This window comes from Azospirillum sp. OGB3, assembly GCF_014192915.1.
Classification (GTDB): Bacteria; Pseudomonadota; Alphaproteobacteria; order Azospirillales; family Azospirillaceae; genus Azospirillum.
In genome coordinates, this window is sequence record NZ_JACHYN010000001.1 from 110954 (window position 1) to 809593 (window position 698640).

The window sequence follows — 698640 nt, forward strand, 5'->3', positions numbered from 1 at the left end:
CGTGGAACTGCCCGACGACAAGAGCTGGGCCGTCTTCCACCTGCGCCGGGAGGCGCGCTGGCACGACGGCGTGCCGGTGACCGCCGGCGACGTGGTTTTCGCCTGGGATTCCATCCAGGCGCACGGCAACCCCTTCCTGAAATCCTTCCTCGACCGCGTGGCGACGGTGGAGGCGGTGGATGAGCACAAGCTGAAGATCACCCTGAAGACCACCGGGGAGATGAAGCCAATCATCGACTTCGCCACCAGCATCGCCCCCCAGCCCGTGCACTGGTGGACCGCCAACGGGCGCGACATCGCCAAGACGACGCTGGAGCCGGTGCTGGGCAGCGGCCCCTACCGCATCAAGTCGGTCGATGCGGGCCGCTCCATCACCTACGAGCGGGTGGCCGACTGGTGGGGCCGCGACCTGCCCACGGCGCGCGGCTTCTACAACTTCGACAGCGTGAAGGTCGATTACTACCGCGACGACGACGTGATGTTCGAGGCCTTCAAGGCCGGCGCCTACGACTTCCGCACCGAGCATCGGGCGCAGCGCTGGACCACCGGCTACGACTTTCCCGCCGCCAAGGATGGTCGGGTGAACCGTGTGGAGGTGAAAAGCGATCTGCCGCTGGGCGCCCAGGGCTTCCGCCTGAACACCCGCCGCGCCAAGTTCGCCGACCCGCGGGTGCGCGAGGCGCTGGGCTATCTGTTCGACTTCGAATGGATTCAGAAGAACATCCTGTACGGCCAGTATCTCCGCACCACCTCCAACTTCCCCAACTCCGACTTCGGCGCCAAGGGGCCGCCGACGCCGGAGGAGCTGGCCCTGCTGGAGCCCTTCCGCGCCCAATTGCCGGAGCGCGTCTTCACCACCCCCTTCGAGCCGCCCAAGACCGACGGCAGCGGCAACACCCGCAACAACCTGCGCGAGGCCATGCGCCTGTTCCGCGAGGCCGGGTGGGAGCTGAAGAACGGCCGGATGACCAGCGTCAGGACCGGCGAGGTGCTGAGCATCGAGTTCCTCGACGGCACCGGCGCGCTGACCCGGGTGATCCAGCCCTATGTGGAGGCGCTGCGCAAGGCGGGCATCGACGCGGTGCTGCGGGTGGTCGACACCGCCCAGTTCCAGGCGCGCACCGACGAGTTCGACTTCGACGTGGTGGTGGCGAACTTCAACTTCTTCACCCCGCCGGGGACCGAGCTGCGCAGCTATTTCGGCTCCGCCGCCGCCGACGTCCGGGGATCGGCCAACTACGCCGGCATCAAGGAACCGGCGGCCGACGCCATGATCGAGAAGGCGCTGGCGGCGAAGGATCTGGCGTCCGTCCAGGCGGCGACCCGCGCGCTCGACCGCGTTCTGCTGTGGGGCTTCTACATGGTGCCGCACTGGTACAACCCGGACAACTGGATCGCCTACCGGACGACGCTCGGCTTCCCGGAGACGACGCCGAAATACGATCTGGGCTTCCGCAACAGCGGCTTCCCCGAGGCGTGGTGGGTGAAGCTGGGCAAGGAAGGCTGAGGGCCGCCGTCCCATGACCCCGGAGACACCCGCCCCCTTACCGGCGCCCGATCCCCAGGACCTGTTCGACCGGGAGATCCGGCCGCTGCTGGATCGGCTGGAACGCCAGCGGACCGGAACCCGCGCCGCCATCGTGCTGCTGGTCTTCGCCGTGATCGGCGGGACGGTGCTTGCCCTGGTGAAGCTGCCCTTCCTCCTGAAGACCATGAAGCACGGCGGGAAGCTCTATGGCTCCCTCACCTTCGCCGTCTTCTCCGTCCCCTTCTTTCTCTTCCGCCGCCGCCGCAAGCGCTTCTTCGTCGCGCTTGTGCTGGCGGCCTGCCGCCACGCCGACCTCACCTACGCGCCCGGCGGCTGCCTGGGCCGGCGCCGGTTGCGCCAGCTTTTCAGCGACCTGAAGCCGGGCACCGCCCATGCCGAGGATGGCATCACCGGCGTGCGCCGGGGCCTGACCTTCTGGTTCAACGAGGTCGAGCTTCACAAATTCGCCGGGCTTCTGAAGGGCCACGTCCGGATTTTCCGCGGCTGGCTTCTCTGCATCGACCTGCCGCAGCCGGGGGGTGCGCCGCTGTCCTGCACGCTCACTCTCGGCGCCCGCGGCACCGGGCCGGTGCTGACCCCGCTGAACGGCGCGGCGGCGGAGGCCGAGCAGCGGTTCCCGCCGGACGTGCGGGCCCTGGCCGCCCGGCTCGCCACCCTGGCGGGCGCCCGCGAGGCCCGGCTGTCCACCGACGGGCTGCGCTTCATCCTGGCGATCGACACCGGGCGCGACCTGTTCGAAGGAATCGCGGCCCTCGACGAGCGGCTGACCCCCGCCCTGTTCGCCCGCTTCCTGGAGGAGCTGGACACGCTGACGCGGGTCGTGGACGCGCTTTCCGCGGCGCTCCAGGCGCAAACCGCCCCACCGATTTCCCAGCCCGCCGCGAGCTTGGACGCCGCCATACCCGTCTCTGCCTTGAATGTGCCATAGACGGACCCCTACCTTACCGGAAACAAAAGGACCGAGAGGGGCATGAGGAAGACCGGTAAAGCGATCCTGGCCGCGGTCATGTGCCTGTATCTGGCGGAACCCTTCGCCACGGCCCGCGCGCAGACCAACCCGAGCGAAATCGCAGGGCACGCCGTCACGGCCCATGGAACGCCCAAATACGGGCCGGACTTCCAGCATTTCGACTACGTCAACCCCGACGCCCCCAAGGGCGGCGAGATCAAGCTGGCGACCTACGGCAGCTTCGACAGCCTGAACCCGTTCATCCTGCGCGGGTCGGTCTCCGCCGGGGCCAGCCTGCCCTTCGACACGCTGACGGTGGAGAGCGGGGACGAGGTGCTGACCCGCTACGGGCTGCTCGCCGAGACGATCACCGTCGCCGAGGACCGGAGCTGGGTCCGCTTCACGCTGCGCCCGCAGGCGCGCTTCCACGACGGCGCCCCGGTGACCGCCGACGACGTGGTGTGGAGCTTCGAGACGCTGCGCGACAAGGGCCACCCGCTCTACCGCACCTACTACGCCGACGTGGTGAAGGCCGAGAAGACGGGGGAACGCGCGGTCACCTTCACCTTCCGCGACGGCGGCAACCCCGAGCTGCCGGTCATCATGGGCCAGCTGCCGGTGCTGCCCAAGCATGTCTTTGAAGGAGGCCGCGACTTCGCCAGCACGACGCTGGACCCCATCGTCGGCAGCGGCCCCTACCGGATCGTCGAGGTGCAGCCCGGCCGCTCGCTCGTCTTCGAGCGGGTGCAGAACTGGTGGGCCAAGGACCTGCCGGTCAACCGCGGGCGCTACAACTTCGACCGCATCCGCTTCGACTATTACCGCGACCTCGACGTGGTGTTCGAAGCCTTCAAGGCCGGGGCCATCGATTTCCGGGTGGAGCATTCGTCGAAGAACTGGGTGACCGGCTACGACGTACCCGCCGTGCGCGACGGCCACATCGTCCGCGAGGAGATCAAGCACCAGGACCCGCAGGGCATGCAGGCCTTCGTGTTCAACAGCCGCCGCCCGGTCTTCGCCGACCGCAAGGTGCGCGAGGCGCTGAATTATCTGTTCGATTACGAATGGACGCGGGCGAACCTGTCCTACGGGCTGTTCCAGCGCACCAGGAGCTTCTTCTCCAACTCCGAACTGGCCTCCAGCGGCCTGCCCTCGCCGGAGGAGCTGGCGCTGCTGGAGCCGTTCCGGGGCAAGGTGCCGGAGGAGGTCTTCACCAAGCCCTTCGCGCCGCCGCAGACCGACGGGTCCGGCAACATCCGCCCGAACCTGCGCACGGCGCTGGCGTTGCTGAAGGAGGCCGGGTGGGAGCTGAAAGGCAACAAGCTGCTGAACGCGAAGACCGGCGAGCCGATGCGCTTCGAGATCTTGCTGGTGCAGCCGGACATGGACCGCATCGTCCAGCCCTTCGTCCGCAACCTGGAGCGCGCCGGGATCGAGGCGGCCATCCGCGTGGTGGACACCGCCCAGTACCAGAACCGGATCGACCGCTACGACTTCGACATGGTCATCCAGCGCATCCTGCAATCGACCTCGCCCGGCAACGAGCAGCGCGACTACTGGCAGTCCGCCCGCGCCGACCAGCCGGGCAGCCGCAATCTGGCCGGCATCAAGGACCCGGTGGTGGACGCGCTGATCGACCGGGTGAGCCAGGCCCCCGACCGCGAGAGCCTGATCACCGCGACCCGCGCGCTCGACCGCGTGCTGCTGTGGGGCTGGTACGTCATCCCGCAATGGCACGACGACGTGCGGCGCGTCGCCTATTGGAACCGTTTCTCCCATCCGGCGGTTGCGCCCAAATACGGCTTGGCCTTCACCGACACCTGGTGGGTCGATCCCGACAAGAACGCGAAGCTCGCCAACACGGCCCGCCGCGCGGCGCCCTGAGACGGCAAACAGAAAGGCGAACCCGCGCGATGCTGGCCTACATCATCCGCCGTCTGCTGCTGATCATCCCGACGCTGTTCGGGATCATGGTCATCAATTTCCTGATCGTGCAGATCGCCCCCGGCGGTCCCATCGAGCAGATGATCGCCCGCGTCCAGGGCACCGCGGTGGAGGCGACCGCCCGCATCGGCGGCACCGGCGGCGGCGAGACCGGCGGGCCGGCGGGGCAGCAGGCCCAGGGCGGCGACACCGGCAGCCGCTACCGCGGCGCCCAGGGGCTCGACCCGGAATTCATCAAGCAGCTTGAGAAGGAATTCGGCTTCGACAAGCCGCTGCACGAGCGCTTCATCCATATGATGTCGAACTACCTGATGTTCGACTTCGGCAAGAGCTACTTCCGCGACCGCAGCGTCGTCGATCTGGTGATCGAGAAGATGCCGGTGTCGATCTCGCTGGGCATCTGGACGACGCTGATCGTCTATCTGGTGTCGATCCCGCTGGGCATCGCCAAGGCGGTGCGCGACGGCCAGCCCTTCGACGTCTGGACCTCCGGCGTGGTCATCGTCGGCTACGCCATCCCCAGCTTCCTGTTCGCCGTGCTGCTGATCGTCGTCTTCGCCGGCGGGCGCTATTTCGACCTGTTCCCGCTGCGCGGGCTGGTGTCGGACAACTGGGCGAGCCTGCCCTGGTGGCGGCAGATCCTGGACTACATGTGGCACATGGTGCTGCCGGTGCTGTCCATGGTGATCGGCGGCTTCGCCGGGCTGACCATGCTGACCAAGAACTCCTTCCTGGAGGAGATCAACAAGCAGTATGTCGTGACCGCACGCGCCAAGGGGCTGGCGGAGCGGCGGGTGCTATACGGCCACATCTTCCGCAACGCCATGCTGATCGTCATCGCCGGCTTCCCCGGCGCCTTCATCGGCATCCTGTTCACCGGCGCCCTGCTGATCGAGGTGATCTTCTCGCTGGACGGGCTGGGGCTGCTGGGCTTCGAGGCGGCGATCAACCGCGACTATCCGGTGATGTTCGGCACGCTGTACTTCTTCACGCTGCTGGGGCTCATCATGAACCTCGTCGGCGACGTGACCTATGTGGCCGTCGATCCCCGCATCGACTTCGAAGCGCGGAGGGTGTGATGGCGAGCGCCGCGAACCAGCCCCGCTTCCTCGGCCTGCGCGTCACGCCGCTCACCCGGCGGCGGCTGGCGAATTTCCGGGCGAACCGGCGGGGCTTCTGGTCCTTCTGGATCTTCCTGGTGCTGTTCACCCTGTCGCTGGGCGCGGAGTTCATCGCGAACGACCGCCCGCTGCTCATCAAATACGACAACGCGCTCTACTGGCCCGTCTTCACCGCCTATCCGGAGACCACCTTCGGCGGCGAGTTCGAGACGGAGACCGACTACCGCGACCCCTATGTGCGCCAACTGATCGAGGAGAAGGGCTGGATCGTCTGGCCGCCGATCCCCTACGGCTACCGCACCATCAACTACAACCTGCCGGTCCCCGCCCCGGCCCCGCCGTCCGCCGACAACTGGCTGGGCACCGACGACCAGGGGCGCGACGTGGTGGCGCGGCTGATCTACGGCTTCCGCATCTCCGTGCTGTTCGGGCTGGTGCTGACCGCCTTCTCCTCGGTCGTCGGCATCATGGCCGGGGCGGTCCAGGGCTACTTCGGCGGCATCACCGACCTGCTGTTTCAGCGCTTCATCGAGATCTGGCAGGGCCTGCCCACGCTGTTCCTGCTCATCATCCTGTCCAGCGTGGTGACGCCGAACTTCTGGTGGCTGCTCGGGCTGCTGCTGCTGTTCTCCTGGACTTCGCTGGTCCATGTGGTGCGGGCGGAGTTCCTGCGGGCGCGCAACTTCGACTATGTGCGGGCGGCCCGCGCGCTGGGCGCCACCGACGCGACGATCATGGTGCGCCATGTGCTGCCCAACGCCATGGTGGCGACGCTGACCTTCCTGCCCTTCATCCTGAACGGGTCGATCACCACCCTGACGGCGCTGGACTTCCTGGGTTTCGGCCTGCCCCCCGGCTCCCCCTCGCTGGGCGAGCTGCTGGCCCAGGGCAAGGCCAATCTCCAGGCGCCCTGGCTGGGCCTGACCGCCTTCTTCGTGCTGGCGATCATGCTGAGCCTGCTGATCTTCATCGGCGAGGCGGTGCGCGACGCCTTCGACCCGCGCAAGACCATCGGCCAGCTCTCCACCGCCACCGGAACCGCCAACGAGGCGGGCGCGGTGGCGCAGAAGGCCGCGGAATGATGCCCCTGACGACCACCAGCCCAAGAAGGCGGAACCGCCCATGACCGACATGACGACCAATGGGACCGACGATCTCCTCCAGGTCCGCAACCTCCATGTCGAGTTCCGCTCGGGCGGCGGGGCGATGCACGCGGTGAAGGGCGTGTCCTTCGACATCGCCAAGGGGGAGACCCTGGCGCTGGTCGGCGAGTCCGGGTCGGGCAAGTCGGTCACCGCCCTGTCGATCCTGCAACTGCTGCCCTACCCCATGGCCCGCCACCCGCACGGCTCCATCCGCTTCCGCGGGACCGAGCTGGTGGGGGCGGAGGAGAAGGTGCTGCGCGACGTGCGCGGCGACCGCATCGCCATGATCTTCCAGGAGCCGATGACCTCGCTGAACCCGCTGCACAGCATCGAGCGGCAGATCAACGAGACGCTGTTCCTGCACAAGGGCCTGTCCCGCGCCGCCGCGCGCAAGCGCACGCTGGAGCTGCTGCGGCTGGTCGGGCTGCCCAACCCGGAAAAGCGGCTGAACGCCTACCCGCACGAGCTGTCGGGCGGCCAGCGCCAGCGCGTGATGATCGCCATGGCGCTCGCCAACGAACCCGACCTGCTGATCGCCGACGAGCCGACGACCGCGCTGGACGTCACCATCCAGGCGCAGATCCTGGAGCTGCTGAAGGACCTCCAGCGCCGCTTCGGCATGGCGCTGCTGCTCATCACCCACGATCTGGGCGTGGTGCGCAAGATGGCCGACCGGGTCTGCGTGATGAACCAGGGGGAGATCGTCGAGCAGGCCGACGTCGCCGACATCTTCGCCCGCCCGCAGCACCCCTACACCCGCAAGCTGCTGGCCGCCGAGCCGAAGGGCGACCCGCTGACCCCGCCCGCCGACGCGCCGGAGGTCATGGCCGCCGACAACCTCAAGGTCTGGTTCCCCATCAAGAAGGGGCTGCTGCGCCGCACCGTCGATCACGTCCGCGCCGTGGACGGCGTGTCGGTCAACGTGCGGCAGGGGCACACGGTCGGGGTGGTCGGCGAGTCCGGCTCCGGCAAGACGACGCTGGGGCTGGCCCTGCTGCGCCTGCACGCCAGCGAGGGGGCGATCCGCTTCGACGGCAAGGACATCCAGGGCTGGCAGGCGAAAAAGCTGCGCGGGCTGCGGCGGGAGATGCAGGTGGTCTTCCAGGACCCCTACGGCAGCCTGTCGCCCCGCCTGTCGGTCGGCCAGATCATCGGCGAGGGGCTGACCATCCACGGCATCGGCTCCGGCGCCGAGCGCGACGCCATGGTGGCGAAGGCGCTGGAGGAGGTGGGGCTCGACCCGTCCAGCCGCCACCGCTACCCGCACGAGTTCTCCGGCGGCCAGCGCCAGCGCATCGCCATCGCGCGCGCCCTGGTGCTGAAACCGAAATTCGTCGTCCTGGACGAACCGACCAGCGCGCTCGACATGTCGGTGCAGGCGCAGATCGTCGACCTGCTGCGCGACATCCAGGCGCGCAACAACCTCGCCTACCTCTTCATCAGCCACGACCTGCGGGTGGTGCGGGCGCTCAGCAGCCACGTCATCGTCATGAAGGACGGCAAGGTGGTGGAGCAGGGCCCCACCCGCCGCATCTTCGAGGAGCCGCGGGAGGAATACACCCGCGCCCTGCTCGCCGCCGCCCTGAACCTGGAAGCCGTCAAGTCCGACGCCGTGCGGATGTAGCGCAACCCCCTCACCGGCCCTGCGGGCAACCCTCTCCCCAGAGGGGAGAGGGTTATGAGGGTCAAGTGCGATTGCCTTGGCTCCGCAGGCGCTTCGCTTTGGTGCCGGGTGGCGCCTTGGTCCGGACCGGCGCCGCCTTCGAGGAGTTCCCCCCCGGCACCGTCATCTCGCGCCATTGGCCGGGCGCCAGACCGTCCAGCGTCCAGTCGCCGATGGACCAGCGGATCAGCCGCAGGGTCGGGAAGCCGACCGCGGCGGTCATGCGGCGGACCTGACGGTTCCGCCCCTCCCGCAGGGTCAGGGCGATCCAGCTCGTCGGGATGGCGGCGCGGAAGCGCACGGGCGGGTCGCGCGGCCACAGGCCGTCCGGCTCCGCCATCCGGCGGGCCTCGGCGGGCAGGGTCGGGCCGTCGTTGAGCGTCACCCCGTCGCGCAGGCGCTGCAACGCCTCCTCGGTCGGAACCCCCTCCACCTGGACCCAGTAGGTCTTGGGCAGCTTGTGCTTGGGCGAGGCGATGCGGGCGATCAGCGCGCCGTCGTCGCTCAGCGCCAGCAGCCCCTCGCTGTCGCGGTCCAGCCGCCCGGCGGCGTAGACCCCCTTCACCGGCACATGGTCGGCCAGCGTCGGGCGCCCCTGCTCATCGGTAAACTGGGGCAGCACGCCATAGGGCTTGTTCAGCAGGATCAGACGGGGCACGGTTGGCTCGAACGGGTTTGAGACGAACAACGACAACATTACAGGGGTTTGCGCCGTGACGCTGCTTTTCTGCTCCACCACCGACCGCTCCGACCGCTGGCTAAGCGAGCTGGACGCCCGCCTGCCGGGGCTGGAGGTGCGGGTGTGGCCCGAGATGGGGAACCCGGCGGACATCGAGATGGCGCTGGTGTGGAAGCCGCCGCACGGGCTGCTCGCCACCCTGCCGAACCTGAAGCTGATCGTGTCGCTGGGCGCCGGGGTGGAATCGCTGCTGCTCGACCCCACCCTGCCCGACGTGCCGCTGGTCCGCATGGTGTCGGAGGGGCTGACCGTGGACATGGCCGGCTATGTGGCGCTCCAGGTGCTGCGCTGGCACCGGCTCCTCGACGAGTACAAGGCGCTCCAGCAGGCCGGGCGGTGGGAGCCGCTGGACCCCTGCCCGGCGTCGGAGGTGAAGGTCGGCATCCTGGGCATGGGCGAACTGGGCATGGCCTCGGCCAAGACGCTGCTGAGCATGGACTACCGCGTGCTGGGCTGGAGCCGGACGCCGAAGTCGCTGCCGGGGGTGGAAAGCTTCTCCGGACCCGACGGGCTGGCGGCGATGCTCGGGCAATGCAACCTGCTGGTCTGCCTGCTGCCGCTGACGGCGGAGACGCGCGGCCTGCTGAACCGCAAGCTGTTCGCCGCCCTGCCCAAGGGGGCAGTGGTCGTCAACGCCGCGCGCGGCGGGCATCTGGTGGAGGACGACCTGCTGGCGGCGCTGGAGAGCGGGCACCTCGCCGGGGCCAGCCTGGACGTGTTCGCGGAGGAGCCGCTGCCCGCCGGCCATCCCTTCTGGACCCACCCGAAGGTCCATGTGACGCCGCATGTCGCCGCCGTCACCCACCCGTCGCGCTCCGCCGCCGTGGTGGCCGAGGCGATCACCGCCTTCCGCGAGGGCCGTCCGCTGCCGAACCTCGTGGACCGCAGCCAGGGCTACTGAGCGGCAAGGCTCAGGCGGGCACCGCCACAGAGCCGGGGGCGCCCAACTGCGCCTCCAGCCGCGCCTTGGCGGAGGCGGCCACCTCCTCCTCGGCGCGGATGACCGCCATGTCCTCCGGCGCCACGGCGCCCGCCGCGACGACCAGCTCGGCGAAGTCGGACAGGAAGACGCTGCCCTTCACGGTGCGCTGGACCAGCACGCTGCGCTTGTCCTCGGCGTCGCGCTTGCGCTTGATGAAGCCGAGCAGCGACAGCCGGTCGAGCGCGCGGGTCACCGCGGGCTTGGAGATGTTCAGCGCCGCCGCCAGCCCGCGCACGGTGTGCGGCGGGTCGGTCAGATAGACCTGGAGCATGATGGCCATCTGCCGCGCCGACAGGTCCGGCCCATCCTGCCGGACGCTGGCGATCAACGCCGTCCGCCACAGGCCGAGCGCTTTCAGGTTCCGTGCCATGTTTCCCCCCGCGTGCCGCGTCCTTTGCCCCGAAGGCCCCCGCATTCGGAACGCGCGGCGAAGGAGTGTCCCCCAACCCGGCCCGGACAGGCAAGCGTTTCGCAGCCGGATCGATCGGTCAGGGTGTCGCGGGAGGGTGGAAGTGTGCCCTTCGCGGACTTGCCCCCACCCCAACCCTCCCCCGCTGCGCAGGGGAGGGAACTCCGCTGGCTTTGAACATGGCCCTCCCCTGCGAAGCGGGGGAGGGAGGGGACCCATGCGCGAAGCATGGGGAGGGTGGGGGCTCCTCGTCGGGAGCCCGCTCAGTAGATCAGTTCGTTCTCGCCGCTGCCTTCGGAGATGACGATCTCGCCGCGGGCCGCCAGATCCTTGGCGAGCTGGACCATGTACATCTGGGATTCGTCCACCTCGCGGACGCGGACCGGACCCATGGCAGCCATGTCCTCGCGCAGGATCTTCGCCGCGCGTTCGGACATGTTGGAGAAGAACAGGTCCTTCAGCGTCTCCGACGCGCCCTTCAGGGCGGTGGCGAGCTTCTGCTTGTCGACGCTGCGCAGCAGGGCCTGGACGCCGGACGGATCGAGCTTGGACAGGTCCTCAAAGGTGAACATCAGCGACTTGATGCGCTCGGCGCTGTCGCGGTTGCGCTCCTCCAGGGCGGCCATGAAGCGGTGCTCGGTCGTGCGGTCCAGGCCGTTGAAGATTTCCGCCAGCATCTCGTGGCTGTCGCGGCGGCTGGTGCGGGCGAGGTTGGTCATGAACTCGGTGCGCAGCGTGCGCTCCACGTCGTCCAGAACCTCCTTCTGCACGGCCTCCATGCGCAGCATGCGCATGATGACCTCCATCGCGAAGCTTTCCGGCAGCTGGGTCAGCACCCGGCCGGCGTGTTCCGGGCGGATCTTCGACAGCACCACCGCCACGGTCTGCGGGTATTCGTTCTTCAGGTAGTTGGACAGGACCGACTCGTTGACGTTGGCCAGCTTGTCCCACATGGTGCGGCCGGCGGGACCGCGGATCTCCTCCATGATGGAGTCGACCTTGTCCTTGGGCAGCGTCTTCAACAGCAGGCGTTCGGTGGAGTCGAAGGAGCCGACCAGCGAGCCGGTGGCCGACATCTGCTCCGCGAATTCGACGAACAGGCGCTCGATCAGGTTGGCGGAGACGGTGCCCAGGTTCGCCATCACCTGCGACAGCTCCTTGATCTCCTCGTCGTCCATCATCGCGAACAGCTTGGACGAATGCTCCTCGCCCAGCGCCAGCATCAGGATGGCCGCCTTCTCCGGACCGGTGAGGGTGCGATAATCCTCACGAACCTTCAGCGCCATGTATCCGCCTCCAAAAACCCGGCCGGCACCCGAGTCCACCGGTCCTACCCAAAGGTTTTAGTCCTTTCCGAATCGGCACGCCACCCCCGCGACGCCCGCGGGGGTGACAATTTTAACCATATGCCGCTTGTTGAACCGCTCTGTCACCCGAACCGCTTGGCGATGACCGCATAGGCCGCGCGCAGGCCCAGCGCCTCGCCGCCCTCCGGGCGTCCGGGGCGGGCGCCGCTGTTCCAGGCGAAGGTGTCGAGATGCGCCCAGGGCGTGTCCTTCGACACGAACTCCTGAAGGAACAGACCGGCGGTGATCGCCCCGGCCATGCCGTTGCTGGTCACGTTGTTGAGGTCGGCGACCTTGCTGTCCAGCCCCTTGCGGTAGGGCGCCCACAGCGGCAGGCGCCACAGCGGGTCGCTCTGCTCCTCGCCGGCGGCCAGCAGGTCGTTGGCGAGGTCGTCGTCGTTGGCGAACAGCGCCGGCAGGTCCGGCCCCAGAGCGACGCGGGCGGCCCCGGTCAGGGTGGCGAAGTCGATCAGCAGGGCGGGCTTCTCCGAATCCGCCTCGGCCAACGCGTCGCACAGGATCAGCCGGCCCTCGGCGTCGGTGTTGCCGACCTCCACGCTCAGCCCCTTGCGCGTCTTCAGCACATCCATCGGCTTGAAGGCGTTGCCGGAGATCACGTTCTCCACCGCCGGCACCAGAACGCGCAGCCGCACCGGCAGCCCCGCCATCATCACCATGCGGGCCAGCGCCAGGGCGTGGGCGGCGCCACCCATGTCCTTCTTCATCAGCAGCATGCCCGACGACGGCTTGATGTCCAGGCCGCCGCTGTCGAAGCAGACGCCCTTGCCGACGATGGTCACCTTCGGGTGCGTCGGGTTGCCCCAGCGCAGGTCGATCAGCCGCGGCGCGCGCGGGCTGGCCCGGCCAACCGCGTGGATGGCCGGATAGTCGCGGTCGAGCAGCCCGTCGCCGACGATGACGTCCAGCCCCGCCTCGAACTCCGACGCCAGCGCGGCGGCGGCGGCGGCCAGCTCCGCCGGGCCGAGGTCGTTGGCCGGCGTGTTCACGAGGTCGCGCAGGAGATAGGTCGCGGTGGCGGTGCGCTGCACCTCGCCCTGGTCGGCATGCTTCGGCCAGACGAGGTTGGCGAAGACCTTGTCCGACGCCTTGTAGCGCCCGAAGCGGTAGCTGCCGAGCGCCCAGCCCAGCGCCAGACGGGTGGCGGCGCGGCGGTCGAGCGCGGCGTCCACCGCCTCGTCCAGCCGGTAGTTCCCCGGCGGCAGGCCGCTGGGAAGACCCGCGAGGCCCCACAGGTCGTCCAGCGCCGACACGCCGGCCAGCACGCGGGCGACCGCCCCGCCCTCCCCCGGAAGGAAAGCGGTGGAACCGGCCTCCGCCGTGAAGTTCACGGCCTTCACCCAGGCCGCGGTGGCGGGCGGCTGGCTTTCCAGCCACGTGGCGAGGCCGGCCTTGTTCAGCGGGGTGATGGTCACGGTGCCGGGGCCGGCCGTGGCGAGCAGGGTGGCGAGCAAGGCGGGCGTCCTTCGTCAGGAAACGGAAACGGTGAAGGAAAGCATGGCGCGCCGGGGCGTCCCTGAAAAGGGGGATTGCGGGCCGGCTTGCCGCAAGGCCGCGGGGCAGGCATGCTCCGCCTCCCCTCCCTTCGCGACCGAGGCGCACCCATGGACGACCTGACCCTGGTCATCGGCAACAAAGCCTTCTCCTCCTGGTCCCTGCGGCCCTGGCTGGCGCTGAAGCGGACCGGCCGGCCCTTCCGGGAGATCGTCATCCCGCTGCGCCAGCCCGACACCGCGGCCCGCATCGCGGAGCATTCGCCCTCCGGCCGGGTGCCCTGCCTGCGGCATGGCGACCGGGTGATCTGGGATTCGCTGGCGATCTGCGAGTATCTGGCGGAGACCTTTCCCGAGGCCGCCCTCTGGCCGGCGGAAACCCACGCCCGCGCGGTGGCGCGGTCGGTCTCGGCGGAGATGCATTCGGGCTTCGTCGCCCTGCGCACCCACATGTCCATGGACCTCAAGGCCTTCCGCCCCGGCGTGGGCCGCAACGCCGAGAGCGGGGCCGACATCGCCCGCGTCTTCACCCTGTGGCGCGACACGCGCGCCCGCTTCGGGGCGGGCGGCCCCTTCCTGTTCGGCGGCTTCTCGATCGCCGACGCCATGTACGCGCCGGTGGTGACTCGCCTCCTCACCTACGGAGTCGAGATGGACGGCACTTGCGGCGATTACGCGCGGGCGGTGATGGAACTGCCGGCCATGGTGGAGTGGGTGGCGGCCGCCAAGGCGGAGCCCTGGGACATCTACGCCGACGAACGGGACCCGCAATAGGACCCGGAACAGGACGACGTCAGGGCGTCGCCCCGCCCGTCGGCTCGTTGGCGGCGTTGCCGATCAGCCCGACCTCGCGGTAGTAGCGCTCGGCGCCCGGATGCAGGGGCACCGAGACGTTGGCGACCGCCTTGGTGGCGTCGAAGCTGCGCCCCTTGGGGTGGCCCTCGATCAGCAGGCGGCGGGTGTTCTCGTGCCACAGCGCCTTGGTGACGCCGTGGATCAGGGCGGGGTCGCGGTCGGCGCGGACCAGCAGCTCCGCCCCCACCCCCAGCGTGTGGACCTCCGGCACACCGGGATAGGTGTCGGCGGGGATGGTCTGGTCCATGTAGAAGCGCTGGCGGATGCGCAGCCGGTCGGCCATTTCGCCGTCGAGCGGGATCAGGCGGATCGGCTCGCGGTTCGCCACGTCGGTGACCGCCGCCACCGGGAAGCCGCCGACCATGAAGAAGGCGTCCAGCTCCTTCTTGGCCAGCCGGTCCGCCGCGGTGCCGGGCTTCAGGTAGGCCGGGGGCCGCAGTTCCCCCTCCTTCACGCCGAAGGCGTCGAGGATCGCCCGCGCCTCCACCAGCACGCCGGAGCCCTCCTCGCCCAGCGAGACGGCCTTGCCCTTCAGGTCGGCCACGCTGTGCAGGTCGCTGTCGGCGCGCACGACGAGCTGGATCGCCTCCGCGTAGAGCATGCCGATGGAGCGCAGCCCCTCAAAGGGCGCCTTGCCGTGGAAGATGCCGGAACCGGTGTAGGCCCAATAGGCGATGTCGGCCTGGGACATCCCGGCCTCCACCGCGCCGGAGCGCAGCAGCTCGATGTTCTCCACCGAGCCGAGCGTGGCCTGCGCCACCGCGATCAGCCCCGGCACGCCGCAGCTTCCCCCGCGGTCGCAGGGGCGGGAGCCGGGCGGGTTGGAGATGGCGTTGGCGATCAGCCCGCCGATCGGGAAATAGGTGCCCGACGTGGTCCCCGTGCCGATCCGGAAATAGCGGATGTCCTGCGCCGCGGCACCCCGCGGCAGCAGCCCCAGGAGAGAGCCACCGGCGATGCCGGCCAGCACATGGCGGCGGCTGGGAAGACCTTCGGCGGAAAGGCGGGGGTTGGCTCCTGCGCGCGGCACCGGCGGGTCCACCTTTCCTGCTGGCCAGCCGTCCCGGCGGCATGGGCCATCGGCGGCGTGTGTTGGACACGCCCTTACAAGAATACCCGCAGCCGGGCTTTTTCAAGGCGTCGGGGGCTTAAAAGACGCCCGCCAGATCAAGAACCCCGGCGAGTGCTACCGCGCCGCCACACATTTGCACGACCCGGCCCGACGCCGCCTGCCCCACCGCCACCGACAGGCCCAGCCCGGCGCCGATGACCAGCAGCACGCCGGACGACAGCCCGGCCCAGAACAGCGGCCCGCCCATGTGCACATAGCCGTGGAAAGCCCCCACCGCGGCGACCGTCAGCACCCCCAGCGCCAGCGGCACCTTCAGCCCGAAGGCGACCAGCCCGCCCATCAGGATCAGCGACGCCGACAGCCCTTCCGCGGCGTAGGGCAGCCGGATGCCGATCTGCGCGGCCAGTCCGGCGGCCAGCACGGCGGTCAGCGCCGCCACCGGAAGCTGCCAGACGGAGGGGCCGCCGTTCTGCCCGCTCCACAGCCCGATGGCGAGGAAGCCCAGCAGATGCTGCAACACCCAGACGGGTTCGGTCAGGCCGGTGCCGAACGGCCCGGTCACCGTCATCCGCGCCAACGCGGGCGCGGCACCGGTGCCGATCAATGCGAGCGCCAGAAGAACCGACCGGATCGCCACCATCCCCCACCCCTTTTCCCCAACGTCTTGCGCGGCACCGGGCCGGTATGGCGCGCGGCGCGGGGTGGGGTCAAGTGACCAGAGCCGGGGGCTTTTAGAAGCCGGGATCAGTACCCCAGCGGGCCGGGGCCGTACTGACGGAGGTCCTGCTGCTTGCGGAGCAGGTCGCGCTGCTGCAGCGGGTCGAGCCGGCCCATGGCGTCCTCGGTGCGCAGCCGGTCGACCTCCGGGCTCATCAGGTCGCGCTTGGCGCGGTCGGTCAGCCCCTGGGTGGAGCCCGGCGCCGGCAGGGCGGGCGTGGCCGGCTGGTCGATGAGCGGTGGCGGCGGGGACGAGCTGCCGCGACGGCGGACCGGCGGCTGGTTGGGCGGCTGGCCGGGCGCCTGCGAGGCGTCGGAGAGCTTTTGCGGCGGGGCGGGCGCCGGCTGCGGCTGTGATCGCGGCTGGGGCGCGGGGATCGGGCGGGCGTTCTCCTCCGCCTGGATCTGGCGCAGCGTCTTCAGCCCGCCGCTCTGCGCGGACGCCGGCGGGGCCGCCGATGGGGCCGCCTGGGCCCGCCCCGGCATCTCGTCGTGCACATCCGGCGCGCAGGCCCCCAGCGCGAGGGCGGCGAGCGCGGCGGCGACGGGCAGGAAAGCGGCGGTGGGGCGGAGCGGTGTCATACCAACCATGTCGTGTCCCACAAGGGCGTGACAAGGCCCTCCACCCATCTGCTCCTTTTTCCATCTCCCCCTTTTTGGCGAGGCCGCAAGGGGACTCCCACCCGCCGGATTTTGCCGCTAGAATGTTCTTGTTTTGTTCAATCAAGAACGATTGGCGCGACGAGCGGTGAAGGGAGGGTCGGGCATGGCGCAAGGGGGGGCAAAACGGACGGCGCGGCGCATCCTGTCCCTGTGGCTGCCACGGCTGCCCACCGACGCCCACAGCCGCCGCCATCCGGAGCGGCGCGACCATCCCCTGGCCGCCATCCTGGCGGAGCGCGGGCGGCTGGGCGTGGCCGCCGTCAACCGCGCGGCCGAGGAGGCCGGGGTGCATCCCGCCATGAGTCTGGCCGACGCCCGCGCCATCGAACCCGCCTTGGCCGTCTTCGACGCCGAACCCGAGTCGGACGCGCGCCTGCTGGAGCGGATCGCCGGCTGGTGCACGCGCTACACCCCCTGGACCGCCCCGGACGGCCCCGACGGCGTGGCGCTGGACATCACCGGTTGCGCCCACCTGTTCGGCGGCGAGGAGGCCATGGCCGCCGACCTGTCCGCCCGCCTGGGTGCGGCAGGCTTCGAGTCGCGGCTGGCGGTGGCGGACACCCCCGCGGCGGCCTGGGCGCTGGCGCGGTTCGGGAGGGAGGCCCCCACCCTAACCCTCCCCCGCTGGGCGGGGGAGGGAATCTTGCCCTCCCCCGCCCAGCGGGGGAGGGGGGGACCCGCGAAGCGGGAGGGTGGGGGCAACCGGGCAGACATCCTCCTCTCCCCCCTCCCCGTCGCCGCGCTGCGCCTGCCCGCCGCCACGGTGGAGGGGCTGGCCGCGGTGGGGCTGCGGCGGATCGGCGACCTGCACGCCATCCCCCGCGCCACGCTGGCCACCCGCTTCGGGCCGGAGCTGCTGCGACGGCTCGACCAGGCCCATGGACGGCTGGACGAGCCGCTGTCCCCCCGCCTGCCGGTGCCGCCGCACAGCGCCCGCCTCGCCCTGCCCGAGCCGATCACCACCGCCGAGGCCATCGCCGAGGCGCTGCGCCGCCTGCTGGCCTCCCTCTGCGCCGGGCTGGAGACGACCGGCGAGGGCGCCCGCCGGCTGCGGCTGGAGCTGCACCGGGTGGACCGCCGGCTGGAGGACGCGCCCCAGACGCTGGCCATCGGCACCGGCCACCTGGTGCGCCGCCCGGACGCGCTGATGCGCCTGTTCGCCCAGAAGCTCGACCGGGTGGAGCCCGGCCCCGGCCTGGAGCTGATGGTGCTGTCGGCCACCGAGGCCGGTCCGCTCGCCGCCGCGCAGGCCGCCCTGGATGGCGAGCTGGACGGGCAGCCGGAGCTGGGCGAGCTGATGGACCGGCTGGGCAACCGGCTGGGGGAACGGGCGGTGCTGCGGCTGGTCCCGCGGCAAAGCTGGCTGCCGGAGCGCAGCGTGGCCGCCGCCTCCGCCTTTGCCCCGGCCTTCGCGGCCACCCCCGGCGGCGCCCTGTGGCCCGCCGACCGCCCGCGCCCGGTGCGGCTGCTCGCCCCGCCGGAGCCCATCGAGGCCATGGCCCTGCTTCCCGACGACCCGCCGGCGATGTTCCTCTGGCGCGGCGCCCGGCACCGCATCCGCCGTGCCGACGGGCCGGAGCGGATCGAAGCCGAATGGTGGCGGCGCGACGGCGCGCCCCGCGACTATTACCGCGTCGAGGACGAGGCCGGCCGCCGCTTCTGGGTCTTCCGCCAGGGGCTGTACCGGCCCGGCGCAACAGCGCTGTGGTTCCTGCACGGCTTCTTCGGGTGACGGGGCCGCCATGACCCCCTACGCCGAACTCCAGGTCTCGACCAGCTTCACCTTCCTGGAAGGCGCGTCCCATCCGGACGAGCTGGCGCTGACCGCCGCCGCGCTCGGCCACGCCGCCGTCGCGGTAACCGACCGCAACTCGCTGGCCGGCGTGGTGCAGGCGCACGCCGCCGCCCGCAAGCACGGGCTGCGCCTGATCGTCGGCTGCCGGCTCGACCTGACCGACGCGGACAGCCTGCTCGCCTACCCCACCGACCGGGCGGCCTACGCGCGGCTGTCGCGGCTGCTGACGCTGGGCAAGCGGCGGGCGCCCAAGGGGGCCTGCTTCATCGGCCGCACCGACGTGCTGGACCATGCGGAGGGAATGCTGTTCCTGCTGGTGCCGCCCGACGACCGCGACCCCGCCTTCGTCCACGCGCTGCGCGGCTGGCGCAACGATCTGGGGGACCGCCTGCACCTCGCCGCCAGCCACCGTTACCGCGGCGACGACCAGCGGCGGCTGTCCTGGCTGTCCGGGCTGGCGGAGGCGGAGCGGGTGCCGCTGGTGGCGACCAACGACGTGCTCTACCACACGCCCGCCCGCCGCCCGCTGGCCGACGTGATGACCTGCATCCGCAGCGGCACGAGCATCGACGAGGCAGGCTGGCGCCTGTCCGCCAACGCCGAGCGGCATTTGAAGGCCGGGGTGGAGATGGCCCGCCTGTTCCACCGCCACCCCGACGCCGTCGCCCGAACGGTGGCGATCGCCGCCGCCTGCCGTTTTTCGCTGGAGGAGCTGCGCTACGAATACCCGGACGAGGTGGCGGAAGACGGGCGCAGCCCGCAGGAGACGCTGACCGATCTGACCTGGGCCGGGGCGGTCCAGCGCTACCCGGATGGCGTGCCGGAGACGGTGGCCCAGACCCTGCACCGCGAATTGGTGTTGATCGGACAACTGGGCTACGCGCCCTATTTCCTGACGGTGCACGACATCGTGCGCCACGCCCGCTCGCAGGACATCCTGTGCCAGGGGCGCGGCTCGGCGGCCAATTCTGCGGTCTGTTACTGCCTCGGCATCACCTCGGTCGATCCCGCCACCAACAGGTTGCTGTTCGAGCGCTTCATCTCCTCCGCCCGCAACGAGCCGCCGGACATCGACGTGGATTTCGAGCATGAGCGGCGCGAGGAGGTCATCCAGTACATCTATGCGAAATACGGGCGCGAGCGGGCCGGGTTGACCGCCACCGTCATCCGCTACCGCGCCCGCGGTGCCATCCGTGAGGTCGGCAAGGCCATGGGCCTGTCCGCCGATCTGGTGGCGCGGCTGTCCGGCTCCGTCTGGGGCTGGAGCCGCCACGGCGTGGACGAGGAGCGCGCCCGGCAATACGGCCTCGACCCCGACGACCCGCGGCTGCGCCAGACGCTGGAGCTGGCGCGGGAGCTGATCGGCTTCCCCCGCCACCTGTCGCAGCATGTCGGCGGCTTCGTCATCACCCGCGGCCCGTTGAGCGACCTGTGCCCCATCGCCAACGCCGCCATGGCGGGCCGCACGACCATCGAGTGGGACAAGGACGACATCGACGCGCTGGGCATCCTGAAGGTGGACGTGCTGGCGCTGGGCATGCTGACCTGCCTGCACCGCGGCTTCGACCTGCTGGAGCGGCATTATGACAGCGCCCTGACGCTGGCGACGGTGCCGCAGGGGGACCCGGCGACCTACGACATGCTGTGCCGAGCCGACAGCCTGGGTGTCTTCCAGGTGGAAAGCCGGGCGCAGATGTCCATGCTGCCCCGCCTGCGGCCCAAAGAGTTTTACGATCTGGTGATCCAGGTGGCCATCGTGCGGCCCGGCCCGATCCAGGGCGACATGGTCCATCCCTACCTGCGCCGCCGCAGCGGCGAAGAGGTCGTGACCTACCCCTCGAAGGATCTGGAGGCGGTGCTGAAAAGGACGCTGGGCGTGCCGCTGTTCCAGGAACAGGCGATGCAGATCGCCATCGTCGGCGCCGGCTTCAGCGCGGAGGACGCCGACCGGCTGCGCCGCGCCATGGCGACCTTCCGCAAGACCGGAGAGGTCCAGCTCTTCCGGGACCGGTTCATCGAGGGCATGGTCGGCAAAGGCTACGACCGCGCCTTCGCCGAGCGCTGCTTCCAGCAGATCGAGGGGTTCGGCGAGTACGGCTTCCCCGAGAGCCACGCGGCGAGCTTCGCCCTGCTGGCCTATGTGTCGGCCTGGATGAAGTGCCATCACCCGGACGTCTTCGCCGCGGCGCTGCTGAACAGCCAGCCCATGGGCTTCTACGCCCCCGCCCAGATCGTCCGCGACGCCCGCGAGCACGGGGTGACCGTGCTGCCCCCGGACGTGAACGCCTCTGATTGGGACTGCACGCTGGAACCCTTGTCACCCTCTCCCGCCCCGGGAGAGGGAGGGCCCCGCCAAAGGCGGGAGGGTGAGGGCAACACCGAGAATCAGCGCGCCAGTCCTTGGATGCACCCTCACCCGGCCGCTGCGCGGCCACCCTCTCCCGGGGCGGGAGAGGGGATAAGGCACGCCCTGCGCCTCGGCCTGCGGCTGGTCCGGGGGATGGACGAGGACGACGCCCGGCGGCTCGTGCTGTGCCGTGGGGCAGGCTACCGCGATCCCTACGACCTGTGGCGCCGCGCGCGGATGCCGGTCGCCGGGCTGGAGCGGCTGGCGAAGGCCGACGCCTTCCGCTCGGTCGGGCTGGACCGGCGGGCCGCGCTGTGGGCGGTGAAGGCGCTGGGGGCGCAGCCGCTGCCGCTGTTCAGCGGCCTCGCCGACTCCGCCCAGGACGAGCCGCAAGCGCTCCTGCCGGCCATGGCGCTCGGCGAGCATGTGGTGATGGACTACGGCAGCCTGTGCCTGTCGCTGAAGGCGCACCCGATGGCGCTGCTGCGCGACGGCTTCGCCGGGGTGGCCCCGACCGAGCGGCTGGGAAAGGTGAGGGCCGGCACACGGCTGACCGTGGCGGGGCTGGCGCTGGTCCGGCAGCGGCCGGGCAGCGCCGAGGGCGTGGTGTTCATCACGCTGGAGGACGAGACCGGCATCGCCAACCTCGTCATCATGCCGGACGTGTTCGAGACATTCCGCAAGACGATCCTTGGCGCCCGCCTGATCGCCGCCACCGGCCGGGTGGAGCGCAGCGGCAAACCCAACCTGGAAGGCGGCGAGGTCATCCACCTGCGCGTCGAGCGGCTGAGCGACCTGACGCACCGGCTGCGCGACCTGACCGACCCCGACGCGCTGCCCAACCGCTCCGCCGCCGCGGTCTTCCCGGAGGGGCGGAGCTTCCGTTGAGGAGCGGGTGGAGACGACCGATCAGTCGATCAGGTCCGCGACCTCGCGCACCCGGCCGTTGTCGATCATGAACTGGACCAGATCGGGACGCTCCCGGCCATAGCTGCGGTGGCGGGCACGGACGGCGGTGACCAGTTCGCCCTTGCGCCCCAAGATCTCGTCGGCGAATTCGATCATGCGCAGGTTGGGCCACGCCTTGTGGCGGATGCCGACCACGGCGGCCATCGCCTCGGCGGCGGGGCGGTCGGGGCTGGCCTGGGCCAGGATCATGGTCAGGGCGGCGGTCGAGCGCGAAATGCCGGCGTGGCAATGGACCAGCAACCCGCCCACCCCGGTCGGCTCGGTCATCAGGTCGCGCCCGAAGGCCAGGATGCGCTCGACGTCCGCGCGCTGCGGCAGGGACTGGCCCATATAGGGGTCGATGATGTCGTGGAAGCGCAGTTCCAGCCGCGTGTGCTCGCCGTAGGAGCCGAAGGCGGTCGGCTCCGGGTGGCCGGGGTCGAGGATCGAGAGGACGTGGGTCACGCCGGCCTCGCAGAAGCCGTTCAGCTCCTCGATTCCGCAGACGGTCAGTCCGAAGGGAACGAAATCGCGGGCCATGGTCCTCGTCTCTTGCCGTGCGCGCGGAGGGCGGCGCGGTTCGCATGTGGCGCCGCCGGTCCGTGCCGTCAAGCCGATCGGAGGCCCGATCAGAGGACGTTGAACAGATACAGCAGAAGAATGATCGGAATGGGAATCCCGACAAGCCACAGCAAAACGCCCTTCATGGATCGCTCCCTTGGTTGAGGCCCGCTTGCGTTGAGGCCCAAGCGGCCGATGCAATCCCCAACAGCAGAAACGCGCGTTGGTTGCCACGGCCGCCCTGGTCGAGGGGGGCTTACCCGGAAAGGGCGATCCCGGAAGAGGTGCGGATTATTCACCCTCGTCCTGATTGGGGACCGTCTCCGGAGCGGGCTCCGCCGTCCCCGCGCGGGGCGGCAGAACGGGGCGCGGGCGCGGCGCGCGCAGCTTTTTCAGCAGCAGCGCGAAGGGTTTCAGCGCGCGGTCGAGGACCGCCGGCTCGGCCTCCAGCCGCGACAGCAGGAAGGCGGCGGCCTCCAAGGTCGACACGCTGTCGCGCCGCGGCTCCTTGCGGGCCTGCCCGTAGAGGGAGCGGAACTGCGGGTTCAGCACGATGCGGCGGCACTTCAGGAGCCACGGGTTGCGCCACCACAGCGTCTTGGCCTGGCTCCAGGTGCCGTCCAGGACGATGACGCCCTCCAAGTCGCCCAGCACCAGCTCGCTGTCCTTCTGCGGGACGCCGCCCTTGTCCACCACGGACACCTCCGGCAGGGGGCCGGCGCCCTGCTTGACCGGGCCGAGATAGAGCACGCCCCAGCGCTTGTAATCGACCTCGCGCCCCAGGATGCGCTTCAGGTTCGACCAGCTCAGCCCGACCTTCAGCGCGGAGTTCTTGAACTGGAGATGGGCGATCTGCGCGGTGCCCAGCGTCTCGCGCTTTTCCTGCGGATGCTGGAGGATGAGCAGGAAGACGGCGTTGTCGATCGGCTCCACCGCCTCGCAGACGCACAAATGCATAGGTTTTAGGCAGGTGGGGCAGGATTCGGCGTGCATGGTCGGTCTCGGAGGATGGAACATCGGCGGAAAAGCGGAAGGCGGGGACTATGAGCTTCCCATCCGAAAAAAGAAACGGGGCCTGAAAAAGAAACCGGGCGCATTAAAGTTTGCATAACGCGTGATCTGCATCACTTAGAGGCCTGGACCTTGCATGATAGCGTCCAGACACACAGGACGGGTTGGGCCGAGGGCGGCCGACAGGACCGCTCCCCAGGCTCTCCCGACGCTCAGAAGGAGGCTTGCCATGCTGCCCGCTCATTTGGCCGCCCGCTTGCTGGAGCAACGCCGGGCCCAGGAATCGGCGGAATTCGCCCGGCAACTGCCGCTCTACGCGGACGACGCGCCCTTTCCGCCCGACGCCGATCCGGATGGCGAAACCGCGCATCCCCTGCCCGACTGGGCCACCAACTACTGACCGGAAGCTGACAGGGGGCTGTCGCGCAAGCGACATCACCGTCCTTCCGTCCGCATCACGCCACCTCGGCCCAGGAAGCTCCGTGTCCGCCCGCCGGAGCCGGGCGCCGAACCGGGGTGGACGTGGATGCCGGCGCGGGAATGGCTCGCTCCGGTGCTTGCGCCGGGACCAGGGCGCCGTCACGCCAGTCCAGAAGCCACGCCCCTGGGCGACCGCCCCGACAGCGCTCCAACTCGGCGCGCCAGCGCGGATCGCCGACGCCCGGCTCCGCCGTCCAACTGGGCGCCGGCGCGATCCGCCAGCGGGTGACCGCCGCGCTCGCCGCCGAGCGGCGCGCGGTGCTCTGCAACAGGAATCCCGTCACACCCGACGACTCGGCGGCCAATTGCAGCCGGCGGCTCGCCGTCAGGTCCAGCCCACCGACCTCCCCCAGCACGGCGGACAGCCGCTTGCAGCGCAGCGCCTCCTCCATCGCCCACAGGGCGTCGGTGTCGCGGGTCGCGCGCACGGCGATCAGCCGGTCCGGCGTCAGCCCATAGGCGGCCAGCCCGGCGGCGTGCAGGTCGCGCCCGCGCACGACCCACAGCGCGGGCGCCGCCGCGCTGGCGAGGCGGGCCAGCAGATGCGCGGCGAAGGCCGTCCCGGCCCCCGGCTCCTCCCCCGCCACCTCGTGCAGGCAGCCGAGCGGCAGCCCTCCCGCCGGAAAGGCCCCGTCGAGGTCCGGCAGGCCGAAGGGCAACACCCGCGCCCCTTCCCCGCCCAGCCCTTCCAGACCCCGGATGCGGGCGCGCAGATCGGCCAGAACGGCCGCCCGGTCCGGCGGGGACGCTTCGATGCAGGACTCAGGCACAGGAAGTTCGGGCATGACTTGCTTCCGCTGAGCAGGTATTTGTTCCTGACATGTTCTATCATGTCCCATCTGCCCAGGGGAGTCCGGAAATGCGAAAGGGGGCGCCCTTTCGGACGCCCCCCCGCAAGACCGGTTGAGGAGTGGAGAGTGGATCAGCCGGCCTGTTGGATCGCCGACAGGACCCAGCGCCCGCCGCGCGGACGGGTGAAGGTCCAGATTTCCGTGGCTTCGACCGGACGGTTCGGGTCGCCCTCGACCACGCGGTTGCTCGCGCGGTCCACCGTCACGTCGGTCAGAGAGAAGCGCATCGCCACGGTGGCGTATTCCGCGTTGCCCTCGCGCCACGCCTCGGCCAGGTCGCCCTGGAGCAGGCGGACGTCGGACAGACGGTTGACCACGCCGCGGTTGTGGTTGGCCGCCAGTTCCTCGGTGAAGTAGGAGGCCATCTCCGGCGTCACGGCGCCGCGCAGGGCCGTCAGGTCCTCGCTGCCGTAGGCGGTCTGGACCGCGACCAGAGTCTGCTCGAACGACTGATAGTCGGCCGGGCCGATGCCCACATCGTCACGGCGCACGCCCGGACGGCCGGAAGAGGCCGGCCCCGCCGCGGCGCTGCCGCGAGCGCCACCACCCAGCGGGTTCGAGCGCGCGTCCACCGCCTCGCGATTCATGGCGCCCGGATTCGGACCGGCATAGGCGGCGTTGGAAGCGCCCATGCCCGCCGGCCGCGCCGCGCCCGCCGAGCGGTTGCGGAAGAAGCGCATGGCCAACCGGACCAGGAAGACGACCAGCAGGATCTGGAGGATGAAGCCCAGGATGCCCGCGAAGCTGCCCAGCCCGTCGAGGAAGCCGCCGCCGAACAGCATGCCGGCGATGCCGGCGCCGATCAGGCCGCCCATCAGGGCCGGCATGAAGCCGCCGCGCGAGAAGAAGCCGCCGCGCTGCGCCGCCGCCGGGGACGCCATGCCCGGCTGCTGCATGCCCGGCTGCTGGGCGCCCGGGGTCTGGGCCGGGGCCGCCGAGCGCTCCATCGGCGCGGCGCGCGGCGCGGTGTTGGTCTGGGCCGGCGCCTCGTAGGTGCGCGAGCCGCGGCTGCCGACAGAGCTGCTCTTGCCCGCGCGGGCATCGGCGGTGCCGGCGGTCAGCGCCACGGCCAGCGCCAGAGCGACGGCGCCGAAGGCGCGGGCCGGAGTGCGGGTAACGGAGCGGGGGGATCGCGTTTTCTGGATCATGGCCGTGTTCGGAAAAGCCCTCGGTTCAGGGGGACGCTCACTCATGTAGCGTCCTCCTATATGGTATGGCAGCCCTGCTGTTTTAGAGGGGCCACAACCAAACCGGCCAAAAAATACGCAGACCGCGTGCAGCGCCCCATCAGGCGGAGGCGCGATCCCACACCGTTTCCACCCTATGGAAAGAGCCCGCACCGGCTGGAACCACCGGCGGCGGAACGGCGGCCGTCCGTTCCATCGCCCGCAGCGACGCCCAAACGCGGCGGCGGACCTCGATCTGGCGGCGGCAATCGCGCGAGCAATAGAGCGGCGCCGGCCCGCGCGGCGAACTGCGGCGGAACGGCTGTCCGCAGCAGGCGCAATAAAGCGTGGTCATGATGATCCTCCCTTTTTTCCGACCTGTTTTTTTCCGATGACTGGTGCCCCGCCCATCACCCTGTGGAGCGGGTGCCCGTTCGGTTCTTTTCGGTCTTAAGTCTCGACCTGCGCGCACCATTGTTGTGCTTAAGGACGCCCCAGACCAGATCTGCCTTCGGCATATGGCCGCTCGAAAACCCGGTGATTCCGGAATAATCGTCGGAACAACAATCGCTTGGCTTCCGCAAATTCGGACTGCGCGTCCATTCGCCGCATCCGGTCGTCAACCCCCCTCTCCGTTCGGACGATGCCCCTGCGTCCGCCCGATCATCCGTATGACGACGGCCCCGCCCAGGCCGTGAGCGCGTCCGTGGTGCCGGACACCCGATGGAGATAGGCCGGGAACCGCCGGGCACAGCCGCGGGTTGCTCAACCCGACACGCCCGACCGGCTCCGCCCACGGCTTCCTCCGCCGGCGGCTCCCCACGGCGGCTCTCCTGCTCCGGTGAAGCCCCATGAGCGACATCCGCACGCGTCCCGCGCCCGCCTCCACCCTCTCGGGCGTCGCCACGGCGCCGCCGGTCATCCACATCGATCTGGAACGGCTGGAGCGGCTGCGCCGACTGACCCGGCTGATGGACACGCGCTGGCGCGTTCCCGGCACACGCATCCCCTTCGGGCTGGACGGCATCGCCGCGCTGGTCCCGGTCGCCGGCAGCACGGCGACCACCGTGGTGGCCGCCTACATCGTCATGGAAGCCGCCCGCTTCGACCTACCAAAAAGCCTGATCGCCCGGATGATCGCCAACATGGCGGTGGATTGGGCCGGCGGCTCGGTCCCGGTGGTCGGCGCCCTCTTCGACATCGGCTTCAAGGCCAACCGCCGCAACCTGAACCTGCTGCTGGAGCATCTGGAGAACCGGCTGGCCGCAGCCGCCTGACGGGCGAAGCCGACGGGCGGGCGCTCGAACGCTTGACTTGTGTCAAAGCGGCGGACGGCGGTCTGCACGATCCTCCCCGCCATGAACGCGATCTCCCCCGTGGCCTGCGCCACCGCCGCCCCGACCGCCCCGCTGAACGCCGCGCTGCTGGCGAAGTACGACGGGTTGCGGGTGCCCCGCTACACCAGCTACCCGACGGCGCCGCACTTCACCGCCGCCGTGGGGGCGGAGCGCTACGCGGGCTGGCTGGCGGAACTGGACACGGCGGCCCACACAGGGTCGCTGTATCTGCATGTGCCCTTCTGCGCGAAGATGTGCTGGTACTGCGGCTGCCACACCAAGATCGTCGCCCGCTACGCCCCCATCGCCGAGTATCTCGGCCATCTGCGGCGCGAGATCGGCATGGTCGCCGACCGCATTTCCGGGCGGCTGCGGGTGCGGCACATCCATTTCGGCGGCGGCACCCCGACCATGATGGCGCCGGACGACTTCGAATCGCTGATCGCCCTGCTGCGCGAACGCTACGACGTGGCGCCGGACGCGGAGATCGCGGTGGAGATCGACCCGCGCACCCTGACCCGCGCGATGGCCGAGGCGCTGGGCCGCGCCGGGGTCAACCGCGCCTCGCTCGGCGTGCAGGACTTCGACGCCGCGGTGCAGGCCGCCATCAACCGCATCCAGCCGCGGGAGCAGACCGAGCAGGCGCTGGAGTGGCTGCGCGCCAACGGCATCCGCCACATCAACCTCGACCTGATGTACGGCCTGCCCAACCAGTCGGTGGACAGCGTCGCGCGGTCAGCCGAGATCGCCCTGACCATGGCGCCGGACCGGCTGTCGGTCTTCGGCTACGCCCATGTGCCGTGGATGAAGACGCACCAGAAGAAGATCGACGAGTCGGCGCTCGCCGGCACGCTGGGCCGCTGGGAGCAGTTCGCGTCCATCGCCGGGGTGCTGACCGACGCCGGCTTCCAGCCCATCGGCCTCGACCACTTCGCCCGGCCCGACGACGAGCTGGCCGTGCAGCAGGCCGAGGGGCGGCTCAGCCGCAACTTCCAGGGCTACACGACCGACGACGCGGAGGTGCTTCTGGGCTTCGGCGCCTCCTCCATCGGGGCGCTGCCGCAGGGCTATGTGCAGAACGCCGTTCCCTTCGACCAGTACGCCCAGGCCGTCGAGGCCGGACACTTCCCGACCGGCAAGGGGCTGACGCTGACCGCCGACGACCGGCTGCGCCGCGACCTGATCGTGCGGCTGATGTGCGACCTGTCGGTGGATGTCGGCGCGGTGGCCGAGGCCCACGGGCTGGCCGCCGGGACCTTCGACGCCGACCTGGAGGCCATGGCCGATCTGGTGGCCGACGGGGTCGCCGTGGTGGAGGGCCGCCGCGTCCATGTGCCGGAACCCGCCCGCCCGCTGATGCGCATCGTCGCCGCGCGCTTCGACACCTACCTGTCCACCGGAGCCGGCAAGCACAGCCGCGCGGTGTGAGCGCCGTGCCCATATGATCGGCAGGCAAAAAGGCGCTTTTTGCCTGCCTCTGGCCTTCCGCGCGCAAATCGGCGAAACTGGCGCCTGTTGAACATCTTTGCGGACGCGGCAAAGGAACAGGCTCCAGGGACGGGCACCGATGATCACGCTCTACACCTTCGCCTCGCCGAACGGGCAAAAGGCTTCGATCCTGCTGGAAGAGCTGGGTCTCACCTACAAGGTCCACAAGGTCGACCTCGTGGCCGGCGAAGGCCGTCAGCCCGACTATCTGGCGGTCAGCCCGATCGGCAAGATCCCCGCCACCGTCGAGGATCTGCCCGGCGGCAGGAAGCGCCGCCTGTTCGGGTCGGGGGCCATTCTGCTGCACTACGCGGAGCGCACCGGCCGCCTGCTGCCCGAGGACGAGGACGAGCGGGCGGAGGCGCTGAGCTGGCTGATGCTGGGCGTCAGCGACCTCGGCCCCTCGGGCTTGAGCAAGTTCCGCTTCGCCGTCATGGCGCCGGAGAAGATCCCCTACGCCATCGACTATTTCAAAGGCGAGCTGCAGCGCATCCACGCCGCGATGGAGGAGCGTCTGGGCGGATCGGCGTATCTGGCCGGCGGTGCCTACTCCATCGCCGACATCGCCTGCTTCCCCTTCGTGGCTGTGGCCGCCAAGGCGGAGGGCAACGTGCTCGACCGCTACCCCAACCTGAAGCGCTGGCACGACGCGGTCGCGGAGCGCCCGGCGGTCAAGCGCGGCATGGCGGTGCCGGAGTGAGCCGTCGCATGATCCGCCCCACCGCCGCGCTTCTCGCCCTCGCCGTGACGCTTCCCCTTCTCGGCGCCTGCCAGACCGCCCCGGACGGGGCCGAGCCGCAGGCCCTGCTTCCCGCCGACGCCGACCCCGGCACCTATTGGCAGGGCGACCGCAGCCAGGCCTACGAGCGCGCCTATGTGGTCGCCCGCAACCCGCAGGAATGGAACGACCTCTGGGCCCGCGTCGGCGAGGCCGCGCCGGGTCCCCTGCCCGGCGACCGCATGGCCGCGGCGGTCTTCCTCGGCCCGCGCGACACCGGCGGCTACGGCGTGTCCATCGTCAGCGCGCGGGCGGCGGGCGGCGATGTGGTCGTCGGCTACCGCGAGCGCGTCCCGGGTCCGGCCCAGGCGGTGGCGCAGATGCAGACCAGCCCTTACGCGGTGCGGCTGATCCCAATGGCGGCCGGGGCGGCGAAGTTTCAAAGGGAGAAGTGAGGAGGCGCTTGCCCCCACCCTTCCCACGGCTTCGCCGCGGGCCCCTTCCCTTCCCCGCTTCGCAGGAGAGGGAACTTAATCCCCTCCCCCGCCCAGCGGGGGAGGGTTAGGGAGGGGGCACCAACGACTACCTCTTCCCCACCACCCGCGGGTCCAGCGCGTCCTGCAACCCGTCGCCCAGCAGGTTGACGGCGATCACCGTCAAAAAGATCAACAGCCCCGGCCACACCGCCAGCAGCGGCGCCGTTCCCACCAGCTCCTGCGCGTTGGTCAGCATGTTGCCCCAGGAAGGCAGCGGCGGCTGGATGCCCAGCCCGAGGAAGCTCAGCACCGACTCCAGCAGGATGACGTTGCCGACCGTCAGGGTCGTCGCCACCACGGCGGGGGCGGCGACGTTCGGCAGGATGTGGGCCAGCATGATGCGGCGGCTGCCCGCCCCCATCGCCACCGCCGCCCGGACATAGTCGCGCCGCCGCGCCGACAGGGTGGCCCCGCGCACCAGCCGCGCCACCGTCGTCCAGCCGAACAGCGCCACCAGAACGACGATGCGCAGCAGGCTGGCGTCCTCCGATCCCGCCACCTCCGGCGGGATGCCCAGCCGGGTCAGGTCGACGGCGCCCAGCACGATCAGCAGCGGCAGCAGCGGCAAGGCGATCAGCCCGTCGGTGACCCGCATCAGCAGGTCGTCGAGCCGCCCGCCGAAATAGCCGGCCAGCAGCCCGATCCCCGTGCCGATGACGGCGGAGGCCAGCGCCGCCGCCACGCCGACGAACAGCGACACCCGCCCGCCGTAGAGCAGCCGCACCAGCACGTCGCGCCCCAGCTCGTCGGTCCCCAGCGGGTGCAGGGCCGAAGGCGGGCCGAAGCGGTCGAGCAGGCTGATGCCCGTGGACTCCACCCCCAGCCAGTGTTCCACCCAGGGTGCGGCGGCCGCGGCGACCGCCAGGACCAGCAGCAGCAAAGCGCTGGCCACCGCCAGCCGGTGGCGGGCGAAGCGCCGCAGAAAGCGCCCGGCCTTCAAGCGCCCGGCCCTCACGTCCCGTCCCCCTTGAAGGAGATGCGCGGGTCCAGCCCGGCGTAGGCGGCGTCGGCCAGCAGATTGCCGGCCAGCGTCGTCAGCGTGGCGAACAGCAGCGCCACCAGCGCCACGTTCAGGTCGTTGCCCATGATGCTGTCGTAGATCAGCTTGCCCATGCCCGGCCAGGCGAACATCGTCTCGGTCACCAGCGCGCCGGAGAAAAGGGCGCCGAACTCCAGCGCCACGATGGTCACGATGGGGATGGTCGCGTTGCGCAGCGCATGGCGCCAGACCACCCGCCCCTCCCCCAGCCCCTTGGCACGGGCGGTGCGGACGTAGTCCTGCCGAAGCTCCCCCATCATCGCGGCGCGGACGTAGCGCGTGTAGCCGCCGATGCTCGCCAGCGTCAGCGAGGCCACCGGCAGCACGAGGTAGGGCAGCCGCTCCCACCAGCCCTCCCCGCCGACCGGGCCGAGGCCGGAGGCGGGCAGCCATTGCAGCTCCACCGCGAAGAGCAGGATCAGCAGCAGCGCCAGCCAGAAGGCCGGGACGGAGATGCCGGCGAAACAGAGCAGGTTGATGGCGTTGTCCGCCCAGCCGTAGGGCCGCCGCGCCGCGTAGACGCCGAGCGGCAGCGCCACCGCCAGCGTCAGCGCCATCGCCGCGCCGAGCAGCAGCAGCGTGTTGCCCAGCCGCGGGAGGAGAATCGTCAGAACCGGCTGCGCGTAGAGCCGGGAGAAGCCGAAATCCCCCATCAGCGCCGCCTGGAGCCAGTGTCCGTAACGGTCCAGCAGGGGCTTGTCGAGCCCGTACAGCGCCTTCAGCCGCGCCGCGTCGGCGGGCGTGGCGCGCGGGTTGCCGGCCAGCATCATGTCCACCGGATCGCCCGGCATCAGCGTCATCAGGACGGTGATGACGAAGCTCATCAGCAGCAGGACGACCAGCGCCTGGAGCAGGCGGGAAGCGAGAAAGCGGGTCATGGGGGGATGGAGGCGTTGCCGAGCGGAGCCCCCCTCCCAACCTCCCCCCGCTGCGCAGGGGGAGGAGCCATTCCCTCCCCTGCGCAGCTCTCGCGCAAACCAAAGGTTTGCGCTGACGCGGCAGGCGGACCTTTGGTCCGCCGAGAGCGGGGGAGGGTTAGGGTGGGGGCAAGGGTCTGCATCACCACCCTCACTCCTTCGCCTTCCACGTCTCGATCCACAGCGTGCTGGAATCCAGATGCCCGGTCGGCACCACGCCCTCCAGCCAGGGCGGCAGGATGAACGGATCGGCGCGGAAGAACAGCGGCAGGTTCGGCAGGTCCTGGGCGTAGAGCGTCTGCAGCTTCGCCCACAGCGCGCGGTTGGCGTCGGGCTCGCAGACATGCTCCAGGTCCTCCAGGACCTTGTCCATCTCCGGGTTCTTGTAGCCGGTGTAGTTCTGGCCGGCCCAGTTGTTGGCCTCCGTCGGGATCATGCTGGAATGCAGGATGGTGCGCGGGATGTTCTCCGGCGCGCTGATCCAGGCGAACAGCGCCATCGACTTGAAGCGGCGCTTCTCCAGCGTGTCGCCGAACAGGACGCGGGCCGGCTCGTTGACGATGCGCACCTCGATCCCGGCCTGCCGCCACTGCGCCTGGAGCACCTGCTGCAGCACCTCGCGGGAGCGGTTGCCGGCGGTCGTCATGATCTCCAGCGACAGCCGTTCGCCCTTGGCGTTGTGGCGCACCCCGGCGCGCCGCTCGCTCCAGCCCGCCTCGTCCAGCAGCTTGGCCGCCAGCGCCGGGTCGAAGGCGTAGGTCGGGTAGCCCGGCGCGTGCACGCGGTCGAGCGGGCTGATCTCGTTGTGGGCGACCGGCTGGCGCCCGTCGTAGAGCTGCTTGGAGATCGCCTCGCGGTCGACGGCGTGGAGCAGCGCCCGGCGCACCCGCACATCGGCCAGCGCCGGGTTGTCGAGGTTCAGCTCGACATGCTCGAAGAAGAGGCCGGGCTTGTAGAAGACGTTGTAGCGGCTGCCGTGCCGCTTCTCGAAGGCGAGCACCTGGTCGAGCGGCAGGCCGGTCTCCCCCGGCACCATGTCGACCTGCCCGGCCAGCAGGTTGGCCTCCAGCGCGGCGGTGTTCTCGATGGACTTCACGATCACCCGCTTGAAGGCCGGCTTGGCGCCCCACCAGGTCGGGTTGAGCTCCAGCACCACATGGCTGCCCGGCTCGACCTGGGCGATGCGGTAGGGGCCGAACCACAGGCCGGGATTCGTCGTGTCGGTCTCGTACTTGGAGCGGTTGCGGTAGGTCGCCGGGTCCGCCTCGAACACCGCGCGCTCCAGATGGGCGGGCAGGATCTCGAAGTCGTTGATCTCGGCGTAGCTGCACACCGCCTTGTCGCGGTGGATGGTGAAGGTGCGCTCGTCCTTCGCGTCGATCGCCACGATGTCGCGGGCGAACAGGTCGAAGTTGCTGTAGCCGCTCTGCGGGTGCTTGCCGACCGTCCAGGTGAACAGCACGTCCTCGGTCGTCACCGGCGTGCCGTCGCCCCAGGTCGCCTTGGGGTTGATGGTGTAGGTGACCTTGATGCCCTTTTTGCCGTCGGCCCGCGTCTCGACCTCCGCGGTGCCCTTGTCCAGCGCCGGCAGCTCGGTGCAGAGCAGGCAGGTCAGCCGCCAGTCGGGGTCGTAGGCGGTGAAGGGCCGGCGCGCCATGGACAGGACGTAGCTCTTCGCCATCATCGCTTCCATGGAGGGATGCCAGTTGGACGGGAACTGGGTCATGCCGATCACCAGCTCGTCCTTCGCCGCCAGCGCGGGGGTGCCCATGAGGGCGGCGGCCAGGGTAAGGGCGGCTATTCCCGTTCGCATCGCGGCGTCGTCTCCGTCCGGTGAAGTCCCGGCTACGAACTATGGGGACCCGCGGCCCCTTGGTCCAGCGCCGATGCGGCTTTCGCGAAGCCCCAAGGGAAGCCCTTGACGGAACGGGGCCGCGGGTGTTTGTGGTCTGCCCCATACGCAACCGAATGGATGGGGAGCCCGACACGCCATGGCCGGCACCGTGACCCTGACGCGCGACGGCGTCGTCGCCACGCTGACGCTCAGCAACCCCGACAAGCTGAACGCCTTCGACAAACCGATGTGGCAGGCGCTGATCCCGCTGCTGCGCCGGCTCGGCGCCGACGACACGGTGCGAGCGGTGGTGCTGCGCGGCGCCGGCGGGCGGGCCTTCAGCCCCGGCGCCGACATCTCCGAATTCGAGACGGAGCGCAACAGCCCCGAACAGGGCGCCGACTACGGCGTGCTGATGGACGAGGGGCTGGCCCTGCTGCGCGAGTTGCCGCACCCGACGCTGGCGGCCATCCAGGGCGCCTGCTGCGGCATCGGTCTGGCCGTGGCGCTGGCCTGCGACCTGCGGGTCTGCACGGCGGGCAGCCGCTTCGGCGTTCCGGTCAGCCGGCTCGGCATTTCCATGGCGCTGCCGGAGCTGAAGCTGCTCCACGACATCGCCGGCGGCCCGGCGGCGCTGGAGATCCTGCTGGAGGGCCGCGTCTTCGGCGCGGAGGAGGCCAAGGACAAGCGGCTGGTCCACCGCGTCGTCGCCGACGAGGCGTTCGAAGGCGAGATCGCCGCGACCTGCGAGCGCATCGCCGGGGGCGCCCCGCTGGCCGCCCGTCTGCACAAGCAGTTCGTCCGCCGCCTGTCCGACCCGGCCCCGCTGTCCGAGGCGGAGATCGCCGAATGCTACCACTGCTTCGGCACGGAGGATTTCCGCGAGGGCTACCGGGCGTTCCTGGAGAAACGCAAGCCGGTGTTCAAGGGGCGCTGAGCGGCCGCGCATGCCAGGGTTCGCGCCATAGCGGTGGTTTCCGGACGGGGGAAGTCCAGATTGGGAAAATTGCCTCCCCCGTCCCACCGCCCCATCCCCGCCATGCCTCCCGCCATGCCCCGCGCCACACGCTATATTCCCTTCATCATCGCCTGCGCCCTGTTCATGGAGAATCTGGACGCGACGGTGATCGCCACGGCGCTGCCGGAGATCGCGCGGTCGATGGGCGAGGACCCGCTGCGCCTCAGCCTCGCCATGACCTCCTACATGCTGGCGCTGGCGGTGTTCCTGCCGGTCAGCGGCTGGATGGCCGACCGCTACGGGACGCGGACGGTCTTCGCGGCGGCCATCGGGGTGTTCACCGTCGGCTCGATCCTCTGCGGCCAGGCGGACGGGCTGTACGAGCTGGTGGGCGCGCGCATCGTCCAGGGGCTGGGCGGGGCGATGATGGTGCCGGTCGGGCGGCTGATCCTGTTGAAGACGGTGCCCAAGGAGAAGCTGGTCGCCGCCATGGCCCAGATGACCCTGCCGGCGCTGATCGGCCCGGCGCTGGGGCCGCTGGTCGGCGGCTTCATCGCCACCTACGCCTCCTGGCGCTGGATCTTCTACATCAACGTGCCGATCGGGCTGATCGGGATCGCGCTGGTGCTGGCCCTGATCCCCAACGTGCGGGAGACCGAGCGCGACCCCTTCGACGGCCGCGGCTTCATGCTGAGCGCGCTGGCCCTGGCCGCGCTGATGTTCGGGCTGGAGAATGTGGGGCGCGGGGTGCTGCCGCCCGCCGCGGTGGCCGGGGTGCTGGGGCTGGGCTTCGCCGCCGCGTGGCTCTACCTGCGCCACGCCCGCGGGATGGAGCGGCCGGTGCTCGACCCCTCGCTGCTGCGGCTGCCGACCTATTTCGCCTCCGTGATGGGCGGCACGCTGTTCCGCATCGGCATCGGCGCCGTGCCCTTCCTGATGCCGCTGATGCTCCAGGTCGGCTTCGGGCGCACGCCCTTCGAATCCGGGGCGCTGACCTTCGCCGGGGCCGCCGGGGCGCTGACCATGAAGGCGCTGGCCGGCCCCATCCTGCGCCGGCTGGGCTTCCGCCGGGTGCTGACCGCCAACGCGCTGCTCAGCGGCCTGATCCTGGCGAGCTACGCTGCCTTCCGGCCCGAGACGGCGCACTGGGTCATCCTGGGCGCGCTGCTGATGGGCGGCTTCTTCCGCTCGCTCCAGTTCACCGGGCTGAACAGCTTGGCCTACGCCGAAGTGCCCAAGGCGTGCCTGAGCCGCGCCAACACGCTGGCCAGCGTGATGCAGCAGGTCTCGCTCAGCCTGGGCGTGGCGGTCGGGGCGACGGTGCTGCACCTGACGCAGAGCGTCACCGGCGGCACCGGCGCGGCGCTGACGCCCACCGACTTCGTGCCGGCCTTCCTGACGGTCGGCGGGATGGCCTGCGTGTCGGCCCTGTTCTTCCTGCGGCTGCCGCCCGACGCCGGCGCCGAGATCAGCGGCCACCGCGCCCGCGCGCGGGCCAAGGAACCGCCGCGCGCGCTCGAAGCGGCCGACTGAGCCGCAGCCGGATCAAATGCAGTCGGGTCAGCGATCTTCCCAGTCCGGCTCGTCGGCCTTGAGAAGCTCCAGGAGGCGGGCGACCCGGCCGGAGGGAGGATGCCGCGTCGCCTCCCCCATGTAGTCGTCGGCGCCGGTCCAGCTGGTGGCTTCCATCAGTTCGGCGGGCGTCGCGCCCGTGCCGATGATGCTGGCGATGCGCATGTCGTCCAGGCGCCCGCAAATGTCGATCACCTGATCGCGGGTGAGCGCCGGCTGATGCTGATCGGGCATTCGGACCCCCTCCTTCCCAAATCCGCGTCACGTCCGATTAGCGGCCTGTCCGTCGGCCCGTGCAACGGCGCAAGGGGGGAAGCCCCGCCGCAACAAGGGGGATGTGCTTGCCCCGAGTCTCACGGTCTGGCACCGGCCCTCGATTGTCGTCCGAGCAAATCCAGCGCCACGAGGTCGTCCTTCGGTTGCGGGAACGGCAAAAATCCCGCAATGCGGGATAAATAAATGTGCGCTCTTCGCAGCACATCGGAAAATTCTTACCAAGCTTGGCTCTTTTTCGTGCCGTGAGCCTTTGGTTGGGGGTGCGTTCGCCGCGCGTTCCCGGTATAAATGAGCATGGCGGCTATGCGCCGTCTTCAAGAATGAACGGGAGGCTCCCCGCCAGGGCGCGGGCAGCAAGACAGGCATGATGGACTGGGACAAGCTTCGGGTCTTCCACGCCGTGGCCGAGGCTGGAAGTTTCACGCACGCCGGCGAGACGCTGAACCTCAGCCAGTCGGCGGTCAGCCGCCAGATCAGCGCGCTGGAGGAGAGCCTCGGCGTGCCGCTGTTTCACCGGCACGCGCGCGGCCTGATCCTGACCGAGCAGGGCGAGCTTCTGCACCGCACCGCCCGTGACGTCTTCGCCAAGCTGTCGATGACCGAGGCGATGCTGACCGAAAGCCGGGAGCATCCGAAGGGGCCTCTGCGCGTGACCACCACGGTCGCCTTCGGCTCGACCTGGCTGACCCCGCGCGTCAACGAGTTCCTGTCGATCTACCCGGACATCCAGCTCACCCTGCTGATCGACGACAACGAGTTGGATCTGGCGATGCGCGAGGCGGACATCGCCATCCGCATGAACACGCCGCGCCAGCCCGACCTGATCCAGCGCCACCTGATGTCGGTGCATTTCCACCTCTACGCCCACCAGGAGTATCTGAAGAAGCGCGGCGCTCCGAAGATTCCCGCCGACCTGGATGGGCACGACATCGTCGCCTACCCGCCGGACGTCCGCGCCCCGATCGCCAACGTCAACTGGATCAACGAGGTGGGCGACCCGGCGCCGGGCGTGCGCAAGCCGATCCTGCAGGTGAACAGCATCTACGCCATGTACCGCGCCGTGGAGAGCGGCCTGGGCATCGCCGCCCTGCCCGATTTCCTGGTGGACGGCAGCAAGGAGCTGACGCGCGTTCTGCCGGACGTGGACGGCCCGAAGGTCGACGCGTACTTCGTCTACGCCGAGGAACTGCGCCATTCCAAGCGCATCGCGGTGTTCCGCGACTTCCTGGTGAAGAAGGTGGCGGAGTCGGCCTTCTGATCCAGCACAGGCTTTGTGCAGGCCGCAGGTCTGCCAATTTTTTAAGCAGAGGCGCCTGGGGAAAACCGCTGGGCGCCTTTCTTTTTGTACGGATCGTACGCGAAACGCCCCACCATCTTTGCAATCCGGTTGCCGTCGGGTTGGGAAAGCCACCTGTACTTTGGCGCCACCACCGATGGATCAGAAAATCCGCGCGTGTTTTCAATGCCTTGCAAGCTATGCGGTTCTCGCATGGCCGAATTGGATATTTGGGGATGGAATCCCTTGGGCAGAATGGTCAAATCTTGGGCGTTGGATGTTGCGCCGCAGCATCCGGCGTTTCGTCCCGGAAGCCCGCTTCCGGGGTTGGGTCCTCGGACCCAGCGTCTCCCAGACGTGAAGCCTCCCTGTTCAACTCGCCGCTAGCCCAATGGGTTAGCGGCAGTTTTTTTATCCGTTGACCGCCAGGGCAGCACCAGGGGCAACAGGCAGGCTGGCTAAACTGTGGTTGAGCCTCTCGCGCCATGGCTCCGGGCAAGCCCGCCGGCCCATCCTGCCCACTCCGCTGGACTTTGCTCATCCATGCAGGAAAGCAGACGGCCTCGATGAGGCGGCTGAGCACTGCGCCGGGATGTTTTGCAACCTTCCCTCCCCCGCACTGACCGCGAGCACGTCGCCCCGCGGCATGTGGTCTGATGCCCAAGCTCCGGCAAGATCTCGTTGGTCCACAGCGTGACCAGGGCGAACAGCGCGGGCAGATCCGGGATGGTGCGGGGCGCGCCCGGTCAAACTATGGCTTCGTCACCGCGCGAAACGCCTTCTCCAGCCTCCTGACCGCGGCCTCGATTTCGAGAGGCGTGTAGGCCGCGAACCCCATCAGAAAGCCGGCCTTGCCGCCGCCGGCGGCATGGAGCGCCGACAGGCCGAGCAGTTCGATCCCCGCCCGCCGCGCGGCGTCGACGGCGGTGCGCTCCGCAAGGCCGCCGGCCAACAGGCAGGGCATCTGCAGCCCGCCGATGGGAACCTGTGGTTCTACGAAGTCCGACAGGTGTTTGCGGACGAAGCCCGCCAGCGCATCGAGGCGCTCGGCATAGACGCCGCGCATGGCGCGGACATGCGCCCCGAAATGCCCACCCTCCATGAAGCGGGCCAGCGTGAGCTGCGCCATCGGCGCCGTGTGGCCATCCAGCAAGCTGCGCGCGACGGTCATCGGCTTCACGAGCGGGGGCGGCAGCACGGCGTAGCCGATCCGCAGCCCGGGAAAGAGGGATTTGGTGAAGGTGCCGACGTAGATGGTGCGGCCATGCTGGTCGAGACCCTGCACGCAGGCGGTCGGCTTGCCCGCGTAGCGGAACTCGCTGTCATAGTCGTCCTCGATGATCCAGGCCTGGTGCCGGGCCGCCCACTCGATCAGGGCCAGGCGGCGGTCCAGCGCCAGCGTCGCGCCGGTCGGGAACTGGTGGGACGGCGTCAGGAACACCGCCTTCGCCCGCTGCGGCTCGGCCAGGATCTGATCGACGAGGATGCCCTGCCGGTCGACGCCGATCGGAACACAGTCCAGCCCCGCCGCCTCGAACGCCTTGCGCGCCCCGTAATAGGCCGGGTCCTCCAGGAAAATCCCGTCACCGGGGTCGAGCAGCATGCTCGCGCAGAGCGCCATGGCCTGTTGCGAGCTGGTCAGCACCAGGACGCGGTCGGCGGTGGCGCGCGCGCCGCGTTCGAGGTTCACATAGTCGGCGATGGCGCGGCGCAGCGGCTCGGTCCCCTGCGGATCGCCATGAAACAGGCTTTGCGCGCCGACCTCCTTGCGCACCTGCCGCTCCAGCCGCTCCCAGAGCGCGAGCGGAAAGGTCCGGGTTTCCGGAACGCCATGGGCGAAGGGCCGCGGCATCGCCATCTCGCGCACGCCGCCCCCCTCGAACACGGCGGCCCCGCGCCGGCTGAGGGCCGGCTCCTGATCGCCGGGGAGCGTGCCGCGCCGGGACCGGCGGCGGCCGGGGGTGAACTCGGTGATCTCCGCGACGAAGCTGCCGCTGCCCACGCGCCGGTCGATGAAGCCTTCGGCGTGAAGCTGGGCGTAGGCCGTCTCGATCGTGTCGCGCGACACCCCCAGCGAGACGGCGAGCGCGCGCGAGGCGGGCAGCGGCTTGCCCGGCCCGAGCGCGCCGTCGACGATGAGCTGCCGGACGGCCCGCTGTATCCGCGCGTGGAGCGGCATCGCCACGTGGGCGGGGTTGGCGATCCACGCCTTCACGGACTCCAGCTGGGAATGCCTGAACAAATGGTCTGCCCTTCTTCCGAAAAGCGGATGGGCACATCAGGCCATTGGTCCGCTAGTTGTCAAGGCCGCTCATCGCCCTTGCGGCTCGAACCGTCCGGAGGTCCCGCGCAACCATGCCACCCAAGCCAAACCCTATCCGCCTCAACGATCTCACCCACCCCGTCGTGGCGGGTCTGATCTCCGTCATCGTCAATTACGGCGGCACCTTCATCCTGGTCTTCCAGGCGGCGAAGGTCGCAGGCCTCAGCCCCGACCTCACCGCCTCCTGGGTCTGGTCGGTCTCCATCGGCGTCGGGTTGACCGGGCTGTTCCTGAGCTGGCGCCATCGCGAGCCGATCATCACCGCCTGGTCCACCCCGGCCGCGGCGTTCCTCGTCACCGCGCTGGCGACGACGCCCTACGCCGAGGCGGTCGGCGCCTACATGATCTCGGCGGCGGCCTTCGTCGCGCTCGGCCTGTCGGGCTGCTTCGAGAAGGTCATCCGGCTGATCCCGCCCGGCATCGCCTCCGGCCTTCTCGCCGGCATCCTGCTCCCCTTCGGCATCGGGGCGTTCGGCGGGGCCAGCGTCGATCCGCTGCTGGTCGGCCTGCTGATCGTCGCCTATGTCGCGCTGAAGCGGTTTTCCTCCCGCTACGCCGTGGTCGGCATCCTCCTCCTCGGGCTCGCCTTCCTGCTGACGCAGGGCCGGGTCGATCTGTCGGGGCTGTCGCTGGAGTTCGCCGCCCCGGTCTTCACCGCGCCGGAATTCTCGCTGAACGCGCTGCTGTCCGTCGCGTTGCCGCTGTTCCTGATCACGCTGTCCGGCCAGTACATGCCGGGAATGCTCGTCCTGCGGAACGACGGCTTCACGACCAGCGCCAACCCCATCGTGACCGTGACCGGCCTCGGTTCGCTGCTCATGGCTCCGTTCGGCTCCCACGCCTTCAACATCGCCGCCATCACCGCCGCCATCGCCACGGGCAAGGAGGCGCACGAGGACCCGGCCAAGCGCTGGATCGCCGGGATCGCGGCGGGCGTCTTCTACGTGCTCGTCGGCGTGTTCGGGGTGACACTGGCCGCCGTCTTCATGGCGTTTCCCGCGACCTTCATCACGGCGCTCGCCGGTTTGGCGCTGCTGGGCACCATCGGCGGCAGCCTGGCCGGGGCGATGGCCGACCCGGCGTCCCGCGAGGCGGCGCTGATCACCTTCCTGGCGTCCGCCGCGAACATCAAGCTGCTCGGCATCGGCGGGGCGTTCTGGGGCCTGCTGATCGGCCTTGTCGCCCACCTCGTTCTCAACGGTCGGCTTCGCCTGCCGCGCCGCGCGCGCGGTGGCCTGACGGTGAGCGAGGGAGAGCCGGCCGCGGTGGACTCGCGATGCTGATCGGTTGCCCTGAACGGGCGGCGGAGGCGCCCTGATGGCATGAACGGGGAGTGCCGGACGTCTTGGCGACCGTCAGCGCGGCGGGGGAAAGCGCCGCCATCCCCTTGCCCCCTCTTGCGTCGACACAATGCGATGGGTGTCCCTGGCCGGTCTTCTTCCAAGACATGAAGGCTCCCGGTTCGGCCCGCCGGCGCGTCATCGTGCGCCGGGAAGCCGGGCGCCTTCGCGCGCGTAGATCTGGCGCGGCGCGCAATGTTCGTCGAGTTGCACCACGACGGCTCCAGGCTGGCTGTTCAGGCCCACCCAGGCATCGTAGCCGACGATGTCCCCCGGTATGTTGCGGTACAGGCCGTAGGCGAGGTAGCGGACATCGGACACCGGTATCCGCACCCCGGCGAGGGACGAGGCGACGACCCCGTTGCACCGGTTCGGACTCAACCGATCCAGAGCGCTCACCGCGCCGGGCTCGGGAGCGGCCTGCGGCGGCGGGCTCACACCGGCGCAGGCCGCCACGAAAACCGCCGACAGCACGGTTCCGCCCCGCAGGACGGTTCGCAGACACGTGCCTTCCCTGGTCGCTCGAGCCGTCATTCCGTCATCCTCCCGCACGCCGTCCCCTCACCCCTTGGGGTCAACAGCCGGGAGGACGCCCTGTGCCAGGGGGCCGGTTCTCGGCCGGTCGGCTTCAATCCACCACTTTGATGCCCTTCGGGCGGCTCGTTTCGGTGGGCAGATGGTCGGCGGACAGGACACGCTGGTAGGTGCCGTTCGTCTGCACCATCACGCGCTGGCCGGGGCCGAAGACCGGCTCGTTGGCCGCCTGCTCCTGCACGATGGTGATCGTGCGGCCGGTGGCCAGCGTCACCACATACTCGATTCCCGTGCGGTCCGAAATCGCCTGCTCCGCCACGGCCCCGGCCACGGCGCCCACCAGCGCACCGCCCAGGATCGCCGCCACGTTGCCGGAGCCCTTGCCGACGTTGGACATCGCCAGACCGCCCGCGGCGGCGCCGACCATCCCGCCGGCCCCGGTGTTCTGGCCCTGGATGTCCACCGGACGGCTCGCCATCACGGTGCCGAACTCGACCGAGGTCGCGTGGCCGACATCCCGATAGCTGTAGCGGTTCTGGCTCTGGCTGGCGCAGGCACCGAGCGACAGCGCCGCCACGCCCAGCATCGCCGCGGCCAAGCTGCGCTTCGTCGTCCGCCGAACTTTCGTTTCTTGATTGGAAAAGAACATCGCATCCTCATGCACGCAAAGCGCGGCGCCTGAAGCCAAGCGCCACCGCGGCGAGCATGGCCGGGCGACAGGATGATGTCCATGCGAGAATGCATCGGCATGGCGCCGATGACGGGAAGCGCGTTCTTTTCTGACGGATCGGCGTCAACCGGACCGGACCATCACCAGCCCCGGCCCGCGGACCACCCGCCGTAGAACTGCACGCTCGGCCCCGGATAGGGACGCGGCCCCCAATCGTTGCGCCACGCGCGGTGATGATGATGGCGGGGCGGCGGCCCCCAGTAGGGGGGCGGGGCGACGATGATGGGCGGCGGCGGGCGGTAGCCCGGCACCACGATCACCCGGCTTCCCGGCGGCGGGACGATCACCGAAGGACCGCCGTAGGGAGAACCGCCGTACCAGGAACCGCGGTCGCGCGGGCCATGCGCGTCCGCCGCTGTCGGCAGAACGGCCAGCGCCAGCGCCCCGGCGACGCCCAGCACCGCCATCCGGACCACCGGACGAAAGGCCGCGGCGGCGCCCGGGGGGAGAATGCGGCGGGGGAAGGTGGGAATCAGCGCGCTCATGCCGGTCTTCCTTCGCAGGTCCGGCGGCGCCCCTCGGCCAAAGTCCGATGACCAAAGCCCGGCGCCGCCACACTGGGATGAACAGGCGGCACCGCCGGACTATTCCAGGACCACCGGACGACCGAATGGCCTCAATGGCTCATCAGGACGGGAACCGTCATGTGCTCCAGCATGTAGCGGGTCATGCCGCCCAGCACCTGCTCGCGCAGCCGCGAGCGGCCATAGGCGCCCATGACCAGCAGATCGCAGGACTCATCGGCGACCGTGTTCAGCAGCGTGTCGCCCGGGTCGATCTGGTCGGTCACGATGTGGGTGGCCTCCACACGGCAGCCGTGGCGCGACAGGTGCTTGGCGATGTCCGCACCCGGTTCGTCGCCGATGCCGGCGGGGCCGGCCTTGGGATTGACGGCCATCACCACCACGCGCTTGGCGGCGGTCAGGATGGGCATGGCGTCGCCCACCGCGCGGGCCGCCTCGCGGCTGCCGTTCCAGGCGACCAGCACCCGCTCCCCGATGTGCGGGAAGTTGCCGGCGTAGGGCACGACGAGCAGCGGACGCCCGCACTCGAACACCAGATCCTGCGGCAGCGCCACCGGACGGTCGCGGTCGCGGTGCGGATCGGCCTGCCCGACCACCACGACGTCGGCGTAGCGGCCGTGCAGCGCCGCGCTGTCCGTCGGATGCCCGTAGAGCACCCGCCATTCCGAACGGTCGGTCAGGCCGTTGCGGCGCACCGCGTCGGCGAACAGGGCTTCCGCCCTGGCGGTCTGGCTCTCGGTGTAGCCGCGCTGCATGGCCCGCACCTCGTCCGGCAGTTCGGCCTCGACATAACCGGGCAGGGTCAGCGGGACGACGGGGTAGAGGCCGGTGATGTGGCCGTCGGTGCGCGCGGCCAGTTGGGCGGCGGCATCGATTCGCGCCGCTGCGGCGTCGGTGTCGTCGACAACCACCAGCAGATCCTTGAGTGCCATGGCGATTCTCCCTCGCTCGCGCGGGTGGGCGATCGTGGCGCACCACCTCTTCTCGCGCATTGGTCGAAATTATAGCCCGGCACGGGCCGTTCTGACGACGGTCAGAATGGAGATCGCTGGCATGCCGCATCTGCGCGCCCGTCCGGTCCGGTTGACGGCCTACGATTCGACCGCCGACGGCCTGTGGCGGCACCAGCAACCTGCCGTGGTCCGGCGCGCATCGGCACGCGACCGGCCGGCCCAGAACCACGCCGATGCCACAAATTCAATCAACGCATGATAAAACATCAACCGTGATTTGCATGAATACCCGAGTATGATGGTTGGTGCCGTCGTTCAGCGATTATAGTCGGACGATGCTTTCCGCCATCTTCGGCGGCTTTGGTTTTGACGGGCGGGCATTCTTTCGCGTAAGTGTTGATCGTGGTTTTCCCAACGGTGTCTCGACCATTCCCGCCCATGAAGCCGGACCCTCATCTCGCCTCGCTTGCCGCAGCCCTGTCCGGCACCGCTTCCGGGGCTCCGGCGCTCGACACCCTGCGGCAACTTCTCGACGTCATGCCGGCGATGGTCGGGCTGCTCGACACGCAGCGGCGGCACCTCTACGCCAACCAGGCGTATCTGGACTATATGGGCCGCACACTGGACTCCCTCATCGGGACCACGGTGGGCGACATCCTTGGGCCGGATACCCTGCGCAACAACAGCGCCGCCGTTGAGCGGGCGCTGGACGGCGAGACGGTGCAGGTGGAGGGCTGGCTTCCGCGGTCCGGCGGCGGCAACGATTACGTGACGCGGGTGCACGCGCCCCACCGCGGCCCGGATGGCGCCATCGCCGGCTATTTCGTCATCATGCAGAACATGACGGAGCGGCGGCGCACCCAGGACGACCTCTTCCGGCTCGCCTATTACGACCCGGTGACCGGGCTGGCGAACCGGCTCCTGCTGGTCAAGCACATGGCCGATTTCCACGCGATGGGGGAACCCTTCACCGTGGTGATCGTGGATTTCGACCGCTTCGTCGACGTCCGCACCAGCCTGGGCCAGGGATTCGCCAACGAGATCCTGACCGACGTCGCCACGCGGCTGAGCGTGCGGGCCGGCTCGGTGGACCTGATCGCCCGCATCAGCGACCACGCCTTCGCGCTGCTGATCGGCGGCACGCAGGACCCGCTGGCGGTGGAGGAGAGGCTGTCCACCATCGCGTCGCTGGTGCGCTCCGCCAAGACGGCGTCGGGCGCCTCGGTCTTCCTGTCGGCCAGCATCGGCGTCGCCGCCTCCTGCGAGACCCACACCCGGCCGGAGGACGTGCTGCGCGACGCGGAGATCGCCACCGGCCGCGCCCGCGAGCAGGGCGGCGGGCGCCACGCCTGGTTCGACCCGGCCATGCACGCCCGCGTCGTCGAGCAGGTGCGGCTGGAGCACGACCTGCGCCGCGCGCTGGAGCGCGGCGAGGAGCTGTGGGTCGCCTACCAGCCGATCGTCGAGATGGTCACCGGCGGGCTGGCCGGGTTCGAGGCGCTGGTGCGCTGGAACCATCCGGAGCGCGGCAACATCCCGCCCGGCGTCTTCATCCCGATCGCCGAGAGCACCGGCCTGATCGTCACGCTGGGCGCCTGGGTGCTGCGCGAGGCGTGCCGGCAGATCGCCGAATGGCAGGACCAGCGCCTGCCCGGCTCCGCCAACCTGTTCATGAGCATCAACCTGTCCACCCGCCAGCTGAACGACCCCGACATGGTCGCGCTGGTGCGCGAGGTGCTGCGCGAAACCGGGGCGGAACCGTCCTGGATCAAGCTGGAGATCACCGAAAGCGCGGTCATGGAAAAGGCCGAGCAGTCGATCCGCCTGCTGCAGACCCTGCGCGGGCTGGGCATCAAGATGTCCATCGACGATTTCGGCACCGGCTATTCGTCGCTGTCCTACCTGCACAAGCTGCCCATCGACAGCCTGAAGGTGGACCGCTCCTTCGTCATGGCCATGCACCAGTCGGAGGAAAACCGCGCCATCGTCCGCATCATCATGGATCTGGCGCGGCTGCTCGGCTTCGACGTCATCGCCGAGGGCATCGAGACGAGCGCTGACGCCAACCTGCTGCGCGCGCTCGCCTGCGACTATGGGCAGGGCTACCATTTCGCCCGTCCGATGCCCGCCGCCGACGCCGACCGGCTGGTCGGCGCCGAGCATCTGCCCTGGCAGGTGCCGCGCTGAGCGGCTGATGCCACTCAGCCTTGAAAAACTGAGCAGCCCCCGTCGCACATTCAATAATAGGGGGCGTCGAGCCCTTCGGCCGCGAACGCCGCCTCGACCGCGGGGCGCTCCAACACGCGGGCGAGGTAGGGGCCGAGGTTCGGCAGGCTGCGCGCCGGCGTGCCCATGAAGCGGGTCCAGCGGGCCAGCATGAACAGGTAAGGGTCGACGGCGCTGCAGCGGTCGCCCAGGAACCATGCCTTGTCGCCCAGTTGACGGTCCAGCAGCGTGAAGCGCTCCAGCAGACGCGCCTCCGCCATCGCCTTGACCGAGGCCTGCGCCGCCGTCCCCTCGGCATGGCGCTCCGGGTAGAAATAGACCAGCATGTCGGCCTGGACGGTGTTGGTCAGGAAAACCAGCCATTGGTAGAAATGCGCGCGCTCCGCCGTGCCGGGCGCGGGGACCAGCCCGGCGGCCGGGTGCGAGTCGGCGAGGTGCAGGCAGATCGCCGCCGCCTCGTACAGCACCAGATCGCCGTCGACCAGCGTCGGCGCCCGCCCGTTGGGGTTCAGGCGCAGATAGTCCGGCGCCTTGTGCGCGGCGGTGGCGCGGTCCAGCAGGACCAGTTCGAAGGGCAGCCCGATCTCGCGCAGGAGGATGTGCGGCGCCATCGACGCGCTGCTCGGCATTCCATACAAGGTGATCATCTTTTCCCTTTTTCTTCCGAAATCCCGGATCTTGCGCAACGGGCCTGGGCGCCATGCAGGATGGGAATGCCCGCCCCACCCCCCGATTCTCCGGCTTTGTCAGGAGGGCCAACCATGCCTATGATCGGGGGCGCCGTTTAACATTTTCAACAGCGGCGAACCAAGCATCGGCAACGACCGACTCCGGCAGCGAACACAGGGATAGAGATCATGACCGAACAGGGCGCCGCGGCGACTGATAATTTTGGCGCCGGAAATTCCGCCGCCAGCCGCGACAAGGCGTATTTCCTCCACCCCTACACCAACCTGCACGCGCACGAAACCCAGGGTCCGCTGATTATCGAACGCGGCGAGGGCGTGCGCGTCTTCGACGACAGCGGCAAGGAATACATCGAGGGTCTGGCCAGCCTGTGGTGCGTGTCGCTGGGCTGGGGCGAGGAGCGCCTTGTCGAGGCCGCCACCCGCCAGATGCGCAAGCTGCCGACCTACCACGTCTTCGGCCACAAGAGCCACGAGCCGGGCATCGACCTGGCCGAGCGGCTGATCAAGCTGGCCCCGGTGCCGATGTCCAAGGTGTTCTTCGCCAACTCCGGGTCGGAGGCGAACGACACCGCCGTCAAGCTGGTCTGGTACTACAACAACGCGCTGGGCCGTCCGGAGAAGAAGAAGATCCTGTCGCGCGTGAAGGCCTATCACGGCGTCACCGTGGCGACGGCCAGCCTGACCGGCCTGGTGAACAACCACCGCGACTTCGACCTGCCGATCGCGCGCATCCAGCACACCGACTGCCCGCACCACTACCGCTTCGCCGAGCCGGGCGAAAGCGAGGAGGCTTTCGCGACCCGTCTGGCGGAAAGCCTGGAGGCGTTGATCCTGGCCGAGGGGCCGGAGACCATCGCCGCCATGTTCGCCGAGCCGGTGATGGGGGCCGGCGGCGTCATCGTCCCGCCCGCGACCTACTTCGCGAAGATCCAGCCGATCCTGAAGAAGTACGACATCCTCCTGGTCGCCGACGAGGTGATCTGCGGATTCGGGCGCACCGGCAATTTCTGGGGCAGCCAGACCATGGGCATGCAGCCGGACATCCTGACCTGCGCCAAGCAGCTCTCCTCCGGCTATCTGCCGATCTCCGCCGTGATGGTGTCGGACGCGGTCTACCGGGCCTGCGTCGAGGAGAGCAAGACGATCGGCACCTTCGGCCACGGCTACACCTACTCCGCCCATCCGGTGGCGGCGGCGGTCGCCGTCGAGACGCTGAAGATCTACGAGGAGCGGGACATGGTCGGCCATGTCCGCGCGGTGGCCCCGCTGTTCCAGCGTCGCCTGAAGGCCCTGGCCGACCATCCGCTGGTCGGCGAGGCGCGCGGCATCGGGCTGATCGGCGCCCTCGAACTGGTCGCCGACAAGGAAACCAAGACCCCGTTCGATCCGGTGGGCCGGGCCGGCGCCGTGGTGAACGGGCTGAGCCAGGAGAACGGCCTGATCATCCGCGCCATGGGCGACAGCGTGGCGGTCTGCCCGCCGCTGGTCATCGGCGAGGAGGACATCAACCTGATGTTCGACCGCCTGACCACGGCGCTGGACGCCGCGATCCCCGTCCTGCGCGGCTGACGGCTGGTTTCGCGACGACGAGGGGCCGCCCCGCCATCCGGCGCGGGCGGCCCTTTTCCTTATTCAGGCGATGGCAGGCATCAGGAACGGGCGGTGTTGATGACGTGCGACGAGACCGGGACGCCCGCCGCCGCCGCGTCACGGATCAGGGCATCGGCGGTCGGCCAGACCATCCGCCCGCCCAACTGCACGAGCGTGTCCTCGCGCACGGCCATGTAACCACCCACGCTCGCCATGTAGATCAGCCGCGCCAGACGCTCCGGCCGCGCCGCCGGTTCCGCCGCCGGGGCCTCTTCGGCGCGGCGCGCCCCGTCGACGCGGGACGAAGACGGCACGGCGGGGCGCCGCGGCAAGGATGGTTCCGGCGAAACCGCGGTCGAGGAAGCCGGGCGGAGGGGGATGACCTTGCTCCCGCCGTCGATGGCGCCACGGCCCGGCTCCGAACCAGACACTCGCCGGCCTCGCGCGCTGTCGAAGGGCAGAACGGCATTCATGGCGCAACGCTCCTCATCAATGTCTCGAGTGAATGCTCTCATCTTGCCTTGTTAGCGTCCATATCACCTTGTTCGTAAAAGAACTCAACAAAGGTATTCGGCGCAATTGGACAGCATATTCGGCGAACTTTGCGCTCCGTTATACCTTGGAACCATCCGCAATCACTTGGAATCATCAATGAGATGGGAGGACGAAAGGGTGTTTCCCAATGGCGGCAGCGGCGCGATGGGCGCCGGACACGAAACGCTTCGACCAATCGATCATCCATAGGTCGAATGGTCCCGCGGCGGCGGATCGGTGAGAATTGCCGTCTCGCGTGGCAGACCTTTTGACCTCGGTCAATGCCGGGTAGCAACACGGCAACGATCATGCCATCTTCCTAACGTGCTAGGCCCGGCGGCTTGATCCCTCGGACGGCACCCGCCCCTTCGGATGAATGCGAACGGAACGCGCGATGGATTACGAGAGCTTTTTCCGCACCCAGATCGCCAGCCTGAAACAGGATGGCCGCTACCGGGTCTTCGCCAACCTCGAACGGCACGCGGGGAACTTTCCGAAAGCCACCTTCCGCGACGCCTCCGGGACGGAGCGGGAGGTCACCGTGTGGTGCTCCAACGACTATCTGGGCATGGGCCAGAATCCGGTCGTCCTGAAGGCGATGCACGACGCCATCGACGGCGTGGGCGCCGGCGCCGGCGGAACGCGCAACATCTCCGGCACCAACATCTACCATGTGCTGCTGGAGCGCGAGCTGGCCGACCTTCACCAGAAGGAGGCGGCGCTGCTCTTCACCTCCGGCTACGTGTCCAACGACGCGACGCTGGGGACGCTGGGCAAGCTGCTGCCGAACTGCGTGATCCTGTCGGACGCGCTGAACCACAATTCGATGATCACCGGCATCCGCAACAGCGGCGCCGAGAAGCACATCTTCCGCCACAACGATCCCAAGCATCTGGACGAGCTGCTGTCGCAGATCGCCCCGGACCGCCCGAAGGTCGTGGCCTTCGAGAGCGTCTATTCCATGGACGGCGACGTCGCTCCGATCCATGACCTGTGCGACGTCGCCGACAAGCACGGCGCCATGACCTATCTGGACGAGGTGCACGCGGTCGGCATGTACGGCCCGCGCGGCGGCGGCGTGGCGGAGCGCGACGGCGCCATGGACCGGCTGACCATCATCGAGGGCACGCTCGGCAAGGCGTTCGGCGTCCAGGGCGGCTACATCACCGGTTCCACCGCGCTGGTCGACTGCATCCGCAGCTTCGCCGCCGGCTTCATCTTCTCCACCTCCCTGTCGCCGGTGCTCGCCGCCGGGGCGCTGGCCAGCATCCGCTATCTGAAGCAGAGCCAGACGGAGCGCGACCGGCACCAGGAGCGCGCGGCGACGCTCAAGCGGCTGATGGCCGAGGCCGGCCTGCCGGTGATGCCGTCGGCCAGCCACATCGTCCCGGTGATGGTCGGCGACGCCCACCGCTGCAAGCGCGCCTCGGACGAGCTGATGGAACGGCACGACATCTACGTCCAGCCGATCAACTACCCGACCGTGCCGCGCGGCGGCGAGCGCCTGCGCTTCACCCCCACCCCGCTGCACAGCGACGCCGAGATGGCGCGCCTCGTCGACGCCCTGCTCGACGTGTGGAGCCGCCTGGACCTGCGCTTGGCGGCGTAACCCCTCCCCCCTCCTCCACGGTCCTGCCGCACGGGGGAGGGGATTCGGTGATCTCCGTGCGATGATGGCATCGGCGCTCTGGACTTGTGGGCCGGAGCGCCTTACCTTTAGGCGTTGATGAGAACGTTTCGCAACGTTCGGTCCGCAACCGTCGACAGCCACCGCCCAGGAGTTCGCCATGTACCGTGACAACTCGCTGATGCCGAAGGAGGCCGTGCGCCTCGCCGTCCTGGGCACGCTGATCCAGAACGGGCCGCAGCGTTACGCCGAACTGGCCGGCGCGCTCCGCCATTTCCTCGACCGCATCGTCGGCCCGTCGCTCGACCTCATGGGCACGTCGTTGGAGATGCTGCGCTACGAGGGGCTGATCGAGGCGCTGGATGGCACCGGCATGGAGGACAACGCCCTGCTCGGCGCGACCGTGGCCGGACGGGCGGAGTTCGACACGCTGATGCGCGCCAACGTCCGCGCCCCTTCGGCGGACGGGCTGAACAAGCTGGTCATCGCGCTGAAGCTGCGCTTCCTGCACCTGCTGGACGTCGAGTCGCAGCGCGACCAGATCGACCACCTCGCCTCCCTGTGCGAGACGGAGCTGGCCCGGCTGGGCGATCTGAAGCGGGCGAGTGCGGGGACCGACGGCCATTTCGCTGATTGGCTGGAGCACGACATCGCCCAGGCCGAGGAGCGGCTGGCGTGGTTCAACAATCTCCTGTCGCGGTTGTGATCGGCGCGGCGTTTTCGCCGTCTTCCATGCGGACATTTGTTTCGCGTTAGGGTTCTGGTGTAGTTTTCGGGTTCATACTGCCTAACCCGAAAGCATAGTCAGGACCCCTGCCATGGCCTCCAACCTGTCGCCCGACGATCTTGAAGACCGCCTGCGCGTCGAATTCATGGACGACGCCCGCGACCGGCTGGAGGTGATGAACGCCGCCCTGGAAGGCGTGGCCAAGGGCACGCGGGAGGAAACCGCGGTCATCGGCGTTCTCCGGCTGGAAGCCCACAATTTCAAGGGCATGGGCACCAGCTTCGGCTACCCCACCGTCAGCCTCGTCGCGCACCGCCTGGAGGATTACCTGTCCGGCCTGAAGCGGTTGGAGGCGCGGGAACTGAACGACGCGCAGGTCTTCGTGGACCGGATCGCCGAGCTGGTGGACCGTGCCGAGCAGCCTCAGGTTGCGGAAACGAACCGGATCATCCGCGCGCTGCCGGTGCGCTACCAGTTCGAGATCACCGACATCCAGATCAGCAACGTCGAGATCATGCTGGTCACCCCGTCCAAGGTCGTCGCCAAGAAGGTTGGCGGGGAACTGGCGGCCTGCGGCTTCCGCACGGTGACGGTCAGCGATCCCATCGAGTCGATCAGCCTCGCCGTGCGCGTCCCGCCGGACATGCTGATCGCGTCGATGGTGATGGACGGCCTGTCCGGCCTGGACCTGATCCGCGGCCTGCGCGCCATGAGCGTCACCCACAACGTGCCGATGGCGCTGCTGACCTCGATGAGCCTGGACAACCCGGCCCTGAAGGAAATCCCGCACGGCGTCTCGGTCATCCGCGTCGGCGAGCATTTCGGCGACGACTTCGCGGCGGTGGTGGCGAAGCACAATCTCGGCTGAGGTTCAGGAGTCTTGCGGGCAAAAATGATTTCACGGATTTAGAGCACGGATGACACGGATTTTTCTTTGATCTTGCTCAGCAGAAGCGTCTCGAAAAGCCCTTGCTGAGAAAGCATCAAAAAATCCGTGTCATCCGTGAGAAGATCCGCGAAATCCGTGTGAGTCTTGTGCCCTTGTCCCCTCACCTCCAACGGGCAACCACCCACATCAATACAGGTGCTGCCCGCCGGTGATGAACATTTCCGTCCCGGTGACGTAGCCCGAGTCGGGACCGCACAAGTAGAAGATCACCGCCGCCACGTCCTCCGGCGTGCCCATGCGCTTCAACGGGATGCGCGGGATCAGCACGTCGTATTCGGGGCCGGTCATGGCGGTTTCGATCTCGCCCGGCGCCACGGCGTTGACGCGCACGCCGATCTCGGCGAACTCCACGGCCATCTCGCGGGTCAGGCCGGACAGCGCCGCCTTGGAGGTCGAATAGGCCGACCCCGCGAAGGGGTGCACCGAATGGCCGGCGATCGAGGTCACGTTGACGATCGCCCCCTTCGCCCGGGACAGCGGCGCCGCGAAACCGCGGGCCAGCACCAGCGGGGCGAAGAAGTTCAGCTCGAACACCCGGTGCCAGCCTTCGATGGCCCCGTTCAGGCAGCCGAGACGCTCCTTGATCGGCGTCTTGGGCGAGATGCCGGCGTTGTTGATCAACGCGTGCAGCGGCGCCCCGTCCAGCGCCCGGTTGGCCTCCTCCAGGAAGCGGGCGCGGCTGTCCGGATCGGACAGGTCCGTCGGAATGTGGTGGGTCCAGTTCGGATCGCGCCGGCAATGGTCCGGCACCTCCTCGCGGGAACAGGAAATGACCCGCCAGCCCTCGGCGCTGAAGCGCTGCACGGTGGCGTGGCCGATGCCCCGGCTCGCGCCGGTCAGAATGACGGTTTTACGGTGCGGCATGATGTCCGAGAATACCCCGCTTCGCCACACCGCGCCAGCGCGGCCGTTGCCGGTCAGACCCTCCACCGTTGACGGGCGCCCTCCACCGCCCAACCTTCAGCCTGCGTCCAACCGTTTCACAGTGTCCAGGAGGACCGCCGACGTGCTCCCCCGTTTGATGGCTGTCCTTCTGCTCTCCGGCGGCCTGCTGGCCGGTCTGGGCGACAAGGCTGCGGCGCAGGCCGCCCAGGCCAAGAATGCCTGCGTGCCGCCCGGCGGCTGGTCCGACGCCGCCGCCCGCCCGCTGAACGCCGCCGATTTGCTGCGCCGCGCCGCGGCGTCGCCCGCCGTGCTGCTGGGGGAGCGGCACGACAACGCCGACCACCACCGCTGGCAGCTTCACAGTCTGGCGGCGCTGCACGCGCTGAACCCCGATCTGGCGGTCGGCATGGAGATGTTCCCGCGCAGCGTCCAGCCGATCCTCGACCGCTGGAGCGCCGGGCAACTGACCGAGGCGGAGCTGCTGCGCGAGACCAACTGGCCGAAGGTCTGGGGCTACGACGCGCGCTTCTACCTGCCGATCCTGCATTTCGCCCGGATGAACCGGCTGCCGGTGGTCGCGCTGAACGTCGACCGCGGGCTGGTCAGCCGCACCGGGCGCGAGGGCTGGGCCGCCGTTCCCGCCGGCGAGCGGGAGGGCGTGGGCGACCCGGCCCCTCCCCCCGCCTCCTACACCGAGCGGCTGCGCCAAGTGATGGCCGCCCACGGCCCGACCGAGCGCCGCTCCGGCAGTTTCGAGCGCTTCGTCGAGGCGCAATCCGTCTGGGACCGCGCCATGGCCGAGCGGATCGCCGAGACCCACCGCCAGACCGGCCGCACCGTCGTTGCCATCCTGGGCCAGGGGCACATCGAAGGCCGCGACGGCGTCCCCCACCAGCTGGCCGACCTGGGCATCCGGAACAGCGTCGTCCTGCTGCCCTGGGACGAGGACCGCCCCTGCGCCGAGTTGGACGGGCGGATCGCCGACGCGGTCTACGGGCTGGGCGAAAGCGAGGCGCCGGCCGAGACGCCGCGCCCCCGGCTGGGCGTGATGCTGGAACCGGGACCGGAGGGTGTGCGCGTGCGCTCCGTCACCGAGGGCAGCGTCGCCGCCGCCGCCGGCCTGACGGCGGGCGACCTCGTCGTCGCGGCGGCGGGGTCGCCGGTGCGCGAGGCCTCCGACCTGACGGCGGTGGTGCAGCGCCAGGCCCCCGGCACATGGTTGCCGCTGACCGTGAGGCGCGAGCAGGGCACGGCGGAGCTGGTGGCGAAATTTCCCGCCGCACCGGTGGTGGAGTGATCAGGAGCTAGTGATCAGGAGCTAGAGCATCCGCTCCCACTGCGCCAGCACGTCCGGCGTGGGGTTCACCGCCGGGGCGAAGTCCTGGCGGCCCAGCCGCGACCGGTGCTCACGCAAGGCCCACTGGACGGTCGGGAAGGCCAGATCGTCCCAGGGGATCTCCTCCCAGCGGAACAGCCCGACCTCCTGGCTTTCCGGCCCGGCGGACACGTCCGGCGACAGCAGGCGGGCGCGGAAGATCATCTGCACTTGGCTGATGCGCGGGATGTCGTAGACGGCGAGCAGCGAGTCGATGGCGATCCTGGCCCGCGCCTCCTCCCACGCCTCACGGGCGGCTCCCTCCATGGTGCTCTCCCGCTCCTCCATGAAGCCGGCGGGCAGCGTCCAGTAACCCTTGCGCGGTTCGATGGCGCGGCGGCACAGCAGGATGCGGTCCTCCCACGTCGCCACCGACCCGACGACGATCAGCGGGTTCTGGTAGGCGATGTAGCCGCAGTCCGGACAGGTCAACCGCTCGCGGTCCTCGCCGGGCGGGATGGTGCGGACGCGGGGGCCCTTGAGGGGGCCGGCAGGGAGACCTGTGGGGGCGGACGGATCGTCGGGCATCCGTCGGATATGGCGCAGACGGGGACGGCGGGCAAGCCCGCATCGCCGACCCGAATCGCGAGCGGAACGGAACCACCAGTGGGTTCTTCTTTGTTCATTGCCCGTTCTCTTTCCTGATTCGTTCCTGTAATCTCGCCTGTGGTCTCGCCTGTGGTCTCGGCATTTGCAGCGTTCTTTGGGGAATTTCATGCAGTTCGCGTTCGACGCACAGTCGGTGCTTCTCGGCGGCCTTGCCGGTGCCCTTCTCGGGGGGATCCTCGCCGGCATGATCGTGCGCCTCTACGCCGCACGCGCCGAGGCGGAGGCCGCCGCCATCCACGCCGAACTGGTCACCCGGCTCGACGTCGCCGAGCGAATCGAGGGCGACCTGCGCGAGGAGGTGGAGGCCCGCGACCACCAGATCGCCCGGCTGACCGGCGAGCTGTCCGCCGCCCGCGAACGGCAGGCGGAGCTGTCCACCACGCTGGCCCGCGAGCGCGCGTCGTCGGCGGAGAAGCTGGCCCTTCTGGAGCGCGCGCAGGCCACCCTGTCCGACAGCTTCAAGGCCCTGTCGGCGGAGGCCCTGCGCTCCAACAACCAGAGCTTCCTCGACCTCGCCAAGGAGACGCTGACGACCTTCCAGGAGCAGGCGCGCGGCGACCTGGAGAAGCGGCAGACCGCCATCGCCGACATCGTCGCCCCGGTCCGCCAGTCTCTGGAGCGCATGGACGGCCAGATCCAGGAGATGGAGCGCAGCCGCGCCGGCGCCTATGAGGGGCTGAAGCAGCAGGTGCTGTCGCTGGTGGAGACGCAGGCCCAGCTCCGCGCCGAGACCGGCAACCTCGTCCGCGCCCTGCGCAGCCCGGTGGCGCGCGGGCGCTGGGGCGAGATCCAGCTCCGCCGGGTCTGCGAGATGGCCGGGATGCTCGACCATTGCGACTTCGCGGAGCAGATGAGCGTGGAGGCCGCCGGCGGGCGGCTGCGCCCCGACCTTGTGGTCAAGCTGCCCGGCGGCAAGACCATCGTGGTGGACGCCAAGACGCCGCTGGAAGGCTATCTCGACGGGGTGCAGGCCGCCGACGACGGCGCCCGCCGCGACGGGCTGTCGCGCCACGCCCGCCACGTGCGGGAGCATATGAAGCAGCTCGGCACCAAGGCCTATTGGGACCAGTTCACGGACTCGCCGGAATTCGTCGTGCTGTTCCTGCCCGGCGAGAACTTCTTCTCCGCGGCGCTGGAGCACGACCCGGCGCTGATCGAGGCGGGCATCGACCACCGGGTGATCCTGGCCACCCCGACGACGCTGATCGCGCTGCTGCGCGCCGTCGCCTACGGCTGGCGCCAGGAGCGGCTGACCGACAGCGCCCGCGAGATCAGCGCGCTCGGCGCCGAGCTTTACAAGCGCCTGCACGACCTGGGCGGCCATATGGAGCGGCTGGGCGGGCAGCTCGAAAAGGCCGTGGGCAGCTACAACGGGGCGGTCGGCAGCCTGGAGTCCCGCGTGCTGGTCACCGCCCGCCGCTTCCGCGACCTGCACGCCACCCCGGACAGCGCCGAGGAGATCCCCCTGCTGGAACCGCTGGACCACGCCCCGCGCCCGCTCCAGGCGCCGGAGTTGCGCACGGCCGAGCCTCGGGCCGCGGAATTGAGGGCGACAGAATTGAGGGCGGCGGAACTGCGAGCGGCGGCCAGGGCCTAGGGCCGAAGTCTGCAACCCAGATTTGCCCGTCTTGTTTCGCCTTGCAAAGGAGGGGAGCGGTCCCAATTTCCCTCCTGTCATTCTGCTTCGGACTGCCGGCCTGCTACGCCTTCGGGTGCCCAGATCGTCGCTATGCCTGGACACAGTCTGATGCGCCGCACCGGCCGATGCGGCGCCTTTCATACTAATCGGAGAGCAATCATGCCCGTCGGTACCGTCAAGTGGTTCAACAGCACCAAGGGTTATGGCTTCATTCAGCCGGACAACGGTGGCGCGGACGTCTTCGTCCATATCTCCGCGGTCGAGCGCGCGGGCCTGCGCAGCCTGAATGAAGGCCAGAAGGTGTCCTACGAGGAGCAGCGCGATCCGAAGCGCGGCAAGACCTCGGCGGAGAACCTGAAGGCCGTCTGAGCCACGTCTCACGGCACGGCATCGGAGGGGGCACCGGGAAACCGGTGCCCTTTTCCGTTGCGCGCTTTTCCTCTACAAGCACCCCCCTGACGTTCGGAGTTTCCCCCCATGGCCAAGACCAAGAAGAAGCAGCCGGTGGACAGCGCCTTCGTGCTGTTCGACGTGCTGTACGAAGACGGCGCCCGCACCTCCAACCGCAAGGTCCCCGGCACGCTGGTGGGCGGGCTGGACGGCGACGAGCCGGCTCGCGGCTTCATCGAGGAGCAGGACCGCAAGATCGCCGAGATGTCCGGCAATCCCCGCGGCCCCATCAAGTCGATCACCCGCTCGCCCCTCTGAGGAGCGGCCGTCATGACCGGATCGGCGGGTCGCCCTGGGTTGTGCCTTGCGCCTTCCTTGACCTTGTGGCCCGCCCCTCATATTTTGACGGATTGTCGCACCTCCACGCACCGTTGCTGAGTTCCCATGGCTGTTCTGGATATTCTCGTCGCCCCGCACCCCGTCCTGAAGCAGAAGGCGAAGCCCGTTGACAAGGTTGACGCCCGCATCGCCAAGCTGATGGACGACATGGTCGAGACCATGTACGCCGCGAAGGGCATCGGCCTCGCCGCGCCGCAGATCGGCATCCTGGAGCGGGTGATCGTCGTGGACGTGCACGACAAGGACGAGAAGCCGAACCCCATCCGCCTCGCCAACCCGGAAATCGTCTGGAAGTCGGACGAGACGTCGGTGTGCGAGGAGGGCTGCCTGTCGGTGCCCGACCAGTACGCCGAGGTCACCCGCCCGTCCTCCGTCCGCGTCCGCTATCTGGACGAGACCAACGAGACGCGCGAGATCGAGGCCGAGGGCATGCTGGCCACCTGCATCCAGCACGAGATCGACCATCTGAACGGCGTGCTGTTCGTCGACTACCTGTCGATGCTGAAGCGCAACATGATCCTGCGCAAAGTCCAGAAGATGCAGCGCGCCTAACCTTCCGACGTTGGACGATTCTTCATGACGCCGCTCCGCCTCGTTTTCATGGGCACGCCGGATTTCGCCGTGCCCAGCCTGCGCGCCCTGGCCGATGCCGGGCACGAGGTGGTCTGCGTCTACAGCCAGCCGCCCCGCCCCGCCGGGCGTGGGCAGCAGGTCCAGAAATCCCCGGTCCACCGCTTCGCCGAGGAACGCGGCATCCCCGTGCGCACGCCCAAATCGCTGCGCAACGCCGAAGCCCAGGCGGAGTTCGCCGCGTTGAAGGCCGACGCCGCGGTGGTCGCCGCCTACGGGCTGATCCTGCCGCAGCCGATCCTCGACGCGCCGCGGCTGGGCTGCCTGAACGTGCACGGCTCCCTGCTGCCGCGCTGGCGCGGGGCCGCCCCGATCCAGCGCGCGATCCTGGCCGGCGACGCCGAGACCGGCATCACCATCATGCAGATGGACATCGGGCTCGACACCGGCGCCATGCTGCTGAAGGACGCGGTGCCGATCACCGCCGAGACCACCGCCAGCAGCCTGCACGACGCGCTGGCCGACATGGGCGCCCGGCTGATCGTCGAGGCGATGGACGGCCTCGCCGCCGGCCGCCTGACCGCCGAGCCGCAGCCCGAGGCGGGCGTGACCTACGCCGCCAAGCTGACGCGCGAGGATGGCCGGCTCGACTGGACGCGCGACGCCGCCTTTGTCGAGCGGCAGGTCCGCGCCCTCACACCCTGGCCCGGCTGCTGGTTCGACGCTCCGACGCCGACCGGCGGGGTGGAGCGCATCAAGGTGCTGAAGGCCGAATTGGCGCCGGATGCCCGCAAGGCGGCGCCCGGCACGCTGCTCGACGACCGCCTGACCATGGCCTGCGCCGACGGCGCCGTGCGCCTCACCCTGGTGCAGCGGCCCGGCAAGGCCCCGGTGGACGGCGCCGCCCTGCTGCGCGGCTTCGCCCTGCCCGTCGGCACCCGTCTCGGCGACGCCGCATGCAGCGCTGGAAACTGACCCTCGAATATGACGGCCGGCCCTTCGTCGGCTGGCAGCGGCAGGACAACGGCCCCTCCGTCCAGCAGACGCTGGAGGAGGCGATCGAGCGCCTGTCCGGCGAGACCGTGCGCGTCCACACCTCCGGACGGACGGACGCCGGGGTGCACGCGCTGGGGCAGGTCTGCCATTTCGACCTGGAAAAGCCCTTCACCGGGCTGAAGCTGCGCGACGCGCTGAACTTCCACCTGAGGCCCGCCCCGGTCGCCGTCCTGCTGGCCGAGGCCGTGCCGGAGGACTTCCACGCCCGCATGACCTGTCTCGGGCGCAGCTACGTCTTCCGCATCGTCAACCGCCGAGCCCCGCTCGCCCTGGAGACGGGCCGCGCCTGGCACGTCATGCGCCCGCTGGATGCCGAGGCGATGCACGCCGCCGCCCAGGTCCTGGTCGGCCAGCACGACTTCACCAGCTTCCGCGCCGCGCTCTGCCAAGCCAACTCCCCGGTCAAGACGCTGGAGCGGCTGGCGGTCGAGCGGGTCGGCGACGAGGTCCGGGTGCACGCCGCCGCCCGTTCCTTCCTGCACCATCAGGTGCGCAACATGGTGGGGACGCTGGAGCTGGTCGGGGCCGGCAAATGGAGCGCCGACGACCTGCGCCGCGCGCTGGAGGCCCGCAACCGCTCCGCCGCCGGGCCGACCGCCCCGCCGGACGGTCTGTATTTCGTCAACGCCCGCTACTGACGCCCATAAGGCGGTGTCTGGCGCTCGTCGCCAATTGCCGATAGACTCTCAGGCGAAGCACAACCGGCCGGGTTTCCGTCGCCGTGCACCGCCGTCCGCCGCGCCTGTTCCCGCCCTTCCTCCTGCTGGTTGCCGCCCTGCTGCTGACCGGCTGCGGCGTGGACGGCGATCAGGCGGCGCTGTGCCGAAAACTGATTCCCGCCTTCGACTCCGGCCCCGTCACCATCCTGGACACGGCAGAGATGGCCGGCAAGGAACCGGCGCTGCGCCTGACCTACCGTGCGGACAGCGGAACCCACTGGATCGCCTGCCGCTTCGGCGGCCGTTTCTTCGATTCGCGCCGGCACGAGCTGGTGATGGTGGCGACCGACCGCATGGGGCGGCTGCGGCCCATGCAATTCACCATGCTGCGCGTCTGGGCCGGCCTGCCCGCCGCCCGCCTCGGCCTGCCGCCGGACGCGGCCGGGCCGGAACGCGGGCCGCGGACGGACTGGGCGCCGCTGCTCTTCTTCCTGCAACAGGTCATCAACGCGGCCACGGTGGCCTGCGTCTACGGGCTGCTGGCGCTCGGCTACACACTGGTCTACGGCATCCTCGGGCAGATCAACCTCGCCATGGGCGAGTTGACGATGATTGGCGCCATGCTGACCGCCATGGGGGCGGCGGCGCTGGGCATGGCCGGGCTGGGCGGGATGCCGCTGGCGGTGCTGGGTGTCTTCGCCACGGTAATGGCCTTCACCGCCGTCCAGGGCTGGACCATGGACCGGCTGGTGTTCCGCCGCCTGCGCCGCGCCCACAACCACACGCCGCTGATCGCCGCCGTCGGCCTGTCCATCGCCTATCAGGAAGGGATGCGGCTGCTGCACGGCGCCCGCGACTGGTGGCCCGCCCCCTTCCTGGCCGACCGGCACGAGCTGCTCAGCGACGGCGCCTTCACCGTCACCGCCCTGACCTCGCAGGCGGTCATCCTTCTGATGACCGGCGGGCTCTACGCCCTGCTGTGGGCGATCATGCAGCGCACCGCCTACGGCCGCGCCCACCGCGCCTGCGCCGACGACGTCGGGGCGGCGGAGCTGGTCGGGGTGGACGTCGACCGCACCGTCGCCACCACCTTCGCGGTGGGCGGCGCGCTGGCCGCCGCGGCGGGGGCGGTCATCGCGCTCTATTACGGCGGGGTCAATTTCTACACGGGCTATCTGATCGGCTTCAAGGCGCTGGCCGCCGCGGTGGTCGGCGGCATCGGGTCGGTCCCCGGCGCCATGCTGGGGGGCGCATTGCTCGGCCTCGTCGAGACCTTCTGGTCGGCCTATTTCGCCATCGCCTACAAGGACATCGTGGCCTTCGGCCTGCTCACCCTCTTCCTGATCTACCGCCCGGACGGGCTGATGGGCCGAAGCCGCGGGCGGGGGGATTGAGCCCCCCGGCGGCGGGGACCGGTCAGGGAAGGTCCGCCCCCATGGCCGCGGCGATGGTGTCCAGGTCGCGGTCGGTGACCGTGAACAGCCCGAAGCGCAACGGATAGCCCCAGTTCCGCACCCCGGCGGAGAAATCCAGCCGGTCGAGCAGGGGCAGGATCGGCGTTTCCCGCCCATCCAGCCACCGCACGTCGCGGCGGAAGGGAACGAAGCCCCCGCCCATGTCGAATTGGTAAGGGGTTCCGTCCCGCACGATGCCCACGGCGGTGAAGGATTGCAGGCGGTCCTTCCCCTGGAAGCGCTCGGTCGGCGAGTAGTAGGCGACGCGGTCCCCCGGACGGATGCGGCGCAGCGGCGCCGCCTTGCCGTGGCAGACCTGCATGAAGCCCTCCGCCCGCCCCCGCCGGACATGCTCGGCGGAGGCGACGGCGATCCAGCTGCGGCTGGCGGTGGTCGGGTCCATGGCGGACCTCACGCTTCCGTCGGGGCGAAGACGCGCAGGCGGTGCCCGTCCGGGTCCAGAGCAACGAAGGTGTGGCCGAAATCCATGGCGGTCGGCGGCTGGGCGATGGTCAGGCCGCGCCGCACCCAGTCGTCGTGAAGGGCCTGCACCGCCCCGGCGCCGGCCACGCGGAAGCCGATCTCGCCGCTGCCGCCGAGCGGTCCCGCGGAGGCCGCCGGCTCCACCGTGTGGCGCGACCACAGCCCCAGCATGACGCCCGAGTCCAGGGCGAACATGGCGAAGGTGGGCGACGCCTCGACCGGCGGCTTGCCGGTCAGGCCGGCGTAGAAGGCGGCGCTGGCGGTCGGGCTGTCCACATAGAGGAGGATGATGTTGGCGCTGAACATGGGCTGGTGTCCTCGCTGGTCTCCGGCACGGGCGATCCCGTCCGGTGAAGACCAAGCTAGGGCACCACACTGACAGTTTCTGTCAGCAGTCGTGCGCGGACGCGCTCACCGGACCGGGATGCCCTCGGCCTCGCGCCACTCCTTGAGCAGCGCCTGCCGCCGCCGCGGGTAGCGGGCCTCCAATGCCATTACGGAGACGATGCGATCGGCGCGGAAATGGCGGATCGCCCCGCGCAACTCGCACCACGCGACCATGACGCGCAGCCGGTCGAAGAAGCCGAGCGCGAAGGGCCAGACGACGCGCTCGCTGGCGGCCCCGTCGCGGTCGCGGTAGGCGATGGACAGCTTGCGCTCGCCGCGGATGGCCCGCCGGACCACGGCGAGGTCGACGCCGTCCCCGACGATCGGCTCCCCCGGCCCGACGAGCAGCGCGGAGGCGTCCATGCGGTCGCGGAGGTCCGGCGGCAGCACCGCGGCGATCTTGGCGAGCGCGTTCTGCGCCGCCGCCCCCAGCGCGCCGTCCGCCCGGTTGGCCACCCAGCGGATGCCGAGGGCGAGCGCCTCGATCTCCTCCTCCGCGAACATCAGCGGCGGCAGCAGGAAACCGGGCTGGAGGAGATAGCCGACGCCCGGCTCGCCGTCGATGCGGGCGCCCTGGGCCTGGAGGGTGGCGATGTCGCGGTAGATCGTGCGCAGGCTGACGCCGAGTTCGTCGGCGAGGACATGCCCGCTGACCGGCCGGCGGTGGCGCCGCAGGCACTGGATCAGGTCGATGAGGCGTTCGGCGCGCGACAGCGGAGGATGCCCCTAAAAACGACGAAGCGGGGACGGCTGGAAAGCCATCCCCGCTCCGGGTTTCACAGCGGACCGTGAGAGCTTACAGGCTGCGCACGTCGGTCAGGTGCCCGGTCACCGCCGCCGCCGCGGCCATGGCCGGGCTGAGCAAGTGGGTGCGCCCGCCGCGGCCCTGGCGGCCCTCGAAGTTGCGGTTGGAGGTCGAGGCGCTGCGCTCGCCCGGCGACAGGCGGTCGGCGTTCATGGCGAGGCACATGGAACAGCCCGGCTCACGCCACTCGAAACCGGCCTCGGTGAAGATCTTGTCCAGACCCTCTTCCTCCGCCTGCTCCTTGACGAGGCCCGAGCCCGGAACGACCAGGGCGCGCACGCCCTCGGCGACCTTGCGGCCCTGGGCGATCACCGCGGCGGCGCGCAGATCCTCGATGCGGCCGTTGGTGCAGGAGCCGATGAAGACGGTGTCCACCTTCACGTCGGTCAGCTTCTGGCCGGGCTCCAGGCCCATGTAGGCCAGCGAGCGCTCGACGGCGGCGCGCTTGCCGGCGTCGGCCACGTCGGCCGGGTTCGGCACGGTCGCGGTGATCGGCAGCACGTCCTCCGGGCTGGTGCCCCAGGTGACCTGCGGGATGATGTCGGCGGCGTTCAGGACGACGGTGGTGTCGTAGACCGCGCCCTCGTCCGACGGCAGCGTCTTCCAGTACTCCACCGCCTGCTCCCAGGCGCCGGCCTTCGGGGCCAGGGCGCGGCCCTTCACATACTCGAAGGTCTTCTCGTCCGGGGCGATCAGGCCGGCGCGGGCGCCGCCCTCGATGGCCATGTTGCAGACGGTCATGCGGCCTTCCATCGACAGGCCGCGGATGGCGTCGCCGGCGAACTCGATGACGTGGCCGGTGCCGCCGGCGGTGCCGATCCGGCCGATGATCGCCAGCACGATGTCCTTGGCGGTCACGCCGGCCGGCAGCTCGCCGTCGACGCGGACCAGCATGTTCTTGGCCGGCTTCTGCAGCAGGGTCTGGGTGGCCAGCACATGCTCCACCTCCGACGTGCCGATGCCGAAGGCGAGCGCGCCGAAGGCGCCGTGGGTGGCCGTGTGGCTGTCGCCGCAGACGATGGTGGCGCCGGGCAGCGTGAAGCCCTGCTCCGGACCGACGATGTGCACGATGCCCTGGCGGACGTCGTCCATCGGGAAGTAGCGGACGCCGAAGTCGCGCGCGTTCTTGTCCAGCGTCTCGACCTGGATGCGGCTTTCCTCCTCGACGATGCCCTTGGAGCGGTCGGTGGTCGGCACGTTGTGGTCGGGAACGGCGAGGGTCGCTTCCGGACGGCGCACCGGACGGCCGGCAAGCCGCAGCCCCTCGAACGCCTGCGGGCTGGTCACTTCATGGACCAGATGGCGGTCGATGTAGAGGATGCAGGTGCCGTCGTCCTGACGGTGGACGACGTGGCTGTCCCAAATCTTGTCGAACAGGGTGCGCGGCTTGGACATAGCAACTCTCTCTCGCGGCAATTCTCTCTCGCAAACCACAGACCGGACGAACGAAGCGTGCGGTAAGAGGGCCGCACAATAGCCGTCTCTTTCAACCAGGACAAGGCCGAGCCTGTGGAAAACACCCGGCATCCCGCACCGAAAAATCGCCGCTCCCCCGCCGCGCCCATCGGCTGGCGGGGAAGGCGCTCCTTATGGTAGCGTCCGCACACCGATCTCCATTGCCCCATTCGATGAAGGGTCATCCCGTGACGGACCCCACTGTCCGCTGTGAACGCTGCGAACGGCCTTATCCCGCCGAGCTTCCCGGCTGCCCGAACTGCCGGCGCATCCGCCAGACCAACATCGCCATCGCCACCACCATGATCCTTCTGGTGCTGTTCGCCATCGGCGGCTGGTTCGGCATCCAGGTCCTCACCGGCTTTTCCACCGGCGGCGCGCCGTAACGCCGGCCCCCTCGCGGGGCTGCCGCACCGGGAACGCAGACCTCCCACCCCCACCCGCGCCGTAGGATGCGGCAAAATTCAGGGTTGGGAGGACTCATGGCGGATCAGGCCATGCCACGCGCCGCGGCCGGCCAGGGACCCGTGGGCGGTCCGGGCACCGTGGTCTACGCGCAGCTTGCGGGAATCGTTCTGTTCTGGGGCGCCAACTGGCCCCTGATGAAGCTGGCCCTGTCCGACATCGGGCCGCTGACCTTCTGCTTTCTCCGGTTCGCCGGGGCGGCGGCGGTGCTGGCCCTGCTGTCGCGGGTGCTGCGCTTCCCCCTGTTGCCGCCGCCGGGGGAGCGCTGGCCGCTGGCCCTGGTCGGGCTGCTCCAGATCGCCGGCATGCTGGACCTCAGTTCCATCGCGCTGCGGGTCGTGCCGCCGGGGCGGGCCGCGGTGCTCGCCTACACCATGCAAATGTGGGCGCTGCCGCTGGGCGTGCTGCTGGCCGGGGAGCGCTTCACGCGCGGGCGGGTGATCGGGGCGCTGCTGACCTTCGCCGGCGTCCTCGTCTTCTTCAACCCGGCGCTGCTGGACTGGAGCGACCCGGCGGTGCTGCTCGGCAACGGGCTGCTGCTCACCTGCGCGCTGAGCTGGGCGCTCGGCGCCACCCTCTACCGCCGACGCCGCGGCGGCTGGCGCACGCCCTTCTGGACCCAAACCTTCTGGCAGATCGCCGTCAGCGCCATGGCGACCGCGCCGCTGGCCCTGGCGGCGGAGCACGCCCGGCCGATCCACTGGACGCCCGCGCTGGGCACCGTCCTGGCCTTCAACTGGGTGATCGCGACGGGGCTGTGCTTCTGGTGGTGGGCAAAGTCGCTGACCGCCATGCCGGCGGCCCAGGCCGGGCAGATCATCTGCCTCGTCCCCGTCACCGCCCTGCTGCTGAGCGCGGTCTTCATGGGCGAGCCGCTGACCGTCGGCGTGATGATCGCGGTGGCGCTGATCGGTGCGGGAATCCTGACGACGATGCGGGCGCGGTAGGGGGGAGCGGTTGCGCCGGGCCCCCACCCAACCCTCCCCCGCTCCGCAGGGGAGGGCTTTTCTCCTCCCCCTGCGAAAGCGGGGGAGGTCGGGAGGGGGGCACCACCGCAACGACTTCCCCAACGCCAAACACCCGCCCGGATCGCTCCGGGCGGGTGCTGGTTCAGGCGTACCGAACGAAAGGGCGCCGGATTACTCCGCGGCGGCCTTCGTGGTGTTCATGCCGCGGCCGGTCGTGCGCTCGGCGATACGGGCCGACTTGCCGCGACGGTCGCGCAGATAGTACAGCTTGGCGCGGCGGACGGCGCCCTTGCGGACCAGCTCGATCGACTCCAGGCGCGGGGAGTAGAGCGGGAACACGCGCTCCACACCCTCGCCGTAGCTGATCTTGCGGACGGTGAAGGACGAATTCACGCCGGCGTTCCGGCGGGCGATCACGACGCCCTCGTAAGCCTGGACACGCTCGCGCGTGCCCTCGACCACCTTCACGTTCACGCGGACGGTGTCGCCCGGCGAGAACACAGGAATGGTCTTGCCGCCGAGGGCCTTCTCGATCTGCTCCTGCTCGAGCTGCTGCAACAGGTTCATGACACTACCCCTTTCCATCGGTGCGCCTCGCGGCGGACCGTCACTCTGGTTTCGGGCCGCGCCGGCGACCCCGTTTTCCAATCTGACCCTCGGCCTTCCTGCCCGCCTCGTAGCGGTCCCACAGGTCCGGTCGCCGGGCCTGGGTGATCCGCTCCGCCTCGGCGAGCCGCCAGGCGCGAACCTTCTCGTGGTGGCCGGACAACAGGATGTCCGGAACCGACCGTTCCACACCCTGCCCGTCGGTCCAGACCGCGGGCCGGGTGTAGTGGGGGTATTCGAGCAACCCCCGTTCGAAACTTTCCTCGCCCGCCGTCTCCACATTGCCCATGACACCGGGGAGCAAGCGCACCACGGCGTCGATCAGGCACAGGGCGGCGGTCTCGCCGCCGGACAGCACGAAATCCCCGAGGCTGACCTCCTCAAGGCCGTGCGCGTCCAGCACCCGCTCATCCACCCCTTCGTACCGGCCGCAGAGCAGGGTGACCACCGGGGTGGCCGCCAACTCCTTGACCAGCTCCTGGTCGAGCACCCGTCCGCGAGGCGACAGGTAGATCGCCCGTCCGCGTCCAGGAGTGCCCGGAGGACCCGCCGTCGCGGTCAGAGCCGCGTCCAGCACGTCGGGCCGCATGACCATGCCGGCCCCTCCGCCGAAGGGGGTGTCGTCGACGGAGCGGTGTTTATCGCGCGCGAACGAGCGAATGTCCACTGATTCCAACGCCCAGACTCCATTTTCCAGCGCCTTTCCCGCGAGGCTGAGCCCCAGCGGACCCGGAAACATCTCCGGGAACAGCGTCAGAACCTTGGCCGTCCAGACAAGAGAACCGGAAGCGCCGTGATTCACGGGCGGGTTCCCTTGTTTTCAACGTCGTCTTCAGCGACATCCGCGCCCTCCGGCGCGCCCTCTCCGTACTTTTCCGCCTCGCCGTCGCGCGCTTCGATGACCGCGGGAAGATCGACCACGACGCGGCCTCCCTTCACATCGACCACCGGAACGCAGGCGCGGGTGAAGGGCAGCATCTCCAGCGGCCCCGATTCCGTGCGGATCTCCAGCACGTCACCGGCTCCGAAGTCATACAGCGCCTTCACCGTGCCCCAGACGGTGCCGTCGGCGAGTTCCGCACGCAGCCCGATCAGGTCGGCGTGGTAGAACTCGTCCTCGTCCTCCGTCTCGGGCAGGGCGGAACGGTCCACATAGAGCCGGACACCGGTCAGCTCCTGCGCCTGTTCGCGCGTGGCGATGCCATCGACGCGGACCAGGAACAGATCCTTCATGGTGCCCTGAAGCGTCAGCGCGAAGCGCCGGGCGCCCCGCTCGTCCGAGAGGGGGCCGTAGGACGCCACGGCTCCCGGGTCCTCCGTGAAGCTTTTGACCTTCACGAGACCGCGGACGCCGTGCGCCCCGGCGAACTGGCCGACGCAGACTTTTGTGGACATGGCTTGAGCGTGTGCGTTGCGGGGCGTTCTGCCCCCATCCCATCCTTCCCCCGCCGGGCGGGGGAAGGAGCTCTATCCCCTCCCCCGCTCAGCTTTCGTGCAAACCAAAGGTTTGCACGAAAGCTGAGCGGGGGAGGGTCAGGGTGGGGGCAAATCCGCCGATCCTTATCAGCCCTCGGCGGCGGCCTTGGCGGCGGCCTCGGCCTTCAGACGCTCCTGCGCCTTGGCCTTCGGGGCGGACTTCTTCGGGGTCTCGCGGATTTCCGGCTTGGCGATCAGGCCGGCGTTCGCCAGGAACAGGGCGACGCGGTCCGTCGGCTGGCCGCCGACCGACAGCCAATGCTTGGCGCGCTCGGCGTCCAGGACGATGCGCTGCTCGTGCTCGCGCGGCAGCATCGGGTTGTAGGTGCCGATCTTCTCGATGAAGCGGCCGTCACGCGGGCTGCGGGCGTCGGCGACGACGATCGAGTAGAACGGGCGCTTCTTGGCGCCGCCACGGGCCAGACGGATCTTCAGGGACATGGGACAGTCGCTTCCTTGGTGTAGTCGCTTGGTGTGCGGTTGACGATAATCGCGCTCGTCGCGCGGTTGCTTTCGCCGGGGATCAGTTCGGCCCCCGGAAATTCTTCGGCAGGAGGCTCTGCAGCCCGTGGCGCATCAGCCCCTTCTGCCCCAGCTTCTGCACCTGCTTCATCATGCCGCGCATGGTGTCGTACTGCTTGAGCAGCTTGTTCACCTCCTGCACGCTGGTGCCGGAGCCGGCGGCGATGCGCTTGCGGCGCGACGCCTTGATGAGCTCGGGGTGCTTGCGCTCCTTCTTCGTCATCGAGGAGATGATCGCCTCCTGGCGCTTGATCACCCCGTCGTCGATGTTCGCGTCCTTGAGCTGATTCTTGATCTTGCCGATGCCCGGCAGCATGCCCATCAGGCCGGACATGCCGCCCATCTTGCGCAGCTGCTTGAGCTGGGAGGCCATGTCGTCGAGGTCGAAGCCCTGGCCCTTCTCCATCTTGCGGGCGAGCTTCTCGGCCTCTTCCTTGTCGATGGTCTCGGCCGCCTTTTCCACCAGCGACACCACGTCGCCCATGCCGAGGATGCGGCCGGCGATGCGGTCGGGGTGGAAGGCCTCCAGGGCGTCGATCTTCTCGCCCATGCCCAGCAGCTTGATCGGCTTGCCGGTGATCTGGCGCATCGACAGGGCGGCACCGCCGCGGGCGTCGCCGTCCACGCGGGTCAGCAGGATGCCGGTGATGCCGACCTTGTCGTTGAAGTTGGTGGCGACCGTCACCGCGTCCTGGCCGGTCATGGCGTCGGCGACCAGCAGCGTCTCCGCCGGCCTGGTCGCGTCGCGCACGGCCGCGACCTCGGCCATCAACTCCTCGTCGATGGACAGGCGGCCGGCGGTGTCGAGCATGACCACGTCGTAGCCTTCGCGCCGGCCGGTCTCGATGGCGCGCCGCGCGATGGCGACGGGGTCCTGGCCGGGGACGATGGGCAGCGTGGCGACGCCGGTCTGCTCACCCAGGACCTTCAGCTGCTCCTGGGCCGCCGGGCGGCGCACGTCCAGCGAGGCCATCAGGACCTTCTTGCGGTCCCGGTTCTTCAGGCGCAGCGCGATCTTGGCGGTGCTGGTGGTCTTGCCCGAGCCCTGGAGGCCGACCATCAGGATCGGCACGGGGGCGGCGGCGTTGAGGTTGATCTCCTCGCCCTGCCCCAGCATCTCCACGAGGTTGTCGTGGACGATCTTGATGACCTGCTGGCCGGGGGTGATCGAGCGCAGGACCTCCTGGCCGATCGCGCGTTCCTTGACCTGGTTGACGAACTGCTTGACCACCGGCAGGGCGACGTCGGCCTCCAGCAGCGCCACGCGCACCTCGCGCAGCGCGGCGTTGACGTCCTCCTCGCTCAGCGCGCCGCGGCGGCGCAGCTTGTCGAAGATGTCGCCCAGGCGTCCGGTCAGGCCATCGAACATGGGTCAGCGGTCCTCAGTTTCGGTCTCCATCCGCTCGAACGCGATCGGCTCAAGCACAAACGAGCCAGTGCGCGAAACTCGCGGACTGGCGGAGGTCCCCGGCGCACAGGCCAATGGTACCCGGTCGATGGCTCGACGGATGCAGGTCGGCGGACCATACGCATCGCGAGGGGCGGAGTCAACAACCCAACGACCACGCCCCGCTGGACCCTCTTGCGCAACGCCCCGCGAAGGGCCACTATTTCCTTACACAACCAAGGGCTTTGCGGCCCGGGAACAGCGCCCGCGATAGAACGCATTCGAGGCGTACTTGAATAAAGCGTTACCGATTGTTAACTTTTTCTTCGCGGCTCCCCTTTAGACTGTGCCGCGACTCCAACCCGGGATTTCCCTGATGCCCCCCGCGCAAGGCTTCGGAACGAACACGCCGCGCACCAAGCTGACGCAGAGTCAGCTGAACACAATCCTGCTCCGCCATCAGGCTTTCCGGAAAAGCCAGCCCGGCGGTGTGCGCGCCAATCTGAAGATGCGCGACCTGTCGCATCTGGACCTGTCCGGCATCGACCTGTCCGACGCCGACCTGTCGGGGGCGAAGCTGTTCAGCGCACGGCTGACCCGGGCCAACCTGACCAACGCGAACCTCTACGCCGCCGACCTGCGGCTGGCCAACCTGGAGAAGGCCGACCTGCGCCGCGCCGACCTGCGCGGCGCCTGCCTGCGCGGCGCCGTGCTGTCGGAAGCCATGCTGGTGGAGGTGGACCTGCGCGACGGCACGCTGCTGCATTACACGCCGTCGGGCGAGATGATGGCGCACAATTTCGAGGATTCCGTCCTTACGTCGGAGCTGACAGCGGCGGTCATCCGCGGCGCCGACCTGTCGCGGGCCAAGGTGGCCAACGCCTTCGTCATGCAGACCGACCTGACCGACGCGATCCTGCGCGGCACCAAGTTCATGCGCGCGAACTTGACGAACTCCAACCTGACGGGCTGCGACCTGACCGACGCCGACCTGTCGGAGGCCAACCTGTCCGGCGCCCGGCTGTCCGGCGCGGTGATGACCAACTGCGCCATCGGGCGCGCCAACTTCACCAACGCCAACCTGATCGGCGCCATTCTGGACGCGGCCCAGCTCCGCTCGCCCAACCTGTCCGCCGCGGTGATGGCGAAGGTTCTGGAGAATCCGGACGATGACCTGCGCAACATCCTGACCCTGCACCTCTCCTGGATCGACAGCGGCGGCAAGGACGGCAAGCGCGCCGACCTCTCGTCGCTCGACCTGTCGGGGCGCAACCTCGACGGCATCAACCTGTCGGCCGGCATCCTGCAATGCATCACGCTGCGCGGGGCATCCATGATGGGCACTTCGCTGGCCATCGCCGACCTGTCGCTGTCGGACCTGCGCAAGGTGAACTTCACCAAGGCGGACCTGCGCGGCGTCAATTTCGAACGGGCGACCCTGACCGGCGCGAACCTGACCGAGGCGCAGCTCGGCCCCGTGCACATCCAGGGATCGAGCAGCCACGTCTGGCGGGCCAACCTGCAGCGCGCCCGCATGGGCATGGCCGTGCTGAAGGACGCCGACCTGCGCAAGGTGAACCTGTCCGGCGCCAACCTCGCCGGGGCGGACCTGCGCGGCGCCAACCTGAGCGAGGCCGACCTGACCGGCACCGACCTGACCGGCGCGGACCTCGACGGGACGGTTCTGGACGGCACCAGCCTGACCGACGCCATCGGGATCGAGGAGATGACCGGGACCTGATCCGTTCGCGGATTCAGGGCCGCCGTTGCGTCCAGGGGCCGGAGCGGTAGGCCGTGCGGACGTGGTTGATCAGCAGGTTGCGCGCGTCGATCAGCTGGGCCATGCGGTCGCGGCAGGCGACCACCCCGGTGTCCGGGTGATAGACCGGGGCCAGCTCGCGGAAGCGCTTCACCACCCGGTCCTCGTCGAAGCACCACTCGTTGACGAAGCCGAACATCTGGGCGGCGTCGCGCACCTGCGTCAGCTTGCCGTCCAGCGGGCGGAAGGACACCCGCTCCAGCGCGTGGGCCAGCGCCTTGTTGCGGTAGGTCAGGGTTTCCACCGCCCCTTCCAGCCGCCCGGCCTCCTCGGCGGGCATCAGCCGGCAGCCGGGGTCGGCCAGCGCCAGCGCCGCCGCCAGAGCCCGGCGGATCGCCGCGTCGCCATGGCCGGGCGGCAACCGCAGGTCCAGCACCGTCCGCTCCGCGTCATCGTCCGGGGCGCCGGGGTCGGGCGTCCGCTCGGGCACCAGCAGCAGCGCCGCGGCGGTGAGCGCGGACAGGTCGGTGCCGCGCCGGGCGGCCAGACGGACCGCCGCCGCTGCGAAAGCGGGGGCGCAGGGAACCCGGTAGGGGATGGCGGGCGGAGCGCCGATGCTCCGGACCGACGGGAAGAACCCGGCGTCCGCTTCGGTCAGCGCGGCGAAGGGATAGCCATCCGGAGCGGTCATGAGGGGCACCAACGCGTCGTGCGTGTGGCGCGACTCTAACGCAATCTCCGGATTCCGCGCAACGGCCCACCCCGTCGCAGGAGATGTAACACGAAGCCGGCGCTCCCCCGCCCGTCGGCGGTCATCCGGCCGCTCACCCGGCGGGTCAGCGGTGCATCATCGCGGGCTTGGCCGGCAGCTTCTGCAGCATGTCCTCGATGTAGGCCTCGTCGCTCTTGCCCGACATGGCGGCGAAGCCCTTCAGCATCTGGCTGCCGAAACTGAAGACACCGGTCAGGTCGATCTTCCAGGCCCCGCCCTCGCGCACGAAGTCGGCGGGCACCAGCGCCGGACGGTTGTCGACCATCAGGATCGCCGAGGCGCGGTCGCCGCGCACCCGCACCGGGCCGAGCCCGCTGCTGCCGATGACGTTGGGGCCGAGCCAGCCGTTCTTCATGCCGTGATCGGCCAGTTCGCCCAGCGACATGCGGCGCAGATCCGCCGGGGTGACGTAGCGGCGCAGCCCCATGGCGGCGAACTTCTCCGCCGGCTCCAGCTTGGCGAGACCGGCGTCGTTGCCGCTGCGGGCGACGCCGCGCACCTGCTCCAGCTTGTCGACCGACGCGCGGGACAGCAGCGGAACCACCGCCGCGCCGCGCTTCTGCGCCAGGGCGGAGCGGGCGCTTTCGAAGACCGCCGTGACCTCCCGCTCCTCCGGGGAAGCGGGCGGCGGGGCGGCAACAGCGGGAAGGGAAAGACCGAGGAACAACAGCAGCAGGGCCAGGGCGCGCATGAACGGGTCCGTGTGGTGGCGCGGCGTCAGGCTTTCTCCTCGACTCCGAAGAAGGCGAGCTGCCAACGCATCTCGTCGTCGGACATCGGGTAAAGGACGCCTTCCTTTGCCATAAGCGCGGTTTTTGGCGGAATCTGGGCGATGCGCAATTGCACCTGCCGGGCGAAGCGCATCGACAGGCCGCAGCGCCACACCAGGGAGGTGACGGCGCGCGGGGCGTGGGTGCCGATGATGCGGTCGATGATCGGCATCGGAAGCTGCGCCAGCTCGCCCAGCCCGGCCAGGACGAAGGCGCGGTCGCCCTCCGCCAGCGCGCCTTCCAGCAGCTTCTCCGTCAGCTTGCCTTCCTTGTTCAGCCGGGCCGCCTTGTCGGAGGGGCGTTCGGCCGCCTTGTCCTTGTCGCCCGGCAGATGGCCAAGCTCCTCCTCCCCGAAATCGACGAGGCCGCGGGCCGCACCGGCTCCACCGCCGCCGTTGCCACCCGCCCCGCGGTTGACGCGCGCCCGCACGCCCTCGGCCAGGGCGCGGGCGGCGGCGGGGTCGAGGTCGGTGCGCTCCCGCAGGACCTTCAGCAGGTTGTCGGCGACGAAGCTCGCCAGACGCGCCACGGCGCGGGCCGGCAGGCGCGGCCGGCGCACCAGCGGGGCGTGCCAGGGCTCGTGCTGCGGTGCCTGGTCGAGGATGCGGTCCAGCGTCTCCTCGCGGATCTGCGCCGAGGGGTTGGCGAGCAGGGCGGTCATCGCCGCCTCGTCGTCGGCCCGCGCGATGGCGTCGGCGACGGAGGCCGAGATCTGCTTGCGCCCGGCGATCGCCGACAGGGCGCCGGCCACCGGACCGCGCATGATGATGTCGGCCAGATCCTCGTCGGTCAGGATCGGCGAGAATTGCAGGACCGGGGCGCAGACCGACAGCTCCACGTCGCGGGCCAGCGTGTTGATGACGCCGTGCGGCGCGCCGGGCAATTCCTTCAGCGCCTCGGCCAGAATGCCGCGCACCTCCGTCGCCTGGTCGCGGGCCAGCGCCTCCAGGCACTCCAGCGTCAGCCGCTCGATCTGCGACGCCTGGTCGGCGGACAGGTCGGGCAGCAGCCGGGCGACCTTCTGGGCCAGGGCGCCGCGCACCGCGACCTCCCGGTCCTTGGCCAGCATCAGGTCGGCCTGCCGCGGCGTGCCGGCGTTGGTGGCGATCGCCTCCCGGACCTCCGCCGCGGTGTCGGCGGCCAGGAAATAGAGCAGCTCCGGCCGGGTCTCGGGCGACGCGGCGACGCGGCGACGCACCGCCGGGTCGGCGCTGCGCGCCATCTGCTTGGCCGCCTCGTAATCGGCGGGGTCGAGAAGCTGGGGGTCGGCGTGGTCGCCGCGGGTGGTCATAGGGACGTCTCCGCCGCCATGACGGCGTCCGTGGGCAGCGGGGCGACGGCGTAATGGCCCTTTCCGCGCTTCTTGGCGTCGTACATCGCCGAGTCGGCGCGGTCGGTCAGTTCCTGCAGGGTCTCGCGCCCCACCCGGTGGACGGCGATGCCGATGGACAGCCCCAGCGGCTTGTCCGGCCCGGCGGAGAGATGGCGCAGAGCCGCCATGCCGGCCAGCAGCCGCTCGGCCACCGCCACGGCCTGCGCCTCGTCGGTGCGGCCCAGCCACAGGACGAACTCGTCGCCGCCCAACCGCCCCGGCAGATCGCCGGGCCGGACGCCGTTGGTCAGCAACCCGCCGATGGCCATCAGCACGGCGTCGCCCTGCTGGTGGCCGTGCAGGTCGTTCACCGCCTTGAAGTTGTCGAGGTCCACATAGAGAAGCGCGGACGGCCCGGTGTCCGGGCGGCCGAGCACCTCCTCCAGCCGCTCGAAGAAGGTGCGGCGGTTGAACAGGCCGGTCAGCCCGTCGCGCTCCGACAGGCGGCGCAGCCGCTCCTGATAGGCCAGATGCGCGTGGGCGATGCCGATGTGGTCGGCCACGCCGGACAGCAGCATCCGGTCCTCCTCGTCCCAGGGATCGGAGTCGTCGCCGCGCCAGACCACCACCGCGCCGTTGACGGCCTGACGGTGTTCCGTCCGGGCGGCGAGCAGCCGGTTCGCCCCCAGGGTCAGCTCCCGCGCGTCCTCGCCGGCGGCGATTTCCTCCAGAACCGGCCGCGACAGGTCGGACAGCAGCTCCTCCGGGATCTCCGCGGCGAAATCGGCGGCCGGACGCAGGGCGCCGGTCTCCGTCGCGCGGTAGATGCGGCAGCCGTCGGCGCCCAGCGCGCGGGCGGTTTCCACCGCGGCGACGTGCAGCGCCTTCTGGGCATCGAGCTGGTCGCGCAGCGTGTGGACGATGTGGGCGAGCATCTTCTCGCGGTTGCGCACCCGCGCCAGTTCGGCCGAGCGCAGCACCTGCTCCGTCGTCTCGCGGCAGACGCCGCGCGCGCCCATCCACTCGCCCTGCGGGCCGAACAGCGGCACCGCCGACACGACGAAGCAGGCGGGCAGCTCATCAACCCGCTTCAGCCACAGCTCCGCCTGATCGACGGGGCGGCGGGTGTCGAACGGCAACGGCAGGTCGCCCCACTCGGTCACCGCCAGATCCTTGGGGTTGCGACCAATCAACGCATCGGGGGTGTAGCCCAGCGCTCCCTTGGGCGTGACGAAGACGAATCGCCCGTCGCTGCCCGTTTCCCAGGCAAAATCGCTCGAAACCTCGACGAGGTCCTTGTAGCGGCGGCGCGACTCGATCAGCGTCTGGCGGAGCTGCCGTTCCAGCGTGGCGTCGCGCCCCAGCAGAAGAATGTCCCCTCCGGGCAGCGGCGTGGCCGCCCATTCGACGATCATCACGCCGCGCGGCAGCTCCACCGGAAGGGAGCGAAGGCCCGGCGCGACGCTGCAGGTCGCCAGCCATCCCTGGATGTCCGCCAGCCAGCGCCCGCCGGCGGACAGCAGCTCGTCCGCGGCGGCGTTCGCCGCGGCAACCGCGTGAGCGGAATCCAGCCAGAGCGCCGGACCGGGGAAGGCGGCCAGGAGCGTGGGGGTCGGAAAGGCGCCGGGCGGGTTGACCGGCGGAACGTCGGATATGGGGTCTGCGGACACGGTGCGAACCTGAGACTGCGCGGCGCGGAGTATACCGGAAAAATGCGCATCCTTCCCGAATCTTTCTTCAGGCGGTCCAGATGGCTGCCATACGCAACCCATCATTGAACAGCCCCCCCGCCCCGGAGCGGAAACGGGCCATGCGGCGAAGCGGCTTGCGGGCGGACCGGCGAAGCCCCATTCTTCACCCCATGATGGCTTCCCTCCGCGACACCGGGGTCTGGATCTTCGACCTCGACAACACCCTCTATCCCGCCTCCTGCAACCTGTTCGCACAGGTGGACCGGCGCATCGGCGATTTCATCGCCGGGCATTTCGGCATCACCTACGAGGAGGCGCGCGTCATGCAGAAGCGCTTCTTCCGGGAACACGGGACGACGCTGCGCGGCCTGATGGTGGAGCATGACGTCGATCCGGTGCCCTTCCTGGACTACGTCCACGACATCGACGTCAGCCCGGTGGCGCCCTGCCCCAGCATGGCGGACGCGCTGAACCGGCTGCCGGGGCGCAAGATCATCTACACCAACGGCTCCGTCCGCCACGCCGAGAACGTGACGCGGCAGCTCGGCATCGACGGCTGCTTCGAGGCGACCTTCGGCATCGTCGAGGCCGGCTACGTGCCCAAGCCCGACCCGCGGCCCTACGACATCCTGGTGGACCATTACGGCATCGACCCCGCCCGCGCCTGCATGGTGGAGGACATCGCCCGCAACCTCGTCCCCGCCCACGCGCTCGGCATGACGACGGTGTGGGTGCGCAGCGAGGCCGACTGGTCGCGCCCCGACCAGGGCGGAGTCGGCACCGGCAGCCACATCGACCACACGGTGGACGACCTGCCGGCCTGGCTGGAGGAGGTCGCGGGCTGAGCGGCGGCCGCGAGCCCCCCAGACCCCCGCGAAGACCCCCGCGAGAACCCTTTAAGAACCCATTGAGAACAAGGCAACGTTGACAAGGCGGCGCGGCCCGGCCCATGTTCCGAACCCTCGAACAGACAGCCCAGCGAATGCCGCCATGAGCCACGCCAGCCTCGAATCCGCCGTCAACGCCGCGTGGGAAACCCGCGACACCCTGAACGTTTCGACCAAGGGCGCCGTCCGCGACGCCGTCGAGGAGGCCCTGTCCGGCCTCGACTCCGGCGACCTGCGCGTCGCGCAGAAGACGGACGCCGGCTGGGTCGTGAACCAGTGGCTGAAGAAGGCGGTCCTGCTGTCCTTCCGCCTGAACGCCAACGAGACGATCCCCGGCGCGCCGGGCGGCGCCTCCTGGTACGACAAGGTGCCGCCGAAGTTCGAAGGCTGGTCCGAGGCGCAGTTCCAGGCCGCCGGCTTCCGCGCCGTTCCGGGCGCGGTGGTCCGCCGCTCCGCCTACGTCGCGCCGAACGTCATCCTGATGCCCAGCTTCGTCAACGTCGGCGCCTATGTCGACAGCGGCACCATGGTGGACACCTGGGTCACCGTCGGCTCCTGCGCGCAGATCGGCCGGAACGTCCACCTGTCGGGCGGCGTCGGCATCGGCGGCGTGCTCGAGCCGCTCCAGGCCAACCCGGTCATCATCGAGGACGACTGCTTCGTCGGCGCCCGCTCCGAGGTGGTCGAGGGCGTGATCGTGGAGCGCGGCGCCGTGCTGTCCATGGGCGTCTTCATCAGCGCCTCCACCAAGATCATCGACCGCAACACCGGCGAGGTCTTCGTCGGCCGCGTCCCGGCCTATTCCGTCGTGGTGCCGGGCACCCTTCCGGGCAAGCCGCTGCCCGACGGCACGCCGGGTCCGGGCCTCTATTGCGCCGTGATCGTGAAGCGCGTGGACGAGCAGACCCGCGCCAAGACCTCCATCAACGACCTGCTGCGCGACTGACGCCGGGGAAGACGCCACGATGACCACCGCCGCCGCTCCCTCCTTCGACCCCTGCGATCCCGTCGCGGTGGCGCAGGCCCTGATCCGCTGCCCCAGCGTGACGCCCGAGGACGGCGGCGCTCTGGGCGTCCTGGAGGCGGCGCTGGCGCCGCTGGGCTTCGTCTGCCACCGCCTGCGGTTCGAGGAGGAGGGCACGGCGCCGGTGGACAACCTCTATGCCCGCCTGGGCACGGAGGGGCCGAACTTCTGCTTCGCCGGACACACCGACGTGGTGCCGCCCGGCGAGCTGAAGGGCTGGTCCATCGATCCCTTCGCCGCGGAGATCCACAACGGCCGCCTCTACGGCCGGGGTGCGGTGGACATGAAGGGGGCCATCGCCGCCTTCGTCGCCGCCGCGGCCCGCCACGTCAAGGCCGGCGGCGTTCCCAAGGGCTCGATCAGCCTGCTGATCACCGGGGACGAGGAAGGGGTCGCCATCAACGGCACCCGCAAGGTGCTGGACTGGCTACAGGCCAAAGGTGAAAAACTCGACGCCTGCGTGGTCGGGGAGCCGACCAACCCCAAGGCGCTGGGCGACATGATCAAGATCGGGCGGCGCGGCAGCATGACCGCCTTCCTGACCGTCCACGGCGCGCAGGGACACGTCGCCTACCCGCATCTGGCCGACAACCCGCTGCCCCGGCTGGCCCGCATGCTGGCCGCCATCACGGCGGAGCCGCTGGACGCCGGCACCCCGCATTTCCAGCCGTCGAACCTGGAGCTGACCACCATCGACGTGGGCAACCCGGCGCACAACGTCATCCCGGCGCAGGGCAAGGCGACGCTGAACATCCGCTTCAACGACCTGCACAGCGCCGACACGCTGCTGGCGTGGCTGCGCGAGCGGCTCGACGGGGTGGGCGGCTCCTACGAGCTGGACCATTTCGTGTCGGGCGACAGCTTCCTCACCCCGCCCGGCCCGCTGACCGAGCTGGTGGCGGACGCCGCGGAACGCGTCACCGGGCGCCGGCCCGAGTACTCGACGACCGGCGGCACGTCGGACGCCCGCTTCATCAAGAATTTCTGCCCGGTGGTCGAGTTCGGCCTCGTCGGGCAGACGATGCACAAGGTGGACGAGCACACCGCGCTGGACGACCTGACCCGCCTGACCGACATTTACGGCGAGGTTCTGCGGAACGTCTTCGACCGGATCGGTTGACGTAAGGCTTCCTCCGCCCGTTCCCACCACCCTCCGGTGACCGCAACATGCCGCTGACCGCCCGGGACGTCGCCTCCTCCGTCTTCGGCGCCTATCGTCTGGCCCGGTTCGACCCCACCGGATTGCAGCATCTGGACCGCACCCCCGAAGGGGCGTGGAAATCCTTCTACGCCGCGGTGATCGTCGCCCCGGCCTGGACGCTGCTGCTGGCGATCCGGCTGTGGGGCCAGGTGCCGGACACGCCGCTGTTCCAGCTCGTGGTGGTGGAGGCCATCGCCTACGTCATCAGCTGGACCGCCTTCCCCGTGGTCATGCACGGGGTGAGCGGGCTGCTGGACCGGCAGAACCGCTACGTCGATTTCCTGTGCGCCTACAACTGGTCGTCGGTCGTGCAGATGGGCATCTATCTGCCGGTGGTGATCCTGGCCGCCACGGGGATTCTGCCCGGCCCGATCTCCGAAGGGCTGGTGTTCGGCATCATGCTGGCGATGCTGACCTACCAGTGGTTCGTCATGCGCACGGCGCTGGACATCTCCGGCGTCGCGGCGGCGGTCCTGGTGCTGCTCGACCTGTTCCTGTCGGCGCTCATCACCGATTTCGCCGACGGGCTGCTGTAGGAACCTTTTGCCCCCACCCCGGCCCTCCCCCGCTTCGCGGGGGAGGGCCGGGGTGGGGGCAAGGCCCCCCTGCCCCTCACACCCCCCGGGTGCTGACGCCCGCGTCGGCGAAGGTCGCCATGCCGGCGTGGCAGGCGCAGGCCGACTTCACGATGTTGATCGCCAGCGCCGCGCCCGAGCCCTCGCCCAGGCGCATCCCCAGATCGAGCAGCGGCTCCTTGCCGATGGCGGCGAGCAGATGGTCGTGGCCCGGCTCGACCGAGCGGTGGGCGACCATGCAATGGTCGAGCGCCCGGCGGTCGGCCTTGAACAGCACCGCCGCCGCCGCCGTGCAGGCGTAGCCGTCGAGCAGCACCGGCACCCGCGCCATGCGGGCGGCCAGGATGGCGCCGGCGATGGCCGCCAGCTCATAGCCGCCGAAGCAGCGCAGCGCCTCGAACGGGTCGTCCTTGGCCTGCGGGTTGGCGGCCAAGCCGGCCTCGACGGCGGCGACCTTGCGGGCCAGCCCCTCGTCGTCCACGCCGGTGCCGCGGCCCGTCCAGTCCTTGGCCTCGCCGCCGAACAGGGCATGGCAGAGCGCCGCCGCCGCGGTGGAGTTGCCGATGCCCATCTCGCCGAGCGCCAGAAGCTGGACGCCCGTCTCCACGGCCATCATGCCGTAGGCCATGGCCTGGCAGCAGTCCTCCTCACCCATCGCCGGTCCTTCGGTGAAGTCGGCGGTGGGGGTGTCCAGGTCCAGCTCGTAGACGCGCAGGTCGGCGTCGGCCACCTCGCAGAGCTGGTTCACGGCGGCGCCGCCGTTCTGGAAGTTCTGGACCATCTGGGCGGTCACCGCCGCCGGGTAGGCCGAGACGCCGCGGGCGGCGACGCCGTGGTTGCCGGCGAAGACGGCGACGCGCGGGCGGCGCACTTCCGCCGGGTGCTGGCCCTGCCACGTCGCCATCCACTGGGCGATCTCCTCCAGCCGGCCGAGCGCGCCCGCCGGCTTGGTGAGCTGCCGTTCGCGCTGGAGGGCCGCCGTGCCGGCGTCGAGGTCCGGCCCCGGCAGGTTGCGCACCAGCGCACGGATTTCCTCGAAGGTGATGGCGGGCTGCGTGTTGCTCATGGCGAAGGGTCCTGGCGCTGACGGCAGAGGATGTGATCGGGAAGCGATGAAAAAAGCGGCGCGACCTTGGACCATTCCCGATCCGCTGTCAAAGCGCCTCTCGTCCGGTCTGTCATCCGTTGCTGGGCTGTTATCCGTTGCGGCGGGCCTGGCGTTGCCGTACTCCGAAGCGCCATGTCCGCAGATTCCCCCGCCCCGTCCCTCTCCCGCTGGACCGCCGATCTGGCGCTGGCCGTCGTCTTCCTGACGCGGTTGCCCCTGCGCCTGTCCGGCCCGCTGGCCGGGGACGCCCACGCCCGCGCCATGGGCTGGTTCCCCCTGGTCGGCGCCGGTGTCGGGCTGTGCGGCGGGGCGGTCTACGGGGTGGCAGCGCTGGCCCATCTGCCGCCGCTGCCGGCGGCGCTGCTGGCGCTGGGCGCCATGGTCTGGCTGACCGGCGCCCTGCACGAGGACGGGGCGGCGGACGTCGCCGACGGATTCGGCGGCGGGCGCGACAAGGCCCGCAAGCTGGAGATCATGCGGGACAGCCGGGTCGGCAGCTACGGCGTGCTCGCCATCACCTTTTCGGTCGCCGTCCGGGCCTCGGCGCTGGCGGCGCTGGCCGAGCCGAGCCTCGTCATCCCCGCCCTGCTCGCCTCGGGCGCCCTGTCGCGCGGCGGCATGGCGGTGATCGCCCGCGTCATGGACCCGGCCCGCGCCGACGGCCTCGCCGCCCGGCAGGGGCGCCCGTCGCCCGGCACGGTGGCCCTGTCGCTCGTGCTGGCGCTGGCCGTGGCCGTGGCGGCGCTGAAGGGCCTGGCCGTTGCCGCGATCCCGGCCGCGATTCTGGGGGGCGTGGCGGTGGCGTGGCAGGCGCGGCGCCAGATCGGCGGCCACACCGGCGACGTGTTCGGCGCCGCCCAGCAGGTGGCGGAGGCCGCGATTCTGCTCACCCTCGCCGCGACTGTTGCATGAAAAACACTCGCTGGTGGCTCATCCGCCACGCTCCCGTCCCGAATCCGGGCAAGGTGATCTACGGGCGGAGCGATCCCGCCGCCGACACCGGCGATTCCGACGCGCTGGCGGCGCTGGCGGCGCGGCTGCCCGCGCAGGCGGTCTGGGTGACCTCGCATCTGCGCCGCACCCGGCAGACGGCCGCGGCGCTGCGCCTGCCCGGCAGCGACATGGCGCTGGTCGAGCCGGCGCTGGCCGAGCAGGATTTCGGCCGCTGGGAAGGGCTGTCCCACGACGAGGTGGCGGCGCTGCATCCCGAGGAGACCCGCCGCTTCTGGAGCGATCCCGCGGCGGAGGCCCCGCCGGAGGGCGAGAGCTTCGCCGCGGTGATGGAGCGGGTGGCCGGCGCCGTCGCGCGGCTGACCGACCTCTACGCCGGGCGCGACATCGTGGCGGTGATCCATGGCGGGTCGATCCGCGCGGCGCTGGCGCTTGCCCTGGACCTGACGCCTCAGGCGGCGCTGCGGCTGGCGGTGGCGCCGCTCTCGCTGTCGCGGATCGACCATTACGGCAGCGACGAAGGCGGTTCGTGGTCGGTCGCGGCCCTGAACGCGCTCGGAACCTTTCCGGGCAGAGGGCGTTGACCGGACTCCGTTGGGCTACCAATAGAGGGTCAGACCATGGCAAGAAGCGCTGACGATCGCGAGGCCGCCGAGAAGCTCTGGGGCATGATCAAGGGCGTCCGCATCTGCATGATGACGACGCTGGACGAGAACGGCATTTTGCACTCCCGCCCGATGGCCACCCTGCCGCACGCGGGATTCGACGATGGAACCTTGTGGTTCTTTACGCGGGCCGACTCGCCGAAGGTCCATGAACTGAAGACGCATTGGCGCGTCAACCTCTCCTACGCCGATCCCGACAAGCAGGATTACGTGTCGGTGTCCGGCGTGGCGGAGACGGTGCGCGACCGCGACAAGATCCGCTTCCTGTGGCGGGACATCCTGTCCACTTGGTTCCCGCAGGGGGTGGACGACCCCGATCTCGCGCTGCTGAAGGTCAGCGTCGATCAGGCGGAATATTGGGACAGCCCGTCGAGCGCGATGGTCTACGCCTACGGCTATGTGAAGGCGAAGATCACCGGCGAGCCGCCGAAGCCGGGGGATCACGCGAAGATCGCGTTCCAGTAAGGGCATGAAAGGGGCAGTCTTTGCCCCCACCCTTCCCATGCTTCGCATGGGCCCCTTCCCTCCCCCGCTATCGCAGGAGAGGGAGCTTGATCCCCTCCCCTGCGAAGCGGGGGAGGGTCAGGGAGGGGGCAATCAGGCCCCCATCCCTCTCACTTCTCCTCGACCGCCGGCTTCCCGCCACCATCCAGCGCCCCGACCCGCTTCTTCAGGTCGGTCACGTCCGCGTGCATCCGCTTCAGCCGGGCCAGCCCCTTGTACTGGTCGAAGGCGCGGTCGCGCGGCACCGCCGGGTAGCCCATGTAGACGGCCTTCGCCGGGATGTCCGTCCCCACGCCGGAATTCGCGGCCACCACCGCGTCGTTGCCGATCTTCACATGGTCGGCCACGCCGACCTTGCCGGCCAGCACCACGCGGTCGCCGATGGTCGTGCTGCCGGCGATGCCGACATGGCCGCACAGCATGCAGTTGGTGCCGATCTGCACGTTGTGGCCGATCTGCACGAGGTTGTCGATCTTGGTGCCGGAGCCGATGCGGGTCGCCGTTATGGTGCCGCGGTCGATGGTTGCGTTCGCCCCGACCTCCACGTCGTCGCCGAGGATCACCGTGCCGATGGAGTTCACGCGGTGGATCAGCACGTTGGTGCCGACCACCTTGCCCGTCGCCTTGGCCGATTCGACGCTGCCCGGCTCCGGCGTCACGAAGCTGAAGCCGTCGTTGCCGACCGCGGCGTTGGGGTGGATGATGCAGCGCTCGCCCATCACCACCCGCTCGCCGATGCGGGCGCCGGGGTGCAGCAGGCAGTCCTTGCCGATCACCGCCTCCGCCCCGACCGTGGCGTGGGGCATGACGATCACGCCCTCGCCCAGCACCGCCCTCGGCCCGACATAGGCGAAGGGACCGACCGACACGCCCGTCCCCAGGATGGCCTCCGGCGCCACGAAGGCGGCGGGGTGGACCCCCGGCTCGGCGTGGACCGGCTTCTCGAAGACGGTGGTCAGGCCGGCCATGGCGAAGCGCGGGCGCTTCACGACGATCCAGCCCTTCAGATTGGCCGGCACCTCCGCCCCCTCCGCGATCACGGCGGCGACGGCCCGGCCGTTGGCCAGCAGCTCCGTCAGGCCCTTTTCCATGGCGAGCGCCAGATCCTCCGGCCCCTCGGCCTCCGACGGGTGGACGGCGCGGGCGATGCGCAGGGTGCCGTCGCCCTCCAGCGCCGCGCCCAGGGCGGCGGCGATCTCGGCGAGGGTGACCGGGGCGGCGGGGGAAACGGGGGTCATGGCGGCGCTCTGGCTGTCGGTCCGAAGAGGCCGGGACGCTACCACGGCGGGCCGGTGCTGGCGAGGGCCGGCGCTTTTTGTCATTCCCCGGTCTGCAGCAGCGCCCCGCGCACCCGCGCCTGGTGGAAGGAATAGAGGAAAGCGGCCGTGCACAGCCCCATGAACAGCGCGTTCAGCCCCACCGCCCAGGCCAGATGGTCCCAGCGCATCGTGCCGTCGAACAGGATGGCGCGCATCCCCTCGAAGACGTGGGCGGAGGGCAGCGACAGGGCGACCCATTGCAGCCAGCCCGGCAGGACGCTGACCGGGTAGTAGACGGCGCTGACCGGGGCCAGCATGAAGACCACGATCCAGGCCAGCCCTTCCGCCCCCATGCCGTAGCGCAGGATCAGCGCCACGATGACCAGCCCCAGCGACCAGCCGAAGACGATCAGGTTGGCGAAGAAGCCGGCCAGCGGCAGCCCGAGGTCGAACAGCGAATAGCCGAACAGCGGAATCGCCAGCAGCGCCGCCGGCACCACGCCGATGACGGTGCGGATCAGGCTCATCCCGAACAGCGCCGCCACCCATTCGCCGGGGCGCAGCGGGCTGACGAAGAGGTGGCCGAGGTTGCGCGACCACATCTCCTCCAGGAAGGACACCGACACGCCGAGCTGGCCGCGGAACAGCACGTCCCACAGCAGCACCGCGCTGACCAGCACCCCCGCCCCCTGCGCCACCCAGGCGCTGGAGGAGGCCATGAACTGGTTGATGTAGCCCCACAGGATCATCTGCATGGTCGGCCAGTAGGCCAGCTCCAGGAAGCGCGGCCAGGAGCCGCGCAACAGATACCAGTAGCGCAGCACCATCGCCCCGACCCGGCGCAGCGAGAAGGCCGGATTCGGGTGAACCATCGCAGCGGCGTCACTCGGCAGCATCGGCAGCCTCCCGCCGGTCGTCCCGACTGGCGTCTTCCCCATTGGCACGGTCGCGGGCAATGTCGAGGAACACGTCCTCCAGCGAGGTCCGGCCGTAGCGGGCCAGCAGCCCCGACGGCGACCCGCGGTCGACGATCCGCCCCTGGCGCATCATCAGCACGTCGTCGCACATCCGCTCGACCTCCAGCATGTTGTGGGAGGCGAGCAGGATGGTGGCCCCCGACTCCAGGCGGTAGCGCTCCAGATAGGTGCGGATCCAGTCCGCCGTGTCGGGGTCGAGCGAGGCGGTCGGCTCGTCCAGCAGCAGAAGCTCCGGCCGGTTGAGCAGCGCCTTGGCCAGCGCCACCCGCGTCTTCTGCCCGGCCGACAGCCCGCCCGAAGGACGCTCCAGGAAGCGGGTCAGCTCCAGATGCTCGGCCAGCTCCTCCACCCGCCGCTTCACCCCCTTCAGCCCGTAGAGATGGCCGTAGACGGTCAGGTTCTCCCGCACGGTCAGCCGGTGCGGCAGCTCCACATAGGGGGAGGAGAAATTCATGCGGGGCAGCGCCGCGTGGCGGTGGCGCACCATGTCCACCCCCAGCACCTCCACCGTGCCGGAGGTCGGCAGCAGCAGCCCGAGCAGCATGGAGATGGTCGTCGTCTTGCCGGCCCCGTTGCCGCCGAGAAGCCCGGTGACCGACCCCGCCGCGACGGTGAAGGAGATGCCGTCCACGGCGGTGACCTCGCCGGACCGGGCGGTGCCGTAGCGTTTGGTCAGGGTCTCGACCCGGATGGCGTGCTGTTTTGCGCATTGATCCATAGGCGGAGAATATGGCCGCTTGGCGCGCAAACGCCAGAGTGGCAAAACAGCACCCGAGCCATTCGATGTGACGCCGCGGGAAGAGCGGCCTTTCCGGAAAGTCCGTCCCCATGACCGTCGGTTCCGCAACCGCCGCCTCCTCCCTTCGCCACGCCATGACCCAGGCCGGCCGGCCGGGTCCGGCCCAGTGGACCAACCTGGACGGGCGCGTCACGCTGCGCACCCTGATCCTGATCCGCTGGATCGCCGTGATCGGGCAGCTCGCCACCGTGGCGACGGTGCAGCTCGTCATGGGCTTCCCGCTGCCGCTGGGGCCGGTGCTGGCGGCGATCGGGGCCTCGGTGCTGCTGAACCTCGTGGCGATGGCCCAGCGCGGCGGGCGGCTGCGGCTGGCCGACCGGGACGCGGCGCTCTATCTCGGCTACGACATGCTGCAGCTCACGCTGCTGCTCTATCTGACCGGCGGCCTCGCCAACCCCTTCGCCATCCTGCTGCTGGCCCCGATGACCGTGGCCGCGGCGATCCTGTCGCGCTACAGCGTGGTCCTGCTGACCGGCCTCAACCTCGTCTGCCTGACCGTGCTGGCGATGTGGCACTTCCCGCTGCCCTGGCCGGAGCCGATGCCCTCGGTCGCCCCGCTCTACGCCTTCGGCATCTGGCTGTCGCTGTCGGTGTCGGCCGGCTTCATCAGCGGCTACGTCTTCCGCGTGGCGGAGGAGGCGCGGCGCTTCGCCAACGCCCTGTCGGCCTCGCAGGTGGCCCTGGCGCGCGAGCAGCGGCTGTCCTCGCTGGGCGCGCTCGCCGCCGCCGCCGCGCACGAGTTGGGGTCGCCGCTCGGCACCATCGCGGTGGTGGCGAAGGAGCTGCTGCACGACATGCCGCCGGACAGCCCCTTCACCGAGGACGTGGCGCTTCTGCAAAGCCAGGTGATGCGCTGCCGCGAGATCCTGGCGGAGCTGGCCCGCAAGCCGGAGGCCGACGGCGGCGACCCGTTCGAGCGGCTGCCGCTGACCGCGCTGGTGGAGGCGGCGGGTGCGCCGCACCGGCTGGGCCACATCCAGTTCACGGTCGAGCGCAGCGACGGCTCCGTGGGGGAGGAACCGATCGTCCGCCGCAGCCCGGAGATCATCCATGGCCTGGGCAACTTCATCCAGAACGCCCACCAGTTCGCCGGCGGACGGGTGACGGTCGCCGCCTCCTGGGATGCCCGCTCCGCCACGGTGGTGGTGATGGACGACGGGCCGGGCTATCCCGCCCATCTGCTGAGCCGCATCGGCGAGCCCTATCTGTCGGCGCGAAGCGAGCGTTCTGGCCATATGGGGCTGGGAATCTTTATTGCACAAACGCTGCTAGAGAAAACGGGTGCCCTTGTAGCCTTTAGCAATAACCGTAGCGGCGGCGCGCGAGTTGTCGTACGTTGGGACCGTGGTGTCTTAGAACCAGAGGACTAGTGGTGGATAGCGCGATGACCACGGACGAGAGTCCAACGGGCGAAACCGCCAAGCTGACGTTCACGGGTGACGTTACCCGCAGCCTCCTCATCGTCGACGACGACGCGCCTTTCCGAACCCGCCTTGCGCGCGCCATGGAAAAGCGCGGTTTCAACGTGGTCGCCGTGGACAGCGTGCAGCTCGGCATCGACGTCGCCCAGGAATCGGCGCCGGCCTTCGCGGTGGTCGACCTGCGGCTGGCCGACGGCAGCGGCCTGGACGTGGTCAAGACCCTGCGCGACGCCCGCCCCGACGCCCGCATCGTCATGCTGACCGGCTACGGCAACATCGCCACGGCGGTGGCCGCGGTGAAGGCCGGCGCGGTGGATTACCTGCCGAAGCCGGCGGACGCCGACGCCGTGGAATCCGCCCTGCTGGCCGACGGCCGCCCGCTGCCCTCCCCGCCGGAAAACCCGATGTCCGCCGACCGCGTGCGGTGGGAGCACATCCAGCGCGTGTTCGAGCAGTGCGACCGCAACGTCTCCGAAACCGCCCGCCGGCTGAAGATGCACCGCCGCACCCTGCAGCGCATCCTGAACAAGCACGCTCCGCGCGGCTGATCCCTCTCCTTCCGACACGACAACGCCCCCTCACCACGCCGGTGAGGGGGCGTTGTCGTTTCAAGGCCCGGCCATCCTCAGACCGGCCTCATGCCGGGGCCGGCTGCCGCGCGGCCTCCGGGGACGGCGGCTTCGGACGGTGGGCCGCGACGCAGGACAGAACGCTGCCGGTCACGCAGACGAGGGCGGCCAACTCCATCCCCGTCGGCAGCCGTTGCTCCCACAGAAAGCCATAGAGCAGAGCGAACAGGGTTTCGAACAGGATCATCTGACCGACGAGCGTCAGCGGCAGCAGCCGGCTCATCCGGTTCCACAGGGCGTTGCCGACGATGGAGGCGAGGATGGCCACGCCGGTCACCACGGCGGCGAAGCGCAGCCAGTCCCCGGCGGCGTGGCCGCTCGTGGCGAACAGGAAGGCGGGAACCGCGAGCAGCAGCGCCTGCGCGCCGGTCACCACCCCGGTCAGCAAGCTCCAGTCATGCGCCGAGACATGGCCGAGCCGGGCGAGCCAGCGGCTGTTGCCCACGGCGTAGACCGTCCAGGAGACGAGCGCGCCGACCGCGCAGAGCAGTCCGGTCATCCCAGCCATCGGCATCCCCGTTTTGGCGTCGCCCAATGCGTCGCCCAGCGATTGCCAGCCGATGCACAGGATGCCGGCCGCGCCGAGCAGCAGCGACGGCACGAGCTTGCGGACGGGCACCGCGCCATGATCCCGGCTGCCGATGACGGTGACCGCGACCGGCAGGAAGCCGATCACCAGCGAGGTCATCGCCATCCCGCCCAACTGGACGGCGGTGGCCAGCAGGGCATAATAGAGGATGTTGCCGAGCAGGCTCAGCCACGCCAGCGCCCACCATTCCCGCAGGCCGAGCCCGGCGCGCAGGGTGCGCCATCGCGGCAGCACGAGCAGGACGGCGAACAGGCCATAGGCGAGGTAGCGCCCGGCGGCGAGCTGAAGCGGCGTAAAGGCCGATGCCAGTTCCGGGGCGAGGAAGACCAGCCCCCACAAGGCCCCCGCGACGATGCCGCAGGCGATCCCCAACCACGTCGTGCCCATCCTGGCTCCCAATCCTCACTGGTTTCCGGGGCGAGGATGGCATGGGATGCGGCTGTGGTCTTGTCCCGGGCTACGGACTTTTGTGCCGGGTCTCGCGGCTTTGGCGCCGGTAGGCCGCGGGAGTCAGACCGGTGGCCCGCCGCATCGCCCGTGTGAACGCGCTCTGGTCGGCGTAGCCGGTGCGGTAGGCGATCTCCGCGATGGACAGGTCCGACCGCGCGAGCCACTCGCACGCCCGCTTCAGCCGGACCTCCGCCAGCCACGCGCGCGGGGTGGTGTCCAGTTCGGCGCGGAACAGGGCGTGCAGCCGGCTGACGCTGACGCAGGCCCGCTCGGCCATCGTCTCGGCGGTCCACGGCTTGGCGAGGTCGGGCTCGACCGCGGCCAGCAGGGTTCCGAGGCGCGACCGGGGCCGCGCGGGTTCCTCGGCGAGCGCGTCGAGCAGCAAGGGCACCCAGAGACGGAGGGTATCGGCCGACACGCTGCCGCTGCCCAGCATCAACCCCATGTAGTCGATCAGCTTGCCGGCCACCGGGGTCAGCGCGACGAAGGGATGGCGGATCAGCCGATCGCCGACCGCCGGTTCCAGGAGAACGGGATCGAGGTCCAGGATGAGCGAGCGATTCGGACCCTCGCTTCCCTGGGTGTGCGGGGAGCCGGCTTCGACGAACGCCGCCCGGCACGGCCCGAGACGGCCGCCCTTTCCGGCGATGTCGATCTCCAGGGCGCCATTCAACGGCAGCACGAGCTGAGCGAAATCGTGCCGGTGGGCGCTGTGCGCCGCCCCGTAACTGCGGACATCGATGCTGAGGCGCGGCGATGTGGACATCGCCCTTCTATAACCGAAGTCCGGCGCGCCGGCCACCCGCCGAAAGGGGCGGCGGGGGCGCGGCGCTCCGCCCCCGCCCCTCACTTCTTGACGGGGCAGCTCCGCACGCCGAACAGGGTGTAGGCCGGGCAGAAGCCGACCACCGCGGTCAGCAGCGGGACGAGGCCGATCCAGCCCCACGGGGTCTGCGGACCGACGAAGACGAGGGCGATCAGGATAAGGCCGACGATGGCGCGCAGCGCGCGGTCGATGGTGCCGACGTTGACGGGCATGGATGCACCTTTGGATGTGGGTGGGCGGTTGGTGTGCCCATCCAAGCCCCTTTCCGCCCGCCGGTCTGTGACTCCGTCACACCCCGGCCGTGCGCTCCAGCGCCAGCAGCGCGTCGGGATCGCGCACCCCGACGCGGCCGCGCGACAGCTCCACGAAGCCGCGCCGCTCGAACTCCTTCAACTGGCGGCTGACCACCTCGCGCGCCGTGCCCAGCTCGACGGCCAGCGTCTGGTGGGTGGTGTCCAGCCCGCCGCGCGCGTCGCGGTGGTCGACCAGGAAGCGGGCCAGCCGCAGGTCGATGCGCCCGAAGGCCACCTCCTCCACCAGCATCATCATGCCGAGCAGGCGCGTGCCGAAGGAGGCGAAGACGAAGTCGCGGAACAGGGCGGACCGCGCCAGCAGCTCATGGAAGGTCCCGGCTCCGAGCGCGATGGCCTCCAGGTCGGTTTCCGCCACCCCCTCGGCGCTGTAGTCGGCGCGCGTCATCAGGCAGGCGGTGGTCAGGATGCAGGTCTCGCCCGCTCCGACGCGGTAGAGGACGATCTCCCGCCCGGTCTCGGCGGTCATCTGGACCCGCACCGTGCCGTCGAGCAGCATGAGAAAATTGTGGCACAGGGTGCCGATGCGGAACAGCACCGTGCCGCGCGGCACCGTCATCCGCGCCCCCTGCCCGCGCAAAAGGGCCTGCGCGTCGGGCTCCAGGGCGGACAGCGCCGGAAACGCGCCCGCCCAGGCGTTGTCAGCCTTTTCAACATGGTGCGGCAGCATGCCCGGCCCCCTTCGATCGACCATGACCATTATCCGCGAAGGGGCTTCTCCGGTCCACCCAAAGCACCGTCCCACCCGATGGCGACTCCGGGGAGGGGTACCCAATGAGCGTGTCTTCCCCACCATATGCCCTCCGGGCAGCATGAAACGGCCGGACGGTCGATGACGTTCTAGGCACCGTAACGCCCCGAACGGGGTGCCGTTCGGCATGCGAGGAGGACCCGCTTTGGCCACCCAGGACATTCAGGATCAACCCCAGCGGCGGCAGTCGGCACCGGTCCCGGGACCGGTTTCGTTCGACTTGTCGACCGCGGCGGCCAGCGCGGTGCGCCGCACCACCGGCATGCTGCTGCGCCACAAGCTGCTGATCGGGACGGTGATCGTGCTGGGGACGGGCATCGCGGGTCTCGTCGCCCTGCGCATGACGCCGCTCTACACCGCCCAGACCCTGATCATGGTGGAGCACCGCAAGAACCAGGTGATGAACTACCAGGAGGTCGTTTCCGGCCTGTCGACGGAGCTGGGCGCCCTGCAGAGCGAGGTGGCGATCCTCAAATCGCCCGCCTTCGCGGAGAAGGTGGTCGACAAGCTCGGCCTGATGAACGACCCGGAATTCAACGCGGCGCTGCGGCCGGAGCAGACCAACTGGTTCTACTACCTGAACCCGAAGAATCTGGTGCCGGACTCCTGGTGGAACAGCGCCCGCGGCGACCGCCCCGAGATCGCGCTGAGCCCGGAGGAGAAGACGGCCAACGAGCGGACCTCGGTCGTCAACAGCTTCATCGAAAATCTGGCGGTGCGACCGCAGGGCCGCTCCTACGTCATCGCCGTGGATTTCGACAGCGAGGACCCGCGCAAGGCCTCCCTGATCGCCAACACCATCGGCGAGATGTACCTCGTCGACCAGCTCGACGAGAAGTTCAAGGCGGCCAAGCGCGCCACCGCCTGGCTGGAGGAACGCATCACCGAGTTGCGCCGCGAGGCCAAGACGACCGGCGAGGCGGCGGAGAAGTACCGCGCCGAAAGCGGCCTGACCAACGCCAACGGCGAAACCACCCTGATCGCCCAGCAACTGGCCGAGCTGAACACCAGCTACGTCCTGGCCCGCACCAAGCGGCAGGAGGCGGAGGCCAAGCTGCGCGAAGTCTCCACCCTGGCGCAGAGCCCGCGCGGCGTCTCGGCCATCGGCGACGTGCTGGGCTCCCCCCTGATCCAGGCGCTGCGCCAGCAGGAGGTCGAGCTTCAGCGCAAGATCGCCGACGCCGCCAACAAGTACGGCGCCCGCCACCCGACGCTGACCGCGCTGCAGAGCGAGCTGCGCGACCTGCAGGGCCAGATCAAGGCCGACGTGGGCCGCATCGTCCAGAACCTGAGCAACGAGGTGGAGCTGGAGCGCGGGCGCGAGGCCGCCCTGAAGACCAACCTCGACCAGCTCCAGGCCCAGCGCAACCAGCAGCAGGAATCCAACGTGACGCTGCGCACGCTGGAGCGCGACGCCGAGACCTCGCAGACCATGTACGAGGCGATGCTGACCCGCTTCCAGGAGATCGCCGGCCAGACCGAGATCCAGCAGCCGGACGCCCGCATCGTGTCGGAGGCGGCGATCCCCCTGAACCCGTCGCAGCCCAACAAGAAGATGATCGTTCTGCTCGCTCTGGTCGCCTCGGCCACGCTGGGCGTTCTGCTGGCGATGCTGCGCGAGCAGTCGGAGCGCGGCTTCCGCAGCCCCCACCAGTTCGAAACGGCGACCGGCGTGCGCTCGCTGGGCATCGTCCCGGCGATCGGGCGCCGCCGGCGCGGCACCTCGCCCGCCGCCTACGCCATCGACAAGCCGATGTCGGCCTTCGCGGAGGCGATGCAGAACCTGCGGACCACGCTGCTGCTCGCCAACCCCGACGGCCACCAGCGGGTGATCCTGTTCAGCTCCTCCGTCCCCGGCGAGGGCAAGAGTTCGATCGCCGCGGCCTTCGCCCGCATCTGCGCCAACGCCGGCCAGAAGACGATCATCCTGGACTGCGACATGCGCCGCAAGGGGCTGCACCCGATGCTGGGGCTGGAGAACCGGCACGGCCTGTACGAGGTGCTGTCCGGCGAATGCGCGCCGAACGAGGTGATCCAGACCGACCCGCGCACCGGCCTGCATTTCATCGCATCGGGCCGCGGCTCCGCCCTGCCGCAGGACATGCTGGGCTCCAGCCGGATGCACCAGCTCATCTCGCGGCTGGCGCTGGAGTATGACCGGGTGATCCTGGACAGCCCGCCGGTGCTGGCGGTGTCGGAGGGCAAGCTGCTGGCAGCCCTGGCCGACCAGACGGTCTTCATCGTGCATTGGGGCAAGACCAAGCGGGAAACCGCCATGGCCGGGCTGAAGGAGATCGTCGAAGCGGGCGGCGAGGTCGTCGGCGTCCTGTTCTCCCAGGTCGATATCCGCCGCCACGCCCAATACGAGTTCCCGGACAGCGGGCGCTACCACGGCTACCGCCGCTACTACGCGAACTGACGACGACGCTTGAGAGAAGCGGGCGCTGGCCCCCCTCCCGACCTCCCCCCGCTTCGCAGGGGGAGGAGAGAAAGCCCTCCCCTGCGCAGCGGGGGAGGGTTGGGTGGGGGCTCGACGCCCGCACCTGCCCACACACTCAAAAAGACCAAATGACCGCCGGACGACGCATCTTCCTGAACATACGCGCGCTGGGGCTGGCCCGCGTCGCCACCCTGCTGAGCGGGCTGATCACCACGGCCTGGACCGCACGCGCGCTTGGGCCGGACGGGTTCGGCGTGCTCGGCTTCGGCACCTCCATGCTGGCCTACGCGGCGCTGTTCGTGAATCTCGGCCTGTCCACCTACGCGGTGCGCGAGATCGCCCGCGACCGGGAGAAGGCCACCGATCTCGCCGACCATGTGCTGACCTTGCGGATGCTGCTGGCTGTGCTGGTTGGCGGGCTCTACGCCCTGTTCGTGCTTCAGCTCGACAAATCGGCGCTGGTCAAGGCGGTGCTGCTGGTCCAGGCGGTGCAGTTGCTCGGCAACGCGCTGCTGCTCGACTTCGTCTACCAGGCGACGGAGCGGATGAGCGTCATCGCGGTGCGCGAGATCGGCACGTCGCTCGGCAACATGGTCGCGGTGCTGCTGCTGGTGCGCGGACCGGACGATCTGGCCGTCGCCGCCGGCATCACCGCCGTCTCCTTCGTCATCAACGCCGCCCTGATGCTGGCCCGCTTCAGCCGCGATTTCCGGATGCCGCGGCCGCGGGTGGACCTCGCCAAGTGGCGGGTCATCCTGAAGACCTCCGCCCCCATGGCGGTCAGCGTCTTCGCCTGGGCGCTGTTCTCCCACCTCGATCTGGTGATGCTGGGCTTCATGGCGCCGCAGACGGAGGTCGGCTGGTACGCCGCCGTGACCAAGCTGCTGGTGCTGTCGCTGACCGCCGGGAACATCATCCTCAGCGCCTTCATGCCGCAGCTCGCCGCCGCCTACGGCGACCGCGAGGCGATGCGGGCGCGGATGCGCGACTACGCCGCGACCATCCTGTCCATCGGGGCGCTGATCGCCGCCGGCGGCTTCACCCTGGCCCCGGCCATCCTGGGCACCGTCTTCGGCCCGGCCTACGCGCCGGCCGCCGACACGCTGCGCCTGCTGATGATCGCGGTCGCCATCGTCCACATCAACCTGACCATGGGCAACCCGCTGCTCGTCTGGCATCGGCAGACCGGCTACATGACGGCGATCCTGATCGGCGGACTGACCAACGCGGCGCTGAACCTGATCCTGATCCCGCGCTATGGGATCGAGGGCTCCGCCGCCGCCACCATCGTCGCCGAGCTGACCGCCATGGCCGGACTCGCCTGGCTGCACCGGCGGGCGGTCGGCCAGCTCTATCTCGGAATCGCCGCGCGGGCGGCGCTGTGCGGCGCGCTCGCCATGGCGGCGACCATGGGGCTGACCCACGCGCTGCCGGAGCTGATGGCCCCCGCGCACCCCCTGCCCGCGCTGCTGATCGGCGGCAGCGTGCTGGTCGCGGTCTACGCGCTGGCGGCGCTGCTGACCGGGCTGGTTCGCCCGTCGCGGCTGCGCCGGCTGATCGTGGCGGCGGTATGATGCGCCCGCCTCATCCCGAATCCCGCCGGACTCCGACCGGACGCACCCTTGCCGCCGGTCCGGGGTACCACGAACAAAACAATGCCCGATCAACGGCATAGCCATTTCACGCCACCCCGAACGGCCGGAACAATGCCGCGTTGCAAGACGTTCGGATTGCGCATGGCGCGGGTGGCGGATGGCGGCGCCTTTGGATGCATGCTCCAATCACTAAGCAGGATCGAAAGACTATGCTCCCAAAGTCCTTTCCCGACCGGAACGTCTGCGTGCTCGGCCTCGGCTATGTCGGGCTGACGCTGGGCGTGGCCATGGCGGACGCGGGGTTCCAGGTGCACGGCGTGGAAGTGCGGGACGAGGTGCTGGACAAGCTGGCCCACAGCGTCCCCCATTTCCATGAGCCGGGCCTCGCCGAGAAGCTGCGCCATGTGATGGAGCGCGGGCGCTTCACCTTCGGCCGCACGCCGGACAGCTCCCGGAATTGCACCGTCTTCATCATCACCGTCGGCACCCCGCTGGACCGCGACGGGCGCGTGCGCACCGACATGATCGAGGCGGCGACCCGCCAGGTGGCCGACTGCATCCACGACGGCGACCTCGTCATCCTGCGCTCCACCGTGAAGCTCGGGACGACCCGCGAGGTGGTGGCACCGATCCTGCGCCGCACCGGCAAGCGCTTCGACATTGCTTTCTGCCCCGAGCGTACGCTGGAGGGGCAGGCGCTGATCGAGCTGAACCAGCTTCCCCAGATCATCGGCGCGGAAAGCGTCGAGGTGGCGGCCCGCGCCTCGCAGATCTTCGGCATGCTGACCCCGACGACGGTCAAGGTCTCGACGCTGGAGACGGCGGAGATGATCAAGCTGGTGGACAACACCTACCGCGACGTCACCTTCGCCTTCGCCAACGAGATCGCCCGGCTGTGCAACGCCATGGAGGTGTCGGCGCTGGAGGTCTCGCGGGCGGGCAAGCTGGGCTACCCGCGCACGCAGCTTCCGCTGCCCGGCCCGGTCGGCGGCCCCTGCCTGGAGAAGGACCCGCACATCCTGATCGAATCCGCCCGCGGGTTCGGGGTGGAGATGGACATCACCGCCGCCGGGCGGCGCATCAACGAAAGCCAGCCCCACGAGGTGTCGCAGTTCCTGGAGCGGCTGACCGGCTCGATGCAGGGCTTCCCGCAGGAGCCGACCATCAGCCTGATGGGCCTCGCCTTCAAGGGCCGCCCGGCGACCGACGACCTGCGCGGCACCATGGCCAAGCCGCTGTTCGAGGAGCTGCGCACCCGCTTCCCCAAGGCGCGCTGGCGCGGCTTCGACGCGGTGGTGGCGGCGGACGACATCCGCGGCTTCGGCCTGGAACCGGCCAACAGCATGACCGAGGCGGTGGAGGGCGCCAACCTCGCCGTCATCCTGAACAACCACCCGGTCTTCACCTCCATGCCGCTGCCCGATCTGGCGCGCCGCATGGACCGGCCGGGGGTCATCTACGACTTCTGGAACAACTTCAACAGCCGCGAGGTGGACCTGCCTGAAGGCACGGCCTACGTGGCGCTGGGCAGCCACGGGGCCGCCCGCTTCGCCCATGTCGCTTGACGCCGCTGCCTGAGGGAAGAGACCAATGCCGAAACATTACCTCGTGACCGGGGGCAGCGGCTTCATCGGCGCCGCCCTGGTGCGCCGTCTGGTGCGCGACGGACACCGCGTGCGCGTTCTCGATGACAACTCCCGCGGCCACCCGCGCCGGCTGGGCGACGCCGTGGACGCGGTGGAATTCGTGTCGGGCGACATCCGCGACCCGGCGGCCGTGGACAAGGCGGTGCGCGGCGTCGACGGCGTGCTGCATCTGGCCGCCGTCAACGGCACCAAGCACTTCTACGAGAAGCCGGAGGTGGTGCTGGACGTCGGCGTGCGCGGCATGCTGAACGTTCTGGACGCCTGCCGGTCGAACGGGGTGGGCGACCTGGTGGTCGCCTCCTCGTCCGAGGCCTACCAGACACCGCCGATGGTGCCGACCCCGGAAGACATCCCGCTGGTCGTCCCGGACGTGCTGAACCCGCGCTACAGCTACGGCGGGTCGAAGCTGATCTCGGAGCTTCTGGCGGTCAACTGGGGCCGCACGGGCTTCGACCGCGTCGCCATCTTCCGCCCGCACAACGTCTACGGCCCCGACATGGGGTGGGAGCATGTGGTGCCGGAGTTCGTGCGCCGCGCCGTGGAGGCCATCGACCGCACGTCGGACGTCCTCGTGCCCTTCCCCATCCAGGGCGACGGCACCCAGACCCGCGCCTTCGTCCACATCGACGACGCGGTGGACGGCATCATGACGGTGATCGAGCGCGGCGAACACCTCGGCATCTACCACGTCGGCAACTCGGAGGAGATCTCCATCGCCGAAGTCGCCCGGCAGATCGTCGCCGTTCTGGGACGGGTGGCGGACATCCAGACCGGACCGGCCGCCCCCGGCGGCACCCAGCGGCGCAGCCCCGACATCACCCGCCTCTCCGCGCTCGGCTATGCGCCGCGCATCCCGCTGAAGGACGGTCTGCCCGGCGTGGTGGACTGGTACGCCGCCCGCAGCCGCGACGGCGACGCCCCGATCGCCAGCGCCGCCGAATAAGGGAACCGAAACCCATGGAGCGAAACAGCCGCATCTTCGTCGCGGGGCACCGCGGCCTCGTCGGCTCGGCCATCGTCCGCCGTCTGGTGGAGGGGGGCTACGACGACCTCGTGCTGCGCGGCCGCGACGAGCTGGACCTGACCGATCAGGCCGCCGTGCGCGCCTTCTTCGACCGGGAGAAGATCGACTACGTGATCCTGGCCGCGGCCAAGGTCGGCGGCATCCTGGCGAACGAGCGCTTCGGCGGCGACTTCATCCGCGACAACCTGCTGATCCAGACCAACGTCATCGACGCGGCTTGGCGGGCGGGAGTGAAGAAGCTGCTGTTCCTCGGCTCCTCCTGCCTCTACCCGAAGTTCGCGGAGCAGCCGCTGAAGGAGGAGGCGCTGCTGACCGGCCCGCCGGAGCCGACCAACAAGCCCTACGCCATCGCCAAGATCGCCGGCATCACCCAATGCCAAGCCTACCGCAAGCAGTACGGCTTCAACGCCATCTGCGCCATGCCGTCCAACCTCTATGGTCCCGGCGACCATTTCGACCCGGAGGGCTCCCACGCCATTCCCGGCATGATCCGGCGCTTCCACGACGCGAAGACGGAGCGGGCGCCGAGCGTCACCCTGTGGGGCACCGGCACGCCGCGGCGCGAGTTCCTCTATGTGGACGACATGGCCGACGCCTGCCTGCACCTGATGGAGCGCTACGACGGCGAGGACATCATCAACGTCGGCCCCGGCGAGGACATCGCCATCGGCGATCTGGCCCGGCTGATCCGCGGGGTGGTCGGCTACGAGGGGGCGCTGACCCAGGATCTGAGCAAGCCGGACGGCCACCCGCGCAAGCTGATGGACGTGTCGCGCCTGTTCGCCACCGGCTGGCGGCCCAAGGTCGGGTTGCAGGAGGGGCTACGCCGCACCTACGGCTGGTTCCTGGAGAACGCCGCCCCGCCGGCTTCCCGGCCCGCCGCCACCACGACCGGCGAAGCCGCGGAGTGACCGCCGATGCCCGATGACTCCACACCCCTGCGCGCACCGGTGACCGACGGGCCGGCGGCGTCGACCGCGCCCCCGCCTTCGATCCTGCCACCATCGGTCCTGCCGCCCTCAGTCCTGCTGGTGGCGATGAGCTATTGGCCGGAGCCCGCCGGCAGCGCGCCGATGATGACCGACCTCGCCACGGCCTTCGCCGCGGCGGGAACGGACATGACCGTGCTGACCGCGCGTCCCAACTATCCGGGCCAGGCCATCTACGACGGCTACGCCGACGGGGCCGAGGACCGCCGCACCGTGAACGGCGTGCGCATCGAGCGGCTGCTCACCATCCCGCCGAAGGGCGGCGGGATGAGGGCCCGGCTGATCCACGAGGGGGTGCTGCACGCCGGCTTCCTGGCGGCCCGCGCCCGCGGGCGCGTCGCGCGGCACAAGGCGGTGCTGTCGCTCTGCCCCTCGATCTTCAGCGTCGCCGTGGCCGACCGCTTCCGCGCGCCGGGCGGGCGGCACATCGCCATCGTCCACGACATCCAGTCGGGCCTCGCCGGCGCCCTGGGCATGGGCGGCGGGGCCGCGCTGAAGGCCATCCAGGCGATCGAGCGCACCGCGCTCAACCGCGCCGACGGCGTCGTCGTGCTGTCGGAGGCGATGGCCGACGTGTTGCGCGATCTCGGCGTGCGACGGCCGATCACGGTGATCCCGCCCCACGTCGACTCCGACGCCGTCCGCCCCTTGCCCCGGCCCGAGGGCCAGCCGCCGACCGTCCTCTACAGCGGCGCCTTCGCCCGCAAGCAGGGGTTGGACCAGGTGCTGGAGATGGCCCGCCACCTCCACGCGCTGCGCCCCGACGCCCGCGTGCTGCTGCGCGGCCAGGGCGGGCTGGAGGAGGAGTTGAAGGCCCAGGCCAAGGCGATGGCGCTGCCCAACGTGGAGTTCGCGCCGCTGATCGCCTCCGACCGGCTCGCCGAGGGCCTGGCGGAGGGCGACGTGCATCTGGTGCCGCAGCGTCCGGAGGGGGCGGCCTTCGCCATGCCGGGCAAGGCGGTCACCATTCTGGCCGCCGGCCGGCCCTTCGTCTGCACCTGCCTGCCGGGCTCCGCGCTCGACCGGCTGGGGACGGAGATCGACGCCTTCCGGCGCACCCCGCCCGACGCGCCGGAGGCCATGGCGCAGGCGGTGGCCGACCTGCTGAACGACCCCGCCCGGAGCGCCGCCATGGGCCGCCGGGGCCGCGCCTGGGTGGAGGGCAACGCCAGCCGCAGCGCCGTCCTGGCGCGCTACGCCACGCTGCTGCTTGGGAATGACGACGCATGACGAAACCCGCCCTGGTCTTCTCCTGGGAAATGTTCGGCCCCTACCACATGGACCGGCTTGAGGCGGTTGGGCGACGGCTCGGCCATCTCTACGACGTGGTCGGCCTGGAGGTCGGGTCGAAATCCCACACCTACGCCTGGGACTCCACCGGGGAGGGGCAGCACTTCCGCAAGGTCACGCTGTTCCCCGGACGCTCCAAGGCGGACATCCCGTCCTTCCAGGTCTACCGCGCGCTGCTGCGCGAGTGCCGCAAGGCGGGGGCCAGCCACGTCTTCCTGTGCCATTACGAGGAGCCGGACGTCTTCGCCCTGGCGGTGACGATGCGGCTGATGGGACGGCGCGTCGTCAACATGAACGCCTCCAAGTTCGACGACAAGCCGCGCGTCCTCTGGCGAGAGGCGCTGAAGTCCCTGCTCTACAAGCCCTATCAGGCGGCGATCGGGGGCAGCCACCGCACCGTCGACTATTACCGTTTCCTGGGTCTGCCCAAGGACCGGCTGTTCATCGGCTACGACACCCTGTCGCTGGAGCGGGTGCGCCGGCTGTCCGGCATGACTCCGGCGCCGGACGGCGTGCCCTTCGCCGAGCGGCACTTCACCATCATCGCCCGCTTCGTGCCGAAGAAGAACCTGTTCCGCGCGGTCGAGGCCTACGACCTCTACCGCCGGCTGGCGGGAGACGCGGCGCGGCCCCTGCACCTCTGCGGCTCAGGCCCGCTGGAGGCCGATCTGCGGGCCGAGGTCGCCCGGCGCGGGCTGGAGGGGCACATCCTCTTCCGCGGCTTCCTTCAGGAGAAGGCGATCGCGGAAACGCTGGGCTCCACCCTGTGCCTGCTGCTGCCCTCGCTGGAGGAGCAGTTCGGGCTGGTGGTGAACGAGGCGCTGGCGATGGGCGTGCCGACGATCCTGTCCGACCAGTGCGGCGCCCGCGACGTGCTGATCCGCAGCGGCCTGAACGGCCACATCGTCGAGCCCGACAACCCGGAGGGGCTGGCCCGCCACATGCTGTCCGTCGCGTCGGACGAGGCGGAATGGCGGCGCCTCAGCCTCAACGGACGGCCCTTCCAGGCGCTGGCCGACGCCGGCTATTTCGCGGAGGCCGTGGAGAAGGCCCTGCACAGCCTGGGCGCCCGCCCGGCAGCGTCTGTTCCGGAAACCGCCGCCCTGCAAACCGCCGCCCTGCAAACCGCCAACGAAAGCGCCCCCAAGGGCACCCGTGAAAGCGAAGCCTGATGACCGACCGCCGCAACACCCCCCACATCGTCGTCTCGGGCCGCCTTCCCCCGCCCACGGACGGGATGAGCCGGGTCACCGCCCTGGTGCTGGACCGCCTGCGCGATCGCGGCCCGGTCCAGGCCACGGTGGAGGTCGCGGACCTGTCGCCGGGCTGGAACGGCGGCGGCCTGCGCTACCACGCCGCCAAGGCGATGCGCGTGCTGCTGGCCGGCCTGCGTCTGGCGGCCGGGGCGACGATCCCCGGACGGCGTTTCTACATGCCCGTCGATTCGGGGCTGGGGATCTTCTACACGGCGGCGCTGGCCGGAGCGGCGCGGCTGTTCGGCTATGAACGGACGCTGCACCACCATTCCTTCGCCACCATCTCGAAGCCGACGTGGCGGATGAGCCTGCTGACCCGGCTGGCCGGCACGGACTGCATGCATGTGCTGCTCTGCCCCGCCATGCAGGCGCGCTTCCAGGCGCTCTACCCGGCGGCGAAGACGGCGATGAGCGTCTCCAACGCCATCTTCACCCCGCCGGTGCCGCGGCCGCGCCACGGCAAGTCCGGCCCGCTGCGCATCGGCCACCTGTCCAACCTGTGCGCCGAAAAGGGGCTGGACACGCTGTTCACCCTTCTGCGCGCCCTGCGGTCGGAGGGGGTGGACGTCAAGCTGGTGCTGGCCGGGCCGGGGCTGGGGCGCATGGACAACGCGCTGGTCGCGGCGGGGCTGGCGGCCTTCGACGGCGACGTGGAGTATCATGGCCCGGTGGACGACGAGGCCAAGGCGGCCTTCTACCGCGACATCGACGTCTTCGTCTTCCCCACCCGCTACCGCAACGAGGCGCAGCCGCTGGTGCTGTTCGAGGCGATGGCGGCGGGCGTGCCGGTGCTCGCCTACGACCGCGGCTGCATCGGCAGCGACATCCCCCGCCCCGGCCTCGTCCCCCAGGACCGGGACTTCATCCAGGCGGTGCTGCCGGCGCTGCGCCTGTGGGCCAAGGACCGCGACGCGCTGGCGCTCGCCTCCGAACAGGCCCACGCCCGTGCCCGCGCCGCCCACGAGGCCGGGCACAGCGGCATGGACGCGCTGCTCGACCGCATCGCCGGCCCGCTGCCCGAAGCCGCCGGGCCGGCCGTCCGCCCGAAGCGCGCCATGGGGTAGTCTCGCGTCGATGGAACTTCCTCGATATCAATCGCGTTTTCGGACGGGGCGGCTGGACCCGTGGGCCGGAATGCGCCATCATGAGCGCATACATCCGCAATCCGACCGACTCGATGACGCCCGCCGACAAAGCCCCATCCATCCGCTCGACCCGAGCCAGGGCCGTCCTGCCGGACGAACCCATCGACAGTGACACGAAAGCGGTTCACACTCCGACGCACGGACGCTCAACAGAGCCGGTTTCCGCGCAAGAACGGATGGCACGCATGGCTTACGTGACGCAGGACAAGTTCAACGAAGCCATCGATCATCTTGGCCATCACATCGACCGCCGGCTGACCGCGCTCGAAACCGAGGTGAAGTCTCTGCGCACCGACATGGTGCAGGGCTTCGAAAAGGTGGACCGGCGTTTCGAAGCCATCGACCAACGGTTCGAGGCCATCGATCAGCGGTTCGAGGCCATCGATCAGCGTTTCGAAGCCATCGACCAGCGGTTCGAAAACCTCGAAGGGTCGCTGGCCGCGTCGAACAAGGTCCACAACGACAATCATCTGGAACTGAAGCAGATGCTCGGCGTCCTGCTCCAGGAAATCCGCAGCAAGTAACCGTCACACCCAGCGCGCCGCCTTCACCCCGACGCGGGACAGGAACACCGCCACCCCCGCCAGCGCACGAGCGGTCCAGGGCGGCGCCGGGTCCAGGCGGGCGGCGTCGCGGGCGTGGAGCCGCTCGTCGAGGCGGCAGGCCTCCAGCAAATCCAGCAGCGCCGGATTGGGGGCGAGCCGCCGCGCCAGAGCGATCTGCCGGGCGTAATGCCCGTCCACCCAGGCCTCCACCCCGGCGACCACCGCGTAGAAGTAGGGCGGGCCGAGCCAGGCCGGCAACCCGCCCATCACCCGGCCCGACCAGCGCCAAAAGGCCAGCGGCGCGCTGCGCTTGTCCGGCGGCAGGACCGCCTCGAACAGCCGCAGGTGCCGCCGTTCGACCCGGCGGTGGGAGGCGGCGAAGCGCAGGACCTCCGGGTCGGTCGTGGCGCCGGCGACCCCGTCGTAGAGGGCCACCGCCACGGTCTCGCCGACATGGCTGGCGCGCAGCTCGCGCCGGATGCGCGCCGGCAGGGCGGACAGGTCGAGGCGCGGCGGCGCCAGCCCGATGGTGGCGGACGGCGGCGCCTCGGGAGACGGGCTGTGCGTGTCCATGGGTTCAGCGTGCCCCCTCCGGCCCGATGCGCGACCAGGGAAGATCCTGGAAACCGATCTTCAGGGCGGGGGAGTTCGGACGCAGGCGGTAGTCGTCCTTCGCCGGGTTCATGAAATAGGGGTCCGGCAGGTTGCCCCCCTGGACGGAGCGCGCCTGCGTGCGTTCCACGGGCGCCCCCGGCGCGCGCAGACCGCGGCCCGGCCGGTCGAAGATGTTGTTCTCCAGCCGGTACTCGCCGCCGGTCAGCGCCGTCACCAGCTGCTCCACCGGGACGCGGGCGTGGATGATGTTGCGGCTGGCCTCGTTGTCGCGCAGGAAGCCCGCCGTCCCCGCCTTCGGCACCCATTCGAAGCGCAGGAAGCGGTCACGCTCGTCGGTCAGCACGGCGATGTTGTTCTCCACCCGGTTGCCGTCGCCGCCATGGACGAAGACCGCCGCCCAGCCGGTGTCCTCCAGGAAGTTGCCCTCGACCCGCACGCCGTTGGTCAGGTCGTCCAGATAGATGCCGAAGCCCTTGTAGCGGGTCATCCAGCGCCCCGCCGCGTCGGTGGCGATCCCGCCGGTCCCCCGGATGTCGTTGAATCGGATGACCAGCCTGGTGTCGATGTCGCTGCGCCCCAGCGTTTCGATGGCGCCGAGGTCGGCGGTCTCCCGCCCGACGTCGCGGATGCGGTTGTACTCGATCACGTTGTCGGTGTTCTTCGTCTCCGGGTTCCAGTTCTTCATGGAGATGCCGTAGCGCGCGGCGTGCCGGATGTCGTTGTGGGCGATCTGCGTGCGGGTCACCCCGGCGCTCATGATGCCGCCGCCATAGAAATTCACCTCGCCGACATGGCGGATGGTGTTGGCGACGATCCGGTTGCCGGCGCTACCCGGTGTCAGCTCGATCCCGCTGCGCCCCAGATGCTCCAGCCGGTTGCCGCGCACCTCGCTGTCCGCGACGCCGACCAGCAGAACGCCCGTCCCGACGGCGGAGAAGCGGTTGTCGAGGACGCGGTGCCCGGTGCCGCCGGCCAGCCGCACCGCCGCCCCGTTGTAGGGCACGTCGGCGAAGGACAGCCCGTCGAGGGTGATGGAGTCCGCCTTCTCCGCCTGGATCAGCGGGGCGGTGCGGGCCACCACCGCCTCGCCGTCGCGGGCGAAGGCCGCCGGGTCGTGGGGGCGCAGCAGCAGGCGCCGGTCCTTGGCGCTCCAGGCGAACTGGCCGGGGAACTTCAGGAAGTCGGGATGGCCGAGCAAGCGGAAGGTGCTGCCGTCGCGGAACGGGTACCAGCCGTCGCGGTCGAGCACCAGCGTGCCGTTGCGGTCGATGCGCTCGATGCCGCGGATGTCGTCGGCCTGCCGTTCGCGGTCGAGCGCCTGGACGCGCACGCCGGGGACCGCCCAAGCCGCCTGGACGGTGCCGGGCGGAAAGCGGAACTGCCGCTTGTCGCCGCCGCCCTTGGTCTGCTGGGCGACGAACCAGCCGCTGCGGATCGGGTCCTGCGGGTCGAAGGCGCCGCTCTGCGCCGCGCGCAGCCGCGCCCCGCCGGCGCTGACGTCCAGGCCCGGCTCGCGCGCCAGCGGGGCGGAAACGACGCCGTCCCGCTCCGCCTTGAAGCCCGTCACCACCTCGCCGCCCGACAGGACCGGGGTCTCGCCGGGAAAGGCGGCGATGCGCAGCCCGGAATCCTCCGGCCCCAGAGTGACCGTGTCGGTCAGCCGGTGGGTGCCGCCGCGCAGCAGGATCAGGTGCAGGCCGCGCTTGCGCGCCTCCTCCACCGCGCGGGCCAGCGTGGCGACCGGGCCGTCCCGCCCGTCCGGGGTGGAGGCGGCGACCCGCCCGGACCAACGGTCGTCGCCCTGCGGGGAGACGTGGATCGCCGGCTCCGCCGCGACGGACGGGTGGGGGCCAGCCAGCAACAGGACCAGCCACAACAGCCCGCCCGCGAAGAGTCCAGGAATCCGGCGCGTCATATCACCTCCGTTCGGCACCCCAGCGAAACTGGCGGCGGGGGGCGGATGAAGCAAAAGCGCGGACGGGGTGCCTCGAAGGCGTGGCGCGGATAGCCCTGACCGGACGGACCTCGCCGTCTGCGCTCCCGGACGGGGGGACCCGACCGGGACCGGCGGTGTTGCTTCCGGATGTGCCGCCGTCGCTCCCGGGGGCCGGCACGACGACACCGCCCCACCGGCCGTCACACCACCGGCCGTGGCCGGCGGTGCCGCGCGTTCACGAGGTAAGGCGGAGTCCGGCATGATCGAAACGGCGTTGATCGCGCAGGTGCTGGTGGTGGCCCTGGTCGCCGTGGTGTTCCTCAGCACCGGCACCGCGTCGATGTTCCACCCGCTGACCTACTATCTGATCTTCCACACGCTGGTCTTCGTGATCCGCCCGCTGCTGGTCCACGGCTTCGGCATCGACAACGCCTGGCTGTTCATGGGCTACTGGCCGAGTGCGGCGGAGTTCGTGAAGTCGCTGACGGTCAGTTCGGTCGCGCTGGTCGCCTTCTCCGTCGCCTGCGGCTGGGCCGGGCGGGTCAAGCCGGACCTCAGCCGGGCGCCCACCTTCACCTTCGACCGGCTGGACATCACCGCCTTCGCCCTGACCGTGGCGGCGCTGGGGCCGCTGGCCATCTATTCGGCCATCCTGCGCCAGGACGGCGCCGACTTCACCGGCACCGGCGACGTGCAGATGGAGCGCGACCCGCTGACCGGCCAGCCGGTCTACGTCAACACCACCGGCTACATCGCCGAGGCCCATTCGATGGGCCTGCCGCTGACGCTGGGCATCATCTGGGTCAGCCGCTTCCACCCGCTGTCCTTCATCCCCTTCATCGCCTTCGTCAGCTACCGCGCCTATCTGGGCTGGGGGCGCTGGGCGATCATCATGGGCGTGCTGGGCATGGTGCTGCTGATCCTCTACCACACGCGCACCAAGTGGTTCCGCTGGTGGCAGCTCGCCTGCGGCCTGCCGGTGCTGCTGCTGTTCCACACGCTGGGCAACAACCGCGACTTCCTGCGCGGCGTGCTGGCTGGCACCGAGAATCCGGGCAAGCTGTTCAGCATCTTCCAGGGTGGCGAGGGCTCCTTCGTGGAGAGCGTGTCGAACCAGGACATCGCCAACTTCGACTTCCTGGCCTTCATCCTGTGGGCGGTGCCGCAGCAGTCGGGCACCTACACCTGGTTCACCCAGTATCTCCAGCTCTTCACCGAGCCGATCCCGCGCATGCTGTGGCCGGACAAGCCCATCGGCGCGCCGGTCAAATGGGTGTCGCTGCACGATTTCGGCAACTTCTCCAACCTGACCACCTCGCTGGCCGGCGACGGCTGGATGAGCGCGGGGTGGATCGGCGTGATCGTCACCATGGTGGTGGTCGGGCTGATCCTGGGACGGCTGCACCGCTGGTTCTGGGAGTCGGGCTTCACCAACCGCTACGCGGTGCTTTTCTATTGCGCCTTCATCCCGCTGTCGCTGCAATGGTACCGCGACGGCAACATCACCATCGTCAAGTTCGGCTTCTTCTCGCTGTTGCCCATCCTGCTGTGGATCGGCGCGACCAAGGCGCTGCGCCTGTGGATCGGCGACTCCGCCGGATCGCCGCTCGCGCAGAGCCGCATGTCGGTCTTCCGGTTCCCCGCGGACCGGGCGTGAGGCGACCGGTGGCGGCCGGGCTTGACAGGTTCCTTCTGCGCGGGCTGGCGCTGGCCGCCGCGCTGGTCCTGCCGCTGGCCTTCGCTCTGGACCCACCGGACGGCGACCTGACGGAGCTGGGCGGGTTCGCCGAGAACCGCTTCGGCCCCCGAGCGCCCCAGGCGATCTTCGTGCCGCCGCTGGCCGAGGCGGCGCGGCCCGGCGCCGATTACGACGCGCTGGTGTTCGGCGACGGCTTCTCCCGCCCCGAGGCGGAGGAGCGCCACGGCCGCTACGGCCGTTACTGGACCGACCATTTGCGCAACCTGACCGGCCTGACCGTCGGCGTGCGGCCCGCGGGTGCCGCGCCGCTGGCCGCCTATCTGGCCTCCCCCGACTTCCGGGAGCGTCCGCCGCGCGTGGTGATCCTGCAGTTATCGGAGCGCGACCTGAAGGAGCGCGTCGGCGTGTTGGACCTGTCCACCGTCACCACCCCCCGCCCCCACGAGGTGGCGACCCTGCGCCCCCTCGCCGTCCAGCCCCTCGACCGTCAGCCGCGGTCCCTGGAGCGCGCCCGCGCCCGGGCCTGGAACCCGCCGCCCGTCGGCCACGCGCTCGACCTGCTGGTCAAGGCGCTGCCCCGCGCGCTGCTGAACGTGACCGGCGGCCCGGTGGAGGAGCTGGCCCTGTCCTACGCGGGCCTGTTCAGCTCCGCCGCCGCGACGAGCACCCTCTTCCGCGCCGGGGATTTCCAGGCCTGGCGCAGCGACCACCGCCTGCTGGAGGAGCGACGCGCCGCGCTGCACGCGATCCAGGACGCGGTGGAGGCCAACGGGGTGACGCGCTTCCTGCTGCTGGTCGCGCCGGACAAGGGGACGGTCTACGCCGATTTCCTGCTCGATCCGCCAGCCCAACGGTCCGCGGTGGACGAGGTCATGGCCGCCGATCCGACGCTCCAGGCGGTGCCCCTGGCCGCCGGCCTGACGGCGCTGGCCGCCGGCGGGGTGCGCGACCTCTACGCGCCCAACGGCAGCCGCTGGGGGCTGGAGGGGCAGCTCTACGCGGCGCGGACGGTCGCCCGCAAGCTCGCCGGGCTGGGCGTGCTGACCGGCGCCACCGCCCCCTCGCCGGACGTCGCCATCCTGCCCTGCCGGCCCGGCCAGGGCGACTGCGCCCCCACCCGCACCCAAACCGACTGATGGACAGGACCAGGAGGAACCGCCCAGCCATGGCTCACGACACATTTTCGGCAAACGACGGCCCGGCGGACGAGGTTTCGGCAGACATTGCCTCGGGGGACATCGCCCACGGCGTCGTGGCGATCGTCGTCACCCACAACCGCCTGCCGCTTCTCGCCACCTGCGTCGCGGCGATCCTCGGGCAGCAGCCGCGACCGGAGCGGCTGGTGGTGGTGGACAGCGGCTCCAGCGACGGCACGCCGGAGTGGCTGGCCGCGCAGGCGGAGGAGCGGGGCGACGCGCTGGTCGTGATGCGCCAGGCCAATTGCGGTTCCGCCGGCGCCTACCACACCGCCTTCGAGACGGCGCTCGGCCTCAGCGCCCGCTGGATCTGGAGCACCGACGACGACGGCATCCCGCAGCCGGGCGCGCTGGCCGAGCTGCTGGCCCAGGCGCGGCACCACGGCCTGTCCATGGTCGGCCCGCTGGTGCTGGCGGCGGAGGACCGCTTCACCCTGGCCTTCCCCATGCAGGGCACCCGCGACCCGGACAGCCTGATGGCGCGGGCGGTGGACGGGTTGGCGCCGGGCACCATCGCCCTGTTCAACGGCACGCTGATCGGGCGGGCGGTGTTCGAGCGGATCGGCAACGTGAAGCGCGAGATGTTCATCTGGGGCGACGAGTACGAGTTCACCCTGCGCGCCCGCCGCGCCGGGCTGAAGGTCGGCACGGCGGTGAAGGCGCTGCACGTCCATCCCGGCATGTCGCGGACGGAGCACAAGGTGCTGGGCGGCCGGCTGGGCACGGTGGAGACGATGCGGGCCGACCGGGCGCCGCATTTCTTCCGCAACATGGGCTACATCCACGCCAACTACGAGAAGGCCGGGGTGATCCCGCGCATGATCGCCAAATACACCGCCCATTATCTGGTGAACCGGGATTTCCGCGGCCTGCGGGTCTTCCTGAACAGCTACCTGTCCGGCCTGCGCGACGAGTATCCGGAGGAGTTGAAACGTCCGCCGGTCCGGCTGCCCCTGCCCGAGCGGCCGCGCGCCGCCTCGTCCTCCTCCAGCGAGGTCGCCTGATGCCCACCGTCAGCGCCGTCATCGCCACCTTCAACCGCGCGCCGGAGTTGCGCACCGCGCTGTCCCGCCTGCTCGCCCAGACGCACCCCGTCGCCGAGATCCTGGTGGTGGACGACGGGTCCACGGACGGCACCGACGCCATGGTGCGGGAGGAGTTCCCCACCGTCCGCTACGTCCGGCTGCCGCACAACGCCGGGCTGATCTACGCCCGCAACTTCGGCTTCGTGAACACGGCGGGCGACTACGTGCTGTCGGTGGACGACGATTCCTGGTTCGCCGAGCCGGACGGCCTCGCCCGCACGGTGGCCTACATGGAGACGCACGCGGACGTGGCGGCGGTGGCCTGCAACATCGAGACGCGCGACGGGCTGGTCTATTTTCCGCCGCAGGCCGATCCCTTCGACGCGCCCTGGTACGTCGGCTGCGGCCATCTGCTGCGCCGCAGCGCGGTCGCCGCCATCGGCCTCTACATGCCGGAGCTGTACCGCCAGGGGGAGGAGAAGGACCGCTGCCTGCGGCTGATCGGCGCCGGCCACCGGGTGGTCGCCCTGCCCGGCATCATGGTCTATCACGACAAGAGCGAGAAGGGCCGCAAGCCGGGGCTGGAGCGTTTCTACAACCACCGCAACGACCTGATCCGCGAGGTGGCCCGCTGCCCCGCCGGCCTGCTGCCCTGGCGCTTCGCGCGGAGCTGGATCGGCAACAGCTGGAAGAACCTGCGCCATGGCCCGCGGCTGACCGACCTGAAGGTCCTGCTGGCCCTGCCGGAGATCCTCCGCGTCGGGCTGAAACACCGCGCCCCCGTCAGCGAGGACGCCTACCGCCGCTGGCTGCACCTGTCCAAGACGGCCGCACCCGGCCTTCCCCAACCCGACCCGGCCCCAAGCCACAATCCCCTCCCCCGCCCAGCGGGGGAGGGTTAGGGTGGGGGCAAGCCGCCCCCCTGAAGCCATCACCTACGCCGACGTCCGCGCCAGATGGTGCCCGATCGCCGTGCGCAGCTTGTTCAGGCGGCGCGGCAGCTTGCGGAGCTGGCGCAGCACGGCGGGCTGCGGCGGGTTGATCGGCTCGCTCAGCAGGTCGGGGGCCATGCGGCGGATCAGCTCCGCCTGATGCTGGCTGGAGCGGCGGACGTCCACCGGCATGGCGAGCGCGATCGCCAGGAAGTCCGCGCAGTTGCCGACCTGGAAGAGCTGCCGCCCGGTCAGGTCCACCCCCTGGTCGATGGCCGACAGCCAGCCGGCCACCCGCTGCTCCAGATAGAAGCGGTCGCGCAGGTCCATCGTGCCGCCCGGCAGCACGTCCGGCGTCCGCACCACCCAGGCCAGCCACTCGCGCAGCGCCTCGCAATGGGACGGCGGGTTGTAGAGCTTGCCGCGGAAGGCGTCGAAGATCCGGGCGGCGGTGTCCTCGCCGTCGGCGGCGAGACCCGGCGGGATCTGCCCCCAGTAGAAGCAGCGTGCCACCTCGAAGACGCCGCCGTGCAGGACCACCGCGCCCTCCGGCACGCCGTCCCAGGCGCCGTTGGCGTAGAACTCCCCGTCCATCGCCGCGGTGTGAGCGCCGGTGTGGGCGGCGTAGTCCCGCGCCCGTTGGGCATCCAGCGGCGGACAGGGAATGAGGTGATGCTCCACCCCGGCCAGCCGGGCCAGCTTCGGCGGCAGCTTGCGGTCACCCGGCGTCAGGTCGCGGTGGTCGAAGGTGAAGGTGGCGAAGGGCACCTCGGCCTTCTGCGCCGCGGCCAGCAGCAGCCGCGTGTCGTAGCCGGCGGTGAGCTGGAGCATCAGCGGGCGGTGGCCGCCGTCCGGCCCCGACAGGGTCCGGTGCAGGTTGCGGATGGCGGTGACCAGGATGGATTCCATCCGCTCATAGGCGAGCGAATCGGAAAAGCCCGGCGGAACCGCCGGGAAGGGCCGGCGGAAGGTCAGGAAGCCCGAATCGTCCATCGGACGGGCCGGGTCGAGCACCTGGGTCGGCAACAGCCGGCGCACCCCCGCCAGCCCCGAGCCGGGCAGCGGGTACCAGTCCAGCCCGGCCTCGTGCGCCAGCGGGCGGCGGAAGCTCGCCTCCTCGCCCAGCAGCTCGGCCATCACCCCGGCGCTGGAGGTGAGGGTCAGGGCGCCGTCCACCATTCCGTAGAAGCAGCCGAGCGTCCCGCCGGTGTCGAGATGGACCGCGCGGTTGTTGAGCAGCAGCCAGCGCCCCGTCCAGGAGCGGCACAGCTCCGCGATGTCCCCGGAGCGGGACGCGGCCAGCGCCTCCAGCGGGTCGGGACGCGCCGGGTCGGTCTGCACGGGCAGCCCCAGCAGGTGCCAGACCGTCTTGTCGGCGCCGAGCACGCGCCGGACCGGCAGGTCGGGACAATGGGACAGGACCAGCCCGCCGATGTCACGGCTCACCCAATCCGGACGGAGCGCGTGGGTGTTTCTGGACACGATGAATTGCCGCCGGTGCAGCATGCCGACTTCCCCCGGACCTTTCGCGAATGTCAGGGGGTAAACACGCCGCATGGCGAGGGAGGCAGGGCCCTACCCCTTTTCACCCTCCTTTGCGCCACCCTTCTTGCCCTTGCCCATCCGAACGGAGAATATTTCCCACGCTTGGGTGGCAGCGCGTGATTGACTCCGGGGGTCGGTACCTCTATACAGCGGGGCTCATTTTTTGCCCTGAGATCGAGGAGTATGGTGCCGTGAAACGCACGTTCCAGCCCAGCAAAATCGTGCGCAAGCGCCGGCATGGCTTCCGCGCCCGCATGGCGACCGTCGGTGGCCGCAAGGTGATTGCCCGCCGTCGCGCCAAGGGCCGCAGTGTCCTGAGCGCCTGATACGCATGGCGGCGCCGGACCCCAGGGTCGGGCGCCTGAAGCGGCGGCCGGAGTTTCTGGCCGTGGCCGGTACACGGCGCAAGCATGTGGCTCCCGGCCTTATCCTGCAGGTGCGCCGACACGACGAACGGCAGCGGCCCGCCCCTGGCGAGCCGCCGATTCGTCTTGGCCTGACGGCGAGCCGCAAAGTGGGGAACGCGGTCGTGCGCAATCGCGCACGCCGCCGCCTTCGCGAAGCGGCCCGCCAAATTCTGACCGCCCACGCGGCCCCCGGTCACGATTTCGTGCTGGTGGCCCGCGCCGCGACGGCCGAAAGGCCGTGGACGGAGTTGGTGGGCGATCTGATCGCGGCGCTGAAACGCCTCGGTCTGTGGCGCGACGTCTCCAAGAGCGACGCGTCCAGGAACGAGGTGAATGGCGGGCCAAACGCCGTCACTTCCAACGGCGGGACCGGCAACGGTTCCGGCGGCGGGGAGGTCGGCGCGTGAGCCCGCTCGCCTATTTTCTGCGCGCGCTCGTGGTCGGTTATCAGTGGACCCTGTCGCCCTTCATCGGGTGGCACTGCCGATTTCAGCCGACCTGTTCAAACTATGCGCTGGATGCGCTATCTAAGCACGGAGCGATCCGGGGCAGTTGGCTGACCGTCCGGAGGCTTCTGCGCTGCCATCCCTGGGGCGGGTGGGGATATGATCCCGTGCCCGAACCGGGGCGGTCCACCCGCTGTTCGCACGGGCCGGACGAAGCGGCGCATCGATGCAGCAATTCGCATGCCGGCCTGAAAACCGGCGTTCGGCCCCCTTCTTAACAGAAGGCCCACGGCAACCGGGATGCCATGACCGATCAACGCAACCTCATCCTCGCGATCGCTCTGTCGATCGCCATCCTCCTGGGATTCCAGTATTTCTACGATGGACCCCGGGTGAAGCAACAGCAGGCTGCGCAGCAGGCCGCCCAGACGGAGCAGTCGGTCGCCCCCGGCGCCGCGCCCGCGCCGGGCGCCGCTCCCGGTTCGGTCCCCGGCACCGCGGCTCCCGCCACGGTCCGCGACCGCGCCGGCCTGCTCGCCGAGCAGATGGCCGCCGGAACGCGCGTCAAGATCAACACGCCGTCGCTGCACGGATCGGTCAATCTGGTTGGGGGCCGCATCGACGACCTGACGCTGGCCGACTACCGCGTCACCCCCGATCCCAAGAGCCCGGAAATCGTCCTGCTGGCCCCCGCCGGCACGCCCGAGGCCTACTACGCCGAGTTCGGCTGGGTTCCGGAGGACAAGTCGCAGCCGGTTCCCGGCGCCGACACCCGCTGGACCGCCGCCGGCACCGCGCTGACGCCGGACCAGCCGCTGGTTCTGACCTGGGACAACGGCAAGGGCCTCGTGTTCGAGCGCACCATCGCGGTCGATCCGAACTTCATGTTCACGATCACCCAGAAGGTGCGCAACACCGGCTCCGCCCCGGTCAGCCTGCTGCCCTACAGCCTCGTCAGCCGCGCCGGCACGCCGCACACCGACGGCTACTACATCCTGCATGAAGGCCCGCTCGGCGTCTTCGACGGCAAGCTGAACGAGCACAAGTACGACGACCTGCGCAAGGCCGGCACCATCTCCGCCCAGTCGACCGGCGGCTGGATCGGCATCACCGACAAGTACTGGCTGGTCTCGCTGGTCCCCGACCAGAAGGCCCCGATCACCGCCCGCTTCGTCCACTCCGCCCCTGGCGCCGCCGACCGCTATCAGGTCGACACGCTCGGCAAGGCCGTGGAAATCGCCCCCGGCGCCACCATCGAGATGACCGACCGGCTGTTCGCCGGCGCCAAGCAGGTCCGCCTGCTCGACGACTATTCGGACAAGCTGGGCATCGCCAACTTCGACCTGGCGATCGACTTCGGCTGGTTCTACTTCCTGACCAAGCCGTTCTTCTACGGGTTGGACCTGCTGGGCCGCCTGTTCGGCAACTTCGGCATCGCCATCCTGGTCTTCACCGTGATCGTCAAGGCGGCCTTCTTCCCGCTGGCCAACAAGTCGTATCACGCGATGGCCAAGATGAAGAAGCTGCAGCCCAAGATGATGGAGCTGCGCGACCGCTTCGGCGACGACAAGGTCCGCCTGAACCAGGAGATGATGGCGCTCTACAAGCGCGAGAAGGTCTCGCCGGTGTCGGGCTGCCTGCCGATCCTGATCCAGATCCCGGTCTTCTTCGCGCTGTACAAGGTGCTGTTCGTGACCATCGAAATGCGGCACGCGCCGTTCTTCGGCTGGATCCACGACCTGTCCGCGCCCGATCCGACCACCATCTTCAACCTGTTCGGTCTGATCCCGTGGCAGCCGCCGCACATCCTGATGCTGGGCCTGTGGCCGATCATCATGGGCATCACCATGTACTTCCAGCAGAAGCTGAACCCGGCACCGCCCGATCCGGTGCAGCAGAAGGTGTTCCAGTTCCTGCCGATCATCTTCACCTTCATGCTCGCCAGCTTCCCGGCTGGTCTGGTGATCTACTGGGCCTGGAACAACACCCTGTCCATCGCCCAGCAGTGGATCATCATGCGGCAGGACGGTGTGAAGGTGACCTGAGGGTTCTCTTCACCTGATACCCGGCCTCCCTGATTTCCCTGTCTGTTTTCAGGGCATCGACCGCCGGCAAGCGCCTCCCTTGACGGGCGTTTGCCGGCGGTTATGTTTTGGGCCGGTCACGATCATCCGTACCCCGTGTCTTTCGAAAGCGCCGTCCATGACCTCTTCCAGCAGCTCCCCGATCTCCGGTTTCGACGAGGAGGCCCTGGAAGCGGGGCGGCTTCTGTTCGCCAAGGAATGCGATTTCATCTGGGGCGCCCAGACGGCGGAGCAGTTGCCGGAGGCCGACCTGCCGGAGGTCGCCTTCGCCGGCCGTTCCAACGTCGGCAAGTCCAGCCTCGTCAACGCGCTGACCGGGCGCAAGACGCTGGCCCGCACCTCCAACACGCCGGGCCGCACCCAGCAGCTCAACTTCTTCAACCTCGGCAACCGGCTGAAGCTGGTGGACATGCCCGGCTACGGCTACGCCAAGGAATCGAAGGAGAAGATCGAGATCTGGAACGACATGGTCCGCCGCTTCCTGCGCGGCCGCGTCACGCTGCGCCGGGCGCTGGTGCTGGTCGACTCGCGCCACGGGCTGAAGCCCAACGACGAGGAGATCATGACCATGCTCGACCAGGCGGCGGTGCCCTACGTCGTCGTCCTGACCAAGTCGGACAAGGTGCGGTCGCAGGAGCTGGCCGAGGTCAGCAAGCGCACCGTGGCGGCCATCAAGAAACACCCGGCCGCCTTCCCGGAGATCCACGCCACCAGCGCCGAGAAGGGCCAGGGCATCGCGGAGCTGCGGGCCAGCCTCGCCCAGCTCGCCAGCCTGGGATGACCCGATGCCCGTCGAACTGACCCCGGCGCTGCTGTTCCTCATCCAAGCCATCCTGCTGATCGCCGGCCCGTTCCTGCTGTGGCGGCTGTCCGGGCTGAAGCATGTGGCCCCGATGGTGGTCATCCAGATCCTGTTCGGGATCGCGCTCGGCCCGTCGGTTCTCGGACAGGCCGCCCCGGAGCTCTGGCAACCGCTGTTCGCCAAGGGCTCGCTGGCGCCGCTCTCCGGGCTGGCTCTGCTCGCCGTGGTCTTCTTCGCCTTCCTGACCGGGCTGCACCTCGATCTGGAGGAGTTCAAGGGACGTGGGCGCGCCTTCGTCGGGATCAGCCTGTCGAGCATGCTGGTGCCGACCCTGTTCGGCGGGGCGCTCGGCTGGTGGATCGTCGGCGCCTTCCCCGAGATGGCCGGGCCGAAGGCCGACCCGCTGCTGTTCGCCGCGGGGTTCGGCATCTGCGTCGGGGTGACCGCCCTGCCGGTGCTGGGGGCCATCCTGCGCGAGATGGGGCTGATCGGCGAGCGGGTCGGCCGGCTGGCGCTGGGCTACGCGGCGGTCAACGACGCGCTGCTGTGGCTTCTCATCACCGCCGTGCTGGCGCTGGCGGCGGGGGGAAGCGGCGGTTTCGCCGGGGTGGCGCAGATCGCCGTCCTGGGCTTCGCCTATCTGGCCGCGACGGAGCTGTTCGCCCGCCCCCTGCTGACCCGGCTGATGAACCGCATCGCCCCGGACGGCGCGGTCGGCGACATGGTGGTGGTGGTCACCTGCGCCGCCCTGCTGGGCTCCGCGGCGGTGACGGAGCTGATCGGGCTGCACTACATCCTGGGCGCCTTCGTCGCCGGCACGGTCATGCCGCGGCGGCTGGCGGCGGCCATCCTGGACCGGCTGGAGCATTTCGCCACGCTGATCCTGCTGCCCTTCTTCTTCACCCTGACCGGTCTGAAGGTGAATCTCGACCTCGCCGCCTCGGCGCAATGGTGGGTCTTCGCGCTGGCGACGGTGGCGACCATCCTGGGCAAGGTGCTGGGCACCGCCCTGCCCGCCCGGCTGTCGGGCGAGAGCGCCGCCGATTCCTGGCGGCTCGGCACCCTGATGTCCTGCAAAGGGCTGATGGAGGTCATCGTCCTGACCATCCTGCTGGAGGCCGGGGTGCTGTCGGAGGCCTGCTTCTCGGCCATGGTGCTGATGGCGGTGGTGGTCACCGCGCTGACCCAGCCGATGACCCTGCTGGCCGGGCGGTTGGCCGGCCGCCGGGCGGGCCACGCCGGCACGGCCTGACCTCTCAGCCGGGCTTGCGCACGTTCCCGGTCACCACGGGATCGGCCCCTGGTCCCTCGGACCCGGCCTTCCCGTCCCCGCGCGCCTGTTCCTTCAGCGCCTTGTTGGCTTCCGTCACCTCCTGGGCGTCGGGGGAGCCGTAGATCTCCTCGGCCCGCCGGGCGGTCTCCTCCATCTCCGCCTTATGGGCCTCGGTGAAAGGGTTGCGCGGCGTCGGCATGATGCGGTCGTTCATGGCACCGTCCTTTGCGGTTCATCCTACCCCGGGCGAACCGCCGGGCGCGGCAAGGGTTCCCGGACGCGGCGCCCCCCTGAAAAAGCCCCCTAGGCACCCCCCGCGCTTTCCGTTAAAGAGTCGGCGGAATCTCACCCGATTGGCCCACCCCGACGAACGGCTCCATCCCGTGCAGAACACGACCCGCGACGAGTGGCTCGCCAAGGCCCGCACCCTGTCCGAAGCCCTGCCCTACATGCGCCGCTACGCCGGGCGCACCTTCGTCATCAAGTACGGCGGCCACGCCATGGGTGACGACAGCCTGGCGGAGAAGTTCGCCCGCGACATCGTCCTGCTGAAGCAGGTCGGCATCAACCCCGTGGTCGTGCACGGCGGCGGCCCGCAGATCGGGCAGATGCTGCAGCGGCTGGCCATCAAGTCCAGCTTCATCGACGGCCTGCGCGTCACCGACAAGGAGACGGTCGAGGTGGTCGAGATGGTGCTGGCCGGCTCCATCAACAAGCAGATCGTCGCCGCCATCAACAACGCGGGCGGCCGCGCCGTCGGCCTGTCGGGCAAGGACGGCAGCCTGATCACCGCGCGCAAGCTGCGCCGCACCCAGCGCGACCCGGACAGCAACATCGAGAAGGTGCTGGACCTCGGCTTCGTCGGCGAGCCGTATCAGGTGAACCCGCAGATCATCACGTCGCTGGCCCAGTCGGACATCATCCCGGTCATCGCCCCGATCGGCTTCGACCGCAACGGCGACACCTACAACATCAACGCCGACACCGCGGCGGGCGCCGTCGCCTCGGCGCTGGGCGCCACCCGCTTCTTCCTGCTGACCGACGTGGCCGGCGTTCTGGACAAGAACAAGGAGCTGGTGCCGCGCATGTCGCTGGACCAGGCGCGCGCCGCCATCGCCGACGGCACCGCCACCGGCGGCATGATCCCGAAGATCGAGACCTGCATCGACGCCGTCGAGCAGGGCGTGGACGCCGCCGTCATCCTGGACGGCCGGGTGCCGCACGCCCTGCTGCTGGAGATCTTCACCGAGGGCGGGGCCGGCACGCTGATCGGCCGCGAGTAACCGGGTCAAGCGAAGGGGACCGGCCATGTCCGACGTGCGCAAGGACCTACTCCGCCAGATGAAGGCCATCCGCGAACGGATGGACCCGAAGCTGCTGGAGCGCGCCAAGCTGTCGGTCTTCGGCAAGGTCCCCTACGACCGCGACTCGGCGAAGGAAGCCGTCGGGCATTTCCTCGATTCCAAGGACGACGGCGGGGCCTTCCGGCGCAAGCTGGAGGCCGCGCTGCGCCAGGACGGCGCACCCGTCAACCTTCCGGAGGAACAAGCCGCCAGGGACGCCGATGGCCCCGCCGAGCCGCCCCAGCCGCGCAAGCCGCGCCGCTTCGGCCGTCTCCTCTAAGGCGGGCCGCCGCCATGCTGCACGTCTTCGCCTGCGACGGTGACCGGCTGCGCTGGGCCCGCGAGGCCGAGGGCGTCCGCACCCCGCTGCCCGCCGAGGCCGTCTGGCTCGACCTGCAGAACCCGACCCCGGAGGAGTTGGCCCGCGCCGAGGCGCTGATGGGCATCAAGCTGCCGACTCGGGAGCAGATGGCGGAGATCGAGGAGTCGAGCCGCCTGCGCATCACCCCCGGCGCCGTGCACATGACCGCACTCGTCCTGGTCTGGGCCGACACCGACCAGCCGCGCATCGTCCCGGTCAGCTTCGTCCTGGCCGGCGGGCGGCTCGCCACCATCCACGCCGTCGATCCGCAGCCCTTCCTGGCCTTCCGCCGCCGCGTCACCCGCAGCGGCGGCGCGGAGCTGACGGCCGAGGCGGTCCTGGCCGCTCTGCTGGACGGGGTGGTGGAGCGCACCGCCGCCGTCCTGCGCCGCGTCGGGCTGGAGCTGGACACCATGGGCGGCCGCGCCTTCCGCGGGCGCGCCCTGCCGGTCAAGGGGGAGCGGCGGGACGACACCCGCACGCTCAAGCGCATCGGCCACACCGGGCACCTGATCGGCAAGGCCCATGTCAGCCTGTCCACGCTCAACCGCCTGCTGACCTTCCTGGCCCGCGGCGAGGGCTGGACCCCGGCCAAGCGGACCCGGCGCTGGGCGCGCGCCGCCCTTCAGGACGTGACGGGGCTCGGCGAATACGCTCAGTTCCTGTCGGGGAAAGTCAGCCTGCTGCTGGACACCACGCTGGGCCGCATCAACGTCGAACAGAACGAGATCGTGAAGATCGTCTCGATCCTGACGGTCGCCCTGTTCCCACCGACCCTGGTCGCCAGCATCTACGGCATGAACTTCGTGACCATGCCGGAGAGGGATTGGACCTTCGGCTACCCGCTGGCGGTGATGCTGATGATCCTGTCGGCGGCGCTGCCCATGATCTACTTCAAGCGGCGGCGCTGGCTGTAGGAACCGCTCAGCCGGTATGCGGCGACGCGGTCTCGCGGCCCCGCCCGCTGCCCAGCTTCTCCCGCGTTTCGGAGAACTGCTTGCGGACCTCGATCCACTCCTTGAAAATTTTCCCAAGCGCGAAGACGAGCAGGCCGTGCGCGGTGGTGATCTCCACGCCGATCAGGTCCTCCAGCATGGTGTCGAACAGCTCCAGCAACGCGGTCAGCAGAAGGATCGCGGACAGGGCGATTTGAAGCAGCGAAGGGCAGCGGACAAAGAGCATCATCGGTTTCACCGGCAATCGGACGGCACACGGCGAAATCTATGACACAAGCCGGAAGCGCTGGGGAGGAGGGTTGTGGCCGCTCCGCTCCCTAAACGAGGGCGAGCAGCAGCGCCCAGCCCATCACGACGAGGTTGACGGTCAGCGTGACCGCCATGCCCGGCGCCCGCACATAGGGGTGGATCAGGTAGCCCACCCAGAACAGCAGGCGGCCCAGCACGAACAGCGCGGTCGCCAGCCGGGCGAAGCCCAGATCGGGCAGCGGCATCTGCGCCACCAGCGCCGCCAGGGCGGGCACGAAGATCAGCGTCTGCTCCACCGTGTTGGTCAGCACGCGCTGGCTGATCCGGTAGAAGCGCGACTCGGCGTCGTCGATGGGGTTCAGGGCGACGGAGCGGGCGCGGGCGACCAGCACCCCGCCCACCGTCAGGAACAGCACCAGCGCCGGCCACAGGGCGAGCCGCCCCCAGAAGGCCATGCGCGCGCCCGGATCGGCGATGCCGGGCGGCGGCGCGAACAGCGGTGGCAGAAGCCACAGGGCCAGCAGGGCCGCCGCCGCCGCGGACAGGTTGACGGTGGCCGCCATGCGCAGAAGACGGGTCTTGGAGGGACGGGTCTCCGGCGCGGCGGCCATGGCGTCTTACCCCAGGCCCTTCTGGCCCATGTCGAGGAACTTCTGGCGGCGCTGGGCGCGGATCGCGGTGCCGTCCAGCCCGTCGAGATCGCCCAGCGACTCCTCGATGGCGTCGCCCAGCGCCTTGATGGTCTCCGCCGGGTCGCGGTGGGCGCCGCCGATCGGCTCGCTCACCACCCGGTCGATGACGCCGAGTTCCTTGAGGTCGTGGCTGATCAGGCGCAGCGCGACGGCGGCCTCGCCGGCCATGTCGGGGTTGCGCCACAGGATCGACGCACAGCCCTCCGGCGAGATGACGGAGTAGATGGCGTGCTCAAGCATCAGCACCCGGTCGGCGGTCGCGATGGCGATGGCGCCGCCGGACCCGCCCTCGCCGATCACCGCGGCCACCATGGGCACGGACAGGCGCAGGCAGCGCTCGATGCTCTTGGCGATGGCCTCGGCCTGGCCGCGCTCCTCCGCCTGGACGCCGGGGAAGGCGCCGGCGGTGTCGACCAGCGAGACGACCGGCAGCTTGAACCGGTCGGCGAGGTCCATCAGGCGCTGGGCCTTGCGGTAGCCCTCGGGCTTGGCCATGCCGAAGTTGTGGCGCACGCGCGTTTCGGTGTCGTGGCCCTTCTCCTGCCCGATCACCACGACCGAGCGGCCACGGAAGCGGCCCAGCCCGCCGATGACCGCACGGTCTTCGGCGAAGCCTCGGTCGCCGGCCAGCGGCGTGAAGTCGTCGATCAGCCCCTTCACATAGTCCAGACAGTGCGGACGGTTCGGGTGGCGGGCCACCTGCACCTTCTGCGCCGGGGTGAGCTTCGCGTAGGTCTGCCGGAGGAGCTTGTCGACCTTGGTCTGCAGCTTCGTCACTTCGTCGGCGATGTTGATGTCGCCGGCGTTGGTCAGGTGGCGCAGTTCCTCGATCTTGCCTTCAAGCTCGGCGATCGGCTTTTCGAATTCCAGGAAGGTTTGCATGCCGGAAGGATCACGGACCGAATAGGATAGGACGCGGACGTCGCGGACCGGCTTTGGTACCACGGTGCGCGGCGGCGATGCCACAGCTTATCGCGCGAAACGCCGGCCAAAACTGACCAGAAGCACGCCCAGGACGATCACCGCCGCTCCGCCCCACACCCAGGGGGAATAGCGTTCCCCGAACAGCAGCGTCCCGGTGCCCAGCCCGACGGAGGTCGCCACGTAGCCGATCTGGCTGAGATAGACCGGCCCGGCGACCACCTGGAGCCGGAAATACAGCACATAGGTCAGCGCCGTCACCGCGATCTGGAGCAGGGCGAGCCAGGGCGCGAGGCCCAGCGCCGGCAACTCCGCCACCGCCCCGGTGCCGAGCAGGGCGAGCGCGACCCAGCCCGCCCCGCCCAGCATGGTTCCCGCGGCCAGCGCCACCGGCTGTCCGCCCGGTGGCCAAGCCACGGTGCGGTAGACGTTGCCCGCCGCGACCGAGGCCGGCATGACGAAGGCCAGCGCCATCCAGCCCGCCAGATCGGGCGAGGGCAGGCTGCCGCGCGGCCCGACGATCATCAACGCGCCGACAAGGCCCATCAGGATGCCCGCCACCCGTCCGCGGTCGGGCTTTTCGATCCGCACCGCCACGGCCATCAGCAGCGTCAGGATCGGCGGCAGCGTGTAGACCAACGCCGACAACCCGGCCCCCAGCCACGGCATCACGAAGAACAGCACCACGTTGGGCAGCGCCATGGACAGCAGCCCCGACACCGCGAAATAGCGCAGATAGCGCCCGGTGAGCGGCATCGGCTGCCGTTTGACGCGCGCCAGCCCGGCCAGGATCACCCCGGCGCCCAACATCATGGAAAAGGCCCAGGGCAGCGGCGGCACCCCCGCCGCCTGCGCGACTTTGGTGACCGGGAAGATCACCCCGATCAACCCGCCCACCGTCAGCAGGAGAAGCAGCGACTCGGCTCCGCGCGACACCGGCGGAACGATGGGGGGTGTGGACACGGGGGCGGAACCTCTGGCTCGGGACGCGGACGGGCCAGCGAACATGGCGAAGCCCCCGCCTTTTGCCAAGCCGGTCGGGCAGGCTGGAAACGCGTCTGAGTGTTGCCCCCACCCCGGCCCTCCCCCGCTTCGCAGGGGAGGGTGTCTACTGCGAAGCGGCGTCCGTTCCCTCCCCTGCAAAGCGGGGGAGGGTTAGGGTGGGGGCCCGTAGGTACGAGAGTCCAGAGAGGGGCCTCACGCCCCCTGCGCGACGATGCGGTCGTAGGCCGGCAGGGTCAGGAAATCCACGAAGTCCCGGCGCTCCACGAGGTCGCGGAGCATCACCGCAGCCTCCTCGTACATCCCCGTATCGAAGGCGCGGTCGCCGACGCGGGCCTTCCAGGCGGCCAGCTCCTCCGCGATGGTCTCGTCCACCAGTTCCATCGTCACGGAGCGCCCGTCGTCGAGCGTGGCGCCATGGTGGACCCACTGCCAGAGCTGGGTGCGGCTGATCTCGGCGGTGGCGGCGTCCTCCATCAGGTTGAACAGCGGCACGCAGCCGACGCCGCGCAGCCACGCCTCCAGATAGCCGATGGCGACGGCCACGTTGTTGCGCAGGCCGCGCTTCGTCTTCGGCCCCTCCGGCACGGCCAGCAGGTCGGCGGCGGTCACGCTGACGTCGGCGCGCTTGCGGTCGATCTGGTTGGGCTTGCGCATGTAGGCGTCGAAGACCTCCCGCGCGACGGGGACGAGGCCGGGATGGGCCACCCAGGTGCCGTCGTGGCCGTTGGACACCTCCCGCTCCTTGTCGGCGCGGACCTTGGAGAAGGCGGTCTCGTTGGCCGCGGGGTCGTCCTTCACCGGGATGTAGGCGGCCATGCCGCCGATCGCCGGGGCGCCGCGGCGGTGGCAGGTCTTGACCGCCAGCAGGCTGTAGGATTGCAGGAAGGGCGTCGCCATCGTCACCTCCGCCCAGTCGGGCAGCACGGCGGCGGGGTCGTGGCGGAAGGTCTTGATGAAGCTGAAGATGTAGTCCCAGCGCCCGCAGTTCAGCCCGGCGGAATGGTCGCGCAGCTCATAGAGGATCTCGTCCATCTCGAAGGCGGCGAGGATGGTCTCGACCAGCACGGTCGCCTTGAACGCGCCGTGCGGGATCTTGAGATAATCCTCGGCGACCGAGAACACCTCGTTCCACAGCCGCGCCTCGAAATGGCTCTCCAGCTTCGGCAGGTAGAAGTAGGGACCGGAGCCGCGGGCCAGCAGGTCCCGCGCGTTGTGGAAGGCGTAGAGGGCGAAGTCGAACAGCGCGCCGGACACCGGTTCGCCGTCGAGCCGGACGTGCTTCTCCGCCAGATGCCAGCCGCGCGGGCGGACTTTGAGGACGGCGGTTTTGTCGTTCAGCCGGTACTTCTTCCCCGACGCCGGATCGTCGAAGGCGATGGTGCGGCGCACGGCGTCGCGCAGGTTGGCCTGCCCCTCGATCAGGTTGGTCCAGGACGGGCAGCTCGAATCCTCGAAGTCCGCCATGAAGACCTTTGCGCCGGAATTCAGCGCGTTGATGACCATCTTGCGGTCCACCGGCCCGGTGATCTCCACCCGGCGGTCGAGCAGATCGTGCGGCAGCGGCGCGATGGTCCAGTCGGCCTCGCGGATGGCCCGGGTCTCCGGCAGGAAGTCCGGCTTGTGCCCCTGCTCGATCAGCGCCCGCCGCCTGGTCCGCACGTCGAGCAGGCGCAACCGCTCCGACCCGAACCGTCCCTCCAGCTCCGCCAGGAAGGCCAGCGCCTCCGGCGTCAGGATCGTCTCGAAGCCCGGCGTGAGCGGACCCAGGATCTCAAGCCCGGAGATGGTCGTGGCCATGCGCTTCCCCCTGTTCGTCGCGAGGGCGGTCCGGCGCGGTGCCGGCCAACCCCATTGGGACAAGGGCTATACCACAGCGGGAGAAGCCGCCATAGCCGGATTGGTATCTTTTGAAAGAGACACCCCTTTTGCGCGCAACGCTATTGCGTACGAACGGTTTTTCGCCGGGCCAGCGGGTGATGCTCGTGCACCACCTGTTTCAGCCGTTCCGACACCACATGGGTGTAGATCTGGGTGGTGGCGATGTCGGCGTGGCCCAGCATCTTCTGGACCGAGCGCAGATCCGCCCCGCGGTCGAGCAGGTGGGTGGCGAAGGCGTGGCGCAGCACGTGGGGGCTGACCTTCTCCGGATCGATGTTCGACTCGATGGCCAGCTCCTTCAAAAGCTGGGCGAATCGCTGGCGCGTCAGGTGCCCGTTGGTGGAGCTGCGGGACGGGAAGAGGAAGGCGACCGGCCCGCTCTCGCGCCCGGCCAGGATGAAGTGGCTGCGCCAGGGCAGATAGGCGCCCAGAGCGGCGGAGGCCGGCTCGGACAGCGGCACCATGCGCTCCTTCCCGCCCTTGCCGCGCACGATCAGCCCGCGCCCGTCGCGCAGGATGGCCGCCATCGGCAGGCCGACCAGTTCCGACACGCGCAGGCCGGTGGCGTAGAGCACCTCCAGCAACGCGACCAGCCGCAGCCCTTCCGGCCCGCCGCGGGTCTGGGCGGAGTCGATCATGCGGGTGACCTCCTCCACCGTCAGGATCTTGGGCAGCGGGCGGCCCTGCTTGGGGCTGTCCAGCGCCGAGGCCGGGTCGTCCTCCCGCCGGCCTTCCGACACCAGGAAGCGGTAGAACTGGCGCATCGCCGACAGGCGGCGGGCCAGCGTGCGCGGCGCCGGCTTCTGCCCGCCCTCGACATACTGGAAGGCGAGGTAGGCGCGCAGATCCTCCGTCACCGCCTTTTCCAGCGGCTGGCCGCGCTGGGCCAGCCAGAGGGCGAGGTCGGCGAGGTCGCGCTCGTAGGCCACGCGGGTGTTGAGCGCGGCACCGCGCTCCGCCGTCAGCATGTCCAGGAAGGCGTCGACGTGCGGCGAGGCCGCGATCGGGCGCGGTTTGCAGGGGCGCCCGCGCCGCTTCGGCTGGGCTTTCGACAAGGGTGTTTTGGGCATGGGACTCATCCGGCCAGGGCCGCGGCGGCTTCACGAGCGATGGCGCGGGCGTCGTTGTCCAGGCCCACGGCGCGCAGGGCTCCGACCACCCGCGCCACCACCGCGGGCGGCGTGCCCGCCGGCCCGGCGTTGCCGAGCAGCAGCAGGGCGGCCAGGGCCGTCTCGCCCACCCGCCGGTCGGCGGAGGCTTCGGCCAGCCGCTGCCACAGGGCGGGGTCGGCGGTGGGGGGACAGAGGTCGGCGGGCGTGGGGGCCGTCTCCTCGGGGTCGGCGGTCCGGCGCCACGCCTCCTCCGGCACGGCGACGCCCATCGCCTGGAGCAGGGCCAGTTGCCCGGCGACGCGGGCGCGGGCCTCCGGATCAGCGCCGCGCAGCGATTCGTCGAGCCAGCCGGCGAGGCCCAGCGCCCCGCCGCCCGGCGGCGGACCCAGAGCGATGACGGCGAGCGGCCACAGCCGCGCCACCTCCGCCGTGGGACGGCTGCGCAGGGCGAGGTCGTGCCAGCGCTTGCCCTTGTCGGCCCGGCCCAGCGCGAAGCAGAGCCGCGCGGCGGCGGGAGCCAGGGCGGCGGCGTCCGGAGTCGGCGACAGGGTGTCGAGCATATCGGCCACCACCGCCCCCACCGGACCGGCCAGCATCGGCGGGTCGAGAAGCTCCAGCGCCAGCCCGGCCAGCTCCACCCGCCGCCCACCGCCCATGGCGGCGAGCATGGCCTGCTGCACCAGCGCGCGGGTGCGGGCGGTACGATCGCGCGCCACGGCGTCCTTCAGCCGCAGCAGCTCGTCGCCCTTGGCCGGGGCGGCGCGGTACGCCTCCTCAAGCCGCCGGGAATCGAGGAACAGGGCAACGGCGGCGCGCTCCGCCGCGGTCACGCGGGTCGCCGGGTCGGTGCCGGTGTTGGACGCCACGGCGGCCAGACGGGCCGGGTCGGTCAGGGAGAGCACATCGGGCGGCAGTCCGGCCTGGAGCGCCCGCAGGGCGGCCAGGGTCAGCGGGCTGGGGTCCCTCAGGCTGCGCGGTCGGACCGCCGGGCCGCCGGCCATCGCCTCGGCCACCCGCAGGAAATCGGGATCGCCGCCCGGCTGCTCGCGCAGCATCTCGAAGGCGAGGTCGTCGCCCGCCGGGGCGGCCCCGGCGGCCTCCGTCGCCGCTCCCCCGCCGATCCGCACGGCGCGCAGGCGGCAGAACAGCGCCACCCGCTGCCAGTAGGGGCCGGAGAAGGGCTTGGCGCGCTCCGTCGCGGCGGCGCAGTCCAGCGGGCCGGCGAGCAGTTCGGCGTCGGTCAGGGCGCGGGCGGCGGCCTCGTCGGCCGTCATCGCCTCGGGCAGCAGCGCGGCGAGGTCGGCGGCCCCGCGCGGGTCGCCCATGGCCGCCAGCGTCTCCACCCGCAGCGCGCCGAAGCGGCGCGCCGGCTCGGGCTCGCCCGGAGCGGCGGCGGGCGAGCCGCGGCTGAGCAGCAGGCGGCGCTGCAACTCCTTCACGGCGGGCGACGGGGTGAGGGTGGGCAGCTCCGGCAGGAGGGCCAGCACCTCGGCGCGCGGGATGCCGCGCCAGGGGTCTCCGCCCAGCCCGGCGGCTCCCGCCAGAGGGCCGGCGCCATCGGGGTCCAGCGGCCCCAGCGTCTCCACCGCGATGGCCGAGGGCGACGCCACGGTGGGCACCACGTCGAAGGACGGCGTATCGACCGGCGGCGTCAGGGAAAACGGCACGGCGGACGGCCCAGGCGAGGCCAGCGGATCGTCCAGGACCCGCCCGGCCCCGGTCCCGGCGTCGGCGGCGGCGTCGGGGGCGGCCATCGTTTCCGGCGGAGGAAACAGGCGGATCGGCGGCCCGGACGGCACCGCCTGGGCCAGCGTCGGAGGCGCTGCCGCCATCAGGGCGCAGGACAAGGCGAGCGCGGCGGGAGCCAGCGCGAGCGGGCTTACGGCAAACATGGAAACGGCGCCGGCCCCGGCCCGTCCGCCCCTTGGCGGAGCGGCGAACCGGCGGCGGCGCCCGGCGGCGTCCCCGGCGTCAGCGGGGGAACCGCTCATCCGGAATGACCTTTTCCACCGTCTTGGACGGGGCCGGCATGTCCCAGGAGGCAAGGAAGGCCATGCCACCCCCGATGACGAAGAGGAACAGGACGAAAAGAACGGAGATAACGCGGCTCATGGCGGTCGGAGTCGTGTTTTTGTGGAAGGAACGGCGGCGCTGTATCACGGTCTGCGTCCGTGCGGCTTGGGACAAGGGTGCGCTTTCATGCTAATCATCGCACACCGTCCGCACCGCTGGCCCGTCGGGCCGATGAACGCAGGACGTACCACTTTAGCCACGGGGGCGCCGCTGCGCAACATGCGGAGGCCCCTGCGACCGAATCGAACACCGGCCCCCGGCATCGCATCAGGCCGGAACCGTATCAGGAAAGTCCACAGCACCATGACCGCCCGCCTTCCACCGCAGGGACAGCCGCCGGACCCGTCGAAGACCCTTCCCAAGACGGTGGTGCTGGTCGGCCTGATGGGCGCGGGGAAGAGCGCGATCGGGCGGCGGCTGGCCGCGCGGCTGCACCTGCCCTTCACCGATGCCGACACGGAGATCGAGACGGCGGCGGGCTGCTCCATCGCGGAGATCTTCGCCCGCGACGGCGAGGCGGTGTTCCGTTCGGTGGAGCGGCGGATCATCACCCGGCTGCTGACCGAGCAGCCGGTGCACATCCTGGCCACCGGCGGCGGCGCCTTCATGGACCCGGAGACGCGGGCGGCCATCCGCGCCCACGGGGTGTCAGTCTGGCTGCGCGCCGAACTGGACGTGCTGCTCGCCCGCACGGCGCGTCGCACCCACCGCCCGCTGCTCAACGCCGGCGATCCGAAGGAGATCCTGAGCCGGCTGATGACCGCCCGCTACCCGGTCTATGCCGAGGCCGAGCTGACGGTGATCAGCGACGAGCGCCCGCCGGAGGCGACCGTGGAACAGGTGATCGAGGCGCTGGAAGCGCATTTCGGCATCACCCTGCCCCACTCGCACCACCATCATCACCGCCACCCGGCGCACCACCACCACGACAAGCCCTGATCCCGCCATGACCTCAGACACGCCCACCGCCACCGACACCGTCCGCCTCGACCTCGGCCCGCGCAGTTACGACATCCTGGTCGGCGACCGGGTGCTCGACGGCGCCGGACCGCGCATCGCCGCGATCACCAACGGCAAGGCCCCCATCGTCGTCACCGACGAGAACGTCGCCCCGCGGCATCTCCCGACGCTGGAGCGCACGCTGCGTGACGCCGGCATCGAGCCGACCCAGGCCATCGTCCTGCCGGCGGGCGAGAAGACCAAGGACATCGCCCATTTCGAACGGCTGATGGACGCCGTCCTGGGGCGCGGGATCGAGCGGTCGGCGGTCCTGCTGGCGCTGGGCGGAGGGGTGATCGGCGACATCACCGGCTTCGCCGCCGCCTCGGCGCTGCGCGGCATCGACTTCATCCAGGTGCCGACCACGCTGCTGAGCCAGGTGGACAGCTCGGTCGGCGGCAAGACCGGGATCAACAGCCCGCACGGCAAGAACCTGATCGGCGCCTTCCACCAGCCGCGTCTGGTCATCGCCGACACCGCCACGCTGGACACCCTGCCGCAGCGCGAGGTGCTGGCCGGCTACGCCGAGGTGGTGAAGTACGGGCTGATCCGCCTGCCCGGCTTCTTCGCTTGGCTGGAGGAGAACGGCGAGCGGGTGGTCGCCGGCGACAGCGACGCCCGCCGCCACGCCGTTACGGAAAGCTGCCGGGCCAAGGCCGCAATCGTCGGCGCGGACGAGCGGGAGAGCGGCGACCGGGCCCTGTTGAACCTGGGCCACACCTTCGGCCACGCGCTGGAGGCGGCGACCGGCTTCGGCTCCCGCCTGCTGCACGGCGAGGCGGTGTCGATCGGCATGGTGCTGGCCTTCGACCTGTCGGTGCGGCTGGGGCTGTGCCCGGCGGCGGACGCCGAAAAGGCGCGCGCCCATCTGGCCCGCGTCGGCCTGCCGGTCCGCCCCACCGACGTGCCCGGCGTGGAGTGGGACGTCGACGGGCTGATCCTGTCGATGGCCAAGGACAAGAAGGTCAAGGACGGGCGCATCGCCTTCGTCCTGGTCCGCGCCCTGGGCGACGCCTTCACCAAGCGCGACGTCGATCCGGTGGTGGTACGGTCGCTACTGGAGGATGCCGTGGCGCGCTGATGCGCTGCACCATAATCCCTTGACCGTTGGGGCAGCAAACTGTCAGAGTTCACGACAGTTCCGATTCGCGTCCAAGATGCGATCGAACCCTGCCCCAGAATGGGAGAATGGACATGCCGAACCGCAAGCTCATCCCCGACGTCATCAAGGACCAGCAGCTCGTCTGCCTGCCCCCGGAGGCCAGCGTCCAGGACGCCGCTCTTCTGATGGCGGAGCGCCGTGTCGCCGCCCTCCTGGTTACACAGGGCCGGTCACTGAAGGGCATCTTCACGGAGCGCGACCTCGCGGCCCGCGTCGTCGCCGCGGGACGCGACCCCGTGGCCACCCGTCTGGCCGAGGTCATGACCGCCTCTCCCGACACGCTGGGGCCGGACGCCCACGCCTACGAGGCGTTGGACCTGATGGAGCGCCACCACTACCGCCATCTGCCGGTCACCGCGGACGGCGAATCGGACGGCATGGTGATGGGCATCGTCTCCATTCGCGACCTGTTCGCCGTGGTCCGCGCCCATCTGGAGGACGAGATCCGCGACCGCGAGGCGTTCATCTTCGGCTCGAACTACTCCGCCAGCGCGCCCCCGTAACCACGGGGCGGGTAATGCTGCGATGCGGCAAAGCCGGCTTGACCTGAACGCTGGCCCCACAGATATTCCAGAACACGCCCCAACAACACGGCCCTGCGAAACAGGCCGAACGCCAGAGAGTCCCATGCCGCTGTCCGAACCCGCCGCGCGCGAACCGATCCACACCCGGGAAGTCACTTGCCGGGGCTATCGGCGGACCGATGGGCTGTGGGACGTCGAGGGTCATCTGACCGACGTGAAGAGCTACGCCTTCCACACCGAGCAGCGCGGCCAGATCCTGCCCGGCGACCCGGTGCACGGCATGTGGCTCCGCCTGACGGTCGACAACGACCTGACCGTCCAGGCGGTGGAAGCGGTGACGGAGAAGAGCCCCTACCGCACCTGCGGCTCCGTCACTCCCAATTTCCAGCGGCTGGTCGGGCTGAAGATCGGGCCGGGCTGGACCCGCGCGGTGAAGGAGCGGCTGGGCGGCGTCCAGGGCTGCACGCATCTGGTGGAGCTTCTCGGGCCGATCGCCACCACCGCCTTCCAGACCATCTATCCGATCCTGGCGCGCGAACAGGCTGAGAAGGCGCGGGCGTCCGGCGGCGAGACGGGCAGCAAGGAGGACATGCTGCGCACCAAGCGCCCGGTGCTGCTGAACACCTGCCACATCTTCGACAGCAACGGCGAGGTCGTGCGGAAGAATTGGCCCGACCACTACACCGGCGACCGCCCGCGCGACGCCGCGGACTGAGGTGGCGGCGGGCGCGGCACCCGGGATGAACACTTCGAAGCAATGATTTCGAAGCAATGACAAGGGGCGCGCCCGATGGACGCGCCCCTTCTCTTTTCCCGAATCGGGACGGTCAGGCCATCACGCGTCCAACGCGGACCGCAGGCTCTCGCTGGATCCGATCGGCTTCGCCGCCGGCGGCAGGGCTGCCGCCGTGGTTCCGGCCCCGCTCTCCGCCCGGTCGAGTTCGTCCAGCGGCGGGAGGTCGAACGGCGTGCCCACGAAGGGATCGCCTCCGCCATGCCCGGCCTGGACATGGCCATCCTCGGTGCAGGCCCGGCGAAAATAGGCCGCAATGAAGACCCGGACCGCCGAGGTCAGGGTGACCTCCGCGTTGTCCGCGCCCGGGCCGCGCCGCCGGATCTGCTCGTCCAGCCGGTCCTTGATCAGGGTGCAGAGGCCGTTGACCGTCAGGCCCTCGCGGCGGGCAATGTCCTCCAGAGCGTCCCACATGGTCGGCTCCAGACGCATGCTCGTGCGGCGCCCGGCAATCATGATGTTCATGCTCTTCAGCGGTTCCACACACGCGTTGGGATTCACTGTTAACCGTTTCTTCGGCCCGCGCTTCGCCATACGCCGCCCTCTCCACGAACCCGCCGGACGACGCGCGAAAAGTGCATCGCCCACGGCGCATTGATTGGTTGCATGTGCCGCACTCTACTAAATACAGCGAGAATTGCAACCACGGCAGCACTCCAATTATGTTTGAAGACGGAAAAGAACCTCTAGTAGTTGCATGCGTATGTATGCATTTTCAGGTGGCACTTTTCCCTTGCTGCACGGGCGGCGGCCGGACGTTCTTGTCAGCGTTTCTGTCAGCGAGCCTCTTCGGGCGTCAGCGTGGTCAGGCCGAGGGCGTGAACGCGCTCCGCCATTTCTTGGGCCAGCAGGCCATAGACCAGCCGCTGGCGTTCCACGCGCGACTTTCCGGCGAAGGCGGCGGAGACGATGGTGACGTGGAAATGCGTCTCGCCTTCCGGGTGGGCGCCGCCGTGACCGGCGTGCCGGCCGGAATCGTCCTGGATGTCGAGCCGCTCGGGGGCGAGCGCGTCGGTCAGTTTCCGGCGCATGCGGGTGGCGTATTCCATGGAATCCTCACTGGGTCGGGTTTGCCATTGAGGTGACGGCGCGGTGCCGCTCCCGTCAAGACGCCAATGCCGCAGACCGGCCATTTTCCGCAGTCCGGCACCGTCCCCTTGCGTGCGCTTGCCAGAATGGGTGCCTCTTCCCATACTTCGCACATGAGCAAGCCACGCACCCGCTACGACTTCAGCCGCTACGACCAGCCGCGCACCGCCGTGCGCGCCTGCGATCATCCGGGCTGTGCGGGCGAGGGCGCGTACCGGGCGCCGAAGAGCCGCCGGCAGCTCAACGACTACTACTGGTTCTGCCTGGACCATGTGCGCGAATACAACCGCGCCTGGGACTATTACGCCGGCATGAAGCCCGAGCAGATCGAGGCCGAGGTCCGCCGCGACACCACGTGGCAGCGCCCGAGCTGGCCGCTCGGCTTTTGGGGGGTGCAGGAGAAATTCCTGCGCGACCGCGCGATGCACGGCTTCAGCTTCGAGTTCGGGCGCGAGGCCGGCAAGGACCAGTCCGAGGAGACCAAGCAGCGCCGGCAGGCCGCCCGCAGCGCGGAGGAGGAGGCTCTGGTCGTCCTCGACCTCGCCCCGCCGGTGGATTTCCCGCGCATCAAGGCGCGCTACCGCGAGCTGGTGAAAATCCACCATCCCGACGCCAACGGCGGGGACAAGGCGGCCGAAGAAAAGTTGAAGGAGATCAATCAGGCCTACAACACGCTGAAAGCCTGCTATGGTGCGTAACCCCGACGGTTGGCCGGACCAGATTGGCCGGGCGGCCCCGACAACAGACACGTTGGAACGATAAGAACCTCCCATGCCTTCTCAAGGAGCCACCCAGGCCAGCTCGGCCCTGTTCGATCACGTTCCCGACATCACCCTGTCGGTGCGTCAAGTGTTCGGCATCGACAGCGACATGCAGGTGCCGGCCTTCAGCCAGCGCACGGAGCATGTGCCGGACATCGACGAAGCCTACCGCTTCGACCGCGACACGACGCTCGCGATCCTGGCTGGCTTCGCCTACAACCGTCGCGTCATGGTCCAGGGCTATCACGGGACCGGCAAGTCCACCCACATCGAACAGGTGGCCGCGCGCCTGAACTGGCCCTGCATCCGCATCAACCTGGACAGCCACATCAGCCGCATCGACCTGATGGGCAAGGACGCCATCGTCCTGCGCGACGGCGTCCAGGTGACGGAATACCGCGAAGGCATCCTGCCCTGGGCGCTCCAGCATGCCTGCGCATTGGTCTTCGACGAGTATGACGCGGGCCGTCCCGACGTGATGTTCGTGATCCAGCGCGTGCTGGAGGTGGAAGGCAAGCTGACCCTGCTCGACCAGAACCGCGTCATCCGCCCGCACCCGGCCTTCCGCCTGTTCGCCACGGCGAACACCGTCGGGCTGGGCGACACCACCGGCCTCTACCACGGCACGCAGCAGATCAACCAGGGCCAGATGGACCGCTGGAACATCGTGGCGACGCTGAACTACCTGCCGGTGGACGCCGAGGTGAAGATCGTCGCCTCCAAGGTGCCGGAATACGACAGCGAGGCCGGCCGCAAGACCGTGGCGTCGATGGTGCGCCTGGCCGACCTGACCCGCGCCGGCTTCATCAACGGCGACATCTCCACCGTGATGAGCCCGCGCACGGTCATCACCTGGGCGCAGAACGCCAACATCTTCAACGACATCGCCTTCGCGTTCCGGATCACCTTCCTGAACAAGTGCGACGAGGTGGAGCGGCCGACCGTCGCCGAATACTACCAGCGCTGCTTCGGCACCGAACTGCCGGAGACGGGGGTGCAGGCGAACCTGGTGTGACGGGGGGCGCCTCGTCCCTCGGGACCGCAGCCTCCCTGGCAACAGGACAACACGGATTTCACGGATCTGGGCACGGATTTCACGGATGAGGGTCACTCTCGACCGCGACCTGGACGCCTTGACCGAGCGCATCATTGGAGCCGCCTTCGAGGTCTTCAACACGCTCGGTCAAGGGTTCGTCGAGGCCGTCTATAAGAAGGCCCTTCTCTGTGAACTTCGCGAGCGCGGCCCGGATGCGGAACAGGAGGTTCCCTTCCAGATCGGCTACAAGGGCTCGAACGTCGGCACCTACGTCGCCGACATCGTGGTGGCGCGCCGCGTCATCGTCGAGCTGAAGGTCGCCGACGCGCTGGCGCAGCCGCACAGACGGCAGGTCATCAACTATCTTCGCGCCAGCGGATTGCAGGTCGGCCTGTTGTTCAATTTCGGCGGCTCCAGCCTCACCTTCTCCCGTGTCCTGCCGTAACCGGGGAACATCCGTGAAATCCGTGTTTCGTCCGTGAAATCCGTGTCAATCTTGTCCGACGACCGCCGGACGCAGACCCAAGACAGCCCGCCATGACCGACCGTGAAAACCCCGTCGAGGCCTTCAAGCGCTCCACCGCCGCCGCGGTGCGGGCCCTCTCCCGCCGGGCCGACGTGCAGGTGGGCTTCTCCACCGAGCCGCCCGGCGTCGCCGGCCTGCGCGTGCGCATCCCCACCCCGGCGCGCGACCTGAACCCGCACGACGTCGCCACGCTGCGCGGCGCGGCGGACGCCGTGTCGCTGCGGCTGCGCTTCCACGACAACGCCATCCATCTCCAGCGCATGCCGCTGGGCGACAGTGCCCGCGCCGCCTACGACGCGCTGGAGCAGGCCCGCTGCGAGGCGCTGGGCGCCAGCCACATGCCCGGCGTGGCCGCCAACCTGGAGGCGGCGCTGGACGAGCGCTACCACAAGCAGGGTTTCGAGCGGCTGGAGGAGCGCGAGCAGGTCCCCCTGCCCGAGGTGCTGCGCCTGATCGCCCGCGAGGCGATGACCGGCGCCGCCCCGCCCCCCGCCGCCGAGCACGCCGTCAGCCTGTGGCGCGGCTGGATCGAGGAGCGGCTGGGCAAGGATCTGCACGGCCTCGCCGGTCACATGGCCGATCAGGACGCCTACGCCCGCGCCGTGCGCAAGCTGCTGACCGAGCTGGACATGGAGGTCGGGAACGACCCCGACGAGCCGCAGGAGCCGGAGGAGGACGAGCGCGACTCCGGCGAGAACGAGAATGAGCCGAACAAGGGCCAGACCCAGGGAGAGGACGACACCCAGAGTCAGGCCGAATCGATGACCTCGCAGGAGACGCAGGAGTCCGACCAGGGCGAGCAGGCCGACGAGGGCACCGGCGAGGAGGGCGACACCGAGATGGGCCAGGGCGAGGGGGCGGAGGAGCCCGCCGGTCCCGGCCAGCCCTGGCGCCCGGAGGCGCGCGGCCGCAACGAGCCCGACCCCAACGCCTACAAGCCCTTCACCACCCGCTTCGACGAGGTGGTCGACGCCGCCGAGCTGTGCGACCCGGAGGAGCTGTCCCGGCTGCGCCACATGCTGGACCAGCAGCTCGTCCATCTCCAGGGGGTGATCTCCAAGCTGGCCAACCGCCTGCAGCGCCGCCTCCTGGCCAAGCAGCAGCGGTCGTGGGAATTCGACCTCGACGACGGCATCCTCGACGCCGCCCGTCTGGCCCGCATCGTCGTGAACCCGGTCCTTCCCCTCTCCTTCAAGAAGGAGAAGGAGATGGACTTCCGCGACACGGTGGTGTCGCTGCTGATCGACAATTCCGGCTCGATGCGCGGGCGTCCGATCTCCATCGCCGCGATGAGCGCCGACATCCTCGCCCGCACGCTGGAGCGCTGCGCGGTGAAGGTGGAGGTGCTGGGCTTCACCACCCGCGCCTGGAAGGGCGGGCAGGCGCGCGAGCAGTGGATCTCCTCGGGCAAGCCGGCCAACCCGGGCCGCCTGAACGACCTGCGCCACATCATCTACAAGGACGCCGACCAGCCCTGGCGCCGCGCCCGCAAGAATCTCGGCCTGATGCTGCGCGAAGGCATCCTCAAGGAGAACATCGACGGCGAGGCGCTGATGTGGGCGCACAACCGCCTGATCGGGCGGCCCGAGCAGAGGCGCATCCTGATGGTGATCTCCGACGGCGCGCCGGTGGACGATTCGACCCTGTCGGTCAACGCCGGCAACTATCTGGAGCGGCACCTGCGGCAGGTGATCGAGTACATCGAGACCCGCTCGCCGGTGGAGCTGGTGGCCATCGGCATCGGCCACGACGTGACCCGCTACTACCGCCGCGCCGTCACCATCGTGGACGCCGAGCAGCTGGGCGGCACCATGATGAACAAGCTGGCCGAGCTGTTCGACGAGGACGACCGCCGGGGCCGCTCCGGCTGGCGCTGAGGGCGGACCCCGGACCGGAAACGACAACGGCGCGGATCACTCCGCGCCGTTTTTGTTGATGCCGTCCGGTTCGTCCGGTCACTGCAGGCTGCGCTGCATCTCTTCGAAGTTGCGCGAGAAGCCGTTCAGCGGGAAGTCGATGTCGCGCTTGCCGGCGCGCAGGAAGTTCACGCGGACCAGCACGGTGGAGCCGTTGCGGAACTGGTCGACCACGCGGCCCGACACGAAGTTCGGGAACATGCACATGTTCAGCGTGGCGATCTGCGTCTCGATGCGCGGCTGGCGGTCGACGCGGATGGCGCAATTGTCGATCATGCCCTGGCTGGTCGTCAGGAACAGGTGATAGTCGTTGCCGGTCGGGATGACGCTCAGCGCCACGAAGCCGACCTCCTTGCCGTCGTCGAACAGCCGGTAGTTCATCAGCCGGCAGACCTTGGTGTCGGTCATCCGGTCGATCTCGCAGCGGCTGGTCCAGGCGCCCTCCGGGCCGTACTCGGCGGCGGATTTGGAGAAATCGACGGCAGAGGCCGGCGTGGCGGCTAGCGCGGACAGCAGCGCCGCACCAAAAGCGAAGAGACCTGTCCAACGCATCCTGACGCTCCCCAATCTTGTCGCCCCGATCAGCCGCTCACGAACCCGCCCGACGGCGGTCATCGCGAACGGATTATAGGCATACCCCGAAGACGGACAAGCATCTACACCTTTGGTTGGCGTCTTCATCCCGGATGATCGTTCCGCTCCGCATCCTTTCCGAATATTGAGAATGGTTATCGTTCACGCTTGACACCCCGCGCCCCGAATGGTCAAGTCGGCGCATGAGAACGCTTCGCAATTGCGGGCGTGAACCGACAAGAATTCGGGAGTCACGAGGATGCACATCGGATCGCGCGGCGTGTTTGCCGCCACCTTCGCCGCCACGCTGCTGACCATGACGGGTCTTGCCAGCGCCGCCGAGGTGAACGTCTACTCTGCGCGCCATTACGATGTGGACAAGGACCTCTACGACGCCTTCACCAAGAAGACCGGCATCAAGATCAACGTCATCGAGGGCAAGGAAGAGGAGCTGATCGAGCGGATGAAGACCGAAGGCGGCAACAGCCCCGCCGACGTGTTCATCACCGTCGACGCCGGCCGCCTGTGGCGCGCCCAGGAGGCCGGCCTGCTCCAGCCGACCCGCTCCAAGGTCATGGAGGAGGCCATCCCGGCCCACCTGCGCGAGCCGGAAGGCCATTGGTTCGGCATCTCCAAGCGCGCCCGCATCCTGGTCTACAACAAGGCCTCGGTGAAGCCGGGCGAGATCAAGACCTACGAGGAGCTGGCCGACCCGAAGTGGAAGGACCGCGTCCTCGTCCGCTCCTCGACCAGCGTCTACAACCAGTCGCTCGTCGGCTCGCTGCTCGCCGCCCACGGCGAGAAGGCGACCGAGGAGTGGGCCAAGGGCGTCGTTGCCAACATGGCGCGCAAGCCGCAGGGCGGCGACACCGACCAGATCAAGGGCGTGGCCGCCAACGAAGGCGACGTGGCCGTGACCAACACCTACTACTTCGCCCGCATCGCCTCCTCTGCCAAGCCGGAGGACAAGGCCATCGCGGACAAGCTGGGCGTGATCTTCCCCAACCAGGACGGTCGCGGCACCCATGTGAACGTCTCCGGCGCCGGCGTCATGAAGAACGCGCCGAACAAGGAGCAGGCCATCCAGTTCCTGGAGTATCTGGTCAGCCCCGAAGCCCAGAAGATGTTCACGGAAAAGAACTACGAGTATCCGATCGTCGCCGGTGCCGAGACCGCGCCGGTGCTGGTCTCCTGGGGCAAGTTCAAGGAAGACCCGCTGAACGCCGCCGTCTACGGCAAGAACAACGCCGAGGCTCTGAAGATCATGGATCGCGCCGGCTGGAAGTAAGCCACCATCCGGCGTAGCGAAGGGGCGCGTCCCAGCGGTGGAGACGCGCCCTTTTCGTTTTTGTGGTTTAGAACTTGCCTTCCTCATAGTCGCGGTAGGCCTGCATGACCTCCTCGCGGCTGTTCATGACGAAGGGGCCGCCCCAGGCCACCGGCTCGCCGAGCGGGCGGCCGGAGAGCAGCAGGAAGCGCGCCCCGGACGGGCCGGCGGCGATCTCCGCCCGGTCGCCCTCGCCCAGCACCAGCACCCGCGGGCCGCCCAGCCGGACGGAACTGCCGGGCGCCACCACCGATCCCTCGAAGACCACCAGCGCCGCCGCGTGACCGCCGGGCACCGGCTCGGAGAAGGTGGCACTCGCCGGCAGGCGGACGTCGAAGTAGCGGGCCTCGGTCGGGCCGCTGCGCACCGGGCCGGCGGTGCCGTTGCCGGTGGTGCCGGCGATCACCGTGACCGTGGTCCCGTCCTCCCGCGTCTCGACCGGGATGCGGTCGGCGGCGAACTCCTGGTAGGCGGGCTCCGACATCTTCAGACGCGCCGGCAGGTTGATCCAGAGCTGGAAGCCCTTCATCAACCCTTCGGTCTGCTCCGGCATCTCGGAATGGATCACGCCGCGCCCGGCGGTCATCCACTGCACGCCGCCGGTCTCGATCACGCCCTCATGCTCGTGGTTGTCCCAATGGCGCATGCGGCCGGCCAGCATGTAGGTGACCGTCTCGAAACCGCGGTGCGGGTGGTCGGGGAAGCCGGCGAGATAGTCCTGCGGCGTGTCGGAGCCGAAGTAATCCAGCATCAGGAAGGGGTCGAGCATGCGCAGGCGCGGCGTGCCGACCATGCGGGTCATGCGCACGCCGGCCCCGTCGGACGCCTCCATGCCTTCGACGGCGGTCAGGACGGGGCGGACGGTTTCGGCGGTCATCGGACGCTCTCCTCAGGCAAAATCGCTGAGAGAGAGGTATTCTTTCCAGGCCGCCGGATAAAGCCCCACCGCCGCTCAACACTGTTGCGGCGTGGGCAACAGCCTCACTCGTCGGTCTGGCCGGGGCGGGAGCGGCTGATGGACAGGCTGAGCAGGATCACCGGCACGATGCCCACCGCGACGATGGCCAGCGCCCCGGTGGCGGCCTCGGTCAGCCGCTCGTCGGAGGCCAGCGTGTAGACGCGCACGGCCAGCGTGTCGAAGTTGAAGGGCCGCACGATCATCGTCGCCGGCAGTTCCTTCATCACGTCGACGAAGACCAGCAGGCCGGCGGTCAGCAGGCTGCCCCACATGATCGGCGCGTGCACCCGGATCAGCGTCCGCCCCGCCGTGTGGCCGAGCACGCGCGAGGCGAAGTCCATCGTCGGGCGGATCTTGCCCAGGCTGGCCTCGATCGTGTTGAAGGACACCGCCAGGAACCGCACCAGATAGGCGAACAGCACCGCCGCGATGGTGCCGCTCAGCAGCAGGCCGGTGGACACGCCGAAGGTCTGGCGCATGAAGGCGTCGACGGCGTTGTCGAGATGGGCGAAGGGAATCAGCACGCCGACCGCGATCACCGAGCCGGGAATGGCGTAGCCCATGGCGGCGACGCGCACCGCGCCCTTCAGCAGCGGCGTCGGGCGCAGCCGCTGCCCGTAGGCCAGGACCAGCGCCAGCGACACCGCCAGCACGGCGGCCAGCGCGGCCAGCGTGAAGCTGTTGCGGGCCAGCGTCAGGAACACCGGCCCGAAGGCTTGGTCCCCGGCGGTGACCGCCATGCGCACCAGCAGCCCGGCGGGCAGCAGGAAGCCGAGCAGCAGCGGCAAGCCGCAGGCGGTCATGGCGGCGGCGGCGCGCCAGCCGGTCAGTCGGTGCTTCGGCAGGCGGCGGTAGCGCGTGGTGGTGTGGTGGTAGCGGGCCTGCCGGCGCGACCAGCGCTCCATCAGCACCAGCACCAAAACGAACATCATCAGCACGGCGGCCAGCTGTGCCGCCGCGACCGGCTGCCCCATGGCGAACCACGTCCGGTAGATGCCGGTGACGAAGGTGTTCACCGCGAAGTACTGGACCGTGCCGAAATCGGCCAGCACCTCCATCAGCACCAGCGCCAGACCGGCGACGATGCTGGGGCGGGCCAGCGGCAGCGCCACCGTGAAGAAGCTGCGCCACGGCCCGCGGCCGAGCGTACGACTGACCTCCAGCACGCAGACGGACTGTTCGAGGAAGGCGGCGCGCGACAGCAGATAGACGTACGGGTAGAGCACCAGCGTCATCATCAGCGCGGCGCCTTCGAGCGTACGGATGTCGGGAAACCAGTAATCCCGGCGCGACCAGTGGAAAAGCTCGCGCAGCGCGGTCTGCACCGGGCCGACGAACTGGAGCAGGTCGGTGTAGACGTACGCCATGACGTAGGCCGGCACCGCCATCGGCAGCAGCAGCGCCCACTCCAGCGTACGGCTGCCGGGAAAGCGGCACATGGTGACCAGCCAGGCGGTGCCCACCCCGATCACCAGAGTGCCCACCCCCACCCCGAAGACGAGGCGCACGGTGTTCAGCAGATACTCCGCCAGCACCGTGTCGACCAGATGCTGCCACACCCCGTCCGTCGGCACGAAGACGCGGCTCATCACCGCCAGCACCGGCAGGGCGACCAGCACCGCGATCACCAGCGTCGCCAGCGTCCAACCGCTGAAACCGATGCGCTGCCAGAGGGAGGAATGGAAGCCGGCGGCCTGGACCGGGCCGCCCGGTGTCGGGCCGGGGGTTTGAAAGGTGTCCGTCGTCAAGGCCGGTTACGCCCATAGGGATGTGTCGAACGGGAGCCCTATGGTCTCACACTGTGCGAATAACTCGCAATGACAACATGCCGCATCCCTCTCCCCGGACGGTATGACAGGGATGCGGCCGATGTTTTGGTTACTTGGTGCCGAACATGCGGTCGCCCGCGTCGCCCAGGCCGGGGACGATGTAGGCGTTCTCGTCGAGATGGCTGTCGAGCGAGGCGGTGAAGACCTTCACGCGCGGGTGGGCGGCGGCGAAGACGCGCATGCCCTCGGGCGCGGCGACCAGCGCCATGAAGCGGATGTTCTCGTCGTCCACGCCGTGGCGGTTCAGCACGTCGCAGGCGTGGACGGCGGAGTTGCCGGTCGCCAGCATCGGGTCGACGACGATGAACAGGCGGCCCTCCGCCTCGGGCAGCTTCACCAGATACTCGTGCGGCATCTTGGTGTCGTGATCCCGATAGAGGCCGATGTGCCCCTCGCGCGCCGACGGCACCAGCTCGTGCAGGCCCTGGGCCATGCCGAGGCCGGCGCGCAGAACCGGCACGATGGCCAGCTTCTTGCCGGCGATGACCGGCGCGTCCATGGGCTGGAGCGGCGTGTCGATCCGCTCGGTCGTCAGGGGCAGGTCGCGGGTGATCTCATAGCCCATCAGCAGCGAGATTTCGCGCAGCAGGGTGCGGAAGCCGCCGGTGGAGCGTTCCTTGGCCCGCATCAGCGTCAGCTTGTGCTGGATCAGCGGGTGGTCGAGGATGAACAGATTGGGAAATTCGGTGTGGGTGCGCATGGATCTCGTGCCGCGGCCTGTCTAGACCCCGATCCTAACCCGGCGGACCCGCTTCGGCCAAGCCGCCCTTAAGCGTTGAGACCGGATACGCCGGTCGAGGGGCGCAAATCAGCGGCGGTTGGGAAGCGCCGCCCTCCCCGCCACAACCTCCGGCTGGTCGACCCCGTAGCGGACCACGCGGTTGCGCCCGCTGTTCTTCGCCTGATAGAGGGCGCGGTCGGCGCAGACCACCATCTCCTCCACCGGCAGATCCTCCCCGGCCTCGACCAGCCCGAACGAGGCGGTGACCGCGATCCGCCGCCCGTCCGGCAGCGCCACCGGCGTGCGCGCCAGTTCGCCGCGCAGCCGCTCGATGACCCGGAAGCCCTCGGCGAGGCCGGTTTCCTTCAGACAGATCAGGAACTCCTCCCCGCCCATGCGGAAGGCCTCGTCGAAGCTGCGGATGCCCCGGCTGATGGCGGCGGCGGCGGCGGCCAGGACGCGGTCGCCGATGTCGTGGCCGTAGGTGTCGTTGATGTTCTTGAAGCGGTCGATGTCGCAGATGGCGACGCAAAAGGCCGGGCCGTTGCGGCGGAAGCGGTTGTGCTCGCGCTCCAGCGCCTCCTGCATGCCGCGGCGGGTGCGCAGGCCGGTCAGCGGGTCCAGGCCGCTCGCCGCCGCCCCGAAGGCCCGCTCAACGCGGCGCAGATGGAGGACGAACTCCTCGAAGCGGGCGATCACCCCCTCATAGTCGGCCTCGGTCGGGCTCTCGCCGCCGGCCGCCTTCAACAGAAGCAGCTTGGCCTTGCGGTGCATCTGCTCGTGCAGGGTGACCAGCTTCTCCACGGCGGGCTGGTGGGCCAGATCGTCGGCGTTGACCGCCGCGCACCACGCCGCGAAGGAGGCCGGGGCCGACACCCGCTCGCCCCCCTGCCCGCCGCGGAAGAAGACGGCGCGGTGCCACTGCCCGATCCAGCGCAAATGCTCGTCGAGCACGAGGCCGAGGCTGTCGGATGGCGAGCGTGTGTCGGACGAGTTGGTCATCGGGCTTGCAGGGCTTCCCTTTGGACACATCCACCGGTCGCGGCCCATGGATGCCAACAGTATCGCACGAAGTCATAACCCGGGTCCGCAACCCGGTCGTGCGATTAAGTTGTGCCCATCCGCCAAAAGGGAAAGCCCTGCGGCAAAATCAAATTTTATTCAAATGCCTCGCCGCGACGCGGCGTCACAGCCCGGCCACGCTGTCCAGGAAGCGGCGGATCAGCTCCGGGTCCTTGTGGCCGGGGCGGTCCTCCACGCCCGACGACACGTCGAGCGCCGTGGCGCCGGTCGTCCGCACCGCCTCCGCCGCGTTCTCCGGCTTCAACCCGCCGGACAGCATCCAGGGCTTCGGCCAGCTCCGCCCGGCCAGCAGCGTCCAGTCGAAGGCGATGCCGTTGCCGCCCGGCAGGGCCGACACCCTGGCCGGCGGCTTGGCGTCGAACAGCAGCCGGTCGGCGACCTCGGCGGCCTCCAGCGCGGCGGCCAGATCCTCCGGCCCGCCGACCTTGATCGCCTTCATCACCGGGATGTTGAAGGCGGCCTTCACTTCGGCGATGCGGCGTGGCGCCTCCTTGCCGTGGAGTTGGATCAGGTCGAAGGGGACCTGGCTGACCACATGCTCCAGGAAGTCGTTCTCCGGATCGACGAACAGCCCGACCGTGCGCACACCGGTAGGGACCAGCCGCGCCAGCTCCGCCGCCATGGAGGGTGCTATCGAGCGCGGGCTTGGCGGGTAGAAGACGAAACCGACATAGCGCGCCCCGCCGGCGACCGCGGCGTGCAGCGACAGGGGCTCGGTGAGGCCGCAGATCTTCACGCTGACGGGCTTGGGAACGGGCATGGGGGCAGGTCCTTACAGTTCCGAAACGATGCGTCGGGCGGCCGCTTCGGGGTTGGCGTCGCCGGTGATCGGGCGCCCGATCACCAGATGGTCCGCCCCGGCGGCCAGCGCCTCGGCGGGGGTCATGACGCGCTTCTGGTCGTTGGCGGCGGCCCAGGCGGGGCGGATGCCCGGCACCATCAGGATGAAATCCGGCCCGCAGGCTTCGCGGATCAGCGCCACCTCGGCGGGGGAGCAGACGACGCCGTCCACCCTCGACTCCTTGGCGAGCAGCGCCAGCCGCTTCACCTGCCCGGCCACCGGGACGCTCTGCCCGACGGCCTGGAGGTCGGCGGCGTCCATGCTGGTCAGCACGGTGACGGCGAGGATCTTCGGACGGTCGGCGCCCGCGCTGGCCGCGGCCTCCGCCGCCGCGCGCATCATCGCCGGGCCGCCGGAGGTGTGGATGGTCAGGAAGGCGGGCTTCAGCGGCAGCGCCGCCCGGATGCCGCCCGCCACCGTGTTGGGGATGTCGTGCAGCTTGAGGTCGAGGAACAGCGGCGGGCCGTCTTCGCCGATCACCGCGCGGATGCCCGCCGGGCCGTGGGCGATGAAGAACTCCAGCCCCAGCTTGATCCCGCCGACCACCCCAGCGATCCGCCGGCCGAGGTCGCGGGCGGTGTCGAGGTCGGTCGTGTCGACGGCGCAGAAGATGCGCGAGGCGGGCGCGATGCTGGGCGTGCTCATGGAAAAACGGCTCTCCGGACCCTGGAAGGTGGTGACGGCGCGCAGCCTAACAAGGGCCGGCGGCAATCACCAGACTTCCGGGGCGCGAAGACGCCTTATCCCTCCCGCGGGCAACCCCACGGGAGGGTCGTGGGCCGCCTGAGGTCAGATCTTCCGGTCCGGGTCGCGGTCAAGTCCACGGTCCACCGGACGGTCGCCGGGCATACGGTCGCGGTCCGAAGGAAGATCGGCCGGACGGTCGGCGCCGGTGCTGCGTGCGTCGTCGATCTCCACCTCGGTCCGGCGGACCGTGTCGGACACCGTCTGCGCGCGCTCCTCGGCCTCCTTGCGGATCACCACCTCCTCCCGGACCCGGGCGGTCTTTTCGACCACCGCCTCCTCGTCCGTCTCGCTCACTTCGATGGTGCGCTCCTGGAAGGCTTCGGGGGGCAGGTCGCTGACGGGGCGATCCACCGGGCGGCGCTCGACCGTCACCTTTTCATCGCGCAGGCGGACCTGTTCCTCCACCGGTGTCTCGGTCATGTAGCTGCGGACGCGGACGGACCCGCGTTCCACCTCCCGCTTGCCGACGTTCAGCCGCTCCTCGACCACGGGAATGCGCTGCTCCTCGCCCGATCCAACCGCGCCGGCATGGCGGGTGGTTTCGGTGTTGCGGGTCGTGTCGGTTTCGACCCGTCCCACCGTGCCTTCGGTGTTGACGTCACGCAGGGACGCCGCGGCGGCGCCCAGGCCGGAGCTGTAGCGCGTGCGCTCCTCGGTGGCCTGGGTGTGGTCGTAATCCGTGGAGGAGGCGTCGTAACCGGTCCAGCCGGTCTCCCGATAACTCCGACCGCGGTCGGCAATGTCCACCGGGCCATGCTGCTCGATGATGGCCAGGGCCCCGTCGCATTGCGCGTCTTCGACGCGGCCGACCAGAAGAACGCCGCCGCGGCGTATGCCCTCCGCGAAAATCTCCGCGTCGTCCCGCGTCACTCCCATGCGGGTCAGCATCGACAGGCGCTTGTCGCGGGCGTTGAAGTTCAAATCCTCTCCGAAATCGGCGGCGTGGCGCCAGCTTTCCAGCCGGCCCTCGGTGGCGGTTCCCAGATTGGCGCTGTCCGCGCCCATCATGGTGAAGTCCTGGCGCAGGTTCCGGGCCTGCAGCTCGCCAAGCACGCGTTCGGCGCTGGACAGATCGTCATACAGCGCGACGATGGTTTTCCTGTTCATCAGCCTACTCCTGTGGAGGCAATGTTTCGGACCGCAGCGCGTCGGCGCGCGCGGCGTCGTCCCTGGTGACGACGGCGTCTTCGGAGCGCAGCGTCTCGGTGACGCGCTCGGTGCGCCGGGTCGCCTGTTTGCGGATGTGCAGTTCTTCTTTAAGGACCAGCCGTTTCGTCACGACCAGTTCTTCTTCGAGGATCGGTACGATCAGCACGTCGCCTTCGTACCGCGGCTCCGGCGCGGCATCGACCGGGCGACCCACCGGAACACGAAGGACCTCCACCGCCTCGCTGGAGAGATCCTGTTCCACGGTTTCCTCACGCTCGCGGACGACCGTGGTGATCCGCAAGCGGCCGGTTTCGACAGTGCGCTTTCCGACCGACAGGGTTTCCTCGTAAAGAGGGACGGCTTCCTCGGAGACGGCCCGCTCCGGCGGTGCGCGTTCCTGTGGCATGGCCGCCGCCTCGGCGCTCAGAGGAAGATGAACAGGGCGACGAGGATCACCAGCACGACGAGCGCGATGACCCACCAGTTCATCCCCGTCGAGCCAGCCGGCGCCGTCCGGTTCCCGTCTGTGTCATAGACACCCACTTTCCGCGGTTCATCGGCCATGGGGCTTACTCCCTGTCTGTTTGGATTGGGGCGGTTTGCCTTGGTTGCCCATTTCCAACAGGAGGAACACGGCGCCGTTCCGTGAGTCCGGTCAGCGCCCCGCGGCCCAGAGGGATAGCCCGGTTGCCCGCGCCGGATCGCCGATGGCGGCGGCCAGCGCCTCGCCCAGTGCGGGGGCGAACTTGAAGCCGTGGCCGGAGCAGGCGCTCATCAGCCAGCAGCGGGCGGACAGCGGCTCGACCAGGAAGCGCTCGTCCTCGGTCACCGTGTAGAAGCAGGTCGCGGCGTTGGCGAGGCTGTAGCGGTGGCCGTCCGCCAGCACCCGGCGGGCGCGGTCCAGCACGTCGCGCGCCTCGTCCGGATCGGGGTCGCGGTCGGTGTCCGGGTCGCCGACGCGCGAGAAGCGGTGGTCGCCCGCCTTCATCGTCGTGCCGGCCACCGGCGGCACGACATAAACGCCGCTCTCCCCGTCCGCGTCGATCAGCATCGGCGCCGTCGCCCAGACGCCGCGCAGCCCCTCCGGCGGCATCAGATAGGCCACGACCTGCCGCGACGGGGTCAGGCGCGCCGCCGTCTCCGGCAGCAGCTTCGTCACCCAGGCCCCGGCGGCGACCACCAGCGCGTCGGCGCCGATGGTCCGGCGGTCGGCGAGCGTCACGGTGGCGCGCTCCGCGTCGATCGCCGTCACGGGGGCACGCGCGTGAACCGTCACCCCCAGCGCGTTCAGATGGTGGCTGAGCAGCTCCACGATGCGCCCGGCGAGCAGCACGCCGCCCGACTCCAGATGCAGCCCCTCCGCCACCGCGTCGGCGTCGACCAGCGGGAACTCCGCGGCGATCTGCGCCGGGGTCAGACGGCGGAACGGATGGCCCAGCGACTCCATAACCGCGACGCTGTCGGCCAGCCAGCGCCGCCCGTCCTCCGCCGAGGCGGTGCAGAGCGTGCCGCTGGGGACGAGCAGCCGCTCGCCCAGGTCGGTCCACAGCCGTTCCCACGCCTGGAAGGCCGTGTCGGCCATGCGGGCGTAGCCGGCGCTGGCGCCGTAGGCGTGGCGAAACAGCCGGTGCTGGTCGACGGAGCTGCCGAAGGGGTTGGGCACCTGGCCCTGGTCGAAGACCGCGACCTCGTGCCCGGCGCGGGCCAGCGCCCAGGCCGTGCACAGCCCCATGATGCCGGCGCCGACGACGGTGATGCGGAGAGTCATGATGGAAAAACGCCTCAGCGGATCGTGTCGTTGTGGATCACCATCTCCACCGCCAGTTGGGCGGCGCAGAGATCCTCCAGCGCGGTGCCGACCGACTTGAACAGGGTGATCTGGTCGTAGAAGCGGCGCCCGGCGCGCTGGCCGCGGGTCAGGTCGTAGAGGTCGCCGGCGATGTCGGCGTCGGTCAGGATGCCGGCCTTCATCGGCTGGACGATGTCACCCGCCTCCTTGCAGGCCCCCTCGCGGGTGTCCACGAAGACGCGGGAGCGGCGGATGCAGTCGTCGTCCGCCTCGCGCATCTCCGGGGTGAAGCCGCCGACGAGGTCGAGATGGGCGCCCGGCTGAAGCCATGCGCCGCGGATCAGCGGCTCCTTCGCCAGCGTCGCGCAGGAGATCACCTGGGCGCCGCGCACCGCCCCCTCCAGGTCGGCCGTGGCCTCGATGCGGAATTTCGGGCGGTGGAAGCGGCTGGCCACCTTCTTCGCCTTCTCGAGGCTGCGGCCCCAGACCAGCACATGCTTGATCGGCAGGACGGTGGCGAAGGCCTCGATCAGTTCGGGCGCCAGCGCCCCGGTGCCGACCATCAGCAGCCGTTCCGAGTCGGGCCGCGCAAGGTAGGAGGCGGCGAGGGCGGAGGCCGCGGCGGTGCGCCGCTTGGTGAGCGCGGTGCCGTCGAGAACCGCCTGGGGCATCCCCGTCTTGCCGTCCATCAGCAGGTACAGGCCCTGCACCGCCGGCAAGTCCTTCGCCCCGTTGTCGGGGAAGACGGTGACCACCTTGACGCCGATGGACTGGTTGACCTGCCAGGCCGGCATCAGCAGCAGCGTGCCGTCGTTCTGGCCGTAGGTCTCGACCGTGTGGTGGTGCCGCATCGGCACCTCGACCCCGGCGCGGAAGGTCTGCCGCATGCGCTCGATCAGCATGCGGAAGTGCAGGACGGACTTCAGCTCGGCTCCGGTGACGGTGCGCATCGGCGGCTCCCTCCACAGGTCCGGCAAAGCGGAACCCCCCTCCCGCCCCCCGGCCGGACGGGAGGCCGAAGGGGTTACCGGCGGGCGGTCAGTGGACCGTGGTCGCCGGCAGGGCGGTGCCGGACCCGGTCACCGCGGGCAGGCCGGCGGTGCCGGACAGCGGGCGGTTCATCTCGGCCAGGCGCTTCTCCGCGGCGGCGGCGCGGGCCTGCGTCTCCTTCAGCTCGCGCTCCAGGTAGGACACGCGGTCGGTCGAGCGGCGGGCGCGGCGGCGATGACGGCGCTGGGCGTTCCAGGCGACGACGCCGCCGGCCAGGAAGCCGATCACCAGCGCCACCAGCGTGGCGAGGTAGACCGGAACCTCCAGCGTGAAGGGCAGCGGCCAGAGCGACAGCGTGACCAGGCCACGGTTGGAGATGGCGAACAGCACCGCGGCGAGCGCGATGGGAACGGCGATGATGAGGGCGATGAAACGCACGGGTGTGGTCCTCGTATCCATGATCGGGGGCCGGGTCAGCGCCGGGTCCGGGCCGATGAGTCAGTGACGGGCTGTCAATGAACGGACATCATTCGTCGGTGTTCAAGCGCTCGCGCAACTGTTTTCCGGTCTTGAAGAAGGGGATCGCCTTCTCGCCCACCTCGACGGCCTCGCCCGTGCGCGGGTTGCGGCCGGTGCGGGCGTCGCGGCGCTTGACGGAGAAGGCGCCGAACCCGCGCAGTTCCACCCGGTCGCCGCGGGCAAGCGCTTCGGAGATCTCGTCGAAGATGGTGCCGACGATCTTTTCGATGTCGCGCTGGTACAGATGCGGATTGCGCTCCGCGAGCCGTTGAATCAGCTCCGATTTGGTCATGGCGATTCCGTTTCCCCCGGTTCTGAGCGCCCTTGCACCGCGCTCCTTGACCTGCGCGCAAGCGTGCCACCGGGTCCGGTGACCGTCAAGCTAAGCCTTTCTGGCGGAACCCTTTTCCCGGCAACGCTCCGGCTTGCCCGACGGCCGCCGGGAAAAAGGCCCGAAATGTGATTAATCCGTCTTACGGATTGCCCTTGAACGCACCATTTCCGATGAGTTGCTTGGCACGGTTCCCATCGTCGGACTCGGTTGCCGGACTCGGTTGGAGGTTCGCCATGACACACACTGACCACACCGGCCATCACACCGGTCCCGCCGACCCGCTGGCCGGCCTGCCCTACGCGGACCGCGTCCGCACCGTCACCGCCGATCAGGCGCTGGGCTGGCTGCGGGCGGGCTGGGCGGACCTGCGGGCGTCGGGCTGGGTCAGCCTTGCCTACGGCGCCCTGTTCGTCGCCATCGGCTTCGCGCTGACCGGCGGGCTGGTCCTGGCCGGGATGGCCTATCTGATCGCGCCGATGATCGGCGCCTTCCTGCTGATCGCCCCGCTTCTGGCGCTCGGCCTCTACCGGATTTCCAAGGACGTCGAGGAGGGGCGGCGGCCCAGCCTGTGGCGGGCGCTGACCGCGTGGCGGGCCAACCCCTACCACATTCTGACCGCCGGCCTGATCCTGATGCTCTATGTGATGATCTGGGCGCGGATGAACGTGGTGGCCTTCGCCCTGTTCTTCCCGCACGAGGCCATCGCGCTGGACCATTTCGTGGCGCAGATGTTCAGCCTGGACGGGCTGATCTTCACCGTCTTCATCACGGCGCTGGGCTTCGCCTTCGCCGCTTTCGCCTTCATCACCAACGTCACCGCCCTGCCGATGATGATGGACCGCCCGGTGGATGTCTTCGCCGCGGCGCTGGCCTCGGCGATGGCGGTGCTGCGCAACCCGCGCGTCCTGGCGCTGTGGGCCGGGCTGATCGTGCTGGTGACCGGCGCCGGTCTGCTGACCGGCTTCCTCGGGCTGATCGTCGCCCTGCCCCTGGTCGGGCACGCGAGCTGGCACGCCTACCGCGACCTCATCAAGGAGGACGAGGAGGGGTGAGAGCGGTTTGAAAAAGGAAAAAGCCGCCGCGGGGTGACCGCGGCGGCTTTTTCTTTGGCGTAGGTGCGAGAGACAGCCCCCCTCCCCGGCCCTCCCCCGCTTGCGCAGGGGAGGGGGATGGGAAGAGCCTTACTCCTCGCCGGTCTGCTGCTTGCGCTTCAGAGCCGCACCCAGGATGTCGCCCAGCGAGGCGCCCGAGTCGGACGAACCGTACTCGGCCATCGCCTGCTTCTCCTCCTCCATCTCGCGGGCCTTGATGGACAGCGAGATGCGGCGGGAGCCGCGGTCGATCTGGGTGACCTTCGCGTCGACCTTCTCGCCGACGGCGAAGCGGTCCGGACGCTGCTCCGAACGGTCGCGGGACAGGTCCGACTTGCGGATGAAGCCGGTGTAGCCCTCGCCGACCGTGACCTCGATGCCACCGTCGGTGACCTGGGTGACGGTGCAGGTGACGACCTCGTTCTTCTTCAGGCCGGCCGTGGCAGCCTCGAACGGATCGTTCGCGAGCTGCTTGATGCCGAGGGAGATGCGCTCCTTCTCGACGTCGACGTCCAGGACCTTGACCTTGACGCGGTCGCCCTTCTTGTACTCGGCGATGGCCTCCTCACCCGACTTGTTCCAGTCGAGATCGGACATGTGGACCATGCCGTCGATGTCGCCCGGCAGACCGACGAACAGACCGAACTCGGTGATGTTCTTGACCTCGCCTTCCAGCTCCGTGCCCGGGCCGAACTTGTCGAGGAAGGTCTCCCACGGGTTGTCCAGGCACTGCTTGAGGCCCAGGCTGATGCGGCGCTTCTGCGGATCGACGTCCAGGACCATGACCTCGACTTCCTGCGAAGTCGACACGATCTTGCCCGGATGGACGTTCTTCTTCGTCCAGGACATCTCCGAAACGTGCACCAGGCCCTCGATCCCCGGCTCCAGCTCCACGAAGGCGCCGTAGTCGGTGATGTTGGTGACGCGACCCTTGAACCGCGAGCTGACCGGGTACTTGGCTTCCACGCCTTCCCACGGATCGGCTTCCAGCTGCTTCATGCCGAGGCTGATGCGCTGGGTCTCCGGGTTGAAGCGGATGACCTGGACCGTAACGGTCTGGCCGATCTGCAGGGCTTCGGACGGGTGGTTGATGCGGCGCCACGCGATGTCGGTGACGTGCAGCAGGCCGTCGACGCCACCCAGATCCACGAACGCGCCGTAGTCGGTGATGTTCTTGACCACACCCTGCAGAACCTGGCCTTCCTTGAGGTTGGCCACCAGCTCCGAACGGGCCTCGGCGCGGCTCTCTTCGAGCACGGCGCGACGCGACACGACGATGTTGCCGCGCGAGCGGTCCATCTTCAGGATCTGGAACGGCTGCGGGGTGCCCAGCAGCGGGGAGATGTCGCGGACCGGACGGATGTCCACCTGCGAACCCGGCAGGAACGCCACGGCGCCCGACAGGTCGACGGTGAAGCCGCCCTTGACGCGGCCGAAGATGACGCCGGTGACGCGGGTCTGGTCCTGGAAGGACTTCTCCAGCAGCGCCCAGGCCTCTTCGCGCTTGGCCTTCTCACGCGACAGAACGGCTTCGCCGTTCTTGTCTTCCATGCGCTCCAGATACACCTCGACGGTGTCGCCCGCCTTCAGCTCGGGCGGCTGGCCGGCAACGGCGAATTCCTTCAGCGCGACGCGGCCTTCCGACTTCAGGCCGACGTCGATGGTCACCATGTCGTTCTCGACGGTGACGACGCGCCCCTTGACGACCGAGCCTTCGAGGGACTCGGCCGTGCCGAGCGACTCCTCGAGAAGCGCCGCGAAGCTTTCCTTTTCGCCGGTCCGGGCCATAGCTTGTGCCATTGAAACTCCTAAGGTTGGCCGAAAGCGATCCCGCCATGGTCCGTCCCGCGGCAAAACGGGCCGGCCCCCGATGGGACCACCGCGCCGGGCACCACGCCCGGCGACTTGGTTGACATATGTTCCGTTGGAGGGCCGAAGCGCCCGGACCCTGATGCTCAGACCTTGGGGCCGAAACCGGTTTTCGTTCCGATAAAGGCGGTCGCCGCTGCGAACGCCTGGTCGGCGTCGAGGGCGGAGGTATCAAGCACAAAAGCGTCGGCAGCCGGCAGGAGCGGTGCTACCGTCCTCTGGCTGTCGCGCGCGTCACGGGCCTTCATGTCCTCCAGGACGTCGGACGGTATAGCCGGAATCCCGCGTTCCCGCAACTCCTTGAGTCGCCGTTCGGCCCGCACCTCCACCGAAGCGGTAACGAACAGCTTGGCATCGGCGTTCGGGCATACGACCGTTCCGACGTCCCGCCCGTCCAGCACCGCCCCCGGCGCGCCGCCGGGCGGGGTCGCGGCGAAGCGCCGCTGGAAGTCGAGCAGGGCGGCCCGCACCGCCGGCACCACGGCGACCTTGGAGGCCGCCTGCGCCGCCTCGTCGTTGCGCAGGGCCGGGTCGTTCAGGATGCCGTCGTCCGGCCGCAGCGCGCGGGCGGCCCGGGCCGCCGCCTCCGCATCCGCCGGGTCGCCGCCCGCGCGCAGGACGCTGACGCCGACCGCGCGGTAGAGCGCCCCGGTGTCGAGATGCGCGAAGCCGTAGGCCTGGGCGACCCGCTTGGACAGCGTGCCCTTGCCCGCCGCGGCGGGGCCGTCGATGGCGATGACGATGGCGATGACCGGACCCATCGCCCTCACACCCCCGCGATCCTGGCGCCGACGCCGTTCATCAGACCGACGAAGCCGGGGAAGCTGGTGTCGATGAAGGCGCCGTCGTCCACCTGCACCGGCTCGGCCGTCGCCATGCCCAGCACCAGGAAGCTCATGGCGATGCGGTGGTCCATGGCGGTGGCGACGGTGGCGCCGCCCTGCGGCGGCTTGCCGGTGCCGTAGACGGTCAGGCTGTCGTCGGCCCCGACCTCGACCTTCACGCCGCACTTGGTCAGCCCGTCGGCGACCATGGCGAGGCGGTCGCTCTCCTTCACGCGCAGTTCCTTGAGGCCGAGCATGACGGTGGTGCCCTCCGCGCAGGCGGCGGCGGCGGCGAGGATCGGATACTCGTCGATCATGCTGGGGGCGCGGTCCGCCGGGACGACGATGCCCTTCAGCGGGCCGTGCTTCACCCGCAGGTCGGCCACCGGCTCGCCCGCCTCGTCGCGGCGGTTCTCGAAGGCGATGTTCGCGCCCATCTCGATCAGCGTGTCGTAGAGGCCGGTGCGGCGCGGATTCATGCCGACACCGGGGAGCAGCAGCTCCGAGCCGGGGCGCAGCAGCGCCGCGACCGCCGGGAAGGCGGCGGAGCTGGGGTCGGCCGGCACGACGATCGCGCGCCCGGTCAGCTCCGGCTGGCCGAGGACAGACACGGCGAGCGCGCCGTCCTCCATCCGCTCGGTCGTCACGGTGGCGCCGAAATGGCGCAGCATCAGCTCGGTGTGGTCGCGGGTCGGCTCCGCCTCGATCACCGTGGTGGTGCCGGCGGTGTTCAGGCCGCAGAGGATGATCGCCGACTTCACCTGGGCGGAGGCCACCGGCAGGCGGTACGTGATCGGCACGGTCCGGTCGCTGCCGACCACGGCCAGCGGCAGCCGCCCGCCGGAGCGTCCGACGAAGCGCGCGCCCATCTGCTCCAGCGGACCGGTCACGCGGGCCATCGGGCGCTTGTTCAGCGAGGCGTCGCCGGTGAAGACGCAGGTGATCGGGTGCGACGCGACGAGACCCATCAGCAGGCGGGCCGCCGTGCCGCTGTTGCCCATGTCGAGCACCTGCGCCGGTTCCGCCAGCCCACCCAGACCGACGCCGCGCACGCGCCACACTCCGTCCCCGCCGCGCTCCGCCTGGGCGCCGAGCAGGCGCATGGCGGCGGCCGTGTTCAGCACGTCCTCCCCTTCCAGCAGGCCGTGGATGACGGTTTCGCCCACCGCGACGGCGCCCAGCATCAGCGACCGGTGCGAAATCGACTTGTCGCCCGGCACGCGGATGGTGCCGGCCAGCGCGCCGGTGACGGATGAGCGAAGCGGCTTCGCCTGCAGCATGGGAGGGCTCCCCAGACAAGAATGTGACCAGGGCGGAGTACCTAGCACAGCGGGAAGGGCGATGCGAGCGATGCGCGGTTCCCACGATCAGTCGCCGACCGCCACCCCCTCGCGCCGGGTGTCCGCCCCGCCGGACAGCCCCTGCCCGGTCACCACGATCGCCTGGGTGCCGGAGGTCAGCTCCATCGCCTTGACCGTGTGCCCCCGCGCCTCCAGCGCCGCGATCCAGCCCTCCGCCTCGGTGCCCTGCTCCAGCTCGGTCGGGCCGTTGCGGCTGCCGAAGTTGGGAATGTCCACCGCCGCCTGCGGGTCGAGGCTCCAGTCGAGCAGCGCGACCAGCGTCTTGCCCACGTAATTGATGATGTTGCTGCCGCCCGGCGACCCCACCGAGGCCACCAGGGCGCCGTCGCGGAAGACCAGGGTCGGCGCCATCGAGCTGCGCGGGCGCTTGCCCGGCTCCACCCGGTTGGCGACCGGCTTGCCGTCCTCCACGGGGGTGAAGGCGAAGTCGGTCAGCTCGTTGTTCAGCAGGAAACCGCGCACCATCAGGCGGGAGCCGAAGCCGTCCTCGATGGTGGTGGTCATGGCGACGGCGTTGCCGGCCCCGTCGACCACGGAGATGTGGCTGGTGCCATGCTCCTCGGCCTCGGCGAAGCCCCAGGCGCGGCCCTGGCGGAAGGGCGGCTCGCCCGGCTGGGCCTTGCCCATGGACCGCTCGCCGACCAGGGCGGCGCGGCTCGCCAGATAGCCGCGGTCGAGCAGCCCCTTCACCGGCACCGCCACGAAATCGGGGTCGGCGAGATAGAGGCCGCGGTCGGCGAAGGCGAGTCGCCCGGCCTCCGACAGCCAATGGGCGGCCAGCGCCGGATCGTTGCGGGTGGCGGCCATGTCGCGCCCTTCCAGGACGGCCAGCATCTGCAGCACCGCGACCCCGCCGGAGCTGGGCGGCCCCATGCCGCACAGGGTGTAGACACGGTAGGAACCGCAGACCGGCTCCCGCTCCTTCACCCGGTAGGCCTTCAGGTCGGCCTCGGTCATGTCGCCGGGGTTGGTGGGGTGGCCGGTCACCGCCTTGACGACGTCGGCGGCGATCGGACCCTCGTAGAAGGCGGCGGAGCCCTTGTCGGCGATGGCCCGCAGCGTCGCCGCGAACTCCGGATTCCTCAGCACATGGCCGACCGGCCAGGGCGTGCCGTCCGGCTGATAGAAGTAGGCGCGGGCCCCGGGGTTGGCCGGCAGGTGCTTCTCCATCGCCAGCTGGCCGTTCAGCCGCGGGCTGACCGTGAAGCCGTCCTCGGCCAGCGCGATGGCGCGCTCGAACAGGCGGGGCCAGGGCAGTTTGCCGTGCGTGCGGTGCGCGTGCTCCAGCAGCATCACCGTGCCCGGCACCCCGACCGACCGGCCGCCGACCACCGCGTCGTAGAAGGGCATCGGCTTGCCGTCCGCCCCCAGGAAGCGTTCGGGAGTCGCGGCGGCCGGCGCCGTCTCGCGCCCGTCGAGGGAGGTCACCGCCTTCGTTGCGGCGTCGTGATGGACCAGGAAGGCGCCGCCCCCGACTCCGGAGCTCTGCGGTTCCACAAGATTGAGGACGAGCTGCACGGCGATGGCCGCGTCCACCGCGCTGCCCCCCGCCCGCAGGATCTCGCGCCCGGCCTCCGCCGCCAGCGGATTCGCGGCGGCCACCATGTGGCGGGTGGCGGTGTCGACGCTGCGGCTGCCGCGCCCGGTCGCGCGCTCCGGCGCGAGGTCGCCGGCGGCGGACGGCGACGTCTGGGCCAGGGCCTCCAGCGGCAGCGCCGCCAGCAGGCCGGCGGACAGCAGCGCCCGCCAGCGGCGGGACAGCAGGATCGGCATCGGTTCCTCCCCCATTATCATGGTATCCTTGGTGGCGGCCCGGCGGACCACCGCAGGGTGAAGTTTGGCACCGGCCGCCGGCCCTGCCACACCGCCGGCGACATTCAGCGAACTTTTTTTTGACAAGCGCCCGCTGGCGTGGCAAAGGGCGCGGCTTGCAATTCCCGAATTGGGCATTCCCTAGGAACGTGACGGAGGACGAGGCGTGGCCAAACCCGAATGGGGCGTCAAGCGCATCTGCCCGAGCTGTGGCGCGCGCTATTACGATCTGCGCAAGGACCCGCCGGTGTGCCCGAGCTGCGGAGCGCAGTTCGATCCCGAGGCGTTGCTGAAGTCCCGCAAGGCGCGCCCGGCGCCGGTCGACGATGTCAAGAAGGCCCCGGTGGTCTCCTCGGACGATGAGGAAACCGAGACCGAGAACGACGAGGAGTCGACGGAACTCGACGAGGTCGAGGACGACGTGACCGTCGACGACATCGAGGAAACCGACGAGACGCCCGAGGACGAGGACGATGTCCTGATCGAGGACACCTCGGAGCTGGGCGAGGACGACATGGACGAGGTCGTCGATGTCGAGGGCGAGGACGAGGAGGAGCGCTGACCGGCGCTCCCCCTTTGGAAGACGGGGGCGGAGGGGCGGAAAAAAGGTGGGCGGGGCTGAATTTTTCTCTTGCATCAGCCCCCCGTCCTGACCAATATCCCGCTCCACCGAGGCAGGCCGCAAGGCTCGCCGCCCAGAGTTTCGGGGCCATAGCTCAGCTGGGAGAGCGCTACAATGGCATTGTAGAGGTCAGGAGTTCGATCCTCCTTGGCTCCACCAAACACCCGAAGGGCCTGCGCGACTCCGCGCGGGCCCTTCGGCGTTTCCGCCCCCCGTTTCCTCCCTTTCCGGCCGCCGTCATCGTCTTGACAGGCGTCAAGGAACGCTCTTTGGTCGGGCGGCACCGTCGGCTTCCGCCGATCCCCCTTCCCTCCCGCTTCGGACACGCCATGGCCGACATCCTGATCGCCAACACCCTGACCGGCGACACCACCCTGGGCGCGCTGAACGCCGTCGATCCGGACGCCGTGAGCCGTCTGGCGCAGATCCACCCGGTCTTCAACCCCGGCGTCGGCGTGCCCGACAGCGCCAGCCTGGGCGATCTCGCCAAGGCCACCGGCATCCCGCTGGACGTCCTGCTGGCCACCGCGCGCGGCGCCATCCACGTCACCGCCCCGGCCGGAGGCTGCGGCTGCGGAAGCGGCGGCTGCGGCACCCCCAAGCACTGAGCCAAGCACTGGGCGCTTTCCCCCTCCCATTCGCGGCGCCGGTCCCCACCTGTTGGTGGCACCCACCATTGGGAACAGGCTTCGGGAACGGGAGGACAAGCATGACGACGGCGCCAACATCGACCGAGTCTCCGGACGGCTGGCTGGAGACGGTGGTCGTTCCGCGCACCAGCGACATCGGCGGGTTCGAGGTGCGGCGCGCCCTGCCCTCCGTCCGCAAGCGGATGGTCGGGCCCTTCGTCTTCCTCGACCAGATGGGGCCGGCGATCCTCAAGGCCGGGGCGGGCATCGACGTGCGCCCCCACCCGCACATCGGGCTGGCCACCGTCACCTACCTGTTCGACGGCGAGATCCTGCACCGCGACAGCCTGGGCACCGTCCTGCCGATCCGGCCGGGGGCGGTGAACTGGATGACCGCCGGGCGCGGCATCGCCCATTCCGAACGCTCCGCCACCGACGAGCGCGGGCGCGACCGGCTGCTGTCGGGCATCCAGTCCTGGGTCGCCCTGCCCAAGACCCATGAGGAGACCGACCCCGCCTTCGTCCATCTCGGCGCCGACGAGTTGCCGGTGGTGGAGGGCGAGGGCAAGCGGCTGCGCGTCGTCGCGGGCGAGGCGTACGGTGTACGTTCGCCCATGAACACGCTGTGGGACACGCTGTACGTCGATGCCTCGCTGGACGCCGGCGCCCGCCTGCCCATCGACCGCGAGACGGAGGAGCGGGCGCTCTACATCGCCGACGGCACCGTCACCATCCACGGCGACCGCTTCGAGTCCGGGCGCCTGCTGGTGCTGCGCCCCGGCGACGCGGTAACGGTGGAAGCCGAAACCGCCGCCCGCCTGATCCTGCTGGGCGGCGCCGTGATGGACGGCCCGCGCCACATCTGGTGGAACTTCGTCTCCAGCCGCCAGGACCGCATCGAGCAGGCCAAGGCCGAATGGCAGGCCGGACGGTTCGACGCCGTTCCCGGCGAGACGGAGTTCATTCCGCTTCCGGAACGGTGAAGCCGAGCGCCGTCAGCCTCTCCCGCACCGCCGGATCGGCCAGCGCCGCCAGGAAGCGCTGGACCGCCGGCCGCTCCCGGCGGTCGTTGGGGATCACGAAGTCGTAATGCTCTGCCTGCAGGGGCAGGAAGCCCAGCCCGTAGAGCGTGGCGACGCTGTCGATGGCCACACCCCAGTCGGCGCGGCCCTGGGCCACCGCCACCGCCACGGCGTTGTGCGACTTGGCCTGCGACCAGTAGCCGGTCGGGCGCGCGACCCCGAGCAGCCGGTCGGTCAGGATGCGCGTGCCGCTGCCGGCGTTGCGGTTGACCAGGATGCAATCGGGGTCCTGCGCCGCCGCCAGACCGGCCTCCTCGGCCGTTCTGCCTTCGAAACGAACGTCGCCCTTGCGGAAGACGATGCCCTGAAGGCGGCGGTAGCCGGTCACGAGGCCGAGCGCCGGGGTCAGGAAGGGGCGGTTGTACTCCCCGCTCTTCGGGTCCATCAGGTGGATGGCCGCCACGTCGCATTCGCCGCGCCGGGCGGCGGCGAGGCCGCCCATGGAACCGACGTTCAGCGCCTTGACCGTCAGCCCCTCCCCGACCAGTTGGCCGGTGATGGCGTCCAGCCCGACGCAATGGCTGCCGATCACGATCAGGTCGGCGGGGCGGGTGTCGCGCCCGATGCGCTGGACCGACACCGGGGTGCCGGCCTCCACCGCCTCCGCCTGCGGGTCGATGGCGATGAAGCCGTCCGCCGCGCTGAAGGCGGTCACGGCACCGGACCCCTTGGACAGGGGATAGGCCGCCAGAGCGCCGTCCGCCCCGCGCACCAGCGAGACCATCACATATTCGGTCCGGCCCCGTTCCGATCCCAACCGCATCGGCACCGTCGCGTCCACGCTCTCCTTCGCTGCGGGCGGCAGGCCGGCCAGGGCGCGCAGCACCGGGGCGACGAACTCGTGGAAGGTGAACATGGCGGAGGTCGGGAAGCCGGGGAGGATCACCACCGGCTTGCCCTTCGTGACGGCCAGGCACAGAGGCTTGCCGGGCTTCAAGGCGACGCCGTGCGCAACGATTCCGGGATCGGTCAGGCGGCTGACGATGCGGTAGGACAGGTCGCCCGCACCCTTCGACGTGCCGCCCGACAGCAGAAGCGCGTCGCAGGCCAGACCCTGCTCGACCAGCGGGGCCAGTTCCACCTCGTCGTCGCGGGCGATGCCCAGCCGGACCGGCTCCCCGCCCAGCTCCTCCACCGCGGCGGCGAGGATGGCAGCGTTCGAATCATAAACGGCGCCGGGACGGATCGGTTCGCCGGGGGTGACGATCTCGTCGCCGGTGGACAGGATCGCCACGCGGGGGCGGCGGACCACCGAAACATCGGCCCGCCCGATGGCCGCCAGAACGCCGATCTCGCGGGAGGTCAGCAGCTGCCCGCGGCGCATCACCGTCTCGCCGCGCCCGATGTCCGACCCGGCGGCGGCGACGAAGGCGCCGGGCACCACCGGCTTGCGGATCTCCACCAGAAGGGCGTCGCCCTCCTCATGCGACCCGGACCGCGACTCGGTGTGCTCGACCATCACCACGGCGTCGGCGCCGCGCGGCAGCATGCCGCCGGTGGCGAGCACCGTGGCCGTTCCGGGGGCGACGGTCAGCGATGGGACGCGCCCGGCGGACAGCACCTCCTCGTTCAGGCGCAGCACGACCGGCGTGTCCTCGCCCGCCCCCTGGGTGTCGGCGGCGCGCACCGCGAAGCCGTCCACCGAGGAGCGGTCGAAGCCGGGCACATCGACCTGCGCCACCACGTCGGCGGCCAACACACGGCCCAGCGCGGCGCCCAGCGGCACCGTCTCCGCCCCCTTGGGCGTCAGGTCGAGATGGCGGCGGAAGCGCGCCTCGGCCTCGTCGCGGCCCACCACCTCGAGAAACTGCTCCTGCCGGGCCGCCTGGGCGACAAAACGCCGGATGTCCTGGTTGGACACGCCCCTCCCCCCTTCATTCGATGCCGTTCAGAGACTTGTACCGTCAAAACAGCGCAGGGTCACGGTGGCCCCGGCGGGGACGCCCTCGCTTTCCGCAGGGATCAGGACGTAGCCGTCGGCCAGCACCGCCCCGGACAGACCCGGCCGGTGCGGGGAGGCGACCGGTTCGACCATCCCGTCCGCCGTCCAGCGCACGCGGTGGAGTTCGGTGCAACCGATCTCCGACACCAGCTTGCGCACCGCCACGGCGGGGACCGCCGGATGCGAAAGAGCCGGGTCCCGCCCGGCCAGACGGCGCACCGCCCGCCCGGCCAGCAGCTCATAGGCCGCCAGGCAGGCCATCGGCTCGCCGGGCAGCAGGACGGCGGGCACGCCGCCGGCCGTCCCCAGCGCCGCCGAATCGCCGGGACGCAGGGCCACGCCATGCAGGGCCAACGTCCCCGCGTCGGCCAGCGCCAGCGGAGCCACATCGTCCTCTCCCACCCCGGTGCGCCCGGCGGAGATCAGCAGGTCGGCGCCGGGGGCCGCGTAGGCGGCGGCCAGCGCGGCGCGGTCCGCCGGCAGCGGCCCGACCAGTTCCACCACGCCGCCATCGCGCGCCACCAGCGCGGTCAGCATGGCGCCCAGCGTTTCGGGGCCGGAGCGCGGTCCCCCGGCCAGCACGACGCGCACCCGCGGTCGGGCGCCGACCGGCAGCGTGTCGATCCCCAGCGCCGCGAACAGCCCAAGGTCCTGTGGGCGCAGCCGGTGCCCGGCCTTCAGCAGGACCGTCCCGGCGCGCAGGCCTTCGCCCCGCCGCTCCACCCCGTCGCCGGGGGCGGCGCTGCCCAGCGCCTCGATGAAGGGACCATCGGCCTGCAAGGCCTCGACGGGCAGCACCGCGTCGGTCCCCGGCGGCATCGGCTCACCCGCCGCGACCGTCACGGCGCCGGGCAGCGGAACCGGGTTGTAGGAGCCGGCGCCCAGCGTGTCGCTGGAGGCCACCGCCACCCCGTCGCGGGCGGCCCGGTCGGCGGGTGGCCAATCCCCCGGCACGGTCACCGGCGCGGCGAGGACCACGCCCTGCGCCAGCGTCGCGGCGAGGTCGGCCGGAGCCACGGCGTGCGGCGGCAGCGGGCGAATGGTGGCGTCGATCCAGCTTTCCATCACCGGCAGGGCGGCACGGCTGGAAAAGCCGCGCCCGCGGACGTCGGACGGAGTCGCGGAATTGGGAGGCCGGTCCCCGGTCGCGCGGTCGTCTCCCGCTCTGGCCGAACTCATGGATGCACCCGTGATGCCTCAGGTCGACCCCTTATACCGCAACCTCGACACCGCCGCTGCACACACGGTTGCGGCCTGCCCGCTTGGCCTCGTAGAGCAGGCCGTCGGCCAACTGGGTCAGCCGGTCGGGCGTGTCGTCCAGCAGCGGCCGGGCGGTGGCGACGCCCAGGCTGATGGTGATGTGGTCGGCGACATGGGACACCGCGTGGGGCAGGCGCCGCTCGGCCACCGTCTGGCGCAGGCGTTCGGCAACCTTGACCGCTCCGTCCTCGTCGGTTTCGGGAAGCAGGCAGACGAACTCCTCGCCGCCGTAGCGGGCGATCAGGTCGCCCGGCCTCATCATCTGCCCGACCAGAAGCTGGGCCACGGCGCGCAGGCATTCATCGCCGGCCTGATGACCGTAATGGTCGTTGTAAGGCTTGAACTGGTCGACATCGAGCATGATCAGCGACAATGGAAGCTGCACCCGCCCACAGCGCCGCCATTCGCGCAGCAGCACCTCGTCGAATCGGCGGCGGTTGGCGATCCCGGTCAGGCCGTCGTTGAAGGACAGGGTGCGCAGCAGGTCGGTCTGCCGTTTCAGCAGCAGATGGTTGCGCACCCGCGCCTTGACGATCGGCGGGCTGATCGGCTTGGAGATGAAGTCGATGGCGCCGACCTCAAGCCCGTAGGTCTCGTCCTCCACCTCGCTCTTGGCCGAGATGAAGATGACCGGGATGTCGCGGGTGATCGGATCGGTCTTGAGGCGGGAACAAACCTCGTAGCCGTCCATGCCCGGCATCATGATGTCCAGCAGTACGAGATCGGGCAGCCGGGACTGTGCCAGCTCCAGCGCCTTCGCACCGTCGGTCGCGAAATAGATATCGTGCTCGTCCTTCAGGATACGGCTCAGCACGTGCACGTTTGACGGGATGTCGTCAACCACCAGGATCTTGGAGCGTGCATCGGTCATGGTCGGTTCCTGGAGAACGGTTTCCCGAAAGGCGGTGGTCGGAGTGATACGGGTCAGTCGGCCGGCAGGGACAGGCCGAGATCCAGTGTGATCCTGCGCAAGATTCCTTGAGCCTTTGTAAAGTCGAGGCCATCGACGGCCGACGACAGAGCCTTCATCGACACAGGGTCGATCCAATCGGCCAGCGGTGGCGCCAGCACGGCGAACTCCTCCGCGGCGGCGAAGTTGCTGTCGCGCAGCAGCCGCGCGAAGCGCTCCAGCATGGGTTCCAGCGTCCTGATGTCGACCGCCGGTTCTGCACCGCCCGCGAAACCGCCCCCGAATCCACCGGAGGCTGCGGGGAAGACGCCGCCGGTGGCGCGTCCCGGCGCGACGGCCAGCCGGGCGGCGGAATCGAGCACCGCCTCCAGCTCCGCGCGGAGAACCGGCAGCTGCGCCGCCGCCGCCACCCCGTCCCCGCGGAAGGCGGCGACCTGCACGGCGTCCGCGGCGGCGGACAGGGTGCGGGCGCCGATGTTGCCGGCAAGGCTCTTCAGCTCGTGGCCCAGCGCCTTGGCCCGCGGCAGATCTCCCGCGGCCAGCGCGACGGCGATGCCATCCGCCACGCCGTCATAGGTCCGGGCGAAGTCGGTGACGAACTTGCGAAACAGCCCCACGTCGCCATCGAACCGATGCAGCGCGTCCTTCACGTCGATGCCCGGGAGTTCGGCGGGAAGCGCCGCGCTGGCCGTGAACGGCACAGGCTTGGGCAGGAGCGGCGCGCCCGCCACCAGATGGCCCGCTGCCGGCTGGCCGAGCCAGCGGGTCACCACGGAGAACAGCTGCTCCACGTCGATCGGCTTGGCGATGTGGTCGTCCATGCCGCCGTCCAGGCAGCGCTGGCGATCGGACGGCAGGGCGCTGGCGGTCATGGCGATGATCGGCAATCCCTGCCCGGCGGGCCGGGCGCGCAGCCGGCGCGTCGCCTCGAATCCGTCCATCTCCGGCATCTGCACGTCCATCAGCACGAGGTCGAAGGGCGGGTCCGCCGCCTCGACGCAGGCGAGGGCCTCGTATCCGTTGCCGGCTAGGGTGACGCGGGCGCCAGCCCGCTCCAGGATCTCGCGAGCCACCTCCTGGCTGATGCTGTTGTCCTCCACCAGCAGAAGGCGCTGTCCGAACAGGGGGCGCACCGGCTGCGGCCGGAGGAGGCCGGCGGGATGCGCCGCACAGGCGTGCCGCGGCGTCGCCTCCGGCGAGTCGCCCCAGGTGCCGCGCCCATAGGCGTCGATCACCGCATCGAGCAGGGAGGAAGCGGTGACGGGCTTCACCAGTGCGCCGCCCAGGCCCAGATCCTCCAGTCCCGCCTCCCCGGCCCCGGCGCCCATCCGCTCGCGCCCGAAGGCGGAGACCACGATGATGACCGGAGCCTTCACCAGCCCGTCGTCGCGGATGCGGCGGGAGGTTTCCAGCCCGTCCATCCCCGGCATCTTCCAATCCATCAGCACGATGTCGTGGGGCTCACCCGCGGCGGTCGCGCGCTCCAGCTCGGCGATCGCCTCGGCCCCCGACGCGCACAGCGCGACCCGCCAGCCGAAGGACGTGACCAGTTCGCCCAGCACCTCACGCGCGGTGAGGTTGTCGTCCACCACCAGCACCGACAGGCCGCGCGGCACGACACGGGACCGCAGCGGATGCTCCCCCGCCCGCCCGGCCCCCGCCAAGCCGGCCAGCCCGAAGGCGGGGTTGCCGAAAACGACGGTGAAATGGAAATCGCTGCCCTGGCCGGGCTCGCTCGACACGTCCATCACGCCGCCCATCAGCGCGACCAGGCGCGTGCAGATCGCCAGCCCCAGCCCGGTGCCGCCGTAACGCCGGGTGGTGGAGCTGTCGGCTTGGCTGAAGGCCTGGAACAGGCGCTCCTTCTGCTCGGCGTCGATGCCGATGCCGGTGTCGCGGATGGAGAAGGCCAGGACCGTCCGCTCCTCCGTCACCTCGACGGCGCGGACGGACACCACAACCTCCCCCGCGTCGGTGAACTTGATGGCGTTGCCGGCGAGGTTGATGAGCACCTGTTGCAGGCGCAGCGGATCGCCGATGAGTTCGAGCGGAACCTCCGGCCCGACCGAGAACAGAACCTCGATGTCCTTGTCCTGCGCCGCCGCGCCGACGATCACCGCGAGGTTCTGCAGCAGATCGTCGAGGCGGAACTCCACCCGCTCCAGCTCCAGCTTGCCGGCCTCCACCTTGGAGAAGTCCAGGATGTCGTTCAGGATGCCGAGCAGCGACTGCGCCGAGACGCGGATCTTCTGGGCGTAGTCGCGCTGCCGCGACGACAGGTCGGTCTGCTGGATCAGATGGACCAGGCCCAGGATGGCGTTCATCGGCGTGCGGATCTCGTGGCTCATGTTGGCCAGGAATTCGCTCTTGGCGCGGCTGGCCGCCTCGGCCACGGATTTGGCCTGGCGCAGCGCCTCCTCGGCCCGCTTGCGCTCGGCGATCTCGTGGAAGACCACGACCGCGCCCTCGACCCGCCCGTCCTCCAGCATCGGTGACGCCGCGAACTCCACCGGGAAGCTGGTGCCGTCCTTGCGCCAGTAGATGTCCTCCGACCCACCGCGCGCTTCGCCGGTGCGCAGAACCTCGAAGACCGGGCAGTCGATGGTCGGCGCCGGCGTGCCGTCGGCGCGGGTGTGGTGCAGCAGCACATGCAGGCTGCGGCCCAGCATCTCCTCGTTGCTGTAGCCGGTCAGCGCGCAGGCGGCGGGATTGGCGAAGGTGATCCGCTCGTCCCGGTCGACGCCGCAGATGCCCTCCGAGGCGGATTGCAGAATCAGGTTCAGCCGCCGGTTGGCCCCGGCGAAGGCCCGGTTGGCCTGCTCCAGGCTGCGGGCGGTGGCGTCCAGGTCGGCGTTGGTCTCGGCCAGCCGGCGGCGCCCCACCTCCTCGCGCGACAGGCTGCGCGCCGCCGCCGCCGCCAGCGCGGCGCAGGCGGCCACCGCCAGCAGGACCAGCAGGCCGCCGTGGATCGTCCGCTCGCGCCAGGGCATCAGCGCCTCGCCCTGCGACATGCCGACCTGCACGACCAGCGGCAGATCCTGGACCCGCAGGTTGGCGACGATCCGTTCCGACCCGTCCACCGGGGACCGGCTGAAGATCGTTCCGCCGGTGGAGCGCGGCGCTTCATCCATCGGAGGAGGGACCGGCGGCAGGTTCGACGATGCCGCGGACGGTGGCGCGCCGCCGTCCTGGCCGGACAGGCTGAACAGCAGAGTCCCATCCTCGCGGTACACGGCGACCGCACCCCCGCGGCCGATGTTCAGGCCCTCGAAGAAGAACCGGAAATAATCCAGGTCCACGGCGATGTTGGCCACGCCCTGGAAATTCTCCACCGTGCCGATCCTTCGGCTGATGGTGAAGGTCGGCTTGCCCGACAGGCGGCCCCGGATCATCCCGCCGATGTGGAACGCCTCGCCGTTCCGGTGGGCCTGGAAAAAGGCGCGGTCGGTGTTGTTCATCGGCGGCGCCGGGAACTGGCGGCTGGTCAGCAGCCCGCTTCCGGCGGCGTCGTGGATCCAGATGGCGCTGATCTCCGGTATGGCGTCGGCCATGGCGCGCAGTTCCTGCCACAGCGGCAGATCGCGCGCGACCGATTCCATCTCCCGCACGCGAAGCCGGTCATCCACGCGCTGCAGCACGAGGTCGCTGGTGGCGACGGTGCGGCGCACATGCTCATGCAGCAGGCGGGCGGCGCTCAGCGTCCGGTCGCGGGCATGGCTCACCGCCTCGTCGCGGTCGGCCCAGGTGGCCGCTCCCCACAGGCCGACTCCGAACAGGGTGATCACCCCGACGATGGTCGTCAGCAAGGTCCGCAGCCGCGTGCGGGTGGCCGCGGCGGGCCCCTCCGCCGTCAGGAAAGCTTCGTCCATTACCGGTGTCCGCCCAGTCCGGCGCACGCCGGAGGAGAGAAAATTGCCGCGCATGGTAATTATGGCGTCCGGACGATGTCCTTCGCAAGAGACTTGAAAAGGGCCTCGGACCGGTCGGCGGCCAGTGCCTCGCGCAGGGCCCTCGCCCCTTCATCCGCCGCGTCCAGAACGCTGTCGGCCAAACTCGCCGCTTCGTCCCGACGGCCCGCACGGAGGGCGGCGCAAAGCGCGCGACAGGCGGACGCCAGACGGACCAGCCCCAGACCGGCCGAGGGCGCAATCAGCGCCTGCGCCTGCCCCGCCACGCCGCCGGCCTCGCGCAGGCGGCTTATCCGCTGAGGAAGTTCATCGAGAAAGGCGACGGCCAGACGGGCGCAGGCGTCCTCCCCCAGGTCGTCGGACAGCCGGCGCAGCATCGCCAGATCGAGCGGCTGACGGAGCGGAATCGGCTCCACCACGGCATCGGGCAAACCGTCCCCTTCCGCCATGCGTGCCGGGATTGCGACGGCCGGCCCGCCCTGGGCGCCCCTGCCCACCGCCTGGTCGATGATGTCCAGCATGGCGGAGCGGTCCACCGGCTTGGCGATGTGGCCGTTCATGCCGGCGTCATGGCAGCGCCGAACCTCGTCGGGAAGCGCGCTGGCGCTCATCGCCAGGATCGGAATGGTCCCCACGGGGGGTGGCAGGCAGCGAATCGCCCGCGTCGCGGCGTGACCGTCCAATTCGGGCATGTGCACGTCCATCAGCACAAGGTCGTGGACGCCGCGCTGCACCGCCTCCACGGCTTCCCGCCCGTTGACGACGGTGTCCACCCGATGGCCGGCCCCCAGCAGCATCGCCACGGTCAGTTCCCGGTTCATCGCCAGATCCTCGGCCAGAAGGATGCGCAGCGGACGGTGCGGGACCAGGCGGTCCGCCGCGCAGGGGGCACAACCCCGGACGAGCGGGGCGGATTCCGGCAGCACCAGCGACAGCCAGAAGGTCGAGCCGACGCCCGCCTGGCTCTGCACCCCGACCGTTCCGCCCATCATCTCCACGAGCCGCCGGCTGATGGCGAGGCCCAGGCCGGTGCCCCCGCGCGACCGGTCGATCTGGCTGAAGCGCTGGAAAAGCTGGCCCTGCCGGTCGGGCGGGATGCCGATCCCGGTGTCGGTGACGCTGATCGTCAAATGGGGCCCGGCGGGGGTGTCGGCGATCTTCACGATGGTCAGACCGACGCCGCCGTGCTCGGTGAACTTCACCGCGTTGGCCAGAAGGTTCAGGACCACCTGCCGCAGCCGGTCGGGATCGCCGCGCAGCCACTCCGGAACGTCCGGCCCCACGGCGGCGTGCAGCGTCAGCCCCTTCGCCTCGGCCTCCAGGCGCAGCACCGCCGCGCAGTTGGCGATCAGGTCACGGATGGCGAAGGGGGTGTCGGTCAGCACCAGCCGCCCCGCCTCGATCCGGGAAAAGTCCAGCACATCCTCGATCACCGTCAGAAGCGACCGCCCGGCGTCGCGCACCAGACGGGCGTGGTGGTTCTGGCGGGGCGTCAGATCCTCGTCCAGCAGCAGGCGGGCGAAGCCCAGGATGCCGTTCAGCGGGGTGCGCATCTCGTGGCTCATGGTCGCCAGGAACTCGGCCTTGGCGCGGCTGGCCGCCTCGGCCTCCAGGCGGGCCTGGATCAGCGCCTGCTCGTTGCGCTTGGCTTCGGTGACGTCGGTGACGATGCCGTCCCACACGATGTCGCCGTTGTCGCGCCGTGCGGCGCGGCTCGTGGCGCTGATCCAGCGGACCTCGCCGTCCGGCCGGAAGATCCGGTATTCCAGGTTCCAGGGTTCCAGCGTCTCGGCCGACGCGTGGATCGAGGCGTAGAGGCGCGGACGGTCCTCGGGATGGAGGATGCGGTTCAGCGCCTCCAGCGTCACCGGCTCCGTCGGCGGCAAGCCCATCACCTGGAAGAATCCGGGGCTGCAGTAGGGAAAGCGCAACCGTCCGTCCACCGTCAGCACCCGCTGGTACACCCCCCCGGGCAGGTTGGCCACCGTCGCGGCGAAGCGGCGCTGGCTCTCGGTGAGGGCGGTCTGGAGATCGCAGCGCTCCTGCTCCTTGCGCAGGAAGGTGCCCAGCGCCAGCGTGCCGAAGAAGTTCCCGAGGCTCAGCGGCAGCAGCGCGGTGTCCATCAGCCGGCGCGCCAGATCGGGGGGCAGCAGCAGGAAGCTGAAGGGCGCCATCACCGTCACCAGCAGGGCCAGCGCGGTCAGATGCCGATTGCCGAAGCGCCCGCTCCGCCGCGCCGCAGCACCCACCAGAATGCCGATCAGGCCCGCCCCAACCACCGAAGTGACTCCCGCGACCGCTCCCGGACCGCCCGCCCAGATGCGGAAGGCACCGGACACCGCCGCCGCCGCCGCTCCGGCCACAGGACCGCCGAACGGACCGGCCAGCCCGACGATGATGTTGCGCGCGTCGATGAACAGGCCCGGCGCCACCAGGACCGGATCGGCCATGCCCAGCACAGCCACCCCGCCGAACATCAGGCCCAGCAGGGCGTTGGCCCCCAGCGCCGGCCAGCCGGCGGCGCGGCTGCGGATCTGCAGGAAGACGACCGCCACGACCGCGAACAGCCCAATGTTCTGCGCCAGCCCGAGCAGCAGTTCGCTGGAAACCATGTTCATCGTGTGCATCGCAACCCCCCGGCGGCCCTGGTTTGCATTTTGCCTGTGCGGCGCGATACGGATTCGCATCGTGCAACGCATTCACGGCATACGGGAGGATGCCGCTCCGTTTCGGCCCGCCCGTTCGCCGCCTCGACGCAAGGGGCGTGCCGCTCCGGAGGTGGTCGCCCGTCATAGGCAACCCGGAGGAGGCAACCCTCCCGGCATCGCCGTCCGGGGTGGCGAAGGGACGACGGCCCGAAGCGCGGAAGGCCCGCCCGGATGCGGAAGGCACCGCACCGCGCCACACCCTTCAGGGCACCCCGTCCGCACCGGCAATCGTCGCAAATGCCATAGGCCTGTGACGATGCGGAGATTTGCGCCCGCCGGGCCGGAGCGGCGGGGGCATGACCGGGTTAGTACCGAATTGCGGCGGCGCAAAAGGGCCTGCGATCCCGTTGCGGAAGCGGGATGCCGGCGGTACCGCGCCGGCGTCGCCCGAAGGACGCGCCTTCGCCCGAAGGGGTCCTCCCTTGGATTTCACGCCGGGAAAGCCATTGGCAGGACGGCCGTCGGGCCGGGAGCGCGGACGGGTGGCGGTGACAGGAGAAGGTTCATGCAGCACGCCGTTGCCGGGACCCCGCGGTTGTCCGTGGTGGTTCCCTGCTACAACGAGGCCGAGGGGATCGGCGAATTGCACCGCCGGGTGTCCGCGGCCTGCCGCGCCGAGGTCGGGGAAGGCTATGAGCTGATCCTGGTGGACGACGGGTCGCGCGACGGCACCTGGGGCCGCATCGCCGCCCTGGTGCGCGACGACCCGGCGGTGACGGGGGTGCGGCTGTCGCGCAACCACGGCCACCAGCTCGCCCTGACCGCCGGCCTGCATGTCTGCCGGGGCGAGCGCATCCTGATCATCGACGCCGACCTGCAGGACCCGCCGGAACTGCTCTCCACCATGATGGCCCGCATGGACGCCGGGGCCGACGTGGTCTACGGCACCCGCATGGCCCGCGACGGCGAGACGTGGTTCAAGAAGGGCACGGCGGCGCTGTTCTACCGGCTGCTCGACCGGCTGGTCGACATCGATATTCCCAAGGACACCGGCGATTTCCGCCTGATGAGCCGCCGCGCCCTGGAGGTGCTGAACGCCATGCCGGAGCAGCACCGCTTCATCCGCGGCATGGTGAGCTGGATCGGGCTGAAGCAGGAGCCGCTGCCCTATGACCGGCAGGCCCGCGCCGTCGGCGAGACCAAGTACCCGCTGGGCAAGATGATCCGCTTCGCGGTGGACGCCATCACCAGCTTTTCCATCAAGCCGCTGCGCGCCGCCTCCTACGTCGGCTTCTTCTTCGCGCTGTGCGCGCTGCTGGCGCTGGGCTATGCGCTGGTGAGCTGGGCGCAGCACGCGACGGTGCCCGGCTGGACCAGCGTGATGGTCGTCTCGCTGGTGCTGGGCAGCACGCAGCTGCTGATCCTCGGCGTGCTCGGCGAGTATCTGGGACGACTCTACATGGAGACCAAGCAACGGCCGCTGTTCGTGGTGGACCGCATCGCCCGCCATCCCGACGCCCTGGCCGCCCAGCAAACCGCCGCCAGAGCCGGGATTCCGGCCGCGCCGGACCCCGTCGTGGTGCATCTGGGAACCGGCATCGCCGCCGCCGCCGAGGCCTTCTCGCGCATCGAGGTCAAAAGCGAGGCCAACAGTTGAGCGGCACGGACGGCCAAAGGCGGGCCGTTCCCTGGACGGCCATCCGCTTCGCCCTGGTCGGCCTGCTGAACACCGGGGTGGATTTCGCGCTGTTCCTGGCGCTGGTGTCGCTCGCCGGGATGCCCGTGCTGGCCGCCAACGCCGCCGGTTACGGCGCCGGGGTGCTGTGCAGTTTCCTGTTGAACCGCAGCTGGACCTTCCGCCTGCGCCGGGAAGCCGCACCCATCGCCCGCCGCCTGCCGCTGTTCCTCGCCTTCAACCTCGTCGGGCTGGGACTGTCGACGCTGGTGGTCGGTCTGCTCGTCCCCGCCGTTCCGCCTCTGGCCGCCAAGATCGCGGCCACCGCCGTCACCTTCGCCTGGAACTACTGGTCGAGCCGGCGCTTCGTCTTCACGGCACCGGCCGTCCATCCCCTCGCCTGACCCCGAGGCACCGATGCCCTGCCGGAGGGCGGGAGCGCTTTGCCGCAACGGCGAACCTTGACCACCGGGCGGCCTACCCCAATCTATGACGGAGCGGCGCCGATCCTCCCCTTTCGGGCCGCCAGCCAGCCGGGCGCCGGCAACGGGCCCAATGTGCAACTCGCTCGCCTCTCGAGGAGGATGCGCCGTGACGACACGTCTTTCGCTCTTCAACAGTCCGCTGCTCCTGGGATTCGACCAGTTCGAGCGCACGCTGGACCGCATCGCCAAGAATTCCGCGGAAGGCTATCCGCCCTACAACATCGAACAGATCGGGGACGAGGGCCTGCGCATCACGCTGGCCGTTGCCGGCTTCACCTCCGAGGATCTGTCGGTCCAGATTGAGGACAACCAGCTCGTCATCCGGGGCCGCCAGACCGACGACCGCTCGCGCATCTACCTGCACCGCGGCATCGCCGCCCGGCAGTTCCAGCGCAGCTTCGTGCTGGCGGAGGGGATCGAGGTGGTCGGCGCCTCGCTCGACAACGGCTTGCTCAACATCGACCTGAAGCGGCCCCTGCCGGAACCGAAGGTCCGCACCATCAAGATCGAGCAGCCCGCCCAGGCCGCCAGCGGCACCGCCGGACCGCAGACCATCGACGTCGCCCCCGACCGCGGCGACGCCTGACCGGTTCCGGCGCCCAACAAGCCTGAAGACCTGCCGTCTTCACCTCCTCGACCGATTCGTCCAAAGGACTGCGTCATGAACAGCTTCAACACCGACAAGGCCGCAACCTTCCTGCGCCAACTGTCGCCCCAGGACTTCGCCAGCTTCGGGCTGGACCATGTGGCCTATGTGCGGCCGGTGACCGTCGACGACGCCCCGGCCTTCTCCGTCCACGCCGCCGACGGCACGCCGCTGACGGTGCTGGCCGAGCGCGACGTGGCCTTCGCCACCGTCCGCCAGAACGACATGGAGCCGCTGAGCGTCCATTGACGCCCGGGGCGTGCCGCTGGTGACGCCCGGACGTTTCACGGAAACCTCCCCGGAGGTTGCGAAAGGGCCGGCCCGCCGCGGACCGGCCCTTTTCGTTTCTGTACGACCGGTGCTATGACATTGCTCCGGGACGCCCCCTTCAACCCTTGCCTGCCCCCCTCAACCCGCTATCCTTGTGGGGGGCCTCGAAAGTGGACGAGCGGGCGGATGGGCGCCGGCTTGCGGGGAGATGGCATTGAGCGACGGGGCAGACACCAGCGAGGCTGTGGCCGAGGTTGCAGGGGACAAGCCGGCCCGGCCCCAGGGCGGAGGCCGGCGCAAGCAGTGGGAGGACGAGGCCCGCGACGCGCTGCACATCATGCCGCTGTCGGCCATCCCGCTGGAAACGCCGGGGCTCCAGCACGCCCGGCTGATCAAGAACGTGCGGTTGCAGACCGTCGTCGAGATGTTCCACGACGTCCAGACCGGCAGCGGTCAGGTCTCGCCGCGCCATCTCACCGCCTATTTCGAATCCTACAAGGACGAGGTGGAGCGCGATCTCGTCAAGATCGAGAAGATCGCCGCCGCCTCCAGCTTCGACGTCTACACCTCCCGCATCGAGCTGCGGCGGATGAACATCGATGTCAACAGCATCGAGTCGCTCACCCTGTCCGACCGCAAGAAGGAGGAGCTGACCAACTACATGCGCGTCTTCACGCGCCCGCTGGTCGAGTATGTCTACGGGTCCGAGGACATGCAGGTCCAGGACGTGAAGGACATCATCGGCATGTTCTCCAACCCCAACCGGGACGAGGCGCTGCGCAACCTGCGCATGATGGCCGACCGGCTGGACATCGAGCTTGGGGAGATCCCGCAGTTCCTTGAGGAGTACGGCGACATCTTCCTGTCGCTGGCCTATTTCAAGAAATGCCTGGACGACATCGTCCCGGAGATCCAGCGCTTCCTTTCCTGGATGGCCGAGATCCGCAGTTCCACCGAGGTCAAGCGCGACGCCCGGCAGATGCGCATGCTCGACGAGATCAGCCGCGACCTGACCGACATCTCCACCTCGATCACCGGACGGTTCGAGAGCTTCGACAACCGGTCCAAGGACTTCTGGCGCGACATCAACGCCGAGACCTTCCATTCCATCCGCGAGCTGATCGCCTCCCACCACGTCACCATCGGCGGCGTGCTGTGCGGTCTGGCGGTGAAGATGGACCTGTGGAAGGCGCGCTTCGCCCGCGGCGGCGGCGGCCCGAACCGGCGCATGGAGTTCGTGAAGTCGGAAATCCTGCCCGGCCTGTCCCACATCAAGTCGCTGGAACAGTCCGCCCGCTCCGCCAGCGCGTGATCCTTGCGTGACGCCGTGGACACGCCCGCGATCGGACGCCCCCGCACACCCTATCGCCGCCGGCTGCTGGGGCGGCGGCTGCCGGTGCTGCTCGGCGCGGCGCTGGTCCTGGCCTTGCTCGGTCCTTTCGGCACCTTCGCCGATCTGACGCTGACCCAGCGGCTGGCCTATTGGGTCGGCCTGATCGGGCTGGGCGGCCTCGCTTTCGAGTTCCTGACCCTGGCCGCCTCCCGGCTGCTGCGGGAGAGGCCCGAGGCGTGGCGCGCCCTGCTGGCCGGGGTGACGCTGGCCGTGGCGGCGCCGATGACGCTGGCCGTGGCGCTGCTGGAGAAATCACTGCGCGGCAAGGACATGCTGCACCCGCCGGGTCTGGCGGAACTGTTCGTCTACGTCCTCCTGGTCACCCTGCTGGTCTCCGCCATCCCGGTCTGGCTGGAACTGCGCGACCGCGGGCTGCTCGCCGCCCCGACGGCGACGGCGCCCCTGCCGGACCAAGCGCCGCCCCCTCCATCGGAGCCCGCCTTCCTCGCCCGCCTGCCCGCCCGGCTCGGCCGCGACCTGCTGGCGCTGGAGATGGAGGACCATTACGTCCGCGCCCACACGGCGGAGGGCAGCGACCTGATCCTGATGCGGCTGCGCGACGCCATCGCCGAACTGGCCGGGCTGGACGGAATGCAGGTCCACCGCTCCCACTGGGTCGCCGCCGCCGCGGTCTCCGTGGTGGAGCGCAAGCCGGACGGCAAGCTGGTGCTGGTCCTGCGCAACGGCCTGCGCGTTCCGGTCAGCCGCAGCCACGCATCGGCGGTCCGCGAGGCGGGCTGGACGGAGAAGACGGGGCCGTAACCGACGGCATCCGGACGCACACGGATGCCTTGTAAAACCTGAACAGACACGAAAACTCCACGCAATAGCGGGTGCCTTCTCTATCACCATCGGTCAGACATTACCGTTGAATTCTTATTAGACCATTCAAAGTGCCGACACCCTAAGGGTTTCATTCAAGAATTCACTTCAACGCCCCGCCGCAATGCCATACCATCGAAATCACGGGCATTTTCTTATCAAGGTCATCGAAAACAACAAATCAATCCAGGCGATAAGAACGCCGATCTCACGCCTATACCGTGAAGTCTTTTCGACACCATTGACTCGTCAGAAAGCGTTTACACCGCCTTCCCTCGTGCCGCCAAGCATTCCCCTACCCCTTTATCGCTCGTCTCCCGCCGCAGAACCGGGTCCGGGAACCCCGACCCGCGTCTTCATTCCACCCAAGCCTTGCGGGTCCCATGACGTACCGCCCCGACATCGACGGCCTTCGCGCGGTATCAATCCTTTCGGTTCTGCTGTTCCACGCGAAGTTTTCCCTGTTCAGCGGCGGATACATCGGCGTCGATGTGTTCTTCGTGATCTCCGGCTATCTCATCGGCTCCATCGTTTTGCACGATGCGCAGCGCGGCACCTTTTCCCTCGCCACCTTCTACGTCCGCCGCATCCGCCGAATCCTTCCGGCCCTGTTCGCCGCGCTCGCGGTCACCGCTGTCTTCGCCCTGTTCCTGCTGTCGCCCCAGGATTTGAAGGGCTTTTCCCAAAACCTGGCGGCGACCACGCTGTTCTCGTCCAACATCGTCTATTATCTGAAGGCCGGTTACTTCGAAAACGCGGCGGAGATGAACCCGCTTCTGCACACCTGGTCGCTGGGGGTGGAGCAGCAGTTCTACATCGTCTTCCCTCTCGTCCTTCTGGCGTTGCTCCCGTATCGGCGCCCGGTGTGGATCGCCGTTCTGCTGACGGCGGCAGCGGCGTCCTTCGCCTTGGGCGTGTCGCTGGTGCGCGACCACCCGGTGGCCGCCTTCTATCTGCTGCCGCCCCGGCTGTGGGAACTCGTGCTGGGCGCCCTGCTGGCCTTCGGGGCCGTTCCGGACATCCGCCGCCGCGCAGTGCGGGAACTGGCCGCCACCCTCGGCGCCGCCCTGATCCTCGTCAGCGTGTTCGCCCTGTCCGAGGCGACAGCCTTTCCCGGCTACGCCGCGCTGCTGCCCTGTCTGGGCGCGGCGCTGCTCATCCACGCGGGTCGGAGCGGCGCGACGGCGGTCGGCGCGGTGCTGACGCTGCGCCCCGTGGTCTTCATCGGCCTGATCTCCTACTCGATGTACATCTGGCATTGGCCGCTGATGGTCTTCGCGCGCTTCCACAAGGGGCGGGACCTGTCCACCAAGGAGACGCTGATCCTTCTCGTGGTCATCGCCGCGGTGTCCGTGCTGTCCTGGCGGCTGATCGAAGTGCCCTTCCGCAAGCCAGCAACGGAGACGGGCCGCCGACCGTCCAAGGTCTTCGCGCGGACCGGCTGGGTCATGGCCGGGCTGGCGGCAATCGGACTGCTCGGCCATCTGACCAACGGGCTGCCGCAGCGCTTCGCCGACTACACGCCGCAGGACATCTCCGGACGCGAATTCTACAAGGAGTACACCTGCTTCCTTGAAACCGACCAGCCGCCCGAGGCATGGCCGGGTGTGGAGAATTGCCGGATCGGTCCCCTGAAGGCGGAGGCGCCCACCGCACTGCTGTGGGGGGATTCCTTCGCGGCCCATTACGTTCCGGGGCTCCAGACCGTCGCCGACACCCTGCCCTTCAACATCGTCCAGTACACGGCGTCGGGTTGCCCGCCCATCAGGGATCTGCCCGTCACCGCCCGCCCGAACTGCCAGGACTTCAACCGCCGCGTCGAGGAGATCATCGACCGCAACGGGATCCGCACCGTCATCATGGCGGCGCGGTGGGAATGGTACATGGACACCAACGCCCTCGATCTCCGCCGCCTGCACGAGACCGTGGAGGCCCTGCTGAACCGGGGCATCCGCATCGTGGTGCTGGGGCAGAGCCCGGTGTTCCGCTTCCGCAACCCTTACGACCACACCTACTTCATGAAGTCGGATCGGGCCTATTCGATCACCGGCCACGCCGCCGACCAGCCGGTCATCGCCGCGACGCAAGGCGCGCGGTTCGTCGACACCTCCGACTATTTCTGCGAACCCGACCCCTGCAAGGCCCATCCGCTCTGTCGGATCAGGGACGACCAGGGCTTCTACTTCCTCGACCAGGGCCATTTCTCGACCCGTGGCAGCACCTTGATCGTGCAGAGCATCCAGGAGGTTCTGAGCGCGTCCGACCGGTCCTACGGGGAGTGAGGCACCGCCGGGGGCGGGGGCGGCGTGGCCGCTGCCTCCCCCGCCCCGGCGGCTTCCGCTACTTCGCCAGATTGCGCAGGACGAAGTTCAGCACGCCGCCGTTCCGGTAATACTCGACCTCGTCCACCGTATCGATGCGCAGCAGCAGCGGCACCTGCCGCGTCTGGCCGTCGGCGCGGGTGATGGTCATCGTCACGTCCTTGCGCGGGCGCAGGTCCTGCTCGATGCCGTCGATGTCGAAGGTCTCCGTGCCATCCAGCGCCAGATCGTTGCGGGTCAGCCCGTCCTTGAACTGGAGCGGCAGGATGCCCATCCCGACGAGGTTGGAGCGGTGGATGCGCTCGAAGCTCTCGGCGATCACCGCGCGGATGCCCAGCAGCTTGGTCCCCTTGGCCGCCCAGTCGCGGCTGGAGCCGGTGCCGTACTCCTTGCCGGCGATGACCACCAGCGGCACGCCCTCCTGGGCGTAGCGCATCGCCGCGGTGTAGATCGGCAACTGCTCGCCCGAGGGATAGTGCCGGGTCTCGCCGCCCTCCACGCCCGCCAGCATCTCGTTGCGGATGCGGATGTTGGCGAAGGTGCCGCGCATCATCACCTCGTGGTTGCCGCGCCGCGCGCCGTAGGAGTTGAAGTCCTGCGGGCGCACCTGATGGCTCAGCAGATACTCGCCGGCCGGGCTGGTCTTCTTGATCGAACCGGCGGGCGAGATGTGGTCGGTGGTGATGCTGTCGCCCAGAACGGCCAGCGCGCGGGCGCCCCGCACGTCGCTCACCGCCTCCGGCGTCTTCGGCATGTCGGCGAAGAAGGGCGGCAGCTTCACGTAGGTGCTGCCCGCCTGCCACTCGTAGGTCTGGCCCTCGGCGGTCCGGATGCCGCGCCACTGCGCCGGCCCCTCGAACACGTTGCCGTAGCGGCTGCGGAACATCTCCGCCGACAGCGAGGCGTCGATGGCGTCTTGGACCTCCTGGTTGGTCGGCCAGATGTCCTTCAGGTAGACGGGCTGGCCGTCATGGCCGGTGCCGATGGGGTCCTTGGCCAGGTCGATCTTCATGTTGCCGGCCAGCGCGTAGGCGACGCACAGCGGCGGCGAGGCCAGATAGTTCGCCCGCGTGTGCGGGTTCACCCGGCCTTCGAAGTTGCGGTTGCCCGACAGCACCGCGGCGACCACGAGGTTGCCCTCCTCCACCGCCGCGGCGATGGGGTCGGGCAGCGGGCCGCTGTTGCCGATGCAGGTGGTGCAGCCGTAGCCGACGATGTTGAAGCCGAGCTGGTCGAGGTAGGGCTGGAGGCCGGCCTTGGCCAGATAATCGGTGACCACCTGCGAGCCCGGCGCCAGCGAGGTCTTGACCCAGGGCTTGGATTTCAGCCCCTTCTCCACCGCCTTGCGGGCGAGCAGGCCGGCGGCCACCAGAACCGCCGGGTTGGAGGTGTTGGTGCAGGAGGTGATGGCGGCGATCACCACCGCCCCCTGGTCGAGATTGTAGCCGCAGCCCTTCACCGGAACGGAGCGGTCGGCGTCCTCCGCCTTGAAGGTCCCCACCAGATCGCCGCCGAAGCTCTGCGCCGCCTGGGACAGCGGCACGCGGTCCTGCGGGCGCTTCGGGCCGGCCAGCGACGGCTCGACCGTCGTCATGTCCAGCTCCAGCGTGTCGGTGAAGACGGGGTCCGGGGTGCCGGCGTCGCGCCACATGCCCTGGGCGCGGGCGTAGGCCTCGACCATCGCCACGCGGTCGGCGTCGCGGCCGGTGAAGGTCAGGTAGCGGATGGTCTCCGCGTCGATCGGGAAGATGCCGCAGGTGGCGCCGTATTCCGGGGCCATGTTGCCGATGGTGGCGCGGTCGGCCAGCGTCAGATGGTCCAGACCCGCTCCGTAGAACTCCACGAACTTGCCGACCACACCCTTCTTGCGCAGCATCTGGGTGACGGTCAGCACGAGGTCGGTCGCCGTCGTGCCCTCCTTCAGCCGCCCGGTCAGCTTGAAGCCGACGACCTCGGGGATCAGCATGGAGATGGGCTGGCCGAGCATGGCCGCCTCCGCCTCGATGCCGCCGACGCCCCAGCCCAGCACGCCCAGCCCGTTCACCATCGTGGTGTGGCTGTCGGTGCCGACCAGCGTGTCGGGATAGGCGACGAGCTTGCCCGCCGGGTCGGTGTCGGTCCAAACGCCCTGCGCCAGATACTCGACGTTCACCTGATGACAGATGCCGGTGCCCGGCGGAACGACGCGGAAATTGTCGAAGGCCTTCTGGCCCCAGCGCAGGAAGGCGTAGCGTTCCAGGTTGCGCTCGAACTCCAGCTCGACGTTCTTCTCGAAGGCGGAGGGGTTGCCGAAGTAATCGACCATCACCGAGTGGTCGATGACCAGATCGACCGGGACCAGCGGGTTGATCTTCTTGGGATCGCCCCCCAGCGCGGCCATCGCCTCGCGCATCGCCGCCAGATCGCAGACCGCCGGCACGCCGGTGAAGTCCTGCATCAGCACGCGCGCCGGGCGGTAGGCGATCTCACGGTCGGACCGCTTGTCGTGAAGCCATTGGGCCACCGCCTTCACGTCGTCAGTGGACACCGTGCGCCCGTCCTCGAAGCGCAGGAGATTCTCCAGCAGCACCTTCATCGAATAGGGCAGCCGGGAGAGGTCGCCCAGCCCGGCGTCCTCCGCGGCCTTGATGCTGAAATAATCGTAGCTCTTGCCCCCGACGGACAGGGAACGGCGGGTTTTCAGCGAGTCCTGACCGGTGAACGTCGTCACGGTACCCCTCCTTCGCGTTATTGGCGGACCGGCCGGGCGGCGGCCGTGGTTTCCGCATGTCTCAACCGCCTGATTTAGTGCCGGTCCCGCCCCCCTTCAAACGGCGCCGTGCAAAGGGCAGGCAAGCGCAAGCGTGAGGGCTGCGCTCTCTTCGTGCGAAAAGGGGCCGGTCCGTACTAGAATCGCGCAAAACGACAACCACGCGAATGGGCGGAACGGCCCGGCGCGCGACGGGTGGAGGAAACGGAATGGCATGGCGCGCCCCAGCTTTGGCGGCGGTGGCCCTGGCGGCGGTGGTGCTGTGCGCCCCGGTCGCGGCCGCCCCGGAGCCGCCGCAAGGGGCGCAGTTCTTCCCGCACCTCGTCTATCGCAGCGGCCCCTACGCGCCCTACGGCATCCCGCTGGCCGACGGGGTGGCCGACTATCTGACGCTGGTCAACCGGCGCGACGGCGGCATCGGCGGCGTGCCCATCGCCTGGGAGGAGTGCGACACCGGCTACAACACCGACCGCGGGGTGGACTGCTACGAGCGGCTGAAGGCCAAGGGGCCGACCGGCGCCGCCGCCGTCCTGCCGCTGTCCACCGGCATCACCTACGCCCTGATCGAGCGTGGGGCCGCCGACCGCATCCCGGTCTTCTCCTCCGGCTACGGGCGGGCAGACGTGTCCGACGGGCGGGTCTTCCCCTACGCCATCAACGCCCCGGCCAGCTATTGGACGGGCATCGACGCCGCGATCAGCCATATCGCCACAGAGTTGGGCGGGCAGGACCAGCTGCGCGGGCGGAAAATCGCCTACGTCTACCACGACAGCGCCTTCGGCAAGGAGCCGCTGCCCATGCTGGAGGCGCTGCGCGGCCCGCTGGGCTTCGAGATGCGCAGCTTCCCCGTCGCCCCGCCGGGGCTGGACCAGCGCGCCGTCTGGACGCAGATCGCCCGCCACTACCGGCCCGACTACGTGATCCTGTGGGGCTGGGGCGTGCAGAATTCCACCGCCCTGCGCGAGGCCGCCGCCGCCGGCTATCCGGCCGACCGCATGATCGGCGTCTGGTGGGCCGGGTCGGAGCTGGACGTCCGGCCGGTCGGCGCGGCGGCGGTCGGCTACAAGGCGGTCGCCTTCCACGCCGCCGGAAGCGACCTGCCGGTGATCCGCGCCATCCGCGAGCAGGTCCACGCCCGCGGGCTGGGGGTCGGCGATCCCGGCCAGATCGGCACGGTGCTGTACAACCGTGGGGTCTTCAACGCCGCCGTCCTGGTCGAGGCCATCCGCACCGCGCAGGGCCGATACGGCCGCCGGCCGCTGACCGGGGCGCAGGTGGCCTGGGGCTTCGACCATCTGGACCTGACCGCCGAACGGCTGACCGAACTGGGGCTGGACGGCTTCATGCAGCCGCTGCGCATCACCTGCGCCGACCATGAGGGGATCGTGCCCCTCCATGTCCAGCGGTGGGACGGGGAGCGCTGGCTGGACGTCTCCGGCCCCATCGAGCCGCGCCGCGCCCTGATCCGCAAGCTGGTGGCGGAGTCGGCCCGGCGCTTCGCGGTGGAACGCAAGATCGAACCGCGTGCCTGTGATTAGGACTCGTCATCGTCGGGCGTCAGTCCCGGCTGACGCCCGACGATAAGGGCCGCGACGGCGGCCCCGCAGGTCCATGCCTGCGAAGGCAAGCGGCCGGACGGCCGCGCCCGCCGATTGAGGGCAAGCGTAAAGCCTGATACGTCAGGCTTTACGCTTGATGATTAAGTCGGGCGCATCGCCACGTAGCGGCAGAAACGCAACCCGCTGCCCAGCACGCGCAGGCGCGACCACCACAAAGCCAGTTCGCGGGCCAGCGCCTTCAGCACGCGGGGCTCGGGGGCGGCGGTCTTCAGCGCCTCGCCCAGACGGCGCACCCGCTCCACGGCCTGACGGCGGTGGAACTGGGTCAGATCCTCGGAAATGCGCAGGTCGAGGTTGCGCTGGGTCAGCTCGTCGGCCATGCGGGTGGCCGACCAGGGATAGACCTCCAGCGGCTCGGAATCGCGCCAGCCGTTCCAGCTCTCCCAGGAGGAGGGGGTGCCCTCGATCACGTAGTCGAACAGCAGCACGCCGCCCTTCGGCTTGACGCACTCGCTGACGCGGTCGAGGAAGTTCTCCTTGTCGCGCACCCGGTGCATCACCCGATCGGCCAGCACGAGGTCGAAGGAGCCCGCCTGGTTGAAATGCTCGGGGTCGTAATGGCCGATCGGCGCCTTCTTCGACACGCCCAGCGCCTTGGACCGCTCCATCCCCATCTTCGCCAGCAGGGGCGACATCTCCAGCCCGGTCACCCAGGTGTCGTAGCTGTCGACGATGCCGCGCGCCGGCCCGCCCAGCCCCGCCGAGAGGTCGAGCACGCTCTTGGCCGGGTTCAGCCCGAAGGAGCGGACGGATTCGACCATCCATTGCGAATCGCCGGGGCCGACGCAGTCCTGGCCCCACAGCATCTGCGCCCCCTCCGTGCGGGCGACCGACCAGACCGGTTCGCCTTGGCGGTCGAGCTGCAGGTTCTCCAGCCGCTCCATGTCGGCATCGGCCCGCGCCGCCTCGGGCGGCAGGGCGCCGGCCGGGGGGGCGGAGCCCAGCGCCGCGACCGGGCCGCGCAGCGGCAGGCGGGAAGCGGGAGCGGTGCGGGCCAGGCGGGACAGCGCGGCGAGGTCGTAGCCTTCCCACCAAGCGACGAATTTCGTCCGCCAGTCGGGGTTGCGCCAGCGCTCCCTATCCTGAAAATTGTGCCGCATCCGGCGCTGCGTTTCCAAAATTGCTGCCCCACGAAGGACGGCTACCGTCGGCATCCACGGATACCGCACAATATAGAGGTAGACCTCAACAGTCGGGGAGTCAAGTAACCAGCACGAACAGTTGGAGAGGACTTTCATGAACTGTCGCGAAAATTTTATCTAACTGTGAAATATTTCCGCAACACCCTCGGCTTGCGGTTCCAGGGCCGACGCGCGGCCAAGTGGCTGAAGCGCGCCGCGTTGCAGCATCGGGGCGCAATGCCTATAGTTCCGCCCCAGCACCCCCACAGCCCGTCCCCCACACCGCGCAAGGAGCACCGGCGTGCCGCACAAGACCGGCAACCCCTGGACCGTCCTGACGACCAAGCCGATCTACGAGAATCCGTGGATGCGGGTGGTGGAGCACGCGGTGCTGACCCCGCTCGGCAACCCCGGCATCTACGGCGTCATGCACGCCCAGAATCTGGCGACCGGGGTGGTTCCCATCGACGACCGGGGCCGCGTCACGCTGGTCGGCCAGTACCGCTTCCCGCTGGAGCAGTACAGCTGGGAGATCCCCGAGGGCGGCGGCAAGAAGGGCGTCGATCCGGTGGAGTCGGCCAAGCGCGAGCTGCTGGAGGAAACCGGCCAGACGGCCCGCCACTGGCTGCCGATCCTGACCATGCACCTGTCGAACAGCATCACCGACGAAACCGCCCATTGCTTTCTCGCCTGGGGGATCGAGCAGGGGCAGGCCGAACCGGAGGAGACCGAGGTCCTGCAACTGCGCCACGTTCCCTTCGCCGAAGCCTACGCCATGGTCAAGCGCGGGGAGATCACCGACGCCATCGCGGTCGCGAGCCTGCTGCGGGTCCGCCTGATGGCGCTCGACGGCGACCTGCCCGAGGACGTCACCCGCCTCATCCTGGGCTGAGGGAAGACATCATGAAGGCTGTCGCCATCGACTTCGAGACCGCCAACGAGTCACGGACCAGCGCCTGCTCCATCGGCGTCGCCTGGATCGAGGAGGGGCGCGTGGTGGAGACGGAGGAGCATCTGATCCGCCCACGGGAGATGCGCTTCAACCCCTTCAACACCGCCGTCCACGGCCTGCGGGCGGAAGATGTCGCCGGCGCGCCGGAGTTCCCGGAGGTCTGGCACCGTTTCGCCCGGCGGCTGGAGGGGCGTCTGGTGCTGGCCCACAACGCCTCCTTCGACATCAGCGTGCTGCGCCACACGCTGGACGATTACGGACTGGACTGGCCGGCCTGCAGCTACCTCTGCACCGTGGTGCTAGCGCGCAAGGCGTGGCCGCAGCTGGCCGCGCACAAGCTGAATTATCTGGCCGACCATCTCGGCATCGCGCTCGACCACCACCGCGCCGGCAGCGACGCCGAGGCCTGCGGGCGCATCGCGCTCGCCGCCACCCGCGTGCTGGGGCTGGAGCGGCTGGCCGACATCGCCGCCGCCACCGGCATCACGTTCGGGCAGCTGGCGCCCGGCGGCTACAGCCCCTGCAAGGGCGGCAACCCGCCGCCCCGGCGGCGGCGTCTGGTGCCAGTGATCTGAGGCTCAGCGTTCGATCAGGTAGCGCAGGGTCAGCGTCGTGCTCGTCACCGGCTCGGTGACGACCAGCGCGGCGTCGGCGTAGCGCGGCGGGCCGAAGCGCATGGGGGCGTCGTTGCTGAAGCCGACCCCCTCCTTCGGCAGGCCGAGGAAGTTGCGGTCGAGTTCGAGATTCTGGTTCTCGTCATGAAAGGACTGCACCGCGTAGGTGCCCGGCGGCACCTTGTGCACCACCACGGTGACGCTGCCCGGCCGCGCCGGTTCCTCTCCGGTGTAGGGACAGTTGGGCCCCAGGAACGTCTCCGCCGAGCACACCGCGACCAGCACCTTCCCCTGCGCATTCGCGACGTTGGCGACGGTGATGGCGAGGTCGGCGGCGGCGGCCGGGGCCGTCACCAGGAGGACCGCCAGAGCGGCCAGCGATCCGCCCACCGCGATGCTGCGGACGTTCGGGAACTGCCGAGGGGTCGTCATGGTGCACCCGTTCTGGAGGTGGACGGATAGGCGCGCCCCCGCCATTCCGCCGGGCGGCCCCGGCGGGCGCGCAGCAGCGCCGACCACTGGATCGCCAGCAGGATCAGGATGCCCACCGGATGGAGCAGCGCGCCGACCAGACTCTGCCGGAAACGGATAGCCAGCAGCAAGCGGAACGACAGCCCCGTAGCCACGGCCAGCGCCGCCAGGGCGGCCGCCCCCTCCGGCAGCGGGTCCAGCGCCGCCCAGCCCAGCAGCAGCCAGGGCAGGACATGGCCGCCGAACAGCAGCAGGGTCCAGACCGGCAGGGCGACCGGGGTCGCCATCCCCTCCGTCGCGTTCTTCGAGAAGCCGGACCACACCTCCCGCCAGCCGCGATACATCCGGCAGCGGGCGAGGCCGGTCGCGTCGAACAGGTCGGTCCCCTGCCCCGCCCGGCGGAAGGCCCGCGGCAGCGTCACCCCGTCATGCAGGGAGGTCGCGATGGCGGCGTGACCGCCGGCCGTCTGGTAGGCGTCCCGCCGCACCGCGATCAGCTGGCCGCAGGCGGCGGCGAAGCCCGGATTGCCCGACCAGCGCATCCCGACCATCGGCAGATAGCCGAGCAGAAGCACATGGATCAGCGGGATCACCAGCGCCTCGGCCAGGGTGCCGGTCTCCTGGCGCGGGAAGCCGCTGACCAGCCCCGCCCTGCCCGCCAGCAGCGCGCCGCAGGCCCGCCGGGCGGCGTCCGGGGCCAGCCGCACGTCGGCGTCCTGGAACAGCAGAACCGGGTGCCGCGCCAGCTTGGCGAGCGCCTGGCAGGCGTGCTGCTTGCCCGACCAGCCCGGCGGCAGCGGCGGCGCCGTCTCCAGCCGCAGGCGGGGATCGCGGGCGGCGATGGCGCGGACGATCTCGGCCGTGCGGTCGGTGGAATGGTCGTCCAGCACCACCACCTCCACCGTCACACCGCAGCTGGACAGCGCCGCCCGCACCGCGGCGGCGATGGTCGCCTCCTCGTTGCGGGCGGGAATCAGGATGCTGACGGCGGCGTCCGGCGGCGGCTCGGCCTTCGGCCGGCGGTAGAGGCAAAGGTTCACAAGGCCCAGCCCCAGCGGCAGCAGGGCGAACGCCAGAGCCAGCGCGGCCAGCAGCGTGACGGTCGGCATCAGCGGGGGGTCCCTTTCGTGTCCGGCGCGTCGCCGTGGCTGGCCGTGAAGCGTTGCCCGCCGGCCCAGGCCCGCGCCCGGCGCCACAGGTCGTAGACGCCGCCCACCCCCGCCGTGCCGTCGATCAGCGTGAGGAAGCGCGCCGGGTCGCGGCTCTGCGCGTCGAGCGCCAGCGCGTCCATCGTTGCCTCCAGCCGTCGTTCCAGCGCGACGGCGATGTCCGGAACGGGCCGGCCGGCGAAGGCGGAGGCATCCATCGGCTCCCCGAAGCGGCCCAGCGCCTCCGGCGCGCTCTCGTCCCAGAACGGGTATTCCACGGCGAGCGGCACGACCACCGCCTCGGGCGCGCGGCGGACCAGATGGGCGATGCCCGGCCGCAGGCGGACCGGGCGGCGGCGCGGATCGGTGAAGGCGCCCTCCGCGGTGATCCACAGCATGGAGCGCGGGTCGCCCAGGATGCGCCGGCCGTGACGCAGGAAGGCGGCGGCCCCGGCCCGGCCCGGTTCGACCCCGAACAGGCCGATGCGCGCCATGAAGCGGTAGCGGCGCAGCATCGCCGCGTCGATGGGGCCGTAGCCCGGCCGGTCGCGGTAGCGGGTGGTCCCCATCACGATCAGCAAAGCGGGGTCCCACCAGGACGGATGGTTCAGGCAGACGATCACCGGCCGGTCCGCCGGCAGCGCCGGCCAGCCCGGCCGGGACAGCCGCACCGCATGGAAGTCGCGCCGCATCCGCCGCGCCATGATGGCGCCGAAGAAGCGGCAGAGCGCCGGCGAGCGCCGCGCCACCGGATCGTCGTTCAGCCCATCATCCAGCATGCCCACGACTCAGGCGACGGCGCGCAGGTCGGTGTCGCGCGCCCCATTCCGGAGGTCCTGATCCAGGCTGTCGGCGGCGATCCAGCCCGACATCAGCACCATCGGCATGCCCGGCCCGGGATGGGCGGCCCCGCCGGCCAGATACAGCCCCTCCACGTCGCGCGAGCGGTTGCCCGGCTTGAAGGCGCCCATGAAGCGGCCGTGGCTGGCCAGCCCGTAGATGGCGCCGTTCAGCACGCGGTAGCGGTCGTGGATGTCCTGCGGGGTCAGGACGCGCTCGACGCGGATGCGGTCCTCCAGGTCGGCCATGCCGGCGGTGCGCTTCAGCTTGTCGAAGACCACGCGGCGGTAGTCCGGCAGCATCCGCGACCAGTCGTGGTGCGGCCGCAGGTAGGGGGTGTGGACCAGCACATAGAGCGCCTCGCCCCCTGGCGGCGCCACGCCGGGCTCGGTGCGGGCAGGGGCGGCGATGTAGCAGGTCGGGTCGGGCGCCGGCTCGCCGCGGCGGTAGATCCAGTCGAACTCCTCCGCCGGGTCGCGGGAAAAGACGAAATCGTGGTGCAGCAGATGGTCGTAGCCGCGGTCGAGCCCGAGATAGAAGACCACGCCCGAGCAGGCCGGCTCGTAGCGCCGGCGCTTGCGGAAGCGCTTGGCCGGGGCGCCGCCCACCAGCTCCTCGTAGGTGCGGACGGAATCCATGTTGGAAACCACCGCCGACACCGGAATGCGCTCCCCGCCCTCGGTCTCGACGGCGGTGACGCGCTTGTCCGTCACCTCCAGCCGGCGCACGCCGGTGCCGGTGCGGATCTCGACGCCGAGGCGACGCGCCACCCGCTCCAGCGCCAGCGGAACGGCGCGGGTGCCGCCCATCGGGTACCAGACGCCGTCGTTGGTCTGCATGTGGGCGATGGCGCAGAGCACCGCCGGGGAGCCGTAGGGGGAGGACCCGACATACTGGGTGAAATGGTCGAGCATCTGGGCGGCGCGGGCGTCGGGGACGTGGCTGCGGATGGTGCCGGCCACCGTGCTGCCCATGCGCAGCGCCAGCACGTCGGACAGGGTGCCGGCGTTCATGCTGTCGCGGAGCTTCAGCGTGTCGCCCAGATCCTCCACCGACTTCCAGAAGAAGAAGCGTTCGGAGATGCCGTGCAGGCGCTCCGACAAGGCCTGGAAACGGCGGTAGCCCTCCCCGGCGCCGCGGCCGGGGGTCAGCCGGTCGAGGTCCGCGGCCATCGCGCCGATGTTCTCCGACAGGTCGAGCACGGTGCCGTCGTCGAAGAAGCAGCGCCATTGCGGCTCCAGCCGGACCAGTTCCAGCTCGCGGTCGAGGTCGCAGCCGGCCTCCGCCAGGATGCGGCGCAGCACGCGCGGCACGGTCAGGATGGTCGGACCCATGTCGAAGCGGAAGCCGCCCTCCTCCAGCACCGCCGCCTTGCCGCCGACCCAGCCGTTCTTCTCCAGAAGCACCACCTTGTGGCCGCGCGCCGCCAGCACCACCGCCGACGCCAGCCCGCCCAGGCCGCCGCCGATCACCGCGATCCGATCCGTCATGCCAATCCCCCCGCTACGGCCCGCTTGGGCAGGCCGGACAGTCCCATGGTTTCGCTGCGCCAGGGCGTCGGCAGGCCCAACTCCGAGGCCAGCAGCCGCGACGTGATGCGCGCGCCTTCGAAGATCACCGGCAGGCCGCTGCCGGGGTGGGTGCCGCCGCCCACCAGATAGACGCCGTCCAGATCCTCGAACCGGTTGTGCGGACGCAGGTGGAGCATCTGGTCCAGACTGTGCGCCAGATTGAAGGTGGCCCCGCGGTGCACCGCGAAGTGGCGGTCCCAATCGGCCGGCGTCACCACGCGCTCCACCCGGATGCGCCGCTCCAGGTCGGTCAGGCCGAAGCCGGCCAGCCGGTCGAGCACGAGGCGGCGGTAGCGCGGCGCTTCGGCCGCCCAGTCGATGTGGCCGCGCTGGTGGCCGACCGGCACCAGGATGTAGAGGGTGCTGCCGCCGGGCGGAGCGAGCTCCGGGTCGGTGACGCAGGCGTTTTGCACGTAGATCGAGGGACGGCGCGGCATCTCGCGGCCGTCCTCGATCTCGGCGAGGTTGCGGGCGTAGTCCTCCGCCAGATAGACGGTGTGGTGGTCCAGCCCCTCCATCCGGCCTTCGATCCCGAGATAGAGCATGAAGGTGGAGCAGGAGAATTTCTTGGTGGCGATGCGGGCGTCGCTCCAGCGGCGGCGCAGGTCGTCGGGCACCAGACTCGTCATCGCGCGGGCGAAGTCGGCGTTGATGACCAGCGCGTCGGCCGGGTACTCGCCGGCCTCCGTCCGCACCCCCACGGCGCGCCGGCCCTGGAAGCGGATGTGGCGCACCGTCTCGTTCAGCCGGACGGTGACGCCGAGGCTCTCGGCCACCCGCCGCATCGCCTCCATCACCGCTTCGGTGCCGCCGCGCGGGTGGAAGACGCCGTGCTCGTGCTCCAGGAAGGAGAGGATGGTGAACAGGCTGGGGCAGCGGAAGGGCGACATGCCCAGATACTTGCTCTGGAAGGAGAAGGCGAGGCGGACGCGCGGGTCCTGGAAGTAACGGGACAGGTCGCGGTCGACCGAGCGCTGCGGCGACAGCCGCCCCAGCGCCTTCAGCATCGGCAGCGACGCCAGCGCCCAGGGGCTGGAGAAGTCGGTTTCCAGGATCGGGCGGAACAGCTCCATCTTCGCCCGGTTGTCGGCCAGGAAACGCGGCAGCCCATGGGCGTCGCGCGGGTTGAGGCGCGCGATCTCCGCCATCAGCGCCTTCATCTCGGCGTGGACCCTCAGCTCCCCGCCGGCCTCGAAGACCAGCCGGTAGAGCGGGTCGAGGCGGATCAGGTCGACCTCCTCCGACAGGCGGCGCCCGCAGGCCTCGAAGATCTCCTCCAGGATGCGGGGGTAGAGGAAGAAGGTCGGGCCGCTGTCGAAGCGGTACCCGTCGAGCGCGAAGCCGGCCGACCGGCCGCCGACGCGGTCCTGCCGCTCCAGCAGGGTGACCTTCGCCCCGGTGAGCGCCAGAAGCATCGCGGATGCCAATCCACCCGGCCCAGCGCCAATGATTACGACTTGCCGTTCCATCCGCTTGCCAAACGCTCCCGAGCTGCCGACTTGTGTGAAGGCAGTTACGAACATGGACCGGAAATGGATCACAGCCACAAAGCCACCCCTCCAGGCGTAACCCCTTGGACAAGCGGGGCCGGCGATCCATTTTCCATTGCGCGCGCCGCGTGGGCCGGCGGCAATACAGGCGAAAGACTGTCCATCGTCCGCAAAATCCGCCGCCGCATCGCGGCGGATGCGGAGGAGCTTGTGCACACGCTGGCGACCCGCCCCGGACGCAGCGCGGCCGAGAGCCTGAGCGCGGAGGTCCTGCCGCTTGCCGAGGCCTGCCGTTTCCTGGAGCGCGAGGCCGCCGCGCTGCTGGCGCCGCGGCGCCTGGGCGCGCGAGGCCGCCCAGCCTGGCTGTTCGGCGTCGCGGCGGAGGTGCGGCGGGAGCCGTTCGGCACCGTCCTGATCGTCGGCCCGTCCAACTACCCGCTGCTGCTGCCGGGGGTGCAGGCGCTCCAGGCGCTGAGCGCCGGGAACGCCGTGCTGGTCAAGCCGGCGCCCGGCTGCTCCGCGCCGATGGAACGGCTGGCCGACTGGCTGGCCGAGGCCGGCCTGCCGGACGGCCTGTTCCAGCTTCTGGACGAGTCCCCCGACGCGGTGTCCGACGCGATCGCCGCCGGCATCGACAAGCTGGTGCTGACCGGATCGGCCGGCACCGGCCGGACAGTGGCCCGCCAACTCGCCGATTCGCTGGTGCCCTCCACCATGGAATTGTCGGGCAACGACGCGGTGTTCGTCCTGCCGGGGGCCGACCTCGGCACGGTCGCCCGCGCGCTGGCCTTCGGCCTGCGCCTCAACGGCTCCGCCACCTGCATCGCGCCGCGCCGGGTCTTCGTGCCGCGCGCCCAGGCGGCGGCGCTGGAGGACGCCTTGACGCGCAGCGCGGCGGCGATCCCGCCGGCGGCGGTGCCCCTGCCGGTGCGGCGGCGGCTGGTCGGGCTGGTCCGCGCGGCGGTGGCGGAGGGCGCCCGCCCGCTCGGCCCCCTGCCCGCGGATGCCGACCCGGCGATGGCGCCGCTGATCGTCGCCGACGCGCGGCCGGGCATGGCGCTGCTGCGCGAGGAGCTGTTCGCCCCCATCCTGTCGCTGGTGCCGGTCCGCGACATGGAGGAGGCGCTGGAGGCCGCCGCCGCGAGCCCCTACGCGCTCGGCGCCTCGGTCTTCGGACCGGAGGCGGAGGCCTGCGCCCTGGCCGGGCGGCTGGACGCCGGGACGGTGACGGTCAACGACCTGATCGTGCCGACCGCCGACCCCCGCCTGCCCTTCGGCGGCCGCCGCGCCAGCGGCTGGGGCGTCACGCGCGGGGCCGAGGGGCTGCTGGAGATGACGCGGGTGAAGACCGTTTCGGTGCGGCGCGGCCGGCGGCTTCCGCACACCGACCCGCCGCGCGACGGCGACGCGGCGCTGATGCTGGCGGCGCTCCGCCTGCTCCACGGCGGTCCCGGCGCCCGCGCCGGGGCGGTCCGGCAGCTGATCCAGGCCCTGCGCGACCGCCGGACCGACTGACCCGGAGATCACTGTGACGATTGCCGTGACGACCGCCCTGATCCTCGCCGTCCTGATCGGCGCCGTTTCCGGTTCGCGCACCCTGCTGGGTCCGGCGGCGGTCTCCTGGGCCGCCTATGGCGGCTGGCTCGACCTGTCGGAAAGCTGGCTGTTCTTTCTCGGCCACCCGGTCTCGCCCTGGGTCTTCACCGTCATGGCGGTGGGGGAGCTGATCACCGACAAGCTGCCGACCACCCCCAGCCGCAAACGCCCCTTCCCCTTCGCCAGCCGCATCGCCGGCGGCGCCATCGCGGGGGCGGCCATCGGCGCGAACGCGGGGGCGTGGGTCCCTGGACTGATCGCCGGCGGGCTCGGCGCGGTCGCCAGCACGCTCCTTTTCTACGAGGCGCGCCGGCGCATGGCCGCCGCCTTCGGCCGCGACCGGCCGGCGGCGCTGATCGAAGACGCGGTGGCGCTCACCGTCGCCCTGCTCGTCGTCGTCGCGGCGTAAGCGGCTTTTCGGAAAGAGGGCGTCAGCGCGCCGCGCCGCCGCCCTGCTCCGGAAACAGCCCCAGCAGCCCCTCCCGGCTCGCCGGGCAGACGCCGCGCTCGGTCACCAGACCGGTCACCAGACGGGCCGGGGTGACGTCGAAGCCGTAATTGACCGCCGGGCTACCGGCCGGGGTGACGCGGATGGTCTCGATCCGCCCGTCGGCGGTGAGGCCGGTCAGCTCGGTCACCTCGCGGGCGTCGCGCTCCTCGATGGGAATGTCCCTCACCCCGTCCGCCATGCCCCAGTCGATGGTCGGCGAGGGCAGCGCGACGTAGAAGGGCACCCCGTTGTCGTGGGCGGCCAGCGCCTTCAGGTAGGTGCCGATCTTGTTGCAGACGTCACCGGTCGCCGTGGTGCGGTCGGTGCCGACGATGCACAGGTCGACCATGCCGTGCTGCATCAGGTGGCCGCCGGTGTTGTCGACCACCACCGTGTGGGGCACGCCGTGGCGGTTCAGCTCCCAGGCGGTCAGGCTGGCGCCCTGGTTGCGCGGGCGCGTCTCGTCCACCCAGACATGCAGGCGGATGCCCTCCTCGACGGCGACATAGACCGGGGCGAGCGCCGTGCCCCAATCGACGGTGGCGAGCCAACCGGCGTTGCAGTGGGTCAGCACGTTCACCGGCTCGCCCGGGGCCTTGCGGCGGGCGGCCTCGCGGATCAGGGCGGCGCCATGCTCACCGATGGCGCGGTTGATGGCGACGTCCTCGTCGCAGACCGCCGCGGCCTCGGCGTAAGCGGCCTCGGCGCGGGCGGCGGGCGGCAGCGGCGCCAGGCGGGCGCGCATCCGCTCCAGCGCCCAGCGCAGGTTGACCGCGGTCGGGCGGGTGGCGAGCAGCCGGGCGCAGGCGCCTTCCAGGGCGGTGTCGGACGGCTCGGCCCGCATGGCCAGCGCGACGCCGTAGGCGGCGGTCGCCCCGATCAGCGGCGCCCCGCGCACCAGCATGGCGCGGATGGCATGGGCGGCTTCATCGAGGTCGGTCAGCCGCGCGACGGCGAAATCATGCGGCATCCGCGTCTGGTCGATGATCTCCACCGACCAGCCGTCCTGCGCCAGCCAGATCGTGCGATAGGCCGTGCCGTCGATCTTCATACGCCCTACTCCCCGCGCTCGATGCCGCTTCGGCCTTTCGGCCCGACGCGACAATAGGGGGTGGCGCGGCGCGGTTCAACGGGCGTACCCAGGGAACAGGAGCCTGCAAAAAAGTGTTGGTCCGCCACGAAAGCCACCACCTTCCATGCCCCGAAGCACCATCCCCATGCCCCTGCGCGCCCTGCGATCCAAAGGTTCCCCTCTGCTCTACCGGATGCCGGGGTCGGCGCTGGTGCTGATGGTCTGCGCGGTGGCGCTGCTGCTGACGTTCGGCCTGTCGGCCAGCTTCGCGCTGCGCGACCGGGCGGCGGCCCTGCAGCATGCCCAGGACACCGCCGGCAACGCCAGCCTGCTGGTCGCGGAGCACGCGGCCCGGCTGGTGGAGACCAGCGACCTGATCCTGAAGCAGGCGGTCCAGCTCGCCGGGCCGGCCGACGCCCCGCTGCCCAACGACCGGGGGGGCTGGGAGCGCTACGCGGCGCTGGTGCGGGGCACGCCCTATCTGGTGTCGATCTGGCTGTTCGACGCCGAAGGGAACCCCGTCCTGACCACCCGCCGCTTTCCCACCCCGGCGATGACCGTCGCCGACCGCGATTACTTCATGGCCCAGCGGACGGGCGGCAGCGAGGCCGGGGGGAATCTCTTCATCACCGCGCTGGACAACAGCCGCTACAGCCAGGAGCCGCTGATCCTTCTCTCGCGCCCGCTGGCGGCCGCACCGGGACAGTTCCGGGGCGTGGCCCTGGTCGCCGTCTCGCCGCGCTACGTCCGCGACATCTACAAGAGCTTCGATTTCGACTACGCCCGCTCGATCACGCTCCGCCGCGCCGACGGCACGGTGCTGCTGCACGAGACCCAGGGGCCGGACGCCACCGACAGCGCCGCGGCGGAGGCCGCCGGAGAGCCGGAAATCTCCGCGCTGCGCCGGGTCGACAGCGTGCCCGTGACCGCCGAGGTCGCCATCCCGGTGAGCAGCGTCATGGAGCGGTGGCACGGGCAGCTCTGGACCTACATCTCCTACGCGCTGGCGGCGCTGGCCGCGGTGTCGGTGATCGGCGGGATGGCCCTCCAGCGCGCCCGGCGGGAGCGGCAGGCGGAAAACGCGCTCCAACACGCCTACGACACGCTGGAGGAGCGGGTCCATCAGCGCACGGCGGAGCTGGAGCGGACCAACGCCCAGCTCGAAACCGCGGTGACCGACAAGGAGGTCCTGCTGAAGGAGGTCCAGCACCGGGTGAAGAACAACCTCCAGGTCATCTGCAGCCTGCTGCGCCTCCAGGCCGCCCGCATCGACGAGCCGGCCCGCCGCGCCTTCGACGAGAGCCTGCGCCGCATCCAGTGCATGAGCCTGATGCAGGAGCTGCTCTACCGCTCCGACCAGCCGGCGCGCATCGACTTCGCCGACTATCTACGCCAGCTCTGCGACGGGCTGGTCCGCTCGACCAACCCGACCGGGGCGCGGCTGACGGTGAACGCCCCCCAGCCCTGGAGCCTGGATGTCGATCAGGCCACGCCGCTCGCCCTGATCGCCAGCGAGCTGGTCTCCAACGCGCTGCTTCACGCCTTCCCCCTCGGCCATCCCGGCACGATCACGGTTGCGCTGCTGCCGGAAGGGGCGGAGGGCATGACGATGGTGGTGCGCGACGATGGAACCGGCCTGCCGCCCGATCCGTCCGCCTCCCCGAACCGCTCGACCGAGAAGCGCCAGAGCGGTCTGGGTCTGGTTCTCGTCCGGGCGCTGGCCCAGCAAGCCGGGGCGGAGGTGACCATCGACCGCCATCCGGACGGCGGGCCGGGCACCCGCTTCATCGTGTCGGTGCCGACCCTTGCCAAGACCCAGACGAAAGCGGCCTGAGACAGGATCAGGGCCGCGGCGGCTCCAGGCGCAGATAGACCATGGCGGCGGCGAGCGCGCTGGCGTACGCATCTTCCCCGGAGCGTGGCGGCAGGTCGAGGTCGCGCAGGATGCTGTCCAGCCGCAGATCGACCGCGTATTTGCCGGGCGCCTTGGCCTTGCGGCCGTAATAGAGGCTGGACACCTCGATGCGCGGGTTCGGCAGGGCCACGCCCACCATCGGCTGCACCAGCCGGTCGAGAAGCCCCACGGTGAAATCCAGATAGTAACCGACCAGCGGCCGGTTGCCGATGAAGGCCAGCAGGCGGGACAGCGCGGGCTCCGCCGGCTCGGTGGGCCAGAAGGAGAGAACAAGGCGCTGGCTGGTCAGGATGCGGCCGCCGCGGATGCGCAGCGCCGCGACGCTGCGCAGATCGGCCGTTGCCGCGTCGAAGGAGGTGGCCTCGCAATGGATCGCCACCCGCTCCCCGCTCTCCTCCCCCGACAGCAGCAGGGCGCGGTCGGGATGCTCGGCATGGAGGCCGGCGGTTTCGGCAGCGGGGGTTGCGACGGGGGCGGCGGCCACCGCCCCGTTGGCCACCACGCTGGCAATGGTCTCGGTCGGCATGCCGCCTCCTCTCCCCGCACCCGGCGGGTCAATGGTTCAGGTGGAAGTGGTAGGCGAGCAATTCCTTGAACTTCTTCACCAGCGCCAGACAATCCTTGAACTGGTCGCGGTCCAGCTTGCCCAGGGATTCCGTTCGGACGAGGTTGTCGGTCTGGGTGCCGGACACGCTGCCGTCCAGCCCGGCCTTCAGCCGCAGCGTGGACAGGAAGGTGAAGGCGTCGGCCAGCTCGCCCGCCATGCCGCGGTCGAGCACGCCCTGGTCGGCGAGCGCCCAGATGCGCTCGGTCGTGTTGGTCTCCGCCATGTGCTTTTCCAGCGCCAGCGCGCGGACGCCGTGCACGATGGGGAAGATGCCGGCCTTCTTGATGTCCACCGCCTCGCTGCGCCGCCGCTCGAACAGGCCGCCGAACAGGCCGGACGGCGTGTCGAAGGCGAGCGCCGGGCGGGCGAAGGCGGTGAAGAACATCTGGTTGTCCTGAAGCCGGCCGAGCAGATAGCCCTTCGCCTCGGCGAGCAGGGCGGCGTCCCCGGCCACCGCCGCCGCGTCGTAGAAGATGGCGAGGTTCATCTGCGCCGCCTCGTCGGGGCGGTGGATCCAGTGGAAGAGGGAATCCTTGTACAGCGCCAGCGGGCGCGTCCAGTCCGGGTTGGACACCATGATGCGCCCCGGACAGGGCGGGTAGCCGAATTCGACGAGATGGCGGGTGAAGGCGTCGGTCACCTGCGGCAGCGTCGGGCAGTCGTAGCCGTCGCGCAGGATCAGCCCGTTGTCCTGGTCGGTCTTCAGAAGCTGCTCGCCGCGCCCCTCGCTGCCCATCACGATCAGGCAGGAATTGGCCAGCAGGTCCGGCGGCGCCAGCAGCTCGAACAGGCGGCGGAAGATCTTGCGGTTCAGTTCGGTCACGAGGTCGGCGATGAAGGACACCTTGACGCCCGTGCCGTGCAGCGTGCGGATCAGCCCGACGATGTCCTGGCTGGCCCGGCCGAGATCCTCCGGCGTGGCGGCGCGGTCGACCTTGAGCGCGACGACCTGGGAATGGTTGGAGAGGACGGCCAGCAGGTCGGTCTGCTCCAGCAGGCCGACGACCGCGCCCTGCTCGGTGATGACCAGTCGGCGGACCGAATGCTTGGTCATCAGGATCAGCGCGTTGAACAGCAGGTCGTCGCGGTCCAGCGCCAGCAGCTCGTAGCGGGCGAGCGGCCCGACCGGGCTGTCCACCGGGCGCCCTTCCAGCACCACGAGGTCGCGCAGGTCGGTGCCGGTCAGGATGCCGACACGACCAACGTTCCCGGGTTCGCCATCCCGCACCAGCACGCTGCTCGCCTGCTCCCGCTTCATCGCCGCCGCCGCGTCGCGCAGGGACGCCCCGGCCTCGACGAAGACCGGCGGGTGCAGGTAGGCCTGCCGGATGCGCGCCATGGTCAGGGCCGCGGTTTCGCGGTTGGAGCGCTCGTTGGCCAGCGCGCTCAGCCGGTCGGCGAAGCCCTGCTGGATCACCGCGCCGAAGGCGGCGTTCTCATGCGCCAGGTCGAGAAGGACCGGACGCGGCACCAGATCGCACAGCGTGTCCTCCGCCGCGACGAAGCTGCGCGCCTGCCCGTCGGAGAACAGCGCCGGGAGGTCGAAGCTGTCATGGACGCCGTGCACCGCCACCACCTCGCCGCCCCGGCGTTCGTGGACCAGCCCCCGCCGCACCACGAACAGGCAATCCGCCGGCTCGTCCCGACTCAGGATCACCCCATCCCGTGCATAGACGCCGAGGTCGAGCGACGCGGCGAGCCGCTGCCGCTGCTCCGGGGTCAGGCGGTCGAAGGGCGGAACGGCGAAATCGAAGGCGTCGGACAAAACCCGCTCCACGAACCGGTGGGGTGAATAAAAAAGGCGCCCCAAGACCGCGGTCTTGAGGCGCCTTGAAGATTACACCAGCCCCTTCATCTGCGGAAGGCGGGTGCGACCATTCGCTTTAGTGAGCGGAAGCCCCTTCGGCGCCCAGGCCGGTCTGCGACCGGATGTACTGGGCCTTGTAAGCCTCGCGCTCGTCCTGCGCGGCCTTGCTGTTGTCGGTGATCGAGAAGAACCAGATTGCCAGGAACGACAGCGGGATGGTGAAGGCGCCCGGGTTGTCGTACGGGAAGATGGCGGCCGGGTTGCCCAGCACCGACTTCCACACGGTCGGGCCCAGGATCAGCAGCGTCACCGAGGACACCAGGCCGATCCAACCGCCCAGCACGGCGCCGCGGGTGGTCATCCGGCCCCAGAACATCGACATCAGCAGAACCGGGAAATTCGCCGAGGCCGCGATCACGAAGGCGAGGCCGACCATGAAGGCCACGTTCTGGTTCTCGAAGGCGATGCCGAGGAAGATCGAGATGATGCCGATGACCACCGTGGTGATCTTCGACACGCGGATCTCGTCATGCTCCGACGCGCGGCCACGGGCGATCACCGAGGCGTACAGGTCGTGCGACACGGCCGAGGCGCCGGCCAGCGTCAGGCCCGCGACCACCGCCAGGATGGTGGCGAAGGCCACCGCCGAGATGAAGCCGAAGAACAGGTCGCCGCCCACCGCGTGCGCGGTGTGGATGGCCGCCATATTGGAGCCGCCGATGATCATCGCCGGGTTGGGCTTGCCGCCCGCCGCCGCCAGCTTGGCCGCGTCGAGGAACGGATAGGCGCCGGTGGCGTCCGGGGTCAGCAGCAGCACGATGGCGCCGAAGCCGATGATGAAGGTCAGGATGTAGAAGTAGCCGATGAAGCCGGTCGCGTAGAACACCGACTTGCGGGCCTCGCGGGCGTCCGACACCGTGAAGAAGCGCATCAGGATGTGCGGCAGGCCGGCGGTGCCGAACATCAGCGCCATGCCCAGCGAGATCGCCGAGATCGGGTCGGTGATGAGGGCGCCCGGCGCCATGATGGCGGTCGCCTTGGGGTGGACCTGCGTGGCCGTGGCGAACATCGCCTCCGGGCTGAAGCCGAACTTGGCGAGCACAGCGAAGGCCATGAAGGAGGCGCCCGACAGCAGCAGCACGGCCTTGATGATCTGCACCCAGGTGGTGGCAAGCATGCCGCCGAACGTCACGTAGGCGATCATGAGGACGCCGACGATCACCACCGCCCACATGTAGTCGAGGCCGAACAGCAGCTGGATCAGCTTGCCGGCGCCGACCATCTGGGCGATCAGGTAGAAGGTCACCGTGGCGAGCGAGCCGCAGGCGGCCATCGTGCGCATCGGGGTCTGCTGGAAGCGGTAGGAGGCCACGTCGGCGAAGGTGTACTTGCCGAGGTTGCGCAGCCGCTCGGCGACCAGGAACAGGATGATCGGCCAGCCGACCAGCCAGCCCACCGAGAAGATCAGGCCGTCGAAGCCGGAGGTGTAGACGAGGCCGGCGATGCCGAGGAAGGAGGCCGCCGACATGTAGTCGCCGGCGATGGCGAGGCCGTTCTGGAAGCCGGTGATGCCGCCGCCGGCGGCGTAGAAGTCCTTCGCCGACTTCGTGCGGCGCGCCGCCCAGTAGGTGATGCCGAGCGTGGCCAGCACGAAGATCAGGAACATGACGATCGCCGAGAAATTCGTCGCCTGCTTCTGAACCGCGCCTTCGACCGCCGCCGCGTGCACCGACGCGGGGATGAGCGCGCCAGCCGCGACGGCCGCGGCGCCCACACGATTGACCAGCGAACGCATCACTTCGACTCCTCCATGATCTGCCGGTTCAGCTCATCGAACTCGCCGTTCGCCCGGTGCACATAGATGCCGGTCAGGATGAACGCCGAGATGATGGTGAAGAGGCCGACGGGGATACCCCAGGTGGTCACGCCATTGCCGATCGGGGTACCCAGGAACCCCTTGCCGAAGGCGACCAGCAGGATGAAGCCGAAGTAGATGACGAGCATGGCGATCGAAAGCGTCCACGCGAATGCGCTACGCTTCTGCACCAGCTCCTGAAACTTGGGATTCGCGAGAATCCTCTGAGCGTTTTCTTTCATAGTGCGTCCCCTCGCGAGTGCCGAGCAATTTTTGCAAGGTCATATTAGACACTCGGGGCATATGGTCTTTGTAACGAACTATCCCGTCAACAACTTTGATGCAGGCCAACCGCTAAAAAGCGGCTTGACGCAGCCCGCGGCCGTTGTTCCGGAGGTTCGTTCACAAACCCATGGCAGCGAAAGGGCAACGGGTGCACGAAATATTGTGAAGCGCAGGCTTAAGAATTGGTGCGCGGAAGCCAAGGTATGCGACCAAAAGTCACACCTTCCTCCTTCAACTCTTCCGCTTCCTTGTCGGTGGCCTCGCCATAGATTCCGCGCGGATCGGTTTCGCCATAATGGATGCGCCGGGCCTCCTCGGCGAAGCGGTCTCCGACGTAATCGCAATTCGTTTCAACCGTGTGGCGAACTTCCCTCAATTGGCGCATGACTTCCGCCGCGAAGCGCTCGCGCAGTTCCGCCGGCACGGACGGGGTCGCCGGCGCCGGGGGAGCGGCGGGAGCCGCCGCGCCGCCCGCCGCCGTGGGCGCGGCCTCCGGCGCACCGCCCTCCCGGGCCGCGTCGTCCTTGCCACGACCGCCTTTGGCGATGCGCGGGGCCATGGGGGCCTTGGTGATGTGCGTGTCGCCGCAGACCGGGCAGGCGATGGCCTTGGCGGCGGCCTGCGTCTCATAGGCGTCGCCGTTGCGGAACCAGGCTTCGAACCGGTGGTCGGCCGTGCATTTCAGAACGAAGAGGATCATGTCCCCGTCGGATGCTCCAAGGTGAGAAGACCGGATGGTCATGATATACGGTCGGTGACCGGTTGCCAGTTCAGCACGACGCCGGCGTCGCGGTCAAACACGCGTCATGAAAGAGCGGGAGCGTCCGTCCCTTGTCCACACCGCCGTCCACCTCCGGATCGCCGCACGCCGCGATCAGCCCGCCCTCCCCCTGGGTCGCGCGTTTCGCGCCGCTGGTGCCCACGGGCGGCACGGTCCTCGACCTCGCCTGCGGGTCGGGGCGGCACCTGCGGCTGTTCCAGGCGCGCAACCACCCGGTGGTCGGGCTGGACCGCGACCTGCGTGGGGTGGCCGACCTGATCGGGACGGCGGGGGTGGAGCTGGTGGAAGCCGACCTGGAGAGCGGGGCGCCGGTGCCGCTGCTGCGCGACCGCCGCTTCGCCGCGATCGTGGTGACCAACTACCTGCACCGCCCGCTGTTCCCGGCCATCCTCGACGCGCTGGAACCGGGCGGCATTCTCCTTTATGAGACCTTCGCCCTGGGCAACGCCCGCTTCGGCCGCCCCGCCTCCCCCGCCTTCCTGCTGCGCAGCGGCGAGCTTCTGGAGGTGGCGCGCGGGCGTCTCCAGGTCGTCGCCTACGAGCATGGCGAGGTCGCCTCGCCCAAGGCCGCCGTGATGCAGCGGCTGTGCGCGGTCAAGGATCTGGAGGCCGGAAACGGTCTGGACGGCGACCCGGAGCCGCGCCCCTTGCCAACGTCCTGAAAGAATCAGAATCCGACACGATCCAGCGTGAAGGCCCGGTCGTGGCTGAGGGCCGGCACCATACGGCGCGCCTCCTCGACGCGGGCCATGTCCAGCTCGGCCAGGACGAAGCCAACCGCCTCCCCGGCGTCGGCCAGCACCTCGCCCCAGGGGGCGACGATCAGGGAATGGCCGTAGGTCAGCCGTCCCTGGTCGTGGCTGCCGGTCTGGGCCGGGGCCAGGACGAAGCAGCCCGTCTCGATGGCGCGGGCGCGCAGCAGCGTGTGCCAGTGCGCCCGCCCGGTCGGGACCGTGAAGGCCGCCGGCACCGTCAGGATCGACGCCCCCGCTTGGGCGAGCGCCCGGTAGAGATAGGCGAAGCGCAGGTCGTAGCAGACGGTCATCCCCACCCCGCCCCAGGGCGTGGCGGCCAGGACCGCGCGGTCGCCGGGCCGGAAGGTCGCGGATTCGCGGTAGCTCTCCCCGCCCTTCAGGTCGACGTCGAACATGTGGAGCTTGTCGTAATGGGCGACGGCCCGCCCCCCGGCGTCGAACAGGTAGCTGCGGTTGGCCACCCGCCCGTCGTCGAGCAGGACGCCCAGCGTCCCGGCGAGCAGCCAGGACCCGGTCTCCCGCGCCAGATCGGCGAAGAAGGGGATCGCCGGATGCTCGTCGGCCGTCTTCACCCGCTCCAGCACCTTTGCGCGGCCCTGGACGATCATGCTGACATTCTCGGGCAGGGCGATGAAATCCGCCCCGGCGTCGCGCGCCCGGCGGACCAGATCGCCCGCCGCCTGAAGGTTCGGAAGGATTTCCGTGCCCGCGTTGACCTGGACGCAGGCGGCCTTCAGGACGCCGCTCATCCCCCGATTCCCAGGATCGGGTCGAGCTTGCCGGCGCGGTCCAGCGCGTGGATGTCGTCGGAGCCGCCGTAGGGCTTGCCGTCGATGAAGACCTGCGGCACGGTCATGCGCCCCTCGGCCCGCTGCACCATCTCCTCGCGGCGGCCCGGCTGCATGTAGAGGTCGATCTCCTCGTACGCCACCCCCTTGCTGTCGAGCAGACGCTTCGCGCGCGAGCAATAGGGGCAGAAGGGCGTGGTGTAGATGACGACGTCGGCCATGCGGAGGGCTCCTTGGCTGTTTTGAACGGTTATAAGATCAACCGCCGCACCACGCCACCCGTTACGTTTTCATGGCTCACACCCACGGCTCACGTCTTGACGACGCGCGCCAGGGTCAGCGCGTCCACCCGCTCCGCCCCGGCGCACCGCAGAACCCGCGCGCATTCCGACAGGGTCGCCCCGGTGGTCAGCACGTCGTCGACCAGGACGATGCGCTTCCCGGCCACCCGCGGCTCCAGCCCCGGCCGGACCGCGAAGGCGCCCTTGACGTTCCGCCGCCGCCCCGAGCGGTCGAGCCCGCCCTGCGACGGGGTGGACCGGCGGCGGACCAGCAGGTCGGGAATCACCGGGCGCCCGGCCTGCCGGCCTGCCGCCTGGGCGAGCAGGGCCGCCTGGTTGTAGCGGCGCCGGAACAGACGCAGGCGGTGCAGCGGCACCGGAGCCAGAAGGTCGGCGTCGGCCAGCAGCTCCGCCCCGGCACGGGCCATCCACGCGCCGTAGGCCCCGACGGCGTGGATGCGGTCGCCGTGCTTGAAGCCGAGGACCAGCGGACGGCTGCCGTCGTCGTAGGCCAGGACGGCGCGGGCGCGGGCGAAGACCGGCGGCTCGGCGATGCAGGCGCCGCACAGCGGCTCCCCCTCCAGCGCGAAGTCGAAGGGCGTGCCGCAACACGCGCAAGCGGGCGGCGCGATGAAGGTCAGGCCGCTCCAGCACGGCGCGCAGAGGCCGCCCTGCCGGTCCACCGCCCCGCCGCAGCACAGGCAGCGCGGCGGCAGCAGCGTGTCGAGAATTCCCGCCAGAACCCCTGTCTTCAGCCCCTGCAGGAGGGCCATGGCGGCGTCCCCCTCAGTTCAGGCCGGCGATGCGGTCGAAGATCACGAAGGTGTAGTCGCGCAGCGCGATGTAGATCGCCGGCCCGGTGATGAACAGGATCGCCAGCGTCGCGAAGATCTTCAGATCCTGCTGCAACGTCGATTCGTTGATGTTGGTCGCCTGTTGGAAGATGGTCAGCACCATGCCGAGCACCGTGGTGACGACGAGGACCGGGGTGGTGATCTTGATGATGACGATCAGCGCCTCATAGGTGGCGCCGATGGCTTCCTCGATGCCCATGGCAAGCTCCCGCAGGTTCGCGGCCGACCATAGCATGGCGCCGCCCTTTCGCCGATGGTTGTAGCCCGCCGGGGCTGGGCTATATTGCGGGCATGACCACGCCCGACAGCATGACCGTCTTCGACCGTGCGCTCGTCCGCCGCCGCCGCGACCGCGCCGTCCCCGCCTTTGCCGAGCACGCCTTCCTGTTCGAGGAGGTGGCCGAACGCCTCGTCGACCGGCTGGAGGATGTGGCCCGGCCCTTTCCCACCGTGCTCGACCTCGGCGCCCACGACGGGGTGATGGGGCGGACGCTGCGCGGGCGCAAAGGCGTCGAGACGCTGGTCGCCTGCGACCTCTCTCCCGGCTTCGCCCAGCGGGCCGGGCCGCGGGCCGTCGCCGCCGACGAGGAGTTCCTGCCCTTCGTGCCGGAGACCTTCGACCTCGTGGTCAGCAACCTCAGCCTCCACTGGGTCAACGACCTGCCCGGCGCGCTGGTCCAGGTGCGGCAGGCGCTGAAGCCCGACGGCTTCTTCTGCGCGGCCATGCTGGGCGGGGAAACGCTGCTGGAACTGCGGCGCTGCCTGTACGAGGCGGAGATGGAGGTGGCCGGCGGCGTGTCGCCCCGCGTGTCGCCCTTCGCCGAGATCCGCGACGTCGGCGGCCTGATGCAGCGCGCCGGCTTCGCCCTGCCGGTGGTGGACAGCGACGTCATCACCGTCACCTACAGCGACGCCTTCCGACTGATGCGCGACCTGCGCGGCATGGGCGAGACCAACGCCGTCCTGGCCCGCCGCAAGGTGCCGGCCACCCGCGCCCTGCTGTTCGACGCCGCCCGCCGCTACGCCGAGCGCTACGCCGAGCCGGACGGGCGCATCGAGGCGACCTTCCAGATCCTCTATCTGGCCGGCTGGTCGCCGCACGAGAGCCAGCAGCAGCCGCTCAAGCCCGGTTGCGGCGAGGTCCACTTGGGCGAGGCGCTGAAGGGGTCGGCGGAGAAGCTCCGTTAATCCGGAGCGGGGCGGCGGTCACCCGATCATCCGGATCGCCATCCAGCCCAGCACCCCGGCGTTCACCACCATGACGACCGGCGCCGCCCGCGCCACCGCGGAGCGCCACGTGCGCCCCGCGAGATGGCCGGCGAGGCCGACCGCCAGCAGGCTCGGCAGCGTGCCGAGCGCGAAGGCCGCCATGCCCAGCGCTCCGGTCAGCGCGCTGCCGCTGGCCGCGGCCACCGCCACGGCGCCGTAGAGAAGGCCGCAGGGGATGAAGCCGAGCGCCAGCCCCAGCCCGTAGCCGCGCCAGCCCGTGGGGTTGCCGAACAGGGGGCGGGCCAGCCGGGACACCCGGTCGCCCCACCAGCGCTGCACCGCGCCGTCGAGCTTCGGCATCCAGGCGGTCAGCCCCTTCACCGCATAGCCGAGGAAGAACAGCGCCGCGAAGGCCAGCAGCGCCACCGACAGCCATTTCAGCCCCGGCAGCGCCCCGACATGGCCGGCGACCGCCGCCGCCGCCGCGCCGATCAGGGTGTAGGTGGTGCCGCGCCCCAGATGGTAGGGCAGCACCGCCGCCCCGGCCAGCCGGTGGAACTCGCTCATCCGCGAGGCCGGGACCTGCTCAAGCCGGGCGGTGACCTGGGCCAGGACGAAGGGGCCGCACATGCCCGCGCAGTGGGTCGATCCCCCGACCAGCCCGGCGGTCAGCAGCGCGACCAGCAGCCCGCCGTCACGGTCGATGACGACGGCGCACTGGTTGAGGCCGGCGTCGAGAAGCGACAGGGCCGAATGGGCGTCCACGGCGGACCTCCGGTTGGAAGACCGCCCGTGTATAGGGGAAGCCCGCCGCGAAGGCCATGACCTGAGTCAACGGGCGCCAGCCCGCGCCGGCCCGGCCTTCAGGATCAGGTCTCGGAACCGGACTGCGCCACCTCATGCACGTCCACCGGCTGGGCGGCGTGGCGGTTCATGATCTCCAGCGCCTGCCGCTCGCGCCCGGCGTCGGCCAGATTGACCCACAGCAGGATGCCGCCCTTGTCGAGGTGCTGGAGCATCGGCTCGTTGCGCTTGTCGGTCAGCCAGTTCGACATGACCGAGCCCATGGCGCCGCCGCCCACGCCCGCCGCCGCCGCCGCCGCCGCCGCCGCCAGGGCCGTGCCGCCGGTCGCCAGGACGGCCCCGGTCGCCAGGATCGCCCCGACATAGGCCGGGAACCCCACCGCCACGCCCTTCACGCTGCCGACATCCTCCGGCGAGACGTAGGACTGGCGCGGCGCGTCGGGGTCGTGGGCGAGGTCCTCCGCCCGCTGCGGCACATGGCCGAGATGGTCGCGGATGGTCTGGTCGTTGGCGAGGACGCTCAGTTCATGACGCTGGAAGCCGGCCAGGGTCAGCTCGTCGACGACCTTCTGCAGGGCGTCGCGGCTGGCGAAGATGCCCACGGCCTCGCGCACGGCGCCGCGCAGATGGCCGGCGGAGCGGTTCGCGTTCACATCGTTCTCGAAGGTCATGGCGGTCGTCCCCTGTTGCGCTTCCCGGTCGCTGTTCAACCATGGGCGCGGAGCGGAGGTTCCCGCCCGCGGGCCAAGCGGCGTCAGGGCTTTCCCGCAGCGGCGGGCGGGGTCACCACGCCCCGCGGCTCCGGCATGGTGCCGAGGAACCACCACAGGCCGAGCGCGATCAGCGCGGCCTTCACCGCCAGGAACAGGGCGATGTGGCGGGCGAGCGGGTTGCGGATCAAGGGCGGCTCCATTGCAGCGGGTCTCCGTCGCCAAACCGGGCCAAACTGGATAGTATCCCCGGCCGAAAGACGGATCACATTCACACGGATCGCACAAAAGGACGCGCCATGAAACGGTTGCTGATGCTCGGCCTGCTGGCCCTCGGCCTGACCGCCCCCGTCGCCGCGCCGGCCCTGGCCCAGATCAATCTCCTGGAAGGCCCCTCCATGGTCAAGGCGGTGACGTCCAACGACGCCAGCGCGCTGCGGCTGCTCCTGCTGAAGGGGGAGAACCCGAATCAGGTCGACGCCAGCGGGCGACCCGTCCTGCTGCTGGCGATCGGCAACGGCCATCCGGAACTGGTGCGGCTTCTGCTGGACGGCGGGGCCAACCCCAACCGCGCCGACAAGGCCGGCAACACCCCGCTGCACTACGCGGTGGAGGCCGACGCGCCGGAGGCGGTGGACCTTCTGCTGACCAAGGGCGCCAAGGTCGACCAGGACAACCGCCAGGGCGTCACCCCGCTGATGACCGCGGCGCGCTTCGGCCGCGTCGATCTGGTGGAGCGGCTGCTGAAGGCAGGGGCGCAGGCCGACCGCTCCGACTTCACGGGCCGCACAACGCTGAGCTGGGCGCAGGACAGCCGCAACGCCCGCGTGGCGAACCTGCTGCGCCAAGCCGGAGCGCGCTGAGGCCGCCATGGGCGACGCCCCGCTCACCGCCATCCTCGGCGCCGCCCCCCTGAACGGTCCGGGGCCGCTGTTCCTGCTGCTGCTGGCCCTGGCCATCGACGCCGCCGCCGGCGACTGGATCGGGCGGGTCCTGCCCGATCCGGCGGCGCTGGCGCAGCGCGTCTGCGCCTGGGCCGACCGGCGGCTGAACCGGGTGGAGCGCGGCAAGACCGCCCGCCTGCTGCGCGGCGCGCTGGTCGTGCTGGCGCTCGTCCTGGTCGCCGTCGCCGTCGGCCTGATCGTCGAGCGGATCGGCGCGCAGAGCCGCGGCTGGCTGCTGGAACTGGCGGTGATCCTCGCCGCGCTACGCGGACGGAGCGCCTGGACGCGGGTGCGGGCGGTGCGCCGCGCCCTGGACAAGGGCGGCGTCGCCCCGGCGCGGGAGGCCGTCGCCCCCCTCACCCGCCGCCACGCCTTCAGCCTGGACGAGCACGGCATCGCCCGCGCCGCCATCGAGGCCGCCGCCAAGGGCTTCGCCCGCAAGCTGGTGGCGCCGGTCTTCGGCTACGCCCTGCTGGGCGTGCCCGGCCTGCTGGTCTGGGCGGCGGTGGACGGCGCCGACAGCGCGCTGGGCCACGCGGGCGTGCGGCACGAGCGTTTCGGCCAGACGGCGGCGCGGCTGGACGACGCGCTGAACGCCATCCCGGCGCGGCTGGCCGCGCTTCTCCTGGCGCTGGCCGCGCCCTTTGCCGGAGCGCGGGCCGGCGGCGCCTTCCGCACGATGATGCGGGACGGCGGCAAGGCGGCCTCCTTCAACATGGGCTGGCCGACCGCCGCCATGGCCGGCGCGCTGGGTCTGGCGCTCGGCGGGCCGCACCGCGACGGCGGCGTGATCATCACCGAACCCTGGATCGGCGAGGGCCGCGCGCGGGCCACCGCCGCCGACATCGGGCGGGCGCTGGCGGTCTACGCCGTGGCCGGTCTGATCCTGACGCTGCTGGTGGCGCTGCTGCTGTGGGGGATCGCGGGGCTGTAAAGCGCGGTGCGGGGGACAAGACTTCACACGGATTGCACGGACGATTTCACGGATTACACGGGTTTTTATTTATCCGCGCACCGCCATCCCTGGTGCCTCGCACAAGAGAGACAGGCTTACAATATTGATCATTAAAAGAAGTTTGTGAAATCCGTGCGTCGATCCGTGAAATCCGTGAAAAACCTTGCCCGCCACACTTCGACCCGACCAAGAAAAAAGGCGCGATCCCGAAGGACCGCGCCTTTTTCATCTCAGCGGCGAACCGCTGTTACCACTTGGACGCCCGGTGCGCCGGCTTGCCGCCCTGGGAGTCGCGGCGGGCGTGGCCGCCGTGCTCGTTGCGGGCATGGTCGCTGCGACCACCATGCTCGTTGCGGTTCATCGGACGGCCCTGCGGACGGCCACCCGGGGCGCCGTTCGGCTTGCCGCCCTCGGCACCGCCGTTGGCGTTGCGCACCCACGGCTTCTTGTTGTAGCCGCCGCCGTTGCCGCCGCCCGGACGACCGCCCGGACGGCCCGTCGGACGACCGCCGCCGCCGGTCTGGAACGGACGCTGCGGCTCCAGGCCCGGAACGACGTGGATGTCGAGGCGGGTGCCGGTGTAGCGTTCGATGCGGAACAGGGCGTCGCGGTCGGCGCGGGCGGCGAAGGAGATCGCCACGCCCGAGGCGCCCGCACGGCCCGTGCGGCCGATGCGGTGGACATAGTCCTCCGCCGAGCGCGGCAGGTCGAAGTTGATGACATGGGTGATGTCGCGCACGTCGATGCCGCGCGCCGCCACGTCGGTCGCCACCAGCAGGCGGACCTGGCCGGTGCGCAGGCGCTGGAGCGTGCGGTTGCGCTTGAACTGGTCCATGTCGCCGTGCAGGGCGGCGGCGGCGTGGCCGGCGTCGCTCAGCTCCTCGGCCAGCGCGTCGGCGTCACGCTTGGTGGCGGCGAAGATGATCGCCTTGCCGACCTCGGGCAGGTCCGCGAAGTGCTTCAGCAGGCGGCGCTTGTGGTCCATGTCGTCGGCATGGTGCAGGCGCTGCTCGACGTTCACCGAGGTGGTGGCGCTTTCCACGGCGACGCGCACCGGGTTGCGCAGCAGGTTGCCGGCGAGCTGGGCCATGCGGCGGTCCAGCGTGGCGGTGAACAGCAGCGTCTGGCGGGTCTCCGGGCAGCACTTGGCGATGGTTTCCACATCGTCCAGGAAGCCCATGTCCAGCATGCGGTCCGCCTCGTCCAGGATCAGCACCTCGACGGCGCTGAGGTCGATGCGGTTGCGCGACACATGGTCGAGCAGGCGGCCCGGCGTGGCCACCATCACGTCCACGGCGCGCGACAGCAGGCGCAACTGGTCGCGGTAGGGCATGCCGCCGACCACGTCCACGATGTTGTACTTCATGAACTTGGCGTACTTGCGCGCCGCGTCGGTGACCTGCTTGGCCAGCTCACGCGTCGGGGCCAGAACCAGCACGCGCGGGGCGGCCACGCCGAGGCGCGGCAGCTCGACGGTGCGGGTCAGAGCCGGCAGCATGAAGGCGGCGGTCTTGCCGGTGCCCGTCTCGGCGGTCGCCAGGATGTCGCGGCCTTCCAGGGCCGGCGGGATCGCCTCGGCCTGGACGGGGGTCGGGGTGTTGTACTCGAAGGCTTCCAGCGCCTTCACGACGAGCGGGTGGACGCCCAGCCCGGCGAAAGCGTTGGGGGTAACGGTGTCGGTCACGGTTTCGTCGGCGACGGCAACCTCGGTGACGGCAGTCTCGACGACAGAAGTCTCGGCGACGGCGGTCTCAGCAACGAGGGCGTCGGCGGCGGTCATTTCGATGGACGACAAGTAGGGTAACCTTTCCTCAGGACCATGACGGCGCACGGCCGCCGCACCAGGATGGTGAGCGGTGGAACGCCGGCGTTTTCGCCGGGAGGAGGTCGGAAGAGGGAGAGGCGTCTGTCCGAAGCAACGGGCGACCGGGTCCCAAGGAAGGCCGTCCCGCAATATCAAAGCGCGTCTCGCTCAAGAGACGCGCGAGCCTCCAGCGATCAAGACGCCTTACATAATGGGTTGCGCTGCACAATCCAAGAAGATTCTTTCACGCCCCCGGTCGCGTCGTGTCCCCGGCGGCGGGTGCCTGCCGTGCGCGCAGCGCATCCCGGATCTCCTCCAGCAGAACCTCCTGGCGGGGCGGCGCCTTCGGCTTGGAATCCTGGAGGAAATGCAGGCGGTTGACCTGCCGCACGATGAGGAACAGCGCGCCCGCCACGATGAAGAAGTTGATCAGGGCGTTGATGAAGCGGCCGTAGTTGATGGTCGCCGCCCCCGCCGCCTCCGCCGCGGCGAGGCTCTCGTACTGGCCGCCGGACAGGTTCAGGAAGTAGTTGGAGAAGTCGATCCCGCCCATGACCCAGCCGATGGGCGGCATCAGCATGTCCTTGACCAGCGAGTTGACGATGCCGGTGAAGGCCGCGCCGATGATGATGCCGACGGCCAGCTCCACGACGTTGCCGCGGCTGATGAAGGTCTTGAATTCCTGCAACATGGCTGCGCTCCCGCTTGTTGTCGGAAGAACGCCACAGCCCAGCCGAAGTTTCCGGGGCCACAAAAGGAAAGGGGCCGGACCCTGCGGCCCAGCCCCCTCCGGAACATCCCTGACGGCGTTCTTTGCGGCGGCGCTTAGCCGACCTTGCCGTGGCAGTGCTTGTACTTCTGGCCCGAGCCGCAGGGGCAGGGGGAGTTGCGCGGGGTGTTCGCCCAGGCGTTCGGGTCGGCGCCCGGCACCACCGAGGCGGCGGCCTCGCGGCGGACCATGCCGGCCGGCAGCGGCGCGTCGGCCGGCGGATAGCCCTGGGCGGCCCCGGCTCCGGCCTCGGCCATCGCCAGCGCCGGGTCGTCGCGGCCCTCGTGCATTTCCTGCGGCGGACGGGCGTACAACTCCTCCGGCTGCGGGGCGATGCGGATCTCGACATGCATCAGCACGGCGGTCACCTGCTCGCGCAGGGTCGACAGCATGGTCTCGAACAGCTCGAAGGCTTCCCGCTTGTACTCGTTCAGCGGGTCCTTCTGGGCGTAGGCGCGGAGGCTGATGCCCTGGCGGAGATGGTCGAGCTGGAGCAGGTGGTCCTTCCATTCCTGGTCGAGGATCTGCAGCAGCAGGCTCTTCTCCACATGGCGCATCGTGTCGGCGCCGTAGGTCTCCACCTTTTCCGCGTATTTGCGGTCGGCGGCCTCGCGGACGCGCTCCTCGATCTCCGGCTCGGCGATGCCCTCCTCCTTGGCCCAGTCGGCGACCGGCAGGTCCATGCCCAGGAGGCGGTTCACCTCCTCGTGCAGGCCGGCGATGTCCCAGGCCTCGGAGTAGGAGTTCGGCGGGATCGCCTTGTTGACCATGTTGGAGACAACCTGATGGCGCATCTCCAGAACGGTCTCGGCGATGTCCTCGGTGTCCATGATCTCGCGACGCTGCTCATAGACGACCTTGCGCTGGTCGTTCATGACGTTGTCGAACTTGAGCAGGTTCTTGCGGACCTCGAAATGGTGGGCCTCGACCTTGGTCTGGGCCTTCTCCAGCGCCTTGTTGATCCAGGGGTGGATGATCGCCTCCCCCTCCTTCAGGCCCAGGCGCTGGAGCATGCCGTCCATGCGCTCCGACCCGAAGATGCGCATCAGGTCGTCGTCCAGCGACAGGAAGAACTTCGAGGCGCCCGGATCGCCCTGGCGGCCCGAACGGCCGCGCAGCTGGTTGTCGATGCGGCGGCTCTCGTGCCGCTCCGTGCCGACGACGTAGAGGCCGCCGGCCTGCTTGACCAGCTCGCGCGCCTCGGCGACCTCGGCCTCGATCTGCTTGACCTTGGCGTCGCGCTCCGGCCCGTCCGGCAGGTTGGCCAGCTCCATCTGGATGCGCATCTCGACGTTGCCGCCGAGCTGGATGTCCGTGCCGCGGCCGGCCATGTTGGTGGCGACCGTGACGGCGCCCGGACGGCCGGCCTGGGCGACGATGTAGGCTTCCTGCTCGTGGTGACGGGCGTTCAGCACGTTGTGCGGGATGCCGCGCTTCTTCAGCAGCTCGGCGATCAGCTCCGACTTCTCGATCGAGGTGGTGCCGACCAGAACCGGCTGCTGGCGCTTGCGGGCGTCCTCGATCAGGTCGATGATCGCGTCGTACTTCTCCGACGCCTTGCGGTAGACCTCGTCGTCCATGTCCTTGCGCTGGACCGGAACGTTGGTCGGCATGTCCACGACCTCCAGGCCGTAGATCTCCGCGAACTCCGCCGCCTCGGTCATCGCCGTGCCGGTCATGCCGGCCAGCTTCGGGTAGATGCGGAAGTAGTTCTGGAAGGTGATGGAGGCCAGCGTCTGGTTCTCGCGCTGGATCGTCACCTTCTCCTTGGCCTCCAGCGCCTGGTGCAGGCCTTCCGAATAGCGGCGGCCCTCCATCATGCGGCCGGTGAACTCGTCGATGATGATGACCTTGTCGTCCTTGACGATGTAGTCCTTGTCGCGCTGGAACAGCGTGTAGGCGCGCAGCGCCTGCTGGGCGTGGTGGACCAGCGCCACGTTCTGGATGTCGTAGAGGCCGCCCGACTTCAGCAGCCCGGCCTCGGCCAGAAGCTGCTCCATATGCTCCTGCCCGGCCTCGGACAGGCTGACCGTGCGGTTCTTCTCGTCCAACTCATAGTCGTCCCGCGTCAGCTGCGGGATCAGGCGGTCCACCTGCACGTACATTTCCGACGAATCGGTGGACGGGCCGGAGATGATGAGCGGGGTGCGCGCCTCGTCGATCAGGATCGAGTCGACCTCGTCGACGATGGCGAAGTTGAAGGGCCGCTGGACCATGTCCTCCAGCCGGAACTTCATGTTGTCGCGCAGATAGTCGAAGCCGAATTCGTTGTTCGTGCCGTAGGTGATGTCGGCGGCGTAGGCGGCGCGGCGCTCCTCGTCGTCCAGCCCGTGCACGATGCAGCCGGTGGTCAGGCCGAGGAAGCCGTAGATGCGGCCCATCCAGGCGCTGTCGCGCGAGGCCAGATAGTCGTTCACGGTGACGACGTGGACGCCCTTGCCCTCCAGCGCGTTCAGATAGACGGCCAGCGTGGCGACCAGCGTCTTGCCTTCGCCGGTGCGCATCTCGGTGATCTTGCCCTGGTGCAGCACCATGCCGCCCATCAGCTGCACGTCGTAGTGCCGCTGCCCCAGCACGCGCTTGCCGGCCTCGCGCACGGTGGCGAAGGCGTCGGGCAGGATGGCGTCGAGCGTCTCGCCCTGCGACAGCCGGCCGCGCAGCCAATCGGTGCGGGCGCGCAGCGCGTCGTCGGAGAGCGCCGCCAACTCGGGCTCCAGCGCGTTGATCTGCTGGACGGATTTTTGCAGCGCCTTGACGGTGCGCGTGTTGGCGGTGCCGAAAATCTTGCGGGCGAGAGCACCGAACATGAAAACCTCGGGGGTGGAACGTCGTGAAGCCGGCTTTTTGACCGGTCTCACATAGGCCCGAAGCAAGTTTCTGTCAACGAGACCCGCCCCTTTGCCCGGCCCTTTCCGGCGCGCATCGCGGGGGTGCCGGCGCTGCGTGGAGCGTGGATCGGCGTGTGGCGCGCCCTGGAAGCACCACCGTTCCGCCGCCATATCGCCTTGAACACGGTCGAAGCAAGGGGCCGAAGGAAGGCGGCATGGCCGCTCATCACGACCGCTTGCCCCGCGCCGCGAACCCATGCTTAATCCCCCGCGGATTCGGGCGCGGGGCCGGATCGTCCGCACAGCCGCCACCAAATCAACGGCCGCCGCCAATCATAAGACGTTCTGTCATGCCATTGACCGTGACAAGACACATCCGCCGGAAGGAAAAGACTCCATGGTGAATCGAGTGTTCCGCGCCGCCCTGCTGTCGATGGCCGCCTGCGGCCTCGCGCTGGCCGCACACGCCCAGACCCCGGCGCCGACTCCGGCTCCCGCAGCCACGCCCGCTCCCGCCGCGCAGGCCGCCCCCACCACGGCGGACGCCGATCCGGTGGTGGCGCGCGTCAACGGCGAGGCGGTCCACCGCTCCGACGTCCAGCGCATGGTCGCCCAGCTCCCGCCGCAGGTGCAGCAGATGCCGCTGGAGATGATCTACCCGGCGGTGATCGAGCAGCTCGTGAACTCCAAGCTGGTGGCCGAGGCCGGCTACAAGGCCAACCTCGCCGGCACGCCGGAGGTCAAGGACGAGATCAAGCGCGCCGAGGAGCGCGCGGTGCAGCGCGCCTACATCCAGAAGGAAGTGCAGTCGCGCATCACCCCGGCCAAGCTGGACGAGGCCTATCAGGCCTTCCTGAAGCAGAACCCGGCCCAGGAAGAGGTCAAGGCCAGCCACATCCTCGTCGAGAAGGAGGACGAGGCCAAGGCGATCATCGCCCAGCTCAAGAAGGGCGGCGACTTCGCCAAGCTCGCCAAGGAGAAGTCGAAGGACCCGGTGGCCGCCGAGCAGGGCGGCGATCTCGGCTACTTCACCAAGGACACGATGGTCGAGCCCTTCGCCGACGCCGCCTTCGCCATGAAGAAGGGCGAGGTGAGCAAGGAGCCGGTGAAGACGCAGTTCGGCTGGCACATCATCAAGGTCGAGGACAAGCGCACCCAGCCGCAGCCGTCCCTGGACGAGGTGAAGCCGCAGCTCGAGCAGCAGCTCAGCAAGGACATCGTGACCAACGTCGTGGATGATCTGCGCAAGGTCGCCAAGGTCGAGACCTTCCAGCTCGACGGCTCACCGATGCCGAAGGAAGAGCCGGCCCCGGCCCCGAAGGCCGAAGAGCCGAAGAAGAACTGAGGTCCGGCACCGGTTGCCCCCACCCCGGCCCTCCCCCGCTGACGCAGGGGAGGGAGATTGATCCCCTCCCCCGCCCAGCGGGGGAGGGTTAGGGAGGGGGCAAGCGCCCGCACATCAACACCCCCTCACCCCCGCTCCACCAGCCCCACGAGCCCGTCCCCATGGCCACGACCGTCTCCCCCTTGGCACCCGCCGGCTTCCCGACGCTCCCGCCCGTCGCGGGTGTGCGCATCGCCACCGCCAACAGCGGCATCCGATACAAGGGCCGCGACGACCTGATGCTGGCCGTGCTTGACGAGGGCACGACGGTGGCCGGCGTGCTGACCAAGTCGCTGACCTGCTCCGCCCCGGTGATCTGGTGCCGCGACAGCCTCCCGCGCGGCTCGGCCCGTGCGGTCGTGGTCAACGCCGGCAACGCCAACGCCTTCACCGGCAAGGCGGGCGACGCCACCGTCCAGGCGACCGTCGAGGCCGCCGCCAAGATCGCCGGCTGCGACACCGACGAGGTCTATGTCGCCTCCACCGGCGTGATCGGCATCCCGCTGGCCGCCGACGCCATCGCCAAGGTCCTGCCGGGCATGGTCCCGGCCCTGAAGGACGACTCGGCGGCGCTGGAGGCCGGGGCGCGGGCCATCATGACCACCGACACCTTCGCCAAGGGCTCGACCCGTCAGGTCGCCATCGGCGGGACGACGGTGACGATCAGCGGCTTCGCCAAGGGCTCCGGGATGATCGCCCCGGACATGGCGACGATGCTGGGCTTCATCTTCACCGACGCGGCCATCGCCGCCCCGGCGCTGCAGTCCATGCTGTCGGAGTTCACCGAGCGCAGCTTCAACGCCATCACGGTGGACGGTGACACCTCGACCAGCGACACGCTGCTGCTGTTCGCCACCGGCAAGGCCGGCAACGCCCCGGTGACCGACGCCCAGGCGCCGGAGCTGGCCGCGTTCCGCAAGGCGCTGGAGGAGGTGATGCTCGACCTCGCGCTGCAGATCGTGCGCGACGGCGAGGGGGCGACCAAGTTCGTCTCCATCACGCTGGTCGGCGCCGAGAGCGACGCCGCCGCCAAGCGCATCGCGCTCACCGTCGCCAACTCCCCGCTGGTCAAGACCGCGCTGGCCGGCGAGGACGCCAACTGGGGCCGCATCGTCGCCGCCATCGGGCGGGCGGGCGAGCGGGCCGACCGCGACCTCATCAAGATCACCATCGGCGGCACGCTGATCTGCGCCGAGGGCATGGAGGTTCCGGGCTACGACGAGGCGCCGGTCGCCGCCCACATGAAGGGCCAGGAGATCGACGTGCACATCGACCTGGGCATCGGTGGCGGCAAGTCCCGCGTCTGGACCTGCGACCTGACCCACGGCTACATCGACATCAACGGCTCCTACCGCAGCTGAGGCCGGAGCTGAGACCGGACTTGGTGTCATGACCGGGGCGCCCCTGCCCGACCGCCTCGACACGGCGCGGCTGACGCTTCGCCCCTTCCGCCTGGAGGATGTGGAGCGTTTCGCGCCGCTGATCGGGGAGTGGGAGGTGGCGCGCTGGCTCGCCCGCGTGCCCCACCCCTACCGCCTGGAGGACGGACGCGCCTGGGTGGCCCTGGCCGCCCGCAACCGGGCGGAGCGCGCGTCGCTCGACCTGCTGGCGGTCCGCAAAGACGATGGGCAGCCGGTGGGCGGCATCGGCGTGATCCTGGCGGACGGTGAGGTCGGCTATTGGCTGGGCCGGCCGCACCAGGGGATTGGCTATGCCACCGAGATGCTGCGGGCCGTCATCCCCGCCGCCTTCGCGCTCGGCCTGACCCGCCTGTGGGCGCGGATCGCGCCGGACAATCACCGGTCCCGCCGCCTGCTGGAGACGGTCGGCTTCCTGCCGCAGGGCGCCGCCGACCATTACGAACTGACCGCCGGACGCTGGCGGTTCCTCACCCCGGAGACCGCGTGATGCCGGCCTGCTTCGATCCCTCCTCCACCCCGGCCCCCGGTTCCCTGCCGACGCTGCTCGTCGTCGCGGTGGCCCTGGTGGACGCCGACGGCCGCGTCCTGCTGGCCCAGCGCCCGCCCGGCAAGTCGCTGGCCGGGCTGTGGGAGTTCCCCGGCGGCAAGGTGGATGCCGGCGAGACGCCGGAGGCCGCGCTGGTCCGCGAGTTGAAGGAAGAGCTGGGCATCGACACGGCGGCGAGCTGCCTCGCTCCCTTCACCTTCGCCTCGCACAGCTACGAAAAGTTCCACCTGCTGATGCCGCTGTTCGTCTGCCGCGTCTGGGAGGGTGACGTGATGGCGCGCGAAGGGCAAAAGCTCGCCTGGGTCTACCCGAACCGCATGGGCGACTACCCCATGCCCCCCGCCGACGTGCCGCTGGTGGCGATGCTGCGCGACCTGTTGTAGCCGGCCGAGGAACGCCACAGTCTTTCCCTCATCGCGCGATGCGCCACCCTTGTCCCCACACCTCTTCCGGATTGCGGCTTCACGAATCGGGTGATCTGTGCCACATCATAGCCGTCGCGTTCGGGATCGCATCCCGACCACCAGATTCTGACCCGAACACCAGATTCCAAATCGTCCAGAGACGGACCCGCATCTGAACCGCATCGGCGTGGACTCGCTTTTCAATCTCAAGGCCCCTTCGGCGGAGCCGGCCCAGGACCCTGACGGCAACCCCGCCCTGGAGGTGCTGCGGTCGGTCTTCGGCTACTCCGCCTTCCGCGGGCAGCAGGCCGACATCATCGCCCACGTCATCCGTGGCGGCGACGCGCTCGTCCTCATGCCCACGGGCGGTGGCAAGTCGCTGTGCTATCAGGTGCCGGCGCTGGTGCGCGACGGCGTGACGGTGGTGGTCTCGCCGCTGATCGCGCTGATGCGGGACCAGGTGACGGCGCTGCGCGAGTTGGGCGTGCGGGCGGCCTTCCTCAACTCCTCCCTCGACGCTGGCGAGGCGCGCGAGGTGGAGCGGGCCATGGTCCGCGGCGAGATCGACCTCGTCTATGTGGCGCCGGAACGTCTGGTCACCCCGCGCTTCCTCGACCTGCTGGACCGCACCAAGCTCGCCCTCTTCGCGCTGGACGAGGCGCATTGCGTCAGCCAGTGGGGCCATGATTTCCGGCCCGAGTATCTCCAGCTCTCCATCCTGCACGAGCGGCACCCGACCGTGCCGCGCGTCGCGCTGACCGCCACGGCGGACGCACAGACCCGTGCGGAGATCAAGGAGAAGCTGGGGCTGACCGAGGCCCGCGTCTTCCTGTCCAGCTTCGACCGGCCCAACATCACCTACCGCGTCGTACCGAAGAAGAGCGAGCGTCAGCAGATGCTGGCTTTCCTGCGGGAGAACCACCCCGAAGACGCCGGCATCATCTATTGCATGTCGCGGGCAAAGGTGGAGGACACCGCCAACTGGCTGAACCAGCAGGGACGGGAGGCGCTGCCCTACCACGCCGGCCTGCCGCCGGAGGTGCGCGAGGCGAACCAGGACCTGTTCATCAAGGGCGAGGGCATCGTCATGGTGGCGACGGTCGCCTTCGGCATGGGCATCGACAAGCCGAACGTGCGCTTCGTCTGCCACCTCGACCCGCCCAAGAGCCTGGAAGCCTACTACCAGGAAACCGGCCGCGCCGGGCGCGACGGCCTGCCCGCCGACGCCTGGATGAGCTACGGCATGGCCGACGTGGTGGGTCTGCGCCAGATGCTGGAGCAGTCGGAGGCCGGCGATTCCCACCGCCGCGTCGAGCGCTCCAAGCTGGAGGCTCTGCTCGGCTTCTGCGAGACCTCCGCCTGCCGGCGCAAGGTGCTGCTGAATTATTTCGGCGAGACGCTGGAGGCGCCCTGCGGCAACTGCGACACCTGCCTTGAGCCCGTGGAGACCTGGGACGGCACGGTCGCCGCGCAGAAGGCCCTGTCGGCGGTCTACCGCACCGGCCAGCGCTACGGCGCCGGGCACCTGATCGACGTGCTTCTGGGCAACGCGACGGAGAAGGTGGCGCAGCAGGCCCACGACGCGCTGAAGACCTTCGGCTGCGGCAAGGAGCTGTCGAAGGCGGAATGGCAGTCGGTCTACCGCCAGCTCGTCGCCGCCGGCTATCTGACGGTCGATCTGGAAGGCTATGGCGGCTTCCGCCTGACCGACGCCGGCATCCCGGTCATCAAGGGCCAGCAGACGGTGAAGCTGCGCAAGGACCCGGTCGTCGAAAAGCGCCGCGGGGTCCACGACGCGTTGCGCCGCCACGTCTCCCGCGGCGGCTCCGCCCCCTCCGGCACCCTGTCCGGCGAGGGCGTGTCGCGCGCCGGCGCACGCGGCGCCCTGTCGCCGGCCGACGACGCGCTGTGGCACGCGCTGAAGGACTGCCGCACGGAACTGGCCCGCGCGCAGGGGGTGCCGCCCTACGTGATCTTCCACGACAGCACGCTGCTGGAAATGGTCGCGACGCGCCCGATGGACCGCGCCGCCTTCGCCCGACTGCCCGGTGTCGGCGCGCGCAAGCTGGAGCGTTATGCCGACCCCTTTTTGGACGTCATCCGCCAGAAAGGATAATTTTATCCATCTCCCAAAAAAGCGCTTGCGCCGGTCCGCCCCCCCGGTTAATTTCCGCGCCCACGACGCACCGACGTCGGCGCCGCAGTAGCTCAGGGGTAGAGCAACTGATTCGTAATCAGTAGGTCCGGGGTTCAAATCCCTGCTGCGGCACCACTCTAAGGCCCTGGAAGGTAACGCCTTCCGGGGCCTTTCCATATGTGGCATGACTCATCGCGCCCTTTTCCCAGCACGGCCGATGCCTCAACCGCCCACACTCACCGACCTCGCCGCCGCCTTGCGCCGGCCCGTGACGAGCGGGCGGGACCTGAAGGCCATCGAAACCCTCTGCGAGGCTTTTCTCGACCGACCCAGAGCCGAGCGGATGCGGGCGGCGCGCGAGTTGCCCCGGCTGACGCGGGGAGCGGACACCATCCTGCTGCTGTCGGCCATGGCCGCCGTATCCGGCGACCTGCGCTATTACGACGAGTTGCTCGACGCGGTGGAGGCCAACATCGCTCAATCCGGGCTGGAGGGGCTGCTGCACATCCACGCCGGCATCGGACGCCAACTCTTCCTGATGCGCATGCCCCCGGCCAGCCGCCCCGGCTTCTTCGAGGACCGGCAATTCCCCTTCTACCGCTGCATCCTCGACGAGATCCGCCGCCGTCAGGCCATCGTCCCACCCGCCCGCCGTGCCGGGGGAGCGGACACCGGACGGGTCGTGCTGGTGACAAACCAGTTCCTCTCGCTGCGTCACCAGCCGTCGCGGGACCTGCTGTCCTACGCCGCCCTGCTGGAGGACCGCTGCGGGCGGGAGGTGGTGATCCTCAACACCAACATCATGCCGACAGAGGTGCACAGCCTGTTCGTGCCCTCCTTCGCGGCGTCGGTGGAGCCCGCCTTCTCCGGCGATCAGCGGATCGAGGCGGACGGGCGCGTCTATCGGATGCTGTCCTCCGTCGAGCCCTGCGTCAGCCCCGGCAAGATCGCCTGGTTCCTGGAGGCCATCGCGGCGCTCGACCCGGACGCGGTGCTGTCGCTCGGCGGGTCCTGCGTCGTGGCCGACCTGTTGGCCGGGACGCGCCCCACCCTGTGCATCCCGACCACCAGCGGGGCCGCCCTCTCGCTCGCCGACATCGTGCTGGATTTCGGTGGCGGCACCGCCCCCGCCCACGGGCCGCTGGCCCGGTCCTGGCGGCCCTTCCGCTTCCTGCACTCGCTGGCCGGGGCCGCACCGAGGAAAGAAGGATCGCGCGCCGCCTTCGGGCTCGACGAAGGCGCCTTCGTCTGCGCCGTCGTCGGCAACCGGCTGGACGATGAGGCGGACGGCGCCTTCCTCGCCATGCTGGAGGCGCTGTTCGACCGCGTGCCGCGCGCCGTCGCCGTCTTCGCCGGACACGCCGATGACCTGCCCCGGCGGCTGGCCGCGTCCCGCCACGTTGGGCGGCTGCGGTGCCTGGGCTATGTGTCGGACATGGGCGCCCTGCTGGCGGTCTGCGACGCCTATGTGAATCCCCGGCGGACCGGCGGGGGCGCCAGCGCCGCCGAGGCCCTGGTCGCCGGGGCGGTGCCGCTGTCGCTTCCCGGCGGCGATGTCGCCAGCGTCGTCGGCCCGCGCTTCACCCTCCCCGACTACGGCGCCTTCGTCGAGCGGCTGGCCGCTCTGGCCGCCGATCCCGCCGCCCTGGCCGCCGCCGCCGCGGAGGCCCGCGTCCAAGGGTCGCGGCGCAGCGGGCCGGATGAGGCCGCCGCCGCCCTGTCGCGCCATCTCGACGAGGCGACAACGCTGTTCCGCAGCCGGCGCTCGTCGGAGACGTGATCCGGGCGACCTGAGCCGGGCCGCCGCCGTCAACCGCTTTATCGCACAGGCGGAGCAAACTCCCGGCTTGCTTTGGCGCCGGTGCCTTTCCAATATTCCGCGCTCCCCGACCGGGCGTCCGCTGGGACGCCACGGCGGGTGTCTTATTTTCTGCAACGAGGACCTTTTCATGCGCGCCTTCGACGGCCAGCATTCCGACAACGTCGCCATCAAGCGCACGCGGGAGCAGAAGCAGCTTCAGCTCCAGCAGTTGAAGGAGCAGCTCGCCACCCTGAAGTCCCACGCGGCCCCGGCGATCCGTGAAGCGCTGGTGAAGCGCATCGCCGAGCTGGACGCGGAGATGCGCCAGCCGCCGAAGCCGCCGCGCGAAGGCCGCGGCGATGGTCCGCGTGGCGAGGGGCGCGGTCCCCGTGGCGACGGCCCGCGCGGTGATGGTCCCCGTGGTGACGGCCCCCGCGGCGACCGTTCGCGCCGCGAGGGCTTCTCCCGCAGCGAGGCCTTCCGGTCGGACGGTCCCCGTAGTGACGGTCCCCGCGGCGAGGGTTCCCGTGGCGATGGCCCCCTTTCGCCCTTCGCCTCCCCGCGCCGCCGCGGCTGAACCGCGGAATCCGCCCTGACACGTCCAGCCCGATGAGTCGCCAGCCGTGAGCGAAAACGCCACCCCCGCCCGCCGCCGCCTGTTCGATCAGGCGTGGCTCCTGATGATGTTGCCGCCGCTGTTCTGGTCGAGCAACGCCGTCCTGGGCCGCGCGGTGTCGGGCGAGGTGCCGCCGGTCGGGCTGGCCTTCTGGCGCTGGACGCTGGGGATGCTGCTGGTGCTGCCCTTCGCGTGGCGGCACCTGCGGCACGACGCGCGGGCGCTGGCCGCCCAATGGCCGGTCGTGCTTCTGCTGTCGGCGCTCGGCATCGCCGTCTTCAACACCTTCCTCTATGTCGGCCTGCACACCACCACGGCGCTGAACGCGGTGATGATGCAGTCCTCCATGCCGGTGCTGATCGTGCTGATGAGCCTGGCCCTGTTCGGCGACCGGGTGACCCCATTGCAAGGGGTGGGCATCGCCGTGTCGCTGGCCGGCGCCCTGACGCTGATCGCGCGGGGCGACCCGGCGGTGCTGATCGGTCTTCAGCTCGCCGCCGGGGATTTGTGGGTGCTGGCGGCGGTGCTCGGCTACGCCGCCTACACCGCCCTGCTGCGCCGCCGCCCGGCGGTGCACGGCCTCAGCTTCATCGCCGTCACCTTCGCGGGCGGCGCGGCGATGCTGCTGCCCTTCTACCTGTGGGAAAGCGTCGGCGGGAACCCCATGCCGATCACCCCGACGGCGCTGGGGGCGGTCGCCTATGTGGCGCTGTTTCCGTCGATCGCCGCCTATCTCTGCTTCAACCGCGCCGTGGCGCTGGTCGGCGCCAACACGGCGGGGATGTGCATCCATCTGATGCCGGTGTTCGGGAGCATCCTCGCCATCCTGTTCCTCGGCGAGCAGCCCCACCTCTACCACGCCGCCGGCATCGGCCTGATCGCGGCGGGCATCCTGCTGGCGACCCGCCGGAAGGGCTGAGGCGGGGACGCACAAGGCGCCCCCGCGTCCGTCGCGCTCAGTAGCCCAGGCTGCGCGGCAGCCAGAGCGCCAGACCTGGGAAGACCACCACCGCGGCCAGCGCCAGGAACATCGCCAGGATCAGCCAGCCGACCCAGCGCACCGTGGCTTCCATGGTGGTGCCGGCGATCTTGCAGGTGACCATCAGGTTGACGGCCATCGGCGGCGAGAACTGGCCGATCGCCAGCTTCATCGTCAGGATCACGCCGAACCACACCAGGTCCCAATTGAAGTGGTTGGCGATGGGCACCAGGATCGGCAGCAGGATCAGGAAGGTGGACACCCCGTCCAGGAACATCCCGATCACCACCAGCGCCGCGATCAGCAGGGCGAGAACGCCGTACTGCCCGATGCCCAGATCGACGATGCCCCGGGCGATGGGGTCGATGACGCCCAGCGTTCCGGTCGCCCAGGCGAAGACGCCGGCCAGGGCCACCACCATCAGGATGATCGCGGAGATCTCCGCCGACTCCACCAGCACGTCGTAGACCATGCGCAGGGTCAGCGTCCGATAGATGAAGAAGCCGACGAACAGGCCGTAGACCGCGGCCACCACCGCCGCCTCGGTCGGGGTGAACAGGCCGGCGCGCATGCCGCCCAGGATGACCACCGGCGCCATCAGGCCCCAAATCGCCTCCTTGAAGGCCTTCCAGATCGACGGGCGTTTCTCGCCCTCTCGCGCGACCTCGCCGAAGCCGTTGCGGCGCGACATCCAGACCGCCGGGATGACCAGGGCCAGTCCGGCCAGAATGCCGGGGATCATGCCCGCCGCGAACAGGGCCGGGACCGACGCCTGCGGCACCATCACGCTGTAGATGATGAAGGCGATGGAGGGCGGGATCAGGATGTCGGTCGCCGCCGCGGCACCGATGACGCTGGCGGTGAAGGCCCGCGGGTAGCCTTCGCGCAGCATGGCCGCGGTCATCACCGCCCCCACCGCGGCGGAGGTCGCCGGGCCGGAGCCGGAAATGCCGCCCATGAACATCGCCACGATGATGGCCACCGCCGGCAGGGCACCCTGCCGCTTGCCGATGACGGCCAGCGCGAACTTCACCAGCCGCTCCGCCACGCCCGACCGCTCGAAAATCAGCCCGGTCAGGACGAACATGGGGATGGCGAGCAGCGGGTATTTCGCCATGCCGGTGTAGACGGTGGTCGGCAGCGACATGATGCCGAGGCCGGCGACGCCGATCACCACCGCGCCGGCCAGCGCCAGCGCCGCGCCGATGGGCACGCCGGCGATCAGCAGCGCGAAGAATCCGCCGAACAGCAGCGCGGTGATCATTGCTCGTCCCCCCGCGCGACGCGGATGCCGCGGCCCAGCGCCCGCAGCACGATCACCACCGACAGAACCGGCAGCCAGATCGAGTAGATCCACTGCGGCACGCCCAGACCGGGCGACGTCTCCTCGAACCGGTACTCGTCCCAGACCATCCGCGAGCCGTAGACGGCCAGCCCCAGGAAGACCAGCGCCGTGATGGCGATGGCGAACAGCTCGGCCCGGCGGCGCATCATCGGGCGCAGCCGGTCCACGAAATAGGTGATGCGGATGTGATGGTTGCGCACGACCGCGACCGAGGCGCCGAGCATGGTCATCACGACCATCAGGGCGATGGCGTACTCCTCCGTGAAGGCGAGCGAGATGTTGGTCAGATAGCGCGTGATCACGTTGGCGAAGGTGATCACCCCCATCGCCGCGATGGCCAGCGCCGCCAGCGCCTCCTCGATCCGGATGGGAACGCGCGGGCGCGGCTCTTCGCGCCGCGTCAGTTCGGGGTCTTCGGTCATGAACGGGTTCTCTGGACGGGGACGGGCGGGCTGGAGCGGACTTTGGAAAGGAATGACGCCCGTCCGTTGGCCGCCGGAGCGGAAGCGGACGGGCGCCGGGCAGGCTTACTTGCGGCCGGCGATCGAGGTCTCCGCGGCCTTCACGAGGTCGGGGCCGATGGTCTTGGCCCACTTGTCGTAGACGGCGCGGGTGGCGGCCTGGAAGGCCTTCTGCTGCTCGGGCGTGAGCTGCACGACCGCCACGCCCTGGCCGGCCAACTCCTTCAGCAGGCTGTCGTCCTGGGCGGTGATGCCCTTGCGGGCGATGGCGACCTCCTCCGCGGCGGCCTGGACGGCGGCGGCGCGCACCGCCTCCTGGTCCTCCTTGGACCAGCTGTTCCAGACCTCCTTGTTGACCACGAAGATCAGCGGGTCGGCGACGTAGCCCCACAGGGTCAGGTGCTTCTGGCCGAGCGTCGGCAGCTTGGCGGCGGTGAAGACGGCAACCGGGTTCTCCTGCCCGTCGACGGCGCCGGTGGACAGGGCGGGCTGCGCGTCGGCCCAGCTCATCTGCGTCGGGTTGGCGCCCAGCGCGGTGAAGGTGTCGAGGTAGAGCGGCGAGCCGACGACACGGATCTTCAGGCCCTTCAAATCCTCCGGCTTGCTGATGGCGTGCTTGGAGTTGGAGACCTCGCGGAAGCCGTTCTCGCCCCAGGCCAGCGGCACCACGTCCTTGGTGGCGAGCAGGTCGAACAGCTGCTTGCCGACCGGTCCCTGGGTCAGCGCGTCCATCGCCTTGTGATCGGGCATCAGGAAGGGCAGCGAGAAGAGGTTCAGCTCCTTCACCTGCGGCGACCAGTTGATGGTGGAGCCCACGGCCATGTCGATCACGCCCTGGCGCAGAGCGGTGAATTCCTTGGTCTGGTCGCCGTTCACCAGGGCGGAGCCGGGATACATCTTCACATTGATGCGCCCGTTGGTCTTCTCCTTGACCAGCTCGGCCCAGCGGTCGCCGCCGATGCCCCAGGGGAACGGCTTGCCCAGCACGGTGGACAGCTTGTACTCGGCCTTGTAATCCGCCGCCGCAGCACCGCTGGCGACCACGCCCGGCAGAACCATGGCGGCCAGCGCCAGACCGGCGAACAGCGCCTTCATCGACTTCATTCTTGTTTCCTCCCGCATACCGCAAACGAAAGATCGGACCGGGATCGTACAGAGGCACGCACGTCTGTTCCACGCGGAATTTGACGGCCCGCCCCCAAGCCTGGGACAATGCGGGCATGCAAATGCGGATGTTCCCAATAATCGGGGTTTTGGCGTTGGCGCTGGCCCTTCCCGCGGGGGCGGCCCTGGCGCAATCGGCAGCGCCCGCCGTCCCGCTCGGTCCCAACCCCAGCGAATGCGAGATCCAGGCCGCCCTGTTCGGCGCCGCCGGACCCGGCTGCCCATCCATCGTGATGAAGCGCCCGCCGCCCCCGCCCGTCACGGCGGCATCGCCCCCCGCCCCCGCTGCCGCACCGACTCCCGCCCCGGTGGCGGTGCCCACCCTGCCCGGGCCACCGCCGGATCCGCCTGTCGCGGCGCTGAAGGCCGGGCTGCGCGCCGCCTTCCGGATCGGCTTCGACTTCAACTCGGCGCGCATCCGCCCGGAATCGCGGGCGGTGCTCGACCGCATCGGCGCGGTGATGACGGCGCCGGAGGCGGCGACCGCCCGCTTCCGCATCGTCGGCCACACCGACGCGGTGGGCGGCGACGCGGCCAACCGGGCGCTGTCGCAGCGCCGGGCCGAGGCGGTGGCGGATTATCTGGCGGACCAGCACGGCGTGCGCCGCGACCGGCTGGACACCGCCGGGATGGGCGCGCGGGAACCGCTGCTGCCCAAAAAGCCGAAGGCCGCGGAGAACCGGCGGGTGGAGATCGTCAATCTGGGCGGGTGAGGGCTGTTCTCCTCCCCCTGCGAAGCGGGGGGAGGTTGGGAGGGGAGCTCGACGCTTGAACCTTCCCCTACCCGTCGAGGTCGTCCCAGCCCCGCCGCTCCCAGGCGCCGTCGATGAAGGCGGCGGCGCGGGACGAGCGCGGCAGGCCGCAGCAGGTCAGCACCGAGGGCGGAACCCGCCCGCCGCCGCGGCTCCACCACAGGCTGGCGCGGGGCGGCAGCGGGCCGACGCGCTCCTCGACCAAGGTGGCGACGGTGGGGTCGGCGCCGTTGGGCTCCGGGCGGCCCAGGATCGCCATGCGGGCGGGCAAAGCGTCCACGTCGGCCCCGGCGCGGCAGGCGTCGGCGGCGATGGATTCCGCGCGGGTGAACCAGTGCAGGCAGGCCACGGGCACCACCGCGAGGTCGGTGCCGTAGGGCAGCGTGCCGACGATGGTGAAGGGGTACTGCCGGCCCACCCGGTCGGCGCTGGGCATCATGATGCCGGCCAGCGGCGGCTCCCCGCACAGGCCGGGGGACAGGGCGAAACGCCAGACCGGGGCCGACTGGAACAGCCGCTCCCAGGGCGAGCCCAGCTGGCGCACCGCCGCGTCCAGAACCTCCGTCAGCCAGGCGTCCCAGGGAAGCAGCACGCCGCGCGGCAGGCCGTAGCCCACGAAATCACCGCGCGCCGGCACCTTCCCGTGGAAGCCCACCGCGAAACCGGGGCTCATCAGCCAGCCCCGCCGTTGTTGGGAGTGCGGGGCATCGGCGCGGTCGGCTGGCCCAGCACGTCGAGGACGCGCGACACCAGCGCCTCGTCCGGCGGCACCGGGGCGAAGCCGGCCTCGACCAGCGCCGCCAGATGGTCGCCGAGCGCCCGGCGCTCCGCCTCATGGGCGGTGCCGGGGAGCGTGCGTTGCCAGTCGGCGGCCAGCCATTCGGCCAGAACCGCCGGGTCCAGCGGCTCCCGCCCGCCGATCATGGCGTAGGCGCGCAGGCTCTGCCGCAGCAGGTCGGGCCGCGCCCAGCCGGTGCGCAGCTGCTCCTCCAGCCGGAGCACGATGCGCGACAGGAACACGCTGCGCAGCGCCCGCCGGTAGACGTCCTCGGCGGGCAGGCCGACGCGCTCCCCCTGCGACAGGCCGAAGCCGAGCAGGGACGCCCGCCGTTCCGCCCGCTCCGTCCAGCCGGCCGGCAGGGCGCGCAGCGCGTCGAGCGCCGGCAGGACGGCCAGGAAGTCGGAATCCTCCACCCGCGTCAGCGAGCGCGGCGGGGTGTCGAGGGCGCGCAGCCGCTCCTCCGCCACCGCCACGGCGGCCTCCGCCCGCGCCAGCAATGCCTCGTTGGCGCGGTGGCTGCTCAGCCCGGCCAGCCCGAGCAGCAGACCCGCCGCCGCCGTCCCGCCGAGCGCCCAGACGTGCCGCCGCCGCCGCGCCCGCTCCAGCGCGCGGTCCACCCCGACCATGTTGGCCTCGGGGAAGACCACCTCGGGCAGCAGGCGTTCCAGGAAGAAGGTCTGGGCCGGCGATTCCGCGGAGGCGCCGGGCTGGGTGGCGCTGGTCAGATAGATGCCGCGCAGCAGCGGCACCGCCTCGTCGGCCTCGGCGGTGAAGGCGGTGTCGACGAGGTCGGCCAAAGCCGCCTCGAAGCCCGCCATGCGCAGCGGGAAGGCGAAGGCGTCGCCGCGCCGCTGGATGTCCGGCTCCTGGTGCAGCCGTTCGGGCAGCCGCTCCTCCAGCCGGCGCAGCAGCGCCGCGTATTGCGCGTGGAAACTGGCCAGCGGGCCGGGCGGCGCGTCCTCCACCGGGAAGGTGATGCCCCAGATCTGGGCGCGCTCCGCCCGGTCCAGCGGGTCGAAATAGGTGGTGAAGCCGTCGACGAGGTCGGCCTTGGTGCACAGCAGATAGACCGGCACGCGGATGCCGAGATGGGCGCGCAGCTCGCCCAGCCTCTGGCGGATGGTGATGGCGTGGTTGTGCCGCTCCGCGTCGCTCCAGGAGGCGAGGTCGGTCAGGCTGATGGTCAGAAGCACGCCGTTCACCGGCTGGCGCGGGCGGTGCTCCTTCAACAGGTCGAGCAGGCCGGACCAGACGCGGCCGTCGATGGCCCGGCGGCTGTCCTGGGTGGTGTAGCGGCCCGCCGTGTCGATCAGCACCGCCTCGTCGGTGAACCACCAGTCGCAGTTGCGGGTGCCGCCGAGATTCTGCACCGGCATGCCGTCCAGCCCGCCGCCCAGCGCCGCGCCCAGCCGGGCGTTGGCCAGCGCCGTGGTCTTGCCCGAGCCGGGGGCGCCGATCACCAGGTACCAGGGAAGCTGGTAGAGGTACTGGCCGCCCCAGCGCGCGCCGAAGCGCTGCGTCTTCAGCCGGTCGATCACCGCGTCCAGCCGCTCGCGCACCGTGCCCAGCTCGTCCAGCGACGCCTTCAGCTCGGGGTCGCGCGACGCCGCCAACGCCTCGACAAAGCGGGCGTTGGCCGCACTCTGCCGGCCGTCCTCGTGCCGGTTCAGCGCGTACCACAGGCCGAGCAGGGCCAGCGCCGGCAGCAGGCGGGCGAGGCCGCCGAAGCCGAGCAGCGGCATCACCGCCCAGCCGAGCAGCCCGACCGACAGGGCGACCGCGAGCGTGGTCCACCAGCGCAGGCGCGGCGCCATCGCCGGATCGGCGCGGCGGGACCGGTTGCGGTTGCGGGAACGGGAGTCGGGGCGGGTGCGCGGGGACGCTTCGCTCATGGACCGCGGCCTATTCGGGGTAGAGGCGGACATCGACGCGCCGGTTGGCGCCCCGGTTGGCCGGCGTGGTGTTGGGGGCCAGCGGTTCGCGCTCGCCCCGCCCTTCGGCGGTCAGGCGCTCGGTGCCCAGCGTGCGCTCCAGGATCTTCAGCACGGCCACCGCCCGCGTCTCGGTCAGCGCCTCCGGCGTCGGCAGCCCGCCGCCGCGCGGCGTCTGGTCGTCGGTGTGGGCAACCACCACGACCCGCCCGGCCTCCGGACCCAGCGCCTGTCCGACGCGGTCGACCACGGCGCGGTAGCGGGCGCGGATCGCGTCGCTGCCGGTGGCGAACATGCCCGCCCCCTCGATGCGGATGACCAGCGCCCCGTCGTCGCCGGCCAGCACCGCCACCGCGCCGGAGCGGATCTCCGGCTGGAGCAGGGCGGTGACGCGGACGGCCAGCGCCGGCCCCGCGCTGGGCGGCGGCGGCGGGACGGCGCGGACCAGCTCCAGCGGCCGGTCAGGAAGCAGGGCGCCCAGCCGGGCCACCACCGCGTCGGCCCGCCCGCCCAGCGAGGCGGACAGGGTCAGGAACAGCCCGCCGAGCAACGTCGCCACCGCCACCGCGGCCAGCCAGGGCGGCAACACATGCCCCAGCGGGCGGAAACGTTCCGCAACGCCCCGCCATTGCGGCGACAGCGCGCGCTCCCGCTCGCCGCGCAGGCGGCGCAGCACGCGGAACAGCTCGTCCCGCAGATGGGCGAGGTCGTGGGCGCCGCGCGGCTTGTCGCGGAACTTGCCCTCGAAGCCCAGCGACAGGCAGGCGTAGAACAGCTCCAGCTCCAGCCGGTGCAGGCGCGGGTCGCTCAGCATGGTGTCGAGCAGGTCGAAGAAGCGGTCCGGCCCGCCGGCGCCGGGATCGACCACCACCGCCAGCCCCTCGCGCGCCCAGCGGCAGCGCGCCCCCCACGGGGTCGCCCGCACCACGTCGTCCAGCATGGTGCACAGGGCGAAGCGGGCGACGCGCACCTCCTCCGGCGGCACGCCGATGGCGGCGGCCTCCGCCTCGAAGCGGCGGACCTCGGCGAGGATGACGTCGCGCAGCCCCTCCGGGTTCTCATGCCCCGAGCGTTCGCGCAGCGACCCGGCGAGGTCGAGGAGCGGCCCGGCGGCGGCCAGCAGCGGGTTCAGCGCCCCGCGCAGCCGGGCCGGCTGGTCCGGCGGCGCCTCCGCCTTCGGGCGGTCCTCCGGGGCCACGGCGGGCCCCGCCGCGAGGAAGGCCGGGAGCGCGCGCGGCCCGCCGCCGGACTCGTCGGAAAACTCCCCGCCGTCCCGCAGACCCGCCCCGCCGCCGAAGCGTCCGTCCGATTCCATGCCCCCGCCGCCGCTCTGCTGTATGATGATCCGTGTGATGGGAAATCCCCCGCCGGAGGAGGTATAGCAGGCCCGGCCGGATGGGGAAATCGGAGGGTTTGATGCACATCGCGGAAGAGGTCCGCGGCGACGTGACGATCCTGCGCCCGGTGGGGCCGATCGACAGCGCCGCCGCCCCCCGGTTCGAGGCGCGGTTGAAGGCCGCCTTGGCCCCCGCCGCCCCGGACGAGCCCGCGAAGGCGCCGGTGGGCTTGGTGCTCGACCTGTCGGGGGTGACGCAACTGACCCCGGCGGGGCTGCGCTCGCTGCTGCTGGCGGTTCGCCAGGCACGGCCGGGCACGGGGAGCGCGGGCGGACGGAAGGGGGTGCGGATCGTTCTGGCGGCGGTGCCCGGCCCGATCCGCGGCGTGCTGGAGGAGGCCGGGCTGGCGGCGCTTCTGGAGAGTCACGGCGACCTCGACGCCGCCGTGCGCGCCGCCTCACAACACTGAACTAATCCATATTGCGAAGACTGGAATCATAGAGCTGCTGCGCCAGGATAGTCTTCAACAGGGCCTCGACGGTAACGCTCATGTAGCGCGCCTGCTGTTCCAGACGCCGATAGACGTCAAGCGGCAGATCAAGCGTCACGTTGACCCTGCTGGCGTGGGGAAACTCGGCCATATCCCCTCTCCATCTCTGTGAACCGCGTCGCGCGACGCCGGGCCACAGACGATAGGGCTCTCCCCCGGCGCGGTCCATGGCGCAGTCCGCGAAGCGCGCTGTGCGGTTGCGCCGGACCTCTCCCCCAAATTGGAGCCCGTCAGGCCGCGGCGCGCAGCGCCCCGTGGACCTCCGCCAGGATCTCATAGGAGCGCACCCGCGCCGCGTGGTCGTGGATGGCCGAGGCCACCATGATCTCGTCGGCCCCGGTTTCGGCCAGGAAGGCGTCGAGCCCGCGCCGCACCGTCTCCGCCGAGCCGACGAAGGAGCAGGACAGCATGTTCATCGCCTGCGCCTTCTCCAGCGGCGACCAGAAGCTCTCGATGTCGTCGATGGGCGGCGGCAATTGGCCGCGGGTGCCGCGGATCAGGCGGGCGAAGCTCTGCTGGGCGGAGGTGAAGAGCCGGCGCGCCTCGGCGTCGGTCCCGGCGGCGACGACGTTCACCCCGACCATGGCGTGGGGCCGATCGAGCTGCGCCGAGGGGGTGAAATTCTCCCGGTAGACCCGCAGCGCCCGCATCAACGCGTCCGGCGCGAAGTGCGAGGCGAAGGCGTAGGGCAGGCCGAAGGCGGCGGCGAGCTGCGCGCCGAACAGGCTGGAGCCGAGGATCCACAGCGGCACGTTCGACCCGGCGCCGGGCACCGCCTGCACCCGCTGGCCGGGCTGGACGGGGCCGAGCAGGGCCTGAAGCTCCAGCACGTCCTGCGGGAACTGCTCCGCCACCGAGGGGTCGCGGCGCAGGGCGCGCAGCGTCATCTGGTCGGTGCCGGGCGCCCGGCCCAGCCCGAGGTCGATGCGGCCGGGGAACAGCGCTTCCAGCGTGCCGAACTGCTCGGCGATGACCAGCGGCGAATGGTTGGGCAGCATGATGCCGCCGGCGCCGACGCGGATGGTCGCGGTGCCCGCCGCCACATGGCCGATAACCACGGAGGTCGCAGCGCTGGCGATGCCGGTCATGTTGTGGTGCTCGGCCAGCCAGTAGCGGCGGTAGCCCAGCCGCTCGGCGTGGTGGGCGAGGTCCAGCGTGTTGCGCAAGGCGTCGCCCGGCGTGCTGCCTTCCGGCACCGGGGCGAGGTCGAGGACGGAGAGGGGCGGGCGGGCGGTGTCGTTGGTCGGCATGACAAGGGTATCCAATGAAACGGGTAAGGTCGGGGGAGGTGCTGTTGCCCCCACCCCTGCCCTCCCCCGCTGACGCAGGGGAGGGAGAATCGAGTCCCCTCCCCTGCGAAGCGGGGGAGGGTTAGGGAGGGGGCAAGCGTCTGCTAGAACGCCGCCCCGCCCTCCACCCAATCCTGAACGGTTGTCGCCAGCGGCTGCCCCTCGGGCAGGAAGGCCAGCGAGACGGAGTTGATGCAGAAGCGCATGCCGGTCGGCGGCGGGCCGTCGGGGAAGACGTGGCCCTGGTGGCTGCCGCAGCGGGCGCACAAGGTCTCCACCCGCACCATGCCGTAGCTGTTGTCCTGCACCAGCTTCAGATGCGCGTTCTCATAGGGGGCGGTGAAGCTGGGCCAGCCGGTGCCGGATTCGAACTTCGTCCCGGACCGGAACAGCGGCAGGCCGCAGAGACGGCAGGCGTAGGTGCCCGGCTTCTTGTTGTCGAGCAGGCCGCCGCAGAAGGGCGCCTCCGTCCCGTGGCTCAACAGGACGTGCCGCTCCTCGTCCGACAGCCGCTCCACCAACGCCGAGCGCTGCTCCGGCGTCGGCGGCGTCAGGTCGAAGGGTCCGGCGGTCGGGGAACGGTCGGCGGGGGCGGACATCGGGCGGCTCCAGTGACGGGATGACGGTCCTAGGGGATATGGGCGAGTCGGTCGCGGATGACACCCGGCGTCAGGCTGCTATCTTCCCTGCACGGAACGAATGGAGGGAGAGACCAGCCATGACCGGAACGACCACCGGAAAGACCATTGGCGCAACCGGCGCCTGGACGCATCTGACGGCGTCCGACGGGCAGCGGCTGACCGCCTACGAAGCCCGGCCCGTCGGGCCGGAGAAGGGGCGGCTTCTGATCGTCCAGGAGATTTTCGGGATCAACAGCCACATCCGCCGCGTCTGCGACGGCTACGCCGCGGACGGCTACCACACGCTGGCCCCCGCCTTGTTCGACCGCGCGCAGCGCGGGGTGGAGCTGCCCTACGACGAGGCCGGCGTCCAGCGCGGCCGCGAGCTGATGGGTGCGGTCAGCGTCGATGATGCGCTGACCGACGTGGCGGCGGGCCTCGCCCATCTCGGCGGGGCGGAGGGGGCGGCCATCGCCGGCTATTGCTGGGGCGGCACCATCGCCTGGGCCGCCGCGTCGCGCCTGCCGGTCCGCGCCGCGGTCGCCTATTACGGCGGCGGCATCGGCAACCGGCTGGACGAGGCGCCGCGCGCGCCCGTGCTGCTGCATTTCGGCGAGACGGACCACGCCATCCCCCTGACGGTGGCCGAGGCGGTGCGCCAGCGCCATCCAACCGCCATCACCCACCTCTACCCGGCCGGCCACGGCTTCAACTGCGACGAGCGGGCCAGCTACGACGCGGCCAGCGCCGCCCTGGCCAAGCGGCGCACGCTGGGCCTGCTCCAAGCGGTGTTCTGAACCAAGCGATGTTCTGAAAAAGAAAAAGGCCCTTCCTCCATCGCGGGAGGAAGGGCCTTTTCTGTCAGTTCAGACGCTTCAGGTGGCGACGTCCGGCTTGGTGCGGCCGGTGTGGCGCTCGATGCCGGCCAGCTCCGCCGCCAGATCGGCCAGCGGCTTCAGCGCGACCGGGGCGTCCAGCCCATGCTCGCCGCCGACCGGCTCGTAGCGCTCGAAATAGACGCGCAGCGTGGCGCCCGACGTGCCGGTGCCGGACAGGCGGTAGACGATGCGCGAACCATCCTCGAACCCGACGCGCAGGCCCTGCCGCTCCGACCGGCTGCCGTCCACCGGGTCGGTGTAGGCGAACTCGTCCGCCGCCGCGACCGTGCGCCCGCCGAGAACCGTGCCGGCCAGCCCCGGCAGTGTCCCGCGCAGCTCGGCGATCAGAGCGTCGGCGGCCTCCTGCGGGATGGCCTCGTAATCGTGGCGGCCGTAATAGGTGCGCCCGTAGGTGCCCCAATGCTCGGCCATCAGCTCGGCCACCGACAGGCCGCGGGCGGCCAGCACGTTGAGCCACATCAGGACGGCCCACAGCCCGTCCTTCTCGCGCACATGGTCGGCGCCGGTGCCGAAGCTCTCCTCGCCGCACAGGTTGATGCGCCCGGCGTCGAGCAGCGTGCCGAAGAACTTCCAGCCCGTCGGCGTCTCGTAGCAGGAAATCCCCAGCTTCGCCGCCACGCGGTCCACCGCCCGGCTGGTCGGCATGGAGCGGGCGACACCCGCCAGACCGCCCTTGAAGGCCGGGACCTGGGTGGCGTTGGCCGCCAGCACGGCGAGGCTGTCGCTGGGCGAGACGAAGACGTTGCGGCCGAGGATCATGTTGCGGTCGCCGTCGCCGTCCGACGCGGCGCCGAAGTCCGGCGCGTCAGGCCCGAACAGCCGCCCGACCAGCTCCTCGGCGTGGGCGAGGTTCGGGTCGGGGTGATGCCCGCCGAAATCCTCCAGCGGCGTGCCGTTGATGACGGTGCCGGCGGGGGCGCCCAGCCGGCGCTCCAGAATCTCCGTGGCGTAGGGGCCGGTGACCGCGTGCATGGCGTCGAACACCATGCGGAAGCCCGACGCGAACAGCTTGCGGATCGCCGCCATGTCAAACAGCGATTCCATCAGCTCCGCGTAGTCGGCCACCGGGTCGATGACCTCCACCGCCATGCCGCCGAGCGCGGTCTCGCCGAGCCGGTCGAGATCGAGGTCCGGCGACTCCAGCGTCTTGTACGCGGCGATGGCCTTGGAGCGGGCGAAGAAGGCGTCGGTCATCGACTCCGGCGCCGGGCCGCCGTTGGCGGCGTTGAACTTGATGCCGAAATCGCCGTCCGGGCCGCCGGGGTTGTGGCTGGCCGACAGGATCACGCCGCCGATGGCGCCGCGCTTGCGGATGACGCAGGAGGCCGCCGGGGTGGACAGGATGCCGCCGCGCCCGACCACCGCGCGCGCGACGCCGTTGGCCGCGGCCATGCGCAGGATGGTCTGCACGGCGGTGCGGTTGTGGTACCGCCCGTCGCCGCCGATTACCAGCGTGGCGCCGGACAGGCCGTCGACGCAGTCGAAGATGGATTGGACGAAGTTTTCCAGATAGCGCGGCTGCTCAAAGACCTTCACGGCCTTGCGCAGCCCGGAGGTGCCGGGCTTCTGGCCGTCGAAGGGCGTGGTCGGACAGGTGACGGGAACCACTGGGCGTCCTCTCTTGGTCGTGTCGGGCCGGGGCGGCGCGCCGTCGCACCGCCACCCCGCCCCGCCACGATGCGCGGCTTTGCGCCGCCGTTCAACTGGGCCGAACGACACCTTACCTTCGGTAGGCCGACGCTTTACGCCTCTTCGACCGAGACGGCTTCCGGACCCTTGTCGCCCTGGCGGATGGAGATGCGGACGCGCTGGCCGTCGTTCAGCCCCTGCAGGCCGGAACGCTCCACCGCCTTGACGTGAACGAACACGTCCTGGCCGCCACCGTCCTGGGCGATGAAGCCAAAGCCCTTGGTGGCGTTGAACCACTTCACGGTGCCCTCGGTCTGGGTGGTCGGGCCGCCCGCCGCGCGGCGCGGGCCGCCGAAGCCGCCCCGATCGCCGCCCCGGTCGTTGAAGCCACGGTCGCCGCCGCGATCGTTGAAGCCACGGCTGTCGCCCCGGCCAGCGAACCCGCGGTCGCCGCCGCGATCCCCACCCCGGTCGTTGAAACCACGATTCCCGAAGCCGCGGTCGCCTCCACGGTCGTTGCGGTCGCCGAAGCCCCCTCGGTCGCCAAAGGAAGGGCGCGGGCCCTGGGCACGGGCCGGACGGGCCGGAGCAGCGGTGGAGGTGTCGACCGAATGCAGAGCGGAAACCTGGTTGCCCTTGCGTCCCTCGACGATGTCCACCACGACGGTGGCGCCATCCGGCAGGGACTCATGGCCGGCGGTGCCGACAATGGCCGCGGGGATCAGGGCGTCGGGCGACCCGTCCTCGAACTTGACGAAGCCGAAGCCGCGGGTCGGATCATACCACTTGACGGTGGCCTGAACCTGGGTGCCGAGGACGACGGGCTGGCGGTAGACGTGCTGGCGCGGGGGTTGACGGTGCATGAGACCCACTGAACTCCAAAAGGCGACTCGGCACCGACTTTCGGTACCGAGAGAAGACATCGCCTTTCCCCGCGCGAATCACAAGACCGCAGGCGCGCTGTTTCGCGCGCCCGCGGTCCTGGTGCCATTTTTCTCCCCGGCGGGCGGCTTCAGGCCAGCCGCTCGGGGTTGGGCGGCGGCTCCTCCGGCGGGACCGGAATGGCGTCCGGCGGCTCCTTGATCGGTGGCCGCGACGGGTCTCCGGGCATGTCCGGCATGCCGGGCGGCGGAACCGGCATGTCGGGAGTCGGCGGGGAAGGAGGAAGGGGACCGGCAACGCTCAGGTCGGCGGCCATCAGTTCAGCCATCATCCGCGTTGTCGCCATCAGCCGCCTCCGCCCATCGTGCCACCCGTCGCTCCCGGCGCGGCGCGGGTCAGGCCGCGCGCCTTGTCCAGCGATTCCATGCAAAGCTGCTCGTTGCCGTCCTTCGCGGCGGAGCGCGCGGCGGTCACCAGCGATTCGATCTGGGCGTTGCGCGCCGCCTGCCCCATCGACCCGCTCTCCATGGAGGAGCCGCTGTTCGGCGCGGCGTCGGGCCGCACCGCCGGGGCGGTCGGCATGGGGGCGCCGGTGCGCGGCGGCTCGATCACCGCCTGATCGCCCGAGGCCGGCGGCGCCACCACCCCGCCCGAGCGGGCGAGCTGGTCCGGCGTCGCGCCGGAACTGCCACTCGGCAAGGCCCCATCCCCCGCGGTGGAGCCGGAACTGCCCGGCGGCGTCGCGACCGGCGGCGGGCTGGCCGACAGGTTGTTCTCGGCGGCGAAGCGGTCGACCAGCGCGGCGCAGCTTCCCTGCGCCAGGGCGGGTCCGGCACCGCACAGCACGAGGCCGGCGGCGAGCAGTAGGCCCTGTGGGATCGGATGTCGTGCCATCGGTTGCCTCCCCATCAGCAATACCACCATCAACCGGCGTAGCGGCGTGCCGGTTCCGCCCGCCTTTTTCCCGCCAAGGACTCCATTGGGTGGTGCCGTTTCGCCCGCTCCTTCTGTTGAAGGCGCGACGGACAACGGCGGGGGAGAGGGGGTGCGATGGACGGCAACCGCGAAAGCCCGAGGCGCGAAGGCCCTGAGCGCGAAAGCCTGGAGCGCGAAAGCCCGAGGCGCGAAAGCCCGGGCCGCGAAGGCCGTGCGGATGTCTCGGCCGAAGCCGAGGCCTTCTACACGGAAAGCCTGAAGGTGTTGAAGGAGTCCGGCATTCCCTTCCTGCTGGGCGGCACCTACGCGCTCAGCGCCTACACCGGGATCACCCGGCCGACCAAGGACATCGACATCTTCTGCCGGGGCGGCGACTTCCCGCGCATCCTCGCCCATTTCCAGGACCGCGGCTTCGGCACGGAGATCGAGGACGAGCGCTGGATCGGCAAGGTCCTGCACGGCGACCTGTTCTTCGACGTGATCTTCAACTCCGCCGCCGCCATCAACCCGGTCAACGACCGCTGGTTCGAGGAGGATCACCGCGCGCTGGTCTGCGGCGCCGACGTGCAGCTGATCCCGCCGACGGAAATGGTCTTCTCCAAGGCCTTCGTGCAGATGCGGCACAAGTATGACGGCCCCGACGTCGCCCACATGATCCTGAAGCAGCACGCCCACATCGACTGGAAACGGCTGCTCGGCCACATGGAGCAGTATTGGGAGGTGCTGCTGATGCACGTCCTGAACTTCCGCTTCATCTACCCGACGGAGCGCGACCACATCCCCGCCTGGCTGTTGCAGGAGCTTCTGGACCGGCTGAACGAGCGCGCGAAGCTGCCGGTGCCGCAGACCCGCATCTGCCGGGGGCGGCTGTTCTCGCGCGAGGATTATCGGATCGACGTCACGGACTGGGGGTTCGCCGACGTCGTCGGCGAGGAAACCAAGCATGGCTGATGCAACATTGAAGGTCGCCGCCATCGGCGACATCCACGTGGGGGAAACCTCCACCCACCCCTACCGCGAGCTGTTCCAGGAGATCGCCGACCGGGCGGACGTCCTGGCGCTGGCCGGCGACCTGACCAACCACGGCAAGCCGCGCGAGGCCGAGGTGCTGGCCGAGGACCTGCGCGCCATCGGCATCCCGGTGGTCGCCGTGCTGGGCAACCACGACCACGAATGCGGCCATGTCGAGGAGATGCAGCGCATCCTGGAGCAGGCGGGCGTCCGCTTCCTCGACGGCAACCCGGTGGAGATCCGCGGCGTCGGCTTCGCCGGTGTGAAGGGGTTCGGCGGTGGGTTCGAGAACCGCATGCTCGACGCCTTCGGCGAACCGGCGATCAAGCAGTTCGTGCAGGAGTCGCTGAACGAGGCGATGCGGCTGGAAAGCGCGCTGCGCCAGCTGGAAACGGAACGGACGATGGTCGTCCTGCACTACGCCCCGATCGCCGAGACGGTGCGCGGCGAGCCGACGGAGATCTACCCGTTCCTCGGTTCCTCCCGTCTGGCGGAGACCATCGACCGCTTCCACGTCCAGGCGGTCGTCCATGGCCACGCCCACCATGGCAGCTACGCCGGCAAGACCCTGCGCGGCACGCCGGTCTACAACGTCGCCCAGACCATCGAGAAGGAGTCCGGGAGGCCCTACGCGCTGATCGAACTGTGACGGCCGCGGGGCGTCAGCCCGGCCGCCGCGCGCCGGCCCACAGCGTGCCCAGCCCGGCCGCGGCGATCAGCGCCCCGCCCAGCAGCACCGCGGGCGACGGGCTTTCGCCCCACCACAGGTAGCCGATGGCCGCCGAGGCGGCGATCCCCAGATAGTCGATGGGCGCCAGCACCACCGCCGGCGCCCGGCGGAAGGCGGCGGCGTTCAGCAGGATGGCCGCCCCTGCGGCGAGGCCCAGCAGCAGGAAGGCCGGCAGGTCGGCCGCATCGGGCATCCGGAAGCCGGTCAGCAGGGCCGCCGGGGCGGTCAGCAGGCACCCGGCCAGAACGAAGACCAGCCCGGTGGCCGCCGGCCCGTCGGCCTGGGCCGTCCGCCGGGTCGCCAGGATGCAGACCGCGTTCAGGAGGGCCATGGCCAGCATGGCGAGGCTCCATGGCTCCAGCCGCGTCGGCGGTGCGATCAGGAAGACCCCAGCCATGCCCAGCGCGACGCAGACGGCGGAGGCCGCCCCCGCCCGTTCCCCGATGGCCCGGCCGGACAGCAGAACGACGAACAGCGGGGCCGCGTAGGACAGGGCGACCAGATCGGCGAAGGGCAGATGCTGGGTCGCCGCGTAGAAGATCAGCGCCGCCCCGACGCCGCTCAGCGCCCGCACCGCGTGGCCGCCGGGCCGGGTGACGGACAGGGCGCGCCGCCCGGCCATCGCGACGGCCGCCGGCGCGACCACCGCCAGCGACAGCAGGAAGCGCAGGAACAGCACCTCCGCCGCGCCGTAGCGGGCGCCCAGCTCGCGCGCCAGCGCCCCGGCGGTCAGCACCAGGGCGAGCGAGGCCGCCATCAGCAGCGCCGCCCCCGCGACGCCGGACCGCCGCCCAGCGCCCTTACCGGCGGGAAGGCCAGCGGACAGGACGGTCCGCTCAGCGGGCGGACCGCTCAAGCGTCGCGCACTCCCTCAGGAACTCCTCGCGCAGCTCGCGCGACTCCAGCATCTCGCCGTGGAAGGAGCTGTTGACCATGCGGCTGTCATGGCCGGCGCGCACGCCGCGGTGGGTCTTGCACATGTGCACGGCGCTGACCCGCACGGCCAGCCCGCGGGGCCGCGTCGCCTCGACGATGAAGTTGCCGATCTGCTTGACCAACTCCTCCTGGATCTGGAAGCGGGCGGCGAAATGGTCGACGATCCGGTCGTACTTGGACAGGCCAAGGATGTTGCCGCCCTTGGCCGGCAGGATGCCGATGAAGGCGGTGCCGTAGATCGGCATCAGATGGTGCGCGCAGGTGGAACGCACGGCGATCGGGCCGGTGACGATCAGATGGTCGAAGTCCTCGGCGTTCCGGAATTCGGTCAGCTCGGGCGGCGCCGTGAAGCGGCCCTTCAGAAGCTCGCGCACCAGCATCTTGGCGACGCGGCGCGGCGTGTCGCGGGTGTTGTGGTCGTTGCGGTGGTCGATCCGCAGCACGTCGAGCAGCTCTTCGACCTTCCGCGCCGCGGCGTCGATCATGGCCGCCTCGCCCGCGGCGTCCAGCGGCGTGTCGAGCGCCTCGTTCGATCGGCGCGCCTCCATCGCCTCCTGCACGAGGGCGAGAACATTTGCCTGCACCGTCATAAAACCCGATCCCTTCCTTCTTCTTTCCATAGCCGGCGAGACTGACGCCGACCTGTCTTAAAGCTGGGCCTCATTGCTGGCTGGCCGGCTCCGGACGCGGCATCGGCCCGCCGACCCGTTCCGCCGGGAAATGGAGCGAGGCCCGGAGGCCGGCCCCCGCCTCGCCCTCCAGCAGCAGCCGGCCGCCATGCGCCTCCATCAGGCTCTTCACGATGCTGAGCCCCAGCCCCGATCCCTGGAACCGGCGGGTCGCGCCGTCCTCCGCCTGGTAGAACGGCTGGGCGGCCTTTTCAATCTGCTCGGGCGTCATGCCGATGCCCCGGTCCTGCACGGCGATGACGAAGCCGCCCTGCGGGTCCAGCCACGCCTGCACCTCGATCGCCGACGGGGCGGTGCTGAACTTCACCGCGTTGGACAGCAGGTTCAGCAGCATCTGCCGCACCGCCCGCTCGTCGGCCTGAAGCACCGGCCAAACCGCCCCCGCCGCCGTCCGGATCGTCCGGCCGCGCCCGGCCTGGGTGCCCAGCACCGTGGCGATGGCGGTGCCGACCACCTTGCGCGGGTCCACGGATTCGAAGGTCAGGTTGGCATGGCCCGATTCCATCTGGGCGACCGTCAGGATGTCGATGACCAGACTGAGCATATGGCGGGCGCTGCCCAGGATGTAGCCCGCATACTGGGCGTGTTCCCGGCGGGTGCCTTCCTTCGCGCTTCCCGGTGCGCCCCCGCCGGCAGGCCGGTCCTCGCCCTGGAGGCCGCCGTCGTCGCGGATCAGCTCCGAGAAGCCGATGATCGCGTTCAGCGGGGTGCGCAGCTCGTGGCTCATGGTCGCCAGGAAGCGGGTCTTGGCCTGGCTGGCCTCCTCCGCCTGGGCGATGGCCGTCTGCAGGGCGCCGGCCATGGCCTCCATCCGGTCGTGCGCGCGCCGGATGGTCCGGTTCTGGATCAGCAGCACGGTGATGAACAGGACGCCGCAGACCGCCAGACCGGCGGCCAGCATGGAGAACAGCCCATGCAGATAGAGCAGGTGGTCGTGCCCCTCGTCCACCAGCTCCCCGCCGAACTGGGAGGCGACGGAGGCGAAGGCGTTCAGCTCGCGGTCGACGGGTTCCAGCACCGCCAGGGCGGCAAGCGCCTTCTCCGCCGGCGGCAGCGGCCCGGCCAGGATCGTGCCGACGGTGTCCAGCGCCTGCTCCAGCCTCGCCACCGTGCGGCGATGCTGCGGGTAGCGGTCCATGAAGAGGGAGGCCTGCCCCCGCCCCAGCACGGCGATGCGGTTGCGCACGATGTCCAGGCGGAGCTGCACCTCCTCCGCATCAATGTTGGTTCCGGGAAGCGCGCTGGCCAGGATGCGCTGCTCCAGCCGCGTCACCTCGCCCACAGTCTGGCCGGCGGCCCAGGCGAAGTTGTAGGGGGCGGCCCCGCGCAGCGCTTCGCCGTAATTCACCACCAGCAGGGACAGATAGGCGGCGGCCAGACCGAATGCGCCGGTCAGGATGGCCAGCCAGAGACCCAGGCGGCGCGCGCGGTCCTCCGACGCCCAGCCCAGCAGGCGGGACAGCCGCGTGCTCCCGTTCGGCGCGGTCTCGGTCGGCGAACTCACGGAGGGTGCCTTCACTTTATGGTCAGCCGGGCGACCTGCCAGACCGAACGTCCGAAATATTTCTGCCGGTTGGCTTCCGGATCATGGTCGAAATCATAGACGATGAACAGCGGCCCCTTGTCGCTGACCGGCATGTAGGCTCCATCGCGCTTCAGCGCCAGGATCACCTTGCGGTTCCGCACGTCGTCCATGGGGATTTCGCCGGTGTAGTCGTTCAGCGCCGTCGCGGTCAGCGTTTCGCCGCGCGCCTCCAGACGCTCCATCAGGCGGGCCAGCGGCACCCCCTCGAAGGTCACCTTTCCCTTGTACCAGGGCGTGGCCGTGGTGAAGGACACCATGCCCAGCGCCTCCAGCATGGGACGGTCGAAGACCGCCTCGCCGCCCCGGTTGGTCACCCCGATCTGGCCCGAAACCACCAGGATCGGCTTTTCCGTCGGCTCCGGCAGCGTCTCGGCGCTCGCCACTCCGGCAAGTACAAACAACGTCAGAGCGACAAGACCGCAAACAACTCTACCCACCATTTCGGCTAACCGTCCGCTATTCGGCCATGCAACCTTTATCATGATTGCTTTCTACGAACCTTCCAACGAAAATTCTGTAAAAATCATCCTCTCAATTTTTACATACGGAAAGGTGTAGCAAAATTCGTTCATTTTTCTCTCCGGATGCGATCAGCCTGTAACGATCCGGCACCACCATTACCTCCGGCATTTCACACATCCCCAATGCACATCCCGACCGACGGAACACCCATGGACGCCTTGATTCCGATGCCCTCCGCCAATGCGCCGACAGTCGGTTACATCCTGGGAATCGGAACGAATCTCGACCCGGACCGGAACGCGGCGCTCATCGCCGCCCATCTGGCCGATGCCTTCGGCGGCGTGCTGGTCAGCCGCTTCTACCGCACCGCACCGGTCGGCATGGCGAGCGTCCATCCTTTCGTCAATTATTGCGCCTATGTGCCGAGCGCGCTGGATCCCGCCTGCTGCAAGGGGATGTGCGTGGGAATCGAGCTGGCGCTAGGCCGCGACCGCGACCATCCCGGCTGCAAGACGCGCGACCGGCCGGCCGACATCGACCTGATCGGGCGGGTCGGCCGCTCCTTCCCGGCGGACGGTCTGGCGGCCCTGTCCCCGGACCCCTATCTGACCGCCCCCTTCGCGGAGATCGCCGCGCTGCTCGCCGGCCGCCCGGTTCCGCCGCCGCGGGGCGAGCTGTGCGCCGCCGCCGTGCCGGGCTGCCGCGGCGGCTCGCCCCGGTTAGGCGAGGCGCCGGCCACCGTCCACCGCGACGACGGCGCCGGTCTGATAGTGGTTCTGCAGGATGGCCTCGACCGCCATGCCGATGGCCTCCACCCCGCCCTCCTCGCCGAGCAGCGTCTCTGACAGCACGCGGGCCCGCGCCTCGGGGCCGTGCCACTCCTTGAACAGGATCGGCCCCGGCTGGACGACGTTGACCTTCACCTTCGGCGCCAGCCGCTTGGCGAAGGACAAAGCGAGGTTCTGAAGCGCGGCCTTGCTGGCGCAGTAGGCGTCGAAGGCCGGGTTGGGGTTGTCGGCGTAGATGTCGGTGATGTGGACGATGTCGGCCCGCCGCGCCGACCCGGCGTCCAGCAGCGGCGCCAGCTCGCGGTTCAGCGCGAAGGGGGCGCGGACATGAACGGCGTGGAAGACGTCGAGCTGCCGCAGCGCGTCGCCGGTGTCCGCCGCCGTCATCTCGAAGGCCGAGGCGTTGTGGATCACCGCCCGCAGGCTGCCCGCCACGCCCCGCACCGCCCCGGCCAGCCGCGGCCCGCCGTCCGGATCGGCCAGATCGCCCGGCAGGCAGACCGCCCCGGCGGCGCGCAGCCGCTCCACGTCCCCGGTGAGGGTCCGGTAATGGGCGATGACCGGGTGTCCCAGCGCCATCATCCGCTCGGCCAGATGCAAACCGACGCGGCGGCCCGCGCCGGTGACGAGAACGGCGTCCTGCAACAGGGATGCGGTCATGGAAAAAACCTTCGGCAGGGAGCCGGCAGACGGACGGCGGAACCGCTCGCGGAAGGAGGTGGTGACCCCGGCTGGACTCGAACCAGCTGCCTACGGTTTAGGAAACCGTCGCTCTATCCAGATGAGCTACGGGGCCACGGCGCTGAACATAGCGGCTCCGCTACGACTTGCCAACCATCCGTCGCCCGCGCCGTCTCCGGGCCGCCTCCGGAGCCCGATCGGGGCGGCCGGCCGAAAAGGTCACCGCTGGCAGCGGCGCGGCGCATGGCGCGGCCGGCGAATCCGCTGGGCATGGGCACGCCGCTGCGTATACTGCGCCCATGGCACGCATGCTTTACCTGCGCGACATCGAGGTCGATGTGCACGTCCGCTGCCGCGCCTGCGGCCACGAGGGCGTGCTGCCGCGCGCGGACATGAACCGGCGCTTCGGCCCCAACTATCCGGTCCTGTCCATCGCCCCCCATTACCGCTGCTCGCGCTGCAATTCCCGCGACACCGAAAGCCGCCCGGCGCCCCCGCCCTTCTCGACGCCCGTGACGGCGACGTCCATGGTGGACGACGCCCCGTCCTTCGCCGGACCGCTGGCCGCCCTGCAAGGGCTGCTCGACGCGGTGCGGGGCCGTGGCGATGCGATGGACGAGCCGAAGGAGGACGCGGCCCCCGTGACCCGGGCGCCGGCCCCCGTGCCGGCCACCGCCCGGCCCGCCGCCGCGCTGGACCCGGATTTGGATCTGGAGTTGGAACGGCTGGCCGCGGACAGTGACGCCGCCCCCGAGTCGGGCCGTCGCCCCTTGTGGGAGCCGGTGTCGCTCGCCGACCTCGCCGGCCACGACGAAGATCGCGACGACGAAGATGGCGACGACGCGGCCGCCGCCGAGTGGGACGACGACGAGGATTGGAGCCCGCGCCGCTGGACACTCGCCGACCGGGACGAGAGCGGGGACGGGGACGGGGACGACGAAAATCGGGTCGAGACCGCGCCTCCGGCCACGATCCCTCGGGCAAGCCATCCGGCGGCCGCGGACGATCCGGACGACGACGCCTCCCGCTCCTTCGACCGCACCATCGCGGCGCTGCGCAGCATCCTGGACGGCCGCGGCGACGGCGCCCGCGCGGAGGAGGCCGCGCCTGCCCCAGCGCCGGCCTTTTCGATCCAGGACGCTGCCGGCGTCTCACAGGACGACGATGCCCTCGGCGAAGACCCCGACGACTCCGACGAGACGGAGCCGTCCAACGACGACATTCTGGGCTTCGCCATCCGCGATCCGGACAAGGCCCCGCCCCCCTGGGAGCGCCCCCGCGAGCGCGGCACCGCGCCCGCCGGCAGCGAACCGCTGGACCGCACCATCGCCGCCCTGCGCAGCATGGTCCAAAAGGCCGCCGCCGACCGCGACGAGGACGAGGGCAAGGACGACCGCGACGGCGGCGTGGTGACTCCGCTGTTCGGCCGGTCGCACAAGCCGGACGGCGATCTTGAGCGTGATGTTGAGGACGGCGACGGCCCGGAGGAGGACCGGAAGGCCGATGCCGACGACGCCTTCTGGAACGGCGAGGGCGCGGACGATGATGCGGACAGGGAAGGCGAGCCGGACGACGGCGCTCCGGTGCTGCGAAAGTCCGCTCAGGAACAGGACATGGAAGAGGCGTTGCGCGCCCTGCGCGCGCTCGTCGAGGCGGAAAGCGATCTGGACGACCCGCCCCACCCCGCCTGGAAAAGCGAAGCGCCCACCCGCCCCGACGCAAACGCCTTGCCCGGCTTCAAGCCGCTGCCGCGCCACGCGCCGGAAGCGGACGATGACGATGAGCCTCTGGACTTGGTTGAGCCGGTCCCCCTGAACGCGGCGGAAAAGCCCAAGCCCGACGCCGGACGGCGACCGGATGGCAACGAGTCCGGAAAGAAAGCCGCCAAGGACGACTCGGGCACGCTCGGCAAGACCCTGGCGGCGCTGCGCAACATGCTGGAACTGGACGGCAAGCAGGGGCGCTGACGCCCCGCTTGCCCGCCCCTTTGGATCAGCCGTTTTCCGCCAGGACCGTGCCCGCCAGATAAAGCGAGCCGCAGATCAGCAGGCGGGCCGGCCCATCGACCCGCCCCTTCAGATCCTCCAGGGCGCTGCCGACATCCGCCGCCGCCGCGCTGTCGGCTATGCCGCAGGCGCGGGTGGCCGCGGCGGTGTCCTCGGCCGTCAGCGACGCCTCCTCGCCGGGGATGGCGACGGTGCGGGCGGCGGTGACGAAGGGCGCCAGCGGTCCCAGGAACTCCCGCGGCTCCTTGCTCGCCAGCATGCCGTAGACCAGCAGCAGCGCCCGCTCCGGCTCCTTCTGCGCCCAGCGCGCGGCCTGGACGGCCAGCACCTCGCCCGCCGAGTCGTTGTGGCCGCCGTCCAGCCACAGCTCCCAGCCGGCGGGCAGAGCCTGGGCCAGGGGGCCGCGGGTCAGCCGTTGCAGGCGGGCGGGCCACTCCACGGCGGCGAGGCCGCGGCGCACCGCCGCGTCGTCGACCTCGACTGGCAGATGGTCCAGGCAGGCCAGCGCCACCCCGGCGTTGACGATCTGGTGCGCCCCGGCCAGCCCCGGCAGCGGCAGGTCGATGCGGCGGCGAGAACTCTCGAAGCGGAAGCCGCCCTCGGTCGGGGTGACCGACCAGCCATGGACCGGCGCCCCCACCGTCTCGGCGCGGATGGCCAGGGTGCGGGCGGCCTCCTCCGCGGGCTGCGGGAAGATCACGGCGGGGACGCCCGGCTTGAAGATGCCGGCCTTCTCGCCCGCGATGGCCTCCAGCGTGTCGCCGAGGAACTGGCGGTGGTCGTAGGAGATGCGCGTGATCGCGGTGACCGCCGGGCGGTCCACCACGTTGGTGGCGTCCAGCCGCCCGCCCAGCCCGGTCTCAAGAAGCACCACGTCCGCCGGCACCCGCGCGAAGGCGAGCAGGGCGGCGACCGTCGTCACCTCGAAGAAGGTGATCGGCCCGCCGCCGTTGGCAACCTCGCACTCCTCCAGCAGGGCGGCCAGCCGGTCGTCGTCGATCAGCGTGCCGGCCAGCCGGATGCGCTCGTGGAAGCGCACGAGGTGGGGCGAGGTGTAGACATGCACCCGCAGCCCCGCGGCCTCCAGCATCGCCCGCAGGAAGGCGAGCGTGGAGCCCTTGCCGTTGGTGCCCGCCACATGGACCACCGGCGGCAGGCGCCGCTCCGGATGGTCCAGCGCGGCGAGCAGCCGGTGCACGCGGTCCAGCGACAGGTCGATGACCTTGGGGTGCAGACCCTTCAGCCGGTCGAGAACCGGATCGGCGAGCGACTCAGCGAGCGGCATGGCGGGATCAGGCCGGCTGCTCGGAGCCGGTCCTCTCGGCGCCCGCCTGGGCCGGCGTCTCGTCGGCGGCCTCGGCCTGGCTGCGCGGCTCCTCCGTCTGGACGGCGGCCGGCAGGGCCGGCAGCGCCTCCGGCGCCACGGCCAGGACCGGCTGCATCAGCAGGGTCAGGACGCGCGACAGGGTCGGGCGCAGGTCGCGGCGATGGACGACCATGTCCACCATGCCGTGCTCCTGCAGGTACTCGGAGCGCTGGAAGCCCTCCGGCAGGGTCTCGCGGATCGTGCTCTCGATCACGCGGGCGCCGGCGAAGCCGATCTGCGCGCCCTTCTCGGCGATGTGGATGTCGCCGATCATCGCGAAGGAGGCGGTGACGCCGCCGGTCGTCGGGTCGGTCAGCACCACGATGTAGGGCAGGCCGGCTTCCTTGACCATCTCCACCGCGATGGTGGTGCGCGGCATCTGCATCAGCGACAGGATGCCTTCCTGCATGCGCGCCCCGCCCGAGGCCGGGACGACGATCAGCGCCGCCTTCTGGGCGATGGCGGTGCGGGCGGCGGCCAGGATGCCCTCGCCCACCGCGATCCCCATCGAGCCGCCCATGAAGCCGAAGTCGAAGGCCGCGACGACCGCCGGCTGCCCGCCGATCAGACCGGAGCCGACGACGATGGCGTCATGGCGGCCCGTCTTGGTCTGGGCTTCCTTCAGGCGGTCGGTGTAGCGCTTCTGGTCGCGGAACTTCAGCGGATCGACCACCGACTTGGGCAGCTCGACCGACTGGTAGTCGCCCTCGTCGAACATCGAGGCCAGCCGCTTGATCGGGTCCAGCCGCATGTGGAAGCCGCAATGCTGGCAGACGTTGAGGTTCTCCTCCAGATCGCGGTGGAAGAGCATCGCCTCGCAGCTCGGGCACTTGTGCCAGAGGTTGTCGGGAACCTCCTTGCGGGCATAGAGGGCGCGGATCTTGGGACGGACGTAGTTGGTAAGCCAGTTCATCGAATTCTTCCTGATATCCCGCTCAGCCAGCGCTTTCAGGCCGGTGCACTCAGACGCGCGCGCCGCGCACGCCGCCGGCCAGTTCCCGGACGAAGCCCAGCACATCCTCGGCCAGACCCGGCCGGGCCTTGCCGTCCGCGTCCAGCCCGCCGGCCAGCCGCGTGACGATGGCCGAGCCGACCACCGCCGCGTCGGCGACGCGGGCGACATCGGCCGCCTGCTCCGGCGTCTTGATGCCGAAGCCGACCGCCACCGGCAGATCGGTGTGGCGCTTCAGACGCTCCACCGCGGCGCCCACCGCGGCGTTGTCGGCGCTGGCCGCACCGGTAATGCCGGCGATCGACACGTAGTAGACGAAGCCCGAGGTGTTCTGGAGAACCGCCGGCAGGCGCTTGTCGTCGGTGGTCGGCGTCGCCAGGCGGATGAAGTTCACCCCGGCCTTCAGCGCCGGGATGCACAGCTCCTCGTCCTCTTCGGGCGGCAGGTCGACGACGATCAGCCCGTCCACCCCGGCCTCGATGGCGTCGGCCAGGAAGCGGTCCACCCCATAGGCGTGGATCGGGTTGTAATAGCCCATCAGGATGACCGGCGTGTCGGCGTCCGTTTCGCGGAAGCCGCGCACGAGGTCCAGCGTCCTGCGCGCCGTCGTCCCGGCGTGGAGCGCGCGCAGGCTGGCCGCCTGGATCGCCGGGCCGTCGGCCATCGGGTCGGAGAAGGGCAGCCCCAGCTCGATCAGGTCGGCGCCCGCCGCGGGCAGGCCGTGCAGGACGGCGCGGCAGGTCTCCAGGTCCGGGTCGCCCGCCGTGATGAAGGTGACGAGGCCGGCGCGGCCCTCCGCCTTCAGCGCGGCGAAACGCTTGGCGATGCGGCCATTGTCAAAGGCCTTGTCCTTGGGGGCGCTCACAGCTTCACTCCCAGATGCTGGGCGACGGAGAAGATGTCCTTGTCGCCGCGGCCCGACAGGCAGAGCACCATCAGGTGGTCCTTGGGCAGTTTCGGGGCGCGCTTCACGATCTCCGCCAGCGCGTGCGCCGATTCCAGCGCGGGGATGATGCCCTCGGTGCGGGCGCAGAGCTGGAAGGCGTCCAGCGTCTCCTGGTCGGTGGCCGAGACATACTCGACGCGCCCGATGTCGTGCAGCCAGGAATGCTCCGGCCCGACGCCCGGATAGTCCAGGCCGGCGGAGATGGAGTGGCCTTCCAGGATCTGCCCGTCCTCGTCCTGCAGCAGGTAGGTGCGGTTGCCGTGCAGCACGCCGGGGCGCCCGCCGGTGATCGAAGCGGCGTGGGCCAACGGCCCCTTGTCGATGCCGTGGCCGGCGGCCTCGACCGCGACCATCTGCACCGACGGGTCGTCGAGGAAGGGGTGGAACAGGCCGATGGCGTTGGACCCGCCGCCGACGCAGGCGACGAGGCTGTCCGGAAGGCGGCCCTCCAGCTCCTGCATCTGCACGCGCACCTCGTCGCCGATCACCGACTGGAAGTCGCGGACCATGGCGGGGTACGGATGCGGGCCGGCGGCGGTGCCGATCAGATAGTAGGTGTCGGCGACGTTGGTGACCCAGTCGCGCAGCGCCTCGTTCATCGCGTCCTTCAGCGTCCGCGCGCCGGAGGTCACCGGAACCACCTCCGCCCCCAGCAGCTTCATGCGGAAGACGTTGGGCTGCTGGCGGGCGATGTCGGTCTCGCCCATGTAGATGACGCAGGGCATGTCGAACAGCGCGCAGACCGTGGCGGTCGCCACACCGTGCTGGCCGGCGCCCGTCTCGGCGATGATCCGCTTCTTGCCCATGCGGCGGGCGAGCAGGATCTGGCCGATGCAGTTGTTGATCTTGTGCGCGCCGGTGTGGTTCAGCTCCTCGCGCTTGAAGTAGATCTTCGCGCCGCCGAGCTTCTCCGTCAGGCGTTCGGCGTAGTAGAGCGGGTTCGGGCGGCCGACATACTGCTTGAGCTGCTCGCGGATCGCGCCCTCGAAGGCGGGATCGGCCCGGGCCTCGCGGTAGGCTTTCTCCACCTCAAGGATCAGAGGCATCAGCGTCTCGGCGACGAAGCGTCCGCCATAGATGCCGAAATGCCCGCGCTCGTCGGGACCGGAACGGTAGGTGTTGGGTCTGGTCATGGCCTGGGAAACTGCCTGAAGCGGGCCGCGCGGCGCCCGGAAGGCGCCACCATAGCGGCGGTTCGCCCGGATTTGAAGCGTTCGCCGAACCTTTCGCCGAACATGCCCACAAGATGGGAAAAGCCGCGGCGAAGGCAATGAGGCCACGCGGCATGGCAGAGCGCCACGGTCCGCTTCAGCCCGCCCTCACCCCCCCAGCGGCGGGGCGTAGTGCAGGCCGCCGTTCATCCACAGCCCGTTCATCCCGCGGTCGATGCCCAGCGGCGAGGCGGCGCCCAGATGGCGGTCGAAGACTTCGCCGTAGTTTCCAACCTGCGTGATCACGCGGAAGGCCCAGTCGTCGTCCAGCCCCAGCCCCCAGCCGACCCCGCTGGCCGCCCCGAGGAACCGGCGCACCTCCGGGTCCTGGGCCTCCTCCCTCAGGCGCGGGGCGCTGGCGGCGGTGATTCCCTTCTCCTCGGCCAGCACGGTGGCCAAGAACACCCAGCGCACGATGTCGAACCACCGCCGCTCGTCCGGTCGCACCATCGGTCCCAGCGGCTCCTTGGAGATCGCCTCCGGCAGGATGACGTAATCGTCGCGGTCGGGCGCCTTCAGCAGGCGCTGGGCGTGCAGGCCGACGCGGTCGCTGGTGTAGAGGTCGCAATGGTGGTTGAAGAAGGCCGACAGCGCCCCTTCGGTCGAGCGCACCCGCTTCAGCCGGAAGCGAAGGCCGGTGCGGGCCATCCAGTCCTCCAGGTTGCGCAGGGTGGTGGTCTGCTCGATCACGCAGACCGAGGCGCCGGCCGGCAGATCGGACAGGCGGGCGACGCCCTGGGCGCGGTGCGCGATGAATCCCTGGCCGTCGAACAGGTAGACCACTGGGAAATCGACCCCGAAGGTGGCGTCGCGCTGCAGGGTCCAGGTGGTCCCCTCCATCACCACGTCCACCTCGCCGTTGCGCAGGATGGCGAAGCGGTTCTCGGAATTGGTCTCGACGAACTCCACCCGGTCGGCGTGGCCGGCGACGGCGGCGGCCAGCGCCCGGCACATGTCCACGAAGAAGCCGCGCCAGTTGCCGCTGTCGTCCACCGCCGCCAAGCCGGCCCCGCTGGACGAGACGCCGCAACGCAGCAGCCCGCGCTCCCGCACGTCCTCCAGCGTCTCGGCCCGCGGAGCGTGGAACGGCGCGGCCATCGCCGCCGCCAGAACCGCGGCGGCCACCGCGACCCGCGCGAAAGACCGGACCAAGCCCATCGGCCACTCCCCTTCAGCCATCTGCGGCCAGCTTCGGCCCGGCAACCGGCGCGGGTCAAGCCCGCCCGGCTTCCCGTTTCCCGGCGCCCCATCGCACAGCGGCCGATTGCGGCGCGGGGGTGTGAATTGCGCCCGGCCGATCGCCCGTGTTATCTCCATCGGACGACACAGAATCGAGGCACGGGCATGCCGTTTCCCCGGCTGGGCGTGGCGTTTCGCATCCTGGCGGGTCTGACCGTGATCGCCGGCCTGACCACCGCCACCGGGGTGGTGGCCGTGTCCCTCTTCGGCCGCTTCCACCAGGGGTTCGAGCAGATCGCCACGGCCAAGGTGCCGGGGCTCGTCAACGCCTCGCAGCTCGCCCAGCAGAGCGGCACGCTGGCCGCGAACGCCCCGGCCCTGGTGGCGGTGCAGAGCCAGTCGGTGCGCGAATCGGTGATGGCCCGGCTGAGCGACCAGATCGCCCTGCTGGAAGACCTGATGACCCGGCTGCGCGACCGCGGCACCGACGTGGCGGACGTGGCCGAGCTGCAGCGCCGCAAGAACGAGCTGGTCGCCAACCTGATGACCCTGAACACCCAGGTGGAACGCCAGCTCGCCGCCGCCGCGGAGACGGGCGGGCTGGTCGGCCGCCTGATCCAGCTTGCCGAGCGCATCCGCGACGCCGAGCAATCGCTGCGGGAAGGGACCCCTCCCCCCCGGACCCTGGAGGAGCTGGCGGGGACCCAGGACACCGAACGGCGGGTCGACCTGTGGACGGCGGAGGCGCAGCACGCCATCCTGCTGATGCTCGCCGCCTCCCGCGCCGACCACGAGGCGCGTGTGGAGCGGCTGCGGCAGGATTACCGCGCCGCGATGGACCGCGCGGCGGAGGCGGTGTCCGGCCTGCCCCGAGGCCCCGCCTTCGACCTGGAGCCGCTGTACCGGGAGCTGGAAACGCTGGGGCTGGGGGAGCACAACCTGTTCACCAGCCGCCTGACGGAAATCGGGCTGGCCCGTGCGATCAAGGGGTCGATCACCCGCAACCAGAACGTCTCCGACCGGCTGGTCGGCGCGGTGTCCGACCATTTCCTGGCCATCGAGCAGGACATCGCCGCCCGATCGGGCGAGTTCGAGCGGGTGATCCGCGACGGCAAGACCGCCATCCTGGCGATGGCCGTGGTCTCGATCCTGGGCGCCCTCGGCATCTTCCTCTACATCCACCGCAACGTGGTGCGGCGGCTGCGCGGGCTGCAGACGGCCATGACCGCGTCGGCCGCCGGGCGGTCCGTCGCCATCCCCACCCACGGGCAGGACGAGATCGCCGACATGGCGCGCGCCCTGCACTATTTCGTCGCCACCATCCGCTCGCGCGAGCACGCTTTGTCGGACAGCGAGCGCCGCCTGCGCGCGATCCTGGAGCAGAGCCCGGTCGGCGTGTCGATCGGACGGCCCGACGGCTCCGTGGCCTTCGCCAACGCCCGCGCGGCGGAGCTGGCCGGGCTGCCGCCGGACGCCTTCGTCGGGCGCCGCCACGCGCTGGCCCTGCCCGGCGCCACCCTGCAGGGACGCGCCACTCCGCAGGACGGCGCCGGGCTGGTCGCCCGCGACGTCGAGGTGGCGGTGGACCGGCCCGACGGCAGCCGCGTCTGGGCGCTCCAGACGCTCCAGCGCACCGAGTTCGAGGGGGAGCCGGCGATCCTCGCCTGGAGCTACGACATCACCGGCCGCAAGCGCGCCGAGGAGGACCTGCGCCACGCCAAGGAGCAGGCGGAGGTCGCCGCCCGCTCCAAGTCGGAATTCCTGGCGACGATGAGCCACGAGATCCGCACCCCGATGAACGGCGTGCTGGGCATGCTGGAGCTGATCGCGCTGACCCCGCTGGACGCCGAGCAGACCGAGCTCGTCACCACGGTGCGCGACAGCGCGACGGCGCTGCTGCGGATCATCGACGACATCCTGGATCTGTCGAAGATCGAGGCCGGCAAGCTCGACCTCGACGAGATGGACCTCGACCCGCGCGAGCTGGTGGAGGGGGTGGCGGAGCTGCTGGCCCCGCAGGCGCACCAGAAGGCGCTGCTGCTGATCTGCGACCTCGACCGCAAGGTGCCGGCGGCGGTGCGCGGCGACCCCGGGCGGCTGCGCCAGATCCTGTTCAACCTGACGGGCAACGCCATCAAGTTCACCGACGCCGGCCGGGTCGTTCTGCGCACCCGGCTGGAGCCCTCCGCCGCCGGGTCGGACCGGCTGCGCCTGCGCTTCGCGATCGAGGACACCGGCATCGGCATCAGCAGCGCCGGCCAGGCCCGTCTGTTCCAGCCCTTCAGCCAAGCCGACAGCTCGACCACCCGCCGCTTTGGCGGCACCGGGCTGGGGCTGGCCATCTGCGCCCGCCTGGTGGAGATGATGGGCGGGCGCATCGGGGTGGAATCGGCGCCGGGCTGCGGCGCCACCTTCTGGTTCACGGTCGATCTGGCGCCGGGCGATCCGCGCGCGGTCTCCGGCGACGACACCGACCTGTCCGGCCTGTCGATCATCGTGGCCGAGCCCGACCCGGTGCAGCGCTCCGTGCTGATCCGCGCGCTGGAGGACAAGCGCGCCGCCGTCGCCGACGCCACCACGGCGGACGAAGCGGTGGAGCTGCTGACGATGGCCGACGCCGACCTGCTGGTTCTCGCGGACGGCCTGCTGGAGCACCATCCCGACGACGCGCCCGGCGCGCCCAACCCTCGCCTGTCCGCGGCCACGGTGCTGGCCCGCATCGCCGACGCCGGAGTCCGCCCACCGCCCACGCTGCATCTGGTGGACGGACGGGAGCAGGCCAGCGAGTGCCCGCCGGCCGACGAGTGCGCGCCGGAAAGCGGGGAGGACGGAAGGCGGTCCGCCGGCCACCCGCCGCGCCATGACCATCTCGGCCGCCCGATCCGCCGCGACGCCCTGTTCCGCCGCCTGGCCGCCCTGGCCGGACGCGCCGTTCCCCCGGAGCGCCCGGCCGACGCCCCGCCCCCTGTGGCGGACGGCGGTCCGGCCGCCCTCGACATGGGCGCCCAAGACATGACGGACCCCGGCGCGGTCGCGCCGATGATCCTGGTGGCGGAGGACCACCCGACCAACCAGCAGGTGATCCTGCGCCAACTCCGCCAGCTCGGCTTCGAGGCCGACCTCACCGGCGACGGGCTGGAAGCGCTGACCGCCTGGCGGGCGCGGCCCTACCGGCTGCTGATCACCGATTGCCACATGCCGCGCATGGACGGCTACGAGCTGTCGCGCCAGATCCGCAGCGCCGAGTCGGTGACCGGGTCGGCGGGCGAGTCGGCCGCCGGCTCCCGCCCGCGCACCGCCATCATCGCCATGACCGCCAACGCCCTGGCCGGGGAGATGGAGCGCTGCACCGCCGCCGGCATGGACGACTACATCGCCAAGCCGGTGACCCTGAGGCAGCTCGCCGCAGCCCTGAACCGCGCGTTCGGCGAGGGCAGCGCCGCGGCCCCCGACGAGCCGCCCGCGGCGGAGGCCGCCGGGGCGGCGGAGCGGGCGCTGGACCTCGACCATGTCCGCACCACCTTCGGCGCGCTCGACGGGATGGCGCTGGACATGCTGGACTTCTTCCTGGAGACCACCCGCCCGCTGCTCGACGAGGCCGCCGCCGCGCTGGACCGTGGCGACCTGGAGGCCCTGCGCGGCGCCGCCCACACGCTGGCCGGAGCCGCCCGCACGGCGGGAGCCAACGGGCTGGGCCGCGCCGCGTCCGCGCTGGAACTCACCGCCCACAGCGGTGACCCGGACGGGGCGGAGCGGGCTCTGGCGGCCGTGCGCGCCGCCTATCCCGCGGTCGAGGCGGCAATCGGCGCCCTGCGGGTCGGGGAAGCGGTGTAGCCGGGAGAAAGGGCCGCACCACCCCGAAAGTGGCACCACCGCCGGCCCGCCTTGCTCCGCTGGGAGGCGTGGACTAGTCTCTCCCGCGTGAGCGTCCTGACCCGATCATACGCCTTCGCCGCGCTGGGGCTGGCGGTGGGAGTCGGCCTGATGGCCGGGCCCTCCGGCTCGCCCGCCATGCTGGGCTTTGCCGGCGCCCTCGGCGCCGCCGGTTTCGGCGGGCTGTTCTGGACCGGCAAGGAACGCCGCCGCCGCGACCGGTTGGCGGGCGAGGTGGCGCGTCTGGAGGCCCTCCTGGCCACCTCCCCCCACCCGTGGTGCGCCTGGGACGCTGGCGGCGCCGTCAGCGCGGCGCCGGGCTGCGTCGCGCTGCTCGGCTCGGCGCCCGGCCAGGACATCGCGAACGCCTTCGCCGAGGCCGACGCCCCACAGGTCGCCGAGGCCGTCCGCCGCCTGCGCGCCGCGGGCGAGGGATTCCGAATCGAGGCGGCGACCCGCGACGGGCGGCGCCTGCTGCTGAGTGGGCGGCGGACCACCGGGCCGTCCGGCGGTACGGACGGCGCCGGGCACCAGAACGTCGTCTGGCTGGAAGACATCACGGACCGTTGCACCGAGCGGGAGACGCTCACCCGTGAACAGCGCGACGCCGAATCGGCGCTGGCCGAGCTGCGCGCGGCGGTGGACGCCCTGCCTCTGCCGCTGTGGCTGCGCGGCGCCGGACAGACGCTGTCCTGGTGCAACCGCGCCTACGCCCGCGCCGTGGATTCAGACCCCGCCGCCGTGCCGGAAAGCGGCAAGGAGCTGAGCGACGCCGGGCGCGCCCTGGCGCAGCGGGCGCTTCGCAGCGGGGTCGCCCAGTCGGAGCGGGTCTCCGCCGTCATCGGCACCGAGCGGCGCCTGCTGGAGGTCACCGAGGCCCCCCTGCCCGCCCCGGACGGGGGCGGCACGCTGGTCGTCGGCTACGCCCTGGACGTCACGGCGGTGGAGGAGCTGCGCGGCGAGCTGAGCCGCCATCTCGCCGCCCACGGCGAGGTGCTGGAGCGGCTGGGCGCCGCCATCGCCATCTTCGGCGCCGACACGCGGCTGACCTTCTTCAACCAGGCCTACGCCCGGCTGTGGGACCTGGAGGAGTCCTGGCTGCGCAGCCAGCCCACCCACGGCGAGATCCTGGAGGAGCTGCGCACCCGCCGCCGCCTGCCCGAATACGCCGACTACCAGAGCTACAAGCGCGAACGGCTGAGCCGCTACACCCGCCTGCTGGAGCCGGTCGAGGAACTGATGCACCTGCCGGACGGCACGACGCTGCGCAGCCTCGCCGCCCCCCACCCGCTGGGCGGGCTGATGCAGATCCTGGAGGACGTGACCAACACGCTGGCCCTGGAATCCTCCTACAACACGTTGATTGCCGTGCAGCAGGAGACGCTGGACAATCTGGCGGAAGGCATCGCGGTGTTCGGCGGCGACGGCCGGCTGAAGCTGTCCAACCCGGCCTTCGCGCGCGTCTGGGACCTCGACGACGAGGATCTGCTGGGCGAGCCGCACATTTCCGGCCTGTTCGAGCGGATGCGCCCCTTCCTGGAGAACGGCGGCGACTGGGACAGCCTGAAGGACGAGATGATCGGCGCGACGCTGGAACGCGCCGTGCGCTCCGGCCGGCTGGAACGGGCCGACGGCTCGGTCGTTGAGTTCTCCACCCTGCCGCTTCCCGACGGGGCGGTGCTGAACAGCTATCTCGACGTCACCGACAGCGCCCGGCTGGAGCAGGCGTTGCGCGCCTCCAACGCCGCGCTGGAGGCCGCCGACCAGTTGAAGAGCGAGTTCATCGCCAACGTCTCCCACCATCTGCGCAACCCGCTGAACGGCATCATCGGCTTCGCCGAAGTGCTGGCGAACCAGTATTTCGGGGAGCTGAACCCGCGCCAGATCGAGTATGTGAAGGGCGTTCTGAACGCGGGCGAGCGGCTGCTGGAGCTGATCGACGACGTGGTCGACATGACCAGCCTGGGGGCCGGGGTGACCACGCTGGACCGCGGCACTGTGGACGTGCCCGACCTGCTGGAGACGGTGGGCGAGCTGACCCGCGAATGGGCGCGGCGCGAGGGGCTGCGGCTCGACCTCTCCGCCCCGTCGTCGCTGGGCGAGGCGGAGGGCGACGAGCGGCGGCTGAAGCAGGCGCTGTTCACCCTGGTCGTCGGGGCCATCCGCCACCCGCCGGCCGACCGGCGCATCCTGCTGTCGGGGGAGCGGACCGCCGAAGCCCTGGTTCTGACCGTGGGCAGCGGCACCGGGCCGGGCGAGGCCGCCCCGCCCTCGCGCTACGACCGCAACGACCCGCGCGGCGCGGCGGCGCTCGGCCTGTCGCTGGTGCGCAACGTCATGGAGCTGCACGGCGGGCGGCTGGAGGTCGAGGAATGGCCGGGCCACGGCACCCGCTTCCGCTGCGTCCTGCCGCTTTCGCCCGCCTCCTGACGCGCCCGGTCAGCGCTGGCCGCGCCTTTTGTCCCGGAAGGGCTCGGCGCTGCCGCCGTGCGGCGATGTGACGGACTCCGCCGCCGCGACCGGACGGTCGGTGGTGATCAGCCGCGCGCCGCGCTGGTAGGTGGCCCAGCGCCACAGCCACTGCATGGTGACCAGCACCCGCTTGTGGAAGTTCACCAGCAGATAGACGTGGATGATCGCCCACAGCACCCAGGCGAACCAGCCCTTCAGCTTGCGCGTCCCGAAATCGAAGACGGCGGCGCTGCGCCCGACGATGGCGGTGTTGCCACGGTTGCGGAAGCGGAAGGGCTCCAGCGGCTGGCCGCGCAGCAGGCTGGCCTCCAGCCCGCCGCCGAGATGCTCGCCCTGCTGCTTTGCGACCTGGGCCAGACCGGGCAGCGGCGTGCCGTCGTCGCCGGCCAGCGCCGCCGTGTCGCCCAGCGCGTAGACGTCCGGCACGCCCGGCACCGACATGTCGGCGTCGACCGGGATGCGCCCGCTGCGGTCGGTCTCCACCCCCAGCCAGGAGCCGGCGGGCGAGGCCTTGACCCCGGCGCCCCAGACGATGGCCCCCGCCGGGATGAAGCGCCCGCCGACCGTCGCACCCTCCGGCGTGATGCTCTCCACCGCCTGCCCGGTCAGCACGACGACGCCCAGTTCCTCCAGCTTGCGGCGGGCGTATTGGCCGAGATCGTCCGGGAAGGTGGACAGGATGCGCGGCCCGGCCTCGACCAGCAGGACGCGGGCGGTCCGCGGGTCGATGCGGCGGAAGTCGCGGGCCAGCGCGAAGCGGGCCAGTTCGGCCACCGCCCCGGCCATCTCCACGCCGGTGGGACCGCCGCCGACCACGATGGTGGTCATCAGCGCCTTCTGCCGGGCCGGCTCCTCGCACATCTCCGCCTGCTCGAAATTCATCAGCAGCCGGGCGCGGATCCGCCGGGCGTTCTCGATGGTCTTCAGGCCGGGGGCGATCTCCGCCCAGTCGTCATGCCCGAAATAGCTGTAGGAGGAGCCGGTCGCCAGCACCAGCCGGTCGTAGGGGACGAAGCTGCCGTCGGCCAGTTCCACCCGCTTGGCCGTGCGGTCGATCCCGGTCACCTCGCCCATCACCACGTCGATGTTGGGGTGGCGGCTGACGATGCGGCGGATCGGCTCGGCGATGTCGGCGGGCGACAGGGCGGCGGTCGCCACCTGGTAGAGCAGCGGCACGAACAGGTGGTAGTTGTTCCGGTCGATGATGGTGACGCGGATGTTCGTCCCGCCCAAGGCCTCCGCGCAGGCCAGACCGCCGAACCCCGCGCCGACGATCACGACATGGGGGCGGCTGTCCACGGGCGCGGGGGTGCGGTCGATCTGCGGCACGGCGATGGTCTCCGGTCAAGACGATCCTGCACCGATAACCGTCGATGCCCCGCCGATGTTGCGGTGCATTCCGGAGCCAATGGACGCCGCCGCTGCCCCCACCCTAACCCTCCCCCGCTGCGCAGGGGAGGGGACTGCCGCCGCCTCGCAATCATCTCCCTCCCCTGCGCAGCGGGGGAGAGCCGGGGTGGGGGCAATGCTCCCCAAAATGATGCTCATACGCAGTCCACGCACCCCGCCATCACCGCGGCAGGGTCACCGTCACCCGCAGCCCCCCTTCCGGACGGTTCGCCAGCGCGATGTCGCCGCCGTGGCCGCGCACCACCGTGCGGGCGGTGGCCAGACCCAGCCCCACCCCGCCGGTGTCGCGGGAGCGCGAACGCTCCAGGCGGTAGAAGGGGGCGAAGACCTTCTCGAACTCGGCCTCCGGGATGCCGGGGCCACCGTCCTCGATCTCCACCCGCAGCTCCCCGTCCACCGGCCGCAGGCGCACCGTGAAGCCGCCGCCATAGGCGATGGCGTTGTCCATCAGGTTGGCGAAGGCGCGGCGCAGGGCCACCGGGCGCCCATCCACGGTCGCGTGCGCCGGCCCCTCGTAGGCCGCCGCGTGGCCGGCGTCCACGCGGTCGTCGCACAGGCTCTGCAGCAGATCGGCGAGGTCGAGCGGGCCGCGCGGCTCGTGGTTGGCGTCGTCGCGGGCGAAGGCCAGCGTGGCGTTGATCATCGCCGCCATCTCGTCGAGGTCGGCCAGCATCTTGCGCTGCATCTCCGGGTCCTCGACCAGCTCGGCGCGCAGCCGCAGGCGGGTCAACGGCGTGCGCAGGTCGTGGCTCATCGCCGCCAGCATCTGGGTGCGGTCGGCGACGAAGCGGGCCAGACGCGCCTGCATCCGGTTGAAGGCGCGGGTGGCGGCGCGCAGCTCCTGGGGGCCGGCCTCGGGCAGGGGCGGCGCCTCGCCGTCCACGCCCAGCCGCTCCGCCGCGTCGGCGAAGCGCGCGATGGGGGCGGTCATGCGGCGCGCGGTCCAGACCGAGACCAGAGCCACCGCCCCGACGATGCCGGCCATCCACAGCGCGAAGCGCAGCAGCCGGAACGGCCCCTCCAGCGGGTCGCCGCCGACGAAGGTCAGCCAGGACCCGTCCTTCAGCCCCACCGACAGCCGGACGTCGGTGCCCCATCGGTGCTCGTCCACCGGGAAGGGGCCGGGCATCGGGCGCTCCCGCCGGACCTCGACCACCACGGCGCGGTCGGGATCGTCCAGCTCGCCGCGGATGGCGCGGCGCAGCCGGTCGAAGGGGAAGCCCTCGCGCTGGTTGGCGAAGCGCGGCGTCTCGGGATTCCAATCCACCCGCAGCACGGGGTCGTCGATCGCCTTGACCAGCCGCCGCCGCTCCGGCGGCGGGGTGCTCTCGACGAGCTGGACGATGGCGGTGACGCGCTGGACGAGGACGCGCATGCTGTGGGCCGGCGGCCCCGGAGGGCGGTCGGTCAGGTAGACCAGCGCGCTGACCGCCTGGGTCAGCAGCAGCGCCAGCACCACGGTCAGCACCAGCCGCGAGGCGATGCTGTCCGGCAGCCAGCGCCGGGCCACCAGCAGGCGGCTCCTGCGGGAGGTCTCCATATCAGCCTCCCGTCACCGCCGGGGTGAACAGATAGCCGCCGCCGCGCACCGTCTTGATCATGGTGGGGTCGGCGGGGTCGGGTTCGATCTTGCGGCGCAGCCGGCTGACCTGCACGTCGATGGAGCGGTCGAAGGGCACCGCCGACCGTCCGCGCGCCAGATCGAGCAGCTGATCGCGGGTCAGCACCCGTTGCGGATGCTCCACGAAGGCGACCAGCAGGTCGTATTCCCCGGCGGAGAGCTGGACCAGCACCCCGTCGGGCGAGCGCAGCTCCCGCTTGGCGAGGTCGAGCGTCCAGCCCTCGAAGCCCAGCGTCTTGCCGGTGGCGCCGCCGGCCACCGGCGGGCCGGAGGCGCGGCGCAGCACGGCCTTGACGCGGGCCAGAAGCTCGCGCGGGCTGAAGGGCTTCGCCAGATAGTCGTCGGCGCCCATCTCCAGCCCGACGATGCGGTCCGTCTCCTCGCCCATCGCGGTCAGCATGATGACCGGCGTCTGCGCCGTCTCGGGCGCGGCGCGCAGGCGGCGGCACAGGCTCAGCCCGTCCTCCCCCGGCATCATCAGGTCGAGAACGATCAGGTCCACGCGCGCGCTGTCCAGCGTGCGCATCATCTCCACCCCGTCCTTGGCCCCGGTGACGCGGAAGCCGTGCCGCGTCAGGAACTGCGACAGGAGGGTGCGGATTTCGCGGTCGTCGTCGACCACCAGCAGGTGAGGTGTGCGGTCCATGGAACGCATGATCCGACGCGCGGGCGCCGGGGTGAAGAAGAAATGTGTAACGCCACGTTACGGGGAGGCCGGCTGTTACACAGCGTTACCAATTCACGCAAGGCCGGACATCAACCGGATACGTTGCCGGCCCATCATCGGGGTCATCGGGAACGCAAGACCCCGTCGATAACAAGGAGCATCCCCATGAAACGCGCTATGATGACCACCGCCGCGCTGGTTCTCGGTCTCGGCCTCGCCGTGCCGGTCTTCGCCCAGCAGCAGCCGGGTCCCGGCGCCGGCCCTGGCCCCGGTCCGGACGGCGGCCGGCATTTCTCCCGGATGTGCGAGGATCAGGACGCCCGGCTGGCCGGCATGCTGGCCTTCGCCGAGAAGAAGCTGAACATCACCGACCAGCAGCGCGCCGCCTGGACCAAGTTCGCCGACACCGCGAAGGCGAGCCAGAAGCACACCCAGGATCTCTGCGCCAAGTACAAGGACCAGCCCATGCCCGCAGCGGCGCCTGCCCGGCTGGAGCGCATGGAGGCCATGATGTCGGCCCGCCTCGCCCAGCTTCAGGAGGTGCGCCCGGCGGCGACCGACCTCTACGCCCAGCTCACCCCCGACCAGCAGAAGCAGGCCGACCGCTTCCTGAGCCGCGCCGGACACGGCATGGGCGGCGCGATGGGCGGCCCCGGCATGCGCCACCACGGCCCCGGCCATGGCCCCGGTCCGGGTCCCGACAAGGGCCCCCGCGGCGGCTGATCCCTTGCCTACTAGGGGGATGCTTTTACCCTCTTTAACCCTCTCCCCGGAGGGGAGAGGGGACTTCGAATGCAGACCCCCTGTCATACCTCCCGTCAGCCGTTGACGGAGCGGGCCGCCGGTTTCCCCGGCGGCCCGTTTCCATTTTGAGCCGGCTTACTCGGCGCCCGGAACGCCCTTGGAGGTCGAGTATTCGAAGTGCAGCGCCTCGCCCGGATGGACCAGCGGGTGGATGGCGTGGGCCGCCTGCGCCGCCTCGGAGAAGCCGCAGAGGATCAGCTTCAGCTTGCCGGGGTAGGTGGCGATGTCGCCGATGGCGTAGACGCCGGGGGCGCTGGTGGCGCAGCCGGGCAGGCTGACGCCGATGTGGCTACGCTCCAGGTTCAGGCCCCACTCGGCGATCGGCCCCAGATTCATCGACAGGCCGAAGAAGGCGAGCAGCGCGTCGGCCGGCAGGTCCTTCTCCTCGCCGTCCAGCGTGGCGACGCGCACGGCGGACAGCTGGCCGTTCTCGCCCACCAGACCGGAGAGCTGATAGGGCACCACCATCTCCACCTTGCCCTCGCGGACCAGGACGTCCATGCGGGCGACGCTTTCCGGGGCGGCGCGGAACTTGGGCCGGCGGTGGACGACATAGACCTTCTCCGCCACGTCGGCCAGCGACAGCGTCCAGTCCACGGCGGAGTCGCCGCCGCCGGCGATCACCACGCGCTTGCCGGCGAAGTCCTGCTTGCGCCGGACCATGTAGAAGACCGACGTGCCCTCATATTGCTCCAGCCCGTCCAGCGGCGGGCGGTTGGGGCCGAAGGCGCCGCAGCCGGCGGCGATGATCACCGCCTGGGTGTCGATGCGGGTGCCGATGCTGGTCTCCACCAGCCAGCGCCCGTCGTCCGTCCGGGTCAGCTTCTCGACCTGCTGGCCCAGGTGAAAGGTCGGGCTGAAGGGGGCAGCCTGCTCCGCCAGCCGGTCGATCAGGTCGGCGGCCTCGATGGCCGGGTGGGCCGGGATGTCGTAGATCGGCTTTTCCGGGTACAGCGCGGTGCACTGCCCGCCCACCATGTCCAGCGCGTCCACCACATGGCATCGCATCTTCAGCATGCCGCATTCGAACACGGCGAAGAGACCGACGGGGCCGGCGCCGACGATGACGACGTCGGTGCGATGGACGGTGTGCGACATGGGACGCGCTGCCTTGTGCAAACAGGGGGAACGAAGACGCCTTCAATTGTCCGGTTTCGCGCGCCCGGTCAACCCCGCCCTGCACGGGGAGGGCGAACGGCGCGCGCAAAATGGGTGCGGTCCCGCCGATTTCCTTCTGGGCGTGCGGTCGCGGTGGGGTAGGATTTGCCCGTTTTCCCCGTGCCGGAGCGGCCGCAATGAAGGATTGGCGATGAAGGAGCTGCGCTGCCTCGTGTTCACCGACCAGGAGGTCGTGAAGGCCGTGCTCGACCGCCGCCGCCGGATGCGCGAGCCGTTGCCCAACGGCACGGTCGGCACGGTCACCTACCGCCCCGGCCAGCCCGGCGGCGGCGGAGTGGAGACGCTGATCCAGGTCACCGGGGACGAGGGCGACGACCGCAGCATGACCCTGCACGAGTCCGAGGTCGCGGCGGCGCTGGTATCCTACTGCATGGGCCGCAAGATCCCCCTGCCCGTCGAGTCCGACAAGATGATCCACATCATCAACGGCGCCCTGACGCTGATGATCACCATGAACTTCAAGAAGCCCCCCCGTCTGGTGGAGGACCGCAGCGAGGCGACGGAGCCGCCCCCCACTCCCGGTCCGGTGCCGCGCAAGGCCGCCTCGCGACGTTGATTAGACCGCATCCAGTGACATGACCCAGACCGATTCCATCCCCAACGCGCGCGCCGTGGTGCTGCCGAGCGAGGACGCGACCGCCGCGTTGGCCCGCCGCTTGGCCGCGGCGCTGGCGCCCGGCGACCTCGTGGCCCTGCGCGGCGACCTGGGCGCCGGCAAGTCCGCCCTGTGCCGCGCCCTGATCCGCGCCGTGACGGAGGAGGACGCCGAGGTGCCCTCCCCCACTTTCACGTTGGTCCAGACCTACGAGACGGACATCGGCCCGGTCTGGCATTTCGACCTCTACCGCCTGTCCGGCCCCGACGAGGTGACCGAGCTGGGCTGGGACGAGGCCCGCGCCGAGGCCGTCCTGCTGGTGGAATGGCCGGACCGGCTGGGGCCGCTGCTGCCCGCCGACCGTCTCGACGTCGCGATGAGCTTCGCCAGTCCCAGCGAGCGCCGCGCCACCCTGACCGGCCATGGCGTCTGGGAAGCGCGCTTGCACGCCCTCGACCTCACCGGGCTGGAGCGGCCGTCGTGACCGACCGCGCGTCGCAGATCGCCGCCTTCCTCGTCCGCCACGGGCTGGAGGGAGCCAAGCGCGAGCCGCTGGCCGGCGACGCCTCGGCGCGCCGCTACGAGCGCCTGAGGACGCCGGACGGCGGGACGCTGATCCTGGTCGACACCCCCGCCCCGGCGGAGGATCTGGTGCCCTTCATCGCCATCGGTGCGACGCTGGACCGGCTGGGCTTTTCCGTCCCCGCCATCCTGGCGGCGGAGGTCGAGGCGGGGCTGGCCCTCCAGGAGGATTTCGGCGACGGCACCCTGACCCGCCTGCTGAACGCCGGAGAGGAGCCGCGCCCGCTCTACGAACTGGCGACCGACGTTCTGATCGAGCTGCACCGCCGCTTCCCGGTGGAGGAGGCGGCCTGCCTGAATCTGCCGCTCTACGACGCGGCCCTGTTCACCCAGCAGGTGGCGCTGTTCGCCGACGTCTACCTGCCCGCGGCGACGGGAAAGCCCCTGTCGGACAAGGCCCGGTCCGACTTCGACGCGGCCTGGGCCGCCGTCGTTCCGGAGGCGTGCGCCGGGCCGCAGTCGCTGCTGCTGCGCGATTACCATGTGGACAACGTGATGCGGCTGCCCCGGCCCGGCCTGCGGGCGGCGGGGCTGATCGACTACCAGAGCGCCGGGCTCGGCCCCGTCGCCTACGATCTGGTGTCGCTGCTGGAGGACGCCCGCCGCGACCTGCCCGCCGGGCTGGAGGGCGTGCTGCTCGACCGCTACCGCGCCGCCTTCCCGGATCGGGACTGGGACGCCTTCCGCCGCTCCTACGCGGTGCTGGGCGCGATCCGGCACACCCGCATCGTCGCCATCTTCGTGCGTCTGGCGTTGCAGCGCCGACGCGGCTATCTCCTTCACCTGCCGCGCGTCTGGCGGCTTCTGGACGGCCAGCTCGCCAAGCCCGAACTGGCCCCGGTCGCCGACTGGTTCGCCCGTCATCTGCCGCCGGGAACCCGCGCGGAGCTTGTCGTTCCGGAGCCGGATTGATTATGTCGCCTGTCTCGAAGAAGACCCGTACCAAGACCATGCCCGCCCCGTCCGCCGCCGTCCCGCAGAAGGCCATGGTGATGGCCGCCGGGCTGGGCCTGCGCATGCGCCCGCTGACCCTGGAGCGCCCGAAGCCCCTGATCCCGGTGATGGGCAAGCCGATGCTCGACCACGCGCTCGACCGGCTGGAGGAGGCCGGGGTCGCCTCCGCCGTGGTCAACAGCCACTACAAGGGCGACATGATCGCCGCCCATCTGGCCGGGCGCACCGTCCCGGCCATAACCCTGTCGCCGGAGGACACGCTTCTGGAGACCGGCGGCGGCGTGAAGAAGGCGCTGCCCCTGCTCGGCATCGACCCGGTCTATGTGGTCAACGCCGACATCCTGTGGCTCGACGGCCCTTCCCCCACGCTGGCGCGGCTGGCCCGCCACTGGAACCCGGACGAGATGGACGCGCTCCTGCTGCTGATGGCGACCACCAAGGCGGTGGGCTACGAGGGGCGCGGCGATTACCACATGGACCCGCTGGGCCGGCTGACCCGGCGCGGCGAGCAGGAGATCGCCCCCTTCGTCTACGCCGGCGTCCAGATCGTGAAACCGGAACTGTTCGGGCAGGACACGCCGGACGGCGCCTTCTCCACCAACCGCGTCTGGGACCGCGCGCAGGAGGCCGGGCGCCTCTTCGGCCTCGCCCATGACGGGCTGTGGTTCCACATCGGCACCCCCGACGCGCTGGCCGAGACGGAGGAGATGCTGTCGATGAGCGACGTGTCGGTGGTCACCACCTGACCGGCCGCCGGACCGGCCGCCCAGCCGCCCCTTTGTGAGAATTTTTGTATTCCTTGACGCTTTGTGGTCTCATTGCCCCACATCTAGTATCCTCGCGCGTCTGACGATACAGCTTCCGGGGCAGGCATGAGCGGCAGGGCGGAGCCCAAGGTCTATTCGATTCCCACCGGCGTGTCCTTCGTGGACCAGCTCGCCGCGGGCATCCTGGACCGCGTGGGGAACGACCCGCTGGCGCTGGCCGGGGTGACTGTCCTGCTGCCGACGCGCCGCTCCTGCCGCTCGCTGCGCGAGGCCTTCCTGCGCCGCTCCGGCGGGCAGCCGATGCTTCTCCCGCGGATGAGCCCGCTGGGCGAGTTGGACGCCGCCTCGCTCAGCCTGACCTCGGCGGAGGAGCTGCCCGGCGTGCCGCTGGAGCTTCCGGACCCGATCAGCGGGCTGAAGCGCCAGATGATGCTGGCCCGGCTGATCCTCCAGGCGACCGGCGTGTCGGCCACCACCGCGCAGGCGGTCCGGCTGGGCGCCGACCTCGGCCGGCTGATCGACGCGGTGTGGACGGAAAACGTCGCCTTCGACCGGTTGGCCTCGCTGGTGCCGGAGGATTATGCCCAGCACTGGCAGGTGACGCTGGAGTTCCTGAAGATCGTCACCGAGCACTGGCCCGCCATCCTCGGCGCCAGCGCGCTGACCGACCCGGCGCAGCGCCGCAACCTCGTGCTCCAGACGCAAGCCGCGCTCTGGCGGGCGGAGCCGCCGCAGGGGCTGGTCATCGCCGCCGGCTCCACCGGCTCCATCCCGGCCTCCGCCGACCTGCTGGCCGTGGTCGCTGCCCTGCCGCAGGGCGCCGTCGTGCTGCCCGGCCTCGACCTGGAGGCCGACGAGGCGAGCTGGGACGCCATCCGCGCCGACGAGGCGCACCCGCAACACGGCCTCGCCCATCTGCTCGACCGGCTGTCGGTCGGCCGCGCCGCCGTCCGCCGCTGGAACGACGCGGAGGAGCCGCGGGCCGCCCGCGCCCGCCTGCTGGCCGAGGCCATGCGCCCCGCCGCCACCACGGAAAGTTGGCGGGAGCTGGACGGGCTGGACGCTGCGGCCCTGGAGGGGCTGACCCGGATCGACGCCCCGACCGCCGAGGAGGAGGCGTCGGTCATCGCGCTCCTGCTGCGCCACGCGCTGGAGACGCCGGGCAAGACGGCGGCGCTGGTCTCCCCCGACCGCAACCTCGCGCGCCGGGTCGCCATGGCGCTGACCCGCTGGGGCATCGCGGTCAACGACTCGGCGGGCCAGCCGCTGGTCCACACCGCGGTCGGCACCTATCTGCGGCTGACCGCCGAGCTGGCCGCCAGCCGCGCCCACCCGCTGGCCCTGTTGGCGCTCGCCAAGCACCCGCTGACCGCCGGCGGCCACGACCCGGCGGAGTTCCGCCGCTCCGCCCGCGCTCTGGAGCGCACCGTGCTGCGCGGCCCCCGCCCGGCGGAGGGCTTCGCCGGGCTGATCGCCGCGCTGAAGGCCACCGAACGGTTCGACCACCCGGACCAGCAGGCCGCCCTGCTCGGCTGGCTGGAAAATCTGGAAACGCTCGCCGCCCCCTTCATGGAGGTGCTGTTCAGCGACGCCCCGCTCGGCGACCTCATCCGCGCCCACGTCGCCTTCGCGGAGGCGCTGGCCTCGCGCACCGACGCGCCGGGGTCGGAGTTCCTGTGGCGGCAGGACGACGGCGAGGAGGCCGCGACCTTCGTCCATGAGCTGCTGGAGGCGACGGAGGGTTTCCCCACCGTGCCCGGCAAGGACTATCCGGCGCTGCTCGACGCGCTGATGGCGATGCGCCCGGTGCGCCCGCGCTTTCACCTTCATCCGCGCCTCTACATCCTTGGCCCGATGGAATCGCGCCTTCAACGTTTCGACCTGCTGATCCTCGGCGGGCTGAACGAGGGGACCTGGCCGCCCGACCCCGACGCCGATCCCTGGATGTCGCGCCCGATGCGCCGTGACTTCGGCCTGCCCAGCCCGGAGCGCATGGTCGGCCTGTCCGCGCACGACTTCACCCAAGCTTGCGGTGCCGAAGAGGTCGTTCTGACCCGCGCGGAGCGGGTGGACGGCACGCCGACCGTCCCGTCGCGCTGGCTGCTGCGGCTGGAGACGGTGCTGCGCGCGCTGGGTCTGGACGGGCGGATCGAGCTGGCCGGCGAGCCCTGGCTGGCCTGGGCGCGCGGGCTGGACGAGCCGGACGCCGTGCGCCCCGTCGCCCCGCCGGAGCCGCGCCCGCCGGTGTCCGCCCGCCCGCGCAAGCTGTCGGTCACCAAGATCGAGAAGTGGATGCGCGACCCCTACGCCATCTACGCCGAGCATGTGCTGCGGCTGCGCAAGCTCGACCCCATCGCCGCCGACCCCGGCGCCGCCGACCGCGGCCAGTTCATCCACGCGGCGCTGGACGCTTTCGTGAAGGCGTACCCCAGCCAACTGCCCGACGACGCGCTGCACCGGCTGCTGGCGATGGGGCGCGAGTCCTTCGGCCCGCTGCTGCACAGCCATCCCGACGTCTGGGCCTTCTGGTGGCCGCGCTTCGAGCGCATCGCCGAGTGGTTCGTCGGGCAGGAGCGCGACCGCCGCCGCACCCTGAAGCCCCTCGCCACCGAGGTGTCGGGCGAATTGATGCTGAGCGGCCCCGCCGGCCCCTTCCTGCTGACCGCCAAGGCCGACCGCATCGATTCGGGCGGCGAGGGGCTGGTCCTGATCGACTACAAGACCGGCACCCCGCCCTCGACCCGCGAGATCGAGCTGGGCTTCGCCCCGCAGCTGCCGCTGGAGGCCGCCATGGCCGAGGCCGGCGGCTTTGCCGGAGTCGCGAAGAACCGGGTCGCGGAGCTGGCCTTCTGGCGCCTGTCCGGCGGCGACCCGCCGGGCGAGGAGAAGGCGGTGAAGGGCGACCCGGCGACTCTGGCGGCCGAGGCCCGCGCCGGTCTGGAGGAGCTGATCCGCCATTTCGACGACCCCGCCACCCCCTACCGCTCCTGCCCCCGCCCGGCCATGGCCCCGCGCTACACCGACTACGCCCACCTCGCGCGGGTGCAGGAATGGTCGGCGGGTGGCGATGGGGGTGAGGGGTGATGCGCCCACGTCATAACCCCCACCCTAACCCTCCCCCGCTGGGCGGGGGAGGGAACGGCCGCCGCACGCTCCGAATGCCCTCCCCTGCCCAGCGGGGGAGGGAGGGGACCCATGCGCCGCATGGGGAGGGTGGGGGCAACGCCTCACACATGACGACCCGCCCATGACCGTCCTCGACTTCCCCGTCCGCGAGCTTCCGCTCGACCCCAACGTGGCGCAGCGGCTCGCCTCCGATCCGCTGTCGTCGGTGTGGGTGGGCGCCTCCGCCGGGTCCGGCAAGACGAAGGTGCTGACCGACCGCGTGCTGCGGCTGATGCTGTCCGGCACCGCGCCGGCGCGCATCCTCTGCCTGACCTTCACCAAGGCGGCAGCGGCGGAGATGTCCATCCGCATCAACCGCACGCTGGGCATCTGGGCGACCCTGCCCGACGAGGGGCTGGAGGACCGGCTCGCCGACCTCTGCGGCGAGCGGCCGAGCGCCGAGACCCGCACCATCGCCCGGCGGCTGTTCGCCCAGGTGGTGGATTGCCCGGGCGGCATGAAGATCCAGACCATCCACGCCTTCTGCCAGTCGCTGCTGCGCCGCTTCCCGCTGGAGGCCGGACTCGCCCCGCATTTCGAGGTGATGGACGAGCGCACCGCCGCCGGCCTGCTGACCGAGGCGCGGGACGAGGTGCTGCACGCCGGGCGCGCCGCGCCCGACAGCCCGCTCGGCAAGGCGATGGCCCGCCTGACCGCCGAGCTGAACGCCGAGGAATTCGCCGGCATCCTGGCCGAGCTGGCCAGCGAGCGCGGGCGCATCCAGCGCCTGTTCGAGAGCGTCCACGGGCTGGATGGCGCGGTGGACGCGGTCCACGAGGCGCTGGGCGTGCCGCCGGGCATCACCGAGGCCGCCATCCTGCGCGAGGCCTGCGCCGACCACGCCTTCGACGTCCCGGGGCTGCGCGACGCCTGCCGGGCGCTGTCCACCGGCAGCAAGACCGACGAGGAGCGCGGAGTCGGCATCCAGAGCTGGCTCGACGCCGCGGACAGCCGGGTCCGCGCCTTCCAGATCTACGCCCGCCATTTCCTGACGGCGGAGGGCGGCGCGCGCAAGACCCTGATCACCAAGAAGCCGGCAACCGCCTTCCCCGCCGCCCTGACGGCGCTGGAGCGCGAGGCGGAGCGGCTCGTTTCGCTGATGAAACGGGTTCGCTCGGCCGGAGTCGCCGCCTCCACCACCGCCCTGCTGACGCTGGCCGAGGCGCTTCTGCACGCCTACGAGGCGAAGAAGACGGCCAAGGCGCTGCTCGACTACGACGACCTGATCCTGTCGGCCAACGCCCTGCTGCGCGGCAAGGACGGCGTTCCCGCCGTGCCGTGGGTGCTGTTCAAGCTGGACGGCGGGCTGGACCACATCCTGATCGACGAGGCGCAGGACACCAACCCGGAGCAGTGGCAGGTCGTCGGCTCAATCGCCGAGGAGTTCTTCGCCGGCCTCAGCGCCCGTGACGGGGGCGAAACGACCCGCACCGTCTTCGCCGTGGGCGACGAGAAGCAGTCGATCTTCAGCTTCCAGCGCGCCGACCCCGCCGAATTCGCCCGGATGCGCCGCCATTTCCAGACCCGCGCCAAGGCCGCCGAGCGCGACTGGCACGCGGTGGCGCTGGACATCTCCTTCCGCTCCACCGCCACCGTGCTGCAAACCGTGGACGCGGTGTTCGGGCTGGACGGCGCCAAGGATGGTGTCGCTTCCGAAACGAGCCCGGTGATCCGCCACCGCGCCTTCCGCCGTGGTCACGCCGGTCTGGTCGAGCTGTGGCCCCCGGTGAAGCCGGTGGAGGCCGCCGACCCGCCCGCCTGGGCGCCGCCGGTGGAGCGCGAGACCGCCGATTCGCCGTCGGCCCGGCTGGCCGCGGTCATCGCCGATACCATCCGCGATTGGACCCAGCGCGGCGAGTCGCTCGAGTCGCGGGGCCGGCCGATCCAGCCCGGCGACGTCATGGTTCTGGTCCGCCGTCGCACCGCCTTCGTGACGGAGCTGGTGCGCGCCCTGAAGGACCGCGCCGTTCCGGTGGCCGGCGTCGACCGTATGGTGCTGACCGAACAGCTGGCGGTCATGGACCTGATGGCGCTGTGCGAGTTCCTGCTGCTGCCGGAAGACGACCTGACGCTGGCCACCGTCCTCAAGGGGCCGCTGATCGGGCTGACCGAGGATCAGCTGTTCGACCTCGCCCACGGGCGGCGCGGCACGCTGTGGCGGGCGCTGGTGGCCAAGGCGGAGGACGATCCCGCCTACCGACCGGCCCGCCGCTATCTGGGCGCCCAACTCGCCCGCACCGACTTCCTGGCGCCCTACGAGCTGTTCGCCGGGCTGCTCGCCGCCCCCTGCCCGGCCGACGAGGGCGGCTCGGGCCGCCGCGCCCTCCTGAAACGGCTCGGCCCCGACGCCCAGGACCCGCTGGACGAGTTCCTGGCCGTATGCCTGGCCTTCGAGAAGACCGAGCCGCCCTCGCTGCAGAATTTCCTGGCTTGGCTGGCGGCCAGCGAGGCGGAGATCAAGCGCGAGCTGGAGCAGGGCGGTGGACGCGTACGCATCATGACGGTGCACGGCTCCAAGGGTCTCCAGGCGCCCATCGTCTTCCTGCCCGACACGCTGGGCACGCCGACCCAGAGCCCGCCGATCCTCTGGCCCGACGAGGGCTGCGCCGTGCCGCTGTTCGCCGCCCGCCGCTCGCAGGAGGACGCGCTGTGCGCCGAGGCGCGCGCCCGCGCCAACCGCCGCCGCGACCAGGAGTACAGGCGCCTGCTGTACGTCGCGCTCACCCGCGCGGAGGACCGGCTGTACGTCTGCGGTTACCAGGGCAAGAAGGAGCCGTCGGAGGCCTGTTGGTACAAGCTGGTCGAGGCGGCGATGGGCGAGATCGGCGTGCCACACCCCTTCGACTTCTCCGCCCTCTGCCCGGACGGCTGGAGCGGCGAGGGCTGGCGGCTGGCCGACCCGCAGACCGCCGTGCCCAAGCCGGACGGCGCCGGGGCCGGTCGCGTGCTGGCGACGCAGGAGGCGCCGCCCTGGCTGACCGCCGCCGCGCCGGAGGAGCCGGAACCGTCGCGCCCCCTCACCCCCTCCCGCCCGGACGGCGACGAGCCGGCGATGCGCTCGCCGCTCGGCGAGGACGACGGCGCGCGCTTCAAGCGCGGCCTGCTGATCCACCGGCTGATGCAGACCCTGCCCGACCTGCCGCCCGACGCGCGGGAGGCCGCCGCCCGCCGCTACCTCGCCCGCCCCGGGCATGAGCTGACGGCGGAACGCCAGGATGAAATCGCATCCGAAACGATGCGCGTCCTGACCGACCCGCGCTTTTCCCGGCTGTTCGGCCCCAACTCCCGCGCCGAGGTGGAGGTGGTCGGTCTGGTGACCGGGCGCGCCCTGTCGGGCCGGATCGACCGGCTGGTGATCGAGGACGACGCGGTGTGGATCGTCGACTACAAGACCAACCGCCCGCCGCCCGTCCGGGCGGAGGACGTGCCGCCCGTCTATGTCCGCCAGATGGAGGCCTACCGCGCGGCGCTGCGCGCCATCTACCCGGAGAAGCGGGTGCGCTGCGTCCTGCTGTGGACGGATACCCCGGCGCTGATGGAGCTTCCGGAGTGAGGCGCGCGCGATAGTCCGCCGTGGGAACTTTTCACCCCCGGCCGCGTTGCACGGGGCGGCGGATTGGGTTGACGAGACCGCATTCGCGCCCCGGCTTGACCGGGAAGGGGGGTCGGTCATACATTTTGCCAAATTCCACCGATGAGGGATGGGTCCGCCGCCGGTGGAAAATCGGCGCGGCGGTGCCCCTGAACCCAGGCATAGAGGTCACATGAGCGATCCCATCAAGGTCACCGACGACAGCTTCGAGCAGGACGTGCTGAAGGCCGACGGTCCGGTCCTGGTCGATTTCTGGGCGGAGTGGTGCGGCCCCTGCAAGATGATTGCTCCCGCGCTCGACGACCTCGCCAAGGAGTATGGCGGCAAGGTCACCGTCGCCAAGCTGAACATCGACGACAACCCCGGCACCCCGACCAAGTACGGCGTGCGTGGCATCCCGACGCTGATGCTGTTCAAGAACGGCAACGTCGCCGCCACCAAGATCGGCGCCCTGCCGAAGACCGCCCTGTTCACGTGGGTCGACGAAGCTCTCTGAGCCCCGCTCCCCGGACAATCGAAAAGCCCCGCCCCTCCGGCGGGGCTTTTTGTTTGCGCGGCCTTGCGGCCTGTCGGAGACTGCGCGGGCCATGGCCTACCGACTGCCGCCCCTCAACACCCTGCGCCTGTTCGAGGCCGCCGGCCGCCACCAGAGTTTCAAGGCGGCGGCGGAAGAACTGCACCTGACCCCCAGCGCGGTCAGCCACGGCATCCAGACGCTTGAGGAATGGCTGGGGGTGGAGCTGTTCCTGCGCGGCAACCGCAGCCTGTCGCTGACCCCCGCCGGCCACGCCTATCTCCCCCGCGTGCGCGACGCGCTGCACGCGCTGGCGCTGGCGACGGAAAGCGTGCCGGGCCGCGCACCCAGCGGGCGGCTGTCGGTCAGCGCCGCCCCGACCTTCGCGTTGCGCTGGCTGATCCCCCGCCTGCCCACCTTCCAGGAGCGTCACCCGGCGATCACGGTGGCGCTGGACACCGCCCACCGGGTGGTCGAGTTCCCCCGCGACGGCATCGACGCCGGCATCCGGCTGGGCCGCGGCGACTGGCCCGGTCTGGCCGCGCTGAAGCTGATGGAGGAAGACCTCGTCCCGGTGGCCGCCCCCGCCCTGGCGGCGCGCATCGCCTGTCCCGCCGACCTCGCCGCCGTCCCGCTGCTCCACGTCGCCGACGTGTCGGAGGACTGGAGCGCCTGGGCCGAGGCCGCGGGCCTGCCCCCCGCGGCGCTGGACGACGGGCTGAAGCGCGGGTTGCGGCTGGACGCCATCCACATGGCGGTGGACGCCGCGGTGCGCGGGCTCGGCGTCATCATCGGGCGGCGCCCGACCGTCGATCCGGAGCTGGCGTCCGGCCAGCTGGTCGAGGTGATGGGGCCGCGCCTGCGCGCGAAAAGCGCCTATTGGCTGGTCACCGCCCGCGACAGCCTGCGCCGCCCGGAGGTCGCCGCCTTCCGCGCCTGGATGCGCGCGGAGTTCGCTCCGGGGACGATGAGCCGCTTCGGGTGAAAACCGCTCATCCGAGGGTGAAAAGCTCCCGTTTGCCGGAGCGCCGCTGGCGGCCCGATGCTGGGGCTTCCATCGCATCGGCCGGAGGCCACCATGACCCTGCACGCCCTCCCCCGCACCGCCCCGCCACCGGCGCGCCGCCTTCGCGCACTGCTGGCCTGGATCACCAATCTGCGCGAGCAGAGCCGCCAGCGCGATGCCCTGCTGTCCCTCTCTGATTACGAACTGCGGGACATCGGCATCACCCGCTACGACGCCGTGACCGAGGCGCGAAAGTCTCTCTGGCGCTGAGCCTTACCCCACCAGACGCCGGACCGTCCGCTCCACCGACCCGACGTAGGAGCCGCCGAACAGCCGCACATGCACCAGCAGCGGGTAAAGATTGTAGAGATCCCGCCGCAGTTCGAAGAAGCCTGGACGGAGAGGCCGGATCTCCCCATAGCGGCGGAAGAAGGCGTCCCCGAAGGTGCCGAACAGGGTGGTGAAGGCCAGCTCGACCTCCGCGTCGGCGTGGTGCAGCGCCGGGTCGATGAAGGCGGCCACCCGCCCGCCGCGGGCCAGCACATTCCCGCCCCACAGGTCGCCATGGATCAGCGAGGGCGGCCCCGGCTCCCCGATCAGCTCCGGCAGGCGGGCGGCGAGCCGCTCCAGCCCGGCCATCAGCCCGGCGTCGATGCGCCCCTCCTCCAGCGCCTTGCGGCCCATGTGCAGAAGGCGGCGGTCGCGGAAGAAGGCGATCCAATCCGCCGTCTCACCGTTCGGCTGGGGCAGCGGTCCGATCAGCGTGTCGCGCGGGAAGCCGTAACGCTCCGCCGTGACGCCGTGCAGGGCGGCGACCAGCTCCGCCGCGTGCGCCTCCACCGCCGGGGTGATGCCGCCGTCGGTGTCGATGCGGTCCATCACCAGCAGCCGGTCGTCGGCGTGATGCACCGCCGGCACCGGCAGGGCGGAGCGTTCGACCAGATGGCGCAGCATGAAGCCCTCCGGCTCCAGCCCCGTCCCGCTTCCGGAGGCGACCTTCGCCACCAGCCGCCGGCCGTCCGCCAGGGTCACGGCCCACAGCGCCGCGTTGTGCCCGTCGGCCAGCCGGTCGAGCGACCGGACCGGACCGCCCAGCGCCCGTTCCAACTCGGTCCGCAGGCTTGCAGAGCGGGTCACAGCCGGTCCCGCCGGATCGCCTCCAGCAGCCCCGCGGCCCCGGCCTCGCAGAGGTCCAGCACCTCGGTGAAGTGCAGCCCCTCGCCGTAATAGGGGTCGGGCACCTCGCGCTTCGGCGCGTCGGGAGCGTAGTCGAGGAACAGCGCGACCGTCGCCCGGCTGTCCGCCGGAGCCATGCGCCGCAACTGCGTCAGGTGCCCGCCGTCCATCGCCAGGATGTAGTCGAAGTCGGCGAAGTCCGCCGCGGTCACCTTGCGGGCGCGCAGGTCCGACAGATCCACGCCGCGGGCCTTGGCGGCGCGCTGGCTGCGCGGGTCGGGCGCCTCCCCCACGTGATAGCTGTGGGTGCCCGCCGAATCGGTGCCGATGCGGTCCGCCAAACCGGCTTGCCGAACCCGGTCGCGGAACACACCTTCCGCGGTGGGCGACCGGCAGATGTTGCCCGTGCACACGAACAGGACCTTGACCATACCGGCCTCCTCCTCTCTGGTCTCCGCATCCGAGATCTAGCAGCCGTTCCCCGAACCCGCCAGGGCGCCATGACCAACGCCATGATGAGCATCACCAACCATCTGAAGCCGACCGACTCCATCGTCATCCTGACCGGGGCGGGCATTTCCAAGGAATCCGGCCTGGACACCTTCCGCTGCGCCGACGGCATCTGGGCCAAGGTCGATCTGGAGGACGTCGCCACGCCGGAGGGCTTCGCCCGCGACCCGGTGCTGGTCCACCGCTTCTACAACGACCGGCGGCGCGGCCTGCGCGACCCCGCGGTGCAGCCGAACGCCGCCCATGCCGCTTTGGCCGAGTTGGAGCGGCGCTGGAAAGGCGACCTGCTGCTGGTCACCCAGAACATCGACGACCTGCACGAGCGCGCCGGGTCGCACACGCTGATCCACATGCATGGGGAGCTGAACGCGGTCTTCTGCCGCCACTGCCGCAGCAAGGTGGAGCAGTGGACCGGCGACCTGTCGGTGGAGGACGTCTGCCCGTCCTGCGCCCGCAAGGGCGGCATGCGCCCCGACGTGGTGTGGTTCGGCGAGATGCCCTACCAGATGGAGCGGATCTACCGCGCGCTGGGCGCCTGCGACCTGTTCGTCTCCATCGGCACCTCCGGCAACGTCTATCCCGCCGCCGGCTTCGTGGCCGAGGCGCGCAACGCCGGCGCCCTGACCGTGGAGCTGAACCTGGAGCCGTCGGCGGGCGCCAGCCTGTTCGCGGACTCCGTCAACGGCCCGGCGACCGAGCTGGTCCCGGCCTTCGTGCGCGAGTTGCTGAACCTTTGAGCGACGACCTGGAGATCCTGTTCGAACAGGCCCGCGCCTGCCGGCTGTGCGCGGGGGTGTTGCCGCACGGCTGCCGCCCGGTGCTGCGCGGCAGCCCGTCCTCCCGCCTGCTGATCGTCGGGCAGGCGCCGGGGGCGCGGGTGCACGCCAGCGGCATTCCCTGGAACGACCCGTCCGGCGACCGGCTGCGCCAGTGGCTGGCCATGGACCGCACGGCCTTCTACGACGAGAGCCGGATCGCCATCGTCCCCATGGGACTCTGCTACCCCGGCACGGCGCCGAAGGGCGGCGATTACCCGCCGCGCCCGGAATGCGCCCCGCTCTGGCACCCGCCGCTGCGCGCCGCCCTGACCGGGGTGCGGCTGACCCTGCTGGTCGGCGGCTACGCCCAGGCTTACTATCTGGGAAACCGCCGGCGGCGGACGATGACCGACACGGTGGCGGCGTGGCGGGACTATCTGCCGGAGTTCCTGCCCCTGCCCCACCCGAGCTGGCGCAACACCGCTTGGCTGAAGAAGAATCCCTGGTTCGACGCGGAGCTGGTGCCCGCGCTGCGCCGCCGCGTGGCGGACACCCTGGGCGCCCTGGACGGGTGACTCATCCCTCCATGGCCTCGATGCGCTCCATGTCCTCGTCCGACAGGCCGAAATGGTGGCCGATCTCATGGATCAGGACGTGGCGGACGATGGCGAACAGGTCCTCGCCCGTCTCGCACCAGTAGTCCAGGATCGGGCGGCGGTAGAGGAAGATCATGTCCGGCCCGCTGCGCAGGTCGGCGACGCTCTGCCGCGTCATATCGACGCCCCGGTAGAGGCCGAGCAGGTCGAAGGGACTCTCCAACTCCATCTCGCGCTCGGTCTCCTCGTCGGGGAAATCCTCGACATGGATCGACAGATTGGCGATCGGGGCCAGGAGTTCTCGCGGAATCGTCTCCAGCGCGTCCTCGGCCATCCGCTCGAGGTCGGGGGTGGAGGGGGGAACGGTGTGGGTGTGTGCCGGTTTGCGCATCATACCGGTGAAGGTAGCGTTGCTTGCCGCCCAGGCCAAGCGGCGCTAAACCGGAAGACGGACCGGAACACCGATTTGATCCACAATCGATCCGTGTCCGTTACGCCTTGCACAGACCAACCAATTACAGGCCAACCAACTACAGGCCAACCAACAATGGGGGAAGGAATGTCGGACAAGCTGGTGGGCGCCAAGCGGCAGACCGCGCTGAAGGAACTGCATGGCTGGGCGGAGGTGCTGGAGCGCGACGCGATCCGCAAGACCTACCATTTCCCCGACTTCCCCGCCGCCTGGGGCTTCATGAGCCAGGTCGCCCTGCTGGCGGAGCGGACGAACCACCATCCGGAATGGTTCAACGACATGGGCCGGGTGGAGATCATCCTGTGCACCCGCAGCGCCGACGGCCTGACCCAGGCCGACGTCGATTTCGCCCACCGCGTGGACCAGATCGCCCCGAACCGCGACCGCTGAAGTCTCCCCTCGCCCGTCCCGGGAGAGGGAGGGGCCCGCCGCGAAGCGGTGGGAGGGTGAGGGTACCGCCAAGGATCAGTGCCTCAATCCTCGTACGACCCTCACCCGCCCGCTGCGCGGGCACCCTCTCCCGAGGCGGGAGAGGGACTGGAGAGTCAGGCCGGTTCCAGAACCACCTTCACATCCGCCGGGCGCCCGAAGAAGGGGGCGGTGGTGACCAGCAGCGGGCAGCCGGCGGCGGCGTAAGCCGCCGCGTTGTCCTCCGTCACGCCGCCCGCCGCCGCGACGACCGGCGGGCGCGGCAGGCCGCGCGTCGCCTCGACCACGGCGCGGGCCTCCTCCGGCGTGCGCTTCTCCAGTTGCAGCACGTCGGCCCCGGCCCGGGCGAAGGCGATGGCGTCCGCCACCGTGTCGACCTCGACCACGATCTTCTTTTCCGGCGCCCGGCGGCGCAGGTCGGCGATCCACGCCTCGGGCCGACCGGACAGGAAGGCGCGGTGTTCAGCGAAGACCAGGATCGTTTCCGACAGGCCCAGCCGGTGCATCACCGCCCCGCCGGCCAGCACGGCCTTGACCGACAGGTCCTTGGCGCCGGGAAAGTTCTTGCGGGTGCAGGCGACGGTCACTCCGGGCGCGGCCTCGACGATGCGGCGGGCGCGGGAGGCGATGCCGGAGGCGTATTCGACCAGCGTCTGCGCCACCTTCCAGCCGCGGTGCAGGGCGCCCGCCGGTCCGTGCCCCTCCAGGAAGGGCGCCCCGGCCTCGACCTCCGTGCCGCTGGGCCGGAAAGCGGTCACCGTGCCGCCGGCCTTTTCGATCAGGCGGGCGGCTTCCTCCGTCCCGGCCAGCACCATGGCGCCGCGCGCCGTGAACCGGATGCGCGCCGGGGCGGCGGCGATGCCCAGCGAGTCGGTGGTCAGGTCGCCGTAGGGAACGTCCTGGGCGAGAAGCGCGTCGAGCGCGGCATCGGACAGGACGATCATCGGCGGTTCCCTTCTTCGTGCTAAAGCCACCCGCGGCGGCGGAAGTACCAGAGCGGCACGACGGCGGACAGCACCATCATCACGATGGCCATGGGATAGCCGAAGTCCCAGTCCAGCTCGGGCATGTGGTGGAAGTTCATGCCGTAGGCCGACGCGATCAGGGTCGGCGGCATCAGCGCCACGGAGACGACCGAGAAGATCTTGATGATCGCGTTCTGCTCGATGTTGATCAGGCCGAGCGTGGCGTCGAGCAGGAAGTTCGCCTCGTGCGCCAGGAAGCCGGCGTGCTCGTTCAGGGACCGCAGGTCGCGCGTCAGGGTCTTCAGAGCGGCCTTCTGCTCCTTGGTCAGCCGCCCGGCGGCGACGGAGGAGAGGAAGGCGACCAGCCGGTCCAGCCCGGCGAGGCTGTCGCGCACCTTGTGCGTCAGGTCGCCGGCCCGCCCGATGCCGCGCAGCACGTCCTGCAGCTCGTCCGGCTTCTTGGAGCTTCCGACCCCCTTGCTGTTCAGCGAGTCGGTGAAGATGCGCGCGGACAGCCCGTCGATGCGGGCGCCGATCAGCTCCAGCACGTCGGCCACCCGGTCGATCACCGCGTCCAGGATGCCCAGCAGCGCGTCCTCGGCGCTGGCCAGAAGCTCCGGCTGGCGGCTGGTCCGCGCGGCGAAGGTGGCGACGGAGCGCGGCTCGGTGAAGCGCACCGTGATCATGTGCCGGGGGGTCAGGACGAAGGTGACCTCGCCCTGCTCCGGCATCGGCGAATCGGCCCGCGCGATCACCGAGGAGGTGAGGTAGACGGCCTCCCCCTCGGTGTAGAGCTGGCTCGACGCCTCGATTTCCTTCATTTCCTCGCGCGTCGGCAGGTCGCAGCCGGTGACGGCGCCGACATGCGCGCGCTCCGCCTCGTCGGGGCGGAGAAGATCGATCCACACCGTGTTGGGCGGCAGCGGCTCGCCGAGGGCGAGCGGCTGCTCGACCACGCGGCCGCCCACCCGGGCGTGGACCGTGATCATGCAAGGGCCTCGGCGGGGACCGGGGCGCCGGCGGCGCGGCAGGCGGCGGCCAGCGTGTTGAGCATCAGGCAAGCGATGGTCATCGGCCCGACGCCGCCCGGCACCGGGGTGATGGCGCCGGCGACCTTGACGGCCTCGTCATAGGCGACGTCGCCGACCAGCTTGGTCTTGCCCGGCTCGGTCGGGTGCGGCACCCGGTTGATGCCGACATCGATGACCACGGCGCCCGGCTTGATCCAGTCGCCGCGCACCATTTCCGGACGGCCCACCGCGGCGACCAGGATGTCGGCGCGGCGGCACTCGCCGGGCAGGTCCTGGGTGCGGGAATGGGCGACGGTGACCGTGCAGTCCTGCTGGAGCAGGAGCTGCGCCATCGGCTTGCCGACGATGTTGGAGCGGCCCAGCACCAGCGCCCGCTTGCCCTTCAGGTCGTTGCCCAGCGTGTCGCGGAGCAGCAGCAGGCTGCCCAGCGGGGTGCAGGGCACGATGGCGCCGGCGCCGCTGGTCGCCAGCAGGCCGGCGTTGACGACGTGGAAGCCGTCCGCGTCCTTTTCCGGGACGATGCGGGCCAGCACCTTTTGGGTGTCGATGTGCTTGGGCAGGGGAAGCTGGACCAGGATGCCGTGCACCGCCGGGTCGGCGTTCAACCGGTCGATCAGGGCCAGCAGCTCCGCCTCGCCGAGATCGGCCGGCATGTGGTGGTCGAAGCTGTTCATGCCGAGGTCGGCCAGGGCCTTTTCCTTAGACCGGACATAGACCTGGCTCGCCGGGTCCTCGCCCACCAGCACGACGGCGAGGCCGGGGGTGACGCCGTGGCTGGCCTTGAGCGCGGCCACACCCTCCGCCACGCGGGCGCGCAGCCCCGCGGCGAACGCCTTGCCGTCGATGATCCTCGCCTCAGCCATCGCTCTTCCCCGTATCAGGCTTTGCTGTTTCCACCAGCGCCGTCAGCCGGCGCATCAGGTCGGCCGGGTCGCCGGCCACATGGACAATCTTGTTCCGGTCGGTGGCGCCGGCCACCACCGTCAGGCTGGTCTTGGGCAGTTTCCACGCCTTGGCCAGCAGCTTCACCACCGCCTCGTTCGCCTTGCCGTTCTCCGGCACGGCGGTGACGGTCACCTTCAGGGCCGTTCCTCCGGACGCCGTGGCGGCCAGCCCGGCGATGGCGTTGCGCGACGCCTTGGGTGTCACCCGCAAGGCCAGCCGGACGCCGTCCGCCGCCATTTCCAAGGGAACGGCCTCGAAGGGATTCGCCATCAGAAGCGCGGCCAGTATTCCGCCATCAGGTTGCGGATGAAGAAGATCAGCAGGATCAGCGCGATCGGCGACAGGTCCAGCCCGCCCATGTTCGGAAGGACGCGGCGGATCGGGCGCAGCGCCGGTTCCGTGACGCGGTAGAGGAAGTCGCCGATGACATAGACCGCGCGGTTGCGGGTGTTGACGACGTTGAAGGCCACCAGCCAGCTCAGCACCGCCGAAGCGATGAGCAGCCACACATAGAGGCTGAGAACGGTGTCGATCAGCAGGTAGAGCGCAATCATGCCCGGCCCGTCCCTTTATTGTCCGATTTTGCGGGGCACCCTAAGCACAAGCGGCGAGTGCTGTCCAGTGCCGCGCGGCGGGCCATCGTCATGCCCTCGGCCATCCCCTTGCGCGCCACCGCCGATGCCCGCGCCGGGGTGCGTTCAGGGGGCTTGACAGGCCTTCTCCGCATCACCATTATCCGCCGCACGCCGGTAACGGTGTGTGGGGCCGTAGCTCAGCTGGGAGAGCGACGCGTTCGCAATGCGTAGGTCGGGAGTTCGATCCTCCTCGGCTCCACCAATCCTCCTCAAAACATTGATGCGACACAGGAATTCGCCCGGAAGCGGCGGAATTCCCCGCGGTGTGACACCGCCCTGTCGCACGCGGCGTCGACCGAATCGCCCCCACCCCCGGTTTAGGCTCGCTTCTACTCGAAGAAGTCTTCGTCCACACGCTTGATGTGCAGGGTTTCTTCGATCCGACAGCCGACCTCGTGGCGGATCATCAGCTTGGCCAGTTGGATGCCGTCGATCAGCACGATGCGGGTGCCGAGCCGGTCGGCCGTTTCCCGGGCTGAGGCGGTGAAGGCGGAGGTGGTGACGAAGAGCCCCTTGGTCGCCTTGAACAGGTTCAGGCTGCCGAAGAAATCACGGATCGCCCCGGCTCCGACGGTGTTCCCGTCGGCGTACCGCTTGGCCTGGACATAGACCCGATCCAGCCCAAGCGGGTCCTGGTCGATGATGCCGTCCACACCATCGTCACCCGATTTGCCGACCAGGGCCTTGTCGAGTTCCGTCACCGATCCGCCGTAGCCCATGGTGATCAGCAGACGGACCACGGTCTTCTCGAAGAAGGCCGGCGTTCCGGACCGCACTCGCTGGAGGATCTCCTCCGCCAACGACGCCTCAATCCGCAGATGGGCCTGTCGCATCACCTCATCGGGGGTCAGAGCGCTTTCGGCAACCGAAAGGACGACCTCGGCAGCCTCAGTCGCTCCGACGTCGGCATCGCGGAAACCTTTGAAGCTCGGAAATTGCTCCAGGAACCGGATGGTGATCTTTTCCGGCGGCGCCGTCAGCACATTCCGGCCCTCTGGAGTGATGCGGAAGTGAGCCCGCCGGGTCATTTCGACCAACCCAGCCTTGTTAAGGTAACTCTTCGCCCAATGGACCCGGTTGGCGAAGGTCGTCTGCCGCCCCGATGGCAAAAGCTGGGCTCGCTCCTCGTCGGTCAAGGCGAAGACGTCGGCAAGCTGATCCACCACATCGCCGATGCGGACCTCACCACCCCCGGCGGCGGTCTTCAGCACGGGGAGCATCAGGGTCTGAAAATCGGGAACACCCATCGCGAGCCCAACGTCTCTTCAAAAGTGTACAAGTCGGCGACACTCTATCAGACCGGGTGCCGCAGGCAACGCTGTTCCGGATCGCAACGGCGCCACGTGAGGCGTCGTCTTCTACTCCACCGCCTGACGCAGGGCGGCGGCGCTCGCCCAGGGGGCCAGCGGCAGGGCGCCGGCCAGAAGGCCGCCCAGCAGCAAAAGATGCGGGCGCGGGGTCAGGCCGTTCAGCGCGGCGTCGATGGCCCCGGCGCCGAAGATCAGCACGGGGATGTAGAGCGGCAGGATCAGCAGCGACAGCAGCACGCCGCCGCGCCGGGCGCCCAGGGTCAGCGCGGCCCCGATGCTGCCGATCAGGCTGAGGATCGGCGTGCCGACCAGCAGGGTCAGCACCAGCACCCCGAACCCCTCCGCGTCCATGTTCAGCAGCAGCGCCAGCAGCGGCGCGGCGGCGATCAGCGGCAGGCCGGTCACCAGCCAGTGGGCCAGCGTCTTGGCCAGCACCACCGCCTCCATCGGCAGGGTGGACAGCGACAGCAGTTCCAGCGAGCCGTCCTCGTAGTCGTTCTGGAACAGACGCTCCAGCGACAGCAGCGAGGCGAGCAGGGCCGCCACCCAGATCACCCCGGCGGCGATGCGGGCGAGGATGTTCGGCTCCGGCCCCACCCCGAAGGGGAACAGCACCACGCACAGAACGAAGAACATCACGGCGATGCTGGCGTCCGAGCCCTGGCGCAGCGCCAGCCGCAGGTCGCGCCCGATCAGGCGCAGAAAGCGGGTCACGCCACGTCCTCCTCTTCCAAAACGTCGTCGTCCTCGCCCCCGTCGTCCTCGTCGTGGGGGACGGGGGTGAACGCGTCGAGGTGCAGCTCGCCGGCGCCGGGCATGGCGATGTCCACATGGGTGGAGACGGCGACCATGCCGCCGCCGGCCCGGTGCTCCGCGATGATCTCCTCGAACAGGGCGATGGCCGCGCGGTCGAGCGCCACGGTCGGTTCGTCGAGCAGCCACAGGGCGGCGGGGGCGGCGATGATGCGGGCGAGGTTCAGGCGCCGCTTCTGCCCCGCCGACAGGTAGCGCCCCGGCACGTTGGCGATGTGCGGCACGCCCAGACGGTCCAACGCCTTCAGCGCGTTGCCCCGCGGGTCGGCGGCGCCGCCCAGCGTGGCCCAGAAGGACAGGTTCTCCACCGCGCTCAGCACCGGCTTCACCGCGTCGAGATGGCCGACATAATGGATGCGGCCGCGGTGGGCGTCGGGATCGTCGGTCACCGGCACGCCGTCCCAGGACAGCTGGCCGCGGATCGGCTTGAGCAGCCCGGCCATGACGCGCAGCAGGCTGGACTTGCCGCTGCCGTTGGGGCCGAGCAGGAACAGCGCCTCCCCCGGCGCGATCCGGAAGTCCAGCCCGGTGAAGACCAGCCGGTCGCCACGGAGGCAGGTCAGCGCGGAACCGGCGAAAACGGGCATGGCGACGGGCGGGCTCTTGCGGTGGACGAAGCGGGGGGAGCTATAGCACAGCCCGTCCGGGCGCCAAAAAGAAACGGCCTCACAAAAGGTCGGGCCAAACGGAAACGGCCGCAAAAAGAAACGGCCATCGCAAGGGGGTTCTTGCGATGGCCGCCGATCCAGCCGGGGCCTGGCTGGGGGCCCCGGAAAACCGGAGCCCTGATCGTCGCTTAGGGGCCGGGCCGCAGGGGTTCACGGGTCCGGCCAGCCACTTCATGCCGTAAGGCTCCGTCTGGTTTAGGGCCAGAAAGTGGCGAAATTTTGATCCGATGAATGTCCCTTTCCATTCCAGGGCATTGCCCGGGCGGTGCGGAGCGGGCATTCATAGGCGCCTTCGGCCTTCGCCGCTCAACCGGACCGGGTGCCCGCCATGACCCTGCTGATCGACCTGTTCAACGGCCTTCCCGACATCGCCCGCATCATGCTGATGCTCAGCGTGGTGGCGGCGTCGGGGCTGGCGCTGGGGCAGATCAAGCTGCGTGGCGTGGGGCTCGGCATCGGCGGGGTGCTGTTCGCCGGCATCGCCGCCGGGCACGTCGCCAAGGCGCTGGGCCTGACCTTCGACCATCACGTCCTGCATTTCATGCGGGAGTTCGGGCTGATCCTGTTCGTCTACACCATCGGCGTGCAGGTCGGCCCCGGCTTCTTCGCCGCCCTGAAGAAGTCGGGCCTGACGCTGAACCTGCTGGCCGCCTCGCTGGTCGGGCTGGGGGTGCTGGTGGCGGTGGCGATCCACGAGATCGGCGGGGTGCCGCTGCCGGCGGTGCTGGGCATCTTCTCCGGCGCCGTCACCAACACGCCGTCGCTGGGCGCCGCGCAGGAGATGCTGCGCGAGGTCGGGGCCTCGGCGGCGGAGATCAACACGCCCAGCCTCGGCTACGCCGTCGCCTACCCCTTCGGCATCGTCGGCATCCTCATCACCATGGGGCTGATCCGCGTCGTCTTCCGCATCGACCCGGCGGCTGAGGCCGAGGCCTTCGAACGCAAGCGCCGCGCCCAGGTGGAAACCTTGGAGACGCTGGACGTCGCCGTGCGCAACCGCTCGGCCATGGGGCTGCCACTGCGCGAGATGGCGCTGTTCGGCGACCAGGGGGTGATGATCTCCCGCCTGCTGCGCGAGGGGCGGCTCCAGGTGCCGCACCCGGACACCTGCCTGCGCGCCGGCGACGTCGTGCATCTGGTCGGGCCGCGGGTGAAGCTGGAGGCGACGAAGCGGCTGCTCGGCGAGGCGGCGGAGGTCACCCTGACCACCAAGGGCACCGACATGCGCTGGGACCGGCTGGTCGTCACCAACGAGCATGTGCTGGGCAAGGCCATCGGGCAGCTCGACCTCGCCGACGCCTACGACGTGGTGGTCAGCCGGGTCAACCGGGCGGGGGTGGAGCTGGTGCCGAGCCCGGCCCTGCACCTCCAGTTCGGCGACATCCTGACCGCCATCGGCAAGCCGTCCGACCTTCAGCGGGTGGCGGCGCTGATGGGCAACTCGGCGCGGCGGCTCCAGCAGGTGGAGTTCGTCCCGGTCTTCATCGGCATCCTGCTGGGCGTGCTGCTCGGCTCCATCCCCTTCTACATTCCGGGGATGCCGGCGCCGCTGAAGCTGGGTCTGGCCGGCGGGCCGCTGGTGGCGGCGATCCTGCTGGCGCGCATCGGCCATATCGGGCCGCTGGTCTGGTTCATGCCGCCGGCCGCCAACATGGCGCTGCGCGAGATCGGCATCGTGCTGTTCCTGGCGGTGGTCGGGCTGATGTCCGGCGACCGCTTCGTCGAGACTTTGGTGCACGGCGACGGGTTGCTGTGGATCGGCTGCGGCGTGCTGGTGACGCTGATCCCGCTGCTGGTCGTCGGCGTCGTCGCGCGGGCCTTCGCCCGGCAGAACTACCTGACGATCTGCGGGCTGCTGTCCGGCAGCATGACGGACCCGCCCGCGCTCGCCTTTGCAAACGCAATGAGCGCATCGGAGGCTCCCGCCCTCGCCTATGCCACTGTTTACCCTATGGTTATGTTTCTGCGTATCCTTGCACCGCAGTTGATCGTCCTATTCCTCTGGTAGCAGGGCGGTCTGTCCTCGCGTGGGGAGACGCGGCCATGCACGCGCTCATCGACCTCTTCCTGGCCATGCCGCCGATCGCGCGCGTGGTGTTCATGCTGGGCATCACCTCGGCCCTGGGGCTGGCGCTCGGCCACATACGGCTGCGCGGCGTCGGGCTGGGCATCGGCGGCGTGCTGTTCGCGGGCATCGCGGTCGGCCATTTCGCCAAGCAGGCGGGGGTGACGCTGAACGCCGAGATGATGGAGTTCATCCGCGACTTCGGCCTGATCCTGTTCGTCTACACCATCGGCATCCAGGTCGGCCCCGGCTTCTTCGCGGCGCTGAAGAAGTCCGGGCTGGCGCTGAACGGGCTGGCGCTGCTGATGGTCGGGTCGAGCATCCTGCTGACCGCGATCCTGGTGCTGTTCGACCTTGTGCCGCTGGGCTCCGGCCTCGGCGTCTTCGCGGGCGGGGTGACCAACGCCCCGGCGCTGGCCGCCTCGCAGCAGGTGCTGAAGGAGGTCGGGGCCGACGCCGCGGTGATGGCCCTGCCCGGCCTGGCCTTCGCGGTCACCTACCCCTTCGGCATCGCCGGCAACCTGCTGGCCATGGCGGCGGTGCGGATCGTCTTCCGCATCGACCCGCAGGAGGAGGCCAGGGCCTTCGAGGCCGCCCGGCGCGCCGAGGTCGCGGCGCTCGACACCATGGACATCGCCGTCACCAACCCGGCCCTGCGCGGGGTGCGGCTGGGCGACCTGACCCTGCTGCCGAGCCTGGGGGTCTGCGCGTCACGGCTGCTGCGCGGCGGCCAGCTCCGCGTGCCCGGCGAGGACACCCGGCTGGAGGAGGGCGACGTGCTGCACGTCGTCGGCCCGCGCCTGCGGCTGGAGCAGGTCCGCCTGCTGATGGGGCGGGAGGCCGACGTCCGGCTGACCACCAAGGGCAGCGACCTGCGGTGGGAGCGCATCGTCGTCACCGCCAACCCGGTGCTGGGCAAGTCCATCGCCGCGCTGAACCTGAAGGGGGCGTGCGACGTGGTGGTCAGCCGCGTCAACCGCGCCGGCGTGGAGCTGGTGCCCAACGCCGCGCTGAAGCTGCAGTTCGGCGACATCCTGACGGTGATCGGCAAGCCCGACGACCTCAAGGCCGCCGGCTGCATCATCGGCAACTCCGAACGGCGGCTTCAGACGGTGGAGATGATCCCGGTCTTCGTCGGCATCACGCTGGGGGCGCTGCTGGGCGCTATCCCGCTGTTCCTGCCGGGCATGCCGGCGCCCTTGCGGCTGGGCATGGCCGGCGGGCCGCTGATCGTCGCCATCGTGCTGGCGCGCATCGGCCACATCGGGCCGCTGGTCTGGTTCATGCCACCCGCCGCCAACCTCGCCCTGCGCGAGATCGGCATCGTCCTGTTCCTCGCCGTGCTGGGCATCGCGTCGGGCGACCGCTTCGTCGAGACGATGGCGAGCGGCGCCGGGCTGCCCTGGATGGCCTGGGGCGTCCTGGTCACGCTGGTGCCGCTGCTGCTGACCGGGCTGCTGGCGCGCGGCGTGATGAAGCTGAACTTCCTCAGCATCTGCGGCGTGCTGGCCGGGGCGCAGACCAACCCGCCGGGCCTCGCCTATGCCAACGCGGTGGTCGCGTCGGAGGCGCCGGCGCTGGCCTACGCCACCGTCTACCCGCTGGCCATGTGCCTGCGCATCCTGGCGCCGCAGCTTCTGGTGCTGATGCTGTGGTGAGGGACGCGACGTCCCGGAGAAGGTTGTGAAAATCCGCGTTGCGGGGGATTGTCCGGCGGTCTAGCCTAGCGGCACCGTCCAGGGTTGGGCGGTCCAGACCGTTCCCCGCCCCGCTTCCCGCCGACAAGCCCCGCATGCACCGACACCCGCCCACGAATCCCCACGCCCCCGAAGCCGTCCTCGTCGAGAATGTCCACAAGCGCTTCGGTCCGCTGGAGGTGCTGAAGGGCGTCTCCCTGACCGCGCGCGAGGGCGACGTCATCACGCTGATCGGCTCCTCCGGCTCCGGCAAGAGCACGCTCCTGCGCTGCATCAACATGCTGGAGGTGCCGGACGAGGGGCGGATCGTCATCGGCGGCGAGGCCATCGGCCTGAAGAAGGCGCGCGGCGGCCAGACCGTCCCCGCCGATTCCCGGCAGGTGGACCGCATCCGCACCCGGCTGGGCATGGTGTTCCAGAGCTTCAACCTCTGGACCCACATGACCATCCTGGAGAACGTCATCGAGGCGCCGGTCCATGTGCTGGGCGTCCCGAAGGCGGAGGCGGTGGACCGTGCCCGCAAGCTGCTGGACAAGGTGGGCATCCTGGCCAAGGCCGAGTCCTACCCGGTGCAGCTCTCCGGCGGGCAGCAGCAGCGCGCCGCCATCGCCCGCGCGCTGGCCATGCAGCCCAAGGTGATGCTGTTCGACGAGCCGACCTCCGCGCTCGACCCCGAGCTGGTGGGCGAGGTGCTGCTGGTCATCCGCCAGCTCGCCGAGGAGGGCAACACCATGATTCTCGTGACGCACGAGATGGGCTTCGCCCGCGAGGTCGCGTCGGAGGTGGTGTTCCTCCACCAGGGCCGGATCGAGGAGCGGGGACCGCCCGACCGGGTTCTGGTCAATCCGGAATCGGACCGCGTGCGACAGTTCCTGTCGCGCCACCTGTCCGGCGGCGGCTGAATCGGTCGCGCGAGAACGGCCCGCTCAATTCCCTTGACTGGCGCTGTAAAACCGTAAACCTCAGAGCCTGCCCGAGCATAAGAGCCATCCATAAGGGCATCAGAACAGAGGAGGTTTTCCCGTGAAGAAGATCGTTGCGGCGCTGGCGCTCGGCGCCATCGTGGCGGTCGCCGGCACCGCCGTCGAAGCCAAGGACTGGAAGAAGATCCGCATCGCCACCGAGGGCGCCTACGCCCCGTGGAACGCGACGGACCCGTCGGGCAAGCTGATCGGCTTCGAGCCGGACCTCGCCATGGAACTCTGCAAGAAGATGAAGGCCGAGTGCGAGATCGTCGCCCAGGATTGGGACGGCATGATCCCGGCCATCCAGCAGGGCAAGTACGACGCCATCATGGCGGCGATGTCGATCACCGACGAGCGTGAGAAGGTCATCGCCTTCGCCGGCCCCTACGGCACCGAGCCGTCGATGTTCGGCACCATGAAGAATTCGCCGCTCGCCAAGGCGACCTTCCCCGGCGAGCGCTACGACCTGTCCAAGGACGACCCGAAGGCCGCCATCGCCGCCCTGGCCGATGCGCTGAAGGGCAAGACGGTCGGTGTGCAGACCTCGACCATCCAGGCGAACTTCATGGAGCAGCTTCTGCCGCAGGTGTCGGTCCGCACCTACGACAAGCTGGACAACGCCGGCATCGACATGGCCGCCGGCCGCGTCGACGCCATCTTCGGCGACCGTTCGGCGGTGGACGCCATCATCAAGACGGACGCCGGCAACATGACCCTGTTCGGCCCGGCTTTCGCGCGCGGCGTCCTGGGCAAGGGCGTGGGGGTGGGCCTGCGCAAGGCCGACGGCGACCTGAAGGAGCTGTTCAACAAGGCCATCGCCGAGGCCAACCAGGACGGCACCATCACGAAGCTGAGCACCCAGCACTTCGGCTACGACATCTCGATCAAGTAACCGGCCATCATGTGAAGGGATGCCCCCTCTTCCCGTCGCGGGGAGAGGGGAACCCGGTTCGGAGCCCTTTCGGAGCCCTTTCGGAGCGCATGTTCGAACTTCTCTCCTTCGGCCCGAACGGGTGGGGCGGCCAGCTTCTCGGCGGGGCCGCGATGACGGTCGCCGTGTCGGTGTCGGCCTTCGTCCTCGGCCTCGTCTTCGGCTCGCTCGGCGCGTCGGCGAAGCTCAGCCGCAACCTCGCCCTCACCGGCGTGGCGGAGGTCTACACCACCGTCGTCCGCGGCGTCCCCGAACTGCTGGTCATCTATCTGCTGTTCTTCGGCGGCAGCGGCGCGGTCATGGCTGTCGGCCGGGTCTTCGGCTACGAGGGCTACATCGAGCTGAACGCCTTCTCCATCGGCGTCCTGGCGGTCGGGCTGATCTCCGGCGCCTATTCGACGGAGGTGATCCGCGGCGCGGTCCAGGCGGTGCCCCACGGCCAGATCGAGGCCGCGCGCGCCTGCGGCATGTCGCGCTGGCTGATCCTGCGCCGCATCCTGGTGCCGCAGACCCTGCGCTACGCCCTGCCGGGGCTGGGCAACGTCTGGCAGCTCACCCTGAAGGACACGGCGCTGATCTCCGTGACGGCGCTGGCCGAGATCATGCGCGTGTCGCATGTGGCGGCGGGGTCGACCCGCCAGCCGTTCCTGTTCTACACCACCGCGGCGGTGCTCTACCTCCTGCTCACCACCGTCTCCACGGTGGCGTTCGAGCGGGCGGAACGCTACGCCAATCGCGGCGTGCGGAGGGCCTGACCCATGAACTGGGAACTGATGTGGGACAGCGTGCCCACCCTCCTGCGCGGCGTTCCGGTGACCCTGCAGCTGGTCGGGCTGGCGCTGCTGTTCGGCGCGGGCGTGGCCTTCGCGGTGGCGCTGCTGCGGCTGTACGGCAGCCGCGTCACCGAGCGGCTGATGGCCGCCTATGTCTTCGTGTTCCGCGGCACGCCGCTGCTCGTGCAGATCTTCCTGATCTATTACGGCATGGGCCAGTTCGAGCTGGTGCGCAGCAGCTTCCTCTGGGTCTATCTGCGCGAGCCTTTCTGGTGCGCCATCCTGGCGCTGACGCTGAACACCGGCGCCTACACCAGCGAGATCCTGCGCGGCGCCATCCTGTCGGTGCCGCAGGGCCAGATCGAGGCGGCGCGGGCCTGCGGCATGTCGCGCACGCTGCTGTTCCGGCGCATCGTGATGCCGGTGGCGATCCGCCAGATGCTGCCGGCCTACGGCAACGAAGTGATCCTGATGGTGAAGGCCAGTTCGCTCGCCAGCACCATCACGCTTCTGGAGATCACCGGCATCGCCCGCAAGATCATCGCGCAGAGCTTCGCGGTGTTCGAGGTGTTCATCGTGGCGGGCAGCATCTATCTGCTGCTGAACTTCCTCGCGTCGCGCCTGATCCGCTACGCCGAGTGGCGCATGACGCCGTACCTGCGGGCGCGGGGGTAGGCTGCCGGCCCTCCCCTGCGCAGCGGGAGAGCAACACACAAGGGTTGGGATAAGGGCAAGGGAAAGAGGTCGGAACTCACCCCCCCAGATACCCCAGCATCCCCTTCCCAACCCGCGCGCCCATGGCGAAGCAACCCTGGAGGAGGTAGCCGCCGGTCGGCGCCTCCCAATTCAGCATCTCCCCGGCGACGAAGGTGCCCGGCAGGCGGGTCAGCATCAGCGACGCATCCAACTCCGCCAGACGGATGCCGCCGGCGGTGGAGATGGCGCGCTCGATGGGCCGCACGCCGGTCAGCACCATCGACAGGCCCTTGATGTGGCGGGCCAGCGCCGCCGGGTCCGACAGCTCCGACGCCGGGGTGAACTCGCGCAGCAGGGCGGCGCGCGGGCCGGTCAGCGACAGGGACTTCTTCAGGAAGGTGGACAGCGACTCCGCACCGCGGCGGCGCAGCCGTTTGGCGATCGCCGACTCCGGCAGGTCCGGCATCAGGTCGATGGTCAGGGCGGCCCAGCCCTCGCGCTCGATGGCGTCGCGCAAGGGGGCGCTCAGCGCGTAGACGGCGCCGCCCTCGATGCCGGTCTCGGTGACGACGAACTCGCCCTTCAGCCGCCGGTCGGCGAAGGCGAGGCCGACGCTCTTGACCGGCTGGCCGGCGAATCGTTCGCGCAGATGATCGGACCAGGGCACCTCGAAGCCCATGTTGGACGGACGCAGCGGCGCGATGTCCACCCCGCGCGCCGCCAGCAGCTCCGTCCAGGCGCCGTCGGAGCCGGTGCGCGGCCAACTCGCCCCGCCCAGCGCCAGCAGGGTGGCGCGCGGGGCGACGGTGGTTTCGCTGCCGTCGCCGCGCTGGAAGCGCAGCGCGCCCCGCTCATCCCAGCCGAGCCAGCGGTGGCGGGTGTGCAGGGTGACTCCCAGCCCTTCCAGCCGGCGCAGCCACGCGCGGACCAGGGTGGAAGCCTTCATCTGCACCGGAAAGACACGCCCGCTGGAGCCGACGAAGGTCTCGATCCCGAGCCCCGTTGCCCAGTCGCGCAGGTCCGCCGGGGAGAAGGCGGCCAGCAGATCGGCGAACAGCGGGGCCTGCGCGCCGTAGCGGGTGGTGAAGGCGTCCAGCGCTTCGGAATGGGTCAGGTTCAGCCCGCCGCGCCCGGCCAGCAGCAGCTTGCGCGCCGGGGTGGGCATCCGTTCATAGACGGCGACCGAGCGGCCCGCCGCGGCGATGACCTCCGCCGCCATCAGCCCGGCCGGACCGGCGCCGATGATCGCGACATCGGAAGAGAAGGCGTCGGGAGAGAGGGCGGTGTCAGGGGCGTCGGTCATCGGGTCCCCCGAGGGGTGAAGGATGTCGACCGGTCCCGTCCGCACCGCCTTCGCCGAAGGAAAAAGCAGGGTTGGACGGGACCGGGGCACTCAAGAAGCGGGAATCGGCGGCGCAGGACCGGATCAGTCCGCGTCGTCCTCCTGGGCCACCTCGTCGGCAAGGTCGTTGGCCATGTCGGCGAAATAGCCCGCGTCCACCTCCAGCCCGTTCTCCTCGCAGATCCGCATGAAGATGCGGTAGGCGTGCAGGATCGCGACGTCGAGAACGGCGAGATCGCCCTCCTCGCTGTGCTTGTCGGTGACGCCACGCTCCTGGAGCGTGCCGACGATGTCGTGAGAGGCGGCCTGAAGCACCGCTTCCATGGCTTGTTTGTGAAGGGTCGACATCGCGGGGGTCCTCTTTCTCAAGTGGTCGTCTGCCGGCGGGCGCGGCGTGTTCGGTGCCGGCCCGTGGTAGAAAACCCCTCTTAGCAGCTTCGGGTTCTCGCCGCAGCGATCATCGCGCGCCGTCCTTCGCATGGCTCTGCAGATAGGTCAGCAGCAGGCGGCCCTCTTCCTCGTCCAGCCGGGTCAGCCGCTTCATGGCGTTCATCTTGCCGATCCAGGCGTTCGCGTCGAAGGCGGCCGGCGGGTGCAGCGTGTGGCAGAGCGAGCAGTTGGCGTCATAGACCCGCGCCCCGTAATCCCACAGCGCGCCGAGCGTGCCCACATAGCCGCCCGCCCCGGTCCAGGCGGTCAGGCGGACCTCCGTCCATTCCTGTTCGGTCTCCGGATCGGTGACGCTGCGCAGCGCCACCGCCTGCCCCGCCGCAGCGGCGCTCAACTTGACCGTGGTGATGCGCTTGCCCGGTTGGGCGTAGAGGGTCTGGGTGGAGGTTCCGCGCTGCCAGCCGGTGATTTCCACCCGCAGGGCCCCGCCCTCCGCCGCCAGGACCCTTACCGGAGTCGCCGCGGCGATCTCGCCGTCTCCACCAGCCCCCGGAACCGGCGGAGCGCCGTACAGGGCGAGGCTGGTCAGGGCGTAGGCGGTGTCGCCGGGCTTCAGGGCCAGCGCCTTCGCTTGGTCCGACAGACCGGCGAAGAGTTGGCGATGGTCGGCGGTGACGTCGGGGAAGCTGTGGGCAATGCCTTTGTGGCAGTCGATGCAGGTCTTGCCGGCCTTCTCCGCCCCTTCCATGGCGCTGGCCGCCTTCGGCGTCTGCTTGTGGAAGTCCATGGCGCCGAAGGAATGGCAGTTGCGGCATTCCTGGCTGTCGGTGGCCCGCATGCGGTCCCATTCGCGGCGCGCCAGCGTGTGGCGCTTGGCCTCGAACTTCTCCTTGCTGTCGATGGAGCCGATGAGCCAGTGGTACAGTTCGCCCGACGCCTGCACCTTGCGGATCACCTTGTGCGTCCAGTCGCGCGGGACGTGGCAGTCGGCGCAGGTCGCCCTTACGCCGGAAGCGTTCTGGTAGTGCGGCGAGGCCGTGTACTCGGCGTACACGGTGTCGCGCATCTCGTGGCAGGAGACGCAGAACTCCATGCTGTTGGTGGCTTCCATCGCGGTGTTGAAGCCGCCCCAGCCGACCACCCCGACGACGACGCCCACCAGACCGGCCAGCGCGAGCGCCCCGAAGCCGCTCGCCGTCTTCCATCCCCACCGCATGTCGATACCCTGATAACCACCTTGAACAGGTGAGGGGGTGCGCGTTTCCGGCACGTCCGGCACAAGCGCACCCCCCTCACCCTAACCCTCTCCCCGGAGGGGAGAGGGAATAGCTTCCCGAACCGTCAGTCGAAGGGATGCGGCTTCGGCGTCTTGTCCGTGGACGGCGGCAGGATCGGCAGAGCGAAGCTCGGCTGGTCACCGGTCAGCGTCTTCAGGAAGGCGACGATCTTGGCGTTCTCGTCGGTCGAGAACTTCTTGCCCAACTGGATGCGGCCCATGACGTCCACAGCGTCGGACAGCGTCGCGGCCTCGCCGTCGTGGAAGTAGGGGTAGGTCAGCGCGACGTTGCGCAGCGTCGGAACCTTGAAGTTGAAGCGGTCGGCCTCCTCCTTGGTCACCGCGATGCGGCCCTCGGCGGGGTTGTTGGTCTTGTAGGGCTCGACGACGCCCATCTTCTGGAAGGTGTTGCCGCCGACGGCCGAGCCGTTGTGGCAGGCGGTGCAGCCCGAGTCCTTGAACAGCTCGTAGCCTTCCAGCTCGACGGTGGTCAGGGCCTTCTTGTCACCCTTCAACCACTGGTCGAAGCGGGAGTTCGGCGTGACCAGCGTCTCCTCGAAAGCGGCGATGGCCTTGGTCACCTCCTCGATGGTGATCTTGGTCTCGCCGAAGACCTCGCCGAATTCCTTCTGGTATTCGGGGATGGAGCGCAGCACCTCGACCGCCAGGGCGTGGGTGGAGCCCATCTCGCCCGGGTTGGCGATCGGACCGCCGGCCTGCTCCTGCAACGTCAGCGCGCGGCCGTCCCAGAACTGCGCGACGTTCAGGCTGGAGTTCAGCACGGTCGGCGAGTTGATCGGGCCCTGCTGCCAGTTGTGGCCGATGGAGGTCTTCAGGTTGTCGGTGCCGCCCATGGACAGGTTGTGGCACGAGTTGCAGGAGATGAAGCCGGACTTGGACAGCCGGGGATCGAAGTACAGCTTCTTGCCGAGTTCAACCAATCCGGGATTGGTGACCTTCGCCGGCTCGATCGGCGAAATCGGTTCGTCGGCGGCGAACGCGGGCACGCCGAAGGTGGCGACGGAGGCCGCCAGCATGGCCGCGAACGACACGGCAGCACGCATGGACATCGCACTTCTCCCTTATCGAAGTTCTAATATTTTGGCTAATGCCTTGATGCGTAATGACAGTGGCACGGCGCCTTCTGGTGATACCAGTGACAGGCGTGTCGCGCGGCAACTTGCCGCATGTCCGCACACAAATTGTGCCCATTCAAAACAATCCTCCATCCCGGCATGAAAAAGGGGCGGCGGGACAGCCCGCCGCCCCCATCGGGACGCCAACCAGTTGATGATCTTAGGTTGCGCCTACTCGGCGGCTTGGCTGGTCATGCCGCCTTGCGCGCCGGACGGCGGCATGCCCTTCGCCACCTCGTCCGCCGTGGCGCGGTGGACCTTCACGGAGCCGGTCCACTGGCCCCAGGGCTTCGGATCAAGCGTGTCGCCGTTCTTGCCCAGCGCTTTCAGCCGCTTCTGGTCCTCGTCGGTCAGCACCTGCTTGGGCAGGGGGGCCAAGCCGGCGACGTCGGCGGCGGTCATGCCCAGCATGCCGGCGACCCGGCTGCCGTAGTCGTCATGGATCAGGAAGAAGTGCCAGAGCATCCGCTCCTGGACGTCGCGTTCGCACTGGCCGAGCAGGGTGCCCATGTTCAGGACCAGATCGTCGCGCTCCCAGTCCATCATGGTGCAGTAGCGGGCGCGCGCCTGGACGTAGTCGTTGCGGCGCTCGATCACGCTGCGGGTCAGGCGGCCGTGGAGTTCCGGCGGGTTGTTCGGCTCCTCCCGCTGGGCCTCGCTGAGGCCGTTGTGAATGGACGGTTCGAAATTGACGTGCGGGTTCTGCCCCGGCGCCAGATCGCGCTGGTAGGACATCTGGCCGCCCGACAGGTTGGTGGCGACCGGCGCATTCTTGGCTTGGTTGATCGGCAACTGCTGGTAGTTGGGACCGACCCGGTAGCGCTGCGTGTCGGAGTAGGAGAAGGTCCGCCCGACCAGCATCTTGTCGTCGGAGAAGTCCAGCCCGTCGACCAGAACGCCGGTGCCCATGGCGATCTGTTCGTTCTCGTTGAAGAAATCCTCGACGTTGCGGTTCAGCGTCATCACGCCGACATGGCGCAGCGGGAAGTCCGACTCCGGCCAGATCTTGGTGTCGTCCAACGGGTCCCAGTCCAGCTCGGGATGGTCGTGGTCCTCCATAATCTGGACATACATATCCCACTGCGGGTAATCGCCCCGGTCGATGGCCTCGAAGAGGTCCTTGGAGGCGGAGCCGAGATCCTGCCCCTGCACCTTCGCCGCCTCGTCCGCCGTCAGGCAGGCGACGCCGCAGCGCGGGTGGAAGTGGTATTTGACCAGCACCGTGTCGCCGTTGGCGTTCACCATCTTGTAGGTGTTCACGCCGAAGCCTTCCATGTGCCGGTAGTTGGCCGGAATCCCGCGCGGGCTGAACAGATGCGTCAGCATGTGCATGGATTCGGGCGTCTGGCTCATGAAGTCGAAGATGCGATTCGGTTCCTGCCGGAAGGTCACCGGGTCGGGCTTCAGCGAATGGATGACGTCGGGGAACTTGATGGCGTCGCGGATGAAGAAGACCGCGAGGTTGTTGCCGACGAGGTCCCAGTTGCCGTCCTCGGTGTAGAACTTCACCGCGAAGCCGCGCGGGTCGCGCGCCACCTCCGACGAATCGCGCCCGCCGATGACGGTGGAGAAGCGGATGGCCAGCGGGGTCTTCTTGCCGGCTTGGCCGAACAGCTTGGCGCGGGTGTATGTCGACGCCGGTTCGTCGCCGATCTTGCCCGTCGCCTCGAACTCGCCGTAGCAGACGAAGCCGCGGGCGTGGACCACGCGCTCCGGAATGCGCTCGCGGTCGAAATGGGAGATCTTCTCCAGGAACTGGTAGTTCTCCAGCGTCGCCGGCCCGCGGGCCCCCACGGTGCGCTGGGATTGGTTGTTGGTGATCGGGTGGCCCTGACGGTTGGTCAGAGTCTTCGATTGGTCAGCCATCGCATTCTCCCTGAACAGCAAGCCGTGCCGGCGCACCCCTGGGGCGTCCGGTTGGGAGGTCAACGGCCCCAGTTTGGAACCGTTCCAATCCAAAACGCCGGATGGCGGCACCCTGTCCGTCAGGGAGATGCCCAAACGGAAAAGGGCGGCCCCGAGGGACCGCCCTTTCCACAAACGTCGTGGATGACGCGGGCTATCAGAAGCCCATGCCGCCCATGTCGTCCATGCCACCCGGCATGCCGGCCGGAGCAGCCTTCTTCTCCGGCTTCTCGGCGATCATCGCCTCGGTGGTGATCAGCAGGCCGGCGATCGAGGCCGCGTCCTGCAGGGCGGTGCGAACCACCTTCACCGGGTCGATGATGCCGGCGGCGACCAGATCGGTGAACTCACCCTTCTGGGCGTCGTAGCCGAAGTTGGCGTCGTTCTGGTCCAGCAGCTTGCCGACCACGATCGAACCGTCGGTGCCCGCGTTGTAGGCGATCTGACGGACCGGGGCCTGCAGGGCGCGGCGGATGATCTCGATGCCGACGCGCTGCTCGTCGTTGATCGGCTTCAGGGCGTCGAGCGCCTTGGTGGCGTACAGCAGGGCGGTACCGCCGCCGGCGACGACACCCTCTTCCACCGCGGCGCGGGTGGCGTGCATGGCGTCGTCAACGCGGTCCTTGCGCTCCTTCACCTCGACCTCGGTGGCGCCGCCGACGCGGATGACGGCAACGCCGCCAGCCAGCTTCGCCAGACGCTCCTGCAGCTTCTCGCGGTCGTAGTCCGAGGTGGTCTCCTCGATCTGCGCCTTGATCTGGCCGATGCGGGCCTGGATGTCCTCGGCCGAGCCGGCGCCGTCGACGATGGTGGTGTTCTCCTTGGAGATCACGACCTTCTTGGCGGTGCCCAGCATGTCGATGGTGACGTTCTCGAGCTTGATGCCGAGATCCTCGGAGATGACCTGGCCGCCGGTCAGGATGGCCATGTCCTCCAGCATCGCCTTGCGGCGGTCACCGAAGCCCGGGGCCTTGACGGCGGCGACCTTCAGGCCGCCACGCAGCTTGTTCACGACCAGGGTCGCCAGGGCCTCGCCCTCGACGTCCTCGGCGATGATCAGCAGCGGACGCGAGGACTGCACGACGGCCTCGAGGACCGGCAGCAGGGCCTGCAGACCCGACAGCTTCTTCTCGTGCAGCAGGATGAACGGGCTCTCGAGGTCCGCGATCATCTTGTCGGCGTTGGTGATGAAGTACGGCGACAGGTAGCCGCGGTCGAACTGCATGCCCTCGACGACGTCCAGCTCGGTCTCGAGGCTCTTGGCCTCTTCCACCGTGATGACGCCCTCGTTGCCGACCTTCTCCATGGCCTGGGCGATCATCTTGCCGATCTCGCCTTCGCCGTTGGCGGAGATGGTGCCGACCTGGGCGATCTCGTCGTTGGTCGTGACCTTCTTGGCACGGCCGCGGATGTCGTTCACGACGGTCTCGACAGCGAGGTCGATGCCGCGCTTCAGGTCCATCGGGTTCATGCCGGCAGCCACCGACTTCACGCCCTCGCGGACGATGGCCTGGGCCAGAACGGTCGCCGTGGTGGTGCCGTCGCCGGCCAGGTCGTTCGTCTTCGACGCGACCTCACGCACCATCTGGGCGCCCATGTTCTCGAACTTGTCCGACAGCTCGATTTCCTTGGCGACCGAGACGCCGTCCTTGGTGATGCGCGGAGCGCCGAAGGACTTCTCGATCACGACGTTGCGGCCCTTCGGACCCAGCGTCACCTTCACGGCGTCGGCGAGGATGTCCACACCGCGCAGCATCTTCTCGCGCGCGGAGGCGGAGAACTTAACTTCCTTGGCAGCCATTGCTCACTTCCTTGAAATTCGGGGGGTTGGATCGCTCAGCGCGGGCGGAGGCTCAGGCCTCGACGACGCCCATGATGTCGGATTCCTTCATGATCAGGAAATCCTCGCCCTCGATCTTCACCTCGGTGCCCGACCACTTGCCGAACAGGATGCGGTCGCCGGCCTTCACGTCGAGCGCAACGACCTTGCCGCTCTCGTCACGGGCGCCCGGACCAACCGCGACCACCTGGCCCTCCTGGGGCTTTTCCTTCGCGGTGTCGGGGATGATGATCCCGCCCTTGGTCTTGGTGTCGGACTCCAGACGCTTGACGACGACGCGGTCGTGCAGCGGACGGAACTTCATGGGGATGCCTCCAGGATCAAGGCTTATTGAAAGGATTGGCGCCGGGCTCGGGGCTGTTAGCACTCTCCCCCGGCGAGTGCCAGACAGCTAATCGAGCTGCGGTTTTGATTCAAGAGGGTCGTTGCGGCAATCGGTGCGATTCCTGGCAGCAGTCGCCCATCCTTGCTGCTAATGCATTGAAATAGCAGAAAAAATTTTGTTGATCGCCGCAGCCGCGAACGGCACACTTTCACAAAAGAATCACCAGGACGCAGCGGAAGGACGCCATCGGTTCCACCATCACGGAGGCAGAGCATGGCCAGTCTGGGTCTTCAGCTTCGCGACTACCGCCTGACCACGGCGGAGATTCTGTACCACATGCCCGACCACCCGCACCTGCTGCAGAGCTATCTCTGGCAGGACCTGGACATCGCTCCCGCCTACCCGGTGCTGCGCCGGTTCCTGGATTTCTGGCAAGCCAACCTGGACGGCAAGCTGCATTCGGTGAAGCTGGCGACCAACCGCCTGATCACGCCGGGCGAGGCCCGCGCGGTGGCCGCGGAATTCCGCTGGACCTGAAGCGCGGAGCGCCTCCCCGTACGGGAAAATGTGAAAAAATAAACTATTATTAAGGGTTTACTGCTTCGGATACCCTTTCTTCAGCACGAATTGTCCGTGCCGATGCACGTCCACGACAAGCTGGGGAATGACGAACATGACGACGCCGGTTTGCCAAGAAGCGGTCAACCTCGTGAAGCATTTCGAGGGTCTCTACCTCAACGCCTATCTGTGCCCGGCGGGGGTGCCGACCATCGGCTACGGCCACACCGCCGGGGTCGAGCTGGGGCAGAGCATCACCTCCGCCCAGGCCGACGGTTTCCTGCAGTCGGACCTGACCTCCGCCGCCGCCCAGGTGGACAAGCTGGTCACCGTCGCGCTGAACCCGGACCAGCGCGGCGCGCTGGCCTCCTTCGTGTTCAACCTGGGGGCCGGCAGCCTGCAGTGCTCGACCCTGCTGCGCCTGCTGAACCAGGGTGACTACGAGGGTGCGGCCGGCCAGTTCGGCCGCTGGGTCTACGCCACGGTCAACGGCGTCAAGACGCAGCTCCCAGGTCTGGTCAAGCGCCGCGCCGCCGAGGCCGACCTGTTCGAAAGCTCCACCACGCCGCTGCCCCAGGCTTCGGTCAGCACCGCCACGGGCGCGTGAACGGGAGACGCAAAGTCCCTCTCCCGCCTCGGGAGAGGGAAGGGTGAGGGTGATGCCAAGGATCAGCGCCTGATCCTTGTGCGACCCTCACCCGCCCGCTTCGCGGGCACCCTCTCCCGGGGCGGGAGAGGGAAAGAACATTCCCCTCACCCTTTCCGCTGGCCGGTCAGCCGCAGGCCGCGGTCGATCCATTGGGCGGTCAGTTTTTCCTGGACGGCGTTCTGGCGCAGCCGCTGGTTCAGGTTGGCGAAATCCACCCGGTCCAGGCTCTGGTCCTGGTTGAAGCAGGAGAAGACCACCGTCTCCTCCCCTGTCGCCGGGTCGGTGTGCCGTTGCAGGCACTGGGCGCAGATCTCCTTCATCATGCATTGCATGGGGGAGTTGATGGAGCCGATGGCCGCGTGGCCAGGCTTCAGGTGGGGCTTCAGCGCGCCGTGCCGGGCCGCCCCCACCGCCGCCATCATGCGGTCGGAGCCGATGGCGACGATGCGGTCCACCGTCTCCAGCGGAATGTCCGCCGGCCCCAGTTCGCCCGCCGCGTAAGCGCGCATGGCCTCCACGATGTTGCCCACGAAAGTCCGGTCGCCGGGGCGCGACGGGGTGAAGCCCGGCGCCTCGTCGCAGCACCAGACGACGCGGTCGGCGGCGGCCTCGATCTGTTCGGTCTTGTAACGGTCCTCCATCCGCTTGTACCCGGCGAAGTAGACGACCCGGTTGCCGCGCGCCCGGCAGGCCTGCCCGATGGAGAACAGCACCGCGTTGCCCAGCCCTCCGCCGACCAGCGCCACCGTCTCGCCCTCCGGGATCTCGGTCGGGGCGCCGGTCGGCCCCATCACCACCACCGGGTCGCCGGGCTTCAGCAGGGCGCAGAGGTCGGACGAGCCGCCCATCTCCAGAACGATCAGGGAGAGCAGCCCCGCCTCCTTGTCCACCCAGGCGCCGGTCAGGGCGAGCCCTTCCATGGCCAGCGTGGTCCGGCCGATCCGTTGCGCCAGCGTTTCGAAATTCTGCAGCCGGTAGAACTGTCCGGGTTCGAAACGGCGCGCCGCGGCCGGGGCCTTCACCACCACCTCCACGATGGTCGGGGTCAGGCGGTTGACGCTGTGCACCAGGGGCCGCAGCTCTGCGTTCAGGCGCCGCACCAGAGCCTCCGGCGTCACGGAGCTGGGCGCTCGGCGGGCCAGCGCGCGGCTGACCACCGGATAGCCGCGCTTCGCCCCGCCCATCGCCTTCACCACATTGCCGGCGAAGGACGGGTGCAGGTCGCCGAAGAAGCTGAGGAACCGCCCGTCCGGCGCACGGGCCATCAGGACCTGCGCCTGGGCCGGCTTGGCCTGCCGCTCCGGCGTCACCGGCCGGCCGTCCTCGTCGATGGCGCGGAAGCAGCGCCCGTCCAGCTCCACCCACTCCGGCTCTTCGCGGGCCAGGACGGTGTTCGGCTGGGTGCCGGCGGCGACCAGGATGGTGCGGGCGGGAAGCCGCGCGTCCACCGCGGCGGGCGCCACCACCCCGTCCGGCCCGACCGGGCTGATGGCGAGGTGGATCGCCCGAGCGGCGCCCGATTCGTCGATCTCCACCCCGCGCGGGGCGGCGCATTCCAGGAAGCGGATGCCTTCGGCCAGACCGTGCGCCACCTCCTCGTGGTTCAGCGTGTAGCTGGGGCTGTCGATCAGCCGCCGGCGGTAGGCGATGGTCGAGCCGCCCCAGGTTTGCAGCAGCGCCGTGACGCGCGGCTCGCGCCCCTGCTCCCCCGCCTCCAGGCGCTCCGCCCGGATGGCGTGGGCGTGGGCCAGGAACTCGTCGGCAAGGTCCGCCTCGTCGGGCGTCCAGCGGGCGCGCACCGCCGCCTCCCCCCGCTCGGCCGCCAGGACCTCGTAGCGGGACAGGAACTTCTCGACCTGGACCGGGTAATAGGCCAGCGCCTCCGTCGCCGTGTCGATGGCGGTCAGGCCACCGCCGATGACCACGATGGGCAGACGGACCTGGAGGTTGGCGATGCTGTCCGGCTTGGCCGCCCCGGTCAGTTGCAGCCCCATCAGGAAGTCCGAGGCCTGCCGCACCCCGCGGGCCAGCCCGTTCGCCATCGGCACGACGGTCGGCTTGCCCGCCCCCATGCACAGGGCGATGTGGTCGAAGCCCAGCCCCAGCGCCCCGTCGATGGTCAGCGTGCCGCCGAAACGCACCCCGCCGATGATCGTCATGCGCGCCCGGCGTTCCAGCAGCAGCCGGATCACCTTCAGGAAATTCTTGTTCCAGCGCACGGTGATGCCGTATTCGGCCACCCCGCCGAAGCCGGCCATCACCCGCTCGTCCAGCCGGTCGTAGAGGTCGCGCACGTCGCGGATCGGCCGGAAGGGCACCCGCGTGCCGCTGGGCAGGACGCCGGAGAGGTCGGCGGGCAGCGGCTCGATCTTCAGCCCGTCGATGCCGACCACCGTGTGGCCGTCGTTCATCAGATGGTGGGCCAGCGTGAAGCCTGCCGGCCCCAGCCCGGCCACCAGCACCTTGTACCCGCTGTCCGGCCGCATCAGCGGGCGGCGCAGGTCCAGCGGGTTCCAGCGGGTCAGCAGGCTGTAGATCTCGAAGCCCCAGGGCAGCTCCAGCACGTCCTTCAGCGTGCGGGTCTCCGCCTGCGGAATGTCCACCGGCTCCTGCTTCTGGTAGATGCAGGCCTTCATGCAGTCGTTGCAGATGCGGTGGCCGGTGGCCGCGCACATCGGGTTGTCGACCACCACCACGGCCAGCGCCCCGACCGGCACGCCCTCGGCCTTCAGCGCGTGCATCTCGGAAATTTTCTCTTCCAAGGGACAGCCGGCCAGCGCTACGCCGAAGGCGCTCGTCTGGAACTCCCCGGTCTTGCGATCGCGCAGCCCCTTGGAGCAGCTGTCCTTGCCCTGGTTGTGGCACCATATGCAGTAGTTGGCCTCATCCAGCGCCCCGGCCAGATCGGTACCGGGATCGGTCAGGTGGAAGCCCTGGCGCTCGCGGCACGCCTCGTCGGGCAGGCGCATCATGGTGACGCCGTGCCGTTCCACGGTCTCCACCGGGACGAGACGCAGCGGGTCGGTGCGGTGCGGCACCTGGAACAGCACGCCGCCGCCATGCCGGGCCCGCCCGGCCTCGCTGAAGACCGCCCAGGCGGCGTATTGGGCGGCGCTGTCGAGCTGGTCGGCGTGGGCGGCCTCGTCCTCCATCCAGGCCAGCACCTGCCGGGCGAAAGCGGCCTCGGTCAGCGGGCCGCCCAGCCAGTCCTCCAGCCTTGCGGCCAGTTCCGCCCCGTCGAGTGCGGCGACCGCCTCCGGCTTCACCGCCTTGGCGGCGCGGCGCTGAACGAACAGCCGCTTGGCGGTGTAGAGCGGCGCCAGCTCGGTGTGGCGGGCGCGCAGTTCGTCGAGCGCGGCACGGACGCCGAACAGGTCGCCGATGAAATCCTCGGCGTGGGGGGCGAGCGCGATCAGGAGGTCGCTTTCCGCCCTCGCCTCCAGCCGGTCGGGCTGGGCGCGGGCGGAGAGCAGCCGGTTGGCGAGCGTCAGGTCCGTGTCGGACAGCCGGGCGAGGAAGGCGCGGTCGAGCCGGGCCAGCCCGTCCTGCCCGTAAAGCTCGTGGAACGACAGGCCGAAGCCGAGGGTGAGGTCCGCCATCGCCGCCCCGCATCCGAAGCCGTTGGTAAGACTGATATTTGTAACACCCGCGGCGCGCCGCCTTCACCCGAAACCGGTGTCGCCGGCCACGGGGTAACCCGTGTCCGTTTGACGCAGCCGGGGCCGCACCCCACATGAGCCGAAAGCCCCTATCCCGCCGGAACCTTTCCGCATCATCCGGAGCCGCCCGTCCGTGACCGACATCACCGCCCCCGCCCTCGCCGGGAAAGACGTCCGCGACCCCGCCTCCACCCGCCCCATCGCCTATTGGCTCCTCGTCTGCTGCGGCATGGTCTTCGCCATGGCGGTGATCGGCGCCATCACGCGCCTGACCGAATCCGGCCTGTCGATGGTGGAGTGGAAGCCGCTGATCGGCATCCTGCCGCCCCTGTCGGAAGCGGAATGGAACCGCGTCTTCGGCCTCTACCAGACCACGCCGGAGTTCCGCATCCACAACGCGGCGATGGATCTGGCGGCCTTCAAGCAGATCTTCTGGTGGGAGTGGTTCCACCGCTTCTGGGGCCAGCTGATCGGCTTCGTCTTCCTGATCCCCTTCCTGCGTTTCTGGGTCAACGGGCGCATCCCCGCCGACCTGTGGCCGAAGCTGGCCGGGCTGTTCCTGCTCGGCGGGCTCCAGGGGGTGATCGGCTGGTACATGGTCAAGAGCGGTCTGGTCGATCGGCCCGACGTCAGCCATTACCGGCTGGCGCTGCATCTCGGCACGGCGATCGTGATCTACGGGCTGCTGCTGCGCACCGCGCTGGGAATTCTCGACCCGCTGCCGCTGGCCGGCTGGGCGACGGAGTCGGGCCGGCTGCGCAAGCACGCGCGCTGGGCGCTGGGGCTGACCGGAGTCACCATCGTCTGGGGCGCCTTCGTCGCCGGGACGGACGCCGGGCTGGCCTACAACACCTTCCCGCTGATGGCCGGCCACGTCATACCGCCGGAGGTCGCCAACCTGACGCCCTGGTGGATCAACTTTTTCGAGAACACCGCGGCCATCCAGTTGACGCACCGTGTGCTGGCGCTGCTGACCGGGCTGGTGGTGCTGGGGCTGGCCTTGCGGGTGTGGGTGGCCCGCCTGCCGGGCCGCGCCGGGCGGGTGGCGCTGCTGACCGCGGCGATGGTGCTGGTGCAGATCGGGCTGGGCATCGCCACGCTGCTGAGTTTCGTGTGGATACCGCTGGGCGCCGCCCATCAGGCGGGGGCCATTCTGCTGGTGTCCGGGCTGGTCTGGCTGCTCCACGAGCTGCGACCGGTGGGCGTCCCGAAGTGCTGAGCCGTCCAACTCCCTCTCCCGCCCCGGGAGAGGGTGGCGCCAAAGGCGCCGGGTGAGGGTCGTCCGAGGATCAAGGGGCTGATCCTTGCCCGCACCCTCACCCTTCCCACGCCTGCGGCGCGGGCCCCTTCCCTCTCCCGGGACGGGAGAGGGGTTTTCCACGCACCTCAATCGTGCTTGCGGATGAACTCCCGCACCGCCGGCATGATGCTCTCGCGCCAGCGCCGGCCGTTGAAGATGCCGTAATGGCCGACGCCCTTCTGGAAATGGCGGGCGCGCATGTCGTCGGGCAGCGAGGCGCAGAGCCGGTGCGCCGACTCGGTCTGGCCGGGGGCGGAGATGTCGTCCAGTTCGCCTTCCACCGTCATCACGGCGGTCCGGCGGATCGCCGCCGGCTCCACCTTGCGCCCGCGCGACTCCATGGTGCCGTTGGCCAGCGCATGCTTCTGGAACACCGTCTCGATGGTCTGCAGGTAGAACTCCGCCGACAGGTCCATGACCGACAGGTATTCGTCGTAGAAGCGGCGGTGCTGCTCCGCGGAATCACCGTCGCCGCGGACGAGGTGGCGGAACAGGCCGACATGCTCCCCGATGTGGCGGTCCAGGTTCATCGACATGAAGCCGGAGAGCTGGATGAAACCCGGATAGACCTGCCGGAAGCCGCCCGGATAATAGGCCGGGACGGTGGTGATGACGTTGCGCTCGAACCAGGACAGCGGGCGGGTCGCCGCCAGCTTCACCGGCGCGGTCGGGTTGGCCATCGGGTCGATGGGGCCGCCCATCAGCGTCATGGAGCGCGGCTGCACCGCCTCGTCCCCCGCCGCCATCAGCGACACCGCAGCCAGGACCGGAACCGCCGGCTGGCACACCGCGATGACGTGGGTCTGCGGCCCCAGGATGCGGATCAGCTCCGCCACCGTGTCGATGTAGTCGTCGAGGTCGAACCGCCCGCGCGCCAGCGGCACCAGCCGGGCGTCGATCCAGTCGGTGACGAAGACGTCGTGGTCGGCCAGCAGCGCCGCCACCGTGCCGCGCAGCAAGGTCGCGTGGTGGCCCGACATGGGGGCGACCAGCAGGACGCGCGGCTGCGCCGGGGTGCCCTCTGGCTTGGCGAAGTGCAGCAGGTTGCAGAAGGGCTGGCGGTGGGCGATGCGCTCGGTGACTGCCACCGTCTCGCCGTTCACCACCGTGGTCTTCAGGCCGAATTCCGGCTTGGGGAAGCGGCGGGTGGTGCGCTCCAGCAGTTCCGCGCCGGCGGCCATGGCGCGGCCGACGCGGGTGTAGGACACCGGGCTGAACGGGTTCTGGAAGGTGTGCTGGGTCGCTTCGGCCAGGAGGCGCATCGGGCGCAGAGCGGCGTGCTGCAGATCGTAGAGATGGTAGAGCAACATGTCCTCGCTTCGGCGGTTGGTCCCACGCCCGGTCGGCTGGGTGTCGTCATTGGTCGGCCGTCATTGGTCGTATGACCAACCGATAGATTGGCCAGCCCTTATCCGGAAGGTCAATAGCCGACACCCGTTCTCGGGCAAAAAACTTACATGGGAAACAGTCAGCCACACGAAACAGACCGCGCAATGCTGCACTGCAAAGGAGGCAAGGCCGAAGGATCAAGCCCAAAGAAGAAGGCGCGCCCGCGGAACCGCGCACGCGCCTTGCAGCCAACAGGGGCCCGGATGCCCCAGCGGGAATATCGGTTATGGCACCGCCACGGTGGCGCGCACCGGCAGATGGTCGGACGCGCGGCGCGTCAGCACCGTGCGCACAACCTCGTAGGACGGGATGGTCAGCCCGTTGTTCACGTAGATGCGGTCGAGCCGCAGCGTGGGCATCCGCGCGTGGAAGCTGCGCGGGCTGGCCCAGTCGGGGAAGGCCTCGGCCAGCTTGCGCAGCCGGGGGGAGTTCGGCGCCCATTCGTTGAGGTCGCCCATGAACAGGGTCGGCAGGGCCGGCTGTTCCTCCAGCCGGTCGACGATGGCGCCAACCTGCCGCGCCCGCTCCCACGGGTCGAGACCGAGATGGGCGACGATGATGCGGACCGGACGCCCCTCCACCTCGACGATCACGTCGATGCCGCCGCGCGGCTCCCGCCGCCCGACGCTGAGGTCGATGGGCTCGCATTTCAGGACCGGCAGCCGGGTCAGGATGGCGTTGCCGTAATGGGCGTGGGCGTTGTGCTTGGTCGGGCCGGCGTGGGCCTTCAGCCCGGTCGCCCGTTCCAGGAAGGCGAACTGGTCCAGCCCGGATTCGCCGCGGTGGTGCCAGCCGACCTCCTGGAGCCCGACCAGATCGACGTCCAGCTCCTTGATGACCTCGGCGATGCGGTCCGGCGCGAAGCGCGCGTCCAGCCCGACGCAGCTGTGGATGTTCCAGGTCGCCACACGCAGCGGCGCCATGCCCTCCGGCACCGGGCCGCTGCGGCTGTCGACGCGGCGCTTCGGACGGCGGACGCGCGCGGCGCGCAGCGCGGAGGCGATCCGCTGCACACGCTCTCGGCTGAATCGGATCACCGCTGTTGGTCTCCCCTCGCTATTTCTCCGGTGGCCGGCCCGGTGGTCCGCCGTCTCACCCCCAGGGCCCGCACCAGCCGGTTGCCGGCCCAGCCGAACCCCAGCGCCGTCACCGCCGCCAGCCCCAGAAGAACCATGTCGGTGGGCGTCGGTTCCGTCAACACACGCTCAAGCTGGTGCCCGAGCAGGTTGAAGACAAGGATTCCCGGCGCCATCCCCAGGACCGTCCCGAACAGATAGTCGGGAAACCGGATGCGGGAAGCCCCCGCGACGAGGTTCACCACGGTGAAGGGCGCCACCGGCACCACCCGCAGCGCCGCCATGGCCAGCACGCCGCGCTCGCCGAGCGCGTCGCTGGCCCGTCGCACCACAGCACCACCGTAGCGCTCGATGGGGCGCCGGCCGGTGAGCCGCCCCACCCAGAACAGCGCCGCGGCGGAGGCCAGCACCCCGGCCAGCGCGGTCGGGAAGCCCATCCACGGCCCCAGCGCGATCGCCGTCGCCGCGATCAGCAGCAACACCGGAAACAGCACGAAGCCCCCGGCGACATAGAGCAGGATCAGCCACAGCGGCCCGAAGGCCGACTCGCGCAGGTGCTCGAACGCGTCCAGAACGGCGTCCAGCGTCGCCCAGTCGCGCAGCGGCGTGTGGTTCCACAAGCCCCACACCCCGCCGACCACCGCCAGGATGACACCCAGCGCCAGCCAGTGGTGGCGCCGCGGGATGCGCGACGGCAGGACACGCCACACGATGTCCGCCGCGTTGACCGGACGTTCGGGGTCGAAGAGCATGGAATCGGCGACGGCGGCGGCCAGCAGGCCGGGATCGGCGTCCTCCAGCGGCTCCAGCGTCCGCGCGCCGGGCCGGCGCAGCGCCTCCACCGTGCGGATGAGCGAGCCGGAGCGGCGCAGTTCCGCCGTCACGCTTTCCGGCGCCACCCCGAGATGTTCGGCGATCAGGTCGTCGCGCACCCCGGCGATGGCCTGCCGGGCCTCGCGCCCCTCCACGCGGCCATGCGGCGCCTCCAGCGCCAGATCGCATTCGGTGTCCAGCCCCATCGACCGGTTGTTCAGGTTGGCCGAGCCGATGCGCAGAAGCCGGTCGTCCACCACCATCACCTTGGCGTGGATGGTGATGCCGACGCTGCCGGTTTTGGCGCTCTCGGTCTTGGCGATGTAGAAGCGGAAGCGCCCGTTCCGGTCGGCCTCGCGCAGTTCCTTCACCAGCCGGGCGCGGGCGCCGAGCATCACGGTGTTCTCCAGCCAGCTCGACGTGCGGGCGGAGTTGACGACGACCACCTCCGGCCCGTCCGGCTCGGCCAGCCGCGCCTTCAACGCCTCGGCCACGGCGACCGAGGCGAAATACTGGCTCTCCATGTAGATGAAGCGCTCCGCCGCGGCGATGGCGGTGGTGTAGAGCGCCTCGACCTCCCGCACCTCGGCGCGCCCGTTGTAGCCGGGTTCGGTGCGCGCGATGCCGACCGGCATGCTTTTGAACAGCGGGACGAGCTGTTGCGGCCAGGGATCGGGGCTGTCCGGCCCGGCCCGGCGCGCCTTCAGCCGCAGCCGCCGGGGACGCTTGCCGTCGGCAAGGCCGCCGCCGCCGCCGGGGACGTCCATGGCGGGCGGCGACAGCACGCAGCCAGTGGCGCGGCGCCAGCGCTCGCGGAACAGGTCGCCCAGCGCGCGGGCGGCGTCGCCGTCCACCGCCATCATCACGTCGTGGAAGGGCTCGTAGGGGGTGCCGTCCGGCTGGCGGCGCAGCGGCTCGTCGGCGCGATGGGCGCGGGTGTCCCAGCGGTTGGCGGTGATGTCCAGCCCGCCGCAGAAGGCCAGGCGGTCGTCGATCACCAGCATCTTCTGATGGTGGCAGGCCCCGGCGGGGTGGTCGCCGTCCAGCCGGTACTGGAGCCGCGGATGGCTGAGCCAGCCGCGCAGGAACAGCGGCTGCGACCAGCGGGCCAGATCGAACAGCTCCGCGAAATCCCACTTCAGCACATGGATGGTCAGGTCCGGGCGGGTCGCGGCCAGCCAGTTCAGCAGATTGCCCAGCTTGTCGGGGCGGCGCGGGCGGCGCGTCTGCGGGGTCAGCCGGATGCGGGCGTCGAAGTCCCAGGCGGTCAGGTAGATGCTGCGCCGCGCCTGCCGCATCGCCGCCTTGGCGAGCGCGAAATAGTCCTCGGCATCGACGATGACCCCGACCCGCTCCGCCCGCTCCACCCGCCAGCAGGTGCGGCCGGGCACCAGCAGCGGGTCCGCCGCCGCACTGGAAAGCGCCATGGTGAGCGTCGGGTCCGGCGGCGTGGGGAGGGAGGGCTGGTCGGGCATGGGACGCGGCTGGACCGGGGTTCCTGCGGGGATCGGCATCGGGGGTTCACATATGGTGCGTCCGGGACGGGCTGCGACCGGCCAGGAAGGCGGATGCCCGAACAACACCGCAGCCGCCCAACCCTCCCCGCCCCCCGCCGAGAGGCGAAATTCCATTGCCCGACCGGCCGGGACCTGGGTACCGTCAGGAGGAATCCATTCGTGCCCGTCCTTGCCCCGTGACCCGCTTGTTGTGAGCCGCTTGTCCGTCACTCCACACAATCCGCCCGTCACGGCCGCCCGCTCCCGGCGGGGCCGATGCTGAGCCTCGTCCTGCGCCGGGTGCTGGCCGCGGTGCCGGCCCTGCTCGGCCTCGCGCTCGCCGCCGCCGTGGTGGCCGCGCTGGCCGGACCCGGCTGGGCGCCGGCGTTGGGCGCCGCGCTGGCCGCCCTGCCGGCGACGCTGGCGCTGGTCCTGCCGGCGCTGGCCTTGGGGACCGGGTTCGGCGCCCTGCTCGGTGTCATGGGCGGGGTGGGCGCCGTCCTTGGCGGGGTGGGTCCGGCCATGCCGGGCTTTCTGCTGGCCGCGGTCTTCGCCGCCTCGCTGGCGAAGGCGCCCGTCCTGCTGGGCCTCGCCGCCCTCGCCCTGCCCGCCGCCGCCCAGGCCGCGACGCTCGCCGACCGGGCGCGGGCCGGGGCGGAGGACACGGTTCTTCTGGCGGCGCGCGGGCGGGGGATGGACGGCTCCGCCCTGCTGTGGCGGCTCGCCCTGCCGCTGGGGCTGTCGGCGGCGATGGGCGGCCTGCGCAGCGCCGTGGCGGGAACGGTGGCCGCGGCGGTGGTGGTGGAAAGCCTGTTCGGAAGCGGCTTTTCCGGCGCCGGGCGGCTGTTCGTCGAGGCGGCGCGCGCCGGGGACACCGGCATGGCGGTCGCGGCGCTCGCCGGGCTGTGCGGCCTCGCCGTGCTGCTGGGCGCGCTGGGCGGCGCGCTGCACGGCTGGATCGACCCGCGGGCCCGGATGGCCTGATGCACGAACCCGCCGGCACCGACTCCCGCACCGATCCACACTGGCGCGACGGCCCCTGGCAGAAGGCCGGGCAACGCCTGACCGCGCACCGGCCGGCCGCGGCGGGGCTGACCGTTCTGGCGGCGCTGATGCTGGCGGTCGCGGCCGGCCTCGTCACCGGGGGCGGCCCGGTGGGGGCGGCGTTGGCCGCCGGGCACCAGAGCCTGACCTTCGCGCTGCTCGCCGGGCTGGGCGGGGCCGCCCTCGGCCTGCTCTGGGGAGGCGCCGCGGTGGCCTTGGGCGAGCGGGCGGAGCGGGCGATGATGGCGCCCGCCATCGCACTGACCGGCCTGCCCCTGGCGCTGGTCCTGCCGCTGGCCGGCGGGCTGCTGGGTCCGGGGCGCGGGCTGGCGCCGATGGCCGTGGTGACCGCCCTGATCGCCGCCCCGGCGGTGGCCGTCGTCGCGCGGGACGAACTGCGCGCCCTGCTGCGGCGGGAGTTCCTGAGCGCCGCCCAGGCCGCCGGGCTGACCGGCGGACGCCGGCTGCGCCGCCACACCCTGCCCAACGTCATCCTGCCGCTCGCCGCCGCGGCCTGGACCGCCCTTCCCCGCGCCCTGATGGCGGAAAGCCTCGCCAGCCTGCTCGGCCTCGGCCTGCCGGAGGGGGTGACCGGCTGGGGAACCGCCATCGGCGCGGCGGCGCGGACGGGCGACGCCATGGCGCTGGCCGGGCCGGCGCTGTTGCTGGCGCTGACCCTGTGGGCGCTGCACGGGGTGGGCGACGGGATGCGGCTGGCCTTCTCCACGACCGGAGGGCGCCGGTGAGCGGATCGGGAGAGCGCGCGCCGCTGCGGGTGGAAGGGCTGTCCCTGCTGACCAGCCGCGACATTCTGCTCGACCGGCTGAGCTTCGCCGTCGAGCCCGGCGAGGTGCTGGCCCTGTCGGGCGGCGCCGGGGCCGGCAAGACGCTGCTGCTGCGCGCGCTGGCCGGGCTGGCCCCGAAGGGCGTCACGGTGCTGGGCGACATCCGCATCCAAGGACGGCGCATCCTGGTCACCCAGGACGGCGCCCTCGACCCGCTGCGCCCGCTCGGCGCCCAGTTCACAGACCTGCTGGCCCACCAGTCGGGGCTGGACGAGCGCACCGCCCTGCGCCGCGCCGCCGAGGCGCTGGAGCGTTTCCAAGTGCCCGCCGCGGCGCGCCGGCTGGCGCTCCACCCCCACGAGCTGGGCGAGGCGATGCGCTGGCGGGCCGCGCTGGCGCTGGCCATGGCGGCGCAGCCGGCGCTGCTGCTCGCCGACGCCCCCGCCGCCGCGCTCGACCCCACCCAGCGCGTCCGCCTGCTGAACGACCTCGCCGCCTGGACGCGCGAGGCCGGAACGGCGCTGCTGCTAGCCGGGCGCCCGCAACCCGATCCAGTCCATTCCGGTCTGGCCGACCGCCGGCTGATCCTGGCCCAAGGGCGCCTGGAAGCGCCGGAGGAGGAGCCCACCCCCGCCCCGTCCCCGGTGGAACCGGCGCCCTCCGGCCCGCCCATCCTGTCGGTGCGCGACCTGCGCGTCGCCTTCCCGCTGGGGCGGAGCTGGCGCGGCGAGGAGCGCTGGCTGACCGTGGTGGACGGCCTGTCCATCGCGCTGGCCGAGGGCGAGACGCTGGCCCTGCTCGGCGAGACGGGCAGCGGCAAGTCGGTGCTGGCCCGCGCCATCCTGCGGCTGGTCCCGCCGGTCGGTGGTCAGGTGTCCTGGCTGGGGACCGACCTCGCCGCCGCCCCGCCGGAGGCGATGCGCCGGGCGCGGCGGGACCTGCAAATCCTCTTCCCCGACCCGCTGGCCGCCTTCGACCCGCTGATGACCATCGGCGCGCAACTCGCCGAGACGCTGGAGTCGCTGCGGCCCACCCGGTCCGCCGCCGACCAAGCGGCGTGGCTGGCCGAGGCGCTGGAGGAAGTCGGGCTGCCCTCGGCGGTCCTCGACCTTTATCCCGGTTCGCTCCGTCCCGCGGAGGCGGCGCGCGCCGGTCTGGCCCGCGCCCTGCTGCCGGAGCCGCGCCTGCTGGTCTGCGACGAGCCGGCGGCGATGCTCGACGGGGCGGAGCGGGGCGACTTCCTGGCCCTGCTGCGGGCGATCCGCCGCCGCCGCCGGCTGGCCCTGCTCTACGCCACCCAGGATGCGGCGGAAGGCCTGGGGGTCGCGCGGCGGGCGCTGGTGCTCCTGCTCGGCCGGATCGTCGAGGCGGCGGACAGCGCGGTTCTGGCCGCCGGGGCGCGGCACCCCTACAGCCGCGCGCTGATCGCGGCGGCCCGCCTCGCCCGCCCGGCGTTGCACGGCGATCCCCCATCCCCGCTGCGCCCGCCGACCGGCTGCGCCCTGCGGCTGCGCTGCCCGCTCGCCCATGACGGCTGCGCCCAGGTCCCGCCGTCGCTCGATACCGTGGCGCCGGGCCACCGAGTCGCCTGCCATGTCGCGCATGACGACGCGCAAGACGGCGCCCAGGTTGGCGGAAGAGCCCCGTAACCCCCTGTCCGGAGCCCGCCGGCGCCTTGGACCCGGCGCCTTGGGCATGGCCGCAATTCCGTCCCAAAAAGGTCTGAAACTGCGCGGGTTGGCAAGGAGGCGGGCACGGGATAACGTCCCCGGCCTTCACTGACGCATTGCCGAAATCACGGAAAAGGACAGGGATGCTTCGCGCACGCACCCGGTGGACGGTCCCCTGCATGGGCGCACTCGCCGTCCTTCTGCTGCTTCTCACCGGCCTCGCCGCGCCGACGCTGGCCGCCGGCCCCGTGCCGGGCGCCGCCATGCCGGCCCCCGCCGCCGCGGCCCCTGCGGAACCCGCCGCCTCGCCCGATCCGACGCCCGAGCAGATGCAGGCGATGATCACGACGCTGGAGGACCCGGCGGCCCGCGCCCGGCTGGTCGAGCAGTTGAAGGCGCTGGTCGCCGCGCAGAAGGGGCTGGAGCAGGCCAAGGCCGAGGAGGCCCCGGCGGCCAGCACCCTGCCCGAGACCATCGGCGCCAGCGCCCTGTCCTTCCTGGCCGAGCGCATGGACGTGCTGAGCCGTCAGCTCGTCCAGGTCGGCAACGTGTTCAAGGAGCTGCCCGGCGCCATCGAATGGGCGAACCGGCAGATGGTCGACCCGTCGGCCCGCGACCGCTGGGTGCAGATCGCCATCCAGCTGACGATGATCCTGACCGCGGGTCTGGCGATCGGGCGCTTCGTCGGCTGGCTGCTCGCCCGCCCGCGCAACGCGCTCGCCGCCCGGCGGGGAACCACGGTCCTTGTGCAGTTTCCACTGCTGCTCGGCCGCGCGCTGCTGGAGTTGGCGCCCATCGCCGCCTTCATCGTCGTCGCCTACGCCATCCTGTCGGTCAGCGAGCCGGGGCCGCGCGTCCGGCTGGTCGCGCTGGCCGTCATCAACGCCACCGTCATCCTGCAAATCCTGCTGGTCGCCGCCCGCATCCTGATCTCGCCCTTCGCGCCCTCCCTGCGGATGGTGCGGATGGGCGACGCCAACGCGCTGCGCCTCTACCGCTGGGTCCGCCGGCTGGCCGCGGTCGGCGTCTACGGCTATTTCCTGGCGGAGGGCGCCTATGTGCTGGGCCTGCCGCTCGGCGCCTACGGCGCGCTGCTGAAGCTGCTGGGACTGGCGATCGCCGGCATGCTGATCGCGCTGATCCTGCAGAACCGCCGCATCGTCGCCGACTGGATGCACGGCAACCCGCTGTCCGGCGACGGCGACCCGGCGGCCACCGCGGAGCGCGAGTCGGAGGGCCAGGGCGCCGTCCTGCGCTCCGCCCGCCGCCGCTTCGCCGACGTCTGGCACGTTCTGGCGATCGTCTACGTCGTGGTCACCTTCGGCGTCTGGGTGCTGAACGTCTACGGCGGGTTCGAGTATCTGGCCCGCGCCACCGGCATCACCATCCTGGTCGCGGTGGTCGCCCGGCTGCTGGTCAACGGCATCAACCGCGGCCTGCGCCGGGGCCTGCGCATGGTCCCGGAAAGCCAGGGCGCCCTGCCGCCGCTGAAGGACCGCGCCTCCCTCTACCTGCCCTTCCTGCACCGGGCGGTGAAGACGGTGATCTGGGTCGGCGCGGCGATGATGATCCTCTACGGCTGGGGCTTCGACACGCTGGCCTGGACGGACACGCGGCTGGGCCAGCGCATCCTGCGCAGCACGGTCACCATCGGCCTCCTTCTGGTCGGCTCCATCGTCGCCTGGGAGGTGGTCAGCGCGATGATCGAGCGCTTCCTCGCCTCCACCGACCGCAACGGCACGCGGATCGAGCGCAGCGCGCGGGTGCGCACCCTGCTGCCGCTGCTGCGCAACGCCTTCCTGATCGTCCTGGTCACCATGGTGTCGCTGATCACCCTGTCGGAGCTGGGCGTCAACATCGCGCCGCTGCTGGCCGGTGCCGGTGTGGTCGGTCTGGCCGTCGGTTTTGGATCGCAGACCCTGGTCAAGGACATCATCACCGGCCTGTTCATCTTGTTCGAGGACAGCATCTCCATTGGCGACGTGGTGGATGTGGGCGGCGGCCATTCCGGCTCGGTGGAGGCCATCTCCATCCGCTCGATCCGGCTGCGCGACGGGTCGGGCGCCATCCACACGGTGCCCTTCAACTCGGTCAGCACCGTCAAGAACATGTCGAAGGACTTCTCCTACGCCCTGTTCGAGGTGCGGGTCGCCTACCGCGAGGACCCGGACCGCGTGATCGAACTGCTGAAGGACATCGGTGCCAGCCTGCAGTCCGACACCCAGTTCGCGCCCGACATCATGGGGCCGCTGGAGGTGATGGGCTTGGACAAGTTCCAGCCCGACTCGACCCAGCTCATCACCGCGCGCTTCAAGACCCGTCCGACCAAGCAGTGGGGCGTCTCGCGCGAGTTCAACCGCCGCATGAAGAAGCGCTTCGACGAGCTGGGGGTGGAGGTGCCGACCGGCTCCATGCAGCTCATCGTCGGCGGGAACCATCCCGACCGCGCGCTGGCCGAGGCGCTCAGCCAAGGTTCTTAAAGAAGGCCGGAGCTGGTAACAGAAACGGTCGGCCGGGGGCTGGTCTACGCCTCCGGCCCGCCGCGCTCCAGGACCGCGACGAAGGCGTCGACGACGCGCGGGTCGAAATGCCGGCCCGACTCGGCGCGGATCAGATCGACCACCGCCGCCAGCTCCCACGCCTCTTTGTAGGGGCGGCGGTGCAGCAGGGCGTCGTAGACGTCGGCGACCGCCACGATGCGGCCCGACAGCGGGATGGCGTCGCCCGCCAGCCCGTGGGGATAGCCGGTGCCGTCGAACTTCTCGTGGTGGCTCTCGGCGATCTCCGCCCCCATCGACAGGTAGCTCCGGCCACCCACCGGGCCGGCGGCGTCGCGCAGGATGCGCCCGCCGATGGTGGCGTGCTCGCGCATCCGGGTGATTTCCTCGGGGTCCAGCTTGCCGGGTTTGCGCAGGATGCGATCGGGAATGGCGACCTTGCCGACGTCGTGCAGCATGCTGGCCAGCCCGATCAGCTCGCAGAAATGGTCGTCGGCATCGCCGCCGCAACTGCCACGCGCCTGGAGTTCGCGGGCGATGGCGGTGGCCCAGCGGCCGATGCGCCGGACATGCTCCCCGGTGACCTCGTCCTTGTACTCGGCCAGCTTGCCCAGGGCGTGCACCGTGGCGATCTGGGCGAGGTGGAGCTGCTCGTAAAGCGACACGTTGTCGAACCCGACCGACATCCGGGAGCAGAAGATTTCCACCAGCCGCCGCTCAACGTCCGGCAAGCCGCCGTGCCCGCCGATGAACAGCGCGCCGGGGCCGGGGCTCCGCGTCTGGAACAGCGCGACGCTGTGGTCGTCGCGGTGCAGGCTGCGCCCCCGGGCCAGGGCGGCGGCGATGTCGGCGCAGGCCGCCTCGGGCAGCACGGCGCTGACCGGCCGGCCCGTGGCATCGGCGAAAACGCCGGTACCGCACAGCACCTCCGCCTCCCGGAACCGGCCGTCCGGCACCAGGCCTTCCGGATGCGGGCCTTCCGAATTTAGGCCGGGCGGCACAGCGCATAGGAAGGCGCCCGTCGCCCGCGGCAGCAGGGCGGCGGCCCGCTCCACCACGCCGAGGGCGAAGCGGTCCATGCAGCGCTGCTCGAACAGGGCGCCGGCGGCGTCGACGATCGTCTCCAGCCCCTGCCGGTTGCGCTCGATGGCGTCGATGTGCTGGTAGGAGCGCAGGGCGGCCACCGTGGTGGTGAACAGCTTCTGGGCGGTCAGCTCGCTCTTGGCCTTGTAGTCGTTGATGTCGTAGCTGACGATCACCTGCCGTTCCGGCGCCTGCCCGGGTTGGCCGGTGCGCAGGATGATGCGGACCCGCCGGTTGCCCAGCACCTCGCGGATGTGGTGGACCAGCCGGAGGCCGGCATCCTCCGTTTCCATCACCACGTCGAGCAGGACGGCGGCGATGTCGGGATGGTCGTTCAGGATCGCGCGCGCCTCGCCCCCCGAATGGGCGGACAGGAACAGCAGGCACCGCCCGTCGAAGGTCACGTCGTTCAGCACCACGCGGGTGATCGCGTGCACCTCCGGATCGTCGTCGACGATCAGCAGCTTCCAGGGAGCGGCAGCGGGGCCGGACTTTGCGGATGACGGGTCGGGAGCGTCCTCGTCGGCGAACAGCAGGTCGTCGTCATCGTCCTGGCCCCAGCCCTGGATGTCGGACATCGCCGCTCCCCGCCCCGCTCTGCCAAGCTGCATAGCTACAATTCGATTCTCTTTTTCAACGTTTGCCACGGTTCGTGTCAACCACGCTGGTGCCTTCACACACACGGCCGCAGGCGGAGAGGGACTGCGACGCTTTGTCCTTCCCCGTTGCGACTACCGCCAAAGCGCTTTTCCCGGCGCGAGTGGAGGGGTTGCGGCCCGCCCCGAACGGAGGATCATAGGTAGAAAGGTGTGAGGCTGAAAACAATGCGGGAACAATGGGGGCAGGCCATGATACCGGACGCTTGGGACATCGAATTGCGTGAAGGGGCCATCGGCGTGGCCCGTCATCTGATCGAGACCGGATGCGTCCGGTACGACCCGGACCATCTGTGCCGCCACGGGTCGGGGCTGGTCAGCCCGATCCATCTGGAGGGGCGGCGGCTGCTCTCCTACCCCGCGGTGCGCGACGAAGTGCTCGACTTCGCCCTGCGGATGATCGGGCAGGAGATCGGCGATGGCGAGTTGGACGCCATTGCCGCCGCCGAGGGGGCCGGCGTCCCCTGGGCTGCGCTGCTCGCCGACCGTCTGGAGCTTCCCCTCGTCTTCGTGCGCAAGGAGGCGCCGGAGGGCCGGCAGGAGTACAAGCACCGGATTGAAGGACGGGTGGAGCCGGGTTGGCGCGTGCTCCTGGTCGAGCAGATCGCCGCCGACGGCCACCGCAAAGCCCGCTTCGCCCAGCCGCTGAAGGAGGCGGGCTGCGACGTGCGCGACCTGTTCGTCCTGTTCCAGTACGGGATCTTCGACGAGATCCAGGAGCATCTGGCGCCGCTGGGCATCACGATGCACGCGCTGGCGACCTGGTGGGACGTGCTGGAGGTGGCGAACCGCGGCCATTACCTGGACGCGCAAGCCCAGGGGGAGATCCACGCCTTCCTGCACGACCCCAAGCGCTGGACCGCGGAGCATCAGGTCCACCGGACGAGCGGAAAGGCGGCTTGAGGCCGGACGTGCGCTGCTCCGCGATCGGACCCTTTCCGGTCCGGGACCAGGCCAGCGGCGCATCTTTGCGGCGCGTCAACCGACACCGGGCGGATCGCGGTTCCGGCTGTGGTCCGGCCCGTTTCCGCCTCCCTCTGCAAGGAGGGCGGCACTCGCACGGCGTTTATGGCGGCGGTCGAGCGTCGCGGAAGAGGGGCAACGGCTTCAGTCGGTCCCGGCGTCGGCCGCAACGGTGCTGTCCGCGGCCGGGCGGGCGGGCGCCCGGTCCACGAAGGGCCAGCGGATGTAGGCGTAGAGCCACATCGCCAGGATGTCCGCCCCGTTGATCAGCAGAACCAGCGCCCACAGCGGGCTGCGCCCGCCCTTGGCCAGCACCCAGCCGCCGAAGATCAGCTTCAGCATCAGCAGGATCGCCATGACGAGGTTCGCGGTCCACGGGTCGGTGGACATGATCGCCGCCCAGGGCTGCCAGTAGACGGCGTTGAGCAGGCCGACCGCGGCGTCGAGCATCTCCATCACGCGGCCCTCCGCGCCTTGCGCGGCCGCGCCGGCCCGTCGACCAGGACGCGCGCCGGCCAGCGCCGCACCGTCAGCAGCCCCAGCACGCCGACCAGCCCGACCACCGGCACGAAGATCACCAGCGCCCACCAGGGCGAGAAGCCCGCCCGGCGGAAGATGCGCATCAGCGGCCAGACCGCCGCCGCGTTGAACAGGAACAGGATCAGGCCGGGATCGACGGCGAACTCAGGCACGGAGCACTCCCAGGGATAGGTCCGGCCTTATCCGGCCAGCGCCGCGTCCTTCTCGGCCAGCACCTTCTCGATGGCGGCGCGGTCGGCGGCGGACAGGCGGACGGACGCGCTCTTCAACTGGCCGCAGGCGGCCATGATGTCCTCGCCGCGGGTGGTGCGGACGGGGCTGGCGTAGCCGGCGTTGTTGACGATGTCGCCGAAGACCTGGATCGCCCGGTCGGTCGAACGCTCGTAGGGGGCGCCCGGCCAGGGGTTGAAGGGGATCAGGTTGATCTTCGACGGGATGCCCTCCAGCAACTTGACCAGGGCGCGGGCGTCCGCCGGGCTGTCGTTGACGCCCTTCAGCATCACGTACTCGAAGGTGATGCGCCGCGCGTTGTTCAGGCCGGGGTAGGTGCGGCAGGCGTCCATCAGCTCCTTCAGCGGATATTTCCGGTTGATGGGCATGATGATGTCGCGCAGCTCGTCGGTCACGGCGTGCAGGCTGACCGCGAGGTTGACGTTCAGCTCCTCGCCGCAGCGCTTCATCGCCGGGACGACGCCGGAGGTCGAGAGCGTGATGCGGCGCTTCGAGATCGAGATCCCGTCGCCGTCCATGACGATCTTCAGCGCCTTGGCGACGTTCTCGTAGTTAAAGAGCGGTTCCCCCATCCCCATCATGACGATGTTGGAGATCATCCGCCCGTCCGGCGGCGCCGGCCATTCGCCGAGCGCGTCGCGGGCCAGCATGACCTGCGCCACGATCTCCGAGGCGTCGAGGTTGCGCACCAGACGCTGCGTGCCGGTGTGGCAGAAGCGGCAGGTCAGCGTGCAGCCAACCTGAGAGGAGACGCAGAGCGTGCCGCGGTCCTCCTCGGGGATGTGAACGCTCTCCACCTCCTGCCCGTCGGGCATGCGCAGCAGCCACTTGCGCGTGCCGTCCACCGACTTCAGGTCGCGCACGACCGTCGGGCGGGCCACGGCGTAGCTTTCCGCCAGCTTCTCGCGCACCGGCTTGGCGAGCGTGGTCATCACCGCGAAGTCGGTGGCTCCGCGGTGGTAGATCCAGTGCCAGAGCTGGCGGGCCCGGAATTTCTCCAGGCCGACGGACAGCATTTCGGCTTCCAGCTCGTCGCGGGACAGGCCGACAAGGTTCTTGCGCCCGTCAGCGTCGGTCGCCGGCAGGGCAAAGGCAGCAGCATGGTTGGAGGCGCTCATGGCCCCCTAAATAGGGCCACGAGCGTCCGGAGTCAAAAGACGAAACGCGGGACGACCAAGTGAAAAGAGCAGCGCTGCTCAGCGCTTCACGCCGCAGGCCTGGTTGATCGCGTCGTAAGCCTGGGCGAAGCCGTCGGTGCTGTAGGTGTCGGTGGTCTTCGTGCCGCGGCCCGAAACACCCTTCACCACCATGGACTTGCCCTTGGCGTCGCGCATCGCGGCGGTGACGGCCTTGTCGGTGTCGGCGTCGCGCGCCCAGGCGGTCTCGCCGTCGGTGAACAGCTTGAAGGACTTGCCGGCCACGTCCACCGTGGACTCGCTGTCCTTCTTCAGGGGGTAGCCGACAACGAAGCTGACCACGTCCAGCGCCTTCTCCGCCGGGCGGTGGGTCACCAGCACGTAGATGTCCCCGCGCTTGGCCGCGGCGGGTTCCTTCTTCTTGGGCTGGCTGGACATGTAGCAGACCTTGTGCCCACCCTCGTCGAAGGCGAAGGCGTTCCAGTCCTTGAAGGTCCCCAGCAGGCGCGGGTCAGCGGCGGCGGCCGTGTTGACCGTGGCGGCGGCAAGAGTGGCGGCGAGGATCGGACCGGCCAGAAGCAGAGCGGCGCCGGCGGTGCGACGGATGGTGCGAATGGGCAACATCGGTTGGCGAAGGCTCGAATGGTTTCGCGGACGGGTGCGGGAGTGGGGCGGACCCTACCCCAATTCGGTGAAGCTTTCCAGGGCCACCGCCCCGTCCCGGCGGCGAAGTCACGGGTTGTCGCGAAGGCCGGTCCTGCAATCGATCGCTCGATTTCGTATCGAAAGCCGGTGATCCGATGGCCTGCGGGACGCGTAGAAGGCGCATTCGAACGCCCGATGGAACGCCGCAGCCCACCCATGACCCCCTTGGCCGCCCGAGCAGACGACCGCGCGCAGGACGCGGGGGAGCGCCAAACACGCTTTGCAGCGGGGCGCTCCGCGCACCATGTGTTGCGGGGCTTGCCATCTTGTGCAAAGCCCCCGAGTGCACAGACGGTGCCCCCGGAGACGTGCCCGAAGACGTGCCCGAAGACGTGGATGCAGGATCTCGGTTCCCCAGCCGCCGGTGCCGACCGGACGTTCGAAGACCTGCTGACCGCGGTCGGGCGGGACCGCGACCGCGCGGCCTTCGCGGCCCTGTTCGGCCATTTCGCCCCACGGTTGAAGGCCTATCTGCGCCGCCAGGGCTGCGACGCGGGTGGTGCGGAAGAATTGGTGCAGGACGTGATGTTGCTGGTGTGGCGCCGCGCGGAGACCTACGACCCGACCCAGGCCTCCGCCGCCACCTGGGTGTTCACCATCGCCCGCAACCGGCGGATCGACGCGCTGCGGCGGGAGCAGCGGCCGGAGATCGACCCCGCCGACCCCACGCTGGTGCCCGACCCGATGGAGAGCGCCGACGACGGGGTGGCGGCGCGCGAGACCGCCGGACGCCTGCGGGCCGCGCTGAAGACCCTGCCGCCGGAGCAGGCCGACCTGCTGCGGCTGGCCTATTTCGAGGACAAGCCGCACAGCCTGATCTCCGCCGAACAGGGCATTCCGCTGGGCACCGTCAAGTCGCGCCTGCGTCTGGCCATGGAACGGCTGCGCAAGGCCATGAGGGACTCCCGATGACCGTGCCCACCCACCATCCCGGCGACACCCTGCTGATCGACTATGCCGGCGGCGCTCTGGGCGAGGCGGCGTCGCTGATCGTGGCGACCCATCTGGCGCTGTGCCCCTGCTGCCGCCTGAACGTCGCCGAGATGGAGGCGGTCGGCGGCGCCCTGCTGGAGAGCATTGAGCCGGAGGAGGTCGACCCCGCCTGCCTGGAGACGGTGCTGGCCCGGCTGGACGACCTGCCGCCCTTGCCACGCATCCCCCGGCCCAAGCTCGTCTGCCAGCCGGCCGAGGTGCCGCTGCTGCCCGAACCGCTGCGCCGCTACGTCGGCAGCGACCTGTCGCGCCTGCCCTGGAAGCGGCTGATGCGCGGCATGGACTGCTACGACATCCCGCTGGGCTCCGGCTCCGGCGACGACTCGTCACGCCGCGGCAAGGCCCGGCTGATGCGGCTGGCGAGCGGCGTCGGGCCGCCCCACCACACCCACCGGGGGATCGAACTGACGCTGGTGCTGGACGGCGGCTTCACCGACGATCTCGGCCAGTTCGCCCGCGGCGATCTGTCCGTCGCCGACGACTCCGTGCGCCACCGCCCGGTGGCCGACGAGGAGGGCTGCCTGTGTCTGGCGGTGACCGACGCGCCGCTTCATTTCACCGGCGCGCTGGGGCTGATCCTCAACCCCTTCGTGAAGTTCTGAACGGCATCACTCGTCGTCGCCGACGATCACCGGCTTCTGGATGCCGCGCATGCGGCGGCGGCGCTCCGGATTGCGCATGATCTGGCGGCCGTGCTGGTGATCGCGCAGCGGCTCGGTCGGGCCGCCGACGCGCACCGGGCGTTCGGCGAAGCGGCCCAGGCTGATCATCCGGTCGTACATCACCAGGGCGCCGGCCACCCCGACGTTGATGCAGAACTTCATCGGAATCTTCACGGTGAAGTCGCAGCGCTCCAGCAGCGGTTCGGACAGGCTGCCGCGCTCCGGCCCCAGCACATAGGCGGCGCGGGTCGGATGACGGAAGCTGGGCAGCTCCACCGCGTCCTCGGTCAGCTCCACGCCGACGAGCTGGCAGTCCTTGGGCAGCGCCAGATCGGCCACCCGGTCGTAGACGTAGAGCGGCAGATGCTCCGACGCGCCGGAGGTGTCGACGATGTGCGCCTCGTGCAGGTCGGGCTCCGGGTCGATGGCGAAGAAGAAGGAGGCGCCGAAGGCGTGGGCGGAGCGCATCAGGTTGCCGACATTGCCCGGCTTGCTGATCCGCTCCACCCCGATGGCGAAATATCCACGCATGGCTTGCACAATCACTCTTAATTCCGGCTATCCGCAATTCCGGCCCGCGCATGGCGTGATCCGGCGGATTCGATGGTGCGACACCTTGCCTCGCGCCCCGGAGAGAGGCAAGCTCTCCACCCATGAGCCACGACCATTCCTCCTGCTGCGGCGGCCACGGTGACCACCACGGCCACGCCGACCATCACACCCCCGCCGAGGGGCACGCCGACCTCTCCGGAGCGCCGGAGGCGCCGATCCTCGTCGAGGTGACGCGCGGCGGCATGGTGGAATCCGTCCATCGCGGGCGCGCCTGCATCGTCGATTCCGACGGTCGTGTGCTGGCCCAGTGGGGCGACATCCAGGCGCCGGTCTACCCGCGCTCCGCCGTCAAGTCGATCCAGGCGATCCCGCTGGTCGAGACGGGCGCGCTCGACGCCTACGAGCTGGGCGACCAGGAGCTGGCGCTGGCCTGTTCCTCCCACCATGGCGAGATCCGCCACACCCGCATCGCGGAGGCCTGGATCAAGCGCATCGGCCTGACCGTGGACGATTACGAGTGCGGGGCGCATCTGCCGACCGACACCGAAACCGCCCACGAGATGATCCGCCACGGCGAGACGCCGACCGCCTTCCACAACAACTGCTCCGGCAAGCACGCCGGCTTCCTGACCACCGCCCTGCACAAGGGCGAGCCGACCAAGGGCTACGTCCGCTTCGACCACCCGGTGCAGCAGCGCATCCTGGGCGTGATGGAGCAGATGACCGGCCAGGACCTGTCGCAGGCCCCCTGGGGCGTCGACGGCTGCGCGATCCCGACCATCGGCATCCCGCTGGGCGCCATCGCCTACGCCATGGCCCGCATCGGCGACCCAAAGGATCTGCCCGACTCCCGCGCCGAGGCGGTGGCCCGCATCCGCCGCGCCTGGCGCTCGCACCCGCACCTGATCGCCGGCAAGGACAGCTTCGACACCGGCATGATGCAGGCGGCGGGCGGTCTGGTCCTGGTCAAGGGCGGGGCCGAGGGTGTGGGCTGCGCCGTTTTGCCCAAGCAGGGTCTGGGGATCGCGCTGAAGATCGACGACGGCACCCCGCGCGCCCGCGAGGTGGCCCTGGCCGCCCTGATCCGCGCCACCAAGGTCCTGTCCGACGAGCAGTGGGCGCGGGCCGGCCAGCTCATCCACCAGCCGGTGACCAACCGCAACGGCCTGGAGGTCGGCGTGGTCCGCCCGGTGGAGGGCTGAAGGTCCGCAAGCGCGATCAAGCCGCCCTCGTCTAGGGTGCCGGGCATGGAGGACCCATGACGAAGCCCGACACCCTGCTGGACTACGGCCGCCGCATCGCGCGCGTCGTCGATCACATCGCCGCCCATCCGGACGAGCCGCTGGAGCTGGAGCGGCTGGCCGCCGTCGCCTGCTTCTCGCCCTACCACTTCCACCGCATCTACCGCGCCATGACGGGGGAAACGGCGGCGGACACGCTGCGGCGGCTGCGCCTGCACCGGGCCGCAGGCGACCTCGTGAAGGGCGGCGACGGCGTGGCGCAGGTCGCACGGCGCGCCGGCTACGGCAGCGTGGAGGCGTTCACCCGCGCCTTCGGGCAGGTCTACGGCCTGAGCCCCGGCGCCTACCGGCGGCAAGGCCGTCTGGTTCCTCCACCCGACCAACCAACGGACGAGGAGCGAATCATGCACGACGTCACCATCCGCGACCTGCCGCCGCTGCGCGTGGCCGCCATGGCCCACCAGGGCCCCTATATGGACATCGGCACGACCTTCGAGCGGCTGTACGCCTGGGCCGCGGGCCGCGGCCTCGTGGGACCGGACACGCGGTCCTTCGCCCTCTATTACGACGACCCGGAGTCGGTTCCGGCGGACCGCCTCCGCTCCGAGGCCGCGTTGCTGGTCGATGGACCGATCCCCGGGGACGGGCCGGTCCGCGCGCTCGACATCCCCGGAGGCCGCCACGCCGTCCTGATCCACAAGGGCCCCTACGCGGAGTTGGAACGCCCTTACCGCTGGCTCTACCGCGACTGGCTGCCGGCGAGCGGCCACACGCCGGCCGACCGCCCCTGCGTCGAGGAGTATCTGAACGACTGCCGCAAGCTGCCGCCCGAGGCGTGGCTGACCGAGATCCGTTTGCCTCTGGCGTGAGAGGAGGCGGTGGGGAGGCCTTCCTCCCCACCCTTTCCCGCGATGATGCTATGGTCCGGCACCCGTCCACCTGACCGGTTGCCCGATCCATGAGCATCGACACCCTGCGCGCCCAGTACGAAGCCTTCCCCTATCCCGCGCGCAACCCCGCCGACGAGAAAAAGCGCCTGATCACCGGATCGCCCAGCCACCTGGACGAGGTGAACCACAACGTCTTCGGCGGGCGCCTCGACCACGCCAGGCCGCTCAGGGTGCTGGTGGCCGGCGGCGGGACCGGCGACGGGACGATCATGATCGCCCAGCAGATGGCCGACGCCGGCAATCCGGGACGCGTCACCTACCTCGACCTCTCCGACGCCGCGCGGGACATCGCCGCGGCGCGGGCCACGGCGCGCGGGCTGACCAACATCGACTTCCGCCGCGGCTCGCTGCTCGACCTCGGCGGGCTGTTGGATGAGGGAGGGCCGTTCGACTACATCGACTGCTGCGGCGTGCTGCACCATCTGGACGAGCCGGCGGCGGGCGTCCGCTCGCTGGCCGGGGCGCTGAAGCCGGGCGGCGGGATCGGGCTGATGGTCTACGCGCCGTACGGGCGCACCGGCGTCTATCCCATGCAGGCGGCGCTGCGCACCATCGCGGCGGACCTGCCGCCGAAGGAGCGGGTGGCGCTGGCCCGCCGGCTGATCGAGCGGCTGCCGACGTCCAACTGGCTGCTGCGCAACCCCTTCATCAACGACCACAAACAGGCCGACGCCGACCTCTACGACCTGCTGCTGCATTCCTGCGACCGGCCCTTCACCGTGCCGGAGCTGGCCGAGCTGGCCGCGGCGGGCGGGCTGGCCATCGCCGCGCTGGTGGAGCCGTACCGCTACGACCCCGCCGTCTGGGTGAAGGACCCCCGCCTGCTGAAGCGGCTGGACGGGCTGTCGCGGCTGGAGCGCGCCGCCTGGACCGAGCAGGTCACCGGCAGCATGACCAAGCACATCGCCTATCTCGTCCGCCCCGAGGACGCCGAGGGCGCCGTCACCCGCCCGGACGGGCCGGAGGTGGTTCCCGTGCTGCGCGACCTCGACGGCGCCGCGGTGGCCAAGGGCCTGCCCCCCGGCGGCGTGCTGGAGGCGGAGCTGATGGGGGCCGTCGTCCCTCTGCCCCTGCCCCGTCTGGCCGGGCCGATCCTGGCGCGGGTGGACGGGCGGACCAGCCTGGGGGCCATCCACCAGGCGGTGGCGGAGAAGGCCGGTCCTCTGGCCTGGGACGCCTTCCTGGCGCAGTTCGCGCAGCTTTTCACGGCGCTGAACGGCGTCGGCAAGATGTATCTGCGCCGCTGAGCGCGTCCCGGCTTCCAAAATGAAAAATCCGCCGCCGGGAGCCCCCGGCGGCGGAAGTTCATGGAGGAAACAACCAGGCTGCAAAGGGTGCTTAGTGGATGGTCTCGCCGTGCAGGGCGAGGTCCAGGCCGTCGCGCTCGACGTCCTCGTCGACGCGCAGGCCCATCACCACGTCGATGACCTTCAGGATGATGAAGGAGCCGACCGCCGAGTAGGCGATGGTGGCCAGGATGCCGTAGACCTGCGTCCAGATCTGGCCGACGTTGCCTTCCAGGGCGCCGGCGGTGCCGCCGATGGCTTCCTGGGCGAAGACGCCGGTCAGGATGGCGCCGACGATGCCGCCCACGCCGTGCACGCCGAAGGCGTCCAGCGAGTCGTCATAGCCGAGGGCGCGCTTCAGGCCGGTGGCGCCCCAGTAGCAGACCACGCCGGAGACCAGACCGATGACCAGGGCGCCGGTCGGACCGACGAAGCCCGAGGCCGGGGTGATGGCGACCAGGCCGGCGACGGCGCCGGAGATGATGCCGAGGACCGAGGGCTTGCCCTTGGTGGCCCACTCGACCAGCAGCCAGGACATGGCGGCGGTGGCGGCGGCGATCTGCGTGACCAGCATGGCCATGCCCGCACGGCCATCGGCGGCCACGGCGGAACCCGCGTTGAAGCCGAACCAGCCGACCCACAGCATCGAGGCGCCGATCAGGCTGAGCACGAGGTTGTGCGGGGCGAAGTTCTCGTTCGGGTAGCCCTTGCGCTTGCCCAGCACGATGGCGGCGACGAGACCGGCCACGCCCGCGTTGATGTGCACCACGGTGCCGCCGGCGTAGTCGAGCACGCCGTCACCCAGCAGGTAGCCGCCCGGACCCCAGACCCAGTGGGTGATCGGCGCGTAGACGATCAGCGACCACAGGCCCGTGAAGACCAGCATCGAGGAGAACTTCATCCGGTCGGCGAAGGCGCCGGTGATCAGGGCCGGGGTGATGATGGCGAAGGTCATCTGGAAGACGATGAAGACCGTCTCCGGAATGACGCCCGACAGGCCGTCCTTGGTGATGCCCGACAGCATGAACTTCGACAGGCCGCCGAAATACGGGGTGCCTTCGGTGAAGGCGATGCTGTAACCGGCGAAGAACCACAGGATGCTGACCAAGCAGCAGATCGCGAAGCTCTGCATCACGACGGACAGCACGTTCATCTTGCGGACCATGCCGCCGTAGAACAGGGCCAGACCCGGGATGGTCATGAACAGAACCAGCGCCGTGGCGACCAGCATCCAAGCCGTGTCGCCGCTGCTCAGGGTGGGCTCGGCCGCGGCGGCGGCCGCTTCCTGGGCGAGGGCGGCGGCAGGCAGACCGGCCAAGCCCAGAATCGCCGCCATCGTCGGCGCGGCGAGGGTGAAGAGACGGCTCATCGAGGCTCCTCTTTATTCGAATGCTTCTGGCCCGTTTCGCCCCGTCCCCGGTACAGACGGGGCGGCGGGAGGGGGCCGTGTACGCCGATTTGTCTTCAAGAAGCGTGCCAACCCAAAAGGGCTAGGAATCGCGGTGGTTGCGGCCTTTCGGATGACCGCAAAGCAGCATAGGACCCGAGTCGCCGGACTGACTTGCCCATAAATTGAGCAGAAAATCGGACCACCCAAAGCCTTGCACCGCAGCGTGATTCGCCCGTGGATTGCAGGTTGCCTGCCCCCTGTTGAGGCGTCGTGCGCCCGTTTCCCGCGCGCTTGCCCATTTTTTATGCACAATGATGCGTCTGAATTCCGCACAACCGTTGGGCAGCCCCTTCTATTTCCGGCCTGTTCCCCTCGGCCTATTGGCCCGCCCCGGTGAAATGTGGCACGGTCACCTTCTCAACCGGCGGAGCCGGACGGGGCCGGGGACACGCGGCCCCCGCCCACGCGGGTCCGCCGGACGCTTCCGGATGGCCGACAGCAAAAAAGAGAACCGAAAGGGGAGACACATGCTCGACAAACGGGATCTGCGGCTGGCGCCGCGCCGCGCCGTGGCCCTTGTCCTGGCTGGCGGCCGGGGCAGCCGGCTGAAGCAGCTGACCGACCGTCGCGCCAAGCCGGCCACCTATTTCGGCGGCAAGTTCCGGATCATCGACTTCGCCCTGTCGAACTGCATCAATTCGGGCTTTCGCCGCATCGGCGTGCTGACTCAGTACAAGTCGCACAGCCTGCTGCGCCATCTGCAACGCGGCTGGAACTTCTTCCGCGGCGAGATGAACGAGTTCTGCGACCTGCTGCCGGCGCAGCAGCGCATCAGCGAGACCGCCTGGTACCAGGGCACCGCCGACGCGGTGTACCAGAACCTGGACATCCTGCGCGACCACGAGCCGGAATACATCCTGATCCTGGCCGGCGACCACATCTACAAGATGGATTACGGCGCGCTGCTGCTCGACCACATCGCCAAGAAGGCCGATGTGACGATCCCCTGCATCCAGGTGCCGCGCCCCCTGGCCACCGGCTTCGGCGTGATGCATGTGGACGAGACGCAGCGCGTCATCGACTTCGTCGAGAAGCCCGCCGACCCGCCGCCGATGCCGGGCAACCCGGACAAGTCGCTGGCCAGCATGGGCATCTACGTCTTCAACGCGCAGTTCCTCTACGACCAGCTGGAGCGCGACTTCAACGATCCCGCCTCGTCCCGCGACTTCGGCAAGGACATCATCCCCCATCTGGTGACCAGCGGGGCACGGGTGATGGCCCACGACTTCGCCGATTCCGCCATCCTGAACGGCCACGAGTCCGAGCCCTACTGGCGCGACGTCGGCACCATCGACGCCTACTGGGAGGCCAACCTCGACCTCTGCCACGTCACGCCGCAGCTCAACATGTACGACCGCGAGTGGCCGATCTTCACCTACCAGGAGCAGCTGCCCCCGGCGAAGTTCGTCTTCGACGACGAGAACCGGCGCGGCATGGCGGTGGACAGCCTGGTGTCGGGCGGCTGCATCATCTCCGGCTCGCTGGTGAAGAACTCGCTGCTGTTCAGCGAAGTGCGCGTCAACTCCTTCAGCGAGCTGCACCAGGCGGTGGTCCTGCCGGACGTCGACATCGGCCGCCACTGCCGCCTGACCAAGGTGGTGATCGACCGCGGCGTGGTGATCCCCGAGGGGCTGGTGGTCGGCGAGGACCCGGAGCTGGACGCCAAGCGCTTCCACCGCAGCGAGGGCGGCGTCTGCCTGATCACCCAGGACATGATCGACCGCCTGCCCAAGGACTGACCACCCCTCCCATCCCCCTTCGCCCCCCTGGGGCGAGGGGGCGGTGAGCAAGACCAAGAAGAAACCGAAAGACCCCGCCTCCATGCGCGTCCTGTTCGTCACGCCGGAATGCTACCCCCTGGTGAAGACCGGCGGGCTGGCCGATGTGTCCGCCGCCCTGCCCCCCGCCCTGAACCGCGCCGGAGCCGAGGTCCGCCTGCTGCTGCCCGGCTATCCGGCGGTGCTGAACGGTCTGAGCGACCTGCAGCCGGTCGGCAAACCGCTCACCGATCTGCCCGGCACCGACCGGCCTGGGAGCGCCCCGGCGACGCTGCGCATCGGACGGACGCCGGACGGGGTGCTGGCCTATGTGCTGGACGCGCCGGCGCTCTACGACCGTCCCGGCAACCCCTATCTGGGGCCGGACGGCAAGGACTGGCCCGACAACGCCGAACGCTTCGCCGCCCTGTCCTGGTGCGCGGCGGGCTTCGCGGCGGAGGACGGGCTGGACCCCTGGTGGCGTCCCGACGTGCTGCACGGGCACGACTGGCAGACCGGCCTGATCCCGGCCTATCTGGAACTGCGCCCCGACCGCTTCGCCGGGCCGTTCCGGCCGGGCACGGTGACGACGATCCACAACATCGCCTACCAGGGGCTGTTCGGCGCCTGGATGATGAGCGACCTCGGCCTGCCGTCGGCCGCCTTCCGGATCGACGGGGTGGAGTATTACGGCGGCGTCGGCTTCCTCAAGGCCGGCTGCTTCTATTCCGACCGCCTGACCACGGTCAGCCCGACCTACGCCCACGAGATCCAGACGGCGGAGCACGGTTCGGGCCTGGAAGGGCTGCTCGCCACGCGGGCCGAGGCGCTGACCGGCATCCTGAACGGCGTGGACTACGACATCTGGGACCCCGCCATCGACCCGCACATCGCCGCCCGCTACGGCGCCGCGGACCTCGGCGGCAAGGACCTGTGCAAGGCCGATCTCCAGGCGACCTTCGGGCTGGACCGCCGGGCGGACGCCCCGCTGGCCGCGGTGGTCAGCCGCCTGACCGGCCACAAGGGGCTGGATCTGGTGCTGGAGGCGGCGTCGCAATGGATCGCCTGGGGCGGCCAGCTCGCCGTCCTCGGCAACGGCGAGCCCGCGCTGGAGGCCGGCTTCCGCCACCTCGCCACCTGGTATCCCAAGTCGGTCGGCGTGCGCATCGGCTACGACGAGGCGCTGTCCCACCGCATCCAGGCCGGCGCCGACCTGTTCCTGGTGCCGTCGCGGTCGGAGCCCTGCGGCCTGACGCAGATGTACGCGCTGAAGTACGGCACCCTGCCGCTCGTCCGCCGCACCGGGGGCTTGGCCGACACCATCGTGGACGCCAACCCGGCGGCGGTGAACGACGGCAGCGCGACGGGCTTCCAGTTCGTCAACGCCAACGTCCAGGAGCTGACCTGGGCGCTGCGCCGCGCCGCCGCCCTCTACCGCAAGCCCGAGCGCTGGCACGCGATGCAGCAGCACGCCATGACCCGCGACTTCGGCTGGCACGGCCCGGCGGAGGAGTACATGGAGCTTTACCGCGCGGTGGCGCCGGTGGTGGTGGGGTGAATCGAGGAGGTCGCGCCTCCTCGATAGCGTTCTGCCGATTACAGGTAGATGTTCCCGTTATCGAAGCGCAGCATTTCTACACCCGTGATCTGAATCGGCTCCCCCGACCACGAGTAGGCCACGCTCCAACTGTCCGGTCCCACCTGCTCCATCACGAGATCTTCAACGTTCCCCCAAAACTGGACGATATCGAATCCTTCACCGCCGTCGATGGTGTCCATGCCCCAGGGATCGAATATGCAATCATCACCGGCCCCTCCCTGGATCAGATCAAAGCCATCGCCTCCATGAAGCATGTCGCCGCCATCACCCCCGATGAGCGTATCGGCCCCCGCATCGCCCCAGAGTTCATCATCGCCATCGCCACCGAGCAGAAGATCGTCGCCGTCTCCTCCGCTCAGATCGTCATTGCCATCTCCGCCGTCGATGGAATCCTTGCCCGCATTCCCGATCAACTGGTCTACGCCCCCGTTTCCGAACAGCTGATCGGGACCACCTGAGCCGACCAATGTGTCCGTACCATCCGACCCCTCAATTGTGACGCACAGCGGACCATCCTCAAGATAAATATCCTGGTCAAGAAATCGCAGGACCTCAACATTCAAGATCTGCGTAAAATCGGGAAAGCCCCATAAATTCATGAGCCAATTCCCCAACCCTATATTCTCAATGTACATTGATTGATCAAAATCTGCGTTAATAGAAATCAGGTCAAAACCATCACCCCCGTCAATTACATCGGCTTCAAGTCCTGCGCAGAACGTGTCATCGCCTGCTCCTCCCAGCATGACATCAGAGCCGTTTCCCCCATCCAAGTAGTCAGCTCCGTCGCCCCCGAGCAGCGTGTCGTCTCCATTCCCACCGTACAGCCGGTCGTATCCGGAGAAGCCTTGAAGCAGATCATTGCCATTCCCGCCCATGAGGGTGTCACTGTTGAGTGTGCCCGGAAGCGTATCGTTACCAGCGCTGCCGCTCAAATTTATGCCTGTGGTCATGGAACATCCCTTTCCAATTGCAGGTGTACGCGCGGAGCGCGCAATCGCTCACTCTTGATCGCCCATGGCAGTGACAGCTTCACAGATTTGCCGCAGTGACAGACGTCACAGGCGGGCTCTCGCACCCTGGAAGTTGTCGCGGCAATTCACGAGAAACGCCGACGCGACCAGAAATGAGCCCGGGGGGCGCGGCATCAGCCCCCACGCCGCCATTGCGCACATCGTCCGTCCGCCCTATGTTCCGGCCCAAACCAGGGCTCCGGGCACCGATGACTGACCTTTCGCACATCCGCAATTTCTCGATCATCGCGCACATCGACCACGGCAAGTCGACCCTTGCCGACCGGCTGATCCAGCAGTGCGGCGGCCTCGATTCGCGCGAGATGCGCGAACAGGTGCTCGACAGCATGGACATCGAGCGCGAGCGCGGCATCACCATCAAGGCGCAGACCGTCCGCCTGCTCTACAAGGCCAAGGACGGGCAGCAGTACACGCTGAACCTGATGGACACGCCGGGCCACGTCGACTTCGCCTACGAAGTCAGCCGCAGCCTCGCCGCCTGCGAGGGCTCGATCCTGGTGGTGGACGCCTCGCAGGGCGTCGAGGCGCAGACGCTCGCCAACGTCTATCAGGCGATCGACAACAACCACGAGATCATCCCGGTCCTGAACAAGATCGACCTGCCCGCGGCGGAGCCCGACCGCGTGAAGCAGCAGATCGAGGACGTGATCGGCCTGGACGCCACCGACGCCGTGGAGATCTCGGCCAAGACCGGCCTGAACATCGACGCCGTGCTGGAAGCCGTGGTGCAGCGCCTGCCCGCGCCCAAGGGCAACGCCGACGGCGAGCTGAAGGCCCTGCTGGTCGATTCCTGGTACGACCCGTATCTCGGCGTGGTCATCCTGGTGCGCGTGGTGGACGGGCGGCTGAAGGTGAACCAGAAGGTCCGCTTCATGTCCACCGGCAGCGCCCACGAGGTGGACCGCGTCGGCGTCTTCACCCCGAAGGCGCTGCTGACCGGCGAGCTGGGGCCGGGCGAGATGGGCTTCATCACCGCCGCCATCAAGGACATTACGCTGACCAAGGTCGGCGACACCATCACTGAGGACCGCCGCCCGGCGGCCGAGCCGCTGGCTGGCTTCAAGCCCTCCATCCCCGTGGTGTGGTGCGGCCTGTTCCCGGTGGACGCCGCCGACTTCGAACGGCTGCGCGATTCCTTGGGCAAGCTGAAGCTGAACGACGCCAGCTTCCATTACGAGGCCGAGACGTCGGCGGCGCTGGGCTTCGGCTTCCGCTGCGGCTTCCTCGGCCTGCTGCATCTGGAGATCATCCAGGAGCGGCTGGAGCGCGAGTTCAACCTGGACCTGATCACCACCGCGCCGTCGGTGGTCTACAAGCTGCACATGACCGACGGCACGGTGATGGATCTGCACAACCCGGCCGACATGCCGGACGTGATGAAGATCGACCGCATCGACGAGCCGTGGATCAAGGCCACCATCATGCTGCCCGACGAATATCTGGGCGGCATCCTCCAGCTCTGCACCGAGCGGCGCGGCCAGCAGATCGAGCTGACCTACGCCGGCGCCCGCGCCATGCTGGTCTACCGGCTGCCGCTGAACGAGGTGGTCTTCGACTTCTACGACCGTCTGAAGTCGATCAGCCGCGGCTACGCCAGCTTCGACTACCAGATGGACAGCTACGAGGAAGGCGACCTTGTGAAGATGTCGATCCTGGTGAACGCCGAGCCGGTGGACGCCCTGTCGATGATCGTCCACCGCTCCCAGTCGGAGCGCCGCGGCCGCCAGCTCTGCGAGCGGCTGAAGGAGTTGATCCCGCGCCAGCTCTTCAAGATCGCCGTCCAGGCGGCCATCGGCGGCAAGATCATTGCCCGCGAGAGCATCGGCGCGCTGCGCAAGGATGTGACGGCCAAGTGCTACGGCGGCGACATCAGCCGCAAGCGCAAGCTGCTGGACAAGCAGAAGGAAGGCAAGAAGCGCATGCGGCAGTTCGGCCAGGTCGAAATCCCGCAGAGCGCCTTCATCGCCGCCCTCAAGATGGGCGACGAATAAGCGCCGGCTTCGCGGTGACGTGACGGAAAGCGGGCCCGGCAAGGCCCGCTTTCTTTTTGTCCGCGCATCCCGGAGCCCACAAAAAGTCGAATGACTCCCCGCATGGAATCGCCTATCACCCGGACAGGCTTCCAAACGGATGATGTCCCGTGACGCGCACTGTCATGTTCGGCCTGCCGGCCGCCGCCCTGGTCGTCGGCATCCTCGCAGGCTGCACCCCGAACTACTCGCCCAACACCTACGCCGCCACCGCAACCCAGCAGGCGAACAAGGTGGAGCGGGCGGTCGTCATCGGGTTCCGTCAGGTCAAGATCAGCACCAGCGGCACCGTCGGCGCCGTCACCGGTGGGGCCGCGGGCGGCGTGCTGGGCTCGCAGTCCGGCACCTTCGGCATCAATTCGGCGCTGGGCGCGGTCGGCGGCACGGCCATCGGCGGGCTCATTGGCACGTCGATCGAACATGTGACCGGCGACACCACGGGCTGGGAATACATCGTCCGCAAGCCGGACGGCGAGCTTCTGTCGGTCACCCAGCGGGAGGAGAAGCCCATCGAGATCGGGCAGAAGGTGCTGGTCATCGCCGGCAGCCAGGCCCGCATCGTCGCCGACTATTCCACGGACCCCGAGCCGGCTCCCGCCCTGAAGGAAGCGGCGAAGGACGCCCAAAAGGACGCACCTAAGGACTCTAGGCCCGCCGAGACGATCGAGGCGAAGGAGCTTCCCGCCCCGCCCCCTGTGGAGGTCCCGGCGGAGGTCCCTGTAGAGGTCCCCGTGGAAGCTCCGGCGGCCTCGACTCCCGACAGCGGCGGGCCGGCGCCCATCCGCCTCACCCCCCAAGTCACGCCGGCTCCCGAGCCGGTGCCGGCGGCCGAGGCTCCGGCGGACAAGCCCGACGACGGCACGCCCGCCACCTGACTCGGCCCTCACGCCACCAGGATCGTCAGCAGCAGCACCGGCAGAGCCGGCATCCGCGGCAGCCGGAAGCGCCACGGCGACGGCGCTGCCACCGTCACCGTCAGCGGGCGGCGCTCCTCCTCGCGGTCCAGCCGTCCGGCCGCCAGCACCACCGTCGTCATCGCGTCGAACACGCCCATCGCTCCGTCCTCCCAAGATCGGAGGGCACCCTGCGCCCGCGTGGAAAATCTTGGAAACGAATAGGCTTTATGAGGATCATCACAGATCGTGATGGTCCTTTCGCGCGTTGAACCCGCGCGTCCCCTCTGCTTGAATGCGTGACCATGCCGGCCAACCTCGACACCGACCTCCTGCGCGCCTTCGTCGCCGTCGCCGACGCGCGCAGCTTCACCCGCGCCGGCGACACGCTGGGCCGCACCCAGGCCGCCGTCAGCCAGCAGGTCCGCCGGCTGGAGGAGGTCGTGGGCACCCGCGTCTTCCAGCGCGACACCAAGAGCGTCCACCTGACCCAGGAAGGCGAGCTTCTGCTGACCTACGCCCGGCGGATGCTCACCCTGAACGACGAGGTGCTGACGCTGATGCGCCGGCCCGCCACGGTGGCCAGCGTGCGCATCGGCACGCCGGACGATTACGCCACCATGCTGCTGCCCGGCGTGCTGGCCCGCTTCGCCGCCGCCTACCCCGACGTGCCGGTGGAGGTGATCTGCGACAACAGCCCCGATCTGGTGGCGGAGATCGACAAGGGCCGCTACGACCTTGCCCTGGTCACCCGCCACCCCGACAGCCGCAGCGGCGAACTGGTGCGGCGGGAGCCGGTGGCCTGGGTCGCCCCGCCGCGCTCCACCGTCGTCGATTCCACCCCCATCGAACGCGAGGACCCGCTGCCGCTGGCCCTGTTCCCCAAGGGCTGCGTGGTGCGCGATCTCGCCGTCGCGGCGCTGGAGGGCATCGGGCGCGGCTGGCGCGTCGCCTTCATCAGCAAGAGCGTGGTGGCGGTGCACGGCGCCGTGCTGGGCGGGCTGGGGGTCACCGCCATGGAGGAGTGCACCGTCCCGCCCAGCCTGCGCCGGCTGACCGCGGCGGACGGCTTCCCCGACCTGCCGGACATCGACATCGCGCTGCACCGCGCCCCCGGCATGGCCGCCAAGCCGGTCCGCCTGCTGGCCGAGGCCATCCACGATCTGGTGGGCGGGGGCCAGGGCGGGGGCCAGGGCGGGGATCGCGCGGCCTGACCGGTCTTGCCGCTCCGTGACATCCGTACCGGCGTGCACGCGCCGGGTTGCCCCGGCGGGCCGGACCGATGCAAAATGGCCCCTCCTCCAAAGGGGCCGACCGCCGTGCGCACGCGTTCCACCACCGCCTTCCGCGCCCTGGCGCTGCGGCTGATCCTGACCGCGGCGACGATGTGGTTCGCCCCGGACGCCGCCCTGGCGCAGAGCCCCGTCGCCATCGGCGCGCCGCTGACCGGCGAGGTGGTCCTCAACCGCGACATCGAGGTGCGCATCGGTCCCAACGCCGACGCCCGGATCATCCAGACCCTGCCGCGCGGCAAGGCGCTGAACGCGTTGGGCACGCCCCGCGGCACCAGCTGGACGGAGGTCGCCATCGGCGGCCAGCCCATCGGCTATGTGCCCTCCGACTCGCTGGACCCGGCGCTGATGGTGTCGCGCTCGATCACCGCCGCCATGGGGGCCACCGCCGCCGGGGCCAACGCCGGCGGATCGCCCCCCTCGACCGGCAAGCCGCCGGTCATCCACCGCGGCGCCGCCGTGGTGCCGCGCAGCGCGTGGGAGATCGCCGCCCAGGTGCCGGCCCAGGGCTACGTCGTCGCGGCGGACGCCGTCAAGGCGACGGAGATCCTCGACAACAAGAAGCGGCGCGGCTTCACCCTGCGCAAGGGCGACGTGGTCAGCCTGATCGATTCCGCGAACGGGCGGGTGACGCTGGGCATGCCCGGGCGGACTCGCGCGGTCGCCACGGCGGAGGGGCTGATCGGGGTGGTCGCCCCCTACCCGCTGCCCGGCATGCCGCCGATCGAGCCGGGGCCGCTGTTCGCCGCGCGGCTCGGCGAGTATGTCAGCCACGCCGAGGGGCTGCGCGCTTGGCAGGAGTTCACCTACGGCCCGGGGACGGCCTACCGCGACCTGCCGCCGATGGTCTGGCCGGTCTTCCGCGGCGCCCGCACCACCTACCAGATGGGCGTCGGCCCCTTCACCCGGACCCAGGTGGACAATGTCTGCGGCGCGCTGGCGCAACGCTCCATGGACTGTTGGGTGATCGAGCTGGAAACCTTCTGATCTGCACGCCGCTTTCCACCAAGCGGAAGCAACCCGGCGCTCTCTGTAAATTATTTGGCTTTTTCGTCGAAAATGCATCGATCGTGGCGGTAGGCGGGCGCGGCCGTGCCGTGTTAATCTTTCTTACCCCCGCCCGCTCCGCCCCAGGCTTTGCCCATGACCGACTCCGACGACGAGTTCCTCTTTCTGGACGACCAGGACGGCGACGGCAACGGCGAAACCGGGTCGCCGGCCACCGGGAACCGGTGGAAGATGATGATCGTGGACGACGAGCCGGAGGTGCATTCCATCACCAAGCTCGTCCTGGCCGATTTCGCCTACAAGGGCCGCTCCGCCCAGTTCATCTCCGCCTATTCCGCCGCGGAGGCGCGGGCGATCCTGGAGCGGGAGGAGGACATCGCCATCATCCTGCTGGACGTGGTGATGGAAACCGACGACGCCGGGCTGCAGCTCGTCCACCACATCCGCGAGGAGCTGAAGAACCGCCACGTCCGCATCATCCTGCGCACCGGCCAGCCCGGCCAGGCGCCGGAGCGCGCGGTGATCCTCGACTACGACATCAACGACTACAAGGCCAAGACGCAGCTCACCGCCCAGCAGCTGTTCACCACCACGGTCGCCGCCCTGCGGTCCTACGAGGACATCATGGCGATCGAGATGAACCGGCGCGGGCTGGAGAAGATCATCGAGGCGTCGTCGTCGCTGTTCCAGGCGCGCTCGATGAAGCTGTTCGCCGCCGGAGTGCTGACGCAGCTCTCGGGAATCCTCGGCGTCGGGCCGGACGCCATCCTGTGCGTGCAGCGCGGCCCGGTCATCAACGGCGCGGCGGACGGGCTGTACGTCCTGGCCGGGTCCGGCCGGTTCGAGACGCTGATCGACGAGCCGGCGGCCAACCATGTCGAGCCCGCCGTTCTGGCGGAGGTGAAGCGCTGCCTGGAGACGCGCAGCAACCGCTACGCCGCCGACCATTGCACGCTCTACATCCGCACGCCGAACGACCGGGAGAACGTGGTCTATCTGAGCTCCGACCGGCCTCTGTCGGACCTCGACCGCAACCTGATCGAGGTGTTCTGCCGCAAGATCTCCGTCGGCTTCGACAACCTGCATCTCTTCGAGCAGCTGCGGCGCAGCCAGGAGCACACCGTCATCGCCATGGCCGACCTGGCGGAGCGCGCCGGCCATCCCAGCGCGGAGGCCGAGACCGGCCCGCGCATCGCCCTGGTGACCGACCGCATCGCCCGCCGGCTGGCCGAGGAGGGGCACCATCGCGCCATCCTCGACACGGTGTTCCTGGAATCGGTCGGTCTGGCGGCCATCCTTCACGACGTCGGCAACGCCACCCTGGACCCCGCCATTCTCGGCAAGACCGGGCCGCTGACCCCGGAGGAGCGGGCCGTCATGCAGGGTCACACCATCGCGGGCTGGGACCTGCTGGACCGCGCCAGCCGCCGCTCCGACGGACGGACGCATCTGCATCTGGGGGCGGAGATCGCCCGGTCGCATCATGAGAACTGGGACGGCACCGGCTATCCCGACCGCCTGCAGGGCGATGCCATCCCGCTGAGCGCCCGCATCGTCGCGGTGGCCGACAGCTTCGACGCCATGACCCGCGACCGCCCCTACCGCAAGGCTCTGGACCATGACGTGGCGGTGGCGGATATCCGCCGCCTGTCGGGCAGCCGGTTCGATCCGCTGGTGGTCGACGCCTTCCTGGCGGTGTCCGGCAGCCTGCGCCGGGAATGACGCCGGAACCGGCTCCGGCGCCCGGCGGGGTGCGCGGAGGCGGTCAGCCGGCGCCGCTCATCAGCGTGTCCACCATGTCCTTCAGCGGACCGATCTGCACCGGCTTGTGCAACAGCCGGCAGCCCAGGGCGGCGGCTTCGGCCTGGCGTTCCGGCATCGTGTCGCCGGTCAGGATCAGGGCGGGCACCATGGCGCCGACATGGGCGCGCACCATCTCCACCGCCTGGGCGCCCGTGCCGCCGGCCGGCAAGAAGTGATCGGCAAGGACCAGCCCAGGACGGCCGGGTGCCTGCGGCAGCCGCTGCGCCAACTCGTTCAGCGACAGGGCGGTCAGCACATCGTACCCCCAGGCCTCCAGAAGCAGCGCCAGACCTTCCACGATCGACCGGTCGTCGTCCACGACGATGACCAGCCGGCTGGCTTCGGCCGGCGCTCCTCCTTCACCACCCTCGCGGCGGAACGCGCCGCCGCCATCCACCGAACCATTGCCGGCATCCCCGGTCATGGCGAGGACGGAGGCGGTTTTGGCGTGATCGTTCGTTAAGCTCACCATTGGATTCTTCACCAGGGCTGAGGGCGGCGGAGCCAGGGTACCCCGCGCCGTTTTCCACATGACCGCTTCAAAAAAGGACGAAAGATATTAAAAAAATCGAAATATCGGCCTAACGAGTTTTTTGGAATGACCGCCATGTATCGCAGAAAGAAAACTTTTCATTTTTGAAATTTATAGTCAGCGATCCGCAGCATCCCAACAATACGGACGTATGCTTTGCAAACCTATGTTCATTCGCTTTATCTGATGGACAAACCCTGTTCAACTCTGAAAAAGCGCATATGAGGCACGTCCGGATGCCATGCCAAAACGTCTTCCAAACAACGGGGCACAGCTTGCTCTGCGAATCCGGACGTGTCGACTCCGGAACAATCCTTTGAACTGTCCACATCAGCACCCGTTCCGTCCGGATACCGAAAAACAACGGGCCCCCACCTTGCGGCGGAGGCCCGAACTTTGTCTCACGAAATTGAACCCTTCCGCGGGTCCGCAGCCTTTGGATGCGTTGGCGTCAGCTGCGCAGGCTGCCGCCCGTGGCCTTGGCGACCGCGGCGACGATCTTCTGGCCGATGGCCTCGATCTCCGGCTCGGTCAGGGTGCGCTCGGTCGGCTGGAGCGTGACGGAGAGGGCGACGGACTTCTTGCCCTCTTCCAGGTTGGTGCCCTGGTAGACGTCGAAGACGGTCACGTCCTTGACCAGCGCCTTGTCGGCGCCCTTGGCGGCGCGGATCAGCTTGTCGGCCTCCACGTCCTTGCCGACGACGAAGGCGAAGTCGCGCTCCAGCGGCTGGAAGGGCGAGAGCTGGACCAGCGGGCGCGCCGTGCCGCCCTTCTTCTTGGGCAGCGGAATGGCGTCCAGGAACACCTCGAAGCCGACCACCGGACCCTTGACGCCCAGCGTGCCCAGCACGGTCGGGTGGATCTCGCCGAAGCGGGCCATCACCGTCGGGCCGAGGCGCAGCACGCCCGAGCGGCCCGGATGGTACCAGCCGGGCGCGTCGGTGGTGACCTGCAGGTTGGTCACCGGCGCGCCGGCGGCCTCCAGCACGGCCATCGCGTCGGCCTTGGCATCAAAGGCGTCGACGCCGCGGGCCTTCTCCGCCCAGTGGCGCGGCACCGCGTTGCCGGCGCGGATGCCGGCGGCCACGATGTCCTGCCCGTCCGGCGACGGCTTGCGGAAAGCCGGGCCGACCTCGAACAGGCCGGCGTCGGCATGGCCGCGGTCGGCGTTGCGCCCGGCGGCCTGGATCAGGTTGCCGAGGATCGACGGGCGCATCACGTCGAGGTCGGCGCTGATCGGGTTGACCAGCGTCAGCCCCTCGCCAACCCCGCCAAACAGCTCGGCCACCGGACCGGCCATGAAGGACCAGGTGACGGCTTCCGACAGGCCGCGCACGGCCAGCGTGCGCTTGGCCAGCCCGACGCGGCGCTGTTTGGTGCTGAGCGCCGGACGGGTCAGCACGCTCTCGCGCGGCAGCGGGGTGGCCGGGATGGCGTCGAAGCCGTGGATGCGCAGCACCTCCTCCACCAGATCGGCCTCACCGTGGATGTCGGCGCGCCAGGAGGGCGGAACGACGCGCAGGGTGCCGTCCACATCCTCGCCGACGATCTCGCAGCCGAGGTCGATCAGGATGCGGGTCTGCTCGTCGCGCGGCACCTCGACGCCGCCCAGCGCGGCGACGCGGCCCGGACGCAGCGTCAGGGTGCGGCGCCATTGCGGCTCCTCGCCGGCGATCACCAGGTCGGAGGCCTCGCCGCCGCAGATCTCCAGGATCAGGCGGGTGGCGCGCTCCATCCCCGACACGACCGCCGCCGGATCGACGCCGCGCTCCAGCCGGTAGCGGGCGTCCGACTCGATGCCCAGCTTGCGGCCGGTCTGCGCCGTGCGCACGGTGTCGAAGATCGCCGCCTCCAGGAAGACGTTGACCGTCGTCTCGGTGCAGCCCGACGCCTCGCCGCCGATGATGCCGCCCAGAGCCTCGGCCCGCTCATGGTCGGCGATGACCGTCATGCCCGGGTCGAGCGGGTATTCCTTGCCGTTCAGCGCCGCCAGCGTCTCGCCCTCGCGGGCCAGACGGACGACGATGCCACCCTTCACCTTGTCGGCGTCGAAGGCGTGCAGCGGGCGCGACAGGTCGAAGGTGATGAAGTTGGTGATGTCGACCAGCGCCGAGATCGGGCGCAGGCCGATGGCGACCAGCTTGTCGTGCAGCCACTTCGGCGACGGGCCGTTCTTCACGCCGCGGAAATAGCGGCCGACATACATCGGGCAGGCGTCCGGCGCCTCGATGGTCACGCCGAACGGGCTGGCGAAGGCACCCTTGACCGGCTCCGCCGCCAGCGGCTTCAGCGTGCCCAGACCGGCGGCGGCGAGGTCGCGGGCGATGCCGCGCACCCCGGCGCAGTCGGCGCGGTCGGGCGTCAGGCTGATGTCGATGACCGGATCGCCGAGGCCGGCATAGTCGGCGTAGGCCACGCCGACCGGCGCGTCCTCGGGCAGCTCGATGATGCCGTTGTGCTCCTCCGACAGCTTCAGCTCGCGCTCGGAGCACATCATGCCGTTCGACTCGACGCCGCGGATGACGCCCTTCTTCAGCGTGATGTCGGAGCCGGGGATGTAGGCCCCCTCCGGCGCGAAGACGCCCTTCAGGCCGGCCCGCGCGTTGGGCGCGCCGCAGACGACCTGGAGCTTTTCGGTGCCGGTGTCGACGACCAGGACGCGCAGCTTGTCGGCGTCCGGGTGCTTCTCGGCGGAGACGACGTGGGCGACGCGGAAGGGCTTCAGCTCCCGGGAGCGATCCTCCACCCCTTCGACCTCCAGGCCGAGGGCGGTCAGCTTCTCCACGATCTGGTCGAGCGTGGCGTCGGTCTCCAGATGGTCCTTCAGCCAGGACAGCGTGAACTTCATGGGTCCGGCTCCTTTAGCGCGTCAGGCCCTGGGCCATGCTGGGAACGTCGAGCGGCACGAAGCCGTAATGCTTCAGCCAGCGGAGGTCGGCTTCGAAGAAGGTGCGCAGGTCGGGGATGCCGTATTTCAGCATCGCCACGCGCTCGATCCCCATGCCGAAGGCGAAGCCCTGGTACTTGGTGCTGTCGATGCCGCAGGCTTCCAGCACGTTGGGGTGCACCATGCCGCAGCCCAGGATCTCCAGCCAGTCGCCGTAGTTGCCGAGCTTCAGCTCGCCGCCCTTGCGGGAGCAGCCGATGTCCACCTCCGCCGATGGTTCGGTGAAGGGGAAGAAGCTGGGGCGGAAGCGCAGCGGCAGGTCGTCCACGTCGAAGAAGGCGCGGCAGAACTCGATCAGGCAGCCCTTGAGGTGGCCCATGTGGGTCGCCTCGTCGATGACCAGCCCCTCGATCTGGTGGAACATCGGGGTGTGGGTCATGTCGTAGTCGGACCGGTAGGTGCGGCCCGGCGCGATGATGCGGATCGGCGGCTTCTTGTTCAGCATGGTGCGGACCTGCACCGGGCTGGTGTGGGTGCGCAGCAGCATCTTCTTATCCCCGGAGTCCGGCAGATAGAAGGTGTCGTGCATGTCGCGGGCGGGGTGGCCCGGCGGGAAGTTCAGGGCGGTGAAGTTGTGGAAGTCGTCTTCGACGTCCGGCCCCTCGGCGACGCTGAAGCCCATCTCGGCGAAGATCGCCACCATCTCGTCGATGGTCTGGCTGATCGGGTGGATGCGCCCCTCGGTCTCCGGACGGACCGGCAGGGTGACGTCGATGCGCTCGGCCTGGAGGCGAGCCTCCAGATGGGCGCGGGCGAGATCGGCCTTGCGGCCGTCGATGGCCGCGGCGATCTCGTCCTTCAGCGCGTTGAGCTGCTGGCCGCGCTCGCGCCGTTCGTCGGGCGACAGCCCGCCCAGCTCCTTCATGAAGCCGGTGATGCGCCCCTTCTTGCCGAGCGCGGTGACCCGCACCTCTTCGAGGGCCGCGAGGTCGCCAGCGGCGTTGACCTGCGACAGGAGTTCGTCTTTCAGCGCATCGAGCATGTCATTTCCCGCGAGCCATAAGGAAGTGCGAGCGTAAAGAAAAAGGGAGCCGGCCCAGAGGCACGGCTCCCTTCTTTCGTGTCCGGCGCCGGACCGGGGTTTCCGCTTGCGCGGCGAACCCTTTAGGCGGCGGCCTTGGAGGCGAGAGCGGCCTGGGCCTGATCGACGATGGCCTTGAAGGCCTCCGGCTCACGGGCGGCCAGATCCGACAGGACCTTGCGGTCGATCTCGATGCCGGCCAGCTTGATGCCGTTGATGAAGCGCGAGTAGGTCAGGCCGTACTGGCGCACACCGGCGTTGATGCGCTGGATCCACAGGCCGCGGAAATCGCGCTTCTTGTTGCGGCGGTCGCGATACGCGTATTGAAGGGCCTTTTCGACCTTCTCGATCGCGATGCGGAAGTTCTTGGAATTGCGGCCCCGGTAGCCCTTGGCGAGCTTCAGGATCTTGCGGTGACGGGCGTGCGTGGTGACGCCGCGCTTAACACGAGCCATGGTTCAGATTCCCTTACGATATCAAGCGTTGCGCAGCCAGTTCTTCAGCACGATCTTCTGGTCCGGCTCGGCCAGGGTCATCATGCCGCGCGCGTTGCGCTTCATATTCGGGCTCTTCTGCTCCAGGCAGTGGCGCTTGAAGGCCGCCTGGGCGCGCACCTTACCGGTGGCGGTCACCTTGAAGCGCTTCTTGGCGCCGCTCTTCGTCTTCAGCTTGGGCATTTTCAATCCTTGCGTTGGATGTTCCCGACTGACGGTTGGGCATGCCCTGGGTCTCGGACCCGGCCTCGCCGCCCGTTGGAGCGCAGGGTTATACGCGCGGCCACGCCGCAACGCAAGGGGGAGCGATTGCGGGAGAGGTATGAGGGGACCCGGCGCCCCCTCTCCCCTACCGGTATTCCTTGAAGCGCTCCGTCGCCTGGACCAGGGCGGCGCGGATGCCCGGCTCCATGGCGGAATGGCCGGCGTCGGGCACCACGCGGTAATCGGCCTCCGGCCAGGCGCGGCGCAGCTCGTCGGCGCTGGTGATCGGGCAGACGATGTCGTAGCGGCCCTGGACGATCGCCCCCGGCAGATGCCGGATGCGGTGCACGTCGCGCAGCAGCCTGTCCTCCGGGGTGAAGCGGTTGGAACGGAAGTAATGCGCCTCGATGCGGGCGAGGCCCAGCGCGTGGGTGTCCTCTGCGCTCGTCGCGATCAGCTCCGGCGAGGGCAGCAGCGAGGAGCAGGAGCCCTCGTACAGGCTCCACACCCGCGCCGCCGCCATGCGGGTCGCGGGGTCGGGGGAATTGAGCCGCCGCCAGTAGGACTCCAGCAGGTCGCCGCGCTCCTCCGGCGGGATGTGGCCGGCGAAGGCGGCCCAGGCCTCCGGGAAGATCGTGCGCATGGAGTAGAGGAACCAGTCGATCTCCGTCTTCCGCATCAGGAAGATGCCGCGCAGGATCAGCCCCAGGCAGCGTTCCGGATGGGTCTGCCCGTAGGCAAGCGCCAGGGTCGATCCCCAGCTTCCGCCGAACAGCAGCCAGCGCTCGATCCCCAGATGGCGGCGCAGCCGTTCGGCGTCCTCCACCAGAAGCTCGGTCGTGTTGCGCCGGACCTCGCCCAGCGGTGTGGAGCGGCCCGCCCCACGCTGGTCCATCACGACGATGCGGTAATGGCCGGGGTCGAAGAAACGCCGGTGCGTCGGCGAGGCGCCCGCCCCCGGCCCCCCGTGCAGGAACAGCACCGGCACGCCGCGCGGGTTGCCCGACTGCTCCCAGTAGAGCGTGTGGATCTCGTCCACGGGCAGGAAGCCGGTCTGGTAGGGGTCGATGGGCGGGAAAAGCTCGCTGCGGGGCATGAAGAGGTCCTGTCAGTCCGGGCCGATTGGAAGCAAGTGTAGGACGCCCGTCCGTCGTCCGCCACAGGCTCACTCCTCCTCGTCGTCGGAAGGCTCCGGCGGCGGGAATGGATTGCGTCGTGCGGCGCGGACCGGCGGGCCGGGGCCATCCAGCCGCTCGTCGTCCAGCCGCTCGATCTGCTCGGGGTGGGTCGCCTCGATCAGCGGGCCGGCGCGCAGGCCCACCCAGCCGCGCACCCGGACGGTCCGGCCTTCGTAGGACAGCGGGTCGATGCCGGCGGCGACGAAGGCCGGGAAGGCGGCCCGCCCGATGTGCACCGTGACGTCGGTCCGCCAGTCCTCGCCGAAATCCAGATAGGCGTCGCCGCCCGCCTTGCTCACCCGCAGCACCCGCCCCTCGACGATCTGGAAGCTGTCGCGGTCCCGGCGCAGCGCGTCGGGGTCGGCGGGCCGCACCGCATAGGCGCGGGTCCGCCAGATGCCGCGCTCCGCCGCCCGCGCGCCGGCCTCCGCCGCCAGCATCTCGCGGGCCAGGGCGCGGGCGTCGGGCCGGGTGTGCACGCGGGCGAGGCCGCGCGCCAGCAGTTCGCCCTGGAGCCACAGCCCGTCGCCGCGTTCCACCTGCGCCAACAGGCGGCCGTGCCGGTCGGTCCGCGTCTCCCCCCGCACCGTCAGGCTTTGCCCGACGGCCAGCTCCGCCAGCGCCAGCCGCGCCGACTCGGCCAGCGGCCAGCTCTGGCCCGGCTCCGCCCCCATGGGCGGGGCGGCGGGCTCGATCCCGGCCAGACGCAGGCTGCGCCCGTCCTCCAGCAGCAGGGTGGCGCCGTCGGTCACCGCGGCGACGCGCAGCTCCGGCGGGCCGGCGGTGGTCGCCATCAGCAGCAGGGCGGACAGCGTCAGCGAAAGAATGCGGCGCGGCATGGCAGGCGATGGGAAGGAGCCGTGGAACAGGCGGAGCGGATGGGGAGTTTGATCTCTGCCAGCCCCCATCCGATATGACGACTCATGACGCCCGAACCGACGACCGAACGCAAGCCGTCTTCCCCGTCTCCGCTGCGCCGGATCGCCGCCGCGGGGCTGGCCGTCCTGCTGCTCACCTCGGCCTGTGCCCCGGCCAGCGCCCAGCTCCTCGGCGGCAGCGAGGAGTCGATCGGCGCGCAGGAGCATCCCAAGATCCTCGCCCAGTATGGCGGGGCCTACCCCGACCAGCGGCTGCAGGCCTACATCACCGGACTCGGCAACCGGCTGGCCGCCCAGACCGACCGTTCCGGCCCCTGGACCTTCACCGTGCTGGACAGCGACGTGGTCAACGCCTTCGCCCTGCCCGGCGGCTACGTCTACATCACCCGCGGCCTGCTGGCGCTCGCCAAGGACGAGGCGGAGGTGGCGAGCGTGCTGGGGCACGAGATCGGCCATGTCATCGCCCACCATGGCCAGGCGCGGCAGACCAACCAGACCATCGCGGGGCTGCTCGCCGCCGGCATCGGCCTCGTGCTGGGCAGCCCGGAGCTGGCGCAGATCGCCAACATCGGCGGCACCGCCCTGCTCGCCCGCTACTCCCGCGGCCAGGAGACGGAAGCCGACCGGCTGGGCATCGAGTACCTGCACCGCGCCGGCTACGACCCCTTCGCCATGGCGACCTTCCTGGAAACCATGCGCCGCGACACCCAGTATTCCGGCCTGCGCGCCGGCAAGGGGGCGGCGGAGGGCGGCTTCGACTTCTTCGCCACCCACCCGCAGACCGCGTCGCGCGTCGACGAGGCGGCGGCCATCGCCCGCGAGCTGCCCCGCGGGGCGCGGCCCGTCGATCCCTACATGGCGGCGATGGACGGGGTGATCTACGGCGACAGCCCGGAGAACGGCTTCGTCCGCGGCCGCAGCTTCGCCCACCCGGAGCTGGGCATCGCCTTCGACGTGCCGCAGGGCTACAGCCTGCTCAACGGGGCGCAGCAGGTGATCGCCAAGGGGCCGAACGGCGGGGCGATTGTCTTCGACGGCGGCAAGGCGCCGGGCGTGCGCGACCCCGCCGCCTACCTGACCGGCACCTGGGCGCAGGGGGCGCCGTTGCGGGACCTGCAATCCTTCACCGTCAACGGCATGCCGGCGGCCACCGCGCTGACCCAGGGCAAGACCGACGCCGGGGCGGTGGACGTCCGGCTGGTCGCCATCCGCGCCGACTCCGGCACGCTCTACCGCTTCACCTTCCTGGCCCCCGGCGGCGCGCTGTCGCGCTTCGACGCCGATTTCCGCCAGACCGCCACCAGCTTCCGCCGGCTGACCCAACAGGAGGCCGCGTCCTACCAGCCCCGGCGCATCCGCGTGCAGACCGCCCGGCCCGGCGACAGCGTCGAGAGCTTTGTCCGCCAGATGCCGCGGGAACCCTACGCGGAGGAGTTGTTCCGGATCATCAACGATCTTCCGCCGGGCGCGCCGATCCAGCCCGGACGTCCGGTGAAGATCATCACCGGCTGAGGAACGCCCGGTTGACGGCGCCCGGTTGACACGGGGGTGACCGTTGCGGGACGCGGCGCGATGGCCGATTGCCGATGGCCGCGTGCGTCCTGTAGGCTCCGCGCCATGGCTGACCACCCCCCCAAACGGCGTTTTCTGCAAACCGGCTTGCGCGCCGCCCGGCAGAAGGAAGCCGTGCGCAAAAAGGGTGGTCCGCGCCGTACGCGCCCGCCCGCGCTGGGCCGTCCGCGCCTGCGCCTGCCCATCGCGGCGGTGCTGGTGGCCGGCTTCGGGTCGCTGATGCTGCTGGCGGTGGCGAGCGTGCTGGTGCTCGGCCTCGTCAGCGCCAGCCGCAACACCTTCACGCTGCTGAACGACCGCGCCGACCTCGCTTTGTCGGGGGTGGAGGTGCGCATCCGCAACCAGCTCAACCCCGCGCGGGACATGGCCCGTTTCGTGGCCGGACTGATGGAGCGGGGGGAGCTGGACCCCGCCGATTCGCGCTCGCTCCAGGACACGCTGCGCGGCGCGCTGGCCGGGGCGCCGGACGTGACCGGCATCGCCTTCTTCCATCCCGACCGCACCGGCCTGCGCGCCGACCGGCTGGGCAACCAGCTCCACATCGGGCGGGAGGACCTGCGCCACGAGCCGGAGCTGGGACCGGAGCTGCGCAACGGCGCCGACCGCACCACCGCCGTCTGGGCCGACCCGCTGTGGTCGAAGGAGGCGGGGACCAGCTTCGTCACCCTGTTCCAGCCGGTGCGGCGCAACGGCGTCTACCTGGGGCAGGTGGTCGTCGGCGTGTCGCTGGGCGACCTGTCGCGCTTCCTGTCCACGCTCTATGTGGAGCAGGGGCTGAACGCCTTCGTCCTGTTCGACCGGCAGCATGTGCTGGCCCACCCGTCGCTGGCCGGCATGAAATTCGACTTCTCCACCAAGACCGACGGCCCGCCCCTGCCGCGCATCGACCAGGTGGCCGACCCGGCGCTGGCGGCGCTCTGGCAGACCGGCCAGCCGGTGGACGCCCTCAAGAAGCGGGTGGAGGGCCGGATCGTCAACGTGCTGGACGAGGATTACCTGTTCCTGATGCGCAGCATGGCCGGCTACGGCCAGCAGGACTGGACCATCGGCATCAGTTTCCGCGCCAACGAGGCCAGCGCCGAGGTCCGCCGCCTCTACACCACCGGCCTCGCCGGGCTGGGCATCCTGTTGATCTCGGTGGCGGTGGCGCTGATCGTCGGGCGGCGCATCAGCACCCAGGTGGCCCATCTGGCCGAAGCGGCCGACCATGTCCGGACCTTCGATTTCCGCGCGATCGACGAGCTTCCCGACTCGCGCCTGCGCGAGCTGGCCCGCGCCAACAGCGCCTTCAACGCCATGGTCGCCGGGCTGCGCTGGTTCGAGACCTATGTGCCGAAGGCCCTGGTGCTGCGGCTGATGCACCGCCGCGGCGGCCTGACCAGCTTCCAGTCGGAGGAGCGGGAGGTGACGGTGATGTTCACCGACATCCGCGGCTTCTCGCGCATGGCCGAGCATATGGGCGCCGCCGACACCGCCGCGCTGCTGAATGAGCATTTCACCCTGCTCGCCAACTGCATCGAGGCGGAGGGCGGCACGGTGGACAAGTTCATCGGCGACGCCATCATGGCCTTCTGGGGCGCGCCGGAGGAGCAGCCGGACCACGCCGCCCGCGCGCTGCGTGCCGCCCACGCCATCACCCGCGCCGTGCGCGAGGGCAACCGCCGCCGCGCGGCGGAGGGGCTGCCGGCGATCCGCGTGCGCATCGGCCTGCATTCCGGGCCGGTGGTGGTGGGCAACATCGGGTCGGCGAGCCGGATCAACTACACGATCGTCGGCGACACCGTGAACGTCGCCGCCCGCATCGAGGAGCTGGCCTCCGCCCTTCAGGGGGACGAGGAGGTGATCGTCCTGTCGAGCGCCGCCACCGCCTTCCAGGGCGACGGCGCCGCCCCGCTGGACTGCGTCGGCGCCCGCACGCTCCGCGGCCGCACCGGCACGACCGAGGTGTGGCGGGTGACTTTGGATGACGACGGCAGCGGAGATGGTGCGGGGGCGGTTCGGGAGGAAGAGAAGGCGTAGACGGGCTTTGGCCCAGCACAACTCGCCCCCACACCGACCCTCCCCCGCTGTCGCAGGGGAGAGGCGGTGTGGGGGCAAGCGGCTTCTACGCGTCCGCCAGCAGATCCCCGAACCCCTCGACCCGCTTCAGCATCGACTGGCGCAGCTTCAGCAGGGCGCGGTGTTCGAGCTGGCGCACACGCTCCTTGCTCACCCCCAACTCGCGGCCGAGCTGCTCCAGGGTCGCGCCCTCCTCGCGCAGGCGGCGCTCCTGGATGATCGTGCGCTCGCGCGGGCTGAGTTCGCCCAGCGCCTCGGCCAGCCATTGCGAGCGGGTGCGGCTGTCGCGCATGCCGATCACCACCTCCTCCGGCGAGGGGCGCTGGTCGGCCAGGAAGTCCTGCCAGTCCTCGTCGGAGCCGTCGGCCACCGGGGAGTTCAGCGACTGGTCGGAGGCGGACAGCCGCATCTCCATCGCCTCGACCTCGGTCACGTCGACCTGGAGTTCGCCGGCGATCCACTCCCGCCCTTCCTTGGTCAGGCTGTTGCCGGAGCCGTTGCCGCCCTGGCTGATGCTCTCGATGCGGGCGCGCAGGCGGCGCAGGTTGAAAAACAGCGATTTCTGCGCGGCCGTCGTGCCGGTGCGGACGATGGACCAGTTGCGCAGGATGTAGTCCTGCATGGCCGAGCGGATCCACCAGGCCGCGTAGGTGGAAAAGCGCACCTCGCGGTCCGGCTCGAACCGGCTGGCCGCCTGCATCAGCCCGACGTTGCCCTCCTGCACGAGGTCGCCCATGGGCAGGCCGTAGTTGCGAAAGCGCGCGGCGGTCGCCACCACCAGCCGGGTGTAGGCGCGGACCAGCTCGTGAAGGGCCCGTTCGTCACCGCCCTCGCGCCATTTGCGGGCCAGATCGAATTCGTGGTCGCGCGTCAGCAGAGGCTCACGCATGGAGGCCTTGATGAAACTCAGATTCGCGCGCTGAGTCTCGGGATCGTCGATGTAAGCCATACGTCCCTTCCTTCCCGTCTGGGCGGCCGCGTTTCAGGCTGCTCGTGCCCTGTGCTGCGGAGTCCGAAGGGACAGGCCCCCTCAGGTCCAATCATCCGTCGGTTCGCTGTGGCCGGTTCGCCACGGACCGCCGACGGTTGGGACAACAGCCGTTCCCCTCGCCCTGTTGCACGTCATACGCAGCACAAGACGTTTCGGATCATCCGCACCGGAAGGGATTCGGTGGCGGAGGCCGAAGGAATGGGTAGGACGGGTAGGAAAAAGGGAGATGGATCAGACCTGGAACAGGTCCAGGATCTCACCCGAAGGAGACAGGCATCCACAAACGAGGTGCCCACCCAACCCGCAATTGCCGTCCAGAGTGGCGATGCGGTCGGTCACCGCGACGCCCTTGCGGGCCGGGTCGTAGCCCCGAACGACGCGGGCGAAACCGCCGTAAGGCTCTGACATCTGGGCGAAACCGGGCGCCCCCCACCAGAAGGCGTCGCCCTGGTGGTTCAGCGGGCGGCGGGTGTCCACACCGGCGCTGACCAGCAGCACGCCGCCCTCTCCCCGTTCCGGGCCGGTGCAGTAGGCGGCCCGGCGCAGGGTGTTGAACACATTTTCGTGACCGGGCTGCGCGTGCATCGCCTGACGCAGCCCCTGGGTCCAGCGGCCGAGCGTCATGGTGCCGCCGCGGGCCGCCGCCATGCCCTGCTCCACCGTGCCGCCATAGGCGGCCAGCGTGGCCCCCGCGCCGTGGCGGGTCATCCAGTCGAGCACCTGCTGCGGGTCGGGCGCGAACTGGAGCTGGAGCAGCTTGTGCCACATCTCCTCCTGCGCGCCGCGCAGATAGACGATGTCGCCGGCCTCCATGCCGCGCCAGCTCAGCAGCCAGGTCCGGAAGGCCAGCAGCGCGTCCACCGTCTCCAGCACCCGCTCGCCCCAGCCGACCATGTTGCCGAGATAGACGAGCCGGTCGCCGGGCAGGAAGCGCGCCGCGATCACCTCGTGCACGGCGTGGAGATGGTCCGTCTGCGCGTGGATCGAGCCGACGGCCCAGATGCGCCGCGGGTTCCGGAGATCGATGAATTTCTGCGCTTCAGACATGCCGGAGATGCTCACCCCATCCAGCGGTCACGGGCCGGCCCAGAACAGGCCGGGGGCGGGAGTGTAGGCGCCGCGCGGACCCGGCGAAAGGCGAAAACATAAGACAAAGGCGCGGCCAAAGCGCCGCGCCTTCATCGTCAACATCACAGTCCCGAACCGGTTCCTGCCCCCGAAACGGGGAACGGACTCAAACCGGGATCAGGCGGCCTTCTTGAGGACCAGCTCCAGCCGCTCGGTGGCCTTGGTCTCGTCGATCTTCTCGACGGCGGCCAGCTCGCGGGCCAGACGCTCCAGGGCGGCCTGATAGATCTGGCGCTCGCTGTAGGACTGGTCGGACTGGTCGGCGCCGCGGTACAGGTCGCGCACGACCTCCGCGATGGCCACCGGGTCGCCCGAGTTGATCTTGGCCTCATACTCCTGGGCGCGGCGGCTCCACATCGTGCGGCGGACGCGCGAACGGCCCTGCAGCGTCTCCAGGGCGACCTTGATGCGGTCCTTCGTGCTGAGGCGGCGCAGGCCGGCAGCCTTGGCCTTGCCGACCGGAACCTTGAGCGTCATGCGCTCTTTTTCGAACGTGATCGCGTAGAGCTGAACATCCATGCCAGCGATGCTGTGGGTCTCGATTCCCTCGACCCGACCGACGCCATGGGCCGGGTAGACGACGAAGTCACCGGCCTCGAAGTCAAGCTTGTTCGACATTTGGGTTGGCTCTCACTTCTCGCGATCGCGCCATTTTGCCGCCCCGGTGGAGGGGGCGAAAAAGGCCCCGTGACAACGACACACCGTGGGGATGGGGTCCGCCACGCCGCGCACTGTTGCACTGAGCCCTTGGTCGATGGGAAATCCGGCAATGACGCTGAGGCCGGCTCCGGGCGCGTATTATAGCGATGTTACGGCCGGGTTACAAAGGCTACGCGCGGGCAGCCGTCCGGATTCTGACGTTGCCCGCCGATGGCCGACCTGTCGTTTTTGCATGGCGGCAAAAGAATGCCATGCGCCGCAATAGTCCCGACTCCGCTTAGCCGCCGGCCTTCGGAGAGAAGAACTTGTCGAACTTGCCGTCCACGCCCTTCATGGCGTCGGCGTCGGGCAGCGCGTCCTTCTTGCGGGTCAGGTTGGGCCACTGCGCCGCGTAGTCGCGGTTCAGCTCCATCCACTTCTCGGCGCGGCCGTCGGTGTCCGGCACGATGGCCTCGGCCGGGCATTCCGGCTCGCACACGCCGCAGTCGATGCACTCATCCGGGTGGATGACCAGCATGTTCTCGCCCTCGTAGAAGCAGTCCACGGGGCAGACCTCGACGCAATCGGTGTACTTGCACTTGATGCAGTCTTCCGTCACGACGTAGGGCATGATTCGTTCTCCGCTGTTCTCGCCAGTTCCGGCGGTGTTCACGCGCCGGGGTTCGAGTCGCTTCGATGGACGCTTCGACTGACGTGCTCGCGCGTGGGCGCGGTTGAGGTCATGAATGGACCATGGCCCGACCGCGGCGCTTGCCTAGCACGCCGCCCGAGACGGGATCAACCCCGCCGGTTGTGTGGGCGCAAGCGACGCAGCCCCACCCTCCCTGTTCCCCTCCGCGACCGCCTCCAGGAAGGTGCGCAGGGCCACCGTCTCCATGGAATCCACCCGCCGGACGAAACGGGTGGGCATGCGGGCCAGTTCCGGCGGCAGCGGGCGGGCGGTGAACAGGCCGCGCCAGGGCTCCCGCTCCACCACGACGCGGGGCAGCACGGTGACGCCCATGCCGGCGCCGACGCAGCCCAGGATGGCCTCCAGCGCCCCGAACTCCATCACCCGGTAAGGGACCCGCCCGGCTTCGCGCATCGCCGTCTCCGCCCGCGCGCGGTAGGCGCAGCCGCGCCGGAAGGCCAACAGGGTGTTCCGCCCGGACTCGCTGGTGATGCCGCTGGCCGGTTCGACCAGCACCAGCTCCTCCTCGAAGACGGGCTGGCTGACCAGTTCGGGATGCTCCACCGCCCCGGAGACGAAGGCGCCGTCGATGCGCCCGGCCAGCACCTCCCCCAGCATGGTTTCGGTGGGGCCGGGGACGATGGTCAGATCGACGTCGGGGTTTTCCGCGTGGAAGCGGGCGAGGATCGGCGGCAGCCGCACGGCGGCGGTGGTTTCCATGGTGCCCACGGACAGCCGCCCGCCCCGCCCCGCCGCGTCGGCCACCGCGTCGCGCGCCTGGGCGACGAGGCGCAGCACCCGGTCGGCGTAGTCGGCCAGCACCCGCCCGGCCGGCGTCGGGGCCATGCCGCGGCTGAGCCGCAGGAACAGCGGCACACCGAGATCCTCCTCCAGCCGCTTCAGCCGGGCCGTCACGTTGGATTGGACGCAGTTCAGCGTTTCCGCCGCGCGGCTGACGCTTCCGGTGTCCGCCACCGCCTTCACCACCCGCAGACCCGCGAGGTCCATCGCCACCCTCCCCGATCCCACTCGCCCCATCACTCTCAGTGAAGCATATCATCGAAACAAATCATTGGAAATGAAGGTTCCGCCGCGCGAGGATGGACGCACAAAAAACACGAGCCTGCGGGAGGGAGCCATGGTCCGGGTGCTGATCGGCGGCGTGCTGGTGCTGGTCATCTCCATGGGTGTGGGGCGCTTCGCCTTCACGCCGATCCTGCCGGCGATGCAGGCGGCCACCGGGCTGGGCGCCGACGCGGCGGGGCTGCTCGCCTCGCTGAACTATCTCGGCTATTTCCTGGGGGCGTTGGGCGCCGGTCTGGTGCCGCAGGGCGCGGCGCGCACCGCCGTCTTCCGCACCGCGCTGATCGCCAGCGTCACCTCCACCGCCGGCATGGGCTTCACCGAGGGCATGGCGGCCTGGGCGGTGCTGCGCTTCGTCTCCGGGCTGGCCAGCGCCGGCCTGTTCATCCTGGGCATCGCTATGACGCTGGACGCGCTGGCCCGCGCCGGGCGGGAGTCCTGGACCGGCTGGCTCTACACCGGCGTCGGCCTCGGCATCGCGTCGAGCGGCCTGTTCGTCGCCGTGATGGGCGACCGGCTCGGGTGGCGCGGCGACTGGCTGTGGCTGGGGCTGGCCTGCCTGGGCTTCGGCACGCTGTCCTGGCTGTGGGTGGGCGACCCGCCGCGCGAGCCTCGGCATGCCGCCGCCACGCAATCCTCCATCGGCCCCTCCACCCGCCCCTCCGCTCCCATGGTCCTGCTGACGCTGGCCTATTTCCTGGAGGGGGCCGGCTACATCGTCACCGGCACCTTCCTGGTCGCCATCCTGAAGACCATGCCGGAGACGGCGCCCCTCGGCGCCGCGGCCTGGATGGTCACCGGGCTGGCGGCCATGCCGTCCGGCATCCTCTGGGCGGCGGCGGGGCGGCGGCTCGGCCTCTGGCGGGCGCTGATCCTCGCCCATGTGGTGCAGGCGGTGGGCATCCTGCTGCCCATCACCGGCTCCCCGGCGGCCGCCTTGCTGTCGGCGGTGCTGTTCGGCGGGACCTTCGTCGGCATCGTCACCCTGTCCTTCACGCTGGGGCGGCACCTGTCGGGCGGGGCGTCGGCCCGCGTCATCGGGGCGCTGACCGCCGTCTACGGGCTGGGGCAGATCATCGGGCCGGTGCCGGCCGGGCTGGTGGTGGCGCGCACCGGCAGCTTCGATTTCGCCCTGCTGGGGGCCGCTGCCGCGGTGCTGGCCGGCGCGCTCCTCCTCGCCGCCGGGGCCTGGCTGGCCGGGCGCCGCGATCCCGCCGCGGTTGCCCTGGGCGCCGGGCGGGGGTAGCCTTCCCGTCATGTTCGATCCGCTGCACCCCGAGGACTCCCGCCGCCACGCTCCCGCGACGGAGCGCAACCGCGCCCCCATCCTGGAGGTGCTGCGCCGCGTCCTGCCGCCGCAAGGTCTGGTGCTGGAGGTGGCGAGCGGCACCGGCCAGCACGCCGCCGCCTTCGCCGCGGCGCTGCCCGGCGTGACGTGGCAGCCGAGCGACCCCGACCCCGGCCTGCGCGACAGCGTCCGCTCCTGGGCCGCCGCCGCGGCGCTGCCCAACCTGCGCGACCCGCTGGACCTCGACGCCGCCGCGCCTGACTGGCCGGTCGGCAGCGCCGACGCGGTGGTCTGCATCAACATGATCCACATCGCCCCGTGGGAAGCGGCGCTCGGCCTGTTCGCCGGGGCTTTCCGCCTTCTGCCGACGGGCGGGCCGCTGCTGCTCTACGGCCCCTTCACGCGCGGCGGGCGGCACAGCGCGCCGAGCAACGCCGCCTTCGACGCCGACCTGAAGGCCCGCAACCCCGCCTGGGGCGTGCGCGACCTCGACGCGGTGGAGCGCGCCGCCGCCGGCTTCGCCCTGGCCGAGGTCGTGGAGATGCCCGCCAACAACCTGACCGTCGTCCTCCGGCGCAACTGAACCCCCGCCCGATCCCCCATCCGGACCACCTCGCCCGAGGTGCGGTCTTCTGCCGCAGTTTTGCACCCGCGAGATTTGCTATTGTTTCTCCGCAGCGCTTAAGTTTGTAAACAAATTACAAATTGGGGGAAATGATGAAGCGGAAACTGGTTCCGGACGTGGTGAAGTCGCAGGAACTCATCCTGGTGACGGAGGACACCTCCGTCCTGACCGTGTCGAAGCTGATGGCGGAGAAGAACATCGGCGCCGTGCTGGTGGTGAATCACGGCGACCTCGTCGGCATCGTCACCGAGCGCGACCTGAACAACAAGGTGCTCTCCACCCAGATCGACGCCTTCGAGACCGAGGTGTCGGCGATCATGACCCGCAACCCGGACACCCTGCCGCCGGACGCGGACGCCATCGACGCGCTGACCCTGATGCAGTCCAAGCACTACCGCCACCTGCCCATCACCCAGGGCAAGCGCGCGGTCGGCATCGTCTCGATCCGCGACCTGTTCAAGCTCGCCTACGAGCATCTGGTGGAGGAGGTGGAGTTCCGCGACGGTCTGATGCGGACCTGATCCCCGGAAAGCGAACGGGCCGCCCCCGCGAAGGGGCGGCCCGTCGGAGGATCCGTTCGGGAAGGCCGGAGCGTCAGTGCGCTTCGGCCTTCTTCCGTTTGCGGCGGGCCGCGGCCATCAGGTTCAGCGCCTCGACCAGCGTCGAGAAGGCGATGGCGAAGTACAGGTAGCCCTTCGGGATGTGGAAGCCGAAGCCGTCGGCGATCAGCGCCACGCCGACCAGCAGCAGGAAGGACAGGGCCAGCATCTTCACGGTGACGTGGCGGTTCACGAAGTCGCCCACCGGGCGGGCGGCGAACAGCATCACCGCCATGGCGATGACGACGGCGGTGACCATCACCGGCAGGTCATTGGACATGCCGACCGCGGTGATCACGCTGTCCAGCGAGAAGACGATGTCGAGCACGATGATCTGCCCGACCACCGCGCCGAAGCTGGCGAGCTTGGGGGCGGCGCTGTCCTCCTCGTGGCCTTCCACGGTGTTGTGGATCTCGATGGTGCCCTTGGCGAGCAGGAACAGGCCGCCGCCGAGCAGGATCAGGTCGCGGCCGGAGAAGCCCATGCCGAACACGGTGACCAGCGGCTCCGTGAGGGTCGCCACCCAGGAGATGGAGGCGAGCAGCGCGAGCCGCATCAGGAGCGCCAGCGCCAGACCGAGCTGCCGCGCCTTCTGCTGCTGGTGGACCGGCAGCTTGGCCGCCATGATCGAAATGAAGATGATGTTGTCGATGCCGAGCACGATCTCCAACGCGGTGAGCGTCAGGAGGCTGGCCCAGACCTGCGGGTCGGAGAACAGTTCGAGCATGGGGGCGGCGGGCTCCAGAAAAGTCGGCCGTTGCGGGATTATTTTGCGCAGATGAGGTTGCGGCCCCCGAATGGCAATGGCCCCGCCCGCGCTTCCCCGCCGCTTTCCCAGGCTGTTCCGGCTTACTCCTCTCCGTACAGCTGGTCGAGCGCCCGGCGGTCGCGCTTGGTCGGACGCCCGGCGCCGGGCTCCCGCGGGGCCGGCGGCGCGCGGTAGGGGTCCTGGATCGCCTCCTCGCGCACCGGCGGGGCAAGGTCCTCGTAGAGGGCCTGCGCCTCCGGCGCCGGGCCGCGCCGGCTGCCGAGCGCGACCACCTTGATGACGCGGATGTGCCGCCCCTGGGCGAAGGTCAGCACGTCGCCGGGCTTCACCGCGTAATGCGCCTTGCCGATCACCGTGCCGGACACCCGCAAGCCGCCGCCGTTGCACAGCTTCGCCGCGAGGCTGCGCGTCTTGAAGAAGCGCGCGAACCACAGCCACTTGTCGATCCGCAGCCGGCCCGCCGGGGTGGAGTCGAGATTGTCGTTGTCATCGTCGAGGTCGGTCATGCGATGCCCCCACCCTTCCCACGGCTGACGCCGCGGGCCCCTTCCCTTCCCCGCTGGGCGGGGGAGGGAGTTTTCCACCACGCAAACGTCATCCCCTCCCCCGCCCAGCGGGGGAGGGTCAGGGTGGGGGCAAGTGTGTATCTCGTCATCACGTTCCCGAAAGCTGGCGCAGCTTGGCGAAGGGGTGGTCGGCGTTGACGGGGGCCTCGCGGCGGGGCTTGTGGCGCGGGTTGCGGCGGCGGCGCCAGGAGACCGCCCCATCCTCCGCCACGGAACGCGTGTAGCCAAGCCCCTTCATCACCGCCCCCAGCTCGTCCGGCTTGGCGCCGATCATCTGGGCCAGCGCCGGCTCGGCCACCGTCCGGCCTTCCTTGGCGGCGGTCAGCAGCTCGGTCTCCAGCCGGTCGAGCATGTCCACCCGCAGCGCCCGCGGCCCGGCCGCCGGGTAGCCGATGGCGTCCCAGAAGGCGGGCGGCGCGCCCGTCGCCTCCACCGAGACGCGGCCCGGCGGCGGAATCGGCACCGGCAAGGGCAGGCGGTGCTTCACCGCCCACAGCAGCCCGCGCAGCTCCACCGCCCCCGGCTTGGCCAGTGCGGTCAGGTAGAGGTGCGACACGCCGAGCCGCACCCCGTGGCGGGACAGCGCCTTGCGGTCGGCCCTCTCCAGCCCCTCCACCATCGGGGCGACCGGCGCGCGGGGCATCGCCCCCATGTTCTCGACGAGCTGGAAGGCCAGCCCCCGCGCCGCGCCTGTCAGATCGGCCGCATCGCGCAGCGCCAGCAGGGGGCGCAGCCGGGCGGCGACGCGGTCCTTCAGCCAGCGCTCCAGCCGGGCGCGCACGCGGTCGAGCTGCCCCTGGTCGAGCAGCCCCTCGTCGAAGGGCAGAACCGCGGGGGTCAGCACCGACGGGCCGGGGCCGAGCCGGGCCACCGGCAGCCCGTCCGCCGTCAGCACCCCGTCCGGCCCGAGCGCGAACACATCGTCCGGCTCCTGCTCGAAGGCGCGCAGGCGGGACGCCACCTCCTCGCGCAGCGCGCGGCGGGCGGCGGTCAGCAGGGACTTGGCCTCCTCCGACCGTTCCGGCGCGTCGGGGACGAAGCGGAAGCCCTCCAGCCGGCCCACCGGATGGCCTTCCACCACCACCTCGCCGTCGGCGCGCACGCCGCCGATCAGGTCCCGCCCGTCCTTCAGCGTGCGCACCAGCGTGGCCGAGCGGCGGTCGATGAAGCGCTGCGTCAGACGCTCGTGCAGGGCGTCGGACAGCTTGTCCTCGATGGCGCGGGTGCGCGCCTGCCAATGCACGGGATCGGTCAGCCAGGAGGGCCGGTTGGAGATGTAGGTCCAGGTGCGGATGTGGGCGATGCGGGCGACCAGCGCGTCGATGTCGCCCTCGGTGCGGTCGAGCCGGGCGATCTGCTTGGCCGCCCAGTCCTCGTCCAGCCGCCCGATGCCGGTGCGCAGCTGCCGGAAGATCTGCCCGAGCAGCCGGGTGTGGGCGTCCGACAGCACCTTGCGGAAGTCGGGGACCTGGCAGACCTCCCAGAGCAGGCGCACGTTGTCGCGGCCCTTGGCGAGGTCCATCACCTCATGGTCGCGGACCAGCGCCTGGAGCGCCAGATGGTCGTCGGCGTCGCGGGCGCGCAGCAGCTCCGGGATCGGCGGGCGCTCCTCCAGCGACTTCAGCAGGAAGCCCGGCGTGTCGAAGCGCAGCTTGCTGTTGCGCCACATCAGCGTCTTGATCGTCTCGAACTGGTGGTTCTCGACGCGGTCGACCACGTCGGCTTCCAGCTCCCCCACCTCGTCGGTGGTGCCGAAGGTGCCGTCGCGCATGTGCCGCCCGGCGCGCCCGGCGATCTGCGCCACCTCCGGCGCGCGCAGGCGGCGCGGGGCGAAGCCGTCGAACTTCACGATGCGGGCGAAGGCGACATGGTCGACGTCCATGTTCAGCCCCATGCCGATGGCGTCGGTCGCCACCAGATAGTCGACCTCGCCCGCCTGATAGAGCCCGACCTGGGCGTTGCGGGTGCGCGGGGACAGCGCCCCCAGCACCACCGCGGTGCCGCCGCGCTGGCGCCGGATCATCTCGGCCAGCGCGTAGACGTCGGTCGCCGAAAAGGCGACGACGCAGGAGCGCGGCGGCAGGCGCGTCAGCTTGCGGTAGCCGGCGTAGGTGAGCTGCGAGAAGCGCGGCCGGCTGATGAACTCGGCGCGCGGCACCAGCCGGCGGATCAGCGGCTGCACGGTGTCGGAACCGAGGAACATCGTCTCGACCAGCCCGCGCGCGTTGAGCAGCCGGTCGGTGAAGATGTGCCCGCGCTCCGGATCGGCGCAGAGCTGCACCTCGTCCACCGCCAGGAAGTCCACCGCCCGGTCGAGCGGCATGGATTCCACCGTGCACACCCAATAGGACGGGCTGGGCGGCAGGATCTTCTCCTCCCCCGTCACCAGGGCCACCGCGTTCCTGCCCTTGATCGACACGATGCGGTCGTAGTTCTCGCGGGCCAGCAGGCGCAGCGGAAAGCCGATCATCCCCGTCCGGTGGCCGAGCATGCGCTCGATGGCGAGATGGGTTTTCCCGGTGTTGGTCGGCCCCAGCACGGCGACCACCCGGCCACCCGCACCCAGACCGCCCCCGGACGAAGAAAGGACAGAGGTCATAAGCGTAAGTTTTGGGCCTGGGCACCGGCAATGCAAGCGTCAGGGCGGCCGTGCCATGCTGCAACGCCCATCCGGGACCGAACTCTTTCGGAAACGGTATAAAACCTCGGGCCGATGGACGGGCGCCGGTTATCCCGTCTACCCTGGCGCGCTCCACCCTAAGGGATTCCTCATGCGCCACACCCTGCGCCGTCTTCCCGCCCGTCCGTTCGCCGCCGCGCTGATGCTCGCAACCCTGGCGCTGCCGCCCGCCACCGCCCGCGCGGAGGCCCCCCCGGTGACTGAGGACGGGGCCAGGGCGCTGGCCGCCGCGCTGAAGGACGGGCTGGCCCGCTGGTTCCCTAAGAGCGAAGGCGACGAAACCGAGCTGCGCTGGACCGGCGAGCCGGTGGCGACCCCGGCCGGCGACCATTACGAGGTGGCGCTGCCCGCCCTGACCGCGGTGTCGGACGACGGCACCACCGCCGACATCGGCACCATCCGCCTGACGGTGACGCCGCAGGACGGCAACACCCACGCCGTCACCGCCACCCTGCCCGACCGCGTCGCCATCCTGGACAACGGCAAGCCGTCGGCCACCGTCAAGCTGGGCCGCCAGCGCATCAGCGCCCTGTGGTCCGGCACCTACGAGACGGCGCTGTCCATGGACGCGGAGCTTGGCGACCTGTCGGTGACCAGCGACCGCAAGGGCAAGAAGGGCAAGAAGGACGAGAGCGCCCTGACCGTCGGCGCCATCACCGTCGCCGGGGAGCTGAAACCGGACGGCACCGCCTCCGCCGGCACCCCGCTGTGGAGCGGCCCCGGCGCCCTGTCCGTCAGCAACCTGCGCTTCCTCGACGAGACGAAGAAGGAGGTCCTGAACCTCGGCGGCCTGACGATGGAGGGCACCTACACCCGCGTCGACCTCGCCCGCGCCGACGCCATGCAGCGGCTGACCCAGACCCACGCCCTGGCCGGCACCCAGCCCCCGGCGGCGGAGCTGATCCCGCTGATGCAGAACCTGATGGGCGGGGCCAGCGGGCGCGTCCGCCTGTCCGGCCTGACCGCCCTGAACCCGGAGGACGGCACCCGCCTCGCGCTGGGCCAGCTCGTCCTGCGCGGCAGCGCCGAGGACCTGGACAAGCCGATGGCCTCGACCAGCTTCGGGATCGAATCCAGCGGCCTGACGCTGGAGCCGGAGGTGGCGCCGAAGGCCTTCATGCCGGACAAGCTGGACATCCAGCTCAGCACCGCGAAGCTGCCGACCGCCTCGCTGTGGCGGGCCTTCGCCGACCTCGCCGCGCTGGCCGAGGCCCAGGCCGCCGCGGGTGAGGAGGACGAGGAAGAGGGCGAGGAGGAAGCCGCCCTGCCGGACGACGGGACCGACGAGGCCGCGATGACGGCCATCGGCAACCGGCTGATGGGTGCCATGGCGGAGGTCGGGACGGAGCTGCGCATCGACCGCTTCGTCGTCAACACCCCGGCGGCCTCCGGCACCATGACCGGCGCCATGCGCATGGCCGCCAACTCCGCCTTCGGCGCGGTGGGCAACAGCACCGTGCTGCTGCGCGGCCTGGACGCCGCCACCAAGGCGATGCAGCCCAAGCCGGGCAAGAAGGCCGACGAGAGCACCCAGAACGCGCTGGGGGTGATCGCCATGCTCCAGGCCTTCGGACAGGCGTCCAAGGACGACGCCGGCAACGACGTGCGCAGCTACAAGATCGACGTGACCGAGACCGGCCAGTTCCTGCTGAACGGGGCGGACATGAGCGCGCTGATGGGCATGGGCCAGCCGGCGCCGGAGCCGATCCAGGGCAAGAAGCCCTGAGCCTGCCGGAGTTCTTGCCCCCACCCTTCCCATGCTGCGCATGGGCCCTTCCCTCCCCCGCTTCGCAGGAGAGGGAATCCTAGTCCCCTCCCCCACCCAGCGGGGGAGGGTCAGGGTGGGGGCAATACTTCCCTCACCCCACCACTCCGGTTGCGAAACTCCAACGCAACGCCAGCCGATCGCTCTTGCATGGGGCGGCACGCTCGCACATATCTGCGCCGTCCTTCGGACCCACCAACAAGCCCATCGGCAAGCTCACCAACAAGCCCACCGCCAACAAGAACGATCAAGGATGACACCATGACCGAGGAACGGCTCAGCTTCCAGGCCGAGGTCAGCCGCCTGCTCGACATCGTCGCGCACTCGCTCTACAGCGAGAAGGAAGTCTTCCTGCGCGAGCTGGTCTCCAACGCCTCCGACGCCTGCGACCGGCTGCGCTACGCCGCGCTGACGCAGCCCGAACTGTCCGCCGACGACCCGAACCTGAAGGTCCGGCTGATCGTGGACAAGGAGGCGCGGACCCTCACCGTGGCCGACAACGGCATCGGCATGAACCGCGAGGATCTGGTCGAGAACCTCGGCACCATCGCGCGCTCCGGCACCGCCGCCTTCATGCGCAATCTGAAGGAGAACGCCAAGGACGGGGCGAAGGAGGGCGACGCCAAGAAGGACGTCAACCTGATCGGCCAGTTCGGCGTCGGCTTCTATTCCGCCTTCATGGTCGCCGACCGGGTGGAGGTGCTGACCCGCAAGGCCGGGGAGGCGCAGGGCTGGCGCTGGCTGTCGGACGGCAAGGGCGAGTTCACCATCTCCGACGTCGCCGACCTGCCGCGCGGCACGCAGATCAAGCTGCACCTGCGCGAAGGCGACGACGAGTATCTGGAGGAGCACCGCCTCTCCGCCATCGTCCGCAAATACTCCGACCACATCGCCATCCCGATCCTCTTCGGCGAGGGCGATGAGGCCAAGTCGCTGAACAGCGCGTCGGCCCTGTGGATGCGCTCCAAGAACGAGATCACGGCGGAGCAGTACACGGAGTTCTACCACCATGTCGGGCACGCCTTCGACGATCCGTGGCTGACCCTGCACTGGCGGGCCGAAGGCGCCATCGAATACACGAACCTGCTGTTCGTGCCGTCCTCCAAGCCGTTCGACCTGTTCGACCCCAAGCGCGCCCACCGGGTGAAGCTGTACGTCAAGCGCGTCTTCATCACCGATTCGGCGGAAGGGCTGCTGCCGCCCTACCTGCGCTTCCTGCGCGGCGTGGTGGACAGCGAGGATCTGCCGCTGAACATCAGCCGCGAGATGCTCCAGCACAACCCGATGCTGGCCAAGATCCGCGCCGGCATCACCCGCCGCGTCCTGTCGGAGCTGGGCAAGAAGGCCCGCGACACCGAGAAGGCGGAAGAATACGCGGCCTTCTGGGAGAATTTCGGCGCCGTCCTCAAGGAAGGCCTCTACGACGACTACGAGCACCGGGACGATCTGCTGAAGCTGATGCGCTTCCGCAGCACCGCCGGTGACGGTCTGGTCTCGCTGGAGGAGTATCTGGGCCGCATGAAGGAGGGCCAGGAGGCCATCTTCACCATCAGCGGCGACGACATCGAGACGCTGAAGCGCAGCCCGCAGCTCGAAGGCTTCAAGGCCAAGGGCGTCGAGGTGCTGTTGCTGACCGACCCGGTGGACGAGTTCTGGGTGCCGTCGGTCGGCAGCTTCCAGGACAAGCCCTTCAAGTCGGTGACCCGCGGCGGCGCCGACCTCGGCAAGATCCAGGGCGGCGATGAGAAGCCGGCCGAGGAGAAGGCGTCCGAGGGCGAGTTGACCGACCTGCTGGTCCTGCTGAAGCTGACGCTCCAGGACGTGGTGAAGGACGTCCGCCCGTCGGAGCGCCTGACCGACAGCGCCGTCTGCCTCGTCGCCGACGAGAACGACATGGACATGCATCTGGAGCGCCTGCTGAAGCAGCACAAGCAGCTCGGCATGGACGCCCCGGCGGCCAAGCGCATCCTGGAGGTCAACCCCGCCCATCCGCTGATCAAGCGCCTCGCCGAGCGCGCCAAGGCGAGTGGTGCGGCGACCTCGCTGGACGACGCGGCGTGGCTGCTGCTCGACCAGGCGCGCATCGTGGAAGGCGAGGCCCTGCCCGACCCCGCCGCCTTCGCCCGCCGTCTGGCGAGCGCGATGGAGAAGGGGCTGGCGTAACCCGCTCCCATTGCCCCCTCCCTAACCCTCCCCCGCTTCGCAGGGGAGGGGACCAAATCTCCCTCTCCCGCAAAGCGGGGGAGGGCCGGGGTGGGGGCAACGGTTTACCCGCCCACCCGCTCCGCCGGGAAGACCAGCGTCATGGTGGTGCCGCGGTCGGGGGCGGTGTCGATGTCCAGCCTCCCGCCGTGAAGCTCCACCAGCCGCTTGGTCAGGGGCAGGCCGAGGCCGGTGCCGATGTGGTTGCGGCCCAGCGCGCTGTCGATCTGGCCCCAGGGCTCCAGAGCCTTTTCCAGCTCGTCGGCGGTCATGCCGATGCCGGTGTCGTGCACCGACAGGCACAGCGCCCCGTCGGCCGCCACACGGCCGTTCAGGGTGACCACCCCGTCCGGCGGCGTGAACTTCACCGCGTTGGACAGCAGGTTCAGCAGCATCTGCCGCAGCTTGCGCTCGTCGGCGCGCAGCGGCGGCAGATCGGGCGGCAGGTCCGTCTCGATGCCGACCCCGGCCCGCCCGGCGCGGTCGGACAGCAGGCGGGCGCTGCCGACGGCGACCCGCGGCACGTCGACCAGCGATTCGGCCAGTTCCAGCCGCCCAGCCTCGGCCTTCGACAAATCGAGCAGGTCGTTGATGAGGTCCATCAGGTGGCGGCCGCTCTCCGCGATGTCGCGGGCGTAGTCGCGGTAGAGCGGGTTGGCGATCGGCCCCAGGACCTCCTGCTCCAGCAGCTCGGCGAAGCCCATCATAGCGTTCAGCGGGGTGCGGATCTCATGGCTCATGCAGGCGAAGAAGGCGGTCTTGGCCCGGTTGGCGCGCTCCGCGACGCGGCGCGCCTCGTCGAGCTGGCGGGTCCGCTCGATGATCTGCTCGTCCGTCCGTGCCAGCAGGGCCACCCCCGACCCGATGCCGAGGTACCGCCCGTTCTCCAACACGACGAAGCCGGACGCCAGCGCGCCGGGCTTGTCCTGAATGATCCGCCGCGCGACCTCGCAGAGCGGAAGGTCGGCGTCGGCCAGCAGCGGGTTCGGGTCCATCGCCGTCCGTGCCGGAGCCTCCGGATCGGCAATCCCCGCCAGCGCTAGGCGGTCCACCAGCCCCAGAACACGCCCGTCCTCCGCCGTCACGGCGAGTGCCGGCAGGTCGGGCTGGGCGGCCAGCCGGTCCCGCAGGGTGCGGCAGGGTGCGTCCGGCCCGACCGGGGGCTCACGGACGGCCAGCAGGGCCGCGACCAGATCGGGAGCGGCCTCCGTTTCCGGCGTGCCGCTGGGGACGGGACTGGTCGGATCGGGATCGAGCACGGGGTGACACAGCCTCGTCTGTCGGATGGGACGGTCGGTCCGGTGCCGAAACGGCCCCGGACCCTCCATTCTGCCAGACGTTCGTTTGCAATTGGTTGCCGCGTCAAACGGTCCCGGACACCGGCGCCGGATTTTGCGGAGCCCCGCCGGCACCCTTTCCGCCGGTCGCCGTGACCTGCACGTCCACCGTCATGCCCAGGAAATCCGCCGGAGCCCCGGTCCAGGAACCGCCGAGCGGCACCGCCTGCGACGGGTCGCGGGCGACGGCGACGCGGATCAGGTTCTTGCCGCCGATGATGCCGTTGGTCGGGTCGAACTCCACCCAGCCGCAGCCCGGCAGGTAGATCTCCACCCAGGCGTGGGTCGCCCCGCCGCCGGTCATCGCCCCCTCCTGCCCGTCGCGGGCGGGATCGTAGAGGTAGCCCGACACGAAGCGCGCCGCGAAGCCCAGCGAGCGCACCGCCTCCATCATCAGAAGCGCGAAGTCGCGGCAGGAGCCGCTCCTGGACGTGAGGGTGTCCACCGGGCTCTGGGTGCCTTCCAGGTCGCGCGCCTGATAGGTGAAGGTCTCCTTGATGGCCCGGGTCATCGACACCAGCATGTCCTGCGTGTCGGGCGGCCCGCCCTCGCCCAGCGTCACGAACTGCCGGGCCCATTCGTCCACCAGATGGTCGGGGTCCGGATAATGCCGCTGGGTGGTCAGGGCGAGATCCGGCACCTCCTCCGCGGAGTAACTGAAGGGGTAGGAACGCGCGTAGTCCTCGATCGGAAATTCCAGCTCGCCCATCGGGTAGTGATCGACCCGGATGTGGCTTTCGAAGCGCAGCTCCGTCGCCGGCTGGTCGAAGCTCGCCACCGCGATGGAGTTGCCGAAGACATCGTGGAGCCAGCGGACGGAGGCTGGCGGCGGGCTGATCACCAGCCCCGTCTCGATCAACCGCAGATCGTGGCTGTCGCGGGGGCGGAACATCAGGCGATGGTCGCCGAAGGTCACCGGGTTGGCGTAGCGGTAGGTGGTGGTGTGGTGGATGTCCAGGGTCATCATGGCGCGCGCCCTTTCCGTAAGCCGACACCAAACGTCGGCGTTTGTGAATGGTTCCGAATCACAGTATGGTGCTCGGACTTTTGGGTGGCCGTGCCGGGGAGGGACGGCGGCCAACGCGCGGCCAAGGCCACATGTGCCAAGCCATACGGGCCGGGTTGCGCGCGCCAATGAGACGACAACAAGGGGACTTCCATGCCTTCGCGCCTCGAACAGCTCTGCATCGAGAAAGGGCTGAAGATGACCGACCAGCGCCGCGTGATCTCGCGCGTGCTGTCGGAGGCCGCCGACCACCCCGACGTGGAGGAGGTTCACCGCCGGGCGTCCACCATCGACCCGCGCATCTCCATCGCCACCGTCTACCGCACGATGCGCCTGTTCGAGGACGCGAACGTCATCGACCGGCTGGACTTCGGCGACGGCCGCGCCCGCTACGAGGAAGCCGGGTCGGAGCACCATCACCACCTCATCGATCTCGAATCCGGAAAGGTGGTGGAGTTCCAAAATGAAGATCTCGAACGGCTGAAGGAAGTCATAGCGCGCGAACTGGGCTATGAACTGCTCGGCCATAGGCTTGAATTGTATGGTGTTCCGCTGAGCCGCCGCACCACCACGTCGGAGGGGGAGTAACGCCCGGCCGTGCCCGTTGCTGAGTCCTTTGGGACTCGCCGGGCACCATCCGGACGATAATCCCATCAATTGCGGGTTGCGCCGGGCGCGGGTCTGTCCAGAGGCGGTGCGTGGTCCTAGCTTCAGGAACGCACACGAATCATCGACGGACCAACCGCCGCCATGGACGACACGAACAACGACCCGGTTCTCGCCCGCCTCGACCGGCTGACCGACAGCGTCACCCGCCGTCTGGACAAGCTGGAGGAACGCCTGCGCATCCTGGAGCAGGACAATGGCGAGATCATCAACCTCCTGATCGCCGTCAAGGCCGGGCTGGAGGAATGCGCCGGAGAAATCGCCATGGGCGAGATGCTCATCGACACGGACGACGCGGACGATTCCCCCAGCCCGTCGCTGCACTAAAGATGCCGCGGACAACACTCCGCAACGCATTTGACTTGTGACGCGGCGAGTTCCGCCGGATAAGGGCGCATGCAGACCAGCGCCGCTCCCGTTTTCGACGCCATCGCCTCCGGTCCCTCCACCGGTGGTCCCACGACACATGGCGTCGGCCCACTGGCCTCCATCGCTCCGGGGGTGGCCTTCTTCGACTTCGACGGGACGCTGATCCACGGCGACAGCCTGCTGATGTTCATCGGCGAGGTCATCGGGCGCAACCGCGCCCGGCTGGCCTTTCTGGACGCCCTGCGGTCCGGCCTGCACCGCCACGCACGCGGGCGCGGGCCGGGGGTGGATTTTCCGGGATCGGTCAAGACCATCCTGCTGCGCCGGACGCTGCGCGGCGTTCCGGTGGCCGACGCGCTGGCCGCCGCGGAACGGCTGGTCCACCGCATCCGCTGGCACGCCCCGCTGGTCGAGACCCTGAAGATGCACCGGCGCGAGGGGCGCCGCGTGGTCGTCGCCACCGGGGCGCTCGACATCTACATGCCGGCCCTGCTGCGCGGGCTGGGCGTCGACGACCTGCTCGCCACGGGGATGGAGGTGGAGGACGGCGCCCTGACCGGGCGGCTGTGCACCGGCAACTGCGTGCGGCTGGACAAGCTGGAACGGGTGCGCGGCTGGATCGCCGCCAACGGCCCCTTCGGCGAGACCTGGGGCTACGGCAACCGGCCCAGCGACCTGCCGATGCTGTCCATCGTCGACCGTCCCACCGTGGTCAAGATCCGCTGACGCCAAGTTCTGCTGACGCCAAGTTCCGCTGACCGGACGGCGCGTGCTGCCCAGGGGGATTTGCAACCGGCATCAGCGTGGCGTAGAAATCCCCCGAGGTTCAGGGAATCCCGTGGTGATCCCCCCATGACGACTGGCTTTTCCATCGACGCCGACATCCGCCCGCCGAACCAGGGGGGCCGCTGCGCCGTGGTGGCGGACGACGATCCCGGCCAGCGGGACGCGCTGGCCCGTCACCTGGCTGAGCGCGGCTTCACCGTGTCCACGGTGTCCGGCGGCTTCGAGGCGCTGGGCCTGATCGGGGCCGAGGGACCGGCCGTCGCACTGCTCCGGCGCCACCGGCTGGAGGACGAGGGGGACCGCGCCGCGGCGCTGGCCTGCATGCTCTACCCGCACACCCGGATCATCCTGACCGCCGGCGCGCCGGACGCCCAGTTGGACGCTGAGCCGGGCAACAGCCCGGTCACCGTGCTGGCCCGCCCTGTGGATCTGGCGCTGCTCGACCGCTGCCTGGACGGGCTATAAGACAATCTCCACCGGCATCCCCACGGCAAGCCCGGCATCGCGGTCAGCGCGGCCCCGGTTGACGGCGATCTCCGCCAGACCGCTGGAATTCGCGTACCACAGCGCCTCCCCCACCGGGACGTCGGCGAAGGTCCGGCCCCGGCGCACCGTGCGCCCGCCGGCCCGCAGCACCGCGTCCTCCGGCAGCCGGGCGGCGCGCAGACCGGTCATGGCGTTCCCGTAGACGTCCACATAGACGATTCGCGCCAGATCGTCCGGCCAGTCGGGCCGCGCGAGGCCGGACGGATCGACGGGCTCCAACGCAACCGGGTTCCCCATGGCGAGGCTGGCCGCCACCGGGGCGAACAGGTCCCGCCCGTGGAAGCTGGCCGACAGCCGCTCGGGCCGCCAGCCGATGCTCCAGGCGCGCACAGACCCGGCGCGGCGCCGCACCAGCTCGAACAGGCCGTTGTCCGGCCCGACGAAGCGGCGCCCGTCGGCCTCCACCACCAGCGGGCGGCGGTCGGTCCCGACGCCGGGGTCGACGACGCAGAGAAAGACGCTGTCCGCCGGGAATTCCGGAGCATAGGCGGCCAGCAGATAGGCCGACAGCTGCGGGTCGAAGGCGGGGGCGTCGGCGAACAGGTCGATGACCGGCAGGCCCGGCGCCATCCGCGCCAGCACCGCCTTCATCTGCCCGGTGTAGGGGCCGGACAGCCCGAAATCCGTAAAGAGCACGATCATCCCGCCACTGTAGCGCACTCCACCCCGTTCGGTAAGAACCGGATCATCACGAGCCGCCTTGCAAGGCCGGAGAGGCGGTTCATATATTCAGGGAACGCAAATGCACTTCGCCCCGTTTATTTGGTCCGCCTGCCCTAACCTTGCCGATCTTTGTCGGGACTAATGAATATGAACATATGTTCAAAAACCTTCGCGACGAAGAGCCTGACGAAGTTTATTGCCATCATGGGCTTGGCCGCCGCTCTGCTGCTGCCGGGAGCGGCGCAGGCCGAGGCTGAACGGCCCCGAGGCGAGCGTCCGAACATCGTCGCCACCACCGGCATGGTCGCCGACCTCGTGCGGGCGGTGGCCGGCGACCGGGCGGAGGTGGAGGCGCTGATGGGCGAAGGCGTCGATCCGCACCTGTTCAAGCCGACCCGCTCCGACACGGTGAAGCTGCTGCGGGCCGATGCGGTGTTCATCAGCGGCCTGCATCTGGAAGGCAAGATGACCGCCGCCTTCGACCGGCTGCGCGAGTCCGGCAAGCCGGTTGTGGCGCTGGGCGACGCCGTGCCCAAGGAGCGGCTGCTCAGCCCGCCCGAGTTCGAGGGCGCCCACGACCCGCACATCTGGATGGATGTGGGCATCTGGGCCGGCACCCTGCCGGCCATCCGCGACGGGCTGGCGCGGCTCGATCCCGCGGGCGCCGAGACGTACGCCCGCAATGCCGACGCGTACGGGGCGGAGCTGGCGCGGCTCGACGCGTACGCCCGGCGCGTCCTGTCCGCCATCCCCGACAAGGCCCGCGTGCTGGTGACCGCCCACGACGCCTTCAACTATCTGGGCCGCGCCTACGGGATCGAGGTCCGCGGCATCCAAGGGATCAGCACCGAATCGGAAGCCGGCCTGCGGATCATCGAGGAGCTGGCCGCGTTGCTGGCGGACCGCGGCGTGCCGGCGGTCTTCCCGGAAACCAGCGTGTCCGACCGCAACGTCCGCGCCCTGGTCGAAGGGGCGGGCGCGCGCGGCCACCGCGTGACGCTGGGCGGCGCCCTGTTCTCCGACGCCATGGGCGCGCCGGGCAGCTATGAGGGCACCTACATCGGCATGATCGACCACAATGTGACGACCATCGCCCGCGCGCTGGGCGGCGAGGCGCCGGCCGACGGTTTCCAGGGCAAGCTCGCCCTGGCGCAGCGCTGACGCGGCGGAGGAGGAACGGACCATGCAGTATCTCTGGCGCACCCCCGGCAGCCGCACCGCCCCCGAAGAGGCCTCGCCCATCGGGCCGCCGCCCCTGGAAATCCGTGGTTTGACCGTTGCCTACCACCGCCGTCCGGTGTTGTGGAACGTCGACTACGCCGCCCCGCCGGGCGGGCTGATCGCCGTCGTCGGACCGAACGGGGCGGGCAAGTCGACCCTGATCAAGGCGTGCCTCGGGTTGGTTCCGAGCGTGTCGGGAACGGTCGAGGTGTTCGGGCGCCCGATCGCCAGGCAGCGCCGCCTGATCGGCTATGTGCCGCAGCGGGAGAGCGTGGACTGGGACTTCCCCGTCTCGGCGCTCGACGTGGTGGCGATGGGCCGCTACGGGAAGATCGGCTGGTTCCGCCCGGTCACCCGTGCCCACAAGGAAGCGGCGCTGCACGCGCTGGAGCGGGTCGGCATGGCCGACTTCGCCAAGCGCCAGATCGGCCAGCTGTCCGGCGGCCAGCAGCAGCGCGTCTTCCTGGCCCGCGCGCTGGCCCAGGAGGCGCAGCTCTATTTCATGGACGAGCCCTTCGCCGGGGTGGACGCCGCGACGGAGCGCGCGGTGCTCCAGGTGCTGCGCGACCTCGACGCCGCCGGGCGGACGGTGATCTGCGTCCACCACGACCTCCAGACGGTCAGCGACTATTTCGACCACGCCCTGCTGCTCAACACCCGCGTCGTCGCCCAGGGGCCGGTCGCGCGGGTGATGACGCCCGACCTGCTGTCCCGCACCTACGGCGGGCGGCCCATGCCGGCCCCCGCCGCGGCGGCAGAGGAAGCGGAGGCCTCATGATCGACTCCATGTTCGATGAGGCGTTGCGCATCCTGACCTTCCGGTCCGGCTTCAACAGCGCCGTAGTGGTCGCCGGGACCGCCGCGCTGGGGCTGGCCGGCGGGACGGTCGGCACCTTCCTGCTGCTGCGCCGCCGCGCGCTGGTCAGCGACGCGCTGAGCCACGCCACGCTGCCCGGCATCGCCGTCGCCTTCCTCGTCGGGGCGGCGCTCGGCCTGCCCGAACGCTCGCTGCCGCTGCTGCTGGCCGGGGCGGTGGCCAGCGGGGTGGTCGGGCTGCTGACCGTCCAGGCGCTGACCCGCTTCACCCGGCTGACGGAGGATTCGGCGATCGGCGCGGTGCTGTCGGTCTTCTTCGGGCTGGGCGTCGTGCTGCTCAGCGTCATCCAGAACCTGGAGCTGGGCGGGCAGGCCGGGCTGAAGACCTTCATCCTGGGCCAGACCGCCGCCATGGCGCAGGGCGAGGCCATCGCCATCGGCCTGCTGGCCGCCGGGGCGGCGCTGGCCGTCGCCCTGCTGTTCAAGGAATTGCGGGTGCTGGCCTTCGACCCCGGCTTCGCCGCCGTGCAGGGCTGGCCGGTGGGGGCGCTCGACCTCGTGCTGATGGGGCTGGCGACGCTGGTGACGGTGATCGGGCTCCAGACGGTGGGGCTGATCCTGGTGGTCGCGCTTCTCATCATCCCGCCCGCCGCCGCCCGCTTCTGGACCGACCGGCTGCCCGCCCTGACCGTCGCCGCGGCGGTGATCGGCGCGCTGTCCGGCTGGCTCGGCGCCACCCTGTCGGCCCTGCTGCCCAAGCTGCCGGCGGGGGCGGTGATCGTCCTGGTCGCCGGGGGCTTCTTCCTGCTCAGCTTCCTGTTCGCCCCGGCGCGCGGTCTGGTCGCCGCCGCATTGCGCCAGGGGCGGCTGCGCCTGACCTTCGCGGAGCGGCGCGCCCTGACCGACCTTCTGGACGGCCGGCCGGTGGAGGGCTCCGTGGCGCTCTGGCTGCGCCTGCGCGGGTATATCCGGGACGGTGCCCTGACGCCCGCCGGGCAGACCGCCGCCCAAGCGGCGGCGCGCGACCGCCGGCTGTGGGAGCGGTTCCTGGCCGACTACCCCGCCCTGCTGCCCGCCCACGCCAACTGGGGGGTGGACCCCATCGACTCGGTCCTGCCCGGCGACATGGTCCGGCTGCTGGAAGAGCGGAGCGCCCCGTCATGATGCCCGACGTCCAGGAATTCCTTCAGATCGACGCCCCCGCCCTGCTCGCCGCGGTGCTGGCCTGCGCCGCCTGCGCGCTGGTCGGCAATTTCCTGGTGCTGCGGCGCCAGGGGATGATGGGCGACGCGGTCAGCCACGCCATCCTGCCCGGCATCGTCGGCGGCTTCCTGGTCGCCGGCACGCGGGAGACGCTGCCGATGATGCTCGGCGCGCTCGCCGCCGCGGCGCTGGCCGGCCTGCTGATCGAGGCGGTGCGGCGGCTGGGCCGGCTGGAGTCGGGCGCCGCCATGGGCGTCGTCTTCACCGTGATGTTCGCCGCCGGCGTGGTGATGATCGAGCAGGCGTCCGCCGGCGGCGTCGATCTGGACGCCGATTGCGTGCTCTACGGCCAGCTGGAGACCATCCTGTGGCTGGCCCCCAAGGGCTGGGCGTCGCTGGCCGACCCGGCGGTGTGGGCGGCCCTGCCGCGCGAGGTCCTGACGCTGGCCGCGGTCTTCGCGCTCTGCGTCGCCCTGGTCGGGCTGTTCTACAAGGAGCTGAAGATCACCACCTTCGACCCGGCGCTGGCCTCCACGCTGGGCATCCCGGCGGGACTGTTCCATTACGGGGTGGTGCTCCTGGTCGCCGCCACGGCCATCGCCGCCTTCGAGGCGGTGGGCTCCATCCTGGTCATCGCCATGCTGATCGCCCCGCCCGCCGCCGCCCGCCTGCTGACCGACCGGCTGGCCGCGCAGATCCTGCTCAGCGTCGCGCTGGGGGTGCTGGCGGCGCTGGCCGGCTATGGCGCCGCGGCCTTCGGGCCGATGCTGCTGGGGGCGTCCCACTCGCTGAACGCCGCGGGAATGATCGCGGTGGCGTCCGGCCTGATCCTGGCGCTGGCCGTCCTGTTCGGGCCGCGCCACGGCCTGCTGGGCCGGCGGCGCGCCGTCGGCCGGTTGCGCGATACTTCTGGATTCATTGCTCCCGAGGCGCAAAAGCCGTAACGTTTTCGCCTCGTCCCATGCGGAGCGCCGAATGTCGTTCCTCCACCGCCGGCTGCGCCGCTGGAGCTGGCTCACCCTGGTCGCGTTCCTCCTTCTGATGGCGAGCGCGCTGCACACGCTGCAGCATCTTCTGGAACATGGGACCGACGAGCTGATCTGGCCCTTTTTCGGGATCGGGCTGGCCGGTGCGGTGATGGCCCTGGCGGTGCTGCGCGAACGGGAGGCCACCCGGCGCGCCCAGGCGGAGGCCCGTGCCGCCGACAGCCGGGCGGCCGACGCCCACCGCCGCCTGTCCGAAGCCATCGAGGTCGTCAACGAAGGCTTCGCCCTGTTCGACGCCGACGACCGGCTGGTCCAGTGCAACGCCCGCTTTCGCGAGATCTACGCCCCGCTGGGGACGCTGGAGCCCGGCATCACCTTCGAGTCGCTGATCCGCCGCGGCGCGGAGGCCGGCCATTACCCCGACTGCGGGCACGACGACATCGAGCGCTGGGTCGGGCGGCAGATGGAGCGGCACCGCAACCCGCAGGGGCCGGAGGTGACGCGGATCGGCGGCGGGCGCTGGTTCAAGATCGAGGAGCGGCGGACCAGCGACGGCGGCTATGTCGGGCTGCGCACCGACATCAGCGAGCTGAAACGGCGCGAGCAGGAACTGGCCCACAAGTCCGACCTGCTGGAGGCCACCTTCAGCGCCATGTCGCAGGGCCTCGTGGTGTGGAGCGCGGACTATCATTTCCTGACCTGCAACCGGCGCCTGCTCGAGATGCTCGACCTGCCGGACGACGCGCTCCATCCCGGCCTGGACATGCCCGGCTTCCTGCGCTTCATGGCCGAGCGCGGCGAGTTCGGCCCCGGCGATCCGGCGGACATCGTCGCCCGCCACCTGACCAACCTGCGTCCCGAGGGCGTCAGCCGCATCGAGCGCACACGTCCCGACGGCCGGGTGCTGGAGATCACCGCCGGCTTCCTGCCCGACCGTTCGGTCCTGATGACCTACACCGACATCACCGACCACCGCCGGGCGGAGCGGGCCCTGCGCGAGAGCGAGGACCGCTTCCGCAAGCTGTCGGACGCCGCCATGGACGGCATCCTGGTGCACGAGCAGGGGGTGATCGCCGACGCCAACCGGGCCGCCGCCACCATCCTGGGCTATGCGCCGGACGAGTTGATGGGGCAGTCGATCACCGCGCTGATGGCGCCGGAGGATCGCGAACTCACCTGGCAGCGCATCCGCGCCTGCGACGAGACGTCCTTCGAGACCGTCTGCCTGCGCCGCAACGGCGAACGGCTGACGGTGCAGGGCGAGACCCGCTATGTCCCCTACCGCGGGCGGACCATGGCGATGGTGTCCTTTCGCGACATCACCGCCCACCGCCGCACCGAGGCGCAGCTCCGCCTCGCCAAGGAGCAGGCCGAGCTGGCGAGCCGCGCCAAGTCGGAGTTCCTGCGCACCATCAGCCACGAGATCCGCACCCCGATGAACGGCGTCCTGGGCATGCTGGGGCTGCTTCTCGACGGCCCGCTGGGCGAGGAGCAGCGCGCCTACGCCCGCACCGCCCGCGAGTCGGCGGAGGCGCTTCTGTCCATGCTCAACGACATCCTGGACATCTCGAAGATGGAGGCCGGAAAGCTGACCCTGGAATCGGGCCGCTTTTCCCCCGCCGAGGTGGTGGAGAGCGTGGTCGAGCTGCAGGCCGCCCGCGCCTTCGCCAAGGGGATCGAGCTGGCCGTCTGCATCCCCGGCGGCCTGCCGGCGGCGCTGCGCGGCGACTCGGGCCGGGTGCGGCAGGTCCTGCTGAACCTCGTCGGCAACGCCGTGAAGTTCACCGACCGCGGCGGCGTCGCCGTCACCCTGTCGGAATGCCCAGGGAGCGGCCACGCGCCGCCGCGCCTGCGCTTCGAGGTGGCCGACACCGGCATCGGCATTCCGCAGGAGGCGCAGGCCGACCTCTTCACCGAATTCTCCCAGGTGCATCCCCGTCTGTCACGGCGCCACGACGGCGCCGGGCTGGGTCTGGCGATCTCCAAGCGGCTGGTGGAGATGATGGGGGGAAGCATCGGTTTCGACAGCGCCACCGACGAGGGCAGCCGCTTCTGGTTCACCCTGCCGCTGGAGCCCGGAACGCTGCGGATGAACGGCGCGGAGCCGCCGCTGGCCGGGGAAACCGTCCTGCTTTTGGAATCCAACCCCGTCGCCCGGCGGGCGCTGGCCGAACAGCTCCACTCCTGGGGGGCCACGGTCAGTGCGCCGGACGTGGTGGCGATGGTGGCCGGGCTGGACTCCGGCACCCTGCCCGCCGCCGGCATCGCGGTGATCGGCAGCGTGGAAACCCCGGTCGCCGGCTCGCTGCCCGACCGGCTGCGCGCGCGGGGTGTGGGGCGGATCGTCCGTCTCACCCTGCCGCACCGGACCGCGGGTGGGGATGGCAACGACGCCGACGCCACGGTGACGAAACCGGCCCGGCCCTCCCGCCTGCTCGCCGCCGTGACCGGGCGGAGCATGGCGGAGGCGGCGCCGCCTGCGCAAAGCCCGGCCTCCCCGTCCACCGCCGGAACGGACCAGCGGATTCTGTTGGTCGAGGACAGCCCGACCAACCAGATCGTCGCCGCTCTGCTGCTGCGCGGCGCCGGTTATCGGGTGGATATCGCCAACAACGGACGGGAAGCGCTGGAGGCGATGGAGGCCGCGGCGTCCGGCCCGTCGCCATACGGGCTGGTCCTGATGGACCTCGCCATGCCCGAGATGGACGGGCTGACCGCCACCCGCCGGCTGCGCGCCCTGCCGCCGCCCGCCGGCACCGTTCCGATCATCGCCATGACCGCCGACGCCATGGACAGCGACCGCGAGCGCTGTCTGGCCGCCGGAATGAACGGGCACGTCGCCAAGCCCATCGACCGCCCGCATCTGCTGGAAACCGTCGCCCGCTGGCTGGATGCCGCCCCGCTGGAGTCTTCCGCGCCCGCCGTTCCATCGGACGCCTCCGCCGCGGCCGGCGGTCTGGAAACGGGTGTTTTGGATATGGAGGTGCTGCAGCAACTCGCCCAGGATCTCGACGCGGAGCTTCTGGCCGACGTCATCCGCCAGTTCGTGGAGGAGACATTGGAGCGGGCTGAGAGGATCGCCCGCGGCGGGGCGGAAGCAGCGGAGGGACGCCCGGCCGATCTCGCCGGGCTGGCGAAGGAGGCCCATACGCTGAAGAGCACCGCGGGGACCTTCGGCGCCCGCGACCTGTCGGCGGCCGCCCGGGCGCTGGAGCTGGCCTGCCGGAGCAACGCGGTGGGAGAGGTGACGTCGCTGTGCCGCGACATCCCCCGCCTCACCCGGGAAGCCGTGGAGGCCTACCGGCTCCGCGGCTACGTCACGTTGTGACGTCGCTTCACTCCATGACGCTGATGTTGACCGCGGCGTCCTTGCCGTTGTTGCCGCGCGCAACCTCGAACTGGACGCGCTGGCCCTCGGCCAGGGCGTGAAGGCCCGACTTCTGCACGGCCGTGATGTGCACGAACACGTCCTTGGCGCCGGCCTCCGGCGCAATGAAGCCATAGCCCTTGGTGGTGTTGAACCATTTGACGGTGCCGGTGGTCATAAGGCGAACTCCTGCTCCTCGGTCGGGCCCGCCGCCGGTCCGCGCCGCGGGGCGCAAGGGGCCGGCGAAGGACGATGGGCTGTGCGCGGGCCGTGCGGCGGTCATGTGCGGGGGTCCGGTGTGGCGCCACGCGGAAGCGCAAGCAAAGCAACGCGAGGGGAGGCTAGCCGGATGGCACCGGTACCGGCAAGGCGGCTTCACGGCATATGCCCAATGTGGCCAACTCCATCATTTGGAAATAAGCCGATGGCGGCAGGTCCCGGCACGGCAAGACTTTCGATGGTCTTGCGTGAATTGAACGCACACGAAGCCTATGCTTCGGCAGGACCAGCGGTTCAGGGCCGGAGCGGAGGGATGGGACTCAGAGCTTTCCCTCGGCCTGCCAGGCGAGGCGCTTGCGGTAGATCGTCGAGGCGCTGATCTCCAGCAGGGCCGCGGCGCGGGGGATGTTGCCGTCGCAGGCGGCGATGGCCTCCTCGATGGCGTCGCGCTCCACCTCCCACAGCGGCTTCACCGTCTTGGGAGACGGCGCGTGGATCGCGGAACCCTGGGCATGCCCGCCGCCCTGCCCGTTTCCGCCGTTGGCTGCGGGCGGAGCCGTGGCGGCCCCCGCCGGGGTGCCGAGCGGGGCCGGCAGCATGGCCGGCGTCACCGTGTCACCGTCGTGCAGAACCACGATGTTGCGCACCACGTTCTGCACCTGCCGCACGTTGCCCGGCCAGTGGTAGGTGCGCAGCGCCTGCTCCGCCGCCGGGGAGAAGCGGACGAAACCCTTGCCCTCTTCCCGGGTGTAATCGGCCAGGAACTGGCGGCAGATCTCCAGCACGTCGTCCTCGCGCTCGCGCAGCGGCGGCAGGTGGATGGGGATGACGTGCAGGCGGTAATAGAGATCCTCGCGGAACCGCCCCTCCTCGACCTCGCGCAGGGGGTCGCGGTTGGTCGCGCAGATGATGCGCAGATCGACCTTCTCCAGCCGGCTGCCGCCGACCGGCGTGAAGGTGCCGGTCTGGATGAAGCGCAGCAGCTTGGTCTGGAGGTCGGGCGCCAGTTCGCAGATCTCGTCGAGGAACAGCGTGCCGCCGTTGGCCCGCGCCGCCGCCCCTTCGCGGTCGGCCACCGCCCCGGTGAAGGAGCCCTTCATATGGCCGAAGATCTCGCTCTCCATCAGGTCCTTGGGGATGGCCCCGCAGTTGATGGCGATGAAGGGCCGGTCGGCCCGCGGGCTCTGCCGGTGGATGGCCTCGGCGCAGACTTCCTTGCCGGTGCCCGACTCGCCGGTGATGAAGACCGTCGCGCGGGAGGAGGCGGCGCTGTCGATGATCCGGTAGACCGCCTGCATCGCCAGCGAGGAGCCGAGGAAGCCATGGTAGCGGCTGCGCCCCAGGTCCTTCTCGAAGCTGTCGACCAGCTGGGCGAGGCGCAGCCGCTCCATGGCGTTGCGCACGGTGACGGTCAGCCGCTCCGCCGAGAAGGGTTTCACCAGGAAATCATAGGCGCCGTAGCGCATCGCCTCCACCGCCACCCCGACCGACCCATGGGCGGTGATGATGATGACCGCGCAGGGCAGCGCCTGGGCGCTGATCCGCTTCAGCACCTCCATCCCGTGCATGTCGGGAAGCTGGAGGTCGAGCAGCACGATCCGCGGCACGCCGTCGGCCAGCTGCTCCAGCGCCGCGGCCCCCGTTTCCACCGTGGTGACGGCGCTGCAATCCTTCTTCAGGAACTCCGCATAGACGCGGGCCAGAGACGGCGTGTCTTCGACGAGGAGGATCGGTGTGGAGCGCGGGGGCATGGACCGTATGGAGTCGCAAGAAAATCATGGCAAGGGCAGTCGGATTGGACTGGTTATCAGCAAATCCTTAAAAATGCACTCTACGCGATGACGGGCCGGCGACGAAAGACCTGGGATGCAGCCGCGCAACGAAATATCCCATCCATGGTTTCACATTCCGGTCATGGATGTGCATTTCACACCGGATTCGCTGTGAGGATGAGCGAAGGACGCTTGTACCGAGCGTCGTGATGGAATATCTGAATTCTACAAAATCCATAGCAAGGAGCGGCGGACCCCCGTGGCCGAAACATCCGTGCTGTCCGGCAAGCGCATCCTGCTCGTCATCGCGGGCGGCATCGCGGCCTACAAGAGCCTGGAGCTGATCCGCCGCCTGAAGGAGCGGGGCGTGCGCGTGCGCGCGGTCCTGACCCGGGCCGGGGCGCAGTTCGTCACGCCCCTGTCGGTTCAGGCGCTGACCGAGGACACCGTCTACCAGGACCTGTGGTCGCTGACCGACGAATCGGAAATGGGGCACATCCAGCTCTCGCGCGACGCCGACCTGCTGGTCGTCGCCCCGGCCACCGCCAACCTGCTGGCCCGCATGGCCGCCGGCATGGCCGACGATCTGGCCGCCACCGTGCTGCTGGCCACCGACAAGCCGGTGCTCGTCGCCCCGGCCATGAACGTCCGCATGTGGGAGCATCCGGCGACCCGCGACAATCTGGCGCTCCTGGAAAAGCGCGGCGTGCGCCGGGTCGGCCCGAACAAGGGCGAGATGGCCTGCGGCGAGTACGGGTTCGGGCGCATGGCCGAGCCGATGGAGATCGTCCAGGCCATCGCCGCCCATTTCGAGGCGTTGGACGCCCCCAGGCCGCTCGCCGGCAAGCGCGCCCTGGTCACCAGCGGCCCGACGGTCGAGCCCATCGACCCGGTGCGCTACATCGCCAACCGCTCCTCCGGCAAGCAGGGCCACGCCATCGCCGAGGCGCTGCGGCGGCTGGGTGCCGACGTGACGCTGGTCACCGGCCCGACCCGCCTGCCCGACCCGCCCGGCTGCACCGTGCGCCCCATCGAGACGGCGCGGGAGATGCTGGCGGCCTGCGAGGCGGCCCTGCCCGCGGACATCGCGGTCTGCGCCGCCGCCGTCGCCGACTGGCGCGTGACCGGCGAATCGGACCGCAAGCTGAAGAAGGACGGCGGCGGCCCGCCGAGCCTGACCCTGACCGAGAATCCCGACATCCTGGCGACCCTGTCCCATGCCGGGCCGCGCCGCCCGGCACTGGTCGTCGGCTTCGCCGCGGAGACCGGCAACGTGGTGGACTACGCGACCGCCAAGCGCGCGCGCAAGGGCTGCGACTGGATCGTCGCCAACGACGTGTCGCCGGGCACCACGACCTTCGGCGGTTCCGACAACACCGTCCACCTGATCCGCCCCGACGGCGCCGAGCACTGGCCCACCATGGGCAAGGACGCCGTGGCCGCCCGCCTGGCCGAGGCCATCGCCCGGCATTTCAATCCGCCTGCCCCCCCTGCCCCCCAGGAGACCATTCCGTGAGCGCAACGGCATCCGCCATTCCCGTTCCCATTGTCCGGCTCGCCCACGCCGCGGGGCTGGACCTGCCGGCCTACGCGACCGAACACGCGGCGGGCATGGACCTGCTGGCCGCGCTGGCGGAGCCGGTCGTCCTGGAGCCGGGCCGCCGCGCGCTGATCCCCACCGGCGTCGCCTTCGCCCTGCCCGACGGGTACGAGGCGCAGGTGCGCCCGCGCTCCGGCTTGGCGCTGAAGCACGGGGTCACGGTGCTGAACAGCCCGGGCACCATCGACGCCGACTACCGCGGCGAGGTCGGGGTGATCCTGATCAACCACGGCGACCAGCCCTTCACGGTGGAGCGCGGGCAGCGCATCGCCCAGCTGGTGATCGCCCGCTACGAGCGCGCCGCCTGGGCCGAGTCGGCGGCTCTGCCCGACAGCGCCCGCGGCACCGGGGGCTTCGGCTCCACCGGCCAGTTCGCCCCGCCCGCCCCCGCGCAGGAGAAGCACTGATGCTCCGCATCTCCAAGAAGCTGATGTTCGCGATCGAGGCGGTGCTGGACATCGCCTACAACGCCGGCACCGAACCCGTGCAGTCCGGCGAGATCACCCGTCGCCAGGGCATTCCCAAACGCTATCTGGAGCAAGTCCTCCAGCAACTCGTCCGCGACGGCGTCCTGGCCGGCGTGCGCGGGCCGCGCGGCGGCTACCGGCTGGCCCGCGAGCGGCGGCGGATCACGCTGGGCGAGATCGTGAAGGTCGTCCGCTCCATGGAGACCGCGACCGACCCCATCGAGGAGCCGGCGGGCTCCATCCTGGGGCACAAGGTGGTGCGCCCGCTGTGGAACGAGCTTCAGGAGGAATGCATGAAGAAGCTCGACGACATCACCATCGAGGATCTCTGCCTGCGCGCCCGCACCGCCGGCGTGGAAAGCGAGACCGAAGACCGCATCGATTTTACGATTTGATCCCACCCGGAAAACGGTTAAATTCTACACATGATGTAGAAAGTGGGAAAATACCACACACCGGAGGAGTGAAAAATGCCGGGTTCCGAGTTTCGCGGTAAGATCTACGACAGCATTCTCGACACCGTCGGCGCCACGCCGCTGGTGCGCGTCAACCGGTTGGCCGAGGACGCCGGGGCCAAGGCCCAGATCGTCGGCAAGCTGGAGTTCTTCAACCCGCTGGCCAGCGTGAAGGACCGCATCGGCTTCGCCATGATCGACGCCGCGGAGCGCGCCGGCACCATCGAGCCCGGCCGCACCACCCTGGTCGAGCCCACGTCGGGCAACACCGGCATCGCGCTGGCCTTCGTCGCCGCCGCCAAGGGCTACCGGCTGATCCTGACCATGCCGGAAAGCATGTCGGTCGAGCGCCGCAAGATGCTGAAGCTGCTGGGCGCCGAGCTGGTGCTGACGCCGGCGGCGGAGGGCATGAAGGGCGCCATCCGCCGGGCCGACGAGATCGTCGCCACCGATCCGAACGCCTACATGCTCCAGCAGTTCAAGAACAGCGCCAACCCGGAGATCCACCGCAACACCACGGCGGAGGAGATCTGGAAGGACACCGACGGCAAGGCCGACTTCCTGATTTCCGGCGTCGGCACCGGCGGCACGCTGACCGGCGTGTCGGAGGTCCTGAAGGCCCGCAAGCCGGGCTTCCGCACCATCGCGGTGGAGCCGGAGGACAGCCCCGTCCTGTCCGGCGGCATGCCCGGCCCGCACAAGATCCAGGGCATCGGTGCCGGTTTCGTGCCGGACGTCCTGAAAAAGGACCTGATCGACGAGGTCGTCCGCATCTCCAACCAGCGCGCCTTCGAGACGGCCCGCAAGGTGGCAAGGCTGGAAGGCATCCCGGTCGGCATCTCCTCGGGCGCGGCGCTCGCCGCGGCGTTGGAGATCGGCTCCCGTCCGGAGAATGAGGGCAAGCTGATCGTCGTGATCCTGCCGTCCTTCGCCGAGCGCTACCTCTCCACCGCCCTGTTCGAAGGGCTGGAGTAACACTGGCGCTCCCCCTCCCGCGCCCGTTCATCGGCGCGGGAAGGGGGGCCGGCGCGCCCTGCGCAACCGGGCGGCGAATATTGCGCGATCGCGCATCCTGTTGTAGAGTGGGTTGCGTCCGGTCATTGTGCCCGGCCCGCGCGTCGGGCGGCACTTTGACAAAAAGATTGGATTTTAGTAATCTAACCTGTCGGCGCCGGAGCTTTCGGCCGGCGCGGCTCCGCCCTTTGAGGCGACGGCGCGGCTTTGCGGCGCAGCCACCCGACGATGCGGAGCGGACGGCACAGGACCAGCGGGGGAGGCCACCATGGGCGTCGCGATTCCGAATGCCTCGACGATGAACTGGTTCCAGTTCCGCGGCATCACCAACGAATTGGACTCCAACCTCGCGTCCACCGACTACCGCCAGTTCACGGTGTCGAAGGCCGGCGAATTCAATTTCCGAATCGCCGACATCAACACCAACATCAAGATCGTCGACCAGAACAACAAGGTCGTCGCCGAGGCCAAGGCGAAGAACGAGGCGGCGGAGGCCAGCGCGAAGCTCGGCCCCGGCACCTACACGGCGGTCATCTCCCAGGCCGTCCGCGGGGTGAATGAACGCGAATACACGCTGGACATCACCGAACGCCAGAACATCATGATGGTGGGGACCGGCGCCCAGATGAAGGGCACCGCCCGCGCCGTCCTTGGCAAAGATCCAGGCGTCCAGAAGCACACGCTGACCGTCGCGCAGGGCGGCGAGTTCGTCGGCAACATGTCCCTTCCCTTGACGCGCTGGGCCCTCATGAGCAAGGAGGGCAAGGTCGTGGCCTCCGGCGACACGATGGACCCGGCCAAGTCGGGTGAGGACATGCTGAAGAAGCCCAGCTTCAAGATCGACCCCGGCCAGTACGAGCTGGTGATCGTCCCGCCAAAGAACGTGGTCGGCGAAATCCCTTATCAGCTGAACTTCGTCCAGAAGGTCGCCAAGACGCCCGAATCGGCCGAGGAACGCCCGTTCGACAAGATCATGCGGGAGCGCGAGGCCCGGCTGAAGCAGTGGGCGGCGGAGGATGCGAACAAGTCGTCCAGCACGTCAAAGACCACCCCCTACAAGATGAGCCTGCTCGCCTGACGCCGCCCGCCGCAGGAGCCCGACCGAGGGGCTTGCGCGGCATGGGGCGTTCCGCGCTATTCTGCGGATCATGGATTTCACCGACACCCAGCTTCACCGCTATTCCCGCCACATCATCCTGCCGGAGGTCGGCGGCGTCGGGCAGGAGGCGCTGTTGCGCGCCCGCGTCCTGGTCGTCGGGGCCGGCGGGCTGGGCGCGCCGCTGCTGCTCTACCTCGCCGCGGCGGGGGTGGGCACCATCGGCGTCATCGACGACGACACGGTGGACCTGTCCAACCTGCAACGGCAGGTGATCCACGACGAATCGTCGCTCGGCGTTCCGAAGGTGGAGAGCGCCGCCGCCCGCATCCGCGCGCTGAATCCCGACGTGGCGGTGGAGGTGCACAAGGCGCGGCTCACCCGCGACAACGCGCTCGACCTGATCGGGCGCTACGACATCGTGGCCGACGGGTCGGACAATTTCGCCACGCGCTTCCTGCTCAACGACGCCTGCTACTTCGCGGGTAAGACGCTGGTGTCGGCGGCGATCCTGCGCTTCGACGGGCAGGTCTCGACCTTCAAGGCCCATCTCGGCGCCCCGCACCCCTGCTACCGCTGCCTGTTCCCGGAGCCGCCGCCGCGCGGTCTGGTGCCGTCCTGCTCCGAAGGCGGCGTGCTAGGGGCGCTGGCCGGCTTCGTCGGCTCGCTCCAGACGACGGAAGTTCTGAAGGAGATCATGGGCATCGGCGAGGGGCTGTCGGGCAGCCTGATGATGCTCGACACGCTGCATGCCTCCTTCCAGCGCATCACGGTGCGCCGCGACCCCGACTGCCCGCTGTGCGGCGCCCACCCGACCATCCACGACCTGTCCGCCCACTGAGCGGCGGCTGAGAGGCTACCACCCATGGAAGGTCCCGAGAGCCTGTCCATCGTCCTGTTCGCGGGCGGCTTCGACCGGGTTCACTACGCCCTGGTGATGGCCAGCGCGGCGGCGGCGACCAACCGCAAGGTCACGTTGTTCTTCACCGGCCGCGCGCTGAACACGCTGCTTGCCGGGGACGCCGACGGCGCGCCGGGCTGGCACCGGCTGGACCCGGCCGACGACGGCAGCCGCCCGGCCGAGCGCGACGCCGCCTTCACCGCCAACGGGCTGGCCGGCTTCGAGGAGTTGCTGGAAGCCTGCGTGATGCTGAAGGTCACGGTCATGGCCTGCGAGATGGGGCTGCGCGCGCTCGGCCTGCCCGCCGGGGTGCCGCTGCGCCCCGACGTGCCGGTGAAGACCGGCGGGGTCGTCACCTTCCTCAACGACGCGCCGAAGACCGGCGCGATCCTCTTCGTGTGAGCGCGATGACCGACGACCACAGCCTGGTGATCGAACAGGCGAACCGCTTCGAGGCGATCGCCGCAGAGGGCTTCGAAGGCCGGCCCTACCGGGACGCGCTGGTCCATCTGGCGCAGCATGTGACGGCGCATCCCGACCTCGCCCCGCGGGTGGCGCACGCCCTGCGCATGATGATCGGCTTCATCGAGGACAGCGACCCGGCGAAGCGCTTCGGCCCGAAGGTGGCGATACTGCGGGAGGCGGTGGAGCTGCTGGAGGGGTAGACAGCTCCGGCACGGTGCCCTCACCCTCCCCACTTCGTGGGTCCCCTCCCTCCCCCGCTTCGCAGGGGAGGGTTAGGGAGGGGGCAAGGACTGCGCCCATGTATGCAGGAAAACGGTCAGATGGACTTGCTGTCCAGCGCGTAGCCCGCCGAGCGGACGGTGCGGATCAGGTCCATCTCCGTCTCCTCGTTCATCGCCTTACGCAGACGGCGGATGTGAACGTCGACGGTGCGCGGCTCGACATAGACATCGTGGCCCCACACCACGTCGAGAAGCTGCTCGCGCGAGAAGACGCGGCCGGGATGCTGCATGAAATGGCGCAGCAGGCGGAACTCGGTCGGCCCCAGATGCACGTCGCGGCCGTTCCGGCGCACCCGGTGGGCGGCCAGATCCATCGTCACGTCGGCGAACTGCAGCGTCTCGTCGGTCATGCCCGGGGCCGAGCGGCGCAGGACGGCGCGCATGCGGGCGACCAGCTCGGTCGGGGAGAAGGGCTTGGTGATGTAGTCGTCGGCGCCGGAATTCAGGCCGCGCACGCGGTCCGCCTCCTCGCCGCGGGCGGTCAGCATGATGATCGGAATGTCGCGCATCTTGCTGTTGCGGCGCATCTGGCGGCAGACCTCCAGCCCCGACATCAGCGGCAGCATCCAGTCGAGCAGGACAATGTTCGGCGTCTGCTCCCCGGCCAGCAGAAGGGCTTCCTCGCCGTCGGTGGCGGCGTTCACGCGGAAGCCTTCCTTCTCCAGATTGTACTTCAGCAGCGTCACGATGTCGGCTTCGTCCTCGACGATGAGAACGAGCGGCTTCAGCGCCGAATTCATGCTTGTCCCGCTCCCACTGCGCGTCTCGCCGTCACGCGGCATGTCCCGCTCCATCGTTATCCGGGCCGCCGTCCCGCGGCAATCCCCGTTCCACCATCTCCCCTGCCGCCTCCGTGGCGAACCCCTCCGGCTCGACCACGGCGAAGCTGCTGCCGTCGTTCTTCGGACGCGCCGCGCGCAGCGTCGTGCCGACCACCAGATAATGGATGGTCTCGGCGATGTTGGTGGCGTGGTCGCCGATCCGCTCCAGGTTCTTCGCCATGAACAGCAGGTGCGTGCAGGGCGTGATGTTGCGCGGGTCCTCCATCATGTAGGTCAGGACCTCGCGGAACAGGCTGGTGTAGAGGTCGTCCAGTTCCTCGTCGCGTTCCCAGGCGGCGATGGCGCGCTGGACGTCGCGCTCGATGTAGGCGTCGAGCACGTCCTTCATGATCGACTCGACAAGCCGCCCCATGCGCGGGATGGCCGCCGCCGGGCGCACCACCGGCACCTGGGCCAGCGCCAGCGAGCGCTTAGCGATGTTGGAGGCGTAGTCGCCGATCCGCTCCAGGTCCGACGCGATCTTCAGCGCCGACACGATCTCGCGCAGGTCCTGGGCCAGCGGCTGGCGCAGGGCGAGCAGGCGCACGGCCTCCGCGTCGATGTCGCGCTCATAGGCGTCGATGCGCTGGTCGGCCTGCATGACCTGGGCGGCCAGCGCGACGTCGCGGCGGGCCACCGCCTTCACGGCGGCGTCCACCTGCGCTTCGGCGACGCCGCCCATCTGGGTGATCAGGTTGGACAGGCGCTCAAGTTCGTGCGCGAAGGAACGCACGATGTGTTCGTTGCTCATGCTTCACGTCCTTCGCTGGGGAAGAGTCGCGGCAGTGCCGGGGATCGGAGGCCGGGGATCAGCCGTAGCGGCCGGTGATGTAGCCCTGGGTGCGCTCGTCCCGCGGGTTGGTGAAGATTTCCTCGGTGTCGTCGCACTCCACCATGTCGCCCAGATGGAAGAAGGCGGTCTTCTGGGAAACGCGGGCCGCCTGCTGCATGTTGTGGGTGACGATGACGATCGTGTAGTTCTCGCGCAGCTCGTCGATCAGCTCCTCGATGTGGGCGGTCGCGATGGGGTCGAGCGCCGAGCAGGGCTCGTCCATCAGGATCACCTCGGGGCTGACGGCGATGGCGCGGGCGATGCACAGGCGCTGCTGCTGGCCGCCGGACAGGCCGGTGCCCGGCTCGCGCAGGCGGTCCTTCACCTCGTTCCACAGGCCGGCGCGCTGCAGCGAGGTCTGGACGATCTCGTCCATCTCGTCGCGGTGGCTGGCGATGCCATGGATGCGCGGGCCGTAGGCGATGTTGTCGTAGATCGACTTCGGGAACGGATTCGGCTTCTGGAAGACCATGCCGACGCGGGCGCGGAGCTGAACGGCGTCGATGTTCTTGCCGTAGACGTCCTCGCCGTCGAGCGCGATCAGCCCCTCGACGCGGCAGTTCTCGATGGTGTCGTTCATGCGGTTCAGGCAGCGCAGGAACGTCGACTTGCCGCAGCCGGACGGGCCGATCAGCGCCATCACGCGGTTTTCCTGGATCTCCAGGTTGATGCCCTTGAGCGCCTGCTTGGCCCCATAGAACACCTTGACGTCGCGGGCGACCATCTTGGTGCCGTGGATGCCGGCGGCGGGACGCGAAGGCATGGCCGTGGCCGGGATGTGGGTCTGGACGCTCATGGGGTTACCAACGCCTCTCGAATTTCTTGCGCAGGAAGACGGCCAGGCCGTTCATCAGGATGAGGAAGGCGAGCAGGATCAGGATCGCCGCGGAGGTTCGCTCCGTGAAGGCCCGCTCGGGGCTGTCCGCCCACATATAGATCTGCACTGGGATCGCCGTGGCGCTGTCGGTCAGGCCGCCCGGGATGTCCACGATGAAGGCGACCATGCCGATCATCAGCAGCGGCGCCGTCTCGCCCAGCGCGCGGGCCATGCCGATGATGGTGCCGGTCAGGATGCCCGGCAGGGCCAGCGGCAGGACATGGTGCGTCACCGTCTGCAGCGGCGAGGCGCCGACGCCCAGAGCCGCCTCGCGGATCGACGGCGGCACCGCCTTCAGCGCGACGCGCGAGGCGATGATGATGACCGGCAGGGTCATCAGCGCCATCACCAGACCGCCGACCAGCGGGGCGGAGCGCGGCAGCCCGAAGAAGCCGAGGAACACCGCCAGACCCAGCAGGCCGAAGATGATCGACGGCACCGCGGCGAGGTTGTTGATGTTCACCTCGATCAGGTCGGTCCAGCGGTTCTTCGGCGCGAACTCCTCCAGATAGACCGCGGCGGCGATGCCGATCGGCACCGACAGCAGCATGGTCACCACCAGCGTCAGGGCGGAGCCGACGACAGCCCCCAGGATGCCCGCCTGTTCCGGCTCGCGGCTGTCGCCGGCGGTGAACAGGGTGGTGTTGAAGGTGCTGCGGATGGAGCCGTTGGCGACCAGCGCGTCGATGGCGGCGATCTTGACGTCGTTCAGCCGGCGCTCGCTCTCCGGCACGTCGCGCCGGATGAAGCCCTTCATGAACTGGTCGATCTCGTCGTCGGCGCGGACCCAGACCGTCTGCGTGGTGCCGACGAGGGAGGGGTTGGCGTTGACCATCGCCTCCAGCTCGTACGGCGCGCCGGAGGACAGCAGGTCGTTCAGCGAGCGGCGGGTGGCGCGATCGGTGGCCGCCGGGACCTGGGCGTAGAGCGCCTGCCGGACGATGGCGGTGTAGTTCCGCTCCTCGACCTGCTGCTTGTCCAGGGTCACCTCCAGCCGGATCTGCGCCTGCCAGAAGGCGGTGTAGCCCTTGCTGACGATGGAGCCGAGCAGAACCACCAGCATCAGCGAGGCGATCCCCACGGCGACCATCCCGGCGATCCGGAACCGGCGCTCCGCGGCGTAGCGGCGGCGCAGCCGGGCGGAGAACTCCTCGCTCTGGTAGCGCGACTTGGTGACGGCGACCGACATGGCCCGCGTATCCTGTTCCACGAGGTCAGTCATATTTCTCTCGATACTTCTGGACCACCCGCAGGGCGACCATGTTGAGGGTGAGGGTCACGACGAACAGGACGAGGCCCAGCCCGAAGGCCGACAGCGTCTTGGGGCTGTCGAACTCCTGATCGCCGACCAGCAGCGTGGCGATCTGCGTCGTCACCGTGGTCACGGCGTCCAGCGGGTTGGCGGTCAGGTTGGCGGTGAGGCCGGCGGCCATGGTGACGATCATCGTCTCGCCGATGGCGCGGCTGACCGCCAGCATGATGGCGGCGACGATGCCCGGCAGGGCGGCGGGCAGCACGACCAGCCGGATCGTCTCCGACTTGGTGGCGCCCAGCCCGTAGGAGCCGTCGCGCAAGCTCTGCGGCACCGCGTTGATGACGTCGTCCGACAGCGAGCTGACGAAGGGGATGATCATCACGCCCATCACGAAGCCGGCGGCCAGCGCCGATTCCGAGCTGACGCTCAGCCCCAAGCTGTTGCCGACGTCGCGGACGAAGGGCGCCATGGTCAGGGCGGCGAAGAAGCCGTAGACCACGGTCGGGATGCCGGCCAGCACCTCCAGGATCGGCTTCAGCCACGTGCGCAGGCCCGGGCTGGCGTATTCCGACATGAAGATGGCCGCCATCAGCCCGACCGGAACCGCCACCGCCATGGCGATGCCGGTGATCAGCAGCGTGCCGGCGAACAGCGGGATCGCGCCGAAGGAGCCGCTGGAGCCCACCTGGTCGGCGCGCATGGCCATCTGCGGGCTCCAGTGCGTCCCGAACAGGAACTCCAGCGGGTTGACCACCGCGAAGAAGCGGATCGCTTCGAACAGAAGCGACAGCACGATGCCGATGGTGGTCAGGATGGCGACCAGCGAGCAGATGACCAGCGCGATGTTGACCGTGCGCTCCACCCGGTTGCGGGCGCGCAGGTCGGGGTCGATCCGGCCGCGGGCGTAGATCAGCCCGGCGATGGCGATGCAGCAGCCGATGACCAGCAGGCTCCAGTCGCCGAGCGCGTGCAGCCGCAGATAGCGCTCCGCCGCGGCGACGACCTCCGGGTCGGGCTCGCGGCCCGTGGCGACGCCATGGGCGAGGTTGAGGATGTCGGCGCGCAGCAGGCCGAGCGACTGGGCGTCGCCGTTGACCAGCCGGTCCGGCAGGCCGGACAGGACCATCTGCATGACCAGCCAGCCTTCCGACGCCCCCCAGAAGGCGAAGAGCAGCAGGGCCGGAAGCCCCGCCCAGAGGGCGACGTAGAAGCCGTGGTAGGACGGCACCGAATGAAGCTCGACGATGCGGCCGCCGACGGAGGCGACGGCACGCGACCGGCCCATCTGGTAGCCGATCACTGTGAGCAGGGCCAGAACGATGAGCAGTACCGTGAGCTGCATGCGAAACCGCCGGAAATGGGCTGAAAACGGGCTCCTGGCACAAACGGGAAACCGGCGGCCCTCCGAGGAGAGCCGCCGGTGCCGTCAGCCGGTCAGAGCTGGAGCGGGGTCAGGTTGGTCGCCGAGGTGCGGGCGGCGTCGCGCTCCGCCTTCGGCATGGAGATCAGGCCCTTGTCGCCCAGGTAGCCGTCCTCGCCCATCGCGCGCTCCGAGGTGTACTCGGCGATGAACTCGCGGATGCCCGGGATGACGCCGGCGTGGGCGTTCTTGATGTAGATGTACAGCGGGCGCGACAGCTCGTACTTGCCGGCCTGGACCGCTTCCGGCGACAGCTCGACGCCGTCCATCTTGGCGGTCTGCAGCTTGTCGCGGTTCTGGTCGTAGAAGCTGTAGCCGAACACGCCGAAGGCGTCCGGGTTGGCGGTCAGCTTCTGGACGATCAGGTTGTCGTTCTCGCCGGCCTCGACGTAGCCGCCGTCCTCGCGGATGGTCATGCAGGCCTTTTCGCGGGCCTTCTCGTCGGCGACGATCGTCTTGACCTCGGCGACCTTCTTGCAGCCTTCGAGCATCACCAGCTCGTTGAAGGTGTCACGGGTGCCGGACGTCGGGGGCGGGCCGAGGACCTCGATCTCCTTGTTCGGGAGCTTCGGGTCGATGTCCGACCACTTCTTGTAGGGATTGGGGACCATCTTGCCGTCGACCGGCACGTCCTTGGCCAGCGCCTTCCACAGGATCTGGGTGGTCAGGTCGGTGTGCGGGGCCTGCTTAGAGTAGGCGAGCGCGATGCCGTCGAAGCCGACCTTCAGCTCGGTGACCTGGGCGACGCCGTTGGCGGCGCACTGCTCGACCTCGGACTTCTTGATGCGGCGCGACGCGTTGGCGACGTCCGGGTGCTGCGGGCCGACGCCCGCGCAGAACAGCTTCAGGCCGCCGCCGGTGCCGGTCGACTCGACGACCGGGGTCTTGAACTTGCCGCCCTTGCCGAAGGCTTCGGCAACCGCCGTGGTGAACGGGAACACGGTCGAGGAGCCGACGGCGCGGATCTGGTCACGCGACTGGGCGTTCGCAGCACCCGCGAAGGCGGCGGTCATGGCGACGACCGCGGCGGCGGTGACGGCGAGCTTCTTGGAATTCACGGTATCCCTCCGATGGTCCGGTTGCCCCTTTTCCGGGGAACGCGATGGTTCAACCCCGTGCCGCTTCCCCCAGGGGCGGGCGGCTTCGGGGCGGACACTAGTCGGGGTCCGCGACGCGCTGATTACGGTTTCATGACAGTTTCATGACGACGCCCACTTTCGGTCACGCCGGACGGGGTATACGCAACCTCTACGCTTGGCGCCGCGCGGGCTCCGTGGCGTGGCCCTCTCCCGACTCCTCCGACGCCGCCGGCAGATAGACCGTGAAGGTGCTGCCCACCCCGACCGCGCTTTCGATGGTCAGGCGGCCGCGGTGGCGGTTCACGATGTGCTTGACGATGGCCAGCCCCAGCCCGGTGCCGCCCATCGCCCGCGACCGCGCGGCGTCGACGCGGTAGAAGCGCTCGGTCAGGCGCGGCAGATGGGTGCGGGCGATGCCCTCCCCCTGGTCGCGCACGGCGACGGCGACCATTTGCATCCCCCGCCCGCCGCGCCCCGCCGGGCCGGACACCCCGACCGCCACGCCGTCGGCGAGCGACACGGCGACGGTCACGTCGGTGTTCTCGCGCGTGTATTTGATCGCGTTGCTGACGAGGTTCTGGAAGACCTGGGTGAGCTGGTCCTCGTCGCCGACCACCGCGGGCAGTCCGTCCGGCGCCTCCAGCGTCAGGCGGATGCGGCGGCTGGCCGCCTTCAGCTCCAGCGCCGCCATCACCCCGTCCAGCCGGTCCAGCACGTCGACCGTGCCGGCGGGCGGCATGTGCTCGTCCAGCTCGATCCGCGACAGCGACAGCAGGTCGTTGACGAGGCGGGCCATGCGGCTGGCCTGGTCCTGCATGATCGACAGGAAGCGCTCGTGCGCCTCCAGATCCTCGCGGGCGGGGCCGCGCAGCGTCTCGATGAAACCGAGCAGGGAGGACAGCGGCGTGCGCAGCTCGTGGCTGGCGTTGGCGATGAAGTCGGCGCGCATCTGCTCCGACCGGCGCAATGCGGTGATGTCGTGCAGCGTCAGGATGACCATCCGCCCCGGCACGGTTCCGGCGGGCACCCCGTCCTCGCCGGGGACCGAGCGGGGAACGCGGCGCTGGAAGGGCTTCACCCGCACCTCGAACATGCGCTCCACCGGCACCGGCAGGCTGAATTCCAGGATGCGCGAGGCGCCGCCCTTCAGCACGGCGTCCACCGCCTCCAGGACCGCCGGGTTGCGCAGCGAGGCGGCGAGGTCGCGGTCGAGGATGCGGTCGCCGAATAGGGCGCGCGCCGCCTGGTTGGCCCGCGCCACCTGCCGCTCCGCCCCGACCAGCACCAGCGGGTCGTGCAGCGCCTCGATGATGGATTCGTTGGCTTCGAGCTGGGCCAGCGCCAGCTCGGTGCGGGCGTTCATCACCCGGTGCAGCCGCACCGCCGCAGCCGCCGCCGCGCGCACCGGGCGGGAGGCGGTGACGGGCAGAGACGGCACCGGCTCCGTTGGGCCGGCGGCGAGCCGCGCGGCGTGGGCGGCCACCGTCCGCAGGTCGCGGAAATAGAGCTGGACCATCAGCGCCACCCCGCCGATCCCGGCCAAGCCCCCCAGAACCGCCACCGCCGGACCGATCGTCCCCTGCCGCCACAGCCCCCACAGGGCCGGCAGCAGCGGCCCCAGCACCAGCGCGGCGGCGAGGATCAACCGGAGGGGCGGCATCGGCTTGGGAGTCATGGACGGCGCTTCTCGTGCGTCATGCGGACGGTCTTGGAGACGGAACTCCGCTTTTACACCATCCCGCAAGCCGGTGAGCGGGCGTCACAAAAGATTAACGCGCGGGCCGGGGACATGCCCTGCCCACGCGCCCAAAGGAAACCGCCTGTCCACCTACCCAGGGTGATCGCCTTTGAAATCCCCTCTCCCCCCTGGGGAGAGGGCTACGAAGGCCAAACGCGAACACGCTGTCCGCTTACCAGGGCAGCGAGTCGTGGGCCGCCAGCGCCGCCGCGGTGACCAGATCGCTGACCGAGGCGCCCATGGTGACGATCTGAGCCGGCTTGTCCAAGCCGATCAGCAGCGGGCCGATCATCTGGCCGCCGGCCATCTTGTTGAGCAGCTTCGCCGTGATGTTGGCCGAATGCAGGCCGGGCATGATCAGCACGTTGGCCGGGCCGGACAGCCGGCAGAAGGGGTAGACCCGCTTCATCAACTGGTGGTCCAGCGCCACGTCCGCCGACATCTCCCCGTCATACTCGAAATCGACGCGGCGGCTGTCGAGGATGGAAATGGCCTCGCGCAGCGGGTCGGTGTGCGGGTGCGGGTGCTGGCCGAAGTTGGAGAAGGACAGCAGCGCCACCCGCGGCTCGTGCCCCATCTGGCGCGCCTTGGCCGCGGCGCCGACGGCGATGTCGGCCAGCGTCCGGCCGTCGGGGCGGACATGCACCGTGGTGTCGGCGATCAGCACCGTGCGGTTGCGCGTCAGGAAGACGTGCAGGCCGAAGACCGGCTCGTTCGCCTTGGCGTCGATGACCCGGCGGATCTCCTCGAAGGCGACGCCGAAGCTGCGGGTCAGGCCGGTGACCATGGCGTGGGCGTCGCCCTGCGCCACCATCAGCGCGGCGAAGACGTTGCGGTCCTGGTTCACCATGCGCTGGCAGTCGCGCAGCAGGGCCCCCCGGCGCTGCATCCGGCGGTACAGATAGTCGCTGTAGCGGCGGTTGGCGTCGGAGACGCGGGCGTTGTGGATCTCCAGCGCGACGCCGGACTGGCCCATCGCCGCCAGCTGCTCCTTGATCACCGCCTCGCGCCCGATCAGCACCGGCGTGCCGAAGCCGGCGGCGCGGAAGGCGAGCGCCGCACGGATCGTCCGCTCCTCCTCGCCCTCGGCGAAGACGACGCGGCGCGGGTTGGCCTTCACCTTCTCCAGGATGAGCTGGAGGCTGTCCGCCGTGGGGTTGAGCCGGGTGCGCAGCGCGTTCCGGTAGCCCGCCAGATCGACGATGGGCTTGCGCGCCACGCCGGTCTCCATGGCGGCCTGGGCCACCGCGGCGGGGACCGTCACGATCAGCCGCGGGTCGAAGGGCACCGGGATGATGTATTCCGGCCCGTAGCGCAGGCGGCGGCCCGCATAGGCGGCGTCCACCTCGTCCGGCACGTCCTCGCGGGCCAGGGCGGCCAGCGCCTTGGCGGCGGCGACCTTCATCGCCTCGTTGATGGTGGTCGCCCGCACGTCCAGCGCGCCGCGGAACAGGTAGGGGAAGCCCAGGACATTGTTGACCTGGTTCGGGTAGTCGGAGCGGCCGGTCGCCACGATGGCGTCGGAACGGACGGCCTTCACCTCCTCCGGGGTGATCTCCGGATCGGGGTTGGCCAGCGCGAAGATGATCGGCTTGGCCGCCATCGACTTGACCATCTCCGGCGTCATCGCGCCCTTGGCCGACAGGCCGACGAAGACGTCGGAGCCGGCGACCGCCTCCTGGAGCGTGCGCTTGTCCGTCTCAACCGCGAAGGACGACTTCCATTGGTTCATGCCGTCGGTGCGGCCGCGGTAGACCACGCCCTTGGTGTCGCACAGGATGATGTTCTCGCGCGGCACGCCCATGGTCGTGAACAGCTCGGCGCAGGCGATGCCCGCCGCCCCGGCGCCGTTGACCACCATCGTCACGTCCTTGAGATTCCGCCCGGTGATGTCGCAGGCGTTGATCAGGCCGGCGGCGGCGATGATGGCGGTGCCGTGCTGGTCGTCGTGGAAGACGGGAATGTCCAGCAGCTCGCGCAGGCGCTCCTCGATGATGAAGCAGTCCGGCGCCTTGATGTCCTCGAGGTTGATGCCGCCGAAGCTCGGCCCGAGGAAGCGGACGCAGTTGACGAACTCGTCGACGTTCTTGGTGTCGACCTCCAGGTCGATGCCGTCCACGTCGGCGAAGCGCTTGAAGAGCACCGCCTTGCCTTCCATCACCGGCTTGGAGGCAAGCGCGCCGAGGTCGCCCAGCCCCAGCACCGCCGTGCCGTTGGAGATGACGGCGACGATGTTGCCCTTGGCCGTGTAGTCGTAGGCCGTGCTGGGGTCCTCGGCGATGCGCAGGCAGGGAACGGCCACGCCCGGCGAATAGGCCAGCGACAGGTCGCGCTGGGTCGTCAGCGGCTTGGTGGGCGCGATCTCCAGCTTGCCCGGACGCCCGGAGGAGTGCAGCAGAAGGGCTTCTTCGTCGGTGACGCGCTTCGTATCGGGTTCGGTCATCGGGGTTTGGTTCCTGAGCGTAGGCTGTTGCAGCCGTTCTTCTTTGGGCCGGCGGTCGTAGTTGTTTTCGGTTCCGGCCGGTCGGGCGGCGGATGTTAGCCCGCGCGGGCGCGTCCCGCCAGAGCGGGATCGCACGAAAGATGCGAATTTTTCCTGGAATACGACATATCAGATCACGAGCGATGATCGAAGCGATCATTCCGTGTCCGGAAGGAGGCTTCAAGCGGATTGCAATCCGCTTCGGACCGCGACGGCGATCCCGGCCGCACATGCGGCCGAAGCCCGCCTCTCGCGGGAACATCGTTCCCGCTGGCGGCAGGCGGATGCCATCAGCATCCGCCGAGAGCCGGCTGGTGAGGCGATATGAAGCTAAAGCGAACGGACGTTCGCTTTAGCAGCCCTCGGCCATGTCGTAGATGGCGTCCATGTCGCTGATCAGGACCTTGTTGCCTTCCTGCAGCGAGATGGCTCCGGCGGTCTTCAGCTGGGTGAAGGTGCGGCTGACCGTCTCGGTGGTCAGTCCCAGGTAATCGGCGATGTCGGCCCGGCTCATCGGCACGTAGACGGGGTTTTCCTTGTGCCCGCGCCGGGCGGCGCGCTGGGACAGCATCAGCAGGAAGGAGCAGATCTTCTCCTTCGCCGTCTTGCGGCCAAGCAGCAGCATCTGGTCCTGCGCCGCCGCCAGCTCGTTCGAGGCCATGGAAAAGAGACGGCGCTGCATCTTCGGGAACTCGTCCATCAGCGCGTCGATCTTCTTGCGCGGGAAGCGGCAGAGCGTCGCCGCCGTGACCGTTTCCGCGGTGTAGGCGTAGCTGTCGTTGACGGCCAGCCCCAGGAAGTCGCCGGTGACGAGGAAGCCGGTGATCTGGCGGCGCCCGTCCGGCAGCAGCTTGTAGAGCTTCACGGTGCCGGCGGTGACGTTGTAGAGCGCGTCCGCCGCGTCGCCCTCGCTGAACAGGGTCTGTCCGGCTTCGACGCGGGACGTCTGGAGGATGTCGGCGAGACGGCGCAGCTCCTCGGGGTCCAGGGCGGCGCAGACGGTCAGACTGCGCACGGGACAGGCCCCACAGGGATTCATCTCACTCGCCGCGCCCTTTTCGCGGGCGCGCCCCATGTCAAAGGGTGGCATGGCATGACCCAACCCTTAGCCGTACAACGCTCCCATAATCGTCATATTCAGTCTGTTTCGCAACGGTGCTCGCAAGGGCCGTGGCCGAATTGCCATAGCCACGCCTTATGAGCGCCCTTTCGGCGGGCTCGACGGCTCGGCGTTGGGGCGCGGCGGCTCGTCGTCGAACAGGATGCGGTGGGCCGCTCCGTCGAGATCGTCAAACTGCCCGGACTTGAGAGCCCACAGGAACGCCCCCAGGCCCATCAGCCCCAGGCTCAGCGCGATCGCGATCAGATAGAGAAGCTCGGTCATCGGTCAGGTCCTTGGTCACCGCGCCGCGGCTGAGCCGGAGCGCGTTGGCGATAACGATCAGGGAGGAGGAGGACATCGCCAGCGCCGCCAGCAGCGGCGTCAGCATGCCCGCCATGGCGATGGGCACCGCGAACAGGTTGTAGACCAGCGCGATGCCGAAATTCTGGCGCACCAGCCGTCCGGAGCGGCGGGACACCTCCAACGCCTCCAGGATGGGACGCAGGCGGCGGCCCTGGAACACCACGTCGGCGGCGGTCTGGCTGACGTCCACCGCGGTGGACGGCGACATCGACACGCTGGCCGCGGCCAGCGCCGGGGCGTCGTTCAGCCCGTCGCCGACCATCAGCACCTTGCGGCCCTCGGCGGCGAGCGCGTCCAGAACGGCGGTCTTGTCGGCGGGCGTCTGGCCGGCGCGCCAGTCCTCGATGCCGAGTTGCGCGGCCACGGCGGCCACCGCCCCACAGCGGTCGCCGGAGAGCAGCCGGACGTCGAGGCCCCGCGCCTTCAGCCCGCGCACCACCGCCGCGGCGTCGGCGCGCGGCGCGTCGAGGAAGGTGATGCGCACCGGGGCGGCACCGGGGCGGGCCAGCCACAGCTCCGGCCCGGCGGCGTCCTCGGCCGTGTCCGGCGCGCCGGTGAAGGCGCGGCTGCCCAGCCGGATTTCCCCCTCAAGACCATCCAGGGCGAGGCCGGCGCCGGGCACCTCGCGCACGCCGGTGGCGACGGGAACGTTGGGCAGCGCGCGGGTCAGGGCGCGGGCCAGCGGGTGGCGGCTGGCCCCGGCGAGCGCGGCGGCGAGGCGCAGGTCGTCCTCGGCCACGCCATCGAGCTGCGGGACCGGGCGCCCCTCGGTCAGCGTGCCGGTCTTGTCGAAGACCACCGTGTCGATGACGGCCAGCCGCTCCAAAGCGGTGGCGGTCTTCAGCAGGATGCCCTGCCGCATCAGCCGCCCGCTGGCGATCACCTGCACCACCGGCACGGCCAGCGCCAGCGCGCAGGGGCAGGTGATGATCAGCACGGCGACGGCGTTCATCAGCGAATCCTGCCAGGGCAGCCCGCCGAGCAGCAGCCAGCCCAGGAAGGTGCCCAGCGCCGCCACATGGACGACCGGGGCGTAATGGCGCGACACGCGGTCGGCGATGGCGACGTATTTGGCGCGGCCCTGCTCCGCCACCTCCATCAGCCGGACGATCTCGGCCAGCAGCGTGCCCTCCCCCACCGCCGTGACGGTCACGCGCAGCGGGGCGGTGAGGTTGAGCATGCCGGCGAACACACGGTCGCCGGGGTGCACGCTGCCCGGCACCGTCTCGCCGGTGATCAGGGCGGTGTCGAGGTCGGACACGCCGTCGGTTACCGTGCCGTCGACCGCGACCCGCTCGCCCACCGCCACCAGGATGGTGGAGCCAGGGCTGACCTGATCGGGCGGGACGATGGCGCTGCGCCCGTCCTCGTTCAGCACGGTCACCGAGGTGGCGTGCAGGCCGAGAAGCTGCTCCGCGGCCGAGCGCGCCCGGCCGCGCGCCCGCTGGTCGAGGTAGCGGCCGATCAGCAGGAAGAACAGCAGCATCATCGCGCCGTCGAAGTAGGCGTGCTGGCCGCTGTTGATCGTCTCGAACAGGCTCATGCTGGTGGCGAGCAGGACGCCGATGGTGATCGGCACGTCCATGTTCGTCCGCCCGCGCCGCAGCGCCTGGAAGGCCGAGCGCGCGAAGGGCCGCAGGGCGTAGGCGATGGCCGGCATGCAGATCAGCGCCGACAGCCAGTGCATCAGGTCGCGGGTGGCGGAGCCCATGCCCGTCGCGTGCCCGGCCCAGACCGACACCGACAGCAGCATCACGTTGCTGGCGCCGAAGCCGGCGACGGCCAGCGAACGCAGAAGCTCCTTCTCCGTCTTCAGCTGCGCATCGCCCAGCCGCTCCGGGTCGAAGGGCACCGCGCGGTAGCCGATGCGGGCGACGGTGTCGACGACCGTGTTGGCGTCGGTCTCGGCCGCGCGCCACGTCACCGACAGGCGGCGCGTCGTCATGTTCAGCCGCGCGTGGGTCACCCCCGGCTGGCGGGCCAGCGCCGTCTCGATCAGCCAGACGCAGGCCGCGCATTGCAGCCCGTCGATCATCAGATGCAGCGAGGCGGTGCCGTCAGTTCCCGGCTTGGCGTGCGGGGCGTAGTCGAGCGGCGGCGCCTCGCCGTCCGGGCGCAGGGGCCGGGCGGCGGGATCGACGCAGCGCCGCTCGTAATAGCGTTCCAGCCCGAGCCCGCGGACGAGGTCGTAGGCCGCCGCGCAGCCGGTGCAGCAGAAGGGGCCGGCGCCGTCGGAGGCGGTGGTGCCGGTGCCCTCGGGATGCTCCTGCCCGCAGTGGAGGCAGACGGTCATGTCACGAAACCCGTGTGCTGGTGTGCCGTGCGCCCGTTCGATGGACGCTTACTTGGGGGACGCTTACTTGACGAAGAGGCGCTGCTCGTCCTGGTAGTCGCCCGTGGCGTGGTGGATTTCCACGCGCAGGTCCCACTGGCCGGGCAGCGGCAGCGACACCGGGGCGGCGAAGCGGCCCTCGCCCAGATAGGGCAGGTCGAGGCGGACGTCGTGGCCCTCGCTGGTCGGGCGGATGAAGGCGACCTTCACCTCGGCGTCCTTCAGCAGGTTGCCGTATTTGTCGTGCAGCGTCAGCGCCAGGATGCCTTTCTGCGCCTCGGTGCCGGTGAAGTCGGTGGTGACCTTCCAGCCGCGCTCGGCCTGGGCGCGGGCGCCGGCCAGATCCTCGTTGTACTTCAGCCCCTTCATGAAATGCTGCTCGGTCTGGACGCCGGTCCAGCTCGACAGGGCGAAGTGCAGCATCACACCGTTGACCGCGATCACGACGGCGAAACCGGCCACGAAGATCCAGGGGATGTACCAGCCGGGCTGGCGGCCGGTCCGGCGGGGCGGGGTGCGGCGGGTTCCGGCGTCGGTGGACAGCGTCATCGTCGTCTTGACCTTTGGTGAATGCAGCGCGAAGAGCCGGTCGGGATCAGTTGGCCGGCCCCATGAAGACGGAGTCATAGGTCGCCACCTCACCATCGGCCGAGGTAAGCCTGAAGGTAAGGGGCTGGGAGGCGCCTTGCAAACCGGTGCGCGGCGCGGTCACGAAAATTCTGTAGGTCGCCACCATGTCCGGGTCGGCGGTCAGGCGCTGGGTGCCGGCCTGCTCGTCCTGGCCGTCGCCGGCCACCGACAGGCTGGCCCCCGCCACCCCGGACACCGCCAGCGTGTAGGCGCGCGGGTCGCGGGTCATGTTGGAGATCTTGAAGGTGTAGGCGTTGCGCACCGACCCGTCGGACAGGGCCACGAACAGCGGGGCGCGGTCGCGCAGGACGCTGATGTCCAGCCCCGGCTTCAGCAGCAGCCCGACGCCGATGCCGCCGGCGATGACCAGCATCATCAGCGTGTAAAGGATCGTGCGTGGGCGCAGCAGACGGAAGGGCACCGGCTGCCCGCCGGTGGCGACGGCGACTTGGCTGGTCTGGGTGTCGAATGTGATGAGGCCGGTCGGTCGCCCGACCTTGGTCATGATCTCGTCGCAGGCGTCAATGCACAGGCCGCAGCCGATGCACTGCATCTGCAGCCCGTCGCGGATGTCGATGCCGGCGGGGCAGACCTGGACGCAGTTGAAGCAGTCGATGCAGTCGCCCAGACCTTCGGCCTTGCGCTCCTCCCAGCTCTGCGACTTGCGCAGCAGGCTGCGGCCCTCGCCGCGCCAGTCCTGGTAGGTGACGATCAGGCTGTCCTCGTCGATCATCGCCGACTGGAAGCGCGGCCACGGGCACATGTAGGTGCAGACCTGCTCCCGCGCGAAGCCGGCCAGCAGATAGGTGGTGGCGGTGAACAGGCCGATAAAGCCGAGCGCGGTCGAGGACACCTCGAAGCGCAGCATCTCGCCGAGCAGGGTCGGCGCGTCGGTGAAGTAGAAGATCCAGGCCCCGCCGGTCGCCAGGGCGATCAGCAGCCAGATCAGGTTCTTTACCACTTTGCGCCCGGCCTTCCGGGCGGTCCAGGGCCCCTGGTCGAGACGGATGCGCTCGCCGCGGTCGCCCTCGACCAGCCGTTCGACCCAGACATAGAGGTCGGTCCACACCGTCTGCGGGCAGGCGTAGCCGCACCAGACGCGGCCGGCCAGCGAGGTCGCCAGGAAGAGGCCCAGCGCCGCCAGGATCAGGGCGCCGGTCAGGTAATAGATCTGCTGCGGCCACAGTTCCACGAAGAACAGGTAGAAGCGCCGGTTGGCGAGGTCGAGCAGCACCGCCTGATCGGGCGCGTTCGGCCCGCGGTCCCAGCGGACCCAGGGCAGCACGTAGTAGATGGCCAGGAGAACCCCCAGCGCCGCCCATTTGAGGCTGCGGAAGGTGCCGTGCACCGCCTTGGGATAGACCTTGGCGTGCTTCTGGTACATGGAACGCGCGGCGCGGCGCTGCGCCTTGGGCGGGGGGGCGGCGGGCGCGTCCCCGGCGGCCGGGGCCAAGCGCTCCGGCGCATCGCCGCCCAATCGATCGCTTTGGGGCGGCTGCTGTTCGGTGGTCGTGCTCATGACCTCGCCCTCTTCTTCCGGCGTCCGCCGCGCGGGCGGCTTGGCCATGCCGACATGGTTCGGCGGTGGCGAGGGGACTATGGCGGCACAACGTCACAGGGGCATTGCGCTGGATCAAAGGATTTGGGGGCGGATCGGGGGGCGTCCGCTCTCCCCGCGCGCCCGTCAAGAGCCGGACACAGGCCGCCCGGACAAAGAACCCGGACAAAGAAAATGCCGGGGAGTCGCCTCCCCGGCACCGAAGTCCGGCGGACCCGCCAGGGGGGCGTCCCCCTCCCCGGCCGGTCCTTCCTGGTTGGACGGCTTACTTGCCGCCGCCCAGGTTGTGGACGTAGACGGCCAGCGACTTGACCGTCGCGTCGTCCAGACGCTTCGACCAGGCGGGCATCACGCCGGCGCGGCCGTTCGTGATGGTCTCCACCAGCGTGGCCTTGTCGCCGCCATACAGCCAGTTGGCCGTGACGAGCGGCGGAGCGCCGACGTCCATGCCGACCGCGACTGAGCCCTGCGCGCTGTCGCCGTGGCAGGCGGCGCAGTTCTCGTCATAGACGGTCTTGCCCTTTTCCGCGGCGGCGGCGTCGGTCGACCGCTTGTTCAGCGACAGGACGTACTCGGCGACCTGACCGATCTGCTCGCGGTTCAGGATGCCGTCCCGGCCGAAGGCGGTCATGCCGATGCCGACGGTCCCGCGGGTGTCGCCGTCATCCGCACGGATGCCGTGCTGGATGGTCTTGTAGATGTCGGCGGTGGTGCCGCCCCACAGCCACACGTCGTCGGCGAGCGTCGGGAAGCCCTTGGCGCCCTGGCCGCCGGCGCCGTGGCAGGCCGCGCAGTTCTCGTTGAAGTACGACCGGCCGCCGGCCATCGCGAAGGCAAGGAGGTCCTTGTTCTTCTGGATGTCCTCGACGGAGGTCGCCGCGATGGCCGTCAGGTACTTTTCCTGAGCCTTCTTGCCGTCGGCGACCTTCTGCACCAGTTCCTCGCGCTGCGAGTAGCCGAGCAGGCCCTTCGTGTAGCTCTTGCCCAGCGGCCAGGCCGGGTAGAGCACGTAGTAGACGAGGGACCACGCGATGCAGACGTAGAAGATGTACAGCCACCACTTGGGCAGGGGGTTGTTCAGCTCCCGCAGGCCGTCCCACTCGTGGCCGGTGGTCTCGACGCCGGAAAGGGCGTCCTTTTCTTTCTGTGCCATGGCCTAAAACTCCTGACCATCTTCCTTGAGCGGGATCCGGGAGGCGTCTTCGAACTTGCCCCGGTTGCCTGGCCACATGGCGTAGACCACGATGCCGGTGAAAAGCAGGGCCAGCCAGACGGTCCAGAAGGACCGCAGGGCGACAGTGATCGAATCCAAGTCCATGGATCCCTCCCGGTTACTGCTGGAGCTGCTTGGGCGACTGGTACTTGGTGAAGTCCACCATGGTGCCCAGGACCTGCAGGTAGGCCACCAGCGCGTCCATTTCGGTGACGCCCTTGTTGCCCGTGAAGTTCGCCACGACGGCCTTCGGGTAGCGCTTCATCAGACCGGCCGTGTCGGCGTCCGGGTTCTTCTGCGCTTCGAGGTCGGCCTTGGCGCTGGCGATCTGCTCGTCCGAGTAGGGGACGCCGACGATGCGCAGGGTCTTCATGTGATCCTGGATGTCGGTGTACTTCAGCGGACGGTCCTTCATCCAGGCGTAGCCCGGCATGATCGATTCCGGCACCACGGCGCGCGGATCGACCAGATGGGCGACCTGCCAGTCGTTGGAGTACTTGCCGCCCACGCGGGCCAGGTCCGGACCGGTGCGCTTGGAGCCCCACTGGAAGGGATGGTCGTACATGCTTTCCGCGGCCAGCGAGTAGTGACCGTAGCGCTCCACCTCATCGCGGAACGGACGGATCTGCTGGCTGTGGCAGTTGTAGCAGCCTTCGCGGTAGTAGATGTTCTGGCCAGCCAGTTCGAGCGGCGAATAGGGACGGACCCCGTCCACCTTCTCGATCGTCGACTCGATCGTGAACAGCGGGACGATCTGGACGAGGCCGCCGATCGACACGGTGATCAGGATCAGGACGATGAGCAGAAGCGTGTTCCGCTCGATCGTGTCGTGACTAAAGCCCTTTTTTTCCTCAGCCATTTTCTCAGTTCCTCCGGCGTCAGGCCGCACCGACCGCCGCCTTGTGCGGGGCGGAGGCATAGGGCTTCTCGATGCGGACGTCACCCTTGGCCGTGCGCCACAGGTTGTAGACCATGATCAGGGCACCAGCCAGGAACAGGACGCCGCCCAGAGCACGGATCACGTAGAAGGGATGCATGGCCGCGACCGTCTCGACGAACGAGTACTGGAGGAAGCCGAGGTTGTCGTAGGCGCGCCACATCAGGCCCTGCATGATGCCCGACACCCACATGGCGGTGATGTAGAGCACGATGCCGATGGTGGCGGTCCAGAAGTGGTAGCTGACCAGACGCAGGCTGTAGAGCTGCGAACGCTTCCACAGGACCGGGACCAGATAGTAGATCGCGCCGAAGGAGATGAAGGCCACCCAGCCGAGCGCACCGGAGTGCACGTGGCCGATCGTCCAGTCGGTGTAGTGCGACAGGGCGTTGACCGGCTTCACCGACATCAGCGGGCCCTCGAAGGTCGACATGCCGTAGAAGGCCACCGACGTCACGAGGAAGCGCAGGACCGGGTCGGTGCGCAGCTTGTCCCAGGCACCCGACAGGGTCATGATGCCGTTGATCATGCCGCCCCAGGACGGCATCCACAGCATGACCGAGAAGGTCATGCCCAGCGTCTGCGCCCAGTCCGGCAGGGCCGTGTAGTGCAGGTGGTGCGGGCCGGCCCAGATGTAGAGGAAGATCAGCGTCCAGAAGTGCACGATCGACAGGCGGTACGAATAGACCGGCCGCTCCGCGCGCTTCGGAACGAAGTAGTACATGATGCCGAGGAAGCCGGCGGTCAGGAAGAAGCCGACCGCGTTGTGGCCGTACCACCACTGCACCATGGCGCTCTGCACGCCCGAGACGAACGGGTAGGACTTCATCCCGGTCAGCGACACCGGGACGTTGACGTTGTTGCCGATGTGGAGGATCGCGACGGTCAGGATGAACGCCATGAAGAACCAGTTGGCGACGTAGATGTGCGACTCCTTGCGGGTCATCACCGTGCCGATGAACTGGATGGCGTAGAGGACCCAGATGACCGTCAGGTAGAGGTCGAGGATCCACTCCGGCTCCGCATACTCCTTGCCCTGGGTGTAGCCGAGCACGTAGCTGAGCGCCGCCAGGACGATGAAGATGTTGTAGTTCCAGAAGACGAACTTCGCGAGGCCCTCGCCGCCGAACAGGAACTGGCGGCTGGTGCGCTGCACGGAGTAGAGCGAGGTGGCGAACAGGACGTTGCCGCCGAACGCGAAAATCACGGCCGAGGTGTGAACCGGCCGCAGGCGCCCGAAGCTCGTCCACTCAAGGCCGAGATTCAGCGCCGGAAAAGCGAGCTGCAGCGCGATGAAGACGCCGGCGAGGAAGCCGACGACGCCCCAGAACACTGCAGCGATGACGAAGAGTCGGACGGCGTCTTCGTAGTAACGCACATTTTCCGACACCCGCTGGCTGCCCAGGGCGGCCCCTGGCGTCAGAGTCGCTGATGTCATTCAATCTCTCCCGTTTGCCCCGGGCGGCTCGGGCCGCTCCCTCTGAGGTTGCACCACCGCTGGGTACGTACTGTTAAGGAGGGGGGCAGGTTCACATACGATGCACTTCTTATGCGGACGCCGGTTGCGCCTGCCTCCAATAATCCCAATATGTGTAGGGGTGGACCTTGCAACATTGATCTACGTCAACGACCGGTCTTACCGGTGCCTGCCATCGTTCACCGTCCTTCACGCGGTCGGACGGGCATGGACGAAAGCTTCATCGCGAAACCTCTCGGTCAGCGTCAGATCGACCAGGCCTATCCGCTGGTGCGGGCCATCTTCCCGGACTTGCCGGTGGAGCAATGGCGCGCATTTGCCGCAGCACTTATCGGGCCGGTTGATACCCCCGCGACGCCGTCGGGCATCATGACCGTGCAGAACGCACGGGGGTACCTCCATGGACTTTTCTCATACGCTATTGCGGAGCATCTTCGCCACGGCCGAATTCTGGCCGTGGAGAATTTCGTCGTGCTCGACCTGTTCGACATGACGGGCCCGGCGGAGACTTTGCTGCGCTCCATGGATCGTCTGGCGCGCAGCCACGGATGCACGGCGATCCACACGTCCCTGCCGGAATTGCTGGCCGGGGCGGCCGGGTCGCGCGGGTCTTTGCTGACCTGCTTTCACCAGGACGGGCACCGCACCGAAACCTTGCGGCTGTGCAAGGCGATGGACGGCGCCAACGACAACCGCGCGCATCGGTCGCAGGCGGAAAGCCCGCTCGGCATCCCGTAAGCCGCGCCGGAACGGGCCGGCACCCCGCCCCATCCCGCGACTCCACCCTCCGTTTCCCACGACTCCGGCGACGTGACCGTTTGCTCGGCGCACGCGAGCGGCTAGGATGCGGCCATCATGACCGACACCCCCACCACCCCCGTCAAATACCGGGCGATCCATCTGCAGGCCGGCCGCCAGCGGCGCGTCCTGCACGGCCACCCCTGGGTCTATTCCAACGAAGTCCAGATGGACACGGCGGCCAAGGCCATCCCGGCGGGCAGCCCGGTGCGCCTGCTGGACCCCGGCGGAAAGCCGCTGGGCATCGCCACCTTCAACCCGCACACCCTGATCGCCGCGCGGATGCTCTCCGGCGACCCGGCGACGGTGGTCGACCACGCCTTCCTCGCCGGGCGGCTGAGGCGCGCGGTGGCGATGCGCGAGGCGCTGTTCGACCGGCCCTACTACCGCGTCGTGCACGCGGAGGCCGACGGGCTGCCCGGGTTGATCGTCGACCGCTACGGCGACGTGGTGACGGTGCAGGCCAACAGCGTCTTCATGGACCAGCGCATCGACGCCATCCTGGCCGCCATCGACGAGGTGCTGGCGCCGCGCGCGGTCATCCTGCGCAACGACAGCACCCAGCGCGCGCTGGAGGGGCTGCCGGAGGAAAGCCGGCTGGTGAAGGGCGAGATCGACGGCCCGATCCGGCTGGAGGAGAACGGCGCCACCTTCTTCGCCGACCCGCTGGGCGGGCAGAAGACCGGCTGGTTCTACGACCAGCGCGACAACCGCGCCTTCATCGCCAAACTGGCGAAGGGCAAGCGGGCCATCGACTTCTTCAGCTACAACGGCGGCTTCGGCGTGCTCTGCGCCGTCGAGGGCGCGTCGTCGGTGGTGTCGGTCGACCGCTCGCAGGGGGCGCTGGACAACGCCACCCGCGCGGCGGAGGCCAACGGGGTGGCCGACCGCTTCGAGGCGCGCCGCGCCGACGCCTTCAACGAGCTGGAGCGGCTGAACGCCGAGGGCGAAATGTTCGAGGTCGTCATCGCCGACCCGCCGGCCTTCGTGAAGTCCAAGAAGGACCTCGCCGTCGGCTGCCGCGCCTACCGCAAGATGACCCGTCTGGCGGCGAAGATCACGGCGCCGGGCGGCTTCCTGCTCTGCGCGTCGTGCAGCCACAACGTCGACCCGCCGACCTTCGCCGAGCAGGTCGCGCGCGGCCTGCACGACGCCGGGCGGACCGGGCGCATCCTGCGCAGCGCCGGGGCCGGGCCGGACCATCCGGTGCACCCGCATCTGCCGGAGTCGGCCTATCTCAAGGCCATCGTGATGCAGTTGGACTGAGGGCCAGCCGCCGCGAGGGCGCGACGATGTCGATGATCGTCGCGCCCTCGTGGTTCCCCTTCGCGGACCCTACGGGCGGCTGAACACCCCGACGACCTCGACGTGGGCGGACCACAGGAATTGGTCCACGGGGTAAACGCGGCTCAACACATACCCGCCGTCCACCAGCGTCCGGGCGTCGCGGGCGAAGGTCGCGGGGTTGCAAGACACCGCCACCACGCGCGGCACCTTCGACCCGGCCAGCGCCTGCGCCTGGGCGGCGGCCCCGGCGCGCGGCGGATCGAAGACCACGGCGTCGAACCGGGCCAACTCCTTCGCCGTCAGCGGGTTCTCGAACAGGTCGCGCCGCTCCGTGGTCAGGCGCAGCGCCCCCACCGCCTTGTTCAGCGCGGCCAGCGCCGGGGCGTCCCCCTCCACCGCATGCACCGCCGCCCGCTGGGCCAGCGGAACCGCGAAGGTGCCCAGCCCGGCGAACAGGTCGGCCACCCGCTTCGGCTCCCCGATGTTGGCGAGGACGGCGGCGACCAGGGCGGCCTCCCCCTCGGCGCTCGCCTGGAGGAAGGCGCCGGGCGGCGGGGTCACCGGCAGGCCGGCGAAGGACACCGCCACCGGGCGGCGGTGGGCGATGGGCTCCGATGTGCCACGCTCGTCCGCCTGCCAGGAGATGCGGGCCACACCCTCCGCCTCGCCGAAGGCCACCAGCCGCTCCCGCGCCGCGCGGTCCAGGCTGCGCGGACCGACCAGCACGAGGTCGATCCCGCCCTCCAGGTCGGTGGCGATCACGTCGCAGCCGCCGCCGTCCGGCAGAACCGACAGCAGCAGCCCGCGCAGCGGCTCCACCAGCGCGAACAGGCCGGGCCGCAGCACCGGACACTCCGTCAGATCGGTCAGCCGGTGGCTCATCCGTTCGTTGAAGCCGAGCCAGACGCGGCGTCCCCGCTTCAGCGCGGCGAAGCGGGCGCGGCGGCGGGCGGCCGGCGGCGTCTGCGACAGCGGCTCCAGAGGCGTGTCGCCCAGCCCGACGCGGGCCAGCGCGCCCTGCACCAGCCCGACCTTCCAGGCGGCGTAGGCGGCGTCCTCCATATGCTGGAGCGTGCAGCCGCCGCAGGTTCCGAAATGGGAACAGGGCGGTGCCGCGCGGCCGGGGCCGGGCTCCAGGATGTCCAGCAGGTCGGCGCGCAGGCCGTCTCCCTTGGCGTTGGCGGCCTCCTTCACGGCCACCCGCACCCGGTCGCCGGGAACGGTCAGCGGCACGAAGAGCTTGGCATCCTCAAAGCTGGCGATGCCGTCGCCGCGCGCGCCGACCTCGGTGACAATCACTTCGGCGACACGGGGGGCAACACGGGGGGCGGTTCGGGGTTCGCCGTTGCGGGGGGACGGGCGGTGTTTGGGGGCGGGTCGTTTCACGCGGTCACTCTCAGGACGGCCATCATGCCGGTCTCCTGATGCTCCAGAACATGGCAGTGGAGCATCCAGTCGCCGGCCTCTTCGGCCACGAAGGCGATCTCGGCCGTTTCACGGGGGCCGAGCAGGACGGTGTCGCGCCACTCGCGGTGCTCGGCCGGCCGGCCGTTGCGCGAGAGGACGCGGAAGGGAAAACCGTGCAGGTGCATGGGGTGCCACCAGCCGGTCTCGTTGACGAAGGCCGTCACCTGCGTTTGACCGCGTTTGACCGTGATGAGCGGTTCCAGGTGATGATGCCCCATAGAGGCCACGCCGTTCAGCGCCCAGAAGGGGCCGCGCGGTCCGGCGCTCTTCGGCATGGCGCCGTGCATCCCGCCGTCCAGCACCACGTCCTGGCGGACGGGGCCGGCAAGGTCGGGCTCGGGCAGCGGGTTGGCGGCCAGCGCGATCGGGGAGTCCAGCGGCGAGTCGCGCAAGGGCGCCTCGCCGCTGTAGGTCAGCCGGGTCAGCCGGTAGGCCATGCGCGGATAGAAGCCGTCGACCACGTCGAACCCCTCGCCCGGCCTGCCTTCCATGTCGATCACGAGGTCGGCGCGCTGGCCGGGCGCCAGCACGACCTTGCCGTCCGGCGGGGCGTGCGGAGTCACCGGCTGACCGTCGAGCGCAATCACCCGCGGCGCGTGCCCCTGGAAGTCGAGCGCGAAGACGCGGGCGTTCGCCGCGTTGATCAGGCGCAGGCGGACGCGCTCCCCGGCGCGGACCGGCACGCTGTCCCGCACCGCGCCGTTGATGGTGACGGTGTTGCCGAGGCGCCCGGCGTGGGTGGCGTCCATGGGATGGCCGAAACCGCCGGCCAGCTCTGCCTCCTTTGTCAGACGCCAGTCGCCGAGCAGCCAGAGCAGGTCGCGGTCGACGCGGATCGGCTCGCGCTCCTCCACGATGAAGGCGCCGGTCAGGCCGTGGGCCACCTGCACGCCGCTGTTGACGTGCGGGTGGTACCAGAAGGTGCCGGCGTCCTTCAGCGGGAATTCATAGTCGAACCGCCCACCCGCCGGCACCGGCGGCAGCGACGGACCGGGCACCCCGTCCATGGCGTTGGGAACGCGCAGGCCGTGCCAGTGGATGGTCGTCGGCTCCGGCAGGCCGTTGGCGAAGGCGATGCGCGCGGTGTCGCCCTGGCGGAAGCGCAGCTCCGGCCCGGGAATCCGCCCGTCATAGGCCCAGACCGCCGTGTCGGGAAAGCCCGCCCCCGCCAGAGTGGCGCGGGCCGGACCGGCCGACAGGCGGACCGCCGTCCCCTCCCCCACCGCCGCGCGGGCCGCGCGCGGCAGCAGGCCGGCCCCGGCCAGCAGGGCGGAGCCGGTCAGCAGGGCACGGCGGGTCAGCGGGGGAAAGGGCGGCACGGCGTCCTCACACGTAGCGGGCCAGGGCGTCGCGCAGGTCGGCCGGCACCGGGGTCGGGCGGTGGCTGTCCTTGTCGACGATGACGCAGACGGCCTCCTGCACGGCGATGCAGCGGTCGCCCTCGAAGATCGCCGCCCCCAGCACGACGGAGGTGTTGCCGACCTTGGCCACCCGCGCGCCGACGCGGATGTCCGCCGGGAACCGCAGCTCCGCCTTGTAGTCGATGACGCTGCGCGCCAGCACCACGGTCCAGGGGGACTCGTCGCGGAAACCGCCGCAATCATGGACCAGCAGCACGCGAATCTGTTCGAAATAAACGCCGATCGCGTTGTTGTTGACGTGGCCGAGCGCGTCGAGGTCGGCGAAGCGCACATGCTCCCCGGTCCAGAAACGGTAGAGATCAGGGCGGGTCGGATCGGTCATGGTCGCCTGTCGGATGGTGGTTCCGGCCGAATGTGGCCGGTGCGACGGGCCGGGGCAAGCCCGGGCATGACGGTCATTCCCCGCACCGTCCCGATTTGCCGCGCCAACCCGGGCGGGCCGGTGTTATAGGAGTCGCACCATAACACCCGCAACGGACCGCAAGATGAGCAAGGACAGCACCAACCAGACGGCCGAGGCCCTCTTCGAGAAGGCCCTGTCGGTCGCCGAGAAGCATCTCGAGGCGGCGATCAAGGAAGGCGGGGTCCTCGGCCCCTACATCGCCGTCGCCATGATCGAGGCCGCCGTGAACACCGCCGTGGACGAGACCAGCCACGAGGACGTCATCGACATGCTGCGCGATCTGGCCGCCCAGATCGAAGCGGATGCGGACGAAAGCGAAGAATAAGGTCTGCCGCCGTCACGCGGGGTCCGGCTGCCGGCGCGCTTCGCGCCGGCGCAGGATTTCGTAGACGACGGCGCCCAGGATGGTCAGCGCGATCAGGATCAGCGACAGCGCGTTGACCGCGGGCGTCAGGCCCGTCCGCACCTTCGAGGCGATGTAGACCGTCAGCGTGGTGTCCAGGCCACGGACGAACAGCGTCGTGTTGTAGTTCTCGAAGCTCTGCAGGAAGGCCAGGAAGGACGCCGACAGGATGGCCGGCGTCAGATACGGCAGCGTGATCCGCCGGAACACCTGCCCGTGGGTGGCGCCCAGATCCAGCGCCGCCTCCTCCAGCGTCTGGTCGAACCGTTGCAGCCGCGCCAGGAACAGCAGCATCGCGTAGGCCGCGATGAAGCTGGACTGCGCCAGGATGGTCAGGAACAGGCCGCCGGTCACCCCGAACCACTCCCGCCAGAAGACCAGCGTGGAGATGCCGACGATCACCCCCGGCGTCAGCAGCGGCGACACCATCACGGCGTAGAGGAAGGTCCGCGCCCGGCTGTGCAGCCGGTCGAGCAGGAGCGCCGCCGCCAACCCCAGCGGCACCGCCACGGCGATCACCCCTGCCCCGACCAGCAGGCTGGTGCCCAGCGCCTGCCACATGCGCTGGTCGGCCCACAGGGCGCCGAACCATTGCAGCGTGAAGCCCATCCAGGGGGTGACGGTCGGGAAGCGGCTGCTGTTGAAGGTCGCCGCCGCCATGATTCCCAGCGGCAGGAACAGATAGCCGAAGAACAGGACCAGATAGGCCCCCGTGACCCAGCGGCGGAAGCTTGCGGCGGTCATTTGGCGATGTCCGTGAGGCCGACGCGGAACAGCCGCATCATCAGCAGGATGAAGGCGACGCACAGGATCAGCAGGATGAAGGCGTAGGCCGCCCCCTGGTTCCAGTTCCCGCCCTCGAAGAACCAGTTGTAGATGACCTCGGTGAACCAGCGGCTCTGCGGCCCGCCCAGCAGGGCCGGCACGGCGTAGCTGCCCGCCGCCAGCATGAAGGTCATGATGCAGCCGACCGCGATGCCCGGCTTGGCGTGGGGGATGACGATGCGGCGATGGATGCGCAGCCACCCCGCCCCCAGGTCGCGCGCCGCCTCGATCTGGTTGCGGTCCAGCGACTCCATGGCGTTCATGATCGGGAACACCATGAAGAGGATGTAGACGTAGACCATCCCGATGATCACCCCGGCATCCCCGCCGAGCAGGCGCTGCGGCTCCGAAAAAAGGCCGAGCCCGACCAGGAGCGCGTTCAGCGGCCCGTTGAAGGCCAGGATGATGTACCAGGCGAAGGTGCGCAGCAGCTCGTTGATCCAGAAGGGCACGACGAGCATCAGCACGAGCAGGGGCAGGCGCCGCCGCGGCGCCACCTGAGCCATGTAGAAGGCCACCGGGTAGCAGACGGCCAGGGTGACGGCGGTGACGAGGCTGCTCGCCCAGATCGTCTTCAGGAAGATCGCCAGATGGATCTGGTTGGTCCACAGCGTCGCGTAGTTGCGCAGCGTGTAGACGTCCTCCGGCCCGCCGGCCTTGCTGGGCGGCAGCGAGGGGCGGAAGGAGAAATCCACCATCAGCAATTGCGGCAGCACGACGAGCAGCAGCAGCCACACGGCCACCGCCAGCAGGATCGCCGCGGTCAGAACCGGACCGTACCGGCGCAGCACGCCGCCCATGACCACTCCCCCCACCCGCCGAGATTCAGAGCCGAAATTCTAGGATCGAAAGCCTCTCACGTCCCCGGGCCGGAGCGCAAGCGAGGCCATGCCCCGTCCAATAACCACAACTTTATTGCCTTTTTTCGAGGCTTGGACTGTGCCCATAGTGGGGGCATGCGTGCATGGCGGACATCCGGTGCGATGAGGGAGGCAACAGCGTGGGTCGCCGCGCTGGTGCTGGTCTTCCACGCCCTGGTCATGGCCACCCACGTCCCGGCGCCATTGGCCAGGGTGCTGGCGGAGTCGGCGCAGCTCGCCATGGCGGGGTCCATCTGCCATTCCGGCGCCGCACCGGACGCCTCTGCCGCGCCGCACGCCGACCATGGCCCCGTCCCCGACGGCACGCCGGGCCACGTCACCTACTGCCCGATCTGCCTGTCGCTGGGCGGCGGGTCCCTGCTGGGTCCGGCCGCGGCGCCGGCCCCGCTGCCGCCGGCCGGACTTGCGCTGGCCGCCGTTCCGCTGCCCGCGGACGACGAGGCCGGAGCCGACCGCGCCCCGCGCGCCTTCTCCGCCCGGGCGCCTCCGGTGGGTGTCTGAACCGACGTTCCTCGCAGACACACGCATCCACAGGCGCGCACCTGCGGCTGAACGGCCTTTTTCCGACACGCGACCGCTTCTCTTTGCGTCTCCCCGTCGTCGCTGACGGTTGCCCCCACCCCGGCCCTCCCCCGCTGTCGCAGGGGAGGGCCGGGGTGGGGGCCGCTGCGGGAACGGAGACGCCGTCGATCGGAACCAGGCCCTACGGCCACATCCGGTGCCTGCGCACACACCGGAGAGTTCCCATGATCCGCAACACCCGCGGCGCCCTGCTGGCCGCCACCGTCCTCGCTTGCCTGCCCCTGTCCGCCGCCCTCGCCCACACCACGCTGGAAACCAAGCAGGCCCCCGCCGCCAGCACCTACAAGGGCGTGCTGCGCGTCGGCCATGGCTGCGGCGCCTCCCCCACCATCGCCCTGCGCGTGCAGATCCCGGAGGGGGTCATCGCGGTGAAGCCGATGCCCAAGCCCGGCTGGACCCTGACGACCAAGGAGGGCCAATACGCCAAGGCCTATGATTACTACGGCGAGTCGCTGAGCAAGGGCGTCACCGAGATCGCCTGGACCGGCGGCTCGCTGCCCGACGCCCATTACGACGAGTTCGTCTTCCGCGCCCGCCTGCCCGACGCCGCCCCCGGCACCGTGATCTATTTCCCCGTGGTGCAGGAGTGCGAGACGGGCGTGCACCGCTGGATCGAAATCCCGGAACCGGGCAAGACCGACCACGACTACAAGGAGCCGGCCCCCGGCGTCACCCTGACCGCCAAGCCGTAAGGGAAGGGGAAACGCATGCGCCGGCTGGTCGTGGGGTGGATCGCCGCCCTGATGCTGCTGTCCCTGTCCGCGCCGGTCTTGGCGCATGCCGTGCTGGTCGAAAGCGCCCCGGAGGACGGGGCGCGGCTGGACAGCCCGCCCGCCGAGGCCGTGCTGCGCTTCAACGAGCCGGTGCGGCCAGTGTCGGTGACGCTGATCGGCCCCGGCGGGGTGACGCTTCCCCTGCCCGCCCCGGCCGCCGGGGACGGGGCGCTGCGCGTCGCGCTGCCCGGCGGGCTGGCGGTGGGGACGCACATCCTCAGCTACCGCGTCAGCTCGGCGGACGGCCATCCGGTCGCCGGATCGCTCCTGTTCGGGATCGGTGCGGAACCGGAACGACCGGTGGAGTTGGGTGGGGCGACACCGCCGGCCACGCTGCTGGCCGCCGCCGCGGTCCGGGCGCTCCATTACGGAAGCCTGCTCGCCGCAGTGGGCGGCGGGCTGTTCCTGGTGCTGGTGGCGGGGCGGTGGAGTCCGCTGAACCGCCGCCTGCGCCCCGGCCTGTGCCTGGGCGTCGGCGCCGCCGCCCTGGTGGCGCTGCTGAACGCCGGGCTGGCCGGCGCGGTTCTGGAAGGGGCGCCGCTGTCCGCCCTGGCCGGAGCCTCGCCCTGGATCGCCGGCCTGACCAGCACGGCGGGGCCGAGCGCCCTCCTCGCCCTGCTCAGCCTGATCGCCGTCGCCCTGGGGCTGGCGCTGGAGGAGCGGGGGACGGCGGGCCGCGTGCTGCTGGTCGCCGGGGCGGTCGGGGCGGCGCTGGCGCTGGCCATGACCGGACACGCCGCGACCGCGGAGCCGCGCTGGCTCAGCGTACCGCTGGTCGCCCTGCACGGTCTGGCGGTGGCCTTCTGGATCGGCAGCTTCTGGCCGCTGGCCATGCTGCTGCGGACGGAGCCACCGACGGAGTCGCTGCGGCTGGTCCGACGCTTCTCCGCCATCGCGGTTCCGGCGGTAGCGGTGCTTCTGCTCGCCGGGGCGGGGCTGAGCGTGTTGCAGATCGCCGACCCGCGCAGCATCCTGACCACCGCCTACGGCCAGATCTGGACCGGCAAGATCGTCTGCGCGCTGGCCCTGCTGGGGCTGGCCGCCGTCAACCGCTGGCGACTGACCCCACGGCTGGAGACCATGGGGGCCGAGGGAGCCGCCCGGCTGCGCGCCAGCGTCCACACCGAGATGGTGGTGGCGGCCCTGGTCGTGCTGTTCACCGCCGGGTTGGGCACCACCCCGCCGCCGCGCACCCAGGCCGCGCCGGTCTTCGCCGAGAAGCCGGCGGGCTTCAGCACCGCGGTCGTGGCGCGCGGGCGCATGGCCATCGTGACGGTGACCCCGGCGACGCCCGGAGCGAACCGCGTCGAGATGCGCCTGACGGGACCGGACGGTGCGCCGGTCGACGCGCTGGAGGCGTCGGCGGAGCTGGCCCTGCCCGCCGCCGGGATCGAGGGCATCACCCGCCCCCTGCCCAAGCTGGCGCCCGGCGTCTACGCGGCGGATGGCGTGATCCTGCCCGTGGCCGGGTCCTGGGCGGTGCGGCTGGACGCGCTGGTCAGCGACTTCGAGAAGGTGCCCTTCCGCGCAACCGTGCTTGTGGGCCGCTGAGCGGCGTCAGGCCGGCGCGTCCGGCAGAACCACGGCGTCCTCGGCCCGGAAGGCGATCCGGGCGGGCTCGCCGGGGGTCAGCGGCGGCTCGTCGCCGAGATGCGGCACCTGGACGGTGATGCCGCCCTCCAGGAAGGCGTTGATGAAGGCGCCCTCGAAATCGCGGTGGGTGACCCGCGCCTCCAGCGCGTTCTCCGCCCCCGCCCCCGCCGCCATGCGCTCCGGCCGGACGAACAGGGTGGCGCGGTCGCCGGGGGACAGGCGGCGCGGGTTGCGCCCGACCAGACGGCCGCGGGGCGTGTCCAGAGCGGCCATGCCCCCCGCCGACTCGGCGACGGTGCCGGCAAAGCGGTTGTTCTCCCCGACGAAGGAGGCGACGAAGGCGGTTTCCGGATGGTCGTAGATGGCCCGCCCGTCGCCCACCTGCTCCAGCACGCCCTTGGACATCACGCCGACCCGGTCGGACATGGTCAGCGCCTCGCCCTGATCGTGGGTGATGTAGATGAAAGTCACGCCGGTCCGCTTCTGCAGGTCGCGCAGCTCGGCGCGCATGTGCTGGCGCAGCTTGAGGTCCAGCGCCGACAGCGGCTCGTCCAGCAGCAGGACGGCGGGCTCCACGGCGAGCGCGCGGGCGATGGCGATGCGCTGGCGCTGGCCGCCGGACAGCTCCGTCACCTTCTTCTCCGCGGCGTCGGGCAGGGCGACGAGGTCGAGCAGCTTGCGCACCCGCCCCTGGCGCTCCGCCGAGGGCACGCCGCGCACCTCCAGCCCGAAGCCGATGTTCTCCGCCACCGTCATCAGCGGGAAGAGGGCGAGGTTCTGGAAGATCAGCGCGGTCGGCCGCTTGTTCGGGCCGATGCCGCGCATGTCCCGCCCGCCGATGCGGATGGCGCCCTCCGTCGGCTCCATGAAGCCGGAGACCATGCGCAGGATGGTCGTCTTGCCGCAGCCCGACGGGCCGAGGAAACTGAAGAATTCCCCCGCCCCGACCGTCAGCGACACGTCGCGGACGGCGGTGACGGAACCGAACCGCATGGTGACGGACTCGAGCTGGACGTCCTGACTCATAGGCACCTGATTTGATCGCTTGCCGCCAACCCCCTCACCCTCTCCCCAGGGGGGAGAGGGGACGATGGGAACGGGAGAGGGTCGCACTCACGCGGCCAGGAAACGGTCCTGGTACTCGTTGCGGATGGAGACGTACCAAGCCTCCTGGATCGGCCACCACCACAGCTTCTGCAGCGCGTCGCCCGGATAGGCGTCGGCGAAGAACTGCTTGTTCAGGTCGGACAGATGCGCCTCCGCCCCGACCGCCGTGCTGGAAATGCCGGAATGGTTGGTGTAGAGGGCGCCCGCCTCCGGCGTGTAGAACCAGTTGATCCAGGCGTAGGCCTGCTCCAGGTTCGCCGCCTTGGCCGGGATCGCGAAGCCCTCCATCCAGGCGAGCGCGCCTTCCTTGGGCGCCAGGAAGCGAACCGGCAGCCCCTCCTTGCGCAGGGCGACGGCGGACGAATCCCAGGTCTGGCCGATGACGCAGCCGTTGGTGCGGAAGGCGCCCTGGGCCTCGTTCTCGTTCGACCAGAACTGGCCGATGGCCTTCTTGTTGGCCGCGGCGACCTGGAGGATCGCGTCGAAGTTGGCGCGCGCCTTCGCCTCGTCCTTGAACTGGTCGCGGATCGGGTGGGGCAGCTTGCCCTGGCCTTCCAGCCACAGACCGATGCCGATCAGGCCGGAATGGCCGCGCACCGTCACCTTGCCGGCGTGCTCCGGCTTCCACAGGTCGCCATAGCTGGCGGTGCCGTAGGTCAGCGGCGCCTTGGCCTGATCGTAGGCGATGGCCTCGGTCCCCCAGTCGGCGGGCGCGAAGAAGCGCTTGCCGCCGACCACGCCGCCCATGGCGGCGGAGCCCTCGACCGCCGACTTCAGGCAGCCGTCCCACTTGACCTTCGATTCGTCCAGCGGCTGGACCAGCTCGAACTCCACATAGTTCGGCACGCGGTCCACCGTGGGGTGGATGATGTCGAAGCCGGCGCCGCCCGTGGCCTTGAGTTGGTTCAGCAGCTCGTCGTTGGTGCCGTATTCGGTCAGGCTGGCCTTGATGCCGGTCTTCTTCTCGAAGTCGGCCAGCATGTCCGGGCTGATGTAGCCGGCCCAGGAGAAGATCTTGACGCTGCCCGACGCGGCGCGGCCCTCGCGCAGGATGAAGGGGCCGACCGCGGCGACGCCCGCGGCGGCGGCGGTCCCCTGGAGCAGCAGGCGGCGGGTGAAGCCCTTGGCGGCGCGCTGCGTCTCGGCGCTGGAGCGCTGTTCCAGGCTGGTGGTTTCCGGAACCTTGGTCATGGCACCTGCTCTCCCCTTTTCTTATTGGCCCGAAATCGTGCCGGCCATGCCGATCGCGAGGCCGGTCGCGGGGCCGGTCCAGCCGGACTCCGCCGCAGCGGCAACTGTGCCGCGATATCCGGGCGCCGTCCATGGCTCAAGCGGGCGTGGGCGCAAACTTCATCGGGCTGTAACGCCCCCGGACCGTCCGGGCGCTACATCACGTAGAATCGGGCCTTCACCACCACACCCTCGATGCCGCAGACCACGGTGCGGTTGCGCCCGCTGTTCTTGGCGAAGTAGAGCGACTCGTCGGCCCGCGCGATCAGGTCGGCCACCGTCTCCGTCCCGTCCGCCGGAGAGATGCCGATGCTGACGGTGAAGGCGAACAGGGCGCCCTCGACGGTCCGGGCGGTCAGCGCCTCCGTCGCCACCCGGATCTCCTCCGCCTTGGCGATCGCCGTCTCCACCTGCGCGGCGGGCAGGACCATGCAGAACTCCTCCCCGCCCATGCGGCCGAGGAAACCGCCGGGCGGCACGCGGGCCGCGCAGGTCTGGGCAAACAGCTTCAGCGCGAGGTCGCCGTTGGAATGGCCGTAGGTGTCGTTGACGCGCTTGAAATGGTCGATGTCGAACAGCGCGACGGCGAAGGGCGCGGCCTTCTCCGTTCCGCTGCCGCCCTGAAGCAGCCGGTGCTGCTGCTCCAGCCGCTCCATGAAGCGGCGGCGGTTCAGGACGCCCGTCAGGTAATCGGTGTTCAGCATCTCCGCCATCACCCGGTGGGTGCGGGTGATGCGTTCGCCGGCGCGCACGCGGGCGCGCAGCATGGGCATGTCGATGGGCTTGGTCAGGAACTCGTCGGCGCCGGCGTCGAACGCCTCGATCCGGCGCTGGATGTCGTCGTCGGCGGTCATCAGGATGGAGAAGGTGCGGTGCTGGTCGTCCTCCGCCCGGATCAGCCAGCACAGCTCCAGCCCGTCCATCCGCGGCATTTCCAGATCGGTGATCAGGATGTGGATGTCGTGGAGGTGGTAGAGGTCCAGCGCCTCGCGCCCGTCACGGGCCAGCAGAACGCGGTAGCCGTACGCCTCCAGGTGGTCTTTCAGGATCTTCCGGACAACGCAGGAGTCATCGGCGACGAGGACATTCGTCTCCGCGGTTGATCCGGAATTCATGGCAGCCACCCCTTGCAGGCACCAGCGGGGTGTTTACTAGGGTTTTGTATAAAATGCCATCATTTTTGGAAGGGGGCTTTTCACGCGCCAGCCCCCCACCACGGCGGCCATCCGTCCCGTTCAGCTCTCCAGCATGCGGCGGAGCAGCTCCACGTCTTCGGCAAAGGCGGGGTCGGTGGTGCGCAGCTCCTCCACCTTCTTCACCGCGTGCATCACGGTGGTGTGGTCGCGCCCGCCGAACTTGCGCCCGATCTCCGGCAGGGAGCGGGCGGTGAGCTGCTTGGCGAGATACATGGCGACCTGCCGCGGCCGGGCCACGGCGCGGGCGCGGCGGGCCGAATGCATGTCGGCGACGCGGATGTTGAAATGCTCCGCCACCCGCTTCTGGATCTCGTCGATGGTGACGCGGCGGTCGTTGGCGCGCAGCAGGTCGTGCAGCACCTCCTGCGTCGATTCCAGCGAGATGGCCCGGCCGACCAGCTCGGCGTGGGCGACGATGCGGTTCAGCGCCCCTTCCAGCTCGCGCACGTTGGACGTGATCTTGTGGGCGAGGAACTCCAGCACCTTCAGCGGGATGGCCGCGTTCAGCGCGTCCGCCTTGGCCTGGAGGATGCCCAGCCGCAGCTCGTAGGTGGTCGGGTGGATGTCGGCGACGAGGCCCCAGCCGAGGCGGGAGCGCAGCCGCTCCTCCATGCCTTCCAGGTCGGACGGGCTCTTGTCGGCGGAGATGATGACTTGGCGGTTCTGGTCCACCAGCGCGTTGAAGGTGTGGAAGAACTCTTCCTGCGTGCTGTCCTTGCCGCTGATGAACTGCACGTCGTCGATCATCAGCACGTCCACCGAGCGGAACTGCTGCTTGAAGGCCATGGTGTCCTTGAAGCGCAGCGCCCGGATGAACTGGTACATGAACTTTTCCGCCGACAGGTAGATCACCTTGCGGTTCGGATCGTTCCGCCGGATCTGCCAGGCGATGGCGTGCATCAGGTGGGTCTTGCCCAGCCCGACGCCGCCGTAGAGGAACAACGGATTGAAGGTGACCGAAGTGGCATCGGCGACGCGCCGGGCGGCGGCGTGGGCCAGTTCGTTCGGCTTGCCCACCACGAAATTCTCGAAGGTGAAGCGGGGGTCCAGCGGCGCCGAGATGTCGGTCCGGTCCTCCAGCACCGAGGCGACCGCCGTGGGCGACTCGTCCGACGCGAAGGAGGGCGGCCCCGCCGAATAGGAGGATCCGATGTAGGAATTGGCGCCGTAGGAGGCGGCTCCATAGGGAGCCGATTGGCTGAGCGCCGCCGCCCGCGGGGCAGGCGCCGGGGGAACCGGGCCGCCGACTGCGGTGCCGGCGGCCGGATCGGAGTCGCGCGGCGCATCGCCCGCGTCCCCATCCGACGTCAATTCCGCCGTCAGCATGGACGGGGCGTTGGCCGAGGCCACCACGACGTCGATCGACAGCACGTCCGGATTCTCGCCGGCCCACAGGTTGCGGATGCGGTCGGCGTAGTGGGTCAGCACCCAGTCGCGCATGAAGCGGGTGGGCACGACGATGCGCACCTCCCCGCCGCGGATTCCGGCGAAGGAAAGCGGCTGCAGCCAGCTGCGGTAGGCGATCTCGCCCACCTCGTCCTTGAGGCGGCCCCGGATGCGGGCCCACTGCTGATCCAACGACGCGCCGACCGACATGCTTCCCCTACCCCGCTCCTTCCCCCCGGACGGCCCCGCGCCGCAGGGGGCACCGTCCCGCCGACTTCGCCCAGGCCTCTTAACTTAGGTCCCGCGCCTTCAAAACGTTCCTCTCCTGAAGACTCCAACGGTGGATGCCTCCCAACTGGACGGCAGCACTATCCCTTCGGCGAAGTTGGACTCCGCCTTTGCCACGTCGAGTTTTAAGAAAAGCATCGCTCCAGGAGCAACGGGTCGAGTCGAGCTTCTTGAGCGTCCCGCAACCTTGCCCGCGGCTTTGAACGTCTCCGTCCCTCAGCGAATGGCGCGAGACGTCAAAGACGACATCGGTGCGTCATTCCCAACGGAAGGAAAGTCTAATCAGCCGCCCTCGCCGTGGCAATAGGACAGAAAGCGAACGGTCCGGACTGCGGCAAAAATCACGCAGCGTTTCCGAAACCCGCCCCTGTCTTCGCCAAAGACCAGGACCACCGGAGGCGACTCGCCATCCAACAGCCGCGATCCCCTGCCCCACCGGAGTTCTGCCGGAGGACTCGGAAAGAACGGAGACTGTACTTACCAAAAACGCAAAAAGCCGCGCCCAGACCTGGTGCGCGGCTTTATAACGCCGAGTAAACTCAGAGAGCCTTGATGCGGGCCGACAGGCGCGACAGCTTGCGCGACACGGTGTTCTTGTGGAGAACGCCCTTGGAGGCTCCACGCATCATTTCCGGCTGCGCGGCCTTGAAAGCCTCAGCGGCTTCAGCCTTGTTGCCGGACGAGATCGCCGTCTCGACCTTCTTCACGAAGGTGCGGATACGGCTGACGCGGTTACGGTTGATCTCCGTACGACGCGCGGTTTGACGAATGCGCTTTTCAGCAGACTTATGATTGGCCATGAAAACCCTACTCCGGACGACACGCCTGTCCCAGTGCGAGGGGGCCTTATACGCTCCAGCCGAATGGGAGTCAAGGCACCGTCCAACACTGTTTTTCGGCAAAGGAAAGATTACGAGATCTTGACGGATTTCTGGTCCTCCCCCGCTAGATACGGGGGAGGAGTCGGGGGATGTCAGCGATGCTTCCAATCCGGCTGACGCTTCTCGGCGAAGGCGGCCATGCCCTCCTTCTGATCTTCGGTGGCGAAAGTGGAGTGGAAGATTCGGCGCTCCACCCGGATGCCTTCGGACATGGTCGTCTCGTAGGCGGCGTTGACGGCGTCCTTGGCCATCATGACGACCGGGCGCGAGAGCTTGGCGATCTTCTCGGCAACCTTCACCGCCTCGTCCACCAGCTCCGCTGCCGGCACGACGCGGCTGACGAGGCCGGCGCGCTCGGCCTCGGCCGCGTCCATCAGGCGGCCGGTCAGGCACATCTCCATGGCCTTGGACTTGCCGACGAAGCGGGTCAGGCGCTGGGTGCCGCCGGCGCCGGGGATGGTGCCGATGGTGATCTCCGGCTGGCCGAACTTGGCGGTGTCGGCGGCCAGAATGAAGTCGGCCATCATCGCCAGCTCGCAGCCGCCGCCCAGCGCGTAGCCGGCGACCGCGGCGATGGTCGGCTTGCGGCACTTGGCCAGCCGCTCCCACTTGGCGGTGATGAAGTTGGCCTTGTAGACGTCCATGTAGGAGAAGTTCTGCATCTCCTTGATGTCGGCGCCGGCGGCGAAGGCCTTCTCCGAACCCGTGACCACGATGGCGCCGACGGAGTCGTCGGCCTCCAGCGCGTCGAGCGCCTGTCCCAGCTCGGTCACCAGCAGGTCGGACAGCGCGTTCAGCGCCTTGGGCCGGTTCAGCGTGACGAGCCCGACCGGTCCGCGGGTTTCGACGAGAATGGTTTCGTACGGCATGATGCAGCAGGCTCCCGTGGGTTTGCCCCCTCGCTCCGGGCGGGGGGCTTCTGGTTTGCTCTTGGTCTCTTCCGAAGGAATCAGCGCGGAATCAGCGAGAAGCGGACGACCGTGGCCGCCGCCTTCGGGGCGGCCCTCGCGGCGTTGGGGGCGGCCGGCTCGACGAATTCCAGGCGCAGCTCCTCGCCCTCCCGCAGGAAGCTGGCGCTTCCGCCCGCCCGTTGCGGGGCGCGGCTCCAACCGAGCTGCGGCATGGTCTGGTTGTAGAAGGACAGGACCGCGTTGCGGTCCATGGCGCCCGCCATGACGGACTGCGCGATGCGTCCGGCGGGCTTGTCGAAGACCAGCGGCGCCTCCTCGGCGGGGGCGAGGCCCGGCATGACCGGCACGTCCCCCATGCCTTCGACGTAACGGGCAGAGTCGGCACGGGCGGGGTCGGCCGCCCAGGCGGACGAGGTTGCGGGCAATGGGACCCCGGCCAGACCCGCAAGGGCGGGGCCGGCGAGGAGGAGGGCGGCGAGCGTCGCCCTCGCGGTGGCCGATGGAGCCGTCATACCTTCCACCTATATCAACGCTGGCGTTGCGGACAATAGAAAGTCGAACGACCCGCCTGGACGATCCGGCGGACGCCCCCGGTCTTCGCGACGTCGCAGGTGCAGCCCGGACAGGGCGCGCCCTCGCGGTCGTAGACCGAGAACTGGTGCTGGAAATAGCCGAGTTCCCCCGACGCCTGCCGGTAGTCGCGCAAGGACGATCCCCCCGCGGCGATGGCCCGCTCCAGCACCGCGCGGATCGCCGTGGCCAGCCGCTCCGCCTTGGCGCCGGTCACCGTGGCGGCGATGCGCGTGGGGCTGAGGCGGGCGAGGAACAGCGCCTCCGACACGTAGATGTTGCCGAGCCCGGCGACCACGCTCTGGTCCAGCAGGGCGGCCTTGATGCTGGTCATCCGCCCGGCCAGCCGGTCGGCCAGCACCGGCCCGGAAAATTCGTTGCCCAGCGGCTCCGGCCCGAGGCCGCGTAGCAGCCGGTGCTCGGCGAGGGTCTCCGCCATGGCGAGGTCCATCAGGCCGAAGCGGCGGGCGTCGTTGAAGGTCACCACCGTCCCGGCGTCGGTCTCCAGCACGACATGGTCGTGGGCGCCCCAGGCGACGGGCCGTTCCGGCGTGATGATCATGCGGCCCGACATCCCGAGATGGGCGATCAGCACCGTCCCGTCGTCGAGATGGAGCAGGATGTATTTGGCGCGGCGGCGCACCGACTCGACGCGGCGGCCGGTCAGCCGTTCGCAGAATCCGTCCGGAAAGGGAACGCGCAGGTTGGCCCGGCGCTGGAGCACCTGGACCAGGGTCCGCCCCTCCAGATGCGGGGCAAGGCCGCGGCAGACGGTTTCGACTTCGGGAAGTTCGGGCATGATGGCAAGGAGGATGGTGGGAAGCGCCGGTTGACGCAAGGGGCGCCTTCAGCCCTTCAAACCGTCCACCAGCCTCCGCAAGGCCCGCGCCACCGCCGCCGCCGGGCCGGACCAGTCGCCGCTTCGGGTCTGGCGGAACAGGCGGGCGGTGGGGTACCAGGGACTGTCCTCCCGTTCCATCAGCCAGCGCCAGTCCGGCGGGTGTGGAAGCACCACCCAGACCGGCACCCCCAGCGCCCCGGCCAGATGGGCCGGCCCGGTGCAGGAGGAGATCACGAGGTCGAGGTTGGCCATGATCGCCGCGGTGTCGGCAACGTCGGCGATCTGCGGCCCCAGGTCGGTGAAGGAGGGCGGCAGGTCCATCCCCTCCAGATCCTCCCGCCCCGGCCCCTTCTGAAGCCCGAAGACGCGCACGCCCGGCACGTCCAGCACCGGCCGCAGCCCGGCCAGCCGGGGCGAGCGCTGCGCGTCGCCGTGGAAGGACGGGTTGCCCGCCCAGACCAGCCCGACCCGCAGCCCCCGCCCCCCCGTCGGTTGCCCGTCCGCCAGCCGCTCGCCCCAGGTGGCGGCGCGCCGCGGATCAGGACGCAGATAGGGCACGCGGGCGGGGATCGCATCCAGACTCGGGCAAAACAGGCCGGCCAGGCTCATCAGCGGGATCTGGACGTCGGTGTCGGGCAGGCCGCCTACCCCCGGAAAGTCGAAGGCCCGTGGGATCACCGTCACCCGCGCCGGGTCGGTGTTGCCCTCCAGCAGGGACAGCAGCGGTCCGTGGGCCTCCAGATAGACGCGCGCCGGTCCGGCGCGCAGGACCGCGTCGAGGAAGCGGACGAACTGGATGGTGTCGCCCAGCCCCTGTTCGGCATGGACCAGGATGGTCCGCCCCGTCAGGTCCGTGCCGTCCCACAGCGGTTGGCGGAAGGGCCGGCGCTGCCCGGCCAGGGCTTCGCTGCGCCAGCGCCATTCGAATTCCGCCCAGCCGGCGGCGTAATCGCCCTGGCGCAGCAGCAAATGGGCCAGATTCCAGTGGGCGACGACCAGATGCGGCGCCACGCGCAGGGCGCCGCGGAAGGCCTCCTCCGCGTCCCGCGGGCGGTCGAGATGCACCAGGGCGTCGCCGCGGACGACCAAGGCCTCGCCGAGGTCCGGAGCCAGCCGCAGCGCCCGGTCGGCCAGCCGCAGCGCCCGGTCGTGCTCCTCCAACTGGGTCGACAGCGCGCCGAGGTTGGACAGGGACGGCGCGTGCGCCGGATCGCAGGCCAGCGCCGCGCGGGCGGCCGTCACGGCCTCCGCCCGCCGCCCCTGCGCGGCCAGCGCCAGCCCCAGCTTGGCATGGGTCTCCGCCTCCTGCGGGGCCAGCCCGCGCGCCCGGCGGGCCAGCCGTTCCGCCGCCGCCGCGTCACCGCCGTCGAACCGGCCCAGCGACAGGTTGCACAGCGCCAGCGGCTCGGCCGGCAGGACGGCGAGGATCCCGCGCAGCAGCCGGGCGGCTTCCCCCGTCCGGCCGTCGCGGTAGAGTGCGGCGGCGTGGGCGGTCAGGATCGGCACGCCCACCGCCTCTGCCACCGGGCGGGTGAGCCGCGCCACCGCCCGCCCGGCCTCCCCCCGCTCCAGAAGAGCCCGCCCTTCCCGCTCCACCGCCCGGTCGGCGAGGTAGCGCGCCTCCAGGCTGTCGGGCTGAAGCGTCAGGAGCCGTTCCAGCGTCAGGAGCGATTCGTCGTGCCGCCCGACGCCGCGGCAGGCCAGGGCGAGCTGGAACAGGGCCGCCGCGTGGTCGGGCTGGAGCGCCAGCGCCCGCCGCAGGGCGGCCACCGCCCCCTCCCCGTCCTCCAGGATCAGCCGGACGCGGGCGAGGTCGTAGCGCAGGCCCGGATTGTCGGGGACCAGCCCGATCGCCCCGACGAACAGCGCCGCGGCCAGTTTCGGCCGGTCCGTCTGGCCGTAGAGCACGCCCAGCAGATGCAGCGCGCTCGCCTGATGGGGATCGGCGTCGAGGATGCGGCCATAGAGGATCTCAGCCTCGGCCAGACGGCCGGACTCGTGATGGTCGAAGGCGATGGCCAGGGCTTCCGCGATTGTCGCCATGTGTCCGCGTGTGTCCGCGCTGGATGGTGAAAGGTGCGAAGGGTAGCAGACCTACCGGAAAAGCGCGCGCAGCCGGTCGGCCACGGCCTCCAGCGGCGCCCGCCAGTCCCCCGCCGCCGTCTGCCGGAACAGGCGGGCCGAGGGGTACCAGGGCGAGTCGTCCCGTCCGACCAGCCAGCGCCAGTCCGGCGCGTGGGAGAGCAGCAGCCAGACCGGATGCCCCAGCGCGCCGGCGAGGTGGGCGGTCGCGTTGTCGATGGTGACGACGAGGTCGGTGGTGGCGATCTGCGCGGCCAACCCCTCCAGGTCGTCCTTGCGGTCCAGCCCGGGCGGCAGCGCGACGGCGACGCCGTCGGCCGCCAGCGCGGCCACCTCGTCCGACCAGTCGCCGTATTGCAGCACCACCATGTCGGCGCCCGCCACGTGCAGCGTGCGCGCCAGATCGGCCAGCGGGAGGTTGCGCAGGCGCCCCCATTTCGGGTTGGTGGTGTGCCAGGCGATGCCGACCAGGGGACGCCGGCCGGTCCGCCGAAGCGCCGGCGTCCGCGCCGGATCGGCGCTCAGCATCGGACGAAGCCGGCGGAAATCCTCCTCGGCGCGCAGCAGAAGGCGCGGCAGGCTGCCCGACGGGACCTGCGCGGCGATGTCCGGCGCGGACAGGCGCGGGTCCGGCCGTGGGCCGCGCGGCACCACCTCCACCCCCGGCAGCGCGCGGGCGAACAGCGGCGCCAGGCGCGCGTCGCACTCCAGCAGGCAGCCGGCCAACCCTCCCGTTGATGATTGCGTCTCTTCCATTGACGATTGCGTCAACAACGGGAGCAGCGTGGCGAACATCAGCTCGTCGCCGACCCCCTGCTCCCCCCAGACGAGCAGCCGCCCGCCGCCCAGCGGCCGGCCGGTCCACGCCGGTTGCGGGAAACGTCCGGCGGTGCGGCACCAGGGCTCGGCGGACCAGCGGTCCTCCCAGGCGTCCCAGCCTTCCGCGAAGCGTCCGAGCGCCAGCAGCGCCGACGCCCGCGCCAGCCGCGCGTCGGCCAGGGCGGGGTCGCGGGCGAGCGCCGCGTCGGCCTCGGCCAGCGCTTCCGCCGGGTCGCCGCAGAGCGTGTGGGCGTCGGCGAGATTGTTGCGGATGGCCGCCGAGTCCGGCCGGAGCGCCGCCGCCCGCCGCAGGGCGTCCCGCGCGCCCTCCGGATCGCCCTGCCCCTTCCGCACGTTGGCCCGGTTGTTCCACAGCGCGGCGTCGGCGGGGTCCAGCGCCAGGCCACGCTCGTAGGCGTGGCGGGCGGCGGGCAGCGCGCCACGGTCCTTGCGCCACGCGCCCAGCCGGTTCCACAGCGCCGCCCGCTCCGGGTCGAGCCGCAGGGCGCGGCACAAATCCGCCTCCCCCGCGTCGGGCCGCAAGGCCAGAGCACCCAGCAGCCCGGCGTCGTCCGGCGCCAGCAGCGCGGCGATCCGCCGCTGGGTCAGCGCCTCCCCCGGCCGGTCCAGCGCGTCCAGCGCGTCGGCGTGGTTGATGCGCGGATCGGCGAGCCCCGGCCGGATGGCCACGGCGGCGCGCAGGGCCCGCTCCGCCGGGGCCGGATCGCCGGCGGCCAACCGGCGCAGCGCGAAGTTGTTGAGAAGCCCCACCCGCTCCGGATCGAGGGTGGCGGCGCGGGCCAGCGCCTCCGCCGCTGCGCCGAAGCGGCCCAGTGCCTCCAGCAGGCCGGCGTGGTTGGCGTGCGGGTCGGGCTGGCCTTCATCCCCGGCGATGGCCTGCTCGACCAGCGCGCAGCCCTCCTCCAGCCGCCCGCACTGGGCGAGCAGGAGGCCGCGCAGATGCAGGGCCGGCGGGTGGCCGGGAACGGCGTCGAGGATCTGCCCGTAGACCGAGTCGGCCTCGGCGAAGCGTCCCTCCCGCTGGAGGTCGAAGGCGATCAGCAGGGCTTCCTGCAGCGTGGCCATGGTCCCCCCGTCAGTCCCCCATCGTCTGGCCGTGGGCACGGTGGCGAAGGCGGGGCGCGGGGTCAAGCTCGCAAAAACCGCGCGCCGGGGGTGCGTCACGGCAACGCCCCGGCTGGCGCGAGCCCAGGTCGCGCGCTATGTTGCGCGCCATGACCGATCCGCGCACCCCCTCCGCCCCGTCCCAGCCCGCAGCTCCGGCCCAGGCCACCGGCGTGTCCGCCGGGGCCGAAGGGAACTGGTTCGGCTACCGCCCCGTCGATCCCGACGCCAAGTCCGGCCTCGTCCGCGCCGTCTTCGACAGCGTGGCCGGGCGCTACGACCTGATGAACGACCTGATGTCGGGCGGCATCCACCGGCTGTGGAAGGACACGCTGATGGAGATGGTCGCCCCGCGCGCCGACATGACGCTGCTCGACGTGGCGGGCGGCACCGGCGACATCGCCTTCCGCTTCCTGGAGCGCGGCGGCGGGCGGGCCGTGGTCTGCGACATCACCGAGTCGATGGTCCGCGTCGGGCGCGACCGCTCCTACGACCGCAACCTGCTGACCGGCGTGAACTGGACGGTCGGCGACGCCGAAAGGCTGCCCATCGCCCCCCGTTCGGTGGACGCCTACACCATTGCGTTCGGCCTGCGCAACGTCACGCGCATCGACGCCGCGCTTTCCGAGGCGCGCCGCGTGTTGAAGCCCGGCGGAAAGTTCTTCTGCCTGGAGTTCAGCCACGTGGTCCTTCCGGTCCTGCGCGAGATCTACGACGTCTATTCCTTCCAGGTCCTGCCGCGGCTCGGCCGCATGGTGGCCGGGGACGAGGACAGCTACCGCTATCTGGCGGAGAGCATCCGCCGCTTCCCCGAGCAGCAGGCGCTGGTCAAGCGCATCGAGGCCGCGGGATTCGGCGCGGTGCGCGTGCGCAACCTGACGGGCGGAATCGCCGCCATCCATTCCGGCTGGCGGATCTGACCGGATGCTGTTCCGGACCGCCCGAAACATCGGCCGCCTCTTCGTGATCGGCCGCACGCTGGCGCGCTACAACGCGCTGCCGGAAACGCTGCCGCAGACCGCCCCCGGCTTCGCGCTGTTCTGGCGCTGGGTCGGCAACGCCAAGGAGCCGGGCCGCGTCGGCCAGCGGCTGGCCCGCGCGCTGGCCGACCTGGGGCCGACCTACATCAAGCTGGGGCAGCTGCTGTCCACCCGCTCCGACCTCGTCGGCGAGCGGATGGCGCTGGATCTGGCCGAGCTTCAGGACAAGCTGCCGCCCTTCCCGGGATCGCAGGCCCGCGCCATCGTCGAAGAGGAGCTGGGCGCCCCGATCGGCAAGCTGTTCCGCAGCTTCGACGAGGCGCCGGTCGCCGCCGCCTCCATCGCGCAGGTGCATTTCGCCGTCACCGCCGACGGGCGGGAGGTCGCGGTCAAGGTGCTGCGGCCGGGCATCGAGAACGCCTTCGAGCGGGACATCGACCTGTTCTATTGGCTGGCCGAGCTGGCCGTCATGGTCATGCCCAAGCTGAAGCGGCTGCGCCCGCGCGAGGTGGTGGACACCTTCGCCCGCACCTCCCGCCTGGAGATGGAGCTGCGGATGGAAGCCGCGGCGGCGTCGGAGCTGGGCGAAAACTTCAAGGACGACCCCACCTTCAACGTACCGGCCATCGACTGGGACCGCACGGCGCGCCGCGTCCTGACGCTGGAGCGCATCCGCGGCTTCAAGGTGGACGAGTCGGAAAAGCTCAATGCCGCCGGCTACGACCGCGACGAGATCCTGGCCAAGGCCTCGGCCAGCTTCTTCAACCAGGTGTTCCGCGACGGCTTCTTCCACGCCGACCTGCATCCCGGCAACCTGTTCGTCACCCAGGACGGCAACATCACCGCCGTCGATTTCGGCATTATGGGCCGGCTGGACCGGGCGACGCGGACCTACCTCGCCGACATGCTCATCGGCTTCCTGACCGGCGACTACCGCCGCGTCGCCGTGGTGCATTTCGAGGCGGGCTACGTCCCGCGCCACCAGTCGATCGAAGTCTTCACCCAGGCCTGCCGCGCCATCGGCGAGCCGCTGCAGAACAAGCCGTTGAGCGAGATTTCCGTCGGCCGTCTGCTCGCCCAGCTCTTCGCGGTGACCGAGCAGTTCGAGATGGAGACCCAGCCGCAGCTCCTCCTGCTCCAGAAGAGCATGCTGACGGCGGAGGGGGTGGGCCGCATCCTGAACCCGAACATCAACATGTGGGAGCTGGCGCGCCCGCTGATCGAGGACTGGATGCGCGAGAACCGTGGGCCGGAGGCCCAGGTTCTCGACGATCTGGAGGCCATGGTGTCGACGGTGCGCCGCCTGCCCTGGCTGGTGAACCAGGCCGAACGCGCCGCCGCCGAGCTGGCCGACGGCGGCCTGCGCCTGCACCCCCACTCGATCAAGCACATGCTCGACCGCTGGGTGGAGCGCCGGATCAGCGAGCGCGTCGCCCTGTGGATCATCGTCGTGCTGCTGACGGTGATCGCGGTCCGGGTGCTGTAGGGGCCTTTTCGGCGGCGCGCGGAAGGGGTGCGGCGGCGTGCCCCTCCCCCTTGGGCGTCGTTGACCCCGCCGCCGCCCGGCCGGACACTGGAGTCGTCGCAACCGTTCGCGGAGGGAAGCCATGGCCCGCGACGAATTCCAGGCGCTTCTGACCTACATCCGAACCGACCAGCTCCAGCCGCACCGGTCCCGCTCCGGCCCGCTGGAGTCCCCGCCCCCCGTCGTCACCATCGCCCGCGAGCACGGGACCGGCGGCGAGGCGATCGCGGCCAAGCTTGCCGAGTCGCTGGGGGTGCCCTGCTTCGACAAGGAAATCCTCGACGCCGTGGTGGCGACGGCCACCTCCGACCCGACGCTGATGCGCCAGCTCGACGAGAAGCTGCCGGGGCGGGCGGGGATGTTCCTCTACGCCAGCCTGATGGGGCTGCACGACCCGCTGACCGAGTACCAGCGGCTGCTGACCCGCGTGGTCAACGGCATCGCCTTCCGCGGCGGGGTGATCGTCGGGCGCGGGGCGCATCTGCTGCTGCGCGGGGCGCCGCGCTTCCGCGTCCGCATCGTCGGCTCGGACGAGGTCTGCGCCGCCCGGCTGGCCGGCGGCGCCCCCGCCAAGATCGCCGACGCGCTGCATGAGGTGCAGCGGGTCAACGCCGCCCGCGCCAAGTATTTCAAGGAGTTCTTCAAGATTTCCAACGGCGATCCGCTGCAGTACGACCTGATCGTCAACACCGACCGCTTCACCGACCTGGGCGCCGTCACGGACCTGATCCTGCACGCCTACCGGATCCATGGCGGGCATGCCGAGACTCAGCCGCCCTCACCGATCCACCAGGACTCGACCAGCGGGCCGTAGAGGGGCGTCGCCTCCGGGTGCTTCAGCCGCGACCAGCGGGCCATGCGGTCGGCCGGGCTGTGGAACAGCGGCACCATGTAATGCCCCCACAGCAGCACCCGGTCGAGCGCGCGGACGCGGGCCACGAGGTCGGCGCGGGTCCGCGCCTCGGCGATGGAGGCGGCGATGGCGTCCACCACCGGATCGCGGATGCCGGGGTAGTTGCGGCTGCCCGGCTGGTCGGCCGCCTCGGAGCCGTAATAGTAGAGCTGCTCGTTGCCCGGCGAGAGGCTGGAGACCCACCAGCGCAGGGTCATATCGAAATCGAAATGATCGAGGCGCGCCTGGTACTGCGCGTTGTCCACCGTGCGCACCGTGGCGGCGATGCCCAGCCGCTCCAGCGAGCGGGCGTATTCCAGCGCCACCCGCTCGTCCGCCGGGTTGCCCAGCAGGATTTCGAAGGCGAAGGGACGCCCCGCCCCGTCGGTCAGCCGGCCGCCGCTCACCCGCCAGCCGGCCTCGGCCAGCAGGCGCAGCGCCTCCCGCAGGTTGTCCCGCGCCCCCGCCGGGCCGCTGCCGTCGGTGCGCGGCAGGGTGAAGGGCTCCGTGAACAGCGCCGGCGGCAGGCGGTCGCGGAAGGGCTCCAGCACCGCCCGCTCCTCCGGCCCCGGCAGGCCCTCCGCCGCCAGTTCGGAGTTCGGGTAGTAGCTCGCGGTGCGGGCCAGCGCGCCGTGGAACAGCGTCTTGCCGATCCAGGCGAAGTCCGTGGCGAGGCCGAGCGCCCGCCGCACCCGGATATCCTGGAACGGCGGGCGGCGGGTGTTGAAGATCAGGCCGCGGGCGAACTCCGGACGGCGGTGCGGCAGTTCCTCCAGCACGATCCGCCCCGCGCGCAGCGCCGGGCCGTCGTAGCCGGTGGCCCATTTGGCGGGATCGGATTCGCGCCGCACGTCGCCCTGCCCGGCCAGGAAGGCCTCCAGAGCCACCGAGTCGTCACGGTAATAGGTGAAATCCAGCGTGTCGGCGTTGAACAGCCCGCGCCGCGACGGCAGGTCCCGCCCCCAGTAGTCGGCCACCCGCTCGTAGACGATGCGCCGCCCGGCCTCGGCCTGCTTAACCCGGTAGGGGCCGCTGCCCAGCGGCGGGTCGAGCGTCGTCGCGGCGAAGTCACGCCCCGCCCACCACGCCTTGGCGTGGATCGGCATCAGCCCCATCAGCAGCGGCATCTCGCGGTCGAAACGCCCGTCCGGGCCGGGGGCGAAGGCGAAGCGGACGGTGCGCGCGTCCGGCGCCTCGGCGCTCGCCACCTTGGCGTAGTACTGGCGGCGGTTCGGCGTGCCGTGGGCGCGCTGGATCTCCAGCGAGAACAGCACGTCGGCGGCGGTCACCGGCGTCCCGTCGTGCCAGCGCGCGGCGGGGTTCAGGTGGAAGACGGCGGCGCTCCGGTCCTCCGGCACCTCCAGGCTCTCGGCCAGCAGGCCGTAGAGCGAGAAGGGCTCGTCCCACGAGCGTGTCAGCATCGTTTCGAAGACGAAACCAAGCCCCAGGGCGGGCACGCCCTTGACCACATGAGGGTTCAGCGTGTCGAAGCCGCCGGTCACCGCCTGGCGCAGCGTGCCGCCCTTGGGCGCGTCGGGGTTGACGTAGGCGAAATGCGCGAAGCCCGGCGGATAGGCGGGGTCGCCATGCATGGCGATGGCGTGGGAAGGTCCTGGCGGCGGTTCGGCCCGCGCCGCAAGGGGAAAAAAGGCGAGACAGAGCAGCGCAAAGAGGATGCAGGGCATGGCGAAGGCTCGTCCCTTTGCCGCACCTGCGCAAGTGGCTTTGACTTATGGCCGCTTCTGCCTAAACTCCGCGCGCGCGGCGCCGGGAGCTTTGGCCCGCGTCCACAACCAAGCGCAACCCGCTTTTGCAGTCGAAGGATGGTTTTCCATGGATCTCAGCAAGGTTCCGGTCGGCAAGAACGCCCCGTGGGACGTGAACGTGGTCATCGAGATCCCGTTGCGCGGCGAGCCGGTGAAGTACGAGATCGACAAGGAGTCGGGCGCGATGTTCGTCGACCGCTTCCTGCACACCGCCATGTACTACCCCTGCAACTACGGCTTCATCCCGCACACCCTGTCGGGTGACGGCGACCCGGTGGACGTCTGCGTGGTCGGCCGCCATTCGGTCATCCCGGGCGCCGTGCTGCGCTCGCGCCCGATCGGCGTGCTGTTCATGGAGGACGAGGGCGGCGAGGACGAGAAGCTGCTGGCCGTTCCGGTCGACAAGCTGCACCCGTTCTACAGCAACGTGAAGTCCTACAAGGACCTGCCGGAGATCACCACCGAGCAGATCGCCCACTTCTTCCAGCACTACAAGGATCTGGAAAAGGGCAAGTGGGTGAAGATCCTGCGCTGGGGCGACGAGCAGGAAGCCGCCAGGAAGATCCAGGAAGGCATGGAGCGCGCCGCTGCCGCCACCAAGGGCCAGCCCGGCCCGGTGGTCTGACGCGCCTCTCGACTGGACGGGTTGCAAGGGCCGGCTCCGCAGCGCGGGGCCGGTCCTGCAACGCGGACCGTCCCCATTTTCCCCCTCACCCGGTCAGGGCAGCGACTTCTCGACCGAGGTCACCGCCTCCTTCAGGATTTCCGCGCTGCGCTTCAGCGCCGCCGCCTCCTCCTCCGACAGGTCGGGCATCACCGTCTCCAGGACGCCGCCCGCCCCGATCACCCGCGGCAGCGACAGCGCCACGTCCGGCACGCCCAGCACCTCGTCGTTGAGGATGGAGCAGGTCAGCACCGCCCGTTCGTCCCCGGCGATGGCCGCCACGATGCGCGACAGGCCGCCGGCGATGCCGAAGGCGGTGTGGCCCTTGCCGTCGATGATGTGATAGGCGGCGCGGCGCACGCCATCGTCGATGGCGGCGCGATCCTCCGCGGTCAGGGGGCGCTTCAGCCGGTCGGCGCCGCGGTCCACCGGCAGGCAGGCGACGGTGGCGCCGGACCACAGCAGGACTTCCGAATCGCCATGCTCGCCCACCACATGGGCGTGCACCGACTTCGGCGTCACCCCCAGCCGGTCGGCCAGCAGCGCGCGGAACCGCGCGGTGTCGAGGATCGTGCCGGAGCCGATCACCCGCGACGGCGGCAGGCCGGAGATGCGGGTGGCGATCTGCGTCATCACGTCCAGCGGGTTGGTCGCCACCAGCAGGATGGCGTCGGGCGCCGCCCCCAGGACCGCCGGGATGATGGCGCCGAAGACCGCCGCGTTGCGCTCCAGCAGCTGCAGGCGCGTCTCGCCGGGCCGCTGCGCCACGCCCGCGGCCAGCACCACCACCCCGGCCCCGGCCAGCGCCGCGTAGCCGCCGTGGCGCACCTGGGCGGCGCGGGCGAAAGGCACGGCGTGGGCGATGTCCTGCGCCTGGGCCGCGGCCAGCTTCTCGTTCATGTCGACCAGCACGACCTCGCTGGCCGCACCGCTCATCACCATGGCGAATCCGGCGGTGGCGCCCACCGCGCCGGCCCCGACGATCCCGACCTTCATGGCTCCCGCTCCCTGCTTTTTCCGTTGAAGGTCAACAGGGTGGAGCATCGCGCCCGCCCGCTCAAGCCCCGATGCGCGGCGGGGATAGACGCTCCGGAGGGGGGCGCGACAAAGGGCGCCTGTACAAAGGTATGACCAATGTGTATGTTGCACTGCAACATGAGCGGCGATCGGTCGCGTTCCCGTCCCGCAATTGCCTCATTACTCCAGATTGCAAGTCGATGGCCCTAGTCCGATCTTTACCGGAATGGCGCCTGTTCGAGCCTTGCTGTGTGAGACGAACCCCCGGAACCCGGCCATGACCGTTCGCAACCTCGACCGCCTGTTCAAGCCCGCCTCCATCGCCTTGATCGGGGCGACCCGAAAGCCGAACACCATCGGCGCCGTGGTGGCCCGCAACCTGTTCAACGCCGGGTTCGACGGCCCGATCATGCCGGTGACCGGCGAGCGCGCGGTCGAGGGGGTTCTGACCTACAAGACGGTGGACGATCTGCCGGTCACGCCGGATCTGGCGGTGATCTGCACTCCCGCCGCCACCGTGCCCGCCACGATCGAGGCGCTGGGCAAACGCGGGACCAAGGCGGCCATCGTCATCTCCAGCGGCTTTTCCAAGGAGCAGACCCAGACCCTGCGCGAGGCGGCGAAGCCCCACCTGATGCGCGTGCTGGGCCCCAACAGCCTGGGCATCATGGTGCCGGGCCGCGGGCTGAACGCCAGCTTCGGCCACGTCACCCCGAAGAAGGGCGACGTGGCGCTGGTGGCGCAGTCGTCCATGGTGGTGACCTCGATCGCCGACTGGGCGACGGCGCGTGGGATCGGCTTCTCGCACCTGATCTCGATGGGCGACAAGGCGGACGTCGATTTCGGCGACCTGCTGGACTATCTGGCCGGCGACGCCACCGTGCGGGCCATCCTGCTTTACATCGAGAGCATCACCGACGCCCGGAAGTTCATGTCGGCGGCGCGCTCCGCCGCCCGTCAGAAGCCGGTAATCGTCATCAAGTCCGGCCGCACCGACGAGGCGCTGGAGGCCTCCACCTCCCACACCGGAGCGCTGGCGGTGTCCGACGCCGTCTATGACGCCGCCTTCCGCCGCGCCGGCATCCTGCGCGTCAGCGGCCTGGACGAGCTGTTCGACGCGGTGGGCACGCTCGGCACCGGGTCGCCGATCACCGGCGACCGGCTGGCCATCCTGACCAACGGCGGCGGCATGGGGGTTATGGCGACCGACAGCCTGATCCTGTCCGGCGGGCGGCTGGCCCAGTTCGCGCCGGAAACCATGGACGCGCTGGAGAAGGCGCTGGGCGCCGGCAGCGCCCGCAACCCGCTGCGCATCGGTGGCGACGCCCCGCCCAAGCGCTACGCCGACGCGCTGAACGCGCTGATGGCCGACCCCAACAACGACGCCGTGCTGGTGCTGAACTGCCCGACCGCGGTGACCGATGGGCTGGCCGCCGCGCAGGCGGTGGTCGACACCATGATCGCCAACAAGACGCGCAAGCACCCGGTGCTGACCAGCTGGCTGGGCGACAACACGGCGGCTGAGGCGCGCAAGCTGTTCGCCGCCAACCGCGTCCCCACCTACGACACGCCCAGCCACGCGGTGCGCGCCTTCCTGCATCTGGTGGAATACCGCCGGAACCAGGAGCTGCTGATGGAGACTCCGCCGTCGGTGCCGGAGGATTTCCAGCCTGACGGCATCACGGTGCGCAAGATCATCTCCCGCGCCATCGCCGAGAAGCGCGACTGGCTGAGCGAGTATGAGGCCAAGCGCGTGCTCGCCGCCTACGGCGTCCCGGTGGTCGACACCCGCCGCGCCGACACGCCGGACGAGGCCGCCCACTGCGCCGAGATGATCGGCGGGCCGCTGGCGCTGAAGATCCTGTCGCCGGACATTACCCACAAGTCGGACGTCGGCGGCGTCGCCCTGCACCTGACCGAGCCGGCGGAAGTCAAGGCCGAGGCCGAGGCGATGCTGGCCCGCGTGCGCGAGGCGGTGCCCGACGCCCGCATCGAGGGCTTCACCGTCCAGGAGATGGCGGTGCGCGCCGACGCCTACGAGTTGATCGTCGGCATGACCGAGAACGAGCTGTTCGGCCCCGTCCTGCTGTTCGGCGAGGGCGGCATCGGGGTGGAGGTGGTGGAGGACTACGCGCTCGCATTGCCGCCGCTGAACATGCGGCTGGCGACGGAGCTGATCGGCCGCACCCGCATCTGGCGGCAGCTGCAGGGCTACCGCTCGCGCGCCGCGGTCGATCTGGAGGCGGTGGCGTTGACGCTGAACAAGATCTCGCAGCTCATCGTCGATTTCCCGGAGATCGCCGAGCTGGACGTCAACCCACTGCTTGCCGACGCGGAGGGCGTGCTGGCGCTCGACGCCCGCATCAAGGTCGGCGTCCCGGCCCTGCCCGGCGCCAAGCGGCTGGCCATCCGCCCCTACCCCAAGGGGTTGGAGGACCGCATCGCCATCAAGGACGGCCGCCAGTTCCTCGTCCGCCCCATCCTGCCGGAGGACGAGCCGCTGGTGCACCACATGGTGGCCAACCAGACGCAGGAGGATCTTCGGCTGCGCTTCTTCGCGCCGCTGAAGCGGCTGTCGCATCAGGCCGCCGCCCGCCTGACCCAGATCGACTACGACCGCGAGATGGGTCTGGTCGCCGTCGGGCCGGACCCGGAGACCGGCGACACCATCATGTACGGCGTGGTGCGCATCACCGCCGACCCCGACAACCTGCGCGCCGAATACGCCGTGATGGTGCGGTCGGACATGAAGGGCCAGGGGCTGGGCTACCAGCTGATGAACAAGATCCTGGACTACGCCCGTTCCCGCGGGATCAAGGAGGTCTACGGCGAGGTCCTGCGCGAAAACACCAGCATGCTTGGCATGTGCCGCGCGCTCGGCTTCATCCGCAAGGAGAACCTGGACGAGCCGGGTGTCGTGGAGGTGAGGATCGAACTGGGCGGCGGCCTCGCGTCCCACTCCGCAAGCTGAGCGAGACGGTGGGAGCGGACGGGGCGCGGTGCCGGGTTCGGAACTTGGCATCGCGCCCGAGGCGGAAGCGGCATGCCTCCGGTGCAGTCGGCGGACGGTTGGGCACGGCGCATCCAACGATCCGAATCACATTTTTGCCAGCGGCCGATGTGCCAGCGCCTGACGCGCTTGGAACGGATTGCCGTTTTCCTGAAGCCGCTGCAAACGGCCCCGTTCCATCAGCATGCCAATTAACCCAGACACCTTGATCAAGGTTTGGGATGCAAATTAAAATTCCTATCGACAAGCTGATGCCGTTGGAATTTTTCAGGTCTTTCAGCTATTGAATCCAATCTTGTTCTTATGTCCTTCAAAAATAATACACATTCATTAAGTATATAAATGCTTCCATTTATATTCTTTATAATCTCTAAAACATCAATGTCACCAGATCTATTGGTAGGTATTTCATCAAATTCTGGAACTCTTAGTTTTGAATACGTGATACCAGGACCGAAATAAACGATGCAATCGTCAGCCACTTCCTTACAGTCATTACAGCTGAAATTCACATTTCTCAATGCAGCACCCTCTATCATGCGCAGCATTAGATTTTTATCTATAACATTATCTCCTCTGCTCACTCTTTCATATCTTCTGGAAATGTCGGTGCTTGCGTGATGAGCGACCACCATGGCACGATCGACTCTCCGCCACAGGTGATTGATGGTGATGCGCGGTCCACCCATCGCAATCCTCCTACAAAGCCCCTTCTAAAGTTCGATTGCGGCCAGCAATTCCGAAACTTCTTTTGCCTGCGGCGGCGCAACAAAATCTTCCCTGAACCGGAGGATCTTTGGCTGATCCTGCAATGGAACGAGTTCAAGCGCCTTATCCAAAATCATCAAAGCGTGTTCATTGCGGCGCCGAGCACGCAAGCATTGAGCAAGACCCATATAGTAGGTGGCGTCCTTCGGATCCATTCGGATCAGCACAGCAAACTGTTTGGAAGCTTCCTCCAGTCGGTTGGCATCGCGCAAGAACGTTGCATAAATCTTGATATTGTTTTCCTCATCGCCGTCCAAAGTCATGGCCCGTTCAATATCGCGGAACGCCTCCTCGGCGATGCCAAACCCCTCCAAGTGGCGGCACCCTATGGCGCGGTTCCGCAAAATCAGCGCCTGCAATTTCGGTGTCAGGGAAGGCCCCCGCCGCTCCAGGATGGACGTACAAAAGCTGTACAACCTGTCGTAGGAAGAAACTTCTATAAGAGCGTTGAATATTCTTTTGATCTGCGACTCTGAACACTTATCCCCCAGTTCAACCAATTGCTGAAACACCTCATCGCGACGTGATGGAAAAATGTCCATTTCGAGGCAACGAAGTTCGATTTCGGCACTGATGTTTTTGGGATTGCGCCGAACAGCCCTTTCATAGAGCCGATAGGCATGCTCACGATAGCCACTTTCCCGGCATATATCTCCCACCTGTTCAATCTCATCCGAAGAAATTGCGATGGCCTCCCTCGTCCCATCGCCGAGCATGTCTGTAAAAGTAAGCAGAGCCTTTTTGAAATCAGCTTCCCGTGCAAGCCTGGTGCTGTCTGGCGCACTCAGCAGATTGGCAAAAGATCTCTCAATTGCCTCGATAAAGTCACGACCTGAAACCAGTTCATCAATCCTTCGGCTGCTGGCGAGATCCAGCTTCACAACTTCCAAATTTTCTTCAAGACCCTTTATCTCAACATCTTTTTCGATAAGCACTTCCCGCAGCTTTTTGACCTGTTCACGAAGCTGCTCGCTCATGTCCTGGAACTGATTGGAAAACGAGGCCGGAACCCAACCCAGGGAACTTGCAGCATACTGCGTGAAATGCGCGGCAGACGCGCCACAGATGTAGCGAAGCTCATCACTGTTCGACCAGAATTTGACCATCCTTCCTTGTGACAAGCGAGCACGAAATGCGTTCAGCGCCGTAGAGTTGTCCGATATCTTGGCAATTGGAATGTCGAGATACTCAGATTTTTTCCTAGCCCAATCATCTCTGACGTCTTCTCGTATAATGAACGCTATGATTTCCTTTCCGCTCTCTAGAGCGTAATCAAATTCCATTTCCGTATATGACTTTTTTGTTGTGCTATCAATCTCTCCATATCTGGTCGCCAAAATAACAACAAAGCAATCGGCTTGATCAATCTGCTTCTTAATGAATTGAAACTGCGCTTCATTCGTTGCAACAAATGATTCCATTCCGATTGGAAAATTTCCACCATCAATAATAGCGTCGAAGACAGCCCGACGCTCCTCTTGCAATCCCTCGTAGACGGAGCTGACAAAAAATTGGAATTTTCGCGACGACGCAGCCATAGGAAATCCCTTTCGGAGGATCACGCCGGAATTCGGTAGTTTTTAATACAATGCAGCAATTCTAGCGCGTATGTCAACGGCATCATATGCCGAATTTGATATATAAACACGCGATGGACACGGCGATGGGTTGCGATTATCCATGATCGCTCGCATCTTGCGCCGCGCGGAGCCTGCTCATACCGGATATTTAATGCCAGCAGCGCTGGAAAATGGGCTTTCGCCGCCCACAGGTGACCTATGCCCTCATTTCACGCCCTTTCAGGGCGTGCGCAGGGACCAGGATGCCAAGGCTATGTGATGCGAGGGCGGTGCCGGCTTCCGCCGGCACCTGTTTGCTAAAGCAGCGTTTCCAGGACGCGGTCGGGCGGGGCATGGCCGTCCGCGAAGGTCTTGATGTTGATGATGACCTTCTCGCCCATGTCGATGCGGCCCTCGATGGTGGCCGAGCCCATGTGCGGCAGCAGGACCACGTTGTCGAGCCGCAGCAGCTTCGGGTTCACCGCCGGCTCATGCTCGAACACGTCCAGGCCGGCGCCGGCGATCTCGCCCTTCGACAGCATGCGGGTCAGCGCCGTCTCGTCGATGACCTCGCCGCGCGAAGTGTTGACGATGAAGCAATGCGGGCGCAGCAGCTTCAGCCGGCGCTCCGACAGCAGGTGGTAGGTTGCCGGGGTGTGCGGGCAGTTGATGGACACCACGTCCATGCGCGCCAGCATCTGGTCCAGGCTGTCCCAGTAGGTCGCCTCGAGCTCCTGCTCGACGTCCGGATAGACGCGGCGGCGGTTGTGGTAGTGGATCGACATGCCGAAGGCGCGCGCCCGGCGCGCCAGCGCCTGCCCGATGCGGCCCATGCCGAGGATGCCCAGCCGCTTGCCCTGGATGCGGTGGCCGAGCATCGTCGTCGGCCCCCAGCCCTTCCATTGGCCGGAACGCACCAGCCGCTCGCCTTCCGCCACCCGGCGGCCGACCGCCAGCAGCAGGGCCATGGTCATGTCCGCCGTATCCTCGGTCAGGACGCCCGGCGTGTTGGTGACGCTGATGCCGCGCTCCCGTGCCGCCTTCAGGTCGATGTGGTCGACGCCCGTCCCGAAGGAGGCGATGAGGCGAAGCTGCGGCCCGGCCTTTTCGATCACCTCGCGGTCGATCCGGTCGGTGACGGTGGGGACCAGCACGTCGGCCGTCTGCACCACGTCGATGAGCTGCGCGTGGGTCAGGGGTTCGTCGTCGGAGTTCAGCCGTGCGTCGAACAGCTCCATCATCCGCGTCTCGATGACGTCGGGCAGTTTCCGGGTGACGACGACGAGCGGCTTCTTCTTTTCGGTCATTGGACGGTGCCTCCCCCATTCCGGGCCGACGCTTGTCCTATCAAGCGGTTGGGAAGCTGTCCAGATGGCAGTGACGATTCGGCGCGGCGTCCGGCCTTATGAACCGCCCCGCCATGTGACAAGAACCGATGCCGTGCGTCCGCCCGCGCCTTGCGCTTGCCCCCGGCGGGTACCCCTAATTATAGTGCCTCCGACTCAAATCCTTCCGATCTCCACAGCACGGGGCTGCCGGTGTTGCCGTTGCCGACGACGTCTGCCATCCGCCGCGCTCTCGCCGTCCTGGCGCTGGCCGTCGCAGCCCTGGCGCCGGTCACGCCGTCCACCGCCGACGCGTCGGAAGGCGGACGGCGCGAGAAGGACCCGACCCACGCCTCGGGCCTGCCGATCCCCCGTTTCGTGTCGCTGCGCTCGGGCGAGGTGAACGCGCGCACCGGCCCCAACGTGCGCTACCCCATCGAATGGGTGTTCACCCGCAAGGAAATGCCGGTGGAGATCACCCAGGAGTTCGACACCTGGCGCCGCATCCGCGACTGGGAAGGCAGCGAGGGCTGGGTGCACCAGAGCATGCTGTCGGGCAAGCGCAGCATCGTCATCACCGGCGACATCCGCACCGTCCGCAAGGAGCCGCGCGGCGACGCCGCCGTCGTGGCCCGCGCCCAGCCTGGGGTGATCGGCTGGCTGCGCAAGTGCAAGGGCGAGTGGTGCGAGGTGGACCTGAAGGGCTATCGCGGCTGGATGAGCCGCGGCGAGTTCTGGGGCGCCTACAAGGACGAGACGTTCGAGTAAGGGGCCGGCGGCTTGCCCCCACCCTTCCCATGGCTGACGCCGCGGGCCCCTTCCCTCCCCTGCGAAGCCGGGGAGGGCTAGGGAGGGGGCAACAGGTCCCCCTACCCGAAATCCCCCGCAAGCTCCGCCCGCACCGCCTCCGGCATCACCGCCATGTGGCCGTACCGGTTATGGCCGATGCCGAGGATCACCTCCATCCCAGGGGTGCGGAAGGCGGCGATCTGCTCCGGCGTGAAGTCGAAATGCAGGAAATGGACGGCGGACGCCTTGCCGGCCGCGGTCGTGCGCTCCACGTCCTGTTCCGGCCGGCCGGTCACCGTGTGGCCGGCGAAGCGCAGCGTCACCGTCCGCTCCACCCCGCCCAGCCGGCCAAGCTCGGCGGCGCGCCGCGCCGGGTCGGCGATCTCGAACATCAGCGTGGCGACCAGTTCCGTCCCTTGCGGGATCAGGCCATTGTAGGCCCGCAACTCGCCGTCGATCTGGTCGTCACCGCCCCGCTCGATGAACAGCATCTCGTGGACCTGCTGCCACATCGTCTCGTAATTCTCGAAATGGACGAGGGCGTAGGGGCCGACAGCGACGCGGCGCCTCTTCTTCATGGCAACCAGCGCGCTGCGGCGGGCGGCGCGTTCGACGGCGTAGCGGTCCAGGGGAAGGATGTCGGCGCGGGTGATCGCGGTCCGGCGCGCCGTCATGACGACAGTTGGTCCAGCATCCTCTGGAACCGCCCGGCGTGGCTCCGCTCGGCCTTGGCCAGCGTCTCGAACCAGTCCGCGACCTCCTCGAAGCCTTCCTCGCGGGCGGTGCGGGCCATGCCCGGATACATGTCGGTGTATTCGTGGGTCTCGCCGGCGATGGCGGCTTTGAGGTTGCTCACCGTGTCGCCGATGGGCAGGCCGGTGATCGGGTCACCGGCCTCCTCCAGGAATTCCAGATGGCCGTGGGCGTGGCCCGTCTCGCCCTCCGCCGTGGAGCGGAAGACGGCGGCGACCTCGTTGTGGCCTTCCACGTCGGCCTTCTGGGCGAAATAGAGATAGCGGCGGTTGGCCTGGCTCTCCCCCGCGAAGGCCGCCTTGAGGTTCTGCTCGGTCTTCGTGCCCTTCAGCGACATGGCGGCGTTCTCCAGACGGGGTTCGGCCCGGCCCGACCGCGCGCGGGCGTGGGGCCTCCGGCGACCGAGCCTCGGCTACGGCTTATGCCATTGCTCCCAAAACGCGTCAATGTTCCGGAAATTCCCTGACGACCCGGCTGGACGACCGTTTTTTCCGTGACGCGGCCGTCGGCCGCCTGTCCTTCAGAGATCCTCGCCCTCAGCGGTCCTCGCCCTGGTCCGCGCTCAGCCGGACGATCACGTCCACCCGGGCGATGCGCGTGCCAGGGGGGGCCGGCGGCAGATGCTGCACCACCACGTCGTCGCCGGGGATGTCCTCCAACCGGCCCGTCCCTTCCAGGAAGAAATGGTGATGGTCGCTGGTGTTGGTGTCGAAGTAGGACTTGCCCGCTTCCACCACCACCTCGCGCAGCAGGCCGGCGGCGGTGAACTGGTTCAGCGTGTTGTAGACCGTGGCCAGCGACACCCGCAGGTCCGCCCCCATGGCCTCGGTGTGGAGCTGCTCGGCGGTGACGTGGCGGTGCTCCCCTTCGAACAGCAGGCGGGCCAGCCCCAGACGCTGGCGCGTCGGGCGGAAGCCCGCCGTCTGCAGGCGGTCGAGGGCGCGCTTGAAGGGTCGGATGCCGGTCATCGTCGTCTGTTCGCCGTGGTTCAGGTCACAAAGTCGGAACGCGAAACGGACCGCGGCGATCCGCCGCAGCCCGCTCAGTTTAGAACGATTTCAGGTCAGGGGGCAAGCGCCCCCCGCAAACCCAGGCCGCCGACGTCAGTAGCCGGTGGCGATCCGCTCGACCAGCTGCTTCACGGTCGGGATGAAGCCGTCCTTGTAGTAGGGGTCCGATGCGAAGCGGAAGGCGTTGTGACCGGCAAACATGAGCTGGTTTTCGCAGTCGTCGGTGTGGCTGACCGCCTGCAGGGTCTTCTGGATGCAGTAGGACCGCGGATCGGCACGCTTGCCGTTCGTGCCTTCCTCGTTCTGCGCCCAGTTGGAGAAGTTGCAGGCCGACAGGCAGCCCATGCAGTCCACCTGGTCGCGGTGGATGCGCTCCGCCTGCTCCGGCGTGACGAAGATGACCGTGCTGTCCGGCGTCTTCAGCCCGCTGGTGAAGCCCTGGGACAGCCAGCCCTCGGCGCGGGCCTTGTCCGTCTCGGTCACGTAGACCGGGCGGCCGCGCGGCCCCAGCGGCAGCTCGGCGGAATGCTCGCCCACCGGCTTGGGCAGATAGGCCACCTGACGCTCCGAGCGGGCCATCAGGTCCATCAGGAACGGATTCTTGACGGCGGAGGAGTAGAAGCCCGTCGGCGAGAAGCGGTTCAGGAAGACGTCGCCTTCCTTCAGCGTCAGCAGACGATGCTTCCAGGCGTTGGAGATCGGGCTTTCCTGGGTCAGCAGCGGGCGCGTGCCGAACTGGAAGGCCACCGGGCCGAGATCGGGATTGTCGATCCAGTCCTCCCAGTCCGACAGCCACCAGACGCCGCCCGCCATGACGATGGGGGTGTCGTTCAGGCCGAAGCTGTTCATCATCTGGCGCAGCGCCAGGACGCGGGGGAACGGATCCTCCGGCTTCAGCGGGTCTTCGGAGTTGGACAGGCCGTTGTGGCCGCCGGCCAGCCACGGGTCCTCGTAGACCACGCCGCCCAGGTTCTCGCGGAACTTGTGGTAGGCGCGCAGCCACAGGGCGCGGAAGGCGCGGGCCGAGGAGACGATGGGGTAGTAATGCACGCCGTAGTGCACGGCGATCTCCGCTACGCGGTAGGGCATGCCGGCGCCGCAGGTGACGCCATGGATCAGGCCCTGCGAGCCTTCCAGCACGCCGTGCAGGATGTGCTCGGCGCCGCCCATCTCCCACAGGACGTTCATGTGGATGCGGCCCTGGCCGTTCGACGCCTCGTGCGCGATGCGCGCCTGCGCGATGCCGCCCTGGATGCCGAACTTGATCAGCTCGTCGTGACGCTCGCGACGGGTTTTGCCGTGATAGACCTGCGGCAGGAGATTCCCGTTCTCGTCGTAGCTGTCGGCGTTCACGCCCGAGAATGTTCCGATACCCCCGGCCGCCGCCCAGGCGCCCGAGCTTTCCCCGTTGGAGACGGCAATTCCCTTGCCACCCTCGACGAGCGGCAGAACCTCCCGGCCAGACATCAGCAACGGCTTAAGCGCCTTCAACGAAACCTCCAAGACCATGAGAGCGCCCGCGTGCGGGCACCCGGACAGCGCGACCCGAAAGACGACGAAAAACGCCGCCGGGAGTCGTGCCCCCGACGGCCCATGCCGCCATGAGCGATCTATATATGAGGAAATTTCCGTGCGGACGAGCGGATTCGCGGTGTTAGAAAAAAATCTGTCACGGCGACTTTTCCCCAAACGTCAATCGGCGGTCCCTAGGGCAACCGATTTACGGATTTGTCTGTCCGGCCAGTTCGGCCGCCAGCCGGCCCGGCGCGTCGGTGAAGACACCGGCCACGCCCCAGCCGAACAGCGTGCGCGCCCGCGCCGCGTCGTTGACCGTGTAGGCCAGCACCGGGCGCCCGGTGGCGCGATAGGCGGCGACGCTTTCCGCCGTCTGGCGATCCTGATGGATGTTCAGCGTGGCAGCGCCGATGCGGTCGGCGATGGCCGCCCAGTCGGCCGGCGGGTCCCACAGCAGGTAACCGCGCGGAATCCCCGGCGCCCGGTCGCGCGCCACCTCCAGGCAGGGCACCTCGAAGCTGGACACCAGCAGGGGCAGGCCGCTCGGCCACAGCCGCGTCAGCAGGTCCAGCGCGGCTTCCGCCGTTGGCACCTCCTGGCCGGGATAGGGCTTGATCTCCAGATTGAGACCCAGGCCGAGCTTGCGGATCACGCCCAGCGCCTCCTCCAGGGTCGGCACCGTTTCGCCGGCGAAACGGGTGTCGAACCAGGAACCGGCGTCCAGCGCCTTCAGCTCCGCCAGGGTCAGGTTCGGCACCGGCCCGGCGCCGTTGGTCGTGCGCTCCAGCGTGTCGTCGTGGATCAGCACCGGCACGCGGTCGCGGGTGAGCATCACGTCCACCTCGACCCAGGCGGCGCCCTGGCGGGCGGCCTCGCGCAGGCTGGCGAGCGTGTTTTCCGGCGCGCTTTCCTTGGCGCCGCGGTGGCCGATCAGGCGGGGAAGAGTCGACAGCATGGGTCCTGCGGGAGTATGAGCGGGCCTCTCATACTAGGCGCAAAGCGGCGGATCGGGAACGAGCGATGAAGGCAGCCCACAGCGTGACCGATCTGGTGGCCGCCGGGCTGATGACGCCCGCGGCGGGCGAGGCCGTGGCCGCCGTGGCCGATCGCTACGCCATCGCCCTGACCCCGTACCTGCTGGAAACGCTGGCGGACGCCGCGCCCGGCGATCCCCTGTACGTGCAGTACGTCCCTTCTCCCGAGGAGGCGTACACCGCGCCGGAGGAGCGCGAGGACCCCATCGGCGACGTGGTGCGCAGCCCGGTGAAGGGCATCGTCCACCGCTACCCCGACCGGGTCCTGCTGAAGCCGCTGCACGCCTGCGCGGTCTATTGCCGTTTCTGCTTCCGGCGGGAAATGGTCGGCCCGGGCGGCGAGGCCCTGTCGCCCGACGAACTGGACGCCGCGCTCGCGTATGTGCGTACGCACCCCGAGGTGTGGGAGGTGGTGGTGACCGGCGGCGATCCGCTGCTGCTGTCGCCGCGGCGTCTGTCGCACATCGTCCGCAGCCTGTCGGACATCCCCCATGTCGGGGTGGTCCGGCTGCACACCCGCATCCCCGTCGCCGACCCGGCGCGCGTCACGGCGGAGCTTGTCGAGGCGCTGAAGGCGCCGGACGTGGCGACCTGGATGGCCGTCCACGTCAACCACGCCGACGAATTGACGGAGCCGGCGCGCGGCGCCATCGCCCGGCTGGCCGACGCCGGCATTCCCCTGCTCGGCCAGACGGTGCTGCTGAAGGGCATCAACGACGACGCGGCGGCGCTGGAGGCGCTGTTCCGGGGGTTGGTGCGCAACCGGATCAAACCCTATTACCTGCACCATCCCGACCTCGCCGCCGGCACCAGCCATTTCCGCCCGACCCTGGCCGAGGGGCAGGCGCTGGTGAAGGGGCTGCGCGGGCGTGTCTCCGGCCTCTGCCAGCCGACCTATGTGCTGGACATCCCCGGCGGGCACGGCAAGGCCCCCGCCGCGCCGGGCTGGGTGCGGCCCGATGGCGGGGGCGGCTATCTCGCGGAGGACTTCACGGGGGCGACGCACCGCTACCGCGGCTGATCAGCGCGTCCCCAGCCCCGGCCCCAACCCGAACAGCGGATCCGGGTTCAGGACGACGCCATGGACGGCGACGATGGAAGCGAATCCGGTCCACAGCACCAGCGGCAGCCAGCTTGCCGCGATGGCGCGGTCGTCCGGCCACACCAGCAGCACGCAGGTCGAGGCGATGATGAAGTAGGCGATGGTCCAGGCCGCCGCCAGGATCGGGCTGCCCATCGTGAAGTAAGCGAATCCGAAGCTGGCGTAGAGCAGCCACAGCGCCCCCTGCATCCCGATCAGCGCCGGGCGCCAGCGGATCGTCCAGGGCGCGTTCAGCATCCGCACGCAGCCCCAGAGCTGGATCAGGCTGATGCTGAACCAGACGACGGGGAAGGCCCAGCCCGGCGGCTGCAGCGGCGAGGGCTGATAGCCGGGAAACGGCTCCCCGCCCCGCTCGAACACGCCATAGGTGTTGGTGAGCAGCCAGAAGACCAAAGCCTGCCACCAATACACGCGGAAGGGCAGCGGGCCGGTGTCGGTTGCGGGTTCCGTCGGGACGAAGGAGCGGTGGTTCATCCATTAGGAAATGGCACGGCCCCGCTTGCGTTCAAGCGCGTGGTTGACGCATCCGGCGGAGCGCTGGAACAGCCACGCCCCCTCGCCGGTTTTCCTCTGGCAATGCGTCGGGGGAGGATCGGGCGATGCGGTGGCAGGACGGTCGCGAGAGCGAGAATGTCGAGGACCGGCGCGGCACGCCCGGAAGCGGCGGCTTCCGCAGGGGTGGGATCGGAATCCCGATCGGGCGCGGCGGCATCGGCATCGGCGGTCTTGCGGTGATCGTGGTGGTCTCGCTCCTGCTGGGCATCAACCCGTTGGACCTGCTGCAGGGGACGGCGCCGCAGGAGCAGGCCCGTTACGAACAGTCCGACGCCCCGCAGGGCGGTGGCGACGACGAGTTGAAGCGCTTCGTCTCCGTCGTCCTAGCCGACACGGAGGACACCTGGGCCGCCCAGTTCCAGCGGATCGGGCGGACCTACCAGGACCCGGCTCTGGTGCTGTTCTCCGGCACGGTGGATTCGGGCTGCGGTTTCGCCCAGGCGGCGATGGGTCCCTTCTACTGCCCGCAGGACCGCAAGGTGTACATCGACCTCAGCTTCTACCGCGACCTGCGCGACCGTTTCCGCGCGCCGGGCGACTTCGCCCAGGCCTATGTGATCGCCCACGAGGTCGGCCACCATGTGCAGAACCTGCTGGGCATCTCCGACCGCGTGCAGCAGGCCCAGCGGCAGGCCGGGTCCCAGGCTGACGCCAACGGGCTGTCGGTGCGGCTGGAGCTTCAGGCCGACTGCTTCGCCGGCCTGTGGGCCAACCACGCCAACCGCGAGCGCCAGATCATCGAGCCCGGCGACGTCGAGGAGGCCCTGACGGCGGCCAGCGCCATCGGCGACGACCGTCTGCAACGCCAGTCCCGCGGCACCGTGACGCCGGACAGCTTCACCCACGGCAGCTCCGCCCAACGGGTGCAATGGTTCCGCACCGGTCTGGAGCGGGGCGAATTGAACGCCTGCGACACGTTCGGGGCGGAGCGGCTGTAGCCCTCCTCAAGTCATCCAGCGTCGGTCAGTTGCGCGGGCAGGCGGGAACGCACCGGCTGGCGCCGGTCGACCACGCCGGCGACCACCCCCGCCGCATCGCGCCGAATCTCGGCCAGAAGCACGCCGTTGTCCGGCACCTCGTCCGTATCGCCGATCCGCAGGGCGGCCGCCAGATCCAGGGTGGTTCCATCTTCGCCGACCGGCGCCGGGTTGGGGAAGAGCAGGTGGACGTAGCAGGAAGCGGACGAACCGCCGGGCACGGTCAGGGACGCGCCCTCGCCGGGGAGCACCAGGAAGCGCCCCATGGCGTCGAAGCCCGCACCGCTCCCGACCGTCACACGGTTGCCGTCGCCGTAATGCAGGCAACGGGTGGCGTCGGCAGGAATGGAAACGGCCATCGCAGGTCACCGGGTCCGTGGAGCGGGACGTACCGATCGTGGAACAATCGGGGCGACATCGGCCATCACTCCACCCCCCCGCCGATGAACAGCCCTTCCGGCGGCAGGAAGCGGCTGTGCAGGCGGAAGGACGGGAAACCGGCGGGAAGCAGGTAATCGAAACCACCCCTATTCATCTCTCCCAGCGGCGCCGTGGCGCCCTGGCCGATCGGGAAGGGAAAAAAGGGGGCGACGGCGGTGAAGGGATCGGCTCCGTCCGCCGGATCAAGGTCGGCCCCGCTGCCCGCCCCCGTGCCGATGTCGCCCACCTGCATGCCGCCGGCCAGGGCCGGGCGGTTGCGGACGATCAGGCTAAGATCCACCGTGTTGACGTAACGCGCCTGCGCGCAGTCGAACCCGGCCAGCACCAGATTGTAGCAGAGAAGCCAAGCGTTCCAGCTCGTCACATGGCCGGCAACCATGCGGTCGGCCGGGTGGGTCGGAACGCTGATCGCCAACACGCCGTCCGGAGCGAGGCAGCGGCGCAGCTTCTCCAAGAACGTGCCGGGGTTGCGCTGGTGTTCCAGCACATGGGAGCACCAGACCACATCGAAGGTCCGGTCGATGACCGCGTCCATAAAGTCGGCGCGGATGTCGGCGTCGCGGTGCAGATCGACCGTCACCACCTCCTTGCCGATGTGGCGCAGCAGGCGCGCGTGGTCGCCACCGCCCGACCCGACGTCCAGCACCGTGCGGAATTCATAGGAATCGATGAGGCGGAGAAGACCTTGCAGCCCCCAGTCGATCCGGAAGGACGGCCCATCCGGCGGGAAGACAGTGGTTTCGGAGGGCTGGTCGGGCATGGACAGGCACGCGTCCCGCATTGGTGGTGGTTCCACCTTGTAACACGGGGGACGGGGGCAGCCGAAGGCCGGAAGCGAAGAAGGAGCGAAGATGAAGGAGCGAAAGAGGATTGAGGGCGGAAGCGTCCCGCCCCCTCCCCGACCCTCCCCCGCTCGCGCGGGTGAGGGAGAGAGAAGCGTCGTTCCCGCTTGCGCGCGGGAAGACGGATCAGGCGGCGGGGCCGTCCTTCTTGGTCAGGTCTTCGCCGGTGGCCTGGTCGACCTGCTTCATCGACAGCTTCACCTTGCCACGGTCGTCGAAGCCGATGACCTTCACCTTCACCGAGTCACCCTGCGACACCACGTCCGACACCTTGCCGACGCGCTGCTGCGCCAGCTCGGAGATATGGACGAGGCCGTCGCGCGAGCCCAGGAAGTTCACGAAGGCGCCGAAGTCGACGACCTTCACGACCTTGCCGGTGTAGATCACGTTCATTTCCGGCTCGGCGACGATGCCCTTGATCCAGTCGATGGCGGCCTGGGCGGCCTTGGTGTCCACCGCGGCGACCTTGACCGTGCCGTCGTCCTCAATGTCGATCTTGGCGCCGGTCTGCTCCACGATCTCGCGGATCACCTTGCCGCCGGAGCCGATCACGTCGCGGATCTTCTCCTTCGGGATGTTGATCACGGTGATGCGCGGGGCGTTCTCGTTCACCGCCTCGCGGGCGCCGGTCAGCGCCTTGGACATCTCGCCCAGAATGTGCAGGCGGCCGTCCTTAGCCTGGCCCAGAGCGATCTTCATGATCTCCTCGGTGATCGAGGTGATCTTGATGTCCATCTGCAGCGCGGTGATGCCCGCGTCGGTGCCGGCCACCTTGAAGTCCATGTCGCCCAGGTGATCCTCGTCACCCAGGATGTCCGACAGGACCGCGAAGCCGTCGTCTTCCTTGATCAGGCCCATGGCGATGCCGGCCACCGGACGCGCCAGCGGGGCGCCGGCGTCCATCAGCGACAGCGAGGTGCCGCAGACCGTCGCCATCGACGACGAGCCGTTGGACTCGGTCACTTCCGACACCACGCGGAGCGTGTAGGGGAAGTCTTCCTTCTTCGGCAGCAGCGGGTGGATGGCGCGCCACGCCAGCTTGCCGTGGCCGATCTCGCGGCGGCCCGGCGAGCCCATGCGGCCGGCCTCGCCCACCGAGTACGGAGGGAAGTTGTAGTGGAGCATGAAATGCTCCCGGTACTCGCCCTGCAGCGCGTCGATGATCTGCTCGTCCTGGCTGGTGCCCAGCGTGGTGACGACCAGCGCCTGCGTCTCGCCGCGGGTGAACAGCGCCGAACCGTGGGCGCGCGGCAGCACGCCGACCTCCGACACGATCGGGCGGACCGTCTTGGTGTCGCGGCCGTCGATGCGGCGGCCGGTCTTCAGGACGGCGCCGCGCAGGATGTCGGCCTCCAGCTCCTTGAACTCGGTCACGATCGCCTGGGTCTCGTGGGCCTCGGCCAGAGCCTCCAGCGCCTTCGCCTTGGCGGCGCCGATCTTCTCGTAGCGGACCTGCTTCACCGTCTCGGTGTAGGCGGCCTCCACGTCGGCGCCGACGGTCGCGCGCAGCTTCGCCTTCAGGGCGGCGCGGTCGTAGGCCGGCTCCGGCAGGTCCCACGGCTCCTTGGCGCACTCTTCGGCCAGATCGATGATGGCGTCGATGACCGGCTGGAAACCGCTGTGACCGAACATCACGGCGCCCAGCATGACCTCCTCGGACAGCTCCTTGGCTTCCGACTCGACCATCAGCACGCCTTCCTGGGTGCCGGCGACCACGAGGTCGAGCGCGGAACCGTCAACGGCGTCCATGGTCGGGTTCAGCACATACTGGCCGTCGACGTAGCCGACGCGGGCGGCGCCGATCGGACCCAGGAACGGGATGCCGGAGATCGTCAGCGCGGCCGAGGTGCCGACCATCGCGACGATGTCCGGATCGTTCTCCAGATCGTGGCTCAGCACGGTGCAGATGACCTGCGTCTCGTTGCGGAAGCCATCGGCGAACAGCGGACGGATGGGACGGTCGATCAGGCGGCTGACCAGCGTCTCCTTCTCCGTCGGGCGGCCTTCACGCTTGAAGAAGCCGCCGGGAATCTTGCCGGCCGCGAAGGACTTTTCCTGGTAATTGACCGTCAGCGGAAAGAAATCGACGCCCGGCTTCGGCGACTTGGCGCCGACGACCGTGCAGAGGACCGTGGTCTCACCATAGGTGACCAGCACCGCGCCGTCGGCCTGACGGGCAATCTTGCCCGTCTCGAACGTCAGCTTGCGTCCACCCCATTCGATTTCTTTGCGGAAAACTTTGAACATGGATTCTTCCTTCCATCCGACACCTAGGCCCGCCGGATTGCTGGCCTAAGCCGGGGTCATCGGTCGTCGGACCCCGCATGTGAAACCCCAACAAAGGGCCAAAACCCGAAAAGGGCTAAACCCGAAAAAGGGCCAAAACATCAAAACGGCCGGTCCCGGAAGGTCCGGGCCGGCCGTCTGACTAGAACATACCTTCGCGAACAACCAAACGCCCCGACCGGCGCGACACTCCCCGGTGCACCGGAAGGCGGTGCGGCGGATCGAGCGCGGATCGGGACGGATGTTCGGTCACCAGGACGGACGCCTTTTGAAAATCAGCGACGCAGGCCCAGACGCTCGATGAGCGTGGCGTAGCGACCGTTGTCCTTCTTCTTGAGATAGTCGAGAAGACGACGGCGCTGGCCGACCATCACCAGCAGACCACGGCGGGAGTGGAAGTCCTTCTTGTGGCCCTGCAGGTGCTCGGTCAGGTTCCGGATGCGCTCGGACAGGATCGCGACCTGGACCTCGGGCGAGCCGGTGTCGTTGGTGCCGCGGGAATATTCCTTAATGAGTTCCTGCTTGCGATCGGGCGTGATCGACATCGGGGTCTCCATCGTTCATAGGTTGAGAACGCGCACCGGACGGACCTCCGCCCCCTCCACGCGTGCCAGTGCCACCGGCTTGCCGCCGAAAAGCGCAATGACGGTGCCATCCCCACCAGCATCCCCGCGCAGCGCCGTGAGGCGTTCGCGGTCCTGCCGGGTGAGGAGTGCCACCGTCTGGCCGTGCTTCAGTCGGTGCGCTTCCGCGTCCGTCAGGGCCAGCGCCGGGATGTCGTCCAGCGCGGTCTCGATCGGCAGCAGAAGTCTTTCGACCGCGGCACCTTGCTCCATCGCGGTCAGATCGTCCAGGGAAATCGCCCCGTCCAGCGTGAAAGACCCGACGCGCAGGCGTCGCAGATCGCGGATGTGCCCCACCGTCCCCAACCGTTCGGCGAGGTCGCGGGCGATGGAGCGGACGTAGGTGCCCTTGCCGCAGTCCACCTCCAGCACCGCGTGGTCGGCGTCCGGACTCTCGATCAGTTCCAGCCGGTCGATGCGCACGGTGCGCGGGGCGATGTCCACCACCTCGCCTTCGCGGGCGATGTCGTAGGCGCGCTCGCCGTTGATCTTCAGCGCGCAGTATTGCGGCGGAATCTGCTCGACCAAGCCGAGGAAGCCGGGCAGAGCGGCGCGGATCGCCTCGGCGTCGGGACGCACCGCGGAAGTCTCCACCGCCGTCCCCTCGCGGTCGTCGGTGGTGGTGCGGGCGCCCCAGGCCACGGTGAAGCGGTAGGTCTTCTCGCCGTCCATGGCGTAGGAGACGGTCTTGGTCGCCTCGCCCAGCGCGATCGGCAGGATGCCGGTGGCGATGGGGTCCAGCGTGCCGCCGTGCCCGGCCTTCTCCGCGTTCAGGTGGCGGCGCACCTTGGACAGCGCCTGCGTCGAGGTCATCCCCGCCGGCTTGTCCAGCACGATCCAGCCGTGGATCGGCTCGCCCTTGCGCTTACGAGCCACGGCGCCCCTCGTCCCCGCCGCCGTTGCCCTCATCCCCGCCGTCTTCGTCGTCCCCGTCGTCGAGATCCTCATCGTCGTCGAGGTCGTCCGCCTCGATCGCGTCCTCCTCCTCGTCCCAGCCGTCGTCCTCGTCGTCATGGTCGTCGTCGCCGTTCACGCGGTCGGCGAGCGAGCGGTAGCCGACGTCGCGGGCGACCGCCGGGCTGTGCAGGATGGCGTCGATGCGGCCGGCGTAATCGAAGGAGGTGTCGGCCTCGAAGCTCAGCGTCGGGGCGTGGCGCAGGTTGATGGCGCGGGCGATCTGGCCACGCAGGAAGGGTGCCGCGCGGCGCAGCGCCGTCAGCGTCTCGTCCATCGCGCCGCCGCCCAGCGGGGTGACGAAGGCGGTGGCGTTGCGCAGGTCCGGGCTGATCCGCACCTCGGTCACCGTGACGTTCAGGTCCGCCAGTTCGGGGTCGTGGAAGTCGCCGCGCCGGAACAGGTCGGCCAGGGCGTGGCGGATTTCCTCGCCGATGCGGAGCTGGCGCTGGGACGGCGGCTTTCCGGCCAGATCGTGTTTCTTTCTCATGCTGTCGATCCCGAATGCGGTGCGGGAGGGGTCCGCCCCTCCGCGAAAACGCGACAAGGGCGCATGGGCGCCCTTGTCACTTGTAACGTCGTCTGTGACCGGTCCGTGAGCCGGGGTGCGGCGGCGGGCTTACAGCTCGCGCGCCACCTCCTCGATCTCGAAGGCCTCGATGATGTCGCCGGCCAGGATGTTGTCGTAGTTCTCGAAGGCCATGCCGCACTCGTAACCCTCGCGCACTTCCTTGACCTCGTCCTTGAAGCGCTTGAGCGTCTTGAGCGTGCCCTCGTGGATGACGACGTTGTCGCGCAGCAGGCGGCAGCCGGCGCCGCGCTTGACGGTGCCCTGCGTGACCATGCAGCCGGCGACCTTGCCGACCTTGGTGATGTTGAAGACCTCGCGGATCTCGGCGTAGCCGATGAAACGCTCGCGCAGGGTCGGCGACAGCATGCCGGTCAGCGCCGCCTTCACGTCGTCGATCACGTTGTAGATGATCGAGTAGTAGCGGATCTCGACGCTGTCGCGCTTGGCCATGTCGCGGGCCTGCGGGTTGGCGCGGACGTTGAAGCCGATGACCATCGCGTTGGAGGCGTTCGCCAGCGTGATGTCGGACTCGTTGATCGCACCCACCGACGCGTGCAGCACGCGGACCTTGACCTCGGTGTTCTCCGCCGTGAGCTTCTCCAGGGCGTTGGAGATCGCTTCGATGGAGCCCTGCACGTCGCCCTTGATGACGACCGGCAGTTCCTTGGCCTCGCCGGCTTGGATGCGGCTGAACATGTCCTGCAGCGAGCCGCGGGCCGACGCCGCGTTGGCGGCTTCGCGCTTCTTGCGCTGGCGGAACTCGGCGATCTCACGGGCACGGGCTTCCGACTCGACGACGGTGAAGTCGTCGCCGGCGAGCGGCGTGCCGTTGAGGCCGAGCACCTCGACCGGGCTGGCCGGGGCGGCCTGCTCGACGCTCTGGCCGCGGTCGTTGACCAGGGCGCGGACGCGGCCCCACTCCGACCCGGTGACGAAGACGTCGCCGACCTTCAGCGTGCCGCGCTGGACCAGCACGGTGGCGACCGAGCCGCGGCCGCGCTCCAGCTTGGCCTCGACCACGACGCCCTCGGCGGTGCGCTCCGGGTTGGCCTTCAGCTCCAGGATTTCCGCCTGCAGGAGGATGGCCTCCTCCAGCTTGTCCAGGTTGCGCTTGGCCTTGGCCGACACTTCCACGGTCTGGATGTCGCCGCCCAGCTCTTCCACGACCAGCTCGTGCTGGAGCAGTTCCTGGCGGACACGGTCCGGCTTGGCGTCGGGCAGGTCGATCTTGTTGATGGCGACGATGATCGGAACCTTCGCGGCCTTGGCGTGATGGATCGCCTCGATCGTCTGCGGCATGACGCCGTCGTTCGCGGCGACGACCAGCACCACCACGTCCGTGACGTTGGCGCCGCGGGCGCGCATCTCGGTGAAGGCGGCGTGGCCCGGCGTGTCGATGAAGGTGATCTTCGCACCCGACTCCAGCTGCACCTGATAGGCGCCGATGTGCTGGGTGATGCCGCCGGCCTCGCGGCTGACCACGTCGGTCTGGCGCAGGGCGTCCAGCAGCGAGGTCTTGCCGTGGTCGACGTGGCCCATGATCGTGACGACCGGGGGACGCGGCACCAGCGCCGTTTCCGCATCGTCGTTGAGGCGCAGGCCGACCTCGACGTCCGCCTCCGACACGCGGCGCACGCGGTGGCCGAATTCGGCGATGATCAGCTCCGCCGTGTCGGCGTCGATGGTCTGGTTGATGGTGGCCATCACGCCCATGCGCATGAGCTGCTTGATCACGTCGGCGCCGCGTTCCGCCATGCGGTTCGCCAGCTCCTGGACGGTGATGACCTCGGGCAGCACGACGTCGCGGGTCACTTTCTGCGTCTCCTGACGGCTCATCTGACGGAGCCGCTCGCGCTCACGGGCACGGCGGACGGCGGCCAGCGAGCGCGTGCGCTCACCACCCTCGTCGCTCAGCGCCTGCGAGACGGTCATCTTGGAGCCCTTGCGGCGGTCGGCGCCCGGAGCGGCCTTGCGGACCGGAGCCGGAGCCGGGGCCTTCTTGTTCCCGGGCTTGCCGCGGCGGTCGTCCTCTTCCTCGCCGAAGCGCGGAGCGGCCGGAGCCCCCGGACCACGGGCAACCGGAGCTTCCGTGGTGGACGCGGTGCGCGCACCGGCGCCACCGGCGGCGGGACGGGCACCCGCGCCCTGCGGGCGGGTCTGTTCGGTGTCCTTGCGCTTGGCCTCGTCGGCCTCCTTGCGCTTGGCTTCCTCTTCCTGGCGGCGGCGCTCGGCCTCCTGGGCCTTGGCGCGCTCCGCCTCCTCGATGCCGCGCAGCTCGGCCAGCTCGCGCTGGCGCAGCGTCTCGGCGTCGAGAATCTCCGGCTCCTCCTCGACCACCGGGGCCGGCTGGGACGCCTCCTCCTCGGCGGCGCGGGCAGCGGCTTCGGCGGCCAGGACGGCGGCCTCGGCCTCCTCCTCGGCGCGGCGGCGGTTGTCTTCGGCCGCCCCCTGCAGAGCGCGGATGCGCGCCTCGCGTTCCTGGTTGGTCAGTTGACGGACGGCACCGCCGCCGCCGCCGCGCTGGCGCTGGCCCGGCACGCCGCGGACGGGGATGCCCTGGGCGGCCTGACGCGCGGCGGCGCCGCCGTCGGCCACGCCCGGCAGGGCGCCCTTCTCCACGGCCCGCTTACGCTTGACCTCCACGGTCACGGGCTTCGACCGGCCATGGGAGAAGCTCTGCCGGACCTGGGTCTCGACCGGCTTCTTCAGCTCCAGCTTCCCTTTGCCGGAGCCGGAGAGGTGCAAGACTTTCTTTTGGTCCTGGTCGTTGCTGTCGGTCATCGGTTCCCGAATGGTCAGACGTTGCTTACGTGGCCGGCCGGCGGAGAGCCGGCGACAAAGCCTTTGATACCCTTGAGACGCGCGGAGTCGCGTGCCAATCCCTTGGCCAGCTTCCCGCGCGCCACCACCGCGTGCACGGCGTTTTCCCGTCCCAGAGCCGCGGCCATCGCCGCGGCGTCGAACAGGTCCACGACCGGCATGTCCGGCGCCAGCGCTGTGATCTTGCCCCGCTGGTCGGGCGAACCGTCGCTGGCCTCGACCAGCAGATAGGGCGGCCCGGCGCGTCCGACCTGATTGGTCTTCAGCGCCTCGCGCACCTTTTCGTATCCGGCCAGAGCCTGCCCGGCCCGGCGCGCCAGCCCGAAGGCATCCAGGCACCGCCGCTCCAGCAGCTTCTCCAGCCGCTCCGCCAGATCGGGCGGGACGCGCACCGCGCGCCGCGCCGCCTTGGCGAACATGTTCTTTGCGACAGCCTTCGTAAAGGCCGCCTTGTCCCCCGCCAGCCAGAGGCCGCGGCCCGGAAGCCGTTCCTCCAGATCGGGCACGATCTCGCCGTCGGGTGATACCACGAAACGGATCATGCCGTCTTTCGGTTGCACGGTTCCGGTGGCGATGCAGCGGCGCAGCGGGCCCTTTTCCAGGTCCGCCGGCAACAGCGCCTCCCCTTCGGCCGCGAGGCCGTCCGGTTCACCGTCCGCCGGAGTCTGTTCGTTCCTGTCGCTCAGCCCAACCATCCGTACCGTTTGTGCGTCCTAAGTCCCGGCTCAGCTCTGTGCCGCCTGGTCGTCGGCCGAGGGTTGCGCCGCGGTGGGCGCGCCTTCCTCGCCATCGAACCAGTGGGCACGGGCGGCCATGATGATCTCGTTGGCCTCGTCTTCCGTCGGGGCCTCCTTGCCGAGGATGTCGCGCAGCTCGTCCGCGGCGAGATCGGCGAGGTCGTCCATCGTCTTCACGCCGTTCTCACCCAGCTTCACCAGCAGGGTGGGGCTGAAGCCGGTGATTTCCGCCACCGCGTCCTCGACGCCGAGCGCCTGGCGCTTTTCGGTCATGCGGACGTCCTGCTCATCGAGGAAGTTGAGGGCGCGCTGCTTCAGTTCCTCCGCCACATCCTCGTCGAAGCCTTCGATCTCGGCCAGCTCCTCGGTCTCGACGTAGGCGATCTCCTCCACGGAGGTGAAGCCTTCGGCGACCAGGAGATGGGCAATCACGTCGTCCACGTCCAGCGCTTCCATGAAGAGCTGCGAGCGGGTGCGGAATTCGTCCGAGCGGCGCTCCGACTCCTCCTGCTCGGTCAGGATGTCGATGTCCCAGCCGGTGAGCTGGGTGGCCAGCCGCACGTTCTGGCCGCGACGGCCGATGGCCAGCGACAGCTGGTCGTCGGGCACCACCACCTCGATGCGGCTGTTGTCCTCGTCCATCACGACCTTGGCGACCTCGGCCGGGGCCAGGGCGTTGACGATGAAGGTCGCCGGCTCCTGGTTCCACTGGATGATGTCGATCTTCTCGCCCTGCAGCTCGCCGACGACCGCCTGGACGCGGCTGCCGCGCATGCCGACGCAGGCGCCGACCGGGTCGATGGAGCTGTCGTTGCTGATCACCGCGATCTTGGCGCGCGAGCCCGGGTCGCGGGCGACCGCCTTGATCTCGATGATGCCGTCGTAGATCTCCGGCACTTCCTGGGCGAACAGCTTCGCCATGAACATCGGGTGGGTGCGCGACAGGAAGATCTGCGGGCCGCGCGCTTCCTCGCGCACGTCGTAGATGTAGGCGCGCACGCGGTCGCCGTTCTTGAAATGCTCGCGCGGCAGCAGCTCGTCGCGGCGCAGGATCGCTTCGGCGCGGCCCAGGTCGACGGTGACGTTGCCGTATTCGACGCGCTTGACCAGACCGTTGACGATCTCGCCGGTGCGGTCCTTGTATTCGTTGAACTGGCGCTTGCGCTCCGCGTCGCGGACCTTCTGGACGATGACCTGCTTGGCCGTCTGTGCGGCGATGCGGCCGAAGTCGATGGGCGGCAGCGGATCGACCAGGAAGTCGCCGACCTGGGCGCCGGGCTTGCGGCGCTGGGCGTAGGCGAGGGTCACCTGGGTCGCCTCGTTCTCCACCGCCTCGACCACCTCCAGGTGGCGGGTCAGGTGGATGTCGCCCGTCTTGCGGTCGATGCGGGCGCGGATGTCGTGCTCGTGGCCGTACTTGGAGCGCCCGGCCTTCTGAATCGCCTGCTCCATCGCCTCCAGGACCTCGTCCCGGTCGATGTTCTTTTCGCGGGCAACCGCGTCAGCGACTTGCAGCAGTTCCATCCGTCACACTTCCTGGACTGGCGTTTGTTCTTCGAGTGAAGCCCGGAGCGGCCGTCAACCCTGGCCCTGGCTGGCGCGGATCAGTTCATCCGTCAAGACCAGCTTGGCGCGCAGGATGTTGTCGAACTCCAGCCGGGCGGCTCCCTGTTCCGATTCGATGCACACGAGGCCGTCTTCGACGCCCTTCAGCATGCCCTTGAAGCGCTTGCGGCCATCGACGGCGAGCCGGGTCTCCAGCTTGGCCTCGAAACCGGCGAAACGCTCGAAATCCTTCAGACGGGTCAGCGGCCGGTCGATGCCGGGCGAGCTGACCTCCAGCGTGTAGGCGCTCTTGATCGGATCTTCAACGTCGAGCACCGCGGAGATCGCGCGGCTGATGTCGGCGCAGTCTTCGACCGTCATGGGCGCGCCGTCGGCGCGTTCCGCCATGACCTGCAGAACCATGCGCTGCCCACCGGTCAACTGCACACGCACGAGTTCGTAGCCCATGGCTTCGACCGACGGCGTGATGATCTGCTCGATACGACCGGTTGCTTCCATTCCACCTGACCCGCCCCCGCGGTCTCCCCTGGCACAGCGCCCTGGGACCAACACGGGGATTCCATACGCTGATAAAAAAATAAGTGGGCCAAGGCCCACCCGCAAAGCGTCCCGCCGGCCCGGTTTCCCGAGCCGCCGATCCGTATGGGTTCATGCGGTGAATATAGACATTCCGGAGCAGGCCGCAAGCGCTTTTCCGCAAGGTCCTATGCCCGGCGCTTGGTAAGCGGGTCCGGCACGGGTAACGTCAAGCCCCCGGCGGCCGTCGCACCGCGCGGAAAACGCTTCCAAGACGGAGTTCACCGTGATCCTCGAAACGGCCCTGCTGACCGTCAGAGCCGGCCAGGGCCCGGCCTTCGAACGGGCGATGGCCGAGGCGCTGCCCCTGATCGCCGCGACTCCGGGTTTCCTCGGGCTGGAGGTGCGGCCCTGCCTGGAGGCGCCGGACCGCTACCTTCTGCTCGTCCGCTGGGAGCGGCTGGAGGATCACACCGAAGGCTTCCGGGACTCCGACCGCTACGACCGCTGGAAGGCCCTGCTCCACCACTTCTACGACCCGTTCCCGGTGGTGGAGCATTATGGAGAGCCGGTGGTGTCTACCCCCGCGCCTTGCGGATGAAGCGCAGGAAGACCGGCTTGCGCCCGGCCTCGATGGCCTTTTCCTCGTAGCGGGTGGGCGGCCAGTCCGCGATGCGGTGGCGCCAGTCGGACGGGCCGCGGGCGGTCCATTCGAAATCGGGGTGCCGCACCGTGTGCTCCAGCATCCAGCGCACCAGCCCCATGTCGTCGCTGGCCAGACGCAGTTCCGCTCCATCCTTCAGCACGCGCGCGAGGCGCGGCAGGTTGTCCGGACCGATGAAGCGGCGTTCCCAATGGCGCTTCTTCGGCCAGGGATCGGCAAACAGCACGAAGGCGCGCCCGATGGAGGCGTCCGGCAGGGCGTCGAGCAGCGGGCGGGCGTCGTCCGGAAGGACGCGGACATTGTCCTGCACGCCTTCGTCATCCACCAGCTTGAGCAGGCCGGCCACGCCGTTGATGAAGGGCTCCGCCCCGATCACCCCGACGTCGCGGTTGTTCGCCGCCTGCCACGCCATGTGGTGGCCGCTGCCGAAGCCGACCTCCAGCCAGACGTCACGCATGGGTTTGGAAAACAGGGCGTGGGGGTCGATCCGGTCGCCCGGCTGCGGCACCGGGATTTCCAGCGACGGCAGGAGCCCGTCGAGCAGTTCGGTCTTGCGCTTGCGGAGCGGACGCCCCTTGCGCCGCCCGTAGAGCCTCTTGGACGAGTCCAGGAAGGAGTCGGTCATCGTGACAACAGGGTCCCAAAACGAACGCAGGGGCCGTGTGGCCCCTGCATCCCGGACGAACGGGTCCGGTCTTGGAAGAAGCCGCTTCTTAGAAGAAAGCGGTGCGCAGGTCGTTGACGAGGTCGGTCTTCTCCCAGGAGAAGCCGCCGTCGGCCTCCGCCTCGCGGCCGAAATGGCCGTAGGCGGCGGTGCGCGCGTAGACCGGACGGTTCAGGCCCAGATGCGTGCGGATGCCGCGCGGGCTGAGGTCCACCAGCTTCTGCAGCACCTCCGACAGCTTGTCCTCGTCCACCGTGCCGGTGCCGTGGGTGTCGACGTAGACCGACAGCGGCTTCGACACGCCGATGGCGTAGGAGACCTGGATCGTGCAGCGCTCGGCCAGGCCGGCGGCGACCACGTTCTTGGCCAGATAGCGCGCGGCGTAGGCGGCCGAACGGTCGACCTTGGTCGGGTCCTTGCCGGAGAAGGCGCCGCCGCCGTGCGGGGCCGCACCGCCGTAGGTGTCGACGATGATCTTGCGGCCGGTCAGGCCGGCGTCGCCGTCCGGACCGCCGATGACGAAGCGGCCGGTCGGATTGACGTAGAAGTTCGCCTCGTCGCACATCCAGCCCGCCGGCAGGCAGTTGAGGACGTGCGGACGGACGATCTCGCGCACCTCCTCCTGGGTCAGCCCGTCGGCATGCTGGGTGGAGACGACCACCGCGGTGGCGCGCACCGGCTTGCCGTTCTCGTACTGCAGCGTCACCTGGCTCTTGGCGTCGGGGCCGAGCTGCGGGGCGGCGCCGGAGTGGCGGGCCTCGGCCAGCGACTTCAGGATGGCGTGGCTGTAGTAGATCGGCGCCGGCATCAGCGCCGGGGTCTCGTTGCAGGCGTAGCCGAACATGATGCCCTGGTCGCCGGCGCCCTCGTCCTTCTCACCGGCGGCGTCGACGCCGACCGCGATGTCGGCGGACTGCGAATGGACGAAGCACTTGACGTCCATCTTCTCCCAATGGAAGCCGTCCTGCTCGTAACCGATGTCCTTCACCGCGGCGCGGGCGACCTGGACCAGCATGTCGGGGGTGATGCTTTCCGGCCCGCGCACCTCGCCGGCCAGAACGATCTGGTTGGTGGTCGCCAGCGTCTCCACGGCCACGCGGGCGTAGGGGTCGTGCGACAGGTACAGATCGACGATGGCATCGGAAATGCGGTCGCACACCTTGTCCGGATGGCCTTCGGACACGGACTCGCTGGTGAACACGTAGTTGAGCTTGGCCACGACGAACCTCGGCAATGGACGGGGGCTATTGTACAGAATTATCGGGGAAGACCAGCGCAGCACCCACGGAAAGCCGGTCATTTTCCGTATGTGACAAGGTTTGCGTTCCAGGTCAAGCGATCTCCCCGCGGTTGGGGGAGGGCAATGGAAATTCGCCTAAAAAACATCGGGGAACGGGCCGGTGGGCCGCGTTCCCCAATCCTTCTGCCGTCCGGATTGCTTCCGGTTGCTCGGCACGGGTCTCTGAACTGTATTACTCGGCCGCTTCGACCATGCCGGAGTTGGCAACGGCCTTGGTCAGCTCGAACAGGCGCTTGCGCACCGACGGGTCGTTGATGCGGTAGTAGGCGCGCACCAGTTCCAGCGTCTCGCGCTTGGCCATCGGGTCCGGCTCGTAGCCGCCCGAACGCTCCTCGAAAGCGGCGCCGCCACCCTCGTCGTCGTCAACCGGGGCCGCGGCGGCCTCCGCCGGCATGTCGTCGAAGAAGAAGGACACCGGCACGTCCAGGACGCGGCTGAGGTCGAACAGGCGGGACGCGCCGATGCGGTTGGCGCCGCGCTCGTACTTCTGCACCTGCTGGAAGGTCAGGCCGATGGCCTCGCCCAGCTTTTCCTGGCTCATTCCGAGAAGGGTCCGGCGCAACCGGACGCGGGAACCGACGTGAACGTCGATCGGGTTCGGCTTTCCCGTCTTGGGACGGCCGGCAGTGGCCCGGCGGCCCCGCGCTGGCGTTGCTTGCATTGCTCTAATTCCCTGAAACAGTTGTGCAACCTTGATACGACATATCCATGTATGCAGTCAAGGGCGCCCGAGCGCTCCCGATGCGCGTGATTGAAAAAAGAGTCTCGGTTGCGCTAACCGCGATGTCGTGCGCGCAGGCCCACCGCGAAACAGGTCAAAAGAAGCAACCCAAACGCGCCATCGCCCACACGTCCGTAGAGAGTGGGGGTGGGCAGCGCTTCCGGCAAGGCCGCATCGACCACTCCACGGTGACCAAGCGGAAGCATGGCCGTGATGCGGCCGTGGGAATCCACCAAGCCGGAGATGCCGGTGTTGGCGACGCGGACCAGCGGCATCCCCTCCTCCACCGCGCGGGTCCGGGCGATGGCGAAGTGCTGATGCGGGCCGGCGGTGTTGCCGTACCAGGCGTCGTTGGTCAGGTTCAGCATCCAGCGCGGCCGCCCGGCGCCCTCCTCCACCGCAGGCAGCACGGCGCCGGGGAAGATCACCTCGTAGCAGATCAGCGGGCTGACCGGCGGCAAGCCCTTGAGATCGAGCGACACCGGCCCCGGCCCGGCGGAGAACTCCGCCCCGTTGCCGGCGATCGCCCCGACCGGCAGCCAGCGGCGCAGCGGCATGTATTCGCCGAAAGGCACGAGGTGGAACTTGTCGAAGCGCCCCGTCACCGCGCCGCTGCCGTCCACCGCCGCCAAGCTGTTGTAATAGAGCGGCTCGCCCTCCGGCCCAGGCTCCATCCGGGGCACCCCGGTGACGAGCAGCCCGCCGGGCGGCGTGACCGACCCCAGCGCCTGGCGCAGGCGGGCGTCCTGGTTGAGGAACAGAGGCACCGCGGTTTCGGCCCAGATCACATGGGTGATCGGCTCACTGGATGGAGCGGCGGAGAGTTCCATCTGCTGCTGGACGTTGCGCACCCGCTCGCCCGCCGCCCATTTCAGCCGTTGGTCGATGGCCGGCTGGACGAGCCGCAGCCGCACGTCGGGCACCGTCGCGTCCGACGCCCCGGCCAGCCGCAGCCCGCCCCAGGCGCCCAGCGCCGCGAACAGCGCCAGCCCGGCGGCCAGCGCCCCCCAGGCGCGGCGTCGCGGCACCGCCGCGTCGGCCAAGCCCGCCGGCAGCGACGCCACCAGCACGGTCAACAGGCTGAGGCCATAGATGCCGATCAGCGAGACGCCTTGCAGAACCGGCAGAAAGCCCGTCCAGCCATAACCGACGAGGTTCCACGGGAAGCCGGTGAAGACATGGCCGCGCAGCCATTCGAACAGCGCCCAGGAGGCGGCGAACAGCAACATCCGCCCCAGCCCCCTTCCCTTCAGCGTCCAGGCCAGCAGCGTGGCAAAGCCGGTGAACATCGCCAGCAGGATCGGCAACCCCGCCGCCGACAGCGGCAGCGCCCACCAGAACCGTTCGATGTCGGTGAACAGCGCCGCGCTGATCCAGTAGAGGCCGAGCAGATGATGGCCGAAGCCGAAGAACCAGCCCACCGCGAAGGCCTGCCGCCTGGTCCGCGCCCCGTCGAGCAGCCAGAGCAGCCCCGGAAAGGCGATCAGCAGAAGCGGCACCGCGTCGGCCGGCGGCAAGGCCAGCGTCGCCAGCCCGCCGAACCCCGCCGCCGCCAGCAGCCGGCGCCAGCCGGTCAGCCCGGCCAGACCCGCGGACAGACGGCCCAGCCGGGCCGGGGTGGTCGTCATGTCGGTGACTGTCAAGCGGTGGCACTCCGGATGCGGATGGGCTGGTGAGGCGATTGTGCCGGGCTGGAAACGACGTCACCACGAAGGCGCGAAGACACGAAGAGGGGCACAGAGAAGCTCCCGCTTTCCCGGTGAGTCCGGGGACGCGGTAGAGCCTCTTTGTGCCGTCTTTGTGTCCTTCGTGCCTTCGTGGTGAGAAACCCTGTGGGCTTAGCCGACCTCGGCCAGGGCGGAATTCTCGGCGGGGGCGGTGCGGACGCGCAGCCGCCTGATGCGGCGGGGGTCGGCCTCGACGATCTCGAACTCCAGGCCGGAGGGGTGGATCAGCGTCTCCCCCTTGCCCGGCACCCGCCCGGCCAGCGACACGACGAGACCGCCGAGCGTGTCGACCTCCTCACGCTCCTCCTCGGTCAGGAAGGCGCCGACGCGGTCCTCGAAATCCTCGATGGAGACCCGGGCGTCGGCGAGGATCGAGCCGTCGGGACGCTCCACGAAATGGGGCGTGGCCTCCTCGTCATGCTCGTCCTCGATCTCGCCGACGATCTCCTCGACCAGATCCTCGATGGTGACGAGGCCGTCGATGCCGCCGAACTCGTCGACCACCAGCGCCATGTGCTGGCGCTTCTGGCGCATCTGCACCAGCAGGTCGACCACCGGCATGCTGGGCGCGACGATGCTGAGATCGCGCACGATGTCCTTGAGTTCGACCGGCGTCCGGCTGGCCATCGCCACCAGAACGTCCTTGATGTGGATCATGCCCACGACGTCGTCGAGCGTTTCACGGAACACCGGCAGGCGGGAATGGGCTTCCTCCGCCATGCGCTGGACCAGGGCGGGGAACGGCGTGTCCACCTCCACGGCCACGATGTCCGCGCGGGGCACCATCACGTCGTCGACGGTGCGGTCGCGCAGTTTCAGGATGTTGGCGAGCAAGGCACGTTCGCCCGCCCCCAGCGATCCCTCGCCGCTGTCCTGATCCTCGATCAGGCCTTCGATCGTGGCGCGCAGAGTGGCGTCGTCGCGCCCCCCCAAAACGGTCCTCATCCACCCGCGAAACAGGTGGCCCAAGGATTGCTGATCTTCGGCCCCGTCTTCACGGGGCGTTCGACTGTCGGAAATCTCGCTCATCGGTCCGGTGGTTGTTCGTCCAGGTTCGGCTCTCCGGGCGGAGAGCGCGTGGCGGCGTACGGGTCGGCGATGCCAAGGGTCGCGAGCACGTCGGTTTCGAGCTGCTCCATCTCCTCGGCCTCGTCATCCGTCTCGTGATCATACCCGAGCAAATGAAGAACGCCATGCACCACAAGGTGGGTCATATGGTCCGAAGGTGTTTTACCCTGCTCGGCGGCTTCACGGGCGACGGTCTCCCAGGCCAGGATCACGTCGCCCAGCATGACCGGCGCGTCCTCGCCCAATTCGGGCTCCTCCGCCTCGGTCAGGGCGAAGGACAGCACGTTGGTCGGCTTGTCCTTGCCGCGGTATTCGCGGTTCAGCCGGTGCACCAGCGCGTCGTCGGCCAGCACGACGGACAGCTCCGCCGGACCCTCATCCTCGTCGTAGGTGACGGTGAGCGCAGCGAGCGCCGCCCGTTCGCACAGCCATTCGGCGTTCTCCGCCCAATCGCCCGCTTCACGTGAAACGACGACGTCGACGGCCATCACGGTGTTCCCTCCGCGTCCGGAGCCGACCGGCGCCGGCCGTCGGCGCGGGCGCCCCGGGCACGGTCCACCTCGGCGCGGTCGCCTTCGGCACGGTCGTAAGCGCGGATGATGCGGGCGACCAGCGGGTGGCGGACCACGTCGGCGGCGGTGAAATGGACGAAGCGGATGCCCTCCACCCCTTCCAGGATGTCCAGCGCCTCGCGCAGGCCGGATTTGGTGCCGGCCGGCAGGTCGGTCTGCGAGATGTCGCCGGTGACCGCCATGCGACCCCCCTCGCCCAGGCGGGTGAGGAACATCTTCATCTGCATCGGCGTGGTGTTCTGCGCCTCGTCCAGGATGACGAAGGCGTTGGCGAGCGTGCGGCCGCGCATGAAGGCGAGCGGCGCGATCTCGATCTCGCCGGACTCCAGCCGCTTCTTCACCTGCTCCGCCGGCAGCATGTCGTGCAGCGCGTCGTAGAGCGGGCGCAGGTAGGGGTCCACCTTCTCCTTGAGGTCGCCCGGCAGGAAGCCCAGCCGCTCCCCCGCCTCGACGGCGGGGCGCGACAGGATGATGCGGTCCACCTGACCGGTGGTCAGCAGCGCCACCGCCTGGGCGACGGCGAGGTAGGTCTTGCCGGTGCCGGCCGGGCCGAGCCCGAAGACCATCTCGCTTTCCGCCAGCGCCTGGAGATAGGCGGTCTGCATGGGCGAACGCGGGGTGATGGCGCCCTTGCGGCGGGTGCGCACCGCGACCTCGCCCCGGCTGAGCGTCGCCAGATTCTGGTCGCGCACCGCACCGCCGACGCCGGTCGCCATGCGGACGGCGGCGTCCACCTCGCCGGTGCCGACGGTCATGCCACGCTTCAGCCGCTCATAGAGGGCGTCGATGGCCGAGCGGGCGGCTTCCGACGAGTCCGCCGGACCGGCGATGGTCAGCGTGTTGCCGCGGGAGATCAGGGAGACGCCGAGCTGGTTTTCTATGCGGGCGAGGTGGCGGTCATGCTCCCCGTACAGCATCGGCAGCAGCCGGTTGTCGTCGAAGTTCAGATCAATGCGCTGATCCGGGCGCTGATCGGGCAAGCCGTTCAAACGGTCGCCTCCACGGGTTGCGTGCCGGTGGCGGAGCTGCGGTATTCACCGGTCGCCACGCTGCCGGCAAGGCTGTTCGGATGGGCGGCGTCCACACGCACCGCGACGATGCGGCCGAGCAGCCGCTCGTTGGCGTCGGCGTGCACCGACTGCAGATAGGGGCTCTTCCCGAGGAGCTGGCCGGCGCGCTTGCCGACACGGTCGAACAGGACCGGCACGGTGCGCCCGACGAAGCTCTGGTTGAAAGCCTGCTGCTGTGCGTTCAGCAACTGCTGGAGGGCGGCGAGACGGGCGTCCTTCACGTCCTCCGGCAGCTGGCCGTGCTCCAGCGCCGCCGGGGTGCCGGGCCGCGGGCTGTACTTGAACGAATAGGCCTGGGCATAGCCGACGTCGGTGACGAGGCGCAGCGTCGCCGCGAAATCGGCGTCGCTCTCGCCGGGGAAGCCGACGATGAAGTCGCCCGACAGCGCCAGATCCGGCTTGGCGGCGCGCAGCCGGTCGACGATGCGGCGGTAGTCGTCCGCCGTGTGCTTGCGGTTCATCGCCGCCAGCACGCGGTCCGACCCGGCCTGCACCGGAAGATGCAGGTAGGGCATGAGCTGCGGCACCTCGGCGTGGGCGCGGATGAGGTCGTCCTCCATGTCGCGCGGGTGCGAGGTGGTGTAGCGGATGCGCTCCAGCCCGTCGATGTCCGCCAGTTCGCGGATCAGCCGCCCGAGGCCCCAGGTGGTGCCGTCCGGCCCCTCCCCGTGCCAGGCGTTGACGTTCTGGCCGAGCAGGTTGATCTCCCGCGTGCCGCCGGCGACGAGGCGCCGGGCCTCCGCCACGATCTGGGCGCCGGGACGCGAGAACTCGGCGCCGCGGGTGTAGGGCACCACGCAGAAGGTGCAGAACTTGTCGCAACCCTCCTGCACCGCCAGGAAGGCGGAGACGCCCTGCCCGGCGCTCTCGTCCGGCAGGAAGTCGAACTTGGACTCCACGGGGAAGTCGGTGTTCAGCACGCTGCCCGCCTTGCGGCTGGCCTTGGCCACCATCTCCGGCAGGGTGTGGTAGGTCTGAGGCCCGAACACCATGTCCACGAAGGGGGCGCGGGCGACGATCTCCTCGCCCTCGGCCTGGGCGACGCAGCCGGCCACCGCGACGATCATCCGGCCGTCGCCGGCCTCGGCCTTGACGTCCTTGAGCTGGCGCAGGCGGCCCAGTTCCGAGAACACCTTCTCGGAGGCCTTTTCGCGGATGTGGCAGGTGTTGAGGATCACCATATCGGCGCCGTCCGGCTCGTCCACCGGCCGGTAGCCCAGGGGTGCCAGGACATCCGCCATGCGGGCGGAGTCGTAGACGTTCATCTGGCAACCCCAGGTCTTGATGAAGAGCTTCTTACTCAACGATCCCTTCCACAGCGCTGAACGATCCGACCAACCGCGATTCCGGCCAACCGCAATCTCGACCAATGCAAAAACGCGCGCCGGGACGGCACCGGCTCGAGCGGCGCAATCCGGCGCGCAACCCGCCGCGTCGCGGCATCGCACCCTGCCGATATGGTAGCACGAGTGCGGGAAAACGAGTCAATCGTGCCCGCGCGGCGTCTTTCCATTTCGCGGTGTGGAAAGTTTCCATCACGGGACGACGGTGGGCGTCGGCTTGCCGGACACCGCGCGCTCCACGCCGCGCGCCACGGCGCGCTGGCAGTGGTCGGCCAGGGCCTTGCGGCTGGAGAAGCCGTCGATGGTCACCGGGGGGTGGAATTCCACCTCCACCGTCATGCGGCCCAACGTGAAGACGGTCCACAGATGGGGGGCGAGATCCATGTCGCCGTACCACGCGTAACAGGGACGGAAGGCGATCCCCATCGGGATGCCGTCCAGCCGCGTCGGCGCGATGCTGACCGGCTGAACGGTCAGCGGCCGGTCCCCGATGCGCCGGGCGGCCACCGCGAACAGCGCCGTCTTGAACGGGAGCGTGCGGTTGCCGTCGCTGGAGGTGCCTTCGGGGAACAGGATCAGGCTGTCGCCGGCGTCCAGCCGGGCGCCCAGCTCGTCGCGCTGCTTCTCCACCCCGGAGCGGGCCTTGCGCTCCACGAAGACGGTCTGCTGGAGCTTCGCCAGCGCCCCGAAGAAGGGCCAGCCGGCGACCTCGCTTTTCGCCACGAAGGAGCCCGGAATGACCGACCCCAGCACCGTGATGTCGAGGTAGGAGGAATGGTTGGAGACGAACAGCACCGGCCCGTCCGTGGCGCGCTCGCCGCGCACCACGACGCCGATGCCCAGGATGGCGGCGCAGACCCGGTGGTAGAACTGCGGTATCCGGAAGCGCAGCGGCGAGCGCACGGCGACGGCCAGCGCCTGCACCGGGACCAGCAGGAGCGTCCACAGGAGGTAGACGGCCAGACGAAGCCCGCCCCGCACCGGCGATCCCAGGGCACGCGCACCGGTTGCATCCACCGCCGTCATGCCACCCGTCTCCTGATGCGATCGCGGATCACGCGATCTGGGCGTCGCGGCTGCGCCGCTCGTAATGCCTGGAGTATTTGTTGGTGATCAGGTCGGTCTTCACCACGATCGACACGTCGGTGGTGTTGAACTGGTGATCGATCACCGCACCGTCGCCGATGAAGCCGCCCAGCCGCAGATAGCCCTTGATCAGCGGCGGCAGAACGCTCAGCGCGCGCTTCGGGTCGATCTGGTCGCGGGGCATCAGATCCATGCCGACGTAGCGTTCCGGCAGCGCCACCGGGCGCAGCTCCTCCGGGGCCAGATGGAAGTGATGCAGGTAGGCGAGCGGTTCGGCCATCGCCACCGGGTCGGTGCCCGGCAGGCTGGCGCAGCCGAACATCACCGCGATGTCGTGGTGGAAGACGTAGGCCGCGATGCCGCGCCACAGCAGCTGCATGCTGCTGCCGCGCGTGCGGTAGGCGGCGTCGACGCAGGACCGCCCCAGCTCCAGGATCTCCCCCGGATAGCTGACCAGCCGCCCGATGTCGTATTCGTCGCTGGAATAGAAGCGGCCCGCCTTGGCCGCCGCCGGGCGGCGGATCAGCCGGTAGGTGCCGACCACGGACTCCGGGCCGTCGCCGCGGGCGTGGTCGATGACCAGCAGATGGTCGCAGATGGTGTCGAAATCGTCGAAGTCGCGATGGCGCACGGCCATGTCCGGCGACGGCACCGCCGACATCTCCTCGTAGAAGACGCGGTAGCGCAACGCCTGGGCCCAGTCGATCTCGGCGGCGCTTTCGGCCAGCCGCACTTCGAGGGAGCCCATGCGCAGATCCGAAGAGCTGCCCTGGTCCGTGCCTGTATCAGCCATACTCGACGCTTCGCTGGCGTTGTTCGGGTCGCGGCAACCGCCGGTTCTCCATCCGGAGCCCGGTCGGGCACGGAACAGGGATAACACGAATGGCCGGTTGCCGGTCAACCGCGACGTGACGAACCCGTCCCCGGCGAGCCCGGACTCCGGGCAAGCCACAAGGTCCGGCCCCGGCGAACGGGGACGGCGGCAAGGCGGGACAGCAATGATCACGCGGGAAGGAAGAAAAGATCGCATCCGGGCGATGAGGTTCCGGGGCGGACCGAACAGCGGCGGTCCGCCGGACACCAACGCACAAGCCCGATGGACCTTAGGCCGCGCCGCGGCGGGCGCGGGTGCCGAGACCGATCTGCTTGGCCAGCGAGCTGCGCTGGCGGGCGTAGTTCGGGGCGACCATCGGATAGTCGGCCGGCAGGCCCCAGCGGTCGCGGTATTCCTCAGGCGACATGTCGTAGGCCGTCTTCAGATGGCGCTTCAGCATCTTCAGCTTCTTGCCATCCTCCAAACATACAATGTAGTCGGGAGTGACGGACTTCTTGATGGGCACCGCGGGCTGCGGACGCTCCTCAGTCGCAACCGGCTCGGTCCCGACATTCGCGAGTGACTTGTACACCTGCTCAATCAGCGTCGGAAGATCGCCGAGAGCGACTGTATTGTTCGAGACATGCGCCGCCACGATCTCCGTGGTCAGAGACAACAGCGCGTTGGAAGGGTTACCATTGCTCATGTAAGCTTGCTCCGCAGCTTGGCGTTCCTCTCCATATAAAGAGGTTTGTGGCCGCGCGCAATATCCATCCTTTGCTCTTAAAGAGGAAGCAGTGTACGAAAAAAAATCTCCGGATTTGTTTTTGGACATCACCAGCGAGGTGTGCCCGTTAACCTTCGTCAAGACCAAGTTGTCGGTGGAGCGCATGGCGGCCGGGCAAACGCTTGAAGTCCGGCTGAACGCGGGCGAACCCTTGGAGAATGTGCCCCGATCCTTGATCGAACTGGGCCACTCCATTCTTGCCGTGACACCCGAAAATCCGGATGAGCCGGAGGGGGTGCACCGCCTGTGGATCCAGAAAGGTTAAGGTTTATTCGCCGGTGTACGAATACCGCAACACCAGGGCGGCAACCCTTCCGTCCGCCCTGCGGTAATAGCCGGGACGACGGCCAATGGCAAAGAAACCACAAGACTTATACAGGGATTGCGCCATACCATTGTCTTCGGCGACTTCCAGGAACAACGCGGTGGCGCCCCGCGTCCGCGCGCCGTCCAGCGCCGCCGCGACCAGCCGCCGCCCGAGGCCTTGCCCCCGTGCGTCGGCACGGACGCCGATGGCGATGATCTCGCCGTCCTCAACGGCGACCCGCGCCAGCAGGAAGCCCACCGGATCGTCGCCCTCCGCGCCCTCCCGCAGGGCCAGCACCGTGAAGAAGCCGGGCTGGCCGATCAGACTGGCGACGGCCTCGCTGCCCCAGGGGTCGTCGGGAAAGCACCCCTGCTGCAGGGCAGAGATCACCGCGGCGTCGGCGAGGCCGGCGGTCTGAAGCCGCACCGGATGGGACGTCTGGGGCCGGAACGTCTCGGGCGGGATCGCCGTCATGCCGTCTTCCGCGGCAGGGAAACGTCGGGCGGGCGCAGGTAGAAGGGCTGGGCCGGCAACCCGACGTCCCGCATGGCGCCCAGGGCGGCGACCACGGCAGCGTCGGGTGTCCCCGCACCTTCGGCGAAAGCGGTTTCGGAACGCCCCTCCAGGAGCGGGCGCAACGCGGCCGCCCCGTCCCCGGCGACCAGCAGCGGTCCGGCACCGCCGGCGAGCAGCCCGTCGAGCCAGCCCGGCACCGCGACGGGCTCCAGCATCGCCGGTTCCCCGAACGGCGTCAGGTCCGGGCGGAAGAGTTGCAGGAACGGCTCGCTGCGACGGGAGTCCACGGCGACCAGCACGGCGTGGCCGTCCCGCTCCGCCTCCGGCAAGCCGTGGGCGATCGCGTCGAAGCTGGTGATGCCGACCACCGGCAGCCCGGCGGCCAAGGCGAAGCCGCGCGCCGCGGCCAGCGCGATGCGCAGCCCGGTGAAGGCGCCGGGCCCGACGGTCACGGCGATGCGGTCCAGCGCGTCGAAGGCGCAGCCGGCCTCCATCATCACCGCTTGCGCCAGAGGCACCAGCGCTTCCGCCTGCCCACGCGCCATCGGCTCGCGCCGCCGCACGGTGACCGCGCCGTCGTCCCACAGCGCGGCGGAACAGCCGGAGGTCGCCGTGTCCAGTCCCAGAACTCTCATCGCCTCACACGCGTCGTCAGATCCGCCATCTTCAAAGCCCCACTTCAAGCCTGGGTCAAGAGCGTGATAGACAGCCCCGACCTTCCCTGACGGCATGGATCATGCTCACACCCATCGCACCGCCGGACTTCGACCTCGACATCGAATTGCTCTACGCCACGCCGGACAACCTGACCGGGGTGCCCATCTACCGGCACCCGCATTGCCTGCTGCACCCCGACGCGGCGGCGGCGCTGCGCGCGGCGATCCGGCTGGCCCGCGGCATCGGCTGCCGGCTGCGGCTGTACGATGCCTTCCGCCCGGTCGAGGCGCAATGGGCCTTGTGGCGGGCGCTGCCCGACCCCTCCTACATCGCCGATCCGTCGGCCGGCTCCACCCATTCCCGCGGCATCGCGGTGGACCTGACGCTGGCCGACGGGACCGGGCGCCCGCTGGACATGGGCACCGGCTTCGACGACATGACCGAACAGTCCCACCACGGCCGCACGGACCTGACCACGGAGCAGCAGCGCAACCGCGCCGCCCTTCTCGGCGTCATGACGGCCGCGGGCTGGCGGCATTACGCCTGCGAGTGGTGGCACTATCAACTGCCCGACGAGCGGCGCTACCCTCTGCTGACCGACGCGGCCCTGGGCGGGCTGATGATGGGGTGATCCCCGGGGAGCCCGCCGCTGGCCATCCCACCGCGGGGGCCGGGTCCGCGGCCGGACTCCGGAGGGCCTCGGGTCATAGAGCCTAATGTCACAGGGGTTGTTGCAAGGCTGCATCACGAAAGCGCCCGAAGCGCATCGTGCGTGTTGCGGACTTGTTCCCGGCGCCATGCCTGTGCCACACCAGCCGTTGCGCAGGCCGGGCTCCGGTCCGGCCGCGCGACCGTTCCGGACCCACGACAGGCCGCCATGCCGTTCCGCCGCGCCGCCACCGTCTTCGCCGTGGCCGCCTTCTGGGCTTTCCAGGCCCTGGCGGGAAGCCCCGGCGTTGCGGCGCCCAGCGTTGCACCGGACGGGGCGGCGAACACCGCCGTCGTCTTCGCCTACGATCGCTTCGGCGAGGACCAGACCCCCTCCATCAGCATCCGCATCGACCAGTTCGAAGCCCATCTGGACGAGCTTCAGGACGGCGATTACCAGGTCCTGCCCCTGCCCCGCATCCTGGAGGCGCTGCGCAGCGGCGCGCCGCTGCCCGACCGGACGGTGGCGATCACCATCGACGAGGCCAGCCGCTCCGCCTTCCGCGAAGCGTGGCCCCGGCTGAAGGCGGCGGGGCTTCCCTTCACCCTGTTCGTGGCGACCGATGCCATCGACCGCGGGTCGCCCGCCCACATGAGCTGGGCAGAGGTGCGGCAGCTCGCCGCCGCCGGGATCACCCTCGGCGGGCTCGGCGCCTCCACCCAGTCGCTGGTGTCCCGCCCCGCCGACGAGGTGAAGGCGGAGCTGCGCCGCATGGCCGACCGGCTGCAGGCGGAGACGGGGCAGCGCCCCACCCTGTTCGCCTACCCGCAGGGCGAGGTGTCGTCGGCGGTGCGGACCATCGTGACGGAGCAGGGCTTCGCCGCGGCTTTCGGCCAGCAATCGGGCGTCCTGCACCCGCAGGCCGACCGGGCGACCCTGCCGCGTTTCGTGATGAACGAGAGTTTCGGCAGCGTCGACCGCTTCCGGCTGGCCGCCAACGCGCTGCCGCTGCCGGTGACCGACCTGACGCCCGACGACCCGCTGCTGACCGTCAACCCGCCGTCGGTCGGCTTCACCGTGTCGGACGAAGTCGGCGACATCGCGCGGCTGGCCTGTTTCGCCGCCGGCCAGGGCCGCACCACGCTGGAGCGCGTGACGGAGGACCGGGTGGAGGTGCGCATCCGCGACCCCTTCCCGCCGGGCCGCACGCGCGTGAACTGCACCCTGCCGGGACCCGAAGGGCGCTGGCGCTGGCTGGGCATGCAGTTCGTGGTTCCGGAATAGGCGCAGAGACACGCCGGCGGGCGCTGTCCGTCCGTTCGGACCGCGCCCGTCCGGTGGATGCCGTCAGCGGACGGCGCGGACCTCGACCACCTCGGGGATGTAGTGGCGCAGCATGTTCTCGATGCCGGCCTTCAGCGTGGCGGTGGAGCTGGGGCAGCCGGAGCAGGCCCCCTTCATCTCCAGATACACCACGCCTTCCTCGAAGCCGTAGAAGGTGATGTCGCCGCCGTCCTGGGCCACCGCCGGACGCACGCGGGTGTCCAGCAGCTCCTTGATCTGGGTGACGATCTCATCGTCGTCAGCGCTGGCGGCATGGCCATCGCCGGTTTCTTCCAGCAGCACCGGGCGGTTGGCGGTGAAATGCTCCATGATGACGCCGAGGATCGACGGCTTCAGCAGGAACCACTCCTTGTCGCCGGCCTTGGTGATGGTCACGAAGTCGGCGCCCAGGAAGACGCCCTGGACCCCGTCGATCTCGAACAGCCGCTGGGCCAGGGGCGAAGCGGTGGCGGCGTCGCGGGACGGGAAGTCCGCGGTGCCGCGTCCGAGCACGTCACGCCCCGGCAGGAACTTGAGAGTCGCCGGGTTGGGCGTCTGCTCGGTCTGAATGAACATGGTGATATCCTCCATCGGCGCCGAACAACACTGGCGGCGTAGGCGAAACTTGGGCAGAATCCGCCGACAGATCAAGCATCGCATCTTTATGGTTATCGATCCGTGAGCATGGCACCGCCCGCGGCCACCGCACCGTCCGCCACACCGGCGATCCCTGCGGCCCCCTCCATCGACGCCGCCGCGCGGGAGGTCGTCGAATGGCTGCTGCTGGAAGGCCGGCACGCGCCCGGCTTCGAGCCGATGATGGACCGCTTCTGCCGGCGCCTGATGGCGTCCGGCGTCCCGCTGCTGCGCGCGGTCTGCGCCCTGCCCCTGCTGCACCCGCAGATCCGCACCATCGCCTTCTTCTGGCGCCGCAACGCCGAGCAGGTGGAGACCACCACCCGCGCCCACGGCACCGAGACCAGCACCGAATACCTGACCAGCCCCTTCGCCACCCTGATCGAGGACGGGGCCGACGGCCTGCGCTACCGGCTGGAGCAGATGGAGCCGCCCTACCCATACCCGGTCTTCGCCGAGCTGAAAGCGCAGGGGGCGACCGACTACGTCGCCATGACGGTGCTGTTCGCCGGGGGGCGGCGCAACGTGCTGAGCTTCACCACCGACCGGCCCGGCGGCTTCTCCACCGCCGATCTGGCGCTGGTCGACGCGGTGCTGCCGGCGCTGGGCGCGGTGCTGGAGACGCTGGCGCTGCGGCGGCTGGCGACGACGGTTCTGGACACCTACGTCGGCCACCGCACCGGCGCGCGCATCCTGTCCGGCGACATCCGCCGCGGCACCGGCGCCAACGTCCGCGCCGTGCTGTGGTACTGCGACCTGCGCGGCTTCACCTCGCTGGCCGACCGGCTGCCGCGCGAGGAGCTGATCGCCCTGCTGAACGGCTATTTCGAGATCATGGGCGGCGCCGTGGAAAGCCGCGGCGGCGAGATCATGAAGTTCATCGGCGACGCCATGCTGGCCATCTTCCCGCTGGAGGAGGGCGACCCGACCGGGGCCGCCGCCTGCACCAAGGCGCTGGACGCCGCGCAGGAGGCCCTGACCGACATGGCCGCCCGCAACGCCGAACGCGCCGCCTGGGGCCAGCCGACCCTGCGCTGCGGAATCGCGCTCCACATGGGCGAGGTCATGTACGGCAACATCGGCTCCGCCAACCGGCTGGACTTCACCGTCATCGGCCCGGCGGTCAATCTGGTCAGCCGGATCGAGGGGCTGTGCAGCCGGCTGGAGCGCAACGTCCTGACCTCCGCCGAGGTGGCCGAGGCCTGCGCCAGCCGCCTCGTGTCGGTCGGCTGGCATCCGGTGAAGGGGCTGAACGACCCGATCGAGGTCTATGGCTTGAAGGAGAAGACGGGGACCAATGACCAGGGCGATGAATAGAGCGCTGCAACGAACCCGCGGTCGCCGGTCTTGAGCGGTCGCGATCCCTCCCCCGCCCGCCCGTCCCTCCGGTCCTTCGCGCTGGCCGCCGCCGCCTTCTCGGCGGGCTGGTCGCTGATGATGATGGAAATCCTCGGCGGGCGGCTGATGGCGCCGCATTTCGGCTATTCGGTCTATCAGTGGGGCGCCGTCATCGGCGTGGTGATGACCTTCATGGCCGCCGGCTACTGGACCGGCGGGCAGCTCGGCGACGGGCCGAAGGCGGTGCCGGCGCTGCGCGCCGCCCTGCTGGCCGGGGTCGCCGCGGCGGCGCTGACGCCCTGGCTGGGCAAGCCGATGCTGGCCGACGCCGCGGGCCGCTTCAACGCGGTGGAGGGGTCGGTCGTCGGGGCGGCGTTGATCCTCGGCCTGCCGTCCTTCGCGCTGGCCATGGTGTCGCCGATCTGCGCGGGCTTGAGCAGCCTGACCGGTGCGGCGGCGGCGGGGCGGATCTACGCGGTCGGCACGCTGGGCAGCATCGGCGGGACCTTCTTCGCCTCCTTCTACGCAATCCCACAGGTCGGGGTGTCGGCGGGCTACGCCCTGGCGGCGGTGCTGCCGGCGCTCGCCTGCCTGTTCGTTCCGGGTGGGAAACGGGTGGCCGCCGCCGTGGCCCTGGCGGTTCCCCTGGCCTGGGCGGCCGGCCATGGCGAGGGGCAGGGCTTCGCCCTCTACCGTGAGACGCCGCACAACACGATCATGGTGCAGGAGGACGCCGAGCAGATCCGCCTGCATCTGAACGTGGCCTGGGCCACCCAGTCGCGGCTGCGCAAGGACGGCGGCCCGACCGGCCTCTATTACGACCTGTTCGCCGCCGTCCCGGCCCTGGGCAACGGCACGCGCGTCCTGGTGCTGGGGCTGGCCGGCGGGGCCGCCGCCAAGGAAATCCTCGACCGCTGGCCCGGTGCCGACATCCTGGGGGTGGAACTGGACCCCGCGGTGGTCGAGGTGGCGCGCGAGCGGTTCGGCCTGCGCCCCGAGGTGCGCGTCGCCGTGGAGGACGCCCGCCGCCACGTCGAGCGGTCGCCGGAGCAGCACGACGTGGTGATCGTCGATCTCTATTCGACCGCGCTGATTCCCTTTTTCACGGCGACCAGGGAGTTCTTCGCGGCGGTGGAGCGGCGGGTGGCTCCGGGCGGCGTGCTGGTCATGAACGTCGCCTCCCCCATGGACCGCGACGCCCTGGTCGGGCCGCTGGCGGCGACGCAGGGGGCGGTCTTCCCGTCCGTGTACGTCGCCGACGCAGGGCGCGGGAATTATCTGCTGATCGCCACGAAGGAGGCGCGTACGCTCGAGGAGCTGAGCGTACGCCTGCGCGCCGCTCCACCGGGTGCAGCGTACGCCGCCTCGCGCATCCTGGAGACGCTGGCCCCCGCCGAACTGGCCGGGCATCCGGTGCTGACCGACGACCGGTCCGACATCGACCAGCGCAGCCTCACCGCCCTCTACGGGCGTTGAGACGCCTGTTGACAGGCCTCAGGTGATGGCGTCCAGCGCGTCGATGCCGATGCCGCCCGGCACGATGGTCAGCGGAATGCGCATCTTGGCGAGGCCGCGGTTGGTGAAGTAGGAGATCAGCGGCCCCGGCCCCTCCGGTTCGGTGCCGGCGGCCAGCACGAGGATGGAGATGCTCGGCTCCTCGTCGATCAGGGCCAGCACCTCGTCGCGGCGGTTGCCTTCCCGCACGTACAGGGCCGGCAGGGTGCCGGTCAGCCGGTTCACGTCGCGGGCGAGCTTCTGAAGCTTCTGCTCCGCCTCCGCGCGCTGCTCCTCGCGCATCAGGTTTTCCAGGGCCAGCCACTGCTGCACCTCGCCCGGCTCGATGACGTAGAGCAGCGCCACCTTGCCCCCCGACTTGCGGGCGCGCAAGCAGGCGTAGCGCAGGGCGAGCTGAAGCTCCGGGCTTTCGTCCACCACGACCAGGAAGATGCGGACCGGCGGCTTGGCCGTGGAATCCGGGGCCGTGGAATCCGGGGCCGTGGAATCCGGGGTGACGTCCGCCCCGGCGTTCGGATCGGTCGCAATCGGATCGGACATCGGTCACACCCTCCGGAAGATGGCGCCGGCGAGCCAGCCGGCGGCGATGGCGCCAATCACCGCGGCAACACCGTAAATCATCGGCTGGTTGCGCGCAAAGTCGTAGATTTCCGCGCTGAAGCCGACCTTGGACACCACCAGCGGCGTGGTCTGGGCGCTGACCACCTCGCCGTCGCGGATCAGCAGCGCTTCCACATTGTACAGCCCGGTGGGCACGTTGGCCGGAAAATAGATGTTGGTCCGGAACAGCCGCTCGCCGAGAAAGGCCACCTGCCCCAGCGTGATGCCGTAGAGCCCGGCCCGCTGCTTGTTGCGGATCAGGGCGGAGCGGAACAGGGCGAGCTGGTCCGGGGCCAGCTGCTCGCGCGGGCCGAGCTGGAGGTTCGGCAGGCCGATCTGGTGGCGTTCCAGCACCGGGCGGCCGACGAATTGGTCCAGTGGGCGGTTGGTCGCGACCATGTAGTAGCCGGGCACCTGCTCGAACCGCACGCTGCGCGCGTTGATCCAGATGCCGGCGATGCGCTCCTTGCGGCGCACGGTGACCGGGGTGCGCGGGCCGGTCACCACGATGGCGACGTCGCCCGCCCCATCGGTGGTGCCGAACAGCACGACCTCCGTCCCGGTGAAGCCGGTGGTGATGGCGATCAGGTGGCTCGACAGGTCGGCGACGAGCTGCTGCGCCCAGACCGTGGCCGCCAGGAACACCCCCGCCACAAGCCCCACCAGCCCGCCGGCGACCCGGACGGACCACAGCCGCCCGGCGCCCTTGCGGACAGCGCTCACGACATCCTCGTCGAGATGGTGAAGACGTCGTTCGGCTCGACCACCAGATCGAAGGCGAGCTTCAGCGCCACCGCGACGACCAGCGAGGCCAGCAGCAGGCGCGCCTGCTCGCCGCGCAGCCGGCCGCCGGCCTTGGTGCCGAACTGCGCGCCGACCACCCCGCCGATCAGCAGCAGCAGCGCCAGCATCACGTCGACCGTCTGGTTGGTCGCCGCCTGGAGCAGCGTCGCCATGGCCGTGGTGAAGATGATCTGGAACAGCGAGGTGCCGGCCACCAGACCGGTCGGCATGTTCAGAAGATAGATCATCGCCGGCACCAGCATGAAGCCGCCGCCGATGCCCATGATCGCCACCAGCATCCCGCCGACCGCCCCGATCCCGGCCGGCAGCAGGGCGGAGATGTAGAGCTTGGAGCGCTGGAACCGCATCTTCAGCGGCAGTCCGTGCAGCCACATGTGGCGGTGAAGCTTGCCCCGCTTGGCGGTGGGGGCGCGGCGGCGGATCAGCGCGCGGCTGGCCTCCACCATCATCATCGTGCCGATGGTGCCGAGGAAGAAGACGTAGGACAGCGTGATCGCCGCGTCGATCTGGCCGATCCGCTGCAAGACGGAGAAGATCCAGACGCCGACCACCGTGCCGACCATGCCGCCCAACAGCATGACCACGCCGAGCTTGACGTCCACGTTGCCGCGCCGCCAGTGGGCGAGCACGCCCGAGACGCTGGCGGCGACGAGCTGGTTGGCCTGGGTGCCCACCGCGATGGCGGGCGGAACGCCGATGAAGATCAGCAGCGGCGTCATCAGGAAGCCGCCGCCCACCCCGAACATGCCGGACAGGAAGCCGACGAGCCCCCCCATGCCGAGCACGAGCAGGGCGTTGACCGACATCTCGGCGATCGGCAGATAGACTTGCATGGGGGAGGAGCCGGCGGACGGGAAGGTCCGCCAGCTTATACCGTACAGGCGCTGTTCCGGCAATTAGGCCGGAACGCCCGCGTCCTTAAGCAGATCGGCCAGCACGACGTCCGGACGGGCGCCGACATGGCTGATGATCTCCGCCGCGGCCAGCGCGCCGATGCGACCGCAGACCGCCGGAGCCATGCCGCGGGTGAAGCCGTAGAGGAAGCCGGCGGCGTAGAGGTCGCCGGCCCCGGTGGTGTCGACCACGCGGGCCACCGGAGATGCGGGAACCTCGACCACCTCGCCACCGGAAACGATGACGGCGCCCTTCTCGCTGCGCGTCAGGGCGGCGGTCTTGCCGAGGCGCTTCACCGCCTCCAGCGCGTCCTCGAAGCGGTCGGTCTTGTAGAGGGCGGTGATCTCATGCTCGTTGGCGAACAGGATGTCGACATGGCCCTCGACGAGGTCCAGGAACTCCGCGTGGTGGCGGTGGACGCAGAAGCTGTCGGACAGCGAGAGCGACACCTTGCGCCCGGCGCCGTGGGCGGTCGCGGCGGCCTTCCGGAAGGCCTCCTTGGCGCGGGGCGGGTCCCACAGATAGCCTTCCAGATAGGTGACCTGCGAGTTGGCGATCAGCGCCTCGTCGATGTCCTCCGGCCCCAGCTCCACGCAGGCGCCGAGGAAGGTGTTCATGGAACGCTGGGCGTCCGGCGTCACCAGGATCAGGCAGCGGGCGGTCGGGGCGCCGCCATGGCCGGCCGCCGTCTCGAAATGCACGCCGGCGGCGCGGATGTCGTGGCGGAACACCTGGCCGAGCTGGTCGCCGTGGACCTTGCCGATGTAGGCGCCCTTGCCGCCCAGCGAGGCGATGCCGGCCATGGTGTTGCCGGCGGAACCGCCCGACACCTCGATGCCCGGGCCCATGCGGCCGTACAGCTCCTCGGCGCGGGCGGCGTCGATCAGCGTCATCGCGCCCTTCTCGATGCCGTTGGCCGTGAGAAAGGCGTCGTCGGCATGGGCGATCACGTCGACGATGGCGTTGCCGATGCCGGTGACGTCGAATTCGGCCGTGGCCATGGGCGCTCCTTGAAATGCTGGGGAAATGCTGGGAAAGGCGGGGTCTGGACCGTGGAAGCAAACCGGGCGCGAGTATAGCGGCCCGCCTTCACATCTCAAGCGCGGCGCAAGGCCCCCTGGAACGAAGCGGCCCGCCGTCGTAGATAAGCGTCGCCCAGCCGCATCGGCCCCATCGAAAGAGAGTCCGGATGATCCGCGCCCTGCTTCTCGCCATCGGACAGCTTTCCGACCCGGCGTCCCGCCGTGTCGTGTGGATCGGCGTGCTGTCCGCCATCACCGCCTTCGCCCTGCTGGCCGGGGCGGTGTGGTGGGCGCTGTTCCACACGGCGCTGACCGGCTACGCCTGGGTGGACGGGGTGCTGGACGTGCTGGGCGGGCTTGCCGTCCTGCTGCTGGCCTGGGTGCTGTTCCCCGCCACGGTCGGCATGGTGTCCAGCTTCTTCCTGGACGAGGTGGTGCAGGCGGTGGAGCGGCGCCACTATCCCCAGTTGCCGCCGCCCCGCCAGACCGGCCTTGGCGAAGAACTGCTGACCGCACTGCGCTTTTTTGCCATCGTCCTGCTGGTCAATCTGTTCGCCCTGCCCCTGTATCTGATGGTGCCGGGGTTGAACCTGCTGATTTTCTACACCGCCAACGGCTATCTTCTCGGCCGCGAATATTTCGAGATGGTGGCGATCCGGCGGATGGAACGGAAGGAGGCGGGGTTTCTGCGGCGCTCCAGCCCGTTGAAACCATTTTTGGCTGGCGCGGTAATTGCCTTTCTTTCGACAATTCCTTTCGTCAACCTGCTGGTGCCGGTGATCGCGAGCGCTTTCATGGTCCATGTCTACCATTCCATGACGGGGGCCATGACGCGGTCTGACGCGGGCCTTCCCCGCCGGGAAGGGGCGTGACGGACCGCTGTGCGGCGCGGCCCCGACCGTGCACCAAAGCCCACTTGCGGCCGGCCGGATGACCGTGTTACCCCGGCGGGGTGGTCTTTTGGCTGCTGTCGGTCGGGCCCGGTCATGCGTCACCGCCTCCGATGACCCGACTTCAATGACCTGCCAACTGTCACGACCTGACTGACCTGGGGATCAACGTTCATGCTGTTCGGACGAAAGAATCCGCCCGTCGGTGCGCCGAAGACCCAAAGCGCCGACCCGGCCACCCCGGCCGCACCGCAGGCGGGCGCCGCCGAACCCGCGGCGGCGGTGTCGCCGCTCGCCTCCCTGAGCAACCCGTCCGCGGCGAATCCGCCGGCCGGCCACACCCCGGCCGCCCGCACGCCGCAACCCGAGCCGATTTCCTCCAAGGGACCCGAGATGAACACGAGCACCCCGAAGCCGCCGGCCGGCGCCCCGATCCCCGGTTCGAGCTACAAGCCGACGGACATTCCGCGCCGCACCGTCGACCTGCCGGGTGCCGCGCCGCGCCGTCCCGAGGGGTATGGCGCCCCGGCCGCCGCCCCCGCCACGGCCCCCGCGCCGGTCGCCCCGCCGCCCGCCGCCCCGCTGGCCAGCGACCAGCGCCGCCTGATCGTCGGCCGCGACATCTCGCTGAACGGTGAGATCGGGTCCTGCGACATCCTGGTCGTGGAAGGCACGGTGGAGGCCAAGCTGCGCGACGGGCGGTCCATCGAGATCGCCGAGACCGGCCTGTTCAAGGGCGCCGTGGAGATCGACGAGGCCGACATCGGCGGCCGCTTCGAGGGCGACATCATCGTGCGCGGCCGCCTGACCGTGCGCTCCACCGGCAAGATCAACGGCTCGATCAAGTACGGCGAGCTGGCGGTGGAGGCCGGCGCCCTGCTGAATGGCGAGATCGGCAAATACACCCCGGCGGCCAAGCCCGCCGCTATCCCCGCCGCCCCGGCGGAAGCGGCCCCGGCACCGGCATCGGCAGCGCTCGACCCCATCGTGGTCGACGGCTAAACGCCGTTAAACGCGGTTTCGCGAACAGGCCCGGCGGGGATCACCCTTCGCCGGGCTTTTTCTTTTTGCGGAGTTCTTCCGGCGTTTCACGGGAAACATCACAGCTTGCCGCTCACACCACGGCGGCCGGCAGAACCTTGTCCTTGAAGCCGCACAGGTCGCTGACCGGGCAGACGAGGCAGTCGGGCTTGCGGGCCTTGCAGACGTAGCGGCCGTGCAGGATCAGCCAGTGGTGGGCGTGCCGGCGGTAGGCCTTGGGGACCACCTTCAGCAGCTTGGCCTCCACCGCGTCGGGCGTCTTGCCGGGTGCGAGGCCGGTACGGTTGCCGACGCGGAAGATGTGGGTGTCCACCGCGATGGTCTCCTCCCCGAAGGCGACGTTCAGCACCACGTTGGCGGTCTTGCGCCCGACCCCGGGCAGGGTTTCCAGCGCCTCGCGGTCGCGCGGCACCTCGCCGCCATACTGGGCGACCAGGATTTCCGACAGCCGGATGACGTTCTTGGCCTTGGTGTTGAACAGGCCGATGGTCTTGATGTAGCCGCGCAGCCGCTCCTCCCCCAGATCGACCATCTGCTGCGGCGTGGTGACGATCTGGAACAGCGGGCCGGTGGCCTTGTTGACGCCGACATCGGTGGCCTGGGCCGACAGCACGACGGCGACCAGGAGCGTGTAGGGGTTGATGTATTCCAGCTCGCTCTTCGGCTCCGGGTTGGCGGCGCTGAGGCGGCGGAAGAATTCCTGGACGGCGGCGGGCTTCATGGCGCGCAGCATAGCGGGACCCCGGTTGTTCTTGCAAACACGCCGGGTGGACGGCGCGCCCGATGCGCACCAGTTTGTCTGCATGACCATCACCCGTCATACCCCGTCCCCGGCCTCATTCCCGGCCCTGCCCCCGGCTTCCCGCGTCTTCTTCGACGCGATCCTGCACCCGCACCGCAGCCTGGGGCGGCACGGGTACCGCGTTCTGATGGGGGTGGTGATCCTCGTCAACCTGCTGATCGCCGGGATCTTTGCCGCCAACGGGGCGTGGCCGGTGGTGCCCTTCTGCGGGCTGGACGTGGTGATCCTCTGGCTGGCCTTCCGCGTCAACAACCGCGCCGCCCGGCTGTACGAGCGGGTGCGCCTGACCGACGCCGACCTGACCGTCCAGCGCGTCGCCTGGAACAAGCCGGAGCGGCGGTGGAGCCTTCAGCCCAACTGGCTGCGCGTCACCCTGGACGGCCCGTCCCGGCACGGCGGCCGGGTGACCCTCTCCTCGCACGGGCAGTCGGTGGCGGTCGGCGCCTTCCTGACTCCGGACGAGCGGGCGGACTTCGCCCAGGCGCTGCGCGGCGCGCTGGCGCGCTGGCGCAGCCCCCCCTGCCATCCCGAACCGGTGCCCTGACTGCCGAAGGAATGCGCAAGAAACGGGTTGGTCGGCCCGCTCCGGCGGCGCATCCTGCGCCGGTCATGGAGCCTGGGAGAGAACGCCATGCCGTGCCTGAACCCCACCGAAGACCCTATTGACGCGCGGCGCCACCGCGCCATCGCCTCCGCCATCCGCCATCTTGTGGACCATTGGCAGGACCAGCCGGGACTGGATGAGCTGGCCGCGGTCGCCGGCATGAGCCCTTTCCATTTCCAGCGGCTGTTCACCCAATGGGCGGGGATCAGCCCGAAGCGCTTCCTGCAGTTCCTGACGCTGGACAACGCCAAGCGGCTGCTCGTCGAGAACCAGAGCGTGCTGGACGTGGCGCTGGACGTCGGGCTGTCCGGCCCGTCGCGGCTGCACGATCTGTTCGTCGCCTGCGAGGCGATGACGCCGGGCGAGTACAAGGCGCTCGGCGGTGGGCTGACCATCCGCTGGGGCCTGCACCCCACCCCCTTCGGCCCATCGCTGGTCGCCGCCACCGAGCGCGGCGTCTGCTGGCTGAGCTTCGCCGAGGAGGAGGACGGGCGCGACGCGCTGGCCGAGATGGCCGCCGCCTGGCCAGCCGCCCGCCTGGTCGAGGATGCCGACGCCACCCGCCCGGTCGCCGCCCGCGCCTTCCGCTGGGACGGTTCCGCAGGAGGCGAGCCGCTGCGCCTGCTGATGAAGGGCACCAATTTCCAGATCAAGGTGTGGGAGGCGCTGCTGCGCATCCCCTCCGGCGCCGTCGTGTCCTACGAGGACGTGGCCCGCGCCATCGGCCAGCCGACCGCCATGCGGGCGGTGGGGGCAGCGGTGGGGCGCAACCCGGTCTGCGTGCTGATCCCCTGCCACCGGGTGATCCAGAAGTCGGGGATCATCCACAACTACCGCTACGGCGTCCCCCGCAAGCGCGCCCTGCTCGCCTGGGAGCAGGGGCACGCCATGCCGGAAGACGAGGCGGCAGCCTGAGGGATCACATCCCCAGCACGTCCTTCATGCTGTAGAGGCCCGGCTGCTTGTCGTTGGCCCACAGCGCCGCGCGGACCGCGCCCTTGGCGTAGATCTGGCGGCCCGACGCCTTGTGGGTCAGCTCGACCCGCTCGCCCTCGGCGGCGAAGACCACCGTGTGGTCGCCGATGACGTCGCCGCCGCGCAGCGTGGCGAAGCCGATCTCGCCGCGCGGGCGGACGCCGGTGTGGCCGTCGCGGACCTTCTGCCAGACATCCTCCAGCGCCACCCCGCGCCCCGCCGCCGCCGCCCGGCCGAGGCCGAGCGCGGTGCCCGAGGGAGCGTCCACCTTGTTGCGGTGGTGCATCTCCAGGATGTCGATGTCGTAGTCGTCGCCCAGCGCGCGGCCGACCTGCTCGACCAGCGCCAGCAGCAGGTTGACGCCCAGCGACATGTTCGGCGACTGGACGATCGGGGTGTGGGTGGCGGCCTGGGCGATGGCCTCCTGCTGGGCCGGGCCGATGCCGGTCGTGCCGATGACCAGCACCGTTTCCGACTGGGCGGCCAGCGCCGCGTGGCGGACGCTGGCGTCGGGGCTGGTGAAGTCGATGACCGCGTCCGCCTCGGCGAACAGCGCCGCCGTGTCCTCGATGGCGACGACCCCCAACGGTTCAAGGCCGGCGAGGACGCCGATGTCCTTGCCGAGCGCGGGGCCGCCCACCCGCTCCGTGCCGCCGGCCAGCGTGCAGCCCGGCGTGGCGGCGATCTCGCGCACCAGCATCTGCCCCATGCGTCCCGCGCACCCGACGACCCCGATCTTCATGCCTGCCTCCCTGGGAGAATTCCGACACGGGTCTAGCACAGCCGGGGGCGGGGCTTAAGCGCCGAGAAGGGTCAGGACCCCAGGCAGTCCTTCAGCGACGCGGCGATGCTGCGCATCAGCGCGGGGTAGAGGCCAGGGCCGTCCTTCAGGTCCGCCCCTTCGGGGTCGAGCACGCCCTTCTTCGCCGGGGTGCCCTCGACGATGGTGTTGACCAGAGCCGGTTCGAACTGCGGTTCGGCGAAGACGCAGGCGGCGCCGAGGCCGCCGATCTTGGCGCGGATCTCCGACAGCCGCTTGGCCGAGGGGCGGCGTTCCGGATTGACGGTGATGGCGCCGACGCCGTTCAGGCCGTACTGCGCCTCGAAATACTGGTAGGCGTCGTGGAAGACGACGAAGGGCTTGGCGGCCACCGGGGCGAGCGTTGCCTTCAACTCGGCATCCAGCGCGTCGATGGAGCGGGCGGTGCGCTCGGCGTTGGCCGTGTAGGTGGTGGCGTTGGCCGGGTCCTTGGCCGACAGCGCCTCGGCGATCGCCGCGACCATGGCGCGGGCGTTGGCGGGGGAGAGCCAGATGTGGGTGTTCACCTCGTCATGCCCGTGCCCGTCCTCATGGTCGTGCTTGTCGTCGTGCCCGTGGTCATGCTTGTGCTCATGCCCATGGTCGTGGGCCTCCCAGGCGCCGCCCTCGCGGGCGTCGAGCAGGGTGACGCCCGGCGCCTCCAGCAGCGTGACGGACGTGGCCTTCTTCGCGTTCGCCGTCACCGGCTTTTCGAGGAAGCCCTCCAGCTCCGGCCCGATCCAGAAGACGAGGTCGGCGGCGGCCAGGGCCTTCGCGTCCGACGGCTTCATGGCGTAGGTGTGGGGGGACGCCGCGCCACGCACGATCAACGCCGGCTCCGCCACCCCCTCCATCACCGCGGCGACCAGGGAATGGACCGGCTTGATCGAGGCGACGACCCTCGGCGCTTCGGCCAAGGCCGGGCCGGCGGCGAGGGTTGCAGCCAGGGCAAGGATTGGCAGGGGACGCATCGCGGCACGCATGGGTGGGTTCCTCATCGTCTGACTGGACAGCCAGGTCTTTCCGGCGCATAGCTGTCTTCATTGCCAGCAATGTCACGTTATAACATAACATGTCAATCCATCACGGAGCCCATCACGCGGCCCCCCACGCGGCCCGTTCGCCGATCCCGTCCCTGGCCCCTTCCCTGGTCGACACCAAGGGCCTGACGGTGCGTCTGGGCGGGCGGACGATCCTCGACCGCGTGGACCTGGAGGTGCGGCCCGGCGAGATCGTCACGCTGATCGGCCCCAACGGTGCGGGCAAGACGACGCTGGTGCGCGCCGTGCTGGGCCTCGTCCGCGCCTCGTCCGGGGTGGTGGAGCGCCGCCGAGGCCTGCGCATCGGCTACATGCCGCAGCGCCTGACGGTCGACGCGACCCTGCCGCTGACGGTCCGCCGCTTCCTGGCGCTGTGGCGTCCGGTGACCGACGCGCGCATCACCGCCGCGCTGGAGGAGGCCGGCGTCTCCCACCTCGCCGCCAGCCCGGTGCAGACGGTGTCCGGCGGCGAGATGCAGCGGGTGCTGCTGGCCCGCGCCCTGCTCGGCGATCCCGAGCTTCTGGTGCTCGACGAGCCCGACCAGGCGGTGGACGTCCATGGGCAGGCCGAGCTGTTCGGGCGCATCGAGACGCTGCGCCGCACCCGCGGCTGCGGCGTGCTTCTGGTCAGTCACGACCTGCACACGGTGATGGCCCGCACCGACCGCGTGCTCTGCCTGAACGGCCATGTCTGCTGCCAGGGCGCGCCGGAGGACGTGCGGCGCCATCCGGAATACCGCGCCCTGTTCGGCGGCCACGCCGACGCGCTGGCCGTCTATGTCCACCATCACGACCACGCGCACGCCAGCGACGGCGCCGTGGTGCCCGGCCATGACGGGGACTGCTGCCATGGATGACTTCGTTCTGCGCGCGCTGGCCGCCGGCTGCGGCATCGCGCTGGTCGCCGGTCCGCTGGGCTCCTTCGTGGTGTGGCGGCGCATGGCCTATTTCGGCGACACGCTGGCCCATTCCGCCCTGCTCGGGGTGGCGCTGGGCTTCCTGCTGGGCGTCAACCCGCTGATCGGCGTGGTCGGGGTCTGCGTCGCGCTGGCGCTGGCGCTGGTCGGGCTGCAGCGGCGCCGCGCGCTGGCCACGGACACCGTGCTGGGCATCCTGTCGCATTCGTCGCTGTCATTGGGCCTCGTCGCCATCGCCTTCCTGGAGACGCTGCGCGTCGATCTGGTCGCCTATCTGTTCGGCGACATCCTCAGCGTCACCACCGGCGATCTGGCCTGGATCTACACCGGCGGCGCGGCGGCGCTGGGCGGGCTGCTGCTGCTGTGGCGGCGGCTGCTGGCGGTGACGGTGGACGAGGATCTGGCGCGGGTCGAGGGCATGCCGGTGGAAGCGCTGCGGCTGGCCTTCATGCTGCTGATCGCGCTGGTGATCGCGGCGGCGATGAAGATCGTCGGCATCCTGCTGATCACCTCGCTCCTCATCATCCCGGCAGCGGCGGCCCGCCGCTTTTCCCGCACGCCGGAGGCGATGGCCGCCCTGGCCTCGGTCTTCGGGATCGCCGCGGTGCTGGGCGGCCTGCTCTCCTCGCTGAACTGGGACCTGCCGGGCGGGCCGAGCATCGTGGTCGCTGCCGCCGCCCTCTTCCTGGCCAGCATGATGGTGCCGGCGGCGAACCGCTGAAGCGAACTTCCGTTCGCTTCAGCGGTTTACATCGCCTCATTCGCCGGCGGGCTCCGGTCGCATGTGCGACCGGGACCGCCGTCGCGGTCCAAAGCGAATCTCAATCCGCTTCAGGCGTCACACTTGCGTCAACTGGGCGCGCGCCGTCGTCAACACCGAGCGCGTGATGTCGGCCAGGGTGCGGCTGGCGATGCGGCTGCGCTGCCAGAACAGCGGCACGTCGAGCGGCTGGTCCGGCACCAGCGCCACCAGCCGCCCGTCGCGCAGGGCCCCGGCGACCAGCGGCTCCGGATTCATGCCCCAGCCGAGCCCGGCCAGCGCCGCGTCCACGAAGGCGTGGGTGGAGGGCATCCAGTGGGTCGGCGAGGCGATCTCCACCCCGAAGGCCTGCCGGGTCCACTGCGTCTGCAGGCGGTCCTTGCTGTTGTAGGTCAGGCGCGGCGCGCGCGCCAAAGCCGCCATCACCACCCCATCGGGGAAATGCCGGCGCAGGAAGCCCGGGCTGGCCGTCGCCACGTAGCGCAAGGCCCCCAGCGGGGTGCTGTCGCAGCCCTGCACCGGCTGGGCGCTCGCCGTCACCGCCGCCAGCACCTCTCCCCGGCGCAGCCAGTCGGCGCTGTGCTCCTGGTCGTCGAGGACGAGGTCGAACAGCACGTCCGGCGTCCCGGCCATCGCCGCGACGAACCAAGTGGCGAGGCTGTCGGCGTTGACCGCCATGCGCACCGCCACCGCCGGCCCGTCCTGGGGCAAGCCGGGAAGCCCATCCCGCAGTTCGCTCTCCAGCAGGGCCACCCGCTCCGCGTGCTGGCTCAGCCGCAGCCCGGCGGGGGTGCCGGTGCAGGGCGATCCGCGCACCACCAGGATCGTCCCCGTCCGCTCCTCCAGCAGCTTCACCCGCTGCGACACGGCGGAGGGCGTGACGTGAAGCTGCGCCGCCGCCCGCTCAAAACTGCCGGTGCGGACGACCGCGGCCAGCGCGGCAAGCAGGGCGTAGTCGAGCATGGATTAGCGTTCCTTAATCGGGATAAGGGACTTTAGTTATTCTAATCCGGACGGCGGTGATAGGAGAACGGGCTCTTTCACCATGCGAGGCCGCCATGTTCTCCGCCTTTCTTCCCGGCCTTCTTCTGGGGCTCAGCCTGATCGTCGCCATCGGCGCGCAAAACGCCTTCGTGCTGCGCCAGGGCCTGCGCGGGGAGCATGTGCTGGCCGTCTGCGCGACCTGCGCGGTGTCGGACGCCCTGCTGATCCTGGCCGGGGTCGGCGGCTTCGCCCAGGCCGCCCGCTGGCTGCCCTGGCTGGAGACGGCCACCCGCTACGCCGGGGCGGCCTTCCTGCTGGTCTACGGGCTGCGCAGCTTCCGCTCGGCCTGGCGGGCGGGCGGCGCGCTGGACCCGGCTTCGGCGGTTCCGGCGGGGCTCGGCGCGACGTTGGCGACCTGCCTGGCGCTGACCTGGCTGAACCCGCACGTCTATCTCGATACGGTGGTGCTGGTCGGGTCGGTGTCCACCCAGTTCGCCGAGGGCAAGCACGCCTTCGCGCTCGGGGCGATGACCGCGTCCGTCCTGTTCTTCTTCGCGCTGGGTTTTGGTGCGCGCCTGCTGCGGCCCGTCTTCGCCCGGCCCGGCGCGTGGCGGGCGCTCGACACCGGCATCGGCGTCGTCATGTGCACGATCGCGGTGACTCTGGTGGCCTGAGCCGAAGCATCGTCCCCAAGGGCCGGCGCAGGGCCCCCCCTTCCCCGCGCCGGTTGCCCGTCAGGACGCCTTCAGCGCCTGCAGGAACGTCTCGACCTGATGCTTCAGGCTGTCGGACTGGCCGGACAGGTCGGACGAGGAGCGGATGACGAGGGTGGAGGCCTGCGCCGTCTCGTTCGCCGCGACGCTGACCGCCTCGATGCTGCGGGCGATCTCGTCGGTGCCGCGGGCGGCCTGGGCGACGTTGTTGGAAATCTCCTGCGTCGCCGCCGCCTGTTCCTGCACGGCCGAGGCGATGGTGGTGGAGATTTCGTTGATCGACCGGATCGTCTCGCCGATGCCCTGGATGGCGCCGATCGTCTGGTTGGTCGCCGCCTGGATGCCGGCGATCTGGGCGGAGATGTCCTCGGTCGCCTTGGCCGTCTGGTTGGCGAGGCTCTTCACCTCGCTCGCCACCACGGCGAAGCCCTTGCCCGCTTCGCCGGCCCGCGCCGCTTCGATGGTGGCGTTGAGCGCCAGCAGGTTGGTCTGGCCGGCGATGCCCTGGATCAGCTTCACCACGTCGCCGATGAGCTGCGCCGACTGGGCGAGGCTGTCGGCGGTGCCGCCGATCTGCTCGGTGCGCGACACCGCCTCGCGGGCGATGGCGACCGACCGCTCGACCTGCTGGCCGATTTCCCCGATGGAGGCGGAAAGCTGCTCCGCCGCCGCGGCGACCGCCTGGACGTTGGACGCCGCCTGGGCGGTGGCGCTGGCCGCCTCCGCGCTCTGGCGGGTCGACCGCTCAGACAGCGCGCCGAGCTGGCGGGACACGCCCTGCATGTCGGATGAGCTGCCGGACACCGCCTGCACCACGCTCCTGACCTTGGCGTCGAAGTCGGCGGCGAGGGAACCGGCGCGCTGGCGCATCTCCTCCTCCTCCTGGACGTCGATCAGCGAGCCGCAGGCGCGCAGCGCCACGCCGGCCGCGTTGCGCCGGCAGCCGCCGATGGCGCGGAACCAGCGGTAGGAGCCGTCGCGCATCTTCACGCGGTAGCGCACGTTGAAGGGCGTGCGGCCGCTGGCGTCAGCCAGGAAGGCGCCGAAGGCGGCGAAGGTCGGGGCGCTGTCGTCCGGGTGCAGGCGGTCCGACCAGGAGGTCATCAGGTTCGGGAAATCCTGCTCCCCCTCGAAGCCGAGCAGGCGGCGGAACTGCCCGGACCAGGTCCAGCGGCTCTGCGGATGCGCCGGGTCGCCGTTGTGGAACACCGCGTCCCACAGCCCGACGCCGGCGTGGTTGCCGTAGAGGTCGAGCGCTTCGGTCAGCTCGGCCAGTTCAGCGCCGCGCCCGTTGCCGTCCTTGGACCCACCCCGGAAAAATCCCATCAGACTCATCGACTTGCCCCCTCCCCTCACACGATAATCGCTACAACTTCCAGACGATCCCCATGACCGTATTGATCGGCCGGTCTGTTTTCGTATACGGATGATATGTGCATTTAGATTTCATTTTGGTAAAAACGTTTTCCATCTTTTTGAAACAGAAAGCGTGCCCGCCCCATTGTTTGTTTCACTTTCTGTATGTTCGATCTTTTTACTTTTGGTTGTGCAGAGACCCTTCGACCAGCGGCGCACCGTGACCGGGCGCCACCGGCCCGGCCCGTTGCCATCCCCCACAGGACGACCTACAGTCGCCAGCGTGAAGGGGATCAGCACACAAGAAGAACAGGACACCATGGCCGACACCCGCCCCGCCCCCAAAGTGGGGCTGTTCGTCACCTGCCTCGTCGATGTCTACCGCCCGACGGTCGGCTTCGCCGCGGTGAAGCTGCTGGAGGACGCCGGCTGCACGGTCGAGGTGCCGGCCTCCCAGACCTGCTGCGGCCAGCCCGCCTTCAACGCGGGCGACCGCGCCACCGCCCGCGATCTCGCCCGCAGCACCATCGCCGCCTTCGAGGGGTTCGACCATGTGGTCGTCCCCTCCGGTTCCTGCGCCGGGCAGATCCGCAAGCATTATCCGGAGCTTCTGGCCGACGATCCGGCCTGGGCGGCGCGCGCCCGGCATCTGTCGGCGCGCACGCATGAATTGGTGTCCTTCCTGACCGACGTGCTGGGGGTGACGGACACCGGCGCACGCTACGACGGCACGATCACCTACCACGACAGCTGCTCCGGCCTGCGCGAGCTGGGCGTCAAGGAGCAGCCGCGCCGCCTGCTGGCCAAGGTCGAGGGGCTGACGCTGAACGAGCTTCCCGGGGCGGAGGTCTGCTGCGGCTTCGGCGGCACCTTCTGCGTCAAGTATCCGGACATCTCCAACCGCATGGTCGAGGCCAAGACCGCGGACATCGCGGGCACCAAGGCCGACACGCTGCTGGCCGGCGACATGGGCTGCCTGCTGAACATGGCCGGCAAGCTGAAGCGCGAGGGCTCCGCCGTCCGTGTCCGCCATGTCGCGGAGGTCCTGGCCGGCGTCACCGACACCCCTCCCATCGGTGAGCCCATAAAAGGTGGGAGGGCATAACGCCATGCAGCCGACCACCCACGCCTTCCCCGAAAACGCCCGCAAGGCGCTGAGCGACGAGCGGCTTCAGAAGGTCCTGGCCATCGCGCCGGCCGGTTTCGTCAACCGCCGCAAGCAGGCCGCCGACCGGCTGCCGGAGTTCGAGGATCTCCGCGACCAGGGCCGCGACCTGAAGAACCACGTCCTGGCCAACCTCGACACCTATCTGGAGGCCTTCGAGGGCAAGGTCACCGAGCAGGGCGGCCATGTCCACTGGTGCCGCACCGACCAGGAGGCGCGCGACGCCATCCTGGGCATCTGCCGCAAGGTCGGGGCGAAGACCGTCACCAAGGGCAAGTCGATGATCTCCGAGGAAATCGGGATCAACGACTACTTGGAGGCCAACGGCCTGACCCCCATCGAGACGGATCTGGGCGAATACATCATCCAGCTCCGCCGCGAGCCGCCCAGCCACATCATCGCCCCGGCCTTCCACCTGTCCAAGGCGGACGTGGAGGGCACCTTCCGCCAGGCCCACACCGACCTGCCGGCGGACCGCGTGCTGGACGAGCCCAAGGTGCTGATCGCCGAGGCGCGGCAGGTGCTGCGCCGCAAGTTCCAGCAGGCCGACGTCGGCATCACCGGCGCCAACATCATGGTGGCGGAAACGGGCTCGACCGTCATCGTCACCAACGAGGGCAACGGCGACCTGACGCAGATCCTGCCCCGCGTCCATGTGGTGATCGCCACCATCGACAAGGTGGTGCCGACGCTGGAGGACGCCGCCCTGGTGCTGCGCCTGCTGGCGCGCTCCGCGACGGGCCAAGAGGCGTCGGCCTACACAACCTTCTCCACCGGGCCGCGCCGCCCCGGCGACCTCGACGGGCCGGAGGAGTTCCACGTCGTGCTGCTCGACAACGGGCGGTCGGCGCTGCTCGGCACCGAGTTCCAGGACGTGCTGCGCTGCATCCGCTGCGGCGCCTGCATGAACCACTGTCCCGTCTACGGATCGGTCGGCGGTCACGCCTACGGCTGGGTCTATCCGGGGCCGATCGGGTCGGTGATGCAGCCCGCGCTGCTGGGGGTGAAGGAGGCCGGGCACCTGCCCAACGCCTCGACCTTCTGCGGGCGGTGCGAGGCGGTCTGCCCGATGCGCATCCCCCTGCCCAAGATGATGCGCCACTGGCGGGAAAAGGAGTTCGAGCAGAACCTCCAGCCCGCCGCCATGCGCCGGGGGCTGGCCCTGTGGGGCTGGTTCGCGCGGCGCCCGGCGCTCTACCACGCCGCCACCCGCATGGCGGTGCGGGCGCTGGGGATGCTGGGACGCGGCACGGGGCGCTTCGCCCGCCTGCCGCTGGCCCAGGGCTGGACGCGACACCGCGACATGCCGGCGCCGGAGGGCAGGACCTTCCAACAGATGTGGGCCGAGAAGAAAGCGGCCGAAAAGAAGGGGACGCGCTGACCATGGCCGACACCGGCTCCGCCCGCGCCCAGATCCTGGGCGGCATCCGCAAGGCGCTGAACTCCGCCGAAGGGTCCGAGGAGGCGCGCCAAAGGCTCGCCACCCACCCGCGCAACCTGATCCCGGCCCGCGCCCAGCGTCCCCACGACGAGCAGGTCGAGCTGTTCGCCGCCATGGCGACGGAGGTGTCCGCCACCGTGGAGTTGCTGGGCGGGATGGAGGACGTGCCGGGGGCGGTGGCCGACTATCTGGCCGGGCTGAACCTGCCCGCCGAGCTCCGCGTCGCCCCGGACGCCGCCCTGGACGCCATCCCCTGGGACCGGCGCCCGACCCTGACCGTGACCAAGGGGCGCGCCCGCGACAGCGACGGCGCGTCGCTGACCGGCGCCTTCGCCGGGGTGGCGGAAACCGGCACGCTGATGCTGCTGTCCGGAGCCGAGCGGCCGACCACGCTGAACTTCCTGCCCGACACCCACATCGTCGTGCTGAAGCGCGGCCAGATCGTCGGCACCATGGAGGACGCCTGGGACCGGCTGCGTGCCGCCGGTGGAGAGGGTGGCGCAAACGGCGCCCTGCCCCGCACCGTCAACTTCATCACCGGGCCGTCGCGGACCGGCGACATCGAGATGCGGATCGAGCTGGGCGCCCACGGGCCGCGGCGTCTTCACATTCTGCTGGTGGAGGATTGACACGGTTGAGCGTTCAAGGGTTTATCGGAGCGTTGTCCGTGCCGGAACCCCTGTTTCACCGTGTTTGATCCGCCCTGCCCTTCGACCCGCGCGCCCGGACGGGCCGCGCCGAGGTTCCTGCGATGAGCCGCCGCCGCTCGGTCTCCACCGAGGAACGGCGGCTGTGGCGGATCGCCATGCGCGACGCGGAGCCGATGCCGGGCCGGACCATCGAGGACCCCGATCCCCCCACCGCTTCCGCGGGCGAGCCGGAACCGGTCGCCACCACCGCCTCCCCGCCCCCCACCTTGCCGCCGCGCGGCGGCGTGCCGAAAGGCGGGCGCCCGTCGCAGCCGCCGCTGAAGGTCGGCAACCTCGACAACATCGACCGCCGCACCGCCGACCGCTTCGCGCGCGGCGAGATGGAGATCGACGGGCGCATCGACCTGCACGGGATGAGTCAGGCCCAGGCCCATGGCGCCCTGTCCGGCTTCGTCCACCGCGCCTGGCACGAGGGGCGGCGCTGCGTGCTGGTCATCACCGGCAAGGGCACCTACACCGGCGGGGCCGGCGTGCTGCGCCAGTCGGTGCCGCGCTGGCTGGCCGACGCCGCCCTGCGCCCGATGGTGCTGGCGGTGCGCCCGGCGCAGCCCCGCCACGGTGGCGAGGGGGCGCTGTACGTCCTCGTCAAGCGGCGGCGCGACCATCACCGATAGGACGGGGCCGCCATGACACCCTTCGGCGAACGGGTCCGCGCGCTGCGCGAGGGCAAGAGCGTGACGCTCAAGCAGATGGCGGCCGACCTGCACATCTCCTCGGCCTATCTGTCGGCGCTGGAGCACGGCAAGCGGGGCCAGCCCTCCGCCCAGCTCGTCCGGCAGATCTGCGCCTATTTCGGCATCATCTGGGACGAGGCGGAGGAGCTTGAGCGGCTGGCCGCCCTGTCCCACCCGCGGGTGACGGTGGACACCGCCGGGCTCAACCCGAAGGCGACCGAGCTGGCCAACCGTCTGGCCGAGCGCATCCACGACCTGGACGACGGGACGCTGGACCGGCTGCTGCTGCTGCTGGACGAGGCGCCGGCCCGCGGCGGTGCGGCGGTACGGCGGCGGGCAGCGGTGCGGCGGCGCTAGAACCGTCGGCGGGAGCGTCGCAACGCCCTGATTTGCCTTGTGGGTTAATCGGTCGCACCTTCGGCGTTGGCAACCGGACGTTTCGCGTTCGCTTTCGCCGCGGCGAATCCCGTACCATCCCCTCCGGGATGCCCCGCATCCAGGCTTGACCAGACGGGATTATCACATGACCGCCGAGGTCGGGTCCGTCATGCCGGGGGACGGCGTTACGGACGCCCTGTTCCGCACCATCTTCGACGGCGCGTCGGTCGGCATGCTCGTGGCCGGGCCGGACGGGCGCATTCTCGCCGCCAACCCCGCCTTCGCCCGCAGCCTGGGATACCGGCCGCTAGACATGGCCGGGCGGCATCTGGCCGACGTCACCCATCCGGAGGACTGGGCCTGGGAAAGCCTGCGCTTCGGCCGGGTGGTGCGGGGCGAAGCGGCGCCCGCCCCCTTCGAAAAGCGGTTCCTGCGCGCCGACGGCGGGGTGATGCGCGCCGCCATGCGCCCGTCCTGCCTGCACGGGCCAGACGGGCGGGTGCGGGCGCTGGCCGCGGTGATGGAGGACGTGACGACCGCCCGCGCCGCCGACGAGGAACTCCAGCGCAGCGAGGCGCGCAACCGCGCCATCGTGGAACAGGCGGTCGAAACCATCCTGACCGTGGACGCCCGCGGTGTCATCCTGGCCGCCAACCAGGCGGCGGAACTGCTTCTCGGCTACAGCCCGGACGAGCTGACCGGTCGGCACATCGCCGTCCTGATGCCGCCGGAGGAGGCCGTGCAGCACGGTGCCTACATGCGCCGTTACAAGGAAAACGGGGTGCGGCAGGTCATCGGCGTCGGGCGGGAGGTGACCGTCCTGCGGCGGGACGGCACCGCCATGGTCGTCTGGCTGTCCCTGTCGGAGATCGATCTGCCGGGATTCCATGTCTTCGTCGCGATGCTGCGCGACCTCAGCGCCTTCAAGGCGGCCGAACAGGCGCTGATCGAGGCCAAGGAGGCGGCGGAGCTGGCCAACCGCGCCAAGACCGCCTTCCTTTCCAACATGAGCCACGAGCTGCGCACCCCGCTGAACGGCATCCTGGGCTTCGCCGACGTGATCCACCAGCAGATGCTGGGGTCGCTGGAAAACCCCATGTACGTCAACTTCGCGGCGGAGATCAAACGGTCGGGCGAGCTGCTGCTGGCCAACATCAACGACCTGCTGGAGATGGCCACCATCGAGGCCGGTCAGGTCGATCTGGAGGAGGCGCTCTGCGACTTCCGCGACGTGGTGGTGTCCTGCGTCCGTCTGGTCGCCAAGCGGGCGGAGCGCGGCAAGCTGCACGTCGAGGCCGACATCGCCAGCGAGCTGCCGCCCCTGCTGGCCGACCCGCGGGCGCTGAAGCAGGTGCTGCTGCATCTCCTGTCCAACGCCATCAAGTTCACACCGGAAGGCGGGCGCGTCGGCGTGTCGGCCCGCGTGGATTCCACGGGCGCCCTGGTCGCCGAGGTGTTCGACAGCGGCGTCGGCATCCCGGAGGACCGGCTGGAGACCGTCTTCCAGCCCTTCTTCCAGGGCGATTCTTCGCTGGCCCGCCGGTTCGAGGGGATCGGGCTGGGCCTGTCCATCGCCAAGTCGCTGGTGGAGCGGCACGGCGGCCGGCTGGAGATCCGCTCGCTGGAGGGGGCCGGCACGTCGGTCGTCATCCACCTGCCGAAGGACCGCTTCCTGACCGATTGGTGAGGTCCAGCCGGCGCGTTATGCCGATGGCGTCGAGGAAGGCCTCGTCGTGGCTGACCACGAGCAGCGCCCCGTCATAGGCGCGCAGCCCGGCTTCCACGGCCTCGATGGAGTCGATGTCCAGGTGGTTGGTCGGCTCGTCCAGGATCAGGAGGGGCGGAGGAACGGCGCCGCCGAGGACGCAGGCGAGGCCGGCGCGCAACGTCTGCCCGCCGCTGAGGATCGAGACGCGTTGCAATGCGGCGTCGGCGCGGAACATGAAGCGGGCCAGCGACGCCCGGCAGGCGTTCTCCCCTTCCCGCGGGTTGAGGCGCCGGAAATTCTCCAGGATCGTCTCCGACGGATCGAGAAGGCTCACCCGCTGATCGAGCATGACGGCGCCGGCAACGACGCGGACCGTCCCGGACCACGGGGTGCGATGGCCGGCGACGAGTCCCAGCAGCGTCGTCTTGCCCGACCCGTTGGGTCCGGTGACGGCGACGCGCTCCGGCCCGGTGATGGTGAGGGACAGGTCGCGGACGACCGGCCTTCCCGCTTCATAGCCGGCGGTGACGCCGTCGAGCGCCAGCACGGTCCGGCCGGGCGGAAGGCCGGTGGGCGGCAGCACGACCGACAACGGCTGAAGGACTTCGATGCGCGCGCGGGCGGCGGCCACGGCGTCGAGCGCGTCGGCCTTCTGCTGCGTGGCGCGGCGGGCGTTGTCGCCGCCGGTGGCCTCGCTGCGCTCCTTCCGGCCGCCGAGGAGGATGCGCGGCAGGTCGCCTTTCGCCGCCTTCCGCTGGCCCGCCCGGTCCTTGCGCGCCTTGCGTTCGGCGGTGGCCTGCGCCGTCCGGGCTGCCTCCGCCACGCGTTTCTCGGCATCCGCCAGATCGTGGCGGGCGGCGTCGAGGGCCAGCGCCCGGGCGGCGCGGTAATGGCTCCAGTTTCCGCCGTAGCGGGTGGCGCCGAGGGAGGTCAGCTCGACGATGGCGTCCATGCGGTCGAGCAGGTTCCGGTCGTGGCTGACCACTACCGCCCCGGCCCGCCAGGAAGCCAGAAGCCCGATGACCGCCTCCCGCCCCTCGTGGTCGAGATCGTTGGTCGGCTCGTCCAGCAGCAGGACGTCGGGCTCCGGGAAGATCGCCGCCGCCAAGGCGGCGCGCGTGCGCTGCCCGCCGGACAGGCGGGTCAGCGGCGTCTCGGGCTCCGCGTCCAGACCCACCCGGCCGAGCGCCGACCGGATGCGGCCCTCCAGCGTCCAATCCACCTCGGCCAGCGCGTCAATGTCCGCATCGCCCCGCTCGGCGCGGCGCAGCAGATCCAGCATGGCGGTCGCGCCGAACAGGCCGGCGACCGTGTCGTCCGGCCTCACCGACAGGTTTTGATTCAGGAGTCCCAGGCTGCCGCGGACGGACACCGTTCCGGATTGCGGACGCAGCGCGCCCGTCATCAGCTTGAGAAGAGTCGATTTCCCGGTGCCGTTGCGTCCGACGAGCCCGGTCCGTTCAAGGCCGAACCCCAGGCTGATGTCGGATAGGACGGGACGCCCGTCAGGCGTGGACCAGGAGAGGTTCGCCAGGGTGATGGCGGGCGGTGTGATGGAAGCAGGCATGGACGCGGATTTCCCCGAAGACGAAACGAACGGACGTTGCGGTCGGGTTGAAATCCATCGGTCTGCGCATCCTGCCGTGGTGAGACGCCGACCATCCTAAGGCCAGCCGGGCCGCCGATCAAGGCGGGCGAGGAAAAGCGCCGCGGGGGACTACCCCGCGGCGCCGCGTGTTGCCTTACAGAATGAACTTCGACAGGTCGGCGTTCTTGGCGAGGCCGCCGACCTGGGCGCGGACGGTCTCCGCGTCGATGGTCACGGTCTGGCCGGCCTTGTCGCTGGCGGTGAAGCTGATGTCCTCCAGCAACCGCTCCAGCACGGTGTGCAGGCGCCGCGCCCCGATGTTCTCCACCGTCGCGTTGATCTCGGTGGCGAGGCGGGCCAGCTCGTCGATGGCGTCGTCGGTGAAGACGAGATCGACCTCCTCGGTCTTCAGAAGGGCCTTGTACTGCTTGATCAGGCTGGCTTCCGGCTCGGTCAGGATGCGGCGGAAATCCTCCTGCTCCAGAGCCTTCAGCTCGACGCGGATCGGCAGGCGGCCCTGCAGCTCGGGCAGCAGGTCCGACGGCTTGGACAGGTGGAAGGCGCCCGACGCGATGAACAGGATGTGGTCGGTCTTCACCGCGCCATGCTTGGTGCTGACGGTCGTGCCCTCGATCAGCGGCAGCAGGTCGCGCTGCACGCCCTCGCGGCTGACGTCGGCGCCGCCCTTGTAGTCGGAGCGGGCGGAGATCTTGTCGATCTCGTCGAGGAAGACGATGCCGTTCTGCTCCACCGCCTGGATCGCTTCCGACACGACCTTTTCCTGGTCGAGAAGCTTGTCCGACTCTTCCGCCATCAGGACGGTGTAGCTCTCGGCGACGGACATGCGCCGGGACTTGGTGCGCCCGCCCATCGCCTTGCCGAAGATGTCGTTCAGGTTGAGCATGCCCATCTGGGCGCCCGGCATGCCGGGGATGTCGAAGGTCGGCAGGCCGCCGGCGGTGTCGGCCACCTGGATTTCGATCTCGCGGTCGTTCAGCGTGCCTTCGCGCAGCATCTTGCGGAACTTCTGCCGCGTCTCCGGGCTGGCGTTCTCGCCGCACAGCGCGTCGACCACGCGCTCCTCGGCGCGCAGCTCGGCCTTGGCGGCGACCTCCTTGCGCAGCCGCTCCTTGGTCAAGCCGATGGCGGCCTCCACCAGGTCGCGGACGATCTGCTCGACGTCGCGGCCGACATAGCCGACCTCGGTGAACTTGGTCGCCTCGACCTTCAGGAAGGGCGCCTGCGCCAGCTTCGCCAAGCGGCGGGCGATCTCCGTCTTGCCGACGCCGGTCGGGCCGATCATCAGGATGTTCTTGGGCAGAACCTCCTCGCGCAGCCCTTCGGGGAGCTGCTGGCGGCGCCAGCGGTTGCGCAGCGCGATGGCGACCGCGCGCTTGGCCTCGTGCTGGCCGACGATGTAGCGGTCGAGCTCGGAAACGATCTCGCGCGGGCTGAAGGCGGCGGTGGCGGCGGCGATGCTGGGGGCGGACATGGCGTGGGACCCGGTCTGAGGGTTAGAGCTTTTCAAGCGTGACGTTCTCGTTGGTGTAGACGCAGATGCCGGCGGCGATCTTCATCGCCTTGCGGGCCACGGCCTCCGCGTCCAGACCATCGACGTCGACCAGCGCGCGCGCCGCCGACAGGGCGTAGGCACCGCCGGAGCCGATGCCGATCAGCCCGTCCTCCGGCTCCAGCACGTCGCCGTTGCCGGTCAGGATCAGGCTGACGTTGCGGTCGGCCACGGCCATCATGGCCTCCAGCCGGCGCAGATAGCGGTCGGTGCGCCAGTCCTTGGCCATCTCCACGCAGGCGCGCAGGAGCTGGCCGGGGTGCTTCTCCAGCTTGGTCTCCAGCCGCTCGAACAGGGTCAGCGCGTCGGCGGTGGCGCCGGCGAAGCCGCCCATCACCGTGCCGCCGGCGAGCCAGCGCACCTTGCGGGCATTCGATTTCATGACCGTCTGGCCGACGGACACCTGGCCGTCGCCGGCAATGACCACCTGCCCGTTCTTGCGGACCGAGAGGATGGTGGTGCCGTGCCACTGGATGGGATCGTGGGAAGTCATCGGGACCGTGGTCTAAGGAAGAGGCGCCCGTGCCCGAACGGCCCGGCGTGATGCCGGCCGACATAGGCACATCGGAACACGGGTCTATGTGGGGGGACGGCGGGTCCCGTCAAGTCTGCCGTCATGGGCCGGTCTCCCACGGGACGGAATTGGCCGGGGAACGGCCTGGGTCACCTCCACCCCCAGGCGGGCCAGCGCCTCCATCACCGGGACGAAGGCGGACAGGCCGTGCGCGCCACCCGGCGACGGAGCGGAACGGGCGACGCCCAGCAGGTTGCCCGCCTCGTCCACCAGCGGATCGCCCGGTGCCGGGTCCGGCCCGGTCAGGTCGGCCTGGAGCAGCGTGGCCTCCACCCCCGGCGCGGCGTCCGGATCGGTGCGCCGGGCCGCCAGGAGGCCCGCCGCCGCGTCGGCGCCCCGCTCCAGGATCGCCGTCACCGGCTCGCTGACGGCCGGGGCGTCCAGGCGCAGCGGCGCAGCGCGCAGCCGGGCCGGCACGCGGACCAGGGCGATCCCGCCGGACCGGTCGCGCGCCATCACCGTGCCGTCCAGTGACACCCCACGGGACGGCGCGACGGTGACGGTCGCGTCCAGCCCGGCGTCGAGCGTCAGGACGAGGGACTGGCCGTCCAGTTCTCCCAGCACGATCCCCCGGCCCCTGCGTTCCTCCGGTCCGACGCGCACCGTGGCGGCGGACACGCGGGCGGTGGGTTCGTCGGCGTAGCCCTGGAGCGGGTCGGCAATGCGCAGAATCAGGGTCGGGGGACAGGTTTCCTCCAGCATGGGAGCCGGTCCGCCGGAGGCGCCGCCGGGATCGACCACCACCGTTTCGACTGCCGCGGTTGACACCACGGCCGGGCCACTTGACGCACCCGGGGGCGCACTTGACACTACCGCCACCCCACTTGACACTACCGGGGCTGCACTTGACGCTCCCATAGGTCCGGTTGACACTCCCCCCGGGCCACTTGACACTATGGCGGGGCCACTTGACGCTATCGCCCCGCCCCGCGACACCGCGGCGCGGAAGCCGGGGTCGGCGCCCAGCGCCTCCACCGCCGTGCCGAAGGCCTCCTCGATCAGCAGAACGTCGCCCTGCGGCACGCCGCTGTCCTTGCGGGCCACCCCCGTGGTGGTGACGCGGTGGACGAGCCGCCCCGTCACGGCGTCGTAGACCGCCCAATCCACCCGCAGGCTGCCGACGCCCGACACGCCCTCGCTGCGGCCGGTCAGCCAACTCCGGCGGCGGCACAGGTCGCTGTTCACCGCGCGCAGGTCGCCGCGCAGGATGAAGCGGGCGCGCTTGCGGTCGAATTCCGCCTCGTAGTCGCTGCCCTGGACACCCGCCACGTCATAGCCGGCGTCGGCCAGAACCTCGGCGAAACGCTCCTGGAAGGTGGCGTTCTCGTGCAGGCTGCGCCCGCTGGTCCAATAGACGTCCTCGTAGGGCGGCCAGCATTCCAGCGCCCAGACGTAACGCCCCGTCACCATGCCCCGCCGCATCGAGCCCAGAGACAGGCCGTCGAAGCGGACCGGCTCCGTCGAACCGCGGGCGACGGGCGGGGATTTGCGGGTCTGCGGCAGCTCCCCGCCCACGCAGGCGGCCAGCGCCACCAGGGCCGCGAGGGCGGAGAGAAGGCGTCCGGGCGTCGGCATGTCCAGCGGCATATCCCATTATGCGCGTTCAGCGTGCACGAAGACACGCACACACACGCATTATGCGGCATCCCGGCCGACGGTCATAGGCGTTTTCGGAGGCTGCGCCTCTGGCGCGCCCGCGCGCTTCCTGATAAAACCCGGACTCATGGACCAGAGCTTTGCCAATGGCGTCCGCCGCGCCTCGATCGAGCGGAACACCACCGAAACCCGGATCCGGGTCGCCGTGAATCTGGACGGCACCGGCGTCTATGACGTGAAGACCGGCGTCGGCTTCCTCGACCACATGCTGGAGCAGCTGTCGCGCCACAGCCTGATGGACCTGTCGGTGGCGGCGGAGGGCGACCTGCACATCGACGCCCACCACACGACCGAGGACAGCGGCATCGCCATCGGTCAGGCGGTGGCGAAGGCACTGGGCGACCGCAAGGGCATCCAGCGCTACGGCCACGCCTACATCCCGATGGACGAGACGCTGACCCGCGTCGCGCTGGACTTCTCCAACCGGCCCTACCTGATCTGGAAGGTGTCCTTCAGCCGCGACAAGATCGGCGACATGGACACCGAGCTGTTCCGCGAGTGGTTCCAGGCCTTCGCCATGGCCGCGGGCGTGACGCTGCACGTCGAATGCCTCTATGGCGAGAACAACCACCACATCGTGGAAAGCTGCTACAAGGCGCTTGCCCGCGCGCTGCGGGCCGGGATCGAAATCGACCCGCGCAAGCGCGACGCCGTGCCCTCCACCAAGGGGACGCTGGGCGGCTCCCTCTAAAAAAACCGGCGGCTTCGACAAGGCCGGCGCTCTGTCACAAGGTCCTCGTTTCATGGAAACCGTTGCGCTGATCGATTACGGCTCCGGCAACCTGCGTTCCGCCGCCAAGGCTCTGGAGCGCGCGGCGGCGGGGTGCCATGCCTCCTTCCAGGTCCTGGTGACCTCCGACGCCGACGCCGTGCGCAAGGCCGACCGCATCGTCCTGCCAGGTGTGGGCGCCTTCGCCGACTGCAAGCGCGGCCTGTCGGAGGTTCCCGGCATGCTCGACGCTCTGGACGAGGTGGTGCATGGCAAGGGCCGCCCCTTCCTGGGCATCTGCGTCGGCATGCAGCTGATGGCGGAGCGCGGGCGCGAGTACGGCGTGACCGAGGGGCTGGGCTGGATCAAGGGCGAGGTGGTGAAGCTGGAGCCCGCCGACCCGACGCTGAAGATCCCGCACATGGGCTGGAACGAGCTGGACATCCGCCGGGAGCATCCGCTGCTGGCCGGCCTGCCGGAACGGGCCCACGCCTATTTCGTCCACTCCTACCGCTTCGCCGTGGAGCGGCCGGAGGACGTGATCGCCAGCGCCGATTACGGTGGTCCCTTCGCCGCGGTGGTCGGGCGCGACAATCTGGTCGGCACCCAGTTCCACCCGGAAAAGAGCCAGGAGACCGGGCTCGCCCTGGTCGCCAACTTCCTGACCTGGCGGGTCTGACGATGACCGACGTCACGGTCGAGCGCATCGAGACGCTGAAGACGGGCGACCTGCACGACCTGTGCGACGCCGCCGACGACGCCGTGAAGGCCGGCGGCGGCTTCGGCTGGGTGGCGCCGCCCGCCCGCGAGATCATGGAACGCTACTGGAAGGGCGTCCTGGTGGTGCCGGAGCGCATCCTGTTCGTCGGCCGGCTGGACGGCGTCATCGCCGGCTCCGCCCAGCTCGTGAAACCGGCCCGCAACAACGAGGCGCAGGCCCACGCCGCCACCCTGACCACCAGCTTCGTCGCCCCCTGGGCGCGCGGCCATGGCCTCGCCCGCCGCCTGACCGTGGCGGTCGAGGAGGAGGCGCGGGCGTCCGGCTTCCGCGTGCTGAACCTCGACGTGCGCGAGACCCAGACCGCGGCCATCGCGCTGTACGAGGATCTGGGCTTCCGCCGCTGGGGCACGCATCCCTTCTATGCGCTGGTGGACGGCAAAAAGCTGGCCGGCCATTTTTATGTGAAAGACCTCACCCCCGACACGCTTCACGACACGCCATAGGACGAGACACCGCGATGATCATCTATCCCGCCATCGACCTCAAAGACGGTGCCTGCGTTCGGCTGCTGCGCGGCGAGATGAGCCAGGCGACCGTCTTCAACACCGAACCCGCCGATCAGGCCCGCCTGTTCGAAAGCCAGGGCTTCGAATGGCTGCATCTGGTCGATCTGAACGGCGCCTTCGAAGGCAAGCCGGTCAACGGCAAGGCGGTTGAGAGCATCCTGGGCGCCGTGACCATTCCGGTGCAGCTGGGCGGCGGCATCCGCGACCTGAAGACCATCGCCCTATGGCTGGAGAAGGGCGTCAGCCGCGTCATCCTCGGCACCGTCGCCCTGCGCGAGCCGGAGCTGGTCCGCGAAGCCTGCCGGGAGTTCCCCGGCAAGGTCGCCGTCGGCATCGACGCGCGCGAGGGCTATGTGGCCGTTGCCGGCTGGGCCGAGACCTCGACCATCAAGGCGTTGGATCTGGCGCTGAAGTTCGAGGACAGCGGCGTCGCCGCCATCATCTACACCGACATCAACCGCGACGGCGCCATGGGCGGCGTGAACGTCGAGGCGACCTCCGACCTCGCCTTCCACCTGACCACCCCGGTGATCGCGTCGGGCGGCGTCTCCTCCATCGACGATCTGATCGCATTGAAGAAGGAGGAGGACACCGGCATCCAGGGCGTCATCTGCGGCCGCGCGCTCTACGACGGGCGCATCGACCCGAAGACCGCGCTCGACCTCCTCTCCCCCGCTCCCGTGACCGGAAAGGCCGGCTGATGCTCAAGATGCGCGTCATCCCCTGCCTGGACGTCAAGGACGGGCGGGTCGTCAAGGGGGTCAACTTCGTCGATCTGATCGACGCCGGCGATCCCGTGGAGCAGGCCCGCGTCTATGACCGGGAGGGGGCGGACGAGCTGACCTTCCTCGACATCACGGCCAGCCACGAGAACCGCGACACCATCTACGACGTGGTGCGCCGCACCGCCGAGCAGGTGTTCATGCCGCTGACCGTCGGCGGCGGCGTGCGCACGGTCGAGGACATCCGCAAGCTGCTGCTGGCCGGCGCCGACAAGGTGTCGATCAACACCGCGGCCATCCACCGTCCGGAGTTCGTGCAGGAGGCGGCGGAGAAGTTCGGCGCCCAGTGCATCGTCGTCGCCATCGACGCCAAGCAGGTCGAGCCGGGCCGCTGGGAGATCTTCACCCACGGCGGGCGCAAGGCGACGGGCATCGACGCCATCGAGTGGGCCAAGCGCATGGAGTCCTACGGCGCCGGCGAGATCCTGCTGACCTCGATGGACCGCGACGGCACCAAGAGCGGCTTCGACCTCGCTTTGACCCGCAAGGTGGCCGACGGCCTGCGCATCCCGGTCATCGCGTCGGGCGGCGTCGGCACGCTGGACCATCTGGTGGAGGGCATCCGCGAGGGCCACGCCACGGCGGTGCTGGCGGCCTCGATCTTCCATTTCGGCACCTACACCATCGGGCAGGCCAAGGCGGCGCTGGCCGCCGCCGGCATCCCGGTGCGCCCGGCCCGGCCCGTGGCCTCCGCGGCGGAGACGGCCCATGTCTGACGACAAGGCCGTCAACGCCGAGGTGCTGGACCGGCTCTATGCCACCGTCCAGGCGCGCAAGGGCGCCGATCCGGAGACCTCCTACACCGCCAAGCTGTTCCACCGCGGCACCGCCAAGATCGCCCAGAAGGTCGGCGAAGAGGCGGTGGAGACGGTCATCGAGGCGGTGCGCGGCGACAAGGCGGCGATGGCCTCGGAATCGGCGGACCTGCTCTATCACCTGATGGTGCTGTGGGCCGACGCCGGTCTGGAGCCCGCCGCGGTGTGGGAGAAGCTGGCCCAGCGCGAGGGCACCAGCGGCATCGCCGAGAAGAACGCGCGCAAGGCTTAACAAGGTTCAAGGCGGAAGGGGAAACGACGCGATGGCCAAGACCTACGACCCGAACAACGTCTTCGCCCGCATCCTGCGCGGCGAGATCCCGTGCAAGAAGGTCATGGAGACCGAGCACGCGCTGGCCTTCCACGACATCAACCCGCAGGCCCCGACGCACATCCTGGTGATCCCGAAGGGCGCCTACGTCGACATGGACGATTTCAGCGCCCGCGCGACCGAGGCGGAGATCGCCGGCCTGTTCCGCGCGGTCGGCGAGGTGGCCCGCGGCGCCGGCGCCGCCGAGCCCGGCTACCGCATCCTGTCCAACTGCGGCGAAGACGCGAACCAGGAGGTTCCGCACCTGCACATCCACGTGTTCGCCGGCCGCCGCCTGGGCCCGATGATCACCAAAGGGTGAGCCTCGGCGTGGCGATCCACGTGAAACATCGTCTCGAATGGAAAGGGCGCCGGGGAAACCCTCGGCGCCCTTTTCTTTTGGTCCGGTTCTTTTTTGATTCAGGTGCCGCGCTCACACCATGGCGCGGATCTGCCGTTCCGCCGCTTCGCCGTCGATGCGGCAGTAGACGGCCTGGACGACGCTGAAGGCACCGAAGGCGAACAGCCCGGTCGCCACGATCCCGAGCAGCCAGGGGCCGTAGGGCTGCTGCTGGAGGAACTGCAGCGCCTTGAGCAGCCCGCCGGACTCCGACGAGTCCGACTGCCACGCCGCCACCAGGAAGAAGCTGCCGACCACCGCGAAGACCAGCCCCTTGGCGGCGAAGCCAAAGCGGCCGATCGGGCAGATGACCTTCATGGTGTTCGGATCGGCGTCCAGTTCACGGCGGAAGCTGGCCTTGTAGGCCTTGACGGCATGGGCGATGGCCGCACCGATGATGGCGGCCCCGACCGCGGCGACCAGGACGCGGCCCATCGGCTTGGCGAGCAGCCAGGCCGTCCAGTCATGCGCCGCCGCCTCGCCGTCGCCGCTGCCGCCGCCGCGCCCGGCCAGCAGCTTGATGGCGAAAATTGCCAGACCGGCGTGGATCACTCCGGCGACGACGAAGCCGGCGCGGATCACCAGCCCCTTGGGCGAGGTTCCGGCATGGTTGACGTCCAGCACCGCCTGCATGACCCGCCACAGCGCGTAGCCGGCCAGCCCGAGCGCCGTCAACGCCAGCAGGACCGAGCCGAAGGGATTCTGGAACAGCTCGACCAGCGCCCCCTTGGTGTCGGTCGGCCGGTTGCTGCCATAGGCCGCCGTGACGGCGAACCATCCGACGATGAGATAGACGAGGCCGCGCGCGGCGTAGCCCAGCCGCGCCAGCCCTTCGATTTCGTTGAGCCTGTCGATTTGCCGTTGCAGCGGGGTCATGGCCCCCTCCCCCGTGTGTCAACCAGAGCCGTCGTCATCGGCGCTGGTTGACACAACCGAAGCCGCTGCGCTTCGGTTCCTCGGCGGGTGGCAAACAGGCGGCGGTCAGCTGGCCGAGGCGACGGTTTTCGGCAGCAGGACGTAATACTCCCCGGCGCTCTTCATCACGCCGGCCTTCGCCTCCGCTTCCGGACCGTGGCCCCAGAAGACGTCGCCGCGGACCGGACCGCGGATGGCCCCGCCGGTGTCCTGGGCGATCAGCAGGCGGCGCAGCCGCGCCTGGGCGTCCTGCGGGTCCTCGGCGTCCAGCCAGACCGGCACGCCGTAGGGCAGGAACTTGGAATCGATGGCGAGGCTGCGCCCCGGCGTCAGGGCGACGTTCTGGGCGCCGTTCGGCCCCTCCCCCTTCAGCTCCTGGAAGAAGACGTAGGAGGGGTTCTTGTTCATCAGCGCCGCCGCCTCGCCGGGGTTGGCCTGGAGCCAGGCACGGATGGTCTGGAGCGACACCTCCTCGCGCTTCAGGGCGCCGCGGTCGATCAGCTCGCGCCCGATGGCGACGTATTTGTGGCCGTTCTGGGCGGCGTAGCCGACGCGCGTCTCCGTCCCGTCGGGGAAGCTGACGCGGCCCGACCCCTGGATGTGCAGGAAGAAGGTGGCGATGGGGTCCTGCAGCCAGACCAGTTCCAGCCCCTTGCCGCTCAGCGCCCCGGCCTCGATGGCCGCGCGGTCCTCGAAGGGCTTCAGCCGGCCGGCGGTGACCCGCCCGGCGATGCGCTCGCCCTTCCAGCGGTCGGCGAACTCGCCCAGATCGACCATCACCAGATCGGCGGGGCGCTTGTAAAGCGGCACCGGAAAGGCCGGGTCGGGCGTCCGGCTGCCCTTCAGCTCGACCTCGTAATAGCCGGTGAAGAGGCCGCGCCGCTCGGCGTTGTTGGCCGCGGCGTAGGGGGTGAACCACGTCTCGAAATAGGCCCGCGCCGCCGCGTCGTCGCCGGGCGGCAGCTCGGCCAGCTCGGCGCAAGGGCCCTGCCAGTCCGCCGCCTTGCCGCCGATCCCGTCCGGGCCGATGGAGCGGTCGGCGGCCAGCGCCCTGACCTTCGCGCAGGAGCGCTGGAAGGCCGGCACGGCCTCCGCCACGCGGTCGGCGCTCCAGCCGGGCAGCGCCGTGAAGGCGACGGGGGTGAGGACCAGCTTCTCGGGCGGCGGGGGCGGCGGCGCCTTGGCCTCCTCCTCCTTGCGCTCGCAGCCAATGAGAAACGCCGCGGCAAGGACTGCCGCGGCGCTGAGACGAACAACCGGATGGGAGAGCATCAGAACCGATCGGTCATTGAGGAGTGCGGGTTTCGACGAGCGCCCAGTTCGGGTCGCCGGCGCGGGTGTTGCGGGCGAAGGTCCAGACGTCCACGGCCTCGATCACGCTGTTCGGGTCGCCGTCCACCACGGCACCGGCGCTGTTGCGCACGACGTTCATCTGCTCCGACACGAACTTCACGGTGACCAGGGCGGTCCGGCCGTCCATGCGGGCCTCCACCACGTCGGCGTCGGTGATCGTCTCGATGCGGGTCTCCAGCGTCTCGCCCGCCGCCTGCCGCTCGCGCACCGCACGGGCGAAGTTGTCGTAGACCTCGTCGGAGAGCAGGGGGCGCAGAGTGGCCGTGTCGCCCTTGGCGAAGGCCTCCACGATCATCTGGAAGGCGCCGCGGGCGCCCTGGAGGAAATACTTCTCGTCGAAGCTGGGGTCGGCGGCCTTGATCTGCTCCAGCGCGGTGGCCAGCGACACCGGCTCGTCGGGCGACGGCGCGGCGTTCGGCACGGGCCGCTCGCGGTTGGGCATCGCCACCACGTTGTCGGGTTGGTTGTTGGGGCGGGCCGTGAAGGGGTTCGGCCGCTGGCGTTCCTCACCGGTGCGGCGGCCGAGCACGCTGCGCAGCCGGTACACGAGAAACGCCGCGATCATCGCGAAGATCAGGATCTCGACGAACACAAACCCATCTCCCATCATCCATCCTTCCGGGTGACTGAAGGCCGGCCCCGAAATCACCGGCCCCGCTTGATCCACTACTGGACCCTCCGGCGGGTGAGCATTAAGTGTACCGGAACGGTGCCGGGACCAAGTCCCTGCTCGCTCTCTCCGCCGAGGATTCCACCCGATGACCCGTGCCGGAGCTGTTCTTCCAACCAAAGATCGGGTGCGTACCCTGGTGTAGATAGGCCCTTGGGGTTGAAAGAGCAAGGACGGCCATGAATCCACTGTTGCTGTTGTTCCTTTTGCTGCCGATCGCGGAAATCGCGACCTTCATCGAGGTCGGCGACTGGATCGGCGCCGGCCCGACGGTCGGGCTGGTCATCCTGTCCGCCATCCTCGGGTCCGTCCTGATCCGCTGGCAGGGCCTGTCCGTGCTGAAGCGCGCCCAGGCGTCGGCGGAGCGCGGCGAGAGCCCGGTCGGCGCGGTGTTCGAGGGCTTCTGCGTCGTCGTCGCCGGCCTGCTGCTGATCATCCCCGGCTTCCTGACGGACATCGTCGGGATTCTGCTGTTCGTGCGCCCGATCCGCAACGCCCTGGGCCGCTGGCTGTTCGACCGTATGAAGGGGGTCGCGTCCTACCAGATGGGTGGCCGCATGGGGGGCCGGAGCTGGAGCAGCAGCGGCCCCGCCGGGTCGGACGGTCACCCGCGCAACCGCCCGCCGCCGGGTGTGATCGACGTCGATTACCAGGAGGTCGACCCCGACGGCGGCCGCCCGGGAAGCGCCGGTCCGGCGGACCGCGACGGGTCGGACGACATGCCCAAGCTGGGTGACTCCCGCTGGGCGCCGCCCGGTTCGCCCCACCGCAACGACCGCGGGTGAAACGCAGCGGTTTCACTTTGTGGAGCCAGCGGTTCCGTGCTAGCCAGCGGGTCTTGAAGACCTTTCCATCGTGATGCCGCCCAGCGGCCAGGAGTTGTCCATGTCCGATCAGCAGATCAACGGTCAAGATCAGGAAGCCGCCTCGTCGCTGCCGATGCATGTGCTGGCGCAGTATGTGAAGGACCTGTCCTTCGAGAACCCCAACGCCCCGCAGAGCCTGCTGCCCGGCCAGCCGCAGCCGCAGGTCAACATCGGCGTGGACGTGCAGGTTCAGCCGATGGGCGAGGACGTCTACGAGGTCGTGCTGAAGCTGCATTGCGAGGCCAAGCAGGCCGAGGCGACCGCCTTCCTGGTCGAGGTCGCCTATGGCGGCCTGTTCCAGCTTCCGGGCCTGCCGCAGGAGCATCACCGCCCGGTGCTGCTGATCGAGGCGCCGCGGATGCTGTTCCCGTTCGCCCGCGCCATCGTGGCCGGCTGCACCCAGGACGGCGGCTTCCCGCCGCTGATGATCAACCCGATCGACTTCGTCGACCTGTACCGCCGCCAGACCGCCGGCCAGCAGGCCCAGGCCGAAGAGGCGCCGCAGTCGCCGTTCTGATCCGGCTCATCGGTTTCGGACAAACAAAAAGGCGGGAGGCTCCAAGGGGCCTCCCGCCTTTTTTGTGCCCTCCCCCGCCCTTGGACCGGGCGGGGGAGATGGCTGCGGACTACTGGTTCATGGACTCGAAGAATTCCGAGTTCGACTTGGTGTGCTTCAGCTTGTCGACCAGGAAGTCCACCGCGTCGGTCACGCCCATCGGCATCAGGATGCGGCGCAGGATCCACATCTTGGAGATGGTGCCCTTGTCGACCAGCAGTTCCTCCTTGCGGGTGCCCGACTTGGAGATGTCGATGGCCGGGAAGGTGCGCTTGTCGGAGAGCTTGCGGTCCAGCACGATCTCCGAGTTGCCGGTGCCCTTGAACTCTTCGAAGATCACCTCGTCCATGCGGCTGCCGGTGTCGATCAGCGCGGTCGCGATGATGGTCAGCGAGCCGCCCTCCTCGATGTTGCGGGCCGCACCGAAGAAGCGCTTCGGGCGCTGCAGCGCGTTGGCGTCGACGCCGCCGGTCAGCACCTTGCCCGAGGAGGGAACGACGGTGTTGTAGGCGCGGGCCAGACGGGTGATGGAGTCCAGAAGGATGACAACGTCGCGCTTGTGCTCGACCAGCCGCTTGGCCTTCTCGATGACCATCTCGGCGACCTGGACGTGGCGCGTCGCCGGCTCGTCGAAGGTGGAGCTGATGACCTCGCCCCGCACGGAGCGGGCCATGTCGGTCACCTCTTCCGGCCGCTCGTCGATCAGCAGGACGATCAGATAGGCTTCCGGGTGGTTGGTCGCGATGGAGTGGGCGATGTTCTGCAGCATCACCGTCTTGCCCGTGCGCGGCGGGGCGACGATCAGCCCGCGCTGGCCCTTGCCCAGCGGCGCCACGAGGTCGATGATGCGGCCCGTGTAGTTCTTCTTGGTCGGGTCGTCGACTTCCATGCGCAGCCGCTCTTCCGGATAGAGCGGGGTCAGGTTGTCGAAGTTGATGCGGTGGCGGACCTTGTCCGGCGCATCGAAGTTGATCGTGTTGACCTTGAGAAGGGCGAAGTAGCGCTCGCCGTCCTTGGGCGCGCGGATCTGCCCCTCGACCGTGTCGCCGGTGCGCAGGCCGAAGCGGCGCACCTGGCTGGGGCTGACATAGATGTCGTCGGGGCCGGGAAGATAGTTGGCCTCCGGCGAGCGCAGGAACCCGAAGCCGTCCTGAAGAACCTCGAGCACGCCGTCGCCGTAGATCGGAACATCGTTTTCCGCCAACTGCTTGAGGATGGCGAACATCATGTCCTGCTTGCGCAGCGTGCTGGCGTTCTCGATCTGCAGTTCCTCCGCGAACGCCAGCAGTTCGGCGGGGCTCTTGCACTTCAGCTCTTGGAGATGCATGGGGGTGCCTTAAGGGAATCGGTCATGCGAGGGGGAGTGCCAGAGGTCCCGGGCCGGCGCAGGGTGCGTCGGTTGAGCGTCGGACGGCGCTGAAGGCTGGGAATGCCTGTCGGACGTCGCGCCCAGATCGTTGGGGAGGGACGGAACGGCGGATGTGGGATGGGTGCCCGCGAGGCTTGCCGCCCCGTGGTGGGAAAGATGGTTAGCGGAACGCCGTCTGCAAGTCAAATGAAAGCGAATTCTTGGAAACAGGGTGGATTCTTGCGCCTCCCCGTCCGGGTCATGATGCCGCATCCCCTGTTATCCAGGCCACCAGCGTACGACCTGGACGTTCAGGATAGAAACGGTTTGGTTGAGATCATGAGCCCGCATGACCGTTCCGGACCCGGAACCATCGCCGCTCCCGAAGCCGCCACCACCCTGCCCTGGCACGCCCAGCCCCCGGACCAGGCCTTGGCCGCGTTGGACAGTCCCGACGACGGGCTGACCGCCGACGAGGCGGCGGAGCGCCGGCGCCGCTACGGCCCCAACCGGCTGACCCCGCCGCCCCGACGGTCGGCGCTGATGCGCTTCCTGGCCCAGTTCGACAATCTGCTGATCTACGTGCTGATCGGCGCGGGCGTCGTCACGGTCCTGCTGGGCGAGTTCGTGGACGCCGCGGTCATCGCCGGCGTCGTGCTGATCAACGCCGCCATCGGCTACGTCCAGGAGGGCAAGGCGGAGCAGGCGCTGGACGCCATCCGCAGCATGCTGTCGCCGCAGGCCGTGGTCCTGCGCGGCGGCCATCAGGTCACCGTCCCGGCGGAGGAGCTGGTGCCCGGCGACCGGGTGCTGCTGGCCTCGGGCGACAAGGTGCCGGCGGACCTGCGGCTGGTCCGCGTCAAGGGCCTGCGCGTGCAGGAGGCGGCGCTGACCGGGGAATCCGTGCCGGTCGCCAAGAGCGCCGACGCGGTGGCTGCGGACGCTCCCCTGGCGGAGCGCGGTGGTATGGCCTATTCCGGCACGCTGGTGGCCCAGGGACAGGCCACCGGCGTGGTGGTTGCGACGGGGGACCGGACGGAGCTGGGCCGCATCGGCACGCTCCTGGCGGGCGTGGAGGAGCTGACCACGCCGCTGCTCGCCCAGATGGCCGTCTTCGGGCGCTGGCTGACCATCGGCATCCTGGCGCTGACCGCGCTGACCTTCCTCTACGGCGCGCTGGTCCGGGGGGAGCCCTGGCCGGAGATGGTCATGGCCGCGGTCGGTCTGGCGGTGGCGGCGATTCCGGAGGGGCTGCCGGCGGTGATGACGATCACGCTGGCCATCGGCGTCACCCGCATGGCCCGGCGCAACGCCATCATCCGACGCCTGCCGGCGGTGGAGACGCTGGGCTCGGTCGGGATCATCTGCTCCGACAAGACCGGCACGCTGACCCGCAACGAACTGGTCGTGCAGAGCGTGGTGACCGCCGGGGGCGATTGCGCGGTGACCGGCACCGGCTACCGCCCCGAGGGCGAGTTCCGCCGCGACGGCGTGGCCCTGGACCCAACCGCCGATCCCGTGCTGGCCGAGTTGGCCCGCGCCGCCCTGCTGTGCAACGACGCGGAGCTTCAGCGCGGCGAGGATGGCGGCGGCTGGACGGTGGCCGGCGACCCGACCGACGGCGCGCTGCTGGCGCTCGGCATGAAGGCCGGTCTCGACGCGCGGGAGGAAGCCGCCCGTTGCCCGCGTACGGACGTCATCCCCTTCGAATCCGAACACAAGTACATGGCCACCCTGCACCACGACCATGAGGGGCACGGGCTGCTGTACGTCAAGGGCGCGCCGGAGCGCGTGCTGTCCATGTGCGCGCACGTACGGGCAGCGGACGGCGGCAGCGCGTCGCTGGACATGGCCCATTGGCTGGCGCGGGTGGAGGACTTGGCGGCCCGCGGCCAGCGCGTCCTGGCGCTCGCCGGCCGCCCCGCTTTGCCCGGCCAGACCGTGCTCGACATGGACGACGTGCGGGAGGGGCTGACCCTGCTCGGCCTGTGCGGTTTCATCGATCCGGCGCGGGAGGAAGCGGTGGCGGCGGTCGCCGAGTGCCAGGCGGCTGGAATCCGCGTCAAGATGATCACCGGCGACCACGCCGGCACCGCCCAGGCCATCGGACGGCAGTTCAACCTGTCGGGCGACGCGGTGTCCGGGACCGAGCTGGATCGGCTGGACGACGACGCGCTCGTCGCCGTGGCGCGCGACGCCGACGTCTTCGCCCGCACCACGCCGGAGCACAAGCTGCGCCTCGTCCGCGCGCTCCAGACGGCCGGCTACACGGTCGCGATGACCGGCGACGGGGTGAACGACGCCCCCGCCCTGAAGCGCGCCGACGTCGGCGTCGCCATGGGCTGCAAGGGCACGGAGGCCGCGAAGGAGGCCGCCAGCATGGTTCTGGCCGACGACAACTTCGCCTCCATCGCCCACGCGGTGGAGGAAGGGCGGACCGTCTACGACAATCTGCGCAAGACGATCCTGTTCATGCTGCCGACCAACGGCGCCCAGGCGCTGGTGATCCTGGTCGCCGTGCTGGCCGGCTACACGCTGCCGATCACCCCGGTCCAGATTCTCTGGGTCAACATGGTGACCGCGGTGACGCTGGGTCTGGCCCTGGCCTTCGAGCCGCCGGAGGCCGCGGTGATGAAGCGCCCGCCCCGCCCGCAGGACGAGCCGATCCTGCCCGGCTTTCTGATCGGGCGCATGGTGCTGGTGATGGCGCTTCTGGTCGCCGCCAGCTTCGGATTCTTCCTGCTGCACGAGGGCCACGGCGACCCGACGCCGGTCGCCCGCACCATGGCCGTCAACGCGCTGGTGATGGGGGAGATCTTCTTCCTGCTGAACGCGCGGGCGGTGACCGCCTCGGTGCTGAACCGGCGGGGGCTGTTTGGCAGCCGCCCGGTGTGGATCTCGATCGGCCTGATGCTGGTCTTTCAGCTCGCCTTCACCTACGCCCCGCCCCTGCAGAGCCTGTTCGGCACGGCGGCGGTGGACTGGACCCAGTGGGTGGCCATGACGGCGGCCGGTCTGGCGATCTTCCTGGCGGTGGAGGCGGAGAAGGCGGTCACTCGCCGGATGATGGGACGGCGGGGCTGACCGCCGTCCCATTCCGTCAGAACGGCTTCACGATCACGAAGATGACGATGCCGATCATCAACAGGGTCGGCGCCTCGTTCCACATGCGGAAGAAGCGCTGCGGGCGGGTGTTGCGGTCCGCCTCGAAGTCCTTGCGCCAGCGCGCCATCATCATGTGCGTGCCGGTGAGCGCCAGGACGAACAGCAGCTTGGCGTGCAGCCAGCCCTGCTTCATCCAGGCCGGCTCCATCACGATCATCGCGATTCCGAACAGGTAGGCGGCACCCATCGCCGGATTCATGATGGCGCGCAGCAGGCGGCGTTCCATCACCTTGAACCGCTCCGAGGATTCGGAGCCCGGCGCCGTCTCGCAATGGTAGACGAACAGCCGCGGCAGATAGAGAAGCCCGGCCATCCAGGCGATGATGCTGATGACGTGCAGAGCCTTGACCCAGAGATAAAGCACTGGAATCCCCTTCCCTTCCCGTTGCGCGCTTGTTTTGGACCCCGCCGGGGCCTCAGCCCCGGTTCGGCCAGTCCTTGATCAGACGGGCCAGTTCGGCCACGTGGTCCGGCGGGGTGGTCTGGATCACGCCGTGGCCCAGGTTGAAGACGAAGGGCTTGCCGGCGAGCGTCTCCAGAATCTCCGACGCGGCGGTCCGCAGCGCCTCGCCACCGGCGGCGAGCATGATCGGGTCGAGGTTGCCCTGCACCGGCAATCTGGATTGCAGATTCCCGGCCGCCCAAGCCACCGGGACGGTGGTGTCGAGCCCGACTGCATCCACCCCACTGCCCGCCACGTAAGCCTCATAGGAGAGGCCCGCACCGCGCGGGAAACCGATGACCGGAATCGCGGGGTGGCGCGCCTTGATGAGATCCACGATCCGTCGCGTCGGCTCGATCACCCAGCGGCGGAATTCGCCAGCCGGCAGGACGCCCGCCCAGCTGTCGAACAGCTGCACGACCTCGGCCCCGGCCTCGATCTGGGTGCACAGGTAATCGGCCGTCACCTCGACCAGCAGATCCATCAGCGCGCCGAACCCGGCGGGGTCGCCGTAGGCCCAGCGCTTGACGTGCGCGTACTCCTTGGACCCCGCCCCTTCGACCATGTAGCAGGCGATGGTCCAGGGCGCCCCGGCAAAGCCGATCAGCGTGGTGTGCGCCGGAATCGCACGGGAGAGGCGGCGGACGGTCTCATAGACCGGCTCCAGCCGTTCGTGGAAGCGGTCGCGCGACAGGCGCTTGAGGTCTTCCACGCTTCTCACAGGGTCGAGCTTCGGCCCCTCGCCCTCCAGGAAGGCCAGCGGCTGGCCCAGGGCGTGCGGCACCACCAGGATGTCGGAGAACAGAATCGCGGCGTCCATGTCGTAGCGGCGCAGCGGCTGCAGGGTCACCTCCACCGCGTGGTCGGGGTTGTAGCACATGTCCAGGAAGCTGCCGGCCTTGGCGCGTAATTCCCGATATTCCGGCAGGTAACGGCCGGCCTGGCGCATCAGCCAGAAGGGCGGGCGCTGACGCACCTCGCCGGCGAGGGCGGCGAGCATCGGCTTGGCAATCTTGGACACGGCCTCGGACACGGCGGATCGTTCCCCTATGAGTGAATTGGGTCTGCGGGTTGTCTCCCCTCTACTCAGTATTCTTTTTAAAGAGAGAAAGGAAGAAGGGGTGGTGGGTGCCTGTGGAAAACGGGAATCCCCGCTTTGCGCGGAATCGTCCACAGGCCGGACGGCGCGCTGTGGACGAAAATCGGATTCTGTGGACGACTCCGGACGCTTTCGCCGGAAACAGCGGAAATGCTATACCGCGAAGCCTGGGAATCCCGTGGATAACATGGTCCGCGGGAGTCATTGTACCCATGTTCCGGAGAGGGCGCGCGGATTGTCCCGAAGGGGGCGCCAGCGGGGGCGACGAGTCCCGCCCGGAGGGACAGAATCCAGGAGATCCCCGTTGTCCACAGATTCGGACGGGTTCTCCACAACACGTTGGGGACGGATGAGACAGTTCCACCTGCATCTTGTGTCGGACGCGACCGGCGAGACGATCAACAGCGTCGCCCGCGCCTGCGTCATCCAGTTCGACGATGTTCGCCCGGTCGAGCATTTCTGGAATCTCGTGCGGACCGAGCGTCAGCTCGACATGGTTCTGGAGGGCGTCCAGGAGAATCGCGGCCTCGTCATGTTCACGCTGGTCGACGAGAAGCTGCGCCGCCGCCTCCAGGACTTCTGCCGCGAGGTGCAGGTCCCCTGCATTCCGGTGCTCGACCCGCTGATCAACGCGCTGGCCGCCTTCCTCGGCGTGGAATCGCAGCGCCAGCCCGGCCGCCAGCACGCCTTGGACGCCGAGTATTTCGGGCGCATGGACGCGATGGATTTCGCGCTGGCGCACGACGACGGCCAGTCGAGCTGGGACCTGCACGAGGCCGACGTGATCCTGATGGGCGTGTCGCGCACGTCGAAGACACCGACCTGCATCTATCTGGCGAACCGCGGCATCAAGGCGGCGAACATCCCGATCGTTCCCGGATGCCCGATGCCGCCGGAAATCGAGAAGCTGACCCGGCCGCTGGTCGTCGGCCTGACCAAGGACCCGGACCGTCTGGTGCAGATCCGCCGCAACCGGCTGAAGCTGTTGAACCAGAACGAGTCCTCGACCTACGTCGATCCCGAAGTGGTGCGCGCCGAGGTCACCGACGCCCGGCGCATGTTCACCCGGCGCGGCTGGCCGGTGATCGACGTGTCGCGCCGCTCCATCGAGGAGACGGCGGCCGAGATCATGATGCTGCTCGCCCGCCGCCAGAGCGGCGGCCTGCCCGGCGTCGTCCCCGAGGGGCCCCTGACGTGAGCGGAGCGGTTCCCATCGTCGTCCTCGCCTCCGGCTCCCGCACGCGGGCGGAGATGCTGGAGCGCGCCGGGGTGCGCGTCTCCCTCGCCCCCGCCGCGGTGGACGAGGAGGAGATCAAGCTGGCCGCCCGCGCCGAGGGCGCCCCGGTCGAGGATGTGGCCGAGGCGTTGGCCGAGCTGAAGGCGCAGCGGGTCACCCGCAAGCACCCCGGCGCCCTGGTGATCGGCGCCGACCAGATGCTGGAGTGCGAGGGCCGCTGGTTCGACAAGCCGGCCGACCGCGAGGCCGCCCGGGCCCAGCTCCAGGACCTGCGCGGCAAGACGCACCGGCTGGTGAGCTGCGCCGTGGTGATCCGCGACGGCGAGCGGCTGTGGCACCATGTGGACCGCGCCCGCCTGACCATGCGCCCCTTCAGCGACGCCTTCCTGGAGTCCTACCTGAACGCGGCGGGCGACGACGTGCTGGGGTCGGTTGGTGCCTATCACCTCGAAGGCTTGGGCGCGCAGCTCTTCCACCGGGTGGACGGCGACTTCTTCACGATCCTCGGGCTGCCGCTGCTGCCGCTGCTCGGGTTCCTGCGGGTGCATGGGGTGATTGCGGAATGACGATCAGCGGCAAGGCGACGCTGGCCGGGGTGATGGGCTGGCCGATCGGCCATTCGCGCTCGCCCCGGCTGCACGGCTATTGGCTGGAGCAATACGGCATCGACGGCGCCTATGTGCCGCTGGCCGTTCCGCCCGACCGGATCGAGCAGGCCATCCGCGCCCTGCCCGCGCTCGGCTTCCGCGGCTGCAACGTCACGGTGCCGCACAAGGAGGCTGCTTACCGCACGGTCGATCGGCTGGACGCCACCGCCAAGCGGATGGGTGCGGTGAACACCATCGTGGTTGGCGACGACGGGTCGCTGGAGGGCCGCAACACCGACGGCTTCGGCTTCATCGAGAACCTGAAGAGCGGCGCACCGGGCTGGAAGGCTGCGGACGGTCCGGCGCTGGTCATCGGGGCCGGTGGTGCCGCGCGGGCCGTCGTCGCCTCCCTGCTCGACGAAGGGGCGCCGCAGGTCTGGCTGGTCAACCGCACGCGGGCGCGGGCGGACGAGTTGGCAGCCGATATCGGCAACAGCGATGGGGTCGGCGCCATCGAGACCGCCGATTGGGTTTCACGTGAAACGCTTCTCGAAGGCGCGGCGCTGGTGGTGAACACGACGACCCAGGGCATGGCCGGCCAGCCGCCACTGGAGCTGGACCTGCGCGCCCTGCCCGGTTCGGCCGTCGTTACCGACATCGTCTACACGCCCCTGATGACCCCGCTGCTGACCGCTGCGCAAGCCCGCGGCAATCGCGTGGTGGACGGCGTCGGCATGCTGCTCCACCAGGCCCGCCCCGGCTTCGCCGCCTGGTTCGGCCGGGAGCCTGAGGTGACCGAGGGGCTGAAGGCGGCCGTTCTCCAGGGCTGAGGTCGCGCGATGATCGTCTTGGGACTGACCGGCTCCATCGGCATGGGCAAGAGCACGGCGGCGCGCATGCTGAAGCGCATGGGCGCGCCGGTCTGCGACAGCGATGCGGTGGTGCATGGCCTGCTGGGACGCCACGGCGCGGCGGTGCCGGCCATCGCAGCGGCCTTCCCCGGCGTGGTCGTGGATGGCGCGGTGGACCGGCGGGCGCTGGGCGCCGCGGTGTTCGGCAACCCGGCGGCGCTGAAGCGGCTGGAGGCGATCCTCCACCCGGCGGTGCAGGCGGCACAGCGACGCTTCCTGAAACAAGCGGCACGCCGCCGCGTCCGCGTGGCGGTGCTCGACATCCCGCTGCTGTTCGAGACTGGCGGGGAGCGCAAGGTCGACCGCACCGTGGTGGTCACCGCGCCCCTCCTGGTGCAGAAGTCACGGGTGCTGGCGCGGCCGGGCATGACGCCGGACAAGTTCGCCGCTATTCTGGCCCGGCAGATGCCCGACGCGGAGAAGCGCCGGCGCGCCGACCACGTCGTCAACACCGGCGACGGGCGGCGGGCCACCCGGCGGGCGCTGCGCAACATCCTCGCCGACGTGAAGCGGCGCCGCGGCCGGCAATGGCCGCCGCGGGGATATCAGCCCGGACAGGTGGTTCATGCGTGAGATCGTCCTCGATACGGAAACGACCGGCTTCAAGCCCGAAGAAGGGCACCGGCTGATCGAAATCGGCTGCGTCGAGCTGCACAACCACGTCGCCACCGGCAAGACCTTCCACTGCTACGTCAACCCGGAGCGCGACGTGCCGCCGGACGCGGTGGCGGTGCACGGGCTGACGACGGAGTTCCTGTCGGACAAGCCGCTGTTCAACGACGTGGTGGCCGAGTTCGTGGCCTTCATCGGCGACGCGCCGCTGGTGATCCACAACGCGGCCTTCGACATGCACTTCCTGAACTGGGAGCTGCGGATCGCCGGCTATCCCGTGATGCCGAAGGACCGCGCCATCGACACGCTGCTGATGGCGCGGCAGAAATTCCCCGGCGCACCGGCCACCCTGGACGCGCTCTGCAAACGCTTCGGCGTCGACAACTCCAGCCGCACCTACCACGGCGCGCTTCTCGACGCCCAGCTTCTGGCCGAGGTGTATCTGGAGCTGCGCGGCGGGCGTCAGGCCGGTCTGGCGCTGGCCTCCGGTCCGGCAACGGGCGGCCCCGCGGCGATCCGCATCGACCGCCCCTACCGCGCCCCCCGCGCCCACGCGCCCAGCGAGGAGGAGCTGGCGGCCCATGCGGAGCTTCTCAAGAAGCTGAAGAACCCGCTCTGGGCCGCTGAGTGAGTTGTTATTCCCTCTCCCGTCCCGGGAGAGGGTGGCCCGAAGGGCCGGGTGAGGGGCGCACGAGGATCAAGGCACCGATCCTTGCCAACACCCTCACCCTCCCACGCTTGCGCGTGGGTCCCTCCCTCTCCCGGGGCGGGAGAGGGCTTTGAACCTTACGGCAGCAGCACCGTGGACCCGGTCGTGGCGCGGGACTCCAGCGCCCGGTGGGCCTCCGCCGCGTCGCGCAGCGCGAAGGTCTGGCCGACGTTGATGGTCACGCCGCCGGAATGCACCACCTCGAACAGGTCGGCGGCGCTGGCCATCAGGTCGTCACGCTTGGCGACGTAGCTGAACAAGGTCGGGCGCGTGACATAGAGCGAGCCCTTGGCCGCCAGGACCTGGAGATCCAGTGGCGGCACCGGCCCGGACGCCGCGCCGAACAGCACCATGAAGCCGCGCGGCCGCAGGCAGTCCAGGCTGTCCATGAAGGTCGTCTTGCCGACGCCGTCATAGACCACCGGCACGCCCTGCCCGTCGGTCAGGTCCTTCACGCGATTCACGAAATTCTCGCGCGTGTAGACGATGGGATGATCGCAGCCGGCGGCGCGGGCCAGCTCCGCCTTCTCGTCGCTGCTGACCGTGCCGATCACGGTGGCGCCCAGATGCTTCGCCCACTGGCAGAGGATCTGCCCGACGCCGCCCGCGGCGGCCTGGACCAGGATGGTGTCGCCCGGCTGCACCGCGTAGGTGGAGCGCAGGAGGAACTGCGCGGTCATGCCCTGGAGCAGCATGGCGGCGGCCTGCCGGTCCTCGATCCAGCTCGGCAGCGGAATCAGCCGGTCGGCCGGGGCGAGGCGGGACTCGGCGTAGGCGCCGATCAGCGGCGCGTAGCCGACCCGGTCGCCGGGCTTCAGCGTCGTCACGTCCGGCCCCACGGCCTCGACCACGCCGGCGCCCTCGGTCCCGATGATGGCGGGAAGCTGCGGCAGCTTGTAGGCGCCGGAGCGGTGATAGGTGTCGATGTAGTTCAGCCCGACCGCGGTCTGGCGCAGCCGCACCTGACCGGGGCCGGGGTCGCCCACCTCGATCTCGTCCCAGCGCAGCGCTTCGGGTCCGCCGTATTCGTGGATGCGGATCGCGTGAACCATGGTGGTCGGTCCCTTCCCTTTTTATGGAAGCTGAAGCTCCAGCGTATCGCCGGCCTGTTCCGCTGTCACCCGGTACCGCCGCTCGTGGCGGAGCAGCCAGTCCTTCGTCCGCAGGCCGCCCAGGCCGGAATAGCCGCCGGGCGATCCACAGCCCCCGACGATGCGGTGGCAGGGGATGATCACCGGGATCGGGTTGGCCCCGCAGGCCCCGCCCACGGCCCGCGGCGCCGTCTCCAGCATCCGCGCGACGTCGCCGTAGGTCAGGACGCCGCCGTAGGGGATGGCCTGCATCGCCGCCCAGACCTTTTGCCGGAAGGCCGTCCCGCGGGGGGACAGCGGCAGGTCGAAATCCAACCGCGTCCCGGCGAAATAGTCGCGGAGCTGGCGCGCCGCCTCCTCCAGCACGGGGTCCGGCCGGTCGTCGCCCAGCCGTCCCCAATCGAGCGCCACGATGGCGCCGGCGGCGCTGGTCAGGGTCAACAGGCCCAGCGGGCTGTCGACGGTCAGGCTGCCGGTTGGCTGCGCCATGGGTTTATCTCCGCGTCAGGGCGGCGGCCAGCGCCTCGGGCGCGGTCACCGGGGGGGAGCAGGTCATGCCGGTGCAGACATAGGCGGTCGCCACTCCGCCCTGCATGCCCTTGCCGTGCGCCGGGTGCCCGGCGGGCAGATCGGTCCCCGGCGGAAGGACGCTGAGGATGCGGTCGGGAAGCGCCCGGTCGAGCACCGCCCGGCGCAGCGCCGCGGTGTCCGGCCCCTGCGGGTCGCCGACGATGACGATCTGCTGCGCCTTTTGGAGAAGCTCCGCCGCGTTCAGGTAGGTCGGCAGCGGGAAGAAATTGCGGCTCAGCTCGCCGGAGAAGGCGGCGGCAAGGGCATCCGCCCGCTCCCGGTAGGCGGCCTCGCCGGTGCGATGGTGCAGCGTCGCCAGAACGGCCAGCATGGTGCCGTTGCCGCTGGGGGTCGCGGCGTCGCCGGCCGATTTGGTGCGCACGATCAGGTCGTCGGCGTCGTCCGCCGTGTAGAAATAGCCGCCGGCCGCGTCGTCCCAGAAATGCGCGTCGAGCACCTGCACCCAGGCCCGTGCCTGCTCCAGCGCTCCGGCGTCGCCGGTCGCCTCGTGCAGGGCGAGCGCGCCACGCGCCATGTGGGCGTAGTCGTCCAGCGTCGCCCGGTGCTTGAGCTGCCCGGCCCGCCAGCTGTGCAGCAGGCGCCCGTCCTCGGTCATGCGGTCGCGGACGAAGGCATAGGCGCGCTGCGCCACCGCGATCCACTCCGGCTCGTCGAAGACCATGCCGGCCTGGGCGAGCGCCGCGATCATCAAGCCGTTCCAGTCGGCCAGCACCTTGTCGTCCCAGCCCGGCTTGATCCGCTTTTCGCGCTCCCGCCAGAGGATCGCCCGCTGGTCGGCCAGCTTGGCCTCGGTCTCGGCGTCCAGCGCCTCAATGCGGTGCAGCCGGTTGAGGATGGTCGCCCCTTCCCAGTTCCCCTGCGGGGTGACGCCGTAGGCGCGCTTGAAGACTTCCGCGCCGGGGCCGAGGAGCCGGTCGACCTCCTCCTCGTTCCAGATGTAGAAGAGGCCCTCCTCGCCCTCGCTGTCGGCGTCCTGGGTCGCCGCGAAGCCGCCGCCCTCGGCAATCATCTCGCGCAGCACCCAGCCCACCGTTTCCCGGATGCGCGCCTCGAACAGCGGCTCCCGCTCCGCCTGCCAGACCAGGGTCATCAGATCGAGAAGCTGGGCGTTGTCGTAGAGCATCTTCTCGAAATGCGGCACGAGCCACATCTCGTCCACCGAGTAGCGGGCGAAACCGCCGCCCAGATGGTCGTAGATGCCGCCCTGGCTCATGTGGGCCAGCGTGTTGGTGACCGCCTCCCGGTACGGCTCCTTACCGGTGCGCAGCCAGGCCCGCCACAGAAGCGTGAAGATCGGCACCTGGGGGAATTTCGGGGCGTGGCCGATGCCGCCGTGGAAGGGATCGACCTCGCGCACCAGCCGGTCGGCGATCTGATCGAGCATGGCGAGATCGACCTCCCCCGCCGCGCGGTTCTCGGCCAGCTTGCCCAGCGCGTCCTTCAGCGCGGTGACGTTGCGGGTCACGTTCTCCGGCTTGTTGCGGTAGGTCTCCGCCACGCCGCGCAGCACGTCGGGGAAGCCGGGCCGCCCATAGCGCGAGGCCGGCGGGAAGTAGGTGCCGCCCCAGAAGGGCTGGGCCTCCGGCGTCAGGAACATGGTCAGCGGCCAGCCGCCCTGCTGCCCCAGCATCGCCAGGGCCGACTGGTAGATCTGGTCGACGTCCGGCCGCTCCTCCCGGTCCACCTTGATGTTGACGAACAGCTCGTTCATCAGCGCGGCGATCTCCGGGTTCTCGAAGCTCTCGTGCGCCATCACGTGGCACCAGTGGCAGGCGGCGTAGCCGACCGACAGCAGCACAGGCTTGTTCTCGCGCTTGGCCCGTTCGAAGGCGTCGCGGCCCCAGGCCATCCAATGGACGGGGTTGTCCTTGTGCTGAAGCAGATAGGGGCTGGTCTCCCGGCCAAGCAGGTTCGCGGGCATCGCAGGCGTTTCCGGTCTGTGGCGTGGTTGGGAATAAACTGGCGCGGCGGTGCCGTTGCGCCAGGGCTTCCTATCTGTATAGTGGGGCATGAGCCGAAGCGGCGCTCAACCCTTAATTTCCCGCGCACCGCGCGCCTTCCAAGGGAATGGGGCCATGAAGATCACCATCGACATCGACTGCACACCCGAAGAGGCGCGCCACTTCCTGGGCCTTCCCGACGTGAAGCCCATGCAGGACGCCATGATGCAGGAGATCCAGGACCGGATGCAGGCCTCTCTGCTCGCCATGGACCCCGAGACGATGATGAAGACGTGGTTGCCGGCGGGGATACAGGGCATGGAGCAGCTTCAGAAAATGTTTTGGTCCCAGATGGCCGCTGCCATGGGACAGGATGGACGCAAGTGACCGATCCGAAGCCTTACTTCGAAGCCCATGTTTTCTCCTGCACCAACCGCCGCCCCGACGGACACAAGCGCGGCTCCTGCGCGGCCCGGGGTTCCGAAAAGCTCCGCGACTACATGAAAGCGCGTGCCCGTGAGCTGGGTCTGGACGGCCGTGTCCGAATCAACGCCGCCGGTTGCCTGGACCGCTGCGAGCTGGGTCCGGTGCTGGTCGTCTATCCGGAGGGCGTCTGGTACACCTACCATTCCTTCGCCGACGTGGACGCGATCCTGGAGACGCATCTGATCGGCGGTGACCGTGTGGAGCGGCTCATGCTGAAGCCGGAACAAAAGGAATTGCTGCCGGAACAGGTCGGCTGATCGTTCCGGAACCGGCACGATGATGATTGGCACGATGATCCCGACCATCTTCGCCCTCGCCACCGCCCCCGGCCGCGCCGGTGTGGCGGTGGTTCGCGTTTCAGGCCCGGCCTCCGGCGACGCGCTGGCCGCCCTGACCGGAAAGCCCCTGCCCGCACCCCGCATGGCCACGCTCGTCCGGCTGCGCGTTCCCAAGACCGGAGAGGCGCTCGACGACGCCCTGGTGCTGCGCTTCACCGCCCCCCGCAGCTTCACCGGCGAGGATGTCGTGGAGCTGCATCTGCATGGCGGGCGCGCCGTGGTGGCGGGCGTGGTGGAAGCACTCTCCGCCCTGCCCGGTCTGCGCGTCGCCGAGCCCGGCGAGTTCACCCGCCGCGCCTTCGAGAACGGCAAGCTCGACCTCACCGAGGCAGAGGCGGTCGCCGACCTCGTGGACGCCGAGACCTCCGCCCAGCGCCGCCAGGCCCTGCGCCAGATGGAGGGTGCGCTCGGCAAACTCTACGACGGCTGGCGGGAGCGGCTGACCCGGTCGCTCGCCCATATCGAGGCCGATATCGACTTCCCCGACGAGGACCTGCCGTCCGGCGTGTCGGACGCTGCGCGTCCCGTGCTGGATACCCTGGCCGCCGAAATCGACGCCCATCTCGACGACCGCGGCCGTGGGGAGCGGCTGCGCGAGGGGCTGCACATCGCCATCATCGGCGCGCCCAACGCCGGCAAGTCGAGCCTTCTGAACGCTCTCGCCCGCCGCGAGGCCGCCATCGTCTCAGCCCGCGCCGGCACCACCCGTGACGTGATCGAAGTCCATCTCGACCTCGGCGGATACCCGGTGGTGCTGGCCGACACGGCGGGCCTGCGCGAGGCGGCCGCCGACGAGGTGGAAGAGGAAGGCATCCGCCGCGCCCTCGACCGCGCCGCCCGCGCCGACGTGAAGGTTGCCGTGTTCGACGCCACCGCCCTGCCCGCGCTCGACCCGGCGACAATCGCCCTGCTCGACAAGGACACGGTGGTGGTCCTGAACAAGACGGACGTCGTCGATGCCGTAGTGCCGACGGTCGGCGGTTGGGAGGCGGTTGCGGTCTCGGCCCGGACCGGTGCCGGCCTGCACGAGTTGGAGCGGCGTTTGACCGCGTTTACCGCCGACCGGCTGGCCGGCAACGGTGCCCCAGCCCTGACCCGTGCCCGCCATCGTTCCGCTCTCAAAGAGTGTCGGGACGCGCTGCGTCGCGCTTTGACCGCCCCCTTGCCGGAGCTGATGGCCGAGGACGTGCGGCTGGCGAGCCGGGCTCTTGGTCGCATCACCGGGCGGGTCGATGTCGAAGATCTGCTGGATGTGATCTTCCGGGACTTCTGCATCGGCAAGTGAGCCGAGAATGGCGTGACAAACGCGCTGCGCCGCTTTGTTTCACGTGAAACACGGACTTTGCTGCGTCGGCGCACTTGGCGTCCGGCGCTGACTCGGCTATGGTCCGGCCATGCGAACGTTCGACGTCATTGTTGTCGGCGGAGGCCACGCCGGTTGCGAGGCTGCCGCCGCCGCGGCGCGCATGGGTGCGCGCACCCTGCTGCTCACCCACAAGCTGGACACCATCGGTGAGATGTCCTGCAACCCGGCCATCGGCGGGTTGGCGAAAGGCCATCTGGTGCGCGAGATCGACGCGCTCGACGGCGTCATGGCCCGCGCCATCGACCGCGGCGGCATCCAGTTCCGCATCCTGAACCGAAGCAAGGGACCGGCTGTCCGCGGCCCGCGCGCCCAGGCCGACCGCAAGCTTTACCGGCAGGCGGTGCAGGCGATCCTCGCGGACCAGCCGAACCTGTCCATCGAGGCCGGCGGCGCCGAGGATCTGACCATCGGCGGGGATGGGCGGGTGACGGGGGTGGTGACCGGGTCCGGAGAGACCCTGGCGGCGGGATGCGTGGTGCTGACCACCGGCACCTTCCTGCGCGGCTTGATCCACATCGGCGAGGAAACCACCCCGGCCGGCCGCGTCGGCGAGGCGCCGTCCATCGGCCTGTCCGACACGCTGGCGCGTCTGGGTTTCCCGCTGGGCCGGCTGAAGACCGGCACGCCGCCGCGGCTCGATGGCAAGACCATCGACTGGGCCGCTCTGGAGAAGCAGCCGGGCGACACGCCGCCCCCGCCCTTCTCCTACCTGACGGACCGCATCGACACGCCGCAGATCGATTGCGCGATCACCTGGACGACGCCGGAGATGCACGCGCTGATCCGCGGCAATCTCCACCGCGCGCCGATGTATTCCGGTCAGATTCAGAGCACCGGTCCGCGCTATTGCCCGTCCATCGAGGACAAGGTGGTGCGCTTCGCCGACAAGGAGCGCCACCAGATCTTCCTGGAGCCGGAGGGGCTGGACGACGACACGGTCTATCCGAACGGCATCTCCACCTCCCTGCCCCGCGACGTCCAGCTCGGCTTCCTGAAGGCGATGCCGGGGCTGGAGCGCGCGGTGATGATCCGCCCCGGCTACGCCATCGAGTACGACTTCGTCGACCCGCGGGAGCTGAAGCCGACGCTGGAGACCCGCCGCACCCCCAGCCTGTTTTTCGCGGGCCAGATCAATGGCACCACCGGCTATGAGGAAGCGGCGGCGCAAGGGCTGATGGCTGGCATCAACGCCGCCCTGCTGGCCGGCGGTTCGGCGGAGGGCTTCGTCCTTGACCGCGCCGACGCTTACATCGGGGTGCTGGTCGACGACCTGATCACCCGGGGCACCAACGAGCCCTACCGGATGTTCACCTCGCGCGCCGAGTACCGGTTGATCCTGCGCGCCGACAACGCCGACCAGCGGCTGACGCCCAAGGGGCTGGCCATCGGTTGCGTCGGGTCGGCGCGGCGCGACGCCTTCACGGCGAAGGCCGAAGCGCTGTCCGCTGGTCGCACGCTCGTGCGCGCCCTTCAGGCCACCCCGGCGGAGCTGCAGCGGCAGGGCATCGCGGTCAATCAGGATGGCGTGCGCCGGACCGCCGCCGATCTGCTGCGCTACCCGGACCTCGACCTCGCCACCCTTGCCCGGCTGTGGCCGGAGCTGTCGGCGATCCCCACCGATGTTGTCGAGCAGTTGGAGATTGACGGGAAATACGCCGGCTATCTCGACCGGCAGGAGGCCGACATTCGCGCCTTCCGCAAGGACGAGGCGTTGGAGCTTCCCGACGATCTCGATCCAGACACCATCGGCAGCCTGTCTGCGGAGATCCGGCAGAAGCTGCGGCAGGCTCGTCCAGCGACCCTGGGGGCGGCGGCCCGTATTCCCGGCATGACCCCGGCGGCGCTGGTCGCCCTGCTCCGCCACGTGAAACGGCGCTACGTGAAGGTGGCCGTCTGATGAGCCTGTTCGATGCCGCGGCCTTCCAGGGGGAGACCGGTGTTTCACGTGAAACGCTGGACCGCCTCGCCGCCTACGAGGCGACGCTGCGCAAGTGGCAGCCGAAGATCAACCTCGTCGGCCCCTCCACCCTGCCCGATGCTTGGCGGCGCCACTTCCTCGACTCCGCTCAGCTCTTTCCGCTGCTGCCCGAAGGGGCACGGGTTCTGGTCGATCTGGGCAGCGGCGCTGGTTTTCCCGGCCTCGTCCTGGCGATCATGGGCGTGCCGGAGGTGCATCTGGTGGAGAGCGACTCCCGCAAATGCGCCTTCCTCCGCGAGGCGGCGCGTGTCGCCGGAGCCTCGGTCACCGTGCACAACAAGCGGATCGAAGCGGTGCCGCCGATCGCCGCCGACGTGGTGACGGCGCGCGCCTTGGCCCCGCTGAACGATCTGCTGAATTGGGCCCATCCCTTCCTCCAGGACCGGGGTGCGGCACTGTTTCCCAAGGGGCAAAATGTGGCGGACGAATTGACCGATACCACCAAATATTGGAAGATGCGGACCGAGCGCTTCGACAGCCGCACCGACCCCACCGGAACCATCCTGCGTGTGAGTGGTATCGCCCGTGTCTAAGACCGCGACCCTGATGCATTCCCGCTCCGAGGCTTCCCGCGAGGCTGACATGCCCTCCGCCCTTCCTTCTGCCCGCGTCATATCGATTGCCAATCAGAAAGGCGGCGTGGGCAAGACCACGACCACCATCAATCTGGCAACCGCTCTGGCCGCCATCGGCAAGCGCGTCCTGGTGATCGATCTCGATCCCCAGGGCAACGCCTCCACCGGCCTCGGCATCCCGCGCGCCGAACGCCGCGTCGGCATCTACGACGTGCTGTTCGACGGCATGCCGCTGGAGGACGCCGCAACGGTGTCGACGGTGCCGAACTTGTCGATCATCACCTCCTCCGTCGATCTGTCCGGCGCGGAGGTCGAGCTGGTCACCTCCGAGCGGCGCGAGTTCCGGCTGCGCGAGGCGGTGGACAAGAGCGCGCTGGAATACGACTATGTGCTGATCGACTGCCCGCCGGCGCTCGGCCTGCTGACGCTGAACGCGCTGGTCGCTTCCCACGCCGTGATGGTGCCGCTGCAGTGCGAGTTCTACGCGCTGGAGGGTCTCAGCCACCTCGTCCGCACCATCGAGCGGGTGAAGCGCGCCTTCAACCCCGAACTCGACATCCACGGCGTCGTGCTGACCATGTTCGACAAGCGCAACAACCTGTCCGACATGGTGGCCGCCGATGTGCGCGGCTTCTTCGGGGAGAAGGTCTACGACACGGTCATCCCGCGGAACGTGAAGGTGTCGGAGGCGCCGTCCCACGGCAAGCCGGTGCTGATCTACGACATGCGTTGCCCCGGGTCGCAGGCATACATTCATTTGGCCGGCGAGGTGCTGCGCCGTGAGAAGAGGCTGAGCGCGTGATGGAGGATACCAAACGTTCGGACGGCGGTGCCCGACGCGCCAGCCTGGGCCGTGGCCTCTCCGCCCTGTTCGGCGAGGCGGCGGAGGATTATTCCGCGCTCGACAAGGTGCGCCAGTCCAAGCAGGTGCCCATCGAGTTCATCCATCCCGGCAAGTACCAGCCGCGCCGCACCTTCGACGATGAGGCACTGCAGGGGCTGGTCGAGTCGATCCGCGACAAGGGCATCCTCCAGCCCCTGCTCGTCCGTCGGGACCCGGAGACGACCAACTCCTACGAGCTGATCGCCGGAGAGCGCCGCTGGCGCGCCGCGCAGATTGCCGGCCTGCACGAGGTGCCGGTCGTCATCCGCGAGCTGTCGGACCGTGAGGCGCTGGAAATTGCGCTGATCGAGAACATCCAGCGCCAGGATCTGACGCCGCTCGAAGAGGCCGAGGGTTACAAGCGCCTGATGGAGGAGTTCGAGCACACGCAGGAGGATCTGGCGCGCTCGGTCGGCAAGAGCCGCAGCCACGTCGCCAACATGATGCGCCTGCTCGCCCTGCCCGACCCGGTCAAGGGCATGGTGCAGGACGGGGCGCTCAGCGCCGGTCACGCCCGCGCCCTGCTCACCTCCTCCGATCCGGTGTCGGTGGCGCGTGAGGTGGTCAAGCGCGGCCTGAACGTCCGACAGACCGAAGACCTGATGCGCGGCAGCGCGCCGGTCAAGACCAAGAAGGCCGGCGGCGGGCGCGGCGGTGCCGCCACCGACCCGACGCTCAAGGACGTCGATCTGGTGAACCTGGAGGAGGAGATTTCGGCCCGCATCGGGCTGAAGGTCGCCATCACCCCGCAGGGCAAGGGCGGCTCCATCACCATCCACTACCAGACGCTTGACCAGCTCGACGACGTGCTGCGGCGCCTCGGTGGAGAGTAACCGCGGCGAGTAGGGTGTCGCGGAACCAAACTGTCACTTTAGTGAAACGGCGCTAACATGAACTCCCCCTAAACAGGGTCGTCCGGTGGCATTGACGCCGCCGGAGCCGACACAGAGGGGGAGATTCATGAAGCCCATCCACGGCCTGTGCCTTGCCGGCCTCACCGCGGCCCTGCTCGCCGGTCCGGCGCTCGCGGACCAGAAATTCCCGGCGGAGCTGGCCGGCCACGGCGTCATCGACGCCGCCACCTTCGTCGCCCCGCCCGCCGACGCGCCCGACCTGTTCCGCACCTCCGGCAAGTTCACCGCCGCCGACCGCAAGCGCGTCGACCAGCCCCGCAGCATCGACGGCACGTCCTTCCTGTCGGCGCCGAACGCGCCGCGCGCCACCGGCATGGCGCTGCCCTTCGAGGGCCAGCCGGTCCAGGGCTTCTCCGGCATCAAGGCGCTGGGCGACGGCAGCTTCCTGGTGCTGACCGACAACGGCTTCGGCAGCAAGGGCAACTCCGCCGACGCCATGCTGACGGTGCACAGGCTGGCCATCGACTGGAAGACCGGCGAGGCGGCGGTGGCCGAGACGGTGTTCCTGGGCGATCCCGACCGCAAGGTGCCCTTTCCCATCGTCACCGAGGCGACGGCGGAACGCTATCTGACCGGTGCCGACTTCGACGTGGAGAGCGTGCAGATCATCGGCGACCGCATGTATTTCGGCGACGAGTTCGGTCCCTACATCCTGATGACCGACCGCACCGGCAAACTGCTGTCCCTGCATGAGAGCAAGGTGGACGGCAAGCCGGTGCGTTCCCCCGACCATTACGCGGTGTCCACCCCGGCGGTGCCGGGCGCCGTCGGCTTCGAGGTGCGCCGCTCGCGCGGTTTCGAAGGGATGGCGGCGTCGAAGGACGGAAAGTTCCTCTACCCGTTGTTCGAAGGCCCGTTGTTCAACGCCCAGCTTGGGACGGGTGGCGCCTGGGAGACCAAGGACGGGCGGGAGTATCTGCGCATCGCCGAATTCGACGTCGCCAAGGGCGACTTCACGGGCCGCAGCTTCAAATACCTTCTGGAGGCCAACGGCAACAACATCGGCGACTTCAACATGATCGACGCCACCACCGGCCTGATCATCGAGCGCGACAACGGCGAGGGCAACCCGGCCAAGGGCTGCACCGGCCAGCCGACCCCGGATTGCTTCAACGTCCCGGCGCAATTCAAGCGCGTCTACAAGATCGACTTCGCCCAGGCCGACGCCGATGGCTTCGTGAAGAAGGTGGGCTATGTCGACCTGATGGACATCGACGATCCGAAGGGCGTCGCCCGGCTCGGTGGCGACAAGGGCAAGTTCACCTTCCCCTTCGTGACCATCGAGAACGTCGACGTGGTGGACGCGGAGCACATCGTGGTCGGCAACGACAACAACCTCCCCTACTCGTCCGGCCGCACGCTGGGCAAGCAGGACCACAACGAGTTGATCCTGCTGCGCGTGCCGCAGTTCCTGGCGGCGAAATAAAGGGCGGCGACATAAGGGGCCGCGAAATAAGGAAGAGGTTCAGCGCCGCGCCAGCGAGGCGAGTTGGAAGAGGACGCGGGCGCAGAGCGTCTGGTCGGGCATGTTGGTGCGCTTGCAGTCCGCCTCGGCCTCGACCAAGCGCTCCAGCGCCTGCCGGACCAGCGGTGCCGGCCAGCGACGGGCTTGGCCGGTCAGCCGCGGCTTCATCTTGAAGAACACCGGCGGCCGCAGCGCCTCCACCGCGGCGTCCGCCGACTTCCCCGCCGCCACCTGCCCGGCGACCAGCTGCAGGCGCTGGAAATGGCGCTGGGCGGCGCGCAGGATCGGCACCGGGGACATGCCCTCGGCGAACAGGCGGGCCAGCGAGCGGTCAAGAGTCGCGAAATCGCCCTCCGCCGCCGCCCAGATCGGCTCGTCGAGCGACAGCGCCGCGCTGTCGCCGACGCAGGCCTGGGCGTCCTCCAGCCGGACGCGCGTCTCCGTGCCCATGTAAAGCGCCAGCTTCTCCATCTCGCCGCGCGCCACCATGCGGTCACCGACGAGGTTGCCGGCGAGGAAGGTCAGCGCGTCGGGGTCGGCGGTCAGGCCATGGCCGTGCAGGATGTCGGCGATGACCCGGCCAAGCGCCGCCTCCTCCTCCACGTAGCAGGGAATGGCGACGGCGCCGTCCGCCCCCTCGAACAGGGTGCGCAGCTTCGACCGGTTGCCAAGATCGCCGGCTTCGATGACGACGAGGCTGTCACCGGGCGTCCGGTCGGCCAGGAAAGCGGTGAAGGCGGCGGTGACGTTGTCCTCCGCCTCGCGCACGCGGATCAGGCGGCGCCCGCCGGTGAAGGACAAGGCGGCGGCCTCGTCGGCCAGGCGCGCCGGATCGTCGGCGACGGCGCGGCCCAGCATCTCGGTCACCCGGAAGGGGTCGGACAGGTCGGCGACCACGGTGCGGCCCAGAGCCATGGCGCGGTCGCGCACCAGACCGGTGTCCGGACCGTAGAGCAGAACCGCGCGGATCTTGGGATCGGGGCTGCGCAGGAAGCCGTCGATCGCCCGGGCTTGCAGCTTCACGAAGACACCGTCGGTGGCGGAGGACCAGCCTCCCGTTGTCCAGTGCGGATCAGGACTTGCGGCCGAGTTCCGCGGCCACGCGGATCGTCATCTCGTTGGCGATTTCCAGCAGAGCGCGGTCATAGGCGTTCTCGACCGCGGCCAGCGCGCCATACTGCTGTTCCAGCACGTTGTAGCTGATGTAGGACCGCGCGTTGGCCTGGAACAGGATCTTTCCCGTCGCCGCGTCGATGAGCCGGTAGGGCGCGTTCACGACGAGCTGGGCGCGGGTGGCGGTCGCGTCCTTCTGGATGGACAGCTTCTGCTCCGACGCGGTCAGCGTGGTATCCAGCCGGTAATGCGGTGCGGCGGGACGGCCGTCGGCGTAGAAGCGGTCGATCAGGAGGTTGCGCAGCTTCTGGCCGTAGCGGTCCGGGATGACCCCGATGTCCACCTGCTGAAGCTCGGCGGCGCCGATGCTGTTCGTCCCGAGGGTTCCATACATCGGCTGGAAACCGCAGGCCGCCGTGGCGAGCACCGCCGGCGCGAGCAGGGCAAGGGCGAGAAGCCCCCGCCGCCGGACGCCGGCTTTGCCGTTATGATGCTCAGACGACGACATTGATCACCCGGTTCGGGACGACGATGACCTTGCGCACCGGCTTGCCCTCCAGGGCGCGCTGGACGTTCGGATCAGCCAGGGCGGCCTGTTCCGCGGCGTCCTTCGCCATGTCTCGCGGCAGCTCCAGCGTGGCGCGCAGCTTGCCGTTGACTTGGACCGCCATGGTGACCGAATCCTCGACCACCAGGGCCGCGTCGGCCTGCGGCCAGGGCTGGTTCACCAGCAGCGTGGCGTGGCCGAGCTGCGCCCACAGCTCCTCGGCCAGATGGGGCATCATCGGGGCGATCAGGCGCACGGTGGCCTCGAAGCCTTCGCGCAGCACCCAGGCCTCGCCCTCGCCCGTGCCGTCCAGCTCCGCCAGGGCGTTGGACAGCTCGCGCACGCGGGCCACCGCCTTGTTGAAGCGGAACTTCTCCAGGTCCTCCGAGATGCCGGCGATGGCCTTGTGGACCTGGCGGCGGGTGGCCTCGGCCTTGGCGCCGAGGGCGTCCGGCTTCGGCGCGCCGGCGGGCGGCAGCGCGACCGGCGATTCCGTCACCATCCGCCACAGGCGGTTGATGTAGCGCCAGGCGCCGTCGATGCCGGCTTCCGTCCATTCCAGGTCGCGTTCCGGCGGGCTGTCGGACAGCATGAACAGGCGGGCGGCGTCGGCGCCGTAGGTGCCGATGATGTGCGCCGGGTCCACCACGTTCTTCTTGGACTTCGACATCTTCTCGACGCGGCCGACCGTCACCGGGCCGTCGTTGTCGTTGCGGATGTAGTCGCCGAGATCGTTCTTGCGGATGTCGGTCGGGGCCAGCCAGGCCCCGGTGCCGGCGTCCTTGTAGGTCTCATGGTTGACCATGCCCTGGGTGAAGAGGCCGGCAAAGGGCTCCTCCACGTTCAGGTAGCCGCACTGCTTCATCGCCCGCGTCCAGAAGCGGGAGTAGAGCAGGTGCAGCACGGCGTGCTCGATGCCGCCGATGTACTGGTCCACCGCCAGCCAGTAGTCCACCGCCTCGCGCGTGAAGGCGACGTCCTCGGCCTTGGGCGAGCAGAAGCGGGCGAAATACCAGCTCGACTCGATGAAGGTGTCGAAGGTGTCCGTCTCGCGCACCGCCGGCTTGCCGCAGGTCGGGCAGCTCGTGTGCTTCCAGGTCGGGTGGTGGTCCAGCGGGTTGCCGGGCTTGTCGAAGGTCACGTCGTCGGGCAGGACCACGGGCAGATCCCGCTCCGGCACCGGGACGATGCCGCAGCTCTCGCAATGGATGACCGGGATCGGGCAGCCCCAGTAACGCTGACGGGAGACGCCCCAGTCACGCAGGCGGTACTGGGTGGTGCGCTCGCCCTGCCCCTGCGCCTCCAGCCGCTTGCCGACCTCCTGCTTGGCCGGCTCGACCTCAAGCCCGTCGAGGAAGCGCGAATTGCGCAGCAGGCCGGGGCCGGTGTAGGCCTCGTCGCCGACCGTGAAGGTGGCGGGGTCGGCGTCCGCCGGAACGACCACCGGGGTGACCGGCAGGCCGTACTTGCGGGCGAAGTCAAGGTCGCGCTGGTCATGGGCCGGGCAGCCGAAGATGGCGCCGGTGCCATAGTCCATCAGCACGAAGTTGGCGACGTAGACCGGCAGCTCCCAGGACGGGTCGAAGGGATGCGCCACCCGCAGCCCGGTGTCGAAGCCGCGCTTCTCGGCGGTTTCGATCGCCTCCTCGCTGGTGCCCAGGCGGTTGCACTCGGCGATGAACTCGGCCAGCGCGGGGTTGCCGGCGGCCAGCTCGGCGGCCAGCGGATGGTTGGCGGAGATCGCCGCGAAGGAGGCGCCGAACAGCGTGTCCGGCCGGGTCGTGAAGACCTCCAGCGTGTCCGTCCGCCCGACGAGGTCGAAGCGGAAGCGCACGCCGGTGGACTTGCCGATCCAGTTCTCCTGCATCAGGCGCACGCGCTCCGGCCAGCGGTCCAGCGTGTCCAGCCCCTTCAGCAGTTCGTCGGCGTAGGCGGTGATCTTGAGGAACCACTGCGACAGCTTGCGCTTCTCGACCAGCGCCCCGGTGCGCCAGCCGCGGCCGTCGATCACCTGCTCGTTGGCGAGGACCGTGTTGTCGACCGGGTCCCAGTTGACCCAGGACTCCTTGCGGTAGGCCAGGCCCTCCTTGAGGAAATCCAGGAACATCTTCTGCTCGTGGCGGTAATACTCCACGTCGCAGGTGGCGATCTCGCGCTCCCAGTCGATGGACAGGCCCATCGTCTTCAGCTGGGCGCGCATGGCCGCAATGTTCTCGCGCGTCCATTTCGCCGGGTGGGTCTTCTTCTCCAGCGCGGCGTTCTCCGCCGGCAGGCCGAAGGCGTCCCAGCCCATCGGGTGCAGCACGTTGAAGCCGCGGGCGCGCTTGTAGCGCGCGATCACGTCGCCGATGGTGTAGTTGCGGACGTGCCCCATGTGGATGCGCCCCGACGGGTAGGGGAACATCTCCAGCACATAGTACTTCTCACGGGAAGCGTCCTCGCGCGCGGTGAAGCAGCCCTGCCGCTCCCACTCGCCCTGCCACTTCGCTTCGGTTTCCTTGACATTGTAACGCGACATGACCGCAGACGCCGTTCCGTGAGTTTCGTGGGGCTAAAGACATAAGACGGCGGCGACGGGATGACAGGCGGCGGACCGATGTCCGGCGTCCCGCCCTGCCCCGCCTGACCGGCCGACTGGCCGGCGCTTCCGCTCAGCGCGCCGCGGCCTGCTGGGCGACGCGGATCTGGCGGGCGCGGGTGAGCACCGCGTCCTCCAGCGTCGTTGCCGTCTCAGGCCCGACCGCGCTGTCGCGCCAGTCCGAACCGGCGCGCTGCTGCTTGAACACCGACACCCGCACGCCGTCGGCGCGGAGCTGGCGGTCCATGATGTACAGGTTGACCTTGAAGCGCTCGTTCGGGGTGTCCGGCGGGGTGTACCAGTCGGTCAGGATGACGCCGCCGAACGGGTCGGCCGAGACGATCGGCATGAAGGACAGCGTGTCCAGCGAGGCGCGCCACAGGAAGCTGTTGACGCCGATGCCGTTGGGGTCGCCCTGCTCGGCGCCGTTGCGCTTGTTCTTGCCGAACAGGCTGAAGCCGCCGTCGGTGCCGAGAAGGCTGCCGAACTTGTATTCCTTCTTGATCTGCTCATCGACGGTTTCCGTCTGGCCGCCCCAGCTGGAGCAACCGGCCACGGCGAGCGACGCCGCGAGCACGACGGGGGCAAGGCGAAGGACACGGGAACGGCGCATGGTCGGAACCTGGATCAATAAATTCGGGGTACCGCGCACGAGTCCGCGGCGGATGCGGCTGAAAAGACCATAAAAGCCCGCCCGCGGCAACAGCCGATGCGGGGCGCCGGCTGTGCCTTTGCTGTGTCCGAGCCCGGCACCGGACCCTGCCGCGCGGGTCGGTGTGCGCCGCGGAATCCCGACGGCGGTGCACAATCAAGGTGTGTTCCGTCGGACACACTGTTCCTTCATTGCTGCAACTTTTCCATTTCCGGCTTGCTGGCGTCCCCGCATCTGCGTACCACAGAGCCAGCCAGGACGTTAACCGGGCTGAAAATTCTGCTGCCAGGATGGAGGCAACAATCATGAACCGTTATCTGCTCGCGGGCTGCGCCGCTGCCGCTCTGGCTCTGGGTGCCGGCGCCGCCAACGCTCAGGCCAAGTTTGAAGTCAAGGTCGGCGGCGACGCCTACTTCGAAGGCGGCTACGTCAACGAAGACCGCGACGAGGGTGCCCGTTCGGTTGACTTCCGCAACCGCTTCCGCGTCATCGTGACCCCGACCGCCAAGGCCGACAACGGTCTGGAGTACGGTGGCCGCATCCGTATGCGCGCCAACTCGGGCGCCAACAACGCCCGCACGATGGACGCCGACCGCGGCTACATCTTCGCGCAGGGCGCGTTCGGTCAGGTCCAGATGGGCGTGACCAACTCCTTCAACGACGCCACCTACGTCACCGCTCCGCAGGATTACCTGCAGCTCGGCATCTATGACGGCGTCGCCGCCTGGATCGGCCAGACCAGCGACATCGCCGGCGGCCTGGGCGGCCTCAACGGCTCGATGCTCAGCCAGTCGCTGGTCGTCGAGAACAACGCGACCAAGATCGTGTACTTCTCGCCGCGCTTCGCCGGCCTGCAGGTGGGCGCCAGCTACACCCCGCGCAACGACGACTCGCACGCCTCGGTCAACCGCGCTGACCTGACCCCGGTCACCGCCACCGGCCGCGGCTTCTCGACCACGTTCGAGGACCTCGTCGAAGTCGGCGCCAACTACAGCAACACCTTCGGCGGCGTTTCGCTGAAGGCCAGCGCTGGCTACTACTGGGGTTCCGCCGCCGGCACGACCACGGTCGGCGCCAGCGTCGAGGACCTGAACGCCTGGCAGGTTGGCGCCCAGCTCGGCTACGCCGGCTTCTCGCTCGGCGGTTCGTACACCGACTTCGGTGAGTCGGGCCAGATCCAGACCGCGACCTCGGACAACGAGAAGAGCCGCCTCTGGGTTGTCGGCGCTCAGTACACCGCCGGCCCGATCGTCGTCGGCGCCAACTACAAGAGCGGCAAGGACGCCGGCAGCCTCTACACCGCTGGCGACCGCACCCTGGAAGTCATCGAAGTGGGCGCCGGCTACACCGTCGCTCCGGGCCTGACCCTGCAGGCTCAGTATGACTACTTCAAGGCCGAGAGCGACCTGAGCACGGCCGCCGTGGATCTGGACAACGACGGTCACGTCGTCCTGCTCCGTACGGTGCTGGCGTTCTAATCTGCGGTCATCCGTGGATGGGAAATGGGCGGTGGCTTCGGCCACCGCCCTTTTTCTTTGTCCGCTGCGTCTTTTACGTGCGCCTCCGGTCCCCCCGGCATGGCGCATTTTTTGTGCGTAAAGTTTGTTCAGTACGCTCAAAAACTGGACAAGCAATGTGCTATATTTACGGCATACGGGAAAAACCTTTAGCCTTCAGATACTTATGACTGTGTCGGAAAGGCAACTGTGTTACAGTTGCACCGACTTCCCAGATGAATCACCCTTGCCGGGTAAAGGAACGAGTGGCTTAGTAGTTGGTGGGAAGCACAACCGCACGGCTCCAGTCTCCTTGGGGGCCTGCTAGAAGGATGGACCATCAATGAAGCGTTCTCTTGTTACGGGCTGCGCAGCCATCGCGATCATCGCCTGCAGCGGCGTGGCTTCCGCCCAGACCAAGTTCGAGGTCAAGATCGGCGGCGACGCGTTCTTCCAGGGCGCCTATGTCGAGCAGGACCGTGACGAAGGCACCCGCTCTACGGAGTTCGCCAACCGCTTCCGCGTGACCGTTACGCCGGTCGCCACCGCCGACAACGGTCTGGAGTACGGCGGTCGCGTCCGCATGCGCGCCGCCAACGGCGCCGGCAACGTCCGCACGATGGACGCCGACCGCGCCTTCATCTTCGTGAACAGCGGCTTCGGCACCCTGCAGGCCGGCACGATCAACGGCCTGTCGGACGAGTTTGGCATCATCGGCCCGAACGTCGAGGGCATCGCCGGCGGTCCGGACAACAACACGGTGGAATTCCTGGGCGGCTCGCAGACCTATTCGCTGCTGCCGACCACCACCAACAACTTCCGCGCCTTTGCGTCGGGCGACGTCGGCACCAAGGTCATCTACCTGACTCCGACCTTCGCGGGCATCCAGGGCGGCGTCTCCTACACGCCGCGCACGGGCGACTCGCACACCTCGATCAACCGCCGTCAGGACAACGGCGGCTTCCAGGACGTCGTGGAAGTCGGCGGCACCTACACCAACGAGTTCGGTGGCTTCACCGTCGGGGCCAGCGCCTTCTACCAGTTCGGCGATGCGGTCGATGACGGCACCGGCGCCGGTGCCACCCGCTTCGAGGAGCTCAACTCCTACCATGTCGGTCTGAACGTCGGCTTCGGTGACTTCAAGATCGGCGGCAGCTATGCCTACAGCGGCGAGAGCGGTTACGACAAGTCGCTGACCGTGAAGGAGAAGCAGGACATCTGGATCGTCGGCGCCCAGTACGCCACCGGCCCGTTCATCCTGGCCGCCAACTACTCGCAGTCGCGTTCGAACGGCACCAGCCCGAACACCGGCCTCGTCGCCCCGGTCAAGGCCGAGCTGTATCAGGCCGGCGTGACCTACACCATCGCGCCCGGCCTGACCACGGGCCTGGAGTACAGCTACCTCGACCTCGACTCGAAGCTGTCGACGGTGGACAATGGCGGCATCAACCCCGACGACCGCGCGCACATCATCATGATCGACACCCGTCTGGCCTTCTGATCGGCTGTGCGGCAGCTCTGACAAAAACGGCGGCGGATACCCATCCGCCGCCGTTTTCCTTTGGGTGCCGGGCCTTGCTTCCCGGTGGCCCCTACTTCTTGGTGGCTTGCGCCGCTTCGGTCTCGCAGAGCAGCAGGACTGCCGCGTCTTCCATCGGGGTCCAGACCGCCAGCAGGCGCTGCTTGGCCTTTTCCGCCGTGTAGGCGGTGGTTCCCGGATCGCGGATCGTCCGGACCTTCACCTCGCCCATCTTCCAGCCGGCCTTGCGGAAGCCGCCCAGCGTGGATTCAAGGATCTGGTCGCGGCGGGCGTCGTCGCCCTTCTTGAACTCCCAGCCGTAGCTTTCCAGCTTGGTGCAGCGCCGGTTGATGTCGGCGGCCGCGGCGCCCATGAACTCCTTGTAGGTCCCGTCGTCCTGCAGCGGGAACGGCTGTTCGGCGAAGGGCGCCTGGGCGATGGCCGACCCCGCCACCGTCTTCGGAGCTTCCTTCGGGGGCGCCTCCTTGCCGGCAGCGGGCTTCCCGCTGTTCTGGTTGCCGGTGTTCTGGTTCCCGGTGTTCTGGGCAAGGGCGCTGCCGGCCGTGAACGGCGCGGCCCCCAGAATCAGCGCCGACAGGATCAGGGGACGCATCCAACCACGCATGCCGTGTTCTCCTCGGGGTGCTTGCGTTTCGTCGGTCCGTCCGTTACCACGCCCTCCGGTTCCTGTACAGGCAGGCGCCACAGAAGGGGGAGGACCGGCATGTCCGCTTCGCACACCGATACACCAGACGGCACCGTCACGGCCCGGCTCGAAGCCGTCCGCCGTTCCATCCAGGACGGCTGCGCCGCCGGCGGGCGCGCTCCCGGCGCGGTGACGCTGGTCGCCGTCTCCAAGACCCACCCGGTCGAGGCGGTGGAGGAGGCCCTGGCCGCCGGCCAGCGCGTGTTCGGGGAGAACCGCGTGCAGGAGGCCAAGGCGAAGTTCCCCGCCCTGCGCGAACGCTTCCCGGACTTGGAACTGCATCTGATCGGCCCGCTCCAGACCAACAAGGTCAAGGACGCGGTGGCCCTGTTCGACGTGATCCAGACGGTGGACCGGCCCAAGCTGGCCGAGGCGCTCGCCGAGGAGATGGCGCGCAGCGGGCGCCGGCCGCGCTGCCTGATCGAGGTCAACACCGGCGAGGAGCCGCAGAAGGCCGGCATTCCCCCGGCGGAGCTGGACGCCTTCCTGGCCGCCTGCCGGGACCGCTGGAAGCTGCCGGTGACCGGGCTGATGTGCATCCCGCCGGTGGACGAGGAGCCGGCGATGCATTTCGCCCTGCTCGCCGACATGGCGCGGCGCGCCGGCCTGACCGAGGTCAGCATGGGGATGAGCGGCGATTACGAGACGGCGATCCGCTTCGGCGCGACCCATGTGCGGGTCGGCACGGCGATCTTCGGCGCCCGCCCCACGCCCGCCGCCGGATAGCGCCGCCTATCCCGCCGGGTCCGACACGGTCAGCGCGGTGCCCGGCGCGCAGTCCTTGAGAAGCCGCAGCAGGTCCGTCAGGGGCAGCGCGACGCAGCCCGCCGTGGGCGCCCGGTCGGGCCGCGCCACATGCATGAACACGGCGCTGCCCAGGCCCGGCACCACCGGGTCGTCGTTGTGCCCCATCACCACGATGACGTCGTAGACATGGTCGTCGCGCCACAGCTCCTCGTGGCTGGCGGTGTAGGGGCGCTTGACCAGGCGGTTGTAGGCGGGGTCCGCCGGGTCGTCGCACCAGCCGTCGTCGGGGGCGATGGGCGACGCCGGCAGGCCCGTCTCGGGCCGCTCCAGCCGGTCGGGGCGCCACAGCACGCGGCGCAGCGCGAAGCGGCCGACCGGGGTGGCGCCGTCGCCCTCCCGCTTGTCGGCACGGATGCCGCCGCGGCCCAGCACGCAGCGGAACGACCCGCCGGGCCAGTCGAGGCGGCCTTCGGACGGCGCGTCCTCAAGACGAACCATGATCTCCATCGCCCTTCCCTCACCCGTTTCCGGGGGCACCGCGCTCAGCCGGACACCCGCAGGCTGGGCGCCTGGGTCTGCGCGGCCCGGCGGCCCTGCTCGTACTTGGCCAGATTGCGCATCATCGTCTCAGACAGCATGTCCGGTGTCACGGGCGCGAAGGCGTTGCTGTTGGCGGCGGCCGGGACGGCGTTGGCCTGTGCTGGTGCGTTGGCCGTCCCGGTTCCGGCCGAGGCGTCCGGTTGGGCCGCGGGCGCCTGGGCCTCCGCGGCCTTTCGGGCGCCGGAGTGGGCCGCCGTGGCGGCGAAGCCGATGGTGGAAGGATGCGGCTTTGCGGCGGCGTATTTGGCCATCAGGCTGTTCGCCAGCGGGGTGTCGCGCGCCGGCATGCGCGAGGGATGCGGCGCGTCGGTCAGGCCATCGCGCCCGGACCCGGTCACCGCCGCCCCCACCCCATGCGACGGCGCCGCGGAGCGCTTGGCGTCCGGCAGCTCCGCCGTGACGGTGCGGGCCGGCTGTGCGGCCGGCGCCGCAGCGGCCATGACCGGTGTCGAGGTGCCGGCGGCGGAGTTCGGCAGGGCCGCGACCGCGGTGGCTCCGGATGTGCCGGCGGGCGGATGGCCGGGGGCGGCGTCCCCATCGAAGCCGAGCGACGCCATGATCTGACCGCCGATGTCCTTGCCCTGGGCCTGTTCCACCACCGCGTTGGCGATGGACGCCATGCCGCCCAGCGGGCCGCCGAACAGGATGCCGCCGATGACTTTGGACGACGGCTTGATCGTGTCGCCGGTGATCTCGCGGTAGACGGTGTTGACGAGGGGGATGTGCTGAAGCGGGTTTATGATGTCCAGGAAGTCGCCGAAGGACATCTCGGCCTCGGCCTCGTAGCGGTCGGGGCTGTCCCGGCTTTCCATCACCGTCAGGGAAGACGTCGTTTGGGCCGGCGCCCGCTCGCGCTGCACCGGCCGCGAAGCGGCGGTGGCGTCGATGGTGGTGGCGTCGATGGCCATGGGCGGTCTCCCGTCGCGGTGTCCAGCCCTGTTCTAAGCAACCGGCGTGCCAGTCCTTCGGGCTGAAATCCCGCATTCTCGGGCGCTTTCGGCTCGGGACCGGCCCGGGACCCGGCAAGAGCTGCCGGGCAAGGGGCGTTTCCTGCCCCCTGAAGAATCGACTCTCAGAACATGTGCCCGCTGCGCTCCGCCTTGGTGCGCAGATAGCCTTCGTTGTGGCCGTTGGACGGGAAGATGTGGGGAACGCGCTCGACCACCTCGATCCCGCAGCGGGCGAGCTGGCGCAGCTTCTCCGGGTTGTTGGTCATCAGCCGCACGGCGGTGAAGCCCAACTGCCGCAGCATTTCCGCCGCCGGCAGATAGACCCGCTCGTCCGCCTCGAATCCCAGGATCTCATTGGCGTCCACCGTGTCGAAGCCGCGGTCCTGGATGCGGTAGGCGCGCAGCTTGTTGACGAGGCCGATCCCCCGCCCCTCCTGCGCCAGATAGAGCAGGACGCCGCTGCCCTGCCGGGCGATCTCGGCGATGGCGCCGCGCAGCTGCTGGCCGCAGTCGCAGCGCAAAGACCCCAGCAGGTCGCCGGTGAAGCATTCCGAATGCAGGCGGGCCAGCACCGGCTCGCCCGCCACCGGGTTGCCGACGATGATCGCCAGATGCTCCGGCCCGCCATCGATGGGGCGGAAGGCGGCGATGCTGGTGTTCTCGGCACCGGACAGCGGGACGCGCGCCTCGGCCACCCGGCGCAGCGTGCGCACCACATGGACGCGGTAGTCGGCAATGTCGCGGGCACGGACCAGCAGCAGGTCGTGCTTCGCCGCCCATTCCGCGGCGCTGCCCGTGTGGCCGGCGGCCGTGTGTTCAGTAGCGGGGGCGACGATGGCCGCCGGCAGCAGACGCGCCAGCCGGGCGAGGTCCACCGCCGCGGTTTCCCGCGATCCGGGGTCCATGGCCGTGGCGGTCAACCCGTCCGGCATGTCGCCGTCCGGGCGGTGTTCGGGGTCGGCCAGCGCGTGGGCCTCGTCCGCGGTCAGGCAGCGGGGAAGCGCCAGGGCGACGACCCCTGTCCCCTCCCCCATCAGCTTCAGCACCGTGGCGCGGCGGCGGGTGACGGCCAGGACCGGCGACGCGCCGGTGAGCTGCACCAGCCGCTGCACGGCGTCGATCGCCACGGATTCCACCGACACCGCGGCGCCGACGCTGCCGTCGGCGGTCTCGATGGCGACGGCCTCGCCCCGGCGCAGGGCGGCCGTGGCCCGGTCCACCGCGCGCATGGCGGCTTCGTCCATGGGGAGGACGGCTTCGGGCGGGGCGGAGTCGGAAGGAGCGTCGGCGTACATAACGGAGGCTTCGCGTGCTGCGCCCCGAAGGGCGAAAGATCCCGACATGGGTCGGAGAGCGCGGGAAGCAAAGCGCAGGTGGCGCACCCCTGTCCAGCAAATCCCGCGCGCCACACCGTTGCCGGCGGTGCAACGGTGGCGCAAAGTGGCGCCGGTGCGGGCGAATCCGGCTTGCGCTATGCTCGCCGTCCCCTCTTCCTCCCTTGCACGCGAGACCCATCGCCATGGCGGACCAGCCGGCCCTGCATCTCCTCCTCCCCGCCAACCGGGCGCCGGACGGCTACGCGGAACGCTTGGCGCTGGCGCTGGAGGCGCAGGGACAAAAGATCCTGTGGGAGGCCCTGCCGGGCGATTACCCGCGGCTCGACCCCTCGGCGGTGCTGGCGGCGGACATCGCGCTGTCGCGCCTGCCGGACGGCGCGCGGGTGCTGGTGGACGGCGGCGCCCTGCCCGGCCTGGCCGCCGCCCTGGCGATGGACAGCCGGCGCCTGGGGCTCGTCGCGCTGGTGGAGCGTCTTCTCTGGTTGGAGCCCGGCCTGACGGAGGAGGAAGCCGCCGCCCGCCGCCATCTGGAACAGGGGGCGCTGGCGCTGATGCGCGCCGTCGCCGTGCCGGACGCCGCGACGGCGCGGGCCGTGGCGGAGCTCGGCCTCGCTCCCGAGGCGGCGATCCTCCTTCCCCCGGACGCCGCCGCGGCGGCCCGACTGGGTGGTCTGTGGGGTGCCTGACGCTTGTCCCCCGCTTGTCTTCGGACCTTCCGATAAGGCTAGGGCAATCCCGCGCGGGCCATGATAAGTTCCGCGCCCGGAGCCACCGGTGAACGCCCCCGCATGACGCTTGCGAAACGCATCCTTCTGATCGACGACGACACCGCCCTCCGGCAGTCTCTCGCCGAGCAGCTCCAGCTTCTGGAGGAATTCGAGACGGTGGAGGCCGGGGACGGCGCCTCGGCCCTGGCCGTGGCGCGCGAGGGTGGCTTCGCCGCCATCCTGCTCGACGTCGGGCTGCCGGACATGGACGGGCGCGACCTCTGCCGCCTGCTGCGGCGCGAGGGGGTGCGCTGCCCGATCATCATGCTGACCGCGGCGGCCTCCGACGCCGACACCATCCTGGGGCTCGATTCCGGGGCCAGCGACTACGTCACCAAGCCCTTCCGCATGGGGGTGCTGCTGGCCCGGCTGCGCGCCCATCTCCGCGTCCACGAGCAGAGCGAGGACGCCGTCTTCGCCATCGGCCCCTACAGCTTCCGCCCGGCGGGCAAGCTGCTGCTGGCCGACGGCGGCGCCCGCAAGATCCGCCTGACCGAGAAGGAAACGGCGATCCTGAAATACCTGTACCGGGCCGGCGGCGCGGTGATCGGGCGGGAGACGCTGCTCGGCGAGGTGTGGGGCTACAACGCCGGGGTCACCACCCACACGCTGGAAACCCACGTCTACCGCCTGCGCCAGAAGATCGAGCGCGATCCGTCCAACGCCGAGATCCTGGTGACGGAGCCCGGCGGCTACCGGCTGGTGCCCTGACCGCCGGTTCGCCGATCCCCGGACCGTCCCTTGCCGGCCTGCCGCCGCGCGGAACCATCTTCCTGCTTGCCCATTGAAAAGATTGATTTCCGCGCCGCCCCGGCGCGGACTCCCGTCGGGCAAGGAGATGACGCCTTGGTAGCCATCGTCGATCACGCCAGACCGGCAAGGGCCATCCATCCCTTGCACGCGGTGCTGCTCGCCGCCTCCCTTCCACTGTTCCTGGGGGGCCTGCTCTGCGACATCGCCTATTCCAGAAGCTTCGAGATCCAGTGGAGCAACTTCGCCGCCTGGCTGATCGTCGGCGGCATGGTCTTCGCCGGCGTCTCGCTCCTCTGGGCCTTCATCGACCTGTTCCGCGCCGGCCGGCGCCGCGGTCGCGGGCTCGCCTACTTCGTCCTGCTGTTCATCACCGTCGCGCTCGGCCTCGTCAACGCCTTCGTGCACGCGCGGGACGCCTGGGGAGTCATGCCCGAAGGCCTGATCCTGTCGGCGGCCGTCGCCGTGACCGCCCTCCTGGCGACCTGGTTCGGCTTCTCCAGCTTCCGCATGGGCCTGCGCATGGGAGACACGCGATGACACGCTCCAGCCTGCTGGCCGCCGCGGGGATCGTCGCCCTGCTGACCGCCTGCGACGACGGCACCCCGTCGCCACCCGTCTACGGCGCCAACCCGCCCCTGCCCGAGCAGCAGCAGGGCCTGCTTCCCAGCATGAAGATCGCCAAGCCCGCCAACTGGGGGGACCGCAAGCCGACCGTGCCGGAGGGCTTCACCGTCACGGCGATCGCCACCGACCTCGGCATCCCGCGTCAGACCCTGGTGCTTCCCAACGGCGACATCCTGGTCGCCGAAGGCCGGGGCGGCTCGGCCCCGCCGCTGCGGCCGAAGGACCTCATCGCCGGCATCATCAAGGCCAAGGGCACGACTTCGGTGCCGAGCGGCAACCGCATCACCCTGCTGCGCGACGCCGACGGCGACGGCAACTACGAGGAGCGCACGGTCTTCGCCGACCAGCTGAACGCGCCCTACGGGCTGGCCTTCGCGAACGGCCAGATCTACGTCGCGAACCAGGACGCGCTGGTGCGCTTCCCCTACCGCGACGGCCAGACCCGCGCCGAGGGGCCGCCGGAGAAGGTCACCGACCTGCCCGCCTACATCAACCATCACTGGACCAAGTCGCTGGCGGCCAGCCCGGACGGGCGGTTCCTCTATGTCGGCATCGGCTCCAACAGCAACATCACCGAACGCGGGATGCCCGCCGAGGCCGACCGCGCGATGGTCTGGGAGATCGACGCCCGCACCGGTGCACACCGGCCCTACGCCACGGGCTTGCGCAACCCCACCGCGCTGGCCATCCAGCCGGGGACCGGCACGCTGTGGGCGGTGGTCAACGAGCGCGACGAGCTCGGCCCCAACCTCGTCCCCGACTACCTGACCTCGGTCCGCGAGGGCGGCTTCTACGGCTGGCCCTACAGCTATTGGGGGCAGAACGTCGACCCGCGCGCCCAGCCGCAGAAGCCCGAGCTGGTCGCCGCGGCGATCAAGCCGGACTACGCGCTGGGATCGCACGTCGCGGCCCTCGGCGTCGCCTTCTCCTCGCCGGTGATGGGCGAGCGCTTCGCCGACGGCGTGTTCGTCGGCGAGCATGGCAGTTGGAACCGCAGCGTGCCCAGCGGCTACAAGGTGATTTTCGTCCCCTTCCGCGACGGCGCCCCCGCCGGGGATCCGGTCGAGGTGGTGACCGGCTTCATGGGCGAGGACGGCAACACCTACGGCCGGCCGGTCGGCGTCACGGTGGACCCGAAGGGCGCCCTGATCGTCGCCGACGACCTGTCGAACACGGTCTGGCGCGTCGCGGTGACCGATCGCTCGCCCAGCGCGGAAGGACCGGCGGATCTGGGCAGCGCAACGACCGATGGGAACGGATCGTCGAACTGAAACGGGCCAACTGAAACGGGAACACCGTGTCAGGGCCGTTTGCCGGGCGGTCCTGACCGGTCGGAGATGGTGACGGTGACCGGATAGCCCATCCAGCGCTGGCGCTTGTTCTCCAGAGCCGCACCGCCGCGGGCCGGACGGCCGCCGCCCCACAGGCCGCGGCCGCGCGGCACCACGGGCAGCAGGCGGATCTTGCGTCCGACGATGGCCAGCCGGCGGCGCCAATGGGCGACCAGCTTGGGCGAGGTGCCGACCCGCCGCGCGATCTCGTGGTCGGCCAGCAATGCGCTGTTCGGGTCCTGCAGCAGGTCGAGGATGGCGCGGCGCTTGTCCAGGCTGGTGTGGCGGCTGTGCTTGCGCTCCAGCGCCTTGCCGAGGTCCCACAGCTTCTCGGCGGTCTCGCGGGCGAGGCCGCGCCAGCGGTCGGCCTCCTCGCGCTGGCGCTCCATGTCGCCGTTGCTCTTTTCCAGCTGCCGCTTCAGCCCGGCGACCTCCAGCTCCAGATCACGCACCTGACGGCGCAAGCCCTGGACAAGCTGGTCGGGCGGCGGCGGACGGTCGGGCGGCGGGGCGCTGGCGGCGGGCGGCGGTTCCGGGGCGGTCGAGACCGGACGGGCGCCGCGGGCGAGATCGCGGAACGACAGGCCGGCCCTCGACAGCATGATGCGCGCGGCGCGCAGAGCGGACTGGGCCTCGCCCTGATGCTCCGACTCGGCCATGGCGAGGACTTTGGCGAGTTTGTCTGGGTCCATCCGAGGGGTCGGGGTCCGGAGGCGATTTTTCGCGTCGATGGGCGAACGGGCGCAAACTACCACATCTTATTGGATTGGGCATCTCCGCATCTCGGCGGTGCGGCACGCCTTTTCCTCTTACCCCCGTCTTGCGCCGTCCCCCCTTCTATCGAGGCGGAATGTCTGCGTGCCTGCCGTCGGACCGGCCTATAGACGCGCCGAAGGGTCGTTTCGTGAAACAACCTTTTCACTCGACTCGCGTCGGTCCTACCGCCAAATTGTCGGTACCATGACGGCACGAACCGTTTCCGACGCCTGTTCCGGTGCGCCTGACACCCCGCCGGACTTCACCGTCCGCTTCTGGGGCGTGCGTGGCAGCATCGCTTCCCCGGGACCGGACACGGTCCGCTACGGCGGCAACACCCCCTGCGTCGAGCTGCGCTGCGGGGACGCTCTCCTGGTCCTCGACGCCGGTACCGGCCTGCGCCCGCTGGGCGAGGCGCTGATGCGCCAGGGAGAGCCGGTGGACGTCGATCTGCTGCTGACCCACAGCCATCTCGACCACATCTGCGGCCTGCCCTTCTTCGCGCCGGCCTTCGACGCGGCCAGTCGCGTGCGGATCAGGGCCGGCCATCTGGAGCGGGAGCGGACGATGCGCTCCGTCCTGGAATGCATGATGTCGGCGCCGCTGTTCCCGGTGCCGGTGGAGATCTTCCGGGCCGACTGCACCTTCCACGACTTCGTCAGCGGCGAGACGCTGGCGGTGAAGCCGGGCGTCACCGTGCGCACCGCCGCGCTGAACCACCCGGACGGGGCCACCGGCTACCGCGTGGAGTTCGCTGGGCGCAGCCTGTGCTACGTCACCGACACCGAGCACCCCGCCGCCGGGCGCGACCCCGCCGTGATGGAGCTGGTGCGCGGCAGCGACCTGCTGATCTACGACTGCACCTACACCGACGCCGAATACGCCGCCCGTGTCGGCTGGGGCCATTCGACCTGGGAGGAGTGCCTGCGCATCGCCGACGAGGCCGATGTGAAGCGCGCGGTCATCTTCCACCACGATCCCCGGCGCAGCGACGCCGAGCTGGACGTCATCGCCACCGCCGCCGAGGCCCGGCGCCCCGGCACGCTGGTCGCCCGCGAAGGCATGGCGCTCCCTCTCTGAATCGTCCTCTCTGACTGGACACCTATCCCGTTGGACAGTGATGCGCCAGGGACACGGCCAAGCCTCCGTTCGCGTCCCGTGGCCCGTTGTCACTGCCGGATCGTGTGACAATTATGGTATGAAAACCGCCTGCAACCGCAGAGAGAACTCTGGGGAGACGCATGCGGCATCTTCTGCGCTTATCGTTGCTGGGCCTGCTCGCCGGCGGAACGCTCGCCGGCTGCGCCTCCACTCCGGGTCCCCAGGCCTCGTTCGATGGCGGCCCCCGCTCGATCACCCTGCACCATCCCGCCAGCGGCGAGACGGTCAGCGTCACCTACCGCCGCGCCGACGGGTATGACCCGCAGGCCCTGGACCGCATCGCCACCCTGTTCCGCGACCGCCGCACCGGCGAAACGGTGCCCGTCGATCCCACGCTGGTGGAGCTTCTGGCCGACCTGCGGGACCGCTGCGGTGCCGACGCCGACACGCCGGTCCACATCACCTCGGGCTACCGCTCGCCGCTGACCAACGTCACGCTGGCGCGCAGCAACCCGAACGTGGCGGAAAACAGCTATCACCTGCGCGGGCAGGCCGCCGACATCTCCATCCCCGGCGTCCCGCCCCGCCGTCTCGCCGACGAGGCCGCGGCCCTGCAACGCGGCGGCTACGCGCTCTACCCCCACACCGGCCACGTCCATGTCGACACCGGCCCGGTCCGCACCTGGAGCCCGAAGGGCGGCGACCCACGCATCCTCGAGGCCAGGGCGACCCCAAAGGCCGCGTCGGGCAAGGCGGTCGCCGCCAAGGCATCACCCGCTCCCCGGACACAGGTCGCGGCGGCGGAGCCCGCCCCGCCGAAGCGCCCTCCGGCCAAGGCCGCGCCCGCCGCCTCTCCGGCGAAGGGCAACGACGCCGACCTCGCCCGCGTCCGCATGGTGCTGGCCTCCCTCAAGGAGCAGCCGGAGCCTGCGGCGAAGAAGAAGCCCTGAGGTTTACCGATACGGGTCCGCCGCGTCGCGCAGGCCGTCGCCGAGGAAGTTGAAGCTCAGCACGGTCACGATCACCGGCAACACCGGCAGCATCAACCAGGGGTACAGCGCCACCACGTTGATGTTCTGCGCCTCGGTCAGCAGCACCCCCCAGCTGGTGATCGGCGGGCGCAGGCCGAGGCCGAGGAAGCTCAGCGCCGTCTCGCCCAGGATCATGCCGGGGATGGCCAGCGTCGCCGAGGCGATCAGGTGGCTCATGAAGCTGGGCAGCAGATGCCGCCCGATGATGCGCGCCGGGCTGGCGCCCATCAGCTGGGCGGCCGTGGTGAAGTCCTCCTCGCGCAGGGCCAGCAGCTTGGACCGCACGGCGCGGGCGAGGCCCGTCCATTCCAGAAGGCCCAGGATCACCGTGATCCCGAAATAGATGAAGATCGGGTTCCAGGTGACGGGCAGGGCGGCGGACAGGGCCATCCACAGCGGCAGCTCGGGGAAGGAGCGGATGATCTCGATCAGCCGCTGGATCAGGTTGTCCACCCAGCCGCCGTAATAGCCGGCGATGCCGCCGATCACGATCCCCAACACGAAGCTGACCGCGACGCCGATCAGCCCGATGGTCAGCGAGATGCGCGTCCCGTAGATCATCCGCGACAGCAGGTCCCGCCCCAGCCGGTCGGTGCCCATCAGGAACAGCGTGCCGCCGTCGGCCGGGCAGGCGAGGTGCCAGTCGCTCTCCACCAGCCCCCAGAATTCATAGCGGTCGCCGCGGCAGAAGAAGCGGATCGGCTGCACCTTCGCAGGATCGGGCGTGTACTCCCGCTTCAGGATCTCCATGTCCAGCCGGTAGCTGTAGCCGTAGACGAAGGGGCCGACGAATTGCCCCTCGTGGAACAGGTGCACGGTCTGCGGAGGGGCGTGGATGAAGTGGGAGTTGCGGCTGTCCACCGCGTAGGGGGCCAGGACCTCGCTGACCAGGGTCGAGGCGTAGAGCAGCAGCAGCACGATCCCCGACGCCACCGCCAGCTTGTGCCGCCGCAGCTTCCACCAGACCATCCGCCATTGCGAGGCGGTGGTGAAGCGCTCCTGCTCCGGCGACAGCCGTTCGACCTCGTCGGGGTCCCAAGGCGCCGTGTCGACGGTGTGGGGCAGGGGCGTCTGGGTCGGAAGGGCGCTCATCGGCTGGCTCCTCCGCTCAGGCGGATTCGCGGGTCGAGCGCGGCCAGCGCCAGATCGGACAGGAAGACGCCGATCACCGTCAGCACGGCCAGAAACATCAGGAAGGACCCGGCCAGATACATGTCCTGGCTGCGCAGCGCCTGGAGCAGCATCGGCCCCGTCGTCGGCAGCGACATCACCACCGACACGATGGCGGCGCCGGAGACGACCTGCGGCAGCAGGTTGCCGATGTCCGACACGAAGGGGTTCAGCGCGACGCGCAGCGGGTATTTCACCAGCGCCCGGCCCGGCGGCAGGCCCTTAGCCCGCGCGGTGACGACGTAGGGCTTGTGCAGCTCGTCCAGCAGGTTGGCGCGCAGGCGGCGGATCATCGCGGCGGTGCCGGCGGTGCCGATGACGATCACCGGAATCCACATGTGCTCGAACACGCTCATCGCCTTGCCCCAGCTCCAGGGCTGGCCGATGTAGCGCGGGTCCATCAGCCCGCCGATCGAGGTGCCGAACCACACGTTGGCGAAATACAGCATGACCAGCGCCAGAAGGAAGCTCGGCGTCGCCAGCCCCAGGAAGCCGAGGAAGGTCAGGACATAGTCGCCCAGGCTGTACTGCCGCGTCGCCGAATAGATGCCGATGGGGAAGGACACCACCCAGATGAACAGGATGGTCGCAAAGGACACGATGGCGGTCAGCGACAGCCGGTCGCCCACCACGTCGGCGACCGGCAGGTTGTATTCGAAGGAATAGCCGAAGTCGCCGCGCAGCATGCCGGCCAGCCACAGCGCGTACTGCTCGTGCATCGGCCGGTCGAGCCCGTAGGTCTCGCGCAGCATGGCCATCCGGCCCTGGTCCATGCTCTCGCCCCGGCTCTGCATTTCGTTGACCAGCGTGGTCAGATAGTCGCCGGGGGGAAGCTGGATGATGACGAAGGTGATGACGCTGATCGCCAGCAGCGTCGGGATCATGATGAGGATGCGGCGGATCACGTAGCCCAGCATGGCCTCACCCCTTTCCGTCGAACCAGAAGCCGTCAGGCCGGTACAGCCCGAAATGCGCGCCGGGGTCGTAGTTGAACAGACCCTCCTCCGGCACGTTGCGCAGGGTGCGGCGCGCCACCACCGGCTGCGGCACCCCGGCCACCGTGCCGATGGTGAAGACCTGCTCGGCGTTGAGCGTCAGGATGCGCGTCCAGGCCGCCGCCCGCCCCGCCTCGTCCGGCGCGTCGCGCCAGGCGCGGAAGGCCTCCAGCAGGTCGCGCGCCTCGGGCATGTCGGGGCGCTCGCCGTCCTTGCCCATGGTCTGGAAGAACTGGCCCCATTTCGGCCACTGGTACTTGGCCTGATCGACCGGCACCAGTTCGGCGGGGCTCATCTCCGCGGTGGCGATGGCGTTGTCCAGCCCGCGCGATATCGACATGCAGGTGTCGCCGGCGAAGATGCGGTTGCGGAACACGTCGAGCTGCGAGGAGCGGATGTAGAGCCGCGCCCCGATGCGTCGCCAGCCGTCGGCGATCAGCTCCAGCGCGTCGGTCTCCTCCGTGCTCTCCCCGGCGGTCTCCACCACGATCTCCAGCGGGCGGCCGTCGGGCAGCAGGCGGACGTCGTTGACGTCGCGCTTGGTCAGGCCAACCTCGTCGAGCAGCCGGTTGGCCTGCTTCACGTCGAATTGCGCCCAGCGGTCGCGGTAGGCCGGCGTCCAGAGCGGCGAGACCTCCAGCAGCGTGTTGTTGGTCGGAATGGCGAGGCCGTAATAGATGACCTGGTTCATCTCCTCGCGGTCGATGGCCAGCGACAGGGCGCGGCGGTAGCGCACGTCCCGGTTCAGCGCGCGCCATACCGGGTCGTTGCAGTTCAGATTGGGGAACAGCGCCATCTGCGCCCCGATGCCGGTGCGCCACAACGTGACCCGTTGGTCGTTGCGCTTCGCCCCCTGCTTCAGGAAGGTGTAGTTGTCGAACCGCAGGTAGCGCGCCTGGAGGTCGCTCTCGCCCGCCCCCGTCTTTGCCGGGATGATCTTGGCGTCGGCCACCGTCATGATGATCCGGTCGATGTAGGGCAACTGCCGTCCCGCCGGGTCCACACGATGGAAATAGGGATTCCTTACGAAGATGAAACGGTCCGCGGGCGGCGCGGTCGTCGGCACCCAGGGCTGCAGGGTCGGCAGGTCCGGGTTGTCGAACTCGGTCAGATTGTCCTTGCGGTTGTGAAGCTGCTGCCAGCTTTTCTGCCGCTCCGCCTCCACCCGCTGCTTCAGTTCCAGCGGCTCGGTGAAGCGGGGGTGGAAGCGCCGCAGGTAATGGGCCGGGGCGTAGATCTCCACCGGCTTGGCCCCGGCCAGCATCGGCAGGAAGAAGGGGTTGGGGCGCGACCACGTGTAGCGCACCGCGGCGGCGTCCAGCACCTCGAACGTGGGCGCCTCCCCGGCCACCAGCATCTCCGGCGGCGGCCCGCCGGGGGAGCGCTTGGCGTTGTTGGCCATGTCCTCCCACCAGTAGCGGAAGTCCTCCGCCGTGAAGGGATGGCCGTCCGACCAGCGGTGGCCGCGGCGCAGCGTGAAGGTGAAGATCCGCCCCTCCTCCACGTCCACCCGCTCCAGGATGTCGGGGACGATGCGCAGGTTCGGGGTCAGCGCGACCAGCCGGGCGTAGCTGTAGACGTAGATCAGCCGGGTGTCCTTGGTCCGCGCCATCAGCAGGCGCAGGTCGCCGCCATGACGCCCCGGCGATTGCCACGCGCGGTCCATCGGCTCGACCAGCGGGGTGAGCGGCAGCCGCTTCTCCACCGGCGGCAGCGATCCGGCACCGACCGCGTTCTCCAGCATCGGCGTCTCGACCGCGTCGAAGGCGCTGAGCCCGAGGAAGGCGAGCAGCAGCAGGGCGGGGCGGGCCAGCCTCATCACGCCACCTCACGCACACGGATGGCGGCGTCGGCGCGCACGCAATGGCCGCCGCCGAGATCGACCAGATGGGGCTGGTGGTCCTCGTCGATGGTGAAGGGGGCGGGCCAGCGCGCAGGGTCGGAGGCGCGGCCCTCCTCCAGGTCGGTCAGCGACAGCGGGCGGCTGGGGTCCGGCTCCGGAACGGCGGCCAGCAGGGCGCGGGTGTAGGGGTGGACCGGGTTTCGGAACAGCGCCTCGCGCGGGGCCGACTCGACGATCCGGCCGCGGCACATCACCAGGATGCGGTCGGCCATGTAATCCACCACCGCCAGATTGTGGCTGACGAACAGGTAGGTCAGGCCAAGCCGTTCCTTCAGGTCCTTCAGCAGGTTCAGCACCTGCGCCTGGATCGATACGTCGAGCGCCGACACCGGCTCGTCGAGCAGCAGAAGCTCGGGCCGCAGCGCCAGCGCGCGGGCGATGCCGATGCGCTGGCGCTGGCCGCCGGAGAAGCTGTGCGGGTAGCGGCGCAGATGCCGGGCGTCCAGCCCGACCAGCCCCATCAGCTCCTTCACCCGCGCGGCGCGCTCCGCCTCGTCGCCGATGCCGTGGATGACCAGCGGTTCGGCGACGATGTCGAAGACGGTCATCCGCGGGTTCAGGGAACCGAAGGGGTCCTGGAAGACGAACTGCACCTTGCGGCGGAAGGCGGTGAGCGCGGCGCCCTCCAGACCCAGCACGTCGACGATCCGGCCGTGGTCGTTGAAGCGGACGTTGCCGGCGTCCGGGGTCAGGGCGCGCATCAGGATCTTCGACAGGGTGGTCTTGCCGCAGCCCGACTCGCCGACCAGCCCGACGCATTCGCCGCGCGCGATGGCGAAGCTGACATCGTCCACCGCCAGCGTGCCCGCCCCGGCCTTGGCGCCGAACCAGCCGGCCTTGCGCGCGCCGTAGCGCTTGCGCACCCCCTCCACCGCCAGCAGCGGCCCCACCGCGTCGGCGCCGGGCGGCCAGGGCTGGTGGTCCTTCTCCAGCAGGCTGCCGCCCTGCGACGTAATCGAGCGGATCGGCACCAGCCGTTCCCCCAGCGCCATGTGGAAGCGCGGAACGGCGCGCAGCAGCGCCTTCAGGTAAGGGTGGCGCGGATCGGCGAAGATGTCCTCGCGCGTGCCGGATTCCATGATCCGCCCGCGGTGCATCACCACCACCTCGTCGGCGAGGTTGGCGACGACCCCCAGGTCGTGGGTGATGAGCAGGACGGCCATCCCGAGATCGGCCTGGAGGTCCTTGATCAGCTTCAGGATCTGCGCCTGGATGGTGACGTCCAGCGCGGTCGTCGGCTCGTCGGCGATCAGCAGGGCGGGGCGGCAGACCAGCGCCATGGCGATCATCGCGCGCTGGCGCAGGCCCCCCGACAGCTCGAACGGGTAGGTGTCCAGCGCCCGCTTCGGGTCGGGGAAGCGCACCCGGCGCAGCATGTCCTCGGCCTGGGCGCGGGCCTGCCGTGCGGTCACCCGCTGGTGCAGCCGAACCGCCTCGCCCACCTGGTCGCCCACCGTGTGCAGGGGCGACAGCGAGGTCATCGGTTCCTGGAAGATGATCGAGATGCGGCCGCCGCGCAGCGCCCGCATCGCCGTGCCGTCGGCCTTCAGCCCGGCGATGTCGACGGGGCCGGCGCCGTCGTCGAACATTATTTGCCCGTCCGCGATGGTGGCGTTGCGGGGCAGGATGCGCAGGATCGACTGCGCCGCCACCGACTTGCCCGATCCGGACTCCCCGACCAGGGCGACGGTGGAGCCGGCCCGCACCCGGAAGGACACGCCGCGCACCGCGTGGACCACGCCGCCCGGCACTTGGAAATCGACCTTCAGGTCCTCCACCCGGAGCAGCGTGCGGCTCATGGCGCCGGCCTCTTTTCGTTGGTGCCTTTCTCGTTGGGATCCTCCGGCGGCTCGATGCCGAGGGCGATCAGGTTGTCCACCGTCACCGCGCTCAGCGCCACGCCGTTGCGCCCGGCGGCGAGGGCGGCCTGTTCGATCACCGCGTCGAAGCCCTCCAGGTTGCTGTCGAAGCGCAGGGTCGTGCCGCCGCCGCTCAGCGCCGCCTGCATCCAGCCGTCGTCACGGCCCCGCTTGGTGGCGTAGTAGCGCAGCTTCAGCCCGGACAGCGCGTCCCAGCGGATGGCGCCGCCCAGCGGCCCGTCCGCCCGCAGGCCCTTGTCGTCCATGGTCAGGCGGGTCAACTGGCGCTGCAGGGTGCGCGCCGCGAAGACGGCGAACAGCAGCGCGCAGGCCGCCAGCGGCACGGCGATCCAGGGGATGACCGGCAGGAAGGCCAGCGGCAGCACCGTCAGCGCCAGTCCCGCCCCGGCCCGCGCGTAGTCGCCGGCCAGCGCCCCGGCAGGGTAGCGCATCTCCGCGACGGTCGGCGTCTCCCCGGTCGAGGGGCGGGCCATGGGCAGCTCGGCCATGTATCAGCGATGTCCTTCTGCGGCGAACAGGGTATCTGCGGACAGCCAGCGGGCCGCCGGATGGCGGCGGGTCACGGTCAGGAAACGCGCGGTGAAGGCCCAGGTTTCACCGTCCATCGCCAAATGATGGGTCAGCAGGCCGGTCGCCTCCGCCGCGTCCACCGTACCCAGCCGCCGGGCGCGCAGATGGGCGACCGCCATGCCCAGCGACTCCGCGTCGCCCAGGAAGCGCTTGCCGTCCTTCCAGGCCACCGGGTCGATGTGTGTATTGACACACATCATGTTGACGGTTGACACACGTCGCGGCCCGAAAACCGACAGGCCGGCGAAGCCCGCGCCGGGCAAACCGGCCATCACGCCGGATGCGATGCGATTCCACGGCGGCACCAGAACGGGCAGGGCGCGCGGCCCGAAGCGGCGGTCCAGCACGCTCCGCCCCTCGGCCAGTTCCGCCAGAACCGTGGCGGCGGGCCGGTCCGCGCCAAGCTCCGCCTTTTTCGCCGGGGGAGCGGCGTGGTTGGCGTGCGACCAGCCGTGCTGAAGCACCGTGACGGTGGGGGCCGCGTCCACAACGGGGACAAGGGCGTCTGTGACGCCCGCCGGGATCACCGCCAGGGCCAGCGGCGCACCGGTTTCGACGGACAGGGCGACCATCCGGTCGAGGGCGGGCGTCGGCTCCACGGCGTCGTCGTCGCGCCACCAGAGGGTGGCGGTGCGCCCGGCGGCGGCCCAGGCGTCCAGCTCGGCGGTCAGCGCGTTCCAACCGGCGCGCGGCGGGCTGTCGGAAGGGGCGGTCATGGTCATCGCAAGGCTGGGCCGAGGCAGGGGATCAGCCCCAGCATGGCCCCCGCACCGGAAAAATCCAAGCGTCTTGATTGGCTTAGCGACTGTTGCCTTGGCGGTAGGCCACCGCGTCCAACAGCAGCCGGGCGGTGGCGGCGGCACCGTCCAAGCGCAGCGGGATGGCCGGCGGCGGGGGCAGGGCGAGCGCCTTGGCAACGCCCGCGGCCAGGGTGTCCGGGGTCAGGGTGGCTTCGTCGACCACAGCCAGCCGGCCCCGCTCCTCCAGAAGATGGGCGCGGGTGGCCTGCTCGGTCTCGCTCCCCGCGGCGAAGGGGACGACGACCGCCCGGCAGCCGGCCTGGAGCACGTCGAGCACGGTGTTGTAGCCGGCTTGGCTGATCGACAGGCGGCAGCGGCGGAGCAGGGCGGGGAAGTCGGGCCGCGCCCGCTCCACGATGGTGCCCGGCGGGGCGTCGGCGGCGAGGGCGCGGAACTCCGCCTCCGGCACGTCCGGCCCGGCCAGCAGGCGCCAGGGTGCGTCAAGTCCAAGGGGAGTTGACGCACGCACCGCCAGCGCGGCCCGCAGCAGCGGCAGGCCGACCGCTCCGCCGCCCACCGACACGATCACCTCGCCGGTGCCGTCCATCGCTTCGGTCTCCGCGCCCTGCGGGGCCGCGACATAGCCGGTGTAGCGGATGCGGTCGGCGATCCGCGCTGCGGCGGGGAAGGTCGCCGCGAAGGGGATCAACTCCGGGTCGCCATGGACCAGCACATGGTCGAACAGCCGTTCCACCGTCGAAACGGTTTCCTCCAGCCGCTCCGGCTTGGCCTTGGTCACCAGGATGTCGCGCACCGACGCGGCGGTGACCGCCCCGCCGGCCTTGGCCGCCTCAAGCAGGGGCAGAAGCTCGAACCGGAAGGCGCGGCGCCCGAAGGGGAAGGACTCGACCAGCAACGCGTCGGGCCGCACCCGGTCGTGGGCCTCCAGGACCGCGGCGCGGCGCCGGGCGCGCCACGCGTCGTCGATGGGCCGGCCGTGCTCGTCCAGCAGGGTCTTGAAGCCGCTGTCGGCGGCGCGCGCGGGGGGAAGCTGGACGATCTCGGCCGCCGGGCCGTAATCGATTCCCGGCACCGGATGTCCGCCGCGCAGCACGGTGACGGCGACGCCCGCCTCGGCCAGCCCGCGGGTGATCAGCGCGGCGCGCCGGTCGTGGCCGATGCCCAGCAGATGCTGGACGTGGAAAAGAACACGCATGGGTCGTCCGGTCGCCAGAATATCAAATTGCCAGAATTCAAGGGGCCTGGGCAGCCAGGACCTCGCGCAGGCGCACGGTCGTCTGTTCCAGGCGGTGGGCCAGCGAGCGCATGATCTCCAGCCCCATCTGGGGGAAGTCGGCGATCATCTGGAGAAAATGGTCCTTCGGCACGCACAGCGCCTCCAGGTCGGTGCTGGCGCGCACGGTGGCGGTGCGCGGCACGTCGCACAGGATGGCGATCTCGCCGACGATCTCGTTGGACCCCAGCGTCGCGACGGCCAGCGGTCCGCCGGGGCCGGTGATGATCACCTCCGCCTCCCCGCGCAGCAGGATGTAGGCGCAGGTGCCCATCTCGTCCTGCTCGAACAGGATGTCGCCCGACCGGAAGCTCAGCCGTTCGCTGGTGAAGGCGAGAAGCTTGAGCTTGGAAGTGTCGATGTTGGCGAACAGGGGAATCCTGCGCAGGCAATTGACTTCTTCGGCGATGCTCATGCCGTCTGCCTCCTCAACGCCGCCGGCTTTATTCGGCGGACACCAATTCATGCAACAACGTACCGGGCCTGTTCAACTCATCGAAGCGGCCATGCTCGGCGATTCGACCGTCCTTCATCACAATGACTCGCTCGAACGCCCGTGCCAAGCCGGCACGCTGCAGAACCCACACAAGACCACACCCTTTGCGTTCTCCCAGGATCGCGGAATGCACCTTGCTCTGGCTGCTGGTGTCCAGACCGCTGGTCGCCTCGCTCAGCACCAGCAGGTCGGGGCGCTTCAGCAAGGCGCGGGCCAGCGCCGCCTTCTGGCGCTGCGCTGCGGACAGGCGCGACCCCGCCACCCCCACCGGGTGTTCCAGCCCGACCTCCACGATGGTGTCGCGCAGGTGAAGCTGGTCCACCAGCTCCGCCACGATGCGGCCCACCTTGGATTGCACCTGCGCCTGCCCGTAGACCATCTTGCCGAACAGGATGTTGTCCTGGATGCTGGCCGCCGCGTTGTAGGCGTCCGGGTCGAAGAAGGCGACGGCGTGCTTCAGGTCGGCCGGCAGGTCGCTGGCGAAGAGATGCCGCGCCTGCAGAAGCTTCTTTTCCAGCTCCGGCGTCATCAGGCCCAGACGGTGGCGGGCGCCGATCAGCTTGAAGGGCAGGGTCATCAGCCGCGTCCGCTCCTCGGGCCGCAGCGCGTCCAGCCCCTCCTTCGCGGTGCGCGCCAGGATGGCCTGGTACTCCGGCAGCTCGGCGAAGCCGATGAAGGAGAAGCGCTCGAAGAATTCGTGGCCGGGCGGCAGGCCGGCGAACAGCTCGACCATGGTCTCCGCCACCTTGTGGCCGGTCTCCAGAATGGTGTCGGTCAGCCCCACCTTGTCCAGCACATGCAACATATAGGGATTGGAGGCCAGCGCGTCAGTCTGGAAGATCGGCCCGACCGGCGTTCCGAACAGCAGATTCTCCGCCAGCGTGGCGTTCACGGCGTAGCGGTCGGGGTCGAAGCGCTCGACCAGCCGCCCCAGCTCCGGGTTGTTCAGCATCATGGCGCGCATGGCGTCGCGCGCCTCCAACACGCGGGCGGCCACGTCGGGGCGCCGCTCCGGATCGACGGTGCGGTTGAGGCCCATGCCGTACACGTCGTCCTGCAGCGAGACCATCGTCACCACGCGCAGGATGCGGGCCTTCAGGTCCTCCGGCCCGTCGCAGCCGGCGGCGGCGTAGTCGATCCAGTCGGCGTGCACGTCGTCGGTGGCGTTGCCGGACAGAACCGACTCGGCCATCCGGCTCTTGCGCCGCTCCGCCGCTTCCCCACTCGCATCGTTTGGGCTTTCGCCATTCTCGCGCAGCGGCCGGTGGCGCAGCCCGTAGACGAGGTTGTCGTAGAGCGAGGCCGAGAACAGGTAGGGGGCGGCCCCGACATAGGCGGCGCGCCGCCCGGTCACGCTCTCCGGCAGCTCCGCGTAATCATGCTCGCCCAGCCGGATCTGGCCCGACGAGGGCAGCAGAACGCGCGCGGCGAGCTGCGCCAGCTCGTCCCGGCCGGAGCCGACGCCGATCAGCGCGGTGTGGGAGTCCAGCGGGATGTCGCAGGTCACCCCTTCCAGGATGGGCGAGCCGCCGTCCTCCCCGAACCCCACGTTGTGGAAGGACAGGCTGCCCGTGAAGGGGACGTCCTCCTCCTCGCGCAGCAGGCGCTCGGCCAGCAGGTCGGGGACGTGGAACTGCTCCACCACCTGCTCGTACTTGATCCGGTTGTCCTCCTTCTGCTGGTACCAGTCGAGGAGTTCTTTCCAAGGAGCCGCCAAGTCCTTGTAGGCGGCCAGCACCGCGACCAGCGCACCGAAGGAGAGCTGGCCGTGGATCACCAGATATCCGCCGATCGAATAGAAGAAGAACGGGGTGAGCTGGTTTATGAAATTGTTCAGGAATTTGACAAAAAACTTTCTTTGGTAAATCTCGAAACGGATGCGGTACACGTCGCCCAGGCGGTGGCTGAGGTCGGCGAGGTGCCAGGACGCCGTGTTGTGGGTGTGCACCTCCTGGATGCCGGACACCGTTTCGCCGATGCGGTCGGCGATCTGGCGCATGGCACGTACGCGCTGTTTGCCAAGCTGATTGACCTTGCGCTGAAGCCGTGGGATGAGCCAGCCTTGGAACGGGTACAGCGACACCGCCGCTGCCCCCAGAACCGGGTCCTGGACGAAGATGAAGGCGATGTAGACCAGCAGGGTGCCACCCTGGAACACCGGGATGGCGATGGCGTCCCCGATGAAGCCGCCCAGCGGTTCCACCTCCGCCGTGATCATGGGGATGATCTCCCCGGACGACATCTTGCGGAAGCGGGGCAGGGGGAAGCGCAGGACGCGCACGTACAGCTCGTAGCGCAGACGGCGCAGCATCCGCTCGCCCAGGCGGCCCTTGTAGGTGTTTATGACATACTTGAACGCGCCGTTGACCAGCACCAAAGTCAGGAACAGTCCGCATAGGACGAACAGGTAGGTCACCTGATCGAGATGGAAGCCGAGGAAGGACTCAGGCAGCTTCTTCCCGGCGATCGCCTCGTTGACGATCCGCTTCGGAAGGTCGAGCGAGGCGTAGAGGAAGGGGAAGGACGCCAGGGTCATCAGGGTCAGCACGATCTGCTGACGGACGCTGTGCCGAAGGATGAATCGGAAAATGCTGGATTCCATAGCGCCATTCTACGCAAGGGGACGCCGGTGCCGGGAGCAGGCAGACACCTTACCCCCTCTGCCGCTTGGCCGCTGAGGATATGGTGAGCCCGCAAGCGGTCCGCCGCCATCCCGGCGGCGGCACGGCGCACATCCGTTCATCGGCCAAGCTGCGGCCGGACACAAGAGGCCAATCGGGAGAGGTAGGAAGTCTATGAGCGAACGTCCGACCTCGGGCCGCGTGCTCATCTACAGCCATGACACGTTCGGCCTCGGCCATCTCCGCCGCTGCCGGGCCATCGCGCATGCGCTGGTGGAGCGCTACGGCAACCTGTCCGTGCTGATCCTGTCCGGCTCGCCGATCGTCGGCAGCTTCGACTTCCGCACCCGGGTCGACTTCGTGCGCATCCCCGGCGTCATCAAGCTGCGCAACGGCGAATACACGGCGCTGAACCTGCATCTGGACATCGACGAGATCCTGTCGATGCGGGCTTCGCTGATCCGCCACACGGCGGAGATCTACCAGCCCGACCTGTTCATCGTGGACAAGGAGCCGCTCGGCCTGCGTGGCGAGGTGCGGGAGACGCTGGAGCTTCTGAAGGGCCGCGGCGTGCCGCTGGTGCTGGGCCTGCGCGACGTGATGGACGAGCCGGCGCTGCTCGCCCCGGAGTGGGAGCGCAAGAAGGTCCTGCCGGCGCTGGAGACCCTGTACGACGAGATCTGGGCCTACGGCCTGCCGCAGATCTGCGACCCGCTGGAGGGGATCGAGGTTCCGCAGTCGGTGCGCGACAAGATGGTCTACACCGGCTACCTGCACCGCACCGTGCCCCCGGCGGTGCCGCACGGTCCCGGCCTGCCGGACGAGCCCTACATCCTGGTCACCCCCGGCGGCGGCGGCGACGGCGAGGCGCTGGTCGATTGGGTGCTGCGCGCCTATGAGAGCGATCCCGGCATCCCCTACCGCGCCGTGCTGGTGTTCGGCCCCTTCATGCAGCCGGACCTCCAGGCCGAGTTCCTGGCCCGCGCCGAGGCCCTGCCCAACGTCGAGGCCACCGCCTTCGAGGCGCGGATCGAGCGGCTGATGCAGGGGGCGGTGGGGGTGGTCGCCATGGGCGGCTACAACACTTTCTGCGAGATCCTGTCCTTCGACAAGAAGGCGCTGATCGTCCCGCGCGAGGTGCCGCGGCGCGAGCAGACCATCCGCGCCGCCCGCGCGCAGGAGCTGGGGCTGGTCTCCGTCCTGATGGACGACGGGGTGCGCGACGCCGCGGCGATGGCGGCGGCGCTGCGCCGGCTGCCCTGGCAGGCGCCGCCCTCCTCGGTGGTGGTGCCGGGCCTGCTCGGCGGGCTGGAGAGCGTCAACCGCCTGTCGGCCCGCTACCTGCCGGATTTGGCGTCGGTCCCGGCCCCAGGGCCGTCCCCAGGCACGTCCCAGCTCCCTTGCGCGCCCGAGCACCAGATGGCCGCCGGGGACGCCGCGTGACCGTTGCCGTCATCGTCAAGGGCTGGCCCCGCCTGTCGGAAACCTTCATCGCGCAGGAGATCCTGGGGCTGGAGCGGCGGGGGTTGCGTCAACTCATCGTCAGCCTGCGTCAACCGACCGACAAGGCGGTGCACGAGCTGAACCGCCGCGTCACCGCCCCGGTGGCCTATCTGCCCGAATATCTGCACGACGCGCCCGGCCGCGTGCTGCGCGCCCTGGCCGCGGCGCGGCGGCGCCCCGGCTGGCCGGCGGCGCGGGCCGCCTGGCTGGCCGACCTGCGGCGCGACCCCAGCCGCAACCGCGTGCGCCGCTTCGGCCAGGCCTGTGTGCTGGCGGCGGAACTGCCGGCGGACGTCACCTGGCTGCACACCCATTTCCTGCACACCCCGGCCAGCGTGGCGCGCTACGCAGCGCTGCTGACCGGCCTGCCCTGGAGCTTTTCCGCCCACGCCAAGGACATCTGGACCTCGCCCGACTGGGATCTGCGGGACAAGCTGGCCGAGGCGCGCTGGGGCGTGACCTGCACCGCGCTCGGCCTCGCCCGCCTGCGCGCCCTGGCGCCGCAGCCGGAACGCGTGGAGCTGCTCTACCACGGCTTGGACTTCAGCCGCTTCCCCGCCCCGCCGGACGCGCGCCCGGCGCGCGACGGGTCAGACCCCGCCGACCCGGTGCGGCTGCTGTCGGTCGGTCGGGCGGTCGAGAAGAAGGGCTTCGACCTGCTGCTCGACGCGCTGGCCCGCCTGCCCACCGGGCTGCACTGGCGCTGGACCCACATCGGCGGCGGCGATCGTCTGGCGACACTGAAGGCGCAGGCGGCGGCGCTGGGGCTGGAAGGGCGGATCGATTGGCAGGGGGCCAAGGCCCAGGACGCGGTGATCACCCAGTACCGCCGCGCCGACCTGTTCGTCCTGCCCTGCCGCACCGCGCGCGACGGCGACCGCGACGGGCTGCCCAACGTGCTGATGGAGGCGCAGAGCCAGGGGCTGGCCTGCCTGTCCACCCGCGCCGCCGCGGTGGCGGAGCTGATCGAGGACGGGGTCACTGGCACGCTGGTGGACCCCGATGACCCTGCCGCGCTGGCCGGCGCCCTCGAATCGCTGCTCCGCAACCCGGCCCGCCGCGCGGCGCTGGGCGCGGCGGGCGCCGCGCGGGTGCGCCGCGACTTCGGCAGCGACGCGGGCATCGACCGCCTGCACGATCGTTTCGCAACCGAAAATAGCATTCCTGCTCGTCTGTCTTTCGGAGGATGCTGTGCATTGCACGGCGGCTGACGACGGGATAGAGTGCGGCTTTGCTCCACCTTTGCGACGTCATGTCGAGTCTGTACGCCTCTTCCGAACCGGACACCCTTTCCTTTATCGACTTCGACGACGACAGCGACGCCGTGGCGACCAGCCACGAGCTGTCGCTGACGCGCAGCAAGCTGGGCAACATGCTCGACCTGCTGCCCGCCGGACTGCTGATCCATCAGGAAATGGGCATCGTCTTCGCCAACCAGGAGGCCGCGCGCATCCTGGGCCAGAGCGGCGACGCCCTGGTCGGGCGCCATTTCCTCGACTTCGTCGAGGAATCGGGCATCGACGACCAGCGGGACGCTTTCCAGCGCTGCCTGCGCAAGCGCGAGCTGGTGCGGTCACAGGACGGGGTGATGGTGTCCACCGACGGGGAGCGGACCTGCGTCCAGGTCAGCATGTCGCCCCTGCCCTGGGACGGGCTGCCGGTCATCTACGTCCTGATCAACGACGTGACGGCGCTGAAGGAGTCGGAGGAGCGGCTGCGCCGGCTCTCCATCACCGATCCCCTGACCGGCGTGTCCAACCGCCGCCACTTCGTCGAGGCGGCGGAGCAGGAACTGGCCCGCGCCCGCCGCTATGGCCGGCCGGTCACCCTGCTGATGCTCGACCTCGACCATTTCAAGAGCATCAACGACACCCACGGCCACGCCGTGGGGGACGAGGCGCTGCGCGCCTTCACCGCCGCCTGCCGCGCCCTGCTGCGGGAGAACGACCTGCTGGGCCGGACCGGCGGCGAGGAGTTCGCCATCCTGCTGCCGGAGACCGACGTCGCCGGGGCGCGCATGGTGGCGGAGCGCATCCGCCGGCGCACGGCGGAGCTGGCGGTGCCGTCGGGGGACGAGTCGGTGCGTTTCACCGTGTCGATCGGCGTGGCCTGCTGCGCGGCCGGGACCCGCGATGTGGACGCCATGCTGTCCAGCGCGGACGAGGCGCTGTACCGCGCCAAGGCCGCCGGGCGGAACCGGGTCGTCTGCGCGCTGGAGCCGACCCCGTTCTGAGCCTCCTCGCCGTCACGACGCGGGGGCCGTGATGCGCATCGCCTTCTACGCCCCGCTGAAATCCCCGACCCACCCGGTGCCCTCGGGCGACCGGCGCATGGCCCGGCTGCTGATGGCCGCGCTGGAGGGGGCTGGGCACAGGGTGACCCTGGCCAGCACCCTGCGCAGTTGGGACGATGGGCGCCGTCCGGGCCGGGCGGAGCGTCTGGCGGCGCTGGGCGCGTGCTGCGCCGACCGCTTGACGGCACGCTGGCGGGACGACCCGCCGGACCTCTGGTTCACCTACCACCTGTACCACAAGGCGCCGGACTGGATCGGCCCGTCGGTCAGCCGCCGCTTCGGCATCCCCTATGTGGTGGCGGAGGCGTCCTTCGCGGGCAAGCGCGCCACCGGCCCCTTCTCCGCCGGCCACCGCGCCGCCGAGGCGGCCATCCGGCAGGCGGCGGCGGTCGTCAACCTCGCCGGCCACGACGCCGAGGGGGTGCTGCCGCTGTTGCAATCGCCGGACCGGCTGGTGCGGCTGCGGCCCTTCGTCGACACGCGACCCTTTGCGGCCGCCGCCGCGGAGCGCGACCGGCACCGGGCGGCCCTGGCCGAGCGTTACGGTCTGAACCCGGACGTTCCCTGGCTGCTTGCCGTCGGCATGATGCGCGGCGGCGACAAGGAACGTTCCTACGAGATCCTGGCCGAAGCCCTTTCTCCCTCCCCCGCCCAGCGGGGGAGAGCCGGGGTGGGGGCGAGTGCGTTGCCTCCCCACCACCTTCTCATCGCCGGCGACGGCCCCGCTCGCCTGCGGATCGAGACATTGATCGGGAGAGGCGCACTTGCCCCCACCCCAACCCTCCCCCGCTCTCGGCGGACCGAAGGTCCGCCTGCCGCGTCAGCGCAAACCTCTGGTTTGCGCGAGAGCTTCGCAGGGGAGGGAGTCTTGTTCCTCGGCCAGCAAAGCTCTTCCGATCTCACCGCGCTCTACGCTGCCACCGACCTGATGGTCTGGCCGGCGGTGAACGAGGCCTACGGCATGGCCCTGCTGGAGGCCCAGGCCGCCGGTCTGCCGGTGGTGGCGGGACGCACCGGGGGGGTGCCGGACGTGGTGCGCGACGGGGAGACCGGCCTGCTGCCGCCGGTGGGCGACGCGGCGGCCTTCGCCGCCGCCGTCCGGGCGCTGCTCGACGACCCCGAGAGACGCCGCCGCTTCGGCGAGGCCGCGCGCCGCACCGCCGCGGCGGAGCATGATCTGAGCAACGCGGTGGCGGTCCTGGACGGAGTCGTCCGGCGCGCCGCGCGGAAAGGGAGCCCATGACCGACCTCATCATCCTGCGCCACGGGCCGACCGCCTGGAACGCCGCGCACCGTCTCCAGGGCGGCATCGATGAGCCGTTGTCCGACGAGGGCCGTGCCCGAGTCGCCACCTGGAGGCTGCCGCCGGATGTGCTGGGCCACCGCTGGGTCGCCAGCCCGAAGCGGCGGGCGTGGGAGACGGCCCGGCTGCTCGGCCTCGACCCGGCGCCGGAACCGCGTCTGGTCGAGATGAGCTGGGGCGACTGGGAAGGCCGCCTGCTGGAGGAGCTGCGGTCGAGCGGCGCCCTGACCGCGGACCGCGAGCGTATGGGCCTCGACTTCCGGGCGCCCGGCGGGGAAAGCCCGCGCGACGTGCAGGCGCGGCTGATCCCCTGGCTGGCCGAGGTGGGGGCGCGGGGCGTGCCGACCGGGGCGGTGGCCCACAACGGGGTGATGCGGGCGCTCTACGCGCTGGCCACCGGCTGGGACATGGTGGGCAAGCCGGTGCACCGCCTGACCGACGGCTGCGCCCACCGCTTCCGCGTGGCGGAGGATGGGACGCCGTCGGTCGTGGCGATGAACGTGCCGCTGGCGGCGCGGTGACTCAGCGGATCACACGTCCAGATCACACGTCCAGATCACACGGCGAGATCGACCATCACCGGCACATGGTCGGACGGCTTCGGCTCCCAGCCGCGGGCCTCGCGCAGGACGCGGTGGCCGGTCAGCGCGTCCTTCAGCGGCGGGGTGACCCAGATGTGGTCCAGCCGCCGGCCGCGGTCGGAGGCCGCCCAGTCCTTCGCGCGATAGCTCCACCAGGTGTAGAGCTTTTCCGTGGGCGGAACGAAATGGCGCAGCGCGTCGACCCAGCCGATGGACGCTTGCATCGCCGTCAGCTTCGCCACCTCCACCGGGGTGTGGGAGACGATCTTCAGAAGCTCCTTGTGGCTCCAGACGTCGTTCTCCAGCGGTGCGATGTTCAGGTCGCCGACCATGACCATGCGGCGGTCCGGGCTGCGCCGGGTCGTCCACCATTCGGTCATTTCGTCCACGAACTGAAGCTTGTGGGCGAACTTGTCGTTCTGTTCCGGGTCCGGAATGTCCCCGCCCGCCGGGATGTAGACGCTGTGCAGCTCGATCCCGCCGGGCAACTCGGCGAAGACGTGGCGGCAGTCCTGCTTGCCGCACCAGTGCTGCACGTCGCGCGACGCGAAGGGCAGCTTCGACAGGATGGCGACGCCGTTGTAGCTCTTCATCCCGTGGATGTGGGCGTGGACGTAGCCCTTATCGGCCAGCGGGGCCATCGGGAAGTCGGTGTCGACGACCTTGGTCTCCTGCAGGCAGATGACGTCCGGCTGCGTCTCGTCGATGAGGCGCAGCAGCAGATCCATCCGCATGCGGACGGAGTTGATGTTCCAGGTGGCGATGCGCATCGTCCGGTGATCCGTATTGCCGATGTCAGGCGATGGTGACGGCGATGGAGCCGACGCCCTCGACCGCGCCTTCCAGCCGGTCGCCGGGGACCACCGGGCCGACGCCCTCCGGCGTGCCGGTGTAGATCAGGTCGCCCGGCTGAAGCTCGACCAGACCCGACAGGTAGGAAATCGTTTCGGACACGGACCAGATCAGGTCCGCCAGATCGCCCTTCTGGCGCAGGTCGCCGTTGACCGACAGCGTCACCGACCCCTTGTCAGGGTGGCCGATGTCGGCGGCGCGGCGCAGCGTGCCGCAGGGGGCGGACTGGTCGAAGCCCTTGCCCATGTCCCAGGGCTTGCCTTCCTTCTTCGCCGCGTTCTGCAGGTCGCGGCGGGTCATGTCCAGCCCCACGCCATAGCCGTAGACATGGTCCAGCGCTCGCTCCACCGGAATGTCGCGTCCGCCGGTGCCGATCGCCACGACCAGCTCGATCTCATGGTGCAGGTTGGCGGTCTTGGGCGGGTAGGGGATGGCGGTGCCGTCGGCGACGATGGCGTCGGCGGGCTTCATGAAGAAGAACGGCGGCTCGCGGTCCGGATCGGCGCCCATCTCGCGCGCGTGGGCGGCGTAGTTGCGGCCGACGCAGTAGATGCGGCGGACCGGGAACGGATCGCCGCCGGCGACCGGAACGGTGGGCTGGGGCCACAGGGGAATGGCGTAGGCCATGGCGCGCCTTTCTTTCGGAGGGGTGCGGTTCGCGGGCCACCACCCTACCGGAAAGAGCACCAGAAAAAAGCCCCAGCCGTGGGGCCGGGGCTTTGGCGCGAAGACGCCCGGTCTGGGGGGGACCGGGCGTCGGAAGCTCCGTTGTTGGAACCCGTCTGCGGCAGGGGAATGAACCGTCGGCGGGCGACCGCGCCGGCATGCCTGTTTCCGGGGGGGCCGGGATCAGGAGCGTGATCGCTTCATAGGGGTAGAGGTGGAGCCGCTTCCGGGCGGAACCAATGCACAACGGGAATGGGTGCTATGCATATGATGCGGATTGTGTGGTTCTTGCTGACAAAATCGGCACCTGCCTGCATTTTACACGACCAATAGACTAGTCAATAAACGACGGCTTTCACGTTGACCGACATCGACCGCCCCACCCCCTCGGACCGGCGCACCCGCCAGCGTCCGAGCAAGACCGGAAAGATGGCCCTCGGCCCTCTGCCCGAGCTCGTTGGCTACAATCTGCGCAAGGCGCAGGTGGCCGTGTTCCAGAGCTTCCAGAACGCTGTGGCGCCCCACGACATGACGCCGGGGCAATTCGGCGTCCTGATCATGATCAAGGAGAACGAGGGCTTGTCGCAGTCCGACCTGGGCTCGGCGGTGGGCATCGACCGTTCGACCATGGTCGCGGTCATCGACCGGCTCGAGTCGCGCGGTCTGGTCATCCGGGCGCCCTCGCCCAACGACCGCCGCTCCTACGCGCTCCGCCTGTCCCCGGAAGGGGAGAAGCTGCTGGACGAGCTGATTCCGCGCATCCAGGCCCATGACAAGGCCATGGTGAAGGATCTCTCGGCCGAGGAGCAGGCGCAGCTCATCGACTTCCTGCGCCGCATCTCGCGGGCCGGCTGAAGCTGACGGGCTGAGAGTGGCGTGCCCAAATCCTGGGCACGCGGCACCCGCCGATTGTTGACCTAATCTATTGTCCTGAAACCAATTTTCAGGAAAGGCGTCGTCGCGCCCGGTCGGCGGCGGCGCTTCCGAAGGCGCGCAGGATCGCCGCCGACAGCGGGTTCTCCCAGAACCGCCATTCCGGGTGCCACTGCACGGCCAGCGCGAAGGCCGGCGCTCCCGCCACCCGCACTGCCTCGACAAGCCCGTCCTCGGCCATCGCCTCCACGATCAGCCCGTCGGCCAGCCGGTCGATGCCCTGCCCGTGCAGGGAATTGACGGTCACCGCCGCCTCGCCGCCGGCCAGCCGTTCCAGCACGCCGCCGGGGGTCAGCCGGACGCGGTGCGATGGCCCGTACTGCACGGCCAGCGGCGCCTCCTTGTCCTCGCGGTGGTTGGAATAGCCCGGCACCTCGTGCACCCGCTGGTGCAGCGTGCCGCCCAGCGCCACGTTCAACTCCTGGAAGCCGCGGCAGATGCCCAGCAGCGGCACGCCCAACTCCAGCGCGGCGCGGATCAGCGGCAGGGTGGTGTCGTCGCGCTCCGGGTCGTGCAGGGTGCCCGGCTCGCTGGGTGACCCGCCGTAGCGGTGCGGCTCGACGTTCGAGGGGCTTCCGGTGACCAGCAGCCCGTCGAGCCGTCCGGCCACGTCGTCCATGTCCAGCGCCGTCCCCAGCGCCGGGATCAGCAGCGGCATGCCGCCGGCCCCGTCCGACACCGCACGGACATACTTGTCGCCGACGACGTGGAAGGGATGCTCGCCCATCATGCGGGCGCAGGCGGGAACGCCGATCAGCGGCTTGCGGTTCATGGTGGGGAGGACCTCCAGGCAGGATTCCGGACCGCTCCGGAAGGCGGCGGACAGACGATTATGCGCCGCCGCGGCACGCCGCGCCAGAGGCCCGCCGCCAAGCACAAAGGGGATGCGGGGACAGAATTGTGTTGATTCGCATGCGAATTTGTCCCATATGCCCCCCTCCTCCGCGCCACCTGCGCGGAACATCTGCTGATGGGGGAGAACGATGGCGAAGACCGCTTCTCTCTTCCAATTGGGGATGGACTTGGGAAGCGATCCAAGGAAAGCCCAAACGGAAGGTCAAATCTCCAACCGGACCAACGTGACTTCTGGTCCCTGGAGGGAATCTCAAGACGACCGCAAGGACCATTTCATCGTTCGCGATGGCAAGGTCTGCGCCGGCACCCACCTGATCGTCGATCTGTGGGGTGCTGAACGTCTGGACGAGCTGGACCATGTCCGTTCCACGCTGATCGAGTCCGTGGAGGTGGCGGGGGCGACGCTCCTGCACATCCACCTGCACCATTTCACGCCGAACGGCGGCATTTCCGGCGTGGCGGTGCTCGCCGAATCGCACATCAGCATCCACACATGGCCGGAACGCGGCTACGCCGCGCTGGACATCTTCATGTGCGGCGACGCGCAGCCCATGAAGGCCATCCCGGTGCTGGAACGCGCCTTCAAGCCCACCGGCGTGAAGTGCGACGAGCTGCTGCGCGGCGAAACCGGGTCATGAGCGACTCCGGCTCCGGCTGGTACGACGAGACGCTGCACAAGGACGTGGCCCAGCGCTTGCGCATGGGCCGCATCCTGCACCGCGACCGCACCAGCCTCCAGGACCTGGTGATCTTCGAGAACCCGGTGCTGGGCCGCGTGATGGCGCTCGACGGCGTCGTCCAGACCACCGAAGGCGACGAGTTCGTCTATCACGAGATGCTGACCCATGTGCCGATCCTGGCGCATGGGCGCGTCCGCCGCGTGCTGATCGTCGGCGGCGGCGACGGCGGCATGCTGCGCCGCTGCCTGGAGCACAAGGCGGTGGAGCGGGTGACGATGGTGGAGATCGACCGTTCGGTGGTCGACCTGTCCATCGCCCATCTGCCGTCGATCAGCGCCGGCGCCTTCGACGACCCGCGCACGGATCTGGTGATCGCCGACGGCTGCGCGTTTGTGAAGGAAACGGCGGAGCGGTTCGACGTCGTCATCGTCGATTCCACCGACCCCCACGGGCCGGGCGCCGTCCTCTTCACCGAGGACTTCTACGCCGACTGCAAGGCGCGGCTGACCCCCGGCGGCGTGCTGGTCACCCAGAACGGCGTGCCGTTCCTCCAGCCGGGCGAGCTGACGGACAGCCACCGGCGGCTCGGCCGGCTGTTCGCGGACGCGAGCTTCTTCGTGGCGCCGGTGCCCAGCTACTACGGCGGCTTCATGGCCTTCGGCTGGGCCACCGACGACGCGGCGCTGCGCCGCCAGACGGCGGAGGCGATCCGCCCGCGCTTCGAGGCGGCGGGGCTGGCCACCCGCTACTACACGCCCGACATCCACGTCGCCAGCTTCGCCCTGCCGGCCTTCATGCTGGACGCGCTGAAGTAGGGCTTACGGCGGCTGGAACCCCGGCGGCTTGGCCGCCGCGGGGCAGGCGTTGGCGGGAAGAGTCTCCGAATCCACGAACTGGGCGGCGGCGGCAACGGCGCAGTCGTCCGACGCGGTGACCAGATGCCCGGCGCTGCGGAAGACCAGATGCCGGCTCTTCGGCAGGGTCGCCGCGGCGCGCTCCGCCCAGTCCGGCGGGGTCAGCGGGTCGTAGGCGCCGGAGAGCAGAAGCACCGGCACCGCGCTGGCCACCGGCAGCCGCTCCGACGCCTCCTGCGCGGCGGCGGGCCATTGGGCGCAGACGCGCCGGCCGGGATCGTCGGCGGTGACCGCGCCGTAGGGGGCGAAGCGGCGCGCGGCGTCGGCCAGCCTCAGCGGGTCGGCGGGGTTCACCGTCTCCCGGCATTCGATGGAAAAGGCCATGCCCTCCGCCGAGTCGGGGTCACCCAGCCAAGGGGCGGGCACCCAGTCGGTCAGGCGGTCGTACCGCCCGCGCCACGCCCGTTCGATCAGGGCGGGCAGGCGCGGCACGCTCTCGCCCTCGGCCATCGCCTCCAGCAGGGCCGACAGGGCGGCGGCGCTGTCCAGCCGCGCCCAGCGCGGGATCTCCGGATCGCCCACCGGCACGTCCACCGGGGCCTTGCCCAGCCGCTCCACCAGTTCCAGAAGATGGCGCTCCAGGTCCGGATAGGCGGCGCGGCACACGCGGTTGGCCGCGCAGTCGTCGAACAGCCGCTTGAACGCCCGGTGCGCCAGCCAGGGCGCCTCCTCCGTCGCGTTGACGTCGGGCGGGTAGATGGAATCGAGCACCGCCGTGCGCACCCGCCCGCCGTGGCGCCGCAGGATCTCCAGCGCCACCCGCGTGCCGTAGGACACGGCGAACAGGTTGACCCGCTGCGCGCCCAGCGCCGCGGCGACGTCCATGGCGTCGTCGGCGGCGATGGGGGTGGTGAACATGGCGCCGTCCAGCCCGTTGGCGGTGAAGCGGTCGCGGCAGGCGGCGATGGCGGTGCGCTCCAGCGCGGCGCGGCGGTCCCGCGACACCGGGCGCAGGCGGGGCGAGGCGCCCAGCACGTCCAGCTCCGGACAATCGGTGTCCGGCTCGGCCCGTCCGGCGCCGCGCGGGTCGAACAGAACGACGTGGCGCGACCGGCGGAACCCGGCGGTCAGCGACCACCACACCTCCATCCGCTCCTCCACCGCCTCGCCGCTGCCGAAGGGGGAGGCGCCGGGGCCGCCCTCCAGGAACAGGACGGGGTCGGGGGAGGGCTGCTTGGCGGTGGACAGCAGGACGACGACCGGCAGTCGAAAGGCCCGCGTCGCCGGCCGGTCGCGCCGGTCGGGCACGCCGACGGTCCCGCACAGCGCGGCCTCCCCCTCCGGCACGGAGAACGAGCAGGGGCCGGGCACGAAGCGGGGGTCGGCCCGGGCCGGCGCCGGGGCCAGCGAGGGCGCCACCGACACCGCCAGCAGGGCAGCGGCCAGGGTCTCCAACCACCGATGATGGGCGCGTCTCGTCACGCGGGTCGATCGTCCTCAGCAGCGAAAGGGCGGGCGGCGATCGGCCGGGCGATGGCCCTTCCACCGGTCCCACCCCTTTTGATGCTTTCTCTTTGACCCAGCGGGGCGGGCTTGTCCAGGACAAGAGGAATTCCGTCCGTCCAGGCCCCCGTCCGTCCAGGCCCCCGTCCGTCCTGGGCCCCGTCCGTTCTGGGCCCTGGCGCGTTCAGCCCCGGGAGGAGCCCATCCGGACGGCGCCCCGCTCCGCCGGCTTGGCGCGGCTCCGCTCCCGCCACAAGGCGGGGATGGCGAGGCTGGCGACGCTGGCGAGCAGCAGGACCGCCTTGGTGAGCTGGTTGAAGGGGCCGCCGAACAGGTCGATCAGCAGGATCGCGTAGGCGACCAGCACGTGGAACAGATAGACCTGCAGCGAGTGCCGCCCCAGCAGCCGGAGGAAGGGCAGGTTGAACAGCGCGGTGAGCAGCCGGGCGGTGCCGGCGGCAACCGGGTGGGACGACCGCGGCCCGGCGATGAGCAGCCAGGACACGGCATAGGCCAGCGCCGCGAAGTTCACGAGGTAGATGAGGCTGAACTCGGTGCGGTCGACGTAGCGCAGGAAACGCTCGCCGACGATCGGGGTGACCAGCTCATGGACGAAGGACAGGTGCCAGGCCGCGCAGACCACCACGGTCACCAGCGCCGGAACCAGCCAGGGCGGCCGCTCGACCGGGAACCAGCGGTCGGTGTCGAAGCGGCCCCGCTGGACGGCGCTGCCGATCAGCAGACCGGCGACGTAGAGCACCTGCCAAGCGAGCGGGTTGAACGGCCCGCGCACCGCCAGACCGTCGCTGAGCCGCCCCAACCCGTCGTCGAGCGCGCTCAGCACCGGCACATGCAGGCCCATCTGCACGGCGGCCCACAGCGCGGCGCTGCCCAGCGCGACCTTGCGGGCGTGGCCGTCGAGGATCAGGCGGAGCAGCAGCGGCGTCGCCGCGAGATAGAGGATGTACTGGATCAGCAGATCCGTGAAGGTCGGGGAGTGCAGGAGGAGCGCGCTCGCCAGCAGGGTGCCGGGCTCCAGCCAAGCCAGATGGCCGAGGAAGCCGCCCAGCGGCTCCCGCGCGCCGGGCACCAGAACCACCATGGCGGTGACCAGCGCGATCACCAGCATGGTCGAGACGTACAGCTCGCGGGCGCGGACGAACAGGCGGCGCCGGGCCGCCTCGGGCGAACGCTGGGTCCAGACGCGGGTGTAGTACATCCCGGCGACGATGCCCGACAGCAGCACGAAGCCCTGGGCGTCCTGCACATAGCCGAATTCGGCGTGGTTGACCTTGGCGAGCAGCACGCCGCCGGCCAGCACAACGTGGTTCACCATCATGAAGACGAGGAAATACCCCCGCAGCCCGTCGAGCGTCGCGGAACGGCTCATCGGGCGACACCCCGCGGCGGCGGCCGGGTGGCGGGGGAATCGGCCGTTTTCATCGGTGCGTGCCGCATCTGTGGCGTCTCCGTTGCTGGCGTCGGTCTCGGTGTTGGCGCTCCTCGGGCCGCCCCATATTCGTCGTTAACGGATTGTTAATCCTTGCCCGCCGCCGTCCGGGGAGCCTTTTCGAACAAAGGCTTCCCCGAACCGGTTCCAGATTCAGGCGTTAGGCGTTCAGGCCGCCGTCCACCGTCAGGGTGGCCCCGGAGATCTGCCGCGCCGCCGGGCTGGCCAGGAAGGCGACGGCCGCCGCCACGTCCTCCGGCTTGCCGTAGCGGCCGAGCGGCGTCTGCGAGCGCAGGATTTCGGCATGGTCGCCGTTCGCCGGATTCATGTCGGTGTCGGTCGCCCCCGGCTGGACCAGATTCACCGTGATGTCGCGCGGGCCGAGTTCGCGGGCAAGGCCGTGCGTCAGGGCGATCTGCGCCGACTTGGTCATCGCATAGACGGTGACGCCCGGGGCGGTGATGCGGTCGGCGAGGCACGACCCGATGAAGACGATGCGCCCCCCGTCCTTGAGATGCGGAATGGCCGCCTGCGCCACCAGCACCGCCGCGCGCACGTTGACGTCCAGTAGCGCGTCGATGTCGGCGAGGCTCATTTCCGCGACCAAGCCCTGGCGGGCGATGCCGGCGTTGTTGACCAGGATGTCGAGGCCGCCGAGCACCTCCACCGTTCGCCCGACCAAGTCCGCCATGGCCGCCGGATCGGCGCTGTCGGCCTGGATGGCGACGGCGCGCCGGCCCTTCGCCTCGATCGCCCGGACCACCTCGGCGGCGCGCTCGGCCGACCGTTCGTAGGAGATCGCCACATCCGCGCCCTTGCCGGCGAGCGCCAGAGCGATGGCGGCGCCGATGCCGCGCGAACCGCCCGTCACCAGAGCGCGCTTGCCAACCAACTCACCAATCGACTCACCCATGATCCAGCCTTTCTGTGTCGTTCGATATAAAAATAGCTAGAGGCTGCGGGTGCCCCGGTCAATGATTTTTGTGATGATCGATACAGAATAGAATGCCACCGCCCGCGGCCATTGCCCCCACGCCGCGGCGGGATTAAATAGTGATCGATGCAGAAATCACGACCGACTCCGCCCGCCGACGACAGGACCACGGCCCCGCCCCCCGCCCGCGGACGCGGACGGCCGCGCGCTTTCGACCGCGAGGCCGCCCTGACCCAGGCGACCCGCCTGTTCTGGACCAAGGGCTACGAGGCCACCTCCATCGCCGACCTGACGGAGGCCATGGGGATCGGCTCGCCCAGCCTTTACGCCGCCTTCGGCTCGAAGGAGGCGCTCTACATCGAGGCGGTGAACCATTACCGCAAAAGCTATGAGGGGCTGGTCTGGGGGCGGTTTGCTGCCGCCGGCACGGCCCGTGAGGCGGTCATGGCGCTGCTGATGGACTCGGCCGCGGCGCTCACCGGCTGCCGCGGCGACATCCCGCGCGGCTGCATGGTGACGCTCTCGGCGGTGGGCAGCGAGGGGCACGCCGAACTGGGCGCGGTGGTGCGCTCGGCGCGCGCCTCGGCGGTCGACATCCTGACGGAGCGCATGGCGCGGGCCGTGGCCGAGGGCGAGATTCCGGCCTCGGTCGATCTCCACGCGCTCGCCCGTTTCGTGCAGACGGTGCAGGCCGGCATGTCGATCCTCGCCCGCGACGGCGCGGAGCGCGCCGAGCTGGAAGCCGTGGCCGAGGTCGCGATGCTGGGCTGGGATGCCCGCGTCGGCGGCCGTCCGTCCCCCCGAGCCGCTTCCTGAGCCGCTTCGCCTGTTCCGAGGTGAACAGGCGAAGCCGACCCGGTGGCCGTCAGTCGCGTTTGATCACGTCCCGCCAGTGGCGGTGCAGACGCGCGACGTCGCCGCTGGTCAGGATCGGCATGGCGCCCTGCAACTGGTCATCGGACCAATCCCACCATTTCATCTCGAGCAGCAGCGCGATGAGAGCGTCGTCGAAGCGCTTGCGGATCACCCGGGCGGGGTTGCCGCCGACGATCGCGTAAGGCTCGACGTCCCGCGTCACCAGCGCCCTCGTGCCGATCACGGCGCCGTCGCCGATGGTGATGCCGGGCATGACGATGGCCTCCGAACCGATCCAGACGTCGTTGCCGATCACCGTGTCGCCGGCCGGTTGATAGCCGTTCCGCGCGCTGGCGAAGGCCGGCACCTCGGGCATCCAGAAGAAGGGAAAGGTGCTGATCCAATCGTTCCGGTGGCCTTGGTTGCCCGCCATGATGAAGGCCGCGCCGGAGCCGATCGAGCAGAAGCTGCCGATCACCAGCCGGTCGACGCCCTCGTCCGGGAGAAGAAACCGGGCGCAGTCGTCGAAGCTGTGGCCATGATAATAGCCGGAATAATAGCTGTACCGGCCAACGACGATGTTCGGGTTGGTGACCTGCTTGTCCAGCACCATGCCCTTGAACGGGCTTTCGAAGACGTTTTCCATCAAACCACTCACGGCCTGTGAGCCGCCGATCCGGCGGCTTTTCGCCTGCGCGCGGGCGCAGGCAGACACCGCGGGCTCCCCTTCCGGGGCGCGCGCGTTCAGGCTCTGCGCGTCGAACGCGTCAGAGCACGATGCCGGTGGTACTTGGGGTCGCCTTCATGACGGGAATCCATACCGTGGAAAAAGCGGATCGCCAAGGGCGAAGGCGGAGCAGCACAACCGCTTGGTCGGGCCGACGGTAATCGGGCTTGACGGAAATCATCCGATAGCGGATTAATTGCTTCCCTGCACCAAGGAGAGGAGTCATGCAGACCTTGTGGAACGCCCTGCTGCGGCAGTGGCTGGACCGCGACGGCGACGATGCCGGCGTGGAGACGCTGAGCGCCCATCTGCGGCGCGACGTCGGGCTGGACGGAACCGAAGCGGGCTATGTCCCGGCCCAACACATCCGGGAGCGGAACCTTTCGGAGGCCCGGTCATTTTTGACGTTGCAAGCGTATCGCTGACAGGCGATACCCGATCCTGCGGTTTCCCTTCGGGGCCGCGCCTTCCTTCAACCCCTGCCTTCCTTCAACCCACGGAGACCACGATGAAAGCCATCGTACCCACCACCCCGAATCGCCGACAGGGCGATTGGTCCGCCCATACCACCCAGCGAGCTAACGGCTCCCTTCTTCAACCCAGCGCATTGGAACGCGAATTCCGGATATCGAGAGGAAGCCATGTGTGTCTTTTTGGGGTTTTGCGGTCGTTCGGTCTTCGTTGAGCACGCCCACTGGGCCTCTCCGGATCGTTTTTTCGACGCCCGGCGGGATAACGGGGAATTCGTGATATGGCTTGGACGCCTGAACATCATCTACACACCGGCCCGATGGGGTCCTCGCTCGGGGAGGGTCGCTGATGCCGGCCCATATTCGCCTTGACGAGGTTCGCCCTGACGAGGTGACCACCGTCGTCCATGTGCTCGAGGCGTTTCGCAAGCTCGATCCCGACCTGCCGATCCAGTACGCGCTGTCCTTCATGACGATCGCGCAGAACGAAGGGATTTCCATCGGCGAGCTTGCGGAACGCCTGGGCATCGCCCAATCCTCCGCGTCGCGCAACGTCGCCGCGCTCAGCCGCTGGCACAGCTTCGGGAAGGCCGGACTCGACCTCGTCCAGGCCCAGGAAGACCCGCGCGAACGCCGCCGCAAGATCGTCACGCTCACCGACACCGGCCGCGCGTTCCTTGAGCAACTGCGCGCCATCGTGACACCGACCGTCCACACCCCGTCCGAACCGCGCCGCGCCCGTTCGGCCTGAAACACCCTGTCCGTCCGTTGAGTTCGGTCCGCAGCGCTTGACCGGGGTGGCCCATCCTGCCACACCAGCCCCGGACCCACCGACGGACCCGCGCGCCATGACCTCCTCCGCCTGCCCCTGCTGTTCCGGCCTGTCCTTCGAGACCTGCTGCGGCCCGATCCTGGCCGGCGCGCCCGCCGCGACGGCCGAGGCGCTGATGCGGTCGCGCTACACCGCCTTCGTGCGCCACGATCTCGACCATGTGGAGCGCACCCACGCGCCGGAGATCCGCGAGGACTTCAACCGCGCCGAAGCGGAGCGGGTGGCCGACGAGTGCGACTGGCAGCGTCTGGACGTGCTGCGCGCGACGGAGGAGGGCGACGAGGGCATCGTCGAATTCCTGATCCAGTTCCGCCGCGACGGCCAGGACATGCGCCACCACGAGCGGGCCTCGTTCCGCCGCATCGACGGCCAGTGGCTCTACAGCGCCGGCGAGGTGAACCCCAAGGGCGAGCCGCGCCGGGTCGTCAAGGTGGGCCGCAACGAGCCCTGCCCCTGCGGGTCGGGGAAGAAGTTCAAGGCCTGCTGCGGCCGCTGAGGGCGGACCCGGATCATGGAACCGCGCTTCGCCTGCATCGCCTGCGGAAAATGCTGCCACGGGCTGCTGCCGCTGACGCTCACGGACGCGGTGGCCCACGCCGTGCGCTTCCCGCTGGCCCTGGTCTGGACGGTGGTGCGGTCGAACGCGAAATCCTACGACCTCGCCACCCGGCTGGGCACCAGCGTGCGCCTGCCCAACCGCAAGACGGTGGCGGTGCTGATCCAGCCCACCGCCTACCTGCCGAACCATGTTCCCTGCCCGGCGCTCCAGCCCGACAATCTCTGCGGCATCCACGTCGACAAGCCGTCGCGCTGCCGGACCATGCCCTTCTACCCCTACCGCGAGGAGAAGGATCAGGCCGACCTGCTGGTCCCGCGAAAGGGCTGGGAGTGCGACGTCTCGGCGGAGGCGCCGGTCGTCTACCGCAACCACTCCATCCTCGACCGTGCGGACTTCGACCGCGAGCGCGCCGACCTGCTGGAGCAGGCGCCGGTCATGCGCATCTACGCCGACTATGTGCTGAAATACATGCCCTGGATCGTCAACGATCTGGCGAAGATGGCGGCGGCCCCGGCGGGAGGAAAGCTGGTGACCAGCCTGTCCTCCTTCCTGACGGCGACCCGGCGGCCCGACGCGCGGGAGCTGGCGGCGGCCCAGGCGCCGCTGATGCAGGCGATGGCCGAGCGCACCCGGACCGATCCGGCGCTGGCGGATTTCCACAAGAACTACGCGGGCTGGGCGAAGGAGATGGAGCGGCTGGCGCAGCGCCCCTGATCGCGGCCCCCCTGATCGCAGCGGCGCCGCCGGGTCAGGCGGCGATTCCCAGCCCCTGACGGAGCAGCCCGACCAGCACACGCAGCGCCCGTTCCTGCTGGTCCAGCGTCAGGCCGGAGCGGCCCGGCTGGTCGGTGACCTGCTCCGGCAGCGGCGGCAGGTGGACGAAGCCCATGGGAACGTCGAGGTCCGCCGTCTCGATCGCGTGGCGGGCACGGTAGAACAGGTGGTTGCAGACGAAGCCGCCGGCATGGTCGCTGAAGGTCACCGGCAGGCCGGCGATGGCCAGCTCGCGGACCAGCGTGGGGACGGGCAGGGTGGAGCCGTAGGCGGTCGGCCCGTCCGGCTCGATGGCGTCGTCGGTGCGCACCACCCCGGCGTTGTCGGGCTGCTCGCTCTCGTCGCGGTTCCAGGCCAGCCGCTCGATCTTGATGTATTCGGACCCGGCGGCCAGACCGAAGCACAGGGCGGCGGCGGGCTGGTGCTCCTCCAGCAGGGCAGCGAAGGCCGCGCCGCAGGCGTCGTATTCGACGGGAAGGACCGCCGTGACGATCCCCGGCTCGCCGGCCAGCCGCTCCATGAGGAGCGCCGTCGGGTTGACGGCGTGATCCCCGAAGGGCTGGAACCCGGTGAGCAGGATGGGAGCCGTCACGGCGGACGCCTTTCGGTCGGAGTGGTCAAGAACTGCGGCTGTGGCATTCCAAGTCCCCTCTCCCCTCTGGGGAGAGGGTTGCGTGTGTCGGACTGTCCGGCAAAAGCGAAACCCCCTCACCGGCCCTTCGGGCCACTCTCTCCCCAGAGGGGAGAGGGCTATGGTTCAAGGACGCAGAAGGCCGATGATGTCCTTCACGCCGTTCAGGTTCGTCTCGGCGATGGCCGCTGCGCGCTCGCCGCCGCGGCGCAGCAGGCGGTCGATCTCCGCCTTGTCGTCCAGCAGCTCCTTCATGCGGGTGGTCATCGGGGCCAGCTTGGCGACCGACAGGTCGACCAGCGCCGCCTTGAAGCCGGAGAACTGGGCACCCGCGAACTGCTGCACCGTCTGCTCGCGCGTCTGGTCGGACAGGGCGGCGTAGATGGTCACCAGGTTGTCGGCCTCCGGACGCTTCTCCAGGTCGGCCAGATTGTCCGGCAGCGGCTCCGGATCGGTCTTGGCCTTGCGGACCTTCGTCGCGATGGTGTCGGCGTCGTCGGTCATGTTGATGCGCGAATATTCGGACTCGTCCGACTTGCTCATCTTCTTGGTGCCGTCGCGCAGGGACATCACGCGCGTCGCCTCGCCCAGGATCTGCGGCTCGGGCAGCGGGAAGAACTCGGTGTCGTAGCGGCGGTTGAAGGCGCCGGCGATGTCGCGGGCCAGCTCCAGGTGCTGCTTCTGGTCCTCGCCCACCGGGACGTGGGTCGCCTTGTAGAGCAGGATGTCGGCGGCCATCAGCACCGGGTAGGAATAGAGGCCCAGGTTCGCCATGTCCTTCTGCTTGCCGGCCTTCTCCTTGAACTGCGTCATGCGGTTCAGCCAGCCGAGCGGCGTGTGGCAGGAGAGGATCCAGGCCAGCTCCGAATGGGCCGGGACGAAGGACTGGTTGAAGAGGATGTTCTTCTCCGGGTCGATGCCGGCGGCGATGTAGGCCGCGGTGACCTCGCGGATGTTGTTGCGCAGGACCTCCGCGTCCTGGTCGATGGTCAGCGCGTGCAGGTCGACGACGCAGAAGATGCACTCGTAGCTGTTCTGCAGCTCGACCCAGTTGCGCAGCGCCCCCAGATAGTTGCCGAGGTGAAGCTGCCGGGTCGGCTGCATGCCGGAGAAGATGCGGTTCACGGGAGGACTCTCGCTCGAAACTTCTGGAAGGCGGCTGTTATCGCGCCGGAACCGGGCGGGGTCAAGACACGGGCGGCTCCAATTCCGGAGTGTCCTTGCGCAGGAAGCCCTTGAGGTCGGCGAGGTCGGTGGCGCCGGTCAGCTGCGCCAGCGTCCCGAACACGGCCACGCCGCCGCCGACCAGCAGCGCCAGCGCGCCGAAGCGGACCAGGGTGGAGGCCGCCTCCAGCCCCGGCGCCAGGGCCGCCGCGCCGGCCAACAGCGCCGCCCCCATGCCCAGCGCCGCCGCGGCGATGCGCGGCGCACGGCCGAGGAAGCGCGCGTCCAGTTGCAGGAACCCCCGGCGGCACAGTGCCTGGGCCAGCAAAGCGAGATTCAACCAAGCGGTCAGCCCCGTCGCCAGCGCGATCCCGACATGGCCCAGCACCGGCATCAGCGCGACGCCCAGCGCCAGGTTGGCGAGCGTCACCACCACGGCGACGCGCACCGGGGTCGCCGTGTCCTGGCGGGCGAAGAAGGCGGCGTTCAGCGCCTTGACGATGACATGGGCGGGGATGCCGATGGCGTAGGCGGCCAGCGCCCAGGCCGTCGCCTGCGCCTCCGCCGGGCCGAAGGCGCCGCGCTCGAACAGCACCGAGACGATGGGCGCCCCGGCCACCCCCAGCGCCACCGCCGCCGGCAGGCCGAGCAGCAGGCTGAATTCCAAAGCACGGCTGAGGTAGTGGCGGACCATCCGCTCGTCCCCCGCCGCGGCGTGGCGGGCGAGCACGGGCAGGAGCGCGGTGCCGATGGCGATGCCGATGACGCCCAGCGGCATCTGGTTCAGCCGGTCGGCGTAATAGAGGAAGGACACCGCGCCCGACGGCAGCAGCGAGGCCAGCACGACGTTCAGGAACAGGTTGATCTGCATGACCCCGGCGCCGATGGCCCCCGGCCCGACCAGCCGGAACAGGCGGCGCATCCCCTCGGTCATCCGCGGCCACGTCAGGCGCAGCGTCATCCCCGCCGCCCGGCAGGCCCAGCCCATCCAGACCAGCTGCACCACGCCAGACAGCGTCACCGCCGCGGCCATCGCCCGCCCCGGCTCCAGCCCCAGCCGCGGCGCGGTCAGCAGGGCGGCAATCAGCGTCAGGTTGAAGGCGATGGGGGCGGCGGCGAAGGGACCGAAGCGGTCCAGCGCGTTCAGGATCCCGCCCAGCAGCGCCACCAGGGAAATCAGCGTCAGATAGGGAAAGGTCAGCCGCGCCATGTCGACGGCCAGCGCGAACTTCGCCGGCTCGTCCACGAAGCCCGGCGCCAGGACGTGCATCAGCGCGGGCATCGCCAGGATGGCCAGCGCGGTGAAGGGCAGCAGCACGGACAGCAGGATCGCCAGCGCCTGCTCGGCGAAGGCCACCGCGGCGGCGCGGCCGTTGCGCTGAAGCTCCGCCGCGAACAGCGGGACGAAGGCGACGCTGAAAGCCCCTTCCGCGAACAGGCGGCGGAAGAAGTTCGGCAGCTTCAGCGCCACGAAGAAGGCGTCGGCCACCGGCCCGGCACCGAGCACCGCCGCGGTCAGGATGTCGCGGGCGAAGCCGGCCAGCCGGCTCAGCAGGGTCAGGCCGCCGACGGTGGCGATGGCGCGGGCGAAACTCATCCGCCGACCGTCCCGTTCGGCCCCGATCCCCGCGGCAGCGGTGCCAAAGAACTCGCAAAAGTTTGATTATTCTCTACTTCTTGTATCATTGGTCGCTGGTTTGTCCATTGAAGGGGGAAGTCGGCTGGCGCATAATGCCCGGCAGGCAGTGTTTGAGGTTGGCAGTGCGACGGTGGATCGCTTTTCCGCGGGGAATGGAGGCCCGTCTCGTTCTCCCCGCCATTGCGGTTGCCGTCGCCATCGCGGCGCTGTGGTGGACGCTGCTGACCCGCATCGACCGCGAGGAACGCTTTCTCGACCAGACGACCCGCCAGCACACCGCGGTGATGGCGCAGCTCGTCGAGGAACAGGCCATCGCCACCTTCCGCCGGCTGGACGACCTGCTGATCGACGTCGCCTCCCATGTCGAAAAGGACATTCCGCTCCTGATTCCCACCCGGCGGTCGTTCGAAGAGGGGCTGGCCGCCTCCATCCGGATTTACGACGCGAACAGCTGGCTGTCCATGGCCTTGGGGCGGACCACCACCCGCAACCCGCTGCTGGAGTGGGAGGAGTTCGCCCGGCACAAGTCCGGCGCCCACCGGAAGGGAAACCAAAAGGGTTTCGTCATCGGCCTGCCCTTCGTCAGTCCGGGCACGACGGACGTGTTCATCCCGGTGTCACGCCGGCTGGAGGGGGCGGACGGGACGTTCCGCGGCGTCGCCGTGATCGACGTTCCGGCGGAAATCTTCTCCCGCTTCTATGGCCGGTTGGACCTGCCGCGCGACAGCTCGGTCGCCATCGCCCGCGCGGACGGTCCCCTGCTGGCCCGCCAAGCTCTGCAGGACCAGGTGTTCGGACGCAGCTTCCGCAGCTCCGGTCTGTGGCCGGAGGCCGGCAGCGGAACGATCCAGCACCACCGCGTCGTCAGCCCGGTGGACGGGGTGGAGCGCATCTACGCCTTCCGCGCCTCCGCCGACTATCCGCTGATGACGGTGGTCGGCGAATCGGTGGAGACGGTGTTCGGCGCGTGGCGGCAGAACCGCTTCTATTCCATCATCTGGGCCGCTGCCACCACCGCGGTGATCCTGCTGTTCACCACGGCCTTCCTGGTGGAACTTCAGCGCCGCCGTCACGGAGACCGGGCGCTGCGCATCCGCAACCGGGCCATGGAATGGAGCGGCGACGGCATCCTGATCGCCGACGCCACCCGGCCGGGCGTGCCGGTGGTCTACACCAACCCCGCCTTCTCGCGGCTGATGGGGATCGCTCCCGGCGCCGCAGACGGACGCACCGCGCGGGAGGTGCTGGGCGGCCTGATGGGGGATGAGACGGGGCTGTGCCCGCTGTGCGACGGCGTCGAGGACGCCGGAGACATGAGCGCGGAGTTTCAGCGCCCGGGCACCGGTGCGGAGGGCGGTGCGGAGGGCGGTGCGCCGGAAGTCTGGCTGGAGCTGCGCGCCTCGCCGGTGCGCGGCGCCGGGGGGAGGCTGGTCAGCGTGATCGCCACCGTCCGCGACATCACGGAGCACAAGACCGCCCAGGCCGCGCTGGCCGAGGCGCGGCGGGAGGCCGACCGCGCCAACATCGGCAAGTCGAAGTTCCTGGCGGCGGCCAGCCACGACCTGCGCCAGCCCGTGCAATCGCTGATGCTGCTGATGGAGGCGCTGTCCGCCCGCGCCACCGATCCCGCCATGCGCAAGATCCTCACCACCATGGACCGCGCGCTGGGCGCCCTGAAGATGCTGCTCGACGGATTGCTGGACGTATCGCGTCTGGAGGCCGGGGCGGTGGAGCCGAAGCGCACGGTTTTCCCGGTAACGGAACTGCTGGACCGCATCGCCGCCAACAGCCGCCCGGTGGCGGTGCGCAAGGGGCTTCTGCTGCACATCATGCCCTGCGGCGCCCATGTGGACAGCGACCCGATGCTGCTCGGCCGCATCCTGCAGAATTTCGTGGAGAACGCGCTGCGCTACACCAACCGCGGCCGCATCCTGGTCGGCTGCCGACGGCGGGGTGCTGTGCTGCGGATCGAGGTGTGGGACACCGGCATCGGCATCCCCACCGACCGGCAGGAGGACATTTTCCACGAGTTCGTCCAGGTCGGGAACGCCAGCCGCGACCGTGACCAGGGGCTGGGGCTGGGGCTCGCCGTGGTGCGCCGGCTGGCCGGCATGCTGAACCACCCGGTCAGCCTGCGCTCCGAACCGGGGCGGGGGTCGGTCTTCCGGGTGGAGGTGCCGCTCGCCGATGCTCCGGCCCCGGCCGAGGCGCTGCCGGAGGACTTTCCCATGACCGCCCGCATGCGGGCCGGCGCCCGCGTGCTGGTGGTCGAGGACGACCCCATCGTCCGCGAGGGGCTCTGCGCGATGATCCGGCAATGGGAGCACGAGGCGTTCCCCGCCGGCGGCTTCGGCGAGGCGATGGAGGTGCTGCGCCGCCACCCCGATCCGGATGTGATCGTCGCCGATTACCGGCTGGGCGAAGGGCACACCGGAACCGAGACCATCCGCGAGGTGCGGCGGCGGTCGAAGCGCCCGATCCCGGGCATCCTGGTGACCGGCGACACCGCCCCGGAGCGTCTGGCCGAGGCCGAGGCCGGCAAGTTCAGCATCCTGCACAAGCCCGTCCTGGCCGACGACCTGCGCCGCGCCATCGCCCTGGCCCTGGCTCCGACGACCGTCGCCCCGGATATGCCGCCGCCCGGCGCCGCGCAGCGCGAACTGGTCGACTGAACCGGTCCATCGCCATCCTGAAAACCGTGTCATGCACCGGGCGTGCGGCTGCCTGTGCCTGTTTGCCCATTGCGTCGGACCCGTCCCTTTGCTTGTTTGCCTGTTTCGGAGGCGGCGTCCGCGGTCTCCGACCCGAAAGCGTTCGATAAAAAGAACCTGTTCCCGGAGAGAGGAATCCACCCATGATCCGTGCGAAGCTGGCTGTGACCGCCGCCGCCGTCGCCCTGGGGGCCGGCCTGTGGGCCGGGGCCGCCCAGGCCGACATCACCATCGCGCTGGCCGGACCGATGACCGGCGCCGCCGCCGCCTACGGCGAGCAGACCCGCGCCGGGGTCGAGGCCGCCGTGGCCGACATCAACGCCAAGGGCGGGCTGCTCGGCCAGAAGCTGGTCCTGACCATCGCCGACGACGCCTGCGACGCCAAGCAGGCGGTGGCCGCCGCCAACAAGCTGGTGAGCCAGAACGTCGCCGCGGTGATCGGCCATGTCTGTTCCGGCGCCTCGATCGCCGCCTCCAACGTCTATGGCGAGGAGGGGATCGTGATGATCTCCCCCACCGCGACCAGCCCGCAGCTCACCGACCGCGGCCTGAAGAACGTCTTCCGCGTCTGCGGCCGCGACGACCAGCAGGGCGAGGTGGCGGCCAAGCTGATCGCCGACCGCTACAAGGGCAAGAAGGTCGCCATCGTCCACGACAAGCAGGCCTACGGCCAGGGCCTCGCCGACGACGTGAAGCGCCGGCTGAACGCCGCCGGCATTACCGAGGCCGCCTTCACCAGCATCACCGCCGGCGAGAAAGACTATTCCGCCCTGATCACCCGGCTGAAGTCGGACGGCGTGGACGTGCTCTACTACGGCGGCTACGACCAGGAGCTGGGCCTGATCGCCCGCCAAGCGGCGGACCAGCAGTTCCGCCCGCAGATCATCGGCGCCGACGGCATCCAGCCGCAGTCCTACTGGAACATCGCCGGCGACACGGCGGAAGGCACGCTGTTCACCTTCTCACCCGACCCGCAGCGCAACCCCGCCGCCAAGCCGGTGGTGGAGGCCCTGCAGGCCAAGAACATCCGCACCGACGGTTTCACCCTGTTCGCCTACGCCGCGGTGCAGACCTATGCCGAGGCCGTGCAGAAGGCCAACAGCGCCAAGCCCGACGCCGTGGCGAAGGCGCTGCGCGCCGGCCCGTCCTTCGATACGGTGGTCGGGTCGCTGTCCTTCGACGACAAGGGCGACCTGAAGCAGCCGGGCTACGTGTTCTGGGCCTGGAAGAACGGCGAGAAGGTCCAGGTGGACTGAGTCCATCCGGCCGATTCGGAAAGGAAGGAAGGCGGGGCCGCTGTGCCCCGCCTTTTTTCCGTCAGCCTGATTCGTGATGGTCGGCGATTGCCAAGGGCCGGCGCGAACCTTTTTCCCCGCCGCCGTGTTTGCGCAGAGGTACCCACACACCGCCACCACGAACCGCCACCACGAACCGCCATTGGGCAGGGAGGCCGCATGCATCGCCACGCCGGACGTCGTTCGCGCACGGGCAGGACCGCCGGGATCATCCTGTGCACCGGCCTTCTCGGCCTCGGCGCCTGCGCCTCGCTGGGGCCGCCGCGCACCGCGGAGCCGGCGCCCGGAGCGGTGGAGGCGCTGAACGGCATGGTGAAAGGTCCCTGCAACCGTCCGGTCGCCTCCGTCCTCGCCGGGGAGGGGATTCCGGTCGGGCAGTTCCGGACCGCGATCTACAGCGAGGCGCGCACCGGGCCGAGTGCGCGGGTGTCGCAGTACGAGATGTGGCTCTATCCGCGCGACAAGGCCGGCGTCCTCATCGTCAAGATGGACGAGAGCTGCCGCCCGATGCAGATCTACACGCGGGAAGGCGGCAACGTGCAGGCCTTCAAGGCGGGATAGGCGTCGCCTCGGCCGCTGGCACTCTGGCAATCGCCGACTCCGATTCCGGAGCCGGATGGGTTGGCAATCGCCGACTGACCTGCCGCCGACTCACCCGCGCGCGGCGGGCAGGATCTTGCGCTCCGGAATCGGCGGGGGTGACGGGTAGAGCAGCACCCCGGTGTCGGAGAACTCCACCCGTGCGGCCTCGTAGACGGCCAGCGCCAGATCCAGCGCCACGCGGAACTCCGGCTTGAAGTGCTTCAGCTCCTTGTAGCCGCCGCCGAACTGGGTGAAGAGCGCCTTCCAGGTCACCGGAATCGGGTCGCGCAGCACATGCAGCCGGTAGGCCAGCCAGACATAGACGTCGATCGCCATGGAGCAGCCGCCGATGTGGCGGATCGCCGGCTCCCAGATCGGGACGGGAGAGCGCTTCAGCGCGGCGAAGAAGGTTTCCGACAGCTGCACCGTCTCGCGCCACAGCGTGCCCTGGCCGTCGTCGTCGCGCAGGCGGATGCCGCCGTTGACGATGTTCTCCTTGGCGAAGCCCTCGGCCCCGTCCTTGTCCCAGAAGAAGGTCAGGCGGCACAGGTTGATGCGGGTTGCCTGCTCCTGCACCGCCTTGTAGGTGGACCCGCCGGCCGAGACGCCCATGCGGTCGAGCCAGTCGTTCATCGAGCGGCCCAGCTCGATCTCGCGGCTGTTGTCCTGAATGGCGCGGGTCTGGAGATAGAGCAGGATCAGCCGCGCCTTGGCGCCGTAGGGCACGCCGACCGGCATCAGGCTGCCGTCGCGCTTGCGCTCCTTGCCCGGTTCGACCAGCAGGGTGACGCGGCCCTGGTCGCGGCGCCATTCGGCGTCCGGCGCCAGCTTCCGGTGGGGCAGGCTGGTCAGGCAGAAACCGGAATAGGTGATGCCCAGCGCGTTGGACTCGTCCTCCAGCACCGCCGCCGCGACATCGACGACGCTGGCCCGCTTCGGGTCCACGAGGTTCCGCGCCTCGCGCCGGCCATGCGTCATGATGAGTTGGTGCACGTCGCCCATAGGTCCCCCCGTCCATTCTGCCTGCAGTCGATCATGCACCGCCGGGAGAGTCCATTTGGCGATCGCCGACGAGGCTAATTGAGACCTAATTGCTGGAGTCTATTTGCTAGGTCGGCGATTGCCTGGGGACGACTCGGGGGTGCGTCGGCGATTGCCAGAAGACTCGTCGGCGTTCGCCAAGGGACCTTGTGGGAATCATCGGAGACTCGGCCCAGACTTAAAGCGACTCGGGCATTGGTCGGCGATTGCCAAGGCGGGGTGGGGCCGGCGAGTCGCGACTCGGGATTTCATGGGGTGGTCTTGGTGATGTCTGAGCCGGTGGTCGGCGATTGCCAAGGCGCCGCGGTGGGCCGGTTTGGCAATCGCCGACTCCTCCCTCCCCTCGGCGGGTGAGGGGACGTGGCACGGTCGGCGATTGCCAAGGCGCCGTTCCTCATGCCGGGCACCCCTGCCTTGCGGGACCATGCGGGCACGAAACGCCAGCGCGGCTGTTTACGCTTGGCCTCCGCGGTGATGGGGGCGTGCTTTGGGAGATCCGGGAGATGAGCGACGAGGGTTTCACGGACCGCGTTCTGGACGGCGTGAACGGGCTGGACGGAACCGCCCGCCGCAAGGCCGTCGCCCTGGGCGCGGAGGTGCCGGCCCTGCGCGACGGGCTCCAGGTGCCCAGCTCCCGCATGGTGCTGATGCCGGCGCTGGGGGCGCTGTGGGCCGCCGGACTGGGCATGGAGAAGCCGGGCTGGTCGCGCCTCGCCCGGCAAGGGCTGCTCGCCATCGCGCTGGGGACGGTGGCCGGCAAGGGGATCAAGCGCGTCGTCTGCCGCGCCCGTCCGAACGAGGGCCGCGACCCCAGCCGCTGGGGCAAGGCGGACGGCAAGCACGCCTCCTTCCCCTCCGGCCACGCCATCAACGTGTCGGCGCTGACCACGGCGGTCGGGCTGAACCGCGGCCTCTCCCCGGCCACCATGGTCAGCCTCGGCTTCGCCGCGGCGGTGGGCTGGTCGAGCCTCGCCACTGAGCGGCACTGGGCGTCCGACTACGCCGCCGGCATGGCGACCGGCGTGCTGGCCGGTCTGGCCGCCAAGGCGCTCGACGGCTGGGCGGAGGACCAGCTGTCCTGAGGAGCTGGCGTCGCCCCCGCCCTCACCCCGCCGGATCGGCGAGCGCGTGCAGCAGCCGCTCGCGGATCTGGGCCAGCTTGCTCTCATGGGTGACCTTCAGACCGAAGACGTCCTTCACATAGAAGACGTCGATGGCCTTCTCCCCGTAGGTCGAGATCTTCGCCGAAGAGATTTGCAGCGTCAGGTTGGTCAGCGCGCGGGTCAGGTCGTAGAGCAGGCCGGGGCGGTCGCGCCCGTTGACCTCGATCACCGTGTGGGTGGTCGAGGCGTTGTTGTCGATCAGCACGCGCGGCGGCACGTGGAAGACCCGGGTGCGGCTGGCGTGCGGGGCCTTGCGCTTGGTCAGGTCGTGCAGCGGCTTCAACTGGCCGGACAGCACTTTCTCGATCATCACCGACAGCTTGGCGAGCTTGTCGCCGCTCTCGAAGGCGCCGCCGCCCGCCGCGTCCTGCACGGTGAAGACGTCCAGCGCCATGCCGTTGGTCATGGTGAAGATGCGGGCGTCGACGATGTCCGCCCCCGCCGCCGCCAGCGCCCCGGCGAGGCGGGAGAACAGGCCGTGGTGGTCGGTGGCGAAGATCGTCACCTCGGTGATCGCCCGGCCGCGGTCGATGCGCGTGTTGACGGTCAGCGGCCGTTCGTCGCGCAGCGCCTCGCGGACCAGCCGCGCCTGCCGGCCCAGCGTCTCCGCGTCGAAGGCCAGCCAGTAGGCGGGATAGCCGAGCGCGAGATGCCGGTCGAAATCGGCGTCGTCGAAGTCGGACAGCTCGGCCCGCAGCGCCGCCTGGGCGGCCTGGATGCGGCGCCCGCGCCCTTCGACCGACAGGCCGCCGGACATCACCTCCTCCGAACGGTTGTACAGCTCGCGCAGAAGCGTGGCCTTCCAGTTGTTCCAGCGCTGCGGCCCGACCGCCCGTATGTCCGCCACCGTCAGCACCAGCAGCAGGCGCAGCCGCTCCGGCGACTGGACGAGCGAGACGAAGTCGCGCACCGTCTTGTCGTCTTCCAGGTCGCGCTTGAAGGCGGTGTAGGACATGGCGAGGTGCCAGCGCACCAGCCAGGCCACCGTCTCCGTCTCCTCCGCCGTCAGGCCGAGCTGCGGGCACAGCTTCTCCGCCACCCGCGCGCCGAGGATGGAATGGTCGCCGCCGCGGCCCTTGGCGATGTCGTGCAGCAGCACGGCGACGTAGAGCGCGCGCCGCGACACCACCTTGTGGATCACCTCCGACGACAGCGGCAGCTCGTCGGTCAGCTCGCCCATCTCGATCTTGTGCAGGATGCCGAGAGCGAACAGCGTGTGCTCGTCCACCGTGTAGACATGGTACATGTCGTACTGCATCTGCGCGACCACCCGGCCGAAGTCGGGGATGAAGCGGGCCAGCACCCCGGCCTCGTTCATGCGGCGCAGCGTGATCTCCGGGTCCTTGCGGCCGGTCAGGATCTCCAGGAACAGCCGGTTGGCCTCCGGGTCGGCGCGCAGCTTCGGCCCCACCACCGACAGCGAGCGCGTGATGGCGCGCAGAGCGTTGGGGTGGATGTCGATGTCGTTCTGCTGGGCGGTGTGGAACAGCCGGATCATGTCCAGCGGCTCGTCCTTGAACTGGCGGTCGCTGCGGACGTTCAGCCGCTCGCCGTCCACCACGAAGCCGTCCACGTCCTTGCGGCGGGCGAGTGCGGCCAGCCGCAGGATGTTGAACTTGGGCGGACGCTTCGATTCCGCCTCCAGCGCCGCGCAGAAGATGCGCGTCAGGTCACCCACATCCTTGGCGACCAGGAAGTAATGCTTCATGAAGCGTTCCACGCCCTTGGTCCCGGCGTGGTCGGTGTAGCCCATGCGGTTGCCGATCGACGTCTGCACGTCGAAGGTCAGCCGGTCCTCCATGCGCCCGGTCAGGTAGTGCAGGTGGCAGCGCGCGGTCCACAGGAAGTTCTGCGCCTTGGCGAAGCGCTGCGCCTCCTCCGGCAGCAGCACCTTCTTGCCGACCAGATCGTCGACGTCCTCGACCCGGTACAGGTACTTGGCGATCCAGAACAGGGTCTGCAGGTCGCGCAGGCCGCCCTTGCCGTCCTTCAGGTTGGGTTCCAGCACATAGCGGCTGTCGCCCAGCTTCAGGTGGCGGTTGTCGCGCTCGGCCAGCTTGGCCTCGACGAATTCCGGCCCGGTGCCGGCCACCACCTCGCGGTCGAAGCGGCGGCGCAGCTCGGTGAACAGCTTGCGCGGACCCCAGAGGTAGCGGGACTCCAGGATGGCGGTGCGGATGGTGACGTCGGCCTTGGACTGGCGGATGCAGTCGTCGACGCTGCGCACCGCGTGGCCGACCTTCAGCCCGAGGTCCCACAGGATGTAGAGCATGTACTCCACCACCTGCTCCACCCGCGGGGTGCGCTTGTAGGGCAGCAGGAACAGCAGGTCGATGTCGGAGAAGGGCGCCAGCTCGCCCCGGCCGTAGCCGCCGGTGGCGACGATGTCGAACACCTCGCCGGAGGTCGGGTTGGGCGAGGGGAAGATGTGGGTGACCGTGAGGTCGGCCAGCGAACGCACCACCCCGTCGGCGAGGTAGCAGTTCTGCCGCACGCAGTCCTCGCCCGACCCCTTGGCCTCGAAGCGGGCGCGCACCTCCGCCCGTCCGTCGTTCAGCGCGCCGCGCAGCCGGGCGATCAGGGCGGGGCGCAGCTTGTCGCCGGTTCCATGCTCCGCCACCAGCTTCTCCAGATCCTCCGCCAGCTTGCGCCGGGACAGGATCGCGCGCTTGTTGGGGATGTTGGCGGTGCCGGCGTCCTTGGCGTCGGACGCATCGGCGGAGGCGGCGCGGGTGGAGAGCATCGGCAAAACGTGAGCCTTCCCAGGAATGCGAGGGGTGCGACGAACCGTGCGGCGTCCCGACTATAACGGGAAAGACGATAATTCGCACGCGGCACACCAAAAGAGGCTGCCGTCTGTTTCCTGCATGATCCAACTGGGAGCGGCGCTGTGACGACTGCGCTGTGACGGCCGTCACTGACGCGCTCCAATCCGAAGAGGTAAGGAGTCGTCCGTGAGACACGCGCGAGGGAGGCCATTGATGATCCCGAACCCCGGTACGGCACGGCGGGAGCTGGCGAACCTCGGCAATGCCCTGACCCTGGCGGAGCGCGGCCTGCCGCGCCACACCCCGGCCGAACTGATGGCTTGGCTGGTGCATGCCCTGGCGCTGTGCCCCGGCTCGATCGGTGACGCGCTTCTCTTCGAGATTTGCGGCACCGCCACCGACACCGGCGCCCCCGACAACGTCAAGATCGCCCAGATCCGCAAGGGCTGGGCTGCGGTGGTGCGGGCGCAGTTCCGCCTGCGCGGGCTGATCGTGGTCGCCGGCGAAGGCGACTGGCGAGTGTACGGTGACGAGGGATGGTCAGGGAAACAGAGGGGTATAAAGAAGAATTATACAAAATAGGACGTTCTTGTCATTTTAAAAAAGAGCGCATCGGGAGATGCGCTCTTTTTTTGCGGCGCGATCAATCGCCTTCGTGAGGAAGGACATACATTGGGCTATCCCTTCTGCTGCGTTGCTTGTGTTGGTACTTTTAATTGTAGTTTTACCAGTCTTTGCAAGACTGGAATTGCTCAACACTTTGCCTTCATCATTCTCCTCCGTCAAGTGGCCTTAAGGCTGATCCAAAAAGTATGGTCAAAGCGGTGTTGTATGCATCCAACTCTCCTCCTCTCAAAAATTCCTTCATTTTTGTTAGGACATCTGCGGAGTTCTCAGGGGAGGTTTCCTGGGTATAATCCATTCTTCCTTTGGTGAGGGCGAATAATCTGCTTGCGAGTTCCGAGGCGTACCTTCTCGCTTTGTCTCTGTTTTCCAACCAGAACCAAGCAGCAGCCAATGTCTCTGTCGTCTCAAGATCAGCTTTGCTTTTCTTCTGCACAAACTCTTCAAGAGAAGCGACAGCTGAACTCAGCTCGGGTCTTGCAGAGTTGTCAATTTTTGCCAGCTCAAGTATGTAATATACCCAGGAGTTTGTAGCCTTCAGACCTTCCAAATTTTTGGAGTCTGCAATAAATTCAGATTTACTTTTGGCTTCGTAACAATAAGTGATAGCGCTACGGAGCAGCTTTCCTTTCTCGTCCAGAGATGAAATGCTTTTGCTCTTAAACCATATGGCGAATGCGAGATTGCGAGGAACCGCGGCATGAAGCCAATGGTCTGAGGAAATGGCGCTGTCCGTTGACAACGTCTCCATGGCTCTTTTGAAATAGCTGATCGACATGTCAATGTCTGGCAGTCGCATCAAGCGCGCATGCCGGTAAAGAGCAACTGTATCATTTGGATACTTACTTATAATCCTTTCATATATTGACGATATTCGATCAAAATCGTCATCTGACCCAAGGGTCCTGCAATAGGCATCTTCCATGGCAAGTCCATAGTCGACGTCCCAATTTCCCACTTTCGCAGAAAGAATATTCTTTTTTTCTGCTATTTTGTACAGCTCATCAAATGCCAGGGCAGCTTTTAAGAAAAGGTCTTTCTTGGCCTTTTCGTCGTGGCTTCTTTCCGCGTTCTCTCGTGTCAGGAATGCGTTGGTCAGAAGCTCATGCATGTCGGTGGGCAGCACGCTTTGCAGAATGGAGCGCGCCGATGCTGCGGAGTCAGCCGGGCGGCTGTCGGTTCGCGTGGGTGAATCGGCAATTTTCCGTGAGGCGATGGCGTTGTTGAAAATGATGCTGGCCTGCTGGCTTGCGCCATCGAGGCTTGTTTTTAAAGCATTCAGATATGGCATCCATGTTTTGATCTGTGGATCGCTGGGATCCAGCGAACCACCACGCTGAGGAATATAACGAAGCGCATGTTCGGTTTCACACCATGCCTCTTCAAATATATCCCTTATCTGTATTTCTACAGTAAAATCTATGTCCACATTTTTCCCGTCTGGTCCCTTGAAGTGAACAGGTACATAGGCGACCAAATGGACAGAAGAGTACCCGCTCTTTTTTGTCTCGGGCGGCTGTAGAACCGCTTCAAAACCATACTTCTTAACGAGGCCAAGGATATCTTCGTTAATGGACAAAGGATCGCCATCGGGTCTGCTTGTGTAGATAACAAGCTCCTTCAAGCCATCTTTCTTGAACGGGGAAGCTATTACGGAGTTATGGCGTATTAATTCGATTATTGTCGAAACGGCTAGAGGGATATGCTGAAGAAATTTTGTTACTATGCGAAATCCAACAGCGTCCGTTACATGCTCCGGTTCATAATGCCATGCCGTGTCGCCAAACCTTTTCGACTCGCTTCTTTTTCTTTCAACTTTCTCCTTTATTGAAGATGTCTGCTTTATTCTGTGCTTCAAGGCGTAAGGCTTGATGTCTTCGGCCGAAGACTCGATCAGGACTTTTTCAAGAACTGGAAGCAATAGCTTGTAAGCCTCCTGGGCGCCGGCGTTTGCTCGCGCAGCCCGTACCGTTAATTCATCTCCTTCGCTGCGACCGCTAGTATTTCTGCTCATTTCTTTATTCGCTTCTTTGCTAAGGGTCGTTTGTATTTTTTCAACAATTCAGAGAACATCTTTTTTGGAGATGCCTCGAATCATCCTGACGAAACATAACTCACGAAGAGTTTTCAGAAAAATAAAAAGAGGAAAGGAAGGGAAAAAATTCATATGTATGTATTTATCGAAATGTCGAAAGGGGTTTTGCTGTCTGAAAACTGAATGTGAATGTATGAATGCATGGTTGGCCGAGGGGCTGTGGACAAAAATGGACCTCAACCCGACCTCACATTATCAAGCGCAAAGCCCGACGGGTCAGGCTTTGCGCTTGTCATCAAACGACGGGCGCGTCCGTCCGGCGGCTTGCCTTTGCAGGCATGAATGTGCGGGGCCGCCGTCGCGGACCTTACCGTCGCGCATCAGTCAGCACTGGCGCTCGACCGTGCCAGCCATCTGATTTTACTCCTCGCGCACCGACAGGTGGATGTTGGCGCCGCCGTTGCCTTCGAGAATCTCGGCGGCCTCCACCTCGTCCTCCACCTCGGCGGTGCGCACCCACAGGATGACGCCGCCGGTCTCCAGCGCGCGGCTGAACTCGTCCGTGTCGGGATGGCTGGTCAGCTCGTCCAGGTAATCCTTGATGGCGACGCCGCCCAGACCGGCGGCGACGATGGCGGCCAGCGGCGCGGCGATCGGACCGCCGACGATGGCGAGAAGCCCGGCGGTGGTCAGGGGGAAGGCGTATTTCAGCTCGCCCACCAGCCCGGTCAGGGCCTCGTCCGACGGGGCCTGCGGGCGCTGGTCGGCGGCCTCCAGCGAGGTGTGGCTGGCCAGCACCGACAGGTCGTCGCGGTCGAAGCCGGCGTCCAGAAGGGCGGCCACGGCCTTGTCGAACGCCTCGCGGGTCTTGAACAGGGCGACGACCTCGCGCACCTCCCGGACGGTGTCCTGGCCATTCGTGGTCCGGCCATCAGTGTTGTCGGGCGCTTGCGTCACGGCGGTCTCCTTCAGCTTCGGCTTGCTCGTTCTACGGGCATCGAACAGTCTAACGAAGCGGTCATCGCGGCACCAGCGCGGGCGTGCTAGGGTGCCGGCCCGACCTCGCCCGTCACAACGCAACCGGTTGAAGACCCGTGTCCGACGCGCCCGCCACCATTTCGCCCGCCGCCATCGTTCCTCCCGCCATCATTCCCCCCGATGCCACCCCGATGATGGCGCAGTATCTGGAGATCAAGCAGGCCCATCCCGACTGCCTGCTGTTCTACCGGATGGGCGATTTCTACGAGATGTTCTTCGAGGACGCGGTGAACGCCGCCCGAACGCTGGACATCGCGCTGACCAAGCGCGGCCAGCATCTGGGCGAGGACATCCCAATGTGCGGCGTCCCGGTCCACAGCCACGAATCCTACCTGCAGCGCCTGATCCGCCAGGGCTTCCGCGTCGCCATCTGCGAGCAGATGGAGGATCCGGCGGAGGCCAAGAAGCGCGGTTCCAAGTCGGTGGTGAAGCGCGGGGTCATCCGCATCGTCACCCCCGGCACGCTGACCGAGGACAGCCTGCTCGATTCCCGCGCCTCCAACTGGCTGGCCGCGGTGGCGGAAGCGGCGGGCGGCCTCGGGCTGGCCTGGCTGGAGCTGTCCACCGGCGAACTGGTCGTGCAGCCTGTGGAACGCGCCGGCCTCGGCGCCGCGCTCGGCCGCCTCGACCCGCAGGAGGTGCTGGTCTCCGAGAAGCTGTGCCAGAGCCCCGACCTCTATGAGCTGTGGGGCGAGTGGAAGCCGCGCCTGACCGTGCAGCCGACCCCACGCTTCGACAGCGAGAACGGGCGGCAGCGGCTGCTCGGCCTCTACGGCGTCGGCACGCTGGACGCCTACGGCCAGTTTTCGCGCGCCGAGGTGGCGGCGGCCGGCGCCCTGGTCGCCTATGTGGAACTGACGCAGAAGGGCCGCGTGCCGCGCCTGTCGCCGCCGCGCCGGCTCGGCCCCGGCGCGGTCATGGAGATCGACGCGGCGACCCGCCGCAACCTGGAGCTGACCCGCACCCTGACCGGCGACCGGCGCGGCAGCCTGCTCGCCACCATCGACCGCACGGTGACCGGGGCGGGGGCGCGTCTGCTCGCCGCCCAGCTCTCGGCGCCGCTGACCAACCCCGCGGCCATCGCCAAGCGGCTTGACATGGTTGAATTCGCGCTGAACGAGGAGCGGCTGCGCGGCGACCTGCGCGAGGCGCTGCGCCGCTGCCCGGACCTGGAGCGCGCCCTGTCCCGCCTGACGCTGGGACGCGGCGGCCCGCGCGATCTCGCGGCCGTGCGCGACGGTCTGGCCCAGGCGTCGACCATCCGCCTGCTGCTCAACGGCCATCCCGGCGGCCCGTTGCCCGACGGGCTGGGCGCCGTGACCAAGGGGCTGGGCGAGCACAGCGAGCTGGTCAATCAGTTGACCCAGGCGCTGGCGCCGGAGCTGCCACTGCTCGCCCGCGACGGCGGCTTCATCGCGCGCGACTATTCCTACGCGCTTGACGAGCTGGTGACCCTGCGCGACGAGAGCCGGCGGCTGATCGCCGGGCTTCAGGTCAAATACGCCGGCATCGCCGGGGTTCCGGCGCTGAAGATCAAGCACAACAACGTGCTCGGCTATCACATCGAAGTGACGGCGACCCACGCGGACAAGCTGATGTCCGAGAAGGGGCGCGAGGTCTTCATGCACCGCCAGACCATGGCGAACGCCGTGCGCTTCGGCACGGTCGAGCTGTCGGACCTGGAGCGCCGCATCTCCGAGGCCGCCGACAAGGCGCTGGCCGTGGAGCTGGAGCTGTTCAACGACCTCGTGGAGGAGGTGACCAGCCGCGCCGAGGCCATCGCCCAGGCGGCCCACGCGCTGGCCGCGCTCGACGTCGCCGCCTCGCTGGCCGAGCTGGCGGCGGAGCGGCGCTACCGCCGGCCGGTGGTGGACGGCAGCCTCGCCTTCTCGATCAAGGGCGGGCGGCACCCGGTGGTCGAGGCGGTGCTGGACGCCGGCAACGCCGGACCCTTCGTCGCCAACGACTGCGACCTCGCCCCGGACAACCGGCTGTGGCTGCTGACCGGCCCGAACATGGCCGGTAAGTCGACCTTCCTGCGCCAGAACGCGCTGATCGCCGTGCTGGCCCAGATGGGCGGCTTCGTGCCGGCGGAGAGCGCGCACATCGGGGTGGTGGACCGGCTCTACAGCCGCGTCGGTGCGGCCGACGATCTGGCGCGCGGCCGCTCGACCTTCATGGTGGAGATGGTGGAGACCGCGGCCATCCTGAACCAGTCCGGCGACCGCGCGCTGGTCATCCTGGACGAGATCGGGCGCGGCACGGCGACCTTCGACGGCCTGTCCATCGCCTGGGCCTGCGTGGAGCATCTGCACGACGTCAACCGCTGCCGCGCGCTGTTCGCCACCCACTACCACGAGCTGACCATGCTGGCCGGCAAGCTGCCGGGCCTGTCCTGCCACACCATGCGCATCAAGGAATGGCAGGGCGACGTCGTCTTCCTGCACGAGGTGACGGCGGGGGCGGCGGACCGCAGCTACGGCATCCATGTGGCGAAGCTGGCCGGCCTGCCCGGCGCCGTGGTGGGCCGTGCCGAGGAGGTGCTGACCATCCTGGAATCGGGCGACCAGAACGCCGCCATCCACCGTCTGGCCGAGGATCTGCCGCTGTTCAGCGCCGCCCTGAAGCGCCCGCCGCCGGCCCCCGCGGTGTCGGCGCCCGCCGCTCCGCTGGAACCGTCGCGGGTGGAGGAGGCGCTGAAGTCCATCGACCCGGACAGCCTGACGCCGCGTCAGGCGCTGGAGGAGTTGTACCGTCTGAGAGGATTGCTCCCTTAGACGGGAATATTTGCGACGATAGACACGCTGTTGTATGAGAATCCGCCGCCGCAGCGTCCCGTGCCATGGGCAAGGGGCGTTGTCATCCAAGCGGCGGGAAGGGGGTGTGTTTATTGACCCCTGGTAAGGTGCTGGTGATCTGCACGGTCATCCAGACGGTCGTCGCGATCCTCGCGCTGCTCGTCACCGTGCTGTAACCCAGACGACGGAGGGGCGGCGCTGCAACGCCGCCCCTCTTTTCGTGTGCACGCCGTTCCGGCCATCGGCCTTTCCGAACGCGCGGTACCGGAGGTGTCGTCTATTGACCACTGGTACGGGAAATATAGCGCTGAACCACAGCCGCCGCAATCCCATCCCCAGGGTCATCGCGGGGGCGCTATGCCTGTTCCACAGCGTCCTCGTCCATCGGGGCGCCGCGGTCGCGGATGGGGATGACATGATGTTGGGCAGCAGAACGTTGCGTGTGGCGCAGCTTCTCCTCCACCGCCTCGTTCACGAACTGGTCGAGCGAGCGGCCCTCCCGCTCGGCGGCCTTCGATGCTTCGGATTCCAGCGATTTGTGCAGATGAACCATTCGGTGCCTCCCCCAACGCGGAACGGACTCTGTCCGATGCTTCAGATGGGAAGCCCGCGTTCGCGCTGCGAGCCGACTTACCCGGAAGCGCCGTCCCGATCGGAAGCGTCCGGCGGGGCGCTCGCGGACGGCAGGAGCGGCTTGGCGTGCAGCGCGCGGGCGGCGACGGCCATCGGGTCCTCGCCCGGCGCGCAGGGATGGGTGGCGGCCAGCAAGGCCTCGGGCACGCTGGCGGCGATGTAGTCGGCCACCGTCTCATGCACCGGAATGATCATGGCGATGCGGGTCAGGTCCACCACCTTGCGCACCTGCCCGGACGCGCAGAGCAGGGACATCGCCTTGCCCGTCGACAGGGCCTCGCCGTTCATCACCAGCAGCAGGCCGACGCCCGTGCTGTCGATGAACTCCAGCCCGGTCAGGTCGAGGAGGTGGCGGCGCTCCGTCCCGTTCTTCACGTCGGCGATGGCCTGCCGCACCGGGCCGGCGTCCTGGCTGGTGAAGCGCCCGGTGAGCACCAGACGGGCGAAGTGCCGCTCCTGTTCCTTGCGATACTGCACGGCCCGCATCCCTTTCCGACGTCCGGCGGCCATGATCCGGTCCGGGCCTTCGCCGGGCAAGCGGACGGCGGCCTCGGGTCCTGCGCGATGTTGACGCAGGGCAGCCCCTTTTTGTCACGGCCTCCTTGTCCCTTGACGGCGCGCCGCCGCAGTCCTACAAGCGGAGACACGTGGTGATTTGGTCGACCGGCTTGCGGGCCACGTAAAACAATCCGCTAAAAAGGTCCGAGCCGCGTCCGCGCCTCGACCCGATCGGTCGGGGCGTTTTTTGTTGTGCCGGTCTGCCCCGCCGGCGGACAGAGGAGACACAGCGGCCATGGCGCGCACCGATCATCGCAATCCGAACGTCGCGGGGCTTCGCCCGCGCTCCCGTCTGGTCCATGGCGGCGTCCGCCGCTCGTCCTTCGACGAGACCTGCGAGGCGCTCTACCAGACCTCCGGCTTCGTCTACGGCTCGGCGGAGGAGGCGGAGAGCGCCTTCGTCAACGACGGCTCCCGCCACGTCTATTCGCGCTTCCGCAACCCGACCACGGCGATGTTCGAGGATCGGCTGTGCGAGTATGAGGGGGCGGCCTGGGCCTACGCCACGACCAGCGGCATGGCCGCGGTGCACGGCGCCCTGTGGTCGAACCTGCGCACCGGCGACCGCATCGTGGCGCCGCGCTCGCTGTTCATCTCCTGCTACTGGGTGATCAAGGAGCTGTCGGCCCGCTTCGGGGTCGAGGCGGTCTTCGTCGACGGCACCGACCTGTCCCAGTGGGAAGAGGCGCTGGCCAAGCCGACCAAGCTCGTCTTCCTGGAGACGCCCAGCAACCCTGGGCTGGAGGTCGTCGACCTGCGCGCCGTCAGCGATCTCGCCCACAAGGCCGGGGCCAAGGTGGTGGTCGACAACGCCTTCGCCACGCCGGTGCTGCAGCGCCCGTTCGAGATGGGGGCCGACGTCGTCATCTATTCGGCGACCAAGCACATCGACGGCCAGGGCCGCTGTCTGGGCGGCATCATTCTGACCAACGACAAGCAGTACGGGTCGGAGGTGATCCACCCCTACCTGCGCCACACCGGCCCGACCATCTCCCCCTTCAACGCCTGGCTGCTGCTGAAGGGGCTGGAGACGCTGGAGCTGCGCGTCTCGGCGCAGAGCGCGTCGGCCCTGACGGTGGCGGAGTTCCTGGAGGGCCACGCGAAGGTGGAGCGGGTGCTCTATCCGGGTCTGGCCAGCCACCCGCAGCACGACCTTTGCCGCAGCCAGATGACCGGCGGCGGCACCATGCTGTCGATCTTCCTGAAGGGCGGCAAGGAGGAGGCCTTCCGCGCCCTGAACGACCTGCGGATGGTGATGATCTCCAACAACCTCGGCGACTCCAAGAGTTTGGTCACTCACCCCGACACCACCACCCATTCCAAGCTGACGGTGGAGGAGAAGGCGGCGGCGAACATCCGTCCGAACCTGCTCCGCCTGTCCGTCGGGCTGGAGGACGCCCAGGACATCGTTGAAGATCTCGACCGCGCGCTCGCTTCCCTGTAAAGACTGGACCCGGAACCAAATGCTGCAGTGCAGCGTTGGCGTCCGGGTCACGGTTTTTTCGGCCCGGTCGGGTCTTTCGGTCCGGTCGGGTCCTTTGGTGAGGTGGAGCGAATGGCGAGACGCAAGGCCGGCAACGGCGAACCGACGCAACGCTTTCTGACGGTGGCGGGCGATCTGACCCGAACCGGCGTCAAGACGGGCGAGATGGGGGTGGCGGCGGCCCAGACGATCGGCTACCGCACCGCGATGATGGCGGCGGCCATGAACAACCCCATCGACCTCGCCAACCCGGAGTTCGTCCGCATGGGCTCCGAGAAGGTGGAGGCGATGGTGGAGGCCACCCACGCCGTCGCCAAGGGCATCGGCGAGATGCAGCAGGCCTGGATGACCCTGATGCAGGGCCAGCTTCAAGCCGCCATGGTGATGGTGACCGGCCTCGGCCAGTGCCGCAACCCCGCCGACCTGATGGAGTTGCAGCGCCGCACCGTCACCGAGACGGTCGAGGCCGGCATCCACGCCGCGCTCTACATGGTCGAGTCGGCCACCGCCCTGACCCAGGCCGGCATGACCCCCGCCTACCGCACCGTCCGCGCCAACGCCCGCCGTCTGGCGAAGTTGCACGGTTAGTTTGCGGTTCACCACGAAGGCACAAAGACACAAAGACAATCACGAAAACCTTTGTGATTCCTTTGTGCCCTTCGTGTCTTCGTGGTTGGAAACCTCTTCACATCAGCACTGTACGATCACTGCCCCAGCACTTCGAAGCTGGACGGGGCGGGATCGATCACGCGGGGGCCGCCGGGGGTAACCTCCAGAACGGCTAGGCCGCGCTCCACGACACCGTCCGCGCGCAGGCGGAAGATGCCGTCCATGCCTTCGAAGCCGTTGGGGTTGTTCAGCGCCGCCCGGTCGAAGCGGCCCGCCGCGTCGGGCATCTTGGCCAGCACCGCGGCGATGGCCGTGGCGTCGTAGGACAGGGTGGCGATGCGCGGCGGCTTGCGCCCGTAGGTCCGCTCGAAGCGCGCCTCGAAGTCGGCGCGGCTCTGCGGCGCCGGGGCGGCGAACCACGCGCCGGCCAGGGCGGGTTCCTGGCCCAGGCCGGGCTCGTCCCACAGGCCGGTGCCGAGCAGCTTGACCTGCTGGGTGTTCAGCCCGTTGGCGGACAGCGCCGACGCCAGACCCTGCGCGCGCGGGCCGCCTTCGGCGAGCATGACCGCCTGCGGCTGCACGCCGGCCTGGGTCACCTGCCGCGCCGGCTGGGCGAGGTCGGTCACCGCCGGGTCGTAGCGCTCGACCTGCGCCACCTGCCCGCCGAACTGGCGCGAGGCCGCCTGCACGGCGTTGACCACGGCGTCGCCGTAGGCGGTGCGCGGGGCCAGCGCGACGTAGCGCGTGGCGCCGCGCGAGCGGGCGAAGCCGACCACGCGGGTCACCTGATCGGCGGGGACGAAGCCCAGCACATAGGTGCCGTTGCCGGCCTGGGTCCAGTCGTTGGTGAAGGCCAGCACGTCCACGCCCGCGGACTGGGCGACCGGCTTCACTGCCGCCACGTCGGCGGCGAACAGCGGGCCGAGGATCAGGCTCGCCCCCTCGGCGATCGCCTGCCGCGCCGCGTCGGCGGCGCCGGTGGGCGTGCCCTTGGTGTCGCGGGGCAGCAGCTCGAACCGGTCACCGGCCAGATCGAACAGCGCCATCTGCGCCGACTCCAGCATGGCCTGCCCGATGGCGGCGCTGGACCCGGACAGCGGCAGCAGGATCGCCACCTTCAAGGTCTGCGGGGCGGCCGGAACGGCGGCGACGGGCGCTTGCGGCGCTTGAGTCGGCGGCGCCGGGGCCTTTACAGTCGAGCAGGCCGAAAGCGTGCCGACAACCAACAGGGCGGCGGCAGCCTGCTGCCCCCAAGCGCGCGAGAAAGGTGTCGTCAAGCGTGCCACCAACGATCTCCACATCCGGTCCGGCGCCCGAGCCCGTTTCCGGGCCCGGCGTCTCTGGTGACGCTGAAGGTAGCGAGCCGAAGGCCGCAAGTAAACTCGGCGCCGGCCTTTATGTGGTCGCCACCCCCATCGGCAACGCCGCCGACATCACGCTGCGCGCGCTCGACACGCTGCGCCGCGCCGATGCCATCGCCTGCGAGGACACGCGGGTGACGGCGAAGCTGATGGGCATCCATGGCATCCACACGCCCTTCGTCTCCTATCATGAACACAACGCGGCAAAGATGCGTCCGGTCCTCATCGGCCGCATGAAAGCGGGCGAATCCATCGCGCTGGTCACCGACGCCGGCACGCCGCTGGTCTCCGACCCCGGCTACAAGCTGGTGCGGGAGTGCGTGGCGGAGGGGGTGGCGGTCACCACGCTGCCCGGCGCCTCCGCCCCGCTGGTGGCGCTGGTGCTGTCCGGCCTGCCGACCGACCGCTTCCTGTTCGCCGGCTTCCTGCCCAACAAGAGCAGCGCCCGGCGCGCCGCCGCCGGGGAGCTGAAGGGCGTTCCGGCGACGCTGGTCTTCTTCGAGTCGCCGCAGCGCCTGCCCGAGTCGCTGGCCGACCTCGCCGACATCCTGGGCGCGCGGGAGGCCGCGGTGGCGCGGGAGCTGACCAAGCTCTACGAGGAGGTGCGGCGCGGCACCCTGCCGGAGCTGGCCGCCCACTACGCCGAGGCCGGCCCACCGAAGGGCGAGGTCGTGCTGGTCATCGGCCCGCCCGGCGAGGAGGCCACCCCGACCGAGGCCGACGTCGACGCCCTGCTGCGCGAGGCGCTGACCCGCCTGTCGGTCCGCGACGCCGCCGCCGACGTGGCCGCCCGCACCGGCCAGAACAAGCGCGCCGTCTACGCCCGCGCGCTGGAGCTGTCGCGGGAGGGGAAACCATGAGCGCGCCGGACGCCCTGCGCCGCCGGGCGGAGAGCTACGGCCGCTACGCCGAGCAGCTCTGCCGGCTGGCGCTGCGGCTGAAGGGTTACCGCATCCTGGAAAGCCGCCTGCGCACACCCATGGGAGAGATCGACATCGTGGCCCGGCGGGGCGACACTCTGGCGATCGTCGAGGTCAAGGCCCGCGGCGACTGGGACACCGCGAACGAGGCGGTCAACGCCCGCCAGCGGGGCCGCCTCGCCCGCGCCGCCCACGCCTATCTGGGGGCCAACCCCCGCTATGCCGGCTATGTCTTGCGCTTCGACGTCATGCTCGTTACCCCTTGGTCGTGGCCGCGCCACGTCCCGGACGCGTGGCGGGCCTGACGCGAAGGCTGAAGAAGAGGAAGGACGCCGCCCGTGACCAGCCGCGCCGAGGCCCGTGACATCCTGCGCCGCGTGGGGCAGCAGCCGGACGAGCAGATCGATCTGGCCGAAGCCGCCCTCGCGCTGGGCGCGCTGGAGGTGCCGGGCGCCGCGCTGGCCGACTACCGCCGTCACCTCGCCGACATCGCCCATGATCTGGCGGAGCGCGTCTCGCCCACCCTCGACGGGCTGGAGGCCCGCATCTCCTGGCTGCACGAGGTCATCGTGGAGCGCCACGGCTACGCCGGCGACCAGGAAACCTACGACGACCTGCAGAACGCCAACCTGCTCCGCGTCATCGACCGCCGCCGCGGCCTGCCGGTGGCGCTGGGCATCCTGTACCTGCACGCCGCCCGCTCGCAGGGCTGGACGATGCTGGGTCTGAACTTTCCCGGCCATTTCCTGGTGCGGCTGGAGGCCGACGGCGCCCGCGCCATCCTCGACCCCTTCAACGAGGGGCAGGTGCGCACCGCCGTGGACCTGCGCGACCTGCTGAAGGCCACCGCCGGCAGCGCCGCGGAGCTGGAGCCCGGCCATTACCAGACGGTGTCCAACCGCGAGATCCTGCTGCGGCTGCAGAACAACATCAAGCTGCGCCATCTGACCGCCCGCGACGTGCCGCGCGCGCTGGAGGTGCTGGAGGCGATGCGGCTGTTCGCCCCGGCCGAGGCGTCGCTGTGGCGGGAGACCGGCCTCCTTGAGGCCCACAACGGCAACCTCGCCGCCGCCATCGCCGCGCTGGAAACCTTCCTGGAGCTGACGGCCAGCGAACGGCACCGCCATCAGGTTGCCGCGCTGATCCAGCAGCTCAAGAACCAACTGAACTGACCCCATTTCAAAAGCCCGTTTCGGAGACCCGCAGGATGAGCCTCGCCGTCGCCTTCCAGATGGACCCCATCGAGTCCATCAACATCGACACCGACTCGAGCTTCATGATGGCGCTTGAGGCGCAGAAGCGCGGGCACACGCTCTACCACTACCACCCGCGCGACCTCAGCCTGACCGGCAACGTCCTGACCGCCCGCGTGCGCGAGATGACCGTGGTCCGCCAGAAGGGCGCCCACTACACGCTGGGCGAGCCGCGGATCGTCGACCTGTCGACCATGGACGTGGTGCTGATGCGCCAGGACCCGCCCTTCGACATGGCCTACATCACCGCCACCCACATGCTGGAGCACATCCAGCCCAAGGTGCTGGTGCTGAACGACCCGGCGGAGGTGCGCAACGCGCCGGAGAAGCTGTTCGTCACCCATTTCCCCGACCTGATGCCGCCGACGCTGATTACCAGCGACAAGCAGGCCGTCCTGGACTTCCGGGCGCAGCACAAGGACATCATCGTCAAGCCGCTGTTCGGCAACGGCGGGGCCGGCGTCTTCCACCTGAAGCCGGACGACGAGAATCTCGGCTCGCTGCTGGAGCTGTTCACCCAGCTCTACCGCGAGCCGGTGATCGTGCAGAAGTACCTGCCGGAGATCCGCCAGGGCGACAAGCGCATCATCCTGATCGACGGCGAGCCCGCCGGCGCGGTCAGCCGCATGCCCCAGGAGGGCGAGGCCCGCGCCAACTTCCACGCCGGCGGCAGCGCCAAGAAGACGGAGCTGACCCCGCGCGAGCAGGAGATCTGCAAGGCCATCGGTCCGGTGCTGCGCGAGAAGGGTCTGGTCTTCGTCGGGATCGACGTGATCGGCGACTACATGACCGAGATCAACGTGACCTCGCCCACCGGCATCCAGGAGATCAACCGGCTCGACGGGTCGGCTCTGGAGGCCACCCTGTGGGACGCCATCGAGCGCCGCCACCGCGAGAGCAAGGGCGAGAACAAGGGCGAGAACAAGGGGGCCTGAGGGCCGGAGCCCCCCGCCCCCCGCCGGCCGGTCACTCGGTGAAATAGCCGGGCTGGCCGAGGTCGGCGACGAGGCCGGTCTCGCGCGGTTCCCACCCCAGCAGGGCGCGGGTGTGGGCGCTGGAGGTGGGGCAATCGACGCCGGCGAAGAAGGCGAACCACCCGAAGTGGGCGGCCGCCTCCTCCGGCGTCTTCGAGAGCACCGGCAGGCCAAGCCGCGCGCCGATGGCTTCGGCGACGCGGCGCAGCGGGACGCCCTCCTCGGCGATGGCGTGGAACGGGCCGCCCCGGGCCCCGGCCTCCAGGGCCAGCCGGTACAGCCGCGCCGCATCCTGGCGGTGCACCGCCGCCCAACGATTCTCCCCCTCACCGATGTAGGCCGAGACTCCGGTCCGGCGGGCGATGTCGTGCAGGATGCGCGCGAAGCCATGGTCGCCCACGCCGTGGGTCGAGGGCGGCAGGCGCACGACGCCGACCCGGACACCGCGGGCGGCCAGTTCCGTGGCGGCGAGTTCGGTGCGGCGGGGCAGGGCGTCGGAGGGCGGCCGGTGTGGATCGCTCTCGACCGCCACCGGCCCGCGCGCGTCCACGACCGCGCCGGCCGTCACCAGCAGGGGTCGGTCGCTGCCCTCCAGCGCCTCGCCCAGCGCCAGGATCGCCCGATGGTCCTCCCGGCAGTTGTCAGCGAAGCGCGAAAAGTCGTGGTTGAAGGCGGTGTGGATCACGCCGTCGGCCGCGGCCGCCCCGGCCCGCAGGCTCTCCAGTCGTCGAGGGAGCCGCGGTGGACCTCCGCGCCGGCCGCGGCCAGGGCCGCCGCCGCGGTGTCGGAGCGGGCGAGGCCGACAACTTGGTGCCCGTTGGCGAGCAGGTCCTGAACGATGGCCGAACCGACGAAGCCGGTGGCGCCGGTGACGAAGACACGCATGGGAAACCTCTTCCGATCAGGGTCGCAGGCCACTGTCGGCGCCGGGCTTATCCTGGTAAAGTCGTGACGTTATCGGGGTATAATGACCAACAGGACGGACCGGCGCACCATGGTGGAGAACGGATCGGGGGAAAGCAGGCTGGGCGCCTATCTGAAGGATCGCCGGGCGAAGCTCGATCCGGCGGCCTTCGGCTTTTCCGCGGAGCGCCGGCGCACCCGCGGCCTGCGCCGCGAGGAGGTGGCCCAGCGCGCCAACATCAGCACCACTTGGTACACCTGGCTGGAGCAGGGGCGCGGCGGAGCGCCGTCCGCCGACGTGCTGGAGCGCATCGCCCGCGCCCTGATGCTCACCGACGCCGAGCGCGAGCATCTCTTCCTCCTCGGCCTCAACCGCTTGCCGACGCTGCGCCATCCGGTGGGGGAGGCGGTCACGCCGCGCCTGCAGCGGGTGCTGGACGCGCTGAATCCCAGCCCCGCCCTGATCAAGACGGCGACCTGGGACGTCGTCGCCTGGAACCGCGCGGCGGCGGCGGTGCTGACCGATTACGGCGCCCTGCCGGCGGCCCAGCGCAACATCCTGCGGCTGATCTTCTGCGACCCGCGCGTGCGGGCCGCCCAGTTCGATTGGGAGGGTGTGGCGCGCTTCGTCGTCGGCGCCTTCCGCGCCGATGCGGCGCGCGCCGGTGCCGACGACGCGGTGCGGGCGCTGGTTGAGGATCTGTCGCGCCAGAGTCCGGAGTTCGCCGCCCTGTGGACCGCGAACGACGTGAGCCATTTCGGGGAGGGCGTCAAACGCCTCCGCCACCCCACGCTGGGCACCCTGGAGCTGGAATATTCGGCCTTCGCCGTGGACGGCCGGCCGGACCTGACGATGCTCGTCTACAACCCGGCCACCCCGGACGACGCCGAGCGGGTGCGGGCGCTGCTGGCCTGACCCGTCACGCCCCAGCGCTGACGGGGCGCCGTGCGAGGTCCACGTACCGGTAATCCAGCCCGTTCTCGGTCAGCAGCGGGCCGCGCTCCGTCTCCACCCACTCCGGCCCCAGCGGCGGCATGACCGTGTCGCCCTCCACATCCTGTTCGACGCGGGTCAGGTGGATCATGTCGGCGAGCGGCAGGGTTTCGCGGAACAGCTCGGCGCCGCCGATCACGGCGACCTCCGGGACGCCGCGACCGCGGCACCAGTCCAGCGCCGCGTCGAGGCCGCCGAACCAGCGCGCGCCGTCATATTCGCCCGCCGGATGGCTGCGGCTGACCACGAGATTGTCGCGGCCGGGCAGGGGCTTGCGGGGCAGCGACTCCCAGGTACGCCGGCCCATCAGGACCGGCTTGCCCATCGTCAGCTCCCGGAAGCGCTTGAGGTCGCCGGGCAGGGACCAGGGCAGGGTGCCGTCGCGGCCGATCACGCCGTTGCGCGCGGCGGCCACCACCAGACTGATGCGCATCCCAACCTCTCTCCCGGACCGTTCACCCCACCTTACGCCGCGCGGAGCTGCTGAAGGAAGCCCCCGACCTCGCGGTGCAGCGTGTCGAGCTGGTGGCCGAGCTGGCGCGACATCTCCAGCACGTCGCGGGCGGTGGCGCCGCTCTGGGTCGCCGCACCGGTGACGCCGGTGATGTTGGCCGACACCTCCTGCGTGCCGCCCGCCGCCTCCTGGACGTTGCGGCTGATCTCGCGGGTCGCCGCCCCCTGCTCCTCGACCGCCGATGCGATGGAGGTGGCGATCTCGTTCACCCGCAGGATCACCTGGGTCACGCCCTGGATCTCGCCGACCGCGTCGCCGGTCACGGACTGGATGTTGGCGACCTGGGCGGCGATCTCCTCGGTCGCCTTGGCGGTCTGGTTGGCCAGCGCCTTTACCTCGGACGCCACCACGGCGAAGCCCTTGCCGGCCTCGCCGGCGCGGGCGGCCTCGATGGTCGCGTTGAGCGCCAGGAGGTTGGTCTGGCTGGCGATGTCGTTGATGAGCTGAACGACCGCGCCGATCTTCTGCACCGCCTCGGCAAGCCCGCCGACCTTGTCGTTGGCCCGCCCGCTGAGGGTCACCGCCTCGCCGGCGATGCGCGACGACTCGGCGACCTGACGGCTGATCTCCTGGATCGAGCCGGCCAGCTCCTCCGACGCCGCCGCCACGGTCTGCACGTTGGCGGAGGTCTGTTCCGTCGCCGCGGCGACCGAGGTCGCCAGCTCGTCGGTCTGGGCGGCGGCGCGGCTCATCTCGGCCGCGCGCTCCTCCATCGTCGCCGCCGCGTCGGACACGGTGCGGACGACGGCGCCGATGCTCTGCTCGAAGCTGGCGGCCAGCGCCAGCATGGCGCGGCGCTTCTCCTCCTCGGCGCGCTGGGCCGAGGCGGCCTGCTCGGCCTCCAGCCGCTGCTTGTCGCGGGCGTTGGTCTGGAAGACCAGCACGGCCTTGGCCATGGCGCCGATCTCGTCGCCGCGCTCCGCCTCGGGGAAGCGGGTGGACAGGTCGCCGTCGGCCAGCGAGCGCATCTTGGCGCCCAGCCCGCGCAGCACCCGGCTGATGTCGGTGCCGACCCAGGCGATCAGGCCGACGGCCGGCACCGCCAGCGCCAGGATGACGAAGGCCAGCGTCCGCAACTGGTCCAGGAAGGCGGCCCGGATGTCGTCGATGAAGATGCCGGTGCCGATGAAGATGTTCCACGGTTCGAAGCCGCGGACATAGCCCAGCTTCACCGCCAGATCGCTGCCGCCGACCGTGCGCGGCCAGTCGTATTCCAGCAGGCCGTCGCCGCTGGCGCGGACCAGGCGGATGAACTCCGTGATCATGTGGACGCCGTTGGCCGACTTCAGCGGCTTGACGTCGGCGCCGATCAGCTTGGCGTTGACGTGGGCGAAGCCGTAGCCGTCCATCGTGTGGGCGAAGAGATATTCCTTGCCGCCGGCGTAGCGGATGCCGGCCACCGCGGCCTTGAAGCGGGCCTGCGCCTCCTCGCGGGTGATCTTGCCGGCGGCGGCCTCCGCCTCCAGCGTGGCGGCCAGGGTGACCCCGGTTTCCACGATGCTGTGCAGCGTGTCGAGCCGGTCGGCGTGCATTCGGCTGTAATTGAGATAAAGGCCGGCGCCGGCGATGGCGAAGGATGCGACCGAAGCCGCGACGACGAGCGCCCACAGCTTGGCCCGAATGGAAAGCTTCGTGAGGGTCATGGGATGTCTGCCTGAAACTGTCTGCCCTGTCCCGCGTCCCGGCAAGCGGCGGTTGTTTGCCCTTGTCTTTGCCGGGACTCCAAGAATGATCGACAGTCACAGGAAACTTATAAACGGACGTATAAGAATGCGGCGCGCGCCGGGGACTGGGCGCCTTTGTCACACCACGTTTCCGGGTATTCCTGCGGTCAGGCGAGAAGAGCCCCCAGCACGGCGTTCAACCGCTGCCGTCCCTCATGCGTGGCGCGCAACGTGTCCTTGCCGACCTCCAGGAAACCGCCGGCCACCAGACGCTCCAGTGCCGCGGGATCGACCAGCCCGTCGAGGTCGCGGCCGGTTTCCTCGACCAGCCGGGCGCGGGCCACCCCCTCGCGCAGGCGCAGCCCCATCATCAGCAGCTCCGACCCGCGGGACTCGCGGGCGACGGGTTCGGGCGCCGCGGCGCCGTGGCCGTCGCGCTCCACCCGCTCCAGCCAGATTTCCGGGGCGCGGTGGGCGCGGGTGGCGAACTTCTCGCCGTCCAGCGTCAGCCGGCCATGGGCGCCGGGGCCGACGCCGACGTAATCGCCGTAGCGCCAGTAGGTCAAATTGTGGCGGCTTTCCTCGCCGGGGCGGGCGTGGTTGGAGATCTCGTAGGCGGGCAGCCCGGCGCGGTCGAGCAGGCTCTGCGTCGCCTCGTAGAGGTCGCCGGCCAGATCCTCGTCCGGCAGCACCAGATCGCCCCGCGCGTGCAGGGGGAAGAAGGCCGTGCCCTCCTCGATGGTCAGCTGGTAGACCGACAGATGGCCGACCGCGTGGTCGAGCGCTTGGGTCAGCTCCGCCTCCCAGGCCGCGACGGACTGGCCGGGGCGGGCGTAGATCAGGTCGAAGCTGAAGCGGGGGAAGGTCCGCGCGGCGAGAGCGATGGCCCCGGTCGCCTCCGCCGCGCTGTGCTGGCGGCCAAGGAATTTCAGCGCCGTGTCGTCCAGCGCCTGGATGCCCATCGACAGGCGGTTGACGCCGGCGGCGCGGAAGGCGCGGAACTTGTCGGCCTCGACCGAGGTCGGGTTGGCCTCCAGCGACACTTCCAGGTCGTCGCCGACCGTCCAGCGGGCGGCGATGCGCTCCAGCACGGCGCCGACCGTCGCCGGCTCCATCAGCGACGGCGTGCCGCCCCCGAAAAAGACCGAGGTGACCCGGCGGCCAGTCGTTGCGTCCGCGTAATGATCCAGCTCCCGCACCAGCGCGGCGCGCCAGCGGTCATGCTCGACCCGGTCGCGGACGTGGCTGTTGAAGTCGCAGTACGGGCACTTCGCCTTGCAGAAGGGCCAGTGGATGTAGATCCCGAAGCCGGGCTCCCTGGCTTCGAGGCTTGGGGTCATTTGAAGCATCGCTCCACAAGCTGGTGGAAGGCGTCGGCCCGGTGGCTCATCTCGTGCTTCCTGGCCGGGTCCATCTCGCCGAAGGTGATGTCGTAACCATCCGGCTTGAACATCGGATCGTAACCGAATCCATGCTCGCCGCGCGGCGGCCAGACCAGCGTGCCGGGGCAGCGGCCCTCGACCGTCTCGACATGGCCGTCCGGCCATGCCAGCGACAGGGCGCAGACGAACCAGGCGCGGCGGTCGCTCTGGCCCCGGAGTCCCTCCTCGACCTTGCCCATGGCCATCTGGAAGTCCTTTTCCGGACCGGCCCAGCGGGCGGAGTAGATGCCGGGGTCGCCGTTCAGCGCCGGCACCACCATCCCGCTGTCGTCGGCCAGCGCGACATGCCCCGCCTTGGCGGCGGCCAGGGCCTTCAGCTCGGCGTTCGCGACGAAGCTGGTCCCCGTCTCCTCCGGCTCGGGCAGGCCAAGCTCGCCCGCGGACACGAAGGAGGCGGCGTAGGGGCCGAGCAGCGCCGCGATCTCGCGGACCTTGCCCTTGTTGTGGCTGGCGATCACCAGCGTGCCGCCCGTGAAGCGGCGGGGAGGCGTGGTCATGGGGGAGTTCCTTCTGTCACAAACCGTTGCCCCCACCCTGACCCTCCCCCGCTCTCGCAGGGGAGGGGAAATCGGCCCTCCCCTGCGAGAGCGGGGGAGGGAGGGACCCGCGAAGCGGGAGGGTGGGGGCAAGCGCAACCGCGCCTTCACTTCACCGCGATCGCCGCCTTCTGCAAGGCCACCAGCTCGTCGATGCCCTTGCGGGCGAGCGCCAGCAGCTCCATGAACTGCGGCTCGCTGAAGGGGCGCTCCTCGGCGGTGCCCTGCACCTCGACGATGCCGCCCTGGCCGGTCAGCACGAAGTTGGCGTCGGCCTGGGCCGTCGAATCCTCGGCGTAGTCGAGGTCCAGCACGCTGGTGTTCTTGTGGATGCCGCAGGAGACGGCGGCCACATGGTCGGTCAGCGGCATGGTCTTGAGCGCGCCGATCTGCATCAGATGCTGGAAGGCCAGATGCAGGGCGACGAAGCTGCCGGTGATGGCGGCGGTGCGGGTGCCGCCGTCGGCCTGGATGACGTCGCAGTCGATCTTGATCTGCTTCTCGCCCATGGCGGCACGGTCGGTGACGGCGCGCAGCGCGCGGCCGATCAGGCGCTGGATCTCCTGGGTGCGGCCCGACTGCTTGCCCTTGGCGGCCTCGCGGTCGGTGCGGCTGTGGGTGGAGCGCGGCAGCATGCCGTACTCGGCGGTGACCCAGCCCAGGCCGGTGTTCTTCAGGAAGCGGGGAACGCCCTCGTCCACGCTGGCGGTGCACAGGACGTGCGTGTCGCCGAACCGCACCAGGCAGGACCCCTCGGCGTGCTTGCTGAAATGGGGCTCAAGGGAAATGGTGCGCAACTGGTCGTGGGCGCGGCCGGAGGGACGCATCGGGCATGATCCGCGAATCTGTTGAAATCGGCGGCAAGCTAGCGTCCGCCGCCCCCGCCGTCCAGCGCGCAACCGGGGCGCACGTTGATTCGGCGCGGACACCTGCCTAAATTCGGGACGCCCCTTTCGCAACCCACCCGCACCGTCCGGTCCCCGCCCCGCCATGATCACCGAGCTGAACCAACGGTCCCGCGAGATCTTCCGGCTGATCGTCGACGCCTATGTGGCGACCGGCGAGCCGGTGGGCTCGCGCACGATCTCGCGGAGGCTCGGCATGGCCCTGTCGCCCGCGACCATCCGCAACGTCATGGCCGACCTGGAGGAGCAGGGGCTGCTCTACGCCCCCCACACCTCCGCCGGCCGCATCCCGACCGAGGCCGGGCTGCGCCTGTTCGTCAACGGCCTGCTGGAGATCGGCAGCCTGAGCGAGGATGAGCGCGGCTCCATCGAGGCGAAATGCGCCTCCTCCGGGCGGTCGCTGCAGGACGTGCTGGGCGAGGCGTCCACCCTGCTGTCCGGCCTGTCGCACTGCGCCGGGCTGGTGGTGGCGCCGAAGACCGACCGGCCGCTGAAGCACATCGAGTTCGTGTCGCTGGCCCCCGGCCGGGCGCTGGTCGTGCTGGTCAACGAGGACGGGCTGGTCGAGAACCGCGTCATCGAGGTGCCGGTCGGCGTGCCCGCCGCGACGCTCCAGATGGTTTCCAACTTCCTCAGCGCGAAGCTGGTCGGCCGCACGCTGGACGAGGCGCGGCAGGCCGTGCTGCGCGAGATCGAGGACCAGAAGACCGAGCTGGACGAATTGTCGCAACGCGTGGTTTCCGCCGGACTCGCCACCTGGGCGGGCAGCGGCGGGCAGAGCAGCGGCCAGCTCATCGTGCGCGGCCAGGCGAAGCTGCTGGAGGACGTCACCGCCCTGTCGGACCTGGAGCGCGTGCGCGCCCTGTTCGAGGCGCTGGAGACCAAGGAGACCATGCTGCGCCTGCTCGACGCCACCGGGAAGGGCGACGGGGTGCAGATCTTCATCGGCGCGGAGAATGTGCTGTTCGGACATTCCGGCTGTTCGCTGATCATCTCGCCGTTCCAGAACAGCCGCGAGCAGGTGATCGGCGCCATCGGCGTGATCGGCCCGACCCGCATCAATTATGCCCGGATCATCCCGCTTGTGGATTATACAGCCAAGGTCATCAGCCGCCTTGTCGGGTGACGACGGCTTGGCAACGCTTCCACCCACCCACCAGACGACGACCAGAGACGACAACGAGAGAGCCATGAGCGAAGAGCAGAACAAGCCCGCCGAAGCCGAGGTGGAGCAGACCGAAGCCGTCCAGGACAAGGCCGCCCAAGAGAAGGCCGCCCAGGACAAGGCCGCGGACGCCGGTGCCGGGGATCGCGTGGCCCAGCTTGAGGCCGAGGTCGCCAGCCTGAAGGACCAGCTCCTGCGCCAGATGGCCGAGGTGGAGAACACCCGCCGCCGCGCCCAGCGCGACCGCGAGGACGCCAGCAAGTTCGCCGTGTCCAGCTTCGCCAAGGAACTGGTGACCGTGGCCGACAACCTGCGCCGCGCGCTGGAGGCCGTCCCGGCCGAGGGCCGCGAGAACGACGAGGTGCTGAAGGGCCTCTCCGTCGGCGTGGAGGCGACGGAGCGCCAGCTCATCTCCGCCTTCGAGCGTGCGGGCATCAAGAAGATCGACCCGACCGGCGAGCTGTTCGACCCGAACTTCCATCAGGTGATGTTCGAGATCGAGAACACCGGCAAGCCCGCCGGCACCGTCGTGCAGGTGCTCCAGCCCGGCTACACCATCCACGGCCGCCTGCTGCGCGAGGCCATGGTGGGCGTCGCCAAGGCCGGTCCTCACGAAATGGGCGGCCAGCACGTCGATACGAAAGCCTGACCGTCTTCCGGACGGATGGACGGCAGAAGGCACGTCTCTTGCGGCGGCGCGGCGGCATGGTCCGGCGCGCCGCTTTTTTTGTCCGGCTGCCTCCAGGTGAGTGTCCGCCCGCGATCCTTTGTGCACCGAAGGGCTTGCGCCGGGCTGGTCCTTCGCCTATTCGCATCGGAATCCCGATTCGCGTCGGGGAGTCTCGCGGCGCCCCGTGAATTGCCCGTTCCGGGCGGCCGCTCATTCAGGGAACCGGACCCGTGGCCAAGACCATCCTGACCGTCGACGACTCCAAGACCATCCGCGACATGGTCGCCTTCACGCTGCGCAACGCCGGCTATGGCGTCACCGAGGCGGCCGACGGAACCGCCGGTCTGGCGGAGGTCAACCGGCAGAAGTTCGACTGCATCATCACCGACCTGAACATGCCGGGCATGGACGGTCTGGCCCTGACCCGGGCCATCCGCGGCAGCGCGCTCAACCGCGCGACCCCCGTCCTGCTGCTGACCACCGAGGCCGATCCCGCCAAGAAGACCGCCGGCCGCGAAGCCGGGGCCACCGGCTGGCTGGTCAAGCCCTTCAACCCGGACAAGCTGGTCGAGACCGTGAAGAAGGTCTGCCCGTAACCGCTGTCCTCACGAGTGGCGCGGGGCGTTGCCGCACCAGCGCGACGGCGGCGCTCCGCCGCCTCGGCCATCTGTGCAACGGCATCCACGTTCATACCCATGCCGCCAAGGGGATTTTCTCCTGTTCACGAGGAGGGAGTTCAAGAATATCCTCCCGTGAATGCCTCCTCACGGCCCACAACAAGACTTAATATAGTTCCCCCAATTTACAGATTTTTCATTAGCGAGCTAGAACACGCGCAGCCTCCTTGGTTTTTATGACGGCTGCTGTAACTTGATGGATCGAAGATACGATTTCACCAATATTGCTGCTGATTGCGGAGACGGCGCTCGATGCGCCCTGCATGCTGCGAGACATATCCGTCGTGACGGCGGTCTGCTCTTCGACGGCACTGGCCGTGGTGAGCACATAGTCGCGGACCGAGCTGATCGAACTGCGGATCCCACCAAGTGCAGTCACCACATCATTGGAAATCGACTGCATGCTATCAATCTCGGACGAGATTTGGTCGGTCGCCCGGGCCGCCTGATTGGCCAAGTTTTTAACTTCAGTCGCCACCACGGCGAAGCCCCGCCCGGCGTCTCCGGCGCGGGCCGCTTCAATCGTTGCATTCAGCGCCAGCAAATTGATCTGGCCGGCAATGCTCCGAATGAGTTCCACGATCCCATTCATCTGACGGGCTGCGTCAGACATCTTTTGTGTCGCTTGGTCTGCGATTCCAGCTTGGTTCTGGGCTTGTTCGGCCATGGACCTGGATTTCGCCATGCTGTTCGAAATTTCCAATGTTGAACTGGCCAACTCTTCCGCTGCGGCTGCAAGCGTTTGCACGCCGGCGGACGTTTCCGTAGCGGCATTCATTGCAGAGCCGGACTCCGTGTCAGAACGATGGAGTGCCTCCCCGATTTCTCCAAAGTTCTGGTCGATCAGTGTTTTGAGTTGGTTCAGAAGTTCGATCTTTGCGGTGATGTCGGTAGCGAATTTGACGACTTTGTAGGGCCGACCGCTGGCGTCGAGGATGGGATTGTAGGACGCCTCGATCCAGACCTCTCGCCCGCCCTTGGCGACGCGCTTGAACTGTGTGGCCTGGTACTCGCCGCGGCGCAACGTCTCCCAGAACTGCGCATACTCCGTGCTGGCCACAGTGGCGGGGTCAACGAAGGTCCGGTGATGCCTGCCCTGAATTTCAGGCAAGGTGTACCCCATCACACTCAGAAAATTCTGATTGGCCGTGATGACGGTTCCGTCGAGTTCGAACTCGATGACCCCCAGGGACTTGCTCAAGGCGTTTACCTGCCCTTGAAGATCAGCTTCCCGTGTCTTGCGCTCGGTAATGTCGGTAGCGAATTTGACGACTTTGTAGGGCCGACCGCTGGCGTCGAGGATGGGATTGTAGGACGCCTCGATCCAGACCTCTCGCCCGCCCTTGGCGACGCGCTTGAACTGTGTGGCCTGGTACTCGCCGCGGCGCAACGTCTCCCAGAACCGCGCATATTCCGTGCTGGCCGCGGTGGCGGGGTCAACGAAGGTCCGGTGATGCCTGCCCTGAATTTCAGGCAAGGTGTACCCCATCACGCTCAGAAAATTCTGATTGGCCGTGATGACGGTTCCGTCGAGTTCGAACTCGATGACTGCTAGGGACTTGCTCAGCGCATTGACCTTGTCAGTCGCCTCAGACTGATTATCCGAGCGTTTCCATCCGAACATGACAATCTCTTTCTTAAATGTTCAACCAACGAACGATCAGCAAGATGCATGCCAAGCATGAGAAATTTCCATATCTACGGAGAAAGACATAAAATCCGGGAGAATGGGGTCTTCAATTCAGACAGTTTTTCAGGGTCATATTCCGGAAAAGGCCTTTACAGACTCCATATCTTACTCTTCATGACGGTGCTCAGAGCCCATTCGGCGCAGAATGCAAATGCATGAACTGCAAAGCGCAAAACTGTTAAATTTTAAAAATAATTTTACCATTTTGTTCACAATGCACCTCCAAATGGGCAATTGGGTTGGGGGATGCCGTCTCTCCTGATAGCGCACGTGGAAACCATCCCGCATGCGACATGCGAGCGTTCGCGTGGCTTGTCCTTCACCATTCAGCCGCCTCGCGGCAACCACCTCATCGGTCTAGGCCAAATCCGCTCGGCAACGTAATGAGCATTCACTTCTCTCTTATTCGTGGAAGGTCGCTGGTGAATTACCAGAATTTCTTCTGAAGTTCTGTGTGGTAAACTGGTCTATTGGTGTGCGCTTATAATATAATATGAGCAATTATATCTGTAATGAATAAACTAACATAATGTTATATATAGATAATGCTTAATAAAGGAATTTTGATAAGATATTGGGCTGAATTTATAACGTAATCTTGTCTTTAAGATTTTTGATCATTGAACGATGAATGCGGAATTTACTTATATTCGTGACCTTTCATCTGACTGTGATTTTGTCCGGTGGCTATTCTTCTCAGACTGCATCCGGCGCTGCGCGCACGTGTTTTCGTACCCATCCGGTTCAAGGCCGTGGCAGCCGCGCTTACGGGTGACGGAACCTAGGCCGGCGCCCTCGGGAACAGGAATTCGCCCGCCGGATCATGGGCGGCGAAGCGCTGCTGCGCGGTGGCGCGGTTGGCGACGGCGTAGCAGTAGACGCAGCCGTGCGGGCAGGTGTCGTACTCCCCGATGTCCCGGCTTTCCGCGCACAGGCAACCGGGGCGGTTGCCCTTCGTCCGGGCGCCGATGAGCCGCCCGGCGACGTCGGACAGCCGTTGCGCGTCGACGCAGCGGGCCGGCGCCGTGCCGGGGACGCCGGCCAGCTCCGGCTGGGTGCACAACGTCAGCGCCATGCCGTGTTCCGCGGCGATTCCGGCGAGATCGGCCAGCAGGGCGCGCTTCTCCTCCGGGTCCGGGTCGCGCCAGGGCACGCCAGCGGCGTCGAGATTGCGCGCCGTCTTGCGGTAGGGCTGTAGGAAGGACACCACCGCCTCGTCGGTCAGGCCGCGCATCCGGCCGGCCAGCCGGGCGAAGGTCTCGCGGTGCCAGGACAACGGCGTGGCCTCTGCCTTCATGATGGGCGCCTTCATGATGGGCGCCGTCACGATGGGGTCGTAGCGCCAGACGGCGGCGCGCGGTCCCCAGCGGTCGCGCAGCCGGGTCATATGCTCCACCGCGCGCTCCGCGTCGGGGACGGAGCGCTCCAGCGCCCCCGGCAGGCCGGTGATGCTGTACTGGACGACGAAGGGGAAGCCGCGCCCCATGACCTCCTCAAGCGCCGGCAGGAAGGGGCCGAGATTCTTGGTCCAGAAGACGAATCCGTCGACCTCCGCCCGGCTCAGACCGATGCGGTAGGTCTGGCCGCCATAAGGGTTGGCCATGCGGCAGTATCCGGCCTCCAACCGGTTCAGGAACCAGCGCCCGTAAAAGGCGGGGATGTCCGTCTTGTAGCTGGCGGAAATGATCATCGCCGGACCATGGCGGCTCGGCGGGCCGCGATCAAGGCTGGATTCGCCGGCGCTTCGGCCTAAAGTGCCGTCACAGGATCTAGGGGAGAATGCCGTGACGGGCGGACAGGACGGCCACGCAGCGGGCCATGGGATGGGCCACAGCGTGGAATGGGAAGGGGTGGTGCGGTTCCGGCTGCCGGACGGCTGGCGCCCGGAGGTGGAGGAGCATGAGGGCCACGCCGTTGCTGCCTTCCACCCGCCGGCCCCGGCGGGGGGCGTGCTGCGGCTGGTCACCGACCGGGTGGCGCCCAAGGACGGGCCGGACGGCGCCGTGGCGGTGCTGCGCGAGATGGCGCTGCGCTTCGTGCGTCCCGACGACCCGCGGGCCAGCGACCGCATCGTCGAGCCCTGGGGCGACGACGGCGTGCTCGCCCAGGCGGTGATGATGACCGAGGAGGACGGCGGCACCGACGCCCATTACCTGTGGCTGGTCGGAGCGGAGCGCGACGGCAAGGCCGCGGCGGCCATGTTCAGCTACCGCCTGCCCATGGTGATGGACGGCGACGAGTCCTGCGCCGGCACGCTGGCCCTGCTTGACGGGGCGATCCGCGCGGCGGAGATCCTGTAGAACGATTCGGGACAGGCTCCGCAAACAGGAAAGCCGCCCCGTCGAGGGCGGCTTCGTCTTTTGCGGCCTGATTGGTCGGGCGCGATGTCCCCGGCGTTCCCGCGCCGGTTCGGGCGCTCAGGCGGTCAGGCGTCCGGTGGTCAGCAGTGGCCGGCGCCGCCGGACATCAGGGCCTTCAGCTGCGCCGCCTTCGGATCGAAGGCCATGGCCGCTTCCTCCGCCGCCAGGGCGGCCAGGCTGATGAAGCGCGCCAGATCGTCCAGGTCGCACTTCGTCGCGTCGTCCATAAGGCTGTCGAGGCAGGACTTGATGGCCAGAGCCATGTCGCGCCGTTCGTCCATCATCTTGATCCCCCTATGGAATGCTGCACACGGTCCCGTTTCGGAAAGCCATGCCTGCGTGCAAGAGCGGCCCCCTGACCAGGAGGGATATATCATATTTCCTTCGATTCTCCACTATTAGAATCTTCGGACAACAAAGAAACAAGGCAACCGGCAATTGATTGTGCGCTGTAATGCACACCATTACTTGTTAATGAAAAGTTAACATGGCTGGGTTGCGGGTGTTTTGCTTGTGTTAAAGCCCTGTAACAGACCGCTTCCGGCACGGCAGGGGGGTGAAGGAGGCTGGTTGCACGTCTTATGCTTCTGAATACCCCGGTATTCACTTGCGGCGCGAAGCCCCGGGCGCGACGATATGCCTCGGCGAGCGCGTCACCTTTTGGTCTTTTGACGGTTGGCGGAATGACCAGGACGTTGCAGCCCGAAACGCACCTGCCTATATCTCCGGCGACAGACGTGAATCCACCCAACCGTTCCACCGACCCCAAGGGGATCGCGGCGGTGCCGGACCAAACGGGCCGCCACGCATCTGCCGAACAACAGAGGCTGAACATGAGCAAAGTCATTGGCATCGACCTCGGCACCACGAACTCCTGCGTGGCCGTCATGGAAGGCTCCAGCGCCAAGGTGATCGAGAACGCCGAAGGCACGCGCACCACGCCCTCCATGGTCGCCTTCGCGCAGAACGCGGAGCGCCTGGTCGGCCAGCCGGCCAAGCGTCAGGCGGTGACGAATCCCGAGAACACCCTCTTCGCGATCAAGCGTCTGATCGGCCGTCGCTACGACGATCCGCTGACCAAGAAGGACCAGGGCCTCGTCCCCTACAAGATCATCTCCGGCGACAACGGCGACGCCTGGGTGGAGGCCGTCGGCAAGAAGTACAGCCCGTCGCAGATCAGCGCCTTCATCCTGCAGAAGATGAAGGAGACGGCGGAGAACTATCTGGGCGAGAAGGTGACCCAGGCGGTCATCACCGTCCCGGCCTACTTCAACGACAGCCAGCGCCAGGCGACTAAGGACGCCGGCAAGATCGCCGGCCTGGAAGTGCTGCGCATCATCAACGAGCCGACGGCGGCCGCGCTCGCCTACGGCATGGAGAAGAAGGGCGCCGGCACCATCGCCGTGTACGACCTCGGCGGCGGCACCTTCGACGTCTCCGTTCTGGAGATCGGCGACGGCGTGTTCGAGGTGAAGTCGACCAACGGCGACACCTTCCTCGGCGGTGAGGACTTCGACGCCCGCATCATCGACTACCTCGCCGACGAGTTCCAGAAGGAGCAGGGCATCGACCTGCGCAAGGACCGTCTGGCCCTGCAGCGCCTGAAGGAAGCCGCCGAGAAGGCGAAGATCGAGCTGTCCTCGGCCATGCAGACCGAGGTCAACCTGCCCTTCATCACCGCCGACCAGTCCGGCCCGAAGCACCTGAACGTCAAGCTGACCCGCGCCAAGCTGGAAGCCCTGGTCGACGAGCTGGTCGCCCGCACGATCGAGCCCTGCAAGGCCGCTCTGCGCGACGCCGGCCTGAAGGCCAACGAGATCGACGAGGTGATCCTGGTCGGCGGCATGACCCGCATGCCCAAGGTCATCGAGGCGGTGAAGCAGTTCTTCGGCCGTGAGCCGCACCGCGGCGTGAACCCGGACGAGGTGGTCGCCATCGGCGCCGCCATCCAGGGCGGCGTGCTGAAGGGCGAGGTCAAGGACGTCCTGCTGCTCGACGTCACCCCGCTCAGTCTGGGCATCGAGACGCTGGGCGGCGTGTTTACCCGTCTGATCGACCGCAACACGACGATCCCGACCAAGAAGTCCCAGACCTTCTCGACCGCCGAGGACAACCAGAACGCGGTGACCATCCGCGTCTTCCAGGGCGAGCGCGAGATGGCGGCGGACAACAAGCTGCTCGGCCAGTTCGACCTCGTCGGCATCCCGCCGGCCCCGCGCGGCGTGCCGCAGGTCGAGGTGACCTTCGACATCGACGCCAACGGCATCGTCAGCGTCACGGCGAAGGACAAGGCCACCGGCAAGGAGCAGCAGATCCGCATCCAGGCGTCGGGCGGCCTGTCGGACGCCGACATCAACAAGATGGTGAAGGACGCCGAGGCCCACGCCGCCGACGACAAGAAGCGGCGCGAGCTGGTGGACGCCCGCAACCATGCGGACGCCCTGATCCACACCACCGAGCGGACGATCAAGGAGAACGGCGACAAGATCCCCGCCGCCGACAAGACCGCCGCCGAGGCCGCCGTGGCCGAGCTGAAGTCGGTCATGGACGGTGAGGATCTGGAGGCCGTGAAGGCGAAGACCGAGGCGCTGGCCCAGGTGTCGATGAAGCTGGGCGAGGCCATGTACAAGGCCGGCCAGGGCGAGGCCCCGGGCGCCGGTGCCGCCGGTGCGGCGGGTGCGGCCCCGAACGAGCCGGGCGTGGTCGACGCCGACTTCGAGGAAGTGGACGACGACAAGAAGAAGTCGGCGTAAGCGTTCGGAACCGGAGGCAATCGTTGGGCAGCCGCCCGTTGCCTCCGGTGTCACAGCCGGGAGAACCCGGCGCCATGCAGTATCGTCCGGCCCGTCATCCGTCCTGCGGTGGCGGGCCGGAGATACGATTGGTCTATTGTATGTGAAGGCGGTCGGGGCCCATGGCGAAACAGGACTATTACGAGCTGCTCGGGGTGGCGAAGGGCGCCAGCGCGGACGAGATCAAAAAAGCGTACCGCAAGATGGCGATGCAGTATCACCCGGACCGCAACCAGGGTGACAAGGACGCCGAGCACAAGTTCAAGGAAATCAGCGAAGCCTACGACGTCCTGAAGGACGAGCAGAAGCGCGCGGCCTACGACCGCTTCGGCCACGGCGCCTTCGAGAACGGGCGCGGCGGGGCCGGCGGCTTCGGTGGCTTCGATTTCGGCGGCGGTGGCGGCGGCTTCGCCGACATCTTCGACGAGATGTTCGGGGAATTCATGGGCGGGCGCCGCGGCGGCGGTGCCGCGTCCGGCCGCGGCCAGGATCTGCGCTACAATCTGGAGATCGGGCTGGAGGAGGCCTTCAAGGGCACCACGGCCAACGTCCGCGTTCCCTCCACCGTCGCCTGCGATTCCTGCAGCGGCTCGGGTGCCGCGGCGGGGACCCAGCCGGTCACCTGCCCGACCTGCCAGGGCCACGGCAAGGTGCGCGCCCAGCAGGGCTTCTTCACCATCGAGCGCACCTGCCCGGCCTGCCACGGCCAGGGCCGCGTCATCAAGGACCCCTGCAAGAGCTGCGGCGGCGCCGGGCGCCTGCGCAAGGAGAAGACCCTCCAGGTCAACATCCCCGCGGGTGTCGAGGACGGCACGCGCATCCGTCTGGCCGGGGAGGGCGAGGCGGGCTTGCGCGGGGCGCCGCCGGGCGACCTCTACATCTTCCTGGCCATCGCGCCGCACCCGATCTTCCAGCGCGACGGCGCCAACATCCACTGCCGGGTGCCGATCCCCATGACCACCGCGGCGCTGGGCGGCACGGTGGAGGTGCCGACCATCGAGGGCAGCCGCACCAAGGTGACGGTGCCGCCCGGCACCCAGTCCGGCCACCAGTTCCGCATCAAGGGCAAGGGCATGTCGGTGCTGCGCAGCCAGCAGCGCGGCGACATGTACATCCAGGCCGTCGTCGAGACTCCGGTCAACCTGACCAAGAAGCAGCAGGAGCTTCTGCGCGAGTTCGACACCGCCGGCAAGGAAGGCTCCCACCCGCAGTCCGAAGGCTTCTTCGCCAAGGTGAAGGAGCTTTGGGAAGACCTGAAGGACTGATCGCCGTCCCTTCGTTCCGACCACAGGAAAAGGCCCGGTTCCCAGCCGGGCCTTTTTCATGCGCGCCGCGTGCTTTTGCCCCGGTGGTATGACCACTTCGGCGTTGACAGCGGCGGGCGGCGGGAAGACTGTCCCGGCAAATCACGTACAAATGCGTTGATGCCACAGGCCGCGCCGCATACGCACGTATCCCTGGAAATCACAGCAATTGCCGTTGCCGATGGGGGGCATCGCGTGTATCAACAAGCGCTTAATCTCCTCAGACGGTTCGCGGAGAGGGCATTCCAGGCGGTGAGCGGCGATCTCTCCTTCGAGCAGTTGCGCGACCTGATGCATCCGGGCGGCCACACCCCGATCATCCAGCGTCGCCGGGCCGTCCTGATCCATTCCCGCGTCCGCATGGTCGCGGCGGTGTTCGCGGTGCTGACGCCGCTGTGGATCGTCATCGACGTCTTCATCTTCCCCTGGCCGCTGTGGGGTTATCTGGCCGGCCTGCGGCTGGTGTCCAGCTTCGCCTTCGGCGCGCTGGCGCTCGGCTACCGGATCTGCGACGACATGGGCAGCGCGTGGCGGGGGCTGGCCCTGCTGCTGGCGGTACCGACGGTCTTCTTCCTCGCCTCGCACCCCATGCTGAACGAGGACATGATCGCGGGAAGCGCGCTGGCGGTGGCCGCCGGCTACGCCTTCCTGCCCTTCGTGATGGTGGCGGGGCTCAGCGTCTTCCCGTTGACCGCGCTGGAGGGGCTGGCCTTCGCGACGCCGATGCTGGCGGCCCACATGCTGGCCGGGGTCTACGGCTCGCTGGTCTTCCCGTTCCCCTCCTACCTGGGCGCCCTATGGCTGCTGGTGCTCATCATGGTGGTGGCGACGCTGGCGGCGATGAGCCAGTTGCACTTCATGATGGCCCTGGTCGATCAGGCGTCGCACGACGGGCTGACCGGCGCCTTCTCCCGCCGCATCGGGGAGGAACTCCTGCGGCTGCAATTCGCCCATGCCCAGCGCTCGGACCATCCGCTGTCGGTGATCTTCTTCGACCTGGACAATTTCAAGTCGATCAACGACCGCTTCGGCCACGACCAGGGCGACAAGCAGCTCGGGCGGGCGGCGGAGTCGATCCGCGCCATGCTGCGCCAGTCCGACGTGATGGTCCGCTGGGGCGGGGAGGAATTCGTGGTCATCATGCCCAACACCGCCCGCCAGGGCGCCCTGACCGCCGTGGAACGGCTGCACGAGCGGGGCTTGGGCAAGCGCCCGGACGGCACCCTGCAGACCGCCAGCGTCGGCGTGGCCGAATACCTCCACGACCGCCCGGTGGACTGGGAAAGGCTGGTCGATCTGGCCGACCAGCGCATGTACGCGGCCAAGCAGTCGGGCAAGAACCGCATCGTCGCCGACGACCGCGTCCCCGAACCGGCCTGACCCTTTCTGTTTCAGTCGTTGCGCAGCAGCGGGGCGGAGGGCTGGCCGAGCGCCCGCCACGTCCCGAGGAAACCGAAGGCCAGCGTGATCGCGGTGCTGAGCAGCGCCGTGGTCAGCACCGCCGAAGGCAGGAAGGTCCAGTCCCAGCGCATCAGGAAGGTCATCACCGCCCAGGCGGTGATGGTGCCGATGACCCCGGCAATGGCCGCGGTCAGGATGCCCAGCAAGCCGTATTCCAGCAGGAACGCCTTCAGCACGTCGGCCCGCGTGGCGCCCAGCACCTTCAGCACCACCGCGTCGTAGACCCGGCGGCGGTGCCCGGCGGCGACCGCCCCGGCCAGCACCAGCGTGCCGGCGGCCAGCGTGATGCCCGCGGTGACGCGCACCGCCGTGCCGATGTGGCCCAGCATGGTGCCCACCGTGTCCAGCGCGTCCTTCACCCGCACCAGCGTCACGTTGGGGAAGCGCTGCAGGACGGAGCGCTGCACCTCCGGCTCCGCCGCCGGGGTGCTGCGGACGGTGGCGATCCAGGTCTGCGGCGCGCGCTCCAGCGTGCCTGGCGCGAAGACCATGGTGAAGTTGATGGCCAGCGTCGAGAAGTCGGCGGCGCGGACGTTGGCGACCTTCGCCTCGATGGTGCGGCCCAGGATGTTGACGCCCAGCGTGGCGCCGGGACCGATGCCGAAGGCGTTCGCCACATTCTGGTGGATGGAGATCAGCGGCGCTCCCTTGTAGTCCTCCGGCCACCAGGAGCCGGCGACGATCTCCGAATGCTCGGGCAGCTTGGCGGAATAGGTCACGCCGCGGTCGCCGGACAGCACCCAGGACTGCTCGGGGTTGATCAGCGCCTTCTCCGCCGGCCGGCCGTCCACCGTCTCGATGCGCCCGCGCAAGGACGGCACCGCCTCGAACCCGCTGGTGCCGGGCAGGGCGGTCAGCGTCTCCTTCAGCGGCTCGAACTGGTCGGGCTGGATGTCCACGAAGAAGAAGCTGGGCGCGTCCTTGGGGATCGTCTCGTTGACCCGGCGGGAGAAGTTGCCCTCGATCAGCGCGATGGCGACCAGCACCGTCAGGCCGAGGCCGAGCGACAGCACCACCGCCCCGGTCGGGTTGCCGGGCCGGTGCAGGTTGGCGAGCGCCAGCCGCAGCCCCGGACGGCGCGGCCGCCCCGCCGCCGCGGCCCCGCGCACCACCAGCCAAGCGGCCACGCGGAAGGCGAGGAAGGTGGCGATAGAGCCGCCGACGAACCAGGCGGCGAACATCTTGTTGTGGGCGGTGGCGACGGCCAACCCGGCCAGAGCCGCCACGGTCAGCGCCATCGCCGCCAGATAGACGGCGCGCGGGCGGCCTCCGGCGGGGGCGACCACGTCGCGGAACTGCGCCGCCGCCGGCACCTCCCGCGCGCGGCCCAGCGGCCACAGCGAGAAGGTCAGGGCGGTCAGCAGGCCGTAAAGCGCGGCCAGGGCCAGGGCGCTCGGGTAGACGCCGATCCGGGTGGGCACCGGCAGCACCTGATCGAGCAGCGACCCCAGCCCCAGCGGCGCCACCGCGCCGAGCAGCAGCCCCAAGAGGATGCCCAGTCCGGACAAGGCGAGGATCTGCAGCAGATAGACCTGGAAGACCAGATCGCCCGGCGCACCCAGGCATTTCAGCGTGGCGATGGTGCGGGCGCGCGAGTCGAGATGGCTGCGCACCGCGTTGCCCACCCCGACCCCGCCGACCAGCAGGGCGGTCAGCCCGACCAGCGTCAGGAACAGCGTCATGCGGTCGATGAAGCGCTCGATCTGCGGGGAGGCGTTGGTGAAGTCGCGGACCCGCCAGCCGGCGTCGGGGAAGCGCGCCGTCAGCGCCTTCTGCCACGCCGCCACGTCGGTGCCCGGCGGCAGGGCCAGCTTGGCGGTCCAATAGACGATGCTGCCGGGCTGGAGCAGGCCGGTGCCCTCCAGCGACGGCAGGCCGATCATCACCCGCGGCCCCAGCGAGAAGGCGCCATTGGACGCGCGGTCCGGCTCCCGCGTCAGGACTCCGCGCACGGCGAACTCGCTCTCGCCCAGGCGCAGCGTGTCGCCGGTCTTCAGCCCCAGCCGGTCGAGCAGCCCGTCCTCGACCAGCGCGCCCCAGCGCCCGTCGCGGTTGGCCAGCGCCGTGTGCAGGTCGCCCTCCGGCGCCAGCGCAACGGAGCCGTAGAGCGGGTAGACGCCTTCCACCGCCTTCAGCTCGACCAGCGTGGACCGCTGGTCGTCGGCGGAGCGGGCCATGGCGCGCATCTCCACCGACTGCGACAGGCGCCCGGCCTGTTCCAGCCAGGCGCGCTGCTCGTCGGTCGGCGGGGCGTAGATCTGGCGCAGCGCGACGTCGCCGCCCAGGATGGCCCGTCCGTCCGCCTGCAGGCCCGACAGCACGCCGCCGGAGACGGAGTTGACCGCGGCGATGGCCGCGACGCCGAGCGTCAGGCAGGCCAGGAAGATGCGGAAGCCCTTCAGCCCCCCGCGCAGCTCGCGGCGGGCCAGTCGGAAGGCGAGGGCGAGGTTGGTCATCGGTGCGTCCGGTGGGATGTGTGGGTGGTGGTGGGGGTGGTCACGTCGGGCCCCCACCCAACCCTCCCCCGCTTTCGCAGGGGAGGGCTTGATCTCCTCCCCCTGCGAAGCGGGGGGAGGTCGGGAGGGGGGCGCGACGCGACCACTCCCCCCCGGACATCTCAGTCCCCCGCCACGCGGACGCGCTCGGCGCGGGCGGCCGTGCCGTCGTCGACGATGCGCCCGTCCATCAGGCGCACGGTCCGGTCGCAGCGGTCGGCCAGGGACGGGTCGTGGGTGATCAGCACCAGCGTCGTGCCGCGCCGCTCGGCGAGGTCGAACAGCAGTTCCACGATGGTGGCGCCGGTGCCGATGTCGAGGTTGCCGGTCGGTTCGTCGGCCAGCAGCAGCGACGGCTCGGCGACGAAGGCGCGGGCCAGGGCGACACGCTGCTGCTCGCCGCCGGACAACTGGCCCGGATAGTGGGTCAGCCGGTGGCCCAGCCCGACCGCCTCCAGCCCGGAGCGCGCGCGGTCGAAGGCGTCGGCGGCCCCGGCGAATTCCAGGGGGATGGCGACGTTCTCCAGCGCGGTCATCGTCGGCACGAGGTGGAAAGCCTGGAAGACGATCCCCACATGGTCGCGGCGGAAGCGCGCAAGCCCGTCCTCGTCCAGCCGGCCCAGATCCTGTCCGGCGACGCGCACGGTCCCGCCCGTGGGACGTTCCAGCCCGGCCATGACCATCATCATGGTCGATTTGCCGGAGCCCGACGGGCCGACCACGCCGACCCGTTCACCGGGCTGGATGCGGAGATTCAAGCCTCTCAGGATGTTGACGGGTCCGGCCGCGCTGTCCAATCTCAGATGCACCTCGTCGAGATCGACGATGGTGGACTCAACGGAATCGGGTCGGGACATTGGCATGCGTCTCTGGAACGGGCGGGGAAATGGGCGGGAAAACCTCACGCCATATGGCATGGTGCGCCGCCATTTCAACATGGCCCTCCTTCGGTCGGGGCTGGCCGCTCTCGCCGTCGTTGCGGGAATTGGCGCGGCAATCGGCATGACCGCCCCCGCGTTCGCCCAAGGTGGGCCGGGGAAGGGGCCTTACACCCTGCTGGGGCTCGGCGACAGCCTGACCGCCGGCTACGGCCTTCCCGAAGCGCAGGCTTTCACGGTGCAGTTGCAGGCGGCGCTGCGGGCGAAGGGCTACGACGTGACCGTCGTCAACGCCGGCGTGTCGGGCGACACCACGGCGGGCGGCCTGTCGCGGCTCGACTGGGCGCTGGCCGACAAGCCGGACGCCGTGCTGGTGGAGCTGGGGGCGAACGACATGCTGCGCGGGCTCGATCCCGCCGCGGCGCGCGCCAACCTCGACGCCATCCTGAAGCGGCTGACCGGCGAGACGCTGCCCGTGCTGCTGGCCGGCATGTACGCCTCACCCAGCCTGGGCCGTGCGTACGGAGACCGCTTCAACGCCATCTACCCGGATCTGGCGAAGGCGTACGACGTACAGCTCTATCCGTTCTTCCTGGACGGCGTGGCGGCCGACGCCGCGCTGAACCAGCCCGACGGCATCCATCCCAACGCGGCCGGCGTGAAGGTGATCGTGGAGCGCATCACGCCCCACGTCGCCCGCCTTCTGGACGGCATCGCCAAAAGCGGAGACTGACACCCATGGCGACCCCGGCCGGCGACACCGCCACCGAGACTTATTTCAAGGCCGCATCGGCCACCGGCACCGAATGGGGCGCCGTCGTCAAGTCGTGCCTGGACGAACTCGGGGTGGTGGAGGGCTGCAACCTCGGCTTCCTCTACATCACCGACGCGCTGGCCGAGCACGCGACGAGCATGGTCACGCTGCTGCGCGGCGTCACCGGCATCCGCGACTGGGTGGGCACGGTCGGCATCGGCGTCTGCGCCAACGACGAGGAAATTTTCGACAAGCCGGGCATCGCCGTGATGGTGGCCCGCCTGCCGCCGGAGGGCTTCCGCCTGTTCCCGGTGGTGTCGGGCGACATGGAGCCGCTGCGCCGCATGGCCGGCGGCTGGCTGGACAAGCACGGCGCCATGCTGGCGCTCGCCCACGCCGACCCGCGCCACCAGGATTTGGCCGGGCTGGTCGTTTCGCTGGCGGAATCAACGGGGGCCTTCCTGGTCGGTGGTCTGTCGGCCTCGCGGTCGGAGTTCCCGCAATTCACCATCCCCGGCAACACCGCCACGATGGTCGGCGGGCCGGTGGCCGACGGCGGCGTGTCGGGCGTGCTGTTCGCGCCGCAGGTGCCGGTCGCCACCGGCCTCAGCCAGGGCTGCACGCCCATCGGGCCGGTGCGCACCATCACCGCCGCGGAGGACAACGTCGTCCTGGAGATCGACGGGCGCCCGGCGCTGGAGGTCTTCAAGGAGGACATCGGCGAGTTGCTGGCCCGCGACCTCAAGCGGGTGTCCGGCTACATCTTCGCCGGCCTGCCGATCGCCGGCAGCGACACGGCGGACTATCTGGTTCGCGACCTGATCGCCATCGACCCGCGCGCCGGCTGGATCGCCGTCGCCCATCATGTGCAGAGCGGCCAGCCCATCCTGTTCACCCGCCGCGACCAGCAGAGTGCCGAGGCCGACATGCGCCGCATGCTGGCCAATCTGAAGAAGCGCGTGAAGACCACCCCGAAGGGCGCCCTCTACGTCAGCTGCATCGCCCGCGGCCCCAGCCTGTTCGGCGAGGGCAGCCAGGAACTGGCGCTGATCCGCGAAACCTTCGGCGACATCCCGCTGGCCGGATTCTTCGCCAGCGGCGAGATCTCCAACGCCCGCCTGTACGGATACACCGGCGTGCTCACCCTGTTCCTTTAAGGACCATAGCGAAATGCAATACCGTCCGCTCGGCCGCACCGGCCTGTCGGTCAGCGCCATCGGCCTGGGCACCATGACCTGGGGCCGCCAGAACAGCGAGGCCGAGGGCCACGCCCAGATGGATTACGCGCTCGGCGAGGGCGTGAATTTCTGGGACACGGCGGAGATGTACGCCATCCCCCCGACCGCCGACACGTACGGACGTACGGAGGAGGTGATCGGCACCTGGTTCAAGGCGACCGGCAAGCGCGACCAGGTGATCCTGGCGAGCAAGGTCGTCGGCGCCACCGACGGCGGCTTCGCCTGGGTGCGCAACGGCGAGGCCAAGCTCGACCGCGCCAACATCTTCGCGGCGGTCGAGGCCAGCCTGCGCCGGCTCCAGACCGACTACATCGACCTGTACCAGCTCCATTGGCCCGACCGCTCGACCAACCGCTTCGGCGCGCGCAACTACGTCCATCGGCCGGAGAAGGACGGCACGCCCATCGAGGAGACGCTGGCGGCGCTTGACGAGCTGGTGAAGTCCGGCAAGGTCCGCCACATCGGCGTGTCGAACGAGTCGCCCTGGGGGGTGATGCAGTTCCTCAAGCTGGCGGAGGACAAAGGTCTGCCGCGCATCGCCTCGATCCAGAACGCCTACAACCTGCTGAACCGGACCTTCGAGCAGGGTCTGGCCGAGGTGTCGCTGCGCGAGGACGTCGGGCTTCTCGCCTATTCACCGCTGGCCGCCGGCACGCTGACCGGCAAGTATCTGGACGGCGCTGTTCCCGCCGGCACCCGCCGCGCGCTGGATCACCGCAAGTCGCGCTACGCCACCGTCAACGCCGACGCGGCCACCAGGGAGTATCTGGACGTCGCCCGGCGCCACGGCCTGTCGCCGACCCAGATGGCCATCGCCTTCACCCTGCAACAGCCCTTCGTGGTGTCCTCGCTGATCGGCGCGACGACGATGGAGGACCTTAAGTCCAACATCGCGGCGGTGGACGTCACGCTGTCGGACGAGGTGCTGAAGGACATCGAGGCGGTCAACGCCCGCTATTCCGACCCCTGCCCGTAACCGTTCCGGAACGCCAATGATCCGTCTCTTCGTCGCCCTCGATTTTCCGGAGGAGGTGCGCCGGCGTCTGGCGGGGCTGGGCGGCGGTGTGCCCGGCGCCCGCTGGACCGACGCGGACAATCTGCACCTGACGCTCCGCTTCATCGGGGAGGTGCCGGAGGATCAGGCGGCGGAGATCGACGAGTCGCTGGCGCAGATCGCGGCGCCGGCCTTCGATCTGGTTCTGGACGGCGTGGGCGTGTACGGCAGCGGCCGCAACGCCCGCGTCCTCTGGGCCGGGGTGGAGCGCAGCGACGCCTTGTCGCACCTCCAGTCCAAGGTCGAGTCGGCGCTGGTCCGCTGCGGCCTGCCGGCGGAAGAGCGCAAATTCTCGCCCCACGTCACGCTCGCCCGGCTGAAGGACGCGCCGAAGGACCGGATCGGGCGCTTCGTCGAGGAGCGCGGAATGTTCCGCGCCGGTCCGATCCGGGTGGAGCACTTCACGCTCTACCGCAGCCACTTGGGCAAGGGGGCCGCGGTGTACGAGGCGTTGTCGGAGTACGGGTTGGGGTGACGGGCGGGCGGCGCCTTAAAGCGGCACGCCCTTGATCATCCGCGGCAGTTCGCCGACCACGCCCATCGCGTGCCGCATGAAGAAGCGCTTCAGCGGCGGCAGGCGGTTGACGACGGCCATGCCGACGTCGCGGGCCAGCTTGATCGGCGGGATGTTGTTCGAGAACAGGTGCACCAGACCGTCGCAGACCACGGCCAGCAGCACCGTGTCGAAGCGGCGCCAGCGCTGGAAGCGGGCCAGCACTTCCGGCGAGCCCACGTCCAGCCCCAGCCGGTGCGCGTCCACGATCACCTCGGCGAGCGCCGCCACGTCGCGCAGGCCCAGGTTCAGCCCCTGGCCGGCGATGGGGTGGATGGCGTGGGCCGCCTCGCCGATGAGCGCCACGCGCTCGGCGATGAAGCGCTCGGCCAGCAGGACCGACAGTGGCCAGGCGTCGCGCCGGGTCACCAGCTCGATGTCGCCCAGATAACCGCCCGACCGCCGGGTCAGCTCGTCGATGAACTGGTCCTCCGGCAGCTTCAGATACATGTCGACCAGCGACCGCTTCTCGCTCCACACGATGGAGGAGCGGTTCCCGGTCATCGGCAGCACGGCGAAGGGGCCGTTGGGCAGGAAATGCTCCACCGCCACGCCGTTGTGCGGCTCCGAATGGCGGATCGTGCAGATGATCGCGGACTGGTCGTAGGCCCAGCTGCGCAGCTTGATCCCGGCGCTCTCCCGCGCCAGCGAGCGGCGCCCGTCGGCGCCGACGACCAGCCGCGCCTTAACCACCCGGCCGTCGGCCAGCCTCACCGTGGCGCCGGCGCGGGTGCGCTCGATCGACACCGCCTGGGCCGGGGCCAGATGGTGCAGGCCGGGCAGCTCCTTGGCGCGGGCGAACAGGGCGCGGCGCATGTCCTTGTTGTCGAGAATCCAGCCGAAGGGCTGGTTCTTGCCGTCCCAGGTCAGTTCCGTGTGGTCGTAATGGACGAACAGGGGTGAGAACTGGTCGGCCACCCGGATGTCGAGGATCGGGCCGGCGTCGGGCTCCATGTGCTTCCACACGCCCGCCCCCTCCAGCACCTTCATCGAGGCGTAGGCGACCGCCGTGGTGCGGATGTCGAAGTCGTCTTCCGCCTGCCGGTCCGGGCTGTCGCGGTCGATGCAGACGACCGGAACGCCCGCGGTGGCCAGGGCCGCCGCCATGCTGAGTCCGGCCAGTCCGCCGCCCAACACGACGACGTCGGTCGTGATCTCCTGCGCTGCGGTGGTGCCCGATTCGGTCATGATGGCGCTGCCCTTCGATCAGTGTAGACGGGTACGAACAATCGTTCCGCTCGGTCCGGATGTCCAGCGGCGCGGCGTCGCGGCCGCCGAATTGCGTAAATCTTGGGCACGACCTGCCCAATCGATCGGCGAAACAGCCAAAAACCGCTGAAAAGGGGTGATTCTGCAACCGGCACGATTTTTGAAGACATTGATTTTTGCGGTCGAGGCGAACACGCTCGAGTCACGTTCGGGAAACCCGCCGTCACGGCGGGATCGGCCGAGGGGGGACCGGGCGACCGCGAGGGCCCGCAAACACGCATACCAAGGGGAAGCCACATGAAACTGGTTATGGCCATCATCAAGCCGTTCAAGCTCGACGAAGTGCGCGAGGCGCTGACGTCGCTCGGGATTCAGGGCCTGACGGTGAGCGAGGTGAAGGGCTTCGGACGCCAGAAAGGTCAGACCGAGATCTACCGCGGCGCCGAGTATTCCGTGAGCTTCCTGCCCAAGGTGAAGGTCGAGGTCGCGGTGTCCGACGACCAGTACGAGCAGGTGGTCGAGGCGATCCAGAAGGCCGCCAACACCGGCCGCATCGGCGACGGCAAGATCTTCGTGCTGGACATCGCCCAGGCCGTGCGCATCCGCACCGGCGAGACCAACACCGAAGCTCTCTGAGGCGGACTGGAAGAAGCGGACAGGGCGGGGCGTCACGGCCCGGCCCCTCCCGCAAGGGGGGAAGGCGTGTCCGCTTTTTCTTGCCGCGGGGAATCGATGATCTGCCCGGTGACTTGACGCCGGGCGCGCCAGTCTTTCCACCGTGGCGCCAAGGCCGCCGGAACGGGCGGCGTATGCTTTCCCTTGACCGGGCTTCGTCCGGTTTTGTGCCCTTGTGCCGGGACTCCACCGCCGGTAGGATCGTTTCCGTTTCGTATCGGGCAGAGGCCCCCAGAGGCCCCTGACGGGCCGTGCCCCTCGGGGCCGGCCCGGCCTTCTCGGGCCGTCCTCATGGAAAGGATTCTCGGCGGCATGTCGCTCCCGGACCTCGGCACCTTCGCTCTCGTCAACGACCGGCTCGACCGGCTGTCGGACTACCCCTTCACCCGGCTGGCGGCGCTGCTGGCGGGCGTGACGCCGCGCACCAACGCCGAGCCGATCATGATGTCGGTGGGCGAGCCGCAGCACCAGCCGCCGGCCATCATCGACGAGACGCTGCGCGCCAACGCCCATTTGTGGGGCAAATACCCGCCGGTCGGCGGCACGCCGGAGTTCCGCGAGGCGGTGGGCGCTTGGCTGACCCGCCGCTACGCCCTGCCGGACGGCCTGTTCGACGCCGAAACGTCGGTCCTGCCGGTGTCCGGCACGCGCGAGGCGCTGTTCCTGCTCGCCCTGCTGGCGGTGCCGCCGTCCAAGGCAGGCCGCCAGCCGGCGGTGCTGATGCCCAACCCCTTCTACGCGCCCTACGAGGGGGCGGCCCTGCTGGCGGGGGCGGAACCGGTGTTCCTGCCCTCCACCCGCGAGACCGGCTTCCTGCCCGACCTCGACGCGCTGACGCCGGAGCTGCTGGAGCGCACGGCGCTGTTCTACCTCTGCACCCCGGCCAACCCGCAGGGGGCGGCGGCCGACGCCGCCTATCTGGAGCGGGCGATCGGGCTGGCGCGGCGCTACGGCTTCATCCTGGCGGTGGACGAGTGCTACGCCGAGATCTACCTGGACAAGCCGCCGGTCGGCGCGCTCCAGGTCGCCTCGGGCCTCAACCATGAAGGGAAACCCTGGGCGAACATCCTGGTCTTCCATTCCCTGTCCAAGCGGTCGAGCGCCGCCGGGCTGCGGTCGGGCTTCGTGGCCGGCGATCCGGAGCTGATGTCCCGCTTCACCCGCCTGCGCAGCTATTCCAACGCCGGAATGCCCCTTCCGGTGCTGGCGGCCAGCGCCGCCCTGTGGCGGGACGAGGCCCATGTCGAGGAGAACCGCGCGCTCTACCGCGCCAAGTTCGACGCGGCGGAGGCCGCGCTGAAGGGGCGCTACGGCTATTACCGGCCGGACGGCGGCTTCTTCCTGTGGCTGGAGGTCGGCGACGGTGAGGAGGCGACGCGCCGCCTGTGGGCGGAGGGCGGCATCCGCGTGCTGCCTGGCGCCTATTTGACCCGCTGCAACCCCGGCGAGGCCAATCCCGGCGCGCCCTTCATCCGCATCGCGCTGGTGAACGACGCCGAGACGGTCGCCCACGCCTGCGCCACCATCGCCCGCATCCTGGGATAAGGGCCGCCTGATCCGGCTCAAGTCACCCCGGTCTTTCGCCCCGAAGGACGGGTTCGGTACAGCACGTTCTTGAGGACCTTCTGCCCATGGCACGACCCGCAAGCCCCCGCAGCGGAAGCGGCAAAAGCGCCGGAGCGCGGCCCGCCGGAGCACGGACGGAGAAGCCGCCCTTCTTCTCGCCCGCCACGCGCGCCTTCGTGGTGGCGCGGGCGCGCGAGATGGCGGGCTTCGCGCTGGGCGTGGTCGGTCTGGTGCTGATGGTCATCCTGGGCAGCTACAACCCGGCCGATCCCTCGTGGAACGCGGTTCCGGCGGCGGACGTCCACATCCACAACCTGTTCGGCCGGTTCGGTGCCCACTTGGCCGACGTCCTGATCCAGTCGCTGGGCTGGGCGGCCTATCTGCTGGCGCTTGTCCCGATGATGTGGGGCTGGCGCCTCAGCCTGCAGAAGAGCGTCCGGCACCCGCTGTTCCGCAGCGTGCTGGCGGTGTGGGGCGTGCTGCTGGTCGCCATGTTCCTGGCCGGGATGGGGGGCGGGGGCAATGACCCGCTGAACGGCCATCCCGGAGGCAGCTTCGGCATTGTGCTGCTGGACGGGGTCAGCAAGCTGCTGCTCGGCAGCCCCGGCAACCCGTTGGTCGGCACCGTGGCCGGGGTGGCCGGCGGGCTGATCCTGTTCGTCGCCATGGGCCTGTCGATCCGCGAATGGGCGGCCAGCCTGCGCGAGACCGCCGCCGGCCTCGCCCGCCTCGGGCGGGGCGCGCGGGCCGGCATGTCCTTCGTGCGCGACAAGGGCGCGGAGGCCGCGCGCAATGCGGTTCACCAGACCGGTGGCCTGCTGCGCCGGGAGCCCAGCCTCGCGACCACGGACAGGAAGACCGCCGAGCCGATGCCCGACGACACTCCCGACACGGAAAGCGGCGCCATCACCCTGCGCGCCGCGCCGCGCGGCCGCCTGTCCGACTCCATCAGCGTCGAACCGCGCGTGGAGGCCAAGACGCGCACCGTCCCGGTGGTCACCCCGCCCGCCGGGGGCAAGACGAAGGCCGCCGACCAGGGGCGCCCGTCCAAGCAGGCCGCCCTCAATCTGGAGGAGGCGGACGGCTACGAGCTGCCGCCCCTCGACCTGCTTCAGATCGTCCCGACCAGCGTGCGCGGCGAGAAGGTGGACGAGGCGGCGCTGCGCGAGAACGCGGTGAAGCTGGAGGGCGTGCTGTCCGATTTCGGCGTCCGCGGCGAGGTGCAGAAGGTCCATCCCGGCCCGGTCGTCACCCTTTACGAGCTGGAGCCGGCCCCCGGCACCAAGTCGTCCCGCGTCATCGGCCTGGCCGACGACATCGCCCGCTCGATGAGCGCGGTGTCGGTCCGCGTCGCCGTGGTGCCGGGCCGCAACGTCATCGGCATCGAGCTGCCCAACGCCAAGCGCGAGACGGTGCTGCTGCGCGAGCTGCTGGCCGGCGACGTCTTCGACAAGACGGCGGGCAAGCTGTTGCTGGCGCTCGGCAAGGACATCGGCGGCCAGTCGGTGGTGGCCGACCTCGCCCGCTTCCCGCACCTGCTGGTCGCCGGCACGACGGGCTCGGGCAAGTCGGTGGCGATCAACACGATGATCCTGTCGCTGCTCTACCGCTTGGCCCCCGACCGCTGCCGCTTCATCATGATCGACCCCAAGATGCTGGAGCTGTCGGTCTATGAGGGCATCCCGCATCTGCTGACACCGGTCGTCACCGACCCGAAGAAGGCGGTGGTCGCCCTGAAATGGACGGTGCGGGAGATGGAGGACCGCTACCGCAACATGTCCAAGCTGGGCGTGCGCAACATCGAGGGCTACAACGCCCGCCTGCGCGAGGCCCGCGCCGACGGCGAACTGCTGACCCGCCGCGTCCAGACCGGCTTCGACCCCGACACCGGCAAGCCGATCTTTGAGGAGCAGCCGCTCGACCTGAAGGAACTGCCCTACATCGTCGTGATCGTGGACGAGATGGCCGACCTGATGCTGGTGGCCGGCAAGGACATCGAGGCGGCGATCCAGCGCCTCGCCCAGATGGCCCGCGCCGCCGGCATCCACCTGATCATGGCGACGCAGCGCCCGTCGGTGGACGTCATCACCGGCACCATCAAGGCCAACTTCCCGACGCGCATCAGCTTCCAGGTCACCTCCAAGATCGACAGCCGCACCATCCTCGGCGAGCAGGGGGCGGAGCAGTTGCTCGGCCAGGGCGACATGCTCTACATGGCCGGCGGCGGCCGCATCACCCGTGTCCACGGCCCCTTCGTCGCCGACGGCGAGGTGGAGCAGGTGGTGAAGTTCCTCAAGACCCAGGGCGAACCGAGCTACGTCGACGCCATCACCGAGGAGGACGACGAGGACGGCGGCTCCTTCGACGACGGGTCGGGTGCCGGCGGCGGGTCGGGCGACGACCTTTACGACAAGGCCGTGGCGGTGGTCTGCCGCGAGCGCAAGGCGTCCACCAGCTTCATCCAGCGCCAGCTCCGCATCGGCTACAACTCCGCCGCCCGTCTGATCGAGCGGATGGAGACCGAAGGCGTGGTCAGCAAGCCCAACCACGCCGGCAAGCGCGAGGTCCTGGCCCGCAACATCGAGGAGTAGCGGCCCTTGCCCCCACCCCAGCCCTCCCCCGCTGCGCAGGGGAGGGAGTTTAGCGCGAAGCGGCGGCAGTCCCCTCCCCTGCGTTAGCGGGGGAGGGTCAGGGTGGGGGCACCGTGAGTTCGCTTTAATCCTTGGAACCACCACCGCCACGCCCCATTTCCGCCCGGAACGTCCGGTTACCTAGCAGGCATCATGAAGATCCCGTTCCGCCGCATTCTGGCTGCCGCTGCCGTCGCTCTGTCCGTTACCACGGCGGGGGCGATCCTCGACCCCGCGCTCGCCGCGCCGCGCGCCGCCGCCCTGTCCGCCCAGGATCAGGCGCTGGTCGCCCAGGCGGAAAGCTATCTGAACGGCATCGGCACGCTCCAATCGAAGTTCGTGCAGGTCGCCCCGAACGGGCACCAGACCGCCGGCACCTTCTACCTCGCGCGTCCCGGCCGGATGCGGCTGGAGTACGACCCGCCGGTGAAGGACTTCGTCGTCGCCGACGGCGCCTTCATCTTCTATTGGGACGGGGAGATGCGGCAGCAGTCCAGCGCGCCCATCGGCAGCACGCTGGCCGACTTCATCCTGCGCAAGAACATCCGGCTGTCCGGCGACGTGACGGTGACCGGCGTCTATCAGGCGCCGGGGCTGGTGGAAATCAGCCTGACCGAGACCAAGGACCCCGGCAAGGGCACCCTGACTCTGGTCTTCGAAGACCGGCCCTTCCAGCTCCGCAAATGGCGGGTGCTGGACGCCCAGGGGCTGACGACCGAGGTGGCGCTGATGAACCCGCGCGAGGGCATGCAGTTCGACTCGAAGCTCTTCTACTTCATCGAACCCAGCAAGAGCGACTACGGCCGCAACAACTGATTTGCCCCAACGAATTTGCACGGAAGTCGCGCGAATCCCGCCACTGCGACAACCCGCCGCCGCAACGAAGTCCTCATGATCCTGTTGCCGTGATGCATCGGGCGCGCTCACCCGCCCCCGGTGCACTCGAACGGATGAGGGGAGACGAGACATGGCTACGGAGGCGATGTATGAGGCCCGGCGGGTCCAGGGCATGAACGATCTGCTGGCGCGCAACTGGTGGGCGCTGGCGTTGCGCGGCGCCGCGGCGGTGATGCTCGGCCTGCTGGCCTTCCTTCTGCCGGGGGCGACGGTCGCCACCCTGGCGATTCTTCTTGCGGTCTATCTGCTGATGGACGGGCTGTTCGCCATCGTCGGCGGCGTCCGCGCCGCCCAGGCGCAGGAGCGCAGCCTGCCCTTCCTGCTGGACGGCGTGGTCAGTCTGGTGGCGGGCGCCGTGGCCCTGCTGTGGCCGGAGGCGAGCCTGTTCGCGCTGATCTTCGTCATCGCCGCCTGGTCGGTCATCACCGGCTTCGCCAAGATCATGACGGCGTGGCGCATGCACCGCACCCACGGCAAATGGGCCTGGGGCGTGGCCGGCGCCCTGTCGGTGCTGTTCGGCTTCGGCATGTGGGTCCTGCCGTCGCTGGGCCTGCTGGCCGTGGCGCTGGGTGTCGGCAGCTATCTGATCGCCTATGGCGCGCTGGCCATCATCACCGCCGTCCGCCTGCGCCGCTGCCTGCACGACCGGAACCACCCTTCCAACCACGGCAACGCCGTGGCGGCGGAATAAAGCATCATCGACCGGGGGCGATGCGGCGGTAGCCGAGCGCCTCCGCGATGTGCGGGCGGCGCACGCCGCCCCCGCCGTCCAGATCGGCGAGCGTGCGGGCGACGCGCATGACACGGTGATAGCCGCGGGCCGAGAGCTTCAGCCGCTCCGCCGCCTCGGTCAGCAGGGCGCGGCCCGGTTGGTCGGGGGCGGCGGCCTTTTCCAGCAGTTCGCCGTCCGCCTCGGCGTTGGTGCGCACCGCCCGGCCCTCGGGAAAGGGGCCGAAACCGGCGTAGCGCTCCGCCTGGACGGCGCGGGCCACCGCCACGCGGGCGGCCACATCGGCGCTGCCCTCGGCGGGCGGCGGCAGGCTGAGGTCGGCGGGGCTGACGGCCGGCACGTCGATGTGCAGGTCGATACGGTCGAACAGCGGCCCACTGATCTTCGACTGGTAGTCGGCGGCGCATTTCGGGGCGCGGGCGCAGGCCAGCGACGGGTCGTCGAGATGGCCGCAGCGGCAGGGGTTCATGGCGGCGATCAACTGCACCCGCGCCGGGTAGGTCACATGGTGGTTCACCCGGCTGACGACGGCCTTGCCGGTCTCCAAGGGCTGGCGCAGCGCCTCCAGCGTGCCGCGCGGGAATTCGGGAAGCTCGTCGAGAAACAGAACGCCTTTGTGAGCGAGCGAAATCTCGCCGGGCTTGGCGCGCGACCCGCCGCCGACCAGGGCGGGCAGGCTGGCCGACTGGTGCGGCGACCGGTAGGGGCGCTGGCGCAGCAGTCTGCCGCCCTCCAGCAGGCCGGCGACGCTGTGGATCATCGAGACCTCCAGCGCCTCCGCCGGGTCGAGCGGCGGCAGCAGACCCGGCAGCCTCGCCGCCAGCATCGACTTGCCGGAGCCGGGCGGCCCGATCATCAACAGATTGTGCGATCCGGCGGCGGCGACCTCCAGCGCGCGCTTGGCCGTCTCGTTGCCCTTCACGTCACGCAGATCGAGCGGCGCCTCGGCGCTCTCCTGGATGCGCGGCCGGGGGCGGGTCAGCACCTGCTGGCCGCGGAAATGGTTGATGAGGGCGAGCAGCGTGGCGGGCGCCAGCACGTCCAAACCTTCGCCCGCCCAGGCGGCCTCGCCGCCGCAGGCCTCCGGGCAGATCAGGCCGCGGTCGTGGGCCAGCGCGTTGATGGCGGCGGGCAGCACCCCCGCCACCGGGGTCAGCGCCCCGTCCAGCGCCAGCTCGCCCAGCGCGCAATAGCGGCTCATCTCCAGATCGGGCAGCACGCCCATGACGGTGAGCAGGGCCAGCGCGATGGGCAGGTCGAAATGGCTCCCCTCCTTCAACACGTCCGCCGGGGCGAGGTTGACGGTGATCCGCTTGGCCGGCAGGGCGAGGCCGAGCGCGTGCAGTGCCGCCCGCACCCGCTCCCGGCTCTCGGCCACCGCCTTGTCGGGCAGGCCGACCACGGTGAAGGCGACGATGCCGCCGGACATCTGCACCTGAACATCGATGTCCAGAACCTCGATGCCCTGGAACGCAACCGTGTTGATCCGCGCAACCATGCCAGACGCCATGCTTTTGGAAATGCACGCGAGTGTATGGTCCGCTCGTTTATTTTGCCAGGATAACGTGTTTGAGAGGCGAGTCGGGCCCGTACGCTTGCGCGCGTCAGCCGGCCTCCTTGTCTGTCGCATCCGATTCGATGTGCCAAAGCAGGGCGGGAACGCGGGCCTTCAGAACCCGCCGAATATCCGTTCCGGAGGCGGTGGTGCCGAAGCTGCTCAATCTCAGAACCCGCCCCGTATAGAAATTGGCGCGGCTTGGCCGGATGAGGTGCCGGCTGTCCTCTGAGACTCTCAAAACATACGTGGATGGCGCGCGTTTCGCTCCCCAAAGACGACCATGTTCAGCCGATGTGATGCCTTCCCATCGTATGGGGGATACGGTTTGCCCATAAATGAACAAGCCAGTCTCGTCCGCTTTGATAAGCGGCCCCTTGTAGGGCACTGTGGCCAGAACCTCCATGAATTCATGGCTTGCTACGACAGTGACGGCGATGCCTATCCAGGCACGGACCTGAGCCAAGTTGAACGAGATGATCAAATACAAACCATACGAAGCCAAGCAAGCGGCGGTTGCCAGTAAGAAAAGCTGCTGGGCTTTTGAGGAGTAGGCGATGAACGAGTCATCATTATTTTCGCTTCTCATCAATTGTATGCCTATTACAATTTGCGAGTTTTCTTTGAAAAATGCCTTGGCATCAGCATGACGAAAAAGGGTTGCGTGTTTTTGGCGCCGGCGATAGAAAGGTAGCAATGCCGATCTCCATGATTTCGCACGGTATAGAAACTACAATTAAATTCAACTCATCCGTTCCTCGCTCCATGAGAACGCCGGCAACGGATTTTTGGGAAGCTGGGTGATCTGCCCTATCTTTGGGGAAGAACACACCGAACAAGGAACCGGGACCGTGCAGCTTCTTCTCAGCACCTGGGCCGAGGCCGAGGCTTACCTGAAGACCTCCAAGGGCATCATCCTGCCCATCGGCTCCACCGAGCAGCATGGGCCGAACGGGCTGATCGGCACCGACGCCATCTGCGCCGAGGTGGTTGCCCGCGGCGTCGGCGACGCCACCGGGGCCATGGTCGGGCCGACCATCCCGGTGGGCATGGCCGTGCACCACATGGATTTCGCCGGCTCGATGACGCTGAAGCCCTCCACGCTGATTGCCCTGCTGCGCGACTATGTGATGTCGCTGGCCGAGCATGGATTCGAGCGCTTCTTCTTCGTCAACGGCCACGGCGGCAACGTCGCGTCCGTCCGCGCCGCCTTCTACGAGATCTACGCGGAGAATCGCGCCCTGCGCGGCCGGCAGGCGCCGGAGCTGCGCTGCACCCTGGTCAACTGGTGGGAGAATCAGGAGATCGGCCGCCTGTCGCGGGAGCTGTTCGGCGGCAAGGAAGGCTCTCACGCCACGCCCAGCGAGGTGTCCCTGACCCAGTACGCCTATCCCGAGTCGATCAAGACGGCGGCGATGGACCCGGAGACCGCGTCGCCCGGAGGCTTCTACGACGCCCGCGACTTCCGGCGCCGCCACCCGGACGGGCGCATCGGCTCCGCCCCCGGCCTCGCCTCGCCGGAGCACGGCAAGCGCCTGTTCGAGACGGCGGTCGAGGCGATTTCCCGCCAGTACGGCGCCTTCCTGGCGGAGGCCTGAGCGGAAAGCCCGCGGAAAAGCCATCCTGCGGCCTTGAACTCGGGCGGGGCTTCACCGCATCATCCCGCGCCGAGACAACGATTGGGGGAAACAGCCGTCATGCCGAACCGCCAGAGGCGCACCGCGCTCGCCATCACCATGGGAGCGGTCCTCGGGCTGGCCGGTGCGCTGGCCGCCGGTCCGGTCCTTGCGCAAACGGCTCCCCGCACGGATCTGGTGGTCGGGATGCGGCTGGAGCCGCCGCACCTCGACCCCACGGCGGGGGCGGCGGCGGCCATCGACGAGGTGACCTACGCCAACCTGTACGAGCCGCTGACCCGCATCGACGCCGAAGGCAAGGTGGTGCCAGGCCTCGCCGAGAAGTGGGAGGTGTCGGCGGACGGGCTGACCTACACCTTCCATCTGCGCAAGGGGGCGAAGTTCCACGACGGCACCGACGCCGATTCGGCGGACGTCAAATTCTCGCTCGACCGCGCGCGCGGCGCCGACTCGGTCAACGCGCAGAAGGGCTACTTCGCCGCCATCGCCGGGGTGGAAGCGCCCGACGCGCGGACCGTGGTGGTCACCCTGTCGCGGCCCGACGGGCTGTTCCTCTTCCATATGGCGTCGGGCGACGCCGCCATCGTCGCGCCGGAGTCGGCGGGCGCCAACAAGCAGACCCCGGTCGGCACCGGCCCCTTCAAGTTCGAGCGCTGGGTGGCCGGCGACCGGGTGGTGCTGGTGCGCAACCCCGACTATGACGGGCCGAAGCCGGCGCTGGAGCGCGTCACCTTCCGCTTCATCAGCGACCCGGCGGCCCAGGTCGCCGCGCTGAAGGCCGGCGACATCGACAGCTTCCCGCAATTCGACACCTACGAGGCGCTGCCCCAGTTCCGCGACGACGGGGCCTTCACCGTCATGGTCGGCACGACGGAGGGGGAGACGATCCTTGGCACCAACAACGCCCGCAAGCCCTTCGACGATGTCCGGGTGCGCCGGGCCATGGCCCACGCCATCGACCGCAAGACGCTGATCGACGGCGTGCTGTTCGGCAATGGGGCGGCCATCGGCAGCCACTTCCCGCCGCACCGCGCCGGCTATGTCGACCTGACCGGCCTCTACCCCTACGACCCGGACAAGGCCAAGGCGCTGCTTGCCGAGGCCGGCCTTGCAAACGGGTTCGAAACGACGCTGCGCCTGCCGCCGCCGATCTACGCCCGCCGCTCCGGCGAACTGATCGCCGCCATGCTCGCCGAGGTCGGCATCCGCGTGACGGTCGAGCCGATGGAGTGGGCGCCCTGGCTGGAAAAGGTGTTCAAGGGCAAGGATTACGACCTGACTTTGATCGCCCACACCGAGCCGCTGGACATCGACATTTACGGGCGCCCCGACTACTACTTCAACTACCGCAGCGAGCGCTTCAACGCCGTGGGGGCGGAGTTGGACCGCACCCAGGACAACGCCAAGCGCAACGCCCTCTACGGCGAGCAGCAGCGCATCCTGGCGGAGGACGCGGTGAACGGCTTCCTCTTCATGCTGCCTTCGGCCACCGTGCAGAAGTCGGCGGTGCAGGGCATGTGGGTCAACCGCCCGATCCAGGCCAACGACGTCACGGGCGTCCGGTGGAAGTGATCCGGCGCGGCCGGACCGGACCCGGCGGGGGCTGACCCGCGTGCTCGCCTTCCTGGTGCGCCGTCTGCTGACCCTGGCGCTGACGGCGTGGCTGGCCACGCTGGTGGTCTTCGCCGTGCTGGAGGCGATCCCCGGCGACCCCGCCCTGGTCATGCTGGGCACCAGCGCGCAGCCGGAGGCGGTGGCCGCCCTGCGCGCCCAGATGGGGCTCGACCGGCCCTGGCCCGTCCGCTACGCCGGCTGGGTCGGCGGCATGCTGCACGGCGATTTCGGGACCAGCCTGACCTACGCGCGCCCGGTCGCCGGGCTGGTCGCCGACCGGCTGGCCATCACCCTGCCGCTGGCCGGGCTGGCGCTGGTCCTCTCGGCGGGAATCGCCATTCCGCTGGGCCTGTTCGCCGCAGGTCGGCAGGGGCGGGCGGGGGATTGGGCGGTCATGGCCTTCGGCCAGATGGGCATCGCGGTGCCCGGCTTCTGGTTCGCCATCCTGTTGATTTTGCTGTTCTCCGTGCGGCTCGGCTGGTTCTCCGCCGGCGGCTTTCCGGGATGGGAGGCCGGGGCGGGGCCGGCGCTGAAGGCGCTGCTGCTGCCCGCCGTGGCGCTGGCCCTGCCGGAGGCGGCGATCCTGGCGCGCATCACCCGCACGGCGGCGCTCGACACGCTGCGCGAGGAGTATGTGCGCACGGCGGTCGCCAAGGGCCTGCCGCGCCGCGCGGTGCTGCGGCGCCATGTGCTGCCCAACGCGCTGATCCCCGTCGCCACCATCCTCGGCCTGCAATTCTCCTTCCTCGTCGCCGGGGCGGTGGTGGTGGAGAACGTCTTCACCCTGCCGGGGCTGGGCCGGTTGCTCTATCAGGCCATCGGCCAGCACGACCTGATCGTGGTGCAGAGCGTCGTCGTGCTGCTGGCGGTGACGGTGGTGGCGGTCAACGCGCTGGTCGACATCGTCTGCGCGGCCATCGACCCGCGCCCGCGGGTGACGGCATGAGGCGGCTCGTCCAACGGGTGCGCCGGCTTCCGGTCAGCCTGCTGCTGGGCGGACTGCTCACCGCGCTGGTGGTCGGAGCGGCGCTGCTGTCGCTGGTCTGGACGCCCTTTCCGGCGGAGCAGGTGCGGGTGGTCGCCCGGCTTCGCCCGCCGGGACCGGTCCATTGGCTGGGCACCGACCATTTCGGGCGCGACGTGCTGTCGATGATCCTGGTCGGCGCCCGCAACTCGCTGGCCGTCGGGGCGGCGGCGGTGGCGCTGGGCGCCCTGCTGGGCGTGCCGCTGGGGCTGGCCGCCTCCGCCTGGGGGCGCTGGGGGGACGAGGCGGTGGCCCGGTTGGGCGACCTGCTGTTCGCCTTTCCCGCGGTGCTGACGGCGATCCTGCTGACGGCGGCGCTGGGGGCGGGGGCGGTGAACGTCGTCCTGGCGCTGGGCCTGTTCAACGCCGCGGTCTTCGCGCGGGTGGCGCGCGGGGCGGCGCTGGCCGTCTGGCGGCGGGACTTCGTGCGGGCGGCGCTGGCTCTGGGGCGCGGGCCGCTGTCGGTGACGCTGGTGCATGTGCTGCCCAACATCGCCGGGGTGGTGATCGTCCAGGGGACGGTGCTGTTCGCCGTGGCCGTGCTGAACGAGGCGGCGCTGAGCTATCTGGGGCTCGGCATCCAGCCGCCCTCGCCCTCCTGGGGCAAGATGCTGGGCGACGCGCAGACCTTCCTGTTCACCGCCCCCCTCCAGGCGATCTTTCCGGGGGCGGCCATCGCGGTGACGGTGCTGGGGCTGAACCTGCTGGGCGACGGCCTGCGCGACGCGCTGGACCCGCGCCACCGCTCGGCGGGGCTCCTGTAAACTTGACACAAGACGGTTTGGCTTGTGTCAACTGGCATGGTGTCCCCTCTCCCCAGAGGGGAGAGGGAAATTTCAAGCGCCGCGGTGCTGCTTGGCGATCGGCTGGGAGAATTGCAGCTCGATGTCCCACGGGAAGTGGATCCAGGTGTCCTGGCTCACCTCGGTGATGAAGGTGTCGACCAGCGGGCGGCCCAGCGGCTTGGCGTAGACGGTGGCGAAATGCGCCTTGGGCAGCATCTTGCGCACAACCACCGCGGTCTTCCCGGTGTCGACCAGATCGTCGATGATCAGCCAGCCTTCGCCGTCTCCGGCGTTGGCGCCTTCCACGCCCTTCAGCACCATCGCCTCGCGCTGGTTCTGGTGGTCGTAGCTGGAGACGCAGACGGTGTCGATCATGCGCAGCTCAAGCTCGCGCGCGATGATCGCCGCCGGGACGAGGCCGCCGCGGGTGATGGCGATGATGCCCTTCCACGGACCCTTGTCGATCAGGCGCCAGGCCAACGCCTTGGCGTTGCGGTGAAGCTCCTCCCACGACACCGGGAAGTGCTTGTTGAACGGAACGGCTTCTGGCACGGCTATGAACTCCGAAAGAAACGTGCGCCGCTTATACCGCAAGCCCCACCGCCGGGCAATCGACCGCGTGAAACGGCGAAAAAAGGTCTTGCAGCCCGAAACCCTTTTGAGTAAGTTGCGCGCCTCGACGACGGACGGTCACCGCCGCCGCCGGGAAGACAAACAGGAATGCGCCCGTAGCTCAGCTGGATAGAGCACCAGACTACGAATCTGGGGGTCAGGAGTTCGAATCTCTTCGGGCGCGCCATTCCTTCCGGTCTGCACAAGAAAGCCGCCCTTGGGCGGCTTTTGTGCTTTCTGGTGTTTGCCTCGCTGTGGTTTGTCTCAGCGGCTTTTCTTTTTGGATGCCGTGCGCTTCGCCTTGGGCGGTTTGGTCATGGCGTTGAACAGGGCGGTCTGGTTGCGCCGGGCGGCGGCGTTGAACACGCCGCTCCAGAAACCGATTGCCTGACTGGCCGACCGGTTGGCCATGGACATCCAGATGCTTTGTGGTGTCCCCTTCATGCTTCCCCCTTTTTGAAAGCCCTGCCGATCCATCTCGGCAAGGGGTCAACAGTGCAACGCGGTCATACTCCCGCGACGATCGCGCGGCGATGGCGGACCCGCGTCCAGGACATGGTCAGGCCGACCCGCTCGGCGCAGCCATAATGCCAGGGGCGGTTCTCGCTATCGCCGGCCCAATGCGGTTCCCCGGCCCGCAAAGGTTTCCCGCAATGGCAACAGGTGGGTGGCGCGGGAAGACGTGCGGCGTCCCGTTTCGTCAGCTGGGTCATAGGGCATCTCATCCAGAGCGTCTTATTCCAGGAGGCGTCTCAGGCACGGCGTTTCGGGAAGGCACGGCGTCGAGAAGCGTGTTCTTGGGCATGTTTTCTTGGGCGTGTCATCTTGCGGTGCGAAGAATGACCGCCCGGCCGTCCCGGGGAAACGTCGCAAAGGTGAAATGCCCATGGGGTGCCCCCGACCACAGGGGTATGCCCATGGTCAGGCCATAGGTCGCGAGATCGTTGGCATTAAACGCTTTTTGCCCTTATCGCGAATTGCCGCCGCGGGACGGCACGCCCACTCTTGATCACACCCCGATTCACAGCCGGTTAACCATCCGCGCCTAGCGTCCGCCCCCTTCGCCGCAGCCTTTTGCTGCGGTGCAGCATTGTTCGAAGGGTGAAGGCGTTATCCATGGTTTTCCTGTTGCACTACCTGCCGTCCCTGTCGCTGGTCGCGGTGAGCGGGCTTGCCGGTCTGGCGTTGGGCGTCCTGTCCACGCTGCTTCAGGACCGGCGGGCGATCCTGACCGCGCAGGCCGGCGCCGGCGCGCTGTTCGTCGTCCATTTCCTCGCCCTGGGTGCCCATACGGGCATGCTGATGTGCGCGCTCGGCCTCGTGCAGATGGCCGCCGCCTATCCGGAACGGCGTCCGCGCTGGCTGCGCGCGCTGTTCGTCCTGACGGTTCCGGCGGCGCTGGCCGTCGCGGCGGCGACGTGGCAGGGACCGATGTCCGCCTTGTCGGCGGCAGGCTTCATCCTGGGCACCATCGGGCGCTGGCAGAGCACGGTCGGGCGGATGAGGCTGTTCTTCCTGTCCTCGACGGTGGTCGGAGCCGGCCACAACGCGTTGGCCGGCTCGGCCTTCGGGCTGGCGTCGGACGCGATGACGCTGTCGGGCCATCTGCTCAGCCTGTGGCGCGCCCGCCCGCCGGTCCGTCGTCGGGCGATGCTGGCGACACATTGAGACATGGGAATTTAAGACATCGGAACCGCGCCGGGGACGATGCCCCGGCGCGGCTTTGACGACCGATCGCGATCAGCGCTTCGCTTCGGCGGTTCCGGCGGTTTCCCGGCGCTCCAGATAGGTCTTGGTGAGCTGCGGCAGACGCTGTTCCAGCCACGCCGCCATTTCCAACTCCTCGTCCAGGCTCGGCTGGAGCATGCGGGCGATCTCAGGCTCCCCGGCCTGCTCCGCGGCGGAGATCAGGGCGCGGTAGTTGGCGATCTCGAAATGCTCGAAGGAATAGTCGAAGATCGACGCCTTCACGATCTCGTCCGACGCCACGACGCCGGACAGCGACTGCGCGTTGCCGATCAGCATGGCGACGCCGGTCTTGATGGCCGAGGTGTCGGTGCCCAGACGCTGCAGGCACTGCTTCAGCCGGTCGGCCTGCCGGTTCGACACCTCGATGTGCTCCTGCACCTTGGCGAGGACGTCCGGGTAGTTCTTGATGCGCTCCGCCTGCCGTTCCAGCATCTCGACGGCTTGGCTTTCCATGGCGTGGGCGTCACGGAGCCAGTCGATCAGGGTTTCCTTGGTGGTGTTGGCCACAGATCCTCTCCCTCGTTGCGTTATCGGACAGTCCATTGGGGATGGACCGACAACAGGCGGGGCGGCGGTTCGTCACCATCGGGCGATGCAGGCTGACCCAAGCGGGGCACCCTTCGGATGCACCAAGGAACCTTCACCGGAGCGGGAGGGTTTTCGAGGCGGATGGGCAGCCTGCCAGGGGAGGGAGCGGCCATGTCGGCAAATGAACCGGCCATGATGGGAAAAGACCAGATCGTCGATACCCTCAACGATCTGATCCGCATCGTCGAGGACAGCCACGAAGCCTATCGCCAAGCCGCGGAGAACTTGGAAGACGAGGATCTGAAGGCGCTGTTCAACGATCTGGCCGCCCAGCGCGGCGCCATCGTGCGCGAGGTGCAGCGCCTCGTCGCGGAACAGGGCGGGGCGCCGGACATGGGCGGCACCGTGATGGGCGGAGCGCACCGCTTCTTTTTGGAACTCAAGAACAATGTGCTGGGACAGGACCGCGAGGCGATCCTCGCCGAGGTGCAGCGCGGCGAGGGCGAATGCGTTCGTGCCTACGAGGAGGCTTTGGCCAAGGAACTGCCCCTGCCGATCACTGCCGTGGCGGTGCAGCATCTCGACCGCATCCGCGCCGACCGCGACCGCATGACCCTGCTGCGCGGCGCCGCGGCCTGACGAAAGACACCGATCGAGGGACGGTCACTCCGCGGCGGCGGCCTGCCGGTTCTCCAGATCGGCCAGCAGGGCGCGCTTCTGGTCGGCGTCCATGTGCTTCCAGCCGCGGATCTCCTCCAGCGTGCGCAGGCAGCCGATGCAATAGGCGCGGTCGGCGGTCAGCTTGCACACGCTGATGCAGGGGGATTGGACGAAGTCACTCTCGGCGGGCGGGGTCATTCCAAAATCCAGATGAATGCGGGACGGTGCGCGCCGGCCTGCGGTGCGGCGCCGTAGCCGCTCCGCAGGCCGATCCGTGAAGGCCCGCTCTTGCGGCATTTCCGAGTTTTTGACAAGTCCTACCGTCACTCTTGGTCATCGTGTCCACACCGCATGGAACAACGGCGCATGAGCCATCAACCCAAGCGTCACGATTTTGACCATAGAATGCCTTAAAGTAGAACATCCCGGACAAGAAGTCTCCAAAATGACCCCTTAGAAAGTGGCTTGCCGCGATGCGCGGCATCCAACGAGGGAGATTTTTGTGAAGCGAACGTCGGTGGGAGGATTACTCGGCGCCATGGCGCTGGGCACGGTGTTGACAGCTTGCGGAGTGACGCCACAGGTGCCGACGTCGTCGATACGGCCCGGCTCCAGTGAGAATCTGATTGGATATCCCGCTTCGCCCTTCGTCGCGCCGGCCCCTGCGGCCCGGTCCGCCGGAACTCCCTTCACCGCTTCGGAAATTGCAGGACCGCCGGGGCGGTTCGACACGGCGTCGCCGAACGGTTTCGTGCCGGTGTCCGAAAAACCCGTTTCCACCTTTTCCGCCGACGTGGACACGGCGTCCTACGCGGTCGTCCGCCGCCTTCTGAACGAGGGGCGCGCCGTGCCGCCTTACGCGGTGCGGGTGGAGGAGATGGTCAATTATTTCCACTACGATTATCCGCGCCCGCAGTCTCCCGCCGTGCCCTTCCGCCCGACGGTGGCCGTCTACCCGTCACCCTGGACCGAAGGGGCGCGGATTCTGCACATCGGCATCCGCGCCTACGACGTGGCCCGCAAGCAGAGGCCTGCGCTTAATCTTGTCTTCCTGGTTGACGTCTCCGGTTCCATGTCGTCGAACGACCGGCTGCCCCTGTTGAAGCAGGCGCTGCTGATGCTGGTGGACGAATTGCGTTCCGAAGACCGCCTGTCCATCGTCAGCTATGCCGGCAAGAGCGATGTGGTGCTGGAACCCACCGCCGGAACGGAGAAGGAAACCATCCGCACAGCCATTCAGGGGCTGAACGCCTCGGGCGCCACCGCCGGCAGTGCTGGAATCCGGGCGGCCTACGCGCTGGCGGAAAAGAATTTCAACAAGGCGGCGGTGAACCGCGTGGTGATCGGCACCGATGGGGACTTCAACGTCGGCGTCACCAACCCGAAGGAACTGGAGGAACTCATCGCCCAAAAACGGGAGACCGGCGTCTATCTGTCGGTCCTCGGCTTCGGGCTCGACAATCTCAACGACGTGGTGATGCAACGGCTGGCCCAGGCGGGCAACGGCAACGCCGCCTACATCGACGGCATGCAGGAGGCCAAGAAGGTCCTGCGCGACGAGCTGTCCTCCACGATGGTGCCGGTCGCCGACAATGTGAAGGTCCAGGTCGAGTTCAACCCGGCCCTGGTCGGGCAGTACCGGCTGATCGGCTACGAGACGCGGGCGCTGCGCCGCGAGGATTTCAACAACGACCGGGTGGACGCGGGCGACGTCGGTGCCGGCCATGCGATGACCGCGCTCTACGAATTCCTGCCGCCGGGGACGAGGGGCAAGGGCGTCGATCCGCTGCGCTACGGGGTCAAGGCGCCTGCGGATGCCGTGAATGCGGACGAGTTCGCCTTCCTGCGCCTGCGCTACACGCTGCCCGGCCAGTCGAAAAGCCGGCTGATCGAGCGCTCCATCCGCAAGGGCGAGGCCCTGGCCTCCATCGCGGCGGGCCCCGCCGAAGCCCGTTTCGCCCTTGCGGTGGCGTCCTTCGCCGGGAAGCTGCGCGGCGCCGGCGGGGAGGCGATGTCCTACGCGCAGATCGCCGATCTGGCGCGCGATGCCCGCGGCGCCGACCCCGACGGCACGCGCGCCGAGTTCATCCGTCTCGTCGAACTGGCGGGCAGCCGGGCCGCGCGGTGACGGCAACCGCCCCAAACGAAAACGGGACGGCGCCGGGCCGTCCCGTTCCTCACCGCGAGGCGATCGGCGTCAGTCGGAGATGTTGGGCGGGTCGGGATCGTCCGACCAATCGTCCTTCGGGGCCGGGTAGCGCTCCAGCCACTTGCGGACCAGGGCGACGTGGCCGGCCTCCTCCTCCGCGAACTCGCGGGCGAGGCGGGCGACCTCCGGGTCCTTGGTCTCGGCGGCGACCGAGGCATAGTAGTTGTTGCCCTGATGCTCGCTCAGCAGCGCCATCTTGAGCGCGTGGTGCGGCTTCATCAGATAATGGGCGTTCTCGAAGGCCGCGGCCTCCGGGGACTCGGTGGTGGCGTCCCACTGGAACTCCCAGGGAGCGACCTTGGGAAGCGCGCCGAACTCCCGGGCGATCTGCTTCACCTCCTCGGCGTGTTTGGCCGAGTAGGTGGACAGATCGCGGAACAGCTTGGCGACCTCCACATTGTTGTGGGCCTCCATGCTGTCGGCCAGCTCGGTGTAGCGCTCCGCCGCCTCGATCTCCAGGGCCAGCGCGTGGGCGAGGAACAGGCCGACGTTGGCGGCCCCGTTCAGCACTTTCATCTTCATACCGCGAACCCCTCTTCGATCTGGGCGATGCTGCGGGTGGCCGCCGATTCCGGCTGGAACGGACGCCGGTTGCCGGCGAGGAAGATGCCGAGGCCGAACCCGTCGTCCTCCAGGACAGCGCGCATCGCCTCGTTCGGGTCGTCCGTCGGCTCGCGGCCGTAGGGATGGACCGTGCTCTTCCAGTTGCGCTGCTCGGGGCGGAAGGTGACGCAGGGGGACAGGATGTGGATGACCGAGAAGCCGGGGTGCCGCACGCCCTCCACGATCAGGCGCGCGACTTCGTTCGGGTTGTTGGAGAAGCCGCGGGCGACGAAGTTCGCGCCGCAGGCCAGCGCCAGCGCGACCGGCTGGATCGGGTTGACGCCCGGTCCTTCCGGGGTCAGCTTCGACTCGCACCAGTCGGCCTCGGTGGTCGGCGAGGCCTGACCCTTCGTCATGCCGTAGACCTGGTTGTCCATGACGATGTAGGTCATGTCGACGTTGCGGCGGCAGGCGTGCAGGAAGTGGTTGCCGCCGATCGAGAAGCCGTCGCCGTCGCCGCCGAAGATCAGCACGTTCAGCTCGGGCCGGGCCAGCTTGACGCCGGACGCCACGGCCAGCGAGCGGCCGTGCACCGTGTGGTAGCCGTAGACGCTGGTGTAGGCGGGGATGCGCGACGAGCAGCCGATGCCCGACACCACGACGGTGTCCTTGCGCTCCAGCCCCATGGTCGCCATGGCGCGGGTGATGCCGGCCAGCACGGAATAATCGCCGCAGCCGGGGCACCAGATGGGCTTCACGTCGGATTTGTAGTCGCCGGGCAGCGGGCCCACGACATCGTCGGTCAGATGGGTATCCATGGATTTCGTGCTCCGGCCGGTCAGATCAGGGAAAGAAGCGTCTCGTGCACCTCGCGGGCGCGGATCGGCAGCGGGCCGGGGCGGCTGAACACCGACACCGCGCCCGGCAGGTCGTAATGCCCACGCAGGAACTTGTGGAACTGGGCGCCGTGCGTCTGCTCGACGACCAGAACCTTCGTGACGCCGTCCAGCGCCGCGGCCAGCTTCTCCGGCTGGACCGGGGAGATCAGGCGGATGGCGACCAGCCGGGCCTTGGTGCCGGCGGCCTCCAGCCGGCGCACCGCCTCGCGCGACGGGCCGGTGGCGGAACCCCAGGTGACGACGGCGATCTCGCCCTCGCCCTCGACCTCGGCCCAGGCGTCGCCGTAGTCGTGGGAGGTCAGCTTGCGCAGCCGCTTGTCGAGCTGCTTCTGGTGATCGGACGCCTGCGAGGAGGGCAGGGCGCTCTCGGCGTGCTCCAGACCGTCGGCGGTGTGCTCGCCGCCCGGCATGCCGGGGATGGCGGCCGGGGAGACGCCCGATTCGGTGTCGGCGTAGCGCTTGTACTTCGCCTCGCCGCCGAGATCGGTCGCCAGCAGGCGGTTCGCCTTGTGGGGGGCGTCGGCCGGCTTGTCGACGATGGCGCGGGACTGGCCCATCGCCTGATCGGACAGCACGATGGCCGGGGTCTGCAGGGCCTCGGCCAGATGCACCGCCCACTGGGTGGTGAACAGGCAGTCGGCGATGGAGGTCGGGCCGACCACCAGATGCGGAGCGTCGCCGTGCAGGCCGTAGACGGCGATGTTCAGGTCGGACTGTTCGGACTTGGTCGGGATGCCGGTGGATGGGCCGCCACGCTGCACGTCGACGATCACCACCGGGGTTTCGGAGGCGACGCCCAGGCCGATGCATTCGGTCATCAGCGACAGGCCGGGGCCGGCGGTCGCGGTGATCGAAGGCACGCCGCTGAAGGAGGCGCCCAGGCACATGGCGATGGAGGCCAGCTCATCCTCCGCCTGGACCAGCTTGCCGCCGGTCTTGGCGAGGTTGGGGGCCAGCCACTCCAGGATCTCGGTCGCCGGGGTGATCGGGTAGGCGGCGCAGAACTTCACCCCGCCCTTCAAGGCGCCCAGCCCGGCGGCCTCGTTGCCCGAGATGTTCCAGCGGGTGGCGCCCTCCTTGTTGGGGGCGGCCAGCTCCAGGCCGAGGTTCCAGCCGGCGGCCTCCTTGGACCCGGCGTCGATGCCGGCGTTGGACGCCTGGATGGCGGCGTCGCCCTTCTTGCCCAGCGCCTTCTGGATCACCGCGTCGATGCCGGCGCGCGGCAAGCCGACGATTGCCGCGACGGCGCCCAACCCCACCATGTTGACGCGCCCGCCGGGGATGCGCCCGGCCAGTTCCTTGATCGGCAGCTCGACCTGTTTGGCGCCGCTGGCGGCCAGGACCGCGGGCACCTCGCCCTGGCTGGGGTCGGTGATGATGACGCTCTTCTCCGACAGGGGAAGCTCGGCCGCGAAGCGCTCCACATTCTGCCAGTCGAAGGCGACGATCAGGTCGAAACGGTCTCCCGGACCGTGAACGGGTGTCGGCGACAGGCGAACGAGGGCGGCGGCCTCGCCGCCACGGATCTGCGGGCCGGTGGTCCGCGACATCAACCCGTACCATCCCACGTTGGCGGCGGCATCCAGCAGCATCTGTCCGGCGGTCATCGCGCCGGCGCCACCGCTGCCCACCAGGGCAATCGTGACCGAGTCCACTGTCATTGGTTAATCCCTTGCGTCCGAATGTGAGTCGCCCGACGCCCGTACGGCTACGTCAGCATTGCGGAACAGGGAAATGATCTGGCGCAAATCGAACGAAAGACGCCACGATTTTGCGAAGTCGCGCCATGGAACGGTCCGACCAATGTCTTGTCCGGCGACCGGCCGTCCCTTGGTGTCGATTGTCGCCGGGATTGTTTCTGGACCGGAACGGCGGGCGCCGTCGCACAGCTACTCGCTGTAGCGTTCTTCCCGCCAGGGGTCGGCGTCATTGTGATAGCCGCGAACCTCCCAATAGCCGCGGCGATCCTCCGCCAGGATCTCGATTCGCTTCACCCACTTGGCGCTTTTCCAGAAATAGAGCTTCGGCACGACGACTCGGACGGGGCCACCATGGTCGCGGCTTATCGGCTGGCCTTCCCAGCCGGTGGCGAGCAGCGCGTCCGCCGCCGCGAAGGCCTCCAGCGGCAGGTTCGTGGTGTAGCCGTCCGAGGAATGGCAGAGGACGAAGCGCGCCTCCGGCCGCGGCTGGACGACCGACAGCAGGTGCCGCGTGGACACGCCCTCCCACTGGTTGTCGTAGCGCGACCAGGTGGTGACGCAGTGGATGTCGGAGACGACGCGCTCCCGCGGCTGGGCCTGCAGGTCCGCCCAGCTCCAGGTGACAGGATTTTCGACCAGCCCGTCCACCGCCAGGGTCCAGGTCGCCTCGCTCACCCGCGGCAGGATGCCGAGATCGAGCACCGGCCAGGTCTCCACCAGGCGCTGGCCGGGCGGCAGGCGGTCGCGCGCCGGATCGGCGGTCTCCCCGGTCAGGCCCCGACCCTCGCGCGCCCATCGCTCCTTGGTGGCGACCAGCTTGTCGCGGATCTGGCCATCATAAGGGCCATCCTGAGAGGTGTCGTCGGCCATGGGGGCCTCCGAAAGGGTGGATCGGCAGCGATGCCTCGGGCGAGCGGCACCGATTTACGCATGGATGAAAGCCGGTGTCAGCGCCGATCCCACGGTTTCTTGCGGTGCAAAAGGCTGATCGGCACCCTTTCCGTTCCATTTTCCCGCGGCTGGGTTGGAAATAGACGGTTCGGACGGTCGCCCTGCCCCTGTTCACGCCCTGTCTTGCTCTGATAGCATGTCCGCCATGCATGATCTGCCATGTTGCCGCCCATGACCATCGTCCTGCCCGACGCCGCACACGCCGATGCGGTGCCTCTCGGGCTGGAGAGGGCCCGGCTGGAGAAGGACGAGCTGGACATGGCCCCGGAAGAAGCAGCGGGATTGCTATGGCTGGACGCGCTCGCCACGCCGCTGTGGCTGCTCCGTCCCGATGGGCTGACCGTCTGGCTGAACGGCGCCGCCCGCGCGCTGATCGGCCTGGAGCACGATGCGCCCGCCGCCGCCGTGCGGGTCAGCCTGTCCAGCCGATTCACCGCCGCGCTGCAGCAGGCTGCCGCGGGGCGGACGGTGGAAGCGCGGGTGACCATCCATGCCCCCCTGACCCTGCCTTTGGAGGTGGATCTCCGGCTGGTTCCGGCGCCGCACCCGAGCGGGCTGATCCTTGCCGAGGCGCCCGCCGACAGCGGAGCCCGGCAGGAGATGATGCGGCTGAACGAGCAGCTCATCGCGCTGTCCTACGCCTATCCCGACATCCGTTTCGAGCTGCTGCGCGACGGCACCATCCTCGACTTCGCCGCCGCCAGCCCCGGTGACCTGAACGTGCCCGCCGAGCGCTTCCTGGCCCATCGCGTGCAGGAGGTGCTGCCCGATCCCGCCGCCGGGATGCTGGCCGCGGCGCTCGGCCGGCTGAACGACGGCCAGACGGTCATCGGACTGGACTTCTCCCTGCCGCCGCCTTCCGGATCAGCGGGGGCCGGATCGGCGGGGGCCGGATCGGTGGGGGACACCAAGCACTTCGAGGCGCGGCTGGTCGCCCTGCCCGACAGCGACCGCGTGATGTGCAGCATCCGCAACGTCACGGAGCGGGTGCAGGCGGAGAGCGCGGCCCGGCGGGCCCATCACCTGCTGTCCGACGCCATCGAATGCATCACCGAGGGCTTCGTGCTGTACGACGCCCAGGACCGGCTGGTGTTGTGCAACGGGCGCTATCGGGAGCTGTTTTCCGCCAACACCGACCTCATCACGCCGGGCGCCAGCTTCGAGGAGGTGTTGCGCGGCGGGGTGGAGCGGGGCGTCTATCGGGTGCCGGACGGCGACCTGGAGGGCTGGGTCGAGCGGCGCATCGCGCAGCACCGCGGTGCCGGCCCGCCCATGGAAATGGAGCTTCACGACGGGCGCTGGATTCGCATCGAGGAATGGCGGACCTACGAGGGCGGCACCGTCGGCATCCGCGCCGACATCACCGACCTCAAGGCCCGCGAGGCCGAGCTGAGCGCCGCCCGCGACGAGGCCGAACTGGCCAACCAGCGCAAGTCCGACTACGTCCACCACCTGAGCCACGAACTGCGCACGCCGCTGAACGCCGTGCTCGGCTTCGCCCAGATCATCCATGACGAGATGATGGGGCCGAACAACCCGCGCTACCGCGAATATGCCGGCCAGATCGCGGCGGCCGGCGTCTACATGCTGGACCTCATCAACAACCTGCTCGACCTCGCGCGGATCGAGGCCGGGCGGATGGACCTGCACGAGGAGGCCTGCAACCTGTCCCTGCTGGTCGATCTGACCTTCGGCATGATGCAGCCGCGGGCGTGCGAGGCGGCGGTCGCGCTGTGCATGGAGATTCCCGAAGACCTGCCGAGTCTGCACGGCGACGCCTCGCAGATCCGGCAGATGCTGACCAACCTGATCGGCAACGCCATCAAGTTCGCCCCTCCCAAAGACGGCCGCGTGCGGGTGTGCGCGGAGCTGACGGAGGACGGCGGCATCGCGCTGACCGTCGCCGACAACGGCATCGGCATGCGGCCCGAACAGATCCCGGTGGCGCTGGACGCCTTCGGGCAGGTGCATGGCCACAATCCGGGCCATAACCAGGGCCGCGACCGGGTGGCGGAGCGCGGCTCCGGCCTGGGATTGCCGCTGACCCGCGCGCTGATCGCGCTGCATGGCGGCAGCTTTCATATCGACAGCCGGGTCGGAGCCGGGACAACCGTATGCCTGACCTTCCCGCCCTGCCGGGTCGGCGGGGCTGCGCGGTCGTCCTGAAGGCCGGAAACGGCTCCCCGAAACGCGCAACGGCCGCGCGCGCTGGACGCGCGGCGGCCGTGGACCCACAAGACGAAACCCGCAGGAAAGACGGGTGGCCTGTCGAGGCGCGCTGGCTGGCCTTAAGCTGGCTTGGCCTTAGGCGGCCTTGCGCACGGCGGCGGCCTCGGAGAAGACCTTGACGACCTGCTCGACGAAGGCGGCCAGTTCGTCGTGGCCCAGCGCCGTGATGGTCACGTTGTCCACCACCAGGGCCTCGTCGCTGATCTTGCCGCCGGCGGCTTCCAGCTCGGCGCGGACGACCTCGGGAGCGGCCAGCGTGCGGCCCTTCAGCTTGCCCGGGATGGCCAGGAGCTGGATACCCTGGTCGATCGCGGCGATCGGCTTGCCGGCGTCCAGGAAGTGGCCGACGATGCGGCGGGTGTGGGCGCTCTGCTGGAGCTTGGTGACGCTGCGCTCGCCACCCGGCAGCAGCAGCATGTCATAGTCGGCACCCAGAACCTCGCCGACCTGCTTGTCCACCGGGAAGTAATGGCCCCAGGACTTGCCGTGCCAGCCGTTCACCAGACCCTGCTCAGGGGAAATCGTACGAAGAGTAGCGCCGGTCTTGAGGAGAGCCCGTTGCGGCTCCGTCATCTCCAGTTCCTCAAAGCCGTTGGCGACGAGAATGGCAATGCTCTTTCCTGCGAGGGGTTGATCCATACTGTCTTGTCCTTTCATCGTTCAACCAGTGTGTGCGGGCCATCGCCGAGGAATGCGCCGTCGGGGAAAAGAAACGGCGCACGCCGCGCAAGGCCTTGCGCGGCGATGGGACCCGCAGCCGGCCCTCGTCCAATGAGGTCCGGCGGGGGGCAATTACGCCCCTGATCGGTTTGTGGTGAGCATGGAACACAAGTGGCGGCAACGAGGTCCCAAGTCAATGGCTTATTCCGCACTGCAACGCAGCTTCCCCACCCGCGGGCAGGGCAACCGACCCGGCAATTTCGCGGTCGCGCTCAAGACTTAATCACGTTTTCCCGATCATGACGGTCGGGATGGCGCAGGTCAGCCATGCCGCCATGACGCGGCTGTGACAACGAATGGTCGTAGGAAAGGCCGGCGGTCGCAAAAAGAAGCGGCCGGAGGTGGACCTCCGGCCGTTTGAAGTCAATAGCGTCAGCCGTTCGAAGAGATCCGGCTCGCACACCGGATCGGGAACCACCGGTCACCGGAGCGGCGGGCCGAAGCCAACCGTCCGGGGGATCGGCGCAAACCGGTCATACGGCCCGAGCCGGGGAGGCTGCCGCGATGGGCGGCCGTATGACCCTTTCACACTTTGCAGGGGCAAAGTGCTGTCTCGTTCAAGGCGGGCGCGTCCGGCGGATGGAACCGGACGCGCCCGGCCTTTGGATCAGAAGAGGCGGATCAATGGAACTGATCGGCCTCGGTGGAGTCCTTGTAGGCGGTGGTGGAGGACTGGCCGCCCGAGATCGCCGTGGCGACCGCGTCGAAGTAGCCGGTGCCGACCTCGCGCTGGTGCTTGGTCGCGGTGTAGCCCTCGGCCTCCGCCGCGAATTCCGCCTCCTGCAGCTCCGAGTAGGCGGCCATGCCGCGCGCCGCGTAGCCCTTGGCCAGCTTGAAGGCCGAGTAGTTCAGGCTGTGGAAGCCGGCCAGAGTCACGAACTGGAACTTGTAGCCCATGGCGCCGATCTCGCGCTGGAACTTGGCGATGTCGGCCTCGTCCAGGTTGGCCTTCCAGTTGAAGCTCGGCGAGCAGTTGTAGGCCAGCAGCTTGTTCGGGAACTCCTTGCGGATCGCCTCGGCGAAGCGCTTGGCCTCCTCCAGGTTCGGGCGGGAGGTCTCCCACCACAGCAGGTCCGAGTAGGGGGCGTAGGACAGGCCGCGGGCGATGCAATGCTCGACGCCCGTGCCCTTCTTCAGGCGGAAGAAGCCCTCCGAGGTGCGGCCGGCGTCGAAGTCGATGAAGGGATGGTCGCGCTCGTCGACGTCCGAGGTGATGAGCTGCGCGGACTCCGCGTCGGTGCGGCAGAGCACGATGGTCGAGGTGCCCATGGTGTCGGCGGCCAGACGGGCGGCGTTCAGCGTGCGGATGTGCTGCTGCGTCGGGATCAGCACCTTGCCGCCGAGATGGCCGCACTTCTTCTCGGACGCGAGCTGGTCCTCAAAGTGGACGCCCGCGGCGCCGGCCTTGATCATCGCCTTCATCAGCTCGAAGACGTTCAGCGGGCCGCCGAAGCCGGCCTCGGCATCCGCGATGATCGGCGCGAACCAGTAGGTGTCGCCCTTGCCCTCGGCGGTCTGGATCTCATCGGCGCGCTTGAAGGTGTTGTTGATGCGCTCGACCACCGCCGGCACCGAGTTGGCCGGGTACAGGCTCTGGTCCGGGTACATCTGGCCGGCCAGGTTGGCGTCGCCGGCGACCTGCCAGCCCGACAGGTAGATGGCCTTCAGGCCGGCCTTCACCGCCTGCATCGCCTGGTTGCCGGTCAGGGCGCCCAGCGTGTTGATGTACGGTTCGGTGTTCAGCAGTTCCCACAGGCGCTGGGCGCCCAGTTCCGCCAGCGTGTACTCGATCTTGACCGAGCCGCTGAGGCGCTTCACATCGTCCTGGGTGTAATCGCGCTTGATGCCTTCGAAGCGCGCGGCGCGGAGAGCGGCCTTGGTCTTTTCATCGAGCGACATGGTCGTTTTCCTTCTTTTCGTCACCGTTGCGCTGCTTTTGAGCGCTTGCCCTGACAAGACAACTAAAACGGCCTTCGCTGCCTTGCAACATGCCCTTGTTTGTAAAAGGGTCTGTTTGTAAACTGCCGTCAGAAAAGTTCTGTAAATCGGTAAATATTGTAAATCGGCGCAGCTGGAGTTCGGGCGGTCATGGACAAGAAGGCGATGCTGGGTCCAAAGGTGCGTCGGCTGCGCCGCGACCATGGGCTGACCCAGGCCCAGATGGCCGAGCAGCTCGGCATTTCCCCCAGCTACCTGAACCTGATCGAGCACAACCAGCGCCCGGTTACCGTGCCGCTGCTGCTGAAGCTGGGCCAGCAGTTCGGGGTGGACCTGCAGAGCTTCGCGGAGGACGAGGAGAGCCGCCTCGTCGCCGGCCTGCGCGAGGTCTTCGCCGACCCGCTGTTCGACGGCTCCGACATCAAGAACCAGGATTTCCGCGAACTGGCGGCGGTCGCCCCGACGCTGGGGCAGGCGGTGGTGGCGCTCTACCGCGCCTTCCGCACCAGCCGCGACGACCTGCAGACCCTGTCGGAACGGGTGGCCGACCGCGAGAAGCTGCATCTGGTCCAGACCTCCTCCTTCCCGCAGGACGAGGTGCGCGACCTCTTCCAGGCCCATTCCAACCACTTCGCCGAGCTTGAGGCGGCGGCGGAGGAGCTGTGGCAGGAGGGCCGGCTGGAGAAGGGCGACCTCTACCGGGGCCTGACCGACTATCTGCTGAACAACCACAGCGTCCGCGTCCGGCTGCTGCCCTCCGACATCATGGGCTACGCGGTGCGCCGGTTCGACCGGCACGGGCGGCGCATCCTGCTGTCGGAGATGCTGGCGCCGTCCGGGCGGAACTTCCAGCTCGCCTGTCAGATCGCCCTGCTGCGCCACCGCGACCTGCTGAACCAGATCGTCGAGTCGTCCGGTTTGACGGGGGACGAGGCGCGGCGCTTGGCCCGCATCGGTCTCGCCAACTATTTCGCGGCGGCGGTGGTGATGCCCTACGCCCGTTTCTGGGAGGCGGCCAATCAGGTTCGATACGATATCGAAATATTACGGCGCCGGTTCGATGCCTCGTTCGAGCAGGTCTGCCAGCGGCTGACCACGCTGCAGCGGCCGGGGGCGAAGGGCGTTCCCTTCTTCCTGATGCGGGTGGACAGCGCCGGCAACGTGTCCAAGCGCTTTTCCGGCGCCGGGTTCCATCTGGCGCGATTCGGCGGCGGCTGCGCCCGCTGGATCGTCTACGAGGCCTTCCGCACGCCGGGAAAAATCCACAGCCAGCTGGCCCAGATGCCCGACGGCACCACCTACTTCTCCATCGCCCGCACGGTGGTGAAGGCCGGCGGCGGCTTCCGCAGCCCGCCGCAGCAGTTCGCCATCGCGCTGGGATGCGACCTCCAGCACGCGGCGCAGATCACCTATGCGGACGGTGTGGATCTGGAAAACACCGAGGCGGCGACCCCCATCGGTGTGAATTGCCGGCTCTGTCCGCGGCTGGATTGCTCACAGCGCGCCTTCCCACCGCTGAACCATCGCCTGATTGTCGATGAGAATCTGAGGGGTTTGTCGCCCTACCTCTTCGCCCCGCCGGCGGGAGAGTAGGGCCACTTATTTTGCAATACCGTCTTGTGGTAACCGAAAAGCCACAACAAAATTGTTGGTATAAATTAGTGGTCTGTTGACGAATTTATTGTTAAAGAGATGTGCTGCAATGCGGCACGGCTTGGCTTCTGAAACGACACCGGCCACAGCATGCCGGTCACCGAAACGGACCTGCGGATTCCATGAGCAATCTGATTCATGAGCGCGTCCTGCGCGTTCACCACTGGACGGACACGCTGTTCAGCTTCACCACCACGCGCGATCCCTCGTTCCGTTTCGATCCCGGACAGTTCACCATGATCGGCCTGGAGGTGAACGGCCGGCCGCTGCTGCGCGCGTACAGCCTGGTCAGCGCCAGCTACGAGGAGACGCTGGAGTTCTTCTCGATCAAAGTGCAGGACGGCCCGCTGACCTCGCGCCTCCAGCACCTCAAGGAAGGCGACACGCTGCTGGTCAACCGCAAGGCGACGGGCACGCTGGTCACCGACAACCTGCTGCCCGGCCGCAACCTGTACCTGCTCAGCACCGGCACGGGCCTCGCCCCGTTCCTCAGCATCATCAAGGACCCGGAGATGTACGCCCGGTTCGACAAGGTGATCCTGACCCACACGACGCGTACGGTGGGTGAGCTGGCGTACGGCGACATCATCAACACCGTCCTGCCGGAGAACGAGTTCTTCGGCGAGGATGTGACGCAGAAGCTGATCTATTACCCGACCGTGACGCGCGAGCCGTTCCGCAACCAGGGCCGCATCACCGACCTGATCCGCAACGGCAAGCTGTTCTCCGACGTCGGGCTGGCCCCCTTCGACCGCGAGGTCGACCGCGTGATGATCTGCGGCAGCCCGGCCATGCTCGACGAGACCAGCGGCATCATGAACGAGCTGGGCTTCTCCATGGGCCACAACGGCGAACCCGGTCATTACGTGATCGAAAAGGCTTTTGTGGAACGCTGAGCGGATTTGCCGGAATAAAGCGGGCCGCGGTTCGTTGATGGGACGTGACGATGGCACGTCATCAACTCCAGCCGGCCCGCCTGGGCCGGGTTGGTCCTTGACGGGCGCGCCTCCCTTGCGGGGGCGCGCCCGTTTTCCTTCTGGAACCAACCCGGTTCGCCAGACCGTTTTGCCGATCCCGCATTTGGTGTAGACATCCCCTCCATGCGCCTCATCACGATCCTCGCCGTGCTGCTCGTGGCCGGCCTCGCGAATTTTGCCGTCTGGTCGCTGCCGAACCAGCCGGTGCCGCTCGACCCGCCGCCCGGCGGCAAGCTGAAAAGCGTCTCCTTCGCGCCCTTCCGCGACGGCCAGAGTCCGCTGACGCAGACCTTCCCCACCGTGGAGCAGATCGACGAGGATCTGGCGGCCCTCGCTCCGCAGGTGGCGGGGGTGCGCACCTACACCTCGCTGGAAGGGCTGGAGGTGGTGCCGGAGCTGGCCCGCCGCCACGGCATGCAGGTCACCATGGGGGCGTGGCTGTCCTCGCGGCTGGACAAGAACGAGAAGGAGGTCGCCTCCCTCATCGACCTCGCCAACCGCTACCCGGACGTCATCACCCGCGTGATCGTCGGCAACGAGGTGCTTCTGCGCCGCGAGCTGACGCCGGAGCAGGTGGCCGGCTACATCGACCGCGTGAAGGCGGCGGTGAAGCAGCCGGTGTCCTACGCCGACGTCTGGGAATGGTGGCTGAAGTACCCGCAGATCGCGGATCACGTCGATTACCTGACCATCCACCTGCTGCCCTACTGGGAGGACGTGCCGACCGACGTGACCGGCGCCATGGAACGCATCCGCGGCAGCTACCGCACGATCGCCCAGCGCTTCCCCGGCAAGCCGATCCTGGTCGGCGAAACCGGCTGGCCGACCGAGGGCCGGTCGCGCGGCGCCGCGGTCACCGGGTTGGTCAACAAGGCCAAGTTCGTCAACGGCTTCGTCCGCCTCGCCGAGCAGGAGGGCTTCGACTACAACGTGATCGAGGCCTTCGACCAGGGCTGGAAGGCCAAGCTGGAGGGCACGGTGGGCGGTCACTGGGGCCTCTACACCGCCGACCGTCAGGCGAAATTCGCCCTGGCCGGGCCGGTGGTGGAGAACCGCCAATGGCCGGTGCTGTTCGGCGTCTCGTCCGGCCTCGCGCTGGTGCTCGTCATCGGGCTGACCCTGCGCGGCCGTCCGCTGAGCGGCGGGGCCTTCGCCGCCCTGGCCTTCCTGGCGCAGGCGCTGTCCACCCTCTACACCCACGCCGTCTGGGGGGCGCTGCACGGCAAGCACTACCCGCAGGACGTGGCGCTGTCGGTCGTTATGCTGGCGGCGACGGGCGTGCTGTCGATGGCCGTCCTGCTGGCCGCCCGGCGGGCGCTGGGCAGCGGCGGTCTGGCGCTGGAACCGCTGGCCCCGCTGCGCGGCCGTCCGGCGCTGTCGCGGCTGGAGACGGTGGGCAAGGCCGCCGCCGTGGTCCTCGCCTTGCTGGGGATCGCCTGGAGCGTCCTGATCGTGTTCGACGGGCGCTACCGCGACTTCCCCAACTGGTATTTCGCCCTGCCGGCGCTCGGCCTGCTGGCGCTCGGCGCCATGCGCGCCACGCGGCGTCCGGAGGGCACGGGGGCGCTGGCCGCCTGGGGGATCGGCGGGCTGTTCCGCCCCGCCGTCCCGGTGGCCGATTTCCCAGGGACCGATTTCCCAGCGACCAATTTCCCAGTGGCCGATGCCCCGGCGCGCGGGCTGTGCGGCGCCGTCCGTCGCCTGCCGCTGGAGGCGGCGCTGGCCAGCCTGCTGGTGCTCGGCGCTCTGCTGACCGTGCTGGCGGAAGGGGTGGTGCCGATGGAGTCGCTGATCTACGGGCAGCTTCCCTTCATGGAGGCCCTGCACGAGGTGGTGTGGACCAGCCCGAACTGGGAAGCGCTGTCCTGGGCCGCGCTCCAGGTCCTGCTGGCGGTGCCCTACGCCGCCGCCGTGCTGGCCGTCCGCCGCGGCGAGACCGCTTTCGTTGTTCCCTCTCCCCTCCGGGGATAGGCTGTCGACGCGTCTTTGCAGCCCGTCAATCGATCCCGAGCGGGCCGTGATTCCGGTTGCGGTGGCGGCGCACCGGGTTTCGGCGGACCGCGGCCCCCGGCAACCCAAGTGCCGTTGCAGGAACGGAGCGAGCGGGACCGATTGATTCGCATCGGTCGTAGGGCTACTGTCCGGCACCGATATTTTTCCCCACCCGCGTGAGTAGTCCCATGAGCGGTGCGTCCGGCAAACAGATCAAGAAAGTGGTGCTCGCCTATTCGGGCGGCCTCGACACCTCGGTGATCCTGAAGTGGCTCCAGGAAACCTATCAATGCGAGGTGGTGACCTTCACCGCCGACCTCGGCCAGGGCGAGGAGCTGGAGCCGGCGCGCAAGAAGGCCGAGCTTCTGGGCATCAAGCCGGAAAACATCTTCATCGACGATCTGCGCGAAGAGTTCGTGCGGGACTTCGTGTTCCCGATGTTCCGCGCCAACACCCTCTATGAGGGCACCTACCTGCTCGGCACCTCGATCGCCCGGCCGCTGATCGCCAAGCGCCAGATCGAGATCGCCAACCAGGTCGGCGCCGACGCCGTGGCCCACGGCGCCACCGGCAAGGGCAACGATCAGGTCCGCTTCGAGCTGGGCTACTACGCGCTCCGCCCGGACATCAAGATCATCGCCCCGTGGCGCGAGTGGGATCTGAACAGCCGCACCCGGCTGATCGACTACGCCGAGAAGAACCAGATTCCGATCGCCAAGGACAAGCGCGGCGAGGCCCCGTACTCCACCGACGCCAACCTCCTTCACATCTCCTACGAGGGGAAGGCGCTGGAGGACCCGTGGGTCGAGCCGTTCGAGGACATGTACACCCGCTCCGTCGCCCCGGAGAAGGCCCCGGACACCCCGACCTACGTCGAGGTCGAGTTCAAGCGCGGCGACGCCGTGGCGATCGACGGCAAGGCCCTGTCCCCGGCGGCCCTGCTGACCGAGCTGAACCGTCTGGGCGGCGAGAACGGCATCGGCCGCCTCGACCTCGTCGAGAACCGCTATGTCGGCATGAAGTCGCGCGGCGTGTACGAGACGCCGGGCGGCACCATCCTGCTGGCCGCCCACCGCGCGATGGAGAGCATCACGCTCGACCGCGGCGCCGGCCATCTGAAGGATGAGCTGATGCCGCGCTACGCCGAACTGATCTATTGCGGCTATTGGTTCAGCCCGGAGCGTCTGGCGCTCCAGGCGCTGATCGACCAGACCCAGGAGCCGGTGAACGGCGTGGTCCGCCTGAAGCTGTTCAAGGGCAACGTCACGGTCGTCGGCCGCAAGTCGCCGAACAGCCTCTACCGCATGGACTATGTGACGTTCGAGGAAGACAGCGTCTACAACCAGAAGGACGCGGAAGGCTTCATCAAGCTGAACGCGCTCCGCCTGCGCCTGGGCGCCATGGCCCGCGCGAACGTCAAGTAAGCGCGAGACCCGTTGCGGATGTGGAACGAGGGGGCTTCGGCCCCCTCGTTTCGTTTCGGGCGAAGGCTGTGTGGTCCAGGGCTCCTGCTCACGCCGCCCGGATGTTGACGAGGAAGCGCTCGACCTCCAGGCGGAGCGTTTCCGCCTGCCGGCTGAGTTCCTCGGCCGACGACAGCACCTGGGAAGCCGCCGATCCGGTCTCCACCGCGGCCTGATGGACCTGGACGATGCTGCCCGACACCTCCGTCGTGCCGTGGGCGGCCTGCTGGACGTTGCGGGCGATCTCTCCCGTGGCGGCACCCTGCTCCTCCACCGCGGCGGCGATGGTGGTGGCGATGCCGTTGATCTCGCCGATCGTCCCGCCGATGGTCTTGATGGCCCGAACGGTTTCGGTGGTTACCCCCTGGATCGTCTGGATCTGGGTGGCGATCTCCTCGGTCGCCTTGGCCGTCTGGTTGGCGAGGCTTTTGACCTCCGAGGCCACCACGGCGAAGCCCTTGCCGGCCTCCCCGGCGCGCGCGGCCTCGATGGTGGCGTTGAGCGCCAGCAGGTTGGTCTGGTCGGCGATGGCCTTGATGAGCCCGACCACCTCGCCGATCTTCTGACCGGCCTCCGCCAGCCCCTGGACCGTCTGGTCGGTGCGGGCCGCCTCATCCACGGCGTTGCCGGCGATGGTGGTGGAGGTCGCGACGTGGCGGCCGATCTCGGTGATGGAGGCGGACAGCTCCTCGGTGGCCCCGGCGACCGCCTGGACGTTGGTGGTCGCCTGCTCCGACGCGGCGGCGACCGTCGAGGCCTGCCGGCTCGTCTCCTCGGCGGTGGAGGACATGGACTCGGCGGTGGCGCGCATCTCGGTGGCGGCGGAGGCCAGCATCTTCAGCGTCGCGTGCACCGTGCTGTCGAAGCCGACGATGTAGTTTTCCACGAGCGCCTGCCGGGCTTCCTTGCGGGCCTGCTCCTGGCGCTGCTCCTCCTCCATCCGGCGGTTCGCGACGGCGGAGTCCTTGAACACGGACAGGGAGCGGGCGAGCGTGCCGACCTCGTCCATCCGGTCCGTGCCGTCGACGGTGATGCCGAGATCGCCCTTGGCGAGGCGCTGCATCAGTTCGGCCATGGCGCGCAGCGGGCCGACCACGCGGAACAGCGTCGTCGTCACCGCGAAAGCCGCGGCCATCACGCCGAGCAGCACCGCGATCCCCAGAATCCAGCGGGAGGTGTCGTAAGCGGCGTTGGTCCGTTCATACTCGGCCTCGGCTTCCTTCAACTGCAGGTCGACCAGCTTTCCGACGGCCGCCGCCACCGGATCGATGCTGGGGTAGAGCGTGGACACCGCGAAGGCGTCCAGCGCGGCCTGATCCCTGGCCTGCATCAGCGCGCGGGCGGTCGTCGCGGCGGCGCGCGCCTTGCCCATATGGCGCTCGGCCTCGTTCGCCAGTTCCTTCTCGCGGGCGTTCATCGAGGTGGCCATGAAGGCCGACCAGCGCGTTGCGATCTCGCCGAGTGCGGCGTCGATGGATTTGAGGCCGCCGTCCCACGTCTCGGCGCCGCCGCGCACCTTGTGCGTGGTGTCAACGATGTTGACGGCGAACATGTCGGAAACGACTTTCAAATCGCGCAACGGGACGACGCGGTCCTTGAACACCGTCTCCATGCCCTGGTGCGACTGCCCAAGGGCCAGCCAACCTGTGGCCGCAATCGCGAAAAGAAAGAAGCAAAGAACAGAGAGGGCAACCAAAAGGCGTGCTTTGACCGTAGACATCGGCTCGTTCCACGATGCGTTGACGTTGCAGGTCATGGCATCGTGGGTGATACATATTAATATTAAGCTACATTTTAACGAAAATATATTTCGTCAAAAAGTAACATTTCTCGCTCCCGAGCGACACCGCCATGACTGTCATGACGGTGTCCTGCTCCGAATGGTGTCAAACATTCCCACCACATCTTCGATCAAAGATTGTGAGTGGGCGGCGTGCCGCTCATCCTTCCAGCTTGAAGCTCCCGTCCTCGCCCAGCGCAGCGAAGGGGTTCCAGGCGACCTCCCAGGGGTGGCCGTCCGGATCGGCGAAATAGCCGCTGTAGCCGCCCCAGAAGACATCCTGCGCCGGCTTCAGGATACGCCCGCCGGCGCGCTCGGCCTGGGCCATCACCGCGTCCACCTCCGCCTTGCTGCGCAGATTGTGGGCCAGCGTGATGCCGCCGAAGCCCGAGGTCGGGCCGGATTCCGCCAAATGCGCGTCCTCGGCCAGCGCTTCCCGCCCGAACAGGGCAAGCGCCACGCCGCCCAGCTGGTAAAAGGTGACGGCGTCCTGGCTGACCGGGGAGGGGGTCCAGCCCAGCCCCTCCTCGTAGAAGCGGCGGCTGCGCGCGAGGTCGGCGACGCCCAGCGTGATCAGGCTGACTCGCTGTTCCATCTCAGGCCTCCTTGCGTTCGACCGTGGCGACGGGCAGCCCGGCCTCCCTCCAGCCCTTGAAGCCGCCTTCGAGGTGGCAGACGTTTTCCAGCCCCATCGACTGCACGGTGTCGGTGGCGAGCGCCGAGCGCCAGCCGCTGGCGCAGTAGAAGACGAAGCGCTTGCCCGACGCGAAGACCGGCTTGTGATAGGGGCTGTCCGGGTCCACCCAGAATTCCAGCATGCCGCGGGTGGCCGGGAAGGCGCCGGGGATCATGCCGTCGCGCGTCAGTTCGCGCGGGTCGCGGATGTCCACGAACACCACGTCGGGGTCGCCGTGCAGGGACAGCGCCTCCTGCGGCGTGATCGTCTGGATGCGGGCGTTCGCTTCGGCCAGCAGATCCTTGTAGCCCTTCTTCATCGGCATGGCGGTTTCCTCCTTCTGACCCTTTGGCCGTAATCGAACCCTTGGCGGGACCGTTGGCGCGTCTGCACTGTTATCGCTCTACGCAACTGTGCAACAGGCCGCCCCGCCCGGTCCACCGGGAAGGGCGGCCGGTGCAGGGGGAGCCCAGGGAAAGCCATGCCGATCGCCACCGACGGACCCACCGAAGCCGCCGCCGCTTTGCCCACCGTCATCGATCCCGTCCGCGTGGAGCGGAACGAGCGCTACGTCCGACGCCGCTTCTGGAACACGCTGCGCGCCAACCTGCACCGCATTCCCTTCCTGGAGCAAGCGCTGGCCGCCTTCTTCTGCGCGACCGACCCGCAGACGCCCTTCAAGGCGAAGGCGATCCTGATGGCGGCGCTGGCCTATTTCGTGCTGCCCGCGGACTCGATCCCGGATTGGCTGGTCGTGGTCGGCTTCGCGGACGATGCGGCGGTGCTGGCCACGGCCGTCCATGCGGTGCGGAGCAACCTGAAGCCGGAGCATGAGGACCGCGCCCGCGCCGCCCTGCGCAAGGAACAGCGGATGAAGCCCCCGCCGGATGATGCTTCCGGGATGAAGCCCGCCGGAAACGGCTGACGGCTCACGCCTTGGCGGAGGCCGTCCGCTCGGCGCGCGACTGCGCGGCGTCGCGGTGCGCGGTGTAGAGGGCGGAGGCCGCGATCACCCCGGCGCCGACCCAGCCCCACAGGTCCATGGCCTCGCCGAACAGCGGCCAGGCGAGCAGGGCGGTGAAGGGCAGGCGGGCGTAGTCGTAGGGCATCATCGCCGATGCCGGCGCCAGCTTGAAGGCGCGGGTCATCGCCAGTTGTCCCAGCGTCAGCACGCCGCCCAGCAGGACGAGCCAGCCGAGCGCCGTCCAGCTCGGCCACTCCCACACGAACAGCGCCGGCAAAAGCGCCATCGGGGTCAGGAACAGCCCCATGTAGGCCACCACGACCATCACCCCGTCGGAAGTCGCCAGCGCCCGCACCTGGAGCGTGGTGACGGCGGCGGCGACGCAATGCAGGAGCATGACGAGGATCGTCGGGTCCAGCGTGGCGTCGTCGGGGCGGATGACGATCATCACCCCGGCCAACCCGACCAGGACGGCGGCCCAGCGCCGCGCCCGCACCGTCTCGTGCAGGAACAGCGCGGCCCCGGTGGTGACGAAGAGGGGGATGGTGAAGCTGAGCGCCGTGGCGTCCGGCAGCGGCATGTGGGTGACGCTGTAGAACCAGCACAGCATCGCCACCAGGCTGGTCGCCGAGCGCGAGGCGTAGAGCCCCGCCCGCCCGGTGCGCAGCCGCCCCAGCCCGACCGCCGCGATCCAGGGCAGCATGAACATCAGGCTGAACAGGTTGCGGAAGAAGACGATCTCGAAGGGGTGCAACTCGCCGCTGACATGGCGGATCATCGCGTTGCCGATGGCGATGAACAGGGCGGCTCCCAGCATCCAGAAGGCCGCCTCCAGCGGCTTTCCCGCCATGCCGGGGCCGGAGGCGGGACCTTTGGCGGTGAGCGCGTGGGTGGGCAATCGGTCGCGTCCCTGGCGGATCGGCCTGAGGGCGGCGCTCCGTTTCCGGATACGCCACCCCAGCGTGCATCGCTATCCTGCTCTTCGGACCGGTCCAGGTGCAAGGGACATTGGGGAGAGGATCAGCGGGAGAAGATCAGCCGCCGGCCTTCAGCGAATCGAGGCGGGCGCGAATCAGCGTGTATTCCGGCTCCTCCGGCTTGAACTGGGCCAGCAGGCGGGTCCACAGGTCGGTGGCCTCCGTGGTCTGGCCGACGCCGGCGGCGTTCAGGCCAAGCAGCCAGAGCGCGTCGCGGTTGTCGGGCTCGGCCGCCAGCGCCTGACGGAGCGCGGCGACGGCCTCCTCCGGCATCGGACCGGGCTTGCTGCTCCGCGGCTCCGCCGACAGCAGGGCGGAGGCGTAGGCGACCAGCACGTCGGGCCGCTGGGGCGCCCGCTCCCGCGCCTTGCGGGCGGCGTCGATGGCCTTGACCGACTCGCCCATCACGCCGTAGGAGCGCGACAGCCGCAGCCAGCCGTCAACGTCGTCCGGGTTGGCCTCCAGCCGGGCGGCCAGCCCGTCGACCATGCCGCGGATCATCTGCTGCTGGTCCTCGCCGTCGGCCTGTCCCTGCGCTTGGCCCTGGCCCTGGTTTTGGCCCTGGTTCTGGGCGACCGGCGGCTGTTGCTGCGCGGGCAGCGGCTCCGGCGTCACCTTGGCCGGGTCGAGGTTCAGCGCCTTGGCGGCCTCCGCGATCTGCGCCCGCACGACCGGCACCCAGGGGGCGTCGGCGTGGGTCTCGGCGAGCAGGGCGCTCCAGCGCTCCAGCGCGTCCTTGGTGTCGCCGGCCTGGAAGCGGGCCAGCGCGGCGTAGAAACGGGCGCGCGGCTCGGTCGGGTCCTTCGCCAGCATGCGGTCGAAGGTCTTGCGCGCCTCGTCCGGCACGGTGCCGCCGTTGGCCGAGATCAGGACCTCGCCGTAGCTGCCGAGCAGCTCCAGGTCGTCGCCGGCCAGGGCGACCGCCTTGCCCAGCGCGTCGGCGGCCTCGGGCAGGCGGCCCATCTTGGCGTAGGCCTGGCCGAGGATGGCCCAGCCCTGCGGGTCGTCGGGGGTCTCGGCGAGCTGGGCCTTCAGCTTGTCCATCGCCGCCAGCACGTTCTTCGGCGGCCCGCCGCGCTCATGGTCGAGGTTGCGCGAGGCCAGCGGCTGCGCCGGCAGCTCCGGACGGCCGAGCTTGCCGTAGACGGCCAGCGTGCCGAGCGGCAGCAGGACGGCCAGCAGGGCGGCCAGCGCCATCGCGCTGCGCGGGGCGCGGGCGGCGGGGGCCATGCCCTTCTTCGCGTCCTTCGCGCCATCCTTCGCCCCACCCTTCGCTGAGCCCTTGCCGCGGTCGGCAATGGCCAGCATGCGGCGGCCGATCTCGGCGCGGGCGGCGGCGGCCTGCGCCTCGCTGATCAGGCCGCGGCCCTGGTCGCGCTCCAGCTCGCCCAGCTGGTCGCGGTAGACCTCCAGGTCGTAGGCGGCGCGCTCCTCGGCGGCGCCCTCGGGCTTCCTCAGCAGCGGCGGCACGATCAGCAGCACCACGGCCGCCGTCAGGGCGGCGGCGACGATCCAGAACAGCATCAGGCTTTGTCCTTGCGGAGCAGGGCGTCCAGGCGCCGCCGCTCGTCCTCGGTCAGCGGGGCGGTGTCGCCGCCCGCAGCAACGGCGGCACCCTTGCGGCCGCGCAGGTACAGGGCCGTGGCGACGCCGCCGATGGCCAGGATCACGAAGGGGCCGATCCACAGGAACAGCGTCGTCGCCTTGAAGGGCGGGCGCAGCAGCACATAGTCGCCGTAGCGGTCGGTGACGAAGCTCAGCACCTGCTGGTTGCTGTCGCCGGCGGTCAGCCGCTCGCGGACCAGAACGCGCAGGTCGCGGGCGAGCGGCGCGTTGGAGTCGTCGATCGACTGGTTCTGGCAGACGAGGCAGCGCAGATCCTTGCTGATCTCCCGCGCGCGGCCTTCCAACGCCGGGTCCTTCAGCACCTCGTCGGGCTGGACGGCGGAGGCGGCGACCGGAGTCAAGGCCAGCAGGGCGGCGAGAAGGAGGGCTCTCACGACGCGCTCCTCAGATGCTTGACCATGGGCAGGATCTGCTCCTCGACCACCTGCGGGGTCAGGGGACCGACATGCTTGAAGCGGATGCGGCCCTGGCGGTCGAGCAGGAAGGTCTCCGGCACGCCGTAGACGCCCCAGTCGATGGACACGCGGCCGTCCAGGTCGACGCCGATGCTGGCGTAGGGATCGCCGTTGCGGTTCAGCCAGGCGATGGCGTCCTCGGCCTTGTCCTTGTGGTTGATGCCGCGCACCGTCACGCCCTGCTCGCGGGCCAGCCGGGTGATGATCGGGTGCTCGGCCTTGCAGGGGATGCACCAGGAGGCGAAGACGTTCACCAGCGTGACGTCGCCCTTCAGCGTCGCGTTGGACAGCCCTTCCTTGTGGCCCGGCAGCGGCGGCAGCGCGAATTCCGGCGCCGGCTTGTCGATCAGGGCGGACGGGATGTCGCGCGGGTCGCGGTCGAACCCGCGCAGGAAGGCCACGCCGACACCGACGAACAGCAGCAGCGGCAACAGGTAGATCAGGCGGCGCATCGGAAGCGTGTCCTTACTCGGCGGGCTGGAGATTGCCCTTGGCGGCGCGGCGGCGCTCCGGGGCGCCGATGCGGAAGCGGCGGTCGGACAGGCTGACGAACCCGCCCAGCATCATCCCCAGCGAGCCGATCCAGATCCACGGCACCAGCGGGTGATGGTACAGCCGCACGGTCCAGGCCGTGCCGTTCTGCGTCGGGTCGCCCAGCGCCACATAGACGTCGGACAGCCAGGTGGTGTGGATCGCCGCCTCGGTCGTCGTCATGCGGGTGACCGGGTAGCTGCGGCGCTGCGGCGTCAGGGTGGCGATGGTCCGGCCGTCGCGGGTGACGGTGAAGACGCCCTGCTCGGCGCTGTAGTTCGGGCCCTGCACCGTGCCGACGCGGTCGAAATGCACGGCGTAGGCGCCGACCGTGGCGTTGTCGCCCGGCTTCATCGCCTTGATCGTCTCGCTCTGCCAGGCCGAGGTGCCGGTCATGCCGGCGATGGCGATGCCCATGGAGGCGTGGGCGATGGTCATGCCCCAGGCGCTGCGCGGCAGGTTGACCGCGCGGTTCCAACTGTCCTTCGCCGGGATGCGGAACAGGCGGATGCGCTCCGCGAACTCGGCGATCGAGCCGAAGAAGGCCCAGGCGGCGAGCGCGACGCCGACCAGCGCTAGCAGCGGGCCGCCGCCGTTGGTGACGTAGGCGGCGATGGCGACGCAGGCCACGGTCGCCACGCCCGCCGTCCACAGCCGGGTCAGGGCGCCCAGCAGGTCGGCGCGCTTCCAGGCCAGGAAGGGGCCGACCACCATGGCGATCACCATCGGGATGGCGACGGGGATGAAGGTGGCGTTGAAGAAGGGCGGGCCGACCGACACCTTGCCGAGGTCGAGCACGTCGAGGAACAGCGGGTAGAGCGTGCCGATGAAGACCGTCGCCGTCGCGGTGGACAGCAGCAGGTTGTTCAGCACCAGCGAGCCCTCGCGGCTGACCGGCGCGAACAGGCCGCCGGTCTTCAGGCTGGGCGCCCGCAAGGAGTAGAGCAGCAGCGAGCCGCCGGTGGCGATGGCCAGCAGGACCAGGATGAAGACGCCGCGCGCCGGGTCCACCGCGAAGGCGTGGACCGAGGTCAGGATGCCCGACCGCACCAGGAAGGTGCCCATCAGCGACAGCGAGAAGGTGATGATCGCCAGCAGGATGGTCCAGGTCTTCAGCGCGTCGCGCTTCTCCACCACGATGGCGGAGTGCAGCAGCGCGGTCCCGGCCAGCCAGGGCATGAAGGAGGCGTTCTCGACCGGGTCCCAGTACCACCAGCCGCCCCAGCCCAGCTCGTAATAGGCCCACCAGGAGCCGAGCGCGATGCCGGCGGTCAGGGTCGACCAGGCGGCCAGCGTCCAGGGCCGCACCCAGCGCGCCCAGGCCGGGTCGACGCGCCCTTCGATCAGGGCGGCGACCGCGAAGGAGAAGGCGACGGAGAAGCCGACATAGCCCGCGTAGAGGAAGGGCGGGTGGAAGGCGAGGCCGGGGTCCTGGAGCAGCGGGTTCAGGTCGTTGCCGTCGAGCGGCGCCGGAACCACGCGCAGGAAGGGGTTCGAGGTGATCAGGATGAACAGCAGGAAGCCGACGCCGATCATGCCCTGGACGGCGATGACGCGGGCCTTCAGCGAGGGCGGCAGGTTGCGCCCGAAGATGCCGACCGCCGCGCCGAACACCGTCAGCATGACGATCCACAGCATCATCGAGCCTTCGTGGTTCCCCCACACGCCCGACACCTTGTAGAGCATCGGCTTCATCGAGTGGCTGTTGGCGACCACGTTCGACACGCTGAAGTCCGACACCACATGCGCCCAGGTCAGGGCGCCGTAGGCGACCAGGACCAGCAGCATCTGGGCGATGGCGGCGGGGCGGGCGACGCCCATCCAGGCGGCGTTGCCGGTGGCGGCACCCACCAGGGGGACGCCGGACTGCACCAGCGCCACGAACAGCGCCAGCACCAGCGCGTAATGGCCGAGTTCGGGAATCACGGGCCCGATGCTCCCTTGAAGAACGGAATGAGGAGGAGTGGGGAAGCGGCCAGCGTCACGAGCTGGGCTTCTGCTCCTTCGAGTTCGCCTTGAAGTGCTCCGCCTCCTTCAGGGCGGCGGCGACCTCCGGCGGCATGTAGTTCTCGTCGTGCTTGGCCAGCACCTCGCGCGCCTGGAAGACGCCGTTGATCATGCGGCCTTCCGTGATGACGCCCTGCCCCTCGCGGAACAGGTCGGGAAGCTGGCCGCGGTAGCTGACCGCGACGGTGTGCACCGTGTCGGTGACGCGGAACTGCGTCGTCACCCCGTCGGGCATCTTGCTGACGCTGCCCTCCTCGACGAGGCCGCCCAGGCGGAAGTTGCGGTCGCCGATGTCCTGGGTCTGCAACTGCGTGGGGCTGAAGAAGAAGACGATGTTGTCCTCGAACGCCGTCAGCGTCAGGGCGGTGGCCGCGCCAAGGCCCAGCAGGGCGAGGCCCAGCATGTAGAGGCGCCGTTTCTTGCGGGTCATCCTTCACCAACCTCCGCCGCGGGCGACGCCGCGGCTCCGTTGCGCGCCCGGCGCCGCCGCGGCGGGCGGCTGCCTTCCAGCGCCTTCAGGGTCGTCTCGGCGCCGCGCAGCGCCTTCAGCGTGGCGACCAGCAGGCCGACCATCACCAGCGCCGCCAGCGCGTAGGACGACCAGACATACGCGGCGTAGCCGCCCATCGCGAAAAACTCTGCCATCCTTGCCTCCGGCCCCGCCTGTTCCCGTGCCTCAGCCCTGCGCCTCGGTCAGGCGCATCGTCTGGATCTTGCGTTGCACGATCTCCGCCCGCAGGCGCAGCAGGACCACCGTGATGAAGTAGGCGGTGAAGCCCAGCGCCATGACCAGCAGCGGGACCAGCATGGACCCGTCGATGGTCGGTCCGCCCATGCGGATGACGCTGGCCGGCTGGTGAAGGGTGTTCCACCAGTCCACCGAGAATTTGATGATCGGCACGTTCACGATGCCGACGAGGAGCAGCACGTTGCCCGCCCGCGTCCCGCGCTGCGGGTCGTCGAAGGCGTTCACCAGCGCCATGTAGCCGAGATAGAGGAAGAACAGGATCAGCACGCTGGTCAGCCGCGCGTCCCACACCCACCACGTCCCCCACATCGGCGCGCCCCACAGCGAGCCGGTGACGAGGCAGATGAGGGTGAAGCCGGCGCCGACCGGGGCGGCGGCCTTGGCGAACAGGTCGGCCAGCGGATGCTTCCACACCAGCCCGCAGGCGGCGGCGATGGCCATGTTGACGTAGACGAACAGGCTCATCCAGGCGGCGGGCACATGGATGTACATGATCCGCACGGTGTCGCCCTGCTGATAGTCGCGCGGCGAGCCGATCAGCGCGATGTAGAGCCCGACGATCAGCAGGATCACGGTCGCCCCCGCCGTCCAGGGCAGGATCGCCGCCGACAGGCGCTGGAAGCGGGCAGGATTTGCAAATCGATGCATAGGACCTATGGGCCTCTGGTCGTGCTGCGGACGATATAAGCTCAGTGATGCCCCAGCGCGAGGGGTTTCGCCTTGATCTTGGTCAGGAAACATGGCCGCACACCGTGGTGTTTTCAGGATGGTGCGGCGGCCTGTCGCACTGACGGTACGACGGGTTGACGCGGCCTTTCCATGCTACGTTGGTGCAGGGCGGGTGAAAAAGTCCGCCCGGGCCGGGTGACGGGGCGACGCCGCGCTCAGTGTCGGTGCGCGTGGTGGGCGTCGGGAAAGTGCGCGTGCCGGTGCCGCAGGCGCCCGTGGTGGTGCCGGTGGCTGTGCGGTTCGGTCACCGGACCGTCGTGATGGTGCCGGTGGTGCTCGTCATGGACGTGCGGGTGATCATGCTCGATCTCGTCATGATCGTGTTCATGGTCGTGATCCTCGGTCAGGTGCAGCCAGACGCCGACCCCCATCAGGACCGCCGCCGCCGCCAGCCCGAGCGTCACCGGCTCCCCGAAGATCGCCAGGGAGGCGATGCCCCCGACGAAGGGGGCCGTCGAGAAATAGGCCCCGGTGCGGGCGGCGCCGATGTGGCGCAGGGCGACCACGAACAGCACGAGGCTGACCCCATAGCCGAGCAGCCCAACCAGCATCGCCGCCGCCGCGGTCGGCACGGCGGGCGGGCCGTCGCCGAGCGCCAGGGCGATCCCGACATTGACGGTGCCGGCCACCAGCCCCTTGATGGTGGCGATGTCCATGGGATCGGCCAGGGACACCTTGCGGGTCAGGTTGTTGTCCACCGCCCACATCAGGCAGGCGGCGGCGACCGCGGCCGGTCCCCAACCGCCGGCGAGGCTCACCGGTCCGCTCCAGGACAGAACGACCGCTCCCGCCACGATGGCGACCATCCCGGCGACGAGCCGCCGGTCGACGCCCTCGCGGAAGACGAACCAGGCCAGCAGGGCGGTGAACACCCCTTCCAGGTTGAGCAGCAGCGAGGCGGTCGAGGCCGGCGTCGCCGTCAGGCCGGCCATCAGCAGCACCGGCCCGGCGACACCCCCGGCAGCGACGGCGGCCAGCAGCCAGAGCCATTCGGCGCCGCGGAGGCCGCGCTCGCCGCGCTGTTGTGACGCCGACAGCTTGCGGGCCAGCCGGAGCAGCCCCAGCCCGGTTCCGGAGCCGAGATAGAGCAGGCCCGCCAGCAGCCAGGGCGACAGGTCGTGGACGAGCAGTTTCGCCAGCGGCGTGCTGACGCCGAAAAGGGCCGCCGCCAGGATGGCGGTCGTCGCACCGGTTTGGGGCATGAGCGCCTCGCACGCCGAGTGAGGAAACCTATGCTCCCACCCTAACCCTCCCCGGCTCCCGCGGGGGAGGAGACCGATCCTTCTCCCCTGCGAAATCGGGGGAGGCCCGGGGTGGAGACCCGTGTACGCCCCCTCAACGCACCGGATTGCCGTAGTCGTACTGCACCTGGGGTGCGCTGCCCTTGCCGGTCAGGCTTTCGATCAGCGAGCCGATGCCGGAGGCCACACCGCCCGAAGAATTGGAACTTGGCCCGCGCGCGGGCGCCGGGGCCGCCGCCGGGGTGGCGCGGGCGGGCTCCGCGATGCCGGAGGCGACGTAGGCGGGGGCGCCCTCCATCCCCGGCAGGGGGCGGGGCGGGCGTCCGGCGTGGGCGTCCAGCATGAAGCCCTGCCACAGCTTGGCCGGCAGCGAGCCGCCGGTGACCCGCTTCATCTCGGCGTTGTTGTCGTTGCCCAGCCATACCCCGGCGACGAGGTCGGCAGTGAAGCCGACGAACCAGGCGTCGCGGTAGTCCTGGGTGGTGCCCGACTTGGCCGCCGCCGGGCGGTCGAGCTTCGCCGCCTTGCCGGTGCCGTACTCGATGACGCCGGTCATCATGCGGGTGAGCTGCACCGCGTGCACCGGGTCGACCACCGGGACGGAGCCGCCGGCCTGCCGCCGGTACAGGACGTTGCCGTCGCGGTCGCGGATCTCGGTGATGGCGTAGGGCCAGACCGGCGCGCCGCGGTTGGCGATGCCGGCGTAGCCGCGGGTCAGCTCCAGCAGGTTGACCTCGCTGGTGCCGAGCGCCAGCGACAGGTCCTTGCCCAGGGGCGAGTTGATGCCCAGACCCGCCGCCACCCGGCGCACCCGCTCCACCCCGATGCGCTCGATGATCCGCACGGTCGCGGTGTTGGAGGAATGGGCCAGCGCGTTGGCCATGGTGACGGTGCCGCGGAACTTGCCGTCGTAGTTGCCGGGGCTCCACCCGCCGATGCGGACCGGGGCGTCCTCGACCGGGCTGTCGGGCGACCAGCCGGCCTCCAAGGCGGCCAGATAGACAAAGGGCTTGAAGGCCGAACCGGGCTGGCGCATCGCCTGGGTGGCGCGGTTGAACTCGCTGTTGTCGTAATCCCGCCCGCCGACCAGGGCGCGCACCGCGCCGTCGGTGGTCATGGCGACCAGAGCGCCCTGGCGGGCATTGGCGCCGCCGCCGGGGCCGGACAGGATCTCCTCCAGACGCTGCTCCGCCGCGCGCTGCAGCTTGAGGTCGAGCGTCGTGCGCACCACCACGTCGCCGTGGCCGGAGCCCACGAAGGCCGAGACCAGCTCCGTCACCCAATCGGCGAAATAGCGCCCGTCGCCGCCCGCCTTGCGCTTGGCCGAGGGCGGGGCGTTGCGCGCCGCTTCCAGCTCCTGCGCGGTGATGAAGCCGGCCTCCACCATGGCACCCATCACGACGCGCGACCGCTCCGCCGCCTCGTCCGGGTTGGAGGACGGGGCGTAGCGCGAGGGCGCTTTCAGCAGGCCGGCGATGATCGCCGATTCCCGCAGGTCGAGCTGGGTCGCCGGCTTGCCGAAATAGGTGCGCGCCGCCGCGTCCACGCCGAAGGTGCCCGCCCCCAGATAGACGCGGTTCAGATAGGCGGTGAGGATCTGGTCCTTGGTGAAGCGGTGCTCCAGCCACAGCGCCAGCATGGCCTCCTGGATCTTGCGCTTCAGCGACTTCTCGGGCGTCAGGAACAGGTTCTTGGCGAGCTGCTGGGTGATGGTGGAGCCGCCCTGCGCCGAGCGCCCGGACCGCCAGTTGACGTAGAGCGCGCGGGCCAGACCGATGGGGTCGACGCCGAAATGCGAATAGAAGCGCCGGTCCTCGATGGCCAGCACGGCATGGATCAGATGCGGCGGCAGATCGCGCACGCCCAGCGTCGTGCCGTGCAGGTCGCCGAAGCGCGCGAACTCCGACCCGTCGGCCGCCAGCACGGTGACCGAGGCGCGCCGTTCGAACTGCGCGACCTTGGAGATGTCCGGCAGGTCTAGGGCGAACCAGGCCAGCACCGCGCCCAGCGCGATGCCGCACCACACCCCCGCGACCATACCGGCATAGACCAGCGTGCCGAGGATCGTCCGCCGCTGCCCGTTGCCGCCTCTGGCCGCTTTGGGAGCAGGCTTGCGCGGCGGCGGGGCGGGTTTGCGCGGCTTCTCGGCCTTGGGTTTCTCAGCCTTGGGTTTCTCGGGCTTTTCCGGCTTGGGCGCGCGCTTGGGCAGGCGGGGGCGCAGCGCCGGCTCCTCGCCGCGCGTCTGGATGGGGCGCGGCCCCGCAAAGAGTTCGCCCGGTCGATCGTTGCTCACGGCGCGGTCGCGGCCCCCAAGAAGTCCATGCCCGATGAAATCTGTGATGGAAAGCTATACGCCGCCGCCCCGTTGCGACGAAAGAGCGCCCTCGAAAGAGATAAGATTTGTCTTAGCACCGTTGCAGATGGATGACGGGGGTGGAAGAAAAGCCGCCGCGGACTGTTGTTTGCCATGAATAAGCGTTGACGCAGCGGAGAGCCTGTTCATGTCGAAGCCCCTGACCGTTTCCATTCCCCACAAGCTCGGCCGGGACGAGGCGAAGCGGCGCGTGGCGGAGGGGGTGGAGCAGGCCCGCTCCCACCTCGCCGCGGTCGCCAGCAGCATGGACGACCACTGGACCGACGACCGCGTGGATTTCCGCGTGGTGGCGATGGCCCAGACCGTCACCGGCTTCATCGACGTGCAGGACGACAGCGTCACCGTGGAGGTGCAGCTTCCCTGGGCGCTCGGCCTGCTGGCCAACAAGGTGAAGGACCGGCTGCAGAGCAAGGGCACGCTGCTGCTGGAGAAGAAATAGCCGCTCCCTACTCGGGCTTGCCGATCAGCCCGTGCTTCTTCAGCAGCCCGCGAAGCTGGTGGTAGCCGAGCCCCAGCGCCTCGGCGGTCTGGCGCTGGTTGAAGCGGTGGCGCTCCAGCGCCGTTTCCAGCAACCCGGACTCGAAGCGCCGCACCTGCTCCTGGAAGTCCCCGGTGGGAATGGGCGCCTCCTCCGCAGTATCCGGTGACGGGGCGGGTGCCGCCGGCGCGGTCGGTCGCCAAGCGGAGGCGAAGGGGTCGAGCAGGATTTCCTCCACCAACCCTTCCGGGTCGGACGCGGCGACGGACCGCTCCACCGCGTTGCGCAGCTCGCGCACGTTGCCCGGCCAGCCATGGTCAAGAAGCTGCTCCAGCGCCCGCGGGGCGAAGCCGGGGAACAGCGACCGCTCCAGCTCCCGCACCATGCCCAGCGCGAAATGCTCGGCGAGCACGGGGATGTCCTCGCGCCGGGCGCGCAGCGGGGGCAGCGTCACCACGTCGAAGGCCAGCCGGTCCAGCAGGTCGGCGCGGAACCGCCCGGTCTCGGCCAGCGCCGGCAGGTCGGCGTTGGTCGCTCCGATCACCCGCACGTCGACGGTCTGGGTCCGCCCGCCGACCCGCTCGATCTCGCCATACTCCACGGCGCGCAGCAGCTTTTCCTGAACGGCGGCGCTGGCCGTGGCGATCTCGTCCAGGAACAGCGTGCCGCCGTCGGCCTGCTCCACCCGCCCGATCTGCCGCCGGATCGCCCCGGTGAAGGCGCCGGCCTCGTGCCCGAACAGCTCGGAATCGAGAAGGCTCTCGGTCAGCGCGGCGCAATTCACCTTCACGAAGGGACGGTCCCAGCGCCGGGACAGGTAATGCAGGCGGGCGGCTATCAGCTCCTTGCCGGTCCCGCGCTCCCCGATGACCAGCAGCGGGCGCTCCAGCGGCGCCACGCGGGAGACGTGGGCGAGGACCGCGTGGAAGGCCGGGGACTCCCCGAGCAAGGAAGGCGGGGTGGGCTGCATGGTCAAAACGGCGAAGGGTTTGCGGATTTCTTCATTCTATCGTGAAAAAGGCGATGATCCAACCCTGGTGTCCAACCGTGCGCTCCAGGAAATCCAAGGCTTTGCGGGAATTTCCGGCTTTGGCACGGCCATTGCGAGGAAGGGAGCCAAACAAGGAGACCCGCATGAGCCACTACAGCGACTACCACCGCCGCTACACCCGCGAGGCCCGTCCGCTGGCGGCGCGCATCCGGACCTACCTGACCAGCCGCCCGACCGAGAGCTGGGCGTTCTTCGCCGCCGGCCTGCTGATCGCCACGATCCTCGGCTGATAAACCCCAGGCCTGACGAAGACCAAGCCCAACCATAAGCGCCAAACGAGGGACACATCCCCATGAGCATCTTTTCGCGCCTGACCGACATCGTGCAGTCCAACCTCAACTCCCTGCTCGACCGCGCGGAAGACCCGGAGAAGCTGATCCGGCTGATCATCCAGGAGATGGAGGACACGCTGGTCGAGGTGCGCTCCTCCACGGTGAAGATCATCGCCGAGCGCAAGGAGATCGAGCGCCGCATCGCCGACCTGCACCGCGAGCGCGATTCCTGGGACCGCAAGGCCGAGACCGCCCTGACCCACGACCGCGAGGACCTCGCCAAGCAGGCGCTGATGGCCAAGTCGCGCGCCGCCGAGGAGGCCGACGTCCTGACCGCCCAGCTCGCCCAGGTCGAGGAGGCGCTGTCCAAGTCCAACGAGGACATCGGCCGTCTTCAGGCCAAGCTGACCGACGCCAAGAACCGCGAGAAGGCGCTGGTCGCCCGCACCAAGACGGCGGCCAACCGCGTCCGCGTCCGCTCCACCCTGCATGACGAGCGGATCAACGACGCCTTCTCCCGCTTCGAACAGGTGGAGCGCAACCTCGACGAGCTGGAAGGCCGCGTGGAGGCCTACGACGTCGGGCGCACCAAGACGCTGACCGAGGAGATCGCGGAACTGGAGGCCGACAAGAAGGTCCAGGACGAGCTGGCCGCGCTGAAGGCCCGCGTCGCCGCGCGCCGGGGAAGCTGATCCCACGCCGGCGCCGACACCGCGGCCCCGACACCGGCTGCGGCTGTTGAACCCCCTCTCCCGCCGCCCGGCGGGGGAGGGGTTTCCCGAACAACAAGAAAGGCCGTCCCCCGATGAGCGGTTTCAGCTTCGTCCTCGCGGTGCTCTTCATGACCGTGGTGGCACCGCTTTGGATCATCTTCCACTACATCACCAAATGGCGCGGGCAGCGCGGGCTTTCGGCCCAGGACGAGCAGCTTCTGGCCGAGCTGTGGGACATTTCGAACCGCCTGGAGGGCCGGATCCACGCGCTGGAACGGGTGCTCGACGCGGAGTCGCCCAACTGGCGCGACAAGCTGTGAGCCTGCCGCATTCCCCCCTCAATCCGACCTGACGGGAGCCCGACGATGGACCGTTCTTCGCCCTACGACTCGCCCAACCCGCACCGGCTCTTCCGCGATCCGCAGCGTGGCGTGGTGGGGGGCGTGTGCGCCGGCATCGCCGATTACTTCGGCTTCAGGCCCGGGCTGGTGAGGCTGGCCCTGGTCCTCGGCCTGTTCTTCTTCATGCCGCCGGTGATCCTTGCCTACGTGATCGCGGTGCTGGTCCTGCCGGTCAAGCCGCCGGCGGTCTACCGCAACCCGGACGAGGAAGCCTTCTGGCGCGGCGTGTCGATCAAGCCCGACCGCACCCTGGCCGGCTTGACGCAACGCTTCCGCGATTTTGAAAAGCGCGTGGGGAACCTGGAAGCGCACGTCGCTTCCAAAGAGTACGAACTCAACCGCGCGATCCGCAACCTGGACCGCTGACGACAGCCCCGGAGCGCCTCCGGGGCAAGGCCGCCGCCTGACCGAAGCGCCGCGTTGAGCGGCGCCGGGGGTCAGCGCCGACGGCGATCCCGGCTGCGCACGCGCACCGGCTTCATGGCCGGGCGGGCGGCAGCGAGGCCGGCGAGGGCCGCAGCCATCGCCCCAACGAGCACGACCAGATCGAGATCCATCATGGCTCCTCCGCTTGACCCGATCAGAATGACGCAACTGTGAAGGACATGGTAGCGAAAAGAGGTGACAGCAACCGTCCGTCCGGCAGATGACCGCCACCGGGGCTCCCCCAAACGGGGAGGCCTATCCGTCCGGACCGTCAATCGAGGTAAGGCTTCACCGAAAGAATGGAGAAGCCCTTGTGTTCGGGATAGCGGGCGTTGGTCTTCTCCCGGGCCTTTGCCTCGTCCAGCCCCCAGACCAGAAAGCGGCGCCCCCTCTTCCAGCGCTCGCGGGCCGTCTTTTCCAGGACCGTCTTCTCCAGGCCGCCGGTGACCCGCGCGCCATAGTCGGCGTGGGCCACCGTCACCACCCATCCGGCGTCCGCCGGCGTGCGCCGGTCGTCCAGGACATAGACACGCCGGTCCACCGCGCCCGCCGCCGCCAGCCGCTGTTCCAGCTCTTCGCAAGCCAAGTCGATGGAGTCCTTGCGCCGCCGCGCCGCGCGCAGATCGCGTGCCTGGTCCAGCGTGGCGCGGGCGAGGCGCTTGAGGCGCTCCACCTGGGCCTGCCGGCGGGCCGCGGCGCTGGCGATGCGATCCTCCGCCGTCCGGAGCCGCCGCCGCGCCGACAGGAGCGAGACCGCCACCGTCGCCACGCCCACCAGGGCGGAGAAGAGATAGGGCATGGATGGATGGCCCATGGCGCCCTCAACTCGCCTTCGCCAGGCGAAGAGCGCCGTCCGGGCCGGAATCGCCATGGCCGGCAATCGCTCCGCCGGCCGTGGCCGGCTCGCCCTGCGGCGCCTCCTGAATCCGCAACACCACATAGCCGAAGGCGGGCGGGTAGCGCCGCTCGATCTCGGCGCGGGCCACCGGCATGGTGCGTGCCCACACCTCGACCGTCTGGGGTCGCGCCCAGCCGGAGTCGATGAAGGCGTGCTGCGCCTGCTGGTTGGCGCCGCTGCCGATGTATTTGTTCGCGACCTGCGCGATGTAGCAGGGGGTGCCGGCGACCTCCTCGCCGATCAGCCGCAACAGGTCGTCGCCGCGGTGCTGAAGGTCGCGCAGGCGCCGCTCCAGCGTCTGGCGGCGGCGCAGGGCTTCGCCGATGTCCTTTTCGGCCTTGCGCAGGTCGTCGATGCGCTGCGTCCTGCGGGCTTCGAACCCAGCCTCCAGTTTGGCGCGTCGGGCGATGGTGTCGCGCAGGCTTCCGGTGCCGAGCCGCCGTTCGATCGCACGCTCGCCCAGCAGGGCCGCCGCCTTGCCGATGCCGAAGCCCAGCCCGGCCAAGGCGAGCGGCAGGAAGAGCGCCTGGGCGTAATCGTTCCACATGGCCGTGGTCCTTCACTCCCGAAAGGAACCGAGGCGGGAGCGACCCGGAGTTCCTTCGTCGCTGTCGCCGTCCCGCGGTATCGACAAGGAGGGAGCGGTAATTCACGCTGCGCGCGTCTTCAACGCCAAAGTGCGGGGCGGGTGAAGTTCGCAAATTTTGTTCAAGCCGGAGAAATTTTTGCAACCGTCCGTCTTTCCTGCCATGTGCGGGCGGCGGGCAAACCATTCTGTTCTTTGCGGGGCGCACTCGCCCGCGTCGCGGTGGGTCAGCGACGGGCCGTCGCGTCCGGCTTGTCCGCGACGCACACGCGGTCCCGTCCGGCCAGCTTGGCCTCGTAGAGCGCGGCGTCGGCGCGGCGCAGGGTCAGTTCGATGGTGGGCTCGGCGGGGCTCCATTCGGCCACGCCCAGGCTGGCGGTGATGGGGATGGACCAGCCGTCGGTCATCACCGGGCTTCCGGCGATGGCGGCGCGCACCCGCTCGGCCACGATGCACGCCCCGGCAAGGTCGGTCTCCGGCAACAGGGCAACGAACTCCTCCCCGCCAAAGCGGGCGATCTGGTCGGAGGTGCGCAAGGCCTCGCGGGCGCGGACCACCGCCGTGCGCAGAGCCTCGTCCCCGGCGGCGTGGCCGTGGCCGTCGTTGACCGCCTTGAAGTTGTCGAGGTCGAGCAGGAAGACGCTGAGCCGCCGCCCGTGCCGGTGCGCACGCCCCAGCTCCGCCGCGGCAAGATCCAGGAAATGCCGGCGGTTCCACACGGCGGTCAGCGGATCGACGGTGGCCAGCCGCTCCAGCTTGGCGTTCGCCGCCTCCAGCGCGCGGGTGCGCTCGGCGACGCGGGCCTCCAGCGTCTCGTTGGCCTCGCGCAGCCGCTCATACAGGCTGACGTTGGCGAAGCTGATGGCGATCTTGGAGGCGAACACCTCGACCAGCGCGCGGTCCACGTCGTCCAGTGGCCGGTCGGTGTGGATCCAGGCCGCCACCTCGTGCCCGTCGGGTACGCGGATGAACAGGGTCGTCTCGTTGGCGCCGTAATGGCTGCGGCGGCTGCGGAAGGCGTCGGTGATGCGGCCGGCGAGGGCCGGCGGGATCATCGCCCCCGGCTTCACCGCCTCGGCCGGTGACGCCGTCCGCCCGGCCGCTTCGGCGTAGCAGCCGGCCCCGGCCAGCACGTAGAAGGCGCCGTCCGGCAGCGGGCGGCCGGCGGCGCCGCGCTGGGCGCACAGGATGGCGTCGGGTGTCACCCGCAGGAAGGCGGACAGCTGCGTCAGCACCCCGGCCGCGAACTGCTGCATGCAGCGCAGTTCGAACAGCCGGTCGGTGGACTGGATGATCTGCTGAAGCCCGCGGCGGTTGGTCTCCAGCGCCACGATGTCGGCGTAGGCGCGCAGGGCCGCGACAACCGACGTGAACAGCTTCTTCGCCGTCAGCTCCGCCTTGGACTTGTAATCATTGATGTCATAGGCGAGGACCACGTCCTCCTCCGGCGCCTGTCCGGGCTGGCCGGTGCGCAGGATGATGCGGATGGCGTGGTTGCTCAGCTCCTCGCGGATGGTGCGGACCAGCCGCAGCCCGGCGTCGTCCGTCTCCATCACCACGTCCAGCAGGATGATGGCGACGTTGGGCGTGCAGCGCAGGATGGCCGAGGCCTCGCCCGCCGACAGGGCGCTGAGGAGCGACAGGCGCCGCCCCTTGTAGCGCAGGCCCCCCAGAGCCAGCCGGGTGACCGCATGAACCTCCGGATCGTCGTCCGCGATCAGCACGGTCCATGGCTCCGCCCCGTCCTCGGGCGGTGGCGGCTGGTCGTCGTCTGCGAACAGAAGGTCGGTTTCCATGCTGTGCGTTCCGCCCGTCCTGCCCGTCCGTTCAGCCTGTCGCCGGCCAACAACCGGTTCCCCGGCGGTGCCCCGGCCAGGGTTTGCCACGCGGATTGCTGCCATTCAGCGGTAACCGATGCAACTTCCCCTGCGCAACGGGTTCGTTATCCTTATGGAATGAATTTCGTCCTTTCGCAACTGCCGGTCCGCGGCGCGTCGTTTGACCACGATCAAAGCGGGCGGCGGCGGCGGGCGGCAGACTGCGTTGAAACGGGATGGCCGCAAGCCATCTTTCCGCAAGTCTGTGAGGCGGGTGTCGCGAATGTTGGATCGTCGGATGTTTCTCACGGCCATGGGGGCGAGCCTGACGGTGGGCGCTATGGCCATCGCGGTGCGCAGCTTGGCTGGCACGGGCCCTGCCGCCGCCTCCACCTCGGCGGGCAAGCCGGAGGTGATGGTGTGGAAATCGCCGACCTGCGGCTGCTGCGGCGGCTGGGTGGATCACATGCGGGCTGCCGGCTTCCCGGTGACCGTGCAGGAGGTCGACGATGTGGAGCCGGTGAAGGCGCGCCTCGGCGTGCCCGTCCGGCTGCAGTCCTGCCACACCGCCCTGGTCGGCGGCTATGCCCTGGAAGGCCATGTGCCGGCCGACAGCGTGCAGCGGCTGCTGCGTGAACGCCCGGCGGCGGTCGGCCTCGCCGTTCCCGGCATGCCGCAGGGCTCGCCGGGCATGGAAACCGGGGTGAAGGACCCCTACGACGTCGTTCTGTTCGGTGGGGCCGGCGGCGACAACGTGTTCGAGCGGCGCTGACGCTTCCGGGATAAGACCGATACCCTGCACCCGCAGGGCTTGCGCTTCCGTTCCTTCCCTCCAGAGACCGGCCGGCCAAAGACCGGCCGGCTTGGCGGAACGGAGGGAACGGCGTGACCACGGCATTCGATCTCGTCATCATCGGCTGGCTGAACGGCTACAGCCGCGCCAGCATGGCGGCGGACAAGGCCATCTATGTCATCGCCCAAAGCGACCTGCTGAAGGGCGGCGTGCTGATGGCCCTGCTGTGGTGGTGCTGGACCCGGCGCAGCGGGCGGCTGATCGGGCCGGACCTTCACGCCGTGCGCACCATCGCCGGAGCGCTGCTGGCCATCGCCATCGGGCGCGGGATGCAGAACTTTTTGCCGATGCGCTTGCGTCCGGTCCATGATCCGGAGCTGGGCTTCGTCGTTCCTTATGATGTGAACGCCTGGGCGGTCGACGGCTGGAGTTCCTTTCCCAGCGACCACGCCGTGCTGTTCTTCGCGCTGGCCGCGGCCCTGTGGTGGTCGAACCGGCTGGTCGGCGCCTTCGCCTTCCTGTGGACGCTGATGGTGATTTGTTTGCCGCGCGTCTATCTGGGGCTTCACTTCCCGACGGACATCCTGGCCGGCGGGGTGGTCGGCGTTCTCATCATGGCGGCGGTGCTGGCCGCCCCGGTGCCGGAGCGGTTGACCCGCCGCCTCCTTCATTGGCAGGAGGCGCAGCCGGGGATCGTCTATGCGTTGGCCTTTCTCGTCACCCTTCAGATGGCGACCCTGTTCGCCAACGTCCGCCGGCTGATCGAGGGGGCGATGACCGTCCTTTTGGGCTTGTGATGCGGTGCAGCGAGAAAAATGCGGAGCGATGAAAAAAGCACTTGCCGGGCTAATCCAACCCGCCTATAACCCGGCGTCCCACGACGCCGGGGCCGCTGAGAAGCGCGACGGCGGCAAGGGAACGGCAGAGATGCCGAAGACGAGACGAAGTAAAGTCGACCGGCGTGAAAACAAAGGCTTGACAGACCGCTTCGGATCTTCTAGATAAGGCGCCCCGACGCGCCGCACCGAACTCCGGTGACGCAGCGCAAGACGGGCAGCGGTCCTCGATGAGGATCGCGGGATCTTGGATATCGTTGATACCGTGTTGTGAGAAGGGATGCGCAGGCGGCGGTTTTGACCGTTGGCCGCGGACCGGTTCCGGGTGGGACTGGCATCGCGGGTCGCTTGAGCATCTCGGTCAAGCAGTAAGAGACGAACAGTTTCGAAGGCTTGGGTGAGGTCGTTTTGGCGACCCTTTCAAGTGGGCTTCGTGCCCAGCTTGAACCTGAGAGTTTGATCCTGGCTCAGAACGAACGCTGGCGGCATGCCTAACACATGCAAGTCGAACGAAGGCTTCGGCCTTAGTGGCGCA

General features: G+C 69.6%; 654 protein-coding genes, 5 tRNA genes, 1 rRNA gene, 2 pseudogenes and 1 riboswitch (1 of these 663 running past the window's edge). Of the genes and pseudogenes, 309 read left to right on the forward strand and 353 right to left on the reverse strand.

All coding sequences use genetic code 11. From position 1 onward, the window contains the following. The 6 genes in view from FHW79_RS00550 to FHW79_RS00575 are tightly spaced (at most 49 nt apart) and all read left to right on the forward strand, a layout consistent with a single transcriptional unit that may run on beyond the window. Window positions 1-1507, forward strand: partial view of an extracellular solute-binding protein gene (locus tag FHW79_RS00550; protein ID WP_247884101.1) — the 3' portion only. Its footprint begins 305 nt before the window's first position; 1507 of the gene's 1812 nt are visible here — the last part of the coding sequence; its start codon lies off the left edge, out of view; its stop codon occupies window positions 1505-1507. 13 nt (window positions 1508-1520) lie between these two features. After that, window positions 1521-2477, forward strand: a complete 957-nt coding sequence (locus FHW79_RS00555) for a hypothetical protein (RefSeq protein WP_183177202.1) — start codon at window positions 1521-1523, stop codon at window positions 2475-2477. A 42-nt stretch (window positions 2478-2519) separates the two neighbouring features. Then, window positions 2520-4382, forward strand: coding sequence for an extracellular solute-binding protein (locus FHW79_RS00560; protein WP_183177203.1), 1863 nt, complete (start codon window positions 2520-2522; stop codon window positions 4380-4382). A gap of 29 nt (window positions 4383-4411) precedes the next feature. After that, the gene (locus FHW79_RS00565) at window positions 4412-5521 is read left to right on the forward strand and encodes a microcin C ABC transporter permease YejB (RefSeq protein WP_183177204.1); all 1110 of its coding nucleotides are present in this window, start codon (window positions 4412-4414) and stop codon (window positions 5519-5521) included. 35 nt (window positions 5522-5556) lie between these two features. Further along, entirely contained in the window at window positions 5557-6645 is a 1089-nt protein-coding gene (locus tag FHW79_RS00570) for an ABC transporter permease (RefSeq protein WP_343068884.1), read from the forward strand. A gap of 49 nt (window positions 6646-6694) precedes the next feature. Then, entirely contained in the window at window positions 6695-8332 is a 1638-nt protein-coding gene (locus FHW79_RS00575; protein WP_183177702.1) for an ABC transporter ATP-binding protein, read from the forward strand. A gap of 61 nt (window positions 8333-8393) precedes the next feature. Here the strand turns inward: FHW79_RS00575 and FHW79_RS00580 are convergent, their stop codons facing one another. After that, window positions 8394-9029, reverse strand: coding sequence for a pseudouridine synthase (locus FHW79_RS00580; protein WP_183177206.1), 636 nt, complete (start codon window positions 9027-9029; stop codon window positions 8394-8396). 55 nt (window positions 9030-9084) lie between these two features. On the opposite strand from FHW79_RS00580, the gene FHW79_RS00585 reads away from it, so the two are divergent. Beyond that, window positions 9085-10011 (forward strand): glyoxylate/hydroxypyruvate reductase A, encoded by a 927-nt coding sequence (locus tag FHW79_RS00585; protein ID WP_183177207.1) that lies wholly within the window; start codon window positions 9085-9087, stop codon window positions 10009-10011. 10 nt (window positions 10012-10021) lie between these two features. Here the strand turns inward: FHW79_RS00585 and FHW79_RS00590 are convergent, their stop codons facing one another. The 3 genes from FHW79_RS00590 to FHW79_RS00600 form a co-directional block, all read right to left on the reverse strand. Next, on the reverse strand, window positions 10022-10462 hold the full coding sequence (locus FHW79_RS00590) for a MarR family transcriptional regulator (RefSeq protein ID WP_183177208.1): 441 nt from the start codon (window positions 10460-10462) through the stop codon (window positions 10022-10024). A 302-nt stretch (window positions 10463-10764) separates the two neighbouring features. Continuing rightward, window positions 10765-11787 carry a flagellar motor switch protein FliG gene (gene fliG / locus FHW79_RS00595; protein WP_014239388.1) on the reverse strand — a complete coding sequence of 341 codons (1023 nt, stop codon included), beginning with the start codon at window positions 11785-11787 and terminating at the stop codon, window positions 10765-10767. A 143-nt stretch (window positions 11788-11930) separates the two neighbouring features. Then, entirely contained in the window at window positions 11931-13319 is a 1389-nt protein-coding gene (locus FHW79_RS00600) for a leucyl aminopeptidase family protein (RefSeq protein ID WP_183177209.1), read from the reverse strand. Window positions 13320-13469: 150 nt separating this feature from the next. Here FHW79_RS00600 and FHW79_RS00605 point away from each other — a divergent pair, with 150 nt between their 5' ends. Further along, entirely contained in the window at window positions 13470-14132 is a 663-nt protein-coding gene (locus tag FHW79_RS00605; RefSeq protein WP_183177210.1) for a glutathione S-transferase family protein, read from the forward strand. Between the two features lie 19 nt (window positions 14133-14151). Here FHW79_RS00605 and FHW79_RS00610 read toward each other — a convergent pair whose 3' ends face one another. The 3 genes from FHW79_RS00610 to FHW79_RS00620 form a co-directional block, all read right to left on the reverse strand. Beyond that, window positions 14152-15243: a TAXI family TRAP transporter solute-binding subunit gene (locus FHW79_RS00610; RefSeq protein ID WP_183177211.1), complete on the reverse strand. Its 1092-nt coding sequence runs from the start codon at window positions 15241-15243 to the stop codon at window positions 14152-14154. Between the two features lie 118 nt (window positions 15244-15361). Continuing rightward, window positions 15362-15925: a HupE/UreJ family protein gene (locus FHW79_RS00615; RefSeq protein WP_183177212.1), complete on the reverse strand. Its 564-nt coding sequence runs from the start codon at window positions 15923-15925 to the stop codon at window positions 15362-15364. A 104-nt stretch (window positions 15926-16029) separates the two neighbouring features. After that, on the reverse strand, window positions 16030-16584 hold the full coding sequence (locus FHW79_RS00620; protein ID WP_183177213.1) for a hypothetical protein: 555 nt from the start codon (window positions 16582-16584) through the stop codon (window positions 16030-16032). A 184-nt stretch (window positions 16585-16768) separates the two neighbouring features. Here FHW79_RS00620 and FHW79_RS00625 point away from each other — a divergent pair, with 184 nt between their 5' ends. Then, entirely contained in the window at window positions 16769-18397 is a 1629-nt protein-coding gene (locus tag FHW79_RS00625; RefSeq protein WP_183177214.1) for a DNA polymerase Y family protein, read from the forward strand. Between the two features lie 10 nt (window positions 18398-18407). Then, window positions 18408-21695 (forward strand): error-prone DNA polymerase, encoded by a 3288-nt coding sequence (locus FHW79_RS00630; protein WP_183177215.1) that lies wholly within the window; start codon window positions 18408-18410, stop codon window positions 21693-21695. A 21-nt stretch (window positions 21696-21716) separates the two neighbouring features. Here FHW79_RS00630 and FHW79_RS00635 read toward each other — a convergent pair whose 3' ends face one another. Further along, a complete protein-coding gene (locus FHW79_RS00635; RefSeq protein WP_183177216.1) occupies window positions 21717-22295 on the reverse strand; it encodes a protein-tyrosine-phosphatase in 579 nt (192 codons plus the stop codon). Between the two features lie 312 nt (window positions 22296-22607). After that, entirely contained in the window at window positions 22608-23333 is a 726-nt protein-coding gene (locus tag FHW79_RS00640; protein ID WP_348984007.1) for a tRNA-uridine aminocarboxypropyltransferase, read from the reverse strand. A gap of 223 nt (window positions 23334-23556) precedes the next feature. On the opposite strand from FHW79_RS00640, the gene FHW79_RS00645 reads away from it, so the two are divergent. After that, the gene (locus FHW79_RS00645) at window positions 23557-23727 is read left to right on the forward strand and encodes a hypothetical protein (protein WP_175426399.1); all 171 of its coding nucleotides are present in this window, start codon (window positions 23557-23559) and stop codon (window positions 23725-23727) included. A gap of 55 nt (window positions 23728-23782) precedes the next feature. On the opposite strand, the gene FHW79_RS00650 is transcribed toward FHW79_RS00645, so the two are convergent. The 3 genes from FHW79_RS00650 to FHW79_RS00660 all read right to left on the reverse strand — a co-directional run bounded on the left by FHW79_RS00650 (window position 23783) and on the right by FHW79_RS00660 (window position 26179). Further along, window positions 23783-24592: a hypothetical protein gene (locus FHW79_RS00650; RefSeq protein ID WP_183177218.1), complete on the reverse strand. Its 810-nt coding sequence runs from the start codon at window positions 24590-24592 to the stop codon at window positions 23783-23785. Between the two features lie 137 nt (window positions 24593-24729). Next, complete coding sequence (locus FHW79_RS00655; RefSeq protein WP_183177219.1) at window positions 24730-25806, reverse strand: Tim44 domain-containing protein; 1077 nt, start codon at window positions 25804-25806, stop codon at window positions 24730-24732. A gap of 139 nt (window positions 25807-25945) precedes the next feature. Further along, window positions 25946-26179, reverse strand: a complete 234-nt coding sequence (locus tag FHW79_RS00660) for a hypothetical protein (protein ID WP_183177220.1) — start codon at window positions 26177-26179, stop codon at window positions 25946-25948. 496 nt (window positions 26180-26675) lie between these two features. Between FHW79_RS00660 and FHW79_RS00665 the strand changes: the two genes are divergently transcribed. From FHW79_RS00665 to FHW79_RS00680, 4 genes are all read left to right on the forward strand, one after another. After that, the gene (locus FHW79_RS00665; RefSeq protein ID WP_183177221.1) at window positions 26676-27101 is read left to right on the forward strand and encodes a DUF4112 domain-containing protein; all 426 of its coding nucleotides are present in this window, start codon (window positions 26676-26678) and stop codon (window positions 27099-27101) included. A gap of 81 nt (window positions 27102-27182) precedes the next feature. After that, on the forward strand, window positions 27183-28589 hold the full coding sequence (gene hemN, locus FHW79_RS00670) for an oxygen-independent coproporphyrinogen III oxidase (protein WP_183177222.1): 1407 nt from the start codon (window positions 27183-27185) through the stop codon (window positions 28587-28589). A gap of 139 nt (window positions 28590-28728) precedes the next feature. Further along, window positions 28729-29349, forward strand: coding sequence for a glutathione binding-like protein (locus tag FHW79_RS00675; protein ID WP_183177223.1), 621 nt, complete (start codon window positions 28729-28731; stop codon window positions 29347-29349). Between the two features lie 8 nt (window positions 29350-29357). After that, window positions 29358-29822: a protease complex subunit PrcB family protein gene (locus FHW79_RS00680; protein WP_183177224.1), complete on the forward strand. Its 465-nt coding sequence runs from the start codon at window positions 29358-29360 to the stop codon at window positions 29820-29822. Window positions 29823-29949: 127 nt separating this feature from the next. Here the strand turns inward: FHW79_RS00680 and FHW79_RS00685 are convergent, their stop codons facing one another. The 3 genes from FHW79_RS00685 to FHW79_RS00695 all read right to left on the reverse strand — a co-directional run bounded on the left by FHW79_RS00685 (window position 29950) and on the right by FHW79_RS00695 (window position 33672). Then, window positions 29950-30858, reverse strand: coding sequence for an ABC transporter permease (locus tag FHW79_RS00685; RefSeq protein ID WP_183177225.1), 909 nt, complete (start codon window positions 30856-30858; stop codon window positions 29950-29952). Next, the gene (locus tag FHW79_RS00690; protein ID WP_183177226.1) at window positions 30855-31820 is read right to left on the reverse strand and encodes an ABC transporter permease; all 966 of its coding nucleotides are present in this window, start codon (window positions 31818-31820) and stop codon (window positions 30855-30857) included. The genes FHW79_RS00685 and FHW79_RS00690 overlap by 4 nt, the downstream gene beginning before the upstream one ends. A gap of 190 nt (window positions 31821-32010) precedes the next feature. Further along, window positions 32011-33672 (reverse strand): peptide ABC transporter substrate-binding protein, encoded by a 1662-nt coding sequence (locus tag FHW79_RS00695; protein ID WP_183177227.1) that lies wholly within the window; start codon window positions 33670-33672, stop codon window positions 32011-32013. A 178-nt stretch (window positions 33673-33850) separates the two neighbouring features. On the opposite strand from FHW79_RS00695, the gene FHW79_RS00700 reads away from it, so the two are divergent. Both FHW79_RS00700 and FHW79_RS00705 read left to right on the forward strand, forming a co-directional pair. Then, a complete protein-coding gene (locus FHW79_RS00700) occupies window positions 33851-34630 on the forward strand; it encodes an enoyl-CoA hydratase-related protein (RefSeq protein WP_183177228.1) in 780 nt (259 codons plus the stop codon). A gap of 114 nt (window positions 34631-34744) precedes the next feature. Continuing rightward, a complete protein-coding gene (locus FHW79_RS00705) occupies window positions 34745-36184 on the forward strand; it encodes a DHA2 family efflux MFS transporter permease subunit (RefSeq protein ID WP_183177229.1) in 1440 nt (479 codons plus the stop codon). 27 nt (window positions 36185-36211) lie between these two features. Here FHW79_RS00705 and FHW79_RS00710 read toward each other — a convergent pair whose 3' ends face one another. After that, the gene (locus FHW79_RS00710; protein WP_014239362.1) at window positions 36212-36457 is read right to left on the reverse strand and encodes a hypothetical protein; all 246 of its coding nucleotides are present in this window, start codon (window positions 36455-36457) and stop codon (window positions 36212-36214) included. A gap of 409 nt (window positions 36458-36866) precedes the next feature. Between FHW79_RS00710 and FHW79_RS00715 the strand changes: the two genes are divergently transcribed. After that, window positions 36867-37757, forward strand: a complete 891-nt coding sequence (locus FHW79_RS00715; protein WP_035675533.1) for a LysR family transcriptional regulator — start codon at window positions 36867-36869, stop codon at window positions 37755-37757. Window positions 37758-38526: 769 nt separating this feature from the next. Here FHW79_RS00715 and FHW79_RS00720 read toward each other — a convergent pair. Next, the gene (locus FHW79_RS00720; RefSeq protein ID WP_183177230.1) at window positions 38527-40017 is read right to left on the reverse strand and encodes a PLP-dependent aminotransferase family protein; all 1491 of its coding nucleotides are present in this window, start codon (window positions 40015-40017) and stop codon (window positions 38527-38529) included. Window positions 40018-40130: 113 nt separating this feature from the next. On the opposite strand from FHW79_RS00720, the gene FHW79_RS00725 reads away from it, so the two are divergent. Beyond that, window positions 40131-41381 carry a benzoate/H(+) symporter BenE family transporter gene (locus FHW79_RS00725; protein WP_183177231.1) on the forward strand — a complete coding sequence of 417 codons (1251 nt, stop codon included), beginning with the start codon at window positions 40131-40133 and terminating at the stop codon, window positions 41379-41381. Window positions 41382-41576: 195 nt separating this feature from the next. Here the strand turns inward: FHW79_RS00725 and FHW79_RS00730 are convergent, their stop codons facing one another. The 4 genes from FHW79_RS00730 to FHW79_RS00745 form a co-directional block, all read right to left on the reverse strand. Continuing rightward, a complete protein-coding gene (locus FHW79_RS00730; RefSeq protein WP_348984008.1) occupies window positions 41577-41837 on the reverse strand; it encodes a hypothetical protein in 261 nt (86 codons plus the stop codon). A 229-nt stretch (window positions 41838-42066) separates the two neighbouring features. Next, the gene (locus FHW79_RS00735) at window positions 42067-42621 is read right to left on the reverse strand and encodes a hypothetical protein (RefSeq protein ID WP_247884103.1); all 555 of its coding nucleotides are present in this window, start codon (window positions 42619-42621) and stop codon (window positions 42067-42069) included. A gap of 161 nt (window positions 42622-42782) precedes the next feature. After that, on the reverse strand, window positions 42783-43187 hold the full coding sequence (locus FHW79_RS00740; RefSeq protein WP_183177232.1) for a hypothetical protein: 405 nt from the start codon (window positions 43185-43187) through the stop codon (window positions 42783-42785). Between the two features lie 131 nt (window positions 43188-43318). After that, complete coding sequence (locus FHW79_RS00745) at window positions 43319-44158, reverse strand: universal stress protein (RefSeq protein WP_183177233.1); 840 nt, start codon at window positions 44156-44158, stop codon at window positions 43319-43321. Between the two features lie 121 nt (window positions 44159-44279). Between FHW79_RS00745 and FHW79_RS00750 the strand changes: the two genes are divergently transcribed. Continuing rightward, window positions 44280-44438 (forward strand): hypothetical protein, encoded by a 159-nt coding sequence (locus tag FHW79_RS00750; protein WP_183177234.1) that lies wholly within the window; start codon window positions 44280-44282, stop codon window positions 44436-44438. A 179-nt stretch (window positions 44439-44617) separates the two neighbouring features. After that, the gene (locus FHW79_RS00755; RefSeq protein ID WP_183177235.1) at window positions 44618-46366 is read left to right on the forward strand and encodes an EAL domain-containing protein; all 1749 of its coding nucleotides are present in this window, start codon (window positions 44618-44620) and stop codon (window positions 46364-46366) included. Between the two features lie 50 nt (window positions 46367-46416). Here the strand turns inward: FHW79_RS00755 and FHW79_RS00760 are convergent, their stop codons facing one another. Beyond that, window positions 46417-47052 (reverse strand): glutathione S-transferase N-terminal domain-containing protein, encoded by a 636-nt coding sequence (locus FHW79_RS00760; RefSeq protein WP_183177236.1) that lies wholly within the window; start codon window positions 47050-47052, stop codon window positions 46417-46419. A gap of 210 nt (window positions 47053-47262) precedes the next feature. Here FHW79_RS00760 and FHW79_RS00765 point away from each other — a divergent pair, with 210 nt between their 5' ends. Further along, window positions 47263-48663, forward strand: a complete 1401-nt coding sequence (locus tag FHW79_RS00765) for an aspartate aminotransferase family protein (protein WP_183177237.1) — start codon at window positions 47263-47265, stop codon at window positions 48661-48663. A gap of 80 nt (window positions 48664-48743) precedes the next feature. Here the strand turns inward: FHW79_RS00765 and FHW79_RS32335 are convergent, their stop codons facing one another. Further along, window positions 48744-49157 (reverse strand): hypothetical protein, encoded by a 414-nt coding sequence (locus tag FHW79_RS32335; RefSeq protein ID WP_211108041.1) that lies wholly within the window; start codon window positions 49155-49157, stop codon window positions 48744-48746. 455 nt (window positions 49158-49612) lie between these two features. Here FHW79_RS32335 and hemA point away from each other — a divergent pair, with 455 nt between their 5' ends. The 3 genes from hemA (at window position 49613) to FHW79_RS00785 (ending at window position 52440) form a co-directional block, all read left to right on the forward strand. Further along, window positions 49613-50827: a 5-aminolevulinate synthase gene (gene hemA, locus FHW79_RS00775; RefSeq protein WP_183177239.1), complete on the forward strand. Its 1215-nt coding sequence runs from the start codon at window positions 49613-49615 to the stop codon at window positions 50825-50827. Between the two features lie 178 nt (window positions 50828-51005). Continuing rightward, window positions 51006-51551, forward strand: coding sequence for a hypothetical protein (locus FHW79_RS00780; RefSeq protein WP_183177240.1), 546 nt, complete (start codon window positions 51006-51008; stop codon window positions 51549-51551). A gap of 112 nt (window positions 51552-51663) precedes the next feature. Next, entirely contained in the window at window positions 51664-52440 is a 777-nt protein-coding gene (locus tag FHW79_RS00785; protein WP_183177241.1) for an Hpt domain-containing protein, read from the forward strand. Between the two features lie 207 nt (window positions 52441-52647). Here the strand turns inward: FHW79_RS00785 and FHW79_RS00790 are convergent, their stop codons facing one another. After that, window positions 52648-53385 carry an SDR family oxidoreductase gene (locus FHW79_RS00790; RefSeq protein ID WP_014239345.1) on the reverse strand — a complete coding sequence of 246 codons (738 nt, stop codon included), beginning with the start codon at window positions 53383-53385 and terminating at the stop codon, window positions 52648-52650. Between the two features lie 142 nt (window positions 53386-53527). Between FHW79_RS00790 and FHW79_RS00795 the strand changes: the two genes are divergently transcribed. Continuing rightward, window positions 53528-54703 (forward strand): ChaN family lipoprotein, encoded by a 1176-nt coding sequence (locus FHW79_RS00795; protein WP_183177242.1) that lies wholly within the window; start codon window positions 53528-53530, stop codon window positions 54701-54703. Between the two features lie 21 nt (window positions 54704-54724). Here FHW79_RS00795 and FHW79_RS00800 read toward each other — a convergent pair whose 3' ends face one another. After that, window positions 54725-55309, reverse strand: coding sequence for an NUDIX hydrolase (locus FHW79_RS00800; RefSeq protein ID WP_183177243.1), 585 nt, complete (start codon window positions 55307-55309; stop codon window positions 54725-54727). A gap of 187 nt (window positions 55310-55496) precedes the next feature. Here FHW79_RS00800 and rmuC point away from each other — a divergent pair, with 187 nt between their 5' ends. From rmuC to FHW79_RS00835, 7 genes are all read left to right on the forward strand, one after another. Then, window positions 55497-56987, forward strand: coding sequence for a DNA recombination protein RmuC (gene rmuC / locus FHW79_RS00805; RefSeq protein WP_183177244.1), 1491 nt, complete (start codon window positions 55497-55499; stop codon window positions 56985-56987). Between the two features lie 201 nt (window positions 56988-57188). Continuing rightward, the gene (locus FHW79_RS00810; RefSeq protein ID WP_014239340.1) at window positions 57189-57398 is read left to right on the forward strand and encodes a cold-shock protein; all 210 of its coding nucleotides are present in this window, start codon (window positions 57189-57191) and stop codon (window positions 57396-57398) included. A gap of 108 nt (window positions 57399-57506) precedes the next feature. Further along, a complete protein-coding gene (locus tag FHW79_RS00815) occupies window positions 57507-57737 on the forward strand; it encodes a hypothetical protein (protein WP_014239339.1) in 231 nt (76 codons plus the stop codon). A 126-nt stretch (window positions 57738-57863) separates the two neighbouring features. Further along, the gene (def, locus tag FHW79_RS00820; protein ID WP_183177245.1) at window positions 57864-58370 is read left to right on the forward strand and encodes a peptide deformylase; all 507 of its coding nucleotides are present in this window, start codon (window positions 57864-57866) and stop codon (window positions 58368-58370) included. Between the two features lie 24 nt (window positions 58371-58394). Continuing rightward, window positions 58395-59363, forward strand: a complete 969-nt coding sequence (gene fmt, locus FHW79_RS00825) for a methionyl-tRNA formyltransferase (RefSeq protein WP_183177246.1) — start codon at window positions 58395-58397, stop codon at window positions 59361-59363. Further along, complete coding sequence (gene truA / locus FHW79_RS00830) at window positions 59345-60082, forward strand: tRNA pseudouridine(38-40) synthase TruA (protein WP_183177247.1); 738 nt, start codon at window positions 59345-59347, stop codon at window positions 60080-60082. The genes fmt and truA overlap by 19 nt, the downstream gene beginning before the upstream one ends. A gap of 83 nt (window positions 60083-60165) precedes the next feature. Next, window positions 60166-61497, forward strand: a complete 1332-nt coding sequence (locus FHW79_RS00835; RefSeq protein WP_183177248.1) for a branched-chain amino acid ABC transporter permease — start codon at window positions 60166-60168, stop codon at window positions 61495-61497. A gap of 22 nt (window positions 61498-61519) precedes the next feature. Here FHW79_RS00835 and FHW79_RS00840 read toward each other — a convergent pair whose 3' ends face one another. From FHW79_RS00840 to leuC, 5 genes and pseudogenes are all read right to left on the reverse strand, one after another. After that, window positions 61520-61960 carry an EVE domain-containing protein gene (locus FHW79_RS00840; protein WP_183177249.1) on the reverse strand — a complete coding sequence of 147 codons (441 nt, stop codon included), beginning with the start codon at window positions 61958-61960 and terminating at the stop codon, window positions 61520-61522. Window positions 61961-61968: 8 nt separating this feature from the next. Then, a complete protein-coding gene (locus FHW79_RS00845) occupies window positions 61969-62346 on the reverse strand; it encodes a VOC family protein (protein ID WP_183177250.1) in 378 nt (125 codons plus the stop codon). A gap of 105 nt (window positions 62347-62451) precedes the next feature. Further along, window positions 62452-62931: a WYL domain-containing protein gene (locus FHW79_RS00850; protein WP_247884104.1), complete on the reverse strand. Its 480-nt coding sequence runs from the start codon at window positions 62929-62931 to the stop codon at window positions 62452-62454. A gap of 45 nt (window positions 62932-62976) precedes the next feature. Beyond that, window positions 62977-63141: pseudogene (locus FHW79_RS33180) on the reverse strand (HTH domain-containing protein); the annotation flags it as partial. Window positions 63142-63223: 82 nt separating this feature from the next. Continuing rightward, complete coding sequence (gene leuC, locus FHW79_RS00855; protein ID WP_183177251.1) at window positions 63224-64627, reverse strand: 3-isopropylmalate dehydratase large subunit; 1404 nt, start codon at window positions 64625-64627, stop codon at window positions 63224-63226. Between the two features lie 248 nt (window positions 64628-64875). On the opposite strand from leuC, the gene FHW79_RS00860 reads away from it, so the two are divergent. Together FHW79_RS00860 and FHW79_RS00865 are read left to right on the forward strand one after the other, a co-directional pair. Beyond that, window positions 64876-65073 carry a hypothetical protein gene (locus FHW79_RS00860; RefSeq protein WP_183177252.1) on the forward strand — a complete coding sequence of 66 codons (198 nt, stop codon included), beginning with the start codon at window positions 64876-64878 and terminating at the stop codon, window positions 65071-65073. A gap of 111 nt (window positions 65074-65184) precedes the next feature. Continuing rightward, entirely contained in the window at window positions 65185-66099 is a 915-nt protein-coding gene (locus tag FHW79_RS00865; RefSeq protein ID WP_211108043.1) for a DMT family transporter, read from the forward strand. A gap of 192 nt (window positions 66100-66291) precedes the next feature. Here FHW79_RS00865 and rplS read toward each other — a convergent pair whose 3' ends face one another. The 5 genes from rplS to ffh all read right to left on the reverse strand — a co-directional run bounded on the left by rplS (window position 66292) and on the right by ffh (window position 70093). Continuing rightward, entirely contained in the window at window positions 66292-66687 is a 396-nt protein-coding gene (rplS, locus tag FHW79_RS00870; RefSeq protein ID WP_149164181.1) for a 50S ribosomal protein L19, read from the reverse strand. 40 nt (window positions 66688-66727) lie between these two features. After that, entirely contained in the window at window positions 66728-67528 is an 801-nt protein-coding gene (gene trmD / locus FHW79_RS00875; RefSeq protein ID WP_119509113.1) for a tRNA (guanosine(37)-N1)-methyltransferase TrmD, read from the reverse strand. Then, window positions 67525-68121: a ribosome maturation factor RimM gene (rimM, locus tag FHW79_RS00880; protein WP_183177254.1), complete on the reverse strand. Its 597-nt coding sequence runs from the start codon at window positions 68119-68121 to the stop codon at window positions 67525-67527. The genes trmD and rimM overlap by 4 nt, the downstream gene beginning before the upstream one ends. Window positions 68122-68289: 168 nt before the next feature. Then, window positions 68290-68643 (reverse strand): 30S ribosomal protein S16, encoded by a 354-nt coding sequence (gene rpsP / locus FHW79_RS00885; protein ID WP_014239325.1) that lies wholly within the window; start codon window positions 68641-68643, stop codon window positions 68290-68292. 82 nt (window positions 68644-68725) lie between these two features. Then, the gene (ffh, locus tag FHW79_RS00890) at window positions 68726-70093 is read right to left on the reverse strand and encodes a signal recognition particle protein (protein WP_183177255.1); all 1368 of its coding nucleotides are present in this window, start codon (window positions 70091-70093) and stop codon (window positions 68726-68728) included. Between the two features lie 394 nt (window positions 70094-70487). On the opposite strand from ffh, the gene FHW79_RS00895 reads away from it, so the two are divergent. After that, window positions 70488-71852: a pentapeptide repeat-containing protein gene (locus tag FHW79_RS00895; protein ID WP_183177256.1), complete on the forward strand. Its 1365-nt coding sequence runs from the start codon at window positions 70488-70490 to the stop codon at window positions 71850-71852. A gap of 13 nt (window positions 71853-71865) precedes the next feature. Here the strand turns inward: FHW79_RS00895 and FHW79_RS00900 are convergent, their stop codons facing one another. The 4 genes from FHW79_RS00900 to FHW79_RS00915 all read right to left on the reverse strand — a co-directional run bounded on the left by FHW79_RS00900 (window position 71866) and on the right by FHW79_RS00915 (window position 76394). Then, window positions 71866-72561 (reverse strand): hypothetical protein, encoded by a 696-nt coding sequence (locus FHW79_RS00900; protein ID WP_183177257.1) that lies wholly within the window; start codon window positions 72559-72561, stop codon window positions 71866-71868. A gap of 145 nt (window positions 72562-72706) precedes the next feature. Further along, window positions 72707-73333: a hypothetical protein gene (locus FHW79_RS00905; protein WP_183177258.1), complete on the reverse strand. Its 627-nt coding sequence runs from the start codon at window positions 73331-73333 to the stop codon at window positions 72707-72709. A 26-nt stretch (window positions 73334-73359) separates the two neighbouring features. Next, window positions 73360-74703, reverse strand: a complete 1344-nt coding sequence (locus tag FHW79_RS00910) for a DUF2336 domain-containing protein (RefSeq protein WP_183177259.1) — start codon at window positions 74701-74703, stop codon at window positions 73360-73362. Then, window positions 74700-76394 (reverse strand): diguanylate cyclase, encoded by a 1695-nt coding sequence (locus tag FHW79_RS00915; protein ID WP_348984010.1) that lies wholly within the window; start codon window positions 76392-76394, stop codon window positions 74700-74702. The genes FHW79_RS00910 and FHW79_RS00915 overlap by 4 nt, the downstream gene beginning before the upstream one ends. Before the next feature lie 191 nt (window positions 76395-76585). Here FHW79_RS00915 and FHW79_RS00920 point away from each other — a divergent pair, with 191 nt between their 5' ends. From FHW79_RS00920 to FHW79_RS00935, 4 genes are all read left to right on the forward strand, one after another. After that, a complete protein-coding gene (locus FHW79_RS00920; protein WP_247884105.1) occupies window positions 76586-77260 on the forward strand; it encodes a pyrimidine 5'-nucleotidase in 675 nt (224 codons plus the stop codon). A gap of 145 nt (window positions 77261-77405) precedes the next feature. Beyond that, window positions 77406-78248 (forward strand): 2,3,4,5-tetrahydropyridine-2,6-dicarboxylate N-succinyltransferase, encoded by an 843-nt coding sequence (gene dapD / locus FHW79_RS00925; RefSeq protein ID WP_109070749.1) that lies wholly within the window; start codon window positions 77406-77408, stop codon window positions 78246-78248. Between the two features lie 19 nt (window positions 78249-78267). Then, a complete protein-coding gene (gene dapE, locus FHW79_RS00930) occupies window positions 78268-79446 on the forward strand; it encodes a succinyl-diaminopimelate desuccinylase (protein WP_183177261.1) in 1179 nt (392 codons plus the stop codon). Between the two features lie 47 nt (window positions 79447-79493). Continuing rightward, the gene (locus tag FHW79_RS00935) at window positions 79494-80063 is read left to right on the forward strand and encodes a hypothetical protein (protein WP_174440394.1); all 570 of its coding nucleotides are present in this window, start codon (window positions 79494-79496) and stop codon (window positions 80061-80063) included. A 76-nt stretch (window positions 80064-80139) separates the two neighbouring features. On the opposite strand, the gene cobT (FHW79_RS00940) is transcribed toward FHW79_RS00935, so the two are convergent. Next, window positions 80140-81168 carry a nicotinate-nucleotide--dimethylbenzimidazole phosphoribosyltransferase gene (cobT, locus tag FHW79_RS00940; RefSeq protein WP_109070746.1) on the reverse strand — a complete coding sequence of 343 codons (1029 nt, stop codon included), beginning with the start codon at window positions 81166-81168 and terminating at the stop codon, window positions 80140-80142. Between the two features lie 174 nt (window positions 81169-81342). Here cobT (FHW79_RS00940) and cobS (FHW79_RS00945) point away from each other — a divergent pair, with 174 nt between their 5' ends. From cobS (FHW79_RS00945) to FHW79_RS00955, 3 genes are read left to right on the forward strand one after another with little or no spacing between them, the layout of a single operon-like run. Then, window positions 81343-82122, forward strand: coding sequence for an adenosylcobinamide-GDP ribazoletransferase (cobS, locus tag FHW79_RS00945; protein ID WP_183177262.1), 780 nt, complete (start codon window positions 81343-81345; stop codon window positions 82120-82122). Further along, a complete protein-coding gene (locus FHW79_RS00950; protein WP_183177263.1) occupies window positions 82119-82745 on the forward strand; it encodes a histidine phosphatase family protein in 627 nt (208 codons plus the stop codon). The genes cobS (FHW79_RS00945) and FHW79_RS00950 overlap by 4 nt, the downstream gene beginning before the upstream one ends. Window positions 82746-82781: 36 nt before the next feature. Further along, window positions 82782-83291 carry a pyridoxamine 5'-phosphate oxidase family protein gene (locus tag FHW79_RS00955; RefSeq protein ID WP_014239309.1) on the forward strand — a complete coding sequence of 170 codons (510 nt, stop codon included), beginning with the start codon at window positions 82782-82784 and terminating at the stop codon, window positions 83289-83291. 149 nt (window positions 83292-83440) lie between these two features. On the opposite strand, the gene FHW79_RS00960 is transcribed toward FHW79_RS00955, so the two are convergent. From FHW79_RS00960 to FHW79_RS00970, 3 genes are all read right to left on the reverse strand, one after another. Further along, window positions 83441-84568, reverse strand: a complete 1128-nt coding sequence (locus FHW79_RS00960; protein ID WP_183177264.1) for a UDP-3-O-(3-hydroxymyristoyl)glucosamine N-acyltransferase — start codon at window positions 84566-84568, stop codon at window positions 83441-83443. Between the two features lie 80 nt (window positions 84569-84648). Then, on the reverse strand, window positions 84649-85485 hold the full coding sequence (locus tag FHW79_RS00965; RefSeq protein ID WP_051657739.1) for an ABC transporter permease: 837 nt from the start codon (window positions 85483-85485) through the stop codon (window positions 84649-84651). After that, window positions 85472-86284, reverse strand: a complete 813-nt coding sequence (locus tag FHW79_RS00970) for an ABC transporter ATP-binding protein (protein ID WP_183177265.1) — start codon at window positions 86282-86284, stop codon at window positions 85472-85474. Before FHW79_RS00970 ends, FHW79_RS00965 begins: the two co-directional genes overlap by 14 nt. A 110-nt stretch (window positions 86285-86394) precedes the next feature. On the opposite strand from FHW79_RS00970, the gene FHW79_RS00975 reads away from it, so the two are divergent. Beyond that, window positions 86395-87735 carry an ActS/PrrB/RegB family redox-sensitive histidine kinase gene (locus FHW79_RS00975; RefSeq protein WP_183177266.1) on the forward strand — a complete coding sequence of 447 codons (1341 nt, stop codon included), beginning with the start codon at window positions 86395-86397 and terminating at the stop codon, window positions 87733-87735. Window positions 87736-87749: 14 nt separating this feature from the next. Then, window positions 87750-88334 carry an ActR/PrrA/RegA family redox response regulator transcription factor gene (locus tag FHW79_RS00980; protein WP_014239303.1) on the forward strand — a complete coding sequence of 195 codons (585 nt, stop codon included), beginning with the start codon at window positions 87750-87752 and terminating at the stop codon, window positions 88332-88334. A gap of 88 nt (window positions 88335-88422) precedes the next feature. Here the strand turns inward: FHW79_RS00980 and FHW79_RS00985 are convergent, their stop codons facing one another. From FHW79_RS00985 to FHW79_RS01000, 4 genes are all read right to left on the reverse strand, one after another. Then, a complete protein-coding gene (locus FHW79_RS00985; protein ID WP_183177267.1) occupies window positions 88423-89391 on the reverse strand; it encodes a DMT family transporter in 969 nt (322 codons plus the stop codon). 70 nt (window positions 89392-89461) lie between these two features. Continuing rightward, window positions 89462-90220, reverse strand: coding sequence for an AraC family transcriptional regulator (locus tag FHW79_RS00990; protein ID WP_183177268.1), 759 nt, complete (start codon window positions 90218-90220; stop codon window positions 89462-89464). Between the two features lie 80 nt (window positions 90221-90300). Beyond that, entirely contained in the window at window positions 90301-90492 is a 192-nt protein-coding gene (locus FHW79_RS00995; RefSeq protein ID WP_183177269.1) for a DUF2892 domain-containing protein, read from the reverse strand. A gap of 76 nt (window positions 90493-90568) precedes the next feature. Next, window positions 90569-91285: a Crp/Fnr family transcriptional regulator gene (locus tag FHW79_RS01000; RefSeq protein WP_247884106.1), complete on the reverse strand. Its 717-nt coding sequence runs from the start codon at window positions 91283-91285 to the stop codon at window positions 90569-90571. Between the two features lie 277 nt (window positions 91286-91562). Here FHW79_RS01000 and FHW79_RS01005 point away from each other — a divergent pair, with 277 nt between their 5' ends. The 9 genes from FHW79_RS01005 (at window position 91563) to FHW79_RS01045 (ending at window position 103251) form a co-directional block, all read left to right on the forward strand. Next, window positions 91563-93761 (forward strand): GNVR domain-containing protein, encoded by a 2199-nt coding sequence (locus FHW79_RS01005; protein ID WP_247884107.1) that lies wholly within the window; start codon window positions 91563-91565, stop codon window positions 93759-93761. A 149-nt stretch (window positions 93762-93910) separates the two neighbouring features. Beyond that, window positions 93911-95356, forward strand: coding sequence for a flippase (locus tag FHW79_RS01010; RefSeq protein WP_183177271.1), 1446 nt, complete (start codon window positions 93911-93913; stop codon window positions 95354-95356). 230 nt (window positions 95357-95586) lie between these two features. Continuing rightward, entirely contained in the window at window positions 95587-96942 is a 1356-nt protein-coding gene (locus FHW79_RS01015; protein ID WP_183177272.1) for a nucleotide sugar dehydrogenase, read from the forward strand. A gap of 25 nt (window positions 96943-96967) precedes the next feature. Continuing rightward, window positions 96968-97966, forward strand: a complete 999-nt coding sequence (locus FHW79_RS01020; protein WP_183177273.1) for an SDR family NAD(P)-dependent oxidoreductase — start codon at window positions 96968-96970, stop codon at window positions 97964-97966. A gap of 14 nt (window positions 97967-97980) precedes the next feature. After that, window positions 97981-98958: a GDP-L-fucose synthase gene (locus FHW79_RS01025; protein ID WP_183177274.1), complete on the forward strand. Its 978-nt coding sequence runs from the start codon at window positions 97981-97983 to the stop codon at window positions 98956-98958. Window positions 98959-98964: 6 nt separating this feature from the next. Continuing rightward, a complete protein-coding gene (locus FHW79_RS01030) occupies window positions 98965-100266 on the forward strand; it encodes a glycosyltransferase family 4 protein (RefSeq protein ID WP_183177275.1) in 1302 nt (433 codons plus the stop codon). Then, entirely contained in the window at window positions 100263-101498 is a 1236-nt protein-coding gene (locus FHW79_RS01035; RefSeq protein WP_183177276.1) for a glycosyltransferase, read from the forward strand. Before FHW79_RS01030 ends, FHW79_RS01035 begins: the two co-directional genes overlap by 4 nt. Beyond that, a complete protein-coding gene (locus FHW79_RS01040) occupies window positions 101498-102646 on the forward strand; it encodes a glycosyltransferase family 4 protein (RefSeq protein WP_183177277.1) in 1149 nt (382 codons plus the stop codon). The genes FHW79_RS01035 and FHW79_RS01040 overlap by 1 nt, the downstream gene beginning before the upstream one ends. An 80-nt stretch (window positions 102647-102726) precedes the next feature. Further along, window positions 102727-103251 (forward strand): hypothetical protein, encoded by a 525-nt coding sequence (locus FHW79_RS01045; protein WP_183177278.1) that lies wholly within the window; start codon window positions 102727-102729, stop codon window positions 103249-103251. A gap of 3 nt (window positions 103252-103254) precedes the next feature. Here the strand turns inward: FHW79_RS01045 and FHW79_RS01050 are convergent, their stop codons facing one another. Together FHW79_RS01050 and FHW79_RS01055 are read right to left on the reverse strand one after the other, a co-directional pair. Beyond that, window positions 103255-103845 (reverse strand): demethoxyubiquinone hydroxylase family protein, encoded by a 591-nt coding sequence (locus FHW79_RS01050; protein WP_183177279.1) that lies wholly within the window; start codon window positions 103843-103845, stop codon window positions 103255-103257. Window positions 103846-103849: 4 nt separating this feature from the next. After that, window positions 103850-105802 carry a right-handed parallel beta-helix repeat-containing protein gene (locus FHW79_RS01055; protein ID WP_183177280.1) on the reverse strand — a complete coding sequence of 651 codons (1953 nt, stop codon included), beginning with the start codon at window positions 105800-105802 and terminating at the stop codon, window positions 103850-103852. 280 nt (window positions 105803-106082) lie between these two features. Between FHW79_RS01055 and FHW79_RS01060 the strand changes: the two genes are divergently transcribed. The 4 genes from FHW79_RS01060 to FHW79_RS01075 are packed head-to-tail and all read left to right on the forward strand — an operon-like array spanning window position 106083 to window position 110645. Continuing rightward, window positions 106083-107480, forward strand: coding sequence for a hypothetical protein (locus tag FHW79_RS01060; protein ID WP_035671151.1), 1398 nt, complete (start codon window positions 106083-106085; stop codon window positions 107478-107480). A gap of 8 nt (window positions 107481-107488) precedes the next feature. Further along, window positions 107489-108658 (forward strand): hypothetical protein, encoded by a 1170-nt coding sequence (locus FHW79_RS01065; protein WP_183177281.1) that lies wholly within the window; start codon window positions 107489-107491, stop codon window positions 108656-108658. 29 nt (window positions 108659-108687) lie between these two features. After that, window positions 108688-109722, forward strand: coding sequence for a glycosyltransferase (locus FHW79_RS01070; protein ID WP_183177282.1), 1035 nt, complete (start codon window positions 108688-108690; stop codon window positions 109720-109722). Next, the gene (locus tag FHW79_RS01075) at window positions 109722-110645 is read left to right on the forward strand and encodes a glycosyltransferase family 2 protein (protein WP_183177283.1); all 924 of its coding nucleotides are present in this window, start codon (window positions 109722-109724) and stop codon (window positions 110643-110645) included. The genes FHW79_RS01070 and FHW79_RS01075 overlap by 1 nt, the downstream gene beginning before the upstream one ends. A gap of 33 nt (window positions 110646-110678) precedes the next feature. Here the strand turns inward: FHW79_RS01075 and FHW79_RS01080 are convergent, their stop codons facing one another. Further along, a complete protein-coding gene (locus FHW79_RS01080) occupies window positions 110679-112181 on the reverse strand; it encodes a hypothetical protein (RefSeq protein WP_183177284.1) in 1503 nt (500 codons plus the stop codon). 230 nt (window positions 112182-112411) lie between these two features. Here FHW79_RS01080 and rpmH point away from each other — a divergent pair, with 230 nt between their 5' ends. From rpmH to FHW79_RS01110, 6 genes are all read left to right on the forward strand, one after another. After that, window positions 112412-112546 carry a 50S ribosomal protein L34 gene (gene rpmH / locus FHW79_RS01085; protein WP_014239280.1) on the forward strand — a complete coding sequence of 45 codons (135 nt, stop codon included), beginning with the start codon at window positions 112412-112414 and terminating at the stop codon, window positions 112544-112546. A 5-nt stretch (window positions 112547-112551) separates the two neighbouring features. Beyond that, window positions 112552-113034 (forward strand): ribonuclease P protein component, encoded by a 483-nt coding sequence (gene rnpA, locus FHW79_RS01090; protein WP_183177285.1) that lies wholly within the window; start codon window positions 112552-112554, stop codon window positions 113032-113034. Continuing rightward, entirely contained in the window at window positions 113031-113351 is a 321-nt protein-coding gene (gene yidD / locus FHW79_RS01095) for a membrane protein insertion efficiency factor YidD (RefSeq protein WP_081862847.1), read from the forward strand. Before rnpA ends, yidD begins: the two co-directional genes overlap by 4 nt. 27 nt (window positions 113352-113378) lie before the next feature. Then, window positions 113379-115118: a membrane protein insertase YidC gene (yidC, locus tag FHW79_RS01100; RefSeq protein ID WP_183177286.1), complete on the forward strand. Its 1740-nt coding sequence runs from the start codon at window positions 113379-113381 to the stop codon at window positions 115116-115118. Between the two features lie 157 nt (window positions 115119-115275). Then, window positions 115276-115938, forward strand: a complete 663-nt coding sequence (gene yihA, locus FHW79_RS01105; RefSeq protein ID WP_035674103.1) for a ribosome biogenesis GTP-binding protein YihA/YsxC — start codon at window positions 115276-115278, stop codon at window positions 115936-115938. Window positions 115939-115942: 4 nt separating this feature from the next. After that, window positions 115943-117211 carry a cation:proton antiporter gene (locus FHW79_RS01110; protein WP_183177287.1) on the forward strand — a complete coding sequence of 423 codons (1269 nt, stop codon included), beginning with the start codon at window positions 115943-115945 and terminating at the stop codon, window positions 117209-117211. Window positions 117212-117215: 4 nt separating this feature from the next. Here the strand turns inward: FHW79_RS01110 and FHW79_RS01115 are convergent, their stop codons facing one another. Beyond that, the gene (locus FHW79_RS01115; protein ID WP_137103558.1) at window positions 117216-117446 is read right to left on the reverse strand and encodes a hypothetical protein; all 231 of its coding nucleotides are present in this window, start codon (window positions 117444-117446) and stop codon (window positions 117216-117218) included. 169 nt (window positions 117447-117615) lie between these two features. Between FHW79_RS01115 and argB the strand changes: the two genes are divergently transcribed. The 3 genes from argB to FHW79_RS01130 are packed head-to-tail and all read left to right on the forward strand — an operon-like array spanning window position 117616 to window position 119853. Continuing rightward, window positions 117616-118515, forward strand: coding sequence for an acetylglutamate kinase (argB, locus tag FHW79_RS01120; protein WP_014239273.1), 900 nt, complete (start codon window positions 117616-117618; stop codon window positions 118513-118515). A gap of 25 nt (window positions 118516-118540) precedes the next feature. Further along, on the forward strand, window positions 118541-118855 hold the full coding sequence (locus FHW79_RS01125; RefSeq protein ID WP_183177288.1) for a hypothetical protein: 315 nt from the start codon (window positions 118541-118543) through the stop codon (window positions 118853-118855). A 14-nt stretch (window positions 118856-118869) separates the two neighbouring features. Next, a complete protein-coding gene (locus tag FHW79_RS01130; RefSeq protein WP_183177289.1) occupies window positions 118870-119853 on the forward strand; it encodes a magnesium transporter CorA family protein in 984 nt (327 codons plus the stop codon). A gap of 7 nt (window positions 119854-119860) precedes the next feature. On the opposite strand, the gene FHW79_RS01135 is transcribed toward FHW79_RS01130, so the two are convergent. The 8 genes from FHW79_RS01135 to FHW79_RS01170 form a co-directional block, all read right to left on the reverse strand. Further along, the gene (locus tag FHW79_RS01135) at window positions 119861-120121 is read right to left on the reverse strand and encodes a hypothetical protein (RefSeq protein WP_183177290.1); all 261 of its coding nucleotides are present in this window, start codon (window positions 120119-120121) and stop codon (window positions 119861-119863) included. Window positions 120122-120209: 88 nt separating this feature from the next. After that, window positions 120210-120752, reverse strand: a complete 543-nt coding sequence (locus FHW79_RS01140; protein WP_183177291.1) for an MAPEG family protein — start codon at window positions 120750-120752, stop codon at window positions 120210-120212. Window positions 120753-120758: 6 nt separating this feature from the next. Next, on the reverse strand, window positions 120759-121715 hold the full coding sequence (locus FHW79_RS01145; protein WP_183177292.1) for an acetyl-CoA carboxylase carboxyltransferase subunit alpha: 957 nt from the start codon (window positions 121713-121715) through the stop codon (window positions 120759-120761). Between the two features lie 87 nt (window positions 121716-121802). Further along, entirely contained in the window at window positions 121803-122717 is a 915-nt protein-coding gene (locus FHW79_RS01150; protein WP_183177293.1) for a DMT family transporter, read from the reverse strand. A 234-nt stretch (window positions 122718-122951) separates the two neighbouring features. Continuing rightward, complete coding sequence (gene aceB, locus FHW79_RS01155; RefSeq protein WP_183177294.1) at window positions 122952-124556, reverse strand: malate synthase A; 1605 nt, start codon at window positions 124554-124556, stop codon at window positions 122952-122954. Between the two features lie 140 nt (window positions 124557-124696). Then, the gene (gene xerD / locus FHW79_RS01160) at window positions 124697-125716 is read right to left on the reverse strand and encodes a site-specific tyrosine recombinase XerD (RefSeq protein ID WP_183177295.1); all 1020 of its coding nucleotides are present in this window, start codon (window positions 125714-125716) and stop codon (window positions 124697-124699) included. After that, window positions 125713-127641: a hypothetical protein gene (locus FHW79_RS01165; protein ID WP_247884109.1), complete on the reverse strand. Its 1929-nt coding sequence runs from the start codon at window positions 127639-127641 to the stop codon at window positions 125713-125715. Before FHW79_RS01165 ends, xerD begins: the two co-directional genes overlap by 4 nt. 79 nt (window positions 127642-127720) lie before the next feature. Further along, window positions 127721-127861: a hypothetical protein gene (locus FHW79_RS01170; protein WP_174452031.1), complete on the reverse strand. Its 141-nt coding sequence runs from the start codon at window positions 127859-127861 to the stop codon at window positions 127721-127723. 264 nt (window positions 127862-128125) lie between these two features. Between FHW79_RS01170 and FHW79_RS01175 the strand changes: the two genes are divergently transcribed. From FHW79_RS01175 to FHW79_RS01190, 4 genes are all read left to right on the forward strand, one after another. Next, entirely contained in the window at window positions 128126-128761 is a 636-nt protein-coding gene (locus tag FHW79_RS01175; protein WP_183177298.1) for a shikimate kinase, read from the forward strand. 7 nt (window positions 128762-128768) lie between these two features. Beyond that, entirely contained in the window at window positions 128769-129902 is a 1134-nt protein-coding gene (gene aroB / locus FHW79_RS01180; RefSeq protein WP_183177299.1) for a 3-dehydroquinate synthase, read from the forward strand. 113 nt (window positions 129903-130015) lie between these two features. Beyond that, window positions 130016-130486, forward strand: a complete 471-nt coding sequence (locus FHW79_RS01185) for a CBS domain-containing protein (protein ID WP_183177300.1) — start codon at window positions 130016-130018, stop codon at window positions 130484-130486. A 124-nt stretch (window positions 130487-130610) separates the two neighbouring features. After that, window positions 130611-131222 (forward strand): DUF2889 domain-containing protein, encoded by a 612-nt coding sequence (locus tag FHW79_RS01190; RefSeq protein WP_183177301.1) that lies wholly within the window; start codon window positions 130611-130613, stop codon window positions 131220-131222. Between the two features lie 120 nt (window positions 131223-131342). Here the strand turns inward: FHW79_RS01190 and FHW79_RS01195 are convergent, their stop codons facing one another. Continuing rightward, window positions 131343-131765, reverse strand: coding sequence for a ribbon-helix-helix domain-containing protein (locus FHW79_RS01195; RefSeq protein WP_247884110.1), 423 nt, complete (start codon window positions 131763-131765; stop codon window positions 131343-131345). Between the two features lie 311 nt (window positions 131766-132076). Beyond that, complete coding sequence (locus FHW79_RS01200; protein ID WP_014239259.1) at window positions 132077-132349, reverse strand: BolA family protein; 273 nt, start codon at window positions 132347-132349, stop codon at window positions 132077-132079. Window positions 132350-132502: 153 nt separating this feature from the next. On the opposite strand from FHW79_RS01200, the gene FHW79_RS01205 reads away from it, so the two are divergent. The 4 genes from FHW79_RS01205 to cobT (FHW79_RS01220) all read left to right on the forward strand — a co-directional run bounded on the left by FHW79_RS01205 (window position 132503) and on the right by cobT (FHW79_RS01220) (window position 136589). Beyond that, window positions 132503-133087 (forward strand): DnaJ domain-containing protein, encoded by a 585-nt coding sequence (locus tag FHW79_RS01205; protein ID WP_114860094.1) that lies wholly within the window; start codon window positions 132503-132505, stop codon window positions 133085-133087. Window positions 133088-133160: 73 nt separating this feature from the next. Then, window positions 133161-134165: a cobaltochelatase subunit CobS gene (cobS, locus tag FHW79_RS01210; protein WP_014239256.1), complete on the forward strand. Its 1005-nt coding sequence runs from the start codon at window positions 133161-133163 to the stop codon at window positions 134163-134165. A gap of 85 nt (window positions 134166-134250) precedes the next feature. Beyond that, window positions 134251-134631, forward strand: coding sequence for a GxxExxY protein (locus tag FHW79_RS01215; protein ID WP_183177303.1), 381 nt, complete (start codon window positions 134251-134253; stop codon window positions 134629-134631). Window positions 134632-134723: 92 nt separating this feature from the next. Beyond that, on the forward strand, window positions 134724-136589 hold the full coding sequence (gene cobT / locus FHW79_RS01220) for a cobaltochelatase subunit CobT (RefSeq protein WP_183177304.1): 1866 nt from the start codon (window positions 134724-134726) through the stop codon (window positions 136587-136589). Between the two features lie 78 nt (window positions 136590-136667). On the opposite strand, the gene FHW79_RS01225 is transcribed toward cobT (FHW79_RS01220), so the two are convergent. After that, on the reverse strand, window positions 136668-137180 hold the full coding sequence (locus FHW79_RS01225; RefSeq protein ID WP_094301712.1) for an invasion associated locus B family protein: 513 nt from the start codon (window positions 137178-137180) through the stop codon (window positions 136668-136670). Between the two features lie 280 nt (window positions 137181-137460). Here FHW79_RS01225 and FHW79_RS01230 point away from each other — a divergent pair, with 280 nt between their 5' ends. Continuing rightward, a complete protein-coding gene (locus tag FHW79_RS01230) occupies window positions 137461-138489 on the forward strand; it encodes a Fe(3+) ABC transporter substrate-binding protein (RefSeq protein ID WP_183177305.1) in 1029 nt (342 codons plus the stop codon). Between the two features lie 67 nt (window positions 138490-138556). Here FHW79_RS01230 and FHW79_RS01235 read toward each other — a convergent pair whose 3' ends face one another. From FHW79_RS01235 to ihfB, 13 genes are all read right to left on the reverse strand, one after another. Further along, on the reverse strand, window positions 138557-139405 hold the full coding sequence (locus FHW79_RS01235; protein WP_183177306.1) for a pirin family protein: 849 nt from the start codon (window positions 139403-139405) through the stop codon (window positions 138557-138559). Between the two features lie 104 nt (window positions 139406-139509). Continuing rightward, window positions 139510-141234, reverse strand: a complete 1725-nt coding sequence (locus FHW79_RS01240) for an iron ABC transporter permease (RefSeq protein ID WP_183177307.1) — start codon at window positions 141232-141234, stop codon at window positions 139510-139512. A 130-nt stretch (window positions 141235-141364) separates the two neighbouring features. Beyond that, window positions 141365-142015: a uracil phosphoribosyltransferase gene (gene upp, locus FHW79_RS01245; protein ID WP_014239248.1), complete on the reverse strand. Its 651-nt coding sequence runs from the start codon at window positions 142013-142015 to the stop codon at window positions 141365-141367. A 108-nt stretch (window positions 142016-142123) separates the two neighbouring features. Further along, window positions 142124-143038, reverse strand: coding sequence for a diguanylate cyclase (locus FHW79_RS01250; protein ID WP_183177308.1), 915 nt, complete (start codon window positions 143036-143038; stop codon window positions 142124-142126). Between the two features lie 184 nt (window positions 143039-143222). Further along, window positions 143223-143879 (reverse strand): phosphoribosylanthranilate isomerase, encoded by a 657-nt coding sequence (locus FHW79_RS01255; protein ID WP_183177309.1) that lies wholly within the window; start codon window positions 143877-143879, stop codon window positions 143223-143225. A 12-nt stretch (window positions 143880-143891) separates the two neighbouring features. Continuing rightward, entirely contained in the window at window positions 143892-144605 is a 714-nt protein-coding gene (pyrF, locus tag FHW79_RS01260; RefSeq protein ID WP_183177310.1) for an orotidine-5'-phosphate decarboxylase, read from the reverse strand. A 144-nt stretch (window positions 144606-144749) separates the two neighbouring features. Further along, window positions 144750-145814, reverse strand: a complete 1065-nt coding sequence (locus FHW79_RS01265; protein ID WP_247884111.1) for a YsnF/AvaK domain-containing protein — start codon at window positions 145812-145814, stop codon at window positions 144750-144752. A gap of 4 nt (window positions 145815-145818) precedes the next feature. Further along, window positions 145819-146262 carry a YsnF/AvaK domain-containing protein gene (locus tag FHW79_RS01270; protein ID WP_183177311.1) on the reverse strand — a complete coding sequence of 148 codons (444 nt, stop codon included), beginning with the start codon at window positions 146260-146262 and terminating at the stop codon, window positions 145819-145821. 17 nt (window positions 146263-146279) lie between these two features. Then, window positions 146280-146420: a hypothetical protein gene (locus FHW79_RS01275; RefSeq protein WP_175426405.1), complete on the reverse strand. Its 141-nt coding sequence runs from the start codon at window positions 146418-146420 to the stop codon at window positions 146280-146282. 91 nt (window positions 146421-146511) lie between these two features. Next, on the reverse strand, window positions 146512-147624 hold the full coding sequence (locus FHW79_RS01280; protein WP_183177312.1) for an FAD-dependent oxidoreductase: 1113 nt from the start codon (window positions 147622-147624) through the stop codon (window positions 146512-146514). Window positions 147625-147638: 14 nt separating this feature from the next. Beyond that, window positions 147639-148595, reverse strand: a complete 957-nt coding sequence (locus FHW79_RS01285; protein ID WP_183177313.1) for an ornithine cyclodeaminase family protein — start codon at window positions 148593-148595, stop codon at window positions 147639-147641. Between the two features lie 88 nt (window positions 148596-148683). Then, window positions 148684-149073: a LapA family protein gene (locus tag FHW79_RS01290; RefSeq protein WP_183177314.1), complete on the reverse strand. Its 390-nt coding sequence runs from the start codon at window positions 149071-149073 to the stop codon at window positions 148684-148686. 88 nt (window positions 149074-149161) lie between these two features. Continuing rightward, window positions 149162-149446 carry an integration host factor subunit beta gene (gene ihfB, locus FHW79_RS01295; RefSeq protein ID WP_014239239.1) on the reverse strand — a complete coding sequence of 95 codons (285 nt, stop codon included), beginning with the start codon at window positions 149444-149446 and terminating at the stop codon, window positions 149162-149164. A gap of 275 nt (window positions 149447-149721) precedes the next feature. Between ihfB and FHW79_RS01300 the strand changes: the two genes are divergently transcribed. Continuing rightward, window positions 149722-150540 (forward strand): DUF2189 domain-containing protein, encoded by an 819-nt coding sequence (locus tag FHW79_RS01300; RefSeq protein ID WP_183177315.1) that lies wholly within the window; start codon window positions 149722-149724, stop codon window positions 150538-150540. Between the two features lie 129 nt (window positions 150541-150669). Here the strand turns inward: FHW79_RS01300 and rpsA are convergent, their stop codons facing one another. The 4 genes from rpsA to ggt form a co-directional block, all read right to left on the reverse strand. Next, window positions 150670-152379 (reverse strand): 30S ribosomal protein S1, encoded by a 1710-nt coding sequence (gene rpsA / locus FHW79_RS01305; RefSeq protein ID WP_183177316.1) that lies wholly within the window; start codon window positions 152377-152379, stop codon window positions 150670-150672. A 155-nt stretch (window positions 152380-152534) separates the two neighbouring features. After that, window positions 152535-153209: a (d)CMP kinase gene (gene cmk / locus FHW79_RS01310; RefSeq protein WP_183177709.1), complete on the reverse strand. Its 675-nt coding sequence runs from the start codon at window positions 153207-153209 to the stop codon at window positions 152535-152537. Between the two features lie 5 nt (window positions 153210-153214). Next, window positions 153215-154552 carry a 3-phosphoshikimate 1-carboxyvinyltransferase gene (gene aroA / locus FHW79_RS01315; protein ID WP_183177317.1) on the reverse strand — a complete coding sequence of 446 codons (1338 nt, stop codon included), beginning with the start codon at window positions 154550-154552 and terminating at the stop codon, window positions 153215-153217. A gap of 87 nt (window positions 154553-154639) precedes the next feature. Further along, window positions 154640-156406, reverse strand: coding sequence for a gamma-glutamyltransferase (ggt, locus tag FHW79_RS01320; protein WP_183177318.1), 1767 nt, complete (start codon window positions 156404-156406; stop codon window positions 154640-154642). Window positions 156407-156611: 205 nt separating this feature from the next. On the opposite strand from ggt, the gene FHW79_RS01325 reads away from it, so the two are divergent. The 4 genes from FHW79_RS01325 to FHW79_RS01340 all read left to right on the forward strand — a co-directional run bounded on the left by FHW79_RS01325 (window position 156612) and on the right by FHW79_RS01340 (window position 158679). Continuing rightward, on the forward strand, window positions 156612-157007 hold the full coding sequence (locus FHW79_RS01325; RefSeq protein ID WP_183177319.1) for a TIGR02300 family protein: 396 nt from the start codon (window positions 156612-156614) through the stop codon (window positions 157005-157007). Between the two features lie 143 nt (window positions 157008-157150). Further along, window positions 157151-157226 (forward strand) — tRNA-Ala (locus FHW79_RS01330). Window positions 157227-157396: 170 nt separating this feature from the next. Next, complete coding sequence (locus FHW79_RS01335; protein ID WP_183177320.1) at window positions 157397-157675, forward strand: hypothetical protein; 279 nt, start codon at window positions 157397-157399, stop codon at window positions 157673-157675. A gap of 101 nt (window positions 157676-157776) precedes the next feature. After that, the gene (locus FHW79_RS01340; RefSeq protein WP_183177321.1) at window positions 157777-158679 is read left to right on the forward strand and encodes a pirin family protein; all 903 of its coding nucleotides are present in this window, start codon (window positions 157777-157779) and stop codon (window positions 158677-158679) included. On the opposite strand, the gene FHW79_RS01345 is transcribed toward FHW79_RS01340, so the two are convergent. From FHW79_RS01345 to FHW79_RS01365, 5 genes are read right to left on the reverse strand one after another with little or no spacing between them, the layout of a single operon-like run. Then, the gene (locus FHW79_RS01345) at window positions 158657-160639 is read right to left on the reverse strand and encodes a molybdopterin biosynthesis protein (RefSeq protein ID WP_183177322.1); all 1983 of its coding nucleotides are present in this window, start codon (window positions 160637-160639) and stop codon (window positions 158657-158659) included. The genes FHW79_RS01340 and FHW79_RS01345 overlap by 23 nt on opposite strands. 27 nt (window positions 160640-160666) lie before the next feature. Then, complete coding sequence (locus tag FHW79_RS01350) at window positions 160667-161899, reverse strand: molybdopterin-binding protein (protein ID WP_183177323.1); 1233 nt, start codon at window positions 161897-161899, stop codon at window positions 160667-160669. Window positions 161900-161930: 31 nt separating this feature from the next. Further along, complete coding sequence (locus FHW79_RS01355; protein WP_183177324.1) at window positions 161931-162851, reverse strand: diguanylate cyclase; 921 nt, start codon at window positions 162849-162851, stop codon at window positions 161931-161933. 53 nt (window positions 162852-162904) lie between these two features. Further along, window positions 162905-166759, reverse strand: a complete 3855-nt coding sequence (locus tag FHW79_RS01360) for a response regulator (protein ID WP_183177325.1) — start codon at window positions 166757-166759, stop codon at window positions 162905-162907. A gap of 59 nt (window positions 166760-166818) precedes the next feature. Next, the gene (locus FHW79_RS01365; RefSeq protein WP_183177326.1) at window positions 166819-169425 is read right to left on the reverse strand and encodes an ATP-binding protein; all 2607 of its coding nucleotides are present in this window, start codon (window positions 169423-169425) and stop codon (window positions 166819-166821) included. A gap of 586 nt (window positions 169426-170011) precedes the next feature. Here FHW79_RS01365 and FHW79_RS01370 point away from each other — a divergent pair. The 7 genes from FHW79_RS01370 (at window position 170012) to FHW79_RS01400 (ending at window position 177019) form a co-directional block, all read left to right on the forward strand. Further along, entirely contained in the window at window positions 170012-171103 is a 1092-nt protein-coding gene (locus FHW79_RS01370) for a glycosyltransferase family 2 protein (RefSeq protein ID WP_183177327.1), read from the forward strand. Next, complete coding sequence (locus FHW79_RS01375; RefSeq protein WP_183177328.1) at window positions 171100-171525, forward strand: GtrA family protein; 426 nt, start codon at window positions 171100-171102, stop codon at window positions 171523-171525. Before FHW79_RS01370 ends, FHW79_RS01375 begins: the two co-directional genes overlap by 4 nt. Window positions 171526-171712: 187 nt before the next feature. Beyond that, a complete protein-coding gene (locus tag FHW79_RS01380) occupies window positions 171713-172192 on the forward strand; it encodes an Hsp20 family protein (RefSeq protein ID WP_014239222.1) in 480 nt (159 codons plus the stop codon). Between the two features lie 75 nt (window positions 172193-172267). After that, window positions 172268-172501, forward strand: coding sequence for a DUF1150 family protein (locus FHW79_RS01385; protein WP_183177329.1), 234 nt, complete (start codon window positions 172268-172270; stop codon window positions 172499-172501). 235 nt (window positions 172502-172736) lie between these two features. Beyond that, a complete protein-coding gene (locus FHW79_RS01390; RefSeq protein WP_183177330.1) occupies window positions 172737-173834 on the forward strand; it encodes a hypothetical protein in 1098 nt (365 codons plus the stop codon). A 15-nt stretch (window positions 173835-173849) separates the two neighbouring features. After that, window positions 173850-174677 carry a LytTR family DNA-binding domain-containing protein gene (locus FHW79_RS01395; protein WP_183177331.1) on the forward strand — a complete coding sequence of 276 codons (828 nt, stop codon included), beginning with the start codon at window positions 173850-173852 and terminating at the stop codon, window positions 174675-174677. Window positions 174678-175120: 443 nt separating this feature from the next. Beyond that, a complete protein-coding gene (locus FHW79_RS01400) occupies window positions 175121-177019 on the forward strand; it encodes an acyltransferase family protein (protein ID WP_183177332.1) in 1899 nt (632 codons plus the stop codon). A 58-nt stretch (window positions 177020-177077) separates the two neighbouring features. On the opposite strand, the gene acnA is transcribed toward FHW79_RS01400, so the two are convergent. Continuing rightward, window positions 177078-179768 carry an aconitate hydratase AcnA gene (acnA, locus tag FHW79_RS01405; protein ID WP_183177333.1) on the reverse strand — a complete coding sequence of 897 codons (2691 nt, stop codon included), beginning with the start codon at window positions 179766-179768 and terminating at the stop codon, window positions 177078-177080. A gap of 248 nt (window positions 179769-180016) precedes the next feature. Here acnA and FHW79_RS01410 point away from each other — a divergent pair, with 248 nt between their 5' ends. Continuing rightward, window positions 180017-181345, forward strand: a complete 1329-nt coding sequence (locus FHW79_RS01410) for an ABC transporter substrate-binding protein (RefSeq protein ID WP_183177334.1) — start codon at window positions 180017-180019, stop codon at window positions 181343-181345. A 161-nt stretch (window positions 181346-181506) separates the two neighbouring features. Here the strand turns inward: FHW79_RS01410 and FHW79_RS01415 are convergent, their stop codons facing one another. Then, entirely contained in the window at window positions 181507-182526 is a 1020-nt protein-coding gene (locus FHW79_RS01415; RefSeq protein ID WP_183177335.1) for a class I SAM-dependent methyltransferase, read from the reverse strand. A gap of 322 nt (window positions 182527-182848) precedes the next feature. On the opposite strand from FHW79_RS01415, the gene FHW79_RS01420 reads away from it, so the two are divergent. Together FHW79_RS01420 and FHW79_RS01425 are read left to right on the forward strand one after the other, a co-directional pair. Beyond that, complete coding sequence (locus FHW79_RS01420; protein ID WP_183177336.1) at window positions 182849-183439, forward strand: NUDIX hydrolase; 591 nt, start codon at window positions 182849-182851, stop codon at window positions 183437-183439. 11 nt (window positions 183440-183450) lie between these two features. Beyond that, window positions 183451-184074: a 3'-5' exonuclease gene (locus tag FHW79_RS01425; RefSeq protein WP_183177337.1), complete on the forward strand. Its 624-nt coding sequence runs from the start codon at window positions 183451-183453 to the stop codon at window positions 184072-184074. Between the two features lie 3 nt (window positions 184075-184077). Here the strand turns inward: FHW79_RS01425 and FHW79_RS01430 are convergent, their stop codons facing one another. From FHW79_RS01430 to crtI (FHW79_RS01450), 5 genes are read right to left on the reverse strand one after another with little or no spacing between them, the layout of a single operon-like run. After that, entirely contained in the window at window positions 184078-184545 is a 468-nt protein-coding gene (locus tag FHW79_RS01430; protein WP_183177338.1) for a DUF2141 domain-containing protein, read from the reverse strand. Further along, window positions 184542-185693 carry a glycosyltransferase gene (locus FHW79_RS01435; RefSeq protein ID WP_183177339.1) on the reverse strand — a complete coding sequence of 384 codons (1152 nt, stop codon included), beginning with the start codon at window positions 185691-185693 and terminating at the stop codon, window positions 184542-184544. The genes FHW79_RS01430 and FHW79_RS01435 overlap by 4 nt, the downstream gene beginning before the upstream one ends. Next, window positions 185693-186511: a lysophospholipid acyltransferase family protein gene (locus FHW79_RS01440; RefSeq protein WP_183177340.1), complete on the reverse strand. Its 819-nt coding sequence runs from the start codon at window positions 186509-186511 to the stop codon at window positions 185693-185695. The genes FHW79_RS01435 and FHW79_RS01440 overlap by 1 nt, the downstream gene beginning before the upstream one ends. A 9-nt stretch (window positions 186512-186520) precedes the next feature. Next, window positions 186521-188062 (reverse strand): phytoene desaturase family protein, encoded by a 1542-nt coding sequence (crtI, locus tag FHW79_RS01445; protein ID WP_183177341.1) that lies wholly within the window; start codon window positions 188060-188062, stop codon window positions 186521-186523. Then, window positions 188059-189666, reverse strand: coding sequence for a phytoene desaturase family protein (gene crtI / locus FHW79_RS01450; protein ID WP_348984014.1), 1608 nt, complete (start codon window positions 189664-189666; stop codon window positions 188059-188061). Before crtI (FHW79_RS01450) ends, crtI (FHW79_RS01445) begins: the two co-directional genes overlap by 4 nt. 9 nt (window positions 189667-189675) lie before the next feature. On the opposite strand from crtI (FHW79_RS01450), the gene FHW79_RS01455 reads away from it, so the two are divergent. Then, complete coding sequence (locus tag FHW79_RS01455) at window positions 189676-191148, forward strand: aldehyde dehydrogenase family protein (protein WP_183177343.1); 1473 nt, start codon at window positions 189676-189678, stop codon at window positions 191146-191148. Window positions 191149-191161: 13 nt separating this feature from the next. Then, the gene (locus FHW79_RS01460) at window positions 191162-191638 is read left to right on the forward strand and encodes a DUF4126 family protein (protein ID WP_348984016.1); all 477 of its coding nucleotides are present in this window, start codon (window positions 191162-191164) and stop codon (window positions 191636-191638) included. A 22-nt stretch (window positions 191639-191660) separates the two neighbouring features. Here the strand turns inward: FHW79_RS01460 and mtnA are convergent, their stop codons facing one another. Further along, on the reverse strand, window positions 191661-192770 hold the full coding sequence (mtnA, locus tag FHW79_RS01465) for an S-methyl-5-thioribose-1-phosphate isomerase (protein ID WP_183177344.1): 1110 nt from the start codon (window positions 192768-192770) through the stop codon (window positions 191661-191663). Between the two features lie 166 nt (window positions 192771-192936). Here mtnA and FHW79_RS01470 point away from each other — a divergent pair, with 166 nt between their 5' ends. Then, a complete protein-coding gene (locus FHW79_RS01470; RefSeq protein ID WP_183177345.1) occupies window positions 192937-194625 on the forward strand; it encodes a histidine kinase dimerization/phosphoacceptor domain -containing protein in 1689 nt (562 codons plus the stop codon). 7 nt (window positions 194626-194632) lie between these two features. On the opposite strand, the gene FHW79_RS01475 is transcribed toward FHW79_RS01470, so the two are convergent. From FHW79_RS01475 to FHW79_RS01495, 5 genes are all read right to left on the reverse strand, one after another. After that, entirely contained in the window at window positions 194633-195232 is a 600-nt protein-coding gene (locus FHW79_RS01475) for a DNA polymerase III (protein WP_247884113.1), read from the reverse strand. A gap of 28 nt (window positions 195233-195260) precedes the next feature. Continuing rightward, window positions 195261-197078, reverse strand: a complete 1818-nt coding sequence (locus tag FHW79_RS01480) for a putative nucleotidyltransferase substrate binding domain-containing protein (RefSeq protein WP_247884114.1) — start codon at window positions 197076-197078, stop codon at window positions 195261-195263. Between the two features lie 118 nt (window positions 197079-197196). Then, window positions 197197-198915, reverse strand: coding sequence for a cation acetate symporter (locus FHW79_RS01485; RefSeq protein ID WP_183177346.1), 1719 nt, complete (start codon window positions 198913-198915; stop codon window positions 197197-197199). Further along, complete coding sequence (locus tag FHW79_RS01490; protein WP_109070658.1) at window positions 198915-199217, reverse strand: DUF485 domain-containing protein; 303 nt, start codon at window positions 199215-199217, stop codon at window positions 198915-198917. Before FHW79_RS01490 ends, FHW79_RS01485 begins: the two co-directional genes overlap by 1 nt. Before the next feature lie 218 nt (window positions 199218-199435). Further along, complete coding sequence (locus FHW79_RS01495; RefSeq protein WP_183177347.1) at window positions 199436-199960, reverse strand: DUF1178 family protein; 525 nt, start codon at window positions 199958-199960, stop codon at window positions 199436-199438. Between the two features lie 131 nt (window positions 199961-200091). Between FHW79_RS01495 and FHW79_RS01500 the strand changes: the two genes are divergently transcribed. Then, complete coding sequence (locus FHW79_RS01500; RefSeq protein ID WP_183177348.1) at window positions 200092-200703, forward strand: methyltransferase domain-containing protein; 612 nt, start codon at window positions 200092-200094, stop codon at window positions 200701-200703. 5 nt (window positions 200704-200708) lie between these two features. Here the strand turns inward: FHW79_RS01500 and FHW79_RS01505 are convergent, their stop codons facing one another. The 4 genes from FHW79_RS01505 to FHW79_RS01520 all read right to left on the reverse strand — a co-directional run bounded on the left by FHW79_RS01505 (window position 200709) and on the right by FHW79_RS01520 (window position 202954). Next, window positions 200709-201545 (reverse strand): carbon-nitrogen hydrolase family protein, encoded by an 837-nt coding sequence (locus tag FHW79_RS01505; RefSeq protein ID WP_183177349.1) that lies wholly within the window; start codon window positions 201543-201545, stop codon window positions 200709-200711. Further along, on the reverse strand, window positions 201542-201805 hold the full coding sequence (gene grxC, locus FHW79_RS01510; protein ID WP_014239199.1) for a glutaredoxin 3: 264 nt from the start codon (window positions 201803-201805) through the stop codon (window positions 201542-201544). The genes FHW79_RS01505 and grxC overlap by 4 nt, the downstream gene beginning before the upstream one ends. Window positions 201806-201894: 89 nt before the next feature. Beyond that, entirely contained in the window at window positions 201895-202638 is a 744-nt protein-coding gene (locus FHW79_RS01515) for a ComF family protein (RefSeq protein ID WP_183177350.1), read from the reverse strand. A 13-nt stretch (window positions 202639-202651) separates the two neighbouring features. Then, complete coding sequence (locus FHW79_RS01520; RefSeq protein ID WP_247884115.1) at window positions 202652-202954, reverse strand: flagellar biosynthetic protein FliQ; 303 nt, start codon at window positions 202952-202954, stop codon at window positions 202652-202654. Window positions 202955-203010: 56 nt separating this feature from the next. On the opposite strand from FHW79_RS01520, the gene FHW79_RS01525 reads away from it, so the two are divergent. Continuing rightward, window positions 203011-203907: a methyltransferase domain-containing protein gene (locus FHW79_RS01525; RefSeq protein WP_183177351.1), complete on the forward strand. Its 897-nt coding sequence runs from the start codon at window positions 203011-203013 to the stop codon at window positions 203905-203907. A gap of 18 nt (window positions 203908-203925) precedes the next feature. Here FHW79_RS01525 and FHW79_RS01530 read toward each other — a convergent pair whose 3' ends face one another. The 3 genes from FHW79_RS01530 to FHW79_RS01540 form a co-directional block, all read right to left on the reverse strand. Then, window positions 203926-204693 (reverse strand): sulfite exporter TauE/SafE family protein, encoded by a 768-nt coding sequence (locus FHW79_RS01530; RefSeq protein WP_183177352.1) that lies wholly within the window; start codon window positions 204691-204693, stop codon window positions 203926-203928. A gap of 104 nt (window positions 204694-204797) precedes the next feature. Beyond that, window positions 204798-205403, reverse strand: coding sequence for a hypothetical protein (locus tag FHW79_RS01535; RefSeq protein WP_183177353.1), 606 nt, complete (start codon window positions 205401-205403; stop codon window positions 204798-204800). 83 nt (window positions 205404-205486) lie between these two features. Continuing rightward, window positions 205487-205645, reverse strand: coding sequence for a hypothetical protein (locus tag FHW79_RS01540; RefSeq protein WP_183177741.1), 159 nt, complete (start codon window positions 205643-205645; stop codon window positions 205487-205489). Between the two features lie 96 nt (window positions 205646-205741). On the opposite strand from FHW79_RS01540, the gene FHW79_RS01545 reads away from it, so the two are divergent. Together FHW79_RS01545 and FHW79_RS01550 are read left to right on the forward strand one after the other, a co-directional pair. Next, window positions 205742-206305, forward strand: a complete 564-nt coding sequence (locus tag FHW79_RS01545; protein ID WP_183177354.1) for an ankyrin repeat domain-containing protein — start codon at window positions 205742-205744, stop codon at window positions 206303-206305. A gap of 7 nt (window positions 206306-206312) precedes the next feature. Beyond that, window positions 206313-207320, forward strand: a complete 1008-nt coding sequence (locus FHW79_RS01550) for a CobD/CbiB family cobalamin biosynthesis protein (RefSeq protein ID WP_183177355.1) — start codon at window positions 206313-206315, stop codon at window positions 207318-207320. A gap of 268 nt (window positions 207321-207588) precedes the next feature. On the opposite strand, the gene FHW79_RS01555 is transcribed toward FHW79_RS01550, so the two are convergent. From FHW79_RS01555 to secA, 3 genes are all read right to left on the reverse strand, one after another. Next, the gene (locus FHW79_RS01555) at window positions 207589-209136 is read right to left on the reverse strand and encodes a DEAD/DEAH box helicase (RefSeq protein WP_247884116.1); all 1548 of its coding nucleotides are present in this window, start codon (window positions 209134-209136) and stop codon (window positions 207589-207591) included. 253 nt (window positions 209137-209389) lie between these two features. Beyond that, window positions 209390-209836 carry a large conductance mechanosensitive channel protein MscL gene (gene mscL, locus FHW79_RS01560; RefSeq protein WP_183177356.1) on the reverse strand — a complete coding sequence of 149 codons (447 nt, stop codon included), beginning with the start codon at window positions 209834-209836 and terminating at the stop codon, window positions 209390-209392. A 134-nt stretch (window positions 209837-209970) separates the two neighbouring features. Next, on the reverse strand, window positions 209971-212721 hold the full coding sequence (secA, locus tag FHW79_RS01565) for a preprotein translocase subunit SecA (RefSeq protein ID WP_183177357.1): 2751 nt from the start codon (window positions 212719-212721) through the stop codon (window positions 209971-209973). Window positions 212722-213139: 418 nt separating this feature from the next. Here secA and FHW79_RS01570 point away from each other — a divergent pair, with 418 nt between their 5' ends. From FHW79_RS01570 to FHW79_RS01610, 9 genes are all read left to right on the forward strand, one after another. Further along, window positions 213140-214087, forward strand: a complete 948-nt coding sequence (locus tag FHW79_RS01570) for a peptidylprolyl isomerase (protein WP_183177358.1) — start codon at window positions 213140-213142, stop codon at window positions 214085-214087. Between the two features lie 161 nt (window positions 214088-214248). Further along, entirely contained in the window at window positions 214249-215487 is a 1239-nt protein-coding gene (gene argJ / locus FHW79_RS01575; RefSeq protein ID WP_183177359.1) for a bifunctional glutamate N-acetyltransferase/amino-acid acetyltransferase ArgJ, read from the forward strand. A gap of 28 nt (window positions 215488-215515) precedes the next feature. Beyond that, window positions 215516-216034 (forward strand): GNAT family N-acetyltransferase, encoded by a 519-nt coding sequence (locus FHW79_RS01580; protein ID WP_183177360.1) that lies wholly within the window; start codon window positions 215516-215518, stop codon window positions 216032-216034. Beyond that, complete coding sequence (locus FHW79_RS01585; protein WP_051140063.1) at window positions 216034-216477, forward strand: (deoxy)nucleoside triphosphate pyrophosphohydrolase; 444 nt, start codon at window positions 216034-216036, stop codon at window positions 216475-216477. The genes FHW79_RS01580 and FHW79_RS01585 overlap by 1 nt, the downstream gene beginning before the upstream one ends. A gap of 208 nt (window positions 216478-216685) precedes the next feature. After that, window positions 216686-218614: a DNA helicase RecQ gene (recQ, locus tag FHW79_RS01590; RefSeq protein ID WP_183177361.1), complete on the forward strand. Its 1929-nt coding sequence runs from the start codon at window positions 216686-216688 to the stop codon at window positions 218612-218614. A gap of 81 nt (window positions 218615-218695) precedes the next feature. Continuing rightward, window positions 218696-218770: transfer RNA gene (locus FHW79_RS01595), tRNA-Thr, on the forward strand. Window positions 218771-218852: 82 nt separating this feature from the next. Then, complete coding sequence (locus FHW79_RS01600; RefSeq protein ID WP_183177362.1) at window positions 218853-220415, forward strand: glycosyltransferase; 1563 nt, start codon at window positions 218853-218855, stop codon at window positions 220413-220415. A gap of 169 nt (window positions 220416-220584) precedes the next feature. Next, a complete protein-coding gene (locus tag FHW79_RS01605) occupies window positions 220585-221013 on the forward strand; it encodes a hypothetical protein (RefSeq protein ID WP_183177363.1) in 429 nt (142 codons plus the stop codon). A 46-nt stretch (window positions 221014-221059) separates the two neighbouring features. After that, window positions 221060-221971: a DMT family transporter gene (locus FHW79_RS01610; protein WP_183177364.1), complete on the forward strand. Its 912-nt coding sequence runs from the start codon at window positions 221060-221062 to the stop codon at window positions 221969-221971. A 37-nt stretch (window positions 221972-222008) separates the two neighbouring features. Here the strand turns inward: FHW79_RS01610 and FHW79_RS01615 are convergent, their stop codons facing one another. The 3 genes from FHW79_RS01615 to FHW79_RS01625 all read right to left on the reverse strand — a co-directional run bounded on the left by FHW79_RS01615 (window position 222009) and on the right by FHW79_RS01625 (window position 224941). After that, window positions 222009-223295, reverse strand: a complete 1287-nt coding sequence (locus FHW79_RS01615; RefSeq protein ID WP_145701288.1) for a TRAP transporter large permease — start codon at window positions 223293-223295, stop codon at window positions 222009-222011. Continuing rightward, window positions 223292-223798 (reverse strand): TRAP transporter small permease, encoded by a 507-nt coding sequence (locus tag FHW79_RS01620; protein WP_183177365.1) that lies wholly within the window; start codon window positions 223796-223798, stop codon window positions 223292-223294. The genes FHW79_RS01615 and FHW79_RS01620 overlap by 4 nt, the downstream gene beginning before the upstream one ends. A 105-nt stretch (window positions 223799-223903) precedes the next feature. After that, complete coding sequence (locus FHW79_RS01625) at window positions 223904-224941, reverse strand: DctP family TRAP transporter solute-binding subunit (RefSeq protein ID WP_183177366.1); 1038 nt, start codon at window positions 224939-224941, stop codon at window positions 223904-223906. 155 nt (window positions 224942-225096) lie between these two features. Between FHW79_RS01625 and FHW79_RS01630 the strand changes: the two genes are divergently transcribed. Then, window positions 225097-225714, forward strand: a complete 618-nt coding sequence (locus tag FHW79_RS01630) for an OmpA family protein (protein ID WP_247884117.1) — start codon at window positions 225097-225099, stop codon at window positions 225712-225714. 67 nt (window positions 225715-225781) lie between these two features. On the opposite strand, the gene tagF is transcribed toward FHW79_RS01630, so the two are convergent. Genes tagF through icmH form a run of 3 tightly spaced genes read right to left on the reverse strand, consistent with a single transcriptional unit; the run spans window position 225782 to window position 229780 of the window. Continuing rightward, complete coding sequence (gene tagF / locus FHW79_RS01635; RefSeq protein ID WP_183177368.1) at window positions 225782-226426, reverse strand: type VI secretion system-associated protein TagF; 645 nt, start codon at window positions 226424-226426, stop codon at window positions 225782-225784. Continuing rightward, window positions 226426-228426, reverse strand: a complete 2001-nt coding sequence (tssM, locus tag FHW79_RS01640) for a type VI secretion system membrane subunit TssM (protein ID WP_247884118.1) — start codon at window positions 228424-228426, stop codon at window positions 226426-226428. Before tssM ends, tagF begins: the two co-directional genes overlap by 1 nt. Window positions 228427-228436: 10 nt before the next feature. Then, the gene (icmH, locus tag FHW79_RS01645; RefSeq protein WP_183177370.1) at window positions 228437-229780 is read right to left on the reverse strand and encodes a type IVB secretion system protein IcmH/DotU; all 1344 of its coding nucleotides are present in this window, start codon (window positions 229778-229780) and stop codon (window positions 228437-228439) included. A gap of 101 nt (window positions 229781-229881) precedes the next feature. On the opposite strand from icmH, the gene FHW79_RS01650 reads away from it, so the two are divergent. Beyond that, window positions 229882-230271, forward strand: coding sequence for an STAS domain-containing protein (locus FHW79_RS01650; RefSeq protein ID WP_183177371.1), 390 nt, complete (start codon window positions 229882-229884; stop codon window positions 230269-230271). 1 nt (window position 230272) lies between these two features. On the opposite strand, the gene FHW79_RS01655 is transcribed toward FHW79_RS01650, so the two are convergent. The 3 genes from FHW79_RS01655 to msrB form a co-directional block, all read right to left on the reverse strand. Next, the gene (locus tag FHW79_RS01655) at window positions 230273-230443 is read right to left on the reverse strand and encodes a hypothetical protein (RefSeq protein ID WP_014239127.1); all 171 of its coding nucleotides are present in this window, start codon (window positions 230441-230443) and stop codon (window positions 230273-230275) included. Between the two features lie 139 nt (window positions 230444-230582). Then, window positions 230583-231602, reverse strand: coding sequence for an LLM class flavin-dependent oxidoreductase (locus FHW79_RS01660; RefSeq protein ID WP_183177372.1), 1020 nt, complete (start codon window positions 231600-231602; stop codon window positions 230583-230585). 143 nt (window positions 231603-231745) lie between these two features. Next, on the reverse strand, window positions 231746-232240 hold the full coding sequence (gene msrB / locus FHW79_RS01665) for a peptide-methionine (R)-S-oxide reductase MsrB (protein WP_183177373.1): 495 nt from the start codon (window positions 232238-232240) through the stop codon (window positions 231746-231748). 119 nt (window positions 232241-232359) lie between these two features. On the opposite strand from msrB, the gene FHW79_RS01670 reads away from it, so the two are divergent. Further along, complete coding sequence (locus FHW79_RS01670; protein ID WP_183177374.1) at window positions 232360-233058, forward strand: dienelactone hydrolase family protein; 699 nt, start codon at window positions 232360-232362, stop codon at window positions 233056-233058. 78 nt (window positions 233059-233136) lie between these two features. Here FHW79_RS01670 and FHW79_RS01675 read toward each other — a convergent pair whose 3' ends face one another. The 4 genes from FHW79_RS01675 to FHW79_RS01690 form a co-directional block, all read right to left on the reverse strand. Next, entirely contained in the window at window positions 233137-234768 is a 1632-nt protein-coding gene (locus FHW79_RS01675; protein ID WP_183177375.1) for an alpha-D-glucose phosphate-specific phosphoglucomutase, read from the reverse strand. A 134-nt stretch (window positions 234769-234902) separates the two neighbouring features. Beyond that, window positions 234903-235652 carry a cold-shock protein gene (locus FHW79_RS01680; RefSeq protein ID WP_183177376.1) on the reverse strand — a complete coding sequence of 250 codons (750 nt, stop codon included), beginning with the start codon at window positions 235650-235652 and terminating at the stop codon, window positions 234903-234905. Between the two features lie 149 nt (window positions 235653-235801). Beyond that, window positions 235802-236017, reverse strand: coding sequence for a hypothetical protein (locus FHW79_RS01685; RefSeq protein WP_114861414.1), 216 nt, complete (start codon window positions 236015-236017; stop codon window positions 235802-235804). After that, entirely contained in the window at window positions 236017-236565 is a 549-nt protein-coding gene (locus FHW79_RS01690) for a hypothetical protein (protein WP_183177377.1), read from the reverse strand. The genes FHW79_RS01685 and FHW79_RS01690 overlap by 1 nt, the downstream gene beginning before the upstream one ends. Window positions 236566-236721: 156 nt before the next feature. On the opposite strand from FHW79_RS01690, the gene FHW79_RS01695 reads away from it, so the two are divergent. Further along, window positions 236722-237558, forward strand: a complete 837-nt coding sequence (locus FHW79_RS01695) for a nucleotidyltransferase family protein (protein WP_247884119.1) — start codon at window positions 236722-236724, stop codon at window positions 237556-237558. Then, entirely contained in the window at window positions 237551-238267 is a 717-nt protein-coding gene (locus FHW79_RS01700; RefSeq protein ID WP_183177378.1) for a metallophosphoesterase, read from the forward strand. Before FHW79_RS01695 ends, FHW79_RS01700 begins: the two co-directional genes overlap by 8 nt. Window positions 238268-238280: 13 nt before the next feature. Here FHW79_RS01700 and FHW79_RS01705 read toward each other — a convergent pair whose 3' ends face one another. The 4 genes from FHW79_RS01705 to FHW79_RS01720 form a co-directional block, all read right to left on the reverse strand. Continuing rightward, window positions 238281-239204, reverse strand: coding sequence for a DMT family transporter (locus FHW79_RS01705; protein ID WP_183177379.1), 924 nt, complete (start codon window positions 239202-239204; stop codon window positions 238281-238283). Beyond that, window positions 239185-239874 (reverse strand): GTP cyclohydrolase I, encoded by a 690-nt coding sequence (locus FHW79_RS01710; protein ID WP_183177380.1) that lies wholly within the window; start codon window positions 239872-239874, stop codon window positions 239185-239187. Before FHW79_RS01710 ends, FHW79_RS01705 begins: the two co-directional genes overlap by 20 nt. A 70-nt stretch (window positions 239875-239944) precedes the next feature. Then, window positions 239945-241477, reverse strand: coding sequence for a HAMP domain-containing sensor histidine kinase (locus FHW79_RS33480; RefSeq protein WP_183177381.1), 1533 nt, complete (start codon window positions 241475-241477; stop codon window positions 239945-239947). A gap of 11 nt (window positions 241478-241488) precedes the next feature. Further along, on the reverse strand, window positions 241489-241941 hold the full coding sequence (locus tag FHW79_RS01720; RefSeq protein ID WP_348984019.1) for a molybdopterin-dependent oxidoreductase: 453 nt from the start codon (window positions 241939-241941) through the stop codon (window positions 241489-241491). Window positions 241942-242247: 306 nt separating this feature from the next. Between FHW79_RS01720 and FHW79_RS32470 the strand changes: the two are divergent. Continuing rightward, window positions 242248-242556 (forward strand): annotated as a pseudogene (locus FHW79_RS32470) (2-amino-4-hydroxy-6-hydroxymethyldihydropteridine diphosphokinase); the annotation flags it as partial. 183 nt (window positions 242557-242739) lie between these two features. On the opposite strand, the gene FHW79_RS01725 reads toward FHW79_RS32470, so the two are convergent. Continuing rightward, entirely contained in the window at window positions 242740-243468 is a 729-nt protein-coding gene (locus tag FHW79_RS01725) for an SDR family oxidoreductase (protein WP_183177383.1), read from the reverse strand. Window positions 243469-243527: 59 nt separating this feature from the next. Further along, window positions 243528-243604: transfer RNA gene (locus FHW79_RS01730), tRNA-Arg, on the reverse strand. A gap of 184 nt (window positions 243605-243788) precedes the next feature. Between FHW79_RS01730 and FHW79_RS01735 the strand changes: the two genes are divergently transcribed. Beyond that, window positions 243789-245456, forward strand: a complete 1668-nt coding sequence (locus tag FHW79_RS01735; protein ID WP_183177384.1) for a hypothetical protein — start codon at window positions 243789-243791, stop codon at window positions 245454-245456. A 25-nt stretch (window positions 245457-245481) separates the two neighbouring features. On the opposite strand, the gene FHW79_RS01740 is transcribed toward FHW79_RS01735, so the two are convergent. The 5 genes from FHW79_RS01740 to FHW79_RS01760 form a co-directional block, all read right to left on the reverse strand. After that, window positions 245482-246780, reverse strand: a complete 1299-nt coding sequence (locus tag FHW79_RS01740; protein ID WP_183177385.1) for a folylpolyglutamate synthase/dihydrofolate synthase family protein — start codon at window positions 246778-246780, stop codon at window positions 245482-245484. A gap of 7 nt (window positions 246781-246787) precedes the next feature. Then, entirely contained in the window at window positions 246788-247774 is a 987-nt protein-coding gene (gene accD / locus FHW79_RS01745; protein WP_183177386.1) for an acetyl-CoA carboxylase, carboxyltransferase subunit beta, read from the reverse strand. 49 nt (window positions 247775-247823) lie between these two features. Then, the gene (gene trpA, locus FHW79_RS01750; RefSeq protein ID WP_183177387.1) at window positions 247824-248678 is read right to left on the reverse strand and encodes a tryptophan synthase subunit alpha; all 855 of its coding nucleotides are present in this window, start codon (window positions 248676-248678) and stop codon (window positions 247824-247826) included. After that, on the reverse strand, window positions 248675-249892 hold the full coding sequence (gene trpB, locus FHW79_RS01755) for a tryptophan synthase subunit beta (RefSeq protein WP_014238652.1): 1218 nt from the start codon (window positions 249890-249892) through the stop codon (window positions 248675-248677). The genes trpA and trpB overlap by 4 nt, the downstream gene beginning before the upstream one ends. A gap of 186 nt (window positions 249893-250078) precedes the next feature. Beyond that, on the reverse strand, window positions 250079-251122 hold the full coding sequence (locus FHW79_RS01760) for an amino acid ABC transporter substrate-binding protein (RefSeq protein WP_183177388.1): 1044 nt from the start codon (window positions 251120-251122) through the stop codon (window positions 250079-250081). A gap of 192 nt (window positions 251123-251314) precedes the next feature. Between FHW79_RS01760 and FHW79_RS01765 the strand changes: the two genes are divergently transcribed. Further along, entirely contained in the window at window positions 251315-254983 is a 3669-nt protein-coding gene (locus FHW79_RS01765; protein ID WP_183177389.1) for an ATP-binding protein, read from the forward strand. 87 nt (window positions 254984-255070) lie between these two features. Further along, window positions 255071-257452 (forward strand): PAS domain-containing sensor histidine kinase, encoded by a 2382-nt coding sequence (locus tag FHW79_RS01770; protein ID WP_183177390.1) that lies wholly within the window; start codon window positions 255071-255073, stop codon window positions 257450-257452. A gap of 9 nt (window positions 257453-257461) precedes the next feature. Here FHW79_RS01770 and FHW79_RS01775 read toward each other — a convergent pair whose 3' ends face one another. The 3 genes from FHW79_RS01775 to FHW79_RS01785 form a co-directional block, all read right to left on the reverse strand. Next, window positions 257462-258823: an NAD(P)/FAD-dependent oxidoreductase gene (locus FHW79_RS01775; protein WP_183177391.1), complete on the reverse strand. Its 1362-nt coding sequence runs from the start codon at window positions 258821-258823 to the stop codon at window positions 257462-257464. A gap of 241 nt (window positions 258824-259064) precedes the next feature. Continuing rightward, window positions 259065-260444: an ATP-binding protein gene (locus FHW79_RS01780; protein ID WP_183177392.1), complete on the reverse strand. Its 1380-nt coding sequence runs from the start codon at window positions 260442-260444 to the stop codon at window positions 259065-259067. 1 nt (window position 260445) lies between these two features. Next, complete coding sequence (locus FHW79_RS01785) at window positions 260446-261171, reverse strand: response regulator (RefSeq protein WP_149164499.1); 726 nt, start codon at window positions 261169-261171, stop codon at window positions 260446-260448. 186 nt (window positions 261172-261357) lie between these two features. Here FHW79_RS01785 and FHW79_RS01790 point away from each other — a divergent pair, with 186 nt between their 5' ends. Next, window positions 261358-261915: a Spy/CpxP family protein refolding chaperone gene (locus FHW79_RS01790; RefSeq protein WP_183177393.1), complete on the forward strand. Its 558-nt coding sequence runs from the start codon at window positions 261358-261360 to the stop codon at window positions 261913-261915. Window positions 261916-262071: 156 nt separating this feature from the next. On the opposite strand, the gene FHW79_RS01795 is transcribed toward FHW79_RS01790, so the two are convergent. Next, window positions 262072-263094: an NAD(P)/FAD-dependent oxidoreductase gene (locus FHW79_RS01795; protein WP_183177394.1), complete on the reverse strand. Its 1023-nt coding sequence runs from the start codon at window positions 263092-263094 to the stop codon at window positions 262072-262074. A gap of 211 nt (window positions 263095-263305) precedes the next feature. On the opposite strand from FHW79_RS01795, the gene FHW79_RS01800 reads away from it, so the two are divergent. From FHW79_RS01800 to FHW79_RS01840, 9 genes are all read left to right on the forward strand, one after another. Beyond that, complete coding sequence (locus tag FHW79_RS01800) at window positions 263306-263731, forward strand: hypothetical protein (RefSeq protein ID WP_183177395.1); 426 nt, start codon at window positions 263306-263308, stop codon at window positions 263729-263731. Window positions 263732-263750: 19 nt separating this feature from the next. Next, window positions 263751-264254, forward strand: coding sequence for a tRNA (adenosine(37)-N6)-threonylcarbamoyltransferase complex ATPase subunit type 1 TsaE (gene tsaE / locus FHW79_RS01805; RefSeq protein WP_183177396.1), 504 nt, complete (start codon window positions 263751-263753; stop codon window positions 264252-264254). Beyond that, window positions 264251-265264, forward strand: coding sequence for a phosphotransferase (locus FHW79_RS01810; protein ID WP_348984021.1), 1014 nt, complete (start codon window positions 264251-264253; stop codon window positions 265262-265264). The genes tsaE and FHW79_RS01810 overlap by 4 nt, the downstream gene beginning before the upstream one ends. Window positions 265265-265266: 2 nt before the next feature. After that, window positions 265267-266052 carry a nucleotidyltransferase family protein gene (locus FHW79_RS01815; protein ID WP_183177397.1) on the forward strand — a complete coding sequence of 262 codons (786 nt, stop codon included), beginning with the start codon at window positions 265267-265269 and terminating at the stop codon, window positions 266050-266052. A 126-nt stretch (window positions 266053-266178) separates the two neighbouring features. Beyond that, window positions 266179-269157, forward strand: coding sequence for a double-strand break repair protein AddB (addB, locus tag FHW79_RS01820; protein ID WP_183177398.1), 2979 nt, complete (start codon window positions 266179-266181; stop codon window positions 269155-269157). Between the two features lie 163 nt (window positions 269158-269320). Further along, window positions 269321-272791, forward strand: coding sequence for a double-strand break repair helicase AddA (gene addA, locus FHW79_RS01825; protein ID WP_183177399.1), 3471 nt, complete (start codon window positions 269321-269323; stop codon window positions 272789-272791). Between the two features lie 211 nt (window positions 272792-273002). Further along, window positions 273003-273326, forward strand: a complete 324-nt coding sequence (trxA, locus tag FHW79_RS01830; RefSeq protein ID WP_014238663.1) for a thioredoxin TrxA — start codon at window positions 273003-273005, stop codon at window positions 273324-273326. 91 nt (window positions 273327-273417) lie between these two features. Then, the gene (gene gcvA / locus FHW79_RS01835) at window positions 273418-274329 is read left to right on the forward strand and encodes a transcriptional regulator GcvA (protein ID WP_183177400.1); all 912 of its coding nucleotides are present in this window, start codon (window positions 273418-273420) and stop codon (window positions 274327-274329) included. A 93-nt stretch (window positions 274330-274422) separates the two neighbouring features. After that, complete coding sequence (locus FHW79_RS01840; protein WP_183177401.1) at window positions 274423-274620, forward strand: DUF1127 domain-containing protein; 198 nt, start codon at window positions 274423-274425, stop codon at window positions 274618-274620. A 3-nt stretch (window positions 274621-274623) separates the two neighbouring features. Here FHW79_RS01840 and FHW79_RS01845 read toward each other — a convergent pair whose 3' ends face one another. Continuing rightward, window positions 274624-275487, reverse strand: coding sequence for a fructosamine kinase family protein (locus FHW79_RS01845; protein WP_183177402.1), 864 nt, complete (start codon window positions 275485-275487; stop codon window positions 274624-274626). Next, window positions 275484-275957, reverse strand: a complete 474-nt coding sequence (locus FHW79_RS01850; RefSeq protein WP_183177403.1) for a low molecular weight protein-tyrosine-phosphatase — start codon at window positions 275955-275957, stop codon at window positions 275484-275486. Before FHW79_RS01850 ends, FHW79_RS01845 begins: the two co-directional genes overlap by 4 nt. A 69-nt stretch (window positions 275958-276026) precedes the next feature. Here FHW79_RS01850 and cobB point away from each other — a divergent pair, with 69 nt between their 5' ends. After that, window positions 276027-276773, forward strand: coding sequence for a Sir2 family NAD+-dependent deacetylase (gene cobB, locus FHW79_RS01855; protein WP_183177404.1), 747 nt, complete (start codon window positions 276027-276029; stop codon window positions 276771-276773). Next, window positions 276770-277369 carry a uracil-DNA glycosylase family protein gene (locus tag FHW79_RS01860; protein ID WP_183177405.1) on the forward strand — a complete coding sequence of 200 codons (600 nt, stop codon included), beginning with the start codon at window positions 276770-276772 and terminating at the stop codon, window positions 277367-277369. Before cobB ends, FHW79_RS01860 begins: the two co-directional genes overlap by 4 nt. A gap of 1 nt (window position 277370) precedes the next feature. Here FHW79_RS01860 and FHW79_RS01865 read toward each other — a convergent pair whose 3' ends face one another. Further along, the gene (locus FHW79_RS01865; RefSeq protein ID WP_035669725.1) at window positions 277371-277784 is read right to left on the reverse strand and encodes a metallopeptidase family protein; all 414 of its coding nucleotides are present in this window, start codon (window positions 277782-277784) and stop codon (window positions 277371-277373) included. A gap of 165 nt (window positions 277785-277949) precedes the next feature. On the opposite strand from FHW79_RS01865, the gene FHW79_RS01870 reads away from it, so the two are divergent. Beyond that, complete coding sequence (locus tag FHW79_RS01870; protein WP_014238670.1) at window positions 277950-278252, forward strand: 4a-hydroxytetrahydrobiopterin dehydratase; 303 nt, start codon at window positions 277950-277952, stop codon at window positions 278250-278252. Between the two features lie 155 nt (window positions 278253-278407). Here FHW79_RS01870 and modD read toward each other — a convergent pair whose 3' ends face one another. Genes modD through FHW79_RS01895 form a run of 5 tightly spaced genes read right to left on the reverse strand, consistent with a single transcriptional unit; the run spans window position 278408 to window position 281786 of the window. Further along, entirely contained in the window at window positions 278408-279235 is an 828-nt protein-coding gene (gene modD, locus FHW79_RS01875) for a ModD protein (protein WP_183177406.1), read from the reverse strand. Window positions 279236-279255: 20 nt separating this feature from the next. Beyond that, window positions 279256-280245, reverse strand: coding sequence for a magnesium transporter CorA family protein (locus FHW79_RS01880; protein WP_035669719.1), 990 nt, complete (start codon window positions 280243-280245; stop codon window positions 279256-279258). Further along, a complete protein-coding gene (gene folD / locus FHW79_RS01885; protein WP_183177407.1) occupies window positions 280242-281150 on the reverse strand; it encodes a bifunctional methylenetetrahydrofolate dehydrogenase/methenyltetrahydrofolate cyclohydrolase FolD in 909 nt (302 codons plus the stop codon). Before folD ends, FHW79_RS01880 begins: the two co-directional genes overlap by 4 nt. After that, complete coding sequence (locus FHW79_RS01890) at window positions 281143-281502, reverse strand: DUF167 family protein (protein WP_183177408.1); 360 nt, start codon at window positions 281500-281502, stop codon at window positions 281143-281145. The genes folD and FHW79_RS01890 overlap by 8 nt, the downstream gene beginning before the upstream one ends. Next, window positions 281502-281786: a YggT family protein gene (locus tag FHW79_RS01895; protein WP_114857885.1), complete on the reverse strand. Its 285-nt coding sequence runs from the start codon at window positions 281784-281786 to the stop codon at window positions 281502-281504. Before FHW79_RS01895 ends, FHW79_RS01890 begins: the two co-directional genes overlap by 1 nt. Before the next feature lie 207 nt (window positions 281787-281993). On the opposite strand from FHW79_RS01895, the gene FHW79_RS01900 reads away from it, so the two are divergent. Beyond that, window positions 281994-282069, forward strand: a tRNA-Ala gene (locus FHW79_RS01900). A gap of 127 nt (window positions 282070-282196) precedes the next feature. Here FHW79_RS01900 and FHW79_RS01905 read toward each other — a convergent pair. From FHW79_RS01905 to ccmA, 3 genes are all read right to left on the reverse strand, one after another. Continuing rightward, the gene (locus FHW79_RS01905) at window positions 282197-283114 is read right to left on the reverse strand and encodes a restriction endonuclease (RefSeq protein ID WP_183177409.1); all 918 of its coding nucleotides are present in this window, start codon (window positions 283112-283114) and stop codon (window positions 282197-282199) included. Between the two features lie 111 nt (window positions 283115-283225). Next, entirely contained in the window at window positions 283226-283891 is a 666-nt protein-coding gene (ccmB, locus tag FHW79_RS01910) for a heme exporter protein CcmB (RefSeq protein WP_014238686.1), read from the reverse strand. Continuing rightward, a complete protein-coding gene (gene ccmA, locus FHW79_RS01915) occupies window positions 283888-284577 on the reverse strand; it encodes a heme ABC exporter ATP-binding protein CcmA (RefSeq protein WP_183177410.1) in 690 nt (229 codons plus the stop codon). Before ccmA ends, ccmB begins: the two co-directional genes overlap by 4 nt. Before the next feature lie 409 nt (window positions 284578-284986). Between ccmA and FHW79_RS01920 the strand changes: the two genes are divergently transcribed. The 6 genes from FHW79_RS01920 (at window position 284987) to FHW79_RS01945 (ending at window position 291764) form a co-directional block, all read left to right on the forward strand. Then, complete coding sequence (locus FHW79_RS01920) at window positions 284987-286666, forward strand: putative transporter (RefSeq protein ID WP_183177411.1); 1680 nt, start codon at window positions 284987-284989, stop codon at window positions 286664-286666. Between the two features lie 35 nt (window positions 286667-286701). Further along, window positions 286702-288381 (forward strand): putative transporter, encoded by a 1680-nt coding sequence (locus tag FHW79_RS01925; RefSeq protein WP_211108048.1) that lies wholly within the window; start codon window positions 286702-286704, stop codon window positions 288379-288381. Between the two features lie 134 nt (window positions 288382-288515). Then, window positions 288516-289322 (forward strand): ATP-binding cassette domain-containing protein, encoded by an 807-nt coding sequence (locus FHW79_RS01930; protein WP_145622999.1) that lies wholly within the window; start codon window positions 288516-288518, stop codon window positions 289320-289322. Between the two features lie 121 nt (window positions 289323-289443). After that, window positions 289444-290277: a transporter substrate-binding domain-containing protein gene (locus tag FHW79_RS01935; protein ID WP_183177412.1), complete on the forward strand. Its 834-nt coding sequence runs from the start codon at window positions 289444-289446 to the stop codon at window positions 290275-290277. Window positions 290278-290366: 89 nt separating this feature from the next. After that, a complete protein-coding gene (locus tag FHW79_RS01940) occupies window positions 290367-291071 on the forward strand; it encodes an ABC transporter permease (RefSeq protein ID WP_014238679.1) in 705 nt (234 codons plus the stop codon). 3 nt (window positions 291072-291074) lie between these two features. Continuing rightward, on the forward strand, window positions 291075-291764 hold the full coding sequence (locus FHW79_RS01945; protein ID WP_183177413.1) for an ABC transporter permease: 690 nt from the start codon (window positions 291075-291077) through the stop codon (window positions 291762-291764). 76 nt (window positions 291765-291840) lie between these two features. Here the strand turns inward: FHW79_RS01945 and FHW79_RS01950 are convergent, their stop codons facing one another. The 7 genes from FHW79_RS01950 to groES all read right to left on the reverse strand — a co-directional run bounded on the left by FHW79_RS01950 (window position 291841) and on the right by groES (window position 299978). Then, window positions 291841-293088: a TIGR03862 family flavoprotein gene (locus FHW79_RS01950; RefSeq protein WP_183177414.1), complete on the reverse strand. Its 1248-nt coding sequence runs from the start codon at window positions 293086-293088 to the stop codon at window positions 291841-291843. Window positions 293089-293211: 123 nt separating this feature from the next. Beyond that, window positions 293212-293475, reverse strand: coding sequence for a hypothetical protein (locus FHW79_RS01955; RefSeq protein ID WP_035670820.1), 264 nt, complete (start codon window positions 293473-293475; stop codon window positions 293212-293214). 109 nt (window positions 293476-293584) lie between these two features. Continuing rightward, window positions 293585-294733 (reverse strand): NapC/NirT family cytochrome c, encoded by a 1149-nt coding sequence (locus tag FHW79_RS01960; RefSeq protein WP_183177415.1) that lies wholly within the window; start codon window positions 294731-294733, stop codon window positions 293585-293587. Between the two features lie 125 nt (window positions 294734-294858). After that, window positions 294859-295863 carry a cytochrome-c peroxidase gene (locus tag FHW79_RS01965; protein ID WP_281389996.1) on the reverse strand — a complete coding sequence of 335 codons (1005 nt, stop codon included), beginning with the start codon at window positions 295861-295863 and terminating at the stop codon, window positions 294859-294861. A 237-nt stretch (window positions 295864-296100) separates the two neighbouring features. Beyond that, window positions 296101-297795: a catalase gene (locus FHW79_RS01970; protein ID WP_183177416.1), complete on the reverse strand. Its 1695-nt coding sequence runs from the start codon at window positions 297793-297795 to the stop codon at window positions 296101-296103. A gap of 196 nt (window positions 297796-297991) precedes the next feature. Next, window positions 297992-299635: a chaperonin GroEL gene (groL, locus tag FHW79_RS01975; protein WP_183177417.1), complete on the reverse strand. Its 1644-nt coding sequence runs from the start codon at window positions 299633-299635 to the stop codon at window positions 297992-297994. Between the two features lie 52 nt (window positions 299636-299687). Next, on the reverse strand, window positions 299688-299978 hold the full coding sequence (groES, locus tag FHW79_RS01980) for a co-chaperone GroES (protein ID WP_014239088.1): 291 nt from the start codon (window positions 299976-299978) through the stop codon (window positions 299688-299690). Window positions 299979-300272: 294 nt separating this feature from the next. On the opposite strand from groES, the gene FHW79_RS01985 reads away from it, so the two are divergent. Both FHW79_RS01985 and FHW79_RS01990 read left to right on the forward strand, forming a co-directional pair. Further along, window positions 300273-300536 carry an usg protein gene (locus FHW79_RS01985; protein WP_183177418.1) on the forward strand — a complete coding sequence of 88 codons (264 nt, stop codon included), beginning with the start codon at window positions 300273-300275 and terminating at the stop codon, window positions 300534-300536. 136 nt (window positions 300537-300672) lie between these two features. Then, window positions 300673-301164 carry a lysozyme gene (locus FHW79_RS01990; RefSeq protein ID WP_183177419.1) on the forward strand — a complete coding sequence of 164 codons (492 nt, stop codon included), beginning with the start codon at window positions 300673-300675 and terminating at the stop codon, window positions 301162-301164. 146 nt (window positions 301165-301310) lie between these two features. On the opposite strand, the gene FHW79_RS01995 is transcribed toward FHW79_RS01990, so the two are convergent. Continuing rightward, complete coding sequence (locus FHW79_RS01995; RefSeq protein WP_183177420.1) at window positions 301311-304805, reverse strand: pyridine nucleotide-disulfide oxidoreductase; 3495 nt, start codon at window positions 304803-304805, stop codon at window positions 301311-301313. Between the two features lie 193 nt (window positions 304806-304998). On the opposite strand from FHW79_RS01995, the gene FHW79_RS02000 reads away from it, so the two are divergent. Beyond that, complete coding sequence (locus FHW79_RS02000; protein ID WP_183177421.1) at window positions 304999-306084, forward strand: COX15/CtaA family protein; 1086 nt, start codon at window positions 304999-305001, stop codon at window positions 306082-306084. A 167-nt stretch (window positions 306085-306251) separates the two neighbouring features. Here FHW79_RS02000 and phaZ read toward each other — a convergent pair whose 3' ends face one another. The 3 genes from phaZ to FHW79_RS02015 form a co-directional block, all read right to left on the reverse strand. Then, window positions 306252-307472 (reverse strand): polyhydroxyalkanoate depolymerase, encoded by a 1221-nt coding sequence (gene phaZ, locus FHW79_RS02005; protein ID WP_183177718.1) that lies wholly within the window; start codon window positions 307470-307472, stop codon window positions 306252-306254. Window positions 307473-307778: 306 nt separating this feature from the next. Next, a complete protein-coding gene (locus tag FHW79_RS02010; RefSeq protein WP_051658011.1) occupies window positions 307779-308591 on the reverse strand; it encodes an endonuclease/exonuclease/phosphatase family protein in 813 nt (270 codons plus the stop codon). After that, entirely contained in the window at window positions 308588-310957 is a 2370-nt protein-coding gene (locus tag FHW79_RS02015) for a VTT domain-containing protein (protein WP_183177422.1), read from the reverse strand. Before FHW79_RS02015 ends, FHW79_RS02010 begins: the two co-directional genes overlap by 4 nt. A 258-nt stretch (window positions 310958-311215) precedes the next feature. On the opposite strand from FHW79_RS02015, the gene FHW79_RS02020 reads away from it, so the two are divergent. The 4 genes from FHW79_RS02020 (at window position 311216) to FHW79_RS02035 (ending at window position 316918) form a co-directional block, all read left to right on the forward strand. Beyond that, window positions 311216-311923 carry an ABC transporter permease subunit gene (locus FHW79_RS02020; protein WP_183177423.1) on the forward strand — a complete coding sequence of 236 codons (708 nt, stop codon included), beginning with the start codon at window positions 311216-311218 and terminating at the stop codon, window positions 311921-311923. Continuing rightward, entirely contained in the window at window positions 311923-312729 is an 807-nt protein-coding gene (locus FHW79_RS02025; RefSeq protein ID WP_183177424.1) for an ABC transporter permease subunit, read from the forward strand. Before FHW79_RS02020 ends, FHW79_RS02025 begins: the two co-directional genes overlap by 1 nt. Beyond that, window positions 312726-314417 (forward strand): oligopeptide/dipeptide ABC transporter ATP-binding protein, encoded by a 1692-nt coding sequence (locus FHW79_RS02030; RefSeq protein ID WP_183177425.1) that lies wholly within the window; start codon window positions 312726-312728, stop codon window positions 314415-314417. Before FHW79_RS02025 ends, FHW79_RS02030 begins: the two co-directional genes overlap by 4 nt. Window positions 314418-314617: 200 nt before the next feature. Next, a complete protein-coding gene (locus FHW79_RS02035) occupies window positions 314618-316918 on the forward strand; it encodes a mechanosensitive ion channel domain-containing protein (RefSeq protein ID WP_247884121.1) in 2301 nt (766 codons plus the stop codon). A 44-nt stretch (window positions 316919-316962) separates the two neighbouring features. On the opposite strand, the gene FHW79_RS02040 is transcribed toward FHW79_RS02035, so the two are convergent. Continuing rightward, window positions 316963-318597 (reverse strand): response regulator, encoded by a 1635-nt coding sequence (locus tag FHW79_RS02040; protein WP_183177427.1) that lies wholly within the window; start codon window positions 318595-318597, stop codon window positions 316963-316965. A gap of 270 nt (window positions 318598-318867) precedes the next feature. Here FHW79_RS02040 and FHW79_RS02045 point away from each other — a divergent pair, with 270 nt between their 5' ends. Continuing rightward, complete coding sequence (locus FHW79_RS02045) at window positions 318868-319578, forward strand: phosphoribosyltransferase family protein (RefSeq protein WP_183177428.1); 711 nt, start codon at window positions 318868-318870, stop codon at window positions 319576-319578. A gap of 204 nt (window positions 319579-319782) precedes the next feature. Here FHW79_RS02045 and FHW79_RS02050 read toward each other — a convergent pair whose 3' ends face one another. From FHW79_RS02050 to FHW79_RS02065, 4 genes are all read right to left on the reverse strand, one after another. Beyond that, window positions 319783-320094, reverse strand: coding sequence for a hypothetical protein (locus FHW79_RS02050; protein WP_183177429.1), 312 nt, complete (start codon window positions 320092-320094; stop codon window positions 319783-319785). Then, window positions 320094-320330, reverse strand: a complete 237-nt coding sequence (locus FHW79_RS02055; RefSeq protein WP_183177430.1) for a hypothetical protein — start codon at window positions 320328-320330, stop codon at window positions 320094-320096. Before FHW79_RS02055 ends, FHW79_RS02050 begins: the two co-directional genes overlap by 1 nt. A gap of 27 nt (window positions 320331-320357) precedes the next feature. After that, complete coding sequence (gene rlmN / locus FHW79_RS02060) at window positions 320358-321527, reverse strand: 23S rRNA (adenine(2503)-C(2))-methyltransferase RlmN (RefSeq protein WP_094301544.1); 1170 nt, start codon at window positions 321525-321527, stop codon at window positions 320358-320360. Window positions 321528-321605: 78 nt separating this feature from the next. Beyond that, complete coding sequence (locus FHW79_RS02065) at window positions 321606-322169, reverse strand: invasion associated locus B family protein (RefSeq protein WP_183177431.1); 564 nt, start codon at window positions 322167-322169, stop codon at window positions 321606-321608. Between the two features lie 417 nt (window positions 322170-322586). On the opposite strand from FHW79_RS02065, the gene FHW79_RS02070 reads away from it, so the two are divergent. Both FHW79_RS02070 and FHW79_RS02075 read left to right on the forward strand, forming a co-directional pair. Further along, the gene (locus tag FHW79_RS02070; RefSeq protein WP_183177432.1) at window positions 322587-323162 is read left to right on the forward strand and encodes a sigma-70 family RNA polymerase sigma factor; all 576 of its coding nucleotides are present in this window, start codon (window positions 322587-322589) and stop codon (window positions 323160-323162) included. Next, entirely contained in the window at window positions 323159-323845 is a 687-nt protein-coding gene (locus tag FHW79_RS02075; RefSeq protein WP_183177433.1) for a ChrR family anti-sigma-E factor, read from the forward strand. Before FHW79_RS02070 ends, FHW79_RS02075 begins: the two co-directional genes overlap by 4 nt. 6 nt (window positions 323846-323851) lie before the next feature. Here the strand turns inward: FHW79_RS02075 and FHW79_RS02080 are convergent, their stop codons facing one another. Next, window positions 323852-324436, reverse strand: coding sequence for an RNA methyltransferase (locus FHW79_RS02080; RefSeq protein WP_183177434.1), 585 nt, complete (start codon window positions 324434-324436; stop codon window positions 323852-323854). A 122-nt stretch (window positions 324437-324558) separates the two neighbouring features. Here FHW79_RS02080 and FHW79_RS02085 point away from each other — a divergent pair, with 122 nt between their 5' ends. From FHW79_RS02085 to FHW79_RS02095, 3 genes are all read left to right on the forward strand, one after another. Next, window positions 324559-325659, forward strand: coding sequence for an asparaginase (locus FHW79_RS02085; protein WP_183177435.1), 1101 nt, complete (start codon window positions 324559-324561; stop codon window positions 325657-325659). Window positions 325660-325715: 56 nt separating this feature from the next. Beyond that, the gene (locus FHW79_RS02090; protein WP_183177436.1) at window positions 325716-326567 is read left to right on the forward strand and encodes an AraC family transcriptional regulator; all 852 of its coding nucleotides are present in this window, start codon (window positions 325716-325718) and stop codon (window positions 326565-326567) included. 89 nt (window positions 326568-326656) lie between these two features. Further along, a complete protein-coding gene (locus FHW79_RS02095) occupies window positions 326657-327895 on the forward strand; it encodes a class I SAM-dependent methyltransferase (RefSeq protein WP_183177437.1) in 1239 nt (412 codons plus the stop codon). Window positions 327896-327986: 91 nt separating this feature from the next. Here FHW79_RS02095 and FHW79_RS02100 read toward each other — a convergent pair whose 3' ends face one another. Then, on the reverse strand, window positions 327987-329303 hold the full coding sequence (locus FHW79_RS02100; RefSeq protein ID WP_183177438.1) for an ammonium transporter: 1317 nt from the start codon (window positions 329301-329303) through the stop codon (window positions 327987-327989). A gap of 548 nt (window positions 329304-329851) precedes the next feature. On the opposite strand from FHW79_RS02100, the gene glgC reads away from it, so the two are divergent. Both glgC and glgA read left to right on the forward strand, forming a co-directional pair. Further along, complete coding sequence (glgC, locus tag FHW79_RS02105) at window positions 329852-331123, forward strand: glucose-1-phosphate adenylyltransferase (protein WP_183177439.1); 1272 nt, start codon at window positions 329852-329854, stop codon at window positions 331121-331123. A gap of 82 nt (window positions 331124-331205) precedes the next feature. Continuing rightward, window positions 331206-332699, forward strand: a complete 1494-nt coding sequence (gene glgA / locus FHW79_RS02110; protein ID WP_183177719.1) for a glycogen synthase GlgA — start codon at window positions 331206-331208, stop codon at window positions 332697-332699. Window positions 332700-332737: 38 nt separating this feature from the next. On the opposite strand, the gene FHW79_RS02115 is transcribed toward glgA, so the two are convergent. Then, the gene (locus FHW79_RS02115; RefSeq protein ID WP_183177440.1) at window positions 332738-333694 is read right to left on the reverse strand and encodes a calcium-binding protein; all 957 of its coding nucleotides are present in this window, start codon (window positions 333692-333694) and stop codon (window positions 332738-332740) included. A 269-nt stretch (window positions 333695-333963) separates the two neighbouring features. On the opposite strand from FHW79_RS02115, the gene lepA reads away from it, so the two are divergent. Next, window positions 333964-335766 carry a translation elongation factor 4 gene (lepA, locus tag FHW79_RS02120; RefSeq protein ID WP_145683251.1) on the forward strand — a complete coding sequence of 601 codons (1803 nt, stop codon included), beginning with the start codon at window positions 333964-333966 and terminating at the stop codon, window positions 335764-335766. A 149-nt stretch (window positions 335767-335915) separates the two neighbouring features. Continuing rightward, window positions 335916-336680: a hypothetical protein gene (locus tag FHW79_RS02125; RefSeq protein WP_348984024.1), complete on the forward strand. Its 765-nt coding sequence runs from the start codon at window positions 335916-335918 to the stop codon at window positions 336678-336680. An 8-nt stretch (window positions 336681-336688) separates the two neighbouring features. Here the strand turns inward: FHW79_RS02125 and FHW79_RS02130 are convergent, their stop codons facing one another. Continuing rightward, window positions 336689-336859, reverse strand: coding sequence for a hypothetical protein (locus tag FHW79_RS02130; protein ID WP_183177441.1), 171 nt, complete (start codon window positions 336857-336859; stop codon window positions 336689-336691). A gap of 144 nt (window positions 336860-337003) precedes the next feature. On the opposite strand from FHW79_RS02130, the gene FHW79_RS02135 reads away from it, so the two are divergent. The 3 genes from FHW79_RS02135 to FHW79_RS02145 all read left to right on the forward strand — a co-directional run bounded on the left by FHW79_RS02135 (window position 337004) and on the right by FHW79_RS02145 (window position 340720). Continuing rightward, entirely contained in the window at window positions 337004-337912 is a 909-nt protein-coding gene (locus tag FHW79_RS02135; protein ID WP_183177442.1) for a LysR substrate-binding domain-containing protein, read from the forward strand. Window positions 337913-338017: 105 nt separating this feature from the next. Continuing rightward, window positions 338018-338977 carry an SH3 domain-containing protein gene (locus tag FHW79_RS02140; protein WP_183177443.1) on the forward strand — a complete coding sequence of 320 codons (960 nt, stop codon included), beginning with the start codon at window positions 338018-338020 and terminating at the stop codon, window positions 338975-338977. A gap of 156 nt (window positions 338978-339133) precedes the next feature. After that, on the forward strand, window positions 339134-340720 hold the full coding sequence (locus FHW79_RS02145) for a DUF3369 domain-containing protein (RefSeq protein ID WP_183177444.1): 1587 nt from the start codon (window positions 339134-339136) through the stop codon (window positions 340718-340720). Between the two features lie 43 nt (window positions 340721-340763). Here the strand turns inward: FHW79_RS02145 and FHW79_RS02150 are convergent, their stop codons facing one another. From FHW79_RS02150 to FHW79_RS02180, 7 genes are all read right to left on the reverse strand, one after another. Next, complete coding sequence (locus tag FHW79_RS02150) at window positions 340764-341273, reverse strand: response regulator (protein WP_247884122.1); 510 nt, start codon at window positions 341271-341273, stop codon at window positions 340764-340766. A 511-nt stretch (window positions 341274-341784) separates the two neighbouring features. Then, window positions 341785-344181: a phenylalanine--tRNA ligase subunit beta gene (gene pheT / locus FHW79_RS02155; RefSeq protein WP_183177445.1), complete on the reverse strand. Its 2397-nt coding sequence runs from the start codon at window positions 344179-344181 to the stop codon at window positions 341785-341787. Window positions 344182-344194: 13 nt separating this feature from the next. Then, on the reverse strand, window positions 344195-345262 hold the full coding sequence (gene pheS, locus FHW79_RS02160) for a phenylalanine--tRNA ligase subunit alpha (RefSeq protein ID WP_183177446.1): 1068 nt from the start codon (window positions 345260-345262) through the stop codon (window positions 344195-344197). 122 nt (window positions 345263-345384) lie between these two features. Then, window positions 345385-345756, reverse strand: coding sequence for a 50S ribosomal protein L20 (gene rplT / locus FHW79_RS02165; RefSeq protein WP_014238729.1), 372 nt, complete (start codon window positions 345754-345756; stop codon window positions 345385-345387). A 21-nt stretch (window positions 345757-345777) separates the two neighbouring features. Beyond that, window positions 345778-345978: a 50S ribosomal protein L35 gene (rpmI, locus tag FHW79_RS02170; protein WP_145675796.1), complete on the reverse strand. Its 201-nt coding sequence runs from the start codon at window positions 345976-345978 to the stop codon at window positions 345778-345780. Between the two features lie 166 nt (window positions 345979-346144). Next, window positions 346145-347095 carry a prolyl aminopeptidase gene (pip, locus tag FHW79_RS02175; RefSeq protein WP_183177447.1) on the reverse strand — a complete coding sequence of 317 codons (951 nt, stop codon included), beginning with the start codon at window positions 347093-347095 and terminating at the stop codon, window positions 346145-346147. A 69-nt stretch (window positions 347096-347164) separates the two neighbouring features. After that, the gene (locus tag FHW79_RS02180; RefSeq protein WP_183177448.1) at window positions 347165-348016 is read right to left on the reverse strand and encodes a thermonuclease family protein; all 852 of its coding nucleotides are present in this window, start codon (window positions 348014-348016) and stop codon (window positions 347165-347167) included. A gap of 84 nt (window positions 348017-348100) precedes the next feature. Here FHW79_RS02180 and FHW79_RS02185 point away from each other — a divergent pair, with 84 nt between their 5' ends. Then, window positions 348101-349567 carry a M48 family metalloprotease gene (locus tag FHW79_RS02185; RefSeq protein WP_247884123.1) on the forward strand — a complete coding sequence of 489 codons (1467 nt, stop codon included), beginning with the start codon at window positions 348101-348103 and terminating at the stop codon, window positions 349565-349567. A gap of 105 nt (window positions 349568-349672) precedes the next feature. Then, window positions 349673-351646 (forward strand): adenylate/guanylate cyclase domain-containing protein, encoded by a 1974-nt coding sequence (locus FHW79_RS02190; RefSeq protein WP_183177449.1) that lies wholly within the window; start codon window positions 349673-349675, stop codon window positions 351644-351646. 85 nt (window positions 351647-351731) lie between these two features. Here FHW79_RS02190 and FHW79_RS02195 read toward each other — a convergent pair whose 3' ends face one another. The 5 genes from FHW79_RS02195 to FHW79_RS02215 all read right to left on the reverse strand — a co-directional run bounded on the left by FHW79_RS02195 (window position 351732) and on the right by FHW79_RS02215 (window position 356142). Then, entirely contained in the window at window positions 351732-352634 is a 903-nt protein-coding gene (locus FHW79_RS02195) for an RNA polymerase factor sigma-32 (RefSeq protein ID WP_183177450.1), read from the reverse strand. Window positions 352635-352907: 273 nt separating this feature from the next. Beyond that, a complete protein-coding gene (locus FHW79_RS02200; RefSeq protein WP_183177451.1) occupies window positions 352908-353723 on the reverse strand; it encodes a hypothetical protein in 816 nt (271 codons plus the stop codon). Between the two features lie 198 nt (window positions 353724-353921). Further along, window positions 353922-354422, reverse strand: a complete 501-nt coding sequence (locus FHW79_RS02205; RefSeq protein WP_014238739.1) for a CarD family transcriptional regulator — start codon at window positions 354420-354422, stop codon at window positions 353922-353924. 319 nt (window positions 354423-354741) lie between these two features. Then, a complete protein-coding gene (fdxA, locus tag FHW79_RS02210) occupies window positions 354742-355074 on the reverse strand; it encodes a ferredoxin FdxA (RefSeq protein WP_014238741.1) in 333 nt (110 codons plus the stop codon). A 144-nt stretch (window positions 355075-355218) separates the two neighbouring features. Beyond that, window positions 355219-356142, reverse strand: coding sequence for a LysR family transcriptional regulator (locus tag FHW79_RS02215; protein ID WP_183177452.1), 924 nt, complete (start codon window positions 356140-356142; stop codon window positions 355219-355221). A gap of 130 nt (window positions 356143-356272) precedes the next feature. On the opposite strand from FHW79_RS02215, the gene FHW79_RS02220 reads away from it, so the two are divergent. From FHW79_RS02220 to FHW79_RS02230, 3 genes are all read left to right on the forward strand, one after another. Beyond that, window positions 356273-357463: a YbfB/YjiJ family MFS transporter gene (locus tag FHW79_RS02220; RefSeq protein ID WP_183177453.1), complete on the forward strand. Its 1191-nt coding sequence runs from the start codon at window positions 356273-356275 to the stop codon at window positions 357461-357463. Between the two features lie 10 nt (window positions 357464-357473). Next, window positions 357474-358088, forward strand: a complete 615-nt coding sequence (locus tag FHW79_RS02225; protein ID WP_183177454.1) for a DUF938 domain-containing protein — start codon at window positions 357474-357476, stop codon at window positions 358086-358088. Window positions 358089-358222: 134 nt separating this feature from the next. Next, complete coding sequence (locus tag FHW79_RS02230; protein WP_109072662.1) at window positions 358223-358651, forward strand: CBS domain-containing protein; 429 nt, start codon at window positions 358223-358225, stop codon at window positions 358649-358651. Between the two features lie 73 nt (window positions 358652-358724). On the opposite strand, the gene FHW79_RS02235 is transcribed toward FHW79_RS02230, so the two are convergent. The 3 genes from FHW79_RS02235 to FHW79_RS02245 form a co-directional block, all read right to left on the reverse strand. Further along, window positions 358725-359456 carry a TerC family protein gene (locus FHW79_RS02235; RefSeq protein WP_183177455.1) on the reverse strand — a complete coding sequence of 244 codons (732 nt, stop codon included), beginning with the start codon at window positions 359454-359456 and terminating at the stop codon, window positions 358725-358727. A 122-nt stretch (window positions 359457-359578) separates the two neighbouring features. Continuing rightward, complete coding sequence (locus FHW79_RS02240) at window positions 359579-360004, reverse strand: RNA-binding S4 domain-containing protein (RefSeq protein WP_183177456.1); 426 nt, start codon at window positions 360002-360004, stop codon at window positions 359579-359581. A gap of 148 nt (window positions 360005-360152) precedes the next feature. Continuing rightward, window positions 360153-362663 (reverse strand): helicase-related protein, encoded by a 2511-nt coding sequence (locus FHW79_RS02245; RefSeq protein WP_183177457.1) that lies wholly within the window; start codon window positions 362661-362663, stop codon window positions 360153-360155. 172 nt (window positions 362664-362835) lie between these two features. On the opposite strand from FHW79_RS02245, the gene FHW79_RS02250 reads away from it, so the two are divergent. Both FHW79_RS02250 and htpG read left to right on the forward strand, forming a co-directional pair. Then, entirely contained in the window at window positions 362836-364470 is a 1635-nt protein-coding gene (locus tag FHW79_RS02250; protein ID WP_183177458.1) for a hypothetical protein, read from the forward strand. A 300-nt stretch (window positions 364471-364770) separates the two neighbouring features. Beyond that, a complete protein-coding gene (gene htpG / locus FHW79_RS02255) occupies window positions 364771-366672 on the forward strand; it encodes a molecular chaperone HtpG (RefSeq protein WP_183177459.1) in 1902 nt (633 codons plus the stop codon). A 104-nt stretch (window positions 366673-366776) separates the two neighbouring features. On the opposite strand, the gene FHW79_RS32475 is transcribed toward htpG, so the two are convergent. Next, window positions 366777-367970 (reverse strand): ATP-binding protein, encoded by a 1194-nt coding sequence (locus FHW79_RS32475; RefSeq protein WP_183177460.1) that lies wholly within the window; start codon window positions 367968-367970, stop codon window positions 366777-366779. Window positions 367971-368073: 103 nt separating this feature from the next. Beyond that, complete coding sequence (locus FHW79_RS02265) at window positions 368074-369015, reverse strand: transglutaminase family protein (protein ID WP_183177461.1); 942 nt, start codon at window positions 369013-369015, stop codon at window positions 368074-368076. A 192-nt stretch (window positions 369016-369207) separates the two neighbouring features. Here FHW79_RS02265 and FHW79_RS02270 point away from each other — a divergent pair, with 192 nt between their 5' ends. The 4 genes from FHW79_RS02270 (at window position 369208) to FHW79_RS02285 (ending at window position 371340) form a co-directional block, all read left to right on the forward strand. Then, window positions 369208-369642: a Fur family transcriptional regulator gene (locus tag FHW79_RS02270; RefSeq protein WP_038525613.1), complete on the forward strand. Its 435-nt coding sequence runs from the start codon at window positions 369208-369210 to the stop codon at window positions 369640-369642. Between the two features lie 162 nt (window positions 369643-369804). After that, window positions 369805-370047 (forward strand): hypothetical protein, encoded by a 243-nt coding sequence (locus FHW79_RS02275; RefSeq protein ID WP_145675830.1) that lies wholly within the window; start codon window positions 369805-369807, stop codon window positions 370045-370047. Window positions 370048-370116: 69 nt separating this feature from the next. Then, entirely contained in the window at window positions 370117-370815 is a 699-nt protein-coding gene (locus FHW79_RS02280) for an HAD family hydrolase (protein WP_183177462.1), read from the forward strand. A gap of 126 nt (window positions 370816-370941) precedes the next feature. Continuing rightward, complete coding sequence (locus FHW79_RS02285; protein ID WP_183177463.1) at window positions 370942-371340, forward strand: response regulator; 399 nt, start codon at window positions 370942-370944, stop codon at window positions 371338-371340. Here the strand turns inward: FHW79_RS02285 and FHW79_RS02290 are convergent. Next, window positions 371335-372063 carry an SAM-dependent chlorinase/fluorinase gene (locus tag FHW79_RS02290; protein WP_183177464.1) on the reverse strand — a complete coding sequence of 243 codons (729 nt, stop codon included), beginning with the start codon at window positions 372061-372063 and terminating at the stop codon, window positions 371335-371337. The two genes, FHW79_RS02285 and FHW79_RS02290, sit on opposite strands and share 6 nt — an antisense overlap. A gap of 168 nt (window positions 372064-372231) precedes the next feature. Between FHW79_RS02290 and FHW79_RS02295 the strand changes: the two genes are divergently transcribed. The 5 genes from FHW79_RS02295 to FHW79_RS02315 are packed head-to-tail and all read left to right on the forward strand — an operon-like array spanning window position 372232 to window position 379638. Continuing rightward, window positions 372232-373245 (forward strand): zinc ABC transporter substrate-binding protein, encoded by a 1014-nt coding sequence (locus FHW79_RS02295; RefSeq protein WP_247884124.1) that lies wholly within the window; start codon window positions 372232-372234, stop codon window positions 373243-373245. 22 nt (window positions 373246-373267) lie between these two features. Further along, entirely contained in the window at window positions 373268-374083 is an 816-nt protein-coding gene (locus FHW79_RS02300; protein ID WP_247884125.1) for an ABC transporter ATP-binding protein, read from the forward strand. Then, complete coding sequence (locus FHW79_RS02305) at window positions 374080-375285, forward strand: metal ABC transporter permease (protein WP_183177465.1); 1206 nt, start codon at window positions 374080-374082, stop codon at window positions 375283-375285. The genes FHW79_RS02300 and FHW79_RS02305 overlap by 4 nt, the downstream gene beginning before the upstream one ends. Next, window positions 375282-376268, forward strand: coding sequence for a metal ABC transporter permease (locus FHW79_RS02310; protein WP_183177466.1), 987 nt, complete (start codon window positions 375282-375284; stop codon window positions 376266-376268). The genes FHW79_RS02305 and FHW79_RS02310 overlap by 4 nt, the downstream gene beginning before the upstream one ends. A 31-nt stretch (window positions 376269-376299) precedes the next feature. Then, window positions 376300-379638 carry a PAS-domain containing protein gene (locus FHW79_RS02315; RefSeq protein WP_183177467.1) on the forward strand — a complete coding sequence of 1113 codons (3339 nt, stop codon included), beginning with the start codon at window positions 376300-376302 and terminating at the stop codon, window positions 379636-379638. 7 nt (window positions 379639-379645) lie between these two features. Here the strand turns inward: FHW79_RS02315 and FHW79_RS02320 are convergent, their stop codons facing one another. Both FHW79_RS02320 and FHW79_RS02325 read right to left on the reverse strand, forming a co-directional pair. Beyond that, window positions 379646-379855 (reverse strand): cold-shock protein, encoded by a 210-nt coding sequence (locus FHW79_RS02320; protein ID WP_183177468.1) that lies wholly within the window; start codon window positions 379853-379855, stop codon window positions 379646-379648. Between the two features lie 361 nt (window positions 379856-380216). Further along, window positions 380217-381647, reverse strand: a complete 1431-nt coding sequence (locus FHW79_RS02325) for a sigma-54 dependent transcriptional regulator (RefSeq protein ID WP_183177469.1) — start codon at window positions 381645-381647, stop codon at window positions 380217-380219. Between the two features lie 280 nt (window positions 381648-381927). Here FHW79_RS02325 and coaBC point away from each other — a divergent pair, with 280 nt between their 5' ends. The 8 genes from coaBC to FHW79_RS02365 all read left to right on the forward strand — a co-directional run bounded on the left by coaBC (window position 381928) and on the right by FHW79_RS02365 (window position 387866). Further along, entirely contained in the window at window positions 381928-383184 is a 1257-nt protein-coding gene (gene coaBC, locus FHW79_RS02330) for a bifunctional phosphopantothenoylcysteine decarboxylase/phosphopantothenate--cysteine ligase CoaBC (protein WP_183177470.1), read from the forward strand. Beyond that, entirely contained in the window at window positions 383181-383675 is a 495-nt protein-coding gene (gene dut / locus FHW79_RS02335) for a dUTP diphosphatase (RefSeq protein ID WP_183177471.1), read from the forward strand. The genes coaBC and dut overlap by 4 nt, the downstream gene beginning before the upstream one ends. Beyond that, entirely contained in the window at window positions 383675-384130 is a 456-nt protein-coding gene (locus FHW79_RS02340; RefSeq protein ID WP_014238770.1) for an Rrf2 family transcriptional regulator, read from the forward strand. The genes dut and FHW79_RS02340 overlap by 1 nt, the downstream gene beginning before the upstream one ends. Before the next feature lie 75 nt (window positions 384131-384205). Further along, complete coding sequence (cysK, locus tag FHW79_RS02345; RefSeq protein ID WP_183177472.1) at window positions 384206-385165, forward strand: cysteine synthase A; 960 nt, start codon at window positions 384206-384208, stop codon at window positions 385163-385165. Between the two features lie 307 nt (window positions 385166-385472). Next, complete coding sequence (locus FHW79_RS02350; RefSeq protein ID WP_183177473.1) at window positions 385473-386282, forward strand: hypothetical protein; 810 nt, start codon at window positions 385473-385475, stop codon at window positions 386280-386282. A gap of 70 nt (window positions 386283-386352) precedes the next feature. Next, window positions 386353-387141 (forward strand): molybdopterin-synthase adenylyltransferase MoeB, encoded by a 789-nt coding sequence (gene moeB / locus FHW79_RS02355; RefSeq protein WP_183177474.1) that lies wholly within the window; start codon window positions 386353-386355, stop codon window positions 387139-387141. A gap of 24 nt (window positions 387142-387165) precedes the next feature. Further along, the gene (locus FHW79_RS02360; RefSeq protein WP_183177475.1) at window positions 387166-387603 is read left to right on the forward strand and encodes a DsrE family protein; all 438 of its coding nucleotides are present in this window, start codon (window positions 387166-387168) and stop codon (window positions 387601-387603) included. 5 nt (window positions 387604-387608) lie between these two features. Beyond that, on the forward strand, window positions 387609-387866 hold the full coding sequence (locus FHW79_RS02365; RefSeq protein ID WP_183177476.1) for a hypothetical protein: 258 nt from the start codon (window positions 387609-387611) through the stop codon (window positions 387864-387866). Between the two features lie 116 nt (window positions 387867-387982). Here the strand turns inward: FHW79_RS02365 and phoB are convergent, their stop codons facing one another. The 17 genes from phoB to ccoN form a co-directional block, all read right to left on the reverse strand. Then, window positions 387983-388687, reverse strand: a complete 705-nt coding sequence (gene phoB / locus FHW79_RS02370) for a phosphate regulon transcriptional regulator PhoB (protein WP_014238776.1) — start codon at window positions 388685-388687, stop codon at window positions 387983-387985. A gap of 31 nt (window positions 388688-388718) precedes the next feature. After that, window positions 388719-389519, reverse strand: coding sequence for a phosphate signaling complex protein PhoU (gene phoU / locus FHW79_RS02375; RefSeq protein WP_183177477.1), 801 nt, complete (start codon window positions 389517-389519; stop codon window positions 388719-388721). 58 nt (window positions 389520-389577) lie between these two features. Next, entirely contained in the window at window positions 389578-390363 is a 786-nt protein-coding gene (gene pstB / locus FHW79_RS02380; protein ID WP_183177724.1) for a phosphate ABC transporter ATP-binding protein PstB, read from the reverse strand. A 37-nt stretch (window positions 390364-390400) separates the two neighbouring features. Next, window positions 390401-391666, reverse strand: a complete 1266-nt coding sequence (gene pstA / locus FHW79_RS02385) for a phosphate ABC transporter permease PstA (RefSeq protein ID WP_183177725.1) — start codon at window positions 391664-391666, stop codon at window positions 390401-390403. A gap of 25 nt (window positions 391667-391691) precedes the next feature. Continuing rightward, window positions 391692-393074 (reverse strand): phosphate ABC transporter permease subunit PstC, encoded by a 1383-nt coding sequence (gene pstC, locus FHW79_RS02390; protein WP_183177478.1) that lies wholly within the window; start codon window positions 393072-393074, stop codon window positions 391692-391694. A gap of 92 nt (window positions 393075-393166) precedes the next feature. Next, window positions 393167-394210, reverse strand: a complete 1044-nt coding sequence (locus FHW79_RS02395) for a PstS family phosphate ABC transporter substrate-binding protein (RefSeq protein ID WP_183177479.1) — start codon at window positions 394208-394210, stop codon at window positions 393167-393169. A gap of 190 nt (window positions 394211-394400) precedes the next feature. Then, window positions 394401-395906 carry an ATP-binding protein gene (locus FHW79_RS02400; RefSeq protein WP_183177480.1) on the reverse strand — a complete coding sequence of 502 codons (1506 nt, stop codon included), beginning with the start codon at window positions 395904-395906 and terminating at the stop codon, window positions 394401-394403. A gap of 235 nt (window positions 395907-396141) precedes the next feature. Next, a complete protein-coding gene (locus tag FHW79_RS02405) occupies window positions 396142-398412 on the reverse strand; it encodes an NADP-dependent malic enzyme (protein WP_183177481.1) in 2271 nt (756 codons plus the stop codon). A gap of 391 nt (window positions 398413-398803) precedes the next feature. After that, the gene (locus tag FHW79_RS02410) at window positions 398804-399466 is read right to left on the reverse strand and encodes a Crp/Fnr family transcriptional regulator (protein ID WP_236778152.1); all 663 of its coding nucleotides are present in this window, start codon (window positions 399464-399466) and stop codon (window positions 398804-398806) included. A 180-nt stretch (window positions 399467-399646) separates the two neighbouring features. Beyond that, window positions 399647-399787: a cbb3-type cytochrome oxidase assembly protein CcoS gene (gene ccoS / locus FHW79_RS32480; protein WP_237904913.1), complete on the reverse strand. Its 141-nt coding sequence runs from the start codon at window positions 399785-399787 to the stop codon at window positions 399647-399649. Continuing rightward, on the reverse strand, window positions 399741-402209 hold the full coding sequence (locus FHW79_RS02415) for a heavy metal translocating P-type ATPase metal-binding domain-containing protein (protein WP_183177482.1): 2469 nt from the start codon (window positions 402207-402209) through the stop codon (window positions 399741-399743). Before FHW79_RS02415 ends, ccoS begins: the two co-directional genes overlap by 47 nt. A 63-nt stretch (window positions 402210-402272) precedes the next feature. After that, window positions 402273-402797: a FixH family protein gene (locus FHW79_RS02420; protein ID WP_183177483.1), complete on the reverse strand. Its 525-nt coding sequence runs from the start codon at window positions 402795-402797 to the stop codon at window positions 402273-402275. 46 nt (window positions 402798-402843) lie between these two features. Further along, a complete protein-coding gene (ccoG, locus tag FHW79_RS02425) occupies window positions 402844-404397 on the reverse strand; it encodes a cytochrome c oxidase accessory protein CcoG (protein WP_183177484.1) in 1554 nt (517 codons plus the stop codon). Between the two features lie 304 nt (window positions 404398-404701). Continuing rightward, window positions 404702-405589 carry a cytochrome-c oxidase, cbb3-type subunit III gene (ccoP, locus tag FHW79_RS02430; protein WP_183177485.1) on the reverse strand — a complete coding sequence of 296 codons (888 nt, stop codon included), beginning with the start codon at window positions 405587-405589 and terminating at the stop codon, window positions 404702-404704. Between the two features lie 3 nt (window positions 405590-405592). Next, on the reverse strand, window positions 405593-405754 hold the full coding sequence (locus FHW79_RS02435) for a cbb3-type cytochrome c oxidase subunit 3 (protein ID WP_014238792.1): 162 nt from the start codon (window positions 405752-405754) through the stop codon (window positions 405593-405595). 13 nt (window positions 405755-405767) lie between these two features. Further along, window positions 405768-406508: a cytochrome-c oxidase, cbb3-type subunit II gene (ccoO, locus tag FHW79_RS02440; protein WP_183177486.1), complete on the reverse strand. Its 741-nt coding sequence runs from the start codon at window positions 406506-406508 to the stop codon at window positions 405768-405770. Window positions 406509-406527: 19 nt separating this feature from the next. Next, complete coding sequence (gene ccoN / locus FHW79_RS02445; RefSeq protein WP_094301480.1) at window positions 406528-408024, reverse strand: cytochrome-c oxidase, cbb3-type subunit I; 1497 nt, start codon at window positions 408022-408024, stop codon at window positions 406528-406530. 246 nt (window positions 408025-408270) lie between these two features. Between ccoN and FHW79_RS02450 the strand changes: the two genes are divergently transcribed. Continuing rightward, window positions 408271-408801, forward strand: a complete 531-nt coding sequence (locus FHW79_RS02450) for a hypothetical protein (protein WP_094301479.1) — start codon at window positions 408271-408273, stop codon at window positions 408799-408801. Between the two features lie 117 nt (window positions 408802-408918). Beyond that, complete coding sequence (locus tag FHW79_RS02455; protein WP_183177487.1) at window positions 408919-410127, forward strand: class I SAM-dependent rRNA methyltransferase; 1209 nt, start codon at window positions 408919-408921, stop codon at window positions 410125-410127. Between the two features lie 69 nt (window positions 410128-410196). Here FHW79_RS02455 and FHW79_RS02460 read toward each other — a convergent pair whose 3' ends face one another. The 3 genes from FHW79_RS02460 to FHW79_RS02470 form a co-directional block, all read right to left on the reverse strand. Continuing rightward, a complete protein-coding gene (locus FHW79_RS02460; protein ID WP_348984025.1) occupies window positions 410197-411447 on the reverse strand; it encodes a class I SAM-dependent RNA methyltransferase in 1251 nt (416 codons plus the stop codon). 83 nt (window positions 411448-411530) lie between these two features. After that, window positions 411531-412934, reverse strand: coding sequence for a multicopper oxidase family protein (locus FHW79_RS02465; protein WP_183177489.1), 1404 nt, complete (start codon window positions 412932-412934; stop codon window positions 411531-411533). Window positions 412935-412941: 7 nt separating this feature from the next. Beyond that, window positions 412942-413358, reverse strand: coding sequence for a thioesterase family protein (locus FHW79_RS02470; RefSeq protein WP_183177490.1), 417 nt, complete (start codon window positions 413356-413358; stop codon window positions 412942-412944). Between the two features lie 163 nt (window positions 413359-413521). On the opposite strand from FHW79_RS02470, the gene FHW79_RS02475 reads away from it, so the two are divergent. Then, a complete protein-coding gene (locus FHW79_RS02475) occupies window positions 413522-413764 on the forward strand; it encodes a hypothetical protein (protein ID WP_035670021.1) in 243 nt (80 codons plus the stop codon). A gap of 12 nt (window positions 413765-413776) precedes the next feature. Here the strand turns inward: FHW79_RS02475 and FHW79_RS02480 are convergent, their stop codons facing one another. Continuing rightward, complete coding sequence (locus FHW79_RS02480) at window positions 413777-414586, reverse strand: ABC transporter permease (RefSeq protein WP_035670025.1); 810 nt, start codon at window positions 414584-414586, stop codon at window positions 413777-413779. Then, window positions 414583-415467 (reverse strand): ABC transporter permease, encoded by an 885-nt coding sequence (locus FHW79_RS02485; RefSeq protein WP_145675894.1) that lies wholly within the window; start codon window positions 415465-415467, stop codon window positions 414583-414585. Before FHW79_RS02485 ends, FHW79_RS02480 begins: the two co-directional genes overlap by 4 nt. A 183-nt stretch (window positions 415468-415650) precedes the next feature. Between FHW79_RS02485 and FHW79_RS02490 the strand changes: the two genes are divergently transcribed. The 3 genes from FHW79_RS02490 (at window position 415651) to FHW79_RS02500 (ending at window position 418454) form a co-directional block, all read left to right on the forward strand. Then, window positions 415651-416049 carry a DUF2946 family protein gene (locus FHW79_RS02490; protein ID WP_183177491.1) on the forward strand — a complete coding sequence of 133 codons (399 nt, stop codon included), beginning with the start codon at window positions 415651-415653 and terminating at the stop codon, window positions 416047-416049. Window positions 416050-416294: 245 nt separating this feature from the next. Beyond that, window positions 416295-416822, forward strand: coding sequence for a YcnI family protein (locus FHW79_RS02495; protein ID WP_183177492.1), 528 nt, complete (start codon window positions 416295-416297; stop codon window positions 416820-416822). 15 nt (window positions 416823-416837) lie between these two features. Then, window positions 416838-418454, forward strand: a complete 1617-nt coding sequence (locus FHW79_RS02500; RefSeq protein WP_183177493.1) for a CopD family protein — start codon at window positions 416838-416840, stop codon at window positions 418452-418454. A gap of 6 nt (window positions 418455-418460) precedes the next feature. Here FHW79_RS02500 and FHW79_RS02505 read toward each other — a convergent pair whose 3' ends face one another. The 10 genes from FHW79_RS02505 to FHW79_RS02550 all read right to left on the reverse strand — a co-directional run bounded on the left by FHW79_RS02505 (window position 418461) and on the right by FHW79_RS02550 (window position 430893). Next, entirely contained in the window at window positions 418461-419522 is a 1062-nt protein-coding gene (locus FHW79_RS02505; protein WP_183177494.1) for an ABC transporter ATP-binding protein, read from the reverse strand. Between the two features lie 87 nt (window positions 419523-419609). Beyond that, window positions 419610-420794 carry an extracellular solute-binding protein gene (locus FHW79_RS02510; protein WP_183177495.1) on the reverse strand — a complete coding sequence of 395 codons (1185 nt, stop codon included), beginning with the start codon at window positions 420792-420794 and terminating at the stop codon, window positions 419610-419612. A gap of 194 nt (window positions 420795-420988) precedes the next feature. Beyond that, entirely contained in the window at window positions 420989-421948 is a 960-nt protein-coding gene (locus FHW79_RS02515; protein WP_183177496.1) for a diguanylate cyclase, read from the reverse strand. A gap of 120 nt (window positions 421949-422068) precedes the next feature. Continuing rightward, complete coding sequence (gene dnaA / locus FHW79_RS02520) at window positions 422069-423625, reverse strand: chromosomal replication initiator protein DnaA (protein ID WP_183177497.1); 1557 nt, start codon at window positions 423623-423625, stop codon at window positions 422069-422071. Between the two features lie 617 nt (window positions 423626-424242). Next, window positions 424243-424503 (reverse strand): 30S ribosomal protein S20, encoded by a 261-nt coding sequence (gene rpsT, locus FHW79_RS02525; protein WP_014238814.1) that lies wholly within the window; start codon window positions 424501-424503, stop codon window positions 424243-424245. Between the two features lie 173 nt (window positions 424504-424676). Then, window positions 424677-425453, reverse strand: a complete 777-nt coding sequence (locus tag FHW79_RS02530; protein WP_114860347.1) for an enoyl-CoA hydratase — start codon at window positions 425451-425453, stop codon at window positions 424677-424679. 80 nt (window positions 425454-425533) lie between these two features. Then, window positions 425534-426007: a hypothetical protein gene (locus FHW79_RS02535; RefSeq protein WP_183177498.1), complete on the reverse strand. Its 474-nt coding sequence runs from the start codon at window positions 426005-426007 to the stop codon at window positions 425534-425536. Between the two features lie 14 nt (window positions 426008-426021). Beyond that, on the reverse strand, window positions 426022-426864 hold the full coding sequence (gene mutM / locus FHW79_RS02540) for a bifunctional DNA-formamidopyrimidine glycosylase/DNA-(apurinic or apyrimidinic site) lyase (protein WP_183177726.1): 843 nt from the start codon (window positions 426862-426864) through the stop codon (window positions 426022-426024). Between the two features lie 48 nt (window positions 426865-426912). Further along, window positions 426913-428949, reverse strand: coding sequence for a tetratricopeptide repeat protein (locus FHW79_RS02545; protein ID WP_183177499.1), 2037 nt, complete (start codon window positions 428947-428949; stop codon window positions 426913-426915). A 51-nt stretch (window positions 428950-429000) separates the two neighbouring features. After that, window positions 429001-430893 carry a tetratricopeptide repeat protein gene (locus FHW79_RS02550; RefSeq protein WP_183177500.1) on the reverse strand — a complete coding sequence of 631 codons (1893 nt, stop codon included), beginning with the start codon at window positions 430891-430893 and terminating at the stop codon, window positions 429001-429003. Between the two features lie 149 nt (window positions 430894-431042). Between FHW79_RS02550 and FHW79_RS02555 the strand changes: the two genes are divergently transcribed. The 3 genes from FHW79_RS02555 (at window position 431043) to FHW79_RS02565 (ending at window position 434251) form a co-directional block, all read left to right on the forward strand. Further along, window positions 431043-431852, forward strand: a complete 810-nt coding sequence (locus FHW79_RS02555) for a class I SAM-dependent methyltransferase (RefSeq protein ID WP_247884126.1) — start codon at window positions 431043-431045, stop codon at window positions 431850-431852. A gap of 4 nt (window positions 431853-431856) precedes the next feature. Beyond that, window positions 431857-433398 carry a 2-polyprenylphenol 6-hydroxylase gene (gene ubiB, locus FHW79_RS02560; protein WP_247884127.1) on the forward strand — a complete coding sequence of 514 codons (1542 nt, stop codon included), beginning with the start codon at window positions 431857-431859 and terminating at the stop codon, window positions 433396-433398. A 121-nt stretch (window positions 433399-433519) separates the two neighbouring features. Further along, complete coding sequence (locus tag FHW79_RS02565) at window positions 433520-434251, forward strand: cytidylate kinase-like family protein (RefSeq protein WP_183177502.1); 732 nt, start codon at window positions 433520-433522, stop codon at window positions 434249-434251. Here the strand turns inward: FHW79_RS02565 and FHW79_RS02570 are convergent. Then, entirely contained in the window at window positions 434206-436014 is a 1809-nt protein-coding gene (locus FHW79_RS02570; protein WP_183177503.1) for an extracellular solute-binding protein, read from the reverse strand. The two genes, FHW79_RS02565 and FHW79_RS02570, sit on opposite strands and share 46 nt — an antisense overlap. A 148-nt stretch (window positions 436015-436162) precedes the next feature. On the opposite strand from FHW79_RS02570, the gene ppa reads away from it, so the two are divergent. Next, window positions 436163-436720 (forward strand): inorganic diphosphatase, encoded by a 558-nt coding sequence (ppa, locus tag FHW79_RS02575; protein WP_183177504.1) that lies wholly within the window; start codon window positions 436163-436165, stop codon window positions 436718-436720. 93 nt (window positions 436721-436813) lie between these two features. Here ppa and FHW79_RS02580 read toward each other — a convergent pair whose 3' ends face one another. After that, window positions 436814-437755 (reverse strand): L-lactate dehydrogenase, encoded by a 942-nt coding sequence (locus tag FHW79_RS02580; RefSeq protein ID WP_183177505.1) that lies wholly within the window; start codon window positions 437753-437755, stop codon window positions 436814-436816. A gap of 298 nt (window positions 437756-438053) precedes the next feature. Here FHW79_RS02580 and FHW79_RS02585 point away from each other — a divergent pair, with 298 nt between their 5' ends. Further along, window positions 438054-440747 carry a bifunctional acetate--CoA ligase family protein/GNAT family N-acetyltransferase gene (locus FHW79_RS02585; RefSeq protein WP_183177506.1) on the forward strand — a complete coding sequence of 898 codons (2694 nt, stop codon included), beginning with the start codon at window positions 438054-438056 and terminating at the stop codon, window positions 440745-440747. A 248-nt stretch (window positions 440748-440995) separates the two neighbouring features. Here the strand turns inward: FHW79_RS02585 and FHW79_RS02590 are convergent, their stop codons facing one another. From FHW79_RS02590 to FHW79_RS02600, 3 genes are all read right to left on the reverse strand, one after another. After that, window positions 440996-441475 (reverse strand): hypothetical protein, encoded by a 480-nt coding sequence (locus FHW79_RS02590; RefSeq protein WP_183177507.1) that lies wholly within the window; start codon window positions 441473-441475, stop codon window positions 440996-440998. 24 nt (window positions 441476-441499) lie between these two features. After that, window positions 441500-443092, reverse strand: a complete 1593-nt coding sequence (locus FHW79_RS02595) for a DUF4062 domain-containing protein (RefSeq protein ID WP_183177508.1) — start codon at window positions 443090-443092, stop codon at window positions 441500-441502. 338 nt (window positions 443093-443430) lie between these two features. Continuing rightward, entirely contained in the window at window positions 443431-444420 is a 990-nt protein-coding gene (locus FHW79_RS02600; RefSeq protein ID WP_183177509.1) for a D-glycerate dehydrogenase, read from the reverse strand. Window positions 444421-444651: 231 nt separating this feature from the next. Here FHW79_RS02600 and FHW79_RS02605 point away from each other — a divergent pair, with 231 nt between their 5' ends. Beyond that, window positions 444652-445206 carry an SH3 domain-containing protein gene (locus FHW79_RS02605; RefSeq protein ID WP_109072597.1) on the forward strand — a complete coding sequence of 185 codons (555 nt, stop codon included), beginning with the start codon at window positions 444652-444654 and terminating at the stop codon, window positions 445204-445206. Window positions 445207-445307: 101 nt separating this feature from the next. Here the strand turns inward: FHW79_RS02605 and FHW79_RS02610 are convergent, their stop codons facing one another. The 5 genes from FHW79_RS02610 to FHW79_RS02630 all read right to left on the reverse strand — a co-directional run bounded on the left by FHW79_RS02610 (window position 445308) and on the right by FHW79_RS02630 (window position 449460). Next, window positions 445308-445901: a DUF3501 family protein gene (locus FHW79_RS02610; protein WP_183177510.1), complete on the reverse strand. Its 594-nt coding sequence runs from the start codon at window positions 445899-445901 to the stop codon at window positions 445308-445310. Then, entirely contained in the window at window positions 445898-446317 is a 420-nt protein-coding gene (locus FHW79_RS02615; RefSeq protein ID WP_014238831.1) for a rubrerythrin family protein, read from the reverse strand. The genes FHW79_RS02610 and FHW79_RS02615 overlap by 4 nt, the downstream gene beginning before the upstream one ends. A gap of 199 nt (window positions 446318-446516) precedes the next feature. Beyond that, entirely contained in the window at window positions 446517-446948 is a 432-nt protein-coding gene (gene irrA, locus FHW79_RS02620) for an iron response transcriptional regulator IrrA (protein WP_183177511.1), read from the reverse strand. Window positions 446949-447083: 135 nt separating this feature from the next. Continuing rightward, entirely contained in the window at window positions 447084-448481 is a 1398-nt protein-coding gene (locus FHW79_RS02625; protein WP_038531606.1) for a 2-nitropropane dioxygenase, read from the reverse strand. Between the two features lie 229 nt (window positions 448482-448710). Continuing rightward, on the reverse strand, window positions 448711-449460 hold the full coding sequence (locus tag FHW79_RS02630) for a glycerophosphoryl diester phosphodiesterase (RefSeq protein ID WP_183177512.1): 750 nt from the start codon (window positions 449458-449460) through the stop codon (window positions 448711-448713). 65 nt (window positions 449461-449525) lie between these two features. On the opposite strand from FHW79_RS02630, the gene FHW79_RS02635 reads away from it, so the two are divergent. Next, complete coding sequence (locus FHW79_RS02635; protein WP_183177513.1) at window positions 449526-450560, forward strand: lysine-2,3-aminomutase-like protein; 1035 nt, start codon at window positions 449526-449528, stop codon at window positions 450558-450560. On the opposite strand, the gene FHW79_RS02640 is transcribed toward FHW79_RS02635, so the two are convergent. Then, the gene (locus tag FHW79_RS02640) at window positions 450561-451115 is read right to left on the reverse strand and encodes a tryptophan-rich sensory protein (protein WP_183177514.1); all 555 of its coding nucleotides are present in this window, start codon (window positions 451113-451115) and stop codon (window positions 450561-450563) included. 125 nt (window positions 451116-451240) lie between these two features. Here FHW79_RS02640 and FHW79_RS02645 point away from each other — a divergent pair, with 125 nt between their 5' ends. After that, window positions 451241-452134, forward strand: coding sequence for a neutral zinc metallopeptidase (locus FHW79_RS02645; RefSeq protein ID WP_183177515.1), 894 nt, complete (start codon window positions 451241-451243; stop codon window positions 452132-452134). An 11-nt stretch (window positions 452135-452145) separates the two neighbouring features. Here FHW79_RS02645 and FHW79_RS02650 read toward each other — a convergent pair whose 3' ends face one another. The 10 genes from FHW79_RS02650 to rimP all read right to left on the reverse strand — a co-directional run bounded on the left by FHW79_RS02650 (window position 452146) and on the right by rimP (window position 463511). Next, window positions 452146-452532 (reverse strand): hypothetical protein, encoded by a 387-nt coding sequence (locus tag FHW79_RS02650; protein ID WP_183177516.1) that lies wholly within the window; start codon window positions 452530-452532, stop codon window positions 452146-452148. 65 nt (window positions 452533-452597) lie between these two features. Further along, window positions 452598-453374 (reverse strand): class I SAM-dependent methyltransferase, encoded by a 777-nt coding sequence (locus FHW79_RS02655; protein WP_183177517.1) that lies wholly within the window; start codon window positions 453372-453374, stop codon window positions 452598-452600. 208 nt (window positions 453375-453582) lie between these two features. Beyond that, window positions 453583-455703 (reverse strand): polyribonucleotide nucleotidyltransferase, encoded by a 2121-nt coding sequence (gene pnp, locus FHW79_RS02660; protein WP_137115326.1) that lies wholly within the window; start codon window positions 455701-455703, stop codon window positions 453583-453585. Window positions 455704-456017: 314 nt separating this feature from the next. Next, a complete protein-coding gene (gene rpsO / locus FHW79_RS02665) occupies window positions 456018-456287 on the reverse strand; it encodes a 30S ribosomal protein S15 (RefSeq protein WP_183177518.1) in 270 nt (89 codons plus the stop codon). Between the two features lie 15 nt (window positions 456288-456302). Next, complete coding sequence (gene truB, locus FHW79_RS02670; protein ID WP_183177519.1) at window positions 456303-457241, reverse strand: tRNA pseudouridine(55) synthase TruB; 939 nt, start codon at window positions 457239-457241, stop codon at window positions 456303-456305. Further along, window positions 457231-457809, reverse strand: a complete 579-nt coding sequence (gene rbfA / locus FHW79_RS02675; protein WP_183177520.1) for a 30S ribosome-binding factor RbfA — start codon at window positions 457807-457809, stop codon at window positions 457231-457233. The genes truB and rbfA overlap by 11 nt, the downstream gene beginning before the upstream one ends. Window positions 457810-457938: 129 nt before the next feature. Further along, entirely contained in the window at window positions 457939-460671 is a 2733-nt protein-coding gene (gene infB, locus FHW79_RS02680; protein WP_183177521.1) for a translation initiation factor IF-2, read from the reverse strand. 14 nt (window positions 460672-460685) lie between these two features. Continuing rightward, window positions 460686-461405, reverse strand: coding sequence for an RNA-binding protein (locus FHW79_RS02685; protein ID WP_183177522.1), 720 nt, complete (start codon window positions 461403-461405; stop codon window positions 460686-460688). A 30-nt stretch (window positions 461406-461435) separates the two neighbouring features. Beyond that, window positions 461436-462971: a transcription termination factor NusA gene (nusA, locus tag FHW79_RS02690; RefSeq protein WP_183177523.1), complete on the reverse strand. Its 1536-nt coding sequence runs from the start codon at window positions 462969-462971 to the stop codon at window positions 461436-461438. Between the two features lie 54 nt (window positions 462972-463025). Beyond that, window positions 463026-463511 carry a ribosome maturation factor RimP gene (gene rimP, locus FHW79_RS02695; protein ID WP_094301442.1) on the reverse strand — a complete coding sequence of 162 codons (486 nt, stop codon included), beginning with the start codon at window positions 463509-463511 and terminating at the stop codon, window positions 463026-463028. A gap of 304 nt (window positions 463512-463815) precedes the next feature. Here rimP and FHW79_RS02700 point away from each other — a divergent pair, with 304 nt between their 5' ends. After that, window positions 463816-464130, forward strand: coding sequence for an antibiotic biosynthesis monooxygenase (locus tag FHW79_RS02700; protein ID WP_183177524.1), 315 nt, complete (start codon window positions 463816-463818; stop codon window positions 464128-464130). Here FHW79_RS02700 and FHW79_RS02705 read toward each other — a convergent pair. The 11 genes from FHW79_RS02705 to FHW79_RS02755 form a co-directional block, all read right to left on the reverse strand. Beyond that, on the reverse strand, window positions 464108-464818 hold the full coding sequence (locus FHW79_RS02705; RefSeq protein WP_183177525.1) for a tRNA (guanine(46)-N(7))-methyltransferase TrmB: 711 nt from the start codon (window positions 464816-464818) through the stop codon (window positions 464108-464110). The two genes, FHW79_RS02700 and FHW79_RS02705, sit on opposite strands and share 23 nt — an antisense overlap. A gap of 88 nt (window positions 464819-464906) precedes the next feature. Further along, window positions 464907-466076, reverse strand: a complete 1170-nt coding sequence (gene metK / locus FHW79_RS02710) for a methionine adenosyltransferase (RefSeq protein WP_183177526.1) — start codon at window positions 466074-466076, stop codon at window positions 464907-464909. A gap of 253 nt (window positions 466077-466329) precedes the next feature. Next, window positions 466330-466818 carry a helix-turn-helix transcriptional regulator gene (locus FHW79_RS02715; RefSeq protein ID WP_183177527.1) on the reverse strand — a complete coding sequence of 163 codons (489 nt, stop codon included), beginning with the start codon at window positions 466816-466818 and terminating at the stop codon, window positions 466330-466332. 113 nt (window positions 466819-466931) lie between these two features. Next, entirely contained in the window at window positions 466932-468521 is a 1590-nt protein-coding gene (lnt, locus tag FHW79_RS02720) for an apolipoprotein N-acyltransferase (RefSeq protein ID WP_348984027.1), read from the reverse strand. A gap of 195 nt (window positions 468522-468716) precedes the next feature. After that, a complete protein-coding gene (locus FHW79_RS02725; protein ID WP_247884129.1) occupies window positions 468717-469550 on the reverse strand; it encodes a hemolysin family protein in 834 nt (277 codons plus the stop codon). Window positions 469551-469630: 80 nt separating this feature from the next. Next, window positions 469631-470161 carry an rRNA maturation RNase YbeY gene (gene ybeY / locus FHW79_RS02730; protein ID WP_183177529.1) on the reverse strand — a complete coding sequence of 177 codons (531 nt, stop codon included), beginning with the start codon at window positions 470159-470161 and terminating at the stop codon, window positions 469631-469633. Beyond that, window positions 470161-471162 (reverse strand): PhoH family protein, encoded by a 1002-nt coding sequence (locus tag FHW79_RS02735; protein ID WP_247884164.1) that lies wholly within the window; start codon window positions 471160-471162, stop codon window positions 470161-470163. The genes ybeY and FHW79_RS02735 overlap by 1 nt, the downstream gene beginning before the upstream one ends. A 68-nt stretch (window positions 471163-471230) precedes the next feature. Next, entirely contained in the window at window positions 471231-472619 is a 1389-nt protein-coding gene (gene miaB / locus FHW79_RS02740; RefSeq protein WP_183177530.1) for a tRNA (N6-isopentenyl adenosine(37)-C2)-methylthiotransferase MiaB, read from the reverse strand. Window positions 472620-472850: 231 nt separating this feature from the next. Beyond that, entirely contained in the window at window positions 472851-473684 is an 834-nt protein-coding gene (locus tag FHW79_RS02745) for a lysophospholipid acyltransferase family protein (RefSeq protein ID WP_183177531.1), read from the reverse strand. A gap of 28 nt (window positions 473685-473712) precedes the next feature. Further along, window positions 473713-474537 (reverse strand): GNAT family N-acyltransferase, encoded by an 825-nt coding sequence (locus FHW79_RS02750; protein ID WP_183177532.1) that lies wholly within the window; start codon window positions 474535-474537, stop codon window positions 473713-473715. A gap of 310 nt (window positions 474538-474847) precedes the next feature. After that, window positions 474848-475264 carry a MucR family transcriptional regulator gene (locus FHW79_RS02755; protein ID WP_014238866.1) on the reverse strand — a complete coding sequence of 139 codons (417 nt, stop codon included), beginning with the start codon at window positions 475262-475264 and terminating at the stop codon, window positions 474848-474850. Window positions 475265-475355: 91 nt separating this feature from the next. Here FHW79_RS02755 and FHW79_RS02760 point away from each other — a divergent pair, with 91 nt between their 5' ends. Then, the gene (locus tag FHW79_RS02760) at window positions 475356-475610 is read left to right on the forward strand and encodes a sulfurtransferase TusA family protein (protein WP_183177533.1); all 255 of its coding nucleotides are present in this window, start codon (window positions 475356-475358) and stop codon (window positions 475608-475610) included. Window positions 475611-475613: 3 nt separating this feature from the next. Here FHW79_RS02760 and FHW79_RS02765 read toward each other — a convergent pair whose 3' ends face one another. Further along, window positions 475614-476126 carry a GNAT family N-acetyltransferase gene (locus tag FHW79_RS02765; RefSeq protein WP_183177534.1) on the reverse strand — a complete coding sequence of 171 codons (513 nt, stop codon included), beginning with the start codon at window positions 476124-476126 and terminating at the stop codon, window positions 475614-475616. Then, entirely contained in the window at window positions 476123-476803 is a 681-nt protein-coding gene (gene tsaB / locus FHW79_RS02770) for a tRNA (adenosine(37)-N6)-threonylcarbamoyltransferase complex dimerization subunit type 1 TsaB (RefSeq protein ID WP_183177535.1), read from the reverse strand. The genes FHW79_RS02765 and tsaB overlap by 4 nt, the downstream gene beginning before the upstream one ends. Window positions 476804-476904: 101 nt before the next feature. Between tsaB and ddpX the strand changes: the two genes are divergently transcribed. Together ddpX and FHW79_RS02780 are read left to right on the forward strand one after the other, a co-directional pair. Continuing rightward, the gene (ddpX, locus tag FHW79_RS02775; RefSeq protein ID WP_183177536.1) at window positions 476905-477456 is read left to right on the forward strand and encodes a D-alanyl-D-alanine dipeptidase; all 552 of its coding nucleotides are present in this window, start codon (window positions 476905-476907) and stop codon (window positions 477454-477456) included. A 246-nt stretch (window positions 477457-477702) separates the two neighbouring features. Continuing rightward, window positions 477703-478758: a polysaccharide deacetylase family protein gene (locus FHW79_RS02780; protein ID WP_183177537.1), complete on the forward strand. Its 1056-nt coding sequence runs from the start codon at window positions 477703-477705 to the stop codon at window positions 478756-478758. A gap of 63 nt (window positions 478759-478821) precedes the next feature. On the opposite strand, the gene FHW79_RS02785 is transcribed toward FHW79_RS02780, so the two are convergent. After that, window positions 478822-479373: a NifU family protein gene (locus FHW79_RS02785; protein ID WP_183177538.1), complete on the reverse strand. Its 552-nt coding sequence runs from the start codon at window positions 479371-479373 to the stop codon at window positions 478822-478824. Between the two features lie 108 nt (window positions 479374-479481). On the opposite strand from FHW79_RS02785, the gene FHW79_RS02790 reads away from it, so the two are divergent. Then, entirely contained in the window at window positions 479482-480750 is a 1269-nt protein-coding gene (locus FHW79_RS02790; RefSeq protein ID WP_183177539.1) for an adenylate/guanylate cyclase domain-containing protein, read from the forward strand. 30 nt (window positions 480751-480780) lie between these two features. Then, window positions 480781-482247, forward strand: a complete 1467-nt coding sequence (locus FHW79_RS02795; protein WP_183177540.1) for a fused MFS/spermidine synthase — start codon at window positions 480781-480783, stop codon at window positions 482245-482247. Between the two features lie 18 nt (window positions 482248-482265). Here FHW79_RS02795 and FHW79_RS02800 read toward each other — a convergent pair whose 3' ends face one another. The 4 genes from FHW79_RS02800 to FHW79_RS02815 form a co-directional block, all read right to left on the reverse strand. Then, window positions 482266-482826 carry a universal stress protein gene (locus tag FHW79_RS02800; protein WP_183177541.1) on the reverse strand — a complete coding sequence of 187 codons (561 nt, stop codon included), beginning with the start codon at window positions 482824-482826 and terminating at the stop codon, window positions 482266-482268. Between the two features lie 3 nt (window positions 482827-482829). Beyond that, window positions 482830-483609: a TIGR02186 family protein gene (locus FHW79_RS02805; RefSeq protein WP_183177542.1), complete on the reverse strand. Its 780-nt coding sequence runs from the start codon at window positions 483607-483609 to the stop codon at window positions 482830-482832. After that, window positions 483606-484523, reverse strand: coding sequence for a sulfite exporter TauE/SafE family protein (locus FHW79_RS02810; protein WP_183177543.1), 918 nt, complete (start codon window positions 484521-484523; stop codon window positions 483606-483608). Before FHW79_RS02810 ends, FHW79_RS02805 begins: the two co-directional genes overlap by 4 nt. Window positions 484524-484586: 63 nt before the next feature. Then, on the reverse strand, window positions 484587-485585 hold the full coding sequence (locus FHW79_RS02815) for an adenosine kinase (RefSeq protein WP_183177544.1): 999 nt from the start codon (window positions 485583-485585) through the stop codon (window positions 484587-484589). A 188-nt stretch (window positions 485586-485773) separates the two neighbouring features. On the opposite strand from FHW79_RS02815, the gene FHW79_RS02820 reads away from it, so the two are divergent. Beyond that, window positions 485774-486478, forward strand: coding sequence for an EI24 domain-containing protein (locus tag FHW79_RS02820; RefSeq protein ID WP_183177545.1), 705 nt, complete (start codon window positions 485774-485776; stop codon window positions 486476-486478). Between the two features lie 192 nt (window positions 486479-486670). Further along, window positions 486671-487498, forward strand: coding sequence for a polymer-forming cytoskeletal protein (locus FHW79_RS02825; RefSeq protein ID WP_183177546.1), 828 nt, complete (start codon window positions 486671-486673; stop codon window positions 487496-487498). Between the two features lie 112 nt (window positions 487499-487610). Here the strand turns inward: FHW79_RS02825 and nth are convergent, their stop codons facing one another. Further along, window positions 487611-488270, reverse strand: a complete 660-nt coding sequence (gene nth, locus FHW79_RS02830) for an endonuclease III (protein ID WP_200479181.1) — start codon at window positions 488268-488270, stop codon at window positions 487611-487613. A gap of 70 nt (window positions 488271-488340) precedes the next feature. Here nth and FHW79_RS02835 point away from each other — a divergent pair, with 70 nt between their 5' ends. Together FHW79_RS02835 and FHW79_RS02840 are read left to right on the forward strand one after the other, a co-directional pair. Beyond that, the gene (locus FHW79_RS02835; RefSeq protein WP_183177547.1) at window positions 488341-488883 is read left to right on the forward strand and encodes a DUF2244 domain-containing protein; all 543 of its coding nucleotides are present in this window, start codon (window positions 488341-488343) and stop codon (window positions 488881-488883) included. Window positions 488884-488970: 87 nt separating this feature from the next. Next, a complete protein-coding gene (locus tag FHW79_RS02840) occupies window positions 488971-489858 on the forward strand; it encodes a methylated-DNA--[protein]-cysteine S-methyltransferase (protein ID WP_183177548.1) in 888 nt (295 codons plus the stop codon). A 4-nt stretch (window positions 489859-489862) separates the two neighbouring features. On the opposite strand, the gene dapB is transcribed toward FHW79_RS02840, so the two are convergent. Continuing rightward, entirely contained in the window at window positions 489863-490660 is a 798-nt protein-coding gene (dapB, locus tag FHW79_RS02845; protein ID WP_183177549.1) for a 4-hydroxy-tetrahydrodipicolinate reductase, read from the reverse strand. Window positions 490661-490731: 71 nt separating this feature from the next. Continuing rightward, window positions 490732-491700, reverse strand: a complete 969-nt coding sequence (gene znuA / locus FHW79_RS02850; protein WP_183177550.1) for a zinc ABC transporter substrate-binding protein ZnuA — start codon at window positions 491698-491700, stop codon at window positions 490732-490734. Window positions 491701-491852: 152 nt separating this feature from the next. Here znuA and znuC point away from each other — a divergent pair, with 152 nt between their 5' ends. Both znuC and znuB read left to right on the forward strand, forming a co-directional pair. Then, entirely contained in the window at window positions 491853-492614 is a 762-nt protein-coding gene (znuC, locus tag FHW79_RS02855; protein ID WP_183177729.1) for a zinc ABC transporter ATP-binding protein ZnuC, read from the forward strand. Next, window positions 492607-493395, forward strand: a complete 789-nt coding sequence (gene znuB / locus FHW79_RS02860; RefSeq protein WP_038530258.1) for a zinc ABC transporter permease subunit ZnuB — start codon at window positions 492607-492609, stop codon at window positions 493393-493395. The genes znuC and znuB overlap by 8 nt, the downstream gene beginning before the upstream one ends. A gap of 117 nt (window positions 493396-493512) precedes the next feature. Here the strand turns inward: znuB and FHW79_RS02865 are convergent, their stop codons facing one another. Further along, window positions 493513-494397: a LysR family transcriptional regulator ArgP gene (locus tag FHW79_RS02865; RefSeq protein WP_183177551.1), complete on the reverse strand. Its 885-nt coding sequence runs from the start codon at window positions 494395-494397 to the stop codon at window positions 493513-493515. A 95-nt stretch (window positions 494398-494492) separates the two neighbouring features. Here FHW79_RS02865 and FHW79_RS02870 point away from each other — a divergent pair, with 95 nt between their 5' ends. Continuing rightward, entirely contained in the window at window positions 494493-495092 is a 600-nt protein-coding gene (locus FHW79_RS02870; protein ID WP_183177552.1) for a LysE/ArgO family amino acid transporter, read from the forward strand. A 60-nt stretch (window positions 495093-495152) separates the two neighbouring features. Here the strand turns inward: FHW79_RS02870 and FHW79_RS33185 are convergent, their stop codons facing one another. Further along, window positions 495153-496466 carry a methyl-accepting chemotaxis protein gene (locus FHW79_RS33185; protein WP_183177553.1) on the reverse strand — a complete coding sequence of 438 codons (1314 nt, stop codon included), beginning with the start codon at window positions 496464-496466 and terminating at the stop codon, window positions 495153-495155. Window positions 496467-496806: 340 nt separating this feature from the next. On the opposite strand from FHW79_RS33185, the gene FHW79_RS02880 reads away from it, so the two are divergent. The 6 genes from FHW79_RS02880 to FHW79_RS02905 all read left to right on the forward strand — a co-directional run bounded on the left by FHW79_RS02880 (window position 496807) and on the right by FHW79_RS02905 (window position 502542). After that, window positions 496807-497592 (forward strand): (Fe-S)-binding protein, encoded by a 786-nt coding sequence (locus FHW79_RS02880; RefSeq protein ID WP_183177554.1) that lies wholly within the window; start codon window positions 496807-496809, stop codon window positions 497590-497592. A 4-nt stretch (window positions 497593-497596) separates the two neighbouring features. Next, on the forward strand, window positions 497597-499033 hold the full coding sequence (locus tag FHW79_RS02885; RefSeq protein WP_183177555.1) for a LutB/LldF family L-lactate oxidation iron-sulfur protein: 1437 nt from the start codon (window positions 497597-497599) through the stop codon (window positions 499031-499033). Between the two features lie 2 nt (window positions 499034-499035). Next, window positions 499036-499722 (forward strand): LUD domain-containing protein, encoded by a 687-nt coding sequence (locus FHW79_RS02890; protein WP_183177556.1) that lies wholly within the window; start codon window positions 499036-499038, stop codon window positions 499720-499722. Between the two features lie 122 nt (window positions 499723-499844). Beyond that, window positions 499845-500417, forward strand: a complete 573-nt coding sequence (locus tag FHW79_RS02895) for a Smr/MutS family protein (RefSeq protein ID WP_183177557.1) — start codon at window positions 499845-499847, stop codon at window positions 500415-500417. Window positions 500418-500429: 12 nt separating this feature from the next. Then, complete coding sequence (locus FHW79_RS02900; protein ID WP_183177558.1) at window positions 500430-500834, forward strand: helix-turn-helix transcriptional regulator; 405 nt, start codon at window positions 500430-500432, stop codon at window positions 500832-500834. Window positions 500835-501000: 166 nt separating this feature from the next. Further along, a complete protein-coding gene (locus FHW79_RS02905; protein WP_183177559.1) occupies window positions 501001-502542 on the forward strand; it encodes a PAS domain S-box protein in 1542 nt (513 codons plus the stop codon). On the opposite strand, the gene FHW79_RS02910 is transcribed toward FHW79_RS02905, so the two are convergent. From FHW79_RS02910 to FHW79_RS02925, 4 genes are all read right to left on the reverse strand, one after another. Then, the gene (locus FHW79_RS02910; protein WP_183177560.1) at window positions 502502-504130 is read right to left on the reverse strand and encodes an ABC-F family ATP-binding cassette domain-containing protein; all 1629 of its coding nucleotides are present in this window, start codon (window positions 504128-504130) and stop codon (window positions 502502-502504) included. The two genes, FHW79_RS02905 and FHW79_RS02910, sit on opposite strands and share 41 nt — an antisense overlap. 175 nt (window positions 504131-504305) lie before the next feature. Beyond that, window positions 504306-505643, reverse strand: a complete 1338-nt coding sequence (gene hslU / locus FHW79_RS02915) for an ATP-dependent protease ATPase subunit HslU (RefSeq protein ID WP_183177561.1) — start codon at window positions 505641-505643, stop codon at window positions 504306-504308. Between the two features lie 22 nt (window positions 505644-505665). Next, the gene (gene hslV, locus FHW79_RS02920; RefSeq protein ID WP_014238902.1) at window positions 505666-506214 is read right to left on the reverse strand and encodes an ATP-dependent protease subunit HslV; all 549 of its coding nucleotides are present in this window, start codon (window positions 506212-506214) and stop codon (window positions 505666-505668) included. Window positions 506215-506298: 84 nt separating this feature from the next. Next, on the reverse strand, window positions 506299-507870 hold the full coding sequence (locus FHW79_RS02925) for a serine protease (RefSeq protein WP_183177562.1): 1572 nt from the start codon (window positions 507868-507870) through the stop codon (window positions 506299-506301). Between the two features lie 148 nt (window positions 507871-508018). Between FHW79_RS02925 and hisB the strand changes: the two genes are divergently transcribed. Genes hisB through FHW79_RS02960 form a run of 7 tightly spaced genes read left to right on the forward strand, consistent with a single transcriptional unit; the run spans window position 508019 to window position 512176 of the window. Then, window positions 508019-508642 (forward strand): imidazoleglycerol-phosphate dehydratase HisB, encoded by a 624-nt coding sequence (gene hisB, locus FHW79_RS02930; RefSeq protein ID WP_183177563.1) that lies wholly within the window; start codon window positions 508019-508021, stop codon window positions 508640-508642. Window positions 508643-508694: 52 nt separating this feature from the next. Beyond that, window positions 508695-509339: an imidazole glycerol phosphate synthase subunit HisH gene (gene hisH / locus FHW79_RS02935; RefSeq protein WP_183177564.1), complete on the forward strand. Its 645-nt coding sequence runs from the start codon at window positions 508695-508697 to the stop codon at window positions 509337-509339. Between the two features lie 2 nt (window positions 509340-509341). Then, window positions 509342-509884: a GNAT family N-acetyltransferase gene (locus FHW79_RS02940; RefSeq protein WP_183177565.1), complete on the forward strand. Its 543-nt coding sequence runs from the start codon at window positions 509342-509344 to the stop codon at window positions 509882-509884. A gap of 14 nt (window positions 509885-509898) precedes the next feature. Next, window positions 509899-510648 (forward strand): 1-(5-phosphoribosyl)-5-[(5-phosphoribosylamino)methylideneamino]imidazole-4-carboxamide isomerase, encoded by a 750-nt coding sequence (hisA, locus tag FHW79_RS02945; protein ID WP_183177566.1) that lies wholly within the window; start codon window positions 509899-509901, stop codon window positions 510646-510648. Continuing rightward, window positions 510648-511445, forward strand: a complete 798-nt coding sequence (hisF, locus tag FHW79_RS02950) for an imidazole glycerol phosphate synthase subunit HisF (protein ID WP_145676043.1) — start codon at window positions 510648-510650, stop codon at window positions 511443-511445. Before hisA ends, hisF begins: the two co-directional genes overlap by 1 nt. After that, window positions 511438-511776 carry a phosphoribosyl-ATP diphosphatase gene (locus FHW79_RS02955; protein ID WP_183177567.1) on the forward strand — a complete coding sequence of 113 codons (339 nt, stop codon included), beginning with the start codon at window positions 511438-511440 and terminating at the stop codon, window positions 511774-511776. Before hisF ends, FHW79_RS02955 begins: the two co-directional genes overlap by 8 nt. A 31-nt stretch (window positions 511777-511807) precedes the next feature. Beyond that, window positions 511808-512176 carry a histidine triad nucleotide-binding protein gene (locus FHW79_RS02960; RefSeq protein WP_183177568.1) on the forward strand — a complete coding sequence of 123 codons (369 nt, stop codon included), beginning with the start codon at window positions 511808-511810 and terminating at the stop codon, window positions 512174-512176. Window positions 512177-512287: 111 nt separating this feature from the next. On the opposite strand, the gene FHW79_RS02965 is transcribed toward FHW79_RS02960, so the two are convergent. The 3 genes from FHW79_RS02965 to FHW79_RS02975 form a co-directional block, all read right to left on the reverse strand. Further along, window positions 512288-513130, reverse strand: coding sequence for a DUF1206 domain-containing protein (locus tag FHW79_RS02965; RefSeq protein WP_183177569.1), 843 nt, complete (start codon window positions 513128-513130; stop codon window positions 512288-512290). 105 nt (window positions 513131-513235) lie between these two features. Beyond that, entirely contained in the window at window positions 513236-514441 is a 1206-nt protein-coding gene (locus tag FHW79_RS02970; RefSeq protein ID WP_183177570.1) for a murein transglycosylase A, read from the reverse strand. A gap of 13 nt (window positions 514442-514454) precedes the next feature. Next, window positions 514455-515129: a Tim44/TimA family putative adaptor protein gene (locus FHW79_RS02975; RefSeq protein ID WP_183177571.1), complete on the reverse strand. Its 675-nt coding sequence runs from the start codon at window positions 515127-515129 to the stop codon at window positions 514455-514457. Between the two features lie 242 nt (window positions 515130-515371). Here FHW79_RS02975 and FHW79_RS02980 point away from each other — a divergent pair, with 242 nt between their 5' ends. After that, window positions 515372-515977, forward strand: coding sequence for an FxsA family protein (locus tag FHW79_RS02980; RefSeq protein ID WP_183177572.1), 606 nt, complete (start codon window positions 515372-515374; stop codon window positions 515975-515977). Window positions 515978-516077: 100 nt separating this feature from the next. Beyond that, window positions 516078-516575, forward strand: a complete 498-nt coding sequence (secB, locus tag FHW79_RS02985; protein WP_035670309.1) for a protein-export chaperone SecB — start codon at window positions 516078-516080, stop codon at window positions 516573-516575. A 109-nt stretch (window positions 516576-516684) separates the two neighbouring features. On the opposite strand, the gene rho is transcribed toward secB, so the two are convergent. After that, window positions 516685-517941: a transcription termination factor Rho gene (rho, locus tag FHW79_RS02990; protein ID WP_109069958.1), complete on the reverse strand. Its 1257-nt coding sequence runs from the start codon at window positions 517939-517941 to the stop codon at window positions 516685-516687. A 360-nt stretch (window positions 517942-518301) separates the two neighbouring features. Between rho and FHW79_RS02995 the strand changes: the two genes are divergently transcribed. Then, complete coding sequence (locus FHW79_RS02995; RefSeq protein WP_183177573.1) at window positions 518302-521046, forward strand: cation-transporting P-type ATPase; 2745 nt, start codon at window positions 518302-518304, stop codon at window positions 521044-521046. Between the two features lie 16 nt (window positions 521047-521062). Here FHW79_RS02995 and hemJ read toward each other — a convergent pair whose 3' ends face one another. Both hemJ and hemE read right to left on the reverse strand, forming a co-directional pair. Next, window positions 521063-521491 carry a protoporphyrinogen oxidase HemJ gene (hemJ, locus tag FHW79_RS03000; RefSeq protein ID WP_038530217.1) on the reverse strand — a complete coding sequence of 143 codons (429 nt, stop codon included), beginning with the start codon at window positions 521489-521491 and terminating at the stop codon, window positions 521063-521065. A 52-nt stretch (window positions 521492-521543) separates the two neighbouring features. Then, window positions 521544-522569 carry a uroporphyrinogen decarboxylase gene (gene hemE, locus FHW79_RS03005; RefSeq protein WP_183177730.1) on the reverse strand — a complete coding sequence of 342 codons (1026 nt, stop codon included), beginning with the start codon at window positions 522567-522569 and terminating at the stop codon, window positions 521544-521546. Between the two features lie 448 nt (window positions 522570-523017). Here hemE and FHW79_RS03010 point away from each other — a divergent pair, with 448 nt between their 5' ends. From FHW79_RS03010 to dnaQ, 5 genes are read left to right on the forward strand one after another with little or no spacing between them, the layout of a single operon-like run. Further along, window positions 523018-523866: a pyruvate, water dikinase regulatory protein gene (locus tag FHW79_RS03010; protein ID WP_109069956.1), complete on the forward strand. Its 849-nt coding sequence runs from the start codon at window positions 523018-523020 to the stop codon at window positions 523864-523866. Further along, complete coding sequence (locus tag FHW79_RS03015) at window positions 523863-524471, forward strand: nucleoside triphosphate pyrophosphatase (RefSeq protein ID WP_183177574.1); 609 nt, start codon at window positions 523863-523865, stop codon at window positions 524469-524471. Before FHW79_RS03010 ends, FHW79_RS03015 begins: the two co-directional genes overlap by 4 nt. Then, entirely contained in the window at window positions 524468-525322 is an 855-nt protein-coding gene (locus tag FHW79_RS03020; RefSeq protein WP_183177575.1) for a shikimate dehydrogenase, read from the forward strand. Before FHW79_RS03015 ends, FHW79_RS03020 begins: the two co-directional genes overlap by 4 nt. Window positions 525323-525331: 9 nt before the next feature. After that, window positions 525332-525976: a dephospho-CoA kinase gene (coaE, locus tag FHW79_RS03025; protein ID WP_183177576.1), complete on the forward strand. Its 645-nt coding sequence runs from the start codon at window positions 525332-525334 to the stop codon at window positions 525974-525976. Continuing rightward, entirely contained in the window at window positions 525969-526646 is a 678-nt protein-coding gene (dnaQ, locus tag FHW79_RS03030; RefSeq protein ID WP_014238929.1) for a DNA polymerase III subunit epsilon, read from the forward strand. The genes coaE and dnaQ overlap by 8 nt, the downstream gene beginning before the upstream one ends. Window positions 526647-526801: 155 nt before the next feature. Here the strand turns inward: dnaQ and FHW79_RS03035 are convergent, their stop codons facing one another. The 3 genes from FHW79_RS03035 to FHW79_RS03045 are packed head-to-tail and all read right to left on the reverse strand — an operon-like array spanning window position 526802 to window position 530327. Beyond that, window positions 526802-527776, reverse strand: a complete 975-nt coding sequence (locus FHW79_RS03035; protein ID WP_183177577.1) for a quinone oxidoreductase — start codon at window positions 527774-527776, stop codon at window positions 526802-526804. Window positions 527777-527797: 21 nt separating this feature from the next. After that, entirely contained in the window at window positions 527798-528304 is a 507-nt protein-coding gene (locus tag FHW79_RS03040; protein ID WP_183177578.1) for a methylated-DNA--[protein]-cysteine S-methyltransferase, read from the reverse strand. A 4-nt stretch (window positions 528305-528308) separates the two neighbouring features. Next, window positions 528309-530327: a thioredoxin domain-containing protein gene (locus tag FHW79_RS03045; protein ID WP_183177579.1), complete on the reverse strand. Its 2019-nt coding sequence runs from the start codon at window positions 530325-530327 to the stop codon at window positions 528309-528311. Window positions 530328-530481: 154 nt separating this feature from the next. On the opposite strand from FHW79_RS03045, the gene FHW79_RS03050 reads away from it, so the two are divergent. From FHW79_RS03050 to FHW79_RS03085, 8 genes are all read left to right on the forward strand, one after another. Beyond that, on the forward strand, window positions 530482-530733 hold the full coding sequence (locus FHW79_RS03050; protein ID WP_014238933.1) for a DUF6489 family protein: 252 nt from the start codon (window positions 530482-530484) through the stop codon (window positions 530731-530733). Further along, window positions 530730-531089, forward strand: coding sequence for a (2Fe-2S) ferredoxin domain-containing protein (locus tag FHW79_RS03055; protein ID WP_183177580.1), 360 nt, complete (start codon window positions 530730-530732; stop codon window positions 531087-531089). Before FHW79_RS03050 ends, FHW79_RS03055 begins: the two co-directional genes overlap by 4 nt. 34 nt (window positions 531090-531123) lie before the next feature. Further along, window positions 531124-532455 carry a tRNA uridine-5-carboxymethylaminomethyl(34) synthesis GTPase MnmE gene (gene mnmE, locus FHW79_RS03060; protein ID WP_183177731.1) on the forward strand — a complete coding sequence of 444 codons (1332 nt, stop codon included), beginning with the start codon at window positions 531124-531126 and terminating at the stop codon, window positions 532453-532455. 109 nt (window positions 532456-532564) lie between these two features. After that, window positions 532565-534433: a tRNA uridine-5-carboxymethylaminomethyl(34) synthesis enzyme MnmG gene (gene mnmG / locus FHW79_RS03065; RefSeq protein WP_183177581.1), complete on the forward strand. Its 1869-nt coding sequence runs from the start codon at window positions 532565-532567 to the stop codon at window positions 534431-534433. Beyond that, a complete protein-coding gene (rsmG, locus tag FHW79_RS03070) occupies window positions 534433-535047 on the forward strand; it encodes a 16S rRNA (guanine(527)-N(7))-methyltransferase RsmG (protein WP_183177582.1) in 615 nt (204 codons plus the stop codon). Before mnmG ends, rsmG begins: the two co-directional genes overlap by 1 nt. Before the next feature lie 49 nt (window positions 535048-535096). Beyond that, the gene (locus FHW79_RS03075; RefSeq protein ID WP_014238938.1) at window positions 535097-535891 is read left to right on the forward strand and encodes a ParA family protein; all 795 of its coding nucleotides are present in this window, start codon (window positions 535097-535099) and stop codon (window positions 535889-535891) included. Then, on the forward strand, window positions 535891-536805 hold the full coding sequence (locus tag FHW79_RS03080; RefSeq protein ID WP_183177583.1) for a ParB/RepB/Spo0J family partition protein: 915 nt from the start codon (window positions 535891-535893) through the stop codon (window positions 536803-536805). The genes FHW79_RS03075 and FHW79_RS03080 overlap by 1 nt, the downstream gene beginning before the upstream one ends. Before the next feature lie 127 nt (window positions 536806-536932). Next, window positions 536933-538312 carry an esterase-like activity of phytase family protein gene (locus tag FHW79_RS03085; protein WP_183177584.1) on the forward strand — a complete coding sequence of 460 codons (1380 nt, stop codon included), beginning with the start codon at window positions 536933-536935 and terminating at the stop codon, window positions 538310-538312. A gap of 39 nt (window positions 538313-538351) precedes the next feature. On the opposite strand, the gene holA is transcribed toward FHW79_RS03085, so the two are convergent. The 4 genes from holA to FHW79_RS03105 all read right to left on the reverse strand — a co-directional run bounded on the left by holA (window position 538352) and on the right by FHW79_RS03105 (window position 543202). Then, window positions 538352-539374, reverse strand: a complete 1023-nt coding sequence (holA, locus tag FHW79_RS03090; RefSeq protein WP_183177585.1) for a DNA polymerase III subunit delta — start codon at window positions 539372-539374, stop codon at window positions 538352-538354. A gap of 49 nt (window positions 539375-539423) precedes the next feature. Beyond that, window positions 539424-539972 carry an LPS assembly lipoprotein LptE gene (gene lptE / locus FHW79_RS03095; protein ID WP_183177586.1) on the reverse strand — a complete coding sequence of 183 codons (549 nt, stop codon included), beginning with the start codon at window positions 539970-539972 and terminating at the stop codon, window positions 539424-539426. Further along, window positions 539959-542529 (reverse strand): leucine--tRNA ligase, encoded by a 2571-nt coding sequence (gene leuS / locus FHW79_RS03100; RefSeq protein ID WP_183177587.1) that lies wholly within the window; start codon window positions 542527-542529, stop codon window positions 539959-539961. The genes lptE and leuS overlap by 14 nt, the downstream gene beginning before the upstream one ends. Window positions 542530-542662: 133 nt before the next feature. Continuing rightward, complete coding sequence (locus FHW79_RS03105) at window positions 542663-543202, reverse strand: DUF3576 domain-containing protein (protein ID WP_014238944.1); 540 nt, start codon at window positions 543200-543202, stop codon at window positions 542663-542665. Window positions 543203-543546: 344 nt separating this feature from the next. Between FHW79_RS03105 and FHW79_RS03110 the strand changes: the two genes are divergently transcribed. Beyond that, a complete protein-coding gene (locus tag FHW79_RS03110; protein ID WP_183177588.1) occupies window positions 543547-544719 on the forward strand; it encodes a porin in 1173 nt (390 codons plus the stop codon). Between the two features lie 361 nt (window positions 544720-545080). After that, on the forward strand, window positions 545081-546238 hold the full coding sequence (locus FHW79_RS03115; protein ID WP_183177589.1) for a porin: 1158 nt from the start codon (window positions 545081-545083) through the stop codon (window positions 546236-546238). A gap of 91 nt (window positions 546239-546329) precedes the next feature. Here the strand turns inward: FHW79_RS03115 and FHW79_RS03120 are convergent, their stop codons facing one another. Continuing rightward, complete coding sequence (locus FHW79_RS03120) at window positions 546330-546881, reverse strand: hypothetical protein (protein ID WP_183177590.1); 552 nt, start codon at window positions 546879-546881, stop codon at window positions 546330-546332. Window positions 546882-546980: 99 nt separating this feature from the next. On the opposite strand from FHW79_RS03120, the gene FHW79_RS03125 reads away from it, so the two are divergent. Next, window positions 546981-547688, forward strand: coding sequence for a YggS family pyridoxal phosphate-dependent enzyme (locus FHW79_RS03125; RefSeq protein WP_183177591.1), 708 nt, complete (start codon window positions 546981-546983; stop codon window positions 547686-547688). A 6-nt stretch (window positions 547689-547694) separates the two neighbouring features. Here the strand turns inward: FHW79_RS03125 and FHW79_RS03130 are convergent, their stop codons facing one another. From FHW79_RS03130 to ribA, 3 genes are all read right to left on the reverse strand, one after another. Continuing rightward, entirely contained in the window at window positions 547695-548216 is a 522-nt protein-coding gene (locus FHW79_RS03130; protein ID WP_183177592.1) for a L,D-transpeptidase family protein, read from the reverse strand. 35 nt (window positions 548217-548251) lie between these two features. Further along, a complete protein-coding gene (locus FHW79_RS03135) occupies window positions 548252-549217 on the reverse strand; it encodes a hypothetical protein (protein ID WP_183177593.1) in 966 nt (321 codons plus the stop codon). A gap of 164 nt (window positions 549218-549381) precedes the next feature. Next, window positions 549382-550503: a GTP cyclohydrolase II gene (gene ribA, locus FHW79_RS03140; protein WP_247884131.1), complete on the reverse strand. Its 1122-nt coding sequence runs from the start codon at window positions 550501-550503 to the stop codon at window positions 549382-549384. Between the two features lie 275 nt (window positions 550504-550778). Between ribA and FHW79_RS03145 the strand changes: the two genes are divergently transcribed. The 4 genes from FHW79_RS03145 to FHW79_RS03160 all read left to right on the forward strand — a co-directional run bounded on the left by FHW79_RS03145 (window position 550779) and on the right by FHW79_RS03160 (window position 554011). Beyond that, window positions 550779-551282: a glycosyl transferase gene (locus FHW79_RS03145; protein ID WP_183177595.1), complete on the forward strand. Its 504-nt coding sequence runs from the start codon at window positions 550779-550781 to the stop codon at window positions 551280-551282. A gap of 102 nt (window positions 551283-551384) precedes the next feature. Next, entirely contained in the window at window positions 551385-552074 is a 690-nt protein-coding gene (locus tag FHW79_RS03150; RefSeq protein ID WP_183177596.1) for a response regulator transcription factor, read from the forward strand. A gap of 135 nt (window positions 552075-552209) precedes the next feature. Beyond that, window positions 552210-552653 (forward strand): DUF2231 domain-containing protein, encoded by a 444-nt coding sequence (locus FHW79_RS03155; RefSeq protein ID WP_211108056.1) that lies wholly within the window; start codon window positions 552210-552212, stop codon window positions 552651-552653. Next, the gene (locus tag FHW79_RS03160; RefSeq protein WP_183177597.1) at window positions 552650-554011 is read left to right on the forward strand and encodes a sorbosone dehydrogenase family protein; all 1362 of its coding nucleotides are present in this window, start codon (window positions 552650-552652) and stop codon (window positions 554009-554011) included. Before FHW79_RS03155 ends, FHW79_RS03160 begins: the two co-directional genes overlap by 4 nt. Window positions 554012-554040: 29 nt before the next feature. On the opposite strand, the gene FHW79_RS03165 is transcribed toward FHW79_RS03160, so the two are convergent. Beyond that, on the reverse strand, window positions 554041-554763 hold the full coding sequence (locus FHW79_RS03165) for a hypothetical protein (RefSeq protein ID WP_247884132.1): 723 nt from the start codon (window positions 554761-554763) through the stop codon (window positions 554041-554043). Between the two features lie 268 nt (window positions 554764-555031). Here FHW79_RS03165 and FHW79_RS03170 point away from each other — a divergent pair, with 268 nt between their 5' ends. Beyond that, entirely contained in the window at window positions 555032-555907 is an 876-nt protein-coding gene (locus tag FHW79_RS03170; protein ID WP_183177598.1) for an MBL fold metallo-hydrolase, read from the forward strand. 161 nt (window positions 555908-556068) lie between these two features. Further along, window positions 556069-556878 (forward strand): DUF882 domain-containing protein, encoded by an 810-nt coding sequence (locus FHW79_RS03175; protein WP_183177599.1) that lies wholly within the window; start codon window positions 556069-556071, stop codon window positions 556876-556878. Window positions 556879-556881: 3 nt separating this feature from the next. Here the strand turns inward: FHW79_RS03175 and FHW79_RS03180 are convergent, their stop codons facing one another. The 9 genes from FHW79_RS03180 to FHW79_RS03220 form a co-directional block, all read right to left on the reverse strand. Further along, window positions 556882-558051: an ABC transporter permease gene (locus FHW79_RS03180; RefSeq protein WP_183177600.1), complete on the reverse strand. Its 1170-nt coding sequence runs from the start codon at window positions 558049-558051 to the stop codon at window positions 556882-556884. Next, window positions 558048-559046, reverse strand: a complete 999-nt coding sequence (locus FHW79_RS03185) for an ABC transporter permease (protein ID WP_183177601.1) — start codon at window positions 559044-559046, stop codon at window positions 558048-558050. Before FHW79_RS03185 ends, FHW79_RS03180 begins: the two co-directional genes overlap by 4 nt. 4 nt (window positions 559047-559050) lie before the next feature. Next, window positions 559051-560943, reverse strand: a complete 1893-nt coding sequence (locus FHW79_RS03190; protein ID WP_211108057.1) for an ABC transporter substrate-binding protein — start codon at window positions 560941-560943, stop codon at window positions 559051-559053. Further along, window positions 560943-562826, reverse strand: coding sequence for an ABC transporter ATP-binding protein (locus tag FHW79_RS03195; RefSeq protein WP_183177603.1), 1884 nt, complete (start codon window positions 562824-562826; stop codon window positions 560943-560945). The genes FHW79_RS03190 and FHW79_RS03195 overlap by 1 nt, the downstream gene beginning before the upstream one ends. Then, a complete protein-coding gene (locus FHW79_RS03200) occupies window positions 562823-563395 on the reverse strand; it encodes a hypothetical protein (protein ID WP_183177604.1) in 573 nt (190 codons plus the stop codon). Before FHW79_RS03200 ends, FHW79_RS03195 begins: the two co-directional genes overlap by 4 nt. A gap of 3 nt (window positions 563396-563398) precedes the next feature. Then, entirely contained in the window at window positions 563399-564193 is a 795-nt protein-coding gene (locus FHW79_RS03205; protein ID WP_247884133.1) for a polysaccharide deacetylase family protein, read from the reverse strand. Window positions 564194-564275: 82 nt separating this feature from the next. After that, window positions 564276-565433: a glycosyltransferase gene (locus tag FHW79_RS03210; RefSeq protein WP_183177606.1), complete on the reverse strand. Its 1158-nt coding sequence runs from the start codon at window positions 565431-565433 to the stop codon at window positions 564276-564278. A 37-nt stretch (window positions 565434-565470) separates the two neighbouring features. Next, on the reverse strand, window positions 565471-565926 hold the full coding sequence (locus FHW79_RS03215; protein ID WP_183177607.1) for a cyclic nucleotide-binding domain-containing protein: 456 nt from the start codon (window positions 565924-565926) through the stop codon (window positions 565471-565473). 28 nt (window positions 565927-565954) lie between these two features. After that, entirely contained in the window at window positions 565955-568609 is a 2655-nt protein-coding gene (locus FHW79_RS03220) for an ABC transporter ATP-binding protein (protein WP_183177608.1), read from the reverse strand. A gap of 193 nt (window positions 568610-568802) precedes the next feature. Here FHW79_RS03220 and FHW79_RS03225 point away from each other — a divergent pair, with 193 nt between their 5' ends. From FHW79_RS03225 to FHW79_RS03245, 5 genes are read left to right on the forward strand one after another with little or no spacing between them, the layout of a single operon-like run. Beyond that, window positions 568803-570071 carry a glycosyltransferase gene (locus tag FHW79_RS03225; protein ID WP_247884134.1) on the forward strand — a complete coding sequence of 423 codons (1269 nt, stop codon included), beginning with the start codon at window positions 568803-568805 and terminating at the stop codon, window positions 570069-570071. Continuing rightward, window positions 570068-571342 (forward strand): glycosyltransferase, encoded by a 1275-nt coding sequence (locus FHW79_RS03230; RefSeq protein ID WP_183177609.1) that lies wholly within the window; start codon window positions 570068-570070, stop codon window positions 571340-571342. Before FHW79_RS03225 ends, FHW79_RS03230 begins: the two co-directional genes overlap by 4 nt. A gap of 41 nt (window positions 571343-571383) precedes the next feature. Continuing rightward, on the forward strand, window positions 571384-572364 hold the full coding sequence (locus tag FHW79_RS03235; RefSeq protein ID WP_183177610.1) for a sensor domain-containing diguanylate cyclase: 981 nt from the start codon (window positions 571384-571386) through the stop codon (window positions 572362-572364). A 31-nt stretch (window positions 572365-572395) separates the two neighbouring features. Then, window positions 572396-573667 (forward strand): glycosyltransferase family 4 protein, encoded by a 1272-nt coding sequence (locus FHW79_RS03240; protein ID WP_247884167.1) that lies wholly within the window; start codon window positions 572396-572398, stop codon window positions 573665-573667. Continuing rightward, entirely contained in the window at window positions 573664-574248 is a 585-nt protein-coding gene (locus FHW79_RS03245; RefSeq protein ID WP_183177612.1) for a histidine phosphatase family protein, read from the forward strand. Before FHW79_RS03240 ends, FHW79_RS03245 begins: the two co-directional genes overlap by 4 nt. A 35-nt stretch (window positions 574249-574283) precedes the next feature. Here FHW79_RS03245 and xth read toward each other — a convergent pair whose 3' ends face one another. Further along, window positions 574284-575078 (reverse strand): exodeoxyribonuclease III, encoded by a 795-nt coding sequence (gene xth, locus FHW79_RS03250; protein WP_183177613.1) that lies wholly within the window; start codon window positions 575076-575078, stop codon window positions 574284-574286. A gap of 25 nt (window positions 575079-575103) precedes the next feature. Further along, complete coding sequence (locus FHW79_RS03255) at window positions 575104-575787, reverse strand: fumarylacetoacetate hydrolase family protein (protein WP_183177614.1); 684 nt, start codon at window positions 575785-575787, stop codon at window positions 575104-575106. A gap of 399 nt (window positions 575788-576186) precedes the next feature. Between FHW79_RS03255 and FHW79_RS03260 the strand changes: the two genes are divergently transcribed. Then, complete coding sequence (locus FHW79_RS03260; RefSeq protein WP_014238979.1) at window positions 576187-576681, forward strand: MarR family transcriptional regulator; 495 nt, start codon at window positions 576187-576189, stop codon at window positions 576679-576681. 88 nt (window positions 576682-576769) lie between these two features. Here FHW79_RS03260 and FHW79_RS03265 read toward each other — a convergent pair whose 3' ends face one another. Further along, window positions 576770-577531 carry a gamma-glutamyl-gamma-aminobutyrate hydrolase family protein gene (locus FHW79_RS03265; RefSeq protein ID WP_183177615.1) on the reverse strand — a complete coding sequence of 254 codons (762 nt, stop codon included), beginning with the start codon at window positions 577529-577531 and terminating at the stop codon, window positions 576770-576772. 307 nt (window positions 577532-577838) lie between these two features. Here FHW79_RS03265 and speD point away from each other — a divergent pair, with 307 nt between their 5' ends. Both speD and speE read left to right on the forward strand, forming a co-directional pair. Continuing rightward, window positions 577839-578252: an adenosylmethionine decarboxylase gene (speD, locus tag FHW79_RS03270; RefSeq protein WP_236778146.1), complete on the forward strand. Its 414-nt coding sequence runs from the start codon at window positions 577839-577841 to the stop codon at window positions 578250-578252. Beyond that, complete coding sequence (gene speE / locus FHW79_RS03275) at window positions 578249-579109, forward strand: polyamine aminopropyltransferase (RefSeq protein ID WP_183177616.1); 861 nt, start codon at window positions 578249-578251, stop codon at window positions 579107-579109. The genes speD and speE overlap by 4 nt, the downstream gene beginning before the upstream one ends. 3 nt (window positions 579110-579112) lie before the next feature. Here speE and FHW79_RS03280 read toward each other — a convergent pair whose 3' ends face one another. The 3 genes from FHW79_RS03280 to FHW79_RS03290 all read right to left on the reverse strand — a co-directional run bounded on the left by FHW79_RS03280 (window position 579113) and on the right by FHW79_RS03290 (window position 583014). After that, a complete protein-coding gene (locus FHW79_RS03280; RefSeq protein ID WP_348984029.1) occupies window positions 579113-580630 on the reverse strand; it encodes an alpha/beta hydrolase in 1518 nt (505 codons plus the stop codon). A 205-nt stretch (window positions 580631-580835) separates the two neighbouring features. Next, window positions 580836-582041: an OpgC domain-containing protein gene (gene opgC / locus FHW79_RS03285; protein WP_183177617.1), complete on the reverse strand. Its 1206-nt coding sequence runs from the start codon at window positions 582039-582041 to the stop codon at window positions 580836-580838. 220 nt (window positions 582042-582261) lie between these two features. Continuing rightward, on the reverse strand, window positions 582262-583014 hold the full coding sequence (locus FHW79_RS03290; RefSeq protein ID WP_211108060.1) for an SDR family oxidoreductase: 753 nt from the start codon (window positions 583012-583014) through the stop codon (window positions 582262-582264). A 147-nt stretch (window positions 583015-583161) separates the two neighbouring features. Between FHW79_RS03290 and FHW79_RS03295 the strand changes: the two genes are divergently transcribed. Further along, on the forward strand, window positions 583162-583851 hold the full coding sequence (locus FHW79_RS03295) for a TetR/AcrR family transcriptional regulator (RefSeq protein ID WP_183177618.1): 690 nt from the start codon (window positions 583162-583164) through the stop codon (window positions 583849-583851). A gap of 49 nt (window positions 583852-583900) precedes the next feature. Here the strand turns inward: FHW79_RS03295 and catB are convergent, their stop codons facing one another. Continuing rightward, a complete protein-coding gene (gene catB / locus FHW79_RS03300) occupies window positions 583901-584536 on the reverse strand; it encodes a type B chloramphenicol O-acetyltransferase (RefSeq protein WP_183177619.1) in 636 nt (211 codons plus the stop codon). Window positions 584537-584841: 305 nt separating this feature from the next. Here catB and FHW79_RS03305 point away from each other — a divergent pair, with 305 nt between their 5' ends. From FHW79_RS03305 to FHW79_RS03320, 4 genes are all read left to right on the forward strand, one after another. Continuing rightward, entirely contained in the window at window positions 584842-585042 is a 201-nt protein-coding gene (locus FHW79_RS03305) for a hypothetical protein (RefSeq protein ID WP_183177620.1), read from the forward strand. A gap of 394 nt (window positions 585043-585436) precedes the next feature. Continuing rightward, window positions 585437-585838: a MarR family transcriptional regulator gene (locus tag FHW79_RS03310; protein ID WP_145676173.1), complete on the forward strand. Its 402-nt coding sequence runs from the start codon at window positions 585437-585439 to the stop codon at window positions 585836-585838. 97 nt (window positions 585839-585935) lie between these two features. After that, window positions 585936-586415, forward strand: a complete 480-nt coding sequence (locus tag FHW79_RS03315) for a YchJ family metal-binding protein (protein ID WP_145682730.1) — start codon at window positions 585936-585938, stop codon at window positions 586413-586415. 15 nt (window positions 586416-586430) lie between these two features. Further along, on the forward strand, window positions 586431-587192 hold the full coding sequence (locus FHW79_RS03320) for a YkgJ family cysteine cluster protein (protein ID WP_183177621.1): 762 nt from the start codon (window positions 586431-586433) through the stop codon (window positions 587190-587192). A 34-nt stretch (window positions 587193-587226) separates the two neighbouring features. Here FHW79_RS03320 and FHW79_RS03325 read toward each other — a convergent pair whose 3' ends face one another. The 3 genes from FHW79_RS03325 to murJ all read right to left on the reverse strand — a co-directional run bounded on the left by FHW79_RS03325 (window position 587227) and on the right by murJ (window position 590644). Further along, window positions 587227-587844 carry a pyrrolidone-carboxylate peptidase gene (locus FHW79_RS03325; protein WP_183177622.1) on the reverse strand — a complete coding sequence of 206 codons (618 nt, stop codon included), beginning with the start codon at window positions 587842-587844 and terminating at the stop codon, window positions 587227-587229. A 165-nt stretch (window positions 587845-588009) separates the two neighbouring features. Continuing rightward, window positions 588010-589008 (reverse strand): tryptophan--tRNA ligase, encoded by a 999-nt coding sequence (trpS, locus tag FHW79_RS03330; protein WP_183177623.1) that lies wholly within the window; start codon window positions 589006-589008, stop codon window positions 588010-588012. Window positions 589009-589069: 61 nt separating this feature from the next. Beyond that, the gene (gene murJ, locus FHW79_RS03335) at window positions 589070-590644 is read right to left on the reverse strand and encodes a murein biosynthesis integral membrane protein MurJ (RefSeq protein WP_183177624.1); all 1575 of its coding nucleotides are present in this window, start codon (window positions 590642-590644) and stop codon (window positions 589070-589072) included. Window positions 590645-590838: 194 nt separating this feature from the next. On the opposite strand from murJ, the gene FHW79_RS03340 reads away from it, so the two are divergent. The 3 genes from FHW79_RS03340 to FHW79_RS03350 all read left to right on the forward strand — a co-directional run bounded on the left by FHW79_RS03340 (window position 590839) and on the right by FHW79_RS03350 (window position 595253). Continuing rightward, complete coding sequence (locus FHW79_RS03340; RefSeq protein WP_183177625.1) at window positions 590839-593358, forward strand: ATP-binding protein; 2520 nt, start codon at window positions 590839-590841, stop codon at window positions 593356-593358. 182 nt (window positions 593359-593540) lie between these two features. Next, window positions 593541-594653 (forward strand): ABC transporter substrate-binding protein, encoded by a 1113-nt coding sequence (locus FHW79_RS03345; RefSeq protein ID WP_114861162.1) that lies wholly within the window; start codon window positions 593541-593543, stop codon window positions 594651-594653. 198 nt (window positions 594654-594851) lie between these two features. Next, window positions 594852-595253, forward strand: a complete 402-nt coding sequence (locus FHW79_RS03350) for a hypothetical protein (protein WP_183177626.1) — start codon at window positions 594852-594854, stop codon at window positions 595251-595253. 90 nt (window positions 595254-595343) lie between these two features. On the opposite strand, the gene FHW79_RS03355 is transcribed toward FHW79_RS03350, so the two are convergent. Then, window positions 595344-596276 carry a replication protein RepA gene (locus FHW79_RS03355; RefSeq protein WP_014238998.1) on the reverse strand — a complete coding sequence of 311 codons (933 nt, stop codon included), beginning with the start codon at window positions 596274-596276 and terminating at the stop codon, window positions 595344-595346. A 542-nt stretch (window positions 596277-596818) separates the two neighbouring features. Between FHW79_RS03355 and FHW79_RS03360 the strand changes: the two genes are divergently transcribed. Further along, the gene (locus FHW79_RS03360; protein ID WP_041810840.1) at window positions 596819-597397 is read left to right on the forward strand and encodes a phosphatase PAP2 family protein; all 579 of its coding nucleotides are present in this window, start codon (window positions 596819-596821) and stop codon (window positions 597395-597397) included. 22 nt (window positions 597398-597419) lie between these two features. Here the strand turns inward: FHW79_RS03360 and FHW79_RS03365 are convergent, their stop codons facing one another. Then, complete coding sequence (locus tag FHW79_RS03365) at window positions 597420-600221, reverse strand: [protein-PII] uridylyltransferase (RefSeq protein ID WP_247884135.1); 2802 nt, start codon at window positions 600219-600221, stop codon at window positions 597420-597422. A gap of 238 nt (window positions 600222-600459) precedes the next feature. Here FHW79_RS03365 and FHW79_RS03370 point away from each other — a divergent pair, with 238 nt between their 5' ends. Further along, window positions 600460-600828 carry a hypothetical protein gene (locus tag FHW79_RS03370; protein ID WP_183177628.1) on the forward strand — a complete coding sequence of 123 codons (369 nt, stop codon included), beginning with the start codon at window positions 600460-600462 and terminating at the stop codon, window positions 600826-600828. 187 nt (window positions 600829-601015) lie between these two features. Here FHW79_RS03370 and FHW79_RS03375 read toward each other — a convergent pair whose 3' ends face one another. Together FHW79_RS03375 and FHW79_RS03380 are read right to left on the reverse strand one after the other, a co-directional pair. Further along, the gene (locus tag FHW79_RS03375; RefSeq protein WP_183177629.1) at window positions 601016-602884 is read right to left on the reverse strand and encodes a hypothetical protein; all 1869 of its coding nucleotides are present in this window, start codon (window positions 602882-602884) and stop codon (window positions 601016-601018) included. A gap of 441 nt (window positions 602885-603325) precedes the next feature. Continuing rightward, window positions 603326-603862 carry a hypothetical protein gene (locus FHW79_RS03380; protein WP_183177630.1) on the reverse strand — a complete coding sequence of 179 codons (537 nt, stop codon included), beginning with the start codon at window positions 603860-603862 and terminating at the stop codon, window positions 603326-603328. A 212-nt stretch (window positions 603863-604074) separates the two neighbouring features. On the opposite strand from FHW79_RS03380, the gene mutS reads away from it, so the two are divergent. Continuing rightward, window positions 604075-606720, forward strand: coding sequence for a DNA mismatch repair protein MutS (mutS, locus tag FHW79_RS03385; protein WP_183177736.1), 2646 nt, complete (start codon window positions 604075-604077; stop codon window positions 606718-606720). A gap of 376 nt (window positions 606721-607096) precedes the next feature. Here the strand turns inward: mutS and FHW79_RS03390 are convergent, their stop codons facing one another. Together FHW79_RS03390 and FHW79_RS03395 are read right to left on the reverse strand one after the other, a co-directional pair. Further along, a complete protein-coding gene (locus tag FHW79_RS03390) occupies window positions 607097-607294 on the reverse strand; it encodes a hypothetical protein (RefSeq protein ID WP_183177631.1) in 198 nt (65 codons plus the stop codon). A gap of 77 nt (window positions 607295-607371) precedes the next feature. Beyond that, window positions 607372-607851, reverse strand: a complete 480-nt coding sequence (locus tag FHW79_RS03395; RefSeq protein ID WP_183177632.1) for an STAS domain-containing protein — start codon at window positions 607849-607851, stop codon at window positions 607372-607374. 160 nt (window positions 607852-608011) lie between these two features. Then, a riboswitch (SAM riboswitch) is annotated at window positions 608012-608091 on the forward strand. A gap of 76 nt (window positions 608092-608167) precedes the next feature. Here FHW79_RS03395 and metZ point away from each other — a divergent pair. Both metZ and FHW79_RS03405 read left to right on the forward strand, forming a co-directional pair. Next, window positions 608168-609376, forward strand: a complete 1209-nt coding sequence (gene metZ, locus FHW79_RS03400) for an O-succinylhomoserine sulfhydrylase (RefSeq protein ID WP_183177633.1) — start codon at window positions 608168-608170, stop codon at window positions 609374-609376. A gap of 111 nt (window positions 609377-609487) precedes the next feature. Continuing rightward, window positions 609488-610003: a phasin family protein gene (locus FHW79_RS03405; RefSeq protein ID WP_183177634.1), complete on the forward strand. Its 516-nt coding sequence runs from the start codon at window positions 609488-609490 to the stop codon at window positions 610001-610003. A 116-nt stretch (window positions 610004-610119) separates the two neighbouring features. On the opposite strand, the gene FHW79_RS03410 is transcribed toward FHW79_RS03405, so the two are convergent. Then, the gene (locus FHW79_RS03410; RefSeq protein WP_183177635.1) at window positions 610120-611310 is read right to left on the reverse strand and encodes a penicillin-binding protein activator; all 1191 of its coding nucleotides are present in this window, start codon (window positions 611308-611310) and stop codon (window positions 610120-610122) included. Window positions 611311-611423: 113 nt separating this feature from the next. Between FHW79_RS03410 and rsmI the strand changes: the two genes are divergently transcribed. Genes rsmI through gshB form a run of 4 tightly spaced genes read left to right on the forward strand, consistent with a single transcriptional unit; the run spans window position 611424 to window position 614493 of the window. Further along, the gene (rsmI, locus tag FHW79_RS03415; protein WP_183177636.1) at window positions 611424-612245 is read left to right on the forward strand and encodes a 16S rRNA (cytidine(1402)-2'-O)-methyltransferase; all 822 of its coding nucleotides are present in this window, start codon (window positions 611424-611426) and stop codon (window positions 612243-612245) included. Then, window positions 612242-612610: a YraN family protein gene (locus FHW79_RS03420; RefSeq protein ID WP_183177637.1), complete on the forward strand. Its 369-nt coding sequence runs from the start codon at window positions 612242-612244 to the stop codon at window positions 612608-612610. The genes rsmI and FHW79_RS03420 overlap by 4 nt, the downstream gene beginning before the upstream one ends. A gap of 33 nt (window positions 612611-612643) precedes the next feature. After that, the gene (locus FHW79_RS03425; RefSeq protein WP_145701648.1) at window positions 612644-613477 is read left to right on the forward strand and encodes a transglutaminase-like domain-containing protein; all 834 of its coding nucleotides are present in this window, start codon (window positions 612644-612646) and stop codon (window positions 613475-613477) included. A 35-nt stretch (window positions 613478-613512) separates the two neighbouring features. Next, on the forward strand, window positions 613513-614493 hold the full coding sequence (gene gshB / locus FHW79_RS03430) for a glutathione synthase (RefSeq protein ID WP_183177638.1): 981 nt from the start codon (window positions 613513-613515) through the stop codon (window positions 614491-614493). Window positions 614494-614524: 31 nt separating this feature from the next. Here gshB and FHW79_RS03435 read toward each other — a convergent pair whose 3' ends face one another. Together FHW79_RS03435 and FHW79_RS33485 are read right to left on the reverse strand one after the other, a co-directional pair. Beyond that, on the reverse strand, window positions 614525-615217 hold the full coding sequence (locus tag FHW79_RS03435) for an SDR family oxidoreductase (RefSeq protein WP_183177639.1): 693 nt from the start codon (window positions 615215-615217) through the stop codon (window positions 614525-614527). Continuing rightward, complete coding sequence (locus FHW79_RS33485; protein ID WP_183177640.1) at window positions 615214-615417, reverse strand: NAD-dependent epimerase/dehydratase family protein; 204 nt, start codon at window positions 615415-615417, stop codon at window positions 615214-615216. The genes FHW79_RS03435 and FHW79_RS33485 overlap by 4 nt, the downstream gene beginning before the upstream one ends. 82 nt (window positions 615418-615499) lie before the next feature. Here FHW79_RS33485 and FHW79_RS03445 point away from each other — a divergent pair, with 82 nt between their 5' ends. Beyond that, entirely contained in the window at window positions 615500-616351 is an 852-nt protein-coding gene (locus FHW79_RS03445) for a helix-turn-helix transcriptional regulator (RefSeq protein WP_247884137.1), read from the forward strand. Window positions 616352-616355: 4 nt separating this feature from the next. On the opposite strand, the gene FHW79_RS03450 is transcribed toward FHW79_RS03445, so the two are convergent. The 5 genes from FHW79_RS03450 to rph form a co-directional block, all read right to left on the reverse strand. After that, window positions 616356-616862, reverse strand: coding sequence for a dihydrofolate reductase (locus FHW79_RS03450; RefSeq protein ID WP_183177641.1), 507 nt, complete (start codon window positions 616860-616862; stop codon window positions 616356-616358). 32 nt (window positions 616863-616894) lie between these two features. After that, the gene (locus tag FHW79_RS03455; RefSeq protein WP_183177642.1) at window positions 616895-618586 is read right to left on the reverse strand and encodes a methyl-accepting chemotaxis protein; all 1692 of its coding nucleotides are present in this window, start codon (window positions 618584-618586) and stop codon (window positions 616895-616897) included. A 188-nt stretch (window positions 618587-618774) separates the two neighbouring features. Next, window positions 618775-619947: a radical SAM family heme chaperone HemW gene (hemW, locus tag FHW79_RS03460; RefSeq protein WP_183177643.1), complete on the reverse strand. Its 1173-nt coding sequence runs from the start codon at window positions 619945-619947 to the stop codon at window positions 618775-618777. After that, on the reverse strand, window positions 619944-620546 hold the full coding sequence (gene rdgB / locus FHW79_RS03465; RefSeq protein ID WP_183177644.1) for an RdgB/HAM1 family non-canonical purine NTP pyrophosphatase: 603 nt from the start codon (window positions 620544-620546) through the stop codon (window positions 619944-619946). Before rdgB ends, hemW begins: the two co-directional genes overlap by 4 nt. A gap of 146 nt (window positions 620547-620692) precedes the next feature. Then, a complete protein-coding gene (gene rph / locus FHW79_RS03470) occupies window positions 620693-621412 on the reverse strand; it encodes a ribonuclease PH (protein ID WP_183177645.1) in 720 nt (239 codons plus the stop codon). Window positions 621413-621575: 163 nt separating this feature from the next. On the opposite strand from rph, the gene hrcA reads away from it, so the two are divergent. From hrcA to FHW79_RS03485, 3 genes are all read left to right on the forward strand, one after another. After that, window positions 621576-622616, forward strand: coding sequence for a heat-inducible transcriptional repressor HrcA (gene hrcA / locus FHW79_RS03475; protein WP_014239022.1), 1041 nt, complete (start codon window positions 621576-621578; stop codon window positions 622614-622616). Between the two features lie 64 nt (window positions 622617-622680). Next, on the forward strand, window positions 622681-623304 hold the full coding sequence (gene grpE / locus FHW79_RS03480) for a nucleotide exchange factor GrpE (protein ID WP_183177646.1): 624 nt from the start codon (window positions 622681-622683) through the stop codon (window positions 623302-623304). Window positions 623305-623555: 251 nt separating this feature from the next. Next, window positions 623556-623921, forward strand: coding sequence for a response regulator (locus tag FHW79_RS03485; protein ID WP_014239024.1), 366 nt, complete (start codon window positions 623556-623558; stop codon window positions 623919-623921). 220 nt (window positions 623922-624141) lie between these two features. Here FHW79_RS03485 and FHW79_RS03490 read toward each other — a convergent pair whose 3' ends face one another. Together FHW79_RS03490 and FHW79_RS03495 are read right to left on the reverse strand one after the other, a co-directional pair. Continuing rightward, window positions 624142-625626, reverse strand: coding sequence for a PAS domain-containing methyl-accepting chemotaxis protein (locus FHW79_RS03490; RefSeq protein ID WP_183177647.1), 1485 nt, complete (start codon window positions 625624-625626; stop codon window positions 624142-624144). Window positions 625627-626473: 847 nt separating this feature from the next. Next, window positions 626474-627382 (reverse strand): DUF1848 domain-containing protein, encoded by a 909-nt coding sequence (locus FHW79_RS03495; RefSeq protein ID WP_183177648.1) that lies wholly within the window; start codon window positions 627380-627382, stop codon window positions 626474-626476. 94 nt (window positions 627383-627476) lie between these two features. Here FHW79_RS03495 and FHW79_RS03500 point away from each other — a divergent pair, with 94 nt between their 5' ends. Then, entirely contained in the window at window positions 627477-627992 is a 516-nt protein-coding gene (locus tag FHW79_RS03500; protein WP_183177649.1) for a hypothetical protein, read from the forward strand. Between the two features lie 140 nt (window positions 627993-628132). On the opposite strand, the gene FHW79_RS03505 is transcribed toward FHW79_RS03500, so the two are convergent. Then, on the reverse strand, window positions 628133-628336 hold the full coding sequence (locus FHW79_RS03505) for a hypothetical protein (protein ID WP_014239027.1): 204 nt from the start codon (window positions 628334-628336) through the stop codon (window positions 628133-628135). A 399-nt stretch (window positions 628337-628735) separates the two neighbouring features. Between FHW79_RS03505 and dnaK the strand changes: the two genes are divergently transcribed. From dnaK to FHW79_RS03520, 3 genes are all read left to right on the forward strand, one after another. Beyond that, window positions 628736-630805, forward strand: coding sequence for a molecular chaperone DnaK (dnaK, locus tag FHW79_RS03510; protein WP_282183968.1), 2070 nt, complete (start codon window positions 628736-628738; stop codon window positions 630803-630805). 161 nt (window positions 630806-630966) lie between these two features. Continuing rightward, on the forward strand, window positions 630967-632109 hold the full coding sequence (gene dnaJ / locus FHW79_RS03515) for a molecular chaperone DnaJ (protein ID WP_183177651.1): 1143 nt from the start codon (window positions 630967-630969) through the stop codon (window positions 632107-632109). Window positions 632110-632400: 291 nt separating this feature from the next. Continuing rightward, window positions 632401-633528: a diguanylate cyclase gene (locus tag FHW79_RS03520; RefSeq protein ID WP_183177652.1), complete on the forward strand. Its 1128-nt coding sequence runs from the start codon at window positions 632401-632403 to the stop codon at window positions 633526-633528. Between the two features lie 11 nt (window positions 633529-633539). On the opposite strand, the gene FHW79_RS03525 is transcribed toward FHW79_RS03520, so the two are convergent. Both FHW79_RS03525 and FHW79_RS03530 read right to left on the reverse strand, forming a co-directional pair. Further along, window positions 633540-636065 carry an FtsX-like permease family protein gene (locus tag FHW79_RS03525; protein ID WP_183177653.1) on the reverse strand — a complete coding sequence of 842 codons (2526 nt, stop codon included), beginning with the start codon at window positions 636063-636065 and terminating at the stop codon, window positions 633540-633542. Between the two features lie 161 nt (window positions 636066-636226). Next, complete coding sequence (locus FHW79_RS03530; protein WP_183177654.1) at window positions 636227-636961, reverse strand: ABC transporter ATP-binding protein; 735 nt, start codon at window positions 636959-636961, stop codon at window positions 636227-636229. A 145-nt stretch (window positions 636962-637106) separates the two neighbouring features. On the opposite strand from FHW79_RS03530, the gene FHW79_RS03535 reads away from it, so the two are divergent. Genes FHW79_RS03535 through thpR form a run of 4 tightly spaced genes read left to right on the forward strand, consistent with a single transcriptional unit; the run spans window position 637107 to window position 640503 of the window. Then, window positions 637107-637715: an arylesterase gene (locus FHW79_RS03535; protein WP_247884138.1), complete on the forward strand. Its 609-nt coding sequence runs from the start codon at window positions 637107-637109 to the stop codon at window positions 637713-637715. 5 nt (window positions 637716-637720) lie between these two features. Beyond that, entirely contained in the window at window positions 637721-638893 is a 1173-nt protein-coding gene (locus FHW79_RS03540) for an FIST N-terminal domain-containing protein (RefSeq protein ID WP_183177655.1), read from the forward strand. Between the two features lie 13 nt (window positions 638894-638906). Further along, window positions 638907-639950: an NADP(H)-dependent aldo-keto reductase gene (locus tag FHW79_RS03545; protein WP_183177656.1), complete on the forward strand. Its 1044-nt coding sequence runs from the start codon at window positions 638907-638909 to the stop codon at window positions 639948-639950. 16 nt (window positions 639951-639966) lie between these two features. Continuing rightward, complete coding sequence (thpR, locus tag FHW79_RS03550; RefSeq protein ID WP_145676298.1) at window positions 639967-640503, forward strand: RNA 2',3'-cyclic phosphodiesterase; 537 nt, start codon at window positions 639967-639969, stop codon at window positions 640501-640503. Between the two features lie 15 nt (window positions 640504-640518). Here thpR and FHW79_RS03555 read toward each other — a convergent pair whose 3' ends face one another. Next, complete coding sequence (locus FHW79_RS03555; protein WP_183177657.1) at window positions 640519-641769, reverse strand: UbiH/UbiF/VisC/COQ6 family ubiquinone biosynthesis hydroxylase; 1251 nt, start codon at window positions 641767-641769, stop codon at window positions 640519-640521. Between the two features lie 318 nt (window positions 641770-642087). On the opposite strand from FHW79_RS03555, the gene glnK reads away from it, so the two are divergent. The 5 genes from glnK to FHW79_RS03580 all read left to right on the forward strand — a co-directional run bounded on the left by glnK (window position 642088) and on the right by FHW79_RS03580 (window position 648249). After that, window positions 642088-642426: a P-II family nitrogen regulator gene (glnK, locus tag FHW79_RS03560; protein ID WP_035670687.1), complete on the forward strand. Its 339-nt coding sequence runs from the start codon at window positions 642088-642090 to the stop codon at window positions 642424-642426. Between the two features lie 351 nt (window positions 642427-642777). After that, the gene (locus tag FHW79_RS03565) at window positions 642778-644010 is read left to right on the forward strand and encodes an aminotransferase class I/II-fold pyridoxal phosphate-dependent enzyme (protein ID WP_247884139.1); all 1233 of its coding nucleotides are present in this window, start codon (window positions 642778-642780) and stop codon (window positions 644008-644010) included. Between the two features lie 86 nt (window positions 644011-644096). Further along, on the forward strand, window positions 644097-646622 hold the full coding sequence (locus tag FHW79_RS03570; RefSeq protein ID WP_183177659.1) for a DNA translocase FtsK: 2526 nt from the start codon (window positions 644097-644099) through the stop codon (window positions 646620-646622). Window positions 646623-646814: 192 nt separating this feature from the next. Next, the gene (locus FHW79_RS03575; RefSeq protein ID WP_183177660.1) at window positions 646815-647477 is read left to right on the forward strand and encodes an outer membrane lipoprotein carrier protein LolA; all 663 of its coding nucleotides are present in this window, start codon (window positions 646815-646817) and stop codon (window positions 647475-647477) included. A 151-nt stretch (window positions 647478-647628) separates the two neighbouring features. Further along, window positions 647629-648249, forward strand: a complete 621-nt coding sequence (locus FHW79_RS03580; RefSeq protein ID WP_183177661.1) for an HdeD family acid-resistance protein — start codon at window positions 647629-647631, stop codon at window positions 648247-648249. A 4-nt stretch (window positions 648250-648253) separates the two neighbouring features. Here the strand turns inward: FHW79_RS03580 and FHW79_RS03585 are convergent, their stop codons facing one another. Together FHW79_RS03585 and FHW79_RS03590 are read right to left on the reverse strand one after the other, a co-directional pair. Then, window positions 648254-649786 carry a YifB family Mg chelatase-like AAA ATPase gene (locus tag FHW79_RS03585; protein WP_183177662.1) on the reverse strand — a complete coding sequence of 511 codons (1533 nt, stop codon included), beginning with the start codon at window positions 649784-649786 and terminating at the stop codon, window positions 648254-648256. 106 nt (window positions 649787-649892) lie between these two features. Continuing rightward, a complete protein-coding gene (locus FHW79_RS03590) occupies window positions 649893-650540 on the reverse strand; it encodes a hypothetical protein (RefSeq protein WP_183177663.1) in 648 nt (215 codons plus the stop codon). Between the two features lie 154 nt (window positions 650541-650694). Here FHW79_RS03590 and FHW79_RS03595 point away from each other — a divergent pair, with 154 nt between their 5' ends. From FHW79_RS03595 to FHW79_RS03610, 4 genes are all read left to right on the forward strand, one after another. Further along, entirely contained in the window at window positions 650695-651441 is a 747-nt protein-coding gene (locus FHW79_RS03595) for a creatininase family protein (protein WP_137139492.1), read from the forward strand. Window positions 651442-651540: 99 nt separating this feature from the next. Further along, on the forward strand, window positions 651541-653052 hold the full coding sequence (locus FHW79_RS03600) for an ABC transporter substrate-binding protein (RefSeq protein WP_183177664.1): 1512 nt from the start codon (window positions 651541-651543) through the stop codon (window positions 653050-653052). 40 nt (window positions 653053-653092) lie between these two features. Next, the gene (locus FHW79_RS03605; RefSeq protein ID WP_183177665.1) at window positions 653093-654040 is read left to right on the forward strand and encodes an ABC transporter permease; all 948 of its coding nucleotides are present in this window, start codon (window positions 653093-653095) and stop codon (window positions 654038-654040) included. Further along, on the forward strand, window positions 654037-654882 hold the full coding sequence (locus tag FHW79_RS03610; protein ID WP_183177666.1) for an ABC transporter permease: 846 nt from the start codon (window positions 654037-654039) through the stop codon (window positions 654880-654882). Before FHW79_RS03605 ends, FHW79_RS03610 begins: the two co-directional genes overlap by 4 nt. Before the next feature lie 72 nt (window positions 654883-654954). On the opposite strand, the gene gpt is transcribed toward FHW79_RS03610, so the two are convergent. Next, the gene (gene gpt, locus FHW79_RS03615) at window positions 654955-655455 is read right to left on the reverse strand and encodes a xanthine phosphoribosyltransferase (RefSeq protein ID WP_035670736.1); all 501 of its coding nucleotides are present in this window, start codon (window positions 655453-655455) and stop codon (window positions 654955-654957) included. A 170-nt stretch (window positions 655456-655625) separates the two neighbouring features. Between gpt and FHW79_RS03620 the strand changes: the two genes are divergently transcribed. Continuing rightward, window positions 655626-655702: transfer RNA gene (locus tag FHW79_RS03620), tRNA-Arg, on the forward strand. A 77-nt stretch (window positions 655703-655779) separates the two neighbouring features. Here FHW79_RS03620 and FHW79_RS03625 read toward each other — a convergent pair. Further along, window positions 655780-655926 (reverse strand): hypothetical protein, encoded by a 147-nt coding sequence (locus FHW79_RS03625; protein ID WP_183177667.1) that lies wholly within the window; start codon window positions 655924-655926, stop codon window positions 655780-655782. A gap of 705 nt (window positions 655927-656631) precedes the next feature. On the opposite strand from FHW79_RS03625, the gene FHW79_RS03630 reads away from it, so the two are divergent. Next, entirely contained in the window at window positions 656632-657183 is a 552-nt protein-coding gene (locus FHW79_RS03630; RefSeq protein ID WP_183177668.1) for a YgjV family protein, read from the forward strand. A gap of 72 nt (window positions 657184-657255) precedes the next feature. Here FHW79_RS03630 and FHW79_RS03635 read toward each other — a convergent pair whose 3' ends face one another. After that, entirely contained in the window at window positions 657256-657771 is a 516-nt protein-coding gene (locus tag FHW79_RS03635) for a ferritin-like domain-containing protein (protein WP_014239055.1), read from the reverse strand. A gap of 192 nt (window positions 657772-657963) precedes the next feature. On the opposite strand from FHW79_RS03635, the gene FHW79_RS03640 reads away from it, so the two are divergent. Continuing rightward, window positions 657964-658431, forward strand: a complete 468-nt coding sequence (locus FHW79_RS03640; RefSeq protein WP_183177670.1) for a PA2169 family four-helix-bundle protein — start codon at window positions 657964-657966, stop codon at window positions 658429-658431. Window positions 658432-658455: 24 nt separating this feature from the next. Here FHW79_RS03640 and FHW79_RS03645 read toward each other — a convergent pair whose 3' ends face one another. Next, window positions 658456-658650 carry a DUF1289 domain-containing protein gene (locus FHW79_RS03645; protein ID WP_183177671.1) on the reverse strand — a complete coding sequence of 65 codons (195 nt, stop codon included), beginning with the start codon at window positions 658648-658650 and terminating at the stop codon, window positions 658456-658458. 340 nt (window positions 658651-658990) lie between these two features. Between FHW79_RS03645 and FHW79_RS03650 the strand changes: the two genes are divergently transcribed. Beyond that, a complete protein-coding gene (locus FHW79_RS03650) occupies window positions 658991-660580 on the forward strand; it encodes a VWA domain-containing protein (RefSeq protein WP_247884170.1) in 1590 nt (529 codons plus the stop codon). A gap of 69 nt (window positions 660581-660649) precedes the next feature. Here the strand turns inward: FHW79_RS03650 and FHW79_RS03655 are convergent, their stop codons facing one another. The 4 genes from FHW79_RS03655 to FHW79_RS03670 all read right to left on the reverse strand — a co-directional run bounded on the left by FHW79_RS03655 (window position 660650) and on the right by FHW79_RS03670 (window position 664673). Further along, window positions 660650-661183, reverse strand: a complete 534-nt coding sequence (locus FHW79_RS03655) for a ferritin family protein (RefSeq protein ID WP_183177673.1) — start codon at window positions 661181-661183, stop codon at window positions 660650-660652. Further along, window positions 661180-662022: a 2-oxoacid:ferredoxin oxidoreductase subunit beta gene (locus tag FHW79_RS03660; RefSeq protein ID WP_051658017.1), complete on the reverse strand. Its 843-nt coding sequence runs from the start codon at window positions 662020-662022 to the stop codon at window positions 661180-661182. Before FHW79_RS03660 ends, FHW79_RS03655 begins: the two co-directional genes overlap by 4 nt. 20 nt (window positions 662023-662042) lie before the next feature. Then, window positions 662043-663764: a 2-oxoacid:acceptor oxidoreductase subunit alpha gene (locus FHW79_RS03665; protein ID WP_183177674.1), complete on the reverse strand. Its 1722-nt coding sequence runs from the start codon at window positions 663762-663764 to the stop codon at window positions 662043-662045. A gap of 228 nt (window positions 663765-663992) precedes the next feature. Next, the gene (locus FHW79_RS03670; protein ID WP_183177675.1) at window positions 663993-664673 is read right to left on the reverse strand and encodes a sulfite oxidase-like oxidoreductase; all 681 of its coding nucleotides are present in this window, start codon (window positions 664671-664673) and stop codon (window positions 663993-663995) included. Between the two features lie 240 nt (window positions 664674-664913). Here FHW79_RS03670 and FHW79_RS32495 point away from each other — a divergent pair, with 240 nt between their 5' ends. Beyond that, a complete protein-coding gene (locus tag FHW79_RS32495) occupies window positions 664914-666920 on the forward strand; it encodes an ATP-binding protein (protein ID WP_247884140.1) in 2007 nt (668 codons plus the stop codon). Window positions 666921-667058: 138 nt separating this feature from the next. On the opposite strand, the gene FHW79_RS03680 is transcribed toward FHW79_RS32495, so the two are convergent. Together FHW79_RS03680 and aceA are read right to left on the reverse strand one after the other, a co-directional pair. Beyond that, window positions 667059-667622 (reverse strand): DJ-1/PfpI family protein, encoded by a 564-nt coding sequence (locus FHW79_RS03680; protein WP_183177676.1) that lies wholly within the window; start codon window positions 667620-667622, stop codon window positions 667059-667061. A gap of 702 nt (window positions 667623-668324) precedes the next feature. Further along, window positions 668325-669602, reverse strand: a complete 1278-nt coding sequence (aceA, locus tag FHW79_RS03685) for an isocitrate lyase (RefSeq protein ID WP_109069864.1) — start codon at window positions 669600-669602, stop codon at window positions 668325-668327. Window positions 669603-669791: 189 nt separating this feature from the next. Between aceA and FHW79_RS03690 the strand changes: the two genes are divergently transcribed. From FHW79_RS03690 to FHW79_RS03705, 4 genes are all read left to right on the forward strand, one after another. Next, window positions 669792-671234: a helix-turn-helix domain-containing protein gene (locus FHW79_RS03690; protein ID WP_145682663.1), complete on the forward strand. Its 1443-nt coding sequence runs from the start codon at window positions 669792-669794 to the stop codon at window positions 671232-671234. A 182-nt stretch (window positions 671235-671416) separates the two neighbouring features. Next, on the forward strand, window positions 671417-672190 hold the full coding sequence (locus FHW79_RS03695) for a ferredoxin--NADP reductase (RefSeq protein WP_174438653.1): 774 nt from the start codon (window positions 671417-671419) through the stop codon (window positions 672188-672190). Window positions 672191-672394: 204 nt separating this feature from the next. Continuing rightward, window positions 672395-674242, forward strand: coding sequence for a glycosyl hydrolase family 17 protein (locus FHW79_RS03700; RefSeq protein ID WP_183177677.1), 1848 nt, complete (start codon window positions 672395-672397; stop codon window positions 674240-674242). A gap of 209 nt (window positions 674243-674451) precedes the next feature. After that, on the forward strand, window positions 674452-675687 hold the full coding sequence (locus tag FHW79_RS03705; protein ID WP_035669763.1) for an argininosuccinate synthase: 1236 nt from the start codon (window positions 674452-674454) through the stop codon (window positions 675685-675687). A gap of 88 nt (window positions 675688-675775) precedes the next feature. On the opposite strand, the gene FHW79_RS03710 is transcribed toward FHW79_RS03705, so the two are convergent. The 3 genes from FHW79_RS03710 to FHW79_RS03720 all read right to left on the reverse strand — a co-directional run bounded on the left by FHW79_RS03710 (window position 675776) and on the right by FHW79_RS03720 (window position 678507). Beyond that, window positions 675776-677482, reverse strand: coding sequence for a methyl-accepting chemotaxis protein (locus tag FHW79_RS03710; protein ID WP_348984032.1), 1707 nt, complete (start codon window positions 677480-677482; stop codon window positions 675776-675778). Between the two features lie 184 nt (window positions 677483-677666). After that, window positions 677667-678101, reverse strand: a complete 435-nt coding sequence (locus FHW79_RS03715) for a VOC family protein (RefSeq protein ID WP_183177679.1) — start codon at window positions 678099-678101, stop codon at window positions 677667-677669. A gap of 1 nt (window position 678102) precedes the next feature. Further along, window positions 678103-678507 carry a rhodanese-like domain-containing protein gene (locus FHW79_RS03720; protein ID WP_211108063.1) on the reverse strand — a complete coding sequence of 135 codons (405 nt, stop codon included), beginning with the start codon at window positions 678505-678507 and terminating at the stop codon, window positions 678103-678105. Window positions 678508-678663: 156 nt separating this feature from the next. Between FHW79_RS03720 and FHW79_RS03725 the strand changes: the two genes are divergently transcribed. Continuing rightward, window positions 678664-679107 (forward strand): YkvA family protein, encoded by a 444-nt coding sequence (locus tag FHW79_RS03725; protein WP_183177680.1) that lies wholly within the window; start codon window positions 678664-678666, stop codon window positions 679105-679107. Window positions 679108-679111: 4 nt separating this feature from the next. Here the strand turns inward: FHW79_RS03725 and FHW79_RS03730 are convergent, their stop codons facing one another. The 10 genes from FHW79_RS03730 to FHW79_RS03775 all read right to left on the reverse strand — a co-directional run bounded on the left by FHW79_RS03730 (window position 679112) and on the right by FHW79_RS03775 (window position 689753). Next, window positions 679112-680044 (reverse strand): DMT family transporter, encoded by a 933-nt coding sequence (locus tag FHW79_RS03730; protein WP_183177681.1) that lies wholly within the window; start codon window positions 680042-680044, stop codon window positions 679112-679114. Between the two features lie 136 nt (window positions 680045-680180). Further along, the gene (gene ccmI / locus FHW79_RS03735; protein ID WP_183177682.1) at window positions 680181-681647 is read right to left on the reverse strand and encodes a c-type cytochrome biogenesis protein CcmI; all 1467 of its coding nucleotides are present in this window, start codon (window positions 681645-681647) and stop codon (window positions 680181-680183) included. Further along, window positions 681647-682123, reverse strand: coding sequence for a cytochrome c-type biogenesis protein (locus FHW79_RS03740; protein WP_183177683.1), 477 nt, complete (start codon window positions 682121-682123; stop codon window positions 681647-681649). Before FHW79_RS03740 ends, ccmI begins: the two co-directional genes overlap by 1 nt. Further along, window positions 682120-682656: a DsbE family thiol:disulfide interchange protein gene (locus FHW79_RS03745; RefSeq protein WP_149164527.1), complete on the reverse strand. Its 537-nt coding sequence runs from the start codon at window positions 682654-682656 to the stop codon at window positions 682120-682122. The genes FHW79_RS03740 and FHW79_RS03745 overlap by 4 nt, the downstream gene beginning before the upstream one ends. A 13-nt stretch (window positions 682657-682669) precedes the next feature. Then, a complete protein-coding gene (locus FHW79_RS03750; RefSeq protein WP_183177684.1) occupies window positions 682670-684661 on the reverse strand; it encodes a heme lyase CcmF/NrfE family subunit in 1992 nt (663 codons plus the stop codon). Between the two features lie 55 nt (window positions 684662-684716). Beyond that, window positions 684717-685172: a cytochrome c maturation protein CcmE gene (gene ccmE / locus FHW79_RS03755; protein WP_038525715.1), complete on the reverse strand. Its 456-nt coding sequence runs from the start codon at window positions 685170-685172 to the stop codon at window positions 684717-684719. Continuing rightward, window positions 685169-685387, reverse strand: a complete 219-nt coding sequence (gene ccmD / locus FHW79_RS03760; protein WP_035669739.1) for a heme exporter protein CcmD — start codon at window positions 685385-685387, stop codon at window positions 685169-685171. Before ccmD ends, ccmE begins: the two co-directional genes overlap by 4 nt. A gap of 31 nt (window positions 685388-685418) precedes the next feature. Next, window positions 685419-686138: a heme ABC transporter permease gene (locus FHW79_RS03765; RefSeq protein ID WP_137139735.1), complete on the reverse strand. Its 720-nt coding sequence runs from the start codon at window positions 686136-686138 to the stop codon at window positions 685419-685421. Window positions 686139-686374: 236 nt separating this feature from the next. After that, entirely contained in the window at window positions 686375-687421 is a 1047-nt protein-coding gene (locus FHW79_RS03770; RefSeq protein ID WP_183177685.1) for a DMT family transporter, read from the reverse strand. Between the two features lie 133 nt (window positions 687422-687554). Next, window positions 687555-689753: a penicillin-binding protein 1A gene (locus tag FHW79_RS03775; protein WP_183177686.1), complete on the reverse strand. Its 2199-nt coding sequence runs from the start codon at window positions 689751-689753 to the stop codon at window positions 687555-687557. 208 nt (window positions 689754-689961) lie between these two features. Here FHW79_RS03775 and FHW79_RS03780 point away from each other — a divergent pair, with 208 nt between their 5' ends. After that, window positions 689962-690273: a polyhydroxyalkanoic acid system family protein gene (locus FHW79_RS03780; RefSeq protein ID WP_183177687.1), complete on the forward strand. Its 312-nt coding sequence runs from the start codon at window positions 689962-689964 to the stop codon at window positions 690271-690273. A 7-nt stretch (window positions 690274-690280) separates the two neighbouring features. On the opposite strand, the gene pspF is transcribed toward FHW79_RS03780, so the two are convergent. Further along, on the reverse strand, window positions 690281-691282 hold the full coding sequence (gene pspF / locus FHW79_RS03785; RefSeq protein WP_183177688.1) for a phage shock protein operon transcriptional activator: 1002 nt from the start codon (window positions 691280-691282) through the stop codon (window positions 690281-690283). A 164-nt stretch (window positions 691283-691446) separates the two neighbouring features. On the opposite strand from pspF, the gene FHW79_RS03790 reads away from it, so the two are divergent. From FHW79_RS03790 to pspC, 4 genes are all read left to right on the forward strand, one after another. Continuing rightward, window positions 691447-691593 carry a hypothetical protein gene (locus FHW79_RS03790; protein ID WP_014239099.1) on the forward strand — a complete coding sequence of 49 codons (147 nt, stop codon included), beginning with the start codon at window positions 691447-691449 and terminating at the stop codon, window positions 691591-691593. Window positions 691594-691655: 62 nt separating this feature from the next. Then, on the forward strand, window positions 691656-692327 hold the full coding sequence (gene pspA, locus FHW79_RS03795) for a phage shock protein PspA (RefSeq protein ID WP_183177689.1): 672 nt from the start codon (window positions 691656-691658) through the stop codon (window positions 692325-692327). A gap of 113 nt (window positions 692328-692440) precedes the next feature. Then, window positions 692441-692668 (forward strand): envelope stress response membrane protein PspB, encoded by a 228-nt coding sequence (gene pspB / locus FHW79_RS03800; RefSeq protein WP_109067670.1) that lies wholly within the window; start codon window positions 692441-692443, stop codon window positions 692666-692668. 45 nt (window positions 692669-692713) lie between these two features. Continuing rightward, window positions 692714-693115 (forward strand): envelope stress response membrane protein PspC, encoded by a 402-nt coding sequence (gene pspC / locus FHW79_RS03805; protein ID WP_183177690.1) that lies wholly within the window; start codon window positions 692714-692716, stop codon window positions 693113-693115. A gap of 71 nt (window positions 693116-693186) precedes the next feature. Here pspC and FHW79_RS33190 read toward each other — a convergent pair whose 3' ends face one another. From FHW79_RS33190 to FHW79_RS03820, 4 genes are all read right to left on the reverse strand, one after another. Continuing rightward, window positions 693187-693309, reverse strand: a complete 123-nt coding sequence (locus FHW79_RS33190; protein ID WP_257722214.1) for a hypothetical protein — start codon at window positions 693307-693309, stop codon at window positions 693187-693189. A 137-nt stretch (window positions 693310-693446) separates the two neighbouring features. Then, window positions 693447-693989 (reverse strand): hypothetical protein, encoded by a 543-nt coding sequence (locus FHW79_RS03810; protein WP_183177691.1) that lies wholly within the window; start codon window positions 693987-693989, stop codon window positions 693447-693449. Between the two features lie 7 nt (window positions 693990-693996). After that, window positions 693997-694620, reverse strand: a complete 624-nt coding sequence (locus FHW79_RS03815; RefSeq protein ID WP_183177692.1) for a hypothetical protein — start codon at window positions 694618-694620, stop codon at window positions 693997-693999. A 266-nt stretch (window positions 694621-694886) separates the two neighbouring features. Next, window positions 694887-696455, reverse strand: coding sequence for a DUF3369 domain-containing protein (locus tag FHW79_RS03820; RefSeq protein ID WP_183177693.1), 1569 nt, complete (start codon window positions 696453-696455; stop codon window positions 694887-694889). A 319-nt stretch (window positions 696456-696774) separates the two neighbouring features. Here FHW79_RS03820 and FHW79_RS03825 point away from each other — a divergent pair, with 319 nt between their 5' ends. From FHW79_RS03825 to FHW79_RS03835, 3 genes are all read left to right on the forward strand, one after another. Continuing rightward, a complete protein-coding gene (locus FHW79_RS03825; RefSeq protein WP_183177694.1) occupies window positions 696775-697248 on the forward strand; it encodes a DUF411 domain-containing protein in 474 nt (157 codons plus the stop codon). A gap of 113 nt (window positions 697249-697361) precedes the next feature. Next, entirely contained in the window at window positions 697362-698066 is a 705-nt protein-coding gene (locus FHW79_RS03830) for a phosphatase PAP2 family protein (protein WP_183177695.1), read from the forward strand. Window positions 698067-698549: 483 nt separating this feature from the next. Beyond that, window positions 698550-698640, forward strand: a 16S ribosomal RNA gene (locus tag FHW79_RS03835); the annotation flags it as partial.

What these genes read in the sequence shown, in the direction of transcription:
- FHW79_RS00555 (WP_183177202.1), top strand. Translation starts at nt 1,521, where the DNA reads ATGACCCCGGAGACACCCGCCCCCTTACCGGCGCCCGATCCCCAGGAC.
- FHW79_RS00560 (WP_183177203.1), top strand. Translation starts at nt 2,520, where the DNA reads ATGAGGAAGACCGGTAAAGCGATCCTGGCCGCGGTCATGTGCCTGTAT.
- FHW79_RS00565 (WP_183177204.1), top strand. Translation starts at nt 4,412, where the DNA reads ATGCTGGCCTACATCATCCGCCGTCTGCTGCTGATCATCCCGACGCTG.
- FHW79_RS00575 (WP_183177702.1), top strand. Translation starts at nt 6,695, where the DNA reads ATGACGACCAATGGGACCGACGATCTCCTCCAGGTCCGCAACCTCCAT.
- FHW79_RS00590 (WP_183177208.1), bottom strand. Translation starts at nt 10,462, where the DNA reads ATGGCACGGAACCTGAAAGCGCTCGGCCTGTGGCGGACGGCGTTGATC.
- fliG (WP_014239388.1), bottom strand. Translation starts at nt 11,787, where the DNA reads ATGGCGCTGAAGGTTCGTGAGGATTATCGCACCCTCACCGGTCCGGAG.
- FHW79_RS00605 (WP_183177210.1), top strand. Translation starts at nt 13,470, where the DNA reads ATGGACGACCTGACCCTGGTCATCGGCAACAAAGCCTTCTCCTCCTGG.
- FHW79_RS00615 (WP_183177212.1), bottom strand. Translation starts at nt 15,925, where the DNA reads ATGGTGGCGATCCGGTCGGTTCTTCTGGCGCTCGCATTGATCGGCACC.
- FHW79_RS00620 (WP_183177213.1), bottom strand. Translation starts at nt 16,584, where the DNA reads ATGACACCGCTCCGCCCCACCGCCGCTTTCCTGCCCGTCGCCGCCGCG.
- FHW79_RS00625 (WP_183177214.1), top strand. Translation starts at nt 16,769, where the DNA reads ATGGCGCAAGGGGGGGCAAAACGGACGGCGCGGCGCATCCTGTCCCTG.
- FHW79_RS00630 (WP_183177215.1), top strand. Translation starts at nt 18,408, where the DNA reads ATGACCCCCTACGCCGAACTCCAGGTCTCGACCAGCTTCACCTTCCTG.
- FHW79_RS00635 (WP_183177216.1), bottom strand. Translation starts at nt 22,295, where the DNA reads ATGGCCCGCGATTTCGTTCCCTTCGGACTGACCGTCTGCGGAATCGAG.
- FHW79_RS00640 (WP_348984007.1), bottom strand. Translation starts at nt 23,333, where the DNA reads ATGTTCCATCCTCCGAGACCGACCATGCACGCCGAATCCTGCCCCACC.
- FHW79_RS00645 (WP_175426399.1), top strand. Translation starts at nt 23,557, where the DNA reads ATGCTGCCCGCTCATTTGGCCGCCCGCTTGCTGGAGCAACGCCGGGCC.
- FHW79_RS00650 (WP_183177218.1), bottom strand. Translation starts at nt 24,592, where the DNA reads ATGCCCGAACTTCCTGTGCCTGAGTCCTGCATCGAAGCGTCCCCGCCG.
- FHW79_RS00655 (WP_183177219.1), bottom strand. Translation starts at nt 25,806, where the DNA reads ATGATCCAGAAAACGCGATCCCCCCGCTCCGTTACCCGCACTCCGGCC.
- FHW79_RS00660 (WP_183177220.1), bottom strand. Translation starts at nt 26,179, where the DNA reads ATGACCACGCTTTATTGCGCCTGCTGCGGACAGCCGTTCCGCCGCAGT.
- FHW79_RS00665 (WP_183177221.1), top strand. Translation starts at nt 26,676, where the DNA reads ATGAGCGACATCCGCACGCGTCCCGCGCCCGCCTCCACCCTCTCGGGC.
- hemN (WP_183177222.1), top strand. Translation starts at nt 27,183, where the DNA reads ATGAACGCGATCTCCCCCGTGGCCTGCGCCACCGCCGCCCCGACCGCC.
- FHW79_RS00675 (WP_183177223.1), top strand. Translation starts at nt 28,729, where the DNA reads ATGATCACGCTCTACACCTTCGCCTCGCCGAACGGGCAAAAGGCTTCG.
- FHW79_RS00680 (WP_183177224.1), top strand. Translation starts at nt 29,358, where the DNA reads ATGATCCGCCCCACCGCCGCGCTTCTCGCCCTCGCCGTGACGCTTCCC.
- FHW79_RS00690 (WP_183177226.1), bottom strand. Translation starts at nt 31,820, where the DNA reads ATGACCCGCTTTCTCGCTTCCCGCCTGCTCCAGGCGCTGGTCGTCCTG.
- FHW79_RS00695 (WP_183177227.1), bottom strand. Translation starts at nt 33,672, where the DNA reads ATGCGAACGGGAATAGCCGCCCTTACCCTGGCCGCCGCCCTCATGGGC.
- FHW79_RS00700 (WP_183177228.1), top strand. Translation starts at nt 33,851, where the DNA reads ATGGCCGGCACCGTGACCCTGACGCGCGACGGCGTCGTCGCCACGCTG.
- FHW79_RS00705 (WP_183177229.1), top strand. Translation starts at nt 34,745, where the DNA reads ATGCCCCGCGCCACACGCTATATTCCCTTCATCATCGCCTGCGCCCTG.
- FHW79_RS00710 (WP_014239362.1), bottom strand. Translation starts at nt 36,457, where the DNA reads ATGCCCGATCAGCATCAGCCGGCGCTCACCCGCGATCAGGTGATCGAC.
- FHW79_RS00715 (WP_035675533.1), top strand. Translation starts at nt 36,867, where the DNA reads ATGGACTGGGACAAGCTTCGGGTCTTCCACGCCGTGGCCGAGGCTGGA.
- FHW79_RS00725 (WP_183177231.1), top strand. Translation starts at nt 40,131, where the DNA reads ATGCCACCCAAGCCAAACCCTATCCGCCTCAACGATCTCACCCACCCC.
- FHW79_RS00735 (WP_247884103.1), bottom strand. Translation starts at nt 42,621, where the DNA reads ATGTTCTTTTCCAATCAAGAAACGAAAGTTCGGCGGACGACGAAGCGC.
- FHW79_RS00740 (WP_183177232.1), bottom strand. Translation starts at nt 43,187, where the DNA reads ATGAGCGCGCTGATTCCCACCTTCCCCCGCCGCATTCTCCCCCCGGGC.
- FHW79_RS00745 (WP_183177233.1), bottom strand. Translation starts at nt 44,158, where the DNA reads ATGGCACTCAAGGATCTGCTGGTGGTTGTCGACGACACCGACGCCGCA.
- FHW79_RS00750 (WP_183177234.1), top strand. Translation starts at nt 44,280, where the DNA reads ATGCCGCATCTGCGCGCCCGTCCGGTCCGGTTGACGGCCTACGATTCG.
- FHW79_RS00755 (WP_183177235.1), top strand. Translation starts at nt 44,618, where the DNA reads ATGAAGCCGGACCCTCATCTCGCCTCGCTTGCCGCAGCCCTGTCCGGC.
- FHW79_RS00760 (WP_183177236.1), bottom strand. Translation starts at nt 47,052, where the DNA reads ATGATCACCTTGTATGGAATGCCGAGCAGCGCGTCGATGGCGCCGCAC.
- FHW79_RS00765 (WP_183177237.1), top strand. Translation starts at nt 47,263, where the DNA reads ATGACCGAACAGGGCGCCGCGGCGACTGATAATTTTGGCGCCGGAAAT.
- FHW79_RS32335 (WP_211108041.1), bottom strand. Translation starts at nt 49,157, where the DNA reads ATGAATGCCGTTCTGCCCTTCGACAGCGCGCGAGGCCGGCGAGTGTCT.
- hemA (WP_183177239.1), top strand. Translation starts at nt 49,613, where the DNA reads ATGGATTACGAGAGCTTTTTCCGCACCCAGATCGCCAGCCTGAAACAG.
- FHW79_RS00780 (WP_183177240.1), top strand. Translation starts at nt 51,006, where the DNA reads ATGTACCGTGACAACTCGCTGATGCCGAAGGAGGCCGTGCGCCTCGCC.
- FHW79_RS00785 (WP_183177241.1), top strand. Translation starts at nt 51,664, where the DNA reads ATGGCCTCCAACCTGTCGCCCGACGATCTTGAAGACCGCCTGCGCGTC.
- FHW79_RS00790 (WP_014239345.1), bottom strand. Translation starts at nt 53,385, where the DNA reads ATGCCGCACCGTAAAACCGTCATTCTGACCGGCGCGAGCCGGGGCATC.
- FHW79_RS00800 (WP_183177243.1), bottom strand. Translation starts at nt 55,309, where the DNA reads ATGCCCGACGATCCGTCCGCCCCCACAGGTCTCCCTGCCGGCCCCCTC.
- rmuC (WP_183177244.1), top strand. Translation starts at nt 55,497, where the DNA reads ATGCAGTTCGCGTTCGACGCACAGTCGGTGCTTCTCGGCGGCCTTGCC.
- FHW79_RS00810 (WP_014239340.1), top strand. Translation starts at nt 57,189, where the DNA reads ATGCCCGTCGGTACCGTCAAGTGGTTCAACAGCACCAAGGGTTATGGC.
- FHW79_RS00815 (WP_014239339.1), top strand. Translation starts at nt 57,507, where the DNA reads ATGGCCAAGACCAAGAAGAAGCAGCCGGTGGACAGCGCCTTCGTGCTG.
- def (WP_183177245.1), top strand. Translation starts at nt 57,864, where the DNA reads ATGGCTGTTCTGGATATTCTCGTCGCCCCGCACCCCGTCCTGAAGCAG.
- fmt (WP_183177246.1), top strand. Translation starts at nt 58,395, where the DNA reads ATGACGCCGCTCCGCCTCGTTTTCATGGGCACGCCGGATTTCGCCGTG.
- truA (WP_183177247.1), top strand. Translation starts at nt 59,345, where the DNA reads ATGCAGCGCTGGAAACTGACCCTCGAATATGACGGCCGGCCCTTCGTC.
- FHW79_RS00840 (WP_183177249.1), bottom strand. Translation starts at nt 61,960, where the DNA reads ATGGACCCGACCACCGCCAGCCGCAGCTGGATCGCCGTCGCCTCCGCC.
- FHW79_RS00845 (WP_183177250.1), bottom strand. Translation starts at nt 62,346, where the DNA reads ATGTTCAGCGCCAACATCATCCTCCTCTATGTGGACAGCCCGACCGCC.
- FHW79_RS00850 (WP_247884104.1), bottom strand. Translation starts at nt 62,931, where the DNA reads ATGTTCGCGGAGGAGGAGATCGAGGCGCTCGCCCTCGGCATCCGCTGG.
- leuC (WP_183177251.1), bottom strand. Translation starts at nt 64,627, where the DNA reads ATGTCCAAGCCGCGCACCCTGTTCGACAAGATTTGGGACAGCCACGTC.
- FHW79_RS00865 (WP_211108043.1), top strand. Translation starts at nt 65,185, where the DNA reads ATGCCACGCGCCGCGGCCGGCCAGGGACCCGTGGGCGGTCCGGGCACC.
- rplS (WP_149164181.1), bottom strand. Translation starts at nt 66,687, where the DNA reads ATGAACCTGTTGCAGCAGCTCGAGCAGGAGCAGATCGAGAAGGCCCTC.
- rimM (WP_183177254.1), bottom strand. Translation starts at nt 68,121, where the DNA reads ATGTCCACAAAAGTCTGCGTCGGCCAGTTCGCCGGGGCGCACGGCGTC.
- rpsP (WP_014239325.1), bottom strand. Translation starts at nt 68,643, where the DNA reads ATGTCCCTGAAGATCCGTCTGGCCCGTGGCGGCGCCAAGAAGCGCCCG.
- ffh (WP_183177255.1), bottom strand. Translation starts at nt 70,093, where the DNA reads ATGTTCGATGGCCTGACCGGACGCCTGGGCGACATCTTCGACAAGCTG.
- FHW79_RS00895 (WP_183177256.1), top strand. Translation starts at nt 70,488, where the DNA reads ATGCCCCCCGCGCAAGGCTTCGGAACGAACACGCCGCGCACCAAGCTG.
- FHW79_RS00900 (WP_183177257.1), bottom strand. Translation starts at nt 72,561, where the DNA reads ATGACCGCTCCGGATGGCTATCCCTTCGCCGCGCTGACCGAAGCGGAC.
- FHW79_RS00905 (WP_183177258.1), bottom strand. Translation starts at nt 73,333, where the DNA reads ATGCGCGCCCTGGCCCTGCTGCTGTTGTTCCTCGGTCTTTCCCTTCCC.
- FHW79_RS00910 (WP_183177259.1), bottom strand. Translation starts at nt 74,703, where the DNA reads ATGACCACCCGCGGCGACCACGCCGACCCCCAGCTTCTCGACCCCGCC.
- FHW79_RS00920 (WP_247884105.1), top strand. Translation starts at nt 76,586, where the DNA reads ATGATGGCTTCCCTCCGCGACACCGGGGTCTGGATCTTCGACCTCGAC.
- dapD (WP_109070749.1), top strand. Translation starts at nt 77,406, where the DNA reads ATGAGCCACGCCAGCCTCGAATCCGCCGTCAACGCCGCGTGGGAAACC.
- dapE (WP_183177261.1), top strand. Translation starts at nt 78,268, where the DNA reads ATGACCACCGCCGCCGCTCCCTCCTTCGACCCCTGCGATCCCGTCGCG.
- FHW79_RS00935 (WP_174440394.1), top strand. Translation starts at nt 79,494, where the DNA reads ATGCCGCTGACCGCCCGGGACGTCGCCTCCTCCGTCTTCGGCGCCTAT.
- cobT (WP_109070746.1), bottom strand. Translation starts at nt 81,168, where the DNA reads ATGAGCAACACGCAGCCCGCCATCACCTTCGAGGAAATCCGTGCGCTG.
- cobS (WP_183177262.1), top strand. Translation starts at nt 81,343, where the DNA reads ATGTCCGCAGATTCCCCCGCCCCGTCCCTCTCCCGCTGGACCGCCGAT.
- FHW79_RS00950 (WP_183177263.1), top strand. Translation starts at nt 82,119, where the DNA reads ATGAAAAACACTCGCTGGTGGCTCATCCGCCACGCTCCCGTCCCGAAT.
- FHW79_RS00955 (WP_014239309.1), top strand. Translation starts at nt 82,782, where the DNA reads ATGGCAAGAAGCGCTGACGATCGCGAGGCCGCCGAGAAGCTCTGGGGC.
- FHW79_RS00960 (WP_183177264.1), bottom strand. Translation starts at nt 84,568, where the DNA reads ATGACCCCCGTTTCCCCCGCCGCCCCGGTCACCCTCGCCGAGATCGCC.
- FHW79_RS00965 (WP_051657739.1), bottom strand. Translation starts at nt 85,485, where the DNA reads ATGCTGCCGAGTGACGCCGCTGCGATGGTTCACCCGAATCCGGCCTTC.
- FHW79_RS00970 (WP_183177265.1), bottom strand. Translation starts at nt 86,284, where the DNA reads ATGGATCAATGCGCAAAACAGCACGCCATCCGGGTCGAGACCCTGACC.
- FHW79_RS00975 (WP_183177266.1), top strand. Translation starts at nt 86,395, where the DNA reads ATGACCGTCGGTTCCGCAACCGCCGCCTCCTCCCTTCGCCACGCCATG.
- FHW79_RS00980 (WP_014239303.1), top strand. Translation starts at nt 87,750, where the DNA reads ATGACCACGGACGAGAGTCCAACGGGCGAAACCGCCAAGCTGACGTTC.
- FHW79_RS00985 (WP_183177267.1), bottom strand. Translation starts at nt 89,391, where the DNA reads ATGGGCACGACGTGGTTGGGGATCGCCTGCGGCATCGTCGCGGGGGCC.
- FHW79_RS00990 (WP_183177268.1), bottom strand. Translation starts at nt 90,220, where the DNA reads ATGTCCACATCGCCGCGCCTCAGCATCGATGTCCGCAGTTACGGGGCG.
- FHW79_RS00995 (WP_183177269.1), bottom strand. Translation starts at nt 90,492, where the DNA reads ATGCCCGTCAACGTCGGCACCATCGACCGCGCGCTGCGCGCCATCGTC.
- FHW79_RS01000 (WP_247884106.1), bottom strand. Translation starts at nt 91,285, where the DNA reads ATGGTCGATCGAAGGGGGCCGGGCATGCTGCCGCACCATGTTGAAAAG.
- FHW79_RS01010 (WP_183177271.1), top strand. Translation starts at nt 93,911, where the DNA reads ATGACCGCCGGACGACGCATCTTCCTGAACATACGCGCGCTGGGGCTG.
- FHW79_RS01015 (WP_183177272.1), top strand. Translation starts at nt 95,587, where the DNA reads ATGCTCCCAAAGTCCTTTCCCGACCGGAACGTCTGCGTGCTCGGCCTC.
- FHW79_RS01020 (WP_183177273.1), top strand. Translation starts at nt 96,968, where the DNA reads ATGCCGAAACATTACCTCGTGACCGGGGGCAGCGGCTTCATCGGCGCC.
- FHW79_RS01025 (WP_183177274.1), top strand. Translation starts at nt 97,981, where the DNA reads ATGGAGCGAAACAGCCGCATCTTCGTCGCGGGGCACCGCGGCCTCGTC.
- FHW79_RS01030 (WP_183177275.1), top strand. Translation starts at nt 98,965, where the DNA reads ATGCCCGATGACTCCACACCCCTGCGCGCACCGGTGACCGACGGGCCG.
- FHW79_RS01035 (WP_183177276.1), top strand. Translation starts at nt 100,263, where the DNA reads ATGACGAAACCCGCCCTGGTCTTCTCCTGGGAAATGTTCGGCCCCTAC.
- FHW79_RS01040 (WP_183177277.1), top strand. Translation starts at nt 101,498, where the DNA reads ATGACCGACCGCCGCAACACCCCCCACATCGTCGTCTCGGGCCGCCTT.
- FHW79_RS01045 (WP_183177278.1), top strand. Translation starts at nt 102,727, where the DNA reads ATGAGCGCATACATCCGCAATCCGACCGACTCGATGACGCCCGCCGAC.
- FHW79_RS01050 (WP_183177279.1), bottom strand. Translation starts at nt 103,845, where the DNA reads ATGGACACGCACAGCCCGTCTCCCGAGGCGCCGCCGTCCGCCACCATC.
- FHW79_RS01055 (WP_183177280.1), bottom strand. Translation starts at nt 105,802, where the DNA reads ATGACGCGCCGGATTCCTGGACTCTTCGCGGGCGGGCTGTTGTGGCTG.
- FHW79_RS01060 (WP_035671151.1), top strand. Translation starts at nt 106,083, where the DNA reads ATGATCGAAACGGCGTTGATCGCGCAGGTGCTGGTGGTGGCCCTGGTC.
- FHW79_RS01070 (WP_183177282.1), top strand. Translation starts at nt 108,688, where the DNA reads ATGGCTCACGACACATTTTCGGCAAACGACGGCCCGGCGGACGAGGTT.
- FHW79_RS01075 (WP_183177283.1), top strand. Translation starts at nt 109,722, where the DNA reads ATGCCCACCGTCAGCGCCGTCATCGCCACCTTCAACCGCGCGCCGGAG.
- FHW79_RS01080 (WP_183177284.1), bottom strand. Translation starts at nt 112,181, where the DNA reads ATGCTGCACCGGCGGCAATTCATCGTGTCCAGAAACACCCACGCGCTC.
- rnpA (WP_183177285.1), top strand. Translation starts at nt 112,552, where the DNA reads ATGGCGGCGCCGGACCCCAGGGTCGGGCGCCTGAAGCGGCGGCCGGAG.
- yidC (WP_183177286.1), top strand. Translation starts at nt 113,379, where the DNA reads ATGACCGATCAACGCAACCTCATCCTCGCGATCGCTCTGTCGATCGCC.
- yihA (WP_035674103.1), top strand. Translation starts at nt 115,276, where the DNA reads ATGACCTCTTCCAGCAGCTCCCCGATCTCCGGTTTCGACGAGGAGGCC.
- FHW79_RS01110 (WP_183177287.1), top strand. Translation starts at nt 115,943, where the DNA reads ATGCCCGTCGAACTGACCCCGGCGCTGCTGTTCCTCATCCAAGCCATC.
- FHW79_RS01115 (WP_137103558.1), bottom strand. Translation starts at nt 117,446, where the DNA reads ATGAACGACCGCATCATGCCGACGCCGCGCAACCCTTTCACCGAGGCC.
- FHW79_RS01125 (WP_183177288.1), top strand. Translation starts at nt 118,541, where the DNA reads ATGTCCGACGTGCGCAAGGACCTACTCCGCCAGATGAAGGCCATCCGC.
- FHW79_RS01130 (WP_183177289.1), top strand. Translation starts at nt 118,870, where the DNA reads ATGCTGCACGTCTTCGCCTGCGACGGTGACCGGCTGCGCTGGGCCCGC.
- FHW79_RS01135 (WP_183177290.1), bottom strand. Translation starts at nt 120,121, where the DNA reads ATGATGCTCTTTGTCCGCTGCCCTTCGCTGCTTCAAATCGCCCTGTCC.
- FHW79_RS01140 (WP_183177291.1), bottom strand. Translation starts at nt 120,752, where the DNA reads ATGGCCGCCGCGCCGGAGACCCGTCCCTCCAAGACCCGTCTTCTGCGC.
- FHW79_RS01145 (WP_183177292.1), bottom strand. Translation starts at nt 121,715, where the DNA reads ATGCAAACCTTCCTGGAATTCGAAAAGCCGATCGCCGAGCTTGAAGGC.
- aceB (WP_183177294.1), bottom strand. Translation starts at nt 124,556, where the DNA reads ATGGCCACGACCATCTCCGGGCTTGAGATCCTGGGTCCGCTCACGCCG.
- xerD (WP_183177295.1), bottom strand. Translation starts at nt 125,716, where the DNA reads ATGAGTCCCATGCCCAAAACACCCTTGTCGAAAGCCCAGCCGAAGCGG.
- FHW79_RS01165 (WP_247884109.1), bottom strand. Translation starts at nt 127,641, where the DNA reads ATGTTTGCCGTAAGCCCGCTCGCGCTGGCTCCCGCCGCGCTCGCCTTG.
- FHW79_RS01170 (WP_174452031.1), bottom strand. Translation starts at nt 127,861, where the DNA reads ATGAGCCGCGTTATCTCCGTTCTTTTCGTCCTGTTCCTCTTCGTCATC.
- FHW79_RS01175 (WP_183177298.1), top strand. Translation starts at nt 128,126, where the DNA reads ATGACCGCCCGCCTTCCACCGCAGGGACAGCCGCCGGACCCGTCGAAG.
- aroB (WP_183177299.1), top strand. Translation starts at nt 128,769, where the DNA reads ATGACCTCAGACACGCCCACCGCCACCGACACCGTCCGCCTCGACCTC.
- FHW79_RS01185 (WP_183177300.1), top strand. Translation starts at nt 130,016, where the DNA reads ATGCCGAACCGCAAGCTCATCCCCGACGTCATCAAGGACCAGCAGCTC.
- FHW79_RS01190 (WP_183177301.1), top strand. Translation starts at nt 130,611, where the DNA reads ATGCCGCTGTCCGAACCCGCCGCGCGCGAACCGATCCACACCCGGGAA.
- FHW79_RS01195 (WP_247884110.1), bottom strand. Translation starts at nt 131,765, where the DNA reads ATGAACATCATGATTGCCGGGCGCCGCACGAGCATGCGTCTGGAGCCG.
- FHW79_RS01200 (WP_014239259.1), bottom strand. Translation starts at nt 132,349, where the DNA reads ATGGAATACGCCACCCGCATGCGCCGGAAACTGACCGACGCGCTCGCC.
- FHW79_RS01205 (WP_114860094.1), top strand. Translation starts at nt 132,503, where the DNA reads ATGAGCAAGCCACGCACCCGCTACGACTTCAGCCGCTACGACCAGCCG.
- cobS (WP_014239256.1), top strand. Translation starts at nt 133,161, where the DNA reads ATGCCTTCTCAAGGAGCCACCCAGGCCAGCTCGGCCCTGTTCGATCAC.
- FHW79_RS01215 (WP_183177303.1), top strand. Translation starts at nt 134,251, where the DNA reads ATGAGGGTCACTCTCGACCGCGACCTGGACGCCTTGACCGAGCGCATC.
- cobT (WP_183177304.1), top strand. Translation starts at nt 134,724, where the DNA reads ATGACCGACCGTGAAAACCCCGTCGAGGCCTTCAAGCGCTCCACCGCC.
- FHW79_RS01225 (WP_094301712.1), bottom strand. Translation starts at nt 137,180, where the DNA reads ATGCGTTGGACAGGTCTCTTCGCTTTTGGTGCGGCGCTGCTGTCCGCG.
- FHW79_RS01230 (WP_183177305.1), top strand. Translation starts at nt 137,461, where the DNA reads ATGCACATCGGATCGCGCGGCGTGTTTGCCGCCACCTTCGCCGCCACG.
- FHW79_RS01235 (WP_183177306.1), bottom strand. Translation starts at nt 139,405, where the DNA reads ATGACCGCCGAAACCGTCCGCCCCGTCCTGACCGCCGTCGAAGGCATG.
- upp (WP_014239248.1), bottom strand. Translation starts at nt 142,015, where the DNA reads ATGCGCACCCACACCGAATTTCCCAATCTGTTCATCCTCGACCACCCG.
- FHW79_RS01250 (WP_183177308.1), bottom strand. Translation starts at nt 143,038, where the DNA reads ATGACCAACTCGTCCGACACACGCTCGCCATCCGACAGCCTCGGCCTC.
- FHW79_RS01255 (WP_183177309.1), bottom strand. Translation starts at nt 143,879, where the DNA reads ATGCCCGTTCCCAAGCCCGTCAGCGTGAAGATCTGCGGCCTCACCGAG.
- pyrF (WP_183177310.1), bottom strand. Translation starts at nt 144,605, where the DNA reads ATGAGCACGCCCAGCATCGCGCCCGCCTCGCGCATCTTCTGCGCCGTC.
- FHW79_RS01265 (WP_247884111.1), bottom strand. Translation starts at nt 145,814, where the DNA reads ATGAACAGGAAAACCATCGTCGCGCTGTATGACGATCTGTCCAGCGCC.
- FHW79_RS01270 (WP_183177311.1), bottom strand. Translation starts at nt 146,262, where the DNA reads ATGCCACAGGAACGCGCACCGCCGGAGCGGGCCGTCTCCGAGGAAGCC.
- FHW79_RS01275 (WP_175426405.1), bottom strand. Translation starts at nt 146,420, where the DNA reads ATGGCCGATGAACCGCGGAAAGTGGGTGTCTATGACACAGACGGGAAC.
- FHW79_RS01280 (WP_183177312.1), bottom strand. Translation starts at nt 147,624, where the DNA reads ATGACTCTCCGCATCACCGTCGTCGGCGCCGGCATCATGGGGCTGTGC.
- FHW79_RS01285 (WP_183177313.1), bottom strand. Translation starts at nt 148,595, where the DNA reads ATGCGCACCGTCACCGGAGCCGAGCTGAAGTCCGTCCTGCACTTCCGC.
- ihfB (WP_014239239.1), bottom strand. Translation starts at nt 149,446, where the DNA reads ATGACCAAATCGGAGCTGATTCAACGGCTCGCGGAGCGCAATCCGCAT.
- FHW79_RS01300 (WP_183177315.1), top strand. Translation starts at nt 149,722, where the DNA reads ATGACACACACTGACCACACCGGCCATCACACCGGTCCCGCCGACCCG.
- rpsA (WP_183177316.1), bottom strand. Translation starts at nt 152,379, where the DNA reads ATGGCACAAGCTATGGCCCGGACCGGCGAAAAGGAAAGCTTCGCGGCG.
- cmk (WP_183177709.1), bottom strand. Translation starts at nt 153,209, where the DNA reads ATGGGTCCGGTCATCGCCATCGTCATCGCCATCGACGGCCCCGCCGCG.
- aroA (WP_183177317.1), bottom strand. Translation starts at nt 154,552, where the DNA reads ATGCTGCAGGCGAAGCCGCTTCGCTCATCCGTCACCGGCGCGCTGGCC.
- ggt (WP_183177318.1), bottom strand. Translation starts at nt 156,406, where the DNA reads ATGCCGATCCTGCTGTCCCGCCGCTGGCGGGCGCTGCTGTCCGCCGGC.
- FHW79_RS01335 (WP_183177320.1), top strand. Translation starts at nt 157,397, where the DNA reads ATGGCCGACATCCTGATCGCCAACACCCTGACCGGCGACACCACCCTG.
- FHW79_RS01340 (WP_183177321.1), top strand. Translation starts at nt 157,777, where the DNA reads ATGACGACGGCGCCAACATCGACCGAGTCTCCGGACGGCTGGCTGGAG.
- FHW79_RS01350 (WP_183177323.1), bottom strand. Translation starts at nt 161,899, where the DNA reads ATGAGTTCGGCCAGAGCGGGAGACGACCGCGCGACCGGGGACCGGCCT.
- FHW79_RS01355 (WP_183177324.1), bottom strand. Translation starts at nt 162,851, where the DNA reads ATGACCGATGCACGCTCCAAGATCCTGGTGGTTGACGACATCCCGTCA.
- FHW79_RS01360 (WP_183177325.1), bottom strand. Translation starts at nt 166,759, where the DNA reads ATGGACGAAGCTTTCCTGACGGCGGAGGGGCCCGCCGCGGCCACCCGC.
- FHW79_RS01365 (WP_183177326.1), bottom strand. Translation starts at nt 169,425, where the DNA reads ATGCACACGATGAACATGGTTTCCAGCGAACTGCTGCTCGGGCTGGCG.
- FHW79_RS01370 (WP_183177327.1), top strand. Translation starts at nt 170,012, where the DNA reads ATGCAGCACGCCGTTGCCGGGACCCCGCGGTTGTCCGTGGTGGTTCCC.
- FHW79_RS01385 (WP_183177329.1), top strand. Translation starts at nt 172,268, where the DNA reads ATGAACAGCTTCAACACCGACAAGGCCGCAACCTTCCTGCGCCAACTG.
- FHW79_RS01400 (WP_183177332.1), top strand. Translation starts at nt 175,121, where the DNA reads ATGACGTACCGCCCCGACATCGACGGCCTTCGCGCGGTATCAATCCTT.
- FHW79_RS01410 (WP_183177334.1), top strand. Translation starts at nt 180,017, where the DNA reads ATGGCATGGCGCGCCCCAGCTTTGGCGGCGGTGGCCCTGGCGGCGGTG.
- FHW79_RS01415 (WP_183177335.1), bottom strand. Translation starts at nt 182,526, where the DNA reads ATGCGGCACAATTTTCAGGATAGGGAGCGCTGGCGCAACCCCGACTGG.
- FHW79_RS01425 (WP_183177337.1), top strand. Translation starts at nt 183,451, where the DNA reads ATGAAGGCTGTCGCCATCGACTTCGAGACCGCCAACGAGTCACGGACC.
- FHW79_RS01430 (WP_183177338.1), bottom strand. Translation starts at nt 184,545, where the DNA reads ATGACGACCCCTCGGCAGTTCCCGAACGTCCGCAGCATCGCGGTGGGC.
- FHW79_RS01435 (WP_183177339.1), bottom strand. Translation starts at nt 185,693, where the DNA reads ATGCCGACCGTCACGCTGCTGGCCGCGCTGGCTCTGGCGTTCGCCCTG.
- FHW79_RS01440 (WP_183177340.1), bottom strand. Translation starts at nt 186,511, where the DNA reads ATGCTGGATGATGGGCTGAACGACGATCCGGTGGCGCGGCGCTCGCCG.
- crtI (WP_183177341.1), bottom strand. Translation starts at nt 188,062, where the DNA reads ATGACGGATCGGATCGCGGTGATCGGCGGCGGCCTGGGCGGGCTGGCG.
- crtI (WP_348984014.1), bottom strand. Translation starts at nt 189,666, where the DNA reads ATGTTCGTAACTGCCTTCACACAAGTCGGCAGCTCGGGAGCGTTTGGC.
- FHW79_RS01455 (WP_183177343.1), top strand. Translation starts at nt 189,676, where the DNA reads ATGGATCACAGCCACAAAGCCACCCCTCCAGGCGTAACCCCTTGGACA.
- mtnA (WP_183177344.1), bottom strand. Translation starts at nt 192,770, where the DNA reads ATGAAGATCGACGGCACGGCCTATCGCACGATCTGGCTGGCGCAGGAC.
- FHW79_RS01470 (WP_183177345.1), top strand. Translation starts at nt 192,937, where the DNA reads ATGCCCCTGCGCGCCCTGCGATCCAAAGGTTCCCCTCTGCTCTACCGG.
- FHW79_RS01475 (WP_247884113.1), bottom strand. Translation starts at nt 195,232, where the DNA reads ATGCCGACCGAGACCATTGCCAGCGTGGTGGCCAACGGGGCGGTGGCC.
- FHW79_RS01485 (WP_183177346.1), bottom strand. Translation starts at nt 198,915, where the DNA reads ATGCGTTCGCTGGTCAATCGTGTGGGCGCCGCGGCCGTCGCGGCTGGC.
- FHW79_RS01490 (WP_109070658.1), bottom strand. Translation starts at nt 199,217, where the DNA reads ATGAAAGAAAACGCTCAGAGGATTCTCGCGAATCCCAAGTTTCAGGAG.
- FHW79_RS01495 (WP_183177347.1), bottom strand. Translation starts at nt 199,960, where the DNA reads ATGATCCTCTTCGTTCTGAAATGCACGGCCGACCACCGGTTCGAAGCC.
- FHW79_RS01505 (WP_183177349.1), bottom strand. Translation starts at nt 201,545, where the DNA reads ATGAGCGGCGTCCTGAAGGCCGCCTGCGTCCAGGTCAACGCGGGCACG.
- grxC (WP_014239199.1), bottom strand. Translation starts at nt 201,805, where the DNA reads ATGGCCGACGTCGTCATCTACACCACGCCCTTCTGCCCCTATTGCTCG.
- FHW79_RS01515 (WP_183177350.1), bottom strand. Translation starts at nt 202,638, where the DNA reads ATGGCCCTCCTGCAGGGGCTGAAGACAGGGGTTCTGGCGGGAATTCTC.
- FHW79_RS01520 (WP_247884115.1), bottom strand. Translation starts at nt 202,954, where the DNA reads ATGCTATGGTCGGCCGCGAACCTGCGGGAGCTTGCCATGGGCATCGAG.
- FHW79_RS01525 (WP_183177351.1), top strand. Translation starts at nt 203,011, where the DNA reads ATGACCACGCCCGACAGCATGACCGTCTTCGACCGTGCGCTCGTCCGC.
- FHW79_RS01535 (WP_183177353.1), bottom strand. Translation starts at nt 205,403, where the DNA reads ATGACCTTCGAGAACGATGTGAACGCGAACCGCTCCGCCGGCCATCTG.
- FHW79_RS01540 (WP_183177741.1), bottom strand. Translation starts at nt 205,645, where the DNA reads ATGGAGCCGCCCTTGATCCGCAACCCGCTCGCCCGCCACATCGCCCTG.
- FHW79_RS01545 (WP_183177354.1), top strand. Translation starts at nt 205,742, where the DNA reads ATGAAACGGTTGCTGATGCTCGGCCTGCTGGCCCTCGGCCTGACCGCC.
- FHW79_RS01550 (WP_183177355.1), top strand. Translation starts at nt 206,313, where the DNA reads ATGGGCGACGCCCCGCTCACCGCCATCCTCGGCGCCGCCCCCCTGAAC.
- mscL (WP_183177356.1), bottom strand. Translation starts at nt 209,836, where the DNA reads ATGTTGCAGGAATTCAAGACCTTCATCAGCCGCGGCAACGTCGTGGAG.
- secA (WP_183177357.1), bottom strand. Translation starts at nt 212,721, where the DNA reads ATGTTCGGTGCTCTCGCCCGCAAGATTTTCGGCACCGCCAACACGCGC.
- FHW79_RS01570 (WP_183177358.1), top strand. Translation starts at nt 213,140, where the DNA reads ATGGTGAATCGAGTGTTCCGCGCCGCCCTGCTGTCGATGGCCGCCTGC.
- argJ (WP_183177359.1), top strand. Translation starts at nt 214,249, where the DNA reads ATGGCCACGACCGTCTCCCCCTTGGCACCCGCCGGCTTCCCGACGCTC.
- FHW79_RS01580 (WP_183177360.1), top strand. Translation starts at nt 215,516, where the DNA reads ATGACCGGGGCGCCCCTGCCCGACCGCCTCGACACGGCGCGGCTGACG.
- FHW79_RS01585 (WP_051140063.1), top strand. Translation starts at nt 216,034, where the DNA reads ATGCCGGCCTGCTTCGATCCCTCCTCCACCCCGGCCCCCGGTTCCCTG.
- FHW79_RS01600 (WP_183177362.1), top strand. Translation starts at nt 218,853, where the DNA reads ATGCCTCAACCGCCCACACTCACCGACCTCGCCGCCGCCTTGCGCCGG.
- FHW79_RS01605 (WP_183177363.1), top strand. Translation starts at nt 220,585, where the DNA reads ATGCGCGCCTTCGACGGCCAGCATTCCGACAACGTCGCCATCAAGCGC.
- FHW79_RS01615 (WP_145701288.1), bottom strand. Translation starts at nt 223,295, where the DNA reads ATGATCACCGCGCTGCTGTTCGGCGGATTCTTCGCGCTGCTGATCGCC.
- FHW79_RS01620 (WP_183177365.1), bottom strand. Translation starts at nt 223,798, where the DNA reads ATGACCGAAGACCCCGAACTGACGCGGCGCGAAGAGCCGCGCCCGCGC.
- FHW79_RS01625 (WP_183177366.1), bottom strand. Translation starts at nt 224,941, where the DNA reads ATGAAGTCGATGAAGGCGCTGTTCGCCGGTCTGGCGCTGGCCGCCATG.
- tagF (WP_183177368.1), bottom strand. Translation starts at nt 226,426, where the DNA reads ATGAGCCCCGGTTTCGCGGTGGGCTTCCACGGGAAGGTGCCGGCGCGC.
- tssM (WP_247884118.1), bottom strand. Translation starts at nt 228,426, where the DNA reads ATGAGCGAAGCGTCCCCGCGCACCCGCCCCGACTCCCGTTCCCGCAAC.
- icmH (WP_183177370.1), bottom strand. Translation starts at nt 229,780, where the DNA reads ATGGAATCGGACGGACGCTTCGGCGGCGGGGCGGGTCTGCGGGACGGC.
- FHW79_RS01650 (WP_183177371.1), top strand. Translation starts at nt 229,882, where the DNA reads ATGCACATCGCGGAAGAGGTCCGCGGCGACGTGACGATCCTGCGCCCG.
- FHW79_RS01655 (WP_014239127.1), bottom strand. Translation starts at nt 230,443, where the DNA reads ATGGCCGAGTTTCCCCACGCCAGCAGGGTCAACGTGACGCTTGATCTG.
- FHW79_RS01660 (WP_183177372.1), bottom strand. Translation starts at nt 231,602, where the DNA reads ATGCCGACCAACGACACCGCCCGCCCGCCCCTCTCCGTCCTCGACCTC.
- msrB (WP_183177373.1), bottom strand. Translation starts at nt 232,240, where the DNA reads ATGTCCGCCCCCGCCGACCGTTCCCCGACCGCCGGACCCTTCGACCTG.
- FHW79_RS01670 (WP_183177374.1), top strand. Translation starts at nt 232,360, where the DNA reads ATGACCGGAACGACCACCGGAAAGACCATTGGCGCAACCGGCGCCTGG.
- FHW79_RS01680 (WP_183177376.1), bottom strand. Translation starts at nt 235,652, where the DNA reads ATGCACCGTCAACCCCCGCGCCAGCACGTCTACCGCCAGCCCGTCGTC.
- FHW79_RS01685 (WP_114861414.1), bottom strand. Translation starts at nt 236,017, where the DNA reads ATGGCGACAACGCGGATGATGGCTGAACTGATGGCCGCCGACCTGAGC.
- FHW79_RS01690 (WP_183177377.1), bottom strand. Translation starts at nt 236,565, where the DNA reads ATGGCACGACATCCGATCCCACAGGGCCTACTGCTCGCCGCCGGCCTC.
- FHW79_RS01695 (WP_247884119.1), top strand. Translation starts at nt 236,722, where the DNA reads ATGGACGGCAACCGCGAAAGCCCGAGGCGCGAAGGCCCTGAGCGCGAA.
- FHW79_RS01700 (WP_183177378.1), top strand. Translation starts at nt 237,551, where the DNA reads ATGGCTGATGCAACATTGAAGGTCGCCGCCATCGGCGACATCCACGTG.
- FHW79_RS01710 (WP_183177380.1), bottom strand. Translation starts at nt 239,874, where the DNA reads ATGACGGTGCAGGCAAATGTTCTCGCCCTCGTGCAGGAGGCGATGGAG.
- FHW79_RS01725 (WP_183177383.1), bottom strand. Translation starts at nt 243,468, where the DNA reads ATGACCGCATCCCTGTTGCAGGACGCCGTTCTCGTCACCGGCGCGGGC.
- FHW79_RS01735 (WP_183177384.1), top strand. Translation starts at nt 243,789, where the DNA reads ATGGCACGCATGCTTTACCTGCGCGACATCGAGGTCGATGTGCACGTC.
- FHW79_RS01740 (WP_183177385.1), bottom strand. Translation starts at nt 246,780, where the DNA reads ATGCCGCTCGCTGAGTCGCTCGCCGATCCGGTTCTCGACCGGCTGAAG.
- accD (WP_183177386.1), bottom strand. Translation starts at nt 247,774, where the DNA reads ATGAACTGGCTTACCAACTACGTCCGTCCCAAGATCCGCGCCCTCTAT.
- trpB (WP_014238652.1), bottom strand. Translation starts at nt 249,892, where the DNA reads ATGACCAGACCCAACACCTACCGTTCCGGTCCCGACGAGCGCGGGCAT.
- FHW79_RS01765 (WP_183177389.1), top strand. Translation starts at nt 251,315, where the DNA reads ATGCCGTTTCCCCGGCTGGGCGTGGCGTTTCGCATCCTGGCGGGTCTG.
- FHW79_RS01780 (WP_183177392.1), bottom strand. Translation starts at nt 260,444, where the DNA reads ATGGAGACCTCCCGCAGGAGCCGCCTGCTGGTGGCCCGGCGCTGGCTG.
- FHW79_RS01785 (WP_149164499.1), bottom strand. Translation starts at nt 261,171, where the DNA reads ATGGACCGCACACCTCACCTGCTGGTGGTCGACGACGACCGCGAAATC.
- FHW79_RS01790 (WP_183177393.1), top strand. Translation starts at nt 261,358, where the DNA reads ATGAAACGCGCTATGATGACCACCGCCGCGCTGGTTCTCGGTCTCGGC.
- FHW79_RS01795 (WP_183177394.1), bottom strand. Translation starts at nt 263,094, where the DNA reads ATGTCGCACACCGTCCATCGCACCGACGTCGTCATCGTCGGCGCCGGC.
- FHW79_RS01800 (WP_183177395.1), top strand. Translation starts at nt 263,306, where the DNA reads ATGAAGGAGCTGCGCTGCCTCGTGTTCACCGACCAGGAGGTCGTGAAG.
- tsaE (WP_183177396.1), top strand. Translation starts at nt 263,751, where the DNA reads ATGACCCAGACCGATTCCATCCCCAACGCGCGCGCCGTGGTGCTGCCG.
- FHW79_RS01815 (WP_183177397.1), top strand. Translation starts at nt 265,267, where the DNA reads ATGTCGCCTGTCTCGAAGAAGACCCGTACCAAGACCATGCCCGCCCCG.
- addB (WP_183177398.1), top strand. Translation starts at nt 266,179, where the DNA reads ATGAGCGGCAGGGCGGAGCCCAAGGTCTATTCGATTCCCACCGGCGTG.
- addA (WP_183177399.1), top strand. Translation starts at nt 269,321, where the DNA reads ATGACCGTCCTCGACTTCCCCGTCCGCGAGCTTCCGCTCGACCCCAAC.
- trxA (WP_014238663.1), top strand. Translation starts at nt 273,003, where the DNA reads ATGAGCGATCCCATCAAGGTCACCGACGACAGCTTCGAGCAGGACGTG.
- gcvA (WP_183177400.1), top strand. Translation starts at nt 273,418, where the DNA reads ATGGCCTACCGACTGCCGCCCCTCAACACCCTGCGCCTGTTCGAGGCC.
- FHW79_RS01840 (WP_183177401.1), top strand. Translation starts at nt 274,423, where the DNA reads ATGACCCTGCACGCCCTCCCCCGCACCGCCCCGCCACCGGCGCGCCGC.
- FHW79_RS01850 (WP_183177403.1), bottom strand. Translation starts at nt 275,957, where the DNA reads ATGGTCAAGGTCCTGTTCGTGTGCACGGGCAACATCTGCCGGTCGCCC.
- cobB (WP_183177404.1), top strand. Translation starts at nt 276,027, where the DNA reads ATGACCAACGCCATGATGAGCATCACCAACCATCTGAAGCCGACCGAC.
- FHW79_RS01865 (WP_035669725.1), bottom strand. Translation starts at nt 277,784, where the DNA reads ATGATGCGCAAACCGGCACACACCCACACCGTTCCCCCCTCCACCCCC.
- FHW79_RS01870 (WP_014238670.1), top strand. Translation starts at nt 277,950, where the DNA reads ATGTCGGACAAGCTGGTGGGCGCCAAGCGGCAGACCGCGCTGAAGGAA.
- modD (WP_183177406.1), bottom strand. Translation starts at nt 279,235, where the DNA reads ATGATCGTCCTGTCCGATGCCGCGCTCGACGCGCTTCTCGCCCAGGAC.
- FHW79_RS01880 (WP_035669719.1), bottom strand. Translation starts at nt 280,245, where the DNA reads ATGATCACGGTCCACGCCCGGGTGGGCGGCCGCGTGGTCGAGCAGCCG.
- folD (WP_183177407.1), bottom strand. Translation starts at nt 281,150, where the DNA reads ATGGCTGAGGCGAGGATCATCGACGGCAAGGCGTTCGCCGCGGGGCTG.
- FHW79_RS01890 (WP_183177408.1), bottom strand. Translation starts at nt 281,502, where the DNA reads ATGGCGAATCCCTTCGAGGCCGTTCCCTTGGAAATGGCGGCGGACGGC.
- FHW79_RS01895 (WP_114857885.1), bottom strand. Translation starts at nt 281,786, where the DNA reads ATGATTGCGCTCTACCTGCTGATCGACACCGTTCTCAGCCTCTATGTG.
- FHW79_RS01905 (WP_183177409.1), bottom strand. Translation starts at nt 283,114, where the DNA reads ATGGGTGTTCCCGATTTTCAGACCCTGATGCTCCCCGTGCTGAAGACC.
- ccmA (WP_183177410.1), bottom strand. Translation starts at nt 284,577, where the DNA reads ATGCCCGTTTTCGCCGGTTCCGCGCTGACCTGCCTCCGTGGCGACCGG.
- FHW79_RS01920 (WP_183177411.1), top strand. Translation starts at nt 284,987, where the DNA reads ATGACCCTGCTGATCGACCTGTTCAACGGCCTTCCCGACATCGCCCGC.
- FHW79_RS01925 (WP_211108048.1), top strand. Translation starts at nt 286,702, where the DNA reads ATGCACGCGCTCATCGACCTCTTCCTGGCCATGCCGCCGATCGCGCGC.
- FHW79_RS01930 (WP_145622999.1), top strand. Translation starts at nt 288,516, where the DNA reads ATGCACCGACACCCGCCCACGAATCCCCACGCCCCCGAAGCCGTCCTC.
- FHW79_RS01940 (WP_014238679.1), top strand. Translation starts at nt 290,367, where the DNA reads ATGTTCGAACTTCTCTCCTTCGGCCCGAACGGGTGGGGCGGCCAGCTT.
- FHW79_RS01945 (WP_183177413.1), top strand. Translation starts at nt 291,075, where the DNA reads ATGAACTGGGAACTGATGTGGGACAGCGTGCCCACCCTCCTGCGCGGC.
- FHW79_RS01950 (WP_183177414.1), bottom strand. Translation starts at nt 293,088, where the DNA reads ATGACCGACGCCCCTGACACCGCCCTCTCTCCCGACGCCTTCTCTTCC.
- FHW79_RS01955 (WP_035670820.1), bottom strand. Translation starts at nt 293,475, where the DNA reads ATGTCGACCCTTCACAAACAAGCCATGGAAGCGGTGCTTCAGGCCGCC.
- FHW79_RS01960 (WP_183177415.1), bottom strand. Translation starts at nt 294,733, where the DNA reads ATGCGGTGGGGATGGAAGACGGCGAGCGGCTTCGGGGCGCTCGCGCTG.
- FHW79_RS01965 (WP_281389996.1), bottom strand. Translation starts at nt 295,863, where the DNA reads ATGTCCATGCGTGCTGCCGTGTCGTTCGCGGCCATGCTGGCGGCCTCC.
- FHW79_RS01970 (WP_183177416.1), bottom strand. Translation starts at nt 297,795, where the DNA reads ATGGCTGACCAATCGAAGACTCTGACCAACCGTCAGGGCCACCCGATC.
- groL (WP_183177417.1), bottom strand. Translation starts at nt 299,635, where the DNA reads ATGGCTGCCAAGGAAGTTAAGTTCTCCGCCTCCGCGCGCGAGAAGATG.
- groES (WP_014239088.1), bottom strand. Translation starts at nt 299,978, where the DNA reads ATGAAGTTCCGTCCGCTGCACGACCGCGTCGTCGTCAAGCGTCTGGAG.
- FHW79_RS01985 (WP_183177418.1), top strand. Translation starts at nt 300,273, where the DNA reads ATGGCCAGTCTGGGTCTTCAGCTTCGCGACTACCGCCTGACCACGGCG.
- FHW79_RS01990 (WP_183177419.1), top strand. Translation starts at nt 300,673, where the DNA reads ATGACGACGCCGGTTTGCCAAGAAGCGGTCAACCTCGTGAAGCATTTC.
- FHW79_RS01995 (WP_183177420.1), bottom strand. Translation starts at nt 304,805, where the DNA reads ATGGCGGACCTCACCCTCGGCTTCGGCCTGTCGTTCCACGAGCTTTAC.
- FHW79_RS02015 (WP_183177422.1), bottom strand. Translation starts at nt 310,957, where the DNA reads ATGCCGATCCCCGCAGGAACCCCGGTCCAGCCGCGTCCCATGCCCGAC.
- FHW79_RS02020 (WP_183177423.1), top strand. Translation starts at nt 311,216, where the DNA reads ATGCTGAGCCTCGTCCTGCGCCGGGTGCTGGCCGCGGTGCCGGCCCTG.
- FHW79_RS02025 (WP_183177424.1), top strand. Translation starts at nt 311,923, where the DNA reads ATGCACGAACCCGCCGGCACCGACTCCCGCACCGATCCACACTGGCGC.
- FHW79_RS02035 (WP_247884121.1), top strand. Translation starts at nt 314,618, where the DNA reads ATGGGCGCACTCGCCGTCCTTCTGCTGCTTCTCACCGGCCTCGCCGCG.
- FHW79_RS02040 (WP_183177427.1), bottom strand. Translation starts at nt 318,597, where the DNA reads ATGTCCGACATCCAGGGCTGGGGCCAGGACGATGACGACGACCTGCTG.
- FHW79_RS02045 (WP_183177428.1), top strand. Translation starts at nt 318,868, where the DNA reads ATGATACCGGACGCTTGGGACATCGAATTGCGTGAAGGGGCCATCGGC.
- FHW79_RS02050 (WP_183177429.1), bottom strand. Translation starts at nt 320,094, where the DNA reads ATGGAGATGCTCGACGCCGCGGTCGGCCTGCTCAACGCCGTCTACTGG.
- rlmN (WP_094301544.1), bottom strand. Translation starts at nt 321,527, where the DNA reads ATGAGCGCCTCCAACCATGCTGCTGCCTTTGCCCTGCCGGCGACCGAC.
- FHW79_RS02065 (WP_183177431.1), bottom strand. Translation starts at nt 322,169, where the DNA reads ATGTTGCCCATTCGCACCATCCGTCGCACCGCCGGCGCCGCTCTGCTT.
- FHW79_RS02070 (WP_183177432.1), top strand. Translation starts at nt 322,587, where the DNA reads ATGCAGGATCTCGGTTCCCCAGCCGCCGGTGCCGACCGGACGTTCGAA.
- FHW79_RS02075 (WP_183177433.1), top strand. Translation starts at nt 323,159, where the DNA reads ATGACCGTGCCCACCCACCATCCCGGCGACACCCTGCTGATCGACTAT.
- FHW79_RS02080 (WP_183177434.1), bottom strand. Translation starts at nt 324,436, where the DNA reads ATGCGTGGATATTTCGCCATCGGGGTGGAGCGGATCAGCAAGCCGGGC.
- FHW79_RS02085 (WP_183177435.1), top strand. Translation starts at nt 324,559, where the DNA reads ATGAGCCACGACCATTCCTCCTGCTGCGGCGGCCACGGTGACCACCAC.
- FHW79_RS02090 (WP_183177436.1), top strand. Translation starts at nt 325,716, where the DNA reads ATGACGAAGCCCGACACCCTGCTGGACTACGGCCGCCGCATCGCGCGC.
- FHW79_RS02095 (WP_183177437.1), top strand. Translation starts at nt 326,657, where the DNA reads ATGAGCATCGACACCCTGCGCGCCCAGTACGAAGCCTTCCCCTATCCC.
- FHW79_RS02100 (WP_183177438.1), bottom strand. Translation starts at nt 329,303, where the DNA reads ATGAGCCGTCTCTTCACCCTCGCCGCGCCGACGATGGCGGCGATTCTG.
- glgC (WP_183177439.1), top strand. Translation starts at nt 329,852, where the DNA reads ATGCTCGACAAACGGGATCTGCGGCTGGCGCCGCGCCGCGCCGTGGCC.
- glgA (WP_183177719.1), top strand. Translation starts at nt 331,206, where the DNA reads ATGCGCGTCCTGTTCGTCACGCCGGAATGCTACCCCCTGGTGAAGACC.
- FHW79_RS02115 (WP_183177440.1), bottom strand. Translation starts at nt 333,694, where the DNA reads ATGACCACAGGCATAAATTTGAGCGGCAGCGCTGGTAACGATACGCTT.
- lepA (WP_145683251.1), top strand. Translation starts at nt 333,964, where the DNA reads ATGACTGACCTTTCGCACATCCGCAATTTCTCGATCATCGCGCACATC.
- FHW79_RS02130 (WP_183177441.1), bottom strand. Translation starts at nt 336,859, where the DNA reads ATGGGCGTGTTCGACGCGATGACGACGGTGGTGCTGGCGGCCGGACGG.
- FHW79_RS02135 (WP_183177442.1), top strand. Translation starts at nt 337,004, where the DNA reads ATGCCGGCCAACCTCGACACCGACCTCCTGCGCGCCTTCGTCGCCGTC.
- FHW79_RS02145 (WP_183177444.1), top strand. Translation starts at nt 339,134, where the DNA reads ATGACCGACTCCGACGACGAGTTCCTCTTTCTGGACGACCAGGACGGC.
- FHW79_RS02150 (WP_247884122.1), bottom strand. Translation starts at nt 341,273, where the DNA reads ATGGTGAGCTTAACGAACGATCACGCCAAAACCGCCTCCGTCCTCGCC.
- pheT (WP_183177445.1), bottom strand. Translation starts at nt 344,181, where the DNA reads ATGAAGTTCACGCTGTCCTGGCTGAAGGACCATCTGGAGACCGACGCC.
- pheS (WP_183177446.1), bottom strand. Translation starts at nt 345,262, where the DNA reads ATGCTCGATGCGCTGAAAGACGAACTCCTGTCGCAGGTCAACGCCGCT.
- rplT (WP_014238729.1), bottom strand. Translation starts at nt 345,756, where the DNA reads ATGGCTCGTGTTAAGCGCGGCGTCACCACGCACGCCCGTCACCGCAAG.
- rpmI (WP_145675796.1), bottom strand. Translation starts at nt 345,978, where the DNA reads ATGCCCAAGCTGAAGACGAAGAGCGGCGCCAAGAAGCGCTTCAAGGTG.
- pip (WP_183177447.1), bottom strand. Translation starts at nt 347,095, where the DNA reads ATGCCCCGCAGCGAGCTTTTCCCGCCCATCGACCCCTACCAGACCGGC.
- FHW79_RS02180 (WP_183177448.1), bottom strand. Translation starts at nt 348,016, where the DNA reads ATGCCGCGCCGCATTCTTTCGCTGACGCTGTCCGCCCTGCTGCTGATG.
- FHW79_RS02185 (WP_247884123.1), top strand. Translation starts at nt 348,101, where the DNA reads ATGACGCCCGAACCGACGACCGAACGCAAGCCGTCTTCCCCGTCTCCG.
- FHW79_RS02190 (WP_183177449.1), top strand. Translation starts at nt 349,673, where the DNA reads ATGGCTGACCACCCCCCCAAACGGCGTTTTCTGCAAACCGGCTTGCGC.
- FHW79_RS02195 (WP_183177450.1), bottom strand. Translation starts at nt 352,634, where the DNA reads ATGGCTTACATCGACGATCCCGAGACTCAGCGCGCGAATCTGAGTTTC.
- FHW79_RS02200 (WP_183177451.1), bottom strand. Translation starts at nt 353,723, where the DNA reads ATGTCTGAAGCGCAGAAATTCATCGATCTCCGGAACCCGCGGCGCATC.
- FHW79_RS02205 (WP_014238739.1), bottom strand. Translation starts at nt 354,422, where the DNA reads ATGTCGAACAAGCTTGACTTCGAGGCCGGTGACTTCGTCGTCTACCCG.
- fdxA (WP_014238741.1), bottom strand. Translation starts at nt 355,074, where the DNA reads ATGCCCTACGTCGTGACGGAAGACTGCATCAAGTGCAAGTACACCGAT.
- FHW79_RS02215 (WP_183177452.1), bottom strand. Translation starts at nt 356,142, where the DNA reads ATGGACCTCGCGGGTCTGCGGGTGGTGAAGGCGGTGGCGGACACCGGA.
- FHW79_RS02220 (WP_183177453.1), top strand. Translation starts at nt 356,273, where the DNA reads ATGGTCCGGGTGCTGATCGGCGGCGTGCTGGTGCTGGTCATCTCCATG.
- FHW79_RS02225 (WP_183177454.1), top strand. Translation starts at nt 357,474, where the DNA reads ATGTTCGATCCGCTGCACCCCGAGGACTCCCGCCGCCACGCTCCCGCG.
- FHW79_RS02230 (WP_109072662.1), top strand. Translation starts at nt 358,223, where the DNA reads ATGAAGCGGAAACTGGTTCCGGACGTGGTGAAGTCGCAGGAACTCATC.
- FHW79_RS02235 (WP_183177455.1), bottom strand. Translation starts at nt 359,456, where the DNA reads ATGCTCGAACTGTTCTCCGACCCGCAGGTCTGGGCCAGCCTCCTGACG.
- FHW79_RS02240 (WP_183177456.1), bottom strand. Translation starts at nt 360,004, where the DNA reads ATGACCGACCTCGACGATGACAACGACAATCTCGACTCCACCCCGGCG.
- FHW79_RS02245 (WP_183177457.1), bottom strand. Translation starts at nt 362,663, where the DNA reads ATGACCTCTGTCCTTTCTTCGTCCGGGGGCGGTCTGGGTGCGGGTGGC.
- FHW79_RS02250 (WP_183177458.1), top strand. Translation starts at nt 362,836, where the DNA reads ATGCGCCACACCCTGCGCCGTCTTCCCGCCCGTCCGTTCGCCGCCGCG.
- htpG (WP_183177459.1), top strand. Translation starts at nt 364,771, where the DNA reads ATGACCGAGGAACGGCTCAGCTTCCAGGCCGAGGTCAGCCGCCTGCTC.
- FHW79_RS02265 (WP_183177461.1), bottom strand. Translation starts at nt 369,015, where the DNA reads ATGATGACCCTGGACATCCACCACACCACCACCTACCGCTACGCCAAC.
- FHW79_RS02270 (WP_038525613.1), top strand. Translation starts at nt 369,208, where the DNA reads ATGCCTTCGCGCCTCGAACAGCTCTGCATCGAGAAAGGGCTGAAGATG.
- FHW79_RS02275 (WP_145675830.1), top strand. Translation starts at nt 369,805, where the DNA reads ATGGACGACACGAACAACGACCCGGTTCTCGCCCGCCTCGACCGGCTG.
- FHW79_RS02280 (WP_183177462.1), top strand. Translation starts at nt 370,117, where the DNA reads ATGCAGACCAGCGCCGCTCCCGTTTTCGACGCCATCGCCTCCGGTCCC.
- FHW79_RS02285 (WP_183177463.1), top strand. Translation starts at nt 370,942, where the DNA reads ATGACGACTGGCTTTTCCATCGACGCCGACATCCGCCCGCCGAACCAG.
- FHW79_RS02290 (WP_183177464.1), bottom strand. Translation starts at nt 372,063, where the DNA reads ATGATCGTGCTCTTTACGGATTTCGGGCTGTCCGGCCCCTACACCGGG.
- FHW79_RS02295 (WP_247884124.1), top strand. Translation starts at nt 372,232, where the DNA reads ATGAACATATGTTCAAAAACCTTCGCGACGAAGAGCCTGACGAAGTTT.
- FHW79_RS02300 (WP_247884125.1), top strand. Translation starts at nt 373,268, where the DNA reads ATGCAGTATCTCTGGCGCACCCCCGGCAGCCGCACCGCCCCCGAAGAG.
- FHW79_RS02305 (WP_183177465.1), top strand. Translation starts at nt 374,080, where the DNA reads ATGATCGACTCCATGTTCGATGAGGCGTTGCGCATCCTGACCTTCCGG.
- FHW79_RS02310 (WP_183177466.1), top strand. Translation starts at nt 375,282, where the DNA reads ATGATGCCCGACGTCCAGGAATTCCTTCAGATCGACGCCCCCGCCCTG.
- FHW79_RS02315 (WP_183177467.1), top strand. Translation starts at nt 376,300, where the DNA reads ATGTCGTTCCTCCACCGCCGGCTGCGCCGCTGGAGCTGGCTCACCCTG.
- FHW79_RS02320 (WP_183177468.1), bottom strand. Translation starts at nt 379,855, where the DNA reads ATGACCACCGGCACCGTCAAATGGTTCAACACCACCAAGGGCTATGGC.
- FHW79_RS02325 (WP_183177469.1), bottom strand. Translation starts at nt 381,647, where the DNA reads ATGCCCCCGCGCTCCACACCGATCCTCCTCGTCGAAGACACGCCGTCT.
- FHW79_RS02340 (WP_014238770.1), top strand. Translation starts at nt 383,675, where the DNA reads ATGCTCCGCATCTCCAAGAAGCTGATGTTCGCGATCGAGGCGGTGCTG.
- cysK (WP_183177472.1), top strand. Translation starts at nt 384,206, where the DNA reads ATGCCGGGTTCCGAGTTTCGCGGTAAGATCTACGACAGCATTCTCGAC.
- FHW79_RS02350 (WP_183177473.1), top strand. Translation starts at nt 385,473, where the DNA reads ATGGGCGTCGCGATTCCGAATGCCTCGACGATGAACTGGTTCCAGTTC.
- moeB (WP_183177474.1), top strand. Translation starts at nt 386,353, where the DNA reads ATGGATTTCACCGACACCCAGCTTCACCGCTATTCCCGCCACATCATC.
- FHW79_RS02360 (WP_183177475.1), top strand. Translation starts at nt 387,166, where the DNA reads ATGGAAGGTCCCGAGAGCCTGTCCATCGTCCTGTTCGCGGGCGGCTTC.
- FHW79_RS02365 (WP_183177476.1), top strand. Translation starts at nt 387,609, where the DNA reads ATGACCGACGACCACAGCCTGGTGATCGAACAGGCGAACCGCTTCGAG.
- phoB (WP_014238776.1), bottom strand. Translation starts at nt 388,687, where the DNA reads ATGAATTCGGCGCTGAAGCCGCTCGTTCTCATCGTCGAGGACGAAGCC.
- phoU (WP_183177477.1), bottom strand. Translation starts at nt 389,519, where the DNA reads ATGAGCAACGAACACATCGTGCGTTCCTTCGCGCACGAACTTGAGCGC.
- pstB (WP_183177724.1), bottom strand. Translation starts at nt 390,363, where the DNA reads ATGCCTTCGCGTCCCGCCGCCGGCATCCACGGCACCAAGATGGTCGCC.
- pstA (WP_183177725.1), bottom strand. Translation starts at nt 391,666, where the DNA reads ATGTCGGTCGCCGTCACCAAGTCGCGCTACCAGAGCGAGGAGTTCTCC.
- pstC (WP_183177478.1), bottom strand. Translation starts at nt 393,074, where the DNA reads ATGCAGCTCACGGTACTGCTCATCGTTCTGGCCCTGCTCACAGTGATC.
- FHW79_RS02400 (WP_183177480.1), bottom strand. Translation starts at nt 395,906, where the DNA reads ATGACTCCCAAGCCGATGCCGCCCCTCCGGTTGATCCTCGCCGCCGCG.
- FHW79_RS02405 (WP_183177481.1), bottom strand. Translation starts at nt 398,412, where the DNA reads ATGACCGAACCCGATACGAAGCGCGTCACCGACGAAGAAGCCCTTCTG.
- ccoS (WP_237904913.1), bottom strand. Translation starts at nt 399,787, where the DNA reads ATGGGCCTGGGGGCGTTCCTGTGGGCTCTCAAGTCCGGGCAGTTTGAC.
- FHW79_RS02415 (WP_183177482.1), bottom strand. Translation starts at nt 402,209, where the DNA reads ATGACCGTCTGCCTCCACTGCGGGCAGGAGCATCCCGAGGGCACCGGC.
- FHW79_RS02420 (WP_183177483.1), bottom strand. Translation starts at nt 402,797, where the DNA reads ATGACGCTGTCCACCGACGCCGGAACCCGCCGCACCCCGCCCCGCCGG.
- ccoG (WP_183177484.1), bottom strand. Translation starts at nt 404,397, where the DNA reads ATGAGCACGACCACCGAACAGCAGCCGCCCCAAAGCGATCGATTGGGC.
- ccoP (WP_183177485.1), bottom strand. Translation starts at nt 405,589, where the DNA reads ATGGCACAGAAAGAAAAGGACGCCCTTTCCGGCGTCGAGACCACCGGC.
- FHW79_RS02435 (WP_014238792.1), bottom strand. Translation starts at nt 405,754, where the DNA reads ATGGACTTGGATTCGATCACTGTCGCCCTGCGGTCCTTCTGGACCGTC.
- ccoO (WP_183177486.1), bottom strand. Translation starts at nt 406,508, where the DNA reads ATGGCTGAGGAAAAAAAGGGCTTTAGTCACGACACGATCGAGCGGAAC.
- ccoN (WP_094301480.1), bottom strand. Translation starts at nt 408,024, where the DNA reads ATGACATCAGCGACTCTGACGCCAGGGGCCGCCCTGGGCAGCCAGCGG.
- FHW79_RS02450 (WP_094301479.1), top strand. Translation starts at nt 408,271, where the DNA reads ATGGACGAAAGCTTCATCGCGAAACCTCTCGGTCAGCGTCAGATCGAC.
- FHW79_RS02455 (WP_183177487.1), top strand. Translation starts at nt 408,919, where the DNA reads ATGACCGACACCCCCACCACCCCCGTCAAATACCGGGCGATCCATCTG.
- FHW79_RS02470 (WP_183177490.1), bottom strand. Translation starts at nt 413,358, where the DNA reads ATGACCGATCCGACCCGCCCTGATCTCTACCGTTTCTGGACCGGGGAG.
- FHW79_RS02475 (WP_035670021.1), top strand. Translation starts at nt 413,522, where the DNA reads ATGAGCAAGGACAGCACCAACCAGACGGCCGAGGCCCTCTTCGAGAAG.
- FHW79_RS02480 (WP_035670025.1), bottom strand. Translation starts at nt 414,586, where the DNA reads ATGACCGCCGCAAGCTTCCGCCGCTGGGTCACGGGGGCCTATCTGGTC.
- FHW79_RS02485 (WP_145675894.1), bottom strand. Translation starts at nt 415,467, where the DNA reads ATGGGCGGCGTGCTGCGCCGGTACGGTCCGGTTCTGACCGCGGCGATC.
- FHW79_RS02490 (WP_183177491.1), top strand. Translation starts at nt 415,651, where the DNA reads ATGAGGGAGGCAACAGCGTGGGTCGCCGCGCTGGTGCTGGTCTTCCAC.
- FHW79_RS02495 (WP_183177492.1), top strand. Translation starts at nt 416,295, where the DNA reads ATGATCCGCAACACCCGCGGCGCCCTGCTGGCCGCCACCGTCCTCGCT.
- FHW79_RS02500 (WP_183177493.1), top strand. Translation starts at nt 416,838, where the DNA reads ATGCGCCGGCTGGTCGTGGGGTGGATCGCCGCCCTGATGCTGCTGTCC.
- FHW79_RS02505 (WP_183177494.1), bottom strand. Translation starts at nt 419,522, where the DNA reads ATGAGTCAGGACGTCCAGCTCGAGTCCGTCACCATGCGGTTCGGTTCC.
- FHW79_RS02510 (WP_183177495.1), bottom strand. Translation starts at nt 420,794, where the DNA reads ATGACCAAGGTTCCGGAAACCACCAGCCTGGAACAGCGCTCCAGCGCC.
- FHW79_RS02515 (WP_183177496.1), bottom strand. Translation starts at nt 421,948, where the DNA reads ATGAATTCCGGATCAACCGCGGAGACGAATGTCCTCGTCGCCGATGAC.
- dnaA (WP_183177497.1), bottom strand. Translation starts at nt 423,625, where the DNA reads ATGTCGGTCGGCGCGTCGTTGGATCAGCAGTGGGCCCGCATCCGGGGC.
- rpsT (WP_014238814.1), bottom strand. Translation starts at nt 424,503, where the DNA reads ATGGCCAATCATAAGTCTGCTGAAAAGCGCATTCGTCAAACCGCGCGT.
- FHW79_RS02530 (WP_114860347.1), bottom strand. Translation starts at nt 425,453, where the DNA reads ATGCCGTACGAAACCATTCTCGTCGAAACCCGCGGACCGGTCGGGCTC.
- FHW79_RS02535 (WP_183177498.1), bottom strand. Translation starts at nt 426,007, where the DNA reads ATGACGGCTCCATCGGCCACCGCGAGGGCGACGCTCGCCGCCCTCCTC.
- mutM (WP_183177726.1), bottom strand. Translation starts at nt 426,864, where the DNA reads ATGCCCGAACTTCCCGAAGTCGAAACCGTCTGCCGCGGCCTTGCCCCG.
- FHW79_RS02545 (WP_183177499.1), bottom strand. Translation starts at nt 428,949, where the DNA reads ATGGCGACAATCGCGGAAGCCCTGGCCATCGCCTTCGACCATCACGAG.
- FHW79_RS02550 (WP_183177500.1), bottom strand. Translation starts at nt 430,893, where the DNA reads ATGGCCACGCTGCAGGAAGCCCTGCTGATCGCCTTCGACCTCCAGCGG.
- FHW79_RS02555 (WP_247884126.1), top strand. Translation starts at nt 431,043, where the DNA reads ATGACCGATCCGCGCACCCCCTCCGCCCCGTCCCAGCCCGCAGCTCCG.
- ubiB (WP_247884127.1), top strand. Translation starts at nt 431,857, where the DNA reads ATGCTGTTCCGGACCGCCCGAAACATCGGCCGCCTCTTCGTGATCGGC.
- FHW79_RS02565 (WP_183177502.1), top strand. Translation starts at nt 433,520, where the DNA reads ATGGCCCGCGACGAATTCCAGGCGCTTCTGACCTACATCCGAACCGAC.
- FHW79_RS02570 (WP_183177503.1), bottom strand. Translation starts at nt 436,014, where the DNA reads ATGCCCTGCATCCTCTTTGCGCTGCTCTGTCTCGCCTTTTTTCCCCTT.
- ppa (WP_183177504.1), top strand. Translation starts at nt 436,163, where the DNA reads ATGGATCTCAGCAAGGTTCCGGTCGGCAAGAACGCCCCGTGGGACGTG.
- FHW79_RS02580 (WP_183177505.1), bottom strand. Translation starts at nt 437,755, where the DNA reads ATGAAGGTCGGGATCGTCGGGGCCGGCGCGGTGGGCGCCACCGCCGGA.
- FHW79_RS02585 (WP_183177506.1), top strand. Translation starts at nt 438,054, where the DNA reads ATGACCGTTCGCAACCTCGACCGCCTGTTCAAGCCCGCCTCCATCGCC.
- FHW79_RS02590 (WP_183177507.1), bottom strand. Translation starts at nt 441,475, where the DNA reads ATGGGTGGACCGCGCATCACCATCAATCACCTGTGGCGGAGAGTCGAT.
- FHW79_RS02595 (WP_183177508.1), bottom strand. Translation starts at nt 443,092, where the DNA reads ATGGCTGCGTCGTCGCGAAAATTCCAATTTTTTGTCAGCTCCGTCTAC.
- FHW79_RS02600 (WP_183177509.1), bottom strand. Translation starts at nt 444,420, where the DNA reads ATGACCGAAAAGAAGAAGCCGCTCGTCGTCGTCACCCGGAAACTGCCC.
- FHW79_RS02610 (WP_183177510.1), bottom strand. Translation starts at nt 445,901, where the DNA reads ATGACGGCGCGCCGGACCGCGATCACCCGCGCCGACATCCTTCCCCTG.
- FHW79_RS02615 (WP_014238831.1), bottom strand. Translation starts at nt 446,317, where the DNA reads ATGTCGCTGAAGGGCACGAAGACCGAGCAGAACCTCAAGGCGGCCTTC.
- irrA (WP_183177511.1), bottom strand. Translation starts at nt 446,948, where the DNA reads ATGACCGGCATCCGACCCTTCAAGCGCGCCCTCGACCGCCTGCAGACG.
- FHW79_RS02630 (WP_183177512.1), bottom strand. Translation starts at nt 449,460, where the DNA reads ATGCTGTCGACTCTTCCCCGCCTGATCGGCCACCGCGGCGCCAAGGAA.
- FHW79_RS02635 (WP_183177513.1), top strand. Translation starts at nt 449,526, where the DNA reads ATGAAGGCAGCCCACAGCGTGACCGATCTGGTGGCCGCCGGGCTGATG.
- FHW79_RS02640 (WP_183177514.1), bottom strand. Translation starts at nt 451,115, where the DNA reads ATGAACCACCGCTCCTTCGTCCCGACGGAACCCGCAACCGACACCGGC.
- FHW79_RS02645 (WP_183177515.1), top strand. Translation starts at nt 451,241, where the DNA reads ATGCGGTGGCAGGACGGTCGCGAGAGCGAGAATGTCGAGGACCGGCGC.
- FHW79_RS02650 (WP_183177516.1), bottom strand. Translation starts at nt 452,532, where the DNA reads ATGGCCGTTTCCATTCCTGCCGACGCCACCCGTTGCCTGCATTACGGC.
- FHW79_RS02655 (WP_183177517.1), bottom strand. Translation starts at nt 453,374, where the DNA reads ATGCCCGACCAGCCCTCCGAAACCACTGTCTTCCCGCCGGATGGGCCG.
- pnp (WP_137115326.1), bottom strand. Translation starts at nt 455,703, where the DNA reads ATGTTCAAAGTTTTCCGCAAAGAAATCGAATGGGGTGGACGCAAGCTG.
- rpsO (WP_183177518.1), bottom strand. Translation starts at nt 456,287, where the DNA reads ATGTCGATCACGCCCGATCGCAAGCAGGAACTCATTAAGGAATATTCC.
- rbfA (WP_183177520.1), bottom strand. Translation starts at nt 457,809, where the DNA reads ATGAGAAAGAAACACGATCTGGCCGGAAAGCCGCCGTCCCAGCGCCAG.
- infB (WP_183177521.1), bottom strand. Translation starts at nt 460,671, where the DNA reads ATGACCGACAGCAACGACCAGGACCAAAAGAAAGTCTTGCACCTCTCC.
- FHW79_RS02685 (WP_183177522.1), bottom strand. Translation starts at nt 461,405, where the DNA reads ATGGTTGGGCTGAGCGACAGGAACGAACAGACTCCGGCGGACGGTGAA.
- nusA (WP_183177523.1), bottom strand. Translation starts at nt 462,971, where the DNA reads ATGGAACTGCTGCAAGTCGCTGACGCGGTTGCCCGCGAAAAGAACATC.
- rimP (WP_094301442.1), bottom strand. Translation starts at nt 463,511, where the DNA reads ATGGAAGCAACCGGTCGTATCGAGCAGATCATCACGCCGTCGGTCGAA.
- FHW79_RS02705 (WP_183177525.1), bottom strand. Translation starts at nt 464,818, where the DNA reads ATGACCGACTCCTTCCTGGACTCGTCCAAGAGGCTCTACGGGCGGCGC.
- FHW79_RS02715 (WP_183177527.1), bottom strand. Translation starts at nt 466,818, where the DNA reads ATGCAAGCAACGCCAGCGCGGGGCCGCCGGGCCACTGCCGGCCGTCCC.
- FHW79_RS02725 (WP_247884129.1), bottom strand. Translation starts at nt 469,550, where the DNA reads ATGAGGACCGTTTTGGGGGGGCGCGACGACGCCACTCTGCGCGCCACG.
- ybeY (WP_183177529.1), bottom strand. Translation starts at nt 470,161, where the DNA reads ATGGCCGTCGACGTCGTCGTTTCACGTGAAGCGGGCGATTGGGCGGAG.
- FHW79_RS02735 (WP_247884164.1), bottom strand. Translation starts at nt 471,162, where the DNA reads ATGCTGTACGGGGAGCATGACCGCCACCTCGCCCGCATAGAAAACCAG.
- FHW79_RS02745 (WP_183177531.1), bottom strand. Translation starts at nt 473,684, where the DNA reads ATGACGGCGGTGGATGCAACCGGTGCGCGTGCCCTGGGATCGCCGGTG.
- FHW79_RS02750 (WP_183177532.1), bottom strand. Translation starts at nt 474,537, where the DNA reads ATGGCTGATACAGGCACGGACCAGGGCAGCTCTTCGGATCTGCGCATG.
- FHW79_RS02755 (WP_014238866.1), bottom strand. Translation starts at nt 475,264, where the DNA reads ATGAGCAATGGTAACCCTTCCAACGCGCTGTTGTCTCTGACCACGGAG.
- FHW79_RS02765 (WP_183177534.1), bottom strand. Translation starts at nt 476,126, where the DNA reads ATGACGGCGATCCCGCCCGAGACGTTCCGGCCCCAGACGTCCCATCCG.
- tsaB (WP_183177535.1), bottom strand. Translation starts at nt 476,803, where the DNA reads ATGAGAGTTCTGGGACTGGACACGGCGACCTCCGGCTGTTCCGCCGCG.
- ddpX (WP_183177536.1), top strand. Translation starts at nt 476,905, where the DNA reads ATGCTCACACCCATCGCACCGCCGGACTTCGACCTCGACATCGAATTG.
- FHW79_RS02780 (WP_183177537.1), top strand. Translation starts at nt 477,703, where the DNA reads ATGCCGTTCCGCCGCGCCGCCACCGTCTTCGCCGTGGCCGCCTTCTGG.
- FHW79_RS02785 (WP_183177538.1), bottom strand. Translation starts at nt 479,373, where the DNA reads ATGTTCATTCAGACCGAGCAGACGCCCAACCCGGCGACTCTCAAGTTC.
- FHW79_RS02790 (WP_183177539.1), top strand. Translation starts at nt 479,482, where the DNA reads ATGGCACCGCCCGCGGCCACCGCACCGTCCGCCACACCGGCGATCCCT.
- FHW79_RS02800 (WP_183177541.1), bottom strand. Translation starts at nt 482,826, where the DNA reads ATGTCCGATCCGATTGCGACCGATCCGAACGCCGGGGCGGACGTCACC.
- FHW79_RS02810 (WP_183177543.1), bottom strand. Translation starts at nt 484,523, where the DNA reads ATGCAAGTCTATCTGCCGATCGCCGAGATGTCGGTCAACGCCCTGCTC.
- FHW79_RS02815 (WP_183177544.1), bottom strand. Translation starts at nt 485,585, where the DNA reads ATGGCCACGGCCGAATTCGACGTCACCGGCATCGGCAACGCCATCGTC.
- FHW79_RS02820 (WP_183177545.1), top strand. Translation starts at nt 485,774, where the DNA reads ATGATCCGCGCCCTGCTTCTCGCCATCGGACAGCTTTCCGACCCGGCG.
- FHW79_RS02825 (WP_183177546.1), top strand. Translation starts at nt 486,671, where the DNA reads ATGCTGTTCGGACGAAAGAATCCGCCCGTCGGTGCGCCGAAGACCCAA.
- nth (WP_200479181.1), bottom strand. Translation starts at nt 488,270, where the DNA reads ATGCTGCGCGCCATGAAGCCCGCCGCCGTCCAGGAATTCTTCCGCCGC.
- FHW79_RS02835 (WP_183177547.1), top strand. Translation starts at nt 488,341, where the DNA reads ATGACCATCACCCGTCATACCCCGTCCCCGGCCTCATTCCCGGCCCTG.
- FHW79_RS02840 (WP_183177548.1), top strand. Translation starts at nt 488,971, where the DNA reads ATGCCGTGCCTGAACCCCACCGAAGACCCTATTGACGCGCGGCGCCAC.
- dapB (WP_183177549.1), bottom strand. Translation starts at nt 490,660, where the DNA reads ATGAAGATCGGGGTCGTCGGGTGCGCGGGACGCATGGGGCAGATGCTG.
- znuA (WP_183177550.1), bottom strand. Translation starts at nt 491,700, where the DNA reads ATGCGTGCCGCGATGCGTCCCCTGCCAATCCTTGCCCTGGCTGCAACC.
- znuB (WP_038530258.1), top strand. Translation starts at nt 492,607, where the DNA reads ATGGATGACTTCGTTCTGCGCGCGCTGGCCGCCGGCTGCGGCATCGCG.
- FHW79_RS02865 (WP_183177551.1), bottom strand. Translation starts at nt 494,397, where the DNA reads ATGCTCGACTACGCCCTGCTTGCCGCGCTGGCCGCGGTCGTCCGCACC.
- FHW79_RS02870 (WP_183177552.1), top strand. Translation starts at nt 494,493, where the DNA reads ATGTTCTCCGCCTTTCTTCCCGGCCTTCTTCTGGGGCTCAGCCTGATC.
- FHW79_RS33185 (WP_183177553.1), bottom strand. Translation starts at nt 496,466, where the DNA reads ATGAGTCTGATGGGATTTTTCCGGGGTGGGTCCAAGGACGGCAACGGG.
- FHW79_RS02880 (WP_183177554.1), top strand. Translation starts at nt 496,807, where the DNA reads ATGGCCGACACCCGCCCCGCCCCCAAAGTGGGGCTGTTCGTCACCTGC.
- FHW79_RS02885 (WP_183177555.1), top strand. Translation starts at nt 497,597, where the DNA reads ATGCAGCCGACCACCCACGCCTTCCCCGAAAACGCCCGCAAGGCGCTG.
- FHW79_RS02890 (WP_183177556.1), top strand. Translation starts at nt 499,036, where the DNA reads ATGGCCGACACCGGCTCCGCCCGCGCCCAGATCCTGGGCGGCATCCGC.
- FHW79_RS02895 (WP_183177557.1), top strand. Translation starts at nt 499,845, where the DNA reads ATGAGCCGCCGCCGCTCGGTCTCCACCGAGGAACGGCGGCTGTGGCGG.
- FHW79_RS02900 (WP_183177558.1), top strand. Translation starts at nt 500,430, where the DNA reads ATGACACCCTTCGGCGAACGGGTCCGCGCGCTGCGCGAGGGCAAGAGC.
- FHW79_RS02905 (WP_183177559.1), top strand. Translation starts at nt 501,001, where the DNA reads ATGACCGCCGAGGTCGGGTCCGTCATGCCGGGGGACGGCGTTACGGAC.
- FHW79_RS02910 (WP_183177560.1), bottom strand. Translation starts at nt 504,130, where the DNA reads ATGCCTGCTTCCATCACACCGCCCGCCATCACCCTGGCGAACCTCTCC.
- hslU (WP_183177561.1), bottom strand. Translation starts at nt 505,643, where the DNA reads ATGTCCGCCCCCAGCATCGCCGCCGCCACCGCCGCCTTCAGCCCGCGC.
- hslV (WP_014238902.1), bottom strand. Translation starts at nt 506,214, where the DNA reads ATGACTTCCCACGATCCCATCCAGTGGCACGGCACCACCATCCTCTCG.
- FHW79_RS02925 (WP_183177562.1), bottom strand. Translation starts at nt 507,870, where the DNA reads ATGCCGACGCCCGGACGCCTTCTCTCCGCCCTCGCGGCCCTGGTGGCG.
- hisB (WP_183177563.1), top strand. Translation starts at nt 508,019, where the DNA reads ATGGACCAGAGCTTTGCCAATGGCGTCCGCCGCGCCTCGATCGAGCGG.
- hisH (WP_183177564.1), top strand. Translation starts at nt 508,695, where the DNA reads ATGGAAACCGTTGCGCTGATCGATTACGGCTCCGGCAACCTGCGTTCC.
- FHW79_RS02940 (WP_183177565.1), top strand. Translation starts at nt 509,342, where the DNA reads ATGACCGACGTCACGGTCGAGCGCATCGAGACGCTGAAGACGGGCGAC.
- hisA (WP_183177566.1), top strand. Translation starts at nt 509,899, where the DNA reads ATGATCATCTATCCCGCCATCGACCTCAAAGACGGTGCCTGCGTTCGG.
- hisF (WP_145676043.1), top strand. Translation starts at nt 510,648, where the DNA reads ATGCTCAAGATGCGCGTCATCCCCTGCCTGGACGTCAAGGACGGGCGG.
- FHW79_RS02955 (WP_183177567.1), top strand. Translation starts at nt 511,438, where the DNA reads ATGTCTGACGACAAGGCCGTCAACGCCGAGGTGCTGGACCGGCTCTAT.
- FHW79_RS02960 (WP_183177568.1), top strand. Translation starts at nt 511,808, where the DNA reads ATGGCCAAGACCTACGACCCGAACAACGTCTTCGCCCGCATCCTGCGC.
- FHW79_RS02965 (WP_183177569.1), bottom strand. Translation starts at nt 513,130, where the DNA reads ATGACCCCGCTGCAACGGCAAATCGACAGGCTCAACGAAATCGAAGGG.
- FHW79_RS02970 (WP_183177570.1), bottom strand. Translation starts at nt 514,441, where the DNA reads ATGCTCTCCCATCCGGTTGTTCGTCTCAGCGCCGCGGCAGTCCTTGCC.
- FHW79_RS02975 (WP_183177571.1), bottom strand. Translation starts at nt 515,129, where the DNA reads ATGGGAGATGGGTTTGTGTTCGTCGAGATCCTGATCTTCGCGATGATC.
- FHW79_RS02980 (WP_183177572.1), top strand. Translation starts at nt 515,372, where the DNA reads ATGAATCCACTGTTGCTGTTGTTCCTTTTGCTGCCGATCGCGGAAATC.
- secB (WP_035670309.1), top strand. Translation starts at nt 516,078, where the DNA reads ATGTCCGATCAGCAGATCAACGGTCAAGATCAGGAAGCCGCCTCGTCG.
- rho (WP_109069958.1), bottom strand. Translation starts at nt 517,941, where the DNA reads ATGCATCTCCAAGAGCTGAAGTGCAAGAGCCCCGCCGAACTGCTGGCG.
- FHW79_RS02995 (WP_183177573.1), top strand. Translation starts at nt 518,302, where the DNA reads ATGAGCCCGCATGACCGTTCCGGACCCGGAACCATCGCCGCTCCCGAA.
- hemE (WP_183177730.1), bottom strand. Translation starts at nt 522,569, where the DNA reads ATGCTCGCCGCCCTCGCCGGCGAGGTGCGTCAGCGCCCGCCCTTCTGG.
- FHW79_RS03010 (WP_109069956.1), top strand. Translation starts at nt 523,018, where the DNA reads ATGAGACAGTTCCACCTGCATCTTGTGTCGGACGCGACCGGCGAGACG.
- FHW79_RS03020 (WP_183177575.1), top strand. Translation starts at nt 524,468, where the DNA reads ATGACGATCAGCGGCAAGGCGACGCTGGCCGGGGTGATGGGCTGGCCG.
- coaE (WP_183177576.1), top strand. Translation starts at nt 525,332, where the DNA reads ATGATCGTCTTGGGACTGACCGGCTCCATCGGCATGGGCAAGAGCACG.
- dnaQ (WP_014238929.1), top strand. Translation starts at nt 525,969, where the DNA reads ATGCGTGAGATCGTCCTCGATACGGAAACGACCGGCTTCAAGCCCGAA.
- FHW79_RS03035 (WP_183177577.1), bottom strand. Translation starts at nt 527,776, where the DNA reads ATGGTTCACGCGATCCGCATCCACGAATACGGCGGACCCGAAGCGCTG.
- FHW79_RS03040 (WP_183177578.1), bottom strand. Translation starts at nt 528,304, where the DNA reads ATGGCGCAGCCAACCGGCAGCCTGACCGTCGACAGCCCGCTGGGCCTG.
- FHW79_RS03045 (WP_183177579.1), bottom strand. Translation starts at nt 530,327, where the DNA reads ATGCCCGCGAACCTGCTTGGCCGGGAGACCAGCCCCTATCTGCTTCAG.
- FHW79_RS03050 (WP_014238933.1), top strand. Translation starts at nt 530,482, where the DNA reads ATGAAGATCACCATCGACATCGACTGCACACCCGAAGAGGCGCGCCAC.
- mnmE (WP_183177731.1), top strand. Translation starts at nt 531,124, where the DNA reads ATGATCCCGACCATCTTCGCCCTCGCCACCGCCCCCGGCCGCGCCGGT.
- mnmG (WP_183177581.1), top strand. Translation starts at nt 532,565, where the DNA reads ATGCGAACGTTCGACGTCATTGTTGTCGGCGGAGGCCACGCCGGTTGC.
- rsmG (WP_183177582.1), top strand. Translation starts at nt 534,433, where the DNA reads ATGAGCCTGTTCGATGCCGCGGCCTTCCAGGGGGAGACCGGTGTTTCA.
- FHW79_RS03075 (WP_014238938.1), top strand. Translation starts at nt 535,097, where the DNA reads ATGCCCTCCGCCCTTCCTTCTGCCCGCGTCATATCGATTGCCAATCAG.
- FHW79_RS03080 (WP_183177583.1), top strand. Translation starts at nt 535,891, where the DNA reads ATGGAGGATACCAAACGTTCGGACGGCGGTGCCCGACGCGCCAGCCTG.
- FHW79_RS03085 (WP_183177584.1), top strand. Translation starts at nt 536,933, where the DNA reads ATGAAGCCCATCCACGGCCTGTGCCTTGCCGGCCTCACCGCGGCCCTG.
- lptE (WP_183177586.1), bottom strand. Translation starts at nt 539,972, where the DNA reads ATGTCGTCGTCTGAGCATCATAACGGCAAAGCCGGCGTCCGGCGGCGG.
- leuS (WP_183177587.1), bottom strand. Translation starts at nt 542,529, where the DNA reads ATGTCGCGTTACAATGTCAAGGAAACCGAAGCGAAGTGGCAGGGCGAG.
- FHW79_RS03105 (WP_014238944.1), bottom strand. Translation starts at nt 543,202, where the DNA reads ATGCGCCGTTCCCGTGTCCTTCGCCTTGCCCCCGTCGTGCTCGCGGCG.
- FHW79_RS03110 (WP_183177588.1), top strand. Translation starts at nt 543,547, where the DNA reads ATGAACCGTTATCTGCTCGCGGGCTGCGCCGCTGCCGCTCTGGCTCTG.
- FHW79_RS03115 (WP_183177589.1), top strand. Translation starts at nt 545,081, where the DNA reads ATGAAGCGTTCTCTTGTTACGGGCTGCGCAGCCATCGCGATCATCGCC.
- FHW79_RS03120 (WP_183177590.1), bottom strand. Translation starts at nt 546,881, where the DNA reads ATGCGTGGTTGGATGCGTCCCCTGATCCTGTCGGCGCTGATTCTGGGG.
- FHW79_RS03125 (WP_183177591.1), top strand. Translation starts at nt 546,981, where the DNA reads ATGTCCGCTTCGCACACCGATACACCAGACGGCACCGTCACGGCCCGG.
- FHW79_RS03130 (WP_183177592.1), bottom strand. Translation starts at nt 548,216, where the DNA reads ATGGAGATCATGGTTCGTCTTGAGGACGCGCCGTCCGAAGGCCGCCTC.
- FHW79_RS03135 (WP_183177593.1), bottom strand. Translation starts at nt 549,217, where the DNA reads ATGGCCATCGACGCCACCACCATCGACGCCACCGCCGCTTCGCGGCCG.
- ribA (WP_247884131.1), bottom strand. Translation starts at nt 550,503, where the DNA reads ATGGACGAAGCCGCCATGCGCGCGGTGGACCGGGCCACGGCCGCCCTG.
- FHW79_RS03145 (WP_183177595.1), top strand. Translation starts at nt 550,779, where the DNA reads ATGGCGGACCAGCCGGCCCTGCATCTCCTCCTCCCCGCCAACCGGGCG.
- FHW79_RS03150 (WP_183177596.1), top strand. Translation starts at nt 551,385, where the DNA reads ATGACGCTTGCGAAACGCATCCTTCTGATCGACGACGACACCGCCCTC.
- FHW79_RS03160 (WP_183177597.1), top strand. Translation starts at nt 552,650, where the DNA reads ATGACACGCTCCAGCCTGCTGGCCGCCGCGGGGATCGTCGCCCTGCTG.
- FHW79_RS03165 (WP_247884132.1), bottom strand. Translation starts at nt 554,763, where the DNA reads ATGGACCCAGACAAACTCGCCAAAGTCCTCGCCATGGCCGAGTCGGAG.
- FHW79_RS03170 (WP_183177598.1), top strand. Translation starts at nt 555,032, where the DNA reads ATGACGGCACGAACCGTTTCCGACGCCTGTTCCGGTGCGCCTGACACC.
- FHW79_RS03175 (WP_183177599.1), top strand. Translation starts at nt 556,069, where the DNA reads ATGCGGCATCTTCTGCGCTTATCGTTGCTGGGCCTGCTCGCCGGCGGA.
- FHW79_RS03180 (WP_183177600.1), bottom strand. Translation starts at nt 558,051, where the DNA reads ATGAGCGCCCTTCCGACCCAGACGCCCCTGCCCCACACCGTCGACACG.
- FHW79_RS03185 (WP_183177601.1), bottom strand. Translation starts at nt 559,046, where the DNA reads ATGCTGGGCTACGTGATCCGCCGCATCCTCATCATGATCCCGACGCTG.
- FHW79_RS03190 (WP_211108057.1), bottom strand. Translation starts at nt 560,943, where the DNA reads ATGAGGCTGGCCCGCCCCGCCCTGCTGCTGCTCGCCTTCCTCGGGCTC.
- FHW79_RS03195 (WP_183177603.1), bottom strand. Translation starts at nt 562,826, where the DNA reads ATGAGCCGCACGCTGCTCCGGGTGGAGGACCTGAAGGTCGATTTCCAA.
- FHW79_RS03200 (WP_183177604.1), bottom strand. Translation starts at nt 563,395, where the DNA reads ATGGCCGAGCTGCCCATGGCCCGCCCCTCGACCGGGGAGACGCCGACC.
- FHW79_RS03205 (WP_247884133.1), bottom strand. Translation starts at nt 564,193, where the DNA reads ATGACCGCCCCTTCCGACAGCCCGCCGCGCGCCGGTTGGAACGCGCTG.
- FHW79_RS03210 (WP_183177606.1), bottom strand. Translation starts at nt 565,433, where the DNA reads ATGCGTGTTCTTTTCCACGTCCAGCATCTGCTGGGCATCGGCCACGAC.
- FHW79_RS03215 (WP_183177607.1), bottom strand. Translation starts at nt 565,926, where the DNA reads ATGAGCATCGCCGAAGAAGTCAATTGCCTGCGCAGGATTCCCCTGTTC.
- FHW79_RS03220 (WP_183177608.1), bottom strand. Translation starts at nt 568,609, where the DNA reads ATGGAATCCAGCATTTTCCGATTCATCCTTCGGCACAGCGTCCGTCAG.
- FHW79_RS03225 (WP_247884134.1), top strand. Translation starts at nt 568,803, where the DNA reads ATGAGCGAACGTCCGACCTCGGGCCGCGTGCTCATCTACAGCCATGAC.
- FHW79_RS03235 (WP_183177610.1), top strand. Translation starts at nt 571,384, where the DNA reads ATGTCGAGTCTGTACGCCTCTTCCGAACCGGACACCCTTTCCTTTATC.
- FHW79_RS03240 (WP_247884167.1), top strand. Translation starts at nt 572,396, where the DNA reads ATGCGCATCGCCTTCTACGCCCCGCTGAAATCCCCGACCCACCCGGTG.
- FHW79_RS03245 (WP_183177612.1), top strand. Translation starts at nt 573,664, where the DNA reads ATGACCGACCTCATCATCCTGCGCCACGGGCCGACCGCCTGGAACGCC.
- xth (WP_183177613.1), bottom strand. Translation starts at nt 575,078, where the DNA reads ATGCGCATCGCCACCTGGAACATCAACTCCGTCCGCATGCGGATGGAT.
- FHW79_RS03255 (WP_183177614.1), bottom strand. Translation starts at nt 575,787, where the DNA reads ATGGCCTACGCCATTCCCCTGTGGCCCCAGCCCACCGTTCCGGTCGCC.
- FHW79_RS03265 (WP_183177615.1), bottom strand. Translation starts at nt 577,531, where the DNA reads ATGAACCGCAAGCCGCTGATCGGCGTTCCCGCCTGCGCCCGCATGATG.
- speE (WP_183177616.1), top strand. Translation starts at nt 578,249, where the DNA reads ATGAGCGACTCCGGCTCCGGCTGGTACGACGAGACGCTGCACAAGGAC.
- opgC (WP_183177617.1), bottom strand. Translation starts at nt 582,041, where the DNA reads ATGAGCCGTTCCGCGACGCTCGACGGGCTGCGGGGGTATTTCCTCGTC.
- FHW79_RS03290 (WP_211108060.1), bottom strand. Translation starts at nt 583,014, where the DNA reads ATGGGTGAGTCGATTGGTGAGTTGGTTGGCAAGCGCGCTCTGGTGACG.
- FHW79_RS03295 (WP_183177618.1), top strand. Translation starts at nt 583,162, where the DNA reads ATGCAGAAATCACGACCGACTCCGCCCGCCGACGACAGGACCACGGCC.
- catB (WP_183177619.1), bottom strand. Translation starts at nt 584,536, where the DNA reads ATGGAAAACGTCTTCGAAAGCCCGTTCAAGGGCATGGTGCTGGACAAG.
- FHW79_RS03305 (WP_183177620.1), top strand. Translation starts at nt 584,842, where the DNA reads ATGCAGACCTTGTGGAACGCCCTGCTGCGGCAGTGGCTGGACCGCGAC.
- FHW79_RS03310 (WP_145676173.1), top strand. Translation starts at nt 585,437, where the DNA reads ATGCCGGCCCATATTCGCCTTGACGAGGTTCGCCCTGACGAGGTGACC.
- FHW79_RS03315 (WP_145682730.1), top strand. Translation starts at nt 585,936, where the DNA reads ATGACCTCCTCCGCCTGCCCCTGCTGTTCCGGCCTGTCCTTCGAGACC.
- FHW79_RS03320 (WP_183177621.1), top strand. Translation starts at nt 586,431, where the DNA reads ATGGAACCGCGCTTCGCCTGCATCGCCTGCGGAAAATGCTGCCACGGG.
- murJ (WP_183177624.1), bottom strand. Translation starts at nt 590,644, where the DNA reads ATGAGTTTCGCCCGCGCCATCGCCACCGTCGGCGGCCTGACCCTGCTG.
- FHW79_RS03340 (WP_183177625.1), top strand. Translation starts at nt 590,839, where the DNA reads ATGGAGGCCCGTCTCGTTCTCCCCGCCATTGCGGTTGCCGTCGCCATC.
- FHW79_RS03345 (WP_114861162.1), top strand. Translation starts at nt 593,541, where the DNA reads ATGATCCGTGCGAAGCTGGCTGTGACCGCCGCCGCCGTCGCCCTGGGG.
- FHW79_RS03350 (WP_183177626.1), top strand. Translation starts at nt 594,852, where the DNA reads ATGCATCGCCACGCCGGACGTCGTTCGCGCACGGGCAGGACCGCCGGG.
- FHW79_RS03355 (WP_014238998.1), bottom strand. Translation starts at nt 596,276, where the DNA reads ATGGGCGACGTGCACCAACTCATCATGACGCATGGCCGGCGCGAGGCG.
- FHW79_RS03360 (WP_041810840.1), top strand. Translation starts at nt 596,819, where the DNA reads ATGAGCGACGAGGGTTTCACGGACCGCGTTCTGGACGGCGTGAACGGG.
- FHW79_RS03365 (WP_247884135.1), bottom strand. Translation starts at nt 600,221, where the DNA reads ATGCTCTCCACCCGCGCCGCCTCCGCCGATGCGTCCGACGCCAAGGAC.
- FHW79_RS03370 (WP_183177628.1), top strand. Translation starts at nt 600,460, where the DNA reads ATGATCCCGAACCCCGGTACGGCACGGCGGGAGCTGGCGAACCTCGGC.
- FHW79_RS03375 (WP_183177629.1), bottom strand. Translation starts at nt 602,884, where the DNA reads ATGAGCAGAAATACTAGCGGTCGCAGCGAAGGAGATGAATTAACGGTA.
- mutS (WP_183177736.1), top strand. Translation starts at nt 604,075, where the DNA reads ATGATGGCGCAGTATCTGGAGATCAAGCAGGCCCATCCCGACTGCCTG.
- FHW79_RS03390 (WP_183177631.1), bottom strand. Translation starts at nt 607,294, where the DNA reads ATGGTTCATCTGCACAAATCGCTGGAATCCGAAGCATCGAAGGCCGCC.
- metZ (WP_183177633.1), top strand. Translation starts at nt 608,168, where the DNA reads ATGGCGCGCACCGATCATCGCAATCCGAACGTCGCGGGGCTTCGCCCG.
- FHW79_RS03405 (WP_183177634.1), top strand. Translation starts at nt 609,488, where the DNA reads ATGGCGAGACGCAAGGCCGGCAACGGCGAACCGACGCAACGCTTTCTG.
- FHW79_RS03420 (WP_183177637.1), top strand. Translation starts at nt 612,242, where the DNA reads ATGAGCGCGCCGGACGCCCTGCGCCGCCGGGCGGAGAGCTACGGCCGC.
- gshB (WP_183177638.1), top strand. Translation starts at nt 613,513, where the DNA reads ATGAGCCTCGCCGTCGCCTTCCAGATGGACCCCATCGAGTCCATCAAC.
- FHW79_RS33485 (WP_183177640.1), bottom strand. Translation starts at nt 615,417, where the DNA reads ATGCGTGTCTTCGTCACCGGCGCCACCGGCTTCGTCGGTTCGGCCATC.
- FHW79_RS03445 (WP_247884137.1), top strand. Translation starts at nt 615,500, where the DNA reads ATGACCAACAGGACGGACCGGCGCACCATGGTGGAGAACGGATCGGGG.
- FHW79_RS03450 (WP_183177641.1), bottom strand. Translation starts at nt 616,862, where the DNA reads ATGCGCATCAGTCTGGTGGTGGCCGCCGCGCGCAACGGCGTGATCGGC.
- FHW79_RS03455 (WP_183177642.1), bottom strand. Translation starts at nt 618,586, where the DNA reads ATGACCCTCACGAAGCTTTCCATTCGGGCCAAGCTGTGGGCGCTCGTC.
- hemW (WP_183177643.1), bottom strand. Translation starts at nt 619,947, where the DNA reads ATGACCCCAAGCCTCGAAGCCAGGGAGCCCGGCTTCGGGATCTACATC.
- rdgB (WP_183177644.1), bottom strand. Translation starts at nt 620,546, where the DNA reads ATGACCACGCCTCCCCGCCGCTTCACGGGCGGCACGCTGGTGATCGCC.
- rph (WP_183177645.1), bottom strand. Translation starts at nt 621,412, where the DNA reads ATGCGTCCCTCCGGCCGCGCCCACGACCAGTTGCGCACCATTTCCCTT.
- hrcA (WP_014239022.1), top strand. Translation starts at nt 621,576, where the DNA reads ATGATCACCGAGCTGAACCAACGGTCCCGCGAGATCTTCCGGCTGATC.
- grpE (WP_183177646.1), top strand. Translation starts at nt 622,681, where the DNA reads ATGAGCGAAGAGCAGAACAAGCCCGCCGAAGCCGAGGTGGAGCAGACC.
- FHW79_RS03490 (WP_183177647.1), bottom strand. Translation starts at nt 625,626, where the DNA reads ATGTTCGGATGGAAACGCTCGGATAATCAGTCTGAGGCGACTGACAAG.
- FHW79_RS03495 (WP_183177648.1), bottom strand. Translation starts at nt 627,382, where the DNA reads ATGATCATTTCCGCCAGCTACAAGACGGACATCCCCGCCTTTTACGGG.
- FHW79_RS03505 (WP_014239027.1), bottom strand. Translation starts at nt 628,336, where the DNA reads ATGATGGACGAACGGCGCGACATGGCTCTGGCCATCAAGTCCTGCCTC.
- dnaK (WP_282183968.1), top strand. Translation starts at nt 628,736, where the DNA reads ATGACCAGGACGTTGCAGCCCGAAACGCACCTGCCTATATCTCCGGCG.
- dnaJ (WP_183177651.1), top strand. Translation starts at nt 630,967, where the DNA reads ATGGCGAAACAGGACTATTACGAGCTGCTCGGGGTGGCGAAGGGCGCC.
- FHW79_RS03525 (WP_183177653.1), bottom strand. Translation starts at nt 636,065, where the DNA reads ATGACCAACCTCGCCCTCGCCTTCCGACTGGCCCGCCGCGAGCTGCGC.
- FHW79_RS03530 (WP_183177654.1), bottom strand. Translation starts at nt 636,961, where the DNA reads ATGTCCCGACCCGATTCCGTTGAGTCCACCATCGTCGATCTCGACGAG.
- FHW79_RS03535 (WP_247884138.1), top strand. Translation starts at nt 637,107, where the DNA reads ATGACCGCCCCCGCGTTCGCCCAAGGTGGGCCGGGGAAGGGGCCTTAC.
- FHW79_RS03540 (WP_183177655.1), top strand. Translation starts at nt 637,721, where the DNA reads ATGGCGACCCCGGCCGGCGACACCGCCACCGAGACTTATTTCAAGGCC.
- FHW79_RS03545 (WP_183177656.1), top strand. Translation starts at nt 638,907, where the DNA reads ATGCAATACCGTCCGCTCGGCCGCACCGGCCTGTCGGTCAGCGCCATC.
- thpR (WP_145676298.1), top strand. Translation starts at nt 639,967, where the DNA reads ATGATCCGTCTCTTCGTCGCCCTCGATTTTCCGGAGGAGGTGCGCCGG.
- FHW79_RS03555 (WP_183177657.1), bottom strand. Translation starts at nt 641,769, where the DNA reads ATGACCGAATCGGGCACCACCGCAGCGCAGGAGATCACGACCGACGTC.
- glnK (WP_035670687.1), top strand. Translation starts at nt 642,088, where the DNA reads ATGAAACTGGTTATGGCCATCATCAAGCCGTTCAAGCTCGACGAAGTG.
- FHW79_RS03565 (WP_247884139.1), top strand. Translation starts at nt 642,778, where the DNA reads ATGTCGCTCCCGGACCTCGGCACCTTCGCTCTCGTCAACGACCGGCTC.
- FHW79_RS03570 (WP_183177659.1), top strand. Translation starts at nt 644,097, where the DNA reads ATGGCACGACCCGCAAGCCCCCGCAGCGGAAGCGGCAAAAGCGCCGGA.
- FHW79_RS03575 (WP_183177660.1), top strand. Translation starts at nt 646,815, where the DNA reads ATGAAGATCCCGTTCCGCCGCATTCTGGCTGCCGCTGCCGTCGCTCTG.
- FHW79_RS03580 (WP_183177661.1), top strand. Translation starts at nt 647,629, where the DNA reads ATGGCTACGGAGGCGATGTATGAGGCCCGGCGGGTCCAGGGCATGAAC.
- FHW79_RS03585 (WP_183177662.1), bottom strand. Translation starts at nt 649,786, where the DNA reads ATGGTTGCGCGGATCAACACGGTTGCGTTCCAGGGCATCGAGGTTCTG.
- FHW79_RS03600 (WP_183177664.1), top strand. Translation starts at nt 651,541, where the DNA reads ATGCCGAACCGCCAGAGGCGCACCGCGCTCGCCATCACCATGGGAGCG.
- FHW79_RS03610 (WP_183177666.1), top strand. Translation starts at nt 654,037, where the DNA reads ATGAGGCGGCTCGTCCAACGGGTGCGCCGGCTTCCGGTCAGCCTGCTG.
- FHW79_RS03625 (WP_183177667.1), bottom strand. Translation starts at nt 655,926, where the DNA reads ATGGCCAACCGGTCGGCCAGTCAGGCAATCGGTTTCTGGAGCGGCGTG.
- FHW79_RS03630 (WP_183177668.1), top strand. Translation starts at nt 656,632, where the DNA reads ATGGTTTTCCTGTTGCACTACCTGCCGTCCCTGTCGCTGGTCGCGGTG.
- FHW79_RS03640 (WP_183177670.1), top strand. Translation starts at nt 657,964, where the DNA reads ATGTCGGCAAATGAACCGGCCATGATGGGAAAAGACCAGATCGTCGAT.
- FHW79_RS03645 (WP_183177671.1), bottom strand. Translation starts at nt 658,650, where the DNA reads ATGACCCCGCCCGCCGAGAGTGACTTCGTCCAATCCCCCTGCATCAGC.
- FHW79_RS03650 (WP_247884170.1), top strand. Translation starts at nt 658,991, where the DNA reads ATGGCGCTGGGCACGGTGTTGACAGCTTGCGGAGTGACGCCACAGGTG.
- FHW79_RS03655 (WP_183177673.1), bottom strand. Translation starts at nt 661,183, where the DNA reads ATGAAGATGAAAGTGCTGAACGGGGCCGCCAACGTCGGCCTGTTCCTC.
- FHW79_RS03660 (WP_051658017.1), bottom strand. Translation starts at nt 662,022, where the DNA reads ATGGATACCCATCTGACCGACGATGTCGTGGGCCCGCTGCCCGGCGAC.
- FHW79_RS03665 (WP_183177674.1), bottom strand. Translation starts at nt 663,764, where the DNA reads ATGACAGTGGACTCGGTCACGATTGCCCTGGTGGGCAGCGGTGGCGCC.
- FHW79_RS03670 (WP_183177675.1), bottom strand. Translation starts at nt 664,673, where the DNA reads ATGGCCGACGACACCTCTCAGGATGGCCCTTATGATGGCCAGATCCGC.
- FHW79_RS32495 (WP_247884140.1), top strand. Translation starts at nt 664,914, where the DNA reads ATGTTGCCGCCCATGACCATCGTCCTGCCCGACGCCGCACACGCCGAT.
- FHW79_RS03680 (WP_183177676.1), bottom strand. Translation starts at nt 667,622, where the DNA reads ATGGATCAACCCCTCGCAGGAAAGAGCATTGCCATTCTCGTCGCCAAC.
- aceA (WP_109069864.1), bottom strand. Translation starts at nt 669,602, where the DNA reads ATGTCGCTCGATGAAAAGACCAAGGCCGCTCTCCGCGCCGCGCGCTTC.
- FHW79_RS03690 (WP_145682663.1), top strand. Translation starts at nt 669,792, where the DNA reads ATGGACAAGAAGGCGATGCTGGGTCCAAAGGTGCGTCGGCTGCGCCGC.
- FHW79_RS03695 (WP_174438653.1), top strand. Translation starts at nt 671,417, where the DNA reads ATGAGCAATCTGATTCATGAGCGCGTCCTGCGCGTTCACCACTGGACG.
- FHW79_RS03700 (WP_183177677.1), top strand. Translation starts at nt 672,395, where the DNA reads ATGCGCCTCATCACGATCCTCGCCGTGCTGCTCGTGGCCGGCCTCGCG.
- FHW79_RS03705 (WP_035669763.1), top strand. Translation starts at nt 674,452, where the DNA reads ATGAGCGGTGCGTCCGGCAAACAGATCAAGAAAGTGGTGCTCGCCTAT.
- FHW79_RS03710 (WP_348984032.1), bottom strand. Translation starts at nt 677,482, where the DNA reads ATGACCTGCAACGTCAACGCATCGTGGAACGAGCCGATGTCTACGGTC.
- FHW79_RS03715 (WP_183177679.1), bottom strand. Translation starts at nt 678,101, where the DNA reads ATGGAACAGCGAGTCAGCCTGATCACGCTGGGCGTCGCCGACCTCGCG.
- FHW79_RS03720 (WP_211108063.1), bottom strand. Translation starts at nt 678,507, where the DNA reads ATGCCGATGAAGAAGGGCTACAAGGATCTGCTGGCCGAAGCGAACGCC.
- FHW79_RS03725 (WP_183177680.1), top strand. Translation starts at nt 678,664, where the DNA reads ATGCCGATCGCCACCGACGGACCCACCGAAGCCGCCGCCGCTTTGCCC.
- ccmI (WP_183177682.1), bottom strand. Translation starts at nt 681,647, where the DNA reads ATGCTGTTCTGGATCGTCGCCGCCGCCCTGACGGCGGCCGTGGTGCTG.
- FHW79_RS03745 (WP_149164527.1), bottom strand. Translation starts at nt 682,656, where the DNA reads ATGCGCCGCCTGATCTACCTGTTGCCGCTGCTGCTGTTCGTCGGTGTC.
- ccmE (WP_038525715.1), bottom strand. Translation starts at nt 685,172, where the DNA reads ATGACCCGCAAGAAACGGCGCCTCTACATGCTGGGCCTCGCCCTGCTG.
- ccmD (WP_035669739.1), bottom strand. Translation starts at nt 685,387, where the DNA reads ATGGCAGAGTTTTTCGCGATGGGCGGCTACGCCGCGTATGTCTGGTCG.
- FHW79_RS03765 (WP_137139735.1), bottom strand. Translation starts at nt 686,138, where the DNA reads ATGCATCGATTTGCAAATCCTGCCCGCTTCCAGCGCCTGTCGGCGGCG.
- FHW79_RS03770 (WP_183177685.1), bottom strand. Translation starts at nt 687,421, where the DNA reads ATGCCCCAAACCGGTGCGACGACCGCCATCCTGGCGGCGGCCCTTTTC.
- FHW79_RS03780 (WP_183177687.1), top strand. Translation starts at nt 689,962, where the DNA reads ATGTCGAAGCCCCTGACCGTTTCCATTCCCCACAAGCTCGGCCGGGAC.
- pspF (WP_183177688.1), bottom strand. Translation starts at nt 691,282, where the DNA reads ATGCAGCCCACCCCGCCTTCCTTGCTCGGGGAGTCCCCGGCCTTCCAC.
- FHW79_RS03790 (WP_014239099.1), top strand. Translation starts at nt 691,447, where the DNA reads ATGAGCCACTACAGCGACTACCACCGCCGCTACACCCGCGAGGCCCGT.
- pspA (WP_183177689.1), top strand. Translation starts at nt 691,656, where the DNA reads ATGAGCATCTTTTCGCGCCTGACCGACATCGTGCAGTCCAACCTCAAC.
- pspB (WP_109067670.1), top strand. Translation starts at nt 692,441, where the DNA reads ATGAGCGGTTTCAGCTTCGTCCTCGCGGTGCTCTTCATGACCGTGGTG.
- pspC (WP_183177690.1), top strand. Translation starts at nt 692,714, where the DNA reads ATGGACCGTTCTTCGCCCTACGACTCGCCCAACCCGCACCGGCTCTTC.
- FHW79_RS33190 (WP_257722214.1), bottom strand. Translation starts at nt 693,309, where the DNA reads ATGATGGATCTCGATCTGGTCGTGCTCGTTGGGGCGATGGCTGCGGCC.
- FHW79_RS03810 (WP_183177691.1), bottom strand. Translation starts at nt 693,989, where the DNA reads ATGGGCCATCCATCCATGCCCTATCTCTTCTCCGCCCTGGTGGGCGTG.
- FHW79_RS03815 (WP_183177692.1), bottom strand. Translation starts at nt 694,620, where the DNA reads ATGTGGAACGATTACGCCCAGGCGCTCTTCCTGCCGCTCGCCTTGGCC.
- FHW79_RS03820 (WP_183177693.1), bottom strand. Translation starts at nt 696,455, where the DNA reads ATGGAAACCGACCTTCTGTTCGCAGACGACGACCAGCCGCCACCGCCC.
- FHW79_RS03825 (WP_183177694.1), top strand. Translation starts at nt 696,775, where the DNA reads ATGTTTCTCACGGCCATGGGGGCGAGCCTGACGGTGGGCGCTATGGCC.